Source organism: Fischerella major NIES-592 (assembly GCF_001904645.1).
GTDB lineage: Bacteria > Cyanobacteriota > Cyanobacteriia > Cyanobacteriales > Nostocaceae > Fischerella > Fischerella thermalis.
On the sequence record NZ_MRCA01000001.1, the window covers coordinates 173,015 to 874,284 of the forward strand.

At 41.0% G+C, this 701,270-nt stretch carries 619 protein-coding genes, 4 tRNA genes, 20 pseudogenes, 2 CRISPR repeat arrays and 1 riboswitch (1 of these 646 cut by a window edge); of the genes and pseudogenes, 322 read left to right on the top strand and 321 right to left on the bottom strand.

Annotated features, from left to right (window positions below; genetic code table 11):
• From NIES592_RS00675 to NIES592_RS24200, 8 genes are all read right to left on the bottom strand, one after another.
• Positions 1-883 carry the 5' portion of a DnaJ C-terminal domain-containing protein gene (locus NIES592_RS00675; RefSeq protein ID WP_062249485.1) on the bottom strand. Its footprint begins 116 nt before the window's first position, so only the first 883 of its 999 coding nucleotides appear in the window; it begins with the start codon at positions 881-883; the stop codon falls past the left edge of the window.
• A gap of 113 nt (positions 884-996) precedes the next feature.
• Entirely contained in the window at positions 997-1,518 is a 522-nt protein-coding gene (locus tag NIES592_RS00680) for an AAA family ATPase (protein ID WP_084552143.1), read from the bottom strand.
• Positions 1,519-1,610: 92 nt separating this feature from the next.
• Complete coding sequence (locus NIES592_RS00685; RefSeq protein WP_009455270.1) at positions 1,611-2,900, bottom strand: glucose-1-phosphate adenylyltransferase; 1,290 nt, start codon at positions 2,898-2,900, stop codon at positions 1,611-1,613.
• 165 nt (positions 2,901-3,065) lie between these two features.
• Positions 3,066-3,377, bottom strand: coding sequence for a hypothetical protein (locus NIES592_RS00690; protein WP_073554638.1), 312 nt, complete (start codon positions 3,375-3,377; stop codon positions 3,066-3,068).
• A 525-nt stretch (positions 3,378-3,902) separates the two neighbouring features.
• Positions 3,903-5,639 carry a S8 family peptidase gene (locus NIES592_RS00695; protein WP_062249482.1) on the bottom strand — a complete coding sequence of 579 codons (1,737 nt, stop codon included), beginning with the start codon at positions 5,637-5,639 and terminating at the stop codon, positions 3,903-3,905.
• Positions 5,640-6,157: 518 nt separating this feature from the next.
• A complete protein-coding gene (locus NIES592_RS00700; protein WP_009455274.1) occupies positions 6,158-6,367 on the bottom strand; it encodes a hypothetical protein in 210 nt (69 codons plus the stop codon).
• Between the two features lie 12 nt (positions 6,368-6,379).
• Positions 6,380-6,943 carry a peptide deformylase gene (gene def / locus NIES592_RS00705; protein WP_062249480.1) on the bottom strand — a complete coding sequence of 188 codons (564 nt, stop codon included), beginning with the start codon at positions 6,941-6,943 and terminating at the stop codon, positions 6,380-6,382.
• Between the two features lie 52 nt (positions 6,944-6,995).
• Positions 6,996-7,307 (bottom strand): hypothetical protein, encoded by a 312-nt coding sequence (locus tag NIES592_RS24200; RefSeq protein ID WP_143168320.1) that lies wholly within the window; start codon positions 7,305-7,307, stop codon positions 6,996-6,998.
• A gap of 104 nt (positions 7,308-7,411) precedes the next feature.
• Here NIES592_RS24200 and NIES592_RS00710 point away from each other — a divergent pair, with 104 nt between their 5' ends.
• Complete coding sequence (locus NIES592_RS00710) at positions 7,412-8,314, top strand: cell division protein FtsX (protein WP_073554639.1); 903 nt, start codon at positions 7,412-7,414, stop codon at positions 8,312-8,314.
• 105 nt (positions 8,315-8,419) lie between these two features.
• Positions 8,420-9,232, top strand: a complete 813-nt coding sequence (locus tag NIES592_RS00715; RefSeq protein ID WP_073554640.1) for a DUF3598 family protein — start codon at positions 8,420-8,422, stop codon at positions 9,230-9,232.
• Between the two features lies 1 nt (position 9,233).
• Here NIES592_RS00715 and NIES592_RS00720 read toward each other — a convergent pair whose 3' ends face one another.
• Complete coding sequence (locus NIES592_RS00720) at positions 9,234-10,169, bottom strand: hypothetical protein (RefSeq protein WP_073554641.1); 936 nt, start codon at positions 10,167-10,169, stop codon at positions 9,234-9,236.
• Positions 10,170-10,590: 421 nt separating this feature from the next.
• A complete protein-coding gene (gene aat / locus NIES592_RS00725; protein ID WP_009455279.1) occupies positions 10,591-11,166 on the bottom strand; it encodes a leucyl/phenylalanyl-tRNA--protein transferase in 576 nt (191 codons plus the stop codon).
• 154 nt (positions 11,167-11,320) lie between these two features.
• On the opposite strand from aat, the gene NIES592_RS00730 reads away from it, so the two are divergent.
• On the top strand, positions 11,321-11,650 hold the full coding sequence (locus NIES592_RS00730; protein WP_062249474.1) for a hypothetical protein: 330 nt from the start codon (positions 11,321-11,323) through the stop codon (positions 11,648-11,650).
• A 70-nt stretch (positions 11,651-11,720) separates the two neighbouring features.
• On the opposite strand, the gene rpsN is transcribed toward NIES592_RS00730, so the two are convergent.
• The 9 genes from rpsN to treS form a co-directional block, all read right to left on the bottom strand.
• Positions 11,721-12,023, bottom strand: a complete 303-nt coding sequence (rpsN, locus tag NIES592_RS00735) for a 30S ribosomal protein S14 (RefSeq protein WP_062249472.1) — start codon at positions 12,021-12,023, stop codon at positions 11,721-11,723.
• A gap of 59 nt (positions 12,024-12,082) precedes the next feature.
• A complete protein-coding gene (gene thiD, locus NIES592_RS00740) occupies positions 12,083-12,913 on the bottom strand; it encodes a bifunctional hydroxymethylpyrimidine kinase/phosphomethylpyrimidine kinase (protein WP_062249470.1) in 831 nt (276 codons plus the stop codon).
• Positions 12,914-12,928: 15 nt separating this feature from the next.
• On the bottom strand, positions 12,929-13,873 hold the full coding sequence (locus NIES592_RS00745) for an NAD(P)-dependent alcohol dehydrogenase (protein ID WP_073554642.1): 945 nt from the start codon (positions 13,871-13,873) through the stop codon (positions 12,929-12,931).
• A 504-nt stretch (positions 13,874-14,377) separates the two neighbouring features.
• Positions 14,378-14,758: a nitrogen fixation protein NifX gene (gene nifX / locus NIES592_RS00750; RefSeq protein ID WP_009455286.1), complete on the bottom strand. Its 381-nt coding sequence runs from the start codon at positions 14,756-14,758 to the stop codon at positions 14,378-14,380.
• A gap of 742 nt (positions 14,759-15,500) precedes the next feature.
• A complete protein-coding gene (gene treY / locus NIES592_RS00755) occupies positions 15,501-18,329 on the bottom strand; it encodes a malto-oligosyltrehalose synthase (RefSeq protein ID WP_073554643.1) in 2,829 nt (942 codons plus the stop codon).
• 131 nt (positions 18,330-18,460) lie between these two features.
• Entirely contained in the window at positions 18,461-20,290 is a 1,830-nt protein-coding gene (treZ, locus tag NIES592_RS00760) for a malto-oligosyltrehalose trehalohydrolase (protein WP_073554644.1), read from the bottom strand.
• Positions 20,291-20,629: 339 nt separating this feature from the next.
• On the bottom strand, positions 20,630-22,780 hold the full coding sequence (gene glgX / locus NIES592_RS00770; RefSeq protein WP_073554646.1) for a glycogen debranching protein GlgX: 2,151 nt from the start codon (positions 22,778-22,780) through the stop codon (positions 20,630-20,632).
• A gap of 162 nt (positions 22,781-22,942) precedes the next feature.
• Positions 22,943-23,248, bottom strand: a complete 306-nt coding sequence (locus tag NIES592_RS00775; protein WP_143168321.1) for a hypothetical protein — start codon at positions 23,246-23,248, stop codon at positions 22,943-22,945.
• 132 nt (positions 23,249-23,380) lie between these two features.
• Positions 23,381-26,755, bottom strand: a complete 3,375-nt coding sequence (gene treS / locus NIES592_RS00780) for a maltose alpha-D-glucosyltransferase (protein ID WP_073554648.1) — start codon at positions 26,753-26,755, stop codon at positions 23,381-23,383.
• Positions 26,756-26,866: 111 nt separating this feature from the next.
• Between treS and malQ the strand changes: the two genes are divergently transcribed.
• The 3 genes from malQ to NIES592_RS00795 all read left to right on the top strand — a co-directional run bounded on the left by malQ (position 26,867) and on the right by NIES592_RS00795 (position 29,968).
• A complete protein-coding gene (malQ, locus tag NIES592_RS00785) occupies positions 26,867-28,387 on the top strand; it encodes a 4-alpha-glucanotransferase (protein ID WP_062249458.1) in 1,521 nt (506 codons plus the stop codon).
• A 343-nt stretch (positions 28,388-28,730) separates the two neighbouring features.
• Entirely contained in the window at positions 28,731-29,399 is a 669-nt protein-coding gene (locus NIES592_RS00790; RefSeq protein ID WP_073554649.1) for a class I SAM-dependent methyltransferase, read from the top strand.
• A 95-nt stretch (positions 29,400-29,494) separates the two neighbouring features.
• Positions 29,495-29,968, top strand: a complete 474-nt coding sequence (locus NIES592_RS00795; protein WP_073554650.1) for a hypothetical protein — start codon at positions 29,495-29,497, stop codon at positions 29,966-29,968.
• 185 nt (positions 29,969-30,153) lie between these two features.
• Here NIES592_RS00795 and trhO read toward each other — a convergent pair whose 3' ends face one another.
• From trhO to NIES592_RS00830, 8 genes and pseudogenes are all read right to left on the bottom strand, one after another.
• The gene (gene trhO, locus NIES592_RS00800; RefSeq protein WP_102177105.1) at positions 30,154-31,032 is read right to left on the bottom strand and encodes an oxygen-dependent tRNA uridine(34) hydroxylase TrhO; all 879 of its coding nucleotides are present in this window, start codon (positions 31,030-31,032) and stop codon (positions 30,154-30,156) included.
• A gap of 258 nt (positions 31,033-31,290) precedes the next feature.
• A pseudogene (locus tag NIES592_RS25635) lies at positions 31,291-31,374 on the bottom strand (SAM-dependent methyltransferase); the annotation flags it as partial.
• Between the two features lie 22 nt (positions 31,375-31,396).
• Positions 31,397-33,022 (bottom strand): sensor histidine kinase, encoded by a 1,626-nt coding sequence (locus NIES592_RS00805; RefSeq protein WP_073554953.1) that lies wholly within the window; start codon positions 33,020-33,022, stop codon positions 31,397-31,399.
• Positions 33,023-33,266: 244 nt separating this feature from the next.
• A complete protein-coding gene (locus NIES592_RS00810; protein ID WP_073554651.1) occupies positions 33,267-34,766 on the bottom strand; it encodes a sensor histidine kinase in 1,500 nt (499 codons plus the stop codon).
• 209 nt (positions 34,767-34,975) lie between these two features.
• On the bottom strand, positions 34,976-35,431 hold the full coding sequence (locus NIES592_RS00815; protein ID WP_073554652.1) for a response regulator: 456 nt from the start codon (positions 35,429-35,431) through the stop codon (positions 34,976-34,978).
• Between the two features lie 254 nt (positions 35,432-35,685).
• Complete coding sequence (locus NIES592_RS00820) at positions 35,686-36,384, bottom strand: Crp/Fnr family transcriptional regulator (RefSeq protein WP_062249440.1); 699 nt, start codon at positions 36,382-36,384, stop codon at positions 35,686-35,688.
• Between the two features lie 140 nt (positions 36,385-36,524).
• Positions 36,525-37,238: a Crp/Fnr family transcriptional regulator gene (locus NIES592_RS00825; protein WP_073554653.1), complete on the bottom strand. Its 714-nt coding sequence runs from the start codon at positions 37,236-37,238 to the stop codon at positions 36,525-36,527.
• Between the two features lie 205 nt (positions 37,239-37,443).
• The gene (locus tag NIES592_RS00830) at positions 37,444-39,123 is read right to left on the bottom strand and encodes a sensor histidine kinase (protein ID WP_073554654.1); all 1,680 of its coding nucleotides are present in this window, start codon (positions 39,121-39,123) and stop codon (positions 37,444-37,446) included.
• Positions 39,124-39,172: 49 nt separating this feature from the next.
• Between NIES592_RS00830 and NIES592_RS24835 the strand changes: the two genes are divergently transcribed.
• Positions 39,173-39,328, top strand: a complete 156-nt coding sequence (locus tag NIES592_RS24835) for a hypothetical protein (RefSeq protein ID WP_178379449.1) — start codon at positions 39,173-39,175, stop codon at positions 39,326-39,328.
• Positions 39,329-39,379: 51 nt separating this feature from the next.
• Here NIES592_RS24835 and NIES592_RS00835 read toward each other — a convergent pair whose 3' ends face one another.
• Both NIES592_RS00835 and NIES592_RS00840 read right to left on the bottom strand, forming a co-directional pair.
• Positions 39,380-40,003: a Uma2 family endonuclease gene (locus tag NIES592_RS00835; RefSeq protein WP_073554655.1), complete on the bottom strand. Its 624-nt coding sequence runs from the start codon at positions 40,001-40,003 to the stop codon at positions 39,380-39,382.
• 554 nt (positions 40,004-40,557) lie between these two features.
• Positions 40,558-40,630 (bottom strand) — tRNA-Val (locus NIES592_RS00840).
• 92 nt (positions 40,631-40,722) lie between these two features.
• On the opposite strand from NIES592_RS00840, the gene NIES592_RS00845 reads away from it, so the two are divergent.
• Both NIES592_RS00845 and mazG read left to right on the top strand, forming a co-directional pair.
• The gene (locus NIES592_RS00845) at positions 40,723-41,331 is read left to right on the top strand and encodes a metal-binding protein (RefSeq protein WP_073554656.1); all 609 of its coding nucleotides are present in this window, start codon (positions 40,723-40,725) and stop codon (positions 41,329-41,331) included.
• Between the two features lie 98 nt (positions 41,332-41,429).
• A complete protein-coding gene (gene mazG / locus NIES592_RS00850) occupies positions 41,430-42,272 on the top strand; it encodes a nucleoside triphosphate pyrophosphohydrolase (RefSeq protein WP_073554657.1) in 843 nt (280 codons plus the stop codon).
• A gap of 465 nt (positions 42,273-42,737) precedes the next feature.
• Here the strand turns inward: mazG and NIES592_RS00855 are convergent, their stop codons facing one another.
• Positions 42,738-44,381, bottom strand: a complete 1,644-nt coding sequence (locus NIES592_RS00855) for an iron uptake porin (RefSeq protein WP_062249431.1) — start codon at positions 44,379-44,381, stop codon at positions 42,738-42,740.
• Positions 44,382-44,755: 374 nt separating this feature from the next.
• Here NIES592_RS00855 and NIES592_RS00860 point away from each other — a divergent pair, with 374 nt between their 5' ends.
• Together NIES592_RS00860 and NIES592_RS00865 are read left to right on the top strand one after the other, a co-directional pair.
• A complete protein-coding gene (locus NIES592_RS00860; RefSeq protein ID WP_073554658.1) occupies positions 44,756-45,760 on the top strand; it encodes a metal ABC transporter solute-binding protein, Zn/Mn family in 1,005 nt (334 codons plus the stop codon).
• Positions 45,761-45,795: 35 nt separating this feature from the next.
• Positions 45,796-46,587: a metal ABC transporter ATP-binding protein gene (locus NIES592_RS00865; protein WP_062249429.1), complete on the top strand. Its 792-nt coding sequence runs from the start codon at positions 45,796-45,798 to the stop codon at positions 46,585-46,587.
• Between the two features lie 9 nt (positions 46,588-46,596).
• On the opposite strand, the gene NIES592_RS00870 is transcribed toward NIES592_RS00865, so the two are convergent.
• Complete coding sequence (locus NIES592_RS00870; protein WP_073554659.1) at positions 46,597-46,926, bottom strand: ArsR/SmtB family transcription factor; 330 nt, start codon at positions 46,924-46,926, stop codon at positions 46,597-46,599.
• 79 nt (positions 46,927-47,005) lie between these two features.
• On the opposite strand from NIES592_RS00870, the gene NIES592_RS00875 reads away from it, so the two are divergent.
• The 3 genes from NIES592_RS00875 (at position 47,006) to NIES592_RS00890 (ending at position 48,437) form a co-directional block, all read left to right on the top strand.
• The gene (locus tag NIES592_RS00875) at positions 47,006-47,884 is read left to right on the top strand and encodes a metal ABC transporter permease (protein WP_073554660.1); all 879 of its coding nucleotides are present in this window, start codon (positions 47,006-47,008) and stop codon (positions 47,882-47,884) included.
• A gap of 72 nt (positions 47,885-47,956) precedes the next feature.
• Positions 47,957-48,029, top strand: a tRNA-Phe gene (locus NIES592_RS00880).
• Between the two features lie 213 nt (positions 48,030-48,242).
• Complete coding sequence (locus NIES592_RS00890; RefSeq protein ID WP_306417343.1) at positions 48,243-48,437, top strand: Arm DNA-binding domain-containing protein; 195 nt, start codon at positions 48,243-48,245, stop codon at positions 48,435-48,437.
• Positions 48,438-48,515: 78 nt separating this feature from the next.
• Here the strand turns inward: NIES592_RS00890 and NIES592_RS00895 are convergent, their stop codons facing one another.
• On the bottom strand, positions 48,516-48,800 hold the full coding sequence (locus tag NIES592_RS00895) for a helix-turn-helix transcriptional regulator (protein WP_256678037.1): 285 nt from the start codon (positions 48,798-48,800) through the stop codon (positions 48,516-48,518).
• A gap of 183 nt (positions 48,801-48,983) precedes the next feature.
• Between NIES592_RS00895 and NIES592_RS00900 the strand changes: the two genes are divergently transcribed.
• From NIES592_RS00900 to NIES592_RS00935, 7 genes and pseudogenes are all read left to right on the top strand, one after another.
• A complete protein-coding gene (locus tag NIES592_RS00900; protein WP_256678038.1) occupies positions 48,984-49,535 on the top strand; it encodes a hypothetical protein in 552 nt (183 codons plus the stop codon).
• A 49-nt stretch (positions 49,536-49,584) separates the two neighbouring features.
• Positions 49,585-49,773 (top strand): hypothetical protein, encoded by a 189-nt coding sequence (locus tag NIES592_RS00905; protein ID WP_073554662.1) that lies wholly within the window; start codon positions 49,585-49,587, stop codon positions 49,771-49,773.
• A gap of 156 nt (positions 49,774-49,929) precedes the next feature.
• Positions 49,930-51,378 carry a TrbI/VirB10 family protein gene (locus NIES592_RS00915; RefSeq protein WP_084552144.1) on the top strand — a complete coding sequence of 483 codons (1,449 nt, stop codon included), beginning with the start codon at positions 49,930-49,932 and terminating at the stop codon, positions 51,376-51,378.
• 52 nt (positions 51,379-51,430) lie between these two features.
• Positions 51,431-52,183: a hypothetical protein gene (locus NIES592_RS00920; protein ID WP_256678039.1), complete on the top strand. Its 753-nt coding sequence runs from the start codon at positions 51,431-51,433 to the stop codon at positions 52,181-52,183.
• Entirely contained in the window at positions 52,176-52,997 is an 822-nt protein-coding gene (locus NIES592_RS00925; RefSeq protein ID WP_073554665.1) for a hypothetical protein, read from the top strand. The genes NIES592_RS00920 and NIES592_RS00925 overlap by 8 nt, the downstream gene beginning before the upstream one ends.
• Positions 52,987-53,754, top strand: a pseudogene (locus NIES592_RS24840) (replicative DNA helicase); the annotation flags it as partial. The gene NIES592_RS00925 and the pseudogene NIES592_RS24840, both read left to right, overlap by 11 nt.
• A gap of 1,134 nt (positions 53,755-54,888) precedes the next feature.
• A complete protein-coding gene (locus NIES592_RS00935; protein ID WP_073554955.1) occupies positions 54,889-55,455 on the top strand; it encodes a Uma2 family endonuclease in 567 nt (188 codons plus the stop codon).
• Between the two features lie 3 nt (positions 55,456-55,458).
• Here NIES592_RS00935 and NIES592_RS25640 read toward each other — a convergent pair whose 3' ends face one another.
• The 4 genes from NIES592_RS25640 to NIES592_RS26120 form a co-directional block, all read right to left on the bottom strand.
• On the bottom strand, positions 55,459-56,133 hold the full coding sequence (locus tag NIES592_RS25640) for a hypothetical protein (protein WP_231936228.1): 675 nt from the start codon (positions 56,131-56,133) through the stop codon (positions 55,459-55,461).
• 12 nt (positions 56,134-56,145) lie between these two features.
• Positions 56,146-56,517, bottom strand: coding sequence for a relaxase/mobilization nuclease domain-containing protein (locus NIES592_RS25645; protein ID WP_231936227.1), 372 nt, complete (start codon positions 56,515-56,517; stop codon positions 56,146-56,148).
• Positions 56,492-56,887 carry a plasmid mobilization protein gene (locus NIES592_RS00945; protein WP_073554666.1) on the bottom strand — a complete coding sequence of 132 codons (396 nt, stop codon included), beginning with the start codon at positions 56,885-56,887 and terminating at the stop codon, positions 56,492-56,494. The genes NIES592_RS25645 and NIES592_RS00945 overlap by 26 nt, the downstream gene beginning before the upstream one ends.
• A gap of 157 nt (positions 56,888-57,044) precedes the next feature.
• Positions 57,045-57,173 (bottom strand): hypothetical protein, encoded by a 129-nt coding sequence (locus NIES592_RS26120; RefSeq protein ID WP_084552212.1) that lies wholly within the window; start codon positions 57,171-57,173, stop codon positions 57,045-57,047.
• A 78-nt stretch (positions 57,174-57,251) separates the two neighbouring features.
• Between NIES592_RS26120 and NIES592_RS00955 the strand changes: the two are divergent.
• From NIES592_RS00955 to def (NIES592_RS00995), 9 genes and pseudogenes are all read left to right on the top strand, one after another.
• Positions 57,252-57,802 (top strand): annotated as a pseudogene (locus NIES592_RS00955) (His/Gly/Thr/Pro-type tRNA ligase C-terminal domain-containing protein); the annotation flags it as partial.
• 139 nt (positions 57,803-57,941) lie between these two features.
• A complete protein-coding gene (locus NIES592_RS25650; RefSeq protein WP_256678040.1) occupies positions 57,942-58,094 on the top strand; it encodes a DUF1636 family protein in 153 nt (50 codons plus the stop codon).
• A gap of 252 nt (positions 58,095-58,346) precedes the next feature.
• Positions 58,347-59,390, top strand: a complete 1,044-nt coding sequence (locus tag NIES592_RS00965) for a CobW family GTP-binding protein (protein ID WP_073554667.1) — start codon at positions 58,347-58,349, stop codon at positions 59,388-59,390.
• Between the two features lie 165 nt (positions 59,391-59,555).
• Positions 59,556-60,206: a GTP cyclohydrolase I FolE gene (gene folE, locus NIES592_RS00970; RefSeq protein WP_073554668.1), complete on the top strand. Its 651-nt coding sequence runs from the start codon at positions 59,556-59,558 to the stop codon at positions 60,204-60,206.
• 217 nt (positions 60,207-60,423) lie between these two features.
• Positions 60,424-60,780 (top strand): phosphoribosyl-AMP cyclohydrolase, encoded by a 357-nt coding sequence (gene hisI / locus NIES592_RS00975; RefSeq protein ID WP_073554669.1) that lies wholly within the window; start codon positions 60,424-60,426, stop codon positions 60,778-60,780.
• Positions 60,781-60,858: 78 nt separating this feature from the next.
• The gene (locus NIES592_RS00980) at positions 60,859-61,248 is read left to right on the top strand and encodes a metal ABC transporter permease (protein ID WP_256678041.1); all 390 of its coding nucleotides are present in this window, start codon (positions 60,859-60,861) and stop codon (positions 61,246-61,248) included.
• A 121-nt stretch (positions 61,249-61,369) separates the two neighbouring features.
• Complete coding sequence (locus NIES592_RS00985; RefSeq protein WP_178379450.1) at positions 61,370-62,236, top strand: hypothetical protein; 867 nt, start codon at positions 61,370-61,372, stop codon at positions 62,234-62,236.
• Between the two features lie 137 nt (positions 62,237-62,373).
• Positions 62,374-62,592, top strand: a complete 219-nt coding sequence (locus NIES592_RS00990) for a hypothetical protein (protein ID WP_073554670.1) — start codon at positions 62,374-62,376, stop codon at positions 62,590-62,592.
• Between the two features lie 295 nt (positions 62,593-62,887).
• Positions 62,888-63,391, top strand: a complete 504-nt coding sequence (gene def / locus NIES592_RS00995) for a peptide deformylase (protein ID WP_062249404.1) — start codon at positions 62,888-62,890, stop codon at positions 63,389-63,391.
• A gap of 57 nt (positions 63,392-63,448) precedes the next feature.
• On the opposite strand, the gene NIES592_RS01000 is transcribed toward def (NIES592_RS00995), so the two are convergent.
• The gene (locus tag NIES592_RS01000; RefSeq protein WP_073554671.1) at positions 63,449-64,108 is read right to left on the bottom strand and encodes a carbon monoxide dehydrogenase maturation protein; all 660 of its coding nucleotides are present in this window, start codon (positions 64,106-64,108) and stop codon (positions 63,449-63,451) included.
• A gap of 109 nt (positions 64,109-64,217) precedes the next feature.
• Here NIES592_RS01000 and NIES592_RS01005 point away from each other — a divergent pair.
• The 5 genes and pseudogenes from NIES592_RS01005 to NIES592_RS26125 all read left to right on the top strand — a co-directional run.
• Positions 64,218-65,306: pseudogene (locus tag NIES592_RS01005) on the top strand (FAD-dependent oxidoreductase); the annotation flags it as partial.
• 33 nt (positions 65,307-65,339) lie between these two features.
• Positions 65,340-65,957, top strand: a pseudogene (locus NIES592_RS01010) (GTP-binding protein); the annotation flags it as partial.
• A pseudogene (locus NIES592_RS01015) lies at positions 65,956-66,189 on the top strand (porphobilinogen synthase); the annotation flags it as partial. The pseudogenes NIES592_RS01010 and NIES592_RS01015, both read left to right, overlap by 2 nt.
• 44 nt (positions 66,190-66,233) lie before the next feature.
• The gene (locus tag NIES592_RS01020; protein WP_371915087.1) at positions 66,234-67,016 is read left to right on the top strand and encodes a WD40 repeat domain-containing protein; all 783 of its coding nucleotides are present in this window, start codon (positions 66,234-66,236) and stop codon (positions 67,014-67,016) included.
• Positions 67,017-67,049: 33 nt separating this feature from the next.
• On the top strand, positions 67,050-67,307 hold the full coding sequence (locus NIES592_RS26125) for a WD40 repeat domain-containing protein (protein WP_371915093.1): 258 nt from the start codon (positions 67,050-67,052) through the stop codon (positions 67,305-67,307).
• Between the two features lie 24 nt (positions 67,308-67,331).
• Here NIES592_RS26125 and NIES592_RS01025 read toward each other — a convergent pair whose 3' ends face one another.
• Genes NIES592_RS01025 through NIES592_RS01050 form a run of 6 tightly spaced genes read right to left on the bottom strand, consistent with a single transcriptional unit; the run spans position 67,332 to position 71,135 of the window.
• Positions 67,332-67,895, bottom strand: coding sequence for an ABC transporter ATP-binding protein (locus NIES592_RS01025; RefSeq protein ID WP_073554673.1), 564 nt, complete (start codon positions 67,893-67,895; stop codon positions 67,332-67,334).
• 10 nt (positions 67,896-67,905) lie between these two features.
• Positions 67,906-68,421 carry an ABC transporter permease gene (locus NIES592_RS25655; protein WP_256678043.1) on the bottom strand — a complete coding sequence of 172 codons (516 nt, stop codon included), beginning with the start codon at positions 68,419-68,421 and terminating at the stop codon, positions 67,906-67,908.
• 3 nt (positions 68,422-68,424) lie between these two features.
• Complete coding sequence (locus tag NIES592_RS25660; RefSeq protein ID WP_073554674.1) at positions 68,425-68,655, bottom strand: hypothetical protein; 231 nt, start codon at positions 68,653-68,655, stop codon at positions 68,425-68,427.
• The gene (locus NIES592_RS25665) at positions 68,652-69,137 is read right to left on the bottom strand and encodes an ABC transporter substrate-binding protein (RefSeq protein WP_256678044.1); all 486 of its coding nucleotides are present in this window, start codon (positions 69,135-69,137) and stop codon (positions 68,652-68,654) included. The genes NIES592_RS25660 and NIES592_RS25665 overlap by 4 nt, the downstream gene beginning before the upstream one ends.
• Positions 69,124-69,963, bottom strand: coding sequence for a hypothetical protein (locus NIES592_RS01045; RefSeq protein ID WP_073554676.1), 840 nt, complete (start codon positions 69,961-69,963; stop codon positions 69,124-69,126). The genes NIES592_RS25665 and NIES592_RS01045 overlap by 14 nt, the downstream gene beginning before the upstream one ends.
• A 2-nt stretch (positions 69,964-69,965) precedes the next feature.
• Positions 69,966-71,135, bottom strand: coding sequence for a TonB-dependent siderophore receptor (locus tag NIES592_RS01050; RefSeq protein ID WP_073554677.1), 1,170 nt, complete (start codon positions 71,133-71,135; stop codon positions 69,966-69,968).
• Between the two features lie 129 nt (positions 71,136-71,264).
• On the opposite strand from NIES592_RS01050, the gene NIES592_RS01055 reads away from it, so the two are divergent.
• Positions 71,265-72,914 carry a condensation domain-containing protein gene (locus NIES592_RS01055; RefSeq protein WP_073554678.1) on the top strand — a complete coding sequence of 550 codons (1,650 nt, stop codon included), beginning with the start codon at positions 71,265-71,267 and terminating at the stop codon, positions 72,912-72,914.
• On the opposite strand, the pseudogene NIES592_RS01060 reads toward NIES592_RS01055, so the two are convergent.
• Both NIES592_RS01060 and NIES592_RS26130 read right to left on the bottom strand, forming a co-directional pair.
• A pseudogene (locus tag NIES592_RS01060) lies at positions 72,851-73,049 on the bottom strand (cytochrome C6); the annotation flags it as partial. The gene NIES592_RS01055 and the pseudogene NIES592_RS01060 overlap by 64 nt on opposite strands.
• A gap of 412 nt (positions 73,050-73,461) precedes the next feature.
• Positions 73,462-73,621, bottom strand: a pseudogene (locus tag NIES592_RS26130) (transposase); the annotation flags it as partial.
• Positions 73,622-73,704: 83 nt separating this feature from the next.
• Between NIES592_RS26130 and NIES592_RS01075 the strand changes: the two are divergent.
• Positions 73,705-73,890 carry an AMP-binding protein gene (locus NIES592_RS01075; protein ID WP_084552191.1) on the top strand — a complete coding sequence of 62 codons (186 nt, stop codon included), beginning with the start codon at positions 73,705-73,707 and terminating at the stop codon, positions 73,888-73,890.
• A pseudogene (locus tag NIES592_RS25670) lies at positions 73,890-73,973 on the top strand (hypothetical protein); the annotation flags it as partial. The gene NIES592_RS01075 and the pseudogene NIES592_RS25670, both read left to right, overlap by 1 nt.
• 29 nt (positions 73,974-74,002) lie before the next feature.
• On the opposite strand, the gene NIES592_RS26135 reads toward NIES592_RS25670, so the two are convergent.
• From NIES592_RS26135 to NIES592_RS25545, 3 genes are read right to left on the bottom strand one after another with little or no spacing between them, the layout of a single operon-like run.
• Positions 74,003-74,218 carry a GTP-binding protein gene (locus NIES592_RS26135; RefSeq protein WP_084552194.1) on the bottom strand — a complete coding sequence of 72 codons (216 nt, stop codon included), beginning with the start codon at positions 74,216-74,218 and terminating at the stop codon, positions 74,003-74,005.
• Positions 74,219-74,251: 33 nt separating this feature from the next.
• On the bottom strand, positions 74,252-75,256 hold the full coding sequence (locus NIES592_RS01090) for a methyltransferase domain-containing protein (protein WP_062249383.1): 1,005 nt from the start codon (positions 75,254-75,256) through the stop codon (positions 74,252-74,254).
• A gap of 50 nt (positions 75,257-75,306) precedes the next feature.
• Positions 75,307-75,450 (bottom strand): hypothetical protein, encoded by a 144-nt coding sequence (locus tag NIES592_RS25545; RefSeq protein WP_256678045.1) that lies wholly within the window; start codon positions 75,448-75,450, stop codon positions 75,307-75,309.
• A 268-nt stretch (positions 75,451-75,718) separates the two neighbouring features.
• On the opposite strand from NIES592_RS25545, the gene NIES592_RS01100 reads away from it, so the two are divergent.
• The 6 genes from NIES592_RS01100 to NIES592_RS01130 all read left to right on the top strand — a co-directional run bounded on the left by NIES592_RS01100 (position 75,719) and on the right by NIES592_RS01130 (position 80,333).
• Positions 75,719-76,117 carry a hypothetical protein gene (locus NIES592_RS01100; protein WP_218600587.1) on the top strand — a complete coding sequence of 133 codons (399 nt, stop codon included), beginning with the start codon at positions 75,719-75,721 and terminating at the stop codon, positions 76,115-76,117.
• Between the two features lie 3 nt (positions 76,118-76,120).
• Entirely contained in the window at positions 76,121-76,918 is a 798-nt protein-coding gene (locus tag NIES592_RS01105; RefSeq protein WP_256678046.1) for a response regulator transcription factor, read from the top strand.
• Positions 76,872-78,272 (top strand): sensor histidine kinase, encoded by a 1,401-nt coding sequence (locus NIES592_RS01110; protein ID WP_073554679.1) that lies wholly within the window; start codon positions 76,872-76,874, stop codon positions 78,270-78,272. Before NIES592_RS01105 ends, NIES592_RS01110 begins: the two co-directional genes overlap by 47 nt.
• 462 nt (positions 78,273-78,734) lie before the next feature.
• Positions 78,735-79,016, top strand: coding sequence for a hypothetical protein (locus tag NIES592_RS01120; protein ID WP_073554680.1), 282 nt, complete (start codon positions 78,735-78,737; stop codon positions 79,014-79,016).
• A 22-nt stretch (positions 79,017-79,038) separates the two neighbouring features.
• The gene (locus NIES592_RS01125; RefSeq protein ID WP_073554681.1) at positions 79,039-79,713 is read left to right on the top strand and encodes a Fe2+-dependent dioxygenase; all 675 of its coding nucleotides are present in this window, start codon (positions 79,039-79,041) and stop codon (positions 79,711-79,713) included.
• 50 nt (positions 79,714-79,763) lie between these two features.
• Positions 79,764-80,333, top strand: a complete 570-nt coding sequence (locus NIES592_RS01130) for a PepSY domain-containing protein (RefSeq protein ID WP_073554682.1) — start codon at positions 79,764-79,766, stop codon at positions 80,331-80,333.
• Positions 80,334-80,879: 546 nt separating this feature from the next.
• Here the strand turns inward: NIES592_RS01130 and NIES592_RS01140 are convergent.
• From NIES592_RS01140 to NIES592_RS01155, 5 genes are all read right to left on the bottom strand, one after another.
• Entirely contained in the window at positions 80,880-81,326 is a 447-nt protein-coding gene (locus NIES592_RS01140) for a tellurite resistance TerB family protein (protein WP_062249370.1), read from the bottom strand.
• A 174-nt stretch (positions 81,327-81,500) separates the two neighbouring features.
• On the bottom strand, positions 81,501-81,662 hold the full coding sequence (locus NIES592_RS24855; protein ID WP_178379452.1) for a hypothetical protein: 162 nt from the start codon (positions 81,660-81,662) through the stop codon (positions 81,501-81,503).
• A gap of 496 nt (positions 81,663-82,158) precedes the next feature.
• Entirely contained in the window at positions 82,159-83,076 is a 918-nt protein-coding gene (locus tag NIES592_RS01145; RefSeq protein WP_073554684.1) for a histone deacetylase family protein, read from the bottom strand.
• A 235-nt stretch (positions 83,077-83,311) separates the two neighbouring features.
• Positions 83,312-83,930: a CRISPR direct-repeat array (repeat unit 35 nt; unit sequence GTTTCCGTCCCCGTTAAGGGGAATTGAATGAAAAC).
• Between the two features lie 333 nt (positions 83,931-84,263).
• The gene (locus NIES592_RS01150) at positions 84,264-88,001 is read right to left on the bottom strand and encodes a tetratricopeptide repeat protein (RefSeq protein WP_073554685.1); all 3,738 of its coding nucleotides are present in this window, start codon (positions 87,999-88,001) and stop codon (positions 84,264-84,266) included.
• Between the two features lie 121 nt (positions 88,002-88,122).
• Positions 88,123-88,875 (bottom strand): DUF4384 domain-containing protein, encoded by a 753-nt coding sequence (locus NIES592_RS01155; RefSeq protein ID WP_073554686.1) that lies wholly within the window; start codon positions 88,873-88,875, stop codon positions 88,123-88,125.
• Positions 88,876-89,177: 302 nt separating this feature from the next.
• Here NIES592_RS01155 and cas1 (NIES592_RS01160) point away from each other — a divergent pair, with 302 nt between their 5' ends.
• The 4 genes from cas1 (NIES592_RS01160) (at position 89,178) to NIES592_RS01175 (ending at position 94,261) form a co-directional block, all read left to right on the top strand.
• A complete protein-coding gene (cas1, locus tag NIES592_RS01160) occupies positions 89,178-91,196 on the top strand; it encodes a CRISPR-associated endonuclease Cas1 (protein ID WP_178379454.1) in 2,019 nt (672 codons plus the stop codon).
• Positions 91,197-91,525: 329 nt separating this feature from the next.
• A CRISPR array of direct repeats spans positions 91,526-92,080; the repeat unit is 35 nt; unit sequence GTTTTAAATCACTTACCCCTCACGGGGATGAAAAC.
• Positions 92,081-92,543: 463 nt separating this feature from the next.
• Entirely contained in the window at positions 92,544-93,578 is a 1,035-nt protein-coding gene (cas1, locus tag NIES592_RS01165; RefSeq protein WP_073554687.1) for a CRISPR-associated endonuclease Cas1, read from the top strand.
• Positions 93,578-93,856 carry a CRISPR-associated endonuclease Cas2 gene (gene cas2, locus NIES592_RS01170; RefSeq protein ID WP_073554959.1) on the top strand — a complete coding sequence of 93 codons (279 nt, stop codon included), beginning with the start codon at positions 93,578-93,580 and terminating at the stop codon, positions 93,854-93,856. Before cas1 (NIES592_RS01165) ends, cas2 begins: the two co-directional genes overlap by 1 nt.
• A 135-nt stretch (positions 93,857-93,991) precedes the next feature.
• Positions 93,992-94,261, top strand: a complete 270-nt coding sequence (locus NIES592_RS01175; RefSeq protein ID WP_016864639.1) for a hypothetical protein — start codon at positions 93,992-93,994, stop codon at positions 94,259-94,261.
• Between the two features lie 156 nt (positions 94,262-94,417).
• On the opposite strand, the gene NIES592_RS25680 is transcribed toward NIES592_RS01175, so the two are convergent.
• Entirely contained in the window at positions 94,418-94,552 is a 135-nt protein-coding gene (locus NIES592_RS25680; protein ID WP_256678048.1) for a hypothetical protein, read from the bottom strand.
• A 95-nt stretch (positions 94,553-94,647) separates the two neighbouring features.
• On the opposite strand from NIES592_RS25680, the gene NIES592_RS01180 reads away from it, so the two are divergent.
• The 3 genes from NIES592_RS01180 (at position 94,648) to lnt (ending at position 100,376) form a co-directional block, all read left to right on the top strand.
• On the top strand, positions 94,648-95,940 hold the full coding sequence (locus tag NIES592_RS01180) for a chloride channel protein (RefSeq protein WP_073554688.1): 1,293 nt from the start codon (positions 94,648-94,650) through the stop codon (positions 95,938-95,940).
• A gap of 253 nt (positions 95,941-96,193) precedes the next feature.
• Positions 96,194-98,776 (top strand): DNA gyrase subunit A, encoded by a 2,583-nt coding sequence (gene gyrA, locus NIES592_RS01185; RefSeq protein WP_071846770.1) that lies wholly within the window; start codon positions 96,194-96,196, stop codon positions 98,774-98,776.
• The gene (gene lnt / locus NIES592_RS01190) at positions 98,757-100,376 is read left to right on the top strand and encodes an apolipoprotein N-acyltransferase (protein WP_073554689.1); all 1,620 of its coding nucleotides are present in this window, start codon (positions 98,757-98,759) and stop codon (positions 100,374-100,376) included. Before gyrA ends, lnt begins: the two co-directional genes overlap by 20 nt.
• On the opposite strand, the gene NIES592_RS01195 is transcribed toward lnt, so the two are convergent.
• The 9 genes from NIES592_RS01195 to NIES592_RS01235 all read right to left on the bottom strand — a co-directional run bounded on the left by NIES592_RS01195 (position 100,330) and on the right by NIES592_RS01235 (position 110,170).
• A complete protein-coding gene (locus NIES592_RS01195; RefSeq protein ID WP_073554690.1) occupies positions 100,330-100,917 on the bottom strand; it encodes a hypothetical protein in 588 nt (195 codons plus the stop codon). The two genes, lnt and NIES592_RS01195, sit on opposite strands and share 47 nt — an antisense overlap.
• A gap of 262 nt (positions 100,918-101,179) precedes the next feature.
• A complete protein-coding gene (locus tag NIES592_RS01200) occupies positions 101,180-102,787 on the bottom strand; it encodes a TrbI/VirB10 family protein (RefSeq protein ID WP_073554691.1) in 1,608 nt (535 codons plus the stop codon).
• Between the two features lie 25 nt (positions 102,788-102,812).
• The gene (locus tag NIES592_RS01205) at positions 102,813-103,490 is read right to left on the bottom strand and encodes a hypothetical protein (protein ID WP_073554692.1); all 678 of its coding nucleotides are present in this window, start codon (positions 103,488-103,490) and stop codon (positions 102,813-102,815) included.
• 141 nt (positions 103,491-103,631) lie between these two features.
• Complete coding sequence (locus NIES592_RS01210; RefSeq protein WP_073554693.1) at positions 103,632-104,456, bottom strand: hypothetical protein; 825 nt, start codon at positions 104,454-104,456, stop codon at positions 103,632-103,634.
• A complete protein-coding gene (locus NIES592_RS01215) occupies positions 104,457-105,530 on the bottom strand; it encodes a hypothetical protein (protein WP_062249352.1) in 1,074 nt (357 codons plus the stop codon).
• Between the two features lie 14 nt (positions 105,531-105,544).
• Complete coding sequence (locus NIES592_RS01220; RefSeq protein ID WP_062249351.1) at positions 105,545-106,348, bottom strand: hypothetical protein; 804 nt, start codon at positions 106,346-106,348, stop codon at positions 105,545-105,547.
• A 90-nt stretch (positions 106,349-106,438) separates the two neighbouring features.
• On the bottom strand, positions 106,439-109,183 hold the full coding sequence (locus NIES592_RS01225) for a hypothetical protein (protein WP_062249349.1): 2,745 nt from the start codon (positions 109,181-109,183) through the stop codon (positions 106,439-106,441).
• Positions 109,137-109,508, bottom strand: a complete 372-nt coding sequence (locus NIES592_RS01230; protein WP_009455343.1) for a hypothetical protein — start codon at positions 109,506-109,508, stop codon at positions 109,137-109,139. The genes NIES592_RS01225 and NIES592_RS01230 overlap by 47 nt, the downstream gene beginning before the upstream one ends.
• A 38-nt stretch (positions 109,509-109,546) precedes the next feature.
• Positions 109,547-110,170 (bottom strand): hypothetical protein, encoded by a 624-nt coding sequence (locus tag NIES592_RS01235; protein WP_062249346.1) that lies wholly within the window; start codon positions 110,168-110,170, stop codon positions 109,547-109,549.
• A gap of 605 nt (positions 110,171-110,775) precedes the next feature.
• Between NIES592_RS01235 and NIES592_RS01240 the strand changes: the two genes are divergently transcribed.
• Entirely contained in the window at positions 110,776-111,033 is a 258-nt protein-coding gene (locus NIES592_RS01240) for a hypothetical protein (protein WP_009455345.1), read from the top strand.
• 264 nt (positions 111,034-111,297) lie between these two features.
• Here NIES592_RS01240 and NIES592_RS01245 read toward each other — a convergent pair whose 3' ends face one another.
• Complete coding sequence (locus NIES592_RS01245) at positions 111,298-111,984, bottom strand: MBL fold metallo-hydrolase (RefSeq protein WP_073554694.1); 687 nt, start codon at positions 111,982-111,984, stop codon at positions 111,298-111,300.
• Positions 111,985-112,139: 155 nt separating this feature from the next.
• Between NIES592_RS01245 and NIES592_RS01250 the strand changes: the two genes are divergently transcribed.
• On the top strand, positions 112,140-113,630 hold the full coding sequence (locus tag NIES592_RS01250) for a site-2 protease family protein (RefSeq protein WP_062249342.1): 1,491 nt from the start codon (positions 112,140-112,142) through the stop codon (positions 113,628-113,630).
• A 362-nt stretch (positions 113,631-113,992) separates the two neighbouring features.
• Here NIES592_RS01250 and NIES592_RS01255 read toward each other — a convergent pair whose 3' ends face one another.
• The 3 genes from NIES592_RS01255 to NIES592_RS01265 form a co-directional block, all read right to left on the bottom strand.
• Positions 113,993-114,556: a phycobiliprotein lyase gene (locus tag NIES592_RS01255; RefSeq protein WP_062249341.1), complete on the bottom strand. Its 564-nt coding sequence runs from the start codon at positions 114,554-114,556 to the stop codon at positions 113,993-113,995.
• 133 nt (positions 114,557-114,689) lie between these two features.
• Positions 114,690-115,370 (bottom strand): HEAT repeat domain-containing protein, encoded by a 681-nt coding sequence (locus tag NIES592_RS01260; protein WP_062249338.1) that lies wholly within the window; start codon positions 115,368-115,370, stop codon positions 114,690-114,692.
• A gap of 256 nt (positions 115,371-115,626) precedes the next feature.
• The gene (locus NIES592_RS01265; RefSeq protein ID WP_062249336.1) at positions 115,627-117,099 is read right to left on the bottom strand and encodes an MFS transporter; all 1,473 of its coding nucleotides are present in this window, start codon (positions 117,097-117,099) and stop codon (positions 115,627-115,629) included.
• A 75-nt stretch (positions 117,100-117,174) separates the two neighbouring features.
• On the opposite strand from NIES592_RS01265, the gene NIES592_RS01270 reads away from it, so the two are divergent.
• On the top strand, positions 117,175-117,687 hold the full coding sequence (locus NIES592_RS01270) for a phosphoribosyltransferase (protein WP_009455352.1): 513 nt from the start codon (positions 117,175-117,177) through the stop codon (positions 117,685-117,687).
• A gap of 206 nt (positions 117,688-117,893) precedes the next feature.
• Here NIES592_RS01270 and NIES592_RS01275 read toward each other — a convergent pair whose 3' ends face one another.
• Positions 117,894-118,820 carry an AEC family transporter gene (locus NIES592_RS01275; RefSeq protein ID WP_062249335.1) on the bottom strand — a complete coding sequence of 309 codons (927 nt, stop codon included), beginning with the start codon at positions 118,818-118,820 and terminating at the stop codon, positions 117,894-117,896.
• A 101-nt stretch (positions 118,821-118,921) separates the two neighbouring features.
• On the opposite strand from NIES592_RS01275, the gene NIES592_RS01280 reads away from it, so the two are divergent.
• Positions 118,922-119,719, top strand: a complete 798-nt coding sequence (locus tag NIES592_RS01280; protein WP_073554695.1) for a M15 family metallopeptidase — start codon at positions 118,922-118,924, stop codon at positions 119,717-119,719.
• Positions 119,720-119,762: 43 nt separating this feature from the next.
• Here the strand turns inward: NIES592_RS01280 and NIES592_RS01285 are convergent, their stop codons facing one another.
• Positions 119,763-120,251: a GNAT family N-acetyltransferase gene (locus NIES592_RS01285; protein WP_062249331.1), complete on the bottom strand. Its 489-nt coding sequence runs from the start codon at positions 120,249-120,251 to the stop codon at positions 119,763-119,765.
• 519 nt (positions 120,252-120,770) lie between these two features.
• On the opposite strand from NIES592_RS01285, the gene NIES592_RS01290 reads away from it, so the two are divergent.
• The 3 genes from NIES592_RS01290 (at position 120,771) to NIES592_RS01300 (ending at position 123,296) form a co-directional block, all read left to right on the top strand.
• Entirely contained in the window at positions 120,771-121,742 is a 972-nt protein-coding gene (locus NIES592_RS01290) for a CobW family GTP-binding protein (protein ID WP_062249329.1), read from the top strand.
• Positions 121,743-121,859: 117 nt separating this feature from the next.
• A complete protein-coding gene (locus NIES592_RS01295) occupies positions 121,860-122,933 on the top strand; it encodes a WD40 repeat domain-containing protein (protein WP_073554696.1) in 1,074 nt (357 codons plus the stop codon).
• Positions 122,934-123,020: 87 nt separating this feature from the next.
• Positions 123,021-123,296, top strand: a complete 276-nt coding sequence (locus NIES592_RS01300; protein WP_073554697.1) for a hypothetical protein — start codon at positions 123,021-123,023, stop codon at positions 123,294-123,296.
• Between the two features lie 104 nt (positions 123,297-123,400).
• Here NIES592_RS01300 and NIES592_RS01305 read toward each other — a convergent pair whose 3' ends face one another.
• On the bottom strand, positions 123,401-125,206 hold the full coding sequence (locus tag NIES592_RS01305) for an N-acetylmuramoyl-L-alanine amidase (RefSeq protein WP_073554698.1): 1,806 nt from the start codon (positions 125,204-125,206) through the stop codon (positions 123,401-123,403).
• A 141-nt stretch (positions 125,207-125,347) separates the two neighbouring features.
• Between NIES592_RS01305 and NIES592_RS01310 the strand changes: the two genes are divergently transcribed.
• Both NIES592_RS01310 and NIES592_RS01315 read left to right on the top strand, forming a co-directional pair.
• Positions 125,348-126,985 (top strand): CTP synthase, encoded by a 1,638-nt coding sequence (locus tag NIES592_RS01310; RefSeq protein WP_062249323.1) that lies wholly within the window; start codon positions 125,348-125,350, stop codon positions 126,983-126,985.
• A 132-nt stretch (positions 126,986-127,117) separates the two neighbouring features.
• On the top strand, positions 127,118-127,543 hold the full coding sequence (locus tag NIES592_RS01315; RefSeq protein WP_009455361.1) for a hypothetical protein: 426 nt from the start codon (positions 127,118-127,120) through the stop codon (positions 127,541-127,543).
• 121 nt (positions 127,544-127,664) lie between these two features.
• Here NIES592_RS01315 and NIES592_RS01320 read toward each other — a convergent pair whose 3' ends face one another.
• The 4 genes from NIES592_RS01320 to prfB form a co-directional block, all read right to left on the bottom strand.
• Complete coding sequence (locus tag NIES592_RS01320) at positions 127,665-128,120, bottom strand: diacylglycerol kinase (RefSeq protein ID WP_062249321.1); 456 nt, start codon at positions 128,118-128,120, stop codon at positions 127,665-127,667.
• Between the two features lie 146 nt (positions 128,121-128,266).
• Entirely contained in the window at positions 128,267-128,794 is a 528-nt protein-coding gene (gene ybeY / locus NIES592_RS01325; protein WP_062249319.1) for an rRNA maturation RNase YbeY, read from the bottom strand.
• A gap of 40 nt (positions 128,795-128,834) precedes the next feature.
• Positions 128,835-128,990: a DUF3285 domain-containing protein gene (locus NIES592_RS01330; protein ID WP_016870795.1), complete on the bottom strand. Its 156-nt coding sequence runs from the start codon at positions 128,988-128,990 to the stop codon at positions 128,835-128,837.
• A 155-nt stretch (positions 128,991-129,145) separates the two neighbouring features.
• Positions 129,146-130,265, bottom strand: a protein-coding gene (gene prfB / locus NIES592_RS01335; protein ID WP_009455365.1) for a peptide chain release factor 2 whose coding sequence is annotated in 2 segments (ribosomal slippage) — positions 129,146-130,192 and positions 130,194-130,265 — 1,119 coding nt in all. Because the reading frame shifts where the segments join, the coding sequence is not laid out codon by codon here.
• 257 nt (positions 130,266-130,522) lie between these two features.
• Here prfB and NIES592_RS01340 point away from each other — a divergent pair.
• Together NIES592_RS01340 and NIES592_RS01345 are read left to right on the top strand one after the other, a co-directional pair.
• Positions 130,523-131,320 (top strand): type 1 glutamine amidotransferase, encoded by a 798-nt coding sequence (locus NIES592_RS01340; RefSeq protein WP_062249318.1) that lies wholly within the window; start codon positions 130,523-130,525, stop codon positions 131,318-131,320.
• A gap of 105 nt (positions 131,321-131,425) precedes the next feature.
• Positions 131,426-131,565: riboswitch (cobalamin riboswitch) on the top strand.
• 21 nt (positions 131,566-131,586) lie between these two features.
• Entirely contained in the window at positions 131,587-131,985 is a 399-nt protein-coding gene (locus NIES592_RS01345) for a DUF1636 family protein (protein WP_073554699.1), read from the top strand.
• Between the two features lie 104 nt (positions 131,986-132,089).
• Here NIES592_RS01345 and NIES592_RS01350 read toward each other — a convergent pair whose 3' ends face one another.
• Together NIES592_RS01350 and NIES592_RS01355 are read right to left on the bottom strand one after the other, a co-directional pair.
• On the bottom strand, positions 132,090-134,630 hold the full coding sequence (locus NIES592_RS01350; RefSeq protein ID WP_062249313.1) for an ATP-binding protein: 2,541 nt from the start codon (positions 134,628-134,630) through the stop codon (positions 132,090-132,092).
• A 645-nt stretch (positions 134,631-135,275) separates the two neighbouring features.
• A complete protein-coding gene (locus NIES592_RS01355; RefSeq protein ID WP_073554700.1) occupies positions 135,276-137,045 on the bottom strand; it encodes an ArnT family glycosyltransferase in 1,770 nt (589 codons plus the stop codon).
• A 125-nt stretch (positions 137,046-137,170) separates the two neighbouring features.
• Between NIES592_RS01355 and NIES592_RS01360 the strand changes: the two genes are divergently transcribed.
• The 6 genes from NIES592_RS01360 to NIES592_RS01385 all read left to right on the top strand — a co-directional run bounded on the left by NIES592_RS01360 (position 137,171) and on the right by NIES592_RS01385 (position 144,772).
• Positions 137,171-137,815, top strand: coding sequence for a class I SAM-dependent methyltransferase (locus NIES592_RS01360; RefSeq protein WP_073554701.1), 645 nt, complete (start codon positions 137,171-137,173; stop codon positions 137,813-137,815).
• A 163-nt stretch (positions 137,816-137,978) separates the two neighbouring features.
• Positions 137,979-138,491: a hypothetical protein gene (locus NIES592_RS01365; RefSeq protein WP_073554702.1), complete on the top strand. Its 513-nt coding sequence runs from the start codon at positions 137,979-137,981 to the stop codon at positions 138,489-138,491.
• A gap of 87 nt (positions 138,492-138,578) precedes the next feature.
• Positions 138,579-139,466 (top strand): hypothetical protein, encoded by an 888-nt coding sequence (locus tag NIES592_RS01370; RefSeq protein ID WP_009455372.1) that lies wholly within the window; start codon positions 138,579-138,581, stop codon positions 139,464-139,466.
• 254 nt (positions 139,467-139,720) lie between these two features.
• Positions 139,721-140,839: an alanine racemase gene (gene alr, locus NIES592_RS01375; RefSeq protein WP_062249305.1), complete on the top strand. Its 1,119-nt coding sequence runs from the start codon at positions 139,721-139,723 to the stop codon at positions 140,837-140,839.
• Positions 140,840-141,230: 391 nt separating this feature from the next.
• Complete coding sequence (gene sat / locus NIES592_RS01380; RefSeq protein WP_371915088.1) at positions 141,231-142,430, top strand: sulfate adenylyltransferase; 1,200 nt, start codon at positions 141,231-141,233, stop codon at positions 142,428-142,430.
• Positions 142,431-142,576: 146 nt separating this feature from the next.
• Entirely contained in the window at positions 142,577-144,772 is a 2,196-nt protein-coding gene (locus NIES592_RS01385) for a caspase family protein (protein WP_073554703.1), read from the top strand.
• Positions 144,773-144,963: 191 nt separating this feature from the next.
• Here the strand turns inward: NIES592_RS01385 and NIES592_RS01390 are convergent, their stop codons facing one another.
• Positions 144,964-146,499: a DEAD/DEAH box helicase gene (locus NIES592_RS01390; RefSeq protein ID WP_062249301.1), complete on the bottom strand. Its 1,536-nt coding sequence runs from the start codon at positions 146,497-146,499 to the stop codon at positions 144,964-144,966.
• 331 nt (positions 146,500-146,830) lie between these two features.
• On the opposite strand from NIES592_RS01390, the pseudogene NIES592_RS01395 reads away from it, so the two are divergent.
• Positions 146,831-146,953, top strand: a pseudogene (locus NIES592_RS01395) (adenylate/guanylate cyclase domain-containing protein); the annotation flags it as partial.
• A gap of 107 nt (positions 146,954-147,060) precedes the next feature.
• Here the strand turns inward: NIES592_RS01395 and NIES592_RS01400 are convergent.
• From NIES592_RS01400 to dtd, 3 genes are all read right to left on the bottom strand, one after another.
• Positions 147,061-147,564, bottom strand: a complete 504-nt coding sequence (locus NIES592_RS01400) for a MogA/MoaB family molybdenum cofactor biosynthesis protein (RefSeq protein ID WP_073554704.1) — start codon at positions 147,562-147,564, stop codon at positions 147,061-147,063.
• 110 nt (positions 147,565-147,674) lie between these two features.
• Positions 147,675-148,010 (bottom strand): photosystem II reaction center protein Psb28, encoded by a 336-nt coding sequence (gene psb28 / locus NIES592_RS01405; RefSeq protein ID WP_016869458.1) that lies wholly within the window; start codon positions 148,008-148,010, stop codon positions 147,675-147,677.
• A gap of 104 nt (positions 148,011-148,114) precedes the next feature.
• Entirely contained in the window at positions 148,115-148,567 is a 453-nt protein-coding gene (gene dtd, locus NIES592_RS01410; protein ID WP_062249297.1) for a D-aminoacyl-tRNA deacylase, read from the bottom strand.
• 71 nt (positions 148,568-148,638) lie between these two features.
• On the opposite strand from dtd, the gene NIES592_RS01415 reads away from it, so the two are divergent.
• Entirely contained in the window at positions 148,639-149,433 is a 795-nt protein-coding gene (locus tag NIES592_RS01415; protein ID WP_062249295.1) for an Rpn family recombination-promoting nuclease/putative transposase, read from the top strand.
• Between the two features lie 80 nt (positions 149,434-149,513).
• Here NIES592_RS01415 and NIES592_RS01420 read toward each other — a convergent pair whose 3' ends face one another.
• Positions 149,514-150,614, bottom strand: a complete 1,101-nt coding sequence (locus NIES592_RS01420) for a CobW family GTP-binding protein (RefSeq protein WP_073554705.1) — start codon at positions 150,612-150,614, stop codon at positions 149,514-149,516.
• A 131-nt stretch (positions 150,615-150,745) separates the two neighbouring features.
• On the opposite strand from NIES592_RS01420, the gene cysS reads away from it, so the two are divergent.
• Positions 150,746-152,188, top strand: coding sequence for a cysteine--tRNA ligase (cysS, locus tag NIES592_RS01425; RefSeq protein WP_073554706.1), 1,443 nt, complete (start codon positions 150,746-150,748; stop codon positions 152,186-152,188).
• A gap of 143 nt (positions 152,189-152,331) precedes the next feature.
• Here cysS and NIES592_RS01430 read toward each other — a convergent pair whose 3' ends face one another.
• Positions 152,332-153,624: an ABC transporter ATP-binding protein gene (locus tag NIES592_RS01430; RefSeq protein ID WP_073554707.1), complete on the bottom strand. Its 1,293-nt coding sequence runs from the start codon at positions 153,622-153,624 to the stop codon at positions 152,332-152,334.
• A gap of 314 nt (positions 153,625-153,938) precedes the next feature.
• On the opposite strand from NIES592_RS01430, the pseudogene NIES592_RS01435 reads away from it, so the two are divergent.
• From NIES592_RS01435 to NIES592_RS01445, 3 genes and pseudogenes are all read left to right on the top strand, one after another.
• Positions 153,939-154,575: pseudogene (locus NIES592_RS01435) on the top strand (FAD-dependent monooxygenase).
• A 349-nt stretch (positions 154,576-154,924) separates the two neighbouring features.
• Entirely contained in the window at positions 154,925-155,461 is a 537-nt protein-coding gene (locus NIES592_RS01440) for a single-stranded DNA-binding protein (protein ID WP_073554708.1), read from the top strand.
• 150 nt (positions 155,462-155,611) lie between these two features.
• The gene (locus tag NIES592_RS01445) at positions 155,612-157,501 is read left to right on the top strand and encodes an ABC transporter ATP-binding protein (protein ID WP_009455389.1); all 1,890 of its coding nucleotides are present in this window, start codon (positions 155,612-155,614) and stop codon (positions 157,499-157,501) included.
• Between the two features lie 139 nt (positions 157,502-157,640).
• Here NIES592_RS01445 and NIES592_RS01450 read toward each other — a convergent pair whose 3' ends face one another.
• The 3 genes from NIES592_RS01450 to NIES592_RS01460 form a co-directional block, all read right to left on the bottom strand.
• Complete coding sequence (locus tag NIES592_RS01450) at positions 157,641-158,768, bottom strand: DUF6745 domain-containing protein (protein WP_073554709.1); 1,128 nt, start codon at positions 158,766-158,768, stop codon at positions 157,641-157,643.
• Positions 158,769-159,435: 667 nt separating this feature from the next.
• Entirely contained in the window at positions 159,436-159,825 is a 390-nt protein-coding gene (locus NIES592_RS01455) for a GFA family protein (protein WP_062249280.1), read from the bottom strand.
• Between the two features lie 22 nt (positions 159,826-159,847).
• Positions 159,848-160,108, bottom strand: a complete 261-nt coding sequence (locus tag NIES592_RS01460) for a hypothetical protein (protein ID WP_073554710.1) — start codon at positions 160,106-160,108, stop codon at positions 159,848-159,850.
• 580 nt (positions 160,109-160,688) lie between these two features.
• Between NIES592_RS01460 and NIES592_RS01465 the strand changes: the two genes are divergently transcribed.
• Entirely contained in the window at positions 160,689-161,063 is a 375-nt protein-coding gene (locus NIES592_RS01465) for a DUF4870 domain-containing protein (protein ID WP_073554711.1), read from the top strand.
• A gap of 227 nt (positions 161,064-161,290) precedes the next feature.
• Entirely contained in the window at positions 161,291-161,530 is a 240-nt protein-coding gene (locus NIES592_RS01470) for a DUF433 domain-containing protein (RefSeq protein ID WP_073554712.1), read from the top strand.
• Positions 161,531-161,810: 280 nt separating this feature from the next.
• Here the strand turns inward: NIES592_RS01470 and alaS are convergent, their stop codons facing one another.
• Positions 161,811-164,474, bottom strand: coding sequence for an alanine--tRNA ligase (alaS, locus tag NIES592_RS01475; protein ID WP_073554713.1), 2,664 nt, complete (start codon positions 164,472-164,474; stop codon positions 161,811-161,813).
• A 394-nt stretch (positions 164,475-164,868) separates the two neighbouring features.
• Between alaS and NIES592_RS01480 the strand changes: the two genes are divergently transcribed.
• Both NIES592_RS01480 and NIES592_RS01490 read left to right on the top strand, forming a co-directional pair.
• Positions 164,869-165,072 (top strand): heavy-metal-associated domain-containing protein, encoded by a 204-nt coding sequence (locus NIES592_RS01480; protein ID WP_073554714.1) that lies wholly within the window; start codon positions 164,869-164,871, stop codon positions 165,070-165,072.
• Between the two features lie 1,011 nt (positions 165,073-166,083).
• On the top strand, positions 166,084-167,112 hold the full coding sequence (locus NIES592_RS01490; RefSeq protein ID WP_062249264.1) for a GGDEF domain-containing protein: 1,029 nt from the start codon (positions 166,084-166,086) through the stop codon (positions 167,110-167,112).
• Positions 167,113-167,118: 6 nt separating this feature from the next.
• Here the strand turns inward: NIES592_RS01490 and NIES592_RS01495 are convergent, their stop codons facing one another.
• A complete protein-coding gene (locus NIES592_RS01495; RefSeq protein WP_062249263.1) occupies positions 167,119-167,796 on the bottom strand; it encodes a hypothetical protein in 678 nt (225 codons plus the stop codon).
• Positions 167,797-168,168: 372 nt separating this feature from the next.
• On the opposite strand from NIES592_RS01495, the gene NIES592_RS01500 reads away from it, so the two are divergent.
• Both NIES592_RS01500 and ylqF read left to right on the top strand, forming a co-directional pair.
• On the top strand, positions 168,169-168,582 hold the full coding sequence (locus NIES592_RS01500; RefSeq protein WP_178379456.1) for a VOC family protein: 414 nt from the start codon (positions 168,169-168,171) through the stop codon (positions 168,580-168,582).
• Between the two features lie 202 nt (positions 168,583-168,784).
• On the top strand, positions 168,785-169,666 hold the full coding sequence (gene ylqF, locus NIES592_RS01505; protein ID WP_073554716.1) for a ribosome biogenesis GTPase YlqF: 882 nt from the start codon (positions 168,785-168,787) through the stop codon (positions 169,664-169,666).
• 74 nt (positions 169,667-169,740) lie between these two features.
• On the opposite strand, the gene NIES592_RS25685 is transcribed toward ylqF, so the two are convergent.
• Both NIES592_RS25685 and NIES592_RS01515 read right to left on the bottom strand, forming a co-directional pair.
• Positions 169,741-170,034, bottom strand: coding sequence for a hypothetical protein (locus NIES592_RS25685; protein WP_062249259.1), 294 nt, complete (start codon positions 170,032-170,034; stop codon positions 169,741-169,743).
• 848 nt (positions 170,035-170,882) lie between these two features.
• Positions 170,883-172,169 carry a sensor histidine kinase gene (locus NIES592_RS01515; protein WP_062249257.1) on the bottom strand — a complete coding sequence of 429 codons (1,287 nt, stop codon included), beginning with the start codon at positions 172,167-172,169 and terminating at the stop codon, positions 170,883-170,885.
• 216 nt (positions 172,170-172,385) lie between these two features.
• Between NIES592_RS01515 and pcrA the strand changes: the two genes are divergently transcribed.
• Entirely contained in the window at positions 172,386-174,722 is a 2,337-nt protein-coding gene (pcrA, locus tag NIES592_RS01520; RefSeq protein ID WP_073554717.1) for a DNA helicase PcrA, read from the top strand.
• Between the two features lie 836 nt (positions 174,723-175,558).
• Here the strand turns inward: pcrA and NIES592_RS01525 are convergent.
• Positions 175,559-176,335: a sterol desaturase family protein gene (locus NIES592_RS01525; RefSeq protein ID WP_073554718.1), complete on the bottom strand. Its 777-nt coding sequence runs from the start codon at positions 176,333-176,335 to the stop codon at positions 175,559-175,561.
• A 637-nt stretch (positions 176,336-176,972) separates the two neighbouring features.
• Here NIES592_RS01525 and NIES592_RS01530 point away from each other — a divergent pair.
• Complete coding sequence (locus tag NIES592_RS01530; protein ID WP_073554719.1) at positions 176,973-178,442, top strand: MFS transporter; 1,470 nt, start codon at positions 176,973-176,975, stop codon at positions 178,440-178,442.
• A gap of 203 nt (positions 178,443-178,645) precedes the next feature.
• Here NIES592_RS01530 and NIES592_RS01535 read toward each other — a convergent pair whose 3' ends face one another.
• On the bottom strand, positions 178,646-180,211 hold the full coding sequence (locus NIES592_RS01535; RefSeq protein ID WP_073554720.1) for a YcjF family protein: 1,566 nt from the start codon (positions 180,209-180,211) through the stop codon (positions 178,646-178,648).
• A 264-nt stretch (positions 180,212-180,475) separates the two neighbouring features.
• Here NIES592_RS01535 and NIES592_RS01540 point away from each other — a divergent pair, with 264 nt between their 5' ends.
• A complete protein-coding gene (locus NIES592_RS01540; RefSeq protein ID WP_073554721.1) occupies positions 180,476-182,191 on the top strand; it encodes a sensor histidine kinase in 1,716 nt (571 codons plus the stop codon).
• 102 nt (positions 182,192-182,293) lie between these two features.
• On the opposite strand, the gene NIES592_RS01545 is transcribed toward NIES592_RS01540, so the two are convergent.
• Positions 182,294-183,640 (bottom strand): lipid-A-disaccharide synthase-related protein, encoded by a 1,347-nt coding sequence (locus NIES592_RS01545; RefSeq protein ID WP_073554722.1) that lies wholly within the window; start codon positions 183,638-183,640, stop codon positions 182,294-182,296.
• A 146-nt stretch (positions 183,641-183,786) separates the two neighbouring features.
• Here NIES592_RS01545 and NIES592_RS01550 point away from each other — a divergent pair, with 146 nt between their 5' ends.
• The gene (locus tag NIES592_RS01550; protein ID WP_062249243.1) at positions 183,787-184,491 is read left to right on the top strand and encodes a diacylglycerol/polyprenol kinase family protein; all 705 of its coding nucleotides are present in this window, start codon (positions 183,787-183,789) and stop codon (positions 184,489-184,491) included.
• A gap of 49 nt (positions 184,492-184,540) precedes the next feature.
• Positions 184,541-185,139 (top strand): annotated as a pseudogene (locus NIES592_RS01555) (DegT/DnrJ/EryC1/StrS family aminotransferase); the annotation flags it as partial.
• A gap of 324 nt (positions 185,140-185,463) precedes the next feature.
• On the opposite strand, the gene NIES592_RS01560 reads toward NIES592_RS01555, so the two are convergent.
• The 4 genes from NIES592_RS01560 to NIES592_RS01575 all read right to left on the bottom strand — a co-directional run bounded on the left by NIES592_RS01560 (position 185,464) and on the right by NIES592_RS01575 (position 189,229).
• The gene (locus tag NIES592_RS01560; RefSeq protein ID WP_062250795.1) at positions 185,464-186,336 is read right to left on the bottom strand and encodes an SDR family oxidoreductase; all 873 of its coding nucleotides are present in this window, start codon (positions 186,334-186,336) and stop codon (positions 185,464-185,466) included.
• Positions 186,337-186,378: 42 nt separating this feature from the next.
• Entirely contained in the window at positions 186,379-186,939 is a 561-nt protein-coding gene (locus tag NIES592_RS01565; protein ID WP_073554723.1) for a Uma2 family endonuclease, read from the bottom strand.
• A 503-nt stretch (positions 186,940-187,442) separates the two neighbouring features.
• Positions 187,443-188,441: a GTPase ObgE gene (gene obgE, locus NIES592_RS01570; protein ID WP_062249240.1), complete on the bottom strand. Its 999-nt coding sequence runs from the start codon at positions 188,439-188,441 to the stop codon at positions 187,443-187,445.
• Between the two features lie 95 nt (positions 188,442-188,536).
• A complete protein-coding gene (locus tag NIES592_RS01575; protein WP_062249238.1) occupies positions 188,537-189,229 on the bottom strand; it encodes a Mo-dependent nitrogenase C-terminal domain-containing protein in 693 nt (230 codons plus the stop codon).
• A 282-nt stretch (positions 189,230-189,511) separates the two neighbouring features.
• On the opposite strand from NIES592_RS01575, the gene NIES592_RS01580 reads away from it, so the two are divergent.
• The gene (locus tag NIES592_RS01580) at positions 189,512-190,621 is read left to right on the top strand and encodes a glutamate--cysteine ligase (RefSeq protein ID WP_073554724.1); all 1,110 of its coding nucleotides are present in this window, start codon (positions 189,512-189,514) and stop codon (positions 190,619-190,621) included.
• A gap of 43 nt (positions 190,622-190,664) precedes the next feature.
• Here NIES592_RS01580 and sir read toward each other — a convergent pair whose 3' ends face one another.
• Both sir and NIES592_RS01590 read right to left on the bottom strand, forming a co-directional pair.
• Positions 190,665-192,578, bottom strand: coding sequence for a sulfite reductase, ferredoxin dependent (gene sir / locus NIES592_RS01585; protein WP_073554725.1), 1,914 nt, complete (start codon positions 192,576-192,578; stop codon positions 190,665-190,667).
• A gap of 244 nt (positions 192,579-192,822) precedes the next feature.
• Positions 192,823-193,368, bottom strand: coding sequence for a histidine kinase (locus NIES592_RS01590; RefSeq protein WP_062249233.1), 546 nt, complete (start codon positions 193,366-193,368; stop codon positions 192,823-192,825).
• Between the two features lie 572 nt (positions 193,369-193,940).
• Here NIES592_RS01590 and NIES592_RS01595 point away from each other — a divergent pair.
• On the top strand, positions 193,941-194,195 hold the full coding sequence (locus NIES592_RS01595; RefSeq protein WP_062249231.1) for a hypothetical protein: 255 nt from the start codon (positions 193,941-193,943) through the stop codon (positions 194,193-194,195).
• Positions 194,196-194,462: 267 nt separating this feature from the next.
• Here NIES592_RS01595 and NIES592_RS01600 read toward each other — a convergent pair whose 3' ends face one another.
• The 3 genes from NIES592_RS01600 to upp form a co-directional block, all read right to left on the bottom strand.
• Positions 194,463-194,768 (bottom strand): YggT family protein, encoded by a 306-nt coding sequence (locus NIES592_RS01600; protein WP_371915089.1) that lies wholly within the window; start codon positions 194,766-194,768, stop codon positions 194,463-194,465.
• A gap of 168 nt (positions 194,769-194,936) precedes the next feature.
• The gene (locus NIES592_RS01605; RefSeq protein ID WP_062250793.1) at positions 194,937-195,290 is read right to left on the bottom strand and encodes a hypothetical protein; all 354 of its coding nucleotides are present in this window, start codon (positions 195,288-195,290) and stop codon (positions 194,937-194,939) included.
• A 74-nt stretch (positions 195,291-195,364) separates the two neighbouring features.
• Positions 195,365-196,015: a uracil phosphoribosyltransferase gene (gene upp, locus NIES592_RS01610; RefSeq protein WP_062249227.1), complete on the bottom strand. Its 651-nt coding sequence runs from the start codon at positions 196,013-196,015 to the stop codon at positions 195,365-195,367.
• A 327-nt stretch (positions 196,016-196,342) separates the two neighbouring features.
• Between upp and crtH the strand changes: the two genes are divergently transcribed.
• Positions 196,343-197,887 (top strand): carotenoid isomerase, encoded by a 1,545-nt coding sequence (gene crtH, locus NIES592_RS01615; RefSeq protein WP_073554726.1) that lies wholly within the window; start codon positions 196,343-196,345, stop codon positions 197,885-197,887.
• Positions 197,888-198,011: 124 nt separating this feature from the next.
• Here the strand turns inward: crtH and NIES592_RS01620 are convergent, their stop codons facing one another.
• Positions 198,012-200,102, bottom strand: a complete 2,091-nt coding sequence (locus NIES592_RS01620; protein ID WP_073554727.1) for a S8 family serine peptidase — start codon at positions 200,100-200,102, stop codon at positions 198,012-198,014.
• Between the two features lie 245 nt (positions 200,103-200,347).
• On the opposite strand from NIES592_RS01620, the gene NIES592_RS01625 reads away from it, so the two are divergent.
• The 4 genes from NIES592_RS01625 (at position 200,348) to NIES592_RS01640 (ending at position 205,772) form a co-directional block, all read left to right on the top strand.
• Positions 200,348-201,142, top strand: a complete 795-nt coding sequence (locus tag NIES592_RS01625; RefSeq protein ID WP_073554728.1) for a TIGR00297 family protein — start codon at positions 200,348-200,350, stop codon at positions 201,140-201,142.
• Between the two features lie 293 nt (positions 201,143-201,435).
• Entirely contained in the window at positions 201,436-202,194 is a 759-nt protein-coding gene (locus tag NIES592_RS01630) for a peptidylprolyl isomerase (RefSeq protein WP_073554729.1), read from the top strand.
• Positions 202,143-204,827 carry a type I secretion system permease/ATPase gene (locus tag NIES592_RS01635; RefSeq protein WP_073554730.1) on the top strand — a complete coding sequence of 895 codons (2,685 nt, stop codon included), beginning with the start codon at positions 202,143-202,145 and terminating at the stop codon, positions 204,825-204,827. The genes NIES592_RS01630 and NIES592_RS01635 overlap by 52 nt, the downstream gene beginning before the upstream one ends.
• A gap of 735 nt (positions 204,828-205,562) precedes the next feature.
• A complete protein-coding gene (locus NIES592_RS01640; RefSeq protein ID WP_009455450.1) occupies positions 205,563-205,772 on the top strand; it encodes a CopG family transcriptional regulator in 210 nt (69 codons plus the stop codon).
• Positions 205,773-205,869: 97 nt separating this feature from the next.
• Here the strand turns inward: NIES592_RS01640 and NIES592_RS25550 are convergent, their stop codons facing one another.
• The 5 genes from NIES592_RS25550 to NIES592_RS24870 form a co-directional block, all read right to left on the bottom strand.
• Positions 205,870-206,031, bottom strand: a complete 162-nt coding sequence (locus tag NIES592_RS25550; RefSeq protein WP_218600588.1) for a hypothetical protein — start codon at positions 206,029-206,031, stop codon at positions 205,870-205,872.
• Positions 206,021-206,533 carry a GNAT family N-acetyltransferase gene (locus tag NIES592_RS01645; RefSeq protein ID WP_073554731.1) on the bottom strand — a complete coding sequence of 171 codons (513 nt, stop codon included), beginning with the start codon at positions 206,531-206,533 and terminating at the stop codon, positions 206,021-206,023. The genes NIES592_RS25550 and NIES592_RS01645 overlap by 11 nt, the downstream gene beginning before the upstream one ends.
• A gap of 114 nt (positions 206,534-206,647) precedes the next feature.
• Entirely contained in the window at positions 206,648-212,461 is a 5,814-nt protein-coding gene (locus tag NIES592_RS01650; protein ID WP_073554732.1) for an ATP-binding sensor histidine kinase, read from the bottom strand.
• Between the two features lie 273 nt (positions 212,462-212,734).
• Complete coding sequence (locus NIES592_RS01655; RefSeq protein WP_073554733.1) at positions 212,735-213,334, bottom strand: tRNA-(ms[2]io[6]A)-hydroxylase; 600 nt, start codon at positions 213,332-213,334, stop codon at positions 212,735-212,737.
• A gap of 92 nt (positions 213,335-213,426) precedes the next feature.
• A complete protein-coding gene (locus NIES592_RS24870; protein WP_178379457.1) occupies positions 213,427-213,597 on the bottom strand; it encodes a hypothetical protein in 171 nt (56 codons plus the stop codon).
• Between the two features lie 280 nt (positions 213,598-213,877).
• Here NIES592_RS24870 and NIES592_RS01660 point away from each other — a divergent pair, with 280 nt between their 5' ends.
• The 6 genes from NIES592_RS01660 to NIES592_RS01685 all read left to right on the top strand — a co-directional run bounded on the left by NIES592_RS01660 (position 213,878) and on the right by NIES592_RS01685 (position 220,078).
• Complete coding sequence (locus NIES592_RS01660) at positions 213,878-215,275, top strand: amidase (protein WP_073554734.1); 1,398 nt, start codon at positions 213,878-213,880, stop codon at positions 215,273-215,275.
• 198 nt (positions 215,276-215,473) lie between these two features.
• Entirely contained in the window at positions 215,474-215,782 is a 309-nt protein-coding gene (locus tag NIES592_RS01665) for a hypothetical protein (protein ID WP_073554735.1), read from the top strand.
• Between the two features lie 58 nt (positions 215,783-215,840).
• A complete protein-coding gene (locus tag NIES592_RS01670) occupies positions 215,841-216,218 on the top strand; it encodes a YtxH domain-containing protein (protein WP_016870832.1) in 378 nt (125 codons plus the stop codon).
• Between the two features lie 16 nt (positions 216,219-216,234).
• Complete coding sequence (locus NIES592_RS01675; protein WP_073554736.1) at positions 216,235-216,786, top strand: DUF948 domain-containing protein; 552 nt, start codon at positions 216,235-216,237, stop codon at positions 216,784-216,786.
• Between the two features lie 925 nt (positions 216,787-217,711).
• A complete protein-coding gene (locus tag NIES592_RS01680) occupies positions 217,712-218,956 on the top strand; it encodes an aminoglycoside phosphotransferase family protein (RefSeq protein WP_073554737.1) in 1,245 nt (414 codons plus the stop codon).
• A 33-nt stretch (positions 218,957-218,989) separates the two neighbouring features.
• Positions 218,990-220,078, top strand: a complete 1,089-nt coding sequence (locus NIES592_RS01685) for a T3SS effector HopA1 family protein (RefSeq protein WP_073554738.1) — start codon at positions 218,990-218,992, stop codon at positions 220,076-220,078.
• An 18-nt stretch (positions 220,079-220,096) separates the two neighbouring features.
• Here NIES592_RS01685 and cobS read toward each other — a convergent pair whose 3' ends face one another.
• Positions 220,097-220,870 carry an adenosylcobinamide-GDP ribazoletransferase gene (gene cobS, locus NIES592_RS01690; protein ID WP_073554739.1) on the bottom strand — a complete coding sequence of 258 codons (774 nt, stop codon included), beginning with the start codon at positions 220,868-220,870 and terminating at the stop codon, positions 220,097-220,099.
• Positions 220,871-221,306: 436 nt separating this feature from the next.
• On the opposite strand from cobS, the gene NIES592_RS01695 reads away from it, so the two are divergent.
• From NIES592_RS01695 to psbM, 5 genes are all read left to right on the top strand, one after another.
• Positions 221,307-221,759 (top strand): hypothetical protein, encoded by a 453-nt coding sequence (locus NIES592_RS01695; RefSeq protein ID WP_062249199.1) that lies wholly within the window; start codon positions 221,307-221,309, stop codon positions 221,757-221,759.
• Positions 221,760-221,917: 158 nt separating this feature from the next.
• Entirely contained in the window at positions 221,918-223,033 is a 1,116-nt protein-coding gene (tgt, locus tag NIES592_RS01700; RefSeq protein WP_071846766.1) for a tRNA guanosine(34) transglycosylase Tgt, read from the top strand.
• Positions 223,034-223,299: 266 nt separating this feature from the next.
• On the top strand, positions 223,300-223,437 hold the full coding sequence (locus NIES592_RS01705) for a photosystem II reaction center protein K (RefSeq protein WP_009455491.1): 138 nt from the start codon (positions 223,300-223,302) through the stop codon (positions 223,435-223,437).
• A 198-nt stretch (positions 223,438-223,635) separates the two neighbouring features.
• Positions 223,636-223,935, top strand: a complete 300-nt coding sequence (locus NIES592_RS01710) for a 2Fe-2S iron-sulfur cluster-binding protein (RefSeq protein ID WP_062249195.1) — start codon at positions 223,636-223,638, stop codon at positions 223,933-223,935.
• Positions 223,936-224,043: 108 nt separating this feature from the next.
• Positions 224,044-224,160 carry a photosystem II reaction center protein PsbM gene (gene psbM, locus NIES592_RS01715; protein WP_009455495.1) on the top strand — a complete coding sequence of 39 codons (117 nt, stop codon included), beginning with the start codon at positions 224,044-224,046 and terminating at the stop codon, positions 224,158-224,160.
• A gap of 107 nt (positions 224,161-224,267) precedes the next feature.
• Here the strand turns inward: psbM and NIES592_RS01720 are convergent, their stop codons facing one another.
• From NIES592_RS01720 to NIES592_RS01730, 3 genes are all read right to left on the bottom strand, one after another.
• Positions 224,268-225,119 carry a universal stress protein gene (locus tag NIES592_RS01720; protein WP_073554740.1) on the bottom strand — a complete coding sequence of 284 codons (852 nt, stop codon included), beginning with the start codon at positions 225,117-225,119 and terminating at the stop codon, positions 224,268-224,270.
• 710 nt (positions 225,120-225,829) lie between these two features.
• Positions 225,830-226,603, bottom strand: coding sequence for a DUF928 domain-containing protein (locus NIES592_RS01725; protein ID WP_256678049.1), 774 nt, complete (start codon positions 226,601-226,603; stop codon positions 225,830-225,832).
• A gap of 539 nt (positions 226,604-227,142) precedes the next feature.
• Positions 227,143-229,245: a M3 family metallopeptidase gene (locus NIES592_RS01730; protein WP_073554742.1), complete on the bottom strand. Its 2,103-nt coding sequence runs from the start codon at positions 229,243-229,245 to the stop codon at positions 227,143-227,145.
• Positions 229,246-229,497: 252 nt separating this feature from the next.
• Here NIES592_RS01730 and NIES592_RS24875 point away from each other — a divergent pair, with 252 nt between their 5' ends.
• Positions 229,498-229,659, top strand: a complete 162-nt coding sequence (locus NIES592_RS24875; RefSeq protein WP_178379458.1) for a hypothetical protein — start codon at positions 229,498-229,500, stop codon at positions 229,657-229,659.
• Positions 229,660-229,862: 203 nt separating this feature from the next.
• Here the strand turns inward: NIES592_RS24875 and ileS are convergent, their stop codons facing one another.
• Positions 229,863-232,739 (bottom strand): isoleucine--tRNA ligase, encoded by a 2,877-nt coding sequence (ileS, locus tag NIES592_RS01735; protein ID WP_073554743.1) that lies wholly within the window; start codon positions 232,737-232,739, stop codon positions 229,863-229,865.
• A gap of 77 nt (positions 232,740-232,816) precedes the next feature.
• On the opposite strand from ileS, the pseudogene NIES592_RS01740 reads away from it, so the two are divergent.
• Positions 232,817-233,674: pseudogene (locus NIES592_RS01740) on the top strand (slipin family protein); the annotation flags it as partial.
• Positions 233,675-234,093: 419 nt separating this feature from the next.
• On the opposite strand, the gene NIES592_RS01745 reads toward NIES592_RS01740, so the two are convergent.
• From NIES592_RS01745 to NIES592_RS01755, 3 genes are all read right to left on the bottom strand, one after another.
• Positions 234,094-235,368 (bottom strand): serine/threonine protein kinase, encoded by a 1,275-nt coding sequence (locus tag NIES592_RS01745; protein ID WP_178379459.1) that lies wholly within the window; start codon positions 235,366-235,368, stop codon positions 234,094-234,096.
• 350 nt (positions 235,369-235,718) lie between these two features.
• A complete protein-coding gene (locus tag NIES592_RS01750) occupies positions 235,719-236,003 on the bottom strand; it encodes a hypothetical protein (protein ID WP_073554744.1) in 285 nt (94 codons plus the stop codon).
• Positions 236,004-236,231: 228 nt separating this feature from the next.
• Positions 236,232-236,972 (bottom strand): Ycf66 family protein, encoded by a 741-nt coding sequence (locus tag NIES592_RS01755; protein WP_016864744.1) that lies wholly within the window; start codon positions 236,970-236,972, stop codon positions 236,232-236,234.
• Between the two features lie 286 nt (positions 236,973-237,258).
• Here NIES592_RS01755 and gndA point away from each other — a divergent pair, with 286 nt between their 5' ends.
• The 11 genes and pseudogenes from gndA (at position 237,259) to NIES592_RS01810 (ending at position 251,597) form a co-directional block, all read left to right on the top strand.
• The gene (gndA, locus tag NIES592_RS01760) at positions 237,259-238,689 is read left to right on the top strand and encodes an NADP-dependent phosphogluconate dehydrogenase (RefSeq protein WP_016864745.1); all 1,431 of its coding nucleotides are present in this window, start codon (positions 237,259-237,261) and stop codon (positions 238,687-238,689) included.
• Between the two features lie 766 nt (positions 238,690-239,455).
• A complete protein-coding gene (locus tag NIES592_RS01770) occupies positions 239,456-240,610 on the top strand; it encodes a SpoIID/LytB domain-containing protein (RefSeq protein WP_062249184.1) in 1,155 nt (384 codons plus the stop codon).
• Positions 240,611-241,136: 526 nt separating this feature from the next.
• On the top strand, positions 241,137-241,982 hold the full coding sequence (locus NIES592_RS01775) for an ABC transporter permease (RefSeq protein WP_073554745.1): 846 nt from the start codon (positions 241,137-241,139) through the stop codon (positions 241,980-241,982).
• A 99-nt stretch (positions 241,983-242,081) separates the two neighbouring features.
• Entirely contained in the window at positions 242,082-243,404 is a 1,323-nt protein-coding gene (locus NIES592_RS01780) for an ABC transporter ATP-binding protein (protein ID WP_073554746.1), read from the top strand.
• A 6-nt stretch (positions 243,405-243,410) separates the two neighbouring features.
• On the top strand, positions 243,411-244,832 hold the full coding sequence (locus tag NIES592_RS01785) for a methyltransferase domain-containing protein (RefSeq protein ID WP_062249179.1): 1,422 nt from the start codon (positions 243,411-243,413) through the stop codon (positions 244,830-244,832).
• A 32-nt stretch (positions 244,833-244,864) separates the two neighbouring features.
• Positions 244,865-245,956, top strand: coding sequence for a glycosyltransferase family 4 protein (locus NIES592_RS01790; RefSeq protein WP_073554747.1), 1,092 nt, complete (start codon positions 244,865-244,867; stop codon positions 245,954-245,956).
• The gene (locus tag NIES592_RS01795; protein WP_073554748.1) at positions 245,953-247,146 is read left to right on the top strand and encodes a glycosyltransferase family 4 protein; all 1,194 of its coding nucleotides are present in this window, start codon (positions 245,953-245,955) and stop codon (positions 247,144-247,146) included. Before NIES592_RS01790 ends, NIES592_RS01795 begins: the two co-directional genes overlap by 4 nt.
• Before the next feature lie 22 nt (positions 247,147-247,168).
• Positions 247,169-247,249 (top strand): annotated as a pseudogene (locus tag NIES592_RS26360) (GDP-mannose 4,6-dehydratase); the annotation flags it as partial.
• Between the two features lie 162 nt (positions 247,250-247,411).
• A complete protein-coding gene (locus NIES592_RS01800; RefSeq protein WP_073554749.1) occupies positions 247,412-248,377 on the top strand; it encodes a GDP-mannose 4,6-dehydratase in 966 nt (321 codons plus the stop codon).
• A gap of 115 nt (positions 248,378-248,492) precedes the next feature.
• Entirely contained in the window at positions 248,493-249,800 is a 1,308-nt protein-coding gene (locus NIES592_RS01805; RefSeq protein WP_073554750.1) for a glycosyltransferase, read from the top strand.
• Positions 249,801-249,818: 18 nt separating this feature from the next.
• Entirely contained in the window at positions 249,819-251,597 is a 1,779-nt protein-coding gene (locus tag NIES592_RS01810; protein WP_073554751.1) for a glycosyltransferase family 2 protein, read from the top strand.
• A 440-nt stretch (positions 251,598-252,037) separates the two neighbouring features.
• Here the strand turns inward: NIES592_RS01810 and NIES592_RS01815 are convergent, their stop codons facing one another.
• Both NIES592_RS01815 and yidD read right to left on the bottom strand, forming a co-directional pair.
• Positions 252,038-254,230, bottom strand: coding sequence for a lytic transglycosylase domain-containing protein (locus NIES592_RS01815; RefSeq protein ID WP_073554752.1), 2,193 nt, complete (start codon positions 254,228-254,230; stop codon positions 252,038-252,040).
• 917 nt (positions 254,231-255,147) lie between these two features.
• Positions 255,148-255,369 (bottom strand): membrane protein insertion efficiency factor YidD, encoded by a 222-nt coding sequence (gene yidD / locus NIES592_RS01820; protein ID WP_073554753.1) that lies wholly within the window; start codon positions 255,367-255,369, stop codon positions 255,148-255,150.
• A gap of 58 nt (positions 255,370-255,427) precedes the next feature.
• Here yidD and NIES592_RS01825 point away from each other — a divergent pair, with 58 nt between their 5' ends.
• Positions 255,428-256,138 carry a diacylglycerol/polyprenol kinase family protein gene (locus tag NIES592_RS01825; protein WP_084552198.1) on the top strand — a complete coding sequence of 237 codons (711 nt, stop codon included), beginning with the start codon at positions 255,428-255,430 and terminating at the stop codon, positions 256,136-256,138.
• A gap of 39 nt (positions 256,139-256,177) precedes the next feature.
• On the opposite strand, the gene NIES592_RS01830 is transcribed toward NIES592_RS01825, so the two are convergent.
• On the bottom strand, positions 256,178-256,579 hold the full coding sequence (locus tag NIES592_RS01830; RefSeq protein WP_143168324.1) for a hypothetical protein: 402 nt from the start codon (positions 256,577-256,579) through the stop codon (positions 256,178-256,180).
• A gap of 323 nt (positions 256,580-256,902) precedes the next feature.
• Between NIES592_RS01830 and NIES592_RS01835 the strand changes: the two genes are divergently transcribed.
• Positions 256,903-257,598, top strand: coding sequence for a hypothetical protein (locus tag NIES592_RS01835; RefSeq protein ID WP_073554755.1), 696 nt, complete (start codon positions 256,903-256,905; stop codon positions 257,596-257,598).
• Between the two features lie 619 nt (positions 257,599-258,217).
• Here NIES592_RS01835 and NIES592_RS24880 read toward each other — a convergent pair.
• Positions 258,218-258,355 (bottom strand): hypothetical protein, encoded by a 138-nt coding sequence (locus NIES592_RS24880; RefSeq protein WP_009458242.1) that lies wholly within the window; start codon positions 258,353-258,355, stop codon positions 258,218-258,220.
• A gap of 462 nt (positions 258,356-258,817) precedes the next feature.
• Here NIES592_RS24880 and NIES592_RS01840 point away from each other — a divergent pair, with 462 nt between their 5' ends.
• The 5 genes from NIES592_RS01840 to NIES592_RS01860 all read left to right on the top strand — a co-directional run bounded on the left by NIES592_RS01840 (position 258,818) and on the right by NIES592_RS01860 (position 264,585).
• Complete coding sequence (locus NIES592_RS01840) at positions 258,818-260,197, top strand: nicotinate phosphoribosyltransferase (RefSeq protein ID WP_073554756.1); 1,380 nt, start codon at positions 258,818-258,820, stop codon at positions 260,195-260,197.
• A 38-nt stretch (positions 260,198-260,235) separates the two neighbouring features.
• Positions 260,236-260,835, top strand: a complete 600-nt coding sequence (locus NIES592_RS01845) for a nicotinate-nucleotide adenylyltransferase (RefSeq protein WP_073554757.1) — start codon at positions 260,236-260,238, stop codon at positions 260,833-260,835.
• Positions 260,796-261,542, top strand: coding sequence for an NUDIX hydrolase (locus NIES592_RS01850; RefSeq protein ID WP_009458245.1), 747 nt, complete (start codon positions 260,796-260,798; stop codon positions 261,540-261,542). Before NIES592_RS01845 ends, NIES592_RS01850 begins: the two co-directional genes overlap by 40 nt.
• A gap of 85 nt (positions 261,543-261,627) precedes the next feature.
• On the top strand, positions 261,628-263,376 hold the full coding sequence (locus tag NIES592_RS01855) for an NAD+ synthase (RefSeq protein WP_073554758.1): 1,749 nt from the start codon (positions 261,628-261,630) through the stop codon (positions 263,374-263,376).
• Between the two features lie 357 nt (positions 263,377-263,733).
• Positions 263,734-264,585, top strand: coding sequence for an ABC transporter ATP-binding protein (locus tag NIES592_RS01860; RefSeq protein WP_062249151.1), 852 nt, complete (start codon positions 263,734-263,736; stop codon positions 264,583-264,585).
• A gap of 2 nt (positions 264,586-264,587) precedes the next feature.
• Here NIES592_RS01860 and NIES592_RS01865 read toward each other — a convergent pair whose 3' ends face one another.
• Positions 264,588-265,211 (bottom strand): tetratricopeptide repeat protein, encoded by a 624-nt coding sequence (locus NIES592_RS01865; protein ID WP_062249149.1) that lies wholly within the window; start codon positions 265,209-265,211, stop codon positions 264,588-264,590.
• Positions 265,212-265,963: 752 nt separating this feature from the next.
• Here NIES592_RS01865 and NIES592_RS01875 point away from each other — a divergent pair.
• Positions 265,964-266,290 (top strand): YbjQ family protein, encoded by a 327-nt coding sequence (locus NIES592_RS01875; RefSeq protein WP_009458250.1) that lies wholly within the window; start codon positions 265,964-265,966, stop codon positions 266,288-266,290.
• Between the two features lie 339 nt (positions 266,291-266,629).
• Positions 266,630-267,259 (top strand): hypothetical protein, encoded by a 630-nt coding sequence (locus NIES592_RS01880; RefSeq protein WP_073554759.1) that lies wholly within the window; start codon positions 266,630-266,632, stop codon positions 267,257-267,259.
• Positions 267,260-267,343: 84 nt separating this feature from the next.
• Here the strand turns inward: NIES592_RS01880 and NIES592_RS01885 are convergent, their stop codons facing one another.
• Complete coding sequence (locus NIES592_RS01885; protein WP_009458252.1) at positions 267,344-267,604, bottom strand: hypothetical protein; 261 nt, start codon at positions 267,602-267,604, stop codon at positions 267,344-267,346.
• Between the two features lie 152 nt (positions 267,605-267,756).
• Entirely contained in the window at positions 267,757-268,431 is a 675-nt protein-coding gene (gene sufR, locus NIES592_RS01890; protein ID WP_073554760.1) for an iron-sulfur cluster biosynthesis transcriptional regulator SufR, read from the bottom strand.
• A 219-nt stretch (positions 268,432-268,650) separates the two neighbouring features.
• On the opposite strand from sufR, the gene sufB reads away from it, so the two are divergent.
• The 8 genes from sufB to NIES592_RS01940 all read left to right on the top strand — a co-directional run bounded on the left by sufB (position 268,651) and on the right by NIES592_RS01940 (position 280,591).
• On the top strand, positions 268,651-270,087 hold the full coding sequence (gene sufB, locus NIES592_RS01895) for a Fe-S cluster assembly protein SufB (RefSeq protein ID WP_073554761.1): 1,437 nt from the start codon (positions 268,651-268,653) through the stop codon (positions 270,085-270,087).
• A 108-nt stretch (positions 270,088-270,195) separates the two neighbouring features.
• On the top strand, positions 270,196-270,984 hold the full coding sequence (gene sufC / locus NIES592_RS01900) for a Fe-S cluster assembly ATPase SufC (protein WP_062249141.1): 789 nt from the start codon (positions 270,196-270,198) through the stop codon (positions 270,982-270,984).
• Positions 270,984-272,324 (top strand): Fe-S cluster assembly protein SufD, encoded by a 1,341-nt coding sequence (sufD, locus tag NIES592_RS01905; protein ID WP_073554762.1) that lies wholly within the window; start codon positions 270,984-270,986, stop codon positions 272,322-272,324. Before sufC ends, sufD begins: the two co-directional genes overlap by 1 nt.
• Before the next feature lie 45 nt (positions 272,325-272,369).
• Positions 272,370-273,638: a cysteine desulfurase gene (locus NIES592_RS01910; RefSeq protein ID WP_062249137.1), complete on the top strand. Its 1,269-nt coding sequence runs from the start codon at positions 272,370-272,372 to the stop codon at positions 273,636-273,638.
• Between the two features lie 431 nt (positions 273,639-274,069).
• On the top strand, positions 274,070-275,650 hold the full coding sequence (locus NIES592_RS01920) for a CPBP family intramembrane glutamic endopeptidase (RefSeq protein WP_073554763.1): 1,581 nt from the start codon (positions 274,070-274,072) through the stop codon (positions 275,648-275,650).
• 773 nt (positions 275,651-276,423) lie between these two features.
• Positions 276,424-276,699: a TM2 domain-containing protein gene (locus NIES592_RS01925; RefSeq protein ID WP_009458259.1), complete on the top strand. Its 276-nt coding sequence runs from the start codon at positions 276,424-276,426 to the stop codon at positions 276,697-276,699.
• 561 nt (positions 276,700-277,260) lie between these two features.
• Positions 277,261-279,780 carry a heavy metal translocating P-type ATPase gene (locus tag NIES592_RS01935; protein ID WP_073554764.1) on the top strand — a complete coding sequence of 840 codons (2,520 nt, stop codon included), beginning with the start codon at positions 277,261-277,263 and terminating at the stop codon, positions 279,778-279,780.
• 307 nt (positions 279,781-280,087) lie between these two features.
• Complete coding sequence (locus NIES592_RS01940) at positions 280,088-280,591, top strand: FHA domain-containing protein (protein ID WP_009458262.1); 504 nt, start codon at positions 280,088-280,090, stop codon at positions 280,589-280,591.
• 96 nt (positions 280,592-280,687) lie between these two features.
• On the opposite strand, the gene NIES592_RS01945 is transcribed toward NIES592_RS01940, so the two are convergent.
• Positions 280,688-281,035, bottom strand: coding sequence for a hypothetical protein (locus NIES592_RS01945; protein WP_062249127.1), 348 nt, complete (start codon positions 281,033-281,035; stop codon positions 280,688-280,690).
• 263 nt (positions 281,036-281,298) lie between these two features.
• On the opposite strand from NIES592_RS01945, the gene thyD reads away from it, so the two are divergent.
• A complete protein-coding gene (gene thyD / locus NIES592_RS01950; RefSeq protein WP_062249125.1) occupies positions 281,299-282,219 on the top strand; it encodes a thylakoid membrane protein ThyD in 921 nt (306 codons plus the stop codon).
• 61 nt (positions 282,220-282,280) lie between these two features.
• Here the strand turns inward: thyD and NIES592_RS01955 are convergent, their stop codons facing one another.
• The 3 genes from NIES592_RS01955 to NIES592_RS01965 all read right to left on the bottom strand — a co-directional run bounded on the left by NIES592_RS01955 (position 282,281) and on the right by NIES592_RS01965 (position 283,536).
• Positions 282,281-282,523, bottom strand: coding sequence for a hypothetical protein (locus tag NIES592_RS01955; protein ID WP_062250785.1), 243 nt, complete (start codon positions 282,521-282,523; stop codon positions 282,281-282,283).
• Positions 282,524-282,609: 86 nt separating this feature from the next.
• On the bottom strand, positions 282,610-283,032 hold the full coding sequence (locus NIES592_RS01960; RefSeq protein ID WP_016871171.1) for a tetratricopeptide repeat protein: 423 nt from the start codon (positions 283,030-283,032) through the stop codon (positions 282,610-282,612).
• Between the two features lie 144 nt (positions 283,033-283,176).
• Positions 283,177-283,536: a HesB/IscA family protein gene (locus tag NIES592_RS01965; RefSeq protein ID WP_073554765.1), complete on the bottom strand. Its 360-nt coding sequence runs from the start codon at positions 283,534-283,536 to the stop codon at positions 283,177-283,179.
• A gap of 388 nt (positions 283,537-283,924) precedes the next feature.
• On the opposite strand from NIES592_RS01965, the gene NIES592_RS01975 reads away from it, so the two are divergent.
• The 5 genes from NIES592_RS01975 to NIES592_RS01995 all read left to right on the top strand — a co-directional run bounded on the left by NIES592_RS01975 (position 283,925) and on the right by NIES592_RS01995 (position 290,390).
• On the top strand, positions 283,925-285,571 hold the full coding sequence (locus NIES592_RS01975; RefSeq protein WP_073554767.1) for a DUF6930 domain-containing protein: 1,647 nt from the start codon (positions 283,925-283,927) through the stop codon (positions 285,569-285,571).
• Positions 285,572-286,612: 1,041 nt separating this feature from the next.
• Positions 286,613-287,740 carry a hypothetical protein gene (locus NIES592_RS01980; RefSeq protein ID WP_073554768.1) on the top strand — a complete coding sequence of 376 codons (1,128 nt, stop codon included), beginning with the start codon at positions 286,613-286,615 and terminating at the stop codon, positions 287,738-287,740.
• A gap of 337 nt (positions 287,741-288,077) precedes the next feature.
• A complete protein-coding gene (locus tag NIES592_RS01985) occupies positions 288,078-288,248 on the top strand; it encodes a ribbon-helix-helix protein, CopG family (RefSeq protein WP_016867699.1) in 171 nt (56 codons plus the stop codon).
• 208 nt (positions 288,249-288,456) lie between these two features.
• Complete coding sequence (zds, locus tag NIES592_RS01990) at positions 288,457-289,896, top strand: 9,9'-di-cis-zeta-carotene desaturase (protein ID WP_009458269.1); 1,440 nt, start codon at positions 288,457-288,459, stop codon at positions 289,894-289,896.
• Positions 289,897-289,943: 47 nt separating this feature from the next.
• Positions 289,944-290,390, top strand: a complete 447-nt coding sequence (locus tag NIES592_RS01995) for an SRPBCC family protein (protein WP_062249115.1) — start codon at positions 289,944-289,946, stop codon at positions 290,388-290,390.
• A gap of 52 nt (positions 290,391-290,442) precedes the next feature.
• Here the strand turns inward: NIES592_RS01995 and NIES592_RS02000 are convergent, their stop codons facing one another.
• The 3 genes from NIES592_RS02000 to NIES592_RS02010 all read right to left on the bottom strand — a co-directional run bounded on the left by NIES592_RS02000 (position 290,443) and on the right by NIES592_RS02010 (position 293,047).
• Positions 290,443-290,682 carry a 2Fe-2S iron-sulfur cluster-binding protein gene (locus NIES592_RS02000; protein WP_009458271.1) on the bottom strand — a complete coding sequence of 80 codons (240 nt, stop codon included), beginning with the start codon at positions 290,680-290,682 and terminating at the stop codon, positions 290,443-290,445.
• Between the two features lie 13 nt (positions 290,683-290,695).
• Positions 290,696-292,174: a cobyric acid synthase CobQ gene (cobQ, locus tag NIES592_RS02005; protein WP_073554769.1), complete on the bottom strand. Its 1,479-nt coding sequence runs from the start codon at positions 292,172-292,174 to the stop codon at positions 290,696-290,698.
• A 468-nt stretch (positions 292,175-292,642) separates the two neighbouring features.
• Positions 292,643-293,047, bottom strand: coding sequence for an Npun_F0494 family protein (locus NIES592_RS02010; protein WP_062249109.1), 405 nt, complete (start codon positions 293,045-293,047; stop codon positions 292,643-292,645).
• Between the two features lie 98 nt (positions 293,048-293,145).
• Between NIES592_RS02010 and NIES592_RS02015 the strand changes: the two genes are divergently transcribed.
• Positions 293,146-293,583: a peroxiredoxin gene (locus NIES592_RS02015; protein ID WP_073554770.1), complete on the top strand. Its 438-nt coding sequence runs from the start codon at positions 293,146-293,148 to the stop codon at positions 293,581-293,583.
• A 257-nt stretch (positions 293,584-293,840) separates the two neighbouring features.
• Here NIES592_RS02015 and NIES592_RS02020 read toward each other — a convergent pair whose 3' ends face one another.
• The 3 genes from NIES592_RS02020 to hisF all read right to left on the bottom strand — a co-directional run bounded on the left by NIES592_RS02020 (position 293,841) and on the right by hisF (position 295,677).
• Positions 293,841-294,239 (bottom strand): hypothetical protein, encoded by a 399-nt coding sequence (locus NIES592_RS02020; protein ID WP_073554771.1) that lies wholly within the window; start codon positions 294,237-294,239, stop codon positions 293,841-293,843.
• A gap of 372 nt (positions 294,240-294,611) precedes the next feature.
• Positions 294,612-294,803, bottom strand: a complete 192-nt coding sequence (locus NIES592_RS02025; RefSeq protein ID WP_009458276.1) for a hypothetical protein — start codon at positions 294,801-294,803, stop codon at positions 294,612-294,614.
• A gap of 100 nt (positions 294,804-294,903) precedes the next feature.
• Positions 294,904-295,677 carry an imidazole glycerol phosphate synthase subunit HisF gene (hisF, locus tag NIES592_RS02030; protein WP_062249103.1) on the bottom strand — a complete coding sequence of 258 codons (774 nt, stop codon included), beginning with the start codon at positions 295,675-295,677 and terminating at the stop codon, positions 294,904-294,906.
• A 154-nt stretch (positions 295,678-295,831) separates the two neighbouring features.
• Here hisF and ruvB point away from each other — a divergent pair, with 154 nt between their 5' ends.
• Complete coding sequence (ruvB, locus tag NIES592_RS02035) at positions 295,832-296,935, top strand: Holliday junction branch migration DNA helicase RuvB (protein WP_073554772.1); 1,104 nt, start codon at positions 295,832-295,834, stop codon at positions 296,933-296,935.
• 146 nt (positions 296,936-297,081) lie between these two features.
• Complete coding sequence (locus NIES592_RS02040; protein ID WP_073554773.1) at positions 297,082-297,885, top strand: tetratricopeptide repeat protein; 804 nt, start codon at positions 297,082-297,084, stop codon at positions 297,883-297,885.
• A 77-nt stretch (positions 297,886-297,962) separates the two neighbouring features.
• On the opposite strand, the gene NIES592_RS02045 is transcribed toward NIES592_RS02040, so the two are convergent.
• Positions 297,963-299,210 (bottom strand): ribulose bisphosphate carboxylase small subunit, encoded by a 1,248-nt coding sequence (locus NIES592_RS02045; protein WP_073554774.1) that lies wholly within the window; start codon positions 299,208-299,210, stop codon positions 297,963-297,965.
• Between the two features lie 55 nt (positions 299,211-299,265).
• Here NIES592_RS02045 and NIES592_RS26140 point away from each other — a divergent pair.
• Both NIES592_RS26140 and NIES592_RS26145 read left to right on the top strand, forming a co-directional pair.
• Positions 299,266-299,376, top strand: a pseudogene (locus NIES592_RS26140) (DUF2887 domain-containing protein); the annotation flags it as partial.
• A gap of 6 nt (positions 299,377-299,382) precedes the next feature.
• Positions 299,383-299,601 (top strand): hypothetical protein, encoded by a 219-nt coding sequence (locus tag NIES592_RS26145; protein ID WP_371915090.1) that lies wholly within the window; start codon positions 299,383-299,385, stop codon positions 299,599-299,601.
• A gap of 138 nt (positions 299,602-299,739) precedes the next feature.
• Here the strand turns inward: NIES592_RS26145 and NIES592_RS02055 are convergent, their stop codons facing one another.
• The 3 genes from NIES592_RS02055 to NIES592_RS02065 all read right to left on the bottom strand — a co-directional run bounded on the left by NIES592_RS02055 (position 299,740) and on the right by NIES592_RS02065 (position 302,059).
• Positions 299,740-300,069, bottom strand: a complete 330-nt coding sequence (locus NIES592_RS02055; RefSeq protein ID WP_062249092.1) for a ribulose bisphosphate carboxylase small subunit — start codon at positions 300,067-300,069, stop codon at positions 299,740-299,742.
• Positions 300,070-300,141: 72 nt separating this feature from the next.
• The gene (gene rcbX, locus NIES592_RS02060; RefSeq protein WP_062249091.1) at positions 300,142-300,543 is read right to left on the bottom strand and encodes a RuBisCO chaperone RbcX; all 402 of its coding nucleotides are present in this window, start codon (positions 300,541-300,543) and stop codon (positions 300,142-300,144) included.
• 85 nt (positions 300,544-300,628) lie between these two features.
• Entirely contained in the window at positions 300,629-302,059 is a 1,431-nt protein-coding gene (locus NIES592_RS02065; protein WP_062249089.1) for a form I ribulose bisphosphate carboxylase large subunit, read from the bottom strand.
• A 649-nt stretch (positions 302,060-302,708) separates the two neighbouring features.
• Between NIES592_RS02065 and NIES592_RS02070 the strand changes: the two genes are divergently transcribed.
• Together NIES592_RS02070 and panB are read left to right on the top strand one after the other, a co-directional pair.
• A complete protein-coding gene (locus NIES592_RS02070) occupies positions 302,709-303,854 on the top strand; it encodes a ligand-binding sensor domain-containing protein (protein WP_073554775.1) in 1,146 nt (381 codons plus the stop codon).
• Positions 303,855-303,947: 93 nt separating this feature from the next.
• Positions 303,948-304,724 carry a 3-methyl-2-oxobutanoate hydroxymethyltransferase gene (gene panB, locus NIES592_RS02075; RefSeq protein WP_073554962.1) on the top strand — a complete coding sequence of 259 codons (777 nt, stop codon included), beginning with the start codon at positions 303,948-303,950 and terminating at the stop codon, positions 304,722-304,724.
• A 219-nt stretch (positions 304,725-304,943) separates the two neighbouring features.
• Here the strand turns inward: panB and NIES592_RS02080 are convergent, their stop codons facing one another.
• Both NIES592_RS02080 and NIES592_RS02085 read right to left on the bottom strand, forming a co-directional pair.
• Positions 304,944-305,243, bottom strand: coding sequence for a hypothetical protein (locus NIES592_RS02080; protein ID WP_073554776.1), 300 nt, complete (start codon positions 305,241-305,243; stop codon positions 304,944-304,946).
• The gene (locus NIES592_RS02085; protein WP_062249083.1) at positions 305,224-305,469 is read right to left on the bottom strand and encodes a hypothetical protein; all 246 of its coding nucleotides are present in this window, start codon (positions 305,467-305,469) and stop codon (positions 305,224-305,226) included. Before NIES592_RS02085 ends, NIES592_RS02080 begins: the two co-directional genes overlap by 20 nt.
• A gap of 420 nt (positions 305,470-305,889) precedes the next feature.
• Between NIES592_RS02085 and NIES592_RS02090 the strand changes: the two genes are divergently transcribed.
• From NIES592_RS02090 to NIES592_RS02100, 3 genes are all read left to right on the top strand, one after another.
• On the top strand, positions 305,890-306,495 hold the full coding sequence (locus NIES592_RS02090; RefSeq protein WP_009458296.1) for a vWA domain-containing protein: 606 nt from the start codon (positions 305,890-305,892) through the stop codon (positions 306,493-306,495).
• A gap of 87 nt (positions 306,496-306,582) precedes the next feature.
• Positions 306,583-307,188, top strand: coding sequence for a vWA domain-containing protein (locus NIES592_RS02095; protein WP_062249079.1), 606 nt, complete (start codon positions 306,583-306,585; stop codon positions 307,186-307,188).
• A 330-nt stretch (positions 307,189-307,518) separates the two neighbouring features.
• Positions 307,519-307,923: a salt stress protein, Slr1339 family gene (locus NIES592_RS02100; RefSeq protein ID WP_073554777.1), complete on the top strand. Its 405-nt coding sequence runs from the start codon at positions 307,519-307,521 to the stop codon at positions 307,921-307,923.
• Positions 307,924-307,966: 43 nt separating this feature from the next.
• Here NIES592_RS02100 and NIES592_RS02105 read toward each other — a convergent pair whose 3' ends face one another.
• Together NIES592_RS02105 and rimM are read right to left on the bottom strand one after the other, a co-directional pair.
• Positions 307,967-308,302 carry a winged helix-turn-helix transcriptional regulator gene (locus NIES592_RS02105; protein WP_073554778.1) on the bottom strand — a complete coding sequence of 112 codons (336 nt, stop codon included), beginning with the start codon at positions 308,300-308,302 and terminating at the stop codon, positions 307,967-307,969.
• Positions 308,303-308,389: 87 nt separating this feature from the next.
• A complete protein-coding gene (gene rimM, locus NIES592_RS02110) occupies positions 308,390-309,016 on the bottom strand; it encodes a ribosome maturation factor RimM (RefSeq protein WP_178379460.1) in 627 nt (208 codons plus the stop codon).
• A gap of 288 nt (positions 309,017-309,304) precedes the next feature.
• Between rimM and NIES592_RS02115 the strand changes: the two genes are divergently transcribed.
• Positions 309,305-310,924, top strand: a complete 1,620-nt coding sequence (locus tag NIES592_RS02115) for a tetratricopeptide repeat protein (protein ID WP_073554779.1) — start codon at positions 309,305-309,307, stop codon at positions 310,922-310,924.
• Between the two features lie 102 nt (positions 310,925-311,026).
• Here NIES592_RS02115 and NIES592_RS02120 read toward each other — a convergent pair whose 3' ends face one another.
• The gene (locus NIES592_RS02120; RefSeq protein ID WP_062249068.1) at positions 311,027-311,737 is read right to left on the bottom strand and encodes a rhomboid family intramembrane serine protease; all 711 of its coding nucleotides are present in this window, start codon (positions 311,735-311,737) and stop codon (positions 311,027-311,029) included.
• 126 nt (positions 311,738-311,863) lie between these two features.
• Here NIES592_RS02120 and NIES592_RS02125 point away from each other — a divergent pair, with 126 nt between their 5' ends.
• Positions 311,864-314,023 carry a tetratricopeptide repeat protein gene (locus NIES592_RS02125; RefSeq protein ID WP_073554963.1) on the top strand — a complete coding sequence of 720 codons (2,160 nt, stop codon included), beginning with the start codon at positions 311,864-311,866 and terminating at the stop codon, positions 314,021-314,023.
• Positions 314,024-314,358: 335 nt separating this feature from the next.
• Here the strand turns inward: NIES592_RS02125 and NIES592_RS02130 are convergent, their stop codons facing one another.
• Positions 314,359-314,682 carry a hypothetical protein gene (locus NIES592_RS02130; RefSeq protein WP_026086393.1) on the bottom strand — a complete coding sequence of 108 codons (324 nt, stop codon included), beginning with the start codon at positions 314,680-314,682 and terminating at the stop codon, positions 314,359-314,361.
• Between the two features lie 813 nt (positions 314,683-315,495).
• Between NIES592_RS02130 and NIES592_RS25555 the strand changes: the two genes are divergently transcribed.
• Positions 315,496-315,693 carry a hypothetical protein gene (locus NIES592_RS25555; RefSeq protein WP_062249066.1) on the top strand — a complete coding sequence of 66 codons (198 nt, stop codon included), beginning with the start codon at positions 315,496-315,498 and terminating at the stop codon, positions 315,691-315,693.
• Between the two features lie 106 nt (positions 315,694-315,799).
• On the opposite strand, the gene NIES592_RS02140 is transcribed toward NIES592_RS25555, so the two are convergent.
• Entirely contained in the window at positions 315,800-316,309 is a 510-nt protein-coding gene (locus NIES592_RS02140) for a pentapeptide repeat-containing protein (protein WP_062249065.1), read from the bottom strand.
• A gap of 15 nt (positions 316,310-316,324) precedes the next feature.
• Between NIES592_RS02140 and NIES592_RS02145 the strand changes: the two genes are divergently transcribed.
• Positions 316,325-316,918: a YraN family protein gene (locus tag NIES592_RS02145; protein ID WP_073554780.1), complete on the top strand. Its 594-nt coding sequence runs from the start codon at positions 316,325-316,327 to the stop codon at positions 316,916-316,918.
• Between the two features lie 172 nt (positions 316,919-317,090).
• Here the strand turns inward: NIES592_RS02145 and NIES592_RS02150 are convergent, their stop codons facing one another.
• On the bottom strand, positions 317,091-317,480 hold the full coding sequence (locus tag NIES592_RS02150; protein WP_009458310.1) for a hypothetical protein: 390 nt from the start codon (positions 317,478-317,480) through the stop codon (positions 317,091-317,093).
• 242 nt (positions 317,481-317,722) lie between these two features.
• Between NIES592_RS02150 and queA the strand changes: the two genes are divergently transcribed.
• From queA to NIES592_RS02170, 3 genes are all read left to right on the top strand, one after another.
• Positions 317,723-318,949, top strand: coding sequence for a tRNA preQ1(34) S-adenosylmethionine ribosyltransferase-isomerase QueA (gene queA, locus NIES592_RS02155; protein WP_073554781.1), 1,227 nt, complete (start codon positions 317,723-317,725; stop codon positions 318,947-318,949).
• 734 nt (positions 318,950-319,683) lie between these two features.
• Positions 319,684-320,640 (top strand): lysophospholipid acyltransferase family protein, encoded by a 957-nt coding sequence (locus NIES592_RS02165; protein ID WP_073554782.1) that lies wholly within the window; start codon positions 319,684-319,686, stop codon positions 320,638-320,640.
• Between the two features lie 516 nt (positions 320,641-321,156).
• Positions 321,157-322,308, top strand: coding sequence for a DUF711 family protein (locus tag NIES592_RS02170; RefSeq protein ID WP_073554783.1), 1,152 nt, complete (start codon positions 321,157-321,159; stop codon positions 322,306-322,308).
• 67 nt (positions 322,309-322,375) lie between these two features.
• Here the strand turns inward: NIES592_RS02170 and NIES592_RS02175 are convergent, their stop codons facing one another.
• The gene (locus NIES592_RS02175; protein WP_062249054.1) at positions 322,376-323,044 is read right to left on the bottom strand and encodes a 2OG-Fe dioxygenase family protein; all 669 of its coding nucleotides are present in this window, start codon (positions 323,042-323,044) and stop codon (positions 322,376-322,378) included.
• A 392-nt stretch (positions 323,045-323,436) separates the two neighbouring features.
• On the opposite strand from NIES592_RS02175, the gene leuC reads away from it, so the two are divergent.
• From leuC to NIES592_RS02190, 3 genes are all read left to right on the top strand, one after another.
• Entirely contained in the window at positions 323,437-324,843 is a 1,407-nt protein-coding gene (leuC, locus tag NIES592_RS02180; protein ID WP_062250776.1) for a 3-isopropylmalate dehydratase large subunit, read from the top strand.
• Between the two features lie 108 nt (positions 324,844-324,951).
• Positions 324,952-325,560 (top strand): 3-isopropylmalate dehydratase small subunit, encoded by a 609-nt coding sequence (gene leuD / locus NIES592_RS02185; protein WP_073554784.1) that lies wholly within the window; start codon positions 324,952-324,954, stop codon positions 325,558-325,560.
• Between the two features lie 141 nt (positions 325,561-325,701).
• Complete coding sequence (locus NIES592_RS02190) at positions 325,702-326,199, top strand: gluconokinase (RefSeq protein WP_073554785.1); 498 nt, start codon at positions 325,702-325,704, stop codon at positions 326,197-326,199.
• A gap of 131 nt (positions 326,200-326,330) precedes the next feature.
• Here the strand turns inward: NIES592_RS02190 and NIES592_RS02195 are convergent, their stop codons facing one another.
• A complete protein-coding gene (locus NIES592_RS02195; protein WP_062249048.1) occupies positions 326,331-326,993 on the bottom strand; it encodes an ExbD/TolR family protein in 663 nt (220 codons plus the stop codon).
• A 121-nt stretch (positions 326,994-327,114) separates the two neighbouring features.
• A complete protein-coding gene (locus NIES592_RS02200) occupies positions 327,115-327,888 on the bottom strand; it encodes a MotA/TolQ/ExbB proton channel family protein (protein ID WP_073554786.1) in 774 nt (257 codons plus the stop codon).
• Between the two features lie 122 nt (positions 327,889-328,010).
• On the opposite strand from NIES592_RS02200, the gene NIES592_RS02205 reads away from it, so the two are divergent.
• Both NIES592_RS02205 and NIES592_RS02210 read left to right on the top strand, forming a co-directional pair.
• On the top strand, positions 328,011-328,370 hold the full coding sequence (locus NIES592_RS02205; protein ID WP_073554787.1) for a hypothetical protein: 360 nt from the start codon (positions 328,011-328,013) through the stop codon (positions 328,368-328,370).
• 425 nt (positions 328,371-328,795) lie between these two features.
• Complete coding sequence (locus NIES592_RS02210) at positions 328,796-329,509, top strand: tetratricopeptide repeat protein (RefSeq protein WP_062249043.1); 714 nt, start codon at positions 328,796-328,798, stop codon at positions 329,507-329,509.
• A gap of 283 nt (positions 329,510-329,792) precedes the next feature.
• Here NIES592_RS02210 and NIES592_RS02215 read toward each other — a convergent pair whose 3' ends face one another.
• Together NIES592_RS02215 and psaM are read right to left on the bottom strand one after the other, a co-directional pair.
• Positions 329,793-330,203, bottom strand: coding sequence for a hypothetical protein (locus tag NIES592_RS02215; protein WP_062249042.1), 411 nt, complete (start codon positions 330,201-330,203; stop codon positions 329,793-329,795).
• A gap of 391 nt (positions 330,204-330,594) precedes the next feature.
• Entirely contained in the window at positions 330,595-330,690 is a 96-nt protein-coding gene (gene psaM / locus NIES592_RS02220; RefSeq protein WP_009458331.1) for a photosystem I reaction center subunit XII, read from the bottom strand.
• Between the two features lie 164 nt (positions 330,691-330,854).
• Here psaM and NIES592_RS02225 point away from each other — a divergent pair, with 164 nt between their 5' ends.
• Positions 330,855-332,111 carry an FGGY-family carbohydrate kinase gene (locus NIES592_RS02225; protein ID WP_073554788.1) on the top strand — a complete coding sequence of 419 codons (1,257 nt, stop codon included), beginning with the start codon at positions 330,855-330,857 and terminating at the stop codon, positions 332,109-332,111.
• An 82-nt stretch (positions 332,112-332,193) separates the two neighbouring features.
• On the opposite strand, the gene NIES592_RS24040 is transcribed toward NIES592_RS02225, so the two are convergent.
• The 4 genes from NIES592_RS24040 to NIES592_RS02245 all read right to left on the bottom strand — a co-directional run bounded on the left by NIES592_RS24040 (position 332,194) and on the right by NIES592_RS02245 (position 335,260).
• Positions 332,194-332,469, bottom strand: a complete 276-nt coding sequence (locus NIES592_RS24040) for a hypothetical protein (protein ID WP_062249039.1) — start codon at positions 332,467-332,469, stop codon at positions 332,194-332,196.
• Positions 332,470-332,896: 427 nt separating this feature from the next.
• Positions 332,897-333,157 (bottom strand): hypothetical protein, encoded by a 261-nt coding sequence (locus NIES592_RS02235; protein WP_062249037.1) that lies wholly within the window; start codon positions 333,155-333,157, stop codon positions 332,897-332,899.
• 93 nt (positions 333,158-333,250) lie between these two features.
• Entirely contained in the window at positions 333,251-334,147 is an 897-nt protein-coding gene (locus NIES592_RS02240; protein WP_062249035.1) for an ABC transporter permease, read from the bottom strand.
• A 93-nt stretch (positions 334,148-334,240) separates the two neighbouring features.
• Complete coding sequence (locus NIES592_RS02245; protein WP_062249033.1) at positions 334,241-335,260, bottom strand: ABC transporter ATP-binding protein; 1,020 nt, start codon at positions 335,258-335,260, stop codon at positions 334,241-334,243.
• 282 nt (positions 335,261-335,542) lie between these two features.
• On the opposite strand from NIES592_RS02245, the gene cas6 (NIES592_RS02250) reads away from it, so the two are divergent.
• The gene (gene cas6, locus NIES592_RS02250) at positions 335,543-336,664 is read left to right on the top strand and encodes a CRISPR-associated endoribonuclease Cas6 (RefSeq protein ID WP_073554790.1); all 1,122 of its coding nucleotides are present in this window, start codon (positions 335,543-335,545) and stop codon (positions 336,662-336,664) included.
• A gap of 295 nt (positions 336,665-336,959) precedes the next feature.
• Here cas6 (NIES592_RS02250) and NIES592_RS02255 read toward each other — a convergent pair whose 3' ends face one another.
• From NIES592_RS02255 to NIES592_RS02265, 3 genes are all read right to left on the bottom strand, one after another.
• Positions 336,960-337,958 carry a glycosyltransferase gene (locus NIES592_RS02255; RefSeq protein WP_073554964.1) on the bottom strand — a complete coding sequence of 333 codons (999 nt, stop codon included), beginning with the start codon at positions 337,956-337,958 and terminating at the stop codon, positions 336,960-336,962.
• A gap of 108 nt (positions 337,959-338,066) precedes the next feature.
• Complete coding sequence (locus NIES592_RS02260) at positions 338,067-338,723, bottom strand: DUF6391 domain-containing protein (RefSeq protein ID WP_062249030.1); 657 nt, start codon at positions 338,721-338,723, stop codon at positions 338,067-338,069.
• Positions 338,724-339,365: 642 nt separating this feature from the next.
• Positions 339,366-339,632 (bottom strand): helix-turn-helix domain-containing protein, encoded by a 267-nt coding sequence (locus tag NIES592_RS02265; RefSeq protein WP_009458348.1) that lies wholly within the window; start codon positions 339,630-339,632, stop codon positions 339,366-339,368.
• 453 nt (positions 339,633-340,085) lie between these two features.
• Here NIES592_RS02265 and NIES592_RS02270 point away from each other — a divergent pair, with 453 nt between their 5' ends.
• Positions 340,086-341,054: a carbohydrate kinase family protein gene (locus NIES592_RS02270; protein ID WP_073554791.1), complete on the top strand. Its 969-nt coding sequence runs from the start codon at positions 340,086-340,088 to the stop codon at positions 341,052-341,054.
• A gap of 625 nt (positions 341,055-341,679) precedes the next feature.
• On the opposite strand, the gene NIES592_RS02280 is transcribed toward NIES592_RS02270, so the two are convergent.
• The 10 genes from NIES592_RS02280 to NIES592_RS02325 all read right to left on the bottom strand — a co-directional run bounded on the left by NIES592_RS02280 (position 341,680) and on the right by NIES592_RS02325 (position 358,232).
• Positions 341,680-343,455 carry a protein kinase domain-containing protein gene (locus tag NIES592_RS02280; RefSeq protein WP_073554792.1) on the bottom strand — a complete coding sequence of 592 codons (1,776 nt, stop codon included), beginning with the start codon at positions 343,453-343,455 and terminating at the stop codon, positions 341,680-341,682.
• Between the two features lie 403 nt (positions 343,456-343,858).
• Positions 343,859-345,502: a tetratricopeptide repeat protein gene (locus tag NIES592_RS02285; protein ID WP_073554793.1), complete on the bottom strand. Its 1,644-nt coding sequence runs from the start codon at positions 345,500-345,502 to the stop codon at positions 343,859-343,861.
• A gap of 605 nt (positions 345,503-346,107) precedes the next feature.
• Positions 346,108-346,680, bottom strand: a complete 573-nt coding sequence (locus tag NIES592_RS02290; protein ID WP_073554794.1) for a GNAT family N-acetyltransferase — start codon at positions 346,678-346,680, stop codon at positions 346,108-346,110.
• A gap of 57 nt (positions 346,681-346,737) precedes the next feature.
• Complete coding sequence (locus tag NIES592_RS02295; RefSeq protein ID WP_073554795.1) at positions 346,738-348,252, bottom strand: serine hydrolase; 1,515 nt, start codon at positions 348,250-348,252, stop codon at positions 346,738-346,740.
• Between the two features lie 56 nt (positions 348,253-348,308).
• Entirely contained in the window at positions 348,309-350,051 is a 1,743-nt protein-coding gene (locus tag NIES592_RS02300) for a protein kinase domain-containing protein (protein WP_073554796.1), read from the bottom strand.
• 411 nt (positions 350,052-350,462) lie between these two features.
• Positions 350,463-353,519, bottom strand: a complete 3,057-nt coding sequence (locus NIES592_RS02305) for a carboxypeptidase regulatory-like domain-containing protein (RefSeq protein WP_073554797.1) — start codon at positions 353,517-353,519, stop codon at positions 350,463-350,465.
• A 224-nt stretch (positions 353,520-353,743) separates the two neighbouring features.
• Entirely contained in the window at positions 353,744-354,664 is a 921-nt protein-coding gene (locus tag NIES592_RS02310; RefSeq protein ID WP_073554798.1) for a fimbrial biogenesis chaperone, read from the bottom strand.
• A gap of 53 nt (positions 354,665-354,717) precedes the next feature.
• Positions 354,718-355,284 carry a hypothetical protein gene (locus NIES592_RS02315; protein ID WP_073554799.1) on the bottom strand — a complete coding sequence of 189 codons (567 nt, stop codon included), beginning with the start codon at positions 355,282-355,284 and terminating at the stop codon, positions 354,718-354,720.
• A 129-nt stretch (positions 355,285-355,413) separates the two neighbouring features.
• Entirely contained in the window at positions 355,414-356,001 is a 588-nt protein-coding gene (locus NIES592_RS02320) for a hypothetical protein (protein WP_073554800.1), read from the bottom strand.
• Positions 356,002-356,192: 191 nt separating this feature from the next.
• Positions 356,193-358,232, bottom strand: coding sequence for an ELWxxDGT repeat protein (locus NIES592_RS02325; RefSeq protein WP_073554801.1), 2,040 nt, complete (start codon positions 358,230-358,232; stop codon positions 356,193-356,195).
• Between the two features lie 567 nt (positions 358,233-358,799).
• Between NIES592_RS02325 and NIES592_RS02330 the strand changes: the two genes are divergently transcribed.
• Complete coding sequence (locus NIES592_RS02330) at positions 358,800-360,242, top strand: sensor histidine kinase (RefSeq protein ID WP_073554802.1); 1,443 nt, start codon at positions 358,800-358,802, stop codon at positions 360,240-360,242.
• A 92-nt stretch (positions 360,243-360,334) separates the two neighbouring features.
• Here NIES592_RS02330 and NIES592_RS02335 read toward each other — a convergent pair whose 3' ends face one another.
• Complete coding sequence (locus NIES592_RS02335) at positions 360,335-361,048, bottom strand: rubrerythrin family protein (protein WP_062249008.1); 714 nt, start codon at positions 361,046-361,048, stop codon at positions 360,335-360,337.
• A 293-nt stretch (positions 361,049-361,341) separates the two neighbouring features.
• Here NIES592_RS02335 and NIES592_RS02340 point away from each other — a divergent pair, with 293 nt between their 5' ends.
• Positions 361,342-361,665 (top strand): hypothetical protein, encoded by a 324-nt coding sequence (locus NIES592_RS02340; RefSeq protein WP_256678050.1) that lies wholly within the window; start codon positions 361,342-361,344, stop codon positions 361,663-361,665.
• Between the two features lie 86 nt (positions 361,666-361,751).
• Here NIES592_RS02340 and pgeF read toward each other — a convergent pair whose 3' ends face one another.
• The gene (gene pgeF, locus NIES592_RS02345; protein WP_073554803.1) at positions 361,752-362,549 is read right to left on the bottom strand and encodes a peptidoglycan editing factor PgeF; all 798 of its coding nucleotides are present in this window, start codon (positions 362,547-362,549) and stop codon (positions 361,752-361,754) included.
• Positions 362,550-362,625: 76 nt separating this feature from the next.
• Between pgeF and NIES592_RS02350 the strand changes: the two genes are divergently transcribed.
• A complete protein-coding gene (locus NIES592_RS02350) occupies positions 362,626-363,441 on the top strand; it encodes a biotin--[acetyl-CoA-carboxylase] ligase (protein WP_073554965.1) in 816 nt (271 codons plus the stop codon).
• Between the two features lie 136 nt (positions 363,442-363,577).
• Complete coding sequence (locus NIES592_RS02355) at positions 363,578-365,149, top strand: peptidoglycan DD-metalloendopeptidase family protein (RefSeq protein ID WP_073554804.1); 1,572 nt, start codon at positions 363,578-363,580, stop codon at positions 365,147-365,149.
• A gap of 120 nt (positions 365,150-365,269) precedes the next feature.
• On the opposite strand, the gene NIES592_RS02360 is transcribed toward NIES592_RS02355, so the two are convergent.
• Positions 365,270-365,929 (bottom strand): riboflavin synthase, encoded by a 660-nt coding sequence (locus tag NIES592_RS02360; RefSeq protein WP_026086394.1) that lies wholly within the window; start codon positions 365,927-365,929, stop codon positions 365,270-365,272.
• Positions 365,930-366,268: 339 nt separating this feature from the next.
• Here NIES592_RS02360 and NIES592_RS02365 point away from each other — a divergent pair, with 339 nt between their 5' ends.
• Together NIES592_RS02365 and NIES592_RS02370 are read left to right on the top strand one after the other, a co-directional pair.
• Positions 366,269-366,766: a bifunctional nuclease family protein gene (locus NIES592_RS02365; RefSeq protein ID WP_009458383.1), complete on the top strand. Its 498-nt coding sequence runs from the start codon at positions 366,269-366,271 to the stop codon at positions 366,764-366,766.
• A 92-nt stretch (positions 366,767-366,858) separates the two neighbouring features.
• The gene (locus NIES592_RS02370) at positions 366,859-367,989 is read left to right on the top strand and encodes an aldo/keto reductase (RefSeq protein ID WP_062248998.1); all 1,131 of its coding nucleotides are present in this window, start codon (positions 366,859-366,861) and stop codon (positions 367,987-367,989) included.
• Between the two features lie 57 nt (positions 367,990-368,046).
• Here the strand turns inward: NIES592_RS02370 and NIES592_RS02375 are convergent, their stop codons facing one another.
• The 4 genes from NIES592_RS02375 to NIES592_RS02390 form a co-directional block, all read right to left on the bottom strand.
• Positions 368,047-369,165, bottom strand: coding sequence for a geranylgeranyl reductase family protein (locus tag NIES592_RS02375; RefSeq protein WP_073554805.1), 1,119 nt, complete (start codon positions 369,163-369,165; stop codon positions 368,047-368,049).
• Between the two features lie 785 nt (positions 369,166-369,950).
• The gene (frr, locus tag NIES592_RS02380; protein ID WP_009458386.1) at positions 369,951-370,499 is read right to left on the bottom strand and encodes a ribosome recycling factor; all 549 of its coding nucleotides are present in this window, start codon (positions 370,497-370,499) and stop codon (positions 369,951-369,953) included.
• A complete protein-coding gene (gene pyrH / locus NIES592_RS02385; protein ID WP_009458387.1) occupies positions 370,486-371,214 on the bottom strand; it encodes a UMP kinase in 729 nt (242 codons plus the stop codon). The genes frr and pyrH overlap by 14 nt, the downstream gene beginning before the upstream one ends.
• 146 nt (positions 371,215-371,360) lie before the next feature.
• Complete coding sequence (locus NIES592_RS02390) at positions 371,361-371,915, bottom strand: thioredoxin family protein (RefSeq protein WP_073554806.1); 555 nt, start codon at positions 371,913-371,915, stop codon at positions 371,361-371,363.
• Positions 371,916-372,753: 838 nt separating this feature from the next.
• Between NIES592_RS02390 and NIES592_RS02395 the strand changes: the two genes are divergently transcribed.
• Positions 372,754-373,677, top strand: a complete 924-nt coding sequence (locus NIES592_RS02395; RefSeq protein WP_016871195.1) for an alpha/beta fold hydrolase — start codon at positions 372,754-372,756, stop codon at positions 373,675-373,677.
• Positions 373,678-373,846: 169 nt separating this feature from the next.
• Here NIES592_RS02395 and NIES592_RS02400 read toward each other — a convergent pair whose 3' ends face one another.
• The gene (locus NIES592_RS02400; protein WP_071846765.1) at positions 373,847-375,244 is read right to left on the bottom strand and encodes an LCP family protein; all 1,398 of its coding nucleotides are present in this window, start codon (positions 375,242-375,244) and stop codon (positions 373,847-373,849) included.
• A gap of 283 nt (positions 375,245-375,527) precedes the next feature.
• Positions 375,528-376,001 carry a hypothetical protein gene (locus NIES592_RS02405; RefSeq protein ID WP_073554966.1) on the bottom strand — a complete coding sequence of 158 codons (474 nt, stop codon included), beginning with the start codon at positions 375,999-376,001 and terminating at the stop codon, positions 375,528-375,530.
• Positions 376,002-376,108: 107 nt separating this feature from the next.
• Between NIES592_RS02405 and NIES592_RS02410 the strand changes: the two genes are divergently transcribed.
• Complete coding sequence (locus tag NIES592_RS02410; protein WP_073554807.1) at positions 376,109-377,317, top strand: AI-2E family transporter; 1,209 nt, start codon at positions 376,109-376,111, stop codon at positions 377,315-377,317.
• A gap of 33 nt (positions 377,318-377,350) precedes the next feature.
• Here the strand turns inward: NIES592_RS02410 and NIES592_RS02415 are convergent, their stop codons facing one another.
• Both NIES592_RS02415 and NIES592_RS02425 read right to left on the bottom strand, forming a co-directional pair.
• On the bottom strand, positions 377,351-378,667 hold the full coding sequence (locus NIES592_RS02415) for a serpin family protein (protein ID WP_073554808.1): 1,317 nt from the start codon (positions 378,665-378,667) through the stop codon (positions 377,351-377,353).
• 224 nt (positions 378,668-378,891) lie between these two features.
• Positions 378,892-380,481 (bottom strand): S8 family serine peptidase, encoded by a 1,590-nt coding sequence (locus NIES592_RS02425; RefSeq protein WP_073554810.1) that lies wholly within the window; start codon positions 380,479-380,481, stop codon positions 378,892-378,894.
• A 154-nt stretch (positions 380,482-380,635) separates the two neighbouring features.
• Here NIES592_RS02425 and rpe point away from each other — a divergent pair, with 154 nt between their 5' ends.
• The gene (rpe, locus tag NIES592_RS02430) at positions 380,636-381,343 is read left to right on the top strand and encodes a ribulose-phosphate 3-epimerase (RefSeq protein ID WP_009458397.1); all 708 of its coding nucleotides are present in this window, start codon (positions 380,636-380,638) and stop codon (positions 381,341-381,343) included.
• A 198-nt stretch (positions 381,344-381,541) separates the two neighbouring features.
• Here rpe and NIES592_RS02435 read toward each other — a convergent pair whose 3' ends face one another.
• The gene (locus NIES592_RS02435; protein ID WP_073554811.1) at positions 381,542-382,558 is read right to left on the bottom strand and encodes a glycosyltransferase family 2 protein; all 1,017 of its coding nucleotides are present in this window, start codon (positions 382,556-382,558) and stop codon (positions 381,542-381,544) included.
• Positions 382,555-383,280: a C40 family peptidase gene (locus NIES592_RS02440; RefSeq protein WP_073554812.1), complete on the bottom strand. Its 726-nt coding sequence runs from the start codon at positions 383,278-383,280 to the stop codon at positions 382,555-382,557. Before NIES592_RS02440 ends, NIES592_RS02435 begins: the two co-directional genes overlap by 4 nt.
• A 15-nt stretch (positions 383,281-383,295) precedes the next feature.
• Between NIES592_RS02440 and NIES592_RS02445 the strand changes: the two genes are divergently transcribed.
• The 3 genes from NIES592_RS02445 (at position 383,296) to NIES592_RS02455 (ending at position 387,768) form a co-directional block, all read left to right on the top strand.
• Positions 383,296-384,237, top strand: coding sequence for a serine hydrolase (locus tag NIES592_RS02445; RefSeq protein WP_073554813.1), 942 nt, complete (start codon positions 383,296-383,298; stop codon positions 384,235-384,237).
• Between the two features lie 242 nt (positions 384,238-384,479).
• Positions 384,480-386,504: an ATP-binding protein gene (locus tag NIES592_RS02450; protein WP_073554814.1), complete on the top strand. Its 2,025-nt coding sequence runs from the start codon at positions 384,480-384,482 to the stop codon at positions 386,502-386,504.
• 478 nt (positions 386,505-386,982) lie between these two features.
• A complete protein-coding gene (locus NIES592_RS02455; protein WP_062248976.1) occupies positions 386,983-387,768 on the top strand; it encodes a hypothetical protein in 786 nt (261 codons plus the stop codon).
• Between the two features lie 62 nt (positions 387,769-387,830).
• Here the strand turns inward: NIES592_RS02455 and NIES592_RS02460 are convergent, their stop codons facing one another.
• From NIES592_RS02460 to NIES592_RS02480, 5 genes are all read right to left on the bottom strand, one after another.
• Positions 387,831-389,159: an ABC transporter substrate-binding protein gene (locus NIES592_RS02460; protein ID WP_062248974.1), complete on the bottom strand. Its 1,329-nt coding sequence runs from the start codon at positions 389,157-389,159 to the stop codon at positions 387,831-387,833.
• Between the two features lie 195 nt (positions 389,160-389,354).
• Positions 389,355-389,446, bottom strand: a tRNA-Ser gene (locus tag NIES592_RS02465).
• 134 nt (positions 389,447-389,580) lie between these two features.
• On the bottom strand, positions 389,581-390,513 hold the full coding sequence (gene crtB / locus NIES592_RS02470; RefSeq protein WP_062248971.1) for a 15-cis-phytoene synthase CrtB: 933 nt from the start codon (positions 390,511-390,513) through the stop codon (positions 389,581-389,583).
• A complete protein-coding gene (gene pds / locus NIES592_RS02475) occupies positions 390,497-391,936 on the bottom strand; it encodes a 15-cis-phytoene desaturase (RefSeq protein ID WP_062248969.1) in 1,440 nt (479 codons plus the stop codon). The genes crtB and pds overlap by 17 nt, the downstream gene beginning before the upstream one ends.
• Before the next feature lie 296 nt (positions 391,937-392,232).
• Complete coding sequence (locus tag NIES592_RS02480) at positions 392,233-393,120, bottom strand: PhzF family phenazine biosynthesis protein (RefSeq protein ID WP_062248967.1); 888 nt, start codon at positions 393,118-393,120, stop codon at positions 392,233-392,235.
• Between the two features lie 334 nt (positions 393,121-393,454).
• Between NIES592_RS02480 and NIES592_RS02485 the strand changes: the two genes are divergently transcribed.
• The 3 genes from NIES592_RS02485 to NIES592_RS02495 all read left to right on the top strand — a co-directional run bounded on the left by NIES592_RS02485 (position 393,455) and on the right by NIES592_RS02495 (position 397,021).
• Entirely contained in the window at positions 393,455-394,693 is a 1,239-nt protein-coding gene (locus NIES592_RS02485; RefSeq protein ID WP_073554815.1) for a septal ring lytic transglycosylase RlpA family protein, read from the top strand.
• A gap of 104 nt (positions 394,694-394,797) precedes the next feature.
• Positions 394,798-395,886: a beta-N-acetylhexosaminidase gene (nagZ, locus tag NIES592_RS02490; protein ID WP_073554816.1), complete on the top strand. Its 1,089-nt coding sequence runs from the start codon at positions 394,798-394,800 to the stop codon at positions 395,884-395,886.
• 817 nt (positions 395,887-396,703) lie between these two features.
• Positions 396,704-397,021, top strand: a complete 318-nt coding sequence (locus NIES592_RS02495; RefSeq protein WP_009458415.1) for a DMT family transporter — start codon at positions 396,704-396,706, stop codon at positions 397,019-397,021.
• 83 nt (positions 397,022-397,104) lie between these two features.
• Here the strand turns inward: NIES592_RS02495 and mutL are convergent, their stop codons facing one another.
• Positions 397,105-398,823, bottom strand: coding sequence for a DNA mismatch repair endonuclease MutL (gene mutL / locus NIES592_RS02500; RefSeq protein ID WP_073554817.1), 1,719 nt, complete (start codon positions 398,821-398,823; stop codon positions 397,105-397,107).
• A 225-nt stretch (positions 398,824-399,048) separates the two neighbouring features.
• On the opposite strand from mutL, the gene NIES592_RS02505 reads away from it, so the two are divergent.
• A complete protein-coding gene (locus NIES592_RS02505) occupies positions 399,049-399,369 on the top strand; it encodes a rhodanese-like domain-containing protein (RefSeq protein ID WP_062248958.1) in 321 nt (106 codons plus the stop codon).
• Positions 399,370-399,455: 86 nt separating this feature from the next.
• Here NIES592_RS02505 and NIES592_RS02510 read toward each other — a convergent pair whose 3' ends face one another.
• Together NIES592_RS02510 and NIES592_RS02515 are read right to left on the bottom strand one after the other, a co-directional pair.
• Positions 399,456-400,499 carry an adenosine deaminase gene (locus NIES592_RS02510; RefSeq protein WP_062250768.1) on the bottom strand — a complete coding sequence of 348 codons (1,044 nt, stop codon included), beginning with the start codon at positions 400,497-400,499 and terminating at the stop codon, positions 399,456-399,458.
• Positions 400,500-400,521: 22 nt separating this feature from the next.
• The gene (locus NIES592_RS02515) at positions 400,522-400,797 is read right to left on the bottom strand and encodes a hypothetical protein (RefSeq protein WP_073554818.1); all 276 of its coding nucleotides are present in this window, start codon (positions 400,795-400,797) and stop codon (positions 400,522-400,524) included.
• 311 nt (positions 400,798-401,108) lie between these two features.
• On the opposite strand from NIES592_RS02515, the gene NIES592_RS02520 reads away from it, so the two are divergent.
• The 6 genes from NIES592_RS02520 to NIES592_RS02545 all read left to right on the top strand — a co-directional run bounded on the left by NIES592_RS02520 (position 401,109) and on the right by NIES592_RS02545 (position 406,355).
• The gene (locus NIES592_RS02520; RefSeq protein WP_009458422.1) at positions 401,109-402,452 is read left to right on the top strand and encodes an adenylosuccinate synthase; all 1,344 of its coding nucleotides are present in this window, start codon (positions 401,109-401,111) and stop codon (positions 402,450-402,452) included.
• Between the two features lie 37 nt (positions 402,453-402,489).
• Entirely contained in the window at positions 402,490-402,789 is a 300-nt protein-coding gene (gene rplY / locus NIES592_RS02525; RefSeq protein ID WP_009458423.1) for a 50S ribosomal protein L25, read from the top strand.
• Positions 402,790-402,882: 93 nt separating this feature from the next.
• A complete protein-coding gene (locus NIES592_RS02530; protein WP_073554819.1) occupies positions 402,883-404,436 on the top strand; it encodes a bifunctional aminoglycoside phosphotransferase/ATP-binding protein in 1,554 nt (517 codons plus the stop codon).
• A gap of 236 nt (positions 404,437-404,672) precedes the next feature.
• On the top strand, positions 404,673-405,188 hold the full coding sequence (locus NIES592_RS02535; RefSeq protein ID WP_009458425.1) for a hypothetical protein: 516 nt from the start codon (positions 404,673-404,675) through the stop codon (positions 405,186-405,188).
• Between the two features lie 75 nt (positions 405,189-405,263).
• Positions 405,264-406,058: a YdcF family protein gene (locus NIES592_RS02540; RefSeq protein ID WP_062248951.1), complete on the top strand. Its 795-nt coding sequence runs from the start codon at positions 405,264-405,266 to the stop codon at positions 406,056-406,058.
• A gap of 72 nt (positions 406,059-406,130) precedes the next feature.
• A complete protein-coding gene (locus tag NIES592_RS02545) occupies positions 406,131-406,355 on the top strand; it encodes a hypothetical protein (protein ID WP_062248949.1) in 225 nt (74 codons plus the stop codon).
• A 6-nt stretch (positions 406,356-406,361) separates the two neighbouring features.
• Here the strand turns inward: NIES592_RS02545 and NIES592_RS02550 are convergent, their stop codons facing one another.
• The 9 genes from NIES592_RS02550 to NIES592_RS02590 all read right to left on the bottom strand — a co-directional run bounded on the left by NIES592_RS02550 (position 406,362) and on the right by NIES592_RS02590 (position 414,232).
• Positions 406,362-406,634 carry a ferredoxin-thioredoxin reductase variable chain gene (locus NIES592_RS02550; RefSeq protein WP_062248947.1) on the bottom strand — a complete coding sequence of 91 codons (273 nt, stop codon included), beginning with the start codon at positions 406,632-406,634 and terminating at the stop codon, positions 406,362-406,364.
• A gap of 448 nt (positions 406,635-407,082) precedes the next feature.
• Entirely contained in the window at positions 407,083-407,667 is a 585-nt protein-coding gene (hemJ, locus tag NIES592_RS02555; RefSeq protein WP_062248941.1) for a protoporphyrinogen oxidase HemJ, read from the bottom strand.
• A gap of 508 nt (positions 407,668-408,175) precedes the next feature.
• Complete coding sequence (locus NIES592_RS02560) at positions 408,176-408,832, bottom strand: energy-coupling factor transporter transmembrane component T family protein (RefSeq protein WP_073554820.1); 657 nt, start codon at positions 408,830-408,832, stop codon at positions 408,176-408,178.
• On the bottom strand, positions 408,825-409,748 hold the full coding sequence (locus NIES592_RS02565; RefSeq protein ID WP_062248937.1) for an energy-coupling factor ABC transporter permease: 924 nt from the start codon (positions 409,746-409,748) through the stop codon (positions 408,825-408,827). The genes NIES592_RS02560 and NIES592_RS02565 overlap by 8 nt, the downstream gene beginning before the upstream one ends.
• A gap of 581 nt (positions 409,749-410,329) precedes the next feature.
• Positions 410,330-411,163, bottom strand: a complete 834-nt coding sequence (locus NIES592_RS02570; RefSeq protein ID WP_073554821.1) for an energy-coupling factor ABC transporter ATP-binding protein — start codon at positions 411,161-411,163, stop codon at positions 410,330-410,332.
• Complete coding sequence (cbiQ, locus tag NIES592_RS02575) at positions 411,138-411,950, bottom strand: cobalt ECF transporter T component CbiQ (RefSeq protein WP_073554822.1); 813 nt, start codon at positions 411,948-411,950, stop codon at positions 411,138-411,140. Before cbiQ ends, NIES592_RS02570 begins: the two co-directional genes overlap by 26 nt.
• Positions 411,934-412,263 (bottom strand): energy-coupling factor ABC transporter substrate-binding protein, encoded by a 330-nt coding sequence (locus NIES592_RS02580; protein WP_073554823.1) that lies wholly within the window; start codon positions 412,261-412,263, stop codon positions 411,934-411,936. Before NIES592_RS02580 ends, cbiQ begins: the two co-directional genes overlap by 17 nt.
• A gap of 37 nt (positions 412,264-412,300) precedes the next feature.
• Positions 412,301-413,209 (bottom strand): cation diffusion facilitator family transporter, encoded by a 909-nt coding sequence (locus tag NIES592_RS02585; protein ID WP_073554824.1) that lies wholly within the window; start codon positions 413,207-413,209, stop codon positions 412,301-412,303.
• 246 nt (positions 413,210-413,455) lie between these two features.
• A complete protein-coding gene (locus tag NIES592_RS02590; protein ID WP_073554825.1) occupies positions 413,456-414,232 on the bottom strand; it encodes an energy-coupling factor ABC transporter permease in 777 nt (258 codons plus the stop codon).
• 369 nt (positions 414,233-414,601) lie between these two features.
• Between NIES592_RS02590 and NIES592_RS02595 the strand changes: the two genes are divergently transcribed.
• The 5 genes from NIES592_RS02595 to NIES592_RS02615 all read left to right on the top strand — a co-directional run bounded on the left by NIES592_RS02595 (position 414,602) and on the right by NIES592_RS02615 (position 419,820).
• Positions 414,602-415,633 (top strand): multicopper oxidase domain-containing protein, encoded by a 1,032-nt coding sequence (locus tag NIES592_RS02595; RefSeq protein WP_073554826.1) that lies wholly within the window; start codon positions 414,602-414,604, stop codon positions 415,631-415,633.
• 474 nt (positions 415,634-416,107) lie between these two features.
• A complete protein-coding gene (locus NIES592_RS02600) occupies positions 416,108-417,151 on the top strand; it encodes a ComEA family DNA-binding protein (RefSeq protein WP_062248924.1) in 1,044 nt (347 codons plus the stop codon).
• A gap of 205 nt (positions 417,152-417,356) precedes the next feature.
• Positions 417,357-417,791: a ferritin-like domain-containing protein gene (locus tag NIES592_RS02605; RefSeq protein ID WP_009458447.1), complete on the top strand. Its 435-nt coding sequence runs from the start codon at positions 417,357-417,359 to the stop codon at positions 417,789-417,791.
• A gap of 145 nt (positions 417,792-417,936) precedes the next feature.
• On the top strand, positions 417,937-418,905 hold the full coding sequence (locus tag NIES592_RS02610) for an FTR1 family iron permease (protein ID WP_073554827.1): 969 nt from the start codon (positions 417,937-417,939) through the stop codon (positions 418,903-418,905).
• Positions 418,906-419,007: 102 nt separating this feature from the next.
• Positions 419,008-419,820: an MOSC domain-containing protein gene (locus tag NIES592_RS02615; RefSeq protein ID WP_073554828.1), complete on the top strand. Its 813-nt coding sequence runs from the start codon at positions 419,008-419,010 to the stop codon at positions 419,818-419,820.
• 235 nt (positions 419,821-420,055) lie between these two features.
• Here NIES592_RS02615 and NIES592_RS02620 read toward each other — a convergent pair whose 3' ends face one another.
• The 3 genes from NIES592_RS02620 to NIES592_RS02630 all read right to left on the bottom strand — a co-directional run bounded on the left by NIES592_RS02620 (position 420,056) and on the right by NIES592_RS02630 (position 423,125).
• The gene (locus NIES592_RS02620) at positions 420,056-420,889 is read right to left on the bottom strand and encodes an ABC transporter ATP-binding protein (protein ID WP_073554829.1); all 834 of its coding nucleotides are present in this window, start codon (positions 420,887-420,889) and stop codon (positions 420,056-420,058) included.
• Between the two features lie 167 nt (positions 420,890-421,056).
• The gene (locus tag NIES592_RS02625; protein WP_062248914.1) at positions 421,057-422,097 is read right to left on the bottom strand and encodes a FecCD family ABC transporter permease; all 1,041 of its coding nucleotides are present in this window, start codon (positions 422,095-422,097) and stop codon (positions 421,057-421,059) included.
• Complete coding sequence (locus NIES592_RS02630) at positions 422,094-423,125, bottom strand: FecCD family ABC transporter permease (RefSeq protein ID WP_073554830.1); 1,032 nt, start codon at positions 423,123-423,125, stop codon at positions 422,094-422,096. Before NIES592_RS02630 ends, NIES592_RS02625 begins: the two co-directional genes overlap by 4 nt.
• Before the next feature lie 460 nt (positions 423,126-423,585).
• Here NIES592_RS02630 and NIES592_RS02635 point away from each other — a divergent pair, with 460 nt between their 5' ends.
• The 4 genes from NIES592_RS02635 (at position 423,586) to NIES592_RS02650 (ending at position 429,771) form a co-directional block, all read left to right on the top strand.
• Entirely contained in the window at positions 423,586-425,691 is a 2,106-nt protein-coding gene (locus tag NIES592_RS02635; RefSeq protein ID WP_073554831.1) for an acylase, read from the top strand.
• A 391-nt stretch (positions 425,692-426,082) separates the two neighbouring features.
• Entirely contained in the window at positions 426,083-427,552 is a 1,470-nt protein-coding gene (locus NIES592_RS02640; RefSeq protein ID WP_062248908.1) for an efflux RND transporter periplasmic adaptor subunit, read from the top strand.
• Positions 427,549-428,766 (top strand): ABC transporter permease, encoded by a 1,218-nt coding sequence (locus NIES592_RS02645; protein ID WP_062248906.1) that lies wholly within the window; start codon positions 427,549-427,551, stop codon positions 428,764-428,766. Before NIES592_RS02640 ends, NIES592_RS02645 begins: the two co-directional genes overlap by 4 nt.
• 270 nt (positions 428,767-429,036) lie before the next feature.
• Positions 429,037-429,771, top strand: a complete 735-nt coding sequence (locus NIES592_RS02650; protein ID WP_016871215.1) for an ABC transporter ATP-binding protein — start codon at positions 429,037-429,039, stop codon at positions 429,769-429,771.
• Between the two features lie 91 nt (positions 429,772-429,862).
• Here the strand turns inward: NIES592_RS02650 and NIES592_RS02655 are convergent, their stop codons facing one another.
• Both NIES592_RS02655 and queG read right to left on the bottom strand, forming a co-directional pair.
• Entirely contained in the window at positions 429,863-430,498 is a 636-nt protein-coding gene (locus NIES592_RS02655; protein WP_073554832.1) for an HAD-IA family hydrolase, read from the bottom strand.
• A complete protein-coding gene (gene queG, locus NIES592_RS02660; RefSeq protein WP_073554833.1) occupies positions 430,495-431,448 on the bottom strand; it encodes a tRNA epoxyqueuosine(34) reductase QueG in 954 nt (317 codons plus the stop codon). The genes NIES592_RS02655 and queG overlap by 4 nt, the downstream gene beginning before the upstream one ends.
• Positions 431,449-431,648: 200 nt before the next feature.
• On the opposite strand from queG, the gene NIES592_RS02665 reads away from it, so the two are divergent.
• From NIES592_RS02665 to NIES592_RS02675, 3 genes are all read left to right on the top strand, one after another.
• Complete coding sequence (locus NIES592_RS02665; RefSeq protein WP_073554967.1) at positions 431,649-432,170, top strand: orange carotenoid protein N-terminal domain-containing protein; 522 nt, start codon at positions 431,649-431,651, stop codon at positions 432,168-432,170.
• 452 nt (positions 432,171-432,622) lie between these two features.
• A complete protein-coding gene (locus tag NIES592_RS02670) occupies positions 432,623-433,045 on the top strand; it encodes a ketosteroid isomerase family protein (protein WP_073554834.1) in 423 nt (140 codons plus the stop codon).
• 86 nt (positions 433,046-433,131) lie between these two features.
• The gene (locus tag NIES592_RS02675; protein WP_073554835.1) at positions 433,132-433,317 is read left to right on the top strand and encodes a hypothetical protein; all 186 of its coding nucleotides are present in this window, start codon (positions 433,132-433,134) and stop codon (positions 433,315-433,317) included.
• Here the strand turns inward: NIES592_RS02675 and NIES592_RS02680 are convergent.
• From NIES592_RS02680 to NIES592_RS25695, 5 genes are all read right to left on the bottom strand, one after another.
• On the bottom strand, positions 433,314-433,754 hold the full coding sequence (locus NIES592_RS02680; RefSeq protein WP_009458461.1) for a hypothetical protein: 441 nt from the start codon (positions 433,752-433,754) through the stop codon (positions 433,314-433,316). The two genes, NIES592_RS02675 and NIES592_RS02680, sit on opposite strands and share 4 nt — an antisense overlap.
• Positions 433,755-434,142: 388 nt before the next feature.
• Positions 434,143-434,565: an ATP-binding protein gene (locus tag NIES592_RS02685; RefSeq protein WP_062250762.1), complete on the bottom strand. Its 423-nt coding sequence runs from the start codon at positions 434,563-434,565 to the stop codon at positions 434,143-434,145.
• Between the two features lie 3 nt (positions 434,566-434,568).
• The gene (locus NIES592_RS02690; protein WP_073554836.1) at positions 434,569-436,239 is read right to left on the bottom strand and encodes a SpoIIE family protein phosphatase; all 1,671 of its coding nucleotides are present in this window, start codon (positions 436,237-436,239) and stop codon (positions 434,569-434,571) included.
• 200 nt (positions 436,240-436,439) lie between these two features.
• A complete protein-coding gene (locus NIES592_RS02695) occupies positions 436,440-437,159 on the bottom strand; it encodes a response regulator transcription factor (protein WP_009458464.1) in 720 nt (239 codons plus the stop codon).
• A 46-nt stretch (positions 437,160-437,205) separates the two neighbouring features.
• Positions 437,206-437,337, bottom strand: a complete 132-nt coding sequence (locus NIES592_RS25695; RefSeq protein WP_016871217.1) for a hypothetical protein — start codon at positions 437,335-437,337, stop codon at positions 437,206-437,208.
• Between the two features lie 317 nt (positions 437,338-437,654).
• Here NIES592_RS25695 and NIES592_RS02700 point away from each other — a divergent pair, with 317 nt between their 5' ends.
• The gene (locus NIES592_RS02700) at positions 437,655-438,413 is read left to right on the top strand and encodes a WecB/TagA/CpsF family glycosyltransferase (protein WP_062248891.1); all 759 of its coding nucleotides are present in this window, start codon (positions 437,655-437,657) and stop codon (positions 438,411-438,413) included.
• A gap of 116 nt (positions 438,414-438,529) precedes the next feature.
• On the opposite strand, the gene NIES592_RS02705 is transcribed toward NIES592_RS02700, so the two are convergent.
• The gene (locus NIES592_RS02705) at positions 438,530-440,101 is read right to left on the bottom strand and encodes an alkaline phosphatase D family protein (RefSeq protein ID WP_073554968.1); all 1,572 of its coding nucleotides are present in this window, start codon (positions 440,099-440,101) and stop codon (positions 438,530-438,532) included.
• 144 nt (positions 440,102-440,245) lie between these two features.
• On the opposite strand from NIES592_RS02705, the gene NIES592_RS02710 reads away from it, so the two are divergent.
• Complete coding sequence (locus tag NIES592_RS02710; RefSeq protein WP_073554837.1) at positions 440,246-440,908, top strand: HD domain-containing protein; 663 nt, start codon at positions 440,246-440,248, stop codon at positions 440,906-440,908.
• On the opposite strand, the gene NIES592_RS02715 is transcribed toward NIES592_RS02710, so the two are convergent.
• Positions 440,868-441,491: a TetR/AcrR family transcriptional regulator gene (locus NIES592_RS02715; RefSeq protein ID WP_062248885.1), complete on the bottom strand. Its 624-nt coding sequence runs from the start codon at positions 441,489-441,491 to the stop codon at positions 440,868-440,870. The two genes, NIES592_RS02710 and NIES592_RS02715, sit on opposite strands and share 41 nt — an antisense overlap.
• A gap of 480 nt (positions 441,492-441,971) precedes the next feature.
• Between NIES592_RS02715 and NIES592_RS02720 the strand changes: the two genes are divergently transcribed.
• From NIES592_RS02720 to NIES592_RS02730, 3 genes are all read left to right on the top strand, one after another.
• A complete protein-coding gene (locus NIES592_RS02720; RefSeq protein ID WP_073554838.1) occupies positions 441,972-443,276 on the top strand; it encodes an HlyD family efflux transporter periplasmic adaptor subunit in 1,305 nt (434 codons plus the stop codon).
• A gap of 102 nt (positions 443,277-443,378) precedes the next feature.
• A complete protein-coding gene (gene devC / locus NIES592_RS02725; RefSeq protein ID WP_073554839.1) occupies positions 443,379-444,560 on the top strand; it encodes an ABC transporter permease DevC in 1,182 nt (393 codons plus the stop codon).
• 59 nt (positions 444,561-444,619) lie between these two features.
• Entirely contained in the window at positions 444,620-445,303 is a 684-nt protein-coding gene (locus NIES592_RS02730) for a DevA family ABC transporter ATP-binding protein (RefSeq protein ID WP_062248874.1), read from the top strand.
• Between the two features lie 68 nt (positions 445,304-445,371).
• On the opposite strand, the gene NIES592_RS25700 is transcribed toward NIES592_RS02730, so the two are convergent.
• The gene (locus NIES592_RS25700; protein ID WP_062248872.1) at positions 445,372-445,599 is read right to left on the bottom strand and encodes a hypothetical protein; all 228 of its coding nucleotides are present in this window, start codon (positions 445,597-445,599) and stop codon (positions 445,372-445,374) included.
• A gap of 229 nt (positions 445,600-445,828) precedes the next feature.
• Positions 445,829-446,323, bottom strand: coding sequence for an ureidoglycolate lyase (locus NIES592_RS02740; RefSeq protein WP_062250758.1), 495 nt, complete (start codon positions 446,321-446,323; stop codon positions 445,829-445,831).
• Between the two features lie 870 nt (positions 446,324-447,193).
• On the opposite strand from NIES592_RS02740, the gene NIES592_RS02745 reads away from it, so the two are divergent.
• From NIES592_RS02745 to cysE, 6 genes are all read left to right on the top strand, one after another.
• Positions 447,194-447,796, top strand: a complete 603-nt coding sequence (locus tag NIES592_RS02745; protein ID WP_009460274.1) for a superoxide dismutase — start codon at positions 447,194-447,196, stop codon at positions 447,794-447,796.
• Between the two features lie 209 nt (positions 447,797-448,005).
• Positions 448,006-448,212, top strand: a complete 207-nt coding sequence (locus NIES592_RS02750) for a hypothetical protein (protein WP_009460275.1) — start codon at positions 448,006-448,008, stop codon at positions 448,210-448,212.
• 144 nt (positions 448,213-448,356) lie between these two features.
• Entirely contained in the window at positions 448,357-449,385 is a 1,029-nt protein-coding gene (gene purM / locus NIES592_RS02755; protein WP_062248868.1) for a phosphoribosylformylglycinamidine cyclo-ligase, read from the top strand.
• Between the two features lie 479 nt (positions 449,386-449,864).
• Positions 449,865-450,554 carry a PHP domain-containing protein gene (locus tag NIES592_RS02760; RefSeq protein ID WP_073554840.1) on the top strand — a complete coding sequence of 230 codons (690 nt, stop codon included), beginning with the start codon at positions 449,865-449,867 and terminating at the stop codon, positions 450,552-450,554.
• Positions 450,555-450,930: 376 nt separating this feature from the next.
• Positions 450,931-451,419 (top strand): hypothetical protein, encoded by a 489-nt coding sequence (locus tag NIES592_RS02765; RefSeq protein ID WP_073554841.1) that lies wholly within the window; start codon positions 450,931-450,933, stop codon positions 451,417-451,419.
• Positions 451,420-451,545: 126 nt separating this feature from the next.
• On the top strand, positions 451,546-452,313 hold the full coding sequence (gene cysE / locus NIES592_RS02770) for a serine O-acetyltransferase (protein ID WP_009460279.1): 768 nt from the start codon (positions 451,546-451,548) through the stop codon (positions 452,311-452,313).
• An 88-nt stretch (positions 452,314-452,401) separates the two neighbouring features.
• On the opposite strand, the gene NIES592_RS02775 is transcribed toward cysE, so the two are convergent.
• Positions 452,402-452,992, bottom strand: a complete 591-nt coding sequence (locus tag NIES592_RS02775) for an Npun_F5749 family FMN-dependent PPOX-type flavoprotein (protein WP_073554842.1) — start codon at positions 452,990-452,992, stop codon at positions 452,402-452,404.
• Between the two features lie 3 nt (positions 452,993-452,995).
• Positions 452,996-453,859: an alpha/beta fold hydrolase gene (locus NIES592_RS02780; RefSeq protein WP_178379466.1), complete on the bottom strand. Its 864-nt coding sequence runs from the start codon at positions 453,857-453,859 to the stop codon at positions 452,996-452,998.
• Positions 453,860-454,433: 574 nt separating this feature from the next.
• Between NIES592_RS02780 and NIES592_RS02785 the strand changes: the two genes are divergently transcribed.
• The 7 genes from NIES592_RS02785 to NIES592_RS02810 all read left to right on the top strand — a co-directional run bounded on the left by NIES592_RS02785 (position 454,434) and on the right by NIES592_RS02810 (position 461,392).
• On the top strand, positions 454,434-455,588 hold the full coding sequence (locus NIES592_RS02785; protein WP_073554844.1) for a glycoside hydrolase family 10 protein: 1,155 nt from the start codon (positions 454,434-454,436) through the stop codon (positions 455,586-455,588).
• A gap of 11 nt (positions 455,589-455,599) precedes the next feature.
• Positions 455,600-456,031 (top strand): DUF2358 domain-containing protein, encoded by a 432-nt coding sequence (locus NIES592_RS02790; protein WP_073554845.1) that lies wholly within the window; start codon positions 455,600-455,602, stop codon positions 456,029-456,031.
• A 200-nt stretch (positions 456,032-456,231) separates the two neighbouring features.
• Positions 456,232-458,199: a BamA/OMP85 family outer membrane protein gene (locus NIES592_RS02795; RefSeq protein WP_073554846.1), complete on the top strand. Its 1,968-nt coding sequence runs from the start codon at positions 456,232-456,234 to the stop codon at positions 458,197-458,199.
• A gap of 254 nt (positions 458,200-458,453) precedes the next feature.
• Positions 458,454-460,124 carry a serine/threonine protein kinase gene (locus NIES592_RS02800; protein WP_073554969.1) on the top strand — a complete coding sequence of 557 codons (1,671 nt, stop codon included), beginning with the start codon at positions 458,454-458,456 and terminating at the stop codon, positions 460,122-460,124.
• A gap of 165 nt (positions 460,125-460,289) precedes the next feature.
• Entirely contained in the window at positions 460,290-460,469 is a 180-nt protein-coding gene (locus tag NIES592_RS24260) for a hypothetical protein (RefSeq protein WP_143168327.1), read from the top strand.
• A 271-nt stretch (positions 460,470-460,740) separates the two neighbouring features.
• On the top strand, positions 460,741-460,926 hold the full coding sequence (locus NIES592_RS02805; protein ID WP_009460289.1) for a hypothetical protein: 186 nt from the start codon (positions 460,741-460,743) through the stop codon (positions 460,924-460,926).
• 76 nt (positions 460,927-461,002) lie between these two features.
• Positions 461,003-461,392 carry a hypothetical protein gene (locus tag NIES592_RS02810; protein WP_073554847.1) on the top strand — a complete coding sequence of 130 codons (390 nt, stop codon included), beginning with the start codon at positions 461,003-461,005 and terminating at the stop codon, positions 461,390-461,392.
• A 168-nt stretch (positions 461,393-461,560) separates the two neighbouring features.
• Here the strand turns inward: NIES592_RS02810 and NIES592_RS26150 are convergent.
• Both NIES592_RS26150 and NIES592_RS02815 read right to left on the bottom strand, forming a co-directional pair.
• Positions 461,561-461,656: pseudogene (locus NIES592_RS26150) on the bottom strand (alcohol dehydrogenase catalytic domain-containing protein); the annotation flags it as partial.
• A gap of 104 nt (positions 461,657-461,760) precedes the next feature.
• Positions 461,761-462,546: a hypothetical protein gene (locus NIES592_RS02815; protein WP_062248835.1), complete on the bottom strand. Its 786-nt coding sequence runs from the start codon at positions 462,544-462,546 to the stop codon at positions 461,761-461,763.
• Between the two features lie 159 nt (positions 462,547-462,705).
• Here NIES592_RS02815 and NIES592_RS02820 point away from each other — a divergent pair, with 159 nt between their 5' ends.
• The gene (locus NIES592_RS02820; RefSeq protein WP_062248832.1) at positions 462,706-463,491 is read left to right on the top strand and encodes an HAD family hydrolase; all 786 of its coding nucleotides are present in this window, start codon (positions 462,706-462,708) and stop codon (positions 463,489-463,491) included.
• Positions 463,492-463,545: 54 nt separating this feature from the next.
• Here the strand turns inward: NIES592_RS02820 and mutS are convergent, their stop codons facing one another.
• Entirely contained in the window at positions 463,546-466,164 is a 2,619-nt protein-coding gene (gene mutS / locus NIES592_RS02825; RefSeq protein ID WP_073554848.1) for a DNA mismatch repair protein MutS, read from the bottom strand.
• A 428-nt stretch (positions 466,165-466,592) separates the two neighbouring features.
• Between mutS and urtA the strand changes: the two genes are divergently transcribed.
• The 5 genes from urtA (at position 466,593) to urtE (ending at position 471,894) form a co-directional block, all read left to right on the top strand.
• Positions 466,593-467,906: an urea ABC transporter substrate-binding protein gene (gene urtA, locus NIES592_RS02830; protein WP_062248826.1), complete on the top strand. Its 1,314-nt coding sequence runs from the start codon at positions 466,593-466,595 to the stop codon at positions 467,904-467,906.
• A 102-nt stretch (positions 467,907-468,008) separates the two neighbouring features.
• Positions 468,009-469,169: an ABC transporter permease subunit gene (locus NIES592_RS02835; RefSeq protein ID WP_073554849.1), complete on the top strand. Its 1,161-nt coding sequence runs from the start codon at positions 468,009-468,011 to the stop codon at positions 469,167-469,169.
• 38 nt (positions 469,170-469,207) lie between these two features.
• Complete coding sequence (gene urtC, locus NIES592_RS02840; protein WP_073554850.1) at positions 469,208-470,329, top strand: urea ABC transporter permease subunit UrtC; 1,122 nt, start codon at positions 469,208-469,210, stop codon at positions 470,327-470,329.
• Positions 470,304-471,053 carry an urea ABC transporter ATP-binding protein UrtD gene (urtD, locus tag NIES592_RS02845; RefSeq protein ID WP_073554851.1) on the top strand — a complete coding sequence of 250 codons (750 nt, stop codon included), beginning with the start codon at positions 470,304-470,306 and terminating at the stop codon, positions 471,051-471,053. Before urtC ends, urtD begins: the two co-directional genes overlap by 26 nt.
• Before the next feature lie 142 nt (positions 471,054-471,195).
• Positions 471,196-471,894, top strand: coding sequence for an urea ABC transporter ATP-binding subunit UrtE (urtE, locus tag NIES592_RS02850; protein WP_073554852.1), 699 nt, complete (start codon positions 471,196-471,198; stop codon positions 471,892-471,894).
• Here the strand turns inward: urtE and NIES592_RS02855 are convergent.
• From NIES592_RS02855 to NIES592_RS02865, 3 genes are all read right to left on the bottom strand, one after another.
• Entirely contained in the window at positions 471,873-472,964 is a 1,092-nt protein-coding gene (locus tag NIES592_RS02855) for an AI-2E family transporter (protein WP_009460301.1), read from the bottom strand. The genes urtE and NIES592_RS02855 overlap by 22 nt on opposite strands.
• A 225-nt stretch (positions 472,965-473,189) precedes the next feature.
• Positions 473,190-473,633: an NUDIX hydrolase gene (locus tag NIES592_RS02860; RefSeq protein WP_073554853.1), complete on the bottom strand. Its 444-nt coding sequence runs from the start codon at positions 473,631-473,633 to the stop codon at positions 473,190-473,192.
• A 34-nt stretch (positions 473,634-473,667) separates the two neighbouring features.
• Positions 473,668-474,201 (bottom strand): DNA-binding protein, encoded by a 534-nt coding sequence (locus NIES592_RS02865; protein WP_073554970.1) that lies wholly within the window; start codon positions 474,199-474,201, stop codon positions 473,668-473,670.
• 332 nt (positions 474,202-474,533) lie between these two features.
• Here NIES592_RS02865 and folD point away from each other — a divergent pair, with 332 nt between their 5' ends.
• From folD to NIES592_RS02880, 3 genes are all read left to right on the top strand, one after another.
• The gene (folD, locus tag NIES592_RS02870) at positions 474,534-475,418 is read left to right on the top strand and encodes a bifunctional methylenetetrahydrofolate dehydrogenase/methenyltetrahydrofolate cyclohydrolase FolD (RefSeq protein WP_073554854.1); all 885 of its coding nucleotides are present in this window, start codon (positions 474,534-474,536) and stop codon (positions 475,416-475,418) included.
• Between the two features lie 129 nt (positions 475,419-475,547).
• Positions 475,548-476,474, top strand: coding sequence for a geranylgeranyl diphosphate synthase CrtE (gene crtE / locus NIES592_RS02875; RefSeq protein WP_073554855.1), 927 nt, complete (start codon positions 475,548-475,550; stop codon positions 476,472-476,474).
• 152 nt (positions 476,475-476,626) lie between these two features.
• Positions 476,627-477,085 (top strand): divergent PAP2 family protein, encoded by a 459-nt coding sequence (locus NIES592_RS02880; RefSeq protein ID WP_009460306.1) that lies wholly within the window; start codon positions 476,627-476,629, stop codon positions 477,083-477,085.
• A 163-nt stretch (positions 477,086-477,248) separates the two neighbouring features.
• Here NIES592_RS02880 and NIES592_RS02885 read toward each other — a convergent pair whose 3' ends face one another.
• From NIES592_RS02885 to NIES592_RS02910, 6 genes and pseudogenes are all read right to left on the bottom strand, one after another.
• Positions 477,249-477,935 carry a hypothetical protein gene (locus NIES592_RS02885; RefSeq protein ID WP_073554856.1) on the bottom strand — a complete coding sequence of 229 codons (687 nt, stop codon included), beginning with the start codon at positions 477,933-477,935 and terminating at the stop codon, positions 477,249-477,251.
• Between the two features lie 182 nt (positions 477,936-478,117).
• Positions 478,118-478,447 (bottom strand): MgPME-cyclase complex family protein, encoded by a 330-nt coding sequence (locus NIES592_RS02890; RefSeq protein WP_009460308.1) that lies wholly within the window; start codon positions 478,445-478,447, stop codon positions 478,118-478,120.
• Between the two features lie 133 nt (positions 478,448-478,580).
• Positions 478,581-479,228, bottom strand: a pseudogene (locus NIES592_RS02895) (SnoaL-like polyketide cyclase); the annotation flags it as partial.
• A 155-nt stretch (positions 479,229-479,383) separates the two neighbouring features.
• Positions 479,384-480,106, bottom strand: a complete 723-nt coding sequence (locus NIES592_RS02900; protein ID WP_073554858.1) for a pyridoxine 5'-phosphate synthase — start codon at positions 480,104-480,106, stop codon at positions 479,384-479,386.
• Between the two features lie 352 nt (positions 480,107-480,458).
• On the bottom strand, positions 480,459-481,286 hold the full coding sequence (locus NIES592_RS02905) for a HEAT repeat domain-containing protein (RefSeq protein WP_073554859.1): 828 nt from the start codon (positions 481,284-481,286) through the stop codon (positions 480,459-480,461).
• 458 nt (positions 481,287-481,744) lie between these two features.
• A complete protein-coding gene (locus NIES592_RS02910) occupies positions 481,745-482,275 on the bottom strand; it encodes a hypothetical protein (protein ID WP_009460312.1) in 531 nt (176 codons plus the stop codon).
• Positions 482,276-482,772: 497 nt separating this feature from the next.
• Here NIES592_RS02910 and NIES592_RS02915 point away from each other — a divergent pair, with 497 nt between their 5' ends.
• Complete coding sequence (locus NIES592_RS02915; RefSeq protein WP_062248790.1) at positions 482,773-484,434, top strand: dipeptide ABC transporter ATP-binding protein; 1,662 nt, start codon at positions 482,773-482,775, stop codon at positions 484,432-484,434.
• A 68-nt stretch (positions 484,435-484,502) separates the two neighbouring features.
• Here NIES592_RS02915 and glsA read toward each other — a convergent pair whose 3' ends face one another.
• On the bottom strand, positions 484,503-485,471 hold the full coding sequence (gene glsA / locus NIES592_RS02920) for a glutaminase A (protein ID WP_062248788.1): 969 nt from the start codon (positions 485,469-485,471) through the stop codon (positions 484,503-484,505).
• A gap of 987 nt (positions 485,472-486,458) precedes the next feature.
• On the opposite strand from glsA, the gene NIES592_RS02925 reads away from it, so the two are divergent.
• The 3 genes from NIES592_RS02925 to NIES592_RS02935 all read left to right on the top strand — a co-directional run bounded on the left by NIES592_RS02925 (position 486,459) and on the right by NIES592_RS02935 (position 489,860).
• The gene (locus NIES592_RS02925) at positions 486,459-487,565 is read left to right on the top strand and encodes a septal ring lytic transglycosylase RlpA family protein (RefSeq protein ID WP_178379467.1); all 1,107 of its coding nucleotides are present in this window, start codon (positions 486,459-486,461) and stop codon (positions 487,563-487,565) included.
• A gap of 183 nt (positions 487,566-487,748) precedes the next feature.
• Positions 487,749-489,353 (top strand): bifunctional pantoate--beta-alanine ligase/(d)CMP kinase, encoded by a 1,605-nt coding sequence (locus NIES592_RS02930; protein ID WP_062248784.1) that lies wholly within the window; start codon positions 487,749-487,751, stop codon positions 489,351-489,353.
• A gap of 135 nt (positions 489,354-489,488) precedes the next feature.
• Positions 489,489-489,860: a hypothetical protein gene (locus NIES592_RS02935; protein ID WP_062248782.1), complete on the top strand. Its 372-nt coding sequence runs from the start codon at positions 489,489-489,491 to the stop codon at positions 489,858-489,860.
• 63 nt (positions 489,861-489,923) lie between these two features.
• Here the strand turns inward: NIES592_RS02935 and NIES592_RS02940 are convergent, their stop codons facing one another.
• From NIES592_RS02940 to NIES592_RS02950, 3 genes are all read right to left on the bottom strand, one after another.
• On the bottom strand, positions 489,924-491,102 hold the full coding sequence (locus NIES592_RS02940) for a response regulator (RefSeq protein WP_084552202.1): 1,179 nt from the start codon (positions 491,100-491,102) through the stop codon (positions 489,924-489,926).
• A 639-nt stretch (positions 491,103-491,741) separates the two neighbouring features.
• Positions 491,742-492,668 (bottom strand): N-acetylmuramic acid 6-phosphate etherase, encoded by a 927-nt coding sequence (gene murQ, locus NIES592_RS02945; protein ID WP_073554860.1) that lies wholly within the window; start codon positions 492,666-492,668, stop codon positions 491,742-491,744.
• A 106-nt stretch (positions 492,669-492,774) separates the two neighbouring features.
• On the bottom strand, positions 492,775-493,167 hold the full coding sequence (locus NIES592_RS02950) for a DUF3110 domain-containing protein (protein ID WP_016870173.1): 393 nt from the start codon (positions 493,165-493,167) through the stop codon (positions 492,775-492,777).
• 44 nt (positions 493,168-493,211) lie between these two features.
• Here NIES592_RS02950 and NIES592_RS24885 point away from each other — a divergent pair, with 44 nt between their 5' ends.
• Complete coding sequence (locus NIES592_RS24885) at positions 493,212-493,349, top strand: hypothetical protein (protein ID WP_178379461.1); 138 nt, start codon at positions 493,212-493,214, stop codon at positions 493,347-493,349.
• An 88-nt stretch (positions 493,350-493,437) separates the two neighbouring features.
• On the opposite strand, the gene NIES592_RS02955 is transcribed toward NIES592_RS24885, so the two are convergent.
• The 9 genes from NIES592_RS02955 to NIES592_RS02995 form a co-directional block, all read right to left on the bottom strand.
• On the bottom strand, positions 493,438-493,935 hold the full coding sequence (locus NIES592_RS02955; RefSeq protein WP_073554861.1) for a hypothetical protein: 498 nt from the start codon (positions 493,933-493,935) through the stop codon (positions 493,438-493,440).
• 114 nt (positions 493,936-494,049) lie between these two features.
• Positions 494,050-495,306, bottom strand: a complete 1,257-nt coding sequence (gene csx2 / locus NIES592_RS02960; RefSeq protein ID WP_073554862.1) for a TIGR02221 family CRISPR-associated protein — start codon at positions 495,304-495,306, stop codon at positions 494,050-494,052.
• A gap of 29 nt (positions 495,307-495,335) precedes the next feature.
• Complete coding sequence (gene cas6 / locus NIES592_RS02965; protein WP_073554863.1) at positions 495,336-496,109, bottom strand: CRISPR system precrRNA processing endoribonuclease RAMP protein Cas6; 774 nt, start codon at positions 496,107-496,109, stop codon at positions 495,336-495,338.
• Entirely contained in the window at positions 496,109-497,398 is a 1,290-nt protein-coding gene (gene csm5 / locus NIES592_RS02970) for a type III-A CRISPR-associated RAMP protein Csm5 (RefSeq protein ID WP_073554864.1), read from the bottom strand. The genes cas6 (NIES592_RS02965) and csm5 overlap by 1 nt, the downstream gene beginning before the upstream one ends.
• Before the next feature lie 4 nt (positions 497,399-497,402).
• A complete protein-coding gene (gene csm4 / locus NIES592_RS02975) occupies positions 497,403-498,440 on the bottom strand; it encodes a type III-A CRISPR-associated RAMP protein Csm4 (RefSeq protein WP_073554865.1) in 1,038 nt (345 codons plus the stop codon).
• Position 498,441: 1 nt separating this feature from the next.
• The gene (gene csm3 / locus NIES592_RS02980; RefSeq protein ID WP_073554866.1) at positions 498,442-499,422 is read right to left on the bottom strand and encodes a type III-A CRISPR-associated RAMP protein Csm3; all 981 of its coding nucleotides are present in this window, start codon (positions 499,420-499,422) and stop codon (positions 498,442-498,444) included.
• 2 nt (positions 499,423-499,424) lie between these two features.
• Positions 499,425-499,904 (bottom strand): type III-A CRISPR-associated protein Csm2, encoded by a 480-nt coding sequence (gene csm2, locus NIES592_RS02985; RefSeq protein WP_084552204.1) that lies wholly within the window; start codon positions 499,902-499,904, stop codon positions 499,425-499,427.
• A gap of 8 nt (positions 499,905-499,912) precedes the next feature.
• Positions 499,913-502,273, bottom strand: a complete 2,361-nt coding sequence (gene cas10 / locus NIES592_RS02990) for a type III-A CRISPR-associated protein Cas10/Csm1 (RefSeq protein WP_073554867.1) — start codon at positions 502,271-502,273, stop codon at positions 499,913-499,915.
• Positions 502,273-503,190, bottom strand: a complete 918-nt coding sequence (locus NIES592_RS02995) for a CRISPR-associated protein Csx3 (protein ID WP_073554868.1) — start codon at positions 503,188-503,190, stop codon at positions 502,273-502,275. The genes cas10 and NIES592_RS02995 overlap by 1 nt, the downstream gene beginning before the upstream one ends.
• Positions 503,191-503,561: 371 nt before the next feature.
• Between NIES592_RS02995 and NIES592_RS03000 the strand changes: the two genes are divergently transcribed.
• The 3 genes from NIES592_RS03000 (at position 503,562) to NIES592_RS03010 (ending at position 506,191) form a co-directional block, all read left to right on the top strand.
• The gene (locus tag NIES592_RS03000) at positions 503,562-504,941 is read left to right on the top strand and encodes a TIGR03985 family CRISPR-associated protein (protein ID WP_073554973.1); all 1,380 of its coding nucleotides are present in this window, start codon (positions 503,562-503,564) and stop codon (positions 504,939-504,941) included.
• Complete coding sequence (locus NIES592_RS03005) at positions 504,941-505,510, top strand: HD domain-containing protein (protein ID WP_062250750.1); 570 nt, start codon at positions 504,941-504,943, stop codon at positions 505,508-505,510. The genes NIES592_RS03000 and NIES592_RS03005 overlap by 1 nt, the downstream gene beginning before the upstream one ends.
• Before the next feature lie 486 nt (positions 505,511-505,996).
• A complete protein-coding gene (locus NIES592_RS03010; RefSeq protein WP_009756696.1) occupies positions 505,997-506,191 on the top strand; it encodes a hypothetical protein in 195 nt (64 codons plus the stop codon).
• Between the two features lie 27 nt (positions 506,192-506,218).
• Here NIES592_RS03010 and NIES592_RS03015 read toward each other — a convergent pair whose 3' ends face one another.
• From NIES592_RS03015 to NIES592_RS03025, 3 genes are all read right to left on the bottom strand, one after another.
• Complete coding sequence (locus NIES592_RS03015) at positions 506,219-506,929, bottom strand: LapA family protein (protein WP_073554869.1); 711 nt, start codon at positions 506,927-506,929, stop codon at positions 506,219-506,221.
• Positions 506,930-507,084: 155 nt separating this feature from the next.
• A complete protein-coding gene (locus tag NIES592_RS03020) occupies positions 507,085-507,720 on the bottom strand; it encodes a flavin prenyltransferase UbiX (RefSeq protein WP_062248757.1) in 636 nt (211 codons plus the stop codon).
• A 188-nt stretch (positions 507,721-507,908) separates the two neighbouring features.
• On the bottom strand, positions 507,909-510,257 hold the full coding sequence (locus NIES592_RS03025; protein ID WP_073554870.1) for a ribonuclease R family protein: 2,349 nt from the start codon (positions 510,255-510,257) through the stop codon (positions 507,909-507,911).
• A 3-nt stretch (positions 510,258-510,260) separates the two neighbouring features.
• Between NIES592_RS03025 and NIES592_RS03030 the strand changes: the two genes are divergently transcribed.
• Positions 510,261-510,530 (top strand): hypothetical protein, encoded by a 270-nt coding sequence (locus NIES592_RS03030; protein WP_062248754.1) that lies wholly within the window; start codon positions 510,261-510,263, stop codon positions 510,528-510,530.
• Between the two features lie 865 nt (positions 510,531-511,395).
• Positions 511,396-512,259: a hypothetical protein gene (locus NIES592_RS03035; RefSeq protein WP_073554871.1), complete on the top strand. Its 864-nt coding sequence runs from the start codon at positions 511,396-511,398 to the stop codon at positions 512,257-512,259.
• 523 nt (positions 512,260-512,782) lie between these two features.
• Here the strand turns inward: NIES592_RS03035 and clpP are convergent.
• Positions 512,783-513,388, bottom strand: coding sequence for an ATP-dependent Clp endopeptidase proteolytic subunit ClpP (gene clpP, locus NIES592_RS03040; protein WP_062248750.1), 606 nt, complete (start codon positions 513,386-513,388; stop codon positions 512,783-512,785).
• 284 nt (positions 513,389-513,672) lie between these two features.
• Between clpP and NIES592_RS24890 the strand changes: the two genes are divergently transcribed.
• From NIES592_RS24890 to ilvN, 5 genes are all read left to right on the top strand, one after another.
• Complete coding sequence (locus NIES592_RS24890; RefSeq protein WP_009756690.1) at positions 513,673-513,828, top strand: hypothetical protein; 156 nt, start codon at positions 513,673-513,675, stop codon at positions 513,826-513,828.
• 146 nt (positions 513,829-513,974) lie between these two features.
• Entirely contained in the window at positions 513,975-516,032 is a 2,058-nt protein-coding gene (locus NIES592_RS03045) for a thioredoxin domain-containing protein (protein WP_073554872.1), read from the top strand.
• 144 nt (positions 516,033-516,176) lie between these two features.
• Positions 516,177-516,563: a bleomycin resistance protein gene (locus NIES592_RS03050; protein ID WP_256678051.1), complete on the top strand. Its 387-nt coding sequence runs from the start codon at positions 516,177-516,179 to the stop codon at positions 516,561-516,563.
• Complete coding sequence (locus NIES592_RS03055; protein WP_073554873.1) at positions 516,547-517,158, top strand: molybdenum cofactor guanylyltransferase; 612 nt, start codon at positions 516,547-516,549, stop codon at positions 517,156-517,158. Before NIES592_RS03050 ends, NIES592_RS03055 begins: the two co-directional genes overlap by 17 nt.
• 83 nt (positions 517,159-517,241) lie before the next feature.
• The gene (gene ilvN / locus NIES592_RS03060; RefSeq protein ID WP_009756687.1) at positions 517,242-517,763 is read left to right on the top strand and encodes an acetolactate synthase small subunit; all 522 of its coding nucleotides are present in this window, start codon (positions 517,242-517,244) and stop codon (positions 517,761-517,763) included.
• Between the two features lie 38 nt (positions 517,764-517,801).
• On the opposite strand, the gene NIES592_RS03065 is transcribed toward ilvN, so the two are convergent.
• The 6 genes from NIES592_RS03065 to NIES592_RS03090 form a co-directional block, all read right to left on the bottom strand.
• Complete coding sequence (locus tag NIES592_RS03065; protein WP_073554874.1) at positions 517,802-518,176, bottom strand: hypothetical protein; 375 nt, start codon at positions 518,174-518,176, stop codon at positions 517,802-517,804.
• A gap of 6 nt (positions 518,177-518,182) precedes the next feature.
• Complete coding sequence (locus NIES592_RS03070; RefSeq protein ID WP_062248740.1) at positions 518,183-518,677, bottom strand: hypothetical protein; 495 nt, start codon at positions 518,675-518,677, stop codon at positions 518,183-518,185.
• Between the two features lie 411 nt (positions 518,678-519,088).
• Complete coding sequence (locus NIES592_RS03075; protein WP_073554875.1) at positions 519,089-520,324, bottom strand: M20 metallopeptidase family protein; 1,236 nt, start codon at positions 520,322-520,324, stop codon at positions 519,089-519,091.
• 20 nt (positions 520,325-520,344) lie between these two features.
• Positions 520,345-520,566 (bottom strand): hypothetical protein, encoded by a 222-nt coding sequence (locus tag NIES592_RS03080; RefSeq protein WP_073554876.1) that lies wholly within the window; start codon positions 520,564-520,566, stop codon positions 520,345-520,347.
• Between the two features lie 88 nt (positions 520,567-520,654).
• The gene (bioD, locus tag NIES592_RS03085) at positions 520,655-521,347 is read right to left on the bottom strand and encodes a dethiobiotin synthase (protein WP_062248734.1); all 693 of its coding nucleotides are present in this window, start codon (positions 521,345-521,347) and stop codon (positions 520,655-520,657) included.
• Between the two features lie 259 nt (positions 521,348-521,606).
• A complete protein-coding gene (locus NIES592_RS03090; protein WP_073554877.1) occupies positions 521,607-523,319 on the bottom strand; it encodes a serine/threonine-protein kinase in 1,713 nt (570 codons plus the stop codon).
• Positions 523,320-523,947: 628 nt separating this feature from the next.
• On the opposite strand from NIES592_RS03090, the gene NIES592_RS03095 reads away from it, so the two are divergent.
• Positions 523,948-524,964: a ribose-phosphate pyrophosphokinase gene (locus NIES592_RS03095; RefSeq protein WP_009756683.1), complete on the top strand. Its 1,017-nt coding sequence runs from the start codon at positions 523,948-523,950 to the stop codon at positions 524,962-524,964.
• 140 nt (positions 524,965-525,104) lie between these two features.
• Here NIES592_RS03095 and NIES592_RS26155 read toward each other — a convergent pair.
• Together NIES592_RS26155 and NIES592_RS03100 are read right to left on the bottom strand one after the other, a co-directional pair.
• Positions 525,105-525,197 (bottom strand): annotated as a pseudogene (locus NIES592_RS26155) (class D beta-lactamase); the annotation flags it as partial.
• A 277-nt stretch (positions 525,198-525,474) separates the two neighbouring features.
• Complete coding sequence (locus NIES592_RS03100; RefSeq protein WP_062248730.1) at positions 525,475-526,050, bottom strand: HD domain-containing protein; 576 nt, start codon at positions 526,048-526,050, stop codon at positions 525,475-525,477.
• Positions 526,051-526,431: 381 nt separating this feature from the next.
• Between NIES592_RS03100 and typA the strand changes: the two genes are divergently transcribed.
• From typA to NIES592_RS03115, 3 genes are all read left to right on the top strand, one after another.
• Positions 526,432-528,222 carry a translational GTPase TypA gene (gene typA, locus NIES592_RS03105; protein ID WP_009756681.1) on the top strand — a complete coding sequence of 597 codons (1,791 nt, stop codon included), beginning with the start codon at positions 526,432-526,434 and terminating at the stop codon, positions 528,220-528,222.
• A 116-nt stretch (positions 528,223-528,338) separates the two neighbouring features.
• Positions 528,339-528,902 (top strand): Uma2 family endonuclease, encoded by a 564-nt coding sequence (locus NIES592_RS03110; RefSeq protein WP_062248728.1) that lies wholly within the window; start codon positions 528,339-528,341, stop codon positions 528,900-528,902.
• Positions 528,903-528,990: 88 nt separating this feature from the next.
• Positions 528,991-529,578, top strand: coding sequence for a Uma2 family endonuclease (locus NIES592_RS03115; protein ID WP_062248727.1), 588 nt, complete (start codon positions 528,991-528,993; stop codon positions 529,576-529,578).
• Between the two features lie 144 nt (positions 529,579-529,722).
• Here NIES592_RS03115 and NIES592_RS24275 read toward each other — a convergent pair whose 3' ends face one another.
• Positions 529,723-529,854 (bottom strand): hypothetical protein, encoded by a 132-nt coding sequence (locus NIES592_RS24275; protein WP_256678052.1) that lies wholly within the window; start codon positions 529,852-529,854, stop codon positions 529,723-529,725.
• Between the two features lie 249 nt (positions 529,855-530,103).
• On the opposite strand from NIES592_RS24275, the gene NIES592_RS03120 reads away from it, so the two are divergent.
• From NIES592_RS03120 to NIES592_RS03145, 6 genes are all read left to right on the top strand, one after another.
• Positions 530,104-531,261, top strand: a complete 1,158-nt coding sequence (locus tag NIES592_RS03120; protein ID WP_073554878.1) for a DUF58 domain-containing protein — start codon at positions 530,104-530,106, stop codon at positions 531,259-531,261.
• A 215-nt stretch (positions 531,262-531,476) separates the two neighbouring features.
• The gene (locus NIES592_RS03125) at positions 531,477-531,842 is read left to right on the top strand and encodes a ferredoxin thioredoxin reductase catalytic beta subunit (RefSeq protein WP_009756676.1); all 366 of its coding nucleotides are present in this window, start codon (positions 531,477-531,479) and stop codon (positions 531,840-531,842) included.
• A gap of 135 nt (positions 531,843-531,977) precedes the next feature.
• Positions 531,978-532,373: a DUF309 domain-containing protein gene (locus tag NIES592_RS03130; protein ID WP_009756675.1), complete on the top strand. Its 396-nt coding sequence runs from the start codon at positions 531,978-531,980 to the stop codon at positions 532,371-532,373.
• A gap of 213 nt (positions 532,374-532,586) precedes the next feature.
• Complete coding sequence (locus NIES592_RS03135; RefSeq protein WP_073554879.1) at positions 532,587-533,081, top strand: LptA/OstA family protein; 495 nt, start codon at positions 532,587-532,589, stop codon at positions 533,079-533,081.
• Positions 533,082-533,430: 349 nt separating this feature from the next.
• Complete coding sequence (gene lptB, locus NIES592_RS03140) at positions 533,431-534,159, top strand: LPS export ABC transporter ATP-binding protein (RefSeq protein ID WP_062248721.1); 729 nt, start codon at positions 533,431-533,433, stop codon at positions 534,157-534,159.
• A gap of 182 nt (positions 534,160-534,341) precedes the next feature.
• Entirely contained in the window at positions 534,342-535,457 is a 1,116-nt protein-coding gene (locus NIES592_RS03145) for an LptF/LptG family permease (RefSeq protein ID WP_073554880.1), read from the top strand.
• Here NIES592_RS03145 and NIES592_RS24285 read toward each other — a convergent pair.
• Both NIES592_RS24285 and NIES592_RS03150 read right to left on the bottom strand, forming a co-directional pair.
• The gene (locus tag NIES592_RS24285; RefSeq protein WP_143168329.1) at positions 535,431-535,622 is read right to left on the bottom strand and encodes a hypothetical protein; all 192 of its coding nucleotides are present in this window, start codon (positions 535,620-535,622) and stop codon (positions 535,431-535,433) included. The genes NIES592_RS03145 and NIES592_RS24285 overlap by 27 nt on opposite strands.
• A gap of 56 nt (positions 535,623-535,678) precedes the next feature.
• A pseudogene (locus NIES592_RS03150) lies at positions 535,679-536,334 on the bottom strand (CP12 domain-containing protein).
• A 191-nt stretch (positions 536,335-536,525) separates the two neighbouring features.
• On the opposite strand from NIES592_RS03150, the gene NIES592_RS03155 reads away from it, so the two are divergent.
• The gene (locus NIES592_RS03155) at positions 536,526-537,602 is read left to right on the top strand and encodes a hypothetical protein (RefSeq protein ID WP_073554881.1); all 1,077 of its coding nucleotides are present in this window, start codon (positions 536,526-536,528) and stop codon (positions 537,600-537,602) included.
• A 7-nt stretch (positions 537,603-537,609) separates the two neighbouring features.
• On the opposite strand, the gene NIES592_RS03160 is transcribed toward NIES592_RS03155, so the two are convergent.
• Complete coding sequence (locus tag NIES592_RS03160) at positions 537,610-538,944, bottom strand: cytochrome P450 (RefSeq protein ID WP_073554882.1); 1,335 nt, start codon at positions 538,942-538,944, stop codon at positions 537,610-537,612.
• A 392-nt stretch (positions 538,945-539,336) separates the two neighbouring features.
• Here NIES592_RS03160 and NIES592_RS03165 point away from each other — a divergent pair, with 392 nt between their 5' ends.
• Complete coding sequence (locus tag NIES592_RS03165; protein ID WP_062248715.1) at positions 539,337-540,005, top strand: fasciclin domain-containing protein; 669 nt, start codon at positions 539,337-539,339, stop codon at positions 540,003-540,005.
• A 126-nt stretch (positions 540,006-540,131) separates the two neighbouring features.
• Here NIES592_RS03165 and fba read toward each other — a convergent pair whose 3' ends face one another.
• The 4 genes from fba to pdhA all read right to left on the bottom strand — a co-directional run bounded on the left by fba (position 540,132) and on the right by pdhA (position 543,841).
• On the bottom strand, positions 540,132-541,211 hold the full coding sequence (gene fba, locus NIES592_RS03170; protein WP_009756664.1) for a class II fructose-bisphosphate aldolase: 1,080 nt from the start codon (positions 541,209-541,211) through the stop codon (positions 540,132-540,134).
• A gap of 199 nt (positions 541,212-541,410) precedes the next feature.
• Positions 541,411-541,482, bottom strand: a tRNA-Lys gene (locus tag NIES592_RS03175).
• A gap of 59 nt (positions 541,483-541,541) precedes the next feature.
• Positions 541,542-542,411 carry an aldose epimerase family protein gene (locus NIES592_RS03180; protein WP_073554883.1) on the bottom strand — a complete coding sequence of 290 codons (870 nt, stop codon included), beginning with the start codon at positions 542,409-542,411 and terminating at the stop codon, positions 541,542-541,544.
• Between the two features lie 395 nt (positions 542,412-542,806).
• Complete coding sequence (gene pdhA, locus NIES592_RS03185; RefSeq protein ID WP_062248711.1) at positions 542,807-543,841, bottom strand: pyruvate dehydrogenase (acetyl-transferring) E1 component subunit alpha; 1,035 nt, start codon at positions 543,839-543,841, stop codon at positions 542,807-542,809.
• A 575-nt stretch (positions 543,842-544,416) separates the two neighbouring features.
• Here pdhA and NIES592_RS03190 point away from each other — a divergent pair.
• Positions 544,417-546,702, top strand: a complete 2,286-nt coding sequence (locus NIES592_RS03190; protein ID WP_073554884.1) for an IMS domain-containing protein — start codon at positions 544,417-544,419, stop codon at positions 546,700-546,702.
• A 298-nt stretch (positions 546,703-547,000) separates the two neighbouring features.
• Here NIES592_RS03190 and NIES592_RS03195 read toward each other — a convergent pair whose 3' ends face one another.
• From NIES592_RS03195 to NIES592_RS03210, 4 genes are all read right to left on the bottom strand, one after another.
• Complete coding sequence (locus NIES592_RS03195) at positions 547,001-547,681, bottom strand: hypothetical protein (RefSeq protein WP_062248709.1); 681 nt, start codon at positions 547,679-547,681, stop codon at positions 547,001-547,003.
• Positions 547,632-548,084, bottom strand: a complete 453-nt coding sequence (locus NIES592_RS03200) for a ribbon-helix-helix domain-containing protein (protein ID WP_062248708.1) — start codon at positions 548,082-548,084, stop codon at positions 547,632-547,634. The genes NIES592_RS03195 and NIES592_RS03200 overlap by 50 nt, the downstream gene beginning before the upstream one ends.
• Before the next feature lie 838 nt (positions 548,085-548,922).
• Positions 548,923-550,278 (bottom strand): (Fe-S)-binding protein, encoded by a 1,356-nt coding sequence (locus NIES592_RS03205; RefSeq protein ID WP_073554885.1) that lies wholly within the window; start codon positions 550,276-550,278, stop codon positions 548,923-548,925.
• Positions 550,279-550,332: 54 nt separating this feature from the next.
• Positions 550,333-551,634, bottom strand: a complete 1,302-nt coding sequence (locus tag NIES592_RS03210) for an FAD-binding oxidoreductase (protein ID WP_073554886.1) — start codon at positions 551,632-551,634, stop codon at positions 550,333-550,335.
• A gap of 418 nt (positions 551,635-552,052) precedes the next feature.
• Here NIES592_RS03210 and NIES592_RS03220 point away from each other — a divergent pair, with 418 nt between their 5' ends.
• Positions 552,053-553,342 carry a S41 family peptidase gene (locus NIES592_RS03220; RefSeq protein ID WP_073554888.1) on the top strand — a complete coding sequence of 430 codons (1,290 nt, stop codon included), beginning with the start codon at positions 552,053-552,055 and terminating at the stop codon, positions 553,340-553,342.
• 34 nt (positions 553,343-553,376) lie between these two features.
• Here NIES592_RS03220 and NIES592_RS03225 read toward each other — a convergent pair whose 3' ends face one another.
• On the bottom strand, positions 553,377-554,543 hold the full coding sequence (locus tag NIES592_RS03225) for a cysteine desulfurase family protein (protein ID WP_073554889.1): 1,167 nt from the start codon (positions 554,541-554,543) through the stop codon (positions 553,377-553,379).
• Positions 554,544-554,619: 76 nt separating this feature from the next.
• Here NIES592_RS03225 and NIES592_RS03230 point away from each other — a divergent pair, with 76 nt between their 5' ends.
• Both NIES592_RS03230 and NIES592_RS03235 read left to right on the top strand, forming a co-directional pair.
• Positions 554,620-554,856, top strand: coding sequence for a hypothetical protein (locus tag NIES592_RS03230; protein ID WP_256678053.1), 237 nt, complete (start codon positions 554,620-554,622; stop codon positions 554,854-554,856).
• A gap of 62 nt (positions 554,857-554,918) precedes the next feature.
• The gene (locus tag NIES592_RS03235; RefSeq protein WP_073554890.1) at positions 554,919-557,144 is read left to right on the top strand and encodes an ATP-binding protein; all 2,226 of its coding nucleotides are present in this window, start codon (positions 554,919-554,921) and stop codon (positions 557,142-557,144) included.
• Between the two features lie 146 nt (positions 557,145-557,290).
• On the opposite strand, the gene NIES592_RS03240 is transcribed toward NIES592_RS03235, so the two are convergent.
• Together NIES592_RS03240 and NIES592_RS03245 are read right to left on the bottom strand one after the other, a co-directional pair.
• Entirely contained in the window at positions 557,291-558,535 is a 1,245-nt protein-coding gene (locus tag NIES592_RS03240; protein ID WP_073554891.1) for a DNA cytosine methyltransferase, read from the bottom strand.
• Between the two features lie 344 nt (positions 558,536-558,879).
• Positions 558,880-559,950, bottom strand: coding sequence for a metal ABC transporter substrate-binding protein (locus NIES592_RS03245; protein ID WP_073554892.1), 1,071 nt, complete (start codon positions 559,948-559,950; stop codon positions 558,880-558,882).
• A 76-nt stretch (positions 559,951-560,026) separates the two neighbouring features.
• Between NIES592_RS03245 and NIES592_RS03250 the strand changes: the two genes are divergently transcribed.
• The 3 genes from NIES592_RS03250 (at position 560,027) to NIES592_RS03260 (ending at position 562,802) form a co-directional block, all read left to right on the top strand.
• Positions 560,027-560,845, top strand: a complete 819-nt coding sequence (locus NIES592_RS03250) for a metal ABC transporter ATP-binding protein (RefSeq protein WP_073554893.1) — start codon at positions 560,027-560,029, stop codon at positions 560,843-560,845.
• Between the two features lie 12 nt (positions 560,846-560,857).
• Positions 560,858-561,721 carry a metal ABC transporter permease gene (locus NIES592_RS03255; protein ID WP_062248681.1) on the top strand — a complete coding sequence of 288 codons (864 nt, stop codon included), beginning with the start codon at positions 560,858-560,860 and terminating at the stop codon, positions 561,719-561,721.
• A 292-nt stretch (positions 561,722-562,013) separates the two neighbouring features.
• On the top strand, positions 562,014-562,802 hold the full coding sequence (locus tag NIES592_RS03260) for an HAD family hydrolase (protein ID WP_062248679.1): 789 nt from the start codon (positions 562,014-562,016) through the stop codon (positions 562,800-562,802).
• Between the two features lie 48 nt (positions 562,803-562,850).
• Here NIES592_RS03260 and NIES592_RS03265 read toward each other — a convergent pair whose 3' ends face one another.
• Together NIES592_RS03265 and NIES592_RS03270 are read right to left on the bottom strand one after the other, a co-directional pair.
• Positions 562,851-563,855, bottom strand: coding sequence for a glycosyltransferase family 2 protein (locus NIES592_RS03265; RefSeq protein WP_073554894.1), 1,005 nt, complete (start codon positions 563,853-563,855; stop codon positions 562,851-562,853).
• 382 nt (positions 563,856-564,237) lie between these two features.
• Entirely contained in the window at positions 564,238-565,404 is a 1,167-nt protein-coding gene (locus NIES592_RS03270) for a glycosyltransferase family 4 protein (RefSeq protein ID WP_073554895.1), read from the bottom strand.
• Positions 565,405-566,102: 698 nt separating this feature from the next.
• On the opposite strand from NIES592_RS03270, the gene NIES592_RS03275 reads away from it, so the two are divergent.
• The 4 genes from NIES592_RS03275 to NIES592_RS03290 all read left to right on the top strand — a co-directional run bounded on the left by NIES592_RS03275 (position 566,103) and on the right by NIES592_RS03290 (position 570,320).
• The gene (locus tag NIES592_RS03275; protein WP_073554896.1) at positions 566,103-567,152 is read left to right on the top strand and encodes an amino acid ABC transporter substrate-binding protein; all 1,050 of its coding nucleotides are present in this window, start codon (positions 566,103-566,105) and stop codon (positions 567,150-567,152) included.
• 300 nt (positions 567,153-567,452) lie between these two features.
• Positions 567,453-568,370, top strand: a complete 918-nt coding sequence (locus tag NIES592_RS03280; protein ID WP_073554897.1) for an amino acid ABC transporter permease — start codon at positions 567,453-567,455, stop codon at positions 568,368-568,370.
• A 4-nt stretch (positions 568,371-568,374) separates the two neighbouring features.
• Positions 568,375-569,394 carry an amino acid ABC transporter permease gene (locus NIES592_RS03285; RefSeq protein WP_073554898.1) on the top strand — a complete coding sequence of 340 codons (1,020 nt, stop codon included), beginning with the start codon at positions 568,375-568,377 and terminating at the stop codon, positions 569,392-569,394.
• A gap of 185 nt (positions 569,395-569,579) precedes the next feature.
• A complete protein-coding gene (locus NIES592_RS03290) occupies positions 569,580-570,320 on the top strand; it encodes an amino acid ABC transporter ATP-binding protein (protein ID WP_009756641.1) in 741 nt (246 codons plus the stop codon).
• 383 nt (positions 570,321-570,703) lie between these two features.
• Here the strand turns inward: NIES592_RS03290 and NIES592_RS03295 are convergent, their stop codons facing one another.
• Both NIES592_RS03295 and NIES592_RS03300 read right to left on the bottom strand, forming a co-directional pair.
• Positions 570,704-571,417 (bottom strand): hypothetical protein, encoded by a 714-nt coding sequence (locus tag NIES592_RS03295; RefSeq protein ID WP_143168330.1) that lies wholly within the window; start codon positions 571,415-571,417, stop codon positions 570,704-570,706.
• 243 nt (positions 571,418-571,660) lie between these two features.
• On the bottom strand, positions 571,661-573,820 hold the full coding sequence (locus NIES592_RS03300; RefSeq protein WP_073554900.1) for a Tex family protein: 2,160 nt from the start codon (positions 573,818-573,820) through the stop codon (positions 571,661-571,663).
• 249 nt (positions 573,821-574,069) lie between these two features.
• Here NIES592_RS03300 and NIES592_RS03305 point away from each other — a divergent pair, with 249 nt between their 5' ends.
• A complete protein-coding gene (locus NIES592_RS03305; protein WP_009456251.1) occupies positions 574,070-574,513 on the top strand; it encodes a DUF4278 domain-containing protein in 444 nt (147 codons plus the stop codon).
• A gap of 133 nt (positions 574,514-574,646) precedes the next feature.
• On the opposite strand, the gene NIES592_RS03310 is transcribed toward NIES592_RS03305, so the two are convergent.
• Complete coding sequence (locus tag NIES592_RS03310; RefSeq protein ID WP_073554901.1) at positions 574,647-575,534, bottom strand: aspartoacylase; 888 nt, start codon at positions 575,532-575,534, stop codon at positions 574,647-574,649.
• A gap of 536 nt (positions 575,535-576,070) precedes the next feature.
• The gene (locus tag NIES592_RS03320) at positions 576,071-576,271 is read right to left on the bottom strand and encodes a hypothetical protein (protein WP_009456243.1); all 201 of its coding nucleotides are present in this window, start codon (positions 576,269-576,271) and stop codon (positions 576,071-576,073) included.
• Between the two features lie 519 nt (positions 576,272-576,790).
• On the opposite strand from NIES592_RS03320, the gene NIES592_RS03325 reads away from it, so the two are divergent.
• The 3 genes from NIES592_RS03325 to NIES592_RS03335 all read left to right on the top strand — a co-directional run bounded on the left by NIES592_RS03325 (position 576,791) and on the right by NIES592_RS03335 (position 579,642).
• Positions 576,791-577,915 (top strand): site-2 protease family protein, encoded by a 1,125-nt coding sequence (locus tag NIES592_RS03325; protein ID WP_073554902.1) that lies wholly within the window; start codon positions 576,791-576,793, stop codon positions 577,913-577,915.
• A gap of 546 nt (positions 577,916-578,461) precedes the next feature.
• The gene (locus NIES592_RS03330; RefSeq protein ID WP_073554903.1) at positions 578,462-579,448 is read left to right on the top strand and encodes an NAD(P)/FAD-dependent oxidoreductase; all 987 of its coding nucleotides are present in this window, start codon (positions 578,462-578,464) and stop codon (positions 579,446-579,448) included.
• Positions 579,449-579,507: 59 nt separating this feature from the next.
• Entirely contained in the window at positions 579,508-579,642 is a 135-nt protein-coding gene (locus NIES592_RS03335; protein WP_256678054.1) for a hypothetical protein, read from the top strand.
• A 20-nt stretch (positions 579,643-579,662) separates the two neighbouring features.
• On the opposite strand, the gene NIES592_RS03340 is transcribed toward NIES592_RS03335, so the two are convergent.
• Complete coding sequence (locus NIES592_RS03340) at positions 579,663-579,890, bottom strand: helix-turn-helix domain-containing protein (RefSeq protein ID WP_009456239.1); 228 nt, start codon at positions 579,888-579,890, stop codon at positions 579,663-579,665.
• A gap of 129 nt (positions 579,891-580,019) precedes the next feature.
• The gene (locus NIES592_RS03345; RefSeq protein ID WP_062248645.1) at positions 580,020-580,979 is read right to left on the bottom strand and encodes a stage II sporulation protein M; all 960 of its coding nucleotides are present in this window, start codon (positions 580,977-580,979) and stop codon (positions 580,020-580,022) included.
• A 78-nt stretch (positions 580,980-581,057) separates the two neighbouring features.
• Here NIES592_RS03345 and NIES592_RS03350 point away from each other — a divergent pair, with 78 nt between their 5' ends.
• Entirely contained in the window at positions 581,058-581,909 is an 852-nt protein-coding gene (locus NIES592_RS03350) for a glycerophosphoryl diester phosphodiesterase membrane domain-containing protein (RefSeq protein WP_073554904.1), read from the top strand.
• 20 nt (positions 581,910-581,929) lie between these two features.
• Complete coding sequence (locus NIES592_RS03355) at positions 581,930-582,718, top strand: RDD family protein (RefSeq protein WP_073554976.1); 789 nt, start codon at positions 581,930-581,932, stop codon at positions 582,716-582,718.
• Between the two features lie 127 nt (positions 582,719-582,845).
• Here the strand turns inward: NIES592_RS03355 and NIES592_RS03360 are convergent, their stop codons facing one another.
• Entirely contained in the window at positions 582,846-583,643 is a 798-nt protein-coding gene (locus NIES592_RS03360; RefSeq protein ID WP_084552206.1) for a DUF1868 domain-containing protein, read from the bottom strand.
• Between the two features lie 271 nt (positions 583,644-583,914).
• On the opposite strand from NIES592_RS03360, the gene holA reads away from it, so the two are divergent.
• Both holA and NIES592_RS03370 read left to right on the top strand, forming a co-directional pair.
• A complete protein-coding gene (gene holA / locus NIES592_RS03365; RefSeq protein WP_073554905.1) occupies positions 583,915-584,904 on the top strand; it encodes a DNA polymerase III subunit delta in 990 nt (329 codons plus the stop codon).
• A gap of 110 nt (positions 584,905-585,014) precedes the next feature.
• Positions 585,015-585,497, top strand: coding sequence for a DUF4168 domain-containing protein (locus NIES592_RS03370; RefSeq protein WP_062248638.1), 483 nt, complete (start codon positions 585,015-585,017; stop codon positions 585,495-585,497).
• A gap of 33 nt (positions 585,498-585,530) precedes the next feature.
• Here the strand turns inward: NIES592_RS03370 and NIES592_RS03375 are convergent, their stop codons facing one another.
• Positions 585,531-586,190: a LuxR C-terminal-related transcriptional regulator gene (locus NIES592_RS03375; RefSeq protein ID WP_256678056.1), complete on the bottom strand. Its 660-nt coding sequence runs from the start codon at positions 586,188-586,190 to the stop codon at positions 585,531-585,533.
• A 447-nt stretch (positions 586,191-586,637) separates the two neighbouring features.
• On the opposite strand from NIES592_RS03375, the gene NIES592_RS03380 reads away from it, so the two are divergent.
• Positions 586,638-587,003, top strand: coding sequence for a DUF6464 family protein (locus tag NIES592_RS03380; protein WP_172451408.1), 366 nt, complete (start codon positions 586,638-586,640; stop codon positions 587,001-587,003).
• 39 nt (positions 587,004-587,042) lie between these two features.
• Here the strand turns inward: NIES592_RS03380 and fmt are convergent, their stop codons facing one another.
• The gene (gene fmt, locus NIES592_RS03385) at positions 587,043-588,050 is read right to left on the bottom strand and encodes a methionyl-tRNA formyltransferase (RefSeq protein WP_073554906.1); all 1,008 of its coding nucleotides are present in this window, start codon (positions 588,048-588,050) and stop codon (positions 587,043-587,045) included.
• A 996-nt stretch (positions 588,051-589,046) separates the two neighbouring features.
• On the opposite strand from fmt, the gene NIES592_RS03390 reads away from it, so the two are divergent.
• The 7 genes from NIES592_RS03390 (at position 589,047) to NIES592_RS03425 (ending at position 594,152) form a co-directional block, all read left to right on the top strand.
• Complete coding sequence (locus tag NIES592_RS03390) at positions 589,047-590,285, top strand: hypothetical protein (protein ID WP_073554907.1); 1,239 nt, start codon at positions 589,047-589,049, stop codon at positions 590,283-590,285.
• A gap of 167 nt (positions 590,286-590,452) precedes the next feature.
• Positions 590,453-590,698, top strand: a complete 246-nt coding sequence (gene sipA, locus NIES592_RS03395) for a regulatory protein SipA (protein WP_016870117.1) — start codon at positions 590,453-590,455, stop codon at positions 590,696-590,698.
• Between the two features lie 38 nt (positions 590,699-590,736).
• A complete protein-coding gene (locus NIES592_RS03400) occupies positions 590,737-591,294 on the top strand; it encodes a peroxiredoxin (RefSeq protein WP_062250742.1) in 558 nt (185 codons plus the stop codon).
• A 382-nt stretch (positions 591,295-591,676) separates the two neighbouring features.
• Complete coding sequence (locus NIES592_RS03410) at positions 591,677-592,165, top strand: hypothetical protein (RefSeq protein ID WP_062248631.1); 489 nt, start codon at positions 591,677-591,679, stop codon at positions 592,163-592,165.
• Between the two features lie 320 nt (positions 592,166-592,485).
• Positions 592,486-592,680: a DUF2949 domain-containing protein gene (locus NIES592_RS03415; RefSeq protein WP_009456211.1), complete on the top strand. Its 195-nt coding sequence runs from the start codon at positions 592,486-592,488 to the stop codon at positions 592,678-592,680.
• Between the two features lie 530 nt (positions 592,681-593,210).
• Positions 593,211-593,447: an Asr1405/Asl0597 family protein gene (locus NIES592_RS03420; RefSeq protein WP_062248629.1), complete on the top strand. Its 237-nt coding sequence runs from the start codon at positions 593,211-593,213 to the stop codon at positions 593,445-593,447.
• A gap of 66 nt (positions 593,448-593,513) precedes the next feature.
• Positions 593,514-594,152, top strand: a complete 639-nt coding sequence (locus tag NIES592_RS03425; protein ID WP_073554908.1) for a (2Fe-2S) ferredoxin domain-containing protein — start codon at positions 593,514-593,516, stop codon at positions 594,150-594,152.
• Between the two features lie 324 nt (positions 594,153-594,476).
• Here the strand turns inward: NIES592_RS03425 and NIES592_RS03430 are convergent, their stop codons facing one another.
• A complete protein-coding gene (locus NIES592_RS03430; protein ID WP_062248627.1) occupies positions 594,477-594,824 on the bottom strand; it encodes a translation initiation factor in 348 nt (115 codons plus the stop codon).
• A 165-nt stretch (positions 594,825-594,989) separates the two neighbouring features.
• On the opposite strand from NIES592_RS03430, the gene trpB reads away from it, so the two are divergent.
• The 3 genes from trpB (at position 594,990) to NIES592_RS03445 (ending at position 599,303) form a co-directional block, all read left to right on the top strand.
• Positions 594,990-596,228, top strand: coding sequence for a tryptophan synthase subunit beta (trpB, locus tag NIES592_RS03435; RefSeq protein ID WP_073554909.1), 1,239 nt, complete (start codon positions 594,990-594,992; stop codon positions 596,226-596,228).
• A gap of 234 nt (positions 596,229-596,462) precedes the next feature.
• The gene (locus tag NIES592_RS03440; RefSeq protein WP_073554979.1) at positions 596,463-597,968 is read left to right on the top strand and encodes an FAD-dependent oxidoreductase; all 1,506 of its coding nucleotides are present in this window, start codon (positions 596,463-596,465) and stop codon (positions 597,966-597,968) included.
• A 6-nt stretch (positions 597,969-597,974) separates the two neighbouring features.
• Positions 597,975-599,303: a GTPase family protein gene (locus tag NIES592_RS03445; protein WP_062248626.1), complete on the top strand. Its 1,329-nt coding sequence runs from the start codon at positions 597,975-597,977 to the stop codon at positions 599,301-599,303.
• A gap of 115 nt (positions 599,304-599,418) precedes the next feature.
• Here the strand turns inward: NIES592_RS03445 and NIES592_RS03450 are convergent, their stop codons facing one another.
• Complete coding sequence (locus NIES592_RS03450; RefSeq protein ID WP_016871266.1) at positions 599,419-600,111, bottom strand: serine/threonine protein kinase; 693 nt, start codon at positions 600,109-600,111, stop codon at positions 599,419-599,421.
• Between the two features lie 202 nt (positions 600,112-600,313).
• Between NIES592_RS03450 and NIES592_RS03455 the strand changes: the two genes are divergently transcribed.
• The 6 genes from NIES592_RS03455 (at position 600,314) to mutT (ending at position 609,011) form a co-directional block, all read left to right on the top strand.
• Positions 600,314-601,105: an SAM hydrolase/SAM-dependent halogenase family protein gene (locus tag NIES592_RS03455; RefSeq protein ID WP_062248625.1), complete on the top strand. Its 792-nt coding sequence runs from the start codon at positions 600,314-600,316 to the stop codon at positions 601,103-601,105.
• Positions 601,106-601,537: 432 nt separating this feature from the next.
• The gene (locus tag NIES592_RS03460; protein WP_016871267.1) at positions 601,538-602,092 is read left to right on the top strand and encodes a Dps family protein; all 555 of its coding nucleotides are present in this window, start codon (positions 601,538-601,540) and stop codon (positions 602,090-602,092) included.
• Positions 602,093-602,792: 700 nt separating this feature from the next.
• Positions 602,793-606,092, top strand: a complete 3,300-nt coding sequence (gene carB, locus NIES592_RS03465) for a carbamoyl-phosphate synthase large subunit (RefSeq protein ID WP_062248624.1) — start codon at positions 602,793-602,795, stop codon at positions 606,090-606,092.
• Positions 606,093-606,636: 544 nt separating this feature from the next.
• Positions 606,637-607,593 (top strand): RNA polymerase sigma factor, RpoD/SigA family, encoded by a 957-nt coding sequence (locus tag NIES592_RS03470; RefSeq protein WP_073554980.1) that lies wholly within the window; start codon positions 606,637-606,639, stop codon positions 607,591-607,593.
• Between the two features lie 250 nt (positions 607,594-607,843).
• The gene (locus NIES592_RS03475) at positions 607,844-608,194 is read left to right on the top strand and encodes a DUF760 domain-containing protein (RefSeq protein WP_062248622.1); all 351 of its coding nucleotides are present in this window, start codon (positions 607,844-607,846) and stop codon (positions 608,192-608,194) included.
• Positions 608,195-608,573: 379 nt separating this feature from the next.
• A complete protein-coding gene (gene mutT / locus NIES592_RS03480; RefSeq protein ID WP_062248620.1) occupies positions 608,574-609,011 on the top strand; it encodes an 8-oxo-dGTP diphosphatase MutT in 438 nt (145 codons plus the stop codon).
• 18 nt (positions 609,012-609,029) lie between these two features.
• Here the strand turns inward: mutT and NIES592_RS03485 are convergent, their stop codons facing one another.
• Complete coding sequence (locus tag NIES592_RS03485; protein WP_073554910.1) at positions 609,030-609,842, bottom strand: inositol monophosphatase family protein; 813 nt, start codon at positions 609,840-609,842, stop codon at positions 609,030-609,032.
• Between the two features lie 84 nt (positions 609,843-609,926).
• On the opposite strand from NIES592_RS03485, the gene ureG reads away from it, so the two are divergent.
• Positions 609,927-610,523, top strand: a complete 597-nt coding sequence (ureG, locus tag NIES592_RS03490) for an urease accessory protein UreG (protein WP_073554911.1) — start codon at positions 609,927-609,929, stop codon at positions 610,521-610,523.
• A gap of 70 nt (positions 610,524-610,593) precedes the next feature.
• Here the strand turns inward: ureG and NIES592_RS03495 are convergent, their stop codons facing one another.
• Positions 610,594-611,085, bottom strand: coding sequence for a hypothetical protein (locus NIES592_RS03495; RefSeq protein WP_073554912.1), 492 nt, complete (start codon positions 611,083-611,085; stop codon positions 610,594-610,596).
• Positions 611,086-611,216: 131 nt separating this feature from the next.
• On the bottom strand, positions 611,217-611,615 hold the full coding sequence (locus NIES592_RS03500; RefSeq protein ID WP_062248612.1) for a DUF5684 domain-containing protein: 399 nt from the start codon (positions 611,613-611,615) through the stop codon (positions 611,217-611,219).
• Between the two features lie 249 nt (positions 611,616-611,864).
• Here NIES592_RS03500 and NIES592_RS03505 point away from each other — a divergent pair, with 249 nt between their 5' ends.
• The 4 genes from NIES592_RS03505 (at position 611,865) to NIES592_RS03520 (ending at position 617,008) form a co-directional block, all read left to right on the top strand.
• Positions 611,865-612,839: an acetamidase/formamidase family protein gene (locus NIES592_RS03505; protein ID WP_073554913.1), complete on the top strand. Its 975-nt coding sequence runs from the start codon at positions 611,865-611,867 to the stop codon at positions 612,837-612,839.
• A 165-nt stretch (positions 612,840-613,004) separates the two neighbouring features.
• Positions 613,005-613,376, top strand: coding sequence for a sulfite exporter TauE/SafE family protein (locus tag NIES592_RS03510; RefSeq protein WP_062248608.1), 372 nt, complete (start codon positions 613,005-613,007; stop codon positions 613,374-613,376).
• Positions 613,377-613,698: 322 nt separating this feature from the next.
• A complete protein-coding gene (locus NIES592_RS03515) occupies positions 613,699-614,841 on the top strand; it encodes a BMP family ABC transporter substrate-binding protein (protein WP_073554914.1) in 1,143 nt (380 codons plus the stop codon).
• 46 nt (positions 614,842-614,887) lie between these two features.
• Positions 614,888-617,008 (top strand): protein kinase domain-containing protein, encoded by a 2,121-nt coding sequence (locus tag NIES592_RS03520; RefSeq protein WP_073554915.1) that lies wholly within the window; start codon positions 614,888-614,890, stop codon positions 617,006-617,008.
• Here NIES592_RS03520 and NIES592_RS03525 read toward each other — a convergent pair.
• A complete protein-coding gene (locus NIES592_RS03525) occupies positions 617,005-617,445 on the bottom strand; it encodes a DUF2752 domain-containing protein (RefSeq protein ID WP_371915091.1) in 441 nt (146 codons plus the stop codon). The two genes, NIES592_RS03520 and NIES592_RS03525, sit on opposite strands and share 4 nt — an antisense overlap.
• 56 nt (positions 617,446-617,501) lie before the next feature.
• Positions 617,502-617,759, bottom strand: coding sequence for a CD225/dispanin family protein (locus NIES592_RS03530; protein WP_073554917.1), 258 nt, complete (start codon positions 617,757-617,759; stop codon positions 617,502-617,504).
• Positions 617,760-617,898: 139 nt separating this feature from the next.
• On the opposite strand from NIES592_RS03530, the gene NIES592_RS03535 reads away from it, so the two are divergent.
• The 3 genes from NIES592_RS03535 to NIES592_RS03545 all read left to right on the top strand — a co-directional run bounded on the left by NIES592_RS03535 (position 617,899) and on the right by NIES592_RS03545 (position 621,654).
• Positions 617,899-619,485: an ABC transporter ATP-binding protein gene (locus NIES592_RS03535; protein ID WP_073554918.1), complete on the top strand. Its 1,587-nt coding sequence runs from the start codon at positions 617,899-617,901 to the stop codon at positions 619,483-619,485.
• Positions 619,478-620,539 (top strand): ABC transporter permease, encoded by a 1,062-nt coding sequence (locus NIES592_RS03540; protein WP_062248600.1) that lies wholly within the window; start codon positions 619,478-619,480, stop codon positions 620,537-620,539. The genes NIES592_RS03535 and NIES592_RS03540 overlap by 8 nt, the downstream gene beginning before the upstream one ends.
• 200 nt (positions 620,540-620,739) lie before the next feature.
• Complete coding sequence (locus NIES592_RS03545; protein ID WP_073554919.1) at positions 620,740-621,654, top strand: ABC transporter permease; 915 nt, start codon at positions 620,740-620,742, stop codon at positions 621,652-621,654.
• 207 nt (positions 621,655-621,861) lie between these two features.
• On the opposite strand, the gene NIES592_RS03550 is transcribed toward NIES592_RS03545, so the two are convergent.
• Together NIES592_RS03550 and NIES592_RS03555 are read right to left on the bottom strand one after the other, a co-directional pair.
• A complete protein-coding gene (locus NIES592_RS03550; protein ID WP_009456163.1) occupies positions 621,862-622,290 on the bottom strand; it encodes an FKBP-type peptidyl-prolyl cis-trans isomerase in 429 nt (142 codons plus the stop codon).
• A 409-nt stretch (positions 622,291-622,699) separates the two neighbouring features.
• Positions 622,700-623,983 (bottom strand): dihydrolipoamide acetyltransferase family protein, encoded by a 1,284-nt coding sequence (locus tag NIES592_RS03555; protein WP_073554920.1) that lies wholly within the window; start codon positions 623,981-623,983, stop codon positions 622,700-622,702.
• Positions 623,984-624,222: 239 nt separating this feature from the next.
• Between NIES592_RS03555 and NIES592_RS03560 the strand changes: the two genes are divergently transcribed.
• Complete coding sequence (locus tag NIES592_RS03560) at positions 624,223-624,744, top strand: hypothetical protein (protein WP_009456158.1); 522 nt, start codon at positions 624,223-624,225, stop codon at positions 624,742-624,744.
• A 174-nt stretch (positions 624,745-624,918) separates the two neighbouring features.
• Here the strand turns inward: NIES592_RS03560 and NIES592_RS03565 are convergent, their stop codons facing one another.
• From NIES592_RS03565 to recQ, 3 genes are all read right to left on the bottom strand, one after another.
• Positions 624,919-625,368 carry a YlqD family protein gene (locus NIES592_RS03565; RefSeq protein ID WP_009456156.1) on the bottom strand — a complete coding sequence of 150 codons (450 nt, stop codon included), beginning with the start codon at positions 625,366-625,368 and terminating at the stop codon, positions 624,919-624,921.
• Positions 625,369-625,404: 36 nt separating this feature from the next.
• Positions 625,405-627,384: an AMP-dependent synthetase/ligase gene (locus NIES592_RS03570; RefSeq protein WP_073554921.1), complete on the bottom strand. Its 1,980-nt coding sequence runs from the start codon at positions 627,382-627,384 to the stop codon at positions 625,405-625,407.
• Between the two features lie 1,593 nt (positions 627,385-628,977).
• On the bottom strand, positions 628,978-631,137 hold the full coding sequence (gene recQ, locus NIES592_RS03580) for a DNA helicase RecQ (protein ID WP_073554923.1): 2,160 nt from the start codon (positions 631,135-631,137) through the stop codon (positions 628,978-628,980).
• A 182-nt stretch (positions 631,138-631,319) separates the two neighbouring features.
• Between recQ and NIES592_RS03585 the strand changes: the two genes are divergently transcribed.
• The 3 genes from NIES592_RS03585 (at position 631,320) to NIES592_RS03595 (ending at position 634,538) form a co-directional block, all read left to right on the top strand.
• Positions 631,320-632,519, top strand: a complete 1,200-nt coding sequence (locus NIES592_RS03585) for a Coenzyme F420 hydrogenase/dehydrogenase, beta subunit C-terminal domain (protein ID WP_073554924.1) — start codon at positions 631,320-631,322, stop codon at positions 632,517-632,519.
• A gap of 252 nt (positions 632,520-632,771) precedes the next feature.
• The gene (locus NIES592_RS03590) at positions 632,772-633,536 is read left to right on the top strand and encodes an SDR family NAD(P)-dependent oxidoreductase (protein WP_009456147.1); all 765 of its coding nucleotides are present in this window, start codon (positions 632,772-632,774) and stop codon (positions 633,534-633,536) included.
• A 399-nt stretch (positions 633,537-633,935) separates the two neighbouring features.
• Positions 633,936-634,538, top strand: a complete 603-nt coding sequence (locus NIES592_RS03595; protein WP_062248590.1) for a hypothetical protein — start codon at positions 633,936-633,938, stop codon at positions 634,536-634,538.
• A gap of 178 nt (positions 634,539-634,716) precedes the next feature.
• On the opposite strand, the gene NIES592_RS03600 is transcribed toward NIES592_RS03595, so the two are convergent.
• Both NIES592_RS03600 and NIES592_RS03605 read right to left on the bottom strand, forming a co-directional pair.
• Complete coding sequence (locus NIES592_RS03600; RefSeq protein WP_073554925.1) at positions 634,717-637,074, bottom strand: glycoside hydrolase family 31 protein; 2,358 nt, start codon at positions 637,072-637,074, stop codon at positions 634,717-634,719.
• A gap of 143 nt (positions 637,075-637,217) precedes the next feature.
• Entirely contained in the window at positions 637,218-638,780 is a 1,563-nt protein-coding gene (locus tag NIES592_RS03605; RefSeq protein ID WP_073554926.1) for a Na+/H+ antiporter, read from the bottom strand.
• Between the two features lie 193 nt (positions 638,781-638,973).
• Between NIES592_RS03605 and NIES592_RS03610 the strand changes: the two genes are divergently transcribed.
• From NIES592_RS03610 to NIES592_RS03620, 3 genes are all read left to right on the top strand, one after another.
• On the top strand, positions 638,974-640,044 hold the full coding sequence (locus tag NIES592_RS03610) for a hypothetical protein (protein WP_062248584.1): 1,071 nt from the start codon (positions 638,974-638,976) through the stop codon (positions 640,042-640,044).
• Between the two features lie 163 nt (positions 640,045-640,207).
• On the top strand, positions 640,208-640,768 hold the full coding sequence (locus NIES592_RS03615; RefSeq protein ID WP_062248581.1) for a hypothetical protein: 561 nt from the start codon (positions 640,208-640,210) through the stop codon (positions 640,766-640,768).
• A gap of 332 nt (positions 640,769-641,100) precedes the next feature.
• Positions 641,101-641,361 (top strand): hypothetical protein, encoded by a 261-nt coding sequence (locus NIES592_RS03620; protein WP_073554927.1) that lies wholly within the window; start codon positions 641,101-641,103, stop codon positions 641,359-641,361.
• Here the strand turns inward: NIES592_RS03620 and lpxB are convergent.
• The 6 genes from lpxB to purC all read right to left on the bottom strand — a co-directional run bounded on the left by lpxB (position 641,350) and on the right by purC (position 648,662).
• Positions 641,350-642,510, bottom strand: a complete 1,161-nt coding sequence (gene lpxB, locus NIES592_RS03625; protein WP_073554928.1) for a lipid-A-disaccharide synthase — start codon at positions 642,508-642,510, stop codon at positions 641,350-641,352. The two genes, NIES592_RS03620 and lpxB, sit on opposite strands and share 12 nt — an antisense overlap.
• Before the next feature lie 143 nt (positions 642,511-642,653).
• Entirely contained in the window at positions 642,654-643,475 is an 822-nt protein-coding gene (gene lpxA / locus NIES592_RS03630) for an acyl-ACP--UDP-N-acetylglucosamine O-acyltransferase (protein WP_062248574.1), read from the bottom strand.
• A 219-nt stretch (positions 643,476-643,694) separates the two neighbouring features.
• Entirely contained in the window at positions 643,695-644,225 is a 531-nt protein-coding gene (gene fabZ, locus NIES592_RS03635; protein WP_062248573.1) for a 3-hydroxyacyl-ACP dehydratase FabZ, read from the bottom strand.
• Between the two features lie 108 nt (positions 644,226-644,333).
• A complete protein-coding gene (lpxC, locus tag NIES592_RS03640; protein ID WP_062248571.1) occupies positions 644,334-645,179 on the bottom strand; it encodes a UDP-3-O-acyl-N-acetylglucosamine deacetylase in 846 nt (281 codons plus the stop codon).
• A 91-nt stretch (positions 645,180-645,270) separates the two neighbouring features.
• Positions 645,271-647,775: a BamA/TamA family outer membrane protein gene (locus NIES592_RS03645; RefSeq protein WP_073554981.1), complete on the bottom strand. Its 2,505-nt coding sequence runs from the start codon at positions 647,773-647,775 to the stop codon at positions 645,271-645,273.
• A 149-nt stretch (positions 647,776-647,924) separates the two neighbouring features.
• Entirely contained in the window at positions 647,925-648,662 is a 738-nt protein-coding gene (gene purC, locus NIES592_RS03650; RefSeq protein ID WP_073554982.1) for a phosphoribosylaminoimidazolesuccinocarboxamide synthase, read from the bottom strand.
• A 503-nt stretch (positions 648,663-649,165) separates the two neighbouring features.
• On the opposite strand from purC, the gene NIES592_RS03655 reads away from it, so the two are divergent.
• On the top strand, positions 649,166-649,432 hold the full coding sequence (locus NIES592_RS03655; RefSeq protein WP_009456124.1) for a DUF7219 family protein: 267 nt from the start codon (positions 649,166-649,168) through the stop codon (positions 649,430-649,432).
• A gap of 62 nt (positions 649,433-649,494) precedes the next feature.
• Here NIES592_RS03655 and NIES592_RS03660 read toward each other — a convergent pair whose 3' ends face one another.
• The 5 genes from NIES592_RS03660 to NIES592_RS03680 all read right to left on the bottom strand — a co-directional run bounded on the left by NIES592_RS03660 (position 649,495) and on the right by NIES592_RS03680 (position 655,834).
• Entirely contained in the window at positions 649,495-652,053 is a 2,559-nt protein-coding gene (locus NIES592_RS03660; RefSeq protein ID WP_073554929.1) for a GAF domain-containing protein, read from the bottom strand.
• Between the two features lie 203 nt (positions 652,054-652,256).
• Entirely contained in the window at positions 652,257-653,390 is a 1,134-nt protein-coding gene (locus NIES592_RS03665; RefSeq protein ID WP_009456118.1) for a glycosyltransferase family 4 protein, read from the bottom strand.
• A gap of 271 nt (positions 653,391-653,661) precedes the next feature.
• Positions 653,662-653,952 carry a hypothetical protein gene (locus NIES592_RS03670; protein WP_062248564.1) on the bottom strand — a complete coding sequence of 97 codons (291 nt, stop codon included), beginning with the start codon at positions 653,950-653,952 and terminating at the stop codon, positions 653,662-653,664.
• Between the two features lie 12 nt (positions 653,953-653,964).
• Entirely contained in the window at positions 653,965-655,119 is a 1,155-nt protein-coding gene (locus NIES592_RS03675) for an NAD-dependent epimerase/dehydratase family protein (RefSeq protein ID WP_073554930.1), read from the bottom strand.
• 157 nt (positions 655,120-655,276) lie between these two features.
• Positions 655,277-655,834, bottom strand: a complete 558-nt coding sequence (locus NIES592_RS03680) for a hypothetical protein (protein WP_062248559.1) — start codon at positions 655,832-655,834, stop codon at positions 655,277-655,279.
• Positions 655,835-656,052: 218 nt separating this feature from the next.
• Here NIES592_RS03680 and NIES592_RS03685 point away from each other — a divergent pair, with 218 nt between their 5' ends.
• The 3 genes from NIES592_RS03685 to NIES592_RS03695 all read left to right on the top strand — a co-directional run bounded on the left by NIES592_RS03685 (position 656,053) and on the right by NIES592_RS03695 (position 658,512).
• A complete protein-coding gene (locus NIES592_RS03685; protein WP_009456114.1) occupies positions 656,053-656,397 on the top strand; it encodes a hypothetical protein in 345 nt (114 codons plus the stop codon).
• Positions 656,398-656,503: 106 nt separating this feature from the next.
• Entirely contained in the window at positions 656,504-658,015 is a 1,512-nt protein-coding gene (gene ycf46 / locus NIES592_RS03690) for a stress-responsive protein Ycf46 (RefSeq protein ID WP_062248557.1), read from the top strand.
• 146 nt (positions 658,016-658,161) lie between these two features.
• Positions 658,162-658,512: a DUF1257 domain-containing protein gene (locus NIES592_RS03695; protein WP_009456112.1), complete on the top strand. Its 351-nt coding sequence runs from the start codon at positions 658,162-658,164 to the stop codon at positions 658,510-658,512.
• Positions 658,513-658,757: 245 nt separating this feature from the next.
• On the opposite strand, the gene NIES592_RS03700 is transcribed toward NIES592_RS03695, so the two are convergent.
• A complete protein-coding gene (locus tag NIES592_RS03700; protein WP_062248555.1) occupies positions 658,758-659,570 on the bottom strand; it encodes a MerR family transcriptional regulator in 813 nt (270 codons plus the stop codon).
• Between the two features lie 12 nt (positions 659,571-659,582).
• Positions 659,583-660,005, bottom strand: a complete 423-nt coding sequence (locus NIES592_RS03705; RefSeq protein WP_073554931.1) for a VOC family protein — start codon at positions 660,003-660,005, stop codon at positions 659,583-659,585.
• Positions 660,006-660,162: 157 nt separating this feature from the next.
• Here NIES592_RS03705 and thrB point away from each other — a divergent pair, with 157 nt between their 5' ends.
• The 3 genes from thrB (at position 660,163) to NIES592_RS03720 (ending at position 663,647) form a co-directional block, all read left to right on the top strand.
• Positions 660,163-661,161: a homoserine kinase gene (thrB, locus tag NIES592_RS03710; protein ID WP_073554932.1), complete on the top strand. Its 999-nt coding sequence runs from the start codon at positions 660,163-660,165 to the stop codon at positions 661,159-661,161.
• 83 nt (positions 661,162-661,244) lie between these two features.
• A complete protein-coding gene (locus tag NIES592_RS03715; protein ID WP_178379463.1) occupies positions 661,245-661,757 on the top strand; it encodes a hypothetical protein in 513 nt (170 codons plus the stop codon).
• 279 nt (positions 661,758-662,036) lie between these two features.
• On the top strand, positions 662,037-663,647 hold the full coding sequence (locus NIES592_RS03720; RefSeq protein ID WP_073554933.1) for an NAD(P)H-quinone oxidoreductase subunit 4: 1,611 nt from the start codon (positions 662,037-662,039) through the stop codon (positions 663,645-663,647).
• A 197-nt stretch (positions 663,648-663,844) separates the two neighbouring features.
• On the opposite strand, the gene NIES592_RS03725 is transcribed toward NIES592_RS03720, so the two are convergent.
• The 3 genes from NIES592_RS03725 to thrS form a co-directional block, all read right to left on the bottom strand.
• On the bottom strand, positions 663,845-664,144 hold the full coding sequence (locus NIES592_RS03725; RefSeq protein ID WP_009456105.1) for a type II toxin-antitoxin system RelE/ParE family toxin: 300 nt from the start codon (positions 664,142-664,144) through the stop codon (positions 663,845-663,847).
• The gene (locus NIES592_RS26160; protein ID WP_009456103.1) at positions 664,129-664,317 is read right to left on the bottom strand and encodes a hypothetical protein; all 189 of its coding nucleotides are present in this window, start codon (positions 664,315-664,317) and stop codon (positions 664,129-664,131) included. Before NIES592_RS26160 ends, NIES592_RS03725 begins: the two co-directional genes overlap by 16 nt.
• A gap of 65 nt (positions 664,318-664,382) precedes the next feature.
• Positions 664,383-666,233 carry a threonine--tRNA ligase gene (thrS, locus tag NIES592_RS03735; protein WP_073554934.1) on the bottom strand — a complete coding sequence of 617 codons (1,851 nt, stop codon included), beginning with the start codon at positions 666,231-666,233 and terminating at the stop codon, positions 664,383-664,385.
• Positions 666,234-666,684: 451 nt separating this feature from the next.
• Between thrS and NIES592_RS03740 the strand changes: the two genes are divergently transcribed.
• Both NIES592_RS03740 and NIES592_RS03745 read left to right on the top strand, forming a co-directional pair.
• Positions 666,685-667,023, top strand: a complete 339-nt coding sequence (locus NIES592_RS03740) for a DUF2605 domain-containing protein (RefSeq protein ID WP_062248543.1) — start codon at positions 666,685-666,687, stop codon at positions 667,021-667,023.
• Between the two features lie 211 nt (positions 667,024-667,234).
• Positions 667,235-667,564 (top strand): DUF2973 domain-containing protein, encoded by a 330-nt coding sequence (locus tag NIES592_RS03745; RefSeq protein ID WP_009456096.1) that lies wholly within the window; start codon positions 667,235-667,237, stop codon positions 667,562-667,564.
• A 141-nt stretch (positions 667,565-667,705) separates the two neighbouring features.
• Here the strand turns inward: NIES592_RS03745 and NIES592_RS03750 are convergent, their stop codons facing one another.
• Together NIES592_RS03750 and NIES592_RS03755 are read right to left on the bottom strand one after the other, a co-directional pair.
• Positions 667,706-670,003 carry an amylo-alpha-1,6-glucosidase gene (locus tag NIES592_RS03750; protein ID WP_073554935.1) on the bottom strand — a complete coding sequence of 766 codons (2,298 nt, stop codon included), beginning with the start codon at positions 670,001-670,003 and terminating at the stop codon, positions 667,706-667,708.
• 637 nt (positions 670,004-670,640) lie between these two features.
• A complete protein-coding gene (locus NIES592_RS03755; protein WP_062248540.1) occupies positions 670,641-671,672 on the bottom strand; it encodes a glycosyltransferase family 4 protein in 1,032 nt (343 codons plus the stop codon).
• A gap of 1,214 nt (positions 671,673-672,886) precedes the next feature.
• On the opposite strand from NIES592_RS03755, the gene NIES592_RS03760 reads away from it, so the two are divergent.
• The 4 genes from NIES592_RS03760 (at position 672,887) to NIES592_RS03775 (ending at position 678,863) form a co-directional block, all read left to right on the top strand.
• Positions 672,887-674,899: a DICT sensory domain-containing protein gene (locus NIES592_RS03760; protein WP_073554936.1), complete on the top strand. Its 2,013-nt coding sequence runs from the start codon at positions 672,887-672,889 to the stop codon at positions 674,897-674,899.
• Positions 674,900-675,025: 126 nt separating this feature from the next.
• Positions 675,026-675,454, top strand: coding sequence for a photosystem I reaction center subunit II PsaD (locus NIES592_RS03765; protein ID WP_062248538.1), 429 nt, complete (start codon positions 675,026-675,028; stop codon positions 675,452-675,454).
• 382 nt (positions 675,455-675,836) lie between these two features.
• Positions 675,837-677,357: an anthranilate synthase component I gene (gene trpE, locus NIES592_RS03770; RefSeq protein WP_073554937.1), complete on the top strand. Its 1,521-nt coding sequence runs from the start codon at positions 675,837-675,839 to the stop codon at positions 677,355-677,357.
• Between the two features lie 516 nt (positions 677,358-677,873).
• Positions 677,874-678,863, top strand: coding sequence for a hypothetical protein (locus tag NIES592_RS03775; protein ID WP_073554938.1), 990 nt, complete (start codon positions 677,874-677,876; stop codon positions 678,861-678,863).
• A gap of 298 nt (positions 678,864-679,161) precedes the next feature.
• Here NIES592_RS03775 and NIES592_RS03780 read toward each other — a convergent pair whose 3' ends face one another.
• Positions 679,162-680,583, bottom strand: coding sequence for an NADP-dependent isocitrate dehydrogenase (locus NIES592_RS03780; protein ID WP_073554939.1), 1,422 nt, complete (start codon positions 680,581-680,583; stop codon positions 679,162-679,164).
• A gap of 647 nt (positions 680,584-681,230) precedes the next feature.
• Between NIES592_RS03780 and NIES592_RS03785 the strand changes: the two genes are divergently transcribed.
• The 3 genes from NIES592_RS03785 to NIES592_RS03795 all read left to right on the top strand — a co-directional run bounded on the left by NIES592_RS03785 (position 681,231) and on the right by NIES592_RS03795 (position 683,824).
• Complete coding sequence (locus tag NIES592_RS03785) at positions 681,231-681,944, top strand: GUN4 domain-containing protein (protein ID WP_073554940.1); 714 nt, start codon at positions 681,231-681,233, stop codon at positions 681,942-681,944.
• 30 nt (positions 681,945-681,974) lie between these two features.
• Positions 681,975-682,619, top strand: coding sequence for a Uma2 family endonuclease (locus NIES592_RS03790; protein WP_062248531.1), 645 nt, complete (start codon positions 681,975-681,977; stop codon positions 682,617-682,619).
• Between the two features lie 86 nt (positions 682,620-682,705).
• Positions 682,706-683,824, top strand: coding sequence for an ABC transporter ATP-binding protein (locus NIES592_RS03795; protein WP_062248530.1), 1,119 nt, complete (start codon positions 682,706-682,708; stop codon positions 683,822-683,824).
• 102 nt (positions 683,825-683,926) lie between these two features.
• Here NIES592_RS03795 and NIES592_RS03800 read toward each other — a convergent pair whose 3' ends face one another.
• The 3 genes from NIES592_RS03800 to psbQ form a co-directional block, all read right to left on the bottom strand.
• Complete coding sequence (locus NIES592_RS03800) at positions 683,927-684,778, bottom strand: alpha/beta fold hydrolase (protein ID WP_073554941.1); 852 nt, start codon at positions 684,776-684,778, stop codon at positions 683,927-683,929.
• Positions 684,779-684,884: 106 nt separating this feature from the next.
• On the bottom strand, positions 684,885-685,979 hold the full coding sequence (locus NIES592_RS03805) for an NAD(P)/FAD-dependent oxidoreductase (protein ID WP_073554942.1): 1,095 nt from the start codon (positions 685,977-685,979) through the stop codon (positions 684,885-684,887).
• 106 nt (positions 685,980-686,085) lie between these two features.
• Positions 686,086-686,553, bottom strand: a complete 468-nt coding sequence (gene psbQ / locus NIES592_RS03810) for a photosystem II protein PsbQ (protein ID WP_009458169.1) — start codon at positions 686,551-686,553, stop codon at positions 686,086-686,088.
• A gap of 313 nt (positions 686,554-686,866) precedes the next feature.
• Between psbQ and NIES592_RS03815 the strand changes: the two genes are divergently transcribed.
• Positions 686,867-687,298: a hypothetical protein gene (locus NIES592_RS03815; RefSeq protein ID WP_016872274.1), complete on the top strand. Its 432-nt coding sequence runs from the start codon at positions 686,867-686,869 to the stop codon at positions 687,296-687,298.
• 73 nt (positions 687,299-687,371) lie between these two features.
• Here NIES592_RS03815 and NIES592_RS03820 read toward each other — a convergent pair whose 3' ends face one another.
• The 8 genes from NIES592_RS03820 to NIES592_RS03860 all read right to left on the bottom strand — a co-directional run bounded on the left by NIES592_RS03820 (position 687,372) and on the right by NIES592_RS03860 (position 697,732).
• Positions 687,372-687,833, bottom strand: a complete 462-nt coding sequence (locus NIES592_RS03820; RefSeq protein WP_231936214.1) for an FAD-dependent oxidoreductase — start codon at positions 687,831-687,833, stop codon at positions 687,372-687,374.
• Positions 687,834-688,015: 182 nt separating this feature from the next.
• Positions 688,016-688,234: a type II toxin-antitoxin system HicB family antitoxin gene (locus NIES592_RS03825; RefSeq protein WP_073554943.1), complete on the bottom strand. Its 219-nt coding sequence runs from the start codon at positions 688,232-688,234 to the stop codon at positions 688,016-688,018.
• A gap of 13 nt (positions 688,235-688,247) precedes the next feature.
• Entirely contained in the window at positions 688,248-688,454 is a 207-nt protein-coding gene (locus tag NIES592_RS03830) for a type II toxin-antitoxin system HicA family toxin (RefSeq protein ID WP_073554983.1), read from the bottom strand.
• 202 nt (positions 688,455-688,656) lie between these two features.
• Complete coding sequence (sbcC, locus tag NIES592_RS03835; protein ID WP_073554944.1) at positions 688,657-691,686, bottom strand: exonuclease subunit SbcC; 3,030 nt, start codon at positions 691,684-691,686, stop codon at positions 688,657-688,659.
• An 826-nt stretch (positions 691,687-692,512) separates the two neighbouring features.
• Positions 692,513-693,553 (bottom strand): L-histidine N(alpha)-methyltransferase, encoded by a 1,041-nt coding sequence (gene egtD, locus NIES592_RS03840; protein WP_073554945.1) that lies wholly within the window; start codon positions 693,551-693,553, stop codon positions 692,513-692,515.
• 212 nt (positions 693,554-693,765) lie between these two features.
• Positions 693,766-695,055, bottom strand: a complete 1,290-nt coding sequence (gene egtB, locus NIES592_RS03845) for an ergothioneine biosynthesis protein EgtB (RefSeq protein WP_062248515.1) — start codon at positions 695,053-695,055, stop codon at positions 693,766-693,768.
• A complete protein-coding gene (egtC, locus tag NIES592_RS03850) occupies positions 695,030-695,818 on the bottom strand; it encodes an ergothioneine biosynthesis protein EgtC (RefSeq protein WP_073554946.1) in 789 nt (262 codons plus the stop codon). The genes egtB and egtC overlap by 26 nt, the downstream gene beginning before the upstream one ends.
• A 681-nt stretch (positions 695,819-696,499) precedes the next feature.
• The gene (locus NIES592_RS03860) at positions 696,500-697,732 is read right to left on the bottom strand and encodes a methionine gamma-lyase family protein (protein WP_073554948.1); all 1,233 of its coding nucleotides are present in this window, start codon (positions 697,730-697,732) and stop codon (positions 696,500-696,502) included.
• Positions 697,733-697,815: 83 nt separating this feature from the next.
• Between NIES592_RS03860 and NIES592_RS03865 the strand changes: the two genes are divergently transcribed.
• Positions 697,816-698,631 (top strand): acyl-CoA desaturase, encoded by an 816-nt coding sequence (locus tag NIES592_RS03865; protein WP_062248509.1) that lies wholly within the window; start codon positions 697,816-697,818, stop codon positions 698,629-698,631.
• A 56-nt stretch (positions 698,632-698,687) separates the two neighbouring features.
• On the opposite strand, the gene NIES592_RS03870 is transcribed toward NIES592_RS03865, so the two are convergent.
• Together NIES592_RS03870 and NIES592_RS03875 are read right to left on the bottom strand one after the other, a co-directional pair.
• On the bottom strand, positions 698,688-699,953 hold the full coding sequence (locus NIES592_RS03870) for a glutamate-5-semialdehyde dehydrogenase (protein ID WP_009458158.1): 1,266 nt from the start codon (positions 699,951-699,953) through the stop codon (positions 698,688-698,690).
• A gap of 4 nt (positions 699,954-699,957) precedes the next feature.
• A complete protein-coding gene (locus tag NIES592_RS03875; RefSeq protein WP_009458157.1) occupies positions 699,958-700,365 on the bottom strand; it encodes a hypothetical protein in 408 nt (135 codons plus the stop codon).
• A gap of 539 nt (positions 700,366-700,904) precedes the next feature.
• On the opposite strand from NIES592_RS03875, the pseudogene NIES592_RS26165 reads away from it, so the two are divergent.
• A pseudogene (locus NIES592_RS26165) lies at positions 700,905-701,038 on the top strand (IS1 family transposase); the annotation flags it as partial.
• Between the last annotated feature and the right edge of the window lie 232 nt (positions 701,039-701,270).

A 701,270-nucleotide genomic window follows, 5' to 3' on the forward strand; every position in this document is an offset into this window, starting at 1 on the left:
TCACTAACTGATCACCACGTCCACTCTTAGGTTGGGGCCAGCCTTTACCACGTAAACGCAGGGATTGACCAGAACGCACTCCAGCAGGTAGTTTAACATTTACGCTACCATCAGGAGTAGGTACTTCTATTGAAGCGCCCAAAACTGCTTCATCTGGTGTAATTGGTACTTCGCACACCAAGTTATCACCCTCAAACTGGAAGAAGGGGTGAGACTGAAGCTCAACTTTCAGGTACAAATCGCCTCGTTGTTGCGTGAGAGGGCTGATTTGACCTTTACCTCGCACCCGTAGACGAGTACCAGGTTTGGCGCCGGCGGGAATGCGGACATCAATAGTTTCGTTACCAAGATTAAAGCGCTTTTGTACACCATGAAACGCTTCCGAAAAAGTCAAAGAAATTATAGCTTCAGTATCTTGGGCAGTACCTACACCAGCATCCTGGAAACCAAAGTCATTAAAACTGCCAAAACCACCAGGTCCAGCACCAGTGGAAGTGCGGTAACTATAGGATTGCCTTGTACTGCGAGTACTACCACCACCGAAGCGTCCTAATAATTCATTAATAAAATCATCAAAACTACCGTATTGACTAAAGTCAAAGCCACCCATATCAACGCCAACACCACCATAAGGGTTGCCTTGACCTACTTGTTTCCAGTATTGACCAAATTGATCGTATTTTTGGCGTTTGTCTGGGTCTGACAAAACCTCGTAAGCTTCGTTCACTTCTTTGAAGCGTGCTTCTGCCTGTTTATTGCCAGGGTTAACATCCGGGTGATATTTACGAGCTAATTTCCGAAAAGCCTGTTTAATTTCATCTGCACTAGCAGTTTTACTAACTCCCAGAACAGCATAATAATCTTTAAAATCGGTTGTAGCCATCTACAATACTCCTCTAGCATTTACCTTTATGTTTTTTTGTAAAATATGAGGTTGGGTATTCTACACTAGGCAGAATTCTAGGCAGATTAACTCTGATTTTAAATTAACAAACCTTAAATAAATTCGAGTTCGGTTGTTGCTGAAAACGTAAGGGCAATTTCCGTACTTTGTGAGATCCCCGAATAGCAAATTAGGCAATCTAGTCCTTCTTCTAAACTAGGAGGAGCATCGCGCAATTGACGATACATCCGAAAAATCACATCTTCTGGTACTTGACGTTCCCGTCTTTGATTGCGTGCTAAACATAGCCAAACAGGAGTTTTTACCCAAATCCCGGTAATATGAGTAAAACCAATGTTGCGGGCTAAGGTAATGACTTCACAGCGGTGGCGTCGCTGAGCGTTAGTAGCATCATAAATGACTGTACTATCTGTAGCGATCACCCTTTGAAATTGCCGCTCAATTTCTTGCCAAACCAACAGCCAAGGCCCCTGGATTGCCTCATTACCAAATAATTGCCCCCGGATAGCATCGGTAGAAACCAGTCGCCTCTGGGGGCATTGTGTCACTAATTGTTTTGCCAAGGTTGACTTACCGCTACCAGGAAGACCAATTAGTAAGAAGAGATTTGTCATTAGTCATTTGTTGTTTCTTATTTGTTGTTTGTTGCTTGTTGTTGCTTGTCTATTCCCAACAACTACCAATAACCAACAAACAACTAAATATACTAAATTATCGTCCCATCAGGAATGACGGCGTTTTTCAGTACAACGACAATGCCACTACGGATGTAGAAACCTTGACTTTCGCGCTCGGCTTCTTGGACATTATCTTTGTTAACGATTTGCACATCACAACCTATGTGAGTATTTTTGTCAATGATGGCGCGGCGAATAATGGTGTTAGAACCGATACCTAAAGGCACACTACGGTGGTCACAGTCAGACTGGCGTTCAGCAAATGGCTGATACATGTCTGCACCCATAATCATGGAATCTTGAATGATACAGCCAGATTCAATGCGCGATCGCACTCCTAACACCGAGTTTTCAATGCGGCAATTTTTGAGAATACAACCTTCGCCAATTATTGATTGGGTGACATGACAATCTAAAAGTTTGCTGGGAGGTAAATAACGAGCGCGAGTGTAAATCGGCGCTTGCTCATCGTAAAAACTAAAAGGCGGGCGAGGTTGTTGAGTTAAAGTCAGGTTGGCATTATAAAACGCTTCAATTGTTCCGATGTCTTCCCAATAGTCATTGAATAGGTAAGCTTGAACGTTGTAATCGTTGGCTGCGTCAGGAATAATTTCTTTGCCAAAATCAGTCCTTTCGGAAGCTTCTTTCAACAACTTGATCAAAACATCTTTTTTAAAGACATAGATTCCCATGGAGGCGATGTATGGCTGCTGTTCGGCTTGTTCTTGGTTTAAGCCTAAAACAGTAGTATCAACCCGCATTTTCTTTAAAGCTTCGCCTTTGGGTTTTTCGCTGAAGTCAACAACCCTGCCAGACTCGTTGATTTTCATCAAACCAAAGTCTGAGGCACGACGTTCATCAATGGGTATAACTGAGAGAGTAATATCAGCTCCAGTTTCTCGATGACGTTGGATAAATTGGCGATAGTCCATGCGATACAGATGATCGCCTGATAGTATCAAATATTCATCTACATCCCATTCTTCAAACAGCCATAGGTATTGACGAACCGCATCGGCTGTACCTTGGAACCAGCTGAGGTTTTCTGGGGTTTGCTGTGCCGCGAGGACTTCCACAAACCCTTCAGTAAAGCCAGCAAAGCTGTAGGTACGAGCAATATGGCGATTCAGAGAAGCCGAGTTGAATTGTGTCAGGACGTATATTTTGAAAATTTCGGAATTTATACAATTACTGACAGGGATATCTATCAATCGATACTTACCTGCCAAGGGCACCGCTGGTTTTGCGCGTAGTTTGGTGAGCGGATAAAGGCGGGTTCCTGCACCGCCACCGAGAATGATTGCTAAAACTTTTTTCACAAGTTTGCTCCCGACTGCCTTTCAACTCTCAACTACAGTTTAGGACTGTCTGCGGCAGCTGGTAAGGGGGTATTGAAAACTAAGTTTAGTCAACTTTACAAACTGCTGCCGGAGATAAATAATACGACATGTGTTACAAAATGAAGCTAGATGTATCAATTAATATTAATATTTATTAACACTGATACTCTTCGGATCCCATTGCCTATCCACCAAACGCAACTTTTGCGATAGTTTCAGATACTGCACCCAAGACTGTTCTGAAAGTTTAGCAATTTCATTGACAGATAAAGTAGCAGAAAATACGTCTTTTTTTTCAGTAATTCCACTTATTCCGAGATTTTCCAAGATAGCAGCCGCATTAGAATTATCCGCTAGTGGTTGGGTGTGGATGAAAACGACTAAACTACGTTCATCTGGATCTTGGACTTGATTGAGCGCCATAGCAAGGGCGGCATCTAGCTTTTTATAATTCATCTGAAAATCCCCTGTAACACCATATTGGGAAAGGGTGAAGGGTTAAAGGAATTGATATTCTTGCCGTTGGCCCTTTAACCTTTTTCCCTTTCGTAGTGTCTTAATTCTTTTAGAGTAAGCTTACTTATTGGACAAAGGGCAGGTTCAAAATAACCTGTCCTAAGAACAACCTATCAGATCTATAAACTTGACGCGCCTACCCTTGTATAGACTCGATAATATGATTTTCTATAACTAATTAGAGATTTAACTTCTTGTGGGTAAAAGAGCTAAGGTTAAAGGGGTAGAGTTAAAGGAATAGAGAAAATCCTTACCTTTTACCCTTCACCTCTTAACTGAATTAATTTATGGATAACGTGTTTAACTACTGGTCTGTATCATTAGTTCTCACGAGTTGCCATGGCTAGATCCCCGAATTTTTTAAAAAGTCGGGGATCTCGCACCTCATCAAAACCAATGACACAAACTACCAGCCAAAGCAGAATTCCCTACTTTTTAGCGGATGTATTATTTCAGCCTTTGAAACTACAAATTTTCCACATTAATTAATCCATAACCCCATTTCTTATCAAAAGTTCCTGTATTTTCACCAGGAATAGAACTATTTTGACGTAGCAAATCTTTCACAGCCTCTGGGGTAAGATTAGGATCGCGTTGTAACAACAGTGCTACCAAGCCAGTAACAAATGGTGTTGCCATACTCGTACCAGCTAAGGCTGCAAATTTAGAGTTCACCATCATTGATCGATCAAAGTTGGCTGTAGACGAAAGAGCAGAAACAATCATCGCTCCTGGTGCTGCCACATCAGGCTTTTGGGAACCATTCCGCAGTGGGCCTTCGCTACTAAAGTCAGAAATATCATCCAACTCTAAACCGACTTGTCGCTCAATACCATCAATATCAGTGTATTTATTTTTAGTAGTATAAGAAGCCACTGTGATTGCAGTGCTGGCAGCCCCTGGTGAACCAATTTTCATCGTGTCGGATATGCTTTTACCTGTAAAAAATACTGACGCTGCGTCATCTAACGTCCATACGTCTAGGCGTACGTTATTTCCAGAGGTGTTGCGTACCCGTAATTGCCAAACTCCACCTGGTACAGGTTGGTTAAATATAAAACCTCCGCCTCGAATTTGCACGAAGAAGTTATAGTCCCCGTTGACTGGATCTGGCCCTGGAGTGACAATTTCTACCCGTGCATCTGGTAAGTTGTACTGTTTTGAGGGATTGCCATTAGAAATAATTGGTTGGAAAGGAGTCACAAATCCATTGGGACTGCGTAGAGATATTTCCAACTGACCATCACGGGAATACCAACCGTTTAACCAAATAATACCTACTTGATTGTAGGGAACACTAAAGCGCATAGTTCCCAAGGTTTTGCTGCTAACAGTTGTCTGACCGTGAATATTGTCATTACCTTCATTACCCGCAGCACAGCAAACAATCCTTCCCGGTCCGGATTCAGCATCAATAATTTTTGATAGAGAGTCACTACCATCGTGGGCGTCGGCGTGTCCACCTAAGCTAAGATTCACAACTGCTGGACGTCCCATTTCACTTGCGACTCGGAAAATATAGCGAACACCATCAGCAATGTGAGCATCTTGCAAATCAGTTTTGACAACTACTAATTCTGCTTCTGGTGCTACACCACCATAGGTACTATCCAAGCCAGAGGCTATACCTGCAACGTGAGTACCATGACCGTCTGTGTCTTGGGAAATTGTCAGCTGGGTTCCGGTTAATTCGGCTCCATAACCGCCTTCTGCTACTCCTGGACCTGGTAGGGTTTGATCCCAAATTCTCAAGATACGTTCTGCAAAAGCGGGGTGTTTTGGATCAATACCACTGTCTATGACCCCAATAACTACCCCCTTACCAGTCAATCCAGTATTATTCTTAAACTCCGGCAGTTTTACTTTCTCCGGTGCTGCGTCCATCCGTAATTTTAATTTACGAGATGGTTTGATCCTTTCAACAGCAGATTCTTCAGATAAAACATCTAAACTATCTATGGGTAAATATGCCGTCCTAACAGTACCTGTACTTTGGTTAATTTCAATACCGTATTGTGACAAATGGCTCAAATCAGCATTTTCATCACAGTAGATAAAAACGACACTACGGGTAGGCTTAACACTATTTTTCGGGGCAATTATCCCGAGTGATCGCTTGTGCGTGGTTAAAGCTTCTTTTCCTTCTCTTTGATAGTCCTCATAAGCCAATAGCAATCCGGGAGAAATTTTTTCGTGTCTCATTTTTACCTCAATTTCAGTGCAATTGCTGCAAGATCTTAGCAGGATAAGTCACTTTCGCACCAATTTTTCACAAGTAATTTTTTTAGCTAAAATCGTTGCAAGCGAATATAGTTATCTGCTGCTAAATGTAAACAAAGTACAACTATTAAGTTCATTCGTAATTCATGAATACAATAACTGTCTGATTGATTTCGCAAAAATTCTGCTCTAAAAAAATAAATAAAATCTTAAATTCGTGAAAAACGAACTCAAACCAAGCGAAAAACTATTAAATTCTTTGTGCCTTAGTGTCTTTGTGGTTCAAAGATAATCTTTGTTACCACCAAGACACTAAGACACGAAGTAAAATTTAATAGGGATGACTATATTTCACTTATAGTGAAGTACTTATCTTGTTTTGAGAAAATACAGATAGGTGAAGCGATAGGAAGTAAAGAGAAGTTGGAAAAATAAAAGGTAAAAGGTAAAAGGATAAATATTTCCTTTTCCTTTTCCTTATGAATACTAGTTTTTGATGTTTACTTATTTAAATTTGCTTTAGCATCTTTGACTGCGACAAAGAAAAATAGTGCTGTTAGGGGTATGCTTAACCCTAAAATAATGGCGGTGGTTTGAGTACCTAAATCAGGCTGACCTGAGGTAAGTTCAAAAATAGAACCTACTCCTGCGATCGCACTAATGCAAGAACAGGCTAAAAATAAACCACTTTTGGGAGTTATGACGTTCACAAGCACACCATCCTACACGACTGATTTGACAGCTTGATAGGAGAAGCCGTGCTTGGATAACTCCTGCGCTAAAGCCAAAGAGTTTTCTACACGGTCTACAAATACTACACCGTTGAGGTGGTCAATCTCGTGCTGAATACAGCGTCCTAGTAAATCTGAAGCCTTCAGTGTTTTAGGACGTCCATACTCATCTTTGTAGGAGATTTCTACAACTTCAGGACGCTTGACGTCCATGTAAACTCCTGGAATGCTCAAACATCCTTCTTGAGCAACGCACATGTCCCGACTCACCTGTTTAATAGTAGGGTTAATCAACACTAGTGGGGAGTTGGCTGGGTTATCTGGTTCAAGATCAATAACAATAACTTGTTTATTAATTCCGACTTGGGGTGCAGCCAAACCAATACCATCTTGGCTGTACATGGTTTGTAGCATTTCCCGTGCTAGTTTGCGGATTTCTTCGTCTATTTTAGTAACGCGCTTGGCCCCTTGGCGCAAAACGCGATCGCCAAGGTAATGCAGTTCCAAGGGCGGATTTTGTAACTTTTTCTTCTCAACAGCAACTTGCGAAGGCATTCTTTTTTATCTCACCTATTATGGATTGGAAATGATTCCGCTTTATTCAATCTTAGCAATCTGTGGGAGTGTGGGGTGATGGGGCAGTGGGGAGATGGAGTGATGGGGAGTGATGGGGAGTGTGTAGACGCGGTAGCGGTGAGGGGGTCGCAGTCTTGGACGCCAGGTGCTTTATGCCGGGAGACCCGTCCACCGCACTGGCTCCGCTTCCCGTCACGATTGCGAACCCCCGTAGACGGGCGAAGCCGGGCTTCTCGAAGAGTACCCGGAGGGCTTCCCGTAAGGGTGGGGTGTGTAGACGCGTAGCGGCTTCCCGTAAGGGTGGAGTGTGGGGGGTGTGAGGGGTGTGAGAAGTCAGTAACAACCACTAACTACTAACCAATAATGACTATTGACCATTGACCTTTGACAAATGAGAAATGACTAATAATAGAGTTTGATGATTTTGTATAAATGATAGGTTATATAATGTTGAAAATACTGACGAAAGTTGACTATCTGCTGAAAGAAACCTTGATTGGTTTGCAGCGCGGTGGCTGGATGAATTGGGCTGCTATCAGTACTGTTACTGTGTTATTATTTTTATTCGGTTTGAGTTTACAAACTTCCTGGCAAGTAGAAAAATTGCTTTATCAGTTCGGTAGTCAGTTGGAAGTATCTGTGTATCTTGATCCGGGTGCGCGTGCTGAAAGTGTTGAACCGTTTGTGTCAACAATGCCAGAGGTTGCAGACATAGAAGTTATTACTAGGGAACAAGCTTGGCAGAAGTTAGTTAAAGAACTGGGAATTTCTGATATCAAAGGTGCTACTGAGCAGCTAGGTGAAAATCCGCTTGTGGATGAATTGAAGGTGAAAGCGCGTAACTCTGAGGTAGTACCAACCTTAGCAACACAACTAGCAAAGTTGCATGGTGTAGATGCAGTTCAGTATGTAGATGAAGCAGTCAGAAGGATTTCTCAGTTGCATCGAGGTTTAAACTGGGTGACACTAACAATTACTATAATTTTGACTTTAACAGCGATCGCTGTTACTACCACCACTATCAGATTAATAGTTATGGCGCGACGCCAAGAAATTGAAATTATGCAGCTAGTGGGAGCAACTTCCGCTTGGATTTATCTACCGTTTATATTGCAGGGAATTGCTTTTGGCTTGGTTGGAGGTGCGCTCGCTTGGAGTTTTATTAGCATTGTTCAACAGTTCCTGGGACATTTACTGGCTAATCAACCCGAATTTATCAAATTTCTCACCAACGGTTTACAACTGACTCCGTTACAAACTTTATTATTACCCTTTATTCTTCTAAACTTTGGTGCAACGGTAGGATTAATAGGAAGTTTATTTGCTGTGCAAAAATTTGCGAAAAGTTAGTCAAATAACCAGTTGTCTGTTATCAGTTATCTATTATCAGATTAATTTTTTCACTGTTCACTAATTTTCACGACTAACCACTAACCACCAACAAATAACCAACAAATGACTCAATGGGAATGTTTACTCAAAAATCTTGGTGAATGGCGAGGTTCATTTACTCGTGTATCTCCTCACGGGGAAATAATCGCAGATACACCTAGTGTTGTGTCTTTAAAAGGGTTAAATAATAATCAAACAATTCGTCAAATTATTCGCTTAGACGGAGATGAAAAAGTCTTAGAATACAGTTCTTTGGGGCGGGGTGTATTATTTTTTGAGAATGGTGCTTTTTCTCAAGGTACGATTCAGCTAGGGCCGTTTTCTGAATTTGGAGCAGAATTAGGATTAATTTATGAAAATCGCCGTTTGCGCCTCGTACAGTTGTTTGATAAAAATGGTCAATTAGAACAATTTACCCTCATCCGCGAACATCTAGCCGGAACCCCAGCTATACAAAGCCCTGCTTTAGCAGTAGAAGCATTGTTAGGAGAATGGCAAGGCGAAGCAGTGACGATATATCCAGATTGGCGATCGCCTGATCTTTACTCTACCAAAATGCAATTGCAACTAGACAGTTCTGGAAGTTTAGTCCAAAGTCTTTCGTTTGGCGATCGCACAATTACTTCCACCGCTACAATCAACGGTTCTATTCTTACATTTAGTCAAGATTTGCAAAAGCAGGTACAAGTCTTGCTATTACCTGATGGTGCTTCTGCCACTTCACCATTAAAAGTGCAATTTCGTCAACCCTTATTTTTGGAGGTGGGTTGGTTAATTACACCAAATCTGCGTCAACGCATGATTCGTAGTTACAACGATAAAGGAGAATGGGTGAGTTTGACTTTAGTGACAGAACATCGGGTGAATTCAGTATAAATTAAGAGCGACGAATAAAACGCCCAATCCCAGCAGCGCACCGGAGAGCAATTTTTTTCTGGTGGTATTGCCAAGGTGAATAAAGTTGTATTGGTGTTTGCGTGTTTTGCCAATAAGCTTTATCTGTCAATGTTGGTGGTGATCCTTCCAACGCTTTAAAAATCAGTTGTTTTCGCCAAGGCTTGATCTGGCTTCCCGACGCATGTGACATGATATCTACGCTAACGCCACCAAAATCCATTCCCATCCGACTCACAGTACTAAGTGGTTCAGAACTTAACATTAATGCCAAGTTCAAGACACATTGATCAGTTTGGAAATAGGGATAACGATTCAAAGCAAGACAAAAATCCTTGAGATTGATATAACCTGCTTCTTCAAAGATATGTAATAATTTTTGCCATAACAAAAGTATAGATTTCTGGCTTTGCTTTACACCAATAAAACCAGAATTATAGTAGCGCTCTAGTTGACGTTGGCAAGAAAAACCGTAGCGTTCAGCAAGTTCTTTCCAAGCGATCCGATAGGGATGATTGGCAGGCATATAATCATAAGCATCCTCACATAAGGCAATACCACGCTCAATCCAATCAAGGTAGAAATCCCAACAACGTTTATTGACAATATCAGGATCAAAATAAAATAATGCTTCAACTTCTGGACAATAATTTTCCCAAAGTTGCAGCATGAAATCAGGTTTGTAATTAGCAAAAAATATTGAAGTGGTGAGCTTGATAAATCGAATTACACAATCTTTTGCCACATAAAACTCTTGATATCCTTCACCTTCTTTAATAGAATTTGCCCAAGGAGGTAAATTGCCTCGATATCCTGCCCAGACTACACCGCGAAAGCCGTGATTGTAAAGAGAATTAACTAATACTCCTACACCGTAATGATAATCACCTTCAAATAAAGTACAAATGTTTGCAAGCATAGACAATAGACCCTGAAGTAATAATAATGTTGTTGAGGAGATGAATTTAAGGTCAAATTATACAGTTCACCAAATAATTCATGACGGCCATTTTCCACTATGTTATTAATCGGTAAACGAGCAAATATATAGTTGCGTTTACTGGAAATTATTTACAAGAAGTATGTTTACACAAGTAAACACACCAAAAACATGTTCTTCATCTACCTAAAGAAGTAAAAGACTTTAATTTGTCAGAGATAATAGACATTAAAAAATAATTTATAACAACAAGATCCACGGCTTTTTAAAGAAGTCGGGGATCTGGCTTTCTCAATTCTCAATTTTGCAGATAGGATGGCTATATGTAACTAATTCTGTTGAATTACTTACCATAAAGTATTAGCTATAATTGTGAGCAAAATATGACAAAATAAAAACTTTAAACAAGAGAACACTTGCGATACAAAGCCTTATAAAGTAACTCTTGATACTCTTTATTATCCACTCTATAAGCCCCAAATCTTGCTAAATGGGGGTTCATCATTTGGGCATCAAATAACACAAATTGCCTTTCTCTTAACCTTTCTACTAACTTCACCAGTGCCACTTTAGAACCATCGGGAATGCGATAAAACATCGATTCCCCAATAAAAGCACCACCAACAACAATCCCTAAAATTCCTCCAGCAAGTTCGTCTTCCTGCCAAGTTTCAAAACTGTACGCCCAACCTGTTTGGTATAGCTGCCAGTATATATCCTTTAATTCTGAAGAAATCCAAGTTACTTCTCGGTTAGCGCAACCTTCGACGACAGCTGCAAAATCACGGTTAACCGCGACGGTAAACCGCTGTTGATTCAGGACACGTCGTAGTGACTTGGGGTAGCGAAATCGATCATCCAAAGGAATCAGAGTACGATCGCGACTGCCATACCAACCCAAGGAATTATCCTCATCAGCCATGAGAAAATAACCTTGGGCATAGCCTTGAATGATACTGGCGATATCATATTGCATAAATAACACAAAAATAAAAAACACGAGAGGAACACTCTATAGATGCTATCAATCATCCTCTGCGTTTCCACCGAAGCTTTGATCGCCGGAAACCGGCGCTCAAACTTCTCTCTGCGATTCCCTTAGCGTCACTCTGCGTTTTAAAATAAAGAAGATGACTGAACCTATTCCACCTATTACCCTGCCACCATCCCAAAATCCGGAGCTTGAAGGCGAATGGTTAAAGCAACGTTTGCATGGGTGGCTAGATGCAGAATTTATTCCAGAAGCAGTTAACCAAAACATTGCCGAACGTGCAGCACAGATATTTGTTCGGCAACGGATGGAAGGAGAAAATGACCTTGGTTCTCTGGTAATTGCTATTGTCACAGAGATGCAGGCATTTGATTTTTCCAAAAGTTTTTATGGAGAGTTTGCGATCGCCAACGCCGTTAGCGATCTACTCCTAGAAAGTCTGGGAATTGATAAGTGCTGTGGACAATAATACTTTGTTCGTTGTTGTTTGGTTTGTTTAGTGGTTTCCCAACAACTAACAACTAACAACAACCAACTAACTACCAACTAGACTTAACTACACCAGGTAAAAGGCCCTCGTGCGCCCATTCCCGCAAAACGTTCCGAGATAGTCCAAAGTCGCGGTAAACTCCTCTGGGACGACCAGTAACCCAGCAACGGTTACGACGGCGGCTGGGTGCGCTGTTGCGGGGTAGCTGTTGAATTTGTCTGTGAATCTCCAGCTTCTCCATTGGATCTTCTGTAGTTCTGAACTCTTCTAACAAAGCTTCCCGCTTGGCAGCATACTTTGCCACTAATTTGGCGCGTTTTTTCTCGCGCTCAATCATGCTCTTTTTTGCCATTGAGTCTGTTACTAATTAAAATTAAAGACAGCATTTCCCATTCTATCTGATGGAATTAGTTAATGGTTAGTTGTTAGCAACAGTGGATAAAAATGTCCGACAGGGCCTTGCCCTTGACCAATATTTAGGGCGTAGGATAGAGCATTTGTAACATACTCTTTTGCCTGCTGCACTGCGGTGAATAAATCATCACCACGTGCTAAATTAGCTGCGATCGCTGCTGATAAAGTACAACCAGTACCGTGAGTATTTTTTGTCTCTACTTGTTTTACACTGAGAGTCGCGAGTTTTTGCCCATCAAACCAAACATCGACTCCCCGTCCACTTCCCGAGATCCCACCACCTTTGACTAGCACGACTTTAGCTTTGAATTTCTCATGAATAATTTGGGCGCACTTGCGCATATCATCTAGAGTGTTAATTTCTAAACCGCTCAAAATCTGGGCTTCGTAGCGATTGGGTGTAGCGATGGCAGCTAGGGGTATGAGTGTATGACAAAGTATATTCACAGCCTCATCGTCAATTAATTGCGCCCCCGCCCTTGACACCATTACAGGATCAACAACTAAATTTTGAATTTGTAAAGCTTCTACTTGCTGGGCGACAGCTGCAATAATTTCTTTGTTGAGCAACATTCCTGTCTTTGCTGCTTGCACGCCGATATCTTCACATACAGCTTGCATTTGGGCAATCACAGCTTCTGGTGGTATCGCATCCACTCTGGTAACACCTAAAGTATTTTGAGCTGTAACACAAGTGATTGCACTCGTACCGTGGACACAGTGAAAAGCAAAGGTACGTAAATCCGCTTGAATTCCTGCACCACCACCACTATCTGAACCAGCAATAGTTAAAGCAACAGGCATGCGAGATGTTGTTTCGGCATTCATAAAATGATTTCACTCTTAAATCACTGCGATCGCTATTTTCCCTACAGCACGCTCACTTTCGCTATAAGTATGAGCAGCGGCTAAATCTTGCAGGGAATACGTACGATCAATCACAGTCCGAAGTTTGCCTGCTTCAATTAATTCTTTCAAATAAACTAAATCTCGAGCATTTGCTGACGCTAGGACTAATTTGGCTTTTTTACCAGGAACAATAGTTGTCACAATTCCTGGCAGAATATTTTCTGGGGTAGGCAATGTGGTAACGTAAATTCCACTAGATTTTAGTACTTTTTTACACTCCAAAAAAGACCGTTTACCAACTACGTCAAAGATAATATCGTACTGCACTGTTTCTTGAGTCAAATCTTGCTGCGTGTAATCAATTACGCGATCTGCTCCTAAAGATTTGACAAATTCCAAATTTTTAGTGCTGCAAACACCAGTCACTTCTGCACCAAGTATCTTGGCAATTTGTACTGCAAAAATGCCTACACCACCAGAAGCACCATTAATTAACACAGCTTGTCCGGATTTAATGTTGCCTTTGTCTCGCAGTCCTTGTAAAGCAGTCAAACCGGCGATGGGTACGGAAGCCGCTTCTGTATAGCTCATATTTGCGGGTTTAATCGCAGCACAACTTTCTGGAACTGCTGCAAATTCTGCGTAAGCTCCTCCATTGGGTGGTCTTAGAGTACCATATATCGAATCACCAATGGTAAAGCGTGTAACATTAGGACCAACTTCTACGACTTCACCCGCCAAGTCAAGCCCAAGAACCATGGGAAATTTATTGCCTGTGACAATTCTCAACATACCCTTGCGGATTTTCCAATCAACAGGGTTAATACAACTAGCGTGAACTTTTACAAGTAATTCTTCAGGTTTAATTTTTGGTGGTGCGACATCTTCGTATTGCAACACCTCAGCAGGACCATACCGATGAATCACGACTGCTTTCATGGTTTCCCTTGTGGTATGCTAATTTCGCATTCCACTATAGTTAATTATTTTTTAGCAAAGCAACTTCCTTTAGACAGGGAATGATATCATGTCCGTCAGACGGCGGGCGGTAATTTAGGAGTTTTTCAATTAGAAAAGAAAATAAAATTATCCTGCTTTCTCTGCAACGCCATTTTGTGATTGATATTACACAACGATGTCATACTAGTGGAAATGTGACAACCGTAAATGTTTTTCGTCCCCGTTGAGGAGAAATGTTATGGAAAGAGTTCACATCTGGAATGATTACAGGAAGAGGGTTCTAGACCCCCTAATCGACACACTCCTGAAAAATGGAAAAATTTTTCCAAACGCGATTGCGAACATTGCCTCGCTTGGTAGATGCTGATTGGTGATCGCCTTCCAAAAAGCCGATTTATAACCAACGTCTTGAGGTTGTTTATGAACACAACAACATTCGCTACAAATGTGAAAGCGATCGCAAATTGACAGATATCATATCAATTAACTTTTTTGTATGGCTTTACGTAACCACGGTGGAGGATTACCTTTGAGAGTTTGCACTAATTTATTCAGAATACTGATAATCTCTTCTTTATCTGACTGTGGTCTGACTGGCATAATACCTCTTTTAATTAACTTAGCAGCGGGAATACCACCAATTGATGCCACGTAGACAATAGTACAGTCAGCTAATGCCTCAATCTTGGATGCTGTTTTATCTTCACTTTCAGCATCTTTATCTTTATTAGAACTACCAGCAAATTTGAGGGTTTCTATAAATTTATAACCAGTATCTGAGATTTCATAAATATCTGCTTCTTGTGCCCATCCGAAGTGAGCATTAACATGAACTCTATCACTGGTTGCGAAGGCTATTTTCATTCTAACAATCCTCTCCTGAAGTTAGGAGTTGTAAATTATTAAGTGAGTCAATAGTTCAAAATTTACGCTCAATATCACTATTAACTCTTAAAATTTACTGCATAAATCAGGTATCAGGTAACATAACCTACTTTTATCGAGTTGTTGCAGCGTCTTCTTTATCTACACAAGGGTGATACATCTTTGACACTGTCTTTTTGTTTATAAGAAAGTGTGCTTGTAACCCATACTTTTTAATTCCCCTAACGTTAGCATAGCACATTGCAAACTATCTAGCGATTTTAAATATTAAAATTACCTGATTTATTTATCGAGCTTGATGTTTTTTATTGGATACAATCAGGTAAATAAAATAGATTAAATTGAGGATAATTGCTGTATTTGTATTTACAATTAATCTGAAGAAAGGGAATTTTCAGTCAATAATTGTGTAGTTATTTCTGTGCTTTTAGGTTGATTAATTTTAATGTGTTCAAAATGGCGATGAGAATTACTCCTAAGACTACTAAAAATACAGATATACCAATAATTTGCTCGCGAGGAATTTCCAGCACACCACGTAAAATTACTTCTCTTAAATGTGCTATTAGGCGGGATATGGCCTAGTGCAGGATTTCAGCTTACAACAATTCAAAAACATCCTGCTTTCTCTGCAACGCCTCTTTTCTGAAAAATTTCCACGCAGAGCATGGCAACAATAATACTCTGCGTGGAAACAAGATAACTTATTTTACTTCGTCTCCTATTTGTTACCTTCTGTTTCTGGTAATGCTGCTTCTGCTTGATTAACCAACAATGCTACGGGGAACTGTTGCAAAATTTCCCGCAGCCAGAGGGTATCTTCGCCTTGCACTTTCTGTCCGGTGATGGCGTCATACCAAACATCAGAGGAACCAGGAGGAGGAACAATGCGGGTTTCGTGCCAAACTTGTTCACCTAAGGGATACTCGCCTTCTTTAACTAGGGAGGTGAGAAAACGAGGAGCGATCGCAATTATTCTCTTGTCTGGTAATTCTCTAGCAAATGTCACAACATGGCTTTTTAAGCTACCTGCGACTGACAATTTGACATAGGTTCCCTTTTGGAATACATCTAAGTGTTCTCGCCTTGCTTGCAAAAGTTTATATGTCAGGAATAGCTTAATTCGTCCATCTTCTGGGGTTTGCAGTAGTTCTGTTATTAAACCTGATATGTCTTGTGCTGCTTTGGTTTTAATGTCTTGCAGATATTGTTTGCGGATGTCAAAATCCACCGGACGACGGTTATCCGGATCTACCATACTCAAATCCCAAAGTTCCGATCCTTGATAAAAATCTGGCAAACCCGGGACAGTAGCTTTCACTAAAGTCTGGGAGATAGAATTTAAAATGCCGTAGTGTTGGATTTTGCGCTGGAAGGGGCGGAAAGCCTCGAGAAATGGGTTTTTCTGAGGATCTTTCAAGACGCGATCGGCAAAATTGGTGAAGGCGTTTTCATAGGCTGTATCTGGTTTAATCCACTCTGTGTGGACTTTGGCTTCACGAATTGCCTTAATAATATATTGTTGCATCCGTTCTACAAAGCTAGGATATTCTTCATCTTTGTAGGGAAAAGCACCGATCAACGATTGGTAGAAAAAGTATTCATCGTTAGGAGTTGGTACATCCTGTCCATCAACAGTTTCTTTGTAGGGAGCATTGATTTCCCGCCACTGTTTGAGATGATTTTCCCACTCTTGGGGAATTTCCGACAAAACATTTATACGTGCGCGCATGTCTTCACCACGTTTAGTATCGTGGGTGGAAGTTGCATTCATCGCATGGGGCCATTGAGAAGAACGCTGTTGATTAAACAGATGAAAATCTTCTAGAGAAATACCAAAATGTGTAGGATGAGAACCAACTTCATTGAGGGAGATCAGGCGATTGTAGACATATAAAACTGTATCTTCTACACCTTTAGCCATCAATGGTCCGGTAAATTGTTGTAACCGCATCAAGAAATGCAACCATTGTTCCTGATCTTCTGGGGAGAGGTGTTCGTCAATGTCAAGGACAAGAAACTTTTCAATAAAGCTTAATTCGTTGAGGAAGTTGGGAATATTCTTTTTAGCTTGCGTCATTACTTGCTGAATATATTCCCGATCTGCTTTGCTAGCCCCAGCACTATTAATATAGGTGCGATAAACAGGAAACAGCGCTAAAATTTCTACCAACGCAGCTTTTAACCCATACATAGTAAAGTCGCTAGCATAGCGATAGCGACCGGAAATTTGCTTGAGTAAGTGAGCTAAATTATCAATATCTCCTGCTAAGTGTTTACTAATAATTAACCTTTTGTTTTGGTCAATTAATTCTTCACAAGAAACTTTTCTACCCAAAAAGCGCTGATAAATAGTATCAAATTCGGCTGCTGTTGATTGTTGGCAGAAAATGCCATTTACTTGATTGAGAAAGTCATAACCTGTTGTGCCTTGAATTGGCCAATTTATGGGCAATTCTTCATGAGGTTCAAGAATTTTTTCCACAACTAAGTAAACTTCCGGAGCATGTTCACGTAGTCGATTAAGATACTGGGTAGGATCATAAAGACCATCAATATGGTCAATTCTTAATCCGCTGATTGTTCCCTCTTGAACTAATTTTAAGATACAGGAATGTGTGGTGTCAAAAACTTTTTCATCTTCGATTTTGAGCGAAATTAGATCATTAACAGTAAAAAAACGTCTGTAATTGAGTTCTTCATTGCCAACTTTCCAGTAAGCAAGGCGGAAAAATTGTTCGTTGAGTAGGTTTTCTAAATGATTAAAACTTTCAGGTTTTCCGGGTTCACCATTGAAAACACGAATATTTTCTTCAATAAATTTCTTGACTTCAGGACTATCATTCCACAGTTCCCATAACATGCGTTTGATAATCACAATTTGGTCGTAGCGTTCTCTACCTTCCTCTCCTGATGGAATGTATTTCAACATGTAGAGAACACTCAAAAGTTTCATGAAATCGGGATGATCTCTGCCTAATTTATCCCGTATACGTCCCAAATCGTAGGTAAGAACTTGAGAGTAAGATTCGATGCGGATGGGAAATTTGAGTGAGTAGTAATTAATAGTTAAACCATTTTCTTCGTATTGGAGTTGTAATTCACCACTTTCTAAGCAATCACCACAAAATTTCCCTAAAAAAGGTGCAAGTACTTTACCTTGATTTTCGGGATAATGATGATGCCAATCAATATCAAAAAAGTCACGATATTGAGAATCAGAACCATTTTCGAGAACATCTACAAGCATGTGGTTTTGACTATCAAAAGCCATGTGGTTAGGGACAATATCTTGTATCCAGCCGATGTTAAGATGCTTGAGTTCTGCGATTAATTCTGCAAATTTTTCTTTTCCACCTAATTCTGGATTAATTTCGTTGGGATTGACAGTATCGTAACCGTGAGTGCTACCTTTTCTCGCTGTCAAAATAGGGGAGGCGTATAAATTTGAAATTCCTAACTCTGCTAGATAAGAAGCGATCGCTTTACCTTGCTCAAAACCAAAACTAGGGGTGAATTGTATCCGGTATGTTGCTATAGGTATTTGCATGATTCCTAAATGGTTCTTTGTTGGTGGTTGTTTGTTGGTTGCTATTAAAGGCGCAAATACTTACGCCCCTACAGGGTTTAGTGGTTTTTACGACACCAAACAACGAACAACAAACAATAAACAACACATGACTATTGACAGTAAATAACTACACTCTCAGGATGAAGTGCAAATGCTGACTGGGATTCGCCGTTTAGTATTTCGGGTAATAGGGAATGATCACCACCCCAAGCGGGATCAGCCGAGTCGAGTAGTTTTTTCCAGGTTCCACTAGGTATATTTGCTTTAATCTTAACAACTTCTGAGCTAAAGTTCAGCCAGCATAACACTTGGTTATCGTCACACCACCGCCGCAGCTGTAAAACCTTCTCTGGTTCTATTACCGATGCTTCTAAGTTGTTGCGATCTAAGTTAGCCAGTGCAGGAATTGTTCTGCGCAGTTCGAGTAACTTTTGATAAAACAACCATAACATCCGGTTTTTGCCCTCATGACGCTTTTCCCAATTGAGGCGCGATCGCTCCATTGTCTCTACTGCTTGTGGATCTGGTGCTTCTTGATCATAAACTTCAAAAAAAGCACCAAATTCTGCTTTTCTACCTTCCCTTACCCCCTTAATCAGGTCAGGATCACTATGACTCACAAAGTAGAGAAAAGGAGCAGTCTCGCCGTATTCTTCACCCATAAACAACAAGGGAACATAAGGAGATAACAGCACAGCTGCCGCAGTTAATTTTAACCCGTCAAAGGAGATGAGGGAGGTAAGGCGATCGCCCATCATCCTGTTACCTACCTGATCGTGATTTTGAGAACACACTACAAATTGTTGAGACAGACAATCACTGGCATCGCTTCCGTGGTAACGATGGCGATGGGGGGAGTAATCCCAGGCGTAGACAAAGCTGTGGCGATAGGCTTTGGCAAGCTGTTCTAATTGACCAAAATCTTTGTAGTATCCTTGATTTTCTCCTGTTAGTACAGTATGTAAAGCATGGTGAAAATCATCACTCCACTGGGCGTCAATTCCGTAACCACCCACTTGGGGAGGACGGATAATCCGGGGATCGTTCAAATCACTTTCGGCAATCAGGTAGCGTTTATAGCTTTGTTGCGAAATTTTAGCAACAGCTGCGGCAATCTCTGCCAAAATATGCTGAGCCCCAAAATCATAGATGGCGTGGACTGCATCGAGACGTAAAGCGTCGATATGGAAAGTTTCTAACCAGTAAAGGGCATTTTGGACAAAGTAATTCCGTACCCCATCACTGTAAGGGCCATCAAAATTAACCGCACTGCCCCAAGGTGTTTTGTAATGATCAGTAAAATAAGTACCAAATCCCCAAAGATAATTTCCTTCTGGGCCAAGATGGTTATATACAACATCTAAAATGACAGCCATACCATATTGATGGCAGGCGTCAACCAATTTCTTCAAACCATCAACGCCACCATAGGAATTTTGCACTGCGTAGGGAAAAGTGCCATCGTAACCCCAGTTGCGATCGCCTGGAAATTGAGCAACAGGCATAATTTCAATCCCATTCACCCCTAACTCCAGTAATTCGGGAATCCGAGGAATTATGGCCTCAAATGTCCCTTCTGGAGTAAAAGTGGCTACATGCAATTCGTAGATGACCATTTGCTCTAAGGGAATTCCTCGCCACTCGCTGTCATGCCAAGTAAAGCTACTGTGGTCAACCACTTGCGAAGACCCGTGAACCCCCTCTGGTTGATAATGAGAAGCGGGATCGGCTGTGTCTTTTTGCCTATCCAACTGGTAAAAATAGAGACAACCAGGCTCAACGTTATTCACAGTTCCGTGCCAATAACCCCGTTCATCCTTTTGCAGGGGAATAATTTTTTCTGTTGGTGCGACAAGGTGAACAGCAACCTCGTCAACTAGGGGTGCCCACAGGGTAAAATTGCAAGTGCGATCGCCTAAATATTGAGAGCCGATATGCATGTTAGTTAGTGGTTATTGGTTGGGTATAAGGGAGTGGGTGGAGTGGGGGGAGTGTGAGGGGTGTGAGGAGTGTGTAGACGCGGTAGCGGTGAGGGAGGGGGTCGCAGTCTTGGACGCCAGGTGCTTTATGCCGGGAGACCCGTCCACCGCACTGGCTCCGCTTCCCGTCACGATTGCGAACCCCCGTAGACGGGCGAAGCCGGGCTTCTCGAAGAGTACCCGGAGGGCTTCCCGTAAGGGTGGGGTGTGTAGACGCGTAGCGGCTTCCCGTAAGGGTGGAGTGTGGGGAGTGTGGGGAGTGGAGATGTTTTCCCTTGTCCTCCTTGTCCCCGATCCCCTCTAATCCTCATCATCACGAGAAACTTTGCCCAGACGTTGCAACATGACAAGCGATCGCGCTTCTACTTGTACAGGTTTATCTTCTATGTAACGTTTACCGCGTTGCACAAAACGGGGTTTGGTAGTATCGATAATAGTCAGCCATTCCCAATCTTGTAGTCTGTGGGGAATTTGAAATTCCACCATTTCGTAGTGGGCGTTGAAGAATAACAAAAAGCTATCATCAATAATCCGTTCACCCCTTGGTCCTGGTGTGGCTATTTCTTCACCATTGAGGAAAATACCGATCGCTTTGGTAAAACCATCGTTCCATTGTTGATCTGTCATTTCGCCACCATCAGGGTTAAACCACAGGATGTCATGCACACCAGAACCGTGAATGGCGCGCCCTTGGAACCATTTACGTCTGCGAAACACAGGATGTCTGCGACGTAAGTCAATTAATTGGCGGGTAAAATCTAACAGTGCTTCGTTTTCTTCTTGTAAATCCCAGTCGAGCCAGGAAATTTCGTTATCTTGACAGTAGGGGTTGTTATTACCGCGTTGCGATCGCCCCATTTCGTCACCCATTACTAACATGGGTACGCCTTGGGAAAGAAACAGGGTTGCTAAAAAGTTCCGGATTTGCTTTCTCCGCAAACGCAATACTTCTAAGTTATCTGTTTCCCCTTCCACACCGCAATTCCACGAACGGTTGTGACTTTCTCCGTCTCGGTTATCTTCGCCATTGGCTTCGTTGTGCTTTTCGTTATAACTTACTAAGTCATAAAGAGTAAAACCATCGTGAGCGGTAATAAAGTTGATGCTGGCACTGGGATTGCGACCGTTAAACTGATACAAATCAGAACTGCCTGTAAACCGATAAGCAAATTCTGCCATGCGGCTGTCTTCCCCACGCCAAAAGTCCCGCACTGTATCGCGATACCTACCATTCCACTCCGACCACAACAGTGGAAATTCGCCTACTTGGTAGCCTCCTTCACCCACATCCCAAGGTTCGGCAATTAATTTCACATCTGCGATCACTGGGTCTTGGTGAATGATATCAAAGAAAGCTGCCAGACGATCAACTGCGTATAATTCCCTAGCTAAAGCAGATGCTAGGTCAAAACGGAAACCATCAACATGGCATTCCAACACCCAATAGCGTAGACTATCCATGATTAATTTCAGCACTTGGGGATGGCGGACATTGAGAGAATTACCGCAACCAGTAAAATCCATGTAGTAACGGCAATTGCCATCAACTAGGCGGTAGTAAGCAGCATTATCAATACCACGCAGAGATAAAGTAGGTCCCATGTGGTTCCCTTCACCTGTGTGATTGTACACCACATCCAAAATCACCTCTATCCCAGCATTATGTAATGCCTTCACCATCTGCTTAAACTCTCTCAACTGCTGCCCCAGAGAACCACTCGCGCTATAACCAGAATAGGGAGCTAGGTAGGAAAGAGAATCGTAGCCCCAGTAATTTTTTAAACCTTTGTCTACTAAATGTCCGGGATATGCGAGAAAATGATGGACCGGCATTAATTCCACTGCCGTCACACCCAAAGATTGCAAATGAGAAATCGCCGCCGGGTGGGCGAGTCCAGCGTAGGTTCCGCGTAGCCTGGGGGGAATTTCCGGGTGTAGCTTTGTAAATCCCTTGACATGAGTTTCATAAATAATCGTCTCATGCCAGGGAACTTGCAGTAATTCGTCTCCTTCCCAATCAAAAGACTCATCCACAACGACGGATTTGGGAACTAAATGAGCGTCATCGATGTCTGAATATCCCAAGTCTTGATTTGGATCATCCCAACGATAACCAAAAATTTCTTCACCAAAATGCACATCGCCATCAATTGCCTTAGCGTAGGGATCAATTAATAGTTTGTGGGGATTAAAGCGATGTCCTTCTTCCGGAGCAAAAGGGCCGTGTACTCTAAAACCGTACCTTTGACCAGGGCCAATACCAGGGACATAACCATGCCAGGTGAAGTTAGTGACTTCTTTGAGTTCTAATCGGGTTTCTCGCCCTTTTTGATCGAACAGACACAATTCTACCCCTGTAGCATGTTCAGAAAAAAGAGCGAAGTTTGTACCCTTACCATCCCAGGTTGCTCCCAGAGGATATGGTCTACCAGGCCAGAGTGAGAAGTACATACGGTCAAGCTCCTGTTGCAGATTTATCAGGCAGAATAACTGAGCTAACGCGCGTTACAAAATGTTGCCAAGCACAACACGCCCTAGCTTCTTGCAGTATCTCAAATCCTATGCTAAATAAAAAGTTTTGTAACTCAACCTGTTGATGGAATTTTTACTCACTCACACCAGAATGACATCCCCATAAATAGTGAATTGTGTCAAAATTTTCTGCGATCGCCTAGACAATTTTGCTACATCCCCAAAGAGGCAAGCGATCGCTGGTGAAATTCCGTCTAGAAAAGAGCCTAACAGCAAACCCATAATCCATCGGTGTTTATCTGTGTTCATCGGTGTTCGTCTTTCATCCCCTGATTGTGTGCGATCGCTCGTGAAATTCTGTCTTGAAAATAGGCAATAAGGGGAAGCAGAATTTTCATCGCAAGATTGTGTACCAACGTTCATGGATGGCTGTGAAACTTTTTTCATCGGGACTGCGTTTCAAAAATTTACCCAAAATTTTACTCAGTTAATAGTTAGTAGTTGGTTGTTGACCACTAACTACTAACCATTAATCACTAATAGCGAACACGAAAAATACGTTGATCTATACCAACCTCATTACTTCGAGTTTTGCAACAAATCCAAAATTCGCTGTAAAGGAATTTCGATCCAATCCGGTCGGTTTCTGAGTTCGTAGTCTAACTCCAGAATAACTTTCTCCAACAAAAAAGCATCAAGAAGGACTTGTAACTCTCTGGGATGCTTGGGTATGAAAGCTGCGTGATCTGATTTGATCAGATAGGATTTTAAAAAGGCGACGCTAGACCAGCAGAAGAAAAACTGCTGCCAATGTTCTGCTAATGGTAACTCATCAGGACGCAGGATACCACTTTCTTCTTCGTTACGCAGAGCAACACGGCTGGCGTAGTAAAAAGATCCTATCATTGAAGCAACATCCCGTAGGGGCGATCGCTTCATTCGACGTTCACTCAAGGGGCGTTCTGAGTTACCCTCAAAATCAATGATGATAAAATCTTTACCCGTGTATAACACTTCCTCTAAGGAATAGTTGCCATGACACCGAATTCGCATGGCAGTGATTTTGTGATTCAATATTTCCTGAAAGCGTCCCAAAATCAGCTCGCGTTGGTTGATCACCAATTTTGCTAAAGGTTGGACATCATTAGGCAATTGCTGCAAATGTTTATTCAATAGCAATAGAGTCTGCCCTGCCTGATTCCGCATATATTGGTAGATTGAGCGCTGGTAGAAAGAAGAAAATAGCTCTGGTGCAAAGTCTACATTTTCCGAGTCTGATGCTAGTGCTATGTGTAATTCCGCAGTCCGTTGTCCCAGCAATTCAGCCGCCAAGAGGTAATTACCCATGAATTCTTGAGCCATTTCTGGGACTGGAATATATAGCGCTGCTTGCAACAAGGAGGGGGGTAGCTCAATATCAGTGATGTCTGCGTATTTTGGCAGAACTAGTTCAAAAAAGTCACGCAAGCTGTCTATGGTATAAGACCAAGCATCGCAAACCTCAGGGATATATTTTCGCAAAATCCCTACTGTCATTGGTGCAGAACCTTTACAGTGATACTCTAATGCACCAGCAACAGGGGCTAGGTGGTCTAGTTGGGGTATACCTTTTTTAACTGAAGTGGCGGTAAGAAAGCGACCAATTTCGAGATCGGGGTTAATACCCGCCTCGACTTTGCGGAAGATTTTACAAATCAGGCGATCGCCATAGATAATGCCTGTGTTAGTATGTTCGCCTTTGAGTAAATGGGGTTCCAAGGAAACATTGCTGCTTTGGTCACTAAACTGAGTCAGAATTTCCGAAAAATGTTCTGTGGATGTTGCCACCAATTTACCCTGCATACCTTCGTAGGTATGATGATGAGCGATCGCATTCAAGGGGATATTCAAAAAGTCTTTTTGTCCTAAAGCATCAAATAAGACTCCGGTTTCTTGTTTACCCTGGACATATATCTGGGCAACTATTTGTTCAATGTGAGTGCTGAAGCGTTCGCTACCAACGCCATCTGTTTCGTAAGCTAGGGTGAGAACATAAGTTTGAGGGTCGCCTTCTGTGTAGTCTACCCGTAGTAAAATAATATACGCTTGAGTATTTTCATAACTTACAGGAATTGCTTCCGTAATGTGGGTAGCTTGGATGATGCGTGTTTTACCATCGAACCAAGCACAACTACACAGATAATCTGGCAGTATACTTTCAAGTGCCGTTCTTGCCTCACCTTTGGCAAAAACATTCTGCCATCTACCACTGACTATAAGTTTAGGTATTTGGTTGGGATTGCGGATGGGACAAGTCAAGCTGGGTTGCATTTGCAGGGTAAACCAATAGAATGCATGGGGTCCCAAGCTAAGGAAGTAAGGAGATTCACTGATTACTGGAAAAGCATTGCGACCAAAAATTTCTACTGGAACCATGCCATTAAATGCAGACAGATCCAATTCCACAGTCTGCACAAACCGCGAGAGATTAGCTACAACGAGAATGTGTTCATCGTTGTAGTTGCGAGTAAAGGCCAGGACTTTGCGGTTTTCTGGATACAAAAATTCAAACGTACCCCGACCAAAAGCTTTATACCGTCCTCTGGTGGCAATTAGTCGTTTAGTCCACCACCACAGAGAATTGGGGTTTGCCCGTTGTGCTTCTACATTAACTGCTTCGTAGTGGTACTCTGGGTCTACAATCAAAGGGGCATAAAGCCTTTGGGGATTAGCACTACTAAAACCCCCGTTTCTGTCAGGACTCCACTGCATCGGCGTGCGTACACCATTGCGATCGCCCAAATAAATATTGTCTCCCATACCAATCTCATCGCCGTAATACAATACGGGTGTTCCTGGTAAAGACATTAACAAAGCATTCATCAACTCAATCCGGCGGCGGTTATTACCCATCAATGGTGCGAGACGGCGACGAATACCCAAGTTAATCCGGGCTTGGGGGTCTTGGGCGTAAACTTTGTACATGTAATCCCGGTCTTCATCACTGACCATTTCCAAAGTCAGTTCGTCGTGGTTACGTAAAAATAGCGCCCACTGGCAGTTATCGGGAATTGGTGGCGTCTGCTGTAAAATGTCAATAATTGGGAAGCTATCTTCCATATGCAACGCCATATATAAACGTGGCATGAGGGGAAAGTGAAAATCCATGTGGCACTCATCCCCTTGTCCGTAATACTCTACCGCATCCTCAGGCCACTGATTTGCTTCTGCTAGTAACATCCGGTTGGGGAACTTTTCGTCTACATGTCGCCGCAATTTCTTTAAAAACTCGTGGGTTTCTGGTAAATTCTCACAGTTAGTTCCCTCACGTTCATAGAGATAAGGCACTGCGTCTAAACGCAGTCCATCGACCCCCATTTCTAACCAGAAATCAACCACATTAAACAGCGCTTGCTGTAACTCTGGGTGTTCAAAGTTTAAATCTGGTTGGTGAGAATAAAAGCGATGCCAATAATAGGCTTTTGCTACCGGATCCCATGTCCAGTTAGAGGTTTCAAAATCCTTGAAGATGATCCGCGTGTCCTGGTACTTTTCAGGAGTGTCACTCCAAACGTAAAAATTTCTCTCGGAACTGCCCGCAGGCGATCGCCTTGCCCGTTGAAACCAAGGGTGTTGATCGGAGGTGTGATTGATGATTAACTCTATAATGACGCGAATTCCGCGCTCATGGGCAGCTGTTAAAAAAGCCTTAAAGTCTTCTAGATTACCGTAGATGGGGTTGACACTAGTGTAATCTGAAATGTCGTAGCCATCGTCGCGCAGTGGCGAGGGGAAAAAGGGCAGCACCCAAACTGCTGTGACTCCCAAATCTTGCAGATAATCTAACTTCTGCGTTAACCCACAAAAATCGCCAATGCCGTCGCCATCACTGTCGGCAAAAGCACGTACAGGCACTTCATAGATTACAGCATCTTTAAACCAAAGCGGATCGTCCTTCAAAATCGGATTTTGCATAATTTATACAACCTATTGGCAATAAGTTATTGTACAAGGGAGATTCGCAGCCTGGTTGAAATTTTTAGACCTTTTTGTATTACCTGATACCGAAAAACTGAGGATTTTGTGATGAGCTTTCAAAGAGCAAGCGGAATTTTGTTACATCCTACTTCTCTACCCAGTCGATTTGGCATTGGTGATTTAGGTCATTCGGCTTACGAGTTTGTGGATTTCTTGCAGAGAAGTGGCCAAAGACTGTGGCAGATATTGCCTTTGGGACCCACTGGCTATGAGCATTCGCCCTATACAATGAATTTTAGTGCTTTTGCTGGAAATCCACTGCTGATTAGTCTAGAGCAGTTGGTACAGGAGAATTTACTATCCCAAGAGGAATTGACGCTGCCACCGGAAAGTGCAGCAGATAACCCCAATCGAGTTAATTTCGATGTGGTAATTCCTCACAAAATGAGTATTCTCCGTCTTGCTTATGAACGCTTTCGGCATTCCTTAAGCGAGAAATCAAACCCTGAATATGAACAATTTTGTCAGATGCAATCGGCTTGGCTCGACGATTACGTCTTGTTCATGGCACTACTAGAAGCAAACGATGGCAAACCTTGGAGCCAATGGGAAAATGCGATCGCTCGCCGCGAACCTAGTGCCTTGCAAGCCGCAGCCCAAGATTTTAATGACAGTATATTATACCATAAATTTCTACAATTTAAATTTTTTCAGCAGTGGTCACACCTGCGTGCCTACGCCAACGGCAAAAACATTCAAATAGTCGGGGATATCTCGATTTACGTTTGTCACAACAGTTCTGATGTGTGGGCAAATCCTGATATTTTTCAACTAGACTCTCAAACCTTAGAACCTGCTTATATTGCAGGTGTGCCACCAGATTACTTTAGCGCAACTGGGCAATTGTGGGGTAATCCTGTATACGATTGGGAGAAATTGCAACGCACCAACTTTGCCTGGTGGATCGAACGTTTCCGAGCCACATTACAATACGTAGATATTGTCAGAATTGATCACTTCCGGGGTTTTGAAGCTTACTGGCGCGTACCCGCTGGGGAAGAAACAGCGATCAATGGCGAATGGGTAAAAGCACCAGGAGTCGAATTTTTTGAAACTTTGGGAACAACCTTAGGTAGTTTACCCGTAATGGCAGAAGACTTAGGTATTATTACACCAGAAGTAGAAGAATTGCGCGATCGCTTTGATTTTCCGGGAATGCGGATCTTGCAATTTGCTTTTGGTGGTGGTTCAGATAATGCTTACCTACCCCACCATTACATTCAAAATAGTGTCGTCTATCCAGGAACCCACGACAACGAAACTACAATAGGTTGGTGGCAACAGGGAGCTAAACCCGAAGAAAAGCAAATGGTTGCAAAATATCTGGGTTACGATTCGCCAGAAGAAATATTGGAAATCAACTGGGAATTCATTCGCCTAGCATTAGCATCTGTGGCTGATTTAGCAATTCTTCCCCTCCAAGATATTTTGGGTTTAGATAACAGCGCCAGGATGAACGATCCAAGTGTGAACGCAGGTAACTGGCGTTGGCGTTACACCAGTTCAGATTTACTCACATCAGAATTAAGTCAAAGATTGTTAGAAATGACACAACTCTACAGTCGGTAAATGCCGGGCGGGCAAAAAGCCCGTCTTTTTTGTCACTAATGATTTTAATTTCTACTAGTCAATGTTATGCCATATCAAGTTGTCGAATTACTGACTATGAGGCTAATCCCGATGATGTCCTGACATGGGAAGATATTAAGGCCTCGATTAAGAATTTTGTGAAATAGTATCAGAATTAAAAAATGTTTGTAGTCGCGTGACTGACGCAACTACAAAATATGTGTAGCTTTGATTCAGAGATTTGGTAGCTTCCCCTCTGTCTTCCTTATGGGTATAGGCAAAATCAACTTATGCACTTTTGCGATAAAAACAGAAAAGAAGATACAAAAAGCGATCGCACTTTATGAACAATAAAGCTCTGGGACTAGACAAAAGTCTTTATGACTACTTACTTTCAGTATCTTTGCGAGAGCCGGAAATTTTAACTCAGCTGCGTCAAGAAACAGCACAGCACTCTATGGCTACAATGCAAATCGCACCTGATCAAGGACAGTTTTTAGCATTGCTAGTTAAATTAATGGCAGCAAAAAAGACTTTAGATATAGGTGTATTTACTGGATATAGTTCTTTAGTAGTTGCATTGGCATTACCAGCAGACGGTAAAGTAGTAGCTTGTGATATAGATGAAGAATACACAGCGATCGCTCGTCGTTACTGGCAAAAAGCAGGTGTAGCAGATAAAATCAATTTGCACCTTGCCCCAGCCTTGGAAACTTTAGAAAAACTCATCGCAGCAGGAGAAGCAGAAACCTTTGATTTTGCTTTTATTGATGCCGACAAAAGCAACTATGACAACTACTACGAACTAGCTTTGCAACTCGTGCGTCCGGGCGGACTGATTGTGATCGATAATGTCCTGTGGTCAGGTCGAGTTGCAGATCCTCAACAACAGGATAATCGAACTAATAAAATTCGGGCATTTAATCAAAAACTGCATCAAGATCAAAGAGTGACGCTTAGCATGTTAGCGATCGCTGATGGGTTGACCTTAGCAATGAAAATTAGGAATTGAAATATTACAACACAACCTTTTGATTTGCGGAATCGGATAGCGATCGCTTGTATCCTATCACATCTGGAAGGTTAAGATTATCCTAAAATTATCCTATGATTCACCACATTTCAATTTCCGCTATTAATCCCCTACGTGTTGCACAAGCTTTAGCAAAAGTAATGAAAGGACAAATAGCACCCTTTCCTCCTCACCCAGGTAGCTACTTTGTCTTTCCTGGCGATGAACACGGTACAGCAATTGAAGTTTATCCTTTAGGATCTGAAATAGCACCTGGTGCAGCGGCAAATGAACAGTGCATGTTTGTCCATAATGCCAATGCTTCTATGTTCACAGCTACCCATGCAGCAATTTCTGTACCTGTCAGCCAAGCAGAAATTGAACAAGTTGGTGTGAGTGAAGGTTGGCGTGTGGTACGCTGTAGTCGCGAGTCTTTCTTTGATGTGATTGAGTTCTGGGTAGAAAACAGATTAATGATAGAACTGTTAACTCCAGAAATGGCGTCTCAATACCTAGCATTTACCAAGACAGAGAAACTGCAAGAAGTTTTCGCCACCGCAGCTAATTAATCAAGTAGGAAGACAAAGTTCGTAGTAACAGCTTTAGCTCTTCAAAACATTACGAGGAGCGATTTTCAATTTTTTGTCAAAACTACACTCCTTAGCTAATACCATTTCACAAAGTTATTGATACAAATTTTCTCCCTTGTTTTCCTGCTCGCTTAATGTATAAGACTTATGGTGAAACGGTATAACTATACCCTCCTTGACATCTGTCGTTTTTTCTCCTCCAGACGTTCTCTCTTTTCTGGAGTGAGACTATCAAAACAATGAGGACAACAAATTCCTTCCTCATATTTGGGAGAAGTTTTATCAGTATCCGAAATTGGATGTCCACAACCGACACACATTTCATAAGAACCGGGTTCCAAACCATGACTCACAGCAACCCGTTCATCAAAAACAAAACACTCTCCTTCCCAAAGACTTTCCTCAGCTGGAACTTCCTCTAAATACTTGAGAATCCCGCCTTTGAGGTGATAAACCTCTTGAAAACCTTGTGCCAACATAAAAGAAGAAGCTTTTTCACAGCGAATTCCACCAGTACAAAATAGTGCTACCTTCTTATGTTGGCTAGGATCAAGATGATTACTTACATATTCTGGAAATTGCCGAAATGATTCTGTAGCCGGATTTAGCGCTCCTTTAAAAGTGCCAATACTAAATTCATAATCATTGCGAGTATCAATTACCACTACTTCTGGATCGGAAATTACTTTATTCCAATCTTGGGGACTAACATAAGTACCCACTTTTTCATTAGGGTCAATATCAGCCAGTCCCATAGTGACAATTTCTTTTTTCAGGCGTACCTTAATACGCTGAAATGGTGGTTTTTCAGCCGTAGACTCTTTATGTTCTAAATCCGCCAAGCGGGAGTCAGAACGCAAAAAAGACAACAGTGAATCAATAGCCTCACGGGAACCTGCAATAGTACCATTTATACCTTCTTCGGCCAGCAAAATAGTTCCTTTGATACCTTGTGCTTGGCAATAAGACAACAAAGGTTGTTGTATCTCAACGTAATCTGGGAGTTTAACAAACTTATAAAATGTAGCAACAACTAATGTCATATCTGCTTGAACAGTTATACTATCCATTAGGGTGGGTAATAGGTAATGGGTAATTAAGATACTGATGATTTTCCCATGCCCAATGCCCAAGGTTTATATCGTAAATAATTAGCCGGACTTAATATCATTTCATATTCGCTTGAACAAAAACGCATAACAGATGATCTATCTGTAACCATCGGTGTTTATCGGTGTACATCGGTGTTCGTTTCTAAAACATAACTTTTTATCACTTTAGAAACTTCTATCTAAGATCCAAACTTGCATGAGTACTTCCAGAATAGGTTCACGATTGCGCTGGGTAGCTCGAGCGTATTGGCGTGCATCTTGTGATGTGTTCATCAGACAGTAATTTTCAGGTTTTCTATTTTATTTTGTAGATTGGCAGTTGGACTGTAAATGTAGCTCCTTTGCCAATTCCCTCACTAGTAGCATAAACACGACCGTGGTGCATTTCAACCAAATGGCGAACAATAGCAAGTCCTAATCCCAATCCTCCATATTTTCTGGTTGTAGTACCGTCTGCTTGACGGAAGCGATCAAACACATGGGGTAAAAAGTCGGAACTAATACCTTGTCCGGTATCGGTGACAGTAATTTGGGCGAAAGACTCTATTTGTTGAAGCGAAATCTGCACTTGACCAGCAGCAGGAGTAAATTTAATAGCATTAGAGAGGAGATTACATACAATTTGCTGCAACCGTTCCGCATCGCCCATAACCGGACTGATGAAGGGACTAAGCATAGATTCTATTTCGATAGACTTGGCCTGAGCTTGTGGCTGTACATCTTCTATGGCAGCATGAACAATCGGAACTAAGTACAGAGGCTGTAACTCCAAACGGAGTTTATTCTGAATGATCATGGAAACATCAAGGATATCTTCAATCAATTTTTTCTGGTGTCTGGCGTTACGCTCAATCGTTTCCAAAGCTTTGCTGGCGATCGCTTCATTCAACTGCCGATTTTTGAGTATCTGCGCCCAACCCAACATAGAGTTAAGCGGAGTACGAAGTTCATGGGAAACAACAGCCAAAAATTCATCCTTGAGGCGGTTTGCTTTTTCAGCCTCTGCTCTGGCTGCTTGCTCTTGAATAATGAGTTGTTTTCGTTCTTCTTCGACTTGTCGGCGTTCGGTTGTGTCCCGCCAAGTCACCACTACCCCATCCCCAAACTTCACAGCACGAATATCATAAGCTCTTGGGTGGTTGGTGGTTGGTTGTTGATGGTTGGTGGTTGGTTGTTGATTATTAATTCCTGCACTTCTCACACTCCCCTGACTCCTCACACTCCCCCTACTCTCCTGCTCATCTTCCAACAACAACTCCTTCACCAGTGGTTGACCTGTTTCTACAACCCGACAGTATTCTGTAAACAGACCACTTGTTTGATGTACAGGCATGAGTTTACACAACCACTTACCTAATTGCTCTTCTTGTGTTAAACCATGATTTTCACAAGCAGCTGCATTCACATAGTCAATGCGAAAGTCTATGATTTTACCTGAGGTATCACGAATGGCAGAGTAAATAGCAAAGCAGTCTAAGATGGTTTCTACAGAGGTGCGAAATAGTTCTTCACTTTTGCGTAATTCTGTCTCTGCTTGCCTGAGCAATTTTCGTTCTTCCGCTTCTCGCAAGGCTCGTTCCACTGCTGGAACTAGTCGCTCTAGGCGTTGTTTAAGTACATAATCTGTAGCACCACTTTTGAGAGTTTCAATAGCTCGCTCCTCACCAAGTATCCCAGATATGATGATAAATGGTACTTCTGGGCAGATAGCGCGAGCAAGTTCTAAAGCAGAAAACCCATCAAAAGAGGGAAGAGCGTAATCTGCCAAAATTAAATCCAAGGTTTCGGTTTTCAGAGCTTTGATAAAATCTATACGAGTTTCTACTCGTACAAAATCACAATCATTTATACTCTTTTTTAAAGACGTACCGATAAGCTCGGCATCTGCCCAAGAATCTTCCAGTAGCAGAATACGCATCATGATATTATTTTTTATAATAGTGTCGCCACGCCACCAATTTCCCATTTTAATAGGAACCTAGCAGCATTATTTTCAATAAATTTAGTAAGTTCACACATCTAGCTGTCGATGTAGATTAGAAATCTGTTAATAGTTAGTGGTTAGTGGTTAGTTGTTAATTGTTAGTTGTTAGTGGTTAATGGTTATTAGTTATCTCTTACTCCTCAGACTCCCCATCACCCCATCACCCCATCACCCACTGTAATTAAATATTTTCTTTTGGTAAGCTAAAGTAAAATTTTGCTCCTTGATTTATATCTCCCTCTGCCCAGACTCTGCCACAATGTCTGAGAATGATTCGTTGGACATTAGCAAGTCCTATGCCTGTTCCTTGAAACTGTGTTTGGTTATGAAGGCGTTGAAATATACCAAATAAGCGATTGACATATTGCATGTCAAATCCCACACCATTATCTTGAATAAAAAAAATAGTTTCATGCTCATCCTCAATGCTACCAATAGTAATGATTGGTTGTTGGCACAGTTGAGTGAACTTCACAGCATTTTCAATCAAATTTTGCCAAACAAGGCGTAATAAAGATCGATCGCCCCACACATGAGGTAGTTGCTGGACATACCAAATAATAGTCTGATCGGGGAAAACCATTTCTATCTGTTGCTTTGACTCCCAAACTAGACGGTTCATATCGACGATAGAGTAGTGCATTTCTGCGCGTCCGGTGCGGGAGTAAGTCAGCAAATCATCTACTAGTTTACCTGCCCGGTTAGTTAGTTCTAAAATTGCTTGCAAGTAACGTAGACTTATTTCATCACGGGTCGTATTTTCTAAGTGTTCTTTTAATAAATTAACAAATCCGTCAATTTGGCGAATTGGCGATCGCAGATCATGAGAAACTGAGTAAGCAAAAGCCTCTAGTTCACAGTTGATAGCTTCTAATTGGGCTGTACGTTCTTGGACTCGATGTTCTAATGTTTGGTTCAATTGACGAATCTCTGCTTCTGATTGCTTGCGCTCTGTGATATCTTCCATCAAGCCATCTATAAATGTTTCACCATCTAGCTGATTTTGGGTTTCACTGAACAATACCCAGATGTTTTTCCCATCGAGGCGTTGGAATTGTATTTCCCGTTCCCACTCTTGCTTAGCAGGACGTTCGTTGGTCATAAAGGAGTAGAGTTGTTCACTAATAAATGATTGAACTTCCTCCAAAGATGGCAAACCCAAAATATTTAGAAATGCCGTATTTACATCTAAAATTTTTGCCTCAGGTGTAGCACGAAATACACCTATTCTCAGTTGATTCAATAATGACTGTAACCGTAGTTCTAACTGGGCTGCTTTACGGTTAGTTTGGTATTGTTGCCACACCAAGCGTACAGCCTGGCTCAGGCGAAGAAAATGCTTTGAGGATTTTATTACGTAGTCATCCAGTCCTGCTTTCATTGCCTCAACCGCAATTTCCTGGGAACCAGTGTTGGTAAACATAATCACAGGACAATTGCGATCGCGAGCTTTGATAGCACGCAAAACCTCTATACCTGTTGTCCAGTTGAGTTGATAATCAGTAATGACCAAATCAAAATCATCTGCTGCTAATGCCTGATTCAATGCATTGGCATCAATTATTTCTATTACTTGGGCTTGAGCAAACTCTCGACTTAATTCTCTCATCACCAGCAAGCGATCGTCTGGGTTATCATCTACCAGCAAAATGCGTTGAATTGAATTATTTTGAGTAGTCATCGCTGGTTGTTACCCATTGACTGGAAATGGGGGAGATGGGGAATACTAAGAATATTCCTTCTGCCTTCTGCCTTCTAAGTTGAAAGTAACCTCACCCTGGCTACGCCACCCCTCTCCTTGCTAAGGAGAGGGGGAGGGGGTGAGGTTTGTTCATGCATGGCTGTGAAATTTTTTCATTGGGACTGCCTTCTGCCTTCTGCCTTCTCAGATTAACTCAAATAAATAGAAGGATACTGATTAAATTGTAGCCAGTAGGAATCTAGTGCCTGCATCATCTCCAGCAAAGCATTAAAAGCAACAGGTTTAATTAGATAGGAGTTTACCCCGATATCATAAGCACGGTCAATATCAATATTTTCTCGTGAAGATGTGAGAACTACCACTGGAATTCGTTTGAGTAAAGGCTGCTGCTTGAGCCATTCTAGAACTTCCAGACCAGAACGACGCGGTAGTTTTAAATCTAGCAATATTAAGGCTGGCAATGGATAATTTTCTCTTTCTATATAACAACCTTGACCTTCAAGGAACAATACTGCCTCATCTCCATCTTTGACAACATGGATGGAGTGCTTCAAATTTGCCCGACGAAATGCCCTCTCTATTAAGAAAATATCGTTGGGATCGTCCTCTACCAGCAAGATACTACATTCACCATGACTCATCATTACAAGCTGGCTCCTTGAGATTTTTTATTTCTGGAGGCCAGTAGAGAAATAAATAGTATAAGATTTGGTTGTGCTAAACAGAGTTTTCATATCGGTGTTTAGTAGTCAAATGTATTTACTATTTCAGAGGACAGTCATAGAAAGACTCTTATAGCATGACATAAATCTCAGGAGCGCTCTGTACGCTTGCGTACATAAGACCCAGATTTTTCCCAAAAAAGACTTATTGATATTGTTCAAAAAATTGGGATAACTTACTTTTGCTCTTCGTTGAGCAAGCGATCGAATTCTTTTCTAATAAAACCGTAACACTCACAAGCTGTTGCCTCTAAAGCCAAGCGATTGAGAATCGTAATCCGACCTCGACTGTAGCGGATAATACCTGCTTGTTGCAATAAGCCAGCTGCCACAGTCACACCAGAGCGTCGTGTACCTAATAACTCAGCAATAAACTCTTGAGTAATTTGTATAGTATCAGAAGCCGTATGGTCTTGGGCAGTGAGCAGCCAACGGGCAAGCCGTGCTTCTAAGGAATGATGACGATTGCAGGCAGCTGTTTGACTAATTTGGGTAAGTAAGGCCTGCGTATAAAGTAGTAATTGCCTTTGCAGCACTCCACCACGATAAAATTCCCGTTTGAGGAGCTTGGCATCTATCTTCATGGCAGTACCAGCAACTTGCACGATTGTGCGAGTTGTTGTGAAGTCTCCTCCTAAAAATGCAGGATAGCCCACAACTCCATTGCTACCCACCATACCAACTTCTGTTGTCGAACCATCCTCAAGGACAGCTATCAAAGACACCATTGCTCGATTCGGGAAATAGACATGCTTAATATTTTCCCCTGCTTCATAAAGAACTTGACCAAGGGAAAGTGACACCTCTTCTAGATGGGGAGCAAGGCGTTGGAACTCCGACTCTGGTAAAGCCAGCAGTAGCTGATTAACTAGCACGGCATCGCTTCCATCAATTCTAAATCAAGCATCTTAAATTGACATGGCTGGAGTAACCCTGTCTGTACGGTTCCGTACATAAGCGGCATTCAATCAGCGATCGCTCATCTGTAAACAGTTAACAGTTATCGCTTTCACTACTAATAATTGAGCAGTCGAGCAAACTCATTTGTTACTATGCCATAACACTCGCAAGCAGTTGCCTCTAGTGCGGCCCGGTTTAGAATTATGATTTTTCCACGACTGTAGCGAATCATGCCTTCTTCTTGCAAATTACCAGCTGCAACTGTAACTGTGGCGCGACGGGTTCCCAACAGATCGGCAATGTACTGCTGAGTTAAAAATATCTCGTTTCGACCAAGACAGTCCTGAACGCAAAGCAACCAACGGGCAAGTTGTTGTTCAGTGGAATGGTGAAATTTGCAAACTGCATTCTGACCAATCTGGGTTAAGAGCGCTTGGGTATAAAGTAGCAGTTTTTTTTGCAACACTCCCCCCCGCTCAAACTCACGCTGTAGGATTTCAGCATCTATTTTGAAAGCGCCTTCTGCTATTTGTACAAGCGCTCGGCTATTAGTAAATTTACCGCCTAAAAATGCCGGAATACCAATTATGCCCTCATTACCCACCACTGCAAATTCGGTGGTTGAGTTATCCTTGAGAACGGAAACTAGAGATATCATTGAGCGAGTGGGAAAGTAGACTTGTTGAATCACTTCCCCACGATCATAGAGAACTTGCCCTTGAGAGAGCCTTATATATTCTAGATGGGGAGCCAGGTGCTGATACTCCTCATCCGGTAAAGATGCCAAGAGTTGATTAATCGACCTGGGATCGCTATCGGATGGAGACATGCTGTAGTCTGTTGGCAGAACAGTCAGGACGGCACGTAACTGCTAGAGAATGAAAAGCATACTCTGAGAGCTAGTGACGACGTGAGAAGTTGTCATAGGTTAATAAAAATTTGCAAACTACTTCTTCTTCCTAGTGGAAGATTAGTACGTTAGCGTACAGATTATAACTTTACAGTTATCAGTTTTTCTGACTAATAACTGTTAACTACTGACTGTTTGAATCGTCTTGGGGTAACTCAATCCAAAATCGGCTACCCTGCCCTAATTGCGATTCAACTCCTACCCTACCTCCCATACGCTCAATACCCCGCTTGATAATTGCTAAACCGATACCAGTTCCCGGATACGATTCTATGCCATGGAGGCGCTCAAAGGTTCTGAATATTCGTTCTTGATGCTGGTTAGCAATGCCAATTCCGTTGTCTTCTACCCAAAGACGCACCCATTTTTTGGAGGTGGAGGTTTTTGAAGAGGTGGGGAGATGGGGAGGTGGGGAACTCGGGGCCCCCACGACCGACAGGGAGTGGGGATTAGGGGCAGTGGGGAGGTGGGGAGGGGTATGAGGAGAATTTACTCCTCCTTGTCCCCCTTGTCCTCCTTCTTCCCCTACTCTCTCCTCTGCCCATATCCGCACTTGGGGTTGAACATCAGCATTCACAAACTTAATGGCATTACTAATCAAATTAATCAATACCTGTACTAAGATAGTGCGATGTGCTTTCACAATCGGTAAAGGTGACTCGATGGTGATGTGTGCTTGGGCAACTTGTATCTCTGGCTGTAATTCCTTGAGTACCTCAGCGATCGCGCTGTCCAAACTCAGCCGTTGTAACCAAATTTCGCTGCGTCCCAGACGACTATAAGCAAGCAAATCCAGAATCAAGGTGTCCATGCGTGCAGCTGCGGTGACAATACGCTTGGTGTATTCTTGTCCTGTTTCGTCTAGATAAGAACTGTAGTCTTCTTGTAAAGCCTGGGCTAGTCCTTGCATGGCACGGAGCGGGGCGCGTAAATCATGAGAAACTGTGTAGGTGAAGGCTTCCAATTCCCGATTGACTTCTTGCAGTTGTATGGTGCGTTCTTTGACTTTCTGTTCTAAGTTTTCGTTGAGTTGTTTAATTTCTGTTTCAGCGCGCTTGCGATCGCTAATATCTATAACTAACCCACAGTAGCCCCTCACCGAACCATCTTCGGCAATGTCGGGAACAAGAATCGCGTTGATATAGCGTGTACCTCCTTCGCGGTAGGGAAGTTCTGCTTCATATTCAACTAAATTACCTGCTAGGGCGCGCTCTACTTTGTCTTTGATGATTTGATAGGCTGCTTCTCCCACAACTTCTACTAAGTGCTTACCGTAGATTTCTTCCGGAGAAAAGCCAAACCAAGTATTGTAGGTTTTATTAATAAACTGGTAGCGTTGCTGGCTATCAATATAAGAAATGCAGACTGGCAAAGAGTTAGCAATTAAATGTAATAAATCTTGATGCTGACGACTTTTGTCTTCACTTAAAAGCAATTTTTGGCTAATTATTTGGGTGTTCCGTCGAGAAGTCTTAAGGGAGTTAATTATTGAAACAATAAATAGCCCTTCCAGCAAAAATATAACTAGCTGGAGATTTATCCAAGGATTACTGCTGAATAATGATTTAATCGGATTTAAGAAAAAATAACTACTCAATAAACCAGATAAAACAACTGCCAAAATACCAGGGCCAACTCCTCCATAGTGACTAGTCGCCATAATGGCAGCAAAAAATAGTAAAAATGGGGTTTCTCTTAGTTGACCAGACCAATAATTCAGCAGCAATTTACCCAGTAGCGCAATCGCTACAGTCAAAACTGCAATACTATAACGCCAAAATATCCGGCTTTTTCCTCTCAACATATTTTTTGCCCAGGCTTACCTGAATCATATCGTTTCCCGATAAGAGCCATTGCCTAAGGATTTAGTGGTCTGTGCGATCGCATTAATTTTCAGTAATTATCAACATTTAGATACTGATGCAGGGGAAGAAGATTTGTTTGCTGATTTTGGCTGTTGTGGTGGAGTCGTTAGGAAGACTCGTGAGGTTGTGAAAGCATCTCCTTAACTTCGTAATCGCCTTTTTGAGTGTAAAAATTTCTCACCAGGGCGATCGCTTCTAAGAGCGCAAAAAATTCCTTAACCACCTAATTGCTTCACTTGTTGTTTGCTCACTTGCAATTTGTAGACATTGCTGCACAATTTCTGGGGTGTTAGGAAGGTACCTGCTTTCTCCAAGTACATAACTTTGGCCCTGCAATCTATAAACTAATAACTGGCTATTCTTCAGGAGCCAAACCTCTGGCACTCTGTAAGGGAGATAATCATTAATATCGGTATAACTAGTAACGTCTACTTCAATTGCCAAATCTGGTGGCGGATCGTTCTGCCAGTCGATACGATTCTTACCTACTACTGCTCTCCAATTTTCAATATAAAAGCAATAATCCGGTTCAATGCCGCTAACAAGAGGTAAGCTCATGGTGATGGAGGTAAATGAGTCGTATCTTTGCTCTAAACGATCGAGTAAAACTTTAGCAACGTCTGCCAGCAAGCTTGCATCTCTTCCATGTTCTGGTAGCGGTGCCATTAACAAAATTTCTCCTGGTCGGTATTTAATGCGGGGTATAGAGCGATCGCCCAACTGCAAAACCATTCTTTGGTACTCTTGCCAGTTTCCTAAAAGTTTCAACACCGCTCCAGGTGGCAACTCAATTTTTTCTGATGTAATTACAGTATTCATAGAATTTTTATAAGGCGATCGCTTTATCTTGTCGGGATTCCGCGTCCTTAGTATCAACCTCTCAAAGTTCGTCGATTGGAAAGAGAAAGTACCGAGATAACTTAACCAAGGTCGCCCAATCACCTTTGTCTGTCCCTTTCCTTTGAGCAGTAATTGAGCGAGTATTCATATCAAGGTCTTTGACAACTTGAGCTACTGCCATCCGTCCCGCCAGAAGCGAGATATGTTAACTGTCACTTTCATGACTTCCATAATTGCTACTACTTCTAAATTCATAGTCAACTACTTCATATATCAAGCTAGCTTAGCATCTAACATACCCGAGTAGCTGACTACTTCAGTGCCTTAACTACATGATCAATAAACAAACCGCTTAACTCCCTAGTTTTCTCAGGACACGAGTTGACCACGCGATTCTGAGCTAAATTTGTTCTGTAATTATCAGATATTTTCAGTAATTATCAACATTTAGACACCAAAAATGCTCTACTTAGCAGCGGTAAAGTTCTGGTTCCAGAATACAAAACTCGTCACTGATGCGGGTTTTCAAAACATGGGTAGTACTGGACTCGAACCAGTGACATCCTGCTTGTAAGGCAGGCGCTCTACCAACTGAGCTAACCACCCGTTTTTGCTCACAATAATTAATGTTAGCACACTAAATTGAAAAACGCGATAGTATTTTTGAGAAAATTTTGCTTGCCTCATCCAAAATTCCTATGCCCTCTGGTCAAACGCACGATCGCATAACTTTGTGGGCTTTGCCGTTCGTTGCTGGAGCCACTTTTGCCCAAACCAAGAGTGGCAACTTAACCTTATTGGTGGCAAGTGGATTTATGTTCGGGGGGCTGATGTTTGGCCCAGACTTGGATATCTATTCTCGGCAGTACCAACGCTGGGGTCTGTTACGTTGGATTTGGATTCCTTATCAAAAAAGCCTACGTCATCGCTCATTCTTATCTCACGGGCCAATTATCGGTACAACACTACGAGTTATTTATTTGAGTGGCGTAGTGGGAATATTGGTAATTTTGGGTACAGTAGTTGCCCAAATACTAGGTAACGGCGACTGGAGTAGGCAATTTTTGAATGAAACCGTAGGGCGATCGCTAAATTACATTCGAGAATTACTAGCACTATTCTCAGGGCTGGAACTGGGTGCAATGAGCCATTCTCTCAGCGACTGGAGCAATTCTGCATACAAGCGTTTCCAAAAGCAAGGTGTTCGGAGTTTATTACCACGTGCGAAAATGAAGAAACGTAAACGCACAACTACTCAGTCGAATAGAACTAGAACAAAAAGAGCAAGCAAGGCAAAAAAGCATTGAGCTATTCTGGCATTTTCTTGGTGTCTTGGTGTCTTAGTGGTTAATTAAACACAAAGTCACTAAGACACAAAGTAAGCTGTTATTTTAAAGTTAAGTATATGTCTAATCTGCAAAATAAGAATCAAACACAATCTGATGCTGACACTTTGGCAGCCTTACAAGAATTAATAGATGTGGTCGCAAAGTTGCGATCGCCTGATGGTGGTTGTCCTTGGGATTTAGTACAAACTCCCCAAACCCTAACACCGTATGTCATTGAAGAAGCTTATGAGGTGGTAGATGCTATTAACAGTGGGGATAAGCAAGCGATCGCTGAAGAATTAGGAGATTTATTATTGCAAGTTGTTCTGCAAGCACAAATCGCCAAGGAATATGGGCAATTTTCTTTACAAGAAGTAGCACAAGGTATTTCCCAAAAACTAATTCGGCGTCATCCTCATGTTTTTGGGGATGTGTCGGTGCAAAGCGTGGATGAAGTGCGGCAAAACTGGGAACAAATCAAAGCAGCAGAAAAAGGTGAACTATCTCCAGAAAATCAAAAACTGAGTACAAAACTCAGTGGTTATGCTCGCAAATTTCCCCCATTAATGGCGACGATGAAGATTTCTCAAAAAGCTGCTGCTATTGGGTTTGAGTGGGAAAATATTGATGGAGTATGGGATAAATTTCACGAAGAATTGCGAGAGTTTCAAGAAGCTTTAGCTCACGAAACACCAGAACGCCAACAAGCTGAATTAGGAGATTTATTATTTTCTGTTCTCCAGCTGGCTCGTTGGTACAACCTTGATCCGAGCGAAGCTTTACAAGGAACAAATCAACGTTTTATTCACCGCTTCCAAAAAATAGAAGGATTTACTGATCGCCCCCTGTCTGATTACTCTTTGGAAGAGTTAGAAGCATTTTGGCAAGAGGCGAAAGCACAACTTGCTAAAGGTGGTTAGTAGTTGGTTGCACCACCAACTACTGACCACTGACTACTAGTTATTTACAATTTAATTGTGAATGCCAATTTGTTAATATCTGTGTGGTGCGCGATCGCAGCGCCTGCGGTTGCGCCGTAGCCAGAGAGGATATTAACTGTACCACAAAGGTGCAAAGATTAAAGTTGAGGAAATTTTTTGAGGATTTTTATCCACCTTGAAAGGACTGGTGGTCAGTGCTTGATGGTTGTTTGTTTTCTCCTTTGTCTTCTCTTTTCCCCAATCTCCTCTTGGTCAAAATTCTTTTTTTATAAAAATTAACTAAAAATCTGTACTGGCTGTTACAATCTTGTTATCAAAGATTGCCCGCTGCGTTTTGGAAACGCGATGTTTGGGTTTTGCTCTACATAAGAAGAGAAGAGAAAGGATAGTCTTTTTAATAGACCAGCCTCATACTGCTGGTCTTTTTTTATCTGCCCAAAAAACTTAGAAACTAAAGGTAGTTCTAAGTGCGCCAATGATCACATCATTATTATCACTGTTATGATCCGGTGCAGTTAGCCAAATCACACCTGGGGTAATGGTAATGTTTTCGCTCACCTGATACTGATAAAAAGCCTCGAAGTGATATGAGCTATCTTCGTCCTCGTCGATTTCATTGATGCTAGAACTTGTAACTTTCGGTTCCATGCCGACAATGATACCCGCTAAGCTGCCTTTACTACCGAGGTCAGGAAATCCCAGAGTTACTGCCCAGTTCCAAATATCCAGCTTACCACGGTCGATTGTTCCTCCTTGTGTAGATAAGTTCCGAGCATTGGTGTAACCAACCCAACCACCCAAAACAAAATTATCACTGAGTTTATAGGATGCTTGTAGACCGTAGGAGTTGCTGGAAAATGGTACACTCACTGGTTCTGGTTCTCCAGGAGTAGTCAATTGAGACTCAAGGAAAGAGATGGGATTGGCACGCGTGCTACCAGCATCCAGTTCCTGATTGTAAGCATTGATGTAGGTTAAGCCGACAGTGAGGCGATCGCTCGGTTGAAATGTTAGCTGTGCGAGTGCGCCGTAAGGCCCGTTAAATATACCATTATCGGCAGATGGGTCATTGGGTGAACTTCCCAAATATGCTAAGCTGAGTGCTAATGCTTCGCTAAAGTTTTGAGTAACACCCAAACCCGCACCATCCATTTGGTAATAAATAGGGTTACGTGTACCAAAGGTTGATAATGCACCAAAGGCACCATCTCCATCAAACAGGTTGACTGTATTTGTAACGTCGTCGGCTGCGCCTGCATTGGCAATAGCAATTACCTCAGTACTATCAGTCAGCGAAAATCTGTACCAGAGTGCATCCAGGAAAGCATCAGTTGTGCCATCCTCACCAGCAAAAAACAGACTACCTTCTGATGTGCCAATATCTGGGTTAAGAATGTTATTTGCTTGAATCCTGGTAAATAGAGTATCTGACCCTGTGAAGCTGGTGTTCAATTCTACACGCGCCCGCGCCCCAAGGGTGGTATTGTTATCTTTAGCATCCACACCATTAACATTATCTCCTCCCAGAACATCGGTAATTGCCATTACCACTTGTCCAGTTAATTTAGTGGTGGTGGAAAATTGATTTGTTTCTAATTCTGCGGTGCGTGCTTCTAGTGTGTCTACACGACCCCGCAGAGTCGCCAATTCTGCGGAAAATTCTTCTTGCAGTCTTTGTAATGTGGCTAAATCTTCTCTTGTCACCAACTCTGATGTCGCGGTAGCGATGATTTCATTGACGCGATCTAAACATGCATTTAAACCTGCGGCAAATTCATAACGCGTCATCGGCCGATTACCACGATAAGTACCGTTTGGATATCCAGCTATACAACCATAGCGTTCTACTAGTGATTGTAAAGCTTGAAATGCCCAGTCTGTTGGTTGTACGTCCGACAATTGAGAAACCGAAGTTACTTGAGATTGAGTATTGTTGTTCTCAACTTTCTGCTTGGGAGTGACTACCAATTGCGGTTGAGTGTTTTCGGAAGTATTAATTGTTTCTCCAGCTAATGCAGTCGCATCAACAAGTAGGATTGCGCCGAGAATTGCTGGACTAACCAGCAAAGATTTCCAGAATTTTTGCATTTTTCCTCACACTAAAACTTAAAAAGCTATGCAGAAGAGAAACTACTAGCACCCTAGCCAGAATACTTATCAGCGCTAAAGCGTTAACTACAAACCATTAGTATTTTTTTTGACAGACTACATATCCGCTTGCTGACAGCAGATCTCTTAAAAAGTATTCTCAAATAATTTATCATTTGTTACCAATGTTTTTAACAGAAATTCTAGCAATCATAACCATATGGCTATTTGAGGATAAGAATTATTGAGAAAAATTATCGTTTAGTTTACATTTTTAAACAGTTTCTCATGAGAATGAAAATTATTTTTCTTTCTATTAGAGGTAGAATAAGACTCATTGTCAAGACCTAATCTTTAGGGGAGGTAACAAGACAGTGAGTGACAGAGTAAGTAAAACAAATAAATTCCTGAGTAGTTTTGTATCTTTAGTAACTTTATTTTTACTAACAACTGCTTGTAGTCAAGCAGATACAAAACGCTCAATTAATACAGAACAATCGCCCCAAGCACAGGAAGCAGCATCCACACCAACAGTAGAATCCAAAAAAATTAAAGTAGTGGCGACCTTTTTACCGATGTATTGGTTTACGCAAGCGGTAGCAGGAGATGCAGCAGATGTAGCGATTTTAGTACCTCCAGGAACAGAAGTACATGAGTATCAAGCTACACCAGAAAATGTGAAAGCGATCGCTACAGCTAATCTATTAGTAAAAAACGGCTTGGGTTTAGAAGAATTTTTAGAACCAACAGTCAAAAATGCTCAAAATCCAAAGTTAACACAAATAGATGCCAGTAAAGGTATTCAAACTGTAAAAGAAATATCACCGGTTGTAGAAACAGGAAATAAAGAAGAACACGACCATGAACATGGTGAAGGTAATCCTCATGTATGGTTAGATCCTGTTTTGGCGAAACAACAAGTTATTAATATTCGGGATGGTTTAATTGCGGCTGATCCTGCAAATAAAGCCACATACGAAGCAAATGCAGCAGCTTATGTAAAACAATTAGAAGATTTAAATAATCAATATCAGCAGACTCTACAAAAAAATCCTAACTGCACATTTATTACATTCCATGATGCCTATCCATACCTAGCAAAACGCTACAACCTCAAGCAAGTAGCAGTAGTAGAAATTCCGGAAGACCAACTGACACCAACTGATGTACAAAAAGCTGTTAATGCGGTGAAAAAGTATAATGTTAAAGCTTTATTTGGTGAACCAGGAATAGATAACAAATTATTGACGAGTCTTTCTAAAGATTTGAATTTAACTTTATATGAACTCGATTCTTTGGAAACAGGTTCAACAGATCCACAACATTATTTTCAGGCAATGAGAAATAATTTACAAACTTTAGAAACAGCTTGTAAATAAATGTCATGTATTGGTTGTTGGTCGAATTTTAAGTAATGAATATTGAAATTCCTGTACTGAAAGTAGAAGGATTGAGTGTAAATAAGGGTAATTATTTGGTTATTCGGGACGTTTCTTTTGATTTGTTGCCCGGGACAAATACTGCTATAGTTGGCCCTAATGGTGCAGGTAAAAGTACTTTAGTACAAGCAGTTTTAGATTTAATTCCTCGCACTGCTGGCAATATAGAAATATTTGGTCGTCCAGTAACTAGATTAGGACATTTGTGCCATCAGTTGGGGTATGTGCCACAGCATTTTATTTTTGACCGCAGTTTTCCGATTTCTGTAAGTGAGTTGGTAGGCTTGGGATGGGTCAAACAAGGGAAAAAGGGAAATTCATTTTTTCAAAGTCTATGGCAGGGAAATCAGGAAAAAGCAGCAGCTATAACCTCGGCTTTACGTCGAACAGATACTTATCATCTGCGAAACCAAGCAATTGGTACTCTCAGTGGTGGTCAGCTAAAGCGAGTGTTGCTCGCTTATTGCTTGGTGATGCCTAGAAGATTATTAATATTAGATGAAGCATTTGCTGGGGTAGATGTACAAGGTGCGGCAGATTTTTATACCTTGCTAAATGAACTGAAGCAAGAAGAAGGTTGGACAGTTTTACAAGTTTCCCACGATATTGACATGGTCAGTCGTTATTGCGATCGCGTGATTTGTCTCAACCAAAGCATCATTTGCGTCGGAGTACCAGAAGTTGCACTCTCACCACAAAATCTTCTAGCAACCTACGGTCCAGGATTTAGCCGCTACCAACACAAACATTACAATTATGAATTATGAAATTTTTGATTATTCATCCTTTTCATCTAGGTGTTCGGCGACAGCTTGATAAAGATGCAAAACATGGTTATCGTGGAGGCGATAAAATACGCGACGACCTTGCTTACGATAATTAACTAAGCGCATGGCTCGTAAATTTCGTAACTGATGAGATACAGCAGATTCACTCATGTCTAGTGTAGCTGCTAAATCACTCACACAAAATTCTTTTTCAGCTAACAGAGATAGAATTCGCAGACGATTAGCATCCCCTAAGAAACTAAAAAATTCTGCCATCCTTTGGGCTTTTTCGCTGCTAAGAACTTGAATTGAGAGGGGTTGCAACTCTTTTGTAAACATCTCGTTTTTTTGGCATTTAATTAAGTGAATGAAAACTAAACTTATATACTTAAGACATTCATGAATTTTGTGTAAATTAATGCTGCATGAATTGTTTTTAAATGATAATCATTTCACTTGGTTAGCGATTACCACAACTGGTGATCTATTAACTTTGTTACAGTTTCCCTTTATGCAGCGGGCTATGGTTGGTGCTGTCTTAATGGGAATAGTTGGTGGTTTGCTTGGCTGTTTTGTCACCCTGCGCCAGTTATCTTTTTTCAGCCATGCTGTCGGCCATGCGGCATTAGTAGGCGTAGCATTAGGTGTATTGCTACAGTTAAATCCTACTTGGATGTTGCTACCTTTCACATTGGTGTTTGGGGTAGTGGTGATTTACTTTATCGACAAAACCGATTTAGCTAGCGATAGCGTACTTAGTATAGTCTTATCAGGAGCGTTAGCGATCGGCATAATTTTAAGTAGCCTCATCCAAGGATATCGCGGCAACTTGATGGCAGTCCTATTTGGCGATATTTTGGCGATAGATCTGACAGATCTGATTTTAACCATGCTGGTGCTTGTGGGTGGGAGCATATTTCTATTATCAACCCTGCGCCAGCAAATTTTGTTAACCCTTAATCTTGGTGTGGCAAAAGTCCAAGGGATTCCGGTACAAATTTATCGATATGGATTTGTGGTTTTGCTGTCATTAGCTGTTGCTGTGGCGATTAAGGCTGTCGGCGTTTTACTGGTGAATGCCTTTTTGGTGATTCCCGCCTCCACAGCTAAATTGATGAGTCATCACTTTGGCCGCTTTTTGCTGCTGTCAGTGATAGTTGGTTCTACCACCAGCATAGCTGGCATCATCGCATCAGGTCTTTTCAATCTTGCTTCTGGGCCGAGCATTGTACTTGTACAATTCCTGGGGTTTGTGGCTGTTTTCGGCTGGGTCAAGTTTATGGGCAAAGGCGCATAGTTTTTTTGATTGACCTATTGCAATTTCAGAAAAAGTTTGCTAAATTGGTTAATCGTTGAAAACAAACGTTTCGCCGGGATAGCTCAGTTGGTAGAGCAGAGGACTGAAAATCCTCGTGTCACCGGTTCAAATCCGGTTCCTGGCATTTATAGATAAAACCCTTGGTAATCAAGACTTTCAGGGGTTTACTGTCTCCATAAAAACCCCATTTCAGCCGTTTTTGGTGGTGTAAATCTGGTGTAATTTTATGCCACGTTGGACATTTTTGGACGGGGTTAGTCAAATTATTGGGGTAAAGTTGGGGTAAATCAGGGCGCGCTGATTGACCTATCTCAAGAGTTACCTGATGAAAACCCAAATGTCTCAACGCAAGGCTTCTAAGGGAACTGTCCAAATTAAAAACTCGAACGAACGCCTGCAACTCGTTTTTAGCTATACCGGAAAACGTCATTATCTTTCGACAGGTTTTACAGATACGCCAGCTAATCGCAAGTTGGCGGAAATGAAGGCTAGGCAAATAGAGCTAGATATTCTCTCTAGCAATGTCCTATAGGCTTACCAACCAAATGTTGTGCCGTAATTCTAAATAGAATTTGCCCTTCGATTAGAACGTTTCTGATTGCTCAGTAAACTAGCATGGTATACATCTATTGCTCGATGGTGAGCGATCGATCGGGTCGTGGCGATTTTGTAACCAGTCTTGTATGAGTTCTAAGTTGTAGCGAACACAACGACTATTAATCCGCACCCAGTGTATTCCTTCAATCCACGTTCCATCAAGCCGATATTTCTTTAGTGTGGCAAAGCTGAGATTCAAATGCTCCGAGGCTTGCTGTTTGCTTACAAATTTAAACATAGTTTGAGCATCATATAAATCTCTTTGAAACTTTACTTTGAGAATTTTCAATATTGGCACAAAAATTGTTATTTTTTTTATTTTTCCTATCTTCTTAAAGAAGAAATAATATTCCAACCTATTTAAATAAATCTGTCTCGTTAAAATTCAACTTTACTCCAACAAAGTAACTGAAAACAAAACACTCTACGCAAACACACAAACTTTCCTTGGCTGACAGTTTTGTTGATAATGAGGTTTAAATTGACAAAAAACGATGTAAAAATAAGTATTGCTTTAGGTTTGGGATTAGTTTATTTGGCAGTTAAAGAACCACTAGTGATAACAGTTATTTTATCAGTGGGCTTATTATTTTACTGCCTGAATAGATTGATTGCTTTTATTCCCTATCTCAACCAGTTTATTGGAAAAAGAATTCGCTTTTGGCACGTAGTTGGAGTGATTATGGCAACTACCAGCACTCTATCGGTTTTTGTAATGCCAGCACAGGCGATTTTCTTAAGCGGATTGGAGCAGTTTCTCACTAATATCGCTCAACAAAGTTCTACTGGTGGTACCGGAGGTGCTGGTATAGATCCGCAAGCGATCGCACTAGTTTTTAACGCTATCCGCGCTGTCTTCCTGCTTTTGGTAGGTGTAGCTGCACTGTTTGCATACAACCAAGCGCAGCAAGGTAACGATTGGCGACCAATTGCCACCCAAGCTGGTTTAGCGATCGGCATTATTCTTGTCATTGACGTGATCACATTTTTGTTCGTGGGTAATGGTACTGGTACTAACACTACGGGAAATTAAGCAAATGGAAAATTAGTTCAAACAGACAAATTATTATGTTTCAAAGCTTATGTCGATAGACCCAGATGTGTTACTGTGGCGGTTTATGCTTGATGCCTTATCGCAGGGAATCCCGATTGCTGGAGGTGGTGGGGTGGCACTTTACACAGGTATCAATAGCAGAGTAGCCGCCCTCGTCAACGTTGCTTTTGATGGTGTGGTTGCGATCGCTACAGGTTTAGCAGGAAAAACCTCTTAAAGAAGACACCGGGAGTTGAGGAGCCACTGCATTATATGTTGAAATCTTTGAGACAAGTTAAGCGAACCAAATTGCTGCTAGATTCTAAGGATATTCTGCCCCTGTGTTTTGTAGGGCTGACTGCTATTGGTAGGTGGTGTGATAGGTTTTGGTTGGATGATATGGTCTATCTTCTTTGCTGCAAGACCGATAGCCAAGCCCACAGTCACCCCAAAATCCACACCAACAGTTTTTGCAGAAAGCGAAAGTGACGAAGCGGCTCGCCTCAAGGCTGAATTGGGATTGCGAAACCAAGCCAGTCGCACCGAAGGACAGCCACAAAAAACACCATCCCCCTCAGTTCCAAAACACTCCGCTCCTACAAACATTCGCAAACCTGCACCTGTTCCACAAGTTCGTGTTGTCAAAGAGCCTTTACCACCAAGAATCATTCAAGAAAGAGTGCTAGTGCAACCGCCACAGCCCAGAATTACAATGTCTAGCAACAAGCCACTCCGCGTCTATGCTTCCTCCCCTACTCCCAATCCTGTAGAAACTATTGACCCCTTTGAGCAGTGGAATAAACTTGCTACTTTGGGACAGCAAAGAGTTGCAAGTAATAACATTAAGCCTGAAAATCAGCCGCTGGGGCAGGCACAAGCTTTACCCAACAATACTGATGCGACCACTGTTGCAGATAATACCATTGCTCATTCGCCTTCTGCTACTTTCACTAGTACAGCAAAAGTTCCAAAACAATCTTTGGGGTCTGAAGTTGCCACTTCAATTCCTGTCGTTGCAGTTAGTGGCGATGTCTTTAGAGAAGATAGTGGGCGTTTACGCACTCAACCAAATAGCGCTGGAGAGCAAATTCTAACATCGGGGGAGTGGGGAATTTTAAATCGCACTCCTGCAAGTTTTAAACGTCCAAACTTTAAACAAACTGTTGCTACGTCTTTGGTTTCACCATTGCGAATTCAGATAGGTACAAGTGCAAGAGCTAAGGTTTTAGTGCCGATGATTTGGACAGAAGACGATAAAAACCAAGGGCGCTTTGCCGTGGAATTGCTCCAAGATGTTTTATCCACCGATAACCGCGTAGCACTACCAAAAGGAACAATTTTGATTACAGAAGTCGATTCGGTTTCCAAAGCTAACAAACTTGTCAAGCAGAGTGTTGTTGCTATTGTTTATACCGATATTTATGGTCAAGTTCGGCAACAAACAATACCTAAAGACGCTATTTTAATTCGAGGAGAAGACAGCCGACCTCTAGTTGCAAAATCAATGGAAGATAGAAGTGCTGCGATCGCACAACAAGATATTTTAATTGGTTTGCTAGGTGCTGCGGGGCGTTTAGGTGCCGTTTTTAACCAAAATCAAACTCAGTCTTCAACTGTAATTTCCAACGGTGGGTTTAGCAACCAGACAATTACAACCACAGCTCGACAACCAAATGTTTTAGCAGCAGCAGTCGAAGGATTTTTCAAACCAATGCAAGAGCGTTTGAGTAAGCGTGCAGATAAAGCTTCTGATGAACTTGAGAGGCGCTCTAATGGGGCAATTGTGCTTGCGGAGACGAAAGTCTCCATCTTTTTTAATAGTTTCTTTGAAATTTCTCGTTGATAAGAATATGAGGAGATTTTATAGTTCGGTGGGTACAATTGTGCTTTTGTGTTTGACCAACGTACTTCCTGTTCACGCTGATCCAGCGGTATCGACAGTTAGTACTTCGGAAGGAAGAGGTCTGAACTCAAAGGCAATTAACGTTCAAGTTTGGGCTGGAAGAGCTACTGCAATTGATTTTTCCAGGGTTAACGAGCGGATTACCCAGATTTTTCTAGCAGACCCCAGCCGTTTCACCTACGCCACCGACACAGCTACACAAAACGGTCAAGCAACCACTATATTTCTCCGTCAAATACAGCCTTTAAAATTTCCCCATTTGACAAGGGCAAACGTAACCAATTTATTTATCAAGACTAAGACTGAAGATGGTACAGCGCGGCTATATACCTTTAACTTGCTACCAGGAGAAAATTCACCCAAATACAACGGTTTGAGCATAGCGACGGTATCGGGAACCGAACAGCAAAGGTACACCTTGGAGGTTGGTTCATTTCGTCAGGCTACGCTTAATGATATTGAACGTGGTTTAATTTCTGCGGTGCGTCGGGGTTATACACCACCATCAGACCCTGTTGTTGCAAAGATTAGAGAGTTTTTAGCCTTGGCTCGAAATACTTCCGATAAATCTTTAGTGGAAATCGCGCAAAGTGTGAACCTCTCCCTAAGAGTGCTGACGGAACTGGGATTACTGGGAATTGAAGACACAGCCACCCCAACCAGAACTGTACCAAAACCATCACTCAATCAACCTTTAATGCATAATTCGATACCTAAAACAGAATTAATTCGTTTCCGTGAATAGATTCTATCCTGCTATTTTCTATCCACCTTTAATACTCAAATTCTTGGCAAAAAATCCTGCGCCTAGTCTGAGTGCCTACCATCTTCTCTCTACTAGAAAGCCAGAGCAATTACTAAAACACCAAGGTAGTTATACTTCTATCCTTCCAAAAGTTTCGTTATTACACGTATCTATTTATGTATTGTTTATATCTATCGGTTTTCTAATTCCCCTGTCTTTTATCCTGCTGTCTCCTCTCTGGTTGGTTGCTGTTACTTGGGTATCTATTGGCTTGGGCATTTTCTGCGCTATATTCCCTGTTTCTCCTAAAACATCAGCTAACAAGAACATTTCCAAGTACCGTCAACCACCAACCGAAGTTAAAAATAAAACTGTTTTACGCTTGCAAAAACGCGAAGCCAAACTGCGCCAGTGGATTGCAGACAAGGTTTTACAGCCAATTGGTCGTAGTGACGCTCCTGCGGGTGTTTCTGAAAAAACTTTTTATCAGGTTCTTCGGCACGTTTTTCCAAATGCCGTTCAGGGCGTGGCATTCCAAAATCCACAATTTTCTTATCCTTACTCAGCAGATTTCGTGTTTGTACATACAAGCAGTTTAAGTATAGATATTGAAATTGATGAACCTTATGTAGGCAACACCAAAGCTCCCCATCACTGCATCGACCAGGGTAAGGATGAGATCAGAAATAAATTTTTTACCAATGGCAATTGGGTGGTAATTCGCTTTAGCGAGAAACAAGTGGTTAAGTACCCACGTAGCTGTTGCAAGGTAATAGCCTCTGTTGTGGCGCGAGTAGCTGGCGATCGCACGTAGAAATAAATTAGCAACGCTTGTAGACCGCACCGTATCAGCAGTCAATATCGATGCGATCGCCGCGTTGGTAATGGAAAAATACCTGCGACGGCAGTTAATATCAGTTGGCAACGAGATTGTACAACTGGGCTACGAGACGGAAACCGAGTTACCAACAATTCTTGACCAAGCAGAGCAAAAAGTTTTCCAAGTTTCTAACCAAGGATTGTGTTCAAACACCGAACATAACAGCACGATTAATATTGCTGCTTACCAGGAATTGGAGTCCGGACGGCCCATTTATCCAACAGGACTGAATGAACTTGATAAGTTAATGGTGGGATTTGAAGGTGGCACACTCACCATTATTGGAGGCAGACCGTCAGTTGGAAAGTCACAGATTGCTTTGTTCTTAGCCCTCCAAATGATATTGCTGCACAAGTTGCCTGTGATTATTTTCTCGTTGGAGATGACCAAAAAGCAGTTGGAATATAGGCTGTGGAGTTTAATTAGTGTGACTCCCCAGTACAAAGATTTCAATTTAATTCCACTTTTGAGCGATCGCATGCGTAAACATCGGGCAGGATTTGAACTTTTAGCTAATTGGGAATTTGACAGCATTGCTCAAATTGTCGGTATTACCTCAGAGTTACCGCTATATATAAATGACAACCGAGGGGTTACGGTTTCTGGAATCGCTTCCTCTTGCCGACAAGTTCAAGCACGTGTTGGAAAGCTAGGGCTAGTTGTAGTTGATTATCTCCAGATGATGGCCGACCCAGAGTTTCAAAATCTCATTCCGCCTTTATCATCTCAAGAAAAACTGCAACTAGAGGCAAACTTACAAGAATTTGGCTGTATTGACCCTTTGGTAGTATGGCTGAGTACTGGTATCCTCCTAGATGGTCACAACCGTTATGAAATTTGTACTCGACTGCAAATTCCTTACAAGACAGTAGAAATTGAGATTACAGACCGAGCAGCAGCTGTCTGCTGGATTGCCAATCATCAATTAGGGCGACGCAACATAACACCGGAAACTGCGAGTTATCTTAGAGGTAAGCGCTATATACATTTGAGAGGAAATCGTGAGGATAACTTGAAACAGAATTTACCGAACGGAAAAAATTTCCTATCGGTAGAGAATGACCTCGAACAGGATTTATCGAAGGGAAAAAATCCAATCAAGGTAGATGTGGCTAAAAGTTTGGCACAACAGTACAAAGTGAGCGATCGCACAATCAGGAACGACGCTCAATTTACTGAGGCACTTGATACTTTAGCTACTGCATTCGGAGAAGAAATAAAACACTTACTTTTGACTCGTAATACTAGGTTGACCAAAAAAGACATTTTATTGCTAGCTAAGGTTGTGCAGGAAGAAGGGAAACAATTGGCACAAAAGCTACTGGATAAAAAACTGAATAAATGCGATATTGTTCAACAAATTAAGAGTAAGCAGCCCGTACCCAATCCACATTTTGTTGGTGAACTCTGCCAAATTATTGGCAAAGGCGATCCGGAATTAAAAAAGTTTTCCGGCTGCTGGTGCATAATTATTGAGGTTAACACTTACAGTTGTGCTGTTCAAACTTACAGAATGGACTTTCCTGCTGTCAAACTTGAAAACTTAGAACCTGTATATACTCCGAATGAGCCAACAGCTACTAAAAATTGCGATCGCATCCGGCGACTAACTGACGAAATTTACAAAGATTTTGAGCCAACCCATGCAGCTGTAATGGAAGTGCTGGGGAGATTAGCAGATCCTGGGAGTCTCACCTCTAAGCAGGAACGAATACTGGCTTTCTTGGAAAATGAGTATAACTTGTAGTTGATGATCCAACGTTTAGAATTGGATTGCGATGAGCGCCTTGATAAACTGGAAGCAGACAGTTTGGAGCAGAAAATCATGACTGTTGCGCGACCCTCATCTCCTACATTAGAAGAGTTTCTCAAGCTACCAGAAACAAACCCTGCTAGTGAGTACATTGACGGCGAGATTGTCCAAAAACCAATGCCTAAGACCCGCCATTCCCGACTTCAGGGTAAATTGATTAATGTGATTAATGAAGTTGTTGAAGAGAGGCGAATTGCCTATGCTTTTCCAGAATTACGGTGTACTTGTGGAGGTCGCTCGATAGTTCCCGATGTAGTCGTTCTCAGGTGGGAACACATTGAATTTGATGAGAATGGCGAACCTGTTGATGATGTGTTCGTTCCTCCAGATTGGACAATTGAAATTCTCTCTCCTGACCAAAGTTCTAACCGCGTTACTGGTAATATTCTGCACAGTCTCAAACATGGTTGCCAACTTGGATGGTTGATTGACCCAGACGACCGTTCAGTTTTAGTTTTTCAACCAAAACAACAACCAGAATTGTGTCGTGGAACGGATAATTTGATTGTGTTGGATGGAATTGACCTAGAGCTAACAGCTGCTCAATTATTTAGCTGGCTCAAGATGAACAAGTCGTAAGTATTAGAGGTCTAATTCTGCACCTTTGTGGTGCTTTAAATAATTAACTTGAGACTTAAGTATGCAATCTTGCTGTTGGGAGTTACTCAAGTCAGAAACATTAGCAGATTGGCTCTTTTGGGCGACATTGTGGCTGTGGGAGTTCGACGTAAACATAGATAAGTTTTGAGGATGATTTTGAATTTTGGAAATTAAGGTATTTATTGACGTTTGCTTGTCGTCTTGGCTGTTACTTGTAGCACATTGGACTAACGCTAAAACATCTCGTTCCAAGTCAAAATCGATACCTCGTGCCAAAATTCCTTTGAGAGTGCAAGCCTTTCCATTTCTACCTAATTTCCTCGCCTGGAAAGCTACCCCATCTGTTGAATAAGAAATACCTTGGATGATCCCCTCCTCGGTAACTTTTACTTTAGTTTCCACACCTGCTGCTTGCAGCTTCTCAAGAAATTGGGTCATCGTCATTTTAGGTTGGATAGTAGTGTTTATTGCATCCTGAATTTTCTCCACCGCGCTACAAGATGGTGGTTTATCCCGTAGCCGCAGTTCAAATTCTTGTCGTTCGCGCATCATCCGTCGTTTTTGTCCAGTAGAAGGTGCTGTATGGTCTACTTCCCAAGAAGAGGGTACGGGAGTTAGGTTGAACTGGGATTCTAGATTTCTCAGAACTTTTTCCAAACGTCTTTTATCCTACCAATCAGATACACATTCACCATCAATATTGATGCGACTTGCGGCGATGTGCAGGTGGAAGTGGTTACGGTCGTTATGGGTGGCGGCGAAATAGAGACAATTATCAAAACCCATACCCAAAAGCGTACCTTCGACAATTTCCTGTAGCTGTTGTTGATATGGTCTTTCTCCCGGTGCAAAGCTAAGAGAAATGTGGCTGACGGGAGATTCTACTCTAGGGTTGAGTTGGCAAGTGGCTGCAAGTTGTCTGTAAAAGTCTTGGGGAGTTTCTCCGGCGAGGTTGGTACAAAGAAGTTCTGCTTCTTCTTTTTCTAAGATGTATTTGGTGAGTCCGGCGAAGCTTTTACCTTTTTTTATCTTCCCAATCATCGCCCAAAGATTGTTCCTCGTTTGTTTCTTCGTCAGTCCCTAAAAGTAAATGTAACCGCAATCTATTAATTTGTTTGGTTAACTTCTCGAAAGGAATGGGGTCGATGGGTGGTGGTATTAATCCGTTGGCGATCGCACTATTTTGAGCTTTGGCTATTTGATGAATATTTGTGCCTATATTTAATAACTGCCAGTAACATTGCCAGTTTGCTTGGGGGATAGTTTTGATGCGACACCCAGCCATAGAACGCCTGACTAATTCTGCTTTACTGATACCTACTTTTTCGGCTAAAGCTTGCCAATGTTCATTTTGTTCTTGTGTGAGCAGGATTTCAAACCGAATTGTGTGTTGTTTGGGTTTGACTGGCATTTCGATAGGTGAGTGCAATATTTTTCCAGCTTGGCAAGTTTCTAGATCAGCTGACAACTATCAAAAGTGATATACATCGATAAGAAGCGCAATTGTTAAAACTAACCTGATTTTAGTAAAACCAGCGTAATTTTAGGTAGCTTGAAGTTTAAAACTATCAACGTTCGTTTCTCGAACCAAAATCAAATTGTTGTTCCAGCCTATGTTGTTCTTCAGCAATGAGGGATTGTAGGGAGCGATGGTGGAACAGTAAATCGAGAAAGTAATGTTCTTCCGCAACTGTAATTCGGAATTGGCGATCAACAAAACAGAAATCTCGACATTCTTTGAAAACCGCCTACAAAGTATTTGCAACTACTCGGCAGGTGGTGGTGCTTTCTATGGACCAAAAATTGATATCAAAATTCAAGACGCGATTGGTAGATTGTGGCAATGTTCAACTATTCAGATAGATTTTAATTTACCAGAACGTTTTGATATGGAATATGTTGCAGCCGATGGCATCAGAAAGCGACCAATCATGATTCATCGGGCAATATTTGGTTCATTAGAACGCTTCTTTGGGATTTTGATTGAAAACTATGCTGGTGATTTTCCTGTGTGGTTAGCACCAGTGCAACTGCGGTTATTACCTGTGACTGAATCAACACAAGAATATGCGAAATCAGTAGCAAGTTATCTGAAAAAATTTAGTTTACGGGTAGAAATAGACCAAACAGGAGAACGTCTAGGTAAGCAAATCCGCACCGCAGAATTAGAAAAAATTCCTGTAGTTGCGCCGTTGTTGGTAAGCAAGAAGTAGAAACCAAAACTTTGAGCGTTAGAACTAGAATTGCTGGAGATTTAGGGATGTTAACATTGGACGAGCTTGTCAAACGTCTACAAGAAGCTATTACATTAAAAACAGTCATCTAACAAGCACAAAAATATGGCTAATCACGCGCTCTACATTTGCAAATCTTGTTATTTTTCTCCTACGCAACGTGATTATATGGGAGAAAGAGGCGGGATACATTTACTCAAACAATTGCTAAATTGATCTGAAAAATGGTCGTTGCAATCTGAATTTGTAATTCAGGAAGTAGAGTGTTTGAGTGCTTGTAATAGACCCTGTGTTATTGCTTTGACTGCACCTAACAAAACCAGTTTAATGTTTGGTGATTTACCGCCGCTCTTAAGTTCAGAAGCAATACTACAATTATGCTAACAATATCATGTCAGTTGTGATGGTATTGTGCCACGACAAGAACGACCAAAAGTTTTGCAAAAAGGAATTCTCGCACGAATTGCTCCTCCACCTACTTAAAGTGCGGGAGGGGGAGATAGGAATAATTTGAAATTCAAAATTTCTCACTCCTACTTTGGCGGATTTTGCTTGTGATTTTTCTACTTAAATTGAACATTTATCTGCTAAACCAACTACTACTCTTAACTCAAAACTAAACAATAAGGATGAACTATGACTCAACTCACTGTACCAGCTTCAGATATAATTTCTGATATTCCCAAACGGGGAATGCCTGTTACTATCATCACAGGATTTTTAGTTAGTGGAAAAACCACACTTCTTAATCAAATTCTCAAGAATAAACAAGATTTAAAAGTCGCTGTTCTTGTGAATGAATTCGGTGATATCAACATCGACAGCCAATTGCTAGTTTCTATGGATGAAGATATGGTAGAACTGAGCAATGGCTGTATCTGCTGTACAATTAATGACGGGTTTGTTGATGCTGTTTACCGAGTATTAGAAAGGGAAGACCGCATCGATTATCTGGTCATTGAAACTACAGGTGTTGCTGACCCATTGCCGATTATTTTAACTTTTTTGGGGACAGAATTAAGAGATTTCACAAATCTCGATTCTATCCTGACTGTAGTTGATGCTGAAACGTTTAACCCTGAACATTTTCAAAGTGAAGCTGCATTAAAACAGATAACTTATGCAGATATTATTCTCTTGAATAAAACCGACCTTGTTACAAGAGAAAAATTTCGAGAACTAGAAGCTTACATCCACGAAGTTAAAGCGGGTGCAAAAATTCTGCACACTACCTATGGAGAGGTAGCGTTACCATTAATTTTAGGCGTAGAGTTAAATCCAAAAGATGAATATACCTCTATTACTGAAGATACGCACGAACATGAGCATCATCATGAACATCATCATGACCATGACCACGAGCATCATCATCATGGACATCACTCACATCATTTAGAAAATGATGGATTTATTTCCGTTTCTTTCCAAAGTGAAAGACCTTTTGATGTGCATCAATTTGAGAATTTTTTAAACGAAGAAATACCCCAATCTGTCTTTCGAGCAAAAGGTATTCTGTGGTTTAGTGATAGTAAATTACGCCATATCTTTCAACTCAGCGGTCCTCGTTATAATTTAGATGGCGATGAATGGCTGACTGAGTCTAAAAATCAGTTAGTTTTTATTGGTAGACATTTGAACACCAATGAAATTCATTCTCTTCTTAACAAATGTTTGGTATGATTAAGATATATTAAGTAATTGCCTGACTGAGTTATTAGTTAATCGTTAGTTGCTAGAAATTATCAGTTAGATGTTAAGGGTTATCAATTAACTTCTAATGACTAATTACTAACGAATTATTACTATGACTATTGACTGATTTTTCTAAAAAATTAGGCTGAGAAAATGACTTTATCGATTCGTCCTGACCTCACTTGTGCTGACCAAATTGTGTCTTCTTTATCTACTCAGCAACAACCGCAAGTTACAGAATTAGAAATGATGCAGGCTGTGCGAACTTTGCTGATTGGACTAGGAGAATATCCAGACAGGGAAGGCTTAAAAGATACTCCCAAAAGAGTTGTCAAAGCTTTGCAGTTTCTCACCAAAGGATATCATGAGTCTTTGGATGAATTGTTAAATGGGGCGGTCTTTAAAGAAGATGCTGATGAAATGGTATTAGTGCGGGATATTGATATTTTTAGTTCCTGCGAACACCATATATTACCAATAATTGGTCGCGCTCATGTGGCATATATTCCAAATGGAAAAGTAATTGGTTTATCCAAGATTGCTCGCATTTGTGAAATGTATGCTCGGCGTTTGCAAGTGCAGGAACGTCTGACTCTGCAAATTGCTGATGCGCTACAAGGCTTGCTCAAACCCCAAGGTGTAGCAGTAGTGGTGAAAGCGACTCATATGTGTATGGTGATGCGTGGTGTACAAAAACCTGGTTCTTGGACTGTTACTAGTGCGATGCGGGGTGTGTTTGCTGATGATGCACGTACTCGTGAGGAATTTATGAACTTGATCCAGCATAATGCTAAGTTTCAGTAACTTTACCAAACCTGGGCAATGGTAGCAAGAGTTGTCATTGCCTTGGAACTATCTTCAAGATAAAAGGCAACTTCAATATGAATAAAGAGCGGAGCCGCTTTGATTTCGACTCAAATCCGACATTCCAAACGATAGATTATGAAGTAGCAGCGCGTAGCTTTGTGCCTGATTATGAGTCGATATACTCCAGAAATTGAACTGTCTGTAGTAAACGCTAATGAATCAAAATTTATTGTGGATTAAAAAACTTAAGTTTAATAATCAAGATTTGATTCCTGCCATAGCTCAAGATTACAAAGATGGCACTGTCCTGATGATGGCATGGATGAACACCGAATCGATTCAGCGCACTCTAGAAACTGGTGAAGCCCACTACTGGAGTCGTTCTCGTGGTGAATTATGGCATAAAGGTACAACAAGTGGACACACTCAGAAAGTCAAAGAACTACTTTACGACTGTGACGGCGACACCATCTTGCTGAAAGTAGAGCAAGTAGGAGATATCGCTTGTCACACTGGTTCAAGGAGTTGTTTTTTTAATAGCGTTCGGATGGAAAGTCTTATCCTTGTTTAACTTGAGAACCCAGCCATGAACCTAACTAAGTAAGATATTTTTCATTAGTTATTTACTATTAGTATTCTTCCTTTAGGAGTGCAAGCAGATGGGTTGCCTGTGCGGTGGTATCATTTGGGTTTAATAGTCGCGATGACTCTGACAGTTGTGGCAAGTTTGCAAACCGTAGGGGCATTACTTGTGATTGCGATGCTCGTCGCACCTGCAAGCACCGCCTATTTGTTGGTTAGAGAACTGCATTTGATGATGATTTTAGGATCTGTAATTGGGGTAAGTGGCAGTGTGATTGGCATGTATCTGAGTTATCATCTAGATGCCCCATCAGGAGCAACAATTGTTTTGGTAGTGTGCGGATTTTTTCTATTGGCATTTCTGTTGAGTCCTTCTCAAGGTTTGTTGACTCGGCCAGAAGTGAAAGAGCCAACCGTCAGGTTTTTCCAACGTATGATTAACCTGCAACGACAGTAGTTCTATTTGCTGCTTCGAGTGTGTCTGCATCTCCGCTTTGTCGTCCTCGTTTTATAAAAATGATTATCATACTCAGCAAATAGGTTACACTTGACCATGTGACTCAACAAAGGAAAGATACATGTCACTGAACGCTAGTGAAAAACTGATGGAGCAAAAGACAGCTAGTCAGGGAAACCAAGCAGATATGTCCGCCATCATCAGAAATTCGTTACCTTTTGGAGAGAGTACATGTCTGATTGAAGATGAACAAGCGATACCTGTTAATCAGCTTCCTCAGTCCTGGCAAGATATTTATGCCGGAAAATCTAATACAAAACTTTCTGACCCACAAGCATATGTAAAGATGGCGCAACTTTTTCTTCACAAGATGTCTCATGGTGATGTTGACTTATTCAATGAATCGGAAGATTTCCTAGATTGCAAGCCAGCTTTTTGTGAAATATTTGGTAAACTTGCTTGGAAAACGCTTGAGTTTTATGGAGAAGATTTTGACATTAATAAATATCCGAATTTTGATTTGATTGAGAACGAACTTTCTCTAGAACAAGAAGATTACACTGAACGTAAGAAAATTATCGAAATTGCGAAAGACCTCTTTAAGGAATTTGGATATGACCTTCCAGCTTCTTTTTATCACGTACACCTGGCACCGATCTCCAGGAAAGAAATTTCTGAAGTTCGTCCATTAAGATTCAGTGAAGAGGACAGAAAAAATGCTCGCGCTTGGGATGCTTCTTTGCATGGACAAAAGGTGTTTCCCATCCAACTAATGGTGCAAAGCATCTCTTCTAAGCACGGATTTTTCCAAGAGCATGGTTGTGGATGTAACCACGCAATGGCGAGAGTTGGTGCTACTGATACATCTTTTGATTACCAGATTCGTCCCCAAATGCGGACTACCTGGATTAGGGATTTTATTTGGACTGTATGGTATGAGTACGCCTTCTATAAATTTGTGCCAGTTAACCGCTTCTTAGTTGGTTGAGAAACTTTGTAATTACCATTTTTGAGGGATAATAATTGAGTATCTGAAGTAAAGTATTTATTCAGGTACTTTATTTATAAATTAGGATGTTCTAGATGATTAAATCTTCACCACCTCCTTACCCAAGCAATTATCAAATGCTTAAAAACCTCCTTAGAGAAGCATATAAAACTGTCAATCAGGGATTATGTGGTGATAGAGCGATCGCTTACAGAAGTACCGTTAAAAAAAGACTAGAAATATGCTCAACTTGTGAAAAATTTGATGCTCAAGCAAAGCGTTGTACTATATGTGGATGTTTGATGATGGTGAAGGCTAATCTTGAAGCTTCTAACTGTCCAGATGGAAAATGGTAATATCATATTCTTCTTTGTCAATACTGGTAATAAATTAATACTTAAAAATGGTTCTTCAGTACCTAATATGCCATACTATTAGTTAAACATCAAAATTTGACTTTAAAATCAAGCTTAAAATGCCTAAATCCTTATAAAAGTCCAAAATGTAAAAAAATAATGTCTATTTTTGTTGTACAGCAATACTTTCAGCTTATTAGCGGATTAATTTAGCATATCAAGTACTGAAGAGCCTTAAAAATTAAGCTAATCTAGTACCAATGTCAGATCTAAATTAATTCTTTAATTTCAATGTATGGCAATCAAAACAATTATCTCTCATCCCAATTCCTTATTAAGGAAACCTTCGATCAAGGTAGAAAAATTTGATCAAGAGCTTCAAACCTTGGTTAATGACTTGGTAGATACAATGCTTGAACATAAGTCAATGGGATTAGCTGCTCCTCAGATTGGAGAGTTAAAAAGGGTTTTTGTTCTCAATCAAAAACGCATCTTAGGTGACAAGACACAAGAGATTAAACCTGAAGATATCTTGTGCATCATTAATCCGGAAATAGCATACCAAAAGCCTGTTATTGATTCAGAAGAGGGATGCCTTAGCATTCAAGGGCAGCGTGGAGTTGTCAAGCGATTTAATCAAGTTACACTTTCAGCATTTGATCGAGAAAATCGTGCTTTTTACCTCACTGCTGATGGGGTATTATCCATTGTCATTCAACACGAAATCGACCATCTCGATGGAATTCTCTTGATTGATAAATTCCTGCCCTTGTGTTCTGATAAAACTTCCCTCTCCTAGTCTCAATCAGAACAGAAATCTGGAATCGTAAAGAATTTAACCTCCTAGTATTTACGACTAAATTTTCATTAACTCACGTTGTTTCTGCAAACGATTTTGCCACCTAAGTATTCTTGCCCACCGCTCAAGAGGAGAACTTAACTTTTGAGAGAGAATCTGATTAAGAATTTGAGTAAAAATTCCTTCAACTTCGTCAAAAGAATCAAGAAGATTCTTGCCGTAAATAGAGGGTATAAACGGAATTTTCCCAACTATTCTGGTAGAGTGTTCTTCCTCAAAAGCCTCCACTTCTGGGAATTGGTTAAGGCATTTATTTAAAACATACACCACTGGAATTCCTAACTCTTCGTCAATGGCGCGGATATCTTCTGAAATTGCCACAGAGTCGGGTGTCGCCTCAACTACTACAACAACCACATCGGCTCCTATAGGTAGACCAAATCGTCCTGCATCCTCTCCACCACCGCAGTCGAGAACTACAATCCCATTTGTACACAGCGCCAACCAAGCCTTCAGTGGGTTAAGTGTCGCATGAGAACAACGGGTAGAGTAAAGTTCTTCGATCCTTAGTGCAGTAGTTCCTACCGACATCAATGCTAGCCCGTCACTGAGGGTTTTTACATATTTTTCGGTGAATGAGTCTACTGGATCAATAGAGAATTTTTTGACTTTATCGAATGAAGTACCGTAGAACTCGCGGTAAGTCTGATCCCTCAAGAGTCCTTGAAACTCATAAAATTCCTTCTCAGCTTGAGTGATGAGAGGAAGTTGCTGAAGTTCCTTTTCTCCATATCCAGGATAGTGAGAACAAAGGTAGCGCGAGAGGAATCATTGGCAGCATCAATTTGCTGCTTTAGAAATTCCTCATTTGCGTTCACCTGCTGTTCATCATCCCGACCCTAATCCTTTTGCATTGCGGAAATTCGCTGAATCTCGTAACAGTGAGTTCTTTCCCCCCTACGATTTGCCAGGAACTCAACTATTTGAAGATTTTTGTGAGGATATAATTAGCCGCTTTTCGTTACAACAGCAAGTAATTCCCCTTGGTGTGACACGTATTGAGGCTTTACCATCACTGATTCGTCCGCGCTTACGCCTGTGGTTGGATTCGGGACAATCGATAATTGCACGGCGGGTAGTACTAGCAACAGGTAGCAGTAAACAGCAAATACCCGATTGGGTAAACCAGATAGAGTCCGAGTATCCCCAAGATAGGCTTTGTCACTCGCAGACAGTGGATTTACGGCAATTATACTTAACGGGTAAAAGGATATTAATTATAGGTGGCGGGTTGACGAGTGGACATTTGGCAGTAGGTGCTATTTCTCGTGGTGCAAAAGTCCACCTGATGATGCGGCGACAGTTACAAGAAAAATTATTTGATGCTGAACCTGGTTGGTTAGGGCCAAAGTATTTGAAGGGATTTTTTGCTCAACAAGATTACCAAAAGCGCTTTGACATGATTGTGCAAGCGCGTAATGGTGGTTCCATGACACCAGCAATGGGACTGCAACTACGGCGAGAAGTACGTAATGGTAATCTTAAAATTGATGAAAACTGTCAAGTTTTGCAAGCCCAGTGGTTAGGTAAGAGTTGGCAAGTTCAATGTAGTGATGGTAGTCAGTATGAATACAGTCGGATTTGGCTTTCTACTGGCACTAAATTTGATGCGACATCACAAGCGTTATTACAAGAAATTTTAGATACTTATCCAATCAAAATAGTTAATGGTTTGCCAGTTTTGGATGAATATTTGCGTGTTCCAGGTTGTGAATTATTCCTGATGGGTGGTTTAGCAGCTTTACAAGTAGGCCCAACAGCACGAAATTTATCTGGTGCAAGAATGGCAAGTGAAAAGATTGTCCCAGCAATTTTGAAGCCCAAAGGAGCGTTTTTACACCCCAGAAGTGCTTGAAATAATTTGCTTAATAACGATTATCATTACTGTATGAATATACCCAAAATTACTGTTGTCGCAGGTTTAGCAGGCGCTGGAAAAACCACTTGGATTACTCAACAAATAGCTTGTAGTGATAATACTACGAGTAACATACTGTATTTCAGTCCTGGGACGGGTAACGTTCCTATCGACCAAACCCGCATCAAGAGCGAATATCCTACCGTTAAAGTCTTTGGTGATGGACAGGAAGTTGAGTTTCTCAACCAACTATCAACAGCAGATGCTGTTTATATTGAACTGGGTTTTTATTTAGAACTGAATGCTATCACGCCAATACTAGATAATTTATCGTATCGTGCGATCGCCCAAGGGGCGGCTCCTTACAGGAACATCGCTATTTTGCCACCTCATCTCCAAGATTATGAGTATCATACTTGGGCAGAGGAAATTAAACCAGGTGCAGCCATTGATATCAGTATTACCCCTACCCAACTATGGCGCGTCCCTACCACAGGTCAAGTTATCGACGAAGATAGTTTGCACGAGTTTTGCTATGAAATTACTCATGGCGCTTACGGTCAAGTGAGTCGTGCTAAGGCAATTTTTGATGTTGCAGATGGGCGAAGTCTTTACGCTGATTTTACTCTGGGTGTACCAGCAACCGATTGTTGATGAAAATGGTGTTATTCTCAACGACCCCACAGTCGAAGTGCTAGTAAAAATGGCGGTAAGCCAAGCCGCAGCAGGATCAGATATGGTCGCACCTTCTGACATGATGGATGGTAGAGTAGGGGCAATTCGTCAGGCACTTGATGTAGCAGGATACATTGATGTGCGAATTTTGGCATACTCTGCAAAATATGCCTCTGCATACTATGGGCCATTTCGAGATGCGTTGGGTCGCAACCTAGATGAGGCAAAGCTAAAAGAGGATTTTCGAGCGTGTCTGGTTTAAGAGCAAACATACAAGGTGAGTTTGAGCAGCGCCATTTAGGGATGCTGTCGGATTACGTGACAGCGATCGCTTGGCATGACAACGGTGAATTCCTAGCAGCTAGTTCCGCAGCTGGAGAGGTGATGCTATGGCACGTTAACCAAATGTTTCATGAAACGTTTCTACAAAAGGGAAACGGACAATCTGTAGACTGTCTTGCCAATTCTCGTGACGGTCAATTTCTCGCCGCAGCTGGGCAAAACGGGGAGGTTAGAATTTGGCGTTTACACTCAGGGGAGCCAGAACTTCTCAACATTCTGGAAAATGGTGCTTGGGTAGACCGTATGGTGTGGAGTCCCAAGAGAAACTTATTGGCATTCAGTTTGGGGCGAACAGTGCAGGTATGGAATGCAGACATAGGTAACATTGAAGCCACGCTAAATTTTGATACTTCCTCCGTTCTTGACATCACCTGGCATCCCAATGGTGAAAGTTTAGCAGTTGCTGGTTATCAGGGGGTGAAGATTTGGATGGTAACTAATTGGGATGATGACCCATGTTTGTTACCAGTTGATTCCGCTTCTTTGGTAATATCTTGGTCACCTGATGGTAAATATATTGCCTCTGGTAACATGGATCGTACCATCACCGTTTTGGAGTGGAACAACCCCAATCCTTGGGTGATGCGAGGCTTTCCAGACAAGATTCGCCGCTTGGCATGGTCAGACACATCCTCAAAATCAGGCGCTCCAATACTTGCCGTTTCTAGTGTTGAAGGCATAGCTGTATAGGAAAAACAGTCTCATGATTGGGATGCTCGAGTCCTGTCAAGACATGAAGATGTTGTGCAATCGATCCAATTTCAACCAAATACTCACTTGCTGGCTTCTGCTGGTGAAGATGGCAAGCTGTGCTTGTGGAATAAGGATAAGCGGCTAACTCAGATTCTTGATGGTGCGAATGCTGGATTTTCTTGCTTATCCTGGCATCCTCAAGGGCATCAACTGGCAGCTGGGGGAAACAACGGCGAGTTAATTATCTGGTCAAAGGGAACGCGGGGTCACGGATTTGGGCGAGCTTAAGTGCTTTTAAGTATAAATAGGATTCTAAATGCCATTTGCTTGCTGATGCAAGTTAATCATGCGATCGCATAAACGCTTGAGCAGCCAAAAGTCATGACTAATAACCAAAATACCTATTTCAGCTTGACGAACGTAATCGATAACAGCTTTCCAAATCAAAGCTTGAGTATTAGCATCTAGCATTGCCGTCATCTCGTCAGCAATCAAGTAGCGAGTAAGCCTTCCTAACGAACGAGCCACAGCTATGCGCTGGAGTTCGCCTCCGCTTAACTCATGAGGCCAGCGATTCAGCCAATTCTGGTTAATATTTAAAGCTTGGAGTAATTCCCCAGAAGGCATTTGCCCTTCTTTTAAGATTTTATTAATCCGCCAACGAGGATTCATAGCCAACTCAGGATTCTGAAAAATCATTTGCACCGGACAATAACTCCGTATTGGCAAAGGCTGATCATCTACACTGATACAGCCTTCTACAGGTTGAAGATAACCAGCTAAAATTTTACCCAGAGTTGTTTTTCCTAAACCACTAGTTCCACTCAAACCCACGATTTCGCCAGGATTTATTTCTATACTAAAGTCCCGCAGTATCCAAGGTTGATTAGCATATCGGGGTAACTTGCAGCGTTACCGAAAAAATAATTAACAATAGTAGGGCTATCCAAAAAGCGGGAGCTGATGCCAAAGTATAAGCATAAATCCGAATCACCCGATCTACTAAAGACCCTTCCTTAGCTCCTGCGACAATACCCAGCAATACACCGAATGCACCAGAAAACAACCACGCCAACCCCATCAGTGCTAATGATGCCTCAAAACGTTCAGCTATCACTTGGGACACCGTTTGGTTGTAGGTCATGGAAGTTCCCAAATTACCTTGCAGTAGTTGTCCTAGCCAAAGAAAAAAACGTGTAGTCATGGGTTGATCTAATCCCCAACGTTGGGCAGTTAATTCTCGTTGTTCTGCACCCACACGCATCACATCAGCCCCAATATAAGCATCTACCGGGTTAACAGGAGACAAGCTTACCAGGACAAAACTGATTATTGACAGTGCTATTAGTAGCAGTAGAAAGTGTAGGAATTTTTGGAGTAAGAATCGCCAGATATGCTTCATAGGTCAATCGCAGTTCCACTTCCAAGAGGTAACGTTGGCTAATATTGAACCTGTGTAATTGTGAGTTACCTGCTTTTGTTTGCCAAGGTCTAAACAGCTATTCACAAAGTAAGTTTGCTCGGGACTAACCAGCCAAGTAGATGCAGCATCGCCTTTAGTAGTGATTCCAGTTTGACCGTCCCACTGTAACTTTTGCCAAAATAATCTTGCTTCTATCTCTGAGGCTGCGGTCATACCTTTGTCAAGATTTTGGTCAACGGTAGGATTAGCATAGTAACCAGGATTTTGCCAATTTCCTTGGGCAACTGGACTATGGTTTCGGCTGTGAGGGGTTGACCATCCGAAAAGCGGACATCTTCACGGATTTTGAATGTCCAGATTTTGCGATCGCTACTAATAGTGTAGTTTTGAGCAAGGTCATTTACCAGTTCTAGATCTTCGTTACGGCGCAACAGTGTACTTTGAAAAAGTGGCGGCCCGTAATAATTCCAACCCATAGTTGGGTCGAACCCCTTGTCGTCAAAATCCTCCCATGAAAAAGCCAGCACTATCTCATCTTTGGATTCACCGCTAACTTTAGTAGCTGGTGGACTTGAAGAAACTTGGCTACAAGCAGCCAATATCTGCACCAGTAATAAATTCGACAACCAGTGCCACCATTTGATTTCACAGATTTTCAATCTAGAAATACTTAAATTCACTTTAATTATTCTCACATAAAGTTTCTACTGCTCCTACTGTAGTTCCTAAAGCACAATAAATTAGAGCTTTATCTTGCTTGAGTTTTGACCAATTAAAATCAGGTTGTTGTCTTTCTAAATCTATAGAAGCTTCTGCATAATAACATCCTGGTCTTACAGTGCCAGGAAAATCTAATTCTTCAGGACATAAAAATAAATGTGGTAATTTCAAAGGAATCACATGCTGAAAATCTAGTAATTCCAGAGGAACTTTACTCTTGATAGCAATTTTCTTGATAATATTTTTAATATTTATATCGATACCAATTAACCAACTGAATGGTAATTTAAATTGTTGTATCCAAAACTGAGGAGAAAATTTTATTTGTCGGTTTGGATTAGGCGGTGGTAGTGCCGTAAACATATCCGTTAAATAAATGCTTGTAATTTGGCATTCATAAGCTATTAAAGCCAGTAAAGTTGAGAACAAAGGGGAGGATGTACTAATCAAAAGTAAATCGGGATGAGTCTGTTTGAGCAAAGTATGTACTTCGCGGTTCTCTCCTGTTAGAAAGGAATTAATCATAGATTTAAAATACTTGATATATTTAATTTGCTCTAAGATGAGCTTAAGCCCACTAGCTTTAAGATGATTATCATCAACTTTTCGTATAAAACCTTTTGGGAACCATCTTTCGAGAATAGGTAGAAAAGTAAAACCATGATTTTGAGCATTTTCTTGAGAATCTGGTATCCCCAAATAAAGCACTTCATGACCAAAGGATTTTAGAGTTTTCGCCAATTTCAAAGTGCCATAAAATTCGCCTTGCAATCGCCAAATACAAAATACAATTTTTGCCATGACTAAAACTCCACTGCAAATGTACCTAATACCGTCAATGGTGCTGCGGGGAGAAGACTAAAACCATCTACTTCGTAATATTTAACGTCAAAGAGATTTTTGACATTTAGACCAACTCTATAATTACTCCGACGATAAAAAACAGATGCGTCAGTTCTTAGATATGAGGGAACTGTGAATGTATTGGGTAAAGATACCTCACGTTCTGCTGCATATACTAACCCCAAGCCAAAACCTAAACCTTGCAAATTACCGTTTTGAATTTCGTAAGTAGTCCACAAGCTAGCGCTATGTTCAGGTACGCCTGCTGTGCGATCGCCAATCAGATCCGGGTTATTATCTTCAGTGACAACAATATCTGTATAAGCATAAGTAGCGATTTTGAATCTGGCTAATTCTACACCAAATAAAACATTGTGACGTAATGAACCTGTATTAAATTTTCCCGAAATTTCGGTTTGTGAGGTGTAATTTTCTGTTTTCTGCGCTCCTTGTGAAGATGTCCTATCTAGTGTACGACCATCATCTCGTAACGATATTGAATATATCCGAGCATTACCAACTTCAGTATTATTAATAGTGGCATTTAACCCCTGTCTAAATTTCCAATTATCACTAAACTGGTGTTCCAAGTTACCACTAATTGAGGCAACATTTCCGGTAGTTGGGTCAAGATTAGGTTCGCCAATAAACCTGTTAACTGGAAGTTTTAAAGATACAGGATCTAAGGGTAATCCTTTATCAAAAATATAACTATAGTCGAGATATTCAAATTCGGTGGTGAAAGTTGTGCGGGGACTAATTTGTAAAGTCAAAACCGGAGCAATGAAAAAGTTTTCGCTAGAGACAAAATCACGATAGCTGTTGCTATTTTCATAAGCGAGATTTAAACGGTACAAAGCCGAGCGATCGCTTAACAATGGCCCAGTGATATCAATAGTTGGACGGTAAAAATCGAAACTCCCGATGGTCAACTGACCTTGGTAAAAGGGACTGTCAAGCGGCTTTTTCGTCACTGTGTTAACTAGCCCACTCAAGGAAAAAGAGCTACCACCACCATAAAGAACTGATGACGGGCCTGTGAGAACTTCTACTCGCTCAACATTAGCAATATCACGCTGATTTCCCTGATCCCGGAAACCGTTGCGGAGGTTTTCATACCCTGCAAACAAACCGCGAATATTGTAACCGGATGCTGTACGATCCGTTGCACACCACTAACGTTATCTTATATATTAGATAAGCATCGCCAACTCGTACCCGTTGGAGTACCTGGAGAAATCTACGTTGGTGGTGCTGGGGTGACGCGGGGTTATTTGAATCGTCCCGAACTGGCTGCTGCAAGGTTTAGCGATCGCAACTTTGGAAATTACTCTATCAGGCTTTATCAAACTGGAGACTTAGGACGTTATTTACCTAATGGCGAACTTGAGTATTTAGGACGCATTGACGAACAAGTAAAAGTTCGTGGCTTTCGCATTGAGTTGGGAGAAATTGAAGCGGTATTGCACCAACATCCAGCTATTGAGGAAGCTGTGGTTTTGATGCGAGAAACTGAGTCTGTTGGTGACATTCAGCCTGATGCTGGTGTTACGGAACTGCGCCAATTTATTAAACAAAATAAATCAGAAAATTTTAGCGATCGCCAATTAGTTGCTTATTGCGTTTCTTCTCAACAACCTGCACCAACAATTACTGAATTGCGTCGTTGGCTAAAAAATCAGTTACCTGAATACATGATACCTACGGCTTTCATCATGTTAGATAGTCTACCTTTAACGCCCAGTGGGAAAGTAGACAAACGAGCATTACCAAACCCCGATCGCATCAGACCTGAACTAGATACAGCTTACATTGCTCCGACTACCTCAGCAGAAAAAGCATTAGCTCAAATCTGGACACAGGTATTGAGGATTGAACGAGTAGGTATCCACGATAACTTTTTTGAGTTAGGAGGAGATTCGATTCGTAGTATTCAGGTATTAGCCAAATCTCAGGAAATAGGCTTGAATTTTTCGCTACAACAACTTTTTCAACATCAAACAATTTATGAATTAGCGCAGGAAGTTAATATTACTGAACCGAGTTCTTTATTAAGCCGAAAAACAGAAAAATTTAGTTTGATTGCTGCAAGCGATCGCCAAAAAACAGAAAAATTTAGTTTGATTGCTGCAAGCGATCGCCAAAAATCACTGGCGAAGATAGCGCAGGTTCCTGTTAAGCACGTTTTATTAGCTGCACATATCAGAGTCATGAGTTTATTAAGTGGTGAGACGGATGTATTAACGGGTTTGGAGTCTAACGGTAGATTAGAGACTGAAGACGGAGAACAGACGCTAGGTATTCATTTGAACACTGTGCCATTACGTTTACAACTGCATAGAGGAACTTGGATAGACTTAATACAACAAACTTTTCAAGCAGAAAGTGAATTATTACCTTATAGACGCTATCCCTACGCAGAATTGAAAAAGCTTAATCGTGGAGGACAGCTATTTGAAACTGTTTTTAATTACACGCACTTTCATATATTTCAGAATCTCCAATCATTAACAGGTTTAGAAATTATCGGCGCGCAAGGTTTTGGTGAAACCCATTTTGCCTTAAGAGTCGAGTTTAACCGAGAGCCATTTTCGGATAATATTCAACTTGATTTAGAATGCGACCTCACCAAGATTAATCAAGTTCAACTAGAAGCCATTGGTGGTTACTATTTTGAGACACTAACAGCCATGTCTCAACAACCAAGCGATCGCTATGAGTCTCAATGTTTGCTTCCTGTTAATGAACAGCATCAGTTATTGATATGGAATGATACAAGTAGGGAATATCCCGAAAGCTTGCTTATTCATCAATGGTTTGTAAATCAGGCATTGCAGACACCAGATGCGACTGCTGAATTCATCCCATATTTTTCCAAATCACTCTTATTCAAGCTTTTATTTGCCTGAACCAAGTTCTTACCACCTGCATGACAAGAAGCGCAATTGGCAGAAAAGACTTTAGCTGCATTAGCTGCATCTGCTGCTAGAGCTGGATGATTAAAGGCAAAAGTGAAAATTACTATGCAAGGTAAATATTGTCAGAACTTTTTTGGGGTAATTTGGGGGTAAAGAAGTTTTGTAAAGCGTGAAAGTACTGATAAATCAAGGTTGAGAGAGGACTGAAAATCCTCGTGTCACCGGTTCAAATCCGGTTCCTGGCATTTATAGATAAAACCCCTGGTAATCAAGACTTCCAGGGGTTTACTGTCTCCATAAAAACCCCATTTCAGCCGTTTTTGGTGGTGTAAATCTGGTGTAATTTTATGCCACGTTGGACATTTTTGGACGGGGTTAGTCAAATTTTGGGGGTAAATCAGGGCGCGCTGATTTACCTAATTTCAGGAGTTGCCTATGAACTCTCAACCCTCTGGAGGTAAATCCTCTAAAGGTACTACAAACGCTTGCAACTTGTTTTTCGCTATGGCGGGAAGTGTCATTATCTTTCGACAGGTTTTACTGCCTCGGATGGATTTGGATGGTGTTGATGTTCTATGCGAACCCAAACTCTTACGACTGTTGTGGATTTTTAGCCAAGTCCCGTCTTTACGCCAATTGCGAAAGTACGTATAGACTGTTTGCCAAGCTGGAAAATCCCCTGGTAGCGATCGCGCTTTTCTTTTGGGTTTCGAGGAGAGTGTGATACTCCGCAGGAGTAGCTAGCTGCCGCGATCGCCTTCCAGAACTATCTTGCTTTGAAGTGGGTGAAGTTTGTATCAAATCTCCTGCAAATATTATTGGTTATTGGAAATTACCAGAAACTGCAGCAAAAACCTTAGTAGATGGCTGCATTCATACTGGTGATGCTGGTTACTTTGATGAAGAAGGTTACATTTATATTTGCGATCGCTTGAAAGACATACCCAAGTCCAAGCAGCAGTGGTGATGGTTCGAGAACTGCAAAGCGAGAATAAATCTATAGTTGCATATGTTGTTTCTCAGCAACAGTCATTAACAATTAGTGAATTGCGTAACTTTCTCAAACAGAAGTTACCTGATTATATGATTCCCAGTGTGATCGCCATTATCATGGAAAAAGGTTGGGAGCAAGTTATCGCTGTACAAGGAATGATTTTTACACCAGGAGGTAAGTTCTGCTTTAACCAATCCTGCACTCTTACTTGCATTTGTTCGTCAACGCGATCGCATTTAGTTAGCAACACTAAGTCAGCACAAGCTAGCTGATCTTCAAATAGATGCAGTGATAAGGTCATAGCTCGAAACTCACGCACTGGTCATAATGCTTGCTACCTAACCGAGCTTGAGGGAGTTTCCTTAGCAAAGTTTCTATCCATCAATTCTGTACGTGAATTTGTCCGCACAGCCCGGAACATTCCAAACCGGCACAGCCCTGTACCAAACGCCAAACGCATCAGTAAAAGTGTCGGTACTTCCCGCACAGACTTGACAAAACCAGACAGTCCAAAACGCACCAATCCCTCAGGTCTGGCTATCCCTTGCCAAATCGAATCTAACCAAGAAGGAAGGGTTTCTTGCGTCCAATCAGCCGTAATTACCTCACCTTCGACTAATCCTGTAGCTGTCAACAGTTCAGAAAATCCCTCAATGCTAGAAAAAGCTGGATGAGACCACTGATCTAGCAATTGTCGCATTACTGGTTTCTCCCAAAAATTTAGCGGCTTTTGGCGGTCATCCCTTTGATTCCAGTCAGCGACAACCAAAATTCCACCAGGCTTTAGCACCCGCATTAATTCTCTGGCAAAAATGGCTTTATCAGGCATATGAGGACCTGCTTCGATTGACCAAACTACATCAAAACTGGCATCTGGAAACGACAGTGCCATCGCATCATCGACCGCAAACTGGACGTTTAGCCCGTCGGGTGTTAGCTCCTGGGCGCGTTTTACTTGTTGTGGACTGATGGTAATTCCTGTGACAGCAAATCCATAATCTCGCGCTAAAATCCGACTGCTGCCCCCAATTCCACAGCCAACATCTAAGACGGTAGTACCAGGAGGTAATTTATCTAAACCACCCCACTTAACCATTTCGTGTACAAAGTCAGATTTAGCAGCCAAAAAATCCTTGCGTCTTGGTGGCGAACCGTAGTGACCGAGGTGAATGTGTTCTCCCCAGTAAAACTCTAGGATGCCGTCAAGCGTCCATAGGTCGTAGGAATTGGCAACTGTGGCTGAGGATTGATACTTACGAGCCGTTAGGAAATAAGCCGCAATTCCAATTAGTAAAACGATAAGAGAACCAATTACAAAATAAACTAATGAAGTTGACATTGTTGTGACAGCTTTTTATTTAGCTAACCGTTGTATGGATGTTGGTGTGTTTATGGTTCATCCCGAATTAAACGAGCGATCGCAAGAGAAATCTTCCTATAGGTTGAGCTTGCAATATTTTGCCAACCTCGAATCATTTTCCTGAGATTTAGAAAGGGTTGCTGCTTATCTTCTCTGATACTTGTTTGTTGCATCTTAACACAACTGTGATTTGCTTGCGTAAAAATCAATGGTCGATCTATACTGGCATTCGTCGTTAATCGGGGCAAGTTTCATTCTTTACCAAAGCTTGCTCTGGATTTTTATTGGACAATTTTTTTAACAGTTTTTCAACCTCAGAAATTGTTAGGATTGCCAGCGTTTGGTGACATAACGTTGACAATTTTTTATATTGCTAAATCTAGTTAACAATTCTTTTCCATTCTGACAATTATTTTTCTCCAATTGATTAACTTATCCAGTATGCAAGCTCTATCCAAACTCTTTGAGGAATCCACAACGGATATCTATGTTGTTCGTCGTGATGGTTCGACGACACCAAATTCACATATTACTGCGATCGCACCCAGCACTTCTTCATCTTTAGTTCAGGGTTATACAGCCAGCGTTTTGCCTGTTTATAGCAAATTCTTTTATCAAAAGTGGGCAAAGGGTTCAGTACCAATTGCACCGCCTTATATTCGGGATCATTTATGGTTCTATGTCGAAAAGAAGACACTAGATCAGAAAAAAGTCGTCAAAGCGATCGCCACAATTCAACAATGGATTGATACTGGAATTTCGATGGAATTGCTCTTTAATTTGAACGCTGGAATCTATTTTCCCGACAAGCCAGAGCGATGTCTGACGGAAATTGCATAAGTTATGGAGTTATGCGAGTATATACCCGATGAACAAAACGATCGCCCCTTGGTGTGTCCGCTAGGACGATCCCTAGCACCCTACAGAGAACTTGATTTATCAGCATTTGGTATGAGGATTTTACTCATTGAAGATGATGGGGCTATTGCCAAAGCTGTTGCTGAAGCCTTGGGCGACAAAGGCTATACTGTTGAAATGGCTCACGACGGTCAGACCGGTTTAGCCTTTGCGGAAACAGGTTTATTTGACTTGATTGTCCTGGATCTGACCTTGCCCAAACTAAACGGCATCCTCCTTTGCCAAAAACTGCGGCAACAAAACCTGTCTGTGCCTGTGTTAATGTTAACCGCACGAGACACCACCGCAGATAAGATCGTTGGTCTGGATGCAGGAGCCGATGACTATATCATCAAGCCCTTCGAGATATCTGAGTTACTAGCCAGGGTTCGCGCCTTGTTGCGTCGGCGTTCACTCCCCTTTGCAGAGACACTGACTTGGGAAAAGCTCCTGCTCAGGGTAGACTCCTGCGAAACCTTTTATGATGGTATCATTCTGCGCTTAACCCCTAAAGAATATGCTTTACTTGAGCTTTTTTTGAAGAATGGCAGCCGCATCTTGACGCGCCAATACATTCTAGAACGAGTCTGGACGTTTGATGACCTGCCTGGGGAAGACACAGTCAAAGCGCACTTGCGCGGTCTGCGTCAGAAGCTCAAGTTAGCAGGAGCACCCCCCAACTTGATTGAAACAGTGTATGGCTTGGGCTACCGACTTAACCCAAATCTCCAATCTGCGGTTTAACCGCCTGCGTAACCGCTTGCTGCTATTTTACTTTTTGGCCATTACGGCAATTTTAGTTTTTTTCGCAACGACGATTTACGTCCTTGTATCGCGCGATCGCCAACAGCAATTTGACCAACAATTGCAGCAGATCGGTACTTCCGCAGCGGGAATCTGGGAGGTTGTGCAGCACGAATATGAAGAACTGACGACTCAACCTGAGTACGCCGCTTACCGACGCACCTTGCCCCACGATCGCCAGGGACAGCTTTTACCGATCGCCCTTGTGCAACTGATGGGTAAATACCAAATGGACACTGCACCGCCGCTGGTTCCGGGAACACTCCTCGACGCAACCTACGGAATTGCTTGGTATACGCCCACGCGAGAGCTATTGATCTACGAGGGAATATTGTTTAACTTGCCCCTACCAGACCAGATTCCGGCTGAAGGCTTGTTCGTATCCAGAGACAAAACCCGCAGTTTCTTGCAGCCGGTTTACAAAGCCTCGCAGCAGTCAGGGCAGGAGTTGGTAGGGTATGTTGCGGTCACAGGGACGCTAGCAGAGTTGGAGACAGAGCTAGCCCATCTGCGCGCGAACTTGCTCCTAGGTGTTGCGATTGTAGCGGGCTTAGTGGTGTTGGCAGGATGGTGGCTCACGCGCCAGTCGATCGCCCCCGTGGCCACCAGCTTAGCTCAACTCAAGCAATTCACTGCCGATGCCTCCCACGAATTGCGCACCCCCCTAACAGCCATTCAGGCTTCGGCTGAGGTTTTGCAGAGTCATCCCGAACGCATTCACCCTGGCGACATCGAGAAAGTGACCGCGATCGCCACTGCTGCCACCCGTATGGGCCATCTGCTCAAAGACTTGCTGCTCATAGCTCGCCTTGATGCCCAAGCCCCTGATCAGCGGGGATGGCACGTCATCGACTTGGATGAACTGCTGGAAGACTTAGTTGAACTGCACCGCGATCGCGCCCAAGCGGCCCAGCTCATGCTGACCTATCAGTCCCAAGCCACGGCCAAGGTTTACGGGGATGCCGAGCAACTCCAGCGCTTATTTGCCAACTTGTTGAGCAACGCCCTACAGTACACCCTCACCGGCGGCACCATTACCGTTACCTTACAACAAGCTGGGAAAGCCGTCTTGGTCAGAGTGCAAGATACCGGCATTGGCATTGCGCCCGCAGACTTGCCCCACGTTTTTGACCGGTTCTGGCGGACTGAAGAAGCGCGTCACCATTATCGGGATGGATCTGGGCTGGGGCTGGCGATCGCCAAAACCATTGTTGAGCGCCATCATGGCCACATCAGCGTGCAAAGCCAACCCCACCAAGGTACCTGCTTTGAAGTCAAGCTCCCCTGCCGGTAGGCTTGTGTAGATCAGTGAAGTTGTGCGGCGGCAGATAATCTTAAACTCTCGCCGATAACCTCTGTACCGTCCGCACCAACGCAGCGTTAGCCGTCGCCACTACGTTCGATCTCGCGCTCAATAATCTCTTTGACAAACTCAGGCAATTCCTTTTCTACGCTGACAGCCCTCTGCCTGAGCCTTTCATAAATCTCAATGTCATCTCCTTCCCAAAGCAGATCTATTCTCCTGACCTGTCGCATTGCGATATGCTCATAGCTTTCTGGATACGCCCAGTAGCAGGATAGACAATCAGATCATTTAACCAAAAGCTGTGGGCAAGCTGATTCGCACAGAAGCCTAAGACGGCTAACAACCTTTTAGCAGGCAACCTATGGCAGTCAATTACCGAGTTCTTTACTTTTACTGGCTAACTTGAAAGTCAAAGAGTTTGAATCCATCTCCTAATTACAGAGGTTAGCCATGAACAAGTCGCAAGCAGTCGCTTTATTTCTGAGTTTAAGTTTGGCAACAGGTGTGACGGCCTGCACCAACCAACCCAACAAACCAGGTGGTGGTGAAGAAGGAGGCAGTTTAGCCCCTACCTCACCATCCGCCGCAAATTGGCATCAACCAGCCCCTGTTCAGACCCTGGATGCAACTCTCCCTGTGGCTTCTCGTGGTGAACGCGGTGAACGCGGTGAACGCGGTGAACGCGGTGAACGCGGTGAGCGGAGTGCCCTGCCCTCAAGTCAAATAGTGTAAACAGAAGTCGCTTAGGAGTACCATGATCCTTTGCATTGACGGTGTTCTCGATTCAGCTGAGCTGACCGAACTGCACCAACTCTTGCAGCAAGGTCAGTTTTTAGACGGCAAGCTCACTGCGGGTACCTATGCCAAGGTCGTCAAAGAGAACGAGCAGTGGCAGAGCGAGGCAGGGGCTAAGCAACAAGCTCAAACCCTCGTTCTCACGGCACTCCAGCGCCACCCTCTGTTTCAGTCCGTCGCGCAGCCCCGCTCTATTTGCCCGATCCTGTTTAGTCGCTATCAGTCGGGCATGAGTTACGGGGTACATATGGACAATGCCCTCATGGGAGAGGGAACCACGCTAACGCGGACAGATATTTCACTGACGCTCTTCTTGAGCGACCCCGCCACCTATACCGGCGGCGAACTGGTGATCGATACTAGCCTGGGGGAACAAACTTTCAAGCTAGCAGCTGGTTCGATGGTGGTGTACCCGTCCACATTTCTCCATCACGTCACGCCGGTCACGGAGGGGGTGCGCTTAGCCGCAGTCACCTGGGTTCAGAGCCTAATTCGGAACCCAAGCGAGCGGGAAATGTTGTTTGAGTTGGATACCGTTCGTCAAGCTCTATTTGAGAAATACGGCAAGACCGTTGAGTTCGATCTGTTGTGCAAACTGCATAGCAATCTATTGCGCAAGTGGGTTGAGCTTTGAGGGGTAGATAAACGGGTACACGGTAACCATTGCTGACTTTCAGGTAACCTATGAACATCAAAAACATTAAGATTGTCAAGCTGCATCGCCAATTAGCCCTACCCTTGTTTGTGCCACTGTTGTTGACTGGTATCAGCGGCGTTGCCTATCGGCTCGGTCGAAGTTGGTTGGGTTTGCCCAAGTCGTTTGGTCAGTTCATGATGAGCATCCATGAAGGTCGTTTTCTAGGTGAGCCTTTGGTTCCTTTTTATGTTGCTCTGGTGGGTTTAGGCTTGTTGGCCCTGATTGGGAGCGGGGCAGTGCTTTGGTCTCGTTTCCGGCGGCGATCGCCCGCCAAGCTGCCACCAGAGCGGAACATCCATCGCTTCCTAGCACCGATCGCCTTCCTACCTTTAGTGGTGACCGCTAGTACTGGCATTGCCTATCGCCTGAGCATCACTTGGCTCGGTTTTTCTGAGGAGCAGGTCAAGTTTTTGATGACCCTGCATCAGGGTTCCTACCTTGACTCTACCTTGAAACCGTTCTATGTCCTATTAGTAGGCGCTGGACTCCTCATCATGCTGTGCACCGGCGTGCAAATGTTACTCCTTGCCCGTCGCACAAGGAGAGAGGCCAACTAGGGCAGCTTAAAGGTTCTCTCTCAATCGGGAGAAGTGGGAGCAGACTATGGCTCAGAAAGCAGTTCGGCTCCACTCTCCCAAGTGGGGAGAGGGGCTGGGGATCTGTCAGGTGCTTAAGGACGGGGATTTATGCCAAGGGGTTAGGAACTAGCCTCTCAAACGTCGATGTTGATCCTCTTTGTAAAAACCCACAGCTTTGTGAAGGGTTTAGGAAAGTTCAGCAGTTGAAGCGTCAGAAACCTCGCACGTAGCTTAAGCGGGGTGCGTAGTTAGTTCATAGTTTATAATACGCCCTTACACCCCCGTGTTTCTTGAGAGAGTGATGGCGAGCGATCGCTCAGAAACACTGTAAAAACTGAGATAATCATTACATCGCTTGCAAAAGTAGATTTTCTACTCTACAGGAAAAGATAAAGAACAAAGAAAAGAAAGTCTTTCAATTTCTTGACTTCTTTATCCTTCACCTTTTTCCAATTCTGCAAGCAGTTTATTCTTTTTGCGCGTCCCCTGTTTTGTAATTGAGACAAATGATGTTGGATAGCGAAATTATCCCCTATTTTTGATCAACATCACTTGTACTATTTGTGTGGCGATATCACTGGAGATGCCCAAAGCTTGATATAAATCATTCAAAAAGTCTCGTTCTTCCTGGGAAACAACTCCATCAGCTAATACTAAATCAGTTGCTACTGCAAAAGCCGCTTCCCGCAAATCATGTGGTAAAGACTCCTTAGCAGCATTAAACAAAACATCAATACCCTCACGCCTCAGAATCCCCAAAAGTTTGTCAAACATTCTGATCATGACATCATTGGAATAACTTCTGAAAAGTCTCATTCGAGACAGGGTGGATGAGATAGCACGCGCCTCCTCTTCAGAAAGATAACCGTCTGAGGCTGTTGCAGCCAGAGTAATAGCGGCAAATGCTTCTGCTGGATTGAATGCGTCTTGAATTTGGCTTTGTGTGCCGAACATTTTGTCTAATAAACCCATTGTAGTTTGCTCCTTTGCTTTGGTCTCAAGCTCAGTATATTTACTGCTACTTTTCGCTTTGTTGGTAGCTAATGACACTTGCTGAGACTCTTGAGCTTAGTGTTCCCAGGATTCTTGTCTAGTGAACACAATACTCAATGGTTTCCGACAATTAGTTAAATTTTTAGCTTGTAGTTAGCGAAACTGCCTGGGGGATATTTGGCGATCGCTTGTTTTTTCTATTGTTTCAATTACTGCCAAACCAATACCAGAAGCTGTAATTAGCAGAGCTACTGATATCAAAAAGGCATTTACAAGGATGTGGAGGGCTTCGTCGAAGAAAATGTAGGTGGTCATGGCTTTGCTCTCTTTAACTCTGTTGTGCTAGTACTATTTGTTTTTTCACACCTTGACAGCTGATTTTCGGTCTTTAAAGTACCAGCATATGCATCTTAACAAAACTTTAGGTATTTAGCGAGATGTCTAACAATTTTTCTTTTGAAAGATTTGAATAAATTTTGCTGATATTTTATAAAGCCATGCAATTAACAGTAAGTAGATGTAAAAAATACATTCAATAAAATTACTGAAACTGCTTTGGTAATTATTTGTTGAAGCAGGAAATTTTCCTGCCAATTTTAAGAACAAAACACCTCCACAGGCTCGTGACCACAACGAGGGGATGAAAAATTAACGTAGACACAGCAGTGGTGAGGCGATCGCAGTCTTGGACGCCGCGTGCTACCCTGCGGGCGTCTCCGTCCGACGCAGTGACTTCCCGTGAAGGCGGCTTAAGGCAGGGTACACAGATGGATGATGGGATTGCTGTTAAGTTAATCCCCAATTCCCATTTTCAAGCTAGACATTGATTGATGGTTGCTACCACAGATTGGGAAAGTGTTGGCAAATCGTAACCACCTTCTAACCCAAATAGAATTCGACGAGTTATACCCAAACAATAGTTGGTAAAAATACCGTAATCTTGAGGTTGCAGATTAATCATGGCGAGTGGATCAGCAGCATTGGCATCATAACCAGCACTAACAATCAATAAATCTGGTTGAAAGTCTGACAGAAAGGGTACAACCTTTTTGCTAAAAATAGGTTGATATACTCCGATATCATTACCAGGCGGTATGGGTATATTGAGAACATTGTTATGAAAACCTCTTTCTGTAGCTTTACCAGTACCTGGATAAGAGGGATATTGATGCAGCGAACAATAAGCAATTTGAGGATTCATCTCCACAATTGCTTGGGTTCCATTTCCGTGATGCACATCCCAATCTAAGATGGCGACGCGGTTAATATCGGGTTTTTTCAGAGCATAGAAAGCAGCGATCGCAGCATTGGCAAATAAACAAAACCCCATCCCGTAATCTCTTTCAGCATGGTGTCCTGGTGGGCGTGCTAAAACAAAAGCGGGTTCACCAGATTCTATGACAACATCTACTCCATCTAGCCAAGCACTCACTGCTAGTAATGCGACATCGTAACTACGGGGAGAAACGGCGGTGTCCGTATCCAAATAGCCACCACCATTAGAGGCTAATTCTTGGACTGCTTTAATATAACTTGGGTTGTGTGCTTCCTCCATTAGCGATATTAAAGGACGCTTTGCCACTGGCGTGGGCGATCGCCATTCAATTTGCGAAGCAAATGGCGCAGTTTGTAGGGCACTAGTAATAGCGGTTAAGCGTTCTGGTTTCTCTGGATGGAGATACCCAGTTTTGTGATCCAGAAATTCATCAGAATAGATAACTGTAAACATAGCCCAAGCAAGATTGGCAACGGGATACTGATTGAAATTGTATCTTCCCTAATCTTCTGTGAAACTGATGATTTCGTGACTTGGTTTATCAGGCATTTCTAGCACAACTGAATAAAGTGACATCCTCCCACCACTGACTCAGAGTACCGAGTACAGTGGGGGCTTCCAAGAATCACTTCCTGGGTTTTCCTGCTTCATTATGAGCTAAATCGCTTACCTCAATTGCATTATCCATGTTTCCGTCCCCGTTAAGGGGAATTGAATGAAAACTCTAATCCCACCCAAATCCCAGTGGCGTTGTCTAACCCTATGTTTCCGTCCCCGTTAAGGGGAATTGAATGAAAACAAAATTGGTGATTAGTTTGATGGTTGAGGGTGCGGTGAGTTTCCGTCCCCGTTAAGGGGAATTGAATGAAAACTTATGCGCTATCTGCAGTGCGATCGAGCACTAGCGGAATGGTTTCCGTCCCCGTTAAGGGGAATTGAATGAAAACTTGGAAGCAAGTTCTTTGAGATAATAAATCATGAAGGTTTCCGTCCCCGTTAAGGGGAATTGAATGAAAACCTTTTGCGTATTTGTCATGTGTATCTTATGGATACCCAAGGGTTTCCGTCCCCGTTAAGGGGAATTGAATGAAAACTCCTTGCGGGGGTACGGTGATAATAAGCTGTACGCTGTTTCCGTCCCCGTTAAGGGGAATTGAATGAAAACATGTAGATGCTTTCGGTTTAGAAAGTCCTGTAGAGGTTTCCGTCCCGTTAAGGGGAATTGAATGAAAACAAAATTTCTGAGATCGTTTCTTACAACCAACGACTGTGGTTTCCGTCCCCGTTAAGGGGAATTGAATGAAAACTCTACTCTCCTGGAACCCTTGCCACAACTGAGTTTGAGAATACCATTTTCGCGGGGGGTCTATATATTGCTGTCAATAAGCTTATTTTAATGATCAAAAGCACTGTTTACAGCTACCTTAAACCCTTACCTAGCAATGCTTTCGCGGGGGTCAACGCTAGAATCAGGGTTTGGGAGTCTGTCATACCCCCGCGAAAAATTTAAGTATTGAAAGTCAAAAAAATACACCTTTGTTCAATTGGAAACTTTTAGATTAAATTGTCAAGGTTCTGTTAAAGTTTTACTTTGACGGCTAATAGTATAACAAACTACTCCTGACCAAACAAGGCAAAAGTTAAACTTTTAACTTGTCAGTTTCCCCCTGACAAATCCATGCTCCCCAATAAAAGGGATGCTCCAGTGGCGTATCTTCTTCATGGCAATCAATTTTACTTTGTGCTGACAACTCGTTCACCCTCAATAGTTCCTTCAAAACTTCTAAACCCAAAGCAGACTGCCGCAATTTTTTTACTGTAATTTTACGTATATAATTCTGGGCATCCCGTAAAGCTTCTGCACGCCCCATTCCTAAGAGCAGGTTGTCAAAAAAACGCTCCATCAGCAGAGCAGTTGGTTTGTCAGGTACTTTCCACAGACTCATCACCAGTGTTTTTGAACCCGCGACAGCAAAAGCCCGACGCAAGCCAAATACGCCTTCGCCAATTTTAATATCTCCTCTGGCAGTATCACAGGCAGATAATACAGTCAGTTCGTTCGCCCATAAATCCAAATTGGTGATCTCCTGAGCAAAAACAAAGCCTTTACCTGCTAATGGTGGTAGATTACCGCCAGATAGCCAAGTATTTGCACCCGCCAAAGCAAATCCAGAGCGCATCATTGGGTTTTTTACCTTTGATATCGCCAAACGCTCCATCCCTAATTCTTTGCGCTTCACCTTAGGGGATACTTGTGGCAAATCTGGTAAGAACAAACCATGAGTGGCGATCAGCATAATATTAGGACATCCACTGCTGACTAAATGGCTTTCCAATGCTTCTGCTCCCATATATAAGCGTGCATTTGGTAGCTTTTTAGCAAGGCTTTCACCGAGAAATCTTGTACCAGCAGCGCGGGACAATATTTCACCATCAAGAGTATTGATAAATTCTTCTCCTCCTTGTCTCCCTTGTCCCTTGGCTTCCCTACTCCTGTGCTCACTAGCCAAATCAAAATCTGGATCAGCCATAATCATAGGTGCATCCGCAGTACGGGTGATCTGAACTTGAGAGCGGAGAATATCCCGCCCGACACCTAAGTACGAAATAATATATTCATCCATCAAAAGGTGCGTACCCGTATCATCGATGGGTAATATTTGAAACGGTAGCAAGTTCAAGTTACCATCTGGTGCAAGTATTAGATGTTTGCATTTACTCACCACTTCACGGATAGTCCCAAAAAGCACTTGACTTAGGTGGATAGCTACTGCTGGATTATATTGTTTAATTTGTAACTTGGGTATAGAGGCTGCTTTTCCCCACGCCAGCGTTTTTTTGGTAGAGTCCGATGCTTGCAAACGAAATTCCTGAATTAGCTCATCAATAGCTTCAGCCTCTCCTAAATCGATCATCTGCACTGCATTTGGCTGCTGGGCTGGTAAAATAAATGCCAAATAACGAGCAGGATGCCATTGTGTTTCTTTTCTAGCTGGAACTGCATGAAAATCGTAAACATCGAAGCGGACAAATTCTACTAAAATCGAGTTAGTTGGTAGCGTCTCAGCCACCGCAAAGCGGTCAAGAAGTTTCTTTGTTAATTGAATTTCTGGTATTTGGGATGCTAGTTGTTTTTGTAAGTGGTTATATCTAGCCTCCAGTTCTGCTAACTCTTGCTGATAATTCGTGAAATCACTGATTTGACGAGTAGAAAAAGTCAGCTTGACTAACTGTGCATTTAAATCACTCAGCTGACGAAATTGTTCTTGCAGATGGGGATAGCGATCGCTCACTAAAGCTTCATTTTGAGCAGACAATGATGCAACTGTTAGAGCTTTGCGTTTGAGGACAAAATCTAACCCTTGTTGCAACGCATATTTTGAATGAGGAAGATGTTTGTAAATTAGAGAGAGAAATAAATCGAAATTACCTCTAATTTTCTCAATCCAAGCTAATCGATCATTTTCAGAACTAAAAGCAAATACACTGCTAATTAGCTTATCATTAATTTCACTAGCTTGAAGGCGACATAAAAAAGCATCATCAAAACGTTGAGTAGCAGCTAATAAAGTTGCTAAATTATTTAAACTAAATGCCACATCTGGATGATGTTCTCCCAACAGAGACTTCCTCATCAATAAGGCTACTGTATAATATTGTTCAGCTTCGAGGTAGCGTCCACTAGACAAGTATATCTCTGCTAAATTATTGAAAGTGTTAGCAATATCTGGATGTTCTTGACCTAATAGAGACCTTCTGATATCTAATACTTCCAAATGCATTGCTTCCGCTTCATCGTAGCGCCCCAGACTGCCATAAATTGTAGCCAAATTGTTCATCGTACTAGCTACTCGTGGATGTTTATTGCCAAACTGATTTTTGATAATTAACAATACTTTTAAAAATAACTGCTCTGCTTGCCAATACTTGAATTGAGCATCATATAGTACTCCTAAATTATTCAGATACACCGCCACATCAGGATGCATTTCCCCCAGCAAGCGTTCACTCAAAAAATACGCTTCACGGTAAATCTCTTCAGCTTGGGAATACCGCCCTTGTAAACGATAAATTTCTGCGATTCTATTTAAACTATCTGCAATATCAGGATGTTCTTGTCCAAATAAATTCTTTCTGATTGCTAAAGCTTCTAAATATTTTTGTTCAGCATCCGAAAAACGTCCTTGCTCTTTATAAAGTCCACCCAAATGATTTAAATTCTTAGCAACACTAGGATGATTTTTACCGTATATATTTTTGTAAAGCAACAATGCTGACAAATACTTTTCTTCGGCTGCTTGGTAGCGTCCTTGATAGGCGTAGAGAACTGCGAGACTATGTAAACTGAGGGCAATATCGGGATGTTCAGGAGTTAGGGAACTTTTTCTGATAGAATAAGCTTCCACATATACTTGCTCCGCTTCCACATAACGTCCTTGTAGAAGATAAATATCTCCCAAATTACTCAAACTCTGTGCAACTTCTAAATTCTCGTCTCCAAACAACTTCCTTCGCATTGTCAAGGCTGTTAAATGCATGTTTTCTGCATCTGCATAACGCCCTTGCTGATTATAAGTATTAGCAAGATTATTTAAGGTAATTGCCACATAAGGGTGTTCATCACCAAGACATTTTTTAGATAGTTCCAATGCTTGGGAATAATTTTCTTCAGCTTGAGAGTAAAGTCCTTGAGAATTATACAACGCTGCTAAATTATTTAAGCTGACAGCAATATACCAATGCTCATCACCCAGCAACTCTTTTCGCATTGCTAATGCTAACAAGTGCATTTTCTCAGCATCAACATAACGTGCTTGATTTTCGTAAAGGGCTGCAAGATTATCCAAACTTTGAGAAATATCAACATGGGAATCTCCCAACAACCGCTTCCGCATCTCTAGTGCTTCTAGATGCATCTTTTCCGCATCTTCCAAGCGTCCCTGTTCTCGATAAACTTCCCCAATATTATTTAAATAATTGGCAATTTGCTCGTGTTCATCACCTAAATTAAATTTAAAAATATCTAAAGCTGCAAACAAGTACGTTTCTGCTTGAGAATATAGTCCTTGAGCAACATAAAATGCCGCAAGATTATTCAAAGCTTGGGCAATATCTGGATGTGAATCTCCTAGTAATTCTCTTCGTAAATTTAAGGCTTCAATATATAAAGGTTTCGCCTGTGAAAAACATCCTAACATTCGATATAATTCTGCAAGATTATTTAAACTATCTGCAAAATTTTTATGCTTATATAGATTTTTGCGTCCTACTTTTATAGCTTCTTGTGCAACAATTATCGCTTGTTCAAATTTGCCTTGTCCAGCAAGTCGTACCACTTCTCGATTAAGTTGATCTATTTTTTCTAGAATTTCTTTCATCTGCTAATTCCAGACACTTCTAACTAGAAAGACTCTATTAAATCAAACCTCTCTTGGCGTTCTTGGCGTTCTTGGCGGTTCGTTTCTTTTATATTCTGTGCATTTTCATAAATAATTGGTACTAAACAGTAATCATGTAATCTGTATAGAAAACCTGACATTCTTCACTTTCATTTACAAATTCTAGTAATTGCTCCAAATGACTTTCTTCTAAGTGCAAAGGAGCATCACTTCCTTGGGGTAGCCAATCAAGGGTAGGCGCATCCTTGGTAATTACTGCTAAAATATGCTCCTTACCAGGATTACCTTCAATAGGGAAAGATGTCCTCGGTGAACCCTCTTGAGGCACAATAGTTTTACCAGTATCTAATTGTGGTTGAGAGGCGAAACAGGAAGGACAAAAACACCAAACTTGTCCAGATGTATCTTTTTGTAGAAGTAATAAATATCCGGAACTTTCAAGATTGATTTCAAAGCGAATATGACTACCTAAAGATACAGATTTTTCATAACGACTGGGAATCTGCCAACCCCAACCGAGTGTTTCTTCTTGTACCAAAACTAATCCCATTTGTTCAGTAGAAGAACCCAGTGTTGCAAGTTGCTGCCAAAGTTTGTCGAGGGGTGTTAATTTTTGGGTTTCCTCTTCTTCTAAAAGAGATAGGGCAATATCTTGCCAGTTTAAGTTGAGTTCAGAGCAAATGTCAATAAATATCTGGCGTTGAACTGGTTTACCGTTAAAAAAATTATTGATAGTTGACCAGGATGCAATTCCCCGCTCGTTAACTAAAGCCATTTGCGTCAAATTTTGGCGTTCTAAAGCAATCCTAGCTTTTTTAATACCTGCTGATGATGCAACAAGAGAACGAGCCATAACAAGTAAAAAGAAAGAATAATTAAGTCATATACGAAGTCATATACATTGGTCAATTAGTCATATACGTACTCATATACGCAATTGCAAAAATCAAGTTATTCAGATCTTGCACCAGCTTTTAATTCCACCAAGAAATTTATTCTGGGGCGGGATATGGGGTAGGTGCAAGATATGAGGTTAAGTAACTCAACACAAATCAAGTTAGCTAATGAAGGTTGTCATTATTCATTAGTCATTGGGAAGAAACTAAAAATCCTCTCAATTCTTTCTTTTGCCTTTTAACTTTTTACTTCAATATTATGTTCACTCTTGAACAAATCACATCTGCATGGCTTCTCGTCCGTGCAGGGACTAAAGCTGCGGGTGTTGATGATATCAGCCTCGATCTATTTGCGTCTGCTATCAATGATCAGTTACCTATTCTGCTGCGCCAGTTACAACAAGAATCTTACCGCGCCAGTCCTGCTAAAGGATTTTATCTAAGCAAAAGTAGTGGTGGCAAGCGTTTGGTTGGTATTCCCACTGTGCGGGATAGAATTGTGCAGCGTTTGCTACTGGAGGAACTGTATTTTCCACTAGAAGATACTTTTCTAGATTGTAGCTACGCCTATCGACCTGGAAGGAATATCCAGCAAGCAGTACAGCATTTATATTCCTATTACCAATTTCAACCCAAATGGATCATCAAAGCTGACATCGCTGAATTTTTTGACAGCCTGTGTTGGGCGTTACTGTTGACTGCGTTGGAAGAGTTATCGCTCGAACCAATTGTAGTGCAATTACTTGAGGGACAACTCAAATCAGGAATTGTCATCGCCGGAAAACTGATTTATCCGGGTAAGGGAGTGTTGCAAGGTGGTATTCTTTCGGGGGCTTTAGCTAATTTATACCTGACTGCATTTGACAAAAAATGCCTCAGTCACGGTATTAACTTGGTGCGGTACGGAGATGATTTTGCCATTGCGTGTAACAGTTGGTTGGAAGCAAATCGCACTCTCGACAAAGTTACTACTTGGTTAGGAGAACTATATTTACATCTTCAGCCAGATAAAACACAAATTTTCGCCCCTGGTGATGAGTTTACTTTTCTGGGATATCGCTTTGCTGGTGGTGAAGTTTATGCGCCACCACCACCTGTAGTTACTCGTGAGGGTGAATGGGTAACGAATGGATCAGGTTTACCTTATTTTCGCCCCAAACAACGCCCGACAAAATCTGTTTCCCGTCCTCCCAAGGCTTGCAGTATCGACAAGCCTATCAAATTTCCGACAGCACCCATATCTCATCTTTGGCAGGATTTTATGTCTACATTATATGTAACCGACCAGGGCGCTTATTTGAGTGTAAAAAATCAGCAATTTCAGGTGTTTTATCAAGGAGAATTGCGAATCAAGATTCCAGTTAGTCGGGTGAGTAATGTTGTTTTATTTGGCTGTTGTAATGTATCTCATGGTGCGGCTTCTTTGGCTTTGCGGCGGCGAATTCCAATTATGTATTTATCGCAAAAGGGGAGGTATTTTGGTAGGTTGCAAGTGGAAGGCGATGCGAAGGTTGAATATTTGATGCGACAGGTGGAGTGTTGTCAAAATCCTGAGTTTACACGTCGCCAAGCTGAAGCAATTGTCACAGCTAAAATTCATAACTCTCGAATCTTATTAATGCGCTTAAAACGCAGAAAATCATCAGAATTCGACGATAATCTTGTCAAAGAAGCAATAAAAGATTTAGATACTTTGATGGATAAATTACCTTTTGCAGAAAGTATGGATGCATTGCGAGGGTATGAAGGAAGAGCAGCGACAGTTTATTTTCAAGCATTGGGAAGTCTATTTTCTAGTGTGTTTAAATTTGAGAAGCGTACCAAGCGTCCACCGACTGACCCAGTTAATAGCCTTTTAAGTTTAGGATATACATTACTCAGCCAAAATGTTTTCTCGTTTATCCAAGCTATAGGATTGCACGGTCACTTTGGCAATCTTCACGTCCCCCGTGATAATCATCCAGCTTTAGTTAGCGATTTAATGGAGGAATTTCGCGCTCAACTAGTTGATTCTTTAGTCGCTTATTTGATTAATTCCAATATTTTCACAGAAGATGATTTTACTCCTCCTGATGAAAAAGGAGGCGTATATCTTCAACCCCATGCTTTGAAAAAGTTTCTCAAGCACTGGGAAGAAAAGCTGCAATCTGAGTTAACGCACCCAAATACAGGATATAAAGTTAGCTTTCGCAGGTGTTTAGAGTTACAAGTGCGGGAGTATGTAGCTTGTCTGATGGGAGAGGTGAAGATATATAGACCAATGATTTGGAAACCTTAATAGAGAGATTGCATTGTGTTGGTTGCTATGCTATTGTTTACACCAACACCTGTACCTTGAAAACTTAATCAATACATATTCTCTGCTTGTAACCTGATAGTTAGTTTCCTTAAGGCATTTTGTTAAGAAGTGTAAACTGAGGGGGTCGTCTAACAGACCAAAGGCTGATTGTTTCGTTGATCCCCTCAGATAACTTAATGTGTCAGGGTTTGAGTTACTTGCAGACTCTAGTTATTGTCAATAATAGTGGTTTATTGACAGGTAAAATAGACCCCCCTCAGTTTTACAGTTCTGTAAGCTTTATTTGGCAAGCTTTCTGTAAGAGTAGAGTTTTAAATCACTTACCCCTCACGGGGATGAAAACGTTTCCAGCTCTTCCGGGTCAGGGCTATGCATAAATGTTTTAAATCACTTACCCCTCACGGGGATGAAAACAATTTGGGTTAGTTATTCATGACCTGGAAGATTATGAGTTTTAAATCACTTACCCCTCACGGGGATGAAAACATTGACGCTGCTCCTGTTCTGCGGTTGCAGTAGGAGTATTGTTTTAAATCACTTACCCCTCACGGGGATGAAAACTTGAAACATTCCTGCACGTTCTTCCCAACTGTGCTGTTGGTTTTAAATCACTTACCCCTCACGGGGATGAAAACGTTCCAAACCCGTTGATTTCCAAGTGAGCCACCTGATTTTCCTGCAACAGTTTTAAATCACTTACCCCTCACGGGGATGAAAACGCACCGTTGAAACACCAGTCAAAGCAGCAGCAGCAGGTTTTAAATCACTTACCCCTCACGGGGATGAAAACTTTGCAGGATAGGAAGCAGTTGCATGAGCGGTCTGGATGTTTTCATTCACTTCCCCTTCACGGGGACGGAAACCACTATCGTTAAAAGCAACAGCGCCTTCAGGGGGACGGAAACATGTAGAGACGTAGCAATGCTACGTCTCTTCCCTTTCACGGGGATAAAAATGCTGGCGTTGCTGAATTTGGTCACACCCGTAAATTGTAAATTCATATTTTGATTCAGCAACGCCAAAATGCTAATCATAACAATTTCAAAATTCAAATATTTAGTTTTTATTTCCAAACATAGAGAAACCCGGCTTCTTGAAGAAGCCGGTTTTTTTGATATTTGAATTTTCACAACCTATCTGAAATTGCTGTAATCACAACTGATATAACTCATATACGAAGTCATATAAAAATTACTTGGACGCAGATACGAACTCATATATGCCTTTGAGAAGATGAAATTAAGTAAAAAGTAAAAATTTCAAATGCAAAAAAATCTTATCTTTTTACTTTTTACTTTTTACCTTTTCTTTTACTTCATTTAATCTATGTCCACAATTTATATTACCGAGCAAGATGCAATGCTCAAAATTCAACACCATTATTTGAAGGTGTTTCATCAACAAAAACAATGCATTTGTATTCGGATTAGTAACGTCAGTCAAATCATCATTTTTGGTAACATACCTCTACCAAGGGAAGTTATAAAAACCGTGCTTGCTCATCAAATTCCTGTCTTATATTTAACCCAAGATAGCGAATATTTAGGCAGGTTAGAAAATACATCCCAACAACCAGCTAAATATCTAATCCACCAACGCCGACGCGCACGAGATGTAGAATTTAATCGCGCTACAGCAGAAAGTATTATTTGGGCAAAACTGCACAATCAAAATGTCTTTTTGCAGAGTTGGACTCGCCATTACACAAGCGACGCAATCCAACGTGCATCAAATTACTTGATGCTGCTGATGGATAACTTAGCATTAGCCACATCTATTGACGAACTGCGCCAATATAGCGAAGAAGCTGATAATGTTTACTATTGTGCCATTGCTTCCCTACTCAACTTCTACAATGGATGTCCGCAGACAACAGCAAAGCGAATTCGCAGATTTTTAAACCTGGGAAATCAGCTGCTACATCAATATATCTACACCCTTGTGAATACTGTCGGGCTACACCCCGACTACGCAATTTTACATCATGACGCAGATTACGAACTTCCTTTGGTGTGGGATTTCATGGCAGAATTTCACCCACCTATCGTTGATGACTTGGTGTTAAATTTTGCGCCTCATCTTCCTCACAGCAATGGTAACGGTAAAAGTCAGCCGCGAACCCTCCTCCAACGTTTCCTCCAGCATTGGGAAGCAAAGCTACGAACCTTTGTATTGCATCCCTACGCTGGGGAAGTAAGTTACCGCCAGTGTATTGACTTGCAGGTACGCGAGTATCTCGCCTGTTTGCTAGGCGATGTCGAATACTACCGTCCCCTAGCGTTGAAATTCAATCCAGCACGTTCAGAATTTGCTGACGTTATTGCACCACAGCAAGTACCGTTAACGTTGGTGAAGCGATGATGTTCTATCTAGTTTGCTACGATATCGTTAGTGACGCCCGTCGCAATAAAGTGTCGAAACTTCTGGAAGCTTACGGGTTGCGGGTGCAAAAGTCTGTCTTTGAGTGCGTACTAGATGAGAAGCAGTACCAAATTCTATCTCAATACCTGATGCGACTCGTCAACAAACGGGAAGATCAAGTGAGATTCTATCCCATGTCTGCACATAACCGTTGCAAAGTAGCAGTTTTGGGTACGCAACCTGAATTTGTAGTAGACGACGCAGCATTTATCGTCTAGTTACTGGGATTTCACAAAGTTTTTATCACACTCATCATAACCAAATGAACGCTTGGGAAAAAGCACGCGCTCCACCGATCGCCATGCAAATAACTCTACGCTTTCGGTCAAGTTTGGATGTTCGGAAACTACTGAATGCAGATTCAAACTATCAAGTTCCGTTTAGTTTTCACTCTTCAAGTTCAAAAACAACTTGATGATTTATCTTCAAAAGACCGCAAGCAATACGACAAAGCTTTTGAATGTTTCGCCAATAATGGTCCGTCTTATCGCAGTTTGAGAACCCATCGGTATCGCTGCAAGGATGGTGATATTTGGACTTCTTCTGCTTCAATGGCGAAACGATTTTACTGGCGTTACAGTTCGTCACAAAGTATTGAGGTGATAAATATAGACTCGCACTAATTAAGTCAAAAGTTAAAGAAATATTTACGATGATTTAGCTTTTGACTTTTTACCTTTTCTTATCCGTTACCCAATTTTCTCTCTTAACTTAGATCTTGCACCTACTTTTTCGTCTGCCAAGAAATAAATTTATTAGGTTGGTAGAGACGCGAAATTTCACGTCTCTACGTCGGAATTTATTGCGAGGCGGGATATGGGATAGGTGCAAGATATGAGTATATCAAGTTGTTCAATACCGTTTTGGAGTAAAGCGATCGCTTTTACCGTTTTCCCTAAAAATAGTAGCTGCAAACCTTCTCATTTTTAACTACTATGGTTAGTGAATCAACCGGATTTGAGCTTAGACAAAATTTCCTATCTCATCTTTTACTACGGTAACTAGTACAGTGCAACCAAAGCAGCGTCAAAGATTAGATCAAACTCAACGTTGGGCATTTTCGCAACTGTTCGGACTCACAAGGCGTAATCCTTTCATGATTTCCCGTTGGGTTTTGCGTTGGGTATTAGTGGGGATTGTCGGCGGTTTATTTGCTGCGTTGTACTGGAATATATTAGAAATGCTAACTCACGCACAACAAAAAGTTCCCGGTTGGGGTGTGTTGTTGCTCATGCCACTAGCCGGTTTGATTGTCGGTTTAGTGATTCACTTCCTTGGTAATCCTGGAGAAATAGGCGTTATTATCGACAACATTCATTTTCGTAGCGGACGTTTGGATATTGGCAAAAATCCGGCGATGATTCTTGCTTCTTTAGTTGGGATCTCAGCTGGAGGTAGTGCTAGCCCGGAAGCACCATTAGTACAGGTAACAGGTTCCTTGGGCACTTGGGTGAGCGATCGCCTCAAACTCCAAGGTGAAGATGTCCGCAATCTCAGCCTAGCAGGAATGGCAGCAGGTTTTACTGCTTTATTTGGCGCACCTCTTAGCGGTGCGGTATTTGCTTTAGAAATATTGCACCATCAGTATGTGGTGGAGTACTATCAAGCCCTAATGCCAGCCATTGTTTCTAGTTGTGCTAGCTACTTAGTCTTTGCGTTAATTACGCACTTAGGGATTGCGCCGACTTGGTATTTTCCTCAATACAGTTTAGAAGGTATAAATGATATCTTGTCTGCCATCCTCTTTGGAATCATCGGGGCATTGGCAGGATGGATATTTATAGGGATTTTTCACGGATGCGATCGCTTATTTGCCCGTATTCCCGGTCCGATTTATCTTCGCACAAGCTTAGCAGGACTGGGGCTAGGAATCTTAGCATTCTCATTACCGCTAACTCGTTATTTTGGCCATGATCAGTTAGCAGTCATCGTTACTACTAGCTTTTCTGGTGTTTTGCTATTGGGTTTAGCCTTAGGTAAAATGGCAGCCATTGGCGTGACCGTAACAGGTGGATGGCCTGGTGGATTTATTATTCCTCTGTTTTTCATTGGCGCTTGTCTTGGCAAAGCCATAGCAGTTTTTTTTCCTGCAATTAATCCTTCTGTATCAATGATTTGTGTAATGGCAGCTATTAACGCCGCAGTCACACGCACCCCGATCAGCACAACCTTACTGTTGTCAAAACTCACCAATTTCGCTCCCTTAACACCAATTCTGTTTGCGAGTTTACTCGGTTTCTTTTTTGCTCCTAAAGTTCCTTTGATTACATCTCAAATCAAGTCTCAGCAGGATGCTTCGTGAAGGGGATTGGGGATCGGGGACAAGGAGGACAAGGGAGACAAGGAAGCAGAGGGGCGGAGGAGACAAGGGAGAAAAACTAATAACCACTAACTACTAACCACTAAATTTGGCTGGCCTTGCTTACCAGGCAGAAATAGACAATATGTGCTAAAATTGTAACAAATTATGGCAATTATTCAAGCTTAGTTTGCAATAATTTTGCTTATTTTCGCTTTAATCGCTAAAACTAGCCATTATTGGAGTTTTTTAGGTTATGACAACCTCTCAGGAGAGGATTATCCCCACGGATCTGCGAAACGAAATGTCCAGGTCTTACCTGGAATATGCCATGAGCGTCATCGTTGGGCGGGCGCTGCCAGATGCCAGGGATGGTCTGAAACCTGTCCATCGGCGTATCCTTTACGCCATGCATGAGTTGGGGTTGACCTCAGACCGTCCCTTCCGTAAATGTGCGCGTGTTGTGGGGGAAGTTTTGGGTAAATATCACCCCCACGGCGACACAGCAGTGTATGATGCCTTAGTGCGGATGGCGCAGGATTTCTCGATGCGATCGCCTCTAATTGAAGGGCATGGTAATTTTGGCTCTGTAGATAACGACCCACCGGCGGCAATGCGTTATACCGAATGCCGCTTACAAGCTTTAACCAGCGATGCTCTTCTCCAAGACATCGAATCGGAAACCGTAGATTTTGTCAATAACTTCGACGGTTCTCAGCAAGAACCGACGGTCTTACCAGCGCGGATACCGCAGTTGTTGTTGAATGGTTCCTCCGGAATTGCTGTGGGGATGGCAACTAATATCCCACCCCATAACTTGGGTGAATTGATTGATGGGTTAGTAGCACTAATTCATAACCCAGAAATAACTAATACTCAGCTGATGCAGTATATCCACGGCCCCGACTTTCCGACTGGTGGTCACATTCTTGGTACTGCGGCGATTAAAGAAGCCTACACCACCGGACGCGGTTCGATAACCATGCGTGGCGTAGCAAATATTGAAACCATCGAACAACGGGGACGCCCGGAAAGGGAAGCGATTATTATCACCGAGTTGCCCTACCAAACCAACAAAGCAGCGTTAATTGAGAAAATCGCCGAGTTGGTAAATGAAAAACGCATCGAGGGAATTGCTGATATCCGGGATGAAAGCGATCGCGACGGAATGCGAATTGTGATCGAACTCAAGCGCGATGCCTATCCCCGTGTCGTTCTGAACAATCTCTACAAGCAAACGCCCCTGCAAGCTAACTTTGGGGCAAATATGCTGGCGTTGGTGAACGGAGAACCCCAGATCCTCACCCTTAAGCAGTTTTTGCAAGTATTTCTGGATTTTCGTGTAGAAGCGATCACCAGACGCACCCAGTATGAACTGCGCAAAGCAGAAGAACGCGACCATATTTTGCAAGGGTTATTAATTGCCTTATCCCATCTAGATGCAATTATTGCTTTAATTCGTCACGCCGCGGATACACCGACAGCAAAAGGAGAATTAATCACAACTCACGGCTTGTCAGAAGCACAAGCAGACGCAATTTTACAAATGCAACTGCGGCGGTTAACAGCCTTAGAAGCAGATAAAATCCGCCAAGAACATGAAGAATTGCAAGCCCAAATCGCCGACTTGCAAGATATTTTGGCAAAGCGGGAACGGATACTGCACATTATTGAAACCGAAATACAGTATCTCAAAAACAAATTTGCTACACCACGACGCACGGTCATTACCCATGGTGAAGGTGATTTAGAAGATATAGACCTAATTGCCAACGAAAAAGCTGTAATTTTAATCACCGAACAAGGCTATATCAAACGGATGCCCGTCAACACCTTTGAAGCCCAAAGCCGCGCCACCAGAGGCAAAGCTGCTGCCAAAGTCAAAGACGATGATGGCGTCGAACATTTCTTGACTTGCTGTGACCACGATAGCCTATTATTCTTTAGCGATCGCGGTGTAGTTTACTGCCTCAAAGCCTACCAAATTCCTGTAGGTTCCCGTACCAGTCGCGGCACACCGATTGTACAGATGCTGCCCATTCCCAAAGAAGAAAAAATAACCTCCATCGTACCCGTCAGCGAATTTACCAGCGATGAATATTTGGTCATGCTCACCAAAGGCGGCAACATCAAGAAAACCGTATTGGAAGCCTTTAGTCATATTCGTGCCAACGGCTTAATTGCTATTTCCCTAGAAGAAGGCGATCAACTGCGCTGGGTACGACGGGCAAAAGTTGAAGACAGCGTCATCATCGGTTCTCGTCAAGGTATGGCCATTCACTTCCGCTGCGATCACGAACAACTGCGTCCCCTTGGTCGTGCTACCCGTGGTGTCAAAGCCATGAAACTCAAGAACGGTGATGAATTAGTTGGCATGGATATTCTACCCGCCGCCATTCTTGATAATTTAGCCCCAGTCTCAGAAGCAGAAATCGCAGAGATCGAAACCGAAGACATCGAAACAGAAGAATCCGCAGAAGTACCAGGCAACGGTCATCACGGCCCTTGGGTATTAGTAATTACAACTGGAGGCTACGGTAAACGCGTACCCGTTGCTCAGTTCCGCTTGCAAAACCGGGCTGGTCAAGGTTTAATGGCAACCAAATTCAAGAGTCGCAAAATCAAAGACCAACTAGCCAACCTACACATTGTCAACAACGACGATGAAATTATGATGGTCACCAGTCGCGGTATCATCATCAGACAGGCAGTGAATGCAATTTCCGTCCAGTCTCGTTCGGCTACAGGCGTCCGTGTACAACGCCTAGACGAAGATGATGTCATTACAGGAGTGGCGATCGTTCCTCCCGACACCGGTGATGCGACAGAAGCAGAGTAAAGAACACAGCGAACTCTTTGTGAGTTGTGCGATCGCCTTAGGAAGCGGTATATTGATGGGGCTTACCGTCGCCCCAGTCAATGCCTGGTTTTTGGCATGGGTAGCCTTAGCACCTCTATGGTATTTAGTAGTTAATCCTACACTCCGCCCAAAGCCATTTCCCCTTCTTTTTGCCTTAATTTGGGGTATTGGTTATCACAGTATAGCCCTATCCTGGATTACAGGTATTCATCCCATGACGTGGATGGGAGTTCCTTGGTTAGCAAGCCTGGCAATAGCTCTTTTCTGCTGGGTATTCATCACCCTTTGGGGCGCTGCATCCGTAGCGTTGTGGGCGACAGGGATGAGGATAATTTGTAAGTCCATCCCAAAACCCTACGCTCGTGTTCTTATAGGCACAGCCCTGTGGTGTGGCATCGAGACTGTATGGAGTTGGGGAGCATTATTCTGGAGTTCTCTTTCCTACACACAAAGTCCGTATAATCTCGTAATCCTCCATCTTGGTCAAATTTCAGGGCCTTATGCCGTCACAGCTGCGATCGTCGCCGTCAATGGCTTGATTGCAGAAGCGTGTTTAAACCACAAAGGCGCGAAGGACGCAAAGGGAATTTTCTTCGCGTCCTTCGTGTCTTCGCGGTTCATTAATAAATATCTAATTACCGCTACAGGTTTATTACTTATCCTACACCTAATCGGTTTTAGCTTATACAACCGTCCCCTAATTCAACCATTAGCCGCAGCCCTGAAGATAGGAATAATTCAAGGTAACATTCCTAACCAAATCAAACTTTATCCAGAAGGCTTACGTCGCGCCTTAGCAGGCTACACCAGCGGGTATCTAACTTTAGCAGATCAAGGAGTTGATGCAGTACTAACACCGGAAGGGGCTTTGCCTTTCTTCCAGCGTAATATTATGCGTAGTTCCTTGGTGGCGGCGGTGCGTTCTAAGGGGGTTGTGGCGTGGATTGGTGGTTTTGGTGAGAAGGGAAAAAGTTATACAAATAGTTTGTTGACTGTTACGGGTGAGGGTAAAGTTTTTAGCCGTTACGACAAGGTGAAGTTAGTACCGATTGGTGAGTACGTCCCCTTTGAAGAACTTTTGGGTGGTATTATTAGTCGATTGTCACCTTTGGATGAACACCAAGTTCCTGGTTCACCAAATCAAATTTTTAACACGCCTTTTGGTCGTGCGATCGCAGGCATTTGTTACGAGTCTGCTTTCCCGGAGGTATTTCGCTATCAAGCCCAAGCAGGGGGACAGTTTATCCTCAGCTCATCTAATGATGCTCATTACAGTGCATCTATGCCAGCACAGCATCATGCCCAGGATATCATGCGAGCCATTGAAACTGACAGATGGGCAGTACGGGCGACAAATACAGGATATTCAGCTTTTGTAGATCCCCACGGTAGAACAGTATGGATATCGGGACATAATACCTACGAAGTTCACGCTGAAACAATTTATCGCCGCCAAACGCAGACTTTATATGTGCGTTGGGGTGATTGGTTGACGCCTTTTTTACTAGTATCGGCAACAGGAGTATGGCTGATCAATTTCTTGACTGTCCAACTCTCACGCAAGCGGGGGCTGAACTAGGAGCAGGAGGATCAGGGTAAATTGCTAAAGTATGATATTCTGGAGACCCTGTATCATAAATAATTTCAAAGGTATATAGCTTGTTTTTACCGCCTTGTTCAGTAACTACCGTTAAAAGTGTTTTATCAGTGGTGGGTAGTCCAGGAATATTGATTTTTTTAATTCGTCTGAGTTGAATGACATTTGCTGCGGAATTTTTACAATCTCCGACGTTATTATTACGGTCTGGACCAAACTGCATACACATTGGCCCATCAAAATCCATTGTGACCTGGGATGGATCGTTTAACCACACTTTTTTAATTGTTTCTCCAGCCGGAATAAAACTTAAATTTGTGCCTTGTTGAAACCAGACGTTGATAGTAGGTATTACTCCTCCTAACCCTTGCGCTTGGCAAGAAAACATGGAACGGAGAACAGCATTATTTGCCAAGGCACGACCTGCTATCATCAAGATTGCACCTGAAAAAATCAGGGAAGTTAGAGTTAGGAGATGGGGATTATTTGGGGGTTTAAATTGCAGGTTGATGTTATTTTTCATGGCTGTATATAGTATTTATATTTGCTGGGAATTGAGGCTGTGACGAAATTTATGTTTTAGACATCGAACACAGATGCACACCGATGTAGACGCCCCTGAGGGCGGCTTCCCGCAGGGTACACAGATGGGTACAGAGAGATTATTCGGTTAGATTTTATTTTGTGTTTGTGTAGCGTCTCCAAAGGGAAAGTAGGTTATTGGTACAATACTATGTTATTATGCAGGTTTGATTACCTTAAATACGATTTTCAGAGATACTATACTAAAGCTGCATAGTTTGATTAATATATATTTCTACTTCTTTGCCTGCTGGCAAAAACCAAATGTTAGTGCGTTGCATTGCTTGGGAAATTGCCTGTTGATTACGTTGGGTAATTTGCGGAACCACTGTTCTCACACCACCTTCCAAAATCCCAGCTAGGAGATTGCGTCGGGGATTACTGTTAGTAACGACAGTACCTGTAGCTGTTGTCGTGACTTGTGATTCGGTACGATTAAACAATTCTGCGGCTTTACCAATACCTCCCAATACGAATTGACTAGCATCAATCATAGCGGTGGATGTCCCTCTTTTATATTGGTTGGCAACTAGAGGTTTACCTGCCGAGGCACGAATTAGGATAGCATTTGGTGTTAAGGGTTGCTCTGTCAAATTGCCATTGTTTTCTCTAACTAATCTGACCACATTTAACTGCACTAAACCTTGTTCAGAAATAGAACTAACTTCAGTCAAAAACTCAGTTTTAGCTGGTAATACTACCTCACCATCGATAGATTTTAATGGTTCTTGTAAGCGGACTACAAATACGTTTTTCGGACTATTATCTTGATTATTTCTATTATTAGTTGATCTAGTAGTTTCTCCAAAGACAGCAGTAGCTAATACTGCTTTCACACTAGTTCCGACTCGTACTGATTTTGGACTTTTTGTTTGTGCTTGGCTAACAACAGAAGTTGATTGTTCTGAAGTATTATCCTCAGATTGAGAATTATTTATCTGCGGTGGAACTTTGGGATTGTTTGCAGCTAAAGGAGTCGGACGATTTGTATTAGTATTATTGGGAGTAGCAGTAGCTAATACTTGACCATAGCTACCCAATTTTGATAGCCTTGCCCATTCCTGTAATGGATCTGGTGTAGGTTCGGGAGTAAATTGAACTGTGGGTTGGGTTTCTGGTGTGGGAATTACAGGTAGGGGTGAAGTAGAATTTGGTGGAGTTTGGGGTACTGTGACGACACGCGTTATCACCCTTGGCGGCGTGTAAACTGTTTTTGTGGGTGTAGGTGTTCTTTGCAGAGCAACTCTCAGTCTATTATCTCTAGCAGTTTCCACCCCAGAAGTTGGTTGTGGCGATTTGACTTTTCCAACTCTTAATTGTTGCTGAGCTAATTTTACAGCTTGTGCTTGTTCAGCTAAGGCTAATTTTGTTTTTAAAGTCTCTAATTCTCCTTCTAGTTGTTGCAGGCGTGTTTCCGTGGATGTTTGCGGCGTTTTTGGTGCAACTATATTAGTTTTTTTTGGTTTTTGATTGCTAGCACTCATCAACTGGGACAAAAAAGCACCAGCTACTAAAACTAAAGCAAAAGTAGCAGTCCCTACTAAGGCTAACTTAGCAAAAGGATTGGATGAGAGGGACTGCTTGGTAGAAACTTCACCTTCTCGAGCAGTTGAAGATAACTGTGGTAAGTTGGCTGTATCCTCTCCTACTTCTGTTTGGGTTTCGGTGGCTGGAGATTCTTGTTCAAAGCCAACCAATTTTGCCATTCGCAGTTCCCAATCAGATAATCCTAGTTCTGGTTGATAATTTTCACTGATGGGAGTCTCGAGATTTTCTGGATGAGTTTCTGAAGGAATAGAATATCGAGTCATAGTAAAGCTTTTGTTTATAGTTTAATCAGGAACAGTTGTTATCTTTGATGTCACATATATTGTAAATTTCTAGTCTGGCTTCACCGAGGCGGTAAGCTGCTAAATGCCAAGAAAGTGGTACATCAGGTAATGTTATTTTTTGATTATCTATTGCTTGGATTAAGATTTGTTTATTGAATGCGATCGCTCTTCCTAACCTGTCAGAATTGCTAAATATTAATTGATTACCTTGTAACTCCACTTTCCATTTTCCATCAGCAATTTTTACAGGTTGAGAAATTCTTTGGATCACAAAAACACTCTCAGCACCTCGGTTTTCAAATTGATTAGCTGTATTCCCATTAATAATTTCTGATTGAAATTTTTGTTTTACATCATTAGTTAACAGTTCTGAACTAATTTCCCATATTGTTTCTGGTGGCTGCTCCTGAGACCAGGTTAGCATTAAGGTCATCGTTTCACCTACAAAGCGCCGGATAGTATCTGGATATCGTTCCAAATTTTGCGTCGGATCTACCGTAATAGCACGACCATCAGCAAGTTGCACTAAACTTCGCGGTGTTAATTGCTTACTTAGCTGCTGCAACATCGAACCGTGGAACATCAGTATTAATAAAGTGAAAATATTTAAACCAAAGGTTACAACAGCAAACAAAGGTAAAATACTACTTTTCTTTTTATTTTCCTGTTTAAGTAACTGCATTGATAACTAACTCTATTAATTCACATTTAACATAAACTCAACACATAACCCAAAAGCACACGCAAACCCCATCCGTGTTCATCCGTGTTCATCTGTGTTCGTTTTTTCAAACATTATTTTTTGCATAACCACCATCCCCAATTACCTCACAAAACTATCAGACGTATTTTGAATTCCACACTGCTGTAACTGCTCCTGACTTAAATTGTTATACTGATCCAACAAACACAAATTCCGAATTTCATAAATTTCCAACTTCTCCGAACGGATACCATAAATTGCCTTTTGCAGAACACTAGTAGTATCATCTAGCGGATAAGGAAAATAATCGACAGCCTGTACCAACACATCCTTATTAAAAGGAGTAATAATTCTTCTTCCATCCGATTTTTTTGTTTGAATCAAGTCAGCCACTAAACCTACTCGCCATTTACCTGGTGAAATTTTTTGCGGAGGATAAACTCGCTTAATGGCAATTTGTGCAGTTATTGCTTGACTGGAATTATTACTAAAAACCTCTGGCGGTGTCATCGCTGCTATTTCACGCAAAAAACCTTTCCGAAAGTCTTCTGATATAGCAAAGCTAGCAATCCAACTGCTAGTAGTAACTTTTTTGCTAATTCCTTGTGATGTGGGAATAAGTATACCTAAATCTGATTTGGGTTTTGATACTTCTTCGACATTTTGTGCTGGTAATTTACCAGACCAGTTGAACATTGAGGTCATGCTTTTACTGACAAATTGGCGAATTGCTTCCGGATCTCTTACCAAGTCATCATTAACAGTTATCGGTTGACCAGCTATTAATTGGACAAAAGCAGCAGGTTTTCTGAGACTAAGTTGACGAATTTTTAAACCTTGGAATGTCAAGAAAAGTAGGGCTAATATCTGCAATCCTAAAGTTGCGATCGCAAATGTAGTTAAAAGATTCACTGTTCGTTGTTTTTTCTCTAATAAACGTACCATTTAAACCCTCTCTTTTGCCCACGCTGCTGTATTACTAATTGCATTGAATACTGCAAATCCCCCCGCAGCCGCTAAAAGCAAAGATACTATTGGTGCTAAGATTCCCAAAAAAATCATGAACCACATTAAATCGGGATCAGCACTAGCGTCTTCACCAGGACCATTGACAATTACTGTGGCAGTTAAAATGGCAATAATCGTGAAGGAAATTTTGGCAATTCCCAACGATAAAAATCCAGTCATCCAAGCAAAAATCGGCTTACCAGCTACAGGTAACAAAGAACCCCCCACAGCCAATGGTCCTAAAGTTGCTACTAACAACATCGTAGCTTCGATTAAATTTTGAAATGCATATTGCAAGGAAATGAGAAAATTTTTAATGCTAGTCTGGACTGTGGAACCTAAGAAAGAATTAAATGTATTTTCTGGTACGCTATTTGTGCTAAATGCGATTTGATTAATCTTACTTTCTAGCCGATTAATCCAAACTTTATCACCATATAAATCTCTATAAGTCTGCCACAGAATTTCTATTTTTTCTCTGCCTCTTTGAAAACATTGATTTTGTTGTTCGCCTGTTAATGACTGGCAAGGACGCAGCACAGAACCAGCTACTTCTTCAGAAACACCCATACTCAATGCTTGCTGATAATTTCTATTAGCATCTGCTGTGGTGATCACTTGCTGATTTACTGTGTTGATGAAATTTCTAATTCCCAGTGTCAGATTAGATAATACACTACCGCTTCCTGTATTTGTTAATAGTATTACCACTATAAAAGGCCAAATCAGAGCAGAAATCGGACGGGAATATTCACTATAGATAACATCTCTGAGCCATTGGATCATGAAAAACAATAGGGTGCCGACTGCGAAAAATACGCCCAGATTTGTTAATGCTCCATATAAATTCTCATTAGTATTATTTTGTAATAAATCTAACCATTGATTTTCCCAACTTTCCGAAACACTTTTGGCAGTAGTGAAGCCACTGTTGAGAATATCGGGAATATCAGGAACGTTAGATTGGGCAAAAAATCTTGAAGGATAAAGTTGGGAAATTATAATTTTCATTTCGAGGATTTGAGCTATTGTTCAAACTGCCTACCAAATAAATCTACTTGAGAAGAATTTCGTAATAGTCTAGATGCTTCAGTAGCATTATCTACTCTGCGTGCGCGGTTATTTTCTTCTACTTGTTGGGAAATATTCGCTAGATTTAAATTGGAGTATTGTAGAAATTGGTTAGTTTGCATTGTTTGGGCTAAATGTTCGCTTGTTATTTTGACTTCTTCCTCTTGCATTTTATTATTTTGTAGTAAAAAGTTCAGTTGACCAATACCCAAAAGTGAAGTGATGCTAGCTAATGCGTTTTGCACAGGATCAGGTATTGCATTTTTAAAACTTTCAAGCTGAGTATTTATCTCCTCTTGCAGTTTTTCATTTTCCTGGTTAAATCCTGCAATTGTTTGGATTGTTTGTTCTGTTGATTCTAATTTTGTTTTTAATCTCAATTGTCCATTTGTACCCAATAATCCAGATGCTGCACCACGAGTAATTAAGCGATTAATTTCATTGCTGACTAAATTTGCTCTCACTGTCGAATTATTATCGAACTTATCTGCGGAAGTGTAGTACCAAATTGTCCCATCACGAATGATTTCTCCGGCGGCGTTGGGGTTGGGTATGTTCAATTCTCCGGTGGAACTATCAATGGCAATTTGAGCTTCTGCTTCTATTGGTTGTAGTGTTTCAGTGAGGTTATTTCTCAGGTAGTTTTGTAAGTCTGTTGCGTAAGATTGAAAGTCTGTCCACACTTGACCAAGGTCTGCCATTGCTGGTAGGATGGTTAAAAATGAAAGAGGTATGGCAAGTAAGATTATTTTTTTCATAACTGTTGGGTAAGTAGATTTTTATTTAATACGAACACAGATGCACACCGATGAACACAGATGGATTTTTTGTTTGCATTGTGGCTTAAGTTAACCGCGTAGTAATGCTACTAGTTGACGTGCAAAGACGGAAACTGCTTCGTATTTGTCTTTGTGAGTCTGCATAACTTTTTGGCGTGCAGCTTGTTCTTGGGGATTGTTAGCTACTACTGCTAATTGTTCATAACCTGGGTAGTAGCGACAAAAGGTATAAATCCCGTTATCATCTAATAACCATTGGCTATAAATTCCTTCTTTGCGAGGGAAAAAGCTTTCAGTTGCGTTGCGCGCAATGATTTCGCGGGGATATTTGAGAATGTTGGTGAAACTATCAACGGCTACTGGTTGAATTCGACCTATTAAGCGTGTAGTGAGGTTTTGTAAAATTTTGGATGATGCTTTAGATTTGGCAATTGTATCAGGGTCTTGGGCTGAGAGGATGACTCTAATACCGGCTTTCGCGCCGTTAGCACAAATTCTTCCTACTAAATCAGAAATTTGGTCGAATTCAAAGAGAATTGGTGCTTCATCAATGAAGAATATAGAAGCAGGGCTACTTAAGGCGCGGCGTAATGCTGCGGAATAAGCACTCAAAGATAGCACTGCTGCGTCTTCGTTATCTGCAAGGTTCCGCAAAGCGAAAACCAAAAGTTGTGCATCTGTGGGAAAACTAGAAGGTGCGGAAATTGCTTTACCTACACGACTGGAAAGCCAAAATCGCAGGCGCAGCTGAATTTGATTTAAGGCGTCTTCAACTCTACCTGCGATCGATTCGAGTTGCAAATGTTCTGGCGAACAAAAATAGAGAAAATCTCTTAATGTTGGGGTTTTCTGCCAAGCTATACTACCAAAGCCACCTGCGATCGCTTCTTGATATCGTGTTTTAATACTTTCATCGGTAAAGAAGGCTCCTAATGCTAAGTTTAACAGCGATCGCACTGTTTGCGATAGTAGCTGATTCTCGCTAGATGACCCCAAAACCATTGTCATCAAAGCTGATTCGAGGAAAGCGATATAATCTAACATGCGATCGCGTTGTTCTTCTGGATTCAACAAGCGCAGATCTGGTTGTTCAAATAAGTTATTTGATTGTTTGGAGATATCAAAATATGCTCCATTCCCCTCCATAAAATATGTGTAGTCGGTGAAAGTAGACGTACCATCGGGTTTGGGAAAATCTAGTGCTACTACAGGAATGTTATGAGCTAAAGCTTGTGTTATGATCCCTGAAACCAATACTGATTTACCTGCACGGGTGGTAGCAAATAGTGCTAAGTTTTTATGTTGGTTGAATAAATCTAAATGAACTGGTGTTCCACCTTCTTCGGCAATTAATTCAAAACCTTCGCGATCGCCTGCTTTAGTTAACACCAAAGGCATTAATCCTGGGACTTCACTTGTTAAATATAACTGACGTCGATTAAAAGGTCTAGCGAGTAGAGTCTCCCAAACAATTGGTAAAGTTTGCAACCAAATTTTCCAAGCATATTCTGTTTCTCTAATTACCCTGGCTGGACGTTGAAAACAGTTTTCAATATATCTTGTAGCTTCATCCAATCTCTCGATGCTCGGACGATGCACTAAAATAGCTATACCTGCGTAAATCGGTAGCGCTCCCTCGTATAATTGTTCTTGTGCTGCTACAGATTTTCTTAACTTTAATTGAGCATTGACATCGATAGTTCTACTTTTTTCCTGTGCTAATAAAGCCGTCATATTTGACTGCTTTAATACCCGTTGCAGTGTGGTTTTGACTATTGCTGGATTCGCTGCACTCAACTGACAAAAAATTTCTGTGTCTATGACATTTTCTCTGGCTAACAGTTCCCAAAGATAACGTAATTGAGCAGTTTTACTCGGCCAACCACCAGGTTTTTCGAGAAAAGTCATGACGCCGACATAGTTATTGTTAACATGAACCCAGCGGCGATCGGCACAAGGTACATCAGACTCAATTAGCAAAGTTGTACTGTGGATATTCTCAATCAGTAATCTGGTACTAGCTAAGTCTGAATTAGCTTGTTCATGTAAACCATTTTCATCTAAAGTTAACAATTGAGGAATATCTATTGGTTGGGTATCATTGAACCTTCTCCAAACCTCTCCCCATAATTCTTCTATATTCAGAGGTTTAATATCTAACCCCATTTTGTTAGATAAAAGTTGTTCCCAACGACAAAAACCATTTTTATAGGCATTAGTAATAATCGTTTCAATACGTTGGTTTTCGACTTCTGCTAAATCACCTTTAAATTTCAACCACCAAGTTTCACCTTTAGCTAATAATTTTTCTATCCAATCATCTGTATTTGCCGCATCTGGTTCAATTGTGTAAGTTACATAAATTCGCAAAAATTTTGGCTTGCGGATACCAGAACGAGTTAATTCTTGAACTCTTGCTCTTTCTGAAAGCAATAAATATTTAATATCTGGCGATGGAGATTTTTTAACAAGAGATGCTAGCTCTTTTTGTCGCTGTTTATCTGAACTAAAAGACCCTAAATGTAGAGTTATTCTTTCCCCTTCGGGAAGATCTTTTAAGCCAGCTTCAATGTTATTCAAAATGGTATTAATTTGTTCTGGTCTTAAGGTCGTATGAATTCCTTGACAGTCAAAACCAAAAACGAAACAAAACCTATCTTTTTGGTTTCCTTTCGTCAAAGTGTAAGCACCGATATCGCGTCCATCAAGCGATATGCGTAGCATTGTTGCTAGATGTAAAGCGTCTTCAAAGGGTGTGAATCGTGTTTCACTTCCGGCGACGCCGACGCTTTGTTTTCCGATTTTTTGCTTCATGGTTATTTTCCAGCAAGCTTTGATAACGAGCAAAGCCTCTAGTCCAAGTGGGAACCCCAATAAATTTACTTAAAAAGCGCCAACTCCTACCACCAGTTAAGATCCACCAAGTCGCCATTCCCCAAGCAGTAATTAGCAATGTCCACAACCATTTTTGAAACTCATCACTAAAGATACCGCCAAAAATTCCATTGACGATAAAGTAGGAAGTTAAGGCTATTACTGTCCAAGGAAAGACTTGATCAGCAGGAATTGGACCTAGTGAAGGTTGAGTTCCTAAAATTTGATTTACTGGTCGAAATTCTTTATCTGATTCTTGAGACATGGCGAACTTCTGATCTGTTTTTCATCTTTACTGATGAATCAATTAGTTGTATTGGTGTCACCAATAACGAAGCCAGTGAGTACATCAGCAATAGTTACTGCAACCACAACTAATAAGGGAATTCTAGCAACACTTTGCCAGTCTTCATCTTTCCGAACTGCATTAATCACACCAATCAGGGAAACAGCTATATATAGTAAGTAAAGCGCACGTAATACATTAAATACTAGACTAACTGCTGCTTGAGTATTGCTACCTGTTGCCGCACCTTGTGTTAGGGTATTTTTGAAAAAATCTTCAGCTTTTCTGAAAAACTGTGCTTGTGCTGGGTCTGCAAAATAATCTAACCAAAATGCACTGAAAATAATAGCTATTCCTAACATTTGTAACAAGATAATATATCGTTTTGGTAGATTGACTTGTTGCCCAATTTTATGCAAGACAACTGCGCTTAAACTACTAAAAACTAAACAAAAAAGTAGGATGGGACTTTTCAGACTTATTACACTTAAAAATACAGCACAAGCAATTAAAAAAGGGAGAGACTCTAACAGTCTCATCCAGCATATTTTCAAAATAGTAATCAATTTATAGAGTATATTTATTACCCTTTGGTCAAAAGCTCTCAAAAATTTTCTCTGATGATAAATTTGCCTAGACATCTGTAGATTTCCTTTTTGTGCATTACAACAACTCGTGGGCTTCGGGATCACAATTTAACATGAATAAACATTTAACTTAAACAAAATTATTAAAATAATGTAAATTATTATACACGTAATTTCAATGTAAATAAACACAATTTTTGCTAATTGATTTTTGCAAACAGACTCAGGACTATTACAGTTCTACAGAATATTTTTTTATATGGTTCGTGATCATCACAAAGCCTAGACCCCCGAATTCTCAAAGAAGTCGGGGATCTTGTCTCTCAGGAATAATTTAGGAATACTATAGCTGGAACTTAGCATTTGGGAATAAATTTGATGGAATAGTTGTTCTTTTTCCCTTTTGCTGTATACCATGCTTGACTATCCAAAACTAGGGTATCAGCTAAGTATTTTATCGTTTGCAGAGAATTCGGTTGCATTCTGAAATTAAATAGCGTGTGGTCTTCATTCATATTGTCGCTTATTAAGTTTTTTTAAACTACGTAAATTCTCGCAACGTAAAAATAGTAGGTTATTTAACTATTGCTTCACTTGAATTTAACCAGGGATTGATAAATTTCACCTCAAAAGAGTGAAATCACAAGGATTCAGAGCAAGTGTCTTTCTCACGACGTAGGTTTCTATCTCTGGCTGGTGTAACCGCTGCTGGTGTGACTCCCCTAGAAGCTTTCTATGCCAGAGTTTCCCATGGTCAAGCCAGAAATGGTATCGGTCATGGTGCTATAAAACCCAAGCTACCTGTGAACTACAGAGAGTTAACCAGTACCGTCATCAGTGATCTCAGTCGAATTCCGCAAACTGTTCTCTGTTCCCTTTTGAACATTTGGGCGATCGCATACTTGGCTACTTGTTAAAAATATCAAAACTCGCCTCAGTCGATGTTTGTTTTTAGCCCTCAGTATGATCATTAACCAGCTCTGGCAAAATTTACTACTGAGCAAGGCGATGCAGTGCAATCAAAAGATGTAACTGATACCAGTATGAACATCTGGGTGCGTAACAATAAGGAAGAGTCGGAATAATTATTGTCACTTCTGACGAATAAGGCTCTACCTTGCTCAAAAGCCTCTACCTCGTTACTGAGAGAACTGATCGGTTCTCTCAGTTTTTCTATCCCCCTAAAATATGGCTTGCGTCTGCAATAGTGCTCCTAAATCCAGACTGCCTAGGCGTTCATATGCATTATCTATTACACGCTTACCCCGGAGAAAACCCGTATTTGCTCCGGGGCAAATGTATTGAAGTGTTTCTGGAGTAAAGCGTTCTAAAAGCATTTTGATGCTCTTTATTTGCCTATGCCAGTGAAAAGTCTTAGCTGTTCGCAATGGAACTGGATCACCTTGCTGGTTGGGTAGTAAGTGGCGTCCAGAAAACAGTACACCCCCAGACTTACTATAATAAAGGCAAGATGAGCCGGGAGAATGCCCACACGTCCAAATCACTTTTGTGATGGAATCAAGGACAAATTCCTGACTAAAAGTAGTTACAGTAAGCTCAGGCAAGAGATATGCTTCTTGTTCTTGAATTAAAACTTTACAATTGAAGGCTTGCTGATATTCTACTGTCTTACCAATAGCCCCTCTGTGGGTGAGAAATAACCAACTTATACCACCATGCGATCGCATAAAATCTTGGTAAGTTTGGTCAAAGGCAGGACAGTCAATCAGGATATTGCCTTCATTTCCGACAATAAAATAAGCTGTTCCCCCTAGTGTGTCCCGATTTGGCGGAAATGCAAAAATAGTATCTAGGACTTCCTGTGGTGGCTTGGCTGTATGATTTGATTCTTGAGACAAGGGACACATGAGAAAAACAATTTCCTTGAGGAGTCTTGACAAACCCGGTTTAAGTATAAAACTTCTCACCAATCAAAAAGTGGGATAGTGTCTATCTTGTGGCAATAATAGTGGTGCGGTTGACCACAAGTTTGGACTGACATTTAAAAATAAACAAAAATCACATGACAGTTTGGTTTCTGATTCTATTGGGACTAATTACTTATCTAATGGTGCAACGTAGTGTTGCTCGCCTCACCCAGACACCTGTCTGGTTACTGTGGTTGGTATTAATGACTCCAGCACTGTTGTGGACAGGATGGACAGTAATGCATGGAGAAAAACAACCACTACCGCGATCGCTAATGATTTGGCCATTAGTCATTTGTCCTATTTTATACTGGGTGCTATTTCAATGGGGACGCCAACCGCAACAAGACAAACCAACTGAAGCTCAAGCGCCACAAACAGAACCCACAACACTCCCCAGTCCAGAACCAACTCCGGTGCGTCCTATTCAGCCGAACGAAGAACAAAAACTGCGAGATTGTTTTCCTTGGTCTGTATATTACATCCAGAATATAGAATATAGACCTCAGGCTGTAATTTGCCGAGGGCAATTAAGAAGCAAACCAAACGAAGCATACCAAAAGATTAAAGAAAATATAGAAACAAAATTTGCAGGTAAATTTTTAGTGTTCTTTCAAGAAGGTGTAAATGGCAAACCCTTCTTTGTACTTGTTCCTAATACTCTAACTACCCAGCGTAATACACCGAGAAAAAAAGAACAATTAAAACAATTTGGTTGGGCATTGTTGCTATTGTTAGCCACTTTGGTAACAACTACCAAGGTTGGAGTAGAAATTGCTGGTATTGAATTGACAATCCGCCAATTTCAATCTAACCCAAGCCTGATTTTGCAAGGATTACCCTACGCCCTAGCTTTGATGTTTATTTTGGGTGTCCACGAACTCGGTCACTATTTAATGGCGACGAGACGCTACAAAATTCGCTCAACTCCGCCTTACTTTATTCCCATGCCATTTTTCTTGGGAACTTTTGGTGCATTTATTAAGATGCGTAGTCCTGTACCGAACCGTAAAGCTTTATTTGATGTGAGTATTGCCGGACCTTTAGCAGGTTTTGTGGTAACATTGCCTTTATTGATTTGGGGCTTAGCTCACTCTGAGGTTGTGAGTTTACCAGAAGAAAAAACAGGACTATTAAATCCTGATGCACTCAATCCCAAATATTCTATTTTGTTAGCACTGCTCTCCAAGCTGGCTTTGGGTAGTCAATTAACACCACAATCGGCTATTGACTTGCATCCAGTTGCAGTAGCTGCTTGTTTAGGACTAATCGTAACTGCATTGAATTTGATGCCGGTGGGACAGTTAGATGGGGGTCATATTGTCCATGCAATGTTTGGGCAAAGAAACGCTATCTTAATTGGTCAAGTTGCGCGTCTACTGTTGCTGTTGTTGTCTTTAGTTCAACCAGGATTTTTCTTGTGGGCGCTGATATTGTTGTTCATACCCTTAATGGATGAACCTGCTTTAAATGATGTCACGGAACTGGACAACCAACGTGATGTTTGGGGATTGTTTGCAATGGCTTTGTTGGTGATGATCATCCTACCATTACCACAGGCGATCGCTAGTTTGTTGCAGATCTAAATTTGCAGATCAATCAGACTTCTACCCTGCTGTTCATAAATCAACGTGAATTCGATCAATATTCTCAAACTAGAATCCCACGGAATTGCCCACAACCAGGGCATGAAAAATCTAACGAACACCGATGTAGACGCCCTTTACGCAGGGTACACTAATGGACACCGATGGATTATGGGTTTGCTGTTAAGTTATAATCCTTGATTCTTATTCAAACTAGACAATTGACCCACCCCAAAGCCCGCGATTAAACTGCTTCAATCAGTTATCAGTTATTGATCACGGTTAACTGATAACTGATCAGTGTAAAAGTGGGTTTTGGCTATTTAGACCGCACTTTAGTCGCGGGCTACATAGTAGCACAACTAACTTGATGCTGAATTCGCCGCCTCAGAAGCTTTAGCTGGTGCAGCACCACCCATGCGAATTTCAGAAGTGAACGAAGCCATACTAAAGCCACCAAAGCGCTTCAGGACGCCGACTCGCATCCGTAAATTGGGGCTAGCAAACCAGAGGCGCTCTTCCGACCACATTGTTTCATATTCTGTAATTAAGGTCAATGCGTCATCATCACCAATCTTATAGCTGCCAGCAACAGGCATTTTCTCAGCGTAGCCCATTTCCCGCAATAATTTGCCTTCGTTGGGGTTATCTGCATTCGGTACTGGAACTAATACCGTAGAACCTTTGTGATCTTGTTCATCCCATTCCATCGTGCCATTCCAAGTCACTCTCGCACCACAGGAAGCACGTTTAGGGTCAATTTCATACTGTTCACACAGCTTGATCACCTCTGGATGATCTGCTGCCAGCATTTCTATAAAGATATCTGATTTACCAGACTCGGATTGCTTGAAAGCTAAGTGATGACTAGTACGATGGGAAAACCATTTACCAGCACTTAACTCAAAAAATTCTTCAATACTCATGAATCAAATTACCTTGTGTCAAATTCTTGATGATCCCACTTATTACAAGGTAGCAGGAAGAGGAGATGGGGAGATGGGCAACGAAGAAGAATGAAAAAAGAAATGCTTTGTGTGTCTCCCTTTCTATGTGTTCTCAGACTTGATAGCCTGTTTGCTCTAATCTCTTAAGAGAAATTCTGGCAGCTTCGGCCACGTTTTCGTGACTGTCTTTTTCTAGGTACTTCAAAGCGGAGACACTTTTAGGAGTGGCAAGCTGGCCAAGAGTTTCGGCTAAACGCTGTCGCACCAACCAATCATCTGATTGAGCAAAACGTAAAACGCGATCTACTGCATCGATATCTTTAATTTCTCCGAGTGCTGCGATCGCTGCTTGTTGTAGTACCACTTCTTCACTGTCGAGGGCTTTGTACAGGATTTCACGGGCACGAGTGTCTTTTAAATTACCTAATGAGACAGCCGCGCTAAAGCGGACTAACCAATCAGTATCTTCATAAAATGCTCTTGACAGAGGTTCAAAGGCTCTGCAATCACCCAAGTATCCTAGCGCACCAGCAGCATCAGCACGGATGCCATAGTCTGGATCAGTTTCTAGAATTTTGACCAAAATAGAGTAGCACTCCGAAGTTTGTTTAATCCCCAAGGCAAATATTGCCATTGATCGCAATTGTAGGGACTCATCATCCAACACTTTTTTAATTAAAGGTACAGCCTCTTCTGCTGGTATGTCTCTCAACGAGGCAAGAGCAACCATGCGATCGCGTAGATTCGGACTGTCTAACTGAGCGGAAATTTCCTCTAAGCTTGGAACTGCCATTTGGTTTAATTGGCTTTTTCTACTTAATATATATATTAAGTATTATTGCGTCTTTTCATATACATTCACCCTCTTTAGGTTGATTGTTAGTAGTTAGTCAATAGTCATTTGTCATGAGTTACTCTCCCCACACTCCTCACACCCCTCACACCCCACCCTTGCGGGAAGCCTATGAGCGCACGGCAGATGACGCCACGTGCTTTATGCCGGGAAACCCGTCCACCGCACTGCCTCGTCTACACACCCCTCACACCCCTCACACCCCATCTCCCCTATTCCCGATCCCCCGTCTCTCCCTTCTTTCCTGGAGTTTGAGTAAAATTTCAGCGTGCATTTCGCGGGTAATTGGGTAAAAATACGCCAAAACTAAACCACAAATTAAAGCTGCTGCTGGTAAGGGGCCAATCGAAACACGAATCACTTCTAAAACAGAGTCTGGTTGAGTTGGTACAGGTATTTCTGGTGTGGGTTTAATATATCCAGCTGCACCCAGTCTTTGCAAAACTAAATTCACAGCCAAACCCAAACAAATTTTTTGCAAAAATACCATGAAACTATAGAAAATACCTTCCCGACGCTGTCCTGTTTTTAATTCATCTAATTCAATCACGTCTGGTAGCATTGACCAAGGAATTAAATAAGCTGTTGATACCCCAAAACCAGCTAAAACTGCTAAACAGTACATCAACACAACCTGATCTGGCTTGACGAAAAACAGTCCAGCTTGAGCGATAATCCACAAAGTCATACCCATGTAGTACACAGCTTGTTTGCCAACACGCTTACTAATGGCACTCCAGACAAACAACATACTCATTGCGGTTCCTTGTACAGCTAGTAGTACTGAACTAATGTGCCATTGGGGAAGACGCATCCAACTAATGACAAAATAAGGAATAATACCAGCTGTGAGTTGGACTGCTAACCAGGAACAAAGATATATCCCGACTACAAACAAAAAAGGGCGATTACTAAAAGCAATTTTAAGTTGTTGCCCAATGGGAATGGAGACAGTTTCTTCTGTTTCTGGGTGCAAGTTTGCTACAGCTTGAGCGCGTTTTTTCGTTCCCCAAACACACCAATATATTGGTAGAACAGAAATAATCGCACAAATCACTCCTATTAATAAAAACTGTAAGCTGCGGTTATTAGGAACTACTAAAGAAATAACTAATCCAATAATTAAAGCAAGAATGCTGCCACCAATCGAAAAAGCAAAACGAAAACTATTGAGGCTGGTACGTTCGTCATAGTCTTGGGTTAGTTCAGCAGTGAGAGCCGTGTATGGTAAATTAACAACTGTGTAGAAAGCATTAAACAATATCGAAATCGCAGTGTAATACCAAAATAAACCCCACTGATTCACATTTTCGTTATTACTAAAGTGAGGTACAATCCACTGCAAAAAAAAGAAAACGCCGAAGGGAATTGCCCCCCAAATCATCCAAGGATAGCGTCTCCCCTGACTGCTTTGAGTGCGATCGCTCAATACCCCCACCATTGGATCATTGACTGCATCCCAAACTTTACCGACGAGTTGAGTTTGTCCAGCTAATTGGGGATTCAAACCAGCGACATCTGTCAGGAAAGGTGACAAATAAGAGATCCCTATCATGGCAGTAATTGCCGTACCCAAATCTCCAGCACCAAAAGCTAGCTTAGTACTCAAGTCTAGTTTTTCATTCTCAGCACTGTGCTGGAAATTACCATCAGGGGGAGAATCGCTCATATTACACTTCGCTCATACTAAGATAAAAAGTTTGATTTGCCATTTCATTAATAGCTACAAATAACTTTGCCTACTATGCCAGACCTTTACATTTCTTGGTCAGATTATCACCGCAAAATTGAACAATTGGCTGCTCAAATCTATCAATCAGGTTGGGAGTTCAATCAAATTATTTGCCTTGCTAGAGGCGGACTACGGGTGGGTGATATTCTCTCCCGTATTTATAACCAGCCCTTGGCAATTTTAGCAACATCATCTTACAGTGGCCCAGGCAAGCAAGAAAGGGGATATTTAACCTTTTCTCGCCATTTGACAATGACTACAGAAAAGTTAGGTTCGCGCATTCTCTTAGTTGATGACTTAGTGGATTCTGGGGTGACTCTGAAAGAGACTATACCTTGGCTAAAGACGCATTCTGATACTCCAATAGAGGAAATTCGCACTGCGGTAATTTGGTATAAAGCTTGTTCAGTAATAAAACCTGATTATTACGTTGATTATTTATCTGATAATCCTTGGATTCATCAACCATTTGAACACTATGAATTTATGAATCCGGCGGAATTATTGGAAGTGGTTAGTAGTTAGTGGTTGGTGGTTAGTGGTTAGTGATAATCAGAAGTGCGGATAGGAAATATTTCAACATCCTCTCGCCACCAAGCTGTACACTTTCACCTAATGCGATCGCTCCTCATGCTACTCGAATAAATGCTCTCCACTAAGTACATTTAATCAATGTCAATCATAGAATGTCACAGAAAATTAGTTTCTATTGTTAATTTTGGCTAGTGTCGCTACCCTACAGAAAATAGCCACAACCACAGAGGTAGAGTAAATAATAATACTATTGATCCTACGGCTAAGGCAGTAACTGCTAGATCGCGATCAAGATTGAAGGTTTCAGCAAGCACTAATGTGGCAAAGGCTGGAGGCATAGCCATTTGTAGGACTATAACCAAGGCTGCTTGGCCTGTTAAACCAAAAAATGGTAAAGTAAAGCCCAAAATCAGCGGAACTAATAACATTTTTATTCCCAAGCTGATTCCTGCTTGTGGTAAGCTATGCCAGGAATTGAGCTTACTTAATCGCATTCCGATTAATAACAGCGACAATGCCACAGTAGTCCAAGCAAATTTACCTAGGTAAAATTCAACTGGGGTAGGAATTACTACTTGCCGTAATATTAAACCGAAACCAAAACTCCACAAAGCAGGATTAATAATTATTGCCTTAGTAACATGTTTAATATCATGGACACTGCTACTAAAACGTGCTGCTAAGGCTACGCCTAAGCCATAAGCGCCTAGCGTGGTACCAAGCAAATCGTAAAATAGCGCCCAAGCAAAATATTGAGTGCCAACTATGGCCAAGGTAACAGGATAACCCAAATAACCAGTGTTACCTACCATTGCTGCTAGGAGAAAACTACCCTGAGTTGGTTGCTGAAGATTGTTTTTTGTAAAAAGGGCTTGCCATTTTATCCCCATCCAGGCTAGTAATGCCCCAAGGAAAATGGCTAAGTAGGCGATCGCAGGTGCAATCCAAATTTGCCCTGACAAGTCTGTTTGATATAAAAAAGCTACAATGCTCAACGGTACTCCTACCCAAAAGAGGAAATGACCTAAGCGGGTGGGAACAGTAGCAGGTAGTTTGCGTCCCAAGAAAAACCCTAGCAAAACTAAACCCACCAATTTGACATATAGTTCTAAGAGGTTTGTCAAAACGAAACTCGAAATTAAATATCTAAAATGATACCTATTGCCTTTATTCCTCTCCAGTCTACAATCTGTTATGAATACTCAACAAAAGCAGGAGTTAACCCTTGAAGAACGCTGAGTTTTCTGGAAAACCGCGAAACTCATCGCCTGTGTCTGGTGAAGATATTCCAGCAGCTTTACGCGATTCTCCTGATGTCGCACCCAAGAGGCGTCTATCTCTCTTGGTTTTGGGAATTGGGGGAGTGCTTGTTTGTGGGCTGCTGGCTGTGATTAGTGGTTTTTTGTTCGCCTGGACTGCACCGAAAAAAAATTTAGTTTCTCAGCCTTCTCCAACTAATTCAACTCCTGCGAATTCACAAAACAACAATACCGACCAAGTTCTGGGACATCTGGCATACACAGAAGCGCCAGAATCAGAACTAGCACCAATTTCGGCAGATGGACGGCAAAGACTGCGAAAAGTAGCAGCCCAAAAATATCAGGAGATGGTGGCAGCAGCGCGGAGTGCTGGTGTTATTTTGACACCTATTTCTGGCTTTCGTTCAGTTAAAGAGCAAGAACAATTATTCTTTGGTGTAGGCGCTCAACGCAATCAAACTCCAGCCCAGAGAGCAGCTTTGAGCGCTCCTCCTGGTCATAGCGAACATCATACAGGTTACGCCGTGGATATTGGGGATGGAACAGCACCAGCGACTAACTTGAATGAGAATTTTGAAAATACCAAAGCTTTTCAATGGCTACAAACAAATGCTGCTCGTTTTGGCTTTGAGATGTCCTTTCCCAAAGATAATTCCCAAGGCGTGAGTTATGAACCTTGGCATTGGCGTTTTGTAGGCGATCGCGACAGCTTGGAAACTTTCTATAGAGCCAAAAATGTTAAGCCGACTCAAGTGCCGCAATGAGAGAATAGGGGGAGGTGGGGTAGTGTTATTCAACTGATAACTGTTAAATATGTCGTCCCATAATTACTAAATCCCGTTCCACACCATCCAATTCTGCAACTTTGGGTAGGTATCCCCAATTTTGAAAGCCAAATTTGTTAAACAATTGTAAGCTTGGATGGTTATGAGCAAAAATAAAACCTAATAAATTCTTAATGCCCAAGTTGGGACTTTGGTTAATCGCTTGAGATAGTAACTGTTTTCCTAAACCGTGGCGATGATACTTAGGAGCTATGTAAATACTAACCTCAGCAGTAGCATGATATGCTGGTCGTCCGTAAAAAGATTGTAAACTCAACCATCCAGCCACTACGCCCTCGACCTCAATTACCCAAAGTGGATTTTTTGAGGGCGATCGCGCACTAAACCAAGTACGACGGCTTTCCACAGATACTGGTTCTAAATCAGCAGTTGCCATGCGTCCAGAAACTGCGGCATTATAAATTGCTACAACTTTTGGCAAGTCAGCTTCAGTCGCATGGCGGATAATCATTTACTGTTTCAAGAAAAGTTTAGAAAATATCTAAAAAATCATACAGTGTATTGGTCACAGACAAGTAAGGCAAAAGTCAGCAAATTTTGTTTTCCTTTTCTGTAATTACCGATTACCCATTCTCCGCAATGGGGCGACTTTCCTCTCCACAACCAAAAATCCAGATGAGTTGTATGGGGAATTTTTTAAGGTTGTGGTTGTTCAGATCCCCGACTTTTTCAAAAAGTCGGGGATCTATGACCTCTCATAATTTCTTTGGTGGACTAGTAGTTCACCACACAAACTTTGACAGGTAAACCAATTTTTAGACTCATCTTCTTTTCCTCTTCCTTCGCGTTCTTCGTGTCTTCGCGGTTCATTTCTTTAGCCATCAAAATTAATGTGGCAAACCACTAGTAGTACAAGGAGCGATTGCTCCTTGTGGCTAAAGCTGTTAGATTCCTTTTCAAGGAGCTGGTCAAAGCTCTGAAAATTAACTAGAGTGAATACGATTATCATTTAAAAAAGGGTATCTGGGATATGGTCACTAGTGTGACAACAGACGTAGTTCCAGTAACAGTTATTACAGGTTATTTAGGAGCAGGAAAAACAACTCTGCTCAATCGTATTCTCACCCATGAACATGGCAAGAAAGTGGCTGTGATTGTTAATGAATTTGGGGAAGTCGGTATTGATAATCAATTAGTTATCGATACAGATGAAGAAATCTTTGAGATGAACAACGGCTGTATCTGCTGTACAGTACGGGGCGATTTGATTCGCATCATCAGTAATTTAATGAAACGCCGTCATAAATTTGACCATTTAGTCATTGAAACCACTGGGTTAGCTGATCCCGCACCAGTCATTCAGACATTTTTTGTCGATGAAGATATGCGCCAACAATTAGAACTGGATGCAGTGGTAACGGTGGTAGATGCTAAGCACATTTGGCAGCATTGGGAAGCTGACGAAGCACAAGAACAGATTGCCTTTGCGGACGTTATCTTGTTGAATAAAACTGATTTAGTGACGTCAGATGTGTTAGATGAATTAGAAAGGCGAATTCGCGGGATGAATGCGATGGCAAAAATTTACCGTACCCGCAATTCCGAAGTAGGAATGGATGCACTTTTAGGTGTGAAAGCCTTTGATTTGGATCGGGCTTTGGAAATTGACCCAGAATTTTTGGGAGAAGATGCCCACGAACACGATGAAACCGTTTATTCTGTGGCTTTAGTTGCCGAAGGCGCACTTGATGGAGAGAAACTCAACAACTGGCTAGGCAAGTTACTGCAAACCCAAGGGCCCGATATCTTTCGTATGAAGGGTATTTTAAATATCGCCGGAGAGGACGATCGCTTTGTCTTTCAAGGTGTGCATATGATCTTTGAAGGCAAACCCGACCGCCCGTGGAAAGAAGGCGAAACCCGTAAAAATGAACTGGTATTTATCGGTCGTAACCTAGATGAAGCCAAATTAAAACAAAATTTTCTCGCCTGCTTAGTTTAAAGCGGATCGGGAATTGGGCATAGGGCATAAATATTTATTCTCCCCATTCCCCCATTCCCCCATTGCCCCCCAACCCCACAAAGTGGGGACCCCTAGCCCCCCATCCCCCCCATCATTATGAAACCCTCAACTCTCAATTCCAAAAAATTTGACCAGTACTTTTCTGGAACCCTTTCAGATTACGTGAGAGCGATCGCTTGGTCGCCGCAAGGTACAATGCTTGCTGCTGCTTCTGCTGCTGGGGAAGTAGCATTATGGCAAAATGACAATTTCACAACCTTGCAAACTAGCAATGATCAATCTGTTGATTGCCTGGCTTTTTCCCATGATGGGCAATTCTTAGCCGTGGGTGGTCAAGATGGTCTAGTCAAGATTTGGCAAGGAACAGAATTAATTGCTACTTTAGAAAATGCTCCGGCTTGGGTTGATCAACTAACTTGGAGTCCCAACTCTCACCAACTAGCTTTTAGCTTAGGGCGGCGCGTGCAAGTCTGGAATGCTGATACTCGTGAGATTGTTGTGATTCTCAATTTTGAATCTTCATCAGCATTGGGTATTGATTGGCGTAGTGATGGCAAATACCTGGCCATTGGTGGTCATCAGGGTATTAAGGTGTGGAATTGCCAAGACTGGAACCAGCAACCATATATTTTGGATATACCTTCTGTCAGTATTGCAATGGCATGGTCACCTGATGGCAATTATCTGGCTTCCGGCAATATGGATCGCACCATAACTGTAGTTGAAAGTCAGTTACTAATCTCTGGTAATGACCCCCAGCCTTGGGTGATGCGTGGCTTTCCGGGTAAGATTCGCGAAATCACCTGGTCAGATATTGGCAATCAAAATGGTGTACCGATTTTGGCTTGCTGTAGCGTTGACGGTATCGTTGTTTGGGAAAAGTCGCAGGATGAGTCTTTAGGTTGGGAAGCAACTGTATTAACCAATCATGTAAATGTAATTAATGCGATCGCCTTTGCACCTCATAGTTTGCTACTGGCTTCCGCAGGTGCTGATGGCTGGGTTTGTCTATGGAAAGATGCCAAGCAAATATCGCAAATTCTCACAGGCGCATCAGATGGCTTTTCGTGCCTAGCTTGGCATCCCCAAGGTAAGCTACTAGCTGCTGGTGGTAAAGAGGGTGAATTATTTATTTGGGTACAAACATCACATGGTCAAGGTTTTGGATAAGGCTAACAGCTAAAAGGAACAATTATTACTCATGACGAGTCAGTAAGGATTGGCTATGCTATAGTCCTATAGGGTTTGTTGTCAATTATGAACATAATCAAACTAATTTTACTTGCTTGTCCTGTAGTCCTTACTTCTATGCTGTTGGTAGCAAATCCGGCGGCTGCATCTTATCTCAAGTCTATAGCTGCTGTCACACAACAGGTAACTTTCGTATCTGCACAACCTGTTCACCCATGGATTGCACCAAACTTATCTAGTGATTCTCAAGCGATTATTGATCAACTTGGTTGTAGTTGTGCTAATTGTGTGCAAGCCAAACTTCAGATGGAAGGCAAACTATCACTTTCTGATTTGCTTTGACCGAAAATATATCTTGGTTCAAACGAGAACATTGTGGATTCACTCTTCAAAACAAGCGATCGCAACACTCTTGAGATCCCCGACTTTTCCAAAAAGTCAGGGATTTAGTTCACACTCTTAAACCACTCGACAATTCCATCAGCTACAGCCTTTGCTAATTTCTTTTGTTCTTTTTCATCCATCACCCACTCAAATTCATCGGGGTTACTCATAAAACCTAACTCTAATAATATTGATGGTGCACTCGCTGGACGCGTCAGCGCTAAGTTATCCCAAAACACACCGTAGGAAGGCCGTTTTCTGGTTTTAACTAAATAATTCTGCATGAATATTGCTAAGTCGTGCGCTTGGGGATGATACCAAAAAGTTGCTATCCCTTTGGTGTTTTCGGCGTCGCCATCGTCGGGGAGGGAGTTGTAATGGATGGAAATAGAGATTGCTGGTTCTTCCCTATCTATGATTGCTTGGCGTTCAGGAAGCGACACTTCTTTGTCATCTTCCCGCGTCATCACCACTGTTGCGCCTCGCTTCACCAATTCATCCCGCACTAATTTTGATACTGTTAAATTCACATCTTTTTCTGAGTAGCCATTTGGTCCTCTTGCACCAGGTTCTTTGCCACCGTGTCCTGGATCTAGTAATATCTTGATGCCTGATAAAGGCTTTTGTTTGCTGTTACGAATGGGAGAGTGACGTAAACTTAATATCAAGCTTGTACCTTCGTATCTCAGCTTGTATCCCCACTGTTGACTTTTTTTGAGGTTGAAGGTGTATTGTAACTGTTCTGGCTTCACTTGCTGCCAATCTAAGCGAGAAATTAAAGGATTATCGTCCAAGCGAATAATATCAGTTTGAGCGGTGGTATTGTGGAGAGTGAGAGTAAAAGTTTTATCTCCTTGTTGTACGCTGACAGGGACGGGAACTTGCAGAGGAAAAACCATCTCTGTCATGTTAGGTTGTGGACGATAACCAACACTACGAATGATTGAGTGGGGAGGAACAGCCCCTGGTATAGTAGTGGTTTCCTTACTATTGATCCAACCGCCATAGTCCAAGCGCAACCATTCTCCTTCCCTAGCTGTGACTGCTGCACGTGTACTTTTAGGTAGGGGCGTCAGTCGAGAATAATCTGTACTCGGACCAGTACGAGCAACACCAGCATCGGCTGTGACTTCCACAACTGGCAATTTTGCGGGTGATAGGATAGTGATTTTTCCTGTTCCTTCCTGATTTATCGTTTTGCCATTTAGCGTCAGTTGAAACTGAGGTTTACCTAAATCTACTTCGTTGGTGTTGTCTGCAACGGGTAAATCATTTTCCTGTACTGTAGTACATCCCTCGTATTTACTAGCACTATGGTTAACAAAAGGTTGATTTCGTCCTGTCAGTGCTGCCAAATTGCTTGGTAGTTGTGCTTGTTGGGGTTGGGGCGAGAGGGAAATTGTTTGATTACCCAATTTTACAGAGACACTGGCGTTGGGAGTGGCGATCGCACTAAAACAAATCAATTCCCCTGGAAGTCTAGCAATGTCCACTGCTGGAGTCAAAGAATCTTTGGCAAAGGCTAAACCCTGTGGTATTTCCGGTTGGGTAGCAAGCCTTGTTACCTGAATCTGAATTGCTTGTTTTTGGTAGCTGATTTTAAAAGTATTTTCTCCCACCTGTAAAGGTAAACTAGGGGCAAAATGGCCAGACTGACTGCGCCTGATTGCTTTACCATTGATTAAAACCTGTCCGGAAGCGGGGGCTGTACCAAGGAAGAAAATGCGATCAGCACTAGTTTGGTGATTTGGGGGAGGATAAACTACCCGCAAATAGGGATATGGCTGTTGTGCTGAAACAAATACAGAGGAGGCGACTATAAAGCCTAATATTAAAAATCCTAAAAGTGATTTCACGCCAAAATACATTAAGATTCACAACAATAAGAAAGGCAGAAGGCAGAAGTATGAAGTGTGAAGTGTGAAGTGTAAAGTATAAAATCTAAATTCTTATTTTCATTCTTCATCCTTTATCCTTCATCCTTGAGAAGTTACTAGAAATTAAGAGTTATGACTAAGTTTGTGTTTGTTACCGGTGGTGTAGTTTCCAGTATTGGCAAAGGCATTGTAGCAGCAAGCCTGGGACGTTTGCTCAAATCTCGGAATTATTCGGTATCGATTCTGAAGCTCGATCCATACATTAATGTTGATCCAGGCACGATGAGTCCTTTTCAGCATGGAGAAGTGTTTGTTACCCAGGATGGCGCGGAAACAGACTTGGACTTAGGGCATTACGAACGCTTTACTGATACCTCCATGTCGCGTCTCAACAGTGTAACTACTGGCTCTATCTACCAAGCAGTAATTAATCGGGAGCGTCGCGGAGATTACAATGGCGGCACTGTACAGGTGATTCCTCATATTACAAATGAAATCAAAGAAAGAATTGACAGAGTTGCAAAAGACACAAATCCTGATGTAGTAATTACAGAAATTGGCGGGACGGTAGGGGATATAGAATCACTACCATTTTTAGAAGCAATTCGTCAGTTCCGCAAAGATGTAGGACGGCAAAACGTGTTATATATGCACGTCACCTTAGTTCCCTGGATTGCTTCGGCGGGAGAAATGAAAACTAAACCCACACAGCACTCTGTTAAAGAACTGCGTTCGATTGGTATCCAACCAGATATTTTAATTTGTCGATGTGATCGCCCCTTACCAACCGGATTAAAACACAAATTATCCGAGTTTTGCGATGTCCCCGTAGCCTGTGTAATTCCTGCGATCGATGCTAAGAGCATTTATGAAGTACCGCTAATTTTAGAACGGGAAGGACTAGCACAGCAAACACTGGAGTTGCTAAATATGGAGCAACATCAACCAGATTTAACTCAGTGGCAAACTTTAGTAGAAAGACTTTATAGTCCCAAACATCCCATCGAAATTGCCATTGTTGGTAAGTACGTACAATTGAGCGATGCTTATCTTTCTGTAGTTGAAGCATTGCGTCATGCAGCGATCGCCATGAGTGGCGATTTGCGTCTGCGGTGGGTAAATTCAGAAAAACTAGAAGTTGATGGAGCCGAGAATCACTTGGCTGGTGTGGATGGTGTAATTGTACCTGGAGGTTTTGGTGTGCGTGGAGTTGATGGTAAAATTGAAGCCATCAAATATGCTCGCATTCATCAAATTCCCTTCTTGGGTTTATGCTTAGGAATGCAATGTTCTGTGATTGAATGGGCCAGAAATATTGCAGCATTTACCGATGCTCATAGTTCTGAATTTGAACCCCATACAGAAAATCCAGTTATTAACCTGTTGCCAGAACAGCAAGACGTGGTAGATTTGGGCGGGACAATGCGCTTGGGTTTGTATCCTTGCCGTGTTTTGCCCAATACCTTAGCATTTAGTCTGTATCAAGACGAAGTAATTTACGAAAGACATCGCCATCGTTACGAATTCAATAACGCTTACCGCAACCTGTTTTTAGAATCTGGTTATGTGATTAGTGGCACTTCTCCCGATGGACGTTTAGTAGAAATGATAGAATTGCCTAAGCATCCTTTCTTTCTGGCTTGCCAATTTCATCCGGAGTTTCAATCTCGTCCTAGTGCGCCCCATCCTCTATTTAAAGGCTTTATCGAAGCTGCGATCGCTCATTCTCAATCCTACGAAGGCAGACACACACCTGTTTCAGTTTCCTAGATTTCTTGACAATCAGTCGCCATTTTCCAGAGAATTCACGCAAAACTTTCTGGCAGATAAAGATTTATACTCTGCTAAGAGGGTGCTGTACAGCAATATGCTCCTGATATATTCCCCATGTAAGGAGACTTTGTGGCGTACTGGGTAAAAATTAGTTACGAGAGGAAAGAATATGTGGTCAATTTTGAACGCGTAAGTGCCTTTTGTTATGAGCAAAACGGTAGGGTAACATTTTGGCTACCTGATTGTGCTATCCCAATAGTAATCAATCCTCAAAGTAACCAGCAAGATTACCAAAAAATTCTAGAGTATATCCAATACATCACCGAAGCGCAATTAGAAAATAGCTACTGGGTGAAAATCTACTACGAGAGAAACGAGTATGTAATTAACCTCAACTGTATCAGTTCTTTTTGTTATGAACCACCGAATGGCAGAATCACATTTTGGCTGCCAGACGGCATTATCCCTATTATTATTAATCCAGTTAGTAACCCAGAGTCTTACGAGAAAGTTGTAAACCACATTCAAAAGACAACTGGGCATTTTTTGTCTTAAATAAAAGCAGTCCCAATGAAACTTTCTAGTAAGATTTGACTAAGTGTATCAGACGTGCCATGGCACGTCTGGTACATTGCTGTATTGTGTTATGGGGTGTTTCCTTGTGTAGGAGAAATCTCTAAAAAGCCGACAAAATTAAGGTTAACAAAGGAGGGAATAAAAGTGCGATCGCAACCAAAACTGCTACACAAGCCGAAATCAACACAGCACCAGCAGCACAATCTTTGGCAATTTTTGCTAGTTCATGGTAAGCCTGCTTGACTGTTAAATCAACTACTGACTCAATTGCTGTATTTAATAACTCTAATGCTAAAACTAAGCCACTAGTTATACTGATTACTGCTATTTCCACTGCTTTTAATCGTAAAAAAATGCTTAATCCCAGCGCTACTACACAAATAACAACGTGTATACGAAAATTACGTTGAGTTTGAAAAGCGTAACTTATCCCACACCAAGCATACTTAAAACTCACGAATAGATTAGCAGCAACTTGCCAGGATAATTCTCGCTTTTTGCTGACAACTGTTTCTAAGTGGTTTGAAGTTGGTGGTGGTGAAACTGGTTGGGACATAGTTGAAAAATTACAGCACCAGAGTGGTTGAACTGGGAATATGTGCCGATTTTAATAATTAAATCGACATTTCTGCCAATTTTCTACTGAATCATTATATAAAGAACAACTAGGAAGCCGCACTTTAAATATGAAGGCAAATCATGCTACTCTATGTCAATAGAAATACCTACCGACTTCAGTAATTTTACTTGCTTTTTTAGCATTCTTTCTAAACTTTCCTCGTCCGGATGATCCCAGCCCAGCAGATGTAACAATCCGTGACTTGCCAACCAAGCTAGTTCTGTTAACAAAGTATGCCCTTGCTTTTGAGCTTGTTGCTGTGCTGTATCAATAGAAATAACAATGTCACCAAGATATAAAGGCATAGAAGCTAGCGCTTCACTTGGTATAGGAGAGTCTACCTCTAATGCCGCAAAGGATAAAACATCTGTAGGCTTGTTTTGTTGACGATACTGAGCGTTTAATTCTTGTATTTCAGAATCGTTGGTCAAACGCAACCCAATTTCATAATTTGCCGTAGACGAAATACTTGGTTGTAATATTTCCAACCAACAATTGAACCAGTTTTCCCATGTTTGAGATGTAATGGGGATGTGTATATCCTCAATTTTTATACTTTCAGATTGCGAATATTCATTGAGGTAATTCTGTACATATACTTCAACTTGCACTAGCCGAAAAATCTCCTGTAGTGAAACTGATAGTTTATGATCAGCGGGTCAGATAAGCAAGACCGATAAGGACAGCTAACAGCCCAACAGTGGTTAGTACAAAATGCTTCAAAGAAGTAAGTCGCTTTTGCACCATGTTTCGCATCGCGAGTTTGACATAGCTGGGTTGACGTTCATCAGCAGGAGAATTACTCATAATGATTTGATGACAATTATCTTCTTTCAATGTAACAGTTTGTTTAGTTAATGGTTAGTGGTTGCTTGTTGGTTGTTGATGGTCAGTAAACTAACAAATATACGGACGCACACCTGTGCGCCCCTACTACTAACTACTAATTACTAACAACTAAATTAGACTGCCGCTTCCACCAACTGATTTTCTTGCCGCAGATAAGCTTGGATGAACATATCTAGTTCACCATTCATCACATCAGCGATCGCAGTTGTTTCGACATTGGTACGTAAATCCTTTACCATCTGGTAAGGATGAAATACGTAGTTCCGGATCTGATTGCCCCAAGAAGCTTCCACCATATCACCGCGAATTTCGGCAATTTCTTTGGCGTGTTGTTCTTGAGCGATGACTAGCAATTTAGCTTTCAAGCGAGCAAGGGCTTTTTCTTTGTTTTGCAATTGGCTGCGTTCTTCTGTACAACGCACAGCAATACCTGTGGGAATGTGAACAATACGCACAGCAGTTTCTACCTTGTTGACATTTTGCCCACCTTTACCACCAGACCGAGATGTGGTGATTTCTAAGTCTTTTTCGGGAATCTCCAATTGCACCGAGTTATCTAATTGGGGCATTACCTCTACCCCAGCGAAACTGGTTTGGCGCTTACCATTGGCATTAAAAGGCGAAATTCTGACCAAGCGATGAGTACCTGTCTCAGACCGCAAATATCCATAGGCATAACGACCTGTAATTTCTATAGTCGCTGATTTTATACCTGCTTCATCACCCTCGGACTCATCTGTTAAATTTACTTTGTAGCCATGATTTTCCGCCCAACGGGTATACATGCGCAGTAGCATTTCTGCCCAGTCTTGCGCATCAGTACCACCAGCACCGGCGTTAATAGTCAGAACTGCGCCTTTATCGTCATAAGGCCCAGAGAGTAACTGTTGTAACTCCCACTGGTCGAGTTCCCGATTCAGCTTAGTGACAGTAGCTTCTGCTTCTTGCAGTAGTGCTTCATCAGTTTCTAACTCTAAAAGCTCCAATACTGCTTTCGTATCTTCTAGGCTACTTTGCCACTGTTCGTATTGTTGGAGATGTGCTTTTAAATCATTCAGTTCTTGCAGCGTTCCTTGGGCTTTGACTTGATCTTCCCAGAATTCTGGTTGTGCTGCGATTTGTTCCAAGTCTTGAATTTTGGCTGTGAGTGCGGGAATGTCAAAGATAGTCCTGGGTTTTACCCAGGCGATCGCACAACGTTTCAATTTCGCGTTTTAGTTCTAGTACTTCCATAGTTCTTGCTAATGAGAGCGCGCTTTATATTTTAAGCGTAGATTTGCGGCATTTTGTCAATAGACATTGCTTTTTATTTTATTGATATCTGTGATCTTATCTATAATATCCTCGTACAAAAGAATAGGGGATTAGGGGTAGGTGATCAGAGAGCGGGGGGCGGGACGAAGATAAAGGAGAAATTCTCCCTTATCCTCCTTCTCCCCTTTGTCCTCCAAGTCATCCCCTTGTCCTCCCCATCCCCAATCCCTAAAATTATGAAACAGTACGAACTGACCATTGGTTGGCTATATCCTACGCTCATGAGTACCTATGGCGATCGCGGTAATGTGATCGTCTTAGAACGCCGTTGTCAGTGGCGAGGATACAATGTCAAAGTGTTGCCCTTAGACCAAAATGCGACAGCAGAAGATATTAAATCTGTAGATTTAATTGTGGGTGGTGGCGCACAGGATCGTCAGCAAGAAATTGTCATGCGTGACTTGCAGGGTGCGAAAGCAGAAGCAATGCGCGAAAAAATTGAAAATGGTACTCCCGGCGTCTTTACCTGTGGTTCACCCCAACTGTTAGGACATTACTACGAACCAGGTTTTGGACAACGCATTCAGGGCTTAGGCATTTTAGACATCGTATCAGTGCATCCTGGTGAAAATGTCCGACGCTGTATCGGAAATTTAGTCGTGGAAGTGACTGCAACTCGTTTAGCGCGGGATCTTCAAGAAATGACGGGTAGCAAACCATACCTCATCGGATTTGAAAATCACGGTGGACGTACTAAGCTGGGCAAAGTAGAAGCACTAGGACGCGTAGTGTACGGCTTAGGCAACAATGGTGAAGATGGTACAGAAGGGGTATTTCATCAGAATGCGATCGCTACTTATTCTCATGGTCCCCTGTTACCAAAAAATCCCTTCGTGGCAGATTGGTTAATTCAAACCGCACTGAGACTAAAATACCAACAGCCTATCACTCTATCACCCATAGACGACACCTTGGCAATGCAAGGGCGAGAAGCTATGTTTAAGCGGTTGCAAGTAGATTTACCAACACACTAAACATAAAGACTCACTTTGCGTCCCTTTGCGTTAGCCTCTGCGTCCCTCTGCGTTTAAAAACAGCCCATAATAACTTACCCAACAAACTATCTCGTCAAAATCACGTTAAGATCAAAAACATTCGGTTCTAGTGGGGAGCAGCTACTAGAGGTAACGGGGAAAGTCTGGTGTAAGTCCGGCGCTGTCCCGCAACTGTGAACTTAACTAAAGTAAGTCAGGATGCCCGCCGAAGTTGATTTTAGTTCTAAAATATCTGCGAGGTACAGATGACGACAGCCACAAATACTCAGCAACCGTCTCATACTTTATTTGTATGCAAGACTTGTGCTAGTGTCTGGCAAGGTGGGAAGCGAGTCGGTGAAAGTGGTGGACAAAAGTTATTAAAGAAACTTCAGGAATTAGCTCAAGATTGGCATCTCAAAGATGGTTTTCCGATTCAAGAAGTAGAATGTATGAGTGCTTGCAGTCATTCTTGTGTTGTTGCTTTCGCTGGTTCTGGAAAACTAACTTATATGTTTGGAGATTTACCAGTAGACGATAGTGCGGCTGCAATTCTCGAATGCGCTAGCAAATACTATGATAAATCTGATGGTTTTTTACCTTGGTCAGAACGTCCCGAGCCTCTCAAAAAAGGGATTTTAGCCAGGATTCCCTCGTTATCTTAAAGTAGAGACGTTGCACTGCAACGTCTGTACATGGCACGTCTGTACATGGTAAAATCGTGTCGAAAAATCCCTAACCAAACCCTATTTTTCCGACCCTCAATCCCTTATTTCTCCGCAATCAATCTTTGCAACCGCTCATCTGTGAGAAATTTTTGAAAGCTAGAGTTAGTTTTTACTGTCTTGCGACATTCAGGATTGAGACTAATAGCTCGTTGTAAGCTTTCAAGGGCTAATTCAAGATTTTTTTGCAAAGCATAACAACAAGCTTTGTTGTAATGAGCTTCAAAGGAATCAGGAGATAGTGCAATTGCTTTGTTAAGGCTAATTAGTGCTTCTTGATAAGAACCTAATTTATTTAGCGCATTACCTCGGCTGTACCAAGCTTGGTAATTATGAGGGTGGATAGCTAGTACTTTGTCGTAGCAAACTACTGCTTCTTTGTAGTCTCCCAAATTTGCCATAACCACACCCCGGTTGTACCAAGCTTCGTAATAATCAGGCTTGATTGTTAGTGCTTTGTCATAAGAAGCAAGTGCTTCTTTGTATTTGCCCAAGGAGTATAGCCCATTACCTCTGTTGTACCAAGCTTTATAATGGTCAGGTGCGATCGCCACTGCTTTATCGCACGATGCAACTACTTCTTGATAAAAGCCCAGGGGATATAAGGCTATACTGCGGTTGTACCAAGCTTGGTCATAGTCTGGCTTGATTAGCAGCACTTTGTCATAAGCAGCAACAGCCTCTTCATAGTGTCCCAAAAAATATAACGCATTGCCCATGTTGTACCAGGCTTGGTAATGCTCGGGTTTTAATTCTACTACTTTTTCACAGGATCTAACCACTTCCTCGTATAATCCCAACAGATATAGGACTACACTCCCGTTGTACCAAGCTTGATAATAGTCGGGTTTAAGGGCCAAGGCTTGGTCATAGGAAGTAACTGCCTCTTCGTAATGTTTTAATGCATACAATGCATTACCTTTGTGATACCAAGCTTGATAATGGTCAGGTTTAAGCGCCAGTACTTGGTCGTAGGAAGCAACAGCCTCTTCATAGCGTCCCAAGTTCTCTAGTGCTTGACATCGGCTGTAATAAGCTTGGTGATAGTCTGGCTTAATAGCTAGTGCTTTGTCGTAGGAGATTACTGCTTCTTGATCACGTCCCAAAAAATACAAAGCAATGCCTCGGTTATACCAAGCCTGATCTAAGTTAGGCTTAATAGCAAGTGCCTGATCATAGGAATCAACTGCTTCTTCATAGCATCCCGATAGGTGCAATGCTAGGCTCCGATTATACCAACCTTGGTAGGAGTCACTCTTGAGCGCTAGGGCTTTGTCATAGGACGTAACTGCTTCTTCATAATTTGCTAATAAGTACAGTGCGATACCCCGGTAAAACCAAATATCAGAGATTTCACGGTTGAAGGTGAGGAGATGATCGAAGCAAGTTAAAGCTTGTTTGGGGTGATTGAAGTTTAATAGTTGACAGCCTAAATTAAAGAGTTTACCCAGCATTTGCTGGGGATATCTATCTGTTAGCTGCAAAATCAAGTGGGATAGGGAATCAACATATTCATTAGCATCCACTTGCTTGTCTTTAGCTTCTATTTGTCCTGGGCGAGGATTAAGGATGTGTTCACTTTCAATCAGATCATTTAGGACTCTGCGAATTAGCCAACGATGCTGTAATTGTTGCTGGGACTGATCCCCGAGCATTAATAAAGCAGCTGGTTCTAAGATGAATCGTTCAACTGCAAGATTAAATTGTTGCAGCAAATCTACAGCATCGTAAATATATCGGCTAGCGGGATGTTTTTTGATGGCATCTGCGTAGCACTTTTCCCAAGTCTGTTGACAAGTTTCAATGTAATTATTAGAGGTTAAAGATAAGCCTTTATTTCTCAACCGACGGAGATTTACAACTACATTTGTGAAAGTCTGGTCATTTTTCTGGGCGATCGCTATATAATCATCTTCGTTAGTTTTTATCTTATTTTGAGGAACAGTGTTACTTAATAACTGAACAATTGCTGCATTTTCTGGTTCTGGTAAGTGATAAACTTGAAAACGTAGCTGTTGCAGTTTTTCCCATTCACTCGCGGTAGTGGCAATCACCCGTATTTTATCCTGACCGCAGAACTGTTCATAAATTTCTAGAACTCGCCACAGTCGCTGTTGTAAAGGTACAGTCAAAGGGGCTAACTCAGATTCCTCTAGTCCGAGGGGCAATTTGGGGAAGCGATCGTCTATCCTTTGATAGAGATTATCAAGCACAAACAGCAACTTGCGCTTAGCAGCAATTTTTTGTAGTTGCTCTTGGTTTGGTTCATCTATCCATCCATCAGATTTTAGCCAGAGAACTGTCCAGCCTTCTCGGTTATAAAGTTGTGCTAATTCGGCGGCTTCTCGAGTTTTCCCGATTCCCGCTTTTCCGACAATCAAAAGCCAGCGGAATTCTTCTAATTGATTTTCCAATTCTCGCCGCACATTGCGATCGGCTTGTCGCATTTGATAAGGAATGTGAGAATCCGCTAAGGGATCATTACTATCCCCACCGAAAGCCACAGATAATACATTTCCATTGGGTTTGATAACCTCAAAGGGAAAAATGGAAGGAGGTATTTGTCTAATCCGCCTCTGTTGCATGTAACACCACAAAAGTCTAACAACGGCATTAATTCAGGGTGTGAGCAACCTTCAGAGAAAGGATATGAATAAGTTCACCCAAGTTGTTTGTAGGTGGATCCAAGGTTAAGAAGAAAAATGCAATTTCCCTTTTAACATTGAATCTCCACCTAACCAATAATTGAAAATTTGGTTTGGTGAATTAATCTTTTATCCTTCTTTAATCTTGATATAATTCTCAGCTACTCACCCAATCGCTTGAAAGTCTAAGCCCAAAAATATTCGATTTGCGTATTTAAATTCTCTTTCTTGAAACCTGAACAAAGGGATCATCCCCACTTGGCTACTTGGCGCTTTCAACCAAGTTACACAAACTCAACCCACCTGCACGAGTTGATATAACAATACCAGGCGGAGTTTGCCTGTATAACTGCGATTTTCCATCGCCAGGGATTTTTTGCACATATGAGATGCTTCCTGAGCAAGTTACTCAAATATTATCCCACAACTAAATAAATAAGAGTTAACTGAAATCAGTGAACAGTAAACAGTGAACAGTTATTAGGCGCATGGTTGGGGACTAAAAGGGAATAGCGAACGGGGGGTAAGGTAGGGGAACAGATAAAAAATGCCAATTACCCATTACCAATTACCCATTACCAACCTCTAGGGTAAGACTTGAATCAATTCGTATTTTTGCACAGTACCCAAAACACGATGAGGTGTAGATAGATCTGTTGCTTGTTTTGCAGAGATCCAAGCATAGCTATAAACTGGTAGTTCCGAAATTTGCTCTACATCTTCTCCGTGATGAGGAGTGTAAAAATCAAGTAGTACCCCAGTTTTTCCCCCAACTTTGACAAAGTGGATAGAATGATTCTGTAAAATTTGAGCGATCGCGGGCTGTGCTAAAAAAGTTCTCATCTGGGGATTGTAATCACTCAAAAAGCCATTACTTCCAGCGACAGCCAAAGCTAACCAAGCTGGAATTAACCAACCAGCTAACCAGTAGTTGGAATTCAAAAACTTTTTACCAAAGTGGTAACGACCAATCCAAACTAAAGGTAAAATCAACCAACCGTAGCCTAGAGTCAAGGTGACAGTTGCATATTTGCGAATATCAGCACTACCCCAAATCAAAGCGAGTATACTCGCCAGTAACAATAAAATAGCTAATACACCGATCCCATAGCTGAGATTGCGAATAACTTTCTTGATATAAAGTTTTGCATTTAAGTGAAGTACACCCGTCCCCAACTCTCCCCTGAGATCGGGGAGGGTGCGCGACAGCGCGGGTGGGGTATTTTTGTACGTCGCGTTGTTGAAATTTGCTGTATAAGTTAATGTTGTTTGTTCATTTCCCCCTAAATCTCTAATCTCCATATTGGCATCAAAACCCACTTTACCCAGCCAATCCAGCCCGACAGCTGCTAGCAAAGCCATAAAAGGATATAGTGAAAGACTGTAGTGAGGTAAACGAGTAGAAAAAAGACTAAGTTCAAAAAATAAAACTAATGGCAAACCAACCAATATCAACTGATAGCGAGGAATAGGAAGACGCCAAGCTACAAATAAACCCAAAAGGCTAAAGAAAAACCAAGGAAAAGCTTTAATAGGGAGATTCCATAAATAAAATAAAATCCCATTTCCAGAACGCTCTTGAGAAACTAAACGAAATACAAATTGCCATAATTCTCTAACACTATCAATACCATAGTGTAAAAAATTAAACCACAGCCAAACAAAAAAGGGAGTTAAACCCAGCAAAAATCCTAAATATAAAATTGGGTTTGTCAGATGACGATGACGACGATGTTCCCAAACTAGATAAGGAAACAAAGCAAACATTGGCAAAAAAATCATAAAGCTTCTCAGCAAAAAACCCAAACCAAAACAAACACCCACAACAAAAGTATAAAAGTAGCAAGATCGAGGATTTAATTCTGCTTTTAATAAAGATAAAATTGCTAAAAGTACCAGAAAAATCATTGGTACATCAGGTGTACCCAAACGACAATATTGCAACCACAGAAATTCCACACTCAAAATTGCGCTAGCTAGCCAAGCAATTTTTTTATCTAATAAAATTTTCCCAATTTCATAGAGAATTATTACACTCAGTACACCCAAAATCATACTTGGCAGACGTACACTAGCCTCATTAATACCAAATAGGGTATAAGAACTAGCAATTAACCAGTAGGGGCCTGGAGTTTTATGATGGGGTTGTGACCAAGGATTAATCCAATCACCAGACTCAAACATTCGACGCGATCGCCAAGCATAAATCCCTTCATCATGGGCCATCAAGCTACTATGCCCAGAATTAAATAACAATAACGGCAGTATCCAAAATAACAAAGTTACGTAAGGAAAGCCTACCCAAGAACGAAAACGGCGCCACACTAATTGATACTCCAGTAACCTAAACAACATTGATATTGATATTGATTGTTTTTTAACTAATAGATCCTTGATAGACTCGCCTATTTTTCAGACTGTTTCTAATATACGTATGGTGGTACACAAATTTAGACAAGACCTCTCATCATCCAAGTTTTATGCTGCTTAGACCAGAACAACGTACTAAACTTGACGCAGACGACGACAAGCAATTTTATTCCTTTCCGCGCTTTGTCACTCATGTAGACGAAGGTTTTATTCAACAATTAACCGATTTATATCGCGATCGCCTGCAACCCAACACACGCATTTTAGACATGATGAGTAGTTGGGTTTCGCATTTACCAGAAGAAATGCAGTTTGCTCATGTGGAAGGACACGGACTCAACGCTGAGGAATTAGCGCACAATCCCCGCTTAAATCATTATTTTGTTGAGGATCTCAACGAAAATCCGCGTTTACCACTTCCAGATCAAGAATTTGATGCCATCCTCAACTGTGTATCTGTGCAATATTTGCAATATCCAGAGGCAGTATTTTCCGAAATTTATCGCGTCCTCAAACCAGGTGGAATCGCCATCATCAGCTTTTCTAACCGCATGTTTTATCAAAAGGCGATCCAAGCGTGGCGAGACGCATCAGAAGCAACCAGAATTGAATTAGTTAAAGGCTATTTTAACTCTGTACATGGATTTACTACCCCAGAGGTAATTGCTAAGCAATCAAATATACCAGCATTCCTTCAGTGGTTGGGTGCTGCGGGAGGAGATCCGTTTTATGCAGTGATTGCTAGACGCCAATGAAGTTTCTTTGTGTCTTGGTGTCTTAGTGGTTAAACAAAATTTATTTTTTCACCACCAAGGTACTAAGCTGAAACAAGTCTGATCAAAAAGTAAATTTTTTGTTAAAAGCACCTAGAAGCCGTGATAATTGCCTTGAAACTTTAGCATCAACGAGAGTCAAACTATGAATTTTCCTCGTGTCCGCAGGATTTTAGCTGTTGTGTTGCTGTCAGTGTTGTTGCTGACCACAGCTTGTACTCCCAAAGAACCGGGACGCTTTGACCAGGTGCAACAAGAAAGCAGTCGCCAAAAAACTGGTCAAGCTGTTGCCAAACAAGCAACTCAGGGTAGCGAATTTAACAAGTTTTTCCCCCCTGCTGAAGATGGGTACGAGCGTGTATATACTCAAGAAAAAAAGGGTTTTGCTGAAGCTAAGTTAAAAAAAGATGGTCAAGAATTAGCGATGCTAGCTATTTCTGATACAAAAAGTATCCCGACAGCAGCAGCCAAATTTGCCAACAGCAACAAGCAAATTGCTGGTTATCCAGCCGTAGAAATTGGCAATACTCAAACTGCAATACTCGTCAACAACCGCTATCAGGTAAAAGTACTGTCTCGTTCACCATCATTTACAGCTAGCGATCGCGAAACTTGGCTGAAAAAATTTGACCTGAATGGTCTAGCACAACTCAAGTAAAAGTTGTTAATGGTTGGTGATTGGTAGTTATTTGGAACCAACAACTAACAATCAACAACCAACAACCAACAAAATAAGGAGATTTTTGTGAGTAAACCCATTTTTGAGTTGGTAGACGAACTACCAACTAATAACTTGACTGTTTCCATGCTGAATTCGCTAGATTTTGTCGCCCCTGGTGAGTGGCAAAATGTGGTTGGTTTTGTCAACACGATTAAAACTGTGACTGGGGAAACTGATGAAGGTTTGATTCAAGCAATTGGCGAGCGAGCAATTTATCTGTACAATGATCGTTCCCAGGGCTACCAACGGGCTATGTGGTTATATCAAACTGTCGATCGCACAGATAAAGCGCTGGGTGCAGCAGCTTTTGCTAATAAGGTAGGAGAGAAAATTCCTCTGTTGGGGTTTCTCAACTCTATCACTCCCAAAGCTGACAAAGCTCAAACCATTGATCTGTGTTTGAAATTAGTTGCTGAGTTGGTAGCTTTTTGTAGCATCAACGGTATTCCCGGCGATAGCATTGGGGACTTTGTAGCGTCCTTGGGTGAGTACAGCGGTGAGTCGCTGATTCGCATGGTGGCTTTGGTTTGTGTTGATGGTTTGATACCCCTTGGTCCGGACTTCATCAGCAAAGCCTTATCTACAATTAGTCAGACTAATCCCCAAGAGTTGGAACACAATACAACTTTCCAAAATATGCAAGAGGCAATTCCGGGTCAAAACTCTGCTAGCAAACTGAATTTTATTGGCGAAAGTTTTCAGTCGGTTCAAGGTTGGATGAGTAACTTAGTTGCTGCCAAAAATTTGACGCCTCAAAAGGTTGTTCAGAACTTGCAAAATTTTGTTGAAATAGCTGATGACAAATTAGATTATTTAGGAGCGTTTCTAGACGTAGCAACAAATTATTACGAACATACAGGTACACAAACCCTTGCACGCCGCTTGATTGAACGAGCTGTAGCGGAAATTTAGTTGAATAACTGAATGGGTAATTAGTAATAAATTCTATTACTAATTATCCTTATTAAAAGAATAATTCCTAAGAAAAAATCCTCACCAAAAAGTAGTGAATTAAACTGGAAATTCAGGGGTTGTATTTGATAATAATTTGGCACGAATCGCTAGGAGTGGTGTTCGTTGTTTGTTGTTTTTTGTTCGGATAAATCAACAACCAACTAGCAACCATCAACTACCAACTACTTGAAAGAGTGAAATATACAACCCCAATGAATCAGCATCATATTGAAGTCACAGTTTCTGCCAGAAACTTTCAAGATAATATTCGCTACATCCGAGATTTTGTTGCACCTGCAAAGTTGTGCGTAGTGATGAAGGCAAATGCCTACGGACATGGTTTAAGGCAGTTAGCAACAACGGCAGTTATGTCAGGAACAGATTACATTGGTATTTGTACAAATCCAGAGGCAACAACTATCCGTGATTTGGGTTTGAATGTCAAACTCCTGCGTCTACGCATGGCGTTACCAGAGGAATTAGAAGAATCGATACGCCGCCTGAACATTGAAGAACAGGTGGGAACAATGGAAGCAGCAGAGTATCTATCTGATGCAGGGGTGAAACGCAGCAAAAAAATTCCTGTGCATATCAATATTGATACGGGGATGGGTAGAAGTGGTTTCTTTTCATCTCAAATTGAAGAATTAAAGAAAGTTTGTACATTGCCGGGTTTGTCTATTGTTGGGATCATGACTCACTTCGCCAGTGCTGACGCTAAAGATCTGGCGTTTACAGAAAAGCAGATGGCAGATTTTTATCATGTTCGTACTGCTCTTGATGATTACTTACCAGAGAATGTACTAACTCATACTCACAATAGTGCGGCAACAGTGCGCTTGACTCCTAAATGTAATAGTTTGGTAAGGGTTGGCGCTGCTTGTTATGGGGTACGTACTTCCCGGGACTTTGAAAATCCTTCAGAACTGAAACCTGTGATGACAGTAAAAACCAGGGTGGCGCAGGTAAGGAAAATACCAGCAGGCAGGACTATTGGTTATGGCAGTTTATATACTACCCAACGTGATAGTTTAATTGCATCTTTACCTGTGGGTTTTGGTGAAGGTTATCCGCGATCGCTATTTAACAAGGGTATTGTTTTAATACAGGGTCAGCGTTGTCCAGTGGTGGGAAGAGTTTCGCTAAATATTACAACAGTAGATGTTACAGATCTACCAAAAGAAGTAAAATGGGGAGACGAGGTAGTTTTAGTTGGTAGTCAAGGTAACGAGGAGATTACCTTTGAAGAATTAGCAGATAAGTTTCAGAGTGTACACACAGAAATCAACCTGATGGCTGGTTTTATGAACCAGGTAAGTTACTTATATTGATTCAGGTGATGTGCTTTTTCCCATCTTGGCACGGCAAAGTAGCCGTGCTTTTATTATAGATTCAGAAGGCAGATGGCAGATGGGGTAAGAAATTTTATACTTGGTTGTGGGAATTCCCCGTGATTAGCTGTCTTAAAAATAGCGATCAAAATTAGCGACTAACTTAACAGCAAACTCATAATCCATCGGTGCCCATCGCCTTGCACGGTGTTCGTTAGACTTTTTCCCTCGTTGTGGGCAGTTGCCCGTGAAACTCAAGCTTGAAATATGAGATAATTTCAGTGAATACACTGACTTGATGAAATCTTTATTTTTACTTTTGACTACTCTTATAAACTTTGTTCCATACATAACTTGTAGTTTGGTAAGTTATTAACATAGCTTAAAAAAAGTGTATTTAGGCAAACAAGGGGCGAAGTTGAGTTACTATCCGGAAGGCATTCCTCCTCACGGTGGGCAGTTGGTTAATCGCATTGCTACACCAGAACAAAAAGAAGTATTTCTCTCTAAGGCTGAGTTTCTGCCGCGTGTCCAACTCGATCAAAGAGCAGTTTCTGACCTAGAAATGATTGCGATCGGTGGTTTTAGTCCTCTAACTGGTTTTATGAACCAGCAAGACTACGATCGCGTTGTCGCCGAAATGCGCTTGGCGAACGGTACTGTTTGGTCAATTCCAATTACACTTTCAGTCAGCGCAGAAGTTGCGGCTTCCCTTACCGAAGGCGGTTTGGTGCGTCTGGATAACCCTGAAGGCAGATTTATCGGGGTTTTGGAACTCAGCCAAAAATATCGCTATGACAAAAAGCGAGAAGCAATCAATGTCTACCGCACCGATGATGAAAAACATCCCGGTGTCCAAGTAGTCTATAATCAAGGGCCTGTGAACCTTGCAGGCGATGTGTGGTTATTAGAACGCGATCCCCATCCCTATTTCCCTACCTACCAAATTGATCCTGCCGAGTCCCGGCAATTATTCAAGCAAAAAGGCTGGAAAACCGTTGTTGGTTTCCAAACTCGTAACCCCATCCACCGCGCCCACGAATATATCCAAAAGTGTGCGCTAGAAACTGTGGATGGTCTATTTTTACATCCCTTGGTAGGGGCAACAAAAGATGATGATATCCCTGCGGATGTGCGGATGCGTTGCTATGAAATATTACTAGAAAATTACTATCCCCAAGATCGGGTAATTCTAGCAATCAATCCCTCAGCAATGCGTTACGCTGGGCCTCGTGAAGCGATTTTCCATGCCTTAATCCGCAAAAATTATGGCTGTACTCACTTTATCGTCGGGCGGGATCATGCAGGCGTTGGTGATTACTACGGAACCTACGACGCTCAGTACATCTTTGCTGAGTTTACACCAGAGGAAATCGGCATCACGCCAATGATGTTTGAACACGCCTTCTACTGCACCCGTACCAAGCAGATGGCGACAAATAAAACTAGTCCCAGTAAACCAGAGGAACGCATTCACCTTTCGGGTACAAAAGTACGGGAAATGCTGCGTCGAGGCGAGTTACCTCCACCAGAATTTTCCCGCCCAGAGGTAGCAGCAGAACTAGCACGGGCAATGAAAGTGAGTGTTTGAGGATCAATCAGAGATCGCAAGGAAGACAAGGGAGAATTATTTAACAAGTTTCTTCCCAGTTCCCTTTCCCCTTTCCCCAATCTTTACACTACAGCCCTCTGCCCGATAAGCTTAATAAGCTGGTGGACTAAGGGCTGATAGCAATTATGAAGCGGCGGACGTTTTTGCAACGGTTTGGCTCCATACTCACGGCGTTGGGTGTCGCAGAAGCTGAGTGGTTCCAATTCGGAACTCGTTATCGGCAGGCATTAGCGCAACCCAGTTCGCGTAAACTAGCGTTATTGGTGGGCATCAACCAATATTCTCAAAGTCCAGCACTCAATGGTTGTCTGGTAGACGTGGAACTGCAAAAGGAGGTTTTGATCCATCGTTGTGGTTTCCAACCGTCAGATATTTTGTCTCTGACTGACGAACAAGCCAGCAGAGAATTTATTGAAGCTGCTTTTTTAGAGCATTTGATTGGGCAAGCAAAACCTGGTGATCTAGTTGTCTTCCACTTTAGTGGCTATGGTAGTCGTGTCCGTGTGGGGAACACACCAGAAGCGACACAAAATGCTCTTGTTCCCGCAGATGGAATTGAAGAAGCTCCACAAAATCCAAAAATTATCAACTATTTATTGGAAGAAACCCTACTGTTGATGTTGCGATCGCTCCCTACAGATCGAGTCACAGCAGTATTAGATACCAGTTACTATGCACCCACTAGTATATTGACAGCCCCTTTGCGAGTTCGCGCCCGCCAAACGCCACCAGCAGCAGTTTTAACAGGTGCAGAACTCGACTTTCAAAAACAACTGCAAGAAAAAGCCTCTCCAGAACAGCCAGGAATAATACTGTCTGCAACTTCCGCTCCCAACCAAGTAGCACGGGAAATCCAATATTCTGGTTTTAGTGCCGGATTATTTACCTATACCTTGACACAATATCTCTGGGAAACAACACCAACAATCACAATTCCCGTGTTGATCTCCCGTGTGGAAAGTGCAATGCAGCAGTTAGGTAGTACACAGCAACCAGGCTTGTTGATCGGTAAAAAAAATCAGCAACGAGTCCAATTAAACGAGAACTTTTTCCTAGAGACTACTGGTGCAGAGGGAGTAGTGACAGCAACGGAAGAAGACGGTAAAACAGTACAGGTGTGGCTGGCTGGAATTCCACCCCATGTACTGGAACACTACGGTGTGAATTCTCGTTTGAATGTGGTGAATCAAGCTGGTGCAACTACACAATTAATCGTGCGATCGCGTAGTGGCTTGACGGCAAAAACCCAAATTTTCTCTGCTGAAAATAAAACATCTCCTCAAATCGGGCAACTTGTCCAAGAAGCAGTGCGAGTCTTACCCCGAAACATCAACTTAATAATTGCTCTTGATGGAGAACTAGAAAGAATTGAACGGGTAGATGCTACCAGCGCCTTTGCTACAGTTGCTCATGTGACAAGCGTAGTTGCAGGAGAACAACCAGCCGACTACGTATTTGGTAAACGTCCAGACACCAAAAACAAAGATTTAATTGCTTCCACCTCATTAATAGTCTCTCCCAGTCGCTATGGCTTATTTTCTTCCAGTAGCGAGAGGGTTCCCAATACCTTTGGCGAAGCAGGAGAAGCAGTCAAAGTCGCAGTACAGAGGTTAAGTCCCAAACTACAAACCCTTCTGGCGGCAAAATTGTGGCGACTCACAGATAACGAAGGTTCTTCCCGATTGAACGTGAAAGCAACCCTAGAAATAATAAGTGGAATTGCACCTCGTGCAATCATGCATCGCGAAACACTACGAACTGCTAATTCAGAAACCATCAACAAAAAATCAGCTAATGCTGAACCGGGACACACCCCGACTATATCCATTGGGAGTCGGGTACAGTATCGCGTGCAAAACATCGGCAACAGACCAATCTACTGTATGCTTGTAGGACTAAATAGCGCCAAGAACGCGATCGCTCTTTACCCGTGGCAAAAAGTCACAGAAACTGAAGATCCCCAAGAACCACAGCTAATTGATATTACCATTGCTCCCGGCGAAACCCTAACTTTACCACAAACCACATCTGGTTTTGAATGGGTAATCCAAGGGCCATCTTCCTTTAGTGAAACCCAATTAATCTTTAGCACAGCTCCATTTACCCAAACCCTCAACGCTTTGGCAGCTGCTAAACACCCACGCGCCGAGCAACAACGTATTCTCCCAATATTAAACCCCCTAGAAGTAGCCCACGCCCTGCTGCAAGATTTACACAACGCTAGTACAACAGCAGCCGATCCTAACACCGTCCCTGCTGACTCCTATGTATTGGATGTAAATAACTGGGCAAGTTTGGGTTTTCTATTTCAGGTAGTGTAATTACTTAGTTAAATAGTATTATTTTTTATATAACAAGGCAGAAAGCAGAAAATGATTTAACCGAGGGCTAAAAGCTTTGCTATATAAGGCTTATAAAATCTGCAAGTTAATCAAGACTACTAAAACTTAATAATCGTTTGTATAGATATATTATTTCCCACAATCATATTCCCAAAACTCGCAAAATATTTTTACCCCAAATCATCTTCTTTTTTAGACTTCTTCTTCTCAACCGTATACTTAATCTCTAGCTGTTCAGCAGCACGATAACTTTTTTCCTCACCAGTACCATACACAACCTGTAAATTCCCTCTTATGTTCTGCTTCTCTTGGCGATATTGGTGTCGTGGCGGTGCATTTCTTACTCCTCTTCTCCTCGCCGAAGTTCCCTCTTCCGCCGTATCTTGCGCCACCACCTCATATAAAATCGCCTGTTTATGATTATCCTGAGCCTTCCTTAACACCCTCCCCAATCTTTGAATATATTCCCTTGCCGAACCCGTACCTGATAAAATAATCGCTACACTCGCCGCCGGCACATCTACCCCTTCATTCAACACATGGGAAGCAACAACAGTCTTATACTCCCCCTCCCGAAACTTGGTTAAAACCTCATGGCGTTCCTTCACAGGCGTTTGATGAGTAATAGCTGGAATTAAAAACTCCTGGGAAATTCGATAAACCGTAGCATTATCAGCAGTAAAAATTAAAACTCGCTCCGGATAATGCTTCGCTAATAAATTTGCTAGAACTCTTAACTTACCATCCGTACCAACAGCGATTTCTTTAGCTTGGCGATGGGCTAACATAGCTCTACGTCCTGCTTGCGATCGCGCACTCATCTGCACAAACTTTTGCCAACCCTGGATACTCCCCAAAGAAATTTTCGCTTGCTGTAAGAAATCATTGCGGATTTGAATTAACTCGTTGTACTTTTCCCGTTCATGCTGCGATAGCTTGACTTTAATTTGCACAATTTCGTGTTCTGCTAACGCTTTTCCCGCCAAATCTTCAGCCCTTTTGCGATATACTTCTGGGCCAATTAGTATATTCAAATCAGTATGTTTGCCATCACTGCGTTCCGGTGTCGCCGATAATCCTAAACGATAGGGAGCGATCGCATACTCTGCAATTACCCGATTAAAATCTGTTGGTAAATGATGACACTCATCAAAAATCAACAAGCCGTACTGATTTCCCAAACTTTCAGCATGAATCGCGGCGCTATCGTAAGTTGCAACCAGTATTGCTGTTTTATCCCGTGAACCACCCCCCAGTAAACCTACCTCCGCATCCGGAAACGCCGATACTAAGTGTGCATACCACTGATGCATTAAATCCAACGTTGGCACAACAATCAGTGTACTGCGCGGCGTCGCCTCCATTGCCATCTGCGCCAAATAAGTTTTTCCAGCGGCGGTAGGTAGCACTACTACACCTTGTCTTCCCGCCAACTTCCAAGCTGTTAACGCTTCACTTTGGTGGGGATAGGGTTCCATTTCCAAACTAGAAAGCAATTCTAGAGAATAAAATCCCTTCGCCTCGTCAATAAAATAAGTATCCTCCGCTTGCAGTGCTTCCACCAAAGGACGATATCTAATCGCCGGAATACGGAACTTTTCAACTCTATCATCCCATACAGCGTAATCTGTCCAGGCTTTGCCACGTGGTGGTGGATGCAAAATTAATGTGCCACGATCAAAAGTTAATGTGGGGGTACGAGCCATTTTTAGCGTTCTCCCAAATAGTTGTTTGTTGTTTGTTGTTTGTTGTTTGTTCCCAGCAACTACCAACAACCAACCGCCAACAAAATTTACTCACTCAACTTATTCCCTTAACAAAAATAACTGAAAACGTGCATGATTAAACCGACAAATACAGACAAAGAGCAACTTGATATATTCCTGAAACAAGTGATGTTTCATTGAAAAGCCTGCTAGTATTTTCGACTCTTACACCACACAAAGACAGAAAATGATGCTTGATCGATTACGATTACAAGCACAGATTATGTTAATTGTTGGACTGGCAGTAATTGGCTGAGAAAAATTTGCTTATAATCTGTGGGGAGATACTGTCAATACTGCTAGTAGAATAGAATCACACGGTTTAGCTGGCTGTATTCAAGTCTGCGAAGCTTCTCATCAATGTTTAAAAGATAAATTTATTTTGGGAAAATGAGGATTGATTAAGATTAAGGGTAAGGGAGAAATGATGACTTATTTACTCAAAGGTGCGATCGCTAATTAGCAGCTTTTGTCTTCTTCATCATAGATAATTGTTTGCTCTTATTGACGTAACAAACCAACCAAATGGGAAAGTTCCGGTAAAATTAGTTTTTCCATCGCTAATCGCACCGCATTGCTAGAACCAGGAAGAGAAAAAACTAATTTACTTTGATACACACCAGCAACAGCACGAGAAGCGATTGCTCGTGAACCAATCTCCTGATAACTTAAAAAGCGAAACAATTCACCAAATCCCGGTAAAGTTTTTTCTAACAACTTTTCTATGGCATCATAGGTAGTATCTCTCGCTGCAATACCCGTGCCACCAGTGAAAATTACTGCATCTAAATTGGAATTTTTACCCAGCAGTTCTAACTGTTCTTGGATTTGATTTGGTTCATCTTTAATAATTGTGTAAACTCCGACTGTGTGGTTAGCATCCCGGAGTAATTGTTGAATTAACTGACCACTTTTATCTGTGGATTGGGAACGTGTATCGCTAACGGTAACTACAGCACAAGTTACCGTCAACATTTGAGAATTTGAATGAGGGATATGAGTCATTTATTTGTTGTTTGGTGTTTGTTGGTTGTTGGTTGTGATTGGTTGTTTGAGCAAACACCTACCAACTATCAACCATCAACAAAATTCCTTAGCCAATGACCAATGACTTTTTAAGATTTATTAAATCCCAAGTCATTTTCTTCTGCATATCTTTGCATAAACCGCATGAAGCGATCCCATTGTTCTTTAGATTTCATTAAATAAACAGCTTCCAAAGCTTCTGGTTTACCGTTGACAAATCTACCTTTGACTTCGCGGGTGACAATTTCCCCTTCTTCGTCAATCATGTACATACCGGTGATGTCTTCGGTATTGCCACTATCTAATGCTTTGGGATTTTGAAAAATAAACGTTGCAGTACCACTTTCACCAGTGCGCGATCGCGTCAAGCGTACTTCTGGAATTACTTCTTCATCAATACCTTTAGAAAACTGGATTTTTGCCATGATTAGTGAATTTAAAGTTTTGTGATGTTTAAACTAATATTCTCTCATCTTTTAGTACAAATCAGTCTAGATGATGATCAGATTGATTACCTACGTGTAAACACTTATATACTTTCTTTGTCTAGTATTAAGGTTACAGGCCCGTCATTTTCAATCGTAACTTGCATCATCGCCCCAAATTTACCAGTTTCTACCTTCAAACCACTCTCCCGTAACTTGGCGACAAAGCAATTATATAAATCCTCAGCAGTTTGAGGGGTTGCTGAACGGTCAAACGACGGTCGTCGACCTTTGCGACAGTCACCGTAAAGCGTGAACTGACTGATTACCAGCAACTCACCACCAATTTCTTGCACAGATTTTTGCCACCTATCTCCGCCTTCTTGGTCAGGGAACAGTCGCAATTCCAAACATTTACGTACCATCCAGTCAAGTTCAGCATCAGTATCACTATCAGCAATACCCACAAGCAAATTCAGTCCTCGTCCAATTTTGCCGATAATTTCACCATTAACTGTGACTTTGGATGATTTAACTCGCTGAATCACAACACGCATTATATAAAGTGACGTTTTAAGTGTTATTTATACTGTATTCTTTTATTTTTAATTTCACTTAATCTTTCTTCATGTTCGATAATCTGTGTAAATTCCTTGCTGAAACCTTCTCAAGTGATTTTGCCAGTTGGCTATTAGGAGAACCAGTTACCCTCACCGAGTTAAGTCCCTCTGAACTATCTCTTGAACCCATTCGTGCTGATGCACTAATATTACTCCAATCTGATCAAGTTGTACTTCATTTGGAATTTCAGACTCAACCCAAAACCGAAATTCCGTTTCGGATGGCAGATTATCGACTGCGTGTGTATCGGCGTTTTCCCAACAAACGCATGAATCAAGTCGTGATTTACCTACAAAAAACTACTTCTGATCTGGTACAACAAAATACATTTACTTTGGAAAGAACTCATCACGAGTTTGATATCATTCGCTTATGGGAGCAACCAACTAGTGTATTCTTGCAATATCCAGGTTTATTACCCTTTGCAGTTTTAAGTGAGACTAATGACCGCACTGAAACACTCAGACAAGTTGCTCAAATAATTTCTAATATTAAAGATCAACGTACACAAAGTAATATTGCAGCATCAACATTTATCCTCGCTGGGCTAGTATTAAATAAAGACACAATTCAACAGTTGCTGCGAAAAGAACTTATGCAAGAGTCAGTAACTTATCAAGCTTTAATAGATGAAGGTCGGGCTGAAGGTCGGGCTGAAGGTATTCAAGAAGGTATTCGATGGGTTGCTGTCAACCTTCTCAAAGAGGGAATGTCAAGAGAAATGGTGTCAAAATTGACAGGTTTATCAGTAGAACAGTTGCAACAGTTGGAGATTTCAGAGACTGACGAATCACAACAATAAGAGAAACTAATTAACAGTTCCCTCACCCCAAAGGGGTTAGTCATTGGTCATTTGTCATTAAAATGACCAATGACCAATGACTACTTCCCGAATCCTTTACCACGAGTCGTAGAAGGAACACATAGACAGTTTTCTAATTGTTCTCGCAATTTTTCATGATCTAAATTTTGGCCAATCAGTACCAACTGATTTTTCTGTTCCCCTTTCCACTCATCATCATCTAAGGTAAAGCGTTTACCACATAGGTGAAAAATATGTCGTTTGGGACTTTCATCAAACCACATAATCCCCTTGGCGCGGAAAATAGTATCGGGAAGTTGATTATCTAAGAAATACTGAAATTTTCTAATTGCAAAAGGTTTGTCACTCTCAAAAGAGAGTGAGGTAAAGCCATCATTTTCGAGATGATTGGAATGATGGTGATGGTGGTGATGATCATGGTCGTGGTGCTTGTGACCGCATTCTGAGTGGTCATGATCATGGTCGTGATGGTGATGGTCGTGATCATGCGCTTCCGCAGCATCAAAATACTTATCTGTCTCAAACAGACCAACACTGAGAATTAAAGGTAGTGGTACTTGTGCTTTCTTGGTACGAATAATCCTCGCACCTTCCTTAACCTCTCGAATTTTTGCTTCTAGTGTTTCTAATTCTGCTTGAGAAACTAAATCTGTTTTATTCAACAAAATCACATCACCATAGGCAATCTGACTGTAAGCTGCCTGAGAATTAAATAAATCTAGGCTGTAATTTGCTGCATCGACAACAGTGATAATCGAATCTAGACGAGTTAAATCTCGTAATTCCGTACCAAGAAATGTTAAGGCAACTGGTAGTGGATCTGCTAGTCCAGTTGTTTCTACAACTAGGTAATCTATATTTTCTTGACGTTCTAAAACTTTGTAAACGGCATCAACCAAATCATTATTAATGGTGCAGCAGATACAACCGTTACTTAACTCCACCATATTATTATCGTCGGTAGAGATAATTAACTCGTTATCAATGCCGATTTCACCAAATTCATTTACTAAAACAGCGGTTTTTAAACCCTGTTGATTGCTCAAGATATGATTAAGTAAAGTTGTTTTGCCGCTACCAAGAAAACCAGTGATAATTGTGACTGGTAATCCTTGTTTTGGGGCATCCATTGAATGAGATTCAGAAGTAGCTGCTTGCATAACACTGCCATCAAATGAGTCAAACTAGAGAATGTAGCGCAGAGAGTCCATAAAACACTAGCATAGGGATGCTGGATCAACATCCCAGTTGCTTTAACCTATTATTGCGTATCTCAAGTAATTACTGTGTTATGACCCTAACCGTTTACAATACCCTCACTCGTCGCCAAGAACCTTTGGAAACAATTGAGCCTGGAAAAGTTAAGATGTATTGCTGCGGCGTGACGGTGTATGACTATTGCCATTTGGGTCATGCTCGTTCCTATATAGTTTGGGATACTATACGTCGTTATCTGCAATGGCGCGGTTATCAAGTCTACTACATCCAGAATTTTACCGATATTGACGATAAGATTCTCAACCGTGCCAGGGAACAAGGTACAACGATGGAAGCAATATCACATCGTTTTATCGATGCTTATTTTGAAGATATCCGGCGTTTAAACGTCATGGATGCTGACGAATATCCCCGTGCAACGGAACATATTCCGGAAATCCATGAGATGATTAAAGCCTTAATTGCAAAAGATTATGCCTATGCATCTGGTGGTGACGTATATTACAGAGTTGAGCGTTTTTCTACTTACGGCAAGTTATCTGGGCGCGAACTAGAACAAATGCAAGCTGGTGCTAGTGGCAGAGTAGATGCAGAAGATCAAGAAGGTAAAAAACAGCACCCCTTCGATTTTGCTCTATGGAAAGCTGCTAAACCTGGAGAACCAGCTTGGGACTCACCTTGGGGTAAAGGTCGTCCCGGATGGCATATTGAATGTTCGGCGATGATTCGATCGCGACTAGGTGAAACAATAGATATTCATGGTGGCGGTGGTGATTTAATCTTCCCTCACCATGAAAATGAAATTGCCCAATCAGAAGCCGCCATCAATAAACCCCTAGCCCGTTACTGGATGCATAACGGCATGGTGATGGTGGATGGTAAGAAAATGTCCAAGTCTCTGGGTAACTTTACTACCATCAGAGAATTATTAGATCGCCCAGTTGACCCAATGGCGGTACGTTACTTTGTCTTGCAGGCACACTATCGCAAACCTCTTGATTTTACAGATGAAGCGATCGCCACTGCTGAAAGTAGTTGGAAAACCCTCAAAGAAGGTTTACTCTTTGGTTACGAACACGGTGAAAAACTTGGCTTTGACAATAACGGCAATAACTTAGATAAAGAAATCATCAACAGGTTTGAAGAATCAGGAGATGATGACTTTAACTTCTCTGGTAGCCTAGCAGTACTATTTGAACTCGCCAAGGAACTACGCCGAGAGGGAAATCTGTTGGTGCATGAAGGTAGAACCGAAATACCACCAGAAGAATTAGCTAAACAATGGCGGACTCTGGTTACTTTAGCCGGAGTTTTGGGTTTAGAAGTTAAGGTTACAGAAGAAATAAATAATACTGGTGGTATTACTGAAGTAGAAATCGAAGAGTTAATTCAAAAACGGCAAGAAGCGAGAAAAGCCAAGAATTTTGCCGAAGCAGACCGTATCCGCGATGAATTGCAAGCCCAAGGTATAACTTTAATAGATAGCCGTGAGGGTACGCGCTGGCATAGGAGTTAAAAAAAACGAACACAGATGAACAGCGATAAACACAGATAGTTTATCGGTGTGCATTGCCTTGCACTGTGTACCCTACGGGAAGCCGCTACGCGTCTACGATTTTCAAAACATCCTATTTTGCTACATGCAAGGAACACTGAGATTTAAGGAAAAATTGCCAATTCCGTTTCTGGATCAAAAAAGTGAAGTTTTTCTGGTGTCAGGGATAACCATAGCTGTTCGCCCACATGTACCAGCCTGTCTGGAGGTACTCGCACTTGCAAAGAATTACCAGAAGCAGTCACAGGTTGTTGGAAACTAGAACCAACTAACTTTGTAGATAAATAGCTATCATTGCCGAGGTTTTCTACCAATTCGACTTGTACTGGTAAATTTTTCGTCGCAGGCGCACTTAAAATTAAATTTTCTGGACGAATGCCTAATATTACAGTGCGTCCATCGTATTTTTGTAAGGCTTTGCCCCAAAATTCTGGCAAAGTCAGGCGAAAATCTCCGTTAGTAATTAACAAAGGGGCATGAAATTGCATCGGCATAAAATTCATTGGTGGTGAACCAATAAATTCAGCCACAAAAAGGTTGGCGGGACGATTATAAAGTTCCAACGGCTGGGCAACTTGTTGAATTTGACCTTGATTGAAAATTGTAATGCGATCGCCCATTGTCATCGCTTCTGTTTGATCGTGGGTAACATAAATTGTTGTTGTCCCTAGCTGGCGTTGCAGTTTGACAATTTGGGCGCGAGTTTCGGCGCGCAGTTTAGCATCAAGGTTAGAAAGCGGTTCATCCATGAGAAACACTTGGGGATTGCGGGCGATCGCCCTTCCTAACGCCACCCGTTGTCTTTGTCCCCCGGATAATTGTTTGGGTAAACGATTTAACAGCCCCTCAATTTGTAATAACTGGGCAACGTATTTTACCTGTTCATTGACTGAGCGTTCTTTCTCAGAAATATAACGGAGTCCCTTGGGTAAATTTCGCGTCATCCCTACTAACATCTTTTCTGCCCATTGGGAAACTCCTTCTTCCCCTACTTCCAAACAACGGCGTCGCAATCCAAAAGCAATATTGTCATACACTGACATGTGGGGATAAAGAGCGTAATTTTGAAACACCATCGCAATATCTCGTTCCTTGGGGGGGAGATCGTTAACTAAGCGATCGCCTACCCAGATATTGCCTCCAGTCATGACTTCCAAACCAGCAATTAACCGTAGCAAGGTGCTTTTACCACAACCAGAAGGCCCTACCAGCACCATGAATTCACCATCTGCCACAGTCAGGTTAATTCGCCGCAAGACATTCACACCATCTGCACCTTTGGCAGCAGTTGCTTCCTTTTTCTCTCCATTCAATACCAGCTGGGTTTGAGAAGTAACACTTTCTCCTCGACGAGGAGGAAAACTTTTATAAACGTTTTCTAAAATTACTTGCGCCACGAGTTTTTCAGCAATGGTCAATGGTCAATGGTCAATGGTCAATGGTCATTTGTCATTAGTTAATAACTTTAAACAAATGACAAAGTACACTTAGGCTTCAGCGCTCATGATACACGTTTGCAGTGACTACGAAAAGTTAAAAAAACAGCTTTTACTATAACAGCCACACTACCTTGAAAGACACCTCACCCCGTCCTATCGGACACCCCTCTCCTTATCAAGGAGAGGGGCGAGGGGTGAGGTTTTTTCATCCTTGGTGGTGAAATTTTTTCATTAGGACTACCTTGAAAGAAAGCACATTGGGAAATTTTATTATGGCTTCTCATCTTACCTCAAATCCTTCTCTTCAAGAGACGCCGACTCCTACCCATGACATTTTAGACGTACAAACTACAAATTGTTGCATTGTCGGTGGAGGCCCAGCAGGTGCTGTTCTTGCCCTGATGTTAGCCCGTCAAGATATTTCTGTAATTTTATTGGAAGCACACAAAGATTTTGACCGCGACTTCCGGGGAGACACCATTCACCCATCGGTGATGGAAATTATGGAGGAACTGGGCTTGGCTGAAAAGTTGCTGCAACTTCTTAGTCCGTTGGTATCGTCCTGGACTACTGCTGATTGGTGACGCAGCTCATGTGATGTCTCCTGTCGGTGGAGTTGGTATCAATTATGCGATTCAAGATGCTGTTGTGGCTGCAAATGTCCTGAGTAAACCACTCAAGCAAGGACATGTAGAATTACACGAACTCGCAAAAGTGCAACGCCAAAGAGAATTGTCGACTCGGATTATCCAAGCATTTCAGTCTTTTATCCAACAGCAGATATTTGCCCGTGTTCTCAATTCAAATCAGTTGTTACAGCTACCTGGTTGGTTACCCTTGCCTTGGTTACGTGACTTGCCAGCAAGGTTAGTAGCCTACGGTGTTTTTCCTGCTCATGTCAAAACTTGAAGACAAGTATAATACAAATGTACTGAATTGTTGTAGAATTAAATACTTATCGCAGCCAAGTACAGTTTCCGAACAGTGGTTTAATACTGTTCGCAATACTTTCTTGGCTTTTATGCTAAAACAGTCTCAAAGCCAAGAGTGTAAATTATGGAATTTAGTTATTCACCATCAATAAAGTTAATTAGTCTTGGTTGTCATTAGTTAATAGTCAATGGTCATTAATTATCATTAACAATATTTTTAATAGAGACATTCGTATGATAAACAAAACAAACATTATTTAATATTCTTGCTTTCCTGTTCCCCGTTCCCCAATCCCCGATCCCTATTTCAACTCAGGAGAATTTTGATGAACAGCTGTATTTTAATGGCGGAAATTATTAAAGAACCAGAACTGCGTTTTACACCAGATGGATTGGAAGTCACAGAGATGCTGGTGCAGTTTTCTGGGTTGCGAGAAAGTGAACCAGCAGCAAATTTAAAAGTAGTAGGTTGGGGCAATATGGCTAAAGAAATTCAGCAGCACTACCACGTTGGCGATCGCGTTCTTTTAGAAGGACGCTTAGGTATGCACACCATTGATCGTCCAGAAGGTTTTAAAGAAAAACGTGCTGAGTTGACAGTACAAAAAATTTATCCTTTAGTTGCAAATTTAAACATGACTGGGTCTTCCAGAACCACAGCACCAGTTACCACTCCTCCTCAAAAAGCTGTTTCTAGTTACGAACCACCGCTTTCAACACCAACTCCAGCAACAAGTAATGTTGGTGTCACTTCCCAAAATAATTACTCAGAACCTGTTCCCCAAGTCTCAAAACCTGAACGTAGTTCCTATCCTCCAGTAGCACCTAACCCAGAACCAGACGTTGATGATATCCCATTTTAAATCAGTGAACAGTTACCACTGATCAGTTATCACTTATTGTTTACTAGTTAACCCCCGTAGATTCTGGGACTTACACCTTTTTCCCTTACTGTTCATTGATAACTGATAAAATCCTGTTTATTTTCAATTCCCATTTAACCCCGACTTCCTATGAAAGAAATAGTCCTAGATGTTCGCGATTTACAGGTAGAATTTGCTGGTGATAGCAAAATCATCAAAGCTGTAGATGGAATTTCTTTTCAATTGCATCGAGGTGAAACTCTAGGTATAGTAGGAGAGTCGGGGAGTGGCAAATCAGTTACATCTCTAGCAATCATGGGTTTGTTGCAGTCTCCGGGTAGGATAGCAGGCGGAGAAATTTGGTTTCGTGCCAATGAAAATAGTCAACCCATCAATTTGGTAGAGTTATCTCCTCAGGAAATGCAACTGCACCGGGGTGGCGATATCGCCATGATTTTTCAAGAACCGATGAGTTCGCTTAACCCTGTGTATACTATTGGATTTCAACTAACAGAAGCAATTTTACGACACCAAAATATTTCAGAAGCAGAAGCACGACACCAAGCGATCGCACGGCTGCAAGAAGTAAAATTGCTCCAAAGTGATGAAAAGATCCGACAGCATTATATTGACACCTGGCAACACTCATCTTTTGGTTCATCCAGCTTAGACGAACAAAAGCTACTCAAGTTAGTCAAGCAACATAAAGAAGCCATCCTGGAACGTTATCCTCATCAACTTTCCGGGGGTCAGCTGCAACGGGTGATGATTGCAATGGCAATTTCCTGCAACCCCCTGGTATTAATTGCTGATGAACCGACTACCGCCTTGGATGTGACGGTGCAAGCAACTATTATTGATTTGCTGCGAGAATTACAGGTCAGTCGCGACATGGCGTTAATTTTTATCACCCACGACTTAGGCTTAATTGCCGAAGTAGCCGATAAAGTCGCGGTCATGTACAGAGGTAAAATTGTTGAATTCGATGACGCCAGCAAAATTTTTGCGAATCCTCAACATCCATATACAAAGGGTTTGGTAGCTTGTCGTCCTAAACTTAACCGCCGTCCCCACAAGCTTTTAACTGTTTCCGACTACATGAATGTCGAGGAAATACCAACGACGGGAGAAGTGATGATTCAGGGGAAAGAACCCACAGAACCCCCAGATGTTACGCCGGAAGAAATAGCGCAGAGATTAGCAAATTTAGAAAGCGAACCACCTCTACTCCAAGTTAAGGATCTTAAGGTTGGTTTTCCAATCAAGGGTATATTTGGCGGTACAAAACGTTATTACATGGCTGTGAATGGAGTTTCCTTTGATGTCAAAAAAGGAGAAACTCTAGGTTTGGTGGGAGAATCTGGCTGTGGCAAAACTACCTTAGGCAGAACTTTGTTACGCTTAATCGAACCGATGAGTGGTCAAATTATCTTTGAGGGACGAGATATCACAACCCTTAAAGGAGAAGCATTGCAAAAACTGCGACGGGAAATGCAAATAGTCTTTCAAAACCCATTTAGTTCCCTTGACCCCCGTATGAAGGTAGGGGACACGATCATGGAACCCTTGCTGATTCACTCCATTGGTAATACAAAGCAAGAAAGACAAAAACGTGCTGCTTATCTATTAGAACGAGTCGGCTTAAGCGCCGATGCTATGAACCGCTATCCGCATCAGTTTTCCGGTGGTCAACGCCAAAGGATTTGTATTGCTCGTTCTTTAGCCTTGAATCCTAAATTTATTATTTGCGATGAATCGGTTTCGGCGTTGGATGTATCAGTGCAGGCGCAGGTGCTGAATTTGCTCAAAGAATTACAAGATGAGTTTGGTTTAACTTACATCTTTATTTCTCATGACTTGAGCGTGGTAAAATTTATGAGTGATCGCATTTTAGTTATGAATAGTGGTGAAATTGTCGAGCAAGGCATAGCAGAAGAAATTTACCGCGAACCCAAACAAGAATACACTCAAAAGTTAATTGCTTCGATTCCTACTGGTAGTCGCGATCGCATCCAACATCGCCAATTGCGGGCAATGTAAAGTAAAGTAGGCTGTGTCACAGCTTTAGCCTGTCGTACCATGTTATGTTGCGGTGTGTTAGACACTTTGATAATTTTTTTGTTAACAATCATCTGAAAATTCGCGCCCAATACACGCCACTACAAAATAGTGCCTCCAATCAAGTTTGCATAGAAAATTCTGCTGGTGCAATTCCCCAATTTGCCCAAGTAATTGCTTCTTGTGCAGATTGTACATTTGGTGGCACACGCAATACATGAATATATCCTGTGCTAGGACAAGTCATTTTTAATACATAAATTGGTTCTATATCTACATCGTTCTCTATTTTTAATAATGTATATTCTCGATAACGATCTAACTCAGATGCTTGTAATTGTTCGATAATACGAGCGTAGCCGATACCCTGAATCAATACTCGCCGCAATTCGGCGTTATCTTCTTGCAATAACCATTGTGCTTGCCATTGTTGGGGGTGTAGCTTACCGTATTTTTCTGGCAAAGTAATACCGTGGTAGGCGTAAAGGTTGTACCCGTCGGCAAATTCAATCGCAGTTTCACCTTCAGCGTGGAGGCGATTACTGCTGTCAAAGCACAGTTTGGTGGGGCGATCGCACACTACTGCTACTCTTTTATAAGGAAAAATCCAACCACAAGATTTAGCCAAAGATTGAAACAACTGCAATAACTCTTGATCAGCAGTGTAATTTAATGCAGATTTCCAAAATTCTAACCAACTGCAATAGCTGCAAAATGTAGCAACAGGTATGAAGTTACTGTCATATTGTTTGCCCAATTCATTTTGCAGTTGATGATACAGTGCTGATAAATTTACTTCAATTTCTAACTCTATGAGATATCCTAAGTCAGTATTTAACTGTTGTTCTAAAGATTTCATGTAAGAAAGAAATTGATAATACAATGTGGTGTGAATGTGTACATTAATATTATCGGGTCTTTGAATAGCAATAGGATCTTGATAATATCTTGCCTGAGCCGGAAATAACTTTAATATACGTAAACGTAATTGTAACAATCTCTGCACCAAGCTTGGAATAATAAAATTCTCACAGCTTGGTAAAGCCTTACTCATAGCCTCATAGGGGCTTTCACAAAATACTACTTCTGGTGTAGCAAGACCACAAAAAGCATAAACTTCTTTAACTGCCTCAGCTGCTTTTGTTCGGTCAACTCGCTGAGTTGAAAGAGCAATATTTCTCCACTTGCGTTGATAAATTGGAACTAAATTCTCCTGTTCTAGACTCAGTTTTGCAAATTGGTATGACATACTAAAATAGGTTTAGTTAATATGTTATATTTTCAAAGTAACTCCAACGTTACAAGTCTGCGGTAATTTCTGTTAGCTTTTCACTATTGTAATAGTCGTAGCTAATCGCTAAAAACAATCAAGAACATTGTTACTAAGTTAACAAAATCAGCATTCTTTACTTTCAACTGTCCCATCAACAAAGATGATGGCTAAAATCGTATGTTCTATACAAAATAGATGACCTTAATCTCTAAGTTAGACTAGCATCTCTTAGAAAGTCATCATAATTATTACTATTACACAGTTAACTTAGAAATAACATTAATAATCATGAGAAGACAAGATATATGCAACAATAAATATATATCTGGTATCAATCTTTATTTTTCCACAGAAAAATAAAATAATTTCTTTCTGGTTAAGCCAATAGTAGTTAGAATGTGGATTTAAAGGCTTAGCTGGGTTAGAGCAGTCTAAAATTTTTACATTATAGCTACAATGTATAAGAAACAACTATTTTTCAGACGAATTTATTAAATATTTTTAAATACAAGTATTTTTACATTTGTTAGAGAATTTGAGAAGATAGGCAATTTGTAATTACACGACCAAAATCAAGCTTAATATTAGTTGGCAGCTATAGGGCGATCACTAATATTACAAATCAAAACTAGCCTGATTTAACTTACCGCAACTTGTGTATATTTTGCTCCCAATTAGCCCCATCAAAAGGTACAATTTCAAAGTTTTTCACTACATCACCATCTAGACAACGGATGTTAACATCTATGCTGTCTGGATGACTGCGAGGAATATAAAAAGAGTGTACTCCACAAATGCGACAAAACTTATGCTGGGCAACTCCTGTATTAAATGTGTAAGTTGTTAATACATCATCGCCTTGGAGTAATGTAAATTTATCTTTTGGCACGATTAAATGCAGAAATCCTTTTTTTCTGCAAATAGAACAGTTGCAATCATCGGCTTTATGCCTATCAACTACAACTTGAAAACGTACCGCGCCACAATGGCATCCGCCTGTGTATGTGACTGATTCTTGGATATTGCTTGTCATGTGAATAGAGAAATGCTAGGTTTTAAGCATGTAAATTAGCTTGTTCTTGCAACCAAGGATCTACTGGTTGTCCGTCTTTGCGCCGCAATTCAATTTCTACTACCATCACTTCCTTGGAACCTGGAGGTGCAGGTTTTTTGTGGAAAATAATATCGTAATCTGCGGGATTATGATTACACTCTTTCAACCATTCTTGTACTTTAGTTGTGGCAAAAAATGATTGCCCTTGTTCAAACATCTGGGTAATTTGCATTTGTAAAGAGTAAGGATTTAAACGACCCATTTTTCCCGCCTTTTTGAAGTAATGTTAAAATTAGGACTTTGCCTTACTTTATTTTATCTCTGTTGTGATCTTAAACGGGTATTTTGAGATATTGCACCAGTTTTTACGTCCGCCAAGAAATAAATTTCTTGGCTAATAGTTTAAGTCCACTCAAGTGGACTGTATTTACTAGTGGGAGTAAAACTTCTCCAAACTCAGCATATTCTCGAACCCACAACTATACTTTGGTTTGATGACATTCGGTTTTTTGAGTGTTAGTTCAATTCGCAGATATCAATATCAACTAACTAAGTAATAAATTGGCAGGCTATTTGCCTCCAAAAGATGAATCTTAACTCAAAGCGTTTCTTAATTCTGTTCTAGCACTTTCTCAGGTTTATGATAATTTATTGGTATCACTCTGCTAATAGAAAATTGGAGAGTTCGGTAAACATCATTACCGATATTTGAGCTATGGCAGTCAAAGTTAATCTGTCTACAGCAAAAGCCTGAAAACTTGCTAGTACGGCAACCTGCAATACTAAATTTATAAGGCGATCGCTACAATCAAAGCTAGAAAGCGAATTGGAGAGCTACCAGGATGCAAGTCACATATGATTCCGATAAGCGCAAATTGCTATCATCTCTGTGTCATGGAGCGATTTTCTTTAGTACAGCCTTGTTTTCAATTGGAGTTCCAATTGTAATTAACTTAATTTCCGACGATCCAGTTGTGAAAAGCAACGCCAAAGAATCAATTAATTTTCATTTAAATGTTTGGTTTTGGGGAACCGTCATCGGAGTCCCTATTGGAATTCTATCTTTCCTAACCTTTGGTATCGGCGGGATTTTGTTCTTTCCTGTTGTTGCTTTTGGTTTTCTATTGCACTGGGGATTGACAATCTGGGCATTATTAAAGTGTTTCAGTAATCCTGATGAACCTGTTCGTTATCCGTTTATTTTTCGACTGTTCTAATCGTTCCAACTCAAGATCTAAGTTTATTTTTGGAAAAGGGATTGAAATAAGCGTCCCTTTTTTTGTTTTAGGATGCGATCGCTGTTTGTTTTAGGCTGGGTGAAGTGCGATCGCTTTAGCTTAAACAGATTATACTTAAAATCTACACAGCTAGGTTTTCTTCTTAAAGTAGATTATATATAGTTTTGTATATTCTATTTTTAAAGTATAAATTAAACTCAATACCGATGTCTCAACCCACTCAAAAAAATTTAATTCAAAAAACTCCTGGAGTTTGCGGAGGTAACGCACGCATCCGCGATACTCGTATTGCCGTTTGGACTTTAGTTTCTTTTCGTCAGCAAGGTGCTTCCGAAGAAGAATTATTAAGAAATTATCCAGGGCTAACACCACAAGATTTAGAAGCCGCTTGGTTGTATTATCAAGAACATCTACAAGAAATAGACCAAGTAATAGCTGACGATTAAAGGTTTCTTTACACAAGTGTTTATTATCCAGGAATATTAATGTTGCACGCGAAGTATCGTTGGGAAACCATTTAAGGTTTTTCTGATCTAAATCTGAGTAGCTATACACCATTTTGCAAGTATCAGTTAAGGATTACGCATGGGGTAGTTTAGCACCCTTATTTTTTAAGCAGTATAAATTATAGCTACCAGTTTAGGTTTTTGGCTTTTAAATCGAGAAAGGAGAAAAGCCAGCTACGCATTTCTCCTTATTTTTAAAGATGTGGAAAGATTAAAGCGATTAACCCAACCCTGCAATTAACTCTGCTCTCGCCTTCTCCAAAGCCTCTGGCAATTTAGTTGCATCCCGTCCGCCAGCTTGTGCCAAGTTGGGACGCCCACCGCCGCCACCGCCACAAATTTTGGCGATCGCACCGATAAATTTACCAGCTTGCAGTCCCTTCTTATTCACTTCCGGCGAAAAAGCAGCCACTAAACTAACTTTCCCGACTTCCGGGACAGAACCTAACACCACCGCCGCACCTGCACCAAGTTTTTGCTGCAAGCGTTCCGCCGCAGTTTTCAAAGACTCTGCGTCAACGTCTTCTAGCTGGGCGACGAGAATTTGATAATCGCCTACAGTTTCCACTGTTTGCAGGAGTTGATCAGATTTAACAATTGCCAACTGTGATTTGAGGTTTTCTAATTCCTTCTGGGTGTTTTTGAGTTCGTTTTGCAGAACCGTAATTCTGTCTGGTAACTCTTCTGGTTTAACTTTGAATCTGTCGCTTAAATCTTTGACTACCGTATCCCGGACATTTAAGTAGTCTAGTATAGCCGGGCCAGATACCGCTTCAATTCGCCGTACCCCAGAAGCAACTCCAGCTTCCGAAATAATTTTAAACACACCAATCTCAGCAGTATTACTTACGTGAGTTCCACCGCACAATTCCATTGACACGCCAGGGAAATCAATCACGCGTACCTCGTCACCATATTTTTCGCCAAACATGGCGATCGCACCTTTCGCTTTTGCTTCTGCGATAGGCAAAATTGCTACTTTCGCAGAGTGCGCCTCAGCAATCCAAGTGTTTACCTGTTCTTCAATTTGCTGAATCTCCTCAGCAGTCAACGCCCGAGGACAGTTGAAGTCAAAGCGCAATCTGTCAAAGTCGACTAAAGAACCCGCCTGGGAGATCGAATCATCGACGATTTTCTTTAACGCCGCTTGCAGTAGGTGAGTGGCGGTGTGGTTAGCTTGGGCGCGACGGCGACAAGCGCGATCGATTTGGGCGGAAACAGTATCGCCGACTCTCAGTGTACCCCGTTCGATGCGTCCGAAGTGGACATGAAAATCTGATTCTTTCTTGACATCGTTAATAGTAACAACGACACCCTCACCACTTAGATAACCCTTGTCGCCAATTTGTCCGCCCGACTCTGCATAAAATGGCGTTTTGTCGAGGACTATTTGCACGTCTGTTCCTGCTTCTGCTTCTTCTTCAGCAATACCATTGACAAGTATCGCTTCCACTTTTGCAGTTGCTGTTGGTTGTGCGTAGCCCAAAAATTCCGTGGCGTGGATATGTTCTGCTAGTTTGTCGAGCGAACCTTGCACAGTCAAATCGATGGTTTCGTGGGCTTTTCTGGCGCGTTGTCTCTGCTTTTCCATTTCTGCATCGAAGCCAGCAACATCAATTGTTAAGTTGTTTTCTTGAGCAATTTCTTGAGTTAATTCTAAGGGGAAACCATAAGTATCAAACAATGTGAAAGCATCTTCACCGTTAATTTGGGTTTTGCCCTGTTGCTTCACCTGAGCAATAATTTCCTCAAGCAGCTTTTCGCCTCTTTCCAAAGTTTGTAAAAAGCGAGATTCTTCTCGTTGCAATTCTGCTTTAATGCTATTTTCCCGTTGGCGGAGATTGGGGTAAGCGTCTTCAGCGAGGGAAATGGCAACCTCAGCAACTTGGGGTGTAAAGACGTTACATGTAACGTCTTTACGGTAAATGCCAATTAAGCGTCCGTGTCGTACCAGACGTCGAATGAGACGCCGCAGCACATAACCCCGTCCGACATTGGAAGCGCGAATTTCATCAGCGATCATGTGGACGACGGCGCGAGTGTGATCGCCGATTATTTTGAGGGAAACTTGGTTTTTCTCGTCCGATTTATGGTATTCAATACCAGCAATTTCTGCCGCTTTTTTAATAATCGGGAAAATTAAATCAGTTTCGTAGTTGTTGGGAACGCTTTGAAGAATCTGCGCCATCCTCTCTAAACCCATGCCGGTATCAATGTTTTTGTTGGCAAGGGGTGTGAGATTGCCTTCTGCATCACGGTTGTATTGCATGAAGACGAGGTTGTAAAACTCGATGAACCGAGTATCGTCTTCTAAATCTATATTGTCGTTGCCTCGTTCTGGATGGAAATCATAGTATATTTCTGAACAGGGACCACAGGGTCCAGTGGGGCCAGAATTCCAGAAGTTATCCTCTGCACCCATGCGTTTGATGCGCTTTTCAGAAACGCCGATTTTATCCCGCCAGATGGCGTAAGCTTCGTCATCTTCTTCGTAGACGCTGACAACTAGGCGTTCTGGGGGTAATTTAAAGACAGTTGTAGAGATTTCCCAACCCCAAGCGATCGCCTGTTCTTTGAAATAGTCACCAAAGCTGAAGTTACCCAACATTTCAAAAAACGTATGATGCCGTTTGGTACGGCCGACGTTTTCGATATCGTTGGTGCGGATGCATTTTTGGGAAGTCGTCGCCCGTTTGAACTCTGGTGTGCGTTGTCCTAAAAATATCGGTTTAAATGGTAGCATCCCCGCGATCGTCAGCAGTACTGTTGGATCTTCTGGAACGAGGGAAGCACTTGGGAGAATCTGGTGTCCCCGTTGGGCATAGAAGTCAAGGAATAAGGCGCGTATTTCGTTACCGCTGAGGTAGTGGGGATGAAAAGACATGGGTTATTACACTAAGACTAGGGAGTTAGAGAACTGTTAGTTGTTAGTTGTTGGTTGTTGGTTGTTGGTTGTTGGTTGTTTAACATCATCCCCAAACCACTAACCAATGTACAGACGCGATGTTCCTCACGTCTCTACCAACCACTAACTAGTCTCTCTTACAAAAAAAGTATGCCGCAGAAAAGGACTTCTGTGCCACTAACTACGTAAGACCTCTGAAGGAGGATTTACTTGTTCAGTGTAATTGCATAACTAACTTGTGACAAAGTTGCTGTCAAATGTGCCGCTATATGAAGCTGCACATTTTCCTGACTTTAGTAGGATGAGGAGTTTAAGTTTGTTCCATAAAATGAAAATCTCAAGATTGTAGTATTTTTACGTACCGAGGTTGTTCATGGCCCTGAAATTAACCGTCCCAAATATATCTTGTGAGGATTGTGCCAGTACAATTGTAGAATCTATCCACACAATGGAACCTGATGCAAAAGTCGCGGTGGATGTCAAAGGTAAAACTGTAACCGTAGAATCCGCAGCATCAGAAGAGTCTATTAAACAAGCAATTGTTGCAGATGGATACACTATTGAAGGCTATCAATAATAACTAAAAATTCGGATTAACCTTGTCCCATCAAGGAACTATCGGTCAAAGCAATAAGGAGGAAAGATTAAGCGGGTAGAAATATTCTTTACCCTACTCTTACAAAATTATCTTTTGCAAGTTGTTAATTCTTTTTACCTTCTTTAATTTTATTTCTGTAATTCTTCTGAATTATGATTTTTGAATTGTTTGTTGATTCGTAGGCAATAATTCCTTGATGGTACAAGCCCCCTGAAAAATCTGTAGGTTCGATCCAAAATCTGTTTTGAAAATAAGGCACAGGAGCCAGTGCGGTAGACGGTTCTCCCAGCATAAACTACCTGGCGTGGCAGATGACAGAATTTCGTTGTGCCAAAACAGCAGCGTGAATGACTGTCTTGAAAAGCTTACCCACCCTTAGGAAACTCACTGATCCTCCGGGGGATTAACCTCGACGAGAACCGCCTGTTTTGCGCGCTGTTTTATCAAGTAAAGTGCGTCTACAAATTTTTGACAAAATTCACACTTGTTTGACACCGAAGTGATAGATATACTCTCTTTCTAAAGGAAATTAAGTACGTAATGGTTTTTACGGAAAATTTCATCAAATTATTCATGCTCTTGATGCCAGTACAATAATACCTGAAACTTATACTGAGGAAGTGATTGCATGTTCAAGAATAGTAATTCATGTAATTTTATTATCACCGTAGAATTTTGGATAATAGACTCCAGGAAATTACAGTAATACTTTTATACTTAAAAAGATTATTCAGTATTTATACTGTTTGAAATTAAGGTTATCTGGGCAGAAATTAGGTATCAGAAATTTTAACTCTGGACGCTGTAGTAAAGATTAGTATTTTAAGGAGATAAACATTGAAAATTGCTTGTAGTTCGGATAACGAGACAATAAAATGAGGGGTAATACCCCTAGCTAAATATGTAGGTATTTATAGTAGAGAGAGTAAACCTGAATAGGGTTCACTAAAACCATTCCCTCAAAGTTAAAATGGGGCAAAAAGCAAAACAATGAAGATTTCTATTCTGATCTTTGGAAGTGATAACTTTATCGCCAAGCTTCCAGATCAGATTCATGATGCAAACTCTTTTAATTTAGAAGTTATCACTAATCTGAATCAGGCGATATCTCGCATTCAAATTACGCCGCCCGATATATTAATTGTCCAGACAAGCTGTGATGGCAGCACGGAACTCTGTTATTGGTTAAAAGAACAAACAAAATTATCTTGGATCTACTGTATTCTTTTGGAGGATCGCTCTCAATTACTTCTTGATAGAAGTAGGTATGGCAGAGAGTGGGAATTAGAAATGACTTCGATCGCCCTTAGGGAAGGGGCTGATGCTTATATATGGCTACCTCTAGAAGAAACAGATTCTACCTCAGCAGAGTTAACCGCTAGCCAAAACTTGTTGCTAGCACAGTTAACTATTGGTTTGCGAAAAGCACAGAAATACCGCGATTTGATTCGGACAAATGATTTGTTGTCAGCGATCGCTTTAGCTGATTCACTGACAGAATTGAGTAATCGTCGGGCTTTAGAGTGGGATTTACCCAGACAAATCCAAAAAGCCCGTACTAATGGCACTCCTTTGAGTTTGATTATTTTAGATGTTGATTATTTTAAAAAAGTCAACGATACTTATGGCCATTTAGTTGGCGATCGCCTTTTACAGTTATTGTCCAACCGACTGCGGCAAAATCTCCGATATCAAGATACTCCTTTTCGTTATGGCGGAGAGGAATTTGTGATTATTCTCAGCCACACAAGTTGCGATGAAGCAGTAGTGGTGGCGCGTCGTCTCAATCGTATAGTCAGCGAACAGCCGTTTGCAATCAACAATCAACTCTCAATCAACATCACCATTAGCTTGGGAACAGCTTGTCTGCGAATGGAAGATGATGTTAACGGTATCAGCCTGTTGAACCGCGCTGATCAATGTTTATTGCAAGCTAAAGCGGCTGGACGTAACTGTGTAATTAGCTGTGAGAAGTACTTTTCTCACCATACCTCCCATCTCCGGGTAGTTTCTTCTTAAAAAATATTATAATTTCTCGTCAATAATTTTTACGCATTCTGCTACTGTAGCCTTCTGCCGCATCGCATCTACCAAAGCTTGATAAGCCAACCAATTTTCTTGCAGGAGGGTTTTAGCTTGCAACGCACAAAAACGTTGTTTTTGTTCGCAAGCAGACGCAGAAAAACCCAAACTCTTCAAAACGCCTGCTAATTTGCTTTTATCATCAGCTCCACCTTCAGCATTTTCATATACTAAAGTTTCAGCAGTAATACCCGCCATCCATACAGTACAGTAACGGTCTAGCATTTGGGCGGTTAGCTTACCCCATTCTAGTTGAGATGCTAACTCAGCATCATCAAAACTGACACCGCCTTGTCCTGGTTGTTTTTGCTTCCAAGCTTCCCAAGCACTGAGGGTATAGCCGATGACGGGAATACCCAACAGATACGCAACCAAAAAATGTCCAGCTTCGTGATGAATGATGCGTTCTCTGTGTTTCGGCGAAAACCCCGCTACCCAATCTAAAAATATAGTTCCCCCCTTACCTTGCAAGCCGAAAGAATCGAAAGTGGCTATCCCCAAAATCGTGAAAGTCGCAAGCGCTGGTACGGTGGGCGATAAATTAAACATTGACCCCAGTAGAGTCGAAAAGGTCATGAGAAAGACAAAAATTGCAACTAAATTCAGGGCGGTTTTGCTCATACTAGACTGAAATCTTGCTGCTTAACATTTCTTAATTTCATTATGAAGCGATCGCAGCAACTCTAGGTAGATCGGCAAAATTAAAGTTAACTCAATGGTCAATGGTTAGTGGTTAGTGGTTAGTAGTTGGTTGTCTCCCCATCACCCCTACCCTACGGGAAGCCGCGCTCTGCGCGTCTACACCCCATCACCCTACTTCCCAACCTCCTCACCTCCAAACTCACCCCTCACCTCATATCACACCCCTCACACCCCACCCTTACGGGAAGCCGCTATGCGTCTACACACTCCCCACACTCCTCATACTCCCATACTCCCCCTTGTCCATGAGTACCCTCCGGGGTACTGCCAAGATGTAAAAACAATCTTACAATGCAACCAGTTTGTAGTTGGCGCTTTATGCTATTTCAATGTACTGACGCACTTGTAACTTTCGCATCTTTTGAATTTGAAAGATTAGTTAGTTTTTATACTGATCTTTTTAATCAAAAACCCGAACATATCATATCTAATGTCTATGCTGAGTTCCAACTACCTAGTTTAAAGTTAGGAATATTTAAACCAAAACCAACCCATTATTTAGAATTTGAGTATTCAACTAAAAGCAAAATTAGCTTGTGTTTAGAGGTGATAAGTTTAGAGGATGCGATCGCTCATTTAACAGCTTTAGGCTATCCCCCACCAGGGGAAATCATCATTGCATCCCACGGTAGAGAAATTTATGCTTATGACCCTGATGGCAATCGTTTAATTTTACATCAGTCTGAATTCAAAAAAGGGGTGTAGGGTTGTAGTAGGGGTGTAAGAAAAGCGAAATTTTGATCTACCCTGATGTACACGAATTTATTTCGTGGAAAAGATCATAAGATTTGTATCAAGCTAAAAGTGCAACGAGTCTACTTAGCATCCTAAGAACGAAATCCCATTATTTATAGGGTTTCCCTTTTGCCTTCTCATTAATAACTAATGTCAAAAGATAAGAAAAAAAATGGGTATAAATCAAAACTATAAATTAAATTTGATTCAGTGGTATCCCGGTCACATTGCCAAAGCTGAAAAAAACCTCAAAGAACAACTCAAGCTTGTAGATGTGGTGCTAGAGGTACGGGATGCCCGTATTCCTTTGTCAACCTTCCATCCCCAGATACCACAATGGATAGGGAATAAAAAACGGTTGTTGGTGTTGAACCGCTTAGATATGATTTCTGAGCAAGTACGCCAGTTGTGGGCAGACTGGTTTAAACGCCAAGGTGAACAAGTTTTTTTTACCAATGCCCAACAAGGTCAAGGAGTCACGGCGGTATCAAAAGCAACCCAAGCTACTGGTGTGGAACTCAATCAAAGAAGACGCGATCGCGGTATGTTACCCCGCCCAGTCCGGGCTGTGGTAATTGGTTTTCCTAATGTTGGCAAGTCAGCTTTAATTAATCGCTTGGTGGGACGGCGAGTAGTGGAGAGTGCAGCGCGTCCTGGGGTGACTCGTCAATTGCGTTGGGTGCGAATTTCCGAAGAGTTGGAATTACTGGATGCTCCTGGTGTAATTCCTGCTAAGTTAGAAGATCAAGAAGCGGGATTGAAATTGGCTGTTTGTGACGATATTGGTGAAGCAGCTTACGATAATCAATTAATAGCAGCAGCATTCGTAGATTTAGTGAATGAACTTTATGCGATCGCGCCTGATGTGTTACCAGAGAATCCTTTGCGATCGCGCTATGATCTCGATCCTACATCTTGCACAGGCGAATCATACTTGCACAACTTATCAGAATTACGTCATAAAGGTGATATCGAACGAACTGCACGCCAAATCTTAACTGATTTTCGCAAGGGATTTTTGGGTACACTTCCCTTGGAACTTCCGCCAAATTGATGGGAAAGTTGCAAAACTAATTAAAATCACAGCTAAATTTGAGTATGATGTAAAACTTTTATCTGTTTAATTAACTAAGTCATGTAAAACACTAATCCAAACGCAGAGATCGCAACCAGTGCAGGAACCACGGTGCTGAACTCAAATTGTCTTGTTTTGAAAGTTTGTAAACAGTGTATGGGAATGACCAGGGGCCAGCAAATAATTGCGATCGCCAACAACACTAAAGATAAAAATTTATCCTCAGGAGAATCGACGGGATGGCGCAAATTAAATCTCAACCAGTTAATCAAAAAATAGCAGGTCATCAGTAGGTAACTAATAACCAAAGACAATTGAATCTTGTTCACCTTAAGCTCTCCTTTCATCTCTCAGATTCAGCAAAAATGAATTTGATTAATTCATGACATACAATTCTTGATATTTATGTGTTCAAAAAATGCTGTTACCTTTATCACTTACGCTTAAGCTAAAACTTTTATTCGTAGATAAATGTTAATGGAATCACTCATATAGATAAATCAGTACTTATACCGAATTTTGATTGCTATAGATTGAATTAGCAATGATACCATACTCATCATAACAACCATGTTACACATCATATATTCTGTAAATAATTTTTGATTTTTCCCTCATACTATAGCAATCGATTTGATTCCTGAAAACTCGTAGGAACAGGGAACTCTTAAGAAGGGATACTTAACAAGAAAGAATGAATAAACGCCTACTGAGTTTTTTTCAAAAATTGCATAGGAGTCTGAGGTTCTCAATACTGCTGTAACAAAAGTGCAATAGTTTATGTAAGCTGGTAGAAAAGTGTTCTTGCTGCTGTTACATCATCAATAAACTGTCACTCTTCATATCTTGTACATGCCCAATATTTGGGTATGATAATTTATTTTTTGACTAATAATTTACAAATATTGCATATGAGTTACAGTTAAGTATCTTAATAGCATAATATGCGTATCAATTCAATTTGAAGGTAAAGAGATTTGAAAAATATAAAAATTTTTAAATCAATTACATAGGGCATTATGCAGAAAAACTTGCTTACTTCAATTGATCAAGGGAAGATACCTGAAAACATAAACATTATATTTAAGCCCCTCTCCGCGTCGGAGAGGGGTAGGGGTGAGGTTCCGTCAAACTTACGTATGTTTTAAAAACGAACACCGTGCAAGGCGATGAACACAGGTAGATAGATTGATTACTATTCCTTCAATGTAAAAAAGAATGTACTACCTACACCTAACTCTGATTCCACCCAAACTTCGCCTCCATACATTTCTATAATTTTTTTAACGATAGCAAGCCCGATTCCGGTACTATTTGGGTTTTTATGATCGGTTAATTTTTGAAAAATTTTAAATATTCGTTCAAAATGTTGTTTTTCAATCCCAGGGCCGTTATCTGTGATACTTATTAGCCAATATCCATTCTTTTCAGTACAAGCAATTGTGATCTTACCTTGTGGCTTGTCTATGAATTTGATGGCGTTACTCAATAAGTTTTGAAATACTTGTTCTATCCGAGTTTTTTCAAATTTAATTACAGGTAATTGGTTAGCTATTTCGATTTGGATATTTTCGATTGGTTGGAGTAATTCAATTACTTCTGTGACTACATCATTTAAATTTACTCGTCTGCTCTCTTCTTTAATACGCCCAACTCGTGAGTATTCTAGGATTGCGTCTATTAAATTATGAATTTTGTGGACTCTAAAAATTAACAGATTAATTAATTCTTTACCTTCATGATCAAATTTATCTGCATAATCAGCTAATAACCATTCTGATAACGAACTAATTCCTCTGAGCGGTGCTTTTAAATCATGGGATACTATATAGGCAAAATCGTTTAACTCTTTATTGGTACTTTCTAATTCTTTTACCAACAATGCCATTTTCTCTTGAGACTGCTGACGTTGGGTAACTTCTTGCTGCAGTAATTCATTCGTTTTGGCAAGTTCAGCTGTACGTTGTTCAACTAATTCTTCTAAATTTTCTTTATATTCACGTAACTCACGTTCTACGCGCTTGCGTTCGATAATTTCGTTTTGTAAAGCGTTATTCGCCGCTTCTAGTTGTGCTGGACTAGGAAGCGCAAGTGCTTGGGGAACTAGAGGTATTAAGGTTAAAGCAGTATAAAACGAAACTATAGCCGTGACAGCTTTAATGCTACCTGATAACCAATAGTCAGGATGCCATAGCGTCCATACACCCATAATATGAGTAGTGCCACAAGAGATAATAAAGGCCCCAAATAAAATAAATACACTCTTGAATGGCACATCTTGCCTTTTACGGACAAAATAAATTAGTGTCAGTGGAATTGAGAAGTAAGACAGAGCAATAAGCGAATCTGTTAAGATATGCAGCCATACTAACTCCATCTTCCATAGATAACAATGACCGTGGGGTATAAAATTCCCACTGTAAAAAAAACTACTAATCAATTCCACTGTATTATCTCCGGTACATTTGAGTTCATGCACCATATAAAAAGTGATAGTTCATCTATTTTAAGGAATATTTTTTGTCAAAATAAACAGGTTAGCGTGAAAAAATATATTTCGCGTGATGATTGTTAATGGTTGTACCAGACGTGCCATGGCGCATCTGTACATTGGTTAGTGGTTGGTTGTTATTAGTAGTTAACAACCCTTGACCCTTAACCTATTAACTAATTACTATTGATTATTGACACTTGACTAATGACTATTGACTTTCTCAGTCACCTCAACCCCAGTCAGCGCCGCGCTGTTGAACACTTTTGTGGCCCTTTGCTAGTTGTTGCTGGTGCAGGTTCCGGCAAAACACGAGCGCTTACTTATCGCATTGCTAATCTGATTTTGCAACATTGTGTCGATCCTGAAAATATCCTGGCAGTGACTTTCACCAACAAAGCTGCACGGGAAATGAAAGAACGTATTCAAAAATTATTTGCCGAACAATTGGCGATCGCAGAATTTGGTGAGCGTTTTGACTTACTGCCAGAATACGATCAAGTCAGATTAAAATCCCGAGTTTGGCGTTCTTATATCAAAGAATTGTGGTGTGGGACTTTCCACAGTTTGTTTTCTCGGATTCTCCGCTTTGATATCGAAAAATACCAAGATGAAAAAGGACGTCGTTGGAATCGTAACTTTTCTATTTTTGATGAATCTGACGCCCAAAGTCTGGTGAAAGAAATCGTCACTAAGCAGTTAAACTTAGACGATAAAAAATTTGAACCACGTTCGGTACGCTACGCCATTAGCAACGCCAAAAACAAAGGTTTATCACCCCAGGATTATGAGAGGGAACAGCCAAATTACCGAGGAAGAGTGATCGCGGAAGTTTATAGTAAATATCAAGATAGGCTGGCAGAAAATAATGCCTTAGATTTTGATGATTTAATTCTCGTACCTGTAAAATTGTTTCAGCAAAACGAGCAGGTACTGGGTTATTGGTATCACAAGTTTCGCCATATTTTAGTAGATGAGTATCAAGATACTAATCGGACTCAATATGATTTGATTCGGTTATTGGTGACCCATGGTGAAACAAATAAGAATAATTGGGATTGGCGCGATCGCTCGGTTTTTGTTGTTGGTGACGCTGATCAATCAATCTATTCTTTTCGGATGGCTGACTTTACTATTTTGCTTGAGTTTCAGCAAGACTTTGGTGATGGTTTGCCGGATGAAGATACCAGGACAATGGTAAAGCTAGAAGAAAATTATCGCTCCTGTGAAAATATTCTCCAAGCTGCCAACCAATTAATTGAAAATAATACCCAACGCATTGATAAAGTTCTCCGCGCTACCAGAGGTGCAGGCGAACAGATTTATTTTTTCAAAGCTGATGATGAAATTGCGGAAGCCGAATTTGTGATCAATCAAATTCGCAATTTAGAAAGAGAAAACCCGGAATTAAACTGGGGAAGTTTTGCTATACTTTATCGCACCAACGCCCAATCTCGCCCCTTTGAGGATCTTTTAGTCCGCGCGCAAATTCCCTACACCGTTGTCGGTGGGTTAAAATTTTATGACCGCAAAGAAATTAAAGATGTACTCGCCTATTTAAGAGCGATCGCTAACCCCGCCGATACAGTCAGTTTATTACGGGTAATCAACACTCCGCGCCGGGGAATCGGTAAAGCGACAATTGACAACTTAGTTGGTGCTGCTCAAGAATTAGGCACGACCTTGTGGGAAATACTGAGCGATGAAACATCAGTTAATACCTTAGCTGGGCGTTCTGCCAAGTCTGTAAATAACTTCGCAGCCATGATTAGCCGTTGGCAAGCAGAATTAGCAACCGTGCCAGCTTCCCAGATTTTACAAGGTATATTAGAAGACTCTGGATATGTGCAAGACTTAATGAGCCAGGGAACAGATGAAGCGGAAGACAGAGTCCAAAACGTCCAGGAATTGTTTAACGCCGTACGCCAATTTGAAGAGGAAAACGAAGAGGTTTCTTTGGGAGATTTCCTTGCTAGTGCTGCTCTGAGTTCCGATTTAGATAATCTCAAAGAAGGACAAGCAGCTGTTTCCCTGATGACTCTCCACGCTTCTAAGGGGTTAGAGTTTCCTGTGGTGTATATGGTGGGGTTAGAACAGGGGCTATTTCCTAACTACCGTTCCATGAACGATCCCTCAGCTTTAGAAGAAGAACGCCGCCTCTGTTATGTGGGAATTACTCGCGCCCAAGAAAGGTTATTTATCTCCCACGCGCGGGAACGCCGCCTTTATGGAAATCGGGAACCCGCAGTGCGATCGCAATTCCTCGACGAATTACCAGAAGAATTATTAGTTACCCATCGTCCGGGTAGAGTTGCTTACAGCAAAACTGCCAACGGTAGCATTCCACAACGCGCAACAAAAGCCAGACAAAGCGTTGAGGAAAAATGGCAAGTAGGCGATCGTGTCTTGCACAAAATCTTTGGCGAAGGTGAAATTACACACGTCTTTGGTTCTGGGAGAAAAATTTCTGTAGCGATTAAGTTTGATCAACTTGGTAAAAAAATTGTTGATCCTCAAGTTGCACAGTTACAACGGGTGGATTAGGGGAGTGCGAGGATGCAATATGGACTAACTCCAGTAATTCTAGTTTTATGACGTTTCTGGTCGTACACCACACAAGCGTTTAAAGTCTTCTGGTTTCAAGCTTTTTACTGGTTCGTATGTCATCAATACTACCCAACTCTATCCTACTTGTTCCATGCATCTAGGACTTTTGTAAGAGGTCTAATTGTAATAACGAATGGTTTTAATCGGAACTCCGCTGAGAGATGTTACCTGACCAATCAACAGCATGTTCTTTCTAGGTTTAATACACTTTAATTACTGCATGTGTATAAATCTGTATAAATCTATATGTCATATTTACATTTATTGTGGTTTTTTGTATAGATATATGGAATTCAATAAATCATGCGACTGTTAAAGTAGTGAGAAAATTGATCGACAAAATACCTTGCAGAAAAAGAAGTGGCAGAGCCACTTCTAAGTAATTCCCAGGTAGAACCTGAAAAACAGTATAACGGGCATAATAAATATAAATAGTATAAAGTAACACTTATTAACTTATATGTTAGTTTTTGTTACTTAGGTGAATATCAAAAATAAAATAAAACATAATATGATGTAATGATTTTCTGGTTAAATTTTAAGCAATGCAAATAAAGAGCAGAGATTTCCCCTCGTCAGGAGCTAGCTTGACACACCTGAAATTCGACATTAGTGCATGACTAAATTTTATTCTTTTGATTGATTTTCTAAACATCAACTAGTAGTTAAAAAAAGCTTATAAATTGGCTGTATTGATACTAAAATTGGATTTTTATGTAAACTTTAAGGGATAAGTATATTTCGCCATAAATTTATGCAATATTGTCCTTAGATTATTTTCTTGAAGGAGAGTCAAACTCCTTCTCATAATTAGGGTCATGAGTACCAAGCAGCTTATCCCAAAACGTGAAGTATAGCCCGTAGTGTACTTTATACTTACGGTGATGTATTGAGTGATGGGTCGAACCAATAAACCACTTGCCAAACCATTGGCGAAAAAACCATGAGGGAAATAGCTCAAATCCGAGATGAGTTAATACAGCCCATATAGTCATTGTCATCAGCACAGCAATCAAAGTGATGAAATGAAGTGGAATCAGGAAGACAATCCCTACAAAGAAAAGACCTTGTAAAACAGCTTCTGGCAAGTCGAAGGCAAAGGAAGTCCAAGGTGTTGGATGTCCTGAACGATGATGACCATAGTGCAGCCACTTAAAAAGCAAAGGGTTGTGAAACGCTCGATGGATAAAGTAAAAGTATGTATCCTGGAGGATAAGTACTGCAACAAAGCTAACCCCTAAATACCACAGTCCATACTGGCTTACACAAGTGTACAAGAGTGTTACGCCCGAATCGTATGCTGAGAGAATAAGCGCGGCGCAAAGTCCAAAAAATACCGCAGAGAGAACCGAGAGTTCGACATCCTGTCGAATTGATTTCCACTGGGCAAGTTTCAGATGTAGCCCCTGCTTTACCAAAGCCTTTCCCATCAGTGAATAGAAGAACCAGTATGCTCCCCCTGCGATGAGAAAGTATCGGACTAAAATAATGCCGAAAAATGCCAACCAATATAACCCTAACTTCTCTAAAAGCAACAACAAAGTTTGCACTCAATTCAGTTAATTTACAGATTGAAGCGTAACATTTTTAATAATTCCTAACTTCTATCGCAAGCAGTGTTAATTTGACACTCCCAACCCACCAGTGAAACTGGATGGGATGTTTGCTTCACAGGAAGACCTCAACAACCGGACGTATTGAGATGGTCAAATCTATGCCAATGTGATGTAAATTATATTTAAATTTTTCTAGATTATTGCAATTTATTTCCAAACAATTATAATCGTGAATAGTTAAGAAATATAATGTTACAATTCCATAAAAAGAGTAATTTTACTCACTGCTCATAAATTTCCTTACCTTATCCAAGCCTAGCCTATAGTTTGGCAATATCTTGTGAGTCTGAAGACTATGGTTAAAAAGAAATTAACAGTACTCAAGTACTTAAATATTATTTCGTATGCTTAATATGCCGTAATGTTTAACTATTCGTAGCCATAGACGCTTGAGTCTTTAGATAGAACATTATATTTTACTTTTTATTTCGATAGATTGAAAAATCTATCATCCTCCTGGCTGTTACTCAACCTCGATCGTCATCGTATCGTTCAGGTTATAACCACCGAGACAGGTGGACTGAATCTTTACTTGTCCAACTTAACATAACTAAATTAATATTTTCCTCTAGTGAAGACTCTATCTACCTCTACTGAAGAAGTACTAGAACACCTGCCTCATATAGAACTACTACAACCCCTAACAGTATCAGACCCGATACTCAAGCCAGACTCACCGCCGAAAATTTCTAAGCAAGCCACTCGAACTAGCCTGAAGGCATCAACCCTAGATGGAGTGTTTGCTACCATTTTTTCCAATATTACTGGCGGTGTATTGCTGGTGAACTTTTTACTCCAGCTGGGTGCTAGTCCAGTAGAAATTGGCTTGCTATCTTCAATTCCCCTGCTGGTAAATTTTTTGCAACCACTAGGGGCTTATCTTGCCGATCGCACTTCTAGCCGCCATTGGTATACTCTGGCAATTTTCGGTTCTTCTAGGCTACTTTGGTTGATTTTAGTGGCGGGTATTGCCTGGTTCTCCTGTTCTAATACCGCACCTCACCAATTAGTAATCTGGACACTGGGAATAATTCTAGTCACCAATGTTTTAGGAGCCTTGGGCGGTTGCGCCTGGTTCAGTTGGATGGCTGCTTTAGTTCCCCCTCGCTTGCGAGGGCGTTATTTTGGTTTTCGCAATAGTGCTGCTAGCTTAGCTAATCTCTTGTCTGTGCCATTACTCGGATTTGCTGTCTCGGCTTGGCCTGGTGGCACAATCCAAGGTTACGGCATACTGTTGTTGCTGGGAGTAGTTATTGGTCTAGTCAGTTTGGCGTGTCAGTTTTGGATGGTAGATGTCAATCCACAAAATTTCCACTCTGGCGAAGCTTCATCCCAACAGGAGAAAAATTCTAGCAGTGAGCAACCAAAGGCGTTTAGTTTCCTTAAAGACCTCAATTTCTTGAAATTTTTGCTCTATTTTGGCCTGTGGACATTCGCAATGAACCTCAGTGCCCCGTTTTTTAACCTTTACATGCTGAAAAACTTAGGCTTAAACCTCAGTACAGTCACAATTTACACTAGCTTGATAGCTGGAGCTAACTTAGTTATGTTAGTACTCTGGGGCAAGCTGGCGGATAGAGTAGGAAATCGTCCAGTGTTATTGTTAGTTGGCATTTTAATAGCAGTAACACCCTTATTCTGGTTGGCTGCTGGCAATAACTCAGTTTCTGTGTGGCTATGGCTACCGCTTATCCACTTAGTAACTGGCGGTTTTGGAGCAGCGATCGAGTTATGCAACAGTAATATTCAGATGGAAATGGCACCCTTGGATCGTCCTTCTCAGTATTTTGCGATCGCAGCAGCTGTTACTGGTATTACTGGTGGTTTAGGTTCGACAGTTGGCGGTTTCCTAGCCCAGCTAGATATTATCGGTGGCTTACCTGGATTATTTGCCCTTTCAACTACTGTGCGATTAGTGGCGCTATTACCTCTGGTATTTGTACAAGAACCACGCAGCAAGCCAATTGTTCATGTGATGGGAAAAATCTTGCCCTTTAAGGCAAAACTAGCGTTAGTTTCAGCAGAGAAAATGGCGGCTTAACACAAGGGTTAGTACACAACAAAAATCCTTCCTCTTGAAGGAAGGATTTCATTTTTTGATGCAGCATGCATGATGCGAAATAGGTTATTTCATGTCCGCTTGAGAACTTATATTATCGGTCGGGGTCGGTAATTGGTAATGGGTAATGGGTGATTGTAATTAAGATACTGATAATTTTTCAATGCCAATCTCTAACTACCAACCTAATCTCCACTTCCTAATCTCTTTTCTTCCTCTTCTTCCACCAGTTCCGCATTCCCTTGCAAAGGTCTAACAACTCGTGCGATCGCTTCTTGGATAAAAGCCTTCATAAATTCATCGCGGCGATTAAGTTGAAACTGACGCTGCACTACCTCCGTCATCCCGCCGTCGCCCCAATCTTGATCATTACGAAAGTATTCAATAAAGCTTTTACCAGCGATGCGTGTCAGATACGCAGCTGTCACACCTTGAATTGCTCTACCGATAATAAAAGTACCGACATTGAGTTGCAAAGCTGTAGAAAGTAACTCCAATGCACCTTTAACAATCCCTAAACCGGCAATTGTTTTCGCCAGAGACAGCGCTAATTCCCGTCCCCGTTCCATATTTAATTCACAACCGTAAACTCTGCCAATTTCTACAACCATTTGGGCGTTGACAGCAGCTGTTGCCAGTAAATCTACCATTGGTAATGGTGTAACTGACACCACTCCCGCACCAATCCATTGAAAGCGTTCTACGATTTTGTCAGCTTGGCGGCGACGTTGACTATCAATGAGTTTGCGCGCTTCTTCTCCTAGACGCAGCGATTGCAGAAGAATGTTATCTGCCACTAAATCTTCACCTTCTGCGCGTAAAATTGCCGCCATTCGCCGCAGCAAGGGTATAATTTCTGGCTCTGGTTGGAACATTTCGCCAGTTTCTAGCTGGGCGGGTTGGGGATTGGCAGAAATTGCTACCACATCGCTAGCAGCAATAAACCCTCGTACTCTTTGCCGCAATCTGGCGAGGATGGCTTCTTTATCCTCTTCTGTGTACAGGTCTGTCTTATTCAGCACTAACAAAGAGCGTTTTCCGATTTCTGCCAAGGCTCGTAAAGGCTCGTATTCCGAGCGTCTGAGGTCATTATCTACTACAAATAATAGTAAATCTGCTGATGTTGCCAGTTCTCTGGCTAGCTGTTCTCTCTCAGTACCCGCGATGCCTGCTTCTAAAATTCCTGGCGTATCGGTAATTAAAATCTTGCGCTCTAAACCCCGCAAGCGCATACAATAGGTTTCTCCGACTGTGGTAGTTCCCATAGGTGCATCTACTCTGCCTACCATACGTCCTAAAATCGCATTTACCAAAGAAGTTTTGCCAGCACTACCAGTACCAAACACCACGACTTGAATTTCACCTCGTTTGAGGTTGGCTTCAATTTCTCGTGATTTACTGAGTAAGGCTTGACGGGCGACTTCATCTTGAATTTGGGCTACTTGTTGCTTCACAGCTTGCAGGGTGGAAGAAGCTGCTTCTGATTTAGCGGCGGGGATTTGCACTTGTTGACGTTGTCTTTTGGCGCGGCGCGATCGCGTCTCGCCAGCTTGAAGTACCAATACGTAATAGACAAAGGCAGCAATTAAAGCACCAATTAAGACAACGATCAAAAACAGGAGTAAATTGCCCAAAAAGGGAGAATAGGACAACTGCCAATAAAGCCGTGACAGAGAGTCAATCAGCCACAGGCAAAGTCCCAAAATGACGATGAGACCGACAATAAGCGTAACGATACGCGACAGAGGCATGGATGGCACAGGCTAAAAAAGGCAGGAGGCAAATTCAGTTGTCAGTTAGCAGTTAACAGTTAGCAATTGATCACTGTTTACTGTTCACTGATTTCATCCTGCTTCTAATATTAATAGTTTCAGTATTTTTCACCAGAGTCGAGAGAAGTATGTTTTGATAAACTGAGAAAAATCTGCATATTAAATTTATACTTAGCTGCTAATAACAAGATTTCTTTATGCTAAAAATTCGCCAGATGGAAAACTGCAACATCTCACTAGATCATGATCCCCTTATCTGAATTAAAACATTTGCCAGAGCATTACTACAACCTGGTTAAACGAGTGTTCCATCAGCTCAGTATTCGACAAAAAATTATTCTTGGATATGGTCTTTCCCTGGGAGTTGCAGTTTTAGGAACAACGGCGGGACTGTTGATTGGTAGAAATCACTACCAACAAGCCAGATATCACATGATCATGGCGGATGAAGAAAGTCATTTATTTAGTACCCTTCAAGGAGAACTGTTAGAAATCCAGTCCTACCAGCAAGGAATTGTACCTTTTTTGAATCAAAAGCCAAGGCTGCTACAAAAAACTTCTGAGTTAAAAACTAATGTAGCAGAAGCTGAAAAGTTATTTTCTCAGTTGGAGGAATTTAGTCGAAGTACATCACAAGCAGATTTACTGGCATTACTAAAAAAGTATGATGGTACTGTCAGCCTTTATTTCCAGCAATTGAGGACGCTTCTAGATCAGATTTCGTCACTAGTTTCTAGCCCCCAGGAAGTGCCAAAAGCACAAGAATTAATTCTGCAATTTAGCCGAAGTACAACTGCACTTGATTTTTATGAATTTAGCCAGGAGTTAAACAAAATTGCCAAAACAGTTCGCGATCACCAAGAAGAAGCTGATCAAGCCCAAAATCAAGCATCAGTACTGCAAGCTCTAATTATTATTGGTAGCATTTTACTGTCAACTGCGATCGCTGCCACTTTGGCTATCTACACAAGTTATATCATTGTACGTCCCTTGCAAACCCTCAATTTTGTTGCCCAAAAAGTCACCCAAGAAAACAATTTTGACTTGCGAGTATCCGTGACAACAAAAGATGAAGTCGGTACTCTCGCTGATTCTCTTAATCAGTTGATCCAACAAGTAAAATATCTTTTAAAAGAACAAAAAGCTGAGGCTGAAGCACGACTCATTCAAAGCGAAAAGTTATCCAGCTTAGGTAGAATGATTGCTGGTATTGCTCACGAAATCAATAATCCCATAAATTTTATCTATGGTAATTTAAGCAGTGCCAAAACCTATATAAACGACTTATTTGACTTATTGCACACATATAAAGTTGAATTTCCCGATCCTAACCCAGCAATAGAAGCCAAAAAAGAAGATATTGACTTTGAATTTATCGCAGAGGATTTACCAAAACTCATCAATTCAATCGAATTTGGGGCAGAAAGGACACGAGAAATCATCCGGAGTTTAAAAGATTTTTCTCGTTTGGATAACTGTGAGGCTCAGTCGGTTAATTTACATGCTTGTATAGACAGTACACTATTAATTCTGCAACATCGTCTGAAAAAAGGTATTCAAGTTATTTGCAATTATGGAGATATTCAATCTGTTAGAGGTTATACAGGTTTACTCTATCAAGTATTTATGAACTTGTTAATCAATGCCATTGATGCTTTAGAAGAAAAAGTTGCTCAAGATAGACAATTTGTACCTGTGATTACTATTAACACAGAATCCATGAATAGTGATTGGGTTGTAGTGCGAATAGCGGATAATGGCCCTGGTATTACTATAGAAAATCAAGATAAAATATTTGACACTTTCTTTACAACAAAACCACGAGGTATTGGTACTGGTTTAGGTTTAGCGATTACTCATCAGATAGTTGTCGAAAAACACGGTGGTCAGCTGACTTTTAATTCCGCATTAAACTTGGGAACGGAATTTAGGGTGATTTTGCCAGTTGCGAGAGGGTAGAGGTGGGGAGTGTGGGGAGTGTGGGGAGAAAGTAATTCAAAATTAAAATTAAATGTTCCTTATTCCCTCCTGTTAAGAGTTCGCTATTGCCTATTGCCTAATTTACAATCTTTCCATCAAACATTCTGCAATCCGCTTTGCTGCACCTGCTTTACCCATCCTTCGTAGGCCATTTTCGGCGATGACATGCAATTTATCTGGGTTGGCAAAAAGCGATCGCACTGCTTGGGCAACTTCATGGGGTTCTTCTACTAAAATGACGCTTGGCCCCAAAAGCCGACTTTGGGTTTGTGCAAACTTGGGGTTAAACTGCGGCCCTTTTCCTGGCATAGTGATTGCTGGTTTACCCAAACCAACAAATTGTTCTGTTGCTGTTCCTGCCATTGCGATCGCGATATCTGCCATATGCAGACAGTCGTTGTAAGCTTTTTGTGTCAAGATAAAATATGCATTTTTTTGGTAAAAAGTCAATGCACTGTCATCAGAAATTGTCACAGGGCAATCTGGGTGAGGATACCAACCGTGAGATTGGAGAATTTGGTGCATACTAGCAAAGTGTAAACTAGGAGCGATCGCACCTAAAAATACAAATTTGGCCCAATTATGCGTCTGCTGCATACCTATCAATGCAGACACCGCAAGCAAAATTTTTTGCCAATTAGCGTAAGCTTCTGGAGGGCGTGAACCTGGTAGAAGAGTGATAGTTAGCGGCCTACCCAATTCTCGTTTTTCACTATTAATACTATAAAATCGTGCTGTAGGAAAGGTTGGTTCTAAACCATCCATCATGGGATTTCCCATATCAAAGACGGGAATAGGCCACTTTTGTAATATCTTCGTTGTTAACGAATCCCTGGGAAATACTGCCTTACAACGGTAATGGCTCATTAACCAACGTTCCCAAGGATGGTAAACTGAACCAGAAAAATGCTCCAAGTGCGCCAGTGGATGATCGCGTTTTAATAATCCCTGTTCATCCCGTACATGGTACTCTGACTTTGCTGTGCCTACAAAAGCATATTTAGTACCACTCATCCAAGCAAACAATAATGGTACGAGATCCCCCACAGCCAAGATAGCGTGATTTTTGCCAGATTTTTGTTGAGAATTGACCCAACTGCGAATAGTTAGAATTTGGTCAAAAGTCAGTTGTATTAATCCCCCACCCATATCACGTAGAAATTGCCATCCGTCCATGTAAATAAATCCACCAGAAGGCATGGCACGTACTGAACCGATGAGGGGAATATTTAACTTTTGGTAGGCGTATCCTTCACCTACCAAAGGCAGAGCAAAAATGTCTGGTGGGTGGACCTGCTGCTGAAGTTCCTGTACAATCCGGACTGCGATCGCATCTTCTCCATGACCATTGCTTAAAACTAACAACCGCAGGTGAGAATTTGTTTCTTGGATTTGAGAGTTCGGGGTTAAAGGGGGCACTTCACTCATAAGTAGACAGCAGCAGGCAAAAGCTAGATTATTTTACATGTTATTTGATCAGGTTAATAAATACACAAAAAACTCAGCAGCTTGAGTAAGACTGCTCTTTTTGGGATGATGAAGTCTATGCCACATCTAAATATTAATTGCTGAGTATGCTATCTACTATTTTAGGAATCAGCCCGCCCGTCGGAAATTTAATCGTAACTGTGCTGACTTTTATTTATGTCTTTGGGTTAGTAGCGTTGATGAATTTCTGCGTTACCCGTTTCCGTCTACCTCAGGATATTAGCCGCAAAATTACACATATTGGTGCTGGTTCCATCATTATATTTTTGCCATTGTATAGTGACTTACATTGGTCAAAATACTTGAATATTTTAATTATGTTTGTGTGGCTAATTCTTTTAGTACAAAAAGGTTTTTTTGCTGACCCTAATGATGAGGCTGTCAAAACCATGACTCGTACAGGTGACAGAGGTGAATTACTCAAAGGGCCACTTTATTTTGTAGTTGTAGCTATTATTTGTGGAACTTTATTTTACAAAACTTTTCCTGGGATTGTTGCTATGGCCTGTTTGGGTTGGGGAGATGGTTTTGCACCAATTATTGGCTCAAGATATGGTAGATGGAAATATGAAATATTCAGCAATAAAACAGTGGAAGGAAGCCTGGCAATGTTTATTTTTGCTTTTGCTGCCAGTATATTTTTTGTGTGGCTAATTATTCCCAGCAATTTTAATATTAGTCGGATTTTCATAGTTGCTCTTGTTGCAGTTTTGGTGGAAGGATGTAGTCCAAAAGAAATAGATAATCTTTTAATTCCAGCTACAGTTATTGCAACAACAAGTTTGGTTTAATCTAAATTAGGAAGATGAGAGGTTATCTATTAAAGTAAAAATAAAATCAATTTATAGCGATCGCACTTCTTGGAATATGAATCCTGGGTTGTTGCAGGAAGCACTAGAGAACCGCGCCCGCATTGGCAAGTTACCTAAAGCAGTTATAGTCGTGCATTTGTTTGGTCAAAGTGCAGATATTGATCCGATTCTCCAAGCCTGCAATCAATATGATATTCCTTTAATTAGAAGATGCAGCGGAAGCATTAGGTGCTACCTACAAAGGACGTTCTGTTGGTACTTACGGACGAATTGGTATTTACTCCTTCAATGGTAATAAAATCATTACTACCTCTGGTGGTGGCATGTTAGTTTCTGATGACTCAAAATTAGTGACAAAAGCTCGTTTCTGATCAACTCAGGCACGCGATCGCTTTCCTTACTACCAACACTTAGAAATTGGCTACAACTATCGCCTCAGTAGCGTAGCATCTGCTATTGGTCGTGCGTGGTCAGTTGCGTGTTTTACCACAACGGATTGCATCAAGACGACGCAACTTTATGATTTACACCTCTGCTTTGGAAAATTTACCAGGAATAGAATTTATGCCGGAAGCTAATTATAGACAGGCTACTCGCTGGCTAACCTGCCTTACGATCAATCCTCAAGTTATACTAAATATAAAAAACGAACCGCAAAGAACGCAAAGAACGCAAAGGAATAAAGGTATACTCTAAGTGCAAATTTATAGAGAATTGGTATTACGCAAAAACCCTCCTAAACTTCTTCTCTTTGTGTCCTTTGTTTCCTTTGCGGTTCGTTTATTAACGATTTTGGGCATTGCTGAATCAAGATATGAATTTACAATTCACGGATATGTAGAGACGTAGCAATGCTACGTCTCTACAAAAATGTATACAAACATAATTCATGACCAGATTCAGCAACGCCCGATTTTGTTTAAGTCCTATAAAAATTAAATAGCAAATTCTCTATTTACTGACTAATTTCTCTAATTCTGCTCTCAAAGACAGAGGTTGATACCCTAATGCAAAAGCTTTAGAACTGTCTAAGGAAACATCACTGGGTCTGGGGGCAGCCATTTTTACATCTTGTTGTCGACAAGCTTTTAATCCAGTAGTAGGTAATTGAAATATTTCTACTAATAAACGTCCAAAATCATAGCGAGAAATTCTTTCTCTGCCACCCAAGTGAATAACTCCTTGTACTTTTTCTAATGCTAGTAACAGTCCTTTGGCTGCGGTAGTGGCACTTACTGGTGTACGAAATTCATCTAGAAATAATTTTAGTTCTTTGCCCTCTTGCAGAGTTTTGATGAACGGCTGTATAAAGCTGGTAGCAGTGGGTGTGGCTGCACCAAACATTAATGGCATTCTACACACGGCAGTCATCGGATAGCGTTCTAACATTCCCACTTCTGCCATCACTTTTTGCTCACCGTATCTATTTACAGGACATACGGGATCTGTTTCTCGATAAGGAGGATTTAAACCATCAAAAACAAGGTCGGTAGATGTAAATACGCAAGGAATAGAAGCATCCGCACACAAATCAGCAATGTTTTGGGAGACTATGACATTAGTTGCGTACGATTCCTCAGGATAATTTTGGCAATAATTGGGTTGTGATTGCGCTGCGGTATGAATGACTGCGGCTGGCTGAATTTCATTAAATATCTGTTTTAATTCCTGAAAGTTTGTTAAATTGACTTTCTGCAATTTGGTATTGGGAATTTCTACAGCATGAGTCAAGTAGGTTCCATAGACTTCCCAATCTAGATTTGCCAATTGGCAAAGATGCCACCCTAAAAATCCACTAGCTCCAGTAACTAATAGTTTATGCATCATGAAAATTTCACGCTATTTAGGCAGAGAATAACATGAAGTTTACGTCCTTACGTATTCATAAATATCTGCGATCGCTATTTCTAAGTCTACCGAAGATAATTGCAGATTATCTTCTTTTCCTAGTTCTTCCACAAACCAGTTATTTTGATTGTTTTTGCGATACCTTTCAACCTTGATTTCCGATTCTGAAACTAAAACGTATTCTTGTAAGTTTTGTAATTGCCGATAATTCATCAACTTTTCATTACGATGAATACGTTCCGTTGCCAATGAAAATACTTCCACTATCAAACAAGGTTGACTTTTGTAAAATTTTTCTCGATCTTCAGGGTTGCAGGTAACAGAGATATTTGGATAATAAAAAATGTTTAAATTAGGGATTCTAATCTTCATCTCTGATGAATAAACTCGATAGTCTGTACAAAACAAATGTGTACGTAATCGGGTCAATATGTTGCTAGTAATGACTTTACTTTTATTACTATCTTCTCGCATTGGATAGACTTGCCCCGCAAGATATTCGTGACGAATGCAGCTTTCTAGTTCAAATTGCAAATATTCTTCAACGCTGAGATTCAAAAATTTGCTGTGAGTATACATACTCGGAGACTATGTAGATTTACTAAGTTAAGTTGTCAGAATTTTTTTGAAATCAGCACCCTTGGTTGGAATATCAAACTCAGTTGAACAGCGATGATTTTGTAGACGTCGTAGCAACCACACTAACGAAGTCATATCAGATACTTTTGTTCTTGATAGTGAAAATAGCTTGATACTAAGCTAATATCACCCAGTTACTATCTTAAAGTCTTACCCTATCAGAACGCTTACGTCTACAGAATCAATTGTTACAATTAGACAAATTTTCTTAGATACAAATAGTTATAAAGTTAAAAATTTTTACATAAATTAACTTTTAGCGATTTTCAAATTCTCTTTTTCTCCTTTTCTTGGCGTACTTGGCGGTTTATTACTCTGCCCCAAAAATTTGCCTTGCCAAACTACTAGTTGTTCACCACATTGATTTTTATAACTTATGTGGTCGAGTACTACCAGTATTCTCAGTGGTAGTCATATTTTATACCTCAGATTTTTTTACTTAATTAAATTGTTTCTAGCACTGACCAAATTTCTTGTAGCATTGGCTCTAAACCAGTACCAGTAACAGCAGAAATTAAGAATACTGGGGCGTGGGAAAGATGATTAAGTTGTGTTGCTAATGCTTGTAAATCTACGCTTTCCTTATCTACGGCGTCGATTTTGTTGAGAGCTAAAATTTGTGGACGATCTGATAAACCCCTGCCGTAATCCTGCAATTCTTGTTGAATGATTTTATAGTCTGCGATCGCATCTTCACTAGTAGCATCAATTAAGTGCAACAGCACTCGCGTACGTTCAATATGGCGTAGGAAATCATGTCCCAGCCCCGCCCCTTGGGAAGCACCAGCAATTAATCCCGGAATATCAGCAAAAACTGTACCATCACCATTGGGTTTACGCACCACACCCAAATTTGGCACAAGAGTAGTGAAGGGATAGTCAGCAATTTTGGGACGTGCTGCTGATAAAGCAGATATTAGAGTAGATTTTCCAGCATTTGGTAAACCAATAATCCCCACTTCTGCCAGAAGTTTTAACTCCAAACGCAGTTGCTTTACTTCTCCTGGCAATCCTGGTAAGGCATATTCTGGCGCGCGATTACGGTTACTCAAAAAATGCTGATTACCCAGTCCACCTTTACCACCTTTAGCAACTAGCAACTCTTGCCCAGGTTCTACCAAATCCGCCAGTATTTCCTCTGTTTCGGCATCATAAACTACCGTACCGCAGGGAACTTCGATCACCAAATCCTTGCCATTTGCCCCGGTGCGATTATTTGGACCACCACGGGAACCATTTTCTGCTTGAAAACGATGGTTGTATCTAAAGTCAAGTAAGGTTTGCAGACTTTCTACAGCACGTAAAAGCACCGAACCGCCTTTTCCACCATTACCGCCAGATGGGCCACCTGCTGGTACATACTTTTCTCGTCGGAAAGCAACGATCCCATCGCCTCCCTTACCTGCTGCTACTTCAATTTCTGCTTGATCGATGAATTGCATAATTGGTCATTTGTTAGTAGTTAGTAGTTAGTAGTGTAGTAGGTTGTTGTTGGTTCTTAACAACTAACCACTAACCACTAACCACTAACCATTAACTAAATATATTCCGAAACATCCTCACCACATTCATCTGCTAAATAGGAGAGGGCGCGGAAACGTAAGCCGACTAGCTGATCATAAAGCGGATTAAGTTTACATAACGGTGGGATATGCACAACTTTGTGTCCAAATAGCTTCACATCACGCTCAAATGGACACTGAGAAGGAATCATTTTGCATAAAAAGCGTGCAACTCTGGGATCTTGGATGTCTAGTCCATTTAGCCATTCGCGCACTGGGTGTAATGCGTCAAGTTGCCGCTTTGTAGGTGCAAGGACTAAAGGAGTCTCTACCTGCTGTTCTACCGGTTCTGTTGGGTGAAATTCTAAAGTATGACGTAGGGCCTCAAGTAAGTTCTCCGGTTCTCCCAAAGCCTTACACAACTCATGTAGAAGATAATCTTCACTTTTAGAATATGTACCATCAGCGATCGCCACCATCACAGCTGTACGCAAGAAATTTTCTGCTGCTGGGGTACCACTGCCTAAAACAGTAGCCAATTCCTCTGGTTCAATAACATCTAAAGACTCTAAGTTTGTCTCAGGAGCCAGTTCATCCTTGGTGATGCTGGCAATTAATTCTTGTTCTTGGTCGTCAAAGTCACCATCTGCCCAAGCAATAGTCAGTAATCCACGCAGCCATGCTGCTATTTGTTCACTACTGTAGGGAGATTGAACGGCACTTGTCATAAACTCACGCCTCTAGCTTTTCCCAAATCCATACTAGTACAAGAAGGCATGAGGCTGATGGCTGAGGGCTGAAGCTAGAAACTTTGCATCATAAGTTTTTTATCCATTTTATATAGTAATTTTATTTACAACTTTAAATTTTCCTATGTCTAACCCTCTTTCCCTTCTTTATCGTTTTTTGTTATGTTAAAATTATTGAGAATTTTTTTAATTAAGCTCTCTAAAAAGGGTTAGTTATAGGTTGAGTCTCAAGAAGATCAAGATTAAATCAAAGGTATAAAAATGTTTTATTTTGGCATTGAGCATGAAGTTGCTTTTCTGAACTCAGAAGGAGAGTTTGCAGATTTTTCTTGTACAAAATTTACTGATTTTAATCAAATTATCGAACAACTACCCATATACCCTCACGACTCAACGCAATTATGTATTGGAGATGCTGGTATTAGGAAAAAAAGGTGGTACATCGAAGGATTTGAGAGGTTTGGAGAAGATACGCAAGAACTCATAGATTGTATTCCCAAAGGAATTGAAATCAGAACAACAATAAATCCTGATATTAAATCTGCTATTAATGAATTGTCAGAAAGTTTTTGCTTACTACGTCAGGTGGCTGCAAAATTTGATTTTTCACCAATTTTAGTTAGTTTTAATCCCTACAAAACTGTTTTTCAGCCTGATCCTCCACTTAATAAATATGAACGTAGTATCTTACAGGCTAACCCTGATGAACAAACTGCTCATATTTTTATGGTTAGTTATGGACCAGATTTAAATTTATCATTCCCTGGTTTATCTTATGAAAGTTTAATTGATATTGCACAAAAATTAACTTATTACAGTCCTTATATTGTTCCTTTTAGTTTTAGTTCTCCTTTTTATCAAGGTGATTTGTGGCAAGGTTTATCGGTAAGGACATTTATCAGAACAGGTAAAAGAGCCGCAGCAATTGTATTTGTAGAAAAACCTGAACAGTTGATTCAGTCTACACCTTCGCTGACAAAAATCGCACGCATTCCCGCAGAAGTTGGTCGAATAGAATTCAAATCATTTGATAGTTGTGATGACTTTTCGATGTATGCTGCATTACTAGCATTATTGAAAGGTCTAGTTTTAGATACATCCTTACCAGGAAGAGCAATAATTCCAGATGCTGAAAGACATCAAATCTCTGCAAAAGAAGGATTCAACAATCAAGAGATTTTCGCGATCGCTTCCCAAGTTTTGCAAGCTGCGGAAGTTGCATTAGGCGAAGATCCAGACGTGAATTTGCTCGCACCCCTTAAAGACATACTTAACAACCGAGAAACAAGAGCTTGCATGATGATTAGTGATTTCAAAAAACTCGGTTCAATAGAACAGGTTTTGAAAAATAGTTACTCAGGACTAGTGTAAGGTAACAAGATCCCCGACTTTTTAGAAAAGTCGGGGATCTGTATCACTCCGTTTTCAAATAAAGCTTTAACGCTTCATCCACCACATCCGTCATCGACTTACCTTGACTTTGAGCAGTTTTCTTCAGCACCGCATAAATATCATCCCGGACAGTAATCCGATGGCGTCCAACATTTGCAGCTTTAGCAAGCTTGGATTTGTAGGATTCAGTAAACTTACGAATTGCATCAAACCCAACGCGATCGCAAAAATCCCCAAAGCTTTCACCTTTTTTACGTGACTTTTTAAAGTACACAAAAATTGGCTCTAGGAAAGTTTCTAGATCATTATGATGTAACTTATCAATATAAGCCTTGGCCAACCTAGTTTGGTCTGGCGAACCACCCAACCATATCTGATAACTTTCGGGAGCGCTACCCACAAACCCTAATTCTGCCATATACGGACGAGCGCAACCGTTGGGGCATCCTGTCATTCTTACCACAAAATGCTCATTTGGTAAACCCACTTTATTTAACAAAGCGCGAATCCGTTCTAGAATTCCGGGAATAGCTCGTTCTGATTCCGTAATTGCTAAACCGCAAGTAGGTAAGGCTGGACAAGCCATCGAGTAACGGAAAATCTGGTCAATGCTATCAATATTGGTGACAACACCATAACCATTGAGAGTCTCTTCAATAGCTTGTTTATTCTCGGGTGCAATATCGTAGAGAATCACATTTTGATGGGGAGTTAAGCGGATAGGCAAGTTGTACTGCTCGACTATTTGCCGTAAAGCGGTTTTCAGTTGGAAGTCGCCTTCATCTTTGATCCGGCCATTGTCGATGGAAATACCTAAGAACAACTTGCCATCACCTTGTTCATGCCAACCGAGGAAATCCTCGTATTTCCACTGTGGTAGAGGTTGGAAGGGTTCTAGCGGTTTGCCAAAATATTCTTCCACCATCGCCCGAAACTTATCAACGCCCCAATCATGGATTAGATATTTTAATCTGGCGTGACGACGGTCTGTGCGATCGCCATAATCTCTTTGAGTGGCGACGATCGCTTTCACCATATCATAAACATCTTCTTTGGCCACGTAGCAAATTTCATCTGCAACTCTGGCGAAAGTTTCTTCTTTGTTGTGTGTACGTCCTAAACCACCACCAGCAAAGACATTAAATCCTGCTAGTTCTCCTTCGTTATCAGTAATTACCACTAAGGTGAGGTCTTGGCTGTACAAATCAATTGAGTTATCACCAGGAACCGTGACACAAACCTTGAATTTGCGCGGCATGTAGTATGTGCCGTAGATCGGTTCTTCTTTGTCGTGGAAGATAGTACCAGTGCCATTGCGTTCTCTTGCTGCTTTGACTTCTGGGTTTTCTTCTCCACTGATGGCTTTTTCGCCATCTAACCAAATTTCGTAGTAAGCGCCTGTTTGTGGTGTGAGTAACTCAGCGACATTCTCAGCATATTCCCAGGCATACTGGTATTCTGCTTTATTTTTAAAAGGTGCTGGAGGAGCCATGACATTGCGGTTTAAGTCACCACAAGCTCCCAGCGTCGAACCCATGTTTGTGACAATACTAGCGATCGCTGCTTTGAGATTTTTCTTTAAAATTCCGTGTAACTGAAATCCTTGCCTGGTGGTAGCACGCAAAGTATGATTGCCATATTCATCAGCTAGTTTATCTAGAGCCAGATATAACTGCGGCGGTACAAAACCACCAGGATTTTTTGTCCGCAGCATAAACTGATAATCTTTTTCCTGCCCTTTTACCCGATTATCCCGGTTATCCTGCTGATAAGATCCATGAAACTTAAGGATTTGTACCGCATCTTCGCTAAAATGCGTTGTATCCTGGAGAATTTCTGTAGCGACTGGTTCACGCAAAAAATTACTGCGTTCTTTGATTGCTTCTACTTTAGAAGGCTTACGGCTGGCGATGGGAAGAGGAGCGGATTTAACCATTGCTAATTATATGTGTTCTCAAGAAGGCATCGGTAAGCGCCGAAGCGTGAATTTTAGAAGCACCCATTCGGCTAATTGTTTCCCGGTAATCCGGTCGGCAATAAGAAGAATAGTCTAATTTTAACACGACAAAAAGCTGGGTTTTTCAGTAATACAATAATTAGCAAACCCAGCAATGTTACTTATAAATTATCAGTTATTTGTTACGTTCTCCAAAAATTTTTTGGCTAACCAAACAACCAAGCTACTTAAATCGATAGCCGATACCACCATTGATGCTCACAGCAGAAGCAGAGCTATTTTCATAAGCATTAATTCCTAAAGTGGTATTACCATAAACGAGAAAGTTTTTAGCAACTTCAGATTCTACACCCGCAACCACTGCCACAGCATCTTTGTTACCACTGGGAGTTGGTTTACCGTTTGACTCCACAAATTGATAACCAACACCGACAAAAGCATTAGTGTTATTAGCGATACCCACGTCAGCGGAAACATAAGGGGTGATTGCGCTCGTCTCACTACTAAAGTTGATTTGACCGCGTGCAGAGAAAGGAGTGCTACCAAGCTTCAAACGACCAGCAACATTACCACCGAATGTAGCGTCATCACTGTTTTGTCCGCCGCTGGTGACACCAGCAGCAAAACCAGCACCGACGTAGCTAGCATCTGTACCTTTTTTAATAGGAACAGGTTGAGCAGAAGCAGTATCAATTGATAGAAAAACAGGAGCAATTACCAAAGAAGATAAAGCAGAAATTGTCAAAACAGACTTGAAAAATCTTTGCATATCTTTGACCAAAAAATTGTAGGATTTGCTTGTATATGTAATGTCGAAAATAGTACAACTATGTTCCAAGAATTTTTGTAAAAATATTGCATGAGTTAAATCTTGCAGCAATATTAACAAGCCTAAATTTTAGCCCGGAAAACAGTCCTAGCGATCATCTACGGTCAATATTATGGCAGTTGCAAGTTTAAATAAATATTATAATTATGTCAATAATTCATTCTATCCAATTTTTAGGATATAAGATAGACAGTTTTTGTAATGGCACAATATGAAAAAATAGTTTGACAAGAAACATTTTTTCTAAGGATTCGTCTTCTATTTCTCAAACTATTAATTGCATATTCAATATTACCTAAACAGGAAAACTTCATACATCAAATATGATTGTCCTTTCTATAGGACACCTATTTGATTTTTAAAACGCTAGTAGTCTGACAAGCCAACGCAAGTTAAGTAAAGACAATTAATATCTTGATGTGTATTATTTTTGCAAACTATTTCGGAATTAAGTCTGAGGAATGAGTTCGATCTAGGATTTAATTAGTAGCTCTTGACATAGGAGAATTACTATGTTCTTGATGCATAAACCCTCAGGAACTCTAGTTGAGATTTTGACTCTAGACCGACTCTTTAACCCCTGTATCAAAGAAGTAATGGGGGTAACTCACGCAGGTGAAGAATTACAAGAACCTGATTCATACATGAAGTGGGAAATGATGTTCCCTTCTGGTGAGTCTTTACCGCGTTGTTGGCTAGATTCGCACTATCGTGATACGGAACACTATATTCGTAATCAGGAGTTTAGTGTTGTAGGGAATGGGTAATGGTTATTAATCATTTCTAATCCCCTGTCCCCCATCCCCGTTCCCTTTTATTGTTCTGGTTGCAATGCTGTAATACTTCTTAATACAGCGACTGAAGTATGAGTTGGACTCAAAGACATTCTTTCTTGGGAAGGTCGTTATTCTCTGAGGACATACCTATGGTTGAGATCAGAAAGATTTTATCCTGAATTGTAAGCAACTTGTCTGATTCTACAGAAACAGATAAATTGTAGAGACGTTGATCATCTGTCGTCTCTACAAACAAACTCATATATTTTTTTGCTTTGCATTCACCCAAACGATGGCAGGCTTGCCAGAGAGTTTACACCTTGTATCAACAAAGAGCCAATGATATTGTACTAAAAATGCCAATATCGGCGAGAAATCCATTCCACCCAAGGGGGGAATGATGTTACGGAAAATGTTCAAATAGGGGTCAGTGATTTGGCTCAAAGCAGCAAATGGTTGATTGTACCAGTTGATGTTGGGGAACCAAGTCAGTAGAACCCTGATAATTAAGAGGGTGCTATAAATATTGATGAAAGTAGCAAGTGTGGAAATCAGTAAATACATGGATTGGTCAGTTTCCTTTCCTGTGTAAGTGTCTATTTTGGTCTTAATATCTTAGATTTTAAGCTAGCTCAGGTCATGGTGTATGTTTTCACCAAATCAGTTAACAGTTAACAGTTACCAGTTTAATTTGATAACTGATAACTGATAAGTCGTTCCCCTTCCCAACTTTCAAGCATCTTTCGTGAGAGACCTTTCATTCACCGCCTGACTAGAGTTACTATTAACGTTGCCCAGTTGCTGCCGCACTTCATCTATTGTGGCATTCAACTGGGCTATTTTATCTTCCAGGGATCGCCGTGCTGTTTCCATCTCCATGCTGTCGGTTTCTGAACTCTTTATATGACGCCGTCGCAGAGATAATTTTTTGGCTTCTGTTGGGTTCATAGAGATTTGCTCCTCTTGTTCTGCTGCTAACTCGCTATCGCCGCGAGAAGCAACAACTGCACCCAAAACACCACCTACTACACTACCAACTATCGCTCCGAAGAAAAAACCACTTGCAAAACCATCACGCTGACTCATATCTATTACCGCCAATAAAAAAAGCTGCACTTTTGGGTTGGTTAATAACTTTCCACTTCTAGCTGCATACTAGCTTAAGTCCCAAAGGTGCGATCGCCTGCATCTCCCAAACCTGGGACAATAAATCCCCGGTCATTTACTTGCTCATCTATGGTCGCAGTGTAAATTATTAAACCAGGATAAGCCGCACCTAATTTTTGTAAAGCTGGGGGAGCTGCTACCACAGAAATAATTCTAGTTAAAGCCGGATCAACTCCCCGTTGTGTTAATTCTTCCATTGCCTTAATTATTGATCCGCCTGTAGCCAACATCGGATCGGTAATTAGTACTCGTGTTTGAGGATGAAATTTTTCTGGAAGTTTGTTCAAATAACAAGATGGTTGTAGAGTTGTTTCGTCCCGCACTAAACCAAGATGGTAAATTGATGCCAATGGTAGTAATGTTTGGGCTCCTTCTAGCAATCCTAAACCTGCTCGCAAAATTGGCACTACTGCCATTGGAATCTCTGGATCAATATAAGTTGCCGGACAGATACCTAAAGGACTCTGCACCGTTGTATCTTGAGTAGGCAACCATTCTCGGGCAGCTTCATAAGTAAGCCAGCGTCCCAATTCAGTCATCGCACTGCGAAATAATACTGAAGGTGTGGCAGCGTCGCGGGCAACTGCTAACCAATGCTTAATTAAGGGATGCGGTGGAACATAAACACGCAATTGTAGCGTCATAGCCGGAATTAGGCGTTCTGTGATTGTATAACAACTGAAACATCATAATACTCTTTCCGATATCCGGCTATTAGCTAAAATAGGCACTCATCCAAAATTATTGATAATTTTTTTCATTAATAGTTGACAGTTTTTCTCAATCAAAGTTATATTAATAGTCAGTGTTCTCCTCTCTTTAAGGATCGGCAGACGGGATTGGCCAGCGATCGCGGGCTTTTCCCTCTTTTTTTTGGGCATAGGGGCGAGGTGAGCCGGGAAATAAATACGTAGAAGATGGTAATTTTAATTGTTATATATACTACATGAAATTAAAATTAGTTTGTTGATATGGCTAATTCCATAAAGAAAATTCCCAATTCCCAAACCGTGATCACCGATATCTATTATGATGCAATTATCATTGGTTCTGGGATTGGTGGTCTGGTAACAGCAACTCAATTGGCTGCAAAAGGGGCCAAGGTACTTGTTTTAGAACGCTATCTCATTCCAGGTGGCAGCGCTGGCTATTTTGAACGGCACGGTTATCGCTTCGATGTTGGTGCTTCGATGATTTTCGGGTTTGGACAACGCGGTACAACCAACTTACTTACCCGTGCTTTAGATGCTGTGAATGTCAGTTTAGAAGTAATTCCCGACATGGTGCAGATTCATTATCATCTGCCTAATGGTCTTGATCTGAAAGTTGAGCGGAATTACGAAAAGTTCTTACAAAATCTCATTGCCTATTTTCCCCACGAAGCAAAGGGTATTCGTCGGTTCTATGACGAATGTTGGCGAGTATTTAACTGCTTAAATTGCATGGATCTCTTATCTTTAGAAGAGCCACGCTATTTGATGCGGATGTTTTTTCAACATCCTTTAGCTTGTTTGGGATTATTGAGGTATTTGCCACAAAATGCTGGAGATGTAGCGCGACGATACATAAAAGACCCTCTATTGTTGAAATTTATCGATATGGAATGCTATTGCTGGTCGGTAGTACCAGCAGACATGACACCGATGATCAATGCGGGAATGGTGTTTTCCGACAGGCACTATGGTGGTGTGAACTATCCTAAAGGTGGTGTGGGTCAAATCGCTCAAAAGCTTGTAGAAGGTCTGATTCAAGCTGGAGGTAACATTAAGTACCAAGCAAGAGTCACGCAAATACTCACAGAAAAAGGACGAGCCGTAGGTGTAAAATTAGCTAATGGTCAGATATATCGTGCTAAGCGTATTGTTTCTAATGCTACACGTTGGCATACTTTTCATAAATTACTACCACAAAAAAAATTTCCGTCTAATGAGAAAAAATGGCAGCAATCATATCAGAAATCGCCTAGCTTTTTGACTCTGCATATGGGCATTCAGGCATATTGTTTACCTGTCAAGACAGAATGCCATCATATTGTATTAGAAGACTGGGAGAAAATGGCAGATTCTGAAGGTACGATTTTTGTGTCGATTCCCACGTTACTTGACCCGGATTTAGCACCAGCTGGTTATCATATCGTTCACGCCTTTACTCCACATTGGATAAATGATTGGCAAGGTCTATCTGTAAAGAATTATGAAGCAAACAAAGAGAAAGCAGCTTGGCGAATTATCGAACGCCTGGAGAAGATATTTCCGGGGTTAGATGCAAGCTTAGACTACTTGGAAGTGGGAACACCACGCACTCATCGTCGCTTTTTAGGTCGTGAGGATGGTACTTACGGGCCAATTCCGCGACGTAAATTACGGGGATTGCTAGCAATGCCGTTTAATAGAACAGCAATTCCAGGACTCTATTGTGTAGGAGATAGTACATTTCCTGGACAGGGTTTGAATGCAGTGGCTTTTTCTGGTTTTGCCTGCGCTCATCGAATCGCGGTAGATTTGGGGTTGAATTAGGAATTAAGTACAAGAAAAAACTGAACGGTTTACCTGTACGCCATCCCAATCATTCCCAAGCGATCGCTCACATGGCACTGGATATGCTAGATGCGATCGCTAAACTTCTACTTCCACTTTAGCCTTAAGTCCTAGCAATAGCCAGCGCCCGGCGTACAGCAGCATCAGTGTTGACAACACCGTAGCCGTGGACTATATCATATCCAGGATCACCAAGATCGTAAGCAGCCTCTGAAAGAATCGAGCGTATTTGTGTGGCTGTTAACCCTTGATTAACACTCCAGACTAATGATGCAATTCCTGTAACATTTGCAGTTGCTGCGGAAGTGCCACTGAAATAGTTTATGTAGTCAAAATTACTGTAGAAAGAGTTGGAGGTGTTGCGAGTAGCACTGGTAGAGGTAAATTCTGCTGGGGCCATGAGAGTTAAACCTTCCCCATAATTAGAACCATACCACTGTATACCTGCACTCGGATAATCAACTCGTGTTCCTGGCGTTTTCGGATTGCCGTAGTAGTCTTGAGTTCCCCAACAAGCCCCAACGGAGATCACATTTTGGTACTTCTTAGCTAAATCGGCAGGACTCGAAATAGTACTCTGATTACCATTACCAGCCGCGATGACAAACAAAACATCGTCTTGATTGTTAGCGATGAGCTGTTCAAATGCTGTGGAGTATCCACCAGATAGGCTGAGGTTAATTACTAAACGCTTATTTTGACTATCTGCCCAATTTATTAATATCTGTGTGGCATCAGCTAAACTATAATCCCCAGGGTTACCACCAACAACATCGACATGCATCAGCGCAGAATTCCAGTTGATGCCAGCTATACCAATATTATTATTGCTAGCAGCAGCGATCGCTCCTTGGACTAAAGTTCCGTGAGAATCAGATGAATATTCATCAAAATAGTTAGAACTAATACTTTCGGTAAATCGCAAGTCTGGGTGAAGATAGCCGTTAATGTCAGTTGCTATTCCTGTATCTTCAATTCCCAGTAGTATCTGATCTGAACCTGTTGTGAACCGCCACGCTTTGTGCACATCCATCATGTGCAAGTTCCATTGTTGGTTAAATAGCGGATCATTGGGTATTACCGACAAGTCAATTATAGTATCTGCAAACTTGATAGTGTCGATACCTTCAAAGAAAATTTGCTTACCGTCAGAGAAAGCGATCGCGTCAAACACACGGGCTACTGAATCACCAGGATCGTAAACTACGCCACCATTGGCGGTGTGAGCGTAATTAAACGCTTGGACTTGTGTAGATACAAAAGCAGAGAGATCCAGTATATCTCGCCCTCCGCTACCAAAGTCGATATTACCTTTGCCAGAAAATACAGTTTGTGTAGAAGTCGATGTATAAACAAACGTATCTGCTCTGAGTGTACCCTGGTAACTGACGACAGTTGCAGGTGTAATGGATGTGCTATCGGCATCATCTACTGACTCTAGTTCATCGGAACTTTGAATCATTACCGTAGAATCCGGCGGTGTGAATGATAAACGCAGATTGTAAAAAGTTTGATTGCCGTTGTATGGATAAATTTCTACGTAATAGGTTCCGGCTGTTAAACTACTAGTAATAAATTCATCAGTATTAGTAATATTGGCAGAACCTGCCAGAATCTCACCCTGCCAATTCAACAATCGCATATCTGCATCAGCACCCAAATCTTTGAGTGATAAAGTCACATCGCCAGCAGTGTTGATGTTGAACTTATAGTAATCGTAGCTGTCGGATTTACCTACCCAATCTGTATAGCTAATAGCTTCTGTATTCGCTGAGATTTCACCTATATCCCAAGCTGCATTGAGAGTGTTACCTGCATTGTCAATCGGTGTAGCCGAAACACTCAAGTCATATTTAGTTTTCGCTTTACCCTGAGAATAAACTCGAATGTGATAAGTACCAGCTTCTAAAATCGTGGTGATTGATTCGGCTTTTTTACCAGTACGCTTAGAAGCAGCAATGACTTCTCCCTTATCTACTAAACCGTTGCCATTCACATCCCGAATCAATTGGACGTTGGCATTGGCACTCAAGCGAGTCAAGTCAAGTTGAAAACTACTTCTACCCTCAAGGGTAAATTGATAGTAATCGTTTTGATCTTTAAGAGAAACTCTATCAGTAAAAATCTCCGAATTATTTGTAAATGTAAAACTTCTAGCCTTATCTAAGGAATTGCCAGCAAGATCCGATGACATTTTTCACCTGGTATCTCAAACTACAGATAACTTTCATTACATCCATCATCTGTTTCTTTCGTCAGAAAATAACCTGATTCTACATGTCTTTAATCAATCAGCATCAATATTTTACCTGAACTTTAAAATTCTGCTGCGTAATTTTACTAGGACACTAGACTATAAGGGTTTGGGAGTACAGCCAAAATTTGGATATCCTGTTGGTGGCTTGAACAAAATCTCAAACACATAAACACACATAAACAATGCTGGCTTTAATTAACTCTGTAAACCCCTGGCTAATGGGAGTGGCGTTGAATTCTATCTTGTTAGTGGTGGCTTGGATTGCTCCCAAAAAACTACTCACAAGCGCTGGTTACTTCCACGCTTGGTTACTAGGTGTCCTAATTTGGGGGACATTAGGTTGGCAAGGATATATAGTTGTAATGTTCTATTTTCTGGTTGGTTCCTTTGTCACACGCATAGGCATAGCCCAAAAAGAAGCTGAAGGTATTGCTGAAAAGCGTTCTGGTGCCAGAGGACCAGAAAATGTTTGGGGTTCAGCTTTAATTGGGACACTGTGCGCTTTAGGAGTAGGAATGCTAGACTTGGGAACCCTTCCCGTTACCCAATCCCTGATTGCTGATCTGCGATCCCTACTACTCCTGGGTTTTGTAGCCAGTTTTAGTACCAAGTTGTCTGATACTTGTGCTAGTGAAGTGGGGAAAGCCTACGGCAAAAGTACTTTCTTGATTACCACCCTACAACCAGTACCCCGTGGAACTGAGGGAGCAGTAAGTTTAGAAGGAACCTTGGCTGGGGTAGTGGCTTCAGTGGTGATTGCTTTTGTGGGTTGGGCTGTTGGTTTAGTCGAACTTTTGGGTGTACTTTGGTGCGTAGTCGCAGCATTTATTGCCACAAATTTAGAAAGTGTCATTGGAGCAACATTGCAATCAAAGTACACTTGGTTAACGAACGAATTAGTGAATATTTTAAATACATTAATCGGTGCGATCGCAGCAATTTTTTTGGCTTGGTTTTGGGCAATTACAGTTGCTTAATCTCAACAGGCAACAGTGAGGAGATTGTAATTCTAATCACGTGAGATTGTCAGCTAATTTTGAAAGCGTAGTTATTTTTCCCAAAGGCCACTAGTTGTTTCTGCCATACTCTCATAATCATTTTCCGATACTAGGTAGATATTTTTACGATATATTTACAAGATGGAGTTGCCACTCTGTCTTGTAAGTCTTACTATGGCTATATAAACTTGGCATGATCCTGCCAATTCAATTACGAATTTCCTCTGAGGAATAAATGTATAAATATTTTTAGAAGTTTACGTATTTACCCTATGGAATCTTCATCGTTTTTAAATATTGATGAGCAACCGATTTCGATTGGACAAGCGGTAAAGTATTTGCAAAATTCAGGAAAATTAGGACAATTCATTGGGGATATTTTGCGTCAATATGTAATAGAAAAAGAATTAAAAACTCGAGAAGACATAGCTATTAGTCCGGCTCTTACGGAACAGGCAATTATTGATTTTCGACTTAAAAATCAACTCACAGATCCGAAAAGTTTTCAAGAATGGCTACAAAATAATGGCAAAGACTATGATTCTTTTCACGCCAGTGTAGCTCTAGGCTTCAAGTTAGAAAAACTCAAAGCAGTAGTAACAGAACCAAAGCTGCCAGAATATTTCATAGAAAGGAAAATTTTCCTGGATCGGGTGGTAATTTCGCGAATTATTGTAGATAATCGGGAACTAGCCGAGGAATTACAAGCCCAAATAGAGGAAGGAGCTAGCTTTGAGGCATTAGCTAGAGAATACTCACTCACAGAGGATCGAATCGTCAACGGTATGATGGGCCCCGTCAGCCGAGGAACATTGCCTGATACACTCAGGGCAGCAATTGATGTGGCAAGACCAATGGAAATAGTAGGGCCAATCGAACTGGAAGAACGTTATGGTTTGTTTCGTGTAGAACAAATTTTGCCAGCTTCATTGGAAGATACTCAACTAAAGCAAGCACTACAGAATGAGTTGTTTGAGAAATGGCTAGCAGAGAAAATTCAGAAGCTAACGGTAAAACTGCAAGTGAATTAAAGCTGATAGATGATGAGTCTTCACATACAAGGGTGCTAGCCTCTTTACCTTGGACAAAAGCACCACTATGTTGGTTAACTCCACAACAGCAAACCCTATTGAAAAAACGGGCAGAAACTCTGCGCTTCGGTTTAGGAGAAAAAATCTGGCCAAAAGATGGGGTGGGGTATCAGTTTTTGATTGTGAATGGTAAAGTCCGTTTGCGCCAAGAAGGAGTTGGTAAACCCCTAGCAACTTTAGCTGCGGGTGATTGGTTTGGTAGCTTGCAGGAACTACCCCTCGAATGCAAAGCTGTAGCTGCTAGTAAAGATGTAGTAGTGGTACGTTGGCCTGTAGGAATATGGGCAGAAATTTCCACACCACAGATTGAAGAGTTTTGGCGAGGGAGGGAAGGAGAAAAGGAGGACAAGGGGGACAAGGAGGACAAGGGGGACAAGGGGGACAAGGAGGACAGGAGGAACTCCCCACACTTCCCCTACTCCCCCCACTCCCCTACTCTCACTCCCCCCACTTACCCGTTTGTTGCTAGCCGCAACACTGCTGCTGCTTGCTTGACAATGGTGGCGCAACAATTAGATCAACCCGTGAAGTTGGAATGGGTACAACGCCAAGTTAGAGGACAGCAGCCAAAACATGTTGTAGAAGCAGCGGAAAAGTTAGGCTTTGTGCTACGACGGTTACAGGTGAGTTGGTTTGATTTGCAGCAGTTGTCATTTCCGGCTTTGTTACAGTGGGGTGCATCCCCACAAGCAGAGGGTAACTGGGTTGTAGTTTATGCTGTCAGGGGCGATCGCTTACTCATTGCCAATCCCCTGAATGGCGATCGCACTTGTGAAGTTTTGCCGCAGTCCTTGGTGGAACAACATTGGAATGGGCAACTGTGGCAAGTAGAGTTAATCCAAAAGCAGGAAAAATTCAACCTCAGTTGGTTTTTACCAGCAGTATGGCAGTACCGAGGACTGTTAGGGGAAGTGTTGCTGGCGTCGTTGACATTACAGATGTTAGGGTTAGCAACGCCACTGATTACCCAAGTCGTGATCGATAAAGTCATGGTGCAAGAGAGTTTGGCGACTCTCGATGTCATGGCGATCGCCTTATTGTTAGTAGCACTTTTTGAGGCAGTACTTGGGATTTTGCGGCTATTTGTCTTTACTCATACCGCCCGGCGCTTGGATTTAAGTTTGTCCGCCCAGCTATTTCGCCACTTGATGCGCTTACCTTTGGCTTACTTTGAATCACGCAGGGTAGGAGACACAGTAGCACGGGTGCAAGAACTGGAACAAATTCGCCAATTCCTCACAGGTACAGCGTTGACTGTGGTGTTAGATAGTGTGTTTGCTGTGGTGTACCTGGTGTTGATGTTTTACTACAGCATTCCGCTTACCTTCACGGCGTTGGCTGTGCTACCTTTATTTGCCATCCTCACACTTGTAGCTACACCAATTCTCCGTAACTGGCTAAACGAAACTTTTAACCGCAGTGCTGATAGCCAGTCGTTTTTGGTAGAAACGGTGACAGGAATTCATTCAGTCAAAGCCCATGCAGCCGAAGCAGTCGCACGCGATCGCTGGGAAGGTTTATTTGCCCGTTTCATCCGCACAAGCTTCAAAGCTTCCACCACCTCTAACATCAGCAGCAATATCGGTGACTTCCTGACTAATTTCTCTAGCCTACTCATTCTCTGGTTTGGTGCTAAGTTAGTCATTGACAACAAACTGACTGTTGGTCAACTTGTTGCTTTTCAAATGCTCTCTGGTAGAGTTACCGGGCCATTACTGCGATTAGTGCAACTATGGCAAAATCTGCAACAAGTTTTACTTTCCGTAGACAGGATTGGTGATATTCTCAACGTCGCCCCAGAAGCAGAACCAGGCACAGGTTTAGTTTTGCCACCCCTGAAAGGGCAAGTCGTTTTTGATCAAGTCTTCTTCCGCTACCGCCAAAACACTGAACCCGTACTGCGAGGCATTTCTTTTAACGTCCAGCCAGGACAATTTGTCGGTATTGTCGGACGCAGTGGTTCTGGTAAGAGTACCCTTTCTAAGCTTTTGCAACGCCTCTATCAAATTGAATCAGGACGCATCCTCATTGATGGTTTTGATATTAAAAGTGCTGATTTAACTTCACTGCGTCAACAGATTAGTGTTGTTCTGCAAGAAGACTTTTTATTCAACGGTTCGATTTTGGAGAATATTACCCTTGGAAATCCCGAGATTAGCGCCGAACAAGTAGTAGAAGCTGCTAGACTTGCTGTTGCCCACGACTTTATTAGTGAATTACCCCACGGTTACGAAACCAACGTCGGCGAAAGGGGTACAGCTTTATCTGGTGGACAACGACAGCGTATAGCCCTAGCACGGTTGTTCCTCTCCCAAGCACCAATTTTGATTTTAGATGAAGCTACCAGCGCCCTAGATAGTGAAACCGAACAGCAAGTACTGCAAAATTTGCAAACAGTTTCTCAAGGACGAACTGTATTTTTAATTGCTCACCGCTTTGCACCTTTAAAACGTGCTGATCTAATTTTGGTGTTAGAAAAAGGAGTTCTCGTCGAACGCGGTACACATACAGACTTGTTACAGCAAAAGGGTTTGTATTGGTCGCTGTATCAACGACAGCAGTTTAATATTTAACTTCTCGTCTCTGAAAAACAAGGCAGAAGGAAAGAGGATTTGACTTAAGCAATCCTAAATCATTCGCGAGAGGCGATATCCCCGACTTCGCAAGAGTTGTCGGGGATCTGGGGTTCCGTATTTTCTCACAACTTAATTAGGATTGCTATATTTAGCTAACAGTTTGGTTACTTTAGCACTTACCGTTTTCTAAAACATGACTTTAATTTACATTAAGCGTAAAATATCAATGGATTTTTTTGCTAATCTCGTCTAATCTGTATTTATCGATAGTTTTTGCTACTTATAATCATTCAATTTGTATCGGTAATTACTTAAAAAATTAACAGGGGTTTTATACCATAGACGTATGGAAAGCAAGCCTGCAAAACAGTAATTTCTTAAAGAGAACAACATTAACATCACAAGCTAAAAACCTTTCTTGGTTCCGATGAGAAAAACCAGCCTGCCTTTTTAGGGTGCAACTAGTGAATGAGATGCTTTAGAATTTCTCATTGAGGCAATGACTCCTTTATTAGGTTAGCCCCTAAAAGAGGTTGGTCTTCCGTTTCTTCTTCATGTATTAAGTACATGGACATAATTAAGCGTCAAAGATACTTCTAGTTTGTAGTAAGTGTTACCCTTATAGAAGTTACTATAGGCAGGACTTTTACTAGTTACTAGAAAATTTAGTTTATTTATGTTCATCTACTTACTTCTGAACACACCAAAAACATTTTAGGTAAATATTCAGTAATGATGAACAAAAAATGGGCAACAAAGCGAATTACTTTAAACCTAGCATCAGGTGAAGCCGAAAAGCTTGAAAAATATTGCCAACAAACTGGAAGACCAGCAACAGACGTGATTCGGGAACTTATTCGAGGACTACCTATACAAATGCAAACTGACTTAAATCCAATTGAACAGAATTACTCCACTACAATAGGGCAGTTAAGAACATAATTGATAATTCCTGTTAGTTCCTCATTGACCAATCATAATTCATGATTAAAAACAATTAATTATGAATTATGATTTACTAATTATCAATTATTGATTATTAATCAGGACTGTTAACTACTCTTGGTAACTCAACACGAAAATTTGATCGCACTACGTGACATTCCCGCAAACTTCGACCAGTTGCAAAAATAGGGTTGCCCAACCTATAAATCCAAACAAAGCTTATGCGATCGCATTTCTGAGAATGATTAACAGCCATTCTCTCCAGTATCAAAAATACTCGTTAGCAGTTTCACATAAACGCGATCGCACCGTGTTGTCTTTACACCTGTTGTTGGTAGATAACCATTGCTTTCATATAACTTGACTGCTTCTGCTAAAACACTGGCGGTTTCAATCCAAATTTGCTGAAAACCACGATGGGCGATCGCGTCTTCCAGTTGTTGTAACAAATATTTCCCTAGTCCCACACCCCTAGCACTCGGCAAAAGATACATTTTGCGGATTTCCGCAGCTTTTTCACCCCGTTTTATCGGGTAGTATGCCCCCGTACCCACAACTCGATTTTGGTATTCAATTACCCAAAACTCTCCACCCGTAGCTAAGTAACATTCTTCCACTTGCAACACATCCCGATCCGCACCATCAGGTTCCCAGCCTAAACCATATTCTGCTAACACCGACCGAATAACTTCAGAAGCTGGAATGCGATCGTCTTCTTCCCAATCACGAATCAAAAAATCTTTGTAATAACTATTCATTGTAGTTATTTGTCATTTGTCATTAGTTAGTGGTTAGTGGGTACAGACGCGATGTTCCTCGCGTCTGTAAATTAGTAGTTAGTTGTTCACCACTCCCCACACTCCCCACACTCCTCACACTCCCTTCATCGGTAACGAAATAACAAACTCCGTACCTTCTCCCAAAACAGAATTAACTTCAATTGTCCCACCATGTTTTTCAACCACAATTTGTTGTGCGATCGCTAACCCTAATCCCGTTCCTTTCCCAACTCCTTTGGTAGTAAATAAATGGTCAAATATGCGGTTTTTCACATCTTCACTCATTCCCTCACCATTATCAGCAATTGATATTTTCACGTTGTTATTTTCGACTGAGGTTTTAATTGTAATTCTGTGAGGATTTGCCTTCATTTCCTCCAAAGTGCGTCCTCTAGTGGCTTCATCTAAAGCATCGATCGCATTTGCCAGAATATTCATAAATACCTGATTTAATTGCCCAGGAAAACACTCGATCTGGGGTAAATTTTCGTACACTGTGATTACCTCAATTTCTGGACGTTTTTCATTTGCCTTGAGCCGATGTTTGAGAATTAAAAGTGTACTATCGATACCTTCGTGGATGTTAAATGCAACTTTATAATCTTTATCGGCACGGGAAAAAGTTCTTAAACTGGTGCTGATATTTTGCAATCTGTCGCACGCCACAACCATTGCATCTATCATCTTTGGCAAGTCTTCTAAGTTATAATCCAAGTCAATTTCTTGGGCGTGTTCAATAATTTCTTGACTGGGATTGGGTAGAGTTACTTGATATAATTTCAGGTGTTCGCTAATATCAGCAACGATGGGTTTAGCTTGTTTAAGAGTAGCAAAAATAAAGCCAAGAGGATTATTCATTTCATGAGCTACCCCAGCAACTAAATTACCCAGTGCAGACATTTTCTCATTTTGGATAATTTGTAATTGGGCTTGTTGTAAATCTTGTAATGCTTTTTCTAATTCTTGGGATTTTTGTTTAACAGCAGCTTCTGCTTGTTTGCGTTCTGTAATATCCAATAACAAACCATCCCAAATAATTGGGCCATCAATTTGTTTCACCGGACGAGATGCAGCTTGAATCCATTTGACTTTACCAGAAGGAGTGATAATTCGTCCTTGATATTGCCAAGGTTGCAAGGTTTGAGCAGAAATTGCTACAGTTGCTTGATAATGGGTTACATCTTCTGGGTGAGTTAAGGAAAGTAATTTGTTAGCGTCTGCGACTACTTCCTGTGGTGAAACTTCGTAAATTCCATAGCATCCAGGGCTGATGTAGTTAAATTTAGTGATACCTTCTGGAGAAAGTTGGAACTGGTAAATCATACCGGGAGCGTTTTCTGCAAGTCGTAAAAAACGGGCTTCACTTGCCTGTAAATTAGTGTATAGTTGAGCCTTTTCTAAAGATATAGCTGCTTGAGTGCAAAGTAAGTTAATTACTTGCAAGCGATCGCTGGTAAATACTCCAGATGTCTGTTGATTTTCCAGATATAAAATACCTACTAAATGCCCTTGGTTAATAATTGGGGTACATAATACACTCTTGGGTTTATTTTCGAGCATATATTGACCAATTAGCCCAGGAATATCTGTTTGACAATTATCTATGACAACAGTTTCTTGGGTATTTTTGACATAATTAATTATTCTTCTTGGTATATAATCACAGGTATCAATTGATTCTGAAACTAGAATACTTTGAATTTCACCTTGTTTCTTATTCTTGTGGCTAATAGAAGTAATTGCTCTGACTTGACAAGTATTTTCTTGGACGAGAATTAAGACAGTTTTTTTCGCACCAGAATTTTCTAAGATAATTTTTGTCAAGTTAATAATTAATTCTTCTAATTCAATGCTGCTGGAAATTGCTTGAGCGGCTTTGATCACAGAAGTAAAATCAAGAATATCGGTAATACTACTGCTAGCTGTAGTGGAAGTGTGAGAACTGCGGGTGATAGTCGCAATCGTTTCCAAAGGATTGAAATTGAGTCGTCGTTGTTGCAGGATAGGTTTGAGAAGTTGGGGATAACGTTGTTCTAAATCATTGGTTTTGGCTTTTGCTCCCCAACGTGCGTAACAATAATACGCCTCCTGCATATATGCTTGAGCAACTTTTTCTTTGTTCCAATCGAGGTAGAACTTAGCTGCGAGTTCATTGGCGATCGCTGCTTCCTGAACATAGCCATTAGCGATCGCTGCTTGGATAGCCATTTCGTAATAATCTGCGGCTTGTAGCTGATTACCACTTACACGCGCTTGTTCTGCCACAATTAAATTGTATTTATGCTGGTAATTGACAGGCGCATGGTATGCCCATTCCTGCATTTTTGCCTGATTTTCAGTTACTTTCTGGAGATAAATTTGTTGCTGTGCTTCATTGGCTTGATGACAAAGGGCTAACAAACTCAAAGATTGATAGAAATTCCGCAAAGGAACTATTAATAAGCCTGCTGCACCCTGTTCATACTGCTCAAATTTTTGGGAATATTCCCAAGCAGATTCGTATTCACCAAACAGATACGCCAGCAGTGATTTTGCGAGATAGACATAACAAATACCATTAATATTGTTAGTTGCAATCAAATTCGGCAACATCTCGACTTCGTTAAAATGCTCGCCATTCAAATGACAAGGATTGACAGCTTCACCTTGCAAGTTTTTCACAGTCTGTCGCCAAATATTTCCCCAAATCAAAGACACATCTTGCTTAATTTGCTGCATCAGATCGCAATATTTATCTGCTTCTTGGGCGGCATTTTCTAAGTTTTCTCCACTCCAAAACAGAAACTGACAATAGCAATTAGCGCAATAGCCGACATATTCTAAATTTCCAGTTTCTAATCCAGTTTGTAATCCATCTAAAAACAAACTTAATGTGGATTTAATGGCATCTTTCCAGTGTTTAATAAACAGGCTATATGTAAGATAAACTCTACTTTTAAGTTCTTTAGTTTGAAATTTATCTAACAGTTGTACCGCTAGTCGCCCAAACTGATACCCATCTTCAATCGCGCCAATACTACACAAGAATAATCCATAAAGACTATAAGCAATAGCTGCCTGGGGTGAATTACCATGCTGAATACAAATCCTGATCATGGTAAAAATCTTCAGCGGTAGCAACATTGGTTTGGCTATATAAACCGGGGCAAACAAACCCGATAAAATGCGGAGTGCAACCAAGTATTTTGAATTAGTAATTTCTGGCATATCTGCCAAAGCTGCAATCGATTGATTCATTAACAATTGCTGCAACTGCTGATGTTCAGCAAAAATCATTTGATTGTTACTGTCTTCAGGTAAAGTCAAGTCTAGTAATTGCAGTGCTTCTTTACCTGTAGCGATCGCTTCCAGGAATTTATTTTGCGCCGTATAAGATTGGATTTGAATCTCATAGGTACGAACTTTTTCCAAGGGAGATTTCGCGTTTTTGAGGAGAATATCTACTAAAGATTTTGATGATTCAAAATTTGTATTCAGGTATTCTGCCTCAGCCGCAGATTCGTAAATAGCCAGAGTCAAATCATAGCTGCTTTGCCAAGAATTTATTGGTAAAAGATCCATTGCTACTTTGAAATACTCCACCGCCGCGCCGTAAGCAGTCGAGTTTTTGGCTTTACAACCAGCTATCAGATTTAACCGAGAAAGATGTTCTCGTTCGTCAGATTCCGCGATTAACTCCACTCCATAATTGAGTTGGTTAACAATCGCAAAAATTCCTTCCTCTTGCTGGTCTGTTGGTGTATTCTCCAACAACAATCGCCCAATTTTCAGATGCGTTGACTGTTTTTGTACTTCTGGAATCAGTGAATAGGCAGCTTGTTGGACGCGATCGTGGAGAAACCGATAGGCGACATTTTCAATTTTGTCTGTATTTACACTTATCTCATCATGAGTCAAATAAAATTTATATACCTCAGTCTGTGGCAGAATCAATCCCTCCTGTAACGTTTTCCACAAAGCCGCCGCCGCATCCGCTTCTGATGTTTCTGAAACAATCGCCAAGGTGGCTAAATCAAATTGATTCCCGATACAAGCTGCTAACTTGAGAACCTGTTGGGTTTGGTTAGGTAACTTCTGTAACTGCTGCGCCATAAATTCCACCACATCATCGGTGAGAGACAGCGCCTTCACTTGGGAAATATCACATTCCCACCCTCCCCCCTTGCTGAAGTGGTTAAACGTAATGTACCCATCTTCGTGTAACGCTTTGAGAAACTGCGTCGTGAAAAAGGGATTACCTTTGGTTTTGCGATCAATTAATTCCGTCAGAGGTTGCGATCGCTGAGTTGAACAATGCAATGTATCGGCAACCAATTGATTCGTATCATCAAAAGTAAGGGGGGCGAGGGTAATTGTATTGACAGTCTTCCCAGCTTTCTTCAGTTCCTCCACCGTCAAGATGAATGGGTGTACAGGTGAAACTTCATTGTCACGATACGCCCCCAACAGCAGCAGATAACCCTTATCTCCCATCAGCAGTTTGATCAATTGTAGAGAAGCCGAATCTGCCCATTGTAAGTCATCCAAGAACATTACCAGTGGATGTTCTACAGTCGTAAACACTTCAATGAACTTTTGGAACAGCAAATTAAACCGATTCTGTGCTGCACTACCTGAAAGTTCCGGTGCGATCGGTTGTTTGCCAATCACCCACTCTAGTTCAGGAATGACTTCAATCAGAACCTGTCCATTGTCTCCCACAGCTGTCAAAATCTTGGTTTTCCAGGTTTGCAGTTGGGTATCAGATTCCGATAGTAATTGTCCCATCAAATCCCGTAAAGCTTGCACAAACGCAGAAAAGGGAATGTTGCGATTAAACTGATCAAACTTACCCTTAATAAAATACCCTTGCTGACGGGTAATTGGCTTGTGGACTTCATTGACAACAGCCGTTTTACCAATACCCGAAAATCCCGCCACAAGCATCATTTCCGATGTGCCATCGGCGACACGATCAAAAGCATCGAGTAACATCTGAACTTCCACTTCCCGCCCATAGAGTTTTTCGGGGATAAGAAAGCGATCGCACAAATCCCGCTGACCAATTGCAAAATATGTAATTTTGCCAGTATCTTTTAGTTGATGCAAACAAGTTTCTAAATCGTGCCTTAATCCCAAAGCATTCTGATATCTATCTTCAGCGTTTTTCGCCATTAATTTGCTCACAATATCCGACAACACCTGGGGAATCTCTTCCCTCTTCCCCCGTGTCGGTGTTTTCGCAATATGACAATGCACCAACTCCATCGGATCATCAGAGATAAAAGGTAACTCTCCCGTTAATAACTCATAAAACGTGACACCAAGAGAATAAAAATCGCTGCGATAGTCAATCCCCCGGTTCATCCTACCAGTTTGTTCCGGAGAAATATAAGCGAGAGTTCCTTCTAAACCATTGGGACTTTTAATTTCTTGGGTTTCTTTGGGAAGTAATGAAGCAATACTAAAGTCGATCAGTTGAACTTGTTTTGTTTCAGGATGAATCAGGATGTTCGCGGGTTTAATATCTTTGTGGATGACACGGCTTTGGTGTAAATCGTGGAGAATATTAGTTAATTGGATTGCTACTGCCAAAAATTCTTCCAGAGAGAGAGTAGTATTTTTGATGTACTCTCGTAAAGAAATTCCCCCAGTATCCGCCATCACCAAAATATAACCATTACCATAGGCTTCCAATGATAAAGGATTAATGATGCCCGGAATATCGAGATTTTTGCTAATGGTGTATTGATTGCGAAATTGCAATAATTCGTTGAAACTAGGATATTCAGAGGCAAGAAGCTTAATAACCACTGCCAGAGAATCTTTTTCCCTCACCCCTCGGTATACTAAGGTTCTGGAACCAGAATACAACTCTTCGTGAATTTCATATCCAGGGATGACAGGAGCGTGATTTATGGTACTCATTTATACTTGCCTCGTGTTGCAGATTCACTTTTGCCTCACGAAATTAGTATTCCCATAAACCAAATGCAATAAACACAAATACACACAGATAAACCATCAGTGTCCATCCGTGTGCATCGGTGTTCGCCTTCCCAAAAAATATCGGACTCACCAGATGACTTACAGCCACAACCAAAATCGATGAATAACGAACACAGATGTACACAGATGCACACAGATAAATCATCGGTGTTCGCCAAAGTCTTTACTAGCTAGAGTGATGCGATTGATACCTTAACTATGAATTCTCGGTTCAGGGTGTAAATTCACTAGCAATTCACTCTCAATAATTGCTAACTCTTCTAATCTTTTCGTGACAATTTCACGTAGAAAATAAGTATCAGTCAATACCCAATAAGTACCGAAATGCCGTGCTTCCGATGCCATCAACCCATGATAGAACTTCGCTAATTTTGGCTCAGGGCAATGAGTAGCTAATAATCCCAAACGTTCGTGACTACGTGCTTCTATTAAACCACTAACCAACAAAGAATCTAAAAAGCGATCGGGTTCTTTGGGGCGAATTTGGGCTTTTAAACCTGCACCATAGGGAGGTGGTGTCAGGGGGCGCATGGTTATATTTCTATCTTCTAGCCATTGATTTACCTGCTCAAAGTGCTCGAGTTCTTCGCGGGCAATTTTGGTTAGTTCCCGCACCATCTTGGCATTAGAAGGATAGCGAAATATCAAGTTTAACGCCACACCAGCAGCTTTGCGTTCACATTGAGCGTGGTCGAGGAGGATAATGTCCAAATTAGATATAGCCTGTTCTACCCAAGCAGAACTGGTGGGTTGTTTGAGGATGTTAATTGTTGGTAAAGCAGAAGACAGCACAGTCAAAATTTAGAAATCTCTACTTTATTTTAAATTGAGTCCAACATCCCGTCCTCAAATAAATTTGGGGCTAATAGCTGAAGTCTACTAAATTAGACTGATTCTTTTGGTATTGCATATTTGTGAGATGATTTTATTTTATTGGGTAAATATAAAATAGAATCTTGGCGCTCTTGGCAACTTGGCGGTTCATCATCCTTAGCGATCGCTTGCAGGCAGCAAAAACCTATACTTAAAGCGCCGCAAGCGTCCTGCTCATTCATCGATGCGATCAACCCACTGCACTAGTGCTATTAGTCATCCTCAGTGTTATTCAAAGTGATCGCGATCATGCTGATTACCCAGCAATTCAGTAGCTCTCACTGAAAAATTCTTAACTAAGTGTTACACTTTTAACCCTGTGAATAGATTTGTGGTATAAGCTAAAAATTTATTTCTAAGACATGACATACGTATTTTTTATGTAATTGTCATTAAATGTAAATATCAGGATGCATAATATACCTTTTTACCTGGTCTCTAGCCCTTAGTTGCTTTTTTCTAATGAACTCAATAGACTTAGCCTTTACCCCAGCTCTTGAACAAGCACGATTGATCCGTCATCGGGAAGTGTCGCCGTTAGAGTTGGTGCAGATATATCTAGAACGAATTCAACGCCTCAATCCGGATCTGGGAAGTTATTTTACGGTCACAGCAGAACAAGCGATCGCTGATGCTAAAGCCAAGACAGAAATGTTGGCAAATAGCAATGAACTACCACCATTTTTTGGTGTACCGATTTCGATTAAAGACCTTAACCCGGTGGCTGGTGTCCCTTGTACCTTTGGTAGCCCGGCGCTAGTCAACAACATTCTTGATTTTGATGATGGTGTAGTAACGCGCATTAAGCAAGCCGGGTTTATTCTACTTGGTAAAACTGCTACTTCCGAAATTGGTTCGTTTCCTTACACAGAACCTACGGGTTTTCCGCCAGCGAGAAATCCTTGGAATTTAGAATATACTCCCGGTGGTTCTAGTGGTGGTGCAGCCGCCGCAGTTGCAGCTGGGTTGTGTGCGATCGCTCAAGGTTCTGATGGTGGTGGTTCAATTCGTGGCCCTGCGGCTTGTTGTGGTTTGGTGGGCATCAAGCCAGCCAGAGGACGAGTCACCCATGCACCCGTAGGCGATCGCCTCAGTGGAATTGCGACTAATGGCCCTATTGCCCGTACTGTGGCTGATGCAGCAGCCCTTTTAGATGTGATGTCTGGCTATGTCACAGGCGATCCTTATTGGTTAAGCGATCCTGAACCATCATTTTTGGTTGCCAGTAAAGAAAGAATTGGCAGACTACGTATTGCCTATGGTACAGCCATTCCACCGATTGGTACAGCAGATGGTAATTGTCAGCAAGGCGTACTGCAAACAGCGAAGTTACTAGAAGAACTTGGTCATACAGTCGAAGAAAAAAGCCCGGATTTTAGCGGTTTAGTAGAACCATTTCAGACCATATGGCAAACGAACGTAGCGACTTCCGGTCTTCCGCCAGAAGTTTTGCAACCGATGAATCGTTGGTTACTAGCACGCAATGGCTCTGCTGGCGAATACCTGCAAGCAGTTTATCAAATGCAGATGGTGTCGCGGCAAATTGTCGCCTTTTTTGATTCAGTAGATATACTAGTGTTGCCAGTATATTTGCACTCACCTATTTCTGTGGGTGAATGGGCGCACCTCACCCCGGAAGAAACATTTCAAAAGATCGTGAATTGGGTTGCTCCGTGTCCACCAGCCAATGCCACTGGCCTACCTGCGATCGCCATTCCTGTTGGTTTTGATAATAATGGCTTGCCTATGAGTGTGCAGCTAGTTGGCAAACCTGCCGCCGAAGCCACTCTAATCAGTTTAGCCGCTCAAATAGAAATTGCAAAACCTTGGATTGAGCATCGTCCTCCATTTGCTACTTGAATCATAAAATACCTCGTTGGCAAATCCACCCCAAGAAGGATGGAGCAGTGATATTGCTCAAACCATTGCTCTACAAGGATTTTCGATGTAGGTTCAATTTAAGTTAAATGATGAATTGAAGCTCTGTCGCTATGATGAAGTCAGAACCCGGTAAAGCCCAAAAAATTTTCTCAGTGCTGGTGCTGGAAAAGGTAAGCAATGGTTAAAGTGGTTGTCGGAATCAACACGTTCATCTCGCTAATCCTACTGTACGCCACTTGGCGAGTATGGCGACTGCGGTTGAAACTAACTAGGCTCACTAACTGGTTGATTCTCGCTGAGCGTTGTAGCCATACGTTATTTTCTCCAGCACCCCAGGCTTTTGACATCAGCCGACAGAGTATTCATAACCTGCGGCAAACAAACCAAGCGCTAGAACTACAAATTCAACAATTGCAGCAGATATATAGCATATTATCTGTTGGACAGAGATTCTGGCGTTGGTATTTTCCGAGAAAAGTTAAATAATTCAGGGCTTGCAAGGCGTGAAAACCCCATAAAATGGGTGTAAGGAGAGAAAAGAAAAATGTCTAACAATCGTTCTGGAGTATTTATTGGCGGTTTAATGCTAGGAGCAACCATCGGTGCTTTGACTGGTTTGCTTATGGCTCCGCGTACAGGGCGCGAAACGCGTAAACTCTTGAAAAAATCGGCTGACGCACTGCCAGAATTGGCAGAAGATTTATCAACTAGTGTCCAAATTCAGGCAGATCGCCTGTCTGCCAATGCACTGCGAAACTGGGATGAGACTTTAGAACGACTACGAGAAGCGATCGCAGCCGGTATTGATGCTAGTCAACGGGAAAGCCAAGCAATGAAACGGAAAAATCAATCAGACGCACCAACTCCGGCTAGTAGCACAGTGGCTGACTCAGATTCTCTTCCCAAGCATGTAGATAACTAAAATTAATGACATAATTGTGAGTGAACCGCTGTTTTGGCTGGGACTATCTATATTCCTGGTGGCCATCAGTCTAACTGCTGTTTTGGTGGTGGCTATACCAGCTTTGCAGGAGTTAGCACGTGCTGCTCGTAGTGCGGAAAAGTTATTTGATACCCTCTCGCGAGAGCTACCACCGACCCTGGATGCTATCCGCACGACAGGCTTGGAAATTACTGAGTTGACTGATGATGTGAGTGAAGGAGTTAAAAGTGCTTCTGGGGTTGTCAAACAAGTTGATCAAAGTTTGAACAGCGCTAAACAGCAGGCTCAAAATATTCAAATCAATACGCGCAGTATATTTGTTGGCGTCAAAGCTGCATGGAAAAGTTTTACCCGCCCCAAACCTGCAAAAAGAACAAGCGATCGCTTATTGATGAATCAAAAAGGAACACTAAAACCAAGAGAAAGAGAATCACTCAGACAGTACAATCGCCCCAAAAAATCAGAACAGTATCGAAATCAAGAAAGCTACAAAGATACTGCTGACTGGGAAAGTGATGACACCCAAGATTGGCAAGAAGAAGAATAAAGTCATTGTCAATCGTCAATTGTCATTAGTTGTTATTTCCACTCCTCACACCTCCTCACCTCCCCACCTCTCCCATAGATTCAGTAATTACTACACTGCTAAAAGGTTCTATGGTGAATTAATATTTCTTTATAAAATAAGTGTTTAATATCAAGCAACTTGCATTCTCAAGTTGTTTATCTGTTTTTTTCACTATTTATTCAGGTTATTAAAAACCATGAAAAGAAGTCAAAATCAATGTTCAGTGATGTAAAAATAATATAGTGTAAGGGTAATTACTTATTTAGTAATTAGCTATTTCTAGCTAATAGATTTACAAAAAAATTGAAGTTCATCCAGAACTACGCAATATTTTCTGTACTTACAAATGCTCTTGAGAGTAAGTTTAAGTCCATCTCTGTTTATTGAAACTGAAAAATATAATTACTCAATCTAGTACAGGTCGCGGCAATCAACGGACAACTTGATATAGGTCAAAAGCTTAGAAGAAAGAGTTTTTGACTTTTTTACAGACGTGAATCCATAGCATCTGTAACAACTTTTAACTGACTAGGTAGCAGTATTAGCTTCAGTATAGGAGTAGGTTTGAGTTTACATTCGGTGATTGAGATTGAAAAGTTTAACGTCCAGACCTAGATGTACAGTAGTGATTAATCAATAAATTACAATCCATAACCAGCAAATATCAACTATATATCATTCAAAGTATTTAAATTTTTAAAATTTACAAGAAGTAAAATTTAAAGGTAAGTAAAGGCTGCATTGCCATTTTGGCAAGTTTTTATTGACAATATAAGATATTAGTAGATAGTAACAAACAATATTCTTAGTCACGTGTTTTTACTACTTAGCTAATACTACTTAAACCAAGCGAATAACAAGATAGCTACTTCTCTAGGCAGTTTTACGAGTTAGGAAATAATATATGATATTTTCACTGCATTCTCCAAATCATCATCTGATCAAGCATCTGGAAAACTTAGGACTATGTAGTTCAGAGGATGATGTTGTTGCAGACTGTGAAATAGTAGGAAGTCAAAAGAAAAATATAAATTTACTGGTAAATGTGGGAAGCGATCGCAAATTTTTAGTAAAGCAGGAGCATAAAATAGAGCATAATGGTATTCCCCAGGAATTATTTAATGAATGGTTATTTCATCAGTTGTTGCAGCAGTTTCCAGTCTTAGGAAACATTGCTGAAATCGGATCATCATTACTTCATTTTGATGAAGAGCAATCTATACTGGTTCGCAACTATCTAACGGAATATTTTGAATTAGAGAATTTCTATCAACAAAAAGATATTTATCCACCAGAAATTGCCACTGCCATTGGTGCTAGCTTGGGTGTACTGCATCGCGCTACATTTAATCAGCGTGAGTATCGTGATTTTATGGCAACTGCTCCCCAAGGGCAATTTCGCTATCAGTTTTACAATCCAGTCCAAGGAATAGAGTCATTTAGTTCCGATATTTTTGGTAGTGTTCCTACTGATGCACTCAAGTTTTATGTTCTTTATCAACGTTATGAAAGTTTAGAAGCAGCGATCGCAGAATTAGCATCTTTATGGCAACCTTGCTGCTTAACTCACAACGACCTCAAATTAGAAAACATCTTGGTGCATTCTCGGTGGGAACAACTAGATAACTGCCTGATCCGTATCATTGACTGGAAAACTTGTAGTTGGGGAGATCCAGCATTCGATTTAGGAACCGTATTAGCCAGCTATTTGAGAATTTGGTTAGAAAGTTTGGTGGTAGATCCGTCCATCAAGTTAGAAGAATCTCTAGAATTGGCAGCAACACCACTAGAAATTCTTCACCCTTCTATAGCTGCCTTAGTTCAAGCTTATCTTGATGCTTTCCCCAGTATTCTGGAGTATCGTTGCGACTTCATCCAGCGAGTAGTGCAATATGCTGGTTTGGTGCTAATTCAGCAATTGCAAGCAACAATTCAAAACCGGAAATATTTTGATAACACTGGCATTGTAACGCTACAAGTTGCCAAAAGTCTACTCACAAGACCACAAGAATCTATCATGACAGTTTTTGGGATCTCCGAGTCAGAAATTATCAAACCTTTTGTGAAATTGACCAAACATCCCCAAACCGAAAAGGAACAGAATTTAGTCCGAATTTACTACAGTAAAACCCGTTTGCGCGGGTGTTGATGAAAATAGAGGTAGACGGGGAAATTCAAAGCCATGCTAGATTGTTCTGACCAGCATCTACAAAGTTCTCTACTCGATATTGCCGACAATATTCAGATCGAGGCTAACTTTTGCATTTACCATCCCAACTATCAGTCTTTTGCTTTACCCAATCAATTGGCACAAAGATTTCAAAAACATTCCCAAGCAATACAGTATAAATATCTCACTTTATTACTCAGAAATTTTATCTACGGTATTTATTACAATGGCTGTTTGCAAAGCGTTTTAGCAGTCAATGCTGAACCTAGCAATTTTTTACCCCACAAAAGTTTAGAAAATAATTCCGTCTTGGGGATTGATTGGCAATTCTATGAGCAATTGCACTCTCACAATCACAGTACTGGTTATTATGATCCTGGTTGGCAGGTGTTGCGACGCGAACCAGATGGCAGTTTAGCCGTGAGTAAAGGCGGTTTGACATTACACATTGAAAGTGAACACCATTTAGAACCAATGATCCGGTCTGTTCGGGTTGGCGATTTGATCAATATTTGGATGCCAAAAAATCGCTTGCAAAATGGTTGCTATGTCGCAGTTAGTAATGTTGCCCAAAAATTAGGAGAGAATCCTGATAGCGATTTGGGAGAAGGGCGGATCTACTTTAATTTAACTCCCACCGGAGCGATCGCTCTCATGGAAAGCTTGACACTACAACTTAATACTGCCGGTATTGCATTTAGCTTTCAAGTTCCTTATAATCCCTCTGCTTATAGACGCTTTGATTCAGCGGTTCTTTACTTTGAACGCCACAACTACTGGTTAGTGCGAGAAGTTTTACAAGCTGTGTATAAACAACAGCAATCTCATTTTTATTCAGAAATTCCCTTATTTACTAAATATTTAGCACCAGGGTTGAGTTTAGCTGAAGAACCAGCCCAAAAATTTGTTGTTCAAGAAAGTTTTGGCATAAATCGTTGCCAAATTGTTGCTAATGCTTTACTGGAAGCTTGGCAAAAAGGGCAAAATTCTACCCAACAAAGAATACAAACTATCTGCCAACATTTTGCGCGTTTGGGAATAGATTTACAGCGTCCCTACCTTAACCCTAGTTCTGAGGATGTGTATATTCCTTTAATGTGAGAAGAAAGCCAAAATCTTTCACAATAGTGTCATCACACATAAAAACAAAGCTTCTGTCCATTCTACAACAGCACCATAGGTATCACCAGTATGCCCGCCTAGTTTGTGATTAAACCAGGCTCCAACACTTATTGCAATCGCAATTCCAGCAAGTATCATTACTGTGGCAAAAAAGATTTGATGTCGGTTGAGGAAAATTTGCCAACCACTCACAGCTATTAATAAAAATAGGGTCGGTAGCCAATCTTTGTATGAACGAATAGCCTGTTTATGAAAAGCACCCTTACCAGTAGGTTTCAAGTAAGGGTAGCGGGCTATTGCCATAATTTGTCCCCAGCGCCCCCACCCAGCAGCTGCCATGAGAATTAAGCAACGATTGTGTTCTACATCTGTGAGTGCAGTTGTTTTAAGTAACACCAAAGCGATCGCCGCCATTGCCCCAAATGCACCTGTTGCGCTATCTGCCATCACTTCTAGTCTCCGCTTGGGATCACCCACAGCTAACCCATCTGCGGAATCCATTGCTCCATCTAAATGCAGTCCTCCAGTAATCGCAATCCAAGCACATACTACTAAGGCACTACGGGTTAGTACTGGCACACCTAAATAAATCATCAAAGTATCAAATAACCCTAAAATTCCTCCTATCATTAGTCCAATGACAGGGGCAAAACGGGCTACTCCTTGGAAATCCCAAGCATACATATATGGTACAGGAAGTATTGTATAAAATAGAACGGCACTTGTGATACCAAATAGTAGTTGTTTCCACCACTGACACTTGTGACTCATAGTAGTTACGCTAGTTGTTAGTTATTACTCTCATGACAAGTGACAATGACGCTCCTAATTTCGGCACAAACCTTAAATTCCTCTTTAAAAATTTAAATAAGATTTACCGGTATGGGTAACTTCACCAAAAAATTTTGTTATGCTTATCTCAGTGAAATATTTGGCAATTAGTATAAAAAAGTACTTTAAAACTATGTAAAAAATAGAAATCATCAACTAGATACACCAGGACGGGTCACAAAAGCAATAGGAAAATATTAAAATTCGCTTTTCTGGCGTTTTGTCAACAAAAAATAATTTATTGTGCCTAATTACGCGATCACCCTACAAAATTGATCAATACTTAGATAATTATTAAATAGTAGGCGTCAATCAGCAAGGATAATCAACTGTTTAGCTATGTAGTTTTCATCTACACTCCGAAAGCCATTGGATTATGAGTCACCATCTACCCGAAAGCAAGATACCAGCTCCATGCATCATCAATACAGGTGTGGTTGTCAACAAGCTCGATATGCGGCGATTACTGACAGATTTGGGTCGTGTTCGCTATTCCTACACCCAAGACGGTGAGTGCAAGAGCGACGGTGAAGGGAATGTGATGGAAGTATTTGCCAATCCGCAACGATCCACCCTCGTTGCTAACCATGCCCTTTATCTCAACGTTTGTAGTTTTGATTACTTGGAATTAAAACAGTCACCACAAAAAGAAACTTACTTTGACTTAATACAAGAAGGAAGTTGTCTGCGCTTGATTCCTCTTTCTACCCCTATGCAAGAGCGACACGAGCGTTCCTTAAATGTCAGCGCCATAGAAGCAATGATGGAACAGGTTCTCTCAGCGAGGTGGGATGCAGAAATTGACGATGATCCTTGTGATCCGTTTTAAGCTGCTGCGTACTTGAGGTGTTACAGGCTTAACCGCAGCAACTGTTGCTACGTTGAAAGCTTTAGGGGCGGTAGAAGATACAGTTATCAAACTCAAGCTATAGTTATGTTTGATTAAGTTCACCAAACTTAGCTTAAATATCAACGGTTACTTCTGTCTTGAGCGCAAATTTTTCTTTCCAATGTCTTGCTTCCTGTAGCCATACCAAAGCACGGGCTGGGCTATTTTATACACCACACGGAGTAGTTGAAACCCCTCGTTTTATGCCTGTGGGGACACTGGCAACTGTGAAAACCCTCACCCCTGCCCAACTCAAAGAAACAGGGGCGCAAATGGTTCTATCCAATACCTATCATCTACACCTGCAACCAGGAGAAGCAATTGTGGCTGGAGGTGGAGGACTGCACAAGTTTATGGGATGGAGTGGGCCGATGCTCACTGATTCCGGAGGGTTTCAGGTTTTTAGCCTCAGCGAAATGCGGAAAATCTCTGAAGAAGGTGTAACATTTCGCTCACCCCACGATGGTCAAATTATCAAATTCACACCCGAAAAATCCATTGAGATTCAAAATACACTAGGGGCGGATGTGATCATGGCCTTTGATGAATGTCCGCCTGCTACAGCTAGCCGCCAAGAGGTGGAAGCAGCAACAGAGCGCACTTACCGATGGCTTTTACGTTGTATTGAGGCACATCAACGCCCTCAGGAGCAAGCATTATTTGGCATCGTTCAGGGTGGAGTGCATTTAGATTTGCGCGCTCAGGCGGCGGAAGCTTTGATGAAGTTGGATTTACCAGGTTATGCCATTGGTGGCGTGAGTGTAGGTGAAGAACCAGAACTAATTCATCAAGTTGTACAAGTAACAGCGCCCCTGTTACCATACCACAAGCCGCGTTATTTGATGGGCGTAGGTACTTATCAAGAAATGGTGGTTGCGATCGCTTCTGGTGTAGATTTATTTGATTGTGTAATTCCCACACGTTGGGCGAGACACGGTACGGCAATGGTACAGGGCGATCGCTGGAATTTAAAAAATGCCAAGTTTCGTGAAGATTTTACGCCTTTAGATGAAACTTGTCCTTGCTACACTTGTCAAAACTTCACCCGTGCCTACATTTCTCATTTAGTGCGATCGCAAGAGATTTTGGCATACACCTTGTTAAGTATTCACAATATCACCGAATTGATTCGCTTTACCCAAAAAATACGAGAGGCAATATTGAACGATACCTTTGTTGCAGAATTTGGTGAGTGGCTAACTCCACGGGAGTAAAACCTCAATTCAGTAATCTTCAAATTTCAAGGGAAGGAAGATAGGGGGAAAAGGAGGAAAAGGGGATAGTTAGCTGAGTATGGCGTCGAGATTAGGGAAGGGATGTGAATTTTTTGTTGAAATTCCAATCAGGCGTTAGGCATAACCCAAAAGTTTTTATTATCAAACAGATAATTAATAACCAATGACTAATTACTGATGGCTATCCCGTGTTAAGATATTTCTCAATTCTGAAAGCTGTGTTGGATAGGTGGATTTAAACAAAAATGGAAATAGCACTATTATTAGCAAAACTGCCTGAAGCATTCCAAATTTTTGATCCTTTGGTAGACGTTCTCCCGCTCATTCCCTTATTCTTCTTGCTCTTAGCTTTTGTTTGGCAAGCAGCCGTGGGTTTCAGGTAAATTAATCAATCTATCTATTTTTGAAGAGACAGGCAAAACGCCTGTCTTAATTTTTGCCAAAGCTATGTTTACAAAATTTTTTAATTATTAACATTTTGTTAAATTAATTAGTAAACTAATATAAAAAGAAAGATTTCACCAACTCAGATAAAAATTCGGTCTTAGCATTCAGGCAAACAGTCAACGAGGTATAAGGCTATGGGAAACATCAAATTCGTGAAAGAGAATAAAGAAATTATTGCTGCTGATGGTGCTAATTTACGGCAAAAAGCTTTAGAAAACGGCATAGACATCTATAAACTTTGGGGAAAAATGATGAATTGTGGTGGCTACGGTCAGTGTGGCACCTGTATTGTGGAGATCATCGAAGGACAGGAAAATTTATCACCACCTACCCAAGCAGAAAACCGCTTCTTAAAGAAAAAGCCTGCAAACTACCGACTTGCCTGTCAAACGGTGGTTAATGGCCCAGTAAGTGTAGTGACAAAGCCTGAATAGAATTGTCAGCATTCATTCTTATAAATGACAAATGACAAATGACTCAGCCAAGCCATGATGATGGTATCCTAAAAATGTTGACTGGAATCTAAGAGAGGCTTTCTTACTATGCAGGTTAATGACCTGGGGTTTGTAGCCAGCATTCTATTTGTGCTGGTTCCTGCTGTTTTTTTAATAATTCTTTACATTCAAACAGCTAGCCGCGAAGGTAAAAAAGATAGTTAATGCTTTGTGTATTTTGTGTATAAAATAAAAAACCCTTACATATTATGGTGTAAGGGTTTTTTACAATTGTTCAGTTGTCAACTGTTAGCTGTTAACTGATCACTGATTTAAGCAGCAGCAGTTCGTGCTAACAAAACTGGACAAGTTGCATTAATCCTGACGTAATCAGACAAAGAAGAACCCAAAAGTCGGTCTAAATCAACAAAACTCTTAGCAATAGAAGGACGGCGATCAGGAGAACCAATTAACAAAAGATCTACGTTTAATTCTTCTGCCAAGCGACAAATTTTTTCACCAGGTTTACCCATACTTAACACACAACGAGGTTGCACCCCCTGTTTCTTCGCTTCCGCAGCAGCAGCTGCTAAAACAGGGTGCTGCTCAGGAGTAACTTGGGTTGATGTAGGCTCACCTCCCAAATCTGTAATCACATGTGTTAAGATTAGCTCACCGCCCTTAATGTCTCGAATCAAAAATAGAGCCAGATTCAGGCAGTGTTTTGACGCATCGGAATTGTCCATTGCTACCATAATGCGCTTAATATTTTTGACATAAATGTCATCTTTTACTAGCAACATTGGGCGAGAGGACAATTGAAAAACGTATTGGCTCACTGAATTTGCTAAGATCGATTGCAGACGCTTAAGTCCACGAGAACCCATAATAATTAAGTCTGCATCAATTTCATCTGCTACTTGACAAACCACATCCTTCGGTTCACCTTGTCGCAAAATAGAAGAGACTTGGCTAGGATTTAAAGCTAAAGACTGAATCGCATTAGCCAGGATTTTCCCACCTTCTTCCCACTTCGTTGTCATAGATTCGGCGGTGCTTTGTGGTGGAACAACGTGTAATACTGTAACTTTTGCCTGCTGAATTGATGGCAGTTCCTTCAAAGTTTTAAGCATCTCTTCCGCGTGTCCCAATCCAGAGACAGCAATCAAAATGTTTTGTATCATTTTCGCCTTCCGTAGCTTCTAGTTGTTTGCTCTCTAGTAATTGGCTCAGCTTTAACTTTCACCGCCTGCTAAATTACGTAGTCCATGGTCAATAGTTAATCATCAATAGTTCCTGATTAATTGTTAACTGCAATGAAGAACTAGCAATTAACATCGTAAGAATTACTTATTTTGATAATTAACTCTTGACTAAATCTTATTTTTGTTGATACCCAGTGACCTAGTTTCTCAACTAGGCTATTGATAATTTAGCTTACTCTTAATTCTGCACGATCAGCTTAATGAATGGTTATGAATTTTATCACTTTTAATCTATGTTTACGCTTTTTAATTAATCTCTTGTTAAGTATTGCTAAGACAGTCAGACAATTTTGGATTTTGGATTGATCCCAAGGATCAATCCGCCTTTTTAGGAATTTTGAATTGTGGAAATTGAAAAATTTTTATTTTCAATAGATTACTTCATAAACCAGATGTTTTGATTGACAAAATATAATTGTGCTGTTAGTTATTTTTCTATACATTAAAAAGACTCATTAATAAATTTTACTTAATTACGCTATGGAATTTTCTTATTCAAAAATTTTAGTATTTTTTCTTTTACGAAATTTTTTGTCTAGACCTAAAAAAATAGGGGTGTAGGGAAAAACATCTCTCCCCTTACACCTGCCCTACAGCGAATTAGTTAATTTCAATATTCAATATAGATATTAGCGTCGAGGACACTGTTGGTAGAAAGGCTGTTTAGCTAAGTAATCTAACTGGACCTGCTGTAACAAACTTGTCCAAATATCAGAAAGTGTGGTATCTAATGGGTTGCAGGCGCGTAACTCTGCAACTGTTGCTAGTACATCAAACCATAGACCTTGTGCAGCATAGACAGAAAGGCGTTCCCTTAAACTTGATCGCTTTAACTGATTAGCCAGATTATTACTGATATTCACCCGTTGCACCCAACCATGGACACTAATAACAGAACGGGGAGAAGGGTCTTGTATATCACAAACAATAGAGACAGACCACTGATAAGTTTGGTTGATTGCCAAAGGTGGAACCTTACCATTGTTAGGTAGAGCCAAACTGGTGATCCTGGCCTGAGTGCTGGGTTTAAAGTTCGTTTGATACACTAAAGTGCGTGGACGCGGTTTTTCATCTACTTTGTAGAGAGAAAATAGGATCGTTTGAGCGGTATTGTCAGGTGTGTACCAGAAAAACTTAGGATAGGCAGCAGTTGTCAATCCTAGATTAGTTGATGGTAGTAGTAAAACTATAAGCGGTTGATCGCCAAAAAGACAGCCGCCTCTGCGTGTGCTACCGTTTTCCCGACGTCCAGGAAGAGTTTTTATCGGAACCTTTACCTGGACGCTACCACTTTGCTGATTGCGGTTGTTGAGCCGATTCTGTTTACTTGGGGTTTGTGGTTTAGCAATTGTCTGTGTGAAAGCTACCGAGGGTAAACCACACAGAAGTAAATTTAGAAGCAAAGACAGATTAACTTTTAAGTAATTTGGGTGATACATTCAGGTTAAGAATTTACAACTGTCTCACCAAAGACGGTATCCACCTAGGTTCAGACGTAATTGATTTACTCTCGTTCCCACGGGAAATTACATGTGTAAAGTAAGGTTTAAGGAAATTAATGCTGTTGCACCACTGTTTTATTTCCATTGTGGTTGCTTTGCATAGCTGATACTTTAATTTTGTGGAGACAAAAAGCGGGTAGTCCTCCATAAACCTACCTACTTATACTTCTGCGCCATACTCGGAGCTTTGTGTATTTTTCACCTAGCTCCTTTTCTATACTTTTGCTGAACCGATATCGCGCCTTCATGGACTAAATAGAATTTCCCTTTGAGTCTATTGGAAGAGGACTTAAGCTTTCAGACTTCCAATTTATTTCGAGGTGGGATAGATACACTGCACCAAGATTTGTATATACACCGTAGCCGTTTCAGGGAGGAAGTAAGATTTCCCCCCCCAACCCCAGAGGAGATTTATTTGACTTGCACAAGCGGTCTAATAACTAAGCAGCTATTAAACCATTGTGCCTGAGCAAAGCTTCAGTACTTGGTTCACGACCCCGGAAAGATTTGAATACTTCCATTGGATGCTTGCTACCACCGAGTGCTAAGACTGTATCACGGTAGCGCTTACCTATAGCTTTTACAGCTTGTTCGTCTTCTAAACCAACTTCCTCAAAAGCGGCAAAAGCATCTGCACTTAGTACTTCTGCCCATTTGTAGCTGTAGTAACCAGCAGCGTAACCACCCGCAAAAATATGTGCGAAAGCACACAAGAATGCATCTTCAGGTAACGGAGGTATGACAGTGGTTGTTGTGGCAATGCGATCGCGCACTTGTTTAGGAGTTTCATCACCACCAGGACGATAGCGGTGATGTAATTCGATATCCAACAGGCTAAAGTGGACTTGCCGCAACGTTGCACTACCGCTCATATAATTCTTGGCTGCCAACAGCTTTTGGTAGTAATGTTCTGGTAATGGTTCGCCTGTTGCGTAATGTCTAGCCATACCAAATAAAGTCGCGCGGTCATAGCACCAGTTTTCCATAAACTGGCTAGGTAATTCCACGGCATCCCATTCAACGTTATTAATACCTGCTGCCGAAGTATAATCTACCTTGGTCAGCATGTGATGTAAACCGTGACCAAACTCGTGGAACAAAGTCTCTACTTCCGCGAAAGTCATCAGACTAGGCTTACCATCAACGGGTGGTGTCTGATTACACACCAGATATGCCACAGGTAAGCGAGTCTTGCTCACGCCATTTTCAGCTACTTTACCGCGATTGATACAAATATCCATCCAAGCACCACCGCGCTTTTCCGCAGGACGGCTGTAGGGATCTAAGTAAAAATAGGCGATCGCATTACCTGTTTCATCAGCGATTTGGAAATAGCGGACATCTTCATGCCAAACTGGTGCTTGACCATCAGCAGGGGTGACGGTGACACCAAATAGTCTTTTCACTAACCCAAATAAGCCATCCAAAACTTGGGGAAGGGGAAAATAAGGACGCAATTCCTCAGCTGTGAAAGCAAATTTTTCTTCCCGTTGGCGTTCTGCCCAATAAGCAATATCCCAATGTTTTAAATCATTTGCTTCTGCTACTCCCTTACTTGCAGCAAAAGCTTTTAATTCTTCTAATTCCTTAACAGCAGCATCATAACTTGCTGCACGCAGTTCTTCCAAGAGCTTTTCGACAGCCTCGACATGGGGAGCCATCTTACTAGCTAGGCTAACTTCTGCATAAGTCTTGTAGCCAAGTAACCCTGCCAGTTCTTGACGGAGCGTTAAAATGCGTTCAATGATCGGGTTATTATCCAACTCTCCCGCAGCTGCACGGCTGATATAAGCTTTGTAAAGCACCTCCCGCAAATCGCGACGAGCGCTGTACTGCATAAAAGGATAGTAACTGGGGAAATCTAAAGTAATGCGCCAAGGGCCATTTTCCGGGGTAGCATTTTCTGCACCTGCATCTCGCGCCGCTTGTGCTGCTAAACTTAGCAAACTGGGGGGTAAACCATCCACCTCTTCTTTCTTCGTCAGCGTCAAGCTAAAAGCTTTAGTTGCATCCAGAACATTATTAGAGAACTTAGTAGAAAGTTCCGCTAACTCCATCTGAATAGCGTTAAAGCGATCGCGCGCTTCACCTTGTAAACCCACTCCAGAAAGTTCAGCATCGCGGATTGCAGCTGCGACAATACGCCGTTGAGCAGAGTCAAAACTATCCCAAGCCTTACTAGCACCAAGGGCTTTAAAAGCATTGTAAATTGGTTGACTTTGGCTGAGCTTGTTAGAAAACTGCACCACTTGCGGCTGCACAGTTTCAAAAGCTTCCCGCAGCTGGGGGCTATTTTTCACACCCATTAAATGGTTGACAACACCCCAACTCCAATTCAGGCGTTCTGTGATTTTTTCTAGAGGTTCTACTAAACCACTCCAACTGGGCTGAACATCAGCTTCCAACTTGGTTAGTTCTTGTTCTAATTCTGCCAGTAACTGATTAAACGCTGGCACCACATGCTCTGGTTTGATGTTCGCAAAGTCAGGCAAACCAGCGCCTTTCAATAAAGGATTATCTGTAATCGTGGCGTTTACACTCATGGTTTTACGTGAGTACCCGCTCTGTGTGGGTCAACTGTGATTTTCTTTCTCCACCTTCTAATGTAGCGATTTTACTCACTATTCAATCGCCAATAGTAGAAAATTCCAGAATGACACACAGCGATCGCCCATCCGTGTGCATCGGTGTACATCTGTGTTCGATATTCAAAAATATATCCTTCCAGCCACAGACTAGAACTCAACAGAACTAATCAAGTATAGTGATCGCCCATCGGTGTGTATCAGTGTGCCATGAGTGTTCGATATTCAAAAATATATCTTCCCAGCCACAGACTAGAACTCAACAGAACCAATTATGCACAGCGATCGCCCATCGGTGTGCATCGCCTTGCACTGTGTTCGATTTTCAAAAATATATCCTTCCAGCTAGAGACTTCAACTCAACAAAACTAATCATGCACAGCGATCGCTATCGGTGTGTATCTGTGTCAAGTTTTTTGAGATTGTGGCGAGGTGGGAGGGATAGTATATCGAACACCGATGAACACAGATGAACACAGATGTTTTTGGCGTTGGCTTTCTGTTGTTTGTCGGTGTGTATCGGTGTGCCATGAGTGTTCGATTTTCTACCCACAGACTGGAACTACTGATAACTGTTAAAACTCTCCCGCTAATGCAGCCACGCACCGTTCACAAATCAGTGGATGTGCTGCATTCTCTCCCACATGAATAGAGTAATTCCAGCAGCGATCGCATTTTTGCCCGTCTGCTTGTAGTACACCAATCCGCCACCTATCGGCTTGCAAGTTGTATTTTGAACCTTGCAGTTTTTCTGGTGCGTCTACCAATTCCACAAGTGAGGTGATGAATAGGTAGCGAAGTTCGTCTACACCGTTGCTGTTGCTAGCATTCAGTGATTTGATTGCACTTAATAATTCTGCATCACTGATGTAGAGCAAGATTTTTGCTTCTAGGGAGGAACCAATCATTTTTTCCACCCTAGCTTGTTCTAATACCTTGTTGACATCAAGGCGAATCTCCCGTAGTTGTTGCCAAAAAGTTGCTAGTTCTGGATTATGCCAGTTTTGCTGCAATTGTACCCAACCAGATTCAAATACTGATTTATAGGGAGTGTGGTAGGGAAGATATTGCCAGATGTCCTCGGCTAGGTGACATAATACAGGTGCGATCGCTTTGGCTAAGTTTTCCAGTGCATACCAATACACTGTCTGACAACTGCGACGCCGCAAAGCATTGGGAGTACTGATGTACAACCGATCTTTGGCGATATCCATATAAAAGTTGGATAAATCCACCACGCAGAAGTTTTGCACAGTTTGGAAAAAGCGGAAGAATTGGAAGCTATCGAATGCTTCAGTAACTTCCTGGAATACTTCTGTCATTCGGTGCAGCATGTATTTGTCTAGCTGCGGTAATTGTTCATAGGGTACAGCATCTTTGGCTGGATCAAAATCATGCAAGTTACCCAGTAAATTTTTAGCGGTGTTACGAATTTTGTTCCGGATATCAACCAGTTGTTTGATGATATTGCTACCCAGGCGCACATCGGAGGTATAGTCTACCGACGATACCCACAACCGCAACACATCAGCACCATAAGCCGGCTCTTTTTTCTGATCTTTGCCACCTTCAATGACAATAGCCGGATCGACAACATTTCCCAGGGACTTACTCATTTTCCGCCCTTGTTCATCTAGGGCAAAACCATGAGTCAACACAGTTTTGTATGGCGCACAGTTGTTAACAGCCACACTGGTAAGCAAACTCGACTGGAACCACCCCCGATGCTGATCTGAACCTTCTAAGTACATATCCGCAGGGTAGTGTAATTCTGGACGCTGTTTGAGTACAGATGCCCAAGATGAGCCAGAATCAAACCACACGTCCATTGTATCTGTACCTTTGCGATAGGTACGGCCATTATTGCGGTAGGTTTGGGGTAGTAACTCCTCAACAGATAATTCCCACCAAGCGTCAGAACCCTTTTCGGCAATAATTGCTTGGACATGGGCGATGGTTTCTTCATTCAGCAGTGTTTCTCCACTAGCTTCATCGTAGAATACCGGGATGGGTACACCCCAACTCCGCTGACGAGAGATACACCAGTCAGAACGATCGGCTACCATCGGTGTGATTCGATTTTCACCTTGGGCGGGAATCCATCTTACAGAAGCGATCGCTTTGAGTGCTTCTGCGCGGAATCCTTCCACAGAAGCAAACCACTGTTCTGTCGCCCGGAAAATCGTTGGTTTTTTTGTCCGCCAGTCGTAGGGGTATTTGTGGACGTAGGGTTCTTCTTTCAACAAGGAACCAGCACTAGTCAAAGCATCAATTACCGCCTGGTTCCCATCACCAAGCACATTCAATCCAGCAAACTGTCCTGCCTCGTCGGTAAAGTTACCATTGTCATCAACTGGGGCTAAAATGGGCAAACCGTAACGCTGACCAACAATGTAGTCTTCTTGACCATGCCCAGGGGCAGTGTGGACTAAGCCAGTACCAGATTCAGTGGTAACATAATCGCCACCAATGACAATCGGGCTTTCACGATCGTACAAGGGATGACGATAAGTAGAGTGTTCTAAATCTTTGCCTTTAACTGTGGCTTTTACTGACAGTAGAGTTTCCAGGGTCGCAGACAGGCGTTCTACCAAATCAGCAGCGACAATCAGGTATTTAAATCCTAAACCTTCTCCTGATGAAGTAACTTCTACAACTGCGTAGTTAAGTTCTGGATTCAACGCCACCGCCAAGTTACCAGGAATTGTCCAAGGTGTCGTTGTCCAAATTGCTACACCTAAATCTGGTAAAAATTCTGACAAAGTAGGTTTTACCGCCTCTGCCAAACTCGTCACTGGGAAAGCGGCGTAGATACTGCGAGAAGTATGACCCTCTGGATATTCCAACTCAGCTTCTGCCAAAGCAGTTTTAGAACTAGGACTCCAGTGTACTGGCTTCAAGCCACGATAGATGTAACCTTTTAACACCATCTGTCCGAAAACACCGATTTGGGCGGCTTCGTATTCCGGTGTTAAGGTCAAATATGGATGTTCCCAATCACCCCAAACTCCGTAGCGTTTGAAACTATCACGCTGTTCATTGACAGCATTTAGGGCAAATTCTTTCGCTTTCTGCCGCAGTTGTAAAGGTGTCAAGTTTTGCCTTTCGGCAGCTTTCATATTCTGTAAAACTTTTAGCTCAATCGGCAAACCATGACAGTCCCAACCAGGAACATAGCGCACTTTCCGACCACGTAGCAGTTGGTAGCGATTAATAATATCTTTGAGAATTTTATTTAAAGCATGACCAATATGCAGAGAGCCGTTTGCATAGGGAGGCCCGTCGTGCAATATAAATAATTCGCCGGGATTATTTTGAGATAGGCGATCGTAGATTTTATTCTCTTCCCAAAATTTTTGGATTTCGGGTTCACGCTTGCTAGCGTTTGCCCGCATATCAAATTTAGTTTTGGGTAGGTTTACAGTATCCTTGTAGCTTCCAGTTTCTGTCACAGCTTCATGCCTGAATTAGCAGCAAATGATGTTTTCCAATCATTATAGAATCCACGCGTCCAGAACGGCTAACTAGTATTTCTATCCTGCCACCCTATAGTCGTAAACTGTTTTGGCGAGAAGTTGAAGTGGAAATCATTGACATCAGCGCTGATGCTAAATTACCACCTCACCTAGTTGCAGAATTAGTATCTGGTTCGCCAGAGGTAGTGTCTTTGAGCCGTAATTGTTTGCATATTCGGGAAGTATCAGCACAGCACATTGGGCTACTGTACATTAATCAAGAGTTTCAAGCGCAACTCCCACCGGGGATACATGCTTGGTGGATATTTGGACGTTCTTTGCAAACCGAAACAATTGATCTACGCTTGCAAAGTATGGAAGTATCCGGACAAGACATTCTCTCTAAAGATAAAGTGCCTCTGCGCTTAAATTTAACAGCTGGCTTCCGCATCCTCGATCCATTGAAAGCAAAAAATGGTTTATCAGATATCAATGGTTTCTTGTACAAAGAGCTACAATTTGCCTTACGTGCTGCTGTTGGTGAAAGAACCCTAGATGCCTTACTAGAGAATAAGGGCGCCATTGATACAAGCGTTGCTGAATACATTCATGAGAAAACCGCAGACTACGGAATTGAAATTGACTCAGTAGGGGTAAAAGATATTATTCTCCCTGGTGAGATTAAGACAATCTTGAGCAAAGTTGTAGAGGCGGAAAAAGCAGCTCAAGCAAACGTAGTGCGTCGCCGTGAAGAAACTGCTGCGACTCGTAGTATGTTGAACACCGCCAAAGTGATGGAAGATAACCCCGTTGCCTTGCGTCTGAAAGAACTGGAAGTGCTAGAACGGATTGCAGAGAAGATAGATAGAATTCAAGTCAACGGCAGTTTAGATAGCATTTTAACCGAGTTAATTCGTATCAACAGACAATAAAAAACTCTGCGTCACTCCGCACTTACCTTTGCGTTCCTCTGCGTTAAAAAAACTATATATCGTCAAAGTAATTATTTCCTGTCTTTTTTGAGATGATAGTGATTTCTTTTTAACTTTACTTTTATCCTGTGTCTGGTTTGCTGAGTTTGAGTTTTACGTCTTATCTTTTGAGTAACTAATAACTTTTTGGATTTTTGAACCTTAATGACTATTGTTGGTGTTTTTTATGGGCAATGTATTTGTTGTAACTTTGGTTTTTCTAAAGTCTCTATTTACATTTAGCTCTGTTTTTTCCTTTTTTGGTCTACTTTTTATTTTTTGCTGATTTTGGAGTATGACTGAGCGTTTTCTTTCTTGAATTAAATTATTTTTTTTATTTTCATGAGTATTAGCAGTTTTTAATAATTTTGATTCTGATTTTAAATTTGCTTGTAATTCTTGCTGTGGTTGAACTTGAGATTTTTTTGTTTTACTTGTAATTGTGTTGCGATCGCTGCATTTTTAGCAACTACAGTAGCAGATGGTTTAATGTCTCTAGTTTGTTGAGATTTTTGACTAACAATGGAAACTTTTGAGGGAGTTAAAACAGAGGGTTTGTTATTGGGAACTGAGTTTTTAGTGCTGATTGGATTAATAAGTGTTGTGACAGCAGCAATTAATCCTACTCCTGAGCCAAGAAAGATTTTCCAAGTTTTTCGGCGTGTCTGGTTAGGATGAGAAAAAACTGTAGTGGCAAAAGATAACCCTGATTTTGGCAATGTTTGCAGTAATGTTTTTCGTGAGCATATATCTGTTTGGTTGATATCTTGCTCAATTTTTTCTAGCCATTGCCAAATTACCTGCGTATTTTCAGGGCGTTGACTGGCAACTGGAGCCATTAAACAATCGATTAAATCTGCAAATAGTGGCGAAATCTGCAATGCATGAGGACACCAGTCCAGTTGATTAGTTAAAGGATTGTAGATAGCTAAATCTTGGGGTTCTTTACCTGTGAGTAGAAAAACAAAAGTGCGTCCGAGAGCGAAAAAATCAGATTGCTGCACTGAGTAACCATTTTGTTGCTCTGGGGGAGAATAGCCTTTAGAAACAATTCTGGTATGACAAACGCCTTCTAAGATAGTTGTAGTAACTTGCCGTACTGCTCCAAAATCGATTAAAACCAGCTGTCCATTGGATCGGAGCATAATATTTTGAGGTTTAATATCTCTGTGAAAATACTGCTGGTTATGTATCACAGATAGAATATTAACTAATTGTTTGAGCCAATCAAAAGCTTGAGTTTGAGAAATAGGCTGACAATGACGAGATTTCATCCATTTTTCTAAATCAACCCCCTCTATTTTTTCCATTACCAGACAATGCAAGGGTACAGAGCTATTGTTTGGTAGGACTGTAAAATAACCGTCAGGATCTACTTTAGGAATACCAGCACATTGCAACTGGCTCAAAACCTGTGCTTCCTGCTGAAAAAGCTCAATTGCTTTTGAGTTATCATCTGTGAGAACTTTTAAAACTTTGCGTGTACCGCGATCATCTACTGCAAAAGTAGTGCCAAAACCACCTTTGCCTAGTTTTTCAACAACTGTATAACGACCTTGCAGGAGTATTTCTGATCCACAGTTGTGACAAGTTGAATTATTTACATTTTCAGGAGCAAGAGGATTTGGACAACGGGGGTTAATACAGTAGGGCATTGTAAAAATAATATTTGCCTGTGTTGGTGATTGCGATCGCTCATCAGTCTATTCGACTGCGTTTAATTTTACATTATGCGTATTTTCACTGGACAGCACTGCCAAAATCAGTAAGTATAGAACTCAAGAAAGGTTTCTAAAGGTGTATCTATTTGAAATCGTTTGGATAAATTAAAACCTTCTAACTGCCAATTTAAATAGCTTCTAAATATTAATCGCGTATTACAGCTAGTAATCAGTTCTACAACACTATCACCCTCGAATGTTAATCCTTTCGGGATTGTAACCTTGCGAAAATTGATTGAGTTACGTCTTAGTTCCCTCTCTGCTTCCACCACTGTCAGACCATTCTAAATAATCCAAGGGTCAAGAGGAATTAATCCTGCATCGGGTAAACAAGGTTCGTAGGTGTAGATATGAGTCTGCCAACCAATTTCAGCTAAAACCTGATTTTTAAAGAAAAACGCAATATTTCCGTAAACCCACATTAACTCATCTGGATTAGATAGATTATATTGATACTCAGCCGTTGCTATTCCAAGCAACAGACGAACTTTCTCAGAGTTCATTCCTAAAACCACAGAACCAAATGAACCATTAATAAACAAATTTTTCAGAGAAACTGGTTGAGACACTGCCTTTACTGGTGTTGATTAGCCAACTCTTACATCGCTAATAAGTTTGCCGTGCCAACTAACTGCTTTATAGAGAAAAACTTTACTCTTCCCAACCCATTTCAACAAAGTCCATGCTCGAAATTACCTCTATGAGATTTTGCCACTGATAAGAGACAGAAAACTGAAAAGCCTATGTTATTGACTTCTGACCCTCTATCTCCAGCTTTCTGTCTGTTTGTACCCTCTTTAACTAGGGCGATCGCTCGGTGGTGTTTGTTCGGGTGGTGCTTCGGCTGGTGGGGCGAGTTCGGCATCCGGTGCAATTTCTTCTACAGGAATTTGTTCTAATTTTTCTGCCACTTCCTCGGCTTGAGCAGCAGCTTCTTGGGCAGCTTCTACCAAGTCAGGTGATGGCGGGTGAGGGGGAATTGCCTCCGGTACACTCTCTGTTTTAGCTTCAGTATCAACAGGTGTAGGTATATCTGCTGACGGTGTTGCTTCTACTGTAGTAGTATGATGATCGGTAATCTCAACAGCGGGTTCTTCTGTAGGTTGAGGGGTTTCTGGTGTCTTTGTACTGACACTTTGTTGGACGCGATTCTTGGCACCAGAGAAAATTCCACCCAGTCTGCTTTGTATCTGTCCTAAACGTTCTGGCAACGATAATTTAGTCACCTGTTCCTGAATCGTATTTTGCACTGCTTCCGTACTGGGTACAGGGGTTTGTTGTGCAGAAGGGGCTAACTGACGACGCAATGAAAGGGTTTGCCAACCAAACCAAACCAAAAGCGCCACACTGGCAATATGACCTAGTAACAGACCCCCGGTAATGCGTGGCGCAAACACCCATAACATTAATGCGTAAAACAGTCCTATACCGCTCCAGATAAAATCATTTTTACGATGAATTTCTGGGAAAAAGAAAGCCGCTAAATAAATGGCTATACTACCAAGACCTACTGTTAGTGCTAGGACATGTGCCAGCATTTCGTGTTTCTCCTTAACTACGTCATGGGACTGGTGATTGTTGGTAATTGGTGATTGATAGTTGGTTATTGGTGGTTGGTAGTTCCAAACAACAAACAACAAACAACTAACCACTAACTAATTTTGCAAGATAATTGTTGATTTCGATACAAATTGAAATTACTTATCTGTGTAGTTTGTGCATTTATACTCTGTCGCTGAACTTTTAATGTCTTCTTTAGGAAAGAAGCGAAAATCTCGGACTACCCTTAAAGATAAAAGATCACGAAGAGTTAGCCAAAAATTTATGACCCTACAAAGCTTTGGTGTGATTGGCTTGGCCGTCATGGGGGAAAATATCGCGCTCAACGTAGAGCGTAATGGCTTCCCAATTGCTGTTTACAATCGCTCACGCGAAAAAACCGACAAGTTCATGGCAGAACGTGCCCAGGGCAGAAACGTCAAAGCTGCTTTTACCCTGGAAGAGTTTGTCGCTTCTCTGGAACGTCCCAGAAAAATCTTAATCATGGTACAAGCTGGTAAACCTGTAGATGCAGTAATTGCCCAGCTCAAACCTTTGCTTGATGAAGGCGACATCATTATCGACGGCGGTAACTCTTGGTTTGAAGATACAGACAGACGCACCCAAGAACTAGAACCCGCTGGCTTCCGATATATCGGTATGGGTGTAAGTGGTGGTGAAGAAGGGGCGCTCAATGGCCCTTCTTTAATGCCAGGAGGCACTGAAAGCTCTTATCAGTATCTGTCCCCTATCTTCAATAAAATTGCCGCCCAAGTAGATGATGGCCCTTGTGTTACCTATATTGGCCCTGGTGGTTCTGGTCACTACGTGAAAATGGTACACAACGGCATTGAGTATGGCGATATGCAGTTGATTGCTGAAGCTTACGATTTGCTGAAAAATGCTGGGGGATTGGATCACAATCAGCTACACGAAGTTTTTGCCGAATGGAACACCACCGATGAACTCAATTCATTTTTGATTGAGATCACCGCTAATATCTTCCCCTACATCGACCCAGATACAAATTTACCTTTGGTCGAATTAATTGTGGACTCGGCTGGACAAAAAGGTACTGGACGCTGGACAGTGCAGACAGCATTGGAATTGGGGGTTTCCATACCTACAATCACAGCAGCAGTAAACGCTCGCATTATTTCTTCCTACAAACAAGAACGGGTAGCTGCATCTAAGGTACTTACAGGTCCTTCTGGTAAGTACAATGGGCAAACCAAGGACTTCATCAACATGGTGCGTGATGCCTTATATTGCTCAAAAATCTGTTCTTATGCTCAAGGGATGGCACTACTATCCAAAGCTTCACAAACATACAACTGGAATTTGAAGCTGAGTGAATTAGCACGAATTTGGAAAGGTGGCTGTATTATTCGCGCAGGATTTTTGAACAAGATTAAGAAGGCTTTTAACGAAGATCCAGCATTACCTAACCTGCTGTTAGCGCCAGAATTTAAGCAAACAATTCTCGATAGACAGGCAGCTTGGCGGGAAGTCTTAGCAACTGCTGCGAAATTGGGAATTCCCGTACCTGCATTTAGTGCATCTTTGGATTACTTTGATAGCTATCGTCGCGATCGCTTGCCCCAAAACCTCACTCAAGCTCAACGCGACTACTTCGGCGCGCATACTTACGAACGCATCGACAAACCAGGTACTTTCCACACCGAATGGGTTCCTATTACTGAAAAGTCCCATTAAATCTTCATCTAGTTTTAAGCTGGGAAGCTAGGAGTGGCCCAAGTTTCAGGGCCACTTTTTTAAGTAAGTGGTCAATTGTCTATTGTCATTGGTCATTTGTCATTTGTTAGGGGATTAATTTAGCAGCAAACTCACAATCTATCTGTGTGCATCTGTGTGCATCGGTGGTCGATTTTTCATTCCCTCATTTGTGGGTAAAAAACCCGTGGTTTAAATCGAGATGATATCCTTTTTAATTAGCTTACCTGTGCTATCAAAGTTGAGTATAAGTGCATATTCACCAAGATAGTAGTTATCGCAAATGTCTTTACCGTAGCAATATGAGTTTAATAAAGGGGACTAAATACCTACCACAAAAAGCAAAAAGAGTACTCAATTTTGTTTAGTCAACCAGAATATGCTCACCTACAAGTAGTACATTTACGATCACCACAAGCTCCACAAGATTGGTTATTTAGTTTATGAGGTCTTGTTGAAATCAGAAAGCTTAGGCAGAATAAGTTAAAAACACAGACTCATCGGTAATTCGGTTCCCCGTTGATATGACAAAATCAAGCCAAAGAAAAAATCTTAGCTGATCAGTGATGTGTCATCCAGAAGTAATGAAAACGTAAATATTGGCAGCAACAGATTTGCTGGTGACGCTAAAATAAGCGATCGCCACACAAGCTTTGCCATCAAATATCCCTATCATATGGAGATTCAAATCCTATATCCGGGAAACTACTGTCAAAATGAGCGTCTGATAAATATAAACTGTAACTCAATGATCAGCGGCATGAAATTCCAACTGTTCTTAGCCTCTTTGTTTTCCCAAATCAAAGCACGTCATTGGTGGTTCGGTGTACTTTTATGGATTGCATTGTGTCTACCAGCCCAAGCGTCTGTGATCCTGCGGGTAGCAATTGAACAGGATGCCAAGCAGGTTAAAGTTGGCAGTTCTACAACTGCGATTGTCAAAGATGGTAGTGGGCGTACTCTGGGACAACTACCAGCAATGAATGCGTACTATGCCCAAACAGTCCCTGGTGGAGTAGCCCTAGATAAATGGCAATCTGGTTTGTTTTGGATTGAGCCAACAGGTAAGGGATTTGTTTATATAGGCGATCGCTGGTATCGGGGAAGAACTCTAGTAGTCCCCACAAACAAAGGTGTCACTGCTGTTAACTGGGTAGATTTAGAAGAATACCTCTACAGTGTTTTGGGTGGGGAAATGGATAGTCGCTGGCCCCTAGAAGCCCTCAAAGCCCAAGCGATCGCAGCTCGTACCTACGCCCTTTATGAACGAGGAAGACAGCGCAATAATCCCATTTACGATTTGGGTGATAGCCCTGATCGTTGGCAGATTTATAAAGGTGTGATTAGCGAATCTCGTAATACTTATGCCGCTGTTGACGCTACCGCCGGGCAAGTCCTCACGTATAACAACCAAATTATTCTCTCAGTTTTTCATGCTTGCTCTGGTGGACATACTGAAAATGTCGAAGATGTTTGGTTAAGCAAAGAACCCTACCTGCGTGCTGTTCCTGACTTTGACCAAAATATCCGCGAATGCTATTGGATGAGAACTTTTTCCCCTACGGAAATTAGTAGTAAATTTCCAGAAATAGGTAATCCCAAGCAGATAATTATTGAACAGCGATCGCCTTTTAACAGTGTGAAAGCTTTAAAAATTGTCGGTGACAAAGGCGAAAAGCTGCTGCGAGGCGAAGAAGTACGTACAGCCTTAAAGCTAAAGAGTACCCGCTTTAATGTCTCCAATGGTAATGATGGCTTCACATTCCAAGGACTAGGTTTTGGTCATGGTATTGGCATGAGTCAATGGGGCGCTTACAATCTAGCTTTGCAGGGAGCCAGCCATCTGCAAATATTAGGGCATTACTACAAAGGTGTAGCCCTGACGCCGATTAAGGTGAAGTAGAGGGGAGTGTATAGCGTGCAAGCGGTGAGCCAGTGCGCAGAATAGGGGTTCCCTCCCCCAACCCTCAATCCCCACGGGGGGCGGTGAGTCCCCCGTTGTAGCACTTGGCGTCACCTGGCGTACACGCGTAGAAGCAACAGCGGCTTCCACAGGTAGCGGGTTCAAGGGAGAGTAGCCGGACTCAGCAACAAGCACAACAAGCAACAGCTAGGGCAAATGAGGCAGAATTACTTTTACAACACTTTTACAACAGGAAAAAGAGCGATCGCAGCGTTTAGCTGAGCAGTTGCGTTATTTGGGAATTGAACCAGATAATTTAACTTATCCTGACAAAACCGAATACTAGAAATTAACAGAGCAAATTCAATAACCATTTGTGGTAAAATCACCTAAATATTTTTGCTGCTATTTGGGAGTGGCAACTGTTTTCAATGAAATAACAAAGGAACTTTCATAACGAATCGGCTTCAAAACAAGCAATTAGGTGTGTAGAAAGTGAGCGAGGAAGCAAAAATTGTTGCAAACCATGCGAGGAGTTGTCCGAAAAGCAGGAAAGCTGAAAAAGTGGCTACCAATCAATGAATTGTGGTGGGCGAAATTTGATTTATTAAGAGCGCTGGTACGGCGTGATTTAGAAGCTCGCTACAAAGGTTCCATCTTGGGTAATTTGTGGGCCCTATTGAATCAGCTATCGCAGTTACTGATTTACACTTATGTATTTTCGGTCGTTTTAAAGGTAAAACTCAGTCTTAAAGGCGTTCCAGAAAACAATTTTACCTTTGGTTTGTGGTTATTTGCAGGTTTACTACCTTGGATTGCTTTTAGCAGTGGATTAATTCAGGCTGCAAATTCAGTAGTAGCACAACCTAATTTAGTAAAAAAAGTAGTGTTTCCTCTGGCTTTATTACCCCTAGTACCAACTTTATCAACGTTCATTGAAAGTTCCTTTGGATTGATGGCGTTGATTTTTTTTGTAGCTGTATCTACCCACACTTTACATTCAACTTTAGCCCTATTGCCATTCATTTGGTTAACACAATTGTTGTTGACAGCAGGATTAGGTTATCTTATGGCGGGATTAACTGTGTTTTTGCGAGATATTCCCCAAACTTTGGGAGTAATTCTCAATATTTGGTTATATTTAACACCAATTCTTTATCCTGCGAAAGCAATTCCAGAAGAATGGCGGAATTTGGTGTTTTGGTTAAATCCTATGACAGCTATTGCTGAAGTTTATCGTGATTTAGTTTTAGTAGGAGAAGTAAAGCACTGGGGTGAGTGGGGAGTAACTACTGTAATATCTGCAATTGTATTTTGTATAGGTTTTTCAGTTTATAAACGATTACGCCCAGCGTTTGCTGATGTTTTGTAAATAACTGTGTGCAATTAACTCAAACAGAAACCTTTTACTGTTTGATGACATTAATGTGTAGAATTTAGCACAGTTACTTTTGAAAGCGTGTGTAGTGATATGGGTGAGGAGATTGCAATTTCACTAAAAAATATCTCTAAGTGCTACAAGCGCTATGCTCGTCCTGTGGATAAGCTTAAAGAAATCTTATTACGTGGTCAGAATCATGCTCAAGAGTTCTGGGCTTTACAGGATATCAACTTGGAAATTCCCAAAGGTGAAACTGTAGGAATTATTGGTCAAAACGGTTCTGGTAAAAGTACGCTACTACAAATTATTGCTGGAACACTAACACCTACTACAGGTGAGGTGTGGGTAAATGGGCGAGTTTCAGCGTTATTAGAACTGGGTAGTGGTTTTAATCCAGAGTTTACAGGACGACAAAATGTTTTTTTTAACGGGCAAATTTTAGGTCTGAGTAAAGAGCAAATAGAAGCTAAGTTTGATGATATTGCTGCTTTCGCTGAAATAGGTGATTTTATAGAACATCCAGTTAAAACCTATTCTAGTGGGATGGTGGTGAGATTGGCATTTGCAGTGATTGCCAATACAGAACCGAGTATTTTAATAGTTGATGAAGCTTTAGCTGTAGGCGATGCGAAATTTCAAGCTCGTTGCATGAAGCGAATTCGAGAAATGAAAGAACAGGGAGTAACTATCCTGTTTGTTTCTCACGACTCTTCCAGTGTCAAGATGTTGTGTAAAACTGCTGTGTTAATGAATTATGGCAGAGTTTTAGAAATTGGTAAACCCAAAGAAGTCGTAAATCATTATATTGCTTTATTAAGTAGCGATCAACCAGAAGATAATAGAAAAAAACCAGAAAATGAAAGCTTGAGCGAGGAAATTCAATCAATTGAGAGTAATGATTTTGTAGTAGGAAATCATCAAAAAAAAGCTTTGCACAGGCATGGAAACAAACTAGCTACTATCAATAGTATTAAACTAACTGATTTAGATAAAAAAGAGATAAGTAAGGTAGAAAGTGGTTCAACTTTTCAAGTTCTCATTTCTTTAGAAGCCAAAGCAGAACTTTCAGATTTAGTTGTAGGCATATCCTTGAGAAACCTGATGGGGTTGGTAATGTATGGAACCAATACTTTCCTCAAGGGCTGTAATTTACCAAAACTCAAGGCTGGTGAGCATTTACAAGTGTGTTTTCAAATTCCATGCTACTTGAATAAAGGCGTTTATACATTTACAGTAGGAGTGCATTCAGAAGAAGGTATTAGTTATGACTGGATTGATGAATTAGTTGTTTTTGAGGTTACTAATAGTATTTTCTGCGATGGTGTAGTAGATTTAAATTCCACCATCAAAATTGGTGGAGAAAAATACTATGCGATCGCTCAATCCGAAGAAAAAAATCAAGAATTTAATTAAATAGTTATGTTTGAAGCAAATAATCCTGAAATTGATGTTGATAAATTGATGCAGAAGATCCGGGAGGAAGTAGCAAACCTGAAGAAGGAATCTAAGATCCAGTTAGTTTCAACTCCTAAGCCATTTTCCTCCTTAAGCATAAAGACAAATAGTTATACATCTGCAATGAATGCCAATCTTAACTATATGGAGGGTTTGCTCAAAAATGCAGAGTCTAGAGCAGTTTCCCGTACAAAATGGCCTGATAATTTAAATCGATTTCCCTTTAATTTCAGCAAAGGAATACAAAAATTAGCACTGAAAATACTAAATTTTATATTTAAAGACCAAAGAGAAGTAAACTTCAATGTTATCAAGGCTTTAAAAGAGTCTGTAGCACTGAATCGACAGTTAATTGGACAAATAGAAACTTTGCGATCGCAACTCGATCAAGAATCTCACCATTTAGCTGCAATAGATACTCGCATTCAAGAACTGTGTGAACGATTTGGTACTGTAGATAGTAGTATCCAAGGAATTGATTTTACCTTTAATAACATTGATACTTGCATTAATAATCGGTTAACTCTTATTCAAGAGCGATTGGATACTGTAGATAATCAAGTAAAAGGGATAGACGAGCGTGTAGACACCGTAGATAATCGAGTGAAAGGGATAGACAAACGTGTAGACACTGTAGATGAGTTATTAAATACAAAAAAAGTACATAACTTACCAGAATTTTTAGAAGTTACTGAAGAATCCTACATAAATTTGGCAATTGCGTTGTCAAAAATCCCAACTGAAGAACATTACAAACACGACAAAAAAGACTTATTCTACTATCTTTTTGAAAATGTCTTTTATCAGTCGGATATTGTCAAAGAAAAACAAAAATTTTATCTAAATTTTATTAATAAAGATCTTAGTGTTAGTTATCCTTTCTTGGATGCGGGATGTGGTAGAGGAGAGTTTCTGCAAAACCTCACTGAGAGTAATATAAAATGCGTAGGAATTGATTTGAATCAATTAGAAATAGAGACACTCAAAAAATGTGGATTTAATGTACATAACGCAGAAATACTAAATTTTCTTGAAAATACAAGCGAAAGATATTGTGGAATATCTGCGCTGCAAGTAGCCGAACACTTGAGCATTGAAGACATTCATCGATTTTTAATTCTTGCATTTGAAAAACTCGTAACTGATGGGGTAATTATCATTGAGACAGTCAATCCTCACAGCTTATATGCCTTATCAAACTTTTACCAAGACTCTACTCATGTTAAGCCTCTACCTCCAGAAATGTTGAAGTTTTTATTAGAGTGGCATGGATTTAAAGCAGTAAAAATTATTTATTCTTCTTTGATACCAGAATCAGCGCGAATTTTTCCAGAACAAAGAATGAATTATCAAGATTATGCTGTAGTAGGATACAAAAAACTGTAAAGCACTATAGTTGGATTGTTAGGATAAAAATTGTGATTAATATTGGTATTTTAACCCCTTGCATTATCAATGGTGATGCTGTCAGCAATGATGTCATAGGGATGCATAATGTTCTTACAAAACAAGGTTACAATGTCAAGTTATTTGCAGAAGCATGGAGTATTGCATCACCATCAGTACACCATTTACAAGAGGTAAAATCTTTCCTCAGAAAAAAGCATGACATATTAATTTATCATTTTTCGGTGGGTTGGGATGTAGGTCTTAATCTACTGAGAGAGTTAAATTGTAAAAAAATCATCAAATATCATAACGTTACACCACCAGAGTTTTATGAAGATGTCAATCAAGATTACACATCTGTTTGCAGGTCAGGAAGAAAACAATTACAGTCTGTAGCGGCTTTACATGATGTAAATCTTTATTTGTCTGATTCTGAATATAATGCAAATGAATTACATTCACTAGGGGTACAAAAAGAAAAAAGTTTCGTAATTCCTCCATTCCATCATATTGACGATTTGCAGTATATTAATGCAGATATCACTACTTTAGATAAATACACAGATAAGATTACTAATATTTTAATGGTTGGTCGCATTGCTCCGAATAAAGGGCATGCGGCACTGATAGATGCTTTTTATATTTACCACACTAATTACAACAAAGATAGTCGCCTTTTAATTGTTGGTAAGGAAGATGAACGCCTACAAATTTATAACTATTTTATTCATCAAAAAGTTCAAGATTTAGGCTTACAAGAATCAGTAGTATTTACTGGTGGAGTTTCTGCTGAAGCTCTCAAAGCCTACTATCTTGTCTCTCATATTTTTATGACTACAAGCGAACATGAAGGCTTTTGTGTGCCACTAGTTGAAGCGATGGCAATGAAGATACCAATTGTAGCTTATGGTTCAACTGCTATTCCTTACACTCTAGGAAAAGCAGGCCTAGTATGGGACAAGCCAGATCCCTATCTATTGGCTGGCTCAGTAGACTGTATAGCCAGAGATGAATTCGTTAGTGCTAGTCTTGGTGAAATGGGATGGCGGCGCTACAAAGAAATTTTTACGAATGAACAAATTGAGACTAAATTTATACAGGTAATCAAGAGTCTAAAATGAACCGAATTGCAATCGTTGTTCAGCGATGCCATGAAAGCATTGTGGGAGGATCGGAGGCTTTAGCATGGCAGTATGCTAATTTACTGAGCGATAATTTTCAAGTAGATATACTTACTACAACTGCATTAGAATATACGACTTGGGCAAACGTCTTAACTCCTGGTTGTGAAACAAAGCAAGGCATAAACATTCATCGTTTTCCAGTTACTATCGGTCGTAGTGAATATTGGCATAATTTACATACACGACTTTTACGAGAGTTTCACTACCCGAAATATCTTGATACAGAAAATAGTAAACGCATATCTTGGAGTATTGCACTTCAAGAAGAATTCATTCGTTTTCAAGGCCCATACTCAGAACCCTTACTTTCTTTTTTGAGAGCGCATTATAACGAATATCAATGTATTATATTTGCGACTTATCTTTATCCAACATCGTACTTTGGAATAGCTGAAATTCCCTTTTCTAAAGTTTTGCTAGCGCCGACACTCCATGATGAACCTCCAGCTTACTTGACAGCTTATAAGTACATGTATAAAAGAGTTCCTTCTTTTATCTGGTTGACTAACGCTGAAAAAGCCTTGGGAGAAAAATTATGGGGAGAACTACCAGGTAAAGTTGTTTCTATGGGTGTTGACACATTACTTCGTAGTCCTTTGCAAGCTGAATATCCATATTTACTGTACTGCGGTCGTATTGATCAGAATAAGGGATGTAATGACCTGGTCAATTTTTTCATTCAGTTCAAGAACAGCTATCCATCTAACTTGCGTTTAATATTGACTGGAAAGAATGAGATGGAAATTCCCTCTCATCCAGATATTGATTTTCGAGGATTTGTTACACCAGAAGAAAAATTTCAATTAATGGCTGGAGCTTCTATTTTTGTTATGCCTTCACCTTATGAAAGTTTTAGCATAGTCACTTTAGAAGCAATGGCTCAACGCACACCAGTTTTAGTAAATGGTGCTTGTGAAGTTTTGGTTGAACACGTTACTCGTAGTGGTGGTGGAAAAATTTATCGAGATTACGAAAGCTTTTCTAAAGCAATACAAGAGATGATAGCCAATCAGGATAAGTTAGCTGAAATGGGTGATACAGGTAGGCAATACGTCGTAACAAATTTTGCTTTTAGCAGTGTCAAAAAGAATCTTCTGGAAATGATTGAGAAATATAGTGTAATCTAGCAAAAATAATCAAGTTATGACCGTGACCAAAATAGCCCTAATAGCTGGATTAACTAGAAAAGATGGTTCTTATCTCGCCGAACTCCTTTTAGAAAAAGACTACTAGCTTGATTTAATGATAAAAACGCAAGCCCTCTAAAAATTTCTGTAGAGGTTATTTATTGCTAGTTAAGGAAACAATACCCCTAATGCGTCTCCCAGGCTTGAGCTTTATTATAATCGGGGTCATATTAGTAGTCTGGCAAAAATAAAATAAGTTACAGCCGTGACCAAAAAAGCCCTAATTACCGGATTAACTGGACAAGATGGTTCTTATCTCGCCGAACTCCTTTTAGATAAAGGCTACCAAGTATTCGGCTTAGTCCGCCGTTCTAGCACGAGTAACCTAGAACGCATTAGTCATTTGTCTAACCAGATCCAAATTGTATCTGGTGACTTGTTAGATCAGTCTTCGTTGATGGATGTAGTGACTGAGTGTCAACCAGATGAGATATATAACCTTGCATCCCAAAGTTATGTTCCCTTGTCTTGGACACAACCAGCACTGACTGCCGAATACACTGCTTTGGGGGTGTCGCGCCTGCTAGAAGCGATTCGGCGCTGTAAACCTGATGCTAAATTTTACCAAGCTTCCAGTAGCGAAGTTTTTGGACAACCGGATGAATCACCCCAAACCGAACGTACTGCTTTTCGTCCACGCAATCCTTATGGTGTTGCTAAGGCTTATGCGCATTGGATGACGGTGAACTATCGTCAAAAGTACAATCTTTTTGGTTGCTGTGGTATCACCTATACCCATGAATCTCCCCGTCGCGGTACAGAGTTTGTATTTCGCAAGGTTACTCATACTGCGGCTATGATTAAACTGGGTTTAGCCCAAGAGTTAAAACTTGGTAATTTAGATGCACGCCGTGACTGGTGCTACGCCAAAGATGCAGTACATGCAATGTGGTTAATGTTACAGCAAAGTAGAGCAGATGACTACATTATTGCTAGTGGTGAAACTCATTCGGTGCGAGAACTAGTAGAATGCGCCTTTAACTATTTAGATTTGAACTGGGAAGATTATGTATCTGTTGATCCTGCATTCTACCGTCCAGATGAACCAGTACAATTAGTAGGTTGTATTTACAAGATTAAAGCAGAATTAGGTTGGAAGCCCCAGTATTCCTTTGAACAAATGGTGCAGCTAATGGTTGATCATGATTTGAAAGAATTAAGTAACAGGTAATAGTTTTATAAATTGAATTTTGTCTTGCAGCTACTGTTTTAATGTATCAGTTTGCTGCTTTATCATCTATGCTATGTATTTATCTGTGTGTATCTGTGGATAATAGGAGAAAAATATGGACTTAAAACCTGGAATTGCCAACAATAGCACTAGCCATGATTTTGGTGTAAATATTTCAGGTTATGTTAACAGTGAATTTGGACTTGGTGAAGGAGTTAGAGGAACTATTAGAGCTGTTGAGGCGGTTGGAATTCCTTTTGTGATTAATAATTGTACTTTTAACACCATGCATAGGAAGATGGATTCTTCCTACACAGATTTTTCTGATAAAAATCCTTATCCCATAAATATTATTCAGGTAAATGTGGATATGATTAATACTTTTATCAGTTCCGCTAGTCCTGAATATTTCAAGAACAAGTATAACGTTGGCTTTTGGGCATGGGAATTACCAGAATTTCCTAAAGAATGGTTGTCGGCGTTTAATCTTTTTGATGAAATATGGACTCCTAGCGCTTATTGTGTTGATGCGATCGCACCTGTATCTCCTATCCCAGTATTGAAGGTTATGCATAGCATCTCGCTTCCTGAACCTGCAATCACTAAACAATCATTAGGCTTACCAGACAATAAATTTATTTTTCTATTTATATTTGATTTTTGTAGTGTTTTTGAACGTAAAAATCCTGCGGCAGTTATTGAAGCATTCAAACAAGCTTTTGGTAAAGATAATGAAAATGTTTTACTAGTACTTAAATTTTCTAATGCCAATTACTTTCGCGAAAAATCCCAAAAGCTCCTAAATTTAGTTGAAGATTTTAGCAATATTAAATTAATTGATAATTATTTACTTAAAGAAGAACTTAATGCTCTAATTTACCATTGTGATTGTTATATATCTTTACATCGTGCAGAAGGTTTTGGCTTAACAATGGCAGAGGCTATGTATTATGGGAAACCAGTGATAGCAACTGCTTATTCAGCCAATCTTGATTTTATGAATATCAATAATAGCTTTCTAGTCAAATACTCTTTAGTGGCGATCGCAGAAGATTATGGCCCTTACAAAAAAGGCAATATCTGGGCAGAACCAAATATTGATCATGCTGCATATTTAATGCAGTATGTATTTAATAATTATGAAGACGCTAAACAAATTGGTAAAAAAGCATCTGAGCATATTAAGTCTGTGTTAAGTCCAAAAGTAATTGGACAAAAGATCAAAAATAGATTAGCTCATGTAATGCAGAGGCGTCAGTATTCCTCAAATATTGATAATCTTTATACAGAACTGCAATATCAAACTGTAGAAATTCAGAGATTGCAAAACTTAGTTGCAGATATGGAAACGAGTAAGTTTTGGCATTTGCGTAATCAGTGGTTGAAATTGAAAAAAATATATTCTTTGCGAAGTACTAATTAATGTATAACACAAATATTTATGAGTTATAAATTTCAAAAAATACAACGTATCTGGAGAAGAAGGGGAATACTAGGAGTTTTAAAATTTTTTTATCAAAACGCTGCCTCTCACATCAAAAATAAAATATCTTATCAACAATGGTTAGAAAAAAATACTCTTAGTCAACAAGAGATTCTAACTGCTCGTCAGCAAATAGCTCAATGGCAAATCCAACCTAAATTTTCTATCATTATGCCTGTTTATAATGTAGAAGCAAAATGGTTAACACAGGCCATTGAATCAGTTCGCAATCAAATATATAGTAATTGGGAGCTTTGTATTGCTGATGATGCTTCTACCGAATCTCATATTTATGATATATTAACTCATTATAGTCAACTTGATTCACGAATTAAAGTTGTATTCCGTACAGAAAATGGACATATTTCAGCAGCTAGTAATTCCGCTTTAGAACTGGCTACAGGAGACTACATTGCACTTTTAGATCATGATGATGAATTAGCAATTAACGCTTTATTTGAAAATGCTCAGTTAATTAACCGATATCCAGAAGCAGATTTTATTTATAGTGATGAAGATAAAATAGATAACAAAGGAAAACGATTTTCTCCCTACTTTAAGCCTGACTGGTCACCAGAATATTTTTATTCTTGCATGTATACCTGCCATTTAGGTGTTTATCGTACTAGTATTGTGCGTGAAATTGGTGGTTTTCGTAGTGAATATAATGGCTCACAAGATTATGATTTGGTATTAAGATTCATAGAAAAAACAAAAAATATCTTTCATATCCCCAAAATTCTCTATCATTGGCGCAGTATACCTGCTTCTGCTGCTTCTGGCTCACAAGCAAAGCCGTGGGCATATACTGCTGGTAGAAAAGCTTTAGAATCAATGCTAGAGCGTAGCATATATCCAGGACATGTCGAAGAAACACCGAATCCAGGGATTTACAGAGTTAGACGCGATATTATCGGCAATCCTTTAGTTAGTATTATTATTCCCAGTGCAGGTACAACTGTTAATACTGCTTCTGGTTCCTTGTGTCTTTTAGAAAATTGCATTCGTAGTGTTCAACAGATGAGTACCTATCGCAACTTTGAAATTATTGTCGTCGATGGGTATGACATCCCAGATGCAACTTTAGAGAAAATACTTGCTATGGATGTGAAATTAGTGCGTTGTGCTGAACCTTTTAACTTCTCAATGCGAATTAATCGAGGTGCAGCCAAAGCCAAGGGAGAATTTTTACTGTTGTTGAATGATGATACAGAAGTAATTTCCCCTGAATGGCTCGAATCAATGTTAGAACTTGCACAACAAAAAGAAATCGGTGCAGTGGGAGCAAAACTTTTATTTCCTGATGGCAGATTACAGCATGTAGGGGTAATGATTCTTGAAGGTAATCCCTGTCATGCTTTCTACGGGTTTGATAATGAACAATCTGGTTATTTTTGTTCAAATATTGTGAATAGAAACTACCTCGCTGTGACTGCTGCTTGTTTAATGATGCGTCAAGAGGTTTTTCAATTATTAGGTGGGCTTGATGAAGCTTTTCCCCTCAACTACAACGATGTGGATTTATGTTTAAAAGCGCATCAATCTGGATATCGTAATGTAGTTACGCCTTATGCTCAACTGATTCATTATGAATCTGCTAGTAGGCAAAAAGGTTTAAAACCGGGTGAATGGTATCAATTAAATCATAAGTGGAAAGATTATTTTGAGAAATTGGGTACAGATCCTTACTACAATCCCAATCTGTCTTTCAAAGCTCCTAATTTTGAATTGTTCTGAAGAGAATATCTCAAAGCAAATAGTTATATCATGTTCGCTTGAATACTTATACTGTCGCTTAGGCTGCTAATTGGTGGCATTGCTGAATCAAGATATGAATTTACAATTCACGGATATGTAGAGACGTAGCATTGCTACGTTTCTACAAAAATGTATACAAACATAATTCATGACCAGATTCAGCAACGCCTAATTGATAATAGGTAACCCGAACTCAGGTTAAGCAATTAGCCGAACTTGATATTATCGACCTTGGTGTCTTAGTGTCTTAGTGGTTAAATGAAATTTATTTTTTCACCACAAAGACACCAAGACACAAAGAAAACTTATTGTTTAGGATTGCACCACCAAAGGGCTAGTTAGTAGAGTGATACCAAGAAAACAAGACAGAAAGATTGCTTCTTTGTCTCCCATGTCCTCCTTGTCTCCCATTTCTTCCCTCACTGCTGTGGCAATTGTGGGTGCTTGGCTGAGTATTGCCTTACTAATCGGGAAATTTCGGGATTATAAAGTCGTAAATAATTCCAGTAATTGCCAAAGACTTGACGCACATAATTTTTGGTCTCGTCAAAGGGTATTAGTTCTACAAATTCATCTGGATCTTGTGTTGGTATAGTTTGCAACCACTTAGCAACGTTACCAGGCCCAGCATTGTAACTAGCGATCGCCAACAACGAATTATTACCATATTGCTGATGGGTATGATCTAAATACCAAGTACCCAGCATGATATTATCGTTGGGGTCTTCGAGGTTAATTTTTTTACTATCCTCTTTAATTTGGGGAGCAATCCATTTAGCTGTATCTGGTAATACTTGCATTAAGCCAGTTGCATTAGCAACGGATTTAATTTTTGGCTGAAACCGTGACTCTTGACGAATCAATGCTGTTACCAGTAAAGGATTTAGCTGACGTTGCCCTGACCAATATTCTATTTCTTTAAGATAAGGAAAGGGATAACGAGCTTGCCAGTAGATAATCTGTTTGCTTAAAGCTTCATACTCAGCTTTTTCTTCTGGTTTTTCTCTGTCTTCCAATTTAGAGATTTTGTCAATTCCCAGTAAATTTTCCCCTTGGGTAAGCAGCATCAAACCCTCAGTAAATTGTTCTGCTACCGTAGGTTGGGCTTTGTTGTGAAATTCCGCTTGCCACTGCAACCAAGCATCACGGTCTTGACCAAGCAGATACAATTCTTTGAAGGTTTCAGAACCGGCTGTAGGTACAGGACGCACAAGGGGAACTATTTCTGGTGTCAACTGACGGACGTTGTTGAAGTTGCCGACATTCAGCCCCAAAGTTACTGCTGAGCGCCATGCATAGTAAGATTGGGGAAAGTTACTAAGTACGTATTCGTAAGCCTGTTTGGCTTCCTGCATTTTCCCTAAATTTGTTGCCCATTTCCCGACCCAAAAACCTGCTCTCGGAGCCAAAATGCTGTTAGGGTTAGTGGTAGGAATGGGTTCTGCCCATTGCCATGCAGCTTGGTAATCTTTGGCTTTAGCTTTTTCTAATGCCATTTTCCAACGGTATTCTGCTGCTTCCTCAGTATTCCCATACTTGCTAATCAGTAATTGCAGTGCTGCATTTGCTCCGTTGGTGTTATTTTGAGCTTGCAAAACTTTGACTTTGGCTAACAGTGCTTCTCCTGCAAGATCAGGAAATTTACTGATGACTTGGTCAAGATAAGGCAGAGCATTTTGACGTGGTTTGCTCATTTCTGCCAACCTCAGTAAGGCAGTACCTGTTTCCTGGGCTTCTGGGAAAGTACTAAGTAGTTGTTTATAAGTGGCGATCGCTTGCTCTCGTTTACCATCTATCTGCAATCCCCGGGCGACGCGATAGAGGTTACGAGGCGTCTTGTTTGATTTCGCGTAGGCATTTGCTGCTTTAGCAAATTGATTATTTTCCCAGTAGGCATTAGCAACAATTTCCCACTCTTGTGGCTTTAAACTAGTATTTTTACTTAAAGCATCTAAGACGGGAATGATTCCTGGTTGGTCATAGGCATGTTTTGCCAAAATTAATTGTAATTGTGGCTGATTAGGATTTTCTACCAAGCGCTTACGAATAATATCCCACGTCAGGGGATGGGAAGGAAAAGAGGCGATCGCTTTTTGGTGATACTCAGGTAGTGCTATTAGATAGAGGGCTTTAACACTGGCTGGATGTTCCGGGTAGTTTTTGACCACTGTCTGCCTATTATCGGAGGCTTTGCCCGGTTCTCCCAAGATGTCATATGCTTGGGCTTTTTTCAGCAAAATGTAGGGCGCCAGTCGCGGATAATCCTTCTCCAGCCCTTCCAGCAAATTTAACGCCTCTTTGGCTTCCTTGCGTTCAATCAAATCACTCGCCAGCAAATAACGAGCGCGGTTTTGATCTTGTGATGGAAACCCTTTGGCTAATTCTTCCAGTTTTGCTGCTCTTTGGGCAGGAGATTGCATTACCAAAGAGAAAACAGCTGATTCCGCTTTGTTGGCTTCTGTCAGTTGTTCTGGCTGATTGTTAAATTGTTTGAGCCATTGCCCCAGATATTTTCCCATCTGAGGGGCTGAAACCATTGCCCCAGCCAGGAAGGCACATATTCCTGCACCCACAATGATAGATATTTGTTTTTTCTGTAGCTTCTTCAGCATTGAGACCCGCTGAAAATTTGACATGAATTTCTTGCCACTTTAACATTACTAATACTGTAGAGAACTATTTTTGCCTTTCAATTTTTGATTGATGATGAAAAATTTGGCAGTTAATAGCTATTGCTATATTTATACTTTTGTTAAGAAAAGTTAGCAACAGATATTATATTTAGCATCATTCAATAGGTATATTTTCATGTTCCAACAGAAGTATATTTGCAGTAGAAGTAAACATGACTACATACACTTCTTTTGGAATTGATACTTGCTATTCGTCTTCACCCAAATGAATCACCCTAGTAGGTGAAACTTTATGGTTTTCCCCCCTATAGTACTGGCTAAAAACTGACTTTAACCATAAGCGATCGCATTTTCTGTAGTCCTGACTGAACTTTCCTATCTAATTTGTGAAAATTGCAAAACCCAGATCCCCAACTTTTAAGAAAAGTCGGGGAGCTTGTCTCTCACGAATAATTTAGAAATGTTATATCTAATAATATTTTTTGTAAAAACTAAAATTAGATCTTTTCCTTAATACTAAAAGACTATATGCAGGACTGACATTCTATGATTTTGAAAAAACTCGGCAAACTTAATGATTTCCCACTTCCCCTCTTCATCATTAAGTTCATAAATCAAACTGAATTCCTATATGAGAAATCCTGTGAGTTACTTTGAGATACTCACAGGCGACTCCTAAGTGAGGGTGTTAATGTGTAATACCAAATATCAGGAATATTGTATAGTTATCGACAAAAAAATTAATACATTTGGTAATTGGCAAATTGTCAAGGGTTCATAGTTAGTGGTTAGTGGTTAGTAGGTTACTACTCCTCACACTCCCCACACCCCTCACACCCCCTACTCTCTTCCTAATGCGTCAATTTTGAATTGTTTTCTCCTCACCTCCCCACCTCCTACTCTTCCACCTCTGGTACAGGATCATAACCACCTGGATGAAATGGATGACAACGTAGAATGCGTCGAACTGCTAACCAAGAACCGCGTAATGCTCCAAATCTTTCTATGGCTTGGATGGAATACATAGAACAGGTAGGCTGAAAGCGACAGGTAGGAAGAAATAACGGTGAAATAAACATTCGGTAGAACCGAATCAGCCAGATTAATAATAGTTTCATCAGAATCACATTTTTCTAATAAATTGGTAACAAAGGTCAAAATTTTTTATTTAAATCTTTGCTGTTGTTAAGTTTGTTTTCTGGTTTAGAGTCAATTCCTCTTTTAGGACTGCAACTCGCTAGCGTTGCAGCTTGGTTATCCCTCGTGATGTTAACTGCATGGGGGGTTAGTCGTTTTGCTCAAGCAGACTCAGAAATTGTGCGGAAGATAGTACATATAGGAACTGGTAATGTAATTTTGCTAGCTTGGTGGCTGCACATTCCAGCGATCGCAGGTATTACAGCCTCAATTTTAGCGAGTGCTGTTACTTTATTGTCCTATAGTTTTCCTATTCTCCCTGGTATTAATAGCGTGGGAAGGCTGAGCTTTGGGACTTTCTTTTATTCTATGAGTATTGGTGTTTTGGTAGCTTGGTTTTGGTATCTGCAACAACCCCATTATGCAGCATTAGGAATTTTAATTATGTCTTGGGGTGATGGACTAGCTGCCCTGGTAGGACAGCGATTTGGTAAACATAAATATTACCTTTTCGGAGGACAAAAAAGCTGGGAAGGTTCTTTGACAATGGCTATTGTCAGTTTTCTGATTTGCAGTTTGATTTTGATGAGTGTACAAGGCAACTCTTGGCAAGTTTGGGCTATATCTGTGGTAGTGGCTTTAGCAGCTACTGGGTTAGAAACTATTTCTTTTGTCGGTATTGACAATTTGACAGTTCCATTAGGTAGTGCTGCCCTGGCTTTTGTGTTAACTAAGTTTATAAGTGGTTGATTGCTGTCTGGTAAGCAATTATCAATTGCCCATTACCAATTACCTATGATAGTAGTATCTACGGTAGTAATAGTTTTGTTGCGGAAAATTGACGCCGTGACGATAGATTCTGCGGTAGCGTACTCTCGGATGATAGTTATAAACTCTTTGATAATGAGGTCTATAGTGATACCGTCTGTAGTAACGATGCCTATTATTATTATAGCGGCGTCTATGATGAAGATTTTGTCTGTAGTGGCGCGTTCTTCTGTAGCGATAGTGTCTGTGTCGTTGGCTAATTTTGTAATCTTGGTTGTGTCTCGTTTGTTCTGGTTCTGTTGACTCGATTTCTTGCTGTGAAATGATGGGTACTTGGGTAGAGGACAAGGTGTGTGCTGCGGCAACTTCTAATCCCAAGCTAATAGGCAATACTAAAGTACTGACTACAAATTTCCAAAACATTATTTTACACTCCTAATAGTTTGTTTTTTACTAAACCTTTCTCAATCCTTGATTTACTCCTCACCTATCAGGTTGGAAGGTTTATTGTTTATGCTTGGTGGTTCACGCAGTTCTTGCTTACTGCCAAATAATGGCTTGTTTGAGATTCCGTCCTGTTCTCAAGACCGAGCTTTTGGTCCAGGAAATGATTATCACTAAATGTTGTTGTGAAAATTGTTCTTGGTGAACTGACATCTCAAAATAATTTCGCTATTTGTGAAAACTTTACAAAAATACATATAAACTGAGTAATAACTACTAAACTATGACAGCGAAAATTTCGGATGACTTTTTTGCCTTTATCTCAACCACTACTGCGTGAAAAACAAGAAGATTTAGATATTCAAGATTTACAAGGTTTATTACGTCTAAATTGGAAATTAGGTAAGTTTAATCTTTGGTCAGGTTTTTATACCCGAATCGATCAAGTATTTATCCTCTGGAGTTTGATTTGTGCTGGTATTTTTGTCACAGCACAATTTTTACCTGTTAGCTGGTATATACAAGCTATTTGGTGGTCAGTTCTCACTCTCATCGGTAGTGTGAGCATGATAATTTTGACATGGTTTTGGGTAAGTGTAGAAAAGTTGCGTTGGCTGTTATATGGTTGGATAATCTTAATGATTGCAGGTGTTACGCTGACTGATTTGGGAATTTTCTATGGCTGGAGTACAGTTTTGACAAACTTGTGTCCTTTGTGGTTAACAATAAGCGCTCTCGGCTACTTATTGACAGCTTGGAGTGTGCGATCGCGTACTTTTTTACTGATGGCTATAATTCACTTCACCAGTATTGTTATTTTACCATTTTGTGGTGGTTGGCAATTTTGCGCTACTGGAATTGTCATGGCAATTAGTTTACTAGTATTGGCAGAGTGGCAATGGGATATGCGCCAACCAATTGAAGATTACGATCTTTTAACGCCAGAACAAAAGTTATTTAATCAACAACAATACGAGCGGCGTTTGGTTGCAAAATAAAAAGTTTTTAGAAAAAACTTATACTTTAGACTACAACTACGAGGTTTTATTTCACAATAAAAATATGCAGCATATATAAAAAATTTCCCTAGAATATATGTTGCATGATCGACGCAGGAGTTGTGCTGTTTGTCCTGTTTATTGCTTCCCAAAGGAGAACGGCGTCAGGGTAGCGAGCGATCGCGTAGATTAAAATAAGAACAAATAGTCAACACAACCGATTAATTTACTAAATTTTTGCGGTGTGGGGAGATGCAATGGGAAAGGTTTAAAGACTTTTGTCAATCTCTTTTCCTTTCCCCTAAGTCAGTTTGTGGTGCAGGGTTTTTGCCGTTTCCCCTGCTTTACAGTTACCAGGGGGATGCTAAAACATCCATCAGAACAGCCTGAGGTTTCTGACACTGTTAAGATAAAACTCAAGAATCGGGATGTTGTTGCTTTTTAACAGAATTTTTGTAACTTGATAAAAATTTATCCCGCTTGTATGGGTTTGTTTACAAGCGGGTTATTTATCTTTAGGAATAAGATATAAAAAATCGATGAATAACAATCTATATCCACCGATTTTGAATTGAATGACTCATCTGAAATTTTTTATTAATCACTGATTAATTTTTGCTTATTCAGAATAAACATCTCCTGTGTAGGGTTGGACACCAATATTGGGATAAGCATCGTCATTAGGGCCAAATATCCGTACCGCAGCTTCTGTAATATAGCGAGTCACACTAGCGATGAGATTCGAGATAGCCCTCATAATTAGACTCCCTCTTTTTTATTAGTTTTATAGGAATATCTATACTCTACTTCCAGGATTTTTGATTTGCTTTTATCTTCAACATATTGATATTTATGGCAATTTTACTTGATAAATGTTTGCAGAGGTTTAGCTTCAGGAATAGTGATACTGTCTAGTTTAAGTCTGACTGTAAATAACAGGCTTTTAGCATCTAGCTTATACCCTAAATTGGATTTTAGATGATGAAATATTTATTGGATAAGCCTTTCAGGTTTCCATCTGTCGCAATCATTTTTCAATTGGGTATTATTATTGATTATAACCATTAAAATAGTTTAATTTTTTACAAAAAAATATATAATTATTCTTGTAAAAGTACTATAAATAGGCTTTTGCAAACGTTACATTTCTAGACATTGACAATATTTATAGTGAAAATTACCATAAAATAAATAAGCATCCTTGGAGGGAGGCGATCGCATGACGTATCACCCAGAAATATTGAACCAGGAATTAATTCCGCGTGCAGAAGATTACAGCCTATTAACAGACCTTTACCAGTTGACGATGGCAGCTTGTTACACTGGTGAAGGCATAGAACAAAAAAGAGCTTGCTTTGAGTTATTTGTCAGAAAATTACCAGAAGGTTTTGGCTATTTGATTGCAATGGGGCTAGCCCAAGGGCTGGAATATTTAGAAAAATTTCGCTTTACTCCTGCCCATATAGAAGCTTTGCAATCCACAGGAATTTTTGCTCATGTACCAAAACACTTTTGGTCACTGCTAGAATCAGGAAATTTTAGCGGGGATGTATGGGCTGTACCAGAAGGAACAGCAGTGTTTGCTAATCAACCACTGTTGCGGGTAGAAGCACCATTGTGGCAAGCGCAACTGGTAGAAACTTATTTACTTAATACCCTCAATTACCAGACATTGATTGCAACACGCGCTGCCAGAATGCGTGATGTAGCCGGTGAAAAAGCAAATCTGCTGGAATTTGGTACTAGAAGGGCATTTAGTCCCCAAGCTTCGCTGTGGGCAGCACGGGCAGCGTTAGCGGCTGGATTTGATGCCACATCAAACGTCTTAGCAGCGCTACAACTAGGTGAGAAACCAAGTGGTACAATGGCACACGCTTTGGTGATGGCACTAACAGCAACTGAAGGTAGCGAAGATCAAGCTTTTGCTGCATTTCAACAGTATTTCCCAAATGCAACCTTGTTAATTGATACTTACGATACCATTGCTGCTGCCGAGCGATTAGCTCTTAAAGTCAACTCTGGAAAAATGAAATTGAGAGGGGTGAGGTTAGACTCCGGTGATTTGGTCACATTATCAAAAAAAGTGCGATCGCTTCTACCAGATGTATCAATAGTTGCTAGTGGAGACTTAGATGAGCAAGAAATTCTTTCCTTAAAAAATGCAGGTGCTGAGATTGATAGTTATGGTGTAGGAACCCAACTAGTAACAGGAAAACCTGTAAATGGAGTCTATAAATTAGTAGAAATTGATGGCATTCCGGTAATGAAAGAATCGAGTGGTAAGATGACTTATCCGGGACGCAAACAAGTTTTCCGTTCCTTTGTAGAAGGAAAATTGAAAACAGATTGTTTGGGATTAGCAGATGAAAATCATTTGGAAGGATTACCTTTATTGCAACTATTTATGCACAAAGGTAAACAGATACAACCACCAGAAACATTAGCAACCATTCGTCAGCGTACCACCGCTTCCGTAGCAAGTTTACCCCAACAAACTCGAGATTTAGAAAATCCTATACCAGTGGCAATGGCAATCTCTGATAAATTACATAAATTAACTGAGGAAACCAAGAAAAAACCAGCATTAGTTAGTAGTTAGTAACCAATTACCAATTACCAATTACAAATTACCAAAAAATGAAAATTGCCTTATTTGGAACTAGTGCCGATCCACCAACTGCTGGACATCAAGCGATTATCAAATGGTTGTCACAAAATTATGATCGTGTAGTTATTTGGGCAGCAGATAATCCCTTTAAATCCCATCAAACACCTTTGCAGCATAGGGTAGCAATGTTACATCTACTCATAGATGAGATACATGCGCCACAGCATAATATCAGTTTGGAACAAGAACTCAGTAGTTTCAGAACCATGGAAACTCTGGATAAAGCCAAGCAACGTTGGGGAACAGAAACAGAGTTTACTTTAGTTATAGGTTCAGATTTACTCCCTCAACTACCACACTGGTATCGGATAGAAGATTTACTACATCAAGTCCAACTTTTGGTTGTCCCACGACCGGGATATGTAATAGATCAATCTACTTTGCAAACAGTGGAAAATCTAGGAGCAAAAATAGCGATCGCCCAGTTACATGCTCCAGATGTATCCTCTACAGCTTATCGTAACAGTGGAGACCCAGAAGCTCTCACGCCCCCTGTAATTGACTATATTCATCAACAGCATTTGTACAAATGCCAGGACGCATCCAAAAAAAGCTTGCAGATACGCTAAACCAACAACCTTTGGCTGATTTCAAAGTCGGTGTTGACAATGTAATTTTTTCAGTAGATACTGCCCAAAACCGACTGCTAGTACTATTAGTAATGCGACAACAAGAACCCTTTTTAAATTATTGGGGTCTTCCGGGTACTTTAGTACGTCGAGGTGAATCGTTAGAAGACGCCGCTTACCGCATTCTGGCTGAGAAAATCAAGGTCAAAAATCTTTATTTAGAGCAATTGTATACTTTTGGCGGCCCCAGTCGCGACCCAAGAGAAGCAAGCGATAGTTATGGGGTGCGTTATCTCAGTGTCAGTTACTTTGCCTTAGTGCGATTTGAAGAAGCCGAATTAATTGCTGACAAAGTTGCTGGTATAGCTTGGTATCCAGTCAAACGAGTGCCACAGCTAGCCTTCGACCATAATGAAATTTTGGCATACGGACACAGACGTTTAAAAAACAAATTAGAGTATAGCCCGGTAGCTTTTGAAGTTTTGCCAGAAACGTTTACTTTGAATGATTTATATCAGTTGTACACTACTGTTTTAGGAGAAAATTTTTCTGATTATTCTAATTTTCGGGCGCGTCTACTCAAGTTAGGTTTTTTATACGATACGGGTATTAAAGTATCACGGGGTGCAGGACGTCCAGCTAGTTTATATCGATTTGATGCAGAAGCATTTGCCCCTTTTAAAGATAAGCCTTTAGTGTTTATTTAATTGCAGAAGGATTGTTGACTTCTAAACAGACGCGAGGAACATCGCGTCTCTACTAATAATTAATGACAAATGACTATTGACTATCATGAAAATCGCGATCGCTCAACTTAATCCTATCATTGGTGATTTACCAAAAAATGCTCAAAAAATCCTTGAAGCTGCACAACAAGCAGTAGCAAAAGGTGCGCGTTTATTGCTGACACCAGAATTGTCCTTATGTGGCTATCCTCCCCGGGATTTATTATTAAATCCTAGTTTTATTGAAGCAATGGGTATTACTTTGCAACAATTAGCTAGAGACTTGCCACCTAAGTTAGCAGTATTAGTCGGAACTGTAGACAAAAATTTTCAAGCCAAAACCACTGGCGGCAAAACTTTATTCAATAGCATCGCTTGGTTAGAAGCGGGTAAAGTAAAACAAATTTTTCACAAACGGCTTTTACCTACCTATGATGTCTTTGACGAACACCGCTATTTTGAACCAGGTTTGCAAGCTAATTATTTCACCTTGGATGACATTAATATTGGCGTCACTGTTTGCGAAGATTTGTGGAACGATGAAGAATTTTGGGGCAAACGTAGTTACACTGTTAACCCAATTGCTGACTTAGCAATTTTGGGTGTGGATTTAATTGTGAATTTGTCCGCTTCACCTTATACCCTCAGCAAGCAACGGTTCCGGGAAGCAATGCTAAGTCACAGTGCAGTACGTTTTCGCCAACCGATTATTTATGCTAATCAAGTGGGCGGCAACGATGATTTAATTTTTGATGGCAGAAGTTTTGCTTTAAACCGCCAGGGTGAAGTTATTTGTCGGGCCAGTGGGTTTGTCACTGATTTATTAATCATTGAATTTGATCAAGAAGCACGGGATTTCAAGTTGGGCTTTATTGCACCTAACTATGACTGCGAAGAAGAAGAAATCTGGCAAGCATTAGTTTTAGGACTAAAGGACTATACGCGTAAATGTGGCTTTAGTCAAGTAGTTTTGGGTTTGAGTGGTGGGATTGATTCTTCTCTTGTGGCTGCGATCGCCACATCTGCCCTTGGTAAAGAAAATGTCCTCGGTGTTCTCATGCCTTCTCCCCACAGTTCTGACCATTCCATCACTGATGCCTTGGCATTGGCAGCAAATCTTGGTATCAAAACTCATATCTTGCCCATCGGGGATTTAATGCAAGCATATGACAAAATCTTTGCAGATTTGTTTGCCGAGACTGAATTTGGACTAGCAGAAGAAAATATTCAATCCCGAATTCGGGGTAACTTATTGATGGCTATATCCAATAAATTTGGTCATCTTCTCCTCTCAACGGGCAATAAATCAGAAATGGCTGTCGGCTACTGTACTCTCTACGGTGATATGAATGGCGGTTTAGCAGTCATAGCTGATGTTCCCAAAACCCGCGTTTATGCACTATGTCGCTGGTTAAACCGCAACGGCGAAATTATTCCCCACAACGTCCTTACCAAAGCGCCCAGCGCCGAACTTAAACCGGGTCAGGTTGACCAGGATTCTCTACCCCCCTACGATATTCTCGACGACATTTTGCAACGCCTGATTCAAGATCACCAATCACCCGCCCAGATTGTCAGTGCTGGACACGATCCAGCCGTTGTTGAAAAAGTCATGAAAATGGTAGCTAGGGCAGAATTCAAGCGGCGACAAGCACCGCCGGGATTAAAAATTACAGATCGCGCTTTTGGTACTGGATGGCGAATGCCCATAGCTAGTAATTGGCTGGCTGTTAAAAATACTTATCAGACGAGAAGTGTATCTACACCTTCCTTGACACTTTGGAACGGGCAAAATACTCATCCCAGAATGAAATAAGCAAAGGGAAAGGCACAAAAAGAGGGCAGATGGGATGGAATTTACCACATTTCCAATCTTGCGTGTCAGGGTAGGGTGGGGTTTGAATCTCCATCCGAAGAAAGCCTTCTGCCATCTATCTGCCTCTGTGAAGCTCAGATCCCAGGAAGTTCTGCCTTCTTCAAGCCAATTGAGAAACTCGCCAACCTCAGCAAATGAAGAGCGATCACTAGCAAGACTAAGGCGGAAACAGCAAAAGGTAATGAGCAATAGAGAAAATACTTAGACCAGATTTTGTAAGGTGGGCATTGCTGACCCTACAATGATGAATAGTGTTAATAAAACTTTACGCGCTCTCAGCAACACCCCAAGTTAGCCATGACCGTTGCCGTTTCTCTCGAAAACGTCTACAAAATTTACAATCAAGTCCTCGTAGTCGATAATCTTTCTTTTGACATTGCTGCTGGAGAAATGTTTGGGTTACTTGGCCCAAATGGTGCTGGTAAATCCACCACCATTCGGATGTTGACCACCCTCACCAAACCTACACAAGGAAACGTTGAGGTGTGTGGCTATGATGTCATACGCCAAAGAATGCAGGTAAAGCAATGTATAGGTGTAGTGTTACAGCAAATCAGTGTAGATGGTGATTTAACTGTCTGGGAAAACATGGAACTACATGGTAGGCTACATCACATTCCTAATCCACAGCGCCAACGTCTGATTAACCAATGGCTGGATTACGTGGAACTTACCACAAAACGTAATGATCTAGTAAAAACTTTGTCTGGAGGGATGAAGCGGCGATTACAAATTGCTAGGGCTTTGTTACATCAACCCCAAATTCTATTTTTAGATGAACCAACAGTAGGACTAGATCCCCAAACCAGGCGTCGTCTTTGGGAAATTATCAAAGATTTAAATAAGCAGGGTATGACTATGCTGCTAACAACCCATTATATGGAAGAGGTGGAATATTTATGCGATCGCATCGGCATTATGGATAATGGTAAGTTAATCTCTTTAGGAACTTTACAACAATTGCGCTCCACTCATGGTGAAGGCTTGGTAATCAAACAAGTAGGAGATCGTTGGGAATATCTCTTTTTCCCCACCTTGAGTGAAGCAAACAATTATTTAGAAAATCTACAAGACAAGACAGGGATAATGGTACGTCCCTCTAACTTGGAAGATATTTTTGTAGAACTAACTGGACGTCAGTTAGATTAATTTCACACCCCTAATTCCCGTAAGGTAGCTTCCATTCTCGTCACACTGTCAAACTTACCCTGTTGTTCATATAAATCACGGGCTTTTTTCAAAACAGCGATCGCTTCTTTGGATTTACCTTGTTTTTTTAAGATTGTTCCCCGTAACTCATAAACTTGGGGATTTCGGGGAGCAAGTTGCACAGCTTCCTCATAGGCCCATTGAGCACTAGTGTATTCTCCTAACCGCACTAGAATAGTACCTAAACCTATATAGGCATTGATGTTCCCACGGTTTAACTGTATCGCTTTGCGATAAGCTTCTTTTGCTCCATTGTTATTACCTAAATTACCACTGACATAACCCAAAGCATATTGATAATCACTGTTATTAGGGTTAAGAGCCACAGCCCGACGGTAAGCAGTTAAAGCTGCGGAAAAATTTCCTTGTAAAGCATACAAATAACCAATGCCAGAATAGATTGAAGCATTTTTTGGCTCTAGGTTTGCTGCTTGTTGGTAGACAGCGATCGCACCACCATAATCACCTGTCTCTACTAATCTACGTCCTTGTTCCAATAGTTCTTTAACTTCTTGAGTACTTTGACGCTGTACTACTAATACCTGAGCCTGAGTCACTGAAGCCATTGTTGTCACAATGCTTCCTATTAACAGAACACTAATTAACAATGAAGTTCCTTTGTACACAGCCAACAACCTGAAAGTTTGTGCCAATTGAACAGATTTTCTCTGATTGCTTGTCCATTAAAACAAAAATATTCTATTTTGCAAACTCCATATGCATCTTTTTTACCAAATATTTAAAAGCTCTCTCGTTTTTTGCCTTCTGGTTTATAACTCATTTCCAGCATCTGCTTTGATAATTAAAAAAATTACCAGTTAGAGATAGGTAATCATAGTAATACCTTAATTACTGGTTATAAATAATACAAAATTTTCAATTTCAACTCAAAATTCTAACTATTGACCCATGACGAGCTAAACCCACAAAGCAGATAATGTGGTTTTCTGGCAAAAAAATAAAGATTTAAAGGGTGAACAAAAATCTTCTTCTTTTAGCCCTTCTTTTTTACGTGTTGCAGAGAAAGTAGGATGTTTTTGAATTGTTGTAAACGAAAAAATCTAACTTCTACCTACGGAAGCCGCTACGCGTCTACGCGCAATTCGCGTCTAACACGGTTCAAGAATCCATCCCGATTTTATGCAACGCCCTTATTTAAATTGTTCTGACTTTTGCAATCAATCTAATAAAGATACGAATACATAAAATTGGATTTATATTTGATTATTGTGAAGCTAGGTACATTACCTGCTTACGCAAGAAAGTTCATTAATCAAATTCAGATACTAATACATATTGATCTTTGTGAGGTAGACTTATGATTTTAACTACTACTGATGTGATCCAAGGAGCTGTTATCCAGTCATATTTGGGTATTGTGACAGCAGAAATTGTCTATGGTAGTAATTTTCTGCGAGACTTTTTTGCTGGTCTACGGGATATCATTGGGGGACGTACTGGTAGCTACGAGCGCTTATTTGAAGAAGGTCAAAGGAAAGCACTAGCAGAGTTAGAACAACGAGCCTTGCGCTTAGGTGCAGATGCAGTAATTGGCATCGAAATTGATACAGGTACAATCAATGTTGACCAGTCGGGAGTATTACTATTAATCACAGCTACAGGCACGGCTGTGAAAATGCGTTAAGTAGAAAGTGGCAAATATGCATGTAAAGAGCAAACAGCTCTTTGCCTGCTATTAGGAATAATTCATAACAGCTACGTATTTGAATAACGTATATATTTATTAATATTTAAAAATTTATTTTTACAGATTTAGGAACTGAGGCTGGCTCATGTTGATACTTATTTTAATAAAAATCTCACATAATAATATATATACCTGTGAAATAAACTTAATACCCAAGGTAGACATATTAACTCCTTCTATTGATAGATATTAAAAACAAGAGATAGCAATTTAATTTGAAGATAACTATCAAAATAGCAGAAAAACCTTAAAATTTTATTCAGGAGAAATGAGTTTATGTCCTATGTAAATCGTCCTGCTGGTGAAGTTATTAATGAACCTGTTGCAGTTGCACCAGTAGTTGATTACCACGATCGCGTCCGTTGGGGACCGATTATTTCTGGTCTATTAGTAGCCATAGCAACTCAGTTAATTTTAAGCGCTATAATTGCTGCCCTCGGAGCAGGTAGTATTGAAGCTTCTGGTAGACCAAGAACAATAACACCTAATGTTGCTGGTAATGTCGGTATTTGGTCAACTATAGCCTTATTAATATCCCTTTTCACTGGTGGTTGGGTGACAACCCGCGCCTGTGGCCCTATGAACCGTAATACAGCCCTTCTCAACGGTGCAATTCTCTGGGCAACAACTTTAGCAGTTAGTTCTTGGTTACTAGCAAGCGGTGTAACTGGTGCTTTTGGTGTAGCAGCTTCTAATGCAGGAGAAGTAATTAATCAGTTGCAACAGCAAGGTGGTGTTAATGTACCACAAAACACTCCTACTGCCCAGCAAGCTCGTGAAATTGCAGCAAATTTACGCTCAGGGTTATGGTGGTTTGTATTCGGCTCTTTACTAGGTTTAATTGCTGCTATGATCGGAGCCGCTGTCGGCGCTCGTAGTCCTCGCACTCAAGCAAATTACACATAAAGTTAGTAGTTAGTAGTTGAAGGTTGGTAGTTAAGAGTTGTTAGTTGTTACACAGACAACTAACAGCAAAGAACTATCAACCATTTACCATTTTAAGTATGAAGCTTCTACACCTTGTTCTCGCCTAATTTTGCCATCTTTTTCAAACCAGGCGATTACTTGCTCTGTTGTCAAATCTTCCATAGAAACACTGTATTCTTGGGCGATATGCTTCAAGAGTTTTAATGATGAAATAGTCAATCGAGATAAAAACTTTTCTGAGGAAGACAACAAAGCAGCATCTACTTTTGCTGACTCTTCTAAAGTTAAAAATTGCTCTGATGGTTGTTGGGGTAGTGAATTCATAAATAGGCATTTAGTAGTTGGTAATTGGTACTCTTTTAGTAGTCAATAACCATTAACTAAGAGTTAACAAGATATTTGGTTTTCCGTTAAACAAATTACCAATTGACCATTATCTTTGAAATACACTAAATATGAAAAGCTATATATATTTCTTATGATCTGACTTTTCTCGCTTGCACTAAGTAGCCACAACGATGCTCACCATTAATAATCCAGTGAGTACGTTCTACCGTACAGTCTGGTAAAACAGCAGCAAACATTTCTAACTCATGCCCACAGATACTGGGGAAAGACTCTGCAAGGTTAGAAATAGCACAGTTATGCTCCATTAAAATAAAGCAATCGCCACTTCCTGGCTCATTAGAGTCTATGGGGTGGTACTCCGCCATGTAACCCTCTGCTTTCCTGAGTTCCACCAGAGTTTCTACCCTTTGGTGTAAAGAGCCATTACCCAGGCGATCGCGATATTCTTGTGCTTTACGCTCCCACTGTTTTCTTAAAATACTGCTGACTTGGTCGTGTCCAACCGTTTGGGCTACCGTATCTAACAAAGAAACGGCAAACTCTCCATAACTATCAGCCGCTTCTCTTCGTAAGCGATCGCGTCCTTTACTACTTAACTTATAAACGTGCTGCGGTCGCCCCATTCCCGCCTGCACCGAAGAATACACAATTAAATCTTCCGCCTCTAAATCCTTGAGATGGCGACGAATCGCTTGTGGGCTAATATCTAAAGCTGCGGCCAGTTCAACTGCCGTAGCTTGAGCGTGCTTAACTAGATATTCTAGGATATCTTGCTTGGTTGAGGACTGCTGGGTAGTCACCATCATCGTCCCAAAAAATCATGATTAAATTTCACTTTGACAACAATATTGTTGTTAATCTAGCGTAAAATGAAGATGTGTTAAACAACATAACTGTTGTTTTAGTAGTTATCCCTATTGTAACAGTCGTGTGACCATTCGGTAACACGAGTTGGGAATTGGTCAAAAATCCCTCTCCATCCTTAAAGAGTATAGAGTTGCGAACACAAGAGAAAATCATCCATGAGTGCCACTGTTAAAACCCTAGTAAATCAACCCTACAAGTACGGCTTCGTCACCAACATCGAGGCAGACACAATTCCTCGGGGACTAAACGAGGATATCATCCGCATGATCTCTGCCAAGAAAAACGAGCCAGAATTCATGCTGGAGTTTCGCCTCAGAGCTTATCGCCAGTGGCAAAAAATGACAGAACCAACTTGGCCTAACGTTAAATACCCACCAATCGACTATCAAAATATAATTTACTACTCAGCCCCCAAGCAACAAGCCAAAAAGAAAAGCTTAGAAGAAGTAGATCCTACCCTTCTAGAAACCTTTGAAAAGTTGGGCATTCCTCTGTCAGAACAAAAGCGACTGGCGAACGTCGCCGTAGACGCTATTTTTGATAGCGTCTCAGTCGCCACCACCTTCAAAGAAAAACTGGCAAAAGAAGGGGTGATCTTCTGCTCTATTTCCGAAGCATTACAGGAACACCCAGAATTAGTCAAGAAGTACCTGGGTAGCGTCGTTCCCATTGCCGATAACTATTTTGCTGCTCTCAATTCAGCGGTATTTAGCGATGGTTCCTTCGTCTACATTCCCAAAGGCGTCAAATGTCCGATGGAACTGTCCACCTACTTCCGGATTAACAATGGTGAAACCGGGCAATTTGAGCGGACATTAATTGTCGCTGAAGAAGACAGCTATGTTTCCTACCTCGAAGGCTGTACAGCACCAATGTACGACAGCAACCAGCTACATGCTGCGGTTGTCGAACTTATTGCCCTTGACAATGCCGAAATTAAATACTCCACCGTCCAAAACTGGTACGCCGGCGATGAAAAAGGCAGAGGTGGTATTTACAACTTCGTCACCAAGCGCGGTTTATGTCAAGGTGTTAATTCCAAAATTTCTTGGACACAAGTAGAAACTGGTTCTGCCATTACCTGGAAATACCCTAGCTGCGTACTGGTGGGTGATAACTCCGTGGGTGAATTTTATTCGGTAGCGCTGACTAACAATATGCAGCAAGCCGATACCGGTACAAAAATGATTCACATTGGGAAAAATACCCGCAGCACAATTATTTCTAAAGGTATCTCCGCTGGTAATTCTAGTAACAGTTACCGGGGTTTGGTAAAAATTAACCCGAAGGCAGAAAAAGCTAGAAACTACTCCCAGTGCGACTCCATGTTGATTGGGGATAATGCCCATGCTAATACTTTCCCTTACATCCAGGTACAAAACAATACTGCTAAAGTAGAGCATGAAGCTTCTACTTCCAAGATTGGGGAAGACCAGTTATTTTACTTTGCACAGCGAGGTATTTCCACAGAAGATGCGCTAAAGATGATGATTAGCGGCTTCTGTAAGGATGTGTTTAATAACCTGCCGATGGAATTTGCTGTGGAAGCTGATAAGCTATTGAGTTTGAAGTTGGAAGGTAGTGTTGGGTAATCTAGATGATTTATCTTTGTGTTCTTTGTGTCTTCGTGGTTAAAAAATATTATTGAACCGCGAAGGCGCGAAGGGCGCGAAGAAGGAAGAGACAGAAGAGAGAGAAGCATGATTATTGAAAATAGCGAAGTTGTGCTGTCGGTAAGAGACTTGACGGCTGAAGTTGATGGAACACCAATTCTCAAGGGTGTGAATCTGGAAGTGCGTTTGGGTGAGATTCATGCGATTATGGGGCCAAATGGTTCTGGTAAAAGTACCTTTTCTAAGGTGTTGGCTGGACATCCGGCGTATGCAGTGACTGGCGGTGAGGTGATTTTCCAGGGACAGAATTTGCTGGAAATGGAACCGGAAGAACGGGCTAGAAGTGGGATATTTTTGGCTTTTCAGTATCCTTTGGAGATTCCAGGGGTCAGCAATTTAGATTTTTTGCGGGTGGCGTATAATTCCAAGCGGAAGGCGCAGGGTTTGGAAGAAATCGATGCTTTTGATTTTGACGATTTGGTGGAGGAAAAGCTGGAAGTTGTGAAAATGGACTCGGCTTTTCTCAACCGGAGTGTGAATGAAGGTTTCTCTGGTGGTGAGAAAAAGCGCAATGAGATTTTGCAAATGGCGTTACTGGAACCAAAGCTGGCGATTCTGGATGAAACAGATTCAGGTTTGGATATTGATGCGCTGAAAATTGTGGCGAATGGGGTAAATCAATTGGCGAGTCCTGAGAATGCCACAATTATGATTACTCACTATCAGCGACTGCTGAATTATATTGTGCCGGACTATGTGCATGTGATGGCACAAGGACGGATTATTAAGTCTGGTGGTAAGGAGTTGGCGTTAGAGTTAGAATCTCGTGGTTATGACTGGTTGTTAGATGAATTTGCGGCTGAGGTGGGTGTGTAATGACTATCCAAGTTTCTCCCAGTCCAATTCCTAACTCAAGTGCAGCTAGTTTGACTGCAACTTTGTTAGATAGGGATGCTTATTTAACTGAGTTATTAAATCGGGTGACTGTATCAAAGTCAGAGGGTTGGTTGCAACAGGTGCGCGATCGCGCGGCGAATTGGGTGCGTCATTCTGTTTTGCCTACTACCCGGGATGAGGAATGGCGGTTTACTGATTTGTCTGCTTTACGGCAGGTAAAATTTAATGTAGAGACCTTGCATGCAAGGTCTCTACAACCAGATATTTTGCCGGAAGCTGCTAACTCTCGTTTGGTGTTTGTGAATGGTATCTATGTACCAGAGTTATCGGTGGTGGCTGGGTTGCCAAAGGGGGTAGTAGTTAGCAATTTGGATGCTGCAAGTCAGCTTGGTGTGCAGAAATATTTGGCACAAGCTGAGGGAGCGTTGGATGTGTTCACGGCCCTGAATACTGCTGGTATTAATGATGTGGCGGTGGTTTGGGTTCCGAAGAATGTGGTGGTAGAAACACCGATTTATTTGGTGTTTATTGCTGCTGGTGATGAGCCGTTCGTTTCTCAGCCGCGTTGTTTGGTGGTGGCGGAAAGTGGTTCACAGGTGAGTTTGGTGGAAGAGTATAGGAACCGCAAAGACGCGAAGGACGCGAAGGAAGTTTACTTGAGTAACGCGGTGACTGAGATTTGGTTGGAAGATAATGCTCAGGTAAATCACACGCGGGTTGAGTGGGATAGTGGGGAGGCTTTTCATGTTGGGAAGACTGCTGTGACTCAAGGGCGTTACAGTCGGTATACTTGTAATGCGATTAGTTTGGGTGGTAGGGTTTCGCGCCACAATTTAGAGATTTTGCAAACTGGTGAGCAAACGGAAACTAATTTGAATGGTTTGACGGTGATCGGTGGTAATCAGTTGGCGGATACTCACAGTGCGATCGCTCTGAATTATCCTTATGGTACAAGTCGGCAATTGCACAAAACTATCGTAGGCGATCGCGCTCATGCGGTGTTCAATGGCAAAGTTTTTGTTCCTAAATTAGCGCAGTTAACGGATGCGGCACAATTGAATCGCAATTTGCTGCTATCATCTAAGGCCAGAGTTGATACCAAACCCCAATTAGAAATTACCGCAGATAATGTTAAATGCGCTCACGGTGCGACTGTGAGTCAGTTGGAAGACGATGAAATCTTCTACCTGCAAAGTCGGGGTATTGATGAAGAAAGTGCGCGCAGTTTATTAGTTCATGCCTTCGCTGCGGAAATTATTAACCAAGTACCAGTTCCTTCCCTGCGTGAAAAACTCACGCAAACCGTCAACCGATTTTAGTCAATACCTCTTGACTTTTGACTTTTGATTTTTGACTTTTTAAACATGACTTTTACCCAAGAAAGAACCCTTGCTGATAAAGTCCGTCTTGACTTCCCGATTTTACACCAGGAAGTCAATGGCAAACCTTTAGTGTACTTTGACAACGCTGCGACATCCCAAAAACCTCTGTTCGTACTCGATACTCTCCGAGACTACTACGAGCAGTACAATGCTAATGTCCATCGTGGCGTACATACCCTCAGTGCTAAAGCTACAGAGGCTTACGAAGCAGCTAGAGATAAAGTTACTGCGTTCGTCAATGCTGCATCACGTCAGGAAATTGTTTTTACTCGCAATGCAACTGAGGCGATCAATTTGGTTGCTTACAGTTGGGGAATGAATAATTTGCAGCCAGGAGACGAGATTATTCTGTCGGTGATGGAACACCACAGTAATATTGTTCCTTGGCAGTTTGTTGCCGCTAAAACGGGTGCAGTACTGAAGTTTGTAGAATTGACACCAGAAGAAACATTGGATTTGGAACATTTCCAAAAGCTGCTTTCGGATAAAACAAAATTGGTGTCGGTGGTACATGTTTCTAATACTTTGGGTTGCATTAACCCAGTGGCAGAAATTTGCACCCTCGCACATAAATATGGAGCCAAAGTATTAATTGATGCTTGCCAAAGTGTCCCCCACATGCCCGTTGATGTGCAGCAAATTGGCTGCGACTGGTTAGTGGCTTCTGGGCATAAAATGTGCGCTCCCACTGGTATTGGTATTTTGTATGGCAAGCTGGAATTACTGCAAGCTATGCCGCCATTTTTAGGTGGTGGTGAGATGATTGCGGAGGTGTTTTTAGACCATTCTACCTACGCAGATTTACCACATAAATTTGAAGCTGGTACACCTGCCATTGGCGAAGCGATCGCCCTTGGTGCAGCAGTAGACTATCTTACTAAAATAGGCATGGACAAAATCCACACCTACGAAGCAGAATTAACTGCTTACCTATTCCAGCAATTAGAAAAAATACCCCAAATCAGAATATACGGGCCCAAACCAAATACTCAAGGTGAAGGTAGAGCTGCTTTAGCTGCATTCACCGCCGCCGAAGTTCATGCTAATGACTTATCAACATTATTAGATACAGAAGGGATTGCCATCCGTTCTGGACACCATTGTACCCAACCGTTACACCGCTATCTCAAAATTCCTGCCACCGCACGCGCCAGTCTCTCTTTCTACAACACCCGTGAGGAAATTGATGTATTCATCAAAGCCTTGAAAGAAACAATTGACTTTTTTGGCGGCTTGTTTGGTGATGAATGACGGAGAGCAATACACCTCCTCAAACTATAATTTAGTCCGCGTAGGCGGACTTTGTTTATCCAGCGTTTATCCAGCAAAAATGTCTATTAATTTACTGCATAGTCTGCTAGCTGCTAGAACTTTTACAGAATTAGGAAAACTTGACCAATTACTCACCTGGGAAAAAGATAAATCTTTAGCAGTAGTGTAACATATAAACCTTTGTGTCTTAGTGTCTTCGTGGTTTAAAAAGTATGACTTTTTACCACCAAGCCACCATACAGTAAAAAGCGATCGCAAATTCCCATTAGGTGCAGCACTCCAAATGGCTGATAAAAAAAGTAGTATTTAGTCGTAGAGACTGATGGGGTAGTGATGGATGCTCGCGTCCCCCGTATCTCCCCAGTTAACACGAATTAATTGCAACTCAGTATGAGTCAAGAGGAGAATAAATGACACCTAAGCGGTTGGGTTTATTTTTGTTAACATTATTAGCGATTTTTGTTGCAGGTTCGTCCTTACTCAACAGTTGGAAAGAACCACAGTTCCAAATTCGCCTCGAACTTTATCAGACAAATATTGTCTTGGAAGCTTCCCAGTGGCAAATCTCAGATAGCAAGGATAATGATTTTCAAGCAGCCAAAGAAGCAATCATCGGTGAAAAACCCCTAGAAACCGCCACTAAGCAGTATCAAGAAGCACGGAAATCGGCTGAAATTAATTTAGAAAAAGCTAGAAAACTGCTGGCAAACTTAAGTTCCGAACCTGTTACAACTCCCACAACTCCTAAACCCCAACCAGAAATTCCTCCTGCAACTAATACTTCTCGTTCAATACAGCAAAAACAATTACAAAAAACAATTGAGCAACTGCAAAAATCAATTGCTGAGATCGATTTGCGCTTGGGAATGTTACAAGCACAGCAAAAACAAACAGATACAGCCTTGAAAACTTGGCAGCAATTACAGCAAAATTCCCAAATAAAACCGGAATTGCGCGAAACTGCTACGGCGTTGAGTGGAATGTGGAGTAGTCCGCCTCGTTTGCTTCCCAATGCTCAACAACTGATTCAAGATAATTTAGATGGTTGGTTTCGTTATACTGCTTTGACTCAACTCTACCAACTCCAACAACGTCAAGAAGTTCTAGCCAACCTTAAAACAGCACAACAAGAAGCTGCGGAACAAGCTTTTGTGAAATTGGCGATTATTGGTACTATTCCAGCACTAGGAGCTTTTGTGGGTGTAGGATTGCTGATTTTTCTAATTGGTCAACGTGTTGTTAAAGGTAAAGCTAGTTTATTGGGACAAAATGCTGATACGGGTTGGTCAGTACCTTGGGATGGTGAAACGATTTTGCAAGTATTTGTCGTCGGCTTTTTCTTTATGGGACAAGTATTGATCCCCATAATTTTATCCCTACTTCCTATCCCCCGTCCTGCCCAAAATCTACGCCTGCAAGCATTCTATGTATTCTTAAGTTACATATTAGTGGCATCGGGTGCGATATCTGTACTTTATTTATCTATTAAACGTTTTTTACCACTAGACTCTGACTGGTTTCGCTTAAATTTACGGGGTAAGTGGTTTTTGTGGGGATTTGGTGGTTACTGTGCGGCTTTGCCTGTGGTAGTTGTGGTATCTTTGATTAATCAACAAATATGGCAAGGACAAGGTGGTAGTAATCCTCTGTTGCAGTTAGCCTTGGAAAGTCAAGATTCTCTGGCTTTGGGTATATTTTTCTTGACTGCTGCGATCGCTGCTCCTTTGTTTGAAGAATTCCTATTTCGCGGTTTTCTGTTACCTTCTCTGACTCGTTATATGTCCGTATGGTGGGCAATTATCGCCAGTAGCTTTTTGTTCGCGATCGCTCATTTGAGTTTATCGGAAGTTTTACCACTATTCGCCTTGGGAATTGTCTTAGGGGTAGTTTACACGCGATCGCGTAATCTCCTTGCCCCCATGGTCCTCCACAGCCTCTGGAACAGTGGCACTCTACTTAGCTTATTTATCCTTGGTAGTGGTAGTAATTAAAGGAACCGGGGATCGGGGAATAGGGAAACAGGAGAAAAGAAACACCAATGCCCAATCCCTGATCCCTAATCCCCTTCGTCACAAAAATCTACCAACAGTATGTTGATATTCAGGATAAAAAAATGCTAGCTTGAGAGAAAATACATAGCTAATAAAAACTCAAGCAATTTAGTTAAATAAATAACAAATTAGCCATTAATGGATGACTATTGCTTATTGACAGTTTCTGTCCAGGAATATTAACTTTTACATTTCCGTTTTCAATTAAATGATTACGGAAAATTTACAAAATTTAGTTTGTAGCTATTTGCCTGGCTAAACTTAGAAAACCATCTGTAAAAAGCCGCTGAAATACGGTGTCTAATTTACTCTAAGTCAGTATCTTTAATTATTTACCGTGACAATAAAAAATCCGGAAATGATACTGTCGGATGTGTATAAAGTATTATGACACAATGTGTTTGCCATTAATCCTGTAACACAGAGGTTTCTGGCTTAGAATTCAATACTATCTATATCTATGTAGCGGTTTTTATTTTTATTCAAAATAGTTTTCTGGAGATATCTAGTTTCAGAAAATTTCTGAACACTATATCTTCAAAACATAGCGTTACTTGACCTCACAAGTAACGTCAGTTCAACATATTTACTTTTTCAATATTTATACTGAATCAAAAGTAAAATAATGTAAACAGGATAGTCAGTAGATTTACTTCTTGTTAAAAATATAGAATTTCAATTTTATACATTACTAATAAAGGAGCAGTACTCATATGGCAAAACTCAACCCCAGTCATGCCACTAAACAACTATTAGCTGGGTATAGTGGCATTATGCTAGGAGGTCTTGGAATTCATAAGTTTGTTCTGGGTTATACCACAGAAGGATTTATCATGCTCATGATTTCTTTAGTGGGAGGTTATTTTACTTACGGTTTAACCCTATTCATTATGCAGCTTGTGGGTTTGATAGAAGGAATGATCTACCTAAACAAATCCTATAACCAATTTGTTGATACCTACTTTGTTAACAAACAAGGCTGGTTTTAGTTGGTTGTTTGTTTATGGTTAGTAGTTAGTGGTTAGTGGTTGATTTATTATTGACTCCCCATCTTCCCATCTCCCCATCTTCCATCCCCTCACACCCCCTGTGCCTTCTCCCTTCTACCAATATGTTAATTTTCAAGCGTAAATATATATCTTTAGTGTTTTTTGCTTTGTTGGGATTGGTATATTTTACTACCTTATCCCATTTAGAGATCAATCCTTTTTTAAGAAGTCAGGTAGCCTTGATGCCAACACAGTTGTTTGTCATCATCTATTCGACATATCTGCGCTGGAATCGTAGAGAGTCGACTGATACCTTTTCACAAAAATCCTGATACATATTGAGGGGTGTACAGCTGTATGCACGGCAGGTACTACAACGCTTTGCTTTGGGGTCGTCACAGTAGTGAGGTTGGGGGGAGACCCCCGCAACGCACTGCCTCCTCTACTTAACAAAACTTCATATTATTGACATTCTGTCATTGTTGCGAATTTCGCCTACTCTCGAAATAGAGGTACGTCTTAGCGTACTTCTAGGTTCGTAACAAAATTAAACACTATTCCATGCAACTTGTCCCAAAAACTAACCTTTCCCCAGAACCAACTCCGACAACAGAGAAAATCATCTTAGATGTGGGGGGTATGAAATGTGGTGGCTGTGTAAAGGCTGTAGAACGCCAACTGTTTCAATATCCTGGAGTGAAGAGCGCCAGTGTCAATCTGGCAACAGAGATTGCTGTCGTAGAGTTAGAAACTAGTGTGGTAGACGCAGATGCACTAGCACAGCAATTGACAGCGGCTGGATTTCCGTCTCAACCCAGGCAAGCAAGTGGGAAAGTCGCGGATAAAAACCAAGGCAAATCTGACCCAGCAGAACGACAGCGCCGAGAGATTCAGTCTGCACGTAGGCAGTTGATTATTGCAGCATTGCTGCTGCTGTTGTCAGGAATCGGACATTTTGGCAATAGTGGTGGCTTTGTACTGCCTGTTTTGCATAACATCTGGTTTCACTGTGGATTAGCAACGGTAGCGCTACTAATTCCTGGCCGTTCGATTTTGATAGATGGCTGGGTAAGCTGGCGACGGCTAGCACCCAATATGAATACTCTCGTCGGCTTGGGAACACTGATTGCCTACACAGCGAGTTTGGTTGCTCTGCTGTTTCCCCAGCTTGGCTGGGAGTGCTTCTTTGATGAGCCTGTAATGATGTTGGGCTTTATCTTATTGGGACGAACTTTAGAAAAACAAGCCAGAGGTCGAGTTACCGCTGCCTTTAAAAACTTGCTTGACCTCCAGCCCCAGTTAGCAAGATTGATCCCGAAACGGAGTGTAGAGACCAGAGATGGTGCATCTTTACAACCTTCTCTTACCGAGGTGATCGAAGTTCCTGCCGAACAAGTACGTGTAGGCGAATGGTTACAAGTTCTCCCAGGAGACAAAATACCAGTAGATGGTGTAGTGATCGATGGTCAAACAACCATTGATGAGTCAATGCTGACTGGAGAAGCTGTACCAGTACTCAAGCAAAAAGGAGATACGGTCACAGCTGGAACACTCAACCAATCCGGAGCGATCGCCATTGAAGCGACTCGCACTGGCAACGATACCACTTTGGCACAAATTGTTGCTCTAGTGGAAGCGGCACAAATTAGAAAAGCACCCGTACAGAAATTAGCAGATACAGTCGCAGGATACTTTACCTACGGTGTACTAGCAGCAGCTGTGTTGACATTTTTGTTTTGGTACTTTATTGGCACTCATGTTTGGCACGATGTTACCATCTGGGCTGGCATGAATATAGCCCACCACTATTATGGTGTATCGATACCTACTCATCACTCTCCGTTGTTGGTAAGCTTAAAGTTAGCCATTGCAGTCATGGTGGTAGCTTGTCCCTGCGCTTTAGGACTAGCCACACCCACAGCGATTCTCGTAGGAACTGCGATCGCTGCTGAACGAGGTCTATTAATCAAAGGCGGTGATGTTTTAGAAAAAGTCCATCAGTTGGATACCATCGTTTTTGATAAAACAGGCACGCTGACTAGTGGTAATCCTACAGTGACAGATTGTGTTGTGCTGGAGGGACGACTTGGAGGACAAGGAGGAGGTGGGGACACAGAGAATAATTTTGATAGATTCTCCGCGTCTCCTCCCGATCACCAATCCTCAATCCCTAATCCCCAATACTTATTACAACTCGCCGCCGCCGTAGAAAGGGGTACTTGTCATCCTCTGGCGACAGCAATTCACAATCAAGCACAGCAGCAACAGTTAACTATTCTACCAGCTACTGACTTTCACACAGAACCGGGACTTGGTGTTTCTGCTGTAGTTGAAGGCAATTTAGTACTGTTAGGAAATTGCGATTGGTTGAGTTGGCACGGAATCGTCATTGATGAAAATGTACACAAGCAGGTACAGAAATTAGCAGAGGATGGTAAAACTGTTGTGTTAATGGCAATTGCAGGAGCAGTTGCAGGACTTATTGCTATTCAAGATACCCTCAGACCAGATGCGAAAGCAGCTGTAGACAAGTTGCGTCATATGGGACTGCGAGTTATGCTCCTCAGTGGTGATACGCCAACAGCAGCTTTCGCTATAGCTAACCAACTGGGATTAGATACTGCCGATGTCATGGCGGCTGTACCTCCAGCCAAGAAAGCAGAGGTAATACAATCTCTTCAAAACAGAGAAATAGAAACAAGGACCGAGCCAAAATCTGTAGTCGCAATGGTAGGAGATGGCATCAACGATGCTCCGGCTTTGTCTCAAGCCGATATTGGTATTGCCTTACACACAGCTACAGATGTAGCGATTGAAACAGCTGATATTGTTTTGATGCGGAACTGTTTAAGCGATGTAGTCACATCAATTCAACTCAGTCGTGCCACTTTCAACAAAATTCGCCAAAATTTATTTTGGGCTTTTGCCTACAACACGTTAGGAATTCCTTTGGCAGCTGGTATATTATTGCCCAGTCTACATTTTGTTCTTAGTCCTGCTGGCGCTGCGGCTCTAATGGCTTTTAGCTCGGTTAGTGTTGTTACCAATTCCCTAATGCTGCGGCGGTTTTCTCATAGTTAATACAAGAAGGCAGAAAGCTACGAAGCTTGTAAATCAAGCTTTTTAGCTTATTTTATCTGTGTAGTTATTTTTGCCACACTACACTAGTAGAATATTTGCTCTGATATATTTCAAAAGAGTGAATATCTGTTCTGCCTGTCTCAGGTTAAACTAAATCAATAAGCCACTGTTTAAAAAATCTCACAAAGTCATTGACTCTTTTCCCAGAGCGCCAGTAGATGCCACTGTAGATACTAAGAGTAAAACAGTACAGTATAGTTTTACTCTTAGTCATAAATATGCAGTACTAGAGACTCTGGTTTAGAAAATGGCAGAAAACAATTCTAAACAATTCTTAATTCATAAGACTTCAACTGATTTTAGTAACGATTTGTCAATGGCAGCAGAAAACCATGAAAGCCATATACTGATCGTGGAAGACGATCAAGGACGTAAGGAGTTTACTCTAGAGCGTCCTATTTATTCCATTGGTCGAGACCGAGAATGTGATATCCGTTTAGTCTCACAATTTGTCTCGCGTCGTCACGCTACCTTAGTAAGGTTGCCCAGAGATGATAATAGCAAAAGTTATTATTATCGAATTGTTGATGGTGACGCTAAAGGCAAGCCCAGTTCTAATGGTCTGATGATTAATGGGCGCAAACTCGCAGCCCATGACCTTAAAAATGAAGATGAAGTTGTTTTTGGACCGCAGGTACGTGCCATTTATTACCTGTTAAAACGTGATACAATGCCCCCTGGTCAGGCTGATGTTAGTGAATATGACATTACACTTATCAACCCCGGTATGACCGACGATTTGGAAGACTAAAAAGTTCATTGGTAATATTTTCTGTGGCGTTATGCTCTAAGCTAGATTGGCACAAAGCTAGCTTTAGCAGACGCCCTTGCTGTAAGCATTTGTATCTTATCCTGCTAAGCTTTCAATCAGATGCCAATGGCGGCTTTCTTCAATTGCCTGCTTGATATACTCAAACACCTGCCGACAATGATTATCTAGCTGGAGTGGTAGTTCTTGGTTTTTAATCACAATGCTCATTCGAGTTTCTGTTTCGGTGGCTGTGCTTTTATCAATAAATATTTCTACTGTCACCATTTTTGAGTAGGAAACGGTACCGACAATCTCACGTGCCATGATGTAATCCAATGTAGAGTACTGCACATCTAAGTTGCAGTCTTGTAGCAGTTCTACAAGTAGCGGCTGGAGATGGTGAATGGGAATAGAAAGAATGAACAAACAGGTATAGCGAGCCATAATAGACCCAAGGCTTGTAACACTCAGTCCATCCTATAATATCGAACCGTCTTAAACACAAGTAGTTATAGATTCATTAAGGAAGTGCTTGATACTAGTAGTTCATGTCATTAATTTTGATAAGTCGTGAAAGTTCGTGAAAATTGAGCGATAACTTGCTCATTACCAACCTCTCATAATTAATGACACAGGCCACTAGCCGCCAACTTATATTTCCAGGTGCAATAAAAAACTTTAATATAAGATTTGATAGAGGTTAACTTATGAAAGTAGCAGTAAGTGGTGCAACAGGATTTGTCGGTAGTCGCTTGGTAGAACAGCTTCACAAAGATGGCCATCGGGTATTGGTATTAACTCGTAACATCGCCCATGCTCAAAAGGTTTTTCCCAACAAAGCTTTCTCTAATGTAGAAATTGTTGCTTATACACCAACTGTATCTGGTACTTGGCAAGAGGCGATCGCTTCTTGCGATGGTGTTGTTAATTTGACTGGCGAACCCATAGGTGAAGGACGGTGGACACCAGAACGAAAACAAGAAATTCTCAACAGCCGTAAACTGACGACTCAAAAAATAGTGGAGGCAATAGCTAAGGCTGATCCTCAACCTAGTGTTCTAGTTAACGCCTCTGCTATAGGTTACTACGGCACTAGCGAAACTGCTACTTTCGACGAAACAAGTCCATCTGGTAATGATTTTCTCGCCCAAGTTTGTCAAGCTTGGGAAGCGGAAGCAACAAAAGTGACACAAGCGGGTGTTAGATTAGTAATTCTCCGATTCGGTATTGTTTTAGGTCTGGGTGGAGCCTTGGGTAAAATGATTACACCTTTCAAGCTGTTTGCTGGCGGGCCTATTGGTAGCGGCAAACAATGGTTTTCCTGGATTCACATTGATGATTTAGTTAACTTGATTATCCAAGCTTTAACTAAACCAGAAATGTCTGGTGTATATAATGCTACAGCTCCTCATCCTGTCCGCATGTCAGAACTATCTACAACTATGGGCAAAGTCATGCATCGTCCTTCTTGGTTACCTGTTCCCGACTTTGCAATTGAAGCTCTTCTGGGAGAGGGAGCTGTAGTAGTTTTAGAGGGACAACAAGTTCTTCCTAAACGCACCCTTGAAAGTGGATTTGAATTTCAATATCCTGATTTACAACCAGCTCTAGAAACAATTTTGAAATAATTAGTTGTTGGTTGTTTGTGATCCTATTAACTACTAACTACTAACTACTATCCACTAACCATTAACTAGATTGGAACTTTCGGGAAATCCAATTGATGATACCACTGAGAATTGCACCACCCATCAGGATTCCAATTGCTGGGTTAAAAACAGGTTGCCAGAGTTTGTACCATAAATCTAAGCCTAAGGGTACTCCTGATGCTTTCCCAATCACTGCGATCGCTAACCACCCAAAACCAAACAGAACAAGAAAGACATCGACTACTAAAATTAGGTTAAGCCAACTTAAAAATTTCTCTTTCATAAGCTCAAAATGAATAATGTTGGTAGTTGTTGGTTGTTTGTTGTTTGGAACAACCAACAATCAACAGCCAACAAACAACAATACTCCTAATTTTCAAATAACCAATTTTTGACTTTTGCCAAACTCTGCCAATCCGGTTTTCTCTTAAAACCATCTTCAATGCTGTCTTTGATTTCCTGTTGCCATTCGGGGCTAAGGGTCAATAATTGATTAGCAGCATCAATATGTTGGCGTAAGCCTTTTTGATTTGTTTCCAACATGGCAACAGCGAGATTTACTCTTGCCTGTGGATCTTGTGGATTTAACTTTACTGCTTTTTGTGCAGCCTTGAAAGCAGAGTTGGGTTTATTATCCAAAAGATACAGCCACGCTAAACAAGTCCAAGCAGCACTACTTTTAGGAGCGCGATCGCAAACCTCTTTAAAAACAGGAATCAAAGTCTCTGGTGATTCCCCAGCTTTATAGCGTTCTAAACCTGTATCAAACAAGGATTCAACTGTTTGAGTCATAGTGAATTGGTCAATGGTCAATTGTCAATGGTCAATTGTCAATGGTCAATTGTCAATGGTCAATAAACTAAATGTATAGACGCGCTGTTTGAAGCGTTTTTACAACTGTGAACACTTGACAATGGGCACTTGATTGACACTTGACTAAACACCAAATGACTTACCACATCCGCAAGTTTGGCTGGCGTTGGGGTTGGTGAATTGAAAGCCTCCACCAATCATGGCATCGCTATAATCAAGCATTAAGCCATAGAGATATAATAGGCTCTTGCGATCGCAAACTATTTTAAAGCCGTCATAATCAAAAACATCGTCATTTGCGGTAATCTTACTAGGGTCTTCAAAGTCCATCAAGTAAGACATTCCAGAGCAACCCCCTTGACGTACTCCTACCCGCAAACACAAGTCTTTGCCGCCTTGCTTTTCCTGCAATAATTTCACTTGCCGCAATGCTGCTTCGCTTAACTGAATTCCCCGTTGTGAAGACTGAATTGCCTGTGTCATCTGCTTTTTTAACTCCTTATGTGGTTATCGATTACCATAGACAAGCAAAGCGGGAACCTTTAACCCAAAAGTTTTGTCATTGGGTAGCCCCGAAAATTTTCGCAGACGCCTTCCGACCACGCGTCTATAAAAGCTTTTTTATTCATTTTAACGATATTGATGTTCTAGGTTGCCAAATTGTAAATACTCCGTCAAAAGCACGCAAAGATTTTTATTCTAGAATTGAGAGATTCAATATGTTTTAGAGATTCGCTATTTTTGGAGTTTCAGCCTTTGGCAGCCCACAGTTACGATTACTCTTAATTCAACAGCCAAGGGAGTTTTCATTGGAGACTAGCCCTGACTCAAAAGTGTATTTACAAATCCCTTGTTTTGATTCACTTACTCTATGACAAGTTTTAATCGCTCTACCAGCCGTCGTTTACGGAAATTAACTCAAATTCCTTCTGTATGGGAGGGCGATCGCCGTCCATTGTCATCACCAACCCAGCACTCAGACTCCGAAACCAAGGGCGAATGTATTCTTTGGGTGGATGGTACACAAGGCATTGTGCGGGGAATGGACGTAGTACCTCCAGAAAGTGGACCAGAAGCAATTGTTCGCACTTTGATGCGAGCAATGGAGAATCCCCACAGTCCTGCTAAACCTGCTCGTCCCCAAAGAATTGTGGTCAGAGACCGGGAAATACAATTTTACTTACGTGGAGTCCTGCAAGATTTAGATATTGCTATTGATTATTCATCTGAGTTACCTCTAATTGATGAGCTATTTCGTGGGTTTGCCGAAATTCTCGACTCTCAAGTTCCCGAACTACCTCCACAGTATGCTAAAGCTTTGCGAGAAAAAGCATTAGCAATTTGGCAAGCTGCTCCCTGGGAATTATTAGAAGAACAGCAGATTTTATCAATCGAGATCAACAAATGGGATGTTGGTACACTCTACGCCTCAATGATGGGGATGCTGGGTATGGAGTATGGAGTACTGTTGTATCGTTCAGAAGATTCACTCAAGCATTTTCGGGCCACAATTTTAAGAGAAGACAAATCCCAAGGACATTTAGAAGAAGCTTTCCTCAAGCAAGATTGTCTATTTCTGACTTTTGAACATGTTGACGAAACAGACGAAGAGGAAGAATTTGAGGATTTAGCGAAACTGCCACTATCAGAAATTGAACCCACCTTTGGTAATATTCATCCTCTCGAGGGACTACGCTCGGTTTTATATGATGAAGAAGCACTGATAGTATACGTTGCCCTAGAAAGCCTTAACCGTTTTATTCGCGATCATCGTCGTCATTTGGGGAGCGATTCTTTTCCAACTTTGAGTCGTCGCTACCGCATTTCCCTACCAGATTCTTGTGATGAACAGACAAAGTCAGTAGCCATAACAGTCTCTAGTATGCCGGAATTGGCAGCAGAGTTAGAGGAAATGGCTGGCTATGAGGATGAAGAAGACGAGGAGGAGATAGAATCTGAACCTACGCCGATGTTTAGGTCATTGCGAGATGACTTAATCCCAGAAGACTCTTTTCTCAGCCTGGGTGTAGTGTCTTGGGAAATGTTGGAGTACTTACGTCAAGGAGTTAATTACCATCCAGCAGGAGAAATTCAGCCAGTAGGCGATGGTCTGCCAGTTATTCTAATTCAAACTTCGCGCCCCAAGGCTAAAACCGTAATTGAAAATATAGAAAAAGCAGGAGGTCTAAAAGCAATTTGCTTCAATCCTGGTGCTGATCCTTTTGGTGGCGATCGCTATGATCTGGGTTTACTGCAAACTCAAAATGGCGAATTGTTCTTATTTGGGGAGTTCTTAGATGATGATCCTGTTCACGTTGAAGCCAGAAAAAAATGGAATCAGCGTTGTAAAAATACCAAAGGCTATTGCGGTTTGATCATTGCCAAAGGACTTACTGGTGCTGCTCGTGGTAATCCCCAGTTGCGAGATATGATGGCTTTGTTTGAGACGCGATCGCTGTCACCCAAGGACTTAGGTATTGGCACTCTCCAGCTAATGCCGCAACTGCAATTTGAATAACAACCGCTGAAGAAACACAGGGGTATAGGGTATGAGAGTGTAGGAGAAAGATTGTGTTTCTTTCATCTGTTGCTATTAGCGAATGCGAGTGCGTGCCGGAAGTATTCGCTGCTAGTGGTCAGATCACATCTAAATGTGATTGGTAATTGGTAATGGATCAATTACCTATTATTTCTTCACAAAATTCTTGACATAAATTCCCCCAAGTCGTCCTCCTTGTCCCCTTATCTTGGATCATGCCCGAAACTAAAGTTTTGGGTCAAACCTTAAAGGAGTTAAAACTCTTTACAACCATTGTCATAGTTAGCTACAAGCTAACTTAAGCTCTTAGCCCCAAATTTATTTGAGGGCAAGATTTTGGGCAAGTGCAAGATTCCACTGACAATTATGCCCACAAGAGGGCATGAAAATTTGACTCCTCCTACACCCATTTTCAACACAGAATTTGTTAATTGTTCAATCTGTAAACTTTGTCGTAAATTTTATTTTACTTACTTTTTGGTAAGTTTTTTATTTAAAGATTGCAAAAATTAAAAATGAATTATTGGTAATGGTAATTCACAAAAAATTTACTATCTAGTTTGAAAATTATAATTTTTTTTATTTTTTTATTTATGTAATATGCAAGTTTTTGTGTAAACACCTAATATTTTTGACATAACTTATTCGTAGGTTACAAGTAACTTATTTTACATTTTATATTGCTCGCTAACTATTAAAGAAATCCATTCTCAAAACAAGAAGTATAAACGACTACAAAACATTTCACAGGCTGATATTATCTAAGCTCAATTTAGTTTAAAAAAATACACTTTTTACATGATGTGTATTTTGCAAATTTTATAGATATTTATAATGACAACACAATCAAATGTAATCTTTTTACTATTGCTTATTAAAATTTTCACAAAAATAAAAATCTCAATTTAAGTACAAATTCAGTGAAGATTAAGTAAAGGCAACCAATTAAATTGGAAAACATATACAATGGGAACATCAATAAAAAGGGTGTTTATACGGCAATATTTACAACATTAATATATGGAGATGAATGAAAAACCAGATAATGATTCAGAGGGTTTACTACAACTGGAAAAACAATCTGCTGTTTCATATTTAGCTCAACAATGGGCAAAGAAGTATTTACAGAATGTTGAACTGAACTACTTCTATGAACATAAGCAAGATGCTTTAAACTTCAAAAAAGTAGTATCTCTTGAAGGACGAAAAAGAACAGCACAAAAGCTAATAAATTCACTGCGTACTGTGAGTTTACAAGCTTGGAACAAAACAGAAGCATTGTTGTCAGAGGAAATCAAAAGGCATCGTATTGATCCAAAATTAATCAATCCTTGGGAAATCACAGCAGATTATTTTGGGATATACGAACAAGCATTGCATCTATATATCCAGCAACAATCAAGTCACGATTTACCTACACAAATCCCAGCAGTGAATAGAGAAAATTCATTGTCTGAAAGAATTCAGCAGATACAAGCACAAAGTTTTGTTTCTACTCAAATGGCAAAAATTATTAGTACAAGTGTTTGTTTGCTGCGGCAGAAATACACACAAAAAGATCCCAGAGTGATTGGCTTTGTGAGTATGCAGTTTCACTATACTAACCTTGGCTTACTACACACTCTTTCACCTTTGGAAAGAACTGTACTTGGCAGTTACTTAAAAGTCATAGATGACCACTTATATATGCCATTACAGCAAGTTTATGATGCAGCAGCAGATCATGACTATAATTCTCATGTTTTAACAGCAGTGCAGAAACTTTTACCTATTAGTACACAAATAGCTAATAAAATTTGCCAAAAGATTATTGACCTTTACCCTAATTATCATTCCCAGTCTGGTTTATTAAGTGAACCACTAGTCAGAGTTTCCAGTATCAGGGATGTAGAAATGTTCCAGGTTTATCTTTGGGTTTGTAGCTTAGAGGGAAGCGTGAATGCAATTCAACAAGAATTGTTCCCATTATGTGCAATGCTCTACCCAAGATTAAAAGTTCAATGGCAGCTTATTCGCTGTATGCTGCACTTACTACAGCAAGAAATATGTCAGCATCTGAATACTCAACAAGCTAATACCTTGATGCCTTATTTACAAGTTTTGTGGCACATGTTTTCACCAAAAGTATTTGGCGAACTCATATTGTAGAGGTAGCTAAGTTTCTTGTATATTGCTATCCTCTAACAAATAGTTATTTAGTTAGCAGCAATCATTTTTGCTAAACTATAAAATTTTTGGTCAAGCTTGATTATTCCTCAACAGGTTCCTGTTGTGTAGTAACCAATATACGCTATTGTTTCTGTCACAACAACACTTTATTCATTTGTTTTTTGATTCTATTAGAAAACAAAGGACACTTCAAGCAAACCAAATTTTTTACATCAACGATTGCTTGTTTCCTGACAAAAACTCTGATATTCTTATCTCTTTCATCCTCACTAACATTTTGTCAATGATGTTGATATACAGCAAATAGCATAATCAAATGACTAATAAGAAATGGGCTGTAAAACGTATTACTGTGAATTTAGCAGCACAGGAGGCCGAAAAATTGGAAAAGTATTGTCAGCAAACTGGTAGACCTGCAACTGACGTGATTCGGGAATTGATCCGAGGATTGTCTGTAGCTGAAGACACCAATGATAGTAACAGATAAGGAGGCAGACAATAAATTAAGAGTACAAAGAAAAAGAAATAAAAAAGAAAGGAAAAATTTGTTTTTGCTTTCAACTTTTTACTTTATTTGACTCTTTTACTGATTTGTCTGGGTGTTTTGAATCCTTGGACTGTGGATGGAATACAAGTAGCAAATTCCGACACCAACCCAGTTACAATTTGTAAAGAAATTGAAAAGGAAGGGCGGAATGCGCGTTGCAATCATTGGTGCGGGACTGGCTGGGCTAGCAACCGCTGTAGATTTAGCTGATGCTGGCTGTGAAGTCCAGATTTTTGAGTCCCGTCCGTTTGTTGGTGGAAAAGTTAGCAGCTGGGTAGATGAAGATGGCAACCATATTGAAATGGGGTTGCATGTCTTCTTTGGCAACTATAATCAGTTGTTGAAATTGATGAAGAAGATGGGAGCCTTTGAAAACCTGCTTCCTAAAGAACACATTCATACCTTCATCAATAAGGGAGGACAGATTGGTGCGCTTGATTTTCGTTTCTTTATGGGTGCGCCTTTCAATGGTTTAAAGGCCTTTTTTACTACCTCTCAACTCTCATGGCTAGATAAGTTGCAGAACGCCATAGCACTTTCTACAAGTCCAGTTGTCAGGGGTTTGGTAGACTTTGAGGGTGCGATGCAAAATATTCGTAACTTAGACAAAGTTAGCTTTGCTGAATGGTTCCGTAGTCACGGTGGTAGTGATGGCAGTATTAAGCGGATGTGGAACCCGATTGCCTATGCTTTGGGTTTTATTGATTGCGAGAACATATCCGCCCGTTGTATGCTGACAATTTTTCAGTTATTCGCCGTGAGAACAGAAGCATCAAAACTGCGGATGCTTAAAGGTTCACCCTATGAATACTTGCATAAACCGATTTTGGAGTATCTAGAAGCGAGAGGAACAAAAATTTATACTCGTCGGAGAGTACGAGAAGTTCAATTTGCTGAGGAAGGAGAACAAACCCGTGTTACTGGTTTGGTAATTGCTCATGGTGACACAGAAGAAAACATTACTGCTGATGCGTATGTAGCTGCCTGTGATGTGCCAGGAATTCAGCGACTCTTGCCTCAACAATGGCGTAAATGGACAGAATTTGACAATATTTACAAGTTGGATGCGGTTCCTGTGGCAACAGTGCAGCTACGATTTGATGGTTGGGTAACAGAACTGCAAGATGCAGAAGCACGCAAACAGCTAAATCACTCAGCAGGGATTGATAATTTGCTATATACTGCTGATGCCGATTTTTCTTGTTTTGCTGATTTAGCTTTGACTAGCCCTGCTGATTATTATCGGCAAGGGCAGGGTTCTTTGTTGCAGGCAGTGCTGACACCAGGAGATCCGTTTATTAAAAAAAGCAATGAAGAAATTGCCCAGCACGTTTTGGCACAAGTACACGAGTTGTTCCCATCATCAAGGGAATTAAACATGACTTGGTACAGTGTAGTTAAGCTAGCTCAGTCTTTGTACAGAGAAGCACCGGGGATGGATATTTATCGTCCTCGTCAAAAAACCCCTGTGGCTAATTTCTTCCTGGCAGGGAGTTATACACAGCAGGATTACATCGATAGCATGGAAGGAGCAACTATTTCAGGAATGCTTGCCGCAAAAGCTATTTTGGAAACTGTGAAAAAATAGTTTGCTGATCCAAAATTTCAAATCCAAAATCTCAAATCCAAAATCTAATGTCTGATTGGTTAGAACATACAGTGCAGATGGAAGTAGAGGCTCCTATAGATCTAGTATGGAGTCTTTGGTCTAATTTGGAGCAAATGCCCCGCTGGATGAAGTGGATAGATTCGGTGACAGTTCCTGAGGATAACCCCGATATCTCATTGTGGAAATTGAAATCTGGTGGTTTTGAATTTACCTGGAAATCCCGGATTCTCAAAGTCATTCCTCATCAAATCATCCAATGGGAATCTATCGATGGTTTACCGAATCGGGGAGCTATCCGTTTTTACGATCGCCATACCAGTAGTATCGTTAAACTGACTGTTGCCTATGCTATCCCTGGTATCCTGGGCAAAATCATGGATAATCTATTTTTGGGACGATTAGTAGAATCAACTTTACGTGCGGATTTAGAGCGATTTAAGCAATATGCCTTACAAAAAAAGGCTGAAGTCTAAAGGTTGTAGCCGCCCTCAGGGGTGTCTACATCCTTGATACTTCATACTTTTTTTACCACGTTGGATCGCTAAACAAATTTATCGTTAATTCTTCACATCCGTCTGGAACTGAGCTAATACAAGCACGAATGATTTCTCCATCGTCTAGTTCCACTGTACAAGCGTGACAAGTACCCATCAGACAACCTGTGGGAATAATTACCTCTGCTCGATCAGCAACATCTAGCAGAGGTTCTCCCACTTGGGCGTCAACTGTAACATCATCTGGTAAGAAATGGACACGCACAGTCATAATTTTGGGCTTACTACGACAACAAAGGAGTCAAATCTAAGTGCTGTTCAATTTCTGTGGCAAGGGAATCTAAAAGGTTTTCGCGCTGATCTCGATAGTTGGCAACCCCTGTAGGCAGAGATTTTAAACCTCTTTGTTGACGCAGGCGATTTAACCAAGCACGACGCCAAGGTCCATTGTCAAATATACCGTGGAGATAAGTACCCCAAACTGATTGACAACTATCGACTAATCCTAAATTTGGATCGTCAAATAGAGGATAATAGGATTGGGAATCTATTCCTTGGGTTTCGATGCGCGATCGCCCTTGATGAATTTCAAATCCAGTCACAGGTAAACCCATTTGGGGATGATTAGAAGTCACTTGACGTTGGCGGGCAATTTTTTGTCCCGTTATGACTGTTTTGATCGGTAATAGTCCTAAGCCTTGAAATCTGCCTGCTTGCCCTTCAATACCTTCTGGATCGGCAATCATTTGACCAAGGATTTGAAAACCACCGCAGATACCCAAAACTGTACCACCTGCTGCTGCATAATTTTGAATTGCCTCTGCCATACCAGTTTTTTGGAGTAACAGCAAGTCAGCAATTGATGTTTTCGTACCTGGGAGAATTACGGCATCTGGATGTCCTAATTCTTGCTTGGGACTTAAGTATTTTACCATCACTGTTGATTCTGATTCCAATGGGTCAAAATCGGTAAAATTAGATATTCTGGGTAATCGAATCACACTGATATGGAGATCTGCACTGGATTTATGGGATTTACGTTCAAATAAATCTAAAGAATCCTCCGCCGGAAAAATAGTTTCTAAGTAAGGAATTACACCAAGTACCGGAATGCCCGTACGTTCTTCTAACCATTTAATACCAGGTTCCAGCAGCGATCGCTGTCCCCGAAACTTGTTAATAACTACACCCCGAATCAAAGCCCGTTCTTCTGGTTCGAGTAATTCTAAGGTTCCAACTACATGGGCAAAAGCACCACCCCGATCAATATCAACTACTAGTAAAGTCGAAGCATTCAAATGTTTTGCCACTCGCATATTAGTTAAATCACGGTGCTTAAGGTTAATTTCTGCTGGACTACCAGCACCTTCACAAATCAGCAAATCAAATTCTGTTGACAAATGCTGTAAAGACTCTTCGATTGACCGCCATCCCAGTTCAAAATACTGCTCGTAATAATCCGCAGCGCTCACTTTTCCTATAGCCTTACCCTTAATAATTACTTGGGAAGTCATATCACCTTGGGGTTTGAGTAAAATCGGGTTCATTTCTACCCAAGGTGCAACCCCCGCAGCCCAGGCTTGTACTGCTTGGGCATAACCAATTTCTCCACCATTAGCTGTGACATAAGCATTTAAAGCCATATTCTGACCTTTAAAGGGAGCCACCCGCCAGCCACGCCGCGACAAAATGCGACAAATAGCCGCAGTCAACAGTGATTTCCCCGCGTGGGATGTTGTTCCCACCACCATAATTGCTTTCATATTCAACTGTTTTTCCGATCAGGAATGATATTAAAAGCATGAAGTGTAATATAGCAATGCTGTTTGAGTGATCAGATTACTCGTTAAATAGTCATTGATTATTCATGATTTATCATTAGCTTTGGATAAATGATAAATGAGTCAGTATAAACAATGACCTTACGTAACATCTCACATCAAGTCACCAAGCCATAGTAAAGACTTCATAAATGCAGTTGAGACTTCCGTATATATTGTTCCCGCTTCAAGGCGACTCTTAACTTTTTAATTAAAAATTGGTTAGTGGATAGTGGTAAATCAGGCATTGCTGAATCTGGTCATGAATTATGTTTGTATACATTTTTGTAGAGACGTAGCATTGCTACGTCTCTACATATCCGTGAATTGTAAATTCATATCTTGATTCAGCAATGCCGTAAATCACCAACAACTAACAACTAACAACTAACAACTAACCAGCAACAAATTCTAAAATGGTAGCGTGAACCAACGAGCTACAATATCTAAAAAGCGATCGCGCCACGTTATAGTCGGCAAAGTCTGGTGCTGCAATTGTTCCACTATCTGACGACCAAGGGGTGTGAGGCGAAAACTATCTGTAATTCCTTGACCATCAACTTCGCGTCGCAGTACACCTACTTTTATCAACCATACCAAAGAGTTGTCTGCTCTTAATTCAGACAAAGCAGCTTTGGTGTAGCCTTTGTTAACACCGGAATTGCCAACAATTTCACTCATTGCTACCCGCTCTGAAAGCATCGCTGCAAATAAACCAAAATTAAAAGGAGAACAAAGTAGCGATCGCTTGGCTCTTTCTACGGTTTTAGATGGGTATGTCAGGGTTTTCTGATTTTGAGCGTTAACAGCAGGCATTTTGGTTTCCAGTTATTCAGTTTTATTTTCCTGTAATTATTGTAAATTATTGTAAAATTTCAAGTGCATCAATAATTTCAAATTTAGGAAGGTAAATTATGCCTCTAGCAGTTGGGACAGATGCACCTGCTTTTACCGTTAAAGATACTAACGGCAACACTGTTTCTTTATCTGATTTCAAAGGTAAAACAGTGGTTCTGTATTTTTACCCCAAAGACGACACTCCAGGCTGCACAAAGCAAGCTTGTAGTTTCCGTGATGCTAAGGAACAATACACAAGTAAAGATATTGTGGTGCTGGGTGTAAGTGCAGATGATGAAGCTTCACACCAAGCATTCACCCAAAAATATAATCTTAACTTTCCACTACTAGCTGACACCAAAGGTGAGTTAATTAAAGCCTACGATGTCGATGGTGGTGGTTATGCTAAGCGTGTTACCTACGTAATAGATGGCAATGGCAAAATTATTCATGTTGACTCTAGTGTCAACACCTCTACCCATGCCAGCGATATTTTAGCTACCTTGGGATTGTAAATTACCCTGAGCAGAATCAACAGTTAAAGAGTCAATAATCCAAACTATTGACTCTTGACTGTGCCAATTTTAGATTTTGGATTTTGGATTTTAGATTATTTTTTCGGTTCAAGTCCCACCCCCTTGTGGGCAGAAAAAATCTAAAACTGTCAATCTCAAATCTCCAAGCTGCATCCCGAAAGTGGCTTGCAGTGAATTCAAAATCGCAAATCTAAAATCCAAAATTGTTTGACTTGCCTTAAACACAACAAATAACGTTATCGATTTGGAGTAGTATTCACACCTGGAGTAATGATCTGTAAACTAGGTGTTTGCTGTTGATTTTGTTGTGTTAATGCTCGTTGTCTGGCTTTAAAAGCTTCTGCTTCTTCATCAAGTTGTTGGTTTTGGGCATTGATATCTAGATTCGGCACACTTAAATTGGCACGATGGATTAAGTTGAACACACCAAAACCATCACTGGTGTTAGTGTTAGAAAAAGGATTATTGCTGTTGTTGTATGGGTCGTCTGTATTGTTCTGCGGATCGTAATTTGGCAAGTTCGGTATCTGGCTAGGTTCAGCAAGGCTAGGTTGTGGCATTAATAAGGAAGCCAAGCCGATTCCCGCCAAAGTAGTTACAGCGATAAGTTTGAGCGGCAGAAACGAGACTTTCATGCAGATTTACCCCACACATGATTTCAAGTTAACAATGCTTCCATTTTAAATAACTTGGAACGACATGCTAAACCATCTCCCGGATGTTTGCTTGACAGCTTTAGATAAATATGGTTTGGTTTTAAGAATTACTGCTAATTAAATATATAGAGAATTTATTATCGATAACAAGTAGAAATACTTAGAATAGGTTTTTCTAATACCTTTGCTTCTAAAAACTTTGCCAACTTTTTACTCTCAGTTCACATGTGGCTGAATGTAATATTGGTAGTTTATTTTTCTATTTGTTGGTCATTAAAAGTATTGGGTAATGAATAATGCCACAAAGCGATTTTGGTTTTGTCTTGTTATTTAATAAAGTATCTTTACTTATTAAGAAACATGCAGCAAATAGCTCATACAATGACCCATCAAAAAGTACACTACCATCATTGCAGCTGCGGCTAACGCAACTAACAAACCTGCCAACATGAGGGAGAATTCCTTGCTCTCGTAAGCTCTTTCCATCAAATGCAGCGACCAGGCTACCAGCGCCACATCAAAAACTAATATAGGAATCAACATATTTATTAATATTTTTTAATGCTTCTTTACCAAGTTTAACATCCTTTTCAGGAAGTGTGTTGAGTACTAGATGTATCTTCAGACAAGAGCTATGCTAAAATCACTGGTACGTTCGTACTGGTAAGTGATGCTCGCGCAAATAATTTTTAATTTCCTCCACAGTTAATTCCCCGTAATGTAGTAGTGAAGCTAGTAAGGCGGCTTCGGCTCTACCTTCTGTTAGTGCTTCATAGATATGTTGACAATTTCCTGCACCACCAGAAGCAATTACTGGAATTTGTACAGTTTCGGCGATCGCTTTTGTCAATTCGAGGTCATAGCCAGCCTTGGTACCATCGGCATCCATACTAGTCACTAATAGTTCTCCTGCACCTCGTTTTTCTACTTCTTGCGCCCACTTGAGAGCATCTATGCCTGTATTTTCCCGTCCACCTCGCACATACACATCCCAACCAGGGTTGTGAGGAGCTTTTCTGCGTCTGGCATCAATAGCAACAACTATGCATTGATTACCAAAGCGATCGCTAGCCCGATTAATAAAATCTGGGTCGCGTACCGCCGCAGAATTAATACTAACCTTGTCTGCTCCAGCTCGTAACAGATTTTTAACATTTTCTAAGGATTGAATGCCACCACCAACAGTCAAGGGAATAAAAACTTGTTCGGCAGTGCGGTAAACAACATCAATAATGGTATTGCGGTCTTCATGAGTAGCCGTAATATCCAGAAACACTACTTCATCTGCTCCAGCTTCGTTGTAAACCTTTGCTAGTTCTACGGGATCGCCTGCATCTTGCAGGTTAACAAAGTTAACTCCTTTTACAACTCGTCCCGCATTCACATCCAAGCACGGTAAGATTCTCTTAGCTAGCATGACAATCTTTGTCCTCCTAAGTAGTTCCCCGGAATTTAAATTTTAGATTGGCAAGCGTATTTATCCCAAGAAAATTTTCCTCCGTATTTATACCCGTTGGTGCCGCTACCACTTGCCCTCAATCAGTGTAGAAGTAAAAGTTAATAGCTAAAATATGGCGATTATCTCCTCAAAAAAACAGCCTCACGAATCAGGCGATAAGCAACCAAAACAGCGCCGGGAGTCGGCAAAAACGTCTCTAGAAGAGAATATTTTGCAACCCAAAGCTGCAATTGATGAACAAGGTAAACAGGAAGAAAGTATTCGACCACAACGGTTTGCCGATTATATTGGTCAAAAAGATTTAAAAGATGTATTGGAAATAGCTATTAAAGCAGCTCAGTCTAGAGGAGAAGTGCTAGATCATTTGCTATTGTATGGACCTCCTGGTTTGGGTAAGACCACAATGGCAATGATTTTAGCAGCTGAGATGGGAGTGAACTATAAAATTACTAGCGCCCCAGCTCTCGAACGTCCTAGAGATATTGTTGGGCTATTGGTAAATCTCAAGCCAGGGGATGTTCTATTTATCGATGAAATTCATCGTTTATCGCGGATGAGTGAAGAAATTTTATACCCGGCAATGGAAGATTATAGATTAGATATCACTATTGGTAAGGGTTCCAGCGCTCGAACTCGTAGTATACCCTTAGCAAAATTTACCTTAGTGGGGGCAACAACCCGTGTGGGAGCTCTAACTTCTCCACTGCGCGATCGCTTTGGCTTAGTGCAAAAATTGAGGTTTTATGAGGTAGAAGAACTAAGCTTGATCGTGCAGCGCAGTGCTGAGTTACTCAATACTGTTGTTACTGAAGATGGTGCGAAAGAAATTGCTAAGCGATCACGAGGCACGCCACGGATAGCTAATAGACTACTCAAGCGAGTCCGTGATTACGCGGAAGTAAAATCCTTTCCTCAAGTTTGCGAAAACGTTGCAGCCGAAGCATTAAAATTATTCCAAGTCGATCCTTGTGGTTTAGATTGGACGGATCGCCGGATGTTGACTGTAATTATTGAACAATTCAACGGTGGGCCAGTAGGATTAGAAACAATCGCAGCTGCAACAGGTGAAGATACCCAAACCATAGAAGAAGTTTATGAACCTTATTTGATGCAAATTGGCTATTTAAGCCGGACGCCCCGTGGTAGAGTAGCGACAACAGCAGCTTATAAGCATATGGGCTTTAAGCCACCGAATGAACAGTTATCGTTGTTATGAGGAACTGAGAATGACGGACACGGAAGACATGGGGGACACAGGAGATATTTTTAATAGATTTTCCCCTATCTCCCTTGTCTCCCTTGTCTCCCTTGTCTCCCTTGTCCCCTTCTCCTTTGTCTTCTCCCGATTCCCGATCCCGAATAATGAGATTATTTGTAATTCTGTTGAGTCTGCTACTGCTGTTTGGCTGGAATCAAGCAGCGATCGCCCAACCCCAAACACCAAAGTTTACGCCAGAAGAAATACAAAAATGGGACAACTTGGCAAAATCAGCTTTTGCAGCAACAAGTAAAGGGGATTTTGCCAAGGCTGAACAGTACTGGACAGAAATTATTGAAAGGTTCCCAGATAATGCGGCGATTTGGAGTAATCGGGGAAACTCTAGGGTAAGTCAGAACAAATTACCACAGGCACTAGCAGATTTTAACAAAGCTATAGAACTTGCCCCTGATGTTGCAGATCCTTATCTAAACCGTGGTACAGCGCTGGAAGGTTTGGGAAGATGGGAAGAAGCGATCGCAGACTATAATCATGTCTTAGAAGTCAATCCCAACGATGCGATGGCTTACAACAATCGTGGTACTGCCAAAGCAGGTTTGGGAAGATGGGAACAAGCCATAGCAGATTACCAAAAAGCAATGGCGATCGCTCCAAATTTAGTGATTGCCCGTGGAAACTATGCTTTGGTTTTGTATGAAACTGGTAAAATAGACCAAGCCATCCGAGAGATGAAAAATATAGTCCGCAAATATCCCAATTTTGCCGATACACGTGCTGCACTTACAGCCGCCCTTTGGGTAAACGGACAAAAAGGTGAAGCTGAAAGTAACTGGGTAGCAGCCTACGGACTAGATCCTCGCTACAAGGATATTAACTGGGTAAAAAATATCCGTCGCTGGCCTCCGAGTATGGTGGCTGCTTTGGATAAGTTTCTCAAACTCCAGTAACTTTGTTGTTAGTTTTTAGTTGTTTGGTGCTTGGAACAACCACCAACCACCAACTACCAACTACCAACAATCAATAATCAACTATTCGGACGCTGAATAATTGTTTCCATAACCCGGCGTTTATTTTTGGGGTCAACTCCTACCAAGCGCACATACTCGCCACTGTATTCTGCCAAGCAAGATTCGAGAGTAGAGATAGCATCAGACTCGCCATTAATTTGACCAACAGCGCAACTTTGCCAAGAACCTGTGCGGAAACGACGTTCATCTACGTGTTCAATGCCAATTTTGTAACCCTGTGCTAGCAGTTCGCGTATCTGTGCTTGAGTTTCTAGGGTGAGATGAGTGTTTGACGACTGTGATTTGTGATAGCCGTTACCACCATTGTTAACAGGTTGATTAACTTGTGTTGGTGTAGCAGTAGGTTGGGATAGATTACGGGAATATAGACCACGATTGTACTCGGTGACTAGCTGAGAAGTCAGAACACGCTGTTGTTCTGTGACCATAACATTGCCCATCTCAATCAAATGAGATAGGTTGAAATTTGGTTTTCTAAATTGTGGTGGCCCTTCTAAGCTGTTGACAACCCGCCTAGAAACGCGTTCAACTCCAACTTCATAAATAAAGTCGCGGATTTGTTCGTCATAAATACGCGATCGCAAAGCACTAAAAAAGTCGATAGACTGATTCAAAAAAGTATCAACTAGTTGTTCTATTTCCCGTTGCGAAAGTCCATCTTCACTAAAAATTCCACCAACAATTCCTATTTTGTCATCTCGGTCTGGTTCCCAATAAAATTTCTCCATTCGACCATCACGAATTAATGGCGCATACAGAGTAGAGAAATCATTTCCTGTGACAATAATTGGTACGCGATGTAATGGTGTAGAGTCATAGCTACCAGGCAACTGTACATCAGTAGGATTATCAGCAATATTCATCAGTGTGGCATTCACCAACTGGGTGTTTACTGTGTACTGTGTACCCTCATCAAAACGTCCTGCACCCGCATCTAAATCATTTATCATGAGTACGCACATTTTACCGCGCACTTTAATTAATTCTGCGGTTTCCCGATAGCGCAGACGAATTAGACGTGCTGGATCTCCTGCATCTGGACTTTCTAATTCTCCGCCCGAAATGTGAGTTACTTCCACACCCATTCTTTCAAAAACTAACTCACATTGAAAGGATTTACCTTCTCCTTTGCGTCCATGAATACCTAAAATCAAAGGTACTCTTAAACCAGGGAGATCAAGAAAGTTTTTGGTGATGTGAACAGCAACTTTGTCCAGAAAGCGAGGAGAGATGTAGTAACTCATAAACCTTGGGGATAGATAGAATATCTTAAAATCATGTTAAATTTTTAGGAAGCTAATAACTTCTGATCAACAACAGATAGCAAATGAAGTTACTCAACGAGAACTCATACAATTAATAGAAACGATCATAGTCTATAAATTTCCGCGCCTGAGTCGGGAGGAGATAGAGCAAATGTTGGGACTGGGTGAATTAAAGCAAACATGGGTATATCAGGAAGCTTTTCAGGAAGGTAAGTTAGAAGGTAAGTTAGAGGGTAAGTTAGAAACAATACCTCAGTTGCTAACACTGGGATTAAGTGTAGAGCAAATTGCTAAAGCTTTGGATATAGAAATTGAACTAGTTCGGCAGGTTGCTAGTGAAAAAGTCTCTAGTGACGATACAAATACCTGAAAGCTTTATTAAGAGTTGTTTATTGATGGTTGATTGTTGTAGTTCAAACAACTAACAACTTCCCAGTAAATAAGAGAGGTAGAGCGATCTACCTCTCCAGTTGAGGGAATAATATTAATTACTCACAGCTTACCAGTTTTAGAATCTGCCGGGTTTGTGAACGATAAAGCTGAGAATTTGGCACTGTTTAACGTTGTCAAATCCAACAACGCGGATGAAGCAATTGCCGTACTGAGAACGACAAGCTTGTACTTCGCTCAACACTTCTTGAGTGCTTCTAGCACTGAACAAAGGCAGTTTCCACATTGTCCAGTAGTACTCGGTAGGCTCTGAATTTTCGTTGAACTCGATCGCCGGAATATAACCTTGATTCAGAATGTACTGGATCTGCTTGGAAATTTGAGCATCAGTGAGGGGAGGTAAGTAGGAAAGGGTTTCGTAACGACGCTCTTTTGGTAGAGTTTGCATAGCTAAATCAAAATGGTAACGGTTGACATTAAGTTATCAGTTATCAGTGATGATTTGTTCACTGCTAACTGCTCACTTTTCATTGTTTGGATCTGAGGTTGCTTGCTGTTCTGACTCAGAACTGGGGTTTGATTGATTTAACTGCGTCATCCGCTCAAGATGCTGACGGCGGTGTTCCGTATTAGCCTGTTGAATACCAGCACGAACCATTTCTGGTAGAAATTCGGTAACTTCCTCCGCTATGTGTTCTCTGACTGTCATAATCCGCAATGCCAAATCCGGCTTTTCCCGGAAAAGTTCTTCTATGTAAGCTTCTCCATCCTGGATTTTGTCTTGTGCGGAAAACCGATGCAGCCAAAGTGCCAAGGGAGGATTGGTTTCACTGAGTTGAGCCAACACCGTCCTCACTGCCTGATATGTCAGGTAGCTTTGCAGCGTCTTGGCTGTGTCCTTCGCAATTTGTTTAATATTCATGCTTGACCCCAGCCCCTGTGAATTTTAGATTGTGAGTTTTGGATTTTAGATTAATCCAAAATCCAAAATCGCAAATCTAAAATCGTCAGACTGTATCAACTGCCTCGAACTCGAACTTGATTTCCTTCCACAGTTCACAAGCAGCAGCCAACTCAGGAGACCACTTAGCAGCTTCACGGATAACGTCGTTACCTTCGCGAGCCAAGTTGCGACCTTCGTTACGAGCTTGAATACAAGCTTCCAAAGCCACACGGTTAGCGGTTGCACCAGGAGCGTTACCCCAGGGGTGACCAAGAGTACCACCACCGAATTGCAGTACCGAGTCATCACCAAAGATTTCCACCAATGCTGGCATGTGCCATACGTGAATACCACCAGAAGCAACTGCCATGACACCAGGCATAGAAGCCCAATCTTGGGTGAAGTATATACCACGAGACTTGTCTTGCTCAACATAGTTTTCGCGCAGCAGGTCAACAAAGCCCATGGTAATACCGCGCTCACCCTCCAGCTTACCGACCACCGTACCAGTGTGAATATGATCACCACCAGACATCCGCAAGCACTTAGCTAAAACACGGAAGTGGATACCGTGATTCTTTTGACGGTCAATTACAGCGTGCATCGCCCGGTGAATGTGGAGCAATAGACCGTTGTCACGACACCACTTAGCCAAAGTAGTGTTGGCGGTGAAACCTGCGGTTAAGTAGTCGTGCATGATGATGGGCATCTTGAGTTCTTTTGCGAACTCAGCCCGCTTCAGCATTTCTTCGCAGGTGGGAGCAGTAACGTTTAGGTAGTGACCTTTGATTTCACCTGTTTCTGCTTGGGCTTTGTGAATTGCTTCTGCAACGAACAAGAAGCGATCGCGCCACCGCATAAAGGGCTGGGAGTTAATATTTTCGTCGTCTTTGGTGAAGTCCAAACCACCGCGCAAGCACTCGTATACAGCGCGTCCGTAGTTCTTCGCAGACAAACCGAGTTTGGGCTTAATGGTGCAACCCAACAAAGGACGACCGTATTTGTTTAATTTGTCACGCTCAACTTGGATACCGTGGGGAGGCCCTTGGAAAGTCTTGAGGTAAGCAACTGGAATCCGCAGGTCTTCCAGACGCAGTGCCCGTAGAGCTTTGAAACCAAATACGTTACCAACAATTGAGGTCAACATATTGGTTACAGAACCTTCTTCAAACAGATCCAGGGGATAGGCTACGTAACAAATATACTGATTGTCTTCGCCTGGAACTGGTTCGATATCATAGCAACGACCTTTGTAGCGGTCTAGGTCGGTCAGCAAGTCCGTCCACACGGTTGTCCAAGTACCAGTGGAAGACTCAGCCGCCACAGCAGCGCCAGCTTCTTCGGGTGGAACCCCTGGCTGGGGTGTAACACGGAATGCTGCTAAGATATCCGTGTCTTTTGGTGTGTAATCAGGGGTGTAATAAGTTAGTCTGTAATCTTTTACCCCAGCTTGATACCCTGCTTTAGTCTGAGTCTTCGTTTGAGCGTAAGACATAAATTTCCTTCCAAGAAGTCACTCTTTCTACTTACAAACCACGCCGCGTGCAACTTCCTCTAACCTTGTCTGTTTTCCTCAAGGACGAAAAGAAGATGCGGAACATCTTCTTTTATGAGGTTGTCTTTGACTAGGGTTAGTGGTTTTTTGACTTAGAAGACTTGGTAGAAACCCTCTTAAGTCTGGACTGGAGCCTTCACCCCTAAGGACTGTGGGGAAATTTTATCACCAGTGTACTTGCGTTGTAGGCACGCACTATTGTACGCTGTTACGTTTCCCTTTTCCCAGGAATAAACTTTTGTTTACTTATCTGTTGCTCGCACTCCCCTAAGTTTGTTCTTTATTTAAGGGAGTGGTGAGCCAGACACTTTAATTGCACACCACGTAATTTGTAACTTGTTTCACAATATATCAAGAATGTAATAAGTTATTCTTTGGAAGTTTTTAACTTTTACATTTAAATTTCTTATTAAAGAATAATTTCAACTTTATATTACAGATACTTTACAGAAAGACATAAGCAGTTATAAGAAGCAGACTAAAGCTCTCAGTGGTGATTTTTCAAACTACTAGCGACCGCTGATAACTGATAAATGTTCATACCGTTAGGGAACACTGAACTTATCCTTAAGCCTTTCGGTGTGAAGTGATGCAAGAAACTCTCTTGAAAGCAAATGCGATCGCCTTGTTGTTTGGCAAATATGGTGGTTTATTCATCAGTTCTATCTGGCTGGGGTTAGTAGCCCTGACAATTTTCGATACTGTGGTGCTAGCAAATCCAGCAGAAAATAACAATACTCCTACGCCCAAAATCCTGAATGTTGATCCATCTGAATTAACTCCCTCTTACCCAGCGATCGCCCCACCAGGACGAGTAGATCCCTTACCTGATGAGCGAAATTTCATTGACAGAGTCCAAGAAACTGATTATCGAGTCAGTGCATTGCAAGCAGATTATGTTGGCAATCTCTGGGTAGCTTCTTGGCGGGGATTATCGCGGATAGACCCCAATACTGGTAAAATACTAGCCCGCGTTAGTTTACCAAATCTTGCTATTTCTGCTTTAACCCAAGATAAAGTCGGACGCTTGTGGGTAGGAACTTATGAAGGATTAAAGCGAGTTGATCCTCGTAGTAACGAAATTACAGCTCAAAATTTATTTTTGCCTTCCAAGAGAGTCTTATCTTTGTTAGTTGACAAGCGGGGTTATTTGTGGGCAGGAACAGATAACGGCTTATCGCTAATCAGTCCCGATCAAGGGTTGATAATGACCACGTTAAAAAAATTACCTGGTGTTAGTGCTAACGCTCTAACTTTAGATGTGGAAGGTCAACTCTGGGTAGGAACACTGGATGGAGTAGTCCGAGTTAATACCGCTAGTGCTTTGATTATGAAGCGAATTGACAATTTACCTGGTACGACCGTACAAGCTTTAGCTACTAGCCCAGATGGATTAATTTGGGCGGGGATGCCAAATAATTTGCTAGTGATTAACCCAAAAACTAGTGCTGTACTCAGATCAGTTACTCCTCTGAGAGGACGTGACGTCAAATCAATACGTTTTGCTAAAGATGGTAGTGTATGGGTCGGTACAAACAATGGTTTGTTACGATTGAATCCAAATACTGGTGCTGTGCTAGATGAAGTTCCTGGTCTTCCTTCTAGTCGTGTACTTGCCCTTGCCCCTGATGTTGGTAATAAATTGTGGATTGGTACTACCGAAGGTCTAGCTTGGTTGATGCCAAAAATGACAAGTGCAAAACCCCATCTTGCTTTTACTCGCGCCGTGAAGTGAAGTTTTGTTGGTAGTTGATCGTTGATAGTTGTTTGTTTCACAACTACCAACCATCAACCAACAACCAACAACCAACAACAATCAACAACCAAAATGGCAATTACAATCCGACAATTAATTCAGTACAAACAACAAGGACGTCCAATTGTGGCGTTGACTGCTTGGGATTATACGATCGCCCAACTTTTAGATGTAGCTGGTGTAGATTTAATCTTGGTGGGCGATTCTATGTCAGTAATATTAGGGTATGATACAACACTACCACTCACCTTAGAAGAAACACTACACCATGCCAAAGCTGTACGGCGTGGGGTAAGACATGCTTTGATGGTCGTAGATTTACCATTTTTGACGTATCAAGAAAGCATTCAGCAAGCTATGCACTCTGCTGGACTGGCACTAAAAGAAGCAGGAGGGCAAGCTGTCAAACTAGAGGGTGGATACCCAGCAATGGTAGAAACTATTGCTCGTCTGGTGCAAGCGGGAATTCCGGTGATGGGTCATGTGGGTTTAACACCGCAATCAGTCCATCAAATTGGTTTGCGTCAACAAGGGAAGACAGAAACAGACAGACAGAGGATTCTACAAGAAGCGATCGCTCTTGAACAAGCAGGTGTGTTCTCTATAGTCTTAGAGCATATCCCTAGTGACTTAGCATTAGAAATTACAGACAAACTCAGTATTCCTACGATTGGAATTGGCGCAGGACCGCATTGTGACGGGCAAGTACTTGTCACTTCTGATGTACTCGGTCTTTCGGAAAAACAGCCGCCATTTGCCAAGGCGTATGCAAATTTACGTGAGACGATAACAAAAGCTGTACAGGATTATAGCTTTGAAGTCAGACAGCAGAAGTTTCCACAAAAATAAAAAATCTCATACCGCTACGCAGAAGTTATAAAATCAAAAGACAAAAAGCTTTTTTCCACTGTGCTGTACTACGCGAGTTCGATAAATATTATTCAGAGTAATTAACTAACTAGCCCGCAGGTAAACTGCGGGCTAATAGTCCAAGTCTACTGAACTGAAAGTAGACTGAACTCTCCCTTTTCCGGTAAATCTGAATCGTCTGGTGAACCAATCGAAAATTTAATATCGAAAATCTACGTATTTGGGATTAATGCAAAACTTCAGTTCAGACTCTAGCAGAAGTAACTTTTTCCGCCGCTTTTGATTCTTCAAGATATTCAAATAGTTATCAGCGTAGCGAAAAGCAGATGCACAATCGTAAGAAGCAATGGCTATAGCCTGTAAGACAACCTTGGTGGGAGTTTCAAATCCTGAAAACTTTTGGATTAAATTCAATAAATCCGCATCGGTTGCAGGTAAAGAAGTCTCTTTTTCTCGTTCTGGCTCATCAAAGCTATCTTCAATTAATGGTTTGGACATTTAGCACCTCTCCAAAAGCGTAAGACGCAAATCCTGTGATGAAGTTTAGCTGCTGCTCACGAGATTGCAAGTTTTCTGGGAGTTCGGTAGTGGAAAATCCTATTTCCTTTAAGATTTCCAAACAATAAGTACTGAGTTCTTGGTATGAAGCTCGTTCCCACTCTTGAGCTACTTCTTTTGCCATCTCCAGATTGACTCGGATTACCGTCGTTGCAGGGTTTGTCATATATTTACCCTAATAAACTGGATAATTGCAGTTTCGATCAGAACCGCAAATTTGCGTAACAGTGTTTTTGCTGAATTTATCTGAAGAGGCAATTAGAGAATCAGCAGATTTACGGAAAAGCTTGGAGAGCGATCGCTTACTATTAAGCTAGCTTGAAAAGGAGTGTAAGAGTTTAAACTTACGGCTTTTTCTTATGAGCAGGCTCCTCACTACAGTCATACATATAGCGCTTTGCATCTAGAAGAAGTACACCGTAGCTGCAAGCGAGGAGGGGTGGAATTCTTGTGTATCTCACGCTTATTGAAATCTGCTGTAAGTAGCAAATGAGTATCAAAACTCGTAAAGAAGCTTGAATAGCTAAGCAATACTGGAGAAGCCTGGACTAGACTAGAAACGTTGAGTAACAATGAGAGGAAATGTATGGTGAGCGATCGCGACTACACCTTAATCATTGATAAAAGCGGTAGCATGTCAACTCCCGACCAAGCCGGTGGTAGAAGTAGATGGGAGATTGCTCAAGAATCGACCCTCGCTTTAGCAAGAAAATGTGAGCAATTTGACCCAGACGGAATTACTGTCTACGTATTTTCTGGGAGATTTAAACGCTATAATGATGTTACCTCTGCCAAAGTAGCACAGATATTTTTGGAAAATGACCCAGCTGGCACAACAAATTTAGCAGGTGTACTTCAAGACGCTATTAATAATTACTTTCAACGCAAAGCAGCAGGTAAAACCAAAGCGAATGGTGAAACAATTTTAGTCATCACCGACGGTGAACCAGATGATCGCAAAGCCGTATTTGAAGTCATTATTAGTGCAACTCGCCAGATGGAACGGGATGAAGAATTAGGAATTTCTATCATTCAAGTGGGTTCTGATCCACAAGCAACCAAATTTTTGAAAGCTTTAGATGATCAAATGCAAAGTGTCGGTGCAAAGTTTGATATCTGCGACACAATTACCCTTGATGACATGGAAGACATGAGCCTTGCAGATGTTTTGATGAATGCGGTAACTGATTAATGATTTGTTGTTTGTTGATTGTTGGTTGTTGGTTGTAATCATTCACCACTAACTACTAACTACTAATTAATAACTGGAGAATAAAAAATGTTAGAAAATCGTGACTATACTTTGATTATTGATAAAAGTGGCAGTATGGCTACACCAGATCAAAAAGGTGGTAGAAGCAGATGGTTAGCTGCACAAGAATCTACTTTTGCTTTAGCAAGCAAATGCGAACAACTTGATCCTGATGGTATTACTGTTTATTTGTTTTCAGGTAGATTCAAACGCTACGAAAATGTGACATCAAGTAAAGTATCACAAATATTCCAAGAAAATGATCCAGCAGGAACCACTGATTTAGCAGCAGTGTTAAAACACGCTACTGATAATTATTTTGAACGAAAAACAGCTGGTCAAACTAAACCAAATGGCGAAACAATCTTAGTTGTAACTGATGGTGAGCCAGATGACCGTAAAGCTGTCATGAAGGTCATTATTGAAGCTTCTCGGCGTATGGACAGAGATGAAGAATTAGCTATTTCTTTTATTCAAATAGGTAAAGACCCCCATGCAAGCCGTTTTCTCAAAGTATTAGATGACGAATTACAAACTGCTGGTGCAAAGTTTGATATTTGTGACACGATCACAATGGATGATATGGAAGATATGAGTTTATCTGAAGTTCTTTTAAATGCGATTAATGATTAACTACTAATCATCAATATCCAAAATAAACGTCTAAATGCCAATTCCTACACCTGCAACATAGATTGTAGTAAATCTTCAACTTTTATTAAAAAAGTAAAGCTGAACAAATGACGTCACTATCTAGTGCATAATCTAATCTGTGTCTATAGGTGTTTCCCTTCCTCTGTACCACGCAACAGAGGAAAGAGTAGGGAAAAAATGTAATTGATTGTGCATATGCGATCGCGTTTCAAGCATAGTTTATTTTACACAACACCTAACTAAATATTTATTATTTTAACTGCATATAAAAATCATATTGCAAATGCAGTAAACCAGGGGTTAAATAACATGGATTCTATTGATAAACTATTGGCTGAACTGCAAGCTGAATATCAGCAAAAAAACAATGAACAGCCCAAGCAACAGCCAAGCATAGCAACACCAAATATTCACCCACAATCCTCAAAATCAGCATCTTTAATAGATGAATTATTAGAAGAAGTAAAGAGTGATTTTGAAGAACTAGATCAAGCAGAAAAATTAAGGATACAGCAAGAATTAGAACAAAAGCGAATTAGACAAGAACAAATTAAAGCTCAGCGCAGAGAGGCTTTAAAACAACACGCTAAAGATTGGCTAGCTAAGCTAGATTCTTTCTCACCAGAGGGATTATGGTTTGAAAGGTTTGCTGAAAGATATTCATCAAAATTAGAAGCAGCTATAGATTATCTACAAGCTAATGAGGAAAGTTAGTGGTAGAAACAACTATCAACCAGCAACCAACAACCAACAACAATTATCTAGTAACTTTACCGTAATGTTGAACCGCCCAATCATGCATAGCATAGAGAATTGGTTTGAGACTCTCCCCTAAAGGTGTCAGTGAATATTCCACCTTGGGCGGAATTTGGGGGTAAACCTGACGATGAATAATCCCATCTTCTTCCATTTCTCTAAGTTGCTGCGTCAGCATTTTTTGTGTGATTCCAGGTAAAGCTCGTTGTAATTCACCGAAGCGCTTTATCCCCAACATTAACTCTCCAACAATCAATACTTTCCAACGTCCACCAATTACCTTCAGCGTAGTTTCCACTTCACACGTCAATCTGTTGGCATTTTCGGCTTCAGCGATCGCCCACAGGATAGGATCCCTGATTGCTATCTCAAAATATCGCCAAATTCTGAAGCAAGACGTTGCAATGCAACATCTCTACATACTCTAACTATTAATTTCCAACAGTCCGGGTGGTGGTGTAATTTCAATCCTGCCAGCTTCTAAATCTACCGTTGGTGCGATCGCTTTCACAAAGGGTATCAAAACAGCTGTTTGTTGTTGATGTAACTTGACTTCTAGCAAATCATTACCAGCAGCAATTACATCTACTACTGTACCAACAAGTTCGCCAGATTCCTGCATAAACACTGACAAACCAATTAAATCCAATACATGATATTCATCCTCTCCCAACTGTGGGCGATCGCTGGCACAAACCAATAATTTACAACCACGCAATTCCTCCGCTTGATTGCGATCATCTACACCAGCCAATTTAACTACATATAAATTTTTACCTTCAATTATACGCCCGGTCAGTAATTCTACTTCTTGCGGTTCTGTTTCTCCCGCACGTAACAACCAACGCTTTCCCGGAACCTCAAACCGCTCCGGAAAATCCGAATCAGGATAAACTCGCATTTCCCCACGTAAACCCTGAGGCGCAACAATCGTACCAATTTCTATCCAATTTTCCAATTGGGGAGTGACAAAAGCAGACATGGAAGGATAAGAAGATGAAGAGTCGGATTTTTTTCTATCCCCTTTTCTCCTTTTCCCCTTTTCTTTCATACTCTTCTTCGCGTTCTTTGCGTCTTCGTGGTTCATTCAAATTAAACACCAACAAGCGATCACTTGTACACTTACCCTTATACAGTTATACGTCGTGCAATACACTCAGATCAGCTCGTTGAGCAAGCAAAACAGGAGAGCAATCATGGAATTGAATGCACAAAGGTGAATCAATTCGCTCTGTAGTGACGTTTTGAATAAATTTATCTGCCGCGACTTGTATCAGAATTACTTTTATAATTGCGGCAAAATAAAATAACCTGAGCATAAAGATTGACAGAAATCTCAATGGATTGGATAACCGTACTGCGATCGCTTCAATCAGACTTCATCAAAAGGTTAACATCTGGTTGTCTGCTGCATTGTCAAACAGAGGGGCAATATAGTGAAATAACAATAATCTCTGGAGAAAGGCTAAAAATTCTCAGGGAATTTTGTTGGCAGATGGCAGAAAAATATAAACGTGTTTCCCCAGTCCGTGATGTTTTTATCAGCTACCTGAAAGGAAAATTAGGAGAAGAAGTTGTTAAAGAACGCTTAGCTGATTTGATTACGGAAGTAGATTACGAAAAAAGAATTGGCGGAGATGGTAAAACAGATTTTACGATGACTGGTAATCCAGGAATTGGTATCGAAGTGAAATCTCGTTACGGTAGTATTGATAAAGTCAGATGGTCTATTAGTGCAGAAGAAGTTGAAAAAAATTCAGCAGTAGTCTGCGTTTTGATTCAAGAGGAAGTGAATGAGGCACAATCTGAGTATCACCTATTTTTAGCTGGTTTTCTGCCCACGCAAATGATTAAGCTGAAAACTGGGAGAATTTCTTTTGGAATAGAACAATTACTCTATGGTGGTGGTTTACGTGGGTATTTAGAAAATTTACAATCCTCTCCAAATTATCATGACAAACAGACATTGAAATCAGAATCAATTTATCAAGTACCCCATAATTCATTAACAAAATCTTCTTTATATTCAGTAAAAAATGCAAAAATAAGTTCTCCCAGTGAAGAATTAAATTTAATTTACATAAAACTGGGTGATGAATGCAGTGAAAAAGAACAGTATCACGCTGCTATCATCAATTACAATCAAGCATTGCAACTTTATCCTTATGATGCAGATATATACTATAAACGTGGTTTAGCACATTATCAATTAGGAAATTATGAAAGAGCGATCGCAGATTATACTCAGGCAATTACAATTAATCCTAACTATATCAAAGCCTACAATAAAAGTGGTTTAGCACGTTATCAATTAGGAGATTACGAAGGAGCGATCGCAGATTATACTCAGGCAATTATAATTAATCCAAATGATGTGGTTGCTTACAAAAATCGTGCTGATATTCGTTATTATCTCGGAGACAAGCAAGGGGCAATTGAAGATTACACCCAAGTATGCCAAATGTATCCCCATCCAGAAGGTGATCTAAATTTAAAAAATATGCAAATTGGAGATTATCAGGGAGAAGGTGATGTTTTTCTGCAAACAAGTGAGTTAAAGTGTCATGATTTTGTTGCTTACAAGAATCGTGGTGACTTTCGTTTAGACTTGGGGGATTACGAAGGAGCAATTGCAGATTACACACAGGCAATAAAGATTAATTCTCACGATGCCGATGCTTATTATAATCGTGGTAATGCTCGTTATGATCTAGGAGATTACGAAGGAGCGATCGCAGATTATACGGAAACGATTAAAATTAATTTCAATGATGCTGATGCTTATTATAATCGTGGTAACGCTCGTTGTTGTTTAGGAGATAAGCAAGGAGCGATCGCAGATTTTCAGAAAGCTACATCAATTTATTATACAGAAGGTAATTTAGCAAAATATAAAAAAGTCAAAGAAAGTATTTTAGATTTAGAAATAGAAGGGTCTTTGGATATTTTAAATTTCTAATTTTTGGATATTATTTATATTATTCATTACGCATTAAATAATTATTTTTTGAACGCAAAGGTAAGCGCACCATGTAGCAGAGTTTTTGGAGTCATTATAATTTTATCGTTTTTGTAGTTGTCGCATTGTGGTTATGCCCATAATAAAGCCTGCAATCTGCGCCCAGTAATTAATACTATTAAGTGGGTTGACACCACCAGGAATATTTAAACTACCAATGCCATAAAATAACTGTTGTAAAAACCACCAAAATGTATAGGAAATAGCTGGGATTTGCATAGGGATAAATATAATTAAAAGAGGCATAACAGTATCAATTTTCACTTTAGGAAACTTGAAGATATATGCGCCCAAAACAGATGCGATCGCGCCATTTGCACCAATCAATGGTATGGTCAAGCTGGGGTCAGCAAGAATTTGTATTATGCCTGTCAGAACACCACACATCAGATAAAATCCTAAAAATCGTCCATGTCCAAGAATATTTTCTAAATTTCTGCCAAAAACCCATAAAAATAGTAGATTACCTAAAATTTGGCTAAAACTACCATGCAGAAACATGGCTGTAAATAGAGAGAGAGAACGTGACAACAAAAAAAATCCAGCAGCAGAATTACCAGCTAATAAATTAGCGATCGCATCATATATTTTTGCTGGAATTAGACCCCAATTATAAATAAAAAGTCCTAATTCTCCACTAATTTCTAGCTTTAATTCCCATACAAAAAGAAGAATATTAATAACAAGCAACCAGTAAATAATTATCGGCTTTTTACGCGTACTAATGAAAAGGTTATCACTGATAGGAATCATTGCTAGTTGTTAGTTATGAGTTGTTATTTGTTAGCTGTTGGTTATTTAACAATAACCACTAACCAACGTCAGAAAACTGTGGCAAGATCGGAATCAGAACGTAGCGTATTCAACTGGGTAAACCAAATGCTGGGAAACATGCTTGTTGGAAGATACCAAATTATCAGCCATTTGGGAGGGGGAGGTTTCGGTGAAACTTTCGTCGCTTATGATACTCAATTACCTGGTAAACCCAAATGTGTTGTTAAGAAACTTAAACCCCAAGCAACAGATCCAACAACTTTGCAAACAGCTAGACGTTTATTTGATACGGAAGCCCAGGTTTTGTATAAATTAGGTACACACAATCAGATTCCCCAACTTTTGGCATATTTTGAGGAAAACGAAGAATTTTATCTTGTCCAAGAATTTATTGAAGGTCATAATCTTAGCCAGGAAATCATACCAGGAAAGCCCCTCAGCCAAGGTCAAGTTATTTCTCTGTTGCAAGAAATTTTACAAATTTTAGATTTTGTCCATCAACAAAAAGTTATCCATCGTGATGTCAACCCTTATAATATTCTGAGAAGAGAACTAGATGGTAAGTTAGTTTTAATTGATTTTGGGGCTGTTAAAGAAATTACAACTCAGGTAATTAATCCTAATGCTAAAACTAAATTTACGGTTGCGATTGGAACTCCTGGATATATTCCTGGAGAACAAGCCCAAGGAAACCCAAAATATAGTAGTGATATCTATGCTGTCGGTATTCTTGGTATTCAAGCACTTACTGGTTTATCTCCGGAAGAATTTGCTCAAGACGCAGAAACTAACGAAATTATTTGGCAAAATCATACGGAAGTAACTCAAGAATTTGCTCAATTTTTAGACAAAATGGTGCGCTATGATTTTCGTGAACGCTACGCATCAGCAACTTTAGCTTTACAAGCTTTAAAAGATTTACATAATCCGAATTTTCAAACTTTGGCATTAAGCGTTTCTGTTACAAATCAACCATCAATTACAAATAATAAACGCAAAAAAAATATTACAAAAAAAATCTTAGCTGGAATAATAATATTAGGGTTAGCGACAGGAGCATCTTTGTATATTATAAATAGTATTAATGCTGTAAATGCTACAGAATTATATAAGAAAGCCAACACATTTTATGAATTACAACGCTATCAAGATGCTTTATCTGCATTTGAAAAAGCAGTCAAAATTCGACCCGATTATGCTGAAGCTTGGAATGGACAAGGTAGTACGCTGAGTAAATTAAAAGAATACAAAGCAGCGCTTACAGCCTATGACAGAGCAATTCAAATTCAGCCGGATTATTTAGAAGCTTGGATAGGTAGAGGTTTTGTATTAAAAAATTTACAACGATATCAAGAGGCGATCGCCTCTTTTGATAAAGCTTTACAACTAGACAACAACTCTCCTCAAGTCTGGACTACAAAAGGAGAAGTTTTAAGCAGTTTAAAGCGATACGATGAAGCAATATCAGCTTATGAGCAAGCAATTAATCTCAAAAAAGATGATTACACAGCTTGGTACAATAAAGCGCTGACATTACAAAATTTAAAACGCTACGAAGACGCAGTGGGAGCATACGATAAAGCTGTGGAAATCAAACCAAGTTATGCCGAAGCTTGGTATCATCGCGGCAATGCTCTAGTTAATTTGCAACGCTATCAAGATGCATTTACAGCCTATGATAAAGCTGTACAGACTAATCCAACTTATTACCAAGCATGGTTATCAAGAGGTAATATTCTGATTAGTTTACAACGCTATCCTGAAGCAGTTGAATCATTTAATCAAGTTATTCAAATTAACCCTAAGAATTACCAAGCATGGTACGCTAAGGGTTGGTCGCAACATCAAATGCAAAGATACAACGAAGCATTAGCAGCCTACGATCAAGCGGCTGAATTGAAACGAAACGATTATCAGCTTTGGTATAACCGGGGTAATTCCCTATACAATTTGCAAAAATATGAAGAAGCGATCGCTTCATATGACCGCGCCGTACGCTACAATCCCCAACACTACGAAAGCTGGTTTTCTAGAGGTAATGCCCTATTTAACTTACAACGTTATCAAGAAGCGATCGCCTCTTACAACCAAGCGATAAAAATCAAACCAGACTATCAGCAAGCTATCCAAGCACGTGAGAAAGCACAGAGTCAGTTATCAGTTATCAAACCAAATCCAATAATATTAACTTCGCCAAAACCTGGTGTAGCACCAACCCAACCAACAAATTCAACACCGTTGATTCTGCGAAAATTTTTACGTTAGTTTATAGGCTGTCAAACCGAACAAGAAACCCGATAAACACAACGCCTAGCACCTGCAACAATGTGACATCCTGTCCTATAATGCATTGAAATACTTCTAGTTCTTTGTCACAGAATCCAGTACAACGTCTCTACTCGTGAGAGTCGTCATTCGTCATTAGACTTCTTACATGAATTCTAAAACCCCCCTCAATCCCCTCGTAAACGAGGGGGAAGAGTTAGTTTCCTACTCACTTGCACAATCAAAAAAGGCGCTGCGATCGCAGCACCCCCTCTGAGCATAAGATCAAAAATAAATTTTTCTTTTCCCCTTTACCCTTTAACCATTCCCCTACTTTAATACGCATCCTCAACCTCAAGCTGAGCCACCGTCACTGCGTTAAAAGCGAAAGCAGCAACTAATGGTATCGGACATCTCAGCCAATAGGTAACAAAAGCTGCAATCATGGTTGCAATCACTGCTGTGATTGACCAAAAACGTTCTTCACAGGTTAATCCCTTTTGAGCTTTAATGACTCTGAGAACTTGCATCGGAATTGGTTCAGGCATTACTGCACCAGGAGGAAAAGCCCAGTAACTATTACAACGTTCAATAAATAAATCTGTCCAGCCATTTTCTTGACACCATTCCTCAATCCATGCATCAGAGTAATGTTTCATATTTCCACTACCAATTCGCTTCAAGAAGTTCAACATAGATAATTAGAAAATCAAAAAATAAATATTTTCGTTTAATCTTAATAATTAGTGAATCTCTTTTAATTTAATTAACTGTGGCAATTTTGAAATTTTGTTAAGATAAAAATCTACCTCTAATAAATTCCAAGCTTGCCTTATCTTACATAAACAGGCTAACAGTACTTTCATTCTTCCTGCATCAAATGAAAATAAACTTTACTTAGAAATTGGCAACTCAATAATTTGCAACAATCAAGTGAGTATATACTTTTAAAGTATATTGTAAAGATTAATTAAAATGATTACTAAAGCTCAAATTCACTTTGATATATAGCTCTTAGCAACTATAAATTATTGTTTTTTTTGCTGCTCATTTGCTGTGTATTTACTCTACATATTAATGGATTAAGTATAATTACTTATAACATTTATTTTAATTTTTTCTTTATTTAATATACAAGTTTAGTTAAGCAAAATTAACCCTGCTAGAGAAGGATATTTTCACAATTATCAGTATCAGTAAGGAGTGCATATTCACTTGGGTTTAAATCCTCCAGCATATGCCTGTTCGCTCATTTGAAAAAACTAAGTAGAAAGGTGCAAAAAAACAGAAGTATATGAACTTATATTAAGAATTCAAAACCCTCTTCCCATCTGCCATCTGTCATCTGCCATCTGCCTTAAACCAACGAGAAATATTTATATTGGGCTACTTATAAACACATAGATGTATAAAAATTATCTAAAAATCAACAATGTTACAATTCTAAAAATTTCTTATCTGCGGAATAAATCATGCAGAAGCTATTCAAAAGCAAAATCCTTAAATTGATTAGCATCAGCATCCTAGTTATAACTTTGATAATAAGTAGTGCGATCGCTTACACTATTTGCCATTCCTGGCCGCAAGAAAGCGGCGAAATTACATTACCAGGATTGCAAGCACAGGTAGAAGTCCAACGCGACCAGTTAGGTATTCCTCTAAAAGTTTGATGTTGATGCCTTAAGCTAGCTATCCCAAAAGTATTGTCTTTGTGTCTTAGTGTCTTAGTGGTTAAAACACCAAGACACTAAGACTCCAAGTTACATCAAAAAGTAGTTAAGGACAAGCCAAAGTATCACGGGTATTCCGACCTGTGACTGGATTAGTGCCTTTAGCTACCTGACATAATTTATTGAGTGTATCTTCACGGATATAAGTATCAGTAAAGTCTGCACCATCAATGATTGCCCCATCAAACATAGTGCCAGTGGTGAATGCGCCTTCCAGGACTGCATTCGTCAAATTGGCTTTGGTCATCCGCGCTGATTCTAAATCGGCATAACTAAGGTCTGCTCCAGTAAAATCTACTGAGGCCAAATTTGACGAAAAGAATCTAACACCACGTAAGTTAGAATTACTGAAGTTACTATTGCGAAGATTGGCATGGTCAAAGCTGGAATCTGTTAAGTCCTGCTTTGAAAAATCTGCCGCTTCTAGGGTTCGGTTGTTATAGTTAATTGCTACAGCGCTTTCTGGGAAAGCTAGAGCAACTGTGATAGCTATCACAGTCAAAAACAACACACTTAGTATGCTTATTCTCATGCGATCGCTTAACTTAGAACTCATTGTAACTTTTAGCCAATGACGAACTATTCTCCTTACCATTATCTCGATATCGGCAACGCAGGAGAAGACCTGGTGGCACATTGGTTACAATCCCAAGGTTGGAGCATCCTTGATCGTCGCTGGCGTTGCCGTTGGGGAGAAATCGATATTGTTGCACTTTATGCTGAACAAATAAAAGATGGGGAGGTGGGGAGAACCGGAGATGGGGAGAGCTTGATTATAGATTCTCCCCATCACCCCATTGCCCCTAATCCCCACTCCCTTGGGGGAGTGGGAGCCCCGAGTTCCCCATCTCCAATTTTGGCTTTTGTCGAAGTAAAAACCCGCAGTCCCAGGAATTGGGATGCGGGGGGAAGAAATGCGATCGCATCATCAAAACAAGTCAAACTTTGGCGTACAGCACAGATGTTTTTAGTAGCACACCCTGACAAAGCAGATTATCTTTGCCGATTTGACGTTGCTATTGTTAGTTATCAGCAAACATCAACACAATTTGGTGGAGATAAATTTCAAGAAAAAAACTTAATTAGCACATATGTAGCAGGGTACACACTGACATTACAAGAATACATTACTGCGGCTTTTGATTTAGTTAATGATATTGGGTAATAGCTGTTGCTCATTGTTTTTTTATGTTTTATAAATAAGCAATAAGCAACGATTAGTTATCAATTACCAATTACCCCGTTACATCTTTGTTTTTCGGTCTAATTATATTTAAAGGCTAAGCTATCATTTCTAAAGTTGATAACTGATAACTGATAACTGTTTACTGCTTCGGTTAGGCTAAAGTTTCTGGGCAGTAACCTAAACCCCTAACAAATTGTTGTCTAAATGCCTCAATTTCTTCTTTTTCTGGGCTACCATGAGAGACAATTGCTACTTGATAGCGACGCATAACATCAACAGGACACTGACCTGCTTCTAAGCTCCAAAGTGCCATCTGTACCCGCATTGGCGGCTCGTAGCTTATTCCTAATTCATTTAAAAAAGCCCGAATGTCACCATCTTCCTGGGGCGATACCTGTTTTCTAAGTTTGACTCTAACCACCCAACCATCAATTTGATGAATTACGGTGACGAAGGAAACAGGTATTTGGGGTTTGGCGTGCAAGAATTGAACAACCCTCAGAGTGAGACTGGCATTTGCCAGATAATACAAGTATTCCATCTTGGTGCTTGGGATCAAAGCCAATCCTACATTTCTATTATTGGTAGAATGAATCACAACCTGCTAGGGTAAAAGCCCCCGTTTTTGGATAGGGAGGTTTACCCAATTTTTATATAGTTGCTTCAGTGGTACTTAATGCTATCTATCTTAAAGTCGAATCATCAATTTGGTAGGTAATACTTTAGAGTTCTTTTAGAAGACACAATTCTCAACCAGCTTGTTTAAGAAAGTCTAAAATCTCAATGCAAGAACAACTCGCAAAAACAAATTCTCATTTAACATCTAAACAAAAGATAGAAAACTCAGAACTTGATCTCTCATTGGCTGGGTATGATTATGAATTACCAACTGAACTAATAGCCCAAAACCCAGCAGTTCCCAGAGATAGTTCTAGACTCCTAGTAGTAAGTTCTCCGAATGTCGATAAAGACGATACACTTCAACACCGCATCTTCCGAGATTTACCGGAAATCCTACGACCTGGGGATTTACTAGTGATGAATAATACACGAGTTATCCCAGCACGGTTATATGGTGAAAAATTAACAGGAGCAGAGGTAGAAGTTTTGCTGTTAGAGGAAAGACAGCATAACTGTTGGCTAGCCTTAGTCAAGCCGGGGAAACGTTTCAAGCACGGCTCGAAAATTGTTTTTACAGCCAAGGGTAAAACAGATGGGGAGATTGGGAGATGGGGAGAAAATTTTCACCCCACCACCCCACCACCCCACCTCCCTATCACAGAAGCCCCACTACCCCATCACCTACTGACTGCAACTGTTCTAGAAACTGATGCAGCAACTGGAGGACGTTTGCTGCAATTTGATCTGCCACAAGGAGTTTCTTTGCTGCAATTGCTAGATGTATTTGGTGAAGTACCTCTACCGCCGTACATCACAAACACTGAAGCCCAAAGCGAACAGTATCAAACTGTATATGCTCAAAATCCGGGAGCGGTTGCTGCTCCCACAGCAGGGTTACACTTTACTCCAGAATTACTAGAAAAGTTACGTCAGCAAAATATTAATCAAGCTTTTGTGACGTTGCATGTAGGTGTAGGGACATTTCGTCCGGTAGAAGTAGAAAATGTCACTACCCATACAATGCATGAAGAATGGATAGAGGTACCCCCAAGTACTGTAGAACAAATTCGTGCTACCAAGGCAGCTGGTGGTCGCATTATTGCTGTAGGTACAACGGTAGTCCGTGCTTTAGAAGGAGCTGCCACAACAGGTGAATTACAACCATTTTGTGGTAAGACTAATTTGTTTATTTATCCTGGTTATCAATGGCGGGTAGTGGAAGGTATGATTACTAACTTTCATTTACCGCGTTCCAGTTTGTTGATGTTGGTGAGTGCTTTAATTGGTAGGCAACGGTTGCTGAATATCTATCAGGAAGCAATAGTATCTCGATATCGCTTTTATTCATTTGGTGATGCGATGTTGATTTTGCCAGAAGCAAGGATATAGTGGCTTTTTTGTGGGATGAATTGTCTAGATCGTCCCAAAATTTATAGTTTGAAAAATTGCGATCGCTCCAGTGCTTTCAGAAGAGGATGGATTCTTGAACCACGTTTTCAGTTTGCGTTTCCAAGGCTACGATTTTACACAAAGCTCACCTTAATTAACAAGTCAAAACTGCAAAAAGAATTACATATTAATTTTGCTGACAAATAAAAATACAGTAGCAGAATTTAGAAACTTACTTCGAGCGCCCAGAGACATACTATGCAGATTATTCCAGATAGTGTCTTGTAACAAACTGCTACGTATCTACACATAATTTTCATACCCTTGTCATTAATTATTCCGATAAAATCTGGTAGAATTGCTGGTAGCAAACATTAAATTTGCTCCTCACACCACACCGCTCCTCTCTTGTGTGCTAAAGGCAAGAGAGCTTTTTTCTTGGTTATGATGCTTGTAATTGTGACAATAGGCTAACTGTCTACGAAAAATTCATACCTAAGGGTCTAATTCTCGCCTGTTGTCAATAAGTACCTTAGGACATAGAAATAACTGCCCAAATCAAATTACCACTAAGCTAAGCTTTAGCATAGAGTAATAACAACATGCCATTTCACATTTTTTGTTAAAGACTCACCACATTAAGTATTTGTGGTTTGTAGGGGTGCATAGCTGTATGTCCCTACTCTCCAAACTCTATTTATTGGGTTAAATATAAAGAATTGCTCATAAAATTCATGTCCAACAGTCCGCTTATTCCTCACCTAAATTCTCATGATGCACAAGAACCTGTTTTGCCACCACTAACAGAAGCCACAATTCAACGTGCAAAAGAAGGTGTTGCTTACGCACGCGATCGCCACGCAAATGAAATGATCCGCCAAGCGCTACTGTCGGCGGAAGCATTTGCGGAAGGTGGTTCAGAACACAGAGTTAGTGGTGATTTGAGGCGTAACGTATTGCGGGCTCTTATTCATACTTTATTTCAGGTGAAAGTTGAGTTTTCAGAACGGATTCCTGCTCAACCAGTATTAATTGCAGCTAACCATCTAAATCATATTGATCCATTTTTGTTACTATCAGAATTACCACCGTGTCCCTTCTGCCATATATTGGGCGATGCTCGTACCCTTTACAACCAGTGGTGGAAACGGCAATTTCTGCATTTTGCTAAAGGAGTCATACCCGTAGAACGGATTTGGAAAGAAGAATTAGCAGTAATCCAAGCGGCGAAGACTGGACATAAAGAGCTAGCTGAATTAGCCAATGCTATAGAAAAATATGTTCCCACAGGGAACTCTATAGAAATTATGCGGCGACTAGATCGGATTGTTCAAGGCATTTTTGCTCGTGGAGAAAGCGTTATTCTGTTTCCAGAAGGAAGACTAGGTAATACTGAAGCTCAGTTATCTATTCCCCTCAAACGTGGTGTTGCTATTTATGCCTTGCGTGCTGGAGTACCAATTTTACCTGTAGCCTTGATTGGTACACAAGACCTGTATCTCCGTAAAGAATTAACCGTTCGTTTTGGTAATCCGATTATCTTCTCCCAATCTGGACGTCCTAAAGCACAGCAAGTACAAGCATTATTAGATGAGTTACAAGCGGCGCTAACGGATTTATTACCAAAAGACTATCAAGAACCAAAGGAACCGAAGTTATTACACCACTTTCTCAATCATATGTTTTGGTAAACTTAAATGTTTTTATGTCTCATTCCTCCCTTCGACAGAGGGAGGATAAACACCGATGATACAGATAAATTGCCTGTTGGTAGCTAAAGTAGTAATTAGCAACTGCTAATAAATTGTTGGTTTTCTCCATTACCCATTATTAACTTCGTGGATTCACAAGTATGTAAGTGGAAATAAACATGTTTTTAATGGCAAAGCATTTGTATGTGTATCTTGACATCAAAATAGAATGTACCAATACAAGTGCTGTGACTCTACCCAATGACAAATGATATCAAGTCCGGATAATTACTTACGATATTATTCTGATGCAGTTGGGCATTGGGCATTGATTTTTCCCATTACCCTTCGGGTTCGCTACTTTGCCATCTCGGCATAAGCCAAGACGGCAAGTAGTCTCACCAATTACCAATTACTGGTCTTCACAGATATGATAAGTCTTAAAACGGACATGATATGACAAATAACAAATGACGAATAGTTACCTTTATTTGTGACGACCTACTTAATTTAAATATGATAATTAGAGCGATTACTACAGGTATTTCCTTAGACTCTCCTCATGATAGGAAAAAAATCAAGCAAGCAGCAGAATTTAATCGGCAAGCAAAAAATTTATTTGAGCAATTTGGTCACGAAGTTCAAACAACAAGAATCGCTACAAATTCATGGGAAGAATATCTAAAAAACTTTTATAGAAACGAGATAGTTAATATTTTTCAAAAAATAGAACAATTCTGTGAAGACCTTAATATAAATTTTTTCAACATTGGATATGCCAGCAAACCTGAAAATATAGCTATCATTCCAGAAATTAACAAAAGCACATCTATTATTTATTCTTCTTCAAAGATTGCTGACAAAGAAACAGGTATTAACTTTGAGAGTACTTTAGAATCTGCAAAAGCGATTAAACGTATTTCCCAAGAAACTGAAAATGGTTATGGTAACTTTCGGTTTTGTGCTTGGGCAAACTGCAATTCAGGTATACCATTTTTCCCTACTGCATACCATGAAGGTGATACATCTTTTGCTCTTGGGATAGAGTGTAGCGACTTGGTAATGCAAAGTTTTGCTCTCGCTAATAATAATATTCAAATAGCAGAAAAAAGTTTGCGATCGCTTCTAGCAGAAGAATTAACAAAATTAGCAGATCATGCTGAAAAAATATCAGCAAAATTGGGTATTAATTACAACGGCATTGATACATCATTAGCACCACCATTGGATAAACAAACAAGTATTGCCTTTGCTTATGAACAACTGATGGGTAGCAAATTCGGCTATCAAGGAACACTAACAATTTCCGGGATGTTAACTCGTGTTTTAAAAAGTGTACCAGTGAAAATCTGTGGTTATTCTGGTTTGATGCTTCCTGTTTGCGAAGATCTAGGCTTGGCAGCCAGAGCAAATGAACAAACTTACGATATTACTAACTTACTACTATATTCAGCCGTTTGTGGTTGTGGACTTGATACAGTTCCCATACCTGGAGATATTTCTATCGAAAAGATTGCAGCAATATTAATGGATATAGCAACTTTAGCCATCAAACTAGATAAACCTTTATCTGCAAGATTATTTCCAATTCCAGGTAAAAAAGCTGGGGAAATGACTGCGTTCAATTCCCCATATCTTGTAGATTGCAAAATATTTGCTGTTGATTAATTTTGTTGTTCGTTGTTAGTTGATTGTTGATTGGTAATACAAACAACCACCAACAACCAACAACCAACTAATCAGAAAGCAAACTTGGTGAAGTTAATACAAAAACATCTCTTATCCCTACACCATCAGTCATAGGTTTAATAGGAGTAGTGAAGTGAAAGAATTGATGGTCGTTAATTAGTAGTAATTCTCCTGGATAGAGAATTTTATTGAAAACAGGCTTTTCTTTTTTTGCAGTGTATAAATGGGTTTCCCCACCTTGAATATTTTGTCTATCAACAGAAAAGATACCGATAAAATCAGTACCATCTCTATGGATGCCTTCAGGTGCAGGATTACCAAAATTATCTGGTGAACAACTAGTTCTAATTTGATGCACTCCTATTTCTGCTTCTGGATGCAGTTTACAAGAATCACTAAATGCAAAAACTAGGTTTTTAAATATATCTAGTTCTATGAGTGCATCATCTAATTCTGCAAACTCTCTTTTAATATCACCTACTAAAGGATTGTAATCTTTGCTTTGAAATAAATAACCATGAGGCAATTTAATTAACTTATCTTGAGAAACTATGAAACGAGATAGCCTCCTGGTACGATAGTTACCTTTAATGTAAGGGTCAACAGGTAAGTTATTAAAAAATGGTTGAAAACCTTCTGTGCTTATGGAGTTTACCTTTCTAAGAGTAAATAAAAAGGCATATTCCAATTCTGTTGATCCCAGGACTCTTTGCATAAAATTTTCCTCCTGGTATATCGATCTTCTCGATATCCTTCTGCGTTTCATGCCTTAGGAAAGGCTTACATTTCCTAGTGTATGCTATTTTTTATAAAATTGTCGTTAAGTAGACTACAGAAAATGTCATTTTATGGTATAGAAAACTAACTCTTCAGATATAGGGAACAATTCATATTTTTTAAGTATTAGTTAGACAACAAAAATATATTGGACATTATTAACCAGCTTTTTTATTGTGGTGATTAAGGCAAGAGGTGCAACCAGAGGCAACCCCTCTATTTAGGAAGAGTAAGAAAAAGCTCTCGCCATAGGCATTTAGCTTATCGGTGGGTGATTCATAAATTTTTGATACCATCTAAAAAATGCTACGGCTTACAATGGGTTTAAGTATGAGCAAAGGCACATTGTTTGATAAAGTTTGGGACTTACACACTGTTGGTACACTTCCTTCAGGGCAGACACAACTATTGATAGGACTACACCTGATTCATGAAGTTACTAGTCCCCAAGCCTTTGCTATGTTGAGGGAGCGGGGTTTAAAAGTATTATTTCCAGAGCGGACAGTCGCGACAGTAGACCATATTGTGCCGACAACTAATCAGGCACGTCCTTTTGTTGATGCCCTAGCAGAGGAAATGATGCAAGCGCTAGAGCAGAACTGCCAAAAAAATGGCATTACCTTCCATAATATCGGTTCTGGTAATCAGGGTATTGTGCATGTGATTGCACCAGAACAAGGACTCACCCAGCCAGGGATGACGATCGCCTGTGGAGATAGCCATACTTCAACTCATGGTGCATTTGGTGCGATCGCTTTTGGGATCGGTACTAGTCAAGTCCGTGATGTTCTCGCCTCCCAAACCCTAGCCCTGTCTAAACTCAAAGTCCGTAAAATCGAAGTTAACGGCACTCTTAAACCAGGTGTTTACGCCAAAGACGTCATCCTCCATATCATTCGTACCCTTGGTGTAAAAGGCGGTGTGGGATATGCCTATGAATACGCAGGCACTACCTTCGAGCAAATGAACATGGAAGAACGGATGACCGTCTGTAACATGTCCATTGAAGGCGGTGCACGTTGCGGTTACATTAATCCCGACCAAGTCACCTACGCATACCTCAAGGGAAGAGACTTTGCTCCTAAAGGCGCAGACTGGGACAAAGCAGTGGCTTGGTGGGATTCGATCAAGAGCGATGCCGATGCTGAGTATGATGATGTCGTAGTGTTTGACGCTGCCGATATTCCCCCTACCGTCACTTGGGGTATTACACCCGGTCAAGGTATCGGCGTTAACCAGTTTGTACCCTCCGCCGAGCAACTGCCAGAAGAAGACCGCCAAATTGCCGAAGAAGCTTATGTTTACATGGATCTAACACCAGGTCAACCCATACTCGGCACAAAAGTCGATGTCTGCTTCATTGGCAGCTGTACCAACGGCAGGATTAGTGATTTGCGAGAAGCAGCCAAAGTTGCCAAAGGGCGTCACGTTGCTCAAGGAGTCAAAGCTTTTGTTGTCCCTGGTTCCGAACGGGTGAAACAACAAGCAGAAGCAGAAGGACTAGACAAAATCTTCCAAGCAGCAGGTTTTGAATGGCGCGAACCCGGATGTTCGATGTGTTTAGCTATGAACCCCGATAAACTCCAAGGACGACAACTCAGCGCTTCTTCTTCTAACCGCAACTTCAAAGGTCGGCAAGGTTCCGCCTCTGGTCGGACTTTATTGATGAGTCCGGCAATGGTGGCGGCGGCGGCGGTGAAGGGTGAAGTCTTCGATGTGCGCGAGTTGTTGAATTAGTTCTTAGTGTCTTAGTGCCTTGGTGGTTAATAAAACGTATTTTTTGAACCACAAAGACACTAAGACACAAAGGAAATTTTGTGAATAAAACCTCAAAAAGTACTTTTTATGGTAAGTGAAGTTAAAGCTGTTTCCGGTCGTGGTATTCCTTTGGTAGGTGATGATATTGATACTGACCGCATCATTCCTGCCCGTTTTTTGCGCTGTGTTACTTTTGATGGTTTGGGTGAGCATGTATTTGCTGATGATCGCGCCGCACTCAAAGGAGAACATGCTTTTGATCAAGTGCAGTATCAAGGCGCGAAGATTTTGGTAGTAAACCGTAACTTTGGTTGTGGTTCTTCACGGGAACACGCACCCCAAGCGATCGCTAAATGGGGTATTCAAGCTTTAGTAGGTGAAAGCTTCGCGGAAATCTTTTTTGGTAACTGTGTAGCAATGGGCATTCCCTGTGTTACCGCTGATTCTACTACCGTCAAACAACTGCAAGAATTCATTGCCACTAATCCTCAAGCGTCTGTGACGGTGAATTTAGAAACTATGCAAGTACAATTTGGTGATTTTTCTGCCCCCATTTCAATGGGAGAAGCTGCGAAAAATATGTTTGTTTCCGGTAGTTGGGATGCTTGCGGGCAGTTGGTCGCACACGCGGATCAAATTCGGGCAACGGCAGCAAAATTACCGTACTTGAGTTGGAGTAAAGTCGCTGCCAGCTAAAAGTCGAAAGCATCAATGCATAAGGTAAATCTATCTGCGTCCATCGGTGTGCATCGCCTTGCACGGTGGTCGATTTTTTCATAAAGTAAATAGTTTTTACTAGTATAAGTACATTTGTATCAATAAGCATACAAACAATAAATGATAATTCTGGTCATGGGTGTTTCCGGTTCGGGTAAAAGCACCATCGCTAAACTATTAGCAGATTCTTTGCATTGGGAATTTAGCGACGCTGATAATTTCCATTCGCCTCAAAATATCGACAAAATGCGGCGTGGTATATCTCTGGATGATGGCGATCGCTTACCTTGGCTGCAAGACATACAAGCAGCAATCAAAGAATGGTTGGAAGACAATCAGAATGTAGCACTGGCCTGTTCTGCACTTAAATCTAGCTATCGTCAGTATTTTTTCATCGGTGATGAACGCATCAAGTTAGTTTATCTCAAAGGTTCGTTCGATTTAATTCAAAAACGCCTGAATCAGCGTCAAAATCACTTTATGTCCGAAAAACTCCTCAAAAGTCAGTTTGATAGTCTTGAAGAACCTGCTGATGCTTTGTATGTAGATATTTCAGCACCGCCAGAGGTAATTGTGCAAAATATTCGGGAGAGTTTGGGGCTAGAAACTATAAACTAAAATCTATTTAATATCTAGACAAAATATTAATTATTGAACGATGGTTTGAAGGAGTAAATATTCGGAAGTGAAAAATTATTTTATTTTTAGGTTTAGAAATTTAGAGACGTGCTATGGCACGTCTGTTGATCTTATCTTGGTGGAGCAGGATTAGTGTTGCTTGATGCTGGGGGTTGTTGGAGAGAAGTACCTGTGTTCGGCTGACCAGGTGCAGCAGGAAAGGGAACGGAATTAGGAATTGAAGGGGAATTGAGGTTAAAATCGCCTTGAGGATTTAATGGAGCCACTGGTGCAGTGTTGGGTAGAGGTGCTGCACCAGGGTTAACTGGAAAAGATGGAGGAGTAATAGGTAGAGAATTAGCCGGTCTGTCTGAAGAACCGGGTATAATTCCCAAAGATACGCGATCGCCTCCCACTTGTCGCAGCAAATCTAATATTTCTATGACATCGTTATAAGTTGCTGAGCGAGAGGCATTTAGTACCAAAGTACCATTAGGATTTTGCTGCAAATAATTTCTTAAAATCCCTGCTAGTTGTTCACGTTTAATTGGTTGTTTTTCTACATAGATCTGACCAACAGCATCAATAGTTACAGGTAAAATATTTTTTCCTTGCACTGCATTGACACTTCCTGTTGCTGAACTGGCTTTAGGTAAGTCAACATTAATTGCTTGTTGTCGAGTAAATTGTAGAGATGCCAAGATAAAAAACGTCAAAATACAAAAAATGACATCAATTAAGGGAATGAGCTGAACTTGAGCATCTTCAATGGGAGTATGTAAATTAACTTTCATAAGCTAGTATTTTGAGATTAAATTGTTTGGTGAACTGGTGATTAGTTGAGATTAGTTGAGAGTTGGTCGTTGATGGTTGATTGTTCTAAAAACAAACAACAAACAACCAACAACACATAACTCAATTTTCAGAATCTGATTTATCTGAATCTGAAATTTCTGGAGGTTCAGAAAACTTATTTTGAGTTCGCTTGCGCGGAGGAAGGAATTTTCCTCCAGTAGAATCTTGAACAATCACTTCGGGCTGGGCGAGGTTAGATTGACTTTTGCTTAAATCAGGCGGTGATTGCAAATAAAGAATTTCCAAATCATTCCCCGCTTTGCGGAATATTTTGACTTGATTAACCAGTAAAGCTTGAAAGAATCGGTAAAAAATCAAGCTGACGATCGCGATTCCCATTCCTAATGCTGTACTGTATAGAGCTTCTCCAATACCAGTAGTCACTCCTGCTGTTGCTTCTGTTCCCAAATCACCAATCTTAATTGATTCCAAAGACCCTATCAAACCCCAAACTGTACCAAACAATCCCAACAACGGAGAAACAGCGATCACAAGTTCTAAAACTTTTTCACCCCGTCGCATCTGAGCTAGTTCGGTTTCTGCTGTTGACTCTAGTGCGAGGCGAAATAGTTCTGGATTGCTTATTGGTTGGCTTAAAGGAGCATACAAAAACCTACCTATAGGCTGGTCAATTGCTTGTCTAGCAATATCCCTAGCGATTTCCCAATTGTTACGTGCAGCTTCTAGAATGCGATTAACAGTTTCTTTTTCCTGATTCAAAATTCGGAACCAGAACCATAGACGCTCTAAAATCACACTTAACGCCAACACCGAAAACAGAAGTAATGGCCAGATCACTGGCCCAACTTTGCGAAATATATCGATAATTTCCACTGTTGAGATTCCCTCCGTCCATTCCTGTAGCAACTATCCCACAGCATTTTAATACTAGAGTGGTAAAGGTGGCTTTGTTGAATTTGAATTAGAAATTATATAGCTAGCTCGTGAATTAAATAATGATGATTGAGCCTAGTTTAGAACGACGTTTGACTTCTGCCCAAGAAGCAATTACTGTCTTGCAAAGAGATTTTGCGCCTGTTGCTATTCAAAAACCAGCTATTAGCAAAATCAGACTAACAAAAGATGGGAATTATTTAAAAATTTTTATCCCACCAGTTGGTTTTTATCCTTTATTTGGGATGGGAAGTCTATTTGCAATCGCTTGGAATTCATTTATTCTTTTGTGGACTGTTGGTGTCATGCTGACACCTTTCCCTAGCAACATACCCTTAACCTTAATTTCACTTCCCTTTTGGGGTGCTAGCTTTCTCATGGGGAATACAGTGTCTCTACAAAATGTATATCCAGTAAGCTAAAGCTTACTGGATATACATTTGATGTGTTGGATTTAAGCGACCCTAGCAATCCAACTAAAATCTTTGTGATCGATGCTTCTACGTTTGGTGGTAGTGCTAATAGTTGCGATCGCTTTAAAAGGGCAGTTGTTGCCAGAATCAAAATTACCCAGGATTCTAACAAGTTGTTGCTTCTACTACTTGACTAGTCTACTAGATTGATATTTGCTGTTTCTGGAATTGACCTTGAGGATGAAGTATCTACTATTAAACTCAAGGATTAATTTAAATATGACGTTATTCATCGTCTAGTGATGGGTAATATTCATACAGGGTGCTTTTCTATGTACTCATAGACACCTTAGTAAGTGACACAGGGGCAGAACCACAAGCACTACAAATTATTATAAGTTGATTCACAGAGCAAGCAGCTCAGGCAGGAAGATATGAACAGCCACTCATTTTTAGCATCTGGTGAACAGCAAAATCACAGATATAACAACGTGTTAAAAACTACCAAAAATCTTCAGCAGCGAGAAAATAACGGTAGCGGCGAATCTGCTTTCGGTGACAGCTACTTACGCTCTTGTGCTTTGAAGTCAGCCCGACAAGGAGACTACATTGAGGCGATCGCGCTGTTGAGTCAGCTGATCAAGCGTCATCCTCAAAATGCGATTGATTACAACAACCGGGGACTAATTTATTTTCAATGCGGCGAAAGCCAAAAAGCTTTTTGCGATTACAATACAGCTTTGCAGCTTAATCCTAAGTTGGCTAGTGCTTATAACAATCGAGCTAATTACTATGCTGCTCGTGGGGAATTAATAGCAGCGATCGCTGACTACGATCAAGCACTAGATTTGAACCCTAGTTATGTCCGAGCATGGTTGAACAGAGGCATTACTTTACGCGACTTGGGACAATATGAAGAGGCTATTGATAATTTTGAAGTAGCGCTGCTGTTTGGTCAGTTAGAAGGTCGTATTTTAGCAGAACGCGGTAGAACTTATCATCTCTGGGGTGAATGGAATTGTGCGATCGCTGATTATCGTCGTGCTTTGCTTTTACTACCGTCGTTTGATACTAAACAGGAAATTCCGGACTCGCGCTTGCGTTTACAAGTGGAAAATTGGTTCAACGAGTTAACCAAAATTCAGTGAACAGTAAGCAATAAACAGTTATCAGCCGAAAACTAGGTATAACAAAGTGAATTCAATCGTATCAAAATACAAATTAAATCCTTATTTTACTGATCACTGTTGACTGATAACTGATCACTGTTGCAGCGGCTAATAGCTAATAGATGATAACTACGTAACTCCTAAACGAGAGCTACTAACTATTAACTATTAGCTGTTAACTATTTTTTGATATACTACGTGTTTATACGTAGGTTATTAGAAATAAACCTATAAGTGTCTAAATGTTAAACCGAAATTCTATTTAAGGAGAAGATTCTACTTGTTCAACTTCTACCGCTTTCGGCTTTATAAGCATTATAGGACGCTGGTTTGGATCAAATCGGTATCCTTGCTCTTGCATAATGCTTTTAGCTTGACGCGGATCAAAATTACGGCTAAATTCTACATTCAAAGCATTTACTCGTGCTTCTACCTGCCTAAGTTCTGTGTTAATTTCTTGTAACTTAGCTTGCCGCGACCAGTGATAAGGTAAAAGTCTTACCAGTGCAGTTACTGCTGCTACTGAAATCACAATATTAACCCCTATCTTTGCTGTTGTCTCCAACGCCATCACTTGGTAAGAACGTTGACGTAGATGCCGCTTTGGTCTGGGAGCAACTTGACGTCTTGGTATTGGTTGTAGCGGGGGTCTGGATGGTTGAATCGCATTCATAATAATTAAAAGAACCTCGCTGATGAAATTGATGCACCGCAAACAATGCTCCTGCGCTGTTTACGGTTTTATTTAGCTGTCATATTACTTCATTTTTTGGAAATTGCTACACGTATGCAGTTAGTCAAAAATAAACCTGGTATACGTACGTAACTGCACATCAAGTACTACGGTTTCAACCGTCAGCCTTCGGCAAATGCACCCGTATTGCCAGGTTTATTGGCTTTTATATGCGATTTTAAAAGTACATGAAGAAGTCAGAAGGCAGCTATTGTGAAGGGAATCTGTGCAAACTATACAACAAATCGAAATCAGGCGGGCAAAACTCAGAATGAAGGATTATCCGAATTGCTGCTCGCCAATTTCGACTTGTTTTGGTTATTGCAATGGTTTATTTATAAAGTTCTGTTGCTAAGCGCCAAGCCAGAAAACCTGGAACCAGAGCCACAACCAAAGCGATGTAGACTTGAGTATCGGATATACTCATGGTTTCAAACCTCCTAATCTCAACAAATTTTGATTACGTTTACTACTTTTCCTTGTTTTGCCAAGAATGGGGAATAGGTTGTTACAAGATGAAACAAAACAAATGGGTTGGTTGTTCGTGGTTGGTTGTTAATAAAGGATTGTTAAGAAAATTTTGATGTGAATATGGGTTTTTATCTGGGTATTGATTTTGGGACATCTGGCGCACGAGGTATGGTGATTGATGAAGTAGGGATTATGCAACAACGGGTGATATACCCGTTTGAGATGTACCCTCGCGTTGACTTAGCAAATATTTGGCAGATGGCTTTGTTTAGGCTGCTAGACCAAATTTCTGGGGAATTGAGGCGAGAAATTAGAGCGATCGCTATCAATGGTACTTCTTCAACTGTCTTGTTGTGCGACGCTGTTGGCAATCCTGTAGATGCGCCTTTGCTGTACAACGATGGACGGGGTGCTGTGGTGATGGATAGGTTAAAGAGTGCAGCACCCCCAAATCATACTGTTTTAAGTACAACCTCAAGCCTGGCAAAACTTTTGTGGATGTCACAGCAAGCTTTTTTCACCCAAGCTAAATATTTTCTGCATCAAGCAGATTGGCTAGCATTTCTGTTGCATGGACAATTGGGTATTAGCGATTACCATAATGCTTTAAAACTGGGTTATGACGTAGAAACTTTGCAATATCCACAATGGTTGGAGCAACTGCAAATTTCTATTCATCTACCTAAAGTAGTAACTCCTGGTAGTGCCATCGGAGAAATACGCCCAGAGATTGCTGCTAAATATAATTTCCCCAAAGATTGCTTGGTGTGTGCAGGTACAACAGACAGTATTGCAGCATTTCTTGCTAGTGGTGCAGAGTCACCAGGAGAAGCAGTGACTTCTGTTGGTTCCACACTCGTACTGAAGCTTTTAAGCCGTACCCGTGTAGAAGATGTCAGATATGGTATCTATAGCCATCGTTTGGGGGATTTATGGCTAACTGGAGGTGCTTCTAATACTGGTGGTGCTGTGCTGCGGCAATTTTTTACTAACACCGAATTAGAAAGTTTGAGCCAAGAAATTGATACTAGCCAAGCAAGTGCTTTGGATTATTATCCCTTGTTGAAACCAGGCGATCGCTTTCCGATTAATGACCCCAATTTACAGCCACGACTAGAACCACGTCCAGATAATCCTGTGGAATTTCTACATGGGTTATTAGAAAGTATTGCCAGAATTGAGGCACGCGGATATGAGTTATTGCAAGAATTGGGAGCAGATAAGTTAACTCGTGTTTATACAGCCGGCGGCGGTGCAATAAATGACACTTGGACGACAATTAGGGGGCGGTATTTACAAGTCCCGGTGATGCGTTCTATGAATACAGAGGCAGCTTATGGAACAGCTTTATTGGCAATGGGAAGAATGAGAGAATGAACTGCTTTTTACACCCGATAATAATATATATGTTGGTTTATCTCCTTTCTTTAAAATAAGGGTACTTCGTAATCAGCGAATATCATCTATTCCCTTTACCAGCATTACCAAACGATACTAGTCCCCATCCTGATGCTAAACCGCTAGAATGCGATCGCAACAAATCAAGATGAACTTCCCCCCATTCTCCTACTTCAATCCATTTGCCATCAACTAAAACCTCAATTTCTAACCCGTTGCGGGTGTGGGGATGTGAGGTTTCGTTCAGGCGGTAGGATACTCCTGGAAGCACAGCATCAAGAATGCTTTCAAGGAATTGGACTTGAGAGACGCGATTACCAATTAACCATAGGTCCATTTGATGAGGTTCACCCACATGCCATCCACCACATCCCGGCGATAACAAATACCAGGGTGGAGAATGAGTTGTTCTCCCTGTAGATAGGAAAGTAACTCCGGCATCATCGCGGTGGTGTGAGTTCTAAGTAGCCTACCGTCTAACCCCCGACGGAAAATCCATCTGTGTCATCTGTGTTTATCGGTGTTAGAGTTACCCAAGATATAGTGGTTTGCGATGAATTCTAGTGGAGGAAAAACGAACACTCATGGAACACAGATGAACACCGATTCTTCTACAAGTTCATTACTTTATAGGGTGTTCGATTTCTGTTAATATTTTTGGCGTTGCATATTTGCGGGGTGATTTGAGAATTTGCATCAAAAATAATAACCGCGTCTGGGTGTCAGCCTAAATCATCGCATTATTCAGCAACGCTAGATTTGTACTAATCTTCAGTTGCAGGAGAAATCATCGAACCAGTGGCTTCGCCTTGAGAGTCTAACTGAACTTGTTCTACTGATGCTTCCATACTGGTATCAGTGACATCACTAAAATATGTACCAAACAGTTTGTCATAGTTGGATGCAACCGCTAAGAATGCTCCACCCAAAATATAAATAGGTAGCGGTAATTGCAATCCTTGTACCCAGTCAAATAACTGTGCTAGGGCAAACAGCACTACGAAGCAAGCTAGCCAAACTCTCATTTTTATACCTGCTAAATCCAAATTATTTTAGCAATTTAGGTTCGTAGTTAGCGCTAAAGCGCCAACTACAAACGTATTACCCTCTCACCCCTTCTACGAAAGAGTCCGCCGCAGTCTGGGTTGAATAACTAACAAAGCAAGGAGAGCAAAGCCTAACAATACAGCTAGGGCGCTACCAAAGGTAACGTCACCCCAAAAGGCGTGCATCACCACGCTACTTAAGCCCCAATCTTGATGGGTGTAAAGATAGCGAATCGGTTCGATGGCGTAACTAAGGGGATTAAGGGTAGCTACAACCTGCAACCACTGGGGCATAAACGATAATGGAGCTAAAGCTGTGCTGGCAAATAATAGAGGCAGGTTTGTAACAAAAATTACTGCTATGAGTTCGATGTGTCCGGGTAGGGCAAAAGCCAAACCTAAGCTGAGGGCTGTTACACCCAAAGCTAGAAGAAAGACAATCAAAGCAATAGTTGCCAAACCAGCTATATCGGGTACTCCTGCACCGAGAAACCCTGCTGCTGCGACTATCACGGCTGCTTGCAGCAAACTTTGGCTGATGATAAAGATGGCGGAAGCCAATACAATTGAATATCGTGATGCCAGAGGAGCAACTAACAGCCGATTCAAAAAGCCGAATTCACGGTCAAACATGACTGGTAAACCGGCATTTAACGCTCCACCAAAGGCAGTAAAAACAATAATACCAGCACTGAGAAATTGGGCGTAATTTGTTGTGCTGCCAAAAATGCCTTTGGGTGCGTTTTGAAATAAAGCGCCAAATAGCACTAACCACATTACAGGTTGAATAATACCTGCAACTAAGGTGGAAGGACGGCGCTGCAATTGAATAAATAAGCGGCGTGTCAAAGCCACGGTTTCTTGAACTAGCTCACCAACAAAATTAGGAGCTGTATCAGCGTAAACTTGTGGTGCAGCCACTTGCTGCCAGTTAATTTGTGATTTGGGAGGTATAACAGTACCACTCATATCTATTTTGGTTGTTAGTTAGTGGTTGGTTGTTGGTTGGTGGTTGATAGTTGTGGTTGTTCCAAACAACAAACAACTAACAACAATCAACACTTATCTCATATTTTGCTTTTTCTCTGCTTTGGGATCACGGTTTCCCAGGGCTGCTAGTTCTGCATCCATGAGGGTGCGTCCTGTGGCGGTGAGGTAAACGTCGTCTAAACTAGGACGAGATTGGGCAATCCCAAATACAGGTAATCCGGCATGATTTAGCGCTTGTTGGATGGTTATCAAAGCATCATTTTGTGGTGTTACCACTAAGTTGAGAGAATTTCCTTGAGCGCTGTTGATGATTACTTCTTGCACAAATGCCAGAGGTGTAAGTAAGTTTTTGGCTTTTTCTGCTTCTTCTGTGGGTGTAAACTCGCGGATACGCAGGGTGATGCGATCGCCTCCCACTTTATCTTTGAGTTCTGAGGGTGTACCATTGGCTATGACTACACCCCGGTCAATTATCGCCACGCGATCGGCTAAAGCGTCTATCTCTTCTAAATAATGGCTGGTAATCACTACAGTAGTTCCAGCTTCACGCAATTTACGCAGAAATTCCCAGACAATAAAACGGCTTTCTATGTCCAACCCCACTGTTGGCTCATCTAAAACTAGAACATCTGGTGCATGTAGTAATCCGGCTGCCAAGTCTAGGCGTTTGCGTAAACCACCAGAGTATGTGCCAGTCTTTTGATCTGCGTATTCTTGCAAACCGAGTAAATTTAGCACCACCTCAACGCGCTGTTTTGCCACCGCCGCGTTTAAGTGATAGAGTGCTGCTTGCAGTTGCAGGAGTTCGCGTCCAGTTAATATTTTATCTATAGCTACTTCCTGAGCTACATAACCAAGTCTTTTTCTAGCGGCTCTCGGATTATCTATCACGGAAATGCCAGATACTTCGATTTTACCAGCATCTGGTGTAGTGAGAGTACACAAAGCACGTAGGGTAGTAGTTTTGCCGGCTCCGTTGGGGCCAAGTAAACCAAAAATTTCTCCTGGTTCTACCTGAAAGGAAACATCCTTGACGGCTTCAACCGAACCGTAGCGCTTTTTAAGGTTTTCAATTAAAACGGCGGGAGCCATGACAGGTAATCCCTAATAACTATACAAATCTCAACAGTGTCTACTCTTATTTTAAGAGTTAGGAGTTAAGACTAATGATTAGAAAAATATTTAACTTTCATCATGTGGTTCTTATACTAGGGTGATTGCAAGTCATCTGTCCAAAGACTGATGAATTTTATGCTGTCACCTGCAATGTGTAAAAATTTTATCTGCTCAAACTTCAAAAGCGATCGCTCTGTTAAAATTACCTTTTGTTCCCCTCCTGGGGAATAAAAAACCAATTCTTCTAAATTTTAAACAATGCCTCGCAGTCACCCAAGCATAATTAATAACTACGAATCTCACCTCAGCTGGTCAGCCAACACAGAACTAGTAGGATTAGTATTTGAATTAGCCCCCAAAGCAGATGTTTCCATTTATCCCCAATACACCATTGGACTGCACGCTTGGTTTCTGGATCAAGTGCGTGCTGTAGATCCAGAACTTTCTGCTTACCTCCATGATGGCGAGTCAGAAAAACCATTTACAATCTCTGCATTAGATGGAAAATTGGTCAGCAGTGGTAAACAGTTACACCTTTTTGCTAGCAATACTTACCATTGGTATGTTACAGCTTTATCAAAGCGGCTAGTAACATGGCTAGCACAATGGCTGAAAAACCCACCCACAGAAGTAAATTTACGGAATGCACCTCTGCAAATTAAATCGTATCAAATTACTCATGCGGTCACATATGCTGAGTTACTCAACTCTGACCATGAAGACACAATAGCACTGCAATTTTTAAGTCCAACAAGTTTCCGTCGCAAGGGTCATCACCTACCCTTGCCAATGCCTACGAATGTCTTCCACAGTTATCTGCGTCGTTGGAATGACTTTTCGGGTATACCTGTTGACCAAGAAACATTTTTGGCTTGGGTGGATGAGCATGTATTAATTACTCGTCACCAACTGACATCCGCAAAGGTGCTAGCAGGAAAGAAAGGTGCTGTTACAGGTTTTACAGGCACAGTAGAATTTGGTTTAAGTAAACAAGCAGCTAAGCAACCAGAGTTTTATAAGTTATTTTATGCTTTGGGAAAGCTTGCACCTTACTGTGGTACTGGTCACAAAACTACCTTTGGATTAGGACAAACACGTTTAGGTTGGTCATTACAAGCAACGCCAGAAGTGCCAAATGTGGAAAGTTTATTGGCAAAAAGAATTGAAGATTTAACAGATATTTTTAAGGCGCAACGCAAGCGGACAGGAGGAGTGCGGGCGCAAGAGATAGCAGCTAAATGGGCTACTATTTTGGCACGTCGGGAAATGGGAGAATCTTTGCAAGTTATTGCCCAGGATATGGGGATACCTTATGAGACGGTGAAGACTTATGCAAAATTAGCAAGACGGGCTTTGGCAAACAATTCTGATTCTGTTTGAGGGTTGAATTGGAAACGCAAAGGGACGCAGAGGAAAGCGCAGAGGGACGCAGAGTTTAGGTTTTGGTTAGGTTGAAGGACTAGAGAGGTTTTTTCTACTGTATGAATTTTGTGATTTTTTGACTTATTTTTTCCTACCGATTCTGGCATTTCTTATCTTCCCTCTTGAGGCGATCGCTTATCTTAGTGCTATTCGGATCATAACCCCTATTCGCCACCTGTATCCCTGAAAAGAAGTTGGGGATCTGCCTCTCTCTATGTTGCTCACCGCGTTCAATTACATAAATAATTAATTATTAAATTTTGAAATACTTCTTTTTCACCTTATTAAACAGTGTTTGTAACCGTAATTGAGTCACACGGATTTTTGTTAAATTATTGATATTACCAGGATAATCTTTTTTATGATCAAAAAAGTCATTTAAATCATCTAAAATCACTTCTAAACGTTTGATAATATTTTCATGCCTGTATTCTGCTAAAAACTCTTCAGATAATACCGGTACTTTCCAATTATTCAATAGTTTCAGAATGCGTTGAATATCATATTCTTTTGAATAAGCAGCTATTTTATAGCAATTAAAACCAGGATCTAAGTAATCAGATAAACCACCATTAATACTAGAAAAAACCTGACATCCACAAGCTATAGCTTCCAAAGGTTGCAAGCCAAATCCTTCACTTACACCTTGCTGTGTCCAATATTCAGCAGAATCATAGAGATATATCTTAGCTCGATTAAAAAGTCCCGGTAAATCCTCGACATAGGAATCAACAACAAAAACTTGACATTTTTGTCGTAAGGCTGGAATCAATTCTTGCATCAAATATTGCGAAGATTTCCGAGCCTGAACTAACACATCAATATCTCTTTCTAAGTGGATATTTTGAAACTCGTTACCAATTTGATTGGGTAAATAATATATCAGTGAATGGGGTGAATGTTGTCCCCAATATCCCATGGTATTGCGGCTAACAGTAATGATAGGAATACTTGCAGGCAATTTAAATCCATAACCTGCACTATGGGCATGATAAACAACATTATATTGCTTGAGTTTAGTAGCAAGTCTGGCTACATCAAAACCCCAGCTGATCACAAAAATCACATCATCTAATTTTTTTTCTTGCAACAAGTCATCAATAAAAAGTTTTCCTTCTTCTTTTTGACGATAAGTAACGATATCAGCATGGCAAAGATGTTTGGCAAGATGAAATGTTTTTAATTCTGCCCAAAGACCACCACAAGCAAACTTTCTATCTGTCCCAGGAAGTAAAAAGTAAAGTTTTCTCATTAGCTGAATTGTTGATTGTTGTTTGTTGGTGGTTGGTTGGGAATCCATTATATCGTTTGTCTTCCTTGTTTTCCTTGTCTTCCTTGTCTTCCTTGTCCCCACCTCTTCCTACTCCTCCTGCCAGTATACTTTTACAAAATACGCCTCCTTTCCCCATACATCTGTTGTACGCGTTATGTTTTCAATTTTCAAATTAAAGGGAATGGCAGTTGTGATGTATCGTTGTGCTAAAGCACCCACATCAGGGGCTAATTCTGCTGCTGTCGTTGCTGCCAAACCTAAACCTACGAGTTGTTCTATTATGCCTAGTGGTAGCAATATATGCATACCAACTGCAAATCCTGCTGTCAACAGCATTGCTACTGATGCATTTGTACCGCAGCGAGGATGTATAGCTAAATGCCACTCCCCATTGATCAATCGATGTAAGGCAAGTGTGGCTGCACGCCGCAAGTCGCTAATATTTACCTCTCCATAAAGATAGAAACCTTGCTCTGTGGACAATCCACCCAATAATTTGTTATCTATCTGAACATTATTGGAGATGAATGCGGAAGGATGGGTACTTTTTGATTCGCTCAGCATCCACACTGTGGCATGTTCTAAAGCATGAACTTGCCGAAGCATGAGAATTTCTTTCAACCCTGGGATAAAAGATAGCTGTTTAAGTAAATCAGCATCTAAGGTGGGTTGAGGTGCTGTTAAATCAAAATTAAATAAGTCTAAGGGAAACCCATCTATTTTGGCATAAGCAAAATTATTCATAAGAACACTGCTCGCTAAACTGATGGAGCAATACATATTTCTTTCAAATGTACCCTTTCAGCCTATAGATTGTTGCTAATTTTTGTTGACTAGGGGCTAGCTTTCAAGGGTAGGTTTTCTAGATTTTTCGTTTTAACAACATTACATTCACTTGAATACTTATGCTGTTGCGTAGACTCGTAATTGGTAATGGGTATCGGTTAGCCAGCGCGGTCTACCCGTAGGGAAGCCCTACGGGTACGCCAGGTGACGCCACGTGCTACAACTCTTGGAACCCCCAAGGGCAGATTGGCTACTTTATGTCGGGGAAATAGTCCACCACACTAGCTCACCGCTTGCACGTCTATGGGGGTTTCCCCATGAGCAACTGGCAAACCCGTAAGGGTAATGGGTAAGGGTAATTAAGATAATGATGATTTTCCTATGCCCCATGCCCAATGCCCAATACCTTAACTCGTACAGTCGGGATGCTTAACCTGGCATATATTAATTCTCATCCTTGGGTAAAGACTGTTCCTAAGCTTAACCAATCTTCCAGTAGTATGTGGCGCTGAATTTTGAAAGGTTGACACTTAACATCAGGCGTGAGGAGAAAAATGAACAAAAACCGATCAAAATGGGCTTGACAGCATACTAGTAAGTTTATTCATTATTGGGATTAGGCAAAGGACAGCAGTTTACATCATCCAAGCAGACTTTGCCCCAGTGCAAAGCCCAGCGGACAAGGGCTACTCGATTGTCTGTACCAGTTTTGGTGAGAATGTTGCTGATATGGTTATCAACTGTACGCTTGCTAATTTCAAGCTTTGCTGCAATTTCCTGATTAGTTAAGCCAGCGGCCACTAAGTCGATAATTTGCAGTTCTCTGTCTGACAGACTTACAGGTGTCTGAGACTCGCCACCAGCCATGCTTTATTTTATCCTCCTTGGTATATGTACTCAATCACTCTTTATCATTCTAGAAGATTCTTTAGCTGGTGGGAGTTTCAAGTGTTAGTATTAATACTCTTTTCACAAAGGTCTAGGAAATTGGGAATAAAGATTGGCAATTAGGATGTACAATCATTGTTAACTTAACCCTCTAGCCCTTTCTCAATACACCATTTCTACCTTTATAGCTCCTTTTTCAATAAATCTTTATTTAAATGGGTTATTTAGTAATTTTTTGAGAGTTCATTGATTTCACATAATACATAATAAAACCCTTTATTATAGCCTAAAAAGTAATTTTTAGCAAGCGTGTCACCAATATTTTTATAAGTATAAAAAAAGCTGTTTAATTGTATTAAATATCGCCGCCAAAATAATAGAAATTATTGTAGATTTTTTACTGGAAAATCATCTTCCAAAATTTAAAATCAGATGAGTAATTCCCGTGTTTTATGCCTGGGTGAAGTTTTGTTTGATTGTTTAGCTGATCAGTTGGGGCGATCGCTTGAGGAGGTGGAGTCCTGGACTCCTTATCCGGGGGGAGCGCCAGCTAATGTAGCCTGTGCCTTAGTAAAGCTCGGTATACCAACGGGATTTATTGGTTGTGTAGGTGAAGATCAGCCAGGCAATGAACTGGTAGACTTATTGCAAAGAGTCGGTGTAGATACTACTGGAGTACAGCGCCATCCTACAGCACCAACGCGACAAGTTTATGTAGTTCGCTCTCTCGGAGGCGATCGCCACTTTGCCGGATTTGGACAGTACGACACCACAGAATTTGCTGATACCCGCCTGGAAGCCAAGCAATTGCCAATCAAGCTATTTGAGGCAGCAGATTTTCTAGTTTTAGGTACTTTGGAATTAGCTTATCCAGAAAGTGGCAAAGCAGTTCATCACGCCTTGGAACTAGCACAAGAGTATAATCTCAAGGTTTTACTGGATGTGAATTGGCGTCCTGTATTTTGGACTAACCCTGACATTGCACCGCAGACAATTCGCACTTTATTCAAGCAAATCGATTTTCTCAAACTTTCACTAGAAGAAGCTGAATGGCTTTTTGAGACTAGAAAACCCAGGGAAATTTTCAACCGTCTCGACTCCGTGGAGGGCGTGATAGTAACAAATGGGGAACACGGTTGTGCTTACTCGTTTGAAGAACAAGATGGTGAATTACCCGCCTTTGCTGTTGCTGTTGCTGATACAACTGGAGCAGGAGATAGTTTTGTTGCTGGGTTCATCTATCAAGTCCTAACGCATGGGATCAAAAGCTTGAGTGATCCAGTAAAAGCTAAACAAATTGTCACCTATGCCAGCGCTGTCGGAGCCTTAACGACAATGAAACCAGGAGCGATCGCATCTCAACCAACAAAAGAGGAAGTGGAAGCTTTTTTGAGCCAATAGTCATTGGTTAGTGGTTGGAAATCACGCCTGATGTGAATTGAATATGGAGACGCAATATTCCTTGCGCCTGCTAAAAAACGTTTTTTAGAAATCGACCACCGATACACACCGATAAACACAGATAACACAGATGGATCTTTCATGGGTGGTTGGGTGGTCATTGGTTTGTTGAGTATTTCCCATGATCTATTAGCGCCTTTGTTAATTCACATTAGACGTAAATCAGTTTACAGTGGACAGTGTAGACGCGCAAGCAACTTCCCGTAGGGTACTCATATTTTTATATTTTTATACTGCGATTGTTATTGTGGCGATCGCCAAAATGTAAAGCGTCATTCATTCATAATTCAGGACTTATATCAAGTCCGGCTAATTACTTACGATATTATTCTGATGCAGTTGGGCATTGGGCATTGATTTTTCCCATTACCCATTACCAATTACCAACTACCGGCCTTCACAGATATGATAAGTCTTTAAACGGAGATGATATTACACAGCTGGCACATTGCGATCTCCAATAGTAGTATTTATGTACTATAAGTGTACATGAAATAAACTAGACTACATTACCAATTACCGACTTCAACAGATAATACGAGTTTTCAAGCGGATACGATTTTACTTATTTCTTAAAATGTCTACGCCTGTAACGATCTTGATATTTTGCAATATACTCAACATTCTGCCGCTCTATTTCTGATAGTAAGTTAGCAGGAAATTCCTTTGGTGAATATCTGGGACGATACCAAGGCTGACTATCAAAATATTTTTGCAAGCCGGGAGTATCAAAACGCCGACCGTGACGGGCAAAAATAGAATTTCGCATAATATCTAACTCAAATCCATCTTTTGCATCTAAATCTGAGTCTGTCACCAGTCTTTCAGAAAGCCAAGCATAATCTTTGACAGTGGTAGTAGCAACTGATGGTGTTGATGGAGTAGAAATATCCTTGAAATACAAGCTGTCTGCTGATGTATTGGCATCTTGACTAGCAAAAGCACAATAGGCTTGGGAGTTGTCTTGTCCGTAAGTTTTTAGTAGGTTGATGCAACTGTTGCGATCGCTAAACTTAGCTACATAAACTTCAAATAATTCTTGTCCTGACAAGTTTGGGTATTCTGGTATCCAAAACATTCCTGCTTGGGGATAACCTGCTGTTTGTAAAGCTTGGACTTGCTTAGCAGCTGTTTGTGAATTTGAATAAGCAGAATCTGCTAGGAAATAAAAAGAACTGGGAACAGTGGTAGGATTTGACTCTTTTTGAGGTTGAGGAATTTTATTTATAGATGAACTAGAAGGTGATAAGGAAGCTTTATTTTCTTCTGCAACTTGAGATTTAGAGGTTTGCGGAATCTGTGAAGTTACTAGTGGCTTGTCCAAAGACGGTTGAGAAGACTTTGTTAAGGTCAAACCAATAATCACAGATGCACCGATGAAACCGCCTGTGATCACACTTGCCATCAAAATACTATTGCGGCTATTACTTTTATGGTTGGGTGGTGTATCTAAATTGATAGTTGGAGGTGGTGGAGATGACGTCGGTGGTTGAGTCAGCAAAGGTACTGTAGGTGGAATTGGACTGACTACACCCTGTAAAGCATCTAGCATTTCCTTGGCACTAGCAAAGCGATCGCGGGGATGATACTGTATTGCTTGATCAATTACTGATTTCAGTGTAGGGCTAACATCCATTACATGATTGTGCCAAATGATTTCCCCAGTGCGTGGATCTGTTTCTAGTTCTTGGGGTTGTCTACCTGTGAGCAAGTAAATAGCCGTTACGCCTAAACTATATAAATCGCTAGAATAAACAGGTCTACCTGCTGCTTGTTCACTGGGCATATATCCTGGTGTACCAATCACAATCGAACTAGTAGGACTACCGTGAGAATTTAACACCGTTCCCATCGATTCCCGTACTGCACCAAAATCTATTAGCACAGGTTTGCGATCGCGATGACGCAAAATAATATTGTCCGGTTTGATATCGCGGTGAACAATCTGTCGGGAATGTACGTACTCTAAAACTGGTAACAAATTGACTAATATATCCCGGACAGCACCTTCACTAAATAAGCCCTGCTCTTTGAGCTTAGAAGTTAACGTATCACCTTCAATCCACTCTTGGACTAAGTAAAATTGACTATCTAACTGAAAATAAGCATACAGTGTGGGAATTTGGTCACTAGAACCACCCAAGTCTTCCAAAATAGCTGCTTCCCGTTGAAACCGCTCTTGTACAAGTTGGTAAATCTGGGGGTTATTCTGAATGGGTTTGAGTTGTTTAATTACACAACAACGGTGGGAGGGCATTTGAGTATCTTCCGCTAAGAAAGTCTCACCAAATCCACCGCTTCCCAAAGTCTTAAGAACTTGATAGCGGTTATTGAGCAGCATGTGCTTGACATCCTTTGGCTGTCAAATTAAAAACAACGCAAAGCGCTATTTCCCATTATGCTTCCAAGTATAAAACTTGGCTGATGCCAAGTCTACCAAATTATTCAGTACTCATAAAAAACTTTCCCCTAATATCTGGAGAGAGTTGTGTTTTTAACAGCAATAGCCACCTTCTAGTCGTTCTCTCACAGACATGCTAGCAACGCATAATTCATCTGTGTCCACCCCCCTCTATCCCTAAACACAAATCTTACCACGTAGCATCTATCCCGCCTCGGAATAAATTCCGAGTCTCATAGCAAAAGTCCTCTCAAGAGGACTAAATGAAAAATTCAGTCCACTTTGAGTGGACTTTCACTATTAGCCTGGAACTTTAGTTCTGGGCGTGATAGATGCTTAACTATTAAAGTTGCGCTACCGTCATCGGTAAATCGGCATTTTTCCAAGCAGCTTGAAAACGCTTTTGTACTGCCTGTGCTGCTTCGGTTTTCCCTTGTGCTTCTAGACTCTGGGCAAGCCCTGCCAACGACCAGCCATTTTCTGGAAAGTACTGCAAGTCTTGTTGATAAACAATCTCAGCTTCTGCTGGTTGATTAGCTTGGAGTAAAACTGCTCCCAGAGATTGGCGGACGGGGTAATACCAAGGTGGGGGTTCGTCATAATTGAGTTTGTCTTCCAGACTTACAGCTGTTTTGAGGTGAGCGATCGCTTGATTATAATCACCTTGTTTCGCAGCGAGTTTACCTGTTAAAACTTCAACAGCAATTTTCAGGAGATCGGCAGTAGTGTTAGTATCCCAAATTGTCACTTTTGTCAATGCTGGATCAGTGGCGATCGCTTTTAGCTTTTCCAGTTCCTGGGTACCTTCCTGAAATTGATCTTTGGCTACGAAAGCTGTTCCCCGCGCATAGTGCCAAACTCCATTTACATACTGCAAATCTTTGGCTGGGGCTGTTTCTGCTAAAATCTCATCCCACTTACCAAAGCGAATCATGGTATAAAGTGGTATGGAATAGTAATGTTGTAGTGTTCCATATCCAGGTTCCCGCATTTTCTGTTCATCTGCCATAGCGGCGGTATCATAGGCAGCTTCCATAGCCAGTTTTTGGTTGCCCTCCATTGTGGCAGCAGCCCAGAGGAAATGATGATTATGTGGTACGTAGGCTAGAGGATACATACCTTGCTTGTGGCATTGGGTAATGTATTCTTTGTCAGCAGCAATAGCTTTTTGATTGGCGACGACAGCATCGTGATACCGCCCGACACGGATATAAATATGTGAGGGCATATGTACGAGGTGTCCAGAACCAGGAACTAAATTAGCCAAGCGATCGGCTGCTGCGATCCCTAATTCAGGTTTTACAGCTTCCACAGTATGAATATATAGGTGATTAGCCCCGGGATGATTAGGATTACGTTTTAATACTGCTTCCAGTGTATGCAAAATTTCTTGAGTTTCTGGCTTGGGTTCGCCATTTTCTTGCCAGTAATCCCAAGGCATAGTATTCATCACCGCATCAGCAAACAAAGTCGCTGCATCTAAATCGTCTGGGTAACGTTTCGCTACTTCTCGCATTGCATTTGCATAAGCGATATTTAGAGATTTACGGTCTTCCACTGGTTTTGCAAAGTAGCGTTTTGCCAATGCTTGGATATAAGCTTTTTCTTTCTCACTCGCTTGATCACTCAGTTGCAGTGCTTTTTGTAGGGCCTCCCAAGCAGGAGACACAGCCTCATCAGTCATAGCAGCATTGATATTTGCACCAAGGACAAAGGCTACTCCCCAGTTACAAATAGCACAGTTTGGATCGAGTTTAGCTGCTTCTCGAAAAGAACGTTCAGCCTCAGCATGATTAAAACCGTATGTCAGAATTAGACCTTGGTCAAAGTAGCGCTGGGCAAGTTGCGATTTTGTGGAAATTGGATGATGATAGTTGCCCAGATTATCAAAAAGCGGGGCAGTAGCAGAATTCTGTAACTTTACAGAAGGACATCCTGATAAGCCAAGAGTAATAATCAGGGTCAATATACATAGGATGCGGTACATTTTTTCTCCTCTAAGTTAACTGGATACTTTAATAAATAAGATTTTTTTAATTAGGATTTACGCAAAAATTTACCAATATTAATTTGTCAACAACTACCTTAAAAATAGAAGTCGTTGCTAGTTTTATGTATGAGATTAATATGGTTTAAAGCTATGACAGATAATTATGTTTTCTGAGACTTGCACTAACTGAATCTCCCGCCAAGAAATAAATTTCAAGGGCTTTGAGTCCAAGTCTATTAAAGTAGGCTAAAATCCATGCTAAAAAATCTTTTTAGTCCTCTTAAGAGGACTTTTACTATTAGCTATAGGTTAAAAACCTATGGCAGTTTTTGATATGCTGCAAGATTTCAGTTTTAAAAAACGAACACCGATGCACACAGATGTACACAGATGCATACAGGTAGATTATCCATATGCTTTGATGTTATCTGTAAGTGTTTTTTCTAAAAAATAAGTACACTGTTTCAGACAAGCGCTATATCAGAGGTTTATTTAGTTTAGTTATCTGAGTTAGTCTAGGATTTTACGCAGTGCTGTAGACTTGTTGCATCAATTCTTAAACTAACTTAATCCTCCGTAAAGGAGGGGAAGATTTGGTTCTATTAACTTTCTAAATTCTGCCATTGACTTTTGAGAATTCCATAATCAATAATGTCTTCGTATTGACCCCATTTGCATATGTGTTGACGGCGACATCCTTCATAAGTCATACCAATTTTTTGCATAACTCGCCCAGATGCGGGATTATGTGAAAAATCAGATGCACAGATGCGGTGCAGTCCTAGTTTATCAAAGCCATATCGCAATACTGTTTTGGCTGCTTCAGTACAGTAACCTTGTCCCCAATAAGGTTTACCAATCCAGTAACCCAATTCTGCGTGGTTATGTTCTTGGTTAATTCCTAAACCGATCGCACCACATAATTTACCTGTATTATTTAGGGCGATCGCAAAGTTGACATCTTTACCTTCGCTGAATGCTGTTGGATGAGTTTTAATCCACTCTAAGGCCATACCATCTTCATAAGGATGGGGAATGTTGAGAGTCGTTGCAGCAATTTCCCGCGCACCAGCCAAATTTTGAACATCACCTGCATCTGCAAGGCAAAATGGTCTCAAAGTAAGTCTTTGGGTTTGCAGAGTTGGTTGCTTCACCTGATAAATAGTCCTATCCATGCACTTGATCTCGGCTTTGTATGGTTAACGTAGTTATGTACTACAAATACATCAGGTTTATTTACGATTCCTCATTTGCTCAAATACAAGCCGAGAAATATCTGGGAAAGCATTTTGACTAGCTGCGTAGGCTGGATCTTCTCCAAAAAGAGCAATAATATAACGAGTCTGGCGGTCTTTAGTTGCCACATAGGCGACTTCTTGACGAGATGCACTAGTCCAACCTGCTTTAGAAGCAAAAACGATTTGATCTGCATCAGTGGCTAAAGATTCACCCAAAAAATTCTCTACAGGATTAAATTCATCTGGATTCGGTGGCTGTAGTTTCCACGCTTCAGGATGTAAATCCCTAGTTAACAAACTAGCCATTTGTTCGCTATATTCAGGTCCAACAGCTTGACCTGTAAAAATTTCGTACATCAATCTGGCAGTTTGGTAGGTTGTAATTTTGTTGCGCCTTGGCTGACTAGGATTATCACCACGTAACTGTAAATCAGCGCCTTTGGGTTCTGTAGCTTTTAAGTAAGTAATCGGATAAGTTTTTTGACTAACATTAATATTTTTATATCCAGCTTTTTGAAAGAAATAATTTAACGATTGTCGCTGTTTTTTCCATGTTTGAAATTGTTCATCTGTTAATTTATTTTCAAAAGAATAAGTCCCACTAATAACATCAACTATACGACTAGCAGCATCGTTATCTGATTTCAATATCATTGCATTTAAATCAGAATTGATAGTGTGGTTAAGTGGAATTAAACCTTGTTTGATTTTGGCTTCAAGTATAGCCATCCAAAATAGTTTAACTACACTGGCAGGATATCTAGGCATGTCTTGTTGATAACCTGCAATTGTATTTTTATTTAAGTCTATTAATGTAATTGATAGACTTTCTGTTGGTAGTTTTTTATCCTTGACATAATCTAATATATTTTTCACGATGCCACTTAATTCATCACTTTTTTTTAAATTAGGGGGTGTTTTGATATTATATATGAAATATAAATTTCTGTTTGCTAATTGAGCAGATGAGTCTAATGATAAATTAACTGGTTGATTAGATGAATCAGGTTGATTAATAACAGGATTTTGAGTACTAATAATTGGCGGCTGAGTTGGAAAATTAGGTTGATGTTGTATAGGCAAATTATTGACTGTTTCAGAATTTTTATTCTTCGCTCTTTGTGCTAAGAATGAGCTAAAGCCAAACAAACTGACTATTGTTAGTACAACTAAAGCAATGAGTCCGTAAAATTGTAAGTGCGGTAATTTCCTGAAACGAGATTTATTCATATTTGCAGTATATTTGCTTGGAAGTGGAGTTTTTCGGCGTTTAGCTATAGTTCCTTTGTTTCGGACATGTACCTTTTGTGGAGATGAAACATCAATAAGACTTGTAGACAAAACAGATTTTTGATTTCCTGCACTATTAAATTCTGCAATCCGCCTTTGTAATTCAATATTTGTTTGTTGTAAATTTCCAATAACTTGGTAAGCACGTTGTAACTTGGCTTCAAGTTCGGCGATTTTGCGATCGCGGCTATCTGGTTGTCGTTTGGATTGCTGATCCACAAGCTACACCTTGAATCACTACAAGGCAGAAATTATAAGGTATAAACTACAAAAAATTAACTTTTACGCAGAGTTCTAATAGTTTTATAATCTGCGATTTTGACTTGACCGTTTTCGGATTCTAAAGAGTAGCGTACCAACAGAGTATCAAAGGAAGTATTAGTTGGATCTACTTTGCCATCTTTGATCAGCGTCCGTTCTTCTGTAATTTCCACTTCTATAGTTGCTTGATCGCCACTAGCTTTGAAATTTTTGACTGCATCAAGACTTTGTACTCCATAGTTGTAGTGAGCATTATTTCTCTGCAACCAATCAACAGAACTGAGACATTCTTCTTCCTTACCGCCATTTGCTAAACATAGATCAGGGTCATCTGTTTTTTTTATATTGTCTCTATAGGCTTTACCTGTGAGTAATTCTTCTCCTATATCTGTTCTGTAGGGAGGAGCAAATATTTCCCGCTTAGCTGTGATCCAATTCTTCAATACTTCTACAGCTGCTGTTTGGGAAATCGAGGCATTTGTAGGTGGTAAAACAATCGGAGTAGTTTCAGCAGATGAAGTTATGATCGGTGTGGGTGAATCAGGAATAACATTACGTTCTGGAGTAGAAATTGATATTGGTTGGGGATTTGTGGGAGGGGTGACAGACGGTGAGGTAGATGCAATTGGTGAAGGACTAATTCTTGTCACAGACTGATTTTGTTGTGAAAAATTATTTCTCAAAATCTCCATCATCCACCAACCACCGACGATAAATACGCCGATGACACTGCCTAAAATCACAGCTTGCTGCCAAGTCCCCAAACCCTTTTGGTTTGGGGATGTAGTGGGTTGGGGGTAAGCGACTTGCTGTTGGTTGTTGGTGGGTGGTTGGTGGTTGATTGTTGGCGGTTGCTGTACATATTGCCCTGGTGCTGGTACGGTATGTACTGGATTCTGGAAAACTGGTACTGTAGGTGCTACTGGTGTTGATCCACTTTGTAATGCTGCCAGCATATCTCTAGCACTGAGATAGCGATCGCGTGGTGATTGTTGAATAGCCTTATCCAACACCATTGCCAAACTAGGACTGACATTCAAAGCATAAGGTCGCCATAGAATCTCACCCGTAGCAGGATCAGTTGCCAACTGTTGCGGAATCTTACCTGTAAGTAAATAAATTGCTGTTAACCCCAAACTATAAATATCACTGGCAAACACAGGTCTTCCAGCAGTTTGTTCCATTGGCATATATCCAGGTGTACCAATCACAATTGATCGAGTGGAATTCCCAGAAGGAGTTACCACCGTACCCATTGTTTCTTTGACTGCGCCAAAGTCGATCAAAACTGGTTTGCCATCAAAACTACGAATCAGAATATTGTCCGGTTTAATATCCCGATGTACCATGCGCTTGCTATGGACATAATTGAGAATCGGCAAAATATTGATCAAAATATCTTTTACCGAAGCTTCACTCATCAACCCTTGTTGTTGTATTATCTGGGTTAAAGTGTGACCCTCAATATATTCTTGAACTAAATAAAACTGTCCATTTTCAATAAAGTAGGCATACAACTTGGGAATTTGATTGCTTCCATCACCCAATTCTTCTAGAATCGCCGCTTCTCGTTGAAACCGATCTTGCACCAGTTGGTAAACCTGCGGATTATCAACCACAGGTTTGAGTTGTTTAATCACACAACGACGACCAGAAGGCATCTGAGTATCTTCTGCTAAAAAAGTTTCTCCAAATCCACCACCACCAAGCACGCCCAAAAGCTTGTAGCGATTGTTTAACAGCGTCGGTGTGTTCATACTTTTTCCTACATAGTATTTATTTCAACATAGATACAGTTATTTCTCGAAAAATTCCAGAAAAATCAGTAATCAACTCACCTAAAGCCAAACCTAACAACTAACAACAATTAACAATCAACCACCAACGGAAAATCTATCTGTGTCTATCGGTGTGCATCAGTGTGCATCGGTGTTCGATTTTTTACAGCCATTTTCATTTAAATAGAACACAACCTCACCCCGCCTCTGGCACCCCTCTCCGAGCTCACGGAGAGGGGATAGGGGTGAGGTTCGAGTGTGGTCAAATCAATTGAAATCTGCTGTAATTCACATCAAACGTAACTTTACTTTTTGTAGCTAGATTTAGATCCAGAAAATATTCCCCTCTTCCCGTAAACAGAAGGGAATCTAACACCTTAAACTTCTAACTTATTTTTTCTTAGCCGCCGCCGAGATTGGCAATTGCAGATTTTGATCAAAAACAAACTCATTTTTAATTTGCACTACTCGCTTGGCAAGATTATCGCTTGGTGCAGTAGCATCCTGGGAAGGAACCTGGATCGTGTACTTACCAACAGGAACATTATCAAAGCGGTAAAAACCAAACTCGTCTGTCATACCAGATGTCACAGGTTTACCGTCAGCACCAATTAATTCCACCTTAACTTTTGCCACAGCTTGACCAGCAGTATCAGTGATCTTTCCAGCCATACCATATTCTTCTCGCACAGGGAAATTTAGACGAGTTACAGCAGATGAGGCAACTTCCGCTACTATGCTAGTTTTGACCGTAGAAAGTTCTACTGGTAATTTGTTTGGATCAAGTTCAACCACATACACGCCTTCTGGTAAGTTACTAACAAAGAAGTTACCAAAAGAATCGGTTTGAGATCCACCAACTATTTTATTACGACTATCAACTACACGAATAGCAGCTCCTGCTAAATTAAAATCTTTATTTTCTCCTTCGACAACAATTCGTCCGGCAATTCCACCTCTTTCACGTCCCAAACCATAAGATTTAGCAGGAGTAAGTTTACCACCAGCAAAAGACAAATCTGATACCAAAGAAATTGTCAGACGATCATCTCCAAATCCTCCAATTATGTTTTTACTTCTGGAAGGAATGCCTTGGTAATCAACTCTAGCGAGTAAGCCTGGAAGTACTTGCATACTTGCCCCAACAACTGGCCCTACATCTCCATCACTGTACGCAAGTCCTAATCTCCAATTCAAACCACCCAAACTCAGAGAACTACGATTGACGGCAACAGTATAACGAGGAGACAAATCGCCACCAAATTCACCACCTAGAGACAATTGATATGCTCTGTTCAGATTGTAGCTAAAATCAGAAGTATAAATATCACCAAAAGTATTAAAAGATAGTCTGCTTACTGGAGATATCTGATAAAAAGCGTTGAATATATATTGTCCTTCAGTGTCTGGTCTGCCCCTTAAAGATACGCCCGAAAAAGGATTTACTGCAAACGTAGGCAAAATATAATTAGTTGCATCATCACCATCAGTTTGACGGCTACGAGCAAGAAATCCTAAATTAAAAGTATTGCTAAAACGGTAATTAACTTCTAGGCTATGATTGTAGCGATCGCCTGATCCGTTGTTAGAGTAATATCCTGATGGAAATAACTGAGAATTACCCAGGATTTCTAACTTGCCAAAATCTGCATCTAAATCTGCCGTGTAACCTAATTCACCACGTGATGTACCAAGACTTGTAGCAAGAATTACAGGACTTGCTGGTCGCCAAACAAAGCCTGCTTGTGCTTGCAAGGTATCAGGGATAGCCTGAATTGCTCCTTCAAAAGTTAAGTTATTAGAAAGTCCTTGACGAAACTGGTAAAATCCGACTGGCTCTCCAGCATCACCATCGAAACCGTAAAACAAAGCATTTTGGGCTAAATTACCACTTAATCCCAATCCAGCTAATTGCACATTGCCACCAGCTGGCAGTAATAAGTCAGAAGTATTAAGTCTTAAAGAGCGAATTTCTGTTGGTACGCTAATATTGTTGCGATCGTAGATTAATAGTTCTATTTCATTGCTATTGCTAACAGGCAATCTGACATCAACAAATTCATATACTCCATTCAATCCGACCTGTTGCTGGGCAACTACAATTCCACTTACTCTTAACTGCACAAAACTTGCGGGTGGTGCTTCTCCCCGAAATGTTTGTAAAGGTCGAGAACGTCTGGGTAAAAGTTCGGAAGCACTGTAACTTTGATACAAGCTATCAGCAGGCAAATTAGTCAAACCAATTTGCGCTCCTGTCAAATCCATACTATTGAGTAGAGGATGTAAACCTATTTGTTGCCGACCAATTTGATAGCGAAACCGATTTTCACGTTTATAGAAAAAGTACTCAGAAACATCTGGTACATTCTCAAAGTTATTATTTAGACGAACACGCCATGTTCCTCCTGCCAGCCTTCCTCCCAAAAGAGTAGAACTGCGTAGATTTGTATCTTCAGAATTCCTATAAAGATATAATTCTTGCCTTAGACTTGATAGGGCGCTGCTAGGAGGTTTGACATCTGGTTCTAATTCAGGAGTGGGTTGCCCAGACTCTCTATTATCTTGTTGCCAAGGTAAGTTAACAATTAAAGCTAGATCTGAAGTTTTAAATTCAATTGGTGTAGCTAATTTTTCTTTTAGTAAAACATCGCTAATATATGTAATTCCATCAATTTTTTTCAGACTATTTTCAGCTATATCAACTACTCCTAAAGGAGTTTTTAATTGGATTTTACCATTAACATTAGTAACCGTAAAATTAGCAATTTCAGCAAATGATTCTAAAGGTACTAAGATAGTATTTCCATCAAGACGAATTTCGAGACCACCAACCTCTCGCCGATTAATAATTACTCCGACTAAAAAAGTACCTCCTACAGATTTGATATTTTGAGCAATATTGCTAGAATCTCTATTCACAGATGCATAATCATTCTTAGCATCTTCCACAGATTTGATATTATTTGTAGTTACTTCTGTATTGCCTGGAGTTTCTGTAGTAGCAGAATTATTAGAAGATTGTTGATTATTATTTAAATCTGGTGGCAGATCGGCAATTACCTGAACTTTGGGAGATTGATTTACCAAAACAGGCGTATTCATAGACGCTGTTGGAGTTGATAAAACTGTTGTTGAATTAGCTTGGCTATTAGAAAATTCCGGTGGAACACTTTGGGCTTTAAATATAGCTGCTAACAATTTATAGTGTTTCTCTACTAAATCAATCTGACCATCAAGAAAATCAATTTCTTCCTGCTCTAATGATAATTCTGATTTTTGTGCTTTGGAAGTAATATCATTAGTGCTATTCTCCAAAGCGGCTTCTGCAATAATTTTTAGTTGCTCAGAAAAAAGCTGGTTTTCTGTAATTTTTCGTTCAATGACCTGCTCTGGCTGTAATGTAATTGAAATGACTGGTGGTGCAGGTGGTAAAGCTGGATAGAGCATACTCAAGCACAAAATTTGTATTAGATTAGAAAGTTTAAGCAAGCAAAGAATCACCGCCTAGAGGATTTCTAGGCAGTAAATGAATTTAGACTTTTCTAAAGTCCATCTGGATGGACTTTGTTTGTGTAGCTAGGAACTTTATTTGCTAGGAAAATAAGCAAGAGTAATGAAGAATTTATAGATGCGGATTTATCCAGATAATTTTTGCTTGAAAACAACAATCACTATCTGCTGCCAAGAGGATTTTTTAAATCACGAGAAGTATTAGGCTGAGTTTGAGACTTTTGGGTAGTAGGTGCTGAAACAGTAAAGGGTATACCTTGGTCAATTTTTATGCCATTCAACTCACCGTTGAGGTCTAAGATGTAGTTACCAGGAGGTAATTTTTTGGTGATAGGTAGCAATAAGCGCCGACGTTCCGCAGGTAAAACGGGGGAGTTTGGTAACATTCCCGCATCAAGAATATTTTCTGGGATTTTTTTTCCTGGTCTTCCCAAACCATCTATGGGTTTTGTTGTCTTAGGGCCTGGATATTTTGCCGCAGGCCAGATTGAATATTGCCCTGTAAGGCGTACGTAACCATTACCTTGGCTAGAAACATCAAATACTGCTGTTGGCTGAGTCTGTGTCTTCGTATCTACAGTAATGGAGTTGAGGACGCCAACCCTTTTAATGTCTCCTACGTAACCATAAATTACCACGCCTAACCGGGCAACAGTTTTAATACCACTCGCTTTCTCAGCTGCTGAGGGAAGTTCTTCTAAGTACATAATCGCCCGATGTTCCCCTGATTTTGGTTTGGTTCTGGGACGGACATTGAAGCGTATGGTTTGAGAACTACGAGGTGGGATAGTAAATTGCGAGGGCGTAAAAACAATCCATCGTGCCAATGATTCTTCGCCAGATGGAATTTCTTCGAGTCTATTATTTTCACTCATCCGCCATGAGCGAACATAAGCCTTGAGTTCCACAGGCTGAGAGGAAACGTTGATGACACGAATCGTTTGTGTGCGTGTTTTGCCGCCAATTTCCAGTTCCATTCGAGGCGGATTGACACCAATATTAATTGCTGCGATCGCACTTGGTATCCCCAAGGCAAATGTTCCAATTAAAGTTAAGGCTATTTTTGTTGCTTTTGCGAACATTTCTATGAAATTTTCACTCCTTCACACACCTGTTTTAGGTAAAGCGCTATCCCCTACTCACGCCGATTCACCGTTACCGACAGCACACCCCCATAGCTCCCTGCTGTACGGGCAGTTGAAAGGTCGAATCGCAAGCGCACACCTCCCTGCACCAAAGCTGTATTAGTAGCTTCATCGCGCGATATTTCAATAATTGGCAATGGTTCCACAGAAACTTGCATTGCCTGATCACCACGTTGATTGTTACTAAACCCGTCCACCTGACCGTTCACTCCCTTGAGATCGTAGGTGGCATAGAGAGAACCGACCTGATCGATGGGAACCCGCATCTGCCATAGACCTGGTAACTCACGAATCACTACCGGATTAAATAGAGGTGGAGCCAGCAAGTCTTGTTCATCTTTTACCTTCTCACCAAAGGAATTAGGTAAAATCCCTCCTAATTCTTGAGGAGGAATGGTCAGTTTTTGGGGAGTCGCTAACTGATATATTTGCGTTGGCTCCGACACATCTAGAGATTGTGCTATGGACTGGAAATGCGGCAAAGTTAAGAAAGCTGCTACGACACCAAGACAGCGTTGAATATAGAATTTGTAGTTTACTTGCCGATCACTGACCATGTGGCTATGTTTTTGAAACAAATCAAGAAATAAATGATGAGTAGATGCCCCATCTATAGCTTTTTGTGGTGGTTATCTTGCCCACCTGATGAAAAGAGCAGGCAAGATGCCCGCACTATACATTAATAGTTATGGAGTTGACACATCTACGGTAATTGTGCCTGTGTAGGTTCCCATTACTGTGGCATTGGTTAAGTCTAAATCCAAGTCTGCACCCCCTATCTGAGGTGTATCTAGACCAGGTGCAGTAAAGTTATCAACAGTTGGAGTAATACTATTCACTCCTATAGTTTGACCACCCATTTCAGTTAAAATTGTGCTTGAAAGGTTGACATCCACATTACCAGTAGAATTAGACCAAACTGCGTATAACTCTGGAATATTTTGTTGTATGGCTGCCAAATTTCCAAAAGGACTGGTTGGATCAAGAGTGACATCAGCATTACCTGCGATATCTATAGTGACTGTGGGACTAGTAGGGTCGTAGTCTTTGCCAACAAAGCCAGTGCCTTGTGCTGTTAATGATGTTACACCCAATAAGGTCGTGTCGAGAGTCATGTTAACTGTTTGGAAAGTCCGCAGGTACAAAATTTCTGGTACTGTATAGTTAATAGTTACATCTTGGGTTTGAGTTAAAGCTTGAGCGGGTGTAGAAAACAGAGAACTGCCCAAAATGGCTGTACCAGCAGCAGCAATAGTGAGAATTTTGTTCTTCATGATTAAAAATTGCTCCTCATGTTTGTGTTAAATACGTAACTTGCAAATCTCTCTGATTGCCCTCTTGGGCAGACAAAGGTAATTTTGACTTTACTATTTCGTAGTAATTTACTAGCTGTTAGCAAATCTGCAATCAATTTTTTCTTGTTCAATAACTTGCTTAATTTTGTCTCTCCACACCACCTCCTTTACTAAAGCACCCACAACTCTGTTCCGTTGATTCCGTCGTCAGCAATAAAGAACAGCTTGTCACCAACGACAGTCAGCTTGTCAGGGTTGGCATAATCTACAGAGTTTATGTATGTAACCTGTTGCGTCCCCGCTTCCGTGCCGTCACTGCTCCATACTTCGCGACTAGTCTGTTCCTCAGAAGCATTGAAAGTGGAGGCGGCAAAGTAGAGAGTGCCACCAAAATTCACGAGGCTTCCAGGGAGACTGCTATCAGAACCAGACCAAATATCTTTAACTAAATATGTTCCTGCATCACTGCCATCACTCCTCCACAACTCAAATCCATTGTTGGGGTCGTAGGTAGTGAAGTAAAGCGTGTTACCAACAGCAGTTAAATTGATGGGGCCAAAACTGAGATTCGGCGCTGCATTCAAATCACTCTTGACACGCGCTGTGTTTGTACCATCACTCTTCCACAGTTCTTGTTTAAAGTCGTTGTTGCTATCGAGTACAAAATATAAGGTGCTGCCTACAGCTGTAAGTAGAGTTGGTCCAAATCCACCTGTCCCTGGAGTAAGGTCTATAACAGAAGTTCCTACTGCTGTACCATCACTCTTCCATAACTCTATACCTGTGCTGCCATCGTTAGCAGTAAAGTAGAGAGTACTATCAACAACCGTAAGATTTGCAGGGACAGAACTTGCTCCACCTATAGCAATGTCTTTAACGAGAGTTGTACCTACTGCCGTGCCATCACTTGACCATAGTTCGGTACCATTGACCCCATCATTCGCAGCAAAAAAAAGCTTGCCACCAAAAGCAAGCAGGCTTGATGGATTAGAACTAGTAGCACCAGTGTAGATATCTTTAACTAGACTAACTGTATTGCCATCGGACACCCAAAGTTCTCTACCATTGCTGCCATTATCAGCAGTGAAAAACAGCTTGTTACCCACAACTGTGAGATTTTGCGGATTAGCGTTGCCAGCCGAGGGATTGATGTCACTCAGCCTTGTAGTTGTGTTTGTGGAGCTATCGTAAACCCACAGTTCCCTACCAGTGCTACCATCATCAGCAGTGAAGAAAAGCTTCGTAGTACCAAAAGCTGTCAGATTCGCTGGATTGAAACCACTGGGATTAAGATTGGTGATGCGGCTTGTACCAGCAACAGAACCGTCACTCTTCCACAGTTGTACACCACTGCTGCCATCATTGGCCGTAAAGTAGAGCGTGCTTCCTAATGCTGTCAGAGAATCTGGGTTAGAACTGTTGGCACCAGACCAGATATCCAGCCGTTTACCTTTTTTACTTTCAAAGGAAAGATTTAAGGTGTAGTTAGTTGCACCTGTATTATCATAAACCCGAATGTAGTATGTACCACTAGTTAAGTCTTTAATAATTGACTCTGAAGTGGTGTATGGGTTGTTAGAAAATGCTATTCTAGTGCCAGAATTGTTGTACAGTTCAACATTCGCATTGCCCACTAAATCTTGTAAGCTCAAGTTGAGTTTACCGTCAGTAGCAATGTTAAATTTGTAGTAATCATTACTGTCGGTAAGGACACCTTTACTACCTACAAAATCAATGTAAGTGGTAGGGGAGCTACTACTAAGCGTGCCAATGTTTTGGGCTGTAGCTCGTGTATTATCAGAAATACCACTTTCTTGAATTGAATAAGCAGCAAAGCTGAGGTTGTAATTAGTGCCTACAGCACCATTAACTAAACCGACACGGACGTAGTAAATACCAGGATTTAAGGTACGAGCGAGTAACTCCGACGCTGTACCAGTGGAGTTAGCTGTCTGTAGAAGTGTACCGGTTTGAGTATACAGATTCAAACTGGCATTGTCACTTAAACCATCCAAAGTCATGCTTAAGAGACTGGCACTGCTGCCACCAATGCTGATTTTGTAATAATCACTAATGTCAGAACTACTAACCGAGTCTTGAAAGATATTAGGAGTACTACTAAGGGAACCACCAATGTAGGATGCTGATGTTGTGTCTAAAGCAGTACTTCTAGTACTCCCTGGGTCTGGAAATCCTGAAAATGTTGCCATGAAAGTCTATCGACTCCTTGCAAAAATTATTTTTATCTTTAGTTTTGATGGCAGCAGTCCCTGATGAGGTGATCAAAACTAAGTCAAACTTTTTATGGGTTTGAATTATTCAGTCAATAAATGTCTTAGCTCCCATTAAGTATGTAGATGCCAAGATTGATTGTTTACAAAAATTTGTAGCTTAATTTACTAAATATCTTGATTTTTCAACCTACTTAGCAAGCTGATATGTGTGTATAACTTACTAGTAAATAAGTAAAGTTACTTTCTGGGAACAAGAAAATATCTATTGTTTGTCTTGATTATTTAGGAATTTAATTCCAAATTACAACAACCAGAATATAGCTCTTATGTCTTAATCATTACTTCCGTAATATTGTGTAATTTACAAATATAAAAATTATAAAAATTAAGTGTAAATACGGTTTTAATGACATAGATTTTGTGAATCTGCACAAAAATTATGTCATTTACAAGAGTTTTGAGAGAGTAAGGCATACTAAAACTTAGTACAAAATATGGACAAGATATGAATATCAGATAGATTTGCTATGACTTGCTACATCTATGTTTCAAACAACTCGTCGTCGCCTAGCCTTGTGGTACACAGCTGTAACTGCTTTACTGCTGCTGTTATTTGCTACTGGTGTGTATCTGTATGTTCGTAATACTTTGGTGGAGCGGATTGACGATACTTTAAATCATGTGGTGGAAGTAGTGGAGCGCTCTCTTGTCATTGAACCAATTAACTCTAACACCAGTCAATACCGTATTAATGTAGAAGCTAGTTTTCGCGATAACACCGATACAGTAGAAACTGTCGAAGATGACCACATAGACTTAGAATGGTTTAGTCCCACTGGACAACTACTCTGGTCTACTCTTTCAGAACCTCTAGATATTCCCATTCATGTCAACCGCACAGGTGAGACGGTGCATGTGACGAGACAGAGAGATGGGGGAATGGGGGGATGGGGGGATAGAGAGAATTCTTCACTGCTTCTACGCCAGGTAACTCAACGAGTAGAAGTAGGCAAACAAGTACTGGGATATCTGCGTGTAAGTCATCCTTGGTTTGAAGTCACAAAACCCAGCCGACAGTTAATACTTGATTTGGCAATAGGCATCTGGATGATGGTACTTTCTGTGGCTGCAAGCGGCTGGTTTCTGTCTGGTAAAGCTATGGAGCCAGTATACGAGTCATATCAACGCCTGAAACAGTTTACTGCTGACGCTTCTCATGAACTAAGAAGTCCGATCGCTTTGATTCAAACCAATGTCCAAGTTGCTCTTGCAGATTTAGAAACTGCTGAGGTAAAAGATGCTACTCTTTCCCACTATCGCCAACAGTTACAAGTGGTAGAACGACTCACCCAACGCTTAGGTAAATTAGTTAATGATTTACTTTTCCTAGCGCGCCAAGATAGTGGTATTAGCCAAGAAAACTTTTCTGCTTGTCCTGTCGATGCTTTACTCATGGAAGTAGTAGAAGAACAACAACTGTTAGCAGCTGAAAAAAATATTACCCTCACCTTCAACTTAATTGACCCTCCAACCACAGAAACTAACCCCGAAATACTAGAAAATTGGTTCACACTCTCAGGTAACTGGAATCAATTAGTACGATTGTTCACAAACTTAATTAGTAACGCCTTGCGCTACACTCCACCTTCTGGACAGGTAAACGTAGAATTAGCACGAGTCGAAGCAACAAACCGTACTTCAGGACTACGTTCTAGTCATCCCCAATTACAAATTAAAGTCAGTGATACTGGTATAGGCATTCCTACAGAAGCATTACCCCGGTTATTTGATCGCTTTTACCGAGTAGATCCAGCGCGTACCCATCCCAATGGTAGTATCAAGACAGAAAATACCACTGGCTCAGGCTTAGGTTTAGCGATCGCTTTAGCGATTGTAGAAAATCATCAAGGTCAAATTCAACTTGAAAGTACCCTTGGTAAAGGTACTAATGTCACTGTCACTTTACCTATAACTCTGGAAAAATAAAAATCATGATTAAACCACCAAGACACAGAGACACAAAGTGATCTTTTCTTTGTGTCTTAGTGTCTTTGTGGTTAATAACCTGCCGAAATTACTTAAGCCGCAACGGCTTCCTCATAGAGAACAAACGTTTTCTTGCTAGCGCCACAAATTGGACAATGCCAATCTTCTGGGATGGCTGCAAAGGGCGTACCTGGTGCAATACCAGAATCAGGATCACCTTCTGTTGGATCGTAGATCATTGAACATTGGCGGCAAATCCATTTTTGGGTAGCAGGATCACTACTTGCTGCTTTGGGAGAGGCTTTGACTCCTTCTAAGGCTTGTAGTGCTTCTGTATATTGCTGAGCGTGATGGTTTTCAATATGTGTTAGTAAGCCAAAATTATGAGCGGCTTTGCGGAATATGCCAGCGTGTTCGCGAGACTCGGCTTGTTGTGCTTCAAACTCGACGACGGCTTTCCCATCTCGATCTGCACGTGCTTGTTCAGCAAAGCCTGGGTACATAATTGTGTACTCGTAAGTTTCTCCTTCTATGGCTAATTCTAAACAGCGAGATGCGATCGCTTTTTTTTGCTCCTCTGTTAAGGATGCCACATCACCCACTACCAACTCTGGATGCATTAACCGAAAGTGAGCAAATGCGTGTTCAGTCTCTTGATTTGCCGTTTCCCTAAACAGCTTTGACAGTTCACTCATTCCTAATTGGCGAGTCACTTCTGCAAAGAAAAGATACTTGCGATTCGCCATAGATTCCCCTGCAAACGCTTCACTCAGGTTGTTAGCAGTGTTGGAGTTCGATAAATCCATTGTGTTCCCTCTTGTGAATCCACTGAACAAGACAATTTTTCGGAATAACTATTGTGAGGTAATAATTCCGAGTTCTCATTTTTAAGCGTACTCGTAATGAGTATGACTATTATAGAATATGTACTCATTATGAGTATGAAAAATCATAGATTAATTTAAGGAAATACCTTTAATGTCCAGTTGCGATCGCCAAATCAAAGAAAAAACACTGATTCTCTTTAAAAAAAGACTCTGCGTTCCTTTGCGCTTACTCTGCGTCCCTTTGCGTTTAAAGTCGCTATAATTTTACACAAATGCAAGGTATTTTGTTATCTCTTCAAGAAGAACTAAACTCGAATATTCAGGCAAATAATTTGTATGTAGAGCAGTTAACAACAACATTAGTTATTCATTTGTTAAAGAAATATTGTGTTAAGCAACCTGTAATTGCAACTAATAGTGATGGTTTACCTAAACACAAGCTGCGAAAGACCCTAGAGTACATTCATACCCATCTCAATCAAGACATTAAATTGGCTGACTTAGCTGGATCTGTGGCATTTTCGCCAAATTACAGGAGTGACACCCAAGGCTTATCAACAGCTTTAGGTTGTCAATTGTCATTTGTTAGTTGTTAGTGGTTGGTGGTTGATGGTTGTAGAGTGGTGGTTAATTGTTAGTTATTTCCAATGCCCACTACCCACACCTCCCCATCCCCAATCCCCTACCTACTCACAATCCCCGACCACTGAACCTTCTTCTGTTTTTCCCGACGATAGGAAAAGAAATGTTCAGGGTTTTGATAGGTACAATAAGGAGCGATCGCAATCTGTTCGGGACTAATGCCTAATTTTTCCATCTGTAAAAAGTTTATCCGTCTTACATCCAAACGGACTTTACCAGGGTTAGGGTCTGGAAATAAGGGTGAATTGGGTAGTTTGTGTAACGCCTCAACTATTGCATTCTCGTCATCATGTGGTATAATTGTTATTCCAATTTGTGCTGCAACTTGGGTGGATACTTGGTATACTTCCCCAGCGATCGCTGGCCCCATAGCAATCCGCAAATCTTCGATTTTGCTGCCTTGGGCTTGCAGGCGGGCGATCGCTTGCGGTACGACCTTTGCTGCCGTACCGCGCCATCCGGCGTGTACTGCTGCCACCTGACTAGTCTTTTCATCGGCAATCAGCACGGGTGTACAATCAGCAGAAGCGACCCAGAGGGCTTGTAATGGCTGTTCGCTGACTAAACCATCTGCTGATGCCAGGACACAATTGTCTTGTTGATCTACCCCATCGTCAGTTGAGAGTAACTGAGTCGTTATTTCTGAGGGTGTGAGAACAGTGTTGCCATGCACCTGTTTTAACCGATATCCTGAAGCATCTGGATGCAGTACTATCGTTAATTCTTCTGGAGAACGAGGCCAAAAATGTTGGGTAAAAAAGCCATGTGGCCAAGCTTCGAGAAGACTACAAGTCAGGTAAGACATCTCTTCCCAAGTCTGCCAATGCCAAGTGTGCATCTTCAACCAAGCCTAAAAACAACATAAAAATCAGCCAATTAATGCTAACTTGAACAAGCAAATTTGGGGAAACTTTGTGGGATTGGATCAGCAACGGTTGGAAGTAGCCTTAAAAAGCGAACGTCAGTATATTTATTTACCTTTTCACCTGCATATATTTGAATCTGTTGCTTCAACTAATCAGACCCTATGGGAACTGCTAGAGCAAGGAGCAAAAGATGGGACTGTAGCAATTGCAACTCAGCAAACAGCAGGACGGGGACAATGGGGGCGAAATTGGATTTCTCCCATGGGAGGATTATATCTTTCAGTTTTAATTACTCCTAACATTGCGGCTAGTCACAGCTACCAGCTAACTTTGGCAACCGCTTGGGGAATTGCCAATCAATTGCGAAAAAGTGGTGTTGATGTTGGCATCAAGTGGCCCAATGACTTAGTGATCAATAGGCGTAAATTGGGCGGTATTTTGACTGAAACAAAAGTCCATCAAGGCAGAATTACCCAAGCAGTAATTGGAGTTGGTATTAACTGGATGAACCCAGTTCCGGAAACTGGGATAAATTTGGAAATGTGGCAAGCTGCAAAAGAACCTAAACTAATTCCCTGTTTAGAAGTACTGGCAGCGAAAATCTTACTAGGAATAGAATCCGGTATACAGAGTCTTTTGCAAGAAGGAGTAAATATATTATTGACTCGCTATCAACAGTTGCTTGCAAATGTAGGCGATCGCGTCTACGTCAATAACCTTGCAGGCACTATAGTTGGTGTCACACCTACTGGGGAACTGCATGTAATCATGGACACATCCGAATCTTCACAAGCAACAAAACCAGAAATTTACCTCCAGCCCGGTATAATCAGCTTGGGCTATTGTACATCACCGAGTCAGTGAACAGTAAACAGTTATCAAGTTAAAAAATGATAAGCAAACCCATAATTTCATTTCGATTAACTGATAACTAAAAACTGATTACTGGTTAAACAATTTGTTTAGGCAAACTACGTACTTACACCCAATACCAAAACAAATGACGCAGCGCAATAACTCTGCCCCCAAACGCTTGCACTACTTATGGCGGCGATCGCTGCCAGCACAGAGTCTCTGTTTGCTTGGTAGCTTCAGCCTGATCAGCAGTGGCATGGTGCTTGCCCAAAGCGAATCGGCTATAGATAACATTGTTCCCACAACTGAAAATTCTCCAACTGTCAAAAAAAATACTGTTGAGCGTAGTCAAATTGTCATTCCAGAAAAACCTGACTCCCAACCAGAATTTTCCCAGCGCCGGAGTAGACTCAGACAAAGATTGCGACAGGAGGAGGCTTCCCAAACCCCAGCAACAGTCAGAGTCAGGAAATCCAAACCAGAGGTGTCAACTTCTCAATCGCCACAGAGAGTAAGAATTTCTCAACCGAATAATGCCCCTGTTGTCATCACAGAGGAAAAACCACAAGTAGAATTTACCGCCCCGACTCAACCTCGTCCAGGACAACAAAAACTTCCTGAAGTTGCCCAACCTGTTAATAATTCTCCTCATTCTACTAGTACCACACCAGGAAAACCCAAAGACTACAATAACGCTTATATTGACCCCACAGATTATAATCCCACAGCTAAATATGAAGCTCCTAGTAGCGTCATAGCTACAGAGCGTTCCAGTGGTTGTCAAGCTGTATTGCGGCAAGGAGTTGCTAGCAACAGCTGTGGTAGTAATCAGTCTGGGGTGAATGCCAATACTGGAACACCTAGTTGGCTAAAGAAAAGTCAAAATGTCCAGATAGCCGCGATTCCAGTTACAAAACGGCTGGCTACCAAAAAAGAAAGCAATCCTAGTTGGCGTCCACCCGGAATTGTTTCAAAGATAATCTCTAGTAATGGTTTGCGTTCTAACCGAGTTGCTAATCTGGGTACTACCAAGAATAATTATCACCCCAACCGCTTCATTCCTACTCCTGACAACTTTTTTCCCACAACTAGAGTTAGTGATGTGGCGATCGCACCCAGTGCTGGAACTTTAACAGCACCGATGACCGCTGACAATCTCACGCCCCGTCCTAGCGTGGTAGCTTACGACATTCCCCTAGCCACAACATTACCACAGATCGCCTACAGAGCCATTTATGGTAATAGAGTCGCAATTGCTGGCACAGGGTTGATGTACCCCCTGGCGATTCCCTCCCCGATTACCTCATTGTTTGGTTGGCGCATTCATCCAATTACAGGCGATCGCCGTTTCCATGCTGGTATGGACATCGGGGCGGCAACAGGAACACCAATTTTAGCAGCATATTCCGGTCAAGTAGAAGTTGCTGACTGGGTTGGTGGTTATGGTCAAGCTGTGATCCTCAACCACAACAACGCCCTACAAACCCTATATGGTCACATGTCCCAAATCCTTGTTCAACCAGGTCAACGGGTAGAAAGGGGAACTGTAATCGGTTTAGTAGGCAGTACAGGTAACTCTACAGGTCCTCACCTCCACTTTGAAGTCCGCCAACTGACACCTCAAGGATGGATTGCTGTCGATCCAAGCCCACAAATACAATCTGCCCTTGGTCAATTACAACAAAGCACACAGACAGCCCAGGTAATCGGGGAGTAGGGACAAGGAGGACAAGGAGGACAAGGAGGACAGGGAGGTATTTATCCATATATTTCCCCAATCCCCACTTCTCACACTCCTTCCTCATACTCCTCATACTCCTCATCTCCCTATCCCCAATCACAAATACCCGTGTTCAGCAAGGAATGCGGGTGTTATTTCCTCACGATTTGCATTTGGGGGAAATTTAAGAAACTTTTCTACGTATTTTCCGAGAATATCACCTTCGAGATTAACCCAACTGCCATTTACTAGATAGCGGAGGTTAGTCTCGGCATAAGTGAGGGGAATCACGGCTACTGTAAACTGGGAAATTTCTGGATTATAATCAGCTACTGTAAGGCTAATACCGTTCACAGCTATACTGCCTTTGGGAACAATATAACGCGCGATCGCATCAGGAGCTGTAAAAGTCATTTCCCAAGCGGTTGCTGTCTGTTGTGCCGAAACCATGCAACCGATACCATCTACGTGTCCCATCACAAAATGACCGCCGACTTTGCCACCTACCCGTAAGGAAGTTTCTAAATTTACATATCTTGGTTCCGTGTGTTCTTTCCCTAGAGTTGTGCGGCGCAGAGTCTCTGGTGATGCTGTTGCGATAAAACCGTCTTTTAAAATTTCTTCTACGGTAAGGCAAATGCCATCTACTGCTACACTGTCACCATAACCTAAGTCCCCCATAATGACTCCACATGGGTGGCTAACACAACTAATTTGCCAAGAATCTCCCTCTAAGGGTCTTATGGTTCCTAATGCTTGGATTATTCCTGTAAACACGACTATTTTCTCAATTCAACTCAATTTAACGCTTTATTTTGACTAAAAGTAATTGGTAATTCTCACAAGAATTTCAATCCTCAAAGTATAATTTTCAACCATTGTTTGTATCAAGATTTCAATACATTTACAGTAAAGATAAGGCATATTTAGATAATTACATTATGGCGAGAAAAAACTAATTCGACTTACTCTGGTATTCACAACCATTTGGGAGTTTAATAGAAGCAATTATATAGAATAAAGACCTATGTTTTTGATAGTCCCAACCTTGCCCAATCAAGGGTATGATTTGTTACAGATTCCTCTAACGCTCAAAGGATTGTAGAGGCTTAGCCAATGATTGAAATGAAAGTCGCTGGCATAGCATTAGATGCCATAACCCGCAGCCCGATTGTACTTTTAAAAGATGCTTCAGATCGGCGTGCTTTACCTATTTATATCGGTCAGGAACAGGCTAGGGCGATCATGGGCGCACTAGAGAATCAAAAGCCTCCTAGACCTTTAACCCACGACCTAATAGTAAATATTCTAGAGGTGTGGAATATGACTCTAGAGCGCGTTATTATTCATTCCTTACAAAAGGATACATTTTATGCAGCTTTAATTATTAAACAAGGCGAAGTCAAAAAAGAAATTGACGCACGTCCTAGTGATGCGATCGCCATTGCTCTCCGTACAAATACGCCTATTTGGGTCATGGAAGAAGTCATAGCTGATGCATCTATACCCGTAGATCGGGATGCTGATGAAGCTGAACAGCAAGCCTTCCGTGAATTTATCTCCAATCTCCGTCCTGAAGATTTAATTAAGCGTTTTGGCAATGGTGAATCATAGAAATTAAGTGAGTTGGTTGTTGATTGTTGCTTGTTGGTCGTTGGTAGGATCACCAAACAACAAACATCAAACACCAAACAACAAACACTAAGATGCAATACCGACGCTTTGGAAAAACCGAACTGCGCCTTTCGGTATTTTCTTTGGGAACAATGCGCTATTTAGCTTCACCAGACAATGTATGGCAAACAATTCAAACAGCTATAGCGCTGGGAATTAATCATATAGAAACTGCAAGAGGTTACGGCAAAAGTGAGGAGTATCTTGGTCAGGCGATCGCCTTGGGGTTGCCGATACCCCGTTCGCAGCTTTACATTACAACAAAAATCCCTCCCACAGTAGATGCAGATACAATGCGTCGGTGCATCGATGAATCTCTGGAAAGATTGCATCTAGACTATCTAGATTGCTTGGGGATTCACGGTTTAAACACTTGGGAACATCTTAATTGGGTCAAGGCTAAAGGTGGCTGTATGCAAGCTGTTCAAGAAGCTGTTGCCGATGGTCGGGTGCGACACGTTGGATTTTCTACCCACGGTTCCTTAGATGTGATTTTGGCAGCAATCAATACAGATTTTTTTGAATTTGTCAATCTTCACTACTACTATTTTTTCCAGCGTCATGCCCCAGCTATTGAATTGGCTGCAACCAAGGACATGGGCATATTTATTATTTCCCCTGCCGATAAGGGTGGACGTTTGTACACTCCACCCCCAACCTTAGTTAATTTGTGTCATCCCTTCTCGCCTTTAGAGTTGAACTATCGATTTCTACTGAGTGACCCCCGGATTACTACCTTGAGTGTGGGGCCAGCAAAACCTGAAGAATTAACTCATATATCTGGGGTTGCTGACTGTGATCGACAATTAACCTCAGAGGAAATTACTGTTTTTGAAAGTTTAGAAAATTACAAAAATTTGGTTTTGGGTACTGAGCAATGTAGTCAGTGTTATGAATGCTTACCCTGCCCAGAAAATATTAACATTCCAGAAGTGCTGCGGCTAAGAAATTTGGCAGTAGCCTATGACATGACCGATTATGGACAATATCGTTATGGAATGTTTGAAAACGCCGGTCACTGGTTTCCTGGAATGAAAGCAAATCGCTGTACAGAATGCGGTGAGTGCTTGCCCAGGTGTCCGCAAAATTTAGATATCCCCGCTTTATTGAAAGATACCCATCAAAGGTTAAAAGGGAAAAGTGGTAGGCGATTATGGGAATAGTTGTTAGTTGTTAGTTGTTGTAGTTTATACTCCCCATCACCCCATCACCCCATCACCCTAGCCACCAAACGGAGTTAAGCGCCTAATTGCCCGACCTGCCACATCACTGTAACGCAGTTCTCCGCAGAGGATTTTACCCATAATTTGAGGTGCAGAGGGGCGCTTGACGCCAACTCTGTAACCAACACCGGGAAAACGATAAAATAGCCCGGCTAATTTTTGCGCCCAAGCCATATCACCGCCCCATTCAGCATTAATGATATCGGAGTATTGTTCCAAGGCATTGATGTCACCAGAGAGGGCCTTGTTGATAGCCTCTGATGCTTTTAAACCACTGAATATTGAGGGACGAATACCTTCGGCGGTAAAAGGATCAACCACACAAGCTGCTTCCCCTGCCAAAACTGCATTTTCAGTATGCAGTTTTTGTTCACCATTCCATAGGCAAATAGCATGACCATATTGCTGGCAGGTTTTTATATCCAAACCAAAGGAGTTGCCATACTCATCCAAAATTTTCTTGAAGTCCTGCGGTTCGCCACCGATAAACGTACCAACCCCAATAGAGTAACCGTCTGCTTTGGGGAAATTCCAGAGATAGCCATTTTTCACCATGCCAAATTCAAAATGGGCGATATTACCGTTTTCTACTTTGGCTGGTGCTTCTGCTTCTAAGGCTGCTGCTAGGCGGCGTTTGCGTTCTTTAAAACCTAGCCATTTTGCCATCTGTCCCTTTGCACCGTCAGCAGCAATTAAATATCTACCCATCACTGGGCCATTGGCTGTATTGACTTGCCAATGGTCACTTTTAAACTCAATGCCAGTAGCTTCTGTGTTTTCTTTGAGTTCCGCCCCCTGTTTTTGGGCTTGCTGCACTAGGAAGTGGTCGAAAACATCACGTCGTACCATCCACACTGGTTCGGGAGTTTCTAGTTTCGCTTCTACTGGATCGCCTGTTTTCCAAGTACAGCGGATGGTATCTGCTTTAATGGAAATTGCTGGACTAAAATCAAAGTCAAACCACTCAGCGATCGCAGGTGATACGCCCCCACCACAGGGTTTATATCTTGGCAGAGATTGTTTTTCCAGGATTAACACAGACCGACCCTGTTTAGCTAAGTGATATGCAGCTGTTCCACCAGCTGGGCCAGCGCCGACGATAATGCAGTCGTACATAATGTCTATATTTTTGCTTTTGAATTAGTTGATTGTTGAAGACGGTGTGACCAAAATTTAACCGAAGTTTGGATTTATGTGCAAAACTTCATAGCTTCTTTAGGCTTTTTCTGAACAAATATTTATTTTTTCCTAACTATACTCATTGGTAAATATTTATAATTTTAATCCAATAGTTTAGTGATTATTTAAAACTGTATTTTACTTTTATTTTTCATATATATGGATATTTTATGGCAATTTAATCGGACTATTTTTGATTACATTTTACTGTTTTCTGGGATTAACAATATTTTAGACATATAGGGGTGGAAACTTGATGAAAGCTCTCATCAATTTGGAAAAGATAAATTATACGTAACTCCTAATTTCACTTTTAATAAATCTAATCTATCAGCATTGAACATCATTTGAAGCTAGTAATATTAGCTTCATGAATATTGATTTTTAATCAAGAGAAACAATTCAAAATCAGGCTTCCTTTACAAAGTTACAATTCATTAGTTTCACTAATTACAAATTTTCTGCCAAATATTTAAGATAGATTATAAAGTTTTAGTGAATTTTTTGATAAAAATTATTTAATATCTAGATTTCAACTAACTCATCTGCTCGAAAGATTCACTATGAGACTCCTATTGTTTTTTTGAAAAAACGACCTATATTATCTCTTCTTCCCTTTCTTTTACCAATTACTGCCTCATATTTACCTAAGTAAGGTAAAAGGAAAAAGTAAAAATTTACTGTCCTGATTCCTACCTTTTCTCTTTTACCTTGGACTTTGATTAGACAGTGGTGATGTCTTTTTCTTTTTCTGCCAATAATTCATTGATTTTGGCAGTGTATTTATCCGTCAGTTTTTGTAATTTGTCTTGCTGATCGCGTGCTTCGTCTTCGGATACCTCAGAGTTTTTTTCCATTTTGCGAATGGTCTCTAGAGCATCGCGGCGGATGTTGCGAATGCCAACACGCCCTTCTTCGGCGTACTTAGCAGCGATTTTTACCAATTCTTTACGGCGTTCGCTTGTCAGTGGTGGAATGTTCAGTCTAATGACAGAACCGTCGTTACTGGGGGTTAAACCCACATCTGACATAGAAATAGCCTTTTCGATCAAATTTAAGGAACTGCGATCGTAAGGCTGAATCAAAATCGTCGTAGCATCCGGTGTGCTGATGTTAGCAAGTGACTTCAAAGGTGTAGGTGTACCGTAATACTCCACTGTCACTTTGTCTAACAAACTGGCATTTGCGCGACCAGTGCGAATTGTGTTAAAAGCTCGTTGAGTCGCCTCAACAGTTTTTTGCATCGTACTCTCAGCTTCAGCTAATTTCACAAGAACCTCCCACAAGGGTGCCGATAGATTCTCCCATGATTGCGCGGTGGATGTTACCCCGTACGCCTAAGTCAAAAACAAGAATTGGGATATTATTTTCTTTACATAAGGCTATCGCGGTACTGTCCATTACCCGCAAATCTTTTGCCAAAACGTGTCCAAATGTAAGACTTTTGTAACGTTTGGCATCAGGATAAATATGCGGATCGGCGTCGTACACTCCGTCTACCTTAGTGGCTTTAAAGATGACTTCGGCTTCAATTTCGGCAGCTCTTAAAGCTGCGGTGGTATCAGTTGTAAAAAAGGGATTACCAGAACCAGCACCAAAAATGACCACCCGTCCTTTTTCTAGGTGACGGATGGCCCGACGACGTATATATGGTTCAGCAAGTTCCTGCATGGCGATCGCGGTTTGTACCCGTGTCTGTACCCCTATTCGTTCCAGCGAGTCTTGCAGCGTCATGGCATTCATTACCGTGGCAATCATACCTATGTAGTCAGCGGTTGCCCTGTCCATCCCCGCCGATGCCGCTTTGACACCACGAAATATATTACCCCCGCCAACGACAATGGCGATTTGAACACCAGTGGCTACTACCTCTGCTACCTCTTGAGCTATCTCTTTGACCACTTCTGGGTCAATTCCATAGCCCATGTTGCCCATTAAGGCTTCACCGCTTAGTTTAAGTAAAACCCGTCGGTAATTTGTTCCCATGAAGTTACGCTTTATCAAAAAATATGCTAATTACCTCCAATTTAAGATAACAGTAGTGTGATTATCTGTCTCTACTACTTCACCATCCTAAAATTAACGTGTGTTAATCAGCTAAAGGTTAAACAGAAAAATTAATCCTTTCCCCTTCACTTACGCCATAGCAAATAAGTACCTGTAGGTTCCGTTTCCATGGGATAAATTTCTTGACCTTTCATGAGTGATGCGATCGCCTGAGTTAGATAATTTTCCTTCACTACTGATGGGTTGTAGGGTTGATCATCAATCATACCTTTGTAGCGAACTATACCTTCGGTGTCTATTAAGAAAGCCGTTGGTGTTTTATTAATACCAAAGCTACGAGTTACATCTTGGGTGGAGTCCCATAAATAAGGAAAGTTCAACTCATTGACTTTCGCGAAAGCTTTCATATTTTCAAAACCTTCTGTTGGCAATTGAGTGGCATCATTACCATTCAAACCAATAAGTGTAAAACCTTGTGTGTAAAACTTTAGTTGAATTTTTTTAAGCCTATCTAGATACAATTTTACATAGGGACAATAGTTAGACATCGAAATGACACCAACTGCATGAAATTTCTTTAAATAACGGCTCAAGTGATGTACTTGCTCATCGATTCCTGGTAGTTCAAAATCTGGTGCGTAACTTCCCACAGGAGTATTGATTGTTTCTACTTTATTCATATTTTCTGACTCACAGGAACTAAGAATACAAGGATAGCTATGCTGGAAGCAGAAGTCAGAAGGCAGAGAGATAAATATCCTCTCAAGAAACACAGGCTGTATAGGGTTATAGGGTAACCAGTGAGCCATTGAAGGTTTCCTCCAGTTAAGGAACCGTTCCTTTGTAGCAACTGGCTGATGTAAGGGTGTAGGAGAAAAATTATGTTTTTTCATCTTTTAATAGTGGCAATTGCTACTAGTCAAAGACTTAAATTTTGCACTACACCCAAAAATAAATTTTAAAATTTTGCAACTAGATATTGAGTTATGCAACCCTAGATTTTAAAAATAAAATATAGCCAAATTTAGGTTTATTTTTCTAATTTCAACCACCTTTCATACCATTTCACAAAATTTTTGCTGTAAATTCTCTCCCTTATCTTCTTTGTCCTCCTTGTCTCCTTAACCACTAAATGTATCAGACTTATAGTGAAACGGTATCAGGGAAATCCTTTGTATCTAGACTATTTTATAAACCAATTTTGCTGATGTTAATTGTGAAACTACTGAAATTACAGTTCATTAACTTGTACAATGTCTTGAGGATAGAAAACAAAAATCGGGCTTCAAGCACCTTTCCTTATCTTCAAGACAGATGTACAAAGTTCTAAAGTTTTGAGGGAATAGTGGCAACAACAGTAGTCAGAACTACATTATTTTTAGGATTTTACTTAAATTAACAATATTAACCGGAGGAAAGTTTAGTTGTAAAATTACGTAAATTTTTGTAAAAATAAAAATAAATATATCTGCTTTTTTCTAATTTGTTGATTTTCATACTTATATTCATAAAATACTCATGGCTTCCTCCATTTCAGCGATCGCACTGACTCCAACAAAAACCTGGATTTGGCAAGGCTTTTCTATTTGCTATCAATCTCAAGGAAGTGCTGGTCCAGCCGTGATCTTTGTACATGGCTTTGGAGCTTCGTGGTGGCATTGGCGGAAAAATATGCCGACACTGGCACAAAATTGTCGTGTTTATGCAATTGATCTGATCGGCTTTGGTGCTTCAGCTAAACCTAAACCTGGTGAGAATATTACTTATACCTTTGAAACTTGGGGACAACAAGTAGCTGATTTTTGCCGTGAAGTGGTGGGAGAGCCTGCTTTTTTGGTTGGGAACTCCATCGGTTGTATTGTAGCGATGCAAACAGCTGTCAGCAACCCCGAAATTGCTCTGGGAGTAGCGTTATTAAATTGTTCTTTGCGGCTGTTGCATGATCGCAAACGCGGGGCTTTACCTTGGCATCGCCGTTTAGGAGCGCCTCTTCTGCAACGTTTACTATCTTTTAAACCAATTGGCGAATTTTTTTTCAATCAAATTGCTAAACCAAAAACTGTGCGTAAAGTTCTACTGCAAGCCTATGCAAATTCTGCAATGGTGACAGAAGAACTGGTAAATATTATTACCTCTCCTGCGAGTGACCCAGGTGCAGCAGCAGTGTTTCTTGCTTTTACCTCTTATTCCCAAGGACCCCTACCAGAAGACCTTTTACCTCAACTGCCTTGTCCAGCAATTATTTTGTGGGGAACAGCTGACCGTTGGGAACCGATTGAGTTAGGCAGAGAGTTAGCGAGCTTTCCACAAGTGCAAAAGTTTATACCTCTGGAAGGCGTAGGACATTGTCCCCAGGATGAAGCCCCGGAGTTGGTCAATCCAATTTTACAGGACTGGATATGGGAAAGAACAAGAATTCAGGATTCAGAACTTGGAAAGTAAGTAATGGATAATCGGATAGTTTAGCTTTTAAATAAAAGTTTGTTCTTTCCTATTCCTCCAGCCTTCTCGTATGACATTTGGATAGTTAGTATTATTTGAGATTCCTGGAATAACCTTTTGCAGGAGACTTTAAATCCAAAATCCAAAATTGATATCAGGGTTGAATTGGCTATTCAAACAAATCTTTTTGTTCTAACCAATCTTTACCAACTTGAATACTGATATCAGAATAGAGATTACCAGTACTTTCTACTCGCACTTCTCCAAATCCTAGAGTGTTACGAATTGATTCGGCACTGTTACCATCTCCTTGTTGAGCAACAATGTGAGTGACTTCTAATGGTTCACCCCAGCTTTTAGCGATGTAGACATTACGATAACCAGCTTTTTGCAAGCTTTTGATCAGTGGTCGGAGGTTAGTGTTATCGCTACCGGTACTGTCTTGAATAGCTACTCGCAAATATGTTGGATCTACCGCTTGTTGTTGTTCAGATGATTGTAAGTCAAAATGCTGTGCCATTGTGGTGGCAATGCGATCGCTATCTGGTATCCAGTAGCTAGCGCTATACTCTCCTTTTTCACTAAACCGACCGGGTAACATCAACTGCAACATATTAGAACGATTTATTCTTGCTCCAAATCCCACCAATGCTACTAATTCTTCAACAGTCAAGTTAGTATCAATGTGTTCTTTAACTACGTTGAGAATATTGGGCAGTTGTGCCATTGTTGTGGGGTTGAGAGCTTGATCCATCAATGCTCGCATCACCATTTGTTGCCGCTGAATTCTGCCAATATCCCCATTTTCATCATGACGAAAACGCAAAAGCTGCAGTGTTTGATCGCCATTGAGATGCTGCTTTCCTTTCTTTAGATTAATGTATAGATGCTGTGAATCATCTTGATACTTCATATCTCTGGGGACATAAACAGTTACACCTCCCAAAGCATCAATCAGCTTGGCAACTCCTAAGATGTTGATACGAACGTAGCGATCAATTCCTACTCCATCCAAGAGGTTACTAACGGTTTTCGCACTGAGAGCAGGTCCACCTTGGACATTAGCAGAATTAATTTTCTTAATTCCATGCCCTTCAATTTCTACACGGGTATCTCTGGGGATGGAAAGCATGACCAATTTTTTTGTCTGTGGATCAAACCTCATCAAGAGCATGACGTCAGTAAGACCATCAAAGGAATTAATTTGGGGTAGATATCCCAAATTTTTGGTTTCTTCTGGCGCATTTTGGACATCTGGCGGTAGTACACTCATTCCCATAACTAGGATATTAACGGGGCGAGTTAATTCTGAGAATCGTAACCCACCTCCAGAAATGCGATCGCCACCAAAAACAGCTGCCTCGTCCGCACTCAGATTGGCTTGCATGAGAGGTGTGCTACTTAAGGAATTCGCCAGCAATGCTCCAACGGTGGCTGACAGCATCGCGATGCCGCCCAACCAAAACCATAGCCAACGTCCCGATTTTGGACGATGAACCTTTCTGCGGCTGGATTTAGGGCGGGGCTTAGAATGGTTTTCTGACGCCGAACCTCTTTGAATGGTCACAGACTTCCTCACACTTAACTGAATAATACTTGGTGAATCCACTTTTGGGAAAATAGACGAATCAGACTATAATAGCTAACTCTTAATTATTAGTGCCAAATTCATAGATTAAGTGTCTCACGTAACACTTCCCACCGTATTTTTCTTAATTTTTTGATTCATTTGAAATGGTTTAGGTGTTTTATTTATGAAGTATGGCAATATTAGGCGGCATTTGACTAGATGGCTTGAGGAGAAATTAGAAATTTTGAGTGATCAGTGAAAACAACCTTTTCCCCTCTTTTTATGAAAGATACTTATCAACGATTTCTTCAGCAAAACGGCTAAAAGCTGGTATACGTTGAGATTTGCCTCGGATGGTGACAATTATTAACCACAAACTGATCAAAAAGTAACCAGAGGTGAGAAAACTATTAAGTATCAGTAGGCGCACTGACAAAAAATCGAAATTTGCTGCCCCAGTTGCTAAAAAAAGATAACCTAACAACCAGGAAATAGCCAACGTAATTGATATACGACTGATAGCAAGTTGTTCCCTGCTACCCTGGCGGCGATAAAGAGTCCATAGAGATGGGAAAAAACCGATAATGGGAAGAAGATACCAAACTAGGTATACAGAAGAAGACTTAGGGGGTGAAGGGGGCGCTGACGTGGAGAAATTGTTAATAATATCTTCGTATCTGTGTGTCCCCTTGTTTCCTGTGTCTTTTTGTCCCTTTGCCCCTGCGTTCCTGTACTTTGATTCAAAATTATCCATTTTGGTTGAGTGTAATCCTAAATTAGAGGGATGAATGATATTGATGTAGTTAGAGATAATAATCTTTAAATAAGGATCATAATTTTGTGTTATCCCGCAATCGGCAGATGCAGACACGCAAGCTCTTAAACTGGTGGCAAGCACTCACACCATTAGCACGATTTGGTGCGATCGCTTTATTTGCTCCGCTTCTGGTGCTGAATGGCTGGGCGCTTTCAGTCATTTTCCATTACTTTCACTCGCTGATTGTTATCTTGGTGGGAGCCTCCGTACTAGCGTTTCTGCTCAATTATCCTGTAAGTTGGATGGAACGTCATGGTGCTAGGCGAGAGCAAGTAGCCATTTTGGTGTTTTTACTGGCTTTGTCGATTTTATTGGCATTAGGTTTGACTCTTGTTCCACTAGCTCTAACCCAAGCCCAACAATTGGTGGCGCGTTTACCGGAGTTAATTGACTCTGGACGCTCTCAGTTGATGATTTTGAACGAAAAAGCTGAAAGTATGGGCTTACCCATTAACCTTGATGCTTTACTAGTGCAAATCAATGATCGTGTCAAGGGACAATTACAGGCGATCGCTGGACAAGTTTTAAATCTGGCGGTTGTCACCTTCACCAGTCTGCTGGATTTTCTGCTGACAATGGTTTTGACTTTTTATCTGTTGCAGCATGGGGATGAACTTTGGCAAAGTTTAGTTAGTTGGCTACCCAGCAAATTTCGTGAGGCTTTTTCTCAAACTGTACGTCTGAGCTTTCAAAATTTCTTTATTACTCAGCTAATTTTATCTACCTGTATGGCTTCAGCCCTAATTCCAACTTTTTTATGGCTGAAAGTACCATTTGGTTTGCTATTTGGCTTAAGTATTGGGATTATGGCTCTTGTTCCCTACGGTGGTTCTGTGGGTATTGCCTTAACTACTTTGTTGGTATCGCTACAAGATGTCTGGATGGGAGCAAGAGTGTTGATTGCAGCAGTTATAGTGCAACAAATTCTGGAAAACTTAATAGGTCCAAGAATTTTGGGTAGTTTCACAGGGTTAAATCCTGTTTGGGCGTTAATTTCGGTTTTAACAGGAGCAAGAATAGGTGGTTTGTTGGGTGTAATTTTAGCAGTACCTACTGCTGTTGTCATTAAGACAGCTTTAAGTGCTTTGCGTCCTGATGTTGCATCTGGTCATAGCGAGACGGGAGATGTCACCACTCACAGTCATGATCAAGGGGAAGAAGCTTGTCGGAAACAAATAGGTGAAACACCAAATGTGCGATCGCGAGAAGTAGGTGCACCTGTGACACCAGAAGCATCTCCTCCGACTGCTTAGTCTAAGGTTAGTTGTTAGTTGTTGGTTGTGAAATTAAGGGTCTAAAATTGCACCCATAAATAAAATGCTTCCAGTTTGGTTGTCGCGAATTGCACAGAAAAACGGACGATCAACAATCATTTGGAATGGTTGTTGATTAACTGTTGCAGATACTGCGGTAACAGCTACAGAAGTAGTTGCAGCAGCTTCTGTTCCCTCTTCGTTGACTTCCACAAAAGTTTTATGCTTCACTTCGCTAATTTGAAAGTTTTGTCCCATCTGAGAAAAATCAGCTTGGTTGGTAAAAGCCTCACCCATGCCTAACGCTTCTAAAGCAGTGTTAAGCGTTACCTTATAATCCATTTTGAAGCGGGGTAGGCGAATCAAACCTTCTCGTAGGCTAAACTGGGACATCCATTTTTCCCAGTTATCAGCATTGAGATTTTCATAAAAAGATTTCAAATTAGAATTCTTTTTGGGCAAAAAGACATAAAAACTGAACTTTCCATCCTTACCATAAGGCAGACTCGCGGCTTGAAATTGTTCGTTTTCGTAGTATTTATATTCACCTTTTTGTGACATCATGGGATGTTGTTTCTGAGTACTAGATGTCAGATAAAAAGGCTGTTGCACAGTTTGTTGTTTGTCAAATTCGTTTGTCCATTTGCCCTTAAAATAAATGGCATTCAGCAGGAACAATACTTGATCTGGTTCAATTTTTTCGACTATCTTGTCAATTCTGCCACGAGTACTTTCGCTTACCCAGTTATTAATCTTGCTAACAGAATTTGGATCTTGAAAGTTTAAATTCGTTACCTTTGCTTGATAGAAATCCTGATTTTTTTTAAGAAAATCAGGATTAAATTTAACTTCTTGATTTGCCCAAAGTGAGTTAGCAATACTCAATTGAATTTCTGGGTCTGAATTCTCTAAAAGCTGTTTTAATGCTGCATTAGAGGAATTAATTTCCTGTAAACTTAACCCTTGTAATTCGAGTGCCTTGGCCATTGCTCGCTGAGTGCTACCATTAGCACCGTTGTAGGTCATATCTAAAGCGATCGCTACACTAGCAGGTGAAATAAATACATTTTTATTGTTCTCTTGTTTGAGAACTTCTTCAAAAAGTTTAAAGCCAAATTTGGTGTTAGCTAGAATAAGTTTAGTATCAGGCAAGACAGATTTTTGAGCAAGAGATTCTGAGCGAGGTACACCGGATTGGGCATAAACTTTTGTATTACCTTCTACTTGAGTACATCCGATCACACCCATTAAAACCACACTAGCAGCTGCCAGAGCGTAGCGCCTTCCTAAACGCACGGCATAACGTCTTTGTAGAAATTTTTCCCAAGAACTACCAAATTTCTGCTTCATGTTATCACACCAAAAGGCAGAGTCTATCTATCGACTATGACATTTCAGATGACACAGCCATTTGGTGGTTACAGTTTTGGCAACCATTTTATCGGGGATGTGGAGATGGGGTGATGGGGGGCTAGGGGTCCCCACTTTGTGGGGTTGGGGGGCAATGGGGAGATGGGGAGAGATATTTATCCGTGTCTCCTTGTCCTCCTTGTCTCCCTTCTGCTTCCCGATCCCTAGTCCCTATTTGCCCGAGTCCACCAAGCCAAGGCATAAAGTTGAGTGGCTTCGTTGAGTTGGTTTTGAAACTGGACACGGATTTTATATTTACCAGTGGTAGGGACAGGACAAAAAATGTGTTCTACACTATCAACTTCGCTAATGGAGGCGCAAACAGTTCCTGTGTCTGGACTTTTGTCATCGGCTTTAACTAGATAGATATCAAGGTTGTTTAAACCGCGATCGCGAAAATCTTCCCCTGGATCAAATTGACCATTTTTATTTTTATCGTTGAGTTCTACTAACCTGTCCCAAGCCAAGGTTATGGAGACAAAACTGTTCTGCTGTAGTGGTTTAGCTAAAACATATTCTACAGATGAACCAGCGTTGATAGTATTATAATTCCAACCAATTGCAGGTACAGATTGTGATGGTTGCCATTGACCTGCACTAAATTGTTCGTAAGCCCGGTAAGCATTGAGATGTCCTGTTCCCATTTGAGGATCTAAAGGTTTTTTGGGATTTTTATAGGTTTCAGAAGCTAGCCAGTCTTGATTCTGTTTATTTATGAGTGTTCTAGTCATTCCTAGCCGCAAACCATCGCCCATGTCTTGAATTTTTTCGGCTGAGTTTAATAAGACAGCTTTCATGACTTCATGTTGGCGAGAAGCAAGACTCCAATTAGGTTGTTTTTTCCGTAATTGTCTGTCACCAAATTCTTGTAATAGAGCAACTGTAGCTGTGACGTGGGGTGCTGCAAAACTTGTGCCTGTGACTTTGTTGATTTTGCCATCAGGATTAAGCATGGGAATATTACTACCAGGAGCAACTATACCAATCGTTCCACGTGGGCCAAGATTAATTTCCTTGCCAGATAGACGCTGAGTCATTGCCTCAGATGTAGCTACTAAATTAGAAACATCTACTTTATTAAAAATTCCTCCCCGACGAGAGGAAAAAGCCACGTTAACTCCATTAAAATTATCGGTAGGGATGGGAATTCCTCCTTTACCCTGGTTGCCAGCAATCACATACAAAACGTTGTGAGCGCGAGTCGACCAGTCAATACATTGGGTTAGTAAGGCGTTACCATCCAAAACAGCATCCGGTCGCGGATCGCGGTTTAGAGGTTCGCCAAAGCTAAAGTTAATGGCGCGAACATCACCACTGTTCTGTAAGGCTATGTGCTGTGCAGACAAGCATTCTTCTGGCTGACCCATTTTAGTAGAGCCCACAGCAGATGAATACAAGCGCGCTCCTGGAGCAACTCCTGGAAAAGCTTTATCTGTACTAATCATGACACCAGCAACATTGTAGGCGTGAGAATCAACACCACTATTTGACTTAGCAGGACTATTGCGTAAAAAGACACCTGCTATATTCACAGAGCGATTTTTAGAAACCGCTTTGTCTACACCAAATTTACCAGGACGTCCAATTTCCACCTGACCAATGGCAATCTTGCGACCTATGAGATTATACGGAAGCTTATGTAACTTAAGAGCATCAATGCCGTTAGTACTAAGGGTATTTTCCAAAGCTAACACCGGCACACTCAGACAGGTAACACTTAAGCCCCAAATTATCCAGCTAATTTTTTTTACCATACTCATTTGTCATTGGTGGTTGGTTGTTGGTGGTTGGTTGTTGGTGGTTGAATATTAACTATCCCCTTTCCCCTATCCCCTTTTCCCCTTGTGAGCCTTTGCTCAAGTTTTGTTACAATGTTTACAGAAAAGGACGCTTAAATATCCACTAGCCATGACCAAAACGCTATCTAACAAGCCGATTGTAATTGCTCCATCTATCCTATCAGCCGATTTTAGTCGCCTGGGAGAGGAAGTACGCGCCGTAGACGAGGCGGGGGCAGATTGGATTCATGTTGATGTAATGGATGGTCGCTTTGTACCTAATATTACGATAGGTCCTTTGGTAGTGGAGGCGATTCGTCCGGTGACGAAAAAACCACTGGATGTCCACTTGATGATTGTGGAACCAGAAAAATATGTTGCAGATTTTGCCAAAGCTGGGGCAGACATTATATCTGTACATTGTGAACATAATGCGTCGCCACACTTACATCGTACTCTCTGCCAAATTAAAGAACTTGGCAAGCAAGCTGGTGTGGTACTTAACCCATCTACACCTTTGGATTTGATTGAGTATGTGCTAGAAGTTTGCGATTTAGTGTTGCTAATGAGTGTCAACCCTGGCTTTGGTGGTCAAAGCTTTATTCCAGCGGTAGTTCCCAAAATCCGCAAACTGCGTCAGATGTGTGATGAACGTGGTCTTGACCCTTGGATTGAAGTAGATGGCGGGCTGAAGGCCAATAATACTTGGCAAGTTTTAGAAGCCGGAGCTAATGCAATTGTAGCTGGTTCGGCTGTGTTTAACGCTAAGGATTATGGCGAGGCGATCGCAGCTGTTCGTAACAGCAAGCGTCCCACACCAGAACTAGCACAAGTCTAAGTCTTTAATTCTTAGTAAATATAAGCACGCTTGGTGCTGACTACAAACTAAAATAAAAAAGGGCGACGGAAAAGCGATCGCCTTTTTTATTTATTAGACCTCTTGCAAGAAGTCTATTGGTAGTGAGTTGTTAGTTAGGAATCAGTGAATAGCCAACTGCAATTAATAGAACTTGGTAACTGAAAACTGATAACTGAATTACTCAACTTCCTTGGCTGTCACTATCTCTCGTACTCGATAGATAGGACGTCCTTGGGATTCATGGTAAGTACGCATCAATAACTCTGCTAACAAACCAAAGCAGAATAACTGTACCCCAGTCACTAACAGAAGAACAGCCAAAATTAACAAAGGGCGATCGCCAATATCTTGACCCAAAGCTAATTTTACCCAAGTCAAATAAATGCCGATCGCACCTCCCGAAAGCATAGAAATCAAGCCCCATAGCCCAAAAACATGCATTGGGCGGGTAAGGAACTTTTTCATAAAAGCGATCGTTAATAAATCCATTACCACCCGAAAAGTCCGCGACAAACCGTACTTACTCCGCCCAAAGCGGCGCGCATGGTGACGTACGGGCATTTCGGTAATTCTTGCCCCCTCGATATATGCCAAGGCTGGTAAAAATCGATGTAGTTCACCGTAGAGGTTCATATCTGCTACCAATTCCGCACGGTAGGCTTTTAATGAACAGCCGTAATCATGTATGTCTACGCTGGTTATCCGTCGAATTAACCAGTTGGCAATTTTAGAGGGCAATAACCTTGTCAAAGCTGCATCTTGGCGATTTAGCCGCCAACCACTCACCAAATCGTAGCCTTCCTCTAGCTTTGCCAACAACATTGGTATATCCGCTGGGTCATTTTGCAGATCGGCATCTAAAGTTACAACTGCTTTGCCACGTGCATAGTAAAATCCAGCTGCCATTGCCGCAGTTTGACCATAGTTACGCCGCAGAATTACTGCTTTTAAATCATTACGGTTTTGTGCTTGTTCTTTGAGCAACTGCGCGGAACCATCCGTAGAACCATCATCCACACAGATAATTTCGTAACTAAGATTAATAGCATTTAGGGTAGAAGCGATCGCCTCTAGTAAATGAGGCAAACTTTCCACTTCGTCACGTACAGGAACCACCACTGAAACACTGGGAACTGGTGAGGAAACCACCTCATATTGTCCAGCTAACCCATTAGAAACTAATCCACTCCTCATATTTTTTCTTTCAATCCTCTATGACTGTGCGGTTCATAACTCTTCACCACTCTGCCAGCACCGCGTAGTTGCTGATAGTATGACCGACTCACCTCATCACCTTGTTCCGAGAGAATGTCAATCCCAATACCATTACGTCCTTTATCTTTACCAGAACTATGGATATAAAAACTATCTCCTAAATAGAGTCCCACATGAGTGGCTTTTTGGGGAGACCCAAAGAATACTAAATCACCTGGTTGCAGCAGTGCTAGGTCAATTGGTTGGGTAAAGCCTTCCTGTTGATATGCATCTCTAGGTAAGCAAATACCCACTGAACGAAATGCTGCCTGCATTAACCCTGAACAGTCATAATTTGGCCCAACTGTACCACCCCAGAGATAATAATTAGGTTGTTGCATCGCTTTATGAGTAAAAGCAATCACTTCTGGTAGCAATTTTTTAATTTCTGATTCGGAAAATGATTTAGCCTGATAAGGTACAGTAGCTGTCTGTAAAAAAACCAAATCTACAACCGACAACCAACCTGGATAGTCATCCTCACACAAACACACTTCTACTGCCACATCCTGATAATTTGATGTTAACCACAAGTGTCGCCCAGCTTGGGCTTGGGTAGCCAAGCGTGTACATTCTGGAGAATCATATATATTCAGGTCAGTTAGACACTCATACTCACCTGATTCTAAGTTTTCGATTTCGGATTTGAGATTTAGGGACATTCTGCAAACACAACAATGACTTTTTTCAATCAAGAAGAACAACTGGAAAAACTAGGTAATGGCATTTTAGAAGCAACTTGGGCAGAATTTCCGACCTTAGCCCCTAACCAAATTGCTTTGACTTGGATTGTCTACGATCCACCTGTGTTGGTAAATACTGGTGGTGCTTTGACGCCAGATGCTTTTTGGAACCATCCAGTTCGTGGTTTTACCTATCGAGGTTTAGAGCGAATTTACCCAGCCAGTGTTGTGAAGCTATTTTACTTGGTAGCAGTCCAGGAATGGCTAGAAAAAGGTATGATTCAGACCTCTGGTGAGTTGGAAAGAGCCATGGGTGATATGATTATCGATTCTAGTAATGATGCTACTAGCTTAATAGTAGATATACTGACAGGAACTACATCCGGGCCAGAATTACCACCAGGACCATTTGAGACGTGGAAGCAACAGCGCCATATTGTTAACCGCTACTATCAATCCTTGGGATGGCCGGAAATGGAAAGTATTAACGTCTGCCAAAAGACCTGGTGTGATGGCCCCTACGGACGGGAACGGGCATTTTATGGACAATTGCTAGAAAATCGCAATATGTTGACAACTAATGCTACCGCCAGGCTGTTACATAGTATTGTTGGTGGTGTAGCAGTATCTAGTGTGCGATCGCAAGCGATGATGAGTATACTCAAACGTAGTCTCAAGGCTGATGAATTGCCGCAAGATGTAGAGGAAGACCAAATTACAGGCTTTTTAGGTGCAGGTCTTCCCCAAACAGCACAAATTTGGTCAAAGGCGGGTTGGACTAGCCAAGTCCGACATGATGCTGCGTACATAGAAATACCCAATCTTCGCCCTTATCTTGTAGTTGTATTTACTGAAGGCAAAACGCACGCTAAAAATCGTAATCTGTTGCCTTTTGTTTCTCAGCGTATCGCCGAAGCAGTTGCCGGTTTAAATTAGAAGATGGAGGCGGAGAAAGAGAGACGCGGAGCGTATTCTCAAATCGAAGCATCTGCTGTTGGTCCCCGCGTCGCCCATCTCTTCTCTCTGCGCGTCCTCTGCAAAAATTAAGTAGTGACTAATGATGTATCCAAGAATATACTTAATATGAAGTATTTTTTTATATAAAAACTTATTTTTTACATAGCATAAATCCTTATCTCTAACTTCTTACTAGTCATTATTCGCAAATTTAAAGATATATGAATCTAGTTGATTGCCCGGAATGCCAATTAAGAAACTTAACTCAGCAGCTGCAAAAGGAAACAAGCAAGCGCAAGTTACTTGAGCAAAAGCTACGGACTTCTGAAGCTCAAATGCGTGCTGTCTTTGAGGCAATGACTGATGTAGTGCTGATCATTAATCTTCACAGCAACCAACTTGGAAGCATAAAAATTCTACCAACAAAACCCAATCAAACACATACAGATGATACTGATGTGATTAGTCAGACGGTAGAACAATTTTTTCATGAACAGACCGCTCAGCTGTGGTTAGAAAAAGTTCGACAGGCTTTAGATTTACAGCAGACACTTTATTTTGATTACAATTTGTTTCGGCAGGGGCGTCAGGTTTGGTTTAGCGCTAGTATTTCCCCTATCTCAGACCAATCAGTACTTTGGGTAGCACGAGATATCAGCGATCGCAAGCAAGCTGAAATAGAATTGCAACATGCCAAAGAAGCAGCCGAAGCAGCTAACAAGGCTAAAAGCCAGTTTTTGGCAGCAATGAGTCATGAACTTCGCACCCCCCTCAACAGTATTTTAGGTTTTTCTCAAATCATGTATGACGATACTTCCTGCAACGGTGAAAATCGGGAGTATCTCGACATTATTAACAGAAGTGGTCAACACTTGCTGCAATTAATTAACGATGTACTAGAAATGTCCAAAATTGAAGCAGGTAAAATTAAGCTCAATGAAAAAAAATTAGATTTATATAGTCTGTTAGATAGCTTAGAAGATATGCTGCGCCCCAAAACCGCAGCCAAAAAACTCACTCTCAATTTTGAGCGATCGCCATCAGTACCACAATACATAATTGCTGACGAAAGTAAACTGCGGCAAGTTTTATTGAACTTGTTGAGTAACGCCCTTAAATTCACTCAAGTAGGAAGCGTGACTCTACGTGTGAGAATGGGACAAGCAAGACAAACGAAAATTCCCAATCCTCAATTCTTAATTTTCGAGGTTGAAGATACAGGTTGTGGTATTGCTTCAGAAGAAATCAACAATTTATTTGAAGCTTTTGTCCAAACGGAAACAGGTAAGCGAGCGCAAGAAGGAACAGGTTTAGGATTAGCAATTAGTCGTAAGTTTGTACAGTTGATGGGTGGAGATATTACTGTTAACAGCGTAGTAGAAAAAGGAAGTATATTTGCATTCGACATTCAGGTCAGCTTAGCAGAGATGACACAGCTACCACAGTTGTCAAGTCAACGGGTTAAGTGTCTAGCACCAGACCAACCAATTTATCGTCTGCTAATTGTGGACGATAATCAAGACCATCGCCAATGTATCATCAAACTCTTAAAACCTTTGGGTTTTGAAATACAACAAGTAGAAAATGGCCAACAAGGTATAGCTATTTGGGAAAGTTGGTGTCCCCATATCATATTTATGGATATGCAGATGCCAATTATGGATGGTTACGAAGCTACCAGGGAAATTAAAAGGAGGGAGCAATCTAGCTGGGGAGATAGGGAGAACCATCTCCCATCTCATACCAAAATTATTGCCCTCACGGCCTATGCTTTTGAGGAACAGCGCCAAGTAATGATAGCTGCTGGTTGTGATGACTTTATTAGCAAACCATTTTCTGAAGAAGAAATTTTTGCCCAACTTACAAAACATTTAGGCGTACGCTACATTTACTTTGAACCAGGTATAGTTAACCAAAATAAGGATGTGAAATCTGGAAGCTTAACTCCTGAAGACCTAGCAAAGATGCCAGATGCATGGATACAAAAACTACACACAGCAGCTAAAGAGTGCAATGATGAAAGTATTCTTCAGCTATTGGCTCAAATTCCCACACAATTTCCAAATTTAATTCAAGTCCTAAGGCAACTCACTTATAATTTTCGCTTTGACGAGATTATCAAAGTAACTGACTTATTAGTCAGGCAAAAAGTCGAACAACCATTGCATTTACTACAGAAATTACAAGATGTAGAGCGCCATGAGGTAAAGGTAGAACGACTTTTTTATGAGCAGTACTACTATTAATTTATATAAATTATTTGTATTTTATTAACGTTAGTTAGAAGTTATGTCTTAGTCATTATTCAGTGCTTATTAGGCTTGTTCCATGAATTGTTAAACCCCCCTTAATTTCCCCCGGGAACAAGGAGAAAATTTACTTATCTCCCCAATTTCGCTTAGAGTTAGGGTGGGGTAAAATATTTGTACAAAAGGTCTATTATGCAATCAATAATCAAGAATACATGAATAGCAATTAATGATTAATGACAAAAAATAACTTTGATGATTGGTAGAAAGTTATTTTTATTTCTTGAATAATTTTTGTCATCCGTTGAATTGAGGATCTATCCCTCTATATAGTGACTATTCAAAAATTTGTACTACCTTGAAAATAGGGATGTAGAAATAGATTTTTTGATGTTAAATGTAGATATTGCCAACCATTGGCTCAATATGGGCAAAACCCATTATCTATAAAGGCAATATTGTTTGAGGAGTGAATGTGAATACGATTTTTTTTAATCAAAAACTTGTTGGTTTAGTTGGTATAGCAACTACCGCTGTTTTATTTGGTGGTTTGCCTACTGTTGCTCAGACTGCTGACTCTACTAGCTTGGAAGCAGAAGCCATGACTGCATCACCCGTTCCAGTAGAAAATTCAGTAGAAGTATCTAATTCTACTTCTACTCAGGAACAGTTCTATAACGTCGCTACACCAGAGACAGATAATCCTACATTTACACCGATTCCTGGCACAGTAGCAACATCATCTACAGGACTTACTACTGTTCAAGATCAACACTCAACTTCTCAACCATCTACTGCTACTCAGGAAGTTGCACAATCAGATATTCTTCCAGGTCGAGCTACCCGTGGAGGATCTAGTTATATTGGTATAGCAGCAAACATTGGTTTGGCTGGTGGTGAATCCTCTTTAGGTGATGGTAACTTTATGGTGATCAGTAAGGTAGGACTATCAAGAAGCTTATCTGTTAGACCTTCAGTAGTCGTGGGTGACAACACCACAATTCTCGTCCCTGTCACCTACGATTTTTCCTTCCAACAGCTAGGAGATCCTTTCAGTGAACCTGTTGCGATCGCCCCTTACGTCGGTGCTGGTGCAGCGATTAACACAGGTGATGACTCTCAGTTTTCCTTCTTGTTATCTGGTGGTGTAGATTTCCCACTCAACAGTCAATTTACTGCGACAGCCGCTGTGAATGCAGCATTTTTTGATGACACTGACATCGGTTTGACACTCGGAGTTGGTTATAACTTCGGTCTGTGAAAATGATGAATGATGAATTATGAATGCTGAAATTTTCATAATTCATCATTCATACCTAGTTCCTACTTTGGACTAACTTGCTCAACGGTCTTGATTTTGCCATCATCACCCACTGTCCAAACATCATAGACACCAACCACATCCCCGTTTTCGTCAATATCTACATTACCGCTAGCTCCTTGGTAATTGATATCTTTACCTTCTTTGAGTAATTTCAAACCTTCACAAACATCAGTAACTTCCACACCAGGGCCATTAGCAACTTCACGAATTTTACTGGCAATACCAACCCCTGTGTTTTCCTTCGCTGCTTGGGCAGATAAAACTAACAAAGCAGCTGCATCCCAACCGTGGGGAGTGTATGGTGCAGGTGGGGATTTTCTTTTTTCTTGCCAAAGTTTGGTGAAAGCTTCTAATCCTTTACCGTTAGAACCAGGAACTGTACCTATAGCTCCAGCAACGATGTATTTGCCATCAGGAGTTTTACCGACTCGCTCTGGAAATGTATCTGATTTTACACCATCAGTCAGCATTATCTGCACCCCTTGAGTTACACCTTGCTGATATGCAGATTTGAGAAATAGGGCTCCAGTTTCTTCGTAAAATACGCCTAGTACTGCATCTGGCTTACCTGCAAAAGCTGCTTGTGCTTCGGTATCAAATGTCGTGGCTTTGGGGTCGTAGCGAACAGGGTTGCTTTTATTGACTACGGTTCCTCCTAATTTTTCAAATGCTTGTACAAAGGCTTTTTCAAAGCCCACACCATAGTCATTATTAATCACGACAGTGGAAACTCTCTTAAAACCTTTTTGATTAGCAAGTTGAGCTAAAGCTTGAGCCTGGTAGGTATCTGGAGGTGCAGTACGCGCCCAAAAGTTTTTGTATTCACCTTTTGCTGCCTTTTCGGTAAATACAGGGCTGGTACTACCAGGAGAAATGAGCATGACTTTATTTGGCACAGCTATGGAGATAGCAGCACTGGAGACACTACTAGCAAAGGAACCAACTACACCTGCAACTTTATCTAAGGTTGCCAGTTTAGTCATACCAGCAGCACCTGCTTTAGGGTCGGTTTGATCATCAACTTGCACTAGGGTTACGGGTTGTCCATTCACACCACCGCAAGCGTTTACAGTATTTACAAGCAAGGGAACAGACTCTACCATCTGCTGTCCGATCGCAGCTAAGTCACCTGTTGTTGGTAACAGCGAACCTATTTTTAATCCTTGAGTGCTGCTGGCGGCTGTAGTTGTTGAACCTGCTGGAGTGCTAGTAGTTCCATCAGTGCTTGTGTTGGAGGTTGTGGTGGTGTTGCCATCACAAGCCGCTACTAAAAAGCCTGTTGTGAAGGTGGTTATAGCTAGAGCAAAAGCACTAATAGTTTTTTTCATATATTTAAATTCCACTCCTTATTTGGCTCAGTAAACTTACTTTGTAATTGCAAAATAAGTTTAATCTGTAATCACTTCAAAGCATAAATAATAAATAGCATCTGCCAAAAGGAGTATTTCTCTAGATATCTACAAACAGAGTTTGTCGTGCCCCTAACAAATAGAGACGCGATTTATCGCGTCTCTAATATAAAACGGAGAAGGAGGGATTCGAACCCTCGGTACGGCCTTTCGATCCGTACAACAGATTAGCAATCTGCCGCTTTCGACCACTCAGCCACCTCTCCACTATGTAGAACCTAAATGTTAACAGATTATTTTGGTAGAGTCAAGAGTCATTTTTATCTTGTTGGTGGTTGATGGTTAGTTGTTGGTTGAACTACCAACAAACAACAAACAACAAACAACAACCAACAAGTAATTAAAGTACTTGCGATCGCAACCACGCCAGTGGAATACTACGTATCTTCTGCCACTGCGGCACATAAACACGTTGGCTGAATACGTTGTAGTCGTTATGCTCAATCTTTTCCAGAATTTGACTGTATTGCATCAAAGCCGCCCACACAGGTAACCGTGCATCTGGACAAAGGTAACTAATCCCCTTTTCTGCCTTTTGATAAAACTGGCGAGTGCGAGCAATTAAAAAACGCATTAGGGAACGCCAGCGTTCATCCACCACGCCTTTGAACAAATCTTGCTCGGTGTAGTTGAATCGTGCTAAATCCTCAAGAGGAATGTAAATTCTTCCCCGCCGTGCATCCTCATGGACATCCCGCAGGATGTTGGTGAGTTGACTGGCAATTCCGAGGGCGATCGCTTCTTCTGTAGGCACATAAGGTGGTTGATTGCGGTTCCAAGGAGCAGTGTTTTGCTTGGTATCTACTCCCATGACCGCCGTTGACATTAGCCCTACTGTACCGGCAACACGGTAACAGTACAGGTATAACTCGTCAAAGTTTTCGTAGCGACTGCGGTGTAAGTCCATACGCTGACCGGCAATCATATCCCGAAAGGGCTGAATATCCATCGGAAAGCGCTGGAGGGTATCCACTAAAGCCACATCAAAGTTGTCTACTGGGCGTCCCGCAAAAATGGATTCCAGCTGCTGCTCCCATTTATCTAAGGTTTCTGGTGTGGTAATAGCAGCCGCCGGGCCGTCTACCAGTTCATCGGTACGGCGACACCAGGCATAAATTGCCCAAATAGCTGGACGTTTTGCCTTACTCATCAGCAAAGTGCCAAGGTAAAAAGTTTTGGCATACTTTGCTGTGATTTGACGGCAAAGTTGATAGGACTCATCCACAGAGACCGGCGGTTTCATGCGCGGGGGGGAATCAGACAGTTGCAGCATTCGTTGCGGGCTGAGGGGTTTGCATTTGCAGGTTTGATGAATTTGCCACCAAGCGTCCTTCAGCAATCGCCTGCGCTGTCAGCTTACCAGAAAGCACAGCACCTTCCATACTACCGAGATAGGGTTGCATAGTGTAACTCCCACTCAGAAAGAAGTTGCTAATCGGTGTTTGCTGAGAAGGACGGTACTGTTGGCGACCAGGAGTTGCTTTATATACTGAACGCGGCGTTTTGACTACATGATATTTCAGCAATTTTGCTGGATTGTCTCCGCTAAAGTGTGAGGGAAAGAGTTTTTGTAACTCGGCAAGAGTTACCTGCAAAATCTCTTCGTCGGATTTGGCAATCCAATCTTTTGCCGGAGCCAAAACCAATTCCAGCATTGAGCGCTCAGGATTGGCGTACCCACGGCAGGTATTGCTCATATCAGCATAAACGCTGAGTAGAGGCGAGCGCGAAAATAGCAACTGGTCTATATCAGTAAGTTTGCGGTCGAACCACAACTGCAAGTTTATCACAGGCACGCCCTCTAACCCTTCTAGCTTTTGAAAGAAGTCATTTTCCTTCCAAGGATTTGGTAGCATCACCTTCATGACGTCCACTGGCATTGCCGAAACGTAAACATCAGCAGTTTCTATGTAATCTGCTGCTCCATTGAGTCCCCGCATCAAGAATCCTTTCACCGTACCGTCTTCATTCAGCAAGATTTCTTTTAATGGAGCATTTATACGTACTTCTCCTCCTCGATCTGTAATATAATCTACCAGTGGTTGGCACAAACGCTCTGTGGGTGAACCATCCAAAAATGCCATTTTGGACCCATCTTTTTGTTGGAGAAAGCGACTCAAGGCAGTCAATAATACTACTGCCGAAATTTCATCAGGATTGATAAAATTAAGCGATTTCGAGGCCGCAATAAAAATATCTTGTTGGACATCCTCACTCACCCCTTGCTGTTTCAGCCATTGGGAAAAAGTATATTGATCTGTGGAATCAACATACTTTTGTCCCCGGAGCATTGCGGGAACCAATCCCTTTGCTAGTTCGATTTTTTCTCTCCAACTGAGCATGTCATTGTTGCGCAAAATTGCCACGATGCCATTTAACGGTGCTGGCAAATTGGGAAAATCAAACCTGCTATAGGTTCCCGGCTTCTCAGGCTGGTTGAAGATCATAGTGTGTTTTTTCCACTGCAAACGGTCTTCAATTCCCAGTTCTTTGAGTAGCTGCAACATATTGGGGTAAGCCCCAAAAAAGACATGCAAACCAGTTTCGTACCAGTCACCGTCTGCATCTTGCCAAGCTGCTACTAACCCTCCCAGTACATCCCGACTTTCCAAGATAATGGGGGTATAACCTAAATCTGTCAAGTATTTAGCACAGGAAAGTCCTGCTAAACCTGCTCCGGCGATCGCTACTCGCATTTAACTTTACTGCTCTTCAATATTTCTTAAGGGTTTTGCCGTACTCATTATACTTTGCAAACCGTTACATTTGCAGAAGATGGTTGATTGTTGGTTGTTGGTTGTTAGTGGTTAGTTATTTACCACCCCTCACACCCCTCACACCCCACCCTTACGGGAAGCCGCTACGCGTCTACATACCCCTCACACCCCACCCTGCAGGAAGCCTATGAGCGCACGGCAGATGACGCCACGTGCTTTATGCCGGGAAACCCGTCCACCGCACTGCCTCGTCTACACACCCCTCACACCCCTCTTCAAACAAACTCCCCCCTCGCAACCATAACCACTCGTCCTCCCACGTTCACGTCAATGGTTATACCTTTTTGCTCTGCTTGTAGCAAAATCAAAGAAGGTCTGTTTATTTCGTACCCCTGCTCAACTCGTAAATTAATTTCTGATTTGCCGAAATAAGAATATTGAACTAAATAACCAGCTAAACATCCATTAGCACTGCCAGTAGCAGGGTCTTCCGGTATGCCTAGATAATCACAGAACACTCGCACATTCAGATCATTCTCTTGCTTGTATGTTTCTGGGCAAAATACAAGGATACATTTAGCATCTATGGTGTTAATCAGTTCAAAATATTTGTCTCTATTAACCTGAATTCGCTTTATAGATTCCAGATTTTTCAGAGGAACAATAATAAAGGGAACCCCTGTAGAAACTGCTTGAATAGGAAAGCAATCATCTATCTCATCTGACTCTATTCTCAAAACTTCAGCTATTTTGTGTCTATCTAAGACTTGATGAAAAGTAGGCGCTTGTTGCTGCATCCATAGATATTTTCCAGAACCATTCTGATCCAAAAATTTTACTGGTATTTGCCCAACTTTTAAATTTAATAAAATTTCTTTAACTGAGCTTTTAATAATCTCTTTTTGGAGGATATATGCTGTACCTAAAGCAGGATGACCTGCAAAAGGAAGTTCTTGTTTTGGTGTAAATATTTTTACATCATAGCCCTCAGATACTGTCTGGGTTGAAGTCACAAACGTAGTCTCAGAATAATTAATTTCTTTAGCTATTTGCTGCATTTGTTCTGTAGAAAGATTAGCTGCATGGGGGAAAACAGCCAGTTGATTACCGGTGTATTTTGCTTCAGCAAATACGTCAACAATGTAAAATTTAAGACTAGTCATTTTTGTATTTTACGTATTTAGACTGGACTTTATGAGCAGATTTTTGCATATTTTGTAGATTTTATTTGCCTGTCTTATAAAAAATTTAAATCGAAAAACCAGTATAGTTTGCTTTTCATATCTGAAAGTTTTATGAAACATAGATTTGCTTAATGAGCATTAACAGTATAAGATGATCCCTGCTGGTAATCGCTCATTTGGTGTGTATCTAAACAGATGTATATTCTTTTCCAAAGGAAAGAATATATGCACAAATAGTTGTTGAAAAACTTAGGAAAACATAAATAATTTGCACCTGTAGAAAGGCGCACTATTCTGAACATTGACAATAACCATGATATTGTTTGGACTACTTTGGGCTACATCCTGGATTGGTTCATTTTTGTCACTGAATCAAAGCTTGCTACCAAGCATTGCATCAACAGTTGATTCGACAAAAGTTGCTGCTAATTTAGGTAAATTTGTTAGTAAGTCTCATCCATTTTTTGTGCAGCCAAGGCAACCAGTAAAATTTTGGACTACGACGCTACTACCTACACGTTTTTTAAAGATAGATTGGGGAGATAAAGCAGCAAAACCTACTGTAAATAAATCGTCAAATGCTTTGAAATTAAGGACTAAAAGCAACAAAAATCAATTTTGTCCTTCCCTCCAGGTAACTGAAGTTCGACAGCCTTCTGTCAAACCTACCAGTAATTTATCAACCGCTACATTGATAGAAGCAACTTCTACTCAACCAGCTTTTCTAGCAGATAAAATATTGCGATCGCTGCATAACTTTTTCGACTTTTCCACGCCTTTCGAGTCTTTGTTTAGTTCTTCATCAGGTTTACCGGTGGGTGTAGTGCATCGTGGCGAAAGTAATTACGAAGTTTGGGTGAATAACCGCTTGATTGCAAATTTACCTAATAGGTTACAAGCAACTTTGATGCAACAACGCTTGAGACGATTGTTGCAATCACCCAATCTCAATGCATTGCAACTGCAGCCAGCATTAGTAGATGGTGTACCAGCATTAATGGCAGGAAATCGCTATCTGTTTGGCATTAACAAACAAATTACTCAAAAAGCCAATCGTAGTGGCGAATTATTAGCAATTGAATGGACTAATAACCTACGTATGGCAATGAATGCACCGACATTATCACTTGTGGAAGGGCAATTAGAGATGTATGGTTTAAAGCCTTCCCAGAAAAAAATGTATGGTCTAGCTTCTTGGTATGGTCCATATTTTCATGGTCGCTTAACGGCAAATGGTGAAATATTCAATCAAAATGAATTGACAGTTGCTCATAAATCTTTGCCTTTTAACACCTTCTTAAAAGTCACTAACTTGCAAACTGGCAAAGCGGTAATTGTGCGGGTAAATGACCGCGGTCCTTATATTCCCCCTCGAAGTCTAGATTTGTCACGAGTAGCAGCTCGTTGTATCAATAGTGAAGTTGCTGGAGTGGTACCCTATGAAGCAGTGATTATGCAACCAAGTGAAGCGAAAATGACTCTCAAAAATCTGAACCTAAGTCTGAAAAATCAGAAACCTAGTAAAAAGCTGGCAATTGTCACCGATTTGTGAGCAAGTTATCAACAAGCCGTGAACTAAAGTTCCGGCTAATAGCTCAAAACCGCTCATGCGGGTTAGAATTTGTGTTCCAGTCGGTTGAGCACAAGGAACCCATCATGGCAGTAGCGCAAGATATGCATCGCTTTGGACATCACGTCATCGTCGGTATTTCTGGTACTAAATTAAACGATGAAGATAAACGCATACTGAGCGAGATAAAGCCAGCGGGGATTATATTTTATGCTAAGAACTTTCGTTACGGTGTCCACTACGAAGAATGGCTGCAAATCTATCAGGATCTAGTTAATCAGATTCGGCAATATGCTGAACGTAACTCGATGTTAATCACCATCGATCATGAAGGTGGTACTGTCCATCGTCCATATTTACCAATAACTCGCTTTCCCCATGCTTTCTTGTTGCAGTCCCGGGCGCGTGAAGTCGCAAAAGCAGCAGGATTAGAATTGAAGTCATTGGGAATTAATATATCCTGGTCGCCTGTAGCAGATATTTTCTCTAATCCAGATAACCCAATTATCGGACCTCGCGCTTTTGGTACTACTCCGGATACGGCTGCTGCTGGTGCGCGTGATTATTTTCTGGGACTGCGCGAAGTTGGGATTATTGGCTGTGCTAAGCACTTTCCTGGACATGGAGATACCAGCACAGATTCCCATCTGGAGTTACCAGTTCTGAATTTAACTATAGAAGAATTACGAAATCGGGAACTTATACCTTTTAAAGCACTGATCGCCGAACAAGTGCCGATGATTATGACTGCTCATATTTTATTTCCACAGATAGATGCTGGTGTACCTGCGACACTTTCACAAACTATCTTAACGGGCATACTTAGGAAAGAACTTGGGTTTGCAGGGGTGATTGTATCTGACGACCTGGATATGAAAGCAGTCTCAAGTATGTATGCTAAAAGTGGCACTGTAGCACAGACATTTAATGCTGGCTGTGATTTATTCATCGTTTCCCGCAATCTACCTTCATCATCTGTGGAACGCACCTTTGCGATCGCTCGAGATTTTGTAAATTCTCTAAGTAATGGTAGCCTAGATGAACGCTTTGTCGAAGCAGCAAAAATGCGAATTGATAGCTTAATCGCCATGACACCGCAATACTCAGTTTCTGCCCTTGACCAAGATACGCTCAAGCAACATGCAGAATTAGCGATCGCTTGTGCTTTTAGATAGGGTTGTAACTAGATAAAGCGATCGCATTCCTAGCACTTTGGTAAAAAAGTAAAGTTTAGTTGCAGAATAATTTATTCTGATTGTTAGGAGTGATAACTTATTAATTGAAGCTAGAAAGCTTCCCTGGCAGATTTAACAGCCAATGTTCAATTTAGTTAAGAGGTAAAAAAGCTGTTTTATTCCAGTCTGTCTCGTCAGCTAACACCAACACCCAACTCGAACGCTGATATTTCCTCATAGTAGTAAATTGAGGGCAATGTGACTGTTTCTAAGCAAATTTCAGGCAGTACAACCCTAAATTAAATGAACAAAGAGAGGAAGTTTCTCAGCGATTAGATGCTTGGGTGTTGTTGTTTTAAAAGGAACCGATATCTTTGCTACCATAGAAACAAGTCGCCATAGGGCATTGGGAGACTCTAAACGGACGTGGAGAGACTGTAAGACTACCTAGTAGCAAGTTTCTGTGAAGCGTCAAGGAATCCTCGCTCCTTTAGGAGCAGGAGGTATGTCAAAAGTCTTTTCTCGGTAAATAAACGCTATGATGCGTGATTCTGCTCTTCGTTGAGAGAATTTAGTAGAGACGTAGTAGCATTGCTACGTCTCTACAATGATTTGGCATAGATCTACAAAAATGTATGCAAACATAATTCATAACCAAATTCAGCAACCCCTCGTCCTCCTTATCTCCTGACCACCCAATTTCTCAGACTTATAGTACCTAGCCCTGCGATGACAAACTAATAGGATTTGAGCAATTGATTTTACAATCAGTCACACATCACGTTAAATTACTAATTATGAACTAGAGAATGTTTTCATGGCTTGGTTTTTTCTGTTTCTAGCAATTGCTTGTGAAATCTTTGCAACCACTTCTCTAAAATTTGCAGATGGCTTCTCAAAACCGATTTACTTAATGGGGTCAATAATTGGTTATCCTCTTGCATTTAGCTTTTTTGCATTCTCTCTGAAAACAATTGAAATCAGTGTGGGATATGCAGTCTGGTCTGGAATAGGAATTATTGGGACATCTATCTTGGGTGCAATTATCTTTCAGGAAAATATTAACCTAGCTAAAGTCTTATGTATTGGCTTAATTTTTGTAGGAGTAATTGGTTTAAATTTAATTAAATATTAGTAAATTTTTTATCATATTATCTAAGTGTTAACTAAAATGAAGTAGTCATAATTCATTCCTTTTTCCTTAGCCTGATAACTGATTTAAATACCGTGACTTTTTCCTATCACCCAATGACGCCGGAAGAAACGGGCTAGAGCAGGTTCTTCTAGTGATAAGTATATTGGGCGTCCGTGGGGACAGGTGCGGGGGTTGCGAGTGCGTTGCCAATCATCTAAAATTTGCTGCATCTGTTCCAAGGAAAGGGGTGTACCGTTGCGAATGGCACTGCGACAAGCAACAGCAACTTGTGCAGTTTGTAAGTCACCTCCCCGACTCAGTTCTAAAATTGCGTCTGCACAGTCATCTCGCTGCTGTAACATTGCGGGTACACTGCGAATTGCCCAAAGTTGTTCACCAAAGGGTTCAATATCTAAACCAATACGTTGTAGCTGAGATACTTGTACTGATGATAATTGATAGAAAATGATCGGCGGTTCCATGGGAATGATTTGCCAGCGATCGCACAATTGCTCGTACAATATCCGCTCGTGGGCTATGTGCTGTTCCACTAACCACAAACCACCAGGATGTTCAGCAACTATATAAGTATTGTTTACTTGACCTACGGCTTTGAGGGTGCGGGAAGCAGGGGAAGTGGGGGGAGTATGAGGGATAGAAGGATTGGTGTTATAAGCACCAGTTTCTTCTGCGACTTTGATTAATTTTCCCACTCTACTAGTGTGAACTGCCTCTTGAATCGTGTCAGAGTTGATGCGGAGTGCTTGTTCAATCGCTTGATTAACTTGCTTTTGCCAGTAAGTCAAGTCATTAAGATAAATTTCTGTTTTAGCTGGGTTGCGGTTCCAGTTGATTTGATCTGGGGAAATCAACAAATGTAGACAACAAACAGGGTAGCGATCGCGTGGTAATGTTCTGTGAAATGCTCGTAAGATAGTTTGTTCTAATTCTGGTGCTTTGACCATTCTGCCGTTTATCGCTACCCGCAGCCAATCTGGACGATGGCGATGGCAGCGATCAGGCAATCCCACAACTAAATTCAGTGTAGAGACCTTAGATGTAAGTTCTTTAGAAGAATCGGGCAATTCTAGTTGCAATTCTTGCAAGTCACCCGGACGCACTTGCTGGAGAAGTTGCGGTATGAGTTTCCCCATTGTTGGGGCGGGAGAGATAGTGAACCATTCCCGGTCATTTTGCCAAACTTGCCAAGCAACTTGGGGGTGACAAAGGGCAATTTGGTAGATTGTTGCTTGCACTGCTTTCATTTGCTGTGCTAGTGCTGGTAATCCCTGACGTCTGGCTATACAACTACCAAAGAGATTGGAGACTGTGACAACTGTACCAGGTGCGATCGCAGCGACTTGTTGCTCTAGTATTTGCCCTCCATAGCCGTACACTACTCGCCAACCGACGCCTTCTTCCGTCCCCCCCGTCAACGGAACAGGTATACGTGCAGATGGACGACTCAAGATTTCCAATTCTGCCAAGGTCGTTAAACTGTGTAAGGCTTCACCACGAAATCCCAAACTAGTGATTTTCCATAAATCTGCACAGCTACGAATTTTACTTGTGCTATGAGCTGATGCTGCTCGCTGTAGGTCTTCCAAGTTCATACCACAGCCATTATCAGCAACTCGAACTCGCCATTGTTCAGGCCATAAAGAAACCACAACCCGTGTTGCCCCTGCGTCAAGGGAATTTTCTACTAGTTCCCGCACTACAGATGCTAAAGAGTCTATTACCTCTCCAGCTGTAATTAAGTGTACGACTTCTTTTGGTAAAACTTGAATTGTGGATACCATAAAGTCTAGTTTAGGCGAGGAGTTAATTAATTTAGCATCTAAATAAATTTCCTTTTATTTCTATATAAAAATTTATATTTTTTAAATTAAATTTATTCAATTTTGTCAATCTTAATAAAAATATTTATTATTTTTAAAAAAAGCTCGAGAAAAATAAATTTTTTGATAGATTGCTGTTTATGGTGAAAATCGATGAAAATCAACTAACTATTAGGCAAGGCTATTATGCTTGATTCTGTTGCACACAACTTGAAATCTCGTCTGGAATTTGGTCAACCTGGTTTTACGATCGTGGATGTACGCGATCGCAGCAGCTACAATATAGGTCATATTACAGGAGCAGTACCCATTCCCTTAGCTGAGTTGGCAAGTCGTGCTAAAACTGCTTTCCACAGCAAGCGTGAGATTTTTGTTTATGGTGAAAACGATGATCAGGCTGCCCAAGCTACACAGATTTTAAAAGAGGCAGGTTTTGCTCATGTTACTGAAATCAAAGGTGGCTTGTCTGCCTGGAAGTCAGTTGGAGGTGCAACAGTAGAAGTATAAGGGGGAAGGGAAACGGATATAAGGGAAGGGAGAATGATTTAACAAGTCTCTTCCCAATTCCCGATACCCAATTCCCTGTCCCCGATCTAATGTTGCATCGCTACAAGTTTACTATCTTCATGATTTAGCAACCCATTTAACAATGATGCTGGACGTTGACCGTAAGGCCAAGCAAAAGCATGACGAAAAGCTGCATCTTGACAAGCTTGGAGCTGTTGAAAGTTAATGATGTCGTAGGTGATAAGATTTTCGTATTCAAACGGTAAACGGACGTTATGTAGCCCGGCGTTATCTGTACAAATGGCGATATCTACTCCAGCATCAAAACAACGGTCAAAAACAACTTTAAGTTGCCGGATATCCTCTAAAGTACCTGTTTTTAGGTAAGTTGTCGGGCAAATTTCTAAACACTGATTACGTTTGGCTAAATCTGGAAGTAATTCGGGGTATAATAAAGGAATTTGGATACCGTGACCAATTCGCATCAAATAAGGTAACAGTTCTGGGTAGCAACCAGCGGTTGTTTCGTAAAGATGTCCTGTTGTGCCAATTCCCAGAGACAGGGCATATTCGTATAAATCTACCCATTCTTCTAGGCGATCGCCATAATAGCTATCCCCGCCTGCCACGTCTACTGCACACACATACTGCCTATTTTGTGCGGCTAAATCTACAATCGCTTGGTTCACTTCATAGGGTAGACGGGAATGCATACAAAGAATTTGACTTGTGACAATCGGATATTCAGATATTTTGCTCGCTTTACCCACCACTTCAACAATTTCCGCCATTTTGTCAATTCTTTCTGATTGACTCAGGTGTTCTGGTGTTCGCAGATAAGGTGTGTAACGTAATTCTAAATAAGCCAAATTTTCAAATATATAAGCACCCCGCAGCAGACGATAAATAAAATAGGGTAGAGTCTCTACAGTTTGGACACTTTCAACAAGAGTGTGTAACTCTAAATATTCATCCAAAGTATTACGCGGACGTGTGTAAAACTCTTCAAAATCTCCATAGTTAGCAAACCGAGAAATGAACTCAGAAGAATGACGTTCAAAGTATCGCCATAAAACTCTTGGTACGACCGAGCCACCAAGGTGTCTGTGTAACTCTGCATATAAAGCCATAGTAGTGTATTTAGAATAAATTTTAATTATTATTAACAGTAACAAATAAAAAAACAACCTGCTTTTGGATAAATTTTTTGTAAGTTTCTTTAATTACTTTTTTAACTACGGTAATTATCAGTAATAATTCTTTCGCCGTACACAGTTTTGATAAAAATGCTTTTACTGTTACAGCTTGTGATTTGGCTAGATTTTGTCGGGACAACAGTCTACCAGTAGCAATAATTTTGACATTGGGATTTATTTTTTGTAGTGTGCTGATCGCGACACTCCGAAATAAAATATCTAGTCTCTTCACTGAATTCGCGTACAAGCGATACAATTAAAATTACCTAAATGCGATGCCATTGTTTTTGATGTAGCGCTTTTGCATTGAGTACATCTAAATTTGATTTGCTAAAATTCGCCACAAAGTTTAGACAAAAATGCTTTGACTGCCATATCTTGGACTTTGGTCACTTTCGCTCCTCTCAACAACCAAGTACTTTCAGGATGTATACCGCACCTACGTTTGTCTCCACTAAACTTTTGCTTTCAAAGCTTGACATCTGCTCCCAAATTTGTCGATAATTAACGTTTGTGAAAACTTTAGCTTTTTAAAATAAACTCTTGGCTAACGTCATTGTTATAGGTGCCCAGTGGGGCGATGAAGGAAAAGGAAAAATAACTGATTTACTCAGCCGCTCCGCAGATGTCGTAGTACGTTACCAAGGGGGTGTCAATGCCGGACACACAATTGTAGTCAAGGGTCAAACCTTTAAATTGCATTTGATTCCCTCTGGTATTTTGTACCCGGATACAGAGTGTATTATTGGTTGTGGAACAGTCATTGATCCACAGGTTTTAATAGCAGAACTCGATCAAATAGAAAAACTTGGTATTTCTACCAAAAACTTATTAATTGCTGAAACAGCACATGTGACGATGCCTTATCATCGCTTGATTGATCAGGCATCAGAAGAGCGGCGAGGAAATCATAAAATAGGGACGACTGGTCGTGGCATTGGTCCAACCTATGCCGACAAATCGGAGCGTACAGGCATCAGGATGTTAGACTTGATGGATCCCCAAGGGCTACGTGACCAGCTAGAGTGGACTATCAATTACAAAAACGTAATTTTAGAAAAGCTTTATAACTTACCACCGTTAGAACCCCAAAAGGTAATAGACGAATACTTAGGGTATGCAGAAAGGTTGCGCTCCTATGTGGTCGATACCTCGCTAAAAATTTACGATGCGGTTCAGCGGCGGCGCAATATTTTGTTTGAAGGCGCACAAGGTACACTTCTCGACCTCGATCACGGGACATATCCCTACGTCACCTCTTCTAACCCAGTAGCGGGAGGGGCTTGTGTTGGTACAGGACTAGGCCCGACAATGATTGACCGGGTAATTGGGGTAGCAAAAGCCTACACCACTCGGGTTGGTGAAGGGCCTTTCCCCACAGAATTAGATGGGGAATTGGGAGAATTGTTGTGTGACCGCGGTGCAGAATTTGGTACAACCACCGGACGCAAACGTCGGTGTGGCTGGTTTGATGCGGTTATTGGTCGCTATGCTGTGCGTATCAATGGCTTAGACTGTTTGGCAATCACCAAACTAGATGTCCTCGATGAATTAGAGGAAATCAAAGTTTGTGTTGCTTATGAAATAGACGGCGATCGCTGTGAACATTTTCCCACCAGCGCCCGTAAGTTTGCTCAGTGTCGTCCTGTTTACAAAACCTTGCCTGGGTGGCAACAGTCTACAAGTAACTGTCGTTCTTTAGATGATTTGCCACGACAAGCATTGGATTATCTGAAATTTTTGGCAGAATTAATGGAAGTGCCGATCGCGATTGTTTCTTTAGGAGCCAGCCGCGATCAAACTATCATTGTCGAAGATCCCATACATGGCCCTAAACGGGCTTTGCTACATGCTGATGGCTCTCCTGCTTCCTTGCTGAGTGCCTAGGCTAGCCCAATTTGTCGATTCACTACTAACAATTTCTATGGAACTTACGATTGAGTGTAAAAAGCGGCCAGAAGGTAGTAAGCCCAATGCTTTGCGTCGTTCTGGGTTAATACCTGCTAATTTGTACGGTCACAAAGGTAGCGAGTCTGTTTCTTTAGTTGTTGATGCTAAAACTGTTGAGCAGTTGCTTAAAAAGGCTCGTGTCAACAAAACTGAGTTTGAACTTAATGTAACAGATTTGGATTGGCGCGGTACAACGGTGATCCGAGAGGTTCAAACTCATCCAGCAAAAGGGACACCTTATCATTTGAGTTTTTTTGCTTCCAGCAAAGGTTGATACAGTTTGTCATAATTGCTGATGGAACCAGGGTTTTCACCCTGGTTTTTTATTGATTGAACCGCGAAGACGCTAAGGACGCAAAGGAAGGAGATGACAGAGGTTTTAGTTCCACCTTTAATTCAGCAGATGTTGCAGCCTGGGTTTTATCCTCATCAGGTGCAGGAACCAGTGAAGTTAATTCAAACGCATGTTTCTTATGTGTTATTGACTGGGGATTTTGTTTATAAGTTGAAGAAGCCAGTAAATTTTGGCTTTTTGGATTATTCGACTTTGGAGAAGCGTCGGCATTTTTGTGAGGAGGAGTTAAGGTTAAATCAACGGGGTGCGCCGGAACTTTATTTGGAAGTATTACCTGTTGCTTTGGTGGGTGAGCAATATCAATTGGGGGGAACGCCAGTGGTAGAGTATGCACTAAAGATGCGTCAGTTTCCCCAAGAGGCGTTGTTGAGTGAGATGTTTGAACAGGGGAAGTTAGAACAGAGGCATATGGTGGAATTGGGACGGGTAGTGGCAGAATTTCATGGGAAAACTGTTAGTAATGATTACATTCGTTCTTTTGGAGAAGTATCACAAGTCCGGGCTGCGTTTGAGGAAAATTATCATCAAACGGAAAGGTATATTGGTGGAGCACAGACGCAGTTGCAGTTTGAGGAAACGAAGAAATATACAGGTCAATTTTTTGCAGAGCGTGGGGAACTGTTTAAAAGTCGTATTGCTAATGATTATATTAGGGAATGTCATGGGGATTTGCACTTGAGAAATATTGCGCTATGGCAAGATAAGATTTTGCTATTTGACTGCATTGAGTTTAACGAGCCGTTTCGCTTTGTTGATGTGATGTACGATGTGGCGTTTACGGTAATGGATTTGGAAGCGCGACAGTCTCGAGATTTAGCCAATGTGTTTTTGAATACTTATGTTGAACAAACTGGGGATTGGGAAGGTTTACAGGTATTACCTTTGTATTTAAGTCGCCAAGCTTATGTCAGGGCGAAAGTCACTTCGTTTTTGCTGGATGATCCGGGTGTACCAACAGAAGCTAAGCACGAGGCGACGAAAACTGCTGCTGCTTATTACAAGCAAGCGTGGGAGTATACTCAGCCGCGTCAAGGACAGCTAATTTTAATGTCGGGCGTATCTGGTTCTGGAAAGAGTACAACGGCTCGGTATTTAGCTCAACAGATAGGAGCAATTCACATTCGTTCCGATGCAGTGCGCAAGCATTTGGCGGGTATTCCCTTGCTGCAACGTGGTGGAGATGATTTGTATACCCCTGAGATGAGTCAGAAAACTTATACACGTTTGCTGGAGTTGGGGATAATGCTGGCAAGTCAAGGTTTTAATGTGATTTTAGATGCCAAGTATGATCGCCAGCAGTTACGACAAGAAGCGATCGCTCAAGCCCAAGCTAAGAAAATACCCTTGCAGATTTTGTATTGTACAGCACCACTGGATGTTTTACAACAACGTCTGCAACAGCGTACTGGTGATATTGCTGATGCAACTGCTGATTTATTAGCGTCACAACTTGATACTGCTGAGGGCTGGACTGAAAAAGAAAAACCATTTGTGAAAATTTTGGACACAACTCAACCAATACAGGCACAATTAAAGGAAATATTTACGAAGGAAGGCAGAAGGTAAAGATTTACAAAAAGCCTTAACAGTGAATTTTAGATTTTGGGATTTGGATTTCAGTGATTAGGAAAGTAATTTTTGTAATTGGCTTGATGCTGATTAATCCAAAATCCGAAATCCATCTTGAAAAGCTTTGAAGTTCCCTCCGGGACGCTGCGCGTAGGCGCGTAAGCGACTTCTCGTAAGAGTACGGAGGTTTCCTCCGCTCAAACTTTTCGCAAAATTCAAAATCGGTTGATCTTATGACACCACAGAAGAACAATTTCAAGCAATTTCTATCGATATCGCCCAATTTTTTAAATCAGATACTATTTGGGATCTTTTTAACACTCATTTTTTTAGTGGTACGTTACCCACTACCTGTAAGTCTTTTCTTGGGTATATTAGGTGGCTTAGCTGTAGGCTGGCTAACAACAGCTAGTAAAGGTACTCCCCAAGGTGATTCAATAGCCTCTTCTGAGGGTATTGATGCGGGTTTAAAATACTGGTTATTCTTCTTACTCGGCTTTGTGTTTCTGGGATATCAACCATCCGTAAGTATATTGCTGGGTTCGTTAGCCGGTATTGGTGGAGGCTGGATTATTGCTTGGTGGAAAAGTAAGGAAGAGACTAGAACTCAAATCCCGGACGAATTAATAGATGAAACACAACTAGAGTTACCTCCTACCCCAACTGTCAAGCGACGAGTCAGAAAGCCTACACGTCGCTACCGTCGTTCATCTGGAGGTTCTAACTGGCCACAATTTTGGCGGAGGTAAAAAATTTTGTTAGTTGTTAGTGGTTAGTTGTTAGTGGTTTGTTTTCTCCCCTATCCTCCCGTCTCTCCATCTCCTATGTTCTTGTTTCTCTCAAAGTTGCTACCACTATTTTTTTATCCTTTGGGGCTAGCTAGTATTTGTTTGCTGGTAGCACTGTTCATGTTGTGGAAACGTCCTCGTACAGCAGCGATCACTATCACGTTGGCGCTAGTGATATTGTTATTAAGTAGTAATGCCTGGATTGCTAATTTACTAGTGCGATCGCTAGAATGGCAGTATTTGCCACCTGCACAACTACCAAATGCAGAAGCAATCGTTGTGTTAGGCGGTGCTACTAAACCAGCTTTGCCACCACGACCAAGTGTAGATTTAAATGAGAGTGGCGATCGCGTTATTTATGCTGCTCAACTTTATCGCCAAAACAAAGCCCCTTTAATTATTCTGAGTGGTGGGCGCATTGATTGGGGCGACAATCAAGGTTTATCAGAATCTGAAGATATGGCCCAAGTCCTTACCTCTATTGGTATACCATCAGAAGTTCTTGTTCAAGAAGCTGAATCTCTCAATACCTATCAAAATGCAGTAAATGTCAAAAAAATACTTAACACTCGTGGGATTGGCCGGATTTTACTAGTGACTTCCGCTATGCATATGCCTCGGTCATTTTTAATTTTTAAGCGTCAGGGTATTGAGGCTATCCCTGCACCTACTGATTTTCTGATAACTAACACTGAAATCAAAGCACTCGGCCATACTCCTAAAGCTGCTATTTTGAGTTTGTTACCAGATAGTTCTAATTTACATAAGTTTACTGTGGCAGCTAAAGAGTATGTTGGTATGTTTGTCTATCGTTTGAGAGGCTGGCTGTAATAATAAATGAGGAGTTGAATAAGTAATTATCAACTTTCACTCTTAAATTTTTGCTTTTAATTAATTCAAGTTATGTCTAAAGACTTACCACATATTATTCCTTGTCCTCAACCTCAAATTGAGGAAAGTTTTGCTGTCTACCAAACAACTCACCAATTTTATCACGAAGTTAAAACCAGAGCAGATTATCAACAATACTGTGAGTGGTATTACGCAACAGCAGAACAGCATCGTCAAGACCTAAAAAAAATGCGCGGCGAATTGAATATAATGCAGTTTTTTGTTCGCCGCCAATGAGGGACGTTAAATAATTTCTAACTCCTTTTCACGGAAGTGAGCTTTGAATTTTTTGCTAAACTGCACTAGAACAGGCAAGTTAGCACTAACTGGTCTACCGTGCCACTGGGTAACAATATCTACTACCTCTCCCTCTGTACCTTTTAGATCAAATGCATTACCACGATGCTCGGGATGATGGTACACTACCACGGATTCTTTAACACGAACGCGATCGCCTTTCTTCATAATAGAATTTACACCTAGCTTCTGCTTTTCCACAAGTGTCTCCACTGCCATCCCTCACTGAACTTGCTGCTGATAAAACATAGACTGCTTGCAAAAGTTGTTTTTGGCTTCTAAGCAGTATTGAAGCGTGATTTAACGCCTTAATACTACCTAGACAAACAAAGCCTGCCTATGCAGGCTTGAATATGGTTCGTTCTCTTAGTCTAAAACCCTTGTTTTCCAATCGACGGGAGAATAAGAGAACCAGGTGACATCTAAAATCACCTGTTGCTTTGGCAAGGGGCCTAACCATTTTATCTTCACTCTAGGGTGATACAGCAGTCAAGTTAGTTAGGTTAGTTATGGTTGTTGATTGTTGGTGGTTGTGGTTAATTATTGTTTTTCTTCCGTGTCTTTCTTTGCTACCCCGCCCGCGCTACGCGCACTCTCCCCGCAAGTGAGGAGGATTAGGGTGGGGTGTACTCCATCTAGATGCAAAGGGGTGTTCAGGCATAATTACTTAAGCTTGCTGCTGAGGAATCTGTGTCATTTGTGCTAATTGCTTTTCTTTATCAAGTCTGCGCTTTCTAGCATAAAGCTGAATAGTCACCGCCATCAGCACAACCAAGCCAAAAATAACCCAAGCAGTCAAATCTGTAGGCAAACTATTCTTAAAGACAACCAACATCACAATCACCACCAATAAAACTGTTGGTGCTTCATTCATCGCACGCATCTGTTTACTAGTCCATTTGCATCTATTTTCTGCCAACTGTTTCATCAAACGAGCGCAGTAGTGATGATAAACAAGTAAAAGTGCCACAAATCCGAGTTTATAGTGTAACCAAGTTTGTTTTAAAAACTCTGGTTGCGTCACCAGTAACCCAATTGCACACGCTACAGTCACTAGCATTCCCGGAGTTGTGATGATGTTGTAGAGGCGCTTTTCCATAATTTGATACTGATTTTTTAGTATCGTCTTTGCTGGTTCTGGTTCTTGTTCAGCTTCGATGTGATAGATGAAAAGACGCACTAAATAAAATAACCCAGCAAACCAAACCACAACGCCGATTATATGAAATGCTTTAAACCAAGAATAAGCCATGAATTTTAACCTGTGTTTCTACTCTCAAATATCAGGTTAAGGCAAAATCTTGTACGGCAATTGCTGGGAATGAAGTTGAGTGATAAAGAAGTGTGAAGTTTTTCAAGCCAATCATGGTAAAGCCCCACGAACCTTGCGATAAAAATTTAACTCCTCTATACTCCTACATCCTTACACCCCACACCCATTTTCAAGTAAGATTATCTCTGTTTTTGAACTGCTCAGCGTATTGCTGCAACCTTTGAAAATAATCAAGATTCACAATCTCAGCAATATCGCTTTCTTTTTTTTCAAAAATTCATGGGACGACACAAAAACCCCTTACAACTCCGTGATCTTCGTGTACTTTGCGTCTTTGCGGTTCGTTTCTTCATTCTCGTGGGTCAGCTACAATCCCATATGTAAATTAAAGTTACAGATTTAGGATGCTCCTTTTTTCTAAAATCTAAATTAAACCAACAATTGGCTCGTGTTGAGCGATCGCTTATTTATCATGACCCACATCTGTTTACCGACAGATATGGGAAGCTATGGTTAAACTAGCAGCGATCGCACAAGCAGCAAATAAAATCATTCGCTCTTTTGTGATTAATATTGAATCTACAGGTAGTTTTCCTGTATAACCACGAACTACCATTGCTGCATAAACTCGTTCTGCTCTTTCTAAACTGCGGAGATACAAACTACCAATCATCGCTGCACTGGCGTAACGTAACCACCCAGCTGGGCCACTCAGACCCCGTAATTGAGCAGCACGCTGCATTCTCTGTACTTCTGCCAATAAAATTTCTACATATTGTCCAGACAGTAGTAAACTTTGCTTCAAACCACCAGGAACAGGCAAAGCCTTCAGAGCAATACCAAAACTGTGTGGTGGTAAGGTTAACAAAAAACTATTCATTGTGAGCAAGCAAACAAGAGAACGAACCAACAGAAAACTGGCCCGTTCCCATCCCAAAGGTAAAGCCATCAATGACAGAAATATTAATTCTGCACCTAAAAAGCCTGTTAGTTGAGGCAGAGGTGCGCGTAAGAAGACAGTCCAAATAAGGGCGATGGAAGCATATGCAGCTAGCCAGTACCAAGCTTCATACTTTAACAAAGCTGCCCCGATGACAATTACCAGAGATAGCTGTAAGCGTAAGGGTAATGATAGTTTAAGCATTCTTTGGTTTTACTACCTGTGCAATGCCAAAGGCAACGGCAAAGCAAACAATCGAACCAATAATTCCGGCGATACTTGTACCGATGGGGCCCAATCCTTCTATACTATAGTCGGCAAAAGGTGTTGGTACTGCTACTCTTACCTGTTCGGCGAGGTTAATAAAGCCTAAGTTTTCTGCTACTCTTTCCAAACCATCTGGCCAAGCGGAGGCTACTAAAGAAAGTAAACCAGAAATCAAAAGAATAATGACTACTGGCACTACCCACCCTTGTAACTGGCGTTGTTCTCCAGGTAACAAATCTGGTCGAACTGTGGCTAGGTAAGCTAACACACCCCCAGTAATCAAACCCTCGCCAATCCCAATCAAAATGTGTACACCAGTCATGGCCGATAAAACTAGGCCCAGAGGTGCAGTTCCCGAAATAGCTAACTCAATCGCACAGGCGATCGCAGCTACAACCACACTCACAGCAGCAGCGATCCCCGCTGCTAATGGTAAGCGACTTCTGTAACCCCCAAACAATCGCTGTAGGGTTTGGGTTAAACTCCAACCTACCCAGACTCCCACTACTGCCATGTTAAAAATATTCGCTCCTAAGGCAGTGATTCCCCCATCAGCAAACAACACAGCCTGAATAATTAAAACTGTGGCAATGCATATCGTACCTGCCCAAGGATTACCAAGAATAATCGCTGCTAGAGTTCCCCCTAATAAGTGACCACTTGTACCGCCTGCAACTGGGAAATTAATCATTTGGGCAGCAAAAATAAAGGCAGTAGTTAAACCCAAAATAGGTGCATGTTTAATTCCAAAAGCATCTCGCGATCGCGTCAATGCAATACCTAGTGCAGCCACACTTGCCACACCAGTAGCAGCAGCTACTGGTGGAGAAATAAAACCATCAGGAATATGCATTAGGTATCTCCCGTTTGTGTTTTTCTTTGTACAGAGTAATTTTTATAACTAAGACATGAAACTAATTCATAAAAAACAAAATTTGCTCCTCTTGCGCAATGCCCTCGCGGGGGATTTTATACTCTTACTTCAGGATTATTGACAACAAAGTTTGTATAAAATGATTTACTTATTATTTTGATTGTTAAATCTTGTAAGTTAACAACATACAAAACAAATAAATTTTGTTGCGTTACAATTTGTTGTCTAACACATACATAATTTTATGTTTCAATGCATATAATAAAGTTAAGAAATTTAAAAAAATCAAAAATTAAAATAAATAAATTTTCACATCAAAAATCAATAATTAAAATGCGTAGCAATCCTCAACGAGTTGTGAAAATTGAGAGAGTCATGTCATGTCAGTTTGAAGACTTATCATATCTGTGAAGGCCGGTAATTGGTAATGGGTGATAGGTAATGGGAAAAACCAATTACCTGTTACCTACAAGACCAACCATATCGTAAGTAATTAGCCGGACTTGATATCAGATACCCGACCTCTTAAAAAAGTCGGGTATCTTGTTTTTTACAAATCTCTAAAAATAAAGAAATTTATTTAATATTCGCTGTTGTAATTGCTCTAAAATAGTTTCATTTTGAGTTACTTCATCCACAGCACGTAGCATCTCACAAATTAAAGGCACTCCTAACTGTAACTCTTCAAGAGTGTCACCTTGAGAAAACACATCCTTGGGTTCTCCTTCCAACACTAACCGTCCCCGATCCATCACAAACATCCAATCTGCCCAACGATAAACTAAATCAAGGTCATGGGTTGCCATTACTATTGTTGTGCCAGTAGCATGGATATCTTGTAAAGTTGTCATCAACTTACGAGTATGCAGTCTATCTAGATAGGCTGTTGGTTCATCTAACAATAATAATTCTGGTTTTAGCACCATCACATCTGCGATCGACACTCGCTTTTTTTGACCTAAACTTAAGTGATGTACAGGTCTTTGCGCAAGTTCGATTAAATCAAATTCAATTAATGCTTGCTCGACTCGCTGTTGAATTGCAATCTCTGGTAAACCTAAATTACACAGTCCATAAGAAATATCTTCTTCTACCGTGGAAGCAACTAGTTGTTGTTCTGGATCTTGGAAAACCACACCAACTTTTTGACGCAATTGCACTAAGGATTTACGATCATATTGTAGTGGTTTACTTTGCCAAATAATTTTACCTTTATCTGGTTTGTATAAACCATTTGCTAATAAAAAAAGGGTCGTTTTGCCACAACCATTTTGACCAATTAATGCACACTTTTTTTGAGTAGGAATTTTTAAACTAAGATTATTAATAGCGGCTTGCTTAGCTCCTGGATAGGTGTAATGTACTTGTTCAAATTCTAGTAACCATTCCTGCATTCTGCCCCCATTCTAATGCTATTAATAAAACACAGCCAAAAATAGCCTCTATTATATATCGCTTTGATTGATGATAACGATAGGGATGCCAAACCCGCAATTCTCCATTAAAACCCCTGGATTCTAAACTCAAGGAAACTTGACGATAGTTGTCTATTGTACGTTTGAGTAATTGTCCAATTAACAGCGCTAGACTTCTCATTCCAGTAGCAAAAGTACGGTATCCTCCCCTAGCTTGCTGAGCAACCCATAATTCAGAAGCTGTGCTTAACAGTACAAAAATAAAACGATACATCAGTAATAAAATTTCAGTAATAATTACTGGACAGCCGATGCGTCTGAAAGTTTGCAAGAGTGCAGTAAAAGGAATAGTCAGAATTATGAAATACAAACAACAAAGAGAAGCTAAAGCTCGTGTTAAAATTGCCCAACTCTGTACAACACCGTGGTGACTAAGGTATAAGTAATAATTGCTAAAATTTAATCCTGCAATTGAGTCTTTTTCTACTAAATTTAAATGAGATATGTCAATCCCGTTGATGACTAAAGCTGGCAAACTTGTTAACCAAAAAAAAGTTGCGACGTAAATCAATTTTAAATATGTTTTGCTAGGAATTTTTGCATAAATTACTGTCCAAATAGTCATCCAAAGAGCAATCATGATTTGTATAAAAGAATGACCAAAGGCAGAAATTATTAGTAGGACACTAGCAAATAGCAGTTTTTGTTCTGGTGGCAACCAACATAAACGATTAGTATAAGCTAGGGTGTCAATCTGAATTTTCATTACGACGATTTTGTTGTTCTGAGCGTCCTTTATACAGTCCAATTACATAACCAATTACGCCAGCACCTGCAGCCGCTTGCACTGCAAATAATAGACTCTCAACTTCTCCACTTGGTAGTTCAATTAATGAACTAAACCAAGGTTGATATTGAGGCTGTATCTCTTTAATTGCTTCTTCAGCTTGACCATCTGCTCCACCAAATTCTGCATCTTTAATGAGCATTAAGGGTATTACTGATAATGCAACTACTGCTAATAGTAATAACCAATTATTCCATCGATGTTTTTGAATTTTTGATTTTGGATTAGTCATAAGTTAATAGCCCACAGTTATTTGTAAATTTATATCCCTAGTCACAGCAATTCTTCTGAACGCAGGGTAATAGAAAATTACCAGTCTCTATCTGAATTGTGGCGTGTTCAATGCCGAACTTGTCATGTAAATCCATTGTGATTCGAGATAAGAAAGCATCACCAGGATTACCAGTAAGCATAACCAAGTGGGCTGTCAGTGCTGACTCAGTAGTACTCATTGCCCAAATATGCAAATCATGCACAGCAACCACACCAGGAAGTTCTGCTAAGTAAGTACGGACTGCTAACAAATCTATTCCTTGAGGAACGGCATCAAGTACTAAATCCAGTGACTGAGTCAACAACTTCCAAGTGCCAACTAAAATTACCACAACAATAATTAAGCTGATCACTGGATCGAACCATAGCCAGTTAGTTGTGATAATGGCAATACCAGCTAAAACTACACCAAAAGATACTAGGGCATCAGCCACCATATGCAGGAATGCTGCTTTAATGTTTAAATCTTGCTCTTTTCCAGAGATGAACATCCCAGCTGTAATGCCATTAATCACAATCCCAACAAGGGCTACAGTAATGATTGTGCCTCCAACAATTGGCTTTGGACTACCCAAGCGTTCGATCGCTTCTAGGGCGATCGCGCCCATAGCTACTAGTAGCAAACAAGCGTTAAGAAGAGCAGCCAAGATCGAAGAACGACGCAATCCATAAGTATTGCGCTTTGTTGGGCGACGACGAACCAGCCAACTAGCACCCCAAGCAAGTATTAACCCCAGTACATCGCTGAGATTGTGACCAGCATCAGCAGTTAAAGCTAGGGAGTTGGTCAGAAAACCAAATACTGCCTCAACAATCACAAATCCCATATTTAGGATAATGCCGATGACAAAAGCACGGTTATAAGTAGGCTGATGGTGATGGCCGTGGTGGTGATGCATGGACATAGATAGCTAGCTATGGTGGTAAAAAACTTCGTATATCAGCTAAAAATACATGAACACCTGTTCATGTATTATGTTGGCATCCTAACCCATCGTCTGAAGTTATTACAAGTTGTTGAATGATCAGTGATTAAGTAAGTCGGTGGCAATAAACATCATACGAGTTACGAAAATTAGACATACCTCAAATTCTTACCAATAACAAATGACAAATGACGACCCCAGCGAGTTAACTTTATTTGTGTGGACTTACTCATCCTGCTTGATTAGCTGCAACATTTCTAGTTCTTGACGACCATAGTTAGCCAGCCAGTTCCACACTAGTACTGTTAATAATCCTTCACTAATTGCTAAAGGAACTTGTGTAATGGCAAAAATGCCTGCAAATTTGGTAAAAGAAGCAACGACTCCGCCTGTAGCCGCAGGAAATGCCAAAGCTAATTGAATAGAGGTGACAATATAAGTCACCAAATCTGCGATCGCGGCGGCGAGAAAGATTGCTAGCCTTTGTTTACCCGTTGGTACAACCAAGCGGTAAATCCAGTAGGCAATAAATGGCCCTGCGATCGCCATTGAAAATGTATTCGCTCCTAGTGTAGTTATACCACCATGAGCCAACAGCAACGCTTGAAACAGTAGTACCAAACTACCCAATACAGACATGGCTAAAGGCCCAAATAATATTGCTCCTAATCCTGTACCTGTGGGATGAGAACAACTACCAGTCACCGATGGCATTTTTAAGGCAGATAGCACAAACGTGAATGCTCCCGCCAACGCCAAGAGTAATTTTAATTGCGGGTTTGCTTGGGTAATCTGTGATATTCGTCGTAACCCCAACACAAAAAAAGGTAAAGCTACTATCCACCAAAATACTGCCCATTCCACGGGTAGAAAGCCTTCCATGATGTGCATGGCGTAGGCTGGTGCAGCTGCACTTACGACTATATAAAAGCTAAAAATCCCCGGCAAAATGGGTAATAGACGTTTCACCTGAAGAATTATTCTCAAAATCAGCCATTCCATAAATTATGTATAAGGACTTAGTTTATATTGGCAGTTTTTAATCTTCAAGTTGATTATATAATGATTATCATTCTCTAAAACATAGATTAAATTTTGTATATTCTTACCTATGGTAGATGCATTTATAAATAAAAAATTAAACATTCACTGCAAACCTCACAAGAACAGCCCCTCTCCTTAGCAAGGAGAGGGGTGCCCGATAGGGCGGGGTGAGGTAAAAGTGTATTGTATGCAATGGAAAATCGCTATATTTGCGACTTGAAAGTCACTCAAAAACAATTGACAATAATTTTTAATTCCTATATGAATAAAAAGTAATTGCAAAATATTTGCAGTTTGTCTTGGACTGCAAATATTCGTGACACTACCATGCCTAACTACTTTGCTTTCAACCAAGAAAATTTGTTGAATCGCCGTCAACTGCTCAAACTAGCATTAATCAGTGCAGGTGTTACAGGAGCAGCTGTGCTATGGAGTAGATTAACAGCACAAAAGCAGTTGGTAAGAGTACCACCTTTGGAGACAGAGGAAAATTTTAATAGTGCTGTGAACCCGGTACAAGTATTGCGGAATTTTGATTATGGGACATTGAAGCAAGAAAATGGGCGAACAATTCGGGAATTTCGTCTCACTGCTGGAACTTCGGCGATTAAACTCAATAGTGCTGTATCTTACAACATCTGGGACTTAAATGGTCGCATTCCTGGCCCGACACTGAGAGCAAAACAAGGCGATCGCGTGCGGATATTGTTCTTCAACAAAGCTGGACATTCGCACTCTTTACATTTTCATGGTGTCCACCCTGCCGAGATGGACGGCGTTCGTCCAGTTAGTAACGGTAGCGCCACAATTTACGAGTTTGATGCTGAACCCTTTGGTGTTCATCTTTATCACTGTCACATTGAACCAGTGACTCGACATATTGCCAAAGGTTTATATGGTATGTTTATCATCGATCCACCCAAGCCTCGCCCAGGGGCGGATGAAATTGTATTAGTGATGGCTGGGTATGACGTCAATGACGATAACCACAACGAATATTACGCCTTTAATGGTTTACCCCATTACTACATGGATAACCCTATCCGCATTTATCAAAATCAGTTGATTCGATTGTATGTCCTCAATATTATTGAATTCGACCCCGCAGTGACATTTCACTTGCACGCCAATTTCTTTGATGTTTATCCGACTGGAATGACTCTGACTCCTAGCCAAAAAAGTGATGTAGTGACGATGGGTGTAGCAGAAAGGCACATCTTAGAATTTGCTTTTCGCTATCCAGGTAAGTATATGTTTCATCCGCATCAAGATGCGATCGCAGAAAACGGGTGTATGGGCTTATTTGAAGTTGTGGCTGAGAAAGACTATCAAAATACAGTGAAAAGCGTAAAATCGTAGCGTTTTTAAACGCCAAGGAACGCAAAGTAGGCGCTGAGGGACGCAGAGTCTTTCTGCATATAATTTGCTACGAATAAATGAAATGATGTACCAAGATAATTTTACTGAGCAGCTTAAGCAATCACAGCAGGGAAGTTAGCAGCATTTGTACCTCTCGGCTAATTATTATTGATAATAAATATTAATTATATACAAATTAAATTGAAACTAATTATTAAATTTAAGTTGATTTAATGGGGAAATAGTTGATAAAAACTATCACTAGGTGCAAGAATAATTTAGCAAAATCTAAGACAAGATGTCAAATATAACCGTGACAATTTGCTATAACTCACTGCTGATATAGCTTAAAACTCTTTTAGGTACTTGCTTTTATATCAGTGAACATTACCAGTCCCAGTTATCAGGCATATGATAGGGAGCTTATACCCACTCATGAAACTGATAACTGTATAAATATCCTCAGGAGCAAAGATGAAAAAATTCCGTTATCTGTGTATGGCAGTCGCTGCTTGTGCGATTGTGACTTTGAGTTCTTGTAATGATAGTGACACTTCAACCACGGAAAATTCACCCGCAGCTAGTAGTCCCAACTCAGTTGCACAAACAACTGAGGCAGTAAGCCATAGCGGTCATGGTAGCAAAAAACAAATTAACATCAATACAGCTATTTTGTCTGAATTAGATAAATTTGAAGCGCAGCTAGGTGTACCAGCATTATCGAATAAAATTCAGGCAAATCGTCCCTATGCTAGTCCAGAGGAATTAGTCAGTAAGAAGGTAATTACCCAAGAACAGTTTGACAAAATCAAGGATCAAGTAACTGTTCAGGAAGTGGTTTTGACTGGGGAAGCCAAAGATATAGATTACATGACTAAGCTAGGGTTGATGAAAGGACATCTGATTGTAGCGCAAGAACTGCTGGATCTGAATCAACCGAAACAGGCAGAACCTCATATAGGTCATCCAGTCGAAGAGATTTATGTTGATGTGGAAGACCAATTAAATGAGCGTCAAGTCAAAGAATTCAAGACAACTTTGGTGAGTTTGCAAGATTTGGTGAAATCTAATCCTAAAGACGGCAGAGTCAAGACTAATTTTACTACTTCTATGCAGTCTGTGGATGAAGCGATCGCAGCCTTACCGGAAACTCAGCGTACCCAGCCATCATTTGTCCTCCAGGTAATTAATGGCCTGTTGGATTCTGCTAACTCAGAATATGGTGCAGCTGTCGCCGACGGTAAAATCACCGCAGCCATTGAATATCAAGATTCCCGTGGCTTTGTACTCTACGCGGACGAGTTGTATAAAAGCATCTCTAGCCAAATGGCTAAAGATCAGCCGGAAGCAGACAAAGCAATTCAGGCGAGTATGGCGCAACTGAAAAAAACCTGGCCAAGTGTGATTCCACCAGCCAAGCCAGTCAATACTCCTGAGGAAGTCACCAAACAAATTAAAGCGATAGAATCAGCATCTCAAAAAGTCATTGATGCTACCAAAACCCAAGCACAGCGATAATTAAGTTTGTAGTCAGTGCTGTCTTCGCTCAACAAGGACAAAAGTCCTGACTACAAACACAATAGTACATCTGGTTAGATTACTATTGACTTTTTGTTCCAAACTATGAATTTAAAATTTACTGAGAAATGGATCAAAAGTTAGACATCTCTAACTTATAGTTCATAACTAAAAACTTCTGGCTTTTAACGAAAATTAAGAACTAATGCAAGAACTTGACCAAAAGAAAACAATTGACCTGCTCAACGCCATTATGGAGTTTGAATTGGCAGGAGTTGTGCGTTACACTCACTACTCTTTGATGGTAACTGGCCCCAATCGGATTCCGATTGTAACTTTCTTTAAGGCCCAGGCAAACGAATCTTTGCTGCACGCTCAACAAGTAGGTGAAATTCTCACAGGGTTAGATGGACATCCTAGCCTAAAAATTGCCCCAATAGAAGAAAGTTACAAGCATTCAGTGAAACATATTTTGGAAGAAAGCTTGGCACACGAAAAGAAAGCACTTGATTTGTATAAAAAGTTGCTTGATACGGTAACTGATGCAAGTATTTACTTAGAAGAATTCGCCCGAACTATGATCGGTCAAGAAGAGATGCATAATCTTGAACTGAAGAAAATGTTACGCGATTTTAGTTAAGAGTCACAAGTCATTGGTCATTAGTCATTAGTTATTTGTTGGTAGTTGATGGTTGGTTGTAATTGCAAACAACAAATAACAAATAACAAGCAACATAAAAATGACAAATTACCAATGACAAATAACAAATGAAAAAGGACAACTGATGAACTTTAGTACTGCTTTACCTACTTTTGTAATTACACTCCGAGAAGGAGTAGAAGCAGCCTTAGTAGTTGGTATTGTCTTGGCTTTGTTGAAAAAAGCTAAACAATCCCGACTCAATCCTTGGGTGTATGCTGGTGTCGGTGTTGGTATTGCCTTAAGTGCGCTGATTGGCGTGTTATTTAGTTGGGTAATACAAGTATTGGGAACAATTAATCCCCAGTACACATCTGTTGTTGAACCATTGATGGAAGCTGTATTTAGCGTACTGGCCATTATCATGCTCAGCTGGATGCTGATCTGGATGACCAAACAAGCTAGATTTATGAAAGCTCAAGTAGAGGGAGCGGTAACAGAAGCTTTAAAAGATAATACTAATGCTGGCTGGGGTGTTTTTAGTTTAATTTTGATTGCTGTTGTCCGCGAAGGCTTTGAAACAGTTCTATTCATTGCTGCTAATTTTCAACAGGGGCTAATTCCTGCTGTTGGGGCTATTGGTGGGATTGCACTTGCAGCAACAATTGGTGTGCTTTTATTTAAATGGGGAGTTAAAATTAATATCCGCCAATTTTTCCAAGTAATGGGTGTTTTGTTGGTATTAATTGTTGGTGGATTAGTAATTTCTGCATTACATAATTTTGACGAAGCCGCAGCTAATTATGCCCTCAGTAATCGTGCTTCCGAAAGCCTTTGTTTTTACTACGAAAGGTTTACCAAAATTCATTCTTGTATACTAGGGCCAATGGTTTGGAATACAGCCAATATCCTACCTGAAGAAAAATTCCCCGGTATTCTACTCAAAGCCTTGTTTGGCTACAGAGAACATCTTTATGTTGTGCAGGCAGTAGGGTATGTTGTATTTTTATTGACCGTTGGAGGTTTATATTTCCGTAGTATTATGGGTGGTTCTGCTCAAGATAGTAAGAATATTTCAGCAGGACAAAAATCGGTTAGTCCAGCTAAGGAATAGGGATTGGGGATAGGGGAAGATAAGAGATAAATACTTCCTTGTCCCCCTTATCCTCCTTGTCCTGCTTTTCTCCCTTCCCTTGTCCTCGATCCCCAATCCCCAATGACTAAAATATCCGTTCAGCAATTATTGATTTACCCTGTCAAAGGATTAAGTAGTCACAAGTGCGATCACGTCTATCTCAAAGTCGGACATGGTATTCCAGGCGATCGCGCTTTTGCTTTGATGTATAAGCAAAATGCCACAGATACTAGCTTGACTACTGTGTCTTGGATGAAGAAGCAAAACTTCGCCATGCAAAACGACTGGCCAGGACTCGCTGCTTTACATTGTTTCTATGATCCAGACACTGGTACTTTCACAGTCAAGCACAAAGGTGTAGAGTTATTAGTTGCTGATACTACAACTAGTAAAGGAAGGGATCTAATATCAGCTTTTTTCACTGGCTACCTAGCAGGAATTTACCCTAGTCAAGCTGCGAGACACCCTAACCGCGCACCTCTACAGCTAGTTGGGGAATTTGACAAAACTCGCTATCCCGACCGGGAAGCAGTACATATTTCCCTCGTCAGTCAAGCAACTATTGACAATTTAAGTCAATTAGCTGGGCAGCCAATAGACGTACGGCGCTTCCGCCCAAATATTGTTGTAGAAGGTGTCCCTGCCTGGGGAGAATTTGACTGGGTGGGGAAAGAAATACAACTCGGAACAGCCAAAATTGTTGTGACAGTTAGAATTAATCGCTGCTTAAATATAGATGTTCATCCTGAAACCGGAGAAAGAGATATGAGGTTACTGTCTCTTTTGCAAGAGCAATTTCAGCATACCCAGACTGGTGTTTTAGCGCAGGTAATTAGTAGTGGTAGTGTGGCAATAGGTGAAGAGTTAATGATAATGCCTGATGTGAAGCTGTGAACAATAGTATGTTTAAGAAATCGACCCCCGATAAACACCGATAAACACCGATAAATGCAGATAGATTTAGACCTCTTGTATGAATTGTGAACTACCCACACTTCCGCTTACGCAGTAAGGGGCAGGTTTGCGGGTCTTATTCAGCTTCAACCTAGCAGTAACGGGGAAGCCTATGAGCGCGTCTACATCTGTGTTCGTTAGTTGAACCAGGAGAAAACGCTAACAACGAAAAACTTCACTCCAACTCTCTTTGCAAGTTCGGCCTGTTTGATTGTAATTTACTTGTTCCTTTACGTCCTATCGGCACACACATCGGTGTTCCCACCACTGGATCATTAACAACACGACACTCTAACCCAAAAACCTCTTGTACCATCTCCTCAGTCATTACCTGCTTTGGTTCCCCCGCCGTAAAAATCCGACCATCTTTGACAGCAACCAAGTAATCAGCATAACGACACGCGTGATTTAAATCATGCAGCACCATGACAATAGTCCGTCCTTGAGTTTGGTGCAACTCATACAACAAATCCAACACCTCTATTTGGTGCGCCAAATCTAAAAAAGTAGTCGGTTCATCCAAAAGTAAAATATCTGTGTCCTGTGCTAATGCCATTGCAATCCAAGCTCGTTGTCTTTGTCCACCAGACAAAGTGTCCAATTCTCGCTCTGCCAAATCCAGTAAATTTGTGATTTCTAGTGCCTGTTGTACAATCTTTTCATCTTTTGCTGACCACTGCTGCAACCAATTTTGATAAGGATAACGCCCTTGTGCTACCAAATCTCTTACTGTTAACCCTTCTGGTGCAACTGGTCCTTGGGGTAAAATACCTAACTGCTGCCCTACTTCCTTAGTGGAAAGCTTAAAAATAGACTCTCCATTAAGATATACCGTGCCACCAAGGGGTTTGAGCAGCCTGGCTAAACCTCTTAACAAAGTTGATTTACCACAACCATTCGCACCAACTAAAACACTAATTTGTCCACTGGGGATTGCCAAATTCAAATCACGGATAATTGGCACACCATCGTAAGCTAAAGACAGGCTTTTGGTTGATAGTCCTTTCATAATTGAAACCATTATGAATTATGAATTGATTTGATCAGCGAACACAGATGCACACCGATAAACACAGATAAGTTATCCGTGTTCATCTGTGTTCATCGGTGTTCGATTTTAAAAACAGGATTGTTGCCATAGTTTCATGAATTATGAATTAATTTGTCCCCAGTCTCTTATTTTTTAGGATTACGAATTAACAAATACAGAAAATAAGGAGCGCCAACCGCAGCAGTCACCACCCCACAAGGTATTTCAATGGGTGCAAACAGTGTTCTTCCCAGGAAGTCTGCTATCACAACAATCATTCCGCCTAACAGCGCTGAGGTAGGAATTAATCCTTGATGGTTTGCACCCACCAACTGTCTTCCTATGTGGGGTGCGATTAAACCAACAAAACCGATATTTCCCGCGGTGGCGACTGCTGCACCTGCTAAGGCTGCACCCACTAGCACTAGTAAACCACGCTCCCATTCCACGCGAGTACCTAGACCTTTGGCGACATCATCTCCCAAGTTCAAAGCGTTCAAATGCCTTGCTAGGAGCAACGCCGTTGGTGCGAAAACAATCAACCAAGGTAAGAAGGAAAATACTTGTTCCCAGGTACGTCCGTAGACACTGCCAGCCAACCATACTAAAGCGTCACTGACGTTATAAATATCCCCAAAGGTAATCAACAAGCTGGTGAAAGCAGTTGCGATCGCAGACAAGCCAATACCCATTAAAACTAATAGAACTGGGGAGCTACCTTTGTTCCAAGCTAGCGAGTAAATTAAAACACTCATCAATAAGGCACCAATCAAGGCCGCCAATGGCAAGGTATAAATTGGCGCTACATCAAACAGTACAATTACTATAACAGCTGCGAGACTCGCTCCGGCATTGATGCCAATAATTCCAGGATCTGCCAGAGGATTACGTGTTAAACCTTGGAAAATAGTGCCAGAGATGGCCAGTGCCACTCCCACCATCAAAGCCACAAGAGTACGGGATAGACGCAAATTGTAAATCACGAAGGCATGATCTGGGTTTCCCGTATCTATACCCAATACAGTTTTGATGATATCCAAGGATGAGATTGGATATTCACCCCTGCCCAAATTCATCACCATCGCCACTATAGTGGTTAATCCCAGAAATAGCAGCACCAGTGGTACGCGTCGGTCGATACGGAAGGATATAGCCTGGGAACGAATGACTAGCCAATCAACCTTCATTTTTTCACCTTAGACTTAGCCAGATACACAAAAAAGGGAGCGCCAATCAGTGCTGTCATTACACCCACAGGTAACTCCTGGGGTTTGAGCAACAGGCGCGCAGCAATGTCTGCTATCAAGAGTAAAATCGCACCTAAAACAGCACTATAGGGTAAAATCCAACGATAATCGGCTTTGATGTAGAATTTCACCATATGGGGAACTACTAAGCCAATAAAACCTATCGGTCCGGCAAGAGCAGCTGAACTGCCTGCTAGTAAAACTACGCTAATGGCAGTAACTATTTTAACCCAAGCTGTCTTTTGACCTAAGCCTTTAGCTACATCTTCACCCAGACTCATAGTAGTAATTTGCCTACCAAGGGCAAAAGCAACTACTAATCCAACCATGACAAAAGGTAGTGCTTGCAAGAGTATATTGATATCGCGTCCAGCTAGTGAACCAGCTAACCAAAATCTAATTTCTTCTAAAGTTCGTTGACTGACGATCAGAACAGCAGTGGTGAGAGAAGAAATTAGAGCCGTGAGTGCTGCACCTGCTACTGTGAGATTCAGTGGAGTAGCTCCTACCCGTCCCAGAGAACCCAAAAAGTAGACTAACGTTGCTGTGACTCCTGCACCCAAAAAGGCCACAATAGTTAAAACACTCAAGCTAGAACTGCCAAAAATAAAGATTGTTGCAACTACAGCCAGTGCTGCTCCTGACTCTATACCTAAAATCCCTGGATCTGCTAGGGGATTGCGTGTCAAACCTTGCATTAATGCTCCTGATACAGCCAAGGCTGAACCTACAAGGATAGCAATGAGTACACGCGGTAATCTCACTGTCTGGATGACTAAGTGTTCATAGGAACCATCAAAGGCAATAAAAGATGCCAAAATCTTGTCCAGAGGAATGTCTGCTGCACCTAGAGTGACACTGTATACCAAGCAAATTAGCAGGATACATAATCCCAGAACCAGACCAAGTAAGGCTGGCATTTGTCGCTTTTTCAATCCTCTTGGTGACACTGTGGTCGCTTTAGTCATTATCTTGCTGTGCTTGAAAACTTTACACTCTGTGGGCTATTTGTTTTGTAATTTGCACTCTCAATATTTAACAGTTTTTAAAGTACTAATTTGATAATCTTTCTTGATAAATTTATATATAGATTACATTATTATGTAGATTGTTTAGCTAATTCCTCTTTTTTTATAGCAATAAATATACCATTCCAGTTTCTTGTAAATCCTGATATAATTTCTCAACAAGGTGGCGTTGTTAGAGCAACGAGAATCTGCTTGATCATTGGTCAAATGACGGTCATAGAAATAATACACTTCTTGCAGAAGTCAGGGGAAAGGGTTAAAGGGATTAAAACATCCTTTCCCCTTTAATATGCACCCCAATTCTTGCAAAAGATAATTTTGCAAGAGGTCTAAAAGTTATACGCACAATTTACTTAGCAGTTTCAGTCACCAGACGTTATACCTGCACACGGTGGTAGTAATGAGGATTGACTTTTTATCCAGGGTTTACAAAAGAGTATCAAGACGCGTTTTACCCTTGATACTCGCTTTGATACTTATTTTGTTTGTAGGGAGCCAGACTACAGCTGTATCAGCCAAATCTACAGAAATATTATGGGATACCTATGGTGTACCGCACATCCACGGTAAAGATAACCGGAGCGCATTTTATGCCTTCGGTTGGGCGCAAATGCAAAGTCATGGAGATTTGCTTTTACGTCTCTACGGTCAAGCACGGGGACGTGCAGCCGAATACTGGGGAGAGGAATATCTAGACTCAGACCGATGGGTGTTGACGACAGGAATACCAGAACGCGCTCTTAGTTGGTACAAGGTACAGAATCCTACTTTTCGTAGTTATCTAGATGGTTTTGCTGCTGGGATCAATGCCTATGCTTCCCAACACGGTAACTTGATTAATGATGAAGTTGAGGTGGTGCTACCAGTCAAACCAGAAGATGTCATGGCTCACCTGCATCGGGTACTCCACTTCACTTTTGTAGTCAATCCAGAACAAGTCATAGGACTAAGCAAACAAAAATTACAAGCAGGGTCTAATGGTTGGGCGATCGCACCCAGTCATTCTGCTAGTGGAAACGCAATGCTCTTAGCCAACCCACACCTACCCTGGTCAGATTTATTCCTATGGTATGAAGCTCAAATCACCGCGCCTGGAATTGATGCTTACGGAGCAACACTTGTGGGTGTTCCGGTGTTGGCGATCGCATTTAACGACAACTTAGGTTGGACTCACACTGTTAACACCCACGATGGCTGGGATGTTTATGAACTGACATTGGCAGGTAATGGTTATCGCTTTGATGGCAAAGTTCGCGACTTCCTTTCCAAAACCCTCTCCTTGAAGGTGAAGCAGAAAAATGGTTCTTTGCAAGAACAACCATTAGTAGTGAAAACTTCTGTCCATGGACCCGTCGTCCTTGAGAAAAATAATAAAGCCTTTGCCCTGAGAGTTGTCGGTCTTGACCGACCAGGTGCCCTTCAACAATGGTGGGACATGGCACGTTCCCAAAACCTCAGCCAGTTTGAAAAGGTACTCAAGCGATTGCAATTACCAATGTTTACAGTAATGTACGCGGATAGAAAAGGGCATATTATGCACCTATTCAACGGTCAAGTTCCAGTGCGATCAAATGGTGATTTTACTTACTGGGAAGGTATTATTCCAGGCAATACATCTAAAACCTTGTGGACAAAAATGCATCCATATCAAGATTTACCGCGCGTAGTTGACCCCAAGAGCGGTTGGTTACAAAATACCAATGATCCACCCTGGACAACCACATTTCCAACCGCCATCAAAGCAAATAATTACCCACCTTACATGGCGCCTCGTTTCATGGATTTCCGCTCCCAACGTTCTGTAAGAATGCTGGATGAAGATGAAAAAATTTCTTTTGATGAAATGATTGCATATAAGCACTCTACCCGTATGGAACTGGCTGATCGGCTTTTGGATGATTTAATCCCCGCTGCCCGCAAATATGGTCAGGACATAGGACGGCGAGCAGCCAATATTCTAGAAGCCTGGGATCGGCAAGCCAATGCAGATAGTCGGGGAGCAGTATTATTTGCCCTTTGGGTAGAAAAGATGGACTGGGAGCAGGCATTTAGTAAACCTTGGAGTGAAAACTCCCCACGCACCACCCCTGATGGCTTAGCTAATCCGAAAAGTGCAGTTGCAACACTCGAAGCAGTAGCAGCACAGGTAGAAAAGACTTATGGGGCGCTGGATGTTCCTTGGGGGGATGTCTTTCGGGTAAGGGTGGGTGATATTGATTTACCTGCCAATGGTGGAGATGGTGATTTGGGGATTTTCCGTGTACTCAACTTTGCTCCTAGTGAAAACGATCGCTTCCAAGCCGTTGCAGGTGATTCCTATGTTGCTGTCATTGAATTTTCCAATCCTGTACGAGCAATGGCACTCACTAGTTACGGTAATGCATCGCAACCAAATTCATTTGATGGTGGTAAGCAATTACAGATGTTTGCCAAAAAACAATTACATCCAGTTTGGCGTCAGCGTCAGGAAATATTAGCTCATTTGCAGGAGCGACAGGTCTTCTAATATCGACATGCGATGGCAATTCTTCGGGTTGAATAAACGTAAACTTATCTATTTGTGGTTCCAGGAGCAGCTAGAAGCAGCACTGATGTCGAATTAATTCCCGATCCCCGTTCCCGGATCTTTTATCCCCAATCCCCCTTTAACTAAAGTCACCCATTCAGGTGAAGTAAAAAATACTTGGCGCAGGATACCATCAAGGAAAGTTAAGAAACTATAAGTTAATTATTTATCTATACACATGCTCTTTCCTGTGCAAGATGCATCCTAACGGAACTTAAGTTCAATAGGAAACTAACGATCTTGGCAACGGATAGAAAATTTTCATCAATATTTCTTTCTTGTCTCCCGTTTTACCATCCTGAAATCCAAGTTATTTTTCAAGGCTGCTGTGATGAATACTCATATAGAAATTCCCGTTATAGGCAAAAAAGTGAAGCACCCCCAACGCTGGCTGATTGGGCTAATGGCAGCTGGGATTTTGGTTGTTGGCGGCACTACAACTTATACTTTGGTAAATCGGGGGGCAAGTAGAGAAGATATTGCAGCGCTCACTATTCCTGTAGAAGCAAAAGATGTCACATTACGGATTACTGCCAGTGGTAAGGTAGTACCAGCTCAAAGCGTGAATATTAGCCCGAAACAACCAGGAATTGTGGCAGAGCTAAGAGTTGAACAAGGCGATCGCGTCCAGAAAGGACAAGTTCTTGCTGTGATGGATAGTGCAGATGTCAATGCCCAAATTCTGCAATATCAAGCCAGTCTAGATCAAGCCAAAGCACAGTTAGCAGAAGCCCAAGCCGGGAGCCGCCCCCAAGAAATTGCCCAAGCCAGAGCGCGTTTAGCACAAGCCCAAGCACAACTAGATCAAGCCCGTGCTGGTAATCGTTCCCAGGAGATTCAAGAAGCCCAAGCTCAGGTAGATGATGCTAAAGCACAGGTAAACTTGACACAGGCACGAGTCAGGCGATATCGAGAATTGGCACGACAAGGAGCCATTTCTCAAGACCAATTAGATCAGTACGTGAGTGAAGACACAAGGGCAAAAGCCGTTCTTCAACAAGCTCAACGCCGATTATCACTACTAGAAAGCGGCTCTCGTTCCGAAGAAATCGCCCGCCAAGAAGCTGCTGTTGCGGAAGCCCAAGCAGCATTACGCTTGTTGGAAAATGGAACTCGTCCGGAAATCATCGCCCAACGCAAAGCAGCCGTAGGTGTTGCAGAAGCACAGTTAAAGGCGGCTCAGGTGAAGCTACAAGACACAATCATCCGCGCTCCTTTCGCAGGAATTGTGACTCAGAAATATGCTAACGACGGTGCCTATGTAGCACCGACTACTTCTGCTTCCTCGAGTGCCTCGGCTACTTCCAGTTCGATCGTTGCTCTAGCTAAGGGTTTAGAGGTGTTAGCACAAGTTCCTGAAGCCGATATTGGCAGAATTAAAAAAGGACAACAGGTAGAAATTGTTACCGATGCTTACCCAGACCAAGTATTTAAAGGTCGTGTCCGCCTGATTGCTCCCGAAGCCGTGAAGGAAGAAGGTGTGACATTGTTCCAAGTACGAGTAGCTATTACTACGGGACAAGAAGTGCTACGTTCTGGCTTAAATGTTGATTTGACGTTTTTAGGCGATCAATTAGATAATGCCCTCTTAGTACCGACTGTGGCAATTGTTACCGAAAAAGGCGAAACTGGAGTACTTGTCCCGGATGCTCAAAACAAACCTCTTTTCCGTCCAGTGACAGTGGGAGCGCAGGTAAAAGATCAGACTCAGATTGTGTCTGGTGTAAAAGAAGGCGATCGCGTATTTCTCAACCCACCCAAAGACTATAAACGCGAACAGCAAGCAAAAGAACAACAATGAACCTAGTAGAAAGTATCAAAATGGCAGGGAAAACCCTGCTGTCAAATAAATTACGTAGTACTCTCACCATGTTGGGTATTGTCATTGGCAATGCTTCCGTAATTGCCATGATTGGGATTGGTGAAGCTGGACAAAAGTATGTAAATAAGCAGTTAGAATCTTTGGGACCAAATGTGCTGTTTATCCTTCCTGGAAATCGCGAAACTCAGCGCATTTCTTTTGAAGTACCGAAAACTCTTGTCTTAGCTGATGCAGATGCGATCGCAACTCAAGTACCAACGGTAGCAGGAGTTGCTCCAGAGTTGAACAGAAGACAAGTGGTAACTTACCGCAACCGCAACACCAACGTCAACATTATTGGTACAACTCCCACTTTCCCAGAGGTAAGGGATTTTGACATGGCTCAAGGACGGTTTTTCACCGAAGTCGATATTAAGCGCAATAATCAAGTTACGGTACTGGGTGCGAAATTAGCAGAAAGACTTTTCAATGAAAGTAATCCTGTCGGCGCACAGATGCGAATCAAAGATTCCAGTTTTCAAGTCATTGGTGTGTTGGAAGCCAAAGGCTCAAGCCTAGGTGCAGATTATGACGAAGCAGCCTTGATACCAATCACCACATCTGCAAACCGATTAGTGGGACGAAATTCTCCCTATGGTATTGGTTTAGATTACATTGTTGTCTCGGCTCGTGATGCGAATAGTGTTGATGGTGCAGAGTTTCAAATTACAAATTTGCTGCGTCAGCGACACAAAATTACCGGCGAAGACGACTTTACGATCCGCACGCAAAAAGATGCAATGCAGACTATCGGCCAGATCACAGGTGCATTGACAATTATGCTAGCAGCGATCGCAGCTATTTCTTTAATTGTCGGTGGTATTGGCATTATGAATATCATGCTTGTCTCTGTCACCGAACGCACGCAAGAAATCGGACTGCGCAAAGCAATAGGTGCAACCCAGCAAGACATCCTATTACAGTTCATGATTGAAGCTGTGATTCTCTCCGCCGCAGGTGGTTTAATCGGAACTGCGATCGGTGTGAGTGGTATTTTGTTAGTGGGAGCGTTAACACCCTTAGATGCAGGAATTTCTGTAGTCGCAATCACTCTCTCAGTCGGCGTTTCCGGTGGTATTGGTTTATTCTTTGGCGTTGTTCCTGCGCGTCGTGCTGCGAAACTAGACCCCATTGTAGCTTTAAGAAGCGCTTAGTTTTGTGAAAGGTTCGTAGTCAGCGCTTCAGCTTTGAATTGAGCGAACTAAAACAGTGTTCATCTGTGTTCATCTGGTGGTACGGTTTACCATACCTTGGGTTGCTTGTTGAACGAACTAAAACAGTGTTCATCTGTGTTCATCTGTGTTTATCTGTGTTCGTTTGATCTAAAGCCTAAAGCCTGATTTTTTGCAAAAAGTCTATAGAAATAGGAAGTAGTCGAATGAGGAAATGAGTGGAGATAATAAAGAATAGGGGATAAATGACAAATGACAAATCACAAATCATCAATCATTCGGTTAGAAAATATCTTTAAAATATACGGCAGTGGTGAAACTGAAGTCAAAGCACTTAACAATGTGAATTTAGTAATCCACGAGGGCGAATATTGTGCAATTATGGGCCCATCTGGTTCTGGTAAATCCACAGCGATGAATATTATTGGCTGTTTAGATCGCCCCACATCAGGACATTATTATTTAGATAATCTCGATGTGGCACAAATGGATGATACTGAACTTGCCCACATTCGTAACAAAAAAATTGGCTTTGTCTTTCAGCAATTCCACCTTTTACCCCAACTAACAGCACTAGAAAATGTGATGTTACCAATGGTGTATGCTAGTGTGGACTCCGGGGAAAGACGCGATCGCGCCGTCGAAGCACTTAAACGCGTTGGCTTGGAAAAACGTATCAACAACAAACCAAATCAGCTTTCTGGAGGACAACAACAAAGAGTAGCGATCGCTCGTGCGATTGTCAATCGTCCGGTGTTGCTGCTAGCAGATGAACCCACAGGCGCGCTTGATTCACGTACCACCCAAGAAGTATTGGATATTTTTACCGAACTAAATACCACTGGGATTACAGTTGTCATGGTAACTCACGAACCAGATGTTGCCCGTCAAACTCAACGTATTGTCTGGTTTCGTGATGGACAAGTGGTACACTCGCACCTTACCCCGGCTGATTTGAATCGTATGGCGACGTTAACTGAAGTGTGAAGGGTTAGTTAATTGATAGTAGTTGATAGTTTCTCATTAACTAACGTGTCAATCCAAAATCCAAAATTGCATGACTTTTGACTTTTGATATTTAACTATTATTCACTACATCTAACAGTTCACTTGGATGGTCAATTAAATAATTTGGATTTTGTTTAGCTAAAACTTCTGGAGAATTAAACCCCCAACTGACTGCTACGACTTTGATATTAGCTTTTTTAGAAGCTTCAATATCTCTAGTTTCATCTCCCACATAAATTACTTCTTCTGGTTTCAGTTGTTTTTGTTTAAGCAGATTATTAATAATTGTTGTTTTACCAAAAATAGTTATGCCAGAATAAATAAATTCAAATAAATTATCTAATTCATTAATTCTCAAGAATTCCGTCACATTGTCTTTAGAGTTAGACGTGATAATTCCTAGACGATGACCTGCATTTTTCAAGTTTATTAAGGCTTCTTTCATGCCTGTAATTGGTTTTAGCTCTGGTATTTTACTTTTTAATTCTCCTTTGATTTTTTTGACTAAAAAAGGTATTTTAAATACAGAAATACCTGAATAATTAATAATTTCCCTAGAAGTTAAATTTCTCAACAAAGCTAGTTCTTCTGGAGTAATTTGCACATAACCAAACTCTTTAGCTAAACGGTTAGCAATACTTACAAGTGCGTCTACCGTATCAGCGATTGTGCCATCAAAATCAAAAATAACTACTTTCTGGGTCATTCTTGTGCCTGCTGGAATGCGTCTAGGTTAGCACGGGCATTCCGTCGTAACATTTCTGGCTTAATTCGCCGCAACGCCGATGCCGGAAATTGTTGATCCCAGTCCTGATCTGAGATTTGGGCTAATTCTATCAGTTTAGGGTCAATATTCCCAGGATATGGCTGAAATTCTTCCACATCAGTTGGATTGGCAAAACGCTGATTCCAAGGACAAACATCTTGGCAAATATCACAACCTGCAATCCAACCTTGTAAATTAGATGCAATTGTCTCTGGTAGCTTTTCCTGACGATTTTCAATCGTGTGATAAGCAATGCAACGATTGGCATCTACTACAAATGGACTAGTTATTGCATCTGTAGGACAAGCCTCTAGGCAGCGAGTACAATTACCACAATGTTGTGTATGGGGTTTGTCTGGAGTTAACTCCAAGTTGGTTAGCACTTGTCCCAAAAATACCCAAGAACCATATTCCCGGGTAATCACATTCCCATTTTTGGCAATCCAACCAATTCCGGCTTTTTGCGCCCAGACTTTATCTTGTACCGGACCTGTGTCTGCATAATAGCGTGCTTGAATGTTTTCACCTAATCCCTGCAACCAAAGCGAGAGTGCTTTTAATTTTTTGTGCATGACTTTGTGATAATCCCGCCCCCAAGCATAACGAGAGATTTTACCGTATTCCTTGCCTTCAGGGCGTTGGTGTGGCGTATAGTAGTTGAGGGCTACACAGATTAGCGATCGCACATCACTCATCACTAACCGAATATCCTGGCGCTTAGGAGAAGTCATCCATTCCATGTCGGCGTGATAACCAAGCTTGATCCATGCTTGCAACCGCTTTATCTCTGTATCGTCCCCATCTACAGCAGCTATTCCGACTTTGTGAAATCCTAACTCCAGAGCTTTTTGTTTAACTTCAGCACTGCTTGTTCCCGGCAATTGATTCATTTATCTTATCTGAAATTTGCCGTAACTACGGCGTTATCATTATACACTACCTAGTCAATACATACATTTGCCATTTCTTAGGCATGGTATTTGTAAATTTTATTTGCAATTTGTAAACAAATGATGCAAGATGTATATCGAGAGCAAAAATAATGCTTTTAGTAGTTCCCAGCGTACAAACTATCGACTTTGGTGCAATCATGACATTTACTACTGATTCAGCACAAAACCGCTTTTCTAACACTTTCAACTACAGCACCCAAGCAGTTGATGCAGTTGCATCCACTGTGGCTGTATTTACAAGCTTGAGTGTAGATGATCAGCTGGCAGTACTCTGGTATGCTTACACTGAAATGGGGCGTTCAATTACGCCAGCTGCTACAGGCGCTGCTCGTTTGCAATTAGCCGAAGGTCTGCTGAATCAAATTAAGCAGATGACTCATGAAGAGCAATTACAGGTAATGCGTGATCTGGCTGCCAAGAAAAATACCAAGTTCTGCCGTTCCTATGGTATCCTGAGCGCTAACACCAAGCTAGCTTTTTGGTACGAACTGTCTGAATTGATGGTTAAAGGTTTTGTTGTTCCCATGCCATCTAATTATCAATTGTCTCGTGATGGCGTGCAGGTATTGGAAACACTAAAAGAACTCGATTTTGGTCAACAAATCACCGTTCTCCGTAAAGTCGTAACTGACATGGGTGTTGACCCTCTCGCCGACTAAGCATTATGAAGGCAGGAGTCAGGAAAAAGCAAGTAAGATTTTTGCACGCTTTCTGATGTATACACTCCATTATAACCATTTAAGACGTTCTGGCATCCTGCTTAGGTTCTGTAAGTATCTTTCTCTATCTCCCCTTATTTCCAACTACCAAGTTGCTCTTTATATTCCCATCTGGGTAATATAAAGAGTCTTTTTTATACTCAGGAACTACAAAGTTGTTATTTTTGAAACGCAGAGGATCGCGGAGTTAGCGCAGAGGGACGCAGAGTATCGGTAAATTTAATCCACTACGAATTGATGGAGTGCTGTACTCGGTTATATTGAGCTATCACTTACTAACAACAAACAACTCACAACTAACCACTAACCAACATCAAAAATACATCTCCAGCAACAGGATTAATTTGATTGTTATTTGTAAGTTAATGGAAATATAATCTGGAGTTAATTTTATGGTTTTATCACAATCATCTAGAAATACTACACAAGAATTAACTATTGAGGGAATTACGGAACCAACTATCCTGTGTTACTTTCAATCGTTGAATGCAGGAGAGTTTGATGCTACTGCTAATTTATTTGCAAATGATGGTGTAATGCATCCACCTTTTGAATCTGGAATCGTAGGACCAGAGGCGATCGCTAGTTATTTAAAAAAAGAAGCTGTGGATATTAAAGTTTATCCCCGCGAAGGAATATCTGAGACTTTGGAAGAAGGTGTAATTCAATTTCAGGTGACAGGAAAAGTGCAAACTTCTTGGTGTGGAGTTAACGTTTTATGGCAGTTTGTCCTCAATCAGCAAGGAGAAATTCTTTACACCAAAATTAAATTGTTAGCTTCTCCTCAAGAATTGCTGAAAATGCGACGAGGTTAGTTAGTTGTTAGTTGCTAGTTGTTAGTTGTTCACCACTAACCACTAACTACCAACCACTAACAAATTACGCCTGATGTGAATTGAATATGGAGACGCAATATTCCTTGCGCCTGGTAAAAAACGTTTTTTTAGAAATCGACCACCGATACACACCGATAAACACAGATAACACAGATGGATCTTTCATGGGTGGTTGGGTGGTCATTGGTTTGTTGAGTATTTCCCATGATCTATTAGCGCCTTTGTTAATTCACATTAGACGTAAATTCTAATTTTTTATTGCTGCCATTTGTTCAAAAGAGCGCAGTAATAATCTTCGTCCTAACTCTATATCTTTGGGCGCACACTGCCAATCAGGATGTGCTGTCATGAGCAAACTGTCCAAAGTTTCTTGATCGAATAAATGCCAGACAGGGGCGCCATTGATTTCTGTTTCTATGGCATAACAATTAGAGCTAACACAGTGAATCTTACAAGTATCAGCAATTCTTGCCAAGGTCATTTGTTCTCCTGGTTGTAGCGAACGAAATTGCTGCATGACTTGTTTGAGTTCGCTTTTGGCAGACACAATCAGCCCAGGAAGCGCTACTGTTAAATTTTTGTCTCCATTTACCATAATCCAGTAGTGACGACTGGGGTCAATTCCTTCTAACCAAGGTAATTCATCATCAAGACGATAGCGTGGTGACAAACAAAACAAGGCTTCCATAGGTAAAACAGTGACTTTGTTGTGCAATATTTTGAGTGAGATTGATCACCGGACACGTGCAAAGTCGATTGTTGAACTTGCGATCGCACCCGTTATATCCATAATTAATGCCCTACCGAGTCAAGCACACCCCCAAAAAAACTTTCGGAGTTGCACTTGTGGAAAATGGACGGCAAGGTCATCTTAGCGATATTTTTATTTTTTGATAAATATCACCTATCAATCAAATAAATTTAGCAAAAGTTATTAAACTAATTAACACTTCTTAATATCAAGGCTGCTCAAAAATACACTTAGTATAAGCAAATTCTCTATAAGTAAACACTCTGCGCCTCTCTGCGCTCATCTTTGCGAGACTCTGCGTTTAAACTCGCTGATAATGTACTAATTAAGCAGAATCTGGCAAAGTCACTTCTAGTTTAAGACAGTTGTAACCATCAACCTGTAACTTGTACTCAACTTTATCCATGAGACGATTCATAATTAGCCAACCATAACCACCTTCTTGTTTATCCGTGGGGCTAGGAGGGAAATAGTTGGATAGGTCAAAGCCATCACCACGATCCCAAATTTCCAAGGCTATATCTCGGTCTTTAAATTCTAAACGGATTAAAACTGGTAAAGAGGGCTGATCTCTATGGGCATGACGCACGACGTTAGAATAAGCTTCTACCAAAGCAAGTCGTAGACGACTTGATTGTCGTGACCAATCAATCGATTCTTTGAACTGGATTTCCAAGCATCCCAACAACCAGTTTTCTACGATGCTTAAAAACTTCAGGTCGCTTGGTACATGAAGCTCACTTTTCATCATTTAAAAAACCTCCAGTGAGAGTATAGTCTGATCATCTTCTTGAATATTGTTGTCAGCCTGGATACGAGCTAACAAATGATTGAGGGATAGTGGTTGAGTTTCTTGTTGCAAAAGTTGCCAAAGACCATCAAGATGTAGCATGGAACGATGATTTGGCTTAAAACCATTCACTGAGTTTTCTGGAACACAGGTCTTTGTTGTCACCATCGCCTCAGTAATCCCGTCACTGGTAAACAGTAGGATGTCCTTGGGAGCAAGAAACAATTGCCCAAAATCTGCTTGCCATTTGGGTAAAATACCCAAAGGAATACTACGTATTTTTAGGTACTGGGGATTGTCTATATCAGTTTCACGAGACCACAGCAGAGGATATATATGGCCTGCATTGGCATAAACAAGTTCTCTGGTGCTGGGAGTATATCGGGCTAAGATGAGAGTGATAAAGCAATTGCTACTAATTAAGTCATCACCCAAAGCTTTATTCAGATTTTGAATTATCATGTTGGGCATGGCTGGTGTTTCCTGAGATAATTCCCGGCGTAACACCGAAATTGCACTAGCCATAAACAATGCAGCAGGGACGCCTTTACCAGAAACATCACCCACTGCTAACCATAAATCTCCTTTGGGATGGACAAACACTTCAAAAAAATCTCCGCCGACTTCACGGGCGGGGTAACAACAAGCTTGTACCTTTACACCTTTGATATCAGGTAAGCTTTGACCTAGCAAGTTGTTTTGAATTTGGCGAGCGATCTCTAATTCCGCCCGAATCTGTTGTTGTTTTTCCTGAAGACGTTGATAGAGTTTTGCCTGAGAAAGGGCTAAAGCTGCTTGTTCCGCAACACCTGTAATTAGCTGGATATCCTCGTCTTGCCAAGGTTGATCTCGTCCTGTTTCATGGAGGGCAAGAACAGCAAGGAGATGTTGCTGATAAATCAGTGGCACCGCCAATTGGTAACAAGGATTATCATTTTTATTATATAAACTATGCTGATAATGCTGAGTTTCTAGAACTTGTTCAATCAAAAAACTGGCATCGAAAAATTCACAGGAATAGGTAATTTGAGGATCTAAGTAGGAGAATTCATCTGCTGTCAAACAATTCCTTTCTACTGGTCTAAGCAAGCAATAACTAGTTTTAAAAGACTGACCTATTGTGGCAACAATTTTCTCCAACATGCTGGAGTAGTCTAAAGACTCACGTATTGCAGTGGTAACAGCATTAAATAATGATTCTCGTCGTAGGGCGCGACGTAACTCTTGAGTACGCTTTTTGACTAGCTGATAGGTGTCTGCTGCTTGCTCAACAATTTCTTTGAGTCGATCTGGTTTCCAAGGTTTAGTAATGTATTTAAAGACCTGACCAGAGTTAATGGCATCAACTAAATCTTCAATATCAGTAAAACCAGTCAGCAATATGCGGATTGTATCAGGAAAGCGCTCTACTGTCAAACTCAAAAATTCCGTGCCATTCATCTCTGGCATTCTTTGGTCAGAGATAATCACAGCCATTTCGCCTTCTTTGTCCAAAATTTCAAGTGCTTTCATAGCGTGATTTGCTTTGTACACTTGAAAGTCTCGCCGAAAAGTGCGGTAGAGTAGTTCTAGGTTATCTGGCTCATCGTCTACAACCATCAATTTAAGTTTTTCTACATCTGTCTCAGTCATATTTGACTTCACTATTCCAGATATTTCAATGGCGGAATGGCGTAATCACATCTGTGACACCTAATCGTCATTAGAACATTAAGAAAGACCGTATTCAGGGTAATCAACTCATTTTTAACACATATTTATGGGAAAAAAGTAGTAATTATACTGATTAGCGAATAGGGAAATCAAATTATTTTCCGAGCAGTTTGTCTAGCCTATCCAACTAATCCAGAACGCAAAGCCCTAACCGCTGCTTGGGTACGGTCGTCAGCACATAGTTTGTTTAAAATGTTACGAACATGTGTTTTGACAGTACCAACCGTAATGTATAACCTTTCTGCGATTACAGCATTACTACAACCTTCTACAATCAGTTGCAGTACTTCTAATTCTCTTTCTGTGAGTATGTAGGGGTCAATTATATCTTCTTCAGTACCATTGTTTTCTAAACTTGGCACTGAAACTTTATTCTCTGTTGTCCCCTCCAATTTCAATGGATTTTGTTGTGCTTGTTGTAATACAATACGGGCGATCGCTGGATCAATCCAAGCATTGCCATTGTAAGTAACACGTACAGCTTCTGGTAAGTTATCGAATTTGATATCCTTCATACAATAGGAGTCAGCCCCAGCTGCAAAGGCTGCTAAAACGGCTTCTTTGTTATCACGCAGAGTCAAAATTAATACTTTTACTCCCGAATCTTCCCCATTGTTAAATGCTTTGACCTCTCGTGTGAGTTCAATACCATCTTTATCTGGTAAACCAATATCTATAATTGCAATATCTGGTTGTATAGTTTTTAACAATTTTATCCCATCAGCAGCGTTAGCAGCTTCTCCCACCACTTCTATTTCTTCTTTTTGCTGTAGTGCTATTTTGATACCTACACGGGTGAGGTCATGATCTTCTATCAATACCACACGAATTTTATTCATAGTCAATTCTGCCTGTTGCACTCTTAACTGTGTATGATTGAGTTTACTAAAAAGTTTTAGAAGATGGAGTGTGAACTACTTGCAAATTGAGAATAGCCAATAGCGAATCCTGAATTAGTTTGAGTTTAGTTGCTTGATGCTGCACTAAAAATAAACGACTTAAATCATGAGTTTGCACAATACTTTGATGTTAAGGGGTGAAGATAAAGCCCTCTCTATTTTTACTTTTATGCCTAATGCTTTCTACCCTCATCTTGTGTTTGGCAATTTAAGAATACTGTAGTATAAATTACTTTGTATTTATTAATACAGGATAAATTTAGACCTAAAGTATCTTGAGCAGAGTTGCCATCTGCTTTTAGGAGGAATGTAGCGAAAATTATCTAATCAAAATTTGTGATCTAAAATACGCATTTTTCAGGAATTCTCTATTTGCAAAAATTTGTTAGACTATCGTTCGATGGACATTGGTGTGAGGCTACTCAAAAATAGGCTATGTTTAAACCGCCTAAAGTATTTTCGGTGTTGGGGCTACCAGTTCATATCATGACTGATTATCCAAACTGGTTGCTGGAAAGCCTGAAGCAAGGCATGGGAGCGCATGTAATTACGCTTAATGCCGAAATGACCATGCAGGCAGAACAAAACAAATCTCTAGCTGAGGTAATAAAAACTGCCGAGCTAGTTATTCCAGATGGAGCGGGAGTAGTTCTGTATTTGCGGTGGCTGCGGCGGCAAAAAGTGCAGCGAATTCCAGGAATCGAGCTAGCAGAGACACTGTTGCGAGAACTTGGAGAAAAACAAACGGATGCAAAAGTATTTTTCTATGGTGGTGCTAGTGGAGTTGCTGCCAAAGCCGCAGATTACTGGCACAGGCAAATTCCGAGTTTGGCAATAGCAGGTACACATTCGGGTTTCCATTCCCCAGCAGAAGAAGAACAATTACGACAAACTCTTGCTCAAGTCCAACCACAAGTTATTTTTGTTGGTTTAGGTGTGCCACGTCAAGAGTTATGGATTGCCCAAAACCGCCATTTGTGTCCCCAAGCAATTTGGATCGGCGTTGGTGGTAGCTTTGATATTTGGTCTGGGACAAAAACTCGCGCTCCTGCTTGGTTGGGGAACAACCATTTAGAGTGGCTGTATCGGCTATACAAAGAACCTTGGCGTTGGCGACGCATGTTGGCTTTACCTAAATTTGCCCTGAAATCCTTGATTTATGGTTTGACCGTCAAAGAAGCTATAAGTCAGTAATGGACTAACACTACTACTTCCCTCAATATACAAGGTTGGGTCTGGTAAACTTGACCCAACCTACAAAATTCATACTACTACGAATCTTTTTGTAACCGACCAAAACATTATTTTGATTAAATTTTTTGTGCGCCTGGCTGACCGTTTTCAACTACAAACGAAGCTAGGGTGCTGATGGAGGCGTTTTCATCAGTAATTGTCGAGACAACACGGTAATCACTTTGCCAGCGATCGCGCGTCAGGTTACAACGAACATAACCCCGGTAAGCACCATCAAAAAATTTAGTGTGGGGATTGTCACTCAAAGCAGCTTTGACTGGAGCAATAAATTCAGTTGGAAAATCTGATGAAATTGAAGTTCCCACAAACTCAGTACCGACTGTAGCTGAATCTGGGTTTTGGAAATCTACTTTCAGGTCATTTACCCAACTAGAGTGGATATCTCCGGTAATCACCACTGGGTTAGAAGGTTGGCGTTGAGCTAAAAAATTCAAAATCCGATTCCGTGCAGCTACGTAACCATCCCACTGATCCACGTTGAACAGTCCTGTTTCTGGGCGAGGATCAAAATCGTATTCCGCAAACATAGTCTGCTGTGCAATCACATTCCAGCGTGCTGATGACTTATCTAGACCTTTGAACAACCACTGCTCTTGTTTTTGGCCTGTCATCGTGGCTTCTTCAGCCAAAGCTTGGGAGCAACGGGGCTTGAGTCCATCATCACAAGGTTGATCAGTACGATATTGACGGGTATCCAACACGTTAAACTCAGCTAAATCACCAAAAGTAAACCGTCGATATAGCTGCATATCAGGCCCTTTAGGCAACGAAAAGCGGCGCAGGGGCATATGTTCGTAGTAAGCTTGGTAAGCGTAAGCCCGCCGAGTCACAAACTCTTCCTGACTTTGATTCTCTTCTGGTATCAAACCAGCGTAGTTATTTTCTACCTCATGATCGTCCCAGGTAACAATCCAAGGAAACTTGCTATGAACTGCTTGCAGATTTGGGTCAGTTTTGTATTGAGCGTGACGGTTACGATAGTCTTCTAGGGTAAAGATTTCAGAACCAATATGCTGGCGTAGCTTGTCAGGTTGGGCTTCGTACTCGTAAATGTAGTCACCCAAATGCACTACTAAATCGAGTTCCTCTTCCGCCATGTGCTTGTAGGCTGTGTAATAGCCGTTTTGCCAATCTTGGCAAGAGGCAAAAGCAAAGTTGAGTTGTGGAATAGAGGAATTCCGGGCTGGGGCTGTGCGAGTCCGACCAATCGGGCTAACTTCCTTACCCACTCGGAACTGATACCAATACCAACGCTCAGGTTCTAGTCCGCGCACATCAACGTGTACTGAGTGGGCTAGTTCAGGAGTTGCTAAGGTTTGACCACTTCTGACTATCTTGGTCATGTTTTTGTCAACGGCAACCGACCACCGCACTATAATGTTTTCTGGTGGCATTCCCCCACCATTAAGTGGGTCGATCGCTAGACGCGTCCATAACACCACACTATTGGGTAATGGATCACCAGAGGCTACACCAAGACTGAATGGATAGCTAGAAAACCTGGGCTGTGCCAATACTGGACGCCATTGACTAATTACTGCTAAGCCTGTGAAAAATCCTGCACCCAGTAAAAAATTCCGCCGTCTGCACCGGATTGGTAGCAAGCGATCGCCATCCATCAGTTTCATAGTGCCCCACTTGGTAATATTAATTAATTCGTTTCTAAGTAATTTGACCATGCAAAACGAACATACCAATCCATAACCAAATGGGGATTAAGGTAATGTTAAAGTTGATCTATAAATTAATAATTCACCGTAATTTTACTAGTAGTGGGAAAAATTTATCATGAATTGCTTACTAAGTGGTGGCAGTTGCTCCAATCTTTTCCAGTAGAACAAACTGCTGCTGAGGACGTCTTTTGGCAACTAGTTGCAGCTTATTCGACTCCTGGTCGCTATTATCACACCCTAGAACACATTTACCATGTACTCTCTGCTATAGAGACATTACAAAACCAGGCTCAAGATTTACCTGCTATTCAATTTGCTGCCTGGTTTCATGATGTTGTATATGATACTCAGGCACAAGATAATGAACAACAGAGCGCTAGCTATGCTGTTGAAATTTTAAGTTCGCTGCAAATTCCTCACAGTATTATTGCTAGAGTCGCAAGTCTAATTTTAGGCACAAAGCATCATCAAGTTGAACCAGATGATTTTGATGCTCAGGTGTTCTTGGATGCAGATTTAGAAATTCTAGGTAGCAATCCCCAACGCTACCATCAATATGCACGTTTGATTCGTCAAGAATATTTGTGGGTGCCAGATGTAGAGTATGCTACAGGGAGAAAGCAAGTTTTGTACCAGTTTTTACACAGAGATCGCATTTACTTAACAAATGTGATGTTTCATAAATTTGAATCATCCGCTCGCCAAAACCTGCAAGCAGAAATTATGAGGCTCGAACAGATTTCTCCAGCAAATCAATCATAGTATCAATAATGCGATCGCCTTTCATTGGTATGATATTTTCACCATGCAGCACTTCCTGCGTAATATGGAAATGCACTAAAGATCCAAGTAAAATTCTCGCCATTGCCTCTGGATCTCTTATTTTCAGTTCTGGATGAGACGCTAAATATTTATTGAGAGCCACCAGGGTTGGTTTGATCATGGAATTGACACAAATTTGAGCTAACTCTGGAAAGCGACCAGATTCCCCAATTAACACGCGCATAAATGCAGAATGTTCTTGGTCAGTACTCATCTGTTCTAAAGCTCTAGTTCCTACCTGGCGCAAAACTTCCAGTGGCTCGCCTTCCAAAGGTTCGCTACCAAATATCAACTGAAACTTCTTGCGTGCTAGTCGCTCGATTAATGCTTTAAATAGCCCCTCTTTATCTGCAAAGTGGCTGTAAACAGTAGCTTTAGAAACACCTGCTGCTGCTGCTACCCTATCCATACTTGTACCAGCAAAGCCATGGGCCAGAAACTCCTGCATTGCTCCTTGCAGAATTTGTTCTACTTTCTCAGGTGAAGTCTCACGCTCCATTTCATTTGTTTTTGCACGTATCATTTTTGCTGATTCCTGCTATGTACCAGAAGTATTGGGGTAGGGGTAAAGGGTAAGCGTAAAGGAAAATTTCATTCCTGTTACGTGCATCCTGACTTCTGTAAGAGACACTATGAACAGAGTTCACAATCAAAAAGCAAGATTTCTCTTCCCCTACACCCTATACCCTTACACCCTTTCTTCCTTATATCTTTACACCCTAAACCCTTCGTACCTTATTTTTTCTATAAATTTTTGTCTATAGATTGTAATGCTCAAAGAGAGAAACACGCACACGACAATAGTATTTCTGGAGAAGCCAGAGGTTAGCCCTTAACTTTTTCCCTAATATTTGCCGTGCCGTGTTTGTCAAGAAACTGCAAGGAATATGACTAAACGATACAGTTTAGTTTATTTACATTATAGTGCTTGCCAAACTAAACTGTTCGGTTTAGTTTAGTTATATTATAAAACTAAACTGTTTAGTTTTTGAGCAAGGGTACTATGCTGCAAAACTTCAAAGAGAGTTCTTTCTTACCACAATCGATATTTCGTCCGTCAATTGCGATCGCAGCAGTTGTAACTTTTACTGTGGGTGGGATCAGTGTTTACGCGCTTCAGCAGTCTCGGAGTGCTGAACAACAGAAAGCACAACAACAGCTAGTGCAACTACCAGAAGTCAAAACAGTCACAGCCTTAGGTAGACTAGAGCCAAAAGGAGAAGTGATCAAACTGTCTGCGCCTGCTTCCTCAGAAGGGAGTCGAGTAGAACAATTGTTGGTGAAAGAGGGAGATACAGTCAAAACAGGACAAGTAGTCGCAATTTTAGACAGTCGCGATCGCCTAGCAGCTGCGTTGGAAGAAGCCAAAGAAGCAGTACAAGTAGCCCAAGCTAATCTGTTGCAAGTCAAAGCAGGCGCAAAGCAAGGTGAAATAGCAGCCCAGACAGCAGAGATTGATCGCCTGCAAGTAGAAAGAGAAACCCAAATCACAGCCCAAAAAGCCACGATCGCCCGTTTGGAAGCAGAAAAAAACACGCAAATCGAAGCCCAAAAAGCCACCATCGCTCAGTTGCAAGCACAGCTAGATAATGCCCAAGCCGAATATCAACGCCATCAAAGTTTGTATCAACAGGGAGCGATTTCGGCATCCTCCCAGGATAGCAAGCGCCTGACTTTGCAAACAGCCCAACAACAACTAGCACAGGCCAAAGCCAACCTCAAGCGCATAGAAGAATCGTTACAAGAACAATTAGCAGAAGCAAGAGCAAACCTGACACGCATTCAAGCATCTGGACAAAAACAAATCGAATCAGGTAAAGCTACCCTCAATCGCATCGCCGAAGTCCGTCCTGTGGATATAGCAGCCGCCCAAGCGGAAGTCAACAAAGCGATCGCATCCATGAAAAGAGCAGAAGCCAACTTAAAACAAGCTTACGTGCGATCGCCCCAAGATGGTCAAGTTTTCAAACTATATACCCGTCCGGGTGAATTAATATCTAATGACGGCATTGCCGAAATAGGACAAACAAACCAGATGTATGCAGTAATAGAAGTTTACCAAAGTGATATCAGTAAAGTACATCCCGGGCAAAAAGTCCGCTTAGAGAGTGACTCCATCCCTGGTCAATTGTACGCAACCGTAGAAAGAATAGGCTGGCAAATCCAACGGCAAAACGTCATCAACAGCGATCCCTCCAGCAATATCGACGCCAGAGTCGTAGAAGTCCACGCCCAGTTAGACAAAGCCTCTAGTCAGAAAGCAGCAAAATTTACCAATCTGCAAGTCAAAGCAGTCATCGAACAATAACGTAAATGCACCTCGATAAACCCATCCGTGTTATCCGTGTTCCATAAGTGTGCATCGGTGTTCGATTTTTAAAACATTAAGTAGACTTGGAGCGAAACTACAGTGATTGGATTTATTCAGCAATTACAGCGACGCACACCCTTAGGATGGCTGCAACTCAACCGTCATAAAAGTCGTTTTCTAGTAGCATTATCAGGCATTGCCTTCGCGGATCTGTTAATTTTCATGCAAACAGGCTTCCAAGCAGCCTTATACAACAGTAATACCAGAATGCATCGCAGCTTAGAAGCAGACATTGTTTTAATTAATCCCCAAGCACGTAACATCGCCAACTTATCGACATTTACCCGGCGGCGACTATTCCAAACAATGGACGTACCAGGAGTGAAGTCAGCAGAACCGATGTACATCAACACCGTCTCTTGGAAGAATCCCCAGACTCGCAAAGAGACAATGGTTTTGGTGATCGGCTTCAATCCAGATAAACCAGCATTTAATTTACCAGAAGTCAATAGCCAACTAGACAAAATTAAATTACCAGATACCGTCTTATTTGATCGTGGTTCTAGGGGAGACTACCAAGAAGCGATCGCGCAAATTGAACAAGGTAAAACCGTCACTACTGAAATCGAACGCCGGACAATAACCGTCAGCGGGTTATTTAAAATCGGTGCTTCCTTCATCGCTGATGGTAGTTTAATTACTAGCGACCAGAACTTTTTGCGGTTATTTCCGAGACGAGAACCAGGTAGTGTTAATTTAGGATTAATTCAAGTTCAACCAGGCTACGACCCGCAACAAGTAGCGACAGCTTTGCAAAAACATCTAGCTAATGAGCAAGACGTCAAAGTTTTAACTAAAGAAGAATTTGTCAAATTTGAGGAACATTACTGGCAAACCAACACTGCGATCGGCTTTATCTTCAGTTTGGGTGTATCGATGGGATTTATTGTCGGGGTGATTATCGTTTATCAAGTCCTATCTACCGACGTCAACGCCCATATGAAAGAATACGCCACCTTCAGAGCTATGGGTTATCAAAATAGGTACTTGTTGAGTGTGGTATTTGAAGAAGCCATCATTATGGCAATGTTCGGTTTTTTACCTGGATTTGCCATATCTACAGGACTTTATGCCCTCACCCGGAGCGCGACAAATTTGCCACTATACATGACTTTAGCCACAGCAGTACAAGTATTAATTATGACAATAATTATGTGTATGATTTCGGGGGCGATCGCTACTCGTAAAGTCTTAGCTGCTGACCCCGCAGATATGTTTTAACTTAATTTGTTGTTTGTTGTTTGAAACAATCAACTACCAACTACCAACCACCAACAATTATGGTCATTTCTGTTAAAAATCTCAATCACTACTTTGGTAAAGGACAACTCCGCAAACAAGCGTTATTTGATATTAATTTAGAGATTAACGCTGGTGAAATTGTGATCATGACAGGTCCTTCTGGTTCTGGCAAAACTACCCTACTAACCTTAGTTGGTGGGTTGCGTTCTGCTCAAGAAGGGAGTTTGCGGGTGTTGGGAAGAGAACTCTGTGGTGCAAATGACAAAGCACTGACGCTGGCGCGACGTAATAATGGTTATATCTTCCAAGCGCATAATTTGCATGGTAGTTTGACAGCTGTCCAGAACGTCAAGATGGGTTTAGAACTGCACAATGGACTTTCCCCAAAAGCAATGTACACTCGCGCCGCCGAGATGTTAGAGATGGTAGGATTGGGTAATCGTCTGAATTATTACCCGGATGATTTATCGGGAGGACAAAAACAACGAGTAGCGATCGCTCGTGCTTTAGTGAGTCATCCGAAAATAGTCCTTGCGGATGAACCTACAGCAGCCTTGGATAGTAAATCTGGTCGAGATGTGGTTAATCTAATGCAGAAGCTAGCCAAAGAGCAGGGTTGTACTATTCTTTTAGTAACCCACGACAACCGGATTTTAGACATAGCTGATCGCATTGTTTATATGGAAGATGGCAGGTTAGCAAATGCTCCTGTGGCAGCATGAATTGTAGATTTAGAGGGTAAACCAAAAAGAGGATTGGCGTTGCATGTTTACGCATCACGACTCGTAATTTAATTTACCCTGTCAGTGTTGACGGGTAGCAAGCTAGCTATAACTCTTAATTTACTAAGCTTGAATACTAAGCGCTGAGCTTGTTGTTTATATAACCCCAATGGTAACTTGCCAGGTAAGTTCTTCATGAGTTGTCTGGCTGTACCGATACTACACCCAGAAATAATACTGATGGCATTTGCATCATCAAAAATTGCATCGGAAGTTAAAGCTTTTTCAATTTGCACATGCCAATTTCGAGGAGATCATTCACATCGCTCTACTTTTTGTAAACTTCTGGTAGTTGCTAAAATAATCATGTGATCGCCAACAGCAAGACGTGTGTCATAACTGGACATGAACTTGGAAGGTGATGGAGGAGGTAATTTTACCAATGACAAATAATAAATGAGACCCCAATTTGTAGAGACGCTTCAAACAGCGCGTCTCTACATTTGTGCTGACTTACTTAAATCCCTAAACAATCTCAAACTCTATCTGTCGACTCGTCAAAAAATCATGAGTGAAATGATCCACTAAATTCGTATCACTCAACTCTAAATTGTAAAAATCCACACTCTCATGCTCAAAATATGGCCCTGCGTGCCAAGTTCCCACTTCTAACTTGATAAAACAATTCCCCGGAATACGGAAAGCTGCAATGTTTTCTAAATCTGGTTCATTCATATCATTATTAGGAGGACAAACCGCAATTAACCAGTCTTTACCTTCTAATGAACCCAGACATTGAGTGCATTGGACATGGCGAGTGATTTTGTGAAATTTCCGTCCCCGACCTTCCAAATGCATAATGTAAAAACGGGGTGTGCCTTGATCTAGTTTTAATTGAGCATCTTCTGTGTCGAAGGTTTTACCATCTTGACTAGGAAAAATTACCTGTCCATAACGGGCAAAGTTTTCTGGTGTTATCAATTGGGCTTGTAATTGTTTTACTATGTTTGATGTATTCATATCCATGATAAAAATACTATTTAAGTCTCCGAATCCAAGCTCTAAATTCTTTCATAGTCCTATTTCTGCCAAAAGTTTTACTTCTGTTTAAATAGTCAGGAATTATTTCATTAATTGGCAAGTTAGTGAAAAGAAGACTCGTATCTGATTCAATATATTTATTATCAATAAGTATATTCCCGAGTATGACTTAGTTTTGATAGCGATCGCTGTCTATAACTCTGCTCTTTTTTTGATATTAAAACAAGTTACTTTTACTGAGTTTCATATACATATGTTGATTCAAATGTCAAGGTTTTTGTTACTTCAGTTATCATTTGTACTTAAAAAATATTAGTAAAAATTATTATATTGACGTTATGGATTTTTTTGCTTTCAATATCAATTACTATTGAGTCATAAAAATAACTAATAGATTTCATAGCAAAGCTCTCTGCTAGTGAGATTCACATTTGCTGAGTTTGCTAGCTAATATTTGCTCTGGGTTTAAAATCAAACCTACGGTAGATGTTTTAGTATTAATACCCAAATACAAGTTTTTTGGTAGCATTTTCGTCATTATGTAACCTGAGATTGACGCTTCCATTACCACGTTTGCTAGTAGAATCGAGTTATTAAGTTTTATTGCCTGTTTTCAGCAACCTAAATCAGTAAACAGTGAACAGTTATTAGTGAACAGACGTATTGTGACGCTCAGATAAGCGCTACCAACGCTTTCGACCAATTGGTCAGGGACTTAAACCCAAGCGAAGATGTGTCCTTTACTGATAACTGATAACTGTTACAAGCAGCTGAACACTTAGTTATTTATTTTCCGAAGCTTCAGCAGAAGCTCTAAACTGGATAACGGTAAAGAGAGGATTTCACAAAATGGCATTTACACAGCCCCCCCTTCCTTTTGCATTTGATGCTTTAGAGCCATACGGTATGAAAGCTGAAACTTTCGAGTACCACTATGGTAAGCATCACAAAGCTTATGTAGATAACCTCAACAAACTCACTGAAGGTACAGAGCTTGCTGATAAGTCCTTGGAAGAAGTAATCCAGCTTTCTTTTAAAGATTCCTCCAAAACAGGCGTTTTTAACAATGCTGCCCAAGTTTGGAATCATACCTTTTTCTGGAACTGTCTGAAGCCAGCAGGTGGCGGTGCACCTACAGGTGATTTAGCTACCAAAATTGAAAAAGATTTTGGTAGCTTTGATAAATTCAAAGAAGAGTTTTCTAATGCCGCAGCGACTCAATTCGGTAGCGGTTGGGCTTGGTTAATCGATGATGGTGGCACCTTGAAGGTGATGAAGACACCCAATGCTGAGAATCCTCTTGCTCACGGTAAGAAGGCACTCCTAACCCTAGATGTTTGGGAACATGCCTACTACATCGATTTTCGCAATGCTCGTCCAGCATTTATCAAGAACTTTTTGGATCAATTGGTGAACTGGGACTTTGTAGCTGAACAATACGCTACGGCTTAAATCAGTGTAGACACGTAGCGGCTTGCCGCAGGCTACAGTTATCAGTTAAAAGTGTCAAAAACTATAACTGACAACTGATAACTAATTAATTGCCGAAATATCAATTGGTTCACTAAAACTTAAGACAGTCACGATTCCGATCGTGACTGTTTTTGATTCATCATTGTATGAAAGCAACTTATATATTCAACAATTGAGAAACAAAAGACATGGATAGCAAAGACTTAGCCCAGTACATGGAAGCGACTGACAGCATTGCCAAACCCTGGTTGATGGTACAACTGCGACTGAAGAAACTGCAAGAACTGCGCGAAGCACTTTCAGAAAATGAATACGCTGATACATTGGCTGATATTCACCAAGATTTAATGAATTTAGGTGAATGGTGGCGTGGTAGAGAAGATGAGGTGTTTTAACTTAGTCATTGGTCATTGGTCATTGATTAATAGTTAGCACTCATTACAAATGACAAACAACAAAGGACTAATGACTAGTGATCACACAAGGCGCCCAACGTGATACTCTAGGTGGTTGGGGCATTGATAACGGTGTTGTAAGTAATGGATTACAAAGAGGCAGGAGTTGATGTTGAGGCTGGCCGAGCTTTTGTAACTCAGATTCGGAATTTGGTTCATAGCACTTTCAGACCAGAAGTGTTGGGTGGATTGGGAGGCTTTAGTGGCTACTTTCAGTTACCAACTGGTTTGCAGGAACCAGTTTTAGTTTCTGGTACTGATGGTGTAGGCACAAAACTTAAAATTGCTCACACTCTCAACATCCATGACACCGTTGGGGTTGATTTGGTAGCGATGTGCGTTAATGATGTGTTGACATCTGGCGCGGAACCACTATTTTTTTTGGATTATCTGGCAACTGGTAAGTTAGAGAAAGAGCAGTTAACCCAAGTCGTGGCGGGTATAGCTTCTGGTTGTAAACAAGCTGGTTGTGCTTTATTGGGGGGAGAAACAGCAGAAATGCCTGGTTTCTACCAAACAGGTGAATATGACTTGGCTGGTTTTTGTGTGGGAGTTGTAGAAAAAAGCCAACTACTTGATGGTTCGCAAGTACAAGTAGGAGATGTGGCGATCGCACTCGCTAGTGCAGGTGTCCATAGTAATGGCTATAGTTTGGTTAGGAAGATTATCTCTGATCGTGGGTTGGCTTGGGAGCAGCGCCCAGAATTACTTGGTGGGAAAACTTTAGGAGAAATTTTCCTTACACCTACCCGCATCTATGTCAAACCTGTTCTCGCTGCACGCCAAGCGGGTTTAGAAATTCACGGTATGGCTCATATTACTGGTGGTGGCTTACCAGAAAATTTACCTAGATGCTTAGGACAAGGACAAGCAATTAAAATTAACCCTGACGGTTGGTTTATTCCTCCTGTATTTCAATGGTTAGCCCAGATTGGTTCAGTTAGTCCTCAAGTGATGTATAACACTTTTAACATGGGTATAGGTTTTGTCTTACTTGTACCTCCGCAACAAGCTCAACAAGCAATACATCATTTTGAGTCACAAAATATTGCAACCTATACGATTGGTGAAGTCATTACTGGCTCCGGTGAATTATTAGGTTTACCAGAGTAAAAGACAAAATTAATACATTTGAGTATCCCGCCAATGAATAAATTCCAAGGCTAATAACACAAGTCCGTTTTAACGAACTCAAAGACTTTCTTAGTCAGATTTATCTGACTTTAACTATTAGCCAATAAATTTATTTGGTGCAAGATATCAGATTACCAATTACCAATCACCAATGATATGAATGTTCGAGTGGACATGAGATGACTCAATAAGTATCTTAATCGTTATTTCTATATCTACTCTTGTGGGAAAAACTGAGATTTTGAGCAATATTTATTACTTTTATTGAGGTTGGCAATCGAAAATACTCATGACCGACTGCGTTTGAATTTGCTAACGTAGTCTTAACATATTGAAAAATATTACTAACCAAGCTTACAAAAAGTTTGCTAGCACTATATAGAAGTGTTGGTATTTTCAGAGCTATAGATAGTTGTGTTGGAGTGTTAACTATCACTCATGACAAAAAAGAGGGGGTTATGACTGTCAATTTTATTCGGACTGCTTTTGCCTCTAGAGAATTCTTAGAAGAAGTATTTCAAAACATCAATGCTCAAAGTTGTCCGAAGTGCTTCAACTTTCACATGCACACCGTCTACTCTGATGGGAAATTGCATCCTTGTAGGTTAATGGAACAGGCGATCGCTATCGGTTTAGAAGGGCTAGCCATTACCGATCATCATAGTATATCTGGCTACCAAGTAGCAAAACAGTGGTTGGAAGATTGGCAATGGAGCAATCCAGGTGTACGTATTCCTCACCTGTGGAGTGGTGTAGAAATTAATGCCAACCTCCTGGGTATAGAAGTTCATATTTTGGCTTATGCCTTTGATACTACACATCCAAGTATCAAGCCATACATTCAAAGAAGAGTTACCACAGGTGAAGAATATCAAGCAGCTAACGTCATTACTGCTATCCAAAAAGCAGGTGGATTAGCTGTACTTGCTCACCCAGCACGTTATAGAAAATCCCATTTAGAATTGATTCCTGCTGCTGCTGAACTAGGTATTAATGGTGTGGAAACTTTCTACGCCTACAACAACCCAAAGCCTTGGCAACCTAGTGTGACAGAATCACAACAAATCCAACAGTTAGCTGCTGAATACGGACTCTATAACACCTGTGGTACTGATACTCATGGTTTAAGTCTATTACAGCGATTGTAAACACAGGAAAAATTATGAATTCTGAATTCTGAAATTTCCAGCATTCATTATTTTGCACCTACCCTATATCCCGTTGTGAGAATAAATTCTCGACAAGTCTGTTTAAACGAACTCAAAGACTTTCCTAGTCAGATTTATCTGAATTTTGCTATGAGCCAAGAAATAAATTTCTTGGCGGTACGAAAAGTTGGTGCAAGATATGAACTGACACCCCTACTCTGTTCCTAATGAATTTTGAATTTTTAATTGCTTTCTCCCAATCTCCCCATCCCTTGTGTCACCTTCCAATGTGGCACAGCACCGAAATGACTACAAGGTGATTGTTGTTACCTTTGTGTATACAATATAACTATAATTTCTGCGTTGGAGGGCTTCTATGGATAAACGTTGCCCCCGACTTCTCTTAAGAGGGGGTTGGATTTTAGCTATACTGTTATTTATTTCCCCCGCACTTATATCAGCAAATACATCTAACTTTGGTAAAATTACTTTATCACCCAACTTTGAACCAGCAGAAGGGACAGTAACAGGTTATACAGGTGGCTCTTATTCTCTATCAGCAATTAGCAATCGCGATCGCCACAAAAATGCCTGTATTGGCTTTGCCGATCCAACTCCAGATCACATCTTAATTTTGAAAGAAAACTTTCCCCGCCTGAAAATAATCGTCAACAGTGGCGGTTACGATACCACTCTACTCATTCAAGGGCCAGACAATAACACTATTCGCTGTGGTGATGATACAGGTAACAGTAAAGATGCCAGTATTGACGACAAAGACTGGAAAGCAGGAACTTATAAAGTTTGGGTAGCAACCTTTAACTCTCAAGTCAAAAAGAACTACACACTTTCTGTTCAGGAGTAGGGATCGGGGTGGCGAAAGGGAAAAATACTAACCACTAACAACTAACTACTAACAACTAACAAACAACAACCAACAAATATTAAGATAGAGTGTAGCTTGTTTGGCAAAACAGAGGGTACATTGAGCGTGCTGTCTACACTCCTTGCTGATTTTCGCATTATTTTTGAACGTGACCCAGCTGCCCGTAACTGGTTGGAAGTATTGTTTTGCTACCCTGGTTTACAAGCTTTGCTATTTCATCGGCTGGCTCATTGGCTGCATCATGTTGGTATCCCCTTTATTCCCCGTTTGATCTCCCATTTTGCCCGGTTTTTGACCGGAATCGAAATTCACCCCGGTGCTGTGATTGGTAAAAGTGTATTTATTGATCATGGGATGGGGGTAGTAATTGGCGAAACAGCGATTGTGGGAGATTATGCGCTGATTTATCAAGGCGTTACTCTGGGTGGTACTGGTAAAGAAAGCGGTAAACGCCACCCGACTTTGGGTGAAAATGTTGTAGTTGGTGCAGGTGCAAAAGTATTAGGTAATATCCAAATTGGTAATAATGTTCGTATTGGTGCTGGCTCAGTTGTTTTGAGGGATGTACCTTCTAATTGCACTGTTGTTGGTATACCCGGTCGCATTATTTATCGTTCTGGTGTGCGAGTCGCTCCATTGGAACACAATAATTTACCAGACTCGGAAGCAGAAGTAATTCGCGCTTTAGTAGACCGAATTGAATTGTTAGAACAACAAATACAAAGCCTACAGCAGAATCAATCTGACACCAAAACTCTTGTTTTTGTAAATCAATTGCCCGCTAATAAAGAAAGTGAAAAATTACAAGATGGTCTGTCTTGCAATCTCAGAGATAAGGCTATTCAAGAGTTTCTGGATGGAGCTGGAATTTGAGACTTTGTTGTTTTATTTTTTGCCCGTTAGTGTATTTTCATCCAGAATGAGTATAAAGTTTTTAAACCTAGAGGAACGCAGAGTTTCGCTAGGGATTGATAGCTTGGATGAACCACTCTTTTTGTTGATCATCGTAACAATAAAGCCAGCGATTTTGCGGTTCACCACGCAATTCTAAGTGGTCTACCTTAACCGGATTGAGTAGCAACAAACAAAAATTTGCTAATGGCTGCATCCGATCAGGTTGGGGAAGAATAAAGGTTTTTTGTTCTTCCATTCTCCTGGGTTTACCAGGATGAGGCCAAGCAAACTGTATGCGTGCAGCATCACTAAGTTCTTGCCATGTTGTAGTGCGGGATTGTTGTAACACTGGGTCAAAATTATCCCATCCCACCAGAGTCAAGCAGCCACTGATGCGGAATTGTTCACGTGTACTAGGAAAATACCAACAAACTTCCGCCCAAGGTTGTTGTTGAATTTGGTCAACTTTTTCACTACGATCATCAGTAATGAATTTGAGCTTATTGGTATCTTCTAAAAAGCCACGGAATACCACAGTACGATTAGCAGGACGACCATTACTTCTTACCGTTGCCAGTTGTAAGTAACGAGCATAAACAAGGCTACGGTTACGATGAAGAGCGCGAGCGATCGCATTTCGCCAAGGAGCAATAGACATAGTTTAAAGCCCCAAATAATCCTGGATATACTGATTTACTAATTCTGGTTGTTCCTGCTGTACCCAGTGGCTACAATCGGGAATATATTTAATTTGTAAATCTCTTACATAAGCTTCTGTACCGTATGTGAGTTCTTTTCCCAATGCAGTATCTTTTTCACCCCAAATCATTAATGTTGGAACTTCTAAGATTCCCCAACTTTTATTAAACATTTTATCTTGAAAAATATTCCGGTAATAATTCAACATTGCTGTCAATGCTCCACGTTTGGCAGCAGCATTTTTATAAGCTTCAATATCAACTTGACTAAAAGTATTTTTATTCACAGCCATGCCTTTAAAAGCATTTTCAAGTAGTTGATAATCCAACGATTGAATCAAGAGTTCTGGTAGCCAGGGCAGTTGGAATAAAAACATGTAAGAACTTTTGAGTAATTGTCCGGGTGTACGTAACCCTTCACTAAACTTAGCTGGATGAGGGATATTTAATATAATTAATCGCTCTACCATTTCTGGATGAGCATAAGCAAAACACCAAGCGATCGCACCACCCCAATCATGACCAACCAAAATACACTTTTCGTATCCTAATCCCTTAATTAAACCCTGAATATCTTTAATAAATTCATCCATTACATAGGCAGATTGCTCTTGAGGTTTTTCGCTGTCATTGTACCCACGCAAATCTACAGCCACAACTTTAAAATGTTTAGCAAATTCTGGAATTTGATGCCGCCACGAATACCAAAACTCAGGAAAGCCATGCAGCATCAACATCAATACTCCTTCTCCTTGAGTGACATAATGCAGCTTAATTCCATCAGTAGTAATGTAATCGTGCTTCCAGCTAGTCTCTATCACAGATATGACTCCTAAAAAATAGTTATTAAATTGCAGTTATTACTAATTATTTAAATTCACCAGTAGTGAATTTCTCAACTCGAAAAACAAATCTCAAAACAACAATTAAATTGTCTAAATATAATAATATGTCGACTAAATTTAAAGCTAACTATATTTTCATCTAGTGTAACATAATGTTCTTGATTAAGTAAACATCTTAAAATGCAAACTAAAATCTATCTTTCCTTAGCGCTCTTGGCATCTTGGCGGTTCGTTAAAACAGCAAAAATCTGACTTTATCAGCAACTATATTAAACTAATAAATCAACCACTTAAAAATATGCAATTCTCCTTGAGATGGATGAAAAACATAGCTATATCCTGCTAGAAACATAGCTATGAATATATTCAAAAACTATGACACAGCAACTTATACACCATCTAGCAGCCAATTAAGTAGAAGGCAGACGCAAAAGGATCCCGATGGAACTCGCTTCACCGCTAGGCATGAAACAACCTCACAAGAACAACCCCTTTCCTTTGCTTATTGCCTATTCCTTGTTACCTGTTCCCTGTTCACTATTCCCCATTCCCTAAGATGACTATCATTGAAACTCGAGGCGTTTGGCTGACTACTACCGATAGCGAGGTTCTTCGTTCTCAAGAACGCATTGCTTCAGCAATGGACTTTTTAGCCGAGACAGGGTTTAATGTTGTCTTTCCAGTTGTCTGGGGTAAGGGAGCAACGCTATACCCTAGTCAGGTTATGCAACAGACTTTTGGTATAGAAATAGACCAATCATTTCTGGGACGTGATCCGCTAGCAGAAGTAGTTGCTGTTGCGCATCGAGTGGGTTTAAAAGTCATCCCTTGGTTTGAATACGGATTTGCTAGTTCCTACAACATGAATGGGGGACAACTGTTAGCAAAAAAACCAGAATGGGCTGCCCGTGATTGCAAGGGTAATTTACTCAAAAAGAATGGCTTTGAGTGGTTGAACTCTCTCAACCCAGAAGTTCAGAATTTTATGTTGAGTTTAATACTAGAAGTTGCGCGAAATTACGAGGTTGATGGTATTCAAGGTGATGACCGCTTGCCCGCATTACCTTGTGAAGGCGGTTATGATCAAATTACTGTAGAACGTTATCGCCAGCAGGTTGGTAAGCATCCCCCACAAAATTACAAAGACTATCAGTGGTTAAAGTGGCGTGCTGACATTCTCACAGAATTTCTTGCCCGTTTGTATCAATCAGTCAAAGCCATAAATTCCAATTTAATAGTATCAATGGCTCCTAATATTCCTGGCTGGGGATTTCAAGAGTATCTGCAAGACTCGCGGACTTGGTTGGAACGAGGGTTAGTAGATATTTTGCATCCACAGATATATCGCCGTAACATCTTTAGCTATCGATGTACACTTGAGCAGCTGCTTCACAAGGAATTAGCAGGTATAGAATTAGCAAGATTAGCGCCAGGAATTTTAATGAAAATTGGTTCCTATCAAATCAGTGGTAACGAACTTGTACAGGCAATTGAGTTTAATCGTGCTTGTGGTATTTCAGGAGAAGTATTCTTTTTCTACGAAGGTTTACGAGAAAATAATAATGCTCTAGCGAAGGTGTTACAAAGAGGCCCTTATGCTCAATCAGCGACTTTCCCCTCTGTTGCGGATTTGAATAGATTAAGTGAAAATCGAATAGGATTATCTTCTATTTGGCAAAGATTAATAAGACTTTTTCACACTATTTTTTAGAGGTTATAGGCGTGGATTATCAAACGCAAATTGTTCAAGTTATAGAAACTCTTAAACGCGATTTACCCACACTTTTTGTCAAGGATATTTCCTACAATATTTATACACAAGATATATATTTTCAAGACCCTGTTAATAAATTTAAAGGTAAAATAAATTATCGCATCATTTTTTGGACTTTGCGTTTTCACGCCCGCTTATTTTTCACAGATATTCATTTCGATTTACACGATGTTTATCAGTCAGCTGAAGATATCATCACAGCAACATGGACTGTGCGTGGTGTATTACGTGTTCCTTGGCAAGCACACATATTGTTTAATGCATATTCTACCTATAAACTCAACCAAGATGGTTTGATATATGAACATATCGACACTTGGGATCGAAAACCTGGGGAAATTTTACAGCAGTTTTTTCGCAAGGGAAAAGCCCATAAATAATGTGTTTGTAATCAGCGCTTTAGCACTTCTTTAAAAACTCAAGAAACAAAAAATTACCTCTAGCTGTCTTTAAGGGCAAGAGGTATAAATGGCGTATCTATCCGAAATAATTGGAGGGGACTGGTAGTTAGTGTTATTGCCATTGCCTAACCTCGGTAAACAAGTACAAGCTAACTTCCTGTCAATCAGGCTCTATAATTATGCGAATTTCTTCTGCTGCAATTTTTACTTTAGCTACTTTAGCCACTGGCAATGTGACTCAGCAAGCAACAGCTGCGCCTGCCAATAATTTTACTCAAAATCAAAAAACAGCAAATGTAGTAATACCAGTAACTGAAGTTACACCTGCACAGGTAAATGCGATCGCATCACCGGAAACAGTTGTCGTTTCCCAATTTTCCCAAAACAAAAACACAGGTCAAGAAATTACTGACAATAATTTAATTGTGACTGCGACGGATATACAAATTGTTGGTGCAACACCAGAATTGCAGCAGATTGTGAGCAAGATTATCAAAACTCAAGTTGGCGGCGAAACTAGCCAAACTCAGTTACAACAAGATGTGGCGGCAATTTTAGACACTGGTTTATTTGCTAATGCCAGCGTTAATAGCAGCAGTACCAAAGCAGGATTAAATGTAGTTTATCAAGTGCAACCTGTCGTAGTGCGATCGCTACAATTTTCTGGTGCAAAAGCCCTTAACTATCAGCAAGCCTTAAAACCATTTCAATCTCAAATCGGCAAGCCAATTAGCCCTGCAAACTTGCAGCAAGCAGTACAGCAAATCAATCAATGGTACGCTGACAACGGTTACAAAGTAGCCCGGGTATTATCAATCACACCTAGTCGTGAAGGAATTTTAACTGTCGATGTCGCAGAAGGGTTAGTAGGCGATATTAAGTTTCGCTTTGTCAACGATCAAGGTCAAACAGTAGATGAACAAGGTAAACCAATAGCAGGGCGGACGAAAACAGATTTTCTCCGACAACAAATAAAACTCAAGCCTGGTGAACTTTTTCAAGAAAATTTAGTTAAACAAGACTTACAACAGTTATATAAATTAGGACTATTTGACAGCGTCAATGTCGCCCTAGAAGGCGATGCAACCAAGCTAGACGTCATTTACCAACTCCAGGAAAGGGGCGCACGTTCTGTAAATGTCGGGGGCAATTATAACGCTGACCAAGGTTTAGTAGGTAGTCTTTCCTTTCAAGACCAAAACGTCGGTGGTGTGAACAACTCTTTTGGCGCTAATCTGCAAATAGGCGCCCGTGACCTCCAGTTTAATACTAAGTTTACTAATCCCTATCGCAGCAATAACCCTGATGCCCTTGGTTACAGTGTAGGTGCTTTCCGTAATCGGGAGTTGTCAAATACCTTTGATGATGAAATTAAATTAGCCAATGGCGATAAAGTCCGGGAAGGACAATTTGGTGGTAGTTTAACATTCCAGCGACCAATTGAAGGCTGGGATACCAGCTTAGGATTTAATTACAGCCGTACTAGCATCCGCGATAGCGACGGTAAAATTACCCCTGTAGATGCCCAAGGTAATCCTTTATCGTTTAGTGGTACGGGTATTGACGACCTGACAACTGTATCTTTTACTGCTAACAAAGACAATCGGGATAATCCCGCTAACCCAACTCAAGGATCTGTTTTACGTTTGAAAACAGAACAATCAATTCCCATCGGTCAGGGTGAAATTTCCATGAATCGCCTGGAGGCGAACTATAGTCAATTTGTGCCAATTAAATTATTTGACTCTCAACAGCCACAGGTATTTGCTGTGAATTTGCAAGCTGGAACCGTGATTGGTGATTTGCCACCCTATCAAACATTTAACTTGGGCGGGCCAAATTCTGTACGTGGTTATGATTCTGGCCAGCTTGGTAGTGGTCGGAGTTACGTATTAGCTTCAGCAGAATACCGCTTTCCTGTGTGGCAAAATTTTGGTGGCGTTGTGTTTGGTGACTTCGCTTCTGATTTAGGTTCTGGTGACACTGTACTTGGCAGCCCGGCGGGAGTGCGTGGTAAACCAGGTATTGGTTTTGGTTATGGGGCAGGTATACGCTTTAATTCACCCTTAGGCTTAATTCGTGCTGACTACGGTATCAATGACCAAGGTGAAGGTAAATTTCACTTTGGTATCGGTCAGCGTTTTTGATTTTTAAGGGATTGGGGACAAGGAGGACAAGGGAGGACAAGGGGGAATTGGTTACTATGTTATTCTCCTCACACTCTCCACCACCCCATTGCCCCTAATCCCCACCAGGGGCCCCGAGTTCCCCATCTCCAACCCCCGATTCTGATCGAGATTTTCAGTTTCGGATTTTAGATTATTAGGATAATATTTGACGCTAATCTAAAATCTAAAAATGGATGCCCAGATCTAAATCTCAAATCCCAAATCAAAACACTATGCTAGCTGGTACAAAATTGCAGGGTGGAAAGTATACCTTAGACCAAGAAATTGGTCGGGGTGGCTTTGGCATTACTTTCAAAGCTACTCATCACTTTTTAAACCATGTAGTAGTGATTAAAACCCTGAATGAAAAGCTAAGACAACATCCTGATTTTGCCAAGTTTGAGCGTCAGTTTCAGGATGAGGCCAGGCGCTTGGCTACATGTGTCCACCCCAATATTGTCCGGGTCAGCGACTTTTTTGTCGAGAATGGGCTGCCATACATGGTGATGGAGTACATTCCAGGTGAAACCTTAGGGGAAGCATACGTTTTACCAGGAATTCCTCTACCAGAGGCGACAGCAATTCATTACATTCGGCAAATCGGGGCTGCTTTACAAGTAGTGCATCAAAATGGTCTGCTGCACCGAGATGTCAAACCTGATAATATAATTCTCCGCCAAGGAACTCAGGAAGTAGTACTGATTGATTTTGGTATTGCCCGCGAATTTAATAGTGGGGTGAGGCAGACTCATACAGGTATGGTGTCTGAGGGCTATTCACCAATTGAACAATATTTATCGCAAGCACCACGCACACCTGCAACGGATGTTTACGGTTTAGCAGCGACGTTATATTCATTTTTGACAGGGCAAGTACCTATGCCCGCATTATTGCGCGATCGCGAACAAATGCCCACACCCCGCGAATTGCAACCCCACTTAAGTGCAGCAGTGAATCAAGCTGTGATGCGCGGTATGGCAATTGAAGCCAAGTTCCGCCCCCAAACAGTGGCAGAATGGTTGAAGCTACTACCAGGAGAAGGAATAAATCAGATACCAGTGCCCGTGGTTACGCAAACAGTGCCAACTATTGATTTATCTGCCCAGTTGCACCAAGAAAACTTACCTAAACAAAAAACAGCCAATCAAAAAAAATTTTCATCACTGTTTGCCAAGCTTAATTCTGCTACTAAAAAACTGCGATCGCCAAAAGTACTTCTGGGTAGTGGTGTAGCTGTGATTGCTGCCACAGCAGGTTTTGGTATAACCACCATGTTTAACAAGCCACAGCAACCAACTCCTAAACCAGTTTTTCAACAACCTAATCAAACTACTTCAGCCGAAATACGATCCACCGATACACCCTCGCCGACACCCTCTGAGACTTCCGTCAGCTCTGCGCCCGTCTCTACTACTTCCAGGCGACGCAGCAAGCGCAATCGGCGTTATCCCCAACCAGAAACTTCAAATCGGAACTCCACAGAAGAATCAACTAGAAATAATTCTCAAACTGAAGATTTACAACAGGGGCAATCTTCAGAACAAGTATCATCACCCACCACGCCCAGTACTTCTTCTTCACCATCTCTAGTGGAAAAACTGCGAGAAATACGTAACTCTCGTCAAAATTCTCCTTCTCCATCTCCAGTAAATCAGTTAGTACCACCACCATCTTCAGTTAAAATCAAGCTTTCTCCACCACCGCCATCAACAAATGATTCTAGTTCAGTTGTTGTGCCAATCTTGCCCAACAGAGGGTCAAAACAGTCAAATCCCCCAGAGGTAGTAGTTCCAACCCAGGAAGTCAAGCAAAACTTTAACTTTGATAGTCAATCAGGACAAAAGCCACAAAAGGAAGTTAAACAAGAAAATAGTGAGGAAACGACACAAACCGACGATAATTAGTTCTCGACCATATTAATTTTGACGGGTGAATCGGATGTTCAATTTCTCTTGTTTTGTTTTTACTTCCTGGTCTACCCTGCGGGTACTCTACCTTAAGCCTATAAGCGCGTCTAGGTGACAGAAAGCGGAGCCACTGCGTTGGACGGGTTTCCCGGCTTTTAGCACGTGGCGTCCAAGACTGCGACCCCTTCACCGCTGTTGCGTTTAATGCGTCCTGAGTACTTACTAGGGAACAGCGATCGCACTCGCGCAATTCTTAGCCGCCTTGCAGATCATGAAAATTCTTATGCCTTCAGCCTTATCAACAACAAAGGACGCTCAAAAAATTTTAACCTGTGGCTGTAGAGAAGCTCAAATATAAAATATAGTACTATGTTCAATTGACAGCATCATATTCGTTCCAGAAGCAGTGGATTTAAAAGCGGGTGAATATAGAGCCTCTGGAAGAACAGCCAAAATAATTTTTGCACAAGCAAAGCAGTTGATCAGCTTGCTTAATCGTGAATTTTCTGAGTTTGGCTAAGACTCAGTGTAAATTTGCACACAAAACTTTGTGGTAGTAAGTTACTTGCTATCACTTTGTTGTTATCCAATTGCAAAGCGCGGAATTTGAGATATGAGCAATAGAAAAGAAAGTGAAAGTAACGGAAAAGCCCATGAAAGGAATATTGGTGAGAAATTTACTCCTTTAGGAGGCGGAGAATATATGGAAGAAAGTTCAGGTAATCCGGTGGAGAGGGAAGAAATCGTGAAAGAAGATAAAGACGAAAAGGGTAATGGCTCTGGTAAAAGTAAGTCCTAACTAACTGAATATTTATCCCCACGCCTAATCTTAGCCCTTGTGGGGGTAATACAAAAAGACTGCTTGAGAGGCAACTATGGAAGAAGAATTCACTCAAAGGTATCAAATCATCAATTCATCTGAAGAGCTAAAAAAAATACCTACTAGGCAATCTTATACTAGACCACTTCATATAGTGACATATTGGAGAAAAGATAATGATTTTTTAATTGAAAAAACTACATTAACTTTAGGAAAATCTTTGAAGCAATCAGAAATTGAAGCAGCGAAATTGATGCATGATGCTGTTGAAGAACATTTTGGATTAACAAGAAAAGAAATTTTTAGCATATTATTAGAGCTTTATGGCGGACAACAGGGTTACTATGTTGTTGATTTAAAAAATCGCCAATACTTCTACTATAAAAACTACGAAGATATGATAGTAAAGCTGGAAGAATTAGGCTGTCAACCTGTTGATTACTAACGTAATGTAATTTTTTCTCTACATGGGCAATGTTTTGGTCATGAGTAATGAGAAATAAAAAAACTACCAAAAGTTGTCACGAATTAACTTGAATCACCAATTTTCCAAGGTGAGCCGCACTTTGCAAGAATTTTTCTGGCAGGTGAGTTGACCGTAAATCCAGTCTTAAAAGAAAATGCCAGCGACGCGATCGCCTACTTTAACTCGTGTCACACCTTCTGTCAATGCTACGACTTCACCCGCACCATCAGGCATGGGAATGAGTCGATTTTAAATTTTGACTGTGGAATAAATCTAACATCCAAAATCGAATGACTTGGATAGATGCATCCTGAAGGCATGATGATTTCCTATCAAAGCTTGATGTTTTACTTTTTGGGAGTACTTGGCTGGCGGCTAGTGCGGAAAGTCACATTCACACCTTCATTGGACTGTTCTAGAACCAGTAAAGGCGTCGGTTTAGCCTTCTGATCCCAATGCATATAAGCAACTCGACCTTGAATGGTAGGTTGCCAGTTATCCTCCTCATCTGCAGGCCCGAGATAATTTTCAATACAGTCAATAATCTGGCTAATCGTGGCTGAAGTTGCTTGTGTTGGTAACTTCATTAGGCGAATTTGAATGCGAAATAGCACTCGCTTAGTAATATTTGGTGGAGTACCAGTCTCATACTCAACATCAAAGATTTCATCGACTTGGCGTCCTGTACTGCTGGCAATTCCCACTACTCCTTGTTGGGCTTGATTGGGTCTTAGTGCTTGAGAAATTTTATCCTTAACTTTGATTTTAATTTGATTGAGGATTGCAAAATGAAAAACCTCTTCTGACATGCGCATCCGCAGATAATCTAGGTTAAATTCCCGTGAGTTAATCAAGTCAGGGTTAGTTTCCATTTTGCGAATCGTGTCCAAAGCGAGTTTAAACTTTTTGTCTAGTTCTTGGGTGCGGAATTTTTCAAACTTAAGCTTTTTCTGTAGCTGATTCATTTGGATTTTGCCATAGACAATTAAAGCAATCACAACTAGGGCTAATCCTCCACAAGTAGCTACTAATAATGGTGGTGTTTGTGGATCGCTAGCGGCGGCTTGTTGAGACTGAGATACCTTTTTAGTTTTCGTCCCAGAAGATTGGGCAATAAACATAGAAGTTGACATGGTAAGCAAACATTAATACTGGACTCCTGATGTATAGGATGCCCAAATCCTGGATGTCATTTTGCGGAATTAATGGTATTTTTTATTGCAAGTGGTTAGTAGTGGATAATTATTTCTCTACTCCCTCACTTCCCCTACTCTCCATCTCCCCAATCCCCTATGTCCAAACTCCTGACCTTATCTCAAATTTCATTAGGCGATCGCTTCAGTAATATTCGTCTAGTTGCGACAGATATGGATGGGACTTTGACTGTGGCAGGTAAGTTTACCAGCCAACTTTTGCAAGCTTTTGAGAATTTAGCAATGACTGGAATCAAAGTGCTGATTGTGACTGGACGTAGTGGCGGTTGGGTAAGTGGACTGGCAGCTTATTTACCAATTGTCGGGGCTATAGCCGAGAATGGTGGTTTGTTCTATCCAGGCGACAGCGAAAAACCCGTAGTCCTAACACCCATTGCTGATTTAGTTACTCATCGTCAGCAATTAGCTATGGCTTTTGCAAAATTACAAACCGAATTTCCCCATCTGCAAGAATCATCAGATAATCGTTTCCGTATTACTGACTGGACGTTTGATGTTGCGGGATTAAGTACAGAGGAAATCCGCACCTTAAGCAATCTTTGTCAACAAATGGGTTGGGGATTTACTTACAGCAGTGTGCAGTGTCACATCAAACCTTGGGGACAAGATAAAGCAGCTGGGTTATTGCAAGTGTTGCAAAAATACCTTCCCCAATTTGCACCCCAAGAAATCATGACTGTTGGTGATAGTCCCAATGATGAAAATTTATTTGATGACCGTTGTTTTCCTATTTCTGTGGGTGTCGCTAATGTATTGGAGTATGCACAACAGTTGCAGTATCAGCCTGTTTATGTCACCACGGCTGCGGAAGGCGAAGGATTTTGTGAATTGATACAATATCTGATTTCGCCTTCATCTATATAAGGCTCATAAAATGTGCAAGTTAGGAGCGTAGAATAGTTCGTCCAACTCCTCAAGCTAAGGGCGATCGCTTGACTCCAAACTCTGCAATCCGATCGCAATCTTACTATGCTTCTCAATTTGTCCCATCACTTGTTTTGCTCGTTGAATTACCACCCCAGGTAAACCCGCTAACCTTCCCGCTTCAATACCATAAGACTTATCCGCACCCCCAGGCTGCACCTGATGCAAAAAGATAATTTGGTCTGGTAACTCCTTCACCGTCACCTGATAATTAACCACATTCGGTAACAGTGACGCCAACTCATTCAACTCATGATAATGGGTCGCAAAAATCGTCCGCGCCCCAATCTCCGCCGCTAAATATTCCGCCACCGCCCAAGCGATCGCCAGCCCGTCAAAAGTTGCCGTTCCCCGCCCAATCTCATCCAACAACACCAGCGATCGCGAAGTAGCATGATTGAGAATATTCGCCGTCTCATTCATCTCCACCATAAACGTAGATTGGCCCGTCGCCAAATCATCCACCGCACCCACACGGGTAAAAATCCGATCACACACACTCAACTTTGCATACCTAGCAGGCACAAAACTACCAATTTGCGCCATCAACTGAATTAACCCCACCTGCCTCAAATAACAACTCTTACCACTCGCATTCGGCCCCGTAAGAATAATCAAATCCGGAGAAACCCTCCCCTCCTCTTCCTTCGCGTCCTTCGCGCCTTCGCGGTTCATTCCTCCTAACTGCGTCGAATTCGGCACAAAAAACCCCATTGGTAAAGACTGTTCCACCACCGGATGACGCCCATCCAAAACATAAATCTCTCGTCCCTCCACCATTTCGGGGCGACAGTAACCTTGATAAACAGCCAACTCCGCCAAACCACATAACACATCCACCGCCGCCACAGCCCGCGAAAGATTGCGAATCACCTCCGTCTGCGCCGCTACCTCCTCCCGTAACGCCACAAAAATTTCATACTCCATTTGATTCAAATCATCCCGTGCCGTTAAAATTCGGGCTTCCCTTTCCTTCAGCTCCGGAGTAATATAACGCTCTTCATTCGTCAAAGTTTGCTTACGTATATAATTTGACGGTACTTGGTCAACTTTAGCCCGGGAAATACTGATGTAATAACCAAAAGTTTTATTAAATCCCACCTTCAGCGTTTGAATACCCGTCCTCGCCCGTTCCTCAACCTCCAAATTTGCAATCCATTTTTGGTCTTCTTCCACTAAAGCCCGTCTTGCATCTAACTGGGGATTAACTCCCTGACGAATCAATCCACCTTCTTTAATATGTATTGGTGGTGACTCCACAATATAACTACGAATTTTTTGTCCTAACTCCTCCAAGCCAGGAGGTACTTTCTGTAAGGCTTTGAGGAAAGGAGAAGCAGTATCCATCACTAGTAGCGCTAATTCCGGCAACTTGGATACAGAGTCTGCCAAAGCCACCAAATCTTTGGCATTGGCTCTACCAGAACCAGCCCTTCCCGTCAGACGTTCCAAGTCATAAATTTGCCGTAACAACTGCCGCAAATCTTGACGCAGAGGTGTATTTTCTACCAATTCTTGAATTGTATCTTGCCGCGCTCGAATACCTTTGATATCAAGTAGCGGTTGTAACAACCAGCGTCTTAAAGCTCGACTACCCATAGCCGTAGAAGTTCTATCCAAAGCCCACAGTAAGGAGCCGTGAAAACTACCATCGCGGACAGTTTGCGTAATTTCCAAGTTACGGCGAGTTTGATGATCTACAATCATGTAGTCAGTGATTGTATAGGTGCGAAGCAGTTGTAGCGGGATAGAATTTTCTTTTTGTGTATCTTCCAAATATTCTAAAAGACCACCAGCCGCCCGGACTGCAAGGGGGAGGTGTTCACAACCCAAACCTTCGAGCGATCGCACCTTAAATTTCTGCAATAATCTAGATCTCGCTTCCCCGGCTGAAAAAGGTAGTTGCGATCGCAGTGCATAACAAAACGCTGGTGGTAAACATTCCGGTAAATAGTCAGACTTTTCTCCTGGACGCAGTAAACTTCCCAAATCAGGTGCATTCGTAGGAACTAATACTTCCGCAGGCTGCAACCGCATTAATTCTTGCGTCAAATGTTCACTGCTGCTACCTTGGGTAGTCAGAAATTCCCCAGTAGAAATATCTGCATAAGCCAAACCCCAATGCTCCCCAGCAATTACCACAGCCGCCAAGTAATTATTGCGACTGGCTTTCAACATTCCTTCTTCTAGCAGAGTACCGGGAGTGAGAATCCGCGTTACTTCTCGCCGTACCAATCTACCAACAGCTTCCGCAGCATCTTCAACTTGATCGCAAATTACCACCGCATACCCTTTTTCTACCAACAGAGTAGCGTGGCGTTCCCAGGCGTGATGAGGGACACCACTCATAGACACCCTTCCCACTTCTCCTACTGGCTTACTCGTGAGGTAGAGTTCTAATTCCTGCGCCAGAATCACAGCATCTTCAAAATAGCATTCAAAAAAGTCTCCCACCCGATACAGCAACACCGCATGGGGATACTTCTCCTTCGTTTCCACATAATGCTGAAACATTTGAGTCAGCTTACTGCGATCCACCAGTCGATGGTCAGTAATAAATGTGTTCGCATTGTTGCCGGCGTTTGGCTGGGATGCAGAGTAAGAAGCGGTCATGGACGTTTAGGGATACACATTTTTGACATGCCAATAACCGATGATAGCGCGTCATCAGGGCTACCAATAAATTGCTCAAGGTTTATTTATTTTTTCTTCATCAAGGGATTGGGGACAAGGAGGACAACAAAGTAATTTTTCTTCTCACACTCCCCACACTCCCCACACCTATTTGACTTGATGGTGTAGACGGTGCAACCTGAAAAAGAAGAATCAACGCAAGGGCGAAAGAAAACCGAAATTATTCGTGAGAGACAAGATCCCTGACTTCGCAAGAGTTGTCGGGCATCTGGGAGTAAAACTTATTTAACTAATTATTAACCTTTGATAACAAACAGTATCAAAGTAGACTGTTTCCTAGTTAAATGTAACACTAACATTGCTTGCAAAAGTTTTTAGCTAATTGATTTGAGCAAAACAATTTAAATATGAAACGGCGTAAGTTTATAGTCTATGGTTCCGCCTCCTTGGGAGGAAGTTTTATATTAAAGGGTTGTGCCAACAATTCTGCAACTAACACCGCAGAAAATCCAGCCTCAGGTACATCACCTGCGGCTTCTCCTGTTAGTGCTGCTGCTAATGGAAACACAATTAAAGTCGGAATTTTACATTCCTTAAGTGGCACAATGGCTATTAGTGAAAAAAGCGTTGTTGATGCCGAAAAACTAGCAATTAAAGAAATAAACGCTGCTGGAGGAGTCTTAGGCAAAAAAATTGAAGCAATTGTCGAAGATGGTGCTTCCAACTGGGATACCTTTAGGGAAAAAGCCACAAAACTAATTGATCAAGATAAAGTTGCAGTCGTTTTTGGTTGTTGGACTTCTGCTAGCCGCAAGAATGTCAAGCCAGTATTTGAAAGCAAAAACCATATGCTTTGGTATCCAGTGCAGTACGAAGGACAAGAGTGTTCTCAAAACATTTTCTACACTGGCGCTGCTCCCAATCAACAAATAGAACCTGCTGTTGACTGGCTACTCAAAAATAAAGGCAAACAATTCTTCTTAGTAGGTTCCGACTACGTTTTCCCGCGAACAGCGAACACAATTATTAAAGCGCAGTTACAAGCTCAAGGCGGTAAAACAGTCGGCGAAGATTACTTACCACTAGGTAACACAGAAGTAACGCCCATTATTACTAAAATTAAACAAACTTTACCTAACGGTGGCGTAATTTTCAACACCCTGAATGGTGATAGCAACGTCGCATTCTTCAAACAATTGCAAGGTGCTGGTTTAACCCCAGATAAATATCCCACCATGTCTGTAAGTATTGCAGAAGAAGAAGTCAAAGCGATCGGTGTCGATTACCTCAAAGGACACTACGCCGCTTGGAACTATTTCATGACAGTTGATACTCCCGAAAATAAGAAATTTGTTGAAGCTTTTAAAAAAGAATATGGAAATGATCGCGTCACAAATGACCCGATGGAAGCAGCCTATATCGGAGTTTATTTGTGGAAACAAGCAGTAGAAAAAGCCAAGACTACCGATATCGCCAAAGTACGCGCCGCAGCCTACGGTCAGACCTTGAATGCTCCCGAAGGTAAAGTCACAATGGAAGCCAATCATCACATATCAAAAATAGTGCGAATTGGTGAAGTGAGAGATGATGGTTTATTTAATATTGTCTATGCTACTCCTGCACCAGTGGAACCAATTCCTTGGAATCAGTTTGTCAAAGAAACTAAGGGATTTGCTTGTGATTGGTCAGATCCAAACAAAGGTGGTAAATACAAAGTTTAACCGATGAATTTTCCTTGGTGTCTTAGTGTCTTGGTGGTTGAAACACAAAGACGCAAAGACACTAAGAAGATTAAATTGGATTAATAGCTGCTTGGGGGAAATGTGTTAGCAGGGTTTTTAGATGCCATATTTAATGGCATTAGTATTGGTGCTGTTTTGCTAATTGCAGCACTAGGTCTTGCCATTGTTTTTGGACTGATGGGTGTCATTAATATGGCCCATGGCGAGTTGATGATGTTGGGAGCATACACTACATTTGTGGTGCAAAATGTTAGCAAACAACTCGGTGGATTATGGTTTGAAAGTTATATATTTTTTGCTCTGATTTTTGCATTTTTAATCACAGCAATTTTTGGATTATTTCTAGAACAGGGTGTCGTGCGTTATCTCTACAATCGTCCCCTAGAAACCCTGTTGGCAACTTGGGGAGTGAGTTTGATTTTGCAGCAGTTTGTTCGCAGTGTAAATTGGGTTTTGGTAATTGGTGTTGCTCTATTTTGTCTCTTATTTTTTGGTGGTTTATGGATTTTGAATTCCCGCGCCAATTTTGGACGGGTGCGGAATTGGATTGTGACTGTAATTTTGCTACTTTCTTTGGGGGTGACAATCACAGTCAGTAATTTTTTAAGTGCAACTTATCAATTAGCTGTGACTCAACCTTGGTTTGGGGCGCAAAATGTCGATGTGACTGCACCTGGTTGGTTACGAGGTGGTATGTCTTTGGGTGGGGTACAATTACCTTTTGCTAGGTTATTTATTATTGCTTTGACTGTGATTTGTGTGGTGGGTATTTACCTATTTTTGCAGCGTTCTAATTGGGGATTAAGGATTCGCGCAGTGACACAAAATCGCAGCATGAGTGCTTGTTTGGGTATCCCGACACAGAAAGTTGATGCGATGACATTTGCACTGGGTTCGGGATTGGCTGGTGTGGCTGGGTGTGCGATTAGTCTACTCGGTTCTGTGGGGCCAAATACAGGGCAAAACTACATCATTGATACTTTTATGGTTGTGGTTGTGGGTGGTGTGGGAAACCTGGTAGGTAGTATTGTGGCTGCGTTGGCGATTGGGACGGTAAATTTTTTGATTGGATCTGGGACTTTGGCTTTGTTGTTGACTCCTATTCAGCCTTTGGCAGATTTGTTTACGTTTTTTGCGACAACGAGTATGGCGAGGGTGATGGTGTTTGCGTTAATTATTATGTTTTTACAGTGGAAGCCTGCTGGTATTTTTCCACAGAAGGGTCGTACTGTTGATGTTTAACTTGAGATAAACCGCCAAGACGCCAAGGACGCCAAGTTATGAGAAGGAAGGGGAAAAGGCTGATTTTAATGGAGGTGGGGGTGGTGGTGGCGATCGCACTCATCTTGATTTTGATTATGCCTGTTGTTTTGTCTAGTTTTCGGTTGAATTTGTTGGGACGATTTTTATCGCTGGCAATTGTGGCTTTAGGTATAGATTTAATTTGGGGTTATACGGGGTTGTTGAGTTTGGGACATGGGATTTTCTTTGGCTTGGGTGGATATGCGATCGCTATGTACCTAAAGTTACAGGTTCCCCAAGGTGAGTTACCTGATTTTATGGGTTTGTACGGGGTGACAGAATTACCCTGGTTTTGGCAACCTTTTTATTCGTTTCCTGTTGCGGTTGTTGCTGTGGTAGTTATTCCCGCAGTCTTGGCGGGTTTATTAGGATATTTGGTGTTTCGCAACCGCATCAAGGGAGTATATTTTTCGATTTTGACGCAAGCAGCAACAATTGTGTTTTTCAATTTCTTTAATGGTCAACAAAAACTATTTAATGGTACGAATGGGTTGATAGATTTTACGACTTTATTTGGTGCGACAGTCAGCGATACAAAAACTCAGTTTGTTTTCTACATTCTCACAATATTGTTTCTTGTTGCTACCTATGCTCTTTGTCGCTGGCTAACAAGTGGACGTTTCGGTAGGTTGCTCATAGCAATTCGTGATGATGAAAGTCGAGTGCGTTTTTCTGGTTACAATCCTACAGAGTTCAAAGTATTGGTTTTTGCTATTTCGGGAGCAATAGCCGGAATCGCCGGAGCATTTTACACCCTGCAAAGTGGTTCTGTATCACCAAGAGCCATGGATATTGCTTTTTCGATTGAAATGGTAATTTGGGTTGCAGTGGGGGGACGCGCCACTTTGGTAGGAGCAATTTTAGGCGCTTTACTTGTTAACTATGCTCGTGTTTTCTTGAGCGAACAATTTTCTGAAATCTGGCTATTTTTCCAAGGGGCGCTATTCTTAATCGTCGTCACAGTCCTACCAGATGGTATAGTTGGATGGTTGCGTCAGCAAAAATTTTCTCTTTTACAACGTCCTTCTCAAATTGCCACTTATCCCAGCCTAGAACAAGACCCCGAAGTGCAGCATGAACGCCAAAATCTTGGAAACTGAAAACCTCACTGTTACTTTTGACGGGTTTCAGGCATTAAATCAGTTGAATTTTAGCATGGATGTGGGAGAATTACGAGTAGTAATTGGCCCAAATGGTGCTGGTAAGACAACTTTTCTTGATGTGATTACGGGTAAGGTACAACCAACAACAGGACGAGTTTTATTTAAAGGTAAAAATCTCCGTTTTCTCAAAGAACATCAAATCGCTCGTTTAGGAATTGGTCGTAAATTCCAAACACCTCGAATATACCTTAATTTAACACCTCGTGAAAATTTGGAACTTGCTAGCAACCGCAATAAAAATGTATTTTCGACTTTGTTTAGACATCCTAGTACTGCTGAAAAAAATAGCATCAAAGGATTATTAGAAACAATTGGTTTAAGGAATAAATCAGATATTCCAGCAGGCTTACTTTCTCACGGTGAAAAGCAACGTTTAGAAATTGGGATGTTGGTAGCGCAATCTCCTGATTTATTACTTGTTGATGAACCTGTGGCTGGGTTAACTGATGAAGAAACTTATAATGTCGGAGAATTACTTTTGGCGTTAGCACAGAATCATTCAATTTTAGTGATTGAACATGATATGGAATTTGTGCGCCAAATAGCCAGAAAAGTTACAGTTCTCCATCAAGGTTCCGTGCTGTGTGAAGGTAGTATCGAAGAAGTGCAAAATGATCCCCGCGTGATTGAGGTTTATTTGGGACAACCGCAAGATAGTTGATTAGGTTTGATATGAATTTAAGCGTTGACAACAGTCGTGTTTTTTAAGTTGAACACCGATGAACACAGATGCACACGGATAGCTGATTGGTGTGCATCTGTGTGCATCTGTGTTCGTTTCTTCTTCCTATAAGTACAAAATCATGTTAAAAATATCTAATCTTGATGTTTACTACGGCGAAAGTCACATTCTTCGTAATGTCGATTTGAGTGTTCCAGATGGACAAATGGTTTGTCTCATCGGACGTAATGGTGTAGGGAAAACTACTCTCCTCAAAACAATTGTGGGTTTACTCAAACCCCGTAGCGGTACAATTGCCTTGAATGAAACAATTATAAATTCCAAGTCTCCCGATCAAAGAGCAAAAATGGGAATTGGTTATGTCCCCCAAGGACGAGAAATTATGCCACGTTTGACGGTGAAAGAAAATCTGTTATTGGGTTTAGAAGCGAGAAAAAAACCAGCGAAAAATCAAGAAATACCAGAAGAAATTTTGACGCTATTTCCAGTGTTAAAAACAATGCTTTCCCGTATGGGTGGTGATTTGAGTGGTGGACAGCAACAACAATTAGCGATCGCACGTGCTTTAATGGGACAACCCCAATTACTTTTATTAGACGAACCCACAGAAGGAATTCAACCCTCGATTATTCTAGAAATTGAAGCCGCAATCCGCCGGATTGTCGCAACTACAGGTATTTCTGTTTTATTAGTAGAACAACACCTACACTTTGTCCGCCAAGCCGACTACTATTACGCTATGCAAAAAGGTGGTATTGTCGCCTCTGGTTCTACCAGCGAACTCAGTCAGGAAGTAATTCAAAGGTTTTTGGCTGTCTGAATTTCGGAACTATATTTAACATCCTCGTTGGTTGCGGGAGTGAATTTCCCTTCACGCCAATTATCGCCAACACTTTTGATAAAACTTCCTAAAGGAATAGCAACTAAAAGTCCTAATAATCCTCCTAATTTTGCACCTATCAATAAAGAAATTACCACCCAAACAGGGTTTAAACCAGTTAAGTTACTCAGAATGCGAGGCGCAACAAAATTGTAGTTAAATTGGTCGATCGCCACTGCTACAATTAAAACTTCTACTCCTAACCAAAAATTACTTAATGCGACTAAAGAACTGACTATAGTAATACCTATTCCTGTTCCAAAAGGGAACAAAGCAAAAAAACCAATTACTAATCCAAAAAGTAAACTCAAAGGAACTCGCAGCGCCAAAAAAGCTAGAGTAATCCCTGATGCTAAAATAGTAGCTAATGTTACCTGACCGATAAAATAATTTTGAAAATCTTCCCGTAATGAGTGACGCACTTGTAAGCCAACATGAGATGGAAACCACAAAAATATACCATCCCACAAGCGCTCTCCATTTAAAACTAAGTAGAAAGTCAGTACTACTGTTAACAAAACATTAACTAAGCTACCAATAGTATCTAAAGCAAAGCCTAATATCCTACCCGTAAAATTTTGAATTTGATTGGATATTCTATCGAGAATTTGAGGTATTAAACCACTTAAATGAACTGGTAATTGTTCAGTTGTTGCCCAATTTTGTAAAGCTTGTAGTTGTTGGCTACCAGAATCTATCCATGTCGGCAAAATATTAGCAAGTTCGTTGAGTTGTTGTATAATCAGCGGTACTAAAGTAATACCTACAGCTACTAATATTAGTACAGCCAACAGCAGTACTCCAGCAATAGCAAGATTACGTTTCACACCTCTTCCTTGCACAAATCGAATTGGATAATCCAGAATAAAAGCTAATAAAATAGCAGCAACAACAATGCTGACTAAAGGTTGAAAATAATTAATTACCTGAAGCAAAACCCAACCATTAAGAATGATCAAGGGAAATGCTAAGGCTATATTTAACCATCGCGGAAGTTGATTTGCTGACATTGGGAATTTTTAGTGGTTAGTTGTTAGTGGTTAGTTGTTAGTGGTTAGTTGTTGGTTGTTGGCTGTTAGCCATTTATGAGAAAATCTCACAAACCTTGCCATGAAAGTATAACTCCTCCTACACCCCCACACCCTTACACCCTTATACCCTTATACCCTCACACCCCCACACCTATGTTCAAGTTACTAGTTGGTTGTAGATGATTTATTGTTTATCTTTTACCACTAACCATTGAAGATTCCCTTTTTCATAAAATCTAACAAAATTCGCTGATGCACTGGTCCAAGAGGACGGACTTCTCCTGCGATTTTGGAATAACATTGCCCTTGATGAATTTCATCTGATGTTACTAAACCCATATCCCAACCTTCGTTGAGAACAAGTTGATTTAATTCCGCTAACAGTGGTGCTTGGAAAACGTGACGTACAACAGAGTCATCACTATAACAACCAAACTCAGACACTGTTGGAGGTAGATTGTAGCCAATTTCTTCTAAAATTTCTCGCTTCACTGCGACATGTGGGGTTTCACCAAGTTCGATATGTCCGCCAAATAGTCCCCAGTAGCCAGGGTAGAGAATATTGGGTATATTATCGCGCAGTTGCATGAGAAACTTGTCTTTTTGATAAAGAATTGCGATCGCTACATGCACTGGTTGCTGACTCATAAATTTTCCTTGGGACAGTGTGACGTTATTATTATTACTTTTCTTCTATATACACTTCCCCATATTCTCTACCTGCAATTGGAATACTCCGGTAGCGAATTTTACCTTTGATTACTACTTGATCTCCGACTCGCAAATTTGTTTGATTGGTGATGACCCAAATTTTACCTGTCTCGTCCCTTACCAAATATGCTCGTCGTTTCCAGAGGGGAGCAATTTTTTCCACCTTGCCTTGGATGTATACTGTTGTATTACTATCTGGTTGCGATCGCAGTTCTCGAATGGGAGTCACATTTGCACCAAGAGTATTGATTCTAGAAAAGCTGAAATTACTGCAACTTACTAATCCAGTCGTGAGAAAGTAAGTTAATCCCAAACAAAAAACTGTGGAAGCAAGGTAATACGATTTTGGATCTTGGACTTTGGAACTACTGCGCCTTTGGGGGTTTCCCCGTTGTAGCACGTAACGTGATTTTGGATTGGGAATCTTTTGATCAAGCTGAGTTTTGTCAATCCATTTATGACATTCTTTTTTGAAATTAATGTAAAATTTATGTGCCTGTAGCATAAAAGATACCTTTTGGGGAAATTTTGGCATCAGTGGTTGGTTTGTCGCTATTTGCAATGAGTCAGTTCCCCTTCAGTCTACCTGTGTTCTTCACTCCTCAAAATACACTCTCAATTGCAGCAACCAATCTGAGAAAATGGGTAATAGGTAATGGGTAATAGGTAATAGGTAATGGGTAATTAATAATGGAATGGTTAGTGGTTATTAATCATCATCCCCGATCCCCGATCCCTGTTCCCCTTTCCCCTTTCCTATGGCGAATGCTGTTTTAAAAGCGCTACAGCATGAGACAGCGACACCAACAAAAGAGCCTATTCTTGTCTAATTTTCTGATGGAAACAAACATTGCTAAACTACTTGATGGTAAAGCCCTAGCTACAAAAATTCAGCAAGAATTGTCTGCTACTATTACCAGATTACAACCCCACATAGGACGCCCGCCTGGTTTAGCAGTACTAATGGTGGGGGATAACCCAGCCTCAGCTGCTTATGTGCGCGGTAAAGAAAGAGCCTGTGCAAAAATCGGTATGGCTTCTTTTGGTAAGCATTTTCCCACACAAACCACTCAAGCCGAACTAGAAGAAGTTATTCATCACCTGAACCAGGATGAACGGGTGGATGGTATTCTTGTGCAATTGCCCCTACCCAATCATCTAGATGCTATTTCCTTATTGCATCAAATTGATCCTGACAAAGACGCCGATGGATTACACCCAGTGAATTTAGGAAAACTAGTGCGGGGTGAACCTGGTTTGCGTAGCTGTACGCCGGCGGGAGTTATGCGTCTGTTGCAGGAATATGAAATTTCCTTGCGCTCTAAACAAGCAGTAGTGGTAGGACGTAGTATTTTGGTGGGTAAGCCATTGGCATTAATGCTCTTAGAGGCTGATGCAACAGTGACAATTGCCCATTCGCGATCGCAAAATCTCGCAGCCATCACCAAAAACGCTGATATTTTAATTGCAGCTGTTGGTCGTCCAGAACTAATTACGGCCCAGATGGTTAAACCAGGCGCTGTTGTGGTAGATGTGGGGATAAATCGTGTCACCGATGACAGTGACAATAGCCGCTTAGTCGGCGATGTCCAATTTGAATCAGTTGCCAATGTGGCAGAATTCCTCACCCCAGTACCTGGCGGTGTTGGGCCTATGACTGTGGCTATGTTATTGCAAAATACAGTGGATAGCTACAGCCAACGCTTAAAAACTAAAGAGTGATGATTGTTGTTTGTTGTTTGTTGTTGGTTGTTTGAAATAACTAACCCCACTAACCACCAACTACCAACTAATAATGACTCTTTACCTTAAAATTGTTACTTAAATAACATAAATTTCAGGAAATTAAGGATGGTAACAACGGATAACCTGAAACAAACTCCAGGAAAACCAACTTTTGACCTCATTACCTATTTAAAAGAACGACAAAAGCTATGTGAAGTAGCTTTAGAACAGGCTATTTCCGTACGTTATCCAGAAAAAATTTATGAAGCAATGCGCTACTCACTTTTAGCTGGAGGTAAGCGCCTGCGTCCCATTATTTGCCTTGCTACTTGTGAAATGACGGGTGGAAACATCGCCATAGCTATGCCAACCGCGTGTGCATTGGAGATGATTCACACCATGTCTTTGATTCACGATGATTTGCCAGCAATGGATAATGATGATTATCGTCGCGGTAAACTCACCAATCACAAGGTATACGGCGAAGATATCGCTATTTTGGCTGGAGATGGCCTGTTAGCTTATGCTTTTGAATATGTAGCTGTGAACACCAAAGACGTGTCAGCAGAGCGGTTATTGCGAGTAGTCGCCCATCTAGGGCGTGCAGTGGGCGCAGCTGGTTTGGTGGGTGGTCAAGTACTCGATTTAGAATCAGAAGGGAAATCAGATATTTCTTCAGAAACATTGGATTTTATTCATCAACACAAAACAGGAGCGCTTTTAGAAGCTAGTGTAGTTTGTGGTGGAATTTTGGCAGGGACATCAGAAGACAATTTAAAAAGACTCTCTCGCTATGCCAAGAATATTGGGCTAGCTTTCCAGATTATTGATGACATCTTAGATATCACCTCTACACAAGAGCAGCTAGGAAAAACTGTGGGCAAAGATCAAAAAGCCAAGAAAGTAACCTATCCAAGCCTCTGGGGAATTGAAAAATCTCAAAAACAAGCCCAACAGCTCATTGAGTCTGCTTGTGCAGAATTAGAACCGTTTGGGAAAGCGGCAGAACCATTAGTGGCACTAGCTCACTTTATCACCAGTCGTAGTCACTAAGCAGTTATCAGTTAACAGTTATCAGTTACTAGTGGACTGTTTACTGATTTTCTGATGTACAGCACTGGGTTAACTGTGGATTTTTGGTTGCATCTATTACTTTCTCACACACACAACATGCTGCTCATTGTTATTAACCTGACCAAAATACCATGCAGGATATAGGTAATATTTTAGACAACCGGGTGCTGGTGGTCGCTCTAGTAGCTTGTTTGATGGCTCAAGCTTTGAAGCTCATCATTGAACTAGTCAAGAATCGGAAATTAAATGTAAGTGTCTTAGTCACAACCGGAGGTATGCCCAGCGCTCATTCAGCTCTAGTTACGGCTTTAGCAGTTGGCGTGGGGCAAACTCATGGCTGGGCTTCTGCTGAATTTGCCCTTGCCACAGTTTTTGCGATTATTGTCATGTACGATGCCGCTGGAGTCCGTCAAGCTGCTGGCAAACAAGCTCGTATTCTCAACCAAATGATTGATGAATTGTTTCACGAACACCCAGAGTTTACAGGCGATCGCCTTAAGGAATTGTTAGGACATACACCATTTCAGGTGATAGCAGGCTCAGCATTAGGTATCACCATCTCGTGGTTAGCTAGTTATGCCTATAATTGAAAGATTTGTTGTTGGTTAGTGGTTAGTGGTTAGTGGTTAGTAGTTAGTAGTTAGTAGTTGTTGACCAATCACCAATCACCAATCACCAGTTTAATTTTTTGGTTAGTGGTTAGTGGTTGTTGACCAATCGCCAATCACCAATTACCCATTAGCAATTACCAATTTAATTTTGTGGTAAGTTCACTGCCGATCGCAACAGCATCACTTTACTACTGTCCACAATCACAGCAAAAAAACCTCGTTCTGAGAGTTTTTTTAATATGCTGTATGCATCTTTTTGATTAGTTGTATAAGATGCTAGCAAGTAATGGCGTTGTCCATAAGCTGCAAAACCGACATCGCCCCCCACTGTTTGTTTAACTTGATTTGCCAGTTCTGGACGGTTGAAATAATCTACTAAGACGGCGAAACCGTTTCCCAAACGTTGAGGTTGAAAGCTAGGTGTCTGAGTTGGTGCTACTGCTACGTCTGCTGGTCGAGTGGTAATAATAGCAGACAAACCCGCGATGCTATTGACATACCTAGCCCAACGGTTGGCATCATCAATTCTAGTAAATCCGCCGATTCTAGTGACTGTATCGTTGAGATATCTACAGTTTGTAGTCTTAAGCTCAGACGGTAAGGCCCGATGCAATTGATTGCGACTATCCTGTGTTGGACTGATTATCAACAATACATATTCGCCAGAATTGGGAGGTTGACAAACGGGAGTTTTTTGTTGTTGAGCAACAGCAGTATTGACACCAGCGACCAAAGAGGAAAAGGAAACAAACGAGGCGATCGCTAGTGTGAAACTACCTAAAAAAATATTTGGTTGATCCTGAAATTTATACACCGCTGGTTTATACATAAAAGTAAATTCACAGTATTATCCACCATCTTTGATAAAAAATACATATATTTGTTCCATATATTTAGTTAGGTAATGGGTAATGGGTAATGGGTAATGGGTAATGGGTGATAGGTAATGGGTAATGGGTATGGAATAGTTAGTGGTTATTAATTCTCATCCCCGTTTCCCTATCCCCAACACTAAGACACACTGGCAAGAGAAGCCAAAGGATCGGGGATACTTTCACTAGGGGCTTGAAATTCTCCTGTGAGGACGTATTCTAAGCGCAGTTTTAACCAAGTAATAAATTGAGGATTGGTAGAAATGATCGCTGCTGCTGGTTGCGGACACTTTGCCTTAACTTGTGCCATCCGGGGAGATTCCAGAAAAGCAGGTTGTTTCACTACCCAAAAATCAATTTCCTTTTCTTGTTCATGGTAGTGACGGGTACGTTCTCGCAACACTTCTTCCATCGGTTCTTCTTCTAGTAAAAAGCGTTGGCTTGCTAAAACGTAATAGTATGTTTTCATTTTTGTTCTTTACTAAACAGCTAAGGTAAGGGCATAGTATTATCTACTATGTCCTTGAAAATTATCTCAGCTTTAGCCTCTTTAACTACGACCCGAAAGGACAACCATAAGCTGATTGTTCATCACTAGCCTATTTACCGCCACTTGTGAGCTTGTTAAAAAATTGACTGTTGTCAAAATAATGCTCAACAGAGAGAATTTTCAAGTCATCAGTAACACGAGCAACACTCATGCCCACTATCTCCACCGTTTCCCCTGTGGGTGCATGGTCTTTATATGGACCATTAAAAGTCCCCCAATGACGCCACTTAAATGTAACGTTGGGTGGCCCTGAATAAACCTCCAGCACTTCCCACAAAAATCCTTTTGGAAACGCAGTCTTAAAAAGCTGACCTGAAGATTCAAAGCTTTCCTCAGAAGCTTTGTAAGTATCTATATCACCGATGAATAGATTATAAGTTCCAGACGCAAACACATCTTCGGCTGTGTAGGCCTGACCTCCATTACTACTCATGCGAAACTTGTCTTGTACAACAGATAACCACTCTTGGGGATTACTTTTAAAAGAAACCTCCATCTCAAAAGTTCTGACCAAGTTTTGCACGATCGCTTCTAGAGAACCTTCTATATGGCGGCATTTGCTCTCCTGGGCTAGACCTGCTTTTGAATCAGAATAATCAGGAGGGGCACCGTAACGCCATTGGGCATCTTTGCTTTGTTCAATTACTGTATCCCGGTCTTGTACCCAAAGCGGAAGGTCTTGAGATTGTGTTGCGCTCATAAAATTCCTTGGTTTCAAAGTTGACTTGCCGTAACCGTAAATACCACTAAAATTTTAGATTTCGCAGAGACTTTTTTTTCTAGCTTTTCGGTGATCGATTATTAGTGATTACTGAACAAGTATTAGTTAAAGATTAACTGATAACTGTTCACTGTTTACAGATTACCGCGCATAGCTAATTTCATCTCCTGAACTGCTCTTTCCATACCTACTAATACAGCCCGGCTGATGATGGTATGACCTATATTAAGTTCTTCCATACCAGGAAGACAAGCAACGGGGTAAACGTTCCAGTAGGTGAGTCCATGACCAGCGTTTATTCGCAATCCGGCTTTGATTGCTTGTTCACATCCGGCTGCCAACAGGTCTAGCTCCTGTTGACGACTAGTTTCATTTTTCGCTTCAGCATATCGACCAGTGTGCAATTCAATAAATTTTGCCCGCACCGTCCGAGATGCTTCTATTTGTGTCGATTCTGCATCAATAAACAGACTCACTGGAATGTCAGCACCCTGTAGTTTATCAACAACCTCTCCAATTCTATCAATCTGACCTGCGACATCCAATCCACCTTCTGTAGTCACTTCTTCCCGTCGTTCAGGAACTAAAGTCACATAGTCTGGTTTGATGTCGAGGGCTATGGCAACCATTTCATCTGTCGCCGCCATTTCCAAATTCAAATGTGTTCTGACTGTCTGTCGCAATAAACGCACATCCCGTTCTTGGATATGTCGTCTATCTTCTCGCAGATGGGCAGTAATACCATCTGCACCACCCAATTCTGCCAATACTGCCCCTGCTATTGGGTCTGGTTCCACCGTCCGTCGCGCTTGCCGGATAGTGGCGATATGGTCAATATTTACACCAAGTGTCGGCAACCCTAGTCTCTCCCTAATCCACAATCCAGAGACGATTTTAGCGGAAATGCTGGTTCGGTAGTCAATTGTTATTTGTCAATCGTCAATTGTTGGTTGGTGGTTAGTGGTTGGTGGGGTTAGTAGTTAATGGTTAGTGGATAGTAGTTAGTAGCTTACTACTCCTTACACCCCACCCTTACGGGAAGCCTATGAGCGCGTCTACACACCCCTCACACCCCTCACACTTTCCTACTCTCTTCCTAATGCGTGAATTTTGAATTGTTTTATCCCCACTGCCCCTAATCCCCAAAGGGGGCCCCGAGTTCCCCATCTCCCCATCTCCCCACCACCACGCTACGGTATTCTTGGTGAATTATTCAGATAGACTGTCACCAGAAGGCAAACTTCGTATCCGATTCATTTGTGCAAGGGCGTATCGTGCTGTTGCTTGGACATCAGGATCGGAATCTTGCACTGCATGACATAAAATCTGGCTAATTTGAGCCATCATGTCATAAACACGAGTCAGGTCACGGATAGCATTTTGCCGTACTTGTGGGCTTTGATCTCGTAGAGAGATAGCCAAAGCGTTATTCATCGGTTTAAGTGTGCTGATGCCAATTTCTGCTAAAGCAGCCAAGATTAGGCTCCGCTGTTGTGAATCTGCATCAATCATTAAATCTACTAACGGTTGAATTGCCCGTGAGTCTCCTTGTTGACCTAAACTCCAAATTGCTTTGCGTCGCTTGATAGGATCAGGACTGTTTAAATCTTGAATTAATTCTTCAACAATATTGACTTTAGTTAGGCGGGAAGTGCTTTCTGCTGGTGATGGTGGCAGTAATTTTACTGTTTGTGATGTGGTAGATACTTGTAGACTGGTATCTGATTCTTGGGGAGGTTGTGTCTGTTGTTGGGAATCTATATCACTGGAGCCTTCCAAAGATAAAATATCACTTTTGCTAGGTATAACTTTTTTGCTTGTGCCCAATAATTTTATAAAAAATAACAATGCACCACTAGCTCCCAAAATCGCGATCGCCACTACTAACCACCAGATCAAGTCGTAATCTTTTGATTGCTTGTTAGTTTTAGTGGATTCTGGGTTGGGGCTGGCAAGAATATTTTTATACCAAGTTGTGTTAAAATGCAACGCTTCAAGCGATGAACTGGGGTGGTGAAGTGAAGTCTTTTTCGCCATCTCCCTATTGTCCCTAATTCCCACTTCCAGGGAGGAGTAAGGCTCCTGAGTTCCCCATCTCTCAAGGTTTTGTGTTGCTGTACTTGGGGAACTATAGCCCAAACTCAGGTAAATAAAACAGATAGTCAGCGCAATTGAATAACGGCATAGCCTCATATACTAAATTTTAGTCAGAATATATGTGGAATTCATGGATACCACGATAACTTCAGACAGAACTAAATGTTAATTATTATTTTGAAAAATTTTTTACATCAGTATTTTCAATATGGTTGGTAACGGTGGTCTATTGTTGGGAATAAGCTTTTTCTCCTAAGGTTGAGCGATTAACCTCACAAGATTAAAGAATACAGAAAATGTATTATCTACTACTATTGCTAACCACTGTAGATAAGCTTCTGTATTTAGGCGATAGGGTAAAATATTTTCCCCATCTCCCCCTGCTTCAATTAATATTTTTAGCCTTTTGTCTGTTTTTCTAGATACTGACGTACTCCTTCACTCATTTGGAATAGATTCGGTTCAACTTTTTTGCTGAGAAAATCTTCAACTATGTTTGCGACTTTGGTTGCGATGAACCAGGGTACACCTTTGATTTGCTTGGGGTCAATTATCAGTTCGCCACGACTCTTAATCAGTGTGGCATCACCATCTGCAATAAAGCGGTTCTTACCTGCACAGTGAACCGCTTCGGTAAAAGCGTGAGTTTTAATCTGCCACTCCACCACAAACTCAGCCTCGTTCCAAGTATTGTATTCAGTCCAAGAGAGCATATCTTCACTGAGTATGGCTCTTGCTGCCAATGGAATGTCTCCACCTCCATGCCATTCGTTAATACTGTAAACTCGTTTATCTTCCTCTTGACGAGATTTCACCTCAATTTGACGCACGTTTGGCATGTAGGGAACAAGTTCAATTAGCTTATCCCGATAGGTAGCGTAGACTAGGGAGAGTGGAAAAGAAATCCGCGTATCAGCAGATATGAGCATTTGTTAATTGATTTTGGTTGAGATTTTTAATAAAAGACAGTTTTAAAGTGAACTGGGACTTTTATATTACCAATATCACTAGAAAGTTATGTTAACTGGATGTGTGATCGCCCTGTTGGATGTAGAAATTTCCGTAACTGGCAAAAAGCACCAAAACAGTTAAATGAAGATGAAGCGGATTTAATTATCGGGCATTGCCTACAGTATTCGTCTTGGCATCAAAGACAAACACCATATCAAGAAAACTTGGATTGTGTTGCTAGCGTGAGTTGCGCTCATGCTCCAGTGGCTCTTCACTAGTGTATCTCTTGTTGCCGCAAACGGTTCATAATGGGTAATTGGTGAGACTACTTGCCGTCTTGGCTTGATGCCAGATGGCAAAGTAGCGAACCCGAAGGGTAATGAAGATACTGATGATTTTTCCCATGCTTAATGCCCTCTGCCTTTGTTTGTCAGCACTGAGCCGAACTTGATATTACTGGTGATAGCTAAATCATATGAGTGATACTTTATTCTCTATTGAAAATTTGCGGGTTGCCTATCCTCACCGTAGTGATGAAAAGACTCAATGGGCTGTTGATGATGTGTCTTTCAGTCTTCGACCAGGTGAAAAAATGGGATTGGTAGGAGAGTCTGGGTGTGGTAAGTCAACTTTGGGGAGGGCAGCAATGCGATTGCTACCACCATCTACTCGGATTGAGGGACAGGTAACATTTCAAGGACAGTCAGTGTTTGATTTGACACCCGTAGAGATGCGAAAATTTCGGGGGGAAGCAGTGGCATTGATCTTTCAAGATCCAATGACGCGCCTCGATCCATTGATGACCATTGGCAACCACTGTATTGAAACGCTCAAGGCACACTCACCCCAATTGTCAGCCAAAGCAGCAAAAGAAAAAGCGATCGCCACTTTAGAAAAGGTTAATATACCTGCTACTCGCTGGCATCAGTATCCCCATGAGTTTAGCGGTGGAATGCGGCAACGGGTTGCAATTGCTTTAGCTTTGTTGTTGCAACCAAAGCTGATAGTTGCCGATGAACCCACCACCAGCTTAGATGTCACTGTCTCGGCTCAGATTTTGCAGGAACTCACACGCCTGTGTGCCGAAGAAAATATGGCCCTGTTGCTGATTTCCCATGATTTGGCAATGGTAGCAGAGTATTGCGATCGCATTGGCGTGATGTATAACGGCAAAATGGTAGAGATGGGTGCTACAGAAACCGTATTTCGGCATCCTCAACACGAATACACGCGATCGCTCTTACAAGCAGCTTTGCATATTCAGGCAGTGGACGACAAAGAAGATGGGGAGAAGAATTCACTCAATCACCCCATCTCGGAAGCCCGATCCCCGATCCTGCGTGTTGTAGACCTAAAACAGCACTACACCATTGAGCCGAATTTTGTTGAGCGCATATTTAAAGGCACAGGTCAAACTATTAAAGCAGTTGACGGCATCAACCTAGAACTTTATCCGGGAGAGATTTTAGGATTAGTCGGAGAGTCTGGTTGTGGCAAAAGTACCTTATCGCGAACAATTTTGCAACTAATTCGTCCTAGCGCTGGCAAAGTAGAGTTTCTTGGTAAAGATATTACTAACCTATCTCGGCAAGAAATTCGTCTGCAACGGCGGCAAATGCAAATGGTCTTTCAAGATCCCCATGCTTGCCTCAATCCTGCGATGACGGTAGGACAAAGTATAGCTGACCCTTTATTAATTCACCAACTGGCAACTCCTGAAGAAGCAAAACAGCAGGTTTTGCAGATGTTAGAAAAAGTTGGGTTACAACCACCGGAAGTTTATTATCAGCGTTATCCCTCGGATTTATCAGGAGGACAGCAGCAACGAGTCGCAATTGCTCGTGCTTTAATCACTCACCCCAAACTTTTGATTTGTGATGAACCCGTGAGCATGTTAGATGCTAGCGTACAGTCACAAGTATTGGATTTGATGCTGGAGTTGAAGGAAGAATTTGATTTAACGTATTTGTTTATAACTCATGATTTATGGTTGGCAAGGTTCTTGTGCGATCGCATTGCCGTTATGAACGGTGGCAAGATTGTTGAAATGGGCCCCACTAAAGAGATTTTTGCCAATCCCCAACATCCCTATACACAAACTCTCCTTGCTGCTGCGCCTTTGTTAGCAAGAGCATAAGTAATTCAGTGATCACTGATCAGTTATCAACCACTAACCACTAACCACCAACAACCAACAATTAACTATTAAATATTGACTAACGGCGAACACTCAAACAAATGTAAACCTAAATGTTGAGACAGTTCCTCGCACACCTTGACTCCCCGAACGCTGTTACCGCGTGCATCTAAGCGGGGTGAGAATACTGCAATTCCCATCTTGTTGGGTACTACGGCAATAATTCCACCAGAGACACCACTTTTGGCAGGAATACCAACTTTGTAAGCCCATTCACCAGCAAAGTTATACATCCCACAGGTGTACATGACACTCAGAATGTCTTTGACATAACAGCTTTTTATAGCTTGTTCATTGGTGATGGGATTCACACCCTTGTTAGCTAATGTTGCCGCCATCACTGCTAAATCATGGCAATTGACCATCACAGCACACTGCTGGAAGTACAGATCCAACGCTTCATCAATGGGTTTGTCAATCATGCCAAAGTTGAGCATGAGATGGGCCATCGCCCGGTTACGGTGTCCGGTGGTGCGTTCTGAGGTGAATACTGAGATATCAACAAATACATCACGTCCGATGTATTTCTGAAACATATCTAACATCCGGTTTAGACGTTCGGTTGCGTCTGACCCTTTGATCAAGCTAGTGGTGGCGATCGCTCCTGCATTGACCATTGGGTTGTAAGGTCGCTTAGATTGTTCGTCAAGGACTATGGCGTTAAACGCGTCCCCTGTTGGCTCTACACCTACTCTGGTCAATATATAATCTCGCCCGTGATCCATAAGAGCGAGTCCGTATGCGAACACCTTTGATATGGATTGAATTGTAAACAGCTGCTGATAATCTCCAACTTCGTAAATTTCACCGTTAACATTGACGATGCTAATGGCAAACAACTCTGGGTCTACCTTGGCCAATTCTGGAATGTAGTTCGCAACTACTCCATCCTGTAATGACTCGTATTTAGAATACAAGTCATCAATATAAGCTTGTAGTGAAGATGGATTTCTTGCTAGTTCTTCTTGGTTTGTCATGAAGTTGAGTCAAAAAGTCTGAAGGATGAAATTAGAAGAAAATCGGATAAAACACTTTTATTTTTCGATGGACATATATGAAGTATATAGACCAAAACTGTTTATTGTTCGGCTATTTTTTCATCCTTCACCCTTCTATTAACAACTCCGGTTGAAAAATAACTCGTTCTCAACTACCCAAAGCAAAATATTAAGTTTCTTTGCCGTAGTTACAAATTATTCGTATAACACCAGCAAATCTGGCTAATTTTTGAAAAAAATATTTTTTGTTCTATTGTAAAAAATGTTCCATGCAACTGGAATTAGTTTCCAGTTCTATATTCCAGATATATGTAAATTAATTTACTACATATCTGCTGTGTTGGGTTAATTCAGTGTATCCAGACACTTGTTGCGAGAATCACATTTATAAAAAGATAATCAATATCGAAATCACTGCAAAGCTAATTTTGTATATCGACTTTATAATCAGCGATCCCCTAATTGCTATCTTTGATGAGCTATTGGCAAATTCTACGGAAAAATTGTTATAAATATAACTTAAAGTTTATGACTAATGATAATTTTTTATCTTGAGTATATCTACTTATTATAAGTATATTTATGGGAAAGTCAAATTTTTGAGAAACTAAATAACATTAATGAGCTTTTTAGGCAAGCCCATATGCAATTTCATTGATTTGAATACCAAATCGTGTCAAGTTTTCTTAATAAAATTTCTAAACAATAAAAAAAACTGTTACATCGTCAAAATCCGCTTTTGAGAAAGGTTTTGACCTTGAAATACTCATTTAATTTTGATAAATTTACCGAGTCTTACGCTAAAACCCTGATCCCCAACTTCAGAGGTTCGTGTTAATCTGTTGCAGTTAATAGCAAAAAGTGAAAGCGGAACGAGTTCGATTGTTGGAGAAGGTAATTTTCATGAAATACCTAACCCACGAACTGTCAAACATCCGTTCTTCAGTAGCTTTAATATTCGGACGCATGAATCAAAAACATTTGTGGACTGTTGTCGCTGTGTGTAGCACTGTTTTGGGGATGCCCTTAGTTGGACGTACAGAAACTGCTAAGAAAACTGCTCCAAGCTCACCACTTCTGCCTTCAGGTGATGTGGAAAAAGTAGGAGAATACCAATCCCCAACAGCAAATCCTGTTGCAGGTGGTGCGATCGCCAAGATTCACACACACCAAGTAGCAGGTCGCCCAGTGGCAACGCTCTATATCCGCGATATTCCCGTTCTCAGCTTTTTAGGACAAAAGTCAGTTGCCAATCAAGAAACAAAAGTTGGTGAAATTGGTAACTTCAACGGGATATCCAAAGCTCTTGATAGCAGCAGTTCCACTCAAATAGCAGCAACCAATGGAACAGGCATAAGTTTGACAAGTCAGACTAGCTCGGCAACAGAAGACCCAATTCAAAGGGCAAGTGTAGTAGCAGCAAAAATTAACCAGCTAGTTCTAGATAAAGTAGACGCCAGTAAAATCATCGTCAGCTGGAAAGCACCAAACGCATCTACAACATCTAAGCAAGACCAGAAAAAAGGATTAAATGGTCAACAAAAAGCTGGCGATCGCTTCGTTATCAAAGTCAACAATCAAGAACTGGTAGAGATTGATCAAAACACAAAACTAGCGGATACAACCAACGATCCAGCTCAGGATGCATTGCAAGTGACCAACCGCTTGCGCCGACTCATAGGCAACGCATCGCCTATAAACCAGATCGCTAACTTACCTGCCAGTTCATTAGAATCACTACCAGCTAAGCTACCACATAAGCTTGCCGTTAAAGTTCAAGATACTTTCAAAGGCATAGCTTCCTACTACGGCTACGATTTTTCCGGCAATAAAACCGCCACAGGCGAGAGGTTCAATCCACATGGAATGACAGCAGCTCACCGTAGCTTGCCTTTTGGTACAAGGGTGCGTGTAACCAATACCCGCAATGGTCGGTCTGTGATTGTGCGCATCAATGACAGAGGTCCATACATTCGTGGTCGGGTTATTGACCTCTCTCTAGGTGCAGCGCGCGTTTTAGGTATGATAGGTAGCGGCATAGCGCCTGTGCGAATTGAAGTTCTAGGAAGGTAGTTGGTAGTTGGTTGTTAGTAGTTGGTTGTTAGTAGTTGGTTGTTGGTTGTTGGCATTTAAGTACCACTAACCAATAACCACTAACCACTAAAAAATCTTCTTGTTCCCCTAGACTAGCCTCTTGCCTCACTTTCGGATATAAACTAACGGGGGAGAGCTAGATTCAAGACTAGGGGTATTTTTGTGCGCCTGTTGACAACTACTGTGGCATTACGCTGCTATTTAAATCAGCGCCGTTCGGAAAATCAGCTTATAGAGCAAGAACGGCCATCAGAATTTGAGGTGACTGGCAGACCCTTGACGGCTGTTGGTCTAGTCCCCACCATGGGAGCCTTACACAAAGGTCATTTAAGTTTAATTCAACGGGCGCGGCAAGAAAATGCTACGGTTATTGTCAGTATTTTCGTCAATCCTTTGCAATTTGGCCCCAATGAGGATTTTCACCGTTATCCCCGCACTTTAGACCAAGACCTGCAACTGTGCGAGCAAGCAGGGGTGGATATAGTTTTTGCGCCGACTCCGGAAGAAATGGGAGTTGACCTGAAAAATATACAAGAATCAAAGGTTACACAAGTTAACCCGCCATCTGCTATGATATCTGGCTTGTGTGGTCGCTATCGGCCTGGTCACTTTCAGGGTGTGGCTACGATCGTGACCAAACTTTTCAATTTAGTACAGCCTGACCGAGCTTATTTTGGTCAAAAGGATGGTCAGCAACTGGCTATTATCAAACAGCTGGTAGTTGATTTGAATTTTTTGATCGAAATTGTTGCTTGTGCAACGGTGCGAGAAACATCTGGTTTAGCCATCAGTTCTCGTAACCAATATTTGACTACCACAGAAAAACAGCAAGCAGCTGTGTTGTATAGTGGCTTGCAAAAAGCCCAAGCAGCTTTTCGTGCTGGAGAACGCAATGCTAACAAGCTCATTGCAGCAGTTCAGCAAGAAATAGCAATGGTCAGTTCTGTATCTGTGGAATATATTGAATTGGTTGAACCAAATACTTTAATGCCAATAGAAACAGTTCAGGAGGAAGGAATGCTCGCGATCGCTGCTCGTCTTGGTTCTACACGTTTGATTGATAACACCATTTTGCGCGATCGCCAGCCAATTATTGCTATTGACGGGCCAGCCGGAGCTGGCAAATCTACCGTTGCTCGGCAGGTAGCAGCAAAACTAGGTCTAGTATATCTGGATACAGGAGCCATGTACCGTGCTGTCACTTGGTTGGTACTGCATGAAGGAATTGCCCTAGATGATGAGTGTGCGATCGCAGAATTAGCTAGCAGGTGTGTGATTGAACTGGCTCCGGGGCAGGACTTACAATCTCCAGTACAAGTGTGGATTAACCATCATGATGTTACCCAAGCAATTCGCTCAATTGCGGTGACATCCAATGTTTCGGCTATAGCTGCACAAAGTGCTGTGCGTCAAGCATTAGTCAAACAACAACAAAGGTGGGGCAAAAAAGGTGGCTTAGTTGCAGAAGGACGGGATATCGGTTCTCACGTTTTCCCCGATGCAGAAGTAAAAATCTTTTTAACCGCCTCTGTGCAAGAACGCGCCCGTCGCCGCCTACGTGACTTTCAAAAACAAGGTCAAAGTGACATATCTTTAGAACAGCTAGAAAAAGATATCGCCGAACGTGACTGGAAAGATAGCACCCGCAAAGTTTCTCCTTTAAAGAAAGCGTCAGATGCGGTTGAAATTAGCACAGATGGTTTGTCAGTAACCGAAGTCACAGAAAAAATTGTTGACTATTACCAGCAACGCTTATCTCAGTTTTAGTAGTCATTGGTCATTTGTAAAAACTCTGGACAATTGACTATTGACTTGACAAAGCAGAAGTTAATTTACATTAAGTCAATGAATCTGAGAATAAACTCGCTATCCTAGAGGAAGAGCAGGACGATACTTTAACAAATGAGCTTTAAAAACTTTCAGTTAAGTCTGTATCAACTCCGCCCTTGGCTTACCCTCGTAGTAATTGCGTGGTTACTAGGATCATTAGGCTTGGGCTGGTTGGTAAATTCGTTGCTGATAATCGTTGGGCTACTTTTGCTTACGCCTATTCTGGCGTTTTTTGGGTTTCGTTGGTGGTTGCAACGTAACTTAGTTACTGATCGCTGTCCCGTTTGTAGATACGAATTTATGGGTTTGAGTCAGACTCAGTTGCAGTGTCCTAATTGTGGAGAACTGTTGTCAGTGCAACAGGGCCATTTTCAGCGCATTACACCCGATGGAACTATTGACGTGACAGCTGTTGAAGTACCAGCACAATCACTCGAAGATTAGTTATTGGTCATCATTGGTCATTGGTCATTAGTAAACAAACAACAAATGACAAATGACTGATGACTATTTAATATTGATAAATTCTGAAGTGGTTTGTGTGTATTTACGTACTATAGCCATCACCTTTTCAGGTGATACAGGGTTGGCGAGCAAATCTGTAGAACCTACAACTTTAGCTCGAACTCTGCCTAAAAGATTATCGCTGTCTGTTAAGATAACTATCGGCGTATTAGCAAATAGGGAAACACGCCTGAGTTGAGCGCAGATTTCATAACCACTAGTAACTGGCGACACCAAATTCAAAAAAATCAGGTTTGGTCTATGCTCAATGAGGATTGATAGGGCATGAATGCTATCTTGAACATTAATAAATCTAAACCCATTTGAGATAATAATATCCTCTAGTGTTTGACTAACCGAAGGGTTATTATTAACATAAGCAATCAGTGGACTATTGTCAGTTGTGATTTTTTGAATCAAAGACTTATTATTAACTTCAACAACTCGTAAAGGCAAGTCAAAAACTTCTACTAATTCAACTGTTCCTTTAGATATATAAGGAAGCAAAGAATGGGTAACTTTAAGTACGCTTTGCTTCATTTTTACGGCTAAATCCCATAAAGTGTATTTGCCATTAATTAAAGTCAAAAAATTCTTGTAGACTGCTGAACTTACCTGTTTGTGAAGTTGATCTGGTTTTCTTACTGTTGGGGCTAAATTAGGTGATATATTCGTCAAACCAGCTTCTGACCAATTTTTCCAAGACTCTTGCATCAGTTTGAAAGACATATCTGCACCCGCGATACTGATTGCTGCTTCTAAGATAGTTTCTTGGTTGCGATCGCAACTTATGGAGTAAAAATTTGCTTGTTGATTGATATCAAATAATAACTCTGCAATTGTGTTTTCTATCACAGAAATCATTTGTTCACGCTTAATTTTTTGTTGCTTGTATAGAGAAGTTAGCAGAGAATAATCCCAATAATCAAGAGATGCTTCTTGAGAGTGCAAAGATATCTTATCAACATCTATACTAGGGCAGTTTTGGGCGATTTGTCGACGCCAACGCCGGAAGGGATGAGTACCTCCTGTTGCCCAAATTATTCTGCCAAAATAATAATATAAAATCCATTTTTGAGCATTGGCACTTTTTATATTTAATCTGCCACTGTATTGTGATTGATTACAAAGTTTCAATTCATTAATTAATTTATCTGCTACCATCATTGGCGCATGGTTCATATTTTTTTCCTTGATTAATATCATGGGTAAATTATTTTGATTATGTCGATTTTTATCGACACATTATTAATTAACTATATTTTTACGGTTCAAATTAAATGAGTCTTTCTCCCACACTAAGGAAGGTTTAGAGAAAGTTGCACCTCGCCCTGAGTGCGCTTGAACTGAAGTTCAACCCTCATAGTCCAAGTCCGTGAAAACGGACTCAAATGTATATCTTGTAAGCTTGAGCTTTGAGCCAATAAATTTATTTATTGGCAAGCGAAAAAGTAGGTGCAAGATCTAAGTTGATTAGTTTGAAAACAGCTGTATTTTTATGTGTTGGTATACAGATTTCCTAAGTTCAAAATCAAACTTTTCTAGGAATTATATATACATAGTATACTTTTAAACTTAAGTTTGTATCCGTATTAATTCTGATTTTATTGTTATGTTAATTTGTAGAGATAGGTAGTTTGTCGCTGAGAATATTGTAGAGAAATAGCTTCGTAGTAAGCAATTCAATTTCCTGGAGTATACCTGCGCTCACTACAAAGCCGACCAAACTAACACGGCATCTCAAAATTTATGTTTATACTAAATAAAATAATTGATACCAAACTCTACTTAGTAGAAAAGCTAAAAGCCATACTCCGACTTCTAGAACTTGTTGTAGTTTTTACCGCTAGCGATCGCTGCTCTGAGATTACCTTGATTTTCAGAAAGCAGTTGTAGACTTTGTTCTTTGTCCAAGCCAGTCCAGTGCATTAGGAGTGCTAACTTTACCCATTTACCGCTGCGTTCTAATAAAAAATCTGATGCTTCCCGACTTAAACCCGTCAAGTCTTGCAAGATTCTTAAAGCGCGATCGCGTAATTTGTTATTAGTTACCGCTACATCTACCATGCGATTTCCGTAGACTTTGCCTAAGCGCACCATCACACCCGTAGACAAAATATTCAAAGCTAGCTTAGTTGCGGTTCCAGCTTTGAGGCGAGTAGAACCAGCAAGCACCTCTGGGCCTGTTAATAGGCGAATATCAATATCTGCTTCTACACTCACTTGCTCAGCAGGTACACAGGCGATAAAAATTGTAGTTGCTCCCCGTTGACGAGCAGCATTGATCGCACCATGAACATAAGGTGTTGTCCCACCAGCAGTAATACCAACTACTACATCTAGTTGCGTCACTTGTCGCTGTTGTATCGCCGCCTCTCCATCTTGAAAGCGGTCTTCTAAATCTTCAGAACTGCGTAGTAGCGCCCCAGCACCACCAGCAATAATTCCTTGTACAAGTTCTGGAGGAGTACAAAAAGTTGGTGGACACTCAGCAGCATCTAATACTCCCAATCTCCCGCTTGTCCCTGCACCAACGTAAAATAGCCGTCCTCCCTTTTGCAAACACTCGGCGGTATGTTCAATTGCTTGAGCCAACTGGATTTTTGCAGCAGCAACCGCAGCCACTGCTTTTTCGTCCTCGCGATTAAAAATTTCTACCAACTCTAAACAACTAAGTTGATCTAGGTTCTGACTATTAGGGTTAACTTGTTCTGTGAGCAGATGTCCGCGTTCCTGTAAATCAGTCATTTGTTGGTTGTCCTTGAACCACTATGTGGAGTCAAGTGTCAATTGTCCAGAGTCAGTAGTTTTTTAAGCATTGACCATTGACAATTGACCATTGACTAATGAGTATTTATAGTAATCCTTCTAATCGGCGACGAATACTATCTAGTTCCGAATCAGACAATTCTGCTTCTGGTGGTGATTCTTGGGTATCAGTGTCTGGTTTCCAGTCGGTTTCTTCTACATTGATTTCTGGGGGAACCACCAAACCACTATTTTCTGTGACGATTTCCCAATCATAGCCAGCACTTTGACAAAACTCTTTGATCTCTTCAGCATCAATTGGCTCGACTGCGGGTGTAGGGAAATCTTGGGCTTCTAGCATCAAAGCAAAGCGGGTGGCGTCGTCTTCTGACTCAAACATCAAAATTTTATTGCGATCGCCTTCTCGAACTGTGTGGATTCCTTCGTTATCTGTGCCAGCATTGAAGATTAACACAAAAACACGCATGGGTGTAATCATCTTTCCTTTTTTTTGGGGTCTATTCTTAATTAAAGTTCTAGCTGGTGTCTAAAGAAAAGATTACGAAGCTCACCCGGGAGCTAATTGGGATGTCTGGCGATCGCGGTTTCGTGGCTTCTGACTTGAAAGCAACCTCACCCCGTCCTGTCGGACACCCCTCTCCTTACCAAGGAGAGGGGTAGGGGGTGAGGTTATTTCATACTTAGTGGTGAATTTTTTTCATCGGGACTGACCTCAGCCCTCTGCCTCCTGAATCAATACTACAAAATATTATTTAAAGCTGGTGTCTACCTTTTGGGTTAACTCTCCCCGTTCCACTTTCACGAGATTATCCCTAGCTGCAATAGTAATATACAGAGAAATTCCGCAGTCAACAGCAGCCATTACCAATGCTGCGGACAAGGTTTTGGTTCCACCAGTGTAGTCAGCCATGATTTGGTGTCCGCTTTCTTGTTGTAATTTGCGGATACAATTGCAAATTTTGGCATAGCATTCGGCTAAATTATCGGGATTTTGCACTAAAATCAAATCCCGTTCTGGTTGAAAGTTTTCTCCTAAATCTACCTGTGTGGGAATGTTGGGTAATCTTTCGATCACCTCTGCACCCCGACGCACTTCACAAGGAGTTCCTTCGCCAATAACTTGTGATTTACTTCCTTTTTCACCTTCGGAAGCGATAAAGATAACGCGATCGGGTTGTAAGCTGCGGATAGCGGTGATGATGGGTTGGAAGGAACCACCGACGGTGACAAGGAGAATTTTAGACATAGTAGTTGTTGTTTAGTGTCTTGCAAAATTATTCTGATGGTTTTATAAAACCACTGTTTAAAAAAGTTATTTTATTTTGAAAATGCAACATAGTTAATGTTAACTACTGATATATTATTCAATTCTTCCTGTTTTAAATATTCTTTTTAATTCTTGATAATAATGTTTAGAATTATTGATTGCATCACGGACATCATGCGCATGGTTTCCTTCTTCTAATAAAGCATGAGCGATACTTTTACGAATTGGATTAACTTTAAAATATAACTTAGCTAATTCACTATTTTTTATATCTCGATGTAGTAAACTTTTCATTTCTTCTCGCGCATTCTTATTTCTAATATCTTTGTTTTCAATTTCGCATAAATAAGTAATAATTGCCTCAGCTAAAGTAATATATCCAGTAGCATATCTTTGATTATCAAAATACCAGCCAGCTAGTTCTAACTGATATTCTGATTCTTTAACAGAGGAACGTGCAAATTTTTTGACAAAATCATCAAGTGTTTTGATTAAATATTGGAAAGGAGTTTTAGGAACTGATTTTTGTAGAGAAGTTCTTAAAATAGAGCTTTTTTGTTTAATAGCGTTAACATTATTAATATTTAAAGATTGAGAAAGTTCTTCTATCTGATTTGCCAATTGATTTTCATTTTGAGCTTTCAAAAGCTCTGCTATAAAATTACCATTGCCATAACTTTGTAAACTATAGGCACCTTTAATCCAAGAAGTCATTTCAAACAATGGGTTTAAGTCAACAACTGGTGTATATTTTAGTTCCCTTGTAACATCCAGCATCCCATAGTAAACACCAGAAATTTTAATTTGCTTTTCGCTAGCTAAATCCTTGATAAAGGTAACAGTTAAAAACAGGAATAGGGATAAAGAACGGAATGAATGAGTAATATCAATATATATTTCATCTCCTGGATTTAACCAATCTACAATTTGAAAAATTCTGTCAAAATTTTCCCATAATTCATCTTGAGTAATGCCGTATTTTATTAATATACATTTAGAATGTTGCCCCAAAATTTCTTCTATTGGTGATAAATCTAAAGAATTTAGAGGACTATCATATTTCAACTCATCAATTTTGCAAGCTAAATCTAGCCAATAATCATCATTTTTCTGTACGCCATTGGTTTCACAAAAAAAACGATATACTTCTTCCCACATTGACTTCACTGTACCAATGAAAACAATTCCATCTAACTTAAAATGTTTGTATAGTACAGCTGCCATAAATCGACTTTGAGGATATGATATATCGCCAATTTTGTAACAGGCTTCTTGGTACTCTCTGTCATAATTAACTTGACTTTTAAATCTTCCACCAACACCAATAGGAGAAATTAATATTTTAGCCATTGTGCTTAATTCCTTTTATTGAGTTAATTTTACTGAGGAGTTAAAGTTGGAATTTGAGTCTGTCCCATCCCCAATCGTGTCTTCATCCCCGTACCAGCAAACCGCGCATATTGAACTAATAAATTAGCCACATTTGCCAATAAAGAGTCAGCACGATTAAAAATGTGTAGCGTTACATCACCCACAAATCCATTCACATAACCTCTATGTAATTGCCAACTTCTGGTTTGAATTTTGTGATTTTTCAGCAAAATCGCATTGCTGAGGTAAGCAATTAATTCATCGCCTCCCAAATAAACAGGTGCAAAATTATTCCAGCGTTCTAACCAACTGCGAAACATTAAATTTGGTACAGGTAGAGGTAGATTTGTTCCACCCTGAGAAAAAACTGTCGGAGTTCTAAACTGCAACTCAAACCGTCTGATTGCTTCTGGTTCATTTGCTACTAAAGTAGTATACAATTCTTCATAACTAGTAATTTCATCTTCACGGTTGATAACGTTAAATTTAGCTCCAAGGAATTCTAAAGAGTCTGAGAGATTAAGATGAGAAATTGCTTTTGCTGAAACTTCCTGTAATCCAGACAGAGATAATTTGTAAAATTCCTCTGGATGGAAGGTGAAAAAATCTCTAGAAGTGGAGCATGAACCGATGATTCCTGAGTATGAAACAGAAGGAATCGCTTCGTTTCCCATTTCTAAACCTAGTTGTTGATGCAGTTGTTTTACCAGTTCCAAGCTATAGGAACGGGGTAAAATTGTCGGTTCTGATACACTTAATATCCAGGTAGAACGAATTAGCATTAGTCTTGTAGATTTTTGAATTTAACCCATCCCGGTACAAACTTAATTTCACCTTTGGTATTCATCACAGTTCGCCTAGACTTTGGTGCTTCAAAACCAGGCGCTTTTAAACCACAAGTATCGCGAATATCTTCCCGCAGTTCATCATCAAGACACAAGCCAATAGTAGTTCCATTCATGCCACTACCCCAACCCAATCTCAAGCTATAGGGACATTTTTCTGGTTCGTAAAATTCGCGGATGTAATTAAAATCTAAATTTTTCCCTGATGCTCGAGGATTATTTTTAATTTCTTGCCAATAATCATGCTCATAGTCCCATTGTTCTTGAGTAAATTCTTGACATATTTGTAAGAGTTCATCCAGGTTACTAAAGGGTAACTTCATCCCCTGTTTATGTGTGAACCATGAAAGCATTTCTGTATCTAATGTAATGGTGAATTCTGTTTGGATATTTCGCACCATTTCAGTATAGATAGATGCTTTATATTTAGCTAAGTAATCTGGAAATCTGCTAGAAACTACTACCTCGGCGACAACAGGTATGTTAACAGGTATTTCTTGACCTTTCTTAGTTTTGATTGTGCTTTCTAAGAGTGGTGCTGAATCTGTAATTTTGATAGCTCTGAAAAAGTCTGTATTTGGCCCTTTACCAGGAAAGTTTCTCTCTTGATATGTGAGGTGGAATTCTGAGAATAAACTATCCATGAATAGCTCATCATCGAGAAATTTCTGCTGATTTTGGTTAATTTTTCCTAATTTTTCTCTCAATTTTTTCTCAATTTCGCTCACCCGCTTTGATGAAGGTAATTGAAAAAGGTCTGCGTGTTTCAATAGATAATATGTGATGGCAGTTCTAATTGCTCCTTTAATTGAAGAACCAGGAATAAATAATTGTCCCATCCCATTCCGAATCATGGGACGCAAATCTGTAATTCTCTCAGATGTCAACTTTTGGCTGACGGCTTCTTTGGAAAAAATTGGACAACCTTCTGCATCTTTAGCTTTCCACCACTCGGAACCAAAGGCTTGTTTTAAAAGTCCTGTGATGTCTTGGCGTTCTTCAATTGCTTGAATATAGTCATTGAAAAATCGTCCTCCTTGCGCTAATAAACCCTTTGCTAAGGCTTCTTGGCTGGGGAGATATACTTTTCTATCTGTCTGTACATATTCAAAAGGATTTAATCTTGATACTGATGAGCCAATATGTAAAATTGGACTTGTCAAGAGAATCTTTTTTGATTGATAAAAATCAGGTTTCTTGAGAGTAAAATCGGGAGAAACCACCATAATATTATTTATCCTGTGCTTTAATTGACAGACTTAAGCTAATACCACTACGGTAAATGCGATGTTTATTGAAACCGTTGGGTGTAACATCTACCAGTTTTCCTTGTGGTGGTACAAGAAAAACCGAACCTTCGCTAAACATGCGCACCATTTTACGTCGGAGTTGATTTTCTGCTATCCAACCACCCCGTTCTTGAATGTCATAGCTAGCTTGATTTAAAAACTCGGTTGTTATGGGTGTATCCCAAAACAAACTCATTAGCGCGTGATGATTTCCATCAGAAAAATTTACTACCTTTTTCCAGGTTTCTGGTAATTCTAACCACTTAGCTTGAAATCTCCCCGCACCACTCGAACGTTCTCCTCCCAGTCCTTCTTCTCCTAATAGATACAAAGCAGCTTTTAGCTTGTCTGTTAATTTCTCTCCTTCTGGAGATAATTGTATGAGAAAGTATAAACCAGCCGGATTTTTCTCCCACTCAAATTGAACAAAACCAGTATGGTAAAAGTTTGTTGCTCTAGTAACGCGGTCTACAGCAACTTTGGGAATTTTGTTAATTTTAAAGGCTTTTTTGTAGTCAAAGGTTCCTGCTGCTTTTTTACCAGTAGTTTGAGCAATTAATTCTTGGCGATCGCTCTCTTGAAACCCTTCTGTTTGATACCATCTTTGCCATATTTCTAAAGGCAAATAATTAAGCTTTTTGTAGGTTTTGAAAAAAGCTAGATCGTCATCAGGATAGTTGATGGGAAACTTCAGGGGACGGGGAAGATAGTAAATTGTTTCTTGTCCAACTTCTCGGTAAATAAAGGTGGAACTGATACGGAAAGGGGGAGTTAATTCAGGTTGCTCTTTTGAAGGAAATATCTGCAATAATTCCTCAACTGCATTTTTACCGAATAACCGCGCATAGACACTAACCCATGCACTAAATAAAGCATCGGAACGGACGCGATCGCTCGTTTTTTCCATGCCAATTCCCACTTCCCCAAAATGCGCGGGGCTACGGTCAAAGTTGAGTTTAACAAGTTTCCAGACACTCATATCAATCTCTTGGCAGTAATCGTTGTTCGATGTACTCGCGTAAATTTCCAAAGTTATCTAAGAGTACTTGGGTGTTAGGAATGGTTTCTAATGGTTGTAAACCTGATGTACCAGGAGGAGTACTGGTAATTTGGCGGTACTGTGCCAAGCTACGATAGGAAAACTGAAAGTTCTGAAATCTGACTTTACCGTAACCTCTAGAACCATGTCCGCCAAGTGCATCATCTTCTAAAATGGCGAGTGCGATCGCAATATTTTGCAAATCTTCGATGGCTTGGTCTTTATTTTCAACGGTGTAAACTAATTCAAACTGGAATTTTGAGCCAGCAGGTACACGTTCTAGCTGTCTGGGATTTGCTGCGGCTGTCACTCGATCAATACCGTTTTCAAATTTCCACTCGGTCATGTATAAACCAGTGTCAACTTGCTTTAGTTTTTCTGCTGATTCTGGTATCAAATGGCAATCTCGAATAATCAATCGAGCTGGTGCGTTACGTCCGCGATTGATTCTAATACAATTTTGATTTTGTATTGTAGAAGTAGGATTATTTTTATTTTCTTCATATAATCCTTCTTCTCTAGCAGTTTCAATTGGCATCCAAAATTTGGAACCCCCGGTAGAACCAAATAGACGACTAATTTGACAGGTGTTAGCACCTTCGTAGGCAATAAATCTACCTGCTTCTACTTCAGTAAAACCATCTTTTAAATCGTCACTTTCGTAGCGCCAAGTACCGCTTCCTCCTGTACGATTTAGGGGTTTATTTAATAATCTTTCTAAGGTAGAACGTAGTTTGCCTTTAATTGAAGAACCAGGTAAATAAGGATATTTTGTGAGAGGATCACGAATTACCGGTTTATCCAGTCCACCGATATCCAAATTTTCGCCACCACCACCAATATGCAATCCTGTTTCAGCAGAAAGTTGACTAGTGAGGGTTAATTTACCAAGTAAGGGTTTTTGTGCGTATGATACTGGCATATTTACTTTCCACCTTCAGCTTTGTGATAAGCAATAATTGATTCAAGTAATTGAACTAGCCGTTCAAAATCTTCTTTGCTGTGAACTTTGTCAATAGCAGCTGACATAACTTCACCTAATGGTTTTGCTGCTTTTTGTCTGGCAGCAGCATATGCTAATTTTGGTTTCAGCAGAACAACTTCTGTTTCAACTTTGGCAAATTCACCTGTTTCCGCTAAGTCAGCTTTTAAGCGATTTACAGCATCTAAAAATTTGCGAACTTGGTTTGTTTCTAATCTTTGTTGCTTGAGATAAGGGCCAAATTCTTCAGCATGTTTAACCAAGTCTCGAATGGGATATGTTTTTAATCCATCAGGTAGGTCGTTAATAGTTTTAACAATTTCCTCAACGATATTTTGTGTTTTATTCACATGAGTTTGAGGAATTGATTGCCTAGAATTTAGAGGTGGAATTGATAATTTTGGTTTAATCGGTTCTGGCATATAAATTACTAGCGATTTAAAAGTTCAATCCAAGTAGCGATCGCCCGAAAATAAGGCGCATTATATGGACTTTTTAAGGAAGTCCGAAAATCACTGTCATCTAGTACATTTTTGGGTAATCTCGCTAAAGTATAAGCAATCTTGGGTAGATGCAAATAATAGCGAGTTCCTAAAGCCTCCTCTGATTTTTTGTTGTCTTCAAACTTTTCTAATGCTTTTTCTTGTATTTCTGCGGTGATGAGTAAGTTACGCACAAAATTACGGGAATAATTAACCCCGATATTTTGCTGTTCTAATCTCTCGACAAATGGTAATATACCTAGTAGCTTTGGTCTAGTTTCTGAATGTAAATATTTTTGAATTTCAGAATCAATCATGCTGATATCTTCTATTCCCAGCCATTCATCCCACTTAAATACTTGGCTAAATAGACCTAAACTATCTTTACCATTACCTTTACCTTTTTCTTCCGCATCTCCTGATTCATCAGCGGCTTTGTAAAGCGGAAATTTAATATCATTAATACTAATACCACCTGATAACGTAATGTCTGGATTATTTCCTGTATAAGCGCGGAAGCACTGATAAACATCAAAGGCAAATTCTACAACTTCATTCCATGCACCACTCACAAATAAATCATCACCACCTGCATAGATAAATAGTAAATTATCTCGCCTATTTGGAGTTAAAAATTCTGCTTTTTTCTGTAAAATATCTGCGATTACTTGATTTTGATTAAGGAAATTTCCTTGCCTAAATTCAGCTAAAGTGTTGAGATAAACTTTAAAGAAATAACTCATCTGGCGCGAAAGTCCAGCAATTCTTGGTAAAGTTTTATTTTCTCCTAAACCCTCAGCAAAGATTCTCCCCAAATTGTCTACATCCATTCGCAGATATCCAATTCTATGTATACCTTTGGCTTTTTCCGCCATTTCATTAGTACGGATAATCAAACCTTTTTCTTCACTACTTTCTTGAGCATAGTTTCCCAGCAGTAAAGGAAAAGATTTCCTAAACTGGGAGAATTTATAATGCTCTATGTTCCAGTCATTTACCAATAACGCTGTGTCATTATCTGGAACTATTTGTTTCCATCTGCGAAACAAATGATAGTAAACATTTTTAGCATCACGTTTATCAGTAGCAGGAAGTTCAAAAGCAAGTGTGTCAAACTTATCCTCAAGGTTTTGACTTTGCGATCGCACTATCACTTCAACTCTTAATAACTGTCCTCCTAACTCAAACATTCTGCAACAAGTTTCACAAGCAAGCACCGAATCTGGCTCGTTCTTATTAAGCTGCTTTAATTTTCCTGGTTCCACATCATCACGATGACAAACTTTACAAGGTTCGTGACTTTCACTTTCTTGAATAAATTTGCTAACATTTTCAGCAAACTTACGAGACTTTTGTGCAGCTAGTTTTTTACTTGTCAGTTCTGACCAATATTCGGCAAATCTTGCAGTGGTAATATCTGTGATGGGGAAGTCTAAACAATCAAGTGTGAGAAAAACTTTGCCTTGAAGCTCACCCAAAAGCCATTCATTAAATTGTTGACGAACTTCTGCAACATTGATTTTAACTGATTCTATTGCAGGAGCTAATATATATAAATTACCACCACCTGCATAAATAACATTTGTACGTGGTAGTTCTAACGCTCCCAAAAGTTGCTGTACTACTTCTTCCGTAACTAATTCCAAGTAAAAACTGCGCGCACGCAAAGATTTCAGCGCACCATCAGAAGATATAGTGTAAATAAATTTTTGAATACCTGATAAATCACCTGCAATTAAAGTTAGGTTATTGCTTTCAGGATTATTTGCTAATGCAGCAGCAACCGCAGCAGTGCTTTTAGCTATATCTATTAATGCAACATCCGCATCACCAAAACTGATAAAAGAACCATATTTTTCTAGAATCAAAGTCAGCAAAGATAGGTTATTTAAATCTCTATCGTCATCGAGTTTATCTAATTCTTGTTTAATTTCATGTTTCAGTTTACTGAAGTCTTCTAATGAAGGTTCTTTTTCTACGGGGTAAGGTATTTTAGGATTACAATCGCCAATAAAATCTGGCTTCCAATAATGTTGTTGATGCTGATTTTGACTCTTTTTCTCTTCGTCTTTTTCCAAGTTTACTAAGTCAAATAACAGACGCAAGGCTTTTGGGTTTTCCTCGCTATTCCAAGAAAGTAATCTCTGTGCTTCTGCAACGGCTTTTTTGATTACATCCTGATTACCATTTGCTGCTATTAACTTTGGTAAATTCTCTTTTAATTTCGAGTTTGTCCAATCCGCTAGCACCCTAACGGCTTCTTGGATCACTTGCAAAGCAGCTCGTTCAGCAACACGTAATTGTTTCATTATTTACTACCCAACCTTACTAAAACTTTTGCCAACATCTGCACCATCTCCCTTCCGGAAACATCCTTTCCTCGCTCAAGACAGTGAACCTTACCAGTCAATACAGGCGACTCAGATTCAATCACATCCTCTTTATCCTCAAGATCGCTGTGTATGATTGCAACTATCCGCAACCCCAGCGATTCACAAAACTCTTGCCATTCGGGAATTTTATCGTTTTTCCCAGATAAAATTACTGCGTGTGTTGCTTCTCGCATAATGATCCGATTTTCATTAGTTATTCTTCCGCCAACTTCAATGATATTTAGGGGTGTGTTTGCATTCCGCACCCAATTTGCAGCTTTGGTTGCAAACTCTGGGGTAAATTTCGCCTTGTATGCTGCTTTTAACTGTTGTGCTAATTTTAGGTCGCGCTGTGCAGCCTCGGAATACCATGCACCCTCACCATCTGGACAAGCGGTAATCACATAAGGATAGGGTGCGCCTGCAATGTTAGAAATTGCTTGCTTTAAACCTTCGCGCAAACAAGATTTTCCCGATTGGGAAGGACCGCAAATTACAATTTTTGGGTAAATTTTATCCTTTTGCGGTTCGTCTGTTTCGATCAGTTCGCCTATCTTGTATGCCGGAGTATGAGAGACTGCTACAATAAAGGATTTGTAGCCTTTTCTACCTATTTTGGGGTCAAAAACTGCGATCGCACTATATAAATGAGATATCTTATGTGCGATCAAGTAACTAACAGCTACAGATGCAGGCCCATCAATTTTAAGTAGTTTGCCCCCAGCAAGTTCCCCCAGTGTTATCATCTCATCTAAACGTGCCGCCGCATCCCGCACTACTTGGTCGCCATTTGCAGGTTGACCAAACCTGACTTTTAAAACGTCACCTTCAAGGTTTATCTGATACGAAGTCATATAAATTGACAGTATTTATACTTAAAATTTTAATAACGAAATATCTATCAATCAACTAAGTGAGTGTAACAGATTATACTCAATATCATATATGATTTGTATCACAAATTATACTGATTTGGGATCATGCCAATTTTAGATTTTAGATTTTGGATCGGCAATCTTTGCTAAGTAGTCATTACCTTGGCTGATTGCATGGATACATCATAAATCCTGCTGGAAGAGGCTGCTTCCAATTAGGATTAACCTAGAGGTAATGATGGTTTGCAGTTGAGTTCAATACAGACTGAACCACTCAGTCTCCTCTTTCCTTGTAGGCTTAACCAAAGGTAAGAGGGAGGTCAACACTAATGACAGCAAAGGTTAAAATTGTGCTGGAGCCAGTTTTCCAAGATATTCCCAACGTCGAACTGTTGCAGTGGTTAGCACGTGGTTCTCTCAAACAAAATCTACAGCGAGCAGTTCGTTTATGGGTGTGGTTGACTTCGCTGTATGGTGAAAACCCCTTGGCTTTAAATGACGCTTTCACCTATGCTCAATGGCGGGATGTGTTTTTTACTTCTACGCACCCCAAAGGTGAAACTGTTCCCAAACTACACGATGAAAAATGTCCCTGTGCTAAAACTACCGCAAAATGGCTATTTGATCCAAAAATAGGAATTTCGGAAACTGAATGGAAAAAATCAATTATTTCCTACGCAGGTATAAATAAATATCAACTGGATAAATTGCTCAAAGCACGTTTGTTTGGCGTAACTCGCCGTTCCCTACAAGCTGATTTGGAAACTTTAGCTGAGTTGGGATGGCTATTATATGAAAATCAGAAATATCATCGCGTAACTGAATTACCATTACGCCCTACAACTATAAATAATGAAGTCAATATAGCGAAACTTGGTGCTTACGAATTAAATTTTCTCCAGGAAGATTTGAGTGCGATCGCAGAAAACCATTCCCAAAAAATCAATGGTGTACAACGCTTTTTCCTCAAACTTGATTATGTCATTCCCCGTAGCACAATTGATTTAGTTGAAGACTGGCAATACAAATTAAGACAACTTTGGACAAAAACTCCAGTTCCACCGATTAAGCTAACATACAACAGCGCCAAGGTAAGAGATACCGTTGATTGCATCGTTTATCCGGTATGCATCTACTACATGCAGAGAGCAGTTTATCTGTGTGCCTATGGTGAAAGTCCCCTACGACAAGGTGATTGGTATAATTTTCGCCTTGATCGCATTCAAAACATGATCCGCCTAGAGTGGACAAACCCTCAGCTTCCCCATAATTTGCAACAAAGTTACCAACAGAAATCTTTACCCACTCCAGATGACATCGCAGTCGCAATGAGCAAAGCATGGGGTTTTGATTTCTATTTGCCTGCTCAACTGATGCTACTCAGATTTGAGCGAGAATTTCATGATCGCTACGTTAAAGGTACTGAACGCCACGATACCTTTGTGGAAATTACTTACCAACAAGCACAACATTTAATTCGGCGCGAGGTTAAACAAGCGGAACTACAGCGAGCACTGTTGAAGATTTTGGCGAATCGTTCACCGAATGATGCCTATTATCAAGTAAGTATCCGATACCAAGATCATAAATATAGAGATAATAACGTCATTATGCGCCTGCGAGCTTGGCGTCCTAAATGCGAAGTCTTGCTTCCCTTTGATTTACGACAAAGTATCGCTGCTGAGGTAGCAAAAGAATTCCTGTTTTACCATCAAAATTCCCTGTTGTGATGAATACATTGAAACTAACAGATAAATTTGCAGAAGCACTAGTTTATGCAACCCGTCTCCATGCTCATCAAACCCGTAAAATTAGCGGTGTTCCTTATGTCACACACTTATTAAGCGTTACAGCACTGGTACTAGAAGCAGGAGGGACTGAAGAAGAAGCGATCGCAGCTTTGTTACACGATGCGATCGAAGATCAAGGTGGAAGTCAAACCCGCGAGGAAATTCGTCAGAAATTTGGAGACACAGTAGTAGCAATCATTGATGGCTGTACTGAATGCGACATTTACCCAAAACCACCTTGGCAAGAACGCAAAAAAAGATATTTGCATAACTTGCGTCATGCTTCACCCTCCATCCGGCGGGTGTCTTTGGCGGATAAACTACACAATGCCAGGTCGTTATTAGCAGACTCGCGACAATATGGCAACAGCATTTGGAATGAATTTAAAGCTGGTAAAGAAGGAACTTTGTGGTTTTACCAGGAACTTTTACGAGTTTACCGTGAAAATGGTTCAGACTTAATGACTGAGGAGTTTGCACGGGTAATTGAGGAACTGTCTCAGGTTTGATATCCCTGCATTAATTTTGGCGACAGCGTGCGATCGCCCTCTTAATTATTTCATGCAACCCCCTGCTACTACTTGAGTGATGACAATCTTTGCAGTAAATTCACATAAATCAATTAATATTGCTTATGTTAAGGTAAATTTAATAAGATTTGATTGAGCTTGATTGAAACTTTATCGAAGCTTTGTGCGTCTACCTAAGTGGTTCAAACTCACTAGTAATAGAGCTTTATACAGCACTGTGTTTCTACCAGCACAATGTGCTTATCTCAGTACTTACATATAAACTGCTCTACTTATTCTTAATATTTAGTGAGTTTCTCGATTAGCACAAATAGCAATTTTTCAATACAAGGTGTAAAAAATGACTTATTTTCTTATTCAGTTGCAAAAAGCCTGGCCAACTTAATGCTGGAAAAATACTAAGAACCTGCATATCTGGCTTGAATAAGCCAAATACATTAAGTGTGGTCGTTTGAGGATTCAAGCATGATTCGGATTAGAGATGTTGTGCAAAAGGCTTTATCAACAGGGTACTTGACTGTAGAAGCTGAAAATCAGCTACGGCAATTATTGAGTACACGCTATGACCTAGAAGATTTTAATGCTTTTATGACTTTACAAGAAGCTGCTATGACAGGTAGGGTGAAGCAGGAGTCTCGTGAGCGTTGTGGGATCAGGTAGAGATTTGCTCGGTGATGTCTCTATTTATTAACGCTTACGCTGCTCGTCATCTTCAAAATCCTCTAGAAACCCCCAATCATCTTCATCAGCTTGATAATTTTTCTCGCTTGAATTATCTTCATCAGTTAGATCATCACTTGATGGTTGATATGGGGGAATAATTACTCGATAGTCAGCATCATAAACTGATTCAGTTTTTCCGACTCCAGAATTTTTGGGTTCGCGGTAGCTATAGGAATATGAAGAACCTGAACGAAAGCTGTCTTTAGGTTCTTGTCGGCGTTCATAGCTTTTCGAGTCCCTAACTTCGGTATCTTGAGCTTTTGTTGCGTCTGATTTCTCCTCAAAATCCCAACTTTCACTGTTGTTGATGTCCCAATCATCGTCTGGATTGGATTGAGATGAAGTTTTAGCAGCCGATGGTGGGGGGCTGGTATAGCTATCAGCATATTTTTCTTGTGAGGGACGGCTACCACTCACTGAAGTTCTACGAGACTTCGATGCAAAAGGTTTTGGTCGTTGCGGTGCTGCTAAATACGACAATTGAAATAAGCCAGAGATCAGCAAAGAGGTTGCAGCACCAGCAGCAATGCTGAACAAAATCCATATTGCCAATGGCAATGGTCTACTTTGCATACCGAAAAAGACTAATGGGAGGATAGGAGACCAATTTTGCACTAATAACAGCGCTAGTCCTCCCATAGTTGCTACTAATAAAATTAATCGAAAAAGAGCCATAGAGATTACAAAGGATGAAGGCAGAAGATAAAAAGCAGAAAATTAGGAGGTAAAGGGAAAATACTTATACTTTAGATTTTATTTGGTCTTCCACACTTCACACTTCATCCTACCCTTTGGGAAACTGCCCAAAGGGCATCCATATACTTCATACTTTATCCTTCATCCTTCACAAGATGACCTTGCCAACGTTGAATAGGAATACAATCAATATCGAGTTGATCCAAAGCACGGGCAACTACAAAATCAACTAAATCCTCAATAGTTTGAGGATTGTGATACCAAGCAGGAATTGCAGGTACGATTCTTACTCCGGTTTCTGCAAGGGTGGTTAAGTTCCGCAAGTGAATCAGACTAAAAGGAGTTTCACGGGGAACTAGGACTAGCTTTCGCCCTTCTTTTAGCTGTACGTCTGCGGCTCGTTCTAACAAGTCGGAACTTAACCCTGCTGCTAACTTAGCTACCGTACTCATACTACAGGGAATTACAATCATTCCTAAAGTACGAAAGGAACCACTAGCGATATTAGCCCCCACGTCTCCCCAAGGATGACAGCGTAGCTTTCCCCTCGTTTCTACTCCTGCTTGTTGTCGCCAAAATTGTTCCTGTTGAACAGGTTCTACTGGCATACGAATATTTTGCTCAGATTGCCAAACCATGTAGGTTGACTTAGAAGCAACTAATTCAATTTCATAGTCGGCTGTAAGCAAATATTTCAAAGCGCGAACTGCGTAGATTAAACCAGATGCACCTGTAATTCCTAAAATGAGTGGCTTGTTATTGTTTGACACGTTTCTATTATTTGGGAAGAGTTAGTAGGGTCGTTCGCGTAGCGTCTCCCTTCAGGGAGATAGCATTTGTATGAGTATCTTAAATGCAAAACTAAATATTTTGGTACAAATGTTTCGCCCGTACAGTAGTTAGTAGTTAGTGGTTTTTTTTACTACTAACTACTATTGACTAACCACTAACCAGCTTTTTATTCATCCTCTTCATAGGATTCTAAATCGTCCGGCTCTATGTCACCAGGTAAGTACATATCTGGTTCTTCACCATTGACGCTGATATCCTGGCGATAGGGAATACCATCGCTGCCAACTGTAACTAGATCAATTTGTTGACGGTAGTAATCAACGCTTTTAACTTGGACGGCGACGCGATCGCCTAATCGATAGGAAGCGCGATTTTTCCGGCCAAATAGGGCTTGTTGTCTGGCGCGATATTCGTACCAATCGTCTTTGAGGGAACTGACGTGTACTAATCCTTCTACTCGTAAAGGTACGTTATGATCACCATTTCCATCTTTTGGTGGTACTTCAATTTCGACAAAGAACCCGTAGGATTGGACACCTGTAATTACACCATTGAAAACCTCACCGATGCGCTGTTTCATTAAAGAGGCTCTTTGCAAGCCTTCTAAGTCAGTTTCGGCTTCTTGGACTTCTTTTTCTCTGTCGTTGATTTGGGTAATTACTCTTGTCAGCTCGCTTTGCAACTCTTGTTGCAATTCTGGTGGTAGGACGTTCCAGTTAATTTCGCCGTGGCTGGTTGAAGAACGCAAGTTCACACGCTCTTTCACACGAGTATTGCGGCGATCGCGTCCGTGTTCTAGCAGTGAGTGATATACCCTCTGCATCAGTAAATCTGGGTAACGTCGTAAGGGTGCGGTAAAATGGAGATATTCTGGCAATGCCAAACCAAAGTGTGGTGCTTTATTGGTGCTGTAAACTGCTTGTTTGAGCGTATCTTGTAACAAATAAGTCAAAACTTGTTCCGAGGACGACTCGGCAAATACCCTTGTCAATTGTTGATAATCCAGAGGTTGGATCTCAATATCTGGTTCTAGTGACAATTCGATGCCCAAATTGATCGCTAGTTTCAGCATCTCTTGCACATCTTCGGGATCAGGCGCGCCTTGGACTCGCCAAATGCTGGGAACACCTAAAGCACTCATGTGATTGGCCATGATTTGGTTCACCAGCAATACAAACTCTGTCAGCAGCGATCGCACAGGTGAATCTTTTTCGACTACGCATCCGAGAATACCTTCATCATAGAAGGGGTTTTTATTTGTGGGCAGGTTTAACTGCAAACTTCCGCGTGCAGTGCGTTGTTGTTTCAGGACTACTTGCAACTTTTTCAACTGTTGCAGTATTTCTACTGCTTCGGCAGGCACTTTCGTAACTTTTTTACCCAGAAGAATAGTTTCTGCTTGCTGAGCATTCACTGAAGCGTCTACTTTAACTACACTGGGTTGAATTTCCCACTCCAGTACTTCTCCTGATTCTGGATCAAAGGTAATTAAACAAGAGATACTGAGGCGATCGCTTCCCGTTACTAGAGAACACCGCTCTACCACGTTTTCTGGTAACATTGGCAAAACCAAATCTCCCAGATATACCGATCTGCCCCGTCTAAGTGCTTCCCGATCAAGTGCTTCATCTGGCTGCACGTAGTGGGAAACATCACAGATGTGAAAGCCTAGCTGCAAATTGCCAGCGCTAGTTGTTTCCAAGGAAAAGGCATTTTCTACTGTTTTGGTGTCAACATTATTACCCTGTATCGTAATAGTAAACTTGTTACGTAAATCTAGCCGCTCTTTTAAATCTGCCTTTAAAATCCTTTTTGGTAGTTTGGTGGCTGCTTCTTGAACGTTTTCGGGAAAACTACGGGAAAGGTCATGCTTGCAAGTAACTAAATCTATATCAGCTGCTGCTTCTGCATCACTACCAAGGATTTGCACAACCCGTCCTAGTGGGGGATATTGTGCTAGTGGATAACGTAGAACTTCCACATGGGCGAGATGGTCGATCGCTTCTTGCAATTTCACACCATTGGCGTACAGTTTCAGTTCAAATAGTAGGCGATCATCTAAAGGTACAGCACGATAGCCCCCTTCTACTTGTTTGATCCGTGCCAACAAGGTGTGGTTGGAACGTTCTAAAATTAATTTCACCTCTCCTTCTGGAGAACGACGCCGACTACCTTCTTTGAGAACTCGTACCAAAACGCGATCGCCATTCCAAGCATTACTTAAATGGCTTTCTCGAATGTAAATGTCTTCAGTTCCCTCTACATCTTGAATTGCAAAGCAAAAGCCTTTGCTGGAACAACGCAACTTAGCTTCTATTAGTCCTTCTTCAGTAATGCGGCGATATTTACCGCGTTCTTTCACTAAAATGCCAATTTTCTCTAGTACCTCTAAGATGATGTGAAGTTTCTGTAAACTCTCTTCATCTTCACAACCAAGTTTCTTTTCTAGAAGTTTACGAGCTACCAATTTATCATCAGTGAAATTGGCAAGGAGTGTAGCGATTGAAAATTCCATGCAGTGAACCGACCTTTGGTCAAAACATCTTTTTTTGTTGAGAGTAAAGAACATTTGCGTGTGGGGATTCCCCCCACCCTTGCAACATGTCCATTGTTTGAATCTGGTTCTTGGTTGATTACCTCACGACCCACAGACACTAGCGGTAAACGAACTTCCCAACAGGTAGGGCGCTACACAATCATCTCAGAGTACCAGTTCGTTCAAGTCCTTTCACTTGGTCAATCCAATATACCCTTTTCCCAACCAACACCTGCCAAGTCGGGTTGGTAAAGTGCTAGGTTTTTACGCAACGGGTTTTTGAGAGGCTGTGTTTGGATCGCTCTCAGTAGAACTGCCCAAACGCGCTACGCACCTTAAACCGCAGGTGTTCAATCGCCTAATTGAAAGGTACTTTTCGCGATTAGACTCTGATTGTTAACTAGGAGAAACTGCTGAGCAACCTAAATGTTCCATATGTAGAATCAGTAACAAATAGGTTAGCAGCTTAACAAGCTGTGAGGACGAACCATTACTTCATTATTGTAAATTTAGTCGTACTTCCAGAAAAGATTTCTGGATATTAAATTGGTTAAATAGTATAGCATTGCTAGCAATAACACTTAAATTTAGTTAGTTGTAACCAATATTTACTCAAAAATCTTAATTTTACAATCAGTGTACTTAAGTTTTAAATAGCATTTTGGTAACTCAGGGTTTAACTATGAGTATAAATAAAGGTTTAAGAAGGTAGAAGTAGGTAGACGCTAAGCAGTTTGGTGTATGTAGGAAGATGCAACCTCACGAATACATTCAGGGGATTTAACACAGTTGCTACGCGTTTATTTATTTTACATAAGTAAATTCAGGGGCTTTAAACCATAGGGCAGAGCACAGAGGATTATGTTTGTATCAAAAATTACTTTTTTGCTTATGCCCTCTGACCCTGCCTTTCTTCAGTAAAATGGGGCCATACCCGAAAGTGAATCCACAACCTAATCAAACAAAAATGGGTGGGCAAATCAAAAGCAATACTTAACAGTTCATTTATCAGCTTTATCACTTGGGTAAAATTATCCTGCTGATTCCATATTTTAGCTTCTTTGTTCTTCCCTATTGCTTCCTTTGATAATTAAAACGTAGATTTGGTGAAATTATGATGTTGGCTCAACTTCAGAGCTTGTATCCTACAGCTAGTTTAATCTCTGAATTAGTGCAAATTGATCACGGCAAATATATTGTTCGGGCAAGCGTACAAATTGAAGGTATCACCCGTGCTACTGGTATGGCAGCAGCCTCAACAGTAGAGGAAGCAGAAGATCAAGCTAGAAGTAGGGCTTTGATGGTTTTGGGAATCACTACTACGCCACAACCACAGATGGAAATTTTGAGTGAGGCGAAGAGTGTGGCTGAGGCGAAGACGACTAAAAGTAGTGATGTGGCTGAAACAAAGGAAAATTTCCCCGCATCAACACCTCCGCGTATCCCTGTCTCTGCTTTCACCCCAAGTTGCATAGATACCCCCAATCTGGAGACACAACCAAGGACACCTATTCCACCAACTGTTTCTGCAACGCCCACAATTGAAACCAACAGCCAGGACTTTGAGCAAAACTTAGATGTGAGTCCAAGTCCAGAATTAAGCTTGGATATTCAACCGGAAGACTTTGGGGTAATTTCCAACAACCAAAGTGAACATCAACCTTTACAAGAGATTGGTTCTAGTAACGTCACACTCTTTCCCCAACGCAGTCATAACAATACCCCAAATGAAGTAATGCCTGCGCCAGCACCTACAACGAGGAAAAAGAAGAAAAGCGAACCTGTGGATCAGTCAGATGATATCGCCAAAATTGGAGTCGAAATGCAGCGCTTGGGTTGGACGACAGAACAGGGTAGAGACTATTTAATTCAAACCTATGGCAAGCGATCGCGCCATTTACTTGATTCCGAAGAATTACGTGATTTCCTAAAATATTTAGAATCCCAGCCTACACCTGTAGATCCGCTAGCGGGATTTTGATTATTTCATGGTAATGGGTAATTGGTAATACAGCCTTTTGCATCTAGATGGAGTACACCCCTCCCTAACTCTTCCCGCTTGTGGGGAGGGTGCGCGTAGCAAGGATGGGGTTCTTTTGTACCTCACTCAAATCAAATCTGCTGTAGGTCATTGGTTCATATTCACTACTCATGACAAATGACAAACAACTACTAAAAAACTGTAACTAAAAATATGGAATTTGAGATGAGACTGGTATATAATAGGCGAAATTAATACAATAATTATCCTTAGACTTACCAGTAAAGTAAAGGCTGTGATATCTAAAAAGCAATTATCACAGTTGCATTACTCTTTGCTTACTGAAAAATGATTGCTGGAATTCAAGTTGCTTAAAATTCCAGCTTCAAACTCAACAAATTTCAGGGGCGTCTAAACTCTTGTAAACAAAAAATAAAATAGCCTCGTCTGGGGAAAGGGCAAAAGTTAAAGGATAAAGAAATTTTTACTTCCTTTCACCCTTACTTTTAACCCTTATTTCTGACTACACAGCTGCCATTGGGCGGCTACCAGCTGCATGACGGTCAATCACTTGGTCTATTAAGCCATAGTCTCTGGCTTCTTCTGGTGACATAAAGAAGTCCCTTTCTGTGTCTTCGGCGATTTTTTCCAAAGGCTGACCTGTATGTTCGGCTAAATATTCGTTTAGCCGTCGCTTATGGTAAAGGATTTCGCGGGCTTGAATTTCAATATCAGTTGCTTGTCCACGAGCGCCGCCCAAAGGTTGGTGAATCATGATCCGAGAATGAGGAAGACTCATTCTTTTACCCTTAGCACCTGCACTAAGGAGAAAAGCACCCATACTGGCTGCTAATCCGGTACAAATTGTACACACATCCGGACGGATGTGCTTCATAGTATCAAAAATACCCATCCCTGCTGTTACCGAACCGCCAGGAGAATTGATGTACACATATATGTCTTTCTCTGGGTCTTCGGCGTCTAAAAACAGCAGTTGGGCAACAATCAAGTTAGCAACGTTGTCATCAATCGCTTGTCCTAAAAAGATAATACGCTCACGTAACAGGCGTGAGTAGATATCAAAGGCGCGTTCGCCACGACCTGATTGTTCAATAACGATAGGAATCATGTAGCCAGCTTGTAACTAGTGTAGATACATTCTATCGATTACAAAGGCTGATTGTTTTCCGAAACCATGTTAACCACTGTGTAGTCATATATAGCAGATGGTGCTTACCCTATTGACTCAGCAGTTTGTCGGTATTATTTTTTCAAAGTTTTGTAAAAAATACCATAATTTTACTGAAAAAATCCGGTTATATCTACCTAATGGGGTAGATCCTTACTACAAGGTGTATCTAGAAGATTCGATCCCGAATTTAGAAGACATCGACCGAAACAGAGGAAATCGCCATGCTAGAAAAATTTGTACAAGCCGCTATCATTACCTTCTTACTGCACCTGATCGTCGGGCTCAACCCCAACACTAAAATTAGTACCGAAGCAGTACCCCCCTCTGGTACAGTTTCAATACCAGTGGCTAGCTCATTTTTGCGTTCTTTAGAGTAAAAATCACTGGTTGCATCAAAAGTATGTTGATTTGGTTGTCACTTATTGGCTGGTAGTTGGTTGTTAATTTTCCAACCGACTACCAACAATCAACAAAGAACATTCGAGGTAGACTGAACAGAGAAGGCAAATACTAGTGTCTAATCATGACTAATCGCCTTGCTGAAGCTAAGAGTCTCTATCTCCGCAAACACGCTGAAAATCCGATTGATTGGTGGCCTTGGTGCGAAGAAGCACTCTCCACCGCAAAAGCACAGAATAAACCTATATTTCTCTCTATAGGTTACTCCAGTTGCCACTGGTGTACTGTCATGGAAGGAGAAGCATTTTCTGACCCAGGCATTGCCGAGTACATGAATGCCAATTTTATCCCGATCAAAGTAGACAGGGAAGAAAGACCAGACATCGACAGCATTTACATGCAAGCTTTGCAAATGATGAGTGGTCAAGGGGGTTGGCCTTTAAATGCTTTTTTATCTCCAGATGATTTAGTACCATTTTACGCAGGTACTTACTTCCCAGTGGAACCACGCTACGGACGTCCTGGCTTTTTACAAGTTTTACAAGCGATTCGCCACTACTACGATACAGAAAAACAAGACCTACGCGATCGCAAAGCAGTAATTCTCGAATCACTCCTAACCTCCGCAGTATTGCAGCAACAAGGTACTACCGCCACTCAAGACAAGGAGTTATTACACAAAGGCTGGGAAACTAGCACGGGGATCATTACTCCGAATCAATATGGTAATAGTTTCCCCATGATCCCCTATGCAGAATTAGCATTACGCGGAACACGATTTGAAGTGACATTTGAATATGATGGCAAACAAGTTTGTACTCAACGGGGATTAGACCTGGCATTAGGTGGTATTTATGACCATGTAGGCGGAGGCTTTCACCGCTACACCGTTGATCCCACCTGGACAGTACCACATTTTGAAAAGATGCTCTACGATAACGGTCAAATTGTAGAGTATCTAGCCAATCTTTGGAGTGCAGGTATAGAAGAGCCTGCTTTTAAAAGAGCGATCGCTGGTACCGTCCAATGGCTCAAAAGAGAAATGACCGCCCCAGAAGGTTATTTCTATGCTGCTCAAGATGCTGATAGTTTCACCTCCCCAGGGGAGTCAGAACCAGAAGAAGGAGCCTTTTATGTCTGGAGTTTCAGTGAACTAGAACAACTCCTGAGCGCTGAAGAACTCATAGAATTGCAACAACAATTTACAGTCACCGCTAATGGTAACTTTGAAAGTAAAAACGTCTTACAAAGACGCCGTAGTGGGGAACTGAGCGCAACCGTAGAAACAGCCCTGAAAAAATTATTCGTAGCGCGTTACGGTGCAACTCCTGAATCACTAGAAACATTTCTTCCCGCACGTAACAACCAAGAAGCTAAATCTCATAACTGGCCTGGTCGGATTCCGGCGGTGACAGATACTAAAATGATTGTTGCTTGGAATAGCTTGATGATTTCTGGCTTGGCAAGGGCGTATGCTGTTTTTCGAGAACCTGTGTATTTAGAACTAGCAACCACAGCCGCGGATTTCATTCTCAATCATCAGTTTGTAGATGGGCGTTTCCACCGACTTAACTATGAAAATCAACCAACTGTATTAGCTCAATCAGAAGATTACGCCTTTTTTATCAAAGCACTGCTAGATTTGCAAACTTGCAGCCCGGAACAAAATAAATGGTTAGAAAGGGCGATCGCTCTCCAAGAAGAATTTGACGAATATCTTTGGAGTGTAGAATTAGGCGGCTACTTTAACACATCAAGTGATGCAAGTCAAGATTTAATTGTGCGCGAACGTAGTTATACAGACAATGCGACACCATCAGCAAATGGAGTAGCGATCGCCAATCTCGTGCGTCTTGCCCTGTTTACGGATAACCTGCGTTATTTAGATTTAGCAGAGCAAGGCTTAAATGCTTTTCGCTCTGTGATGAATAGTACTCCCCAAGCCTGCCCGAGTTTATTTACAGCCTTGGATTGGTATCGCAATAGTACCCTGATTCGCACTACAACTGAGCAAATACACTCACTCATGTCTCAGTACTTACCAAGTGTTGTGTTTGCGATCGCATCAAAACTACCAGAAGACAGTGTTGGCTTAGTTTGTCAAGGATTGAAATGTTTGCCAGCAGCCTCAAGTTTAGAGCAAATGTTGCAGCAAGTTCGCCAAAGTCAGGTGAGGGGATGAAGGAAATCGCGGACAAGGAGGATAAGGGGAAGGATTTGTATCTGTGTCGGGGAAGAGATTCGTCGAACTTAGGTGGTTATTATTGCTTGCTTTTATAGTAATTTTGTACTATAAAAGCGATAAGTCTACTAGGAAATCAATTGCATGACTATGGACAAATCACCAGCACTTAAAAACATCAACCCGATGATTCCAGCAGGAAGCGACATGGAAAAAGCGATCACATTTTATGAGCAGCAGCTTGGGTTTAAAACGATACATAAAGAAGGCAACCCTCTTAGCATGGCAATTGTCCAAAGAGACGGGGCGACAATTTTTCTACTCCAGAATGATGATAAACAGCTGGCAGAATGGACAACTTTTCGCGTCTTAGTCGATGGTGTTGAACAACTTTACACCGAATTTCTGGCTAAGGGAGGACAGATGATTCACCCAAACGGTAAGCTAGAAACCAAACCTTGGGGAATGAAAGAGTTTGCCATAATCGATCCAGCGGGTGTGTGCATTACGTTCTATGAACCAGCAAACTGATAAAATTGGGCAACTCAGATTGACGGCTATCGTTTTAGCAGGTGGTAAGAGTACGCGCATGGGTAGGGATAAAGCCCTGATCACAATTGAAGATGTGCCGATGTTGAAACGTATCTGTCAAATTGCTGAGACTTGTACTGAGCAAGTTTACGTGGTGACTCCTTGGCCAGAACGCTATCAGCATTTGCTACCGCCTAAAAGTCAGTTTATCCAGGAATTACCTTTACCAGATGAAACTGGTAATGAACTCAAAACCCACGGGCCACTGGTGGGTTTTGCCCAAGGACTAACGCAGGTAACGACAGATTGGGTGTTGTTGTTAGCTTGTGACTTACCTAAATTGCGGGTAGAAGTTTTGCAAGAGTGGATTTCTAGATTACAGCAAGTACCAGAAGAAGCGATCGCAGTTTTAGTTTATAGAAATAATAGATGGGAACCATTGTGTGGTTTCTATCGCCGTCGCTGTCTACCAGAATTAAATAAGTATATTCAGCAGGGTGGGCGATCATTTCAGGAGTGGTTGAAGCAATATCCCGTGCAAGTATTACCTTTGGTTGATCAACAGATGCTTTTTAACTTCAATAGTCTGATTTGAGAGGGGCGTTTAAGTTTAAAATATATGATCCAGGCTTGCAATCTAAAATCCATACAATCCTCTCCCTAGCCTCTGTTGGCGACATGAAACATACCCTATCAGTACTTGTAGAAGATGAAGCGGGTGTTCTTTCCCGCATTTCTGGTTTATTTGCCCGTCGTGGCTTTAACATCGAAAGCCTTGCTGTCGGACCAGCAGAACAGTCAGGAGTTTCTCGGATCACAATGGTTGTACCAGGTGATGATCGTGTAATTGAACAACTGACCAAGCAACTATACAAGCTGATCAACGTTCTGAAAGTGCAGGATATTACTGAAACTCCCTGTGTAGAACGCGAATTAATGCTACTCAAAGTGAATGCTACCAGCAACACCCGTTCCGAGATAGTCGAGTTAGCTCAAATTTTCCGGGCGCGAGTGGTGGATGTCGCAGAAGATTCCCTAACTTTAGAAGTTGTCGGTGATCCAGGTAAAATGGTCGCGATCGTGCAAGTGTTACAAAAATTTGGCTTGAAGGAAATTGCCCGCACTGGCAAAATTGCTTTAACTCGTGAATCAGGAGTGAATACAGAGTTGCTAAAATCATTGGAAGCCAAAGTTTCTTAGCAAGTGGTAGATACAGCTACCAAAACATAATTATTTTATTAAGGTGTGGGTGCAGGGGAAGGATGTTTTCCTGCATAGTAAACGACGACTTTCAACTGTTGCTTATCAGGAACGTAAAATACTCTGTCCCCTTTTGTCACCTCGTATTCCCATGCCCTCTTGTAGAGTTTGCCCTTCAAAGGGAAAACACGCCCGGGCTGTCTAGTGGTTGGTGCAGTACATAAATCCTCATAACAGCGAAGAGTGTTTTCTGGGTGGCGCTGCATTAAAGCTTCCCAATCCCGATTTACCCGACGATTTTTGGCTACTACCAACCAAGTGCTTTCTATCTCAAATAATGCAGGAGCCGTCAGTTTAACTTCTGGCGGCTCCAAATTCTCCACTATTGGATTTTCTGGGGGATTATCTGACATACTCTCTCACACAGCACTCCCGGCAGCTGGTTTGGTTAATGGTACCTCATCAGTTTCGGCACTAAAAGCTGCTGCCAGTTCAGGACTAGCGATCGCAATGGCGCTTTCATGCCATTCATGGATGATCGCGTCAATCATCTCCCATGCTGTGGTTGAAGAATCTATCAATCGAAAAGCCTCACTTAGCTCTTTGATAAACTCTTGCAGATCATCTTCTTCAAACACGCTTAACCACCCATAAGGATGCTCAAAGCCGATTTCTTTCCCTAGTAATAGAGAAAAAGCGACAGTTAATACTTCAAAAACAGCTTTACTTTGAGTAGCTGCCTTCACCAGAGAAGTTACTTCCTCCCGGCGCAACAACGCAAAAGACTGATCATTACGAGTAATTGTCACTGGACGTTCCAAAGCTTTGTCCAGAACTCGCCCAGGCTGACGATTTAACTCAGTGGCAGTAATTAGCTCATCTGAGTAGATATTACCGAAAGTGCCGATAGACATAGGTTACGCGTTTTAGTCAACGCCGATTTCATAAAATTAATATTTATCTACGTATAATTGTACGTACTATTCATCAGGGGTCAATAGGGATTAAAACTCGCTTGCGCTGAAACTATCTCTCTTAAAGCATGAGAGATTTTTAAATTAGATCAAATACAGTCTAAGTAAGCAAAAATTAAGCACGGAGTTGTTCTGATTTCTCAAAGTGCTTTATTTATGATGGTTTTAGTAGCCAATGTTGCCTACCTTTCTTGCACAGTCGAGGCTGGGCGGCAGAAAGCCCTAGCCTACGGGAGGACTGCACCTACAGGCTGGTCTGAACAGAGGAATGATACCATATTGAAACCCGCGTAGGCGGGTTTCGTATGTGTAGTAGCGATTTCCAATCGCCGGGGCTTTTTTCTGAGACATTTATTGATTCAAAAACTGATCCACACACCGAACAAACATCTCCACACCCATCGCCAACGCTGTTTCATCAAAATCAAAACGGGGATGATGATGAGGATAGGCTAAATTCTTCTCTGGATTAGCAGAACCTAAAAAGAAATAACAACCAGGAACTTCTTGCAAAAAGTAGGACATATCCTCACCGCCCATAGTTTGGCACTCCGGTACAATACCCACAGGCGTTTCTACCACTTCTTCCGCAACCGATCGCACTAGTTCCGCCATCCCTACATCATTAATTGTGGCTGGGTATAATTCCGAGTACTGAAAGTTGTAATCAGCACCATAGCTTTGGCAAACTCCAGCAATAATTTGCTCGATTCGTTGGGCGAAAAAGCCTCGCAAAGACGGATTAAAGTACCTAACAGTACCACTCATTTTAGCTGTATCTGCAATCACATTGCACTTTGTTCCAGCATGGAGTTCACCGACTGTCACCACTGCTGAATCAATCGGATTGACGTTACGGGCCACTATTGTTTGTAGAGCATTGACAATTTGGGCTGCAACTACTACTGAGTCTACAGTTTGATGGGGCATTGCACCATGTCCGCCTTTGCCAAAAATGGTGCAGTCAAAGGTTTCTACAGCCGCCATTAATGCACCTGCACGCACACCTACTGTCCCTAAAGGCAAATTATTCCACAGGTGCAAACCGATAATCGCGTCCACATCTGGGTTTTTCAACACCCCAGCATCAATCATTGGTTTTGCGCCTCCTGGCCCTTCTTCTGCTGGCTGGAAGATCATTTTCACAGTCCCGGCAAAATCTTGACGATGCTGCTGGAGATAATAAGCTGTACCAAGAGCGATCGCAGTATGTCCATCGTGTCCGCAAGCGTGCATGATCCCATCATGTTGGGAACGGTAGGGTACTTCGTTTTGTTCGAGTATGGGTAAAGCATCCATATCCGCGCGGATCGCCAAGACTTTCGATTTTGGATTGGATGCTTCTGGTTGTTTCTCACCCTGGATAATCGCAACGATACCAGTCTTAGCAATCCCAGTTTGATGTTCGATTCCCCATTCTTGTAATTTCCCAGAGACAAATTCAGCAGTGAGTTTTTCTTGAAAACCGAGTTCTGGTTTTTGATGTAACCTACGTCGCCACTCGACTAATTGGGGTTCCAATGAACGAATCGATAGGCGAACGCGAGATAAGTCAACATTGGTAGAGTTGGGAAAGGTGGAAACCATTTTATTTAAATTACTGTCGGTTATTTATATTGTGAGTCGGAATTGTTATTTGTCATTTGTTCTTTGCTAATAACTAATAAATTACGTCTAATGTGAATTAACAAAGGCGCTAATAGATCATGGGAAATACTCAACAAACCAATGACCACCCAACCACCCATGAAAGATCCATCTGTGTTATCTGTGTTTATCGGTGTGTATCGGTGGTCGATTTCTAAAAAAACCTTTTTTACCAGGCGCAAGGAATATCACGTCTCCATATTCAATTCACATCAGGCGTAAATTGAATTACACATTCTTCAAGCTGTTTTCTGTTTCCTCTTACCTGACCTATTGCCTATTCCCTGTTAATAACAAACACTCTAAATCTAAATCTGACGCTACTTGGGCTAGTTTGTCTAACTCGGCTGGATTTTCCAAATAGGGCAAACAGCCTAAAACAGGGATATTTGTCAAAGACTGAATTAAATCTGCTGGCGTCCAGTTGGCGATTTCATCATCTGTGCGGGGTTGGATGCAATTTAGAACAATTCCTACCAGTTGGACTCGTGTTTGTCTTGCTAATGCCACATTTGCTACAGCTTGAGCGATCGCACCTAATCTTACTGGTACGACTAACACCGTAGGTATACGCCATTCACCTGCTAAATCTGCTACTGTTAATTCCTCAGTTACGGGTGAGCCTAATCCACCCAAAGCTTCTACTAAAACAAAATCTCGACGCTGACACAAGGCTGTGTAAGCTTGCCAAACTACTGCTAAATCTACATGGCGATTTTCTTTAATTGCGGCAATTGGGGGGGCTAGGGGTGCTTGAAAATACAAAGGTGTGATTTCCTCAGCAGATTGTTCCAAGCTAAATAGCTGTTGATACCATTCGCGATCGCCTACTCCTGATTGTATGGGTTTCATAATACCCAAGCTACGGCCAGAGCAATATTTTTGCCAATAGGCTGCTAATACTGTGGTTAAAACAGTTTTGCCTGCTTCTGTGTCTGTTCCTGTAATTAGTAGTGCGTTCAATTGTAATAGTTAGTGGTTAGTGGATAGTAGTTAGCAGGGGAAGGTTGAATTTGAATTATTGCTAGCCCTTTAATAATGTCAATATACATGATCGTTGAGTTGACTTGTCGAATGAACAATAATTAAAAACCAACCACTAACCACTGACCAGTTATCAGTTATCAATTATCAGGTAATTCCCAAGGTGATAACTGTTCACTGTCTACTGTTAACTGATTTGCAACCACTAACTACTAACCACTAACTACTAACTACTAACTCACCTTCTTGGCAAAATATCTGTGGGATTGACATCTGGGTTAGATGTGTCATCAGTAGGCTGATTATTTTGATTCTGATCAGGAAAAGGTATCAATGGAGTATCGGTGGGTGTTGCTGTTGGGATGTCGGTTGGTGTTGCTGTAGGTATCTCCGTTGGAATTTCGGTGGGGGTTTCGGTAGGTGTGGGCTGAGGTGGGTTTTCTAATTCGATATTGAGGTTGTAGTCGCTTTCGGAACTTCCTGGAGATAGAGTTAAGTCGATCGCATATCTACCACTAACAGGTAAAGTGCCTTGGTAGAAGGTGGTATTCTCAGCAGAAGCTTCAACTGGTTCTCTATTTGGGTCTAAAACTGTTAATACAACACCCCTTTCTTGCGCCAGCACCGCAGTTAAAGTTTGCCCTTTCCGACCTCGGAAAGTGTAGCGGATGGTTTGATTGCTGGCGATTGTACCCTCTACTTGGGTTGTGCCAGATGTATCTAAAGCAAGGGGTTTACTTATAATTGTCGGCTCGTTGGTGGTGGGTGTAACTGTCGGTGTGGGTGAAGTTGTAGAATTGTCAGGAACTACTGGAGAAGGGAAAGTTTGGGTTGGGACTTCGGTTGGTTGTGGTGATGGTGTACCACGAAGAGTACGTACCAGTGCCCAAGAACCGATTCCTGCTATACTCACCACCCCAACAGTAATTAATCCAATTGCCAATGGGTTATCTAAAAATGACCTAGTACTGGGTTCGGGAATTGTGTGACTTGGTGTACCAGGTGCAGATGGTGATGCTGGTTCAGGACGACGACCAACCGGGACTGTTTGTACGTTGGACAACCCAGGATTGGGTGCAATTGGGATAGAAGCCGGAACTAGGGGTGTTTGTTGTCCTGGAGAGTCCAATGCTTGGGCTACTTCTGTTGCGCTTGAGAAGCGATCGCCTGGTCTAAAGCTCAACATCCGATTTAAAATTTGGGCAAAGTGTGGACTTACTGTTACCCAGCGTTGCCAATTCCAACTCAGGAGATTTTCATCAAATAATTCTTGCGGTTCTCTACCAGTTAGCAATACGATCGCGGTAACTGCCAATGCATATAAGTCGCTACTGGGGTAAGCTTGTCCTGTTTGCATTTGCTCACTGGGGGAATAACCCAATTTTCCGACATAGGTTGCTGGTGCTGTCGGATTACCAGCTTGCAATCGTGTTGCTAGTTCTTTTACTACCCCAAAGTCAATTAAAACTGGCTTATGATCAAGATCACGCAAAATAATATTGTCTGGGGAGATATCGCGGTGAATAATGCCTCGACTGTGAATATGTTCTAAAACAGGTAACAAAGAGCGCATTAATTGTAATACTTCTTGTTCCGTGAACGCACTACCAACAGCCTTACGCTCATCAAGCAAAGTACGGTAGGTTTTCCCGGCTACATAGTCTTGCACCAAAAACAATCGCTGGTCTTGTTCAAATCTTTCCCGGAATTGTGGCACTTGTGGGTGTTGGATTTGATACAAAATCGTTGCTTCTCGGAGGAACAGCTCTTGTGCTTTCTGCCAAGCAACAGGGTCTACTGTGTTAGGAATTAATTCTTTGATGGCACAAAATTCGTTAAAGCGCCTCTGGTCTTCTGCCAGATAGGTTCTACCAAATCCCCCCTGACCAAGAATTTGAATAATCTTATAACGATTTTGCAGAACAGTACCAGCTGAAATTGGTGGTTGCATCTTTTAGTTAATTGAGTGTAACGGCACTACTCGGAGGAACTCACCCGCAAAAAATCATACCCAACAGTTGCAGTTTGTCAACTGCTGTATTTGTCAGTATATTAAAGTAAATTCCTAACAAACTTGCTCATAGTCTATTTTCACACTCATTTTCCAGTACAAAATAGTAAAAAAGATAAAAAAATTACTATTTTAGTTCCCATTGCTTTCTGAGCTTGTTGCTCATTTCTTTTTCCTTGGTGATGGAAAACCATCTAACAAGTCTGCTAATGTATTAATTTGCAGCTAGTATCATAGAATATTCAGCCGTCCATAATTGATTCATTTATAGGTGTTCTTAACGATTACTAAGTAAACTAGAATAGTCTTCTCCTATCTCTGTGAATAGGGTGCATAAAAGTTAAGTAGTTCATCAAACAAATCCATTTAGACTTGGGTTTTTTAGAGCAAACTAAAAATCCCGACTACAGGTGTGAGCTAGTAAGAGTGTGTTCACCACAAAAAAATTAGAACCTTGTAGTTTCATGGAGGTATGTATCAAGTTTTTATAAAAGCTTCAACAAAACTCACAGATGTTTTTTCGGACTATTGCTCTTAAACAATCTAAATATCTGATGATAATATTGCCATGAATGCACATCGAGGATCTGCTGTGCTAAGTACCGCAACTTTCAAACTGCCATCAACTACAACAGGAATAGCTGAAAACCATCGCCTGCGGCTGTTCTCTGGTTCTGCTAATGTACCCCTATCTCAAGAAGTAGCTCGTTATCTGGGCATGGACTTGGGGCCAATGATCCGCAAACGATTTGCGGATGGAGAGCTTTACATTCAAATTCAGGAATCGATTCGGGGCTGTGATGTTTATTTAATTCAACCCTGTTGTCAACCTGTAAACGATCATTTGATGGAATTACTCATAATGATCGATGCCTGTCGTCGAGCATCAGCACGACAAGTCACAGCAGTAATTCCTTATTATGGCTATGCCCGTGCTGACAGAAAAACCGCAGGGAGAGAATCAATTACTGCCAAGCTAGTTGCCAACCTGATCACCCAAGCAGGTGCTAACCGAATTCTGGCAATGGATTTACATTCAGCCCAAATTCAGGGATATTTTGATATCCCCTTAGATCATGTTTACGGTTCACCGGTAATCCTGGATTATCTAGTTAGTAAAGAACTGTCTGACATTGTGGTAGTTTCCCCAGATGTTGGCGGCGTGGCAAGAGCAAGAGCATTTGCAAAAAAGCTGAATGATGCTCCCTTAGCCATCATTGATAAACGTCGTCAAGCTCACAACGTCGCTGAAGTCTTGAATGTCATCGGTGATGTGAAGGGTAAAACAGCAGTGCTGGTAGATGACATGATTGATACTGGCGGCACAATCACAGAAGGAGCCAAGCTACTCCGTGAAGAAGGAGCGCGTCAAGTATACGCCTGTGCTACCCATGCGGTGTTCTCCCCTCCTGCGATTGAACGGTTGTCAAGCGGTTTGTTTGAAGAGGTGATTGTCACCAACACAATTCCCATTCCCGAGGGCGATCGCTTTCCCCAATTGCAGGTGTTGTCAGTGGCGAATCTTTTAGGGGAAACGATTTGGCGGATTCATGAAGATAGCTCTGTAAGTAGTATGTTCCGCTAGCATCAAAAATACTGTCATCACCGTTACGATTGTGCAGAATGCCGCAGGCTTTTTTGCCTGCGCTAACCGAACTTATATAATTTTATATATTTTCAGGGTGTTATCTTTTTTACCAAATGTTGCCGTAAGCGATCGCTTGACTACAGCAAGCCTAAATCCTTGAGACTACGTCGTGTAATCTCAATCCGCAGAAGTGCATCTGAAGGTTTACGCATGTCTATTGTCGTTGCGAAAATAATGTTTAGGCAAGCCCTAACCATCTTGAGCAAGATCACGAACACCAAAACTCATCGTCAGCAGTAAAACAAAACAACCAATCACAGTAAAAAGAACATAACGCGATCGCCACAAACGAAACAGCATTTTTTCCCCTCACAAATAGCGTCTTATCAATTATCACTGTTGTCACTAACAGAAAAACTATCTGCGTCATCTGTGTTTATCCGTGTGCATCGGTGGTCGATTTTTCCAACAACTGTGGTCATTGCGATAATTCACAGCAAACGTAAATTAGCTCTCATCTTTTACTACCACCCTCTCCAACTCCGAAACTACCCGTTCTAATTCCGCAAAAATTGGACTAGAGCCAGTTTGGTAAAAAGCATTTACCAATGCCCGATAATACCAAAGCGTACCTGCTTTACCACCTTGAAAACGTTGCCAAAGCGATTCACCCACAATCCGATAATCCTTGAGAATTGACTGGGCATTGTGCAGTTTATCAGCCGCACTCACAATTAACACAGAAGAAGAAGCACTAAGAATATGAGCAATGTATGCTTCTTTACGTTCTCGCCACGGCGGTTTAGGTGTAGTATCGGCATCCGTACAACCATTGACAATTGCAGCTACATTATCACCAAAACGACGGCGAATTTCTTCCCGTGTAGCAGCACCGCCTTGATCCTCGACAGCATCATGTAAAAGTGCAGCTATAGCTTCATCTTCATTTGCCCCATATTCCAAGGCAATACTAGCAACACCCAACAGATGAGCAACATAGGGAACACCTGAACCTTTGCGAACCTGGTTCGCGTGGAGTTGGGTAGCGTAGATAAGGGCTTGGGTAAAGCGTTCTGATAACATTTTGAGAAATGGTAACGCAAATAAATGTAGGGGCGAAGCATTTGGATGAAAATTACTTGGGTTGGGCCTTCTTTCTATACTGACATCCAAATAAAAAAATAAGTAATTTTATATATCCTCTTTGTGTCTTTGTGCCTTTGTGGTGAAAAAATAATTTTTTCAACACCAAGACACTAAGACACCAAGAAATTTTCATCTTCCTGCTACCAGGCGTACGAGCCTAAAGCTTTTTCGTTGCCTTGGAATAATTTAGATTACGATAGAATTGTAGAATTGTTAAGGCTTATTTACAGAATCTGTACATTCCCTCAAATTCTGTTAGAGCAGTCCACCACTATATATAAACTGTAACCCTTTCTAGAGTACTGGAACGCGCTTATTATGACGCTCCCAATCCGTAACGTTGCTATTATCGCCCACGTAGATCACGGCAAAACAACCCTCGTTGATGCTCTCCTCAAACAATCCGGCATTTTCCGTGAAGGGGAAGACGTTCCGGATTGCGTCATGGACTCCAACGCCCTGGAAAGGGAACGAGGCATTACTATTCTTTCTAAGAATACTGCTGTTAAGTACAAAGAAACGCTGATTAATATTGTTGACACTCCCGGACACGCTGATTTTGGCGGCGAAGTGGAACGGGTACTTGGCATGGTTGATGGTTGTATCCTGATTGTAGATGCTAATGAAGGCCCTATGCCTCAGACACGTTTTGTTTTGAAGAAGGCGTTAGAAAAGGGACTCCGCCCGATTGTTGTAGTCAATAAAATCGATCGCCCGCAAGCTGATCCCTACGGTGCAATTGATAAGGTATTAGATTTGTTCCTAGAACTAGGCGCAGATGAAGATCAGTGTGATTTCCCGTATCTGTTCGCCTCTGGTTTGAGTGGCTACGCCAAAAATGATTTGGATGACGAACCTAAGGACATGCAGCCCTTATTTGAGGCTATTCTGCGTCATGTTCCACCACCAGTCGGTGATGTCAACAAGCCATTGCAATTGCAAGTCACCACCCTCGATTATTCGGAATATCTGGGACGGATTGTTATTGGTAGAATCCACAACGGTACAATCCGCATGGGACAACAAGCGGCTTTGGTGACAGAAAGCGGTAACGTTGTCAAGGCTAAAGTCACGAAATTGATGGGCTTTGAAGGCTTGAAGCGAGTAGAAATGGAGGAAGCAACTGCTGGTCACATTGTGGCAGTGGCTGGTTTTGCTGATGCTAATATCGGTGAAACAATCACTGATCCTAATGAACCCCAAGCTTTACCACTAATTAAAGTTGATGAACCGACTTTACAAATGACCTTTTGGGTAAATGATTCGCCTTTTGCAGGTCAAGAAGGTAAGTTGGTGACATCTCGACAAGTGCGCGATCGCCTTTTCCGGGAATTGGAAACTAATGTCGCCCTCCGCGTTGAAGAAACTGACTCTCCTGATAAATTTCTGGTTTCCGGTCGTGGTGAATTACATTTAGGTATCTTGATTGAAACTATGCGCCGTGAAGGTTACGAGTTCCAAGTATCCCAGCCACAGGTAATTTACCGAGAAGTAAACGGTCAACCTTGTGAACCTTACGAACTTCTAGTACTGGACGTTCCCGAAGACGCTGTTGGTAGCTGTATCGAACGCCTCGGACAACGTCGTGGTGAAATGCAAGATATGCAAGTTGGTGGTAATGGACGCACCCAACTAGAATTTGTCATTCCCGCCCGTGGTTTAATCGGATTCCGGGGTGAATTCATGCGGATGACGCGGGGCGAAGGGATTATGAACCACAGTTTCCTTGATTACCGTCCACTCAGTGGTGATATTGAAGCCCGTAACAAAGGTGTGCTGATTGCTTTTGAAGAAGGTGTCTCTACCTTCTATGCGATGAAGAATGCTGAAGATAGAGGTGTATTCTTTATCACTCCCGGTACAAAAGTCTATAAGGGTATGATTGTCGGTGAACACAACCGTCCCCAAGACTTAGAATTAAATGTCTGCAAAACTAAGCAGCTTACCAACCACCGCGCTGCTAGTGGTGATGAGTTAGTACAGTTGCAAGCACCAGTGGAAATGAGCCTAGAACGTGCTTTGGAATACATCGGGCCAGATGAATTGGTGGAAGTTACACCCCAGTCAATTCGTCTGCGGAAGATGGCGAAGAAGTTGGCAAAACGTTAATTAACATATAGAACTGTAGAGATGTGCCAATGGCACGTCTCTATTTTTTTGTCTGATCAGAATTTGTACAATGGCAAATACAAGCTGTGCGAATAAAGATATTGAGGAAAATAACAATGGTGCAAACACCTAATCAAGTCCTCACACTAGAAGAATTTCTTAAACTGCCAGAAACAGAACCTGCGAGCGAGTATATTGATGGGCGTGTAATCCAAAAACCAATGCCTCAAGGAGAACATAGTGCAATTCAGACGGAATTAGCACCTGCGATTAACTCTATATTGAAAACAAAACAGATTGCAAGAGCTTTTTCAGAGCTTCGCTGTACATTTGGTGGACGCTCAATTGTACCTGATATTTCTGTATTCACTTGGAGCAGGATTCCTCGCAAAGAAAATGGTGCAGTTGCTAATACTTTCTCACTCGCTCCAGATTGGATAATTGAAATTCTTTCACCGGATCAAAGTCAAACGAAAGTCACAAAAAATATTTTGCACTGTTTGAAGTACGGAACTCAAATGGGATGGTTAATAGATCCAGCAGAAGAACTAGTGTTCGTATATCTACCGGATCAACCAACAACTTTTTATGATCAACCAGAGGTACAGTTACCAGTACCAGAATTTGCCAAAGATGTTTGTTTGACTGTAGAAAATTTGTTTAGTTGGTTACGAGACTAAAAGAATTGTCTGGCGCGATCGCACCAACTCCCCAAAGTAGTAAATTTGTAAAAATAGAAAAGACATACAAACTCCGAATGTAACTCAAATGCTGAGTCAGACAACAACACGGCGCTTTACACTGGACGAATACCATCGTTTAATTGAACTAGGTTTTTTCCACGAAGACGAACGTGTCGAACTCATTCGCGGTGAACTAGTACAGATGGTAGCCAAAGGAACAGCACACACAACCTGTTGCAGTAATTTAATTCGAGAACTAGCACAATTAGTCGCTGGTAAAGCTGAGTTACGATGCCAAGATCCTATAACTTTACCATCAAGCAGTGAACCCGAACCCGATTTTGCCATAGTTCGTTCCACTGCTGATAATTACTTATCTGCACACCCTACACCCGCAGATATTTTTCTTGTCATTGAGATTGCAGATTCGTCTTTAGATTACGATCGCGATGTTAAAATGCCTTTGTATGCTGAGGCTGAAATTTCTCACTACTGGATATTTAATTTAGTTACTAACCAATTAGAAGCTTACAGCGAACCTTATAAAGATTCTCAAAATAATTTTGGCTACCGCTTCAAACGCATATTTTTAGCGAATCAATCAGTGGAAATACCTGTAGCGTCATCTCCATTGCTGGATTTATCTTCTGTTTTCCCTCGCAAAATTTCTTAATTCACAGTATTAGGGAAGTCGAAATAATATATTTTTTTTTAACGCAAAGGAACGCGGAGTCAGCGCGGAGGAACGCAGAGTTTTTGGACTTAATATCTTGAGTAATTCTGATATAGGCAGAAACGATATCAAGATATCAAAGCACTATTTCTCAAGAGAAATAGGATTTTCATGGATTTGTCCAATCCTTTCTAACAAAGCTTTATTTGGTGGTGGTGGCATTGGTAAACGCGAAAGCTTAAAATTCACCATTGGAGAAGTTATTTCATCAGTCATTTGCCGTATCCTCTAGTAAAAATAAATTACAGATAAATGTCAGACAAAAGTTTAATTAAACTTTAAAAATACACAAACTAAACCTTGAACTTTCTTAGATTTTAAATCTAATCAGTCAATCTACTTATTGAAGTAATTAACTTCATCAACTCTTCAGAAAAACACGTAGGTATTGTGAATTTCAGGAATTGATAGGTTAAGTTATTTGTTGATATTTTCCAATTACCTATTACCCATTACCTATCAACAATGAAAATTATCAAACGCATTACTAATTGGTTAGAGATCCGTGCTTCTACTCCTACATACAGTGGTTGGGTTTTGGCAGGAATTGCTATTTGCTTTTTTGGGGCTGCGATTAATACAATGGCTGGCTGGCTTTATGCAATTAGTGGGATTAGTTTTGCCTTACTTGGTATAGCAGCTGTGTTACCACCGCGATCGCTCTTTAATTTAGTAGTGAAGCGCCATCCAATTTCACCAGTCACAGCTGGAAATGATTTAAAGGTTGAATTAGATATTCTCAATCCGACGAAGAAGCCAGTGAACTTGCTGCAAGTTGCAGATTTGTTACCCTTCATCTTGGGAAAACCACAACAGCAAGCCATAGAAACTATTTTGCCTGAGAACACTTACCGTTGGGTGTACTATTACCCTACCCAACGCCGGGGTATCTATCGCTGGGAGACTGTTGAACTAGCTAGTGGTGCGCCTTTAGGGCTGTTTTGGTGTCGTCGCCAGCGTGAATGTACAGCGAAGGCGATAGTCTATCCCCCAGTGTTAACCCTTGCCAGTTGTCCTTTGATAGATAGAATTGGGCAAGAAGACAGTCGCAAGGGCGATCCTCGTGGTGTACCTTTGCAAACAGCCAACGAAGGACTGGTGCGATCGCTACGTCCTTACCGCATAGGTGATTCCATGCGTCTCATTCACTGGCGTACCAGCGCTCGTTACGGAGAATTACGGGTACGAGAGTTAGAAATTGTTACTGCGGGGCAACAGACAATTATTGCCCTTGATAGCAGTGCTAAATGGCAAGAATCAAGTTTTGAGCAAGCAGTAATTGCCGCAATTTCATTGTATTTTTACGCACAACAACAGCAAATACAAGTACAACTGTGGACAGCATTTACAGGTTTAGTCAGAGGCGATCGCGCAGTCATGGAAACCTTAGCAGCAACTCATCGTGGTGAAGATGCCATAAATCTTGCTCCTACAAGCGAACCATTGATTTGGCTCACCCAAAACCCCTTAACCCTCTCTTCGCTTCCGAGTGGTAGTCGTTGGTTGTTATGGCAAAATCTGCAAACAGCAACAGAACAAGTAGTAGTGAATCGAGACTATCTCGGTATAGTCGTGCAACCAGACCAACCTCTACAACCCCAGCTACAACAGGCTTTGAGTTGATAGGCTACTTCAATTCTGTCTATTCATAATTACAATGCTTGGGTGAGTCAAGAGTAGTTGATGATTTGCGATCGCCACAGAATCGGCAAAAGACTATATTTAAGGGATATACCTAGCGTAATAGTAGCTAAAAAAAGAGGGATTATCCCCAGTTATAGCTTACCAAGGCTGCGGTACAATGCAAAGAAATGTGTAAATTATGAGTAGCCGTTCCTATGATCTCACCAGAAGTAAACACAAAATCCAGCGATAAAAACTTAGAAGCAATGCGGCATTTTTCTGAACAATACGCCAAGCGCACTGGAACTTACTTCTGTTCTGAACCTTCTGTAACCGCAGTGGTAATAGAGGGACTTGCTAAACACAAAGATGAACTCGGAGCGCCTTTATGTCCCTGTCGCCACTACGAAGATAAAGAAGCAGAGGTCAACGCTGCTTTTTGGAACTGTCCTTGTGTACCAATGCGGGAACGTAAAGAGTGCCACTGTATGCTTTTCCTCACTCCAGATAATGAGTTTGCTGGCGACAAACAAGAAATTTCTTTGGAAACAATCAAACAAGTGCGGGACAGCATGGGTTAACAGAATCAGTAAACAGTTACCAGTGAACAGTTACCAGGTATTTATCTACTGCTCACTGGTCTCTTTATAAAGAAATGTATTTATTAATAAAAGTAAAAATTATTGTTATTGAAAATGCTCGATAACTGATAACTGATGACTGATGATCAACCCCAGCAATTCTGGCAAGGTGTAGAACAGTTTAATACTAGAGAATTCTACGCTTGTCATGATACCCTAGAAGCTCTATGGATGGAAGCAACAGAGCCAGAAAAAACTTTTTATCAAGGAATTTTACAAATAGCGGTAGCACTGTATCATTTGGGTAATCACAATTGGCGAGGCGCAGCAATTTTGTTAGGAGAAGGTAGCAACCGCCTGCGACGTTATCCATCAGTTTACGGCGGTATTGATGTAGATGAATTATTAGAGCAAAGCGCTGCATTATTAAGAACATTACAGCAAACAGAACCAGAGAAGCTAGCCACGATGAAATTGGGGGAAACTGAAGGATTGCCCTTACCCAAGATAGTTATGGGGACTGAAGAGTAGTGGACAAGGGAGACAAGGAAGAAATCATTGAAAATGTCAGGAATTTATTCTTAAACCATCTGCCATCTGCCCTCTGCCATTTCATCTTGCCTTTTTTCGGTGAAACCTTGAGTTTATGGCGAACGTCAATTGTCTCAGCTAGTAGTTATCTTGGCATACTCTAGTAGTTGAGATAATTAGAATACAAGCTGAAATCTTAATTGTTAAATTGCTATGATCTCTTGGTATCAATTATTTTTATTCCCAATGCGCTGCTTTGGATTAGCCTTCATGCTACCAGCTGCATTTTTTGGTGCGATCGCATTTCCCAGTCAACTACAAACTGCTACCGCCCAGACATCAGCTGGAAATCGCCCTCTGACTATTCATTCTGATGTGCAAGAATACGACGCTAAAACACAAGTAGCAACTGCTCGCGGCAATGTACAAATGGTATATGAAGCCCGAGGAATTCAAGCAACAGCAGCCCAAGCTCAATATTTCAGCAAAGAACGCCGCATAGTTCTAAGTGGTAATGTTTATATTTTGCAAAAGGGAGGCAATAGTATTCGGGGTGAGACAGTGACATATCTTATTGATGAAGGACGATTTGTCGCTACACCCAAAAGTGGCCGTCAAGTAGAATCTATCTACATTGTCAACGACAGTCAAGTAAATCAAGCGACTACACCCGCCCCAAACACACCTGCTCTTCAGCGTTCTAATTAATAGTGTGACTCCTAATTTGCACATTTTATAACCCTTATACAGGAAAGTTTTGAGAAATCTCATCAAAATGTGCTTGTTTCATATTTTGCGGGAGCGTTAATCGCGCCTGTAGTCGGCTCACCTGAGCACCCATAGCCCAAGTCCATTAAAACGGACTCAAATGTATATCCAGAATGTATATCCAGTAAGCTTTAGCTTACTTGAGTTCAATCTCTGGAAATTTATTTCTTGGCAGGCGAAAAAGTAGGTGCAAGTCTAAGGTTAGTAGTTGATAATAGTTTGTTGTTTGGAACAACCACCAACCAACAACCACCAACCAACAACCAACAACCAACAAAGCATACAGAACGTGAAAATTGTCCTAGAAAATATTCGCAAATCTTATGGCAAGCGAGTGATTGTCAATCGCGTCAACGTTTCTGTTGCCCAGGGTGAAGTAGTTGGGTTACTTGGCCCAAATGGTGCTGGCAAAACTACAACATTCTACATTGCCACAGGTTTAGAAAAACCAGACCGGGGAACTGTATGGTTGGATCATCAGGACATCACTGCACTGCCTATGCACAAAAGGGCAAGACTAGGTATTGGTTACTTAGCCCAGGAAGCCAGTGTGTTTCGCCAATTATCAGTACGAGATAATATACTGTTGGTGCTAGAGCAAACAAACGTACCTCGTTGGCAATGGCAACGGCGACTAGAAACATTATTACAAGAGTTTCGTTTAGAAAAAGTAGTTAATAGCAAAGGAATTCAACTTTCTGGAGGTGAGCGACGCCGGACAGAATTAGCAAGAGCATTAGCAGCGGGTAGAGAAGGACCAAAATTTTTATTTTTAGATGAACCTTTTGCAGGAGTTGACCCAATAGCAGTTTCAGAAATTCAGCATCTGATTGGACAATTGCGGGAACGCGACATGGGGATCTTGATTACAGATCATAATGTCCGCGAAACCCTTGCCATTACAGATCGTGCCTACATCATGCGCGAAGGTCAAATTCTTGCTTCTGGCAATGCCGACGAACTCTACAATAATGCCTTGGTGCGGCAATATTACTTAGGTGATAATTTTCAGGTTTAGTCATTTGTTGGTTACTTGTTGTAGAGACGTGCAATGGCACGTCTGTACATTGGTTAGTAGTTAGTGGTTAACCATACCAATGACAAATGACAAATGACTAATGACTAATGACCAATGACTAATGACTTATGGCTAAATCTAAATCTTTCCACAACCTCAGTTCATTGCTGTCCTTTTCCATAATGGATCGCTACCTTGCGAGCGAATTAATCCCACCCTTTTTATTTAGTTTTGGGATTTTTGCTTCCCTTGTGTTCACGGCGGATAGCTTATATGAATTGCTGCGAAAAGTCGTACAAGCAGGATTACCACTAGAAATAGCTTTAAAGGTTTTTTTGTTAAAGCTACCACGGGTAATTGTTTATGTCTTTCCAATGTCGACACTGCTAGCAACTTTGATGACCTACAGTCGTCTCTCTGCTGAAAGTGAACTTATCGCTCTGCGTAGCTGCGGGGTAAGTGTGTATCGTATGGTACTGGCTGCTGTGGTCATGAGTTTCTTAGTGGCAGGGATAACATTTGTTGTTAGTGAGCAAATTGCACCAGCAGCTAATTATGAAGCCTCTGTGACTCTAGATAGAGCTCTCAAATCCGACAAACCAACATTTAAGCAAGAGAATATCTTTTATCCTGAATATCAAAATGTTAAACAGCCGGATGGTAGTAAAGAAAGAATACTGACACGCTTGTTTTATGCTGATAAGTTTGATGGCAAGCGTATGAAGGGTCTGACACTGATAGACCGTTCTCAAGAAGGTCTCAATCAAATTGTTGTAGCAGAGTCAGGAGAATGGAATGGCTCACAAAGCGTTTGGGATTTTTATAACGGTACTATCTATCTAGTTGCACCTGACCGTTCTTATCGCAACATCGCCCGATTTAAACATCAACAATTACAACTTCCCCGCACACCATTAGATGTGGCAAATAGAAGCCGTGACTTTGAAGAGATGAATATTGCTCAGTCGCTAGAACAACTGGAAATAGAAAGCATTAGTGGTAATGAGCAAAAAGTTCGTCAACTAAGAGTCCGTATTCAACAAAAAATTGCCTTTCCTTTTGCTTGCGTCGTCTGTGGATTAGTTGGTGCTACTGTGGGAACAATACCCCAACGTACAGGTCGAGCAGCAAGTTTTGGGATTAGTCTAGTAGTTATTTTTACTTATTACACAACATTACAGGTTGCCCGGACATTAGGGGACACGGGTTTTCTGTCTCCTTTCGTGGCAGCTTGGCTACCCAATTTTTTGGGGTTGGCATTAGGTTTATTTTTACTGGTACGGACAGCACGGCGGTAGGATTGGGGTGATGGGGTGATGGGGTGATGGGGAACTCACTGGCCCCATGAGCGTAAGCGCGAACCCGTAGACGCGCTCATAGGCTTCAAGGTAGAGTAGGGCTTCGGTGAAGGGTGGAGTATGAGGAGTGTGGGGAGTGTGAGAGGTGTGGGGAATACTAGTCATTAACCACTAACTACTAACTAGCAACAACCAACAATCAACAATCAACAATTTCCTATTCAATCTTCATAATAAATGCGGCATTCTGGTGCATCTGGGTTGGCTGCACAGTATTGCTCAAAGGATGTTTTGGTAAATGCCATATGTCCAGCTTTTTGATGGGCTGCTTCTGCTTGGATTTCTTCTACTGTCACCCAAGCTGCTGCGCACTCTCAAGATAATGTACCGTATAAAGAGCAAATAGCACGAGCATCTGCGATCGCTTGTTGAATTTTGTCTTCTAGCAAAACCGATTGGGGACTTTCAACAAAATTACTTTTAGTTAAGATATCGGTGACAGAAATTATGCCCAACAGCTTACCTTGAATTACGGGCGCTCTGCGGATACCTGTATTGGCAAATAACCGAGCGACATATTCTACAGACAATTCAGGATTGAGAATAATGCAGGGCTTACTCATGATTTCGTAGATCCGTACTTGTTTGGGATCTTTGCCATAAGCTGCTACTTTATAGACAATATCCGTTTCCGTAACAATACCATAAGCATCGTTTTCATGATTGCGCTCCACGACCAAAGCCCGCAATCGTTTTTCTTTTATTACACCTACTGCTTCGGCGACTGTTGCTGAACTGCGGATGCTAACAACCTCTTTGGTCATGATATCTTCTGCTTTCATGCTACTGCTCCTGTTGATTGCCCAGCCACAAGCACTAAGTTAAAGCAGATTCAAATTTCAGATGATATCGAAACTGACAGAAGAAACAGGAAAAAGGAAAAACTGACCTAATACACCCAAATGTAAATTTTATACTAAGAGTCATATATCAATAATGACTAAATAACAATTGAGAGGTTAGGATAAAATTCTTATTCGTTCTCTTTTCATTCCATCAGATTTATTTATGTCAGGTCGTCGCTATCCTCCCGCCTACTTACGTTATCTCAACGCCAGGTTATGGAATTTGGCTCGACCTAGTTTTTGGGGAACAGCAATCTTTTTAGCTGTGATGGGGTTGACAGTTAGAGAATACTGGAAACACCCAGATTTTTTGAATCTTAGGCAAAATAAGCAAATAGAAGCCAACAAACCTGTAAATTCTTCTCTTTCAGAAGAAGATAAAGCCATAGCCGCTGATATTGATAACTTACCAGTCCTATTTTATGACTTTACTCATGGAACTCTATCTTCTACAGCAACTAATGTGAAGCAAAAGACTAAGGTAGACAATACCAATGCTATTTTAGACGGCTTAAGCAAACAAAAGACAACAGCCACCGATGCAAATTCCAACTCTGGCTTGAAGCTAGTGAATCCAGCATTTACGCCAAAGTTAGAAAATTCATTTGTGGTACAAACAGAAAATTTATTGCAATTCAAAAATGATTACAATAACGGCCAGCTGTTAGGGGTAAACGGTTTAACAGCGTCGTCTATGCCAACAGGTACAGTACAAACCCCTACGAATGTGGGGATAGGATTTACGAATCCTGTCAACTATAACCACAATACTACTTTAGTTAGTCCCTTACAAACTGCTCTTAATCAATCAACTAATCAAAGTTCGTCTTTGGGGAGTCGTACAACCTCAACTCAGACAAATTCATTATTGTTACCCAATCAAAATTTACCATCGACGACGGGACTAAATAGAAATGCGATCGCTCCCGTCAATCATAGTACAAACTACCCTAATCAAAATTTTGCTCCCCCTGCTGCTAACACTCCCAACCTCGCGACAACCAACGTCCAATTACCCACATCAGTGGTCACATCTATTACCTCCACCCAATCCTCTAATATAACGCCATCCTATACCCAAACACCAAGTCAAAGCGTTGTTAATTCCAGCAACTTTGGCGATGCTTCTAGTTTGCAGCCACCCACTCAAGTACCACAAAATAACTCCTCGTCACCTTCTCAATTTCCTGGGCTGTATACAGGTGAACGCCAGATTAATGGTATTTCCTATCCGAAATAGCACGAGTCTAACTCAAGAATCTTTTAAAGCTTACCTCTAAACCATCCTGAGGATGCGGCGTTGGAACCATAATCATCTCTAAGTTTTGTTCGGGTAGTAGCTCCCACTGATAATGACGCAGTAAAAGGGCTGCAAACAGTTTCATTTCTAGTTTGGCAAATTCTTTACCCAGGCATTCCCGTACCCCGCCACCAAAGGGTATATAACTAAAAGGTTTGGGTTTATCTTCTGCTCTTTGTGGACTAAAACGTTCTGGATCAAATGCTTCTGGGTGATTATAGACACTATGATCTTTGTGGGTTTTACCTACCTGATATAGTACAGACCAACCTTGAGGAATGCGAAAACCATTGAATTCACAGGACTGGATTACTTCCCGAAAGCCACCACCAACAGGCGGAATCAGCCGCATCACTTCTTTTAAAACTTGGTCTAAGTAAGTCATTTGTTTGAGATTTTCCGAAGTTAGAGGTGTGTCTACACCAAGCTGCTGTTGTTCACTGCGGGCAGTTGCTAAAACCTCTGGATTTTGTACTAATAATAGACACAGTGATGCCAAGGCTGAGGTCAGGGTTTCATGACCAGCAAATAGCAAAGTTAACAATTGGTCTTTAAGTTCGTTGAGGCTGAGGCGTTTACCTTCTTCATCCTCTGCTTGTAAAAGTAGTTCTAAAACGTCCTGATATGAGTTTCCAGTTTCTTGACGTTGATGGACAATTTTTTCAATTTCAGCTAACAATAATTTTCGACAACGTAATGCTTTACCAAAGTTAGTCCAGGGTAAATTTATTGGTAGGGTGAATAAACCATTCACCCAGATTTTATACCACTCACCCAATTGAGTTTGGGAAGCACAATCAACTCCTACAAGCAACTTGCAGGCAATATCAAGAGTGTAATTTCTCAGTTCTGGATACCAAGCGAATGTAGCAAGTTTTTCCCACCTATCTAAATATTGATGGGTAATTTGCTCCATGGTAATGGCATAACTAGCTAAAGCTCTTGGTTGAAAAGCTTGAGATAGTAGTTTACGGCGATTTTGGTGTTCTGTACCTTTTTGAACTGATAAAGATGCAGGGCCTAAAAGTATTCTGGTGCTGTAAGGCCAATTATTGGAAAAATATTTATGGTCGTTGCTGAATAAAAATCTGTTCCCTTCTGCACCTGTAACTATTAAAGTTGGACGTCCAAATATATGAGTCTTGAATAGAGAACCATATTTTTTGTATCGCTTTTCGGTAAAATTTGGATCGTTTAAAAATGGTATTGTTTCCCCAATTAAAGGTAAACCAAAACTACCGGGAGGTAAAGGCAGTGAAGTGGGGGTATTGGTAGTTGTCATGTAGTCCTGCTTTGAATTGTTCAACATAAGAGTGGACTGACAAGATCGATCCATATTGTACCAAGTTGTGTTGAAAAACTTTGATAATTTAAAGGCTAGCTGATTTATGTGTGTTTTTTTCCCAGCGTTCCTTGGCTAAACAACTAACAGCGTTGTCAATCTAACCAAATGCCTAAGGCGCGATCGCATCCTACATCCTACTTTTCAATACATTTCAGTGAAGCGCCTATTCATCGATATCTTTTGAATTGCTTCAGTTTATTTGTGCGATCGCAGCTAACTAACCCATATTATAAATAAAAACTATGTCGCAGGGTTGAGGGATCATTTTGTCAAAAAATTTAACTTTTGTAAATATGTAGTTTATTTAGCTTGATTTTGGTAAAAAAGCCATGAAAGCAAACAAAGGCATTTTACAAAAAGCTTTGTTAGGTATAGTTGGTGTGGGTAGTCTATTTGTCTTGTCTGCCTGTGGTCAACCAAGTGGAGAAAATACCACCCCTTCAGCCCAAACACCTACAGAAAATACTTCACCCGTAGCTGAAGTAACTCCCACAACTACTGCACCTGCAACACAAACTCCTGCTGGTACAACTGCAAACAAAAACTTTGCAGAACTTGCCCAGGCAGCAGCCAGCCAAGGATCATTTAAAATTTTGACGCAAGCAACAAAAGCAGCAGGTTTAGAAGAACAACTAACAGCACAAGGGCCTTACACAGTCTTTGCACCTACTGATGCTGCTTTCAACGCTTTACCACAAGGTACTTTAGAAAATCTCCTCAAACCAGAAAACAAACAACAACTAGTGCAACTCCTCACCTACCACGTTATCCCTGGACAAGTCACCTCTACTCAATTGACATCTGGAGACGTAAAAACAGTCGAGGGTACTCCTGTCACAATCGATGTTAATAGTACTGCCAGAACAATATCAGTTAACGGTGCGAAAGTTACTCAAGCCGATATCTTAGCTAGCAATGGTGTTGTTCACATAGTCGACCAGGTAATTTTGCCTCCTAATTTTCAAGTAAGTCCTACTTCTAGTCCAACAGCACAATAGTTAAGATCATCAAATAAAAAAACCGGGGAACATAATTGTTACCCGGTTCAGTCAACTAGGATGAGAATCCTCAGTTTAGGGACACCTCACTGCTGTGTCCCCATCCTATTTACTTATGTGTCTGAATTACAGAGCAACAGTTTTCTTGATAGCAGCACTGAGTTCACCTTTAGCATACTTAGCAGCAAACTCGTCCAAAGAAACCTGCTTAATCTTACTAGCATTACCAGCAGTTTCAAATTGTTGGTAGCGTTCAGCACATACTTTTTGCATGTACTTAATAGAAGGCTTGAGGAAGTGACGGGGGTCAAATTCCTTAGGATCTTTTGCCAAAGCTTCCCGCACAGCAGCAGTAATTGCCAAGCGGTTGTCGGTGTCGATGTTTACTTTGCGTACACCGCTCTTGATACCTTTTTGGATTTCTTCTACAGGTACACCGTAGGTTTCAGGAATTGTACCACCGTACTGGTTAATCAAAGCAATCAAATCTTCAGGTACGGAGGAGGAACCGTGCATTACCAAGTGGGTGTTAGGCAAACGGCGGTGAATTTCTTCAATGCGGCTGATTGCCAAAATTTCACCAGTTGGCTTGCGGGTGAACTTGTAAGCACCGTGGCTAGTACCAATCGCAACAGCCAAAGCATCTACTTGGGTTTGCTCAACAAAATCAACAGCTTGGTCAGGGTCGGTTAACAGTTGGTCATGGGATAGCTTACCTTCAAAACCGTGACCATCTTCTTTGTCGCCCATACCAGTTTCTAGAGAACCCAAGCAACCGAGTTCGCCTTCAACGCTGACACCCAAAGCATGAGCAACTTTCACTACTTCACGAGTGACATTAACGTTGTACTCGTAGCTAGCTGGGGTTTTAGCATCAGCTTCCAGGGAACCATCCATCATCACGCTGGTAAAGCCGTTCTTAATTGCTGAGTAACAAGTGGCAGGCTCGTTACCATGATCTTGGTGCATAGCAATGGGAAGATGGGGATAAGTTTCCACAGCTGCCAAAATCAAATGACGCAGGAAGTTTTCACCAGCGTATTTACGAGCGCCACGAGAAGCTTGCAAAATCACGGGGCTATCTGTTTCATGGGCAGCTTGCATAATTGCTTGAATCTGCTCCATGTTGTTCACGTTAAAAGCTGGAATACCGTAATTGTTTTCAGCCGCGTGATCCAACAGCAGCCGCATTGGCACGAGCGCCATAGATAGTCCTCCTAATTGTGTTGTCAGCTAGTCGGTTTGCAATCTAGCGTAAATAAATATTACGCCAATCTTAAGAAAATATTGTGAGCCTATAGGAAATTATAACTAGTGATGGGTGATTTCTGTAGAAAAACTTTGCCTATGGCTCAACATAAATCTACCTGATAGTTGTCTATATTTATTATCCATCTTTTCTATATGGGTCGCCTGGGATTCGAACCCAGAACTAATCGGTTAAAAGCCGAGTACTCTACCTTTGAGTTAGCGACCCATGTCGCGATTTGCAACTTCACCACTATATCACATATAGCCTGGGATTTGTAAAGGGGTTTAGAAAAATTTTGCCAAAATTCTCACATTTGCTGTACAAGTGGCTCCTGGTTGCAAAACTGTCAGGTGTTCACCAGTGTTAATGGCGTTACGAGGCGCACTCCAGGGTTCTAGACAGTAGAAGTCTTTGCCCTTGAGTGTCCAAAACACGAGCGTCGAAAAGATGTTGTCGTATTCCAGCGTCAGTTGTAATTTCCGGCTGTTGTCAATCACACTGGCTGATTGACTAGCTGGTTGTTTAAATGCCACATCAATTTCATCTTGATTGAAATCAAATTGACCTGCAAAAGAGTGGATTTTTTTGCTTCTTTGGTCTTGGTATTCTTGAGTAGGTATCTCAAACTGCAATTGTGTTTTATCCTGGGTGAAAAAGTAAGGATGAAACCCAAAACAAAAGGGCATTGCTTCCAAGGAGAGATTTGTATATTTTTGCTGTATTTCTAAGGTATTGCCTTGGATTCTATAATTAAAAATTAGCTGAAAATCAAAAGGATAAACTGCTTGTGTTTGTTCATTGCTATTGAGAGTAAGACTCAAAATCACTGCATCTTGAGTAACTTGATCAGTTACTTGCCAAGGTAAATCACGAGCGAAACCGTGTTGTTTTAAGGTGTAATGCTTACCTTTATAAGTGTAAGTATTTTCGGGTAGATTGCCGCAGATGGGGAACAAAATCGGGATACCACCCCTAACACTCAACTCTGGGTTAGCAAAGCGTTCTGCATCCAGGTAGAGAATTTCTTGCTCTTGAAGACGCCAGCGAGTAATGATACCGCCACGTTCTGGAACAACTTCTAGCTGAGAGTTGGCGGTTTCGTGCGTGAGAATGTAGGTTTTGTATTGTTTTTGTTGAATAGAGATAGAAAACACTGCTTTGGAGTGATGGAATAATAAATAACGTCTAAGGTAAATTAAAGAAGCAATATCAGGTTTTTTGGCAATAGTCCAGATTTTAATTTTGTGGCGTTGCTGAATTTGGTCATGAATTGTGTTTGTCTACATTTTGTAGAGACGTAGCAATGCTACGTCTGGTCACACCCGTAAATTGTAAATTCATATTTTGATTCAGCAACGCCAATTTTGTTTAACGAACACCGATGTACACCGATGAACACAGATAGATTATCGGTGTTCATCTGTGTGCATCTGTGTTCGACCTTAAAAACAGGATTTTTGCCATAGTTTTAATTCACATTAGGACTAAAGAATGAATTATGAAGTTATAAAATGTCTCAGCATTCATAATTCATAATTCATAATTTCTACTAATCTTCCGCAAAGACGTAGCGATACAGTTCGCTTGGATCTGGTTCTGGGCTACTTTCAGCGAACTTCACCGCCTCTTCTATTTCTTGCTGGATTTTGCGGTCAATCTCTTTTAATTCTTCCGCTGTCGCCAGGTTTCTTTCTGTAAGATAAGCAGCAAATTTCTTAATTGGATCGCGGGCAAACCAAAATTCTTTCTCATCTTTGCTGCGTAACTCATCGGGATCTGCCAAAGAGTGACCCCGGAAGCGGTAAGTCAGTGCTTCAATCAATGTTGGACCTTCACCTGCGCGGGCGCGGGCTACGGCTTCCTGGGCCACTGCACGCACTGCCATAATATCCATACCATCTACTTCCACACCCACCATGTTGAAGACGCTGGCTTTTTTATAAATTTCGGGGTCGGAAGTTGCCCGTTCATGAGCCATACCAATAGCCCATTTGTTATTCTCAACAACAAAAAGGATTGGCAATTTCCACAGCGCAGCCATATTTAAGGTCTCAAAAAACTGACCGTTGTTACAAGCACCATCACCAAAAAAGCAAGCTGTAACTTGATCAGCACTGGTATCACCTAGCACTTCTCTGCGGTATTTACTTTGAAAAGCTGCCCCAGCTGCTACTGGAATACCTTCTGCGACAAAAGCATAACCACCCAGCAAACGATGTTCAGCAGAGAACATATGCATGGAACCACCACGTCCTTTACTGCAACCTGTGGCTTTACCAAATAACTCTGCCATTACTTCTTTTGCTGGTACTCCCGCACTTAAAGCATGAACGTGGTCGCGGTAGGTACTGCAAACAAAATCTTCTCCTGGTCGCATTGCTCCTTGGATCACGCCTGTGGAGACTGCCTCTTGACCATTGTACAAGTGGACAAAACCAAACATTTTGCCCCTGTAATACATTTCGGCACATTTGTCTTCAAAGGTGCGTCCGAGTACCATATCTTGATACAATCGCAGTCCTTCTTCTCTGTCTATCTGGGCGCTAGCAATGTCAAATTTGGGTAAAGTGCGTTCTTGAACCATTATTTTTTAGTATCCCTGTAGTAACACTTAAAGTTACCATTTTTAAAAGAATTGAATAATTTAGACTCGAAAAACGAGTTAAAAATTAAACAGTCCTTTGCTATTACTGTTTTATGTTTTTTCTTGAAGGAGTTAAGATAACAACCCTAGACGCAAGACTATCAACCAGGATAGCTTGCTTTCTGCATAGCCATTAACAAATTAAAAAATTGAATCTTTTATATTTTTACTTCCCCAGATAATTGCCATAAATATCTAACTATGTTATACTTCGGTTCGCTCGCCAGCAGCGGCAAACCTATGAAACGGCGTCTGCCTGATGGCATGTTTGGAAACTTTGCTCAGAAGCAGTCGCAGGAATGTTTAACTCCTACATTCCCGCCGGAAGAAAATAGCAAATATCTGCCAATAGAATATGATTGGCGCTGCTTTCAAATAAATTGCAGGGGCAGAATAAAACTTGTTGCAAAACACACTTGTTGTCTGAAAACAACGAGTTATTATTATTGCACGGTTTTACACTCTTGGAATACTCTCTTAGAATTATGTCGATCGCGCTGCAGGGGAAGTAGGCTGTGCGAATCCCGCTAGATTACTACCGAATTTTAGGACTGCCTTTGGCAGCAAGTGAGGAACAATTGCGGCAGGCTTATAGCGATCGCCGACAGCAATTGCCGCGACGCGAGTATTCCCAGGTAGCGATTAACTCTCGCAAACAACTTATTGAAGAAGCTTACGTGGTTTTATCAGATCCTAAAGAACGCAGAGCCTACGATCAACTTTATCTTGCCCATGCCTATGGTTCCGAGAGGGAAAACAATCCTACCGTAGCAGTGGAAAACCGTGCTGCTGACAGTGACTCAATTGAGTCCCAAGGTCTCAGCATCGAAATTAACCCAGACGAATTAGCAGGTGCTTTGCTGATTCTGCAAGAGTTAGGAGAATACGAACTGGTACTAAAGCTAGGTCATCCGTACTTGACTAACAACAACAGTACTGGTGTCCAAGCAGGCAAAACTTTAGAAACTAGTGATTTTAGTGATATAGACCCCCAAAGAGCAGACGTTGTTTTGACAGTTGCTCTGGCTTGCCTAGAACTAGGTCGAGAAGAATGGCAACAGGGTCATTACGAAAATGCAGCTGCTTCCCTGGAAACAGGCGACCAATTGCTAGCACATTTTGGTCTATTCCCAAAGGTGCAAGCTGAAATTCAGGCAGATCTTTACAGACTGCGACCATACAGAATTTTAGAGTTACTTGCCTTACCCCTAGAAAAAACTGCCGAACGCAAGCAAGGATTGCAATTACTACAAGATATCTTAGGCGATCGCGGTGGTATTGATGGCACAGGGAATGACCACTCTGGTCTCAACATTGATGACTTTCTCCGCTTTATCCAGCAACTGCGTAACCACCTGACAGTAGCAGAACAACATCAATTATTTGAAGCGGAAAGTAGACGTCCTTCTGCCGTAGCCATATACTTGGCTGTTTATGCATTGATAGCACGCGGATTCACCCAACGTCAACCAGCTTTGATTCAGCAAGCAAAACAGATGCTGATTCGCCTAGGCAAGCGCCAAGATGTGCATTTAGAACAGTCTTTATGTGCCTTGATGTTGGGTCAAACAGAAGAAGCTACCAGGGCTTTAGAACTGAGTCAGGAATACGAAGCCCTAGCTTTTATTCGGGAACATTCTCAAAACTCTCCCGATCTACTTCCAGGCTTGTGCTTATACGGTGAGCATTGGCTGCAAAATGATGTTTTTCCTAACTTCCGAGATTTAGTCAAGCAGCAAGCTTCCTTGAAAGATTATTTTGCTGACCGACGGGTACAAACTTATCTAGAACAGCTACCCACGCAGCCAGAAACTAATTATGAAGGGTCAATAACTAACCAACCTTCACATTCTCCAACCCAGATCAATCCTAAAAGTTACCGCAGCAACCCTAATGTAGTTTACGGGCAATTTCCCAATATTAGAACCCATTCATCTTCATCCTCTCCAACATCACCGACCCATTCACCCACTGAGGGTACAGGGCTAGACATGCCCGTTACTCCCGTTTCTGGTGTGGAATGTGTAAGCAGAAGTAATAACTATTACATGAATGGTTCTGCTAGAAGTGGTGTACCCTCTCAAGCACAAACCCCAAGAAGGCGCAAATCCAGCCCATCTGCTTATTCCAGAGGACACAATAGAGAGCAGCAGGTGGCTGCTGCTACACGACGGAGGCGTTCTGCTTCTCGTGGGGGCAATTCCAAAATGCGGTTACTGTGGGTGTTGGGGACTACTTTAGCAAGTCTATTAGTTTTATGGCTGGCAATTTCAACAACTGTAAAATTCGTACATAACGCATTGAGACCAGCACCAACTTTACAAGATCCACAATTATCAATCCAAATAAATGAACCACCATTAACTATTCCTGGGCGTAACAGTAAACCCCAGTTCCCCACAGGGAATCTCACGGAAGCGACAGCACAAGAGGTGATTCAGACTTGGTTAGCAACTAAATCTGCTGCCTTGGGGCCAAATCATGAAATTGATAGTTTGGAGAATATTTTAATAGGCTCAGCCCTTACTCAATGGCGACTCATTGCCCAACAGGACAAAGCTGATAACCGTTATCGCAAGTATGAACATAGCCTAAAAATAGAATCTTTAGAGATTGCTCCTACTGACCAGGAACATGCTGCGGTGCAAGCTTCCGTAACTGAAGCAACCAATTTTTATGAAAACGGCTTACTAAACCAGCAGAAGTCCTCTAAAGAAACGGTGCGAGTTAGATATAACTTGGTTCGCAAACCTGATGGATGGCGTATTCGGGAAATTTCGGTTTTGAATAAAGAAAGTTAGTTAATTGTTAGTGGTTAGTGGTTGGTGGTTAGTTGTTAGTTGTTTACTCCTCACACTCCACCCTACGGGAAGCCGCGCAAAGCGCACGGCAGGTGACGCCACGTGCTTTATGCCGGGAGACCCGTCCACCGCAGTAGCTCCTTTATGCCGGGAAACCCGTCCACCGCACTGCCTCGTCTACACACTCCCCCACCACCCCATCTCCCCACACTTGCGGCAGTGCATCCCTGAACAGATATATTGATGTTATGCACCTGATGATGATTTTTCATGTGTTGAAGTAGCTCAAATTATCTGCTTAAATTGGAGCAAAAGCTTCTGGCGGGATCGGTATCAATTCAGGAGTTGCTAGGGTGGTTGCCTGTCTGTACCAGATGCCATCAACTTCAAAACTCTCGAATTGGGTTGTGAGGATTGCCCAAGTTTGTTCGTTTAGCCCACCCCGGTAAGTCATAGTGAATCTGTTTTGCTGACTTAATCTTCGTTCCAGTTCTGCTAAATCTTCTGGTAGCCAGAACCTATTCATCACTCTTTGAGTAGCAACCTCTGGGGGAGTTTGTAACATATCAGACATTAACTGGTTAACAATTATTTGTTTATTGTTATCTTGTCTGATGATACTAATCGGGCGTTCACTTTCAGCAGCAGCAACCATACGTTTTAATAACCCTACCGGTAATGACAGCTGACTGCAAAAAACTTCACCTCCTATAGGTAACATGCACTCGGCAGTTTCGGCGGGTGTTGGGGGTTTCTGGGATGCCATCCACCCATAAAACTCGATAGGTCGCTTGCAGTGTCTCCACCCAATTCGCACCTTGCCATTGATTTTGGCTGCGGTTTCACTCAAAGCATATCCGTAACTTTGAGCAAGGTTGGTAGCATCTTTCTTGGTTGGGGCAAGGATAGAAACCCCATCATAAGACAATTTATAGTTCCAGCCCGGTTGGTTTAGGACTTTCAGAACGCTCGCACTCATTCACACCACCAAAATCATTGTTTAGGGAACTAAAAGTTTTTTGCCAAATCATTTTTTGTTCTTCCTCAGGGATAGCCAAACTAGACATAATAATGGCGAAGTCCCCTGGTGTAGGCAGAACTTCTCCTTTGGCAAGCGCTTGTAGGTTTTTGACTCCACAGCGCTTAAGTTTTGTCATGTTGGCTCGAACTACATCAGCAATTGTAATCAGGCGATTTGCCTGTTCTAGTTGGGAGGAGTTGGAAGCTGTTTTTTTGCCCAGCCATTCACGGATCATCTCTTCTAATGCGTCGCTTTGAGACACACCCTCACGAGCGCAGATGCTTTTGAATTCCCGCGCCAACCCTACCGGGACGTAACCGCTGACTTGTTTGTAATCCTCACAACGCCTTCTGTCGGTCATTTTGTGAACTGTATAGATATCACATTCGTCTTCTATTCTCTCTCATGATATCTAAATTGTCTGACATGATTTTTTGTCATTTTTACATGAATCATTGACATGAAAAAATGACAAGTGTTAGCATGGCAGTACTGACACAATTAATCTGTCAGCTACTGCAACTTAGTAAAATTTAAGATGAACGGTAAATGCCTGTAAAAAAGGTAGATACCCTGGTAATTGCTTGGCTACCCTGATAACTAGCTTGCGGGTGAAAAACAAGGGGGTTAAATCCCCTTTGCAAGTTATTATACAATCATCAAGTTTAATTATGTATAATATTTTATAAATTCTCTGATAAGAATTTGATATTTAGCTACATATAGAGAATTTCAATAAATGTAAATAATTTGGCTGCATTTGGCTAATTGCTTGTGATGCTATGCTTTGTTTTTAGGCATTGAGCATTGGGCATGGGAAAATTATCAGTATCTTAATTACCAATTACCCCTTACCAGCCTACGCAATAGCAGAAGTATTCAAGCGAACATAATATAAAGGCTCTATTCTATCAGGTGAAAACAGAGATTTCGGTATTTTTTAATTAAGGTTAAAATTCTTATCCTATAAGGACTTTACCATAAATAGATTCTGCCAGTATCATCCGGGTGAAGTTGCCAATAGGTTTATGCATGAGGTGGATGCTTATAGTTTGATTGAAATTTAATTGCGCCTAAATCAAGAACCGTATTTGCGCGTAGGATCGCTACGGAAATAAGGGAACAGGGAATGCGATCGCACGATCAAATCCTCACCATTATTCACCTTTCTTTACCAAGAAAAGGGACTAGAGGTGAGGTTAAACTTCCAACTTCTCACCCCGAATCGAACAATCTAACAACTCCATTGGATGCATAATCGCAACATCCTTTCCTTGCAACTCCAAATGCTTTTGAATCTGCAAACTACAACCCGGATTTGGTGAAGCAATCAAATCAGCACCAGTGTTTAACAAATTCTGCACCTTTTGCCTACCCAACTCTTCAGCAACATCCGGTTGCAGCATATTGTAAACCCCTGCACTACCACAACATATGGCTGCATCCACAGGTTCCTTCAACTTCACCCCTGGAATTTGCCGCAATAACTGACGCGGTTGTACACTAATCTTTTGTCCATGCAGCAAATGACAAGCATCTTGATAAACCAAACTCAAAGGTTTACTAGCCAACGGTGATAACTTCGCCGTCAAACCAACCGTTGCTAAAAACTCTTGTGCATCCCTTACCTTCGCCGCAAATTCTTTTGCCTTCTCCCGATACTCTGGATCATCCTCCAAAATATGCCCGTATTCCTTCAAAGTATGACCACAACCAGCAGCATTGATAATCACATAATCCACACCAGTACCTTCAAAACTATCAATCATCTGCCTAGCCAAAGCCTTAGCTTGTTCAGTTTGTCCTTGGTGTTCCGGAAGCGCCGCACAACAACCTTGAGACTTAGGAATTATCACCTCACAACCATTCGCCGTCAACACCCGCACCGTCGCTTCATTCACAGGCGAGAAAAATAACCGTTGCACACATCCGGTAACCACCCCAACTCGATAACGCTTCTCACCCCGCGCCGGAATTACATCTGGTAAATTATCCTGAAAAGACTTCAGCGTCACCTCTGGTAAAAGCGACTCCATCGCCGCTAGCCGAGGTGATATATTCTTCAATAACCCAGTCACCCGAAAAAACTTAGAAAAACCTAACCTCTGATACACCAACAAAGGCACAAGTAAAATCCGTAAAGCATCAGGATTAGGAAACAAAGAAAATATTAACTGCCTAATCAACCGATCCGCCAAACCACGTGAATAATTCCTCTCCACCTGGTGACGAGTCGCCGAAATCAACTTGTCATACTGCACCCCCGAAGGACAAGTCGTCACACACGCCAAACAACCCAAACAAGAATCAAAATGCTGCACACTAGCCGTATTCAAAGCAATCTCACCCTCATTAATCGCATCCATTAAATAGATGCGTCCCCTGGGAGAATCCATCTCCTTCCCAATCACCCGATAACTCGGACAAGTCGAAAGACAAAACCCACAATGCACACAAGAATCAATCAACTTCGGATCAGGCGGATTCTTCCCATCAAAACCCTGCAAATTCTTCAAACTCGCCGTCTTTCCCTCAAAACCTTCCGAAACCTGCATATCATCCCTCTCCCCTCTTCCTTCGCGCCCTTTGCGTTCTTTGCGGTTCGTTTCCTAAATCCCACCCACAAAGCGACCAGGACTTAAAATACCCTTGTCATCAAACTGCAACTTAATCCGCCGCATCATCTCCCGAGCATTGCCAGTGTAACCCCACACATCCAATTTTTGCTTCACCCCCACAGGCGCAGTCAACACACTTAGAAACCCTCTATGATTTTCACAGAGCGATCGCATCTCCACCAATCCCTTCTCACCCTCAAACCGTAACATCCCCAAACCGCTACCCATATGAATTAAACCCTTTTGCGCCCGTGTCAAAACTTCAACCGCCGCAGTAGGTAACACTCCTATTTTGCAAATAATTGCCGACTCACCGCCAGCAAAATGGATAGATTCTCGTAATCTTTCCCATAAATCAGCTTCATCAGCCCCTGCATAAATCGCCTTTTGCAAACCCAAATTTTGCCCCACTTCCGCCAACCGATTTGACTGTTCCTTCACACTCTCAGCAATACTTTGGAACCTTATAATCAACCCCATCCCCGTACCCAAACCTAACTCAGACACCAGTTGGTTTGAGATTAAATCAGCCTGAGTAGGCGTTAACGCCGAATTACGCAAAATAGCAGCAGCTTGGCGCACATCCTCCGCCTTACCCGTCAGTACAACCGTTGCAGAGATTTCCGGAATTGGGTAGACACGAAACGTAACTTGACTAATGACGCCTAATGTGCCGTAAGAACCTGTAAACAGTTTCATCAAATCGTATCCAGCGACATTTTTGACGACTCGTCCCCCAGCTTTAGCAACTTGACCATCAGCACGAACAAAAGTAATCCCTAGTAATTGATCACGCACACTCCCGTAACGCTGTCTCAAGGAACCCGTATCAGCAGTTGCAACAATTCCACCCAAAGTAGCTGATGGTGTGACTGGATCAAGGGCGAGAAATTGGTTAGCTTTAGTCAAAATCCCTTGGAGTTCAGAGAACTTCATCCCTGCTTCTGCTGTCACCGTTAAATCACCCACAGCATGGTCAATCAGTTGATTCAGGCGTTCTGTGCTAACTACAACATCAACCCCCTTAACTAAACCACCCCAACTAAGTTTGCTACCACTACCACAAGCAAGAACACGCCATTTGTTGCGGTTAGCCTCCCTGATCACCTGTGCTAGCTGTTCGGTAGTTTCCGGATAGACAATACAACTAGGAGGAGTTTGAGAAGCGATCGCCTGTAATATTGATTCTTGTTGAGGTGGTGCTATCTTTTCCCAGGCGTAGAAAGCATTTTCACCAACGATAGATGCAAGACTAGAGGTACGGTTACGTAAGGGGACTTGTTCGCTAGGCATTAGCTTTTGTCAATGTTTGTCTCCATGAAATACTGTACCTCATACCATTTCTTTGTAAAGAAGGCAGATAGCAGAAGCGGTAAAATTGTTCATGGCAAGGTAGTGAATTACTGTCTTGAAAATAGGGATCAGGAAACGGGAAGCAAACCCATAATCCATCTAAAGTTAGCTTTTAGAGTGACGAAATACCAGTTGCTGGCGATCGCACAGAAGTCATAGAAGAATCAATTTGTGTTGACGACGAAAAGTGACAGAGGGCAAAAATTTATTTTCAACATAACTACCATCTTGCCACGCTGCTGCTTGTTCGCCTACAGGTGGCGAATCCACCCCTGCTCTCTCTGCCTAATTCTAAATTTAACAAGCCTGCGCCCATTGGACATTCACCCAATCTGAGACGCAAAAGGAAAACCGCATGATGAAAAGACCTAAACTCTCTGGGTTACTTAAATTCTTTGCAGTAATGCTGATGAGCTTTTCAGTATTACTCCTGTTTTGGATCGCCTCGCCATTACCGAAGATACTCGCTAAACCAGAGACTAAAATCTTTGAACAAGTTTGGCAAACTGTCAACGATAACTTTTACGATCCAAAGTTTAACGGTGTCGACTGGAAAGCGATGCGGGAAAAGTATAAATCCCAAGCTGCACAAGCCAAGTCTAGCCAAGAATTTGCAGCTACTATTAACCAAATGCTTAGTGAATTGCAAACTTCTCACACCCGCTACTACACTAGAGAAGAACCTGCTTATTATCAGATTTTAGGCATTTTTGTACCCAGAAGTGGTGAATTACAAAAACAGCTACCCAAATTCCTCCCTCAAGGCAAAATAGAATACACTGACATAGGTGCATTTACCAAAGACATCAACGGTAAAACCTTCGTCAGCAATATTCTGGAAAAAAGTCCCGCCGCCGCAGCTGGCTTAAAAATTGGTGATCAAATTCTCAGTGTCGATGGTTGCCCCTACCAACCCATAAAATCCTTTGCGGGAAAAGCAGGAGAAGAAGTCAAATTATTAATTCAGCGTTCAGCCACACCCAGCAGTCAAACAGAAATTGCGATCGCACCCAAAAACTTTGATGCCAAGACCATGTTTATCGATGCTCAGCAAGCCAGCATCCAGACTATACAACGGGAAGGTAAAAAAATCGGTTATATTCATATTTGGTCACACGCAGCCAACGAAGATCAACAGCAGCTGCAATCAGAAATAATTTATGGTCGCCTCAAAGATGCAGATGGATTAGTTTTAGACTTTAGAGACGGCTGGGGTGGGGGAGATGTTAATTCTCTTAACCTCTTCACTGCTGAAGCCGGCCCAACTGTTACCAGTATTTCTCGCAATGGCAAAAAATATACTTATATATCCCAATGGAAAAAGCCGGTAGCGATGGTAATCAACGAAGGAAGCAGAAGCAGCAAAGAAATTTACGCCTACGGCTTTCAGCAACACAAAATAGGCCCTGTAATTGGCACAAAGACTGCGGGAGCAGTAGTTGCTGGTCGTCCTTTTTTTATGGAAGATGGTAGCTTACTTTACGTTGCAGTTGCAGATGTACTCGTAAACGGCAATCAAAGGTTAGAAGGTAAAGGAGTCGCACCAGATATCAACATTCCCTTGCCATTAGAATACGCTCAAGGTGCAGATCCACAAAAAGAACGAGCCATAGAAACTGTACTAGCAGCCATCAAACAAACTAGCTAAGTACAGACTCTGCATTTAAATACTCTCTAAATTATCACACCAATGTCCTTTGTTTCCTTAAACTTTGAATCGTAGAAATCATGTGTTCTGCTACCCGTTCCATCTCCTCTGCTGTATTAAACCGACCAATACCAAATCGCACCGACGCATAAGCCAACTGTTCTGGATGTCCCAATGCTGTCAGAACATGAGAAGGTGCAGTCGTTGTGGAAGAACAAGCCGAACCAGAAGATACCGCCATGATTGGTTGTAAGCCTAACAGCAAAGCGGCTCCATCCACTCCCTCAACGCTAATATTTAAATTTCCTGCGAGTCGTTGAGTAGGATGACCATTAAGATGAATTCCCTCTAACACAGAAAGCTGCTCCCATAATCTCTGTCGGAGTTGGGTGAGGTGTTGGTTTTCTGTAGCTTGTGTTTGCACAGCTATTTCCACCGCCTTACCAAATCCCACGATTTGCGGTGTATACAAAGTACCAGAACGCATTCCCCGCTCATGGCCACCGCCATGCTGCTGGGGAGCTAGTTGCACTCTGGGATTGCGACGCCGGACATACAACGCTCCTATCCCCTTGGGACCGTAGACTTTGTGTGCTGTCAGCGACATCAAGTCAATTTGCATTGCCTGGACATCTAAAGGAATCTTACCAATAGCTTGAGCAGCATCACTATGAAAAATTACACCACGCTCACGACACATTTCACCAATTTTTACTAATGGCTGCAAGACGCCAATTTCGTTATTAGCAGCCATAACAGAAACCAAAATTGTGTCAGAACGAAAGGCTTTTTCTAATTCATTTAAATCTATCAGTCCGTCTTTTTGAACAGGCAGAATTGTAATTTCAAAACCGAGAGTTTGCAAATATTTACAAGGATCAAGTACAGCACTATGTTCAGTGGCAACAGTAATGATATGCTGCCCTTTTTGAAAATAAGCTTCTGCAACTCCCTTGATAGCCAAATTATTCGCTTCTGTTGCACCACTAGTAAAAACAATTTCTTCTGGTGTGGCGTTGATAGCTGTCGCTAAAATTTCTCGTGATTTTTTGACAGCTGCTTCCGTTTCCCAACCGTAAATATGATTGATACTGGAAGGGTTGCCAAAATGTTCGGTGAAGTAGGGTAGCATTGCTGCTAGTACCCGTTCATCTACAGGTGTGGTGGCGTGGTTATCGAGGTAGATAGGACGATGAGACATAGTTATTCAATTAAAATTTTACTTATCTTTTTTAATATACTCAAAACTTTGTATAATTCATTTTCGCGCTTTAAAAGTGCAAATTAATCAGGTCAATTTTTCAACCATTTTGGCATTGAGAAATGAAAACTCGATAATAATTCCAAATGCGATCGCAACTTTCGGCAAAATAGCTAACCCAAAATTACTAGCTGTTCTTTGCCAGCAACTACTAGAGATTGACTATCATACGGTGGCAATCAATACAGATACTTCTCTGCAAAAATGTTTCGGTGATTATTTAACTAGGATAGTACTAGTATTAATTGACTAACGAATCTGGGAATAATAACTTCGGCTGAAGATTCGGTCGATGTTACTAAATTTAATGGAAACATGAATTTATCTAGTTCCCGGGGCTTTTTAAAAGTTCCTTTACGACTGATCTTAATAGTTCCCTTCGTAGTTCAAATTTCTACCTCTGTTGGTTTAGTCGGATATCTATCTTTTAAAAATGGGCAGAAAGCAGTCAACGAACTTGCTGATCAAGTAATGAACAAAACCAACAGCCTAGTCAATCAGCATTTGAATACCTACCTAGCGATTCCGCATCAAATTAATCAAATGAACGCGGATGCTGTAAACACGGGGTTACTTGATTTACAAGACTTTGAACGTGCCGGAAAATACTTTTGGAAACAGATGCAGCTCTATAAAAATTTGGGCTATAATGGTTATGCTCTAGCTACAGGTCAAGGGGCTGGTTCTGGTAATTATCCAGGTAGTCAAGCTAGCACAATAGATTTATTTCCTAGAGCTGTTAATGGAATTTCTAAGGTTTATTCCTACGCTACAGATGCTCAAGGGAACCGAACAAAACTACTTAGTACGTATGATTACAATACTTTTGCACAACCTTGGTATGTAAATACGGTAAAAGCTGGTAAACCAATTTGGAGTGGCGTTAATACTTGGGATGGTGAGGTTGGTTACATTGCTGCTTCTGCTGGCTATCCTATTTATGACAAAAATGGTAAATTAGTCGCTGTTTTTGACATTGATTTACTGCTATCGAATATCAGTGATTTTTTGCGGCAAATTCAGATCAACCAAAATGATAATGTTTTTATTATTGAGCGCAACGGGTTACTAGTTGCCAATTCCAGTAACCAAAAACCCTATGTGATAGTTAATGGTCAAACCAAACGATTGGCTGCAACTGATAGCCGTGATCCTCTAATTCAAGCTACTGCTAAGTATTTAAAGCAACAGCTGGGAAACTTGCAGCAGATTCAACAACAGCAGGAGTTAACGTTTGATTTTAAGGGCGATCGCCAATTTGTCAAAGTCACTCCCTGGCGCGATCAATTTGGTTTGGACTGGCTTGTGGTTGTAACTATTCCCGAAGCTGATTTTATGGAACAAATCAACGCCAATACCCGTACTACAATCGCCTTGTGCTTGTTGACTTTGGTAGTAGCTTCGATAGTTGGAATTTATACATCTGGTTGGATTACTCAACCTATATTACATTTGAGTCAGGCAAGTCAGGAAATTGCCAATGGAAAATTAAATCGCCTAGTGGAAGTCAAAGGAATCTCTGAGTTAGAAATTCTTGCTCAATCCTTTAACCACATGTGTAGACAGTTGCAAGAATCTTTTACAGCCTTAGAAACAGCCAACCGACAATTAGAGAAGACTAACGCTGAACTCGAACAACGTGTAGAACTACGCACAGCTGAATTGCAAGCAACAATTGCAGAACTGCACTACACCCAAGCGCAGATGGTGCAGAGTGAGAAAATGTCAGCTCTTGGTCAAATGGTGGCAGGAATTGCCCATGAAATCAACAATCCAGTTAATTTTATTCACGGTAATATTACTTATGTAGAGGAATACACTCAGGATTTACTACACTTGGTGCAGCTCTATCAAAAATATTTACCCGAACCACCTCTAGAAATTCAAGAGGAACTTGTAGCAATAGATTTTGACTTTTTAGAGCAGGATTTAACTAAGATACTCCAGTCAATGCAGATGGGAACAAACCGCATTTGTGAAATTGTGTTGTCATTGCGAAATTTCTCGCGGTTAGATGAAGCTGAGATAAAAGAAGTTGATATTCATGAAGGTATCGATAGTACATTGGTGATTTTGAACAACCGTCTCAAGGCTAACCCAGATCGTCCCGAAATCCAGGTGATCAAAGAGTACGGAAAATTACCTTTAGTAGAGTGCTATGCAGGACAATTAAATCAAGTATTTATGAACATTCTCAACAATGCCATAGATGCATTAGAAGAATGCGATCGCAACCATACACTGGAGGAAATTCAAGCTCAAGCCAGTACAATTTGGATCTCGACAGCTGCTCAAGACCGGACTGTTACTATTAGTATTAAAGATAATGGCCCTGGTATCACCGAGGCAGTACGTTCCAAGTTATTTGATCCGTTTTTTACTACTAAACCAGTTGGTAAAGGAACTGGTTTAGGTTTAGCCATTAGCTACCAAATTGTTACAGAAAAACATGGTGGAAAGCTTTCTTGTTATTCTCAACCAGGACAGGGAGCAGAGTTTTTGATTGAACTTCCCATACTCCAAGTATCTGCTTATTCATAAGTCTGCACAAATAAATTTTGTGTAAGTCATAGTAGCGATTGAGGTTGGGTGAAAATGAAAAATTTAAAGCGGTTTTGTTTGAAAAATTACTATCAAGTATTTATGAGAGTATCTGGATATCTAAGCCAGAAGGGTGACTTGCTGGCTTAAGTACTATAGTCAGATATAATATGTTTAGTGGGTATAGTAAATTGCCGATAATTTGCAGCTTGTTTCATATTCATGGATAAAAGCTTGGGATCTCCAAGCTCCAAAATATCATCCGGAGTTGTTGGATTTATTCCCAAAGATTTAATGATTTCAGCACCAATTGCTCTGGCTAATGGCGGCGGAACTGAATTTCCCACCTGCCTTGCACCATGCCATTTTGTGCTATGAAAACGAAACCAATCGGGAAACCCTTGTAATCTCGCCATTTCACGTACAGTAATACAGCGAGGACTACTGTAATGAATAGGTCTGGGGGAAGTATGTGATCCATGAGCTGAGTCAGTTCCCGCTCTTAAAGTATTGGATAATCCGTTTTTCGGCAACTTGAAAAAGCGTGATATAGGCTCTTTCTTTCCCGGTTCTGTAGTTTGGAATCTAGTACGTGAGATTTGCGAATGATTAGTTCTGAGGCTTGAAGTCAAAAGAAACGGATTCCAATTTCTTCGATAGCCAAAGTGCCAACTACTATCGTCTAAACATCTCATCTCTCGCCCGTAATTACTCGGAGCGCCCCATTTGCTCGTTTCCACGCAATCACTATATAGTAATTCCTCAAAGTCTTCAGCCTCCGGCAAATCTTTCAGAGCATCCCAACATGACGGCGCGATCGCAGACGCCGCCGGATACTCTGGCAATGAAAGATTTTTCTTTGCCCCTATGAGAAATAGTCGCTCTCTATTTTGTGGTACGCCGTAATAAGCCGCATTCAGGACTTGCCAAGGCAAACGGATTTGATAGTTATGTTCACTAAAAGTCTCGATTATTTCATTTAAAAAACTTTTATGTTTGCCAATTGTCAAACCTTTAACGTTCTCAAAAACAAAATATAAAGGCTGTAGCTCTAAAACTATTCTGATAAAATCTTTTACTAAGAAATTTCTAGGATCATCAAGCATTAGACGACCCATATTAGAAAACCCTTGGCAGGGCGATCCACCAAATACAACGTCTATTTCCTGACTACCAATAGCAGAACAGTTTCTAATATCTTCACCTGTCGTATCTTTGATGCTCTTACACAAAATAGACCAATAAGGAAAATTGAACATGTGGGTTGCACAATGGATTGGGTCTAACTCAACAGCACAAAGCACGTCAAAGCCCGCTTGTTCAAAGCCAAGGGACATCCCACCCGCACCTGCGAATAAATCTACACCTATAGGTCTTTGTTTGCTAGCCATCCAATTTACAAGAAAGCAGAGAGCAGAAGGCAGAGGAGGCGTGGGTTCGCCACCTGTGGGCGAACAAGGAGCGCTGTGGCAGAAGGAAATATTTAGTCTCGATGATTTGCTTGATTACTCTTGGTATGGTCTAGTTTACCCGCAACTTGTTTGAAAATGATCCTAGTGGTTGGTTGTTGATTTTTGGTTGTTAGTGGTTAGTGGTTAGTAGTTAGTGGTTAGTGGTTAGTGGTTAGTGGTTAGTTTGTTAATATTTAGTCCTCACATTCCTCACACTCCCCACACTCCACCCTTACGGGAAGCCGCTACGCGTCTACACACTCCCCACACTCCCCACCTCAAATCTATTTTCCCTGTGTCTCAGCAGAAAACGGTGTATACTTTCCTCCTAATGCTTCTACAATAGTCCGTGTATTTGCCACCATCATTTTGATATAAGAATCACCCTCACTTCCATTAGCACCTATGGAATCAGAATAGAGTTGACGTGGTGCTAACTTCACTCCTGCTTCTTGTGCTACTGTCTGGATTAAATTTGGGTTAATTGTCGTTTCCGCAAAAATCGCTGGAACACCAATTTTTTTGATTGACTCTACTAGTTGCTTGACAGTTTGGGCGCTGGGCTGTTCTTCAGTGCTAATACCTATCAGCGTACCTGCGATCGCAATTTGATAAGCACGTCCGTAATATTGAAATGCATCGTGGGTGGTTATAAGTTTGCGTTGATTTGGAGGGATCGTTTGAATTTGCTGGCTAATCCAACTATCTAATTGTTGTAATTCTGTAGTTAGTTGCTGTGCATTCTGGGTAAATTCGGCTTTGTCCTCGGGTGATAACTCAATTAAGGCATCGCGAATTGCATTTACCATCGCGATCGCGTTTTTCACATCACCCCAAACATGCGGATCTGGTACTACTTCACCCTTACCTTTGTCTAGCTGTAATGGTTTGACTACTTCCCCCACCGCTAACTTCCGCGCCTTTGTGCCAGCAGCATTCATTAACCTAATGAGTCCAGGTTCTAAGTTATACCCGTTATACAAAATTAAGTCTGCTTCTTCTAACAATCTACTATCTTGTGGTCTAGGTTCGTAGACATGGGGATCTGTACCCGGTTGGAGAATTCCCGTTAATTGAATTTCATCTCCTCCAACTTCCTCAGCCATATCAGCAATAATTGTGCTGGTTGCCACAACTTGCGGCTTGTCATCCGCCCTTGAGTTGGAATTTGGTGGCGTACAGCCGAATAAAACAAGCGGTAAAAGTATCACTAGACAAGCATTTTGGCAGATTTGCCGACCCAGGGAACAAATGGATAATGGCGACAAGCAAAATATTTTTCTCCCTTGTCCCCCATGTCTTTCTTCTGCTTCTATTCCTTTGCCTATCGTATTAACTTTACTTATGTCAAACATTATTCCTAGCTATAGATATTTTCATTTTCTTTTCATTTTTATAGTAAGCTGAAGTAAGAATTATAAAAACACAATTATGGAAATGCTATTTTTACACCCAACCCAACCGCAAGAGAAACAAGTAGAAATACTTAGTAAAGAGACAAAAGTTATTGAAAATAATGCTAGTGATGCCATTTCCATTGCTCATTTAAGCGTGTATTATCGAGCAGTGGAAGCCCTCAGAGATATAAATTGCCTCATCAAACCAGGACAACTCACGGGTATTTTTGGTCCTAATGGTGCTGGTAAAAGTACGTTGATGAAAGCAATGTTGGGATTAGTCCCCAGTAGCGGCAAAATACTGTATAAAGGTAAACCCTTAATGCAGCAACTAGATCAAGTCGCCTACGTACCCCAGCGCAGTCAAATTGATTGGACTTATCCCGCTACTGTTTGGGATGTAGTGATGATGGGAAGGGTGAAAAAAACAGGCTGGTTACGTGGTTTTAGTACGGTGAGCCGTCAAGTAGCAAAAACTGCACTAGAACGAGTAGGCATGAGTGAATACCGTAATCGCCCCATCGGACAGCTTTCTGGTGGACAGCAACAACGAGTGTTTTTAGCACGTGCTTTAACACAGGAAGCAGAAATTTTTTGCTTTGACGAACCTTTTGTAGGTATCGATCAGAAAACTCAGTCAGTGATTTTTGAAGTCTTCCGTGAACTCACCACCGCTGGCAAAATAGTTCTTGTTGTCAATCATGACTTAGGTGAGTCAATCTCTCATTTTGATGAATTGATTTTATTAAATCGGGAATTAATCGCTATGGGCTCTCGACAACAGGTGTTAACCCAAGAAAACTTGTCTCGCGCCTACGGTGGTAATGTAATCTTTTGGAAAGAGGCAGCTTAAAAATTATGAATTATGAATTTTGAATTAATGCAAGCGTTGATTGAGCCTTTACAATATGGCTTTATGCAGCGATCGCTGATTATCGCCATTTTGGTTGGGATGTTATGTGCAGTTGTGGGTAGCTACTTGATGGTACAACGCCTGGCTTTGCTGGGTGATGCAATCAGCCACTCTGTTTTACCTGGACTCGCGATCGCATTTTTGTTAGGTGCTAACATCTTTATCGGGGCTTTTATTGCAGGTGTTTTGAGTACAGTATGCATCGCCTGGATTAGGATGCGATCGCCTATCAAAGAAGATGCCGCCATGGGAATAGTATTCTCGGCATTTTTTGCCCTGGGTGTAACTTTAATTACTGTTATTCAAAAAGAAAATAAAATTGACCTCAATCATTTTCTTTTTGGTAATATTCTGGGCGTAACTATACTGGATGTAAGGGATACAGCTATTATTGCAGCCATAGTATTTATAGTTGTTTTTTTACTCTACAAAGAACTGCTATTTTACACCTTTGATCCTTTAGGCGCACAAGCAGCAGGGTTACCAGTGAATCGCCTCAATTTTGGACTCATGCTGTTGATTGCTTTAACAATAGTCGCTAGTATGAAAGCCGTTGGTGTTATCTTAGTATTATCACTATTAATTACACCAGGAGCTACTGCCTATTTATTAGTGCAACGCCTACACGAAGTCATGATATTAGGCGCAGTGATTGGGGTTATTTCTAGTATCAGTGGCATGTATTTAAGTTACTTTTATAATTTACCTTCTGGTCCTGCGATCGTTTTAGTGGTATCGGGATTATTCGTCTTAGCTTTATTATTTAGTCCTCAACATGGTGTTTTCAATTATAGACATTTAAAAAATCAAGAGTGAGAATTAATATACACAAATACACAGCAATGATTTATCCGTGTTCATCTGTGTTCATCTGTGTTCGTTATTTAGAAGTTTTTTGTTGTGGTTTCAAATTATTTCGACGGTCCAGTATTTTTTTTGTAAGGGCGAACACCGATGCACACTGATGCACACTGATGGTTCATCTGTGTTCGTTATTTAGAAGTTTTTTGTCTGGCTAGGATTTATTTCGATGAATTCATATAAAAATGCGAAATTTGAATTCATGAATACGCTAAGCTGACAACAGCAACATTAATCTCAAAAAACAATGGTAAACATTCCCTCAATTCTTGCCCTAGACTTTGATGGTGTAATTTGTGATGGGTTAATTGAATATTTTGAGGTAGCATGGCGTACTTATTGCCAAGTGTGGTTTCCTAGTCACGAAACGCCACCAGATGGTTTAGCTTCTCAATTTTACCGACTCAGACCCGTAATTGAAACAGGTTGGGAAATGCCTATTTTAGTTAAAGCCTTGTTAGAGGGAATTACAGAAGCAGAAATTCTCCAAGATTGGCACAGTATTAACCAGAAAATTTTGCTAGCAGATCATCTGAATGCCAGAGAAATTAGCATAAAATTAGATAAATTACGCGATGAATGGATTGCTACAGATTTAGAAGGTTGGTTGAGTTTGCATCGATTTTATTCAGGTGTAATTGACAAACTTAAAGCTACTATTACCACTACAACCAAACTATATATTATCTCCACGAAAGAAGGACGTTTTGTTCAGCAATTATTGCACCAAGAAGGGATAGAATTAGGATCAAAAGAAATTTTTGGTAAAGAAGTAAGACGTCCTAAATACGAAATTTTACGAGAATTAATTCAATTACACAAAGTACCACAAGAAACAGTCTGGTTTGTGGAAGACAGATTAAAAACATTGCAACTAGTAGACCAACAATTAGACCTCAAGGAGGTAAAACTTTTCCTCGCAGATTGGGGTTATAATACTCCCTTAGAAAAAACTACAACCCAAAATGATCCACGTATTCAGCTATTATCACTTTCCAAATTTGGGCAAGATTTTTCCAAATGGTTAGTAGAATAAATTTTGTGCAAGGATTTTGCTAGCTATTCAATTTTATTGGCGCACTAATCAGCTACTAACTTGCACTATTTTCTTAATTTGTGCAAAATGTTTTATTATATAACGGACAATCTTGCGAGTACAAAGAAAAGAAAAAACAAGTCTTTCAGACTGACGAAAACCACAAATGTTTTGTAGAAAAACATAAATCGCTTTTCTACTTTTCTTCTTAAAGTCTGGGTAGGTGATTAAAACTTCTTCGATTAACTTAAAGTATAGTTTGAAGTAGTTATGCTTCAAAGCTACTCTAGACATATTCAAATAGCATTGAGCTATAGCATAACGATATTTATCGTCAAGTTTATTCAACTTCAAGAGCTTATTTTCTGCCTTTTTTAAAACTATAGAGTGGTTTTGAATCCAGCGGTTTGGGGAGGAACTAGAGACTGTGACATAGCCATAGCGTCTGTAAACTGAATAGCAACCTGGTTGATATAGGACTTTAGCACCATTAATGACAACTGATAAGAAAAAATCTCTATCTTGTGCAGCTGCTAATTCTTCATCCCAGCCACCACTTTTTTCTACAGCTGTTCTTCTATAGAGTAAAGAAGCAAGAGCAGTCCACCAATCTACTAGTAGAGATTCAAGAATGTCTGCTTGTTCTCCCGGAATCTCTATTTTGTCTAAATAATTTGTTCCGTCGGGTAAATGATGCTTGTATCTCCAATCGCCATAAACAACATCCACCCCTGTTGTTTCTAAAAAGCGTACTTGCCTTTCGATTTTTTCAGGTAAGATGTAGTCGTCTGCATCCAAGAACTGAATATATTCTCCCTTTGATAAAGCAAAGCTGAAATTTCTGGCGTGATTTCCTCCTTGATGGGAGCAATTTTTCCAGATAATTTTGTCACCATAACTTTTGAGAATTTCCAAAGAGTTATCAGTTGAACCATCATCAATGACAATAATTTCAATATTAGGATAAGTTTGTTGCAAGCAGCTATCTATGGTCTCTGCTAACCATCTAGCGGCATTAAAGCAGGGTATAATTACCGAAACAAGCTTTGACATTTTTGTTATCCTCTAAAGTTTGAAAAAAATAAGTGAGGTCATGACGATGGAAATGGCAGTTATTTTTTCCTATCTGTCTGAATCTGACTTGTTTGATTTTTCTTGATCATCGGAACTATTTTTTCTCAACGAACATTATTTCTGATATTTTTACAATTTTTTTTTCAAAAAAGTAGAGAGTTTAGATTTTTTAAAATAAAAATAATTTACTACTGTCGATAGAGCAAATAAGAATAAAATCATGTTATTTACCTCGTGATAAAAGTTTCTGTATCCTGAAAATAGTGAACCGAATCGCTTTCTACGATTCGGCTGACGATGGGATTTGATTGCTGGACTACTGAATTATGAACTTGCTCTTGTTTGTTGATTCAACAAATCATCAACAAACCAAAAATTCTTGTTGTAACCGCTTTTGAAAAGCTTCCATACCAAAATTAGCGATCGCCATTTCTCGTAACCACTCACCATTACAACGTTGATCTTCGCCTTTGAGGATTTCAATACAAGCCGCAGCTACAGCATCAGGATCGCGGTGTGGGACTCGCCATCCGAGTTTACCATCCTGCAATGGTTCGGCTGAACCATCAGCATCACCAGATAGCACGGGTACACCACAAGCCATTGCTTCTAAATAAACAATACCAAACCCTTCCTGAGAAGGCATAATGTAGGCATCAGCGAGGCGGTAGTGTTCCACGAGTTCTTCTGTGGGTACAAAACCAGCAAACACAACGCGATCGCTCACTCCCAAATCTTGTGCTAACTTGGCCAGACGGGGTTGATCATCACCACGACCTATTACTAAATATTTCACTTGTGGAAAAACTTGAGCAATTTTTGGTAGGGCTTGAATTGTAATATCTACACCTTTGTAAATATCACCAGACCACAACCGCGCTACAGTCATTAATACTTTCGCTCCTTGTAAACTATAGCGCTCTATTAAATTAGCTGCTTTGTCTCCAGGTGTGAGGCGATCGCCATCTACAGCACAGGGTAAAATTTTGACGCGATCAGGATTAAGATGATTGGCTCTACAAGCAACTTCACGAGTATAGCGGCTGATTGTCCAAACTTGTGCTGCTTTTTGCAGACTAGATTGCATCGACTTTGGTAATGGTTGCCAAACTTCCTTACCATAAGTGATCACAGTATAAGGAATTCCCAGAAATTGACACAGCATCCCTACCAAAGGTGCTAGCTTGATATGACCACAAAAAACATGCTGGGGTCGGTGGCGGATAAGATGAGTGAGTAATGCGATCGTGATTTTTGCTCGTCCTAATTGGGGAGACGAAGATTTAAAATAATGAAACTGGCAACGATCAGATGCAAAAGGATTTGTGCAACCAGGAGCATCGCGTAATATAAATATATGTGCATTTATTGGTTTTGTTAATGCCAAATAAGCTTGAAAAATATCCTTGACATAAGACTGAATCCCACCTTCACAGGAAAAAATTTCCAAAAATACGAAAGCGTGATTAATAGGGGTATTTATTGATTGGCTTAAATCTAAATTTTCTTGATTTTGAGAAGTTAGCATTTTTGTTAATGTTGTGATTACTAATAAATAGCAGGGTTAAGTTATATTATGTCCGCCCATACCGGTAATGAGTAATTGGGGTACTACCTATATAGTTGCGATGGTTAAAGACCACTCGCAAAATATTTCTTTGTAACTACTTTTTGATAAGTTTATATACAAATGATTTACATAAGTGTTATTACTTAAACTTATAGCAATTCTTAAAAGTGTAGAGAGGTGTCACTGCACGTCTCTACAATACATAGTTCGTAGTAAGCACTTAAGTACTTACTACAAGCTAAGAACATTTGTGTTTTCTGCTGAAGAACTTCCAGATCACCCTTGAGAGTGAAAACCAGTACACTCCAACATACCATCTGAAACTTTGCACAGCCAATTTTTAGATATGGTCATCACTAGCATATGCGATCGCAAAATTCAGACTTGGAATTGTGTTTACCTCACTGATTTTTCCATAAATACGTTAAATCGATAGATAATTAGTATTTAGCTATAATCAAGAATCTTTTCATGGGTGGGGGTAAAAATCAAGTGCTTATATCAGACTATTAAATCAGTGAACAGGCTATAGGCTATAGGCAATAGGGAACAGGAAAGAAGTACAGTGGGTAGTGGTTGCTGGAGGGAATCTTACCTAAGTGATAAAACTGATAACTGATAACTGATAACTGTAATAGAAGGAGATTACAAAATTAATGTTGATGCGTAAATGGTATAAATGGAGTTTACTGCTATTGGCAACTCTTCCTCTAATTTTGTCAATAAGTGCTTGTAGTAGTAGATCGGCAGTAAGTAATAGCCGCTTAGATACAATCAAAAATCGTGGCAAACTGATTTGTGGAGTCAGTGGACAATTGCCAGGATTTAGCTATGTCAAAGCCAATGGCGAATATGCAGGATTGGATGTAGATATTTGTCGAGCGATCGCAGCTGCTATCTTTGACGATCCGAAAAAAGTCGAATATCGCAATTTAAACGCCAAAGAACGCTTTACCGCCGTACAAACAGGCGAAGTAGATATCCTCAGCCGTAACACCAGCTGGACTATCAGCCGTGATACCTCTGTGGGTTTAGAATTTGCACCAGTGGTGTTTTATGACGGTCAAGGCATAATGGTGCGTAAAAATAGCAACATTAAAAAGCTAGAGGATCTCAAAGACAAATCCATCTGCACCCAAACAGGAACCACGAATGAACAGAACCTTAGCGACCAAATGCGGCAAAAAGGGATTACTTACAAACCATTAGTTTTTGAGGATGTAAATACTACCTACGCAACCTATGAACAAGGTCGCTGTGAAGCTATCACCTCCGACCGTTCCCAGCTAGTTTCTCGGCGCAGCACCTTCTCAAAACCTGATGAGCATGTAGTGTTGGATGTAGTACTTTCCAAAGAGCCTTTGACACCCGCCGTCGCCAATGGAGATTCTAAATGGTTCGATGTCGTTAAATGGACTGTGTATGGTTTGATAAATGCAGAAGAATTAGGTGTAAATTCACAAAATGTTAGTCAATTAACCAATAGTAGCAATCCAGAAATCAAACGGCTTTTAGGAACAGAAGGAGATTTGGGAAAAGGAGCAGGTCTTTCCAATGATTTTGTTGCCAGAATTATTAAACATGTGGGAAATTATGGTGAAATTTACGAACGTAATTTAGGGAAAAATTCAGAGTTAAAACTAGATAGAGGACTAAATAAACTCTGGAATCAAGGTGGAATTCTTTATGCTCCGCCATTTCGGTAACTTATGAGATAGGGAGATGGGGGGTGTGAGGAGTGTGGGGAGTGTGGGGAGTGTGGGGAGTGTGGGGAGTGTGGGGAGNTGTGGGGAGTAAATATTAAAAAACTAACTACTAACTACTAACTACTAACTACTAACTACTAACCAATGTAGAGACGCGCCATGGCGCGTCTCTACAATCAACAACAAACAACCACTAACTTATCTGTGTATCCTGCGGGAAGCCTATGAGCGCGTCTACGATTTCTCAAACATAATCTTTGTCATAACTGCAACCCACATCAAGCATTAATCCAAAATCGAATGACTCCTATTTGGTATAATAGAAAGTTTTGGGGTATTGTCATCCAGTTAGGTGCTGTTTTTATCGCAGTTGCGATCGCACTACAGTTATGGATAAACCTGACAGATAATTTACAGCGACTCGGTATTCAATTGGGATTTGATTTTCTCAATTCCCAAGCGTCTTTTGATATCAGTGAAACTCCTGTTGCCTATCAGGCTTCTGACCCCTATCGTCGTGCTTTATTAGTAGGTCTACTTAACTCTCTACGGGTGATAATTTTCGGGATTATCTTCGCTACAGTTGTTGGTATTACTGTAGGAATAGCACGGCTATCTGATAATTGGTTAGTAAGGAAACTAGCTTTAATTTATGTGGAAATTCTCCGTAACACACCTTTGCTACTACAGTTGTTTTTCTGGTATTTTGCGATATTTTTAAGTTTGCCAAAATCAGAAAACACAAACTCATTTTTAGGGTTAATTCAAGTTACTAATCGCGGAATTATTTTGCCTTTTGGTGTTCAATTTTCTCCAGAATTATCAACATTAGCTCTTGGATTAACTTTGTATACAGGAGCTTTTATTGCCGAAATTATTAGAGCTGGGATTTTATCAGTTCCAAAAGGACAATGGGAAGCTGCAAAAGCATTGGGTTTTAAATCAGGATTAGTATTGCGTTTAGTTATTTTTCCCCAGGCTTTACGGCTAATTGTTCCACCATTAACAAGTCAATATCTCAATTTAGCCAAAAACTCAAGTTTAGCTATAGCGATTGGTTATCCTGATATTTATTTTGTAGCTTCCACTACTTTTAATCAAACTGGTAGGGCTGTAGAGGTGATGCTGCTAATTATGATTACCTATTTAACCATCAGTTTAGTTATTTCATTCATGATGAATTTGTTGAACCAGACTGTGCAGCTTAAGGAAAAATAAGCAGATGGCAAATCAAAATATTCGTAAATGGGTGAGAAAGAATCTTTTTAATAGCTGGTACAACAGTCTTTTGACAGTAGTTTGTATTTGGCTGCTAATTTCGGCAATTACAAATATTATTAACTGGATATTTAACCAAGCCCAATGGTCAGTGATTAAAGCTAATTTATCTTTATTTTTAGTGGGTCGCTATCCTGTGGAACTTTACTGGCGACTATGGTTAGTACTGGCTATTATTTTGAGTCTTTCTTTGGTGTCATGGGCAATTTTTACACAGCGTCTTTCCAGTCGTTTTAATACTTTTTTACCTATAGCATGGGCGCTATCTTTTCCAGTAGTTTTGTGGTTAATCGGGGGTGGTGTAGGATTACAACCTGTAGATACTAATTTATGGAATGGCTTACTGCTGACTCTCGTCACTGCTGTCATCAGCATAGTACTTTCCTTTCCTTTAGGTGTTCTCTTAGCATTAGGGCGTCAGAGTAAATTATTTGTCATCAAAAATTTTTCTATTCTTTATATTGAAATTGTGCGGGGATTGCCACTGATTGGCATTTTATTTTTAGCTCAGGTAATGCTACCGTTATTTTTACCAATAGAATTTCGATTAGATCGAGTTCTTAGAGGTATTGCGGGTTTAACTCTTTTTAGTGCTGCCTATTTAGCAGAAAATGTGCGTGGAGGATTACAATCAATTCCTCAAGGTCAATATGAAGCAGCAAAAGCCTTGGCATTGAATACTCCCTTGATGATGTTACTTATTATTTTGCCGCAAGCTTTAAGAGCAGTGATTCCGGCTTTGGTCGGACAATTTATCGGTTTGTTTAAAGATACTTCCCTATTATCAATTGTGGGATTATTAGAGTTAACAGGTATTTCCCGTTCAATTCTGGCACAACCACAGTTTCTGAATCGTTATGCTGAAGTTTATTTATTTGTTGGTTTGCTTTATTGGGTATTTTGTTATGCAATGTCCTTAGCTTCTAGACGATTAGAAAAGCAGTTGGGAATTGGGAAAAGGTGAAAGAAGGCAATTCCAATGAAAAATTTTTCATCACCAGCTATGAAAAACCTTACCCTCTCTCCTTAGTAAGGAGAGGGGCAAGGGGTGAGGTTACTTTCAAGTCAGAAGGCAAAAAGGCTTTAATAAAGAAGGTTTAAATTTTCAGCATCTTACTATTTAATTGTATCCACCTACTTATGTAAAAGATGAATATACAAGAGCCAATTATTGTTGCCCAAGATGTACATAAATGGTATGGCAAATTTCACGTTTTGCAGGGTGTCAGCCTGACAGTAAACCGAGGAGAGGTAGTAGTAATTATGGGTCCTTCCGGTTCTGGAAAATCGACTTTTATTCGCACTTTTAACGCCTTAGAAGACTATCAAAAAGGAAGTATAGAAATAGATGGAATTGCTTTAACAGATGATTTACGTAACATTGAGGCAATTCGGCGGGAAGTAGGGATGGTGTTTCAGCAGTTCAACTTATTTCCGCATCTGACAGTGCTACAAAATATTACTTTAGCGCCAATTTGGGTACGTAAGCGATCGCGCATCAAAGCTGAAGAAGCGGCGATGCAGTTATTAGAGCGAGTGGGAATCTTGGAACAAGCACATAAATATCCAGGACAACTTTCGGGAGGACAGCAGCAACGGGTAGCGATCGCCCGGGCTTTGGCAATGCAACCCAAAGTTATGCTGTTCGATGAACCAACCTCTGCTCTCGACCCAGAAATGGTACGTGAAGTGTTGGATGTCATCAAGACTCTTGCTGCGGATGGAATGACGATGGTAGTTGTCACTCACGAAGTCGGGTTTGCCAGGGAGGTAGCTGACCGAGTTATTCTCATGGATGGAGGTGTAATTGTAGAAGTAGCCACACCCTCAGAGTTTTTTCAAAATCCCCAGCAGGAACGTACCCGCAAGTTTTTATCCCAAATTCTTTAATCTCAAGTCCGGCTAATTGCTTATGATATAAAGCTGAGTCACAAAGCTGATCGCGTTAGGGATCTGACTATAGTTCAAAATGAAATAGGCTCCCGGTGCTAGAGTGAGAATGCCAAATAGTATCCAGGATCATAAGGCGATTGCAACAATTAAAAACCGATTTTGCATATAAGCATATTACTCTAGCTTTGACATTTCCCATCGCGATCGCATCCTGTTCACTGGGATTTGGGGGTATGAATCGGGCGGTCAGATCTATTCTAAGACTTTCTCTTCACTTTTCCCTTGCTTTTTTAGTAGAGGCTAGGATCAATTAAGTGAGCGATCGCTATCACTTTCTGCTTGTGTGATCATTCAGTCTTCCTCGACTTAGATGACACCTTCTAAAAATTTTCAAAAACAACGCCGTGCCTAGATTCAAGCTTGATTTTCAAGGCCTCTCTATTTGCTATCATAACCTCAATGTTCTGGTTCTGCTTGTTGATAAGAGCTAAATTATTATTCCATGCATTCTTAATTTGATTTGCTTCTTCTGCCAAAGCTCTAGGCACAGCAAATCTATCTTTTTCGTTAAATAAGAAGACAATTATTCCAACCCCCGCGGTTTCATCGGAATCACGCTTTTTGACAAATGCATTCCAGTTAGATATTATATTTGCCTGCTCTTGTAAAAGTCTTGCCCTATTTCTATACATTGCAATAGCATTGGCAGCTACTTCTGTTAGTTGTGGATCAACATCTACAGCAGAGAGTTGCACCAGCCGATCTGCTAGTTGTGTGTTAAGAGATGATAGAGCAGTAGAATTTTCCACACTATATTCACCCAGTGGCTCAACAGCTACTTTGTAGCTTTCTAAGGAACTCTTCCAGCTTTTCCAATATCTAAGAGTTGCTTGAGCAGTAAGATTTTTTTGAGCTTCAACTGGTTCTGTGCGAGGTTCACTTGGAACTTGACTAGTTTCTCCACCTGGATTAATCTGTGGTTCTGGACTAACTTGTGACTCTCTAGATCGAGATGAAGATAAATTACGATTGCAGGCAACAAGTCCAAAAATAGCAGCAGTACTGAGAACTATAAAGATAAAACGGTTCATCATCTTTACCCAGAACAATTGTGAAGTTAGAAAAATAAAAATTGACAGTGAGAATGACAAAGCGCCCTAAACCTAAGCGATGGCGTGTACTGGTACAGCTAACCCAGGAATTTGCGGTCTAAGTATACTATTATGCGGAAAGTTTCGATATGTCACGCTAAGCGTTTAGGTAGAGAAAAAATTACAAGCATATTTATAAAAATATCGTAGCTGCCAATTTTTATACATGATGTGAAAATTGACAATTTACTGCTTCACACCCTTCATCGACAAACCAATCCGCTTCAGTTTCTCATTCACTTCCATAACTCGCACTTTCACAACTTGTCCCACTTTCACGATTTTTTTGGGATCATCCACAAATTTGTCTGCAAGCTGAGAAATATGCACTAAACCATCATGGTGTACACCAATATCCACAAACGCACCAAAGTTAGCAACATTTGTCACAATACCTTCTAGTTCCATCCCCACTTTCAAATCAGAAATTTCTTTAATTCCTTCTTGGAAAGTGGCATACTTAAACTCGGCACGGGGATCTCTACCTGGTTTTTCTAGTTCTTTGAGAATATCGCGTAGGGTTGGTTCACCAACTGTTTCGGTGACGTATTTTTTCAAGTTTGCCTTTTTGAGTTTTTCGGCAATTTGCGTTACCTGTTGTAAGGGTACATTTAAGTCTTTGGCGATCGCTTCTACTACTGCATAACTCTCCGGATGCACGGCGGTATTATCCAGGGGGTTTTTACCGTTGCGAATCCGTAGAAAACCCGCCGCCTGTTCAAAGGTTTTTGGCCCCAACTTGGGAACTTTCAGCAGTTCCCGACGATTTTTAAAGGCTCCGTTTTGGTTGCGGTAGGTGACAATATTGTTGGCGACGGCGGGGGTAATTCCAGAAACAAAAGTCAAAAGTTCTTTAGAAGCAGTGTTCAAATCTACACCGACGTAGTTAACACAGCTTTCGACTGTTTCGTCTAATTTCTTTTTCAGCAACTTCTGATCTACATCGTGCTGGTATTGTCCCACACCAATAGATTTGGGATCGATTTTCACCAGTTCCGCCAGTGGATCTTGCAAGCGGCGACCGATGCTAATTGCGCCACGTACAGTAACATCTAAATCGGGAAATTCTTGTGCTGCAACTTTACTAGCACTATATATAGATGCACCAGACTCATTAACTATAACTTTTATTGGTTTACGTTCCAAAGTCCGCAAAACTTCCGCGACAAACTCGTCTGTCTCACGGGAAGCTGTACCATTGCCAATAGCGATTAACTCTATCTTGTATTTTTCTATGAGATTTTTGAGTATTTGTGCCGCTTTCAGGCGCTGTTCGGCTGCTTGGTGCGGAAATACTGCTTGATATTCCAAAAATTTTCCGGTTTCATTGAGGATGGCAACTTTACACCCAGTTCTAAACCCTGGATCGATCGCCATTGTTGGTTTCATTCCCGCAGGTGCAGACAGCAGTAACTCCCGCAGGTTGGCTTCAAATGTCTTAATCGACTCAACATCAGCGTATAGTTTCTTCTCTGAGATTACCTCGCTGATTAAAGAAGTTTTCATCAGGCGGTTGAAGGCATCTTTGAGCATTTCCTGATAAAAGTTACGGATAGGACGGTGTTTTGAGCGGATTTCCTGGGATTCTAAATAGGAAAGCACCACATCCTCATCAAAGGAAATGTCAAAACTCAACACTTGCTCATTTTCACCCCGGCACAAAGCTAGCAGGTTGTGGGGTGCGATATTCTTAACTTTGATTTGATAGTTGCGGTACATCTCAAATTTAGTTGTACCTTCGGGATGTTCATCTTTGATCCGGGAGACAAATATTCCTTCCTCTAGCAGATATTCACGCAGATATGCACGTAACTCTGCTTTTTCTGCCACTTCCTCTGCAAGAATATCAGATGCACCCTTTAGCGCCTCTTGTGCTGTTTTGACTCCTTTTTCTTCAGAAATATACTTCGCTGCTTCTGGTTCCAAGTTCGCGGGTGCAGCATTTTTGGTATTCAACGATTTGATAAATTCTGCCAATGGTTCTAGTCCTTTTTCTCTGGCGACGGTGGCGCGGGTGCGACGCTTAGGACGGAAGGGTAAATATAAATCTTCCAGTTCTGTTTTTTGTAAACAAGCTTCGATTTTCTCTTTGAGTTCGTCAGTGAGTTTACCTTGTTCCGCGATCGCATTTAAAATTACCGATTTTCGTTCTTCTAGTTCTGTTAAGTAAGTATGCCTATCTGCCAAGTCGCGTAGTTGGACTTCATTCATTTCTCCAGTGCGTTCTTTGCGGTAACGTGCAATGAAGGGAATAGTCGCACCCTCAGCCAGCAGTTCTAGGGCATTTTGCACCTGATAGGCTTTGAGGTTGAGTTCAGTTGCCAGTAGTTGAGGAATGTTCAGCATTGGGTGTCAGTCAGAAAAGCTACTCCATCAAGGTAATACCTCAGATAGCTTTGATTATGCAAGCGTATGATGTTAAGCTGATATACTAGACTTTTTTGGAATCATTATTAACGCTGTTGTAGTCTATTGAGTAGCGCATTGTGGCTTAAAAACAACGTGAGTTATAATTACTACACGCCTTTAAACTTCAGCCCAATATTAGAACACTAAAAATTAGCGCTTCTGGTTTAGTTCAGAGGTGAAAGAAAAATGCCCCTGTTGTTTTTGATACCACTTTTTACTGGTCTAGTAACTGCCTATATTTTTAAGAAAAGCACCGATGAAATCGGGCAGATTATAGGTGTAGTAGCCGCTGTTAGCCTAGTTTTAGGCTTGATTTTAGCGCCTTGGCAAGTACAGCTTTTGTTACTAGTAGTCGTTCTCGTTAGTACTAAAAAACTATTACAACAAAACGAGTACAAACTGAAGCAGCAGGAAAAAGAACAAGAACAATTCAACAGTGGTCATCACCAGGAAGTAATTAGTTCCCAAGCTGCAAAAATTGAGCATGAAGCAACACACAAGTATCGTGGTAGTTACTACCAAGCAACAGATGTAAGTGTTGAAGTTCAAGAGGGAGAAATTATTGGCAGATATCGTGGTCTTCCTTGGAGAATGCATCAAGTAGTCAATACACCCAGAAGCATGGAGTAACTACTCACCTGCTTCAAGGAAAAATAGGTGTCTGAACAATGGAAGCAAAATTACCAGATACCAGACAAAATCGGCTGACGCTGAAGCGCAGCAATTGTTGATTTCGGCGAAAATAGACTAAAACAAGTATAAGTTATTCACCAAAATCATCTGAGAGAGTCACCTGCTGCTGAATAGTTAAACACATAGCGATTTGTTTCTCAAGATAGGCAGCTTCAGCAACAAAAACAGGATAACAAGTAGAATTTCCTTGATAGCTGATTTCCTGTCCATCAAATCCCAAAAATATAGGAGAATTGGGGTAAAGCGGCTCATAATCCTTAATTTGAGGTGCAATCATCGCTTTTAATTCTCCTTGTTCATCCCTTGGATAGTCTATTGTTTCTAGCTGTTTATAAATAAAAAAACTATTATACATCGGCTGTTTGATTCCCTGGTTATTATTTTGTATATAATCTAATATCTGACTAAGCACTAATTCTGTTTGTAAGAATAAATATCCATTTAAAACACCTTGGGGAACTGGGCCTACTTCTATTGCTAATCCTAATTCACAAAGACTCCTAAGATAAGAGGGTTTTTGTTTTTGTGAATATTGTAGTATTTTTACTAATGGGTTAACTGTACTCAAATAGCCAGCTAGGCGTAGCAAGAAACAATTATCATTATTCAAAATTATTGTGACTCCCATATGAGCAGTTGAACTGTGTAGATCGATAATCAAGTCAACTTTTTCTTGATGCAAATACTGAGCAATTTGTTTGGCTCGCATTTGTTCGTAATTAATGAGCTTCGGATTTTGTAAATCTTCAGGTTGAAAACATCGATTTAAGTCGGTGTCTATATATCTTCTACAAACTTCTACAGCTTTGGGATTAGCTAGTAAAGTGAGAGTATTAAAATTTTGTCGTTCAATCAGATGAGGAAATTTTTGAAACTTTTTAATCAGGTAAACTCCAGTTAATTCATTACCGTGAGTTCCACCAACAATAGCAACTTTTTTGATTAATTTATGAGGCATAACAAACTCCCTTAGTGATTGTTAAGGTAATAATTGAATTGATTGTTTTTTAAGAATTCAGTTAATTATGTTGTCATTATAAATAAGGTTTTACTATCATCGCTAGCATACATTGTGCATAGTAATATATAAAAAATCATATATTATTGAAGTTGATAAACAATGGAAATTCGGCGCTCACAAGATTGTGAGTTGCGACACTTGCGTTACTTTATTGCTGTAGCTGAAAACAAAAACTGTAGCAATACAAGCTTTGTGGATGCTTGTAACCAAAATTAATCACTGTATTCAAACAGAAGCCAAGATTAATTGCACATATAAAACCACACTGTGTTACCAGTGTGGTGAGATAGAGTATAGAGTTTTAAAATTAGGAGATTTACACTAAATAACAGCGATCGCTCGATGTTATTAACAGCTACAGAGCCAGTAACCTCTATTCCCGAATATAAAGGAAATTATTTGAATAATTTAATAGCAGCGTAGACACCACTACGCTGCTTGATATTAATAATACGTTCAATTCAAATCTTGTTTTATCTGAGTAACCTAGTTACTCTAATATCATATTCAATGCCTTTTGGATGGTCAGTTTTAGCCTGCTTGAATGCCATACCATCCGCTTTTTCTCTTGACTCTGCATCTATTTCGTAACGTGCGGTTCCGCGTTGGAAGCTATTACTTAGTTGATCACTATATTCTCTAATATCAACCAACACCTCGTATGTGTGAACCATTGTCGGCCTCCTCGTGCAACATGCAAACGATTGGGAATAAAACCAGTATAGGAATATAGAGAGGTGGTAGTCTTTAACAAATACAAATCTTATGAAAATGAAGTTTTAATACCTAATAAATTTTAAATTTTATTTACCAAAGAGTTCCTATTCCAGTTTATGAAAATAATTGATACTATTTCCCTAAAATATAAATACAAAAGTCCTATTTATTTAATAAAAATAAAAGTAATTACTGTAAAATATTTATAGTTTTATTTTAAATACTTGATATCCATAGCATCTTAAATGAATTGTGAAAATTGAGAGACTCAGAACCCCGACAACTCCTGCGAAGTCGGGGTTCTTATTGTTCATGGTTGCCCCCATTTGCTTCCCAACTATCCCTAAAAGTCGTGAAACCGCACCTAGAAGGACGGACACCACTACAGTGAGTAAGATTAAAATTGCTTAATATTTCGTTACGATAGAGCCATAAGAGGAAAAAACCTCTAATAGCTGAAATCAAAGGTAAACAGCATGAATAACACAATTCGCGTTGGCAACCTGTTTGGGATTCCCTTTTATATCCATCCATCCTGGTTTTTAGTCTTGGGTTTAGTAACTTGGAGTTATAGCGGTGGACTAGTCGCACAATTTCCCCAGTTAGGTGCGGGGTTAGCTTTGCTACTAGGATTAATGACAGCGCTACTGTTATTCAGCTCTGTAGTTGCTCATGAACTAGGACATAGCTTTGTTGCCATTCGTCAAGGAATTGATGTCAAATCAATCACATTATTTATATTTGGTGGATTGGCAAGCTTAGAAAAAGAATCGAAAACTCCAGCTGAAGCTTTTTGGGTAGCGATCGCTGGGCCTTTAGTTAGCTTAATTCTATTCGGTATCTTTACAGCTATTGGTTTTGGGACTGCGGTATCTGGGCCACTAGCAGCGATTCTTGCTGTAGTTGCCACTGTAAACTTGGCATTAGCGCTGTTTAACCTCATTCCCGGCTTGCCTTTGGATGGCGGCAACATACTGAAAGCAATTGTATGGAAAATAACAGGTAATCCTTACAAAGGTGTAGTTTTTGCCAGCCGAGTTGGACAAATCTTTGGTTGGATAGCGATCGCCTCTGGTTTACTACCGCTAGTATTATTTGGTAGCTTTGCTAGCTTTTGGAACTTATTAATCGGTTTCTTCTTGTTACAAAATGCTGGTAACGCAGCCCAATTCGCTAGAGCGCAAGAACAACTGACAGGATTAACAGCAGCAGATGCAGTAACTCTTGATAGCCCAATTGTATCTGCTCATCTTACCCTCAGAGAATTTGCCGATGAACGTTTATTTAAATGGCAAAACTGGCGTTGCTTGTTAGTTACAGATGACAACGGACAACTATTAGGAACAATCAATATTGATGATCTGCGATCAATTCCTGTAGGACAGTGGACAGCAACTCAAATCAAAGAGATCATGCGACCAATCGAAGCGTCTAGCACAGTAAAATCCGACCAACCCCTGTTAGATGTCATCCAACGACTCGAACAACATAGATTGTCTTCGCTAGCCGTGATTCGTGACAATGGCGTACTAGTCGGAATCTTAGAAAAAGCTGCAATCATTAACTTACTACAGAACAGAATGCAAACCAATCCTGCATAATCTCTGGTATGTCCTGCAATACAAAAACCCAGTCATCGTGACTGGGTTTTTTGTTGAGAAAGAGTGGGGCTATATTGCCCATAGTTTACTTATAAAAAGTTAGTTATAGATCGTTAAGCACTGTATATAACTACCAAACCCGTTCTCTGAATTTCGGAAAATTAAAAACATACTTTGAAATGAATGCAAACGAATAATCCATCTCTGTTCATCTGTGTCCATCTGTGTACCCTGCGGGAAGCCGCTTGCGCGTCTACATCTGTGGTCGATTTCTAAAACATCATATTTTTACCAAACGCGATAAACCCCCATCTCCACTTCATTCACATTAGCTGTACCTTCCAATTAATTAAAAATTTACATTTTTCTAATTCATGTCTTGGCTGTCATCAAACGATAACTATTCTCAAAAAGAAACTATGGGAAAATTTGAGACAATCTTAATTAGACTCCATAAACCGACTACACCAAGGTGAATAAAAATGTGATTCTTACACCCCTACACCCTTACTCCCCCATACCCCTTTTTTCAGTCAGGTTTGATTCATGACTCAAAAAGCCTCAACACCCTCTTGTTTAGTAATTGGCGGTGGTATCTCTGGTTTGATTGCAGCTACAGTACTACGCGATCGCAACATGCAAGTTACTGTAGTTGATAAAGGTCGGGCAATTGGTGGCAGAATGGCAACTCGTCGCATCAGAAATTCTCAGTATGGCGAAGGTATTTTTGATTACGGCGCTCAATGTTTCACTGCCCAAGATCCCAAGTTTCAAGCTTTAGTAAATAGCTGGATTCAAGAAGGAATCGTTAAGGAATGGTCACTTAATCAGCAAATTTTGAGTAGAAAAGTTTACTATCGAGGAGTCAACAGTAACCGCAGCATCGCCCAGCACTTGGCTGAAAATTTGGATGTCCATACAAATATAAAAGCAATCAGTTTTGCATGGCAAGACGATCATTGGCAGGTACTAACAGCAAATAACCAAACCTTCCTAGCAGATGTGTTAATACTGACGCCACCATTACCCCAAACTCTGGAACTACTGGATCGTTCGCAAATACAATTACCACCAGAAACAAGACATCGGCTAGAAGAAGTTATCTACCATCCTTGTATAGCATTACTGGCATTATTGGCACAACCTAGTCAGATTCCAAGTCCTGGTGGTATGTACTTAGATGGAACTCTCTTAAGTTGGATTGCTTGCAATCAAAAAAAAGGAATTTCACCTCAAGGTAACGCGGTGACACTGCACGCCACTTCCGAATTTAGCAAAATCCACTGGGACATAGATAATACAGTCATTGCCAATCAACTTTTAGAAGCTGCATCACCGTGGCTTGGCTCATCGGTGATCGATTACCAAGTCCATCGTTGGCGTTACAGCCAACCACAGACAGTATACGGTGAACCTTATCTCGTGGTGACTAAACCAGGGCCAATAGTTATATGTGGGGATGCTTTTATTCAACCAGATGTTGAAGGTGCTGTTTTGTCTGGGTTAGCTGCTGCTGAGTATTTATTGGGATAGCGATCGCTTCATATATGACCACAGCAGATATTGTACTACTAAGCCTGAAGGAAGAAAATATGAAATTGATTTTATCCGGTTTTAGCATCGATTATGAGGATGCAGTCACAACATCCTCAAAAAATCAAGGATTCGAGGTTATCGATTGTGAAAGATTAGATGAATGGGTAGCAGTAGCTTACAGTTTACCCTAAAAGCTCAAAGTCCTCCTTTCTTAGAATTCCACGCCAAAATCAACCTCCAATGCCTCCTCTATCTTGCGCAGGTTCTCAATTGAGAGCGCTCCTTTGAGAGTTTCCTTTTCGATATCGTACCAGTAAGTACGCGACACACCAACCTCATCGCATATCTGTTCCAGAGACTTCTTGGAATCTAGTCGAGCTTGTTTGATGCGATCGCCCAATCCCTCAATATCAATTTCTTTGACTTGTCTTATTCGCATGATCGCACTTATTTACACAAACACTGAAACTTATATATCTAAGTATACACCATAAATTTTTAGCTAGCAAACTAAAAATTTTTAGTACATTGCAAAAATAAAGAAAATTCATCTTACCAATTACCAATCCTATATTTGTTTTTTCTTACGATTGGAATACCAAACTAAAAACACAAATAACCCCATCCCAACCAGATATTTTAATGGTAATGGTACGCGGGGATTAGGAGAAAAAAAGCCCTCAATTGTACCAGCAATAATTAACATTGGCACTATCCCAAATACTAGCTGCACTGCCAGAGAACCGTAGAATTTTAATGCATCAGCACGGCGATACTTACCAGGAAATAAAAGCGCTTTGCCAATTAAAAATCCTGCACCACCAGCAAAAAAAATAGCAGGTAATTCTATAGAACCGTGGGGAAATACAAATGCCCAAAAAGGATAGGCAAGATTGTTTTGTCCTACCAGAGTGCCAACAGCACCAATTAATAAACCATTAAATAACATTAAAAATGCTGTATAAGCTCCAGCGGTGATTCCACCAGCAACAGCACCAAATGACACCGATAAATTATTAATCATAATATTGCTAGATGCCAAAGGTTCAATCCCAACAATTGATCCCATCCATAACTCATGCTCATCCCGCACCTTAATAATCATGCTTTCAGGCACTATTAAGGACATAAAGCTTGGATCTTGCCAAGCATACCACCAAGCAACCAGCGCCCCCAACAAAAATAGGGCAGTAGCAAAGGCAATATACGGGAATGTCTGCTGTATTATAGATGGCAAACCCCAACTGTAAAATTGCAGTACTGCTTGCCACTCTTGGCGACGGGAACCTTGGTAAATTTGCGTGTAGGCACGCGTTGTTAATAATTGTAAATTCTGTATCAGAATATTACCGACTTGCTGGGTGCGGGCGCGGGCTAAATCTGCTGATACAGAACGATATAAACTCGCTAATTCCCTGATTTCTGAAGCTGGCAGTGATTTTAACCCTTTTTTTTCTGCCTGTTTTAATAAAACTTCCAGACGTAGCCAATTTGCTTCTCGCCTAGCAATCCAACGTTGAATATTCATAAATTTTAGGAACACTAGCTTTTACTTAGCTTAAGATAGCCTCAATTCAACACAGTAGATTAAAAGTAGGAGCAGTGTATGTCTTATAATTTGGGTTCTCCTAGTCCCATAGAACCACTAAGCCTTGGTAACGTCATTACTGCGGGAATACGAATATATCGCTCCCACCTAAAAGATTATTTTTTGTTAGCTCTAAAAGCTTATGTGTGGTTGCTTGTTCCGATTTATGGCTGGGCAAAATTTTATGCCCTCTCTGCATTGATCTCTCGTCTGACTTTTGCTGAATTAGTCAATCAACCCGAAAGTATTTCATCAGGGCAGCGTTTCGTCAATTCTAGAATATGGCAATTTTTAATCAACATACTACTCATGTTACTTGTGGGTATGGGAATTTTGATTGGTGTTGTAATTGTATTTGCTATTTTTGGTGTTTTATCAGCAGTATTGGTTGGGGGATTAAATCAACAAGCTAATATTGGTGTATATCTAATGTTAGGTTTGCTTGCTTTTGTGGTTGGCATTTTGGCGCTTGTAGCAGTTTTGTGGATATCTACACGGTTTTATTTGGTGGAGGTTCCTCTGGCAATTGAAGATAATGTTGATGGGACGTCAACAATTGCTCGGAGTTGGGAATTAACGAAGGGTTACGTGTGGCGAATTATTTTAATTTCTTTTGTTGCTTTTTTGATTACGTTACCGATTCAAATTGTTGTTCAGATTGTTAGTACTATTGTGCAATTAATTTTTACACCTTTACTAGAACAAAACTCTGGTTTTGGACTTCTGTTTGCTGTGATAATCTTGGCTTTAAGTTTTGCTAGCGGTGCGGTAGTTTTACCATTCTGGCAAGCGATCAAAGCAGTAATATACTATGACTTGAGGAGTCGGAAAGAGGGTTTAGGCTTAAAGTTACGCGATTACGAAATCTAAAAAAATTGGCTTTGATTGCAATGCATATTTTTAATCGTGTTAAATACCAAACACCAGAAAGTGTAGAACTTGAATTTGTTTTAGCAGGGATTGGTAGTCGTGCTTGGGCTTTAGTGATTGACTATCATGTCTTGGCTTTAATTTTAGTTGTTTTCCTAGTTGCTTGGGTAGCAATTGCTTTTCAGCTCATCGATTGGTTAAGCAATATTGTTGGTTCTGAAAATATTGGTCTTTGGTTTTTGGCGATCGCTATTTTAGTTAATTATTTTGTTTACACAGGATATTTTGTTTTTTTTGAAACTCTTTGGCATGGCCAAACTCCTGGCAAACGAATTGCCAAAATTCGTGTGATTAAGGACAATGGTCAACCAGTAGGATTACAGCAAGCGGCTCTGCGTGCTTTGTTGCGGCCTATTGACGATACCTTATTTTTAGGAGCTTTTTTTATTCTTTTCGGTCGCCGTGAAAAACGTTTAGGTGACTGGATAGCTGGTACAGTTGTGATTCAAGCACAAACAAGACCTGTATCTACATTGACGATTTCGGAACAAGCTAAACCTATCTCTGAGCAATTGTTGCAAACAGCCAATATCTCAGCGATGTTACCTGATGATTTTGCTGTGATTCGTGAATATTTGCTTAGACGTAGTGGCATGGCGGCGAAAGCCAGAAATTCCGTGGCTCTACAATTAGCTAAACAGGTAAAAGCGATTATTAACTTAGAAAAAGTGCCAGAAAATGTCAGTCCTGATCTATTTTTAGAAGCAATTTATCTGAGTTATCAGCAAAGTTCAAATTTTGGTCAATAGTCATTTGTTATTAGTCATTAGTCATTCGATTACTACTAAAAATTAACCAGTCATCACTAAATAGTAAACAATAACTACTAGCTACTAATAGACCATCAACAATTGACAATTGACCATTGACAATTAACTAACTAAAATTTAGGGCTGGCCAATCTGCTTGGCGATAATAATAGGTCATATCGTCAAATTTCCGCAATTCTGCACGGTGGATCAGAAATTCTGGTGTGTTTAATAACCATTGTTGATTCAACTGTGAAAATAGAGTAGCAAGGCGATCGCGATCTAAATTTGGTGAAATTTCCCCAAAATAGCCTAAGGTGACGTGGGCGGTAAAATGATACTGTTGTTCGATACCTAAAGTCATGATGTTAGGATTTTGGTAAATTGCCCGACGAAAGTTAACAATTTCTTCGTAAGAGTTTTGATCTTGGGGTACTAAACAAACACCCACAGCTCTCGTCATCACCATGAGTCCTAGCATTTGCCAACGAATGGGATGAACAACACGTCGTGTCAAAGATTGTTGATATTGCTGAAAAATTTCAGCAAAGCAAGAACGTAACTGTTGTTCGTATTCAGGATTTTTTTCACAAGCATCACTAAAAGCACTATCCCAAATTAAATCTGCCAAAGTTACATGGAAGCTAGCAGGCGGTACGGGTACAATCAGATCACCAGCAACAGGTAACTGCAAAAGTTCCTGTTGATAACTCTGCAACTGAGTATAGAAATTAGAGTTTTGTGTCTCTTCTTTCTGGGGTGGAGTAATAACTGTATAACCCGGAAAAGACACAGCCTGTCTTTCCCCATTGTGTATAGGCTGAAATTTGGAAGATTCCAGGATATGCTGGACTTGGGTTCTAAAGGCTTCTGGTAGCGTCATCCGTGCTACCCGGTTGAGGTAGGTTTGATAATTGTCGTCCACTTTTCATATCCTCGCACTCTGTCCTTGATTTTAATTTGTTAGTGGTAGTAGTTAGTAGTTAGTTGTTGGTTGTTTGTAGGTGGTTGGTGGTTGTTGGTGAGTCCAGCCCCCCAAAAAGGCGGTTCCCGTCACATAGACGCGCTTTGCGCGTCTTCACGCTCCTCACACTCCACCCTTACCGGAAGCCGCTACGCGTCTACACACTCCTCACACTCCCCACCTCCCCATCCCCCCCATCCCCCATCCCCCACTCTCAACAGGAGGTTTCGCCATGCCAATTTACGTTTACTGGGGTGAGGACGATTTTGCTATGGAAAAAGCAATCGCGATTTTACGCGATCGCGTCCTTGATCCTGCCTGGGCAAGTTTTAACTATACTACCCTTTCCCCAGATCAAGCTGATGCTGCGATCGCTGGGTTAAATGAAGTGATGACACCACCCTTTGGTGGTGGTAGTCGCTTGGTATGGCTTGTCAATACTACTATTTGTCAACATTGCCCAGACAATGTGTTATCAGAACTAGCGCGAACTTTACCAGTAATTCCTAAAGATGCATTTTTATTGCTGACTAGCCGTAATAAGCCTGATGAACGGCTCAAATCTACTAAACTTTTAAAACAATTTGCTGCTGAATTCCACGAATTTTCGTTAATTCCACCTTGGAAAACAGAACTATTAGTGCAATCTGTTCAGACTACTGCTCAAGCTGTAGGTGTAAAATTAACTCCTAAAGCTATAGAAATTTTGGCAGAGGCTGTAGGCAACGATACACGACTACTGTACAATGAACTAGAGAAAATACGGCTTTACGCTGGCAACAGTAACAAACCACAAGGTATAGATGTTGTTACTCAGCTAGTTAAAAATACTAATCAGAATAGCTTGCAATTAGCAGCAGCGATGAAGTCGGGAGATACAGCCAAGGCTTTAGCTATACTGGCGAACCTCATTAATGCTTGTGAACCCTCTTTACGGATCGTTGCTACACTGATTGGTCAATTTCGTACTTGGTTATGGGTAAAGTTGATCGTGGAAAGTGGTGAACGCAATCCCCAAGCGATCGCCCAAGCTGCTGAGGTAAGCAACCCCAAGCGTATCTACTTTTTACAGCAAGAAGTTAAATCGCTTTCTTTACAGCAACTTATTGACTGTTTACCCCTACTACTAGAGTTAGAAGTTAATCTCAAACAAGGAGCAGCAGAAATGTTAATTCTCCAAACAAAAATTATAGAAATTTGTCAACTATGTCAAAGAAGGTGACAAAAAATATGCATGTTGCCTAAAGTCAGTATTTTCTTGGAACTTCTTTCTCCTAAAATTATTCATTCTAATTAACATAATTTTATTTGTAGTTTTTTTGAACGCAGCAAATGAACAGATTGTATCAACCATTATGCCGCTCTAGCGTGACTAGAATGCTTTCTAAAATAATGTTTTGTCGCTCTTTGACTATAGCTAGCTTTGTCTCCAGTGTTTTGGTACTTAGCTCAACAGCTAATGTTAATGCTCAAAGTCCTCAACTCAACAATACAGATATAGTGAACTACTCTCGAGCTTTATTAAGGATTGAGCCAGAGCGACAGCAAGCCTTTGACAAAATCAAGAAAATTATTGGGGATAGAGAAATTCCTAAGATTGTTTGTAGCGAACCCAATAGCTTTAAATCTCTACCATCCGAAGCTAGAGATGTGGCGGTAAACTACTGCAATCGTTCTCAGCAAATAGTCCAATCTAATGGTCTTAGCATTGATCAATTTAACAATATTACTCTCCAATTACAAAATAATGAAGACTTAAAACGACAGATTTATAATACTTTAATCCGTCTGCAAAAGGTACCTAATAATCAGTAGGAGAGATTTACTGACATATAACACTCCTGTATTCTACACCCTGCTTGTGGGAAATTGACTTTCTAAGAACATTTGACGTTTAGCGTGAATATTCTTCATATGTTTTTTCACAGTATTGATACTTATGTAAAAATGATCTGCAATTTCTTTATAACTATAACTAGCTCTATACAGGCTCCAAATATCAGCTTCTCGTTGTGTGAGATTGTATTGTGTAACTTCTGCGTTAACGAGGTTTCTCATTGATTCATATCGATTTTCAATTGTAACTAGAAAGCAATAATGTTTGAATTTTTCTAAATTAAGTAATTTCACACGAACTCGAAATAATTTTAACCTATCAAGTGAAATTTCATCAGATAGTATGAGTAGTTTATCAGGAAAAAGCTTATGACTTACAACTAATAACTCACAAATTTGCCAAATAGCTTCTGGTAGTTTGTGCTGATGATAATTATCTTGGCTAAGTTGATTAAATATATGATGTGCTGATGCATTAGCGTAAATAGGTTCACCTGTTTCACTAATAATCAGTAAACCATCTTGCAAGCTGTCTATCACTTCTTTTAAAAAATCAGCTTGTTGACAGTAATGACATTTAATATTTCCTTTGAAATGGAGTGATATGTTTGCGAGAGTAATCATACTAACTTGATTATCATTTTTAAAGTTTTTATTTTTGAATAAAAACACAAAACTAGCTTATAATCGCGCCGAAGCGCAACCATAAACAAGATTATGTATTGCACAGATGAAAGTTTATTTAAATTGACATACTTTAAATACAAATGTTTTATTAATTATTTCGGATATTTTTTTAAAAGATTTACTATTTGCACCAAAAATATAGAAATATTAGTAAATATGCTGTTGTGATTTTATTTTTAATTTTATATTTACTAAGCATTGACTTGGTATAAACCGTACAAATAGCTACAACTCATCAATGAAGCCATAATTGCTAGCTAGTGATAATTAACACCTTTAAGTTAGGTAACATACCAACCCATCAATGCAAATTATAATTACATTTTTTTTTACAATTTTTTAGAGAATCGTTAACTATAACATAAACTCGGTATGTTCTCACTAGTTAGTGCGTTACCATCCTAAATAATGTAAATGACATTACAAGAGCTTATGGAGCCAGATACTTTGCCAACCGAGGTAATTCTGACACATCCGCGTCAGTCCCTCGGTAGTGTGAAACTTGATTGGACACCGCAACCAGGAAATTATCTTGACCTCGAAGGAAAAACCTATGCTGTTCTAGAACGCCGTCACCGTTATCAGCTAAAGTCAGGGCGCTACCGTTTACATAAAATAGCTTTGTATGTGCAATTTGCCAAACTTCCAGAAGAAAAAAGCTGGTTAGATGGACGTTGGATCATTGGTAATCCTAGCTGTCGCTACAATGCTCGTTCAGAAATTATTCGCTGTGCAGTTAATCCAGAAGGTCCATGCAAATCTTGCCGTTACTATGAAAAGCTGAAGCATGAAGGATGAAGTATGAATATTTATCTTTCTACCTTATGCCTTCTGCATTTATCCATTAATATTTTCAAATACTTCTCCTACTCTCAAACGCATCCCATTAACAAAATCCCATCCTGACTGGGGACGTTTCCCAGCTAGCTGGACTTCTCGTAAAATTAACAAACCATCTCCAGTCTGTGCGATCGCTCCTATTCCCTTGGCAATACCTACTACTTCCCCAGGGCTACCTGATAAAGTTGACCCATTAGATTCTTTGTGAAGATATTGCTGAACTTCCGATGGTAGTTCCTGCAAGTAAGTAGAGTCAAGGGGAGCGGTTGCAGTAATTTTGATTGGTTGGTTGCGAAAGCTGGTAATACAGTTGGGGTAAAAACCTCTGATTTGATTGTGTAGTTGTATGGCGCTTTTTGACCAATCCAATTGGTAATCTTCCTTTTTAATCAAAGGTGCATAGGTAGCTTCAGTATTATCCTGAGGAATTGGCTTAATTTCCCCACGTTCTAAACCTATCAAAGTTTCTACTAATAAATCCGCGCCTATTGTGGCTAATTTTTCTGCCAAATCTTGGGCATTATCTAATAAGTTTATTGGTGTAGTTGCTTTCAATAGCATTGCGCCAGTATCCATACCCGCATCCATTAACATAGTTGTGATACCTGTTTCTTTGTCCCCGTTATACAAACACCACTGAATTGGAGCTGCACCCCGGTACTTAGGTAAAATCGAGCCATGTACATTCACGCAACCTAATTTAGGCATATCCAAAATTTCTTGAGAGAGAATTTGCCCATAGGCAATCACCACAAATACATCTGCACCAACTTCCCGAAGCAGAGAAAGAGTTTCAGTATCTTTTTTAACTCGTTGTGGTTGCCATACAGGCAGATTATGAGTGATTGCAACAGTTTTTGTCGGCGAAGGTGTTAATTGATTTCCTCTTCCTCGACGCTTATCTGGCTGGGTAACAACTGCCAGTACTTCAAATTCTGGATGATTTAGCAAATTTTCCAGAGTAGGAACTGCAAATTGGGGAGTACCAAAAAATACAACTTTCATGCTTTGTCAATGATCAATAGTCAATGGTCAATAGTCAATGGTTAATGGTCAATAGTCATTTCATTATTTACTCTCCTCACACTCCATCCTTACGGGAAGCCGCTACGCGTCTACAGACTCCTCACAATCCCCACTCTCTCTTATAAAAGAAGATTTGGTAGAGTTTTTCTAGTAGAGTTATAATGAATTGGCCAAATAATCAAATAAGCCAGTATCAACTGTATCTATTACAACCAAGTCCAATTCTTTGGCTTTGTCTCGCGACAAGTCGGCTAGCGTCTACCATAATCAATATAATTTTTATAAATGTTTCCAAGAAGCCAGCTGCTTTTGCTTTTGCTGAGCTTCTATCCTAGGGTTGTGTTGCCAATATCACTGTAAGCATAAAAACTTATCTTCTTGCAGTTAATCTCATACAGATTACTTTTGGCTAGACTTTAATTGTTATCGCTTGGATTTGTTTGGTTAAATGATATTTGTGCTAAGTTCCTTTAGCAAGGCTGCACTATCTACCTTTGTTTGGAAATTTTAGTGTAGTGGTAACAAAATAAACAGGCTATATCTACCAATTTAACCTACGCATCTTTCGCATCTTTAGTAGTTAATATCACATACTCCTTAATAGCTACAGGATGATGCTTAGGTGATGATTTCGCTTGCTTTTAGCATTGACAAGAATCATTATCAGGTAGTGACAAGCGTCACCTAATCCTGGATTCAGTGTCATGCTAGTATATCTTGCTAGCGAAGGTCGGCTAGTAACTTTTTGTAAAAAGTCATACACAAGGCTTTGTAAAATTATGGCAAATTTTAGTGATTTATTTCGTGAATACAGTTAGTTTTTTGTTATACATATAATCAAACTCTACTTTCTAACTATACTGGCATCTCTTCTCACACAGCACCCGCCCTCTAGAGAGTCAACCAATGTTTAAACATCTTTTGCTGTCAGGATGGTTTCGCGTGCAACCATTCTTCAAGTATGTTGTCGTCGTGATGCTGATTGCGCCCTTAGTGGACGCATCTAGTTACTCTTCCTCTGCCCAATCACAAACAGCTAAAAGTACTTCGATGATGACGGAATTAGCCTCTGTTTCAGCAGGAATAGATGCTAATAGCACATCTAATCACGCTCAAGAATCAAAAGTAACTAATGTTGACTCTTTGGCAGACCAATATCATTCCCGGCGAATGTCTGTAAATGCTGCTGAACCACAAATATTAATAGTAGATCAGGTAGAGTCTTGGGTAGTAGAAAATGATTCTCTGTCGGTGATCGAAATACCCGATAATGACTCATTGGCGGCGGTAGAACTTGCACCAGTCAAGGTGCAAACAGATTTTATGTCTGGAGGGCTGTCTACTAGTCAACTAAGTTTAGTGGAAAAATTAAAGGCTGCAAAAATACAGTCTTTATCTGGGGATAAAATTTATATATCGATGGGTAAGTCTGCTAACCCATCACCTCAAGCAGCTACGAACGTAGCTCCTCAGTATAAAGAATTACCAGTTGTTGAACAGGCTGAACAGGCACAACAGGAACAGCAAGATCCGATCGCTAGTCCTCATCCAATTCCTTGGAATTGGATCATGACTACCCATGAAACTGTTAGTTCTAAAGAAGGTTCTGGAGTACGCCATTATCGCAGTCTACCCGTAGTTTCCCCAGATGGTAGGTATGCTGTTTACAGCCGTGTACAGCTAGAAGTAAAACCAGAACTTTATAACAGCCGTGTTAGTAGCGTTTTGTTTTTAGAAGACAGGCAAAGCAGGAAATTACGCGTATTATCTTCCACTTCTCGCAATATGGATACTTTAATAAATGCTAAAGTATCCCAAGATGCTAATGGCCAAGGGACTATTGGGGTATTAGTTCCCGTAAGTTGGTCAGAAAAAGGCGATCGCTTCCTAGCACGCAAATTTGAAGCCGTATTTAACACATCTGATGCTACAGATAGGGCAGTCATTTGGGATCGACAAAGCGATCGCACTAACACCATTTCTCCTGCTCATGAAGAACAAGAGCATGAAAAGATTGCTATACTATTAGGCTGGAGTAAAACCCAACCGAATAGCGTCCTATTCCGTACAGGTGAAATGGGCGAAGAAGAATGGCCTGTGTTAGCAGTTGCTAGTGATGGTAACACTGTCATAGCAGCAGATGCAGATAAAGCAGTAACTTTTGGTGAAACAATCAAACAAGTTTGGCCGGGACCGCAAGTCGCTTATCGGTAAAGTAATTTGAAATACCATTTGAGCTAAAACTGTATTTACTTAGCCTGCTAACGCAGGCTTTTTTTTGTGATTGTGGATTGAACACACTTTGCGATCGCTCCAAAAATTATGAATCATGAACTATGCTTTTTTTCATTATTCACCATTCATAATTCGTCTTTTTAATCATGTCTAAAGAATTTACCATCGGTAGTAAAGTTCGTGTCATTGCCTTACCCCCCTACGTCAAAACCGCTGATCCCATGCCTATGCTGCGTCCGCCCGACGTGATTCGTATTGGCGAAGAAGGGGTAGTACTTGATCGCCGTCCTGCTGGATACTGGGGCGTCCGTTTTGCTAAGGGGGCTTTTCTGATGGAAAGCCAATATATCGAAAGTGTAGAAACTACCCAAGCTGAGAATAGCAACGAGTAATTGTAAACTTGTGTTAAGTTGTGATTCTGGTCAGCACAATGACTTCTCGCCGCCATTTTTTAACCATATTATTCGCTAGTTGTTTTGCGTTCATCAGTTGGTTAAATTTTGCCCCAGCAGCTAACGCCTTGGGTGGCAAACTTCCCCCTATTAACCAACCAGCACCAGAGTTTACTTTGCCAACCAACTCGGGCGAAGGTAAACTTTCTCTGTCTGATTATCGTGGTAAGTGGGTAGTTCTTTACTTCTATCCCAAAGACTTCACCCCTGGTTGTACCATAGAGGCCCGTCGGTTTCAGCAAGACTTACCTAAATACCTCGAAAAAAATGCACAAGTAATTGGTGTTAGTGCTGACGATGTAAATTCTCACGCTGAATTTTGTGATTCACAAGGACTCAAATTTCCTCTGTTGGCAGATACAACAGGCGCAGTCAGCAAAGCTTACGGTTCTTGGATGAGTTTTGTTTCTGTACGCCATACATTTATCATTGATCCCCAAGGCATTCTGCGAGAGACTTTTGTCAAAGTTAATCCAGCTATTCATAGCCAAGAAGTATTAGCCCGGCTAGAGGAATTGCAACAAGCTACCTCATAGCTTATTTAAGCCTTTTTAGTCGACCTCTTGCACAAATATTTTTACCCCACCCTAACCCTCCCCTTTGACGGGGGATCCGGAGGGTTTTTAGAATTCATGCAAGAGTTCGAGTGAGTCCAATCAATCTCTTTCCTAGCCTCTCACCTACGAAGTGAGGGAGAAACAACGAAAATTTTAGGTTTTTACTACCCTTTCCGTTTCCAACAGGGGCTGGGGGAGAGATAAAAGCAGGATTAGTCAAACTTACGTTCAACATAGCTACAAATCCTAATAGGACTATATCCTTATAAGTAAGAATAATTGGTAATTAGTTATTCATGATTAGTTACTAATTGTTACAGACAGCTCATGACTTTGGACTTTTGATTCTGGAGCAATAACTATGGATTTCAAAAGTGAAGTAAACATTAAAACTAATACACAAAACTTCAAATTTGCTCAGCCTACTGTCAGCCGTAAACCATTGGAATTCCTCAGAGATACTGAGGCTTTGTTACGGCGTCCAACTGTAGCAACATTAGCACCATTGTTGCCACCAAAGGTAGGGAATAACTTACAAATTGCCTCTTGTGTAGCCGAAGAATCACTGCAAGAGTTAGCAGAAATCGACTTAGAAACAATCAGCGACTGGGAACTAAGACCTCTGCGGATTCGGATTGGGTTAAGTTTTGTTGGGTTTGGAGCGCTGATGACAGTTTTACTGCTACTTTACTTAAATACTCTCTACTCACAATTAAGTCCGATTGAGCAAATAGCGAGATATTGGCATCAATATGTTTGGTTTGTTTGCTTAGGTGTAACTGGAATGTTTATTCTAGGTCGAGAAGCAATGCGTCCTATTAACAAACCTCAAAAATCGGGTGAAAGATAAGTTTGTGTGTCCGAACTTAACTAAGTAGATTGCGTTATAATGCCTACTTAAATTTTTTGGTAAAGCCAGGTTCCAGAGTTTTTCTCGAACCACCACTAAACTATGCACTTTAGTACATTATCTTGCTGATCACAAATAGTTTACACGCCTCGCTATTGCTGATATTATTTTTTCAAAGTAAAAATAACTAAAACTGAGACATCTATAAAGTTAAGTAAAGAACATAAACAGTGACTCTTGCAAGCTAAGTCAATGCTAGAGCTGGAAGATAGATTTTAGAAACATAACTTCAACATATTGCCTAAGGATAGGTGGCGAATATGGAACCAGGGAGACTTGCACAATTTCTTAATTTTCTGCAAGAAGATTTAGCAATTCCTACCACTGATCTACAGTTAGCATTACGACATCCTGAACAGACCCCAAATTTGTTACCAATAATTTTGTGGCAATACGGGCTAGTAACATTGAACCAGCTGGATCGTATTTTTGACTGGTTACAGGGGAATGTTTGAAGTGAAACCACAATAAAAGCAAAAAATCTTGGTATTTTGACCAGTGGTGGCGAATGTCCAGGTCAATACAATTGCAGATATTTTAAATCGCCTAACCTGCAATACTACGAACAATATCGCACCATCGTTGTAGAGATAATGGGGTGTACATCTGCACACTTGCTATAGAAATCAAGCGTGTCAGTAAGTAACTATCCTATTGATGTCCAAGTTTCTCTATTGGGACAAATCCAATGTAGCAGAATACCCTCAGCTAGCGATCGCACTGGGATTAAATAGCGAAATTTTCGCTTTTGAGCTTTAAATCATTATTTATTTGATTTATCTCTCTTATTGCTTCTTATAGCTACCTATTTCTCAGTATAACTCTAATTTCCGGGTATCATTGAGATTTTTTATCAAAAACTAATGAGAAAAGTTTGCACTTAAGGTATGCTAATTTAAGGAGTTCTACTCCCGTTAACATCTATTTCAACGGAGTTAAAGCGCAGTATTTACTGCGAGTTTATTGCACTTTGAGGACGGCAATCTTGAAGTCTTTCAGTTCAGAACTAGGAACAAAATACGTTGTAGAAGTGAATTGGTCAGACCGTTGGCAGGTCTATCAACGTTTGCGGGAACTAGATATTCCTTGCTGGTGTGAGACCAACCAACCATTGACAGTTCAAATTGACAATGCTTACACAGCTATTCAACTTTGGAGTGTCATGCGGCAATTCACAGCATCTCGACAAGTATTGATTTGGGCTTTAGAAGTGTGTTGGTAAAAGAATTCTCAATTTGGGATTAAATGTCAACCATTGATTTTACTAGTAAAAAAATGGATCACAACTATGAGTAAATTCCACGAGACTGAAACAACAGCATTTTGTTTGGAGGCAAGATTCCTCGATTTTGTGATCAAAGATGGCTACAAACTCAAAGGGCTAATGCTCGCGACTCCTGAAGGTGAATGTTATGTCAAACTAGCGAAACATTTACGAGTAGCTTTTGATTGGCGCTTGCCACGTGGTACTTGGTTGCAAGTTGTGGGTGAGAAAAAATACGATCGCAAAACTGGTGAAGTTAAGCTGAAAGCTGAACGAATTTTGGCAGCCAGAATAGACACGGTGACGCAAAGACAAGATGCGGAGAAATTCTCTGTGTCCTCCCCTCATCAGACCAAGCCAAAAGCAACAAAATCAACAATCCTGGTATGTCAAAAATCTGATTGTATGAAACGTGGCGGCAAAGAAGTGTGCCAAGCTATACAAGCAGCTATGAGCGATCGCGGTTTAGAAGATCAAGTAACTATTAAAGGCACTGGCTGTATGAAAAATTGTAAAGCAGGGCCTAATCTAGTTATGCCCGATAAAACCCGCTATAGTCGCATACTCGCTACACAAGTACCCGCGCTGATGGATAAACATTTTGCTGCTAAAGATCAAGACAGTGAAATGACAAAAGCGATCGCTAGTAGTACAAATATTTAAAAAGAAAGAAATTTAATAAATATATTTTGCTGAGGTTTTGATACTCAGTCCTATTTTTTTGCCCTATGTTGAGTTGGGTGGAGACGTGATGTTCCTCGCGTCTGTGGAAAATTATTTTTGAGAATCGAACACAGATGGACACAGATGGACACAGATAGATCATCGGTGTGTTTCCTCACCCTTTTGTTTAGCATCAAGCACACCGAAGGCATTGAGAATACCATAACATCCTACTCTGCGTTTCTCTGCGTTTACCTCTGCGCTCCTTTGCGTTTCAATTCCAACCCTCACAACAGAGTGTCGCAAAAACTCAAAACTTAAATCTCAACCACCACTGATTTTGGCTTTGTACCCCAGCTTGGTCAAAATTTCCAGAATTTTCTGCTTGTGTTCGCCTTGAATTTCAATTTCGTTATCTTTAACTGTGCCACCTGTACCGCACTGAGTTTTCAATTGTTTTACTAGTGCTTGTAAGGTTTCTGGTTTGGCTTGAAAACCGCTAATTACAGTGACAGTCTTTCCTTTGCGCCCAGCGCGAGTTGCTTGTACCCGCAAATTTTGTTTTTCCGGTGGTAGTTCTTGAGTTGGTCTTTCTAATGCTGGGGAGTTGTTGTCACCAAATTCACGGTAGACAAAGCGATCGCTAGATGATTTATCCTTTGGGGAAGCCATAAACTTTAACAATTCAGTGAACAGTTATCAGTTATCAGTTATCAAAAACTGATAACTGTTTTATTAGTCTGTTTTTATCCTAATCCGCTTGAGACTTTTTTATAATGAAGTTCGTCTTGTTATGCCGCACCAATCCAAAATCTAAAATCCAAAATCCAAAATCGAATGACTACTACTCCAATTTTTCCTAATTCCCAAACGAATCAACAGCCCGACCCCCAAGGACGCTTCGGTCGTTTCGGTGGTAAGTATGTCCCGGAAACACTAATGCCAGCACTGGCAGAATTAGAAACAGCATACGAACAATACCGCAATCAACCTGCTTTTGTTGCTGAATTACAACAATTACTCCGTGATTATGTCGGACGTGCTACTCCTTTGTATTTTGCTGAACGCCTCACCGCCCACTATGCCCGGCCAGATGGCACAGGAGCGCAAATTTACTTAAAGCGTGAAGACCTAAATCATACAGGCGCTCACAAAATCAATAATGCGATCGGTCAGGTGTTATTGGCAAAACGCATGGGCAAAAAGCGGATTATTGCCGAAACTGGTGCTGGACAACACGGTGTAGCAACGGCGACAGTGTGCGCTCGATTTGGTTTGGAATGTGTAATTTACATGGGCGTTCACGATATGGAACGTCAAGCTTTGAATGTCTTTAGAATGCGGTTGATGGGGGCAGAAGTCCGGCCAGTCGTGGCGGGAACAGGTACACTCAAGGATGCCACTTCTGAAGCAATTCGGGATTGGGTGACAAATGTAGAGACGACTCACTATATTTTGGGTTCGGTGGCTGGCCCCCATCCTTACCCAATGATGGTGCGGGATTTTCATGCAGTGATTGGGCAAGAAACCCGCGCTCAAGCAATGGAAAAATGGGGAAGCTTGCCTGACATTCTCATGGCTTGTGTCGGTGGTGGTTCTAATGCGATGGGACTTTTTCACGAGTTTGTGAATGAGCCATCTGTACGGTTAATTGGGGTGGAAGCTGCTGGCGAAGGTGTAGATACAGATAAACATGCCGCTACCTTGACAAAAGGACGAGTTGGTGTATTGCACGGAGCAATGAGTTATCTGCTACAAGATAACGATGGACAGGTGATTGAAGCCCATTCGATTAGCGCTGGTTTAGACTATCCAGGTGTGGGGCCAGAACATAGTTATTTAAAAGATTCTGGACGTGCCGAATATTACAGTGTTACCGATGCGGAAGCTTTAGCAGCATTCCAAAGACTTTCGCGCTTAGAGGGAATTATACCCGCACTAGAAACTTCCCATGCGATCGCCTATCTCGAAACTCTGTGTCCCCAACTTAGCGGTAGCCCTCGAATTGTGATCAACTGTTCTGGACGTGGTGACAAAGATGTGCAGACAGTAGCAAAGTTCTTAAATCCGGCATAAGAACGGTATTAGGCATGAAGTTAACAACCACAAATTATTAATTACCCATTACCCATTACCCAAATGGTGTCTATCTTAGGATTCTGGTTGCACTCAAGACTATAGTGTTACATTCAAAAAGCCAGACTAATGCTGAAAAATTTGTTTGTAGTGAGCGCTTTAGCGCTTGCTATCAACTATCAGCAACTTGTTAGTAACACAAGTGCAATGGCTAATGATGCCACCAAAAAGCATATGCTTACCAAAACGTCTTTGGCAGGAAAAGAAAGACAACATTATCACCAAAATGTATTGATTGTTGGAGGAGGACCAGCAGGACTTGCCACTGCGTTAATGTTAGCTAAACGCGGTTGGACAAATATTACAGTATTAGAAAAACGCCCTACTGCGGATTATTATGAACCCGACAAGTCATTTAATTACTTAATTGATGGTCGGGGTCAAAAATTTACTGACTTGTTTGGACTAACTCAGCAGTTAGCAACACTTAGCGTACCAAGTACAGAGTTTTATTTAACAGTCATTAAACCAAATGGCAGCCGCAAAACATCAAAAGTACCTGTTGTAGACCCAAAACGAAAAACTGCCTACTGGATACCACGCCGAGCATTTGTTAATTTGCTCTACCAAGAAATACAAAAAAATTGGTCAAACCACATAACTGTGTTATTCAACACGCAATGTCTAGAAATCAATAAAATAGATATAGATAGTGAAGATGCAGCAAAGCTAGAAGTTTTTGCCCAAACAAACAATAACAGTAAAACCAAATTTGAGCCTGATTTTCTTGTCGGTTGTGATGGGATCAACTCTATTGTGCGGGAGACCCTGAAAAAGTGGGATAGATCTACATCAAACAGATTTGAAATGAAGAAATTTCCCTCACCTAGCTCAGGTTTGAGGTATAAAGTATTGAGTTTACCGCCAAATTTTTCTCTTGATCACGCTGACAAAGAAAATGCCGTCAGCACAATGGCCTATGGTATTCGTGGGGCATTTCGGAAACGTCAGCGTTCTTTATCTCTGGGTTTGTTACCTCTGAAAAATCCTGATGAGCCTCGTAGCGCCAATATCATTACATATCCAGACCATCAAATTTGGGAATTAAAAAGTGGTGAGGAAGTTTATGATTTTATTGAGCAAGCTTTCCCCCAATTACCTATCAACAAAATTTTGTCGCTTCCAGAAGCAGAACGCTTTGCTAAAAGTGAAGGTGGTTACTTTCCCAATCCTCAATATTCTTCTAGATTATACTTTTTGTTCAAACAACAACCAGACAAAGGCATAGTATTTTTAGGAGACGCGATTCATTGCTTTCCACCTGATATTGGACAAGGTGTAAATTCAGCATTAGAAGATGTTTATATCTTGAATGAGGCACTTGAAAAAAGTGATAATAAACTTTCAGATGCCTTACCTTTATATGAGTCTTGGCGTTTACCGGATACCAAAGCGTTGATACGTCTTGCTCAAATTGCTTATCCGTGGCAGTATAACCAAGCTCCTGTTCGCAAGTGGCTGTGGAGTATTAATTTTGCTTTCCGGCTTTTACTCAATCGTTTGCTACCACATGTATTTAGTCCACCAGCCTTTTTTATGATTCAAAATCACCAGCTTTCCTATCAGGAAATCATGGTTATGGCTCAACGCACCACCCAAAGATTATATTTACTTGTTCTAGCAGTTATTTTTGGATTTTTATTATTACCTTATTTTGTCTATTTTAAAGATATTTTTTAGAGGACAATGACTGAGCAACGTGAATCTGACTTGCAGTCAGCAAATATTCAAAAGTCAAATGAACCGACTGATGATGTCAACAAAGAGTCGGTAGATAATTCCAACACTAATCCGATCGCGAGTGTTTGGAATAAAACAACAGCACGATTGATAGAATTATTACCTGTAGAACAAATTTCACAGTCTTTTGTAAAATGGTTTAGTGTCAACGAAGCTCAAGTTGCAGAGATTCTAGAGCAAGTACGAGCAGAATTGCCCACCACAGAAGCTTTATTGCTTGGTAAGCCTCAGGCTGGAAAAAGTTCAATTATACGAGGATTGACAGGAGTTTCGGCCGAAATAGTTGGTCAAGGATTTCGCCCCCATACCCAACACACCCAACGTTACGCCTATCCTTCCAATGACCTTCCTTTACTGATTTTTACGGATACAGTCGGGCTAGGTGATGTTAATCAAGATACTGACATAGTCCTTCAAGAATTAGTTGGCGATTTGCAAAAAGAGAGTCGTGGTGCGAAAGTCATGATTCTCACTATCAAAATTAATGATTTCGCCACCGATACACTCAAACAAATTGCTCAGGAGTTACGTCAAAAATATCCCGATATTCCTTGTTTGTTGGCAGTTACCTGCTTACATGAAGTTTATCCTGCTGATGCTGCCGATCATCCAGAGTATCCACCAGCATATGAAGAGGTCAACCGCGCTTTTAATGCCATACAGGATACTTTTGCTGGACTGTACGATCGCTCTGTGATCATCGACTTTACGCTAGAAGAAGATGGCTATACACCAGTGTTTTATGGGTTGGAGGTTTTGAGGGATACTCTAGCAGATTTACTTCCAGAAGCCGAAGCAAGAGCAATTCATCAATTATTAGATCAGGAAACTGGTCAGAAAATTGGTAATCTCTACCGAGATGTAGGACGCCGTTATACTCTGGCATTTGCCGTGATTGCAGCGACGATCGCAGCCACACCACTACCATTAGCGACAATGCCTGTGTTAATTGCATTGCAAGTATCAATGGTCGGGCTGTTAGGTAAATTATATGGGCAGACACTCACCCCTTCTCAAGCTGGTGGTGTAGTCAGTGCGATCGCAGGTGGTTTTTTTGCAAGGGCGGTAGCGCGGGAGTTAGTTAAATTTATACCCGGCTTCGGTAGCGTTATTGCTGCTTCTTGGGCTGCTGCCTACACTTGGGCATTAGGGGAAGGAGCCTGTGTATACTTTGGTGATTTACTGGGAGGTAAAAAACCTGATCCCCAAAAAATTCAATCTGTGATGCAAGATGCGTTTAAGCAAGCGAAAGCACGTTTTAAGGGGATGAAGTAGGAAGTGGGGAGTGTGGGGAGTGTGAGTAGTAGTAAATAACCAAGCAATAATTAACAACTAGCTACTAACTACTAACTACTAACTACTAACTACTAACTACTATCAACCAACACTATCAAAATCTCAAACCTAAAATTTTATGCGTGAGGTGATTGCAAAAATTCTTTAACTTACCTAAGAAGCGGTAACTCTTGCGAACAATATCTAGGATGAAGTAAGGAAGCCTGAGTCGCAATGGGGAGAAAATGGGGCGGTATAACCAATAGTATGCTCTTTTTAGATTGTCCCATTTTGAACATTTTTCTGCTTGCAGGAAGTCTGAAATATCTACAACTAATCCCCTACCGTGATGCATCATGACATTACGCCCGTGGACATCATGGGGATATAGTCCCCGTCTACGTGCATAGTCTAGGGCCTCGTCGATATCTCTGATAACCTGCTTGGGGATACGTAGACCGCGATGGATGCAGTCATAGAGAGTGACTCCGTGTAGCCGTTTCAAAATTAAAAAGCCCTCGGTAGCATAAAGACACTCAGAAAAGGCAGGGTGAGAACCGATACGACGGTAGACTTCTACTTCTTCCTCAAAGCCTGGGCGTCCGGGTGCGTAAATCTTGACTACCCAGTTTGGGTAATCAGGATGGTAGACGACCGCAGCATAATTTCCTGCTCCCAGCCGTTGCCAAGGATGGGGAAGATAGCTGATTTTTACAGGATCATGGGGATCTATGCTCTCAATCTGTAACCTGGGAATTAATTCTTGGTGAACAGTCTCTATAAATTGATCTATGAGCGATCCATCCATACTGACTCCCCTGAGAGTGATAAAGCTGTTCGGAAATATACATCACGGCTAGATGATTTAGTGTAATTCTTAGCCTAGCTGAATTTCCAGAATTCACACACAATGTTGTTTAAAATTCTTGCATCTAGTTGCGATCGCAACTAGACTGCTGGTGAACAGAATATGAAATCGCCAATTATAATTCCTAACCTGGAGGAGCAAAATGTTTATCTGCGTCATTGCAGACTACGGTACAGGAGATCCGGCATTTGCTGAAGTCAGCCAACGTCTGCTGATAGCTTTCCCTCAAGCCCAGATTCATCTGCTTTCCGTTCCTCCCTTCAGTACCTTGGCAACAGGTTTTTGGATAGCTCAACTAGGGCTGAACCCTGGGCCTAGCGATCGCCTAATTTATCACAACTGCGCTCCTCGCCAAGATGATCCAGAAGCCCGTTGGGACAATGAGGGTGAGGGATTAACCTATGCTTTGTTATCTAATGGTGTCAAAGTAGTGGGTGTAAATGCGGGCTACACTCTGTCATTTATCAAACATCATAGTCAAGTCTTGCGAACGGTGAATGTTTCTCGCGGTGGCTCACAATTTCGCTCACGGGATGTCTTTCCACCTGCGGCGGCTGCGATCGCGAGTGAAGATTTTAGTATTTTAGGAGACAGCCTGCTGCCTGAGCAAATTCCGGATGTACCAAGCGATCGTATTGCCTGGATTGATGGTTACGGCAATATCAAAACTACTATTGCAGCACATACAGTAAATCTGGAGCCTGAAAGCAAAATTGTGATCCGCATTGGAGATGTGGTTAGTGATGCTGTCTATTCTGATGGTAGTTTTAAAGTTCCTTCGGGAACTCTGGCTTTTGCTCCTGGTAGTTCAGGTTGGCAATTGGCTAAGTCAGGAGAACCATTACGTTGGATGGAATTATTTCTACGGGGTGGTAATGCTTGGGAACGTTTTGGCAGACCCCGCTTGAATCAGCAGGTGACTCGGATAGTCTAAATTGAGTCAAAATGGTTTCATACAATCGTAGAAAAATGAAAATTTAGAGCCAATAATCAACTTGAACACATTTTTCTCTGAATGCATGAAATTATTTTGCTCTCCGATGCAAACAGAAGGGGTGAGATTTTACATTGGCACTTCATTTCTTTCTACTTAATGAAAAATTTTACCTTTTATACAAAATCTATTCATTGTTAACAAACGAAAACAGACGCCTACTGCTCGGTTGTGTAGCTCACTGCTCTTGATGGCTAGTATATGTCAAACGATTTGATGATATGTATTTTCAATAATAAATATACAGAAGTTTGGTTTAGTAAAAAAATCAGAATTTAATCATATTGCTCCAGTTGGTTTTTGTTTTTAAAATGCTAATATGTAAAAACCTAAGCAGTTAGAAACTATAGCTGCCCAAAAGCGAGGAGAACAATGTCTGAAACGCAAACTTTATTACAAAATTTTGGTCAAGTTTATGACAATCCTGTGTTGCTGGATCGCAGTGTTACCGCTCCAGTTTGCGAAGGATTTAACGTTGTTCTAGCTAGTTTTCAAGGTCTGGCTTTACAGTACCAAAAGCATCATTTCGTAGTTGAAGGTGCAGAATTCTACTCCCTGCACGAATTTTTTAACGATAGCTATAAAGAAATACAAGAGCATATCCATGACATTGGTGAGCGCTTAAATGGCCTGGGAGGAGTACCAGTTGCTACTTTTGCCAAACTGGCAGAACTGTGCTGCTTTGAACAAGAAATAGATGGCGTCTTTTCTAGCCGTGACATGGTAGAAAATGACCTCAAGGCAGAGCAGGCTATTATTAAATTGCTCCGTAGCCAAGCTTCTCAGGCAGAGAGTTTAGGCGATCGCGCTACACGTTACCTCTACGAAAAAATCCTTTTGAAAACAGAGGAAAGAGCTTACCATTTAGCTCATTTTCTTGCTAAGGACAGTTTAACTTTAGGTTTCGTTCAACGTGTTCAAAACTAACACCTAATTTCTTTAAACGCTTTTGTTAAACTTCAAAAAAATTTGCAAGTGTTAGTTGTAAAAAAAATTATAAAAAAGGCAGAGATATAATTTTTCTCTGTCTTTTTGTTCTTGTATATATCAACGCACAGTGTCCCTGTTCTAGAGAATTATATTATTATTTTGTTTGTAAAAAATATTCTTGAGTAAAATAACTCTAAAATTTGAAAACTTAATTTATATAGAGTTAAAAAATTAAATTACAGTTGTATTGAGAAAAATAACTAATAAAAATCAAATTCATCATCAAGCAAGTGAGAAAAGCTACATCATTCCTACATGTAAATTAGATATAAACAGGACTTACGCAAAACATAACAATACATAGCGCAATAAACAAGAATAAAGTTTTTGGTCATATCTCGCGTAAGCCTTGATAAAAAACAGTGGAAACATGTTTAAAAATATAAAAAGTAAAATGAAAGTGTAATTTAACTGTGTTTATAGTTGTAAGACTTCTATACCCTTATTTGACTGCTTCTACCAACAGCAAACAATTACACAAAATACTGGTAATACTAGAAAAATCGACAAGAGTGGTTTTTCTTTAATTTGGTCACTGTGATTTTGTCTAGAAAAGTTGATAATAAACAGCATTAGTAGTGGGTAAAGACCCTTAAAATAATCAGGATTTGTATTCTCTTACTCCAAAGCAAGAACTATGCCACGCCGTGATGACATTAAAAAGATTCTGCTATTAGGGTCAGGCCCAATAGTAATTGGACAAGCTTGTGAGTTTGACTACTCTGGAACACAGGCCTGTAAAGCGTTACGAGAAGAAGGTTATGAAGTAGTGTTGGTCAACTCCAACCCTGCTACCATTATGACCGACCCAGAAACCGCCGATCGCACATACATTGAACCGCTAACACCAGAATTAGTCGAAAAAGTGATCGCCAAAGAGCGCCCCGACGCCTTATTACCAACAATGGGAGGACAAACCGCCCTCAACATTGCTGTGACTTTGGCAAAAAATGGAGTGCTGCAACAGTATAACGTCGAGTTAATTGGTGCAAAGTTACCAGCGATTGAAAAAGCCGAAGACAGGCAACTGTTTAACGACGCGATGGCCAAGATTGGTGTTAAAGTGTGTCCGAGTGGCACAGCTTCATCACTAGAAGAAGCAAAAGCAATTGCCCGGAGCATCGGTACTTATCCTTTAATTATTCGTCCTGCTTTTACCTTGGGTGGTACTGGCGGTGGTATTGCTTACAACGAAGAAGAATTTGCAGAAATGGCCCAAACAGGAATTGATGCTTCGCCTGTATCGCAAATTCTAATTGATCAGTCCCTGTTGGGCTGGAAAGAGTACGAACTAGAAGTAATGCGAGACTTAGCAGATAACGTTGTTATTATCTGCTCAATTGAAAACCTAGATCCGATGGGTATCCACACCGGAGACTCCATAACCGTCGCTCCTGCCCAAACCCTTACCGACAAAGAATATCAGCGGCTGCGGGACATGGCGATTAAAATTATCCGCGAGATTGGTGTGGAAACTGGTGGTTCTAATATTCAATTTGCCGTCAATCCTGTAGATGGGGAAGTAGTTGTGATCGAAATGAACCCCCGTGTTTCTCGCTCTTCAGCTTTGGCAAGTAAAGCGACTGGTTTCCCGATCGCCAAAATGGCAGCCAAGTTAGCTGTCGGCTACACCTTAGATGAAATCAAAAACGACATTACTAAGAAAACTCCTGCTTCCTTTGAACCGACCATAGACTATGTAGTCACCAAAATTCCCCGGTTCGCCTTTGAAAAATTCCCCGGTTCGGAACCAGTGTTAACCACACAAATGAAGTCTGTAGGGGAAGCAATGGCAATGGGACGGACATTTAACGAGTCTTTCCAAAAAGCTTTGCGTTCTCTAGAAACAGGACGTGCTGGTTGGGGATGCGATATCAAAGAAAAACTCCCTAGTGGTGAACAAATTCGTGCCCAACTGCGGACACCCAATCCCGAGCGCATTTTTGCTGTGCGCCACGCAATGCAGTTGGGGTTAAGCATTGAAGAAATCTACGAGTTGACAGGTATTGACCCCTGGTTCCTGGAAAAAATGCAGGAACTACTGGAAATAGAAAAATTTCTCAAGCGCACATCCTTGCAACAGTTGACAAAAGAGCAAATGTATGAAGTCAAGCGGCAAGGATTCAGCGATCGCCAGATCGCCTATGCTACCAAAACCACAGAAGATGAAGTCAGGGCATACCGCAAACAATTAGGCGTCATCCCGGTTTATAAAACTGTCGATACCTGCGCGGCGGAGTTTGAGGCGTTTACTCCTTACTACTACTCTACCTACGAAGAAGAAACAGAGATTTTGCCTACTGATAAACCCAAAGTCATGATTTTGGGAGGCGGACCAAACCGGATTGGGCAAGGAATTGAATTTGATTATTGTTGTTGTCATGCTGCCTTTGCACTCAAAAACGCAGGCTATGAAACAATCATGGTCAACTCTAACCCCGAAACTGTGTCAACAGATTATGACACAAGCGATCGCCTTTATTTTGAACCGCTGACAAAAGAAGATGTCTTAAACATCATTGAGGCAGAAAATCCGATAGGTATAATTGTGCAGTTTGGTGGACAAACACCATTGAAATTAGCTGTACCGTTGCAGAAGTATTTAAACCAACTTGGTAATGGGTCATCGTTAATTGGTAATGGGGAAGAACCTAACCAATTACCAATTACCAAAATTTGGGGTACTTCTCCAGATTCTATTGACATAGCTGAAGACCGGGAGCGGTTTGAGAAGATTCTCAAACAATTAAATATTGCCCAACCAGCAAATGGTATAGCCCGTACCTATGAAGATGCTTTGATAGTCGCCAAACGCATTGGTTATCCGGTGGTAGTGCGTCCTAGCTACGTGTTGGGAGGTAGAGCAATGGAAATCGTCTACTCTGATACAGAACTAGAACGCTACATGACTTTTGCAGTGCAAGTGGAACCAGAACACCCAATATTAATCGATAAGTTTCTGGAAAATGCGATCGAAGTCGATGTAGATGCGATCGCAGACCACACAGGTAGAGTAGTCATTGGTGGGGTTATGGAACACATTGAGCAAGCGGGTATCCACTCAGGAGATTCGGCGTGTTCTTTACCTGCTATTTCCCTATCCGCAGCAGTTCTGAATCAGATTCGTCAGTGGACAGTACAATTGGCACAAGCACTAAATGTAGTGGGCTTGATGAATATCCAATTTGCTGTGGCTGGTTCGCAAACTGAATCGCCCCAAGTTTACATTTTGGAAGCTAATCCCCGCGCCTCTCGAACTGTGCCATTTGTTTCTAAAGCTACAGGCGTACCTTTGGCAAAACTGGCATCCTTAATCATGTCGGGTAAGACCTTGGAAGAACTAGGCTTTACAAAAGAAGTCATACCATCCCATATTGCCGTGAAGGAGGCTGTATTACCATTTAATAAATTCCCTGGTACTGATACCATCCTTGGGCCAGAAATGCGCTCTACTGGTGAAGTTATGGGCATAGACAGTGATTTTGGCCGCGCCTTTGCCAAGGCAGAATTAGGGGCTGGCGAGCGTTTACCCTTAAGTGGTACAGTGTTTGTCTCAATGAACGATCGCGATAAAGCAGCAGCAGTAGCAGTAGTCAAAGAATTTATCGATTTGGGCTTTGCTGTCATGGCTACCGATGGTACTCGCCGTGTCCTCCAAGAACATGGTTTGGAAGTTGAGTTAGTATTGAAACTCCACGAAGGCCGACCCCATGTTTTGGATGCCATCAAAAATCACAAAATTCAACTGATTATTAACACACCTTCTGGGGAAGAAGCCCAAAGCGACGCTAGGCTGATTCGGCGTACAGCCTTAGCTTACAAAATTCCCATTATCACTACGATTGCCGGCGCAAAAGCCACCGTCGCTGCTATCCGTACTCTGCAAAACACAACCTTAGATGTCAAAGTGATTCAAGAATATTGCATGGTTCCATAAGGGATTGGGGAACTCGGAGTAGGGGCAATGGGGATTGGTGATCTTGGATGATTAATAACCACTACCAATTACCCATTACCCATTCAAAACTTAATTCTTCCATAGGTATATCATTATAGTTGATATTGAGTTTTGTTAAGAAAAATTAGAAAAATTTCTTGCCCTTGCTAGAGTTATGAAATAAGCTGTTAGATATAATTTCAGAAAAATACGTAGCCGAAGTTAGTAAAAAGAACATACAATTCACAGTCTGTCCTCTAGTCAAAAAATTATCATAAATGTTACAATGCTTAACAGTGTAACAATAGTAAAATGTTTTACAGAACACCATCTTTCTATCCGTAGATACTTGTGCATCAAAAAAAGCAACTGTAGTCTTTAACAACTGAGAACAAGTCTCGGAACATCAACAGTCGTCCTCATCTTAGCGGGCGTGCAGATTGCAAATTACAGCATAGGTTCCCAGTTTGACTGGGTAGTTACCCAGCCGCAAGCATCCATAAATGACTTACTTCCACACCCAGAATTATTTAAGAGTAGTGCCATGAAGACCGCTCAGACAGCTACAGACCTAGTGCGGACTTACCTACGTGAAATTGGTCGCGTGCCATTGTTGACACACGAGGAAGAGATTTTTTATGGCAAACAGGTGCAACGGGCAACAGCCCTGCACGAAGTTAGAGAGTTACTTGCCACCCAGTTAGGTCGTGAACCAACATTAGAAGAATGGGCAACAGCGACACAGTTAGAGCTAACAGAATTAAATCAAGCGATCGCTGATGCCGAAATTGCCAAGCGCAAAATGGTAGAAGCGAATCTGCGACTGGTGGTTTCTGTGGCGAAAAAGTACATTAAGCGCAACGTTGATTTGCTTGACTTAATTCAGGAAGGTAGTATTGGGATGCAGCGTGGTGTCGAAAAATTTGACCCCACTAAAGGCTATAGATTTTCTACCTACGCTTATTGGTGGATACGTCAAGCCATTACTCGTGCGATCGCTGAAAAAGGGCGCACAATTCGACTGCCAATTCACATTACCGAGAAACTGAATAAAATTAAAAAAGCACAACGTCAATTATCTCAAAGATTGGGACGCGCCCCCTCAGTTGCAGAATTAGCGCAAGAACTAGAATTAACTCCCAGACAAGTACGAGAGTATTTAGAAAAAGCACGTGTACCTCTATCTCTAGATATACGCTTAGGAGACAACTATGATACCGAACTAGGAGAAATGTTAGAAGATCCAGGAGCATCTCCAGAAGAATTTGTTACCCAATCTTCCTTGTCTGGTGACTTAGAACGTCTCATGGCAGAACTGACACCACAACAACGGGAAGTAATATCCTTGCGGTTTGGTTTAAACGATGGACATGCCCTAACTTTGGCAAAGATCGGCGAAATACTCAATATCAGTCGTGAACGCGTGCGACAAATCGAACGAGAAGCTCTCAGTAAACTCCGCAAATCAAAGCTCGGTATCAATGAATATTTGGCAAGTTAGCCAATTGTTGCTATTTGTTGGTTAGTAGTTGCTTGTTACCAACAACAGACAACAAACAACCAACAGCCAATATGGTGATATTTTCCGCTTTCTTTGGTACGGTTACACCCACTGTCAACACTGACTCTGCCTGTTAAATTAATTTGCAGGAACATACAACAGTAATAGTAAAGTCAAACAGATTATGAATATCTGTGATTCCAGCTGAATAAATCTGTTTGGCTGCTGTGGTAGTACAGGAGGAAATAACGTGAGCAACCAATCTAATCGAGTCTCAGAATTTTTTAGCAGTGAGTCAGAAACCGATAACTTGCTCTGGCAGTATGTTAAATCATTGAGTCCAGATACCGTTACTCAATTATCTAAACCTACTTCTCCTGAAGTATTTCAGGTGATGGAACGGAACATCGTAGGACTGTTGGGTAATTTACCATCTGAACACTTCGGCGTCACAATTACCACTAGCCGTGAAAGTCTTGGTCGTCTGCTAGCATCTGCTATGATTAGCGGTTACTTTTTGCGTAACGCTGAACAGAGAATGAACTTTGAATTAGCGCTGCAAGGTGCAGAAGTCAACAACGCTCATGAGAATAACAAATAAAAACTACCTATTAACTAGCTGTTAATAGATCAAACACATTGACTTCATGCTTTGTCTTAACCACATAAAATAAATTCAAGATTATTCTCTGCTAAATCCTTTTAGTCTTGGTCTTTGGTTCAAAAGCATAAAGACAAATCACAAAGCCAAAGTGGTCTAGAAGTAAATCAAAGTTCTGTTGATGAAAACAAGCTGATTCAACAAGTATTGTTATAATACTGCACATGTATATACTTGATGTACTCAGCCTCTGAAACGGAAGTGCTAAAAAGATAATATACAAATTGTCATGAAATACATACTCGGCAAATAAATATTTGTCGAGTTTTGTCGTTTGTATGGTAGTTGTTATTACCAAACAATCAACCACCAACTATCTATGAATGAAACTACTTTTGTTCCACCTCATAAAATTATAGGTGTTGCCGTAATTGCAAATGACCAAGGACAAATTTTAATTGATCGCCGTCGTCAAGAAGGTGTAATGGGTGGATTGTGGGAATTTCCTGGAGGTAAAATCGAGACCAATGAGACTGTCGAAGAGTGTATTCAACGGGAAATAAAAGAAGAATTGGGAATAGTGGTCGAAGTCGGTGAACACATAATTACCATCGACCATACCTATAGTCATATCCGTGTTACTCTCACAGTACATCATTGTCGTCTCATACAAGGAGTTCCCCAGCCCATAGAATGCGATGAAGTACGCTGGGTTAGTGTAGATGAACTAGAGTCTTTTGCTTTTCCAGAGGCGAATATTCAAATTATTGCTGCATTGCGGGAGTGGGGAAATGGGGGAGGTAGGGTAGTGGGGTGATGGGGAGGTGTAGGTTTTTTACTTCCAAGCAGACAAAGGTGGAACTTGCTGGAGTTCTTGACTGAGAATTTCGTGAAGATGGCCATTTGTTGCCAAAATTCTACCAGATTCAATTTTTATAGGAGTACAATCATAAGCGGTGACTTTTCCCCCAGCTTCACGCACTATGATAATACCTGCTGCAATGTCCCAAGGAGAAAGACCCCGTTCCCAGTAACCATCAAGACGTCCACAGGCTACATGAGCTAGATCAACAGATGCAGACCCGCTACGTCGTACTCCTTGGGTAAGATGGGTCAGGTGACAAAATTCTGCGTAGTTGTTGTCAGAAGTTTCCCGGCGATCATATGCAAATCCCGTCACTAATAAACTTTTACTTAATTCAGAAGTGTCTGAAACTCTGATTGGAATGCGGTTACGGGTTGCACCCAGATCTTGGGCTGCACGAAATAGTTCGTCGTGGAAAGGGTCATAAATCACACCTACTTGGGGAACACCATTGATCAGTAACCCGATAGAAACAGCAAAAAAAGGGTATTGATGAGCGAAGTTTGTTGTACCATCTAGAGGATCAATCACCCAGAGAAACTCATTTTTTTGATCTCCCAGTTTTCCTGATTCTTCTGTGAGAATGGCATGATCGCTGAAGTGACGACCCAAAACTTGTAAAATGACTTCTTCTGAAGCTTTATCAGCAACAGTAACTAAGTCACCAGGGCGTCCTTTTTCGGTAATTGCGTCTTCTACCTTACCCAAATAATCTTGCAAAACTGCACCAGCAGCTAGGGCTGCTTCTGTGGCAATATCTAGAAAAATTTGTAAATTAGTCATTAGTCATTTGTCATTGGTCATTTGTCATTAGTCCATAGTCAGTGGTTAATAGTCAACAACCAACCATCAACAACTAACAAAATTATGAATGCTTTTCGAGTCGGAGTTGCTGGACCTGTAGGATCGGGAAAAACTGCTTTAGTTGATGCTTTGTGTAAAGCTATGCGTGATCAATACCACATTGCGGTGGTAACCAACGATATTTATACACAGGAAGATGCACATTTTTTAGTACGTTCTCAGGCTTTGAGTAGCGATCGCATTATCGGTGTAGAGACTGGCGGTTGTCCTCATACTGCTATTCGTGAAGATGCTTCTATGAATTTAGCAGCAGTTGAACAGTTAGAGGCGCGTTTTCCTGATTTGGATTTAGTTTTTTTAGAAAGTGGCGGAGATAATTTAGCTGCTACTTTTAGCCCGGAATTAGTAGATTTAACAATTTACGTGATTGATGTTGCTGCTGGCGATAAAATTCCTCGCAAAGGTGGTCCTGGTATTACAAAATCTGATTTATTGGTAATTAATAAAACTGATTTAGCTCCCTACGTTGGTGCAGATCTAAGTGTAATGGAACGAGATGCCAAAAAAATGCGCGCTGATAAACCCTTTATTTTCACGAATTTAAAAACAAAAACAGGTTTAGCAGATGTGATTGAATTTGTGACTAAAAATATTTGTTAGTGGTAATTGGTAATTGGTTTTCTTCCTTCCCTTGTCCTCCTTGTCCCCTTACACTTCCCACCTCTCTACCTTAATCCGTACCAGACCAACTCCAAGTCGGATTGCCATTACTTACACCTTTTTTAGTAATGCTGGGAGTAAAATTGTTCGCATCTCGTTTACCTGTCATATCTAAAATCAAAAATACTTTGCCCCGATTAAATCTGATACGTAAGTGGGAAGAAGAATTGTAGTCTTCGTTATCGTATTTGACAATACCACCGCCTGCAACACATTGACGATAGGCAGGTTTGAGGTTTGCTACCCAAGTCACACTAAACAAATCTGAAGAGGCGATCGCAAATGATCCAGCGAAAGAACCTAATTTTGCCTGACCATTAACTGTGTATCCTCCTTCGTAGTAAGGTGCATTTTGCTCTGTCACAACTACTTTTTGAGGACAATTTTTTTCAGGTGCATCAACAGATTTAAAAACACCTAATTCTACCTGTGCTGCTTGCGCTGCAATGGTTGGAACAACGGTAATAATAGCAGTTAATAAATACAGAAATTTTTTATTCATTTTATAGCTTAAATTATTCCAGGCTATACTAATTAGACTTGGTTTTTTAAGAATATTATGTATAAACCTGGTTTATCAAAAAACCAGGTTAATTGATTTGCAATAATTTAACAATCTGACTTTCAATTAAATCAACCAAAAGCAAACTGGTATAATATCACAAAGTTAACTATAGGAATAATCATCAACAAAATTAGCCAAGGATTCTTGCCTAATTTTTTCACAATGTTAACAAAGGCGATAATTAAAAAGACGACGGCAACAATATTTACAAAAGGGATAAATAATCCAATGATCCACCAAGGCGATTGATCGCCAGCTTTATACATAATCCAGTTATTGAGAATAGGAATCCAAGCAAACCAAGCATTTGGTTCTCCTAACTTTTGATAAATTTTGTAGAAGCAATAAGAAGCAAAAATATAAGCAGCAATCCCAATAATAAAACCAAGAAATCCTCCAGCACCACCAGAGCGATTAGCCTGGGCAATAAGGTAGATAAAACTCAAGTTATAGGTTTGGAAAAGCATTGTTATTCTCTAAACAAAATTAAAAATGGAAAATTGCAGGTGTTTAGTTGTTTTAACTTGAAATACAGAGATAAAGGTAATATTTTCAACAAAAATTAGCTTTTATGTAAATAAAATGATACAATTCATTCGCTTAGTTATAAATACTTAATCTATCCCAATATCTGATAATTAGGAAAATAGCCAATTTCTTTCCAGCTGAAAAAATATTTGTGGCGACTTACTTGCACAATAAGTACCAAAAGAGTAATGACTCATCACATTATTAAAGCAACTCCAAATACTGTGCATCTAGGTGGATTTTCCCATGAACTAGAACCAGTATTGATGATTGAATCTGGCGATACGGTAGATGTAGAAACTTACACTGGTTACTATATTTACGACAAGGTACCACCAGAATTTCTCACACCAGAGTTTGTTGATATTTGCCAAAACCTACCACCAGAACGTAAGATTGCAGATGGGCCGCATTTGCTTACAGGGCCTATTTATGTGCGGGGAGCAGAACCAGGAGATATTTTAGAAGTCAAACTGGAAGCAATCAAACCCAGTTTACCTGTTGGTTTTAATGCTATTCGGACAGGATGGGGAGCGTTACCACACCAGTTTACTCAACCAGCTTTGAGATTTATTCCCTTAGATCTAGAAAATAACGTTGCGGAATTTCCTGTCAATAGTGGTATTAAAATTCCTCTCAGACCTTTTTTTGGTATTCTTGGTGTTGCTACTCCCGAAACGCAACGTTCTTCGATTCCTCCTGGTTGTTATGGTGGTAATATCGATAACCGCGAACTACAAGCTGGTTCCAGAGTATTTTTGCCTGTTTTTGTTACTGGTGCTTTATTTTCGATTGGTGATGGACATGCAGCACAGGGAGATGGTGAAGTTAATGTGACTGCGATCGAAACATCTATGAATGGTAGGATTCAACTAAAAATTCGCAAGGATTTGCAACTGACTGCACCGATCGCTGAAACTAACACTGATATTATCACAATGGGATTTGGTGAGACGTTGGATGCAGCCTTAGAACAAGCTTTAAACAACATGATTGATTTTTTGGTAAGGTTGACAAACATATCACCAGAAGATGCTTATGTATTATGTAGTTTAACGGTGAATTTTCGTATTACTCAAGTTGTCAATCTTCCCCAAAAAGGTGTGCATGCGATGTTACCAAAATCTGTTTTCCCAGAAGGGAGTAATTTATCATTAATATGAATTTCAAGTACAAATTAAAGTTATTGAGTTAAAATCGAACACCGATGCACACAGATGGACACGGATAATTTGTTGGTGTACTAGTCAGGTTTATCTGGGTCGTTTTTACGATAAATTATCAATTGCTGTAGCTCAAGTGAAGTTAATTAACTTACAGTAGATTTTATGTCTAACATACTCATTCAATTGTTGGTGATTGGTCTTGTGGCTGGAGTAGCTGGCGGTATGTTTGGTATTGGTGGTGGTGCAATTATGGTTCCAGCTATGGTTTTACTCATGAGTATGGATCAAAAATTTGCTACTGGTACTTCTATCGCTGCTCAAATATTACCTATCGGTATTTTAGCCGCAATTGTTTACTACCGTAACGGTAATCTTAATATCAAGTATGCGGTAATTATTGCAGTGGGTCTGATCGTTGGTAATTTGTTTGGAGCTTTATTTGCCAATCAGCCATTTGTTAGTAGTGAATTGATGAAAAAGCTGTATGGCATATTTTTATTAGTGATTGGTTTACGATATTTGTTATTTAGATAATTTAGATGATAGTAGCTCGAATAGAATCGAGACAAAATACTTAGGTTGAAAATCAAATTATTAAGTCCACGCACAAAAAAAATGGTGCGCAAAAGTAAAAAACTCTGCGTTCCTCCGTGCTTACCTTTGCGTGACTCTGCGTTAAAAAATTACCAACAATTTATTTAATTAAACAAACTTGTGATTATTCACAAATTTAGGTATATTGATCGCAAAAACAAAAGCTACAATCTAGCACATAATATAACTCAAAATAGCATCTACTACTTATTTAACACTAAAAAGAGAAATATTTTTAACATAGTGCGGATCAGCAATCAATATGGATCGTCGTCGGTTTATCAAGTACGCCTCCCTTGCAGGAGCTGGTTTTACCTTTGTTGCTTGTTCTGGAGACAAATCTAATAATCCCCAGGGCGAAGTATCCCCTGGAACATCACCTGTAGCAGCGAATGAGCCTTTGAAGGTAGGATTTGTGTATGTAGGACCTGTGGGTGATTTCGGATGGACTTATGCCCATGACCTTGGTCGTAGAGAAATGGAAGCAAATCTGCATGGTAAAGTGAGATCTACTTTTGTAGAAAATGTGAATGAAGGTGCTGATGCTGAGAGGATAATTCGTCAACTGGCATTAGATGGTAATAAGCTGATTTTTACAACTTCTTTTGGTTACATGAACCCAACTATTAAAGTAGCCAAAGATTTTCCTCATGTATATTTTGAAAACTGTACTGGGTATAAACGCGCTACTAATGTTGGTACTTACTTAGGACGTTTTGAAGAACCACGCTATTTGACTGGCATGATTGCTGGTAAGATGACCAAATCTAATATCATCGGTTTTGTCGGAGCATACCCAATTCCAGAGGTAATTCGTGGTATAAATTCTTTTACTCAAGGACTACGGGCAGTAAACCCTAAGGCAAAAGTGAAAGTAGTGTGGGTACAAAGTTGGTACGACCCACCTAAAGAAAGAGAAGCAGCACAGGCTTTAATTAATTTAGGTGCAGATGTGCTAACACAACATACTGACTCTGCTGCTGTTGTGCAATTAGCAGAGGAAAAAGGTATTTTTGCATTTGGTTATAACACCGATATGAGTCGGTTTGGTGCAAAAGCACATTTAACATCAGCGATTAATAAGTGGGGGAAATTTTACACAGATAAAGCTTTGTCTGTAATCAATGGTACATGGAAAGCGGAAGATGTTTGGTTGGGAATCGGTCAAGGAATGGTGGATATTTCACCTATCAATCCTGTAGTTCCTCAAGATGTGCAGCAATTGGTAATGGCGAAGCGGGAGGAATTTATTAAAGGTACTGCTCATCCGTTTGCAGGACCAGTAAAAGACCAAAAAGGTGCAGTACGGGTGCAGAAGGGTAAAGTTTTGCAGGACAAAGAACAATTAGCAATGAATTGGTATGTAGAGGGAGTTGAGGGGTCAATTCCGAAAGCGGAATCCTAATGTATACCTTTGTAGATATTTGTGCTGGGGTTCTAGGGGAAAAGTTATGCAAATCTGTCAAAACCCAAATTGCTCAAATCCTTTTAATTCAGATGGGAATAGATTTTGCACTAGTTGTGGTTCAAATAATTTTGGTACTTTATTTAAAGGTCGTTACCGAATTAGCAGGTTATTGGGTGAGGGTGGTTTTGGCAGAACTTACGAAGCACAAGATATCGATAGGCTAGATTCTCCCTGCGTGATTAAGCAATTTGTCCCCCAAGTACAAGGAACAGCAGCGTTGTATAAGGCTGCATCTATGTTTAAAGAAGAAGCTAGGCGGTTATATGAATTAGGAGAAAATCATGCTCAGATTCCACGTTTAGTTGCTTATTTTGAACAAGGTACAAATTTATATTTGGTACAAGATTTTATTGCTGGGGACACTTTATTAACAGAATTATTAACACAAGAATTTAATGAAGCAAAAATTAGGGAACTATTAGCTGATTTGTTACCTGTTTTGCAATTTATTCACGATCGCAATGTTATCCACCGTGATATTAAACCAGAAAATATCATTCGGCGTCACAGCGATCGCAAACTCGTCTTGATTGATTTTGGTGGTGCAAAACAGGTGACACAAACTACCTTTGCTCGCCAGGGAACAGGAATTTATACAATTGGTTATGCACCTTTAGAACAAATGCAAGGATACGCTTATCCTGCTAGTGATATCTATGCTTTAGGTGCTACTTGTGTAAGATTGTTGACAGGATGTTTACCATTACAAGATGGTTTTGGTAATCTTGCCGATGCTTTGTATGATGTCAGAAATGCTTGCTGGTTATGGCGAGAATATTTACAAGACAAAGGTGTCAGTGTTAGCAAAGACTTAGAGCAAATTCTCGAGAAGATGCTCAAACACTTCTTACCAGAAAGATATCAATCTGCACAAGAAGTTCTAGAGGATTTGCAGGGTAAGAAGGTTGCTGCTGTTCCGCCTACTATACCAGTTAACTGGGAAGCTTACAATTTTTGGGGACTGGATAAAGCCCAAAGACTAGATTATCAAGGTGCGATCGCTGATTTTAATCAAGCTTTGCAGATGAATCCTAACTATGTAGAAGCATGGAGAAATCGGGGTGATGTATATTTGCAAATGGGAGATTACCAGGCAGCATTAGCAGATTACAATCAAGCTTTAAGAATCGATCCGAATTTTGCTGGTGCGATCGCTGGGCGTAATAAGATTAACGCCATACAACAGCAGCAAACACCTAGCTATCGTCCAGTTAACCTCAGCAATGTTACTTTTGCCTATGCTTTAACTGGACATACCAATATTGTCCGTTCTGTAGCGTTTAGTCGGGATGGACAAACTCTTGTCAGTGGTAGTAATGATAAAACGATCAGAATCTGGAATGTGCAAAAGCGGCAATTACAAGGGGTACTGTCAGAAAAGGGAGAGTGGGTAGTTGTAGCTATTTCCCCCGATAGAAAGACTCTCGCTAGTGGTAGCAGCGATAAAACAATCAAAATTTGGCATCTGCAAACTGGTAAATTAATATCGGTACTGAAAGGACACTTTGATTTAATTAATGCACTGTGTTTTAGTCGGGATGGACAAACTCTTGTCAGTGGTTCTCGGGATAGAACAATCAAAATTTGGCACGTGGGAACTGGTAAGTTACAGCGTACTCTACTCGAAAATGCAGGCTTACTTTATAGTATAGCCATTAGTTCTGATGATAATTTACTCGTCAGTGGTAGTAGTGATAAATTAGTTAGAATTTGGCAATTGGAAACAGGAGAATTACTGCGAACAATTGCGGGATTCCCTGGATTTGTGCGTGCTGTTGCTATTAGTTCAACTTTACAAGTTGTTGTTGGTGCTGGCTTTGGTAAAACTATTTATATCTGGGACTTATATACTGGTCAACTCCAACATGTTTTGGATGGACATAATGGTTCGATTCAAACATTAGTTACAAGTCCAGATGGACAGAGTTTAATTAGCGGTAGTGATGATCGAACTATCAAAATTTGGAACTTAAAAACTAAGACACTGCTGCATACTCTTACCGGACATACTAGCAGTGTCTTATCTGTAGATATTAGTCAGGATGGAAAACTCCTCGCTTCTAGCAGCGAGGACAAAACTATCAGAATTTGGCAAGCAACTTAAGGTGCTAACCAAGAAAAAGGAGCAAAGGGCAGATTTCTCAGTACCCAATACGCCAAAATAACTTTTAATATCATCCAAATCCAATTAGATTTGATGAAAATCTGAGGAATTTTTTGACCGAGAATTACAGGCGCACTGTAAGCAATATAAGAATAGATTAAGTATGGTAATGATATTACCATCAGTGGGTTTAAATCAAAAGCTTTGAGTAGATTTCCATGCAAAAGATAATGTAGACCTCGGAGTGTGCCACACCCGGGACAATATAAGCCAGTTAGCAACCGAAATGGACTTGGAGGATAGATCTGAGAATCGCTAGGATTAAAAAAATATAGAACTATTGCAGCTAAAATGATAGTACTTGTGAGTGCTGTTACTTTGAAACTTTTTTTAGTGAAAAACGAATATTTGCGGTGATAAAGTGTATTCATTTTCATAGAATCAAAAACAATGATTTATATAGGGTTTATTATTGAGTCAGTTAATCATGAATCTATTGTGAACCCAAAAATGCCACAACAATAACGAATAAGATATAAAGTATGCCGAAAGCTAGTCCTGAACCAAAGGAGACCCAGCACCATGTTTTTGCACTTTTAGATGCTTGCATAGCACCTTCATAATCCCCGGCGGCTAATTTAGAATTTACTTGTGCTGCATAAACGATCGCCACAATTCCAAATGGCAAACAGCAAAAGAGAGTAGTTAATATTGCTTGTGGCAAATAAGTCGGTATGTTCCGAGATTGCATTAAAAAATCCTTAAATTTAAATAACTATCAACAATCGCTGTATAAAAATTACGCACCTTTAAGATATCAGAATGACCTGAAATTCTGTAAATCGACTTAATAAAAATCTATAATAAATCGAGAATGCAGCAGAGGCAAAATGCAAGGGTTAAATGAGCTGATTCCCCGTTTGCAAGTAAGGAATATTACCAAGTCTTACTCTGGTTTGTTCGCAAATAATCAGGTGAATTTGACAATTCAACCGGGTGAGATTCATGCTTTGTTGGGAGAAAATGGGGCGGGTAAGAGTACCCTGATGAAAATTATCTATGGGGTGGTGCGTCCTGAAAGTGGTGAAATTTTTTGGCAAGGAAAACGAGTTGACATCACTAACCCAGCAAAAGCGCGATCGCTTGGTATTGGTATGGTGTTTCAGCACTTTTGTTTGTTTGAAACCTTGACTGTAACTGAAAATATCGCCCTGGCGCTTCCTGCTAGCGAACAATGGAATTTAGCACAAGTTAATCGCAAAATTCGTGTTTTATCTCAAGAATACGGTTTAGATATCAACCCAGATTCCCCAGTTTATACATTATCTGTAGGTGAAAAGCAGCGAGTAGAAATCATTCGTTGTCTATGTGTTGCTACTAAGTTACTGATTTTGGATGAACCCACGGCGGTTTTAACTCCCCAAGAAATAGAAAAGCTATTTCTGACATTGCAGCAAATTGCTGCTGGTGGTTGCAGTATTTTATTCAGCAGCCACAAATTACAAGAAGTGCGATCGCTATGCACTCATGCAACAATATTGCGGAACGGCGAGGTGATAGCAGAGTGTAACCCCCAAGTAGAGACAATTCACAGTTTGGCAAGGATGATGATAGGCGAGGATGAGGAACACGGGGGACAAGGGGGACAAGGGGGACAAGGAGGACAAGGGGGACACGGAAAATATCACACTCCCGCCACTCCTCACACTCCCCCCACCTCCCCCATCTGCTTCCAAGTCCGCGATTTGTGTTTGGAATCAAAGCATCCTTTAGGAATATCGTTGCAGCACATTAATTTGGAGGTTCGCACTGGTGAAATTGTCGGGATTGCGGGAGTTGCAGGTAATGGACAAAGGGAACTCTTAGCAGTTTTGAGTGGTGAAGTAATCTGTCCCAAAGCAGACAAGATCATGTTGGGAGAAATACCTATCGGTGATTGTGATGTGCCTAAGCGTCGGCGTTTGGGTTTGGCGTATATCCCAGAAGAACGTTTGGGGGTGGCTATCGTACCAAATATGAATCTCTTGGAAAATGCTTTGTTGACAGGTTACTCCCAAGGGTTATTGCGAAATGGTATGATTCGGCAACGCAAGTTAAAAGCTTGGACTAGGAGAATTTGCGACGCCTTTAATGTCAAACAAGTAGGGTTAAATTCGCTTGCTGCAAGTTTATCGGGTGGTAATCTACAGAAGTTTATTGTAGGGCGAGAGATTCAGCAAAACCCGACTATTTTGATTGCAGCACATCCGAGTTGGGGTGTGGATGTGAATGCAACTGCAACCATCCATCAAGCTTTCATGGAAATGCGAAATATGGGTGCAGGGGTGCTAGTGGTTTCCGAGGATTTGGATGAGTTGTTGACATTGTGCGATCGCATTGGCGTCATCTACAAAGGACAACTCTCTCCCTTTATGCCAATCGCAGATATCAGTCGCGATCAAATTGGTCGTTGGATGGGAGGAGTGAGTTTTGTTTGACTTAAAATTAGAACCTCGTGAACAACCCGCCAAAATTTGGTTAATTTTATCACCCTTACTGGCATTACTAGGAACAGTGATCGTCGGATTATTTCTGTTTCGTTTCTTAGGTAAATCTCCAATTACTGCATTCACGACTTTATTTATTACGCCTCTAAGTAGCTTGTATGGAATCACAGAAATCGCAGTCAAAGCAGCACCAATTATTTTAATTGCTGTTGGTTTAGCTGTATGTTTTCAAGCCCAAGTGTGGAATATTGGTGCCGAGGGACAATTTACTCTGGGAGCAATTTTTGCTAGTACCGTAGCTTTAGTATTTGCTAATATAGATAACTATATTGTACTCCTACTTTGTTTATTAGCTGGAATATTAGGTGGTGCAACTTGGGCTAGCATTCCAGCTGTGTTAAAAGTGAACTTTCATACTAACGAAATTCTCACAAGTTTAATGCTAAATTACGTAGCAGTTTCTCTTTTAAATTATTTAGTCAGAGGAATTTTACAAGACCCCCAAGGATATAATTTTCCTGAATCTGCACCCTTTAGCGAATTCGCCAGTTTGCCATCATTAATTACCGGCACACGGTTACATTTGGGTGTAATTTTTGCCCTCATGGCGGCGGTGTTAATTTGGGGAATGCTGCGACAAACATTTTTTGGTTTTAGTGTGCGGGTAATTGGTGCAAGTCCTAGTGCAGCAAATTATGCTGGGATCAAAAGCGATCGCATTATTTGGCTGAGTTTACTTATCAGTGGTGGTTTAGCAGGTTTAGCTGGTGCGTGTGAAGTTCTCGGTCCCATTGGACAACTACGCCCTTTCATTTCTCCTGGTTACGGTTACGCGGCTATTCTGGCAGCATTTGTTGGTCGTTTACATCCATTGGGAATTATTTTATCTAGTTTGCTGATGGCACTGTTTTATGTCGGCAGTGAATTATTACAGATAAAATTGGGACTTCCCTTAGCTTTAGCAGGAGTTTTTCAAGGTATTGTATTTTTCTTTCTTTTGGCAGGTGATTTATTAGTTTATAAGCGGATAGTCAAGAGTCAATAGTCAATTGTCATTTGTGATTAACCGCTAACTGCCAGCACTTTCAAGGTATAGTCTGGTTAATGAAAATTCCTTGGCGTCTTAGTGTCTTTGTGTTTCAAAAAGAAATTTGATTCACCACCAAGACACTAAGACACAAAGAAAACTTATTTTTATTGGATTGCACCACCAAAGGTCTATCACTAACTACTAACCACCAACAAATGATTTTTAGCAACATTCTCAACGATACTTTACGTGCAGCTACACCTTTAATTTTTGCCGCATTGGGTGAATTAGTGGCAGAAAAATCGGGGGTTTTAAATCTTGGTGTAGAGGGAATGATGCTGGTTGGGGCTGCTAGTGGTTTTATTGTTGCTTCAGTTACAGATAATATCTATTTGGGGTTCTTGATTGCTTTAGTTGCAGGTATAGTGATCGCCTTTATTCATGCAGTGCTAACAATTAATATAAGTGCCAATCAAGTAGCAACAGGTTTAGCCCTTAGCATCTTTGGTTCTGGACTCAGTGCTTTTATAGGTGCAGATTATGTTGGTCAAACAATTACTGGATTGCAACCTCTAAGCATTCCAATTTTGGAATCTATGCCTGTGATTGGGAAAGCTTTTTTTCAGCAAGATATTTTGGTGTATCTCTCAGTGATTTTGGTATTTTTGGTTGCTTGGTTTTTGCAAAAAACGCGCTCAGGGCTTATATTGCGCAGTGTAGGTGAATCAACCACAGCAGCCTATGCTTTGGGTTTACCTGTAAATGGAGTACGTTATTTAGCAGTTTTGTTTGGTGGGGCGATGGCAGGGTTAGCAGGGGCTTATCTTTCCCTAGTGTATACACCTTTTTGGGCAGAAAATATGACAGCTGGACGGGGATGGATTGCGATCGCTTTAGTTGTGTTTGCAACTTGGAAACCAATGAGAATCTTGCTGGGTGCTTATTTATTTGGTGGAGTCAGCGCTATCCAGTTAGTTTTGCAAGGACTAGGGGTAGGTATTTCTCCTTATCTTTTGTCCTCTTTGCCTTACCTTGCAACTATCTTAGTACTAACCCTCATCTCACGGGATGCTACCCGTATTCAACTAGTAGCACCAGCATCACTGGGAAAACCATTGCAGAAATTATGAGTTATGAATTATGAATTATGAAATTCATGTTTGAATTGTAGTGGTGATGAAGATTATGTTTTATTAAAGCGAACACAGATGCACACAGATACACACAGATGAATTACAGCAGTTGCGATCGCTAATGCGGTTGCTCATGCGACGGGTGTAGGGTTGCGTCAATATAACAATCTTACCCGAACGAGTTTGGCAAGCGATCGCTTTCCATTAGTTAATCTGGATTAACTGGATATCAAATATCAGTTCTTGTCCTGCTAGGGGGTGGTTAGCATCGAGAGTAATTTGAGAGTCTGAAACCTCTGTGACAACTACGGGTATGGCTTGACCATTACTCTGAGAAATTTGTAACATTTGACCCACCTCTATAGATACATCTGTGGGGATGCGTTCTTTGTCAACTACCATGACTAATTCTGGGCGATAAGGACCGTAGGCTTCATCTGCTGGAATATTTGTCCTTTTAGATTCTCCTGGGGTCATACCAACTACAGCTTGTTCAAAGCCGGGAATAACTAATCCTTCACCAATCGAAAACTGCAACGGTTCTCGCTCAACAGAAGTGTCAAATACTGTGCCATCATCTAGCTTACCTGTATAGTGAACTTTCACAGTATCACCTAGTTTGGCTTGTCCCATTTTCGTCTCCTTCAAAATTTTAGTTCACTACACCTACCCACCCTAGTACTTCTACGAGCAAATGTATCCCGATTTTGTTATTTATTAAGATTTCAATTTTGTCAGAGATAAGATCACCGACTTCTTTGAGAAGTCGGTGATCTGAGCTTTGCGATTCTCACAAATCACATAGTAGGATTGCTATATTAGCCCCAAATTTATTTGAGGGCGGTATTTTGGGATTTCTTGAAATTGTTGCAAGATGTCATATCATGTCCGTTTGAGGACTGATCATATCTGTGAAGGTCGGTAATCGATAATCGGTAATGACAAAAACCAATTACCAATTACCTATTACCCATTACCAACACATGCGCATAATACTAGTCTTCAAGCTAACAGGATATACAGTATTTTCACTGTTTTTCCCTTACATAGTCAAAGATTGCGGATTAGTCTCAATCAACTTCGCCAAATCTTGCAAGAACGCCGCAGCATGAGCGCCATAGATAATCCGGTGATCGCTGGTCATGTTGACCTGCATTTGTTGCTTGATGCCAAACATGCCATCGGCTGTAGCAACGACTTGGGGGCGGGATGCACCGATCGCTAATATTGAACCCTGTCCGGGTGGTAAGATTGCATCAAATCTATCGACGCCAAACATGCCTAAGTTAGACAATGTAAATGTACCGGTGCTGTATTCTTCTGGTTGCAGCTTTTTAACTCTTGCCCTTTCTACCAAAGACTTCCAAGTCCGAGATAAAGAATAGATATCCAGCTGATCGGCGTTTTGCAACACTGGTGTAATTAATCCACCATCATCCATAGCTACTGCTACAGCTACGTTGATGCTAGCAGGATAAACAATGCCTTGATCTGAGTAATTGGCGTTAATCAATGGATGTTTTTGCAGTGTCACCGCTACGGCTTTGGCTAGGAGGGCGGTCATTGTCACACCCTTAGATTTAATTTGTTTATATAATTTGTCCAACGCATCAGTGGTGATTGTGTAACCTACATGGATCACAGGCACTGATAAGCTAGCGACCATATTCCGTGCCACAGCACTTTGTAAGGTATTCAAAGGCACTACTTGACCGGGAACTGCGGCAACTGCTGGTGTGGTTGCAACCGGAGTAACCACTGGTGCTGGGGTAATAGGAGCAGCGCTAGCAGGTGGCTGGCTGGTTTTGCTGATCACGGCTTGCACATCTTCGGCAACAATACGACCGTAAGGACCACTACCAGAGATGTTACTCAAATCCACTTTGAGTTCTTTAGCTAATTTGCGGGCGCGGGGTGAAGCTACAACCCTTCCAGAGCGGTGGTTAGAGCCGTTGTGAGTCGCCAAGGCAGGCTTTTCGGACGCAGCTGTGTCTGCGGTTTTTGTGGGAGCAGCAGTAGCAGTAGTTTCCTGTTTTGCAGTGCCAGCGCCTTGGGCTTGAGACTTGGCTGTTTCAATTTCGGCTTCAGTTTCTGCCAAGAGGGCGATCGCAGCTCCCACTGGTGCGGTTTCACCAGCTTGCACAATAATATGAGCCAGATATCCTTCATAAAAGGATTCCACATCCATATCTGCCTTATCTGACTCGACAACCACCACTGTTTCGCCTTTTTCCACTTTATCCCCAGGTGATTTTTCCCAGGAGACAATTTTTCCTTCAGTCATAGTGGAACTAAGTGCGGGCATGAATACTTCGTAAATGCTCATAGGGGGTTTGGCGAATCGATAAATTTATAGACTTTAACAAAATTAATGCCAGATCGAATTGTATCCTGAGGACCGACGAGAGGAACTATTCTATTACCTACTGGTCTACTAATTTGTATTTCTTATCATGGCTGCTTACATCAGAACAATTACTCAAAAGTCAGAGGAACTTGAGTAATCTCTCAATCTAAAATGCAAAAGTGATCAATAAACAGTTTGAAAGCGCTTTTTAAGTTTATATGTCGGCAAAGTTGAAAATTTTGGTAATTCTGGTACTAAGTATCTTTGCCACCGCTGTTGCTGGAGTATATTTAACTAATCGCCAGCAACATGCTCTGACTGCCAATAGCACCAGATCACAGCAGCACTCTTCTGCGGTAGCCTCGGCTCAAGAGATTGTCACCAATCCAGAACGGGCTAATTACAAAACAGTACCTTTAGACAGTATTAAATCTGTTCTCCAAGGTACTGATCCAGCTGCTTTGGCTCTTGATGCTTTTGACTCTTATCAACTAGAGCAAGGGACACGTAAGGTAGAGGTATATTATCCACACCCCAATCAGGCGTTAGTCACAATCACCCAAACTAACCAAGGAAAGAAAGCAGCTAAAGCCGTCAAATACCGAGTTGAATTGGCAAGCTTTGGGCGATCGCTACTGGCGAGTTCACCTCCTCTGTGGCAAATTGTTTGGGCTGGTTCCCAAGAGAAATGTTTTTCCAACCAAGATCAGGAAAATTTGGTCAAGGTGATTTGCCAGTAGATGCTTACAAGATAATAGGAACTCTCAACAACAGGAGCAAGCAGTAAGGAGAGACTAAGTGTGGTGTGAGGAGTTTACAGTCGTCAGTTAGCAGTTATCAGTCATCTGTTATCAGTTGTTAGATTTGTTAGCTCACTGATCACTGTTCACTGTTAACTGAAGTTAGCATCGAGCTTATACATCGCCACGAATTTCTTCTACAACACCATCACGCAACACAACTTCGACCTGCATTTTGCTAATTAAGTTATCCCCTGGTTCCACACGGAAAAAACCTTCCATCTGAAATTGATTAACTTCTTGGTCTAAGTCTAAAAGCTGCACTTGCTGGAGGTTTTGCAGACTTTGATTTTTTTGCTCTAGCAGTTCACTTTTCTTTTGATTGACCTGGTATTGAATGCTTTCAATTTGTTGGAGGGTTTGGGGACCAGGCGGTTGCAGATTTTGTTTTTGTACTTCTGCGATCGCCCTTTGTCCTTGGATGTCCAACTGTTGCAATTGCTGGTCAATTTGATTGATTTGCGCTTGTAGTTGCTGCTGCACTTCCTCTTTCCACAAGGGAGTGACAATGGCTTTAATGTTGACGACACGCTTTAAAAGCAGTTGAGGTTTGGAGACATCCATAAAAGAGTTCACGTTTGTTGAGAGTTTGCAGTGGACTTATGAGGCAAACATGCCGTTAATAATATCGTGATAGTGTTGCATCACGACATGCCGCTTGATTTTCAGTGTTTGGGTCATCATGCCATTTTCAATCGAAAATGGCTCGAGAATTAACTTGAACGGGCCAATGCGGTCATCTGGCCGATAGCCTGGACGGTTTTGCACTTCCCGATTCAGTTCTTGCCGAAATAAATCCTGGATTATTTTACTCTCCAGGTTTATTTTTTGACTGGTAGCCGCAGTAACATTTTCATCCTCTATAGTTAGTTGGAGATTCCCAGAAGCTGCCCATTTTTCTAAGGCTTCTAAATTCGGAACAATTAAAGCACCCAGAGATTTACGATCTTGCCCAACCAACATAATCTGATCTATGTAGGGCGATCGCAAACAAGCATCCTCTATCGGTTGTGGTTCGATATTTTCCCCATTCGTTAATACAATCGTATCTTTTGCCCGTCCGGTCAGAATTAAGTCATTTTGGGGTGTTACCCAACCCAAATCACCGCTATCAAACCAACCTTCAGGGTCAATAGCTTTGGCTGTGGCTTCGGGATTTTGGTAATAACCTTGCATAATTTGTGGCCCCCGCAGCAACACTAACCCCCGTTCTCCTGTTGGTAGCTCTTTTTTAGTCTCTGGATCAACTATTTTAGTTTCTGTACCCGGGATTGGTTGCCCAGCTGCACCGCGTAAGTTCCGCCAGTAACGCCGTGCATGGGTGACAGGAGCAGTTTCTGTCAAGCCATAACCCACCAAAATCTCGACACCAAGAATTTCAAAAAAGTCATCTACATGCTTCGGAAGCGCACCACCGCCGCTAATCATTTGCTTGACTCTACCGCCAGTCGCTTCCCTGACTTTGCTATAAACTAGTTTTTCTCCTAAGGCATACAAAGGTGATAAAGCAGCAACTTGTAAACTAGCTGTTAAGCGATCGCCCATACTCGGATTGAGATTTTCTAAATTCAAACCCGTCAAAGTCCGGCGCGCTTTAATATATTTCTCGCCTATCTCGAAAAAGAAGTTAATCAAGCGTTGTCGAGAAGCTGGCTGTTCACGAAACTGTTTTTGCGCTCCTTCATAAATAGATTCTAAAAGGCGTGGTACGGCTACCATGTAATGAGGTTGATATTCTTTCAAATCTCGTTTGATAGAGCGGAGGTTGGTATAAACCTGAGTACAACCTTGAGAAAGTAGAAAATATTCGCAACTACGTTCATAGCTGTGCCAGGTAGGGAGAATGCTCAAAACTGTATCTCCAGGCCGGGGTTGCACAACTACGGGTATAGCTACGATTTGGTGCATCAAATTGCGATGAGTCAGCATCACTCCCTTCGGTTTTCCCGTAGTCCCTGAGGTATAAATTAGGGTAGCCAAATCACTAAGGTTGCGTTTGACTGGTTGTAGGGAATGCTGAGCGCCAATTTCCATCAACTGGCTGAATGTATACAGCTTGAGGGTTTCCGCTTCCGGTAATGCTTCGTTGCTGAGTACAATCACAAATTGAATGGGCAAATCATTCAAGCTACCGCGTAGTTTATTGAGTGTTTTTAAATCTTCCACTACTAGCGCTGTGCTGCCACTGTTAGCCACAATGAAAAGTAATTCTTCTTTGTCGGCTTGGGAACTCCGCACCGCATCCACCCCTCCCGCAGTCATAATTCCCTGATCAGCAATCAGCCAACGAGGACTGTTGTCAGCAATCAGGGAAATGCGATCGCCTGCTTGTACACCCAAAGCCTGTAAGCCAGCTGCAAATCGTTGAATTTGCTGGCATAACTCAGTATAAGTTAACACTACTTCGGGTTTAGCATGAGGATCGCGCAGAGCAACAATATTACCAAATTTTTGTGCAGCTAAAGGCCAAATTTCTGGTAGCGACTCCACACTAGAATAATCAGCCGAGTCCTTGATTGCTTCACGTTCATGGGCAGTGATATTAGCAAGAAAAGCATTTTCTACAAAAGTTTTTGACATAACACTATAGCCTAAGTAATCAACAGTTTATTTTTCCAGCTTATGCTGCAATCAGGATAAAATACCCAATCTCGATAGACACTATTTATTTTGTCTAAAAAATTTTTGAGGATTTGATGTACATATATATAAAAATCTATATTAAAATTAAAGAGTATAAACAAAAAGTAATACCAACTTTGGTTTTTAGTTGGTTTAAATGATTTGTTTGACCAATTAAAAACAGTAGACACCTATTATCAAAGTTGCATGACCTGAAAACCTGATTTTTTAAAAGTGATGGATGAAATGGCGCATCACCCGGTGATGGGTAATCGGTAATTGGTAAGAAATTGTTCTAATTTTTCCAATTACCAATTGACAATTACCAATTACCAGGACAACCCCGCAAATAAATATTGGGTCCCTAATTTTATGCGGCGGTATCCCCTCAACCAAAGCTAATGAAAAGAGAAAAGGTGATTACCTATGGATCGCATAGATGTTACATTGCTGACTTTAATTAGTACAATTGTTTGCCTAACATTTCCCAAGCTTTTAAGTATCATTACCGATCCAAAAATCAAACCTAACAGGCTCTTGCAGAAAGTTTCTACTCCAAGAAACACTCAACAGGGAATTACTAGCTTCCCATTCTGTACGTCTTATGCATTAACAGGTAGCCCATCATGTAAATTTAGTCCTCGTTTTTGTGGGAGATGTTCCCCAAATTAATGTTGCATTTGAGTATCAAAATAGATAACTTTTATTAAACATTTCAGGGGCATTAATTCTTACTCTCAACTTTAAATTATTAAACCAGACCTTTCAAGGTGACTCGAAAAATCTATTTTTTCTCTTTGCGACCTCTGTGTCTCTGCGGTTTAAAAGCAATTAAATTAACCGCAGAGGAACGGAGAACACAGATGCAAGAAGTTCAAGAGAGATTGTTTGACTAAAATTTTTATCCACGTTGAAGGGGCTGGCATATTAAATTTTAATATTGCTTTTTTTTAATTTCGTGAAATACTAAAAGCAACGGCTCTTCAAATTTACACTATTTCATCAGTTTTTACAATTCCCCGACATAGAGTGAGTATCTAAACAAAACTTAAAATTTAAAATAGCTTATACAAACTAGAAGAAATTTCTAACAATCTGCTCTATCAATTTTAGAAATTTAGTTTCAAAATAGATTATACAAATCAAAAAAGAGGGATTCTCTATGGGTTTGATGGATGTTTTATTCCTGACTTTGATTAGTACTGTGATTTGTCTTGTTTTCCCCAAAGTTTTATATACAGTTTTAGTAAGAAAGAATAAACCCACCGCATCATCACCAAGGGTTAGAATAAAACAGGATATTCACACAGAAGTGGCGATTTCTTTGTAATTAGCTCAAAATAAACGCAGAGTTTCGTAGAGTCTTGGTCCTAGATATTGAACTACCCAATTATCTCAAGTCCGGCTAATTGCTTACGAGATGAAGCTAATTCATTGGGCGAACTCGGGTTTCCCTCTAGGATTAGGAAACAGAGGTTTTTCCATTACCAATTACCTATTACCAATTACCGATCCCAACAAGTGTCTTTGTGGTTAATTATTCCTATAGGATTAGCTTTTGTGACTCTTTTTGCGCCACTGACTTCTAACTAAACGAATCTCTTCAAAGCTATAACTATCACCAAGATATTCTTTAATGGGGGTAAGGGAAATATCTCCAAGAATTTCTAATACTTGCAAAATTTTTTGCTGTTTTTCTAGTGGTACTAAGTGATTTATGTCTATAGGTTGATTTTTCTCAATTAAATCGCAGAGGTGACTAAAAATAGTTGTTGGACGTAGGTTGCGTTTTTCAGCAATTTCGGAAACGCTTAAGCCTTGTTGATATAACAGCAAAGTTTGCAATGCTGTTGCAGAAACTGAAGTCAGGGAAGATGTAGGATTAAGTTTTGGTTCTTGAGCATTATGTTCTTGACAATAAGCACGGATTTCGGCAAGAAATTTATCGCCGTATTGATTTAGTTTATGGCTACCTACCCCAGAAAGTCGGCTAAATGCGTCCTTGGTTTGGGGTTTAACTTGAGCCATTAATTTGAGAGTAGAGTCGGCGAAGATAAGATAAGGTGGAACAGATTGTTCATCTGCAAGTTGTTTACGTAGCGATCGCAACCTCTGCAATAGCATTTCTGCTTCTACAGTTTTAGGGTTATCCTCTTTCCAAGTAAGCTTTTGGGTGACAGTGACAGGAATAGAAACGGTACGCTGTCGCCGCATGACTTCCCAACTTAGGGCGTTAAGTTTTAAAACGGCGTAACCATCGGTGCTTTGTTCTAGTAAACCTTGATGTAATAAGGAACGTCCCAGCATCCGCCACTCTTCCACACTTTTATCTTTACCGATACCGTAGGTAGATAGTTGTTCGTGTTCGTATTGAGCGATTTTTTGGGTTTTTGCTCCCCGTAGAACATCTATAATATGTCCCATGCCAAACTTTTCTTTGCAACGGGCGACACAAGATAAAAATTTCATTGCTTCCACTGTCCAATCTTGCACTGGTTTAGGATAGCGACAGTTATCGCAATTATCACAATTCCCCGGAAAACGTTCGCCAAAATAACTGAGTTGAATTGTGCGGCGACAGTCTGTACCTTCGGCGTAATCTATCATCTGTCGCAATTGTTGTTTGGCTATTAACTGTTCTTGTGGTTCGCTTTTTTGATTGATGAGAAATTCGATGATTTTGACATCAGCGTAACTGAAAAAAAGTGTACAACGTGAAGCTTCCCCATCTCTACCCGCCCTACCTGATTCTTGATAGTAACTTTCTAAGTTACGGGGTATATCAAAGTGAATCACAAACCGCACATCTGGTTTATTGATACCCATACCAAAGGCGATTGTCGCTACCATAACTCGCACATCATCACGAATAAAGCGAGTTTGATTTTGAGTCCGTTCTTCGTCTGTTAAACCAGCATGGTAGGGGAGAGCGGGTATTTTATCATGTTGCAGTTTAAAGGTGATTTCGTCAACTTTTTTGCGAGTTAAACAGTAAATAATTCCCGAACCTTCAGAATCACGGATCAGTTCTAGGAGTTCGGCGTAAGCATTCTTTTTTTTAGGACGAACTTCGTAGTAAAGATTTTGGCGGTTGAAGCTGGCGATGTGGACGCTGGGGTTTTGTAACCCCAATTGTTGAATGATATCATTACGGACGCGATCAGTAGCGGTAGCTGTAAATGCCCAAGTCGGGACATCAGCGTAACGTTTTCGCAGTAGAATTAATTGCCGATATTCTGGGCGGAAGTCGTGTCCCCACTCAGAAACACAATGCGCTTCATCAATAGCAAAGGCGGAAATACCAACTTGATGATGGATTAGATCTAGAAATGGGAGAAATCTATCACTGATCAAGCGTTCTGGGGCGACGTAGAGTAATTTAACTTTACCTTGGAGGATGTATTGTTCACGCGATCGCGTTTGGTAAGAGTTCAGACTGCTATTGAGAAATGTAGCTGCTACACCGTTTTTTCGCAGCGCTTCCACTTGATCTTGCATCAAAGCAATTAAAGGTGAGACTACAACAGTCAAGCCTTTTTTGATCAGTGCTGGTAGTTGAAAGCACAGCGACTTACCACCGCCTGTAGGCATAATAATCAGCAAATCCCGATTAGAAAGCGCATCTTCAACAATTTCTCTTTGTCCGGGGCGAAAATTATCATAACCGAAGTGATATTTCAGCGCTTTTTCTAATTGAGAGTACTGAGACATAGCGATCGCTTTTTTAGGCTTTCTGGGTAGGTAGTGATGAAGATACCAGGATTTTAACAATCCCCCGGCTGGAAGTTGCAATAATCATGATTATTGATTTTGATGTTCTTTGGCACTCGTTTGGTACTAATCTCTGAGATAGTGTGAAATAAAGAATCTGAGTTTTTAAAGAAGAAATTTTAATGACCTCAGTAGATTTTCCCAAACACAAAAAAGCCAAAGCCCTCAAACCCGGTAGCCGTCGCCCTGCTAAAGAACTGTGCAGCGAATGTGGATTGTGTGACACATACTATATTCATTATGTCAAGGAAGCCTGTGCTTTTATTAATCAGCAGGTAGAGGAACTCGAAGCACAGACACACACTCGTTCTCGCGATTTAGATAATGCTGATGAACTTTATTTTGGTGTTCATCAAACTATGATGGCGGCGCGGAAACAGCAGCCGATTCCTGGTGCGCAATGGACGGGAATTGTGAGTACGATCGCTATTGAAATGCTGAATCAGGACATGGTAGAAGGCGTGGTCTGTGTGCAAAATACCAAAGAAGACCGCTTCGGACCTATGCCTGTGATTGCCCGGACTTCAGAAGAAATACTAGCAGCGCGGGTAAATAAACCGACACTTTCACCAAATCTTTCTGTTTTGGAACAAGTAGAAAAATCAGGAATGAAGCGGCTGTTGGTGATTGGTGTTGGTTGCCAAATCCAAGCTTTGCGGACTGTGGAAAAGCAATTGGGTCTGGAAAAGCTTTATGTCTTAGGTACACCCTGTGTAGATAATGTGACTCGTGCTGGACTGCAAAAATTCTTAGAAACCACAAGTAGATCGCCTGATACCGTTGTGCATTACGAGTTTATGCAGGACTTCCGGGTTCACTTTAAGCACGAAGATGGATCAACAGAAACAGTTCCTTTTTTTGGCTTGAAAACAAATCAACTGAAGGATGTGTTTGCCCCTTCCTGTATGAGTTGTTTTGACTACGTCAATTCCCTAGCTGATTTGGTAGTTGGATATATGGGCGCACCCTTCGGCTGGCAATGGATTGTAGTCAGAAATGAACGCGGTCGGGAAATGCTGGAATTGGTCAAAGACCAGTTAGAAACTCAGCCAGTCATGTCCAAAGGCGATCGCACAGCAGCAGTCCAACAAAGTATACCAGCTTACGATAAAGGTGTTACCCTACCGATGTGGGCAGCAAAACTTATGGGTGTAGTAATTGAAAAAATCGGCCCCAAAGGTTTGGAATACGCCCGTTTCTCGATAGATTCCCACTTCACCCGCAATTATCTCTATGTCAAACGGAATCATCCTGAGAAATTAGAGGAACATGTTCCAGAGTATGCCAAGCGTATTGTAGGGCAGTATAAATTGCCGGAATAATGTTGTTGGTTGTTGGTTGTTTGTTGGTTGGAACTGAGATATTGCAGCCCACTCCATCGCCCAGAACTAAAGTTCCGGGCTTATAGCTGAAGTCCATTTAAATGGACTGAGGAAAATTTTATTAGTCCTCTTCAGAGGACTTGCGCTATCAGCCAAGGATTTTAATCCCTGGTTATTGTTGGAATTGATGCAAGATATTAGTTGAAACAAACAACAATCAATAACCAACCACCAACAACCATCACATAAAGCATGTTTACTCATACCAACTCATGTAATGCCTTAATTGTCGGTGCTAGTCAAGGTATCGGTTTAGGATTTGTAAAGAAACTACTACAATTGCAGGGTATTAATAGGGTTTATGCTACCTATCGTCAACCAAAATCAGCTGTTGAGTTAATAGCGTTGTCAGACCAATATCCTGAGAAACTAATTTGTCTGGCGATAGATATTACAGATGAGGCACAAATTTCTCAAGGTGTACAACTCCTGCGAGCAGAGATAGATAAACTACATTTAGTTGTTAACTGTGTTGGGGTTCTCCATGAAGGAACCCTGCAACCGGAAAAAAGCCTCAAACAGATTAACTCTGAGAATTTAATGCGCTATTTTCAGGTTAACAGTATTGGTGCAGTGCTGCTTGCTAAACATCTGTTACCGCTATTTCGTCATAGCGATCGCAGTGTTTTTGCGAGTATTTCTGCCAAAATCGGAAGTATCGGTGATAACCAGCTTGGTGGGTGGTATGGCTATCGCGCTTCTAAAGCAGCGCTAAATATGTTGATGCGAAACGTGGCAATAGAATATGGCAGAACCAGTCCAAAAACTATAGTTGTAACATTGCATCCTGGTACAACAGATACTCGTCTTTCTAAACCTTTTCAAAAGAATGTACCTCCAGAAAAACTCTTCTCGGTAGAACTTACCGTCAACCAATTGCTTGCTGTTATCGACCAGCTACAGATAGAGGATAGCGGACAGTTTTTTTCCTGGGATGGTAGTCGTTTACCTTGGTAGGGGTGAGAAATGTAAGGGGGTGGGGAGATGGGGAGTAAGTAGTTTAAAGAATGGGTAACCACTAACTACTAACCACTAACCACCAACAACCAACCAATTCAATAAATCTCTCTAGAGGTAATTTTTTTTGGAAATGATAACCTTTAAGATAATTTTAGATTTACAATCCAGCAAAAAAAACAGCTTGTTTACTTTTATTTTGAGGTGTAAAGTTTTTACCTATATGGATTACGTATAGCCTCTTCATTGCAGTACATAAAGTGCTTTATAGTGTATGTGGCACTTTGTGGTGTGAATATTAAATTTTTTCTAAACAAGCTTGTTAACATCTTGGCTTTTTTGAATAATTAAAATATCTTTTGACTTAAGGATTAAAGATGCGCTGCCAGAGCAAAATTTATGAATAATCCAGTAAAAACATCAAATGATTTAACAAAAGTTTTGGCAGAAAACAATAAAGAAGAAGAACTGATGCAAGAAGTTTTTCTGATTATTGAATATTTGACCAATAAAGAAGAAGCTACTGTCAAGCTCATCTTTGATCGTCTTTATGATGTAGGTTCAGTTCATCTAATTAACAAAAAGTTTCGCTCTCGACCTGTCAAGAAAATATTAAAATTTATAGCGAGAATGTCCAAGCCAGCATTTAGAATCTTTGCTTGGCATTGGGTGAAAAAAAACTGTCCTCTATTGATTACTAACTGGTTGCATCAACAAGTTACTTTTAGTAATAAAGTTGTAAAAAATGCAGAAATGATTATTGAGCAAAAACTCCCTCCAGCCGATTATATTTCAGAACTGGATGAGCAGACTAGAGAAGTTAAATTTTTGCGTTCTCAGGTAAAATTGCTGACAAGTGTTTTAATTGGAGTGGTGACTATATTTATTGGTAGTTTAATGTGGCTTAGTCATAACCTCACACCAGGGCGATCGCCACTACAAAATGTAGAACAATTACAGCGAGTTACCATACAAGAGGCTAGCACAGCTACACAAAAGTAGTAAATAGTGGGGAGTCAAATTCTGGCAGAAGTGTTAGAGGAAGTAATTCCAGATGGCGATCTTACTGTTCTAGTGCTGTTTTGCGGGAAAACGCTGTTTCTCTTTATGGAAATAAAGCGAACACAGATGCACACAGATAAACACAGATGAGATGTCGGTGTGGATCTGTGGTCATCGATCAAGAAAAAGTTAGGCGACGTGCAGAACCGTCATCTGGAAATTCTTGTTCTCCTTTACCTACAACCTCAACAATGACGTTGCGTGGGTGGGGAGTCCACTGTCCTTGCCTAGCTTGAATTTCTACTACTACTTGTGTATCTTCTAAGTACACTCGATAGGTTGTAGTTGAGCAAGCGCCATCACGGTAGGCAAAGGAATGTCCGTCATCTTCGTACAGTGTCCACTCGCCTATACCTGGGGTAACTCGCAACCGCAGTTGATTGAAGGGTGACTCGCCTACATACTGCATGACCGGACCAAGGGGAATTATTGATCCAGCACAGATGTACATGGGCATTTTTTCTATGGGTGCATCCGCAAGAATATAGGTTGCACCTTGGTAAGATTCTCCCGTCCACCAGTCATACCAAGTTCCTGCTGGTAGGTAAACCAGGCGTTTTTCTACCCCCGGTCGGTAGACGGGTGCTGCCATGAGGGATGAGCCTAAAAGTATTTGGTCGTATAATTCGTAGGTTTTGGGATCCTCTGGATAATGATAAAGCAGAGGTCGCAGAATTGGTGCACCTGTGGTAGCTGCTTCCCAGAACAGAGTGTATATATAAGGTAGTAATCGGTAGCGCAATTCAATGTATTGACGGCAGATTGCTTCTACTTGCGGCCCAAATTCCCAAGGTTCATGGCGCTTGGTGTTAATCATCGAGTGGGCGCGCATAAAAGGATACAACATTCCTGCCTGCATCCAACGGGCAAATAATTCTGGCGTAGCATCACCCGCAAATCCCCCAATATCTGCCCCGACAAATGCTACACCAGATAAACCTAAATTACAGAGCATCGGCAGGGACATTTCTAGGTATTCCCAGAGAGAGTGATTATCTCCTGTCCATACCGCCGACCATTTCTGTACACCCGCGTAACCAGAACGGGTCAAGACAAAAGTACGCGATCGCTCTCGCAATTTTTCCACTGCTTGGCGACAAGCACGAGCCATCATTAAGCCGTAGAGGTTATGAGTTTCGGCGTAGGTTGTACGCTCATCATCAGGGCCACTCGGTGCATCCATCGGGAAAAATATTTTTTGTCCGCCCTCATCTCCAAAGGGGCGATCGTTCATGGCTGGCTCATTCATATCATTCCAAATCCCAGCCACACCAACATCAGTCAGATTACGGTGCAAGTCTCCCCACCACTGACGCACCTCCGGGCGCAGAAAGTCCGGGAAAACAGCCCGACCAGGCCAGACATAACCATGAAAAACCTTACCGTCAGCCCTGCGGATAAAGTAATCCTTTTCTAAACCTTGATCGTAGACGGTGTAATCTGCTTGGGGTTCAAATTTTACTCCCGGATCGACGATAGTAACAACTTTGATTCCATCCTCGGCTAAGTCACTGAGCAATTTCTGGGGCTCTGGAAATCGGCGGGGATTCCACGTAAACACCCGGTAGCCAAACATGTAATCAATATCTAAATGAATGACATCACAGGGAATACGGCGCTGACGCAATTGCTGTACTAATTGCCGGACTTCTGATTCTGAGTCGTAACTCCAACGGCATTGATGATAACCCAAAGCCCACTGTGGCGGTAGTGACATTCGCCCTGTTAATTGGGTGTAAGTCTGAACTATCTCTGCGGGTTCGGGACTGTAAATAATGTAGTAGTCCAGTTCTCCACCAAGGGTTTCTAATCGTAAAATATCTGGTTGGTCAACCCCAACATCAAAACGGCTCCAAAAGGTAGTGTTAAAAAACAAACCATAGCCTACCCCCTGACGCAGCGCCATAAAAAACGGAATGGCTTGATACATTGCGTCTGTCAGCATTGTGTAATCTAAGCTATCCGTTGTCCAGTTTGTAAAACGCTTACCTTTTTGATTCAGTAATCCTACCCGTTCCCCAAAGCCATAATAATTTTCTTCTGTCTCGATTCGCTTCCAGCAAGCAACTTGGGATTTATCTGTTCCCAGTTGTCGCCAACCTATACCCAAACCTGTATCTTGGGCAAAAGGACGACCTGCTTTGTCAAAAAACTGGACTCGACAAGGATGAAGCTGAACGCATATCCGTATTTTGTCGGTTTCTATTATTACCTCATTTGCTGTTTCCTGGATATCAAAAGCTACAATAGGCCATTCCTCATCTTTCGGCGTGACAGCCCAGGAACGCCTGGGTCTAAACTCTCCTGTAGGTGAAAAGCGTACACGGATAAGGTTAGGAGCAATTATGTAGAGAGACAGGCGAGCAACACCAAGGTTAAAATCTATACCTCTATTTTGGCGTTGGATCTGCTCAACAGATGCGATCGCATTCCAAACTGGTTCACCGATGGGTAATTCTCCGGCAAATTCTGGCATATTTAATCAATTTGGCTCTAGATGCAGGCAAGTATAATTATTGGCGTCAGCCACAATTTCATTACCTTAAATAAAAGTAGGTAATTTTTGCATCAACCACGGGAAGTATAAAAAAACTTCCCTTATCCCTTAGTCATTTCTTCTTAATGACCTTCTTCTAAAACATCCTCAAGCAAAGGTGCAAGTTCTTGATTTAACCTACCCGATCGCACAAATTCTGCATAGGTGTCTGCTTCTACCGAAAGTAATTCCATTCGCAACTGTTCGGCTGTGAAGTCTCGCAGATTAGGATATTCATTATGTAATTTATCAATTTGTTCTTCTAAACGCTGAAGTTCGCCTTTGATTAAAGTCTCTTGATAGCGGTAAAACTCTGGCTCGAGTCCTGGACGTTCTTCTACTTTCCCCAGGTATTCTAATACACGTTTGAGCGCAGTTTGACGAGCAATGAATTCTAAATATTGCTGTCGCAATGGCTGTTCACCCAGAAGTTGGAGCTTTTCTAACAAAGGCTTGGTAGTTAATCCCTGCACTAACAAAGTAAACAAAACAACTCCAAATACGGTATTGATCAGGTCTTCTCGTTCACTCAGGATACTCGGTACACTCAACGCTAGGGCAATAGAAACAGATCCTCGTAGACCTCCCCACCAGAGTATAGTTTGTTCTGGTAAAGGAATATTGGAATTAGCAAGGCGATTACTGAGAAACCCTAAACCGTAGACTGCGATCGCTCGTGCTAAAACCATTCCCACAATAGTCACGGCTATGATTGTCAGATTTTCTGCCAAGTCAACGAATCTAACTTGATCACCAATCAACAGAAAGACTATTGAATTCACAAAAAAAGCTAAAAATTCCCAAAATTCACTGACTATTATCCGTGTTCGTGGGTTCATGCCAATTCGGGAACCGAAATTTCCCAAAATCAAGCCAATAGTCACAACTGCTATCACACCCGATCCACCCAATTCTTCGGCAATGATATAAGTTCCGTAAGCAGAAACAAGAGTCAAAGATTGTTCCACCAATGGTAAATCAAATCTTTGGGTGAGATAGGAAATACCAAACCCAATCAAACCACCTACGGCTAAACCAACGCCGACAACCGTAAATAGTTGCACTACCACAGGCTGAATTCCCAGTTGTGCTTTTCCCAAAGATAATGCAACTAAAAAACTGAAGGCAACAACTGCCATACCATCATTAAATAAACTCTCGCCCTCCATCAATGTTGTCAGACGTTTATCTACCCCCAGTTCTCTAAACAAAGCTGTAACTGAAACAGGATCAGTAGCCGATAAACTTGCTCCCACTAACAATGCTGTTGTTAGGGGTATTCCTGCCACGAAATTCAAACCCAGTGCTACACCTGCAATGGAAATTAATACTCCTATGACTGCATACAGACAGATAGGAATAAAATCTTGCTTTAAGTTAGACCACTTTAAATTCCAGGCGGCTTCAAATAATAAAGGTGGCAGAAAAATCGCCAAAATTAATTCTGGAGAAAGATTGACTAATCGTACATCTACTAGAGCTAATCCCAACCCTGCTATTACCAAAAGTAATGTGTAGGGAATATGGCGAAACCAGCTAAATACTTGCGGTAAAGTCGCCACAGTTAGGGAAACCGAGAGTACCAGGAGAAATTGCTTTAAATTTTGTTCGATTGCGACTTCGCCGACAGCAGATTCCAGTGCCATGTCAATATTTCTTTATTTCTGTTTAAGTTAAGATTTTTCCTTACTTTACCGAAGAAAGGCAAAGGGCAGAGGGTAAAAGGATTGTTGTATCATCTCATGCAACGAAAAAATTTTGCTTTCTTACCACATAGGTGGATATTTTGGCAATAAAGATGTTAAAGTTACAGCCTATAAACATTTATTTCGTCTTTGTATGAACAAGTTCAGATTATGGAAATGGTTACCCCACCCTAATGCATGGCTGAACGCTCTAATCCTATCTGTGCTGATGATTGGGTTTGTAACCATGATCCGGCGCGATCATGACTTATGGCTAAACTTCGCAAAATGGTCAGAAAAACCTGAGTCAGCTACACTATTGGCAATCTTTGTACTGATATTACCCATACCAGCGATCGCTTTTGCGCATCACTTTTTTTTCAGTCGCTTTATTCCTGCTGTTCCAGGAGAAAAAATTAATGTAATTCAAGGGTTTTTCCCAGGATTGATTAGTTGGAGAGAAAGTTTATATGGCTGGTTGGTACTTGTTTTATCTACACTGACGGCTATTTTAATTTGTACCCCTCTTTTACCTTTATTTCAGTTGAACTATAGTCAGGTCATCGCTGAATCTGGTCAACATTACAGTAAACTCAAAGCTGTGTTTGCTGTGATCTGGCTGATTAGTGCTGCGGCTTTTTACCAAATTGAGTATTTATTTAAGTGTCGTTTAGTTTTTGGTAATAATGTTAGTTTTGAAGCTGAAAGTGTAAATACCCCTATATTAGATACACTTCCCATTAATAACCCACAACCAGAAGCTAATGTTACAGAAATACCAAAAACGGAAGAAGTAACGAAAAAGAAATCAAGCTTCTTTAGCTTTAGTAACAAATCTCGCAAAATATCTAGACAAATATTTACATTTGTTTTAATTCCCTTGGTCGCTCTATGGCTATATTCATTTGCTAAATTGCCAGAATTTAGGCAAAGTATATCAGCAAATGTCTCGGCTGAAAATTCATCAACACTCACTGCTAATGAAGTCAAAGCAAAGGACAATTATCTCAAGGCAATTAATCAAGCTAGACGTACAGCAAAACTGGCAAAGCTAGCACAATCTGAAGATGAATGGAAGATAGTTGTCGAAAATTGGGACGAAGCGATCGCTCTATTAAAAACTGTACCATACACTAGCTCTAACTATGGCATGGCTCAGCAAAAAATTATACAATACCAAATTCATCGAGAATTTGCTCAGCAATATGCTACGGGTAGTAATTAAAGCATTTATAAAGTTTGTAGAAACTATAAAAAGTAAATTAAACTATCTGCCTTATATCATCTTTGTATCTAAATTCTTGGTAAAAACACTGAGGAAATAATTTTAGATATAAGGTTATATTTTATGCAACTGGTATGTTTTTAGCTCTTCACTACAATCATTTATGACACAAGTAAAAATTTTTGAACTTGCAAGACAAGGCGACGTTCAAGCCATTACGTCCTTGATGAACAGCCAACTACAGCTAAAAAATGTCACAGCAAAAGTTAGCATTAAGAATGGTTATTTACGGGTGAGATTGGAATCTAATCAAATACCAGATAAACAAAACTTGGTCAAGTACGTACGTCAAGAAATCATTGGTTTAAAGTCTGAATCTATTAAAAAAGTTAAAGTTGATGGTTTTCAACAAGGAAAAAGTTTTCCTTGTTGGAGTCAAGTACTAAATTTAGAATTACAACATAAATATACTCCCGCATCTTTAGGTAAGCAACCGACAAGTAATGTTTTAGTAGAAACAAAACAACTTAATAATATTAGCCTTAATAAATCTAATTTTAAACAAATGTTATCTTTTTTTCAAACAGAATTTAGTCTAAAATTTATAATTATACCTTTAGTTTTCATTAGTATTTATCTGATTGTAGAAAACTATCTATTTAAAAAAGAAGGATGTGTTGCTCAAAGCAATTTGCAAGATAAAGAAATAAATTATTGTAAATAAGAAGATTGATATAGTTAGATAGTTAGACTTTTTATATATTCGAAATCATCTTATTAATATTTTTTTACATCATATTTTGATAATGGCAGAAACACAGCTATCATACCGAGTGAAGACAAAAGCCCAAAACAAGGGCTTTTTTAATTTTTGATCCCATGTATTCTCTTTTACTATAAATATATAATGCTTCTATAGATAGATGAATTTAATATATTAGAGTGTAGTTTTTAATTAATACAAAGATAATAATTGACATCTGGCAGCAATCTTAATAAATTTTTCGAGATTAAACCAATGGGACAATACAAATACTAAATTAAACAAGAATGATTATGAATATTTATAATCAAAAATCACCCTATAACAACTCAAATTATTTAGGACAAAAAACTTTAGAAACCCCGCTACCAAATAGTCAGCAGCAAGATCCACTGATTGCAAAAGCTTTGCAAAAAGAACAGTATATTGGTATTTTTAGCCTTGCGATCGCTATTATTGCAGCTGTCGGAATAATCAGTCGCCGAGTCGAATATGCTATTTTGTTCGCTATTTTCCTCAGCCTTATTCTCATTGCTTTATTTTTAGTGATATAGCATTTGCAAAATTTCTCTAGCGGCGCGATCGCACACTCCCAATTCTCCTATAGACCGTTGCATTTGTTGATAATCTGCTTGGATTTGCTGTTTACGTTCCTGGTTGAGCAAAAATTCCATTGCTGCTTCAATAATATTCTCTGGTGACGCTTGTTCTTGGATAAATTCTGGTACGATTCCCTTCATCACCATCAGGTTAACTGGTGAGGCAAAGGGAAAAGTTATTTTGAGGATATGACGAGCAACCCAGTAAGTAAAAGGACTGAGGCGATAAACAACCACCTGTGGCACTTTCAACAGGGCAAGTTCTAAATTTACAGTCCCACACTTAGTAATTGCTAAATCAGCAGCAGCGAGTACTTCATGTTGTTGACCAGAAATTACAGTGGCTTGCAAACCATACCGTTGTATTTGTTTTTCTATTCTTTCTCGGTATATTTCTAGAGATAAGGGAATCCAGAAATGTACTTGCGGCAGTTTAGCTTGCATTATTTGTGCCGCTTGGAACATTACAGGTAAAAGATACTTGAGTTCTTGATGACGGGAGGCAGGTAAAAGTGCCACAGCGATCGCATCATCGGCAATTCCCAGCTGCCTGCGTGCTGCTTCTCGGCTAGGAAATTGTTCTATTCTATCTACAAGAGGATGACCTACCCAAGTAACTTTTGCACCTTTGTCTTGAAAGTAACGTGCTTCTTCAGGGAAAATAGCTAATAATTTATCACAAACATGAATAATTCGCTCTGTATTACCAAGATTAATTGAAGAAACCCAAACTTGGGGAGCAATATAATATACAATAGGGACTTGCGGCATTTGGCGGCGAAGATAATTGCCGATACCAAGATTTGGCCCCATGTAGTCAATCAACACTACCAAATCAGGCGGGTTTTGCTTGAGATAGGCGATCGCCCGGCGCTGGACTTGCAGAGTTGGCAGTACAAAAGGTAGAGATTCTAACAGACCAAAAGAACCAATTTCGCTGGTATTACCCAGTAAAATTGCTCCTGCTGCTGCCATTTTGTCACCTCCAAGGGCTACAATTTCTAGTTCCAACCCAGCAGCAATCGCTTGCTTTCGCAATGCTGCTACTAATAGCGACCCCTGCAAATCGCCAGACACTTCACCAGTACTAATAAATATTTGCATTTTGGAATTGGGTATGGGGGGAGTGTGGGGTGATGGGGTGATGTAGAGACGCGCTGTTTGAAGTGTCTGGGAGTGGGGGAGGTAAAAATCTCCCTTTGTCTCCTTTGTCCTCCTTATCTTCCCCAGTTCCCACTCCCTTATTTTCAAGACTCATCATCTCTACTGTTTGCTTTTCCTTTTCCAGGAATTAAACCGCGTCTTCCTGGCATTTGCGAAAGTAGGAGAAAACGACGCAAGTGCTGTAAATGTTCTGTATCTCCCAACAGTTCTAGTTCTTCTAAGGCATCTTTGAAAAGTAAATCTGAACGGTAGAGAATACGGAAGGCTTTTTTCAAGATTTGTAAGTCATTAGCAGACAAACCAGCGCGTTTGAGTCCTACAAGGTTGAGCGATCGCACTCGGGTGGGATTTCCCTCGACCAACATATATGGAGGGACATCCCGGTCAATACGGCTCATTCCTCCTACCATTGCGTGCTTACCAATATGCACAAATTGATGGATACCCAGAACTCCACTGATTGTTGCTCGTGACTCAATATGAACATGACCTGCGATCGCTACTGCATTGGAAATAGTCACAGAGTCTTCAATCACACAGTTATGTGCCACATGAACGTAAGCCATCAGCAGATTACCGTTACCAATCATCGTGGCTTCACCTAAACCAGTAGCACGGTTAATGGTCACGTATTCGCGAATGCGATTGTCGTCACCAATTTTGACCCAGCTAGTTTCACCAGTGTATTTTCGGTCTTGGGGTTCCATACCAATGGCAGCCCCCGGAAAAATTTGATTTCGGGCTCCAATTTCCACAGGCCCATCTAGCACTACATGAGCGCCAATTGTAGTGTCAGGACCTACTTTCACATGCCCACCAATCACAGCATAGGCACCGACTTCCACTGTCGGGTGCAGCTCCGCGTTAGGATGAATTACAGCAGTTGGATGAATAAGCGTCTTCAAGGGTGCATCTCCAGAACAGTAAGCGTGCTAAGTTTTTTGCCAGACGCGCCACGGAGCGTCTGATTTCAGTAGCCGAAAGCATCAAATTGGTACAGGTGTGAGGGCAGTGAATATATGGAAATCAGACTGTAACAGCTGTTGTTTGTTGTTGCTGATATCCCTAATACAAAATTTTGTAGAGGCGCTTCACGGTAATGCCTCTACCACAAGAATAAATTTTTAGCTTACGAGGGAAAACATTAATTCACCTTCAGCAACTAACTGACCGTCAACCTCGGCGCGAGCTTGCATCTTACCGAAACGACGTTGTTTTATCCATAACAGTTCCACAGTCATGAGCAGCTGATCACCGGGAACAACTTGGCGACGGAAACGGACTTTATCAATACCAGCGAATAGAAAGAGTCCGCCTTCCAATTGTGGCACTTGTGTCATTACGACACCACCAACTTGGGCCATTGCTTCTACGATCAGCACCCCTGGCATAATTGGACGTCCCGGAAAATGCCCTTGAAAATGGGGTTCGTTAATTGTGACGTTTTTAATGCCAACAGCTCGTTTCCCGGGCGTGTAGTCGATAATTTTGTCTACAAGTGCAAAGGGGTAGCGATGTGGTAGAAGTTTCTGAATTTCTTCTGCTGTGAATGTAACTTTTGTTTCAGAGTTACTTGTAGTGGAAGAATCGAACTGCTCCTGAATAGGTCCTGACGTGGGGTTATCGATAGAATTTACTTCGGTGACAGTAGCCATTGATGGGTGGGGTTGATTTTTAGTTGTGGTCTTGTAGGTAATTGAATTTAATTTAGTTTAAAGTTGGTGGTTGTTTGGACAACCACCAACTTTAAACAAAGAACAAAATTAACGCAATTCCCAAATTTTCTGTGCCAGTTGCACGTGTAAATTGTGGCTGGCTTTATACGCCAAAAAATGAGCATGGGGGAAAGGCCCTATTAAACTCAAATCTCCTACTAGATCCAAAATTTTATGACGTACTGGCTCATTTGCAAATCTTAATGGTGGATTTAGCCAACCATCAGGCCCACACACAAGAGCATTTTCTAAGCTTCCACCCTTAATTAACCCGGATTTTTGCAGGTATTCAATTTGATGTAGTAAACCGAAGGTACGGGCAGGGGCAATTTCTGTGATGAAGCTAGCATCAGACTTTCCTGGTTCAAAACTTGGAGACCAACTGTGCCATTGATTACCAATAGCAGGAAGTTCAAAATCAATGCCGTAGGTAAAGCGAGTAATTGGTGCAGGGAAAGCGCAAACGAAAGCATCATCCTGACGTACCCATATCGGCTCATTGATGAACAAAGCCTGAGATTTTTTAGTAGAGGTTTGCGGTATTAATCCCACTTGGGTAATACTTTCTACCCATACCTTTGCCGAACCATCCAACAGTGGTACTTCTGGACCGTCAATTTCAATACGGGCGTTATCTACACCCACACCCACCAATGCAGCCAATAAATGCTCTACTGTCCGAACACTTTTCTCATCTTTACCTAGCTGAGTTGATAGAACTGTTTGAGTAACAGCAGGTACTTGGGCTGGAATAATTGGAGTGTTGGGCAAATCTACTCGTACAAAGTAACGTCCACTGTCTACCCCGGCTGGTAGTATCCGTACTTGGGTAGTTACACCACTATGCAGTCCCACTCCGGTGAGAGTAATTTCAGATGCGAGGGTTTGTTGCATAAAATTAGGTCAAGGGTCAATGGTCAATTGTCAAGGGTCAATGGTCAATTGTCTAAGAAGTCTGGACTATGGACTATTGACTCTTGACTACTTAGAATCTTTCCCCAATACCAAAATTGATACGGCTATCTCCTTGATCGTTGAAGCCGTAGTCTATGCGGATGGGGCCAAGTGGTGACTGCACACGCACACCAAGACCATAGCCGTAGCCACTACCGCTTTTATCGAGTAAATCTCCAGCCTCTGTTTCCGTTCCCAAGTCAGTAGCAGCATCAAAAAATAGAGCGCCGCTAACTACGGAGAAAACAGGGAAGCGATACTCAACTGTGGCTTGCAAGAAACTACTACTACTAGCTAATGCACCCTCTTCATAGCCCCGAACGGAGTTACTTCCACCCAAAGTAAAAGCTTCGTAGGGAGGTACATCACCAAGTATGGTTCCTCCTTGGACGTTGAAAGCAATAGTTTGTGCGCCTTTGGTAAAGTTAGTGAATCTTACGGGAAGATAGTAGCTATAGCTACCCCGTACCTTACTCATGAAGATATTACCTAGTCCTACTGGTACGGACTGTTCCAAGCCTAAGCGGAAGAAGGAACCTCTAGTTGGTTGCAAAGCATTGTCACGTTTGTCGCGCACTGCTGCTAATTGCAATGTCAGCAAGTCATCTTGACCAGTTCCAGATTCGGTCAGTTCAATGATTTTTTTAGGCTGGCCATTTTCATATATTGTTCCTTCCTCTCTGATATTACCGTCAGAATCACGAGTGGAAACTCGTTGATATCTTATACCAGCTGAAGCTGTCCATTCTGCACGCTCATGGGGATTTTTAGACAAAGGACGGCTAAAGTTGATACCGCCACCTAAACGTAAAATCCGAGGTGTATCACCATCGTCTTCACCTGATTGAAAGGTTTCGATGTTATCGTCTTTTCCTTCAAAAATCAATGAAATGGAGCGACTACGGAAAAGGTTTGCCGTATAAGAAGTTCGATATGGGTCTCCAGCTATCCAAGGATCTGTAAAGCGGACATCAAACAGCAATTCCCGTTGACCAACTTCTAACTCAGCCCCCAATTTTTGGTTTCTACCATTCAGGTTTTGCTCTTGATAGCTGATAGTACCAAACAATCCACTAGCAGAACTAATACCTGCACCGGCGGCGATGGAACCGCTGTTACGTTCCACTACGTTGACTTGGACATCCACTTGGCTGGGGTTAGTACCAGGGTTGAGGGAAACATTTACATCTTCAAACAGTCCTAGACCGTAGACCCGTTGTAAGTCTCTTTGTATGATGTTGCGGTTAAATACTTGTCCGGGCTTCAATTGGATTTCCCGTGTAACAATATACGGTTGCGTCCGTCCCCTAATCGGTTTTCCGTCTTTGTCTGTTTCTTGACCTTCTTTATTACGATATTGGACACTAATGTCTTCTACGACCCCTTCTGCAACAGTGAGGGTGACTACTCCATCAGGTGATACCTGTGGTGAACCAACAACTTGTGCTAGTACGTAGCCTTGGTCTTGATATACCTTAAGTAACTGTTTAATGCCTTCTTGTAACTCACGTAAGTTCAAGATTCTTCCATACTGGTTGCTAAAGATTTGATTAACAGTATTTGGAGGTAGTACGGAAGGTACATTTGTACCAGGATTAGCGTCAATTCTGACTTGACTGAGAGTGGGATTTAACTGAACTAAAAATGTGACTCGTACCCCTAATGGTGTATCTTCTGGCACTGCTTGTACATTGGAGAAAAAGCCAGTAGCAAAGACGGAATTAATATCTTCTTGCAGTTGCGATCGCGTTGTCGTCCGTCCTGGTTGAGTCCGAATTACCCCGTAAACTTGGTTTTCCTGTTCTGCTGGTAGTGGTTGTCCAGTCTCCGTCCTAATCACAACCTCTGATACTAATACGCGAGGTTCTGCTTCTGTTGTTGGTTGTTGTTGGTTGGTTGTTGGTTGCTGTTCAGTATCTGGTTGTTGGTTGGTTGGTGGTTGATTGATTAATGGTTGTTGGTTGTTGGTTGGTTGTTGATTCGTTGGTGGTTGTTGATTCTGGGAAGGTGGTTTTTGATTATTGGGAGGTTGAGTGTTCTGAGGAACAATCGTGGGAGAATTCTGGGCAGTTTTTGGGGTTGTTAATGTTATGGTCTGGGGTGTTGTTTTTAGTGCTGATGCCCCGGGAGTGCTAACAGAGACTTGTTGATTGGTTGTCTGTGTTCTAAGTGTTGTTGGCTTTGTTTTTGGAGATAATTGTATATTTTCTGACTTATTATTAGTTAATCTTGTTAACTCTAGTGTCGTCTTTTTTGCTGAAAATACTTCAAAAACTTCTTGTTCTGGACTTGCTGTTGATGTTGTATCTTGAACAGTTTGTGTAGTATTTGGAATAGTAGAAGTTGGGATTGTCACCTCTTGTGTTGTATCAGTAGTTGGCAATCCCGCGACAACTTCTTGGTCTTGATTTGTTGTCGGTACAACAACATCTGCTGTTTTTTTTGAATTATTTGCGGTTTGCGCGTTAGCATGAAGCGAACCGCCCAGAGGTGTGGCGATCGCCACCATTGTCATTAAAACTGGAGATAAGCGCATTTTATTTTGATTTTTCTTCACTTCCACGCACCATCAAAGAAAGATTTTGCTTTATGTCAAAGTTGGTTTTTGGTCAGTAGTTAGTGGTTAGTAGTTAGTGGTTAGTTGTTCACAACTCCTCACACTCCCCCACCTCTCCACCTCCTCAATTACCCTTTTTCCACTGCTTCTAGCACTCTTCTTAAAACCTCCTGGTAAGCATCCTCAACATTACCTAAGTCCCGACGAAAGCGGTCTTTATCTAGTACACGACGGTTAGGGTCATCCCCTGCGGATACGTCCCATAAACGACAAGTATCGGGACTAATCTCATCTGCTAATAGCAACTGCTGTTGTGAGTCCAAACCAAATTCTAGTTTGAAGTCCACTAAGGTAATGCCACACCCCTGGAAAAACTCTTTGAGAAATTCGTTAATTTGCAATGCAAGATGGATTATACTGTCAACTTGTTCCGGAGTTGCTAATTCCATCAGCAGTATGCGATCGCGAGTCAACAGAGGATCTCCCAATTGGTCATTTTTGTAATAAAATTCCACCAATGGCATCTTGAGTACAGTTCCCAGTGGTAATCCTGTTTGTTGACAAAGGCTACCCGCAGCAATGTTCCTGACAACCACTTCCAATGGCAATATTTTTACCGCCTTGATCCGCATTTGGTTGGGAGCGGGACTTTCAATAAAGTGAGTCTTGACACCCCGGGCTTCTAGCTGTTGAAATATTTTACTAGAGATGATATTATTTACAGTCCCTTTGTTTTGGATACTACCGCGTTTTTGAGCGTTAAATGCTGTCGCATCATCTTTAAAAACAGCCAGTAAGATTTCCGGGTTATCCGTAGGGTAGATAATTTTGGCTTTACCTTCGTAGAGCTTGGTTTGGGCAGTCATGGCAGGTAGTAAATTTAGGTTCAATGGCTGGCTTGTATGCATTTAAGCTTAACCATTTTATCTTTTGTTTTTAACCATTAGTCATCAGTGCAATACCTAAGTAAAACTGTTGACCCAAGATAGATGCACAAATTAAGGGCGGGAATTTAACATAAATTATGTATTGGTTATATTCCCAGAAGTCGTAGCTATTTGTCACAATAAAAGTAAATAAATTAAATGTATAAACTAATACAGCACTATAGATTATTAATTCAAAGTTCAATACGATTGTTATTTAGCAGAAATTATGAAAGTTCGGCAAACTTACTCAAAACTAAATAATGAATCTTTGCCAAAATTGACATTGGCAAGTATTTAGATAAAGTTTAAACAGTAAAGAAAAAAAGAATCCTCATTAACCTTTCTCCTTTACCCGTTCCCAGATTTTGAGATCAATACAAGGATTGTAAATTGTTAGTTTGTGATTCAAAACAATGAAGAAGGTAAAATTTGGATAAAAAATGCCTAACAAAGATGATTTTCTTTATCCCCGGGGTCGCTACTACGGTCAGGTCAAGCCAGAAAATTTGGTATTTAATGCTAATCTACAGGAATTTGCCCAAAAAGTCAGTTATATCTGCAATCTGGAGACAGCCGGTAAGATATCTCCTGATGAGGCTTATGAGAATATCAAGGAGCTTTGGAAAAATTTGAAACAAGCGAAAAAACAGTTAAGAATTGGTGAAAATCCTTTCCGAATGGATGATGATGGTAATCAACCAGAGTAGTTAATTAGTCATGAGTTGTTAGTTATTCACTGCGCTACCGTGTTCCCCGTCTCTCAATTTCCTTATTTATTCATCATTGTCCAAACTCCATCCCAAGAGTTTGGTAGACTTTGCTTGAGGTAATTACGAGCGCGTTCCAAATGAATATCAACGACCTGATCTATTGGTCGGATTCTTTTTGCTGCTTCAAAGTAGACGATCGCACTCTCAAAATTACGGTTGAGATAGGCGTTCCGTCCAGCATGGTAGAAAGAGAGGAATTCGTGGGTTGTGGCGTCTAGAGGCGTAGTGCAATCGCCTATTAATTCATAAATATTTACAGCTTGGTGTTTACCTTTAACCCGAATTTTATCTAATTCACGCACCCAAATGCGATCGCGGCACAATTGGTAAGTAAATTCACTGATAATAATATCACAACCATATTCTTTTGTGATCGCTTCTAAACGCGAGCTGAGATTGACGCCATCACCGATGACTGTATAATCCATGCGTTTGTGAGAACCGATATTACCGGAAACTACTTCCCCGGAACTAATTCCAATGCCAATATGAATTTTTGGCTGTTCTTGAATCACGCGTCGTTGGTTAAATTCTTCTAATCGCTGTCGCATTTCCAAAGCAGCTTGTACAGCTTTCCAAGCATGATTTTCCGTAAGCGGGAGTGGCGCACCAAACACCGCCATTAAAGCGTCGCCAATAAATTTATCGAGAGTACCTTCGTGGTTAAATACCGCCTCTACCATCGTTTCAAAATACTGGTTTAGCAGCGATACCACCTCAGCCGCACCGAGATTTTCTGTCAGAGTGGTGTAACCTCTAATATCAGAAAACAAAACGGTGACTTCTTTGCGTTCACCCACCATTAAAGCATCTTCTCCCAATGCCATAACTTGTTCAGCGACACGAGGAGTTAGGTAGCGGTACATGGTATTTTTCATCCGCTTTTCTCGGCTGATATCTTCTAAAACTACCAAACCACCCCGCACCCCTCCTTCTGGGTTTGTCAGGGGGTTAACAGTTAAATTGATGCTACGTTCAATTTGATTGACACTATCTGCACTGAGTAACTTCGATTGGGGAGTTAAAGGTTGGTTCCAGGGGATAAAAAGATCAGTTTGAGTGCGATCGCGAATTGCTAAAATGTAATTTTTTGTATCTTTATCTGTAGTATATAAATATAATCCCACCGTCAAACTTTGCTCCGGTACATAATGTCTTGCACCTGTTTTTAAACTATCTTGCAGCCGCATTTGTAAATTATCAATTGGTACAACCTCCCACACAAAGCGACCAATTAAATTTTGTTCCCAAGCAACTTTATTATGTTTAGCATTTCCATCTATTAATGGACAACCTAGCAATTCTAAAGCTGCATCATTAATAGTCACGATGCAACCTTCCATATCTGTAGAAATTACTGCATCAGAAAGACTTTGGAGAATATCTTTCTGATATTGTTTTTCTAATAGTACATTTTCAAATAAACGGGCATTTTCTAAAGCAATTCCGGCTTGAATATTAAAAGCCCGCATAAATTCTTCATCCGAAGCACTAAAACTGCCTTGTTGTTTATTAATTAATTGTGTCACGCCAATTAATTCATTAGTAGAATTAAATACTGGTAAACATAAAATATTGCGAGTTACATACCCAGTTTTTTTATCTGTACTGGGGTCAAAACGAGGGTCTTTATAAGCATCAGGAATATTCAACGCTTCACCAGTAGAAGCTACATAGCCAACAATTCCACGGTTAGCAGGAATGCGAATTTCCATCATTTTTTTGCCATCAGCCGCTGCTATTTTTGTCCAAAGTTCTCCCATTTCCTTACGATATAAAAATAGCGTGCTGCGGTCTGCTTGCATTAAAATTCGTGCTTGTTCCATCACTATTTGCAAAGTCGCTTCTAAGTCTAGACTTTGACCCAGTGTTTGAGTTGCCCGCAAAAGCGCCGTTGCACCCCTTTGATTGCGCGCTGCGACATAGAAAGATTGGCAACTTTCTAAGATAATACCTATAGCAGAAGCAAAATCCCGAAATCGTTCTTCATCTTCACTGTCAAAAGGAATATTTCCAGCTTTGTTTGCCAGTTGTACTACGGCGACAACTTGATTTTTACTGCTTAAAACTGGCATACATAGAAGATTATCAATCTTATAGCCCATTTGTTTTTCTAAATCTGAGCTAAACAGAGAATGAGTAGCAGTATCAGATATATTTAAACATTCACCTGTACTAGCAACATAACCAGGGATACCAACAGTAATCGGAATACGAATTTCTAAAGGCTTATGAATATTATCTTGAATAATTTTTGTCCAAAGTTGACCTTTATCGTTGTCTACTAAAAAAATAGTAGTATGTTCAGCTTGGAGAATTTGACCTATTTTTAATGTAATGGCCTCTAAAACTTTCTCCAGCATTGTTTCCAGGGCTTCGTTATTGATCAGCTCAATTGCCCTCAGAAATTGCTGAAATTCCGCAGTAATAAAATCTAGTAAGCAAACAAATTCGTTAACAGAAAGGTCTTTAACACGACGTAATAAAGCGTGAGTGCGATTAACTTGAGTCAGTTCAGTTAATGTAGCTAGGACGCTACCAGTATTAAGGAGTGCCATGAAATTTTAGATTTTAGATTTTGCGAAAAGTTTGAGCTAGGGCTTGGGGCGCTCAGAGCTTTTCAAGACGGATTTTAGACTTTAGATTTAGATTTTGGACTAGTAACTAGGTTATAGTTAATGGTTTATAGTAATCAAAAATCAACAATTAACTACTACATGAATCCCAATCCAAAATCCAAAATCCAAAATCTAAAACCAGATTACGCTGCTTTGGGTAATTCAGAATAAATTACCTTTTGATAGTAATCTTGCAACTGACGAGTGGCAGCTGCCCATCCCCAACGTTCAGCTTCTCGGCGGGCATTTTGACGAATAGATTCTCGTTCTTGTTTCATTTCTAGTAAGCGCAGGGTAGCAGCGATCGCACCTTCATCACCTGCATCAGGAGCAAATAGGTATCCATTGACACCATCTGTTACTATATCAGGAATGCCGCCAGAACGGGCTGCTACTACTGGACATCCTGCTGCCATTGCTTCTAGGAGTACTAGACCCAATGTTTCTGTGCGAGAAGGGAAAATAAAGGCATCAGCGCTAGCAAAAGCTGAAGCTAATTCTTTGCCAACCAGGTAGCCAACAAAATGAGTGTTTGTGTTGGCAAAGTGCTTTTCTAAGGCTTGGCGGTGGGGTCCATCTCCCACCAATGCGAGTCTGGCTGCGGGGATAGCTTCTAGTATGGGTTTGATCCGCTCAATTTCTTTTTCAGCAGAAAGACGTCCAACGTATAATAACAAGGGACTATCTGGGTGATTTTGGGACAGACGCGATCGCATTTCCTCAGAGACTAAGCTAGGATGAAATGTTTCTGTATCTACTCCCCGTTGCCACAAGTTTACTCTTTCAATTCCGTGGGCTGTCAGTTCCTCCATCATTGCTGTAGAGGTACACAAATTTAAAGCAGCTTGATTGTGACCTGCTTTAAGCAATTCCCACAATAACCCCTCAAGCATTCCTAAACCGTAATGCTGGAGATATTGAGGCAAGTGGGTATGATAAGAAGCCACTAAGGGAATATCAAGCACCTTGCTGTAGAATATACCAGCTAATCCTAAAACAGCTGGATTGACCACATGAATAATGTCTGGCTGAAACTGTTCCAAAATGTAACCAATGGCTGGGCGCGGTAGTGCCATTTTTAACTCAGGATACAGAGGTAGCGGAAAGCCAGAGACACCATATATTTTGGCTCCTTTATATTCTGTAATACCGCCATCCGGGCAAATTACTAGTACTTCGTCGCCACTGCGTTGTAAATGTTCAATAGTATGACGTAGGCGTGTAACAATGCCGTCAACCTTGGGCAGAAAGGTTTCGGTAAATAGAGCAATCCTCATAAAATATCATTCACTACAGGCACGGTGTTCAGATAATTCCAGCTTCTGGGCAATTTCAGCACTACTTACAGCGCAAACTGTTGCATAAACAACAGATTGGTCGTCATACTGTGCAAGAATATGACGACCAGTTTTCGGTCAGCAACTCACTTTAATTAAATAGGGTTGTCTAACCAGCCTCATTCAGGTTTTACCCTGTGTTTTAAGTATGATTGAAGTTAATCAATTTTGGATTTTAGATTGACTCATCCAAAATCTAAAATTGGCATGGTTAAGATGTCTTGTTAGGCAGGGTGCAAATGCCATGAATACCAATGGCTGCGATCGCCACACCTGACAAAACTCCAACTCTTTGAGCAAAGCAATTGATTCTGTGTCTGTTTTCTGCGGCTTGGGCAATGAGTAAGTCACCCACCTTTGCAGATGGAGACTTTGCCACTTGTTGATAATTTTTATGGGCTGCATCCAGTGTTGTCCATTCAGGAAGCAGATAGTAAATACTAATGCTACTAAATGCCACACCAGGCAATACAACAAACACAAACAGAACAAGTGATCGCATGTTCATGCTTTGCTATTTACGATGCCAAGTAACTTTTGGCAGAATTTGGTTTTTATCGACTCGATTTTGATATTTGACAGCAAAGTTCAATAGGGAATCAAGCAGGGAATCAGAGAGATAGTGAGGTTGTAAACCTAGATCCAACAGTTTGGTGTTTTTGGCATTAAAGTAGTGTTCTTCTTTTTCGATTCTGGGGTTATCTAGGTTATTAACTTCTACATTTAGCCCCATTGCATTCCCGGCTTTTTTCACCATCATCGCCAAGTCACCGACACTGAATTGTTCAGTAAATTGGTTAAATACACGGAACTCTCCAGGTTCAGCAGGGTTAGTGATCGCCAGTTCAATACATCGCACTGTATCCCGAATATCCAAAAATCCCCGCGTTTGTCCACCTTTACCATAGACAGTCAGGGGGTGTCCAATTGCAGCTTGGATACAGAAACGGTTCAACGCTGTTCCAAACACACCATCGTAATCTAGGCGGTTAATTAACAGTTCGTCCATACCGGTTTCTTCAGTGAGGACGCCATAAACCACACCTTGATTTAAGTCTGTTGCCCTTAGTCCCCAAATCCGACAAGCAAAGTGGATATTGTGACTATCGTGGACTTTGCTTAAGTGGTACATTGAACCAGGTTGCTTGGGATAAGGCAAGGTATCTTTGCGTCCGTTGTGTTCAATGGTGATATAGCCTTCTTCTATATCTATGTTGGGTGTACCGTATTCACCCATTGTTCCCAATTTCACCAAATGGCACTCTGGGAAATCTTCTTTCATCGCGTACAACAAATTCAGCGTACCCACAACGTTATTGACTTGCGTCATAACAGCATGTTCGCGATCAATCATCGAAAACGGTGCAGAACGTTGTTCGCCAAAATGCACGATCGCATTTGGTTCAAATTTATACAGGGCTTTTTGGAGAAACTCGTAATTAGTGATATCACCAACAAACAAATCGATGGTTTTACCAGTTAAGTCTTTCCAGCGTTGAGTGCGTTGGTGAATTGGTGCGATCGGGGTTAAAGTTTCTACACCCAATTCATTATCCCAGTGCCGCCGCACCAAGCTGTCTAAAATACCAACTTCGTAACCTCGATTGGAAAGATAAAGCGCGGTTGCCCAACCGCAATAGCCATCGCCACCAATAACCAGGACTTTCATTTTCACCTGTTTTTACTCGCTGATAGCTAAATCTACCAGGTTTGTGTCACCTCTAGACCATGAAGATTGGGGATTGGGTATCGGGGACATGGGGGACAAGGAGAAGTATGAGGAGTGTGGGTAGTATGAGGAGTAGTAAGCAAACAACAACTAACCACTAACTCTTTATCCTTGACTGTTGACTAATTTTATAGCTACTAGCGATGTAATCAAAAAAGCGGTAGTAGCTACTAAATTCTTGGCTGGGTGCTTTTCCCTGCCAGTAGTATTTCAGTTCTCCTTGGGCTAATTGTAGTGTCATTACACTTTCTTGTTGCCTAACTTCTACCGTCAGTACTCCGGTTACTCCTTGAGCAGTTGTAAAGTTGGGGTTTATTGATGTTTTGCCCTTTTTGTCTTGGTTTATATCTTTTGGCAGTTGCATTCCTGCCCAACTGCGAATCTCTACAGCTTTATTTCTTGGAGAAATAAAAACTATGCCGTCGGCGTTGTCTGATGGCAAAGACTTCCATGTGCTGGGATAAGGAAATTCAAAGCCGTATCGGTTATTTCTATAGATTTTCCAAGTGTGATTAGAGCTGTGGAAAGCAGTTATTGTTGTACAGCCTCCCAGAATTACAGATAAAGCGATCGCGTAAATAATGTATCTTGCACTCCTCTGGAAGCGGGATCTGGTAGATAGAAGACAAAATATGCTAGGAGTAAAGGCTTTCATTAATGAACTGGAAGAGGGAATTTATGGGTATCTCACTAAATACTCTTGAGATATTGTTGCTTTTTTACCACTACCTATTTTTAGGGTGCAAAACCTTACGTCATTTCATGTGTAAATAAATATTACAATATTGACGTCAAAGCGTCTTGCTGTCTTGACAAGCCAAAGACGAGTAGATATCGTAAGATACATACCCGGGTAAGACCGTTAACAGAGTTATGCAAGCTAATAAGCAAAAGGTTACTTTGTATTTGTCGCCAGAACTGCACAGAAAACTGAAAATACGTTCAGCTATTGATTCAGAGCCAATGTCGGATCTTGCCGAACGCGCCCTCGTTTTCTACCTGGCAAATTCGGAGCTAGTTGATGAAGTAGCTGTCTACGGAAAAACTCATAGAGTTTACACCTGTCCTAATTGTGAAAGCTCATTAGTTATACGTGATGGTGAATTGGTTGGTTTAGGCAAACAACCGGGAGTAATTAGTAGCAATCAAGAACATCTGCCAGTGGAAGAGATGGAGCAAGCCCATCCCAAAGGCGAGGAAGAATTAGTTCCTTGCTAAGCTCAGAATTGTGAATACATAACTCGTTATGAATTCTCAAAATTCTGCCATCTTTGCCAACTGCGATGTCTAGAGTTTCTGTAAAAGGTCTCAAGTAGGTCGATTTATGAAAGAAGAGCTCAACATCCTCATTCAAGCTCAATACCCTTTAATCTACCTTGTGACCTCCGAGGAAGAGCGGGCTGAGCAGGCAATCTTTACAATCGCTCAATCGTCAAAACCACAACGGCGAGTGTACGTTTGGACAGTAACTCACGGCATCGTGGAGTATGGTCAACCCCGGAATGTAGGTCAGCATAATACTGTTTCACCAGAAGCGGCGATTGATTGGATTATCCGGCAAAGAGAACCAGGTATATTTATTCTTAAAGATTTACATCCTTTTATAGATGCGCCTGCGACAACAAGGTCTTTACGGGATGCGATCGCAAGCTTCAAAGGCATGCAGAAGAACATCATCTTGATGTCACCAATGCAGCAAGTACCCATTGAATTGGAAAAGGAAGTTGTCGTTTTAGACTTTCCCCTTCCAGATATGGGTGAGTTGAATAAAGTTTTGACTCACCATATAGAAAATCATCGTGGGCGACGGCTAGCAACAGAGGCACGAGAAAAACTTCTCAGAGCTGCCTTAGGATTAACAAAGGACGAAGCGGAAAAAGTATATCGTAAAGCCCAAGTTACAACTGGACGCCTAACAGAAGAAGAAGTTGATATAGTCTTATCAGAGAAAAAGCAATTAATCCGACGCAACGGTATATTAGAATACATAGAAGAAGACGCAACTATTGATGCTGTTGGTGGCTTGGAAGAATTGAAAAAGTGGCTAAAACAGCGTTCCAATGCATTTACAGAAAGGGCGCGGGAATATGGTTTGCCTCAACCAAAAGGAATGTTAATTCTTGGTGTTCCGGGTTGCGGTAAGTCGTTGATTGCTAAAACCACATCTCGGCTTTGGGGTTTGCCACTGTTGCGGTTAGATATGGGACGAGTCTATGATGGCTCAATGGTAGGACGTTCAGAAGCGAACTTACGCAACGCCCTCAAAACCGCCGAATCTATTTCCCCTGCAATATTATTTATCGATGAATTAGATAAATCCTTTGCTGGTAGTACAGGTTCTTCTGATTCTGATGGTGGTACTTCTAGCAGGATATTTGGTTCTTTCCTCACCTGGATGCAAGAGAAAAAATCCCCGGTATTTGTCATGGCAACTGCCAACCGAGTGGAAAGATTACCAGGAGAATTTTTAAGGAAAGGTCGTTTTGATGAAATTTTCTTTGTGGATCTGCCCACACCAGAAGAAAGGCAAGATATATTTAAGATCCACCTGCATAAGCGCCGGGAAGACATCTCTAGGTTTGACCTAGAACAATTATCTAAAATGTCTGATGGTTTCTCTGGAGCAGAAATTGAACAGGCGATCGTGGCAGCGATGTACGAAGCTTTCGCCCAAGATCGTGAGTTCACCCAATTAGATATTATTGCTGCACTGAAAGCGACACTGCCGCTGTCTCGGACGATGCAAGAACAGGTTACAGCCCTCAGAGATTGGGCTAGACAGCGTGCGCGACCCGCAGCAGCTTCCATTGCTGAATATCAGCGAATGGAATTCTAAAAGCTTTCCCCTGGCAATACAGGGGGGAAGAGCTAGTCCTAAAGGCTAGCTGTTAATAAAAAAACCGCGTTCTGCTAAACGCGGCTTACTCTCAAAACAAACCAAACTGTTGTCCTTTTTCTCTACTCTCTTTGGAGGAAACCCAAATGTCTCATTTTAGCACTCTGCGTACCAAAATTACCGACGCTGAAATCCTCAAGCAGTCCCTGCGCGACCTTGGTATTAGCGTAAAGACCGAAGCTGATGTTCGCGGTTACAACGGTCAGCGTGTTCGTGCTGACATTGTAGCAGTATTAGAAGGCGAATATGACCTCGGTTGGTCTCGCAACAGCGACGGTTCTTTTGACCTAATCGCAGACCTGTGGGGTGTTGCTAAAAAGCATAATCAGACCGAACTGATTAACTCTATCAACCAGAAGTATGCTGTTAACAAGACCTTGACAGAAGTGAAACAGCGCGGTTTGCAAAATGCCAACGTTAAGTTGGTATTGCAATAGTAATTTCTCTGCGCGTTCCCAAAGCTGCACGGGTTAACCATGTTAATAGCGGTTAGCCCGCTTTTTTATCGGCTGGATTCACTTCCAGTCTTTATTTTTGCAGCAACTTCTTTAGTTTGGTTGAATAGATTCAGTTTACTATTTTTAAATCCAACATTTTTAACTTAACATTTTTTAATAACAAAATTTAGTTGCTTGTAATCAAAACCTAGTTGCTAAAAAGTTACCAGGTTTACAAATTCCTTTCAAGCCTTGGTTACAGGAAATTGCACCTCTGTGATATAACACTCATTATCCTGTTCATTGCCCCCTGTAATGTAAACTTCACGGTTAGGGCCAATAATTTGATAGCCGTTACCTTCAATCCAAGATACTAAGGCAGCGTAAGCTTGGTTAAGAGTGTTGTAACTACCGTGATGAACTAGGCAAGCCATTTTTTCAAATCTTGGTAACTCATATATCCGAATACGTTCAGTATTGGATATGTCCTTCTCAATTGAGATGACTGCTTCACCGTCTACATTTGAATCTTTGTATCCAGGATCGTGCCAGATACCAGCACAGTAAGTTCCTTTTTTAACTCCCTGCTGGTTGAAATATGTCAACAATTCATCATAAAGTTGCCCCACACTCGGGTAGTCTGGTAGTGTTTCTCGGATAGATGCAACTTTTATCGGCTCCACTTTTTTAATAACCACTTCGTAATTGGGCATATTATCCTCCTGTTCAATTTGCTTGAGTCGTGCTTCTACTCGCAATAGTCGCGCCTGTTCTTCTTCAACTAAATGTTGCAACTCAGCTTGCTTGAGTCGCAGCATTCCACGAATTTCTGTGGATGGCAAATTCTCATCCAGCAGCTTAGCAATTTGTTCTAAAGAAAAGCCCAAGTCTTTCAGTGCCAAAATACGATTGAGTCGTGGCAACTGTTCAGCACTGTAGTAGCGATATCCTGTAAAGTTGTCCACATCAACTGGTTTGATAAGTCCCAGTTGATCGTACAGGCGTAGTGCTTTCACCGATACTTGGCTAAGTTTAGAAAAGTCACCGATTTTCAACATCTTTGCTGCCTTTTAACTTGTTAAGATCTCAGGTGGCCAATTAGGAATGTAGGCGCATTCCAGCTTGATACCATCTGGATCTAAAAAGTACAAAGCATAGTAACCCGCCATATAGTCATATTCGGCGGGTGGATCTAAGATTTCCACCCCGTGTTCTACTAATAGTTGATACAGCTTATCCACCTGTTCTCGGTTGTCTGCACTAAAAGCAAGGTGATGTAACCCTGGAGAATAACGGTCGTGTTTTTGATTTGGTGATTCTGAGTGAGAGGGAGAAATGGTGATGACTCCATTCGGACTCGCCCAGAGTATCAACTGTGGTGTGTTTTCTGCTTGCTCGTAACCCATAAATCCTAAAAGCGTGTTATAAAATGCTTCTGAGGGCTCTATATCAGAAACAGTTAGGGCTACGTGGTTGATGGCTCCAAGTTTCAATGTTGCTTACCTCATGTTTGTGACTGTTTATAGTACACACCCTCCTGTAAAGGCAGAGTCAACCCATTTTGGATTTTGTAAAAAACCTAATCCAAAATCCAAAATCTAAAATCCAAAATCATGAGATGCTAGTTGATTGATTAGTTAAATTTTTTCAATGACTGCTGTTGACTCTGTATCTGTTATAGTTCCCGCAACTACCGCAAATTTAGGGCCGGGTTTTGATTGTATTGGTGCTGCTTTAACGCTGTACAACGAGTTTACGTTTACCCGTGTTGACTTACCCCCTTCTCAACGAGGGGAAACAGCAAAGGTGATCATAAATGTCACTGGCGCAGAAGCTGAACGAGTGCAAACTGACGAGAGTAATTTGCTCTATCAGGCGTTTGTAAAGTTATATCAACACTTGGGGCAAACTCCGCCACCTGTAGAAATTGAGATCAAGCTGGGTGTACCGCTAGCAAGGGGTTTGGGTAGTTCGGCAACAGCTATCGTTGGAGGTTTAGTAGGTGCGAATGTGTTTGCGGGTGAGCCTCTAAGCCAATCGCAGGTGATGGAGTTGGCGATCGCTATGGAGGGACACCCAGATAATGTAGTGCCGGCGTTGTTGGGGGGTTGTCGTTTGGCGGCTACGGGGATAGAAAATGAACCACCAAGACGCCATAGACGGGCAGCGGCTTCCGGAACGGTAGAACGCCAAGAGTGGGAGATTTGTGAGGTTCCTTGGTGTGAGAATATTGTGCCTGTGGTGGCGATTCCTGATTTTGAGCTTTCTACAAAGGAGGCTAGGCAGGTGTTACCTTCTCAGGTGAGTCGAGCAGATGCGATTTTTAACACGGCGCATTTGGGGTTGTTGTTGCGTGGTTTGGAGACTGGTAACGGGGATTGGTTAAGGGCAGCTTTGCAAGATAAGTTACATCAGCCTTACCGAAAAGCATTGATTAAAGGATACGATGTTGTCAATGCCGCTGCTATTAATGCGGGTGCTTACGGTATGGTGATTAGTGGTGCTGGGCCAACATTGCTGGTTTTAACAGATACAATAAATGCGGAAGCGGTGGCGGCGGCGATGTCAGCGGCTTGGCGATCGCAAGGAATTTCGCCTGTGGTGCGATCGCTTGGGATTGATACGCAAGGGGCAAGAAGTTTTTATTAGTTGTTAGTTGGTGGTTGGTAGTTGTTTGAAACAACAAACAAACTATAAGCAACAACAAACAACAAACAACAAACAACAAAAAAATGACTATAGAGCAAATTCTGGCAGAAGTTGCAGCACTTCGCTCTCAAATTGAGGTTCTGCGTGAGGAACGTGCTTCTTTGACTGTTACTGTCACACCTCCCAAAAATGATTCACCCCAAGCAATCACTGAAGCTTATCGTCGTTATGCTCGCGAAAATGCCCAATTGGTTGCGGAACTCAAGGGCATAGATGATGCGATCGCTGCTTTGGAAGATCAATTGGTACAAAAACAAGCCCAATTACAGCAATGGCAAATTCAAGCTAAACAACTTTCTCTACAGGAACAACTAGATGAGGCAAGAAAGATTGCTCAGGTTCACGCGCAACGGATTAATGAACTGGCTGCGGAACTTGCCATAGAAATACGCAGTCTGAAGGCTTGTGCTGATGAACTCAGTCCACTGTACTGGCAAGTCTATTACAAGCCGTTTATTACTGGGTTCAAGACAATCTCGGTTCCCCATGTCCGTTCTGACGGAGATGTCTGGACAATTGTTAACCGCATTGTTTGAACTACACAGATCCCCGATTTCTTAGAGAAATCGGGGATCTTGTTTTTGAAATATCATTCTTAAGACAGTTGATATTAAGATTTACAACGGTGGTTAGAGCCACTGTTTTTTATTGACTTAGCAAAAATTTACATATAGGATAAATTTGGTAAAAAATCTAAGTATTTATTACTAAATTTATTAAAGATTTAGGAATCATAGGGATAAATATCGTTTACAAAACTATGAATTGCTTAATATAATGTAATTAAAAGTAAAAACGAAAAACGATTGTCAGTGATGATTGCTCAATTTCCTTGGTTAACAACCATAATTATCTTGCCACTGGTGGCTGCCTTAGCCATTCCCCTCATCCCAGATAAAGAAGGCAAAACTGCTCGTTGGTATGGTCTGGGAGTAGCGCTAACAGATTTCGCTTTAATGATTTATGCCTTTTGGCAAAACTACGATTTTCAAAGTTCAGCATTTCAGCTGGTAGAAAAATATCCTTGGATTCCGCAGTTGGGCTTGAACTGGTCTGTTGCAGTAGATGGATTGTCAATGCCTTTAGTACTGCTGACAGGCTTAATTAACACCCTCGCAATCTTCGCGGCTTGGAAAGTAACCAACAAGCCGCGTTTATTTTATGGTCTAATGCTGGTGTTATACAGCGCTCAGCTTGGCGTATTTGTCGCCCAAGATTTGCTGCTGTTCTTTTTAATGTGGGAAATCGAATTAGTACCCGTCTACCTATTGATTTCCATTTGGGGAGGACAAAAGCGCCGTTATGCAGCTACTAAATTTATTCTTTATACCGCCCTTGCTTCTATATTTATCCTGGTAGCAGCTTTTGCAATGGCATTTTCGGGAGATACCGTCAGCTTCGATATGGTAACTCTGGGAATGAAGCAATATCCTAGAGCCTTTGAGTTACTGGTTTATGCAGGTTTCTTGATTGCTTTTGGTGTCAAACTACCAATATTCCCACTCCACACTTGGCTACCTGATGCTCACGGTGAAGCTTCTGCACCCGGTTCAATGATTTTGGCTGGTGTGTTGTTAAAGATGGGTGGTTATGCGCTCATTCGCATCAACATGGAGATGTTAACCAATGCTCATGTTTACTTCGCTCCAGTTCTGGCAATTTTAGGTGTAGTCAATATTATCTACGGTGCCTGTTGTGCCTTTGCTCAAACCAATCTCAAGCGTCGCTTAGCTTATTCTTCGATCGCCCATATGGGATTTGTGCTAGTTGGTATCGCTTCCTATACAGAAATTGGGATGAGCGGTGCTGTACTGCAAATGATTTCTCACGGTTTGATTGCTGCTAGTTTGTTCTTCCTCTCTGGCGTTACATACGAACGCACCCACACTTTGATGATGGATCAAATGGGTGGTATCGCCAAAGTAATGCCTAAAACCTTCGCTCTATTTACTGCTGGTGCAATGGCTTCTCTAGCATTACCAGGAATGAGCGGCTTTGTCGGTGAGTTGATGGTATTCCTGGGTATTGCTACCAGCGATGTTTACAGTTCTAGTTTCAAAGTTGTAGTTGTACTACTTTCTGCTGTAGGCGTGATTCTCACTCCGATTTATCTATTGTCGATGCTACGTCAAGTCTTCTACGGCAAGCAAAATACAGAGTTACATCTGGATGCATTGGTACCCGATGTCAAACCCCGCGAATTGTTCATCACTGCTTGTCTGTTGCTTCCAATCATCGGTATCGGTTTTTATCCCAAATTGGCAACCCAAACCTATGATGTCAAAACTGTAGAAGTAGCAGCTCACGCTCGTCAGTTTCTACCAGTAGTCGCTAAACAACAACCATCAAGTTTATATTCAACTATTATTACCGCGCCAACATTGGCTAATTCACAACTTCCAAGTTTGGTTAATATTGCTGATTAACTATTTCACAAGGGCTGGTGCTACTAAATAAGTTTAGAAAGACAAAGTGGGGGTGATTTTGCGATCGCCCCCACAACGCAAGCAAATACCGGATAAATACAGATGGGTTTTTTTGTCTGTATTTATCCGGTTGCATTTTTGCTTGAGTGTGAAAAATTCTCTTAGGTTTGCTTGATTTAACTCATAGGCAATGCTATTCAATCCATTTCAAATTTATCCAGTAACTTCTTTCCATAAATCACTGCGGCAACAGTAACAATATCTCCCTGAATGCGATAGATGATTCTGTAGCTATATGCCGGATATTCTCTGATATTATCGTTGCCAAACTCTGGTACAATGCGACCAGAAAAAGGTTCTTTGCTTAAGTTGACGCTTGTGTCAAGTATCTTCTTGACAACTGTCGCAGCATAGGAAGCCGAGTCACGAGCTATATATATGGCAATTGCTTCTACATCATCTAACGCTTTGGGAGACCATTCTACTTGATAAGCCATTTGTTCAATCGTTCTTCGGCCTCATTTTGGGTTCTAGTTGCTTGATGTTCGGCCACTTCTAAACCGCGCCGGACTTTTTCAATGACGTACAAATGATATTGGACATCTTCTATAGAACAATTATCAGGTAATTGGTTCAAAAGAGATTGTATCTTTTGTTTTGTAGAACTCATAATGTAATTTCTAGTTAATTTATATTGCAATATAATCAGGTGGGCAATACCCACCTAATACATTGTTAAAAATTCTCGAAGTTTGCGATAGCTTCCTTAATCTTATCTAAAACTTCGTCCACAGGCATAGTCCCTAATTCTCCATTTGCACGAGTGCGGATACTCAAAGAATTGGTTTCTACTTCTTTAGCACCGATCACAGCCATGATGGGGATCTTTTCTTTTTCGGCATTGCGAATGAGTTTACCCAGGCGATCGCCACTGGTATCCACGTCCGCCCGAATACCTAATGCTCTCATTTTTGCTGCTACTTCTTTGGCAAAATCGAGTTGCACTTCACTAACTGGTAGTAATCTTGCTTGTACTGGCGCTAACCACAAAGGGAAATCTCCAGCATATTCTTCGATTAAGATGCCAATGAGTCTTTCTAGAGAACCGAAAGGCGCACGGTGAATCATCACTGGACGTTTACGAGAACCATCTTCAGCGACATACTCTAAATCAAATCTTTCTGGCAAGTTGTAATCGACTTGCACCGTTCCCAACTGCCATTCCCTCTCCAGAGCATCACGGACGATAAAATCCAGTTTGGGACCGTAGAAAGCAGCCTCACCAATTCCCTCAAAGTGATCCATTCCCAATGTTTCGACGGCTCGACGAATGGCGCTTTCAGCTTTGTCCCAAGCTTCATCAGAACCAATATATTTATCACTAGCTGGATCGCGAAAACTCAGTCGTGCTTTGAAATTCTGATCAAGTTTAAGAGTTTTAATCACTGACAAGATCAAGTCAACCACGTTAAGGAATTCACTGTCTAGCTGCTCTGGAGTCACAAATATGTGAGCATCGTCCTGAGTAAAGCCCCGCACTCGCGTTAAACCGCCCAATTCTCCAGATTGCTCAAAGCGGTAGACAGTGCCAAATTCCGCCAACCGTATCGGTAATTCACGATAAGAATGCAATTGGCTTTTATATATTTGGATGTGAAAAGGACAATTCATGGCTTTGAGAACAAAGCCTTGCTCATGGGCAGCTGCATCTTCATTTTCTGCCATCATCGGGAATAAGTCTTCTTTATACTTCTGCCAATGGCCAGAGGTTTTAAATAAATCGACTCTACCGATGTGAGGAGTGACGACTGGTTGATAGCCACGTTTTATTTGTTCTTGTTTGAGGAAGTCTTCTAAAAGGCTCCGCAGTAAGGTTCCTTTGGGTGTCCATAATGGCAATCCTGGCCCCACTAAGTCGGAAAAAATAAATAACCCCAGTTCCTTACCCAGTTTACGGTGATCTCGTCTTAGTGCTTCTTCTTTACGCCGCTTGTACTCTGCTAGTTGTTCTGGGTTCTCCCATGCTGTACCGTAGATGCGTTGTAGCTGTGCTTTGGTTTCGTCTCCACGCCAGTAAGCACCAGCAACACTTTCTAATTCAATGGCTTTTGGATTTAATTCCTTGGTGTTTTCTAGATGTGGTCCGGCGCACAAATCCCACCATTCATTGCCTAAGTGATAGATGGTAATCGGTTCTTCTTTAATATCCGCCAGAATTTCTAGCTTATAAGGTTCGTTAATTTCCTTTATCCGCCGTTCAGCTTCTTCTCGACTAACTTCTTCCCGGATGACTGGCAGTTTACGATTGATAATTTTATCCATCTCTTTTTTGATGGCTTTGAGATCCTTATCGCTAAAAGGCTCCGGATTATCAAAATCGTAGTAAAAGCCGTTTTCAATCCACGGACCAATGGTAACTTGCGCCTTGGGAAACAGCTTTTGCACCGCCATCGCCATCACATGGGATGTGGTATGACGAATTTTTTTTAAGTTTTCTGATTCACTTGTACGCGGCAAATAAATTTTTTTCTCTGGCTGTTGTGATGGACTAAATTTTTCAGAAGGCGACATCGGCTGCTGATCCATTAGCGAAGTGATGATTTATTAGTAATTTGCAACTGACATATATATTAGCGACCATAAGAGGATCGGGGATCGGGGAATTAATTGGGGGTCAGGGATTAGGGAATTAAGAAAAATAATAATTAATCAATTCCCGAACACCCATACCTTATCCCCGATCCCTTATCCCCTATTCACAGATGATTTTTGATATAAATTTTGGAGGTTTTATGTTTTTGATCTTTATTACTTAATATTATTTCTATTTTCCCTAAAGACTTAAGAAATGTTTAAATACTTTGCTTGAATCTGCCTTGAGGATAGGTACGAATGACATTGGATATATATATAATGTTAATAAGTAACACAAAATACATCTTTTTGAAAGTTTATGGTATATGGCGCATATTTTGAATGTTAAGAATCGTAAATAGCGTTAATATTAGTAAGAAACTTAGAAATATGCTTGTCAATTATGCGAGACTCAAACTTATCAGAGCCTGAGTTGCTCAAGACAATTTTGCAACCACTACTGGATGATTTTCAGTATTGGTTTACGCGATCGCGTAATTTTCTGGAAACAGAACAACTTAATTTTATGAGCAGCCAGGAGCAATCTGCCTTGCTAGAGCGAGTCAAGCAAGCCCAGGAAGAGGTGAACACAGCCAAGATGCTGTTTACTGCAACAGAGGGACAAGTTGGAATTGATATGGCAACCTTAATGCCTTGGCATCAATTGTTATCACAATGCTGGAAGGTTGCGATGTATTTCCGCACTGAAAACCCAAGCTCACAACAGCAAGACGGCAGATAAATTCTGGAAGCGAATAAAACTCTTGACAGCATTTATTATTTAAGTCAGCCAGGTGATTGATTATACACTTGTTTGGATTGCCAGATTCAAACCGCAAATATAGGACTAGGAACAGAGTTTTTGCTATTTGCCATAGTTTTCAATTCAAACTAGGCAGAACAAATCATTGTTATAAATTCTTTTAAAAATTTTGCCTCTGGAGGAAAACCCGATGTTACATCTGCTTTACATTCTGGCTTTTACAATTCTTGCTTGTATAGCTGTTGCGAACTTAATTCGCAATTTAATCATGTTCAGCTTTGATAGAGACCGGAGTTATCCAGCCAGGTACTCGTCAATGGCAAATCAAGGTAACTATCCCTATGTAGCATCTAGAAGAGCGTTCACACCTCATCCAGAATTACTAGATGATTCTGGCAACATCATCAAAGAACCATTGTTAGTAATGCGTTCGATCAATGTCGATGATGCGCGTCAACAACTTGATGCTCTTTATGAATCTTCACCAGGACAAAAAAGCGAAACCCAGGAAGAAGGCTAAAGGATGAAGCATGAAGGCTAAAGGATGAAGGACAAAACCCTTACTTTAGCTCATAGTTCATCGTAACCTACGGCAAGCAGCCCTAACGGGCTTCTACACATTTCATACTTCATCCTTCATACTTCACACTTCATCCTTCAATTAAGCTTCAATTACTACTCGGAGGTTTCCGCGTTTTTTGGCAACACGGCAAGCTGTGGTATTTCCAGAACGCTCGAATTCTAAATCAAGGATAGTGGGACCGACTCGCAGATTATGCAGCAAGAGGCAATTGATTGACTCTGGCAAAGCGGGGTCGATAATCCGTAAGCAGTTATTGGGTGCATCTGGGACTAGATTCACTATCATATGCAGCATTTGAAAAATACTACCAGTAGCCCACGCTTGGGGTGTACAAGCAACAGGATACTGTACAGGAGAACTATCATCACTGATACGCTCGAAACCGCAAAATAACTCTGGAGGGCGATAATAGGACTGCTTTTTAGTCATGTCGAATAAACCCTCAAAAAGTTCCAAGGCTTGATCGACTAAACCGAGCGATCGCAATCCCATAGCGATCAAAGAATTATCATGGGGCCATACAGAACCGATGTGATATCCCATCGGATTGTAAGCAGGTGACAAACTGCTGAGGGTGCGAATACCCCAACCATTAAACATATCAGGGGCGCGCAATCGCTCTGCCACACTATAAGCTTTTTCTGGTGTAAAAATACCCAAGTGCAGACAATGACCAGGATTTGAAGTAATACTGTCTACTTGTTTACCATCTCCATCTAAAGCTAAAGCACAGAAATCTTGGTCTTCCATCCAAAAATCTCTGTTAAACCGCAGCTTCAAATTTCTGGCTTCTTCCTGCCAACGATCTGATAAATCCAGCCGCTTTTTCATTCTAGCAATTTCTGCCAAGCGCATTTTAGCGGCATAGACGTAACCTTGGACTTCACAAAGAGCGATCGCTCCGTTAGCTAATTCGCCTTTACGGTTGACAATACAATCACCAGAATCTTTCCAACCTTGGTTAACTAAACCACCTTTGGATTTACGTTGATAGCTGAGGTAGCCAGTGGCTTTCATGTTGCGATCAATCCACTCCATCGCCGCCAATGCATTCGGCCACAGATTTTCTAGAGTTTCTGTATCATGTGTCCATGCATAGTACTCGGTGTATAGCATCAGCCACAAAGGAGTAGCATCAACAGTACCATAGTAAGGAGTATGGGGAATTTCCTGACACCTAGCTAATTCTCCTAACCGGAGTTCGTGCAGAATTTTACCTGGTTCCTCTTCGCGCCACTCATCCTCGACTTTACCTTGGTATTGAGACAAAAGAATCAGAGTTTCTTTAGCAATTTGGGGATTTAACATCAAGGTTTGGGAAGCTGTAATGATAGAATCCCGCCCGAAGAGTGCTGAAAACCAAGGTACTCCTGCCGAAACAGTCTTATATTTGCCAAAAGATTGACGCAACAAATACATATCTTCCTCAGCACGTTCAATCACACGATTCACAGCACCTTTTTCGTCTGCGCGAATACGTGTAATTTCTTGCACCCAGTTTTGCTCTTCCATTGTCTCAGCAGCTTTTGCTTGACTCAAGGTTACAGGAGCGCTGACAGTAGAAGTGGGCTTGTTATTGGTGAGCATATTCACCCGATAGCCCAATTTTTGTTTTTCATGGGATGCTAACTCTAACTGCCAAATTGCCGTGTAACCTTTGAAGTAATCTGGTAGCCGATGCTGAAAATTTATGCGAGATTCCATCACCAAACCATCTACACCCTGGTAAGCGAGTGTTAAAGATTTGTCGGTGGGTATTGCAGGATGAAGTTTGGGAGGCGAAGCACCATCCAGAGAAACTACCGTGTCTTCTACAAATGTCGGCTCGATCAGACGCAAAAGCTTACCTTGCTTTTCTCTGCCAAAGCCTCTAACTTCAAATAAATCTACAAAATCAGCATCAAAGCTAATACTCAGTTCAAAGTTGATTGTACTTGTGCTATAGTTAGACACCTCTAATTCTTCAAAAAGTGCGCCATTTAGCACAATTTCTCGACGAATACCCACCGTATCAGCTTGGAGGCGATCATCAACTCTCGGATTAGTACATAAGACTGACAGTGAAAAACCTTTATCAGCAGTACTACTTAATAACACAGGCGATCGCCCATCAATCTGCAACTCTAAGCGGCTCAAAAATCTGGTATCAGCACAAAATAGCCCCATACTAGGGTTGCCATCACCAAGAGAACAGGTAGAAAGATTACCTAGAGTATCTGTAACTAAAAATAAGTCGTCATCTTTAATCGTGAGCGTTAACTGTGGTCTTTCACTAATTACACAAGGCCATTCAGGTATAGGTAGTAACTCTGCGGGGACAAAAGTTTTTCCGTCTAGGAAAATCCTCTCCGGCGTCATCAATATATCCGGTGTCATCAGCCAGTATTCCGTGTACAAATCTATATTTTTCAGGTCAGTTCAGCGTTAACAGGAAGAAAAACGCTCTAGCAAAACTTTGTGAGCTTTGTTACAAAGATAAATGATAATCACATTTAGCCAGTGGGCAGAAACACATCAAAGTTAGATTATTAAATCTTTATAATTCTAAAGTGAATTCAAAATTTGCGTAGATAAACACAAAAAACAGGAACATTTTTCTTGTTCCTTTGATTTGTTTTTTGAGTTTCTAAGCGGTCAACCTTAAAGGTAATAGGTAATGGGTAATTAGTAATAGGGGTATTACCCAGCAATTGCCATGTTCAAAGACCTCTCCTTCGGAGCATCGCAATGGAAATATTAATATAAAGTTAAACCCCATCCTTAAGGATGAGGTCTTCATCCGGAATTAATATGACACCAATATGAATAGAATGCGATAAATATAAATATTTCTTATATATATGCTTTTAATTATTAAAAAATGATAACTTTATAAATTCACTGCATTTTAATAGAGTTGAGCTATTAACCCAGAACTTGAGTTCTGGGCAGAATTTGAAACTTACTGAAATTGATACAAGCTCCGAGCTACCACACAATTGAATCAGACAACTAAAATTGTTCCTGGTTCATCTCAGATTTGAGCGAGTACCATTTCATAAGCCCTTTCATACTGATCGGTCATTGTTTCGACGCTAAAGCGACTAACAACATATTCCCGACAAGTTTGACGGTCTAGTTTCATGGCATCTGGAATGACTTCTATCATTTGTTCCAGACAATCGCATACAAAACCAGTTTTGCCGTGGGCTATGACTTCTGGTACTGAGCCTAAACCCATACCAATTACAGGTGTACCTGTTGCCATTGACTCAATCATTACCAGACCAAAAGGCTCACGCCAAGTAATGGGGAACAAAGTTACAGTCGCACCACTTAAAAGTTTTACTTTGTCTTCGTGGGAAATTTCACCCAAATACTGAATTTGTTCGCCGTCAATCAGTGGCTTGACTTGCTCCTGATAATATTTCTGGTCAACAACATCAACCTTACCAGCCATCTTTAGAGGTAGGCCTGTCGCACGGGCGATTTTTATGGCCTCTATTGGCCCTTTTTCTGGAGAAAGTCGTCCCACAAAAGCCAGGTATGCAGGTTGTACAGGTTCAGAATTGAAAGCATAAACGGCTGTATCTATGCCGTTGTAGACGGTGTGGATGTAGTTTAAACCTAAACGTGGTTCTCGCTGTGCTTGGCTAATACTGATGAAGGGTTGCTGAGCATAACGCCGATACATTTTTTCATTATCGGGCGTGAAAATCCCATGCATCGTATGAACCGTGGGTGTTTTGACAAAACTGGTGTAAGGCAGGACAGAACAACCAACGTGGGAGTGAATTATGTCGAAATGATGTGCGTTTTCATAAACTTCAGCCAGGGACATCTGCTCATAAATAATTGGCTCTTTAACACTAGGATCGAGCCGTAAAGCTTTGTCATGGACTGAGCAGAGCTTTGCTTTAGTAATTGAGTCACCAGAAGCAAACAAAGTCACATCATGACCACGTTGAACTAATTCATCCGTCAGCAACTTCACAATTAGTTCAATACCGCCGTAACGAAAGGGGGGAACACGCTCCCACAAAGGGGAAATTTGAGCAATTCTCATGTTTCACCTAAACATGTCAATGTCAGCATGTTTGCCCACACAGCTGTGAATTATGCTAGTGCGATCGCAACAAACCAACATAATTTTTACAAACTTGAGAACAAACACACTTTATGTTCAATGCTGCTAGTCCTGAGGACACAAACAAGTTAAACCGCTTCTTGTATTTTTCAAAAATTTGTATTCTGCTATTTCTCTCCACAAGACTTTTACCATTACCAGTAGTAATTGCAGACTTAAAATGCTTTACCGTTAGATAAATTTGAATTGATTACATAATTTTAAGTTTTTTGACAGTATTATTTTGGAACACAAATTTATATTACAGTAACCAGTTACAATTAGCAATATACTTATATATAATAAATACGTTTATACAAATACTAATTATTTGTTTAATAAGCGGAGATAAAGTAAACAAATACACAAAAAATCTACTAGTACTAAAAGCGTAATTTAGATTTTGCAAGAGTTTTACTTGCAAAATATATGTAATAAAATCATAGTAATTAATTATTATCTAAATATAATTATTGAAGAAAAAATCAGTAAAAATACTTTTTTGTGTAAATTAGATATCTATTAAATATCTAAATATTATGACATTGATACTATTTTTGAGATGATTTTCTTTTTTTAAATTTACATACTTATTTAGCGACCTCTGGTTTGTTGATCAGATCAAGAGTAATTTAATTAGAGAAATTACTTCTATCAAAAGTGAGAAATTTGTTAACAAGATATAAATAAACAAGAAAAATTTGTAAAATTTCTTTACTTTGACTAAACTGCAAATAAATACTTATAAGGTTTATAAAAATTAACAATATTTGAGTTAAGATAGATTGCTGTTAGCTCTAGCAAAGCAGAAAGTTTCAATCTAAACAATGTTTTTAAATATTGTGGAAATGCTGATGCTCAAAAGCAGATTTAAAAAGCATTAAAGTTTCATGCTAGAGGTTAATCAAAAAGGTGGGCAGTATATGAGCAGACTTGAATATCTGAGTGTGTCTTCCTTAATAAACTAATAGGCTAAAAAACAGCTAATTTCTTGTCTTAGAGTTCTGTCTCCACTCTACGGCGTCAGTCTGCTAGCAGTAGTTCAACATTCTTTACATATTGCAACGAAATGCTTGATTGGAAAGTCCGTTGTAATTTGTACAATGCAGCTGTGACGTGAATCATGTCCAGATTGTGGCTTCTTTAGGACGTTCATGAGCATTTCAACTTCCGTGCTGATTGATTTGCTACAGGCTATACCCCACCTGCGGCCCCAACTATACTTCAAAGCTTCGCTAACGGCCTTATCCCATGCCATGGAGGATCAGGTTTTAGCTGCTACTCTCGAGCAGCCCTTGGTTATTGCTAGCTTTCAAAGAGAGCGATTTTATCGCCAGGAAGCTCATCGCTATCAGCGGCTTGCCCAGCGAAGTAACCAAGTATACGTATTAGCTGCGCCAGAAACTGATTTTACCAGCAGCTCGGAATTTTACGAAAAGATAGCTTTTGAGGCAGATGATGCTCTCAGCCAAGAGTGGCATTTGGTGGTCATAGCCCAAAACTATGCTACTTGTTTAGTTTGTCGGGAAAGTCTTGGTTCTTTAGCCAAAAACATTCGACTACGAGAATTAAGTCCTAGTCTGGATATGGACGCGGCGCGAAGATTTGAAGGAATTTGGACGGCGGAACGGGGAGTAAGCCTGCAAGCTGCCGAACTCTTGTTGCAGAGGATTTTAGTTTACAGACCAGAGTTAACAGATAAAATCGAGCAAGCCCGCCAGCGTTTTGGTATTGGAGGACGGAAGATTACTTCAAACACAAAGCAATTACCGAGTGAATACGCCTGCGATATTGACACCGATCCATTTGTGCAACGTTTGGTAACTTATCTGCAAGCGAGTCAGTACAAATTGCATAAAGCCTACCGTTCCATCTCTGCCCAAGCACGTAAAGAAAGACTAGTTAATTCAATTAGTACCGCGATTAGGCGATCGCTTAATCCCCAAGAAATTCTCACAGTAGCAGCCCAAGAACTAGGACAAAACTTGGGGGCTTGTCGCTGTTTAATTTACCGCGCTCAAGCTACAGATACCCAAGCGATCATTGAACACGAGTTTTTAAGTCCTGGTGTTTCATCTTTTTTGGGACAAACTTGGCCCTTAGAAAACAATCCTCTATTCCAAGAAGTAGTAATCCAGAGTGAAGGCGTGCGGGTTGTCGATACTCTCAACGACTCGCGGGTAATTAACTCGAAAGCACTGTGGCAGATTGTAGAGAGATATGCCATTCGCTCTTGGCTGATGGAACCGGTGCTTTTTCAAGGACGACTGTTGGGCATTGTAGAATTGCACTATTGTGGTGAAACTCCCCATGATTGGCATCCTGGGGAATTAGATTTGGTAGAAGCGATCGCCACTCAAATAGGGGCTGCTCTCATTCAAGCCGAAGCTTACGCCAACTTAGAAGAACTCAACCAGCAATTAGAAGCCCTAGACCGCACACGTAGCAACTTGATTGCGATCACAGGCCATGAATTGCGGACACCTCTGTCTACAATTCAAGTGTGTTTGGAAAGCCTTGCCACAGAACCGGATATGCCTCTAGAACTGCGACAGGTGATGCTAAACACAGCTCTTTCTGACTCCGAACGGATGCGAAAGCTGATTCAAGATTTCCTCACGCTTTCCAACTTAGAAAGTGGACGAGTAGAATGGCATCCGGAATCATTAACCTTACAAGAGTGTGTTGACCTAGCACTTAGTCGTCTTCGCACTCGCCTAGCAGGTGATGAAAGATTGCCCCAGATCACAACAGAATTGGCCAGCAACCTGCCTTTAGTCAGAGCTGACGGTGATTGGTTGGTGGAGGTGTTAGCAAAACTTGTAGACAACGCTTGCAAATTCACGCCACCAGATGGACAAATTACCATCAAGGCTATTCGCAACAACAGTAAGATGGTCGAGGTGACTGTGGCAGACACAGGACGAGGGATAGAACCCAATCGTTTGGAAGTAGTTTTTGACCGTTTTTATCAAGAAGAGGGAGCGCTAAGACGCAGTACAGGTGGTACTGGTTTGGGTCTAGCAATATGTCGTCAAATTGTCAATGGCTGGGGCGGTGAAATTTGGGCAGAATCACAGGGTAAAAACCAGGGTAGTCAGTTTCATTTCACCATACCCATTATTGAGGGAAGCCAGGAAAAAAGACCATCAAGAGTCAGTTATTAGTTGTTAATTGTTAGTTGTTAGTTCTAAACAACCACCAACCAACCAAACTGTTACAGTTCCTTACACAATCGCAATATGTCCCCATCAGCGGTGTTAGGATGCCGTAAAAACGTTGAGAGACGCTTTATGGCAGAAACACTTTCTGGACAAACTCCAATCTTTGGCGGCAGCACTGGTGGCTTGCTCAAAAAAGCAGAAGTCGAAGAGAAGTACGCTATCACTTGGACTAGCCCTAAAGAGCAAGTTTTTGAAATGCCTACTGGAGGCGCTGCTATTATGCGGCAGGGACAGAACTTGCTGTATTTAGCTCGTAAAGAGCAATGTATCGCTCTAGGTGGTCAACTTCGGAAATTTAAAATCACAGATTACAAAATTTACCGGATTTATCCTAACGGCGAAACAGTTTACATTCATCCAGCTGATGGTGTCTTCCCTGAGAAGGTTAACCAAGGCCGGGAGAAAGTACGGTACAACGATCGCAGAATCGGTCAAAATCCCAGTCCTTCTAAAGTTAAATTCAGCGGCACAGCTACCTACGACGCTCCTAATTCCTAATGAATTAGGGAAAGGTCACGATTTCATTAGTTTTGCTGGTAATTGTTAATGGGTAATGGGTAATTGGTTTTTTCATTACTGATTACCCATTGCCCATTACCAGCCTAAGCGACAATATTAAGTATTCAAACGGATACAATATTATTTGTTTTTCAGAACAATTAAGAATTAATAAATAAAGTAGTATAAATCCTGAAGTATAAAATATAAAACCTATCGTCCCCTACGGTCAGCAGCTGGTGGGGTTAGTCTTATTTTCTAGCCTAGCTTTAGTGTTAAACTACCAAATTTAAGTACCATTACAAAATTAACTACACAGAATTGCTATGAAAACAGGGCATAATCACACCCTGTTCCCTGTTCCCTTTATTTGATTATTTATATGATTTTCCCTGATTTTTCTCAGTTTTCCGAACTAGCTAAAAATGGTAACTTTGTCCCGGTTTATCAAGAATGGGTTGCAGACCTAGATACACCAGTTTCTGCTTGGTATAAAGTTTGTGCTGGACAACCTTATAGTTTTTTGCTGGAATCGGTAGAAGGTGGAGAAAAAATCGGGCGTTATAGTTTTTTAGGTTGTGACCCGTTATGGATCTTAGAAGCAAGAGGCGATAAAACCACTCAGATGCACCGTGATGGTTCTCAGGTTGTATTTACAGGTGATCCATTTACAGCTTTAGCCACATGTTTAGAACCTTTTTATCCAGTTAAATTACCGCAGCTACCACCGGGAATTGGAGGTCTATTTGGGTTTTGGGGTTATGAATTAATTAATTGGATCGAGCCACGTGTACCAATTCATCCACAAGACGACCGTAATATTCCTGATGGTGTTTGGATGCAGGTAGATCATCTATTAATTTTTGATCAAGTCAAGCGGAAAATTTGGGCTGTGGCTTACGCGGATTTGCGTGATCCAAATGTAGATTTACAGACAGCCTATGAAAAGGCTTGTTGTTGTGTCACTCAAATGGTCAACAAGTTATCTTTGCCTTTATCACCGCAAAATACGTTACTGGAATGGGAACCCCCAGCAAATCAGAGAGTGGGAGAAGTAGGAGTAGAGGAGTACAAAAGTAATTTTACTCGTGAGGAATTTTGTAGCAGCGTTAAAAAGGCAAAAGAATACATCAAAGCCGGCGATATCTTCCAAGTTGTAATTTCCCAGCGCTTATCGACAGAATACACTGGTGATCCTTTTGCTTTGTATCGTTCCCTGCGTCAAATTAATCCTTCTCCTTACATGGCGTTTTTCAACTTCCAGGATTGGCAGATTATTGGTTCGAGTCCCGAAGTGATGGTAAAAGCCGAACGTGATTCAGAAGGGGATTTATTGGCTACAGTGCGTCCCATTGCTGGTACTCGCCCACGGGGTAAAACAACCCAAGAAGATATGGACCTAGCAGATGATTTACTCAAAGATCCCAAAGAAATAGCTGAACACGTCATGCTTGTTGACTTGGGTCGTAATGATTTGGGGCGGGTGTGCCAAAGCGGTACGGTGAAAGTTGACGAGTTAATGGTAATTGAACGCTACTCCCATGTTATGCACATTGTTAGCAATGTGGTGGGTAAATTAGCGCCTAGTAAGACAGCTTGGGATTTACTCAAAGCTTGCTTCCCCGCCGGAACAGTTAGCGGCGCACCCAAAATTCGGGCAATGGAGATCATAAATGAGTTAGAACCTAGTCGGCGTGGTGTATATTCTGGTGTTTATGGATACTACGATTTTGAAGGGCAATTAAATTCTGCGATCGCTATTCGGACAATGGTTGTACGTCATAATACAGTTAACGTTCAAGCAGGCGCGGGTTTAGTAGCTGATTCAGAACCAGAAAAAGAGTACGAAGAGACTTTAAATAAAGCTAGAGGATTGTTAGAAGCAATACGTTGTTTACGTTGAACTGAATCTATGCGGAAAAAGAACAGAATGTTGTATAGTTTTTCATAATTTTTTATTTCCACAGTGTGAGCATAATCATATCCTTTATAAGGATGTTCGTTAGAATAACACTAAGCAATAGCCTTTAACATCTACCATACTTTATATTTTTAATCTGTTTATACTCCACAATGAAAATCAAAAAATACTTTTGGACTGTGGATAAATGAAGTTGAGCGTAATTAGTAATGTTTGCTCGGTCAAATCATTTCAGTTTGATTGGGTAATTGATGTAAATGGCAATCTAGTACCCATGTACTAAATATAGTGATGTTTGAAAATTAGTATTAGATGGGTTAAAGAAGAATTTGACGGTACTTGCTCATTAAATGAAAGCGCATGAAAATGCGCCCACAAAATTTTGATGGAAAAAGTTGTTTTTGATTGAATACGCCAACTTTTAGCAAACAGTGTAAAAACACTTTATTCAAATTTCAGATGATAAAAAATTTTTCAAACTCAAGGTACTAATAAATTATGAAGTTACAAATTAGACGCCGACAATTTGGAAAGTTAGTACTTGCTAGTGCTGCGACCACAGCGATTATCAACCTTGCAAATAAAAGTGTTGCTCAGAATTCAAATACCTTAGTCTACGGAGCAATAGTTGCGGCCAAAGGCCGAAAGCAAGCAAAAGACCAAGAATCTACAGATGTAGCCAATACTACTCCAGCAATAAAAGTGACAGCTTTGGATTTGGGAACTCTACGACAAGTATCGACTACAGAGGTTCCGTCTACAGCTGTGGACAATGCAAATACAGTTACTGAGAGCGCCCAGAAGGCATTATATACTGAACCAACTGAGCGGATAACTGGATTTACTAGCCTATCCGACGGCAGTTTTGTTTTTGTAGTTGTTGGCAGTTCGCGGAAGGGTAACTATACCAAATTGCTAATTACAGATATTAAAAAGCTTGATAAGAAGCCTAAATCAAAAAAAATATCGGGATTCAAAAAGACTAACAACACAATAGAAGGTGTTGTGGGAACCAAAGATGACAAACTTATTTGCATAGTCAGTGAAAGTGGGGGTACGCCTCCTTTTAAATTTGCGCTTGTTGATCCACAAAATGGCAAAGTATCTCATGAATCTGATTTAGCTTTACCAGAACTTTTCCCAAATCGGCGATATAGTAATTTAGCTCAATCGCCGATTGATGGAAAATATTATCTTACGACTATGAATTCAGAAGGCATAACACAATTGGCGCAGTTAGACCTAGATAATAAATCGATAATTACTGGTAAAGGAAAAATTATCGAATTGTCACCATTGACTTTTGACAGACAGGCCCTAGCAAACGATTTATTCAGCCTCGCTTTCTCTGGGTCGGGCGATCTGTATGCAGTTGGAAAACTCAAATCTGAGCAAACTCAATATCTATTTAATGTGGATCTCAAAAATGCACAGATGAAAAGGCTGACAGAATTTTCAGTCGACAAAATTGCCTTCGCTCGTTCCTAGTAAAAAAGTAACTTCACCCTCAAGACCTAGTGATTCAATCCCCCGTGTTTATAACTTGTCATTACCCACATTTTTGAAATCTCTTGCTTGGTTGCTATCCCGCCTTGGAATTTATTCCAAGGCTAATAGCTAAAGTCTACTGAACTAGATTCAACACAAATTTCAGTCCACTTAAGTGGACTTAGGCTATTAGCCCAGAACTGAAGTTCTGGGCGGGATAACACCAGAGTGCAAACTTCGACTATGACAAAAATGTGGGTAATGACAAGGTGGTCAAATTGTCTACTGAAGCTGAGATTTAACTAAAGTGCTTGATTATCGCTTCCGCAAATTCTGAACACTTTAAAGGTTCTACAGGTGGTTCCATTAACCGGGCTAAGTCGTAGGTAACTTCACGGTTAGCGATCGCATCTCCAATACCTTTTTTGATCAAGTCTGCTGCTTCTTGCCATCCTAAATACTCCAGCATCATCACACCAGACAAAATCACCGAACCAGGATTGATGCGATCCAAGCCAGCGTGTTTGGGTGCAGTACCGTGGGTAGCTTCAAAAATCGCGCATTCATCGCCAATATTTGCCCCTGGGCCCATTCCTAGTCCACCGACAATGGCTGCTGCTGCATCAGACAAATAATCGCCATTCAAATTCATTGTCGCCAGAATCGAATATTCGTCTGGTCGAGTTTGAATTTGTTGGAAAATACTGTCAGCGATGCGGTCATTAACCATCACCTTGTCTTGCCATTTACCATTGCCGTGAGTATCCCAAATTGAGTTAAGAACTGTTTCTACTTCCTTGACAATTTGGGCTTGTTTCTCTGTGGTTAAAGCATCAAATCCAGGATCAACCATTCGGGCGTTTTCTTGGGTCGTGATGTTGGGGTTTTTTTCTTTGTTACTTAAAATCCAAGATTCCCTTTCTGTGATGCACTGCTGTCGAAACTCACTAGTAGCCAGTTCGTAACCCCAATCACGGAAAGCGCCTTCGGTGTATTTCATGATGTTGCCCTTATGCACCAAAGTCACCATTTGTTTGTGTTTGGGTAGTTGCAGGGCGTGTTTGATGGCACGTCGTACTAAGCGCTGAGAAGCAGTTTTACTGATTGGTTTAATGCCGATCCCAGAGTCTAAGGGAATTTGTTTTTTGCCGTGTTCTGGTGTGGCAGGGATGAGTTCTGTGTTGAGATATTTAATTAAGCGATCGCCGATTTCGCTACCTTGTCGCCACTCAATCCCCAAATAAATATCTTCGGTATTTTCCCGATAAACAATCACATCGAGTTTTTCTGGATTTTTGTGGGGAGAAGGCGTACCTGCGTAGTACCGACAAGGACGCACGCAAGCATACAAGTCAAAAATTTGCCGTAAAGCAACATTGAGCGAACGAATTCCACCGCCTACAGGCGTGGTCAAGGGCCCTTTTATTGCTATGCCATATTCTTGGATTGCTGTCAGGGTATCCTGGGGTAAATACTGATATGTTCCGTATAATTCACAAGCTTCATCCCCAGCATATATCTTAAACCAGCTAATTTTCCGTTTGCCTTTGTATGCTACATCTACAGCAGCATCAAAGACCTTTTGTGCAGCAGGCCAGATATCAATACCAGTACCGTCGCCGCGAATGAAGGGGATAATCGGATTGTCAGGAACAGTTGGTTCACCATTGTTGAAAGTGATTTTTTCTCCGGTTGAGGGGGGAGTAATTTTTTCGTACATTCACACACTCCTGATTGTGACGCAGCGACAACAGCTGCTGTAGTTGTTGGTGGTTGGTTGTTGATCGTTGTTTGTTGCTAGATAATTATTCCAAAGAACGAACAACAAACAGCAAGAACAGATTTTGCTGTGCTTTGTTATTGATCAAGCTAGTAGGCAGAGTTTTCCCCTCTCCAGAAGAGTTTGACGGATTGGGGGGACTGGGGACTAGAGACTGTAAGCAGGACAAGCCAGACAAGGGAGAATTATTTAACAAGTCTCTTCCCAATGCCCCAATCCCCGACCCTTATCTTCTGTTTCGATGCTATCTTATCGCCTCGAAGCGTAATTAGTATACCCTGAAAATATACAGCAAACAGCCAGCAACTGAAGAATGAAACAGAGATTACTATCAGTGTGACTGACTAAGAGTTCATAATGTTAGAATTCCACTGTCAAGCTGTAGGCAGAACTAAAACGGATATTTTACGACAGCTGATCATGTCGTTAGGTACCACAGCAACTAACATATCGAATGATAATACAGGTATATAATGAGTAGGCTTTGGGAGCAATTTCCTGTAAACTACTCTACGCTACTATGCTTTCCCATCCACAAAATTTTCTAGCTAACACTTGTTCACCGATCGCATTTTCTGAGTAATGGCATGACAGACCCAATGATTGTATCAGGCACATCTTCTGACATTGAATCCTTACGCGGCCAGTTAATTGCTGGGTCATTGCAAGTCCAACAACAAACTATCCCGCTGCTAGCTAACCTGGGTAACAACGGATTTGATGTCCTGATGGAATTTTTAATGGAACGTCGTGACACTCCCGCAACTTGGGTTGATGGTAAAGCTTACCAAGTGCTGTATAACTCTGATTCGCCTCAAATTAAAGAATTTCTCCAAACCCATTTTCCTCAGGGAATTGTACCTTTAAAATCAGACTGCGGCATTGATTACAGTTCCTTACAACATCTGTTGGCAAGCCAAGATTTCCAGGCTGCTGACCGCATGACTCTGCAAAAATTGTGTGAAATTGCGGGTGCAGAAGCTGTTAAGCGTAAGTGGCTTTATTTTACCGAAGTAGAAAATTTTCCAGTTGCAGATTTACAAACCATTAACAAATTGTGGTTAGTGCACTCCGAAGGGAAATTTGGATATTCAGTACAGCGAGAAATTTGGTTGAGTTTGGGGAAAAATTGGGATAATCTTTGGGTAAAAATTGGTTGGAAAAAAGGTAATAACTGGACACGTTACCCCCAAGAATTTACTTGGGATTTAAGTGCCCCTAAAGGTCATTTACCCCTTTCTAATCAACTGCGAGGAGTGCGAGTAATTGCGTCTATATTTGCTCATCCGGCCTGGGGTTAGCTTTACTCTCGCAATAGGAGAACACTTGTCATGGTAACAACAGCACCACCGGCAGAAACCAGAACTTTACTAGAAAATATCAGCTGGCAAACATTTAAAGCCATACTAGCCGACATGGGTGATGAACGAAATACCAGGCTAGCTTATGACAATAGAATATTAGAAATCATGACTCCATTGATGCCACACGAAAACTCAAACCGCCTCATAGAAAGATTTGTGATTGTGTTGTGTGAGGAATTAGGTTTGGAAGTCAAAAGTGTTGGTTCACTGACCTTGACACGGGATGATGTAGAACGAGGGGGAGAACCTGATAGCAGCTACTACATCCAACATGAGTTTTTAGTTAGAGACAGAGAAAATATAGACTTAGCAATTGATCCACCACCAGACTTGGTGCTAGAAGTTGAATATTCCAGACCAAAAGTAGACAAGACAAAAATTTACGCGGCTATTGGTGTACCTGAGTTTTGGCGGTTCAACGGCAGTGTTTTACTAGTTTACATACTCCATGAGGGTGAATACTCAGAAGTTCAATTTAGCCCCACATTTGCTCCCATACCCGTCAAAGAAATTCCCCAGTTTCTGCAAAAAACTAGGAAAGACGGAGAAAATGCTACTACTAAGGCTTTCCGTACCTGGGTCAAACAGCTAATTGCTGATTCAAGACAATAGGCGATCGCAAAGTTTTTGGTTTTTCACGTTAAAATTCGATCGCACCCCGCCAGATTCATTCAAGAATTCAATTCCACAACCGAACAATGGCTAGCGTTAGTCTCGAAAGCATTAAGCGTAAATTCAACAATGTCATTGCTATAGAGGATATTACCTTTAATATTCCTGATGGGGAATTTTGGGTTTTGGTAGGGCCTTCGGGTTGTGGTAAGTCTACAATTTTACGAACGATCGCTGGTTTGGAAACTGCCACCTCTGGCAAACTTTACATTGGGGATAAGCTGATGAATAATGTCCCCGCCAGACAACGAGATGTGGCGATGGTGTTCCAGAATTATGCCCTGTACCCGCACATGACAGTAGCAGAAAATATTGCCTTTGGGTTACGGATGCGCAAAGTTGACCCTAAGGTTGTGCAAGAAAGGGTGATGACGGTGGCGCGATCGCTGGCGTTGGAACACTTATTGGAACGCAAACCCAAACAACTTTCCGGGGGACAGCAGCAACGGGTAGCATTGGGAAGAGCGATCGCCCGTCAACCACAGGTATTTTTATTAGATGAACCTTTATCGAATTTAGATGCCCAATTAAGAGATGATACGCGGGCGGAGTTAAAAGAGTTACACTTAAACTTGGGTATTACTACGGTATATGTGACTCATGATCAAGTCGAGGCGATGACTTTAGCGGATCAGATTGTGGTGCTGAATCGCGGCAGAATTCAGCAGATTGGGGAACCGCAAGAAATTTATGCTAAACCTGCTAATCGGATGGTGGCAACTTTTGTGGGTAGTCCGCCGATGAATATTTTACCAGCTAAGTATGTGGCTGGGGGTTTTGATGTGGATGGGCAGGTGTTACCTGTGAGTGGAGATATGCAGGGGAAGTTGCATCTGCGGGAGGGACAGGGGTTTGATTTGGGTGTGAGACCGGAGAGTATTAGTATTAATGAACCGCGAAGCCGCGAAGGACGCGAAGGAGAATTCGCAGAGTTGGTGGTGGAGGTGAAGGTGGTGGAACCTCTGGGAAGGGAGACTTTGATTCGTGCGGTTTTACCTGGTTCGGGGGTAGTGGTGAATGTGCAGGCGGGTGCGGATGTGCGCCCCCGTCCAGGTGATCGTTTGGTGTTGGATGTTGATTTGAGTAAGTTATTTGTGTTTGATACTGCTACTGGCGATCGCTTGTATCCACCTGTGGCTGATTGATTTGATATAAGTAGGTCGGTAAGGGTGTTGCTGCTTGGATGTGATCGCCCTTTGGAATTGTTATTCTGTTTTTGGTACTGCTAGTTGTGCTTTTATTTAATGTCAACTAGATTCAGCACGACGCACAAAGGGTAACAAATCTTCCAAAATAGTTTCGTGGTAATGCTCTTGTGGATAATGCCCAACATTATTTAATTTGACTAGTTTTCCATTTGGTACAGATTTAGCAAAGTTTTCTGCCATATCTAGATTCAACCAAGGATCGATTACTCCCCATTGAATTAATATTGGTTGTTGCCAATGTTTGAAACCAGTTTCGATTTCAGGCATGGCTTTTGCTAGTTGTAAATTGCGAATTGTTGATAGAAGGGCGCGTCCAGCCGCAGATGTTTTTAAAAATGGTTGACGGTAAATATCTAAATGTTTGTCAGGGATGACGTAACGACTACCACTTTCTAAAGTTCGGTCTACTAACAGGGGGTCTTGGGTCATCATTTCACCTGCCAAAGGTAGACCCATTTGTTGAATTTTCCAAGGTAATTTAGCAGTACTAGAAATTGGTGTGTTGAGTATGACAATATTGGCAATTTGTCCTGGATGACGCAAGGCATATTGCAGCCCGACAGAACCTAAAAAACCTTGTACAACTAAAGAAAGACGTTTTAATTCTAAGGCTTGAATAAATCTTGCTAAAGCTGTAACAAATGCATCGGGAGTATAAGCAAAATCTCTTTTTTCAGGTTTAGAGGAAAAGCCAAAACCAATCCAATCTGGTGCGATCGCTTTTGTTCCTTGTTGTGCTAATGCAGGTAAAATTTTACGCCAACTGTAACTTTGCGAGACTAAGCCATGTAGCAATAAAATTGGTAATAAATCAGTTCTACCAATTGGTTCTGCTAATCTGTAAAACCATTGTTGTGAATCTACGGTTATTTTATGTTCTGTTATGGACATTTTATGAAAAATGCAAGGGCGTTAATAAAATAGATAGGTTTGTAGTGAGCGCTTCGGCGCTTAAATATTTGAGGACTAAAGTCCTTACTACAAACCTGCTTTTTTTCTAATTAGAGATAATCATCTCACGAATCGCGTCAGCAGTGGCGGGTGCAAGTAAAATGCCATTACGATAGTGTCCGGTAGCAAGCAGGACGTTACTAAAGCCTGATAATTTCTCGATGATAGGGGCGGGGCGTCCTTCGGGGCGGGGACGCAACCCAGACCAAGTGCGGATAGTGGTGGCGTTTGCTAAATCAGGACAAAAGGCGATCGCTTGTTGTTTTACAGACTCAAGCAATTCTGTGTCGGGTGCTATCTCATGACTACCATTTGTGGGAAACTCAACCGTTGCACCTACCCAGTAATCTCCATTACCAACAGGAACTATATGCACATCATTACCGGTGATGACTGGCTGAAAATCGGGATTACCCAAAGAATATCCTAATCTTAGTTGCAAAGCTTGACCTAATACAGGACGAATGTCAACTGGATAGTTTAATTGTGCTGCTAATGGTGATGAACCCAGTCCAGCAGCAATTACAAACCAATCTGCTGCTATTTTCCCTTCTGTTGTTTCTAATTGCTGGCGTGGTGTTATGCCTAAAACATTGACATCAAATTTAAAAGTTACACCGTTCTTTTGGGCAGCTGTAACTAAAGCCAATGTCAGCGCTGTCGGATCTAGTTGACGATCTTGAGGAGAGTAGATAGCACTAATAATATTTTGATCTTTTACCTGGGGACAGAGATTTTGTAGTTTAGTAGTATCCCAAATCTCTAGCTGGTATCCTTGATTGTGGCGAATTTCGGTTAGTTTTTCCCAGTGTGAGATTTCTTGATCTGCTACAGAAGCATCTGCATTCCCTGTCAACAGCATGAGAATTCCTTGACGGTTAAAAGGAATCTTGCAATTTGTAAGTTCCTCTAGTTCTGGAATTAGGCTTTCGTAGCGTTGAATGCTAGTTTGACGCAGCCGCCAAGCTTTCCCTTTGATCTTATGACTGATGATACCCATTAAAACACCCAACGCCGCCCCTGTCGAAGCTTGTGCGGGTGGTTGTTTATCGAAAACTGTAATATTTAGCCCTTTGACTAGACTAAGTTCATAGGCGATCGCAGCTCCAACTGCACCACAACCGATAATAACAACATTCATAGTTTTTAAGAATAGACAAGGGCAGTGTTATCAATTAACAGTTAACAGTTATCAGTAAGCAATTTAGTTTGATAACTGACAACTGATAACTGATAACTGATTACGCCTAACCAGCTTCTGCTGAAGTGCTAGCTTCTGGTAGCAAATTCAGAAAATTGTCAATATCTGCAAATGCAGCTTTGGTATTACTCAAAGCTTTGAGAGAATTGGCAGATTCAGTGGCTTGGTCGATTTGAACCAGATGATTAAACATTTCTCGCGCCACTTGACGCGCTTTTGGTTGATCTTGAGGTAGGAGGTTAGGAATGATGTAAGTCATGTTTAGCCTTGCTTCTGCCATAGGACCGTGGATAAAGTTACCAACATTTACCCAATTGTTATCTTGGATCAACTCTTTAAGTTCGTCAGAGCGATTGCGCACAGCTTCGATTTTAGGCAGGTATCCCTGAATTTTCTCGATCTGTGCAGGAGTGTAAGTTGGAGGTGCTGTAGCCACAGTAGGACCACCACAGCTGATCAGAAACGTTGCTAAAAGAACCAGGACTAGTGACAAGAGTGAGCGTTGACGCGCCATAAACTAAGCTTATGTGTTACCGATTAACAGTGTCATTTTAGATCGGAGCGCGTAACATCTTGTTCTGATTAGCAAGGTATTTTGGCGAAATTCTTTTTTTGTCTTGATATTTTGAGTATAATTACTTAAAATGATTACTCTAGACCACAATCTAAGTCTAATATAAATTAAATATTGTTAGGAAAACCTAACGGGAAATTTGCCAAAAATATCAAGATATTGATAGGCTGAAACTCCATATCACAGAGCCTTCTGGCGGTTTTAATTTCGTGGCATCGTCCATTAGTAAACACAAATTGGGGAGAGTGTTTTCGTGAACGCAGCTGAAATGGGAACTAACTTAGAATTCGCCAGCAAGATTGCTACAGCTGTTAATTTATTTAAATTTCACTTCCCTGACGCTAGATCTGATCTCAAACCGTGGACAAATGATCCAGAAACCAGACAGTTAATCGATCCAGATTCCATAGACATCGGCTTTCACTTTCCTGGGGTAAGCAAATCATGGCGTAGCCGCAGTATCTTGATTCAGATCCGTTTTTACCAAGATCCTGTAAGCAGCTTACGTCGTGCAATTGGTGTGGAAGTAGCAGGATTTAGCCACTTGGGTGAACAGTGGCGACTGTCGACCATAGAAAATTGGAATTTTGTAGGCGCAACCCAGCCTTCAGAAGATATAAGCGAAAAGCTAAAGCAGTTTTGTAGGCAGATTTTGGAGTTGTTTAACAAACCGAGTGATATCTAATTTGAGTTTGTGCCAATATTTTTTAACACTCGTAGTAAAAGATTTGGCGCAAACAGTGATGCTGGCTGCTTAGTCATGTCAGTAAACCTTTTACCTGAGTTGCTGATAAAAATTCCACCTGGCGATCGCTACTCAGATAACCACGAACTACCCACTCCAGAAAAGGACGACTGCAAGTACGAGTAATTAAGTCTGAGGAACTACGCTTTGCACAACCCCATGCATGAAAAAAACATGATTCCATTGCCCAATTTACACAAGGCGCACCTGCTGCAATCAGTTTTTCCTCAATCCCAGGAAACCACTCTTCTAGAATGCGATACCCTTGAGTCAGCAATGCATGGACGTGATTTGCTTGGGGAACTCCCTGACGTATTTCTGGCTGTTGTGGTAAGCGATCGCGTTCTACTACGGTGATACGTTCAAAGTGTTCAGTTAAAATTCTTGCACTCAACAGTCCAGCCATACCACTGCCAATGACAATCGCATGATTGCCACTGCGAGTTTTCTGCTGTGTCTCCACGAGCCTAGACATAATTTTGTTTGTATTATTGCGTCTCAGTTTTTATCTTACTGAGAATTTGCGAGTAAACTATAACAGGAATGCGAGCGCGCTACCCATCTCTACTCATACAGTTAATACAGCAATAGCGATCACCTACTGCGGAACATAGCCCATCGCACCACCAATTCTGACACGTATAGTAACAAGCTAAATTACGCAACTTGATAAACTGTTGGCTGTGGAAGCGGTTCATTTGTGGCTTCGTAAGCCATAATTAGGGATTCTAAGGCTTCAATACCGTTTGTCACAGCCTCTTCATAAGTATCGCCATGAGTGCGCCAACGCTGTCCGGGAAAATCAGGAAATCCAACTAAGAAGCAGTTGTCTTCAACAGACCATTGAATCAACATTTGATACTTAAATATACTCATCTTGCTGCTTCTCCTACTGTTGTTTGGACTCTACCTCTTTTATAGCTTGTTGGACATCCTTTTCTTGGTAGGGTTTAGCATCCGAACTATCTTTCCCTGAAACCGTTAGGTTTCCAGTATATAAGGGATGTATCCAGTTAGTGTGGCTTCCTTTTCCTGGGAGTTCAGTAAAACCTACTTGGCGTAACCATTGTTTTAACTCCCTAATCTTCTGAGGAATTATTTATATCGACTATCAACCACAGTATATTAACTTCAGTGTGCGATCACGAAACATATGCAAGCGATGTTAAGGCGATCGCATCCTGTTCACTGGCAGGAAGTGTTTTTAACTTGGTGATCGCTTGTTCTAGTAACTCAGTCATAGCTACTGCAATTTTATCAAAGCAATATTAATTCTTATCGCCTGCTGATTCTAGCTGTTAAACCATCAAACGCAACTGGGAACCTTGCTGGCTTTTATTCACTTCAATCCTCGCTTGAAAGGCTTCTTTGAGGTGAGGCATATGGGTAACAGTGAGAATACAAGCAAAATCTGGGGCGATCGCATTAATGGCAGCAATCAGGCGATCACATCCTTCTGTATCCTGTGTACCAAAGCCTTCATCGACAATCAGCATCTGCAAAGCCGCCCCGGCGCGTTGTGCAAGTAATTTTGCCAAAGCTAAACGAATCGCGAAGTTAATTCTAAACGCTTCGCCACCAGAGTAAGTTTCATAGGCTCTCGTACCCCTAGCATCGGCAATCAAAATATCTAAAGTATCAATTAACTTGCTATTTTTCTTGGTAGCTTTACCGTTACGTCCGGCTTTCTGTGTCACAAATTGTACATGTAACTGATTGGCACTAAGGCGGGAAAGGAGTTGATTTGTCTCTGCTTCTAGTTGCGGCAGGACGTTTTCAATCATCAGTGTTTGGATACCATTTTTACCAAAAGCTTGGGCTAGTTCCTGGTAAACACGGTATTGCTCTTTGGCTTGTTGCTGTTGTTGCTGCTGTTGCTCATATTGAGTTTGCAGCATTTCTAGTTGGTGTGCCATCTGTTCTAAGCGCCCCAACTGGCTAATTTGTTCGTCGAGTTGGCGGCGACGGGTTGTGAGTTGTAGCTCTAAGGCTTGAATTTGCTCCAGAGGATTGGCTGTTTCTTCAAGTTGACTGACAATACTTTCTATTTGATTTTTTAGTCTTTGTCGTTCTGTCCATCTTGCTTGTAAAGCTATCTCTAATTCTTGTAATCTAGTTTTGAGTTGCGGATACTGCTGTTGTGCAGCTTGTAGTTGTTGATAGCGTAACTGCCAACCTTGGGCTTTGCGTACAGCCAAGCGGATGTTGTTGTGCTGTTCGGTGTCGTAGCCAAGTTCAGCAATATAGCAATCAAGGGCGGCGATTTCTTTAGCACATTCAGAATCAATTGCCTCTTGCTTAATTCTTGCTTGCAACTGGGCAATTTGTGCCTGAAGTTCTGGTTTTCTGGCTTCTATTTGAGTTTGGCGCTTGAGTGCGTCTTTAATTTGTCCTTGTTTAATTTCTGCCCAACGCCAGCGTTCTACTTCACTGCGAGCCAGGGCGTGGTCTTGTTCATTATAGTTGAGTTGTTGTAGATAGTCTTCTAACCGTTGGAGTTCGGCTTGTTTGTCGGGTGCGTATTCGCCTAGTTGCAGCGATCGCTCTAGTTGTTGTTTTTGAACTGCAATATCTCGTAATTGTTGTTCAGCATCGGTTGTCGCCTGTAACTTGGCTGCGAGTTGTCCCCTTTGTTCTCGCAATGTGTCATAGGCAGATAATTGTTGAGATATATCGCGATATTCTTGCCTGAGTACTTGAATTTCTCTGTCTGAGACAGCCATTTGTTCTCGGACTACCCACAATTGCCCTTCTGTATCTTTGTACTCAGATTTGGTTTTGTCTACAACTCGATTCCAGTGATGCTCATCCAAAGGTCGTTCGCACAAAGGACAAAGGGCGTTGGGAGTTTGCAGCATTTGGATTTTTTGCTCTAGTTCTCCCAGCAATCTTTCATAATCGCGTTGATGAGCTTGCAGCCGTTCGATAAAGTTACGGCGTTCCTGTCCTTTTTCTTGAACTCGTTGCAGATATACCCGCTTTTTCTCCAACTCTTCAATCTGCATTGCTACTTCCATGACTGCTTGTTGCAGTTGCGGTTGGCGTCGCTGCTGCGATTGTAGTTGGTTTTGTGTTGCTTCTAGTTGTTCTAATCGTGCTACTAAGCCTGCTTGCACCCGCAGGATTTGATTTTGTAAAGTTGCTCGTTGTTGCAGCAGGGGAGACACTTGTAATTGCAGTTCATCTAATTGAGCTAGACGTTGACGTGCTGCTGCTAATTGAGACAAAGCTGCTTCTACTTCACCTGATTTGTTGAGAGTTTGTTGAATTTCTGCCTCTTGCTGATGCAATGCTTCTAATTGCGCTTGTGCTTGTTGCAGTTGTCTTTCGATTTCGTTGATTTGTTTGCTCAGCTGTTGTTGCTTTTGCTGGCGGCTGGTTTGAGCGCGGGTGTATTCTGCAAATTTGGCACTTGTGGCTTCTTCTTGAGATTGCAAATTTTGGTATTGGCTGTATCCGGCTTTGATCTGTGCTTCTTGAGCTAATAATTCTTCTAATGTGGCTAGCTGACTCCCAACTGCTCCCCGTTCTTGCTCTAGGCGATCGCAATCTTGAGTTAAATTTTGATATTGTTGTCTGACAAAATTCAGTTGTTCTTCCCAATTCTGCCGTTGGTGCTGCATAACTTGCAAACTTTGAAGTTTGATATTCTCAAAGGCTTGTACTTGTTGGAGCTGGTTGAGTTCGTTTTCTAAGGTGATTCTTTGAGTTGCGATCGCATCTCGTTGTTGCAGTTGAATTTTCATTGACTCCAAAGAGCGTTCTAACTCTTCAGCTTTGGCTTTAAACTGACGCGATATATCTTTTGCCCGTTCTTCTAATTCATCATATTGATTAAGTTTTAATAATTCCGCTAATATTTCCTTGCGTTCGCTCGGACGCTTGAGCATGAATTCATCTGCCCGACCTTGACGCAGGTAGGCAGAGTTAATAAAAGTATCGTAGTCTAGTTTGATATGCTGCAAAATCACATCTTGAGTTGCCCTCACTCCTTTACCAGTGAGTGAGCGAAACCCATTTGGGGTTTCAATTTGGAATTCCAACACACTACTACCACCACGAGCGCGAGTACGAATAACTCGATAAGTTTGCTGTTGGCTGGTTCTAAAAACGAAATCTACTCGAACTTCTTTTTCACCAGTGTGGACAACATCATCTTCAGAATTGGCTCTGCTTTCGCCCCAAATTGCCCAGGTGATAGCTTCCAACAAAGAAGATTTTCCAGCGCCATTCGCCCCACAAATACACGCCGTATGCAAGCCGCGAAAATCCAAAGTTGCATCACGGTAACTGAGGAAATTTTTCAGAGTCAGTTGAACAGGGATCATCTAGACTAGAGAACCACGCCTTTTTTAATTAGTAACAGCACGCACACCCTTTTTGTTAGTTTAACTAGATAAAAATCATGTTTCTAGTCTTGAAGAGATGAATTTTACAATTGTTAACAATAGTTTGAGGAAATTTTTTCTGTTAAGTTAATTATTTTGCTACAGCCATATAAAAATTAAATCCAGGTTAACAGAAGCGAGTCTTCATTCCTTTGTTACGTCTTTCACTTTGCAAGCAGGGAGGTAGCTGTGGGGTTTGTTAGTTATTAGAGTTGTTAGCAGTTGCTTGAAGGAGAAATTGTTGAGTCAGCAAGTGAAGAGTAAGAGATATCAAAGAGGGTAGTTTAAATTTTTTTGGTTAGGACTTTTAGATGGGAGTGAGCGAGCGCAGTTTTGCCTTGACCAAGAAAAAAATTTAAATATGGTAACATATACCCTACTTTCATTTCATTGCAATTGATATGAAAGTAGGGTAATTCTTGTTTTAAGAAGGCAGAAGTATTCTGGCAGAGTGCACAAAGAAGGTAATCCGTTAACCTAAGCATGAGAGTCACCCCTCATGCTCGGCTTCAAAACCGTGCTTGATGCTTTGACATCACACGGCTCCTCTCCAAGTTAACCATTGTCATTGGTACGTTCGTTGAGTTGAAAGGTTGCCTTTGCCACCATGTATCTGGTCGTGATAATATAGGTGAGCAGCAACTAAGTTTTCTAGCCGATCATCTCGGTGATTTCCATGGGTGGGGGGATTGAGGAGGGTTTTTAGGATTCATGCAACAAGTCTATAGCTTTGTTGTCTCCTTTCCAATCCCTGAACCCTGATCCCCTATTCCCGATCTTGCAACTGACACAGTAATAAACCAAACAACTGGTTTTCGTCAGTCCATACTTTTTGCGGTACTAGATTTTTGGCTTTTAGTTCTTGCTGAATGCTGTTGAGGCTGAATTTCCGGGAGATTTCGGTGCGGATAGTTTCACCTGTTTCAAAATGAACATTGAGTTTGAGAGTGTGCAATTCGACGGCTTGCGATCGCTTACTTTTGAGATGCATCTCAATTTGATGTTCAGTTTCGTTATAAAATGCCCAGTGTTCAAATTGGGTGGTATCAAAATTACCCTGAAAACGCCAGTTGAGATGCTCTAACATATTCAAGTTAAATGCTGCTGTGACTCCTTGATTGTCGTTATAAGCAGCTTCCAGAATATGTTTTGGTTTTTGTAAGTCTATCCCCAATAAAAAATACTCTCCTGTTAGCAAAGCAGCCTTGACTTGGGATAAAAACACATCACACTCTTGTGGATTCAAATTACCCAAAGTGCTACCAATAAAACAAATCATCCGACTGGGTAACTCACTAGGTTCAATTTGAGAAAGTGCTAATTCGTAGGTTCCTGCCAGTGCGTAAACTTGTAGTGAGGGATAGTCTGCTAGTAGCGACAGGGCGCTACTTTCGAGCATACCAGCACTGACATCAATTGGGAGATAATGCAGAGGTAGTCCTTTTTGTTGGTAAGCATCTAGTAAAATTCTGGTTTTAGTAGAACTGCCACTACCTAGTTCAACTATTTCACAAGCGCCTGTGATTGCCGCAATTTCACTAGCACAGCTTTGCAAAATTTGTGTCTCAGTACGTGTCAGGTAATACTCTGGTAACTCACAGATTTGCTCAAATAAATCGGAACCACGGTCATCATAGAAATAACGCGGTGGTAGGGTTTTTGGTGTTTGAGTTAATCCCTTAACCACATCACTTCCAGCACTAGAAGCAACAATCAAAGTTGGTTCTAACAAACGCTGTATTTGTAAGCGTTGTTCAATAGTTCTTTGAAAGTTACCCTTGCTGCTGCCAGGTTTAGATATTGACATTCACCCTCCGTATTTTTGCCGTGATAGGTAGCGATGCCGTATTGCAATAGCTTTGGCGATCGCTTTCCCAAATGGCTTCTATTTATCTTAGCTAGTGAAACAAAAAGCCGCAGTGGATACAAGATAAAGACACCGATCCACAGGGATTTTCCCATAAAACAGGCTAATTTGCTCCAGAGGAAGTTTTTTCGTGCGTCAGATCCCTGAGTTTTTTAAAAAGTCGGACAACATAAATCAAGGGAATTTTCACTTTTTGCACAGCGAAACCCCGCCAAAACTTGTTGTACGCCAGGATGATACCAATTGCGAAAACTAGAACGCAGTACCCAAGGACGAGTTGCCCAGCTACCACCTTTTAAAACGCGATGTTGACGGTCAAAATAAACCTGCGAGTACCCAATATAAGGATAGTACTGGAAGCCTTGATAACCATCAAACCAAGTGGCTGTCCATTCCCAGACATTACCTAAAGTATCATACAAACCATAAGGGCTTTGTCCCTCAGGATAGGCATTTACTGGTGTGGTTTTGCCTATTTTCTGATCGTGATTGCAATGTTCTGGTGTTGGTGGTGTATCTCCCCAAGCATAGGTGTGACGTTGATTAGTTATGGCGTTCCAGCTAGCTGCTTTTTCCCATTCGGCTTCCGTGGGTAAGCGCTTCCCTGCAAACTCTGCGTAGGCTGCTGCTTCGTAATAACTAACACCGCAAACTGGGTGATTATCCCAGGTTAAATCTTCATGCCAGTACAAAGGTTGGGTGATTTTTGCTGTTTGCAACCATTCCCAGCCGTCCTTTGACCACCACTGGGGATTTTCATAACCTCCTGCTGCCATAAATGCCCGATATTGTCCACAAGTGACAGGGAAACGGTCAATATAGTATGTGTCCAGATATACTCGATGAGCAGGACGTTCGTTATCCAAGGCTTCTGGTGAATTGTTACCCATCTCGAATTCGCCAGCAGGGATTTGGATCATCTCTTCGAGGTGATGGGGAGGTGGGGAGAACTTAGAATTATGTTCTCCACGTTTTCCTATTTTCTTATCTTTCAGCTTGCACATTTCCAATATGAAACAAATTATTTCACTGTGTTGACTTTCGTGTTGAAGTAAAAACCGCCACAGAGGTACTTCTGTTTCTAAATCTGCTACTTCTAAGTAATCGAAGACTTTTTCTCTAACTGTATCCAGGTAGTAACAAATTTCCTCTAAGTTGGGTAATTTGACGCGATCGCACTTTGGCAAGCCATCAGCAGCAAACAGCCTACGATATTGAGGAAACATACAGGGTAAACCTGCGCTACGCTCAAGTAACCACAAAGATTCTGTGTAAGCAATATGTCCCAAATGCCAACCCACAGGACTAAAATCAGGATGAGCTTGATGGCAAAAGGTAAGTTCGTCCATACCCTCAAACAAAGTCAGAGTTTTGGCACGACACTGAGTAAAAGCCTGAAAAATTGTCTGTTTGAAACTAGATTGGCTCAATTCTAAGATCACAGTCTTCTCCCACACTTATAATGCTATTTTCTGGACAAATAGTCCAATTACCTGCAAATAATGGTTCTGAGGCTAGGATGACGGCATTGGGGAAAGTTGGATCATTAGCTGTCCAGTAAAGCGAGGGAGCAGGTGATTTTGTGCTATAGCGGGAAGCAACAAGACGATTTCCATTACTGATAACTAGGTTGGCTGAGGCGTGGGTTTGATGAGTGAGCGCCATCTCTGCAAGTTTGAGCAAAGTTATGTGTAGAGACTGCTCTAGAGTTTTACCTGGGTTTTCTTGCCATAGAGACAGCAGCAAAGCAAAGATATGCTCGGAATCAGTAGTTCCACTCACCCATTTGTAAACTTGATCATTTAGCTCCTGACGAATTGGTAAATATAGTGTCTGCCGAAAATTTTCAATCCGACCATTGTGAATGCATAATAGACGTTGATACTGAAATGGCTGGCAATTACTGAAATCAAGTGCTTGCCCTGCTGTAGCACTGCGAACATAGGAAAGAATACACCCTGACTCCACATAACGGCTGAGACTGCTGAGGTTAATATCATTCCAAATCGGCAGCGTATTTTTGTAGGTAAAAGGCTCGGTATCCCTTTGAACATGATACCAACCCATACCAAAGCCATCGGCGTTAACCACTCCAGACAGCATTTCGCGGGGTTGATAGCTCTGGACTATCAGCGAGTGTTCTGGTTCATACAACAGAGGTTCTAGAGAAACTGGTGAACCAAGGTAGGCTAATAAACGGCACATTTTTTAGGAATGGACTCCCGATAACTGTAGAGATTAAACTTTTTGCCTGAGAATTACCTGAAAATTATATAAATTTCTCATGATGTAGCGATCGCTCCATTTTGCCTATATCATCTTGGTTTTGGATTGATGTATGGCGATGGATTCTATGAGTGTCCTGGAGCAGAAAATATAAACTTATTTAGTTTTTTTGGTCGCATAGGTTTTCCCTTTGAATTAAAATTTCCTCAGAAAAAGTATAGTTTCAATGAGATGACTATAAAGACGGGTTGTTTTTTTCTCTATCTGCCGTTCGCTCAACATAGATAGGTGCATCAACTCTCAAACACCCTCCCCATTGATAATAGTTGTTTAGCTCTATATTCATTTTCTTGCCTATAGGCTGTTTATACCTTTAATGCGTATGCAGAGTATCGATTGCATCAGGCATAACTATATTATCAGTATTAATTATTGTTGCAAATCTATTAATTTTTAGTTTGAAGAAAAAAGAATATTCTAATGGCAACTAAGCATCAAGCTAATATTTGTCTTGCATCAAGCAACTAGAAGTTGCAGCTAAAATGAGTTTTTGAGCTTCGTCGAGTATTATAATCTCGTCATCGACTATTTGAACCTCGCCCCCTCTCCGCGAGTTAGGAGAGGGGAGTAAGGTTGTGTATTTTGTTTAATTTGCGTTCCTTAGTTTGCTGCTCCTACTGCCTCAATTGCGGCTTCTAAAGCGATCGCTACATGAGTCCAATGGGTGCCGCCTTGGCAGTAAACTACATATGGTTCTCGCAATGGCCCGTCAGCTGAGAACTCTAATGTGCTACCCTCAATAAATGTCCCGCCAGCCATGACGACTTTGCTTTCGTAACCTGGCATTTGATCAGGAATGGGGTCTAGATAAGAACCAATGGGTGAATTTTGTTGTATCGCTTTACAAAAGGCAATTAGTTTCTCGGCAGAACCGAGTTTAATTGCCTGGATCACATCACGCCGGGGAGCAAGAGGTGCAGGATTAACTGGATAACCAAGCTTGTCAAAAACATAACCTGTAAGGTGCGTACCTTTCATGGCTTCTCCCACCATCTGAGGTGCGAGAAATAAGCCTTGGAAGAGCAAACGATTTTGATCAAAGGTTGCACCACCGTAACTACCAATACCAGGAGCTGTCAGCCGACACGCAGCCGCTTCTACCAAATCCGCGCGACCAGCAACGTAACCGCCTGCGGTAACAATAGTTCCACCAGGGTTTTTAATTAAGGAACCTGCCATTAAATCAGCGCCGACGTGGGTAGGTTCACTGGTTTCGATAAATTCGCCGTAGCAATTATCAACAAAACAAATCGTGTTGGGATTTTGCTGCTTGACTAAATTAATAATTTTTTCAATATCGGCAATTGACAGACTAGGACGCCAAGAATAGCCACAAGAGCGCTGAATTAGAACTAAAGTAGTGTTATCCTCCACCGATCGGCTTAATGCTTGCCAATCCACTGTTCCTTCTGGGGTAAGATCCAATTGGCGATAGCGAATGCCAAACTCTATAAGGGAGCCTTGACCATGACCACGTAAACCTATCACTTCTTCTAATGTGTCGTAAGGAGGGCCAGCCACCGAGAGTACTTCATCACCAGGACGGAGGACACCAAATAAGGCACAAGCGATCGCGTGAGTTCCAGATACAAACTGTACTCGCACAGCCGCCGCCTCTGCGCCCATAATTTCGGCAAACACTTTGTCTAGAGTTTCTCGCCCTAAGTCATCATGACCGTACCCTGTGACACCTGCAAAATGGTGAGTGCCTACTCGATGATGGCGAAAAGCACTTAACACTCTGTAAAGATTTCTCTTGACCTGAGCGTCAATTCCAGAAAAAATCTGTAACAGTGCCTGTTCTGCTTGCCGCAGCTGTTCCAAGCTGTTCATTAGTTCCTCATTTACAAAAAACATAATATGCGGATTTAAGGATCGCGCAGACTAGGCTGAACAATTCCTATTCAGGTTACTGCATGACAATTGCTACATCAACAAAATCCCGAAGCCATCTAGTACACATTACATTCTTGAGTGTTTTGCACGCTGCTGCGTTGCTTGCCCTGTTTCCCGCTTTCTTTAGCTGGAAAGCAGTTGGTGTGTGCTTGTTTCTCCATTGGGTAACAGGTGGCTTAGGTATTACTCTGGGCTATCACCGCCTCGTCACCCACCGTAGTTTTCAAACCCCTAAGTGGCTAGAATACTTCCTTGTTTTGTGCGGAACCCTTTCCTGCGAAGGAGGCCCAATAGAATGGGTCGGTATGCACCGGATGCATCATTTGTACTCAGATAAGGAGCTAGATCCCCATGATTCCAACAAAGGCTTCTGGTGGAGTCACATGGGTTGGATGTTCTTTCATTCACCACTTCAGCCAGAAGTACCTCGCTTTACAAAAGATATTGGCGATGACCCAGTTTATCAGTTTTTTCAAAATAATTTAATTTGGCTCCAAGTAGCTTTAGGTGTAGTACTGTTTTTGCTGGGTGGCTGGTCTTTTGTAATCTGGGGAGTTTTTGTTCGCCTAGTTTTCGTATGGCACTGCACCTGGTTGGTCAATAGTGCTACCCACAAATTTGGCTATCGTACTTATGAATCAGGCGATCGCTCAACAAATTGCTGGTGGGTTGCTTTATTAACTTATGGTGAAGGTTGGCACAATAACCACCATGCCTTTCAGTATTCCGCACGTCACGGACTGCAATGGTGGGAAATTGACATGACTTGGATGACAGTTAAGTTCCTACAAGCACTTGGTCTAGCCACGAATGTGAAGTTGGCAAACAATAAATAGGATAGGATGGTGAGGAGATGGGGAGCAAATGCTACACCCCATCACCCCATCATTTCCTAAAACCTTCCGTTCCCCTGCACGATATGTTTAACCGTAGTCAGGCTTTCTAGGCTGATAAAGCCACGTCGATGACCTTTCTGGTTGGACATACCCAAAAACACCCCATCTCCCCGTGCAGGGTTACGGGTAAAACGGGGGGAAGCATTGATGTAACTAGAGGCGCTGTTGACTCCTAAGGCAAATTGCCGACTTTCCTGATAGGATTCTGTGACGATGCAGTCGGCGTGACCACTGCTGTACTGATTAATCCAAGCGATCGCAGCCTCTAAGCTATCCACTAGTTTAAAAGCTACTGTTTTAGTTAAATAAGCACTTCCCCATTCTGTCTCTTTAGCTAGTTGTAACTGCCCAAAGGCTTCTACTAATTCTGTGTCTCCTCTTAGTTCAAAGCCTTTTTCTTGCAGGCTATTCCACAGGGTAATTAAAGACGATGGCATAGCCTGCCGATGAATCAAAACTTTTTCGATCGCATTCACTGGATCTGGTTGACTACAATGGCTATCTACGATCATCCAACGTACCATCTCTAAGCTGCCATTGAGTGACCAATACAGGTAACAATTACCCATTGCTGATCTCAGTACTGGTGCTGTAGATTGTCTTACTACCTGCTGTACTAAGCTAGCACGTCCGTAGGGAATGACTAAGTTTAAGTAATTGTCCTGACTGACCAAATCACGAATTGAAGCACCATGTTCAGTCTGGATCAATTCTATACAACCAAGGGGCAAACCAGCGTCGGCAATACCAGCTTGTAAGGCATTGGCGATCACTGCGTTAGAGTGGCTAGCTTCCGTACCACCTTTAAGGATCAAACAATTACCTGTTTTGATGCATAAACCTGCGGCGATCGCCCCTAACTCTGGAAATGCTTCATAAATAAATGCGATCACACCCAGAGGCATTAGTTGCGTGTAAGTCTGAGAGTCTTCCAGTTGGTAGTCAGCACTACGCACTCGTCGCAGTGGATCTGACAATTCTCCTAGTCGTTGCAAAATCTCTACAGTCGCTTCCAGACGTTTTGGTGTTAGCTTCAACCAATCCAAAATCAAATCTGGTATTGCCATTTCCCGACTAGCCTCTAGATCCAAAGTATTAGCTTCCAGAATGTCATCAAAAGAACGTTTGATCGCCTCTGCCATCGCCAAGACGGCACGACTGCGATCTGTCCCTTTAGTTATTCCTAACTTTAAAGAAGCAGCATAGGCACGTTTAGTGCTGGAGATTGCTTCGGAGCTATCATCAAAAGGGTCCACTGTCATTTAATCAACGTCTGTAGGTAAGCCAGACCATCAATGCGGGTAAAATTGCCAATAGTACTGCCACCATTGCCCAAGCGATTATACTTGAACCACTTGCCAAGCGTAGTGCTAATGGCAACCATATAATCACTAGCACGAAAATAATACCAAGCGCTACTGGCAGATAGCTTTCTCCTAAACGCGGATGGACAACTTGCCAGCTAGAACCTGTCCAGCGCCAAGCGCGTTTGTAAGGATAGGTAGTAGAAAGCTGTTCTAGCACAAAACCATTATCTTCTACTACAAAAATCTGTTGACAGCGATCGCATCCAAATGCTTCTGTAAGGGTAATCGGAACTAATCGTCCCCGACGACGACAGGGACAGGGGTATTCGCTATTAAAATCAAGTTTTTCGGGTTTTTGAGATTGCACAAGGAATCTTATAACTTGAGCGTGTTCATCTACAGTAGGAGAAGATTATCCTCTTGTTAAGATTTGCGAGGCTAATTACTCCCCTTTAAACTTTTTTTATAACAATTTAGCCAGTTTGTGTCCTTCCTGCCTACAGAATATATTTTGGTTCAATATAGAGACAAAAAGGTTTGCATCTGACAATCAAAGGCATGACACTGGATCTTTCTTAATTAAGTGTAGTGCATCCTACACAAATGTTGTTGGCTAGGTTTAGGAATGTGCCTGGTGGGAAGAACAATTGCTTTCTTATCGTCCTAATTATCGATCCTTAATTATCAAAACTGTCAATTACAGGAAAATTCCACAACGAGGGTGTGAAAATATTAATATTCCTACACCCTATACCCTCGCACCCTCATACCCATTTTTAAGGGAGGCGCAAACTGTATCGAATTTCACGCATTAAATTTCTTCGTAGCTATCAATATTCGACAATTAGCCGTACCTTGAGAAAGTCATGACAAGGCGATCGCAACTCTACATAATTCTTCTTAAGAGAAAATACCCGATTACGGCATTATCTTGCACGACTTCACCGAAAAACTTCATGTTATTCCAAGTCAGAAGAAATACTGAATACTGAATTAAATTATTACTACACTATCTGATGTGTCAAACTGTACCTAAATAAATTAATTTATCCCTTTATTCAGCAACACCACGACAACAAAGGTAGATTCATGGATTGCTGCAATGGAATTATCGTCGGACTTTGAATCTCAAATAATGGGATAAGTTGTACTTTTAGTGATAATTAAAACAAAAGCCTCCTTTTTGAGCGTAGGGAGGCTTTCGATCTAAATAATATCCTGGCATCGAGCTATTTTTGCAGGAGGTGTCCCTCCAACTATCGTCGCCGCAGC

Bases quoted from the DNA above. Each gene is read 5' to 3' on its own strand.
- ycf46 (WP_062248557.1), top strand. From the start codon at position 656,504: ATGAAAGAAGAGCTCAACATCCTCATTCAAGCTCAATACCCTTTAATC.
- NIES592_RS01460 (WP_073554710.1), bottom strand. From the start codon at position 160,108: ATGGGTCGTTTAAATCCTTACTCTTTACAAATGCAAATTACCCAGATG.
- rimM (WP_178379460.1), bottom strand. From the start codon at position 309,016: ATGAAAGAAAAGGGGAAAAGGAGAAAAGGGGATAGAAAAAAATCCGAC.
- NIES592_RS02435 (WP_073554811.1), bottom strand. From the start codon at position 382,558: ATGAGGAGTGGATTAGTTTCTAATGGGTTAGCTGGACAATATGAGGTG.
- NIES592_RS03545 (WP_073554919.1), top strand. From the start codon at position 620,740: ATGATTTTTAGCAACATTCTCAACGATACTTTACGTGCAGCTACACCT.
- NIES592_RS02950 (WP_016870173.1), bottom strand. From the start codon at position 493,167: ATGATTACACCCATGCGTGTTTTTGTGTTAATCTTCAATGCTGGCACA.
- NIES592_RS01880 (WP_073554759.1), top strand. From the start codon at position 266,630: ATGTCCTATGTAAATCGTCCTGCTGGTGAAGTTATTAATGAACCTGTT.
- NIES592_RS01250 (WP_062249342.1), top strand. From the start codon at position 112,140: ATGACAGTTTGGTTTCTGATTCTATTGGGACTAATTACTTATCTAATG.
- NIES592_RS02645 (WP_062248906.1), top strand. From the start codon at position 427,549: ATGAACCTAGTAGAAAGTATCAAAATGGCAGGGAAAACCCTGCTGTCA.
- NIES592_RS03500 (WP_062248612.1), bottom strand. From the start codon at position 611,615: ATGCTTTTCCAAACCTATAACTTGAGTTTTATCTACCTTATTGCCCAG.
- NIES592_RS00845 (WP_073554656.1), top strand. From the start codon at position 40,723: ATGCCCTCTGGTCAAACGCACGATCGCATAACTTTGTGGGCTTTGCCG.
- NIES592_RS02300 (WP_073554796.1), bottom strand. From the start codon at position 350,051: ATGAACACACCGACGCTGTTAAACAATCGCTACAAGCTTTTGGGCGTG.
- NIES592_RS03505 (WP_073554913.1), top strand. From the start codon at position 611,865: ATGACTCATCACATTATTAAAGCAACTCCAAATACTGTGCATCTAGGT.
- NIES592_RS03535 (WP_073554918.1), top strand. From the start codon at position 617,899: ATGCAAGGGTTAAATGAGCTGATTCCCCGTTTGCAAGTAAGGAATATT.
- NIES592_RS01805 (WP_073554750.1), top strand. From the start codon at position 248,493: ATGGACTTAAAACCTGGAATTGCCAACAATAGCACTAGCCATGATTTT.
- NIES592_RS03370 (WP_062248638.1), top strand. From the start codon at position 585,015: ATGAACAGATTGTATCAACCATTATGCCGCTCTAGCGTGACTAGAATG.
- glsA (WP_062248788.1), bottom strand. From the start codon at position 485,471: ATGACAAACCAAGAAGAACTAGCAAGAAATCCATCTTCACTACAAGCT.
- NIES592_RS01175 (WP_016864639.1), top strand. From the start codon at position 93,992: ATGCAGATTCAAACTATCAAGTTCCGTTTAGTTTTCACTCTTCAAGTT.
- sbcC (WP_073554944.1), bottom strand. From the start codon at position 691,686: ATGATCCCTGTTCAACTGACTCTGAAAAATTTCCTCAGTTACCGTGAT.
- purC (WP_073554982.1), bottom strand. From the start codon at position 648,662: ATGACTGCCCAAACCAAGCTCTACGAAGGTAAAGCCAAAATTATCTAC.
- cbiQ (WP_073554822.1), bottom strand. From the start codon at position 411,950: ATGAAAATTCAGATTGACACCCTAGCTTATACTAATCGTTTATGTTGG.
- NIES592_RS01355 (WP_073554700.1), bottom strand. From the start codon at position 137,045: ATGTTGTTTAGGTTACTGGAGTATCAATTAGTGTGGCGCCGTTTTCGT.
- NIES592_RS03720 (WP_073554933.1), top strand. From the start codon at position 662,037: ATGATTGCTCAATTTCCTTGGTTAACAACCATAATTATCTTGCCACTG.
- NIES592_RS02255 (WP_073554964.1), bottom strand. From the start codon at position 337,958: ATGAGAAAACTTTACTTTTTACTTCCTGGGACAGATAGAAAGTTTGCT.
- NIES592_RS03775 (WP_073554938.1), top strand. From the start codon at position 677,874: ATGAAGTTACAAATTAGACGCCGACAATTTGGAAAGTTAGTACTTGCT.
- NIES592_RS02860 (WP_073554853.1), bottom strand. From the start codon at position 473,633: ATGAGTCAGCAACCAGTGCATGTAGCGATCGCAATTCTTTATCAAAAA.
- NIES592_RS03605 (WP_073554926.1), bottom strand. From the start codon at position 638,780: ATGGCACTGGAATCTGCTGTCGGCGAAGTCGCAATCGAACAAAATTTA.
- NIES592_RS02655 (WP_073554832.1), bottom strand. From the start codon at position 430,498: ATGACCCAGAAAGTAGTTATTTTTGATTTTGATGGCACAATCGCTGAT.
- zds (WP_009458269.1), top strand. From the start codon at position 288,457: ATGCGCGTTGCAATCATTGGTGCGGGACTGGCTGGGCTAGCAACCGCT.
- ilvN (WP_009756687.1), top strand. From the start codon at position 517,242: ATGAAACATACCCTATCAGTACTTGTAGAAGATGAAGCGGGTGTTCTT.
- mazG (WP_073554657.1), top strand. From the start codon at position 41,430: ATGTCTAATCTGCAAAATAAGAATCAAACACAATCTGATGCTGACACT.
- hemJ (WP_062248941.1), bottom strand. From the start codon at position 407,667: ATGGCTTATTCTTGGTTTAAAGCATTTCATATAATCGGCGTTGTGGTT.
- NIES592_RS03015 (WP_073554869.1), bottom strand. From the start codon at position 506,929: ATGGCTCTTTTTCGATTAATTTTATTAGTAGCAACTATGGGAGGACTA.
- NIES592_RS01260 (WP_062249338.1), bottom strand. From the start codon at position 115,370: ATGGCAGTTCCAAGCTTAGAGGAAATTTCCGCTCAGTTAGACAGTCCG.
- NIES592_RS00830 (WP_073554654.1), bottom strand. From the start codon at position 39,123: ATGTTGAGAGGAAAAAGCCGGATATTTTGGCGTTATAGTATTGCAGTT.
- pdhA (WP_062248711.1), bottom strand. From the start codon at position 543,841: ATGGTTCAAGAACGCACTTTACCCAAATTTGACATTGCTAGCGCCCAG.
- NIES592_RS00945 (WP_073554666.1), bottom strand. From the start codon at position 56,887: ATGCCAGTCAAACCCAAACAACACACAATTCGGTTTGAAATCCTGCTC.
- NIES592_RS02560 (WP_073554820.1), bottom strand. From the start codon at position 408,832: ATGCTTAAACTATCATTACCCTTACGCTTACAGCTATCTCTGGTAATT.
- NIES592_RS01965 (WP_073554765.1), bottom strand. From the start codon at position 283,536: ATGACACAGGCAATTCAGTCTTCACAACGGGGAATTCAGTTAAGCGAA.
- NIES592_RS03495 (WP_073554912.1), bottom strand. From the start codon at position 611,085: ATGAATAAAAAATTTCTGTATTTATTAACTGCTATTATTACCGTTGTT.
- NIES592_RS24275 (WP_256678052.1), bottom strand. From the start codon at position 529,854: ATGACTGATGAAATAACTTCTCCAATGGTGAATTTTAAGCTTTCGCGT.
- folD (WP_073554854.1), top strand. From the start codon at position 474,534: ATGGAAACAAACATTGCTAAACTACTTGATGGTAAAGCCCTAGCTACA.
- NIES592_RS01885 (WP_009458252.1), bottom strand. From the start codon at position 267,604: ATGAATTCACTACCCCAACAACCATCAGAGCAATTTTTAACTTTAGAA.
- NIES592_RS00805 (WP_073554953.1), bottom strand. From the start codon at position 33,022: ATGATGCGTATTCTGCTACTGGAAGATTCTTGGGCAGATGCCGAGCTT.
- NIES592_RS01155 (WP_073554686.1), bottom strand. From the start codon at position 88,875: ATGGCTCGTTCTCTTGTTGCATCATCAGCAGGTATTAAAAAAGCTAGG.
- leuD (WP_073554784.1), top strand. From the start codon at position 324,952: ATGGTAAGTGAAGTTAAAGCTGTTTCCGGTCGTGGTATTCCTTTGGTA.
- NIES592_RS03045 (WP_073554872.1), top strand. From the start codon at position 513,975: ATGACTAATCGCCTTGCTGAAGCTAAGAGTCTCTATCTCCGCAAACAC.
- NIES592_RS03805 (WP_073554942.1), bottom strand. From the start codon at position 685,979: ATGAATGTTGTTATTATCGGTTGTGGTGCAGTTGGAGCTGCGATCGCC.
- NIES592_RS01755 (WP_016864744.1), bottom strand. From the start codon at position 236,972: ATGCTGGCACATGTCCTAGCACTAACAGTAGGTCTTGGTAGTATAGCC.
- NIES592_RS03070 (WP_062248740.1), bottom strand. From the start codon at position 518,677: ATGTCTATCGGCACTTTCGGTAATATCTACTCAGATGAGCTAATTACT.
- csm5 (WP_073554864.1), bottom strand. From the start codon at position 497,398: ATGGTGGTTTCTCCCGATTTTACTCTCAAGAAACCTGATTTTTATCAA.
- NIES592_RS03035 (WP_073554871.1), top strand. From the start codon at position 511,396: ATGTTGGCTCAACTTCAGAGCTTGTATCCTACAGCTAGTTTAATCTCT.
- NIES592_RS01945 (WP_062249127.1), bottom strand. From the start codon at position 281,035: ATGGCTCGCTATACCTGTTTGTTCATTCTTTCTATTCCCATTCACCAT.
- NIES592_RS02315 (WP_073554799.1), bottom strand. From the start codon at position 355,284: ATGGTCAGTGATCGGCAAGTAAACTACAAATTCTATATTCAACGCTGT.
- NIES592_RS01745 (WP_178379459.1), bottom strand. From the start codon at position 235,368: ATGCCCTACTGTATTAACCCCCGTTGTCCAAATCCTCTTGCTCCTGAA.
- NIES592_RS03560 (WP_009456158.1), top strand. From the start codon at position 624,223: ATGTCGGCAAAGTTGAAAATTTTGGTAATTCTGGTACTAAGTATCTTT.
- NIES592_RS01215 (WP_062249352.1), bottom strand. From the start codon at position 105,530: ATGAAAATTATAATTTCCCAACTTTATCCTTCAAGATTTTTTGCCCAA.
- NIES592_RS03515 (WP_073554914.1), top strand. From the start codon at position 613,699: ATGGATCGTCGTCGGTTTATCAAGTACGCCTCCCTTGCAGGAGCTGGT.
- NIES592_RS01640 (WP_009455450.1), top strand. From the start codon at position 205,563: ATGATGAACAAAAAATGGGCAACAAAGCGAATTACTTTAAACCTAGCA.
- NIES592_RS25545 (WP_256678045.1), bottom strand. From the start codon at position 75,450: ATGCAACAAACAAGTATCAGAGAAGATAAGCAGCAACCCTTTCTAAAT.
- NIES592_RS01710 (WP_062249195.1), top strand. From the start codon at position 223,636: ATGGGAAACATCAAATTCGTGAAAGAGAATAAAGAAATTATTGCTGCT.
- NIES592_RS02090 (WP_009458296.1), top strand. From the start codon at position 305,890: ATGGTGAGCGATCGCGACTACACCTTAATCATTGATAAAAGCGGTAGC.
- NIES592_RS02205 (WP_073554787.1), top strand. From the start codon at position 328,011: ATGATGATTGAGCCTAGTTTAGAACGACGTTTGACTTCTGCCCAAGAA.
- NIES592_RS25655 (WP_256678043.1), bottom strand. From the start codon at position 68,421: ATGAAGCATATCTGGCGATTCTTACTCCAAAAATTCCTACACTTTCTA.
- NIES592_RS02290 (WP_073554794.1), bottom strand. From the start codon at position 346,680: ATGGATAGGACTATTTATCAGGTGAAGCAACCAACTCTGCAAACCCAA.
- NIES592_RS01705 (WP_009455491.1), top strand. From the start codon at position 223,300: ATGGAAATAGCACTATTATTAGCAAAACTGCCTGAAGCATTCCAAATT.
- NIES592_RS03425 (WP_073554908.1), top strand. From the start codon at position 593,514: ATGAGTAAATTCCACGAGACTGAAACAACAGCATTTTGTTTGGAGGCA.
- NIES592_RS01595 (WP_062249231.1), top strand. From the start codon at position 193,941: ATGTTCTTGATGCATAAACCCTCAGGAACTCTAGTTGAGATTTTGACT.
- lpxC (WP_062248571.1), bottom strand. From the start codon at position 645,179: ATGCAACAAACCCTCGCATCTGAAATTACTCTCACCGGAGTGGGACTG.
- sufD (WP_073554762.1), top strand. From the start codon at position 270,984: ATGACTATCCAAGTTTCTCCCAGTCCAATTCCTAACTCAAGTGCAGCT.
- NIES592_RS02905 (WP_073554859.1), bottom strand. From the start codon at position 481,286: ATGGCGAAAAAGACTTCACTTCACCACCCCAGTTCATCGCTTGAAGCG.
- NIES592_RS02865 (WP_073554970.1), bottom strand. From the start codon at position 474,201: ATGCTACAGGCACATAAATTTTACATTAATTTCAAAAAAGAATGTCAT.
- nagZ (WP_073554816.1), top strand. From the start codon at position 394,798: ATGGCAGTAGCGCAAGATATGCATCGCTTTGGACATCACGTCATCGTC.
- NIES592_RS01125 (WP_073554681.1), top strand. From the start codon at position 79,039: ATGATCCTTTGCATTGACGGTGTTCTCGATTCAGCTGAGCTGACCGAA.
- NIES592_RS02695 (WP_009458464.1), bottom strand. From the start codon at position 437,159: ATGAATAAAATTCGTGTGGTATTGATAGAAGATCATGACCTCACCCGT.
- NIES592_RS02940 (WP_084552202.1), bottom strand. From the start codon at position 491,102: ATGAACCATGCGCCAATGATGGTAGCAGATAAATTAATTAATGAATTG.
- NIES592_RS01855 (WP_073554758.1), top strand. From the start codon at position 261,628: ATGAAAATCGCGATCGCTCAACTTAATCCTATCATTGGTGATTTACCA.
- NIES592_RS02415 (WP_073554808.1), bottom strand. From the start codon at position 378,667: ATGAAGCAGAAATTTGGTAGTTCTTGGGAAAAATTTCTACAAAGACGT.
- NIES592_RS02445 (WP_073554813.1), top strand. From the start codon at position 383,296: ATGACTTTTTTCAATCAAGAAGAACAACTGGAAAAACTAGGTAATGGC.
- NIES592_RS02305 (WP_073554797.1), bottom strand. From the start codon at position 353,519: ATGCTCTATCCAGCTTTACCACCTGCACCACCAGTCATTTCAATTACA.
- NIES592_RS01200 (WP_073554691.1), bottom strand. From the start codon at position 102,787: ATGACTCGATATTCTATTCCTTCAGAAACTCATCCAGAAAATCTCGAG.
- NIES592_RS25660 (WP_073554674.1), bottom strand. From the start codon at position 68,655: ATGACCGCAGCCTCAGAGATAGAAGCAAGATTATTTTGGCAAAAGTTA.
- NIES592_RS01305 (WP_073554698.1), bottom strand. From the start codon at position 125,206: ATGTATTTTGGCGTGAAATCACTTTTAGGATTTTTAATATTAGGCTTT.
- psbM (WP_009455495.1), top strand. From the start codon at position 224,044: ATGCAGGTTAATGACCTGGGGTTTGTAGCCAGCATTCTATTTGTGCTG.
- NIES592_RS03050 (WP_256678051.1), top strand. From the start codon at position 516,177: ATGACTATGGACAAATCACCAGCACTTAAAAACATCAACCCGATGATT.
- NIES592_RS02020 (WP_073554771.1), bottom strand. From the start codon at position 294,239: ATGAAAGTCTCGTTTCTGCCGCTCAAACTTATCGCTGTAACTACTTTG.
- NIES592_RS02125 (WP_073554963.1), top strand. From the start codon at position 311,864: ATGCTGGGAAACATGCTTGTTGGAAGATACCAAATTATCAGCCATTTG.
- NIES592_RS03430 (WP_062248627.1), bottom strand. From the start codon at position 594,824: ATGGCTTCCCCAAAGGATAAATCATCTAGCGATCGCTTTGTCTACCGT.
- NIES592_RS01630 (WP_073554729.1), top strand. From the start codon at position 201,436: ATGGAATCTTCATCGTTTTTAAATATTGATGAGCAACCGATTTCGATT.
- NIES592_RS01300 (WP_073554697.1), top strand. From the start codon at position 123,021: ATGAACATAATCAAACTAATTTTACTTGCTTGTCCTGTAGTCCTTACT.
- NIES592_RS02745 (WP_009460274.1), top strand. From the start codon at position 447,194: ATGGCATTTACACAGCCCCCCCTTCCTTTTGCATTTGATGCTTTAGAG.
- NIES592_RS02810 (WP_073554847.1), top strand. From the start codon at position 461,003: ATGGAAGAAGAATTCACTCAAAGGTATCAAATCATCAATTCATCTGAA.
- NIES592_RS02085 (WP_062249083.1), bottom strand. From the start codon at position 305,469: ATGACAAACCCTGCAACGACGGTAATCCGAGTCAATCTGGAGATGGCA.
- NIES592_RS03400 (WP_062250742.1), top strand. From the start codon at position 590,737: ATGACTTCTCGCCGCCATTTTTTAACCATATTATTCGCTAGTTGTTTT.
- ylqF (WP_073554716.1), top strand. From the start codon at position 168,785: ATGGGTATAAATCAAAACTATAAATTAAATTTGATTCAGTGGTATCCC.
- NIES592_RS03665 (WP_009456118.1), bottom strand. From the start codon at position 653,390: ATGAGGATTGCTCTATTTACCGAAACCTTTCTGCCCAAGGTTGACGGC.
- NIES592_RS02410 (WP_073554807.1), top strand. From the start codon at position 376,109: ATGCAGACACGCAAGCTCTTAAACTGGTGGCAAGCACTCACACCATTA.
- NIES592_RS01490 (WP_062249264.1), top strand. From the start codon at position 166,084: ATGAAGATTTCTATTCTGATCTTTGGAAGTGATAACTTTATCGCCAAG.
- NIES592_RS01450 (WP_073554709.1), bottom strand. From the start codon at position 158,768: ATGTCATACCAATTTGCAAAACTGAGTCTAGAACAGGAGAATTTAGTT.
- NIES592_RS02040 (WP_073554773.1), top strand. From the start codon at position 297,082: ATGAGATTATTTGTAATTCTGTTGAGTCTGCTACTGCTGTTTGGCTGG.
- NIES592_RS02355 (WP_073554804.1), top strand. From the start codon at position 363,578: ATGACGCAGCGCAATAACTCTGCCCCCAAACGCTTGCACTACTTATGG.
- NIES592_RS03470 (WP_073554980.1), top strand. From the start codon at position 606,637: ATGAAGACCGCTCAGACAGCTACAGACCTAGTGCGGACTTACCTACGT.
- NIES592_RS01775 (WP_073554745.1), top strand. From the start codon at position 241,137: ATGCGAGGAGTTGTCCGAAAAGCAGGAAAGCTGAAAAAGTGGCTACCA.
- rcbX (WP_062249091.1), bottom strand. From the start codon at position 300,543: ATGAATATTAAACAAATTGCGAAGGACACAGCCAAGACGCTGCAAAGC.
- NIES592_RS01390 (WP_062249301.1), bottom strand. From the start codon at position 146,499: ATGGCTCGTACCCCCACATTAACTTTTGATCGTGGCACATTAATTTTG.
- NIES592_RS02425 (WP_073554810.1), bottom strand. From the start codon at position 380,481: ATGGTAAAAAAAATTAGCTGGATAATTTGGGGCTTAAGTGTTACCTGT.
- NIES592_RS03530 (WP_073554917.1), bottom strand. From the start codon at position 617,759: ATGCAATCTCGGAACATACCGACTTATTTGCCACAAGCAATATTAACT.
- NIES592_RS03240 (WP_073554891.1), bottom strand. From the start codon at position 558,535: ATGGCTAGCAAACAAAGACCTATAGGTGTAGATTTATTCGCAGGTGCG.
- NIES592_RS01090 (WP_062249383.1), bottom strand. From the start codon at position 75,256: ATGTCAACTTCATTAGTTTATTTTGTAATTGGTTCTCTTATCGTTTTA.
- NIES592_RS03455 (WP_062248625.1), top strand. From the start codon at position 600,314: ATGTTTATCTGCGTCATTGCAGACTACGGTACAGGAGATCCGGCATTT.
- NIES592_RS01695 (WP_062249199.1), top strand. From the start codon at position 221,307: ATGAGTCACCATCTACCCGAAAGCAAGATACCAGCTCCATGCATCATC.
- NIES592_RS02590 (WP_073554825.1), bottom strand. From the start codon at position 414,232: ATGGAATGGCTGATTTTGAGAATAATTCTTCAGGTGAAACGTCTATTA.
- NIES592_RS01865 (WP_062249149.1), bottom strand. From the start codon at position 265,211: ATGGCTTCAGTGACTCAGGCTCAGGTATTAGTAGTACAGCGTCAAAGT.
- NIES592_RS02955 (WP_073554861.1), bottom strand. From the start codon at position 493,935: ATGTCTAAAATTCTCCTTGTCACCGTCGGTGGTTCCTTCCAACCCATC.
- NIES592_RS02570 (WP_073554821.1), bottom strand. From the start codon at position 411,163: ATGCAGGAATGGTTACTAGAATTTGAACAAGTACATTACACCTATCCA.
- NIES592_RS03595 (WP_062248590.1), top strand. From the start codon at position 633,936: ATGAATAATCCAGTAAAAACATCAAATGATTTAACAAAAGTTTTGGCA.
- cas6 (WP_073554863.1), bottom strand. From the start codon at position 496,109: ATGCTAATTCGTTCTACCTGGATATTAAGTGTATCAGAACCGACAATT.
- NIES592_RS02540 (WP_062248951.1), top strand. From the start codon at position 405,264: ATGTTCTTGTTTCTCTCAAAGTTGCTACCACTATTTTTTTATCCTTTG.
- NIES592_RS03205 (WP_073554885.1), bottom strand. From the start codon at position 550,278: ATGCAGGTTTCGGAAGGTTTTGAGGGAAAGACGGCGAGTTTGAAGAAT.
- NIES592_RS02065 (WP_062249089.1), bottom strand. From the start codon at position 302,059: ATGTCTTACGCTCAAACGAAGACTCAGACTAAAGCAGGGTATCAAGCT.
- NIES592_RS24040 (WP_062249039.1), bottom strand. From the start codon at position 332,469: ATGGACCTATGGTTAATTGGTAATCGCGTCTCTCAAGTCCAATTCCTT.
- NIES592_RS03325 (WP_073554902.1), top strand. From the start codon at position 576,791: ATGAATAACACAATTCGCGTTGGCAACCTGTTTGGGATTCCCTTTTAT.
- NIES592_RS03600 (WP_073554925.1), bottom strand. From the start codon at position 637,074: ATGCCAGAATTTGCCGGAGAATTACCCATCGGTGAACCAGTTTGGAAT.
- sir (WP_073554725.1), bottom strand. From the start codon at position 192,578: ATGGTTAAATCCGCTCCTCTTCCCATCGCCAGCCGTAAGCCTTCTAAA.
- NIES592_RS01265 (WP_062249336.1), bottom strand. From the start codon at position 117,099: ATGAGCGATTCTCCCCCTGATGGTAATTTCCAGCACAGTGCTGAGAAT.
- NIES592_RS02145 (WP_073554780.1), top strand. From the start codon at position 316,325: ATGACGAACTATTCTCCTTACCATTATCTCGATATCGGCAACGCAGGA.
- NIES592_RS02245 (WP_062249033.1), bottom strand. From the start codon at position 335,260: ATGGCTCCCGCCGTTTTAATTGAAAACCTTAAAAAGCGCTACGGTTCG.
- NIES592_RS03715 (WP_178379463.1), top strand. From the start codon at position 661,245: ATGACTATAGAGCAAATTCTGGCAGAAGTTGCAGCACTTCGCTCTCAA.
- sufC (WP_062249141.1), top strand. From the start codon at position 270,196: ATGATTATTGAAAATAGCGAAGTTGTGCTGTCGGTAAGAGACTTGACG.
- ureG (WP_073554911.1), top strand. From the start codon at position 609,927: ATGAATGCTTTTCGAGTCGGAGTTGCTGGACCTGTAGGATCGGGAAAA.
- NIES592_RS00875 (WP_073554660.1), top strand. From the start codon at position 47,006: ATGCTGCATGAATTGTTTTTAAATGATAATCATTTCACTTGGTTAGCG.
- NIES592_RS03525 (WP_371915091.1), bottom strand. From the start codon at position 617,445: ATGAAAATGAATACACTTTATCACCGCAAATATTCGTTTTTCACTAAA.
- NIES592_RS02440 (WP_073554812.1), bottom strand. From the start codon at position 383,280: ATGTCCCTAAATCTCAAATCCGAAATCGAAAACTTAGAATCAGGTGAG.
- NIES592_RS00825 (WP_073554653.1), bottom strand. From the start codon at position 37,238: ATGTCTCCATCCGATAGCGATCCCAGGTCGATTAATCAACTCTTGGCA.
- NIES592_RS01195 (WP_073554690.1), bottom strand. From the start codon at position 100,917: ATGAAAAATAACATCAACCTGCAATTTAAACCCCCAAATAATCCCCAT.
- NIES592_RS03145 (WP_073554880.1), top strand. From the start codon at position 534,342: ATGGATCGCTACCTTGCGAGCGAATTAATCCCACCCTTTTTATTTAGT.
- NIES592_RS26135 (WP_084552194.1), bottom strand. From the start codon at position 74,218: ATGACCTTATCACTGCATCTATTTGAAGATCAGCTAGCTTGTGCTGAC.
- NIES592_RS03440 (WP_073554979.1), top strand. From the start codon at position 596,463: ATGCTTACCAAAACGTCTTTGGCAGGAAAAGAAAGACAACATTATCAC.
- cobQ (WP_073554769.1), bottom strand. From the start codon at position 292,174: ATGAAAGCAATTATGGTGGTGGGAACAACATCCCACGCGGGGAAATCA.
- NIES592_RS02740 (WP_062250758.1), bottom strand. From the start codon at position 446,323: ATGAATACATCAAACATAGTAAAACAATTACAAGCCCAATTGATAACA.
- NIES592_RS03100 (WP_062248730.1), bottom strand. From the start codon at position 526,050: ATGTTATCAGAACGCTTTACCCAAGCCCTTATCTACGCTACCCAACTC.
- pds (WP_062248969.1), bottom strand. From the start codon at position 391,936: ATGCGAGTAGCGATCGCCGGAGCAGGTTTAGCAGGACTTTCCTGTGCT.
- NIES592_RS02495 (WP_009458415.1), top strand. From the start codon at position 396,704: ATGGCTTGGTTTTTTCTGTTTCTAGCAATTGCTTGTGAAATCTTTGCA.
- NIES592_RS03225 (WP_073554889.1), bottom strand. From the start codon at position 554,543: ATGTCTCATCGTCCTATCTACCTCGATAACCACGCCACCACACCTGTA.
- NIES592_RS01140 (WP_062249370.1), bottom strand. From the start codon at position 81,326: ATGGGTTTATTAGACAAAATGTTCGGCACACAAAGCCAAATTCAAGAC.
- NIES592_RS01400 (WP_073554704.1), bottom strand. From the start codon at position 147,564: ATGACTCATATCCCTCATTCAAATTCTCAAATGTTGACGGTAACTTGT.
- NIES592_RS03125 (WP_009756676.1), top strand. From the start codon at position 531,477: ATGATCTCACCAGAAGTAAACACAAAATCCAGCGATAAAAACTTAGAA.
- lpxB (WP_073554928.1), bottom strand. From the start codon at position 642,510: ATGCAAATATTTATTAGTACTGGTGAAGTGTCTGGCGATTTGCAGGGG.
- NIES592_RS03415 (WP_009456211.1), top strand. From the start codon at position 592,486: ATGGAACCAGGGAGACTTGCACAATTTCTTAATTTTCTGCAAGAAGAT.
- NIES592_RS01600 (WP_371915089.1), bottom strand. From the start codon at position 194,768: ATGTATTTACTGATTTCCACACTTGCTACTTTCATCAATATTTATAGC.
- egtD (WP_073554945.1), bottom strand. From the start codon at position 693,553: ATGTCAATATCTAAACCTGGCAGCAGCAAGGGTAACTTTCAAAGAACT.
- cysS (WP_073554706.1), top strand. From the start codon at position 150,746: ATGACCCTAACCGTTTACAATACCCTCACTCGTCGCCAAGAACCTTTG.
- queA (WP_073554781.1), top strand. From the start codon at position 317,723: ATGCAAGAACAACTCGCAAAAACAAATTCTCATTTAACATCTAAACAA.
- NIES592_RS02605 (WP_009458447.1), top strand. From the start codon at position 417,357: ATGCAAGAACTTGACCAAAAGAAAACAATTGACCTGCTCAACGCCATT.
- NIES592_RS01660 (WP_073554734.1), top strand. From the start codon at position 213,878: ATGAACTCAATAGACTTAGCCTTTACCCCAGCTCTTGAACAAGCACGA.
- NIES592_RS01625 (WP_073554728.1), top strand. From the start codon at position 200,348: ATGCTGGCTTTAATTAACTCTGTAAACCCCTGGCTAATGGGAGTGGCG.
- NIES592_RS01650 (WP_073554732.1), bottom strand. From the start codon at position 212,461: ATGAGTACCATAAATCACGCTCCTGTCATCCCTGGATATGAAATTCAC.
- NIES592_RS01685 (WP_073554738.1), top strand. From the start codon at position 218,990: ATGCTAGATTGTTCTGACCAGCATCTACAAAGTTCTCTACTCGATATT.
- cas1 (WP_178379454.1), top strand. From the start codon at position 89,178: ATGTTCACTCTTGAACAAATCACATCTGCATGGCTTCTCGTCCGTGCA.
- NIES592_RS01225 (WP_062249349.1), bottom strand. From the start codon at position 109,183: ATGAAGCAAAAAATCGGAAAACAAAGCGTCGGCGTCGCCGGAAGTGAA.
- NIES592_RS01110 (WP_073554679.1), top strand. From the start codon at position 76,872: ATGGCTTGGGCTACCGACTTAACCCAAATCTCCAATCTGCGGTTTAAC.
- sufR (WP_073554760.1), bottom strand. From the start codon at position 268,431: ATGGTGACTACCCAGCAGTCCTCAACCAAGCAAGATATCCTAGAATAT.
- NIES592_RS02270 (WP_073554791.1), top strand. From the start codon at position 340,086: ATGAGTAATTCCCGTGTTTTATGCCTGGGTGAAGTTTTGTTTGATTGT.
- NIES592_RS02190 (WP_073554785.1), top strand. From the start codon at position 325,702: ATGATAATTCTGGTCATGGGTGTTTCCGGTTCGGGTAAAAGCACCATC.
- NIES592_RS03795 (WP_062248530.1), top strand. From the start codon at position 682,706: ATGGCTAGCGTTAGTCTCGAAAGCATTAAGCGTAAATTCAACAATGTC.
- NIES592_RS03750 (WP_073554935.1), bottom strand. From the start codon at position 670,003: ATGACACCGGATATATTGATGACGCCGGAGAGGATTTTCCTAGACGGA.
- NIES592_RS02115 (WP_073554779.1), top strand. From the start codon at position 309,305: ATGGATTGGATAACCGTACTGCGATCGCTTCAATCAGACTTCATCAAA.
- NIES592_RS02795 (WP_073554846.1), top strand. From the start codon at position 456,232: ATGCGAATTTCTTCTGCTGCAATTTTTACTTTAGCTACTTTAGCCACT.
- NIES592_RS03065 (WP_073554874.1), bottom strand. From the start codon at position 518,176: ATGTCAGATAATCCCCCAGAAAATCCAATAGTGGAGAATTTGGAGCCG.
- NIES592_RS00720 (WP_073554641.1), bottom strand. From the start codon at position 10,169: ATGCTTGCAAACATTTGTACTTTATTTGAAGGTGATTATCATTACGGT.
- NIES592_RS00855 (WP_062249431.1), bottom strand. From the start codon at position 44,381: ATGCAAAAATTCTGGAAATCTTTGCTGGTTAGTCCAGCAATTCTCGGC.
- NIES592_RS03755 (WP_062248540.1), bottom strand. From the start codon at position 671,672: ATGAGAATTGCTCAAATTTCCCCTTTGTGGGAGCGTGTTCCCCCCTTT.
- NIES592_RS02815 (WP_062248835.1), bottom strand. From the start codon at position 462,546: ATGTCAACTTCTATGTTTATTGCCCAATCTTCTGGGACGAAAACTAAA.
- egtC (WP_073554946.1), bottom strand. From the start codon at position 695,818: ATGTGCCGTTTATTAGCCTACCTTGGTTCACCAGTTTCTCTAGAACCT.
- csm3 (WP_073554866.1), bottom strand. From the start codon at position 499,422: ATGCCAGTATCATACGCACAAAAACCCTTACTTGGTAAATTAACCCTC.
- def (WP_062249404.1), top strand. From the start codon at position 62,888: ATGGCAATCAAAACAATTATCTCTCATCCCAATTCCTTATTAAGGAAA.
- NIES592_RS02285 (WP_073554793.1), bottom strand. From the start codon at position 345,502: ATGTACCGCATCCTATGTATATTGACCCTGATTATTACTCTTGGCTTA.
- NIES592_RS03055 (WP_073554873.1), top strand. From the start codon at position 516,547: ATGAACCAGCAAACTGATAAAATTGGGCAACTCAGATTGACGGCTATC.
- NIES592_RS03590 (WP_009456147.1), top strand. From the start codon at position 632,772: ATGTTTACTCATACCAACTCATGTAATGCCTTAATTGTCGGTGCTAGT.
- malQ (WP_062249458.1), top strand. From the start codon at position 26,867: ATGAGCTTTCAAAGAGCAAGCGGAATTTTGTTACATCCTACTTCTCTA.
- sipA (WP_016870117.1), top strand. From the start codon at position 590,453: ATGTCTAAAGAATTTACCATCGGTAGTAAAGTTCGTGTCATTGCCTTA.
- NIES592_RS03165 (WP_062248715.1), top strand. From the start codon at position 539,337: ATGAAAGCAAACAAAGGCATTTTACAAAAAGCTTTGTTAGGTATAGTT.
- NIES592_RS25685 (WP_062249259.1), bottom strand. From the start codon at position 170,034: ATGAAAGGAGAGCTTAAGGTGAACAAGATTCAATTGTCTTTGGTTATT.
- NIES592_RS00690 (WP_073554638.1), bottom strand. From the start codon at position 3,377: ATGAATTATAAAAAGCTAGATGCCGCCCTTGCTATGGCGCTCAATCAA.
- NIES592_RS01955 (WP_062250785.1), bottom strand. From the start codon at position 282,523: ATGAAAGAGAAATTTTTAAGTTGGCTTAACCTAATTTTAGTAGTCGAT.
- NIES592_RS02485 (WP_073554815.1), top strand. From the start codon at position 393,455: ATGATATTGTTTGGACTACTTTGGGCTACATCCTGGATTGGTTCATTT.
- folE (WP_073554668.1), top strand. From the start codon at position 59,556: ATGACTTTATCGATTCGTCCTGACCTCACTTGTGCTGACCAAATTGTG.
- NIES592_RS24875 (WP_178379458.1), top strand. From the start codon at position 229,498: ATGAGTGTTCGATATTCAAAAATATATCTTCCCAGCCACAGACTAGAA.
- yidD (WP_073554753.1), bottom strand. From the start codon at position 255,369: ATGAAACTATTATTAATCTGGCTGATTCGGTTCTACCGAATGTTTATT.
- NIES592_RS02565 (WP_062248937.1), bottom strand. From the start codon at position 409,748: ATGCATATTCCTGATGGTTTTATTTCTCCACCAGTAGCTGCTGCTACT.
- NIES592_RS03655 (WP_009456124.1), top strand. From the start codon at position 649,166: ATGCCTAACAAAGATGATTTTCTTTATCCCCGGGGTCGCTACTACGGT.
- NIES592_RS03745 (WP_009456096.1), top strand. From the start codon at position 667,235: ATGTTACATCTGCTTTACATTCTGGCTTTTACAATTCTTGCTTGTATA.
- NIES592_RS01940 (WP_009458262.1), top strand. From the start codon at position 280,088: ATGGCAGAAAACAATTCTAAACAATTCTTAATTCATAAGACTTCAACT.
- NIES592_RS00775 (WP_143168321.1), bottom strand. From the start codon at position 23,248: ATGAAAAAAGTTTCACAGCCATCCATGAACGTTGGTACACAATCTTGC.
- carB (WP_062248624.1), top strand. From the start codon at position 602,793: ATGCCACGCCGTGATGACATTAAAAAGATTCTGCTATTAGGGTCAGGC.
- NIES592_RS00810 (WP_073554651.1), bottom strand. From the start codon at position 34,766: ATGACTACTCAAAATAATTCAATTCAACGCATTTTGCTGGTAGATGAT.
- gyrA (WP_071846770.1), top strand. From the start codon at position 96,194: ATGACAACCTCTCAGGAGAGGATTATCCCCACGGATCTGCGAAACGAA.
- NIES592_RS02730 (WP_062248874.1), top strand. From the start codon at position 444,620: ATGGTCATTTCTGTTAAAAATCTCAATCACTACTTTGGTAAAGGACAA.
- thrB (WP_073554932.1), top strand. From the start codon at position 660,163: ATGACTGCTGTTGACTCTGTATCTGTTATAGTTCCCGCAACTACCGCA.
- rplY (WP_009458423.1), top strand. From the start codon at position 402,490: ATGGAACTTACGATTGAGTGTAAAAAGCGGCCAGAAGGTAGTAAGCCC.
- NIES592_RS00870 (WP_073554659.1), bottom strand. From the start codon at position 46,926: ATGTTTACAAAAGAGTTGCAACCCCTCTCAATTCAAGTTCTTAGCAGC.
- NIES592_RS00710 (WP_073554639.1), top strand. From the start codon at position 7,412: ATGTTGAAAATACTGACGAAAGTTGACTATCTGCTGAAAGAAACCTTG.
- NIES592_RS01235 (WP_062249346.1), bottom strand. From the start codon at position 110,170: ATGTCTAGGCAAATTTATCATCAGAGAAAATTTTTGAGAGCTTTTGAC.
- NIES592_RS02460 (WP_062248974.1), bottom strand. From the start codon at position 389,159: ATGAAAAAAACTATTAGTGCTTTTGCTCTAGCTATAACCACCTTCACA.
- NIES592_RS02750 (WP_009460275.1), top strand. From the start codon at position 448,006: ATGGATAGCAAAGACTTAGCCCAGTACATGGAAGCGACTGACAGCATT.
- NIES592_RS03685 (WP_009456114.1), top strand. From the start codon at position 656,053: ATGCAAGCTAATAAGCAAAAGGTTACTTTGTATTTGTCGCCAGAACTG.
- treY (WP_073554643.1), bottom strand. From the start codon at position 18,329: ATGCAAATACCTATAGCAACATACCGGATACAATTCACCCCTAGTTTT.
- NIES592_RS03785 (WP_073554940.1), top strand. From the start codon at position 681,231: ATGACAGACCCAATGATTGTATCAGGCACATCTTCTGACATTGAATCC.
- NIES592_RS02665 (WP_073554967.1), top strand. From the start codon at position 431,649: ATGACATTTACTACTGATTCAGCACAAAACCGCTTTTCTAACACTTTC.
- NIES592_RS02600 (WP_062248924.1), top strand. From the start codon at position 416,108: ATGAAAAAATTCCGTTATCTGTGTATGGCAGTCGCTGCTTGTGCGATT.
- NIES592_RS00835 (WP_073554655.1), bottom strand. From the start codon at position 40,003: ATGAATACTGTAATTACATCAGAAAAAATTGAGTTGCCACCTGGAGCG.
- NIES592_RS25645 (WP_231936227.1), bottom strand. From the start codon at position 56,517: ATGATTGGGAAGATAAAAAAAGGTAAAAGCTTCGCCGGACTCACCAAA.
- NIES592_RS01580 (WP_073554724.1), top strand. From the start codon at position 189,512: ATGTTTTATTTTGGCATTGAGCATGAAGTTGCTTTTCTGAACTCAGAA.
- NIES592_RS01960 (WP_016871171.1), bottom strand. From the start codon at position 283,032: ATGACTCAAACAGTTGAATCCTTGTTTGATACAGGTTTAGAACGCTAT.
- NIES592_RS01540 (WP_073554721.1), top strand. From the start codon at position 180,476: ATGATCCCCTTATCTGAATTAAAACATTTGCCAGAGCATTACTACAAC.
- cas1 (WP_073554687.1), top strand. From the start codon at position 92,544: ATGTCCACAATTTATATTACCGAGCAAGATGCAATGCTCAAAATTCAA.
- NIES592_RS01550 (WP_062249243.1), top strand. From the start codon at position 183,787: ATGCTATCTACTATTTTAGGAATCAGCCCGCCCGTCGGAAATTTAATC.
- NIES592_RS02375 (WP_073554805.1), bottom strand. From the start codon at position 369,165: ATGTACGACTGCATTATCGTCGGCGCTGGCCCAGCTGGTGGAACAGCT.
- NIES592_RS24870 (WP_178379457.1), bottom strand. From the start codon at position 213,597: ATGAATGAGCAGGACGCTTGCGGCGCTTTAAGTATAGGTTTTTGCTGC.
- NIES592_RS03270 (WP_073554895.1), bottom strand. From the start codon at position 565,404: ATGCTAACTTCTCAAAATCAAGAAAATTTAGATTTAAGCCAATCAATA.
- NIES592_RS02225 (WP_073554788.1), top strand. From the start codon at position 330,855: ATGGGTTTTTATCTGGGTATTGATTTTGGGACATCTGGCGCACGAGGT.
- gndA (WP_016864745.1), top strand. From the start codon at position 237,259: ATGACCCTACAAAGCTTTGGTGTGATTGGCTTGGCCGTCATGGGGGAA.
- NIES592_RS01330 (WP_016870795.1), bottom strand. From the start codon at position 128,990: ATGAGTAATTCTCCTGCTGATGAACGTCAACCCAGCTATGTCAAACTC.
- NIES592_RS01810 (WP_073554751.1), top strand. From the start codon at position 249,819: ATGAGTTATAAATTTCAAAAAATACAACGTATCTGGAGAAGAAGGGGA.
- NIES592_RS03620 (WP_073554927.1), top strand. From the start codon at position 641,101: ATGAATATTTATAATCAAAAATCACCCTATAACAACTCAAATTATTTA.
- fabZ (WP_062248573.1), bottom strand. From the start codon at position 644,225: ATGGCTACTGTCACCGAAGTAAATTCTATCGATAACCCCACGTCAGGA.
- NIES592_RS03700 (WP_062248555.1), bottom strand. From the start codon at position 659,570: ATGTTGAAAATCGGTGACTTTTCTAAACTTAGCCAAGTATCGGTGAAA.
- NIES592_RS03250 (WP_073554893.1), top strand. From the start codon at position 560,027: ATGGAAATGCTATTTTTACACCCAACCCAACCGCAAGAGAAACAAGTA.
- NIES592_RS26145 (WP_371915090.1), top strand. From the start codon at position 299,383: ATGTTGGGACTGGGTGAATTAAAGCAAACATGGGTATATCAGGAAGCT.
- NIES592_RS02175 (WP_062249054.1), bottom strand. From the start codon at position 323,044: ATGCAAAGAGTCCTGGGATCAACAGAATTGGAATATGCCTTTTTATTT.
- NIES592_RS02510 (WP_062250768.1), bottom strand. From the start codon at position 400,499: ATGGCTTTATATGCAGAGTTACACAGACACCTTGGTGGCTCGGTCGTA.
- NIES592_RS03210 (WP_073554886.1), bottom strand. From the start codon at position 551,634: ATGCCTAGCGAACAAGTCCCCTTACGTAACCGTACCTCTAGTCTTGCA.
- urtC (WP_073554850.1), top strand. From the start codon at position 469,208: ATGAGAAGGAAGGGGAAAAGGCTGATTTTAATGGAGGTGGGGGTGGTG.
- NIES592_RS01385 (WP_073554703.1), top strand. From the start codon at position 142,577: ATGAAGCGGCGGACGTTTTTGCAACGGTTTGGCTCCATACTCACGGCG.
- NIES592_RS02880 (WP_009460306.1), top strand. From the start codon at position 476,627: ATGCAGGATATAGGTAATATTTTAGACAACCGGGTGCTGGTGGTCGCT.
- NIES592_RS00905 (WP_073554662.1), top strand. From the start codon at position 49,585: ATGTCGATAGACCCAGATGTGTTACTGTGGCGGTTTATGCTTGATGCC.
- NIES592_RS01320 (WP_062249321.1), bottom strand. From the start codon at position 128,120: ATGTCCCAACCAGTTTCACCACCACCAACTTCAAACCACTTAGAAACA.
- NIES592_RS03280 (WP_073554897.1), top strand. From the start codon at position 567,453: ATGACTCCTATTTGGTATAATAGAAAGTTTTGGGGTATTGTCATCCAG.
- thiD (WP_062249470.1), bottom strand. From the start codon at position 12,913: ATGAATGCCGAAACAACATCTCGCATGCCTGTTGCTTTAACTATTGCT.
- NIES592_RS03645 (WP_073554981.1), bottom strand. From the start codon at position 647,775: ATGCGCTTATCTCCAGTTTTAATGACAATGGTGGCGATCGCCACACCT.
- treZ (WP_073554644.1), bottom strand. From the start codon at position 20,290: ATGCATATCGGCTCTCAATATTTAGGCGATCGCACTTGCAATTTTACC.
- NIES592_RS00890 (WP_306417343.1), top strand. From the start codon at position 48,243: ATGTCTCAACGCAAGGCTTCTAAGGGAACTGTCCAAATTAAAAACTCG.
- trpB (WP_073554909.1), top strand. From the start codon at position 594,990: ATGACTACTACTCCAATTTTTCCTAATTCCCAAACGAATCAACAGCCC.
- NIES592_RS03680 (WP_062248559.1), bottom strand. From the start codon at position 655,834: ATGAAAGCCTTTACTCCTAGCATATTTTGTCTTCTATCTACCAGATCC.
- urtA (WP_062248826.1), top strand. From the start codon at position 466,593: ATGAAACGGCGTAAGTTTATAGTCTATGGTTCCGCCTCCTTGGGAGGA.
- NIES592_RS01230 (WP_009455343.1), bottom strand. From the start codon at position 109,508: ATGTCTCAAGAATCAGATAAAGAATTTCGACCAGTAAATCAAATTTTA.
- NIES592_RS01255 (WP_062249341.1), bottom strand. From the start codon at position 114,556: ATGAGTATTGAAGAATTTTTTGAGTTAAGTGCTGGTAAATGGTTTTCC.
- NIES592_RS02480 (WP_062248967.1), bottom strand. From the start codon at position 393,120: ATGACTAGTCTTAAATTTTACATTGTTGACGTATTTGCTGAAGCAAAA.
- NIES592_RS03460 (WP_016871267.1), top strand. From the start codon at position 601,538: ATGTCTGAAACGCAAACTTTATTACAAAATTTTGGTCAAGTTTATGAC.
- NIES592_RS03865 (WP_062248509.1), top strand. From the start codon at position 697,816: ATGACAATTGCTACATCAACAAAATCCCGAAGCCATCTAGTACACATT.
- NIES592_RS01635 (WP_073554730.1), top strand. From the start codon at position 202,143: ATGGCTAGCAGAGAAAATTCAGAAGCTAACGGTAAAACTGCAAGTGAA.
- NIES592_RS03520 (WP_073554915.1), top strand. From the start codon at position 614,888: ATGCAAATCTGTCAAAACCCAAATTGCTCAAATCCTTTTAATTCAGAT.
- NIES592_RS02675 (WP_073554835.1), top strand. From the start codon at position 433,132: ATGGAGACGCAATATTCCTTGCGCCTGGTAAAAAACGTTTTTTTAGAA.
- NIES592_RS03025 (WP_073554870.1), bottom strand. From the start codon at position 510,257: ATGGAATTTTCAATCGCTACACTCCTTGCCAATTTCACTGATGATAAA.
- NIES592_RS01560 (WP_062250795.1), bottom strand. From the start codon at position 186,336: ATGCATAAACTATTAGTTACTGGAGCTAGTGGATTTTTAGGGTGGCAT.
- NIES592_RS02025 (WP_009458276.1), bottom strand. From the start codon at position 294,803: ATGTTGATTCCTATATTAGTTTTTGATGTGGCGCTGGTAGCCTGGTCG.
- NIES592_RS02170 (WP_073554783.1), top strand. From the start codon at position 321,157: ATGATAATTAGAGCGATTACTACAGGTATTTCCTTAGACTCTCCTCAT.
- NIES592_RS00790 (WP_073554649.1), top strand. From the start codon at position 28,731: ATGAACAATAAAGCTCTGGGACTAGACAAAAGTCTTTATGACTACTTA.
- NIES592_RS03550 (WP_009456163.1), bottom strand. From the start codon at position 622,290: ATGGGACAAGCCAAACTAGGTGATACTGTGAAAGTTCACTATACAGGT.
- NIES592_RS03090 (WP_073554877.1), bottom strand. From the start codon at position 523,319: ATGCAACCACCAATTTCAGCTGGTACTGTTCTGCAAAATCGTTATAAG.
- NIES592_RS01860 (WP_062249151.1), top strand. From the start codon at position 263,734: ATGACCGTTGCCGTTTCTCTCGAAAACGTCTACAAAATTTACAATCAA.
- NIES592_RS02890 (WP_009460308.1), bottom strand. From the start codon at position 478,447: ATGAAAACATACTATTACGTTTTAGCAAGCCAACGCTTTTTACTAGAA.
- NIES592_RS02310 (WP_073554798.1), bottom strand. From the start codon at position 354,664: ATGTTCGCAAAAGCAACAAAAATAGCCTTAACTTTAATTGGAACATTT.
- NIES592_RS03115 (WP_062248727.1), top strand. From the start codon at position 528,991: ATGCTGAGTCAGACAACAACACGGCGCTTTACACTGGACGAATACCAT.
- NIES592_RS02000 (WP_009458271.1), bottom strand. From the start codon at position 290,682: ATGACTGTGCGTGTCCATTTCTTACCAGATGATGTTACAGTTGACGCC.
- NIES592_RS01205 (WP_073554692.1), bottom strand. From the start codon at position 103,490: ATGCAGTTACTTAAACAGGAAAATAAAAAGAAAAGTAGTATTTTACCT.
- NIES592_RS02015 (WP_073554770.1), top strand. From the start codon at position 293,146: ATGCCTCTAGCAGTTGGGACAGATGCACCTGCTTTTACCGTTAAAGAT.
- obgE (WP_062249240.1), bottom strand. From the start codon at position 188,441: ATGCAATTCATCGATCAAGCAGAAATTGAAGTAGCAGCAGGTAAGGGA.
- NIES592_RS02195 (WP_062249048.1), bottom strand. From the start codon at position 326,993: ATGAAAGTTAATTTACATACTCCCATTGAAGATGCTCAAGTTCAGCTC.
- rpe (WP_009458397.1), top strand. From the start codon at position 380,636: ATGACCAAAACGCTATCTAACAAGCCGATTGTAATTGCTCCATCTATC.
- NIES592_RS02070 (WP_073554775.1), top strand. From the start codon at position 302,709: ATGCAAGAAACTCTCTTGAAAGCAAATGCGATCGCCTTGTTGTTTGGC.
- NIES592_RS01245 (WP_073554694.1), bottom strand. From the start codon at position 111,984: ATGTGTCCCTTGTCTCAAGAATCAAATCATACAGCCAAGCCACCACAG.
- mutL (WP_073554817.1), bottom strand. From the start codon at position 398,823: ATGGTATCCACAATTCAAGTTTTACCAAAAGAAGTCGTACACTTAATT.
- NIES592_RS02585 (WP_073554824.1), bottom strand. From the start codon at position 413,209: ATGTCCATGCATCACCACCACGGCCATCACCATCAGCCTACTTATAAC.
- NIES592_RS01780 (WP_073554746.1), top strand. From the start codon at position 242,082: ATGGGTGAGGAGATTGCAATTTCACTAAAAAATATCTCTAAGTGCTAC.
- NIES592_RS01565 (WP_073554723.1), bottom strand. From the start codon at position 186,939: ATGTATACTCACAGCAAATTTTTGAATCTCAGCGTTGAAGAATATTTG.
- trhO (WP_102177105.1), bottom strand. From the start codon at position 31,032: ATGACATTAGTTGTTGCTACATTTTATAAGTTTGTTAAACTCCCAGAT.
- NIES592_RS03320 (WP_009456243.1), bottom strand. From the start codon at position 576,271: ATGGTTCACACATACGAGGTGTTGGTTGATATTAGAGAATATAGTGAT.
- NIES592_RS02370 (WP_062248998.1), top strand. From the start codon at position 366,859: ATGCAATACCGACGCTTTGGAAAAACCGAACTGCGCCTTTCGGTATTT.
- upp (WP_062249227.1), bottom strand. From the start codon at position 196,015: ATGACGCTACAATTGCGTGTTTATGTTCCACCGCATCCCTTAATTAAG.
- NIES592_RS01495 (WP_062249263.1), bottom strand. From the start codon at position 167,796: ATGAGCAAAACCGCCCTGAATTTAGTTGCAATTTTTGTCTTTCTCATG.
- NIES592_RS02640 (WP_062248908.1), top strand. From the start codon at position 426,083: ATGAATACTCATATAGAAATTCCCGTTATAGGCAAAAAAGTGAAGCAC.
- NIES592_RS01845 (WP_073554757.1), top strand. From the start codon at position 260,236: ATGAAAATTGCCTTATTTGGAACTAGTGCCGATCCACCAACTGCTGGA.
- NIES592_RS01130 (WP_073554682.1), top strand. From the start codon at position 79,764: ATGAACATCAAAAACATTAAGATTGTCAAGCTGCATCGCCAATTAGCC.
- NIES592_RS02120 (WP_062249068.1), bottom strand. From the start codon at position 311,737: ATGATTCCTATCAGTGATAACCTTTTCATTAGTACGCGTAAAAAGCCG.
- NIES592_RS24890 (WP_009756690.1), top strand. From the start codon at position 513,673: ATGCTAGAAAAATTTGTACAAGCCGCTATCATTACCTTCTTACTGCAC.
- NIES592_RS01815 (WP_073554752.1), bottom strand. From the start codon at position 254,230: ATGCTGAAGAAGCTACAGAAAAAACAAATATCTATCATTGTGGGTGCA.
- psaM (WP_009458331.1), bottom strand. From the start codon at position 330,690: ATGAGTATATCCGATACTCAAGTCTACATCGCTTTGGTTGTGGCTCTG.
- NIES592_RS01670 (WP_016870832.1), top strand. From the start codon at position 215,841: ATGTCTAACAATCGTTCTGGAGTATTTATTGGCGGTTTAATGCTAGGA.
- NIES592_RS01535 (WP_073554720.1), bottom strand. From the start codon at position 180,211: ATGCCTCTGTCGCGTATCGTTACGCTTATTGTCGGTCTCATCGTCATT.
- NIES592_RS01785 (WP_062249179.1), top strand. From the start codon at position 243,411: ATGTTTGAAGCAAATAATCCTGAAATTGATGTTGATAAATTGATGCAG.
- NIES592_RS01210 (WP_073554693.1), bottom strand. From the start codon at position 104,456: ATGGTACGTTTATTAGAGAAAAAACAACGAACAGTGAATCTTTTAACT.
- NIES592_RS01465 (WP_073554711.1), top strand. From the start codon at position 160,689: ATGCAAGTCACATATGATTCCGATAAGCGCAAATTGCTATCATCTCTG.
- NIES592_RS02620 (WP_073554829.1), bottom strand. From the start codon at position 420,889: ATGAAAGGACTATCAACCAAAAGCCTGTCTTTAGCTTACGATGGTGTG.
- alaS (WP_073554713.1), bottom strand. From the start codon at position 164,474: ATGTCTTTTCATCCCCACTACCTCAGCGGTAACGAAATACGCGCCTTA.
- NIES592_RS03130 (WP_009756675.1), top strand. From the start codon at position 531,978: ATGACTGATGATCAACCCCAGCAATTCTGGCAAGGTGTAGAACAGTTT.
- NIES592_RS03200 (WP_062248708.1), bottom strand. From the start codon at position 548,084: ATGACCGACAGAAGGCGTTGTGAGGATTACAAACAAGTCAGCGGTTAC.
- NIES592_RS01500 (WP_178379456.1), top strand. From the start codon at position 168,169: ATGCAACCAGTTTGTAGTTGGCGCTTTATGCTATTTCAATGTACTGAC.
- NIES592_RS03695 (WP_009456112.1), top strand. From the start codon at position 658,162: ATGTCTCATTTTAGCACTCTGCGTACCAAAATTACCGACGCTGAAATC.
- NIES592_RS00715 (WP_073554640.1), top strand. From the start codon at position 8,420: ATGACTCAATGGGAATGTTTACTCAAAAATCTTGGTGAATGGCGAGGT.
- urtE (WP_073554852.1), top strand. From the start codon at position 471,196: ATGTTAAAAATATCTAATCTTGATGTTTACTACGGCGAAAGTCACATT.
- NIES592_RS02240 (WP_062249035.1), bottom strand. From the start codon at position 334,147: ATGAGTGGTACTGTTATACCTCCCAAATCACAAATTAACTGGCAGCAA.
- NIES592_RS02210 (WP_062249043.1), top strand. From the start codon at position 328,796: ATGAACAGCCACTCATTTTTAGCATCTGGTGAACAGCAAAATCACAGA.
- NIES592_RS02330 (WP_073554802.1), top strand. From the start codon at position 358,800: ATGTTTCAAACAACTCGTCGTCGCCTAGCCTTGTGGTACACAGCTGTA.
- NIES592_RS03135 (WP_073554879.1), top strand. From the start codon at position 532,587: ATGATCTCTTGGTATCAATTATTTTTATTCCCAATGCGCTGCTTTGGA.
- NIES592_RS01420 (WP_073554705.1), bottom strand. From the start codon at position 150,614: ATGCAAGCAGCTACTTCTGAATCTCATTCAATGGATGCCCCAAAACAA.
- NIES592_RS01105 (WP_256678046.1), top strand. From the start codon at position 76,121: ATGGAGTTATGCGAGTATATACCCGATGAACAAAACGATCGCCCCTTG.
- NIES592_RS03800 (WP_073554941.1), bottom strand. From the start codon at position 684,778: ATGTCCATAACAGAACATAAAATAACCGTAGATTCACAACAATGGTTT.
- cobS (WP_073554739.1), bottom strand. From the start codon at position 220,870: ATGAGTCACAAGTGTCAGTGGTGGAAACAACTACTATTTGGTATCACA.
- lnt (WP_073554689.1), top strand. From the start codon at position 98,757: ATGCGACAGAAGCAGAGTAAAGAACACAGCGAACTCTTTGTGAGTTGT.
- NIES592_RS01415 (WP_062249295.1), top strand. From the start codon at position 148,639: ATGTTCGATAATCTGTGTAAATTCCTTGCTGAAACCTTCTCAAGTGAT.
- NIES592_RS03310 (WP_073554901.1), bottom strand. From the start codon at position 575,534: ATGCCTCATAAATTAATCAAAAAAGTTGCTATTGTTGGTGGAACTCAC.
- pcrA (WP_073554717.1), top strand. From the start codon at position 172,386: ATGACTATTGACTTTCTCAGTCACCTCAACCCCAGTCAGCGCCGCGCT.
- NIES592_RS03305 (WP_009456251.1), top strand. From the start codon at position 574,070: ATGCCCCTGTTGTTTTTGATACCACTTTTTACTGGTCTAGTAACTGCC.
- NIES592_RS00815 (WP_073554652.1), bottom strand. From the start codon at position 35,431: ATGATGAGTCATGGTGAATGTAGTATCTTGCTGGTAGAGGACGATCCC.
- NIES592_RS00865 (WP_062249429.1), top strand. From the start codon at position 45,796: ATGAATATTGAAATTCCTGTACTGAAAGTAGAAGGATTGAGTGTAAAT.
- NIES592_RS03660 (WP_073554929.1), bottom strand. From the start codon at position 652,053: ATGGCACTCCTTAATACTGGTAGCGTCCTAGCTACATTAACTGAACTG.
- NIES592_RS01980 (WP_073554768.1), top strand. From the start codon at position 286,613: ATGGAGATGAATGAAAAACCAGATAATGATTCAGAGGGTTTACTACAA.
- NIES592_RS03350 (WP_073554904.1), top strand. From the start codon at position 581,058: ATGTCTTATAATTTGGGTTCTCCTAGTCCCATAGAACCACTAAGCCTT.
- NIES592_RS03870 (WP_009458158.1), bottom strand. From the start codon at position 699,953: ATGACAGTGGACCCTTTTGATGATAGCTCCGAAGCAATCTCCAGCACT.
- NIES592_RS02320 (WP_073554800.1), bottom strand. From the start codon at position 356,001: ATGAAGAACAAAATTCTCACTATTGCTGCTGCTGGTACAGCCATTTTG.
- NIES592_RS01850 (WP_009458245.1), top strand. From the start codon at position 260,796: ATGCCAGGACGCATCCAAAAAAAGCTTGCAGATACGCTAAACCAACAA.
- NIES592_RS03860 (WP_073554948.1), bottom strand. From the start codon at position 697,732: ATGAACAGCTTGGAACAGCTGCGGCAAGCAGAACAGGCACTGTTACAG.
- NIES592_RS02720 (WP_073554838.1), top strand. From the start codon at position 441,972: ATGCTGCAAAACTTCAAAGAGAGTTCTTTCTTACCACAATCGATATTT.
- NIES592_RS02765 (WP_073554841.1), top strand. From the start codon at position 450,931: ATGGATAAACGTTGCCCCCGACTTCTCTTAAGAGGGGGTTGGATTTTA.
- NIES592_RS02915 (WP_062248790.1), top strand. From the start codon at position 482,773: ATGAGTGATACTTTATTCTCTATTGAAAATTTGCGGGTTGCCTATCCT.
- NIES592_RS01145 (WP_073554684.1), bottom strand. From the start codon at position 83,076: ATGTTTACAGTTATCTATTCTGATGAATTTCTGGATCACAAAACTGGG.
- holA (WP_073554905.1), top strand. From the start codon at position 583,915: ATGCCAATTTACGTTTACTGGGGTGAGGACGATTTTGCTATGGAAAAA.
- NIES592_RS03355 (WP_073554976.1), top strand. From the start codon at position 581,930: ATGCATATTTTTAATCGTGTTAAATACCAAACACCAGAAAGTGTAGAA.
- NIES592_RS01120 (WP_073554680.1), top strand. From the start codon at position 78,735: ATGAACAAGTCGCAAGCAGTCGCTTTATTTCTGAGTTTAAGTTTGGCA.
- NIES592_RS02715 (WP_062248885.1), bottom strand. From the start codon at position 441,491: ATGATACGTGCAAAAACAAATGAAATGGAGCGTGAGACTTCACCTGAG.
- NIES592_RS02635 (WP_073554831.1), top strand. From the start codon at position 423,586: ATGAGGATTGACTTTTTATCCAGGGTTTACAAAAGAGTATCAAGACGC.
- NIES592_RS02080 (WP_073554776.1), bottom strand. From the start codon at position 305,243: ATGTCCAAACCATTAATTGAAGATAGCTTTGATGAGCCAGAACGAGAA.
- NIES592_RS01310 (WP_062249323.1), top strand. From the start codon at position 125,348: ATGACTAAGTTTGTGTTTGTTACCGGTGGTGTAGTTTCCAGTATTGGC.
- NIES592_RS01875 (WP_009458250.1), top strand. From the start codon at position 265,964: ATGATTTTAACTACTACTGATGTGATCCAAGGAGCTGTTATCCAGTCA.
- NIES592_RS03290 (WP_009756641.1), top strand. From the start codon at position 569,580: ATGAATATACAAGAGCCAATTATTGTTGCCCAAGATGTACATAAATGG.
- NIES592_RS02925 (WP_178379467.1), top strand. From the start codon at position 486,459: ATGAATCAAAAACATTTGTGGACTGTTGTCGCTGTGTGTAGCACTGTT.
- NIES592_RS03160 (WP_073554882.1), bottom strand. From the start codon at position 538,944: ATGACAACTACCAATACCCCCACTTCACTGCCTTTACCTCCCGGTAGT.
- NIES592_RS00965 (WP_073554667.1), top strand. From the start codon at position 58,347: ATGACTCAACTCACTGTACCAGCTTCAGATATAATTTCTGATATTCCC.
- glgX (WP_073554646.1), bottom strand. From the start codon at position 22,780: ATGTACTTCTCACTCTGGCCTGGTAGACCATATCCTCTGGGAGCAACC.
- purM (WP_062248868.1), top strand. From the start codon at position 448,357: ATGGATTACAAAGAGGCAGGAGTTGATGTTGAGGCTGGCCGAGCTTTT.
- NIES592_RS03345 (WP_062248645.1), bottom strand. From the start codon at position 580,979: ATGAATATTCAACGTTGGATTGCTAGGCGAGAAGCAAATTGGCTACGT.
- NIES592_RS03725 (WP_009456105.1), bottom strand. From the start codon at position 664,144: ATGGCTTATCAAGTAGAATGGTCTCCCAAAGCGTTAGATGATGTAGAA.
- NIES592_RS01910 (WP_062249137.1), top strand. From the start codon at position 272,370: ATGACTTTTACCCAAGAAAGAACCCTTGCTGATAAAGTCCGTCTTGAC.
- NIES592_RS02505 (WP_062248958.1), top strand. From the start codon at position 399,049: ATGCTTGATTCTGTTGCACACAACTTGAAATCTCGTCTGGAATTTGGT.
- sufB (WP_073554761.1), top strand. From the start codon at position 268,651: ATGAGTGCCACTGTTAAAACCCTAGTAAATCAACCCTACAAGTACGGC.
- NIES592_RS03410 (WP_062248631.1), top strand. From the start codon at position 591,677: ATGGATTTCAAAAGTGAAGTAAACATTAAAACTAATACACAAAACTTC.
- NIES592_RS01545 (WP_073554722.1), bottom strand. From the start codon at position 183,640: ATGAGTGAAGTGCCCCCTTTAACCCCGAACTCTCAAATCCAAGAAACA.
- NIES592_RS03450 (WP_016871266.1), bottom strand. From the start codon at position 600,111: ATGGATGGATCGCTCATAGATCAATTTATAGAGACTGTTCACCAAGAA.
- NIES592_RS01995 (WP_062249115.1), top strand. From the start codon at position 289,944: ATGTCTGATTGGTTAGAACATACAGTGCAGATGGAAGTAGAGGCTCCT.
- nifX (WP_009455286.1), bottom strand. From the start codon at position 14,758: ATGAAAATAGCCTTCGCAACCAGTGATAGAGTTCATGTTAATGCTCAC.
- NIES592_RS03285 (WP_073554898.1), top strand. From the start codon at position 568,375: ATGGCAAATCAAAATATTCGTAAATGGGTGAGAAAGAATCTTTTTAAT.
- NIES592_RS01770 (WP_062249184.1), top strand. From the start codon at position 239,456: ATGATCAGCGGCATGAAATTCCAACTGTTCTTAGCCTCTTTGTTTTCC.
- NIES592_RS01290 (WP_062249329.1), top strand. From the start codon at position 120,771: ATGGTCACTAGTGTGACAACAGACGTAGTTCCAGTAACAGTTATTACA.
- NIES592_RS02235 (WP_062249037.1), bottom strand. From the start codon at position 333,157: ATGAGAGTTTGGCTAGCTTGCTTCGTAGTGCTGTTTGCCCTAGCACAG.
- NIES592_RS03120 (WP_073554878.1), top strand. From the start codon at position 530,104: ATGAAAATTATCAAACGCATTACTAATTGGTTAGAGATCCGTGCTTCT.
- NIES592_RS03675 (WP_073554930.1), bottom strand. From the start codon at position 655,119: ATGAAAGTCCTGGTTATTGGTGGCGATGGCTATTGCGGTTGGGCAACC.
- NIES592_RS01590 (WP_062249233.1), bottom strand. From the start codon at position 193,368: ATGCAAAGATTTTTCAAGTCTGTTTTGACAATTTCTGCTTTATCTTCT.
- NIES592_RS02140 (WP_062249065.1), bottom strand. From the start codon at position 316,309: ATGAGTTCTAAGTTAAGCGATCGCATGAGAATAAGCATACTAAGTGTG.
- NIES592_RS03740 (WP_062248543.1), top strand. From the start codon at position 666,685: ATGCGAGACTCAAACTTATCAGAGCCTGAGTTGCTCAAGACAATTTTG.
- NIES592_RS00730 (WP_062249474.1), top strand. From the start codon at position 11,321: ATGACTGAACCTATTCCACCTATTACCCTGCCACCATCCCAAAATCCG.
- thrS (WP_073554934.1), bottom strand. From the start codon at position 666,233: ATGGATCAGCAGCCGATGTCGCCTTCTGAAAAATTTAGTCCATCACAA.
- NIES592_RS03790 (WP_062248531.1), top strand. From the start codon at position 681,975: ATGGTAACAACAGCACCACCGGCAGAAACCAGAACTTTACTAGAAAAT.
- NIES592_RS03340 (WP_009456239.1), bottom strand. From the start codon at position 579,890: ATGCGAATAAGACAAGTCAAAGAAATTGATATTGAGGGATTGGGCGAT.
- NIES592_RS02935 (WP_062248782.1), top strand. From the start codon at position 489,489: ATGAGCTTTAAAAACTTTCAGTTAAGTCTGTATCAACTCCGCCCTTGG.
- NIES592_RS02705 (WP_073554968.1), bottom strand. From the start codon at position 440,101: ATGAAACTGATGGATGGCGATCGCTTGCTACCAATCCGGTGCAGACGG.
- NIES592_RS02325 (WP_073554801.1), bottom strand. From the start codon at position 358,232: ATGGCAACATTTTCAGGATTTCCAGACCCAGGGAGTACTAGAAGTACT.
- NIES592_RS02630 (WP_073554830.1), bottom strand. From the start codon at position 423,125: ATGACTAAAGCGACCACAGTGTCACCAAGAGGATTGAAAAAGCGACAA.
- NIES592_RS01480 (WP_073554714.1), top strand. From the start codon at position 164,869: ATGGCCCTGAAATTAACCGTCCCAAATATATCTTGTGAGGATTGTGCC.
- NIES592_RS03380 (WP_172451408.1), top strand. From the start codon at position 586,638: ATGGAGCCAGATACTTTGCCAACCGAGGTAATTCTGACACATCCGCGT.
- urtD (WP_073554851.1), top strand. From the start codon at position 470,304: ATGAACGCCAAAATCTTGGAAACTGAAAACCTCACTGTTACTTTTGAC.
- NIES592_RS03555 (WP_073554920.1), bottom strand. From the start codon at position 623,983: ATGAGCATTTACGAAGTATTCATGCCCGCACTTAGTTCCACTATGACT.
- NIES592_RS02650 (WP_016871215.1), top strand. From the start codon at position 429,037: ATGACAAATCACAAATCATCAATCATTCGGTTAGAAAATATCTTTAAA.
- leuC (WP_062250776.1), top strand. From the start codon at position 323,437: ATGAGCAAAGGCACATTGTTTGATAAAGTTTGGGACTTACACACTGTT.
- typA (WP_009756681.1), top strand. From the start codon at position 526,432: ATGACGCTCCCAATCCGTAACGTTGCTATTATCGCCCACGTAGATCAC.
- NIES592_RS01295 (WP_073554696.1), top strand. From the start codon at position 121,860: ATGAAACCCTCAACTCTCAATTCCAAAAAATTTGACCAGTACTTTTCT.
- NIES592_RS03155 (WP_073554881.1), top strand. From the start codon at position 536,526: ATGTCAGGTCGTCGCTATCCTCCCGCCTACTTACGTTATCTCAACGCC.
- recQ (WP_073554923.1), bottom strand. From the start codon at position 631,137: ATGTCTCAGTACTCTCAATTAGAAAAAGCGCTGAAATATCACTTCGGT.
- NIES592_RS03780 (WP_073554939.1), bottom strand. From the start codon at position 680,583: ATGTACGAAAAAATTACTCCCCCCTCAACCGGAGAAAAAATCACTTTC.
- NIES592_RS02265 (WP_009458348.1), bottom strand. From the start codon at position 339,632: ATGGCTGGTGGCGAGTCTCAGACACCTGTAAGTCTGTCAGACAGAGAA.
- NIES592_RS02365 (WP_009458383.1), top strand. From the start codon at position 366,269: ATGATTGAAATGAAAGTCGCTGGCATAGCATTAGATGCCATAACCCGC.
- NIES592_RS02395 (WP_016871195.1), top strand. From the start codon at position 372,754: ATGGCTTCCTCCATTTCAGCGATCGCACTGACTCCAACAAAAACCTGG.
- NIES592_RS01680 (WP_073554737.1), top strand. From the start codon at position 217,712: ATGATATTTTCACTGCATTCTCCAAATCATCATCTGATCAAGCATCTG.
- NIES592_RS24855 (WP_178379452.1), bottom strand. From the start codon at position 81,662: ATGACCACCTACATTTTCTTCGACGAAGCCCTCCACATCCTTGTAAAT.
- NIES592_RS02670 (WP_073554834.1), top strand. From the start codon at position 432,623: ATGGTTTTATCACAATCATCTAGAAATACTACACAAGAATTAACTATT.
- NIES592_RS01620 (WP_073554727.1), bottom strand. From the start codon at position 200,102: ATGTCATCGGATCTTGCTGGCAATTCCTTAGATAAGGCTAGAAGTTTT.
- trpE (WP_073554937.1), top strand. From the start codon at position 675,837: ATGATTTTCCCTGATTTTTCTCAGTTTTCCGAACTAGCTAAAAATGGT.
- NIES592_RS02610 (WP_073554827.1), top strand. From the start codon at position 417,937: ATGAACTTTAGTACTGCTTTACCTACTTTTGTAATTACACTCCGAGAA.
- NIES592_RS03825 (WP_073554943.1), bottom strand. From the start codon at position 688,234: ATGAGTATATTTAAGTATCAAATGTTGATTCAATGGTCTGTTGAAGAC.
- csx2 (WP_073554862.1), bottom strand. From the start codon at position 495,306: ATGGCTAAAATATTAATTTCTCCTATTGGTGTTGGTGGAAGATTTAAA.
- NIES592_RS03265 (WP_073554894.1), bottom strand. From the start codon at position 563,855: ATGTCAAAGCTTGTTTCGGTAATTATACCCTGCTTTAATGCCGCTAGA.
- murQ (WP_073554860.1), bottom strand. From the start codon at position 492,668: ATGACTGATTTACAGGAACGCGGACATCTGCTCACAGAACAAGTTAAC.
- mutS (WP_073554848.1), bottom strand. From the start codon at position 466,164: ATGACCGCTTCTTACTCTGCATCCCAGCCAAACGCCGGCAACAATGCG.
- NIES592_RS00695 (WP_062249482.1), bottom strand. From the start codon at position 5,639: ATGAGACACGAAAAAATTTCTCCCGGATTGCTATTGGCTTATGAGGAC.
- NIES592_RS02690 (WP_073554836.1), bottom strand. From the start codon at position 436,239: ATGACTGAGACAGATGTAGAAAAACTTAAATTGATGGTTGTAGACGAT.
- NIES592_RS03245 (WP_073554892.1), bottom strand. From the start codon at position 559,950: ATGTTTGACATAAGTAAAGTTAATACGATAGGCAAAGGAATAGAAGCA.
- NIES592_RS01365 (WP_073554702.1), top strand. From the start codon at position 137,979: ATGAATTTTCCTCGTGTCCGCAGGATTTTAGCTGTTGTGTTGCTGTCA.
- NIES592_RS02130 (WP_026086393.1), bottom strand. From the start codon at position 314,682: ATGAAACATTACTCTGATGCATGGATTGAGGAATGGTGTCAAGAAAAT.
- NIES592_RS02150 (WP_009458310.1), bottom strand. From the start codon at position 317,480: ATGGAATACTTGTATTATCTGGCAAATGCCAGTCTCACTCTGAGGGTT.
- NIES592_RS03610 (WP_062248584.1), top strand. From the start codon at position 638,974: ATGAACAAGTTCAGATTATGGAAATGGTTACCCCACCCTAATGCATGG.
- NIES592_RS03110 (WP_062248728.1), top strand. From the start codon at position 528,339: ATGGTGCAAACACCTAATCAAGTCCTCACACTAGAAGAATTTCTTAAA.
- pgeF (WP_073554803.1), bottom strand. From the start codon at position 362,549: ATGCACACTTGGCATTGGCAGACTTGGGAAGAGATGTCTTACCTGACT.
- NIES592_RS02580 (WP_073554823.1), bottom strand. From the start codon at position 412,263: ATGACTAATCCAAAATCAAAAATTCAAAAACATCGATGGAATAATTGG.
- clpP (WP_062248750.1), bottom strand. From the start codon at position 513,388: ATGATTCCTATCGTTATTGAACAATCAGGTCGTGGCGAACGCGCCTTT.
- psb28 (WP_016869458.1), bottom strand. From the start codon at position 148,010: ATGGCAAAAATCCAGTTTTCTAAAGGTATTGATGAAGAAGTAATTCCA.
- NIES592_RS02010 (WP_062249109.1), bottom strand. From the start codon at position 293,047: ATGCCTGCTGTTAACGCTCAAAATCAGAAAACCCTGACATACCCATCT.
- csm2 (WP_084552204.1), bottom strand. From the start codon at position 499,904: ATGCCAGAACCGATTAAACCAAAATTATCAATTCCACCTCTAAATTCT.
- pyrH (WP_009458387.1), bottom strand. From the start codon at position 371,214: ATGGGAACAAATTACCGACGGGTTTTACTTAAACTAAGCGGTGAAGCC.
- NIES592_RS03615 (WP_062248581.1), top strand. From the start codon at position 640,208: ATGACACAAGTAAAAATTTTTGAACTTGCAAGACAAGGCGACGTTCAA.
- panB (WP_073554962.1), top strand. From the start codon at position 303,948: ATGGCAATTACAATCCGACAATTAATTCAGTACAAACAACAAGGACGT.
- NIES592_RS00680 (WP_084552143.1), bottom strand. From the start codon at position 1,518: ATGACAAATCTCTTCTTACTAATTGGTCTTCCTGGTAGCGGTAAGTCA.
- NIES592_RS03220 (WP_073554888.1), top strand. From the start codon at position 552,053: ATGAAAAGACCTAAACTCTCTGGGTTACTTAAATTCTTTGCAGTAATG.
- mutT (WP_062248620.1), top strand. From the start codon at position 608,574: ATGAATGAAACTACTTTTGTTCCACCTCATAAAATTATAGGTGTTGCC.
- NIES592_RS01605 (WP_062250793.1), bottom strand. From the start codon at position 195,290: ATGAGTCAGCGTGATGGTTTTGCAAGTGGTTTTTTCTTCGGAGCGATA.
- NIES592_RS02165 (WP_073554782.1), top strand. From the start codon at position 319,684: ATGTCCAACAGTCCGCTTATTCCTCACCTAAATTCTCATGATGCACAA.
- NIES592_RS02680 (WP_009458461.1), bottom strand. From the start codon at position 433,754: ATGGAAGCCTTGTTTTGTTTGTCACCACGCTATCGTCTTGATGATGAA.
- NIES592_RS01935 (WP_073554764.1), top strand. From the start codon at position 277,261: ATGCAACTTGTCCCAAAAACTAACCTTTCCCCAGAACCAACTCCGACA.
- NIES592_RS01925 (WP_009458259.1), top strand. From the start codon at position 276,424: ATGGCAAAACTCAACCCCAGTCATGCCACTAAACAACTATTAGCTGGG.
- NIES592_RS01665 (WP_073554735.1), top strand. From the start codon at position 215,474: ATGGTTAAAGTGGTTGTCGGAATCAACACGTTCATCTCGCTAATCCTA.
- NIES592_RS01455 (WP_062249280.1), bottom strand. From the start codon at position 159,825: ATGACAAGCAATATCCAAGAATCAGTCACATACACAGGCGGATGCCAT.
- NIES592_RS03760 (WP_073554936.1), top strand. From the start codon at position 672,887: ATGAGCATTTCAACTTCCGTGCTGATTGATTTGCTACAGGCTATACCC.
- NIES592_RS01840 (WP_073554756.1), top strand. From the start codon at position 258,818: ATGACGTATCACCCAGAAATATTGAACCAGGAATTAATTCCGCGTGCA.
- NIES592_RS01220 (WP_062249351.1), bottom strand. From the start codon at position 106,348: ATGAAAAAAATAATCTTACTTGCCATACCTCTTTCATTTTTAACCATC.
- NIES592_RS25555 (WP_062249066.1), top strand. From the start codon at position 315,496: ATGCAGAAGCTATTCAAAAGCAAAATCCTTAAATTGATTAGCATCAGC.
- NIES592_RS03585 (WP_073554924.1), top strand. From the start codon at position 631,320: ATGACCTCAGTAGATTTTCCCAAACACAAAAAAGCCAAAGCCCTCAAA.
- NIES592_RS01345 (WP_073554699.1), top strand. From the start codon at position 131,587: ATGACGACAGCCACAAATACTCAGCAACCGTCTCATACTTTATTTGTA.
- NIES592_RS01515 (WP_062249257.1), bottom strand. From the start codon at position 172,169: ATGGTGCATGAACTCAAATGTACCGGAGATAATACAGTGGAATTGATT.
- NIES592_RS03820 (WP_231936214.1), bottom strand. From the start codon at position 687,833: ATGTCTAGGCTCGTGGAGACACAGCAGAAAACTCGCAGTGGCAATCAT.
- NIES592_RS01830 (WP_143168324.1), bottom strand. From the start codon at position 256,579: ATGTTTTGGAAATTTGTAGTCAGTACTTTAGTATTGCCTATTAGCTTG.
- NIES592_RS01270 (WP_009455352.1), top strand. From the start codon at position 117,175: ATGCCAGACCTTTACATTTCTTGGTCAGATTATCACCGCAAAATTGAA.
- NIES592_RS01350 (WP_062249313.1), bottom strand. From the start codon at position 134,630: ATGCAACAGAGGCGGATTAGACAAATACCTCCTTCCATTTTTCCCTTT.
- NIES592_RS01100 (WP_218600587.1), top strand. From the start codon at position 75,719: ATGCAAGCTCTATCCAAACTCTTTGAGGAATCCACAACGGATATCTAT.
- NIES592_RS01975 (WP_073554767.1), top strand. From the start codon at position 283,925: ATGACAAGTTTTAATCGCTCTACCAGCCGTCGTTTACGGAAATTAACT.
- NIES592_RS02625 (WP_062248914.1), bottom strand. From the start codon at position 422,097: ATGAAGGTTGATTGGCTAGTCATTCGTTCCCAGGCTATATCCTTCCGT.
- NIES592_RS00915 (WP_084552144.1), top strand. From the start codon at position 49,930: ATGATATGGTCTATCTTCTTTGCTGCAAGACCGATAGCCAAGCCCACA.
- NIES592_RS02760 (WP_073554840.1), top strand. From the start codon at position 449,865: ATGACTGTCAATTTTATTCGGACTGCTTTTGCCTCTAGAGAATTCTTA.
- NIES592_RS01720 (WP_073554740.1), bottom strand. From the start codon at position 225,119: ATGATACAAAACATTTTGATTGCTGTCTCTGGATTGGGACACGCGGAA.
- NIES592_RS03445 (WP_062248626.1), top strand. From the start codon at position 597,975: ATGACTGAGCAACGTGAATCTGACTTGCAGTCAGCAAATATTCAAAAG.
- NIES592_RS01920 (WP_073554763.1), top strand. From the start codon at position 274,070: ATGACACCTAAGCGGTTGGGTTTATTTTTGTTAACATTATTAGCGATT.
- NIES592_RS02390 (WP_073554806.1), bottom strand. From the start codon at position 371,915: ATGAATAAAGTAGAAACAATCAATACTCCTGTGGGAAGTTACGCACCA.
- NIES592_RS24880 (WP_009458242.1), bottom strand. From the start codon at position 258,355: ATGAGGGCTATCTCGAATCTCATCGCTAGTGTGACTCGCTATATTACA.
- alr (WP_062249305.1), top strand. From the start codon at position 139,721: ATGAATCAGCATCATATTGAAGTCACAGTTTCTGCCAGAAACTTTCAA.
- NIES592_RS02805 (WP_009460289.1), top strand. From the start codon at position 460,741: ATGAGCAATAGAAAAGAAAGTGAAAGTAACGGAAAAGCCCATGAAAGG.
- cas10 (WP_073554867.1), bottom strand. From the start codon at position 502,273: ATGAAACAATTACGTGTTGCTGAACGAGCTGCTTTGCAAGTGATCCAA.
- psbQ (WP_009458169.1), bottom strand. From the start codon at position 686,553: ATGGCGCGTCAACGCTCACTCTTGTCACTAGTCCTGGTTCTTTTAGCA.
- NIES592_RS02545 (WP_062248949.1), top strand. From the start codon at position 406,131: ATGTCTAAAGACTTACCACATATTATTCCTTGTCCTCAACCTCAAATT.
- NIES592_RS02280 (WP_073554792.1), bottom strand. From the start codon at position 343,455: ATGCTGCTCAATAACCGCTATCAAGTTCTTAAGACTTTGGGAAGCGGT.
- NIES592_RS02335 (WP_062249008.1), bottom strand. From the start codon at position 361,048: ATGGATTTATCGAACTCCAACACTGCTAACAACCTGAGTGAAGCGTTT.
- NIES592_RS01445 (WP_009455389.1), top strand. From the start codon at position 155,612: ATGAAAGAAATAGTCCTAGATGTTCGCGATTTACAGGTAGAATTTGCT.
- NIES592_RS02045 (WP_073554774.1), bottom strand. From the start codon at position 299,210: ATGAGTTACTACATCTCTCCTCGCTTTCTGGACAAAGTTGCTGTTCAC.
- NIES592_RS24285 (WP_143168329.1), bottom strand. From the start codon at position 535,622: ATGACTAGTATTCCCCACACCTCTCACACTCCCCACACTCCTCATACT.
- fba (WP_009756664.1), bottom strand. From the start codon at position 541,211: ATGGCGCTCGTGCCAATGCGGCTGCTGTTGGATCACGCGGCTGAAAAC.
- NIES592_RS01150 (WP_073554685.1), bottom strand. From the start codon at position 88,001: ATGAAAGAAATTCTAGAAAAAATAGATCAACTTAATCGAGAAGTGGTA.
- NIES592_RS03075 (WP_073554875.1), bottom strand. From the start codon at position 520,324: ATGGTTTCCACCTTTCCCAACTCTACCAATGTTGACTTATCTCGCGTT.
- NIES592_RS03010 (WP_009756696.1), top strand. From the start codon at position 505,997: ATGATTCGGATTAGAGATGTTGTGCAAAAGGCTTTATCAACAGGGTAC.
- NIES592_RS03510 (WP_062248608.1), top strand. From the start codon at position 613,005: ATGTCTAACATACTCATTCAATTGTTGGTGATTGGTCTTGTGGCTGGA.
- NIES592_RS03260 (WP_062248679.1), top strand. From the start codon at position 562,014: ATGGTAAACATTCCCTCAATTCTTGCCCTAGACTTTGATGGTGTAATT.
- NIES592_RS02095 (WP_062249079.1), top strand. From the start codon at position 306,583: ATGTTAGAAAATCGTGACTATACTTTGATTATTGATAAAAGTGGCAGT.
- NIES592_RS02820 (WP_062248832.1), top strand. From the start codon at position 462,706: ATGTCCAAACTCCTGACCTTATCTCAAATTTCATTAGGCGATCGCTTC.
- NIES592_RS02530 (WP_073554819.1), top strand. From the start codon at position 402,883: ATGACAGAGGTTTTAGTTCCACCTTTAATTCAGCAGATGTTGCAGCCT.
- NIES592_RS25550 (WP_218600588.1), bottom strand. From the start codon at position 206,031: ATGGCTGTTAATCATTCTCAGAAATGCGATCGCATAAGCTTTGTTTGG.
- NIES592_RS02800 (WP_073554969.1), top strand. From the start codon at position 458,454: ATGCTAGCTGGTACAAAATTGCAGGGTGGAAAGTATACCTTAGACCAA.
- NIES592_RS02775 (WP_073554842.1), bottom strand. From the start codon at position 452,992: ATGTCTATTGCTCCTTGGCGAAATGCGATCGCTCGCGCTCTTCATCGT.
- dtd (WP_062249297.1), bottom strand. From the start codon at position 148,567: ATGCGTGTTGTGATTCAGCGAGTTAAATCATCCAAAGTCACAGTTAAT.
- NIES592_RS00745 (WP_073554642.1), bottom strand. From the start codon at position 13,873: ATGAAAGCAGTCGTGATTCATCGGTATGGTCCTGCTGAGGTGTTGCAA.
- NIES592_RS01645 (WP_073554731.1), bottom strand. From the start codon at position 206,533: ATGAATAGTTATTACAAAGATTTTTTGATTCGTGATTGGGAAGAAGAC.
- NIES592_RS02055 (WP_062249092.1), bottom strand. From the start codon at position 300,069: ATGCAAACTCTACCAAAAGAGCGTCGTTACGAAACCCTTTCCTACTTA.
- fmt (WP_073554906.1), bottom strand. From the start codon at position 588,050: ATGAAAGTTGTATTTTTTGGTACTCCCCAATTTGCAGTTCCTACTCTG.
- NIES592_RS01045 (WP_073554676.1), bottom strand. From the start codon at position 69,963: ATGGCAAAAATTGTATTTTGTATTTGGCGATTGCAAGGCGAATTTTAT.
- crtH (WP_073554726.1), top strand. From the start codon at position 196,343: ATGGCTAATTCCATAAAGAAAATTCCCAATTCCCAAACCGTGATCACC.
- NIES592_RS01470 (WP_073554712.1), top strand. From the start codon at position 161,291: ATGTCTCAACCCACTCAAAAAAATTTAATTCAAAAAACTCCTGGAGTT.
- NIES592_RS01835 (WP_073554755.1), top strand. From the start codon at position 256,903: ATGACTTTTTTGCCTTTATCTCAACCACTACTGCGTGAAAAACAAGAA.
- cas2 (WP_073554959.1), top strand. From the start codon at position 93,578: ATGTTCTATCTAGTTTGCTACGATATCGTTAGTGACGCCCGTCGCAAT.
- aat (WP_009455279.1), bottom strand. From the start codon at position 11,166: ATGCAATATGATATCGCCAGTATCATTCAAGGCTATGCCCAAGGTTAT.
- NIES592_RS02785 (WP_073554844.1), top strand. From the start codon at position 454,434: ATGACTATCATTGAAACTCGAGGCGTTTGGCTGACTACTACCGATAGC.
- NIES592_RS02995 (WP_073554868.1), bottom strand. From the start codon at position 503,190: ATGACTTCGTATCAGATAAACCTTGAAGGTGACGTTTTAAAAGTCAGG.
- NIES592_RS03565 (WP_009456156.1), bottom strand. From the start codon at position 625,368: ATGGATGTCTCCAAACCTCAACTGCTTTTAAAGCGTGTCGTCAACATT.
- NIES592_RS00990 (WP_073554670.1), top strand. From the start codon at position 62,374: ATGCTTAAAAACCTCCTTAGAGAAGCATATAAAACTGTCAATCAGGGA.
- NIES592_RS02595 (WP_073554826.1), top strand. From the start codon at position 414,602: ATGCCTAACTACTTTGCTTTCAACCAAGAAAATTTGTTGAATCGCCGT.
- NIES592_RS00985 (WP_178379450.1), top strand. From the start codon at position 61,370: ATGTCACTGAACGCTAGTGAAAAACTGATGGAGCAAAAGACAGCTAGT.
- NIES592_RS03670 (WP_062248564.1), bottom strand. From the start codon at position 653,952: ATGCGATCACTTGTTCTGTTTGTGTTTGTTGTATTGCCTGGTGTGGCA.
- NIES592_RS02100 (WP_073554777.1), top strand. From the start codon at position 307,519: ATGGATTCTATTGATAAACTATTGGCTGAACTGCAAGCTGAATATCAG.
- NIES592_RS01440 (WP_073554708.1), top strand. From the start codon at position 154,925: ATGAACAGCTGTATTTTAATGGCGGAAATTATTAAAGAACCAGAACTG.
- NIES592_RS03235 (WP_073554890.1), top strand. From the start codon at position 554,919: ATGAATTTATCTAGTTCCCGGGGCTTTTTAAAAGTTCCTTTACGACTG.
- NIES592_RS01285 (WP_062249331.1), bottom strand. From the start codon at position 120,251: ATGATTATCCGCCATGCGACTGAAGCTGACTTGCCAAAAGTTGTAGCA.
- NIES592_RS03485 (WP_073554910.1), bottom strand. From the start codon at position 609,842: ATGACTAATTTACAAATTTTTCTAGATATTGCCACAGAAGCAGCCCTA.
- NIES592_RS02910 (WP_009460312.1), bottom strand. From the start codon at position 482,275: ATGCTCATATCTGCTGATACGCGGATTTCTTTTCCACTCTCCCTAGTC.
- NIES592_RS02260 (WP_062249030.1), bottom strand. From the start codon at position 338,723: ATGAATAATTTTGCTTATGCCAAAATAGATGGGTTTCCCTTAGACTTA.
- thyD (WP_062249125.1), top strand. From the start codon at position 281,299: ATGAAAGTAGCAGTAAGTGGTGCAACAGGATTTGTCGGTAGTCGCTTG.
- crtB (WP_062248971.1), bottom strand. From the start codon at position 390,513: ATGCTGCAACTGTCTGATTCCCCCCCGCGCATGAAACCGCCGGTCTCT.
- NIES592_RS03570 (WP_073554921.1), bottom strand. From the start codon at position 627,384: ATGTCAAAAACTTTTGTAGAAAATGCTTTTCTTGCTAATATCACTGCC.
- NIES592_RS03275 (WP_073554896.1), top strand. From the start codon at position 566,103: ATGTTGATGCGTAAATGGTATAAATGGAGTTTACTGCTATTGGCAACT.
- NIES592_RS01575 (WP_062249238.1), bottom strand. From the start codon at position 189,229: ATGACAAGTGCCGTTCAATCTCCCTACAGTAGTGAACAAATAGCAGCA.
- NIES592_RS03195 (WP_062248709.1), bottom strand. From the start codon at position 547,681: ATGAGTGCGAGCGTTCTGAAAGTCCTAAACCAACCGGGCTGGAACTAT.
- hisF (WP_062249103.1), bottom strand. From the start codon at position 295,677: ATGCTAGCTAAGAGAATCTTACCGTGCTTGGATGTGAATGCGGGACGA.
- NIES592_RS01340 (WP_062249318.1), top strand. From the start codon at position 130,523: ATGAAACAGTACGAACTGACCATTGGTTGGCTATATCCTACGCTCATG.
- NIES592_RS00935 (WP_073554955.1), top strand. From the start codon at position 54,889: ATGACTGTTGCGCGACCCTCATCTCCTACATTAGAAGAGTTTCTCAAG.
- NIES592_RS02855 (WP_009460301.1), bottom strand. From the start codon at position 472,964: ATGTCAGCAAATCAACTTCCGCGATGGTTAAATATAGCCTTAGCATTT.
- rpsN (WP_062249472.1), bottom strand. From the start codon at position 12,023: ATGGCAAAAAAGAGCATGATTGAGCGCGAGAAAAAACGCGCCAAATTA.
- NIES592_RS03255 (WP_062248681.1), top strand. From the start codon at position 560,858: ATGAATTTTGAATTAATGCAAGCGTTGATTGAGCCTTTACAATATGGC.
- NIES592_RS02340 (WP_256678050.1), top strand. From the start codon at position 361,342: ATGCAAGGTATTTTGTTATCTCTTCAAGAAGAACTAAACTCGAATATT.
- NIES592_RS02700 (WP_062248891.1), top strand. From the start codon at position 437,655: ATGTTTAAACCGCCTAAAGTATTTTCGGTGTTGGGGCTACCAGTTCAT.
- def (WP_062249480.1), bottom strand. From the start codon at position 6,943: ATGCCTTCGCAAGTTGCTGTTGAGAAGAAAAAGTTACAAAATCCGCCC.
- NIES592_RS03095 (WP_009756683.1), top strand. From the start codon at position 523,948: ATGAATGCACATCGAGGATCTGCTGTGCTAAGTACCGCAACTTTCAAA.
- csm4 (WP_073554865.1), bottom strand. From the start codon at position 498,440: ATGAGTGTCTGGAAACTTGTTAAACTCAACTTTGACCGTAGCCCCGCG.
- NIES592_RS02535 (WP_009458425.1), top strand. From the start codon at position 404,673: ATGACACCACAGAAGAACAATTTCAAGCAATTTCTATCGATATCGCCC.
- NIES592_RS03300 (WP_073554900.1), bottom strand. From the start codon at position 573,820: ATGCTGAACATTCCTCAACTACTGGCAACTGAACTCAACCTCAAAGCC.
- hisI (WP_073554669.1), top strand. From the start codon at position 60,424: ATGAATCAAAATTTATTGTGGATTAAAAAACTTAAGTTTAATAATCAA.
- NIES592_RS02885 (WP_073554856.1), bottom strand. From the start codon at position 477,935: ATGTATAAACCAGCGGTGTATAAATTTCAGGATCAACCAAATATTTTT.
- NIES592_RS03005 (WP_062250750.1), top strand. From the start codon at position 504,941: ATGAATACATTGAAACTAACAGATAAATTTGCAGAAGCACTAGTTTAT.
- NIES592_RS01360 (WP_073554701.1), top strand. From the start codon at position 137,171: ATGCTGCTTAGACCAGAACAACGTACTAAACTTGACGCAGACGACGAC.
- NIES592_RS01730 (WP_073554742.1), bottom strand. From the start codon at position 229,245: ATGAGTGTAAACGCCACGATTACAGATAATCCTTTATTGAAAGGCGCT.
- NIES592_RS02615 (WP_073554828.1), top strand. From the start codon at position 419,008: ATGACTAAAATATCCGTTCAGCAATTATTGATTTACCCTGTCAAAGGA.
- NIES592_RS03765 (WP_062248538.1), top strand. From the start codon at position 675,026: ATGGCAGAAACACTTTCTGGACAAACTCCAATCTTTGGCGGCAGCACT.
- NIES592_RS03295 (WP_143168330.1), bottom strand. From the start codon at position 571,417: ATGATGAACCGTTTTATCTTTATAGTTCTCAGTACTGCTGCTATTTTT.
- NIES592_RS26160 (WP_009456103.1), bottom strand. From the start codon at position 664,317: ATGAGTTCTACAAAACAAAAGATACAATCTCTTTTGAACCAATTACCT.
- NIES592_RS03335 (WP_256678054.1), top strand. From the start codon at position 579,508: ATGAAATTGATTTTATCCGGTTTTAGCATCGATTATGAGGATGCAGTC.
- NIES592_RS03390 (WP_073554907.1), top strand. From the start codon at position 589,047: ATGCTGATTGCGCCCTTAGTGGACGCATCTAGTTACTCTTCCTCTGCC.
- crtE (WP_073554855.1), top strand. From the start codon at position 475,548: ATGGTAACAACGGATAACCTGAAACAAACTCCAGGAAAACCAACTTTT.
- NIES592_RS02405 (WP_073554966.1), bottom strand. From the start codon at position 376,001: ATGGATAATTTTGAATCAAAGTACAGGAACGCAGGGGCAAAGGGACAA.
- queG (WP_073554833.1), bottom strand. From the start codon at position 431,448: ATGAATCAATTGCCGGGAACAAGCAGTGCTGAAGTTAAACAAAAAGCT.
- treS (WP_073554648.1), bottom strand. From the start codon at position 26,755: ATGCAAAATCCGATTTTGAAGGACGATCCGCTTTGGTTTAAAGATGCT.
- NIES592_RS01795 (WP_073554748.1), top strand. From the start codon at position 245,953: ATGAACCGAATTGCAATCGTTGTTCAGCGATGCCATGAAAGCATTGTG.
- NIES592_RS02685 (WP_062250762.1), bottom strand. From the start codon at position 434,565: ATGAAAAGTGAGCTTCATGTACCAAGCGACCTGAAGTTTTTAAGCATC.
- NIES592_RS03330 (WP_073554903.1), top strand. From the start codon at position 578,462: ATGACTCAAAAAGCCTCAACACCCTCTTGTTTAGTAATTGGCGGTGGT.
- NIES592_RS02550 (WP_062248947.1), bottom strand. From the start codon at position 406,634: ATGGCAGTGGAGACACTTGTGGAAAAGCAGAAGCTAGGTGTAAATTCT.
- NIES592_RS01985 (WP_016867699.1), top strand. From the start codon at position 288,078: ATGACTAATAAGAAATGGGCTGTAAAACGTATTACTGTGAATTTAGCA.
- ruvB (WP_073554772.1), top strand. From the start codon at position 295,832: ATGGCGATTATCTCCTCAAAAAAACAGCCTCACGAATCAGGCGATAAG.
- NIES592_RS02450 (WP_073554814.1), top strand. From the start codon at position 384,480: ATGAATCTAGTTGATTGCCCGGAATGCCAATTAAGAAACTTAACTCAG.
- NIES592_RS00795 (WP_073554650.1), top strand. From the start codon at position 29,495: ATGATTCACCACATTTCAATTTCCGCTATTAATCCCCTACGTGTTGCA.
- cas6 (WP_073554790.1), top strand. From the start codon at position 335,543: ATGCCTCGCAGTCACCCAAGCATAATTAATAACTACGAATCTCACCTC.
- NIES592_RS02215 (WP_062249042.1), bottom strand. From the start codon at position 330,203: ATGAATGCGATTCAACCATCCAGACCCCCGCTACAACCAATACCAAGA.